We start from the raw sequence: 845688 nt of genomic DNA on the forward strand, positions 1-845688 counted from the left end.
CACCTCCATCTCGTGGGTGATCAGAAGCACCGTGAGGCCAAGCTCGGCATTGATGCGCTTCAGCAGCGCCAGGATCGACTGCGTGGTTTCCGGGTCGAGCGCCGAGGTCGCCTCGTCCGAAAGCAGCAGTTTCGGTGAGGTGGCGAGGGCCCGGGCAATGCCGATGCGCTGCTTCTGGCCACCGGAGAGTTCGGCGGGATAGCGGTCCGACTTGTCGCCAAGGCCGACGAGGTCAATCAGCGGCGCGACCTTGTCGCGGATCTCCCTGGCGGAAAGGCCGGCGATCTCGAGCGGCAGGGCGACGTTTTCGAAGGCGGTGCGCGAGGACAGAAGGTTGAAGTGCTGGAAGATCATGCCGACCTGGCGGCGCAGATCCCGCAGCCCGGTTTCCGACAGACCGCCCACCTCGACACCATCGACGACGACGCGGCCGGAGGTCGCCTTTTCGAGCCCATTGACGAGGCGGATCAGCGTCGATTTGCCGGCGCCCGAACGGCCGATGATGCCGGTGATCGCGCCACGCGCGACCGACAGATCGATGCCGTCGAGCGCGGTGAACTGGCTCTTGTCGTCGGCACCGCCGAACCGCTTGGTTACCGCCTCGAACGCCACCATCGGCGTTTCGGCAGCCAAGGGAGACGGCGCGGTTTCGACCGCAGTGTGAAGGAATGTCATTTCAGCTCTCAGATTTAAGTCGGATCATCCCGGCGACGGAACACCGGATATTTCATCGCGGTCCAGCTATAGGACGGAGCGGCACATTCGATGACAGGCGACTTTCCGGAGCATCTTGGTCGGTTTTCTCAAAGGGCAATTTGTAAGGCCGGAGCGGCCTTTTCAATACCGCATAAATGCCCCGACGCACCCGCGTTTGACAGGGATTTTTTTTCAATTATCTCACAAAGCAGAAAAAATCTTCTCGCACTTGCGAAATCAGCCCTGTTTATGGTTGCCCTTCGGGAATAACGAGGCGAGCTCGCGGTACCACTTGCCGCTCTTCTTGATCGTCCGTTCCTGGGTCTCGTAATTTACATGCACGAGGCCGAACCGCATGCGGTAGCCTTCCGCCCATTCGAAATTGTCCATCAGGCTCCAGGCGAAATAGCCCTTCATCGGGTAACCGTCCTTGATAAGGTCGGCGACCACCGAGAGGTGCTGGACATAATAGTCCAGACGCGGCTGGTCATCCACCTCGCCGTCCACCGGCTCCATATTGTAGCAGGCGCCGTTCTCGGTGATGTAGCAGTCCGGCAGGTCGTAGCGGCGATAGAGATCCTCGACCAGCAGCTTGAGGCCCGGCGCATAGACTTCCCAGCCGATATCCGTCTTGACGTCGCTGGCGGGCCGGGCCTCTATCGTCCAGGGGAAATCGCCGCTGCGCGCGGGCTCGTCATGGACGCGGTCCGGCTTGTAGTAGTTGAGGCCCCACCAGTCGAGTTTCTGGCTGATGACCTTCAGATCGCCGTCTTCGACGACCGGCATGCGGTCTCCGAGCGCTTCCAGGAATTGCTGCGGATATTCACCCTTGAAGACCGGATCGAAGAAGGCGCCATTGTGGAACTGGTGGGCGCGTTCGGCAGCTGCGAGATCGGCCGGGCTCTCGGAGCCGGCGATGATCGATGCGGCGTTGATGACGGTGCCGACCGGCACGTCCGGCGTCACATGCCGGATCGCCTCAACGCCGAGGCCGTGCGCGAGATTGACGTGATGCATGGCGGCAAGCGCCGCCTGCATGTTCTTTTCCCCCGGCGCATGGATGCCGTAGAGATGGCTGAGCCAGACGATGCACCACGGCTCGTTGAAGGTGGCCACCGCATCGAGCCGGTCGCCGAGCCGCGCCATCACCACCTTGGCGTAACGCTGGAAGGCATAGGCCGTCGAGCGCGCCGCCCAGCCCCCCTCGCCCATCAGCGAAAGCGGCAGGTCCCAATGGTAGAGCGTCGCATAGGTCTTGATGCCGCGCGCCTTGCAGCCGTCGATGAGGCGATCGTAGAAATCCAGCCCCTTCTCGTTGATCCGCCCGGTCCCGTCCGGAATGATCCGCGGCCAGGCGATCGAGAATCGGTAGGCCTCGACGCCCATCTCCTTTATGAGATCGAGGTCCTCTTCCCAGCGATTGTAATGATCGCAGGCGACATCGCCGTTGTGCCCCTGATAGACGCGGCCCGGCATCTTCGAGAACGCATCCCAGATCGAGGGCTTGCGGCCATCCGCCTTGGTGGACCCTTCGATCTGATAGGAAGCCGTCGCGACGCCCCAGAGGAAATCACCGGGAAACCCGACCGCGAATTTTTCGGCTTTGGGCGTTTTAAGATCGCGAGGCTGGGGATTGCTCATCTTGAGATCGGTCATGAGGATGCCGCCATATCTGGTTGCGCGAGGTCTGCGGGACCATCTTTCGCGGCGGTTTAACCAAGCGGGACGCAGTTGTACAGATGAGAATTCTGAAACGTTGCAGGATCGCAGCCCGCGCTATTCTCTGCAAGGCAGTGAAAAGTGCCGCGCTGTTTCCCAGAATCCGATCCAGCGCCAGCCTTGTTTCCAAATTGGGAACGTGATATCTGAAAGCGGAATGCGTGTCATAGCGAAATCGACCCTCGTGAAGTTCTGTCAGCGGCTGCCGAAGGGACCAAGGGCGATCGCGGAAGCTGCAATGGCGGAGTGGTACGCGACGGTTTCGAATGCCGTCTGGGCCAATTTTGCGGACGTCAAGGCGACATTCAATTCGGCGGACTACGTCTCCGGCGGAGAGATCGTCTTTGATGTCGGTGGTAATAAATATCGCGTAGTTGCGCTCATTGGTTTCCGCACCCAGCGGGTTTTCATTCTGTTTGTCGGAACCCACGCCGAATATGATCGCATCGACGTGGTAGAACTTTAGAAGGCCTGACGAAATGGATATCGATTCTGTACGAACCCTCATCGACGAGACGGAATACGAAGCGGCGTTGAAATCCGTGCGCCCTTATTTCGAAAACGAACCGGAAGCCGGCACGATCGCATCCGCGCACTTCGACGCGCTTGTGCTGCTGATCGAGGAATATGAGGCCAAGCACTATCCGATCCCGCAGGCCTCGCCGGTCGAGGTGCTGAAATCGGTCATGGAAGCCAACAACTACACCCGCGCCGACCTGATCGAGATCGTCGGTTCGAAATCCCGCGCCGCCGACCTGTTGAACGGACGGCGCGAGATCAATCTCGATCAGATCAGGAAGATCAGCCGGGCATGGCACATCCCGGCTGGCGCGCTTGTCGGCGATATCTCAGCTTAGGCTCCCAGGCGCCTAAAGCTTCACCCACGCACCGTTCTTCTTCGAGGACGCCACGCACGCCTCGACGAACGCAACCCCCTTCACGCCATCGTCGACGGTCGGGTAGATCACCGCCTTGTCCACAGCGACGCCTTGTCTGGCGGCGTTGATGGCGCGGGCGGCTTCCGTGTAGATGGTCGCAAAGGCTTCGAGATAACCTTCCGGGTGGCCGGACGGAATGCGGCTGACGCGTCCTGCCGCGGCACCCGAACCGGCGCCGTTGCGGGTGATCAGGCGCTTCGGTTCGCCGAACGGCGTGAACCACAGATAATTCGGATCCGCCTGCACCCATTCGATGCCGCCTTTGGTTCCGTAGACGCGGATCTTCAGACCGTTCTCGTGGCCGGGCGCCACCTGGCTGCACCAGAGCATGCCCTTGGCGCCGCCCTCGTAGCGCAACATCACATGGGCGTTGTCGTCGAGACGGCGGCCCTCGACGAAACTGTCGAGATCGGCGGCTAGACTTTCGAGCGTAAGCCCGGTGATGAATGCGGCGAGGTTATAGGCATGCGTGCCGATATCGCCGGTCGAACCGCCGGCACCCGACTGGGCCGGATCGGTGCGCCAGACGGCCTGCTTGGCGCCGGTCTGCTCGACCGCCTCGGTCAGCCAGTCCTGCGGATATTCGACCTGCACGACGCGGATCTTTCCGAGATCGCCGTTTGCGACCATTTCGCGGGCCTGCCGCACCATCGGATAGCCGGTATAATTGTGGGTGAGGATAAACAGCGCGCCGCTTTCGTCGGCCGCCTTCTTCATCTTCTTGGCGTCAGCAAGATTGGACGTCAGCGGTTTGTCGCAGATGACGTGGATGCCGCGCTTCAAAAACTCCTTGGCAGCCTCGTAATGCACGTGGTTCGGCGTGACGATCGACACCGCCTCGATGCCGTCCTTCAACCGCGCCTCGCGGATCGCCATCTCCTTGTAGGAACCGTAGGTGCGCGACGGATCGAGACCGAGGTCGCGGCCCGAGGCGATCGCCTTTTCCGGCGTCGACGAGAGCGCACCGGCGACCAGGTCGAACTGGTCGTCCAGCCTCGCCGCCATGCGGTGCACCGCCCCGATGAACGCCCCCGCCCCGCCGCCGACCATGCCGAGCCGGATGCGCGGCTCCCGCGCCTGTTCGTCCTTGCCTTCGATTGCCATGATGTTTCTCCTAGAAAAATTGAATATGGATGGGGCTGCCGGGCAATCAGGAGCCCTTGATGACTTTGCGCGGCCGGCCGCCCTTGGCGCCGTTGGCGCGGCTCGCGGCGATCTTTGCCGGCGACTTGGATTGTCCGCCGCGACGTTGTGCTTCCATGAAGGTCCGGCTGCCGAAGACGCCGCTCATGAGACCAGAAATCGAATAGTCCACATCGAGGCTTTCCCAATGCAGGCCGGTTTCCCCGAGCAGCTCGACTTCGGCCAGCTGTTCATCCTCTGCCTCCGTGAGGCCTTCGAGCGAACGAGCAGGGACCATGAAAGCGGCCCCATTGGCGAACTCCACGACGATACGGCCGGAAGCAGAATCGAACCGCACGGAGACTGGAACGGGCCTTTGTGCCCGCTCCGTTTCCCACCGTCGTTTTGCCTGGGTGAGTTCGGCATCCGTGATCTCAACCATGGTACTTTCTCCACGTCTCCAGGAATAACTGCCGGTTGGCCGCGATAACCTCGGCAGCTCGGCGAACGTCTCGGTCGGACATCCCGCCCTGGGTCAGGACCTTCAGTGTCTCGATATCGATCCGCGCTTCGCCGTCGCCATAGACATGCACATGAGGGGGCTCATGGTCCGCCGTGTAGATGACGAACCGCAGGCCGTGCTGCCGCAGGACGGTGACCATATGTCAATAACCCAACTCGTTAGGTATCTCAAGTTCGTCTCCTGTGGTGGAAATGCCCCTCATCCGCCTGCCGGCACCTTCTCCCCGCTAACGGGGAGAAGGACAGGTGCCGCGACCTCTCCGCCACTCTTCAGCGTTACACATGGCAAGTCCCCTCTCCCCGCCTGCGGGGAGAGGGTTAGGGTGAGGGGCTGGCATCCGCGCGAGCGTCCCGGGCCTAAAGCCCCAGCATCCGCCTGTTCGCCGCTTCATCCGTCCCGCCGCTGGCAAAGTCGTCAAATGCCTTTTCGGTGACGCGGATAATGTGCGCCTTCACGAATTCAGCCCCTTCGCGGGCTCCGTCCTCGGAGTTCTTCAGCGCGCATTCCCATTCGACCACGGCCCAGCCGTCGAAATCGTTGGCGGCCATTTTCGAAAAGATCGAACCGAAGTCCACCTGGCCGTCGCCGGGCGAGCGGAAGCGGCCGGCGCGGCCGACCCAGCCCTGGTAGCCGCCATAGACGCCCTGCCGACCGGTGGGGTTGAATTCCGCGTCCTTGACGTGGAACATCTTGATCCGGTCCTTGTAGATGTCGATGTTGTCGAGATAATCGAGGCATTGCAGCACGTAATGCGACGGGTCGTAGAGCATGTTGGCGCGCGGATGGTTTTTCACCCGTTCCAGGAACATTTCGAAGGTGACGCCGTCATGCAGGTCTTCGCCGGGATGGATCTCGTAGCAGACGTCGACGCCGCAGGAATCAGCATGGTCGAGGATCGGCGTCCAGCGCTTGGCGAGCTCGTCGAAGGCGGTCTCGACCAGGCCGGCCGGGCGCTGCGGCCACGGATACATATAAGGCCAGGCAAGCGCGCCGGAAAAGGTCGCATGCGCCTTGATGCCGAGATGTTTCGACGCCGTCAGCGCCATCTTGACCTGCTCGACCGCCCAGGCCTGGCGTGCTTTCGGATTGCCGCGCACCTCGGGCGCTGCAAACCCGTCGAATCCCTCGTCATAGGCCGGATGCACGGCGACGAGCTGGCCCTGGAGATGAGTGGAAAGCTCGGTCACCTCGACGCCGTTGGCGCGGGCCACGCCGGCAAATTCATCGCAATAATCCTTGGAGGTCGCAGCCTTTTTGAGGTCGATGAGCTGGCCTGCCCAGGTCGGCACCTGCACGCCGACGTAACCCTTGTCGGCCGCCCATTTGGTGATCCCGTCCCAGGTATTGAACGGTGCCGCATCGCCCGCGAACTGGCCGAGAAAGATGGCCGGGCCCTTGATCGTCTTCATGATGTTTCCTCTTCGAACATGGCGTGCCTGGATTTCTCCTCCTCCCTCATTCCTGTGCTTGTCACAGGAATCCAGTGCGCCCAAGTCCTTGGGCGCGGGAGAGCCTTTTCACGGCGCAGACGCGCCGTGGCTGGATTCCTGTGACAAGCACAGGAATGAGGGTGAGGTTATGGCCGTGTCCGCCAAAAAATAAAGGCGGGCACGGCCGTGTTGGTTATCAGAACGGCGAATCCGGGAAGTAGAAGTTCTTGGCATTGTCCTTCGTCACCAGCGTGGCGTCGAGGATGTAGGTGCCGCTGACCGGGACCTTGTCGTAGAAATTGCCGGCAGTGAGTTCCATGGCGGTCGCCACCATTGCCGGCGGATAGAGAACGTCGACCGGAACCATCTTGTCGCCGTCCATGACCTTCTTGACCATGTCCTTGGAGCCGGCGCCGGCCACGATATACTTGATATCAGTGCGCTTGGCTTGGGCGATGGCTTCGAGAACGCCGACTGCCATGTCGTCATCCTGGCACCAGACCACGTCGATCCTCTGGTGCTTGGTCAGGAAGTCCTGCATGACCTTGAACGCGTCGTCGCGATTCCAGTTGCCGAACTGGCGATCGAGCACCTTCACCTTGGAGCCGGCAATGCCCTTGTCGAAACCGTCCTGGCGCTGCTGGTCGATCGGGATCGGCAGGCCGCGGATGACGACGACCTGTGCCTCCGGCGTGGTCTTCTTGATATATTCGCCGGCGACCTGACCGAGCGCCGGGTTGTTGCCGGCCACATAGAGGTCACGGATGGTGCTGTCGTTGACGGAGGGCGCGCGGTCAACGAGCGCGACGAACGTACCCTTGTCCTTGACCTGCTGGATGGCGTTGACCAGCGGATCCGGATCGGACGGCAGGATGACCAGCGCGTCGAGACCCTGGACCGCGAGATCCTGCACGGCGTTCGCCTGGCTTGCTGCATCCGGCGAGGTCTTGACGATGACGTTGAGGCCCGGATGTTCCTTCATCAGGAGCTTGGCGACGCGTTCGGCATGGAACACGACGCCGGCGGTCCAGCCGTGGTCGGCGGCCGGAATGGAAACGCCGATCGTCACCTTCTTGTCCTGTGCGAAGGCGGTGCCGGCAAGAAGTGCCAGCGACGCCACGGCCAGTCCCAAAATTTGTCTGCGCATTGTTTCTCTCTCCCACAATATCAGGGTCTTTAGTATTTCAGGACCGGGCGCGACCCATCAGCCCGGTCAATTTACGTCGTGACCTACATCCGCTTCAGCGGCCTACCTCCGCATCAGCGACCTTTGAACCAGCATGGCGATGATGATGATCGCGCCCTGGATGGCGCCGATCAGGTATTCGCTGACGAAGTTGGACAACAGCATGATGTTGCCGACGATTTCCAGAATGAAGGCGCCGCAGATCGTGCCCCAGATGCGGCCGACCCCTCCCCGCAGCGCCGTGCCGCCGACGACGACGGCGGTGATCGCCTGCAGTTCCCAGAAGCTGCCGGTCGTCGCGGACGTCGAGCCGAGGCGCGGCACGTAGAGCAGCACCGCAACCGCGACGCAGAGCCCCTGGATGACATAGGTGACGGTGCGCACCCGGTTGATCGAAATGCCGGAATAACGGGCTACGTCCTCGTTCGAGCCGACCGCGGTGACATGCCGGCCGTAACGGGTGCGGTAAAGTACGAAGGCGGCGATGGCGGCGGTGACGAAGATGACGATGATCGGGATCGGCACGCCGACGAGCGAGCCGGAATAGACCGGCCGGTAAAGCGCCAGAATATCGCGGTCGCGCACGGTGATGGCGCCCCCCTGGCTGAGCCAGGTGGTGAGGCCGCGATAGATGCCCATCGTGCCGAGCGTGGCGATGAAGGGCTCGATCCTGCCAATCGTGGTGATCAGGCCGTTGGCGAGCCCGCAGGCGGCGCCGATCGCAATCGCCAGCGCCATTCCGGCGGTGAGCGCCAGCGCCGGATCGGCGACCGTTCCCGAGTTCAGGAACAGGATCATCAGGCTGGCGACGAAGGCGAGCATCGCGCCGACCGAAAGGTCGAGACCGCCCGACGTGATCACATAGGTCGCGCCGAGCGCGATGACTGCGATGAAGGAACTGCGCGTCACGACGTTCAACAGGTTGGCGGACGTCATGAAATTCGGGTTGGCGAAATAGCCGAGCGCCAGCAGAAGGGCGAGCGCGATGAAAGGCGCGATCGCCGCCATGTCCCAGTCCTTGGAGGTCTTCGGCGCCTTGGCCGTCTCGGTCGCGACATTCGCCATCACGCGGCCTCCTCTTTAGTGGCGCCTGTCGCCAGCACGACGATTTCGTTTTCGTTCATATGATCCCCCGTCACCTCGCCGACGATCCGGCCGGAGCGCATGACGAGGATGCGGTCGCAGATGCCGATCAGTTCCGGCATTTCGGAGGAAACGACAATGATCGAACGCCCCTCCTCTGCCAGTTTGGCGATGAATTTGTAGATCTGTTCCTTGTTGCCGATATCGATGCCGCGCGTCGGCTCGTCGATGATGACGATCGACGGATCGAGCAGCATCATCTTGGCGAGCAGCAGCTTTTGCTGGTTGCCGCCGGACAGCTGGCCCGCAAGGATGTCCTTTCGGCCGGTGCGAATATCGAAATCGCGGATCGCCTTGTCGAGCGCGGCACTTTCGCGCTTGCGATCTATCTGCAGCGCGCCGATGAACTTGCCGAGCGAGGCGAGCGTCAGGTTGACGATCAGGTCCTTGGTGAGCAGCAGGCCCTTGCCTTTGCGGTCTTCGGAAAGATAGACGATGCCGGCCTTGAGGCTTGCATGCACATCCTTGAAATTGACCGGCTTGCCGAGATGGCGGACCACGCCGCGGCTGGTACGAAGGCCGACCATGCCCTCCATCAACTCGGTGCGGCCGGCGCCAACGAGGCCGGCAAAACCGAGGATCTCGCCCTTTTTCAGCTGGAACGAGGCATCCTGCGCATAACCGGGAACGTTGAGATGCTCGACTTCGAGCACCGTCTCGCGCGCCTCGGCCGCGTGGCGGTCCGGATAGAGTTTTGCGACATCGCGACCGACCATCAGCCGCGCCATGTCGGCGGACTGCAACTCGCTGACGTCATGGCTGGCGACAAGCCTTCCGTCGCGCAACACCGTCACCCGGTCGGCAATCTCCTTCACCTCGGGCAGACGGTGGGAAATGTAGAGGACGCCGACACCCTTGGCGCGGATCTGCCGGATGACCTTCAGCAGCGCATCGGTCTCGTGCGGCGTCAGCGACGCCGTCGGCTCGTCGAAGATGACGATCCGGTGCGACACGAGCAGCACGCGGGCGATCTGCACCAGCTGGCGCTGGGCGATCGACAGGCGGCTGACGATGGTGTTCGGGTCGATGTCGCTGCCGAGCCCTCGGACCGCTTTTGCGGCGCCCTCGTTCATGGCGCGGTCGTCGATGAAAACGCCCTTGTGCAGCTCGCGGCCGAGATAGATGTTCTGGGCGACCGTCAGGTCCGGCGCCAGCAGGATTTCCTGGTGCACCAGCACGATGCCGCGATGTTCCGCATCGACCGGACCGGAAAAGGTGACGGTCTCGCCGTCTATCCTCATCTCACCGCGGGTCGGCGGCTGATTGCCGGCGATGATCTTCATCAAGGTCGATTTGCCGGCGCCGTTCTCGCCGATGATCGCGTGAACCTCGCCGGCGCGGACGGTGAGATTGATGTCCTTGAGGACCTCGACGATGCCGAATGTCTTGGAAAGGCCGGTCGCTTCGAAGAGCGGCACGGCGGGGCTCGCCTCCACAGAACTCATCGCGCAGCACCCATGACCATAGGGCAACGCGCGGCCCGACAGCGAACCGCTGCGTTACCGACAGCACGCCTGTATATGATAATCTGCACCCAAGCTCCTCCCATGAGAACGCTAGCCCAGATTCTGAGGTACGTAAAGCAGATTTCCGTAAGTCAAGCGGGGACGTGCAGGAAGGTTTTGTGCAGATCATCTTCCGGTTGACGACGGCAGCGTCCCGCCCCTCATCCGGCTGCCGCCACCTTCTCCCCGCCTGCGGGGAGAAGGGATATGCCGCACCGTAACCGTTCACTCTCCAACGTCGCTCTTGGCACGTCCCCTCTCCCCGCAAGCGGGGAGAGGGTTAGGGTGAGGGGCGGAGCAAGCCCATCAAACGCAAAGGCGTCAAACGTAACGATTGACGACGTTTTCCAGGTATTCCTGGCGGCCGGACTTCGGTTCCGGGTTGATGTCCTGCTTTTCAACCCAGGAGGCGATGTCGTCGAGCTTGTATTCGCCGCGCAGCATCTTCTGGTATTCCGGGCTGTCCCACTTGGCGTAGCGTTCGTCGAGCGGCTTCTTGAGTGCGCCGTCGTCGAGCATCTTCGCCGCCGCCTTGAGGCCACGGGCGCAGCAATCCATGCCGCCGATATGGCCGATCAGCAGGTCCTGGGGATCGAGCGACTGGCGACGCAGCTTTGCGTCGAAATTGGTGCCGCCGTTGACGAAACCGCCGCCGGCCAAAACCTGGTAATAGGCCAGCGCCATTTCCGGCACATTATTGGGGAACTGGTCGGTATCCCAGCCGGACTGGTAGTCGTTGCGGTTCATGTCGATCGAGCCGAAAATGCCGAACGCGTTCGCCATCGCCAGTTCGTGCTCGAAGGAATGGCCGGCGAGGATCGCATGGCCCTGCTCGATATTGACCTTCACTTCCTTGTCCAGCCCATGCTTCTGCAGGAAGGCGTAGACGGTCGCGACGTCGTAATCGTATTGGTGCTTGGTCGGTTCCTGCGGTTTCGGCTCGATCAGGATCGTGCCTTTAAAGCCGATCTTGTACTTGTATTCGACCACCAGGTTGAGGAAACGGCCCATCTGGTCGAGCTCGCGCGACAGATCGGTATTGAGCAGCGTTTCGTAGCCTTCACGGCCACCCCACAGCACATAGTTGGCGCCGCCGAGCTTCTTGGTAGCATCGAGGCAGGTCTTCACGGTCGCCGCCGCAAAGGCAAAGACATCCGGGTCCGGGTTGGTGGCGGCGCCCGACATGTAGCGACGGTTCGAGAACATGTTCGCCGTGCCCCAGAGGAGCTTGGTGCCAGTCTCGGCCTGCTTCTTCTCGAAATAGTCGACGATCTCGTTGAGGTTCCTGGTGTTCTCGGCGAAATTATTGCCTTCCGGACGCACGTCAGCGTCGTGGAAGCAGTAGAAGGGCGAACCGAGCAGCGAGAAGAATTCGAACGCCACGTCGGCCTTCATCTTCGCCGCTTCCATCGTGTCCGAGAACCACGGGCGCTGGAAAGTCTGGCCGCCAAAGGGGTCGCCGCCCGGCCAGGTGAACGAGTGCCAGTAGGCGACGGCGAACCGAAGATGATCCTCCATGCGCTTGCCCGCGATCATCTCATCCGGGTTGTAGAAGCGGAAGGCCAGCGGATTAGTGCTGTCCGGGCCTTCGTATTTGATTTTCTGGATGTCTCCGAAAAAGCCTGTGCTCATGGTCGTTTCCTCCTTGGGTGTCATATGTGTGGTAGAGCATCCCTGCCGTCATCCTCGGGCTTGACCCGAGGATCCAAGCCAAACCCAAAAAGGTTCAATGCAGAAGAGTGCTAGGTCAGAAAGAGTGGATCCTCGGGTCAAGCCCGAGGATGACGGGCGTGGGTATGTGCAGTCTCCACTTGAAGCAGGCGCCTATCCGATCACGACGCCAGCGACTTGATCGCCGGATAGAGCGCCCGGTAGCGGGCGTATGCTGTGTCGTATGCTTCCGAGAGTGCTGCGACCGGTTCGATGGTCTCGTCGGTTTTCGGTGCCGAGCAGACGGAAAGCGGGTCGGCGGCGGTGGCGGCGATGAGGCCGAGGCGTGCGGCGCCGAAGGCAGCTCCAAAATCGCCGTCGGCTGGAATATCCACCGGCACGCCGAGAGACGTGGCGATCGACTGCAGCCAATAGCGCGAGCGTGAACCGCCGCCGATGGCGGTAACGCGGGAAATCGAGGTGCCGGCGGATTTCAGGGCTTCGAGATTGTCCCTGATCGCAAAGGTCACCCCTTCCAGGACCGCCTGGGTCAGCACCGACCGGCTGCTTTCGTGTTCGAGGCCGATGAAGGCGCCGCGGATGGCCGCATCGTTGTGCGGCGTGCGTTCGCCGGAAAGATAGGGCAGGAAGGTGACGCCGGAGGGAGCCTTCAGCGTATCGCCGAGTTCCTGGGTGAGTTCGGCGGCGGTCTTGCCGGTGATGAGCGAATACCAGTTGAGCGCGTCGGTCGCCGACAGGATGACGCCCATCTGGTGCCAGGTTTTCGGCAGCGCGTGGCAGAAGGCATGCACCGCGCTTTCAGGCTTCGGCAGATAGGAGGCGTTGGCGGCAAACAGCACGCCGGACGTGCCGAGCGACACGAAGGCCTGGCCTTCCGCCACCGTGCCCATGCCGCAGGCCGAGGCCGCATTGTCCCCTGCCCCGCCGGCAATCACAACGCCCTCGCCCATGCCCCATTTGTAGGAGAGCTCGCCGCGCAGCTTACCGGCCTGCTCGGTGCCTTCGACCAGCGACGGCATCTGGCTTTCGGTAAGGCCCGTGGCGGAAAGCAATTCGGACGACCACTTGCGGGCGCCGGTATCGAGCCAGGACGTGCCGGCCGAATCCGACATTTCCGAAATATGCTCGCCGGTCAGCCACAGGCGCAGGTAATCCTTCGGCAGCAGCACCTTGGCGACCTTCGTGAAAATCTCCGGTTCGTTTTTGGCGACCCAGACGAGCTTCGGAGCAGTGAAGCCGGGGAAGACGATATTGCCGGTGAGCTTGCGGAAAATCGGGTTCGCATCGAGGGCTGCGGCTTCCTGATGCGAACGGGTATCGTTCCAGAGGATGCAGGGGCGTAGCACCTTGTCTTCGCTGTCCAGCAGCGTCGCGCCGTGCATCTGGCCCGAAAGGCCGATGCCCTTCACCGCCGCGAGCTCCTTCGGGAATTTTGCCTTGAGGCCGGCGACAGCCTCTTCGGTGGCGCGGATCCAGTGGGCCGGATCCTGCTCCGACCAGCCCGAATGTGGACGCGAGACGTCGAGCGAGCCGCTCGCCGAACCGATGATCTTCTGATCGCCGTCGATCAGCATCGCCTTGACGCCCGAAGTGCCGAGATCGAGACCGAGATACATGGTGTTTCTCCTAATGCTCCGCCCTTCAGGGCAGATTGTCTTTCAAGAATATGTCGATACGGATGCGTTCCTGGGCGGCAAGCACCGGCAGGCCGTCCGCCTTGGCCTTCAGCACGCGGATCGCGCTTCTGACTTCGTGGCCCGCATCCTGGTTCAGCACCGCGTCAATGGTGCCGTCGGCAAGTGCTGCGCGGGTCGAGGCGGTCAGTTCGTGCGCGATAACGAGCGGTCGGCTGGGGCCGTGCGCCGCCTGCAGCGCGCGGATGAGGCCGCGGTTGCCGGCACCGAGACTGTAGATGCCGGCGATGTCCGCATTACGACGCAGCGCGTCCGCGATCATCGTCTCGGCAAGCACCGGATCGTCGCGGCCCTCGAGGACGGGCAGGATATGAACGTTCGGATAGGCTTGGGCGATCACGGTCGAAAAACCTTCCAGCCGCTCTCGATGGTCGCGCACCAGCATGGAGCCGGCGAGCACCGCGACGGTCGCCCCTCGTTCGCCGAGGGAAGGCCCGTTGAGGAAACGCCCCATCAGGCTGCCCGCAGTGCGGCCGGCTGCAATATTGTCGATGCCGGCATAATGGTCGCGGGAGGAATCCGGCAGGTCGGAGACCAAGGTCACCATCGGGATGCCGGCCTGACGCAGGCGCTCGGCGGCAGCGCGGACTTCCGGCGCGTCGATCGCAACGAAGGCGACGCCCGCCGGTTTTTCGGCAAGCACGGCCTCAAGGGCTGCGACCAGCGCGTCAGGATCGAAGGGCGGTACGTCGACGATGCGGATATCGGTGCGCTCGAAGCTGGACCGGGCGACCGCGCCGCGCACCTCCTCTGTGAGGCCGATCATGAAGGAATTGTCGTTGGCCGGCAGGATGAAGACGAAGGAATAGGTCCGGCTTTTGGCAAGGTTGGCGGCGGCGAGATCGCGCACATAACCGAGCGAGGCGATTGCCTCCTCCACCTTGCCGCGGGTGACGGAACGCACGCCCGGCCGGCCGTTGAGAACCCGGTCGACGGTCGCAAGGCTGACGCCCGCAATCTTTGCGATGTCATGAACTGTGGGCTTCATGAATTCCTCCGCCGACCGTGTTAGCGGAAATTCTGAGGTACGTAAATCAAAATTTGAGGTACGTGTTTCAACAACGCTGGACGCCAAAGAAAAAGGCCGTCACGTGTGTGGCGGCCCTCTTCCCGGCGGTGGAATGCTGGAATTTAATGCCCGCCGCCACCGGCGCCCGCGGGGCGGCCTGGCTTGGCGATGAGGAAGACAAAGAAGATCAGGCTTCCGAACAGCGCCGTCAGGATGAAGAACACATCCATGAAGGACAGCAGCAGGGCCTGTTGGGTGATGATGCCGGAGATCTTCTGGAGCGCCACGGCGCCGCCGTCGAGACCCAAGGCATTGTAATTGGCGCCGACGTTGTCGAGCCAACTCAGCGCAGCCGGATTGCCGTAGTTCACATGCTCCGAAAGCCGGGCATAATGCTCGTCGGAGCGCTGGGTCAAAGCCGTATTGATGATCGCAAGACCGACCGCGCCGCCGAGATTACGCGTCAGGTTGAAGAGACCGGAAGCGCCCTGGATACGTTGCGGTGTGAGCGTTCCGAGCGCGATATTGCTGATCGGCACCATGCACATCATCATCCCGAACCCGCGCAGGATCTGCGGCAGAAGCAGTTCGTAGAAATCCCAGTCGGCGGTGATGCCGGTCATCAGGTAGGTGCCCATCGCGAAGGCGCCGAAACCGACCGCCATCAGGATGCGCAGGTCCACGCTGCTCGATAGCCTCCCGACGAGCGGCGCGGAGACGAACATGGCGATACCCGAGACGAACATGGTCTCGCCGATCATCAACGAATCGTAATGACGGATGCGGCCGAGATAGAGCGGATAGAGATAGGTGAGCCCGTAAAGCCCGACGCCCATGATGAAGGAGAACAGCGATCCGAAGGCGAAATTGGCGTTGCTGAATGCTCGGAGATCGACGATCGGGAACTCGACCTTGAAGGCCCGCCAGAAGAACACCACCGCACCAACGGTGACCAGGACCGCACCGACGACGATCTTGTCGTCGCTGAACCAGTCCTTGTTGTTGCCCTCTTCCAGCACGTATTCCAGCGCGCCGAGGAAGACACCCATGGAAGCAAGCCCCCACCAGTCGAACTTCTTCATCAGTTGAAGCTGCGGCTTGTCGAAGTCGATCAGCGTGAAGGTGACGGCCGTCACGATGATGCCGGGGATGACGTTGACCAGGAACAGCCAATGCCAGGAGAAGGAATTGGAAAGGTACCCGCCGACCGTCGGGCCGATGGTTGGCGCGAGCGTCGCGACAAGCCCGATGATCGGCGACACGATGCTGCGCTTCGACGGCGGGAAGATGGTGAAGGCCGCAGCGAAGACAGAGGGGATCATGCCGCCGCCGATGAAGCCCTGGATGGCGCGGTAGACGATCATCTGGTCGATATTCGTCGCGGTGGCGCAAAGGATGCTGGACAGCGTAAAGCCCGCGGCACAGATGGCGAAGAGGTAGCGCGTCGAGATGATACGCGCCAGCGTTCCCGACAGCGGGATCATGATCACTTCGGCGATCAGGTAGGAGGTCTGCACCCAGGCGATTTCATCCGAACCGGCGGAAAGGCCGGCCTGGATTTCCGCGAGCGAAGCCGAGACGATCTGGATGTCGAGGATCGACATGAACATGCCGAAGACCATCGCGAAGAAGGCGATGAGCTTGCGTCTGTCCATCGGCTGGTCGGCGGGCATCGCCATAGGGGATGCGTCCGCCGTGGCTGTTGCTCCTGCCATGGCCGCTCTCCTTGGTTCTCTTTACTTGGCAGCGACAGCGCCGATGCCAGGCGCAGTGCGGGTGTCGACGTCGACGACGACACTCAGGCCGGCGCGAAGATGCTGACGCTCCAGGTCTTCCTTGGGGATCGAGATGCGCACCGGAACGCGCTGCACGACCTTGGTGAAGTTGCCGGTCGCATTTTCCGGCGGCAGCATCGAGAAGACGGCACCGGAAGCCGGCGCGATCGACACGACCGTGCCGGTGATGTTGTGATCGTCATAGGCATCGACATGCACGCGAACCTTGGAACCCGGCTGCAGATGGCCAAGCTGAGTTTCCTTGAAATTCGCCTCGATATAGAGCTCGGTCAGCGGCACCAGCGACGCGAGCCGCTTGCCCGTCGAGACGAGATCACCCGTCTGAACGGAGAGGTTGCCGATGACGCCGTCATAAGGCGCCTTCAGGACCGTGAAGTTCAGATCGCGCTGGGCCTGGTCGCGGGCGAGCTCCTGGGTGCGGATCGTGTTGACCGCTTCGTCGCGCTGCGCATGCAGAAGGCCGATATTGGCCTGGGCCGAGGCAACCGCGGCCTGGCCGGCGACGAGATTGGCGCGGGCCTGTTCGAGCGCGATCTGGGCACTGTCGAGCGCGGCGGCGGTGCCGACGGCGCTTGCCTGCAGGCTCGTCGCGCGCTTCTGGATGATCTCGGCGCCGCGAACAGCAGCTTCGAGAGCGCCTTGCTGGGCCTGGGACTGCTTCAGCGCCGCTTCGCCGCCGACGATCTGCGCGTCGATCCGCAACACTGCGAGATTGGCGGATTCTATGGCGGCCTGCGCCTTGCGAAGTGCGAGCTGGTAGTCGCCGTCGTCCAGCGTGACGAGCGAATCGCCTGCCTTGACGGCCTGGTTTTCGACGACGTTCACCTTGGCGACGTAACCGGAAACCTTCGGCGAGATGACCGCGATATCGCCTTCGACATACGCATCGTCCGTCGAAACCAGGAACCGGCCGTCGATCCACCAGTTATAGCCGTACCAGCCGGCACCACCAAGGAGGGCAAGCGCGATGATCGGCAGCAGGAGGCCGCGGCGCTTCTTCTTTTCCGGCGCTTTGGCAGCGGCCGGGGCCGCAATCGCCTCGGCAGCCGCAGGCTGTTCGGCCGCAGGCGAAGCCTTGCGGGCTTCAGCCTCCGAAAGGTCGGCATTTTCCGTCGTCACGGCGCGCAATGCGCCGGTATTGTGAGAGGCCGTCATCTTCATATACCGTCTTGGGAGCGTCTTATTTCATCGAACCGATCGGTTCAGCGACCTTGACTTAGACCTTTCGATGACACATATCAAGAGCAATCGAACCGCTCGGTTCGAAAAGGTTAAAAAAGGGCATCGAAATGGCCAGGCAGACAAGGAAACTGGAAAAAAACGATCCGATTGCCGCCGGACGTTTCGCAGCGGGCGAAGACCCGGCGAAACGCGAACAGATTATCGACGGGGCAAAGAGCGTCTTTATGAAGCTCGGCTTCGACGCGGCGAGCATGAACGACATCACCCGCGAGGCGGGCGTTTCTAAAGGCACGATCTACGTTTACTTCCAGAACAAGGAAGACCTGTTCGGGGCGATCGTGGCGCGCGAACGCGAGCGGATCACCCTGCGTATGCGCGACATCCTCGCAGGCAGTGAGGAAGTCGAGGACGGTCTCTACCGCTTCGGGATGGGATTTGTGACCCATATCACCTCTCCGCAGGTGATCGGCGCGATGCGCACCGTCATCGGCGTCGTCGATCGTCTTCCAAACATCTGTCATCACTTCTTCAACTCACCGTCTCAAAACGTACGCACAGTTCTTGAGGATTTCCTTAAGCGTCATATCGCGCTCGGCAATCTGAAGATCGAGGATACGGACCTGGCGGCGCGTCAGTTCATCGATATGTCGAGCGGCACATTTTTCAAGTTCCGCCTGTTTGGCGATCTCGACGACGTGCCGCCCTTCCGCGAAATCGACCGTGCTGTTACCGGGGCGATCCGGGTATTCATGGCAGCCTACGGCCTGCATAACGCTTCCGTGACGACAAAAACCAAAGAACATGCCTGATTTCAGGAGGTTGTAACGCAACCTCCTCTTGTCTTTGCATCTCCAGTCCTTAAATCGGGACGGCAATTACGCCTTGCGATTGAAAGAAGGGAATGTTGATGCAGGATATCGTCGCGCTGGTTCAGGATCCGGCCGCCTGGGTGGCGCTCGTCACCCTCGTCGTCATGGAAGTCGTGCTCGGCATCGACAACCTGATCTTCATCTCGATCCTCACCAACAAGCTACCACCCGAAAGCCGCGAACGCGCCCGCAGGATCGGCATCGGCCTGGCGCTCGTCATGCGTCTCGCCCTGCTCGGCACCGTCGCCTGGATCGTCCAGCTTACCAACCCGATCTTCGAGGCCTTCGGCCACGGTTTCTCCTGGAAGGACCTGATCCTGATCGCCGGCGGCCTTTTCCTTGTCTGGAAGGCGACCAAGGAAATCCACCATTCCGTCGATGTCGACGACCACAAGGAAGACCTGGTCGGCGCCGGCAAGGACGTGCTCAAGATGAGCTTCGCATCTGCAATCGGCCAGATCCTGCTGCTCGATCTCGTCTTCTCGATCGACAGCATCATCACCGCCGTCGGCATGACCCCTCACCTGCCGATCATGGTCGTCGCCGTCATCGCCGCCGTCACGGTGATGCTGATCGCCGCCACCCCGCTTGCCAATTTCATCGAGAAGAACCCGACCATCGTCATGCTGGCGCTCGCCTTCCTGCTGATGATCGGCGGCACCCTGATCGTCGAAGGTTTTGGCGTGCACGTGCCCAAGGGCTATATCTACGCCGCCATGGCCTTTTCCGCCGGCGTCGAGATGCTCAACATGGTGGCGCGCAACGCCCGCAAGAAGAAAAAGGGCAGCGGGACGACGCTGCATTGATGGTGACGTTTCCCTTCCGTCAAGTCGAGCATCGCCTTGATGCCATATTCAGCATATGCTAGATAAAGCATCAAATGGCGCGAGCGACCCTGATCATGGATCGGAAATTTCATCTGGATGATGGAAGGATCATCCAGATGAAGGTCTGGCAGCTTCCGGATCCCAACGCGGAACGTCCACATGGATTGAAATATTCGCTTTTCTTCGGACGCCCGGGAGAGCGAATTATTGGCTACGACAACGAATTTGGGAAAGGCGATCACCGCCATTATCGCGATCATGAGGAACCCTATCGTTTCGAGAGCCTTGAACGGATGATCGGGGATTTCGAAGACGATGTCCGCCAGGAGTTGAAGGTATGAGCGAAGTTCGGATCCACGTTTCTAATATGGACGCGTTTTTCGAAAACGCGACAAGGGCTGGAGCGCGGATCGACGCCGGCGATTTCAGCCTGCAGCCGGGCGAGATTGCCTTCGAAAGCATGGATCTTCTCTTAAAGGTGCTGACCGCCAATCGCTGGCGGCTTCTGCGCGCCCTGAAAGCGGCTGGCACCTCCTCGATCCGCCAGCTCGCTCATTCCCTGAAGCGGGATTATCGCGGGGTCCATGCCGACGTGGTCGCCCTGGCCGAGGTCGGTCTAATCGAAAAGACCACGGAGGGTCTGGTCAAGGTTCCCTGGGATCGCATCACGGCAGAAATGGCGATCACTGAAGCGGCCTAGTTGGAAGGCAAAGAATTGCTCCGGCTTTGCCGGGCCGCTCAGCTCTTCGCCAGTTCCCTTTCGACCGCCTCGACCAGCCGGCTGTCCTGCGCGTCGACATCGGGCGCGAAGCGGGCCTTGATCTCGCCGTCGCGGCCGATCAGGAATTTCTCGAAATTCCAGACGATCTCGCCGTCTTCGACTTCCATGCCGAAGCCCCGCAGCTTTTCCTTCATCGGACCGTCGCCGGTGGTCGGCACGCCGGAGCCGGTGAGGCCCTGGTAGAGCGGGTGCTTGTCCTCGCCCTTGACGGAGATCTTCGAGAAGATCGGGAATTTTACATCGTAAGTGAGCTGGCAGAATTCGACGATCTCGGCATCCGTGCCGGGCTCCTGGCCCTTGAAGTTGTTGGCCGGGAAAGCGGTGATCACGAAACCATCGCCGCGCTTGTCTTCGTAGAGTTTTTCGAGGCCTTCATACTGCTTGGTCAGGCCGCATTTCGAGGCAACGTTGACGACCAGCATCACCTTGCCTTTGTATTCCGAAAGCGTGGTCTCGCGGCCATCGGCCAGCTTCACCGGCACGTTCAAAACATCAGTCATCGACAAATCTCCATTCAAAACAATTCAATAGCCCCACGGCCATACCCTAGCGAAGCGACCTGCGTTGTCCAGTGGGCAGGCGCCCCCTTGCGCCCACTGCGCTGGAACTTTAAACGCCTCACTACATTGATCGGCGGCACGACCGCACCACCTCCATCCTTCTGCCGGCGGCGATTCTCCCGCTGGACCTCTCGACGTCAAGGGCGGCATGACCACTCAGCAGATCCTGGCATTTTCCGTTATCGCCATCATGATGGCGGTCTTTATCTGGGATCGGTTCCGTTATGATGTGGTCGCCTGCTGCGCGCTGGTGCTGGCCGTCGCGCTCGGCGTCGTGCCGGTCGACAGGGCGTTTTCCGGCTTCTCGGACGACATCGTCATCATTGTCGGCAGCGCGCTGGTGGTCAGCGCCGGCGTGGCACGGTCGGGCATCGTCGATACCGCGATCAAGAAATTCTTCCCGAACCTCAACACGCTGCCCACGCAGCTCGCGCTGCTGATGATCGTCGTGGCGCTGCTTTCCGCCTTCATCAAGAATATCGGCGCTCTGGCGATCATGATGCCGGTCGCCTTCCAGTTCGCCAGGAAATCGGGCGCCTCCCCGTCGAAATACCTGATGCCCATGGCTTTCGCCGCTCTGCTCGGCGGGCTGATGACACAGATCGGCACTTCGCCGAACATCGTCGTCTCGCGGCTGCGCGAAGAGCTGACCGGCAGGTCTTTCACGATGTTCGATTTCACGCCGATGGGGTCGATCCTGACCGTCGTCGGCATCACCTTCCTGCTCTTCTTTCACTGGCTGGTACCGAGCCGCACCCGGGAGAACAGTTCGATCGAAGAGGCGGTGGAGATCACCAATTACACGTCCGAGGTCTCCCTGACCGCGGAATCGACGATACTGGAAAAGCCGCTCAGCGAACTTCTGAAGCATGCCGACGGCGACGTGCTGGCCATCGCGGTGCTGCGCGGAACGTCCCGCATGTCGCCCTTTCCGGACCTGACGCTGCGTGAAGGCGACGTGGTGATGCTGGAAGGCCCTTCGAAGGCGCTCGATCGGATCGTCTCCGGCGGCAGGCTGAAACTGTCCGGCAAACCGCTGAAGGAAAAAGGCCAGACGCAGACGGACGTGATCTCGGTCGAGGCGATCATCACCCAGGAATCGTCGCTCAAGGGCCTGTCCGCCAAGGAACTGGCGCTCTCCTATACGCGCGGCATCAATCTTCTGGCGATCAGCCGGCGTGGCGAACGGCTGACGCAGCGGTTGGGCGAGCTGACGCTGATGGCGGGCGACGTGCTGGTGCTGCAAGGCAGCCGCAAGAACCTGCCCGCCGTGCTGCAGGATTTTTCCCTGCTGCCTCTCGCCCAGCGCGAAATCCTGCTCGGGACACAGCGGCGCGCCTTCATTCCGCTGGTCATCCTGGCGCTTGCCATGGCCGCGACGGCCGTTGGTATTGCCCCCGTTCCGGTCGCCTTCTTCACGGCTGCCCTCGGCATGGTCATCTTCCGGGCGATCCCGCTCAACGACTTCTACAAATCGGTCGACGGGCCGATCCTCGTCATGCTGGCCGCGCTGATCCCGGTTTCGGATTCGCTGAGGACGACCGGCGGCAGCGAGCTGATCGCAGGCTGGCTCGGCCACGTTGCCGCGACACTTCCGGCCTGGGGTGCCCTCGGGTTGATCCTCATTACGGCCATGGCGGTGACGCCGTTCCTCAACAATGCCGCGACGGTGCTCGTGATGGGCCCGATCGCGGCGAGCTTCGCCACCAATCTCGGTTTTCGGCCGGAGGCGTTTCTGATGGCGGTGGCGATTGGCGCCGGCTGCGATTTCCTCACCCCGGTCGGCCACCAGTGCAACACGCTGGTCTTCGGCCCCGGCGGCTACAAGTTCTCCGACTATCCCCGCCTCGGCCTGCCGCTTTCTTTCCTGATCATCCTCGTCAGCGTGCCGGCACTGCTCTATGTTTGGCCGGTAAGGTAAGGTTCAGGGCCAAAAACCTTGACGCTTACGGCTGAATATGGCCTAAGCCTGCGCCAATCCGCATTTCAAAAACAGGCTTGGCGCCTTTCCGGCCGCCACAGATAGAGCATTCTTCATGATCGCCACGAAGCCCCGCGTCCGCATCGCCCCTTCGCCGACAGGCGAGCCGCATGTCGGCACCGCCTATATCGCGCTGTTCAACTATCTCTTCGCCAAGAAACATGGTGGCGAATTCATCCTGCGCATCGAAGATACCGATGCGACGCGCTCGACGCAGGAATTCGAGGACAAGGTTCTGGACGCGCTGCGCTGGACGGGCCTGACCTGGGCGGAAGGCCCGGATGTCGGCGGCCCCTACGGTCCCTACCGCCAGTCCGACCGCAAGGACATGTACCAGCCCTACGCCCAGCAGCTGCTCGACAAGCGCCATGCCTTCCGCTGCTTCTGCACGCCCGAGCGGCTCGAGCAGATGCGCGAAGGCCAGCGCGCCGCCGGCAAGCCGCCGAAATACGACGGCCTTTGCTTGAACCTGACGGCCGAGGAAGTGACCTCCAAGATGGCGGCGGGCGAAGGCTCGGTCATCCGCATGAAGATCCCGACCGAGGGCTCCTGCGATTTCCATGACGGCGTTTATGGCGACGTGTCGATCCCGTGGGATTCGGTCGACATGCAGGTGCTGATCAAGGGCGACGGCATGCCGACCTACCATATGGCCAACGTCATCGACGACCATCTGATGAAGATCACCCACGTGGCACGTGGCGAGGAATGGCTGGCCTCGGTGCCGAAGCACATCCTGCTCTACCGCTATTTCGAGTGGGAACAGCCGGTGTTCATGCACCTCTCCCTGATGAGGAATGCCGACAAGTCGAAGCTGTCGAAGCGCAAGAACCCGACCTCGATCTCCTATTATTCCGCGCTCGGCTACCTGCCGGAAGCGCTGATGAACTTTTTGGGCCTGTTCTTCATCCAGATCGCCGAAGGCGAAGAGATGCTGACCATGGACGAGCTCATCGAGAAGTTCGATCCGGACAACCTCTCCAAGGCCGGCGCGATCTTCGACATCCAGAAGCTCGACTGGCTGAACGGCCGCTGGCTGCGCGAAAAGCTGTCTCCGGACGAATTCGTCGCCCGCGTTCTGGAGTGGGCCATGGAGAACCGCCGCCTGACGGAAGGCCTGAAACACTCGCAGAGCCGCATTTCGAAGCTCGGCGAGCTGCCGAACCTCGCAGGCTTCCTGCTGTCCTCCGATGTCGGCCTGACACCCGCCTCGTTTGCGGGCCTGAAGACCAGCCCGGCCGAGACGCTGGAAATCCTCACCACCGTCCAGACGGATCTCGAAAAGATCCTCGAATGGAATGTCGAGACGATCGACGCTGAACTGCGCGCCGTGGCCGACAAGCTCGCCAAGAAGCTGCGCGTCGTCACGCCGCCGCTTTTCGTTGCGATGTCGGGTTCGTCCCGTTCGCTGCCATTGTTCGATAGCATGGCGCTGCTCGGCCGGTCCGTGGTGCGCCAGAGGCTGAAGATTGCAGCGACAGTGGTGGCATCCATGGTGGGCGACGGAAAGTAAGAAACCGCATGCCTTCATATTGAAGGTGGATGTACAGCATACCCCCCTCTGCCCTGCCGGGCATCTCCCCCTCAAGGGGGGAGATCAACCAGAGGCGCCACCTCCGCCCTAACCAGCGTCGAATGCTGGGCATGCGATGACAGAGAGAGGGCGATGAGCAAGCTCCATCAGATCTCCCCCCTTGAGGGGGAGATGCCCGGCAGGGCAGAGGGGGTAACCGCAACGAAGACAGCCCGAAGAAGGCGAAACACGATGACCGAGAACACGACCGAAACCGCCCTCTCCTCCGACGCCACACAGGTGCGCGCCCAGAAACTCGCTTTGCTTCGTGAAAAGATCGGCGACGTCTATCCGGCGCATTTCCACCGGACGATGACCAATGCGGAGCTAGCCGAGAAATACAAGAACCTCGAGGCGGACGTCGAGACACAGGACATCGTCACCGTCGCCGGCCGGGTTTATTCCTCGCGCAATTCCGGCATGTTCATGGATATCCATGACGCATCGGGCAAGGTGCAGATCTTCTCGCACAAGGATACCACCCCGCAGGAAGCCCGCGACCTGTTGCCGATGGTCGATATCGGCGACATCATCGGCGTCACAGGCGTCGTGCGCCGCACCAAGCGCGGCGAGCTGACCATCAACGCCCAGAACATCACCATGCTCACCAAGTCGCTGCTCCCCATGCCGGAGAAGTGGCATGGCCTCTCGGATGTCGAGCTGCGCTACCGCAAGCGCCATCTCGACATCATGACCAACGAGGAGTCGAAGCTCCGCTTCCAGCAGCGCAGCCGCATCGTCTCGGGCATCCGCCGCTTCATGGAAAACGACGGCTTTATGGAAGTCGAAACCCCCATGCTGCATTCGGTCTATGGCGGCGCCACAGCCGAGCCGTTCAAGACCCACCACAACACGCTGAAGCTCGACATGTACCTGCGTATCGCGCCGGAATTGTTTCTGAAGCGTACGCTGGTTTCGGGCCTCACGGACAAGGTGTTCGAGATCAACCGCAATTTTCGGAACGAAGGCGTCTCGACCCGGCACAATCCCGAATTCACGATGATGGAGTGCTACTGGGCCTATGCCGACTACGAGGACATCATGGACCTCGTCGAGCGCATGTTCTCGACATTGGCCATGACCATCCATGGTACGACCGAAGTAAAGTTCGGCGACAAGGAATTGTCCTTCAAGGGCCCGTTCAAGCGCGTGCCAATGCCCGATGCGGTGAAGGAAGCGACCGGGATCGACTTCCTTGCCATGAAGACTGACGAGGAAGCCCGCACCGCCGCCAAGGCCGCCGGCTTCGCGGTCGAGAAGGACTGGACCTGGGGCGAATGCCTTGCCTTCATCTTCGAGGAAAAGGTCGAGGGCACGCTGATCCAGCCGAGCCACGTGACGCATTTCCCGAAGGACATCTCACCCTTCGCCAAGGAAGTGCCGGGCGAACCGCGCCTCGTCGAGCGCTTCGAGACCTATTGCAACGCCTGGGAACTGGGCAACGCGTTTTCCGAACTCAACGACCCGGAAGAGCAGCGCAAGCGCATGGTCGAACAGCTGGAACAGGCGCATGCCCGCGGCGAAAAAGACAAGCAGCTCGACGACGAATTCCTGGATGCCATCGACCAGGGCATGCCGCCCGCCGGCGGCCTCGGCATCGGCGTCGACCGCCTCGTCATGCTGCTGACGGACTCACCGTCGATCCGCGATGTGATCCTGTTCCCGGCGAGACGCGCCAAGGCGGATTGATAGGGTTCGCCTGCCACCAAGGCCACCACGGTCGTCATCCTCGGGCTCGACCCGAGGTTCCACCGGCTGGGCATTGCGGATGCTGGATCCTCGGGTCAAGCCCGAGATGACGACGGAGAAGTCGGTTTACTCCCCTCTCAATGCACGACCTTCTCAGCCGGGCCCTTCGCATCCGAAGCTGACGCCGCCTCAGCGGGTTTTGCGGGTGCGGCTGGAGCCGGTTGGCCCCTGAGCTTTGCGAGCCATTCGGCGCCGGCGGCGTCCGCGTCCGTTGAGCCGGCGGTCTTGGCCGGGGCTGCTTCCGCATGCGCCGTTTCCGGCGGTTTGGCGTCGGAACGAACCGCATCGCCGTCGGTCTGCTTGGACCAGCGCTTGCCGCCTTCCGCAGACGTACGTGGCGCAGGCGCGGGCTCTGCTGGCTTGGCGGCGGTCTGGGCTGCGGCCTGTGGTGCTTCGGCCTTCCCCTGTTCGCCGCTGCCGGAGAACATGCCGGTTATCGAGGCGAGAAAACCGCCCTCTTGCTTTTTCGGTTCGGCGGACGCGACCTGAGCAGGTGCGGCCGGCTTCTGCTTGCCTTGGCCCTGATCGGCGGCAGCCTTGTTCTGTGCTACAGGTGCCGGATGCGTGGCGGCGGTCGGAGCCGGATGGGCGGCATGGGTTTGAGCGGCGGCGGCATTGCCCTCGGGCGCATGTGCGGCTTCTGCCGGCGCTTGCGCCTTCGAGCCGAAGATCATGCCGGTGATGGAGCTGAAGAAACCGCCGTTTTCCTTGGCCGCAATTTCGTCACCATGGCCTTCGGCCGGAGCACCATGCGCATCGGCTGGCGCTCCATGCGGGTCGGTAACAGGCTCGCCATGACCGGAAGCGGGCTTTTCGCTCATTGCTCCGTGGCTCTTCGGCTTCTCGCCATGGCTGGCGGAAGCGCCGTGTTCGCCTTCCGGCGCCGCGACGACCGGTTCGACGCAATCGGCGTGATCGGTCAGCCGTGCGGTGAGCGTCTCGACATCCTCGAGCGGCAGGTCGATGCGTATGCCGTAATATTCGCCGTTCGAATTGGCCGCGCCATCGAGGTAGTAGGCTGAATAGGGCCGTACGTCGGCGCCTTCGGGCGCCTTGTTGGGATCCGGAATATAGACGACCTGGGCACCGATCGCACGGCCGCGCATCTGAGCGCGATCGCGGGGGCCGGCCTTGTCGATCATCGCCACCTGGACGAGATCCGCCTTTTCCTTTTCCTGGACCGCCTTGGCGACACGCAAGGCCGTGCGAATGCGCGCCAGACCGTCGCCGGTTCCGTCGCTCACCACGTATTTGCGGATCCAGTAACGCTGATCGCGCTTGATCTTGACCGTTTCCAGCGCGGTACATTCGAGCCCGTTGATCTCCAGATAGGAGGGGCCGAGGATCTTGTCCGTACCGATGAGCACAGCGGCCGCACCGCTGCCACCGCCAAGAACGACGATACTGCCCATGAGGATGAAGACGAGCTTCTTGGAAAACCGGAACTTCAGACCCTTCACTTGCCGAGCTCCGGCATGATCAAACTCCATATCTACGCAAAACAACAGGATGGAATAGTGCCGGGATAGTCGCCTATTCTTGTTGAGGAAGCTTTAAGCCGGGCCATTCTTTTTGTGCCCTGGAGGTCTTTCTTCGGGTCGGCCTGCGCCATTCCGAAACGTTCCAGCTTTTGATGCGCCCCTCTTGCGCAAATCCAACCGCGGGTATATACCCGCTCTATGCCGAACGACACCTGCCACTGCATCCTGCTGCGCAAAGCCTCCCGAAAGGTCTCGTCCTATTACGACGAGGCCCTGGCGCCGCTTGGCGTCAACATCGGGCAGTTCAGCCTGCTGCGCAACATCAACCGGCTGGCGCCGATCTCGCTGACCGATCTCGCCGTCCAGGTGGAACTGGACCGTTCGACGGTCGGCCGCAATACCAAGGTGCTGGAGCGCATGGGCCTGGTGACGATCGGCCATGGCGAGGACCAGCGCGAGGCGATGCTGACGGTGGCGCCGAAGGGTGCGGCGATCCTGAAGCAGGGCGCGCCGCTCTGGGACAGCGTCCAGGACGATATCGAGGCCCGGCTCGGGGCCGAGAAAACCAGACAATTGCAGGAGCTGCTGGCGGCTCTCTGATTTTTATGCAAAAGCGGGCATATACCCGAAAATTACACGCTGCCGGAGCGGCAACGACCAGGAAAGGGACAGAACCATGATCTCCAATCGCGCCGCCCAATGGATGGCGGCCAGAAACCTGCACTATGGATGGGTGGTCGCCATCACCACATTCCTGACGATGCTCGCGACCGCCGGCGCCATGGGCTCGGCCGGCGTGATGATCCAGCCGCTGCATCAGGAATTCGGCTGGGATATCGCCGACATCTCGTCCGCCATGGCGGTGCGTTTGTTGCTGTTCGGGCTGCTTGCTCCGTTTGCCGCCGCGTTCATGAACCATTTCGGCATCCGCCAGGTCGTCACGACCGCGCTGGCGCTGATCCTGGGCGGCATTGTCGTTTCACTATTCATGACCGAGGTCTGGCAGCTGGTGGCGCTTTGGGGCATCGTCATCGGCGTCGGCACCGGCATGACCGCCATGGTGCTTGGCGCAACGGTAGCTTCCCGCTGGTTTTCGCAACGTCGCGGCCTCGTCATGGGCATGTTGAGCGCCAGCAATGCGACCGGCCAGCTCGTCTTCCTGCCGCTCTTGGCGGACTTGAGCGAAACCTATGGCTGGCGCACGGCACTGGCGCTGACAGCCTTCGCCATCAGCGCCGCCATGATCCTCGTGCTGGCGCTGATGCGCGACCATCCCGCCGATGTCGGCCTGCCGGCCTATGGCGAGACGACCGTCTCCAGGTCACCGAAGCAGGATCACAAGCTGCTGACCACGCTGATCTCGCCGATCACCACGCTGAAGAGCGCCTCGGCCAGCGGCACCTTCTGGGTTCTGTTCGGCACCTTCTTCGTCTGCGGGCTTTCCACCAATGGCCTTATCCAGACCCATTGGATCTCGATCTGCGGCGATTTCGGCATGGCGCCGCTGGCCGCCGCCAGCACGCTGGCCGTGCTTGGCATCTTCGATTTCTTCGGCACGATCATGTCCGGCTGGCTTTCCGACCGGTATGACAACCGCATCCTGCTCTTCTGGTATTATGGGCTGCGCGGCCTGTCGCTGATCTACCTCTCTGTCTCCGGCTTCAGCTTCTATGAACTGTCGGCCTTCGCCGTCTTCTACGGGCTGGACTGGATCGCCACCGTGCCGCCAACGGTAAAGCTCGCCGCCGACAAATTCGGCCGCGAAAAGGCCGGCATGGTGTTCGGCTGGGTGTTCACCGGGCACCAGCTGGGCGCTGCCACCGCGGCCTATGGCGCAGGCTACCTGAAGAGCGGTTTCAACACCTACATGCCGGCCCTGCAGATCGCCGGCGTGATGTGCATGATCGCCGCGGTTTCCGTCCTGCTGCTGCGCAAGCCGGGCACCGCCAAGCTGGTGCCGCAGCCGGCCTGATGACACCGCACTTCTCCGGCGGCCGTCATTCGCCGCCGGAGATTACCTGCCGTTGCAAAACTGCAAACTCGCCGGATATGATATCTGGTGCGCAAAGCGAGCCACTGCGGGAGGCATCATGTCGTCGATCACCTCGGGCAACGCCGTACAATATGCCGACAGCAGCAAGCTTGCGGCTCGCGGACGCCTTAACAGGGAATATACGATTGCCGAAACCGGCTGGTTTCCCTGGGTTGCACGGCAATTGCCCTTGCGGCCGGGTGACCGCGTTCTCGATATCGGCTGCGGCCCAGCCTGGTTCTGGGCCTCCGTCATCAACGATATACCTGGAAATCTCGACCTCACCCTTGCCGATCAGTCCTCCGGAATGGTGGAAGAGGCCCTTGCGCGCTGCACGCCCCTCCCCTTCGGATCGGTCACGGGCCGGCAGTCGGAAGCTTCCGCCCTGCCCTTCGACGACGATAGCTTCGATGTCGTCATCGCCATGCACATGCTCTACCACGTGGCCGATCCGGCGGCCGGCATCGCGGAAATGTCCCGGGTGCTGAAGCCGGGAGGTTGTCTCGCCGTCACCACCAATGGCATCGGCAACATGCGCGGGATCTACGAGCTTACCACCGTGTTCGGCAGCGAGCCGTTCGATCCGAGCGCCGCCATTTTCGGATACGACAAGGCCGAGAAGCTGATGCGTGCGAGGTTCGGCGATGTCGCCTTCGCGCAGCACCCCGCAAGAATGCGGATCACGGAGCCGGAGGACGTGTTTCTGGCGCTGACTTCCTACCCGCCCGGCGACGGCGCGGACGAGGCTCAACTGGACGCGTTCCGGCAAGCAATCGCCGCCGCATTCGAGCGCGGCAATGGCGTGCTCGAGGTGGAGAAGGAAACCGGCCTGTTCGTCAGCAGAAAGCCGCACTGATCCCGACGTGGACTTGACCCTTCGCCAATGTAGAAAGGCCCGTCGCGAGACGGGCCTTTCTTCATGCCGGCGGTGGAAGCTGGTATCAGGCTGCGGCCAGGGTCAGTTCCTTCTTGACGATCTGGCGCAGCGACGCGAGGTCCTTGGCGAAGGCGCGAATGCCTTCCGACAGCTTTTCGGTCGCCATGGCGTCCTCGTTCAGCATCCAGCGGAAGGACTTCTCGTCGAGCGACTGCAACGGCTCCGCGTTGAACGTTTCCGGCACGAGCTTGCGCTCCAGCTTGCCGGTGTCCTTGTCGAGCTCGTCGAGCAGAGCCGGGCTGATCGTCAGGCGGTCGCAGCCGGCCAGCGCTTCGATTTCGCCGGCATTGCGGAAGGAGGCGCCCATGACGATCGTCTTGATGCCGTTCGCCTTATAGTAGTTGTAGATGGCGCGCACGGAGACGACGCCCGGATCGGTCTCGGCCGTATAGTCCTGGCCGGTTGACTTCTTGTACCAGTCGAGAATGCGGCCGACGAAGGGCGAGATCAGGAACACTTTGGCTTCGGCGCAGGCGATTGCCTGGGCCTGGGAGAACAGAAGCGTCAGGTTGCAGTCGATGCCTTCCTTCTGCAGCACTTCCGCGGCGCGGATGCCTTCCCAGGTGGAGGCGAGCTTGATCAGGATGCGGTCGCGCTCGATGCCGCGCTCCTTGTAGGCGGCGATGATATGGCGAGCCTTGGCAATCGACGCTTCCGTGTCGAAGGACAGGTCGGCATCGACTTCGGTCGAAACGCGGCCCGGCACCAGCTCGGACAGGGCGGCACCGACGGTGATCGCCAGACGGTCGGCGACGGCGGACACGACGGCGTCCGGATTGCCCGACTGTTTGCGGCCCCAGGCAATCGCTTCCTTGACCTTGTCGGCGAAGATGGGCGTGCCGAGCGCCTTCAGGACGATGGTCGGGTTGGTGGTGCAATCCACGGGCTTCAGGCGGGCGACCGCCTCGATGTCGCCGGTATCGGCAACGACCGTGGTCATGGAACGAAGCTGCTCTAGTTTAGACGTCATCCGAATATTCCTCGATATATGGAGAACTAAACGCCTGTTGCGCGATTTGGCTCCTCCAGCGCGTTGGCAAGAATTATCCCCTGCCGGCGGTCAAAAAGTCAAGACATTTGTTCTTCGGAATTGACATATGTGTCAGTTGGAACAAATATCATGGGGCTTGTCCATCATTGTCCCGGGAGGCCCGTTGGCTAGGCTCAGACACGAGACCCATACCGCCTATTCCGAAGCCGCCTCCATGCGGCTGCGGGCGGCATGGCTTTATTATAACCAGGGATTGACGCAAAAAGATGTCGCCGAACGGCTGGGCTTGAGCCGCTCGACGGTGATCCGCCTGCTCGACGAGGCGATGAAGCGCTCCGAGGTCCAGATCTGGATCAGCGAAGGCATCGACACCTGCGTCGAACTGGCGATCCGGCTGGAAAAGGCCTACGGGCTGGACGAGGCCGTGGTCGTGCCCGCCCCGCGCGACAGCAGCGCCGCGGCGCTCGCCAGTTCGGTCGGCCTGGCGCTCGGGCAATTCCTTTCCGAAGTGGTGCAGGACGACATGACCATCGGCGTCGGCTGGGGCCGCACCATGACGGCCTCGCTCGGCAGCTTTCGCCCGCCGCGGCGGGAGAACTGCAAGGTCGTGTCGCTGCTCGGCGGCATCGTCGCCGTACACCAGACCAATCCGATCGACTACACTTGGCGTTTCGCCGGCCAGCTGGGCGCCGAATGCTACATGTTCCTGGCGCCGCTTCTGGTCGACTCGGTCAAGACCAAGCGGGCGCTGATCGAGCAATGCGGGCTCAATACGATCTACGATCTCGCCGAAAATCTCGACCTCGCGGTGGTGAGCTGCGGCGATATCGGGCCACATTCGACCTCGCTGTCGGAAGGCTTCATATCCAAGGCCGAGCTAGACCGACTGATCGCCGCCGGCTGCGTCTGCGACACGATGTTCAACTTTCTCGATGAAGAAGGCCGCTCGGTGGATCACAAGCTGAACGAGCGGGTGATGTCCGTGGATCTGGATACGCTGAGACAGGCCAAACACATCGTGCTCTCCTCCGGCGGCGCGCACCGCGCGGTGGCGATCCGCGCGACGATCCGCAGGGTCGGGTGCAATACGCTGATTACGGATGAGACGGCGGCGAAGGAGTTGTTAAGGTTGAACGAACCTTCCTAGGGAGCACAAGGGTTGGCCTGACACAGGCTGCGCTGCAACAGACGGATTATCAGGCAGCGGTCAGAAACTCCACTCCGAGGGAATTGATCCGCCGCCAGCGGACTTCGCATTCGAAACGTCGACCATCTGACAGGGCGAGACCGAAGCTTTCCGGCACGGACAACGCGTTCTCGATCTTGATCAACGCACCGCCGGCTGAGATTTCCTTGACGATGCAGTCGAAGGCCGAATGATCGCCATTAAAGACGATCTTGGCGCCTAGAAAGCTTTTCGATCTCTGGTATCTGCGCTCATGCACCTGACCGCGTCCTTCGACGATTATACTTCAGTCATCACTTATATGCCCCAATGGGCAATCCCGCAATCCTCAGAGGCCGCCCATGACTTTTGCAGGCGACTTGGTATCTGCCGCTTGCGGCCCGGCAATGGAACCTGAATGCTGAGCTCAAGCGTTCGGCCCCTCACGCATTCCCCGCTTCCCAGCCCAGGATCGCCCGCTTGCGCGTCAGCCCCCAGTGATACCCCGTCAGCGCCCCGCTCTTGCCGAGCGCCCGATGGCAGGGAACCACGAACGAAATCGGGTTCGCTCCAACAGCCGCACCTACCGCGCGGCTGGCGGTCGGCTGGCCGATATCGTTGGCGACGTCGGAATAGGTGACGGCCTTGCCGAACGGGATTTTCAACAGGCTCTGCCAGACGCGCACCTGGAAATCGGTGCCGATCAGCACGACCTTCAGCGGCTGATCGCAGGACCAGTTCGCACGGTCGAAGACGCGGCCGACATAGGGTGCTGTCATCTCCTGGTCGGGAACATATTCGGCATTCGGCCAGCGGCGCATCATGTCGTCGAGCGCCGCCTGCTCGTGGCCGAGATCGGCAAAGGCGAGACCTGAAAGTCCGCGGTCGGTCGCCATGACCAGCGCTTGGCCGAAGGGCGACGAATGGAAGCCGTAGCGGATCGTCAGGCCGCCGCCGCGCGCTTTCCATTCGCCGGGCGACATCGCCTCATGAGTGACGAACAGATCATGCAATCGTCCCGGACCTGAAAGCCCGAGTTCGTAGGAGGCTTCGAGCAGCGGCAGTTCCTCCTTGCCGAGCAGGCGCTTGGCATGGTCGAGGGTGACGGCCTGGAGGAAGGCCTTCGGCGACAGCCCGGCCCAGCGGGTGAACACTTTCTGCAGCTGCGTCGGCGACTGACCAAGCTCGGAGGCAATCGCCTCGAGCGACGGCTGGTCGCGGTAATCGAGCGTGATCATCTCGATGACGCGGCGGACGGTTTCGTAGTCGGAACCATCGGGCGTCACGTCGATGGGCGACGAATCGATCTTGGCGAGAGCATTCATGGCTTGTCTCCTTTACAGCGCCGCACGCCGATGAAGCCGAAGCGGTGGGCGCGCAAAAAATCGCTGTGCAACTGATATGCCCTCTAAATGCGCCTTCAGCCTCGCCGAAACCACCCGTTTCTTGCCCGATTGCCGGTTTTCTCGCCCGCTCAGATCCGATGTTTGACCATGGCGAGAGCACCCTTGAAGGCCTTGGCGAAACTTTCACGATCGTCCGGATTGAGGAAGGAGCCGATATCGGTGCCGCGCCCCTCGCCCGTCACAGACATGGACGTGATGCCGAACTCCTCGTGGCGGCGGACGTTGAAGCGCGCCCAGAACGGATTGAAGCGATGCTCCACCACACGCCCCGCCGGCGAGAATTTTCGGATCGACAGGTTGCTGCGCGAGACCGTCACTTCCTCGCGCGCCCGGCCCGAGCGGTAGCTCATCTTCAGCGCGATATAAAGACCGAGGAAATCCAGCCCGAAGAAGAAGCCGATCGGATAGGCGCCGGTAATCAGGAAAAAGCCGCCATAGAAAACGCAGATGCCGCCCGTCAACACCAGAACGACGCGAAAGCCCGTTTTGCCGAGCGAACGGTAGGGCGTCAGTTCGGCCGCAAAAACAGGCTGATCCTCGGAAACGTCCACGTTGATTTCCCTCCTGCGGGATGCCTATACAGGCATATGGCGACTCCAAAGATCAGATCCAAAACCAGCACCTCGCAAAAGTCAAATCACGCGCCCGAGCGCAAGGCCGCACCCAAACCCAAGCGCTTCAAGTCCGCCTATTCGAAAGCGGAGATGGAGGAGATCTTTCGCCGCTTTTCGGTGCAGCGGCCAGAGCCGAAGGGTGAGCTGGAGCACGTGAACCCGTTCACGCTGGTGGTGGCGGTGGCACTATCCGCCCAGGCGACCGATGCGGGCGTCAACAAGGCGACGCGGGCGCTGTTCAAGGTCGCCGATACGCCCGAAAAGATGCTGGCCCTCGGGGAGGAAGGCGTCACCCAATATATTAAGACGATCGGGCTCTACCGCAACAAGGCGAAAAACGTCATCGCCCTCTGTCGCATGCTGATCGACGAGTTCGGCAGCCAAGTGCCGAGGACGCGCGAAGAGCTGATCCGCCTGCCGGGCGTCGGCCGCAAGACGGCCAACGTGGTGATGTCGATGGCCTTCGGCATTCCAACGCTGGCGGTCGACACGCATGTCTTCCGCATCGCCAACCGGCTCTTGATGGCGCCGGGCAAGACGCCCGACGAGGTGGAGGAGAACCTGTTGAAGGTCATCCCCGACCAGTATCTCTTCCACGCCCACCACTGGCTGATCCTGCACGGGCGCTATTGCTGCAAGGCACGAAAACCGGAATGCGAGCGCTGCGTCATCGCCGATCTCTGCCGCTCGCCGGAAAAAACCGTCGACGTGCCGGCACCGCTTGTGGAATTGCCGCAGCAGCTCATCGGCGAGCCCGTCGAGTAGGGCCGCGATTGCCTCGGCTGCGCCTGCTTAAAGCTTGAAGCCAGGATCGCGCTTGGAGACCGCCTTGTGGAGATGCACCATCAGGCCCGCGGCAAACAGCGGCGTCAGCAGGTTGGCGATCGGGACCGCCAGGAAACACGCGATCAGAAGGCCAGCCAGGAACACGGTGGAGGAATGTTTCGAGCGGAAGGCGCGTGCTTCCGCAGGCGTTCTGAACCGCATCGCCGCGAACTCGAAAAATTCCCGGCCGAGCAGATAGCCATTCACCATGAAGAAGGCGATCAGGTTGATGCCGGGAATGAACAGCAGGAAAAGTGCGACGATATTGCCGACGATGACGACGCCCAGAAACTGGATCGAGCCGATGATCGCCTGCGCGAGCGGCATCGCCTTGCCGGGCGCATCGTTCGGATAGTCGCGCTTCTCGACCACTTCGGCCACGTCATCCAGGAACAGACCAGCAATCAGCGCCGTGATCGGCGCGATCAGCAGAGCGAGCGCCAGCGCCAACCCGATGCTGGCAGCGATCGCCGCAAACAGGGTGAGCCAACCCGCCCAATCCGGCAGATCGGGGAAGAAGGCCGCAAACCACGGCCAGGCATAAAGGATGAAGACTTCGCGCAGAGCGAACCAGAGACCGATCAGCACGAGGGCGGTGAGACCCAATGTCTTCCAGAACACCGCACGGGTCTCGGGTGCGAAAAGGTTGGCGAGCGAAAGGCGTGCGGCGTCGAGGATCATCGGCGTCTCCAGGTTGGCGGGAGAGATGTAGGTTTGAGGGGGCGGGGGAGCAAGGAGGGGCGGTATCCCTACCAAACAACGTCAATGTTCGTGCAGTTGCTACGATGTGAAATGCGTCACGTAAACAGCCAGATGCTGACACGCCCCATACAAAGCACACGCTTGTAAAATTGCAGAAAACATACATTCTCTCAAAAGTTGCTTATGCTCAAAAACAGCGAGAAGGATAACCTGTGTTTGGAATACAGATTTCGCAAATTTTGACCTTCACCGTAATTGGCTCCTTCGTCACCATATTCGGCAATCTCATAGCTCTCTATCTGAAAGACGTATTGGCAGTACGCTCATTCGAGCGTTGGAAAGCCCACCAAACCCTAATTCTTGTCTATCGCCGCTATCAGCTTCCAATTTTCCTCGCGGCCGAAGAGCTTTCCGGCCGTTTTTACGGATTATCCCGGCCAAATTGCACTATAGAGAGATTTGGGATCGATCTTTTACATAAAGAGATTAGTAGAGACTCCCATGCACTTGCCGGGAATCACTATTATCAATATCGGTTCGTTAGTAACGTATATCGTCTGTGCAGTTTTTTGGGATGGATCGAGTTGTACCGGCGTGATATCGGAACTCTCGATGTCGAAGCGCTCGATCGAAATCATCTTCTCGAATCATCCTTACGCAATGTCCGAAGTGCCATCGCAGATGGATGGGTCAATCAACATCCAGACATTCACAAATGGCGCGATTGTTTGATTTTTAGAGAGGAGCTGCGGGCCATCGGCTGCCGCATGGCAGACGGTCAAAAGGAACTTTGTCTAATAGATTTTGGTGCATTTTTCGAAATTCTTCAAAAGAGGCCCGTTGGCTCCGATAGCGCTCGCTGGTTTCATCAAGCAGCGCTTTTTTTTGACAACTTAGACCGGGACGGAGATTTTAGAATTATTCGCATGCGGATGCTCGTAATATTTCTTACCGACCTGATGGAGGTGCTACAGCCCAAGCGCCTTGCCCGTTCTCATATCAAAACCGCGCTTGATTGGTTCGACGAACTCGACCAGATCACAGGCGGAAAGGCTTGGTATTCGAAGGACGTAGACATGAAGGCAGTGGAAAAGCGCCTGAAAAAGGCCTTGAAAGAATAATATTCTCTCTCTGATTACGTCGCGCCGTAACATCTAATCCCCGCAAAGGGCATTTAAGCACTCCAGCCTACGCCATCCCCCGCAACTCATCCCGATGCCGGACCATCGCCAGGAACCGCCGGTAATCCAGCCCGTACTGCTCTGCCCGCGCCGGGTCCGGCAGCCGCTCCGTCCCGCCTGCATCCATGGCCTGCCCCGCTTCGAACAACGAACCAAACACCCCGCCGGCAACGGCGGCGGCCATCGCCGTGCCGAGCAGCACCGCGTCCCGGTTTTCCGGGATCACCACCTTGCGGCCGGTAACGTCGGCGTAGAGCTCGACCAGCAGCAGGTTGTTGACGTGGCCGCCGGTGACGTGGAGGGTTTCGAAGCGGTAGCCGTAGCCCGATAGCGCATCGAGAATGTGCCTTATGCCGAGCGCGATCGAGACGCAGGTGCGCCAGTAGAGCCGGCAGAGGCCGTCGAAGGAGGTGTCGAGCGTCAGGCCGCTGATGACGCCGGTCGCGTGCGGGTCGGCAAGCGGCGACCGGTTGCCGTGGAAATCCGGCAGGACGTGGAGGTTCGGGGCGATATCGCCCTCGGTCTCGCTGCGCAGCTCGCCGACGCGGGCGATGATGCGGCCGTGCAGGTCGGCCGTCGGTTCGCCGCCGGCGGCGTGCATCATCACGATATGATCGAGCAGCGCACCCGCCGCCGATTGACCACCTTCTACCAGCCAATGGCCCGGCAGGATCGCCTCGTAATAGGGACCCCAGAGGCTGCGGCCGGGTTTGGAATCCCTGGTGAAGGCGACGATGCAGCTCGACGTGCCGCCGATCAGCGCCACGCTGGTTTCGAGCTTCGAGCCTTCGGAGGCACCGCCGGAAACTCCGCCGAGGACGCCGAAGGCGCCGGCATAGGCGTCGATCATGCCGGGAGCCACCTGCACTAGGCTATCAAGGCCGAGCTCTTCGGCTGCCTGGCGGCTGAGGTTTCCCAGACTTGTCCCGACACCGATGGTCTCGTCCGGCAGTCCGCCCTTTTCGAGGAGGTCTTCGAGGCCGGCGAGCGCCAGGTAATCGGCGCTCCAGCCGGGGTTTTCGTGGGCGAGATAGTTCCACTTTGCAGTCAGCGTGCAACGGGAACGGGCGGGCGAGCCGGTCGCTTTCCAGGTCAGGAAATCCGCGAGGTCGAAGAGATAACCCGCCCTCGCCCAGCTTTGCGGCAGATACTGTTTCAGCCACATCAGCTTCGGCATTTCCATCTCCGGCGACAGCGAGCCACCGGAAAATTCGAGCACCTTGTGGCCGGTGGCGGAAAGCTGGTCGGCCTGGCTGATCGCCCGGTGGTCTAGCCAGACGATGGTGTCCTGATTGGCCTTGCCGGTCGTGGAAACCGTGAGCGGCCTGCCCTCACGGTCGCGGGCGACGAGCGAACAGGTGGCGTCGAAGCCGATCGCGGCGATACGGTCCGCGGCGATCCCGGTCTCCGCCATCGCCTCCCTTACCGCGCGGCAGGTGGCGGCCCAAATCTCCTCGGAATCATGCTCGGCGTGATTCTGTTTGGGGCGGAACATGGCGATCGGATGTTTCGCCTTGGCAAGCAGCCGACCGCTGCGATCAAAGACGCCGGCGCGGGCGCTGCCCGTGCCGATATCGACCGCAACGAGGTGATCACGCATCCGGATTTGTTTCCTGTCCCTTGTCGCCCGGCAGTTTCAAGGATCGCACTAAAGCACGGCCGAAGAAACGGAGCCGTTGCGACCCTCCAAATGTTTTTGGACAAGGTGGATCAAATCCGGCATCGCGTCAAACACGACTTCCGGGGAAAGCATATCGATCCGCTCCCGGTAACCGGGAACCGAGGCATGCGAACCGCCGACGAAGGCAAAGACCGACATGCCGGCACTGTGGCCCGCCTCGATGCCGGCGGGGCTATCCTCGATGACGATACAGTCTTTGGGATCGGCGCCCATTTCGCTTGCCGCATGCAGGAAGAGATCCGGCGCCGGCTTGCCGCGCTTGACCATGGCGGCGGAAAAGATGTTCGGCTCCAGCTTGTCGATCAGGCCGGTCAGCGTCAGCGACAGGCGGATGCGCTCCGGCTGGCTGGACGAGGCGACGCAACAGCGGAAATTCAAGGCATCCAGCGCTTCGGTTATGCCAGGCATCGGCTGCAGCTCGGCCCGGAACCGGGCATAGAGATCGCGACGCATGTCTTCGAGGAACAGGTCATCGGCCTCGACGCCGAATTCCTCGCGCATCGTCTTGGTGACGGTGCCGAGGCTGCGGCCGAGGAAACGGCGATATGCCTCTGCCGCATCCATCTCGACCCCCTTGCCGCGCAGCGCATCGACAAGCACGCGCACGGAGACGGGTTCGCTGTCGACAAGGACCCCGTCGCAATCGAAGATCACCAGTGGTCCCGCCGCCTGTTGCACGTCCATTCCCCGCTATTTGACCAGTTTGCCGCCGAGATAGAGCTCCAGCGTCTTTGCCGTCCCTTGCTCCCAGAGCATCTTCAGCGCATGCGCAAAGCGGGTGCGGAACAACTCGGATTTCGCAACGTCACCAAAAATGTCGCCAAGCGCAAGGAAGGCATCCGGGTTATCCTTGGCTTTCAGCGCGGCGGCGTTCAGGCGGTCGGCGCTGGTGTCGTTGAAGACGATTTCCTTGCCGCTGTCGGACGTGCCGGCGAAATAGCGGCACCACAGTGCCGAAACCAGCGACAGACCGATGATGTCCTGTCCCTTGGCGAGCCGGTCGGCGGTGGACGGCAGGATGAATTTCGGCTGGCGGTTTGAGCCGTCCTGCGCCAGCCTGGGGATGGTGTCGCCGATCTTCGGGTTGGAGAACCGCCGCTCGATCAGCTTGTAATAGTCGATGAGGCTGGTATTCGGCACCGGTGGGATGACCGGAATGATCTCGTCCTTCTCCAATTTTTCGAGGAAGCCGCGGATCAGCTTGTGCTCCATCGCCTCGTGCACGAAATGGATGTCGAGAAGAGCGGCCGGATAGGCGATCGCCGCATGGCCGCCGTTGAGGATGCGCAGCTTCATCAGCTCATAGGGCGCTACGTCGGGCACGAACTGGACGCCGACTTCTTCCAGCCGAGGCCGGCCGGCGGGGAACTTGTCCTCCATCACCCACTGTTTGAATTCTTCGCAGAACACCGGCCAGTTGTCGTCGATGCCGAAATCGTTTCTGAGGATATCGATCTCGCGGCTACCCGTCGCTGGCGTGATTCGGTCGACCATCGAGCTCGGGAACGCAACGTTCTCATGGATCCAGTGGGCGAAGTCCGGGTCGGAAAGCTTGGCAAGACCGATGACGGCGTTCTCCGTCACCTCGCCGTTTCCGGGAATGTTGTCGCAAGACATGATGGTGAATGGGGCGATCCCCCGCGCCTTGCGCTCCTTGAGGCCGGCGAGGATCAGGCCGAAGACGGTCTTCGGGCTCGAAGGGTTCCGACCGTCCTCGGCAATCGCCGGGTGGGCGGGGTTGAACCGGCCGGAAGCGTCGATGAAATAGCCGCCTTCGGTGATCGTCATCGAAACGATACGGATCTTCGCGTCTGCCAATGTCTCGATTACGGTCGCGACGTCGCCAGGAGCGATGATGTCGATCATCGGCGCGGTCACGCGGGCGGCGGTCCTGTTGTTGTCCTGCTCGACGACGGTGGTCAGAAAATCCTGGGCCTTCAGCTTGTCACGCATGGCGCCATCGGATGGCATCACGCCGGCGCCGATGATCGCCCAGTCGTGCGCTTTGCCGGTGTTGAACAGGTCGTCGAGATAGATCGCCTGGTGGGCGCGATGGAAATTGCCGACGCCGAAATGCAAGATGCCGGCAGTCAGGTTCTTCGGATCATAGGCCGGCACGGCGGCGGTGGCCGCAGCGTCACTCAAGCTCGCCAGCGAAAGCTTCACAGTCATTGTCTTTACTCCGATATGGCCCGTCAGGCCTTCAGGGCGAGGCCCTTGTCGTCGAACCGATGGAGCTTGGCCTCATCGGGCGTCATGTAGACCGTGTCACCGTGATAGGCGCCGAACTCCCCGTCGCAGCGTGCGGTGATCTGGCCGATACCCTCGACATCGAGATGCAGGAACGTATCGGCGCCGAGATGTTCGGCGACCTTCACGGTGCCGCGCCAGATGCCGTTGTCCTTCGAAAGGTTTAAGTGTTCCGGCCGGATGCCGGCGGTCTTGGCATTCTTCGACTGCGCATAGGCGCCATCGATGAAGTTCATGTGCGGCGAACCGATGAAGCCGGCAACGAACAGGTTGCGCGGGCTCTTGTAGAGTTCGAGCGGCGAACCGACCTGCTCGATATTGCCGCGGTTCAGCACCACGATCTTGTCGGCCATGGTCATCGCTTCGACCTGGTCGTGGGTGACGTAGACCATCGTCGTCTTCAACTGATGATGCAGGTCGCTGATCTCCAGACGCATCGTGCCGCGCAGCGCAGCGTCGAGGTTGGAAAGCGGCTCGTCGAACAGGAAGGCCGAGGGTTCGCGCACGATCGCCCGGCCGATCGCGACGCGCTGGCGCTGGCCACCGGAAAGCTGCGAGGGACGACGTTCCAGATAGTCGGTGAGGTTGAGGACGCGGGCCGCATCCGTCACCTTCTTGTCGATCGCGGATTTCTCCATCTTCGCCATCTTCAGCGGAAAGGCGATGTTGTTGCGCACGCTCATATGCGGATAGAGCGCGTAGGACTGGAACACCATGGCAAGGCCGCGCTCCGCGGGGGCTGCCTGGGTGACGTCCTTGCCGTCGATCAGGATTTGGCCACCGGACACGTCTTCCAGGCCGGCGATCAGGCGCAGCAGGGTGGATTTGCCGCAACCCGAGGGGCCGACGAAGACGACGAATTCGCCGTCATTGATTTCGAGATCGATCGACGGAATGACCTTGGCCTCGCCGAACACTTTCGACACTTTTTGGAGCGTGATGCTGCCCATGTCCGTTTTCCTTACTTAACCGCGCCAAACGTGAGGCCGCGAACGAGTTGTTTCTGTGAGAACCATCCGAGGATGAGGATCGGCGCGATCGCCATAGTCGATGCGGCCGAGAGTTTTGCCCAGAACAGGCCTTGCGGACTGGAGAACGAGGCGATGAAGGCCGTCAGCGGCGCCGCATTGGTGGTCGACAGCCGGATCGTCCAGAACGACTCGTTCCAGGCGAGGATGATGTTGAGGAGCAGCGTCGAGGCGATGCCCGGCACCGCCATCGGCGTCAGCACGTAGACGATCTCCTGCCAGAGCCCCGCTCCGTCCATCCGCGACGCTTCCAGGATCTCGCCGGGGATTTCGCGGAAGTAGGTATAAAGCATCCACACCACGATCGGCAGGTTGATCAGCGTCAGCATCACGGTCAGGCCGATGCGGCTGTCGAGCAGGCCGAAATCACGGAACAGAAGATAGATCGGCACCAGGACTGCGACCGCCGGCATCATCTTGGTGGACAGCATCCACATCAGGATGTCCTTGGTCCGCTTGGTCGGCGAGAACGCCATCGCCCAGGCGGACGGGATCGCGATGATCAGTGCCAGGATGGTGGAGCCGACCGACAGGATCACCGAATTCATGAACGGCTTCAGGTAGTCGCGCTGGGTCTGGACGGTGATGTAGTTCTCGAACGTGCCGGAGGGCCACAGGCTGAAACCCGCGATCGCTTCCGGCTCGGTCTTGATGCTGGTGATGATCGTATAAAGGATCGGGAAGAAGATGATCAGCGCGACGATCCAGGCGGCGACCGTGGCGGTGATCTTGTGTCTTGTCGTAACGTTGCGTGCCATGATCTTCTCCTACCGGTCCAGGTTCTTGCCGACGGCGCGCATCAGGAAGAAGGCGACGATATTGGCGAGCACGACTGCGATAATGCCGCCTGCCGAGGCGCCGCCGACGTCGTAGCCGAGGAGCGCCGTGCGGTAGATCAGGAAGGCGAGGTTGGTGGAGGCGTAACCGGGGCCGCCATTGGTGGTGACCAGGATTTCCGCATAGACGCCGAGCAGGAAGATCGTCTGGATGAGGATGACGACCGTAATCGACCGCGCGAGATGCGGCACCACCAGGTAGATAAAGCGGTTGAGGAAGTTGGCGCCGTCCATCTCCGCCGCTTCCTTCTGCTCCCCGTCGAGTGACTGCAGCGCGGTCAACAGGATGAGTGTTGCGAACGGCAGCCACTGCCAGGCGACGATGATGACGATCGAAAACAGCGGATATTGCGCGAACCAGTCGACCGGGCGAAGGCCAAAGAACCTCGATATATCGGCAAATACCCCGTAGCTCGGGTTCATGATCATGTTCTTCCACACCAGCGCCGCAACCGGCGGCATGACGAAAAAAGGCGAGATGATCAGGATGCGGACGATGCCCTGCCCGAAGATGGGCTGGTCGAGAAGCAGCGCGATGGCGATGCCGCCGATGACGGTGATCAAGAGCACGCCGCCGACGATGACCAGCGTGTTCCAGATCGACTGGAAGAAGGCGGGGTCGGTATAGAAGAACTGGTAGTTGAACAGACCCGTGAAACTGACATTGGACGGATCGAGCAGATTGTAGTTCTGGAACGAGAACCACAGCGTCATCGCCAGTGGCACGATCATCCAGATGAGAAGAAGCAGAACGGAGGGCGCCATCATCAGGCGCGCCAACGTCTTGGTATTTTGCGTTGCCATATCAGACGCCCTCCCATGGAACGTAGTCGTTCCAGTTATCCCGCGCCTTTTTCTTTTGGGGAAGGAGACGGACGCAGGATGCAGCTTTTTGTTGTTATCTGGTTGTTACCGGATTGCCTCGCCTGATCACCGGCCCACCTCAAATCTTCAAGGCGGATGATCCAGGCCAAGATCCGGCTGTCCGGCGCAGGATGCCGGACAGCCGTGGCTCTGGAGCTTACTTCGGATAACCGGCGCGCTTCATTTCGCGCGTCGTAGCCGTCTGGGCCTGGGCAAGCGCATCGGCGACCGTGGACTGGCCGGCGACGACTGCCGAGAACAACTGGCCGACATTCGTGCCGATCGCCTGGAATTCAGGGATCGCCACGAACTGGCCGCCGGTATAGGGCACCGGCTTGACGGTCGGCTTGGTGATGTCGGCAGCGCCCATCGCAGCAAGGGTCGGGGCTGCAAAGGCGGCGGCCTTCTGATAGTCCGCATTGTTGTAGAGCGAGGTGCGGGTGCCCGGAGGAACGTTGGCCCAGCCTTCCTTGGAGGCGACGAGCTGGGTGTATTCCTTGCTGGTTGCCCAGGAGATGAACTTCTGCGCCGAGTCAGCCTTCTTCGAAGAGTTCGGGACCGCGAGGTTCCACGACCACAGCCAGTTGCCATGGTTCTTCATCTCGCCCTTCACCGGGAAGAGGGCGTAACCCACCTTGTCGGCAACCTTGGAATCCTTCGGGTTGGAGACGAAGGAGGCGGCCACCGTGGCGTCCATCCACATGCCGCATTTGCCCTGCTGGAACAGCGTCAGGTTTTCGTTGAAGCCGTTCGAGGAAGCACCGGACGGGCCGGCATCCTTCATCAGGTCCACATAGAACTGCAAGGCAGCCTTCCATTCCGGCTGGTCAAACTGCGGGTTCCACTTTTCGTCGAACCAACGGCCGCCAAACGAATTGGTGAGCGCCGTGATGAAGGCCATGTTCTCGCCCCAGCCGGCCTTGCCGCGCAGGCAGATACCGTTCACGTCGGTCTTGCGGTCGGTGATCTTGCGAGCCGCATCGCCGATGAATTCCCAGGTCGGGTTTTCCGGCATCTTGAGGCCGGCCTTCTCGAACAGGTCCTTGCGATACATGATCATCGCCGACTCGCCGTAGAACGGCGCCGCATAAAGCTTGCCGTTGACGGTCAGACCGCCCTTGATCGCCGGCAGGATGTCGTTGGCGTCATATCTGTCGCCGAGCTTGTTCAGCTCAAGCAGCCAGCCCTGCTTGGCCCAGATCGGAACTTCGTAATTGCCGATCGTCAGGATGTCGTACTGGCCGCCCTTGGTGGCGATGTCAGTGGTGACACGCTCACGCAGCACGTTTTCTTCAAGCGTGACCCAGTTGATCTGGATATCCGGGTTCGCCTTGGTGAACTCGGAAGTCAGGCCCTGCATGCGGACCATGTCGCCGTTGTTGACCGTCGCGATGGTGAGGGTTTCAGCCGAAGCCGCGGTGGAGAAAAGGCCGGCAAGCGCCAGCGCCGAGCAGGCGCCCAGCAAAATCGTCTTCAATGTCATATCTTCCTCCCAGAAGATGAGTAACGAGCATTCGCTTTGCTCATGGGCAATTACTCGTTAAACGGCGTAAAAAGTCAATCGCCATTCGTCGCTGCAGCGCAGCAGACATAGGTCATGTCGTTGATCTGGTTACGGATAATTTTTGCTCAGCGACCGAGCAATTGCTCCGCAGTCGCCTCGTCGGTGATCACACCGTTGATGATATTGCCCTTGAGCGCAGCGGAAATCGCCTGGAATTTCTTGCGCCCCAGCGCCAGTCCGATGACGGAGGAGGTCTCCCGCGAGGGGATCGGCACACTGGCGACGCGGTCGTTGATGGAATTGGCGAGAAGCTTGCCCTGGTTGTCATAGACCCAGCCGCAAATCTCGCCGGCAGCACCTTCTCGAACGAGCTTTTGCATTTCCTCCTTGCCGAGGAAGCCGTCGACGCAGAGCGGGCCGTCCGGCCCGAGTTCGCCGATGCCGACGAAGGTAACGTCCGCCTGCGCGCCGAGTTCGAGCGTCGAGCGCACCAGCGCCTGGTCGTGCAGGGTTTCGCGCTCTTCGGCCGAGGAACAGAGAACCGGCAGCGGCATAGGAAAATGCCGCGCCTTGATCGCGTCCGCCATCGAGAAGATGACGTTGTAGAAGGCGGCCGATCCGTCCGGCCCGATATTGCCAGTGAGCGACACGATCCGGTGCTGCGGACATTCCATCGGCGGCAGCTGGTCAACGGCGGCCTTCAGCGTGCGGCCCGTGCCGACCGCGATGACGATCGGGTCCGGGCGCTTCAGCCAGCGCTCGATCTCGGCGGCGCCGGCTTCGGCGATCCCGACGGTGCTGGAACTCCCTGCCGGATCGCTCGGCACCACTTCGACATGTTTGAGATCGTATTTCTTGCGCAACGCCTCGGCGAGTTCCAGGCAGGCGGCGATCGGGTGGTCGAGGCGCACCTTGATCAGCCGTTCGGCAACCGCGAGCGACACCAGCCGCTGCGCCGACTGCCGCGAAATGCTCATGGCCGCGGCGATCTCGTCCTGGGTCCGCCCCGCGACATAATAGAGCCAGCCGGCCCGCGCCGCATCGTCGAGCCGCCCTTGCGTATCAGACCGTTTTGCCATGGCAGAAATTCTCCTCCACCTGTTGCTGCCATGGTTTCGGATGGTCTGTCAAACGGGTGGAAGAACCGCATGGTAGCTATTCGCAGAGGAAATTGTTTCGTCATCAAAATCCATTGCGGCCACATTGCGCCCGCTTAGTCGCCGCGCCTACCCTCGTGTGACCGTTACGTTACCTTTGAGCCCGTAGAGAAATGATATAGGCTGAAGGAGAATGGTATTAGCCGGGAACCCACGCATGAACCGGATGGAAGTGCTGATTGAACGTCGAGCGGAAACGCGACACAAGACCGCGTCCTTTCGCGCTGAACGCATACTTGAAGACGCCCGCAAGCATGGCGTCGAGATGCGCATCATCGGCTCCTTGGCGAAGCACAATTTTCATTTACATTCTGATGTCGACCTCCTGATGATGGGCCCGCTCGACCCTGCGCGCAGACTTTTCATTGAACGTCTCGTCGCAGATCATATGAGAGGAACAGATATTCCCTATGATCTGATCTTCGAGGCCGATATGACCGCTGACAGGGTACAGGAGCTTCTCGATGGCTGCGTTTAGCCTTCCGGCTTTTTCACGCTTGTCACCGAAGATCGCGCGCGCGGAACGAGAGCTGGAACAGCTCGAAATCTTCCTCGCGCGACATTCCCAGGAAGTTTCCGACGGAGAATGGGGTGCGCTGTCAGCCATCTCATTGGGTATCCATAACGTCTATAACGGCATTGAGGACAGTCTTCTGAGCTTGGCACGGGACGTGGACGGTCTCGTCCCCAGCGGACCGACAATGCATCAGGACGTTCTCGACCAGATGTCGGCCGAAATCGACGGTATACGACCGTCCGTTATCGACACGGAGCTATACGAGTCTCTGACGGAACTGAAAGCCTTCCGCCATCTCGTTCGGCACCGATACGGATTCGACCTGAAAGCCGACAAGGTGATCGAGAACCTGGCTCGGATTCGCGAAGTATTTCCAACATTCGTGGATGCCGTTGTCCGGCTGGAAAAGACGATGGCCGCTGAAAATACGGATGCCGACGGCGATGGAACAGCCAGCGCCCCTGATCGGTAACCCGTACGATCCCGATCGTGCGGGGTTGATGTCATGAGCACAGGCTCTCAACCGTCTCGATGTGCTACGCCACCTGCACCACGTGCCCCGCACTCACCTCGCGATACTCCCGCTTTGGCGACACGTAGTTGACCGGGCGGATCGGGCTCTTGATCTCGTCGGTCGACATGTTGCGCTTGATCCGCCGGCGGGACGGATCCGGAATCGGCACGGCGGACATAAGCTTCCGCGTATAAGGATGCTGCGGGTTCTCGAACACTGCCGCCCGCGGGCCGATCTCGACGATTTCGCCGAGATACATGACCGCCACCCGATGGCTGACACGCTCGACCACCGCCATGTCATGGCTGATGAACAGGAAGGCGAGGTTGAGGCTCTGCTGCAGGTCGAGGAGAAGGTTGCAGACCTGTGCCTTGATCGACACGTCGAGCGCCGAGACCGCCTCGTCCGCGACGATGATCTTCGGGTCGAGCATCAGGGCGCGGGCAATCGCGATGCGCTGGCGCTGGCCGCCGGAAAACTCGTGCGGGAAACGCTTCATCATGTCGGCGGAAAGGCCGACCTTCTCCATCAGGCTCGCCGCCTTGTCGCGGGCCTGCAGCTTGGTGCCGAGGCTGTGTTCGACATAGGGCTCCATGACAGCCGAACCGACGCTCATGCGCGGATTCAATGAGGCGAACGGATCCTGGAAGACCATCTGGATCGACCGGCGCATCTGGCGCAGCGTCGGCTGATCGAGCTTCATGACCTCATAACCATCGAGAGTGACCTCGCCGCTGGTCGGCGTGATCAGACGGGTGACGGAACGGCCGGTGGTCGACTTGCCGCAGCCCGATTCGCCGACGAGCGACAGGGTCTCGCCCGGGAACAGATCGAAGGAGACCTTTTCGACCGCATGGACCGCGCCGGACTTGCGGCCGAACAGGCCGGAATGGATGTCGAACCGGGTGGTCAGGTCCTTGACGTCGAGGATCGGCGTCTTGCCCTTGCCGACCGTGTCGGTGACGTCGGCAAGCAGCATCTGTTCGCCGGTCTTGATATCGACGATCGGGAAACGCAACGGCAACTTGCGCTCGCCCATCGAACCTAGACGCGGCACGGCGGACAGCAGCGCGCGGGTATAAGGATGCTGGCCGCGGTGGAAGATGTCGCTGGTCTCGCCCGTCTCCACCGCATCGCCGCGATACATGACGATGGTGCGGTCGGCGACTTCGGCCACCACGCCCATGTCGTGGGTAATGAAGAGGACCGACATGCCCTCCTCTTCCTGCAGCACCTTGATGAGGTCGAGGATCTGGCCCTGGATGGTGACATCGAGCGCGGTGGTCGGTTCGTCGGCGATCAGCAACTTAGGTCTCGCCGCCAGTGCCATGGCGATCATGACGCGCTGGCGCATGCCGCCGGAAAACTGGTGCGGATATTCGTCGAAACGCGACGAGGCGTTGGGGATACGCACCTTTTCGAGCAGGCGGATGACTTCCTTCTTCGCATCGGCATTGCTGATGTCGGTATGGACCGTCAGCGCCTCGGCGATCTGCTTGCCGATCGGGAAGATCGGGTTGAGCGAGGTCATCGGCTCCTGGAAGATCATCGAGATGTCTTTGCCGCGCACGCGGCGCATCTGCTCTTCCTGCAGCGACAGCAATTCGCGGCCGTTGAGGAAGACCTGGCCTTCGATCCTGCTCGAATTCTTCGGCAGCAGCCGCATGATGGACAGCGAAGTGACGCTCTTGCCCGAGCCCGATTCGCCGACGATCGCCACCGTCTCGCGCGGCGCCACGTCGAACGAGATGTTGCGCACCACCGTGCGCCATTCGTCGTTCACCCGGAACGAGGTGGAAAGATTGCGGACAGACAGGACCGGGGTCACCGAACCACCGCCCTGTTCCATGGAAGTGCCGGAAAGCAGCATGGAAATCTCCTTCGGATCAGGCGGCGAGCGCGGTTTCGGCGAGCGTGATCCAGTAGCTGACGCCAAAAGGAATAGCCTCGTCGTTGAAGTCATAAGCAGCATTGTGGAGGTTGGCGGTATCGCCGTTGCCGATGAAGATGAAGGCGCCGGGGCGCTTCTCCAGCATGTAGGAAAAATCCTCCGCGCCCATATGCGGCGCCATGCCGGTCAGCACCGACTTGGGACCGGCGACCTTGGCCGCGATCTCGATGGCAAAATCCGTCTCGTTGTCGTGGTTGAAGGTGACGGGATAACCGCGGCGATACATGACATCAGCCGTCGCGCCATGGGCGATCGCGGTTGATTGAGCCACTTCGCTCAGGCGCTTCTCGGCAAAATCGCGAGTTTCCGGCAGCAGCGTGCGCACCGTCCCGGTCATCTTGACATAGGCGGGAATAACGTTGCTCGCCTCGCCGCCGTGGATCGAGGCGACGGTGACGACCAGCGACTTCAGGGGGTCGGTCTCGCGCGAGACGATCGACTGCAGCGCCAGCACGATATGTGAGGACACCAGGATCGGATCGATCGAATTGTGCGGCTGCGCGGCATGGCTGCCGCGGCCGTGGACGGTGATTTCGAACGTGTCGGCCGCCGCCATGATGCCGCCCTTGCGGGTGGAGAAACTGCCGACCGGAAGCCGCGGCTCGTTATGCATGCCGTAGACTTCCTTGATGCCGAACTTCTCCATCATGCCGTCGTTGATCATCGCCAGTGCGCCCGCGCCGCCCTCCTCCGCCGGCTGGAAGATCACCGCGACCGAACCCTTGAAATTGCGTGTCTCGGCAAGATATTGCGCAGCACCCAGCAGCATGGCGGTGTGGCCGTCATGGCCGCAGGAATGCGCCTTGCCGGGCGTCTTGGAAGCCCAGGGCTTGCCGGAGGTCTCAAGGATCGGCAGCGCATCCATGTCGGCGCGGAAACCGATGACCGGACCATCGCCCTGGCTGCCTTTGATGATTGCGACGACACCGGTCCTGCCGATGCCGGTCTCGACGATGTCGCAGCCGAAGGCCCGCAGCTTTTCCGCGACGAATCTCGAGGTCTCGTGGACGTCGTAGAGCAGCTCCGGATTCTCGTGCAGATGGCGCCGCCATTCAGCGACCTGATCCTGCATTTCGGCGACGCGATTGATGACCGGCATAGTGATAACCCCGTTGTTTTTTTCATATTTCCACTCTGCCAAGGGTGGATGTCGGGCGGATATTGCGACGCGAAGACACGATTTTGCAAGCTTCAATTTTCCGGCTTGAACGGAAAATAGGCCTATGCTTAGATGGCTCAAAATTTGATCATGCTCGCCAAAAGCGGCAGGATGTAACTTGTTCTTAAGGTAGTTTCGGAGGAGGAACCGACAGGAAATACGCTGCGAAGTCAATAAGTTGAGGAAGGCGACTTCGCAGTCCCGAGGCACAAAAAGCCGGCTCGACCGGCAGGCCCAACCACAACTCATAAGAGAACGACAAGGGGAATAGCAGCATGAAAAACCTCAAACTTCTTTTGGCCGGCACAGTTGCCGCCCTCACCTTCGCCGGCGCCGCCGCGCATGCCGAACGGGGCACGGACGGGGATCTGAAGATCCTGTTCTGGCAGGCCGTTTCGACGATGAACCCCTACCTCTCCGGCGGCACCAAGGAAGTCTACGCGTCCTCGATGGTCATCGAGCCGCTCGCCCGCTACGACGAGAAGGGTAGTCTCGTGCCGATGCTGGTCACCGAGATCCCGACCGTCGAGAACGGCGGCGTCGCCAAGGACCTGCTCAGCATGACCTGGAAGATCAAGCCGGGCGTCAAATGGTCGGACGGCACGCCCTTTACGGCTGACGACGTCATCTTCACCTGGAAATATTGCATCGCGCCGGACGGCGGTTGCGCCCAGGCCGCCCAGTACGAGGGCGTCAAGAGCGTCGAGGCTCCGGATCCGCAGACGGTCAAGATCACCTTTACCGAACCGAAGCCCTATCCCTACAGCGCTTTCGTCGGCGCCCAGTCGCCGGTCATCCAGAAGAAGCAATTCGAAAACTGCGTCGGCGCCAAGGCCCCGGGCTGCACCTCGGCCAACTTCGGCCCGATCGGCACCGGTCCGTTCGTCGTCAAGGAATTCAAGCCGAACGACGTCATCACGCTGACCGCCAACACCAATTACCGTGATGCGGCAAAGCCTGCCTTCGCAACCGTGACCCTCAAGGGCGGTGGCGACGCTGCGTCGGCGGCGCGCGCCGTTCTCGAAACCGGCGAATACGATTATGCCTGGAACATGCAGGTAGAGCCGGAAATCCTCGCCAAGATGGTCGCTGCCGGCAAAGGCAAGCTGGAAACGGCATTCGGCACCCAGGTCGAACGTATCAATCTCAACCATTACAATGCCGATCCGTCGCTTGGCGCAAAACGTTCCACCAAGGAAGCCGGCCCGCATCCTTCGCTCTCCGACCCGGCAGTCCGCCGCGCGCTTTCGCTCGCCATCGACCGCAGCATCATCGTCGAGGCAGGATACGGCGCAGCCGGCAAGGCGACCTGCAACATCGTTCCCGCACCGGCCGCCGTCGCTTCCACCAAGAACGACAACTGGTGCCTGAAGCAGGATCTTGTGGCCGCCAACAAGCTGCTTGACGATGCCGGCTGGAAGAAAGGCCCGGATGGCATCCGTGCCAAGAACGGCGTGAAGCTCTCCTACCTCTATGCGACCTCCACCAACTCGGTTCGCCAGGCGACCCAGGAACTGGTGAAGGACATGTGGTCGCAGATTGGCGTCGGCGCCGAACTGCGCAACGCCAGCGCCTCGGTCTTCTTCGGCGGCGATCCGGCAAGCCCGGACACCTTCCAGAAGTTCTATGCCGACGTCGAAATGTACACCAACAACTTCGACGGCACCGATCCGGAAAAGTATCTCGCAGAATGGCTGTGCGACAAGGTTCCCGGCCCGGCGAACGGTTGGCAGGGCCAGAACATTCCGCGTTACTGCAACCCGGCCTATGACAAGCTGCTCGGCGAACTTTCGAAGACCGCCGAGCTCGACAAGCGCGCAGCGCTTGCCAAGCAGCTCAACGACATGCTGACCGAAGAAGGCGCGCATATCCCGCTCGTCCACCGCGGCAGCGTCTCCTCGCATTCTCTCAAGCTCGCCGGCGTGAAGATGAACGCCTGGGATAGCGAGCTGTGGAACGTCGCCGACTGGTCGCGCACGAAGTGATGCCGATCGCCGGGCCTGCCCTTGCGGCAGGCCCGGCGCCCGCATTTTCTTCTCCGCGCTAGTCTGGAGACTTATTGATGTTCACCTACACCTTGCGACGATTGCTCTTCGCAATCCCGACGCTGCTGATCATTAGCTTCGTCATTTTCGCGCTACTCGATCTTGCCCCCAACGATCCGACCGGCGACCTGCCGTTGACGATCCCGCCGGAGGTCCGCGAACAGATCCGCGCATCGCTCGGCCTCGATCAGCCATTCTTCTTCCGCTACCTCTACTGGCTGCAGCAATTCTTCATCAACGAACCACTCAACATCCTCGAACGCCTGACCGGCTGGCAATTCGGCGATGGTACCCGCATGCGGGTGCTGTCCTGGGCGACCCGCAGCCCGGTGGTCGACCTGATCGTCCAGCGCCTGCCCCAGACGCTATGGGTCGTTGGCCTCGCTTATGTGTTCGGGGTGATGATCGCCGTTCCGATCGGCGTCATCTCCGCCTACAAGCAGTATTCGATCTTCGACCAGATCGGCACGTTCCTGTCGATGGTCGGATACTCGGTGCCGACCTTCTTCACCGGCGTGCTGCTGGTCGTCATCTTCTCCTCCTGGCTGCAATGGTTCCCGTCGGTCTATGACACCAACCTGGTCGTCAACGACTTCTCGAGCTTCCTGCAGCAGATCAAGCAGATGGCCTTGCCGGTCACCGTTCTGTCGCTTTTCAACGCCTCGCAGATCACCCGTTTCGTGCGGGCCTCGATGCTCGACAACCTGCACCAGGACTACGTGCGCACCGCGCGTGCCAAGGGCGTCAAGGAAAAGTCGGTTCTGCTCATCCATGTGCTGCGCAACAGCCTGATCCCGGTCGTCACCGTGATCGCACTCGGCGTGCCGACGATCTTCTCGGGCGCCATCATCACTGAGCAGATCTTTCGCGTGAATGGCCTCGGCCAATTGCTGATCATCGCGGTTCAGGGGGCCGATATCCCGCTCGTCCAGACCCTGACCTTCATCTTCGCGGTGCTGATCGTGCTCTTCAACCTCATCGCCGACGTGCTTTACGGCATTCTTGACCCGAGGATCCGTTATGACTGATGCGACGCTTACAACCGCCCCGCCCGCCAAGGCGGCAACTCCCACCAGGTCGGCGCTCGCGGACATCTGGCGCCAGTTCCGTTCCCACAAGGGCGGAGTAGTCGGATTGATCGTCTTCACGTTCATCGTGCTGGCGGTGTTCGTGGGTCCGTATATCCACCGGGTGGCCCCGAACGCCATCAATATCCGCGACAAGAACCAATGGCCCTCCTGGGCACATCCGTTCGGCACCGACAACCTCGGCAAGGACATGCTTGCCCAGGTGCTCGCCGGCGGCCGCATCTCGCTTGCGGTCGGCATCACGGCGATGTTGCTGGCGCTTTTCCTCGGAACGCTGGTGGGGGTAGTCTCCGGCTATATCCGCAGGCTCGACGGTCCGCTGATGCGCATCACCGACCTGTTCCTGGCGCTACCGCTCCTGCCGCTGCTGCTCGTCATCCTGATGTTGTTTCGCGATACCTTGCGGGCGGCATTCGGACCCGAAACCGGCATCTTCATCCTGATCGTCTTCGTGATCGGGATCACCAGCTGGATGCACACCGCCCGTATCGTGCGCGGCGATGTGCTGGCCGTCAAAAGCCAGGAATTCATCCTGGCGGCGAAGGCGAGCGGCATGCGGGAGTATCGCATCATCCTCAGGCACATCCTGCCCAACGTGCTGAGCTCGATCATGGTTTCGGCGACATTGGGCATCGCTTCGGCGATCATCACGGAATCGGCACTGAGCTTCCTGGGTCTCGGTTTTCCCTCGGATTTCCCGACCTGGGGACGGCTGTTGTTCGACGGCGCCAACTTCCTGCAGTTGACACCCTCGCGCGTGCTCTGGCCGGGCCTGGCGATCTCGCTGACTGTACTCAGCGTCAACTATATGGGCGATGCGATCCGCGACGCGCTCGATCCGAGAGCGCTGAAACACTGAGCCCGCCACACGGACCCGATCGGAATGGCGGCTGCAAAGCCGCCATTCTTCATTCGCCAGTCGGAAAGACGACCGCTGAAAAAAACTCAAAAAAATTTGGAACTGCCGGAACCTATTCCCGAGGCGCCCGTTATGTGAGTGTTCGAAGGCGACCCCCCGTCCCCCGCCCTACAAAGCCTTCGGACATACTCTTCAATCCCCCTCGAAGAGACGAACTGGCTCGGCTCCGTCAACCGGAACCGGGCCAGCTCAGTTTTGTGGGGCATGGTGAATAATGGCGCTGCGAGCGAGCTTTTCGGAAAGACTTACGTCGCGGGGCATCAATGAGCCGGAAAGCTTCTCACCAACGACTATTCTTCAATCCCCGCCGCTCTCCAGCGGGAATACCAGCCGATAGCTGATGCGATCGTTGGAGATGACGTATTGCGCCTTGCCGTTGACGGAGGCCGGAACGACACGCTCCAGCACGGTGCTGCCGAAATGCGCCTTCAATGAATCCTCGGTATCTTCGGAGCTCCGGCTGGCATCCAGCACTTCGTCCCAGATCATCTCCAGCGAATCATGGCCGTTGAGGTGCATGCGGGTGCAGGTGACATTGATTACCCGGCCGCTGCGCAATAGCGAACCGTGGCTGACCGCGTTGACGATCAACTCGTGCAGCGCCAGTCCGATATGCAGCGAGGCGTTCGGCGTCAAAAGGATGTTGTCCCCGTGGACGCGCACGAGATGCTTGTTCTCGGGCAGGTACTTTTCCGTCTGCTGCTGCACCAGTTCGAAAAAATAGGCGCCGCGCCAGCTGGAATCGGTGATCAGGTCCTGGCTCTGCGAGAGTGAATAAAGCCGCCCCCGGAACTTGTGCAGAAACAGTTCCAGCGAGCCTGAATAACGGGCCGTCTGCAGCGCAATGCTCTGGATGATGGCGAGCAGGTTCTTGGAACGGTGGCTGACCTCGCGCAGCAGCGCACGCAGCAGCCGCTCGCGATGGCGTTCCTCGGAACGGTCGATGATGGTGGTGACGAAATGCAGTCCGCCATTGGAAAATTCCACCGTCTGGACACGAAACTCGTAGATCTGCTCGGTGCCGATGGTAATCTCGATATGGCCTTTGCGACCCGCTTCCGTCATGCCGTCCTTGAGGGTCGCGAGCTTTGCCCCGACCTCGTCGCCGAACAGGCTGACATCGGTGGGTGTCCTGACGTGCTCGACCGCCCAGACCTCCGGAAGATGAGTGACGAAGAGATAATTGCGGCCTGCGTCCTGGATCATGATGCTGGCGCCAAGGTCCACCAGCGCCGGCATGAAAAATTCGCGTAACTTGTCATCACTCTGACCAGCCTGCTGCCATGTCAGGGGATTCACCAAGTTACTCACTCCGTCTGCGGGCTTGCGGGGGAAACCGGGCACCTGCTGTGCGCAGAGACACCTGGATTTATGAGTATGATTATCCGACTTTTATAGGACGTCAAACACGCCGGAACAACCCGACGACCAGCGATATCAGCAACAGTGCGAGAAACAGGAAAAACAGAAGCTGCGCGAGGCCGGTTGCCGTTCCCGCAATGCCGCTGAAGCCGAGCGCACCGGTGAAGATCGCGACGAGCAGGCAGACAAGAGCATAATACAACATGGGCCTTCCTCTTCGGATGCGCCAGAACGCCACCCGTTGCATTTTGTTCCGGCCTGGTCCGCTCGCCTGCCGCCCATGGGATCAAGCGGCGGCCTTCACGGCTTCGTTGAAGAACAGCGCCTGGCTGATCAAAGCCTTCACCATGTCCGGGTTGAAGGGCTTGGTAACGAGGAAGGCTGGTTCCGGGCGTTCGCCGGTCAGAAGCCGCTCCGGGAAAGCGGTAATGAAGATCACCGGCACGCTCGAAGACTTCAGGATTTCGTTGACCGCGTCGATCCCGGAGCTGCCGTCGGCGAGCTGGATATCGGCGAGCACCATTTTCGGGTGCGAAGACTGGAAGAGCGACACCGCTTCCTTATGGGTGCGGGCGATGCCAGTGACGCGATGGCCGAGATCCTGCACCATCTGTTCGATGTCGAGCGCGATCAGCGGCTCGTCCTCGATGATCATGATGTCGGTCGCGACCTGCCGCGAGATTTCGCGGGTCGCGTCGTCGAGCAGGCGGTTCACTTCAGCGGGGCTGACATCCAGGACCTCCGCGGCTTCCTCGATGCTGAAACCCTCCACCGAGACAAGCAGGAACGCATGCCGCGACTGGGAGGGAAGCATCGAGAGATTGGCTGCCGCGCGCTGCTCCCAGGCAAACGGCGATTCGATCGGGCGAATCTCAATGTTCGTGGAACCAAAAATTGTAACAAAGAGTTTATAGAGCGAAACACGGTCCTTGGACGTTTCGGGGAATATCGAAACGTCTGCGATCAAAGCTTCCAGGACCGCGGCAACATAGGCGTCTCCCGAGGTCTGTGATCCGGTGACGGCGCGAGCATACCGACGCAGATATGGAAGGTGAGACGCAACGCGTGTGGTGAGTGACATACAAAATCTCCCTCGGTGCCCGGTGGGCAATTGACCTGTTATGAACGTGGGCCTTGAAAAAAAGTTCCGCAAGAGTGGAACTTTTTTTGCCGCCAGGAATTCCTTTGCCCGACGATATCGCAACAGGCTGCCCGCGTGATGAGTGACGACAACAGAAAAAAAGAAGAGATGACAGCAATCCAATCCCAAGAAGTCCGACCTGGAGCGGTGCCGCCGAATGCATCCATATCCCGCAAGTTAAGGGACTTCTACGACGCGGTACAGGAAGAAGGGATTCCGGATCGTTTTCTCGATCTTCTCGAGCGCCTGGAACAGGCTGAGAAGAACGCCAAACCGGTGAACGCAAAATGAGCAAGGAAGACGAGAGCGACGATCGCGGCTTCAAGCGCGACCTTCTCGCGTCGCTGCCTAATCTGCGTGCCTTCGCGGTATCCCTGACAGGCCGGCACGACAAGGCGGACGACCTCGTGCAGGATACAATCATGAAAGCCTGGGCGAACCAGACCAGCTTCACCGCAGGCACCAACATGCGGGCCTGGCTGTTCACCATCCTGCGCAACGAATTCTACAGCCAGATGCGCAAGCGCGGACGCGAGGTGCAGGATAGCGACGGCCTGTTCAGCGAGCGTTTCTCGGTCCATCCGGAACAGTACGGCAGGCTCGACCTGCAGGATTTCCGCAAGGCGCTCGACAAGCTGCCTGACGATCAGCGCGAAGCGATCATCCTCGTGGGTGCCGCCGGTTTCGCCTATGAGGAGGCGGCTGCGATCTGCGGCTGCGCCGTCGGCACGATCAAGAGCCGCGTCAGCCGCGCCCGCGCCCGTCTGCAGGAGCTGCTGGGCGTCTCCGGCGAGGGCGACTACGGCCCCGATGCAGGCGATGCGGCGATCACGTCACGTGCTTTTGGCAGCTGATCCTGAAAAATCTGAGAGAACGCCGCTCACACCTGGGCGGCGTTTTTGACGGCTTCGACGAGGTGGCGGTCGTTGAACGGTTTGGCGACGACACTTATTCCGTCCCAGCCCTTCAGACCATCCATGTCCTCGACGCTGAGCGTGGTGAACACCAGACCCGAGCCTGAAGCTCTCAGCCGAAGCCCAGCCTCTCCACCAATCAGCCTCGAATCGATGACGATAACGTCGAACCAGCCGCTTTCCAGTTCCACCATATAGGTGTGTGGCGTGGCGACCTGGACCTCGCAGGCAAGCGCCTCGGTGAGCACGGCCTCCACTTCCATGGCCACCAGGAACTCCCGATCGACAACGAGGATTCGCAACAATTAAGTCCGCCCGAGATTCGACAACGAAATTCGGCTAGACCATCGAAAGAACGCCCGGTCATTTACAAAAGACACAGGGCGGTCGCAAACCGCCTGCTATTATTCGCGAAGCCCGCTTTCGTCGAGAGCAGGCCCCAGCACAACGCGGAATATGGCCGCCTGCGCCCGGCAGGCGGCCGTTCAGCTGGTCGCGCGACGAGACCTGCTTATTCGGCGGGCTCGGAATGTCGCCGGCCCGGACCACCCATGGACTTCGCCGCGAGAAAGCCAAGACCGCCGACCACCGCGACGAGCAGCAGCGGACGTGATTTGACCAGCAGCGGCAATGCCGTCAGAGCCGCTGTTATCATCAACGCCTTGGAACTGTTGGAGGCCGCGGCTTCCCGCTTGCGGCGCTGTTCGGAAGCATTGGCGATAACGACGCAGAGATACATAATCAATGCCAGGACGAGCGCGCCACCGGCGACTGCAAGCAGCGCCATCGGCGGTCCCCATATGCCGGCGAGATAGACTGCGAGCGCTGCCACTAGCAGTCCATAGGCCGTCAGCAGGAAAAGCAGCACGAAAGCATAGAGGATCGCATTTCTTTTGAGCTTGCGCGTCAACGCCGCGATATCCATCGCGGCGAGTGAAGCCAAAAGTGGACCAAGTCCTGTCATCGTCAGCGACGCGTCAACAGCGCGAAGAGAAATCCCACGCCGGCGGCGATCGCGACGGCCTGGATAGGGTTTGTGCGGATCTGGCGTTCCAGGTCCTTTTCCATCGACAGAGCCTGATCGCGCGCGGCTTCCACCATATGCATCGAAGCGTCGGCGGCATCGTTGGCGACCCGGCGGGCCTTACCCTTGTATTCGCTGGCCTTCTCGTTGCCCACGGCAGCAATGCTGCGCGTCAGTGCAGCGATATCGTCGCGGAGCTGCTGGATCTGGGCTTCGACGTCCTTGCTGGTTGCCGAGTTCTGGCCGGTGCCATTGCGGGTGAAGTCGGTCGTGGGGTTGGCTGCGGGCATATCGATCTCCTGTTTTGCGAACCTTAGAGGACGCGAGCCGCGGAAGGCTTTGCGCGGAATCAAACGGCGTCGAAAACGTGGAACGGGGTCGGTCTCCCGAGCGAGCGACGCACGCTACCCGCTTCACGCTTCCTGTCGCCGCCGGTGAACGCAGCAACAGCGCGATTGTTCCCCGGCGCGGTTGCACCCAGGCGGAAATAGCCGGAAAGGTTCAGAGGAGTCAGGCGGCCGGCGGCTCCGGCCAGGCCGAAATGCCCCCGGTCCATTGCTCGAAGGCCCTGGAGAGTTTCAGCACCAGCAGGTCGTCATAGCGCGGGCCGACGATCTGCAGGCCGATCGGCATGCCGGTTTTCGAAAAGCCGCAATTGATCGACGAGGCCGGTTGTTCCGACATGTTCCACGGTACGGTGAAACCGATATGTTCGAAGGGCAAAGCCGGATCATTGGTGGGCGAGGCCCACTCCGCCGGATAAGAGACGATCGGATTGGTCGGCGAGATCACCGCGTCGACGGTCGTGAACAGCCTTCCACAGGCCTTGCGCATTTCGATCGTCTGGTTGAAGCCGCGCACCGCTTCGACGCCGGAAATGTAAGTGCCGCCTTCCGCCCATTGGTAGATATAGGGCAGGATCAGCGCCCGGCGCTCTTCCGGCATTTTCTCGATATCGCCCCAGAACCGCGAGCGCCAAAAACTGTCGAGCCCGTCGAGCATGATGCGGTTCATGACCGGTTCTACCGGAATAATGATCGCTCCCGCATCCTCAAAGCGCTTGGCGGCGGCCACGACCGCATCGCGAACCTCGTCCTCGACTGCAAGGCCGATGCCGGCATCGAGCATCAGGCCGATCTTCATGCCCTTCACGTCGATATCGAAATTAAGCCAGTCGAAATCGTTGGGCGGCAGCGACGTGCCGTCGCGCCAGTCCGGACGCGACAGCGTCGCCATGGAAAAGGCCGCATCTTCGACCGTGCGGGTCATCGGCCCCGCGCAGCGGCCGACATAATACGGATCGACCGGGATACGGCCCTGGCTCGGCTTAAAACCGAACAACCCCGTCCAGCCCGCCGGCAGGCGCACAGAGCCGCCGATATCCGTGCCGATATGCAGAGGGCCAAAACCGGCGGCACCGGCGGGCCGACGCGCCGGCGCTCGATCCGCCAGGGTTCTGGGTGAGATCCCAAGGATTGCGGCTGAGGTGATGGAAGCTCGACAGGCCGGAGGAGAGCATGCCGTAGTCCGGGCAGGTGGTCTTGGCAAAAATCACCGCGCCGTCCTCTCTCATGCGCGCGGCGATCGGTGCGTCTTCGGCGGCAGGCACCAGTTCGACGGCCGCCGTGCCAAGCGGCACTGGCTGGCCCTTGGTGGCGATCAACTCCTTCAGCGTCACCGGAATGCCGTCGAGCACGCCCTTCGTCGCGCCCTTCATCCAGCGATCGGTGGAGGCTGCGGCCTGCGCCCGTGCGCTCTCGGGATCGTAGAGATAAAGCGCCTGCACATGCGGCTCGAAGGCGGCGATGCGATCCTCGACCGCCAGCCAGTATTCCAAGGGCGAGAGCTTCCTAGTCGAATAAAGGTCGAGCAGTTCGCGGATCGTCAGTTTCAGGAGGTCATTCATCGCAATATCTTCGTTTCGAAATCAGGAATTGTCGCGGGGATCGAGGAGGTCGCGCAGGCCGTCGCCGAGCATGTTGAGGCCGAGCACGGCCAGCGCGATGGCGAGCCCCGGCATCAGCGCCAGCCACGGCGCCTGGCCGAGGAAGGTCTGCGCATCGGCCAGCATCCGTCCCCAGGTGGGCGTCGGCGGCGGCATGCCGAGGCCGAGGAATGAGAGGCCCGCCTCGGTGAGGATCGCGAGGCCGAGCTGGATCGTCACCTGCACGATGATCTGGTTGGAGATGTTCGGCAGCACATGGACGAGCGTGATCTTGGCTTTCGGGCGGCCCATGCTGACGGCGGCGGTAACATAATCCCGCGTCCAGATCTGCAGGGCAGCGCCGAGCGCGAGCCGCGCAAAGACCGGCACCATGAACACACCGATGGCGATGATCGCCGTGAACCGGCCCGATCCTATGAAAGCGCCGAGCATCATCGCCGAGAGGATCGGCGGAACGGCGAAGACGATGTCGCAGCCGCGCATCACGACGAGCTCCAGCCAACCGCGCCGCATGGCGACGACGACGCCGATGGCCGTGCCGACGCTTGCGCCGAGAAGCACTGCAAGAATGGAGGTCGACAGCGAGTTCCAGGCACCGACCATCAGCATCGATGCAACGTCGCGGCCGAACTGGTCGGTGCCGAGAAGACCGAAATCGAGCGGTGCCTTGAGTTTGTGGACGATGTTCATTTTGGTGGGCAGAAACGGCGTCCAGACGAGCGACAGCAGCGCTACGGCAAACAACACGAGCGTGATGACGAGCCCGATGAGGAAGACGGGGCGGCGAAGCAGTTTCCTCATTGAGCACCGGCCCTGAGGCGTGGATCGACGACCAGGTAGGCGAGATCGACCAGGAAATTCATCAGGATCACCAGGGCCGAGAAGAACAGCACGACATCCTGCATGACGATGATGTCGCGCTGGGAGAGCGCCTGATAGGCAAGCCGCCCGAGGCCCGGCAGGTTGAAGACATTCTCGACCAGAACCGCACCGGCGATCAGGAAGGTGAATTGCAGGCCGAGCATGGTGAACACCGGCACCAGCGCGTTTGGGACGGCGTGCCGCCAGATGGCGATGCCCTCGCTCAGGCCCTTGGCACGGGCGGTGCGCACAAAATCCTCATTCATCACCTCCAGCACCGCAGCCCGCGCCACCCGCGTCAGCACGCCGGCCTGCGGCAGGGCGAGCGCCACGGCCGGCAGGAGGAGCGCCTTGAGGCCGGCAAGCAGCCCGGCATCCCAGCCGGGAAATCCGCCCGCCGGCATCCAGCCGAGCATGGTGGAGAACAGGATGATCAGCAGCAGCCCGACCCAGAAGGCCGGCACCGCGATGCTGATATAGGAGAACAATCCGGCGACGAAATCGAAGGCACCATTGTGCTTGCGCGCCGCCTGCACGCCGAGCGGAATGGCGATCACCACCGAGAGCACGATGGCGATCAGCGCCAGCGGCAGGGTGATCGCAAGCCGCTCGCTAATCAGCCCCGCGACCGGCACGCCATAGGTATAGGACTGCCCGAGATCGCCCCGGAAGACCCCGGCGAGCCAGGCGAGGTAACGCACGGGGAGCGGCTGGTCGAGACCCAATTGTTTCTGGAGTGCGGCAAGCGTTTCCGGGCTCGCCGAGGTACCCAGCATGATCGCCGCCGGATCGCCGGGCAGCAGGTCCATGACGGTGAAGATCAGCAGCGAGACGATGAGCAGCGTCACGGCAAGGCTGAGAATACGGCGGATGAGGATGGAGATCATGAATGGGTCTCCATGCCGGTGCCGCGAGCTCCCGTTGATCTCCCCCCTTGAGGGGGAGATGTCACCGAAGGTGACAGAGGGGGGTGGCGACGGTGCGGCAAATGCGGTGGTAGAAGAGTGCGCAGGGATACCCCCCTCTGCCCTGCCGGGCATCTCCCCCTCAAGGGGGGAGATCGGTCTGCCCCACGCGCGACACTCCAATTCATCGCGTGAAACTTCACTCTACCCAATGAACATCCGTCAGGACGTTCGAAGGGATCGGTTCGTTTTCCCACAGGCCCTTCACCTTGCCGTCCCATACACCGAGCTTCGGCATGACGAACAGGAAGAGCGCCGGCACGTCGTTGGCGAGGATGCTTTGTGCCTCGCCATAGAGCTTTTCCTGTCCGGCGGCGTCGGAGGTCATCTCGACCTTTTTCAGCACGTCGTTGAAGGCAGGGTTCTTGTAGTTGAAGTAGTAGGGATCGCGGGAATAGATGTCGATGTCCATCGGCTCCGCATGGGCGACGATGGTCATGTCATAATCGGCGGCCTTCAGCACGTCGGCCACCCATTTCGCCGGGAATTCGGTGGTCTCGATATTCATCGTCACGCCGATTTCCGCAAACATCGCCTGCAGCACCTGCGAGGTGCGCTGTGCATAGGCCATCTGCGGCGCCTTGATGGTGAAGGTGAAGCCGTTCGGGAAGCCGGCCTCGGCAAGCAGCGCCTTCGCCTTGGCCGTATCATAGGGATAGACGCCGGTCAGGTCCTTGTAGCCGCGGTCGTTCGGCGTGTAGTGGCTACCGATCGGCGTGCCGAAACCGGACCAGGCACCTTCGACCACGGTAGCGCGGTCGACCGCCATCATCAGCGCCTGACGTACCTTTTTGTCGCTGAACGGCTTGCGGGTGTTGTTCATGCCGGCGACGACCTTGAGCTCGGTATTGCCGATAACAGTCGTCAGCCGCTTGTCGCCCTCGAAGGACTTGATCAGTTCGGGCGCGCCGAATTCCGGGAAGGCATCGACATCGCCGGCCTTCAGCGCCGCGGCCTGGGCTTGCGGATCGCTGATGAAGCGGAAGGCCGCGGTATCGAGCTTCAGGGAGACGGCCTTGTTCCAGTAGTCGGCATTCCTGGCGAGATCGACCTTGGAGCCTTTCGACCAGCTGACGAACTTGAACGGGCCGGTGCCGATCGGGGTCGTCTTGTTGTCGGCGGCCGATTTCGGTTCGACGATGGTCGAGGATGGCCAGCCGAGCCAGTAAAGCAGGCTGCCGGCCGGTTGCTTGAGCTTCAGCACCAGCGTCGCCGCATCCGGTGTTTCGACCGTGTCGATCGAGGCGAAATAGCGCTTCTGCGGATTGACCGAATCCGCGCCGCGAGCGCGGTCGATCGAGAACTTGGCAACCGAACTGTCGAATGCGACGCCGTTATGGAACTTGACGCCCTGGCGGAGCTTGAACGTGTAGGTCAGACCATCCGGTGATATCTGCCAGCTTTCGGCAAGCTGCGGCTTGATCTTGCCGTCCTTGTCGATGGTCGTCAGGCCTTCAAAAATGTTCTGCCAGGTCACTTGGCCGATCGCGACGGGTGCTGCGACCGTCGGGTCGAGCCCAGCCGGCTCGATCGCCATGCCGACTGTGATCGCGGTCTTTGCCGCGGCCTCCGCGCCGGTTTGCCCTATAAGCAGGCACGCGCTGATCGCAAGGCCAAAAGCTGCACTCTTCAATATGGTCGCAGAGCCCAGAAACGTCATCCTGCCCATCCGTCATCCCCTTTTTGGAACGAGACCCGCCTGATCGGCACCTGCGGGATCGTCGATTGCCAAAAGTGTGTCATTTCGCAGGTGCACACACAATGCAGAATTTTGTGTTCTCTGTGTAGCCGAAAACGCTACACAAAAAGCAATTAAGCGCTTGCCCTCTTGAGCGTCGATTTGCGCGTATCGGCGCCGCGCATGAAGCGCTCGATGAAATCGACGAGCTTGCTCGCCGCGAACGACAGCTGGCGGTCCGGCGCGACGCAGAGATCGATCGGCGTGCGCACCGCCTTGCCGGCGGCGATCGGCACCGCCGCAAGCTGGCCGGCATCGATTTCGCGCTGCACCGCAAGCGCCGGCAGCAGTGTGACCGCCGCGCGGCGCAACACCAGTTCCTTCAGCATTTCCAGGGAACCGGTGACGAAGACCGGATCGAGCTCCAGCCCGTCCTTGGCGAACAGTTCCTCGAAGGCCTGTCGCGCGCCGAAATTCTTGTCGGGAAGAGCGAGCGGCATGTGGACGAGATCGCGCAATGTCAGTTCCCTGGCACCGGCGGACGGATGGTCGGCGGCCATGATGACGTCATAGGTGATCTCGGAGCGCAGCCGCACCTTCACCCCGGATATCTTTGGTGCAAACAGCGTCACCACCAGATCGGCCTCGGCGCCGGCGAGCGCCTCGACTGCCTCGCGCGCACTGGTGATCGCCACCTCGAACCGCAGCTTCGGGTAGCGCAGGCTGAATTCCGCAAGCACCGGCGCGATCAGGTTGGCAACCGTCGCGCCGTTCGCATAGATCACTACCTTGCCGCGCTGCAGGCCCTGCAGGTCGTCGATCAGCTGGTGGACATGTTCGAGTTCGCGCAGCGTCCGCCCTGCCCGCGCCGCCAGCAGTTCGCCGGCGGCCGTCAGCTTGATGCCGCGATTGCTGCGCTCGACAAGCGGCGTGCCGAAATAGTGTTCGAGGTTCTCGATCTGGCGCGAGACGGCGGTGGCAGCAACGTTAAGATTCTCGGCCGCCGCCCGCATCGAATTGGTGCGGACAAGTTCGTCGAAATACATAAGCGCCCGAAGCTGCATGCGATCCTGCCGGCTGAAACATGTCGCCCGAAAGCGGGGAGCGGTTCCGGGATAGTGACATAGATAAAATCGAGACGCTCGTCAGCCGCGGCGAAAACCTTCGCTGGCGACGAGCAGCTGGCGGGTATAATCGGCGGAAAACTCGCGGTTTTCCAGTGCTTTCCGCGGCACCGTCTCGACCACCTTGCCGTTTTTCATCACCGCCAGCCTCTCGCACATGTGGCTGATGACGCCGAGATCGTGGCTGACCATCACGAATGTGAGGTTGCGGTCGCGGCGCGCCTGTTCGAGCAGATTGAGGATTTCCGCCTGGATCGACGCGTCAAGCGCCGAGGTCGGCTCGTCGAGCAGCAGGATCTTCGGCTCCAGGATCAGTGCCCGGGCGATCGCGATGCGCTGCCGCTGGCCGCCGGAAAGCTGATGCGAATAACGGAACCGGAAGCCCGACCCGAGACCCACCTCGTCCAGCGCCCGGTTGATGCGCGTCTCGATATCGGTGAAACCGTGGATGACAAGCGGTTCCAGCAGCAGCCGGTCGACCGTCTGGCGCGGATGCAGCGAGCCATAAGGGTCCTGGAACACCATCTGGACGGTGCGGTAGAACTCCTTGTCGCGCCTGCGTCCGGAATAGGGGCGGCCGTTGACGCTGAGCGTGCCCTGGTCGAACGACGCAAGACCCGAGACTGCACGCAAAAGCGTCGATTTACCGGAACCGGATTCGCCGACGATGCCGAAGGATTCGCCGGTGCCGATATCGAAGTTCACATGATCGAGTGCCGCAAACTCATCATATGTGACGACCATGTCGCGGATGGAAAGAGCCGATGTCATAGCGCCCACTCCGGCTTGCGGTCGAGGACGGGCAGCGGATGCCGGTCGGAACCGATGGTCGGCAGGCAGTTCAAGAGCCCGCGCGTATAGGGATGCTGCGCATCGGCGAGATTGGCAGCCGGCAGTTCCTCGACGATCCGGCCGGCATACATCACGATGACGCGGTCGCAGAAGGAAGAGACGAGCCTGAGATCGTGGGAGATGAAGATCAGCCCCATGCCGCGATCGGCCACCAGCTTGTCGAGGATATCCAGCACTTCGAGCTGCACGGTGACGTCGAGCGCCGATGTCGGCTCGTCGGCGATCAGCAGTTCCGGACCGCAGACCAGCATCATGGCGATCATCGCCCGCTGCCCCATGCCGCCGGAAACCTCGTGCGGATAGAGCGAGAAAACTCGCTTCGGATCGCTTATCTGTACCGCCTCCAGCATGGCGAGCGCCCGCGCCTTGGCCGCCGAGTTCGAGATCTTCTCATGCGTCTTCAGCGTTTCGACGATCTGCCGGCCGATGGTCATTACCGGGTTCAGCGAATATTTCGGATCCTGCAGGATCATCGCCACCTTTTTGCCGCGCAGGTCGCGCCTCTCGCGGGCCGGCATGGTCAGGAGATCCCGGTCGCCGAAAGCCAGCTTTCGTGCGCTGATCCTGGCGTGACCGGGGGTCAGGCCCATGATCGCGCGCCCGGTCTGCGACTTGCCGGAGCCAGATTCGCCGACGATGCCGAGCCGTTCGCGGCCGAGCGCGAAGGACACGCCGCGCACCGCCTGCACGTCGCCGGTACGGGTCGGGAAGGTGACACGCAGATCCTCGACCGTCAGGAGCGGCTTGACTGACACCGTCATTGGCCTGCCTCCTTCGGATCGAGCGCATCGCGCAGGCCGTCGCCGAGCAGGTTGAAGCCGAGGCTGACGATCAGGATAGCAAAACCCGGCATGGCGGCGACCCACCATTGATCGAGGATGAAGCGGCGGCCCGAGGCAATCATCGCGCCCCATTCGGGAAGCGGCGGCTGGGCGCCGAGACCGAGGAAGCCGAGGCCTGCGGCGGTGAGGATAATGCCGGCCATGTCGAGCGTGACACGCACGATCAGCGATGAGACGCAGAGCGGCATGACGTGGCGCAGCACGATGCGGAAGGGCGAAGCGCCCATCAGCTTCACCGCCGAGATGAATTCCGAATTGCGGAAGGTCATCGTTTCTGCCCGTGCGATGCGGGCATAGGGCGGCCAGGAGGTGACGGCGATCGCGAGAATGGCGTTCTCGATGCCGGGTCCGAGGGCTGCCACCAGCGCCAGCGCCAGCACGAGTTTCGGGAAAGCGAGGAAGATATCGGTGATCCGCATCAGCACCGCATCAACCCAGCCGCCGGCATAACCCGAGACCGTACCGACGATCAGCCCGATCGGGGCTGCGATGATCGCCACCAGCACGACGACCAGCAGCGTCAGCCGCGACCCGTAGATGAGGCGCGAGAGGATATCGCGGCCCTGGTCGTCGGTGCCGAGCAGATAACCCGCCGAACCGAGCGGCAAGAGGCGGGAATTACGCAGGTCACCGACAACGGGATTGTGCGGGGCCAGAACGCCCGCCAATGCGGCAACAAATATAAGCACCAGGATGATGGCCAGCCCGACCAGCGCCAGCCGGTTTTCGGCAAACCGGCGCCAGACGATGTATGCCCGGCCGAAACGCGCCTGCTTGCGCGATGTCGGCCGGTCGGAGAGCAGCCATTCGCGGCTATAGGGTTTAAGAGAGGTTCCGGTGGCACTCATCGGCTACGCGTCCTCGGGTCCAAAGTCCGATAGAGAAGATCGGAGAAAATGTTGATGCCGACGAAGACCGAACCGATCACCAGCGTACCGCCGAGCACCGCATTCATGTCGGCATTCTGCAGCGAGTTGGTGATGTAGAGGCCAAGCCCCGGCCATGAGAAGATGGTCTCGGTCAGCACCGAACCTTCGAGCAGGTTTGCGTAGGACAGCGCAATCACCGTCACCAGCGGCACCGCGGCATTGCGCAGCGCGTGGAACCAGATGATCCGGGTTTCCGACAGACCCTTCGCCCGCGCCGCCACCACATATTCCTGGCTGAGTTCGTTCAGCATGAAGGAGCGGGTCATGCGGCTGATATAGGCGAGCGAGAAATAGCCGAGCAGCGCCCCGGGCAGCGCGATATGCCGGAACAGGTCCCACACCACCTCCCACTGGCCCTGCATGGCAGCATCGAGAAGGTAGAAGCCTGTCTGCGGCGTAAAACTGTATTCGTAGACGATGTCGACGCGGCCGGGGAAAGCCGCCCATCTGAGCTGCGCGTAAAAGAGCAAGAGCGACAGAAGACCCAGCCAGAAGATCGGCACTGAATAACCGATCAGGCCGATGACACGGACGATCTGGTCCGCGATGCTGCCGCGCCGGACAGCCGCCAGGACACCGAGCGGAATGCCGAGGATCGCACCGATCAGCGTACCGATCGTCGCAAGCTCCATGGTGGCGGGGAAAACTCGCTTGATATCTTCGAGCACCGGATTGCTGGTCAGCACCGAGGTGCCGAGATTCCCGGAAAGCGCCTGTTTTGTATAGATGACGAACTGTTGGTAGAGCGGCAGGTTGAGCCCCAACTCGATCCGGGTCCGCTCGACGAGATGGGCGGGCGCCCGGTCGCCGACGATCGCCAACACCGGGTCGATGGGGATGACCCGGCCGATGAAGAAGGTGACGACCAGGAGGCCGAATATGGTGGTGACCACCGTCACCACGAAACGCAGGACGGAGGCCAGGGCAGACGATGCACGGCGCCTATTGCGCCGTGTCGCCACGGATGTTTCGGGTAAGGTCAAGGAACTGGCCTCTCAGGCTTAATCCTTGGAAACCGAGAATACGTAGTTGGTATCGAATGTCGGGCCGAGCTTGAAGTTCTTCACACCCTTGCCGACGCCGGCGACTTCCGTCTGCTGGTAGACGAGCACGAAGGGACCGGTCGCCAGCACCTTCTTCTGCAGATCCGCATAGATCGCCGCACGCTTGGCGGAATCACGTTCCACGAAGCCCGATTTGGTCTCCTTGGTCAGTTCCGGAATATCCCAGGCGTTGCGCCATGCGAGCGTCTTGGAGGTACCATCGTCAGCGTTGTTCGGGTTCGACGTGAAGGTCTCGGCATTGGAATTCGGATCCCAATAGTCGACCCCCCACAGGCCGATATAGATGTCGTGGGTGCGGGCACGATACTTGGTCAGCGTCTGCTTGCCGTCGCCGGGAATGATTTCCATCTTGATGCCGGCCTGGGCGAAGGTCTGTTGGATGGACTCAGCGATACCGGTGGTCGGCTGCGTGTTGCGCACGTCCATGGTGACCGTGAAGCCATCCTTCAGGCCTGCCTTGGCAAGCAGTTCCTTGGCCTTGGCGACGTCGAGCTTGTAGGGCTTATCGTCGATCGAACCGAGAATGCCCTTCGGCAGGAAGGTCTGGTGAATCTCCCCGACGCCCTTGATCAGCGTCGCGCCGATCGCGTCGTAGTCGACGAGATATTTCATCGCTTCGACGACTTCAGGCTTCTTGAGGTTCGGGTTCTTCTGGTTGAGGCTGAAATAGAAGACCGAACCCTTCGGGGCGCTGGTGACCGTCGTGCCCTTCTTGGTGACGGCGTCGATATCGTTCGGCTCGAGATTGCGGGCGACGTCGATGTCGTTGTTCTCAAGCGCCAGGCGTTGGGCCGCACTTTCCTTCATGTGGCGATAGATGACCCGGGCGAGCTTGGCCTTCTCACCCCAGTAATTATCATTGCGCTCCATAACGACGACTTCGTTGGCGCGCCATTCGCGAACCTTATACGGGCCGGAGCCGGCGAAATTGGTCTTCAGCCAGGCATTGCCGTAGTCGTTATCCTTGACGTGCTCCATGACGACCTTCTTGTCGACAACGGCGGCGACGGTCGCGGTCAGGCAGTTCAGCACGAAGGATGGCGCATAAGACTGGTCGACGGTGAGCACGAAGGTATTCGCGTCCTTGGCAACCGCCTTCTGCTTGACGGTATCCTTCTTCAGGCCGAACTGGTTAAGGATGAAGGCCGGCGGGCCGTCGATCATGACCGAGCGCTCGAAGGAATAAGCAACGTCTTCGGCGGTGATCGGGTTACCCGAAGCAAACTTCGGGCCCGACTTGATCTTGAACGTATAGGTCAGGCCGTCGTCGGAAACGGTCCAGCTTTCCGCGAGGTCGGGAGTGATCTTCGACGTGTCGTTGATGTCGAGACGGACGAGGCGGTCGTAAGAATTGCCGCCAACTTCGCCGGCCGAAAATTCGAAAGCCTGGCCCGGGTCGAGCGTGATGATGTCGTCGAACGCAAGCCCGATGACGAGAGTGTCCTTCGGCGTCACCGCGAAGGCCTGCGGTGCGGCGAGCAGCATCAGCGACAGCGCCGCGCTCGTGGACAACACGCGGAGCCGCTTGTTGAGTGTATTGATCATAGTCTGCATTCCCCTGTTTTTGTTCGTTGGACCTTTGGAAAGAAGCCTATTCGTGCCAGGCCTTCCCCAAAACTCTGAGCCAGTTTTCCCGGCATAGCTTTTTCAGCTCTGCGTCAGCGTAGCCCGCTCCCTTGAGCGCCGCAACCAGATTTTGATTGCCCGCAGCATCATGTATTTCTTCGGGAATCGAGGCGCCGTCGAAGTCCGATCCGAGCGCCACGTGATCGATGCCCATGCGCTGCACCATGTGGTCGATATGGCGCACCATGTCCGAAAGAGGCGTGGCGACATTGTCGCGGCCGTCGTGGCGCAGCATGGTCACCGCATAGTTGAGACCGACAAGGCCGCCGCTCTCCTTGACCGCGTCGAGTTGGCGGTCGGTGAGGTTGCGGGCGACCGGCGTCAGCGCATGCGCGTTAGAATGGCTGGCGATCAGCGGCTGGTCGGAAGTCTTGGCGACATCCCAGAACCCCTTCTCGGTGATGTGGGCGAGATCGATCAGGATGCCGAGCGTGTTGCAGGCCTTGACCAGTTCGAAACCGTGATCCGTGAGGCCCGGACCGGTGTCGGGAGACATCGGATAGGCGAAGGGCACGCCGTGGCCAAAGATGTTGTGGCGGCTCCAGACGGGCCCAAGCGAACGCAGGCCGGCCGCGTAGAAGACTTCGAGATTGTCGAGATCCGCATCGATCGCCTCGCAGCCTTCCATATGCATGACGGCAGCGAAACGGCCGGCGTCCATCGCCTTGCGGATGTCGGAGGTCGAACGGCAGAGCTGCCAGGCGCCGGCGCGGTCGAGGCGAAGCGCGATCGACGCCATTTCGAGCGCGGTCGTCAGCGACGGAAGATGATCGAGCGGGACGGACAGCGGCGTGACGTAGTGACCGTGCTGATCGGGTTCCTTCAGAACCAGTTCGCCGGACGGGATATAGATGGCGCAGAGGCCGCCGGCGAGACCGCCGGCCTTGGCGCGCGGTCCGTCGATATGGCCGTTCGGGGTGCCGTTTTCAAATTCGGCAATCGGGTCGCCACCCGCCTTCATGTTCCGCCAGAGCCGCAGGAGCACGTCGTTATGGCCGTCGAACACCAGTTCCATGAAGTCTATTCCCGATTTTCTTGTGAAAGTTCCAAGGTGAGCAATGCGCCGATCCTAGCCAGCCGCTCCTCTTTCGCAAGTCGGAAAACACGTCAGGCCGTCCAGCTCCCCTCGCCCGCCTTCTTCAGCAGCGGGGTCCTGAAAACGCTTGTCACACGCGGCCGCCATTCTGCGCCGAACGCATCGAGCTTGTCGTGCCAGCGCTCCGATTGCAGCATGGCCGCACCGATGACCACCGGCTCGATGCCGAGCGAGGCCATCAGCGTCAGCCCGGAGACGATCGAGGTGCCGCTGGAAATCACATCGTCGATCAGCGCCACGCGCCTGCCCTTGATCAGCGGCAGCATGCGGGGATCGGCATAGAGGCGCTTCTGCTGTTCGGGTGTGGTGATCGAAGAGAGCGGCACCGACAGGTTTTCGTCGTACCAGAACTTTCGCGAGGTCCCGAGCGGCACGTAGCGCAGGTGGCCGAGCGCGCGGGCGACGGCCGCCGCAAGCGTCAGGCCCAAAGTCGGCAGGCCGACGATGACTTCCGGGCGAAAGGCGGCGATCTTCGGCGCAAGGTCGGCGGCAAGCGCGTCCTGCACATCGAAACTCGCCTGGTTGATGATGAGGGAGGCGAGCGCGTGCTCCCCGTCTGCAAGCGGCCGGATCGGCAGCCTGATCTGGCTGCCGTCATCGAGCGTTCCCGGGAAGAAGCCGGAAAACGGCCCTGCGCGATCGAACGAACCTGCCGGATGGACGTCCTGCCAGAAATCATGCGGCTGCATTCGCTTTTCCTATTCGAGAATTTCGAGGATCGGCGATTCCAATAACGTGCCGGTGGCAACGTCGGCAATGCCGCGATCCGTCTGGTGCGGGCCGGGATTGCAGGCAAGGGTCGCGCCGAAACAGGCCTTGAACACGAGATAAGGCGGCTGCCAGTCGACGAGACCATCCATGGCGGCGCGGATTTTCCGGAAACCTTCGGCCACCTCCGCCATCGGCGCCCCGGAGACAAGACCGGAAAGCGGCAGCGGCAACAGGACTTCGACCTTGCCGCCGGTTGCCACCGCCATGCCGCCGCCCGCTTCGATCACCGCATTGGCGGCGGCCGCCATGTCGGCCGGATCGGACCCGAAGACGGTGAGGTTATGGCTGTCATGGGCAAGCGTGGTGGCGAATGCGCCCTTCCACGTGCCCCAACCTGTTAGAAACCCAAGACGGGTGCGGCTGTCGGCCCGGCCGTGGCGGTGGGTCACGGCGATCAACGTCGTGCCTTCCGGGGGTACCACGTAACCATCGACGACATCCGCATCCGTCTGCCCCCAGTTCGTGAAGCGCGGACGATCGATCGTCGCGAGCCTGACTTTGCGGCCCTTTGCTGGCAATTTGAAATCGTCCGCCTGAAGCGGCTTGAGCTTCACCGAATCCTGCAGAATGCAGGGATCGGCCGCATGGAGTTCGACCGTCATGCCGCCGTCACGCGCAATCAGCGTGCCGCTGGCAAAGACGTGGCGGGCACGGAAATCCGTGAGATCCTCGAAGAGGACGATATCCGCCCGGCGACCGGCGGCGATCAGGCCCAGATCGGCGCGGCCGATGCGGACGGAAGCATTGAGCGTCGCCGCCTGCAGCGCCCATTCCGGTTTCATGCCGTAACGCACCAGCCGGCGCACCACGTCGTCGAGGCCGCCGCCCTGAACGAGATCCTCCGGAAACACGTCGTCGGTGCAGAGCGTCACCGTCTGCGGCAGACGTCCGAGCGCGTTGAGTGCCTCGACGAATTCCGGCAGCAGATGATCGTGGGATCCGCGCATCTCGATCGTCAGCCCCGCACGTAGCTTGGCCATCAGGTCGGCAGCGGAGACGAGCTCGTGGTCGGAGGTGATGCCCGACGCCATGAAGGCCGTAAGGTCCGGCCCAGCCAGGCCGCGGGCATGGCCGCAGACCAGCTTTTCGGACACCAACGCCGCCTGCACGATGCCGCTCATGCGCGGATCGCGGTCGATGACGCCGCGCATGTTCATGACCTCGGCAAGCCCGCCGATCTTCGGCCAGAACAGCATTTCCTCGATCGTGGCCGCGTCGAAATCGGCCCCGGCCATTTCGAGGCCGGGTGCGGAGGGCACGCAGGAGGGTGCTAGAACGACGGCCCGCAATGGCAGCGGCTTCACCGCCTCCAGTGCCCAGGCCACACCTTCGGTCCCGTGCACATTGCCGAATTCATGCGGATCCCAGACGACGGTCGTCACCCCGCGCGGCAGCACGGCGCCCGCATAGGTGGCCGGCGTCACCATCGAACTTTCGATATGCATATGCGTGTCGATGAGGCCGGGCGAGATGAATGTGCCCGCAGCGTCGATGATCTCCGCGGCATCCGAGCGGGAGCCGGTCTCATGGACGCTGGCGATTACCGGCCCGACGAGGCCGATATCGGCCGGGCGCAGCTCGCCCGTCACCATGTCGACCAGCGTGCCGCCCGATATCAGGATATCGAAGGGCGCATCACCCCGCGCCGCGGTGACGACACGGTCACGCAAGCCCGGTTCGGTGAATTCCTGTACGCTCGAGATGATACTCTTCACCAGCTTGCCTCTGCCCGCAGTGTTTCAAGAATGATGGCTCTCGCCTTCCCGACGTCGATCTCGACGCCATAGACCGCGTTGAATTCGCCCCGGCCGGTGCGCGTCTCGACGACAGTGCGGCCGCGCGTCAGCGTGCCGGACAGTTCGACATCGATGCGCGCTTCGCGCCAGGTGACATGTTCCGGAAAGACGAAGGCGACGGCCGCGACCGCATCGTAGAGCGCCATGGCCGGACGGCCGCGGCTGGTGGCGATCGCCACGAACCCGGCCAGCAGGTCGGCGACCAGTTCCGCATTACGCCCGCCGGCCGCCCGGATCGGCGCAACATCGTCCGGCGCGCAGAGCACCTTGCGGCAGAGATCGAGATCGACCATCCGCAACGGGATCTTGTGAGCGAGCACGATCGCCAGCGCTTCCGGATCGGCAAAGGCGTTGAACTCGGCGGATGCAGTATGATTGCCGGTGGTGACCCCGCCGCCCATCCAGGTGAGGTCAGTGATCTTTGCCGCAAGATCCGGCCGGGCGAGGGCCACCGCCGCGATGTTGGTGAGCGGTCCGAGCGCCATGATGCGACGTTCGCCCCCCTCTTCACCATCACCTTTGCCCTTTTCGAGCCAGGAACAGAGCGCTTCGAAGGCATCTGTATGAAATGCATCCGGCGCTTCGGGCAAGGCCCGGCCAGCGGTCGGGATGCCGGTCTGGCCCAGGATACCGGTCGCGGTCTCCATTTTAGCCAGCACCGGTGCAGCGCGTCCGGCATGAACCGGGAAGGGCCAGACGAAAGCGGAGGCCGCGCCGGCTGCATTACGGCGGACATGCTCGATGGGCGCGTTGCCGAAGACCAGCGAAACGCCGTCGACGCCGAGCCCCGCATGCGCTGCGACCATGATCGCAGCGATGTCGTCGAAACCCATGTCCGTGTCGATCCAGATACCCATGTCAGCGGATCCTACACGAATCGCGACAGCGGCGCGGCCTTTTCGGCCGGCAGGTCGAAGGTAAGACCGGCACCCAGCGCATGCGCCGGCTGGCTTGCCTCCACCTCGGCCTTGATCGGGCCAAGCGCGGTATCGAGCAGGTATTCCCGTGCATCGCCGGCAAAGGATGTACCGCGCACGGTGCCCTGGAAAGGACCTGTCCCCAGGGTCACCATACGCGGCCGCCAGGCAAGGCCCGCCGCTGAAGGGGCCCCGCTGGAAACGTCGCCTGAAAGGTCGATGAGACCGGCACTGGTCTTCATCTTTCCGTTTTCGAGCGGGAAAATGTTTTCGAACCCGACGAAGTCCGCGACGAAGGACGATGTCGGGCGGTTGTAGATGTCTTCCGGCGAACCGATCTGCTCTATCTTACCGCTCTTCATGACCACAATACGGTCGGCGAGCGCCAAAGCTTCGGCCTGATCGTGAGTGACGAAGATCATCGTCACGCCGGTCTCCTTCTGGACGCGCTGAAGCTCGGTGCGCATTTCCAGACGCAGGCGAGCATCGAGGTTCGACAGCGGCTCGTCGAGCAGCAGCACCTTCGGTTCCATCACCATCGAACGGGCGAGCGCCACGCGCTGCTGCTGGCCGCCGGAAAGCTCGGCCGGCTTGCGGTTGGCGAAGGCCGACAGACCGACAGATTTGAGGCCGGACTGGACCTTGGCATCGAGCTCGATGCCGCGCATGCCCTTGAGCTTCAGCCCGAAGGCGACGTTCTCGTAGACGGAGAGATGCGGGAAGAGCGCATAGGACTGGAACATCAGGCCGACGGCGCGCTTGTTGGCCGGCACCCGGGTAATGTCGGCACCGTCGAGGCGGACATGGCCGCTCTTCACCGCCAGCAGGCCGGCGATCGCCCGCATCGTGGTAGTCTTGCCGCAGCCGGAAGGGCCGAGCAGCGCGATCAGTTCGCCCTTGCGGATATCGAGATCGAGGTTGGCGACGGCGACGGAATCGCCATAAGCGAGCGTCAGCTTTTCGAGCGAGAGATAGGACGCATCAGACATAGCGGGAGAACCCCAGGAAACGTTCGGCGATAAAAACGATGCCGATGGAGAGGAAGGCGAGCAGCGAGGAGAGCGCTGCGACGGAGGGATCGAAGACGATTTCCATATAGGCGATCATGTCGACCGGCAGGGTGCGCACGCCAGGCCCCGAGAGGAACAGCGATACCGGCACCTGGTTGAAGCTGGTGACGAAGCCGAGGATGAAGGCCGACATGATGCCGCCGCGGATATTCGGCATCACCACCCGGAAGAACGCGCCGAGCCGCGAGGAGCCGAGCAGCACGGCCGCTTCCTCGATGTCGGAGCGCAGGTTGTCGAGGCTGGCGGAGACGACCCGAACCGCATAGGGCAGGACCAGCGCCGTATGGGCGAGGAACAGCGCCAGCGTGATCCCGACCTGGAACGGCACGACGATGTAGCGCAGCAGCGCCAGGCCGACGATGATGCCCGGCACGATGATCGGCGCCGAGACGATGGTGCGGACGATCTCCGCTCCCGGCAGCTTGTAGCGCGATAGCGCATAGGAGGCCGGAATACCGAGGACAAGCGCCACCGCCGTACCGCCGATCGCCAAAAACAGCGACATGCCGAACGAGGCCCGGAAACTCTCGACCGTGAACACCTTGGTGATCCAGCGCAGCGAAAATCCCTGCGGCGGGAAGGCGAGCGTTTCGCCGGCCGAGAAGGATGCCGCGACGATGATCAGGAACGGCCCGATCAGGAAGGCGATCACCAGGAGGAGCGTGATCGGGATGAAGAGGCTCCGCATGGTCATGCCTGGCTCCTCACCTTGTTGCGCGCCGTGGCGACTCGCTTCAGCAGAATGTTGGCGGCAAAGCTCATGACGATCAGGATGAAGGCGATGACGCTCGCTGCGACGAAATTGTTGGAGACCGCAACCTGCTGGTAGAGCAGCGTTTCGAGCATCAGCACCTTGGAACCGCCAAGGATGGCGGGGGTGATATAGGCGGTCAGCGAGCCGGTGAAGACCAGCGTGCCGCCGATCACGAGGCCTTCCTTGGTGAGCGGCAGCACGACCTTCCAGAACACCTGAAACCAGTTGGCGCCGAGTACGCGGGCCGCCGGAATGGCATCCTTCGGCATGTTTTCGAGCGCTGAGATCAGCGAGATGATCATCAGCGGCAGGAAGAGCTGTAAGAGGCCGATGAAGATGGCCGTCTCCGAGAACAGGATGCGCAGGGGCGCCTCGGTGATGCCGAGCGCCTGGAACGCCTGATTGACGATGCCGGTGCGGCCGAGGATGACGATCCAGGCATAGGTGCGGGCAACCGGCGAGATCATCAGCGGCAGCACTACGAGGCCGGTGACCTTGCCCTTGGCGCCGGGTTCCAGGCTGACGATCGCGAACGCCGCCGCATAACCGATCGCGGCCGAGGCGATGGTAACGAGGGCGCCGAGCCGAAGCGTGCGCAGGAAGACCGTCTGGTTCAGCGAATTGGAGAAGAAGTCCGTATAGGCGGAAATCGTCCAGCCGCCGGTCGGCACGCGAAATCCATCCGATAGCAGGATCACGACAGGCACGAGAAACACCGCCGCCGCGAAGATCGCGGCCGGCAGCGCAAGTGCCAGCGCTTCAGCCCTGTTCTGGAACATGGTGGTTCGATCCTGTTCAACTAGTCGGGATGCGGGCAGGCATTCGCGCGCTGCCCGTATCCCTCAGCCTTGGGAGGCTATTCCGTGGTTGCGTTGGCCCTTACTGGCCGACCTTCTCGTTCCAGGTCTTGATCCAGCCGGCACGGTTGTCGAGCGCGACGGCGGACGGGATCAGTTTCAGGCTCTTGGCCGTTTCCTCGCCATAGGTGAGGTTGTTGGCAATCGCTTCGGGAAGTTTGACATCCTTGTTGGACGGGCTGTCGATCAGCTTTTCGGCGAGCTTGGTCTGGACTTCCGTCGAGAGCCAGAAATCCATGAACTGCAGCGCGAGGTCGCGGTTCTTGGAGCCCTTGGTGACGGTCATGACGTTCATGCCGCCCGTCTGGCCTTCCTTCGGCGTGGCCCAGGCGATCGGGAAGCCGAGCTTGGTGAAGGGCGCCCAGGTGAAGCGGCCGATCGGCGCTGCCCAGATTTCTTCCTGCTGCATCAGCTGCACCAGCTGCGACGACTTTTCATAGAAGGTGACGATCTCGCCCTTCTTGGCGCCGACCGCTTCGATCGGGGCCTTCAGGTCCGGCGTGTCCTTGGCGAGCGCCAGGCCCAGCATGTAGAGCGCCGGCGGGCCCTGGTTGGTGGTGACGTTCGGCCATGCAACGTGGCTTGCATATTCCGGCTTCAGCAGATCGGCCCAGCTGTCGATCTTCATCTTGTCCGAACGGTAGGCGATCGAGGTGGCATAGAACGTGTAACCGACGCTCATGCCGTCGCCGTTCGGATCCTTGGCAACGTCATAGAGCTTGCTGAAGTTTGCGAGCTTGGAGGTATCGATCTTGTCGGTCAGGCCGGCGCGCGAGGCGGCGAGCGCATCCGCCATCGAAATGACGGCCATGTCGACGACCGGGTTGGCCTTGTTGGCCTCCATCTTGGCGAGGCGCTCGACGCTGTTGCCGGTCTCGACGACCAGCTTGCAGCCGCAGATCTTCTGGAAGGGATCGTAGACGATCTGCTTGTATTCGTCCTGGGCCAGCGCATAGACGGAAATCGTCAGCGTCTTTTCCTGGGCCAGCGCCGGGGTTTGCGCGGCACCCATGGTAAGCATCAGGGCGGCGCCCGACGCAAGAATGACCTTGTTCATGATGTGATTTCTCCTGCCGTCGGCTTGTTGGGGGTTTGGGCATGCAAATTCGAAATGCCACCGGCCTGCGGGACGGCCGCCGACTGGCGCACGATGAGCTGCATCGGGACCCGGTCGGTCTCGGAGGTAACGTTGCCGGTCGAAACCTCCTCGGCTCCGTTTTCGGCCTCTCCTTCGGGCTCGATCGCACGAATGAGCGCGGCAATCGCCAGATCGGCGATCGTCACCATGTCCATACGCACGGTGGTAAGGGCCGGCGTGACGACCGCCGACCAGATGAGGTCGTCGAAACCGGTGACGCTGACCGTTTCCGGCACGCCGATGCCGGCGCGCTGCAGCTCCGTCAGCGCCCGAAGCGCCGAAAGATCGGAGACAGCCGCAAAGGCCGTAAAACCAGCCCTGGCCTTGTCCGCCAGACCGAGCGGGCAGCCTTCGCCCGAAACCGCCTCGACTTTCTCGATCCACATCGTATCGCATTCGACCTGCGCGCCGAGGCCGGCCTTCAGCCCGCCGATACGGTCGTTCTGCACGTTCGAGGAGGCGCTGGTGCCGATCAGCAGCACCTTGCGATGGCCAAGCCCCGCAAGATGGCGGCCCATCTGGCTGCCGCCGTCCCAATGGTCGGCCGAAACGGTATTGCCGGGCGTGGAGGGCGTATCGATCACGGCAACGGGACAGCCGACATCGGCGATCCGCGTGCCGCGCCGTGGGACGATGATCATGCCGTCGACGCCACGTTCCAGAAGCCTGCCGATCGCCTCGGTCTGCGCCGCAATATCGCCGCGGGAGTCGGCGATGAGCACGCCGTAGCCGGCATTCGAGGCGGCGTTCTCGATCGCCTGGGCAATCTGCGGGAAGAGCGGGTTGGCGATATCCGGGAGGACAAGCCCAAGCACGCCGGTGCGGCCGGTGCGCAGCGCCCGGGCGGTCAGGCTCGGCACATAACCAAGCTCGCTTGCCTTGGCCCGAACCTTCTCGATAAGCTCCGGCGATACCCGTCCCTTGCCGGAAAGCGCATTCGACACGGTCGCCGCCGACACGCCGAGGGCGGCAGCGATGGCGCTCATGTTCGGTCCGGGACGGGGTGAAGCCATATCATGCTCTGATTAAACGTTTAAGCACGCATACTTTGATCAAAGGCCTTTGTCGAGTCGTTTGTAAATGTCAGCCCAACATCCCCACATGCGGCCTTGACTTCCCCGCCCCGACCTGTGGAAATCCTTAGGTATTCATGAGGAAACAGTGATGCAGGACGACGAGATAACCGGCCTTTCCGCCACGGCACTTTCGGCAGCAATCCATGACGGCCGGGCCTCCTGCGCCGAAGTGATGACGGCCTATCTCGAACGGATCGACAGGCTCAATCCCGCAATCAACGCGATCGTCAGCCTGCGCAGCCGGGACGAGCTTCTGGCGGAAGCCACGGAACGCGACACAGAGCTTGGCTCAGGCAAATCGCGCGGCTGGATGCATGGCATGCCGATCGCCATCAAGGATCTCTGCGAAGTGAAGGGCATCCGCTGCACCTATGGCTCGCCGATCTTTGCCGATTTCGTGCCTGAGAAGGACGAGGTGATGGTCGAGCGCATTCGCACGGCCGGCGCGATCATCATCGGCAAGACCAACACGCCGGAACAGGGGCTCGGCTCGCAGAGCTACAATCCCGTGCATGGTGTTACCAGGAACCCTTACGACCTGACCAAGACGGTCGGCGGATCGAGCGGCGGCGCGGCGGCCGCCCTTTCGGCACATCTCCTACCTATCGCAGATGGCGGAGACATGATGGGCTCGCTGCGCAACCCCGCGGCCTTCAACAATGTCGTCGGCTTCCGCCCGAGTTTCGGCCGCGTCCCCTCCTCCCTGAAGCTGGAGAACTTCATGGGCCAGCTCTCCGTCCTGGGACCCATGGGCCGCACGGTGCGCGATGTCGCCGCCCTGCTTTCGACCCAGGCCGGTTATGATCCGCGCGATCCGCTGTCATTGCCGACCGAGGACCTCACACCCGATGACAGCCGCGACTTTTCAGGCGCCCGCATTGCCTGGCTCGGTGATCTCGGCGGTTACCTGCCCTTCGAGCCGGGCGTGCTGGAACTCTGCCGCGCGACGCTTCCGGTCTTCGAACGGATCGGCTGCACGGTGGACGAGTTCGTTCCGGACTTCGACATGGACGACCTCTGGCGCTCCTGGACGACGCTGCGCAGCTGGCTGACCGCGAGCGGCATGCGCGACAACTACGACGATCCGGAAAAGCGCGCCAAGATGAAGCCCGAGATCATCTGGGAAATCGAGCGCGGGCTCGACATGACGGCGCGTGAGGTGCATTTCGCCTCGAAACGCCGCAGTGCCTGGTACCAATACCTGCTGACCGTGTTCGACCGGTACGACTACCTGATCCTGCCCTCCGCCCAGGTCTTCCCCTTCGACGCGGAGACCCATTGGCCGAAGGAGATCGGCGGCCGGACGATGGACACCTATCACCGCTGGATGGAAGTGGTGGTCCCGGCCTCGATGGCCGGCCTTCCGGTCGCCGCCATGCCCGCCGGCTTCGGCGCAAACGGCCTGCCCGCCGGCATCCAGATCATCGGCCGCCCGCGCGCCGACAAGGCGGTGCTGGAGATTGCGCTGGCTTATGAGGCGGCCACGGATTGGTTGGATAAGCGGCCCAAGCTTTAACCGAGGCGGCGCGGCGTTTTTAACCCTCCCCCTTGTGGGCAGGGGAATCGCATATGGCGATTTTGGGGTTGCGAAGAGGCAGGAAAGAGATTCTTTGAAGAGGCAGTTCTTTGAAGGAGATCTGCCATGTCGTGTCTGGAAGGCTATTTCGGCGAGGTTCCCGATCCGCGTGCGGCCAATGCCAGCCATCGGCTCGGGGACCTGATCGTGATGATGATTGCGGCGAGCCTTTGTGGGGCCAGTTCGGCCACGGAGTTTTCGCTGTTTGCGCATGAGCGCAGGCAAGCGCTGTCGCGATTGATCGACTACGATACAGCCCCCAGCCATGACACCTTTTCGCGACTGTTGCGGCTCATGGACCCGGATGCTTTCGGCCGTGCCTTCGCCGCCTTTGCCGCGGCCTTCGCGCAAGCCCGCCAGGAGGTGGTGGCGCTCGACGGCAAGGCATTGCGGCGAGCCTATGAAACCGGCCTTGCCGCTGCCCCGCCGCTGACGGTATCGGCCTTTGCCTCGGGTGCTCGGCTCTGCCTTGCGGCCGCCACGCCGACGGCTGACGAAAACGAGATCGAAGCCGCCCTCAAAGTGGTCGAACTCCTTGATCTGACAGACCGATTTGTCACCGCCGATGCGCTCCACTGCCACAAGCGCATGGCCACGGCGATCACCGAAGGTGGCGCAAACTACCTTCTGGCGCTGAAGAAGAACAGGCCGGCCTGGCACAAGCGCGCCATCGAGCGCCTGGCCAATGAGCGGCCCGACCATGCCGAATGCGACGAGACCGCCCATGGCCGCCGCGAATGGCGCCGGGCCGAAGTCGTGGCAGCCGACGAAGCCCTGATGGACGGCCACAAGGCCTTCGTGCATATCACCAGCCGGCGTGGCGAGGCCCAGCCGAAGACACGCCTGTTCATGGTCTCCACCACCCTGTCGGCCCAACAGGCGCTTGAGTTCACAAGGGCTCACTGGCAGATCGAAAACGGCCTGCACTGGATACTGGATGTGCATCTGGGCGAAGACGATAGCCGGGCGCGAAAAGACAATGCTCCCGCCAATATCGCTCTCGTCAATCGCATCGTCAGGAACATCCTCCAGCACGCCGATGTCGACAAAGTCCCCATCAGCCATCGCATCAAAAAATGCGCCTGGAACGATGACTATCTCGTCGCCGCAATAGCCCATATGCGATAGCCCTGCCCACAAGGGGGAGGGGCTCCTCGCACCCGCTCTACCACCCCACAACCTCTTCCCGGTACCGGCCGACCTCCTCGATCAGCCACGCCCGAAAAGCCACCACCGGCCGGAAATCCACCTTGCTGAGCGGCGCCACCGCATAATAGGCGCTGGGGCTCGTCACTTGATGCGGGTACGCTTCGACAAGCTGGCCGCTCGCCAGTTCCGAGTCGATCAGGAAAAGCGGCATCAGCGCAACGCCGAGGCCCGCGATACAGGCCTGGGCGACGTTGCCGAACTGCTCGAAGCGCATTCCCTGCGACGACGTGCCGGTGATGCCAAGGCTTTCGAACCAGTGGTTCCAGGCGCCCGGCCGCGAGGCCATGTGGAGCAGCGGCAGGCGCAGCAGGTCCTCGGCGTTTTTGATCGGGTGCGAAGCGAGGAAGGCCGGCGATGAGACCGGCGCTACCATTTCCTCCATCAGGAAGGTGCATTCCGCGCCCGGCCAGTCCGGCCCCTTTTCACCCCTGGGCCCTATGTGGATCGCCATATCGATGCCGTCGCGGTCGAAATCGAAGACCCCGATGCGGGTGGCGAAATTGAGCGTGATCTCCGGATGCCTTGCAACGAATTGCGGGATGCGCGGCATCAGCCAACGGGTACCGAAAGTCGGCAGGATCGCGAGGTTCAGCTGGTCACTATGCCGTTTGGTCATGACCTGCAGTGAGGCGGAGCGGATCTGCGACAATGCGTTCGCCACCACCTTGGCGTATTCCGCTCCCGCCGAGGTGAGGCTGACGCCGCGGCTGGTGCGGTCGAAAAGCTGGATCCCCAACTGCTCCTCCAGGCCAGAAACCTGCCGGCTGATCGCCCCTTGCGTCAGCGACAGCTCTTCCGCCGCGCCTGAGAAACTGCCGAGCCGGGCGACGGAATCGAAGGCCGCGAGCGCGGAGGTGGAGGGGAGCAGTTTTCGCGAGAGGCTGACCATTGCCTATTACTATAGATCATGGCCTGATGAGTAAACGGTGCTTGCTCTCGGGCGCTGTGCTGGCGATAATTCTTTAAACTTCAATTTGCCAGATTTCAAACCGGAGGCAGACCCTTGGCTTTTTCCTGGAACGATCCCTTTCTTCTCGAAGAGCAGCTGACCGACGAGGAGCGGATGATCCGTGACGCGGCTGCCGCCTTCGCCAAGGCCGAACTCCTGCCGCGTGTCCAGGAAGCTTATCTCGACGAGACGACCGATAAGGGCCTCTTCAAGCTGATGGGTCAGACCGGCCTGCTCGGCGTGACCCTGCCGGAAGAATATGGCGCCGCCAATGCCTCCTACGTCGCCTACGGCCTCGTCGCCCGCGAGATCGAACGTATCGACAGCGGCTACCGCTCGATGATGAGCGTGCAGTCCTCGCTGGTCATCTACCCGATCTATGCCTACGGCTCCGACGAGCAGAAAAAGAAGTATCTGCCCGGCCTCGTCTCCGGCGAACTGATCGGCTGTTTCGGCCTGACCGAGCCGGATGCCGGCTCCGATCCGGGCGGCATGAAGACCCGCGCCGAAAAGATCGAAGGCGGCTATCGCCTGCGCGGTTCGAAGATGTGGATTTCCAACGCACCGATCGCCGACGTCTTCGTCGTCTGGGCGAAGTCGGAAGCCCACAACAACGAGATCCGCGGTTTCGTGCTCGAAAAGGGCATGAAAGGTCTCTCGGCCCCGAAGATCGGCGGCAAGCTGTCGCTACGCGCCTCGATCACCGGCGAGATCGTCATGGACAGCGTCGAAGTCGGCGAGGATGCGATCCTGCCGAACATTTCGGGCCTCAAGGGTCCCTTCGGCTGCCTCAACCGCGCCCGCTACGGCATTTCCTGGGGCGTCATGGGTGCTGCGGAAGACTGCTGGTTCCGCGCCCGTCAGTACGGCCTCGACAGAAAACAGTTCGGCAAGCCGCTCGCCGGCATGCAGCTCTACCAGAAGAAACTCGCCGACATGCAGACCGAGATCACCCTCGGCCTGCAGGCTTCGCTCCGCGTTGGCCAGTTGATGGACCAGCACAAGATGGCCCCTGAAATGATCTCCATCGTCAAGCGCAACAATTGCGGCAAGGCGCTGGATATCGCCCGCCAAGCCCGCGACATGCACGGCGGCAACGGCATCCAGATCGAGTATCACGTCATGCGCCATTCGCAGAACCTGGAGACGGTCAACACCTACGAAGGCACGCACGACGTCCACGCGCTGATCCTGGGCCGCGCCCAGACGGGCATCCAGGCGTTTTTCTAAGCGGAAGCTACGCTTCGACAATCAGCCCGGCCGCTCCTAGCGCGCCGGGCTTTTATATCTCGGCGTTTCAGCCAAATGGCGGTCGCGGGTTCAGACGCGCGCGCCCAGGGTGGCGAGAAGTTCATCCAGCTGCTCGAACTGTTCGGGCATCGCACCTTCCATGCCGGCGCAGGATTCGTCGGCCGTTTCCTTGGAAGGATAAAGTTCATGCAGGACCAGCAGCGTCCTGCCGCCTTCCTCCTCCTCGAAGGTGACCGTGGTGACGGAGCCGTTTTCGCTTTCGTCATTGGTCCAGACGAGGCGCGAAGGCGGCGATACTTCGAGATATTTTCCGAAGAAGGTCATGGAGTTTGCGGCGTCATGTCCGAACGTGACGCTATAGCCCCTTCCGGCACGGACATCCATCTCGCAGGCGAGAAGCGGGACGCCGCTGGACTTGGGAGCCCACCACAGCTTGAACAATTCGGGCTTGGTCCATGCATCGAACACCAGGCGGACCGGGGCGTTGAAGCTGCGCGTCACGACGAGTTCGCGCTCCGATCTCCGTTCGACCGCCGTGCGGCCATTGCTCACTTTTTTGTCCATTGGCTGTCTCCCCTAGCCACGCCGGGCAGCTTCGATTGCCGCGACGTCGATCTTCTTCATGGTCATCATCGCATCGAAGGCACGTTTCGCCTCGCCGCCGCCGACGGCCAGGGCTTCGATGAGGACACGTGGCGTGATCTGCCAGGAGACGCCCCATCTGTCCTTGCACCAGCCGCATTCGCTTTCCTGACCGCCGTTACCAACGATGGCGTTCCAGTAGCGATCAGTCTCTTCCTGGTCCTCGGTCGAGATCTGGAAGGAAAACGCTTCGTTGTGCTTGAAGATCGGGCCGCCGTTCAGGCCGATACATGCCACTCCGGCAACGGTGAATTCTACCACCAGCACATCCCCCTGCTTGCCGTCCGGGTAATCGCCGGGCGCGCGGGTTACGGCGCCGACGACGCTATCCGGAAAAGTCTCAGCATAGAAGCGGGCAGCCTCCTCGGCATTCTTGTCGAACCATAAGCAGATTGTGTTCTTCGCCATTGCATTTCTCCCTTTTCAATCCTGGTTGCGCGGCCGTCGATGGCGACCCTAACTCAAAGACGTACGTGCTTTCGCTAATCCGACATCCAGCCGAAAAAACTTGCATCCACTCACCAACCGCGCCGTTTTTCGTCATTGGAGAAATTCCCGCCTTCGGTGTATCAGTGAAACGCTGCCGTGATCGGCGGCGAGGAAATGAAACAAAGGTCGTTTTGAAGAATGCACGCCATGGAGAATGCGGCGGAAGGAGCCGGTGGCGGTTTCAATGTCGGCGAGCGTCTTTGCCTGGTGCGCAAGCAGCACGGCCTGTCGCAGCGGGCGCTGGCGGTCAAGGCGGGCGTCACCCATTCCCTGGTCTCCCTGATAGAGAAGAACAAGGTGAGCCCTTCGGTCGCCTCGCTGAAGAAGATCCTCGAGGCAATCAACTATCCGCTGACCGACTTTTTCGCGCTGACGCTGCCGCCGGTCGACCAGGTGTTCTACCGTGCCGATGAACTGACGCCGCTTTCGACCGGCGCTTTGACACTTCTGCAGGTCGGCGACGCCAAATCCCACAGCGTCCAGATTTTCCACGAGTTCTACGAGCCCGGCGCCGATACCGGCGAGACCATGCTGCAGCATGAGGCGGAAGAAGGCGGCGTGGTCGTCGCCGGCGAACTGGAACTGACCGTCGGCAGCCAGACGCGCATCCTCAAAAAGGGCGACGCCTTCCTCTTCGACAGCCGTCAGCCGCACCGATATCGTAACGTCGGAACCGAGCGCTGCGAGGTGGTAAGTGCCTGCACGCCACCCTATCTTTAAGAAGAGCAAAGCCCGGATTTCATTCAGCACCTTTTGGACATCGCCGATGAACATTGATTGTTGCTGTCAATTATTTTAGGTCAGAACCCGATATTCCCGCACCCCTCCCGACGCCTTTAAAAACGGCGTATCCAGCCTTGAAATGAAAGTGGACACCATGCACAGCTATCCCGACGTCAAGCTTTTCATCAACGGCGAATGGCGCGATGCCATCGGCGGCGAAACCATCGATGTTTCCGATCCCGCGACGGAAGAAGTGATCGGGAAAATAGCCCATGCCCGCAAGGCGGACCTGGACCTGGCGCTGGAAGCCGCCGAAAAGGGCTTCAGGATCTGGCGCGACACCTCGCCCTTCGACCGCTCAAAGCTGATGCGCAAGGCTGCCGACCTGCTGCGCCAGCGCGTCGACCAGATCGCCTACTACATGACCCGCGAACAGGGCAAGCCGCTCGCCCAGTCGAAGATGGAAGTCATGGGCGCAGCCGACACGATCGACTGGTTCGCAGAAGAAGCCCGCCGCACCTATGGCCAGATCATCCCGGCCCGCATGAGCGGCGTCTCGCAGATGGCGATCAAGCTGCCGGTCGGCCCAGTCGCCGCCTTCACGCCCTGGAATTTCCCGCTCAACCAGGTGGTCCGCAAGCTCTCCGCAGCCCTTGCGACCGGTTGCTCGATCATCGTCAAGGCGCCTGAAGAAACGCCCGCTTCGCCGGCCGAACTGATCCGCGCCTTCATCGATGCAGGCGTGCCCGCAGGCGTCGTCAACCTCGTCTACGGCATTCCGGCCGAGATTTCCGAATACCTGATCCCGCATCCGGTCATCCGCAAGATCTCGTTCACCGGCTCCACCCCGATCGGCAAACATCTGGCGGCACTCGCCGGCAAGCACATGAAGCGCGCCACCATGGAACTCGGCGGCCATGCGCCGGTGATGATCTTCGACGATGCCGATCTCGAAAAGGCGATCGAAGTCACCGCCATGTCGAAATTCCGCAATGCCGGCCAGGTCTGCGTCGCCCCGACCCGCTTCCTCGTGCAGGACGGTATCGCCGACAAGTTCACCGCCGGTTTCGTCAAGGCGGCACAGGCGATCAAGGTCGGCAACGGCCTGGAAGACGGCGTGACCATGGGTCCGCTCGCCAACGAGCGCCGCATCCCGGCCATGGAAGCGCTTATTCAGGACGCCATCACCCATGGCGGCGAGTTGAAGACCGGCGGCCACCGCATCGGCAACAAGGGCCACTTCTTCGAGCCGACGGTGCTCTCCGAAGTGCCGACCTCGGCGAAGATCATGAACGACGAGCCCTTCGGCCCGATCGCGATCATCAACCGCTTCTCGCATTACGACGATGCGATCGCGGAAGCCAACCGCCTGCCCTTCGGCCTCGCCTCCTACGCCTTCACCGGCTCGGTCAAGACCGCTCACGCGCTCAGCCGCCAGGTGGAAGCCGGCATGCTGACCATCAACCACAACGGTCTGGCCCTGCCGGAAGTACCGTTCGGCGGCATCAAGGACTCTGGCTACGGCACGGAAGGCGGCTCGGAAGCCACCGAAGCCTATCTCGAAACCCGCTTCGTCAGCCAGATGAGCTGATGTGACGGCTTTTCAGAACCGAGTTCTCGACGCCGGTCGGTGCCCATGCACCGGCCGGCGTTTTCTTTTGCCCTTGCTCGCGTCATTCGAGTCAAATACCAAAAACAAACAGTGAACACCGGATGGAGCGCCATGGCCGAGACTGAAGCAGCACCGCTCCTGAAGGAAATCTTCAACCGCGATCGCCTCCGGCATTTTGCGTCGGAGACCAAGGCCATTCATCCCGGCTTCAATGGCGAACGCTTTCTGACGCTCACTTCCGCCGGTCTCGACGATCTGAGCATCATGCAGCGCCTGCGTCAGATCGCCATCGCCTACCACACGGTCCTGCCGGGCGGATTCGAAAACAATATCGACATCCTGCGGGCACTGGCACCGCGCATCAACCACGGCTTCGCCTCCATCGTGCTGCCGGAATATGTGGCGCTCCACGGCCATGACCATTTCGACCTGTCGATGGATGCGCTCGCCTTCTTCACCCGCTTCGGCTCGTCGGAATTCGCCATCCGGCATTTCCTCCTGAAGGACCTCGCCCGGACGCTGAACGTGATGGAGCGCTGGTCGCGGGACGACAACGAGCATGTGCGCCGGCTTTCGAGCGAAGGCTGCCGCCCGCGCCTGCCCTGGTCATTCCAGCTGAAAGAGCTGATTGCCGACCCCTCGCCTGTCGCACCGATCCTCGAAAACCTTAAGAGCGACCCGAGCCTTTACGTGCGCAAATCCGTCGCCAACCACCTGAACGACATCACCAAGGACCACCCTGCCTGGGTGTTCGACAGGATCACCGACTGGCCAAAGGACGACCCGCGCACCGCCTGGATCATCAAACAGGCGCTGCGCACGCTGATCAAGAAGGGCGACGCCCGAGCGCTCCACGTCTTCGGCGCCGGTCACAAGGCAGAGGTGAAGATCGAGAGTTTCGCGGTGACACCATCGTCGCTGAAACTCGGTGGCGCGGTGAAGATATCGGCCAGGGTGGTGTCGACCACGTCGGCGCCGCAGAAGCTCGTCATCGATTATGCGGTCCACTACGTGAAGAAGGCAGGCGGCACCTCAAAGAAGGTCTTCAAGTGGAAGGAGGTCACACTGGGCGCCGGCGAAAGCTGCGAACTCACGATCAGCCGCGCCATCCGCGATTTTACGACGCGCGTGCACTACGCCGGCCGGCATTCGGTGGAACTGATCGTCAACGGCGAGGTGCTGGCTGAGGATGCGTTCGAGCTTCTGGCTTGAGCCCTTTCGGCCAAGTTCGCGGGCACCTCACCCCGCCTCCGCTACGCTCGGTGGACCTCTCCCCGAGGGGAGAGGATGAACGGGGGCGTCAGCGCCTTTTCCCTCTTCGGTAGAAAAGGAGCCAGAGACAGTGCCTCATAACCTCTTCTCCCCAGCGGGGAGAAGGTGGCCCGAAGGGTCGGATGAGGGAGTGGCGCAGACGTATGTCGCCAAAATCTACTGCTCGTCGAAGAAACCCATCAACCCAGCGCAAACACCTTCGCCCTGCGCAAAGTCACAAAACCACCCTCGCCCGCCTTGACTGCCCGCTCCGGCTCGACGTCGAATTCCAGCTGATCGCCGGTCTCCGTGGTCGCCAGCACCCGCCGCCCGTCCGGGCGGTCGAGCACGCGGGTGATGCTGGCCGGAATGCCCGGCCCCTGCGCGGACCAATCGAGATCGGCGGGGCGGGCGTAGAGTTCCGCCTTGCCGTCCGCCATGCCGGAAACGTCGAGCGCAGCACCGCTGGCATAGGCCCTGCCGTCGCGGACTTCTGCGGCGAGTACGTTGGCATCGCCGAGGAACTTCATCACAAAGGCGGATTGCGGATTGCGGCAGACTTCTTCCGCCGTGCCCTGCTGGATGATGTGGCCGTCTTTCAGGATGACGACGCGATCTGCGAGATCCAGCGCCTCCTCCTGGTCGTGGGTGACGAAGATCGTGGTGATGCCGAGCTCGCGGTGGATTTCGCGCAACCAGCGGCGCAGGTCGTGCCTCACATTGGCATCGAGCGCGCCAAAGGGCTCGTCGAGCAGCAGAACCTTGGGATCGACCGACAGCGCCCGGGCCAGCGCCACGCGCTGCCGCTGGCCGCCGGAAATCTGCGCCGGGAACCGGTCGCCGAGACCTTCCAGGCGCACCAATCTCAGCAGTTCTACGACACGCGCCTCGATCGCCGCCTTCTCGCGCTTCACTTTCGAGACCTTCATGCCGAAGGCAATGTTTTCCGCCACCGTCATATGCGGAAAAAGCGCGTAGTGCTGGAACACGAAACCGACGCCACGGTCGCGCACGGGAATGTCGGTGGCGTCCTGATCGCCGAAATAGATGTGGCCGCCATCGGCATATTCTAGGCCGGCGACCATGCGCAGGATGGTCGTCTTACCGGAACCGGACGGGCCGAGCAGAGCGACGAGTTCGCCGCTTTCGATCGTGAGCGAGACATCCCGCACGGCGCGAAAGGTCTCGAAGGTTTTGACGACGTTTTCGAGGCGGATTTTCATTGGGTTTTCTCCGCGGGATTGGCGACCAGAGCTGGGCGACGGACGCGGCCGGCTCCCTGGCGCTCCAGTGTCACCTTGGCGATGATGGTGAAGACAGCGATGAGCGCCAGGATGGAGGAGGCGGCAAAGGCGCCGGCCGCCTGGTAGTCGTGATAGAGCAGCTCGATATGCAGCGGCAGCGTATTGGTCTGCCCGCGGATATTGCCCGAGACGACTGAGACCGCGCCGAACTCGCCCATGACGCGGGCGTTGCAGAGCACGACGCCGTAAAGCAGCGCCCATTTGATGTTCGGCAGCGTCACCGAGAAGAAAGTCCGCCAGCCGGACGCGCCGAGCGAGGTGGCTGCTTCCTCAAGATCGCGGCCCTGTGCCTGCATCAGCGGGATCAGTTCGCGGGCGACGAAGGGGGCGGTGACGAACATCGAGGCGAGGATGATGCCGGGGATCGCAAACAGGATCTTGACCCCGTATTCGTCCAGCGTCGGACCGAAGGCGCCCTGCAGGCCGTAGACGAAGAGATAGGCGACGCCCGCGACGATCGGCGAGACCGAAAACGGGATCTCGATGACGACCAGCAGGAAACGCCTGCCCCGAAAATCGAACTTGGTGATCGACCACGCCGCCGCAACGCCGAAAGCCGTGTTGACCGGCACGGCAACGATTGCCGCAAACACCGTGAGCCCGATCGCATGTAGCGTATCAGGATGGATGATCGTGTCGCGATAGACAGCCCATCCCTTCGAAAAGGCCTCGACGCCGATGACCACCAGCGGCGCGACGATCAGCAGGGCAACGATCACCAGAACGATGCCGATCAGCATCCGGCGGAAGAGCGGCTGGTCGCCGACGCGCGGCGGCTTTCTGCCTATACGGGTCGCGCCCATGGTCACCCCCTCACCGTGTAGCGAAGCGCCCGCGACTGCATCCAGTTGGTGAGCGCGAGCATGACGAAGGCCGCAATCAGCAGCACCGACGCGATGGCGGCTGCGGCCTGGTAGTCGTATTCCTCCAGCCGAATGAAGACGAGAAGTGCGGTGATCTCCGTCGACATCGGCTGATTGCCGGCGATGAAGATGATCGCACCGAACTCACCGAGCGAGCGGGCGAAGGACAGCGACACCCCGGCAAGCAGTGCCGGGGCCAGAAGCGGCAGGATGACCTTGCGGAAAATCTGCCAGTCCGAGCCGCCAAGCGACTGCGCCGCCTCTTCCAGCGCCGGATCCAGATCTTCCAGCACCGGCTGCACCGTGCGCACGATGAACGGCAGCGAGGTGAAGCACATCGCAATCATGATGCCGAGCGGCGTATAGGCGACCTTGATGCCGAGGTCGGCAAGGATGGAACCGAACCAGCCGTTGGTGGTGAAAAGCGCCGTCAGGGCAATGCCGGCCACCGCCGTCGGCAGCGCGAAAGGCAGATCGACCATGGCGTCGACGATCCGCCAGCCCGGGAACCGATAGCGCGTCAGCACCCAGGCGAGCGCCAGGCCGAAGAACAGGTTGAAGACGGTGGCACCGAGCGCGGAGAGCACAGTGACGCGGTAGCTCGCGAGCGCCCGCGACGAGGAGACGATCCGCCAGTAATCCTCCGGGCCGAGGCTCGCGGCCTTGAAGACCAGCGCTGCCAGGGGCAGGACCACGATCAGCCCGACATAAAACAGCGTCACCCCCAGCGACAGGCGTAACCCGGGCAGGACATTGCGTCTCAAGCGGTCGTTTCCTCTTTGCACGGCAAAGCCCGGCGAATTTTCGTTCGCCGGGCGAGACTTGGTTGAAGTCCAGTCTGCGCTTAGCGGCTGCCGTACAGCTTGTCGAGAGTGCCGCCGGAGGCGAAGTGATCCTTCTGGATCTTGTCCCAGCCGCCGAAGACGTCATCGACCTTGACGAGGCGTATCGCCGGGAACTGGTCCTTGAACTCGGCGGCGACCTTTTCGTTCTGGACGCGATGGCCGAACTGGGCAGCGATCCGCTGGCCTTCTTCCGTATAGAGGAAGTCGAGATAGGATTTCGCGAGGGCTTCCGTGCCGTGCTTCTTGGCAACCTTGTCGACGACCGCAACCGGGAATTCGGCGAGAAGGCTGACCGACGGGATGATGCTCTGGACTTTGTCGGCGCCGTACTGCTTGACGATGCCGCGGGTCTCGGCCTCGAAGGTGATCAGCACGTCGCCGGTTTCGCGCTCGACGAAGGTGGTGGTGGAGGCGCGGCCACCGGTATCGAAGACCGGCACGTTGTCGAAGATCTTGGTGATATAGGCATCGATCTTCTCTTCGTCGCCCTTGTAGGCTTCCTTGGCCCAGGCGTAGGCAGCGAGATAGGTGTAGCGGGCGTTGCCCGAGGTCTTCGGGTTCGGGAAAACGGCGTGCACGTCAGCGCGAGCCAGATCGCCCCAATCCTTGATGTTCTTCGGATTGCCGGCGCGCACCAGGAACGATGGGAAGGAATAGAAGGGCGAGGCATTGTTCGGGAATGCCTTGGTCCAATCCTTGGCAACAAAGCCTTGTTTGGCGAGGAAATCGATGTCCGTTGACTGGTTGAAGGTCACGACATCGGCTTCAAGGCCTTCGGCTATCGAACGGGCCTGCTTCGAAGTGCCGGCATGCGACTGGTCGATGGCGACGCCCGGATGGCTCTTGATGAAGGCCTCGTTCTCGGCGACGAACAGCTCGCGCGAAACGTCGTAGGAGGCGTTGAGCAGCTTCGTCGGAGACTGGGCAAGCGCGGGGGTGACAAAAAGCGCGGCCAAGGGCGCAATAAGCGCGGTGCCGAGGATCAGGAGGCGGTTCATGCAAGTCTCCGGTGTTGGATTGTGCCGGTGAAACTACCGGTACGCCCAGCAAACGGCGAGGAACCGCGGACTTTCCTTTGTTACGGGGCTAGAAATTTTGTCCATTATTCGCCATAAACGGCGAAGCTTTTCGCGCGTCATCCAGGCCGGTGCTGCTCCATTGGAAGAGGCAGCACCGGGAATGTTGGCGAAGGCCCTGTCGCGTCAAGCGACGACGCGCGGGACATCCATCTCGTGGATGGCCTTCCTGATCTCCGTGCGGAATTCAGGAGTGTCGTGGTGACCATGCACGGAAATGGCATGCTGCACGGCTGCATTGACGAGTTCATCCGCGTTGTCCGCCGAGATCGCAACGGTGCATTTCATCTCGCTCGGAAATTCGCGGCAATCGATGTATTGGCGTCCCATGTCTGCCTCCATCACAAGCCCTGAACCGATTGGCCAGAGGACGGGAATCTACTCTCTTTGCGCAGAGGAAACAAACATCGCCGGACTGATCAATCGGCCTAGCTCATCCCGCCCGCCTTACCCCGCAGCATCTGGATGATGGCGGAAAAATCGTCCGCGCCGTGCCCGGTCCGCTCAAACTCGGCATAAAGCTCGGCCGCGTGGGCGCCAAGCGGTGTGGCTGCACCAGACTGTCTTGCGGCCTCCTGCGACAGCGTCAGGTCCTTCAGCATCAGCGCTGCCGCAAAACCCGGCCTGTAGTCGTTATTCGCCGGCGAGGCCGGCACCGGGCCCGGCACCGGGCAATAGGTGGTGAGCGACCAGCACTGGCCTGACGAGGTTGAGGCGACGTCGAACAGCGCCTGATGCGAAAGGCCGAGCTTTTCCGCGAGGCCAAATGCTTCGCAGACGCCGATCATCGAGATGCCCAAGATCATGTTGTTGCAGATCTTGGCCGCCTGGCCGGCGCCGGCGTTGCCGCAATGGACGATCTTCTTTCCCATCGCCTCGAGGATCGGCTTGCCCAGGGCGAACGCCTTTTCCGAACCGCCGACCATGAAGGTCAGCGTGCCGGCCGCCGCCCCGCCGGTGCCGCCGGAGACGGGTGCATCAAGCGAGATGCAGTTCATGACGTCGGCTAGTTCATGCGCCTTGCGGGCGCTTTCCACATCAATGGTCGAGCAGTCAATGACCAGGGTACCCTCGGGGATGAGCGTGGTGAGATCGGTCCAGACGGCGACCACATGCTGGCCCTTGGGCAGCATGGTGATGACACATTCCGCATCGCTAACGGCTTCCGCCAGCGCTCCGGAGGCCTTCACGCCCGTCTCGGCGGCTGCCTTTACCGACGCTTCCGACAGGTCGAAGCCGCGCACCTCATGGCCGGCTTTCACAAGATTGGCGGCCATCGGCCCGCCCATATTGCCAAGGCCCACGAAAGCGATCTTGCTCATGTCTTCCTCCCGTCGTCGTTGTTGTTTTAAAGCCTGTGATCCGGAAACAGAACCGGATGCCGCGCAGCGAAGTAGCGGTCAAGATCCGTATCGCCGACCTCCTCCAGCGTTGCCGGAGACCATTTCGGATTGCGGTCCTTGTCGATGATCGCGGCGCGCACGCCCTCGTAGAAATCGTGGTTGCGTAAGATCTCGGCGCCGACGGTAAATTCCCGCTCCAGGCATTCGACGAGGCTCGAACTTTCGCGGCCGCGCCTGATGAGCCGAAGCGCGAGCTTGAGGCTGGTCGGCGACCGCTTGGCGACGATGTCGCGCGTCCTGATGGAGAATTCATCATCCTCTCTATTCAGGGCTTCCACAACCTCCTCGACCGTGTCGAAGCGGAAAACCCGGTCGATCAGGTCGCGGTGGGCTTCGAGTGGGCTTTCGCCCGGCGCAACGGCGAAACGATCGATCACCGCCCTCACCTGCTCGTCGGACGCGCCGCCTTTCAGTTCCCCCAACGCCTCGACAAGCGGGGCAAGCCTCTCCGAGGGCACGTTCACATCGGCAAGATTGGTATAGATGGCGTCCGCCGCGCCGATCACTTCGCCTGTCAGCCCCATCCAGGTGCCCGTCTCCCCGGGCGCGCGGGGAAGCAGCCAGGTGGCGCCGACATCCGGCACGTAGCCGATGCCGGTTTCCGGCATCGCGAGACGGGTGCGTTCCGTGACGATCCGGTGTTTTCCGTGCGAGGCGACGCCGACGCCGCCGCCCATGACGATGCCGTCCATCAGCGCCACATACGGCTTTTCGTAGCGGGAGATCATGTAGTTGACCGGGAATTCCTCGCGCCAGAACCGCGTGACCTCCGGATCGTCCGATTTGCCGCTCTCGTAGATGACACGGATGTCACCGCCAGCGCAGAGGCCACGCTCCCCCTCGCCCTTGACGACGACGCAGGAGATTTCCGGATTGCCGGCAAATTCCTCCAGCGCGGCCTTCATCGCTCGCACCATGGCGGAGTTCAAACTATTCAGCGCCTTCGGTCGGTTAAGCAGAATGACGGCGGCCGAACCGATGCGGTCGATGAGGACTTCGTCGCTCTGGATGGAGGTATCGGGCATGCGTTTCTCCGGTCTACCGATTGTCCGCCAGGATCATCTCCGCCGCCTTTTCGGCGATCATGATCGTCGGCGAATTGGTGTTGCCGGAGACTATATTAGGCATGATCGAGGCATCGGCGATACGCAGCCTTCCGACTGCGCGCATTTTCAGGCGGGGATCGACGACGCTGTCCGGATCGGATCCCATCCGCGCGGTGCCGACCGGATGGAAGATCGTCGTGCCGATGTCGCCGGCTGCCTTTTCGAGGTCCGCATCGGTCTCGTAGGACGGACCCGGCTTGTATTCCTCCGGATGATAGCGCGCAAACGCCGGCTTTTTGACGATCTCGCGGGTGATCCGGATCGATTTGACGGCAACGTCGCGGTCGGCCGCGGTCGACAGGTAGTTCGGATGGATACCTGGCGCTGCCGCAAAGTCCGGGCTTTTGAGATGCACCGAACCGCGGCTTTCGGGACGAAGATTGCACACACTGGCAGTCATTGCAGGGAACGAGTGGACCGGTTCGCCGAACTTGTCGAGCGACACCGGCTGGACGTGGTATTCGAGATCCGGCGTCTCCTTGTCCGGCCCGGATTTGGTGAAGATGCCGAGCTGGCTCGGCGCCATAGACATCGGCCCGGAGCGCTTCAGCGCATATTCCAGCCCGATCGAGGCCTTGCCGATCAGGCTCGAAGCCTTTTCGTTGAGGGTCGGAACGCCGGTCACCTTGTAGACGAGGCGGAGCTGCAGGTGGTCCTGCAGGTTCTCGCCGACGCCCTTCACTTCCTTGACCACCTCGACGCCCGCGTTTTGCAGGATATCGCCGCGGCCAATGCCGGAGAGCTCGAGGATATGCGGCGTGCCGATCGCGCCGGCGCTGAGCACCGTTTCGCGTTTCGCATAGGCCTTCTTCGCCACCCCATCGTGCTGGAACTCTACGCCCTTCACCTCGCCGTTTTCGATGATCAGCTTCCGCACATGCGCCTTGGTGAGCACCGTGAGGTTCGGCCGTTTCATCGCCGGGCGCAGAAAGGCCTTCGACGTGTTCCAGCGGATGCCGGAGCGCTGGTTGACGTCGAAATAGCTGGAGCCTTCGTTATTGCCGCGATTGAAGTCGTCGACGATCGGAATACCGGCCTCTTGCGCCGCCTTCTGGAAGCTGTCGAGCACGGCCCAGCGAAGACGCTGCTTTTCGATGCGCCATTCGCCGCCGGCGCCGTGCATGTCGTCGGCACCCTTGTAGAAATCCTGAGATTTCTTGAAGATCGGCAGGACGTCGTCCCAGCCCCAGCCGGTGCAGCCCATCTGCCGCCACATGTCGTAGTCGTAAGCCTGTCCGCGCATGTAGATCATGCCGTTGATCGACGAGCAGCCGCCGAGGATTTTTCCGCGCGGGTAGGAGAGCGATCGGCCGTTCAGCCCCTCTTCCTTCTCGGTCGTGAAACACCAGTCGGTGCGCGGATTGTTGATGCAGTAGAGGTAACCGACCGGAATATGCACCCAGTGATAGTTATCGTTGCCGCCCGCTTCGAGGATCAGTACACGGTTGCCGGGATCCTTCGATAGCCGATTGGCGAGGACGCAGCCGGCGCTGCCCGCCCCGATGACAATGTAGTCGTAATTTTCCATGCTTCATGCTCCAGGGAAATGCGCCCCGCGAACCATGTCCGCAGCCGCATCCCTGCGCCCTCCCTCTATCTTATCGTCTATGCTCGAAACCGAGCTTCCGGCCGAGCCGGGAGGCGTAGAATTCTCCGATAATGCCCCGCCGGAAGACGAGGACGCAGACCATGAAGATCACGCCGGTGACAATCGTTACCGGAAATTGCGACGTCGCCAGATAGTTCTGCAGCGTGACCACCAGGCCGGCTCCGAAGATCGGCCCGATCAGCGTGCCTATCCCGCCAAGCAGCGTCATCAGGATCACTTCGCCGGACATCTGCCAGGCGACATCCGTTAGCGTCGCGAACTGGAAGACCAGCGCCTTCAGCCCGCCCGCAAGACCGGCCAGCGCCGCCGACATCACGAAGGCGCCGAGCTTGTAGCGGGCGACGGAGTAACCGAGCGAAATCGCGCGCGGCTCGTTCTCGCGGATCGACCGGAGGATCATGCCGAAGGGCGAATTGATGAACCGCCAGATGATCACCATGCCGATCAGAAACACACCAAGCACGAAGTAATACATGTTGGTTGAGCCCGAGAGATCGATGAAGCCGAACAGATGGCCCCGCGGCACCGACTGGATGCCGTCCTCGCCCTCGGTAAACTTCGCTTGCAGGCAGAAGAAAAAGAACATCTGCGACAGAGCCAGCGTGATCATCGCGAAATAGATGCCCTGCCGGCGGATCGCGAAGAACCCCATGATCAGGCCGAGCAACGCAGCGCCCGCGACGCCGGTCAGAATGCCGAGTTCCGGCGGAAAGCCCCATTCCTTGACCACATGGGCAGTGAAATAGGCCGCCCCGCCGAAGAAGGTCGCATGACCGAAGGAGAGCAGCCCAGTATAGCCAAGCAGCAGGTTGAAGGCGCAGGCAAACAGCGCGAAGCACAAGAGCTTCATCAGGAAGATCGGGTAGAAGAACATCGGCGCGAGGATCAGGGCCACGAGACCGATAACCAGGAAGATCGCATAGGTCCTGGAAGCGGTGGCCGACCGTTCGATACGCGGCTTGGCAGCGGTTTGGGTCATCTCGCTCATCTCACGCATCCCGTCCGAAAAGGCCGGCTGGCCGGAGTAGAAGCACGATTGCCATGATCACGAAGATCACGATGTTGGATGCTTCCGGATAGAACACCTTGGTGAGGCCCTCTGCAATACCGAGCATGTAGCCGGTGAGGATGGCGCCCATGATCGAGCCCATGCCGCCGACCACGACCACCGCGAAAACGACGATGATGATGTTCGAACCCATCAGCGGCGAGACCTGGTAGATCGGCGCAGCCAGCACGCCGGCAAAGGCGGCGAGTGCTGCCCCCAACCCATAGGTCAGCGTCAGGAGCACCGGCACGTTGACGCCGAAAGCCTGGACCAGGACCGGGTTTTCCGTAGCGGCGCGCAGATAGGCGCCGAGCTTGGTCTTCTCGATCAGCAGCCATGTGCCAATGCAGGCGACCAGCGACACGACGACCACCCAGCCGCGATAGATGGGCAGGAACATGAAGCCGAGGTTGGTGCCGCCGGCAAGCTGCGCCGGCACCGAATAAGGCTGGCCCGCGGCACCATAGAGATACCGGAACGTGCCCTCGATGGCCAGCGCCAGGCCGAACGTGAAGAGCAGGCCATAAAGCGGATCGAGATTGTAGAGCCGCGACAACATCGTCCGTTCGATGACGGCTCCGAACAGACCGACGACGATCGGCCCGAGGATCAGCGCGACCCAATAGTTGATGCCGAAATATTCCAGCATCAGCATCGCCGCAAAGGCGCCGAGCATGTATTGCGCGCCATGGGCGAAGTTGATGACGCGCAGAAGACCGAAGATGACCGCAAGGCCGAGGCTCAGAAGCGCGTAGAAGGACCCGTTGATCAGGCCGATCAGGAGCTGCCCGAGAAAGGCCTGAAGCGGTATGCCGAAGATCATCGTCATAACGTCACACTCCCAGCACTTTATGCAGCATGTCCATCTTGCCCGGCAGCTCAGCCACCGGGAAATTCGCGACCATCCGCCCGTGATCCATCAGATAGAACCGGTCGGCGACGCGGCTCGCGAAGCGGAAATTCTGCTCCACCAGAAGCACCGTCATGCCGCGTTCCTTCAGCGTCTTCAGCACCTCGCCGATCCGCTGCACGATGACCGGCGCCAGGCCTTCGGTCGGTTCGTCGAGGATCAGCAGCTTGACGCCGGTGCGCAGGATGCGGGCGATCGCCAGCATCTGCTGCTCGCCACCGGAGAGCTTGGTGCCGGGGCTGGAGCGACGCTCCTGGAGGTTGGGGAAGAGCTCGTAGATCTCCTCGAGCGACATGCCGCCTTCGGCCACCACCGGCGGCAGCATCAGGTTTTCCTCGACGGTCAGCGTCGAAAAGATACCGCGCTCCTCCGGTACGAAGCCGATGCCGTTATGCGCGGTCTTGTGCAGCGGCACGTTGGCCATATCCTTGCCGGCAAAGCGGATTTCGCCCTTCCGCTCGCGGATGATGCCGACGATGGTCCTGAGCGTCGTCGTCTTACCGACGCCGTTGCGGCCGAGAATGGTGATCGTCTCGCCTTCCCCGACGGTCATATCGACACCGTGCAGGACATGGCTTTCGCCGTACCAGGCATTGAGGTTGGAAACTTGCAACAAGGGTGCCATCAAGCCTCCTCCGTGCCCATATAGGCGGTGCGGACCCGCGGGTCTTGGCTGACGGTGGCATAGTCGCCCTCGGCGAGGATTTCGCCGCGCTGGAGCACCGTCACATGGTGGCAGATGTCGGCGACGACGGAGAGATTGTGTTCGACCATCAGCACCGCACGGGTCTTTGCCACCTCGCGAATGATGTTGGAAACGGTGCCGATATCCTCCTGCCCCATGCCGGCCATCGGCTCGTCGAGCAGCAGCACCTTGGGATCGAGCGCCAGCGTCGTCGCGATCTCCAGCACGCGCTTGCGGCCATAGGAAAGGTCGGCGGCGAGCGCATTGCGTTCGCGCTTCAGGCCGACCGACTCGATCAATTCGTCGGCCCGCGCATTCAGCCGATCGAGCGAGGAGACGGGCAGCCAGAACTGCGTCGAAAGCCCGTTCGGCCGCTGCAGCGCGACGCGCACGTTGTCGAGCACCGTCAGATGCGGAAAGACCGCCGAAATCTGGAAGGACCGCACCAGCCCCATCCGCGCGATCCTGTCCGGCTGCGTTCTGGTGATGTCGGTGCCCAGAAGCGTGATCGAACCCGCCGTCGGCTGCAGGAATTTGGTGAGCAGGTTGAAGACCGTGGTCTTGCCGGCGCCGTTCGGGCCGATCAAGGCGTGGACACGCGCGTGACGGACGTCGAGATCGACGTTTTTCACCGCCATGAAGGCGCCGAAGCTCTTCGAGAGGCCGCGGGCGGATAACACCACCCGCGGCTCTTCTTGTTTTGCTGTTGCGGCGACCGCCATTACTTCACCAGATCGCAGCCGCTCTTGGCGGGATCCATGTAGGCCTCTTTGCCGGGGATGGTGGCCAGCACCGTGAAATAATCCCAGGGCTCCTTGCTTTCGCCCGGCTTCTTGACCTGCAGCAGGTACATGTCGTGGATCATCCGACCGTTCTTGGCGACCGTGCCGCCGCGGGCGTAGAAATCGTCCACCGGCATTTCGTGCAGCGCCTTGGAAACGGCATCCGCATCGTCGGTGCCGGCTTTCTGGACCGCCTTCAGATACTGCGTGACCGCCGAATAGGTGCCGCTATGGACCATGTTCGGCATCTTTTTGGTGCGGGCGAAGAACTTTTTCGCAAATTCGCGGCTCTTGTCGTCGAGGTTCCAGTAATACCCCTCGGTCAGGGTCAGGCCCTGTGCCGCCTGCAGGCCGAGGCCGTGCACTTCGGCGAGTGTGAAGAGCAGTGCCGCAAGCCGCTGGCCGCCGGCGGTGATGCCGAACTCCGCCGCCTGCTTGATGGCGTTCGCCGTGTCGAGGCCGGCATTGGCAAGGCCAATGACCTTGGCACCGGAGGACTGGGCCTGCAGCAGGAAGGACGAGAAATCGGTGGTGGCGAGCGGATGGCGGACCGCGCCGACGATCTTGCCGCCGGAAGACTTCACGAAATCGCCGGTCTGCTGTTCCAGCGAATAACCGAAGGCGTAATCGGCGGTGAGGAAGAACCAGCTGTCGCCGCCCTGCTTGACGAGCGCGCCGCCGGTGCCAACCGCGAGCGCATGCGTGTCATAGGCCCAGTGGAAGCCATAGGGGGTGCAGGCCTTGCCGGTCAGATCGGTGGTCGCCGCGCCCGTGACGATGTCGATCTTCTTCTTTTCCTTGCCGATCGCCTGCACGGCGAGCGCGACAGACGAGGTCGTCAGTTCCATGATCGCATCGACCTGCTGCGTGTCGTACCACTGGCGGGCGATGTTGGAGGCGATATCCGGCTTGTTCTGATGGTCGGCATCGACGATCTCGATCGGCTGCCCCAGAACCTTGCCACCGAAATCCTCGACCGCCATCTTGGCCGCCTCGACCGACGACTTGCCGCCGAACTCGGAATAGACGCCCGACTGGTCGTTCAGGATGCCGATCTTGACCTTGTTGTCGGACACGCCCCCGGGCGCGCTCTGCGCGAATGCCGCGCCGCTTGCGAGAAGCACCGCCAGGGATGTTACAAGTGATGTCAGAATTGTCTTGTGCATGATTTCTCCTCCCAGAGAATGTGCCCAGAAAATTTGGCCAGAGGTCTGTTCAAAATTGGTGAGCCGTTCTCCTCAAAGCGGCTGCTCCGGATTGCATGGTTCAGGAAAACCGCCGTTGACGCAAGCAGGTCTCTGTAATTAATTGCAAACAGCATCTGTGCATTTTTGAACAGACGGGAACGTATTGAGCAACAATCAGAACTTCACCTGGGACGATCTTCAATATTTTCTGGCAGTGGCGCGCAGCGGCCAGCTGTCCACCGCGGCTCGCCAATTGCGCACCAGCCACGCCACCGTGTCCCGGCGTATCGACCGGCTGGAATTCGCGCTCAAGGTCAAGCTGTTCGAACGCAATCCGCGCGGGTATGTACTGACCAGCATGGGCCAGCGGTTCATCGAAACGGCAGAACGGATCGAGACCGAGGCGGACCGGCTGCAGGCGGATGTCGCCTCGGGCACCACGGCACAGCGCGGCGTGGTGCGCTTAAGCACGCCGGAAGGGTTTGCGAATTTCTTCTTCGCCGACAAGATCCGCAGCTTCTGCGACAGCCATCCGAACATCTCGCTGGAACTGGTGACGATCCAGCAGATCATGTCGCTGTCGCGCAAGGAAGCCGATATCGCCGTCTCGCTCGATCCGCCGAAGGAAGGGCCTTATCTTACGGAAAAGCTTACCGACTACAGCCTCAACGTCTATGGGGCGAAATCCTACCTGTCCAAGGTGGGTCCGATCCGCAGCCGGCAGGATCTGCTGTCGCATCCGTTCATCGGCTATATCGAGGACATGATCTTCGCGCCAGGGCTAGACTATCTCGGCGACGTCCATCCGGGCATCAAGGCGCGCTTCCAGAGCTCCAGCATTTTTGCGCAATTGACCGCGACGCTGAACGGGCTCGGCCTCTGCGTGCTGCCGCATTTCATCACCCGCGTCCAGCCTGACCTCGAAATCGTGCTACCGGAGGAGGTGGAGCTGAGACGCGGCTACTGGCTGATGTGCCATCGGGACCTGAGCCAGATCCCGCGCGTGCGGATGGTGACGGACTATATCTTCCAGTCCGTCCGGGCCAATCAGCACGCCTTCCTCAGGAGTTACCAGGCTCCCGAGGAAGGCGCTCGCCGTCACTCCGCTGCCATCGGCAGGTCGTCGTCGCGGCTGTCGAAAAGGTCGCCCTGATTGGCGGGCGTCCTGTCGTCGGTTTTGGCCTTCTTCGGCTCGCGGCCGAAGAAGAGGGCATAGGCGGCCGGGAGGACCAGGATGGTCAGCACGGTGGCAACCAAGATGCCGCCCATCATCGCATAGGCGAGCGGACCCCAGAACACGCCGCGCGAGATCGGGTACAGCGCCAGCACGGCTGTCAGCGCCGTCAGCATGATCGGCCGGAAACGACGCACGGCCGCGCCGACGATCGCCTCCATCCGCTCCATGCCGGCCGCGATGTCCTGGTCGATCTGGTCGACCAGGATGATCGAGTTGCGGATGATGATGCCGAGCAGCGCGATGACCCCGAGGATCGCCACGAAGCCGAACGGCGCGCCGGTCAGGAGCAGCGCCATGGCGGCGCCGATGATGCCGAGCGGGCCGGTTGCCAGCACCATCATCGCTTTGCCGAAATGCTGCAGCTGGATCATCAGCAGCACGAGGATGACCAGGAGCATGATCGGTGCCTTGGCAGCGATCGAGTTCTGGCTTTCGGCTGCATCCTCCGCACCGCCCTGGATGTCGACATGGTAGCCGGCAGGCAGGCTGGCGCGCAGGTCAGCCATGCTGTTGTAGAGGTTGAGCGACACCTGGGTCGGTTCCACGCCGTCCGGCAGCGTCGCCTTGACGGTGATCGTCGGCAGGCGGTCGCGGCGCCACTCGATACCCTGTTCGAGAACCGGCACGACCTTGGCGATCTGCGAGACCGGCACGAAGCCGCCGAAATCCGTCGGCACGTAGACCGACTGGACGGCCGAGAGCAGGTTGCGGGTGGCATCCGGCTCGCGGACAACGATCGAGACCGTCTCTTCGCCATCGCGGAAGTCGCTGATCGGCGCACCGGCGGTAGCCGATTGCAGCATCTGGCGGACGCGCTGGGAGGTGACGCCGAGAGCGCGGGCGCGATCCTGGTCGATGACCAGTTTCATGGCCGTCACCGGTTCCATCCAGTCGTCGTGGATGGCGCCGAACAGCGGCTGCTGCTGGTAACGTTCCTTGACCTGGTCGGCGATCCGGCGGACTTCCGCCGCGTCGGGACCGGTGACACGCATCTGGACGGGCCAGCCGACCGGCGGGCCGAGGAACAGACGATCGACCTTGCCGCGTACGGTCGGGAAGTCCTGTGCGAGGATACCCCTGAGCTTGACGATCAGCCGTTCGCGGGCGTCCACGTCCTTCGACATGATGAGGAGCTGCGCGTAGTTCGGGTTGCGGAGCTGCTGGTCGAGCGGCAGGAAGAAGCGCGGGGCGCCTTCGCCGATATAGGTCGCGACGAAGGTCTTGTCCTGGTCGGGCAGGATCTTGTCTTCAAGGGCTTTTGCCTGGCGTTCCACTTCCTCGATGGCCGTGCCTTCCGGCAGCCACAGATCGACGAGGATTTCCGGCCGCGAGGACTGCGGGAAGAAGCTCTGCGGGATGAACTGGAAGGACCAGAGACTGCCCGCGAAGACGCCGAGGGTGAGGAGCAGCACGATCGCCCTGTGACGCACGGACCAGCCGACCGCACGTCGGACACCACGATACATCCGTGTGTCGTAAGCATCGTGATGGGTGCCTGCGTGCGCCCGCTGCTTGAGGATCATGTAGCCGAGCCAGGGAGTGAAATAGACGGCCACGAACCACGACACGACGAGCGCGATGCCCACCACGTAGAACAGCGTGCGCACGTATTCGCCGGCGGTGGAATCGGCGAACCCGACCGGGATGAAGCCGGCAGTGGTGATCAATGTGCCGGTCAGCATTGGAAAGGCGGTGGATGAATAGGCGAAGGTGGCGGCATCGAGGCGTGCGAGCCCCTCCTCCAGCTTCCGTTCCATCATCTCGACGACGATCATCGCATCGTCGACGAGCAGGCCGAGCGCGATGATCAGCGCGCCGAGCGAGATGCGCTGCAGCTCGATGCCCATGTAGAACATGATCGCGAACGTAGCTGACAGAACCAGCGGAATGGTGATGGCGATGACGATGCCCGAACGCCAGCCGATCGAGATCAGCGAGACGATGAGGACGATGACGAGAGCTTCCAGCAGGGCCTGGGTGAATTCGCCGACCGCTTCGGTGACGACTTCCGGCTGGTTGGAGACCTGCTCGACGGATACGCCGACCGGTAGCGTCTGTTCGAAGCGCTCATAGGTCGCCTCGACCTGATGGCCGACATCGGTGACCTTGAAGCCCTTGGCCATGACGACGCCAAGCTGGACGCTGTCGTGGCCGTTGAAGCGGAACTTGCGCTGATAGGGGTTTTCGAGGCCGGCGGTGACGGTGGCGATATCGCCGAGCCGGATCACCTGGCTGCCGGCCTTGAGGCGTAGTTCGCGGATGTCTTCCGGCGTGGTGACGCCGCCTTCGACCGCGATCCGCACCGACCGATCGGCGGTCTGAACGTTGCCGGCGGGATCGATATTGTTCTGGCCGGACAACGCATCGCGGATGTTGAGGACAGTGAGGCCGCGCTCGGCGAGCGCCTTCGACGAGACGTCGATGAAGATCTTCTGCGGCTGGTCGCCGAGGATGACCGCCTTTTCGACGCCGGGTGTGGCGAGCAGCATGTCGCGGGCCTGGATCGCGAACTGCTTCAGTTCAGGATAGCTGTAGCCTTCACCGCTGATCGAGTTGAGGGTGATGTAGGTATCGCCGAACTCGTCGTTGAAATAGGGACCGAGCAGGCCTGCCGGCAGATCCTGGGCGATGTCCCCGACCTTCTTGCGAACCTGATAGAAGGCGTCGTTGACCTGGGCGGTATTGGTGTCGCCCTTGATCTGTATCGTGGTGATCGCCACGCCGGCGCGGGTATAGGACTTGACCCAGTCGAGATGCGGGGTTTCCTGCAGCTTTCGCTCGATCTTGTTGACGACCTGGTCCTGCATCTCCTGAATGGAGGCGCCGGGCCAGACGGTCTGCACGACCATGACGCGGAAGGTGAAGTCCGGGTCTTCCTTCTGCCCCATGTTCATGACGCCGAGTGCGCCCATGACGATGATGAGGCCGAAGAGAAAACGGGCGATGCTCGGATGGGCAATCGCCCAGCGGGACAGGTTGAACCGGGCCTTTTCCTGGGGATTGGCCTGATGAGAGGAGCTCATGGTCTTGGGTCCTTTAAGCCGGGCGATCAGGGCGCGAGCGAAGCGGTGGTAAGGCTGCTGACGCTGCCGAAGCGTGAGGCGATGTTTTCCGGCAGCTTGACCTTCATGTCTTCCTTCATGAACTGCGTGCCGGCCGAGACGACGAGGTCGCCCTTGGCAACGCCGTCGGCGACACGAACGCCGTCATCGGAGAAATCGGCGACCTTGACGGCACGCGAACTGACGGTGCCCTTGCCGCGGTCGACGATCCAGACGACGGACTGGCCGTCCTTCTTGGAAAGCGCGGCAAGCGGAACGGCATAGGTGGCGACGGCATTGTCTTCGTCCGCCTCAATCGTCGCAGTCATGCCGAGCAGCACCCGTGTATCCGCAGGCAGGCTGACGCGAACCGCGAACGTGCGCGATTGGGCATCGGCACTGCCGGCCACTTCGCGGACCTTGCCATCGAGCGCGAGATCGGTGGCCGACCAGAAGCGGGCCTTCACCGTCTTGCCCGGCTTGAACTGAGCGACGTCCATTTCCGGAACGGCGATCTGCACTTCCTTGCTGCCCTCGACCGCAACGGAGAGGACCGGGGTGCCGGACGCGACCACCTGGCCGATATCGGCGCTGACCGCGGTGACGATGCCGTTCTGGTCGGACTTCAATTCCGTATAGGCGACCTGGTTGCGGGCCTGGTCGAGTGCCGACTGGGCCGATTCCTTTTGCGAAACGGCCTGGTCATTGGCCAGTTGCGCCTGTTCGAGCTGCGATTGGGAAGAAATGCTCTTTTCGGCAAGCGTCTCGGCCCGCCGGCGGGCGAGGCCGGAGATTTCCACCTGCTTCTGGGCGGAGGCGAGATCGGCCTCGGCGCGGCGCACCGCGAGCTGGTAATCGACGGCGTCAAGCTTTGCGAGCACGTCGCCAGGGCGAACACGCTGACCGACATCGACGAGCCGCTCGGTGATCTTGCCGGCGACGCGGAAGCCGAGGTTCATTTCGGTGCGCGCCTTGACTGAGCCGGAATATTGAAGCTTGCGGCCGTGATCGGCGGCGGCAACCTCGGTCACCTTCACCGGGCGGACGATTTCCGGAGCTTCGACTTTCTTCTCTTGCGAGCAGGCCGTCAGCGCGCCGAACGCGGTCGCGACTAAAAGGCCTTTGACGAGAAACGAGACATTACGTCTGGTCTTTACGAAAAACATGGTTCCGCACTCCTGGTGGCGGGTTTTCGATCAAGACGCCCCCTTGGCGCCCCGGAACTATTTCAGGCGAATTATCTGAGGGCCCTGAGGCCGAATTCCACGAGGTCCTCGGGCTTGCCGATCCGACTCTCCAGAAGGCAATCCGCGATGAGCTGCGGATGACAAAGGACGACCATGGACGACATGAAGCATTCGGATGCGAGCTGGTGATCCTGTTCGCGGAACTCACCGGCTTCGATGCCATCTTTGATGAGACCCGCAATGACGACACGGATGCGTTCGAGATGCTGTTCGATGACCGGCCATTGCTGCTCGATGGCGATCACCACCATCTCATGCACCTTCTTTTCGTCGAGCATGGTCTCGAGCGTGAAGCGGTGCTGCTGCAGGACGTGATTGCGCAGCCGTTCCGTGGCGCTCACCGGCCGCTTTGCATTGGCGAGTGCCGCCTGATAGCTGCCGTCCAGCATACGGCTTGCCAAGGCCTGATGGATATCCGCCTTGGACGAGAAGAAGCGGTAGATATTGGCGGGCGACATACCGAGATCGCGCGCGATATCCGCCACATTCGTCTTCGTGTAGCCGTAATGCTTGAACAGCCGCTCCGCCGCATCGAGAATACGGCCGACATTGTCTTGGCGCGACGTGTCCAGGGTATTTTCGTTGGTATCCATACCGCTGATGGCTTTCGTTTTATGTGTGACGATTTTCATCTTTCGTCATTCGTAAACGGAAATCCGTCATCAGTCAACCCCTGCCACACGACCGCCCCATTCGACGCCGGATAAAAATCTGCAAAACAGGGAACCAAAATGGGATTTAGGCATTAAGTCGCGTTAGATCATATGCTTCGTGGACTAGGGACCAGCGATGAGCGTGCTGCAGAGCTACGAAGTTCGTTGTTGCATCACGCCAGGGGCAAAAACGTCGTGGGACGGGGATAATTAATGAGCGTGCCGCAAAGTTATGACGTTTCGTTGCTTGACGAGGAACGTTACCGTCTGCTCGTCGACTCCATCACCGACTACGCGATTTACATGATTGACCCGGAGGGCAAGATCGCGAGTTGGAATCCCGGCGCCCAGCGCGTCAAGGGATACGAGGCATGGGAAATCCTGGGCGAGCATTTTTCCCGCTTCTATACGCCTGAAGACAGATTGGCGCGGGCGCCCGAACACGCGTTGCGGACGGCTGCGACAGAAGGCCGCTTCGAAAAGGAAGCATGGCGCATCCGCAAGGACGGCAGCCGCTTCTGGGCCCACGTCATCATCGACCCGATCTGGAGTAGGTCCGGCGAACTTCTCGGCTTCGCCAAGGTGACCCGCGATCTGACGGAACGGAAACGGGCCGAGACGGAACTCCGATTGAGCGAAGAGAAATTCCAGATCCTCGTCCAGGGTGTCACGGACTATGCTCTCTACATGCTCGACCCGGATGGCCGCGTCAGCAACTGGAACTCCGGTGCCACGCGCATCAAGGGCTATACGGCGGACGAGATCGTCGGCCAGCATTTTTCGCAGTTCTATACTCCGGAGGACCGCGAGCGCGGCGAACCAAACCGAAGCCTGGAGACCGCGCGGCGCGAGGGACGACTCGAGAAGGAAGGTTGGCGGCAGCGCAAGGATGGCACGCGTTTCTGGGCACATGTGATCATCGATGCGATCCGCAACGAGGAAGGCACGCTCCTCGGCTTCGCCAAGATCACGCGCGACATCACCGAAAAAGTCGAGGCGCAGAAGGCTCTTACCCAGGCACGTGAGGAACTTTTCCAATCCCAGAAGATGGAAGCGATCGGCCAGTTGACCGGTGGTGTCGCCCACGACTTCAACAATCTGCTGATGGCCGTGCTGGGCAGCCTGGAAATTCTGAAGAAACGCCTGCCCGACGATCCGGCGCTGACGCCACTGCTGGACAATGCCATTCAGGGCGCCGAACGGGGTGCTGCCCTGACCCAGCGCATGCTCGCGTTCTCCCGGCGCCAGGAATTGAATATGCAAGCCATCAACGTGCCGGCACTCGTGAGCGGCATGATGGATTTCGTTCAGCGCTCGCTCAGCGCCTCCGCATCCGTCGAAACCCGGTTTGCCAAAAACCTGCCGCACGTCACGAGCGACCCGGTTCAGCTCGAGACCGCGCTTCTGAACCTCGTCGTCAACGCCCGAGACGCGATGGCGGGCGGTGGCATGATCGTCATCAGCGCCGAGGAGTATTTCGCCGACAAGAATACCGAGAGGCTGAAACCCGGCCGTTATGTGCGGTTGGCTGTCGCCGACAGCGGCGAAGGCATGGACGAGGAAACCCTCATCCGCGCAACGACACCTTTCTTCACCACCAAGGGTGTCGGCAAGGGGACAGGGCTCGGACTTTCCATGGTGCAGGGCCTAACCGAACAGTCGGGCGGCAAACTCGAAATCGAAAGCCAAAAGGGCAAGGGCACGACGGTTTCGCTCTATCTGCCTGTGGCCGATGCAAACGACTGTCCGCAGTCTTCGGAGCAGACCATGCCCTCGCCCGCCGCAACTCCCAGAGGACGCTTGACAATTCTCGCCGTCGATGACGATGCGCTGGTCCTGATGAACACCACGCTGATGCTGGAGGATCTCGGCCACACCGTGATCGAGGCTTATAGCGGCACCGACGCCCTGAAGGAGCTGAGAAGCGGCGCCCATGACATCGATCTTGTCATCACCGACCATTCGATGCCGCGTATGACCGGCTCCGAACTGGCCGCCGTCATCCGCGAAGAGAGACCGGGCCTGCCGGTGGTGCTGGCGACCGGTTACGCGGAATTGCCGACAGGCGGCGACAATCGGCTGCCGCGATTGCCCAAACCCTTCTCGCAGAACCAGCTTCAGGAGATCATCGTCACGGTTCTCGCCGGCGGACGCTGAACCAATCGCCCTCGCCGCGCGTTGTCGTGCCGTGTCAGAACGGAGTACGACAATGGTCTTGAAGCATCAGCATTTTCACGAGACGCCCCCTGAGGTCGAAGTAGAATTTCCTCCAAGCGCGACGCTCGAAGGGGCGGTTTCCGATGCCCTGGCTTCCGCTGGCGGCGTCGATGCAAGCGACGTCGCCGTCATCGCCCGCGGTTCCGAGATAACGCTGAGCGGGACGGTCCAGTTGGAAAGCGAGATCGCACGAGCCGAGGACGTGGCCCTGAACGTTGCCGGAGTGACCACCGTGCGCAACGAACTCCGTTTCAACCGCCCGATGTAACCCCCGATAAATGGAACCGGAAAGGCCCGGGCGTCGGACGCCCGGGCCTTTCGTTTGGCTGCGTCTATCGCGGCAGCGCATAGGCGATCACGTAGTCGCCGGGCTTGGTGCCGACCGAACCGTGTCCGCCGGCCACCATCACCACGAACTGCCGGCCGTCGTCGACCGCATAGGTCATCGGCGTCGCCTGGCCGCCGGCCGGCAGCCGCGCCTTCCAGAGCTCGCGGCCGTTGGTGAGGTTGTAGGCGCGCAGATAGTTGTCGACGGCAGCGCCAAGGAACGCCACGCCACCCTTGGTGATCATCGGCCCGCCGATGCCGGGCACCCCGACCTTGAAGGGCAGCGGCAGCGGCGTCATGTCATAGACCGTGCCGTTGCGGTGCTTGTAGGCGATCTGGCCGGTGCGCAGGTCGACGCCGGAGACGTAACCCCAGGGCGGCGCCTGGCAGGGGATCTGCAGCGGCCCGAGGAACGGACCCATGTAGACGCCGTAAGGTGCGCCGTCATTGCGGTTGAGGCCCTGTTCGCTGCCCTTCTGATCCTGTGCCTTCGGCGGGATATCCGCACGCGGCACCAGCCTTGAGGTGAAGGCGAGATAGGTCGGCATGCCGAACATCACCTGCCGTTCCGGATCGACCGCGACGCTGCCCCAGTTGAATGTGCCGAAATTGCCCGGATAGATGATCGAGCCCTTCAGCGACGGCGGCGTGTAGCGGCCGAGATAATTGTACTGATGATACCAGATGCGGCAGACCATCTGGTCGAACATGGTGACGCCCCACATGTCCCGTTCTTCGAGCGGTCTCGGCTTGAAGGACAAGGCTGAGGTGGGCTGCGTCGGCGCAGTACGATCTTCCGGGATCGCACCTCCCGGTGCCGGTTCCTCGGTGACCGGGATGATCGGCTCGCCGCTGCGCCGGTCGAGCACGTATATGTCGCCCTGCTTGGTCGGGCCGACGAGAGCCGGCACGACCGTATTGTCCGGCCTCGAGATGTTGAGGAGGACCGGCTGGGCAGGCACGTCCATGTCCCAGAGATCGTGATGCACCGTCTGGCGCACCCAGCGGTCGGCACCGGTATTGAGATCGAGCGCGACGATCGAGGAGGAATATTTCTCCACGCTCTCGCTGCGGCCCATGCCGAGCTGATCCGGCACCTGGTTGCCGAGCGGCACATAGACAAGCCCCAATTCCTCGTCGACGCTGAACACCGACCAGCTATTGGGCGAATTGGTCGTGTAGGTCTGACCCGGCGGCAGCGGCTGGGTCTGGCTCGGATTGCCCGAATCCCAGTTCCAGATCAGCTGTCCCGTATTGACGTCGAAGGCGCGGATGACGCCGGATTGCGACTGGGTGGAATAGTTGTCGTTGACCGCACCACCGATAATGATCTTGTTGCCGGCGATCGCTGGCGGAGAGGTCGAATAATAGTAGCCGGCCGGATTGTACCGCATGCCGCTGGTGAGCTGCAGCGTTCCGTTGTCGGCAAAGGAGGTGCAGACCTGGCCGTTCGCTGCATCGAGGGCGATCAACCGCGCATCCGAGGTCGGCAGATAGACCCGTTCCGCACACGGGCTGCCGGCAGCGGCGGCGGCGTCCTTGTAATAACTGACGCCGCGGCAGGTCTGGTGCTGGCGATCCGGGTTCATGCCGGAATTAGGGTCGTATTTCCACTTCTCCTTGCCGGTCGTCGCATCGAGCGCGATGGCAAGATTGTGCGGTGTGCAGAGATAGAGCGAATTGCCGACTTTGAGCGGCGTCACCTGATAGGTGGTCTCGCCCACATCGTCCGGCCGTTTCACGTCCCCGGTCTGGTAGCGCCAGACTTCCGTGAGCTTGGCGACGTTGTCGACCTTGATCTGGTCGAGCGGCGAATAACGCTGCCCATAGGGCGTCCGTCCATACTGATGCCATTCGCCGGGCGGCACGTTGCCGCCCATAGGCGGAGCGGCAGCGACCGACTGTTGCGGCAGCTCGCCGCTCCGGTCGAGCGGATCGAGGAACATCGAAACTATGGCGACGACGATCGCGATCATCAGCGAAATACCGAGCGGCAGTGCACTGGCGCCGTAGCGCATGCCGGTCGGGCTCGAAAAGCCGAGCGGGGTGCGAACCCAGGGTGTCAGGAGCCAGAGACCGAGGAGGATGATCAGCCCGCCACGCGGGCCGAGCTGCCACCAGTCGAGCCCGACCTCCCAGATCGCCCAGGCGAGCGAAGCGAGCACGACAACTGCATAGACCCTGAGCGCCATGGCATTCCGGAGGAAAAGCAGGATGGCGGTCACCACGAAGCCAAGACCGCAGATAATGTAATAGGCGCTGCCTCCGAGCAGTACCAGTTGTCCGCCGCCGACGGCCAACGCCAAACCGATCAAAATAAAAACGATCGCGGTAATCCTGATAGCCATGTTCAAAATCCTGCCAAACTTGAAAATCTCGAGCGAAAAACGTTGCCAAACCAGACGAGCCTTCAACCCAACCTTTGTGCAAAAGTTCCAACCCATATTCGCGCCATGCAAATTTAAAGGAACAGTCAGACGGGCGAGCCGGTTCTAAACCGTCTACAAGGAGTGCGAACATGCTGACATCGCGCAAAGGCCCAGCCTTCGAGACATCGGGCGCGGAGGGCGAAAAACTGCCGGACGTCGAGCAGGATGCGGAAAGCTGCACGCGTTGCGACCTCTATAGGAACGCCACCCATCTCGTGTTCGGAGAGGGGCCGTCCAAGGCCAAGGTGCTCTTTGTCGGCGAGCAGCCGGGAGACAAGGAGGATCAGGCGGGCAAGCCGTTCGTCGGGCCGGCGGGAAAGCTCCTCGATCGCTGTCTGGAGGAAGCCGGCGTCGAACGCGATATCTGCTACGTCACCAATGCGGTGAAGCATTTCAAGTTCACTCCACGCGGCAAGCGCCGCATCCATGCCAAACCCAATACCGGCGAGGTCCAGGCCTGCGCCTGGTGGCTGGCAGCGGAGCTGCGCCTGGTCAAACCGAAACTTGCCGTAGCGCTCGGCGCGACAGCGCTTTATGCCTTGCTGGGAAGACAGGCGAAAGTAACCCGTGATCGCGGCACGATGTTGAGATCGCCGGACGGCCTGCCGGTACTGGTGACCATCCATCCTTCGGCGCTGCTGAGGACGCTGGATCAGCCGGACGCGGAGCTCAACCGGGCCCGCTTCGTCGAAGACTTGAAGAAGATCGCAGAATTTCTGGAGTGACTATGACTTACGAACTTTATTACTGGGACGGCCTTCAGGGCCGCGGTGAATTCGTGCGGCTGGCGCTGGAAGAGGCTGGAGCCGACTATGTGGACGTAGTCCGCGGCGAACGCGGCACTGCGAAAATGATGGATTATATGCACGGCAAGCACGGTTACGACATGCCGTTCGCACCGCCCTTTCTCAAGGATGGCGACCTGGTCGTCTCACACGTCGCCAACATCCTCAATTACCTCGGGCCGAAGCTGAATCTGGTGCCGAAAGACGAGAAATCCCGCCTCTTCGCCCACGGCCTCCAGCTGACGGTCACCGATTTCCTCGCGGAAGTGCATGATACGCACCACCCGATCAGCACCGCCGACTACTACGAGGATCAGAGGCAGGAGGCCAAGGCGCGTTCCAAGGCCTTCCTGAAACACCGGGTGCCGAAATTCATCGGCTATTTCGACCGTATCATCGCCGCAAACCCTACCAAGAGCGGCCATGCGGTGGGCGACACCCTGACTTACGCCGACCTGTCGCTCTTCCAGCTCGCCAAAGGTCTCGCCTATGCCTTCCCGCGTGCGATGAAAAATTTCGATAATGATTACCCCCATGTCGCCAAACTACGCGACGCGGTCGCCGAACGTCCGAATATCGACGCTTATCTGAAGTCGAAACGCCGGCTCGCCTTCAATGAGTCGGGCATATTCCGGCATTACCCGGACCTTGACCAGGATCCGGCCTGATCTGCTAGATGAATGCGAAAACCGGGGCGATCGTTACAAGAACGATCGCCGCCGCGATCAAAGTGAACTTCACGGCGACCTCCAAAGCATAAAAGCTGCCGGATGAGGCAGCTCAGTTCGTTTCTTCTCCCAATTCCTGCAGAATTTGATGCCGTGCCCGGTTGAGGCGGCTTTTCACCGTGCCCACCGCACAATCGCATATCTCCGCCGTCGCCTCGTAACTTTCGCCCAGGATCGCCACCAGCGTCAGCACTTCGCGATAATGCGGAGGCAATTTCTGGAGCGCCCGCTGGACTTCCTGCGCCCGAGCAGCAACCTCCTGGCTCGCTGCGACCGGCGTATCGCCGGAAATGTTCTCCTCGATCCCCGGCGCCTCTCGGCCAAGTACCTTGGCCCGCGAATAAAAAGTGTTGCGCATGATGGTGAAAAGCCAGCTTTTCAACTTGGTGCCCGGCTCGAACTTGTCGAGATTGGCGAGCGCCTTCATCAACGTCTCCTGCACCAGGTCGTCTGCATCGCTGGGATTGCGGCAGAAAGTACGGGCAAATGCGCGGAGAGCCGGGATAAGCCTTACTATGTCTGCACGTGCAGGATCACCATTCAACTGTGATTCAGACACCGTTGCCTACCTCTCCGAAGTCTTCATGGCTGGAATGACGGGGGCAAACGCACGCCTCGCGTATTTGGTTCCGCCAAGATAGACGCCCTGTTCATCTTCCTGACGAAAACCGCGCACCACTCAAGGGAACAAACGGGCCGGCAGGCCTGTTGATAGGACTTTCACGGAGTTCTGCCGGGAGTTCGGAATGGCACCGCGTGCAAACTGGAAAGGCTATCTGAAGGTCGGCGAACTAAGCTGCCCGGTGGCGCTTTATACCGCCGCCTCGACATCCGACCGTGTCAGCTTTCACATCATCAATCGGGAGACGGGCAACCGCGTCCACCGCCAGATGGTCGATGCCGACACCGGCAGGCAGGTTGAAAGCGAAGACATCGTCAAAGGCTACGAAGTTTCAAGCGGCCAATACGTCTTCCTTGAGCCCGACGAGGTGAAAGCCGCAGTACCCGAGAGCGACAAGACGCTGGAGCTCGAAACCTTCATTCCCTGCGACGGCGTCGACACCATCTTCATTGATCGACCCTATTACCTGGCGCCGGCCGACAAACCGGCCGCGGAAGTCTTCGAGTTGATCCGCAGGGGGCTGAAGGAGAAGAACGTCGCTGCACTCGCCCGCACCGTGCTTTTCCGGCGGCTGCGGACGCTGCTGATCCGCCCCAGCGAAAAAGGCCTGATCGCCAGCACACTGAACTACGACTACGAGGTCCGGCCGGCGAAGGAAATCTTCTCCGATATCAAGAGCTTCAAGATCGAGGGCGAAATGCTCGATCTCGCCGAACACATCATCGACACCAAACGCGGCGAGTTCGACCCGAGCGAGTTCGACGACCGCTATGAGGCAGCACTTGCCGAGCTGATCAAGGCGAAGATCGAGGGCCGCAAGCTCAGGAAGCAGCCGAAGCCGGAACCGAAGAAGGTTTCCAGCCTGCTTGATGCCCTGCGTCAGAGCGCCGGTGGCGGCAAGAAGACCCCGCCGAAGAAGTCAGCCAAGAAAACCGTACCTCGTAAGACTGCCGCCCCGCAGAGAAAGGCGAGCTGATCATGGCGCTCGAAACCTATAATCAAAAGCGGAATTTCAAGGTGTCCCCGGAGCCTCAAGGAAAGGTCTCCGGCGGCCGCAAGGCCAAGGCATCCGGCAACAGTTTCGTGATCCAGAAGCACGACGCCACCCGGCTGCATTACGATTTCCGGCTGGAACTGGACGGTGTGCTGAAAAGCTGGGCCGTGACCCGGGGCCCAAGTTTCGTTCCCGGCGAAAAGCGGCTGGCGGTGCATGTGGAAGACCATCCGCTCGATTACGGTGGTTTCGAAGGCATGATCCCCAAAGGCAATTACGGCGCCGGCGCGGTGCTGCTGTGGGACCGCGGCACCTGGGATCCGATCGGCGATCCACACAAGGGTTATAAGAAAGGCCATATGGAATTCGAGTTGAAGGGCGAGAAGCTGGAGGGCCGCTGGCACCTGATCCGCATGGCCCGCAGAGAGGGCGAAAAACGCGAGAACTGGCTGCTGGTGAAAGGCGAGGACGAATTCGCCCGCGCAGAGGGCGACAAGGACATTCTCGACGAAATGCCGCTTTCGGTAAAGTCAGGCAAGACACTGGACGAAATCTGGGGCCGCAAAGCGCCGACGGGAAGGAGTGCTGGCAAACCGAAGGCGAAGACGAAATCCGATCCCGGACGGGAAAAATCCGACATCGCTGCCTCGAAGATCAAGGGCGCCAGGAAAGCCGAACTCCCGGATTTCGTTGAGCCGCAGCTTGCGACGCTGGTGAAGAGCGCGCCCTCCGGCAAACGCTGGGTCCACGAGATCAAGCTCGACGGCTATCGCCTGCAGGCCCGTATCGAAAATGGCAAGGTAAAGCTGTTGACGCGCACCGGGCTGGATTGGACGCATAAGTTCGGAGACGAGATCATCGCGGAATTCGGAAAGCTTAGCCCGGCCGATGCGATTATCGATGGGGAAGTAGCGGTCGAGGCCGGTTCCGGCGCCACCGATTTCTCCCTGCTCCAGCAGGACCTGAGCGAAGGCCGGGACGACCGGTTCACCTTCTACGCATTCGACCTGTTGCATCTCGACGGTTACGACCTGACCGGCGCGACGCTTCTGAAGCGCAAGGAGGCGCTGGAAACACTGCTAACCGGCAGCGGCCCGGCCTTGCGCTTCAGCGAGCATTTTAGCGACGAAGGCGGTCTGGTCCTGAAACATGCCTGCCGGCTGAGCCTCGAAGGCATCATTTCCAAGATATCGGATGCGCCCTATCGCCCTGGCCGCGGCCGCGACTGGGTGAAGTCGAAATGTTCGGCTCGACAGGAATTCGTGATCGCCGGATTTGTCCCCTCCTCCGTTTCGAGGACGGCGATCGGATCGCTGGTCATGGGATATTACGACAAGGGAAAACTGCGGCATGCCGGTCGCGTCGGCACCGGTTATTCGAATGCCATGGCGCAATCGCTCTTCAAGCGCCTCCAGGAGATCCAGACTGGCGAAAGCCCGTTTGACGAAAAGCTCGCGGGGGTGGAAAAGAAGGACGTCGTTTTCGTGCGGCCCGAGCTGGTGGCAGAAGTGGAATTTCGCGGCTGGACGGCGGATGCGCATATCCGTCACGCCGCCTTCCGGGGCTTGCGCGAAGACAAGGATCCGAAGGATATCGTCCGGGAGGGCGGACCTGTGAATGCAGCGGAACAACCGAAGCCACCGAAACGGACAGTCAATCTTACCCATCCGGACCGGGTCTACTGGCCAGATGCCGGTGTGACCAAGGCCGGGCTTGCAGATTATTACACCGAAGTCTGGCGGCTGATGGCGCCCTTCGTCGTCAACCGCCCGCTGGCCCTGGTGCGTGGGCCGGATGGGATCGGTAAACCGCTCTTCTTCCAGAAACATGGCTGGAAGGGCATGACCAAGAACGCCGTGCTTGTGAAGGACCCCACCGATCCGGCGGAAGAGGATATCACCATCCGCGACCTCGATGGATTGCTCGGCCTCGTCCAAGGGGCAACGCTGGAAATCCATCCCTGGGGCTCGACGCTTGACGACTGGGAAAAGCCGGACATGGTCAATATCGACCTCGACCCGGGAGAAGGCGTCTCCTGGACCGATATCATCGCTGCCGCTCATGAGGTGAAGCGCCGTTTCGAGGACATGGGGCTGGTGGCCTTCGTCAAGACCTCGGGCGGCAAGGGCCTGCATGTCGTCGCACCGGTCAAACCAAAGGCAGAATGGCCGGAGGTGAAGGCGGCGATGAAGGCGCTCGCCGACGGCATGGCCGGCGACGACCCCGACAAATATGTATCGACGATCACCAAGTCGAAGCGAAGCGGCAAGATCCTCATCGACTACCTGCGCAACGGTCGCGGCAATACTGCCGTCGCCCCCTATTCCACCCGTGCCCGCCCCGGCGCACCGGTTTCCATGCCGGTCGAGTGGGACGAACTCGGCGGCGCGATCGGCCCCAACTATTTCACGGCCATCAACGCCCCGGCGCGCATCGCCCAGCAGACGAGCGATCCGTGGGGAGATTTTCGCAAGGCGGAAGCCCCGATCGAGTTCAAGGCAAAGAAGAAACGGTAGACGCTGGGATGAGACGCCTCATTTCCTCGGCGCTTTCCGCTCCGCTTCCAGGCTCTTCTTCAGCGCCGCGGTGATATCGATCACATTGCTGCTGCGCTCGGGTCCCTTCTCCTCGACTTTCTTCCTGGATTTCCGGCTCTTCTTGCGCTCGGCGATGATTTCGAGCAGCCGGTCCTGGACCGGGTCGTCCGCCATTGAAGGCTTCCAGGCTTGGGTGCGCTCATCGATGATCTTCTTCATCATCGCCAGATGTTCGGAACCGGCGCTCTCCTTCGGTTTCTCAGCCGCGTATTCGCCAGCGTCGCGGACTTCGTCGCCGTAACGCAAGGTCCAGACGACGATCCCTTTGTCCTTCGGCAACAGCAAAACCGCCCGCTCGCGACGATACATGACGAGCCGGGCAATACCGCCGGTGTTGGTCTTCGCCATAGCCTCCCGGATCACAGCGAAGGCTTCGGCGCTCACCTCGTCGTCGGGCGCCAGATAATGCGGTCGATCATACCAGATCCAGCCGATCGAGTCGGCCGGCACGAAAGTTTCGATATCGATGGTGCGGGTGCTTTCGAGCCCGACATCCTCGATCTCTTCGTCTTCGAGAAGAACGTAGTCGTCCTCGCCTTTCGGATACCCTTTGACCTGATCGTCATCCTCGACCGCCTCGCCTGTCTGCGCATCGACATACTGGCTGAGGACGCGGTTATTGGTCTTGCGGTTGATATTGTGGAACCGCACCTTGGCGCCTTCGGAGACCGCCGGCGTCATCGTCACCCGGCAGGTGACGAGCGAGAGCTTCAGATAACCTTTCCAGAATACGCGCGGGGCCACGACAAAACTCCTTCGTTTGCCCGATAACCCGCGCTGCCTCCGCTTGGTTCCGGAACAAACTTTCGCACCAGACCGTTTTCATGACGAAACAGGCCAAGGAGGCAAACGAGATGAGCACCAGCAGCACCCCGAACCCTGCGCAGAAAGGCTCACACAAAAAAGCCGAGCAGTCGGCTCGCGAGCGCGGCGAAAAGAAGGAGTTGGATGAACAGCTCAACGAAGGCCTGGAAAATACCTTTCCGGCAAGCGATCCGGTGTCGAGCACGGTGACATCGATCCCCTCCGGCACGCCGAAACCGCCCAGGCACTGATCTTTCTGAAAAACTTATGGAACAAATTGGGCGGCTTCCTGGATAGGGAGTCGTCTTATTTCATTTGTCCTCTGTGACTTTTTCGGGATATCCGAAGTTAGCCTTCCTGATGTATGGAAGGCTAATGTAGCGTTATGGCGGGCGCCTATTGTTTCGGCAACGGATGCCGGTAGTGATTACGTCAGAGGTCGGGATGGCGAAACAAGACACTCCGGTTGCGGAACAGGACATCAGGATGGGACGGCGGGTCAGCCGCAAGGTTTCGGTCCTTCTGACCGAGATCGAGAAGGAAGAGGTTCCTGATCGGCTGCTCGACCTGGCGCGAGCGCTGCAGAAGGCACTCAACGAAAAGATCGACGGTCGTACCGACTGATATTCTCGCTCCTGCGAACCTTTGCCCCAAGCATCAGAGCTGGGTGGAAATCAGGTTGTCCGTGCGCACACGGCCGCCAATGACGCACCGCGGCCCATTCGGCGCAAACCGCCCGCTGCTGTCTTCGATCACCGTATAGAGCTTGTCGCTACGGAAGGCGCTCGCCATCTCCGTCGAATTGCCTTCGCTGGGGGAAGCGTCGATTTCCATGAAATCAAGTTCCGCCTGGCTCGCCACGAGGCGCGCATCGCCAGCGGTCTTTGCCCTGACCACCACCTCGCCGTGCGGTGGCGAGTTCTGCCAGTTCGGATCATGTGGCGCAGCAGTCGGCACCAGCCGATAGATCTTCAGCCTGTCCTGCATGTGTCTCTCCCGTCGTAAACATTTTTCTAGTTGACGGTCCAAACGCGTTTCGGGCGTTCCGGTTCCATCAAGTCGCATGGAACTTTTCCGGCAACCGTGGGTTCCTCCGCTGCGGGCGATCATGCCCCTGAAAAGGAGAAAGCCGATGAAGAATGAGCAGCCGAAAGCTGGCCGTCCCGGCGAGACCTCGCAATGGCCTCGATGGGAGGGCCCGGCAGAAAGCCGCCCGAGCGGTTATCTTCAGGGCGAAGCCAATATCTTCGCCGAGGGACCGGAACAGGAAAAGCAGATCGGCAAGGCGCCGAACGGTTACGACCGACCCGACGATCTGATCGCACAGGACGTCAATGAGCACCTGACCCAGGATGCCTTTCTCGACCCGACCAACATGATGGTCTCGGTGGAGAACGGCGAGGTGACGCTGGAGGGATACGTCGCTCAGCTTGCCGACAAAACCCGTGCCGAAGACGTCGTTCTCGACATCGAGGGTGTCGTCGGCTGCCGCAATAATCTTCGAATTGCCCCCGAAAGGCATTGATTTCCGTGGAACCCGCGAGGCGCTCCGCTCGTTAGATGCCTCGCAATCCCCCCATAAGAACACCCATCAACAAGGAGAGAGACCCATGGCCAGTAAGACCCTCGACGACCTTTTTCATGAAACCCTGAAAGACATCTATTACGCCGAGCGCCAGATCGTGAAAGCGCTGCCGAAGATGGCACGCGGCGCCCAGGATCCGAAGCTGAAGGCAGCATTCGAGAAACACAGGGACGAAACCGAAGGTCAGATCGATCGCCTGAAGCAGGTCTTCGAGATTATCGGCAAGCGGGCCCAGGGCAAGACCTGCCCCGCGATCGACGGCATCATCGAAGAAGGCGAGGAGATCCTTGACGAGTTCAAGGGCACGCCAGCTCTCGACGCCGGGCTGCTCGCCGCAGCGCAAGCCGTCGAACATTACGAGATCAGCCGCTACGGCACCCTGCGTGCCTGGGCCCAGCAGCTCGGTCACCGGGACGCCGTAACGCTTCTCGAACAGACGCTCGCCGAGGAAAGCAAGACCGACGAGGCCCTGACGGCTCTCGCCAAGACCGCGGTGAACACCGCGGCCCAGAAAGCTGCGTGACATTCGCGATCCCATGAGAGGCGCGGCGCCGGCCGCGCCTTTTCATCGACCCGAAAAAAGCCCCGGAGACGATCCGGGGCTTTTCCTCCCTTCCGGCCTTCTCAAGCCGGGAAAGATCGCCTTAGTGCCGACGGGTCCGGGTTCCCTTGCATTGGGGGAACCGGCAACATTTCGCCGTTCAGCGCCTGCCGCCGGAAAATCTCCACCCGCCCGCTTCGGTCGCGTGCCACATGTGCTTTGGCAGCCTCCATGGCGAGCTCATAGGTGTGATAATAGGACGCAGACTGAACGCCGTCGATGACATAGACCCAGCCGGTTGCGTGTGGGACGATATCGCAGTACTTTCCCATTGGATGTGTCTCCTTCCCGGCGGCCATAAGTATATTTGACAGCCAAAAGTTCCGCCTCCGGGGAAGTTTTTTTCAAGTGTTGGCCGCGTCTCGGCCGGGTTGCGATTTTTCGTTTTTACCAGGGAACTTTTCTGCGCCGCACACGTTTCGGCGCTTGGGCGAATGGAGACAAGAATGGCGGAATCCGAAGAAGTCTGGATCAGAAAGCGGGCCTACATTTTGTGGGAAGAAGAAGGCTATCCCTCAGGCAAGGATAGGGAGCATTGGGAGCGGGCCAAGCTGGAATATGCGACGCTCGGGCCGACCGCTTCCAAGAAGCCTGCGGCAGGGTCGCGCGGCAAGTCAGCCGGCAAGTCAGCCACCGCCGCGAAGTCGCCGAAAGCGGCGGCGAAGGATGCAACTCCGAAACCGGCCGTGAAAACGGCCGCAGCCAAGGCTTCTCCGGCGAAGACAACGTCCAAGGCACCGGCCGTTGCCATGCCGGAAGCCGTCGAACCGGCCAAGAAGCGCTCCAAGAAGGTTCCGGCTGGCGCTTGACGCCGCCCGTCACCCAACTTCATCACTATCGTTATTGGTCGCGGCGACTGACATCATCGCGGCCGCAGACTTATTTACCCTGGAAAAATCGAAATGGCTTTTGCGTCTGAACTTGGCCGTGGCTCCACTCTGTCGGGGAACGTTGGCCAAGGCCGAAACGTTCTTGAGGGTGAGACTGGCAGATGGCTGAGGCACGCATGATGAACGCTTACGTCCCATTCGACGAACCCCGTCGAGATGAGCGGAGCGCAATGGATCAGGGGATCAAGACAGGTTATGGAAAGCGGGGGCTTCCGGGAATGAGGATTCTTTCGGTCACGTCCGAAATCTTTCCTCTTGTGAAGACAGGTGGGCTTGCAGATGTGACAGGTTCCCTGCCCAAGGCACTTGCTCCCCTCGGCATCGAGACGACGTCTCTGATCCCCGGTTATCCGCAGGTCATGCAGCAGCTGAAGAGCGCCATGCCGCTCGTCACCTTCGAAAATCTGCTGGGCGAAAAAGCCTCGCTCCTCCACACCCGGGTCGAAGGCCTCAGCCTCTTCGTGCTCGATGCGCCAGCTCTCTACGATCGACCGGGCGGCCCCTATGTCGACGAAGACGGCGTCGACCATCCGGACAACTGGAGGCGTTTCGCCGCACTTTCCCTTGCCGCGGCGGAAATCGCCGATGGAGTGCTCCCCGGATGGGTTCCGGACCTCGTTCACACCCATGACTGGCAGTCGGCGCTGACCTCGGTCTACATGCGCGAGCGCGGCTGCAGGACGCCCGTGGTGCTGACCATCCACAACCTTGCCTTCCAAGGGCAGTATCCTGCCGGCGTACTGATGAGCATCGGCCTGCCGCCGGAGGCCTATTCCATGAACCGCATGGAATATTTCGGCGATATCAGCTTCCTGAAGGGTGGCCTGCAGACAGTCGATGCGATCACCACCGTCAGCCCGACCTATGCGCGCGAAATACTCACGCCACGCTTCGGCATGGGCATGGACGGGGTCCTGAACGCCCGCGTCTCCGACCTGCGCGGCATCGTCAACGGCATCGACCTCGATATCTGGGATCCGTCGACCGACCCGCACCTGCCGCGCAATTACGACGTCGGCACGCTGCGCCGCAAGCGCGAGAACCGCGCCGTTCTGCTCGAAAGATTCGGGCTGGATGCCGGTCGGGAAGGCCCTCTCTTTTCCGCCGTCAGTCGGCTGACATGGCAGAAGGGCTTCGACATGTTTGCCGATACGGCGGGCGAGATCATTCGCCACGGAGGTCAGGTGATCGTCTTCGGGCAGGGTGATCGGGAAATCGAGCGGGCGCTCGCCGACACCGCCGCGCGTTTTCCGGGCCGGATGGCGGTTCATTTCGGCTATGACGAGCCAACGGCGCATTTGATCCACGGCGGATCGGACGCGATCGTCCAGCCCTCACGCTTTGAACCCTGCGGCCTGACGCAGCTCTATGCGCTTCGCTACGGCTGCGTACCGGTCGTCTCCCGCACCGGCGGGCTCTCCGAGACCATCATAGATGCCAATGACGCGGCGATGTCCGCCCGCGTTGCGACCGGATTTCAGTTCCATCCGGTGACGACCGATGGATTGCGGCTGGCGCTTCGCCGCGCGCTGCACGCCTATGCCGATCCGAAAATGTGGGCGCGCCTGCAGAACCAAGGCATGAAGGCGAAATTCTCCTGGGAACGTAGCGCCCAGCAATATGCCGCCGTTTATGCCAATCTTGTGCTGAAATCCGGACATGTTGTCTCGACAAGCTCGGATATCCGCCGCGCGACGCTTTAAGGTCCCAACCAACCAGCTGACAAGAAGAAACCGGCCTGAGAGCCGGGTTCTTCTTGTCTATGGGAGCAAGTTGAAGGCGTTACGGTCTCCGGAACAGCGCCAGGCTGCGGCCTTCGAGCTCGAAATCCTTCTCCTTGGTGATCACCAGGCCGCGCTTGGAAAGGTCGGAGGTGGTGAGTTCAAGCACCCAGCCGCCCTCGCCGAACTGCGGGATGCGGAAGGGCACATTGCCCTCGAACGGGTTGAAGAGCAGCAGGACGTCGTGCCAGATGCCCTCCTCTTCCCGAAGATCGGTCCGGCCGATATGGAGGCCGAGCGTGGAGCCCTCGTCCCACTGCTCCGGCGTCTGAAAACCGCCGCCGGCGTTGAACCATTTGATGTCCAGGCCGTCGCGCCAGTTTTCCCGACGCAGCAAGGGCTGTTCGCGGCGCAGCCTGATGATCTGGCGGGTGAACTCGCGAAGCTCCTCGCAAGTCTCCGGCAGGTCCTCCCAATGAACCCAGGAGATTTCACTGTCCTGGCAATAGCCGTTGTTATTGCCCATCTGGCTGCGGCCGAATTCATCGCCGGCAAGCAGCATCGGCGTGCCGTGCGAGAAGAACAGGGTGGCGAGGAAATTCCGCTTCTGGCGATCGCGCACCGCATTGATGCCCTCGTCCTCGGTCGGACCCTCGGCGCCATAATTGTAGCTGCGGTTGTCGTTGTGGCCGTCGTTATTGTCCTCGCCATTCGCCTCGTTGTGCTTGTCGTTGTAGGAGACGAGATCGTTCAGGGTGAAACCATCATGGGCGGCGATGAAGTTGACGCTCGCCCACGGCCGCCGGCCGCGCTGGTCGTAGAGATCGCCGGAACCGAGCAGGCGGGCGGCGAAGTCCGTCGAGACATTGGTGCCCTTCCAGTATTCACGCACCGTGTCGCGGTATTTATCGTTCCACTCTGCCCAGCCGGGCGGGAAACCGCCGACCTGATAGCCGCCGGGGCCAATATCCCACGGCTCTCCGATTAGCTTCACCCTGGAGAGCACCGGATCCTGACTGATCGCATCGAAGAAACCGCCGCGCTCGTCGAAACCCTCCGGTTCGCGGCCGAGGATCGTACCGAGATCGAAACGGAACCCGTCGACATGCATGCTCTCGGTCCAGTAGCGCAGGGAATCCATGATCAGCTGCAGCACGCGCGGGTGCGAGGTGTTCACCGTGTTCCCGGTGCCGGTGTCGTTGATGTAATAGCGGTGCTGGTCGGGCATGGTCCGGTAGTAGGAGAAGTTGTCGATCCCCTTGAACGCCAGCGTCGGCCCGAGCTCGTTGCCTTCCGCCGTGTGGTTGTAGACCACGTCGAGGATGACCTCGATGCCCGCGTCGTGAAACGACCGCACCATGTCGCGGAACCCCTGGATGCCTCTGGGGCCATAATAACGGGATGCCGGCGCGAAGAAGCCAAGCGTGTTGTAACCCCAGAAATTATGCAGGCCCTTGTCGAGGAGATGCTGATCGTCGGGGAAATAATGGACCGGCATCAGTTCGACCGATGTGATGCCGAGGCTCCTGATATAATCCACCGAGGCCTTGTGCCCCATGCCCTCGAATGTGCCGCGCAGGTCCTTCGGAACGTCAGGGTTCAGCTGGGTGAAGCCCTTCACGTGAGCTTCATAGACGGTCGTTGCCGGCCAAGCGATGTTCGGCCGGTTCTGGTCCTTCCAATCGAATTCGTTCGGATCGATGACCCGGCATTTCGGCATGAACGGCGCACTGTCGCGCTCGTCGAAAGTGAGATCTTTGTCTTCGTGCAAAAGATCGTAGGCGAAATGTGCCTCGTTCCAATCGACCTTGCCGACGAGTTCGCGTGCATAGGGGTCGATCAGCAGCTTGTTCGGGTTGAAGCGATGACCGTTTTCCGGATCGTAGGGGCCGTGGACACGGAAGCCGTAGAGGGCGCCCGGCTTCAGTCCCGGCACATAACCGTGCCAGATCTCATGAGTGTATTCCGGGAGCTCCAGCCTGGCGATCTCTATCTTGCCGCTTGGGTCGTAGAGACACAGCTCGACGCGCTCCGCATGGGCCGAGAAAATCGCGAAATTGACGCCCTCGCCGTCAAAGTTGGCGCCGAGCTGAAGCCAGGAGCCGGGCTCGATGACAAAATGGTTCGATTTCGTATCCATGTCGCACCCAATTGAAAGACTGGCGTCATAATGGTGCGACACAGCATTTCGTTCCTTCGGCTCCGGGAAAACTATGGATTGCCCGATCCGGGTGCCGGCGGCGGGCTTCCTGGCGTCGTATTGGTGGTGCCGGATGGCGACGTCGCCGGACTTTGGCCACCTGTACCGGTCTGCGGTGAAGGGCTGCGATCCGTGGGCGCCGTGTTATTGGGTTCCGACGGCGGCGTATTATTGATCGGATCGCTCTGTTTTTCGCCACTGTCGCTACAGGCGCTCAAAAGCGCGACAGCCGACAGCGCCACAACGAAGCGCTTCATGTCTTGTCTTCTCCATGGGACTTTCGGAATGCGGCCTGCCGGCGATGCGCATCGAGCGCGATCACCTTTTCGACTGCGGCGACATCCTCGGCGGTTGCAGCCGGAATAGGGTCGCCGGCAATGGCTTCGAGCACTTCAGGCGCCAGAGCCCCATTGCGGATGACATATTCCAATGCCTCGCGGGTCTGCCGTTCGGCCTTCAGCTGGGCGTAAAGGGCAAGGATCAGCCGGTCGCGTACATCGCGCCGACCCTGATTACCGTCCGATCTGGCAAATTCTGCCATGGTCTTCCTCCGTGTTCTCGCTGAAGGATGAACTTTCGGTCACAGCGATTGTTCCCTCTGCGAAAGGTTCCACTATCTCCTTGAAGAGGCGAGGTACGGATAAGGAGAGGAAACCATGTCGACGCTGACACCCCAGGAACTGGAAGGGCGATTAAATGCGCATCGCGAAGTGCTCATCGAGCTCTTGTCCGCCATGATCGGCGGCGAAGTGACCATCACCTCGTTCCTCAGACGGCTGCGCGATGACGCCACCTTCAAGGACAATGAGGAGGACCCGGGCCTGTTGCCGGAAGGAGCCTTCGCGATCGAGAATGCCGCTGCCCGCGAGGTTCGTTCGATCCTCGACGCTGCCCGCGCCCGAGCGGAAGCGGACAAATGACAACGCCCTGTTAACCAAGCGATTTCACATTTAGGGCGATCCCGCCACGTTTATGGCCATTTCGTGGAACTACAATACGACTTTCTCGTTCATTCACGACCGAAGCGATGGAGGCGACGATGGTCAGAGAATGGGTAGAAGCGGCAGGCTTTGTGCTGGTGATCGCCGCCTGTTACATGATGGTCATCCCGGTCTGAGTTTTTTTGAACTCCTGGGGAGGAGAGCGGCCTTGAGGTCAGGGCCCACTGCTCTCGCGGCTGGCAAAGAAGGCCGCGAGAGCAGCAAAATCTTCTTCATTCAATTTTTTTGCCACCTCCGTCATCAGGTGGCTGAAGGAAGACCCGCCTCGGACACCTGCGTGGAAGAGGCGGAGCTGGCGCTCCAGATAAGGGGCGTTTTGACCTGAGATGCGCGGATAGGCAGGATTGCCGCCGGGCTTTTCGTGGCAACTGAGGCAGGCGGGAATTTTGTCTGCCGCTCTTCCCCTTTCCGCAATCTCGCGGCCCTTTTCCACGAGCTGTGCGTCCAAAGGCGCAGCGGGTCGCGGCGGCCTCGCCTGCTTGGCATAATAGCTTGCAAGCTCCGGCAGGCTCTCGTCGGGCAAAGTCCCGATCGCAACCTTCATGATGCCGCTCGCCCTTTCACCGTGCGCATAGGCGCGCAGGCTGTTGAGCAGGTAGGCTTCCGACTGGCCAGTCAGTCGCGGAATGATGCTGTTGCCGTTGAGCCGCTTTTCCGCATGGCAGCTTTCGCAGGTGATCGGCAACGGTGAGACTTCGCCCGCGGTCCCGATACCGTGAAGGCCGGATGCCTGCAGATAGGCACCGCTGTCCATGCCCGGCAGCTTTCGCAGAAACGCTACCATATCCCAGACTTCGTCGTCGCGCACCTGCGCGGGCCAGGCCGGCATGCCGGTGAAACGTACGCCGTGCTTGACGATCTCGAAGAGCTGCGTATCGCTCCAGGTGGAAACCACTGTCTTCAGGTCCGGCGGCGGTGGCAGCATGGCGAGCACGGCGCCGGAGCGCCCCTGCGCCGGTGAGCCATGACAGATCGCGCAGCCGGTCTCGAAATGCCCGGCCGCCGGCGGCAGCAATGCCGGATTATCGAGCGGCGGCGCTTCGATGGAAAGAGCCGCAGTCCGGATCGAATTACGCATCACCCAGTGCAGGAACCAGTCGGTCATTCCCCAATGACCGGTGCTCGCCTTGACGCTCATCAGTCCGGACCAGGCGAACCCGAGCCCCAGCAGCGGCGCCACGATCACCAGGATCGCGAGATATTTCCAGCGGATCGTCATCGGCCACTCCTCCACAAAGGCCCCCAGCGCGGCGCCGTCCGGCATGCAGGGCGACAGCCCCTGTGTTCGCAACGGCGCAAGCGTCCACGGCGAGGCGGCTCGTCTCGGCCGTCACCGTAAAACGGATGGGGAGAAAGGGAAAGCAGCACGTCCCGCAGCACCGTCAGGAGAGGTCGGCGACTTCGGGAGAGGAGCGGGCGAAAAATTCGGCACCAAACGTACCATCCCGAAATTTGTTCCAGCCCCGTGATAACTTTGTGTAACCGGCTGTGAAAAAGATGGAACGAATCCTTGGACGACGGGTTTGCTCCCGTGTGAACGGGCAATAGCCCAGCATTCGCGACGGGAGAAAACCATGAGACACTTTCTAAAAATGCTCAGAAACAGGCTCACCGGCACTCAGCAGAAGAAAACTTTCGCCGTGGCCCATCCGGAAGAACTGCAGGTCGTCGTACCCGAGGCCGTCGTCCTTCCGCTACCCAAATCGCCCCGAGAAGAAATCAGCGTCCCCGCCTCCATCAACGGCCGGGATCTCTCGACCGGCCGGCTTTAAACCCGGTCGAGACTTTGCGAACAACAGAACTGTCCACCAAAGGAGACCAGTATGACCACCATCGAGTCCGCCAACATCCTGATTCTCGCGGCAGACGGCTATGAGCGATCGGAACTGCGCGTCCCGCTGGAGGAACTGAAAAACCGCGGCGCCGCCGTCAAGATCGCGTCCATCAAGGCGGGAGAAATCAAAAGCTGGGACAGAAAGGACTGGGGCGATAGCGTCTCGGTCGATCTGCAAGCCAAGAACGTCAAGGCGGAGGATTTCGATGCCCTCGTGCTGCCGGGCGGCCAGATCAATCCCGACATCCTGCGTGACAACGAAGATGCGATGAAGGTCGTGCGCGACTTCGTGAAAAGCGGCAAGCCAGTCGCGGCGATCTGCCACGGCCCATGGTTGCTGGTGGAGGCCGATGCACTTCGCGGCCGCAAGGCGACGTCCTATCATTCGATCCGCACCGACGTCCGCAATGCCGGCGCATCCTGGAAGAATGAGGCGGTGGTGGTCGACAACGGCATCATCACCTCGCGCTCACCCGAAGATCTGCCGCAATTCGTGGCGAAGATTGTCGAGGAGGTCCAGGAAGGGCGCCACAATCGCCGGGCAGTGTAAATTGACGTCAGCTCGGCTCCGGCCGCCCGCAACCTCCTCGCGGGCGGCCGACGCGGAAGCCTAGACTTCCTTTAGAAAAGCGAGAAGCCGCCGTTCGTTGACGCGCAACTCCTTCGGCCGCGTCAGCGCCGCCTTATCCCTCATCACCTTTTCCAGCGGCGAGACATCCTCCGAGAGTGCGAGAATGCTCGGGTGGATGTAACTTGAGCGGCAGACCGCCGGCGTATTGTGCAGAACTTCCGCAGCTGCCTTGCACATCGCCTTGATCTTCGGTCGCCCGCCCTCCTCCGCCACCTCCCAGGCTGCCATCAAGGCAGCGAGACTGCCGCCCCAGGTGCGGAATGTCTTGGCCGAGACGGCGAACCCTGCGACCTCGGCGAGATAGGCGTTGAGCCGGCCCGAATCGATCGGATGCGGCACGCCCTGCTCGTCCGGCCAGGAAAATAGCTGCCGGCCCGGAAGGTCGGCGATTTCTTCCAGGATGCGCTGCAGACGGGGATGCTTCAGCGTGTGCTGGACGCGTCTGCCGCCCTTGGCGACAAAGCGCAGCATGATCGACTCGCCCGACAGCGTCATGTGGCGCTTCAGGAGCGTGGTCGCGCCGTAGGTCTTGTTCTCCTTGGCGTAGAGACGGTTGCCGACCCGCAGATGGGTTGCGTCCATCAGGGCCACCAGCGCGGCGATCACCGCATCGGACGTGTCGAGGCCAAGCTCCAGATCGCGTTTCGCCTTGCGGCGGATGCGCGGCAAGGCCTCGCCGAACCGGACGAGCTGATCGAATTTGCGTTCGCTGCGGAAACTCTGCCAGTCGTGATGGTAGCGATACTGCTTGCGGCCGCGTGAATCGTAACCGGTCGCCTGAAGATGTCCGCGCGGATCAAGGCAGATCCAGACATTCTCATAGGCGGGCGGCAGGCCGAGCGACGCGATCCGCAGGCGATGTTCCGGATCGGCAAGCAAGGTGCCGTCCGGCAGGCGGTAGGTGAAGCCCTTGCCGCGCTTGAGCCGTCGGATGCCGGGCTCCGTATCGCTGACATAAGTAAGGCCGATTGTCCTGAGGGAGTCTTGATCGATGTCGATCGTGGTGAGCATAGCGTCCATGGCCGATCAAACGGCGAGGCCCGCGCCTTCGTTCCGGTACTCGCTACGATAAACAGCTAGATAGCGATGTCCTTGAGATTTTCGGCGCCCTCGCCTCGTTCGAAGGCGGAGCGTGGTGCGTTCAAGGTCCAGCAAAGCCCCTCGGTGCGGAAGTCGATCTCGACACGGCCCGCAAAAGCCGCCGCCGCATGGCGCTTGATGATCGTCGTGCCGAACCCGGTGCGGGAAGGCTCATGGACCGCGGGGCCATTTCTCTCCTCCCAGACGAGTTCCAGCCGGTTTTCGCCGTCGTCCTCCTCGACCAGATCCTTCCAGGCGATGAGCACCTTGCCCTGCGGCACCGAGAGCGCGCCGTATTTCACCGAATTGGTCGCAAGCTCATGGAGGATGAGGCCAAGGTTCTGGACCGCTTCGGCCTTCAGGATAAAATCTGCGCCCTGCAGCTCGACCCGGTCGGCCGCGTCCGCGAACGTGCTCATGTGGATTTCGATGACCCGCCGGATCGAGACCCCCGCCCATTGCTCCTTCGCCAACGCTTCGATCGATTTTCCGAGACCCTGTAGACGCGTGCTGATTGCCTTCTGGAACTCCTCCATCGTGGTGTCCTGGCGCGCCAGCTGGCGCATCATCGCCTGGATCAGCGTCAGGATGTTCTTGGTCCGGTGCACGAGTTCATGCAGGATGAGGTGGATACGGTCTTCCGCCTCGCTGCGGTCGAACGAGGCATTCGAAAGTGCCACCGCGACCTGGTTGGCTTCCCGGATCTTCGTCTCCACCGGAGAGACGATCTCGCCCTTGCCGATCCGCTCGGCCATTTCGGCGATCTGCCGGATCGGGATGCGAAGCTGGCGGCCGACAAGCCATGCAATCAGCATTCCGACGGCAAGGAAGATCGCGCCGCCGGCAATCAACTGCCGCCAAGTCGTCAGGATACTCGCCTGGGCCGCATCGATCGGTCCCCAGACGATGGCCTTCCATGTCCAGCCGGTGATCTGCGCGTAGCCGTACATCTGCCGGCGGTTGCCATCGACATCTTCGATCGTGCCCTTGAACCCGGTCATCAGTTTCAGCGTATCGGACGGAAACGCGGTGCCGGAACTGAGCGCATGGGCGCCGAGCGAGGTTACCACCTTTCCGGCTCCATCGACGATCGCAACCGACCAGCCGACAGGAAGACCTTCCGTCGAGACGAGTTTCTGCAGGTCCTCGGCGTTCTGCGTCATGATCATCGCGGCGCCGGAATGGGAAATCTCCTTGGGCAGGGGCATTGTGATGTTGAAGACATGCTTGCCGCTGGTGGCGCCGAAAAAGACGTTGGAGACCTCGGTCACGCCATTGTTCAAAGCCGATTGGAGCGCCGGTATGTTGGAGATCTTGCCGAGCGGCGCGTCGAACTCCACGCGCGTGTTGAGCCGCTGCTGCCCATCCGCATTGACAACGAGGATATAGAGCGAATCGGACCGGAGGCTGTTCTGAGTTCGGTTGTGGAAGGCGCGCAGATCGCCGGCCTCAAGCTCCGGCGACGTAATCAGCAGCCTCAGCGTCGTCGCCATGTCCTGCAGCTCACGGTCGATCGACCGGGCGATGAGCTGGGCATCCTCGGCGGTTTCGCTCGCAAGAATCTCCCGCTCGTTCGCCTCCAACTCCATCATCAGATAACCGACGAAAATCAGCAAAGGCAATGCCACGCCAGCCGCCAGAGCGACCAGGTACGCACCAATCGGCGCCGTCGGGAAAAACCGCGAAATTCTAACCATTCCGCGCGTTTACCCTATAGAAGAAAGCTGCAGGTGCCTGTGCCACCTGCCGGCATTATCCATTTCCGTATCCCGCCATCTGCTAATATTCTAGCGGGGTCTTTTCTAACTGGTTTTGAGAGCCGGGCCAAGGATTGATTGCCGGCGATATGTTTTTCCGGAAGGACTGCTGCGGTTTAACGGGGCCGCTCCGCCACGTCAAAATTCACGTCCCAGTTCTTTTTGGGCGCCTTCTGGCCGGGAGGGGTGCGGTGTTTCGTGGCGTCGTCGGAGCCGGTGATGACCGTCGGTTTAGCACTTGCGACACCGCTCGACTTGCGGTCGGCCTTGGACTTGGCATACTGCCCCTCGGCATCCTTGTGGATTTTGGCTCTGTTATTGTTCTCGATCACAATGTCTCATTCCCGAATGAAGTCAGGCCCCAACGAAGTCAGGCCGCCGACAGCGGCCTGACGCGTGGATCAGACCGTGGTCGAACCCGCCAGCGTATCGGTCGAACTATTGTTGACGCGCAGGTTGTTCTGCACATGCCGGACGCCGGAAACATCGTCCACCAGATCCTCTGCACGCCGCTTGTCCCAGCGGCTCGACACGAAACCGTCGAGCGTCACTTCGGCCCCCTGGACCGTCACGGTGATGTTCGAGGCGTCGAGCACCGGATCGTCGCTGAGGCGATCGTTGACGTCCTCCTCGATACGGGCATCGGAGCGTTGGTAGCCCTTCGGGCCTTTGCCGCGATGCTCGTCCATCATCCGGCGATGTTCGGCATCTTCGTCGCCGAACCAGGAGGCAACTTCATCACCGGCGCGCTCCATGAATCCGCGTCTGCGGCCATAGTCGTCCGAGCCGCGGAAGCGGCTGTCAGAACCTGAACGGCTTTCGCCGCCAAAACGGTAGTCCGAGCCGTATCGGTCGCCATAGGCCTGGTTGACGCGGTTGCGGCCGGGCTCGTAGCTGAACGACGAAGGCCGGCCGCGATAGGATTCACGAGCCCAGGCCTGAGAACGTGCCGAATCGCCATAACCGGCCTCGAACCCGCCGTCGTCGGATGCCCATTGTTCGCTGCGGCCGTAGCGGGAAAACCGCGAACGATCGCCGTCCTCCCGATTTGCGTCGCCACTGCGCAGATCGTCACTGAAACCACGCACATAACCCGTATCGCCGGGACGGTAATCGCTGGACGACTCGCGCGCGAAATCACGCTCGTCGCGCATCCGGTCGTTTCGATACCCACCCGATTGGGAATGATTTCCACTAGCCATTGTCTGTCTCCTCGATCTGGTTTGGTCCCGTTCGCATGGGACACAGACTCAACCCCGCCTCCCCGGGATTGTTCCCCCTTCGGGAGGAATGCTGGAGGTCAAACCCTCTGCCGCCTATTCGATGCGGCTGGTCGTTTGCGGATCGAAGACCACGGCCTTGTCGAGATTGAAGGCGAAGGGGAACTTCTGGCCGAGCTCGACATGCACGTCGGAACGGGTGCGGGCGGTAAAGGTGGTGCCGTCCAGCTTGCCGGTGACGAAGGTATCGGAACCGGTCGGCTCGATCATCATCACTTCCGCCTCGATCTGGGCGGTGGCGCGGGCCTGCGGATCGACGAGACCGGCATCGGTGATCGTCTCCGGGCGCAGGCCGAGAATAACGTCCTTGCCATCCGCAAGGCTGGTGGTCACGGAAGGCGGCATGGCGACCCTGACGCCGTCATTTCCGAACAGCGCGATGCTCTGCTGGCCATTGGCGCCGGATACCTTGCCCTTCAGCATGTTCATTGCCGGCGAGCCCATGAAATCGGCGACGAACAGGTTCGCGGGGCGGCCATAGATTTCCGCAGGCGTGCCGACCTGCTGCACCATGCCTTCTTTCAGCACGACGATCTTGGTGGCAAGCGTCATCGCCTCGATCTGGTCATGGGTGACGTAGACGATCGTGGCGTGGGTATTCTGGTGCAGCGCCTTGATTTCGGCGCGCACTTCGACGCGCAGCTTGGCGTCGAGGTTGGAGAGCGGCTCGTCAAACAGGAAGACGCGCGGCTGGCGCACCAGTGCCCGGCCCATGGCGACGCGCTGGCGCTGGCCACCGGAAAGCTGGCTTGGACGGCGCTTCAGGAGATGCTCGATCTGCAGCGTCTTTGCGACCTGCTTGACGGCTGCCTCGCGCTGCGTCTTCTGGACGCCGCGCATTTCTAGCGCGAACGCGATGTTCTGTTCCACCGTCATGTTCGGATAGAGCGCGTAGGACTGGAAGACCATGGCGATATCGCGCTTCGACGGATGCAGGTCGTTGACCACCTGGCCGTCGATGACGATGTCGCCCGACGACGGCGGCAGCAGGCCGGCGATCGCGTTGAGGAGGGTGGACTTGCCGCAGCCGGACGGGCCGACGAGAACCAGGAAGCCACCCTTTTCGAGCTCGATATTGATGCCCTTCAGGATCTCGTTATTGCCGATCTTCTTGCGAATATCCTTGATTTCAAGAAAGCTCATATGCGGTTATCCCTTGACTGCGCCGGCCATCAGGCCACGCACGAAATAGCGTCCGGCGACGACATAGACGAACAGCGTCGGAAGCGCTGCGAACACCGCAGCCGCCATATCGACATTGTATTCCTTGACGCCGGTAGAGGAGGCAACGAGGTTGTTGAGCGCCACCGTCATCGGCGAGGACGTGCCGGATGAGAAGGACACGCCGAACAGGAAGTCGTTCCAGATGTTGGTGAACTGGTAGATGATCGTCACGACGATGATCGGTCCGGAACTCGGCAGCAGGATGCGCCAGAAGATCCGGAAGAACCCGGCACCGTCGATCATCGCGGCCTTTACCAGCTCGTCCGGGAAGGCTTCATAATAGTTGCGGAAGAACAGCGTCGTGAAGCCGAGGCCGTAGATCACATGAACGATAACGAGGCCCGTGGTGGAGTTCGAGAGCCCGAACGTGCCAAGCACGCGCGCCATCGGGATCAGGACCGCCTGGAACGGAATGAAGCAGGCAAACAGCATCATGCCGAACATCAGCTTGTGGCCCGGGAAACGCCACTTGGTCAGCACATAGCCGTTGAGCGCACCGAGCAGGGTCGAGATCAGAACCGCCGGAACGACCATCTTGATGGAATTCCAGAAATACCCCTTAATGCCAACGCAGCTGACCCCGATGCAGGCCTCGCCCCAGGCGCGCACCCAGGCGGCGACCGAGGGATCGCGCGGCAGCGCCAGCATGTCGCCGCCGCGGATTTCGTCGAGCGACTTCAGGGACGTCGACAGCATGACATAGAGCGGCAGAAGATAAACGAGGGCCAGGATGACCAGCGCGGCATAAATGAAATAACGGACGGTGCGGGCGCCGCCGGCGCTGACGGTTTCTTGTGTCGCGCTCATGACTGCTTCTCCCGAAGCTCCGAATAGAGATAGGGCACGATGATGGCAGTGATCCCCATCAGCATCATCACGGCGCTCGCCGATCCGACGGCCATCTGGTTGCGCGTAAACGTGTAGGAATACATGAAGGTCGAGGGCAGCTCGGTTGCATTGCCCGGTCCGCCGCCGGTCAGCGCGATGACCAGGTCGTAGGACTTGATCGCCATATGCGCGAGCACGATGAAGGCGGAAAGGAAGACGGGCCGCAGCAGCGGAATGATGATGCGTCGATAGATGGATACCGTCGAGGCGCCATCGATCTGGGCGGCCTTGATGATCTCGCCGTCGATGCCGCGGAGGCCGGCCAGGAACATCGCCATCACGAATCCTGAAGCCTGCCAGACCCCAGCGATGACGACGGTGTAGATCGCCATCTTGGGATTGACCAGCCAGTCGAACTTGAAGCTCGTCCAGCCGAGATTGTGCATGGTGTTCTCAAGCCCGAGGCCGGGGTTGAGAAACCATTTCCAGGCAGTGCCCGTGACGACGAAGGAGAGCGCCATCGGGTAGAGGAAGATCGGCCGCAATACGCCTTCGGCGCGGATCCGCTGGTCCATCAGGATCGCGATGCCGAGCCCGAGGATGATGCAGATACCAATATAGAGAACGCCGAAGATGGCCAGGTTCTGCATCGCCACATACCAGTTCGGCTGCGACCAGAGGCGGAAATAAGCGTCGAAACCGCCCCATTTGTAGACCGGCAGGATGCGTGAGGTCGTGAACGAAAGGTAGACCGTCCAGAGGATGAAACCGTAGACGAAGACGAGGATCACCGCAAACGACGGCGCCAGCACGATCTTCGGCAGAGCGTTGCGCACTCCGTCCGCAATGGAGCGGCGCTCTCTGGGCGGCTCAAGCACGGGAACCGGTTCGATTGTCGTCATGATGACCTCCGGCAGATACCAGACAGAAAAATAGACCGGCAAGCCGGAATTTGAAAAGTGGCCGGGAGATTATCCCGGCCACTCGGATGTCAGAGCTTTTGCGGAAACGCGATCACTTGGCAGCCTTCACCGCTTCCGGCAGGCGCTTCAGCGCTGCTTCGGTGGTCAGCTGGCCGTTGAGGTGCTGGGTGATGACGTCAAGCATGGCTTCCTTGATGGCGGCCGGCTGAGCGTAACCATGGGCGAGCGAGCCCATCAGCGTGCCCTTGGAGGAGGCCTCCGTCAGGTCCGCCATGCCCTTCTTGCCGCACTCGTCGAACTTTTCGTTCGAGACGTCGGTACGGGCAGGAACAGAACCCTTGACCGTGTTGAAGGCGATCTGGAAGGCCGGATCTTCGACGGCCGAAGCCATCTTGAACTGAGCCTTTTCGGCGTCGCCGCCAACGTTGAACATCATGAACTGGTCGGCGTTGAAGAGAACCGAGCCCTGCGTGCCGGGGAAGCGGATGCAGACGAAGTCCGTGCCTGGCTTCTTGTTGGCGCGCAGCCACTCGCCCTTCGACCAGTCGCCCATTTCCTGAGCCCCGGCCTTGCCTTCGATAACGAGGGCCGTCGAAAGGTTCCATTCGCGGCCCGAGAAGTTCGGGTCGAAATAGGTGCGCAGCTTCGACATCGTGTCGAAGACCTTCTTCATCGTATCGCCGGAAAGTGCGGCCGGATCGAGATCGAGAACGGCCTTCTTGTAGAAGTCCGGACCGCCGGTCGAAAGCACGACGGCCTCCCAGAGCGTGCCGTCCTGCCACGGAACGCCGCCGTGAGCGAGGGCGGTGAGCCCCTGGCCCTTGAAGGCGTCGAGCAGCGTGATGAGTTCGGCGATATTGGTCGGAACCTTGCCGCCGGCCTTGTCGAGTGCCGCCTTGTTGATCCACAGCCAGTTGGTGGAGTGGATGTTCACCGGAGCAGCGATCCAGTGGCCATCATACTTCGAGAAGTTCTGGAGAGCAGCCGGGATAACCTTGTCCCAGCCTTCCTTCTTGGCGAGGTCGTCGAGGTTTGCGGCGACGCCCATTTCGGCCCAGTCCTTCAGGTCGAAGCCGAGCAACTGAACGGCGGTCGGCGGGTCGCCGGCCGTAACACGGGCGCGCAGCGCGGTCATGGCGGCGGAACCTGCACCACCGGCGACCGGCATGTCCTTCCAGGCGACGCCCTGCTTCTGCAGGTTTTCTTTCAAGACGTTCAGCGCTGCTGCCTCACCGCCCGAAGTCCACCAATGCAGGACTTCGACCTGTTCCGCGGCCTTGGCGGCACCGGCGGTCATGGCGATAAGGGCCGCACCGGCGGCAAGTTTGGCAATCATTCGAATATTCATTGAGAATCTCCCTTTGCATCCGGGCTCCTCTCCGGATATGGCGATTTATAACGATATAATTACGGTAGGTGTCAACCCGGCCGGAGGAATTTTTACATCCGCATCGGCGCCACTTAACATGAGGAAAAAATTAGCAAAATCGGTAATCGACACATTTTTACTCAGGATCCGAGAAAAATCCCTGGCGACTTCCGCAAGATTTGCAACGATATAGATGAGGCTCGCTCCGGTTTTTGGGCGGGAACGGAGGAGAAGAGGATATGTCGCTGGAAGACCTGGGGGACAAGGGTCGGCGGGCGAAGTCGCAGCGGGCAACCGAAAAGCCCCGCGTTGATGCAAAGCCTACCTTGAAGACGATCGCCGAACTGACGGGACTTGCGGTCACGACCGTATCGCACGCGCTTGCCGATGCGCCGCAGATCGCGCTCGAAACACGTCAGCGCGTCCGCAAGGTCGCAGCCGATATCGGCTACCTGCCGGACCGGGCAGCGCAGCGCCTGCGCACCGGCCGCACCAATGTCATCAGCCTGGTCCTCGATCCGCACGAGGAAATCCTCGGTTATGCCACCTCGATGATCAACGGGCTGACCGAAGCCCTGCGCGGCACGGCCTATCATCTTGTCATCACGCCGCATTTTTCCGATACGCCGCAGATCGACCCGGTGCGCCACATCATGCGCAACCGCATGGCCGACGGCATCGTCTTCACCCGCACCGAACCGGCGGACGAACGAGTCAAGCTTTTGATGGAGAACAATTTTCCGTTCATCTGTCATGGCCGCACCGAGCTTGCCACCGCTCACCCATTCGTCGACTACGACAATTACAGCTTCGCTTACAAGGCCGCAAAAAAGCTGATCGCCGCGGGTGCGAGAAAGCTCTCGATCATCCTGCCGCCGGAGCGCTTCACCTTCGCTCATCATCTACGTCACGGCTTCATGACGGCGGTGCGCGAGGAAGGCGTCGGCTTCGAGATCGCCAAGGGCGTCACGCTCGACAGCAAGTCGGACGATATCCGTGATTATCTGTTCCGCCGGATGGCCGAGCCTGAGCGCCCGGACGGTTATATCTGCGGTGGTGAAGTGTCGGCGCTCGCCGTCATGGCATCCGTCTACGACCACCAACTCGAACTCGGCCAGGATATCAGGCTGGTGGCCAAGCAGACTTCGGGCCTGTTCGATCAGATCCGCCCCCGCGTCGAGACGATCTATGAGAATCTGACAGAAGCGGGCCTGCTGATGGGCAAGCTGCTGCTAAAGCGGATTGCCGGCCCCGCCCCCATCGCCGAATTGCAGGCGCTCCAGACGGTTTGACCGCCCGGAGCGCCGTCCGCATGACCCGTCAGGAAGTCATGCGAAGAGTTTCAGCGCCGCGCTGTCCGCGGCTTCTCAGTCCTCTTCGACGAAGACCTGCTCGCGCTTCTTCTTCACACTCGGCAGGAAGACGACGATGAGGACGAGGGCTGCGAGGAAGAGGAGGCCCGCGCTGATGGGACGCGTGACGAACGTCGTCGGATCTCCCCGCGAAAGGATCATCGCCCGCCTGAGGTTCTCTTCCAGCAACGGGCCGAGCACGAAGCCGAGCAGCAGCGGCGCCGGTTCGCAGCGGAGCTTCACCAGCGCGTAGCCGATGAGGCCGAAGAAGGCGACGGCATAGAGATCGTAGACGTTGGAATTGACGCTGTAGACCCCGATGGCACAGAAGGCCATGATGATCGGGAACAGCACGTAATAGGGGATGGTCAGCAGCTTCACCCACAGCCCGATCAGCGGCAGGTTGAGCACCACAAGCATCAGATTGCCGATCCACATCGAGGCGATGATGCCCCAGAACAGTGCCGGCTGTTCGATCGCAACATTCGGGCCGGGAACGATGCCCTGGATGATCATCGCACCGACCATCAGCGCCATGACGGGGTTCGCCGGAATGCCGAGGGTGAGCAGCGGGATGAACGAGGTCTGCGCACCGGCATTGTTGGCCGATTCCGGACCGGCGACGCCGGCGACCGCGCCGTGGCCGAATTCTTCCGGATGTTTCGAAACCTTCTTTTCCACCGTGTAGGAAGCAAATGCCGCAAGGATCGCGCCGCCGCCCGGCAGGATGCCAAGGATGGAGCCGATGGCCGTGCCGCGCAGGACCGGTCCGACCATGGCCCTGAAATCCTCGCGGCTCGGCATCAGGCCGCTAACCTTGGCCATCAGGACCGAACGCGTCTTTTCGTTTTCGAGATTACGGAGGATTTCCGCGATGCCGAACACGCCGACCGCAACCGCCACGAAATTCAGCCCGTCAGCGTATTCGCGAATGCCGAGCGTGAAACGCGGGGTGCCTGTATAGATGTCGGTACCGACGAGGCCGAGCAGCAGGCCAAGCGCGACCATGGCAAGCGCCTTGAGGATCGAACCGTGGGCAAGCGCGATCGAGGATACGAGACCGACCACCATCAGCGAGAAATATTCCGCCGCTCCGAACTTGAGCGCGATCTGGGTAAGCGGCGGCGCGAAGATCGCCACCAGGAAGGTCGAGACCGTGCCGGCGAAGAAAGAGCCGATCGCGGCGATCGCCAGTGCGGCGCCGGCCTTGCCCTTGCGCGCCATCTGGTAGCCATCGATGGCGGTGACGGCCGACGAGGATTCGCCCGGCATGTTGATCAAGATCGCCGTGGTCGACCCGCCGTATTGCGCACCGTAATAGATACCGGCAAGCATGATCAGCGACGAGACCGGCTCGAGTTGGAACGTGATCGGCAGGAGCATGGCGATCGTCGCCGTGGCGCCGATACCGGGAAGCACGCCGATCAGGGTGCCGAGCAGCACGCCGATCAGGCAGAAGAACAGGTTCTCCAGCGACGTCGCTGTCGCAAAACCCAGCGCGAGATTATTGAACAGATCCATCACTCAACCTCAATTACCGAGCCATGGCCCGAAACGGCGGAACGGGAGGCCGAGGCCGTAACTGAAGACGGCGACCGAAAAGAGGGTCAGCGCCGCCGATAGCACCAGGGCCATGAGCGGCTTCATGCGGCCCGAGGCGAAGGAAGCGATCAGCGCGGTGACGAAGATCGACGGCACGAAGCCGAGGCCACGGACTGTGAGGCCGAAGAAGATCGGCGCCGGCAGGATGAAGAACATGCCGCGCCAGGCGAGCGCTCCGATCGGCCCTCCATCCACCCGCATCGACTGGATGAGGATGATCGCGCCGAACAGAACAAGCGCGCAGGCAAGGATGAATGGGAAATAGCCAGGCCCCATGCGCAGCGCCGTACCCAGTTCGAGCTCGAACGACTGGTAGGCGAAGAATAAGCCCGTCGCGATCAGCAGCAGCCCGCAGATCAGATTGGCGGTGTCGAATTTCAAGGAATTCATGGTGTCTCCGATGGGCTGGAGGAGGCACGGGCAGAGGGGGGTTCCCTCTCCCCGCTTGCGGGGAGAGGGAACGTGCCCGATCCATCGTCCGAGGATGGCGGTAACGGTGCGGCATATCCCTTCTCCCCGTCAGAACGGGGAGAAGGTGGCGGCAGCCGGATGAGGGACGGCCGCCGACGGACACCTCAGTCCGCGTACTGGCCGGCGGCCTGGATGACCGGCTTCCAGCGAGCGATTTCGCTCTCGAGCTTGGCCTTCAGCGCCGCCGGGGTAACGTCGTTGTCGGGCGAAGGCACGGTGCCGAGTTCGGCGAAGCGGGCGGCGACGTTCGGGCTCTTCAACGCAGACTTGAGAGCCTTGTTGAGCTTGTCGACCGCATCCTTCGGGGTGCCTTTCGGCGCATAGAGACCATGCCAGATACCGACCTGCATGTCCGGAAGACCGGCTTCCTTGACGGTCGGGATGTCCTTCAGGACGCCGAGACGTTCCGGAGAGGTGACCGCATAGGCCTTCACCGTACCGCCCTGGATCTGCTTCGTGGTGTTGGTGGTCTGGTCGCACATGATGTCGACCTGGCCGCCGAGAAGATCGGTCATCGCGGGACCGGTGCCCTTGTAGGGAACGGTGACGAGCGACGTCTTGATCGAGCTCATGAACAGCATGCCGCACAGATGCGAGGCGGCACCGATGCCGGCATTTGCAACCGTCACCTTGTCGCTGTTGGCCTTGGCATATTCGATGAGACCCTTGAGGTCGTTCGCCGGCATGTCCTTGCGGGCGAGGAGCGTCATCGGAACGTCGGTGACGAGGCCGACATAGTCGAAGGCGTTCAGCGTGTCATAGGGCAGCTTGCGATAGAGCGAGGCGCTGGTCGCCATGCCGATATGGTGCAGGAGAACGGTGTAGCCATCCGCTTCGGCGTTGGCGACGCGCGCCGCGCCGAGGGTGCCGCCGGCGCCGCCGACATTTTCGACGACGATCTGCTGGCCGAGATCCTTCGACATCGATTCGGCGACGAGACGCGCCACGGTGTCTGTCGGGCCGCCGGCCGCGAACGGCACGATCATGGTGATCTGGCGCTCCGGATAACCGGCGGCGTTGGCGGAAGCGGCGAAAAGGGAAAGCGCCGCAAGAGCGGTTGCGCCGATAACGGCGTTCAGGATTTTCATCGGGGCTCCTCCAGGATGAAATGTGGACCAGTGGACGCCCAAAATTTCCTCCGGCGCCAACCTGAGCACTATTTGCGGCAGGGCGCGGAGCACGCGCAATCGTTGTGGAAGCCACAAAGCGCCATTTCAGCGAATACCGCGACGCAGCATGGGTGGATTCGGAAACAATTCGCAAAAAGCATGGGTGGATTTCCACACATGCAGCTCGCAATCAGCGCTCCCTGTCATCCTGCAGCATGTGTTCCGGACCGAGCAACTTCTTGTCCAGCCCGTATTTCTGCATCTTCTCGTAGAGCGTCTTGCGCGAGATGCCGAGGGATTCGTAGACCGGCCTGAGCGCGCCCCCATGCGCGGCGATCTCGCCGGCAATCAGGTTACGCTCGTAAGCTGCGACCTTGTCTGCGAGCCGCCCTGCCCCATCCTTTGCGCCGCCGGTTTCGCCCGGCTTCGGATCGAGCCCCAGCACCAGCCGATCGGCAGCATTGCGCAGTTCCCGGACATTGCCCGGCCAGTCGCGCTGGGCGATGGCGGAGGTCACCTCGGCCGGTACGTCCAGGTCCTCGCGGCCATACCGCGCCGCTGCCTCCCGCACGAGTTGGAGAAAGAGCAGCGGAATATCCGCCCGCCGCTGTGCCAATGACGGAACATGGATGGTCGCGACATTGAGCCTGTAAAGGAGGTCGGCGCGGAACCGGCCGGCCGCCACTTCCGCTTCGAGATCCACCTTGCTGGTAGCGATAAAACGCACGTCGAGCGGCACGGTCTCGTTGGAGCCGAGCCGGGTGATAACCCGCTCCTGCAGCACGCGCAGGAACTTCGCCTGCAGGTCGACCGGCATGGAGCCGATCTCGTCGAGCAGGATCGTGCCGCCGCGGCCGTGTTCGAACTTGCCGTAGCGGGGCCTGAGCGCGCCTGGAAAGGCACCGGCCTCATGGCCGAAAAGCTCGCTCTCGATAAGGTTGTCGGGAAGAGCAGCACAATTGATGGCGATGAAGGGCTTGTTGGCGCGCGAACTGATGTCGTGCAGCGCCCGTGCCACCACTTCCTTGCCGGCACCGGTTTCGCCGATGATCAGCGTATCGGCATCCGTGGCGCCGATGGCACGAATCCGGTAGCGAAGATCGACCATGATCTGGGTGCGACCCGGAAGCCGAGCTTCGACATCATCGCGCTTGCCGGCGACGGCCCTTAAGCGGCGGTTTTCCAGCACCAGGCTGCGCCGGTCGAGCGCGCGCCGGATGATGCCTGCGAGATGTTGCGGCGTGAACGGCTTTTCGAGGAAATCGTAGGCGCCTTCCCGCATGGCCTTGACCGCAAGCTGCACGTCGCCATGACCGGTGACCAGGATGACCGGGATCTCCGCATCGAGCTCGCGGATCTTCTGAAGCAGCGTCATGCCGTCGGTTCCCGGCATGCGGATATCGCTGACGACGACGCCATCGAAGCCGAAACCGGTCAGCTCCAGCACATGATCGGCATTGGAAAAGGTCTGGACCGACAGGCCGAAAAGCTCCAGCGCCTGCGCCGTCGAACGGCGCAGTTCCTCCTCGTCGTCGACCAGCAGAACCCTTTGCTCGCTCACTCGGCTGCCTCCAGAAGATTGCCGTCGGCAACTTCGAGTTCGATCAGGAAGACCGCGCCGCCTTCCGGATGATCGGCAACGCTCAAGCTGCCGCCGAAATCCTTGATGATGTTGTAGGAGATCGACAGCCCCAGCCCCAGGCCCCTGCCGACACCTTTGGTCGTGAAGAACGGATCGAAGATGCGTTCGTGAATAGCCGCGGCGACGCCGGGCCCGCGATCGCGCACCGAGACAAGGACCTTGCCATCCGTTTGGCTGGCGGAGACGGAGATGCGCCGGTCGTCAAGGCCTTCAACGGCATCGGCGGCATTGGTGATGATGTTGACCAGCACCTGTTGAAGCCGCACCGCGCCTGCCTTCACCGCGGGAATATCGGGATCGATCCCGATGTCCAGCTCCGCATCCGCCGCCTTCAGGCGCGCCGCGACGATCTCCAGCGTGTCGCGCATCACATCGTCGAGCGCGACAGGCCCGAGCTTTTCGTTCGGCTTGCGGGCGAAGTTGCGCAGGTGTCGGCTGATCGAGGCCATCCGGTCGATGAGCGCCGAAATGCGCCGGACATTGTCCCGCGCCTCGTCGGTCCGTCCGAGATCGATCAGCACGCCGGTCGTCTCCGCATAGGTCTTGGCGGCGGCGAGCGGCTGGTTGAGTTCGTGCGACAGGGCCGCCGACATCTGGCCGAGACCGGCGAGCTTGCCGGCCTGGATGAGGTCTGCCTGGGTCTGTCGCAGCCGTTGTTCGGTGAGCCGCCGTTCGGCGATCTCCTCCTCGATGCGGCTGTTGACGCGGGCGAGATCGGCGGTGCGCTCGGCGACGCGGTGCTCGAGCTCGTTGCGCGCCTCGGCTTGCAGCGTCAGGCGTTCGTTGAGCCGCGCGCGGCGCTGAAGAACGATGGCAAGCCCTAGACCCGCAAGGCAGAGCGTCAGAAGGGCTGCAACCGTCGCGGTCTTTGCTTGGGTATGGACCGAGCTGGTATCCATCAGCACGTTGACGGTCCAGCCGGCATCCGGCATCGGTTGCGATACGACGAGATATTCCTTCTCGACCCCGCCATCCCGGATGGTCATGACATCGCGTCCCGCGAAGCTGCCGCGCTCGACCGGCAATTCGCGGAGCCTGGCGTCCGCATACCGCCGCGACGCCTCCGTGCGGGCGATCCGGTCGGGCGTCAGCGGCAGGATGCTGGCATAAAGCCATTCGGGACTGCCGGTCATGAAGATGATGCCCTCGGGATCCGACACGAAAATCCGATCGTCGCCGCCGCCCCAGGAGGCTTCGAGGTTGTCGATATCCACCTTGAAGACGATCACCCCGCGGATGGCGCCGCCGATCTCGATCGGCGACCCGAAATAGTAGCCGCGCTTCAAAGACGTCGTGCCGAGCGCATAAAAGCGCGACTGGCGGCCCTCCGCCGCATCCTGGAAATAGGGTCGATAGGTGAAATTCTCGCCGACGAAGCTGACCGGGCTGTCATAATTGCTGGCCGCGATCGTCTCGCCGTCCATGGTCATCACGTAAATGTCGGAGGATTTCAGAACCCCATTGATCTCCTTGAGATAAGTGTTCGTTGTCGCCCGCAGCGTCTCGTTCTTCGGATCGAGGATCAGCGCCTCGATATTCTGCTGGTCGGCGATCAGAGCCGGCAATGCCTCGTAACGCTTCAGATGGCCGTCGAGCGCCGACACCGCCAGGCGCAGCGTTGTGCCCGCCTGGATCTCGGCCTCGTCGATATAACCCCGCGCGAGGATATCGCTGCCCTTGAAGACCAGCGCAACGCCGATCGCCGCAAGCAGGGCCAACGGCAGAAGAATGCGATATCTCAACAGGTCCGGTTTCCTCCGCTCATTTCCCGCCCGGGCTGACGGGAAAACGGCATTCTAACCGCTGCACTGCTGATTTCCATAAAATCCTTCCGGCATGGGGCTGGCATGTAGCCGGCATGTCGGATCACGGTCGCTACAGGTGTTTGAAGGCGCCGGCGTGCGTGATCGGATCGTGCAAGCATTCCTCGTATCGTCGTGATAATTTCCACCTGCTGCTTGACTTCACGACTGATCGTGCTTCGATCACAGGCGCAAATGGGGAAAGCCACAAGGGGGTTTCAATGGTCTATCTACTCGCACTTATGATCGGTGTTGTCGCCGGCCTGCGCGCCATGACCGCACCTGCCGCAATCGCCTGGGCCGCCTATCTCGGCTGGCTCAATCTCTCCGGCTCCTGGCTCGCCTTCATGGGCACCATCTGGGCCGTTGGCATCTTCACCATTCTTGCCGTCGTCGAACTGGTCACCGACCAGCTTCCCTCCACCCCAAGCCGCAAAGTGCCGCAGCAGTTCGGCGCCCGCCTGATCATGGGCGCGCTCACGGGTGCAGCTATCGGCACGCCTTATGGCGGCTGGATCGTCGGCCTCATTGCCGGCATCATCGGCGCTGCGATCGGCACCTATGGTGGCGCCGCCGTCCGCGGCAAGCTGGCCGCCAGCTTCGGCAAGGATCCCCCGGCCGCCTTCATCGAGGACGCTGTCGCGATCATCGCGGCCTACCTCATCGTCGCGTCCCTACCTGTCGCGGCCGCGGTATGAAAACCTTCGACGCCATCATCATCGGGGCCGGCCAGGCAGGCCCCTCGCTCGCAGGGCGCTTCAACGACGCCGGCAAGACGGTTGCGATCATCGAGCGCAAACATGTCGGCGGCACCTGCGTCAATACCGGCTGCAAGCCCACCAAGACGCTCGTCGCCAGCGCTTATGCCGCCCATGTCGCCCGCCGCGGCAGTGACTACGGCGTGGTGCTCGACAGCCCGGTAAAGATCGACATGCCGGCCGTCATGCGGCGTTCGCACAAGGTGACGCTCGACTCGCGCCACAGTAACGAGAACTGGCTCGAGGGCATGCCGAACTGCACGCTGATCCGCGGCCATGCCCGGTTCGAAACCAAGAACACGATCCGCGTCGGCGACGAACTTCTGACCGCGCCGCAGATTTTCCTGAACGTCGGCGGCCGTGCCGCAATCCCAGATTTCCTGGGCGTCGATGACGTGCCCTACATGACCAATAGCGATATCGTCATGCTCGACCGGGTGCCAAAACATCTTGTCATCGTCGGGGGCAGCTATATCGGGCTGGAATTCGCCCAGATCTACCGCCGCTTCGGCGCCGAGGTCACCGTCGTCGAAAAAGGCCCGCGCCTTGTCGGCCGCGAGGACGAAGATATTTCACAGGCGATCCGCGAGATCCTCGAAGCCGAAGGCATTCATATCCGCACCGGCGCTGAGTGCATCCGGTTCCGAAAGCATGAGGACGGCGTTGCCGTCGGCGTCGACTGCACCCAAGGCGCTCCAGAAGTGATCGGCTCCGACGTTCTGCTCGCGGTCGGCCGCCGTCCGAACACCGACGATCTCGGCCTCGACAAGGCCGGCGTCGAACTGGACGCAAAGGGCTACATCAAGGTCGGCGACGATCTCTCGACCAATGTCGAGGGCATCTGGGCGATGGGCGACTGCAACGGCAAAGGCGCCTTCACCCACACCGCCTATAACGACTTCGAGATCATCGCCGCAAACCTCTTCGACGGCGAGAACCGCAAGGTCTCCGATCGGCTGGTCGGTTACGCGCTTTATATCGACCCGCCACTCGGCCGTGTCGGTATGAGCGAGGCAGAGGCCCGGAAATCCGGCCGGAAAGTCCTGGTCGGTCGGCAGCCCATGGCAAAGGTCGGCCGCGCCGTCGAAAAGGCCGAAACGCAGGGCCTGATGAAATTCGTGGCCGATGCGGACACGCACGAAATCCTCGGCGCCGCCATTCTCGGTACCGGCGGCGACGAGTCCATCCACGGCGTGCTCGACATGATGAATGCCCGCGCCACCTACGATACGCTGCGCTGGGCGGTGCCGATCCATCCGACGGTCTCGGAATTCTGGCCGACCGTGGTGCTCGGCATGAAGCCGATCTGAGCCTCTTTTGGACACGATTACAATTTTATCGACCGCCTGAAGCGGCCGGCAAGCATTTCCATTTATGACCGGAGGCATCAGTGTCCCTGTTGATGATGGAAACAGATGTGCGGTTTTGCGGGCTTCGTCGGTGAGGCACACGGTTCCGGAAATCCGGAGGCACTGCTGTCATCGATGGCGCAGGCGATCGCCCATCGCGGACCGGACGGACAAGGTGTGTTCGCCGCTCCCGGCATCGGCCTTACGCATGTCCGGCTGTCGATCGTCGGGCTTTCCGACGGCCAGCAGCCGATGACGGACGCCGAGGCCCGCTTTACCATCGTCTTCAACGGCGAGATCTTCAACTATGTCGAACTGCGCGACGAGTTGAAGGCGCGCGGCCTCACCTTCCGCACCGGCAGTGATACGGAAGTCCTGCTCCAGCTTTACGCGACCTATGGCGAAGCCTGTCTCTCGCGCCTCAACGGCGATTATGCCTTCGCGATCTGGGATCACCGCGAGCGCCGGCTGATGCTCGCCCGCGACCGGATGGGGGTCAGGCCACTCTTTTATACCGAGCACAAGGGTTCGCTGTATTTTGCCTCGGAGATCAAGGCATTGCTTCAGATGCCGGGTATCGAGGCCGAACTCGATCCAATCGCCCTCGACCAGATTTTTACCCTTTGGACGCCGATCCCGCCGCGCACTGCCTTCAAGGGCATTTTCGAGCTCGAACCCGGCCATCTGATGATCGCCCAGAACGGCCGGACTGAAACCCGGCCCTATTGGGTGCTTGATTTCCCGGATGCGGGTGATCATCTCGAAGCCGATCAGTCCGTTCGGGAAGAGGAGTTGCGGGCGCTGTTGACCGATGCGACGCGGCTGCGCATGCGCGCCGACGTGCCGGTCGGCGCCTATCTCTCCGGCGGGCTCGACTCCTCGCTGATCGCGGCGCTCGCCGCACCGATGGCTCCGAATGGCCTCAACACGTTCTCGGTCACCTTCGACGATGCCGAACACGATGAAAGCGCCTTCCAGCGACAGGTCGCAGAAGCGCTCGGCACCCGTCACCACGCCGTCGCCAGCGGCTCGGCCGATATCGCCGCAAGTTTTCCGGATGTGATCCGTTTCACCGAACGGCCGGTCCTGCGCACCGCCCCTGCCCCGCTCTACCGCCTCTCGGGTCTTGTTCGCGACGCCGGCATGAAAGTCGTCCTGACCGGCGAAGGCGCCGACGAGGTATTCGCCGGCTACGACATTTTTCGCGAGGCACGGGTGCGCCGTTTCTGTGCTCGCCAGCCAGGATCGAAGATGCGGCCGCATCTTTTCCGCAAGCTCTATCCCTATCTGCCGGGCCTAAGACAGCAATCAGCGGAATATCTCGCCGCCTTCTTCGGCGCCGGCAACGATCCGGCCGACGATCCCTTGTTCTCGCATCGCCCGCGCTTCCGCTCGACGGCGGCCGCCAAGATCTTCTATTCCGACGATCTCCGCGCCACGCTCGGCACCTATGATGCCGCCGAAGAACTCGCCTCCCGCCTGCCGGAAAACTTCGGCCGCTGGCATCCGCTGCATCAGGCTCAGTATCTCGAAAGCCGTTTTCTGCTGCCCGGCTATATCCTGTCGAGCCAGGGCGACCGCATGGCGATGGCGCATGGGATCGAAGGCCGGTTCCCTTTTCTCGATCACCGATTGGTGGAATTTGCCAGTCGCCTGACGCCGGGCATGAAACTCAAGGGCCTCGACGAAAAGCATATCCTGCGCCGGGTCGCTAGGGACCTGCTGCCGGATGCCATCAGCAAACGTCCGAAACAGCCCTACCGCGCGCCCGACAGCCGCTCCTTCACCGGCAACAACGCGCAGGCCTATGTCGGCGAGATGCTTGGCGAGCAGGCAATCGCCGCCTCAGGCCTCTTTAATCCGAAGGCCGTTGCAAAACTCCATCAGAAATGCAGTCTGGCCCCGGTCTCCGGGTTTCGCGACAACGCCGCGTTTGTCGGCATACTGTCCACCCAGCTCTGGCTGAAGGGTTTTACCCGGTCCGCCGCGGACGAGGCGCATCCCGTTCGCAAGGCTGCTTATTAGCTCTTGAAAATCTTCAATTAACTTAAAATTCACGTCAATTCGGCATGATCGCCAGAGTGTGTCCAATTGTAGGTTCTTTCGCTGTGGCGGGAGGGCGGAGGTAGTCCATGTACGAGCCGAAGGAGCCACATACTCGGCGGTCGGCATCGGCCCGGGCGTTGCGTCATCGCAGCGAATACCAGAACTCCCTCCTGGACCATCCGATCCAAGAAGAACAAGAGCCCGAAGAACGCCCCCCGGCACGCCATCAGCCTCGTCCTTCTTCGGCACCTGACTATCGACCCCGTTCGGATTATCATCGCCATCCGCCCGCCTATGAACGGGAAGATGACGACCGGATGCGATACGAGGACATTCCGTTTGAAAAACGGATCGAGGCACAGCTTCACAGCCTGACGGAGATACAGTTCACCGATATCATCCGCTGGCTGCGCAAGGGCTTTCTGCGGATCATTGCCGCCGCGATCCTCGGCGCCGTGCTCGCGCTGCTTTACGCCGCCATTGCCTCGCCGCGCTATACGGTCAGCACCGAGATCATCATCGATCCTTCCAACCTCAACGTCGTTTCCGACGACGTCTTCTCCGCCAACCCGCAGCGGGATTCCCAGCTTCTGGAGGTCGAGAGCAAATTGCGGGTACTGACGTCTCGCAACGTGCTGACCAAGGTCATCAACGATCTCAACCTCACGGAAGACCCGGAATTCAACCGCCCCGGACGGCTCGACGGCCTGCGCAACCTCATTTCGTCGCCGTCCGCGCCCGAGAACAGGCAGCTGAGCGTCCTGCGGCAACTCGAAAAGCAGATTACCGCGACCCGCGACGACGGCTGCGTTCGTCGTCGTCCTTTCCGTATGGACGGGAGACGTCGACAAGTCGATCAAGCTGTCGAACGCGATCGTCTCGGCCTTCGAAGGCGAACTGTTCAAATCCTCCTCGGCCAGCGCCGGCCAGCTTGCAATCGGCCTCAACAGCCGGCTCGACGAACTGCGCCGTTCCGTCACGCAAGCCGAGGAGAAGGTCGAGCAGTTCAAGCGCCAGAACGACCTGCAATCGACGGCCGGCGAACTCACCAGCACCCGTATTTCCGGCGCGCTCGACACCCAGGTTCTCGACGCCCAGCAACGGCTGATTCAGGCCGATACTCGCTATAAGCAGCTGCAGGCGGCCTATGCCGACAGGCGGGTTGCGAACTCGGCTGTCTTCGACTCTGCCACCATGGTCACCCTGCGCGCCAGCTATAGCGCCTTGCAGCAGCAGATCAGCTCGATGACGCTCGTCTATGGCGCCCGCCACCCGCGCCTAGTCGCTCTGCAGTCTGAACTTGCCTCCGTCGATCGCGCGATCTCAGAGGAAGCTGCCCGTCTTCTCCAGTCCGTCAAGACCGATGTCGATCAGGCAAACAACGCTCTTCAGGAACTGCGCCGCAAATCCGACGCCTCGCGCTCGACCGTGTTTACCGAAAACGACGCCCAGGTGCGCCTGCGCGAGCTTGAGAGGGATGCCCGTTCCAAGGCAGCCGTCTACGAAACCTATCTGTCGCGAACGCACCAGATCAGCGAACGTCAGCAGATCGATACCAGCAATGTCCGCGTGATTTCGCCGCCGGTGCCGCCGCAATCGAAGAGCTGGCCGCCAAGCTCGCTGCTGCTGATGGTCGGCGGCGCTTTCGCCGGCGCCGTTTTCGGCGTGCTGATGGCACTCACATTCGGCCTGTTCGGCCATATGCGCGAAGCCGGCCGCGAATTCGCCTGAAGCTTCTACTTCTTCGGAACCAGCGCCTCGTGCAGTTCCGGCAGCCACGACTTGGTGGTCGGGTCCCAGGGGCCGAATTCGTGCGACGCGAAATCCCAGTAGGCCCAGCTCATGCCGCGTTTCTCGACCTCTTCCCGGATGATCCGGGTATAGGTCACCCGGTCGGGATAATAGGCGAGCGAGTTGGAGCCGAATTCACCGACGAAAATCGGCCGATCGTTCTTTTTCCCCCACTCGACCGCCATGTCGAGAGGCGTCCTGATCTCCTCGATCTGCGCCTTTTCGCAGCAGGCCGTGCCGAGCCAGGGCCTGGATCCCTCGATCCAGCTTGCGCCCTGCATCGTGAATTTGAACGGTGCGTAGTTGTGTATGGTGACGATCAGGCGGCGGTCGTCGGCTGGGATTGCGAACTTATTTAGCCCCCAGGCAGTGCTCCACTCTGCCGGATCGACAATCAGGAAGCGGTGGGGATTTGTCCTGCGGATCATCGCAAGCGCCTGGGCGAGCAAATCGTTCCAGACCTCCTCCGTCTTGCCGTGCGGTTCGTTGTAGATCTCAAACAGCACCTTGTCGTTGGGCAGGCTCTGATATCGCCGTGCAAGCTGTTCCCAGATCGACAGGAAACGCTCGCGGCTCTTCTCAACACCGATCGCGACCTCCTCCGCCTCCAGAGGATCGCCATCCATCTCATGATAATGGTGGAAGTCGATGATGATATTGAGACCCCGGGACAGTGCGTTGTTGATCGCAAAGTCGACGCGCTTCATGAAAGGCTCGTCGAGCTTGTAGGGCTCCGAGACGGCCGTATGGCTGCTGAAACGGACTGGCAGCCGAATGGTCTGGAACCCGCCCTCCCTGACTGCCGCGAACAGCTCCGTGGAAAGCCGCCCTCCCCAGGCGCCCTCACTCGGCGCCTCCAGCGTTCCCCCGAAATTGACCCCTCGCCCCAGCGCCTTGGCTTGATCGGCCGCGGTCAGTCCGGCGATTTCGGGCGCGCGGGCGTCCGAAAATGGTTTCAGCACGAAATTCTGCGCCTGCGCACCGGCAATCCCGAGCGCCATCAGCATCAGAGATCCGGCAAGCCGCGCCACCATCCTCAGCATTCAAGATCTCCAGTCGTCTGTAAAAGAGCGCCGTCGGATTGCTTCATGACGGGCAAAGTCCGGTTCGACGCAGGTAAGGTCAAGCAACCGGGCGGAAGTTTATCCGGTTATGATGAACGCCCGGAATATCACACGGCCGCACTTTCGCGTCGCGGGCCCTCCAAACCAGACGCCCAATCGCTCTCGACGAACCTCGCAGCAGCCGTTGCCGGGATATGGATGCTGGCGAGATTCGGCGGTTTCTGTTACGATTCGCGCGCGAAGAGAACGCGGCGGCGGATGGATGGCGAGAGACACGGACGAAGTTGCGTCTTCTGGAAATTTTGGCGCAACGCTACTGTTTTGCTGTGTCGGGTGCTTCTACTGGATCACCCTGACGCCTTTCGTCGACACCAGCGTCAATCCGGCTTTGGCGAAGCCAGCTCTCTGGAGCCAGCTGCTCGCCTATATGCTGTTCCTGATCGTGGTTGTCTATGCGATGACCCCGAGGGTGCGGAGCGTCATCTTCCAGCCCCGCCTGCTGCTGACGCTCGTATTCGGATGGCTGTTTCTGACGGCGGCGCTTTCCGTGGATCCTCTCGGGGCCGTGCGGCGCGTTCTGATTGCGCTGACCGTCTGCATCAGCGCCAACGCATTTCTGATGCTGCCGAAGGGCGAAAACCAGTTTGCAAGGCTGGCCGGCGGCGGCGTGATGCTGATCGTCGGCCTTTGTTATTTCGGAGTGCTGTTTCTCCCGAGCCTCGCCATCCATCAGCTGACCGATTTTCTCGAACCCCAGCATGCGGGGCGCTGGAAGGGAATTTACGTCCAGAAGAATGAGACGGGCGTCGTCATGGCGCTCTCCTGCTTCGTCGGCATCTACCTGATGTCGGCCTGGTCTCGGATCATCGGGCTGCTCCTGATCGTGGCAAGCTGCCTGTTCCTGCTGAAGACCGGTGCCAAGACTTCGACCGCGATGCTGCCGGGCATCTTCCTCCTCAGTATTTTCTTCGAGCGCTGGCGCTGGATCCGCATTCCCGTCGTCTTCGGTGGGGTAGGCCTGCTTAATCTGGCGACTGTCGGCGTGTCGACGATTGCGCCACTGAGGGAGATCGTCGCAGCAACGGGGATCGACACCACCTATACGGCACGCGCCGATATCTGGCGGCTGGCGCTTGATGCTATTGCACAGCATCCGATCACCGGTTATGGCTTCGGCTCGTTCTGGGGCGCAGAGAGCCTCGTCAACAGCGATATGCGCACCTTGAATTGGGCCGTGCGCGCGGTGGATGCCCACAATGCCTATGTCGATGCCTCCATGAACGCCGGCATACCGGGATTGATATTGATGGTGATATGGGTCTTGGCTACTCCCCTTAAAAATCTGGCGGCAATCGACGCCGCAAAGAATTTCACGCCGCTCACCAGGCTTTTTTTGAGGATCTGGCTTTTCTCGATCTTTCTGGCCTGCCTCGAAAGCATCTTCCTCGCACGGTCGGGACCGATCTGGTTCACGATGATGGTTGCCATGTTCGGCCTTGGCTACCAGGCCCGCTACCGCATCATAGCCTCCAGGAAGGCCGAGCCCGCCTATGGACCAGCGTACGCCTGAAATGTCTGAGCAAGCACCTGCAAAACAACGGCGAACCTCAGTCTTCGGCATCGAGTTCTCCACCTGGGACGCCGGCAGGATCGTCGATGCCATCGTCACTGAACCGGTTCCTGCCGGAGAAGGCCTGCGACTGCTGGTGACCGCCAACCTCGATCACATCGTGCAACTGAACAGGAATGCCGCCTTCAAGGCCGCCTACGACAAGGCCTGGCTGACAACTGTCGACGGAGCTCCCGTCTTCCTCTATGCGCGGCTGCGTGGGCTCGACGTCCCCGGCCGTATCACCGGCGCCGATCTGTTTCCCGAGATCATCGAGCGCCTGAAGCCGGGCATACACCGGCCCCTGCTTTTATGCTCGAGCGAAACCACCGCTGCTATCCTGGATGAAAAACTGCGCGCGCTCGGCTTTTCCGAACACGTCATCGTCACGGCACCGCCGGCCTTCGAGCGGAACGAGGTGTTTGGCCGGGAATTGGTGTCCAAGCTCCGGAAAAACCGGGTGACCCATATCTTCTTCGGCATCGGTGCCCCGAAGTCCGAGATCTGGATGGACAGGCACCGCGCCGATCTTCCCGATTGCTACGGCTTCGGTTTTGGCGCCGGGCTCGACTTCTATGCCGGCGTCAAATCGCGTGCTCCGGTCTTCCTGCGGAAAGCTGGGCTGGAATTCCTCTGGCGCGTCGCGACAGAACCGCGTCGCCTGGCACGGCGTTATTTCATCACGTCCTGGGCGTTCTGCTGGGCCGTGTACAAGGATCTCACGGCCGACCGGCGTTAGAGGCGCGGGAGGACGCCCTTTCAGGCGACGCCGATCCGCTTCAGCGTATCAATCACGGTCTCGACCTTGATGCCGCGCCGGCGTACCTTGTCGACCACTTGCGAGAAGAAAGCCGGCGAGCAGCCGATATTTGTCGGATCCTCGCGCACATCGTGGGTATAGAAGATCAGCCAGCCGCGGCGCCGCTCGACATCGTCCAGCATCCTGTCGATCGACGACGAATTGTTGCTGCAGTCATAGAGTTCCTGCGCTTTCAGATGCGCAAGATCGATGAGGCCGGAATTGGTGCCGACCTTGATGCCCCGCAGGCCCGGATAGTGATGCATCAGCGCCAGCTTGGACGGAACCGAAATCATCCCGAAAGGATAAGCGAACGAAACCGGCCTTGCAGAGCCGACGATCCGGGCGATCTCTTCATCATTCCGCCTGACATCGGCCATCAGATCGCGACGCGGCGTCTTCTGGACGTTGATATGGCCATGCGTGTGGCCGCCGATCTCGTGTCCCCGGTCCGAAAGCGTCGCGACCATCTCCTCATCGACGATCAGCTGGCCGTTTTCGACGCGCTGCATCAGGCCGCTCGCGAGATAGAACGTGCCGAGCATGCCCGCATCCTCAAGAGCGGGCGCCGCATTTTCGAAGACCGAGACAGGAAAGTCGTCGAAGGTGAAAGCAACGACGGGTGCATCCAGTTTCAACAGGTGCGGGCGAAAATAGACATGCCGCCCGATCTTGCGGGATACGCCTGCCAGTATCTCCGAACCGGACATTTCCCAGAGTTTCGGCTTTTTCATCTACCCCCATCCATTGCAATCGGATCTCCCAGAGCCTGAAAACATAACCTCAAATACTTACGGTTGTCTCAACCTCAGGCACCGCAGAAATGGCACTTCCCGCTATCCCTGCGGCCTGAAGAAGATGGATGAACCTTTCGGCCGATTTCTCGACGCTGAATTCCGCCGCTCGGGCCTGGAGAACTGCGCTTTCAAGCGGGTGGTCGAGTGTCTCGGCCATGGCCTGCGCAAGCGCGGCCGCGTCGCCGACCGTCACCAGCCGTCCAAGCCCTCCGCCTTTCAGGATCTCGCGCGGACCATAGGGCGCATCCGTCGCGACGACGGGCACGCCGCAGGCCATGGCCTCGATCAGGGCATTCCCCAGCCCCTCGTGCGAAGAGGACGATACGAAAAGCGAAGCCTGCGACACGACTGACAACGGGTCCGGATTGTGTCCCGGCAAGCTGACGTCCCGCGATAGATCCAAGGCTTCGATCAAAGCCTCGAGGTTACCGCGCTCATCGCCTTCCCCGACGATCGTCAGCCGCGCCGCGCGCATCCTCCTGAGCTGCGCGAAAGCCTCGATCAGCGTCGCATATCCCTTTTCCGGGGAGAGCCTGCCGACCGAGACGATGTGGCCCGGTTCCGGCGAGCGGCCAAGTTGTCCGATCCGCTGCCGCATCTGCGGTGTCAGAACGGCATTGGTTCCAAGATTGGCGACCTTCGCCGCCGGCACTCCAAAACGGTCGATGAGATCGTTTCGCGCACCCGCCGTCAGCGTCAGCACGAGATCGGCGCGCGGATAGGCAAACCGGATCAGCCTGTAGGCCAGCCGGTTCTGCCAGTAGGGATCACCCGTTCGCGCCTGCAGGGGGCTTGCCACCTCCCGCAAGACGATCGACGGCCGCGTTTCCTTCGCAAGCCCTCGGGAGGCCAGGATCACCAGAACATTCGCCGCCGCCTCGGAAGACACCAGCGCCCTGGGGCGGGCCGTGACCAGCAACCGTCTCAATGCAGCCGGCGCGAAGGCAAGGCGCAATTTGCGGCCATTGCCGAGATCGATGACGGGAACGTCTGCGCGGATCAGGTCCCGCAAGGGACCCGAACTCTGAAGCGTGACGATTGCGCTCGGAAATCCCTGGGCCTGCAATTCGTTCGCCAGCAGGATGGCGTCACGCTGAGCACCGCCGCCATCGAAACCACGAACGAGAAAACAGATCCGGGCTGCGATCGGATCAACAATCCGAGAGCTATTCATAATCATCACATGCCCTATGATTATTGCGTTTGTTCCTGCTAAGGAAGGATCTGCATCACTCCCGGCAACGATCCGGCCTACCCTAGAGGGTTAGCGGTTAATTCTGACCAAATGCATATTATTGGGCGACGAAATTGAGCGATAGACATGCCTCGGTGTATTTAGCCTCGCGGGCGACCTCGGCCATCATCAATCTCGTGTCGGTCTCCATCTTCACGCGCGTGACCAGCGCCGACGTTTACGGCCAGTACATTATCGGATTTTCGATCTGCATGATGGTCTACAGCCTCGGCGTCCAGTGGATCGTATTCGCACATTTCGGACGATACGACCCGAGGGAAGCCGATCGGCTCGCCGGTGCGCTACTGCTGGTTTCAGGGGTCGTGATGTTGCCGGCGATCGGCGCCATATACCTCTTCTACCTGCTTGGGACACTGCATGCCGATGTCGCGGCCAGCAGCAGCCTGCTGGTGGTTTGCTTCACCTTGTATTTTGTCGCAGTGGAAATCAGCCGCGCCCACCTTCTTGTCCGGCTTGTTGCCATCGCGACCATCGCCCGCAGCGTCTTCTCCCTGATATTCGGTTGCATCGCAGTTCTTGAATTCGAGACGCCCGGCGCGCTGCTGGCAGGCGTAGGGCTGGGTTACGCCCTGGGTTCCGTGCCGGTTTTCCGGCATTTCAGCCGCACCATATGGGCATCCGGCTTCGTCTGGCCGCGAAGCAGCGACGTGCGCAGGATGTGGCGCTACGGATGGCCGCTTGCCATAGCCTTCGGCGCCTCCGCGGCCGCCATGAATGTCGACCGGCTGCTCCTGGCCGGCCTCTATAACACCAGCACCGTCGCACCTTACGGGACCGTGCTCGACCTCATGAAGCAGACCTTCCTGGTCCTGGCCGAGGCGATCAGCGCGGGATATATTTCAAGCGCCAAGAACCTTCACACCGAGGGAAAGGGCTCGGACGCGCGCCATACCCTCAAGCGCGCCTTCATTACCCAGTGCTATATCGTCATTTTCGGCACGGTATCCTTCATCCTGCTCGGCGACGTCGTCTTTGCGGTCCTCCTGGCTCCGAGCTATCTGCCGGTCGTCACCCAGATCATGCCGATCCTGCTCGTCGCAAATGCGCTTCTCGTCATGCGTTCCCACTATTTCGGCCAGGTGATTTATTTCAGCGGGACAACGAACCTGGAACTGGTCGCGTCCGTCGCAATGTTGGCGGTCACCGGTACGCTGAGCTACCTGCTGATCCCTTCATATGCCGCAATGGGCGCCGCCATTGCCTTCACGCTCGGGCAGGCGGCGGCGCTGTTGATCTGCCTGATCTACGCGTCCGGAAACCTGCGCATGCCTCTCGACCTGCCGCGGGGCAGCCTGCTGCTGGCGCTGGGCATAGCTCTGGTGGCCGTCGGTAAGGGTGTCCAGTTCGTGGCGGCGGAGCCGGCTGCAAGCGCCGTCAACTTCGTGCTGATCGGCATCGCCAGCGCCTATATCGCCCTGCGCTGGAACCTGTTCGATGCCCGTTCGCTGCTTCAGCGTTTTTATCCGCGACGGCGCTAGCCGGCCTCGGAGCGCAGGAAATTCGTATACCGCTCCAGCATCAGCTCCCGGCTATGATGCTCGCGATGCAATCGCGCGAAATCGCCGCGAAGCTGCGCGTCCGGATAATTCGCAGCGAGGTCTTTGACCGCATCGGCAAGAGCGGTCGCATCGCAGGGCGGATGGAACCGCGTCATGGATGCGTTTTCATGACCGTTGCCGATGCAAAGCACCTCGCGCAGAACCGGGAGATCGGACGCAACAACGGGTAAACCAGCCATCGAAGCCTCAACCCCTGCAAGGCCGAAAGTCTCCCAGATCGAGGGAAACACATAGATATTGCCGGCTCCCAGGATGTCACCGAGCTCATCCCGATCAATGGAGCCCACCAGATGGACACGCTCAGCCACATCGAGGGCGCACGCCTTGTCTTCAAGCGCCATGCGGTTGGGGCCATCGCCGGCGATGATCAGGTACATTCCCGGCAGCAGCCGGAGCGCCTCCACCAATACGCCATGATCTTTCTGATCCACCAGCCCTCCCAGTCGCGACCAGCACGAATGCGTCCGGCGGAATGGAAAGGCGCTGCCGCCAGTCGACCGCTGCACGCGCTGGCGGAATGGGATCGACACCGTGCGGGATCAGAATGAACCGCCGCCGGTAGACCGCAGGCCATTTGCCGAACGAAGCGCTGGTCGATACGGAATTGGATACGAAATGGGTAAAGATTCCCGTCGAGCCGAACAGCCAGTCGAGCGCTTTCCAATGCCGGCGAATACCCTCGGGCGCTGCGGTATGATGGGCAGCGCGCACAGGCACACGGCCGAGAAAGCCGAGGAATCCGCCGAAGACGGAGGCTGCCGCCTGATAGGTGAATATCGCGTCGTACTTTCGGGAGAGGATGGACCATCCGAGGTGCGCAAGATTGCGAAGCGTGGCGACCGTCCCATGACCGGTATCGAGAGGCAGGGTCTGCACGTCGAAACCCCGGGCATGCAATCCGGTTTCGACCATTTGCACAAGTGTCCGCACGCCACCCATCTTGTCATGGGTGACGAGTTGGAGGATCCGCATCCCCGAAGGATTTAGCGTATCGGCAGCTTCTGGAAAAGCGGAGCTGAATTCGTGCCTCATGACCGGAACCTAGGGCTGAAATCTTAAAATCTGTGAAGAGAGATCATTCACATTCCTCCTATCCGATTTTTCGCGGATCAAAAACTCTCCTGCGCGGTTTTGCCTGATGAGCAAAACAGAAACAGGAGGCAGATCCCATGGCCAAAGCCAGTTCGAAACGGATGGGCGCAGGAACGCAGGGAAAAAGCAGCGGCAACGGCGCCATGACGGACATCGACAAGAGGACTCTTCCTGAAAACAAAGTGCTGTCAAACCGCGACAAGGCGCAGCATTCGAGGGAACGCGGACTGGACAGCAAAATGGTACAGACCGAGCAGTTTCACGATCACGAGGCGAATCATCTCAGCGACTGAATAAGCGCCTACATTCATGACTGCTTGAGAAAGGATCTTGAGCCTCAGCAGAGGGCGCCATTCGGCTTTCCGCCTTGCAAAGTGGAAGAGAAGTAGTAGTCTTTAGCTATCACCGGCATAGGAGAAATAGCGCGCTGGCGACTGGAAGACAGGAAGCGCTTTCGCCACCTTTTGGGAGGCTGAAAATATGAACGCAGCAATCCTGACCAATACTTTCGAACCGACGGAATTGGCATTCCTTCAACGCTTGTTCGACAAAATCTGTGCAGAGCGCGGACTTGTCGGCGGCAGCCTTGCCGCAAACAATCTCGCAGCGCAGATGATTCAGCTTTATCAACAGGGTGTGCGCGATCCACGAGATCTGCAGGTCTATCTGGACCCGGATGCACCCATAAGAACCTGATATTTCGTGCCAGCCGCAACCGCCGCGGCTGGCCCCTATTCCGCTTCAGCGCTTCACGCTATCTCTTGGCCATCAGGTCCCGCTCGTCCCGCATCAGGAATACGCGGGTGATGGCATCGAGATTGGCTTCCAGCCAGTTCGCCATTGCGATCTCTTCGCCCAGAATACGTTCGAAGACGGTCTTTGCTTCCATTTCATCGAGTTCGTCGGCCGCTGCAATCAGAACCTTGTAGCTGGCGATCTCCATGTGTTCGAAGGCATAACTTGCCATCGCTCCCTTGACCACCTCGTCACTGGTCAACATGCCGCCGACGCCCTGCGCTTTGGCCGCCAGCTTGGCCGCCATGTCCTTGAGTGCCAATGCGCTGCCGGTTCCGGAAAATTGATCCAGAAGCGCCTTCAGCGCCTGGGCGTGCTTCTCCGTCTCGTGCAGATGCTGGACAATCCTTGCCTTGAGGTCCGGATAGCTTTCGATCCGCCTGGATTGAGCTGAGAGCGTGATGATTGCCTGCTCCTCCATGGCATGCGCCGCACGCAGCCAGGCGAGGAAGTTGTCTCGGGCATGGGTCATTCGCTTCTCCTCGCAAATCGGTTGCCACCAGAACGCGGATGAATGGCAAGATGGCAGGATTCAACCCCTGAAAGCATCCGAAGTTCCTCTTCGCCTCAATGCGTTGGAACATTTGCCCCCATCTGCGAATTGTCCGGCGATAACTTCACCAGCACAGAGGCGAGATCATGTCACGCGAGACGAGGGCAAATTCGATCATCGGAGGCGTTATTATAGTGCTCCTCTTGATGGCTGTCGGCTATTATTTCACCGGCACGTCGGATAATACGGCGCAGGCGCCGACACCTCCGGCGACCAACGACACCGCGCAGAAGCCGGCACCAGCACCGGCTCCCGGCACGGATCCGACGAGCACCGGCTCCACCAACCGGTAGGGCAATTCGCGAGGAACAATCGCCATGCCGGGTGGTTGTGGAATGAGTAACAGGGAGTTTTCCATGATACCCGATCCTCGCGAACCCAGCGAACGGCCGCCTATGCCGGCCCCTGTTTGGAAACCGGAACCCCCGATCGGCGAACCGGAACCGGACCGGCTGCCGGACGAGACGCCGCTGCCCAATCCGGATGAAAACCCCAATCCGCCAGTTTATATGCCGCCCGGCAGCCTGGCTTTCAGTTGAAGAGGTACCGGCGCCGTAAGCGCCGGCAGATCGACCATGAACATCCATAGCCATACGCATTCAGACCGTAGAGAAATGCAGAGCGAGAACAGCCAGAGACACCTGGCGGGCGGGCTTTGGAAGCTGCTGATCGCCGCAATTCTCATCCTCCTCGGGCTCATCGTCGCGATGGAGGTATTGGGAGACAGCAACAACGGTTTCGTTGCCCCCAATCCAGCTCAGCAGACCGTTCTCGAATAACGCCTCACCTTGCATCCATCCGGGTCGGCACATGAACTCAACCTTGGAACAAAGGATAAAATCCGCGCGTTCATCTGTCATCCTATGACGAGGTGGCGCAGGTGGACGCAACGACGCAATCACTCCCGACCCTAAAAATGTCATTCGCGTTCGACCCAATCATCCGACCGGGCCGCAACGCATGGCGCAGTGCGAGGGCAAAAAAACTCGCCTTCCTGATCGATGCCGACGATTATTACCGCCGACTGGATCAGGTGCTTAGACAGGCGGAACGTTCGGTCTTCATCATCGGCTGGGATTTCAATCCCGACATTCTCCTTCGTCCCCGCGGTCCGGACGGAGAGACCCTCGGCGCACTGCTGCACAGGATGGTCGAGGAAAAACCTTCGCTTGAAATCCGCATCCTGGTCTGGGGCATGGGCCCGGTCTACTCCGGCAAGAGCCTGAAGATGTTCGGCAGGATGGGCTGGAACGATCATCCGCGCATTTTCCTGCATTTCGACTTCGATCATCCGCTGCGCGCCAGCCATCACCAGAAAATCGTCGTGATCGACGACGGGACAGCCTTCCTCGGCGGCATCGACCTGACCGCCCGTCGGTGGGACGACCGCAGCCACGCAACAGTCAACCCGCTTCGCCGGGCTCCGGACGGAGCCGCCTATGGCCCTGTCCACGACATGCAGGCGATCGTGACCGGTGATACGGCAAAGCTGATCGGCGATGTCGCCCGCCGCCGGTGGAAGAAGGCGACCCGAGAAACGCTTGCGCCACTTGATACGCATAGCGCGCCTCCCTGGCCAGCAGACCTGGAACCGGCCCTGACCGACTGCAACACCGGTCTGGCGCTGACCGAAGCCTGGAAATGGAAGGGCCGCCGCGGCCACCGCGAGGCGATACGGCTGACCCACGACGCGCTGAAGGCAGCAAAAAGCCACCTCTATATCGAAACCCAGTATCTCGCCTCCTTCGGCGTGGCGCGGACGCTTGCCAGACAGTTGAGGAAAGCAGACGGCCCCGAAATCCTCGTGATCGTTACGCGCGAATCCCACGGCTTCCTGGAAAAGCTGATGATGGGCCACAACCGCAACCGGCTGATCCGCCGCCTGAAGCGCGCGGATCGTTATGGACGGCTGCGGGTTTTCTATGCCGTGGTTTCCGACGGCGACGGCAGGGAGCAGGAGATCATCGTTCACTCGAAACTGATCATCGTCGACGACCGGTTCGTGCGCGTCGGCTCTTCCAATCTCAACAATCGCTCGGAAGGCCTGGACACTGAGGCGGACCTTGCGATCGAAACCTCTCAACCGGCGGGCCGACAGGCGATCGCGGCACTGCGCAACGAGCTGATCGCCGAACACCTCGACGCCCAACCGGCGGAAGTCACGCGGATCATCGCGGAAACCGGCTCCATGCTGGCGGCCGTCGATCGGCTGAACGTCAAGCCGCGTGGCTTGCGGAGCTACGACGTCGATACGGACAAAGGCGAAACGGAATCTCTGGTCGGCACGGGGATCATCGACCCGAAACAGCCCTTCTGGCCGATCCCGGAAATCAAGGCCGGTTTCCGGCGGCTTTTCGCCCGCCTGTCACATTACCGTCTGCTCTAGGAACCTGCCGCCCCGATGACGATAATAAGCCTCGGTGACGAGCAGCGTCGGCACGCCGACCGTGAGCGGTACGAAAAAATAAAGCACGCGGAAGGCAATCAGTGCACCGATCGAAGCGGATGTCGGCAGGATCCCGAGCATGGTCGCCTCCAGCACGCCGAGCCCGCCCGGCACATGGCTGATCAGCGCGGCCAGGTTGGCAGTGACGTAGGCGCTGGCCACATCCATGTAACCGGCATCGGTAAAGCTCGCCAGAAGCTGCTGGATGGATGCCGTGACGCAGGCGAAGTTCAGCGTGCCGATGATGATCTGGCCGAGCGCAAGCTGTATCGCCGGCGGTTCGAAACGCCAGTTGCGCACGACAAGCGGACGGCGCACGAAGGCGCAGATGATGAGATAGGCGACAGGCCCGGCCAGGCAGAGCAGGCCGACCGCCAGCCGTGCCGTGCGGTCGAGGCCCAGCAGGTCCACCGCATCGCCGGGTTGGAGCAGCAACGCCAGTCCGGCGAGCGTTCCAAGACCGAGGCCGACGGTCACCCCGCAGAACACGATGACTTTGGCAATCTCCTCTCCAGTCAGCCCCCAGCGCGTGTAGAACCGGTAGCGCACGGCACCGCTGCTGAGCGCGGAAAGCCCGACATTGTGACCGATCGACAGAGCCGTGAAGGACGCGAGCGAAGTCTGGCGCAAGAGAAGCGGCTTGCCCGCATACCGCACGGCAAGCGCATCGAACCCACCAAGGCAGAGATAGGAGAGGATGACGAAAAAGAAGGCAGTCGCCAGCCGCAAACCGGCGATCGACCGGACCGATTCCTCGATCTCGTCGACCGTGTAGCGACCGAGACTGCGATAGACGAGGAAGGCCGCCAGGCAGATCGCAACGCCGAGCAGAAACTTGAGCAGATGGCGTCTGGCGATCATGGTCCCTCTCGTAAACGGCTGTATAACAATGGGAACGAAACCGGGCCCGAGGTGTTCCCAGCGCCATGACGGATCAGATATTGCCAGCCGAGGCCGGCCCCGCCCCGGCCCAGCCTTTGAAGACAAGGCATCGCCTGAAAATCCTGAGTTATAATGTGCATAGCTGCATCGGTACCGATCGCCGGCTCGACCCCGCCCGGGTGGCCGAGGTCATCTCGGCCCTGGAACCGGATATCATCGGATTGCAGGAATTGGATGTCGGCCGCAACCGCACCGGCGGGATAGATCAGGCGCATACGATTGCGTCTCTTCTACGGATGGAATTCCATTTCCACGCTGCACTCAACGTCGCCGAAGAGCGTTATGGCGATGCGATCCTGACGGCCCTTCCGGCAAGAATGGTCAAGGGTGCCGGCCTGTCCTCGCATGGGGAGCAGCGCGGCGCCGTCTGGGTGGAAATAGAGGTCGGCGAGCACAAGCTGCAGGTCTTCAATACCCATCTCGGCCTGCTGGGCGGCGACCGGATGCGCCAGATCGGCGAGATCCTCGGGCCGTCCTGGATGGGGGCCCCGGATTGCCAGGGCAAGCCGAAGATCCTGATCGGCGATTTCAACGCAACTCCCGTGACTGCGACCTACAAGGCCGTCGCCCGCCAGATGGCGGACGCGCCGCTTGTCAGCGGGGGAAGGCCCAAGCCCACTTTCCCATCGCGTCTGCCGCTCCTGAGGATAGACCACGTCTTCGTCTCCGGCGAAGTCACGCCCATCGCCACGCAGGTCGTGTCGACCCCGCTTTCCCGCCGGGCCTCCGATCATCTGCCGCTTCTGGTCACTGTCGAGCTCTGATCCTCAATGGCTCAGGGTGCGGCTGAGCCGGTGAGCCTCCTTCAGAAGGCGCACCACGTCCTGGTCGGTCGTCTCCCTGAAGTCGCCGTAGTGCAGGCTGACTGCTTCCAGGCGGTCCGGAGCCGACAGGCAGACGATATCGTCGACCTCTTCCTGCAGGGCTTCCAGCAATAGACGCGGCGCGACCGGCACCGCGATCCGGATCGACGCTACACCCATGTCCTTCAACGCGTGGATGCCGGCGCGGATCGAAACGCCGTTTGCAATACCATCATCGACGAGAATGATGTCGCGGCCCGTATGATCATGCTCGCTCGGCTCGTCCTCGCCGAAATACATCCGATGTCGGCGCTCGATTTCTGCGAGCTGATGTTCGCGCTCGGCCGCAAGATAGCCTGGCGGCACGTGGAACCGACGGGCGGCGTCTTCGTCGACGATCACGTGCGGCTCCCGCCCATCGACGACAGCGCCGATGCCGTATTCGGGATGACCGGGCGCGCCGATCTTGCGGACGATGAGGAGATCGAGCGGCAGGCCGAGCCGCTGGGCGACTTCGAAGGCCACGGGTACGCCGCCACGCGGCAGCGCCATCAGGATCGGATCGGGCGGCATCGCCGCCTGCATGGCTTCCGCCAATTGCCTTCCGGCATCCTCGCGATCGACAAAGGTTGGGCTTAGACCGAACATGTCATCCTCCCAGGATGGTGCGACGACGCCTGCCACCGCACTTGGTTCTTATGCCAGCCCGACGGCATCATATCACCAGCCGGACGTCCGACAACCGTGAGGATGGGGTTTGGGTTCCGTGCTCTCCAAAAGAGTCAGGAGCCCTTGCCCTTGTGGTGTTCGCTTTCCTGGTTGCGGCCGCGAATGATCGACGGATCGTCATGGAGGGAAACTTCCGCAGCCCGCATGTCCAGGTTATCGCCGCGACGGAATGCATCCTTGGCCGCTTCGCTCCGTCGCAGGTCGGGGCCGGGATCGAAATCCTTGGGCGCATTGGCGGTATTTTCCCGCTTTTCGATGACGTTACGTTGTTGCTGATGGGTCTTATTGCCTTGCATGGTCTATCCTCCTTGAGAGGTCATTTGTTCGCTCGGCCGCGTTGGTTGGGATCGACGCCGCCGAAACGAGTCGTGTCGTTACCGACATCGCCTTCCTCGGTATTCTCGCCGGCGATCTCGTCAGCGCCGGTAAAGCGGTTCAACCCTTTCGACTGGCCTATGCCTGGATCCTCCTTGAGATCGGCGTCGCTCGGCTTGCGGGTCTTGAAGTGCTTGGAAGTGGACATGATCGTCCTCCTTGGCTCAGGGACCGCGGTCTGGCCGCGGCCTCAGTGTTTCGTGCTGGACACGAATTTGTTAAAGCGGCTGGTTTTGCCGGCTTCCGTTTCTTCCTGGAAAAGGAAGACGAGCTTGTTCTCATCGAAGATCGAGAAGAAGTCGTCCCATGCGATTTCCTCCAGGGATTCTTCCGGCTTCCCGAAATCGACGCGCAGAATGCCCTCTTCCCGGGCACCCTTCACCCGGGCCGGATGGCCGCCGCGTTCCTCGATCCATTGCCGGATTTCCTTGTGATCGGTGGTTTCTACGGCTTTGCTCATGGTGCGTTTCTCCTTTCCATACCTGCTTGTCGAACCGGGACCGCCACCGAAGGTTCCGCGCCAAAACAAGCGAAGGGGGAACAAAACTCATGATCATGGGTTCACCGCGGGTCGGACGCATGACCTCCACGCGGCCGACATTGTCATAAGTACCCTCCCCAACTTGGCGCTTCCCATCACCGGGAAGCGCCTTTTCGTTCACTGCGGCGGTTCAACGCAGGGCCGCGGCATCCGGGCGCGCGGCATTGATGCGCATTGATCTCTTGACGCCCCCCGCCGATTGTCATCCGATGAGATGGATGGGCTTCCGGCCCCCGCCAGAAAAGGGATGACGCCATGTTCGAGACCTTCGACGCGACGCTGCTGGCGCGCATGCAGTTCGCCTTCACGGTCTCGTTCCACATCATTTTTCCCGCGTTTTCGATCGGGCTGGCGAGTTATCTCGCCGTGCTGGAAGGTCTTTGGCTGTGGAAGAAACAGGTCGTCTATCTGGAGCTGTTCGACTTCTGGAAGACGATTTTTGCTCTCGCCTTCGGCATGGGCGTCGTCTCCGGTATCGTCATGTCCTATCAGTTCGGCACGAACTGGAGCGTGTTCTCCGACAAGGTCGGCCCGATCATCGGCCCGCTGATGGGCTACGAAGTGCTCTCGGCATTTTTCCTGGAGGCAGGCTTCCTCGGCATCATGCTGTTCGGCCGCAATCGCGTCGGCCCCGGCCTGCATTTCTTCGCCACCTTGATGGTCGCGGTCGGCACCTTGATCTCCGCGACCTGGATCCTTTCCGCCAACTCCTGGATGCAGACTCCGCAAGGTTTTGCGATGAACGACAAGGGTCAGTTCATCCCCGCCGACTGGTGGGCAGTCATCTTCAACCCATCCTTCCCCTATCGCCTCGTCCACATGGTGCTTGCCGCCTATCTGACGACCGCCCTTGTGGTCGGCGCGGTCGGCGGCCTGCATCTCCTGCGCCGCACCGCCCCCTTGCGCGCCGGCACGATGTTCTCGATGGCGATGTGGATGTTGACGATTGTCGCCCCGATCCAGATCTTTGCCGGCGACCAGCACGGCCTCAACACGCTGGAACACCAGCCGGTCAAGGTCATGGCGATGGAAGGCCATTACCAGAGCCATCCGGACGGCGCGCCGCTGATCCTCTTCGGCCTGCCGAACCAAGCCGAGCAACGGATCGACTATGCAATCGAGATCCCGAAGCTTTCGAGCCTCATCCTGAAGCACAGCCTCGATGCGCCGCTCAAGGGCCTCGACACAGTGCCGCGCGAATTGCAGCCGCCGGTGCCGGTCGTGTTCTGGTCCTTCCGCATCATGGTGGGCCTCGGGTTCGTGATGCTGGGCCTCGGCCTCTGGAGCCTGTACTGTCGATGGAAGGGCAGCCTCTACACGACCGAGTGGCTGCACCGTGCTGCGATGGTGATGGGGCCGGCCGGCTTCGTCGCCGTGCTCGCCGGCTGGGTGACAACCGAGGTCGGCCGCCAGCCCTATACCGTCTATGGCCACCTGCTGACCGCCAACTCCGTCTCTCCGATTGCGGCGGCAGCAGTGGGCTCCTCGCTGATCGCCTTCATCGTCGTCTATTTCCTCGTCTTCGGCGCCGGCACCTTCTACATTCTGCGGCTGATGTCCCGCCTGCCGCGCGATCCGAGCGGCGACCTCGGCGAAGGCCCTATCCGAACCGCCGGCATCAATCCCGGCCCGCAAACCCCGGCACTTCAGGCAGGAGCCCGTCATGGCCATTGACCTTCCCTTCATCTGGGCGGCCATCATCGCCTTCGCAGTGCTTGCCTATGTCATCCTCGACGGGTTCGACCTCGGCGTCGGCATTCTCTTCCCGCTGTTTCCGGAAAAGCGCCATCGCGACGTAATGATGAACAGCGTCGCGCCCGTTTGGGACGGCAACGAGACCTGGCTTGTCCTCGGCGGCGGCGGGCTGATGGCGGTCTTTCCGCTCGCCTATGCGACGATCCTGCCGGCACTCTACGCACCTATCATCGCCATGCTGATCGGGCTGATCTTTCGAGGCGTCGCCTTCGAATACCGCTGGCGCACCGGCCGGGCACAATATCTCTGGAACTGGGCCTTTGCCGGCGGCTCGTTCATGGCGGCGTTGGCTCAAGGGATCGCGCTTGGCGCGCTGGTGCAGGGCATTCCGGTTGCAAACCGCGCCTACTCCGGCGGCTGGCGGGACTGGCTGACCCCGTTTTCGATCGCCACCGGCCTTGCAGTCGTGATCGGCTACGCACTGCTCGGCTCGACCTGGCTGGTGATGAAAACGACGGGCGACCTTCGCGACAAGGCTCGCAGCCTTTCCTATATCGCCGCCCTCGCGACGCTCGCCGCCATGGCGATCTTCAGCCTCTGGACGCCCTTTCTCGAACCGCTCTATCTGAAACGCTGGTTCTCCTGGCCGACGGCGATCTTCAGCATCATCGTGCCGCTGCTTGTCCTCGGCTGTTTCTGGCTTCTGCTCACGGGCCTGAAAAACAACCGCGACAGCCGGCCTTTCCTTGCCGCGCTCGGGCTTTTCATACTTGGCTACGCAGGCATCGGCATCAGCTTCTATCCCTATATCGTGCCGACATCCGTGACGATATGGGATGCGGCGGCGCCCGACGAAAGCCTCGGTTTCCTGCTGGTCGGCGCGCTGATCCTGGTGCCGCTCATCCTTGCCTATACGAGTTATGCCTATTGGGTCTTCCGCGGCAAGGTCGATCCGGAAGAGGGTTATCACTGATGACCGGCGGCGAAACCTTCAGGCGACTCGCCTGGTTCGTCGGCCTCTGGGTGGCCGGAGTGGTAACGGTCGGCACTGTCGGCGTGGTCATCAAATTCTGGCTCGGCGCCTAACGCCGTGTCAGCGCCACCACATAACGCGCCGGTTCCGTGCCTGGATTGAAGAAGACGCAATCGGCAGGCGGGCCGAGCAGAAGGCAATCACCGTCGGTGAGATGATGCATCACCGTCCCCTCCTGGAAATCGAGCCGGCCCGAAAGTACCCAGATCTGCTGGTGCTGGAAGGCGAAGGCGGATGCCGGATAAGGCACGCGCACGCCTGATGGCAGCGATACATCCAGAAGCTCCAACGGGGAATTCGCCGGAGAGACCGCGCGGCGGGTGTAACCCGTTTCCGGATCGGTCCAGGCCGGCTGTTCCGCCTGCAGCGCGACGCGCTCCTGCGCCCGCTCGGCAAGCGCCAGCAGAACTGAGAGCGGCAGACCGAAGGCGCCCGAGAGCCGGCCGAGCACGGTTGCCGTGGGGCTCGCCTCGCTGCGCTCGATCTTGCTGATCATCGCCTTGGAGACGCCCGAGCGTTCGGCAAGCTCGGCCAAGGACCAGCCCCGCGCCTCCCGCTCGATCTTCAGCCGCATGGCAATCGCCTGGACCGGATCATTTTCAGCCTGTTGCAAGCGGCTTGCCTTTCAACAATCGTCTTCTATAGTGGACGATAGCATCGTATAAGAGACGTGCCTTGTCCGCAATGAGGAATTCAAGGGGAAGATCGTGACGCGCGAAATCCGTTTCAACGCCTTCGACATGAACTGCGTCGGCCACATCCAGCAGGGGCTCTGGGCGCATCCGCGGGACCAGTCGCATCGCTATACGCAGCTGCGATACTGGACGGACTATGCGAAAAGGCTGGAAGCGGGCCTGTTCGACGGCATATTCCTCGCCGACGTTCTCGGCGTCAACGACGTCTTCGGCGGCAGCAATGCGGCGGCGCTGAGGGGTGCGGTACAGGTGCCGGTCAACGATCCGCTGCTGCTGGTGCCGGCCATGGCCGCCGTCACCGAACATCTCTCATTTGGCGTTACCGCCAACCTGACCCACGAACCGCCGTTCGTCTTCGCGCGCCGCATGTCGACGCTCGATCACCTGACGGGCGGCCGGATCGGCTGGAACATCGTCACCGGTTACCTCGACAGCGCCGCAAAGGCGATCGGCCTGGATGGGATGGCAGCCCATGACGATCGCTACGACCTCGCCGACGAATACATGGAGATCATGTACCGGCTCTGGGAAGGAAGCTGGGAGGACGACGCGGTGGTCTTCGACCGGGCAAACCGCGTCTATGCCGACCCGCCCAAGGTGCACAAGGTCCACCACCGCGGCAAGCAATACGGCATCGAGGCGATCCATCTCTGCGAACCCTCGCCGCAGCGCACCCCGGTTCTCTACCAGGCCGGCTCCTCGACCCGCGGCCGCCAATTCGCCGCCACCCATGCCGAGTGCGTCTTCGTCAACGGCCAGAAGACCGAAGGCGTCAAGGGCATCGTCGACGACATCAGGGCTCGCGCCGTCGAATACGGCCGCAACGCCGAGGATGTCAAAGTCTTCGTCGGCGCCACGATCGTCACCGCCCGCACCGAAAAGGAAGCCCGCGAAAAATTCGAGGATTATCGCGCCTATGCGAGTTCCGAAGGCGCGCTCGTACATGCGGCCGGCTCGCTCGGCATCGACTTTGCAAAATACGATCTCGACGAGCCGATCGAGACCGGCAAGAGTTCTGCGATCGTCTCCAACGTCGAGGCGATGACCCGCACCGTCGGGCCGCAATGGACCAAGCGCAAGCTGCTCGAACAGATGGTGCTCGGCAGCCGCCAGGCGCCGATGATCGGTTCCGCCGAACAGATCGCCGACAACCTCGTCGCCTGGATGGACCAGGCCGGCGTCGACGGTTTCAACCTGTCGCGCACCGTCGTTCCGGAATGTTTTGACGATATCATCGAACTGGTGATCCCGATCCTGCAGGAACGCGGTCTCTACAAGACCAGCTATCGCGAAGGCCCGTTCCGTGAAAAGCTGTTCGGAACGCCGCGCCTGCCGAGCCGGCATATCGCCGCCAGATATCGCACCATGGGATAAACCGATGAGCACCGCGACGACCCTGGAAACGCCAGCTGAAGGCCGCTGGTCGATGCTGGCGCTGTTGTGCCTCGCCGTCGTGCTCTCCTTCTCCTGCTGGTTTTCGGCAAACGCCATCGCGCCGGAGCTGAAACGCGTCTGGTCGCTGTCCGAAAGTGCCGCCGCCTGGCTCACAAACGGCGTGCAGATCGGCTTCGTGATCGGCGCTCTGGCCGCAAGCCTCTTCAACCTGCCGGACCTCATCCGCATGAACCGGCTGATGGCGGTTTCCGCCCTGCTTGCCGCGCTCTCCAATGCCGCCTTGGCTCTGGAACCCGGCCCGGCCGGTGCCATCCTCTGCCGCATGGTCACCGGTTTTGCGCTCGCCGGCGTCTATCCGCCGGCGCTGAAACTCGTTTCCACCTGGTTCATTTCCGGACGTGGCCTGGCGCTAGCCGGCGTCATCGGCGCGATCACCGCTGGCTCGTCGCTGCCGCACCTCTTCCGCGGCATGTCGTCGGCGGTCGATTGGCACAACGTCGTCCTCTCATCGAGCGGTGCGACGCTGGTCGGCGCCGTCGTTCTCCTCCTCTTCACCCGTGAAGGCCCCAATCCGTTCGGCAAGGCGCTGTTCGACCCGCGCCAGATCGGCCGGGTGCTGAAGGATCGCAACCTGCTGCTCGTCAACGGCGGTTATCTCGGCCATATGTGGGAACTTTATGCCATGTGGGCCTGGCTGCTTGCCTATCTGACCGCAGCCCTCGACAAGGGAGGAACCGGCATCAGCAGCGAAGCCTCGCTGCTCACCTTCATCGCCGTCGCATCAGGTGTATTCGGCTGTTTCGCCGGCGGCGTGCTCTCGGACCGTTTTGGCCGCACCGCCACCACCGCCGGCCTGATGATCGTCTCCGGCGCCTGCGCCCTGACCATTGGCTTCGTCTTCGACGGCCCCTTCTGGCTGCTGGCGCTGGTGGTGATCGTCTGGGGCATTTCGATCATCGGAGATTCGGCGCAGTTCTCCGCCGCCGTCACCGAGCTTGCAGACCGCAATTACATCGGCACGGCACTATCGCTGCAGATGGGCATGGGGTTCGCGCTGACCATTTTCATGATCTGGCTGATGCCGCATCTGGCCGCACTGCTGGGCGGGTGGCGGTGGACGTTCGTCTTGCTGGCGGTCGGGCCGATCTTCGGCGCCGCCTCGATGCTGATCCTGCGCGGTAGGCCGGAAGCCATCCGGCTTGCAGGCGGAAGGCGTTGATCTCAGGCGACGAGGCGACGGCCGGGCATCTCTTCCCGCTTCTGGCGATCGCGGGCGAGCCGTTCCGCACTGCGGGTCTTGAAGCCGCGTAACGCCGTCACCAGCCGTTCCACCGCATCGCGCAGGTCCGACGTCTGTTTCGACGTATCCAGCACCATGGCCGAATTTTCCTGGGTGAGCGAATCCATCCGGCTCAGCGCACCGTTGACCTCATGCAGGCCTATCGACTGATGCGCCGCCTCGGTGGCGATCGTCTTGACGATGGTGTTGATATCGTCGATGCGCGTGGTGATCTGGCTGAGCGCCGCACCGGCATTGTTGACGAGGTCGACGCCCGCCTGCACCTGCCGCGAACTGTCGGAGATCAGATCCTTGATCTCCTTGGCGGCATCGGCACAGCGCTGCGCCAGCGCCCGCACTTCCTGCGCCACGACAGCGAAACCGCGGCCCGCCTCACCTGCACGCGCCGCCTCGACGCCCGCGTTGAGCGCCAGAAGATTGGTCTGGAAGGCGATCTCGTCGATGACGCCGATGATCTTTGAAATCTCGTCGGACGACCGTTCGATCTCGCCCATCGCCGCGACGGCCTGCTTGACGACCGGTCCCGAGGCCCGTGCTTCCGAAAGCGCTACATCGACGGCCCCGGCCGCCTTGCTGGCGCCTTCGGCGGTGCCGGAAACGCTGTGGGTGAGCTGGTGCAGTGTCGCGGAACTCTCCTCCAGGCCCTGGGCCTGTTCCTCCGTCCGCCGGGCAAGATCCTTCGAGGCCTGGGAGATACCGTTGGTGCTGACGAGGATTTCCTCGCCGGCATGGCGCACGGTCGCCAATGTGCCGCGCAGCCTCTCGGCACTGCCGTTATAGCCTTCCGCCATCTTGACGAAGTTTTCAGGAAGAGCGGTGGAAAGCCGGCTCTCCAGATCGCCTGCGGCAAGGCCCTTCAGCACGTCGTCCAGAGCCTCGAGCGCAACTTCCTGCTCCTCGTCGGCGGCGAGCTTCGCCTCCTCGGCGTGGCGGCGCTGTTCTGCCTGTATCTCCAGATAGGCGGAGATCGAATAGTCAGTGTCGAGCATCGCCGCCTTGACCAGCGTCGCGACGTCCTTGGCGAGCTTTTCGGATTTGCCGCGCCCGAAACGGGACGGCCAGTTCTCGGCCATCACCTTGTGGATGAGGCTTTCCACGACCAGCGCCTGACTGCCGATATACCAGCGCGGATCGAGGCCAGAATGGGCATGCGCGGCGCCGACGGCCCGCACGCTTTCCACATAACGCTCGTCGTACTTGGCCTCGCCGACAACGTTCCAATGGCTCATCTGGCGCTTCTTGGCGCTTTCTACGTGAGCCTGGTTGGTGAAGGACTTGGCGGTGTCGGGTATCGACTGGATCTTCTTGTAGAACGTGCCGAGAGCCGTCGAAAGACCGGCATTGATGATCGGTGCGAGGCGGCGAAGCCTTGCCCGCGCCTCCTGGTCCAGACCGATAAAATCCAGACGCTTTTGCAGTTCGCGTTTTTCTTCAGCCGACGACATTATGATCCCCCAATCCGCCGCGGTCACCGCCCTTTGGGAGGTGTATCGGTTCCATATTGTGAAGGTTAAGGTGTAGGATCCCTTAATGCGCACCCCTCAAAACTGATAGGAAGTTACATTTTGCGATGAATTTCCGCCACCCGAGCGATGCTGATGCGGCGGAAGTTCGAGGAATTCTCTTGCGTGAATTATTCGAGCGTATAATAAGCCGTGACGCCGTGCCAAGAACGGCCTGCCGTTCCTCAGGAGATGACCCGTGAACCGCCGCACCTACCATAGGGCAAGCGAGGCCGAGCGGCGCGAGGACCTGATTGCCGCGACGCTCGATTGCATCGCCGAATTCGGCATCCAGGGCGCGACGGTCCGCCAGATCGCCATGCGCGCCGGCGTCACCGGCGGGCTGATCCGGCACTATTTCAGCAGCAAGGACCAGATGCTGCAGGCAGCCTACCGCAAGGTGATGGCGGGCATGACCGAGGCGGCGGTTGCTGCCGCGATCGAGGGCGAGACGGCCCGCTCGCGCCTGCGTCGCTTCATCGTCGCCAATGTGACGCCGCCGGTGACCGACCCGCGCACGCTGTCGCTCTGGGCCGCCTTCATCAGCCATATCCAGATCGACCAGAGCTTCGCCGCCATCCACCGCGAAAACTATCTCTCCTTCCTTGAGGCGCTGGAGACGCTGCTGTCCGCCTTCTTCGTCGAGGAGAAGCGAGCTCTGAGCCCCGCCCAATGCCGCACCTATGCAATCGGGGTCAACGCGCTCGTCGATGGCCTCTGGCTGGAGGGAACGCTTGCGGCCGATACCTTTGCGGAACACGAACTCGCAGAAAATGCACTGATCTCCGTGGAAGCGCTGCTGCGCCTGCAGCCCGGCGAGCTTTCGGCCGAACAACGATAAGAAAAGGAACCACCGATGCGTTATGCCTCGATCACCGACCGCCTCGCCCATCTCGGCTCCGGCCGCTGGGCACTCCACCTGACCGCCCGCCGCATGCAGGCATCAGGCGAGGACATCATCGAACTCACCATCGGCGAGCCGGACGTCAAGCCGGACAAGGCTCTGCTCGACGAGGCGGCGCGTGCCATGTATGCCGGCCGCACCCGGTATTCCAATGGCCGCGGCGAGCCGCCGGTGCTGAAGGCGCTGGTGGAAAAGTATTCGAAACGCCGGCCAGGTGTCACGGAGCGCAATTTCCTCTGTTTCCCCGGCACCCAGACAGCTCTCTATGCCGTCATGACCGGTCTCGTCGAAGCCGGCGACGGCGTGCTCGTCGGCGATCCGCTCTATGCCACCTATGAAGGCGTCATCCAGTCCACCGGCGCGCACATGATCCCCGTGCCGCTGCGTCCGGAAAAGAAATTCCACCTGCAGGCCGAGGACCTCGAACGGGCGATCACGCCGGAGGCCCGCGTGCTCCTTCTCAACACGCCGCACAACCCGACCGGCGCGGTGCTGACTGCCGCGGAAATCGCCGCCATCGGCGACGTCTGCCGCAAGCATGACCTCTGGATCGTTTCGGACGAGGTCTATGAGCAGTTGATCTTCGAAGGCACGCCCTTCGCCTCGCCCTTCGACATTCCGGCACTGGCCGAACGTACCATCGCGGTCTCGTCGATCTCGAAATCCCATGCTGCCCCCGGCTTCCGCAGCGGCTGGGCCGCCGGCCCCGAAGAGTTCTGTGAAAGACTGCTGCCGGTGTCCGAAACCATGCTGTTCGGCGTGCAGCCCTTCATCTCCGACATGACCGCCATGGCGCTGTCGCAGCATTTCGACACCGCCGACGTGATGCGGGAAAATTATCGCCGCCGTGCCACCATCGTCGAAAAGGCCTTTGCCGGCAGCAATCTCGTCAAGCCGATGCCGCCGGAAGGGGGCATGTTTGTTCTGCTCGACGTGACCGCCACCGGGCTCAACGGCGAGGAATTCGCCTGGGAACTGCTGCGCGAGAAAAAAGTGGCCGTCATGCCCGGCACCTCCTTCGGCGCCCAGGCCGCAGGCTTCCTGCGCATCTCGCTGACGGTCCCGGACGATACGGTTGCAACCGCCATGCACCGTATCGCCGACCTCGCCGGCCGCATCGCGTCCACTGGCAGAGACCGCGCGACAACCCCGATGGCGTGAGCGAAGTTCCCGATTGAAATCCATGAACGAGACGGGCTATGCTCGCTTCGGTTGATTTGAAAAACTGCCCATCGGAGGAGCGCAACATGCCCCATGTTATTGTCAAAATGGTCGAGGGCCGCTCCGAAGAGCAGAAGCAGGCACTGACGGCTGAGGTGACCAAGGCGGTCATGACCGCTCTTGGCTCTGCCGAGAGTTCCGTGTCGGTCGCAATCCAGGACTTTCCGAGAGACGCCTGGACGGACAAGGTCTACGTGCCGGATATCCAGGGACAGCCGGAGCTTGTCTACAAAAAGCCCGGTTACGATCCCTTCAAGTAATCGGCTGATCCGGGAAAATCAGCGGTCTCCTCCGCCGGCGGCTCCCAGCCGAAGACGCTGCGGCCGCCCCATTCGTGCGACTGGCGGAATTCGCCGGCGACGATCTCCTTGAGGTCCGGGCCGGTCACATACCGTTCCATCTGGCGGGCCTGGTCGTCGAGTCGCTTCAGCGCCTGCAGCTCCTCCTCCCGGCCGAGCCGGGCCTTGCCGACGGCAGACTTCATCACCTTGATCGTCTCGTCATAAACCTTCAGTGGCACCGGAAACGGATGCCGGTCCTTGCCGCCATGGGCGAGCGAGAAGCGCGCCGGATCGGAAAACCGGCAGGGCGTGCCATGCACCACCTCGGCGACCATGGCCAAAGCCTTGACCGTCCGCGCGCCGACACCCGGCATCAGCAGCAGGTTCTCGAAATCCTCCGGGCCGCGATCTGCCGCCGCCGCCAGCGTGCCATGCAGCCGCCTCATGTTGACGTCCTCCTCGCGGACATCGTGATGCGCCGGCATGACCAGATGCGGCAGCATCGGCTGCGCCGGTTCCTTCACCTTGCGCGCCGGCTCGATGGCAATCACCTCGCGGATGATCCGGTCCGGCCCGAGCGTCGCGAGTAGATCGAGCTGACCCTTTCGGGAGGCTTCGGCACGGTGGTCGGCGAGATTGACGATCTCGCCCTGCCCGCGGCCTTCGATCGCCGCATGCGGGGAATCGACGAAGCTCTTCAAACCCTCCGAGATCCAGTGGTAACGCCGCGCCTGGCGCTTGTCGCCGTTCATGCCCTGCTGCACCACCACCCATTTGCCATCGTCGGTGACGATGAAACCGTGCAGATAAAGATCGAACCCGTCCTGCACCGCGGCGCTGTCCACCTTGGCGACCAGACGGCTGGTCGTCGCAAGGCCGCTGCCGTCGATGCCGACGCGGTTGCCGACGGCGATCAATTCGTCCGGCGTCTTGCGGGAGCTCTGGCCACGGCCTCCGCAGACATGAATGCCGAGCTCGCCGGCCATCGGCGTCAGCCCGCGTTTGAGCGCGCCGAGAACGCTGGTGGTGATGCCGGAAGAATGCCAGTCCATGCCCATGACGCAACCGAAGGACTGGAACCAGAAGGGATGCGCCAGCCGCCGCAGAAGTTCGTCGCGGCCGTATTCGATGACGATCGCCTGGGTGATCACGGCACCTAGCCTGGTCATGCGCTCACCGAGCCACCGGGGAACCCGGCCGCCATGAAGCGGGAGATCGGCGCTGCCTGCTCTTTGAACCATGATCCGCTTATATACGGACGCCTGGGCTCACGATAGGGAAAAGTTCTGCAAACGTTCTCGCAATAGCCCGATCGTCGGCACATCCGCATTGGCGAAGGCGAAACGCAGGTAATCCTGCTGGCTCTCGCCGAAATAGGCGCCAGGAATGCAGATGATGCCGGCCTGCTTTGCAAGCTTTTCCGCCACTTCCGCCGAACTTCTGCCTGGGAACGGATGCCGCACGAAGGCGAAATAGGCGCCTATGGCATCGAGCTTCCAGTCGTTGACGGAGCGCATCACAACCTTCAGGGCATCGGCGCGACGGCCGATCTCCTGCCGGTTCTCCTCGCGCCAGTCGGCCAGAAGCGGCAGCGCCTTGGCGACGGCGGCCTGGGCCGCCCGAGGCGCGCAGATCTGCAGATTGTCCATGATCTTGGCGATCTGTTCGACCGCGAGCGGACCGGCGGTGATCGCGCCGAGCCGGTGGCCGGGGATGCAGAAGGATTTCGAAAAGCTGTAAAGGCTGATCAGCGTGTCTTCCCAGCCGTCGAGGCTGAACAGCGTATGCGGCGCCTGGTCCGCGACCGGCAGAAAGTCGCGATAGGTCTCGTCGAGGATCAGCCAGATGCCCTTGGTCCGGCAGAGATTGAAGATCGCTTCGAGCAGCGACGGCGGATAGATCGCCCCGGTCGGATTGTTGGGGGAAACGAGCGCCAGCGCCCGCACCTCGCCGGTAATCGCCGCTTCGAGCCCGATAAGGTCCGGCAGGAAACCGTTCGCCGCATCGCAGGCGACAAAGGCGGTCTTGACGCCCATCATCGCCAGCGTCGTTTCGTGGTTGAAATAGAAGGGCTCGGTCATCAGCACCGTATTGCCGGGGCCGGCCACCGTCATCGCGGCGCAGACGAAAGCCTGGTTGCAGCCCGACGTGATGTGGATGTTCTTAAGGCCGATGCCTGCGCCATAAACCTCCGAGACATGCGCCGCATAGGCCGTCCGCAGCTCGGCCTCGCCCTCGATCGGCCCATAGCCGGTAAAGGCTTTTGACGAGCCGGTCTCGCCGAGCAGCTTCAGCATGTCCGGATGGGCCGGATAACCGGGCACGGCCTGAGAGAGGTCGATCAGCGGACCTTTGGATCCGTCATAGGCACGCCCCCAGGCGGCGACGGAGGGTACGGGTGGAGGGCTGAGCTTTTCGATAAGCGGATTGAAGGCAGGCATGATCTTCCGAGAACAGGATTTTCCGAACAGGCGATTGCCAAGATGGGCAATTGATTGCCTTTCTTGTTTATCAGATTATCGGGCGACGCAAGGAGAACCGGATATGGCCGACGAGATTGAGCCCAAGGATTCGAAGCTCACCATCACCAAGCGGAAATGGGCGGAGCAAGGCAAGTTCCTGACCGGCCGGATCGCCAGGCCGGAAACCGACCGCCTACCGCCCGGCCAGCACCTGGTCAAGAACTGGCCGGTCCTCGATCTCGGCCAGCAGCCGCAGGTCTCGCCCGAGCGCTGGAAACTCGACGTGCGCGGCCTCGTCAACAACCGCAGGACCTTGGACTGGGCGGCCTTCCAGGCTCTGCCGCAGACAGAGATGCGCTCCGACATCCATTGCGTGACCACCTGGTCGCGCTACGACAACAACTGGAAAGGGGTCTCGACACACGATTTCCTCGATCTCGTCGATCCGCAGGACGAGGCCGTCGCCGTCATGCTGACCAGCTATGACGGCTATACCACCAACCTGCTGCTCTCGGATTTCGCCTCGCCGGACGCGATCATCGTCACTGAGTGGGAAGGCAAGCCGCTCACCGAGGAACATGGCGGGCCGGTGCGGCTGGTGGTGCCGCACCTCTATTTCTGGAAGAGCGCCAAATGGCTCAACCGCATTGAGTTCCTCGACCGCGACCAAGCCGGCTTCTGGGAAAAGAACGGCTACCACATGCGCGGCGACCCCTGGTCCGAGGAGCGTTATTCGGACGACTAACCGAACTGGACGAGGTTGAGCGCCGGCAGCGGGCCACCGGGGAACTGCGCCAGCTTGGCGCCTACCGCAAGCGGCCCGAGATCGATGCCGAAGAAACCGAGCTTGTCGATCAGCCCGCCGACCTCCGACTTCGAGGCCGCATCGTCACCGGAATAGAACAGCACACGCTTGCCGCCTTCGGAAGAAGGATCAGCCTCGAGCAGTTTTGCCAGCAGATGGTTGAAGGCCTTAACAACTCGGGCGCCCGGCACCAGATTTGAAACGATCTCGCTGGAAAGGCGGCCATTGAGTTCAGCCGGCTTGAACAGCGGCGCTTCGATCGGGTTGTTTGCATCGATGACGATCCGGCCGTTCCAGTCCGGCAGGCCGGCAAGAGCAGCCGGCAGCTTCGACCACGGAACCGCGATCAGCACCATGTCGGCACTTGCTGCCTCTTCGATCGTGCCGGCGGAAATCCAGGGCGACAGCTCGGCCGTCAGTGTTTCGAGCGAGGCCGGGCCGCGGCTGTTGGCGATGGTGGCGCGCACGCCGTTTCTTGCAAGAGTGCGGGCGAAGGCTGCGCCGATATTGCCGGCGCCGATAATACCGATGGTCATGATTGCGATACTCCAGTGGTTTCGATGGCGGGAATATCGCCTCTGGATTGGCGCTTGATTAGCCGGTAATAATGCCAATCATCTTCAAGCAACCGTTGAGAATGACCCGCGGTGGAAAGTCTCGCCAATCTCGAATCCTTCGTGCGCAGCGCCGAACTTGGCGGTTTCTCGGCTGCGGCCAGGCGGTTGGCACTGACACCCGCGGCCGTGAGCCGCAACGTGGCGATGCTCGAAAGGAACCTCGGCACCCGCCTCTTCCAGCGCAGCACGCGAAGGCTGACGCTGACGGAAGCGGGCGAACGTTTTCTGTCGGAGATCCGCGACCACGTCGAGGCGCTGCAGACGGCGATCGCCGAGGTCTCTTCGGAAGGCGCAGAACCGGCGGGTGTGCTGAAAGTCAGCATGAGCCCGCATTTCGGAACAGGGTATATCCTGCCGCTGCTGCCGGAGTTCATGGCGCGTTACCCGCTGATCCGTCCGGACTGGTCCTTCGAAAACCGGCAGGTCGATCTGATCGCCGAGGGATATGACGCAGCGATCGGCGGTGGGTTTGAGCTGACGCCCGGCGCGGTCGCCCGGGTGCTGGCGCCGGCCCATATCGTTCTGGTCGCCTCACCAGCCTACATAAAGGACAGGCTCATGCCGGCCCATCCGGCGGACCTTGCGAACCTCGACGGCATCCATCTGCGTTCTTCCAATACCGGCCGCATCCGCCAATGGGTGATGCGAAATGCCGGCGGAGACGAAGTGCCGGTGGCACTGCGGGAAAAGATGGCGCTCAACGATCCAGCCGCCGTTGCCCACGCGGCAAACCTCGGCCTCGGCGTCGCGATGATCGCGATGCCAGATGCCTTATCGTATATGGAGAGCGGTACGCTCGTCCGCCTGCTGCCCGACTGGTATGCGGATATCGGGCCGATCTCGATCTACTACGCCAGCAAGACGCTGCTGCCGGCAAAAACCCGCGTCTTTATCGACTTCGTGGTCGAGCATTTCCGAAAAGAGCGTCTGGCCGAACGTTTTGCCGGCAGCCTCGGGGCATCCAACACGCCGAAGCGAAAATAGGCGCACCCGACTGACGCCGGATGCGCGGATCGATCAGATCAGCTTTTCGAGCGTGATCGGCAGGTCGCGGACGCGTTTGCCGGTTGCGTGGAACACCGCGTTGGCGATGGCCGGCGCGACGCCGACGATGCCGACCTCGCCGACGCCCTTGCCGCCCAGCGCCGAGGCGCCGTAGTCGGGAATGCCAACCGAGATCACCTCGATATGCGGCACGTCCGCATTGGTCGGCACCAGATAGTCGCCCATGTTGTTGTTGACGGTGCGGCCGTTGCGCTGGTCGACGAGACCTTCCTCGAGGAGAGCCTGGCCGATGCCCATGATGATGCCGCCCCGCCACTGGCTTTCGACCAGCCGCGGATTGTAGAGCCGGCCGCAATCGAAGGCCGAGACGATGCGGGACACCCGCACCGTTCCAAAATCCTCATCCACCCGCACTTCAGCGAAATGGGCGCACCAGCTATGCATGGAATATTCGCCCATGGTCGGCCCCTGAACCTTTACCATGCTCGTCCAGGCCTGATGCTGCTCCTGGGCGGTAGCACCTTCCGGCAGCGTATTCCTCAGGATCTCGATCTCGTCGCGACCGAGCGCCGCCATCAGTTCCGAAAGCGTGAGCGACAGACCTTGGTCGCGGGGAGCGGCAACGCGGCCGCCGCTGAAGGTCAGCGTATTGGCGCCGGTATCGCGCAGCGGCGATTTCTCGTCGTTGAGCGCCAGTCCGATCAGTTCGTCGCGGGCCGCTGTCGCCGCCTTGTGCACGGCGCCGAGAATGGAGCCCGCCAGCATCGAGCCGCCCGCGATCGCCGAGCCCGGCAACCGGGAATCGCCAAGATGGACCTCGACCTGGTCGGCGGGAATGCCGAACACTTCGGCCACCGTCTGGGCAAGGATCGTATAGGTCCCCTGCCCCATGTCGATCGCACCGCTGACGACCTCGACACGGCCGTTGCGCAGGATGCGGATCATCGCCTCGCTCGGCGCCTGAAGGACCGGGAAGGTGCCGCAGCCGATGCCCCAGCCGATCAGGGTTTTGCCGTCGCGCATCGAGCGTGGTTCATGGCTGCGCCTCGACCAGCCGAAGGCTTCGGCACCTTCGGTCAGCGCTTCGCGCAGCCGGCGGGTCGACCAGGGTTTTCCCGACTGGTAGTCGTGGTCGGCGTAGTTTTTCAGCCGCAGTTCGAGCGGGTCCATGCCGAGTTTGTAGGCGAGCTCCTCCATCGCACTTTCGATGCCGAACGCGCTGGGGTTCTTGCCCGGTCCGCGTAACGCACCCGGTGTGACGGCGTTGACCGGCACGACCCGATGCTGCGACGAGAAATTCTCTATCCTGTAGAGGATCGGCGTTGCGGCACCGGTCTGCTCAGGCCAATCCGCATAGGTGGAGGTCTCGCTGGCGCCGCGATGGACGATCGCCTGCAGGATGCCGTCTTCCGTCGCGCCAATCTTGATCCGCTGGCGCGTCGCGGCGCGACCGCCATAGTTGGTGAAATTCTGCGGTCGCGTGAGCGCAAGCTTGACCGGCCGGCCGAGCTTCCTGGACGCGAAAGCCGCCACCGCGCCATGGGCGAGCGCCGCCCCCTTGGAGCCGAACCCGCCGCCGATGAACGGCGAGATCAGGCGGACATTTTCGTAAGGAATGCCGAACCATTCGGAATAGCTGCGCGCCATGCCGTGAGACCACTGGCTCGGCTCCCAGACCGTGATTTGGTCGCCATCCCACTTCACGGTCAGCCCATGCGGCTCCATGGCGACGTGATATTCACGCGGCGTCGAATATTCGCCTTCGATCTGAACCGGCGCGGCCGCAAGAGCAGCCTCGGCATCACCCCATCCGGAGGTGAGATTATCCATGACCTTGCCTTCGCCGGCAGCCGTATCATTGAAGCTTGCGACATGCGGTGTCCGCTCATAGGTGATGCAGATCAGCTTGGCCGCCTCGACCGCCTGTTCGCGGCTTTCCGCGACGACGGCGGCGATCGACTGGCCATTGTACTGTACCTGCCGCGGCAGCGGATAATACGGCTGGTTTTCCGGGCGATTGCCACCCCAGTCGGAGGCGACCAGGAGACCCATATCGTCATCCGGCGTCAGCACCATCAGCACGCCTGGGGCCGCAAGCGCCTTTTCCGCATCGACCGAAATGACGCGGCCGGCCGGAATCGTGCTCTGGACGAGAATGGCGTAGGCAAGGTCTTCGAGCGGATATTCCAGCGCATAGGTCGCGCCACCGGTGACCTTCAGATTGCCTTCGAAGCGTGTTTGACGACCGCCGACAGTCCCGTCTGAGGCATCGCCGTGTTTGCGGGGTTCCATGATGGTCATACGAGACCTCCAACTTTCAGGATGGCGCGGGCGACAACGCGCGGCGCAAGTTCAATCTTGTAGTGATTGGCGCCATGCGAAACGGCACCTTCCATGGCGAGCCGGCTCGCCGCCTCAACCGTTTCGGGGCTGAGCACCTTGCCGACCAGCGCCTGTTCGACGTTGCGAGCACGCCACGGCTTGGTAGCGACGCCGCCGAGAGCGACGCGGATATCGCGCACCGTCTTGCCGTCCGCCTCGAATTCAAGCCCGACTGCGGCACTCGCCGCGGCAAACTCGTATGACTGGCGGTCGCGAACCTTGAGATAGGTGGAGTTCTTCGCCGCCGCCGAGGCCGGAATGGTGATCGCGGTGATCATCTCGCCGCGCTCCAACGCGGTTTCCCGCTCCGGCGTATTGCCCGGCGTCAGGAAAAAGTCGTCGACCGACACCGTCCGGGCCCCGAGATCGACCACGGCGTCGAAGGCAACCAGTGCCACGGCCAGATCACCCGGATAGCTGGCGATGCAGGCATCGCTGGTACCGAGGACAGCGTGGTTGCGGGTAACGCCGCCAAGCGCCGAACAGCCGGAGCCGGGATTGCGCTTGTGGCAGGCCGGAAACACGTCCGGCTCGCGGAAATACGAACAGCGTGTCCGCTGCAGCAGGTTGCCGCCGATCGTCGCCATGTTGCGCAGCTGTGCGGAGGCCGCCAGCGACAGCGATTCCGAAACCGCCGGGAAAGCGGCACGGATGCCTGCGTGATCTGCAACCGCGCCCATCTTGGCAAGCGCACCGATCGTGGCGCCGCCAGCATCGACGGTGATCCCGCCGAGCCCGGAAAGGTGGGTGATGTCGATGACGGTTTCCGGCTCCATCACGCCGCATTTGGCGAGATCGAGAAGCGTCGTGCCACCGGCAAGCAGCGCTGAACCGGCCTGGAGCGCCGCTTGCCGGGCTTCATCGGCAGACGAGGCGCGGAGATAGGAAAAGTCTCTCATCACGCCATCTCCGCCGCTTCGCGCACCGCCGCGACGATGCTGTTATAGGCTCCGCACCGACAGAGATTGCCGGACATGTATTCGCGGATTTCCTCGTCGGATCCCGCATGGCCTTCGCGGATGCAGGCGACTGCCGACATGATCTGGCCGGGCGTGCAATAGCCGCATTGGAACGCGTCATGCTCCACGAAAGCCGCCTGAACGGGGTGCAGTTCGCCGTTTTCAGCGGCGATCCCCTCGATCGTGGTGATCTGCCGGCCTTCGACCTGGGCTGCGAGCGTCAGACAGGAAAGCACACGGCTACCGTCGACATGACAGGTGCAGGCGCCGCATTGACCCTGGTCGCAGCCCTTCTTGGTGCCGGTCAGCGCGAGATGTTCGCGCAGCGCATCGAGCAGCGTGACACGCGGTTCGACATCGAGGTCGTACCGCCTCCCGTTGATATCGAGCGAAAGATGGATGGTTCGTGTCATGGATCAAGCTCCTGCCATTGTCACGAGAATGAGAACTTTAAAGCCTGGGACGGACTGGCCAACTGGCTGCGATGCCCTAGATGATGTTCGGCGAGAGAAGCACCGGCACATTTCGGCATGACATCCGTCCCCCTCTGGACTAAGAAGTGGAAGGCACTCCAGATAAACGGAGGCGCCTCCGTTTAAACTAGTGGCTTACTGATTTTCGTCAAGCCCTCATTTGCCTGGAGCAATATTTTGGCCTCGGCCGAGCCGAAGACGACATCGCCCGCATCGACCAAGCTTCGCGCCGATGCCCGCCGTAACCGCGACAGGCTGATCGAGGTGGCGGCCGCAGCCTTTGCGGAAAATGGCGTCGAGACCTCGCTGGAAGATATAGCACGCCAGGCTTGTGTCGGCATCGGCACCCTTTACCGGCATTTCCCGAGCCGCGAGCATCTCGTGGAAGTGGTCTATCGACGCGAACTCGAAAGCCTCGCCACGGCTGCCACCGAACTTGCCCAAAAACATCCGCCGGATGTTGCGCTCGAGGAATGGATGCGTCGTTTCGTCGGCTACATCGCCACCAAGCGCGGCATGGCCAACAGCCTGCGCATTCTCATGACGTCGAACTCCTCCCTTTTTTCCGAGGGCTCTGGCCTGATCCGTGGCGCTTTGGAAAGCCTGTTGAAGACCGCCGGCGACAAGGGATGTATCCGCAGCGACATCGAAACAAGCGATCTCCTGCACGCGCTGTCGAGTATCTATTCGATTCCGGAATCGCCCGAATGGCGTGAGCGGTCGCATCGCCTGATCGGCCTCTTGATGGACGGCCTTCGGACCCGCCGATAACACCCGCTCAATGCCTCGGATCTGCTCGGAAACGACCCGTCGGATAGGCTAGATTTCGCATCTCGTTTGAACGGAAAATCAAGCAATCCTCGATTGACAGGTATCCTGTTACTACGCCGGCCTGATTCCAATATTATCGTTATAAAATAAACGGATAGCACAGGTATATTTTCGAACTTTTAGCGCCGAAAATCATCAAAAATCGTTGTACAATATCAAAATTCAATCTGTCGTTAAAGAGTTTGACCTTAATCTTCCGGCAACCGCGTGACCGCCATCCGGTGTAGCGCAAGAGCCGGTATGAGACCGGTTCTCTTCCCACACTGCCAGATATCAGATCTGCGCGTGAAAACGCGTTGCCTCATTCGAGGCTTCACCAATCCGGAGCCGAACCTCATGTCCCGTCTCTCCATTCGCAGCTCGCTCATCGCCGTCTTCGGCGCGATTGCAGCTCTCGTCGCCGTTCTCGCCTGGGCGGCCATATCCTCGCTCTCCAACGTCGCCGGCAATCTCAATACGATTTCCGAGAACTCGATGCCGAGCGTTCAGGCTTCGAAGAATATCGAGACGGCCATTCTCGGAATGACGGTCGCCTATATGGGCCATCTGACCACCACTTCGGACTTCGGCATGGAATCGGCGGAAAAGCTGATCGCCCAGCAATCCGATGCGCTGAAGGTCGCTCTCAACGCCTACAGGCCGCTGATTTCCAGCGATCAGGAAAAGCAGATCATCGACCAGATCCAGGCCGGCATCGACAAATACATCCTGAACGGCCAGAAGATGCTGGACTTCTCCCGCAAGGCTTCGGACGCCCGCGCCCGTGTCGAGATGGAAAAGATGCGCATCACCATCCAGCCAGCGATGGAAGCCGTTACCAAGCTGGTCAAGTCGAACACGGATGAGGCGGCCGTCGAAACCGCAAAGGCGAAGACGACCTACTCCACCGCGCTCACCACGATGGAAATCATCCTCGGCGTCGTTTTCCTGCTGATCGTCGGCGCCGCCGTCTACGTGTTGTCCGGTATTGCCCGTCCGATCCAGCGCATCACCGCTTCGATGAGCGGTCTTGCCGCAGGCGACACCGCCACCGAAATCCCCTTCGCTGGCCGCAAGGACGAAGTCGGCGCCATGGCCGGCGCCGTCGAAGTGTTCCGCCAGGCCGCGATCTCCAACAGGCAGCTTCAGGAACAGGCCGAGGACGCCCGCGCCCACGCCGAAGCCGACCGTATTCGCCTCCAGGAAGAGGCGGAAGCCTCGGCCCAGGCTCGCCTGCACGAAGCGACCTCCGGCCTTGCCGCCGGCCTGCGCCGCCTTGCATCCGGCGACCTCGCCTTCCAGCTCAACGAGCCTTTTGCTCCGGATTTCGAAGCGCTGCGCGAAGACCTGAACTCCGCCGTGTCCCGTCTCGGCGCCGCACTTTCCGAAGTCGCCGGCTCGGCCCAGTCGATCGACAGCGGCTCGCGTGAAGTCAGCCAGAGCGCCGACGACCTTTCCAAGCGTACCGAACAGCAGGCAGCCTCGCTTGAAGAGACCGCCGCAGCCCTCGACGAAATCACCGTCAACGTCTCGAACTCTTCCAAACGTGCGGACGAGGCGAAGTCCATCGCGCTGCAGGCAAATTCGAGCGCCGCCCAGTCGGGCGCCGTGGTTGCCAACGCCGTCGACGCGATGCAGCGCATCGAGCAGTCGTCCAGCCAGATCTCCAACATCATCGGCGTCATCGACGAGATCGCCTTCCAGACTAATCTGTTGGCGCTGAATGCCGGCGTCGAAGCGGCCCGTGCCGGTGATGCCGGCAAGGGGTTTGCGGTTGTCGCCCAGGAAGTCCGCGAACTCGCCCAGCGTTCCGCGAGCGCCGCCAAGGAGATCAAGGACCTCATCCGCAAGTCGGGCGCCGAGGTTCAGAACGGCGTCAAGCTGGTGCGCGAGACCGGCGACGCGCTGAAGACGATCGAAAGCCACGTCGTCACCATCAACGAGCATATCAGTGCGATCGCCACCGCCGCCCGCGAACAGTCGGTCGGACTTGCCGAAGTCAATTCGGCCGTCAACCAGATGGACCAGGTGACACAGCAAAACGCTGCAATGGTCGAGGAAACCAATGCCGCCGGCGCCAATCTCGCCTCGGAAAGCACGAAGCTGCGCGATCTCCTCACCCGCTTCAAGCTCTCCGAGGGCGGTCAGCGTTCCGGAATACAGCAGCGGCCGGCCTACGGCTCCGCTCCGGTTGCTGCCGGCCGCAACGCCGTTCCGCAGGAATCGCCGGCCCGTCGCCTTGCGCAGCGCGTCAGCAAGTCCTTTGGCGGCGCCGCGGCTGCGGCAAGCACGGAATCGCAGTGGACCGAATTCTGATCCGCTGATCGAAGCTCAGCTTTAACTGTCGCTCTTCGACGGCCCGGCCTCTGCCATCTGGCGCAGAAGCCGGGCCGTTTCGTCATTGGCGGGAAAGAAGGATTCGACCGCCAGTTCCGACAGCGTCACATCGACCGGGGTTCCGAAAACTGTCGTCGTCGAGATGAAGGATAGCAGTCCCGCCTCGGTCCGCAGGTCCATCGGCACGGCGATGCCCGCATAGTCATGTTTCGGCGCCGATTTCGACGTATCTTCCGGCACCGGGTAACCGGACAGCTCCTCCAGCAATGCCTTGAGAACACGGTCGCCTGTCGCGGCGATCTGCTGGTGCAGCCGTTCGAGCAGGTGATTGCGCCATTCGAAAAGATTGGCGATGTGAGGCGCAAGGCCCTGCGGATGCAGGCTGAGCCGCAACACGTTCACCGGCCCCTCGATCAGCGATGGGTCGGCGACATCCGCAAGTAGCGGCGCCACCGCGGCATTGGCGGCCACCAGGGTCCAGTGCCGGTCGACCGCCAGTGCCGGGAACGGCTCGTGGCCCTTCAGCACCATATCGATCGCCCGCCGCGCCGGCTGGAGTGCCGGATCGTCCAGCTTGCGCTCGGCAAACACCGGCGCAAAACCGGCGGCGAGCAGCATCGGATTGCGCTCGCGGAGCGGCACCTCAAGCCGCTCCGCGAGATGCAGCAGCATGTCGCGGCTGGGGGCCGCCCGCCCGCTTTCGATGAAGCTCAGATGACGCTGCGAGATTTCAGCCTCCAGCGCCAGATCGAGCTGGCTCATGCGCCGGCGGCGGCGCCATTCGCGCAGGAAGTCACCGAGGGGGCGGGCGGGTGCGAGAGTCGTCATGCGGCAGCGGGAACCTGATCGAGGAAACCGCAGACCGACTTCAGCCGGCCGTTTTCCAGGACGGCAAAATCCGTGCCCTTGATCAGCGCCTCGCCGTCCACGGGGCCAAGCTCCCAGGAAAAGCGCAGATTGTCGTCGTAGCCGTCGGGCGTACCGAGCAGCGTGAAGCGGAAACCCGGAAACCGCGCCTGGACGCCTTCAACCAGGCGATCGACACCCTCATGGCCTTCGCCGCGCATCAGCGGATCGACGTAAAGCCCGTCTTCCGCCCAGGTCTCGGCGATCATCGCCTTGCGGCGAACGGCATCCGTCTCGTTCCAGATGGCGAGATAACGTTCGGCATTGGTGTTCGCATCGGTCATGTCTTTTCTCCTTGAGATCGTCCTGCTCGTTGCAGGCAGGGCGAACATGCCGGAGCGGCTGCATCGTCTCAATTACGCGGCAGGTAATAACTATCGCGCCGAAAGCGCAAGTCTCGCGCCGAGCACCACGAAGGCGCCGGCGAAGATGCGCCGCATCCAGGCAAGGATATTCGGCCGCGAGATCACGTGGTTCCGCACCGAGGCGGCAAACAAGCCGTAAACGACGAAGACGCCGAACGTCATCAGCATGAAGACGAGGCTGAGCTCGGTCATGCGCAGAACCGGCGCGATTTCGTCCTGGCTGACGAACTGCGGCAGGAAGGCGAAGAAGAAGATCGACAGTTTCGGATTGAGCAGATTGGCAAGGATTGCCGAGCCGATGACTTGGCCAACGGATTTTGGCGTCCGGTCCGCCTCCACGGTCAGCGCCCCCTTTTCCTTCAGAACCTGCCAGGCCATGAACAGCAGATAGGCGACACCAAGATATTTGATGATTTCGAAGGCCAATGCGCTGGCATGCAGCAGCGCCGCAAGGCCCGAGACCGCCGCAATCATGTGCGGCAGGATGCCGAGCGTACAGCCGAGCGCGGCAACGAGGCTTGCTCGCGCGCCTCGCGACAGGCCGGCGGCGAGCGTGATGAGCACGCCGGTACCGGGCGATGCGACGACGATAAAGGAGGTAATCAGGAATTCCGGGCTCATGGGGCGATCCTCTCAAGATGTTTTCCCACAGCTACCGAAGAGCGATGCACCGATCTTGAATGAAATTGCAGGCGAGCGATTGCCTGGATGCGGCGGCGAACCTATCGTCGCGCCATCTGATTGCGGACTCGACCTCATGACCTACGACGACATCGACATCGGCTATGACGTACCGGCCGCCATCGGCGACACGATCGCCGACATCCAGACGCCGGCGCTGATTATCGATCTCGATGCCTTCGAGCGGAATGTCGCGCGGATGAAGGATCACGCCGGGACGATGGGGGTGCGGCTTCGCCCGCATGCCAAGACCCACAAGTCCGCGGATGTCGCGCTCTACCAGATCGCCAACGGCGGCGCCGTCGGCATCTGCTGCCAGAAAGTATCCGAAGCGGAAGCGCTGGTGCGCGGCGGCGTCACCGACGTGCTCGTCGCCAACGAGGTGGCCGATCCGAAGAAGATCGACCGGCTGGCGCGGCTCGCAAGGAGCGCCCGTGTCTCCGTGTGCGTCGACGATCCCGCCGTCGTTGCGACACTTTCGGAAGCGGCGGCCCTGCATGGCGTCACGCTCGACGTCCTGGTGGAGATCGATTGCGGCGCGCGCCGCTGCGGCGTGTTGCCCGGCGAGCCAGCCGTCGAACTCGCAAAGACGGTCGCCGCCGCGCCGAGCCTCGCCTTCGCCGGCATCCAGGCCTATCACGGCAGCGCCCAGCATATCTACGATCCGGTGGAGCGCCGCGCCGCGATCGACAAGGCGATCGACATGGCGCGAGAGACGGCGGGCCTGCTGCGCGATGCGGGGCTGGAGCCGAAGATCATCACCGGGGCGGGAACAGGCACCCACGATCTCGAAGGTGCCTCCGGCGTTTATAACGAAATCCAGCCTGGTTCCTACATCTTCATGGATGAGGATTACTCCCGCGTCCGCTCGACCGAAGGCAATGGCACGATCGGCGGTTTCGAACACGCGCTGTTCGTGCTGACCTCGATCATGAGCAAGCCTGCCTCCGGCCGCGCCATCTGCGATGCGGGCCTCAAGGCACACTCGATCGACAGCGGCCTGCCGACGGTGTTCGAACGACCCGCTCTCAAGTTCGCCAGCGCTTCGGACGAACACGGCAAGATCGAAGACCCGCAGGATACGCTGAAGCTCAACGATCGTCTGCGCCTCGTGCCGGGCCATTGCGACCCGACCTGCAATCTCTACGACTGGTATGTCTGCGTCCGCAACGGCCGTGTCGAGGCGCTCTGGCCGGTCACCGCCCGAGGCAAGCTCTACTAGAAACGGTGGATGCGCAGGCCCAGCACCTTTTCCGAGATGACCACCACCGCCATCGTCAGCACGATCGAGCAGGTCGAGACGGCCGCCGCTTCCGGGGTGAAGTTGGTTCGCAGGTAATCGAACAGCTGGATCGGCAGCGTCGACATGCCGACGCCCTTCAGCATGAAGGAGATGGTGAAGACGTCGAACGAGATGATGAAGGCGAACAGGCAGCCGCCGATGACGCCCGGCTTGATCAGCGGCAGCATGATCCGCCGGAAACGGGTGAACCGCCCTGCCCCGAGGCTCTGCGCCGCAAGGCTCCATGCCGGATCATAGCTTTCCATCGAGGCCGAGACGTTGATGAACACGAAGGGCAGCGTGATCAGCACGTGACCGACGATCATGCCGACCAGGTTCTGCGTGCCGAGCCCGACCGAATAGACGAAGAACAGCAGTGAGATCGCCGTCAGCACTTCCGGCAGCAGCAGCGGCGCCAGCATGGCGACCCGCACCGTTTCCTTGAGCTTGCCGGCATGGGTCACGTAGAACATCGCCGCCATCGTGCCGATGATGCCGGAAATCACCATGGTCAGCGTCGCGATCCATAGCGAGGTGCGGATCGCCCGCATGAACACCTCGTTGTTGAAGAACACCAGATACCAGCGGAAGGAAAGCCCCTGCGGCGGGAAGGTAAGGAAGGCCCCGGCATTGAAGGAAGCGATCACCACGACCGCGATCGGCGCCAGCAGGAAAGCGTAGATGATCAGGCAATAGACGGTGAAAAACGGTTTCGACATGTCTCTATGCCTTCCATTTCATGACGGTCAGCCGTCCGAAGATGACGACGAAGATCGCACCGGTCACCGACAGCATCAGCGCCAGCGCCGAACCGAACGGCCACTGGAACGTGTCGATCAGCGCATCCACCACCGTCACCGCCATGGTTTTCACGCGCAAGCCGCCGATCAGCGACGGCGTCACATAGGCGCTGAGCGACAGGACGAAGACGAGGATGCAGCCGGCCTGGATACCCGGCAGTGACAGCGGCAGGGTGATGCGCCGGAAGGAGGTGACCTTCGACGCCCCCAGCGACCGGGCCGCCGCTTCGAGCGACGGATCGATGCCCTGGATGGCACTCATGATCGGCAGGATCATGAAGGGCAGAAAGACATGCACCAGCGCGATGATGATGCCGAGCGCATTGTACATCAGCGGCAGCGGTCCATCGATCAGCCCCCAGCCAGTCAGGGTGCGGTTGATGATGCCGTTATTGCCGAGCAGGATCGTCCAGCCATAACTGCGGATGACGATGCCGACGAGCAGCGGCGAGAGCACCAGCGCATAACCCAGCGCGCGAAAGGTCGAAGCGCCGCGCGCCAGCTGCCAGGCGACGGGATAACCGAGAACCAGGCAGATGAAGGTCGTCAGGAAGCCGATCCACAGCGTGTTGATCACCTGTTGGACATAGAAGAAGTCCGAGAAGAACTTGCCGTAATTGCCAAGCGTGAAGCCCGGCCCATAGGGCGTGCCCTGCCCCGGCATACGGAAGCTCATGACGACGATATTGAGATAGGGCAGCACGAGGAACACGCCGAGCAGGATCGCGGCAGGCGCGATCAGCAGCAGCGGTCCGAACCTTTTCCTGGGCGGGACAATCATGCCACGGTCCCTAGCGGCCAGAAGCGATCGGACGGCGCATGCACCAGCACTTGTTCGCCATCGGCAAACCGGGTGCGTGGAAACGTCTGGACGTTGACGACAGCGCCGGTCGCAAGCTCCAGCCGGTAGTCGACGAGACTGCCGGAATAATAGCTGGAGAGAACCTTTGCCGGCGCGCCGGTCGCACCCGAATTAATCGGCAGCAGCTCGACCGCTTCCGGACGCAGAGCCAGCATCAGCTCGGCACCATCGGCGAAATCTCCGCTGACCGGCACGTCGCCGAAGGCAGTCGATACGACGCGGTTGCCGACCTTGCCGCGAATGATATTCACCTGCCCGACGAACTCGGCGACTTCCAGATTGGCGGGCCGCTCGTAGATATCCGATGGCGTGCCGATCTGGGCGATGCGGCCGCCGAACATCACGACGACCCGGTCGGACATGGTCATCGCCTCGGCCTGGTCGTGGGTGACGTAGACCGTGGTAATACCGACGCGGCGCTGCAGATCGCGGATGAAGACACGCATCTCCTCGCGCAGCTTGGCGTCGAGATTGGCGAGCGGTTCGTCGAGCAGCAGAATTTTCGGCTCGATGACCAGAGCGCGGGCAAGCGCCACGCGCTGCTGCTGGCCGCCGGAAAGCTGGCGCGGATAACGCTCCGAATAACCGGTGAGCTGCACCATATCCAGCACCTTGGCGATGCGGGTGCGGATCTCGTCCTTTGGAAGCTTGCGCATCTCGAGCCCGAAAGCGAGGTTCTTTTCGACCGTCATATGCGGAAAGAGGGCATAGTTCTGGAAGACCATGCCGATATCGCGCTTTTCGACCGGCACATGCACGACGTCGCGGCCGTCGAAGCGGATCGCCCCTGCGGTCGCGTCCTCGAAACCGGCGATCATCTTCAGCGTCGTCGTCTTGCCGCAACCGGACGGCCCGAGCAGCGAGATGAACTCACCCTCGGCGATCCTGATCGAAATGCTGTTGACCGCAGGACCCTGCCCGTAGTCCTTGGTCAGCTTTTCGATGCTAACCTCTGTCATGAAATTCTACTTTCCAATTGAAGTGCCTGACCCGAAAAAAGCCGATCATGGCCTGCCTTTGAACGCAGACCATGATCGCAGTGGGGGAAATCACTTGATGGTCTTCGCCCAGCGTTCGGCAAGCTCGCCCTGCTTTTCGTTGACGAAGTTCCAGTCCCAGGTGAGGATCTTGTCCATGTCGGCGCCGGAAACCGGCACGTCCACCTTGAGATCGGCCGGCACGACCACCTTGGAATTGGTCGGCGAGATGAAGAACTCCTTCATCATCATCCCCTGCACTTCCGGCGACAACAGGAAGTTAGCGTATTGGTAGGCCAACTCCTTTTCCGGAGCATTGGCGAGGATGTTGATGGTCTGGTCGAACATGAACATCCCTTCCTCCGGGATCACACAGTCGACCGGCAGACCCTGGCGGCGAAGACGGGCGATTTCGCCGAAGTCGAAGGGTGCGACGACAATTTCGCCGGAGGCCAGGCCGGTCGACATGTTGAAGTCCACCTGAATCACCGACCCGAGCTTCTGGAGCGCCGCAAAACCGGCATCGACGTCATACTGGTCCTTGCCGAAGATCTTCGAAAACAGCAGCAGTTCCATCTTGCCGGCGCTGTTGGCGAAGTTGTAGAGGCCGATCTTGCCCTTGAATTCCGGGTTATTCCAGAGATCCTTCCAGGACTTCGGCTTGGTCTTCACCAGGTCGGTGCGGTAACCGATACCGATCGGCGAAACGGCGCCGATCGCGCCCCAGCCATCGGTCTTTTTGGCGAGCGGATAAAGATCGTTGTAGTTCGAGAGTTTGGTGAGATCGAGCTTCTCGAAGAAGCCTTCCTTGCGCAGGCCGGACGCGAAAACCTCGTTGGTCATCACCATCGAATAGGGCGGCTTGGCAGCGCCCGCCGCCCGTAGGTTGGCGCCCCAGACGCGGCCGTTGCCGACGTCGAGGGTCACGGCGGCGCCGGTCTGCTTGGTGAAGGCGGGACCGACGGTCGAACGCCAGTATTGTTCCCACACCCCGCCGAGCGTCGGCACGACCAGCGTCTTCCCTTGAGCCCGCGCCGGAGCGCCAAAAAGTCCGGCCGCGGCGAGTGCACCCATTCCGGCAAGCGTTTGCCGCTTTGTCAAATCCATCATGTTCAGTTCCCCTTGTTGCGGTCTTTCGAGACCTTGCTGTGCCGGCGGTTCTCCGCTTCTGCGCACGAATTCGGTCGGTGATCAGCCTTTCGAAAAAGCCTGTTTCGTCTTCAGGTCGATATATTCGCCATAGGTGATCGGTTCATATTTGGCACCACCCTTTACGAACGGGGCCAGGCACTCGATCACCGTATCCTTCGACGGATTGAGGAAGAACGGGATCGACTGACGGCGGGCAGTGCCCTTGAAACCGGTCGGTGGATTGGCGACGCGATGCGGTGTCGAGACCCATTCGTCATTCGTCCAGCGCATGAAGGCATCGGCGATGTTGATCACATAGGCGCCCTCGATCGACGGGGCGTCCAGCCAGTCGCCGTTGCGGTTGCGCACCTGCAGCCCACCAGCCGAGGCCTCCGAGCGCAGGATCGTCATGAAGCCATAGTCGGTATGCACGCCGGCACGCATCTGCCCCGGCAGCGGAGATTCTTCCTGTTCCGGATAGTTGATGACGCGTAGCGCCGAGAGATGATTTTCGAAGGAGGGTTCGAAATAATCCTGATCGAGCCCGATTGCCTGGCAGAAGATGCGGCGCATGTGCCGGGCTAAGGCTTCCATTTCCCTAAAATAATCGCGGAACGCCTGTTCCAGGCCGTCCGGCCGGTCCGGCCAGGTGTCGCCGGGAAGGTTCTCGCCAAAATTCAGGCTTTCCTTGTAGTCGCCGGGCGTCTTGATGCCGAGGGTGGCGGCGAGCGCCTCTTCGGCGATCGGCGAAAACGCGACGCCACCCAGGACGCCGGCGCCGCGGCCCTGGGTTTTCTTCCAGTCCTGCGGGCAATCGAAGAAGGCGCGGGCAAGATTGTAGAGCCTCGACGTCACTTCAGGCGAAACACCGTGGCCGGTCACGAGAAAGAAACCGGTATCGCGGCACGCCGTCTCGATAGCTTTGACGACGGCGGCGGCACCTGCCTCATTGCGGATGAAGGAGCCGACATCGATCACCGGAATGCCGGGGACGGCATCACTGGATGACGCTGGATTGGCGCTCGAAACGGACATGCCTTCCTCCAATTCACATCTGACAAACAGATGTTGACAAAAACATCTGTTGTTGTCCATATCAAAATTAACGAAGTTGCAACGCGGTTCTCGCCCCAAGGACGATCGACTGAACATGGATGACCTTGCGCCACAGGAAGCGGCCGTCCTCGCAATCATCAAGGACAACCCGTTCGCGGGCCAGCAGGAGATCGCCACCATGCTCGGGCTGGCGCGTTCGACGGTCGCCGCCCACATCGTCCAGCTGATGCAGAAGGGCTACATCCTCGGCCGCGGTTACGTGATGCCCGCCGAAACCCGCGCAGTCTGCATCGGCGGCGCGGTGCTCGACCGCAAATACCGCGCCAAGCAGGAGTTCGTCTTCGAGACTTCAAACCCGGTCGACGGCGTGCGCAGCCTCGGTGGCGTTGCCCGCAACGTCGCTGAAAACCTCGCCCTTCTCGGCACCACGACCAGTTTCGTCTCGATCGTCGGCGACGACGAAGGCGGCCGGGCCGTGGTGAAGCACATGCGCGATCGCGGCATCGATGTCAGCCAGATCATCACCACCACCGAGCGCCCGACGGCGGAATATGCCGCCATCCTCGATACCAAGGGCGATCTTGTGCTCGGCATTGCCGACATGAGCATTTTCGACTTGCTGCTGCCGAGCCATATCGAGCGCATCTGGCCACATCTCGCCGCTGCAAGCTGGGTGTTTTCCGACTGCAACCTGCCTGCCGAAACGCTGGCCGCCCTCATCGCCAAGCGCCAGGGCGCCCGTTTCCGGCTGGCGATTGACGCCGTCTCGACGCCCAAGGCCGCGCGCCTGCCGAAAGATCTCACCGGCGTCGATCTGCTGTTCATGAACATTGACGAAGCAAACGCGGTCCTCGGGCGCCATGCGCACGAGACGATCGACGACGCCAAGGACGCAGCGCTTGCCCTGCAGGCGGCCGGTGCGCGCGAAGCGGTCGTCACCATGGGTCCGCGCGGCATTGCGATCGCCGGCACCGAGGGCGCCCGCACCTTCCCGGCAGTCCATGCCCGGCCGGTCGATATCACCGGCGCAGGGGATGCGATGATAGCGGGCACGCTGCACCGGATCCTGCACGGCGAGGACACCTACAATGCGGCCCGCACCGGCGCGCTACTCGGCACGCTGACCACCGAAAGCACCGCAAGCGTCCATACGGACCTGTCCGAACGCTTCCTGGAAGCCAATATGCACCGATTAGCCGGCTGACCTTCGGCTGGCCGAAAACGATTTAAGGAATACCGAAAATGGCCCTCATCAAACCGAAGCTGAGCCGCGAAGTGGCCGAAACGATCGCAGCCGGCGGCCCGGTCGTGGCGCTGGAATCGACGATCATCACCCATGGCATGCCCTACCCGGCCAATCTCGAAACCGCACTCGGCGTCGAGGCGGTGATCCGCGAGAACGGCGCGATCCCCGCCACCATCGCCGTCGTCAACGGCGAGCTACGCGTCGGCCTCGAACACAGCGAACTGGAAGAACTGGCTAAGGCCAAGAGTGTGGTAAAAGCCTCCGGCCGCGACCTCGCCGTCGCCATGGTCCGCGGCCAGTCTGCCGGCACCACGGTTTCCGCGACCATGCTGATGGCCGATCTTGCCGGCATCGACATCTTTGCGACCGGCGGCGTCGGCGGTGTACACCGCGGCGCCGAGCAGACGTTCGACATTTCCGCCGACCTGACGGAGCTCGGCCGCACCAAAACCGCGGTCGTCTGCGCCGGCGTCAAGTCGATCCTCGATATTGCCAAGACGCTGGAATATCTCGAAACCCAGCGCGTTCCGGTCATCGCTTACGGCACCGACGATTTCCCGGCCTTTTTCACCCGCAAGAGCGGTTTCAAGGCCGACCATCGGCTCGATACGGCCGAAGAGATCGCCAAGGCCATGTATCTGCACCACCAGCTCGGCACCGGCACCGGTCTGTTGATCGCCAACCCCATCCCGGAAGCGGCAGCCCTGACGCCGGAATTCATCGACGGCACGATCTCGGACGCCGTGCGCGAGGCGGAAGAGCGCGGCATCGGCCGCAAGGAGCTGACGCCTTTCCTGCTCGCCCGTATCAACGAGCTTTCCAAGGGCGAGAGCCTCAAGGCCAATATCGAACTGGTGAGGAACAACGCGCGTCTCGCCGCGAAGATGGCCGTCGCCTACGCGGCGCTGAAGAAGGCCGGCAAATAGTTCAAGAACAAGGGGAACTGCCCATGAACCAGCAAATGAACGGCTACGAGACGATCCTTTACGAGAAGGATTTGACCGACAAGTTCGCGACGATCACCATCAATCGCCCCGACAAGATGAACGCGATGAACAAGACGGTGATCCGCGAGATCGACGCGGCGGTTGCCGCGGCCGTCGCCGATCCGGACGTCAATGCGCTCGTCATCACCGGCACCGGGCGCGCTTTCTCCTCCGGCTACGACCTGCAGGGCGGCGATTTCGATGTCGACATCGATTTCTGGCGCGAAGACATGTCGGAAAATGCCGAAGCCCTGCTCAACATCTGGCGCGCGCCGATCCCGGTCATCGCCTCGGTCAACGGTTACGCGCTTGCCGGCGCGCTCGAGCTGATGATGTGCTGCGATCTCGCGATCGCTGCCGACAACGCCAAGTTCGGCGAACCGGAAGTGCGCCACAATTCCGGCCCGCCGGCGCTGATGATGCCCTGGCTGCTCGCCACCCGCGACGTGCGCTGGCTGATGTTCACCGGCGACATGGTGGATGCGCAAGAGGCGCTGCGGATGCACCTGATCAACAAGGTGGTGCCGGCCGACCAGCTCAAGGAAAAGACCGAGAACCTCGCTCGCAAGCTTGCCCGCATGCCGGTGCCGGCGCTGAGATACACCAAGGCCTCGATCAACAACCAGCAGATGGTCGCCGGGCTGATGCCGTCGTTCCAGTACAATATCGAAGCGATTGCCGCCCTCCACGTCACCCGGCAGGGCCGCGAGTGGATGGCAAATCTCGCCAAGATGTCGCTGAAGGAATATCTCGCCTTCCGTGACGACCCCTTCAAGGGCCTCGACTGAGGTTTTGGCCATGGCGGCCAACACGCCCATGGACCCAAAAGCAGCGATGCGAGCCTTGATGGCGCCACGCTCCGTCGCAGTCGTCGGCGCCACTGAGCGCGCCGATGCCTCCTCCAGCTACGTGATGAAGAACCTGATACGCTTCGGCTATCAGGGACAGATCATCCCGGTGCATCCGAAGGCCGGGACGATCTTCGGGCTTCCCGCCTCACCCTCCCTCTCGGCGCTGACCAATGCACCCGATGTCGCGGTGATCGGGATCGCCGCCGACAAGGTGATTGCGGCCCTCGAAGAGGCCGGCAGCACCGGCGTCAAGGCGGCGGTCGTGCTGGCCTCCGGTTTCGCGGAACTCGACGAGGCCGGCCGCGAGCGCCAGCGGCAACTGGTCGAGATCGCGGAGCGCTACGGCATGGCGATCTGCGGCCCGAACTGCCTTGGCCTCTTCAACCTTGGCTCCGGCGCCGCCCTCTATTCCTCCAGCCTCTCGACCAATCTCGAAAAGGGCCGCTTCGCCATCCTCTCCCATTCCGGCGCCAGTGCGATCGCGCTCGGCAATACCGGCCGGTTCGGCCTCAGCCACATCGTCTCCTCCGGCAACAGCGCCGCGACCGATATTCCCGACTATCTCGAATTCCTGGCGACGGATGACCAAACCAGTGTCGTTGGCATCGTCCTCGAAGCCATCCGCGAGCCGGAGAAACTCGCGGCCGCGATGGAGAAGATGCATGCGGCCAACAAGCCGGTGATCGCTCTTCGTGCCGGCCGATCCGAACGCGGTGCCCAGGCGACCGCCGCCCATACCGGTTCGCTCGCCGGCAGCAACGACGCCTACCGCGCCTTCCTCCGCCGGACCGGCATTATCGAAGTCTCGGACATGGACGGCTTCATGGAGACGGCGACGCTCTGCTTGGACCTGAAGGACCGGCCCGCCAAGCCCGGCGTCGCAATCGTCGGCGTCTCCGGCGGCGGCGTCGCGCATGTTTCGGATATCGCAGATGAGGTCGGCATTTCCTTGCCCGACCTGCAGCCCGAGACGGTCGCACGGTTAGAGGTGCTGCTGCCGCCCTTTGCCACACCCCAGAACCCGCTCGATACGACCGGCATCGTCTTCGCGGACGGCAAGATCTACCGCGATGTCCTGCACGCGCTCGCCGACGATGCCTCGATCGGCCTGATCGTCGCAACGCAGGATGCACCCGTTGGCCTCGACGATTTCTGCGCTTCCGAATATCTCGGCATCGCCGAAGCGGTTTCCGATTATGCCGGGACGGGCACGGTGCCGGTCGCGTTCATGAGCAACCTCTCCTCCGGCCATCACCCGGATGTCGAGGCCAAGCTTTCGACGGTGCCGGTGCTGCGCGGTACGAAAAGCGCGCTGACGGCCGTCCGTAGCCTGATCACCCGGAATACCGCCATCTCCTGGCCCGACAAAGCAGCGGCGACAAAGAAAAACCTCCCCGCCGGGGCTTTGACCGAACGCGAAGCCAAGCAACTGCTTGCCGCAGAGGGCCTGCCTGTTCCGAGCGAACAACTCGTAATCAGCGCCGATGCCGCCGCCGAAGCAACTCAAAAACTTGGCTTCCCGGTCGTCATGAAGATCGATTCGCCGGATATCCAGCACAAGACCGAAGCGGGCGGCGTGAAGCTCGGCATCGCTTCGGAAGCCGAAGCTCGCGCCGCCTTCGACGCCATCATCGCAGGCGCCCGTGCCTACGCCCCGAATGCGGATCTGCGCGGCGTGTCGGTACAGGAAATGGTGACGGGCGGCGTCGAGGCACTGGTCGGACTCGTGCGCCACGAACCCTTCGGTTTCGGCCTCGTGGTCGGCATCGGCGGGGTGCTGGTGGAACTGGTGAAGGACAGCGCCTTCGACCTCCTGCCGATCGACCTCGCACGCGCCGACGCGATGATCGGCGAAACGAAACTGGCATCGCTGCTGGAAGGCTATCGCGGCGCACCGAAGGCAGATCGCGGGGCCCTCGCCGAACTGCTGGTCAGGCTCTCCGAGTTCGCTGCGCAATACGGGGACGATATCGAAGCGATCGATCTCAATCCGGTAGCGGTCTTGCCCGAGGGCAAAGGCGTGCGCATCCTCGACGCGCTGATCATCCCGCGGAAGCGCGACTGATCAGACCAGCCGCAGCTTCGGCGGAGCCGCCGCCTCCGCGCGGCCAAACCACGATAGCCGTTCGGTCAGCAGCGCATAAAAACCGTCGGCGTCGACATCGCGCATGAACATCGCGTTCTTCGGCCGGCCGGAGACGCCCCACCAGTCGGCGACCGTCATGCCCTTGGTGAGTTCGGACTCCGTTTCGATCTCGACATTGCAGAGCCGGCCGGAATAAAGCTCCGGCTTTACGAGGTAGGCGATCACGTTCGGATCGTGCAGCGGCCCGCCGTCACTGCCGTATTTCGCCACGTCGAAGCGCTCGAAATAATCGAGCCACCCGACCACGGCGTCAGAAAGCGGTGTGCCGATCGCCTGGATCGCGGCAACGCGGGCGCGGGTCGTCAGCGTCTTGTGGGTGACGTCGAGCGGCATCATCACGATCGGCGCGCCTGAGCCAAACACCACGGCAGCTGCCGGCGGGTCGACATAGATGTTGAATTCCGCGGCCGGCGTGATGTTGCCGCCTTCGAACAATCCGCCGCCCATCAGCACGATTTGCCTGATACGGCCGGCGATCTCAGGCGTCCGGGTCAGCGCCTTGCCGAGGTCGGTGAGCGGGCCGAGCGTGCAGACGGTCACGGTGCCTTCCGGCTCACTCAACAGCGTCTCGATGATGAAATCGACACCATGCTGTTCCTGAAGCGGCATGGTCGGCTCGGGCAGGTCGGCGCCATCGAGCCCGGTCGCACCATGCACGTGTTCGGCGGTGACAAGCGGCCCGGTCATCGGTTGGCTGCAGCCGGCGAATACCTTGATGTCGGGACGGCCGGCCAGTTCGCAGATCTTGCGGATGTTCTTCGTCGTCAGCGACAACGGCACGTTGCCGGCGGCTGCGACGATCCCCAGCACTTCGATTTCCGGACTGGCGAGCGCCAGCAGGATGGCCAGCGCGTCGTCCTGGCCAGGATCGGTGTCGATGATGATCTTTTCTGCCATTGCGGAAAACTCTCAGGAACGATGACTGTTACGCGACATGGACGAGCGGCTCCCTCGCCCGCCATTTCGCAAGGAGATCGGCTTTGCGCTTCTCGAACTTGGTGATCGAGGCAAGCTTTACATGGCCGAAGCCGCGGACCATGTCCGGCAGACCGGCAAGCTCGACAGCAAGCGCATGATTGCTGGCATCGAGCCCGGCGGAAAGCTCGGTCACCAGTGCAAAATAGTCTGCGATCAGCTGCCGTTCCATCCGCCGCTCGGCCGTGCGGCCGAAGGGATCGAAGGCCGTGCCGCGCAGGAATTTCAGTTTTTCGAGAACCCCGAAGGCGGGGCGGATCCAGGCGCCAAAGGCGATCTTGGCGGGATGGCCGGTGCGCTGGTCGATCTTGGCGATCATCGGCGGCGCCAGATGATGCCTGATCTTGAAATCACCTTCGAACTGCTCGGCAAGCTTCTTTTCAAAGCTCCGGTCCCGATGCAGCCGGGCAACTTCGTATTCGTCCTTGTAGGCCATCAGCTTAAAGGCGTTTTTCGCCACCGCTTCGGCAAAACCGGTCACGCCGCGCAGCTGCGCCTCGGCTGATTTCACGACATCCACGAGAGCGGCATAACGCGCCGCATAGGCCGCATTCTGGTAGTCCGTGAGGAAGGCGGTGCGACGCGCGACGATTTCTTCCAGCGTCTCGGCCTTCGGCTCCGACTTGGTGAGGCCCGCCGCACGCGCAACGGCCTCCACATCCACCGCCGCCCGACGCCCCCAACCGAAGGCGGCGCGGTTCATGGCAATGCCCGTGCCGTTAAGCTCGATCGCCTTGTCGATGGCGGCAAGGCTGATCGGCACCAGCCCGCGCTGCCAGGCATGACCCAGCAGGAACATGTTCGCGGCGATCGCGTCACCCAGCAGCGCGGTTGCCATATCCGTCGCGGCAACCGTCTCGACGGCATCTTCCCCCGCAGCACGCCGCAACGATTTGAGCGTCGCCTCCTGACGGAAATCGATCGTCGTATCCTTCACGAAGGAAGCTGTCGGCGCAAAATGGTCGTCGATGACGGCGCGCGTCTTGTTCTTCGCAAACGAGGCAAGCGAATTCTTCTGCGCGGCGACGACGATATCGAAGCCGAGCACGAGGTCGCTTTCACCGGGGCCGACCCGCACGGCATTGATCTGCGCCGGGTCCTTCGCCAGCCGGATATGCGACACGACGGAACCGTTCTTCTGCGCAAGCCCGGTCTGGTCGAGCGTCACCAGCGCCAACCCGTCGAGAAGGGCGGCCTGAGCAAGGATGGCGCTGACGGTGATGACGCCCGTGCCACCAATGCCAGCGAGTAGCATGCTGTAGGGCGTCTCGAAAGGCGCTGTGAAAGTGGGCAGCGGCAGGTCTTCGGTCTTCACCACCTTCGACTTCGCCGCCGGCTTGCGGATGCTGCCGCCCTCGACGGTGACGAAGCTCGGACAGAAGCCCTTGATGCAGGAAAGATCGGTATTGCAGCTCGACTGGTTGATGCGGCGCTTGCGGCCGAATTCGGTCTCCTGCGGCTCGATCGAGATGCAGTTGGAGACGGCGGAACAGTCGCCGCAGCCTTCGCAGACCAGTTCGTTGATGAAGGCGCGCTTGTCCGAGACTGGATAGGCGCCGCGCTTGCGGCGGCGGCGTTTTTCGGCGGCGCAGACCTGGTCGTAGACCAGGACGGTGACGCCGGGGATGTCGCGCAGCTCTCGCTGCACCGCGTCGAGTTCGTCGCGGTGATGGATGGAGACTTCGCGCGGCAGATTACCCTGCCAGACCTCCGGCCGCTCGGCGACCACCACGACGCGCGCCGCACCTTCCGCCAACATCTGCCCGACAATGCCCGGCACGGTGACGTCGCCGTCATGCTTCTGGCCGCCGGTCATGGCGACCGCGTCATTGTAGAGGATCTTGTAGGTGGCGTTGACCTTCGCAGCGATCCCCGCGCGGATGGCAAGCAGGCCCGAATGGAAATAGGTGCCGTCGCCCATGTTGACGAAGATATGCTTCTCGTCGGTGAAGGGCGACAGGCCGATCCAAGAACCGCCCTCGCCGCCCATCTGGGTAAAGGTCGAGGTATTGCGGTCCTCGTTGCCGATGATCATCATGTGGCAGCCGATGCCGGTGGAAGCGCGGCTTCCCTCCGGCAGTCGGGTCGAGACGCTGTGCGGACAGCCGGAGCAGAAATAGGCCTCGCGCTTCAGGGCGGTCGCCTCGACGCCCATGGCGATCGACATTTCCTCCACGAAACGCGCCTTGGCCTGCAGCGCCTCATCGAGATGACCGAGCCGGGAGATGATGGCCTTGGCGACCGACAATGTGCCGATCTCGCCAATCGCCTGCAGCAACGTCGCCCCGTTCTCGCCGGCCTTGCCGAACACGCGGGGACGCCGCTCCGTGGGCAGGTTGAAAAGCTGCGCCTTGATCTGGTCTTCGAGGATCGAGCGTTTCTCCTCGACCACGAGCAGTTCGTCGACGCGGGAGGCGAAATCCGCGATTCCCTGCGGCTCCAGCGGCCAGACCATCCCGACCTTGTAGAGCGCGATACCAAGTTCCGCCGCGCGGGCTTCGTTGATGCCGAGCAGCGCCAGAGCGCCCAGAAGGTCGAGCCAGGACTTGCCGGTCGAGACGATCCCGAGACGGGCGCGGCCCGTGGCCCCCCAGATGGCACGGTCCAGCCTGTTGGCGCGGGCAAAAGCCTGAACGGCGAGCATCTTGCGCTCGAGCCGCAGTTCCATCGCATGCGGCCCGTCTGGCCAGCGCAGCGCCAGGCCATCCGGTGCGAAGGTCTCGTCGGGAATGACGATCTGCGGTCTGTCCGGATCGAGATCGACCGTCGCCGAACATTCGACGATCTCGGTCTGGCACTTGAAGCCTATCCAGGCGCCGGAATAGCGGCTCATCGCGATGCCGAGCAGGCCGTATTCGATATATTCGCCGACACCAGCCGGCGACAGCAGCGGCACCATGGCCGAGATCAGGTTGTGCTCGCTCTGGTGCGGCAGGGTGGAGGAAACCGCGCCGTGGTCGTCGCCGACCAGCAGCAGCACACCGCCATTCGGGTTGGTGCCGATCGCGTTGGCATGGCGAATCACGTCCATGCTGCGGTCGACGCCTGGCCCCTTGCCGTACCACATGCCGAACACGCCGTCGTAGCGCGAGCCCTGGAACATGCCGGTCTGCTGCGTGCCCCACACGGCGGTCGCCGCCATATCCTCGTTGAGGCCCGGATGGAATTTTATATGCGCTGCATCGAGAAACTTTTTCGCACGCGCCATCTCACGGTCAAATCCGGCGAGAGGCGAACCACGGTAACCGGAAACATAACCGGCCGTATTCAGGCCTCGCGCCAGGTCGCGCTGGCGCTGGATCATCGGCAGGCGCACGAGAGCCTGCGTACCCGACACCAGGATGCGGCCCTTTTCCAGCGTGTAGCGGTCGTCGAGGCTGACCTTGCTGTCCGAGGGGCTTTTTTCCGGCGCGGTATGGATCGACATCTATGCGTGCTCCGCCTGCAGCACCGAAACCGGCGCCTCGAAGACCCGGCCGCGATTGAGAATGTAGTTCGGATCGAAGGCCGTCTTCAGCCGGCGCATCGTGGCGATCTCGGCTTCGCTGCGGGCGTATTTCAGGTATTTCACCTTGTCGGTGCCGATCCCGTGTTCGGCGGAAACCCCGCCGCCCACAGCCTCGATGCCCGAGAATATCGCTTCGGCCACCTTTTTCTCGTGCTGGCTGAACATGCAATAATGCAGGTTTCCGTCGCCCAGGTGGCCGAAGATATAGGTCCGCGCCTCCGGGTCGATCTCGTCGACGGCGAGCGCTGCCCTGTCGAGAAATTCCTGCATGCGGGACAGCGGCACGGAAATATCAAAGCCGATCGTCACTCCATTGCCGAAAAGGTAGTCGTTGATGCCGTCGCGAATGCCCCACAGCCCGTTGAACTCGCGCAGCGAATTGGAGAGCACCACGTCGGTGGCAAGCCCGTCTTCCAAAGCCGCGGCAAGCGCCGCCTCGAACCGCTCGTTGTCCTGATCCGGCGCCTGGCCGTGGATTTCGACCATCGCATACATGCCCACCCCTTTTTCGACGGGAGGACGGATCCCCATGTAGTCGACGGTGCCTTCGTAGACGTTCGGAAAGATCGCCTCGAAGGCTGAGATGAGGCCGGAGAGTTCGACCCGCAGCCGCGCCAGCAGATCCTGCGCCGCCTTCAGCGACGGCAGGGCGATGAAGGCGTTGCGCTCGATCTGCGGTTTCGGATGCAGTTTCAGGCAGGCGCGCGTGACGACGCCGATCGTGCCTTCGGTTCCGATGAACAGCGGATTGAGGTCGTAGCCGGAATTGTCCTTGGGCAGGCCTTTCAGCGATGAGAGAATAGTGCCGTCCGGCAGCACCGCCTCAAGCCCCATGACCTGCGCCCGATACATGCCGTAACGCAGAACCCGGATGCCGCCGGCATTGGTGCCGATATTGCCCCCGACCGTGGCCGTGCCGCGCGCACCGATATCGACGCCGAAGAACAGGCCCACGTCGCTCGCCGCCTGTTGCACTACCTGCAGCGGCGTGCCAGCCTTGACGATCATCGTCTGTGCCGCGACGTCGATCGACTCGATGCCTGTCAACCGTTCCAGCGAGATGGAGACTTCGCCCTCGACCGGCCTGGAGGAACCGGATAGCCCGGTGCGGCCGCCCTGCACGACGATCGGCTGGCGGAGTTCGTTGGCGGCGGAAAGAATGGCGGAAACGTCTTCGGTATTGCGCGGACGCAGAACGGCCGCAGGTCGTGCACCTCGAGCCGTCGCATCGGCGGCATAACCATCCGAAATCGCATCGCCGGTGAGGATCGCAGCGGCGTCAAGCCGGCTTTCGAGGCTGGAGAGAAGATGGGCCACGCGATCGAAGGACAAGGTGCTCTCCTCCGCGATGCCTGCTTCGCTACCCTGCGCTCCAGCATCGCCGAATGCGATTGCGCCCATTCTCTCATTCCCCTTGTTTCTTGGGGGCGAGGTTATTCCCATTCCCCTATTTGTCAAACCTATATTTAAAAAGCAGTAGCCTTTTCACCGCTCCCATGGCATCACTATAGCCAGGAGACTGGTCCCAGGAATATGCGGATCAGGATACGCGGGGAAGGATGACATGATCCTCAAATACGACGAGGTTGTCCGCACGGGCATCGCCAGGCAAGTGTCCGACAACATCCGCTCGGCGATAATGGACGGCCGGCTGAAGATCGACGAACGCCTGCCGACCGAGGAAGAACTTGCCCGAAGCTTCGGCATTTCCCGCCCGACGGTGCGCGAGGCCTTGAAGCGCCTCGCCGCCCAAAATCTCATTCATTCCAAACGCGGCCCAACCGGCGGCAATTTCGTCAAGCGGCCGGATCCGGAAGGTCTTTCCAAGGCGATTACCGGCGCCGCCACCCTGCTGGTCGGCATCGGCGCCTTCGACATCGAAGAGATCATCACCGCCAGGCTGGAAACAGAAGCCGTCTGCTGCCGGCTGGCCGCCGCAAACCGCAGCGAAGCCGATCTCGCTGCGATGGAAGCGGAGATCGCGGTACAGCTCGACGAGGCTGTTAGCGACGAGGATTTCTGCGCTTCGGACGTGCGTTTCCATAGAGCACTGGTGGAATCGACCGGCAACGGCCCGCTGAAACTGATGATGTACACCGTCATCGAGGCCTTCATTCCGATCACCAACATGATCGTCTTCCGCGTCCGCGAACGCCGCCACGTCGCCTCGCTGCACCAGGAAATCGTCGACGCGGTGCGCAGTCGCGAGGATGCCAGGGCCGCCGATGCGCTGGCGCGGCTGCTCGCCTATGTGCGCGAAAGTTATTCCGCCGTGCTCGACGCGCGCGCCAGGCGCGATGCCGCCGCACAGGCCTCAGCTTAAAAAACCAACATCGCCACGATATCGGGAGAGAGACATGACCGAGACCTTTACCGCCATGGTCATCGACGCCGTCGACGGCAAGCCGAAAGGCGTTTTCAGGGAGATCTCGATCGCCGACCTTCCCGACAACGACGTGCTGGTCGAGATCGCCTATTCGACGTTGAACTACAAGGACGGCTTGGCGATATCAGGCAAGGGCCGCATCGCCAGGCGCATGCCGATGGTCGGCGGCATCGACCTCTCCGGCACCGTCGTCGAATCCCGCTCGCCGGAATGGAAAACCGGCGACAAGGTCGTGCTGAACGGCTGGGGTCTGTCCGAAACAGAATGGGGCGCCTTCGGCCGCTACCAGCGGGTCAAGCCGGAATGGCTGATCCGCCTGCCCGACGCGTTTTCGATGGAACAGGCGATGGCAATCGGTACCGCGGGTTATACGGCAGCACTCTGCGTCGATGCCTTGGAAAAATGGGATTCGATCAAGCCCGGTGAGGGCGAAGTGCTGGTCACCGGTGCGGCCGGAGGCGTCGGCTCGGTGGCAATCGCGCTGCTGGCCGCCTGCGGCTACAACGTCACCGCCTCAACCGGCCGTCCGGAAACCCACGACTACCTCGCCTCGCTCGGCGCCTCCAACTTCATCGACCGAGCGGCGCTCGCCGAAAAGGGTGGCCCGCTGCAAAAGGAACGCTGGACGGGCGGCGTCGATAGCGTCGGCTCGACCACGCTTGCCAACGCGCTCTCCCAGACGATGCGTGGCTGCGCCATCGCCGCCTGCGGCCTTGCCGGCGGGGCCGACCTTCCGGGAACCGTGCTGCCGCATATCCTGCGCGCCGTAACGCTGATCGGCGTCGACAGCGTCATCGCCACCCGCGAACAGCGGCTGTCGGCATGGGCGCGGCTCGCCCGCGATCTCGATCCCGCCAAGCTTTCGGAAATCACCACGACGGAACCGATGTCCAACCTGCCGCAACTCGCCGAGGATATTATTGCGGGGAAAATCCGCGGGCGTGTGGTGATCGATGTGACAAAGTAGAAAAAGGTATACCAGAGGCGGCTTTCCATTCGCGGGCCAGAGGCGGTAGAGATATCTCCGGCAGAAAATTGCATGGCGTGGGAGAGTGGTTTTGAGCAGCGATCACGAGGTCTTCACCGGTCGCCGGGAAGACATAAGACTTGTTACCGGCCAAGGCGCATATACCGCAGACAAGGTGCTGGATAACCAGCTCTACGCCGCATTCCTGAGAGCCGACCAGCCGCATGCGCGCATCGTTTCGATCGATGTCGAGGCGGCGCTCGCCGCACCGGGCGTCCATATCGTGCTGACCGGCAAGGATGCGCTCGAAGCGAACCTGATCGCCCCCGGCCCGCTTGTCTCCTTCCCCGGCGTCGATGGGATGAAGATCAAGGCACCGCACCGCCATGCTCTGTCGACCGACCGCGTCCGTTTCGTCGGCGAACCGGTTGCCATGGTCGTAGCCGACAGTGCCGAAGCGGCTGCCGATGCGGTCGAGCTGATCGCGGTCGACTACGAGGACCTGCCGGCGATCGTCGATCCGGAGGCCGCGCTGGAAGACGGCGCGCCGCAGCTTTTCGACGATGTGCCGGGTAATCTCGTCTTCCTGCACAGTTTCGGCGACAAGGCGACAGCCGATGAAGCCTTCGCCAAGGCCGCGCATATCTCGACGCTGACGGTCGAGTCGCAGCGCGTTGCCGCCAACCCTCTCGAACTCAAATCCTTCATGGCGGCATACGACGCCGAGACGGAGGTCTTCGACGTCTATTCCGCCAGCCAGGGCACCGGCCTCGCCGATGGCCTTGCCCGTTTCACCGGCCACCCACCGGAAAAAGTGCGGCATCACATGGGTGATGTCGGCGGCAGCTTCGGCATCCGTGGCGCCCCCTATCCGGAATATGCGGCGATCATGCTTGCCGCCAAGAAGCTCTGTCGGCCGGTGCGCTGGACCGCCAGCCGCACCGAAAGCTTCCTTGCCGATTATCACGGCCGCGCCGTCCGCTTCACCGGGGAGATGGCGCTCAGCGAAGCCGGAGAATTCCTCGGCATCCGTATGAACGTCGTCTGCGATCTCGGCGCCTACCATTCGCCGGCCGGTGCGCTGATCAACGTCCTGAACCCGATGCTGACCGGCACGGGCTGCTACCGTATTCCCGCCGTCTTCGGGCTCAACCGCCTCGCCTTCACCAATACCTCCCCGATCGCCGCCTATCGCGGCGCCGGCCGTCCGGACATCAATTATTTCGTCGAGCGGCTGGTCGATCAGGCCGCCAGCGATCTCGGCATGGACCGGATAGAGATCCGCCGGAAAAACCTGATCCCCGACGATGCCTACCCCTACAAGACACCGACCACCGTCTACGACAGCGGCAATTATGTCGCGATGCTTGAGGAAGCCGTCTCGGTCTCCGGCTGGAAAGGTTTCGAAGCCCGCCGCAAGGAGTCGGAAAAACGCGGCAATCTGCGCGGCATCGGCATGGGCGTCTTCGTCGAGCCGTCCGGCGGCGGCCATATGCCGGAAGAAACCGAGATCCGCTTCGAGGCGGATGGTACGCTGACGCTCTACACGCTGTCCGGCTCTGCCGGCCAGGGGCACGAGACGGTGCTGCCGCGGCTGGTCGCCAAGGAACTCGGCATCGACGAGAACCTGATCAACCTGCGCGCCAACAGCGTCCATGCGCCCCACAAGCTCAAGGGCGCCGGCACGATGGGATCGCGGACCATGGCCTCCCACGGTGCCTCGCTGACGATCACCTCCCGCGAGGTGGTGAAGAAGGGCCTGAAGTTGGCCGCTGAGACTCTAGAAGCGTCCGAAACCGATATCGAATTCGACCATGGCCATTACAAAGTGGCCGGCACCAACATGTCGATCTCGCTCCTGGAACTCGCCGCCCGCAACGTCACGCCGGAGGGCAATGCGCTGGATACGCTCGCCTCGATCCAGCCGGAGCGCAGTTTCCCCGGCGGCGTGCATGTCGCCGAAGTGGAGATCGACCCCAATACCGGCGACACGAAAGTCACGTCCTATATCGGCGTCGACGATGCCGGCCATGTCATCAACCACACGCTGCTCGAAGGCCAGATGCACGGCGGCCTCGCCCAGGGCGCGGGCCAGGTGTTTGGCGAGCACATCGTTTATGACCGCGACAGCGGCCAGATGCTGACCGCCAGCTTCATGGATTATTTCATGCCGCGAGCCGATTTCATGCCGACGCCCCGCTTCCTCGACCTGCCGGCCCCCTCGCCCACCAATGTGCTCGGCGTCAAGGGCGGCGGTGAGGCCGGCACGACCGGGGCGCTGCCGACGCTGATGAACGCCATCCTGGATGCGCTTCGCTCGGCCGGCGTCGAGGATTTCGATATGCCCGCGACACCTTACAGGGTTTGGGACGCCCTGAAGGTGGCCAGGGAGAGCGCTCGATAAGACCTCATCCGCGCGCGCCGCATCCATGCCTTCGTGGATTGCCTGAACGCATTGCGGGACGCTAGAAGTTCATTTCGACAAGATGAAATACGAGGCGTCGACGCAAATGACACTGGACGACATCACCGACACCGTCATCGACCGGGCCAAAAATAGCCGGCGCTTCATCGTTGCGGTCGCCGGCCCGCCGGGCGGCGGAAAATCCACGCTCGCCGACGCCCTGCACGAAGCCCTGCTGGCGCGCGGCGAACTGGCCGAAGTCCTGCCGATGGACGGCTTCCACATGGATAACGGTATCCTGGAAGCCCGCGGCCTGTTGTCCCGCAAGGGAGCACCGCAGACTTTCGACGTGCGCGGTTTTGCCGACATCCTCAAGGCGGTGCGGCAGGGAGACGAGGAGGTACTGGTGCCGGTCTTCGATCGATCGCGCGAGATCGCCATCGCCTCGGCCCGCCCGATCTCGCCCGATACTCATATCGTTCTGGCGGAAGGCAATTACCTGCTGATCGACGAAGCGCCCTGGTCGCGGCTTGCCGAAATGTTCGACTTCACCATTTTTGTCGGCCCTTCGGAGGAGGTGCTCCGCGAGCGGCTCAAGGCCCGCTGGGTCCATTACGGGCTTGATGAAGCCGCGATTGCCTGGAAACTTGACGGCAACGACCTGCCGAACGGCCGCTACATCCTCACCCACTCACGGCCAGCCGACATCAGGCTCGAAAGCTTTTGACACCTGTTGCGGACAATGCCGGACTAGAGGGCCACTCCCGTTTCCCGGTCAAAGACATGCACCTGTTCGGCCGGGATGTTGGCTTCAAATCGCGCGCCGTAGCGGGCCGGATATTCGCCGTCGACGATGGCGACGACCGGGTGGCCGGCGAGGTCGAAGATGATATGGGTCTGTGCGCCGGTCGGCTCGACCAGCAGCGTCTGCCCGGCAAGCGCAGTACCCCCGACGCCGGGGCTCAGATGCTCCGGACGCAGGCCGACCTTGATCGCCTGGCCACGCTTCACCTTGCGATCCGGCGCGATGCGGATCGCGGTTCCGTCGCCAAGGCGAGCGGACGGTTCGCCGCCATCACCGTCCACGGTGCCGTCGAGAAGGTTCATCGCCGGAGAACCGATGAAGGCGGCAACGAAGAGGTTGGCCGGCTTCTTGTAAAGTTCCATCGGCGTGCCTTCCTGCTCCACCTTTCCCTGATTGAGGACGACGATGCGGTCGGCGAGTGTCATCGCCTCGATCTGGTCGTGGGTGACGTAGATCGATGTCGTCCCGACCTTCTGGTGCAGCTGCTTGATCTCGGCGCGCATCTGCACACGCAGTTTGGCGTCGAGATTGGAAAGCGGCTCGTCGAACAGGAAGACGGCCGGGTTGCGGACGATCGCCCGGCCCATGGCGACGCGCTGACGCTGGCCGCCGGAAAGTTGCGCCGGCTTGCGATCGAGAAGCGGCATCAGGTCGAGCATGCGCGCGGCTTCGGCGACGCGTTCGGCAATCACCGGCTTCGGGGTTCCGGAAAGGCGCAGGTTGAAGCCCATGTTTTCGGCAACCGTCATATGCGGATAAAGCGCATAGGACTGGAACACCATGGCGATGTTGCGCTCGCGCGGGGTCAGCTCGTTGACCACCGCGTTGTCGATAATGACCTCACCGGCAGTGATTTCCTCAAGCCCGGCAATCATCCGCAACAGCGTCGATTTTCCGCAGCCCGACGGACCGACCAGCGCGACGAACTCGCCGTCTTCGATCGCCAGCGACACGCCATGGATGACCGGGAGTGCCCCATAGGCCTTGCGGACTTGTCTGAGTTCGACGGATGCCATGCGAGTTACTCCGGGTCGGGGCTCAGGACTTCACCGCACCGGCGGTCAGACCGGCGATGATGTGCTTCTGGGCCAGGAAGAAGGCGATGATGGTTGGCAGGATGGTGAGCGTGATGAAGGCCAGCACCAGCTGCCATTCGGTGCTGAATTCGCCCCGATAGATCATGATGCCGAGCGGCCAGGGGTAACGGCTCTCGGAATTCAGCATGATCAGCGGCACGATATAACTGTTCCAGCTGCTGACGAAGGAGATGATGCCGACGGTGGCGATAATCGGCCGCGACAGCGGCAGCGTGATGTGCCAGAAGAAGCGCATATAGCCGCAGCCGTCGACGAAAGCCGCGTCGAAGAGTTCGGACGGCAAATTGCGGAAGTAGTTCCGAAACAGCATGATGCTCATGCCCATGCCGAACGCGACCTGCGGCAGCACCACGCCCCAATATGTATCGATGAGCCCCAGATCGCGGATGCGGATGTAGAGCGGCAGGATGGCCGTCGCTGCCGGGAACATCAGCCCGATCAGGAAATAGTTGACCAGATAATCGGTGCCGAAGAAGCGGATATGTGCGAAGCAGAAGGCTGCCATGGCACCGAAGGTCAATGTCAGGAACACCGTCAACAGGGCGATGATCAGCGAATTGCTCATCTGCAGCCAATAGCGCTTGCTGATGATGATGTCCGTGTAGTTCGACCACTGCCATTCCGTCGGCAGGCCGAAAGGATTGCCGCGCAGTTCGCCGAGGGTCTTGAAGCCGCCGAGCGCAGTGCTGATGAGCGGCACCACCACGATTGCCGCCACGATGATCAGCGATATGTACATATAGACCTGCGTGCCGGCGCGGATCCGCTGGCCGGACGTCGGCGCGCTGGCGGCATCGATGGGCTGTGCTGTCGAGATATCAGTCATTGCGCATGAACACCCGCTTGTAGCTGAAGGCGAGCGTCACGCAGATCACGAACAGCACCACCCCGACGGCGCTGCCGAACCCGACCTGCATGCGGGTCACCCCGAAATTGTACAGGAACGTCACCATCGTCTGCGTCGAGTTCGACGGACCGCCGCCGGTGAGCGGCATGATCATGTCGAAAAGCTGCAGCGAACCGACGACCGCAAAGAAGACCGAGAGACGCACGGTGGAGCCGAGCAGCGGCAGCGTCACAAGCCGGAACTTCTGGAAGCCGGTCGCACCGTCGATGTCAGCCGCTTCCAGCACGCTCTTGTCGATCGCCTGCAGGCCGGCGATGAAGAGCATCATGTGAAAACCGAAATACTTCCAGACGATGACGCCCAATATCGCGTACATTGCCAGGTCGCGGTCGGCGAGCCAGAAGGGTGGTTCGACGCCAATGAAATGCGAGATACCGGCGACGAGACCGAAATCCCCGTCATAAACGAAACGCCAGATCATCCCTGCTGCAACATCCGCAAGCACGTAGGGCAGGAAGAAGATCAGCCGGAAGAACAGCGCACCCCTGATCCGGCTGGAGATCATCGTCGCCAGCCAGAGCGCCAGCGGAACCTGCACGCAAAGCGAGGCAAGCACGATCAGGCCGTTGTTGATCAAAGCCTGGGTGAAGGCGCTATTGCGGAAAATGAGCTGGTAGTTGCGCCAGCCGACCCACTGGGTCGGGCTGCCATAGCCGTTCCAGTTATAGAAGGAATACCAGGCGGCCTCGCCCATGGGCAGAATGACCAGCACCGTGAACAGAAGAAGCGCCGGTGGCAGGAACAGGATCAGCACCGGCCACTTGCTGTTGGCAAGAGAACGCTTGCGGCGCCGCGCTACCACAAGTGTATTCCCGGAAGGGACGGCATTGGCAGACATCAGCATATCGCTCATCGATTTTCGAGCCTTTCGGGCTGCGAGACGCCGTCAGGCGAGGACGGGAACCGGCGCTCCCAGGGTTGCTGGAACCTTAGGGGAGCGGGAGCGCCGGCGCTGCGCTTACTTTCGTTCGAGGGAGTAGGCGTCCTCGATCTGCTGCGCCGCGGCAGCCGGTTTCATGCTGCCGGAGACCACTTCGACGCTGATGTCGTTGACGATCGCACCGACATTGGGGCCGAGATCCTGATCGAGAAAGTTCTGGTGCCAGGTTTCCTTGCCAAGAGCTTCGGCAACTTCCTTCAGCAGCGGCTTCGAGATCGCTTCGCTCGCACCCTTGGCAACGGGCATGATCTGCGTATCCCTGGCGAGAAGCTTCTGCACGTCGGCGCTTGCCATGTAGCGGAGGAATTCCTCGGTTTCAGGCGGCGCATTCTTGGTGACGGCCCATCCGTTGAGACCGCCGAAACTGTCGGTGGTCACGCCGGGCCCTCCGCTGACGACGGGGAACGGGAAGCGGCCGATATTGTCGTCGGCAAGGCCTTTGCGGCTCGTCGAATTCGACGCCTGCGTCGCCGGCGTATTTTCGAAGCTCAGGATGAGCGCGGCACGGCCATCGCCGAACGTGGCAAGCGCATCGTTCCAGGTCGCACCCAGATAGCCATTCTGGAATGGCTCAAGTTTGCCGAGTTCCGCCATGCGCTCGCCTGCCTTGACGAAAGGCTTGCCGGCGAAGCCGTCGTTCTTGCCGGCCTTGGCGTCGGCAAAGCCCTTTTGCCCCGCTTCGCGCATAGCGAGATAGCTCCAGTAGAAATGCAGGGGCCACTTGTCCCGCCCGCCGCCAGCGATCGGCGTCACGCCGGCCTGTTTCAGCGTTTTGACAGCGCTGAGGAAATCGTCCCAGGTCGCGATCTTCGAGGCGTCGACGCCAGCCTTCTTGAACAATTCCTTGTTGTAATAGAAGGAAACGAGGCCGGTCCTGACGGGCGAAGCCCAGACCTTGCCGTCAAAGGTCAGGCCATCGACGGCGGAGGCATTGATCGACTTGCGCCATTCCCCCCCGTTCGCGTCGATCGCCGCATTGATTGGCCGCAGCGTGCCGGTCTCGGACTGCGCCTTGAGGACGCCGCCGCCCCAGGTATAAAAGATGCTTGGCGCGTCTTTCGATTGCAGAAGCGTCGGCAGCTTCGCCTTGAAGGCCTGGTTTTCCAGAAATTGCATCTCGACCTTGACGCCGGGATGCTTGGCCTCGAAATCCCTGGCGATCTGGTTCCAGACCGTGATGTTCGCCGGCACCTGCTCGACATGCATCCAGCGAATGACGCTGTCCGCTGCAGCGACGCTGGCCGTAAACAGCCCACCCGCGAGAGCAACAGCGGTCGCGGAAATCAGACGCATCCTGTAGTATCTGTTGGACATTGAAGGCGCTCCTCCCAAAGCTTTATTCCTGTATCCGAATTAAATAATCGGCAAGCCCAACGCATCTGTCAATAGCCCTGGACGAGATTGGCCAATTTTGGCAAAAAATGCGCCATTTGCTGCTTTTACCTATTGCATGTCGCACAAAATCGGCTCTAGAACAAAGCGAATTTAATTTGCACCTCGAATTAAATAGCAGTTCGGTGCAGAAGCCGACGAGTGCGCAGAACAGATGAAAACCGCCGATCCGGAACTCATGCGTGCGATGAATCGCCTCAGCGTGCTGGATACGATCCGGCGGCGCGGTCCCATCTCCCGTGTCGAAATTTCCGAGCGCACGGAACTCTCCACGACCACCGTTTCCGCCATCACCGCTTCCCTGCTCGATGATGGGCTGATCCTGACCCGCCACGAAGGTGATATCCGCAACGAGGCGGTGCGCGGCCGGCCGCGCGTCATGCTGGAGGTCAATCCGGATGCCGCCCGCGTCGTCGGCGCCAAGATCGCCGCAAGCCGCATGGTCTTCGTCGTCACGAATTTCCGCGGCGACGTGCTCTCCAAGCTCACCCTGCCGATCCGTATCGACCGGCAGCCGATCGCAGTCATCGCAGATCTCGTCGAAGACGGCGTGCGCCGCTGTGTCGTCGATGCCGGCCTGTCGCTGGAGGATGTCGACAGCGTCTGCCTGGGGCTTCCGGGCGTCATTGAACACCGTACCGGGCATGTCCGTTCAAGCCCGATCTTTCGCGAGATCAACATCGATTTTGCGACCGAAATGTCGACGCGCCTCTCGACGCCGACCATCGTCGAGAGTGACGCACATGCCATCACGCTCGGCCATCACTGGTTCGGCAAGGCCCGCGATCTGCAGGATATGGTCCTGATCTCGCTCGAACAGACGCTTGGTCTCGGCGTGCTGCATGGCAACCGGCTTTTCCGCGGTGCCGGCGGCCTCAGCCACAATCTCGGCGATCTCGTGCTCGGCACCGGTCCGCAAGGCATCGTGCGGCTTTCGAGCCAGGCGGGCGAGAGCGCCATCCTCGGCGAGCAGCAGGCGGACGGACGTTTTGCCGAAGCAGTGAGGCTCGGCCGCGGCATGACCCATGTCCAGGCGCTCATCCAGGCCGACGACGACCGGCTGATCGCCGCGGCCGTTCGCGCCGGCGAGGCCGTCGGGCTGACGATCGCCAATATCGTGACGCTGTTTGCGCCACCACGGGTCATCCTCGTCGGCTCGTCGCTGGCGCTCGGCGAACCATTCCTGAACAGCCTGCGCGATGCCTATGCGCTCGCCATTCCGCCGTCGCTGAAAGGCGTCAGCGAACTCGTCTTTGACGATTCTACGGATGATTTCTGGGCGCAGGGAGCGGCGGCCGTAGCACTTTACGAACTTTACGAATCGCCCTGGAGCACCACCGGGCCGGCGCTCTGACGCGCCAAGCATCAGCATTCATCGGGAGGAAACAATGGACAAAGTCGGTATCGGCATCATCGGATGCGGCAATATTTCGGGCGCCTACCTGAAGGCGATGACATCCGCTTTTCCGATCCTCGATATCCGCGGGTTGGGCGATCTCAACCGCGATCTGGCCGAGGCGAAAGCCTCCGAATTCAACCTCCGGGCCCGTACGGTCGACGAATTGCTCGCCGATCCGAAGGTCGAGATCATCGTCAACCTGACGATCCCCAAGGCGCATGTCGCCGTCGGGCTGCAGGCGCTCGATGCGGGCAAGCACACCTATTCGGAAAAACCTCTCGGGATTAATTTCGCGGAAGGGAAAAAATTGGCGGAGGCCGCAAAGGCCAAGGGCCTGCGCATCGGTGCCGCCCCCGACACCTTCCTCGGCGGCGGCCACCAGACCGCCCGCGAGCTGATCGACCAGGGCGTCATCGGGATTCCGGTCGGCGGCACCGCCACATTCATGTGCCCTGGCCACGAGCGCTGGCACCCGAACCCCGCCTTCTATTACGAGGTCGGCGGCGGTCCGATGCTCGACATGGGTCCCTATTACATCACCGACCTCGTCAACCTGCTCGGCCCCGTGTCGCAGGTGGCGGGTTTCGCGGTGACGCCCCGCAAGGAGCGCATCATCACCAGCGAGCCGCGCAACGGCGAGCGCATTCCGGTACATGTTCCGACCCATGTGGCCGGTGTCATGGCCTTTGCGAACGGCGCGGTCGTCCAGATCGGCATGAGCTTCGACGTCGCCGGCCACAAGCATGTGCCGCTCGAAGTCTACGGCACCGAGGGTACACTGATCGTACCGGACCCGAACCGCTTCGCCGGGCCGGTCGATTACCTGAAGAAGGGCGGCCAGTTCGAGGATCAGCCCGTGACCCTGCCCTATGCGGACGGCAACTATCGCTCGATCGGCGTTGCGGACCTGGCTTACGCGATCCGCTCCAACCGCCCGCACCGGGCGAATGGCGACCTGGCGCTGCACGTGCTGGAGGTCATGGAAGCGTTTCATACGGCCTCCGCCGAGGGACGCACGATCAAGATCACCACGGCCACGGAGCGGCCCGCTCCGCTGTCGGAATCACTCGTCGACGGCCAGTTGGCGAAATAATTCTGGAGGACGAATAAATGCGTGAAGCACTCATTGTATGGGGCGGCTGGAGCGGCCACGAACCGCAGGAATGTGCCGAAATCATCAAGGACATGCTCGAAGAAGACGGTTTCAAGGTCTATCTCGAGCATTCGACGGAGGCTTTCGCCGATCCCTCGATCCATGACCTCAGCCTTATCGTGCCGATCATGACGATGTCGAAAATCGAGAAGGAAGAAGTGAAGAACCTCGCTGCGGCCGTCCAGAACGGCGTCGGCATCGCCGGTTATCACGGCGGCGCCGGCGACGCGTTCCGCGAGTCGGTCGACTACCAGTTCATCATCGGCGGCCAGTGGGTCGCCCATCCCGGCAATATCATCGATTATACGGTCAACATCACGAGGCCCGACGACCCGCTGATGGAGGGTATCGCCGATTTCCCCTACACGTCCGAGCAATATTACATGCATGTCGACCCCTCGAACGAGGTGCTGGCGACGACGACGTTTACCGGCGACCATGCCTATTGGATCGACGGCGTCGTCATGCCGGTCGTCTGGAAGCGGAAATACGGAGAGGGCCGCGTCTTCTATTCCTCCCTCGGCCACCAGGCGAAGGAATTCGACGTGCCGCAAATGAAGACGATCTTCCGCCGCGGTGCCAACTGGGCGGCGCGTTGAGGCGGAATTGACGACCGTGCGGCACACCAATCTCCCCCCTTGTGGGGGAGATGCCCGGCAGGGCAGAGGGGGGTGACTTCTCGGCATATTCTTCCGCCACTGCGTTTGCCGCACCGTCGCTACCCCCCTCTGTCACCTTCGGTGACATCTCCCCCTCAAGGGGGGAGATTAGTGGGAGCTTGCCGCACCGGCCCGCACCCTCACATTTCCCTCAACGCCGCAAACATCTCCGCAAAAGCCGCATCCGTCCGATAAAACACCGGCGGACAACCGATCGGCGACGCAACCGTCACCTCTTCCCCGCCTGCATATTCGACGCCGCTCCACACATGCACCCACCTCGCCCCTTCCGGCAGATAAACGTTCCGCACATCCTGCGCCGCATGCCAGACCGGTGCCACCAGCAGTTCCGGGCCGTAAAGATAGGCATCCTGAATGGCGTAGGTCTTCGAGTCATGCTCGTAATGCAGAAAGAGCGGCCGCTGCACCGGCAGGCCACGGGCGGCGGCTTCCTTGGACAGCGTCTTCAGGTACGGCGTCAGATGCACGTAGATCCGCGTCATCCGGGCGAAATGCTCCAGCACTTCCGGGTCCTGGTCGATCTGGATATTGTCGCGCGGCCGGTTGCCCTCGTGGCTGCGCATAACCGGCGTGAAGGCCGCCATCTCGGCCCACCGCATCAGCAGTTCCGGGGTGCGGACATTGCCGAACAGGCTCGTATAACCGCCGATATCGGAATGGTGATAGGCGTTTCCGAGCAGGCCAGACGAGAGGGCTGCGCACATCACCGTGACGAGCCCGTCATGGCGCGAAAAGTCCACCGACTGGTCGCCACCCCAGAGCAGCGGGCAATGTTTCTGCACGCCGGTGAAGCCGGCGCGCATGAAGAACAGCGCCTCGCCTGTCTTGCCGCGGCTGGCAATCGCCTTGGCGTTGACTTCGGCCCAGAGGGTCGGCCAGGCATTGTGCATCAGCTTGGCATCGATGCCGTTCGCAAGCTCCACATCGATCGGCAGGTATTCGCCGAAATCGGCCATCCAGCCGGTCAGCCCGAAATCCAGCATACGGCGGCCGATGACCTCCTCGGCGAACCAATCAGCCGCTTGCCGGTTGGTGAAATCGACGACGCCGCAATCGAATTCGCCAAAATCGACGATCGCCGTGCGGCCGAGCGGATCCTTGGCGAAATAACCCGCGGCTTCCGCTTCCGGAAACAGCGAGCCGTCGACGCAGAGATAGGGATTGACGTAACCGAGGAAGCGGATGCCCTCGCCGTTCAGGTCGGCGATGCGCTGGCGCAGGTCCGGATAACGCTCGTCATTCGCCTGCCAGTCCCAGAACAGCCGCGATCCGAACGAGGTCTGGCGAAGCCCGACCCAATCCTCGCACCAGAGACCGGAGACCTGCACGCCGGCATTGCGCATCTTTTCCAGCCGCTCGAAGGAATTGACGCCGTCCTTGAGGCCAATGATCGCGCCTTTGTAGACCCAGTCCGGCAGTTCCGGCTGCCGCCCGAACCGCAGAGACAGGGCCTCGACCAACTCGGCGAAATTCGGTGCGGCAAACAGCTCGATCCGCTCCGGCACCGCCCAGGTTTCGATCTCGTGAAAGGTCTTGCGCCGGAAATCGAAGACGGAATAGGCGGTCGTCTCCACATGCAGCGCATAGCGCGCCGAGGAAATATAGGTCGGCTGCGGGTAGTTTGTGTTGTAGTAATCGCCCCCCGCCTTGTCCTTCAGGTCTGACTTGAAGGTGATCTCGCTCGTCTTGTCGCGGCCGACGCCGGGCTCCGAGGTCCAGAGCGGAAAGCGGCGTCCGCGCATGTCGAAATAGGACATCTGCTCGCCGCCACCCCAGACATGCTCGTCATTGTCCGCATGAATTCGGATCCAGAAGCGGTTGATCGCCTCGTCCAATGAGCGGAAATGCACGGCGGTTTCCGAGACCGTCAGCTCCAGCCGCGGCGCCCGGCCCTCGGCCTCCGAGAGGCTGATCGTGTTGCCGTCCACATCCGCATGGCGCAATGCGCTGCGCTCGACGATGTAATCCTCGACCTCGAAATTGCCGCGGTACATGTCCATCCGCTCCTGCCCATGGCCGACGAATATGCAGGGCGAGGCAGCACTGTGCCGCAGGATGCTGCGGCCGTTCAGCGAGATGGAAAAACCGTCTTGTGTCGTCTCGAATTTCATCTTGTCGGTACTCGATTGTTGTCTACCGCAGCCGCGATACGTATCGCGCCACGGAATGGTCGAACCATGTGCGGGAAACCTCGGCCAGGGCGCCATCCTGTGCCTGGCTCATGCGCAGCACATGGGGGATCGGCGCGCCCGGCTTCTGGCCGAAGGCCGGCGGCGCCCAGTCGGGCACGGTGTCGAGGTCGATCTTGTCTTCCGCTCGGACGATCCAGAGGCCCAGCCGCGTGCGGTAGTAGAGATAAAGCGATTCCGACAGGTCTTCCGGCGTGATCGCGGCCACATAGGAACCGTCGAGCCAGATCTCCTCGAGCGCCGCGACCTTGCCCGACAGCCGACGAATGCGGCGGATGCGATGCCCTTCCGGCGAAAAGCCGAACCTCGGCAAGTCCTTGGGTTTGTCGAGCCGCATCACATCGAGCAATTCCGCGGTCGGCAGACCGCCGCCCTGGATCAGTTCCAGCCGGAACATCGCATAAACGCTCTTCGGATCACTGATCGCCCGGACATAGTTTCCGGACCCCTGCACCCGTTCCAGCAGCCCGCGGTTCTGCAGTTCCGCCAGCGCCTTGCGCAGCGTGCCGACCGCAATGCCGAGCTGCACCGCCATGTCGCGCTCCGGCGCCAGCTTCTCTCCGTCGACAAGCCGGCCGGCCGCGATGTCGCGAACCAGAAGTTCGGCGATTTGCAGATAGATCGGCAGGCTGCCCGGATAACTGTCCATAAGCCGTTCCCCCTCCCCGAGGAATGACGCATCGAAATTGATACACTATTGATTTACACGAACGCGGATGATATTCAAGTCCCAGGAGTCGAGGAGAATTTTGATGACCGTCGTGCCCATAACATCACAGGATCTCGATGCCGCCGAGGTATCCTGGTTCGCCGCCCTGTGCTCAGACGACTACGCCTATCTCGGCGTCCCGGATGACGCGTTGAAGTCCAGCTGGGAGCATTGCTCCGACATCGTCAGGCGCGCCGAGACGCTCGGCTTCCGCAACATCCTCTGCCCCTCGTCCTATCAGGTCGGCCAGGACACGCTGAGCTTCGCCGCAGCCGCCTCGCAAATCACAAACCGGATCAATCTGTTGGCTGCCATCCGCTGCGGCGAGATGCAGCCGATCATGCTCGCCCGCACGGTCGCCACGCTCGACCACATGCTGAAGGGCCGGTTGACGCTCAACGTCATCAGTTCCGATTTCCCCGGCGAAGTCGCCGACAGCGCCTTTCGGTATCGCCGCAGCCATGAGGTCGTGCAGATCCTCCGCCAGGCCTGGACCCGCGACACGATCGACCACGAGGGCGAGGTCTACAATTTCAAGGGTATCACCACCGAGCCCGCCCGCCCCTACCAGCAGAACGGCGGCCCGCTTCTCTATTTCGGCGGCTACTCGCCGGATGCGCTGGAGCTCTGCGGCGCCCAATGCGACGTCTACCTGATGTGGCCGGAAACCAGGGACCAGTTGGCCGAACGCATGAAGGCGGTCCATGCCCGCGCCGCGGCCCATGGGCGGACGCTGGACTACGGCCTGCGCGTCCACATGATCGTCCGCGACACGGAAAAGGAGGCCCGCGAATATGCGGAACACCTCGTCTCCAAGCTGGACGACGAATACGGCCAGCTGATCCGCAACCGCGCCCATGACAGCACCTCGCTCGGCGTTTCGCATCAGGCGAAGGCCCGTGAACTCGCCGACAAGTTCGGCTACGTCGAACCTCACCTCTGGACCGGCATCGGTCGGGCTCGCTCCGGCTGCGGCGCGGCACTTGTCGGCTCCGCCGACCAGGTGCTTTCGGAAATCGAGGCGTATAAAAAGATGGGCATCCGGGCCTTCATCTTTTCGGGCTACCCGCATCTCGACGAGGCGGAACATTTCGGCCAGAAAGTCTTGCCCGAGCTCAAGACCTGTTCGCTGCCGCATGCCTATGGCCGCGTGCCGGCCGAGACACCCCCAACGCCGCTCGGCAACGGGAGACGACACTGATGGCCCCTCATCACCTAGACCGCATTCAACTTTCGCCCGATCTCCAGCTCAGCCGCCTCGTTTATGGCATGTGGCGGATCGGCGACGATGCTGATACCTCGCCGAAACATGTTCAGGCGAAGATCGAAGCCTGCCTGGCGCAGGGCATCACCACCATGGACCAGGCCGATATCTATGGCGGCTATACGGCGGAAGCGATTTTGGGCGGGGCGCTGAAGGCCTCGCCTTCGCTGCGCGACAAAATCGAGATCGTCACCAAATGCGGCATCGTCGCGCCGGCTGGCCGCCACTCCGCCGTCCGCGGCAAGCACTACGATACGAGCGCTGCCCATATCACCGCTTCGGTCGAGGCCTCGCTGCGTGACATGGCAACGGACTATATCGATTTGCTGCTGATCCACCGGCCCGACCCGTTGATGGATCCGGACGAAACCGGCCCGGCGCTCGATGCACTGGTCGTATCCGGCAAGGTGCGTGCCGTCGGCGTCTCGAATTTCCGCCCCTGGGATTTTTCGCTGCTGCAATCCTCCATGGAGGCCGAACTCGTCACCAACCAGATCGAGATCAGCCTCCTCGCCTCCGAGGCATTCACCAATGGCGATCTCGCCTACCTGCAAGAGCGCAATATCGCGCCGATGGCCTGGTCACCGCTCGCCCGCGGCGGCATTTTCAAACCCGAACACCAGCCTTTGATGGCCGCGCTGGAACGGGTAGCGGCAGAACAAGGCGTCGATGCGTCGGCTGTGGCGCTCGCCTGGCTACTACATCACCCGGCAAACATTCTTCCGATCATCGGAACCAACAATATCGCGCGCATCGCGACGAGCGCGGACGCCTTGAAGGTTACCATCGATCGGCAGACCTGGTTCGAACTCTACACAGCCGCAACCGGAAAGCAGGTGCCATGATGATCACTGCCGACACCGCAAGCATATCCAGCGAACAGATCTTCGTTCCGGATGCGTCGACCGCGCGGCATTATCGCAACGCGCTTGGGGCGTTCACGACCGGTGTGACTGTGGTGACGGCAACAACTCCGGATGGCCCGATCGGCATGACGGTTAACAGCTTCACCTCGGTGTCGCTCGATCCGCCGCTGGTTCTCTGGTCGCCGGCAAAGAGCTCGTCTCGTCATGGCGCCTTCACGGCGGCGAACCATTTCGCCATCCATGTGCTCAGCGCCGACCAGGATCTGCTCAGCGCCCGGTTCACCCGCGGCGGTCTCGGCTTTGAGGAGCTTTGCTGGAACCTGAACCGTGAAGGCGTGCCGGTCATACCCGGCACGCTCGCCCGTTTCGAATGCGAGCTGTCCTCGATGCACGATGCCGGCGATCATACGCTGATCCTCGGCCGCGTGTTGCGCGCAGCCCACCGCGAAGGCGATCCGCTGTGTTTCTCCCGCGGTACTTTCGGCCGTTTCGCGAGCACCACCAGCCAGTAAACAATAAAATCCGGCACGGGAAATATTGACCCGCGGGCGCGGTTGGGCCAAGTCAGTTTTGCGACAAACCAGCCAGGACCCACAGGGCAATTCATGACAATCATCAGACCGGAGATCAGCGCCCGCGCCGCAGCAGCGCCCCGCAGTGGCATTGGCGAAATCGTCACCTATGCCCGAGGCCGCGAAAACCTGATGCCGCTCTGGATCGGCGAAGGCGATCTGCCGACGCCCGATTTCATCACCCGCGCCGCCAGCGAAGCCCTGCTCGCCGGCGAAACCTTCTACACCTGGACGCAGGGCATCCCGGCGCTCCGCGAGTCGATCGTGCGTTATTACCAGCGGCACTATGGGCGGGACCTGTCGGTCGACAACATTTATGTCACCGGCTCCGGCATGCAGTCGATCGTGCTCGCCATCCAGACCGTCGCCTCCGCCGGCAACGAGATCGTCTACCTCTCTCCCGCCTGGCCGAATGTCGTCAACGCCATCGGCGTTTCGGAAGCCAAGCCGGTCGCCGTCGAACTCGACTTTACCGACGGTCGCTGGGCGCTCGATATCGACCGGCTGGAGGCAGCGATAACCCCGAAGACCAGCGCCCTCTTCATCAATTCGCCGTCCAACCCGACCGGCTGGACCGCGACGCATGACGACCTGAAGGCCGTCCTCGAACTCGCCCGCAAGCACGGCCTGTGGATCGTCGCCGACGAGATCTACGGCCTCTATTATTTCGAAGGCGCCCGCGCGCCGTCTTTCATGGACATCATGGAGCCGGAAGACCGGATCATCTTCGCCAATTCCTTCTCGAAGAACTGGTGCATGACCGGCTGGCGGGTCGGCTGGATGGTCGCGCCCGCTGAAATCGGCCAGACGCTGACCAACCTCATCCAGTATTCGACATCCGGCGTCGCCCAGTTCATGCAGAAGGGCGCGATTGCCGCCCTCGAACAGGGCGACGAATTCGTCCGCACCAATATCGAACGGGCGCGGAAATCCCGCGACATCCTCTGCGACGCGCTGATTGCCACCAACCGGGTGGAAACGCTAAAACCGGCAGGCGCACTTTATGCCTTCCTGAAGATCGACGGCGTCACCGACAGCCGCGGGGAGGCGTTCAGGATCGTCGACAAGACCGGCGTCGGATTGGCGCCGGGAACCGCCTTCGGCCCAGGCGGCCAGGGTTTCATGCGGGCCTGTTTCCTGCGCGATCCGTTGCAGGTCGAGGATGCCGCGAACCGGCTCAGCGACTATATCCGCAGCCGGTAATCCGCCGGAACCATCGATCCGGGTGCCACATGACTAGAATTCTATTGATCCTTGTCGTCACTCTGGCGAGCTTCGGTCCCGCCCGTGCCGAGGATGCCGAAGTCGAAGCCTGGGCCAAGGAAAAATGCATCCGCTACGAGCGCGCCTGGAACCGGGCCAAGGATTTCATTGGGCTCGAGGGCGTTAGCCCCGGGTTCATCAACGGCAACGAAAAGTTCATCGCCGATGGCTGTTCGAGCGGTGCGGACGTCTGCCCGCACACACACAAGGAGATCGAGCTCGCCAATGCGCTGACCATGGCGGCGATGAATTTCGGCACCGCGAGCAGCTTCCTGCCTTTCATCTGCCGCCAGCGGTAAGAATTGTCGGCGATCAGTCCCCGAAATCCTCGGCTGTGGCGGAACGTCCGCCGGCAATGATCTCGCGTTTGCCGACATGGTTGGCGGGGCCGACCAGGCCTTCCTGCTCCATGCGCTCCACCAGCGACGCGGCGCGGTTGTAGCCGACCGAAAGGCGGCGTTGGATATAGGAGGTCGAGCACTTGCGGTCCTTCATGACCACTTTGACGGCCTTGTCGTAAAGCTCGTCGCTGTCGTCTCCGCCCATCGCGCTCTTGTCGAACACCGCTTCCTGGCTCGATGCGTCCTCGTCTTCCTCGTCGTCTTCGTCCTCGGTGACCGTGCCGAGATAATCCGGCCGGCCTTGTGTCTTCAGGTGACGGACTACCAGTTCGACTTCGGCATCCGAGACGAACGGGCCGTGGACGCGGGAAATCCGCCCGCCGCCCGCCATGTGCAGCATGTCGCCCTGGCCGAGCAGGTGTTCCGCACCTTGTTCGCCGAGAATGGTGCGGCTGTCGATCTTCGACGTCACCTGGAAGGAGATGCGGGTCGGGAAATTGGCCTTGATCGTGCCGGTGATGACATCGACCGAGGGACGCTGGGTCGCCATGATCAGGTGGATGCCGGCGGCACGTGCCATCTGCGCCAGTCGCTGGATCGCGCCTTCGATATCCTTGCCGGCGACCATCATCAGATCGGCCATCTCGTCGACGATGACGACGATATAGGGCATCGGCGAGAGGTCCATCTCCTGCTCTTCGTAGAGGATTTCGCCGGTCTGCCGGTCGAAGCCCGCCTGGACGCTGACAGAAATGACCTCGCCTTTTTCGCGGGCGCTTGCGGCACGCTGATTGTAGCCGTCGATATTGCGGACGGCGAGGCGAGACATCTTCTTGTAGCGATCCTCCATCTCGCGAACCGCCCATTTCAGCGCCAGGACGGCTTTCTTGGGATCGGTCACGACGGGGGTCAAAAGGTGCGGAATGCCGTCATAGACGGAAAGCTCCAGCATCTTCGGATCGATCATGATTAGCCGGCATTCCTCCGGCCGCAGCCGGTAGAGAAGCGACAGGATCATTGTGTTGATGGCAACCGACTTGCCCGAGCCGGTGGTGCCGGCGACGAGCAGATGCGGCATTTTTGCGAGTTCGGCGATAACAGGTTCGCCGCCGATCGTCTTGCCGAGGCAGAGCGCCAGCCGGTGCTTCGTCTCCCAATAGTCCTCGCACTCGATCAGTTCGCGGAAATAGACGGTTTCGCGCGTCGCGTTCGGCAGTTCGATGCCGATCACGTTGCGGCCGGGTACCACGGCGACGCGGGCCGACAGCGCCGACATCGACCGGGCGATATCGTCCGCAAGGCCGATGACACGCGAGGATTTGACGCCGGGCGCCGGCTCGAATTCGTAAAGCGTCACGACCGGCCCGGGCCGCACGTCGATGATCTCGCCGCGAATGCCGAAATCCTCGAGAATGCTTTCGAGCAGGCCGGCGCTCTGTTGCAGGGCATCCGGCTGCATGGCCTGGCCACGCTCGCCCTGCGGTTCCTGAAGCAGCGAGATCGGCGGGAATTCGTATTCCGCTTCCGCCGGCCGCACGGTCCGCGGACGTGCAATTTCGGGTTGGACAGGAGCCGGTTGGAGGGCGACAGGCTCCGCGGCCATGACCGGTGCGGGTACAGGTACCTGCTGCGCGACAGGGGCAGACACGGGTGCGACGACGACCGGTATCTTGGTTTTCGCCACGCGCTGCGGAGCGGGCTGAACCGGTCCGGGCGCCTTGACCGGCTCCGGTCTCGGAGACGGCGCGACGACCACGGTCCTGGCAGCAGCCCTGCGCGGCACTTCGCGATAGAGATCCGTGACCGGAGCGCCAGGCTGCGCCGCGACGACGGGCAGGACCTTCGACTCGACCGGCCGGGCTTCGGTCTCGATGACAGTGGGCCCTTCCAATTCGAACGGCATGGCGTCCCAGAAGGCGAAATCGGAGATCGCGATGTCCTGGCGCGGCGCCACGAGAGGTGTTGCCTCCTGAACCGGTTCGGGCCGCGTGACGATGACCGAATGCGTTTCCGGCACGTGGTAACGCATGGTCGCGGCAAGCTGCTGCAGGCCCGCGATCTGTTCGAGCGGAGCGGCGGACGGTTGATAGGTTACCGGCGAATCATGAGTGGCAGCTGTCAGGAACACTTCGGACGGAATCACTTCGATCTCTTCGGCAACAGGCATATTGACCGGCCCCTCGGGAGCCTGTCCGGCATTCGCCTTGCGGGCGAGCACGCTTTCGGGCGTGCGGGTGAATCGCACGTTCGGCGCCAGCCGGAAAGCCGCCTGCCAAGGCGCCTGCTCCAGAACCGGTTGATTGAAATCCGCAAGGCTCTGCGCGGGACGAGGCTGCTGCGCCGCGTCGACGGCATCGTCTTCGGCGTTGGGGAGGTCAGAACTCTGGGGATGATTATTGCGTGAGAACTGCATGACAACCAGACGAGATACGGGAACGGCACATTCTCACAGGAAGTAGAAAATAAAGGTTAACCGGTTCTTTCCACGCGATGGATGATGGCACGATTTGATTAGCGGATTAGCAGGCTTGCCAAGATTGCTGCGCTGCGTCATTCCTATAAGGATGCCGGCACCCGATCTCACCATTCTGGTTATCGATGAAAATGCCATCCGCGCTTCCATTATCGAGGAAGGGCTGCGGGAGGCTGGGCATAGCAAAGTCACGGTCATCCACGAGGTCCAGGGCGTCGCGCGCATCATCGAAACGTTGAAGCCGGACGTTATCGTCATCGATATCGAGAACCCCAACCGCGACATGATGGAGCATCTGTTCCAACTGACCCGCACCGTCAGCCGGCCGATCGCCATGTTCGTCGACCGTTCCGATACGGCCCTGATCGAAGCGGCGATGGATGCGGGCGTCTCGGCCTACGTGGTCGACGGGCTGAAGAAGGAGCGCGTCAAGGCGATCCTCGACATGGCGGTCAGCCGCTTCAACGCCTTCAGCCGGCTTCAGCGGGAACTCGCGGAGGCGAAGTCAGCGCTCGAGGAACGCAAGGTGATCGAACGCGCCAAGGGTATCCTCATGAAGATGCGCGGCCTTTCCGAAGAGGATGCCTTCGCTCTGCTGCGCCAGACGGCGATGAACGAAAAGAAGAAGATATCGGATATCGCCCAGAGCGTTGTGACTGCCGCGGGCTTGTTGATGTGATGATGTCGAGTACCGAAATGTCCGGGAGAAAGCCGGAGTGAACATGATGACCAAGACCGACCGATCCGGAAGCAATCTCGGCGCCCCTGCCCGCGCCGACGGTGAAGGGCCCAAAGTCCTGCGAGCCGGCTTTATTCCGCTGGTGGATGCATCCGTGCTGATCGCCGCCGCCGAATTCGGCTTTGCCGCGAAGGAAGGACTGACGCTCGATCTGGTCAAGGACGTTTCCTGGGCCAATGTCCGCGACCGCCTCGCCTTCCGCCAGTTCGACATCGCCCACATGCTGTCGCCGATGCCCGTCGCCTCGATGCTCGGCCTCGGCTCCAACCCCTCGCCGACCATCACGCCGTTTTCGCTCGGCCGCGGCGGCAATGCGATCACGCTCTCGACCCGCCTCTTCGACCGGATGCGCGAGACGGCCGGTCTTTCCGAGACTGCGGGAGCGCTGGAAAATGCCCAGGCCCTGGCAACCGTGATCCGCAGCATGAAGGCCAATGCCGAGACCCTGCCGACGCTCGGCATGACCTATCCGTTCTCTTCGCACAATTACGAATTCCGCTACTGGCTCGCCGCCGGCGGCATCGATCCGGACCGTGACGTCAAGCTTGTCGTCGTTCCGCCACCGCTGACATCGGATGCGCTGGCAGCCGGCGCCATCGACGGTTTCTGTGTCGGCGCGCCTTGGAACATGGTCGCCTCCGAACGCGGTGTCGGCCGCATCGTCGCCGCCAAGCAGGACATCTGGCCGTCGGCGCCGGAAAAGGTGATCGCCATGCGGCCGCAATGGGCCGAAAGCCATCCCGAAACCGTTTCCCGGCTCATCGTCGCGCTCGATGCCGCAGCCCGCTGGTGCGACAAGGCGGAGAACCATGATGCGCTGGCGGAAGTCCTGGCCGGCCCCCGCTTCATCGGCGCCCCGGTCAATATCATTCGTCATGTGCTGTCCGGCGAATTCAGCCTCGACGCCAAGGGCAACCGGCGCGTCATCGCCGATTATTTCACCTTCCATCGCGGCTTTGCGAACTACCCGCGGCCAAGCCACGCATTATGGCTCTACAGCCAGATGATCCGCTGGGGCCAGATAGAGTTCAGCGAGGACGGTTTGGCCGCCGCGGCGGCAGCCTATCGTCCCGATCTCTATCGGACCGCGCTCGGCATCGGGCCGACGCAACCCGACATCGGCGTCGAAGGCGACCGCGACGGCGACCGCTTTATGGACGGCCATGTCTTCGACCCTTCCGAGGTTTCGACCTATGTCGAAAATTTCGCCGTCAGCAGCTCTCTCGCAATCCCCGCCGACCGCGACGAGGTCTGATCTTCCGAGATGTGCTGCACAGCAATTGCGCGCATTCAATTTAGCAACCGCACAAAAATATTGCAGTCGCACAGATTGCCGACAATTTAAGCCAAAAGTTTCATAGAAGAAATTCATTTCATTTTCAACGGCCTAGAGGATTACATTGGACTTGGCACGCCGCTTGCTTCTTCATAATCGCCCCAGTCAATGGCGATTGGAGCAGATAAGCGCGCGATAAGCGCTTCCAGAGACATCGACGTCGCAAGGTTTTTGCTGCCCGGAAACTCCTCCCAGTTTCCGCAGGCGCAATCTCCAAGCGGCGTTTTTTTGTGCCTGAATTCCTAAGAACCAGCAGAGGGAACCTGCGCATGACCAAGATTTCGAAGACTGGGATTTTGACGAGCGGCATCACCCGCCGCAGCCTGATCAAGACCACAGCCACTGTCGCCCTCGTCGGCGCCGTCAAGACCGCATTCCCGTCCGGCGCCTTCGCAGCCGGGGCCGGCCCGGAAGTCAAAGGCATCAAGCTCGGCTACATCGCGCTCACCGACGCCGCCCCGCTGGTCATCGCCAAGGAAAAGGGTTTCTTCGACAAGCACGGCCTCCCCGATGTCGACGTCGCCAAGCAGGCTTCCTGGGGTGCGACCCGCGACAACCTCGTGCTTGGCGGTGCCGCCAACGGCATCGACGGCGCCCATATCCTCTCGCCGCTCCCCTACCTGATGCACACCGGCAAGGTGACCCAGAACAACAAGCCGGTGCCGATGGCGATTCTCGCCCGCCTCAACCTCGACAGCCAGGGCATTTCGGTCGCCAAGGAATATGCCGAGACCGGCGTGCAGCTCGATGCCTCCAAGCTGAAGGCGGCGTTTGAGAAGAAGAAGGCGGAGGGCAAGGAGATCAAGGCCGCCATGACCTTCCCGGGCGGCACCCATGACCTCTGGATCCGCTACTGGCTCGCCGCCGGCGGCATCGATCCCAACAAGGACGTCTCGACCATCGTCGTGCCGCCGCCGCAGATGGTGGCGAATATGAAGGTCGGCAACATGGACGTCTTCTGTGTCGGCGAACCTTGGAACGAGCAACTCGTCAACCAGGGCATCGGCTTCACCGCCGCCACCACCGGCGAACTCTGGAAGGGCCATCCGGAAAAGGCGCTCGGCCTGCGCGCCGACTGGATCGAGAAGAATCCGAACGCCGCCAAGGCTCTGCTGATGGCTGTCATGGAGGCCCAGCAATGGTGCGAAAGCATGGACAACAAGGCGGAGATGGCCGAGATCCTCGGACGCCGCCAGTGGTTCAACGTGCCGCCGAAGGACGTCCTCGGACGCCTGAAGGGCGATATCAACTACGGCAACGGCCGCATGGTTCCGGGCACCGACCTGTACATGAAGTTCTGGAAGGACGGCGCGTCCTATCCGTTCAAGAGCCATGACACCTGGTTCATGGCCGAGAACATCCGCTGGGGTTACCTTCCGGGCAATACCGACATCAAGGCGCTGGTCAACCAGGTGAACCGCGAGGACATCTGGCGCGATGCCGCCAAGGATCTCGGTGTCGCGGCAGCCGACATCCCGGCTTCCTCCTCGCGCGGCAAGGAAACCTTCTTCGACGGCAAGGTCTTCGATCCGGAAAACCCCTCGGCCTATCTCGACAGCCTTTCCATCAAGGCCGCGTCCTGATTTCCCCACCTCCGGCGCGTGGACGCACGCGCCGGCCTTTTCCCTTTCTAAGGAGCGCGCAGATGTCCGCCCTGGCAAAAAAAGAAAATGTTTCCGCAGTCGCTACCGCAAAGCCGGCAGCAACTATCGTCCCCTTTTCCGGCAAGCCCGTATCGAGGATCGATTTCAAGCAGATCGGCATGACGACACTGCGCAACGTCGTGCCGCCGGTTATCGTGCTGGCGCTGATCCTGCTCGTCTGGCAAGTCCTCTGTTCGGCGCCGAATGCCTCGCTTCCTTCGCCGCATGTCGTCTGGCAGCAAAGCTATGACCTGATCGTCTCGCCATTCTTCTACAACGGTTCGCAGGATATCGGCCTGGGGCTGCGCGTCCTCGTGTCGCTGCAGCGCGTCGCCTATGGCTTCGGTCTTGCGTCCGTAGCCGGGGTGTTGATCGGCGCGATCATCGGCCAATCCGTCTGGGCGATGCGCGGGCTCGACCCGATCTTCCAGGTGCTGCGCACCGTGCCGCCACTCGCCTGGCTGCCGCTGTCGCTCGCCGCCTTCCAGGACTCGAACCCCTCTGCGATCTTCGTGATCTTCATCACCTCGATCTGGCCTGTCATCATCAACACCGCCGTCGGCGTGCGCAACATCCCGCAGGACTATCGCAACGTCGCGCAGGTGCTGCGGCTGAACCAGATCGAATTCTTCTTCAAGATCATGCTTCCGTCGGCAGCCCCGTACATCTTCACGGGCCTCAGGATCGGAATCGGTCTCTCCTGGCTGGCGATCGTCGCCGCCGAGATGCTGACCGGCGGCGTCGGCATCGGCTTCTTCATCTGGGACGCGTGGAACTCTTCGCGCCTGCCCGACATCATCGTCGCGCTGGCCTATATCGGCGTCGTCGGCTTCGCCCTCGACAAGTTGGTTTCCGCGCTCGGCAAGATCATCACCCGCGGCGCTTCGGCAAACTGAGGAGCGGACCATGAACGCCTATCTGAAGCTCGACCATATCGACAAACATTTTGACCGCGGCGGCAATCGTGCCGAAGTTCTGAAGGATATCAACCTGACGATCTCCAAGGCCGAGTTCGTTTCGATCATCGGCCATTCCGGCTGCGGCAAGTCCACGCTCCTCAACCTCATCGCCGGTCTGACACCCGTCTCGGCAGGAGCTGTCCTGCTCGAAAATCGTGAGGTCAATGCGCCGGGTCCGGAACGCGCCGTCGTTTTCCAGAACCATTCGCTGCTGCCCTGGCTGACGGTCTACGAAAACGTCAACCTCGCCGTCTCAAAGGTCTTCGGCCGCACCAAGAGCCGGACCGAACGGCACGAATGGGTCATGGCCAATCTGGACCTCGTGCAGATGGCCCATGCCAAGGACAAGCGTCCATCCGAGATTTCGGGCGGCATGAAGCAGCGCGTCGGCATTGCCCGGGCACTCGCCATGGAACCGAAGATCCTGCTGCTCGACGAGCCCTTCGGCGCGCTGGACGCGCTGACCCGTGCCCATCTGCAGGACGCGGTCATGGAGATCCATTCGCGCCTCGGCAACACGATGGTGATGATCACCCACGATGTCGACGAGGCAGTACTGCTTTCCGACCGCATCGTGATGATGACCAACGGCCCGGCCGCCAAGATTGGCGAGGTGCTCGATGTGCCGATCCCCCGGCCGCGCAATCGTATCGAGCTCGCCTCGGACAGAACATATCTCAAGTGCCGCGAGGCAGTCCTGAAATTCCTCTACGAACGCCACCGCTTCGTTGAAGCCGCGGAGTAAAAACCATGACAGAAAAACTCATCATCATCGGCAATGGCATGGCGCCGGGACGCATGCTGGAACACCTCTTCGAACAGGCGCCCGGCCGCTACGACGTCACGATCTTCAACGCCGAACCGCGCGTCAACTACGACCGCATCATGCTCTCGCCGGTCCTCTCCGGCGAAAAGAGCTTCGAGCAGATCGTCATCCATGGCGACGGCTGGTACATCGACCACGGGATCACCCTCTACAAGGGCCACAAGATCGTTGCGATCGACCGGGCGGCGAAGACCGTTACCTCCGATCACGGCGTTACCGAAAGCTACGACAAGCTGGTGATCGCCACCGGTTCGGTGCCGTTCATCATCCCGGTGCCGGGCAAGGACCTGCCGGGCGTCATCACTTATCGCGACCTCGACGACGTCCAGGCCATGCTTCTCGCCGCCCAGTCGCGCGAAAAGGCGATCGTCATCGGTGGCGGTCTGCTCGGTCTCGAAGCGGCAGCCGGTCTTGCCCAGCGCGGCATGGACGTGACCGTGCTGCACGTGATGCCGACGCTGATGGAGCGCCAGCTCGATCCGGCCGCCGGTTACCTGCTGCAGAAGGCCGTCGAAGAACGCGGCATCAAGGTGATCTGCAAGGCCAATACCAAACAGATCATCGGCAATGGCAAGGTCGAGGGCGTCGAACTCGACAACGGCACGATCATCCCGGCGACGCTGGTGGTCATGGCCGTCGGCATCCGCCCGAGCGCCGGCCTCGCCAAGGAAGCAGGCCTTGCGGTCAATCGCGGCATCGTCGTCGATGCGGGAATGCAGACGTCTGACGGCGACATCTATTCCATCGGCGAATGCGCCGAAGTGGGCGGCATGGTCTATGGCCTCGTCGCACCGCTCTACGAAATGGCCCGTATCGCGGCATCGCATCTGGCAGGCGATACGAAGCCGGCCTTCGTGCATTCCGACACGCCCACCAAACTCAAGGTCACCGGCATCGACCTCTATTCGCTCGGCGACTTCGCCGACGGTGACGATCGGCAGGAAATCGTGCTGCGCGATGCTACCGCCGGCATCTACAAGCGCCTCGTCCTGAAGAACAACCGCATCATCGGCACGGTTCTTTACGGCGAGACCTCAGACGGCGCCTGGTTCAACGACCTGAAGAAGAAGGCGACCGATATCACGGAGATGCGCGATACGCTGATCTTCGGCCAGGCCTACCAGGGAGGGTCCCCGTTGGACCCTATGGCGGCCGTTGCAGCCTTGCCGGATGATGCGGAAATCTGCGGCTGCAACGGCGTCTGCAAGGGCAAGATCACCTCGACCATTACTGCCAAGGGCCTGACATCGCTCGACGACGTGCGCGCCCACACCAAGGCTTCCGCCTCCTGCGGCACCTGCACCGGCCTCGTCGAACAGCTGATGGCTCTGACGCTTGGCGACGCCTACAACCCGAAGGCCGTGCAGCCGATGTGCACCTGCACCGAACTTGGCCACGACGACGTCCGCCGCCTGATCAAGGCGAAGGGCCTGAAGACCATCCCCGCGGTCATGCAGGAACTGGAATGGAAGACCTCCTGCGGCTGCGCCAAATGCCGCCCGGCGCTCAACTATTATCTCGTCTGCGACTGGCCGGATGAATATGCCGACGATTACCAGTCGCGCTACATCAACGAACGCGTCCACGCCAACATCCAGAAGGACGGCACCTATTCCGTCGTGCCGCGGATGTGGGGCGGCGTCACCAATTCGCAGGAATTGAGGGCGATCGCCGACGTCGTCGACAAGTTCGAGATCCCGATGGTGAAGGTCACCGGCGGCCAGCGTATCGACCTTCTCGGCATCGAGAAGGAAGACCTGCCTGCCGTCTGGGCCGATCTGGGCAAGGCCGGCTTCATCTCCGGCCAGGCCTATGCCAAGGGCCTGCGCACCGTGAAGACCTGCGTCGGCTCCGATTGGTGCCGCTTCGGCACGCAGGATTCGACCGGCCTCGGCATCCGCATCGAGAAATTCATGTGGGGCTCGTGGACACCGGCCAAGCTGAAAATGGCGGTCTCCGGGTGTCCGCGCAACTGTGCGGAAGCGACCTGCAAGGACATCGGCGTCATCTGCGTGGACTCGGGCTTCGAGATCCATTTCGCAGGCGCTGCCGGCCTCGACATCAAGGGCACCGAAGTGCTCGGCCTGGTGAAGACCGAGGACGAGGCGCTCGAATACATCGTCGCACTCACGCAGATGTACCGCGAACAGGGTCGTTATCTCGAGCGCATCTACAAATGGGCGAAGCGCATCGGCCTCGACGAAATCCGCCGGCAGATCATGACCGATACGGAGAAGCGCCAGGCCTATTACGAGCGCTTTGTCTTCTCCCAGAAATTCGCCCAGGTCGATCCCTGGTCGGAGCGTGTCTCCGGCAAGGACAAACACGAGTTCCGGCCGATGGCGACAGTCGGTTATTCGCATGCAGCCGAGTGAGGAGATGGACATGAACTGGATCGCAATCGGCAAGCTGACCGACATTCCGCTCCGCGGCGCGCGCTGCGTGAAGACGCCCCAAGGCAAGATCGGCGTGTTCCGCACCGCCGAAAACCAGGTCTTCGCCATCGAAGATCACTGCCCTCACAAGGGTGGACCGCTCAGCCAGGGCATCGTGCACGGCACCTCGGTGACGTGTCCACTGCACAACTGGGTGATCTCGCTCGAAACCGGCAAGGCGCTCGGCGCCGACGAAGGTTCGGTCCGGACCATCCGGCTCGAACTGCGCGGCGAAGACATCTTCATGGCACTCGAAGAACAGCTGGCCGCAGCCGAATAATCGGCGCGGCCATTTCAAACGACTACGCTCTAGGGAGACGAGAAAAAAATGTCCTATGTCACACCAACGGAATTCGTGACGAAGATGATCGACGCCGGCGAGGCGAAGATCTTCATGTCCACGCGCGATACCTTGATCCGGGCTTTCATGGCGGGCGCAATCCTTGCGCTTTCCGCCGCCTTTGCCGTCACCATCACGGTGCAGACCGGCAATGCGCTTGCCGGCGCAATCCTCTTCCCGGTCGGCTTCTGCCTCCTCTATCTGATGGGCTTCGATCTCCTGACGGGTGTCTTTACGCTCTCGCCTCTCGCGCTGATCGACAAGCGGCCGGGAGCGACCGCCGGCGGCGTGCTGCGTAACTGGACGCTCGTCTTCATCGGCAATTTCGCCGGCGCCTTCCTCGTTGCGGTGATGATGGCGATCATCTTCACCTTCGGTTTCAGCGAGGTGCCCAACGAGGTTGGCCAGAGGATCGGCCATATCGGCGAAGGTCGCACGCTGGGGTATGCCGCCCACGGCGCAGCGGGCATGCTGACGCTCTTCATCCGCGGCGTTCTCTGCAACTGGATGGTTTCGACCGGTGTCGTCGCCGCGATGATGTCGACCTCCGTATCCGGCAAGGTCATCGGCATGTGGATGCCGATCATGCTGTTCTTCTACATGGGTTTCGAACATTCCATCGTGAACATGTTCCTGTTCCCTTCCGGCCTGCTGCTGGGCGGCAAGTTCTCGTTCATGGATTACATGATCTGGAACGAAATCCCGACCGTCATCGGCAATCTTGTCGGCGGCCTCACCTTCGTCGGCCTCACCCTCTATTCGACCCATGGCCGCAAGAAGAACAAGCAGAGCGTTCCGGCTGGCCATATCGGCAATCCTGCCGGCGTTCCGGCGGAGTGAACCGATGGGGGCGGGCCTTCTGGAAACGGAAATGCAGGCGGGTGGAAACACCACAAGGACGACCTGCCCCTATTGCGGCGTCGGCTGCGGCGTCATCGCCACGGTGGCGGACAACGGCGCCGTGACGGTCAAAGGCGATCCGGAACACCCGGCCAATTTCGGCCGGCTCTGTTCCAAGGGATCGGCGCTTGCCGAAACGATCGATCTCGAGGGGCGTGTCCTCTTCCCCGAGATCCTCGGCCGGCAGACGGATTGGGACGAGGCGCTCGATCTCGTCGCCGAAAAATTCTCGAAAACCATCGCCGAACACGGACCGGATTCTGTTGCCTTCTACGTCTCCGGCCAGTTGCTGACCGAAGACTATTACGTTGCCAACAAACTGATGAAGGGTTTCATCGGCTCGGCAAATATCGACACCAATTCCAGGCTTTGCATGTCTTCGTCCGTCGCCGGCCACCGCCGCGCTTTCGGATCCGATACCGTTCCCGGCACCTACGAGGACATCGAACTCGCCGATCTGGTCATCCTCACCGGCTCCAACCTCGCCTGGTGCCATCCGGTGATCTACCAGCGGCTCGCAGCAGCCAAGACCGCGCGGCCGGGCATGAAGATCGTCGTCATCGATCCGCGCCGGACGATGACCTGCGACATTGCCGACCTGCATCTGGGCATCCGGCCGGATGGCGACGTGGCGCTGTTCATGGGCCTGCTCGCCCATCTGGCGCAAAGCCCGGCGATCGACCAGAACTATATCGCCGCACATACGCAAGGATTTGGCGAAGCCTTTGCTGCCGCTGCCGCGCTTTCCTTCACCGAATTGATGGAGCGGACGGGCCTGCCGGCGATACAGCTTCGCGAGTTCTTTCACCTGTTCGAGACGACGGAAAAGGTCGTCACCTGCTATAGCCAGGGCGTCAACCAGTCGGCGTCGGGGACGGACAAGGTCAACGCCATCATCAACTGCCATCTGGCGACCGGCCGCATCGGCCGGCCGGGCACAGGACCCTTTTCGCTGACCGGCCAGCCGAATGCCATGGGCGGCCGCGAGGTCGGCGGTCTCGCCAACATGCTCGCCGCCCATATGGCGATCGAAAGCGCAGACGATCGCGACCGGGTGCAGCGTTTCTGGGCCTCGCCGCGGATCGCCGAAAAGCCGGGCCTGAAGGCCGTCGACATGTTCCGCGCTGTTGCCGACGGGCGGATCAAGGCGCTGTGGATCATGGCCACCAATCCGGTCGTTTCGATGCCGGATGCCGATGCGGTTGAGGCCGCCATCAAGGCCTGTCCTTTCGTAGTTGTCTCCGACATTCTTCGGGACACCGACACGGCCCGCCACACCCATGTCCTGCTGCCTTCGGTCGGCTGGGGCGAAAAGGACGGCACCGTCACCAATTCGGAACGCCGCATCTCCCGCCAGCGCTGGTTTCTCTCCGCGCCTGGTGAAGCCAAGGCCGATTGGTGGCAGATGGCAGAGGTCGGCCGACGCATGGGCTTTGACGGCTTCGATTATCAATCTGCGGCTGAGATCTTCGCCGAACATGCCGCACTTTCGGCCTTCGAGAACGACGGCAGCCGGGATTTCGATATCGGAGCGTGTGTCGAAATCGGCGAAGAGGGATACGATGCACTGACGCCGTTCCAATGGCCTGCTCCGCTGGGAGATACCCCCCTCTGGCCTGCCGGCCATCTCCCCCTCAAGGGGGGAGATCACAAGCGGCAGGATCGTCGCTTCCAAAGAAACGAGACGGCCTGCTCGACGGATGATTTTGGACAAAGAGTTGGCGCCCAGCCGATCTCCCCCCTTGAGGGGGAGATGTCCGGCAGGACAGAGGGGGGTCGCGACAAGCGCTTCTTCGCGAATGGGGACTTCTATCATCCGGATCGCAAGGCACGTTTCATCCCCGTCCAGGCTCCGGCCACCGACCGTACCAACGAAAAATACCCGCTGACGCTGAATACCGGCCGCGTCCGCGATCACTGGCATACGATGACGCGGACGGCCAAAAGCGCCAGGCTTTCCGGCCATATCGCCGAGCCCTTTGCAGAACTCCATCCGCGCGATGCGATGGAACTCGGCATTCGCGGCGCCGGCCTGGTCGAACTCGAAAGCCCCCACGGCAAGGCAATCGTCCGGGCGCTGGTCACCGAACGCCAGGCCCGTGGAAACGTCTTCGTGCCGATGCACTGGAACGACCAGTTCGCCGCAAAAGCGCGCATCGACGCGCTGGTCGCACCTGTCACCGATCCGTTTTCCGGCCAACCGGCTTCGAAGAATGTCGCGATTGCCGCCCGGCCATTCGCTGCTTGTTTCTACGGCTTTGCCGTTTCCGCCTTGAAACCCTTGAACCCGCAGGCGGATTATTGGGCGCTCGCCAAGGCCGATAGCGGCTGGCGGATCGAGCTGGCGTTCGCGGACCCGGTCGAGGACTGGGTGGCCTGGTGCCGGGCAGCATTCGGCATCCCGGCCGAGATCGAGCCGCTCGGTTATGCCGACCATCCGTCCGGCGACCTGCGCCTCGCCTTTTTCGACGGCGGAAAGCTGCTCGCCGCACTTTTCCTCGCGAACCAGCCGGTCGCCGTCGCGCGCAACTGGGCAATCGGCCAACTTGCCGCCGAACACGCCGACCTGCGCAAGCGCTTTGCGATCGTCGCCGGACGACCCGGAGCCGACCAGCCGGATCCCGGCGCCGCCGTCTGCTCCTGCTTTTCAGTCGGGGTCAACCGGATCATCGGCGCCGTGCGAGGCGGCTGTCACAGCGTCGAGGCGGTCGGGAAAGCAACCAATGCCGGCACCAATTGCGGCTCCTGCCGCGCTGAAATCAGGGGGATCATCGATGGATGTCTTGCAGCAGCCGCGGAATGAAGCATCTCCTGATCGTGGTGCCCGCATGGCGCCGCTTGCGAAGCTCCCGGTCTTCTGGGCGCTCGAAGGCAGGCCCGTCATCGTTGCCGGTGGGTCGGATGCGGCTGCCTGGAAAGCCGAGCTGCTCGCCGCCTGCGGCGCCAATGTGCATGTCTATGCGGATAGGCTTTCCGAGACCTTCGAAAAGCTGATCGAACGCGGGGCGGAACATCCGCAGGGCCGCTTTATCCATCATCCGAAGGTGTGGGACCCTTCGATTTTCGAGGCCGCAGCGATTGCGATTGCGGATTGCGAGGATGAGGACGAGGCGCAGGCGTTTTTCGACGCTGCCCGCGCGGCCGGCGTGCCGGTTAACGTCATCGACAAACCCGCCTTCTGCCAGTTCCAGTTCGGTTCGATCGTCAACCGCTCGCCGGTCGTCGTATCCATTTCAACCGATGGCGCGGCGCCGATCCTGGCGCAGGCCATCCGCCGTCGTATCGAAACCCTGCTGCCGGCCTCGTTGAAAACTTGGGCGGAACTCGCCCAGTCGCTCAGGGAAAAGATCAACGACCGCCTGGCGCCCGGCCCGCAGCGAAGAGCTTTTTGGGAACGTTTCGTGGACCGCGCCTTTGGCAGCGAACCGGGATCGGGCAGCGAAGCCACAATCCTCGCTGATGCCGGCCGCGTGGCATCCTCAGCCCACAAGGGCCGTGTCACCCTCGTTGGCGCCGGCCCTGGCGATGCCGAACTTCTGACGCTGAAGGCCGTGCGCGCCTTGCAGGCGGCCGACGTCATCCTGTTCGACGATCTCGTCTCCGACGAGGTGCTGGAGCTCGCACGCCGCGAGGCGAAACGCATGCTGGTGGGAAAACGCGGTGGCCGGGTAAGCTGCCGCCAGGAAGACATCAACGACATGCTGGTGAAGTTCGCCAAGGCGGGCAAACGCGTCGTCCGCCTGAAGTCCGGCGATCCGATGGTCTTTGGCCGTGCCGGCGAAGAGATCGCCTGCCTGGAACGAGAAGGCATCCCCGTCGACGTGGTGCCGGGCATCACCTCGGCGAGCGCCATGGCCTCGCGGCTCGGCGTGTCGCTGACCCATCGCGACCATGCGCAGGGCGTTCGTTTCGTCACCGGCCATTCGCGCAAGGGCGTGCTGCCGGACAATCTGGACTGGAAAAGCCTCGCCGATCCGAAGACCACGACCATCTATTACATGGCGGGACGCACTGCGGGCGAGATCGTCAGCAAGCTGACGGACGCCGGCATGACGCACGACATGCCGGTCGTGATCGTCAGCGCAGTGACGCGGCCGAACGAGCGGCGCTGGGCAGGACAGCTGAGCGACATGGCAGCGGCCATGGCAGAGATCGGCATCGATGAACCCGTGCTGATCGGCATCGGCCACGTATTTCGCAAGGTCGATTTCGCCGACTGCACGCAGTGGAGCGGCCAGGCCGCAGCAAGCCCCTGACGGAAAAGGGGCGGTAAAAACCGCCCCTTGAATCACAGATCAACTGAATCACAGGCTTATCGAGGCGCAGAGGCGGACCCGTCCTTGTAATAGGAGACGTAGCTGCTGTGCAGCCGCTCCGGCGCGCCTGGATCCGCATAGCGGTGCAGCTCCGACATCTCTGTCTTGTTGAGGATCACGCCCACCGTTTTCGAGGCGATCTGCGGTTCGGACCGGATCACCGACTGCACCGCCTTCGCAGGCGTCACGCCCCATTCGGTAACGAAGACGAAACCATCGACATAGGGCTCGAAGGCCTTGGCATCAATAACCGGGAGGAGCGGCGCCAGGTCGACGACGATGACGTCGAACGTATCCTTGATGCTTTCGAGGAAGTGGCTCATGCCGGAAGAAGCGAGGAGTTCGCTCGTATGGGCAAGCTGCTTGCTACGCGTCGTCATCGGCAGGATCGTCAGGCGCGACCGGCGGTCGACACGCGCGGCATTGGTCCATGGCGTCTGCTGGAGCACCACTTCGACCAGTCCGACTTCCGGCTCCGAGGCCAGCATGCGGCTGAGACCCGGATTACGCAGGTCGGCGTCGATCACCAGGGTTCGAACGCCCGTCGAGGCGATCAGTCCGGCGAAATTGGCGGCGACCATCGATTTCCCTTCGCCCGGCAGGCAGGAGACCACGCCGATCACCCGGCACTTCCGCTCCTGCAGCATGATATCGCAGGCAAGCTTGGCATTGCGTAGCGTCTCGGCGAATTGAGACCGCGGCGCCTCGACCGCGACCCGCATCAATCGGCGGAACGAGATCGGGTTGCCGGGAGGCGCTCCGGCCGCCTCGGCCTCAGTTGGTGGCGGTGGCGGCGCGTCCTCCGCGAAGGCACCGCTGACCTTCGGCAGGTAGCCGAGGAAGCGAAGGCCAAGCTTCTCCTGCACATCGTCGCCGGTCCGGAAGAACCGCTCGCGGAATTCCAAGAGCGTTGCCGCCGCGCCGCCGATCAGCAGGCCAAGCACGACGGAGAGCGCCATGGTCAGCGTCTTGCGCGGGCTGGACGGGGCAGTCGGCAGGCCAGCGTCAGAGATCACGCGAGCCTTGGCGATCGGGAAGGATTGCCGTTGTGTTGCCTCTTCGAAACGACCGAGGAAGGATTCGTAGAGCGTCTTCAGCGCCGCCGCCTTCTGCTCCAGTTCGCGTAGCTGGACCATCGAGACATTCGCCTCCGAATTGCGTCCCGCAACCCGGTCGATGCTCTCACGCAGCGATTTTTCGCGCGAACTCGCCACTTCGAACACGTTGCGGAAGCTGCCGGTCAACTGCTGCAGCTCGCGATAAATCTGCTGCGCGAGTTCGCTCTTTTCCGTCTTGAGCGCGACCGCCTGCGGATGGTTCGCGCCGAACTGCTGGATGATGCCCTGCTCGCGGTCGGAAATGTTGATATAACGCTTGCGGAGGTCCTGAATGACCGTGTTGTCCGTATCGCGAGCCGAAACGACTGCGTTCTGAACGGCCGCGTCAGGCCCCTTGTCGATGATCGCCTGATATTGGTTGTAGCGTGCCGAAGCGGTTGCCGCATCGGCCTGGGCGACGATCAGCTGGCTGTTGAGATCCGAAAGCTGCTGCGTCGACAGGAGTTCGCCGCGCGGCGAAACCAGACCGTGTTGGGTCTTGAATTGCTCGACGGCAAGCGAGGCCTGCTGCGAGCGGGTGTTGAGGTCGTTCAACCGTTCCTGCAGCCAGAGCGAAGCCCGCTCCGTCGCATCGAAATTGGCGTTGAGCTGTTCGGTCAGATAGGATTCCGCATAGGTCCGCGTGATCAGCGCGGCAAGTTGCGGGTCTGGCGAACGAATGGACAGCGCAATCACCGAGCTGCGACCGACACGCTCCACGGTCAGCGATTGCTGCAGAACGGCCGCCGCCTTTTCGACCCGGCCCATCCTGACATTCTCCTCGGAAGGCGGTGGGCTGCCGGGTGTCAGAAGCGCAACGACACTGCGTATGGCGCCCTTGGCAAGATCGACGGGCGACTGCGGCGGGTTGACCACCGCCTCGTTCTGGTCGAGCTTGGCCTTGTCGACCACCCTTACCGCCAAGGCCTTGGATTTCAGAATCTCGACGGCACTCGACATGCGATTGTCGATCTGCTGGGCCGTCTGACTGTCCTGAGGGTCGTCTGCGTAACGCGAAAGGTTATCATCGATCAGTATCTGCGTCAGCGCAGTATAAATCGGCTGCGCCATCACGAGGTAAACCCCGGCAAGGACAACCGTCACAACGAGGCACACGACGATGACGCCCGAACGACGGATCGCAGCTGCCCAGAGCTTATCGAGATCGATGAATGTGTCGTGATCCCGCGTTTCGCTCGGGAATATCGTTCTCGGTCTGAAGTTTACCTGATCCATAGGGCTCGCTTTCTGGAGCTTTGGGGGACGGATGGCGGAACCGCCGCCATCCGCCTCGTATGACTTGAATGCGCGTCAGGCGGCCTTGACCCGCGTTTCGTGCGACATCAGCAATTCCTTGATGGAGGCGTAAATCTCGGCCCCCATGTCCTGGCGAAGCATGGCGAAGGCGACATTCGCTTCGATGAAGCCGCGCTTGCTGCCGCAATCGAAAGTGCGTCCCTGATAGGGATGCGCATGGAACGGCTGGACCTGCGCAAGCTTGTGCATGCTGTCCGTCAGCTGAATTTCGTTGCCGGCGCCGCGTTCCTGCCGGGCCAGCAGTTCGAAGATTTCCGGCTGCAGAATATAGCGCCCATTCAGGTAATAATTGGACGGCGCCTCGGCAGGTTTCGGCTTTTCGACCATTTCCGTCACCTCGAAACCGTGCGGCACGCTGTGGCCGACCCCCACGATGCCGTAGTTCGACGTCTCTTCGGGTGCGCATTCCTCGACCGCGAAGACATTGCCGCCGACTTCTTCATAGAGATCCATCAGCCCCGCCATGCAACCCTGCGAACCGTAGGAGACCATGTCGGGCAGAAGCAGTGCGAAGGGTTCGTTGCCCACCAGTTCGCGGGCGCACCAGACCGCATGACCAAGCCCGAGCGGCACCTGCTGGCGCGTATAGCTGACGGTGCCGGCGACCGGCAGCATCTTTTCGAGCTGGGTAACCTGGACCGTCTTGCCCGAGCGGGTCAGCGTCGCGACGAGCTCCGGCGCGCTGTCGAAATAGTCCTCGATCGCGGTTTTGTTGCGGCTGGTCACGAAAATGATGTTCTCGATTCCCGCCTGCATGGCCTCGTCGACCGCATATTGAACGACGGGCCGATCGACGATCGTCAACATCTCCTTCGGCATGGCCTTGGTGGCCGGCAGGAACCGAGTGCCGTTGCCTGCGACGGGTATCACCGCCTTTCGAACTGGTCTTTTCATGTCCATTCCTTCGTCCTTTCTGAGGGCGCCCCCGCCCTATTGATCGGATTTTCAGTTGACGTCGGCCGTTTTCACCAGCCGACGCACGCGAACGGCGATCGGCATGCGCAGAAGTCGGAGCGCACGTGGGTTTTCGATTGCCGTTTTCAGGAAGCCGCCGACGGAACCCTTCTTGATTTCGTCGACGAGCGTGAGAAATGAACCCGCTTCAAGGATGCTGCGGGTGCGCCTGCGTTGGGCAGCCGAGGCCTTCGCATCGAGCTTATAGCGGGCGAGAAAAGCGCTGTCGGAGGCCAGCATCGCATCCAGATGGCTCTGCTCCAGAACGCGCGAGATCGAACCCTGACGCAGGTGATAGACATATCCGATCTCCGGCACGATCGCGCATCGCGCGCCGCTCGCCAGGGCGGAAGCAAGCAGCAGGTAGTCCTCGCCGACCTGCAGCGCCTCGTCGAAGCGCAGCCCGTGCTCGACGAGAAATGCGCGTTCGAAAATCGGCTTCATGTAGCCGAAGTTGAAGGTCGATTGGAAAATCACGTTCGAGCCGATGAAATCGGCAAGCGTCATCATCGACCGCTGCTTGAGCGCCTCCTTGGAGAACATCTCATAGGGCTCGCCGGCATCGAACGGGATGACGTCGAGATTGTCGACGACGATCTGCGCCCGCGCGTTCTCGGCCCGCTCCAGCATGGTCAAAAGCCTGGTAGGGTAAATCGAGTCGTCGGAATCGAGGATCGCGACCCAACGGCCCCTTGCCGCGGCAAGTCCGGCATTGCGTGCGGCGGCCGGCCCGCCATTCACCGCCTGGACAATCAGCCTGACGCGGTGATCCGAATAAGCCTCCGCAATTGCTCGCGTCCCATCGGTCGAGCAATCGTCGACGACGACCACTTCGAGGGTCACGCCGATTTGCGCAAGGGCGCTGTCGATCGCACGCGCAAGCGTCTCCTCGGCGTTATAAGCCGCAATCACGAAGCTCACGTCGGGCTGGAAATCCGGGGCCTGCAGATCATGCATCGTCATGTGGCTTCGGCGGCTCCGTATTGGCGGATCTCTCGGACGCCGAGCGTGCCCGTGACGGCGCCGGCATGGAGTGCCACACGAAGGGCGTAGCGAACGCGGGTAACCGGCGAGGCAATGGTTGCCACCGTCACCGCCAGACAATAACCGAGCTTCAGCATCGCGAGACCGGTCTGCTTGAGGCGGCCGAGACCGGAGTTCTTGGCGGCGAGAATGCGTCCATGTGTCTGTCCGGAGCGGAACCGGCGCTTGGCAAGCCAGGAAAAGCTTGCCCGCTTTTCGGGTACCAGTTCCTCGATCACCGCATCCGGCGCAAATTCGATCCGCCCGCCGGCATCGGTCAAAGCGGTGAAGAAATGCGTATCCTCGCCGCCGCTTTGGCCGAGCGAGAGCGCAAACCTGCGGCCTGCGACGACCGGTGAGCGCAAATGGAGGAGGACGTTACAGGTATAACCGGTCCTGATCTGCCCGCCGACCCAGACAGGCATCGTCGAGTGGAAATCGCCATTGCGCATCCAGCTGGCGCTTTGCGATCCGTAGACGGCTCGGACCGGCCCGAGAACGGCGTCCGCCCCCGTGTTCCTCGCCATCGCCATCAGTCCGGCCAGCCATTCCGGCTCAGCCGTCTCGTCGTCGTCGATGAAGGCAAGGTAGTCCGCATCGCTTTCGGCGAGGCAGGCATTGCGGGCGATCGAGATATTCGACTTCGGGCAATGCACGTAGCGGATCGGGAACGGCGAACGCGCCCGCAAACCATCCACCAGCCCGCTTGCGCTCGGGCTCGCATCGTTATCGGCAACGATCAGGCGCAATTCCGCGCCTGCCGGGACGGCTATCCCAAAGAGCGAGATCAGCGTCTCGGCCAGCTCCGGCCGCCGATAGGTGCAGATGCCGATATCGATGCGGACCGGCTTTTCCTCTGCCGTCATCAAGCGATCCTCCGCGGCCGGATGCCGATCAGTTCCAGCCAGAAGCCGGCCGACCAGGCGAAATGCATGATCATCGCCGAAAGCGAGGCAAGCGGGCCGTAAGGGTTCTTCTGCCCCACCGCGAGCCAGAAGCCGTAACCGATGCAGGCCGCGGCCCAGACGACCATCGGCACCGCCGCCCACCAATAGAGAAGTGCAAGCAGCGCCGCGACGACGACCGGCGCGACTGCAAGCGGGATCGCTTGCCGGAGCTTTGGAATGGTACGATGCTTGACGAGGTTCTTCGCCCGGCCCCGGCCATAGGCGAGATATTGCCGGAACAGCGCCGAGGCGGTCGAGCGCGGATAATAGGTCATGTAGGTCTTGCCGGTCATCCAGATGCGGAAAGCGCCCGCGCGCAGCCGGAAGTCCAGTTCGGCATCCTCGTTGTGACTGAAACTCTCGTCGTAGCCGCCAACGGCCCGGAAGGCCGAAATCCGCATCAGCGCGTGGTGGCCATGATCGACCCACTCGCCGCCGCCGCCGGCGCGATGTTTCGAACCGCCGTTTCCGAGCTTTGAGTTCTGCGCCACCGCGGTCGCCTTCTGGAAAGTGCCGAAGCCGATCGTCTCCATGCCGACGACGACGGAGTCGGCGTCCATTTCGACGGCCTCCTGCAGAAGCGTCCGGCAGTAATCGTCCGGATAATCCCCATGCGCGTCGACGCGGATGAGAAAGTCCCGATCCTCGCCGAACCGGTCGACCGCGAGGTTGATGGCTGCACTCTGGATACGCTTGCGATTTCCGATCAGCACGAGGTCGCGGATTTCGGGAATAAGGTCCTGGACGATGTCCGGCGTGCCGTCCTGGCTGCCGCCGTCGGCGACGACGATCAGCATGTCCATGTCGCCGCGCTGGCCGTTCAGCTTATGCAGCAACGGCGCGATCGTCGCCGCTTCGTTGAGGCACGGAATCACCAGAAGCGTCCGGATCTCGGACATCTGGGCATTGGAGTGAGAACGCAAAACCATACTCCACCTCACGATTGCGCGGTTGAAACGGCCGGCATTTCGGCCGGCGACGGGACGTTGGGATGCAGGGCGGCGAGCCGCGAAACAAGAGCGCGGCATTCCGCCGGTCCGGTCACCCACTGACAGCGCTCGACGGCCGCAAGCCGGGAAAAAAGGTCGACGTAGCGCGCTTCCGTCATCTCGTTGAACAGCGTTTCGAGGGTCTCCCCCGTCACGTGATTGCGCACCAGACCGATGCCTCGCTTGCCGACGAAACGGCCGGTCTCCGTGCCGGCAAGCGCGATCGGCACCGCTCCGTAAAGCCCGCCTTCATAAAGGCGGTTCGGCAGCAGCCAGCTGGAATTCAGCCCATCCTCGAAGAAATCGATCGCCCAAGTGAACTGCACGTCGCCGTAGATCGCAGCGAGATCCTCCGGATTGCGGTAGGCACCATGGAATTCGACATGTGGGGCGGCCGCGACCGCCGCATCGAAATCGTCGAATTCGCTGTAGGCGGGGCGGCCGCGTAATACGATCTCAACCTTGCCGTCCATGCGGGCCGCAAAATCGATCAGCATGTCGAGCGACTCGCGGCAGCGGATCGCTCCGAACCAGCCGATCCGCCAAGGCTTGCCCGGTTCCGGCGGACGGGGCAGGGTTGGCTCGGACACCGGTTCCGGCTCGAGGGCGAGCACCTTGTTTTCCAGAAGCAGAACCGGAAGGTCGAGGCCTGAACGCGGTTTGAAGAAATTATCCACGAACGCCGGGGAGCTGGTGATCAGCAGGCTCGCCCGGCGGCCGAAGAACCGCTGCGCCTGGCGCATCAGACGACCCTTCATCCCCTCGTCGAGAAGCAGGCGGTGAATATCGAGGCATTCGTAAACGACAGGAATCCGGCGGCTGAACATGGACGCAGCACGTCCGGCAAGCGCCAGCGTCTCCAGGTTGCGGGCGATGATGATGTCGGGCACGGCGATACCGGCCAGCGTCCGCTTCAGCCTCATGCGCGCGGCAAGAACCGCTCCGATGCGCTGCGCAAAACGCCCGTCCGCCGTCTGCCCGAGTGAAACGGTCGTCACATCCCGCTCGTCGGCAAGCACGTTCGCGCCGCGCTCGAAGCCGGCGACGGTGACGCTCGCACCACCGGCCTTCAAGGTCAGCACGCGCCGCCGGATGGCCGCGTCGGCCATGTCATGCGCGAGATAGAGAACGTTCAACGTCAAATTGTCCAACTCCATTGTCGAGCCGCCGAGGCGGCTCAGCCGAGCGTGCAGAGCACGGATTCAGGAAAGCGGCAGGGCTCGCCGAGCGCGGTAAAAGCGACCCGGTCGACGGTCATCGAGGTCGGCTGAGTGTAGGAAAATGCGCCCATCCACTGCTTGAGCGTGTCGGTGCCCCAGAGACTGAGAAAAATCTTCTGAGGGTTCTGCGGTATCTTCGCCTTGTCCGTTACTTCTTGAACGAGCTTGCCGTTCACGAAGTAACGGAGGCGGTTTTCCTCCCAGATGAAGGCATAGTCGTTGAAGCCCTGGTCCGCACCGCCGGCGACCGGCACCAGCTTTTCGTTATTGCCCTTGGCGGAAACATACTGGTTGACCTGAACTTGGCCGGTATTCTTGCCGAGCACTTCGAAGTCGATCTCGTCATGCGGTTTCTTGTCGGTCGGGCCGATATAGGTGAAGAACGCCGAATTGAGCCCTGAGCCCGATGCGGATTTCATCCGCACCTCATAGGTGCCATAGCCGAAACGCGCATTGGTCTGGATTTCGCCGCAGGCGAAGTCGCGGTCGCTGGCCTTGTCTTGCGCACCGGTCTTGTCCTGCGCAAAGCCGAGCTGCAGATTACCGCCCTCGACCTTCACCTGTTTCTTCGACCAGTTGCAATTCTGATGCTTGCCGTTGTTCCAGCCGTCCGAGACGTACCAGAAGGAACGGTTGAGTCCGTCGAAGTTTTCCACGAAGGACTTGCCCGCGTTAGCCTGCTGGGCCTGTGCTGCGGGCGAGAGAAGTCCAGACACCGCGGCAGCGATGATAACCTGGCAGGTTAGTTGAATCTGTCTGGCCTTGGCCGTCATGTTTCACCTGTGCTGTTGCGTTATTGCGGGTTCGCCGGGACCGGAAGCCTCGGCGAGTGGGTGGGATTTGGTGGCGGCCAAAAGCTTGGCCTTGCGACCGCGGCTGCCGGTCAACACCTCGTAGAGACCGCGCATTCTGTGCGAAACGAGGCGGTTGCTGACAACAAGGATGACGAAGCTTGCGACGGCGGCGACCCCGTAGAAGAGCGGGTAAAGGTCGTCGCCTGCCACGCGGTTCCACACCATCCACATCAGGACGAGCAGCGGATAATGGGCGCAGAACATCCAGAAGCTCAGGCTTCCGGTGGCAGCCAGCCGCTGACCGATCCAGGAACGGATGATGATCGCTGACATCAACCAGAAACCACCGGCTCCGAGGATCGAAAGCGCGTTGCGCGCCATGTCGAGAGGCCAGGGGAAGTCGGGGCCGGTCCAGTAGAGGCCGATGGACAGCAGCACCGCGGCGGCAAGCATCACCGCAGTACCCGGTCCCGCAAACCGGTCCGCAGACTTGAGGTCCACCTGGTAGAGCGCCAGGAAGATGCCGAGGGTGAAGCTGAACAGGATCGATTTCTTCAGCACGATGCCGACCGTCAGCATGGGGGTGATCGCCAGCAGGAACAGAACGCCGAGCGTCGCTGCCGGAAAACGCCGCACCAGCACGGCAAGGATCGGCGACAGCAGGATGCAGACGATCAGGTCGCGCAGGAAGTAGAGCGGAATATTGATCGGCAAGCCTTCCGTCGCGAACGCGTTACTTAGGAGTTCGCGCGTCGAGATGTTCCAGAGATCGGGAAAATATCCAACGCCCATGTCGACGCGTTGGATGACGAACATGGCTCCAAGCAGACCGAGGTTCCACAACAGGAAAGGCAAGAGGACGGTCTTCGCCTTGGAGCGAAGCGTCTTGGAATAGTTGAACGTCTCCCAACCCCGCTGGAACAGTAGATAGCCGGAAATCGCGCTGAGGCAGGGTACGCCAATGCGGAATAGGCTATCCCCGAGGAAAACCCTGAGCCAATCGAACAAACCATTCAGCCCGAGGAACGGGCTGGTGTCGGGATCATGCGGCACATGGACGAAGAGAATGCCGGAGATCAGCAGGATGCGCATCAAATTGATACGGGAGGATATATTTGGATCGACAGTCAAACGAGTCACCCTTTTTGGGCAGTGCCTCCCCGCCACTACCGTTTCAATCAGAGCAGACTTGAGCCCGCAGTCACCCAAAAAGGATCGTGCCGAGTTTGGCACAAAATGTGGCGGCGCAGCAAAAAAGGGGCTTGTAGCGGAATGGGAAGGGCATGAAGAGGCGCCCCTCCGGCGGCCCGCTACCGCTCCTTGGGCTTATGATTTTCAAGGATTCACGGCATGTTGGAGCCAGCGCAATGCTGCACCGCAGCAGCACAAAAAAATCTTTTTGCAATAGACCAAAACGGCTAATGCGTTTGTATCTGGATACCTCTTTACGTGGAGGCGGTCCCGCAATGTGGCGAAATAAAGGCAAATCTGCGACACAATCAAACGAAAGGGACGCCGGCTACGCTGCTCAATCCGAGTCGCCGGACGAGTTCAAGAACGCTCCATGAAACTGCGCGTATTCGGGCATCAGAAATGGCTCCGATGAAGTGATCGCCCGGCAAACTCCGCCCCGCCCGCTCCCGGTAGGAGTTCATTAACCTCTCCGCAAAGACGTGCGGGACGGCTCGGCGATCGCTACCAAAAACCACATAAGAGTGAGCGTTACCGCCACCGATCCAGGATCTTCCAGGGTCGGCACTCTTGCCAGAATGAGGGCTGTGACAAATTTCAGCCCGAATGTAGCGGTCTTTGATAGCGCGCTCCACCGACATTGGTCGCGTTTGTCTTTACGCCTTGGCAGGGGCGAAATGGTCAAGTCTTGTTACTGGGAGGTCATTCGATACGGCAGCGAACTGCCGCTAACCCGAAGCCCGGCAACTGTCGGCGGCTTGCAATTGTTTGAGAAAGCAGGGGCGAACACATGGCGACGTTCACCGTAATTATCCCATTTTTCCAGAAGGAAGCCGGCATTCTTCGCCGCGCACTGAAATCGATTTTCGATCAAACCTATCAGGACTTCGAGATCGTCATTGTCGACGACGAATCACCCCTACCCGCTGACGTTGAGCTTCAAGGCATTGAAGATACTTGGAAAACCCGCATACGCGTGATTCGCCAGCAGAACGGCGGGCCAGGTGCCGCACGCAATACCGGCCTCGACAACGTCCCGGCTTCGACCCGTTTCGCGGCACTTCTCGATTCGGACGACGTCTGGCTGCCGGATCATCTGAAAAACGCTTTTGAGAGCATGACCCGCTTCGATGCCGAGTGCTATTGGGCCTCGATGCAGGCGAGCGACGAGTTCTATTACCACTTCGGCATGGCCGAGCTCGAACAGGCGGAGGGCGGCACGCGGCTTTCCGAAAACCCGCTCCTGATCGAAATGCCGGATCTCGCGAGTGTCATGCTGAAGAACTGGAGTTTCCTGCATCTCTCCTGCATGGTCATCGCCCGGCCGGTCTTCGAGACGGTTCGCTTCGAACCCTCCCTGCGGCTGGCGGCTGAAGACGTGCTGTTCTTCGTCGACTGCATCCTGAAATCGAAGCGAACCCTGCTTTGCGACGAAGAGGGTGCGGCCCGCGGCATGGGCCTCAATATCTTCCACAGCATCGACAATCGCTCTCCGCAGTTCCTGCGGCAGCAGTTCAACACCTGGGTGGCGCTCGATACGTTGGAGGAGCGCTTCCGCTCCCGCCCCAGCGACGTCGCCTCAATCGCATCCTACAAGAACACCGCCCGCCGACAGGCGCTCTGGAGCCAGGCCGGACGAGTGAAACGCCGCCAGGCGCCGGACCTTGGCCTCCTCGCCCGCTGGGTGATGCGCGATCCCGCGCTGATCCGGGCGGCATTCGAACTCGGAGCCGGGAAGCTCGGCCGCAGCGCACGCTAAATGCTTGCGTTTCCTTTCAAATTCATCATCCCACGGAGGGCCGCATGAAAGCGTACTACTGGGAATCGCATCACGGTAATTTCGGCGACGACCTCAATCTCTGGCTCTGGGATGCGCTGCTACCCGGCTTTCGGGACGTCCATCCTGAAGTCCTGCTGGTCGGCGTCGGCACGGTCCTCAATCCGGTCCTGCTGCCTGTCGGCCAGAAGAAGCTGGTGATCGGCAGCGGCTACGGTTATGGCACGCCGCCTGATGTCACCGACGCGGCGGAATGGGACGTGCGGACAGTCCGCGGTCCGATGACGGCCGCCAAGCTCGGCATTTCGACCGACAAGGCGATCACCGACCCGGCGGTCATGATCGCCGACATGCCGGAATTCCAGAACCTGCCGAAAATCCACAGGAAAACCTTCATCCCCCATTGGGAGTCGGCCGAATTCGGCATGTGGAACGCCGTCTGCGAGCCCGTCGGCCTCACCTATCTCGATCCGCGCGGCGAGGCGAAGTCGGTCATCCGCCATATCGCCCAGTCGGAACTGATCATTGCCGAATCCATGCATGGTGCGATCCTGGCGGATGCGTTCCGGGTTCCCTGGGTGGCCGTCAGCAGCTCCCGTTCCATCAACAATTTCAAATGGAATGACTGGGCCAAATCTGTCGGGACAACATACGAACCTCGCTACGTGCCGGTCTCCACCCGAGCCGAAGCTGTAGCCAAACGCTCGCGTTTCTGGGGCATCAGCTTCGACGGTCAGGAGCAGCCAAGTCAGGCCGCATACGACACTCATGGCGGCGAAGTCATGACCCACCCGGCGCCGTCACAAAGCGGCCTTCGCGGGATGGCGAAACAGTTCCTCGCAGCCCCATCCGTGCTGGCGCTCTGGCAGGCAAGCCGCGCTGAACCGCGGCTCAGCCCCGTCGAGGTTCTGGAGGAGCGCAAGGAGAAATTCCGGGCGATGCTGGAAGGGATCCGCCGCGACTATTTCTGAGCGGCGGGTATGCCGGGCAGAAGATAGCGCATGCCGACCGGCTGTGCCTGCGGTTTGGACGACCTGGCGCGCAGGAGATCGAGCTTGTCGAGGAATATGCCGGTCGCCACGGCCGGCAGGACCTGCGGGTGGGAGAGCAAGTGCCGGATGGCCGCACCGTTCCCCGCCTGCGACTTGATGTCGAGGAAGGCACGCAGTTCGTAGCGGTCGCGCGTATGGTCGCGATGCCGGACGATCACCGCCCTTTCCTCCTCGCTGAGCGCCGGATCGGCAAGGAGCGCGTCGTCCGCCTCGTAGAATTTGCGCAGGTCGTCGGTGCGATGCCGGCCGCTCAGCGAATCCTGGCGCACGATGGCGCCGTAGCCGCAATGCTCGATCACCTTGTAGCGCGCGCCCTTGGCGAGCGCCCGGGCGTAGAAGTCGTAATCCTCGCCGAACCGCATGTTTTCGTCGTAGCGAAGACCATGGGCGTCGAGAAACGCCCGGCTCATCACCGGCTTCAGGAAACCGGTCTCGCCGCGCTTGACCCCGCGCTTGGAAATATTGCCTTCCACGAATTCAGTAAGCGACATGCTCCGCGCCCGCGTCTCGAACCTTTCCGGGCGAATGAATTCGCTTGGCTCGTAAATGAAGGCGATATTGTCGGCAATCAGGTCCCAGCCGTCCTCCGCCAGCATCGGCGCAAACCGGCCCGGAAAAAAGAAGTCGTCGGCATCGAGAATACCGATCAGCGGCGCCGCCGATATGGCAATGGCATGATTGCGGGCAGCAGAGGGTCCGCGATTCTGATCGAACGAGACAACCGTCAGCCGTCCTGACCTATCATCCGATCTGCGCGCGACATCCGCGGTCTTATCGGTGGAGCCGTCGTCGACCACCACGACTTCGCTGACATGCGCCTCGTTCAAGGCGGATTGAATCGCGATTCCAATGGTTTCAGCGGCGTTTTTGGCCGCGATGATGACGCAGATCGTCTGGGAAGCGTGTTCAACCATAGCCCTCTCCATGTTGCATCCGTCCGCAACTATGGGCTCAGGAAAATGGCCCTCGTGTGAAACTGGCGGAAAAAAGCGTCAGAACGGTCAGGTATCGCCGGCAGGAAGGTTCGGGGCGGCATCGGCACGCAATCCGTCGCGCCGGCTGCCATCCTTGGAGCTCTTGGCAGCCGCGGCAGCTTCCGAAGTCGCTCCCGTCTCCCGTATCTGCTTTTCACGGCGAACGAGGTAAAGGACAGCAGCGAAATATCCGGCCTGGATCAGGACTGCACAGATCAGCGTCTGTATAACTGCCGTATAGAACGACCCGGTGATAAGATACGCAGCCACCGCGAACACGACCAGAGTCACTGTCATGCTGATAAAGACGCGTGGCGCGTACATGATCGTTCCTCCCGAACGTGGCTGTTCAGTTCGTGGTTTTTCAGGCTCCTCTCCCGATAAGACAACCATATGAGTCTGCAGGAGAGGATTCAAGTTTTCCGATCTCGATAATGCCAGACTATTGGTGAAACTTTCGTAAGGTCCATGAGGTTCCGAACAAATACTGCGGGCAGCAGGCCCATCTCTATCACAGCGCCACAAGCACTGCGCCTCTCTTTTGCCACATTTATGCCCGGATTCGCCGCTGTTGGAACGAACTCGCCAGCCGCATCTCTCAATTCCCCTCGAACCCGATCAACTTTTGTTACAAAGCTAACTCGAAACCGACAGGCGTTGTTGCGCCGCAGCATTGTATTGCGGCGCAGCAGGAGTGGGCCTTTGGTCCCAGACGCAAGCTACTTTGGTCCCCGTCCCCAAGCAGCTGGGCGATCTATGACTAGGCGGCCGACAGGAGAGAATGCCGGGATAAGTTTGAACCAGGTCGGGAATATTAGCCACTAGACCGCTTTTACACGCCCAGTACAGTATTGACTGCGCTTCCGGCGTATATCTCTCAAGTTGTTCCCGCCCAATCGCGGGTTGGAAACCGCGCCCCGACTCCGGCGGGATGCGGTTGACGGAAAAGTTTGATCTTCATCAAATTGCGAACACAGACTTATTATCACATTAACGCTCAATGACGCGCCGTAATGGCACCGACTATCGCAAAACATAAGTGGAGTTCACTCTATGAAGTCAGCGACACGTTCGGCAGGTTCGCCGTTCTCAACGTCAGACCAAGCCCGCATGACTCTCCCAACTGGGGGCTTGGCAAAACGAAGTTTCGATATCACCGCCGCCGCCCTGGCCCTCATCCTGTTCAGTCCCATCTTCCTGATGATCGCGGCGTTGGTAAAGTTCTCCGACAATGGCCCCATTTTTTATGGACATCGCCGGATCGGCCACAACGGTCGTACCTTCAAATGCCTCAAGTTCCGCACGATGGCCGTGAATGGCGATGAAGTCCTGCGAAACTATCTGAAAGCCAATCCGCAAGCGGCGGAGGAATGGCGAGCGACGCGCAAACTCAAGTTCGATCCCCGGGTGACGGTCGTCGGCACTGTGCTGCGTAAGCTTAGCCTCGACGAACTTCCGCAGCTTCTCAACATCCTGCGTGGCGAAATGAGCGTGGTCGGTCCCCGCCCCGTGGTCGACGAGGAACTGAACCTCTACGATAGCTTTGCGGCTTTCTACCTGAGCACGCGCCCGGGCCTCACCGGTCTGTGGCAGATCAGCGGTCGCAATGACGTTTCCTACGATACCCGTATCGCGTTCGACACCCAATACGTCCAGAACTGGTCGCTGATCGGCGACGTCGCAATCATTGTGAAAACGATCCCCGCCGTCTGCATGGCGCGCGGCAGTTACTGATAGTCCATCCTCTCTGCTGAGGCGCCGGACCGCTTGACGGGATCGGCAAATCTGGCGGCTTCGAGCGCGGACTGGTTCCGCGCCTTTTGAAGGAAAAATCCATGCAGACACAAACCGCCTCCGCGAGGAGCTTGCGTGCGTTATGTTTTCTGGCCGGTGCGATCACAGTCGCTCTGGCCGGGAACGCGACTGCGGAAGAGACCGGTTATCGCCTCGGGGTGATGGACAAGCTTCGCGTCCGCGTCGCCGAGTGGCAGCCGGCCGACGGCACGATCCGCAACTGGGATGCGGTGAGCGGCGACTATACCATCGGGCCGACCGGATCGCTCTCGCTCCCCTTCATCGGTGACCTCCCGGCTGCCGGCAAGACGGCGGGCGAAGTCGCAAAAACCATCGGCGAGGAATTGCGCGGCAAATTCGCGTTGCGCAACCTGCCGTCGGCTTCCGTGGAAATCGCCCAGTTCCGGCCGGTTTTCCTGGCTGGCGACGTGCATACGCCGGGCGAATATCCCTATACCCCCAACCTGACCGTGCTGAAGGCCATCAGCCTCGCCGGCGGTCTTCTCCGGTCTGATTCGGGCCAGCGTTTCGCCCGCGACTTCATCAATGCCCGCGGCGACGCCTCGGTCTACGATTCCCAACGCGGCCGGCTTCTCGCCCGCCGCGCCCGGCTGTTGGCGGAAGTCGCCGGTGCTACCGAATTGAAAGTCCCGCCGGAACTCAAGGACGTCGGCAATGCCGAAAAGCTGATCGCCAGCGAAGTCTCGCTGATGAAATCGCGGCGAGAACGCTACGAGCTTCAGTTGAAGGCTCTCACCGACCTGCGGACGCTGCTCGAAAACGAGGTCCAGTCTCTCAGCCAGAAGACCGACACCCAGAAGCGGCAGCTGCAGCTCGTCAGCGAGGACCGGGAAAAAATGGCGAAGCTGACCGAACAGGGACTGGCGACCTCCAGCCGCCGCATCACCGCCGAGGAAAGGGCCGCGACCATCGAAGCGAACCTCCTTGATATCGACACGTCAATACTTCGCGCCAAGCAGGATATCAACAAGGCGAACCAGGACGAGATCAACCTGCGCAACGACTGGGAAGCCCAGCGCGCCCAGGAGCTGCAGAACACCGAAGCCGAACTCGAAAAGCTCGGATTGCAGCTCGGAACCAGCCGCGAGCTGATGTCGGAAGCCGTGGCTCAATCGGCCGAGGCGCTGAAATTCGACCCTTCGGGCAAGTCCGCCACCATCAAATACACCGTGGTGCGGGACGAGGGCCAGGGGCCGAAAGAGGTCGCCGTCGGCGAAAACGACAAGCTTTTGCCCGGCGATGTCGTCAAGGTCGCCGCTGAGCTCCTGATGCAATGAGGATCGCATGAGGATTGCGAAATCTGCGCTGATCGACCCGGCTCGCAATGAAGTCTACGGCGTGGCTGCGGTCGCGCTGTCCTTCTTCGTGTTCGCCTATTCGAGCCGGTTCGGGCAGATTTCGATCCTCGCCTATTATGGCCTCTGGTTCCTGCTGGTAGTTGCCGACTATCGGCAGGCTCTCGGTAATTATCTGAAATATCTTTGGATATTCGGATTTGCGCTGTTCTGCTTCGTCTCCGCCTTCTGGTCGCCCGCCTTCGGCATCTCGCTGCGAACCGCGATACAATACCTGACGCATGTCGTCTGTGCGCTGATCGCCATGCGCACGATCAGCGTGCTGACATTGACCCGCGGTGCGATCCTGGGCACGGCGATCGTGCTCGTCTTCTCCATCCTGTTCGGAACCTACCTCTACGACGCCATCGACGGCAGTTATAGTTTCGTCGGAGCCTTCTCCTCGAAGAACCAGCTCGGTTTCTACGCCTCGCTCGGCCTTTTCTTCGCGGCGTCCTATCTGCTCATCTGGCGGCAGAAAGGTCTCTGGTTGATGGCGTCGGGCGGCGTCGGCCTGCTCAGCGCCTATTGCCTTCTCGCCTCGCAGTCGGCGACCTCTGCCATTACGACCGCCGGCGTCTTGGCGCTCTGCGCCGGTTATATGCCGGTCGCACAGCTTTCCCCCAATCACCGCAAGCTGCTGGTCTCCGGGCTGGTGGTGGTCGGCGTGGTCGCGATCATCGGAGCGCTGCAGATGGGCGCTGTCGATGCCGTTCTCGGCATCTTTGGCAAGGATTCGACGCTGACGGGACGGACCTATCTCTGGCAGCAGGGAATCGAGGCGATCCGCGACAACCCGATTCTCGGCACCGGTTATCAGGGTTACTGGGTTCCCGGCTTCGCCGATGCCGAGAGGCTATGGGATGATTTCTTCATCACGGCCCGTAGCGGCTTCCATTTCCACAACACGTTCATCGAGGTCACCGTCGAGACCGGCCTGATCGGGCTCGCCCTATTGTGCATGATCATGCTGATAAACGTCTTCGGCCATCTGAGCGCGATGCTGAGCCGCAATCGCGATCCCGCGTCGACGCTGTTATGCGCGCTGAGCGTTCTGTTGCTGATCCGGGCCTTCGTCGAAGTCGACGTACTTTTCCCCTACCAGATCGGTTCATTCCTGATGTTCTACGCGGCCGGCCGGTTGACCCTTCGCCAGAAGTCCGCCGAATTCACCTCTCATCCCGTTGGAGGCCGGCGGACCGTTACCGCTTGAGCTTTTCGAAGAGGTGCTCGGCGAGCCGGAGCGCCAGCGCCACGGCCGGCAGTGTCGGATTGGCATGGCCTCCTGTCGGGAACAGGCCGGTGCCGGCGAGATAAAGATTGCCGATGCCATGCACGCGGCAATTGGCATCCGTGACGCCATCATCGGGTGTATCGGACATGCGGCTGAGGCCGATCTGGTGATAACCGTCAAACGCCTGGCTCAGCACGGCCTGCCGCCGCTGGGCAGCATCATGCAGATATTCCAGCCGACCGACCCCGGTTCGACGTAACCACGTATCGAGAATCTCGTGCGATTTCAGGACCGAACTGACGTCCTGTTCGACCACTTGATAATCGACGACAAGGGCGGCCTGCCTGCCCGCTCCACCCTGTTGAAGGTGGACCCGGCTTTCCGGATTGGGCACCTGTTCGGCATGGTAGCGAAGCAGATAACGACCTTTCGGATTGATCAGCGTACGCCACGGCTCGATGCGCCTCTCCAACATATTGAGAAGCGACCCGAACAGATCGAATACCAGGCGGCGATCGGCGCGGATATTCCGCCAATGCTGCCGGCGGTCGATATTCTCAGGCCCCTTGGCCGTCGGTGCCAGGCCATTCGAGAGACGGCGGTAGAGGCCGAACATTTTCAGGAACAGATAGATGAGCGACAGCGCGCCTGAGGCATGCGCGGGGTCGGCGACCGAAATCGCGTCGATCCAGAAGACGCAATTGAGAAGCCCCTCCTCTGCCTGGATCTCCGGCACGATCTGCAGCCTGCGACGAAAGACATAGTTTTCGTCGTCGACATTGAAGGCGAAATGGCTCGCGATCCTGGACCTGTCGAATTGCAGCACGGCAATGTAGCCCGTGAGGTGACCTTGATAAAAACGGCCGAGCGGACCGCTGGTACCGCCCAATGCCTCTGGCTGCCTCTCCCGCAGAGCAAGCAGCAGGCGGACATTTTCCAGCCCTCCTCCGGCAAGCACGAAAGTCCTTGCCGTAATCTGGCTTTCCTGCCCCGCGCTGTAGGTGGCGAGGCCTTCGACGCGTCCACCAGAAGCATCAAGCGTGATGCCTGAGACGATCGTATTGACGAGACGAATACGTTTGGAAGCCTTGAGCCGCTCTCCGTAAACCGGGCCAAGATCCGGAGACCGGCTCCATCGCTCCAGAGCGTTCGTATCGACCCCATGGTCGGAAACGTCGATCGCCTCAAAAGCAGGCTCGGCGGCATTGCAATTGAGGAATGTCAGCGCCTGCGGATAATGGCGGCGAAGCTCCTCGTGAGAAATGGGCCAGCCGGAAAAGGGGACATGATCTCGCTTCTGTAGATCGATATCGTCGAAGGTAACGCACCGGCCGCCCCAGAGCGCGGAAGCTCCGCCGATGCCTGGCCGAGACATCGCCATCGAAGCTGCATGATGGCCGTTGGTGAATTCGATATCACCGGCACCGGCATCATCCGTTGCTCCGCCCGCACCCATCTCGACAAGGGTTACCGAGAGCCCCAACTCCTCCAGCTTGAAGGCGAGTGCCAACCCGACGGGGCCGGCGCCGACGATGCAGACATCCGTCGTCTCAGTCTCAGTATCTGCTGAAGCCATGTATGCCTTTGAGAGAGAACCTTGGATTACCAGCACATAGAGCATGCCGGCAGAAAGGGAACCGCCCATGCACCGCTAGAAGCTGACCGCCTTCGGCTCGATGGCCACCAACCGGCCGCCGTCGATCTTGTAAAGCCCGATCTTGCGCTCCGCCATACCACTCGGCGTAAAGCGGAACAGACCCGTAACCCCTCGAAAACCGGTCTTTGTCATCAGCATTTCCGGCGTCAGTGCCGCAGCACCCTTACCTCTGACGATGCCGGCAGCGACCGCTATGCTGTCGTAACCCTCGGCGGCATAGACCGAGAGCGAACGTTTGTTGAAACGGCGATAGCGCTCGCCGATCAGCAGCGAAGCATCCGGATCGACCGCTGCGATGATGACGCCGCTGGCTGCCGGATCGGAATAAAGCTCCATCGGCCAGTGGCTGGTTCCGACAACGGCCAGTTTGGCGAAAGAGGCCCTGACACCCTTCAAGATAGGCCCGATCGCCGCAGAATCACCCATCAGCACCAGGGCACCGGCATCATCGAGCAAAGCCTTGTTGCGGGTAAGCAGGTCACCAAGCGGCGCGGCTGGATCATAACGAACCACGCCGATCAGCGCACCGCCGGCCTGGGTGACGGCCGATCTTAGGCGCTCTTCGTCAACGCCGGCTATGCTGTTGGGCGTCAGAACGACAACTCTCTTGTGGCCGGAAGCGATGACCGGGTGCACACCCCGAGCAACGCTCGCCACTTCGTCAAACCCGAAATTGAAGACTTTCGCGCCGGTTACAGGACTTGAAAGATTGATCAGCGGCGGTCGCTGATCGGCCGGAATGGCGGCAATCGCCGCCGTCGTCGCCTGCGGCGCATAACTGATCAGCAGACCGGAATTGCGTGCCTTGGCAGCTGCGAGCGCCGCAGCCACCGTAGTTGGCCCTCCCGCCACGTCGACCACCTTGATCTTCATCACAGCGGCATCGTCAAGTTCGCCGATGGCAAGCGCCGCACCGTCGCGTATGTCGCGCGCGGCGCCCTCATAGACGCCGTTCGGCGCCTTTGTCAGAAGCAGCGTAATTTCCGTCGAGCCCCGGCCGAATGTTTCCTCAACCATGGACGGCGGCGGCTTCAGCGCCTTGTCGTCCAGAACCTTATCGGCGACGGACGAGGACTCGCAGCCGGAGAGAACGGCGGCAGCAAACAGACTTAGCAGCCATAAGCGTACCGGACGCAGGCGCATCGTCATCCGGAAGGTTTTATGAGCAATGTCGGCGAGATCTGAACAGTAAAAAAATGAACGTCCCTGGGGCATTTCGTGGACCACTCTGCGGCCTTCTTGATTGTCGCGGCGGCATGCTAGCCCAGACAAAACTCATTAACAAGCGCCCACGTATGAATATAAAATTTTATGCTTTTTCTCTCAAATAACTTATTTATGGATTATCTATCTTCAAAAACCAGAAATTCAGGCGGCTTTGCTAACTTCTCCTCAACAAGGGAGACAGAAAATGGCAAACAAAAAGAATACGCTGAAAGCCGCAGTCGTCGCCACACTAGTATTACCATTCATTGCTTCAACAGCACTATCCGCCCCCATGAACAAGCAACAATTTCAGATCAATACTGGATCAACGGTATCGATCATCGGAAGTCATTTTCTTGAATATCTTCCGAAGCCGCTTTCCATCATGGCTTCGCTTGCATTCGGAAACGTACAGGTTGCCGCAGCATTTCAGACATTCAGCGAGCTCGGCTCGAAGATCGCTCTGCCTGCGGCAAGACCTGCGAACGTGACCGAGGTCGCAATTAAGCCGGCCGACCTTTACCCGTCCCGGCGAGTAGAATCAGCACCGTCCAACGGCGCCGTGTTCGATACGGTCGCTATTCCTTTCAAGCGGCTTGCCGCCTTGAAGAAGCTCGCTCCGGCTCTCGAAGAGATGGACAATGGCACTGCAGTGAAATGCAACGGCAAGGGCTGCAGCCCTGCCTTTGCCGCCATCCAGCTTGTCGGCATGAACACGTCGCAATCGTCGCTCCGCGACAAGCTCAATGCTGTCAACGCCGCGGTGAACCAGTCCATCCGCTACCGCACCGACCAGGACGCCTACAAGGTCGCTGACCGCTGGAGCACTCCGCAGGAAACGCTCAGCCTCCAGCAGGGCGACTGCGAAGATTTCGCGATCCTCAAGATGGCGGCGCTTCGTGCGGAAGGCATCGATCCCAACCAGATGTCGATCGTCGTCCTGTTCGACCAGAAACGCCACTTTTACCATGCCATTCTCTCGGTCGAAGCCGGCGGCAAGTTCTTCATTCTCGACAACATGCGCAATCAGGTTCTCCTGGACACCCAGCTTCCCGACTACATGCCGCTCTACTCCATCAAAGGCGGCAAGGGCTTCCTGCATGGCTCACGCCGCAAGGACCAGAACGTGGCGATGGTGACGCCGCTGGAAAAGATTGCGCCGGGCGAAGGCGCCAACTTCTAAGCTTTCCATGGCCGGCGCGCGTTGCGCTCCGGCCTTAAACCTTGAGAACATCAATAACGGGAAATATAGCCGACCAGCATCGGCTTTTCGTGCGCCGGGGCAAGGGCCAGATTGATCTGACCCTTTATGACCTGCCTGGCGCAGGAGATCGTGAAGCCGGTATTCAAGGTCTTGCCACGGTTCATCTGCAGCGTATCCATGGCATCCTCGATCTGCGTGTCGATCGAGAACTTCAAGGTCTTCATCAGCTGCGACGTATCCTCCCCCACCAACCGCTGCCGAAGCATGACGAGAAACGGCTCGTTGAAGAATTGCAGGCGCTTTTCACGTGTCAGCACCACCGTCGGCGACGGCGAAGCCTGGACCAGCGCGTTGAGATTTTCGAGCGACGAGACATCCTCGACCGTCGCCAGCCGCCCAAGCGCCCATTTAAGGCTGAGGACGCGCAGCAACGAGGTGAGATTGCCCGCTTCCGGCATCTGGGCCGCAGTGTACTGAACCAGATCGCCCGTGGTTATCTTGCCCGCCGCCGACATCCGGCTGAGGCCTTCCCAATAAATCTTCTCAAGCCTGATACCACGGCGCTCGCCATTGCGCGCGACAACCGCGCGAAAACGCGGCTCGACTTCTTCCTTGTCGATGATCGGCAGCGGGTCGCCCGCAGGTTCGATGACGGACATTGAAAGCGCACCTGATTTCATTGGAGGCCTCTACCGCTCGGTAAGCGCATCGGAACGCGCCCGATTGATAGGCTTCATAAGGTAGCTGAGGACTGTCTTGCGGCCCGTCATGATTTCCGCGGACGCAATCATGCCAGGAATGATCGGATAGAGCTTGCCGTTGCGTTCCAGCTCGGACTTGTTGGTCTTGACCTGGACGAGGTAGTAGGTCTCGCCCTTTTCCTTCTCAACGATACTGTCAGCGGAAACGTTGGTCACTTCGCCTTCGAGCCCGCCAAAGATCGCGAAATCATAAGCCGTGATCTTGACGATCGCCGGTTGCCCGCGGCGGACGAACGCAACGTCGCGTGGCGATATCCGCGCCTCGATCAGCAGCGTGTCAGCTGTCGGAACAATCCCGGCAACCACACGGCCCGGATCCACATAGGCGCCGATCGTGTTGACTTCCAGGGTATTGACGATGCCGTCGACCGGCGAGCGAATGTCGGTACGCTTGACGCGGTCCGAAGCACCGCGGATCGTCTGATCGATGACCGAGAGCTCTGCGAGAGCTTGCGCCTTGTCGGTGAGGGCCTGTTGACGAACCGCCAATGAAATTTCACCCACTTGGAGCTTTGCTTCATCGACAGCACCACGAAGGCGTATCAGGCTTTCCTGATAGACCTTGAGCTGACCCTGCTGGTCCGTAAGCTGGCTTTCGATCGTCAGAAGCTGCGTCTGCGAGACCAGCCCCTTTTTAGCGAGAGGACCGTAAAGATCGCGCTGCCGCATCGAGGAGGCGATATTCTGTTCAAGCCGATCAATATTGGCATTGGCTTCGCTGAGTTCGTTCTGACGCTGCTTCACACGCTCCTGCAGCACATCAAACTTGTTCTTGTAACTGGCCTTGTTCGCCGAAAACAGCCGATCTTCGTTGTCGCAGACGTTCTTGGCGACCTTCAAGACATCCGCCGGACATACGAACGGCTGGTCGTACTCGCCTTTTTCTTCCATCTGCAGGCGTGCGATCTTCGCACCGATCGCCCTTGCCTTGGCAACCGATTCCCCGAGCGTCGATTCGGTTGTCGTATTGTTCAGCTGAACAATCAGATCGCCTTTGCGGACCACCTGGCCGACCTGAACCGCAATGTCCTGCACAACCCCGGCTTCGGACGACTGGATGATCTGGGTTTTGGAAATGGGAATGACCTTGCCTTCGCCCCGGGCGATCTCGTCGATCTCCGCAAGTGCGGCCCAGGCAAGGAATGTCGCCATGCAGGCGGCCACCAGCCCGACCAGCATGCGAGCGAAGAACGGAGGATTGTCGTGAACGCCTTTGCTCACGGCTTTGCTCCCTTGCGCTGCATCGCCTCAAGCACGGCAGCCTTCGGCCCGTCGGCAACGATACGGCCCTTGTCGATCACCACCAGCCGTTCGCACAGTTCCAGCATACTGAAACGGTGCGTGGCGATCAGCAGCGTCGTGTCGCGGCTGAATGCGGTCGAGAGCTTGGCGAGCAGGTGGCGCTCGCTCGCAAGATCCATGGCGCCTGATGGCTCGTCAAGAAAGACAATCTTCGGCTTGGTCAGCAGCAGGCGCGCGATCGCCAGGGCCTGTTTCTGGCCGCTGGAGAGATTGCTGCCGCGTTCGCCGACCGGCATGTCGAAACCGCGCGGATGGTTGGAAACGAACTCGTCGACGCCGGTCATCTGCGACACGTGGAGCAATTCCTCGTCCGTCGCATCGGCGCGGCCGATCAGAAGGTTTTCCTTCACCGTCCCCGAAAACAGATCGGATGATTGCCCGGCCACTGCCACCGCCGAGCGGACTTCCGACATGTGATACTGGCGAATATCGACGCCGTCGATCAACAGGCGACCGTCGGATGGCAGGAAGAGGCCGTCGAGAAGGCGGCCGAGCGTCGTTTTGCCCGAGCCGATGCGGCCGATGATCCCGACCCGCTCGCCAGGAGCGACGGTCAGCGAAAGCTGATTGATGACCTTGTAGTCAGAGCCCGGATACTGAAAGGAAACGTTCTGGAAGCTGAAGCCGCCCCGCTTGATCTCGCGGTTCACGAAACCCACCGTGGAGGGACGATCCTCCGGCTGTTCCATGATCTTGTCGAGGATCTTGAGCGACGTCATCGCCTGCCGGAACCGGGCAAGCGCCATGGCGATCTGGCCGAGCGGCGCCCCCGCACGGCCTGCCAGCATGACGGTCGCGATGATCGCGCCCATTGCCAGATGGCCCTCGGAAAACTCGTAGGTACCGGCGATCACGATCAGGACGCTGACCATCTGCTGGACAAGATTGGTGAGGTTCACCGCATTCGAAGAGACATGCTTGATTTCTTCGCTGGTGCGGCTCGAGAGCTTCATCAGTTCCTGCCAGCGACGCAGCATGCCCGCTTCGGCGCGAAGGCTCTTCACGGTCTCGATCGTCGAAATCGTCTCGACCAGCAGCGACTGACGGCGTGACGCCTCGTTGGTGGCCGCTGCCATGCGGTGACCGATCTTGGCCTGGGCATGCAGGCCGATCAGCACCGACAGCAGCAAGGCTACCGACGGGATCACCACAAGCCAGCCGGAAAGCGTGTAGATCACGATCAGGAAGATGAACACGAACGCCGTATCGATCAGCAGGCCGACCGTGTTGGACGTGAAGAATTCACGGACGAACTCGTACTGCGTGACACGGTTGGCATATTCGCCCGTCGATAACGGACGCGAAGCGAGCGTCGAATTCAACACCTTGTCGAAGATCATCTGGGACAGGCGCAAATCCGCGTTTCGCCCGGCATGGTCGATGAGGGCGGCACGGGCGGTCTTCAGCAGGAAATCGAACGTGTAGGCTAGCGTGATGCCGATGGCGAGCACCCAAAGCGTCGGAAACGCCTTGTTGGGAAGCACGCGGTCATAGACGTTCATCGTGAACAGCGGCGAGCCGAGCGCAATCAGGTTGATGAACAGCGCAGCCATGATGACGCGGATATAGGTGCGCCAATAGGGAACCAGCGCCCGCAACAGCCAGTGGCGGCGCTCGATTTCTCCGGCTGTACCAACCGAGGCATGCTCGGACGCGTTCTGATAATAAAGCGTGAAGGCAAAACCGAAGCTCGGCTTCAGGGCCACGAGTTCCTGACGCGTCAGCTTGACGGGATTCCCCGAGGCCGGAACGAGATCCGTGATGTAGTTTCCATCGGGATCGGTTTCGAGTAGCGGCAGCACGCCGCCGTTCTCGAAGACGATGATGGCTGGGCAGTCGAAATTGCCCTCGCGACACTCGCGTTCGCCGTGGCGGATGACTTCCAGCCCGATACGCTGGGCAAGGTGTTCGACATCGTCCAGTTCCAGAGATTCGGAAACCTCATCCGGCAATCCGGAGAACAGGACGATGTCTGACGTCGGGCGCCCGTAAAAGCTCGCAACAGACCTGAATGCAGTTTTAAATGTCCGAAACGGCGTAGTATCTGCGTGGTCGAGCTTTACGTTGAGCATTTGGTCCTTGCCAATCCGTTACTGTCGGATCGGCGCCAGGAGATCCATGGGCATGCCAGCCTTTTGACGGGAGTCAACTTCGACATAGCCAGGATTCGTGACGCCACCCGGGACAGCAAACTCATTCCGGGCATACGCCTCAGCCTGGCCGACCGGCTTCAGCTTCATCGATTGAAGCAGACTGCCGGATGCGGCCAGGATCTTGTATTCGGCGAAAAGGGAAGCAAATCGTGCGGTTTCCGCAAGAATACTGGTGTTGAAACGGGTGTTCTGGGCATCCAGCACATCGAGAAGCGAACGCTGATTGACCTTGAATTGTTCGCGATACGAGGTGACAAGGCTGCCGTTCGTCGAGGACTGGCGCGCCAGGATCCCGGCCAGTTCGCCGCGGCCGCTACGCTCGTTCCATGCGGAGCGAATGGACTCTTCGACCTCGCGATGGGCCTGGGCCAAACCGTAACGCTGTTCGCTGGCGCGACGGATCTGCTCCTGCTCGCGCGCCTGATCGATACCACCGCGATAGAGGTTCCAGCGGGCGGTTACACCGACCTGAACGTCGTTGGTATTACCCTGGTTGCCATCGATGTCGTTGCCGACCCGCGCACTGCCCTGAAGATCGACCTTCGGGAGATAGTTGGCGCGCGAGCCACGCACACCGGCATCCGCCGCATCGACATCGGCATCGGCCGCATGAATCTGCGGGCTGTTTTTCTTGGCGATGAAGATCGTATCGTTCAGCGTCTTCGGAATGAACTTCGCGAGCGATACCGGCGCCTTCACGGGACCGATCGGCTCGCCGACCGTCTTCAGGAAACGGATCTTCGTGAGTTCCAGCTCTTCCTGGGCTTCGCGCAACCGGGCACGTGCCGCTTCGAGTCGCTCGCGGCCCTGCAGACGATCGGCGTCGGTCAGCGCACCACCCTGGATGCTGGCACCGATATCGCCGAGAATCTGATTGTGGGCAGCAACGTTCTGCTGCGCAATAGCGACGATCTTGGACTGAAGGATATACTCGAGATAATCTTGAGTGACCTGAAGAGCCAGCGACTCGGACCGCTCAACAACGCGGAACGAAGCGCCATCAACGCGCGATGCCTGCTGCTCGACCTGAGAACGGCGGCTGCCGCCGTCAAACAACGTTTGAGTAATCGTCAGGCTCGCATCGGACCCTTTAAAGTTTTCATAGTCGCGGGTAAGCGTACCTGTACTGCTGTTCGACAGTCTACGCCGGCTTACGCCCGCCTGCAAATCTATCGAAGGAAGATAAAGGCCCCGTGCCTGCCTCAGCTCGAATTCCACAGCCTCGCGGTTTTCTACCGCCTGCATGATCTGCGGGTTCGTTTTCAAGGTTTTTGCTACCGCTTCATCAAGCGTCATTGCATTGGCAGGCGCGCTAAACACGATCCCCAAAGCTACAGTCGCCAACAGCGTCGCTAAAATTCTTTTGCTCTTAAACAATCGGAAGCCCCTCGCCGATCTAAATCCCATTACGGCATTCATATACTGCGGCGATTTCGTTGGGAAGTATTATCATTTCTAATTCAGAGGCCCAAGCCCGCTCGGAATATTCCATAGCCTAGGGTTAATTACCAAATGGAAACTATCTATATAATTGTTTTCTATGCGAAATTTCTAACGACAAAATATCGGCCTAAAAACTTGTGGTTTGGCATCTAATTGCCCAGGCGTATACATTTACCTCTTGTGTAGCCTCCGAGACACATCGGTATGTCCCTTCCGTAGTTGGCCGCAAATCACGTAACGCCTCAAAAGTGTATAAAATTGAAGAGACTCAAGTTTTGGTATTATTTTATTGATCAGCATCTTCTGAAACAAGAAAAGGCGCTTGCGCGCCTTTTCCGTTGTTTCGATTTTGGGCAATCTTCACTTAGACATGAGATATGTTGGCCGCGTGCTTGTCGTCGTCGAAGAGAATCTTGACGGCTTCCGTGTGATTCTGAAGCACGGCGACGTCCTTCCAGCTATCGGTCGCCACCTGAACGCTGACGGTCGTGTCGTTGCCGGCAATCGTGGTGCGAACGTTCGCGGCAGCCTCTTCACCGGTTGCCTGATGACCAAGCAGGGTGTCGAGGAGCTTCGAAACATCGACCGCATCGCCTTCGCTCGACTTGTAGTCGGTGATGATGTCGGCCATGTCGAGTTCGTGCAGGGCCGAAGGATCGAGCACGAAGGTATCCGCGCCGGCACCGCCGGTCATCTGCGTCAGGCCCGGCATGCCGGCAAGGATGTCGTCGCCATCCGTTCCGACCAGGGAGTGGTCGAAGCTGCCGAACTCGGTGTCGAAGGCTACTTCGACAAAGCTGCCGGTCGAGCCGTCAGCCATATGGAAATTGCCTTCCGCCAGGATCGTCTGGCCGTCGATCGTCGCGCTGGAGGCCGCGGTATCCAGCGACAGGCTGGTGACGCCGTGGGCATCGAGGCCAAGCAGTTCCCCGGCATCAGTGATGCCGTTGTGGTTGAGATCCTGCCAGACCAGCAGCTTGCCGAAATCGGCGTCCAGTGCATCGATCTTGCCGTCATGGTTGCTGTCCAGCGTGGCAAGTGCCGCCAGGCCGTCTGCATAATGGCCGCCGGCGAAGTCCGGAGAGAAGATTTCCGAACCGTTGTCGATCTTGCCATTGCCATCGACGTCGAGGGCAAGAATGCCATCGGTGCCGGCAGTCCAGGCGATCTTGTCGGCATGGCCGTCGGCATTGATGTCGAAGGTGACACCATGGTCGAGCGAGGTCAGCGCGACGCCGTTATGATCGAGGTCGAGGATGAGCGGATCAACGCCTGGCGCCTTGATGGAGACCTGAAGTTCGTAGGTCTGGGCGGTGTTGTTAAAGGTGGAGAAGACATAATCCCCTGCCTGCTGGCTGTACGCTGCCCGCCCAACCTGGAGGTAGTAAGTTCCTGCATTCAGAGTCGCTGACAGGTAGGATTCATTGTTCGAGCTGCTGCCACCATCGACCGGGTTGCCCTGATCATTTTCAGCAATGGTGGTGTCGTTCGCGGAATTGCGAATACGGATCCAGGTATCCATGCCGGTGTGGTCGATATCGAAGGTAACGACAGTTCCATTCTGGGTGACAACGAACTTGTAATAATCCGTCTGGCCGTTGGTTGCCTCCGCGCTGATAGTGATCGACGGGTTATGCGAGGCATCCGTGATGTCGGGATCCGCCGATTTGACGAATGTGGTTACGGCTCCCGGACCATTCAAAACATAGGCAGAAGCGGCCGAATTCCCCGCACTATTTTTGCCTACATCGTAGACATTTGCCGTCGCCGGAAGCGCCGGATCCGTGGCTCCGTTGATCGTCACCGTTACCAGTTTTGCTGTTCCGTCCGCCGTCGTGACGGTGAACGTATCACTCAGCTGGCTGCCTGCATTCAGCGCATTGACGGTCGGATTGGCGTTGTCCAGCGCATAGGTCCAGTGTCCGGTGGCATCCATGGTGTAGGTGCCGTAGCCGTTGGCGCTCGCGGTCGCCGTCGTCACAGCGGTCCAGGCGTCATTAGTGCCGTCGACATCGGTCGAGTTGAGATCACCGGTCGCGGTTGGCGTTCCAGTGTTGGCGCTGGTCGCCTCCGTCACTGTACCTGTCCCCACGCCGCTGACCACTGCGGCGTCGTTGACACCGTTGATGGTGATCGTCGCCGTTGCCGTCGAGGTTCCGCCATGACCATCGCTGATCGTGTAGGAGAAGGTGTCCGTCTGGACGTCGCCAGCATGGAGCGCCTGCAACGTCGTGGAAGACAAAGCGTTGTAGCTGATCGTGCCGTCGTTGTTCAAGGTAACGGTGGCGCCGGCGGCACTGTTGGTAACGGAAGTCACCGTCAGGGTGTCGCCATCGGCATCGGTGTCGTTGGCGGTCAGCAACGTGGCCGCGAACGTCTTGGTAACGTCCTCGGATATGCCACCGTTGGTGATCGCGCCACCGACTTCGATCACATAGCCGTTGGATCCGCTGCTCGAGCTCGTACCGTCATTCCACCAGCCGTCCTTGCGGGCGAGAAGATAGTCTTCACCAACGCCCCAATTGTCGTTGGGCTCATAAACATAACCAGGGACAGCGGCGAGAGGCCAGGAATTGAAGCCCGATGCGGTGCCTTGAACGCCATTGGCGTCGACATTCGTGGTTGTCCAGAAAGTCGTGCCGGCCTCCGGGCCCGTGACCCATTTCCAAACACCTTCGGTTCCGGCGTCAGACGCGCCGAGCCAGTAGAACTTGTTGGCTCCCATCAGCGATTGAATAAAGGTGTTCTCTCCGGCGCTGGTAACCGTCGCCAGATAGCCGCCCGCACTTTCCGCGTTATTCACAGCCGTCGACCAGCTTACTTGCGAATTGACGACCTTGTAGTAGTGACCGTTATCCGTGTTGAGCGACCAGCCCGTGCCACTTGGAGCAGGGGTCGCGCCGCCGCCAAACGACAGCGTATCGTTTACGGCAACCGGCGCATGGTTGTTGGTGAGTACGGTTGCTGTCGCACCGCTGGTGACCGTCTCGCTGAAGTTCTGGCCGTCAACATAGGTGGTCTGGACTGATATCTGGTGCCCAACATCGGCGGCAGTAAGAGTGTAATCCGCCGTGGTTGCACCGAACGCGGTGCCGTCACGCAGCCAGGTGTGGACAACGTTGCTCGCGGCGCCGTCCGGATCGGAACCCAGCGTGGCGTGCAGAACATCGCCGACCGTCGGCGGGGTCGCCGGAGTGCTGTCGGAAATCGAGATCGTTGCCTGGCCGTCGTTCACCGCCGTGATGGCCACCCCGATCGAACCGGTCGAAACCAGAGTATCGGTGTGCAGACCATCGGTGAGCGTGGCGCTGTCAAGGACCGTCGCCGCAACGTTCAGGTCGAAGTTGCCGGCGAAGTCGTGCGGCGGTGTCATCGTCAGGCCGGAGGTATTGACCCCGGCGGTATCGGTGATGACCCAAACCGCACCTTCGAGCGCGCCTTGGCTGAAGGTCGCACCGGCCGGGAAGCCCGACAGTTCGACCCGCGTCACCTTTTCCGACCCGTCGGTGTCGCCAAGGGCAATGTTGAGCGCGATGTTGGCCGCTGCGTCTTCAGCGCCGAGACCAGAACCGGAGATCGTCGCAGTATCAGCCACCGGCCGAATATTGACCGTGATGGTTGCCGAAGCCGTGGCGTTTGCGGCGCCACTGCCGTCAGATACCGTATACTGGATCGTGGTGATACCGCTGGCGTTGGCGTGCGGCGTGTAGACCAGGTCCCCGTTGGAGTACAGGAGGCCGCTGCCCGTCGGCCCCGACGTGATGGTCGCCGCGGTCGGATGCAGAGTATCCCCGTCGACATCGGTGTCGTTGGCGAGGGTATTGACGCCGGAGAGCGTATGGTCCTCGTCGACGAAAAAGACGTCGTTGTGCGGGGTCGGTGTATCGTTGACCGGCGTGACCGCGATATTGAAGGTGTCCGAAACGTCGTTCAAACCGTCGGTGGCAGTCACCTTCACATCGAAGCTGCCGTTGTAGTTCAACGGCGCAACACCGCTGAAAGTCCCTGTCCCGGCGTCAAAGTGCAACCAGGCCGGCAGTGCCGAACCATCGCCGAGGGTTGCCGTGTAGGTCAGTGCCGAGTCGATGTCCGAGAACGTGCCTGCCGGAACCTGGAAGGAAATCGTGCCTTCCTCCGCAATGCTCTGGTCGGCAATCGGCTGGACGAGAACCGGCACATCGTTCACCGCTGTGATGGCAACCTCGATCGAACCGGTCGAAACCGCGGTATCCGTGTGAAGGCCATCGGAGAGCATAGCGCTGTCGAGGACCGTTGCTGCCACGTTCAGCGTGAAGTTGCCGTTGTAATTGGCCGGCGGAGTCATCGTCAGCCCGGTGGTAACAACCCCGGCAGCATTCTCGATGACCCAGACACCACCCTGCAACGAGCCCTGGTTGAAGGTTGCACCGTCCGGGAAACCGCTCAACTCAACTCGTGTCACCTTCTCGGAATGATCCGTGTCGCCAAGAGCAATATTGAGCCCAATGGCGGCCGCACCATCTTCGCTGCCGGAGCCGGAGCCGGAGATGGTGGCGGCGTCCGCGATCGGACGGATATTGACGGTGATCGTACCCTGGCTCGTGAGGTTGCCGTCGGAGACCGTATAGCCGATGACCGAATAACCGCTCTCGTTTGCCTCCGCGTGATAGGTCAACGCGCCGCCTGTCTCCAGCGATGCGGATGCGGCCGGGTTCCCCCCAACCGTTATGTTGCCAACCCTGATGAGGGTATCGCCTTCGGCATCCGTGTCGTTCGTCAATACGTTGACGCCCGAGAGGGTGGTGTCCTCGTCGATGAAATAGACGTCGTCATGCGCCACCGGTGCATCGTTGACCGGCGTCACGGTGAAGTTGAAGGTGCCGGTGCCAGGTGCCGAGTTGTCCTCGTTGCCGTCCTCGACCTTGACCGAGAAGGATGCGGTCGAACCTTCCGAACCGTCATGGGTGTAGGTGATCAGGCCGGCCTTGAGTTCGGCGGCGGTGAACGAGGTTGCCGAAGCTCCGCCGTTGGAAATCACCCCGTGCGTCACATCGGAGACCTGGAAGACCACGCCGCCGTCGACATCGTCCGGATCGGTATAGCCGAGTTCGGCGAAAGTGAGGACGTGGCTGCCGCCTTCTGCGACCACCCCAGTCAACGTGCCGGCCAATACCGGCGCATCGTTGATGGCAATCATATGAACGGTCGCAACCTGCGGCGCGCTATCGGAAACCCCATCATTGACCACAACGGTCAGGGTGCGGTCGATCGAGGTATCCGGGTTATCGCTGTTGTCCTGGTAGACGATGTTCTTGAGGATCGTCTCATAGGTGGCGATCGATGCCAAACCGGTGACCGACAGCACGCCGGTGGTTGAATTGTAGCCGACGTTCAAGCCCACGGCGGCGGCGGTTGCCGTCGCGTTGAGGAAGAGCGTCTCGCTTGCTCCATCAAGGTTGTGGGCAAGCGTCACCGTCATCGACTGCAGCGTCGAAGAGTCGACATCGGCAAGACTTGCCTGCCAGGCGAACTGCTGCGGTGTCTGTTCCGTGGCGTTGGTCGCCGCACCGTTTCCGCCAGCCGCGCCATTCAGGTCGATGACCGTGGCGTCGTTGGTGCCGGTGATCGCGATGGTCAGCGACGCAGTCGAAGTCAGGCCATGGGCATCCTTCATCCCGTAGGTGAAGACTTCGCTGGCGTGCGTGTTCTGGACAAGCGCCTGGGTGTCGGCGTCATTGTTGTCCAGTGCATAGGCATAGCTGCCATCCGCATGGATTGTCAGCGTGCCGTAGGTGCCGGCAACCGTGACATCGCCATTATTGCCGGGAACGGCCGTCAACCCGCCGCCGGCGAACTGGATCGAGGTGACGGTCCTGGTGTCGAAGATATCGGCGTCGGTATCGTTGGTCAGCACATTGCCGGTTGCCGAAGCGTCGCCGGCCGTGCCGTTGGCGATGCCGCCGGCCTCGATTACCGGATCGCCCGCATTGGTGTCGGCAATGGCATGCGGCGCATCGTTGACCAGCTCGATGGCCTGCACGGTGCCGCCGTTGCCGTTGTTCTCACCGGCAAAGGTGAACTGCTCGATGTTCTTCGCCGTCGCCACGACGGTGCCGCCGAGGCTGAAGGAGAAGGTGCCGTCGGAGGCCCGAACGATGTCGTAGTCGGCCCACTTGCCGGCCAGGATCATCGTATCCACGTCGCCGCCAGTGGTGTCGTCGGCGTCGGTGACGACCACCTTGGTGCCGGCAAGACCGGCCAGGTTGATGATGTCGTCGCCGGTACCGCCGGTGATGGCGATGGTCGAAGGTGCGATGGCGGTGCCGGAGAGATCGCCGACATTGATCGTGCCGCCGCCTGCATGCAGGGTGATCTCGATGCCTTCGATTTCGTCGGCCCGTACAGTCGTTCCGCCGGTGCCGCTATAGGTGACCAGCACGTCGGGCCGATCGTCGGCCGGCGCAACATTCTGCGGGTCCGCCAGGGTCGATTTGCCGATCGTGAAGGTCCGGCCCTCGGCATCGCCGGCGATCTTGAGGACGTCGTAGTCCGGGAAGATCGAGCCGGTTTCCGTGCCCCCGTCGATCACGTCGGCACCGTCGCCAACCTTATAGACGAAGGTGTCGTTGCCTGTGCCGCCGGAAATCAGGTCGTCGCCCTTGCCCCCGATCAGCGTATCGTCGCCGTCTTCGCCATACAGCTTGTCGGCACCGCCGCCCCCTTCGATATGGTCGTTGCCGCCACCAGCGAAGATGATGTCGTCGCCGGCGTCGACCGGGTTCGGGTTGCCATCGTCTTCGCCATAGAGCCAATCGCCGCTGGAGCCGCCATAGATCAGGTCGTTGCCGCCTTCGCCCTTGGCCGTACCGCCGCCATTGCCGAGGACGAGCACGTCATTACCGGAACCGGCATAGAGGTTGTCGCCAACATTGTCATCGCCACCGATGAGAAGGTCGCTGCCTGCACCACCGAGAAGCGTGTCGGAACCTGCGCCGCCCTTGAGGATGTTGTCGTTTCCGTCACCGGCCAGAATATCGTCGCCGATACCGCCCGTCAGGTTTTCGATGTCGACAAGCGTATCCGTTCCGACCGCATCATTGGCGCCGTTGCTATCGATTGCGCTGTGGGCCGGAATAGCGGCCGGCCAAGTTGCGGCGTCACCCAGGTTGGCGAACACACCCGTCGTCAGCGACGAGTAGTCTGCGGTGTCGCCGCCGAAAGCCGAAGCGATAATCGTTGCGGCGTCACCCGATGCAGGGTTGGATGGCCGGTTGAAGCCAACGGCACTGTTGGTGCCGCCGTCGAGCAGATCGTCGCCCTTGCCGCCGACCAGCATGTCGTTGCCGTCTTCGCCATAGAGCTTGTCGGCGCCAAGACCGCCCCAGATCTCGTCATTGCCGGCACCGCCCTTGAGGATGTCGTTGCCGCCGAGGCCGGAAATCAGGTCGTTGCCCGTGCCGCCGTTGATGATATCGGCGGAATTCGAACCGCCGAGGATGTCGTTGCCGTCGCCACCTTCGATGGTGATCGGTCCGCCGTCCGCAGTGGAGCCCGCAGCCAGAAGAATGACGTCATTGCCATCGGTGCCGACGATCTTTTCGACGCCGGAGAGATAACCGGGAGCCGTGCTGTAATCGGCCACGAAGCCCGATTTGCCGTCACGCTCCAGGATGATCGTGTCGTATCCTGCGCCACCGATAACCTGGTCGGCAGTGCCGGCAAGACCAGCGATATTGACCGCCAGCAGGCTGCCGTCACCCAGCTGAATGTTGCGGGTGCCGGAACCGGTCACATCCGCGCCGAGGACGAAGGTGTCGTTACCTTCACCGCCGTCGAGAACATCGGCTCCGAGACCGCCATCCAGGTAATCGTTGCCACCATTGCCGGTGAGCTTGTTGGCCTCGTCGCCGCCGATCAGCACATCGTTGCCGGCACCACCCAGGGCATCGACGATGCCCGAGACGCTGTCGATACCAATCACTTTGTCGATCACGGTGGCACCGTCGGTCGCGGTGTCAGCTGCAACGGTCTGGCCGCCGACCATGTGGGCAGCACCGTCAAGGTTGACGAAGACGTTGGTGGAAAGGCTGGAATAGTTGATCGAGTCGATCGAGCCGGCGGCATCGACGCGAACGGTCACCGTCGAGGTGGCGGCGTCGCCGTCTGCGTCGGTGGCGGTGAACCCGAGGGCCAGATCGAGATACTGGCTCGTCGCATTCGGCGCCGTATGGTCCAGCGGCTGAAGCAGCGAGAAGGTGTAACCGCCGGTCGCAGCATTGAGCAATGCTGTAAAGACGATATGGTCCAGCGCCGGCGGGTTGGCAGAGCCGGTGAACCCGGTAAGCACACCACCGATGACGGCGATCGTCACCGGATTGCCGTTCGAGCTGAGCGTCGTCACCGACGCTCCGTTTTGATCCTTTGTCGCGACACTTCCAGTGAAGGAAAGCGTACGCGCGCTGCCGGCATCCGCACCCCAGGAGAGGCCTGTCAGGGCGGCGGTGATGGTTTCCGAGCCGCCTTCCTCGACCGTTCCGATGGCATTGGGGCCGGCCGTCGGCACGCTATCGGTGACGGTGACGATCAGCTGGTCATGGAGCGCCACGCTGTCGCCGTCGCCATCGGTTACCGTGACGGCGGACGAAAGGTCCAGCGCCAGCGAACCGTCGCCGTCGGTGAAGGTAATCGAATGACCATTGTTGACGGTTGTAGAGCCATTCGGCGAACCTACACCGTCAAGATCGAACTTCGTCTGGTTCGGGACATTGCCGACATTCAAATACCAGGTGGTGTGGGCCGGGATGTTGATAACATAGTCCGTTCCACCGGGGTTATTGTTGTCCAGCGTCCAGGTGACTGCGGTATTGCCAGAATTGCTGACGCGGATGATCGCGTCGCCGTCCGGCAGGTGTCCCACGAAGGCGAGATCGTTGCCGCCGACATCAGCGACAGCTGCATGACTGCCGGCAGCGTCGAGAGCGGCAGCCGGGATCGACACGCCATCGATAACCACGCTGTCGGTGTGGTCGAGCGGGCCGGTCTGCGCAAAGGTGTAATGGCCGGTGGCCGGATCGACGCTGAAGGTGAAGATCGTCGCCGCACCGGCTTTCGCCACCAGGGCATTGCCGACGACGGAATAGGTAAGCGCGACACCGCCGGACGTCAGCGAAGTCAGGCTGGAGGACAGACCGGTGGTTTCAACCGAGTAGCGGCCGAGACCGTCAGCGCCCGGCGATACCAGGGCGGAAAGCTCGCCTGCAATCGAACCGCCTGCGGCGCTTTCGGTGATCGCGCCAGTGCCGATCACACCGGTGGAGATCGGAGTGTCGTCGTTGACATTGATCTTGAGTGTACCGGTAGCCTTGTCGCCGTCACCATCGGTAACGGTGACGCCGATCGACAGGGTCGTGTTCTCTTCGGTGGTGCCGGCGGTCGGATGGACGATCGGCGCCTCGGCAGTAAAGCTGTAGGAACCATCGGCGTTGACGACCAGAACGGCGGCGGTCCGGCCGGAGAGATGGCCGGTCGCCGTGAACGTCGTCGAGCCGTTGGCGCCCTTGACGCCATTGCTCCAGTCGACGGATTCCGTCTTGGCAAGACCGCCCTGTTCGTAGATCACACTGAATGCCGGACCGTTGATGGCTACCGACTTGACGCCGTCGGCGCCCGCCGTGAACAGCGAACCGGCAAGCCCGGTCGCGACATGCTCGTTGACAACGTCGCCCAAACCGCCGGCATTGCCCGCCCCCTGAGCCTCATCGTCCAGAACCGTCGTCGACGTCACTACATAGGCCTTCGGCGTGTCGTCGTTGACATCGATGGTCAGGGCACCGACGGCATGGTCGCCATCGCCGTCCGTCACGACATAACCGAACGGCAGCTTTTTGTCATCTTCGAAGCCCGGCAGAGAAAAGTCATGCGCAACCGGCGCGCCCAGCGTGAACGTGTAGGAGCCGTCCGCCTTGATCACCAGGACCGCAGCCGGTGTCCCGGCCGGATAGTTGGCGCTCGTCGCCGTGAACGTCGTCGTCCCGTCAGAACCGACGACACCGCCGCTCCACGAAACCGCTTCCGTCTTCGCAAAGCCCTGAGCGTCCTTGTAGATCACCTCAAAGGCAGCACCCAAGATCTCGACCGACTTCACACCGTCCGCACCTGCCGTGAACAGCGCACCTGCACCGCCCGATACCGTGCTGTAGTTCGGGGTAACGTCTCCCCAGCCGCCATTGTTGGCCGGCGTGAATTCGCTCTGCGCCTCGTCGTCGAGAGTGGCTGAACCGGACACGAGCGAGACGATCGGCGCAGGCGTGTCGTCGTTGACGTCGACCTTCAGCGTACCGGTCGCCTTGTCGCCATCGCCGTCCGTCACCGTGAAGTCAAACGACAGCGACTTGTTGTCTTCCGAAATGCTCACCGTGTCATGCGCAACCGGCGCGCCCAGCGTGAACGTATAGGAACCGTCCGCCTTGATCACCAGGACCGCAGCCGGTGTCCCGGCCGGATAGTTGGCGCTCGTCGCCGTGAACGTCGTCGTCCCGTCGGAACCGACGACACCGCCGCTCCACGAAACCGCTTCCGTCTTCGCAAAACCCTGGGCGTCTTTGTAGATCACGTCAAAGGCAGGACCCGAGATCGCGACCGACTTCACACCATCCGCACCCGCCGTGAACAGCGCACCCGCGCCGCCCGACACAGTGCTGTAGTTCGGGTTCTCATCGTTAAAGCCGCCATTGTTGGCCGGCGTGAACTCGCTCTGCGCTTCGTCGTCGAGAACACGCGAAGCCGTCACCACACCCTTCGAGACTGGCGTGTCGTCATCGACATTGATGGTCAGCGTGCCCGGCGTTGCAGCCGCATCGCCGTCCTTGTCGGTGACCTGGTAGGAAATCGTGAACTGCACATTGTCTTCCGTCCCCGGGATCGTCCCCTGCGGATGGTTGATCGGTGCAAGCTGGGTGACCTCATAGGCGCCCGTCACCGTGTCGGTGATGGTGATCGAAACGACCGCGCGTTCGCCCTGATAGATGGTCATCACCTTGCCGTCTTCGGACGGCGTCGCGGTGAAGCCTTCAGGCAGCGTCAGGCCGCTGCCGATCCACAGCACCGAGCCGGCGCCATCGGCGCCGTAAGAATGCGCGAGTACGCCCGTCGCATTGACGGAGTCGGCATCATCGCCGTTGCCTGCCGGATTACCGCCGGTCAGCGCATCGTCGTCGAGCTGCACCAGCGAATTCTCGCCGATCGTCGGAATATCGTCGTCGACATTGATGGTCAGCGTGCCCGGCGTTGCAGCCGCATCGCCGTCCTTGTCGGTGACCTGGTAGGAAATCGTGAACTGCACATTGTCTTCCGTCCCCGGGATCGTCCCCTGCGGATGGTTGATCGGTGCAAGCTGGGTGACCTCATAGGCGCCCGTCACCGTGTCGGTGATGGTGATCGAAACGACCGCGCGTTCGCCCTGATAGATGGTCATCACCTTGCCGTCTTCGGACGGCGTCGCGGTGAAGCCTTCAGGCAGCGTCAGGCCGCTGCCGATCCACAGCACCGAACCGGCACCATCGGCGCCGTAAGCATGCGCGAGTACGCCCGTGGCGTTGACGGAGTCGGCATCATCGCCGTTGCCTGCCGGATTACCGCCGGTCAGCGCATCGTCGTCGAGCTGAACCAGCGAATTCTCGCCGATGACCGGAATATCGTCGTCGACCGTGACGGAGAAGCTGCCGGTCTGCGAATCGCCATCGGCGTCCGTTGCCGTATAATTGAAAGTCAGCGGAAGAGCATCGCTGTCGGAAGCATGGTCAAGCGGCCCCTTCAGCTCGAACGTCGCCGTGCCATGCTCGGAGGTCGGATCGAGGGTGACGGTGAACACCGCCGGACCTTCGACGCCCTTGTATGCCGTTATGGTCACCGTACCATTGGCCGAAACCGTCGCCTCGCCATAGACGATTCCAACGCCACCCGACGTCAGGTTCTGCGGCAGGCCGTCACTATTGAAGGCAATCGAGCGACCGAAAGTGTCGCCTTCCGACTCGCCCTTGACATTGGCGTCCGCACCCCAGGAAATGCCAAGAGCTGCCGAACTGACGAGGCTCTCGTGCGATTCTCCCTCGTCATTGCCATTCGAAAGATCGTCCTCGTTCACGGAAGCGAGCTTCACTGGACCGCTGATCGACGGACCGTCGTCGGCGATATCGATCATGAACGAACCGGTGGATGCGTCGCCGTCCTTGTCGGTAACCGTGAACGAGAAGTTCAACCGCAGAATATCGTCGGTGCTGACCTCGTTGCCATCCGGATGATCAAGCGGCTGGGATTGCGTGAAGGTGAACTCACCAGTGACCGCATTCGTGACGTGGAACGTGAATACCGCGGTGGTAACATCGCCAACCGTGATCGTCCCGGTGACCGTCAGGCCGTCCGGAGATGTCGTGACGGTGACCGGATGGCCGCCTGAGAACAGCGCCTCCGAGGCGCCAGGGGTCGGGCTCGGTCCCTCGTTCATGTCGTTGGCGTTGTTGAAATTGACCGAAGTCACAATTCCAAAGTCGTCGCCGCCGTCGAACTGCAGCACGCCGGTGATGGTCTCGTTGCCGGTGATGCCGTCGACGAGCACCGATTCGGTCAGAGCGAACGGCGTCGACATATTGATAGCAATCGGCTGATCGTCTGCGCCCGTCTGGGCGTCAAGCCCTCCGCCGCCACCAAAGTCCGTGTCGCCAAGCAGGGATGCCAGCTGAATGGGGCCGTTCTGGTTTCCCTGGATCGAGTCTTCGAACTGAGCGCCGGAGCTGTCGGGGCGGCCGCTTGCGCTATAGGATCCATCGGGGCCGGCCGCGACGTTGATGCCGCTGTCTTCCAGCGCTGCGAAAAGCACCTGCTGGGGAACCTCGACTTCGCCGATCAGCATCGTCGGGATCTTGGTGGCGCCGTTGAGGATGACAATCTCGGTGCCGTCCGCCTGGACCAGGATCAGGTTCGCGCCGTCGACGTGGACATCGTCAATCGCAACGTTTGCCGCCAGGTGAACGATGTTGTTGGCATCCGGGGTCACTTCCGCGGCCGGAGCTGCAGGAGGAGCCACCGGCGCGTTCGGATCCGTCGGGACGCGGCCCGTCGTCGGAGTGCGGCCATCGCCGGCCTGCGCTACCTGGATCTCGTGCTCGATCGGAGAAGGTGTCGAGGAGGATGCAATTTCCTCCTGGATATCCGACGAGAAATTCTCAGTCAGATTTTCTTCTGAGATGTTCGACAGGCGCGGATCTTCAACGGACATGACTCTAACCCCCAATAAAAACTGTGCCGCAATCAACTCCGCGCCCAAATATAAAGCAAGAGTTCCTTAACCTTCGGGATATAGCCGGTTATGTGCGGGGAAAGGAATTGTTGACGGAAGGTTAACTGGCGTGCCGGGAGACGTATTAAAGCCACACATCTTGCCCCTACCGGGCTAAAAACATGGTTTCCAAACGGTATCTTGGATGATTGCTACAGGCATACGCTCGACCTGATCGGGCTAGGGCCGTCTCAGGCAACCGATTCGCCAACGGGAAGAGGGTTGATTCGGCCCGCAATTTTGCCTGGCCGGTGAGCCACAGACCCAATCAGGTTGGGTGTTGGATAAGCCAAGCAAGCTATAACGCGATGATTTTACTGGCTGACATGCGAGGTCTGCTTTGACAGACCCGCGGACTCGCTGCCGGAAACGATGATTGTTCGGTTATTCAAGCAACTTCCGTAAGAAGCCGAGCAATCCGCAAACTATACTATATTAAATTTTAATAAAATTTGTATCATCTCTCTCGGACTCCGGCCTCACCGGATCAGCAAGCTGCGGTTTATGCTTTCGGGCCGAACCTCAAATTGCGGCATTCAGTAAGATGATGGCCGCTGAGCGAGATATCGGCATCCTCCCGGTAGCCGGAGACATCCGCACCAATTCCCGCATTCGCCAAGGCGCAGCCGGCTTTTGGAGGATTGAGGGTCCAGAAGGCAGAAAGGCCGGACGCGACATCCTCGGCGAAATACGGATAGATCCTGCGGTTTCCGACCTGGGCATAATTCGAACGCCCGAACAGCCCCAGGCTCGCGGCGCCGACACCCTCCAGTTTCTGTTTGATCCGCAGCATGCCGTCCCTGACCGGCGGCTGAACCTCCAGGGCGCTCCGTCTTCCCTCTCCGTTATTGAGGTATCGCAGGACTGCCCAGAATTCCGAAGGCCCGTTCGTCATGAGGACGGCGTCCGTCGGAGACTGTGCCTCCCATGCGGCTATGATCTCGCGATATCCTCGCTTTTCGAATTTCAGGGTGTAGTTCAGGCCGCCGGCCAACATCAGCAGAACAACGGCCGAGACGACAATCCGCTGTGCGATGGCATGCGCCTTGAAAACCGCATCGGCGTAAAGGGCAAGCGAGATTGCCAGAAAAGGCAGGAAGAGCCCCAGCGTCCGGTAGATGAAGACCGGCTTGAAGAGCAGCGAGATGGCCAGCAGCACCGCAAGCGGCAACAGGACCAGGAGACCGCCGATCCAACGGGCTCGGGGTTCGGAAAGCGGCAGAAGTGTCACCAGCGGCAGCATCAGGAAACCCGCAACGGTCGGCCACGGAAACTCCAGGCCGAGAAGCGTCAGCGTCAGATGGATGCCGATCGTCGGCATATCGAAACCGGCTATACCCTCCGTCTGCCGGATTGCCCCGATCACCAGCGGATAGAGCGCGGCCAGCGCCACCACCACGTAGATCCCTATCAGGAACAGCAGATCCCGGCCGGGAGCGGCCCGTCCAAGCCGGATCGCCGCATGCAGGAAGAGGAAGAAGGTCACGAAGAACCCGAGCCCGTGGGTGAGGGTTACGGCAAGCCCGAGGCAGAGCGCCGCGATGAGCCGCCCTCTCGACGCATGACGATCTCTCACCATCGTCTGCAGCACGTACCAGAGGGCGATCTCCAAAATGGCGAGCATCGGATACATGCGGACATTTTCTGCAAAGAAAAGCTGGAGCGGCATCACGGCGAAGATGGCGCCTGCCCAGAGCGCGACGCTGCGATCGTGGACGCGCCTGCAGGCCTCATAGATCGCCGCGATGGCTGCAATGCTCAGAAGCGTGGAGTTGAGGATGTACCAGCGGTCGCTGTCGCCGAACGCCGCCCATAAGTGCAGCTGGACATAATAGAGCGGTGGATGCGTGTCGAAGCGCAACGCCGCGAATAGAAGGTCGATCAGCGGGCTTTCGGCCAGTGCGACGGAAAACACCTCGTCCTCCCATAGCGAAGCGTCGAGGGTCAGGTTGAGAATCCGGAGCGCTATGCCGGCAGCGATCAGCGCGACGAGAAAGATCGGGATGTTGCCCCATCTCCGGCTATCACCCGATACGCCCGATGACCTTCCGCCTCGCGGCGAGGGTTTCTCAAGGTCGGCGGCAGCGTCCTTGCGCCTGATTGCCCTTTGATAAGCGGTTCGCACGGCGTCCATATTGGCGCTCATGTCGTGACGCGCCGACGGCGGACTCTCGGACCGATCGAAACCAGATTGTCCTGCGGAACCTGTGCGGTGAGGTTCTGGCGCACGATATAGATCGGTCGCTGCTTGATCTCGGCATAAACGCGTCCGAGATACTGGCCGAGTATGCCTATACCGATCAGCTGGATACCGCCAAGGAACAGCATGCTGACTAGCAGCGACGCATAACCGGGAACTTCGACGCCGAAATACAGCGTCTTGAAGATGGTCAGCAGGCCATAACCGAAGGACACGAGCGAGATCGATGCTCCGACATAGGTCCAGATCTCCAGCGGCACACTCGAAAAGGAAGTGATCCCCTCCAGCGCGAAATTCCAAAGCCGCCAGCCGGAGAATTTCGACTGCCCCGCGATGCGCGGCTCCCGGATATATTCGACAACCGTCGTCTTGAAGCCCACCCAGGCAAACAGGCCCTTCATGAAACGGCGTCGTTCCGGAAGCTGTCTGAGGGCATCGATCACCTGGCGGTCTACCAGTCGGAAATCGCCGACATTGGACGGTATCTCCTGCGAGGCGATCAGATTGTGCAGCCGGTAGAACATCGAGGCGGTGTGGCGCTTGAGAAATCCGTCGCTTGAACGGTCCGCCCGCTTGGCCAGCACCACGTCGAAACCTTCGCGCCATTTCGCAATCAGCAAGGGGATGACGTGGGGAGGATCCTGCAGGTCGACGTCGATCGGGATCGCGGCATCGCTCTGGCAGGCATCGAGCCCCGCCGTCATTGCCGCCTCCTTGCCGAAATTGCGCGACAGGTCGATGATCCGGATGCGCGGTTCGTCGTGCTGGGCCTCTGTCAGACGATTGAGGGTGCGGTCCCGGCTCCCATCGTTGATGAAGATGAATTCGAACAGGATACCGTCGTCGCGCAAAGGATCCAGGGCTTCCTGGGCCGCTTCGAGAAATGGCGCTATGGCCGCCTCTTCGTTGTGGACCGGAATGATCAGACTGATGGTCGATACGGGCCTGCTCTCGATTGGGCGCTTCGGCATCGCAGTCCTCGCGGGTTCGATGCGGCAATCCTAGGCCGACCTCTCCACCCTTGCCCACTTATGCTTTTGATGGAACCGCCTGTATCTCCGATACGGTCAGCCTTACGCCTTTTGGGCAGGATGATGGTGCGGTTATCCGACGTGTATGGTCGTCTTGGGAAGATTTCGCCGGACTTCTCTGTCCACGAAATCATTCGCACTCCTGATTGGGCAGGGTCTGATGATTGAACTAGCTAGATCAGCGGCCGGAACTCGACGCGGATCCGGAACGGCAGCGCTTGTTGGACAGATCTGGCGCTTTGCAACCGTTGGCGTCCTCGCGACGGCCGCCCATCTGACCATCTATTCCGTGCTGAGCGAACTTCTCGTTGTCGAGCCCCTGGCAGCCAACGCCATCGCCTTTATCCTGGCATTCGGAATTTCTTTCACCGGACAAGCAGGATGGACCTTTCGGGACGACGCGGGTGGACGTTGGCTTACATCCGCCCGCCTGACGCGTTTTCTGGCTGCGAGTATCGCCGGGTTCGCCTTCAATACGTCGATCGTCTTCGTGGTCGTCACGTGGCTGGATTACCCAGGCATCTATGCCCTGCCCTTCATGGCGACCCTCGTTCCGGCCGCACTTTTTCTTCTCAACAAGTATTGGGTGTTCGGCAGCGCAGCTAGCGCGGGCGAGCTGGTCCCGACCGGGCAACCGGAAACCGGCAAGCCGGTACATTTCGCAGCTTTTCAGAGCGACACCTCCAAATCAAAGGAGAAGGCCGATGCTCCTGACCGGATCTAGAGGACGCAAGCGCCTCGTCATAGCATCTCTCGGATGTCTATTGTCTGGCGCCGCACTGTCGCAAGAAACCAAGCCGGTCTCCGATGCACGAAATTCCGCACAAGTTTTCTTCACCGGCCATAGCCTGATCGACAATCCCCTGCCCGACTGGGTGGAGTTGATCGCCAAAAGCCAGGGCAAGACGATTGCCTGGGAGGAACAGATCGTCATCGGCTCGCCCCTGAGGGTTCGCACCCGGGGCGACGACGCCGAAAGCAGCGGCTGGGCCGGATATAAATACGGAAAGAACCGCAATGGCGATGAAATGAATGTCATTGAGGAGCTACTGCACCCGACCCATGTCCGCACCGGACGACCCTACGACACGCTTGTCGTGGCGGAAGGCCACGGGTCGATCGGCTCGATCATATGGGAAAACGCGATCGGCTATCTGCGCCACTTTCACGACCGCCTTCTCGACGGCAATCCGAACGGCCGAACTCTCTATGTCCACACCTGGCTGGATGTCGACAAGGACAAGCCCGCGCTTTGGCTGGAACACGAGACAAACGCGTCGGTTGTCTGGCAATGCATAGCGGAGAAAGCGAGGCTGACGCTGCAGGCTGAAAAACGCCCGGCCAATCTCTCTGTCGTGCCGGCCGGCACGGCGCTGGTGGAACTGGTGAAAAGAACACTTGACGACAAAGTTGTCGGCCTGACGGGGAACACCAGGCAGAAGCTGGATCGGATTTTCCGCGACAATGTCCATTTGACCGATATCGGCATCTATTTTGTGGCCGCAGTCCATTACGCGTCGATCTATCATCAGTCGCCCGAGGGTGCCGCGGCACCGCCGACCATACCCCGGGATCTTGCAAAGGAACTGCAGAAGATTGCCTGGACCGTGACTCGCGATTTTCTGAAGCAGGAAAGCCTGGACCCGCCGAGCATGGAAGAATGCCGGCACGTCATCGTCGAAAAGGTCTGCCGAAGCTACTGGACGCTGGCCGGTGAGCCGAACGAAGTCGGTCGCTGCCAGAGCTATTTTGCCGAAATCCATCCGAAACCCGGAGACAACCCGTTTGTCTGGCCGGATCCCAATTGGAAGGCCCTGCCAAAGCCGTCGCCCTAACTCCTTGTCATCCCGATGATGGTATGCCCGGCGGGGCCCGACGATCCCGCATCCGACCGCCAGGACACACCAAGCCGATCTCACGGTCTCGGCACACCGAACCCCTATCGGCATTGCCCTGACTGCCAGATTGGATGACGTACAGATTGAATTCGCAATTCGTTTCAGAACGCGCGCGCTGCGCCGTTCCTTGTCTCTCGCCAATGCAATGGCGCATGCGCGACCACCAACGTCAAAGAACGATCCCTGCCGGGAGTTCTTCAAGGTCAGGAGGCAGTACCGCGGCGACGCCCCTGTCAGCGTTGACGTGGTTTTTGGTAGTCTTCATGCAGCTGCGAACATTCGGATTTCGCAGCCGTGATATCTTGGGGATGGTCCGTCAGGTGAACGGCGGATCTAGTTAGCCGCTCCGTACGGGAAGAGGTCATTGAGCTTGTAGGCGACCTCTGTTCGATTGGTCGCTTTCAGCTTCTTCATGATATTGCGGATATGAACCTTGACCGTGCTTTCCCGAAGATTGAGCTCGTAGGCAATGATCTTGTTGGCCTTGCCCCTGCGAAGCGCTTCGACCACCGCTTCCTGGCGCAGCGTGAACATCCCCGAGAGCGGCCGATGTTCAGCCGACGGCGTCGCAGCGCTGACCAGATGCCTCATGGAGAGGACGCTGCTTGCAGGAACGAAAATCCCGCCGGCAACTGCCAAGCCGATCGCTTCCACGCAGACGCCGATGCCGACGCAGGACGGAATGAAACCCCGAGCCCCATACTCGAGCATTTTCACGACCTGCGCGAGATCATCGGAGTCGGAGAGCACGATGATCGGCGGCGACTTGAACTCGGTCGTCAATTTCGAGATGTCGGCCGCGAGTGCTGAATCGTCGGCCTTTCGGCTGCCTATATTGAATAGAACGGCTTGAACGGGCGGATAGAGATCTTTCTCTAACTTCCATTCTTCGATGGAGCCGACAGCGCAGACATCCATCTCGAGGCCACGCCCGATGAGGGCTTTGGCAAGGCATTCGCGATCAAGCGCTCTCGCGTCGATGATCACCAGGCATCCATCGTGGTTTACCCCCTCACCGCCGCGATCGTCTCGTTCGGCGAGCTTCGGGATGTCATTCATAATGCGAAAGGAATCTGCCACAGCAGGAGAACGGCTGTAGCCGCTTGGTGTGGAACTCATCTTACCCCCTTGCCTGAAGTCTAGGACTGATTGTCCCCTTCAGGAACCGCAACTATAAGTACGCCAACAGACTGTCTTACCACCTCATCAACCTTTTATTAACGTCAATATACAACTGATACGTAATTTAGTCTATCAGCAAGTAAGCAAATAGATAAAAATATTTATCAAAGTGGCGAGCTAAGTTCCGATAGGGAATTGGATATCTGCTTATAGTTAACGCGTACGTCAAAATATAGGCTTTGGACCGCCATACAGGATCCAGTTATAAATCTCGAACATCTGAGCCGCCTTGGCATGCCAGCTGTATCTTTCTCTAACACGTCTTGAGGTTGCGTCGCTGAGTAAAGCGACAAGCCCGGGATTGCTTTCCAAGTATTCAAACGCCTTGGTGAAACCGGTAATCAACGTCTCGCGATCGTGGAAGTCTACCGCTATGCCGGATTGATCGTCGATGAGCTCCGGCGGGCCTCCGTAATTGGCAACGATCGGGACGAGGCCCATGGACATTGCCTCCAGAACGACTCCGCCGCCAAACTCCCGGACACTCGGCAATGCCAGCACCTGATATCCGGCCAGTGTTGAAGCCAGGTCCCTTTGCTCCACCCATCCCGCAAATTTGACGGAATCCCGAAGCCCCTTTCGACGCACGGTCTCCTCCAGTTCTATTCGCTGGGGACCGTCACCGACAATGAGAACCTCGATGTTCAAACGCCCCCGATAGGCGGCCACGGCCTCGATGAGGATGTCTGCGCCCTTATAGGGTACCAGCCTGCCGATGAAGGCGACGGCCAACCTGTTGCTGGAGAGTTCGCGCAACTGAAATGGAAAACGATCCGGATCGGCCGCGTTTTCCGGAATGAGAAAAGCTCTTTCCGCACAGTTCGTGGGAAGCTCGCTCAGCGTATGACCGGACCCCGCAATAAGTGCTGCCGCTTCCGATCGCGTCGTCCGGTAATACGGCATCAGAAAATGGAGCTTCCGAATTGCCGACAGCCACTCGCGCTCACGGCTTCGCACGTCCGAAAAACCTTTCGGCCAAGGCACGCCGCCGTTGAGGGGGCCGAGGACAAAAGGGATGCCATATTTTTTCAGCTTCCTGGCAATCGGGCTTTGGCTCGTGGGACTGAGCGGCGTGATCCTGTGAACCAAGTCGAATTCGCCGGCCATCAGCCGCTTGCCCAGCAGCTTCCACACGTCCCGCTCGAAACTATAATAGGAGAACGAGGAAAAGGCCGTCACGACCGTCCAGCCCTTGTTCTCCCCGCCCCGCAGGCGTTCGCTGAGGCGGTAGACGGCGCGCGCTACCCTTTCGTTGTCGATGGCAACGAAATCGCGCCCCTCGACCAACCCGGCGCGCAAAAGCGCATCCCGGTTCCGTACCTGCGTGACAAGCAGGGCGTCGGTCTTCTGCATGATCGCATGCGCAAGGTTCCAGCCGACCAGCGGCACGCTGGTCCATTCCGGATTCGCTGCCTCGGCAATCAACAAGGGCCGGAGCGCCTTGCCCGGTGATTTCGCGACATTGGAATGAAGCCCGTTCCCGGCACGGCTCTGCTCGGAAAGTTTATCGGCGAAAGCGCGGAAGACCTGTGGAAGGCTATCGGAATGCGGCCCGGCCACGCTCATTGACAAACCCCTTTGCAGTCAACGCCACCAATCCGGTGGAAAAATCTCACCAACGCCAGAACATTCCGGAAATTTATGTTGCCACGCATGGAGTATTTCCAAATTGAATTGATGAAATCCTGCTGACATGACGGTTGAGCAACCACTACTCGCCGACCGTCACAAGTATGTATTGATGATGAATGTTATTTCGCCTTCCCCTCTTCATCAATCTATCGGAAGTGGGAGAACATTACTGCTTTAGGGGTAGGACGGAATCGTCCACCACCACCGCTCGACTGAGGACGGATCGCCTTCTGATTTGGATCGATCAGAATATGCTGCCGGCGTGCTCAAAAATCAGCGTCGCGAGGGTTCCGGCCAGAAAACCGACTGGCCAGGCCAGAAGCACGCCGACTTCATAGGACAAGCTGTGGAGGCCATGGCGCCGATTGAAATAGAATATCACCGCAAAAACAGGCAGCCCGTAAAGGGCGATCGCCCACAACGCACCGTAAAATCCAAACATATAATAGGCGACCGGAATTGAGACGAAAATCGAGATCGCCCGGACGAAATTCAGAATGGTCTGGTTTCTGGGTTCGTTGACGGCAAGGTATATCGCCGACAGCGGTCCGAAACGGGTGGTGAGAAGGCTGAAAGACAGTATCTGGATGATCGGCGCGGCCTCCAGATAACGATCGTCATAGAGAAACTCGATGATCGCTTTGCCGCCCGAAAAGATCGCCCCGGCGCTTCCTATGAACACGAGATCGAAGGGAAGGCGAATTTTCAGAAACATGCCGCGCAGCTGTTCGGGCCGCTCCCGCGCCACCTTGCTGAGTGCCGGCATCGCGACGGTTGAGAAAAGCCGTCCGCCTGCGCCCTCAAGCATCGAAATGAGATTGAAGGCCAGGCTATAGAGGCCGAGCATCATGGGGCTCGTCCAGCCGGCAAGAAAGACGCGATCCCCGCTGGCCGCGACCACCGTCAGGATCGACGACAGCATGATCCACCGGCCGAAGCGAATGAGATCCCGAACCGCCTCCTTCTCCCAGGAAAAGCTGTTATTGGCGCCGGGAAGCCACACATGGCTGAGCACGGTAGTGACGATACAGGATACATAGGTCGAAACGACGAAAGCCCAGATCGACCCCGTTTTCCAGGCGAGCAGAACCGCAACGGTAAGGCTGATCACCTGTGCCGTGATCTCGATAACCGTCAGCCGTCCGAGATCCAGATGCCGGAAGGCGGAGATGAGTTTCGTCGATTGCAGGCCCATGATGACCATGCAGAACGACAGTGCCATGATGATCGCAGGAAGCTCGGGAACGGTATAGACCGACCCGGCGGGAAACAGACCGTAATGGGCTGCACGCCCGATCCCGATCGCCACCAGCACACAGGTAAACCAGATCAGGCATCCATGCAGGATCTGCAGCGTCCACGCGGTATCGAGATAGGATTGCTCGTCTCCCATCCGGCTCTGGATCGCTGCCGGCCTGAGGCCGAGGTCGGAGAGCATCGACACCGAGACATGAACCATCGTGGCAACCGCCATGATGCCGAACATTTCCGGGATCAGCAGGCGCGTCAGGATCAGGCTGCTGGCGATGCGCAGCACCTGCAGCAGGACATACCCCATCATCGACCAGCCGGCCGCTCGCATGATGATATTGCGGAAACGCGGCTGCGCCTCGACCGAAGGAGCGGGCGAGCCGAGCGCACCCGCAGGACCGGAAGATTCGCCATTCCAATCGGGAGAAACAGTTGCTTCGACCACCGCGGGCTCCTTACTTCACTACTCTATTGGCCTGGTTTTGCGTCTGGGAAAGATGTCGCGACGGCGGCCCGTCCAATGGCAAGGCCACGAGCGTGGGCGACGGCATCGAAACGGATGGCCGGGGAACGTTACGCAAGCTCGATCACCGGTTTCTGGGCAACGGTTTTGCTTTGAAGCGGCTGCGCCGGTCCGGCGTCCTTTGACTTCCGTTTTTCCACCGCCTCGGCAACGATTGCGCGCATGCGCTCGGCGAGCACGCGAACATAAGGATCGAGCACCATGCTGTCGTGATCTCCCGGCACCTCGGAGACACTGAGTTGCACGACATGCTCGCTCCAGCCGTTGTCGGAGAGCAGGATATCGCGGTTCTCCTTGAGGCAGCGTCCGCCGCTGAGCCGGTAGAAGATGGCGGGCTTCGGTCGGAACAGCGTCACCGCTCCGGCATAGGGTTTCACCTGGTATTGATGAGCCGCCCGCCTGAACGCCACCTCGATCTTCTCGTTATTGAAATGCTCCGTCGGGCCGGCCTGATGCTCCGCCTCCTGCTTGGCGCGGCCGTTCATCTTGTCGTGCAGACGGTCCTGGAGATACTTGGCGAGATAATTGGCTTTATGCCGGCGGATATCCTGCAGTTTCATGGTGATACGGTCGCGCAGATCCAGCCCCGGTCGCCGCGGCAGCGGCGTGTCCAGCATCAACACATGGGAAACCTCTTCTCCCGCCTCCTGAAGTTGTCGGGCCATTTCGAAGGCGGTTATGCCGCCACCCGAATAGCCGGCGAGAAGATAGGGTCCGCCGGGCTGCACCGTGCGGATTTCGGCGATGTAATCGGCAGCCATCTCTTCGAACGTCGCGTGCGGTTCGTGGTCACCGTAAAGTCCGCGGGCCTGCAATCCATAGACTGGCCTGTCCGCCCCCATGGTCATAGCCAGATGGCGAAGGTTCAGGACATTACCGAACATGCCGGCGCAGATGAACAGCGGGGTTGCTTTTGCATTCTTACCGGGGTTCATCAGTACCAGATGAACCGGCTTTGCCGTCGTCGTCGGCAGGCTCCCCGCGAGCTCGGATCCTGCGGCTTCGCCTCCATCCGGCAGTTCCACAGCGATGCGCTCCGCACATTGGACAATCGTCGGCGCCTCGAACAGCGTCGAGATCGGCAGGTCGAGCGCGTATTGCTTCTTGATCATCCGAAACAGTCGAACTGCAATCAGCGAATGCCCGCCCATGTCGAAGAAACTGTCGTGGATGCCGACCTTGGCGATGCCGAGGAGCTCCCGCCAATAGCCGGCCAGCGTTTCCTCGATCGGGTTGCGGGGCTCGACGAACTCGCTTTCGAGGTCCGGCCTCTCGAAATTGTCCCCAGACGGCGTCGCGGTTTCGGCAGAGGCCGCGATCCATTCGCGCAGAGTTTCGAGATCGATCGAACTGATGATCGGCTGAGGTTCGGAAGTGGCGAGCGCGCGTTGCAGCGCCGAAAAACCCTCCAACGGAAGAATGCCGTTGCGCACCTGGGTGCCGAGCTTCAGCATCGCCGGAGACAGGGGGGCATGTTTCGGTTTCGCAGCAGCCGATGCATCCGCCTGGGGTGCGAGACCGAGCGCAAGATCGTTCTCCAGCCTGCGCATGACGAATTTTTCGGCTTCGAAGACAACATTGCCGCCGGGGTCAGTAATCGTCACGTCGAAGGCCGCATAACCCTCGCCGAAATCGTTGCTGTCGGCGAGCCTGACGATGCTGATGATTTCGGCCGGCAGCGGCTCGTGAAGGACCACCCGGCCATAGGTTGCCGGCGCCCAAAGCGAGGTCTCGGCGTCGTAGTCTTTGGCAAGTTCCATGGCAAAGCCGGTCGCAATGTCGAGCAGGCCCGGGTGCAGCAGAACGCCTTTCGAAAGATCATCCGCATATGAGGGGTCCAGTTTCAGCTCCGCAATCGCCTTGCCGCCACCGATTGCCATGGAGCGCAGCACCGACCAGCGGGGGCCGAAGCGAATATGCTTCTCCTGGACAGCACGAAGCGCGCTGCCGCCTCCAGCGATCCGTGTCTCGTCACACGAAGAGGCTATAGTGGCGATGTCGACGGTTTCGCGTCTCTGTTGCGGCTGCGGCTTGAGGACGGCTTCGGCGTGCTTGACGAACAGCGCATCTTCGCCATCCGCCGGGCCTGCCAGAACCACGACACGAAAAAGCTCCGCCACCGGCTCCAGCCGGACGCGAACGGCTTTCATCTCTCCGTCGCTAAAGACAAGCGGTCTCAGAAATACGAGGTCCGCCACTTCCGCTGCAAACGGAAGTCCGTATTCCCGAGACGCCTGTGTAATCAGTTCCAGATAGCCGGTACCCGGCATGACGGCCTGGCCGGACAGAAGACGATGCTCGTCGAGCATCCATTCCGTCTCGGGGCTGACCAGCGCCTCGAGCCAGGGCAATCCCGTCTCGTCCTCTTTCCAGTGATGGAAGAACGGACCCGCTGCCGGGCCGGCAACCGGCCTGATCCATCCGCCGCCTTCCGACGCGCCAAGCGCTCGTGCCGCAAGACCGACTTCGTTCCAGACGCCCCAGTGCAGCGCGACGGTCGCCCGGTCGGTGCGATGGGAGCGGCTCTGCGCGAAGGCATTGAGATAGGCGTTTGCGGCGACGTAATCGACCTGTCCCGCCCGCACCACGTCGGTGCTGGTGGAGGAGAACATCAGGAAGAAATCGAGCGTCACGTTTTCGAATGCCGCATCCAGGACGGTCGTACCGAGGACTTTCGGCGTCAGCACCGTGTCGATGCTGTCGCGCGTCTTGGTCTGGATCAGGCCGTCATCGACCGCGCCGGCCGCATGGAAGACGCCGTTGATTTCCCCGAAACGGGAAAGCGACGTCTCGACCGCCCGGCTCATCTGCTCCGGATTACTGACATCGCCGACGAGATAAAGGACCTCGGCTCCCTTGTCTTCGAGCCCCCGGATCGCCGAAATCGCGCGCCGTACTCCGTCATGGCCGTGGGTGCGATCGTAGAATTCCCAGTTTTCCCGCGGCGGCAGGACCAGGCGGCCGACAAGCACGATCCGTGCACGGAACCGGCTGGCGAGCTCGTCCGCAAGTGCGAGAGCGACATCGCTCAAACCGCCGGAGAAGAAATAGACGCCACCTTCGCGCAGTTTCGCCTGCTCGGATGACACTTCTTTTAATGGCAGCCGCTGATGGATCTGCGACCAGCGCCGCCCCTTACGCAGCGCCACCACTTCTGATCCCGGCTTCGCGTGCAGATCTTCCCAGAGCTGCTCGGTCAATGGCGCCAGGTCCACGGCATCCTTTTTCTCCGCCGAACGAGCAAAAGCGAAACGCTTGCTGTTCCGCTCAGCCTTGGACGGCAGATCGATATCGATCACCTTGACCGTCGCACCGCTCATTTCTTTCGGTAGCACTAGGCCGGGACCGAGAACGGTCGCCTTTTCGGGATAGGGGAAGGGCTCGCCCGAAACCTGCTGCATACCGTTGGTGATAACGGTGAAATGTATGTCCGGAACGCTGGCGGCATCCCCCAGAGCCTGGGCGAGATGCAGCATGCTGTCGAAGCCGCACTCCTGGTTCCGATGGAAGAAGTTCGAACCCGGCCGGAAGGTTTCCGCCTGGGTCAGAAGCCACATATGCACGATCCGCGACGGCAGTCCGCCATCGCCGACAAGTCCCGCAACAAGGGCGTCGTATCCCGCACGCCCCAGTTCCGGGCAGAGCATATAATCCTCGGCGCTACGGCGAATGAAAGCATCGCCCAGCGACACCGTCACGACGCGGTGTCCTGCCGTCCTCAGCGCATCGACCAGCCGCGCGCCGACGCCGGTATCATCGAGGAAGAACAGCCAGGATTGCGCCTCTTTCTCGGCACCGAGTTCGTGATCCGCAAGCGTCTGCTTCCAGGAGGGACGATAACCCCAGCGTGCGATATCCGGTTCCTTCGAAAGGACAGGCTCGGCGCTTTTGCCTCTCTCATTCGCTCCGGCACGGTCTATAAAGAAGCGCTTGTGCTGGAATGGATAGGCAGGCAGCCGGACCCGGCGCGGCGAACGGCCCTGCCACAGGCGGTCGATATCGACTTCAAGGCCGGTCGCCCAGGCCCGTCCCACGGCCGAGAGGAAATAAAGCCGATCATCGCCGGCCTCATCCGGATGCGGCAGGCTGTTGATCACCTGGTTTGCGGGGATCGACCCTTGCACCTTCGTCAGTGACGACAGAACCCGCCCGGGGCCGACCTCGATATAGATCCGTCCGGGTTCGGCCGAAAGCGCGGCCATGCCGTGCGCGAAATGGACGGTCGAACGAAGGTGGCCAACCCAGTACATCGGATCCGTCGCCTCTTCGGCGCTGAGCGGCAGGCCTGTACGATTCGACAGGATCGGAATTGCCGGCGCGCGAAGGGTTATACCGCGCAGAAAAGTCTCGAAGGCTTTGAGAATGGGCGTGACCAGCCGCGAATGCGCGGCGATGTTGATCGGCACGCGCGTCGCGTCGATGCCCTGCCCCGCCAGAAACTCCCGGAAGAGGTCGAGATCCTCGTTGAGGCCGGACACGACGCAAAGCGACGGCGCATTGACCGAAGCAATATCGAGCGATGACGGCAGCAGTTCGGAAAGCCGGTCGTGATCGAGCGGCACGCTCATCATGCCGCTCGGCTGGATCGTCTCGAACAGTTTCCCGCGCAGGTGCACGAGATTGACGGCGTCCTTGAAGGACATCACGCCGGCAACGCAGGCCGCGGCGTTCTCGCCCATGGAATGACCGATCAGCGCCTTCGGCTTCACACCCCAATCCATCCAGAGGCGGGCCAAACCGATTTCGGTGATCAGGATGGCCGGAAGCTGGAGCGACGGGCGGAGAAAGGCTTTTGCGGTCGCGGCCGTATTTTCCCCGAGCCAGGTGGCGCGGATCTCCTTTGCCGCATCGCTCGGTAGATGGGAAAGCCCCTCTTCGACGATCAGCCGGAATGTCTGGTCCTCCTCGTAGAGCCGCTTGGCCATGCCGACATATTGCGCGCCGCCGCCCGGAAACAGGAAAATAGCACCGGCGTTGTTCGGCACCGGCTGATGAACGAACCCGCGGCCGCCGGGGTTCGCGAGGACCGCGACGGCGTCCTCACGGCCACGGACGGCGACCACCATGCGATGGTCGAAATGTTTGCGGCCGTGCTGCAGCGTAAAGCTGACGTCGTCAAGCGAAAGGCCGGGCTGGTTTGACATCGCCAAACCGAGCCGCTCGGCCGCCTGGTCGATCGTCTTGCGCTGGCGGGCCGAAAGGAACAGCAGCATCGGATCGCAATCGGCACCGGCCTGCACGTCACCTTTGACCACATCCGGCACATAGCGGGTCGGCGCCTGCTCGATGATGGCATGCGCGTTGGTGCCGCCGACGCCGAGCGAGTTGACGGCCGCCCGGCGAGGGCCCGGCGCATGCGGCCATTTCACCAGCTTGTTGTTGACCCGGAACGGGCTCTTTTCGAAATCGATCGAGGGATTGGGGCGCTCGAAACCGAGCGTCGGCGGAATTTCGCCCTCGTTGACGGCAAGCGTCGCCTTGATGAGGCCAACGACGCCCGCTGCGGTATCGAGATGGCCGATATTCGATTTGACCGACCCGACATGGCAGAAGCCGGTCCGGTCGGTGCTCTGCCTGAAGGCCGCCGTCAGCGCCTCGATCTCGATCGGATCGCCGAGGAACGTACCGGTGCCATGGCACTCGATGTATTGAATAGTGTCGGCATCGACGCCTGCGAGCCCTTGAGCCTCCAGAACCGCCTCGGCCTGTCCGCTGACGCTCGGCGCCAGATAGCCCGCCTTGCTGCCGCCGTCATTGTTGACGGCCGTGCCCTTGATCACGGCATGGATCACATCGCCGTCGCGGAGCGCATCCGAAAGCCGGCGCAGCACGACCACTCCGACACCGCTGCCGAAAACAGTCCCGGCGGCGCGATGATCGAAGGGCCGGCAATGCCCGTCGGGCGACAGGATCTCACCTTCCTGGAACGTGTATCCGCGCCGATGCGGGAACTCGATCGTCACCCCGCCGGCAAGCGCCATGTCGCACTCGCCTGAAATCAGGCTCTGGCAGGCGTAATGCACCGCGACCAGCGACGTCGAGCAGGCGGTCTGGACGTTGACGCTCGGACCGCGCAGGTCGAACGTGAAGGAGGCGCGAGTCGCCAGGAAATCCTTGTCGTTGCCGGTATGGCGCAACAGAAACATGCCCACCTGATCGATCAGGTTGCGATTGCTGCAGACGTTGAAATAGAAGTAGCTGCCCATGCCGCAGCCGGCGAAGATACCGACCGGGCCGGGCTGATTGTTCGGCGTCCGGCCGGCATCCTCCATGGCTTCCCAGGCACATTCCAGGAAATGGCGGTGCTGGGGATCCATGATCGCCGCCTCCTTCGGGTTCAGACCGAAGAATTCCGCGTCGAACATTTCCATATCGGGAAGATCGGCGCCGCGTGGAACGTAGTTGGGATGATGGAGCCGCTCGGGATCTTCGCCTTCGGCGATCAGGTCCTCCGGCGAAAACGTGCGGACGGACTCGACGCCGTCTCGCAGGTTCTGCCAGAATTCCGAAACATTGCGCGCACCCGGCACTCTCAAAGCCATGCCGACGATCGCAATATCGCCGGCACTGACCTGGTTAGACCCCTCAAGCATCGATACCGTCCCAACCCGCGGAGGTCGGCCCGATGACATCACCCCAATGAGCCATTGGCCTCGTTCCGCTTCCATTGAAAAACCGCGAGCGCAAACCCGCATTCTCAATGTGCTTCCAGCTAAGAAGCAATCGCAATTACTCCTTTGGAAACCATCATCATCCGTATGGGGGAGAGGCAGGTAAGGCCCGCGATTCAGGCTTAGCCGCGATCATCCGCATGGGTGGTGAGGCGCATGTTGAGTTTTATACCGCCCCCCGTTTCTATCGAAGTGCCTGGAACAGCAACGAGTGGGGACAAGCTTTATGGGCGAATTGAAGTGTGTTTTGATCGGTGGCGGACTATTGCTGGTTCAATGCGCTGAAATTCTGCGGGGGCGCGGACACAAGATCCAGGCCATAGCGACCTCCAATGGATCGGTTCGAAACTGGGCGATGGCCCAGGACATTCCGGTCATAACACCCGAAGGCGATTACGCCGCCCAGCTGACGCAATATGACTACGACTGGCTGTTCAGCATCGCCAACCTGAAAATGGTCCCGGATGCGATCTGGCAGCACGCGCGCATCGGCGCCACCAATTTTCATGACGGCTTGCTGCCGGACATGGCCGGTCTCAACACACCCGCCTGGGCAATCCTCGAAGGTCACGAGCGGCACGGCATCACCTGGCACGCGATCACCGAAGGGATCGATGAAGGCGATATCTATGCGCAGCAGCATTTCGAGATCAGCGCGGACGAGACGGCACTGACCCTGAACACGAAATGCTTTGAAGCAGGGATCGCGACTTTCTCCGAGATGCTCGGCGACATCGAGCGCGGCACCCTGATCCCCCGCCGCCAGGATTTCGCAACTCGCGCCTATTACGGACAGCTCAAGCGTCCTCCGGCCGCCGGCACCCTCGATTTCACCGCTTCGGCAAACGAACTTTCGCGCCTGGTGCGCGGCCTGGATTTCGGTGCGACTTATCTCAACCCACTGGCAACGCCAAAGGTCCAGTTCGGCAGCGACGTCTTCACCGTCAGAAACCTTCGCGTCCTCGACGGCGAGTTGAACGGCGAACCCGGCCTGGTCCTGTCGGTCGGCGCCCATGGCGTGACGGTCGGCACCGCGGACATGCCGGTCCTGCTCGAAGCCATCCGCAAGGACGGCGCCAGGCAAATCACCCTTTCCGCGGTGCTGCGTCCGGGCGACCGGCTGCCGCTTATGAACGGCCGCGAGAAGGACACGTTATCGCAAGCGGTTTCCACTCTTGCGCGACATGAAGGCTTCTTCCGCCGCGCGTTCGAAACCAGCACCGATATCACGCTACCCTATGTAAAAGCGCCAGAAGCCGGCCAGCTACCGGATATTCGCACCATCCCCCTGCCCTTTGCCGGGCAGCTTTCGCGGCAGGAACGGGTCGCGCTGACAGCAGCCTTCCTGAACCGCCTTTCCGGTCAGCCGACGTTCGACCTCGCTTATACGAACGACAGGCTGATAGACCTTAGCGCCCGCCACCCCGGCTATTTCGCCAAGTCCATTCCGCTGCGGATTGACGCCGCGGGGCAGGTCTCGATCGAGGACCTGCTCGGACATGTCGAGCGGTCGCTGAAGGTGCTGGACGAACGCCAGGGTTATTGCCGCGATCTTGTCGACCGTTATCCCGGCCTGACCGCGCCTGAGCTGACAATCGGTATCGCGGACATCTCCAATCCGGCGCTCACCGATGAAATCGACGGCTGCGCCTTGACCTTCCGGCTCGGCGAGACGAGGGCCGATCTCGTCTACGATCGGGCGCGCGTCGATGAACGGCAGGCCCAGGATTTGGCGACGGCATTTGCGATCCTGGCCTCGGCGTTCGAGGACCGCGCCACGCTGCTGCAGGACTTGCCCCTGATGTCGAATGCCGACAGGAACATGGTCCTCTTCGACTGGAACCGGACTGAGCGGGAATATGATACCGCCGCCTGCGTCCATCAGCTTATCGAGCGCCAGGTCGACCGGACGCCGGATGCCGAAGCCCTGGCATTCCACGGCCGTTCCCTTTCTTATCGCGAGATGGACGAACGGGCGAACCGCATCGCGCAAGCGTTGGTCGCTCAGGGAGTCGGCCCGGACGTCACTGTTGGCCTGTACCTGCCGCGTTCGCTCGACCTTGTCGTCGGAGCGCTTGCGATCATGAAGGCGGGCGGGGCCTATATCCCGCTCGACCCGCATTTTCCAGCCGATCGCCTCGCATTCATGATCAAGGACAGCGGCGCCAAACTGGTTCTGACCGAGCGACGGCTGGCAAAATCCGAGACGCTTGATGGCATCGATTTCCTGTGTGTCGAGGATGTCCTTCGAAGCCAGGCCGCAGCCGATCGCCCGGCAACCGACGTTGCTTCCAGCAATCTCGCCTATGTCATCTATACGTCGGGCTCGACTGGCCTGCCGAAGGGCGTGATGCTCGAGCATCGCAACGTGGTCAACTTCTTCGTCGGCATGGACGAGCGGGTGCCGCGCGCGGCCGATCGCCGCAATGTCTGGCTGGCCGTCACCAGCCTCTCTTTCGATATTTCCGTTCTGGAACTTTTCTGGACCCTTGCCCGCGGCTTCAAGGTCGTCATCCATTCCTCCGAAGTCATCGAAGCCAAGGCAAAGGGCGCGTCTTCCGCCGGGAGAGGCACCCATCTGGATTTCGGCCTCTTCTACTGGGGCAATGACGGCGGAGCTGGTCCGGACAAATACCGCCTGCTGATCGAAGGCGCGAAATTTGCCGATGCCAACGGATTCGATTCCGTCTGGACGCCGGAGCGCCATTTCCACGCCTTCGGTGGCCCCTATCCGAACCCGGCCGTTACCGGAGCGGCGGTCGCGGCGGTCACCAAAAACCTTTCGATCCGCGCCGGCAGTTGCGTTTTGCCGCTCCATCATCCGGCGCGCGTCGCCGAGGAATGGGCAGTCATCGACAATCTCAGCAATGGGCGCGTCGCACTTGCCTTCGCCTCCGGCTGGATGCCGGAGGACTTCGTGTTGCGGCCCGAAAACGCACCGCCGAAAAACAAGGCGAGCCTGACCCGCGACATCGAGGTCGTCCGCAAATTGTGGCGTGGCGACAGCGTCGATTTCGATTTCGGCGCCGGCACGGTCGCAGTCGTGACCCAGCCGCGGCCGGTCCAGAAGGAACTCCCTGTCTGGCTAACCACCGCCGGCAATCCGGAAAGCTATCGGGAAGCCGCTCGGCTCGGCGCCAACGTGCTCACCCACTTGCTCGGCCAGTCGGTCGACGAGCTTGCGGAAAAAATCCGAATCTATCGGCAGACGCTCACCGAGACCGGCCGCGACCCCGCCGATTACAAAGTCACGCTAATGCTGCACACCCTGATCGGCGAAGATCGCAACGAGGTGCGGGATCTGGCGCGCGGGCCAATGAAGGAATACCTGCGCAGCGCAGCCGCTCTCATCAAGCAATATGCCTGGGCGTTTCCGGCTTTCAAGAAGCCACAGGGCATCGCCCAGCCGATGGATATCGACCTCCAGTCGCTCGCGCCCGAGGAGATGGATGCCATCCTGGAATTCGCCTTCCTGCGTTATTTCGAAGACAGCGGCCTGTTCGGCACGGTCGAGGATGCGCTGGAAAGGGTGGATCAGGTCAAGGCGGCCGGCGTCGACGACATTGCATGCCTCATCGATTTCGGCCTGGCCGACGATATCGTCATGGAAAGGCTGCCGCTGTTGGCCGAAGTGGTCAAGACGAGCAAGAATCCCGTCAGCGAAGAGACCGGAGACGGTTTTGCAGAAGAGATCCGCAAGCATCGGGTTACCCATCTGCAATGCACGCCCTCGATGGCCCGCATGTTCATGATGATCGACGAGGACCGCGCAGCACTCAGCGACGTCAGGCATCTCTTCCTCGGCGGCGAGGCGCTGCAGGGGTCGCTTCTGGCAGCCCTGCGAACCGTCACCGACGCGACGATCGAAAACATGTACGGCCCGACCGAGACGACGATCTGGTCTTCGACATTCACCGCCGGCCCATCGACTGGCGTCGTGCCGATCGGTCATCCGATCGCCAATACCCAACTCTATGTGCTCGACAACGCCTTCAATCCGGTGCCGCCCGGCGATGTCGGCGAACTCTATATCGGTGGCGATGGCGTCGCCCGCGGATATCACAACCGCGAACAGCTCACCAAAGAACGCTTCCTGCCGAACCCGTTCATGGAAGGCCGGATTTACCGGACCGGCGACCTCGCGCGCTTCGACAGGAACGGCGTCCTGCATTTCCTCGGCCGTACCGATCACCAGGTAAAGATCCGCGGCCATCGCATCGAGCTCGGCGAGATCGAAGCGCGGATCGGCACATTCGCCGGCATCCGCGAGGCGGTCGTGGTCGCTCGCAAGGACAACCCCGGCGACGTGCGCCTGGTGGCTTATATTCGGACGGACGGCACGGCAGTTTCCGAACAGGAACTTCGTGCCTATATCGCCGAGGCCCTGCCCGATGCGATGATACCTTCCCATTTCGTGACGATGGAGGCCTTCCCGCTGACGCCGAACGCCAAGGTGGATCGCAACAAGCTGCCGGCTCCGACGGAAAAGGTCCAGTCCACGCCCGCGACGTTCATAGAACCGTCCAACAGTCTGCAGCGCGACATCGGCGAGGTCTTCAGCCGCGCACTTGGGCTCGAAAAGGTCGGCATCTTCGACAACTTCTTTGCACTCGGAGGACATTCGCTGCTCGCCGTGCAGGTTCATCGCGAGATGAAGGCGAAGCTGGCGCCGGAGCTGACGATCACCGACCTCTTCCGTTTCCCGACGGTTGCCCTTCTGGCCGACCATATCGCCGGCAAGGGTAAGGCCGATATCCAGCTGAGCAGGGTGGCCGAGCGAGCCGCATTGCGCCGCAATGCGATGGAACGGCGCCCGACGCTGGTCCGCGTGGAAACGAAGGTCTAGCTATGCTGCTGGAAGGCATATTCGACCCTTCCGTGTCGGTTGCCGAATCCGACCTGTTCGGCGACGTTTCGAAACTCTATCCCGAAGAGAGAACGGCGATCGCCACGGCGGTGAAGAGCCGGCAGCAGGAGTTCACCGCCGGCCGCACCTGCGCCCGGCGGGCCATGGGCCATCTGGGCCTGCCGGATATGGCCATCCCCGTGGGGTCCGATCGTGCGCCGATCTGGCCGGCCGGCATTGCCGGAAGCATCAGCCATTCCACCACCCGCTGTGTCGCCGCCATCGGCCGCCATTCGGACGGCATCAAGGCTCTCGGCCTTGATCTGGAGGAAGCGACACCGCTCGACGACACCTATGCGCAGGAGATCTGCACCCCGCGCGAGCGGCAATGGCTCAACCGCCAGCAATGGGGCACTCGCGGCCGGTTGGTGAAGGCGATCTTCAGCGCCAAGGAATGCACCTACAAGTGCCAGTACGGCCTGACGCGCACGATGTTCGGTTTCGAGGCCATCCGCATCGAATTGAACCTCGCCGACGGGCACTTCGCCGCTTATTTCGAGATCGATGTCCCGCCCTTCAGGACTGGTGACCGGCTTGTGGGACGGATCAGGCTGCGGGACGGATATGTCGTCGCCGGCATGATCATCCGCTGAAGCATTCAGCCGTAGCCCTGGCGATCTCGCAGCCGAGCGAGCTGAAGGCGAGGAAGGCGAGGGCAGATCGTACCCGGAGCCTGTCCTGAGCCTGGGCCAGGCCGCCAATAACCAAGAAGAACGTACTTCTAGCCCATTTCACTATGAGGCAGCCGGCCAGAAGTCGGTGGCGGCATTTTGCGTAGCCGGCTGCATTCACTCGATCAATAACCATTTTGGCACGAAGAACAGGCTTCAATTGACCCACCTGCCATCAAATGGGCGTAGATAGGTTCGACCTGATCCTACCTGCCCCAAAATAGGATGAGCCCGCGCTCACTCGAACTGTGTAGCGTGGTCAGCTTAGAACGCTCGGCCCTCCCGTTATGATTGACTCCTTGAGACGCTATCGTCGGAGGGAAGTCATGCAACAGGACATACTGGTCGCCGCAGCATTGTTATTGTCCGTCGTTGTCCTTGTTCCGACTGTCTTTTTCGCGATTGAATGCCTCGCGGGAAGCATCGGCCGGCAGAGCACACCGCCTCGTCAGAACGGCCGACGACCGCAAGTCGCGGTTCTTGTCCCGGCGCACAACGAAGAGCTTCAGATCATCGGCACCCTGCAGAGCATCCAAAGCCAGATGCGCGATGGCGATCGGCTGGTCGTCGTGGCGGACAACTGCAACGATCTCACCGCCTCGCTGGCGCGCGAAGCGGGCGCAGATGTCATCGTGCGGTTCGATCCGCTTCGCCGCGGCAAGGGATACGCCCTCGACGCCGGCGTCAGGTACCTCGGCCTGCTGCCGCCGGACGTGGTCGTCATTGTCGACGCCGATTGCTGGCTGGAACCGGGCGCGCTCGATAACCTCGCCCTCATGGCTGCGGCAACGAACGGACCTGTGCAGTCCCGCTATCTGATGTTCGCGCCGCCGGACGCAAGCATCAATCTCGCGGTTTCCGAATTCGCATTTCTTCTGAAGAACCGGATCCGGCTTCTTGGACTGGCAAAACTCGGGCTTCCTGCGCAATTGACCGGCTCGGGCATGGCATTTCCCTGGGCCGTCCTGCGTGACGCCGCACTTGCGAACGGCGATCTGGTCGAAGACATGAAGCTTGGGCTGGACCTCGCGCGGATCGGCCAGGCTCCGCTTTTTTGCGATGCCGCAGCCGTAAGCAGCAGGTTTCCGTATTCGAAGAAAGGCCTCGAAACACAAGCCTCCCGATGGAACGCGGGCCGCTTGGCGTTAGCGGCACACCTTTTCTCGGCCTTGCTTGACGTCAACACGTTGCGGAACAGGGCCTATCTGGCTCTCGTCGTTGATGCGCTCATACCGCCGCTGACATTGCTGGCAGCGCTTCTCCTGCTCTCACTGTTTCCGGCAGTCCTCCTCGCGACTTCGGGAATTGCGATCGCGCCGTTGGCTATCTCGATCATCAGCATCCTGGCTTTCGATATCGCGCTGTCGGTAGCCTGGTGGCGTCACGGCAGACGCGCGCTTCCCATGCATGCCATGGCTGACATCCCGGGATACATCTTCAAGAAACTGAGACTCTATCCGCGCCATGTCATCGAAGCCGGCGGGGCGACCTGGATCAGAACTGATCGAACCAGGATTCACTGATCCGGGGCGAAAGGGGCATTCCCCTTTCGGAGAACCGGCTCAGGACGCGGGATCCGGGACGGCCTTGGCCTCCGTCAGGTTCGTCTTTGTCGCTGAGAGTTTCTGAGCAATATGCTCTGCAACACGCAAGGCGTTCGCGGCGACCGTCAGGCTTGGATTGGCCCCTCCACTGGTCGGAAAGAACGAAGCATCGACGACATAGAGATTGTTCAGGTCGTGCACGCGGTTGTTGGTATCCAATACCGCAGTAGAGGGATCCGAACCAAACCGGCATGTGCCACAGGCATGGCCGTAGTTGAGGTTGACTTCGGAACCGAGCATCATCATCCGGTGCCACTTGAATGCTTTCCGGTATAGTTTGCGGAAGGCCTGCATTCGTTGGCGCAACTCGGTATGAATGGTATATTCGAAATACATTCTAGCCGGATCTTCCGGATCGGGCCTGACGCGATTTTCGGGATAAGGCAGATCCTCGAGGATAGAGGTGAATATCGTCGCATTGCCTGAGATAAGGGCGCCGATCATCGCCGGGATGCGCAACAAGGGCTTCAGCGGCTTCAGCCAGATCCAGCCATTCCGGTCGATCAACGATTTCAGGAAGTGAAGCACGTTGTTGGCGGTCGCCGTCAGACCCGTGGACTGGATGACGCCCAGCTTGAGGCCTTGATATTCGTAGAAATCGCGAAGACCGATAGCCTTTCCCGGCTCTGAAACACGGGTTCTGCCGCGAGGCCAGACAGCGAAGAAATCAGACGCGTGGAACATCAGATTGCGCCCCACGAGATCCGACGTGTTGGCAAGGCCGTTCGGCCAGAACTCGTTCGTGGAATTAAGAAGCAGCAAGGGCGTTGAAAGCGCGCCGGCGGCGAGCACATAGAGCTTTGCGACGATCGCCAGCTCGTTCCCGTTCTTCCGGCAAGACAATTGCGTGACCGCCTGGTCATCGGCCGAGATCTTTTCCACACTGCACTGATCGATGATCATCGCATTGCCCGTCGCGAGCGCCGGCTCGACGAATGCCCGCCGTGCGTCCTGCTTGCAGGACTTGTGACAGATGAAGCCGCCGCATTGGCTACATCCGTCGATATATCGACAGGCCGTGTGAACCCGATAGGGATGCATTCCATTCGACTGCGCGGAGTCGAAAAAGTGCTGGTCGCATCGGGTCATGGCGGGAGGCTCGATGACATTAGATTGCGGCTGCAGCGGGTCCTGGCTGCCGCGTACGTGCAGAAGGCCTTCCGCCTTGCGGTAAAAAGGCTCCAGATTTTCGTAACCGATCGGCCAGGCCGACCTGCCGGACTTGTCGACGATTTTGAAGTCGCTTGGGGAAAACCGTTCGAGCGCTGCAGCATAGATGAGCGTCGAACCGCCGACGCCGCAACCGAGTGCAGGAAAGAAGCGCACGGGATGGGCATCCACCGTGCCGGAAATCTGCTGCGGCCACCGGCCATTTCTCAGGCGTTTCGTTTCATCCGGACTGTCAGGATCATCAGCTTCATCCTGCGGGAACTCAGCCAGACCTTTTTCGATGAAAAGGACGCGATATCCGGCGGTTGCCAAAGCGTATCCCATTGCCGCCCCGCCCATTCCGGCGCCGACGATGGCAACGTCCCATTCAAATTCCATCCACACCCCCAACTGAAAACAAAGGGCTGTTGCGATTAGCCTTCAGCCGGCAGGACCCCTCCGGCGGCTGAGCCCCGATATCCAAAATTGCTGCTAATGTTCATTTTCATCGGCAGAGCAAGACAGTCCCGCCTTCTCGTTCGAAATATAAAATTGATCTATACCATTTAACTTAAGTCAAAATAAAATTACCTCGGAAATCTCGAAGGCAGATTCAACCTTATAGAGGAAAGATTGTATTCAATCGGCCCAGCAACAAAAGTAGGTAATAGGGAGATCATTCTTAGGAGGTAGGCTGGATACATTGTGCCCACCCTCTCCTCGGCTATACTCTTATCGCTGGTAGGGGTTTTTTAACGATGATCACACCATTCGAGCCGAAGATTGGAAATGATTACATCTCGTATGAGCAGAAGTCTCAACGCGGGGGGCCTGAATATCATGTTATCGCCTATGTGGCTGCCGCGGCCGACTTCATCTATCTTCTCGGAGCGACCGGCGTCGGCTTCACGGGCTATCAATATGTCGTTTTCGGATCTGCGCCCGATCCGTCGCTTTTTATCGGGATCGGCCTGGTTCTATCAACGATCTTCGTACTCGCAATGCACAGCGCCCAGGCCTACAGCCCGGAGAGCATTCAGCTCCTGCGGCCACAAATCCGGCTGATCTGCATTCTGATTCCAAGCGCTCTCGCTTTCCTGCTGACGGTCATTTTCTTTTTGAAAATCGGCACGACCTTCTCGCGCGGAGCGATCTTGATGACAGCTGTCATCTCTCTGTCCGGGCTGATCTGTACCCGCCTGTTCTGGCACTGGTATCTGCCGTCGGCAGCGGCTGCGGCGTCCTTCAAGATGAAACGGATACTCCTGATCTGCCATGAGGAGTTTTCGGCGGAACACTGGCAGCATAAGGCGGCCGCAAGCGGTATGACACTCGTGCAGGTCCTCCGCCTCTCGGATGAAAATCTGCTGCCCGTGAACGCCCTGCAGAGACTGAGGCTGAGTGAGACCGATAATATCGATGAAGTATTCATCATCTGGCGGGACCCGAACGTCTCCAAGCTCGAATTCTACCTCGGAGAACTCAGGCGCTCTGCATCGCCGGTCAACGTCATCTTCGATGGCGTCGTCGGCCGGCTTACCAGCGCTCCGGCCCGCAAGATCGGCGGCATGACAGCATTCCAGACGCAGCGGCCGCCGCTGAACCTCTACGAACGCGGTACCAAGCGCGCGTTCGACATCATCTTCTCGCTATTGGCCATCCTCTCGCTGTTTCCGCTGTTGCTCGTCGTGGCGATCGCCATCAAATGCGATTCCAGGGGTCCGATTCTGTTCAGGCAGGTCCGCAAAGGATATGGCGGCCGCTCGTTCCGAATTTTGAAGTTCCGCAGCATGACCGTCATGGAAGATACTGCTGATATTCGCCAGGCTACCAGGAACGACCCCCGCGTCACGAGGATGGGGGCCATCATCCGCGCTTCGAGTATCGATGAGTTGCCGCAGCTCTGGAACGTCCTCCGAGGCGAGATGTCGATCGTCGGCCCCCGTCCGCACGCGCTCGCCCACGACGAACTTTATGATGCACAGATCGCCAAATATGCCTTCAGGCGGCATGTCAAACCCGGGCTGACCGGCTGGGCTCAGATCAACAATTGCCGCGGCGAGACGCCGAATATCGAGAAGATGGAAGAACGGATATTCCACGACCTCTGGTACATCAACAACTGGTCGTTCTGGCTCGATATGAAGATCATCGTCCGCACCGCAATCGAGATCTGCGATTTCGGCAAGGTCTACTGATTCACTGCAAGACCGGAAGGCTTTAAGCCGATGGCAGCACCGGGATGTGGGTGACATCCCGCATCCCGGCGGCCTCGATGAGGACTTCGCAGGGCGGTGCGTGGCTGATGAAATGGATTGGGCTGGCCGTCAGCCCGTAGGCGCCGCTGTTATGCACGGCAATGAGATCACCCTCTTCGATCCGCGGAAGCATCGCCCCGACGGCGAGCCGGTCGATCGAGGTGCAAAGCGGGCCGACGAGATTGACTTTTTCCGGTTCACCCTGCCCACCGACCTTGTGCATCGTATAGTTCCGATGCATCACCATTCCGAAATGACCGGAAGCCGGCAGGTGATTGTTCATGCCGCCATCGCAGATACCGATCCGCACGCCGCGTGATTCCTTGACCGAAATGACGCGCGTCAGAAAATATCCGGCCTCACCGACAAGATAGCGCCCAAGTTCGAGCACCAGCCGGGTCGCGGTAAATTGCGGCAACGCCTTGAGACCATCGAGATCCGCCGCGATGCCGGCAGCGACGGCAGTCAGGTCGAGCGGCAGATCGCCGTCATGATAGGGAATTCCGAGCCCGGAACCGAACACCAGTTTTTCCGGCTGCGGAATGTAAGCTTCGCAGACCTCCCGGAAAATGCCGATGAAGTTGCGATAGTTCTCGCAGATAGCTTCGGGCTTCAGGCATTGCGTGCCGGAATAGATGTGCAACCCGACGATCTTGAGATTGGGCAGGGCTGCGATCTCAGGCATGTCTCTCGCAACATCTTCCCAGTCGATGCCGAAGGCCGAAGGCCGCCCGGCCATCTGATCGCCAAACCCTTTGGGAACCGTGGTCGGAGCAATGCGGACGAGGACATGTTGGATACGCCCGAGTTCGGCGGCGATGGAATTGGCAAGTACAGCCTCGCGCACCGATTCCAGGATCAGTTCGCCAATGTCGCCTTCGATCGCCTCCCGGATTTCGAACTGCCGTTTTCCCGGACCTGTGAAACTGATGCGCGCGGCTTCCCATCCCGCTGCAAGAGCTGTCCTGAACTCGCCGATGGAGGAGACGTCGAGATATTCAGCCTGTCCCCTCATCAGGGAAAGCAATGCCGGATTGGGATTGCTCTTCGCGGCAAAGCTCAGCGCAAAACGCCCCTCGAAAGCTTGCCTCAGGAGCGCTGCCCGGCTTTCGATCGCCGACGCGAGATAAACATAGGAGGGGGTTCCGAATGATGCCGCCGCAGTCTGCAGCCAGACATCGAGCGCCGAAGAGTGGTTCATCAGGCGCTGGCTTCGGCAAAACGGATGATCCGGGACGGCGTATCGAAATTCTCGAGCGTCACGTCCTCGGCGCGGATGGCAAGGCCCGTCGTCTGCTCGACAAAGGCCAGCAGGTTCACCATCGAGACGGAATCGAGAAGCCCCGAGGAGAACAGTTCGCTCTCGCTGTCCGCATGGGCGATATTCAGGGATTCCCGCAGGTAACCAATCAATTTTCCATGGGTAAGGCTCATTGCAAGTTCTCCCTCGTTTCGGTCACTTTGACTGGGACTGCCGGCGGAGGCGCACTGAGGACAATTTCCCCGCCTTGCATGCACTCGCGGGAAAGGCGCACCACATCCGGTCGCGCCAGTTTGCCGCTCGACGTCCGGGGCATTCCTTCCGCCCACACATGGAACTGGCGCGGCACCATATAGGACGGCATCGCGCGCCGGCAGTAACGCAGCAAGGCTTCCTCATCGAACTCGCCGATCGGCGTTATCGCCACATGCACGGTTTGCCCCAGTTCCTCGTCGTCGACACCGAAGGCGACTGCTTCCGCCACCACGCCGCTGCGGCAGACGAGATCCTCGATCTCATCGGGACTGACGCGGAAGCCGCTGGTCTTGATCATCGCGTCGTTACGGCCGATGAACCACAGGTCGCCATCGGCATCGATCCTGACGATATCGCCGCTATAGACGACCGGTTCGTCGCCGATCAGGTGCCAGAGCTCCGGACACGGCCTGATCTTCTGCTCCGTTATTTCGGGCTTGCCCCAATATCCAAGGCTCACAAGCGGGCCGCGGTGAACCAGTTCGCCCTGCTCGCCAGGATAGGCAATGCCTTCGCCATGCTTGATGACATAGACTTCGGCGCCGGGGATCGCCTGGCCGATCGCGCCCATCTTGCGGGTAAATTTTTGCGGCGAAAGATAAGTGGAGCGAAAAGCCTCGGTCAGCCCGTACATCAGGTAGACATCCGCATCCGGGAAAACTCGCGGTATCTGCTCCAGGATATTGAGCGAAATCTTGCCGCCGGAATTGGTGATCCGCCTGAGCGCAGGAAATTCCACGGGGTTGTCTTTCAGCAGCCGCACGATCTGGCTCCAAAGCGGCGGCACGGCGGCGACGCCGGTCACCCGATGCCGCTGCATCGCCAGCACGATTTCAGTCGCCATCGGCACCGCCTGATGAACAACCGTGCCGCCCATCAGCATCATCGTCGTCAGCTGGTTCAGGCCATAGTCGAAGCTGTAGGGCAGGACGCTGAGCAGCCGATCGTCCTCCCTGAGGCCCAGATAGCGCGACACGGACCGGGCGCCGGCAACGATGTTACGATGGGTCAGCATCACGCCCTTCGGCATGCCCGTCGAACCGGATGTGTAGATGATCATTGCAAGTTCTGTGTCGAGGCGCGCAATTTCGTCGCCGGAAAAGTCTTCCGGAAGATGATCCCAAACATCGAATATGGTGTCGGCCGGCAATTTGCCTTTGACCAGGACATTGTCGACCGTGTCGGGTAGTTTGCGTGCGCCAAGCGCCTCGGCGACCCTTGCCTCGACGATCAGCAGGCGTGCGCCGCAGTCGTTGGCGACATATTCGAGCTGCTCGACCGTCCATTGCGTGTTGACGTTGACGATCACTCCACCGACCTTGGCGATGGCGAACATGGCGGTGACTTCTGCGATGCTCTTGCGCAGGTGCACGATCACCCGGTCGCCCGGCCGGATATTGCGGCTCTGAAGATAGCCCGCCAGCCGATCCACCTCGGCCACCACAGCGGCATAGCTCGCTGCACGATGACCGTCGATGATCGCCGGCTTGCCCGGCCTTGCATCAAGGTTGTCAGCCAGAAGCTGATAGAAGTTGGTGGTCAACGCGTTCATGGCAAACTCCTCCAGCGATGGGTGGATCAAGGGCCGGCATCAGCCTTGGTGTGCTCGCTCAAAAACGGGCCGAGGCGGGGATAGATCCTGGCCGGTGAGCCGACGACGATCGAATCCGACGGGACATCGGTGGAGACCGCCGTATTCGCTCCTATCCGCACCCGATCGCCGATCCGAATGTCGCCAAGAATGGTGGAATTTACGCCGATAAAGACGTCATCGCCGATCCTGGGCGCGCCGGCGCTCATGTTCGTGCCGATCGTGACATTGTGCATGATGCCGCATCGTTTTCCGATCACGACCGCCGGGTGGATCGAGATCGACCCCTCGACGTGGATGATGTGAAAACCCTCGCCAAGCGTCACTTCGGCCGGGATCCACACGCGCGTCAGCGTTGAAACGACCATGTTGATCGCACCGTAGATCTTCTGGAAGAACCGCCTGGCCGCGTAGCTTCTGCGGCTACCCGCCCATCGACCCAAGCGATAGACCAACAGCGCGATGAAGGCGGCATTGAGGACCGTCCCGCCGTGACGGTCATAGTCCTTGCGCACCAACTGGCCGAACGGGACGGGAGGCGCCTGCAGAGATGCCGTACTATTGTGGTCCTGCATCGCAACCGATTGAGGATGGAGAAAACGAAGCCGTGAGGTCATGCGAACACCATCTCCAATGTGCGGTCGATATCATCCCAATCGACCCTGAAGTTTGCGCAGGTTCCCTCGCCGATGACGAGAGCGTAGCCCTGTCCCTGACGATCGGTGATGATCTTGAGAGCTGAAACCGCCCGGTCCGGGGGCTGGATGACGAAGAGGGTCGCGTCCGGCGGCATGACGGTGAGGCCATGCACCAGATGGCTGCCTTCGACGCCGGCGACGATGCGGGCGCCGGCACAGGCAAGAATAATGTTGTCAACCGACGACGCCATCGGATCGAGGATCCGGAATCCGAGTTTCGATGCGAACTGTTCGGCGATCTCGGCCTCGTTTGTCAGGTTCCGGCTGCTTCCCCCGTTTCCCCGCAGGATGAAGACACCGGGATGAACGGGAAAAGGCGGCACCGACGCCAGCAGCTTTTCGCGCAGCTGATCGGCCCGTTTCCTCTTGCTCGCGTTCTGCCCCTTGTCCCGGAAAAGGACCACTTCGTCGAAATGGACGTCGCTGACCTGGATCGGCTTGAAGCCCAGTTTCTGGGCGTATTGCGGCTCGTGCTCCCACGTGGCCGGCCGCGTCCTGACCGGCGTCTGATATTCGTCCGCCAGCGAATAAGTCAGACAGTCATCCAAAAGCCAGTTGCCGAACCAGCGATTGCCGACCCAGCTCTCGAACAGTGCCCCACTGGCCGATTGCTTGGGGGGCACATAGACCGGCAGCCGGCGGCTGCGAGGCCTGAGGCTCCTCGACGACTTCTGCCCATAGAGTACGCCATCGATCAGGTCGATATTCTTGACCCGGTAACCGACTGTTGCCTCCTGGATGGTTTCGTAATTTCCCCTGAAGCCCTTCAATATCTCGGCAACGGAACCGAATTCCGCACCCGTGATGCGATCGAGATGATGCGGAAGAAATTTGGCAGGGTGGATGAAGCGTCTGACTTGCGGAGCGATCGTCCAACGTTCGCATGCGACCGCCTCGATGTCCGGAACAGAGATCCGGGCCGCTCTTCTCAAAGAATGCATGATCGGCGGAAAAGATATCAATCAACCATCCTCCCGGGGCCCGCGACGGCGCTTCGAACGCTGAGGCTCCATGCCCCCAAACTACCGCCCTGGGCAGGATAATCGCATAGCGGCCAATGGTTTCGCCGTGATCTTTGGGTTATCGGCCTACTCATTTCGAAGTATCAGATAACGATATTTTCCTCGTGCTCCAGCAGTGAAGCAATCGCCTGGGCGCTGATGCGATGGTGGAATTTCGCGGCGATCTTGGCCCGCGATGCCTGCCTCAACCGGCGTGAGAGATCATCGTTCAGCAATACTCTTTCAATGGCGATCGCCATCTCCTCCGGACGCTGCGCTTGAACCAGCATGGCATCCACACCATGGTCGACGAGCTCGCTATTTCCACCGACATCGGTGACGATCACCGGCATCTCCATTGCCATCGCCTCCATGATGGCGACAGAAATCCCTTCGTTCAGACTGGCGAGCACGAAGATATGCGCGTCCTCCAGCCCTTGTCGCACCCGGGTTTCGGAGACCGCTCCCAGAAGTTCGACACAGCCGGTGAGCTTCTTTTCCGCAATCAGGGCTTCCAATGTCCTGCGATAGCCGCTGCCGCCCTGCTCGTCTTCGCCGGCAATCTGCAGGCGGACGTCGATGTCACGCCTTCGCAGAATTTCGACGGTTTGAAGCAGGAGGTCATGTCCTTTCACCGGATTGAGCCTGCCGCAGGTAAAGATCCGGCATGGTTCCCCAGGTTTCCAAGGGTTGTAGGGACGGCTCCTGCGAATCTGCTCCAGATCCACCCCCATCGGCGCAATCGCGATCCGGGACGGTTTCGAGCCGTTTAGCTTGACATCGATATCGTTGAACAACCGCTTGGAGATCACCGTCGCAAAGGCGGCATTCTTCCATTTCTGCCGCTGGTTGGGACCATAGCCCTCGAGTGTCGGGCCATGAAGCGTCAGGCTATAGGGTATTCCGGACAAGAGCGACGCCAGCGCCGCGACGTTCGCCGCGTCGGCGCAGGAATGGACATGAATATGGGACCAGTTTCCACGACGCGCGAGCCGCACAAGCTTGCCGGCAACCAATAGGATGGCGAGCATGCGCAGTCGACCGACTGGAGATTTGATTTCCGCACCGAGAACGGCGGCAAGACTCCGGCCGACCCGACGCGGACCGGCGCGAACAATTTCCGCCATCGCTGCAAGCGCTCCGCGGAAGCCGAGCGGCAGAAGGTAGTCGGTCTCTCTGCGGGCTTCGTCGGCCCAGGCATGTGACGCGATCGCCTTCGGAGGAGGCGCCGTGGAAACGAATTGAGCCTCGATACCGAGCTCGGACAAGGCCTCGTGTTCACGCCACAGGAATATATGGGTCTGACCCGGAAATTCCGGTATGAAGAAACCTATCCTGCGACCCATCACCCCTCCTTGTTCCGACGCTCCCGCGACACGCGACCTTGTCGGCTGCGGCACTCGCATGACAGACCACGCGCGGCCGGTAACCGCAGGCACTAATCGGTTGAATGCAGAAGGATCATGGTCAGCGCCAGGTCGCCATTTCACAAGCTTTCTTGGCGGCGGATGGCCTTATCCTAAAGGGGACGGATCGCTTGGCACTCATCCGTTCGGGTTAGGAACGGGGATTGGACACGTACCTCTTTGTGCCTTGTTTGCAGGTGCCCGACGCGGCCGTAGTATAAACCGTCTTATCCCAGTTGGATGGGAAGGGGTTACCAATCACCGGGGGTCTACAGATGCGTGGGATAACGAGTCTCGCGGGGCTTTTGCTCTGCCTGACATTTGGGGACGTTGCCGCCCAGACAGCCTATCGCCTACAGCCCGGCGATACGCTTCAGGTATGGATTGCCCAGGAGCCAGAGCTCACCCGCGAGGTCGTCATTGCTCCGGACGGATGGCTGTCATTCCCGCTTGCAGGCCATATTCAGAGCGCCGGGCTTTCCCTTTCGGAACTGGAGGCGCAACTTCTCGATCGGTTGAAAACCTATTTCAACGACAAACCCAATCTGACGATCATGCTGCGGCCCAACACCCAGAACCCGCAGCTGATCTACGTTCTTGGCGAGGTCGCCACACCCGGCGCATACCCGTATCGGGCGAACATGACTGTCCTTCACGGCCTCAGCGTTGCCGGCGGCGTTTACCGCACGGCTTTACTGGCCGCCGATCAGGACCGGTCCGTGATTGTACGCCGCGACGTCGAACACTCCCAAAAACGCCTGCAGGAACTGAAGGCCCGCATCGTCCGCCTAGAGGCGGAACTGCGGGGCGAAAAATCCATCGGCACGACCGAAGCGCTTGCCGCCGATCCGGCCCTTGCCCAGGAACAATCGCTGTTGAACGCCCGCATGGAAGCGCTTTCCATGGAGGAAAAAGCCCAGGCACAGGCAAACCAACTCACGGAGCGAAACAGTCTCGCGATGCAGGAGCAGGTCGATACCATGACGAAACGGATCGACCTGGCCAAACGCCGCCTCCAGAGCATCACCGGGCTCGTCGCCAAGGGGGTGACCGAAGGTTCGCAGCAGATGGTCCAGGAAGGCACGATCGCCGAGCTCGAGGGACAGATCAGCCGACTGACATCTGAAATTGCAGTCGCCGAGCGCACCAAGATGGCGGAGCTCGCCCGTTATGATAGCGCTCGACAGGCACAGCGGACCCAATTGTTGGTCGAACTCAACGCAGCCCAGCGCGAGCAGGAAGAAACCGCAGCGCGGCTGGCCGACAGCACGCGGATCATGACCATTTATGGGGAGAGTGCTGCCTCAAGCCAGCAAAGGGAGCGGCGGCAGCTCGGCTATCACGTCGTGCGGACAACGAACGGCGAGACCCGCGAGTTCGTCGCAACCGAGATGACCCCGATCCTGCCGGGCGATCTGTTGCGGGTCGTCTACACAGACCCGACAAAGACCGGGGATGCGGGGGCTGGTCAGCCGGTGGCTCGAGCCGAAACCCGCTCGTCCGAAGTAACGAGGGCAGCTCGATGACGGAGACTTCGTGATGACCAATGTATCTCGTACGCGAAGCAATGAGGCGACAGCATGATCAACGAGTTAGGACGCAATATTCTCTATTATATCGAAATCGCCCTCGCCAAACCTCTCTACGCCATCGTACCAGGACTGATTGCCATTCTGGTTGGCGCCTATCTCATCTACACGATGCCACGGAGCTATTATTCCGAGGCGCTGCTGCTGATGGAATTTCAGCAGATACCAACGACGCTCGTATCGCCGACCGTATCGAACGACCGCCTGCAATTCATCGAGCAACGGGTATTGTCGCGCAATAACCTGCTGGCACTGGCCGAAAAATACCGTCTCTTTCCAAATATGCCGGATACCTTGGCCAAGAACAATTTTGCGGCCTTGATACGCAACCAGATCACTCTGCTGATATCGGTGACCGAGGGTGCCGACCGCGTCGCAAGTAACGCCTCGGTCAGAATTGGCTTCAAATACGGCGATCCCGTCATTTCCGCGAATGTAGTTTCGGACCTCGTTTCGCAAATTATCGAAGAAAACCGACGCATCCGCATGGCACGCGCTTCGGAGGCGACGAAATTCCTGACGCAGGAGGCCAACAACGTCACCCAGCGGTTCCGCGATAGGGAGGGCGTCTGGACCAAATATCTCGAGGAAAACAAGGAATCTCATCCCACACGAATCCCAACCTTGCTGATTGAGCTTCAGGCAAAGGAAGTGGAACTCGCGGCACTCGACCGGGCCGCCGTTGCGCTGAACGAAGAGATAGGAATCTACGAAGCCCAGCTGCGCATGGGCGTCGGACAGACGACCGAAAGTACGCGTTTTCATACACAACTTGTCGAGCTTGAGCGTGATTTCGCAGTCAAGTCGGTCATTTATTCGGACACGCATCCCCAGATTCGCGCCATGAAGCAGCGTCTCGATGAAATGCGGGCTCAAGTTGCACCGGCACCGCGCGACACATCGGGGAATATGCCGACGCCTGAAGAGATCAAGACGCTTTCGCCCGAGCTCATGCTGATCGCAGAACGTATCGCGATGGCAAAGCCGCGCCAGCAACAGAATATCGCCCAAAGGAGCGCCCTTACGGAACGCATCGCCAAGCTGCGGGAGCTTGTCTCTCACGCTCCCGAAGTTGGAGCACAGATCGCGGCGAATGAAGCCGAGAAGGTGTCGTTGCAGCGAAACATGGACGAGATGCAGACTAAGCTCGACGCGGCACGCCTTGGCGAGCGACTGGAGGACGGCGATGCCGCACAGCAGATCGAGGTGGTCGAGGAGCCGGAAGTTCCCAAAGCCGCTACGGGACCACGGCGACTCCAATTGATCGCTGGAGCCTGTGCTGCAGCGGCCATGGCTGCGGCGGCGGGCATCTACGGCGCGCATCTGTTTGACCAGACCATCCGCGGCACGTTCGATCTCGGCGACGCTCTGGCCGGAGAAACGCTGGTGGTCATTCCAAGGTGGAAGCCGAAGCGGCGTATTGCCAGGGCATTCCGGAATTCCGCTTTTGCGAACCCAAGTCCGCTTGCGGGAGGGTGACGTGATTCGACTACGGCCGAACCGCCTCTAGTTGAAAATGGTATCGATGGGACAGGGCAGGAATTTCATGGAAGTTATCAAGAATATTTCATCTCGGGGAAGAATGGCGGAGAGACTGGATGGGACCGGCGTTGCTGAGCTGAATACCAATTACCTCAACGGCTCAGTTATCCACTCCCATGAGGAGTGTCCGCCGCTGCCGGGCATCTCTCCAGTCTCCCCCACCTTTCTGTATTCCAATCGCATCATCGCCTTCGACAGCGACAGTCCGATGGCACATTCCTACGACGTCCTGCGAAACCAGTTGCTCAACGCACACAAGGACCGGGACACGCGGGTGATTTCGGTGACAGCCCCGACGATCGGATGCGGCACCACCGTAACCGCCATCAATCTGGCGCTCAGTTTCGCCCGCGTACCCGGCGCTAATGTCTTGCTCGTCGATGCGAACTCCCGGGATCCCGCAATAGGCAATATACTCGGGCTGTCGCCTCGTCCGGTATCGGACGATCCGGTTCACGGTTGGCTGACGACGGTGGATATTCGAAGCGTCCGTTGTCATCTGCTGCGCGCGGCCTGGGGGCCGGGCAAAATTCCGCTGCCGGCAGACCTGGCGCGGATGACGGCGCAGGTCGATCTTGCGCGACAGATGCTGAGACCGACGATCGTTCTTTTCGATCTGCCGCCCATGTTGAGTTCGGATGAGGTGATCCCGTTTGTCGAAATGTCGGACACCGCCCTGATCGTACTCGCGATCGGTAAGTCAAAGCTTGCGGAACTGGAGATCTGCCGGAGCTATCTTGGCCCCGAGAAAAATATGCAGGTGGTCCTGAACAAAACGAAGAGGCACGGCCTTTGATGGATGTCGAACTTAACCGGCAGGACGACGCCACGGCGCTGAAACTGGTCGTCGTCATCGTCAACTATCGGACCGCCGATCTCACCATCGATTGCCTTGCATCCTTGAGTGTCCCCGGCACGGTCCCGGACGGGACGCGGATCGTTGCCGTCGAGGGGGGATCCGGCGATCGCTCGGCCGATCTCATTGCAGCAGCCATAAAGAAGAACGGCTGGACGAATGCCGTATGCCTTCCGCTGGAAGTGAACGGCGGCTTTGCCTACGGCAACAACCGGGGCATTGAATATGCGATGGCAAACTTCGGTCGACCAGACTATGTCCTGCTCCTCAATCCCGATACCATTGCCCGCCCCGGCAGCGTTACGCGCCTGGTCGAATTCATGGACCGCAAGCCCGACGCCGGCATTGCCGGCAGCCGTCTGGAACATCCGGACGGGAAAGGTCAGGCCTGCGCTTTCCGATTTCCCTCAATTGCCAATGAATTTGAAAGCGAGGCGAAGCTGGGGCCGGTTACCCGCCTGCTCGGGCGCTGGCGCATCGCTCCGGATATGCCGCGGGAGCCCAGCCGGATCGACTGGGTCTCCGGAGCCAGCCTGATGGTCAGGACAGACGTCCTCGATCAGATCGGCACCCTCGATGAAGGATATTTCCTGTATTATGAGGAAGTGGATTTCTGCATTCGGGCAGCGCGCGCCGGATGGTCCTGCTGGCATGTGCCGCAAAGCCGCATCATCCACCTAGTCGGCCAGTCGACGGGCGTGACACGACACGTCAAACCGTCCAGGCGACCAGCCTACTGGTTCGAGTCCCGGCGGCGTTACCATCTCAAGCATCACGGAGCCGTTTTCTCGGTCCTCTCGGACCTTGCCTGGCTTTGCGGACACATCGCCTGGCGCATCCGGCTTCTCGCCGAAGGCAAAAGCTCCAGCGGGCCACCGCATCTGCTGCAGGATTTCATCCGTCACTCGGGGCCGTTTCGCAGGATCTGACCGCTTTCACAAACAACATCCGGCTCAAATGATGCCCGGTCTGGCCATCAATATTTCCAATGCCGCCGCCGACTTGTTGATGTCGTGCCGTTCGAGCGCCCGCCGCCGCCCCGCCTCCCCCTTGCGGAACAACTCGACATCGCTTGCGAACAACGCCTGCCGCATTGCGCCGGTCAATGCCTCCAGGTCACCGGCTGGAACGAGCCAGCCATTGTCCGGTTGAACAAGCTCCGGGATGCCGGCGACATAGGTCGAGATCACCGGGCGCTTCAACGCCATGCTTTCCATCAGCACGACGGGAAGGCCTTCCGCGAAGCTTGGCAGAACCAGAGCCTTGGCGCGAAGAATTTCGTTGCGCACATCGTCCTGTGAGATCATGCCCATCAGTACGACTGTGTCGCCGAGTCCGAGCCGTTCGATCTCGCGTCCGATTTCGGCCCGCAACGGGCCATCGCCGACAAGAACGAGTTCGAAATGCGTCCCCTCGGCCCGCAGGTTGGCCGCCGCCTGAAGCAGAAGGAGATGGCCTTTTTGCTCGGAGAGCCGCGCGACGCAGACAAGACGCGGATCGGAGCGGTTTAGCTCCACATCGTCGCTCAGATAGCGCTGGTCGATGCCGCAATGGACCACCTCGATCTTCCGCCAGTCTCCAAGGTCGGCCCAGCGCAGCAGCTGGCTGCGGCCGTAGGAGCTGACGGCGACCACAAACGACGATGCCCGGATCTTGTCGCCAAGCCCCAGGGTCTCAGGCCGGTCGAACTCCTCCGGCCCGTGCACCGTGAAACTGAACTTCATGCCGCCGATCTCATGCGCCAATGTCGCGACCGTCGCGGGGTTGGTGCCGAAATGCACATGCAGGTGATCGATCTTATCCCTGCGGCACCAATCGGCCAGGATCATCGCCTCCCAGAAATAGACCAGGTGATGCAGGTAACGCCCTCCGGACGTCCTCGCGAACCGGAGCGCAATTCCCAAGGCTTTCAACGAGGGGCCGGGGCGGGCAAGCGCTTGGCGAACGACGCTTGCGAAGGCCCTAATCATTGGCGTCCGCAGGATATGGCGGGTGCGGCGGGCTTCCCCGATATCCTCGGGATCCTTCAATGCGCCGCGAAAGGGGCGTATCGCATATCTTTCGACCCGATGCCCCCTCGCCTCCAGCGCCACGATTTCGCGCCGTATGAACGTGTGGCTCGGCGCCGGATATTGGTTGGTGAAATACGCAATCCGCATTCCACAAGCGCCCCTTCATGTTTGCCTATCGCCGGCAATTCCCCTGGATCAGGTATATCAAAAAGGGTTTCGCGGGCTCAGTGCAACAAAGAGCTTAGGAGCGCGGCATCGGCTTCCACCAAAGAGGTAAATTTACACCAGCGAGCCGAAATTATACAGACAGTATAGAGGCTTATCACGTTCCGAGGCCGAGATCGCGACAGATGACCAATAAACCAACGGCCGGGGGATACGCGCACATGGACATGGATATCCAAATGCACCGCGGCAGCTATTCGGGGCTCGGGGCTGATGTCTGCGTCGTTGTGATCGGACGTAACGAAGGGCAGCGTCTCATCGACTGCCTCAATTCGCTGAAGAACCATCGCGAGCGTACGATCTACGTGGATTCAGCCTCGTCGGACGGAAGCGTCGAGGCGGCCGCCAAGCTCTGCGCAGAGGTTTTGCCGCTCGACATGGCAATTCCATTCACGGCGGCGCGCGCGCGCAATGCAGGTTTTGATGCTGTCATGCAACGCTGGCCCGACACGGCCTTTGTGCAGTTCCTGGATGGGGACTGCGAACTTGACACCAGGTGGATCGCGACGGCCACAACCTTTCTGGTCATGCGCAAGGATGTCGCGCTGGTCTTCGGAGATCGGCGCGAACGGCATCCCGACCGTACGATCTTCAACGCCATGTGCGACCGCGAATGGGAGGGCCCGCCCGGCGAAGTCCCGGCATGCGGCGGCGATATCCTCATCAGAGCCTCTGCCCTCAAGGATCTCGGCGGTTACTCCAACGAGCTGATCGCGGGAGAGGAACCGGAACTTTGCGTCCGCCTGCGAGAGAGGGGCTGGAAGATCTGGCGCCTTCCCTGCGAAATGACGCGTCACGATGCGGACATAAGCCGCCTGAGCCAGTGGTGGCGGAGAAGCGTGCGTTGCGGGCATGCCTATGCACAGGTGTCCCATCTCCACCGGAAATCTCCATCCAGGATATGGACCAGGAATTTCAGGCGCGCGGTTTTCTGGGGCGGTTTGGTACCACTGGCAGCGATCTTCGGCACGGTTCTCGATCCTGTAGGCCTCGCGCTGCTGCTTGCCTATCCGCTTCAGATCCTGCGCCTGGCGTTCAGAACCGCATCCAAACCAGGTGATAGATGGATCTTCGCCACATTCGATGTCCTCGGCAAGTTCCCGGAGATGCAGGGCATCGCTCAGTTTTATGTAAACCGGCTGATCAATCGCCAACAGCGGATCATCGAATATAAATAGTAGCCATTGCTGAACACCGGCTCGGCGGTTGTCCGCCGCTAGTGGCGCGACCCCAGAACCCGCATCTTTTTGACCTCGACGGAAGTCTGCATGACCGGGTATCGCAGCCCGGTTCCCATGCTTTTCATCCCTGCCCTGGCCAGCGGAAAAAACTCCCACTCCATGCCCGCGCCTCGTCTCAGAAGTGCGGCGCAGAGGCCAGAGAACGGCCAGTAGATATAGGGAATGATCGAAACGCTGCTGGTGGTCGCGATAGTAAAGAGCATGGCAGCCAGAAGCGCGAGCACGCCCTCATAACTGACGATATCCGATTTGCTTGTCCAGAACAGGGCAGCGAGCTTGACCGCGAGCACTCCAAAGAACATCGCGAACAACAGCAGGCCGATCAATCCGTAATGGAGTGAAATCTGCAGGTAGGTATTCACCACGTCCACGATGCCCTGCCCCTGGATCATCGTTTGCATCTCCGGCTCGCGCACGAATGTGTCCGATCCGAAAAGCGGATAACGCTCGATGACGATAATCGAGTTTTCGAAAAGCCTGGAGCGATAGGTCTCGCTGCCCTTGTCGGCAGAACCGACAAATGGAAGCAGGTTGGTAAACCGGTCGATGAATGGCGGATGCACAAATATCAGAGTGGCAATACCCGGGATCATTCCGACCAGCAGCTTGAGCGAGACCCGCAGATTGGTCAGCAGCAGCACCATTGCGCAGAGCGCGAAACCAAGCCAGGGGCCGCGCGAGACACTGGACAGAAGCCCGATCATCAGCACGCCGAGCGCAGCATATCGCCAGAGGCCCAACGACTTTGGCGTCCGCAACGCCAGCAGGCAGCCACCCGCGGTCATGCAAAGGAATCCGAACGCGATGGACTCCACCGACGTCGTAGCGGCACGCAGAAAACCGTCGCGGAAAAGATAGACGGTGATCAACACCACGTCCCATTGCAGCACCACCACGTAATAGATCCGCCAGTTTCTCCAGATTTCGAAAAATCCGATCGCGGCAAGCGGCAGCGCCGCTACGACGAAGGCGAGCAATACCTGGTTTATTTCCAGCGCCGAGCGCAGCGATCGGCTGAAGACGAAGTAGGGAAGCAGGATGTCGAGAAAATAGCCCGGTACGACGCGCAGAATAGAATTCAGATCCCCCAGACGCAGGGCAAGCAAGGATATATAGACGAAGAAGGCGATGACCAGGACGTCCGGGCCGCGAAGTTCTCGATTGTCGTGCTCTCTCCAGAGCCTGATCGCGATCGGCAACAGGATGACGACCGCCAGCAGGCGCGGCGGATCAAGATCGATGATCCTGTTGAAAACGCCCGGAATGCCCACCCCGATCGGAACGCAGGGCGCCACGAACATCAGGATCACGTAGAGCAGGACGGGCTGCTTGGAATTTCGATGGATATATAGGCTCATGATCGCAAGCGCGGCAGCGAAATCGAAGAAACTTCGCGACAGGAAAGTAGCGCAGGTCGCGATGACCCAGCAATTGCGCCAAAGCTTGAATTCAGCTTCGCCGATGAGGGGCACGGCAACCTTGCCGGCGATATAAAGCGCGGGAGCACTGATGATCAGAACGTAGAGGAGAGCACGGAGATATTCAGGCATTTAAGCTCTCGCGCCTGAAACCGCGCCCGTGCTAAGACGTCTCGCACTGCGACTTTTCCCCATATGGCTGCCCCTTGCCAATGCGCAACCCCGGCTGCGCGCCTCGACTTAGGCTACACGCCCGGCTCGCCTTCCCACACATATCCAAAAGAGCTAACGCCTACTTCGATCGTAGCCCCCGTACCGCCATTTGCCTTGCTTGCCTGCGCTCCTGCTATGCCGTTCGATTCAAGACGGCCGCGCCCACAGTTCCTGCCCATTGAAACCGACGACCCAACGCCAGCATCAGGAAAGGATCCGCCGTGAACCGCCGAATGTTTCTCCAAATGCTGTCGAATGTCGCGATCGCACCAGTCCTGAGCGGCATCCCCTCCGGCGCCAACGCGGGCGACGAGATTTTTCCCGAACAAGTGGGACTGAACATCACCGGAATGAGCTATTGGGCAACCGAGCAGGCTTTTTCCAACCTCGCCTACAATGCTTCGCCTTGGCGGGTGCAGGTCAAGGACGCCCCCTTCACATGGGATACGCCACTGCCGCCGATGACCAAGGACGGGTATCCGACGCGAGTTCCGGCCGGATCGTTCGTCGAGAGCTTCCTGATCTTCACCGCGCATCGAAAAAACCTGCCTGTCCAGCTTTCGGTCCACTACGACGGCAAGGGCAAGCTTGGCTACATAGCCGGCGCCGAACTGGAGTCTCGGTCGCCGGGGCGCGACGATGTGCGCAATCTTCGAAAGGAAGCGCCCTTCACCTCCATGGTGATGGAAACCGATCCGACCGATCCGATCCGCAATATCCGGGTGTATGAGCGCGGACCAATACCGAAGGAGACGTTCAGGGCGCCATTTCTGGACCGGCTGAGCGGCATGTCGACGCTGCGCTTCATGGACTGGATGGGAACCAACAATTCGAGGGTCCAGAGCTGGAGCGACAGGCCAAGGCCCGGCCAGTTCGGTAAATCCGAACTCGGCGTACCGCTCGAACACATGATCGAACTCTGCAATCTGGTAAAATCGGATCCGTGGTTCAACATGCCCCATCTTGCCGACGACGATTATGTTCGTCATTTCGCGGAACAGGTCAGGAAAGACCTCGACCCGGATCTCAAGATCCATGTGGAATATTCCAATGAAGTCTGGAACACCAGCTTCGATCAGGCCGACCATGCCCGCAGCCGCGGCCTTGCTCTCGGCTTCTCGACCAATGACTACGAAGCGCAGCTCCGCTATTACGCACAGCGGACAAACGAAATACTGGCAATCTGGGAAGACATTTTCGGTGCCGCCAGACAGAGGATCGTCGGCGTCTATTCGGCACAATCCGTAAACGTCTGGACCAGCGAGACGATCCTGTCGTGGAAAGGTGTCAAGGCGCATGCGGATGTGCTTGCGATAGCTCCCTATTTCGGTGGGGGCTTTGGCGCGCCGGACCGACAGGAAGAGGTTTCGAGATGGTCGCTCAACCGCCTCTTCTCGGCACTCGAGAATGAAGTCGAGACAGACAACAAGAAAACCATTCAGGAGCAGGCAGCGATCGCCAAACAATACGGCGTCAAGCTCTACGCCTACGAAGGGGGCCAGCACCTGGTTGGCAGCAGCGGAGCGGAAAACAACGAACGACTGACAAATCTCTTTGTTGCAGCCAATCGCGACCGCCGAATGGGCGAACTCTACCTTCGCCATCTCAGGAACTGGCGGATGTCGGGCGGAGACCTCTACGCCGTGTTTTCGTCGATGAGCGAACCCAATAAATGGGGCAGCTGGGGATTGCTGGAAGAAGAGGGCGGCAGCCACCCGAAATGGCAAGCGATCCAACAGGTTCTTAAGCGCAAACCTGCCCTGTAAGCCGTCTCATCCGCTTTCTGCTCGGCAGTTGGAACCCGCGACATCACCCGAAGGCGGAACCGCGAAAGGTATGGACATACGTCCTTGCCATGGACGCCGGTTGGCGACTGATGCGCTCCATCCCCAAAAGCAATGGGCCTGAAATCCGATGTCCTCGAGGAGCGGATGCCCGCCAGACTTTGGTCGTCGAAAGATTGAGCGGATGCGATGAAGGTATTCATCAAACAACTGACCGGCTGCCTGGGTATGGCAACCGGTCAGCCTACCACGCCGAAACCCGAGGCGTTCTGCTCAAGTCCGCACTACAAAGTACCACAATCCTAGATCGGCGATATTGCAAACGGGCCACACCTCAAGTGTAACTTTCCGATGCCTAATTTAGCTCAATAAATTTTGAGTGAATAGCGATCTACCTCATGTACATCGCCTCAAATCCTATGTGGAAAAAGAGGAATCAACCGGTGATTATTAAATCACATACTTACTGCAACGTTTGATAGAACCTAATCCTTTTGATTGAGTTGATATGGTGTGCAGATAAGGGAATAATACTTTCGCCAAACAGACTGCTGAAGGCTCGAACGGGAAAAACGGTCGGGCCTTCTCCTTTTGGTGAACCTGACATTTCTCATGGCTCGTGGTGTTATGGTGTGCGAGGCGTCCTGTCAGCCTCGATGACTTCCCGTTTGTGGACGCCCTCGCTGTTTGATCGGCGAGGGCTTCTTTTTTGGCAGCAGCGGGAAAGCACCAAGTGCGGGCGTCCCCACGAGCGTTACACCCTGTCAGCGTTCGGTGAATGCTCTCGACATGCTGTCGACAACCGGCTTGATCAGATAGCTGAAAAAAGTCCTGACTGCGGTTTGAATCATGATCTCCGCAGGCATGCCGGGTTGCGGGGTAAATCCCTTGATGCGGGCGATCTCCTCGGACGAGATGTTGATGCGCGCGACATAGACGTCGTGGTTTGAGAGCCCCGCCTTGCTATCCTCCATTGCGTCCGCAGAGACATAAAACACCTCGCCCCTCAGGACCGGGGTGGTGCGCTGGTTCAAGGCGATGAGACGGATCGTCGCCTTTTGTCCCACCTTGACGCTATCGATCTCGTTGCGCGGCACCTTTGCCTCGATGATCAACGGCACGCCGGCCGGCAGGATCTCCATGATCCCCTTGCCGCTTTCGATGACGCCACCCGTCGTATGGTAGTAGGTCCGCACGACCGTGCCGGAGACCGGCGCGAGGATCGTAGCCCGGCGCAGCACGTCGTCGGCTTCGCGTGATTGTTCACGCGCCGCATCACGCTCGCCTTGGATCGATTGCAAGCGGTCGAGTGCCTCCTCCCGATACGTTTCCTCCGCACGCGTGATCTCCTGCTGCCCCTTCAGGAGCTCGGCTCCGGTTTCCGAAACTTCTGCCTCCAGGCGGCCGATCTGCCCCTCGGCATCGGCGATCGCCCGCTCAAGCGCTCTGACCTCGGTTGCGCGCAACAATCCCTTGGTCAGCAGGACCCGCTTGGTATCGTATTCGTCCTTGAGCAACATGAGCTGCCGCGACATGGCATCGCGATGGCGGGTGTAACCTTCGCTCCGGAACTCCAATGCCTTCATATTCTGCTTCAGCAGAGAAAGCTCGGTCGCCAGCTTCATGCGCTGGGCCTTGAAGTTGAGCTGTTGCGTGAGGATAATCGCGGAAACATCCGGGTCATCCCTGAAATCGTTGAGGTATGACGAAATCGTCATGGAGTCGGCGGCCTCGGATTGAGCGGTAAGCCGGGCGGCCGTTGCTTCCAGCCTGACGCGTCTGAGGAAGAATTCCCGTTTCTTGGCCTGCGACGCGGTCTCGTCCAGCCTGATCACCGGCTGGTTTTCGACAACCTGGTCGCCTTCGTTGACCAGCAGTTCCCTGATGATGCCGCCCTCGAAATGCTGAACGATCTTGTTGCGGCCGGTTGCGACGAAACTGCCTTGGGCGATGACGGCTGCCGCAAGCGGGGCGGTCGCAGCCCAGGTGCCGAAACCGCCGAAGGCTATGGCCGTCAGCGCAAGGCCGGCGACCGTCTGTTTCCAGACCGACCGAGGAACCTCCGAGTACCATTCGAGATCGTGTACCTTCGCGACAGCAGACATGCCCCAACCCCTATAGCAACTGATGGCCGAATGACCCGGTATTGATATCGATGCCGCGCGCTTCGATGGCTTTCAGCACGTCCGCCCGCATTCCGAACAGCGCGACGGTGCCGTTGACCAACAGCAGGACCTTGTCGACGCTGCTGAGGAGAGCCGGACGTTGCGTGATCGTCGCGACGGTTATCTTGTGTTCCTTGGCATGCTGAAGTGCGTGGAGCAGCGCCGCATCGCCCGCATTGTCCAGATTGGAATTCGGCTCATCCAGCACCACCATCCTCGGATCGCCGAAAAATGCCCGGGCAAGCGCAATACGCTGCTTCTGGCCGCCGGAAAGAGGAGAGCCATCGGCCGCCACCACGGTTTCGTATCCGTGCGGCAGGCTGGCGATCATCTCATGAACATCGGCAAGCATTGCGGCCCGGTAGATCTGCTCGTCATCCGCGTCCATCCGCATCCGGGCAATATTGGCCTTGATCGTGCCGGGAAAGAGCTGCACGTCCTGCGGCAGGTAGCCGATGTTTTCGCCGAACTGGCGCTGATCCCAGTTCCTCAGGTCCATCAGATCCAATCGGACACTGCCCGACGTGGGCAGGACCGATCCGACGAGCATTTTCCCGAGGGTCGTCTTGCCGGCACCGGAATTGCCGATGATCGCCAGGGAATCCCCCGGCTGCAGGGCAAACGAAACGCCGTTGAGCACGACGCGCTTCGTCCCCTGCGGCACATAAAGGAGGCGCTCGACATCCAGGCGCCCCTCGGGTTTCGGCAGGTTCAGGCGGTCGAAATTCAACGGCGAGGATTTCAGCAGCGCCGATATGCGCGCATAGGCCGCGCGGGACTGGCTGTATTGGTTCCATCCTTCGATGGCCCCTTCGATCGGCGCCAACGCGCGACCCGCAATGATGGAGGCGGCGATCACCATGCCCCCGGTGAGCTGCCCTTCGATCGACAGAAAGGCACCCCAGCCGAGCATCGCGATCTGCGTCAGAAGGCGGCAGGCCTTCGATATGGCCGCAATGGTGATATTCCGGTCCTGGGCGATGACCTGCGACTTGAGCGACGAAGCCGTGTCTTTGCCCCAGATTTGCACGGTCTCGGGGATCATGGCGAGCGCGTTGATGATCTGCGAATTGCGCGACATCGATTCCAGATGAAGATTGGCCTTCACCTGCGCCGTATTGGCTTCGGCAAACGGCTCGGCGGTCATCCGCTGGTTGATCTGGGTGAAGGCCAGCAGCATGAGGGCTGTCAGCACCACGATGAAGCCGAGATGCGGGTGGATGAGGAAGACCGCCACCACGAAGAGAGGTGCGATCGGCGCATCGAGAAACGACAGCAAAGTCCTGGAGACGAGGAATGAACGAACCTGCTGAAGATCGCCCAGCACCTGATATTCGCGACCATTGCTTTGAAGCGAGGCGCGGGCGGCCGCGCTCAGGATCGGAGCGCCAAGTTGTGCCGCGATTTCCACCGCGGTCCGCATCAGGATGAAGCGTCGAAGAGCATCGAAGGCCGCCTGCAGGATGACCGCTCCGACGATCACGATCGTCAACATCACCAGCGTGTCGAGAGAACGGCTGGTCAGCACCCGGTCCGATATCTGGAACAGGTAGGTCGGGATCGCAAGCACGAGGATATTGCTGGCGACGGTGAAAAACATGACGATCGCCAGGTTCCGCCGCACCGCAGTAACGCCGGCGCGCAGGCTGGCAGAAAAGTCGACCGGCGCGAGGCGCTTGTGAAACGTACCGTCGCCGCCACGCCCGCCACCGGTCGTCGGCGGCTTTCCAAAGGGCTTTGCCTCTGTCCGCAATGGCCCGGTGTCGGCATCGATCGTGATCATGCCTTCCGGCGCCTTTGCCTCCGTCGCTTCGCGCTGCGGAGGCTTCGGCTCGATCTCCGGTTCGATGATCCTGCCATTGGCAGGCATGGCCAGAATATCGGCGCCCGACGAGCCCTCGTTCACGCGCAATGAACTCGGTGGTGAGTTCTTGGGTTCCAGCCTGGATATCGTTGCTGAAGAGACTGCGTCACCGGATGACATTTTCAGGCATTCGTCCACGGCGCGCTCCAATTTTGCATAAAATTCCTCCCCGGCAAGTTGCCGACTTTCATCGTGATCGTGGGCCTGTTCTAGGTCGGCCCTCTTTTGGGCGTCCGACATGTTTCCCCCCATTATCCGAGCACATGTTGCAGTCCATCGTTCTGATAGTGGCCGTCATGATCCACAGGCACGCCGTATCCAGGCTCGGTTGGATCGGCTTGCAGCATCGAATCGTCGAGAAAGGCCACCGCTTCGTTGACCAGTGCATCGGGATCGTGCGCCGCCAATTCCGGATGGCTTGAAATCAATCCCGATTGGAAAAGCGTTTCCTGGGAGTATTGCTCGCCACCGACATAGGTATGGCCGAGAGAGTCCAGGTCGGCGATCGCGGCGTTGTTGATGAGCGTATTTCCCCCGGTCGAGATCGACCATGCCGCTTCCGCGTGAGGATTGACGGCATTCATCGCCAGGGCGATCTGATCGCTGTCGCCGACGATGCTGGTCTGGCTGATATACTGGATATTCAGCATGTCGCCGCTGATATAGAGAACGCGCAACCCGGCCAATCCCGCAAACGCCGGATCAGTCAGAACGCCGCTGGAGAGATTTCTTCCGCCGCCGGCAAAATCGGCCGCCGTGTCCAGGTAGGCGGAAGGCAGCGTGTCGAAACGATCGGCGCCGCCAATATTGTAGATATGGGCCTGGTTCCAGAGCAGGTTTCCGGCGCTGGAAAACGCGCCCTCGCCGGTCGTTTCGAAACCCGTGACCGCGCCGACAATATCGTTGTCGAACAATATGTTCATCTGGTGGATGATATTGGCGTCGTAAAGGCTGCCGCCAACCAATATCAGATCGTAGGCATGGCTGAGCTCGTAGATCGAGGTCTGGTTCACGCTCATGTTGTCGCCGCCAATGACCTTGGTCGTGGCGCCGGAGGACGACAGGATGCCGACGTCATTGTCGGACATGAAGATGTACTGCTCCAGCCAATTGACGATCAGCAGGTCGCCCTGGATCTCCGTGACGATCCAGCTTCCGGGATAACCTCCGCTGGCATGCGAGGAGGCACTGTCGTCCTGCAGCGGATCGACCCTGTGGAATGTGGCGATGTTGAATATTTCGTCGGGTGCGCCGTCGTTCGTCCAGCTGCTGATCGCCGAGGTAATGGCGTCGACATCCTGAATGACATTGACCTGGATGATCGCGTTGATCTCGAAATGGTCGCCGACGACCGCCGTCACCGTTGCGCCGGTCCAGATATTCTTGAGGACGGCATCGTTGACGGTGGTATTGGCGCCGCCGATCAGTTCAACCGAAGCGTCTACCTGGACGGAGCCATCCGCAAAGATCTTGGCATTGGATGGATAAGCATCCTCTTCCGCGTCGGCGTCATCTGCATCCTTACCGAAGGAGTGATAATCTTCCAGCTTCGGCGCCTCGTCGACGAGCACTCCGTTGACATAGGTACCTTCGATCGTCGTGGATTGATGGACAAATGCTTCCATCGGCCCGCCGGAATCGGCTGAAAGGGACTCCAGTTCACTGGCGACGGACTTGATGATCTCGATAAGGTCTGCCGGGGATTCAGGCATGTCGAGATGGCCGACCGGCGCGTCCGACAAGACCTCCTGCGCCTTATCCAGCAGCTCGCCGTTGTCAACCGGAGCAGGATTGAACGTGAGGCCGTGCCCCCCGACGCCGAAACTGTCGTTGTCGGAAAGCGAAGCGGCCTGAACGATGAAGTTCACCACCGAGCCAAGAGGCTGTATCCCCAATGTGAAGGACTTGCCGCTTGCATAGGATGGATACTCGTGCCGCGGCATCTCATGCCGGCCGTAATGCGTCCTGATTTCTACGATGGGAATTGACGGATGGTCATATCGACCCACGAAGTGGGGATGCCAGATGGGCGTGAAAGTGGCGGGAGCCTTGTAGACCACTGACGGATCGAAGCCGAGCAGCTCGTAAGGCGCCTCGAAATGGGATGGGGTCGCGACAGATGGCGGGATGAATTGTTCGGGCGTGTTGAGCGAGAAATCGGCGTAATTATCCCGCAGGCGCGCATCCTCGACGTTCGTGTGGAAGAGCCCGATGAAATGAGCGATTTCCTCCGTGATTGTATCCATCATCGTCATAACCGCTGCCTTTGTATTGGCATGCCTGGACCACAGGTCGTTCGGAATGAGGGACTGCGCAGGAGGTCTGCGCAGTCCGCGATGTGAAGGTCTCTGCCTGGAGCAGGGAAAGCGACGGCTTAGAGACTGGTGCCGTCGTGGGTGTCGTCGCCTGCCACCGTGCTGTGGAGGTCGCCGCCGACGATCGTCATGTCGATTGCGTTCTGCTGCAGGTTCGCACCCATCACGATTTCCTGGTTGAAGGCGTGGGTGTCGATCGACGCATCGGCCGAAGCGGAGCTTGTGCCGGTCACGAAACCGTCGTCACCGTTGTGCGAGCCCCAGACACCGCCGTCGCCACCAGCTCCGCCGGCGCCGGTATAGGCCAGGCCGCCATCGCCGCCAGCAGCACCAGCACCGCCGAATGCCCAGCCACCTACCGCGCCACCGCCGGTACCATCGGCCCATGCGCCACTCAGCGCCGCGCCACCTTCGCCAGCACCCGATGTTGCGTCACCGCCGGTAGCATCGCCGCTGGTTGCTGCGTCGGATGTTGCTGCGCCGCCGGTACCGGCGGCACCTGCTGCGCCGTCGCCACCAAGCCCGGCACCAAGCCCGGCGCCGAAACCAGCTCCGAGACCGGCCCCAAGGGCACTGCCGCCAGCGCCGCCGTCACCGGCATCCGCGGTGTCGCCACCAGCGCCGCCGTCACCGCCGGTCGGATCGCCGCCGTCACCACCGGTGTTTCCACCACCGTCACCGGCAGGGCCGCCCGCACCGCCATCGCCGTCGGCGAAGATCGGATTGAGCAAGCCGAGGCTGCTGCCGATCGTGGTTGCCGATGCTCCGCCGTTCGAATCCCCGCCGTCTCCGGCGTCGGAAGCATTGCCACCGGTGGAGTTGCCGGAATTGCCGCCTGCAGCGCCGTCGCCAGCCGTATTGCTGCCGCCCTGATCGCCGTCGCCGGCAAAGGCGAGCCCGGCGCCAAGGCCGAGGCCGAGACCCAGGCCGAGACCGAGACCGTCGCCACCATTGCCGCCACGGCCACCGATACCCTTGCCGCCATCGGCGTCGCTTTCCGCATCGCCGCTGTCGCCGTCGCCGCCGTCGGCATCGCCGCCTTCGCCTTTACCGCCGGCTGCGACGCTTGCGGCCAAACCGCCAAGGCCGTCACCGCCAACCGCGAAGCCGCCAAGCGCGGTACCGCCATTGCCGCCATCACCGCCATCGGCATCTGCATGGCTTCCGCCATTGCCGCCGCCGCCGCCGGCATTGATACCGTCGGAGGCAAGCGCAATGCCGCCCTCGGCAGTGCCATTCAGTTCGAACGAACCATCGTTGCTGACGGTGGCGCTTTCGAGCTTGTCATTGTCCTGGATGTTGGCGACCTGGCTGAAGACGTTGCCGACATCATTGCCTTCACCGTTCAGGGAGTTGTTGAGCAAGTCATCGATGCGAATGTTGAACATCCCGTCGATGGAACTGTGCTGCATGTCGACATCGGCAAAGTCGTCGTCCGTCGGCGTGTAACCTTCAAGATCGACACCGACATCGACAGCGACGCCAACGGTGGTCTCATTGACGTTTTCGTTGAGATTGCCGTTAAGGTTCAGGTTGCCGTTACCGTTCAGGTTCAGATTGCCGTTGCCATTCCAGTTGTCGTTGTCGTTCGTCGACTCGCTCGTCTGGCTCTGGTCGCTGGACTGTTGCTGCTGTTGTTGTTCCTGCTGCTGCTGTTGCTGCTGCTGTTCCTGGCTGTCCGTCGGATCGTCGACAACAGTGTTGAACGCGTGGCGTTTGTCTACCATCACAGTATCCTCTTTGACTGCGACGGCGTGACCACCATTCATCTTCTTGGGGTCTTTGCTCGTCGCTGTTGAAGTGAGTCATTGGCCTCTGGCGAGAGGGCGCGCGTCAACGCGACCGTTCGCCGGTCTTTCTCTCGTGATGTCTGATTTTTTTAGCTCTCCCCTAGTTTCCCGAGAGACCTGGAACGAGCGGCGGCATGGCCGTATGCTCGTGACAGCGCGCATCGACGAACGTTCTTCAGCGCTCGTTCTTCAGCTGCTTCGGGATGAGGCACTTTGTCCCGATTGCTCAGAAGAAATAAGGTAATATTTCGAGCTAGCGCAACCTGATGAATACTATGTGAGCATAGTTCTATGGGTGAAATGGTCTAACCAAGAAGAGGTAGGCACATCGGTGATAAATGCAGCCTTATGTATGCAGCAACTCGCGTCTCACCGGAGGAAACGCTGTCTGATCATGGTTCGTTCGCGGAAGAACGACCTGTAATGCCAAATCCCATCACCGATTCGATCTATTCGGTAAATCGTTCGGTCTATTCCCACCCTTCCGGTCTTGGTTTACCGTTCCCTAATAAGATCTTCGGAGCACCACTTTGCGTGTACTTTCGATCAACGACGGGAGGGAGGTCTATCCATGCAAATTCCGCATGGTGTTTCACAACATGTCGGCTTGGATCTGGCAACAAACGCCTTGAAGAGAATGAATGCAATCCGGACACTCCTCTTCATCTGCTCGCCGGGAACAATCTCCACCGCAATGACTGCGGCCATCGAAAGCGAATTTCCGTGGCTTTGCGTCAAGACGGTTCCCGATCTCAAGCTGGCCTCGGCGGAATTTGACAATCCGGTTCAGCTCATGCTGGCGGATGTCCGCCTAGCCTCTGCGCTCGCCGAATACTGGCCGGAACTGGCCCGCTATCATCCCGCTGCAACACTCGCGCTGATCGGTACCGACGACGGCGAAATAGCCTCCGATCATCAAAGAGCAAAAGAGCTTGAAATCGTTCAGGGGATACTGCCGTTCAACGTCAATCTCGATGTCTTCCTGTCAGGCCTGCGGATCGTATTGAAGGGCGGTACATATTTCCCGTCGACAGGTTACCGCGCTCAGCGAAGCCCGCCTCCGGAAACAAGCGAGGATCCGGCTGACACCAAGCCGGCCCCATACAATGCCGGCAAACAGGCGATCGAAAAGCTCACGAAGCGTGAGAACGAAATTCTCGCCAGAATGGCCATGGGCAACCAGAACAAGATCATCGCCGCCGCCCTGAGCCTATCAGAACACACAGTAAAGATTCATATTCACAACATCATTACCAAGCTCGGCGTGCATAACAGAACGGAAGTCGTCGCTCTCTATTTTGAATATAGACGCAAGGATGTAACCGGCAATGCAGGCGACACGAACCGCGGCCAGGACGGCCGCTCCCTCTCGGGCGACAAGTACTAGGCTGCAGGACATCCTGCTCCTGATTGGGCAGCTGAACTATACGTGGACCAACACAGAAAGCCTGTTGATCCACATGATTGCCGGCCTTGCCAAAGTGGACAAGGAAACGGCGATCGTCATCTTCCTGACCTTGAACACGACGCGCGCGCGCATCGACCTCGTGGACAGGCTGACTAAGATGCGCAAGACCGCACCGGTCTGCCGCAGGGAGATCCTGGAAGCCACCCGCCGCCTTTCCGAGGAAGCCAAGCTCCGTAACAAATACAACCACTGCATCTATTCATTCGATCCCGACAGCGGCCGCAACGTCACGCAATCGATGCGCATCTTCGAAAGCCGGGACGAGATCAAATACGGAAAGATCGAGGAACTTGACGCCCGGGAAATCGGCCGTATTCAGGAGAGCATCAACTCGCTCGTCGCAATCAACCGGATGTTCTGGGGGATCACCGAACGTTACGGCTTCCCGACCTAAATCCGCAAAGCCTTACCCCAGGCCCGAGACCTTCATCCCAGGCAGGAAACCGTTGACGGCGTCGGCCAGCGTAACGATCGATATGAGATGCCCGGCATCGTCGGTGATCGATATTGCCCGCAACGCCAGGGTTTCTCCCTGCTGAATATGCTCGACGATGATGTCTCTCATTCCGGAGATGACTTCAGCTGTGGCTCTCTCGAGGTTGAGGAAATCAAGTCCTTCCGTATCCGGAATGAAACCGTCCTTCAGATCGACATTCAGGAAATATTTCACCATGGAACCCAAACTCCCCCGGGGTTAGCCTGGCGGCCGCTTCAATTGCGAATCCAACCGTCACGGAAGCGGGCGCTCCAACCTCCAAGCGCTTACCCCCCATCTCCCGATCTGCGTTTAGGCTCAATCAGAACATTAGCAGATATATAAATTACCCATCGCGCCGGTCAACCTGGAATTGGCGTCCCACCTTGGAAACCGGGAAAAAAATAGCGTTCCCCCCTCCGCATTCCCCTCAGTTTTGATGGGGATCACACGGCGGCGATGGGCGCTTCTCCGTTAGCCAACACCCTGCCAAATGCATAGGGATGCTCGCCCAATCATGGTTCAATGCGGCAACGAAAGGCTGTCATTCTAAAGGTCGATTTCCTGAAGATGCCGCAGCTTTCCTCAAGGAGACTCTGCTGGGTGCATAGATTTACACTTGCACCACATCAGAGCGCTCCGAACCCGACCTGGTGCGGATATCTCGACACGGTACCGCTCCGCTAGAGGCGATCGTCAGAACCTTGAACCGATGACCTGAGTTCGAAGCCGAATTGCTTCGGGAAGACCCGCCCGACCTCTGGATATTTGTCCAGGCCATGGGTCGCGAAACAGCGGGGACATGGCATTTCAACCGCACCGCAGCCGCAGCATCGGGTACCGGTATACGGCTTGGCGGGATGAGCTTCGCAAACCCAGCCCGTGTCCTTGCAGTCTCTGCACCTGAACATCGGCGAAATCCTCTGTGATCCGCAGGGCCGGAGGATAACACGCGCGTGAGTCGCAGGCAGTTGCGCCAAATGAGCTATATCCTTAGGCCTATCGACGGGGGCGACCCTACGTTGATTGCGCCAAAGCTTGCGGCCATCATCCGCTCAAAATATCATCCAGTTGATCGCGATCCAGATCCACGGCATAACCGACCCGAACAGTCGGGACCAAGCCAATGGATGAAAAGTTCGATATCGGTGCGCGCCTCAACGCCATGCGCGGGGCGGCCGGGCTTTCGCAGCGCCAGCTCGCCGAGCGGGCCGGCGTTCCGCACGCACAGATATCCAATGTCGAGACCAACAAGGTCAGCCCCTCCGTTTCGACGCTCCGCAAGATTCTGAACGGTCTCGGCGTCGGCATGGGCGATTTTTTCGAGCCGGAGCGCAGCCCGCCGAAAGGCCCGTTCTTCTCAGCGCATGAACTGGTCGACCTGACTTCCAAGGTTGCCACATCGCCGATTGCAGGCGGTGACGGCACGCTGATCTTTCGCCAGATCGGCGATGCGCGGGCGCATAACCTGCAGATCCTCCACGAGATTTACGGCCCCCATGCGGACACTGGCGAAACACGGCTGCAGCACGGTTCCTCGGAAGGCGGCTATGTGGTCGAGGGCGAGCTGGAAGTGACGGTCGGCGACGACGTCCGCATCCTCAAGGCCGGCGAGGCTTACCTCTTCGACAGCCGTATTCCTCACCGATTCCGCAACCCCTCCGACCGGCAGACGATCGTTATTTCGGCCTGCTCGCCGCCCTATCTCTGATTTCGCGATTCCCCTCTTGCTCAATATAATGAGCAAGATTATAGCTTAGGCCATCGACTTTAGGGGATATCGCCATGACCGTCTCAGCAGATCTGCAGTCTCGCCAGAAAGCCGCCGTCGCCGGCGGTGTCGGAACCCGGGGCATCTTCGCCCACAAAGCCCTGAATGCACAGCTCTGGGACGTCGACGGCAAGCGCTTCATCGATTTCGCCGCCGGCATCGCGGTCAACAATACCGGCCATCGGCATCCGTCCGTCATGCGCGCCGTCGCCGAACAGGCCGAACATTTCACCCATACCTGCTTCCACGTCGCGCCCTACGAAGGTTATGTCAGGCTCGCCGAGCGGCTGAATGCGATGGCGCCGACCGGGGCGGAAAATCGCACCATGCTGGTGACGACGGGTGCGGAAGCCGTCGAAAATGCAGTGAAGATTGCCCGCGCCCATACCGGCCGCGCCGGCGTCATCGCCTTTTCGGGAGCCTTCCACGGCCGCACCCTGCTCGGCATGGCGCTGACCGGCAAGGTCATGCCCTACAAGAAGAATTTCGGCCCCTTCCCGGCCGATATCTACCATGCGCCCTTCCCCAACCCCTATCTCGGCTTCTCGACCGAGGAGGCGATCGCCGGCCTCGAACGGCTCTTCGCAGCCGATGTCGACCCGGAGCGGATTGCGGCCTTCATCGTCGAACCGGTCCAGGGCGAAGGCGGCTTCAACGTCGCGCCGAAGGAATTCCTCGTACACCTTCGCGAAGTCGCGGATAAATACGGCATCGTGCTGATCGCCGACGAAATCCAGGCAGGCATGGCGCGCACCGGCAGGATGTTCGGCTTCGAGCATGCCGGCGTAAAGCCGGATATGATCACCATGGCCAAGGGCCTCGCCGGCGGCTTTCCGCTTTCGGCCGTCACCGGCAAGGCCGAGATCATGAATGCCGCCCATCCAGGTGGGCTGGGCGGTACCTATGCCGGCAATCCGCTGAGCGTCGCCGCCGCCAACGCCGTACTCGACGTCATCGAAGATGAGAAGCTCTGCGAACGCGCCGCCGAAGTCGGCCGCCGGATCACCGAGCGGCTGACGGCAATCGCCACCCGCCAGGGCATGGAACATATCGGCGACGTGCGCGGCCTAGGCGCCATGGTCGCGTTCGAACTGGTCGAGGACCGCCAATCGAAAACGGCGGCGCCTGCCCTCACCAACCGCATCGTCGCGGAAGCGGAGGCCCGCGGTCTGATCCTCCTGTCTTGCGGGACACGCTTCAATGTGATCCGTTTGCTGCCGCCGCTCACCGTCGAGTGGGAGGTTCTGGAGGAAGGGCTCGCCATTCTCGAAGCTTCGATTGAAGCAGCATTCTCCGACGCGACCGCTTCGGCAGCCGCCTGAGCCTCACTCATCGCCGCTGACCGCAGGACCGATCCGGCCCGCGGTTTCTCTCGGTCGCGGCAGCCTTTTGGCATGCTGCAAAGATAAGGAAAAACGCATGAACGGCGCCGATATGCTGTGTGACGTCCTTCTGGTGAACGGCGTCGATGTCTGCTTTGCCAATCCCGGCACATCGGAGATGCATTTCGTCGCAGCCCTCGACCGCAAGCCCGCGATGCGCTGCATCCTCGGCTTGTCGGAAGGCGTCGTCACGGGTGCCGCCGATGGTTACGCCCGCATGGCGGACAAGCCTGCCGCCACCCTTCTCCACCTCGGCCCGGGCCTCGCCAATGGTCTGGCCAACCTCCACAATGCCCGCCGCGCCCGCACACCGATGCTGAACATCGTCGGCGATCATGCCTCCTATCACCTTCAATATGATGCTCCGCTGACCAGCGATATCGAAAGCCTGGCCCGGCCGATGTCCCATTGGGTCGGACGCGCCAGCGGCCCAGCCGATATCCGCCGCTGCACCGAAGAGAGTTATGTGGCGGCGCTTGCCAATCGCGGCGTCTCGACCATGATCTTGCCGGCGGACGCCGCCTGGGGTGAGGTCTCGCCGGAAACGCTCACGCCTGCCGCAATCCCTGCCCCGCCGGCGATCGACCCCGAAGCCCTGAAAGCCTCCGTCGCCGCGTTGCGCAGCGGCAAGCGTGTCGTGATCATGCTGGCCGGACAGGCAATGCGGGAAAAGCCGGTCGAGACCGCCGGCCGGATCGCTGCCGCCACCGGCGCGGTACTTTTTTCAACGTCCTCGGGCCGTAGCGCCCGCGGCGCCGGGCGCGCATTCGTCAGACCGGTGCCCTACAAGATCGATCTCGCGGTCGAAGCGCTCAAGGATTTCGAGGTCGCCATCTGCATCGGCGGACCACGCCCGGTCACCTTCTTTGCCTATCCCGGGAAACCGAGCACGACCCTGCCGCCCTCCTGCGAGATCATCCAACTCGCCGAACACGAACACGATCTCGCCGACGTGCTGGCGACGCTTGCCGATGCCCTTGGCATCAAGCCGGATGCGGATTTCATCCGCAACCGGTTGACGCGGGGTGATATCCAGGTGCCGACCGGCGCGCTGACGCCCGATGCGATCAGCTTCGCCATCGGCCGCCGACTTCCGGAAAACGCCATCATCATCGATGAAGGCCTGACCTCCGTCGGCCAATATCCGGTTCTGGCGCCCGGGCTCCCGCCCCACGATCACCTTCCGATCACCGGCGGCGCTATCGGTATCGGCATTCCGCTGGCTGCAGGCGCTGCGATCGGCGCACCGGATCGCAAGGTGGTGGCGATGCAGGCCGACGGCAGTGGCATGTACACCGTGCAGGGCCTCTGGACCCAGGCCCGCGAACAGCTCGATGTCGTCACCATCGTCTTCGCCAACAGCGCCTACCGCATTCTTCAGGGCGAAATGACCAATGTCGGCGTCAACGCCTATGGCCGCAATGCCCAGCGGATGCTCGATCTCGACGCCCCGAAGCTCGACTGGTGCTCGCTCGCCAAGGGCCTCGGCGTCGAATCCGGCCGCGCGACGACGATCGAGGAATTCGTCAAGCTGTTCGACGGCGCGCTTAGCCGCAAGGGACCGTTCCTGATCGAGGCGGTGATAGACTGATTGGTCCGCAGCCGTTACATCGCGACCAGATGGCCCGGTGAAACCGTCTTATAGTCGAGCGGATTGACTATATAGTCGACGGAGCGGATCGGGCTCTTGAGTTCGTCGCTGGCGACCGCCCGCTTTTCGCGGCGGCGATCGGGGTCCGGCACCGGCACGGCGGCCATCAGTTTCTTCGTATATTCATGCTGCGGATTGCCGAACACGGAGGCACGCGGACCGATCTCGACGATCTCGCCGAGATACATCACCGCGACGCGGTGGCTGACGCGCTCGACGACCGCCATGTCGTGGCTGATGAACAGGAAAGCGAGGTTGAGGCTCTGCTGCAGGTCGAGCATCAGATTGATGACCTGCGCCTTGATCGACACGTCGAGCGCTGAGACGCTTTCGTCGGCAACGATCACCTTCGGTTCGAGCGCAAGCGCCCGAGCGATGCAGATACGCTGGCGTTGGCCGCCGGAGAATTCGTGCGGATAACGGTTCACCATGTCGGGCGTCAGGCCGACCTTGCGCAGCATGTCTGCGACGACTTCCTTCGCCTGTTTCGCCGTCCCCATCCTGTGTTCGAGATAGGGCTCGGCGATCGCCTGGCCGATCGTCATGCGGGGATTGAGCGAGGCGAACGGATCCTGGAAGATCATCTGCACGGATTTGCGCATCTCGCGCATCTCCCGCTTATCGAGTGAGAGCACGTCCCGGCCCTCGACGACGACCGAACCGGCATCCGGCTCGATCAGCCGCATGATGGCACGGCCGGTCGTCGACTTGCCGCAGCCGCTTTCGCCGACCAGCGACAGCGTCTCGCCAGCCTGCAGATCGAAGGAGACGTTCTCGACCGCATGCACGCGGCCGCTCACCCGACCGAACAGGCCCGAATGGATATCGAAACGCTTGGTAAGGTTCTTCACCTCCAGAACCGGCCGCTCATTGGCGGCAACCGTATCGGCCACTTCCACCTGGACGTCGGATTCCCCGGTCGCCGTGTTGACGACGGGAAAACGCAGCGGCCGCTTATATTTCTGCATCGAGCCGAGCACCGGCACGGCCGCAAGCAGCGCCCGCGTATAGGGGTGTTTGCCGCGATGAAAAATATCCGGCGTGTCGCCCGTCTCCACCTGCTCGCCGCGATACATCACAATCGTCCGGTCGGCGACTTCAGCGACGACGCCCATGTCATGGGTGATGAACAGGACCGACGTCCCCTCCTCGTCCTGCAGCAGCTTGATGAGATCGAGGATCTGGCCCTGGATCGTGACGTCGAGCGCCGTCGTCGGTTCGTCGGCGATCAGCAGCTTCGGCTTCGACGCCAAGGCCATCGCGATCATCACGCGCTGGCGCATGCCGCCTGAGAAACGGTGCGGATATTCGTCGAAACGCGACGCGGCCGACGGGATGCGCACCTTTTCGAGAAGCCGGATGGTTTCGGCCTTCGCTTGCGCCGCCGACATCGCCTTGTGGCAGAGCAGCGCCTCGGAAATCTGGTCGCCGATCGTGAAGAGCGGATTGAGGCTCGTCATCGGCTCCTGAAAGATCATCGCGACGTCGTTGCCGCGGACCTTGCGCATCTCGTGTTCGGGAAGCGCCAGTAGATCACGCCCGCCAAGCATGATCCTGCCCGCGATGCGGCTGGTGCCTTCCTGCAGAAGCCGCATGATCGACAACGAGGTGACGCTCTTGCCCGACCCGCTTTCGCCGACGATCGCCACGGTTTCGCCGGGAGCAACGGTGAAGGAAACGTCACGCACGACCGACTTCCACTCGCCATCCACGTTGAACGAGGTGGTCAGGTTCTCCACCGAGAGAACCGGCTGGGTGGACTGGACGGCTTGTGCTTGCGAAATGGCCATGATCGTTCCCTTCCTGTCGTTATTGTCAGTTCAGTCCGGCCAGCGAAGCGCACCGTCGAACCGGTGGCGGCTGCGCTCTTCGATCGGGGTCGCGATGATCTCGTTGGAGGCGCGCGCCTTGTCGAGTTCTTCCGTCAGGCGGGCCGCGACGATGGTTTCCTGGCCGGGGTGCAGGTTGCACGGGTCGAGATAGAAGTAATGATGCTCCACCTCATGGTCTCGGACGATGATCGGTGGATTGCCACGGCCGAGTGCTGTGGCAAGATCCCAGGCGGTGATATGCGCTTCCGGCGCGGAGATGATCACCCGCATGCGGTCGAGCGGATTGTTGGTCGGATCCGGCTCGATAAGCGCTGTGACGCCGGGGCGGCCGTCGAGCGTCCGTTTCCACAGATCGAGACAGCCGGTTTCGCGCTCGCGGATGCCCGCATGGTCACGCTTCTCCCAGGCTTCCAGCGCCGCCATGACGCCGAACACGCTCTCCTTGCCGACCTTCATGCCGCGGCCGATGCCCATGTTCTGCAGGAAGGCGTTGCGCACCAGCTCTTTCTTGCCGGCAACGATGCCCGAAGTCGGGCCGCCGAGAAACTTGTGGCCGGAATAAAGGACGATATCCGCACCCTGAGAAAGGAAGAGCTTGAGGTCATATTCGGAAGCCGCGTCGACGATGACCGGCACACCCTTCGCGTGGGCGATTTCGACGAATTCGACAAGGTTGAGCAGGCCGTAGTCGACGACGTGATGCGAGACGACATAGACAGCCGCGGCCGTCTTCTCCGTGACTGCATTCTCCATGTGGTAGCGATGCGTCGAGGTCGCCTGGCCGATCAGCACGACCTTGCCGCCGGCGAGCCGGATCGCCTGGTCCACCGGTGCGCCATAGCTCACCACATGGCCCATCTGTACGAGCACTTCGTTCTTGTCCGGCACCGTGTCCGGCAGTTTCTCGATTGCCAGCAGGTTGTTGCCGGTGATGGCGCCAGCGACCGCGAGGCTGATACCCGAGGAGCAGGAGGCCGTGACGAAGCCCGCCTCACCGCCGGTCAACCGGGAGATGATCGCGCTTGCCTTGCGCTGCAGGTCGTTGATCTCGACGAATTGCGGCAGGATCGCCGCCATCGCCGCGATCGCCTCCGGAACCACGATCGAAGCACCGAGGCTCGTCATCGTGCCGGAAACATTGATGACCGGGCGAAGACCGATCTGGGTGCGGATATCATCGGACATTGTCGTTCTCCAAAGTGACGGCCGACCGCGAATTGCCATCGACAGTTATGCCATAATAATGTAATAGACTCTCGAAATCACACGAGGAGCCCCAAGGGGAACATCGAGTTGGACGCAAAGACTTCATCCGCAGACCTCTCCGTTGAGGCCGTTTCCGAAACGGAGACGGAAGCCAAGGGCGCGCGCCGCTCGCGCGTGAGCGGCATCGACCGCGCACTGCAGGTGATCGATTATCTCTACGAAACGGGTGCGCCGACCGGCGCCTATGCGATCGCCAAGGCGGTCAAGGCGCCGCTGTCGACCGTCTATGTGATCATCGACGATCTGGTCGAGAAGAACATGCTTGCCCGCAATGCCGACGGTTCGATCTGGCTCGGCGCCCGCCTCTATCACTACGGCCTCGCTTATGCCCGGTCGCTGGATTTCATGAGCGTCGCGACCCACGAAATGCACGACCTTTGCCGACAGGCCGGCGAAACCGTGCAGGTCTGCGGCCGCGACGGTGATTACATGCTGGTACTCGCGATGGCGGACGGCCCGAGCCATTACCAGGTCGCTTCGCGCGTCGGCACCCGCGTGCCGCTCAACTGGACGGCATCCGGCCGGCTTCTCGTCGGGCACTTGGCTGAAGCCGAGCGGATCGAGCTTTTCAAGCGCTGCGCCCGCACCTCGCCGACCGGCCGCGCCGAAATCGACGCCCGCACGCTGTCCGACTCGGCCGGCAAGGCGTTTGAGGAGCGGCTGTCGATCCAGGTGGCGGAGTCTGATTATGCGGTTGCCTGCATCGCCTCGCCGGTCTGCGACCGGAGCGGTGAGTGCGTCGCCACCATCTCCATCGTGCTGCCTGAACAGAAGGTCGTGTCCGACGGGAACCACTATACGGAACACGTCCGCGCTTCCGCCCAGCGGATCGAGAAGCTGATGGGTTGGCGCAACCACTGACCTTGTCTCCTCAGTCGTTCAGCGAGACGATCGCCTCGATTTCCACGGTGATGTTGCCCGGTAACGAGCCGAAACCGACGGCAGAACGGGCATGCTGTCCCGCATCCCCGAACACCGAGATAAAAAGGTCCGAGCAGCCATTGATGACGCTCGGATGATCTTCGAAATCCGGTACGGCATTGACCATGCCGAGCAGTTTCACCACCCGCTTCACCCGCGAAAGGTCGCCTAGCGCCTCGTGCATGACGGCAAGCAGGTTGATGCCGACCAGCCGCGCATGCTGATAGGCGAGATCGACGCTGACATCGGCGCCTACCTTGCCGGCATGCAGATGGCCATCCGCCTCGCGTGGCCCCTGGCCGGAGAGGTAGAGCATATTGCCTTCACGGACATGCGTGACGAAATTGGCGATCGGCGGCGGCGGCGGCGGCAGCTTGATGCCGAGCTCGATCAGCCGATCGTAAGGTGTCTGTGCCGTGGGAGCGGCCTTTGCTGAAGACGTATTCACGTCAACTCCTGTCATGCGATTTCAAGGATGCGCCTCAACGCCACGAGTAACCATGGCTGTGGCGGACGAGCTTGCGGGCCCGTGGAATGTAGCGGCTGGCGGTGATGGCTTCCGAACCGATGACCGCGTAACGCGGCTCGAACAGTTTCTGCAGACGTGAGACGTCGCCGTTGGAATCAGTCGCTTCAAGATCGGCATCGACGAGATCGAAGATCGTGAAATCGGCGCGCTCGCCAACCGACAGCCGGTTTTCCATGGCAAGCTTGATGACCGAGGCCGGGTGATGGGTGACCGCTTCGACAACCTTGTCGAACGGCATGCCAACCGACAGCAGCTTCGACATGGTGGTCGCCAGGTCCCAGACCGGGAAATTCATCGAATGGCCGTGCAGGTCGGTCGAGATCGAATATGGCAGCAGGCCGCGAGCGATCGCCGCCTCCGCCACCTTGAAGGAGAAGGAGGCGCCGCCATGGCCGATGTCGAGACGGATGCCCTCGCCGGCGCAGCGTTCGGCGAGATTGTAGAGATCCTCGTCTTCCATGATGCTCGAACCGGCCTTGCCGTTGAAGCAATGGGTGACGACGTCGCCGGGGCCAAGGATTTCCAGCACCTCGTCGTAGAGCGCCGGCGGCTCGCCGACATGCACCATCATCGGTACTTTCAGGATCTTGGCGATCTTCTTGCCGAGCTTGACCGGTGTGACGCCCCAGGAACCGGTGATCACATGGCTCGCCCGCACCTTGATGCCGACGATATGCTCCTTGTTTTCCGCATAACATTCGAGGATACGGTCGAGGTCGATATCGCGGATATCACGCAGTTCGGCAACGCGGTTGCAGGCGACGAGGCCGATCGAGCCGAGGTTCAGGAATGCCTTGATGCGCTCCCTGGACGGCTCGATGATGTACTCGCGAAAGCCGTGGAAATTGGCCTCGCCGGCAGAACCCGCATCGACCAGTGTCGTCACGCCGCGCTCGGCGCCGCATTCCGACGGACGGAGCGAGATATCGGTGCCGCCATGCCAGATATGCACATGCAGGTCGATCCAGCCGGGCGAGATGAAGGCGCCATTGCCGTCGACCCGGATTGCGTCCGCGGGTGCTGCAAGCGACGGGCCGATAGCGGAAATCCGCCCGTCGGCGCCGACCAGGATGTCGGTCGTGCCGGAGGCCGCATTGCCGCCGAAAGCCATCGGCTTCACATTGGTGAGGAGGAGCGGCTGGCCCGCTGTTTCACCGGTCATTTAAAGGTCCTTTCGAAGTCTTGGATCGAGCATGTCCCGCAATCCGTCGCCGACCATCTGCAGCGACAGAACGGAAAGAATGATGGCAAAGCCCGGAAAATAGGTCATCCAGTCGGCCTGGCCGATATATTGGCGCCCGCTGGCAATCATCGTTCCCCAGGTGGGAATTTCGGGGCTGACGCCGAGGCCGAGGAAGGAAAGTCCGGCTTCGGCAAGCATGGCACTGGCAAACAGGAACGTCCCCTGCACCAGGATCGGCGATATGAGGTTGCGCAGTACGTGCCGCGTCATGATGTGGAAGGTCGAGATGCCCAGCGCCTTCGCCGCCTCCACGTAAGGCAGTTCGCGGATCACCAGCGTCGAGGCCCGGACGATACGGGCAAGCCGCGGCGAATAAACGATCGACAGCGCAATGATCACCGTCACCAGCGACGGCCCGAGCGCTGCGACCAGCGCGATGGCAAGCAAAATATCGGGAAAGGCCATCATCGCATCGATCAGCCGGGCGATCGGCGTATCGAGCCTCTGGAAGAATCCGGCAAGCAGACCGAGCGTCACGCCGATGATCGCCGAAAGAGTGACGACGGCCGCCCCGACAAGCAGCGACAGGCGCCCCGCAAAAATGGTGCGCGAAAAGATATCGCGGCCGAACTCGTCGGTGCCGAACCAGTAGATCTCGCTCGGCGGCTTCAGCCGGTTGACGATCGACAGTTTCGACGGCGAATAGGGCGCTATCCACGGCGCCAGAACCGCCAGCAGGACGAAGATAATGATGACGACCAGCCCGAGCGCGACCGTCTTGCGTTTCAGGAACCGGCGGAAGAACTTGGCTCCTTCGCTCGAGGCCGGCTTGGTGGTGACAATTTCCGCCATCAGTAGCGCACCCTTGGATCGACCAGCAGATAGAGCATGTCGATCGCGAAATTGATCAGGACATAGAGGGCGGCGATGACGAGCAGCGCGCCCTGGATGACGGGATAGTCACGCCGCAGCACCGCCGAGACGACCAGATTGCCGACGCCCGGCAGGCCGAACACCGTTTCTGTGACCACGGCGCCGGAAATCAGCACCGCGGCGGTGAGGCCGAGCACGGTGAGGATCGGGATCAGCGCGTTCTTCAACGCATGTTTCAGCACCACCCGCCGCTCGATCAGCCCCTTCGCGCGGGCGGTGCGAATATAATCGTCGCCGAGCACATCGAGCATGGAGGCGCGGGTAAAACGCAGGATCAGCGCCGAGGAGACGAGGCCGAGCGCGAAAGCCGGCAATGTCAGGTGATACATGCGCTCGCCGAAGCTCGCGCCCGGTCCGCCGTAACCGGAAACGGGGAAGATGTTGAGCCGCACCGCGAAGAACTGCATCAGGATGAGCCCGAGCCAGAAGCTCGGAATACTGGCAGCCAGCATCGCCACCATCATCGCAGCCTGGTCGACGAAGGATCCACGCCGATAGGCGGCATAGATGCCGATCGGCAGCGCGATGAGGCTCGCAATCGCCAGCGAGAAAATCGTCAGGAAGAAAGTCGGTTCGGCGCGGTCGAGCAGCGCTGATGTCACCGGCATGTTGAGGAAGATCGACTGCCCGAGGTCGCCCTTCAGCAGCTGGCCGATATAGAAGACGTATTGAACCGCGATCGACTGATCGAGGCCGAGACGCGTGCGCAGCTGGGCGACGTCCTGGGCCGTGGCATCCGGGCCGAGCATGACCGCGGCCGGATCGCCGGGCGTCACGCGAACGATCACGAAGACGATCGTGACGACGAGGAACATCACCACGATCATGCCGGCAAGACGTTGGAGAATGTAGCGTATCATTCGAAGATGTTCCTGTGTCCGGATAGTGCGGACATCATTGAAAGCGGATGCCGATCCGTAGACCGGCATCCGCGTCCCTCGGGAGGGTTGTTACTTCTTGATCGAGGCGTTCCAGAAATAGGGCCACGGAGCCGGATCGACGCCCTGAAGCTTGGTCGAGATCGCAGAAACCGCGTTGAAATCGCCGATCTTCATGAAAGGCGCTTCGTCATACAGGGCCTTCTGGACATTGGCCCAGAGCTCGACACGCTTCTTCGGATCCGACTCTGCCGAGAAAGCATCCACGGCCGCCTTTCGGGCAGGTGTATCCCACCAGCCCGGCGAAGTCGGCGCCAGCGAACCGATCAATGCCGGCTCCGGCAGGAAGGGGCTGTGGGTGATGTAGATGTCCCAGAGTGCCTTGTCGGTGCGGCGCTGGGTGAGCGTCGCCCAGTCGACCACCTGCATGTCGACGGTAAAGCCGGCAAGCTTCAGATATTCGGCAGCAACCTGCGCCATCTTGTAGTGGAACTCGTATTGGCGGCTGGTCAGGATACGGATCGGCTTGCCGTCATAACCTGCGGCCTTCGCGGCCTTGGCGGCACCTTCCGGATCGGCGACGTTGTAATTGCCCTTCACGCCGGCATCCGTGCTCCAGGTGAAGGAGGCCGGGTAGATGTTGCCGTCGAGGGCGTAGAAATCCTTGCTGCCGAAGGCGGCGGCAAGCATGTCTTCCATGCTGAGTGCCTGGCGGATCGCCTTGCGGACGGCAAGGTTCTTGGCGGCACCTTCGGCGGTATTGAAGACGAAGACCGGGTAGCCGAACGGCTTCAGGAGTAGCGGCTGAGTGGCCTTCGAGGCCTTCACCTTGTCGAAGGATTCGACCGGCAGCGAGTCGATATAGTCGTACTGGCCGGAAATGGCGGCCTCTACGCGCGTGTTCGGGTCCGGAACCGGCACAAAGCGGATCTCGTCGAGATACTGGTGGCGGGCGCCGCCGTAACCGTCGCTCTCGCCCGAACGCGGCTTATAGTCCTTGAAGCGGACGAGCTGGATATACTGGTCGGCCTTGCGCTCCTTCAGCATGTAAGGCCCGGTGCCGATGAAATCGGTCATCGTATCGGCCTGCTTCTCCGACGGGATGATGATCGCGGCGGAGTTGTTGAAGGCGAGCAACGAGACAAGCGGCGCATACGGCTGCTTCAGCTTGATCGTCACCGTCGTCGGGTCGGCGGCGGAAATGGTGTCGATGAAGCCGACGGCCTGCTTGCCCCGAGAGGCAAGCTTGGTCCAGCGGGTCAGCGAGGCGACCACGTCTTCCGAGGTCATGTCGCTGCCGTCGTGGAACTTGATGCCGGTGCGCAGCTTGATCGTATAGGTCTTGCCGTCGGCGCTGACCTCCGGAAGGCTTTCCGCCAGAAGCGGCGTAACATCCCACTTCTTGTTGAATGTGTAGAGCGTCTCGAAAATGTGCTGGGTGACGATACCCACGAGGTCGGCCGTCGACGTCATCGGATCGAGTGTCGGCGGCTCGCCGATGGTGGCGACGTTGACGACGCCGCCCTTCTCCTGCGCCATCAGAAATGACGGCGTGGCGACGAGCGCGGTTGCAACCAGGAATGCAAGCTTTAATCTCATGGTAGTCTCCCGTTTTTTTGTTCCACAATTATGTTATATAAGCTTTTATAACAGAATATAGAACGCAGCCAGCCTGTCAATGGGCGCGCGGGAACATGCGCTGGTCCTATGCAAATTGCCGGGGTCGCGACGGAGGATACCGCCTGCAGCAGCCCTCAATGTTGCGTGAAGTCGCTGACAGCCCCTCACAAAATTTCGCGCTCTCTGTTACGTGGGGGCTGGACGAACGTGTCTTCGACGGCGAAAGCAGATAGCCTTCGCGTCCTCTACAAATGCTAGGAGCCAGAAGTGACCGATTCCAATTACACTCCGCCGAAAGTATGGACCTGGGACAAATCCAATGGAGGCCAGTTCGCGAGCATCAATCGCCCGATCGCCGGCCCGACCCATGAAAAAGAATTGCCGGTCGGACGTCACCCCCTCCAGCTCTATTCGCTGGCGACGCCGAACGGCCAGAAGATCACGATCATGCTGGAAGAATTGCTGGCACTCGGGCATTCCGACGCCGAATACGACGCCTGGCTGATCAAGATCGGCGACGGAGACCAGTTCGGCTCCGGCTTTGTCGAGGTCAATCCGAATTCCAAGATCCCGGCGCTGATGGACCGGTCCGGCCCCGAGCCGATCAGGGTCTTCGAATCGGGCTCCATCCTCGTCTATCTCGCGGAGAAATTTGGCGCCTTCCTGCCGACCGAGCCTGCCAAGCGCGCCGAATGCCTGTCCTGGCTGTTCTGGCAGATGGGCAGCGCCCCCTATCTCGGCGGCGGCTTCGGGCACTTCTATGCCTACGCCCCGACCAAGATCGAATATGCGATCGACCGCTTCGCGATGGAAACCAAGCGCCAGCTCGACGTCCTCGACCGGCGGCTTGCCGAAAGCGAATATATCGCAGGCAGCGCCTACACGATCGCCGACATGGCGATCTGGCCCTGGTACGGCGGCCTCGTGAAGGGCTGGCAGTATGGCGCCGGCGAATTCCTTTCGGTCCAGGACTACACCCACGTCCAGCGTTGGGCCGACGCCATCCTGGATCGCCCCGCCGTCAAGCGTGGTCGAATGGTCAATCGCCTCAGCGGCGACCCGTCCGGCCAGCTTCACGAGCGCCATGACGCCAGCGACTTCGAGACCAAAACCCAGGACAAACTGGCCGCGAGCTGAAAACAGCCCTTCGAACCAGATGGACAAAACGAGATGGATGTGGCCCATTCGGGCCACATCGTCTGGGAGGCATATTTTTCAACATGACCGACAATCTTATCGACACTTCAACGAACGGCCTTTTCCTCGGCCGGGTCTGGAATCCCGCTGCTTCAGGCCCTAGCCTCGTCACGTTGCGCAACGGCGATCTGGTCGACATTACCAGCAAGGAGACGCCGACCGTCAGCGCGCTCCTGGAGCGCGCTGATGCTGCGGATTTCGTCCGCAACGCGACCGGACCGGTCCTCGGCACCTTGGAAGACATTGCCGGAAACAGCACGGGCCGGCCCGACCTGTCGCGCCCCCATCTTCTGGCACCCTCCGACCTGCAGGCGATCAAGGCCTGCGGCGTCACCTTCGCACAGTCGATGATCGAACGGGTCATCGAGGAAAAAGCGGCCGGCAATCCAGACAGGGCGGCAGCGATCCGCGAGACGGTCAGCACGATCATCGGCGGCAGCCTCAAGGACCTGAAGGCCGGTTCGCCGCAATCCGCGAAGGTCAAGGAAGCCCTGATCCGGGAAGGCATGTGGTCGCAATATCTCGAAGTCGGGATCGGGCCGGATGCGGAGGTCTTTACGAAGGCACCGGTGCTTTCCTCGATGGGGTGGGGAGCGGATGTCGGTCTGCACCCGGTATCGACCTGGAACAATCCGGAGCCGGAAAATCGTGCTCGCGGTCAACAGCCGCGGCGAAATCAAGGGCGCGACGCTCGGCAACGACGTCAACCTGCGCGATGTCGAAGGGCGCTCGGCGCTTCTGCTCGGCAAGGCGAAGGACAATAACGCCTCCTGCTCGATCGGACCTTTCATCCGCCTCCTCGAGGAAAGTTATGGACTGGACGACGTCCGCAATGCCGAACTCGACCTGCGGGTTACCGGCCCGGATGGTTATATCCTCAACGGCAAGAGCTCCATGTCGAAGATCAGCCGCGACCCGCTCGAACTCGTCAAACACACCTGCGGTGATCACCATCAATATCCCGACGGCTTCATGCTGTTCCTCGGCACGTTGTTTGCGCCGACCGAGGATCGCGATGTTCCGAACCAGGGCTTTACCCACAAGATCGGCGACATCGTCGACATCTCCTCGCCGGCCCTCGGCACGCTGCGCAACACGGTGCGCCTCTCCACCGAATGCCCACCGTGGAGCTTCGGCATTTCGGCGCTGATGAAGAATCTCGCCGCGCGAGGGTTGCTCTAAACGGAGCGGCCTCGTCTCGCCACGGCCGTCAAGTCGGCCTATGAGACCGGCACAGACCAAACGGGACGCTTAAGAGAATGAACACGCCCTGGAACAAGCCGGTCGTCATATCGATCGGCGAACCGCCGGCCAAGACCGCGATCGAGACGACGCAGGGTGCTGCCTGGGCGATGATCGAGGACTGGCCGGTGGAGGACGGCACGGCCCTCGACCGGGCTCTCGCCGTCTGCGCCGCGGTGGATGCCGGAAAGAGCAAGCCGGAAGACGCTCGAAAGGCCTTTGTCGAGGCCGCGAAGGAAGCGCATATCCTGGTCCGAGCCTAGGCTTGCTGCGGGTCAGGACTTCGCAGTTCCCGACTACCGAACCGGATCACCCGCTCCTTCGCCGGAAACAAGTGCCTGGTGGTTCGATCGCCGGTTATGCAGCTTTGCGAGGATCAGGTAGATGATCGGCGTCGTGTAGAGGGTCAGGATCTGCGAGATGATCAACCCGCCGACGATGGTGATGCCGAGCGGACGCCTCAGCTCCGAACCCGGCCCGGTGGCGATGATCAACGGGACGGCGCCCATGATCGCCGCAAGCGTCGTCATCAGGATCGGCCGGAAACGCTGCAGGCACGCCTGAAAGATCGCCTCCTCCGAAGGTAGCCCGCGCTGGCGCTCCGCCTGCAGCGCAAAGTCCACCAGCATGATGCCGTTCTTCTTGACGATGCCGATCAGGAGAACGATGCCGATGAAGGCGATGATCGTCAGCTCCGTGCCGCTGATCATCAAGGCAAGCAACGCTCCGAGCCCTGCTGACGGCAGCGTCGATATGATCGTCAGCGGATGCGCGAGGCTCTCGTAGAGAATACCGAGCACGATATAGACCGTCAGGATAGCGGCGACAATCAACAGCGGCTGGTTGTTCGACGAGCTGCCGGCCCCGGCATCCCCGGCAAATTCGGCATGCAGCGTGTCCGGAATGTGCAATTCGCCGACCGCATGCAGCACCGCATCATTCGCGTCCTGCAGCGTACCTCCGAGCTTGACGTTGTAGGACATCGTCACCGAGGGGAACTGGCCCTGGTGATTGACGACGAGCGGCGCGAGCGTGCGCTCGATTGAGGTGACGCTTGAGATCGGCACCAGCTTCCCGCCCGCCGCCGGCACGTAGAGCCCGGAGATATCGGACGGGTCGCGCGCAAAGCGCGGATCGGCTTCCAGCACCACCCGGTATTGATTGCGTTGCGTATAGATCGTCGAGACCTGCCGCTGGGCAAAGGCGCTGTTCAGTGCATTGTCGATCGACTGGATGCTGACCCCAAGGCGCGCGGCCTCGTCTCGATTGATATTGACAGTCGCCTGCAGCCCGTTCGGCTGGCGGTCCGAATTGACGTCCGTGAGGATCGGCTCCTTGCGCAGCGCTTCGAGAACCTTGGGCGCCCAGGTTGTCAGCTCGTTGAAGTCCTCGTCCCAGAGCGTGAACTGGAACGGCGACGGCGTCGAACGCGCGCCGATGCGGATATCCGACGGCGAAAACAGATAGGAGCTGAGCCCCGGAATGGTCGCCAGTTCCTTTCGTATCCGCTCGATCACCTCCGCGGTCGACGCCCGCTCCGAGGGCGGCTTCAGCGCGATCGTCAGCTGGCCCCGATTGACCGAACCGAAAAAGCCGCCGCCGGCCGAAGAACCAATCCCTGAGACCGCCGGGTCCCGGCCCGCGATCTCGGCCGCGCGGCGCTGCAGGGCGACCATGGCCGGATAGGATATGTCGGTCGAGGCCTCCGTGCCGCCCTGGATGAACCCCGTATCGTCCTGCGGGATGAAACCCTTCGGGATCTTCACATAGAGATAGGCGGTCAAACCGACACAGGCGAGGATGACGACGACTGCGGCTACCTGATGGTGGAGCACGGCTTTGAGCGTGCGGCCATAAAAGCCGATAACCACTCCCAGCATTCCCTTACGTTCCTTATCCCCCGTATGAGCGCGCTTTTCATGCGCACGCAGGCGGTGTGCGCAGATCATCGGCGTCAGCGTCAGCGAAACCGCCGTGGAAATGACGATCGCAAAACCGAGCGTCAGCGAAAAGCTCTGGAAGAATTTGCCGATGATGCCGCCGAGGAAGAACATCGGTATGAAGGCGGCGAGCAAGGAGGCGCTGATCGAGATGACCGTGAAGCCGATCTGCCGTGCCCCCTCCGTCGCCGCCTGCATCGGCTTCATGCCGGCTTCGAGATTGGCATAGATATTCTCGATCATCACGATCGCATCGTCGACCACGAAACCGACCGACACCGCCAGCGCCATCAGCGACAGGTTGTCGAGCGAAAGTCCGCAGGCCCACATCGCCGCAAACGTGCCGGCAAGCGACAGCGGCACCGTGACGCCCGCCGCAACCGTCGGCGTCGCGCGGCGCAGGAAAAGGAAGACCACCATCATGACAAGCACGACGGTGATCAGCAGCGTCCACTGCATGTCGTCGACGCTCGCATGAATGGTCGTGGTGCGATCGGCAAGGATGGCGATCTCGACGCCCGCCGGCAACAGCGCCTGGAGTTCCGGGATCAGCGCCTTCACCGCATCTACCGTCTTGATAACGTTGGCGTCGGTCCCCTTGGTGATATTGAGCAGCACGGCCGGCTTGCCGTTGTACCAGGCATCCGAACGCCGGTTTCGCACGCCCGGCTCGACGATCGCGATATCCGACAGGCGGGTAGCGACCCCGTTATTGCTGCGGATGACGATCCGGCCATATTCTTCCGGCGTCCGCAGCTGGTTGTTCATGCCGATCGAAAAGGCGAGATCGCCGCCATTGATCGAGCCGATCGGCCCCAATGTGGCGGCGCTGACGATGGCGGTGCGGACAGCATCGAGCGACAGGCCGATCGCCGCAAGCCGGCTCGGATCGAGCCGCACCCGGATCGCCGGCTGGTCTGCACCGCTGACGCTGACATCGCCGACCCCATCCACCTGCGATATGCGTTGCACCACCAGCGTATCGGCGGCATCGTAGATCGCGCTCGGCGCGACATTATCGGATGTCAGCGCAAGGCTGAGGATCGGCGCCGCGGCAGGATTGACCTTGCGGAACGACGGCAGCGACGGGAGATCCGACGGCAGATCGACCGCGGCAGCATTGAGCGCCGCCTGCACATCCTGCGCCGCGCCGTCGATCGTCCGCGCGATATCGAACTGGATGGTGATGTTGGTCGAACCCAGCGCGCTGGACGAGGTCAGTTCGGTAACACCCGCAATCGCACCCAGATGCCGCTCCAAAGGAGCAGCGACGCTCGCCGCCATACTGGAGGGATCGGCGCCCGGCCGGCTTGCCGTCACCCGAATGGTCGGCAGATCGACGGAGGGAAGATTGGAAACCGGTAGGAAGCGGTAGGCGGCGATGCCGAGGATCATCAGCCCGATTGCCAGGAGCGTCGTGCCGATCGGCCTGCGGATGAAGGTCTCCGAGGGGTTCATGGTGACCCTCCGAGCTCGCTTTCCGCCGGCAAAGGCGATTGTCCCGTCGTCCGGCCGACGATGCGGCTGCGCAGGGTCTCGAATGCCAGGTAGATGACCGGTGTCGTATAGAGCGTCAGAAGCTGGCTCAGAAGCAGGCCGCCGATAATGCTGATGCCGAGCGGGATGCGCAGTTCCGAGCCCGTTCCTTCCGCCATCGCCAGCGGCAGCGCACCGAAGAGCGCGGCAAGCGTCGTCATCATGATCGGGCGGAAACGCAGGATCGAAGCTTTCAGGATCGCCTCTCGGGGAGACAGGCCTTCGACGCGTTCCGCCTCGAGCGCGAAGTCGATCATCATGATCGCGTTCTTCTTGACGATGCCCATCAGGAGTACGATGCCGATCAACGCGATCAGCGACAGGTCTTGGCCGAACAGCATCAGGGCCAGAAGGGCGCCGACGCCGGCGGACGGCAGGGTCGAGAGAATGGTGACCGGGTGGATGGCGCTTTCATACAGCAGCCCGAGAACGATGTAGATGGTGACGATCGCGGCGAGGATCAGCCAGGGCTCTCCGGCCAGCGAGTTGGCAAACTCCTCCGCATCGCCGAAATAGTCCCGCTGGATCGACGCCGGAACGCCAATCTCCTCTTCCGCCGCCTTGATGGCGCTGACGGCCTCGCTGAGCGACGCGCCTGAAGCAAGATCGAAGCTGATCGTCACCGACGGAAACTGTTCGTTGTGGCTGATGACGAGTGGCGCCGCCGTAAACGACGTCTTGGCGAAGGCCCCGAGCGGGATCTGCGTATTCGAGGCTCCGGACACATAAAGCCGTTCGAGTGATTTCGGATCGGACTGATATTGCGGCGCCGCTTCCAGAATGACGCGGTACTGGTTCGACTGCGCATAGATTGTGGTGATCTGGCGCTGGCCGAACGCGTCGTTGAGCGTGTCGCTGATCGCCTGCATCGAGACGCCGAGACGGGATGCCGTCTCGCGATCGATGTCGAGCAGCAGGCGCCCTCCCCCCCATCTCGACTTCGGACGAAACGTCGACCAGTTCCGGAAGCTGTTCCAGCCTCGTCGCCAGCCGGTCCGCCCAATCCGCCACGCTCGCCGCCGTGGCACCGGTCAGAATGTATTGATAGGGCGCGCGGCTGACGCGGGTGCTGATGCTGATATCCCGCACCCCCTGGAAGGTGACGCGGACGCCGGGCAATTGCGATACCTCCCGCCTCAACCGGTCGATGACCTCCGGCACGGAAGAGGTGCGCTCGCTTCGCGGCTTGAGCACGAGGCTCAGCGTGCCGGTGTTGAGAGTCAGGTTGTTCGCGCTCGCGCCGACCACGGAGACGATGCCGGTCACGTCTTTATCCCCGCGCAGCCTGTCGGTGACGACGGCCTGGGTCCGTTTCATCGCGTCGAAGGATGTCGTCGGCTCCGTCTCGATGACGGCCGTGATCAGGCCCGTATCCTGGGGCGGCAGAAAACCCTTGGGAATGAAGACATAAAGCGCAAGCGTTGCCGCCAGCGTTGCGACGGTCAGGATCAGCATCAGCGCGCTGCGGTCGACCACCCAGACCAGGCTTCGGTGATAACCTGCAATAACGCGGTCCATGACACGATCGGCACCGGCAAGCACGCCGCGGCGTCCTTCCGCCGGTTTGCGCAAGATGCGGGCGCACATCATCGGCGTCAGCGTCAGCGAAATCACCGCCGAGACGACGACGGCGATCGTCAGCGTCAGGGCGAATTCACGGAACATCCGGCCGACGATACCGGACATGAACAGCAGCGGGATGAATACGGCAATCAGCGAGACGGTCAGAGAGATGATCGTGAAGCCGATCTCGCCGGCCCCTTTCAGGGCCGCCTGCATCGGGTCCTCGCCCTCCTCGATATGCCGCGCGATATTCTCGATCATCACGATCGCATCGTCGACCACGAACCCCGTGCCGATCGTCAATGCCATCAGCGACAGGTTGTCGAGGCTGAAGCTGGCAAACCACATCACCCCGAAAGTCGCGACCAGCGATAGCGGCAGCGCAACCGCCGCGATGATGGTCGCGGTCAGCGTTCGCAGGAACAGGAAGACGACGAGAATGACGAGGCCGATACTGACCCCGAGCGTCCATTGCACGTCATGGATCGAAGCCCGGATCGTTTCCGTCCGGTCGTTGACGATATCGAGCGAAATACCCGCCGGCAGCACCTCCCTGAGCCGCGGCACCTGCCTCAGAATGCTGCCGACCGTATCGATGACATTGGCGCCCGGCTGCCTCATGACATCGAGGATGACCGCCGGCTCGCCCTGATACCAGGCGCCGACGCGGGTATTCTCCAGGCCTTGAACGATATCGGCGACATCCTTCAGCCGCACCGGCGCATTGTTCCGGTAGGCGACGACGACATTGCCGTAAATCTCGGGGTCGATGATCTGGTCGTTGGCTGCAAGCGTGAAGGATTGATGCGTGCCGTCGAGCGCACCCTTGGCGCCGGCGACGCTGGCGCTGGAAATCGCGGTTCGAAGATCTTCGAGGCCGATGCCATAAGCGGCCAGGCGCGGAATATCGGCCTGGACGCGGATCGCCGGCCGCACCCCGCCCTGGATCGAGACATTGCCGACGCCGGAAACCTGCGCAAGCCGCTGCGCGAGCAGCGTATCGGCGAAATCGCTGAGGTCTCGGATCGGATAGCTGGTCGAACGCAGCGCCAGCGTGATGATCGGGGTGTCGGCCGGGTTCACCTTGGCATAGGTCGGCGGATAGGGCAGGTTGCGCGGCAGGCCCGAGCCGGCGGCATTGATGGCCGACTGGACGTCCTGAGCGGCGCCGTCGATATCCCGGCCGAGCGCGAATTGCAGCGTCACCTGGCTGATGCCGAAGGCGCTCGAAGAGGTCATCGAGGTCAGCGACGGGATCTGGCCGAGAGGGCGTTCAAGCGGTGCGGTCACCAGCGCCGCCATCGTCTCCGGATCGGCACCCGGCAACTGCGTCGTCACCCGGATCGTCGGAAAATCCACCTGCGGCAGTGGCGCGACGGGAAGATTGATATAGCCGAGAATGCCGCCCAGCAGCACGGCGACGCCGAGCAGCGAAGTCGCGATCGGGCGTTTGATGAACAGCGTCGACGTGTTCATTGTTTTGCTTCGGGTAATGCGACCGGCGCAGCACTCGCGGCTTCGGGCCCGCCTGTCTTCTGAGGTCGGCGGTTTGGTCTGCGTTCCTCATTGGGATTACCGGGGGGATTACCGGGCGTTGCTGCCGGCGGCTGCGAGGCGGCAACCTCCACATGTTCCCCGTCCCTCAGGCGTGAAAAGCCGGTGGTCACCACCTTGTCGCCATCCGCCACACCCTCGGCAATGACGGTTTGCACATCGTCCTGCTGGCCCAGCTTGACCATTTTCATGCCGACCGTCTGGTCGGGCTTCAAGAGATAAACGAAGGTGCCGTTGGGTCCTCGCTGGACGGCGGCCGTCGGCACGACGATCACGCCTTTCAACGTCTCGACGAGTAGGCGGGCATTAACGAAAGCGCCCGGCCAGAGCGCCAGCTTGTCGTTCGGGAAGTTGGCCTTGATCCTGACCGTTCCCGTGGTCGCGTCCACCTGGTTGTCCACCGCCGCAAGCACGCCGTTGTCGATCACACTCTTGCCGTCGCCGGCAATCGCCTCGACCGAAAGCTGCCCACCGCCGCTCGCCGCGTTGACCTTGGCAAGCTGCTGCTGCGGAATGGAAAACACCACCGAGATCGGCCTGATCTGCGACAACGTGACGATGCCCGCCGCATCGGAAGAACTGACGATATTGCCGACATCGACATTGCGGATGCCGGTGCGGCCGTCGATCGGCGCCCGGATCGTCGTATAGTCGAGCGAGGCCTGGGCGCTGGCGATCGCCGCATCGTCGGACTGGACGGCCGCCCGGTACTGCTCGACCTGCGAACGCGCCGTATCGACCTGCTGCTGCGTGCCCGAGCTCGACTGAACCAGTTTCAGGGAGCGGTCCAGAGCGAGTTCGGCATTCTGAAGCAGCGCTTGGTCCTGCGCCTTCTTGCCGATCGCCTGGTCGAGCTGCGCGCGATAGACCGCATCGTCGATCCGCACCAGGACATCGCCCTTCCTGACGTCCTGCCCCTCGTCGAAATGCAGTTCAGCCAGCTTGCCGCTGACCTGCGGGCGAATGGTGACCGTGCTCAACGGCCGGACCGAGCCGACGCCATCGATGAACACCGGCACGTCACTCGCCTTGGCATCGGCCACCAGCACCGGAACCGGTTCCGATTGGCCCGATTGACGACCAGGGCGCCGGCGCCCGCCGGCAGGTCGTCCCGCCGGCTGCGCCGCGGTTGCCTCCGCCGGCGCCCAGCCGAGCATGGTTTCCACACGGCCCAGCCAGCGGTCCCGAAGCGCATAGGCTCCGAAGCCCGCTGTGCCCAGGATTATCACGGAAACCAGGACCCAATGCCTACGCGCCATCGACCGCAACTTCTTGAATGCTCGAAAAATCAACCGGATTGAACGCTACTGGTCTAATGCCTGCAATGGAAGGCGCTTTCAGCGGACCTGGATTACAAATTGGATAGATTAGGCCAGATGCGGAAAACGCCGAACGACTCACCAAAGCGAAGAAAGGCGTTGACAGCCGCGCGGTTGGTTAGGGACAAGCTAAGGGTAATTTCACGCTTTGCCTTGTTCGCGGCAGGCGTATACCAGGGCTGTCGATCCGCGTCGATCGGCAACATAATGACAGGGGACTTGAGAACATGACCGATTTCGACGCCGTGCACGAACGCCGGGGCACCGGCAGCTCGAAGTGGAGCAAGTATCCGGACGACGTGCTGCCCATGTGGGTCGCCGACATGGACTTCCCCGCGGCACCGGAGATCGTCGACGCCATCCGCAACCGGCTCGAACATCCGATGCTCGGCTACGGCGTCGCCCGCGATGAACTGCGAGCCCAAATCATCTCCGACATGCAGGAAAAATACGGCTGGACCGTCTCGCCCGACGAGATCGTCTTCCTTCCAGGCGTGGTGCCGGGGTTCAACATGGCGCTGCACGCGATGCTTCAGCCCGGCGACGGCGTGCTGGTGCAGACGCCCGTCTATCGGCCGATCCTCGAAGCCCCCGCGAATTGGAACCTCGTCCGGCACGAAGCGCCGCTTACCCCGGCCGCTGAAGGCTATGTGATGGATGCCGGGGCCTTCGCGGCGGAACTGGCAAAATCGAAGGCGCTGCTGTTCTGCAACCCGCAGAACCCGACGGGCAAGGTGTTCACCGCCGACGAACTCAAGACGATCACCGACCTCTGCCGCCAGAACGATACGCTGATCATCTCCGACGAAATCCATTGCGACCTTCTGTTCGACGGTCGCCGCCACGTGCCGATCGCCACGCTTTCTGAAGATGCCGCCAACCGCACCATCACCCTGATGGCCGCCAGCAAGACCTACAACATAGCCGGCCTGAAGACCGCCTTCGCGATCATCGGCAACAAGGCGATCCGCGAAAAATTCAACCAGGCGCGGCTCGGAATGGTCGACAATGCCAATATCATCGGCCTCGAGGCGACGCTTGCGGCCTTCTCGAAGGCCGGCGACTGGAAGACGCGGATGCTCGCCTATATCGAGGCCAACCGCGATTTTCTGTCGGCCGAACTGGCGCGCCGGTTTCCAAAGATCAAGCTTATCCCGTCGGAAGGCACGTTCCTCGCCTGGCTCGACTGCACGGAACTCGGTCTGGAGCCGGATGCGCAGAGCTATTTCCTCGAACATGGCAAGGTCGGCTTCAATGCCGGCTCGGAATTCGGCGCGGCCTATGGCAACTTCGTCCGCGTCAATTTCGGATGCCCGCGCGCCCTTCTCGAGGAGGGTCTGAGCCGCATGGAACGCGCACTCGGCCGGAACACCTGATCAGTCCGCTCGATCGAATAAGAAGAAGTGATCGCCGGCGGAACTCATCCGCCGGCATGATGGCAGACTGAAAGGATCAGACGATCCCGCCACCGCCGCTGGTGGACGCCGGACGTTCGAGCGCGACTTTTTTCCGATAGCCACTGTCGCGATAGGTCGCGACCGGATCGATCGCTCCGCCTGCGCGGCGGCGGGCTTCGGCAAGGATCGGCTCCACATCGGTGCGATAAGCCCGTTTCAGTGTCTCTGAGGCCATCAGCGCATCGTTTTCCTGCTGGAATCCGTCAAGTGCTACCCGATCGACCAGCAATGCCTGGGCATAGGCCCGGCGGATCTCGTTGGCGCTGGAAATCAGGCTTTCGATCGGGTCCGTGACATTGTGCGACTGGTCGATCATATGCGCCGGGCGAAAATCCCTGATGCCGCGATGCTCGGCATCCACCAACTCGTTGAAGACGAGGAACAGGCGGTAGGGCTCGATAGCGCCCGCATCGAGGTCGTCGTCGCCATATTTGGAATCGTTGAAGTGGAAGCCGCCGAGCTTGCCGAACTGGATCAGCCGGGCAACGATCATCTCGATATTGGTATTCGGCGCATGATGGCCGAGATCGACGAGGCAGAAGGCCTTTGGTCCGAGCGTATTGGCGATCAGGTAGTTCGTGCCCCAGTCCTGCACCACCGTCGAATAAAAGGCCGGCTCGTACATCTTGTGTTCGGAAAACAGCCGCCAGTCGTCGGGCAGCGCCTTGTAGATTTCCGCCATCGAAGCGAGATACCGCTCGAACACTCGCGTGAAATGGCTCTGGCCCGGAAAGTTCGAGCCGTCGCCAATCCACACCGTCAGCGCCTTGGAATCGATCGCCTTGCCGATCTCGATACATTCGAGATTGTGCTCGATCGCCTGGGCGCGTGTCGCAGCATTCGTGTGGCTAAGCGAGCCGTATTTATAGGAATGCGCCTGTCCCGGTGCATCTGAAAACGTATTCGAGTTCATCGCGTCGAAACCGAGACCCAGCGCATCGCCCTTGGCCAGCAATTCCTTCGGATCCGCCTTGTCCCACGGGATATGCAGCGAGACCGTCGGCGTCGCGCGGGTCAATTGGTGGATGACGGAGCAGTCATCGAGCTTGTCGAAAATGCCGCGCGGCTCGCCTTGGCCCGGGAAACGGGCGAAACGCGTGCCGCCGGTGCCGACGCCCCAGGAGGGTACGGCGACGAAGAACTTTTCAACATCCCAGGTGATCGTTTCGATATCGATGCCGCGGCGCGACAGGTTCTCGCCGAGCGCATCGTAATCGGATTTGAGCGCTGCGGAGCGCTTATCGTTTTCAGCGGCGATCACATTGGTCGTGATCTTGAGTTCAGTCATTCGGTCCTCCCATCTGATCTTTGTCTCTTCTCCCCAGCGGGGAGAAGGTGGCCCGAAGGGTCGGATGAGGGGGCGCGGCACATTCTGCCTTTCGCTTATCGCTCAAGGCGTCGCTTTGCTCCTCCCCCTCATCTGCCTATCGGGCATCTTCTCCCCGCTGGGGAGAAGATATTACCCTACCGCGTAAAGCTCTGGGCGTTGCCGGCATCCACGTTGATGATGTTGCCGGTCGACTTGGCCGATGCGTCCGATGCGAGGAAATAGATCGCCTCCGCAATATCCTCCGGAAAGACATTGAGCTTGAGCAGCGACCGCTTGCGGTAGTGCTCCTCCAGGTCGTCCACCTCGATCTTGGACGAGGCGGCGCGCTGTTCGCGCCATTCGCCGTTCCAGATCTTCGATCCGCGCAGCACGGCGTCCGGATTGACCGTATTGACTCGAATGCCTGCCTCGGCGCCTTCGAGCGCCAGGCAGCGGGCGAGATGGATTTCGGCGGCCTTGGCGGTGCAATAGGCCGACGCATTCGGAGAAGAGGCAAGCCCATTCTTCGAAGCCACGAACACGACGTTGCCGCCGAGCTTCTGGCGGCGGAACAACCGGAAGGCCTCCCGCGAAACGAGGAAATAACCCGTCGCCAGGATGTCGATATTCTTGCTCCACATGGCAAGCGTGGTTTCCTCGACCGGCGCGGACGACGCGATCCCGGCATTCGAGACGAGGATATCGACGCCGCCGAATTCGACGCAGGCCTCGGCAAACGCGGTGATCACCGCGTCCTCGGTCGTCACGTCGAGCAGGACCCCGCGCACCGCATCCTTGCCGAACGACTTTTCGAAATCGGCTTTGGTCGTGTCGAGCGCGCCGCCGTCGATATCGGCAAGCACCACGCAGGCACCCTCGCCCATCAGCCTGGCCGCGGTTGCCCGCCCGATGCCGCCGGCGCCGCCGGTGACCAAGGCCACCTGTCCGGCAAGGCTTTTCGGCTTCGGCATGCGCTGCAGCTTCGCCTCTTCGAGCAGCCAGTATTCGATGTCGAAGGCCTCCTGCTCCGGCAGGCCCTGATATTCGGAAACCGTCGAGGCGCCGCGCATCACATTGATGGCGTTGACATAGAACTCGCCGGCAATCCGGGCCGTCGCCTTGTCACGCGCAAACGACAGCAGGCCGACGCCCGGAACCAGGAAGATCACCGGGTTGGGGTCGCGCATGGCGGGTGAATTGGCGTGTTTGCAGGTCTCGTAATAACGGCTGTAATCCGCGCGATAATCTTCGAGCGCCGTGTCGAGTGCAGCAATCACCGCATCGACATCCGGCTTGGCGGGATCGAAATCAACAATCAGCGGACGAATTTTCGTGCGCAGGAAATGGTCCGGGCAGGAGGTTCCGAGGCCCCCAAGCGGCTTCAGGTCTTTGGAATTGACGAATTCCAGCACCGCGTCCTGGTCGTCGAAATGGCCGAGCTTGCGCTCCACCTTGCCGATCCGGCCGCGGATCTCCGGCATCAGTTTCGCGACGATCGCCCGGCGTTCCGGCGCAGGCAGGCTCTTGGTCGCGGCGCCGCCGAAGATCGTCTTGCCTTGGGTCTCCTTGGCGAACCATTCGATCGCCTTGTTGATGATGTCGAGCGTCAGCTCGTAACAGGCCTTGGCGTCATTTGCCCAGGTGAACAGGCCGTGGCTTTCCAGCACGACGCCCTTGGCATTGGGGTTTGCCTTCACGAACGCTTCGAGATCGAGCCCGAGCTGGAAACCCGGCCGCCGCCAGGGCAGCCAGCCGATTTCGGAACCGAAGACCTGTTGCGTCAACTCCTTCGAATTCCTCGAAGCCGCAATCGCGATGATCGCATCCGGGTGCATGTGGTCTACATGGGTGAACGGCACGAAACCGTGTAGCGGCGTATCGATTGAGGCCGCGCGCGGATTGAGGTTGAAGGTGCAATGCGGCAGGAAGCCGACCATGCGGTCCTCGTCCTCGACGCCCTTGTAGAGCCCCTTCAGCGCTTCCAGCTTGTCCATGTAGAGGGTGGCGAAACCATCGAGCTTGATCGTGCCGACATCGCCGCCCGATCCCTTCACCCACATGACCTTCACTTTTTCCCCGGTCAGCGGATCGGTTTCCATCACCTTGGCCGAGGTATTGCCGCCGCCGTAATTGGTGATGCGCTTGTCGGCACCGAGAAGATTGGAGCGATAGAGCAGCTTGCCGGGCTCATCGAGCTTGGCGGCTTGAGCATCGTTCCAACGGTTTTCGAGAAGGCGGGTTTGGCCCGACATTGCTTGTCCTCCAACGTGTTTCGGCTCACGGCGACGAGGCGGCCGCCATCTCCCTGCCGCCGGTATCGCGCATTGTCGCGCCATCTGTCAATCATAAACGATCATAAAGTTTCATTGTGCAGCGCAATAAAAGCGAAGTTGATCGTTTATGATTGACAACGTAAATTTTCCGGTAATAGTTGACGCCAAGGAGGAGCCAATGCACGAACGTGAACGCCATCGCATCATCTTGAGCGCTATCCAGGAAAAACCCGTCATCACGGTGCAGGATATCGCCGAATTGACCGAGGCATCGGAAGCGACGATCCGGCGCGACATCGCTTCGCTGCACGTCCAGGGCAAGCTCCGGCGCGTCCGCGGCGGCGCGGAAGCCGTTCATCCTCCGCAGATCGGCCAGCTTTCGGCCCGATCGTTCCGGGTGTCGGAATCGGTCAACATCGACAAGAAGCGCGCAATCGCCCGCCGCGCGGTTGAACTCTGCGATGAAGGCGACAGCGTCATCATCAACGGCGGCACGACGACGTTCCAGATGGTGCATTTCATGTCGGCGCGACGCCTGCAGGTAATGACCAATTCGTTTGCGATCGCCGAACATCTGGTCAAGCATTCGAAGAACACGGTGACGATACCGGGCGGCGCGATCTATCGCGAACAGAGCCTGATCCTGTCGCCCTTCGACAATGATGCGATCCGCAATTTTTACGCCCGCCGCATGTTCATCGGCGCGCAGGGGGTCGGCCCGCTCGGGGTGATGGAGGCCGACGCGCTGGTGATCCAGAGCGAGCAGAAGCTGATGCACCAGGCCGAGGAACTGATCGTGATGGTGGATTCCTCGAAGTTTTCGCGCCGGTCCAGCCTTATCCTCTGCCCGCTCGATCGGGTGACGACTGTTATCACCGATGACGGCGTGACCGACGACGCCGCACGCATGATCGAGGATGCGGGCGTCAAACTGATTATCGCCGGTGCCGCCGCAGCGGACATCGCCAAGGAGGATTCTTCGTCGGCCGCGTGAGGAGCGACCGGCGGGAGAAAGATTGAACTATCAACTGGGAGGACCAACTATGAAACTTGCAAAGAAACTCGCCCTCGGCGTGGCATTCGCCTTCGCCGCCCTGACATCAACAATGACGACGGCAAGCGCTGCCGACATGAAGATCGCGCTCGTGGTCAAATCGCTCGGCAACGGCTTCTTCGAAGCGGCCAACAAGGGCGCGCAGGAAGCTGCCAAGGAACTCGGCGGCGTCCAGGTCATCTATACCGGCCCGACCTCGACGACGGCCGAAGGCCAGATCGAAGTGATCAACTCGCTGATCGCACAAGGCGTCGATGCGATTGCCATCTCCGCCAACGATCCGGACGCCGTCATCCCGGCGCTGAAGAAGGCCACCCAGCGCGGCATCAAGGTCATTTCCTGGGATTCGGCGGTCGCCAAGGAAGGCCGCATCATGCACCTGAACCCGTCTTCCAACGAGCTGATCGGTAAGATGTGCCTGACGCTCGCCAAGGACCACCTGGATGGCGGCAAGGGCGGTTTCGCCATCCTTTCGGCCACCACCACCTCGACGAACCAGAACACCTGGATCGCCGAGATGAAGAAGCAGCTCAAGGATTTTCCGGGCCTGAACCTCGTCACGACAGTTTATGGTGACGACCTCGCCGACAAGTCCTATCGCGAAGCACAGGGCCTCTTGACCTCGCAGCCGAACGTCAAGGTCATCGTCGCTCCGACCACGGTCGGCGTGCTCGCTGCCTCGCAGGCCGTCAAGGATGCCGGGAAGATCGGCCAGGTCTATGTGACCGGGCTCGGCCTGCCGTCTGAAATGGCCGGCGCCATCAAGTCCGGCGCCACCAAGGAATTCGCCATCTGGAACCCCATCGACCTCGGTTATTCCGCCACCCAGATTGCCTATCACCTCGTCAAGGGTGATGCGGACGGCAAGCCGGGCTCGGACATCAAGGCCGGCCGCATGGGCTCGATCAAGATTGGCGACAATGGCGAAGCCGCCATGGCCGACCCCTTCGTCTACAACGCCAAGAACATCGACGAGTTCTCCAAGATCTTCTGATCCGGAGAACTCCCCTTGCCGGCGGGCGCGAGCCCCCTCATCCGCCTGCCGGCACCTTCTCCCCGCTGGGGAGAAGAGGAACACCGCAACGTCTCCGTTCCTCCTCTCCCCCCGGGGGAGAGGGTGACCGAGCGAAGCGGAGGTGGGTGAGGGGCACAGTCGCCTCGACGCCAACGATTCTTGCCATCGGAAAACGGCCACCCATAATGAACGGCGTTACGAAAATTCAAGACCGATCGCCCCGACCGGCACCGACGACGGAAGCAATGCCGATCCTGGAAATGCGCGGCATCAGCCAGATCTTTCCCGGCGTCAAAGCGCTCGACGGCGTCAGCATCAAGCTTTATCCCGGCCAGGTGACGGCGCTGATCGGCGAAAACGGCGCCGGCAAGTCGACGCTCGTCAAGATTTTGACCGGCATCTACCGCCCGAACGAGGGCGAGATCCTGATCGACGGCAAGCCCACCACATTCGCGAGCGCGCAGGCGGCGATCGACGCCGGCGTCACCGCCATCCATCAGGAAACGGTGCTCTTCGATGAGTTGAGCGTCGCGGAAAACATCTTTCTCGGCCACGCGCCGCGCACCCGGTTCGGCACCATCGACTGGCGCAGGATCAATTCCGGCGCCAAAGCCCTCATGCTGCAGCTCGAAAGCGAAATCGACCCGACCATCCGCCTGCGCGATCTGTCGATCGCCCAGCGCCACCTCGTGGCGATCGCCCGCGCGCTGTCGGTCGAGGCCCGCATCGTCATCATGGACGAGCCGACCGCCGCCCTTTCGCGGAAAGAGATCGATGACCTCTTCCGCATCGTCGAGAACTTGAAACGCCAGGGCAAGGCGATCCTCTTCATCAGCCACAAGTTCGACGAGGTCTATGAGATCGCCGAGAACTTCGCGGTCTTTCGCGATGGCCGCGCCGTCGGCCAAGGCCGGCTGAGGGAAACGCCCCAGGACGAGATCGTCCGGCTGATGGTCGGCCGCGACGTCAAGGACGTCTTTCCCAAGGTCGAGGTCCAGATCGGCGCGCCGGTTTTCCGCGTCGAGAACTATTGCCATCCGACCGAATTCCGCGACATCTCCTTCGAGCTTCGTCGCGGCGAAATCCTCGGGCTCTACGGCCTGATCGGCGCCGGCCGTTCGGAGCTCTGCCAGTCGCTGTTCGGCGTGACCCGGCCCTCATCCGGCCGTCTGGTGCTGGAAGGCAAGCCGCTCGACATCCGCTCCTCGGGCGATGCGATCCGCGCCGGCATCGTCTACGTTCCGGAAGAACGCGGCCGCCACGGCCTGGCGCTGCCCATGCCGATCTTCCAGAATATGTCGCTTCCCTCGCTTGGAAAGACCTCCCGCTCCGGTTTCCTGAAAGCCGCCAACGAACTGGCGCTGGCGCGAAAATATGCCGAGCGGCTGGACCTGCGCGCCGCTGCTCTTTCAGTGCCCGTCGGCACGCTCTCCGGCGGCAACCAGCAGAAGGTCGTCATCGGCAAATGGCTGGCGACGCAGCCGAAGGTGATCATTCTCGACGAGCCGACCAAGGGCATCGACATCGGCTCCAAGGCCGCCGTCCACGCCTTCATCGGCGAACTCGCCACCGAGGGCCTGTCGATCATCATGGTTTCGTCCGAGCTTCCCGAAATCCTCGGCATGTCCGACCGGGTGATGGTGATGCGCGAGGGCCTTTCCGCCGGCGTTTTCGAGCGCAAAGCCCTGAGCGCCGAAGTGCTGGTCCGCGCCGCAACCGGCAACCAGTGAGGAGAAACCGATGAACCGCCTCCTGAAGAACCGCGAAATCCTGCTCACCGTCATCATCGCCGCGATGATCGCCGGCTTCGCGGCTCGTGCGCAGGGCTTTGCGTCTCCCGGCAATCTCGCCAACATCTTCAACGACACCTCGATCCTGATCATCCTGGCGCTCGGCCAGATGACGGTGATCCTGACCAAGTCGATCGATCTTTCTGTTGCCGCCAATCTTGCCTTCACCGGCATGGCGGTCGCCATGACCAACGCCGCCTATCCCGACCTGCCGCTGGCCCTGCTCATCGTCATGGCGGTCGGCATCGGCGCCTTCCTGGGTGCGATCAACGGTTACCTCGTCTGGGCGCTGCGGATTCCGCCGATCGTCGTCACGCTCGGAACGCTGACCATCTATCGCGGCATGGCCTTCGTGCTGTCGGGCGGCGGCTGGGTGAACGCCCACCAGATGGCCCCTTCCTTCCTGAATGTCCCGCGAATGCCGGTGATCGGCCTGCCGATCCTCTCCTGGATCGCCATCCTCATCGTGCTCGGCGCCTGGTTCGTGCTGACCCGCTTGCCCTTTGGCCGGGCAGCCTACGCATCCGGCGGCAACCCGACGGCGGCGATCTATGCCGGCATCGATATCGGCTGGACCAAATTCATAGCCTTCGTGGTGTCGGGCGCGCTCGCGGGCCTCTCCGGTTATCTCTGGGTGTCGCGTTATGCGGTCGCCTATGTCGATATCGCTGCGGGCTTCGAACTGGACACGGTTGCGGCCTGCGTCATCGGCGGCATCTCGATTGCCGGCGGCATCGGCTCGGTCGGCGGTGCGGTGCTCGGCGCCCTCTTCCTCGGCGTCATCAAGAATGCGCTGCCCGTCATCGGCATCTCGCCCTTCGCGCAGATGGCGATCTCCGGCATCGTCATCGTGCTCGCCGTCGTCTTCAACGCCCGCGCCGAACGCAAGGCCGGCCGCATCATCCTGCGCGATCGCGGCGCAAAAGAGGTGTCCGCATGAGCGACGTCGTTTCTTCCAAACGGGTCATTCCCGACCGCCTCGGCAGCAAGACCTCGCGCCTGCTGGCGAGCTGGGAAGTGCTGCTCTTCGGCGTGGCGGTGCTGATCTTTGTCTTCAATTCGTTCGCCTCGCCTTACTTTCTGAATGCCTGGAACCTCTCCGACGCTACCTTCAATTTCACCGAAAAGGCGATGATCGCCTTTGCCATGGCGCTGCTCGTCATCGCCGGCGAGATCGATCTGTCGGTCGCAGCGATCATCGCGCTCGCCTCGACCGCCATGGGCGCGGCGGCCCAGGCCGGCATCGGCACGCCGGGACTGGTGGCGATCGGCATCGGCACCGGCCTTCTCTGCGGCGCGTTCAACGGCCTGCTCGTCGCCGGGCTCAAACTGCCGTCGATCGTCGTGACCATCGGCACGATGAGCCTCTTCCGCGGCATTTCCTATATCGTCCTCGGCGACCAAGCCTATGGCAAATATCCAGCAAGCTTCGCTTTCTTCGGCCAGGGCTATGTGGCCTGGGTGTTCTCCTTCGAATTCGTACTGTTCCTCGTGTTTGCCACAGTTTTCGGCATCCTGCTGCACGCGACCAATTTCGGCCGGCAGGTCTATGTGATCGGCAACAACGAGTTCGCGGCGCGTTTCTCCGGCATTCCGGTGGAACGGGTGAAGTTCATCCTCTTCCTGTTGACCGGGGTGATGGCCGGGGTGGCATCTGTCTGCCTCACCTCTCGCCTCGGCTCGACCCGGCCTTCTATTGCGCAGGGGTGGGAACTGGAAGTCGTCACCATGGTCGTCCTCGGCGGCGTTTCCATTCTCGGCGGCGCGGGCACCATCGCCGGCGTCGTCATCGCCGCTTTTGTCATGGGCCTCGTCACCTTCGGGCTGGGGCTGCTCAACGTACCCGGCATCGTCATGTCGATCTTCGTCGGCCTGCTCTTGATCATCACCATCGCCATCCCGATCATCGCCCGCCGCATCAAGGAAATGAGCCGATGACGCTCGAAAAGTACGCCTTCAAGATGAAGCTCAATCCGGGAATGGAAGCGGAATACCGCAGACGCCACGACGAGATTTGGCCGGAGCTTGTCGATCTCCTCCACCAGGCGGGCGCTAGCGACTATTCCATCCATCTCGACCGCGAGACGAACACGCTGTTTGGCGTGCTGACACGGCCGACCGACCACACGCTGGCGAGCCTGCCCGACCACCCGGTGATGAAGAAATGGTGGGCGCATATGGCCGACATCATGGAAACCAATCCGGACAACTCGCCGGTCCAGAGCGATCTGGTGACGGTGTTCCACCTGCCATGACGATGCCGGCAAAGATCGCCGTTCTCGATATCGGCAAGACCAATGCCAAGGTTGTCGTGCTCGACTGCGCGACCGGCGAGGAGATCGCCGAAAGGCGTACGCCGAACCGGGTTCGGCCAGGCCCGCCCTATCCGCACTACGATGTCGAAGCCCTGTGGGAGTTCGCGATCCAAGCGCTGTCCGATTTTGCAAAAAAGCCTGGCTTCGATGCGATCTCCATCACCACCCACGGCGCATCGGCGGTGCTTCTCGATACCGAGGGTAAACTGGCGCTGCCGGTGCTCGATTACGAGCACGAATATCCGGAAGATGTCCGCCGGGCGTATCAAACGATCCGCCCGCCCTTTTCGCAAACCTTCTCGCCAGCGCTGTCCGGCGGACTGAATGTCGGCGCACAGCTCCACTACCAGAAGACCGCCTTTCCTGAAGCCTTTGACCGCGTGCGCACCATCCTCACCTACCCGCAATATTGGGCGTTCAGGCTGACCGGCGTTGCGGCAAACGAGGTCACATCGCTCGGCTGCCACACCGATCTCTGGCTCCCACGTGAAGGCGCCTATTCTCCGCTGGTGGATACGCTCGGCATCAGCGACCTGATGGCCCCTGTCCATTCGGCCTTCGAGACGCTCGGTCCTCTCCTGCCAAGCATTGCGGCGCAGATCGGAATGACGAAACCGATCTCGGTCCATTGCGGTATCCACGATTCCAACGCTTCGCTGCTGGCTCATCTGGTGGGACGCGAGCCGCCGTTCGCGGTCGTCTCCACCGGCACCTGGGTCATCAATTTCGCGGTCGGCGGCGATCTCGACCATCTCGACCCGCTGCGCGACGCACTTGCCAATGTCGATGCCTATGGCCGCGCCGTGCCCTCGAGCCGTTTCATGGGCGGCCGCGAGTATGAGATGCTGACGGCCGAACTCGGTCCATTGTCGCCGGAAGCGGCGCTTGCAGCCATTCCTCATGCCATCGAAAAAAGCCTGATGCTTCTGCCGAACGTTTCAGGCGGCTCCGGCCCCTTCCCGGGCCGCGAGCCGCAATGGATCGGCGACGCCGCTGCCTCCGCTGACCATCGCTGGGCGGCAGCCTGCCTCTATCTCGCGCTGATGACGGAGACCTGTCTCGATCTCATCGGCGCCAAGGGACCGGTTCTGGTCGAAGGCCCTTTCTCCGCCAACCCTGCCTATCTTCAGGCGCTCGCCGCATTGCTCGGCCGTGAGGTGATGGCACTTCCGGGCTCGACCGGCACAAGTCAGGGCGCAGCGCTTCTCGCAGACATTTCACCGGCAACCAAACCGGGCCGCATCGTGCCCGCGCCAACCTGGAACATCGACGCCTATCGCACCGCCTGGCACGAAAGGCTGGAGCGCTGATCAGCCCGCATTGGACGGCCGGCGGTTGCGGCGAAGGCGCCGGCCCGTCTGCTCCTCAAGCGCATTTTCCAAAATGCCGAGCCGGCGTTCGGTAATCTCGGCAATCTGCGCAGGGTCGCCGGATTCGATCGCCCGCATCATGGTCTCGACCAGTTCGAGCGACAGCACGAGATCGGCGCGACTATGCAGCGTCCTGTGCCGCATCGGCTCCACCCACTGCAGCAGCAGTTCCATCAATTCCAGCACGAGGCCATTGCGGGTCGCCCGTGCCAGGGCGAGGTCGAAGCGCATCGAAGCGATGATAATCGAGCTGATATGCTCGGGACTGCTTTTGGTCACCTCCGGCGGCGGCAGCGAATCCCGGCCGAACCGGATCGCCTCCCGCATCCGGTCGAAATCCGCATCCTCGGCATATTGCGAGGCGATCTGCGCCACCCAGGGCAGGATCAGCCGGCGCACCTCGATTGCCTCGTCGATGTCGCCCGGCCGCATGTCCGGCCTCGGCACGATAATGTCGAGCGGCACGATCTCGCTGCTGACGAACGTGCCGCCGCCGGCGCCCTGCCTGACGGTCAGAATATTGGCCTCGACCAGCAGTCTCACCGCCTCGCGCACGGTCGGGCGGCTCACCTGCATCTGTTCGGCGATGCTGCGTTCGGACGGAAGGCGCGAGCCGAGCCGGAAAAACCCGGCCCTGATGGCGTCGGCAAGCCGGCGCGCCACCTCCTCGTTCGGCAGCAGCACTTTGACGGGCTGAAAATGTCGATCCACCAGCACCTCCTAGCCTGCTCAGACGGAAAGCACTTTGCCGGTATTCAGAATGTTGTTGGGATCGAGCGCCAGCTTGATGCGCGCCATCAGCGCCAGTTCCTCCGGGGTTCGCGACAGTTTGAGATAGGGCTTCTTCAGGAGGCCGATCCCGTGTTCGGCGGAAATCGTGCCGCCTTCGCGGGCGATCGAGCCGAAGACAAGTTCGGTGATCTCCTTATGCGGCTGGTCGTTGCCGGCGGACGGAATGTTGCAGACGAGATGCAGGTTGCTGTCGCCGATATGGCCGTAGCTGAGCGCGATCGCATCCGGCCAGCGGACCTTCATCGCCGCCTCGATCTCGTCGACCACCCGGCCGGCGGCACTGGTCGGCAGGCCGACGTCGAAGGCGGTCAGCGGCCCCATCAGCTTACCGTATTCCGACACACTCTCTCGCACCGCCCAGAGATCCTTCGTCTCGCGCTCGGAGGACGGCAGGACCGCATCGGAAACCCAGCCGGCTTCCAGAGCATCGGACAGCACCTGCTCCAGCAGCGCCCGGTTCTCTTCCGCGTTGCGCCCGCCGGTTTCGATCAGCACATAGATCCCATGCGGCTCCTTGAAGGCGCGGCGCAGGTCGGGAAGCTTGCCCGTCATGAAATCGTAGAAGCTCGGCCACATCACCTCGAACGAGGTCAGCGCCGAGCCCATGCCCTGGCGGGCGCTCTTCAAGAGCTCCAGAAGCGAGCGGAAATCCGGGCAGCCGCAGAAAGCGCTGGCAAGTTCGGCGGGCTTCGCCTGCAGGCGCAGCACGGCGCGGGTGATGACCCCGAGCGTGCCTTCCGAACCGATGAACAACTGCTTCAGGTCGTAACCGGCATTGTTCTTCAGCATCTTGTTCAGCGATCTGACGATCGTGCCGTCCGGCAGCACCACTTCGAGGCCGAGCACATGTTCGCGGGCCATGCCGAACCGGATGACGCGGTTGCCGCCGGCATTGGTGGCGAGGTTGCCACCGATGACGCAGGAATCCCGCGCGCCGAGATCAAGCCCGAAGAACAGCCCCGCCTCCTCGGCCTTCGCCTGGATAACGCTGAGCGGCGTGCCCGCCATCACCGTCATCGTCGCCATCACCGTATCGACTTCCTCGATACCGTTCATGCGGTCGAGCGACAGCGCCACGCCATTCTCGATCGGCCGCGCACCGCCGGCAAGACCGGTCAACCCGCCTTGCGGCACCACCGGCACCTTGAACTCGTTGCAGAGGCGCAGCGTTACGGAGACCTGCTCCGTGGTGCGCGGCCGCACCAGCGCAAGCGGCACCACCGGCGAAAGGCCGCCCCAATCATTGTGGAAGCGGACCGGAATATCGTCCCCGAAAAAGACGTCGGGAGCGAGCTCGCGCTGGAGCGCCTGGATGAATTCTTGTGTCATGAAGCCGTCACCTCGGAGATATCGATGAAGGTAAGCTTAACTGCCATCTTCGGTAAAATAAATATACCTCCGAATTTTCTCTGGAAGAGCAGAGGCATGCAGATAACCGCCATCGATGCCGAGACGATTTCCGGCAGATCAAAACGAAATCGGCGGGAGGAGATTTGGGTTCAGCGCAAGGCGCCGGCCACACGCTTCTGTTCGTCCTTCATGAAGGCGATATCGCCGACGACGCGCACCCGCACCCGCCGTGCATCACCCGGCAGGTAGGCGATCGGAATGTCTTCCGTATCGAGCGTCACGATCGTATCGACGCTGGCACCTGCTTCGACGGCGCGGGCGCGGGCGATGCGCTCGGCCTCGGCAATCGCCTCTTCGCGCGACATGCCGGAGAACACCTGGTCGACCTCGCCGGAAACCTGCGCCATCGCAGCACCTAGCGCGTTTGCGACACCGGCATGTTCGACGCGCAGCACTTCGCTGGCACCTTTGAGCTTTTCTGGGATCAGGAACGCACCGCCGCCGACGGCGATCAACTGCACGCCCTCGGCAGACGTCTTCATCCGATCGACGCCGTCCTCGACCATCGCCTCGACGCGTTTCAGCAGATCGGCAACCAGCGCCTTGTCGAGATGCTTGACCCGGTCGCGGTCGCCGATCTCGACGAGGCCGGCAGCAACTGCGACATCCGTCGTCGTCAGCGTATCGCCGCCGAAGACCAGCGCCTTTTCGGTGATCCGGTAGCCGACCGAACGCGGCCCGATCTTGCGCGTTTCCGGGTCGATGATCGTGCCGCCGCCGAGCGCCATCGGCAGCAGGTCGGGCATGCGGAAGAGGGTGCGCACACCGCCGACCTCGACGACATTGTTCGCCTCACGCGGAAAACCGCCGACCAGGCAGCCGACATCCGAGGTCGTGCCGCCGACGTCGATGACCATCGCCTCCTTGAGGCCGGTCAGAAACGCCGCGCCACGCATCGAATTGGTCGGGCCGGACGCAAAGCTGTAGACCGGGTTGGCGGCGGCGACATCCGCCAGTACCACGGTGCCGTCGTTCTGGGTCAGGTAGAACGGCGCGTCGACGCCTGCCTGCTTCAGCGCATCCTTGAAGGCATCGATCGTTTTGCGGCCGAGCCCCTGCAGCGCGGCGTTCAGCAGCGTGACGTTCTCGCGTTCCAGAAGGCCGATACGGCCGAGCGTATGGGACAGCGTGATGCGCGCGTTCGGGATCACCGAGCGGACGATCTCGGCCGCTTCCAGCTCGCATTCCGCCGTCAGCGGCGAAAAGAGCGCGGTGATGCCGACCGAATCGACGCCGGCGTCGCGGATCTTCATCGCCGCGTCGCGCACTTCGTCGCGGGCGAGCGGCACCAGCGGCCGGCCGTCATATTCATGGCCGCCATGCACCATGAAGGAGAGCGGATCGACGGCATCCCGCAGCTCGTCCGGCCAGTCGACCATCGGTGGCAGCGAGGCGCCGGCCGGCATGGCGATGCGGATCGCCGCGACGCGGTCGAGACGGGCGCGCTCGACCACCGCATTGGTGAAATGCGTCGTGCCGATCATCACAGCATCGACCGGTGCCGCATCCGGCGCCTGCGAGGCGACCACATGGCCGATCGCGTTGACGACACCCTGCATCACGTCCGAGGTGGTGGGAAACTTGATGGCCGAGAGAACCTTCTCGCCATCGATGAGCACGGCATCCGTATTGGTGCCGCCGACGTCAATTCCGATCCGCTTCATGCTGCAAACACCGATTTGAAATCCAGGTCATATCCGAAGGCGCGCGGGCCGACGTGTTCGAGGCCCTTGGCGCTGGTCAGCACCTCGGGCGCCGGCAGTGCCACGACCGTGACGCGCTGGCCGTACCGAACCGTCTCGGTGCCGATCGCCTCGCCCGACACCGTATCGAGCAGGCAGATCAGGTCCGGCGTCATAGCGATCGGCTGGCCGTCGCGGAAGGCGACCGCCCATTCGTTCTGGAAGGCGAGTTCGACCTTCGAGCCGCGATCACCGTCGAGGCCTTCGATCATCGCCGAGCCGCGCAGGAAGCCGCCCGTCGTGGTGCGGTCGACATCGGCGATCTTGCCCTTGAACAGCACCTTGCCGCCTTCATGGGCGAGCACGGCCTCGACGGGATCCGTATGGGCGGCGCGGGCCTCAAGCACGGCGCGGCCGAGGCTGACGGCTTTGGTCACCGTGTAGAGCACGCCCCAGTCCTTGACTTCCCGGCCGGTGCGCGGCGCCTTGCAGGTCGCCGCCGTCGAGCCGACCTCGGTGCAGATCTTGCGGGAAATCCGCTCCATCCACTTCCAGGAGGCAGCCTTGGCGACAATCGCCTCGTTGTCGCGGCAATCGACCAGCGTCAGCGGATACATCGGCAGGTCGCCGATCGCAAAGCTCGTCATCTGCGCTTCCGGATAGGCACGGCCCATCGCGTCCGCATCGACGACCGGAATATCCAGCATGGCGCCGGCGAGGAACGGCGACAGTGCATTGCCGCCGCCGATCTCGACGCTCATCACGGCGCGGAACTTGCGGCCGGTATATTCTTCCATCAACTGCATGGCCCGGGCGAGATGCGCGGGATCGACGAGACGCTCCTGTCCGACCAGCGGCGCGCCCATCTTGGAGACGACCGCGACGGTATCGCCGTCATCGAGCGCCTGGGGGTCGATCAGCTTGACGCGCTTGCCGTCCTTGTAGAGTTTTTTCAGGTTGAGCTGCGCCAGATAGGGGCTGCCGCCGCCGCCGGTGCCGAGAATCCAGGCGCCCACGGCAAGCGGGTCGATCTCGCCCGCTTCGAAATCACGGATCATGTTTACCTCCGAAGAATGTGCTAGAACCTAGCCATGAGTGACGAAGGATGCCTATAGGGGACTGCCCCTAGAATGAGCTTGCCTTGATTTTGGGCACGCTCGGCGCAATCATGGTTTGACGATCGAAAGGACCGATTCCCTGCAGGTGACGAAGAGCCCATATGCGCTGGCCCCGACCTCGCCGGAAGGTGCGGAATTGCGCCATCGGGTGATGTTTTTGAGCGTCGGCCAGACGCCGCGTGCCGATCTCATCGGGGACATGCTGACCAATCTCGATGTGCCGATCGAAGCGCTCGAAATCGGCGCGCTGGACGGGCTTTCCAAGGCAGAAATCGACGATCTGAAAGTGCGGCCGGGCGAACAGAGCATCATCACCCGGCTTGCCGACAATACCGATATCGTCGTGTCCAAACCGCGGATCGCCGAGCGCATGGCGAAGATCGCCGCCGCCTTCCACCCCAATGAATTCGATCTGGTCGTCATCCTCTCGACCGGCCTGTTCCGCGATTTCGAAAGCACCTGCCCAACCGTGAACGCCCAGCGCGCCATGGAATCCGCGGTGATTTCGCTCGCCGCTCACGGCGCTTCCGTCGGCCTCATCCAGCCGCTGCAGCAGCAGATCGCCGAACTCGATATCCCGGCGCTGGCGCCCTACAAGATCTGCGCCAGCTATGCCGCCGACGGCGACAGGAAACTGCTGGCCGGCGCACTCGTCGATCTTGCGGATGCGGAAATCATCGTCCTCAATTCCGTAAGCTTTACCGAGGCCGACCGGCAGATGGTGGCGAAGGCGAGCGGCAAGCCCGTCGTTCTCGCCCGCCGCATCGTCGCAAGCGCCATTCGGCTTCTCCTGCATCGTTCGCAGCCCGTGACCCTGCCGGGCGTTTCGCCGGAATTTGCCGAAAAGCTTCTCCGTCTGACGCCGCGCGAGCGGCAGGTCCTGTCGCTGGTCGCAGAAGGCCTGTCCAACAAGGCAATCGCCCGCCAGCTCGGCATCAGCCCGAAGACCGTCGAGATCCACCGCTCGAACGTCATGAGCAAGATGGAAGTTACATCGTCTAACGCCCTGATCCGCATGGTCATCACCGCCGGCCATCCCTGATCGAAAATAAGTGGATTCGCGCAAGAAAATTGCGCCAGAAGACCTCTTTGCCTAGAAATTGGTCGCTCGAGCATGTCAGAATCATGTCGTTCTAGGGGCATTACCCTATAGTGAAGCCGCGCTTCCGGGCGCTAGGCTCCCTGTCGATAATGTCATGCAGGGAACGATGAGAGCATGCCTTCCACATCCAAGATCGCCTTTGTGACCATCGGCCAGACGCCGCGTGTCGACATCGTTCCGGAAATGATGGCCGAGATCGGCATCGGCTTGCCGGAAGGTCGCGTCGAGTTCCGTGAATTCGGCGTGCTCGACGGCATGAACCCGGCCGAGCTGGAAGCGATGCACGCCGTGGACGGCGAGCATTCCTTCGCCACGCGCCTGAAGAGCGGCGAGGAGATCGTCACCTCGAAGGCCCGTACCGAAGAGAAGCTCAACGTTCTCTTGAAGGAGATCGATGCCCAAGGTTTCGACCTCGTCGTTCTCCTCTGCACCGGCACCCGGATCGATCCGCTCGAAAACACGCTGGTCGTCGAAGCCCAGCGGATCGTCGATTCGACCGTCGAGGCGCTCGCCGCTTCCTCCCGCAAGCTCGGCGTCATCCTGCCGCTCGAACGGCAGGTCAAGGATTTCGCCGATCGCCACGTCTTCAGCGGCGAGCCGAAATTCGTGGCCGCCTCGCCCTATGCCGGCGACGATATCGGCGAACGGGCAAAAACGCTCGAAGGCTGCGACCTTATCGTCATGCATTGCATGGGTTATTCCGCCGGAATGCTGGACGAGGTGCGCCGCGCCCTCGACGCCCCGGTTCTATTGTCGCGCCGCGTCGTCGCGGGCGTCGTCCGCCAGATGATCTGATTACCGAGCCACATTAAAAACAGAGGGAACCACATGTTCGGAAAAACCTTGAGAAACGTCGCGGTCGCGGGGCTGCTCGCCTCCTCGATCCTAGCCTCGCCCGCCGGCGCCTTCGAGCGCACCGACAAGGGCAACGTCATTGTTTTCGGTGGCCGCCAGGCAATCCCGGTCCTCGACCCGCATATCCGCTACGACTGGTCGACGCGCATGATCCAGCAATCGGTCTACGACGCTCTGGTCAAGTACGAAGGCAACCCGGCCGAGATCAAGTCCTGGCTCGCCGAGAAGTGGGAAACCAGCGCCGACGGCAAGAGCTGGACCTTCCATCTCGCCAAGAACGCCAAGTTCCACAACGGCGATCCGGTGACCGCCGAAGCCGTGCGTTATTCCTTCGAGCGCGGCCTGAAGCTCAACAAGGGCGTCGCCTGGATGCTCAAGGACTTCCTGGCGCCGGAGAACATCGTCGCCGTCGACGCCAACACTGTTCGCTTCGACCTCAAGGCGCCCTATGCACCGTTCCTCTCCTTCCTGCCCTGGTGGTTCGTCGTCAACCCGGCCGAGGTGAAGGCCCACGAGGTGGACGGCGACTACGGCCAGAAGTGGCTGACCGACCATGCAGCCGGTTCCGGCCCCTTCAAGCTCGGCCGCTGGGAACCGAACGTTCTTTATGAAATCGAAGCCAATGACACCTACTGGAAGGGCTGGCCGCAGGGCGAAAAGAACCGCCCGGCCGGCGTCATCTACAAGATCATCCGCGAACCCGCCGCCCAGAAGGCCGCCCTGCAGCGCGGCGAAGCCGACATCGTCGAAGGACTGACGCCGGACGACTACATCCAGATCAAGCGCGTGCCGGGCGTGGTCATCCAGGACCATAAGGGCATGACCACCTTCGGCATCAAGTTCAACACCCAGAAAGGCCCGACCGCCGACATCAACCTGCGCAAGGCGATCGCCTATGCGCTCGACTACGATGCGCTGATCCAGATCTACAACGGCGCCGCCTCGCTCGAGACCAGCCCGCTGCCGGACGCCATGAAGGGCCATGTCGCCGTTCCCGGCATGCCGCGCAAGGATCTTGCCAAGGCCAAGGAATATCTGGCGAAATCAGCCTATCCGAACGGCGGCATCACCCTGCCCTACGTCCATGTCGCCGGCCTCGAAGAAGCCCGCCGCATCGGCCTAGTGCTGCTCGACAACCTGAAGGAACTCGGCATCACCGTCGAGGTCAAGCCGGAACAGTGGCCGAACATGGTCGCCGCCGGTTCCAAGGTCGAGACTTCGCCGGCCATGACCTCCGTGTTCACCACCCCGGTCTCGACCGACCCTGACGCGGTCGCCTACCAGTACCACAAGGCGAGCTGGGGCCAGTATTACGCGATGATGTTCTACGACAATCCGAAGGTTTCGGAGATGATCGACCAGGCCCGCGCCGCCACCAACTGGGACGACCGCGCCAAGCTTTATGCCGACATCCAGAAGCAGATCGTCGCCGACCAGCCGGAAGTCTTCGGCATGCTGCAGAACCGCCGCTGGGCGCATCGCGACTATCTGCAGGGCTTCCAGTTCAGCCCGGTCCGCTTCACCGGCGAGGTCGATCTCTACCCGATGTGGGTGAAGGCCGAATAGAAACTGGCTTGCGTCCCCTCCTGCAGCCAGCATGATGCGCATGGCCAGGCCATCCCAACCGGCCGGGCCATGCGCAGTTTTTTAAAGAATAGCCACCGGAGAAGACGATGTTGGCATTCGCCTTCCGCAAAGTGCTGACGCTGATCGGAACCATGATCGGCATTGCGGCACTCACCTTCGTCATCACCAATGTCGCGCCGGGCGATCCCGCCCGGCTGGTCGCCGGCCCCAACGCGACCGAGGACATGGTGGCGACGATCCGTACAGAATACGGTCTCGACAAGTCGCTGCCCGAACAGTTCGTCGTCTATATGGGCGACCTCGTCACCGGCGATCTCGGCCAGTCGATCGTCACCACGAGGCCGGTGCTGGAAGAGGTGCTGCGTTATGCGCCGGCAACGCTGGAACTGGTCTTCGTCGCCATGACGCTCGGCATCGTCGTCGGCGTGCCGCTCGGCATGCTGTCGGCCGTCTACAAGGACGGCCCGATCGACCATGCGACCCGCATTTTCTCGATCTCGGGCGTCGCTCTGCCGGCCTTCTGGTTCGGCATTATCCTGCAGCTGACATTCGCGGTCGATCTCGGCTGGCTGCCGGTCTCCGGCCGGCTGCCGCTGGTCACCCGCCCGCCGCAAACCGTTACCGGCCTGCTCCTCGTCGACAGCCTGTTCGCCGGCCGGCTGGATACGTTCTGGACGTCGCTGCGGCACATCATCCTTCCGGCAATCGTGCTTTCCTTCCCCTGCCTTGCCTCGATCCTGCGCGTCAACCGCGCCGAGATGATCGAAGTGCTGCAGTCCGATTACATCGTCGCGGCCCGCGCCCACGGCATCGCCTCGTTCCGCATCGTCGCGATCTATGCGCTGAAGAACGCGCTGCTGCCGACGCTTGCGATGATCGGCTTGCGCTTCGGCTGGATGCTCGGCTCCACCGTTCTCGTCGAAACCGTCTTCGATTGGCCCGGCATCGGCCTTTATGCCGTCTCCTCGGCGCTTTCGTCGGATTTCAAGCCTGTCATCGGCGTCACGCTGGTAATCGGCTTCTTCTTCATCGTCGCCAACACCCTTGTCGATCTCGCCTATGCGTGGATCGATCCCCGCCTCAGGAGCGCCTGATGACGACGCCCGTGGAACTCTCCCGGCCCCTCACCTTCCGCGAACGGCATGAAAGCAAGATCCGCCAATGGCGGCTTTATGCCCACATGTTTGGCAAGAGCTTCTCCTCCATGCTCGGCCTCGGCCTGGTCGTGCTCTTCCTGTTGCTCGCAGCACTCGGCCCGTGGCTGGCGCCCTATCCGGAAGATACGGTCGGCGCCTTCAACATGGCCAACAAGCTGATGGGCCCGAGCGTCGGCCACTGGTTCGGCACCGACGAGATGGGCAGCGACATCCTTTCGCGCGTCATCATCGGTGCCCGCACCTCGCTGTGGATCGGCCTGATCATCACCGGCGTCGGCGCCGTCATCGGCGTGCCGCTCGGCATCATCGCCGGTTATCGCGGCGGCTGGGTGCGCGCCGTGATCATGCGCATCACGGAGCTTTTCCTCGCAGTACCGGGCCTGGCTCTGGCGCTCGCGATCGTCGCCGCACTCGGCCCCGGCATCACCAATTGCGTTCTGGCTCTGTCGCTCGTCTGGTGGCCGGGTTATGTGCGGCTGGTGGAGGCGAAGACGCTGTCGGTCAAGGAGGAACTCTTCGTGGAATCGGCCCGCTCGATCGGCGCCAAAACGCCCTGGATCCTCTGGCATCACATCCTGCCCAACTGCATGTCGCCGATCATCGTCAAGATGAGCATGGACATGGGCATGGCGATCCTGTCCGCCGCAAGCCTCGGTTTCATCGGCCTCGGCGCCCAGCCGCCGGCACCCGAATGGGGGGCGATGATCTCAGTCGCCCGCACCTACATGCCGGACTGGTGGTGGTACTCGCTCTTCCCGGGTGCCGCGATCTTCCTGACCGTGCTGGGCTTCAACTTGCTGGGCGACGGCCTGCGCGACATTCTCGACCCCCGGAGCCGCGACCGATGACCGGACCTCTTCTCGACATTAAGAACTACCGGCTCGACATCGGCACGTTCGACGGCCCGGTGCATGTGCTGAAGGACATCAACCTGACGGTCAACCGCGGCGATACGCTCGGCATCGTCGGCGAAAGCGGTTCCGGCAAGACTGTGCTGGTGCGCTCGGTACTCGGTATCGGGCCGAAGGCCTCAAAGGTCGTCGAAGGTCGCATCGCCTTCGACGGACAGGATATCACGGCGCTTTCGGAAAAAGACTGGAGGAAGATCCGCGGCATCCGCATCTCGATGATCTTCCAGGACCCGATGACCTATCTGAACCCGCTCTTCACCATCGGGCAGCAGATTTCCGACGTTATCGCCGCCCATGAAAAGGCAGCCGGCCACGGCGTTTCCTCGAAGGCTACCCGCCGTGCCCGCACCGAAGACCTGCTTGACCAAGTCGGCCTGCCGAACCCGGCCATGCTGTTCGACCAGTATCCGCACCAGCTTTCCGGCGGCATGCGCCAGCGGGTGCTGATCGCCATGGCGCTGTCCGGCAAGCCCGACCTGCTGATCGCCGACGAGCCGACGACGGCACTCGACGTGACGGTTCAGGCGCAGGTGCTCGACCTGATCAATTCGCTGGTCGAAAAGCTCAACCTGACGGTCATCATGATCAGCCACGATATCGGCGCGATCGCCACGATCGCGAAACGCTGCGCGGTCATGTACAAGGGCGAGATCGTCGAACAGGGCCTGACGGCGGACATCCTCAGCGCGCCGAAGCACGAATACACCAAGCGCCTATTGGCTGCCGTGCCGGACATCGATACCGCCGCGGCAAAGGTCGTCGCCGAACCGGCAATCGGTACGCCGGTGAAACCTGGCGTGCTTCTGGAAGCGATCGACCTCAAGAAGGTCTACCGCAGCCAATCGGGTACCGAGGTGACGGCGGTCGACGGCATCAACCTGTCCGTCGCGACCGGCGAGATCTTCGGCGTGGTCGGCGAATCCGGTTCCGGCAAGTCGACGCTGGCACGCATGCTGCTGCGGCTGATCGAGCCGACCTCCGGCGACATCGTCTTCGACGGCCGGAACATTTCCGGCCTGACCGGCGAGCCCATGCGGTTGATGCGCCGGCACATGCAGTTCGTTTTCCAGAACCCGCATTCGGCGCTTAACGGCCGCCACACGATCGGCGACGCGATCGGCGAGCCCCTGCGCATCCAGACAAGCATGGGCCGCCGCGACATCGAGGCGCGCGTCGAAGCACTGCTCGACATCGTCCAGCTGCCGAAAATATTCAAATACCGCTATCCGCACGAACTCTCCGGCGGCCAGAAGCAGCGCATCTGCATCGCCCGCGCCATCGCCCTCAATCCGCGCCTGCTGATCCTCGATGAGCCGACTTCGGCGCTCGACATCTCGGTGCAGGCACAGGTGCTCGACTTCCTGCAGGAACTGCGGGCGGAACTCGACCTCACCTATGTCTTCATCTCGCACAACCTCGCCGTCATCCGGCAGATCTGCGACCGGACCATCGTGATGAAACGCGGGGTGATCGTCGAACAGGGCGAGACGGAACGCCTTTTCCTGTCGCCGCAGCACGAATACACCAGGGCGCTGATCGAAAGCGGACGCAAAACGTCGCGCGCGGCCAACTTGTCGGCCCCCGCCGGCTCGTGATGAAATATACGTTTGCAAAAAATAATTGTGCAGTGCAGCAACGCTTCCCATATAGGGGGACGTTGTCGTTGATCACTGCCATCCCGGCAATGATTGCCAGGAGGCATGATGAGATCGTTGTCGGATACGCTGGAGCGGCTCGCCCGCTTGAAATCACTGGGTTGGGAACCGACCGACGCGCCCAGCCATCTGGAGGCGCTCGAGGGCTTCGGATCCAACCCCGGAGCGCTGGCAGCCAAGGTTTACGTCCCCTCCCTGCTTCCCAAACACCCCGCCCTCGTCGTCGTTCTCCACGGATGCACGCAAACCGCCTCCGGTTATGATCACGGCACCGGATGGTCGAAGCTCGCCGAACGGCACGGCTTCGTGGTGCTCTTGCCGGAACAGGTCCGGGCCAACAACGGCAATCTCTGTTTCAACTGGTTCGTTCCGGGCGACACGCGCCGCGGCCAGGGCGAAGTACACTCGATCCGCCAGATGATCGAAGCCGTCGTCGCCCGGCACGGGATCGACACTTCGCGCATCTATGTGAGCGGCCTGTCCGCAGGCGGCGGCATGGCCAACGTCATGCTCGCCACCTATCCGGAAGTCTTCGCCGGCGGCGCAATCATCGCAGGACTGCCCTATGGCGTCGCCGCGACGGTTCCCGAAGCATTCGACCGGATGCGCGGCCACGGCCTGCCGGCACCATCGATGCTTCAGTCGCGGCTGAAAGCCGCTTCCACCCATCAGGGACCCTGGCCAACCATCTCCGTATGGCAGGGCACCGAGGACAAGACGGTCGCGGAGGCGAATGCGCAGGCGATCATCGACCAGTGGCGCGGCGTTCACGAGGTCGGCTCGCGGCCGGACCTCAAGGAAAAGGCCGACGGCCAGACGAGAACCGCGTGGAAAGATTCCCGCGGCAGGCAGGCGATCGAATATTACAGCATCGCCGGAATGGGCCACGGAACCCCGATCGATCCCGCGCTCGGCGACGAGAACGCCGCGCCTTATCTGCTGGATGTCGGTATATCGTCGACGCTCCATTCGGCAGAAAGCTGGGGCCTGCTTCGCGAAGGCGCAGAACCGTTGCGGGCGAAGAGCGGCGGTCCAAAGCGGGCAACCGTTTCTCCCCAAAAGGCAAAAGAGCCGGAAGGTATCCAGCAGATCATCGAGAATGCGCTTCGCATGGCTGGCTTGATGCGCTGATAAGACCTGGAGAATAAGCGCGGCGACGGCCGGGGGGAGAGGGAATGGCCGCCGCCGAACGCTCCCGGCTTAAACGCCGGAAGCTGCAATATCCGCGTCGAGACGTTCGCGAGCCTTCTTGGGCAATTTCGCGGTCTTGACGGCCTCCAGGTTGGCTGGCGCATTGCCGACAACGATGAGGCCAATCATGCCCATGCCGACATGCGGCGAGCATTTCACGGCATATGCCCCCTCGATGTCGAAGGTGATCTTGACGCTTTCGTTCATCTGGCCCTTGAACGGCTTTGCACCTTCCGGGATCAGCCCCTCAATGGTCTCGGCATTATGAGACTTGTCCGTCGGGATGAAGGTGACGGTATCGCCCTTGGCGATCTTCAGGGAGCCCGGTTCGAATACCATCGCGCCGTCGTTACCCTTGTTGAGCATGTGCACTTCGAAATCGGCAGCCGACGCCACCGTGGCGCAGACAGCCGTGACGATCGCCGCACCGACCAGGGATGCCAAAATCTTCTTCATTTTCTTACTCCTTTTCTGGAAGCCCACGGCTTCGTTGGAATTCACACTAGAGCAAAACCGCCGGTGCTCTTTGACGTACGACAAACGGTTTTGAGTTTGTCGCGGCTCGCTTTTGCGTCGGTTTGGCCCCGGATGGCGACGTGATGGTCACGTTGTCCAGCCCACTTGCCGAAGCGTCTTGAGAAGGGGCGCATACCAGCGGGTGGATTTGACCAGGCGAAAGCCCAGATTGTCCGGCGGGGTCCCCACCGCGCAGCCGCCGCCTTTCGGATCGCGGATGAAGGAACTCATCGGCGATCGATGGGTGCCGACCGTCACATAGACGCCGCAACTTTCCTCGGAGGCCCGAACGGAACCGTTCGCATAAAGATGGACCCTGCGATGGCAGGTCGAGGTCCATTCCCAGATGTTGCCGCCAAAGTCGGCCAGACCATATTCGTTCTCCCCAAAGCTTCCCGTCGGCCGAGGGGTGGGATTACCTGCGGCCCGCTCGCGCGCTTCGCGCTCGTAGTCGGCGAGCCACCGCAGCGCGGGGTTCTTGCTGTCCGGATCGAGGCCGAGAGCATCGTCCGGAAACCTCTTGCCCGCGGCCTGCGCCAGTTGTTCGTCTGTCGGCAGGGTCCAGTATTCACCGGTCACCTCGGAGAGCCAGCGGGCATAAGTCGTGGCATCGTCGAAGCTCACGCCGGTGGCAGGAACGTCCGTCCTTGATGTAGCCGCTTCTGGCGATCTGCAGGCGCCTGCGGAAACGCACGCCCGGTATTCCGAGGCCGCGACATGATTTTTCATGATCGTAAGGCTCGGCCCCGCGACCACCGTCTTCATCGGCGCATCGATCGGTGCCGTGCCCTTCAGGAACTCTCCGTCGCTCCTGTAGCTGTAGCTGCGGGCAGGAACGACGACCGTCGCGGGCTCATAGACCGCGCCCTCTGGGGGCGCCGGCCTCATGAAGCCCGCCTGATGGAAGATACCTGCCGCCAGCACGGCGATCAGCGTGATCGGAAGCCCGGTATGGAGGAGCGAGAGCTTTGGCCTGTCGTGTGTGCATGGCATGTTCGCCTCCCGAGGCGAAATCTGGCGCTTGCGGGGGATGAAGGCCGGCCGGGAACAGGCTCATGCCATGCTCCCGGCCGTTTCCGATCAGGTGCCGCTCGGCGCAAGGACCGACGTCATCAAGTCGTCGTTCCAATCGCCGGTGACCTTAAAATGCGCCGCCGCGCCCAGTTCGAAGGCCTCGATCAAGTTGTGGTTGACGTAGGCGTATATGCCGGGCTGCTGGAAGGTATAGAATGCAGCACCTGCTGCACCGCCCGGGATGAACCAGGTCTCCTGGTCGAGGTCCGGAGGGTTGGCGAACTTGCCCGTAGCCCAGACGTAGTCGCCATGGCCTCCGATGAGGTGAGGCCGCGTGTCGCGGTTTGCCTGCGAATGGACGATCAGCACCTTTTCGCCGACAGCGGCGGTCATGGCGTTCTGGCCCGTCAAGGCACCGACGGCCCCGTTGAAGACGATATGCGTCGGGGTCAGCGTCCGCATCACCTTGAGCGTGTCTTCATAGGCTTCGCCGGCGCTATCATATTTCTTGAACTTGCCGTTCCCGTCGCGGGGGACGTAGAAATCCTGCTCACCCACATAGTAGATCTTGTCGTAGGTCAGCGGTTTCCCGTTGCCGTCCTTGAGGCCATCGCGCGGGAGCACCATGATGGCGCCGTTCATGCCCGAGGTGACGTGCCACGGCACCATTCCGGGAGGTGCGCAGTGGTAAACGAAGACGCCGGCCTTGGTTGCCTTGAATCTCAGAACGGTTTTCTCGCCTGGGTTCACCACGGTCAGCGCGCCGCCACCCAAGCCGCCGGTTGCCGAATGGAAGTCGATATTGTGCTGGAGTTCGTTGGTGTCGGGGTTGATGAGCGTCAACTCGACATAGTCGTCCTGATGGACGACCATGAGCGGGCCCGGAACCGACCCGTTGAAGGTCATCGCATTGATCTCGGTGCCTTCCTTGTCGATGACGAGCTTCTTCTCCTGGATGGTCAGCGTAACTTCGATCACCTTTGGCGGGCCGTCGGCTTTCTGAGCATGGACATGCACGAAAGGCGGCTTCACCAGCTCGATTTTCTCGCGACGGAGGCGCGATAGGTCCACCGGTTTCATCTTCGCCGGGGGCGCTTCGTCCGCATAAGCGAAGGAAGCCTGCACGACCGGTGCGATTGCGCCAACGAAGGCTGCCCCCGCAAGGATCGAGCGTCTGGTCATCTGAATCGTGTCGGTCATGGTTTCTGTCCTTCGGAACAAGGGGCGGAGTAAATCGCCGTCCTCTGGAAGCAGAATCTATGTCCATGTCCCCATCTACTCTTTGACGTGAAACAAACAGAACATCGGCTTTTGCTTGCGTATCCGCAAGAAAACGAGGCAAATCTGGGCCGATTGAGCGGTTAAGGGAAATTCCTCACGACCGATCTGTTGTCCGGCCGGATACGGGGCGGCGGCACTGCCGCCTAAAGAGCGTGGCGGTGGATCGCATCCCGGTCGAGGGACATTCCCCAGCCAGGCGCATCCGGGATCTGGGCCGTACCGTCGACGAGCTTTATCTTTTCCTCGTAGAGCGGCGCGAACCATTCCACGTATTCAAGGGAATGGGCCGTCGGGACGTGGGCGAGCAGCTGCAGGCTCATTTCAGGAAAAAGATGCGATGAGATCGGCAGATCAAAACTTGCCGCCAGTGCGCCAACGCGGGAAAATTCGGTAACGCCGCCAACCCGCTGGAGATCCGGCATGAGAATGGAGGCGGCACCCGTTTCGATCATCCGACGGAAACCGTAGCGCGTGTATTCGTTTTCACCGGAGGCGACCGGCATGCGCAGGGCTCTTGCCACCCTGGCCGAATCCTCCAATGCGTGGGCCGGCACCGGTTCTTCGAACCAGGCAATATCCAGGGGCGCCAAAGCATCGCCGAGCTTGATCGCGGCGTCGGCGTCGAGCACCTGGTTGGCATCGATCATCAACCCGATATCGCTGCCGATCGCCGCCCGAACGGCCTTCACACGCGGCAGGTCGACGTCGATCCGCCCGGCAAGCCGCAGCTTCATCGCCTTGAAGCCGGCTGCAACAAAACCTTCCGCCTGCCGGACGAGTGAGGGAATGTCCTGAGTGAGCCATAGGCCGCCGCTCGCATAGGCTGGAATGGTCTCACGGCACCGGCCCAGCATCCGCGAGATCGAAAGCCCGGCGCGCTTGGCCCTCAGATCCCACATCGCACCGTCGATCGCGGAAATGCCCATGATCGAGACGCCCGTGAAGCCGATGAAGTTGATGCGCCGCCAGGCATCGGCCCAGAAGGCGCCCGTATCATCTGGATCGCGTCCGATCACCGCATCCCGCAGCACGTGCACCATGCTATCCAGCAGCTTCACCTGCTCCGGCCGGATGGTGAAGATCAGGTTTTCGCCCCGTAATCCTTCGTCGGTGACGAGATCGACGACGATGCAGGAGAATTGATGGATGGTCGCCGTGGCATTGCCGAGCGGTTCCGCAAGCGGCAGGCTGACGGCGGTGGTGGTGAGACCGGTGATTTTCATGGGATCGTTACCGGTTCAGGGCACGGGGAGGTTCGGTGTAGATGGGATCATCGACGAAACCGCCGCCCTGCCACTTGGCTTGCGATGATCCCCGATCAGGAATGCCGGGATTGCGTTCCAGTTCCGAGCGGTAAATCTCCGAACTGTCCTTCGGAACCCAGCCCAGATAGGCGGAAGCGGAATTATCCCACCATTTCGGCTGATTGTCCGACACGCCCCAGATTGTCGGGCAACCGAGATAGGGAACCTTGAAGACCCTCTCCGCGAGCGAAGCCATGTCGTCGAAACTCAGCCAGATCGACAGCATCCGCACCGTCGTCGGCCTGGGCCAGCAGGCCCCGATACGGACGATCGCCGTCTCCTGGCCGAATTTGTGAAAATACATCTGCGCCAGACCCTCGCCGAAGCATTTCGAGGCGCCATAAAGGCCGTCGGGCTTGGTCGGCTGATCGACGCCGATGAACTGGTCCTGCCGGTAGAAGCCGACGGTATGGTTGCTGCTGGCGAACAGGATGCGCGGTTTACCGTGCTTTCGCGCCGCTTCGTAGAGATTGTGCAGACCGCGGATATTGCTGTCGAGAATGCTGGCAAAGGTGTTTTCGGAAGGAACGCCGCCGAAATGCAGGATACCGTCGCACCCTTCCACCATGCGCAGGACGGCATCGGAATCCGCCAGGTCGCAGGCAAACGGCTCCTCGTCGGCCGCGGCATCGTCCAGTGGTGCGATATCGGAAATGCGGATGATCTCCGCCAGGTGCCCGAGCCGCTGGCGCATGGCCTTGCCCATGTTGCCGGCCGCCCCGGTGATCAGAAGCCGCTTCATCCCCATTCCTCCTCGATATGCTGCCTGCAATCTAGAAGGTGCCCAGAAGGGGCGTCAACTCATAATATGACTTAAGGACCTAAATAGGATGCCAGGGCATTGACTGCCCGGCGTCGAGATCAAAAGAACGCGAAATGCGTTGTTTTATCGGCCCGTATCGATTGACGAAGGTTATCTTTTCGGTCTTCATATAGCGCAGCAGTCATGTGACGTCATACTCTCACTTGAGTGCCTGGATGGAGGAACCCCAGATGAAATGGATGAAGCATGTGGCTCTGGCCACGGCTCTGACGCTGTCTGCGCCGATCGGCGCATACGCAGATACCCCCGCCGACCAGCTGATCGTCGGCCTCAGCATGAACAATATCCTGACCCTCGACCCGGCGGCGATTTCAGGTCGCGAGGCGACAGGCGTCATCGCCAATCTCTATGACACGCTGGTGGAACTCGCCCCGGACAAGAAGACCGTCAATCCGGGCCTTGCCAGCTCCTGGACGGTGGCGGATGACGGCTCGATCACCTTCACGCTGAGGGATGGCGCAAAGTTCACGTCCGGCAATCCGGTCCGGGCCGAAGACGTCGTCTGGTCGATCAAACGTAATATCAGCCTCGGCCTGGTCGGGGCGGGCGTCTGGTCGTCCTTTGGTTACAAGGCTGGCAATATCGACCAGCTGCTGACGGCCGACGGCAACAAGATCACCCTCAAGCCGGCTCAGCCGACCGATCCGCAGCTCACGCTCGACATTTTTGGCAAGCCGGATGCCAGTGCGGTCATCGACATGAAGACCGCCATGAGCCACGAGACAAACGGCGACAAGGCAGCGGCCTGGCTGAAGATCAATGCCGCCGGTTCCGGTGCCTTCAGCCTGACGCGCTGGTCCTCCAACGAAATGCTCATCCTGACGCGTTTCGACGATTATTGGGGCGAAAAGCCCAGGATGAAGCGCGTGATCTTCCGGCACATGCCGGAATCCCAGACCAAGCGGCTGATGCTGGAAAAAGGCGACGTGGACGTCGCGATCGGCCTTTCGGTTCCCGATATCGCCGCGCTCGGTAAGAACAAGGACGTCGAGGTGCAGAGCACACCGAGCTCGGGCTTCTATTTCCTCGCCGTGAGCATGAAGGACGAGCGCTTCAAGAACCCGGACGTGCGCCTCGCGATCCGGTATCTGATCGACTACGACGGCATCAACAAGACGATCATGCCGAACTACGGCACCAAACGTCTTCGCCCGGTCGCCGAAGGCGTCATCGGCAGCTTGGCCGATCCGGACTACAAGGTCGACGTCGCCAAGGCCAAGCAACTGCTTGCCAAGGCGGGTTATCCCGATGGCTTCCCGGTCAGGCTCCTGACGCTCAACGAGCCGCCTTTCACGGACACCGCCACCGCGATTCAGGCAACGCTTGCCCAGGCCGGCATCAAGGCCGAAATCGTCCAGGGCGCTGGCGACCAGATCTATGGCCCGATGCGCGAGCGCAAGTTCGAAATGCTCGTCGGTCGCGGCGGCGGCGGTCAGGAGCCGCATCCGCATTCCAACCTGCGCGCCCTCGTCATCAACCCGAACAACGCCGACGACGCCAAGCTCAGCGGCATCATCGGCTGGCGCACGTCCTTCTTCGACCAGCAGCTGAACGACATGTCGGCTAAGGCACTGGTAGAGCGTGACCAGGCGAAGCAGAAGACGGCCTATGAAGACATTCAGAAGCGATACGAGGAACTCGTTCCTGCGCTGCAGCCGATCTCGGCGGTTGTCGACAGCGTCGTCTATCGTGCCGACGTCAAGGGCTATGTGAACCACTACGGGTGGACGGTTCGCCTGCGCAGCGTGTCCAAGCAGCGCTGACCACTCAAGCTATCAGTCCCTCCCAGGACGAACGCCCGCAACCTCGGTTGCGGGCGTTTTTTATGGGCTGCGAACGCGCGGCCGCGGACACGAAAAAGCCGGCAGGTTGGACCTGCCGGCTGATGCGCTCGGGGAGAGGGTTGGAGAGGAGGACGCCTATTCGGCCGCCTGCACCCCGAGAGCGCCATTGCGATAGGGCTCGCAGAGAGCCTCCATCATCTTGATTTCTTCGGCGGTCAGGTCGGTCAAAGGAGCGCGAACCGAACCGGTATCGAAGCCCATCAGCCGCACGCCGGCCTTGATGGCGGAAACCGCGTAGCCCTTCTGGCGGTTGCGGATCTCCATGAACGGATAGAAGAAATCGATGAGGATCTGGTTGGTGGCGGCCGTATCGCCGGCGCGGAGCGCCTTGTAGAACGTCTGGGCCAGCGCCGGAACGAAGTTGAAGACCGCCGACGAATAGGTGGTGACGCCGGCGCCAAGATAGGCGTCCGCAAAAAGCTCGGCCGTCGGCATGCCGCCGAGATAGGTCAGCCGGTCACCCATGACCGCGGTGATCTTGCGCACCAGGCCGATGTCACCGGAACCGTCCTTGAAGCCGACCAGGTTGGGGCAGGCCTCGCAAAGGCGGGCCAAGGTCTCGGCCGTCAGGATCGAGTTGTCGCGATTGTAGACCATCACGCCGATGCCGACCGACTGGCAGACGGTCTTGATATGCTGGTAGAGGCCTTCCTGGCTGGCATCCATCAGGTAATGCGGCAGCAGCAGGATGCCGTCGGCGCCGGCCTTTTCGGCAGACTTGGCGATCGAGACGGCGATGCGCGTGCCATAACCGCAGCCGGAAACGATCGGCGTGCTGCCGGCCGAAGCCTTGGCGGCGGTGATGATCTCCGGAATTTCGGAGGGCTCCAGTGAAAAGAACTCGCCCGTGCCGCCGGCGGCAAACAGCACCGAAGCATCGAAACCGGCCAGCCAGCCGACATGCTGCTCATAGGCCTTGCGGTTGAAGAGGCCATCCTTGCCAAAAGGCGTAACGGGGAACGACAGGAGGCCGGCGCCGAGCGCGTGCTTCAGTTCATTTGGATCCATAGACATGACAGTCCCTTCCTGGTTGATTTCCAGAAGGCTACCAAGTCATATGATGACTGTCAATAGTTGTATTATCTTTGTGGGAAACTCACGGGCGCCGTATCAGCGAGCGATAGCGCTGCTGGCTCCCCTTGAGATGCATGCGCATGGCGTCGCGAGCAGCCGAATCATCGCCATCCGTGATTGCGCGGGCGATGCGGGCATGTTCATCCTGGATCTGGGCCAGGTATTCGGGCGGCGAAATCTCGACCTCGCCCTCCTGCAGCAGCGATCGCGGAATCATCTGCTTGCCGATCGCTTCCAGGAGCTCCCGGAAACGCGGGTTGTTGGTCGCATCCGCGATGGCAAGATGGAAAGCCCGATCGCTTTCAACCGTTGCCGCACCGGCAGCGATCTGCCGCTTGATCGTTTCGAGACATTCGAAGATCAGCTCCTGCTGTGCCGGCGACGAGCGAACGGCGGCAAGGCCCGCGGCCTCGATCTCGATGGCAGCACGGACTTCCAGCATCTCGATGATCGAGGAAACGCGGCTGGCATCCACGGTGCGGAAGCCGCCCTGCAGCCCGGCTTGCGTCGCCAGCACGAAGACGCCGACGCCATGGCGGACCTCGACGAGGTTATCGGCCCGCAACGAGGCGATCGCCTCGCGGATGACCGTGCGGCTGACCTCGTATTGCTGGGTCAGTCCGCTTTCCGTGGGCAGTTTGTCACCGGGTTTCAACGCGCCACTCGTGATCGCATCCCGCATCCGCCGACCAACCGTCTCGACCAGGTTGCGGCCTTTTCGCGAGGGCATTTCCCCGGTGATGTTATCTGCTCTCTTCAATGTCCGCCCGCTCTCTCGCTTTGCCATTTCAGCCACTTAGAGGGGTAAAACCTGCCCGTGTTGTCAAGCACCGGGCAAGAATTTTATTGACGCCCGGCCACGGACCTATAGTATGAGATGACCTATGAGGTATGATGACACTGCGGACCGACGCATATTTACCGTCGACCCGTCCACGAGGGAAGAATGCTCAAGAGACTTCTTTTAACCGGCGCCGCGGGTGGTGTCGGCCGGGCAATCCGGCCGATGCTGAGGGAGATCGCCGAACATGTCGTGCTGTCGGATATCGGTGAGATCGCCGATGCGGGCGTGGGCGAAACCTTCGTTCAATGCGATCTGGCGGATGCCGCGGGTGTCGCCAAACTGGTCGAAGGCGTCGACGGCATCATTCATCTCGGCGGCATTTCCCTCGAAAAGACGTTCGACCTCATCGTCCAGGGCAATATCGTCGGCCTCTACAATATCTACGAAGCCGCCCGCCACAACGGCCGGCCGCGCATCGTCTTCGCAAGCTCCAACCACGTCGTCGGCTACTATCGGTGCGATGAAAGGCTGGACAACACCGTCGTGCCGAAGCCGGACTCGCTCTACGGGGCTTCGAAGGTTTTCGGAGAGGCGATTGCCAGCCTCTATTTCGAAAAATTCGGGCAGGAGACTTTGTCCGTCCGCATCGGTTCGTGTTTCGAAAAGCCGGCCAACACGCGCATGCTGGCGACCTGGCTCAGCTATCGTGATTTCTTTTCCCTCTGCCGGCGCGCCTTTGCTGCGCCGCGGATCGCACACACCATCGTCTACGGCGCCTCTGCCAACGACGAGCAGTGGTGGGACAACCGCAATGCCGCTTTCCTCGGCTGGAAACCCGAGGATACATCCGCAAGGTGGCGCGTCGAAGTGGAAACGGCGGCCGGCAGGCAAGACCCGACCGATCCTGCCGTCATCTATCAAGGCGGCGCCTTCGCCTCGGCCGGCCATCCGGACGATGCGTGAACGACAGGCTTCCGCCGCCCGACGGGCGGATCCGATCCGGCCCTCGCCGGGTCCCGACATGAAATGGCGGAGGTTCGTCCCTCTGCTTCTGACAGGAGGAATTTCGTGAAGATCGTAGACGTCAATGTGCGCGTATTCTCCCATACCACGCGCCGTCACCAGGATACCGCCGGCCATGCCCATCCTGGCCCGCCGCACAAGGTCAACCTGGCGCTGCTGACCATCGTCGACGACGACGGAGCGGAAGGCTATTGCTTTGCCGCGCCGGAAGTCGTTCGCCCGCACGTGATCGACAAGTTCGTCAAGAAGGTGCTGATCGGCGAAGATCCGTTCGCCCGCGAACGGCTGTGGCAGGACCTCGCTCACTGGCAGCGCGGCAGCGCGATGCAGTTGACCGACCGGACGCTCGCGATCGTCGATTGCGCCCTGTGGGACCTTGCCGGCCGCAAGCTCAACATGCCGGTCCACAAACTGATCGGCAGCTACCGCGAAAAGATCCCGGCCTATGGCTCGATCATGTGTGGCGACGAGCTGGAGAACGGCCTCGCGACGCCGGAAGATTATGGCCGGTTTGGCGAAACGCTCGTCAGGCGCGGCTACAAGGGCATCAAGCTGCACACCTGGATGCCGCCGGTCTCCTGGGCGCCGGATGTCAAGATGGATCTCAAGGCCTGCGCCGCGGTCCGCGAGGCGGTCGGCCCCGACATTCACCTGATGATCGATGCCTTCCACTGGTATACCCGCACGGAAGCGCTGGAACTCGGCAGGGGCCTCGAAAAGCTCGGCTTCGACTGGATCGAGGAGCCGATGGACGAGCAGAGCTCGGCCTCCTATGCCTGGCTTGCGGAAAACCTCGACATTCCGGTCCTCGGTCCGGAAAGCGCCGGCGGCAAACATTTCAGCCGCGCCGAATGGATCACCTCGAAGGCCTGCGACATCCTGCGCACCGGCGTCCATGACGTTGGCGGCATCAGCCCGGCGATGAAGACCATGCATCTCGCCGAATCCTTCGGCATGAACTGCGAAATCCATGGCAATGGCGCTCCGAACCTGATCGTCGCGGCCTGCACCAAGAACGCAAAATGGTACGAGCGCGGCCTGCTGCACCCGTTCCTCGAATATGACGACGGCTTCGAATACCTGAACGCCCTGGTCGATCCGATGGACGAAGACGGTTTTGTTCATATTTCCGACAAGCCGGGCATGGGCGAAGACATCAACTTCGACTTCATCAACGCCAATCTGGTCGAGTGAACCGTTTATTCTGCCTCCCAAGCTTGTCGTCCGTGATTGGATCCTCGGGTCGAGCCCGAGGATGACGACGGAGAGGGTGTGCCGGGTCCAAAGCAAGCAACGCAATGGGCCAAAACGGTACTTTTGGGAGAGTGAGCTCCCCACACACTCGTCATCCTCGGGCTCGACCCGAGGATCCAATCACCGAAAATCAAAAGCCTTCGGCCAACACTCCGGAGCCCCGCGCAGTCGCCTGCCGTGGCTTTTCAAAGATCGGAGAGCCCACACGAATGCGGAACCTCATAGTAAAATAATAATATGGCTCCGCATTCGCGTGGCCTTCGGCGTCTTGTCGAGGCTTCCGGCCTCTACAGGTGATCATCTCGCCTCGCTGCGTGGCTTTATTCGCGCCCATCCTTTCGGGACAGGCCTGCCACTTGCACGGCTCAACCGAACCGGACATGGCTGTCCGGGGGAGGCTTGATAGGAATGGTCGTCTTGCAACGAGCATTCCATGGCTTTCACCTCTTCCACCTTTCCCGCACGTTACGGTTCCGATGAAAGCGCCGGCCTCCGCCTGCCCGCGAACGTCTCGCGAAACACTCCGGCGACGGAAGCGAGCGGATTGTAGGCATGGGTTCAAAGGGCGGGGATGATGATGCGGTTAAGTCATTGGAGATGCTGGAGGGTGGCGATCAATTATCCACGAGCAAACATGGAATGACAGCATTGGACGGCGCACCCTGCCATACCCCCCTCTGTCCTGCCGGACATCTCCCCCTCAAGGGGGGAGATCGGCCAGAAGCAAGGTCTTGTCCCATCAAAAGCCCTGAGCTTGCCGAACTCCACTCCCTGCCAGCTTCCTGTCGCCGCACAAATCAAAGAGGTTCCGCTGAGCACGCCTCCTTCGATCTCCCCCCTTGAGGGGGAGATGCCCGGCAGGGCAGAGGGGGGTGCCTCGCGGCATACTCGGCCTCGGCCAGATCCAACCCCGCTTTTCGCGAAGGACCTGCCTTCCAACCCACCTCACATCACCCGATCGAGCCAGTCCATCGCATGGTCCTGCTGGTCAACCGGAAATGCATGAGCAGCACCGGGCCAAAGCCTCGTTTCGAGGCAGCGCTCCGCATCGGCGGCCGCCCAGATCGCATGAAGTTGCTCTTGCGCTGCCAGGGCGGCAGGCTGCGGAAAATGCCGGTCTTCGGCGCCGCTGAAGATCAGCGTGGGTTTCGGCGCGGCAAGCCCTGCAAAATGCGGATAATCGATCTTTCCGGCGATCGGCGGATGCAGCATGGAAAAGGCCGACTGGCCGCGAAGCTGGTTGTTGCCTGGCTGCATGAGGCCCTGCAGCGTCCCCATCCAGCCGCCGGCGACACAGGCCCTGACATCGTCCGAAAGTGCGGCCACCTGCCAGGCGCGCGAGCCGCCCATCGAATAACCGAAGCTCGCCACACGGTTTCCATCGACGCCGGGCAGCGCGCGAAGCCATGACATGGCCTCGAGGTCTTCGAGCAGGATGACGGAGGCGTAGGAAACGCCGAACTGCATGAGATTGGCCGCCAGCGCCTGCTGCGATTCGTAACCATTGCCTTTCCGGCTGCCCCAGCCGAGCGCGTCGGCGCAAAGCACGGTGTAACCGCGCCGGGCGAGTTCGTTGCCGACATGCCGGCCGCCATAAAGTTTCGCCGCCCATCGATCCGCGTCCGCTGCGATCTCGGAAACCTCGCTGGAGCGGCGGATCATCTTCTCCTTGCCGATCGAGAAGAACGAGCCGTGATCGTGCAGCAGCAGCACGGCAGGCATGACGCTGTTGGTATCCGGACGAAGGAGATAGGCTCTCGTCGTTTCGCCGTTCGAAAAGCCAAGTTCGAGCTCTTGGGCCCTGCATCCGTCTTCAGCCCACTCTGTGACGACCGACGCGCTCGCGGGCGCGATCCGCCCGACGCCGAGTGCGTGGCGCACGTTGTTCCGTGTGCGGTCCTGCCAGTCCGGAAAGCTTTCCACAGCCGGTTGGAAATTCCAGTCGAATGAGAGGTTGTCGCGCAGCCTCGCCGCGAGGCTGGACATGTTCTCGCTGTCGATCATTGCTGTTGCCGCAGCCGTTCGAGCATCCGGTCGCGGCTGTCGCCAAGGTGCTTGCGCATCGCCCCGCGCGCGCCTTCCACGTCGCGGGCTTCGATTGCCTTGAGGATGGCACGGTGTTCTTCATTGACGCGTGCGAGATGCACGGAGAGGCTCGCGTCATCGACCGCATGTGTCGAAAGCCGCATGCGCGGCATCAAGGTCTCGCCGAGATAGTTGAAGATACGGAAAAAATGCTCGTTATGGCTGGCGGTGGCAACGGCGCGGTGGAAATCGAAATCCGCCTGCGTGTCCCGGCTTGCACGGCGGACGGCGACATCCATCGCCTTGCAGGCCGCGGTCATCGCCTGGATATCCGCCTGGGTCCGCCGGTCAGCGGCAAGCGCTGCCGCTTCGGACTCGATGCCGATGCGCAGTTCGAGGCCCTTTACCAGGTTTTCGACCAGCATCAGGTTTTCGTCGCCAAGGCGGAAAGGCGTCACACCCGCGTCCTGGCGAACGAAGACACCGATCCCATGATGGATCGAGACGAGGCCGCTTGCCCGAAGATTGGCGATCGCCTCCCGGACAACCGTCCGGCTGACGCCCAGCTCGTCGATCAGCGCCTTTTCCGTCGGAAGCTTCGACCCGCGCGGATAGTCCCCAAGCTTGATACGCTCGGCGATCGTGCGAACCACCTGCGAACTCAGGGTCTCCCTGCGGCGCCAGGTAGAAGATGGGGCTTCGGCTGTCATCGGGCACTCCATGGCGTCTCAGATGCGAAAACTCAGACAGCTTGGTCGTATTCGAGGCTCGCCTGGATCAGTTCCCGGGCATAGGGATCCTGGGCCTGGCCTGTCGCCAGCACGTCTCGGCTCATCACCTCGACCACGCGACCATGCTGCATGACCGCCAGCCGCTCGCACATATGATCGATCACCGCAAGATCATGGGAAACGAAGAGATAGGTCAAGTTGCGTTTTGCACGCAGATCGGCGAGCAGATTGAGCACTTCCGCCTGTACCGAGACGTCGAGCGCCGAGGTCGGCTCGTCGAGAAGCAGGATGCGCGGCTCGAGAATGAGTGCGCGCGCGATCGCCACGCGCTGGCGCTGGCCGCCGGAAAGTTCGTGCGGATAACGCGACAGGAAGGCCGGATCGAGGCCGACATCGATCAGAGCCCGCTCCATGCGTTCGACCTGGCGGTCCATGCGATGGATGCGGAGCGGCTCCTGAAGCGCCGTGCGGATCGACTGGCGCGGATGGAGCGAACCGTAGGGATCCTGGAACACCATCTGGACCGTGCGGCAATATTCGACGAAGGGCATGTCGTTGACCGATCGCCCCTCGAGCTGGATATCGCCTTCCCAGACGTTCAGGAGACGGGCGATGCAGCGCAGGATGGTCGACTTGCCGGAACCGGACTCGCCGACAAGCCCGAAGGATTCGCCGGCTTCGACCGAAAAGCAGACGTCGCCGAGAATACGCTTCTTTGCGAGACCATAGCCGAGATCGATCGAGAGATTGCGGACGTCGATGGCGGTCATGCGCGCACCTCTTTGGTCTCTGTGGAGATGGTTTGGCGGTTCAGGACCGGAAGCGGCTTCCGGCTGCCGCCGATATGCGGCTGTGCGGCAAGCAATCCTTGGGTATAGGGATGCGTGCAGTTGCGCATGTCCCGGGCCGCCCGTTCCTCGACGACCTCGCCATGGCGCATGACCATAACGCGGTCGCAGAAATTGCGCACCAGGTTGAGGTCGTGGCTGATCATGATGAGGCCGATGCCCTTGTTGGTCACCAGCTCGTTCAGGATGTTGAGCACCTGCATGCGCACGGTGACGTCGAGCGCGGAGGTCGGCTCGTCGGCGATGATGATCTGCGGCTCGGGGATCAGCATCATGGCGATCATGATGCGTTGGCCCATGCCGCCCGAGACTTCATGCGGATAAAGGCCGAACACCCGTTCCGGATCGCGGATCTTCACCGCCTCCAGCATTTCCAGCGTCTTCTGCTTCGCCGCCTGGGCCGATGCCCTGCTGTGAACCCGGTAGGCCTCGGCGATCTGGTCGCCGACGCGGTGTACCGGGTTAAGCGAGAATTTCGGGTCCTGGAGGATCATCGAAATGCGTCGGCCGCGGATCGTCAGCATCTGCTTTTCGGTGGCGGAGAGAAGGTCGGTGCCGCCGAAATCCATGCGGTCGGCCTCGATCTTCGCGGTCGGCAGGAGCTTCAGCAGCGCCCGGCCGATCGTCGACTTGCCGGAGCCGGATTCGCCGACGATGCCAAGCCGCTCGCGGCCGAGATCGAAGGAGACGCCCTTGACGACGGTGTTGTAGGCCTTGCCAGCGCGATAGCTGACGCGGAGATTTTCGACCTTCAGGAGTGCCTGGCTGTTGTCCATGGGGAAAATCCTAACGCTGTTTCGGATCCAGCGCGTCGCGCAGGCCGTCGCCGAGAAGGTTGAAGGCAAGGCTGACAAGCAGGATGGCGCCGCCCGGGAAGGCGACCAGCCACCAGTTGTCCAGCATGTAGCGCCGGCCGGTGGCGATCATCGCTCCCCATTCGGGCAGCGGCGGCTGCGCTCCGAGCCCGAGGAAACCGAGGCCGGCCGCGGTCAGGATGACGGTCGCCATCGAAAGCGTGATGCGCACCAGAACAGAAGGAAGGCACATCGGCATGATCGACTTGATGATGATGCGCAGTGACGACGCGCCCTGCATGCGCGAGGCCGAGATATAATCGGCACCGCGGAAGGTCAGCGTTTCGGCGCGTGCCAGGCGGGCAATCGGCGGCCAGGTGGTGAGCCCGATGGCGATGATCGCATTTTCGAGGCCGGCGCCGAGGGCTGCCACGAAGGCAAGCGACAGGATGAGGCTCGGGAAGGACAGGAAGATATCGGTGATACGCATCATGATCGTGTCGTACCAGCCGCCGAAATAACCGGCCGTCGTGCCGACCAGCAGCCCGATCGGGCCGACGATGACCGACACGATGGTGATGATCGTCAAGCTGATGCGCGTGCCGTAGATGATGCGGCTCATGACGTCGCGGCCGAGCTCGTCGGTTCCGAACCAATGCTCGGCGCTCGGCGGCTTCAGCGTGTTGCCGAGATCGATGACATTCGGGTCATAGGGCGCGATCAGCGGCGCGACGATCGCCGTCAGCACCAGAATGGTGATGACCACGAGGCCGAAGCCCGAAGACGGGTTGCCGAGAAGCTCGCGGATGACGGCCAGCAGCCGGCGGAAGGCCGAATTTGGGTTTGAGCGAGTACCGTTCATGGCCACGTCCTGCATGTCGAGAGATTGAGCTGCCATGTCACCGCGTCCTCGGATCGAAGATCTTGTAAAGCGCGTCGGAAAGCAGGTTGAGCGCAATGAAGATGATGCCGACCAGCAGCACGCAGGTCATCACAGCGTTCATGTCGCCGATCAGCATGTTGTTGGTGATGTATTGGCCGAAGCCCGGCCAGGAGAACACGGTCTCGATGAGCACCGCCCCTTCCAGCAGGCTGCCATAGGCGAGCGCCACGATCGTCACCAGCTGCACCCGGATATTCGCGAACGCGTGGTGCCAGATGGTGCGGCCCTTCGACAACCCCTTCACCCGCGCCGTGGTCACGTATTCCTGGTTGAGCTGGTCCAGCATGAAACTGCGAGTCATGCGGGTGATATAGGCCATCGACGAATAGCCGAGGATGCTCGCCGGCAGCAGCAGATGGTTGACGGCATCCCGGAAGACCTCCCAGTCGCCGGCGATGATCGCATCGATCAGCAGGAAACCGGTCGTTTCCGGCACGAGGCCGATATAATAATCCGACAGACGGCCGCCGCCGCCGACCAGATCCAGCGCCGCATAGAAGATGATCAGGCCGATCATGCCGGTCCAGAAGATCGGCATGGAATGGCCGATCAGGGTGAGGAAGCGGATGATGTGGTCGACCGGCCGGTTGCGGCGCACGGCGGCCAGAATGCCGAGCGGAATGCCGAGGCCCGCCCCGACGATGATCGCAAAGGTCGCAAGCTCGATCGTTGCCGGCATGACATGCAGGATGTCGTTGATGACCGGCTGCCCTGTCCGGATCGACGTCCCGAAATCGCCATGAGCCAAATCGTTCACGTACCGGAAAAACTGCTGGTAGAGAGGAAGGTTGGCGCCGATCCGTTCCGCGACCATGTTGTATGTGGCCTGGTCGGCCTCTTCGCCGACAATGGCGCGGACCGGATCGACGGGCATCAGCCGTCCGATGCAGAAGGTCAGGATCAGCAACCCGAGAAGGGTTGCCAATATGGTGCCGGCCTGCCGCGTGAAAGCGGTGAGACGCTCGTTGTTCATGGGACTTCCTCAGAACCGTACCGGATGCCGCGGCGCTGCAAGACCAGGAGGCCTACGCCGCGGCAGCCGACGATTATCGTTCTTTCTTGACGGTGCGAAGCTGGGTGGACCAGGACGGGTTCAGTTCGAGACCCTTGATGTCGGCCCGGAAACCGACGCTGTCGACCACTTCCGAGAAGGGCTGGATCGCCGGCACCATCTCCGCGTAATAGGTCTGGATGTCCTGATATTCCTTGATCTGTTTGTCCTTGTTGCCTTCGACGAGCGCGTCATCGATCATCTTGTTGATCTTCTCATCATAAAAGGACGTGCGCCAGCCCTGGAAGTTCGTCAGCTTCGCCTCATCCGCATTGTTGGGATTGTAGACGATGGCGCGGAAGTTCGAGTCCGGATGCGGCAGCTGGCCGCCGCCGCCGCGGCCGACGACAAGCTCATATTTGCGTTCGCGCATCGCGCCGTAGATCTGGTCGCCGGAGCCGGTGACGATCTCGGCCTTGATGCCGGCCTGCGCCAGCGTCGCCTGGATGGCGGTCGCAAGGCTCATGAACGGCACGTCGGAAATGGCGCGCAGCGTGGTCGAGAAGCCGTTCGGATAACCCGCCTCGGCAAGCAGCGCCTTGGCCTTTGCGACATCGAGCTTATAGCCCGCATTCGGCAAGGCGCCGAAAATGCCCGCCGGAACGGGACGATCGCGCAGCTTGCCGAAATAGGGCAGTACGCTGTCGTTGAGGCCCTGGTAGTCGATGAGATAACGCAGCGCCTCGCGAACCTTCGGCTTCTGGAACTTCTCGTCCTTCATGGAGACGGCGAGATAATAAAAGCCGCTGCCGCCATTCGTCTGGATCTTGACGTCCTTGTTGGCTTCCAGAGCCTTCAGGTCGGCCGCCGACATGGAATAGGCAATGTCGATATCACCCTTTTCGAGCATCAGCCGCTGGCTCTGCGATTCCGCCAGATGGCGCATCATGATCCGGCGCAGGGTCGGCTTTTCGCCCCAGTATTTCGGGTTCTGCTCGAGCGTGACACGCTCGTTCGACTGCCACTGGCTGAGCGTGAACGGACCGGAGCCGGCGGAGTTGTTGGTGAGCCACGCGGCGCCCATATCGCCGTTCTTGTCGTGCTCCATGACCGCCTTCATATCGAGGATGGAGCCGGGACCGACAATCCCAAGCGTCTGCACGATGATCTGCGGATCGACCTTCTTCGGCAGTTTGATGACGACCGTGCCGTCGTCGGGAGCGGTGAAACTTGCGTCGGCATTGGCCGCGGAGAAGCCGTGGGTTTTGAGGAACGACGCCTGGGCCAGGTTGAGCTTCATCAAGCGCTTGAAGGACCAGACCACATCCGCCGACGTGACCGGGTTTCCGGAAGCGAAGGTCGCCCCCTTGCGCAGCTTGAAGGTGATCGAGCCGTTGTCGTCGGCGATCGTCCAGCTTTCCGCCAGCTGCGGATCGACCTGGGCGCGATTGACGGCATCGAGCGCCACAAGGTTATCATATATGTTTGTGAGAACCTGTACGGTCTCCTTGCCGGTAATGGCAGCGGGGTCGAGCGTCAGGATATTGGTCATCGAGAAGCCGACGACCAGCATATTGGGCGGGGTTTCGGCGTGGGCAGGCTGGAAAAGCAGGGTGGAACCGAGCAATACCGGTCCCACTATTCTCAATAGCGGCTTCATGGCCGTCCTCCCTTGGATTGCCGGTCTCCTCCCGGCAGATAGATAATAGCGACCCAAGAGATATGATGTCTTACGACACGTGTCAATCCAAAATGCCGCCTTTCCTACTCGCAGCGCAGTGGCTGAGGGCAGGCACCAGACATGTTTTCGAATCTGCTTTCTGAAGCAGAGGAGGCAATCGCATATGAGGATGTATGGCGGCGCGGCATTCGTAACCCTCCCCCTTGTGGGGAGGGTGGCCGGCAGGCGGGAGGGGTTTTTGCGGGGGCGAAGGCCCCTCCCCAACCCCTCCCCACAAGGGGGAGGGGCTCCTCGCGCCGCCGCACGTTCCATATGCGATCGCCTGCCGGACGCTGGGCTTAGCCGCGCGGCTGATCAGCCGGCCATGTCGAAAATCGAGGCGGCGATGAAGCGCTCCTGATCGCTGCCGTAGTTGTAATAATAGACGCTCAGCAGCTTCCCATCCGGCCTGACGACCGTTCGCGGATAACCGAGGTCGGACATGCCGCCGTCGTCGCGGATGATGATATCCTCGCTCCAGGTCTTGCCCTCGTCGGAACTCACCCGGGCGCGCAGGCCAAAAGGCGCGTCGCGATAACCGAACATAAGCACCAGCCGGCTATCCTTCAACCGGTTCAGCGTCGGCGGATTGCCGGCGTAACCCGTATTCGGCACCGGCCGGCCGATCAATTCCCAGGTCTTGCCCTCGTCGCCGGAGGTATAGGCATCGATCCAGGCCTTGCGGTCCGGCCCGCGGCTTGCCGTCGAGCAGCGCACCAGCGTCAGCACCTTGCCGTCCTTTAGCCGGATCGACGCAGGCATGATCGCAAAACCTTCTGGTTCCTCTCCGACAAAACCTTCGAACGTAAAACTCTTGCCACCGTCGCGGGTGCGGATGCAGAAGACTTGGCCTTCCTTGCCGTCCCGCTTGGCGGCGCTCAACAGGAAGAGCGCGTCGTGCTTGCCGAGCGGCACGATGTCGGTGCGCGCCGAAATGCCAGGCAGGCCGAAATCGCCGAGCCGGTAGGGCCCTCGCCACGTCCTCGCCCGGTCGTTCGAGACATAGAACCAGCTGATCGCCCCACCCAGCAGGCCGGTGCGGGCGCACATGACGATCGTTTCAGGATCGGTGAAATCGATCGGCTGGTCGAGCGGGCGAATATCCCGGTCGATGTCGATCTTCGACTGCGCTTCGAGTTCAGGCAGGACATGCTCGTCGCCGGAAAGCGTCTGGCTGCCGGGCACGAAGGCGTTGAACCGCTCGATCGTCCAGGTCTCGCCGCCATCCATGCTGCGGGCCTGCACCGGAATGAACGGTCGGGTCTTGTCGCGCGCATGCAGGTTCTCCGCCTCGCCGCGGAAACCTTGGACAAAGATCGTCACCGCTTCCTCGCCCCAGAGCCACAGGCCGTAATTGGCCGGCCATGCGGCGAATTCGCCCGGTTTACGGTAGACTTCCACGTTCTTGGTCTGATCTGACTTGGCCACAGGCATCCTCCTTGCCGCCGGAGCGGCTCATTCATCTTTTGATTGATCGATCAACCCTTGACGCCGCTGGTCACTGCGCCGTCGATCACATGCCGCTGCGCCAGCAGGTAGACGATGATGACCGGCAGGGTGATGAGCGTCGCCATCGCCATGACGACGTTCCAGCGTGCATCCGGCCCGCTCTGCAGCAGCTGCAGGCCGATCTGCAGGGTGGCCATCTCCCGGTGCGAGTTGAGGATAAGCGGCCAGACGAAGTCGTTCCAGGCGCTCTGAAAGCTCAAGACGCCGAGCACGGCGAGCGACGGCCGGGCCAGCGGCAGCAGGATGCGCCGGAAGATTGTGAACGGAGACGCACCGTCGAGCTTGGCGGATTCCTCGTATTCCATCGGGATGCGGGTGAAGAACTGCCGCATCATGAAGATCCCGAAAGGTGTCGCCGCAGTCGGCAGGATCATGCCCCAATAGGTGTTGAGAAGGCCGGTGCCGCCATTGCCGAGCCAGTCGTTGCCGCCGGCGAAGGGTATCTTCTGGACGATCAGGAAGACGGGAACGATCTGGCTCTGCGCCGGCACCATCAACAGGCCGACGACCAGCGCGAAGATCAGGTTGCGGCCGGAAAACTGCATGCGGGCAAGCGCGTAACCGGCCAGCGAGCAGAAGACGAGGTTCGAAACGGTCGAGCCCAACGCGTAGATCAGACTGTTCACCAGCTGCCGGCCGGCATCCGGCGACGTCATGGCATCAAGGTAGTTCTGCCATCGCAGACCGTCCGGAACGAAACTCGGTGGAAACCGGAAGATTTCCTGGTCGCCCTTGAACGAGGTCGAGACCATCCAGAGGAAAGGCATCACTGTGGCGAGCGCTGCAAACAGCAGCAGCAGGTAACCGATGACGTTCATCACGTCGAAGCGCGGGAACTCCCGGCCACGGCGGCGGGCCATGATCTGTCGTTCCATCGCGGCGGGCTGTGCAAGGTCGGTCATGCGTCTTTCCTCCGCATGATCCGGGTCCCGATGATCGAGAACACCAGGATGGTCAGGAAGAGTATGGTCGACATCGCCGCGCTATAACCGAACTCGGTATAGCCGAAGGCCGTCTGGTACATCTGGTAGACGACGGTTTCCGTCGAGCCGAGCGGCCCGCCCTGGGTCATCACGTAGATCGCGCCGAACACCTGGAAGGTCTGCACGATCAGGATGATCAGCAGGTAGAAGGTGACGGAACTCAGCATCGGCACGGTGATGCGCAGGAAGATATCCTTGCCCTTCGCCCCATCGAGACGTGCCGCCTCATAGAGGTCGTTCGGGATATCCTGAAGACCGGCCAGATAGATGATCATCGCGGTGCCGAAGTCGCGCCAGATCGCCATGATGATCAGCGCGTTCATTGCTAGGTTCGGGTTCTGCAACCATGGCTGGGGTGGCAGGCCGACCCGGGTCAGGACACCGTTGAGCGGCCCGGCATAGGGCTCGTAGACATAAGCCCAGACGACAGCGGCCGCGATCAGCGAGGTCAGAACCGGCAGGTAGAAGATCGTCCGGAAAGCCATGCGCCCCGGCACTTTTTGATTGAGCGCGACCGCTGCCAGCAGGCCGAGCAGCATGGTCGGAAAGGTCACGCCGATCGTATAGTGAATCGTGTTGCCGACCGCCTGCTGAAAGCGGGTGTCATTGAACAGCTTGGTATAGTTGTCGAAGCCGATGAAACTCGTCGGCTTCAGGAACGAGACGTCCGTGAAGCTCATCAACAGCGTCGCCACCGCCGGCAGCAGCAGCGACAGGAAGAGGATGACGAGCGCGGGTGCGAGGAATGCGTAGGCGCTCCAGTTCTGGTGAAAACTGACCGTTTTGACCGGTCTGGATGTCGAATTCTGAAGCGCCATAACCTGCTCCTCAGCTCTTTTTGAGCAATGTCTGCACTTCGTCCGCGGCCGCCTTCAGCGCCTTGTCGGGCGTGTTCTTCTGGAAAATGACTTCCTGAACGCCACGCGCGACGAGCGTCATCATGCGGGGGAAGACCGGCGTTGCCGGCGCGGTCGGCGGGGCGTAGCTCGCGGTCTTGATGAACTTGGAAAGATAGGGGTCGGCCTGCACGTCCTTGTTCTGCTGGGCGGACTTCAGGGCCGGCACGTTCTTGCTGGCGACCGCGAAGGCGATCTGCTGTTCCGGCGACATCGCAAACTCGACGAGCTTGAGGGCCGCTTCCTGGTTCGGTGCACCTGCCCGGACGGCGAAGCAGAAGGGATCGACAAGCGATGTGAACCCACCGCTTTCCTTCGGGAAGGGAACGACGTCGAATTCGACGCCGGCCTTCAACGCGTTATTGGTGGAGTAGTTGCCGGCGATCAGCATCGCGGCGCGTCCCTGGTTGAACGGGTTCGCCATGCCGCCGGGGCCGACGCCGAAGCCCGCATCGGTGATCTTGTCGGTGACGACGAGGTCTTGCAGGAAGGTCAGTGCCTTGACGCCTTCCGGACCGGCAAAACCCGGCGCCGACAGATCCGCCGTCAGCAGCGAACCGCCCGCACCCTGCAGCAGCAGCGTGAAGAGCTCGAAGGCTTCAAGGTCGTTCTGGTAGAGCTGGATGCCGGACACCTGCAGCATGCCGCCACCCGGGCGCTTGGTGACGGCCTTTGCCCATTCGCGAAGCTCGGCCCAGTTCTGCGGCCCCTTGTCGGGGTTGAGGCCCGCTTCGCTGATGAGCTTGCGATTGATGCCAAGACCGCGCGAGGTGCCGTAGAGCGGCATGGAATACTGGCCGCCGTCGGCACGGCCGTAGGCGAGCAGCGAGGGGTCCAGATCGGCCGTCTTTACATTCGGAAGCGCCTTGCCGAGTTCGACGAGCTTCTTGCCGGAAGCATAGGTGAGATTGTAGTCCCAATGCTGAACGATCAGGTCCGGGCCGGTATTGCCGTTGATCGCCGTCAGCATCTTTTCATTGAGCTGCGACGGTTCTGCATAAAGGCTGGATTGCAGCGCGACTTCCGCATGGGCGGTCTTGAAAGCGGCTTCGAGCGCTTCGCCGGCGGCCTTCTTGCTGCCTGCGAGCTGAGACCAGAAAACCAGTTGCTGGTCCGCCGCAAGCGCCCGGCCGGAAACCGACATCAGGATCGGCAGGCTGGCGAGACCGGCAGCGGTGCCTGACAGAAATGCGCGGCGTGTGGGCTTCATGGAATGCATGACATCATTCTTCATCGTAAACTCCTCCCGATTTATCGACGACGATTTAGTTTCTGCTGACCGTAATCCCTGCAGCGTCAAAGACGTGGATATTCGCCGCATCGCAATAAACGTTCAGCGCCCGGCCCGGCTCGACGACCTGGTCGCCGGCAAACACGCAGGTGAAATTCTGACCCTCGATCGCGCTGTGAACGATCGTCTGGGCACCCAGCCTCTCGACCGATCGCGGCACGACGCCGATCTTCACCAGCGGCTCGCTGCCGGCCGGATGCGGCGCCAGGAATTCCGGACGAATGCCGAGAACGACCTCCTCGCCGATCTTGAGGCGCTTTGCCAGTCCGTCGATCACGATCGTCCCGATGCCGTTGGCTTCGAAGGAATAATATTCGCTTTCGATCGCCTTCACCTTGCTGCGCAACATGTTCATCGGCGGGCTGCCGATGAAGCCCGCGACGAAACGATTGACCGGCTTGTGATAAAGGTCCATCGGCCTGCCGACCTGCTCGACGCGGCCGCCGTTCAACACCACGATCCGGTCGGCCATGGTCATCGCCTCCAGCTGGTCATGGGTGACGTAGACCATGGTGGCGCCGAGCTCCTTGTGGAGCTGGGTGAGCTCTGTGCGCATCTCAATGCGCAATGCCGCGTCGAGATTGGAAAGCGGCTCGTCCATCAGAAAGATTTTCGGCTTGCGGACGATCGCTCGGGCGATCGCGACGCGCTGTCGCTGGCCGCCCGAAAGCTTCGACGGTTTGTCCTTCAGCCGGGTGGAAAGCTGCACCGTGCCGGCAGCCTTCTCGACCTGCTGGCGGATGTCGCCCTTCGAGCGGCGCTCCATCTGCAGCGGAAAGGCGATGTTGTCGTAGACGCTCATATGCGGATAGAGCGCGTAGGACTGAAACACCATCGCAACGCTGCGCGTGCCAGCCGGCCGGCGGGTCACGTCGTCCGGACCGATTCTGATCGCGCCGTCGCTGATCGGATCGAGCCCCGCGATCAGGCGCAGCAGCGTGGACTTGCCGCAACCGGACGGGCCGACGAAAACCGCAAATTCTCCGTCCTCGATGGCAAGCGATACGTCCGTAATGGCGTCGAACGCCCCGTAGCTTTTCGAAACGTTGGATAACTCCAGCCGCGCCAAGCTCGGTCCTCCCTGAATTGCCTCTCCCAAAGCGTCAGAATGCCTGACAGCTTCACCATGCAACAAAAATTCGAACCTGTAAACATGTTGTTCGACAACTTCTATGAAAACTGATATGATCAGTTATACATTAAGAGGGGCGCACATATGGAGATCGGCCACCAAGATGTATGATGGCCAAGGCAAAACGCCGATAAAATAAAGCAGAAGCTGATCAGAACTCGATCGCCCGTTCACGGGCATGCATGATGTGGCGGTCGATGGCATCGCCTGCCGCATGCGGATCGCGGGATTTGATGGCGTCGATGATCGCCAGATGATCGGCGAAGGCCGGCGGCAGGACCTGTTCGGAAAGACTGATCCTGTCGAGCTTGATGAGCCGCATGCGGATCGCGTTGACCGCGTAGGCCTGGATCAGCAGATCGTTCTGGGTCGAGTCGACGAGAAGGTTGTGAAATCCGTCGTCGACCTTCTGGCCACGCTCGAAGACATCCGGCGAGGGAGCGTTGCGGACCTCGTCGAGGATCGACTGGTGAAGCCTAGCCTGTTCATCGAGGATAACGTCGGGCATCCGCCTGACAGCCGTCAGCACGGCCTCGCGCTCCAGCGCCATGCGCACCTGGAAAGCCTGGCGGATGATCGAGAGGTCGATCTGGGTGATCTGGATGCCTCGCTGCGGCATGACCACCAGCAGGCCTTCATATTGCAGGCGCGGCAGGAGTTCGCGCAGGGCGCCGATCGAAAGGCCAAGGAGAGCGACGAGCTCCCGCTGGGACACGAACTGGCCGGGCCGCAGCCGGCCATCGAACAGCGCCTCGCGAAACCGCTCATAGGCGACCTGTTTGACCGAGCGAAGGTCTGGCTGTCCAGTGCCGGGCGGTGCAGTAAGTACGCTCATCTGTCTCCTATCGCCGGCGGCACCGGGCGGGTCAAGCAGCGGCGCGATAACCCGTCCGCTCGAATAATTCAATGAGCATAACACGATCGCACTGGTTGAGAGCAACCAGAGGCGGCACCGCATATGCCAGACTTTCGTCGTTGCGATAATGGGCAAGAGCCGCCTTGAGGGCAACGAGCGATCCGTAGGCATCCACTGCCTCGATGCGCCGCGACTGCTTCTCCAGAAGGCCGGCATCGTCGGGATTGTCGTAAAGCGCCCTCAGATCGCGGGTAAAGACGTTCGGCATGCCGCCGATCATGCCGGCGCCCCCGGCCTTGACGAGCGTGGGCAGAACCCGGTCGTCGCCCGTAAAGACGGCAAGCTCCGGGAAGGACTTCACCAGCATCAACCCGTTGTCGAGATCCCCGGTCGAATCCTTGATCCCGGCGATGCGGCTGCCGTGCCTGCGCAGCAGAGCCGCAATCAGCGGCTGCGTGAAGCGGACCCGGCTGAGCTGCGGGATGTTGTAGAGGACGAGAGCGATTTCCGTATGCGCCTTGGTCCGCTCGATCAGTGCATCGAAGAACGCCGCAACGCCGTCCTCGCTCGCTCCGTAATAGAAGGGCGGCAGGACGAGCGCGGCGCGACAGCCGAGCTCTCCATAGGCAATCAGCGAGGTTACCGCATCGTCGAAACTCGGCGTCATGATCGCCGGCAGCTGACGGCCCATCTCCACCCCGTCCGCCTTTAGTGCCTTGAGAGCTTCGAGCTTCTGAGCGGTCGAAAAAGATGCGCCCTCGCCCGTGGTGCCGAACGTCGAGATGAAGCTGCAGCCATTTGCCAGGAGATGATCGATATGCGCCTTCAGACGGACGGTATCGATACGGAAATCGGCCGTCACCGGTGTGACGGAGGCGGCAACAATGCCCTTCAGCGCAGCATTCGACATAAATTGGCTCCTCGTTATAGAACTGATATAATCAGTGTAGGTATCAGTCGTCAAATATATATTTACATCAGTCACCGGCTGCGGCATGTTGCGAGCGGGCCTGGCGATGGAGGAGCGAATGCACGACTGCCGTCGGCATATTTTGAAGCGTGCAAAATCCATTGATTTTATTGGGATGCTTGAAAGCTCGGCTATTGGTACTAATTGCGAATGCCCCTGGGCTTCCACCTCAAACCAAGGAAACTGAACCTATGCCGGACATGCCTGCCGACACCCTCCCCGCCCGCCTCGCGAGTGCCATTCGCAATGCCATCCTGTCGAGGACCGTGCTTGATCCGGAGCCCTTTCTCGGGCTGCCGCTGGCGGATGCTTATGCGGTGCAGACGGACGTGTTTCGGGCGCTCGGCCAGCCGTTCAAGGGCGCCAAGCTCACCCTGAAGGGTGATTTCTGCCAGAGCGCACCGCTTCTGTTCGTCAACGAAGAAACCAGCCATGACCATCAGCCGGGCATCTCGCTGGAGGTGGAACTGGCCTTCGTGCTCGACAAGGATGTCGTGGCCCGCAACGGCGATGTGACGCGCCAGGATATCGTCGACGCGATCGGCTCGGTGCGGATCGGCGTTGAGCTTCTTCGCAGCCGTTACCAGGGCGGCTCCCGGGGCGATCCGGCCCTCGCCGCCGCCGACATGATGAGCAATGTCGGTTACGTCCTCGGCCCGTCGCTGGACCGGAGCCTGCTGGACGAAGGCGCATCGATCGGTCAGCTGTCGGTTTTCATCGACGGACAGTCCGGCTTCGACAAGCCCGCGGCGCATTCCGACGGCGATCCGCTGAAGACCATGGTCGTGCTGGCGAACCAGGACCAGCTCTCCTCCTTCTCCATGCTCAAGGCGGGACAGGTGATGACGACGGGCACATTGTGCGGACTGATCCCGGTCGCGGAACCGGGCAGGATCGAAGTCAACATGGGCGGACAGCGGTTCGTCCTCGACCTGCGCTGACGCCAATTTCGGCCTTTTTCGATCAAAAGCAGCTCTCGCGCGCAAGCTCGATATCGAGGTCAACATCTGCGGCATAGGCCAAGTGCAGCTTGCGTGATCGCGCTCGGTAGAGCCGTTCGATCTACGCAAGCGCCCGCACCTCAATTTCAATCAAATTGCCTGATTGACTTCTAACATGTTAGTGTGCGAGCGTCGCGACAACACTGGGAGGATAAATAGTCTAACATGCGTTTCGGGCTCTCTGTCGCACTCGCGACCCCTTTTGACAAAGACGGCAAGATCGTGCTCGACGCGATGGTCGCCCAAGCTCGCCGCAGCCTCGATGCCGGTTGCGACAGCGTTACGGTTTTCGGCACGACCGGCGAAGGCGCCTCGATCGGCAACGGCGAACGGGAAAAGGTGCTCGCCGCCATGATTTCGGGCGGCATCGCGCCGCGCCAGATGGTAGCGGGTGTTCTCGTAGACGCGGCGGCGGACGCCGCGGAACAGGCCGCGCAGGCGCTATCCAAGGGGGCGCGCAACATTCTTCTGGCCCCGCCCTCCTATTTCAAGAATGTCAGCGACGAAGGCCTGTTCGGCTGGTTCTCCGCCGTATTCGCCCTGCTGGGCGACAAAGCCCGTGACATCATCGTCTACCACATTCCATCGGTCACGATGGTGCCGCTGAGCCACACGCTGATTGGCCGGCTTCGCCAGGCGTTTCCCGGCATTGTCACCGGGGTGAAGGATTCCGGCGGAGAATGGGCCTTTACCGAAAAGCTACTCAAGGAACATGGCGACCTCATCATCCTGATCGGTGACGAGCGGCATCTGGCTCAAGGCGTACGTCTCGGCGGGCAGGGTGCGATATCCGGCGTCGCGAATTTCGCCCCACGCGAAGTTCGGCGCATGGCCGTGGATGGCGAGGACGATCAGCGGGTCGTCGATCTCGTCGTGGAATTGCTGAAATATCCCGTCATTCCGGCGGTGAAGGTGATGATCGCCCATCTTTCGAACGACCCGTTGTGGCTGACGGTGCGGCCGCCGCTTCTTCGGATCGCTGATGAAGGCCAGCGCCTGTTGGCATCGGCCTTCGACACCCTGTTCCGTTCGGAGGCTGCCTGAAAGCCATGGATCAGGGGCGTCCCACGGAAAGCCAGGTCGAGGAACAGCCGACGCTGAGGGAGAAGGCTTACGAGAGCTTCACGCGCCACCTTCTCGCGCGTGACGTTCGCCCGGGCCAGTTCGTCTCGCAACGTCGGCTGGTGGAATTGACGGGCCTGACGCTCGGCGCGATCCGTGAACTCGTTCCGCGGCTGGAGGCCGAGGGACTGATCAAGACCGTGCCGCAACGCGGGCTGCAGATCGCCCATATCGACCTCAACCTCATCCGTGAAGCCTTCCAGCTTCGCGTCTTCCTGGAAAAGGAAGCCGTTGCACTGTTCACCCAATCGGCCCCGGACCAGGAAATCGCCAGGCTTTTGAAGGAGCATCGTGAAATCCTGGAGGCGATCCAGGGCGGCAACGACAGCCGTGAGCTGGAGCTGCATGCGCAGGCGGTCGACTGGGGCATGCACGACGCCTTCATCGATGCGCTCGGCAACACCATCATTTCAAACGTCTACCGAGTGAATTCCATCAAGATGCGGCTGATCAGGCAGGAGCGGTTCCGCATCGACGGCCGGGTCGGCCCCGTCATGAGCGAGCATCTGAAAGTGCTCGAAGCGATCGAGCGGCGCTCCGTGGAGGAAGCGGTCGCGGCACTCGTCGCCCATATCAATCACGCGAGGGATCGCGCGATCAGACTTTAGAAAAAGAAGCCGGAGACAAGGGTATCCGGCGCATTAGGAGGAGGAATAGCATGTCATCTTCGTTCTGGAATCCCACCCGCCGCAGCTTCCTGGCCGGCTCGGCGGCGCTTGGTGCCGCCGGACTGGTCGGTTCGCGCCCGGCATCGGCCGCCGTCGACTGGAAGCGCTTCGCCGGCACCACGCTGGAAGTGAACCTCGTCAAAAGCCCGCGCAGCGACACCATCATCAAGTACCTGGCCGAGTTCGAAACGCTGACCGGCATCAAGGTCAATGCCGAAGCCACCCCGGAACAGCAGCAGCGCCAGAAGGCGACGATCGAGCTCTCGTCCGGCAAGCCGAGCTTCGACGTCATCCACCTGAGCTACCATGTCCAGAAGCGCCAGTTCGAAAAGGGCGGCTGGCTTGCCGATATCAGCGGCCTTCTGAAGGATCCGACGCTCACCGACCCGTCGCTGACTGAAAGCGATTTCGCCGAAGCCGGCCTCACCTTTGCCAAGGACAAGGACGGCAAGCTGCGCTCCCTGCCCTTCTCGGTCGACTACTGGATCGTCTACTGGAACAAGGAACTCTTCGAGAAGAAGGGCCTCGCCTACCCGAAGACCTTCGACGAGATGGCTGCGGCGGCCGAAGCGCTGACCGACAAGACCACCAATACCTACGGCTTCGTCGCCCGCGGCCTGAAGAACGCCAACGTTCCGGTATGGACGGCGCTGATGCTGGGCTATGGCGCGACGGCGCTTGGGCCTGACGGCAAGCTGCGCACGACCTCCGACGAGGCGGTCGAGGCCGCCAAACTCTACCAGCGCCTGATGACCAAGGCGGCCCCCGTCGGGGTCTCCGGCTTCAACTGGGCGGAAGCCCAGTCTGCCTTCCTGCAGGGCAAGATCGGCATGTGGCTGGATGGCGTCGGCTTCGCTCCGCCGCTCGAAGACCCGCAGAAGTCCCGTGTCGTCGGCAAGGTCGGCTACGGCGTTATGCCGAAGGGGCCGAAGGCGCAGGCAGCCGCCACCTTCGGCGACGGCATCGGCGTCACCGCAGCCAGCCAGAAGAAGGAAGCGGCCTATCTGTTCTGCCAGTGGGTCATCTCGAAGGAGATGGGCGCACGCCTGCTGCAGGCCGGCGCCGGCGTTCCCTTCCGCCAGTCGATCCTTGCCGATGCGGAAGTCCGCAAGGGCGTCACCATGCCCAGCGCATGGGTGGATGCGGTCGCCGCTTCCGGCAAGGTCTCGCAGCTTGCGCTGCCGGTCATCATTCCGGTCACCGAATTCCGCGACATCTACGGTGTCGGCCTGACCAACATGATCGGCGGCGCCGACCCGGCAACCGAACTCAAGACGGCAACGGCGCAGTTCGAACCGGTGCTTGCCAAGAGCGAGGGATAATGGCCTCCGTGAGCATCGAAACAGCACGGACGGAAACCGGTAACAAGAGGAGCAAGCCGAGCCGGCTTGCTCCCAACTATTGGCCTTTCGTCGTTCCCGCCCTGGTCGTCATCGGCGCGGTCATCGTCTTCCCCTGGGTTTTCACCCTCTGGATGAGCGTCAACAGCTGGACGCTGGGACAGGCGCAGACCTTCGCCGGACTGGACAACTACATCCGGCTTGCGACCGATTTCCGCTTCTGGGAATCGCTCTGGCACACGCTGATCTTCACGGTGCTGGCGGTCGTGGCGCCGCTTTTCCTCGGCACGCTCGCGGCGCTGATCTTCGATGCTCAATTTCCGGGGAGGGGCTTCCTGCGCGGCGTCTTCGTCATGCCGATGATGGCGACCCCGGTCGCCATCGCCCTCGTCTGGACCATGATGTTCCATCCGCAGCTGGGCGTCCTCAACTATCTGCTGTCGCTGGTGGGCATCGGCCCGCAGGAATGGATCTATAACCGCTACAGCGTCATTCCATCGCTGGTCCTCGTCGAGACCTGGCAATGGACGCCGCTGATCATGCTGATCGTGCTCGGCGGCCTCGCCTCACTTCCCCGCGAACCTTATGAGAGCGCCGAGATCGACGGTGCCAACGCCTGGCAGAAATTCCGCTACCTGACGCTCCCGATGATCGCGCCCTTCCTGATGATCGGCGTCATCATCCGCTCGATCGACGCGATCAAGAGCTTCGACATCATCTACGCGATGACGCAAGGGGGACCGGGCACAGCGTCCGAGACGATCAATATCTACCTCTATAACACCGCCTTCTCCTATTACGACATCGGCTACGGCTCGGCGATGGCGGTCGTCTTCTTCGTCATCATCATCGCGCTCTCTTTCGCGCTGATGATGGTGCGCGCACGGGCAAACTGGTCGGACATGGAGACGCGCTGATGGAACACGCCCTCGTCGAACGCCCCCTCAACAAACGCCCGCTCGTCAGACGTAAGACGCTCGATCGCATCGGCCTGCTGTTCGCAGCCCTGGTCATGGTGTCGCCGGTGGTGCTGTTCTTCCTCTGGATGATCTCGCTGTCGCTCAAATACGAGATCGACAACGGCGCCTATCCGCCGATCCTCATCCCGGAAAACTTCGCCTGGTCGAATTATGTGCAGGTGTTCCGCGAGAACAATTTCTTCCTGTATTTCTGGAATTCCGTGCTGGTGACGGGGGCCGCGACGCTGCTGGCGCTCATCATCGGCGTGCCCGCGGGCTACGGCATCGCAAGGTTGAAGGCCGAGAAGGCAGCGATCGTCATCATGATCGCCCGCATGACGCCCGGCCTTTCCTTCCTCATTCCGCTGTTCCTGCTGTTCCAGTGGCTGAACCTGCTCGGCACACTCTGGCCGCAGATCATCATCCATCTCGTCGTCACCGTGCCGATCGTCGTGTGGATCATGATCGGTTATTTCGAGACGACGCCGATGGAACTCGAGGAGGCCGCCAGCATCGACGGCGCAACGCCCTGGCAGGTGTTTCGCCTCGTGGCTCTGCCGATCGCCAAGCCGGGCATCGTCGTCGCCTTCATCCTGGCGCTCATCTTCTCCTGGAACAACTTCGTCTTCGGCATCGTGCTTGCAAGCCGCACCACGCGGACGCTGCCCGTCGCCGTCTACAACATGCTTTCCTTCGAACAGGTCAGCTGGGGACCGCTCGCCGCGGCCGCGCTGATCGTCACCCTCCCCGTGCTGGTACTCACCCTGTTCGCCCAGAAGCAGATCGTCGCAGGCCTGACGGCCGGCGCGGTCAAGGGCGGCTGAGCAGGCTCACAAACAGGATCGAATCTCATGGCAACCGTCACCCTTCACAACATCCAGAAGCGCTTCGGCGCGGTCAACGTCATCCAGGACCTCAGCGTCGATATCGCCGACGGGGAGTTCGTGGTTCTCGTCGGTCCGTCGGGCTGCGGCAAGTCCACGCTGCTGCGCATGGTCGCCGGCCTCGAAGAGGTCAGCGGCGGCGAGATCCGCATCGGCGCCCGCGAGGTCAGCAACCTGCCCGCCCGCGACCGCGACATTGCCATGGTATTCCAGAACTACGCGCTCTATCCGCATATGACGGTGGAGGACAACATGGGCTTCGCGCTGAAGCTCAAGCGGGCGAACCCCGCCGATACCGCGGAGCGGGTGAAGAAGGCGGCCGCGATCCTCGGCCTGGAAAACCTGCTTCAACGCTACCCTCGCCAGCTTTCCGGCGGCCAGCGCCAGCGCGTCGCCATGGGCCGGGCGATCGTCCGCAATCCTCAGGTGTTTCTCTTCGACGAGCCCCTCTCGAACCTCGACGCAAAACTGCGCGTGGTGATGCGCAGCGAGATCAAGGCCATGCACCAGCGCATCGGCACGACGACGATCTACGTGACGCACGACCAGATCGAAGCGATGACCATGGCCGACAAGATCGTCGTATTGCATGACGGCAACATCGAACAGGTCGGCGCTCCGCTGGAACTCTACGACCGGCCGGCCAACCTCTTCGTTGCCGGCTTCATCGGTTCGCCGGCCATGAACTTTCTGGACGGCAAGATCGAGGAAGGCGTTTTCCGCACCGAAAAGGGGCTGATCCTGCCGCTTCCCACGGAAGTCTCGCCGGCGAAGGCTGGCGGCCGCCCGCTCGTCTACGGCATCCGGCCGGAACACATCCGCGCCAGCGACCAGGGCATCCAGGGCCGCGCGGCGATCGTCGAAGGCACCGGCTCGGAAATCTTCGCCAAGCTCGATTGCGGCGGCGAGCAGCTCTCCTGCCTTTTCCGCGAGCGCATCGATGTTCGGTTCGGCGACACCGTCGGTATCTCGATCGACGCGAAGCAGGTTCACCTCTTCGACAAGGCGACGGGCCACAGGCTCTGAGCGAGAGTTGGCGGCGCCTAACCATTTGCGCAAGCGCAAAGACAGCCGCTTTTTTCTTCTCAATCTGGGGGCATGAAAGCAGATGCCACAATTCCCCGCCACTACGCCAATCTCCAGGATTTCGTAGCCCTTCTGGAAAGCAGGGGGCGGCTGAAGCGGATTTCGCAGCCCGTTTCGCTGGTCCACGAGATCACCGAGATCCACCGCCGGGTCCTTATGGAAGAAGGACCGGCGCTGCTCTTCGAAAAGCCGGTCGATGCCTGTGGCAATACCCTGGCAATTCCGCTGCTTGCCAACCTGTTCGGAACCCGCGAGAGAATAGAGTGGGGCCTCGGGCTCGGAGCCGGCGGCATCACGGGGCTTGCCGATTTCCTGAGCGAATTGCGCGAGCCGCGGCCGCCGAGATCAATGCTCGACGCATGGCGAAAACTTCCGCAGCTAAGGGCGGCGCTCTCGCTGAACCCCCGCTCGGTCTCGCACCCGTCGTGTCAGGAGATCGTCTGGCAAGGCGCCGATATCGATCTCGACCGGCTGCCGATCCAGTCCTGCTGGCCCGGCGAGCCAGCCCCTCTCGTGACCTGGCCGCTGGTGATCACCCAGGCGCCGGACGATCCGGCGGATGTCAATGTCGGCGTCTACCGGATGCAGAAGCTCGGCAAGGACCGGCTGATCATGCGCTGGCTCGCTCATCGTGGCGGCGCTAGACACCACAGGATGTGGCAGGCGCTCGGCCGGGACATGCCGGTGGCAGTGGTCGTCGGCGCCGACCCGGCGACAATCCTCGCGGCCGTCATGCCGCTGCCGGACAAAATGAGCGAACTGAATTTTGCCGGCGTCCTGAAAGGCAGGCGTCAGGCGGTTGCGCCGGCGTTTTCCGTACCGCTCCCCGTTCCCGCGGAGGCGGAGATCGTGCTCGAGGGCACGATTTCCGCGGAGATGGCGGACGAGGGACCTTATGGCGATCACACCGGCTATTACAACGCCGTCGAAAGCTTCCCGGTGCTTTCCCTTTCGGCGATCACGATGCGCCGCAATCCGGTTTATCTGTCCACCTATACCGGCCGGCCGCCGGACGAGCCGTCCAGGCTGGGCGAAGCCATGAACGAGATCTTCATCCCGTTGGTCAGGCGTCAGTTCCCCGAGATCCACGATCTCTGGCTGCCGCCGGAAGCCTGTTCATACCGGACCATGGTGGTGTCTATCGACAAGCGATATCCGGGACATGCCCGACGCATCATGATGGGCCTCTGGTCGATGCTGCCGCAGTTCAGCTACACCAAGCTGATCATCGTGGTGGATCCGGACATCGATGTGCGAAGCTGGCCGGACATCATGTGGGCGATTTCCACCCGTTTCGATGCCGGCCGCGACCTGATGGTCGCCGACAACACGCCGATCGACTACCTCGACTTCGCCTCTCCGCGGCCGGGTCTCGGCGGCAAGCTTGGGCTGGATGCCACGACCAAGATCGGTTCCGAGACGGCTCGGGAATGGGGCCGGGTTCTCGAAATGTCCCCCGAAATCATCGAGAAGGTCGACCGGATATGGGCATCGCTCGGCCTCGACGAGGCCTTGCCATGACAAATCATTTGCAGAGCGCCGAGCCGCAAAAGCTGTCCGCCGGCCAATGATGCCGACGCCAGTACGATCCTGAAACCATCATCGACCCCCCGAAACCATCATCGACGAGGAGTACATCATGACCGAAATTGTTCCAGACACGACAGTCGCAGCAATCGCCACGGAACTGCCGGGAGCCGCTGAGCTCTTCCGCCGTCACGGCATCAGCTTCTGCTGCGGCGGCGACATACCACTCTCCATGGCCGCCGAACAGGCGGGTCTCGTACCTGCCGCGCTGATCGCCGATCTCAAGGCCCTCCAACAGGCATCGGGACGGGATGCGCCGCAGGAAACATTGGCGTTGATCTCGCACATTCTCACGAGATATCACGCCGCCCATCGCGAGGAACTGGATTGGCTCATTCCTCTCGCTCAAAAAGTCGAGCGGGTGCACGGTAACCACCCTTCCGCCCCGATCGGCCTTTCCGGGACATTGGCACAGCTCCGCGATGAACTGGAAAGCCATATGATCAAGGAGGAGCAGGTGCTCTTTCCGATGATGCAGCACGGCGGCAGCCGAATGATTGCCCATCCGATCGCCGAAATGCGAAGCGAACATGAAGACGAAGCGCAGCATCTGCAGACGATCGAGCACGTGACGCGCGGCCTCGCCCTGCCCGAAGGTGCCTGCAGATCCTGGACGGCGCTCTATACGGGCCTGCGCAAATTCACCGACGATCTCGTCGTCCATATGCATCTCGAAAACGAAGTGCTGTTTCCAAGATTTCAATCGGTGTCGTAGAAGGTGGAAAAAGCGGCAAACCTTGCCGCAACATCATCGGCCTGAGGAAGAGCGATGCATATCGAACGCGACCCGAACGGCGACTTCATCCTGGAATCCGGTGAGATTGCCGGTCGGTTCGGGCTGTCTCGCGACGATTTCCGGCAGAGAATTCGCCAGGGCCTCGTGACAAGCACGGTCGAGCGTGGCGAAGCTGAGGATATCGGAACGTCCCGCCTGAGCGTTCGCCTCGGAAACCGGGTCTGGCGCGCCGTCCTCAACAACGAAGGCGAGGTTCAGAACGAGGCCGTAACCTTCGTCCGCGGGAGAGGCCGATCCGGCGGATCCTGACGCCGCGCACCGGCCTCTCAAAGAACCATCGTCCCTCTTTGCGTTGGCTCAAGCACGGCCGCGCCCGCAGCCGATAACCTGTGCCTGCATTTCAGCAGGACGCACGATATGGAATTTCCCCGCGCACTCGCCATCCCCTTGGCCTACATGCCACTTGCCGCGATCGAGCGGGCAACAGGACTGCTGTTTCAGCGCGTCCTGAAAGAACATCCCGACCTGTTCGAGCGGCTGGGCGACTACAGGGCGAAACGCTTTGCTTTTCTTCCGAGCGACCTGCCGCTCGCCTTCATCGTGGAACCGGCCGGGCCATCCATCCGCGTCACGCGGAAACCGGTGAAGCAGGACCTCGCCGATGCCTCCGTCGAAGGGCCGCTCTTCCTGCTGCTTGCCCTGCTCGAAGGCCGCTGCGATGCCGACGCGCTGTTCTTTTCCCGCGATCTCTCCGTCACCGGCGACATGGAAGCCATGCTTGCGATGCGCAACGCGCTCGATGGCGCCGACATCGATCTGCCGCGCGACTTGTCGAGGCTTGCCGGTCCTCTTGCGCCCCTCTTCGGAAAGATGGGCCGGGATATCCGCCGCCGCGCACTGAACGGCGAGACTTCCCGATGGAACTGATCTGCCCGGCCGGAACACCGGCGGCCTTTCGCGAAGCCGTCGATGCAGGAGCCGACGCCGTCTATTGCGGCTTCCGCGACGAAACCAATGCTCGCAATTTTCCCGGCCTCAATTTCAGCCGCGAGGAATTGCGCGAGGCGATCGCCTATGCCCGCCGGCATGGCACGCAGACCTTCGTCGCCCTCAACACCTTCATGCGCGCCGGAGACGAGGAGATCTGGTACCGCGCCGCCGCCGATGCCGTTGCTCTTGGGGTCGATGCGCTGATCCTTGCCGATTTCGGGCTTATGGCACATGTGGCCGAACGCTATCCCGAGCAGCGGCTGCATGTCTCGGTGCAGGCCTCCGCCTCGAACGTCGACGCGATCAACTTCCTCGTCGATGCCTTCCATGCCAAGCGTATCGTCCTGCCGCGAACGCTCACCATTGCCGACATCGCCCGCATCGCTCCGCAGATCCGCTGCGAGATCGAGGTCTTCGTCTTCGGCGGGCTCTGCGTCATGGCCGAGGGCCGCTGTTCGCTCTCCTCCTACGCGACGGGGAAGTCGCCCAACATGAACGGCGTCTGCTCGCCGGCAAGCCATGTGCGTTATCGCCAGGAGGGCACGGAACTGGTGTCCGAACTCGGCGACTACACGATCAACCGCTTCCCAGCCGGTGAAGCGGCCGGTTACCCCACCCTGTGCAAGGGTCGTTTTGATATCGCCGACAGCCCCGCCTATGCATTCGAGGATCCGGTTTCCCTGGATGTCATGGGCGAGATCGACGCGCTTTCGGCAGCGGGCGTCAGCGCTCTGAAGATCGAAGGCCGCCAGCGCGGCAAGGCCTATGTCGCCGAAGTGGTCTCGACCCTGAAAAAGGCCCTGTCGGCTGGACCGGAGCAACGAAAAGCGCTGCTGATGCGCCTGCGTGGCCTCAGCGAAGGCCAGAAGACCACGTCGGGCGCCTATGAGAAGCGCTGGAGATGAACATGCACCGCACCACTTCGCCCTCCCTGACCATGGGACCCGTCTATTATCTCTGGGACGGCCCCAAATGGCGCGATTTCCATTTTCGCATCGCCGATGAGGCGCCGGTAGATCGTGTGGTGATTGGCGAAACCGTCTGTTCCAAGCGGCAGCATTTCATCGAACCGCATATCGCCGAGGTGATCGAGAGGTTGGAAACCGCGGGCAAGACCGTAGTCCTCTCGACGCTTTCGCTCGTCACCCTGGAGCGCGAGAGCCGGCAGATCCGCGATCTCGTCGCCGACAGCGAACATGCAATCGAGGCCAACGACCTCTCCGCCCTCGGATTGCTGAACGGCAGGCCCCACAGCATCGGCCCCTTGGTCAACGTCTACAACGCGCCGACGGCCAGGCTGCTCGCCGGCCGGGGAGCGACCGGCATCTGCCTGCCGCCGGAATTGCCCTTCACGTCGGTCGAGAAGATCGTCGCCGACGCGCCCGCAATCGCATTCGAGGTCTTCGCCTTCGGCCGCATGCCGCTCGCCATCTCGGCGCGATGCGCCCATGCGAGATCCAAGGGCAAGATCAAGGACAATTGCCAGTTCGTCTGCGGCGAAGATCCGGACGGCCTGCCGGTGAAGACCCTTGACCGGCAATCCTTCCTCGCCCTCAACGGCGTGCAGACCGTGTCTCACACCTGCCAGGCCCTGCTGGGCGAGCTCGCCGGCCTCGCCGCATGCGGTATCTCGGCGATCCGCCTGTCGCCGCAGGACTGCGACATGGTGGCGGTCGCAAAGCTCTACCGCGCCGTGCTCGATAACGCATTGGACGCGGACGAGGCGATCATGCTGCTGCGCGAGATCTATCCCACCGCTGCTTTGTCGAACGGTTTTCATCATGCCCGCGAAGGCGCGGCATGGATCGCGCGTGCCCGCGACACGGCCCATGGTCGAGCTTGAGCACTTGCCTTGCGAGGCGATCAGGCGCCAAGAAACAGAAGCGGATCCGCGCCCACCAAAGCCGCATGTCCCCCACCGAGAAGCCAGACGAGCAACGCTGTCGTGCAAAGCATGGCGGCGGCCATCGGCATGTCAAATGTAATTACAGCCTTACTATTTATCGCCGCTGCGAACGGAATGACGGAAGTCTGCGACGAGGCCGTCGGCCAAGTTGGCCCCAGCGATCGACGTGCCCTCTTTTCGAGCATGAACAAGCCGCCGGCGGAAAAGGCGGCGAAGCCGCCGAACAGAAGCAGCGAACGCAGATCTCCGTTTGGAGGAATGTGCCCGACCGACCAGCAAAGAAAACCCCAGAGAACCGGATGGCGCGTGACGGCCACGATCGCATCCGGCTCGCCTCCCTTGCGGAAGGAAATCGAGAAGGGATTGCGGCTGAAGAGACCGGCAAGGACCAGGAAAAGCCCGATCGGTGAAAGTACGAAGGCAGGCCAGGCCTGCCACGGCCTCGGTTGCCAGATTTCCACGTAATCGAGGCTCATAGCGGACAGGAAGAGCCAGGCCAGAGCCGCGGTCGAGATGGTCGAATAGGCGGCGATATAGCTTCCATGCCCCATCCATCCGATCAGCGCGCCGCGAATCTTCGGGACTGCGGGCAAGGAATGCAGGGCGATGAAGGCTATGAACGCCAGCAGAAACCGCAGCATGGCACGGCCGCTACTGTTGCCAGAAGAGGACGCCCGCGATGGCGACGGAAAAGACGACCGCCGCCAGCGAGCTGTAGCCCTGCAGGACACCCATCCGTTTCAGGGCGATGGCGAATATGACAATGATCGGGGCGGCCATCAGAAGGCCGACTTGTGCATCAGACATGGCAAATCCTTGGTTTGCCGTCATCCTAACCTCTCTATCTGCCGTTTCTTTGCGATATGACAAAGAGCCGGGCCTGTATTGCCTCCATTTTCCGCGGCGGAAGAATACCGGAGGTTTCGGAATGGCGGCGATCTCGACCAGCGAAGAGAGGGATGAAGGCGGCGACCTTCTTCTCTGGGTGCTCGTCTGGGGCGAGCTTGCGGCTTTCGGTATCCTGCTGACCGGCTATGTCGTCACGTCCATGCTGCATCCGGAAAGTTTTGCGCTCGCCAGGCTCCACCTCGCACCGCGGCTGGCGGGGCTCAATACAGTCGTGCTGCTGGCGAGCAGCTGGCAAGCGGCGCTTGCCGCCAGATCCCAGGGAAAACCTCGCCGGCAGCGCCTGTTCCTGCTCGGCGCAGCATTCCTGGGTTTGCTCTTCGTCGCTCTCAAATTGACCGAATACAGTTCCGAATGGGCGGCGGCAGGGGACGAGAACCTGCAGAGCTTCTTCGAACTCTACTTTCTCATCACCGGCTTCCACCTCGCCCATGTCGCGTTCGTTGCCGTCCTCTTCGTATTGGCGGCGATCAGGCTGGAACGTTCGACGATCGTCACGCTGACGACCATCTGGCACGTCATCGACATCGTCTGGCTGGTAATGTTTCCACTGATCTACCTGAGCTAGGAGGCCGGAATGGACGGTTCGAAACTCTTCGGCAGCGCCAATTGGGTGATGATGCTCGGCATCGTCGGCGCATTGATCGCTGCACAATGGAAGCATGAGGTGATACCGGCAGCGGCACTTGCCGTCATCCTCCTCATGGCCATTGCAAAGATACGGCTCATCGTGCTCGACTTCATGGACCTGCGGGGGATGCGACCCAATCTGGCCCGTGCGCTGATGATCTGGCCTATCTTCTTCTCTGCCCTCTCGCTGGGCAAGGTCGTACTGATGGCCATTCTTTAGGTTCAGTTCTCACCTGCACTTTCCCCTCCGGCACCTGCCTGATCTCAGGCCGGTCCATGGTTGCCCGCGCGCCATCGGGAAAGCTAACGCTTACCTTTCAAAAAATAACGGACTCCGCGGGCAACGCTTTTTTGTTTGGTAAATCGCAAAGAGCGGCTCCGGAAAACCCCTCATAGAAGCTTCACGGGTCGTCGTCCGCTTTTCGCGGATGTGGCCCCGCAGCAACCCGCAAGGCATCCGCACAAAGGGGACATGAGGATGGCAGAACGCCTCACAAAGACCGGGGCACGTAACGTCTTTTACGGCGGCTCCGCGTTCTTCTTCGTAATCTTTCTCGGGCTTACCGCCCACAGCCACTACTACATGCGAACCACGTCCACGGACGAAAGCACGCTCACGGATTCCGTCGCGCGCGGCAAACATGTCTGGGAAAAGAACGCCTGTATCAACTGCCATACGATCCTCGGGGAAGGCGCCTATTTCGCCCCCGAGCTCGGCAATGTGTGGAAACGCTGGGGCGGCGACACCGACCCGGACACGGCCCGCGCGACGCTGAAGGCCTGGATGGCCGCGCAGCCGAGCGGCATCGAAGGCAGGCGGCAGATGCCGCAGTTCAACCTCACGGAACGTGAACTCGACGACCTGGCCAACTTCCTCGAATGGACGAGCAGGATCAAGACCCAGAACTGGCCGCCGAACGACGCCGGCTGATCTCACGGGAAGGGAAAAACACATGAAATATCAAACCCAAAAGGTCGCCATGCTGTATTTTTACGGCGCGCTCGGCCTGTTCATCGCACAGATCCTGTTCGGTGTTCTGGCGGGAACGATCTACGTCCTGCCGAACACGCTTTCGGAACTGCTGCCCTTCAACATCGTGCGGATGATCCACACCAATGCGCTCATCGTCTGGCTGCTGATGGGTTTCATGGGATCGACCTACTACCTGCTGCCCGAGGAGTCCGAAACCGAGCTGTTCAGCACCAGGATCGCGGTTGCGCAGTTCTGGCTTTTCCTCGTCGCGGCGGCGATCGCCGTGGTCGGTTATCTGTTCCACTATCATGAAGGCCGCGAATTTCTGGAACAGCCGTTCCTCATCAAGGTCGGTATCGTCATCGTCGCGCTGATGTTCCTGTTCAACGTGACGCTCACGGTGCTCAAGGGCCGCAAGACCGTCGTCACCAACATCCTGATCTTCGGCCTCTGGGGCGTCGCGATCTTCTTCCTGTTCGCCTTCTACAACCCGGCCAATCTCGCGCTCGACAAGATGTACTGGTGGTATGTCGTCCATCTCTGGGTCGAGGGCGTCTGGGAACTGATCATGGCCTCGGTGCTGGCCTTCCTGATGATCAAGCTGAACGGCATCGACCGCGAAGTGGTCGAAAAATGGCTCTACGTGATCGTCGGCCTTGCCCTCTTCTCCGGCATTCTCGGCACCGGCCACCACTTCTACTGGATCGGCGCCCCCGGCTACTGGCAGTGGATCGGCTCGCTCTTTTCGACGCTCGAAGTGGCTCCCTTCTTCACCATGGTCGTCTTCACTTTCGTGATGACCTGGAAGGCGGGGCGCAAACACCCGAACCGGGCCGCACTTCTCTGGTCGATCGGTTGCTCGGTCATGGCCTTCTTCGGCGCGGGTGTCTGGGGCTTCCTCCACACGCTGTCTTCGGTCAACTATTATACCCACGGCACCCAGCTCACTGCCGCCCATGGCCATCTCGCCTTCTTCGGCGCCTATGTGATGCTGAACCTTGCCGTCATGGCCTATGCGGTGCCGGAGCTTCGGGGCCGCAGCCCTTATAACCAGTGGCTTTCGATGGCCAGCTTCTGGATCATGTGCATAGCCATGTCCGTCATGACCTTCGCACTGACCTTTGCCGGCGTCCTTCAGGTGCACCTGCAGCGTGTCCTTGGCGAAAGCTTCATGGATGTCCAGGACCAGCTGGCGATCTTCTACTGGGTCCGGCTCGGATCGGGCGCATTCGTGCTCATCTCGGCGCTGATGTTCCTCTGGGCCCTGTTCGTCCCGGGCCGCGAACGGCGTCCCGCCGGCACCACAAGAATCCAACCGGCCGAATGATGCAGCGCGGCTCCGTTTCAACGACGGAGCCGCCCTTCTCGGTCCCTTTAAGATCAGGACATTCCAATGACCATGATTTCCACGATAAAGCCGGCCCAGGCCGCACCGATTTCCCACTACATTCCCGCCGGCAACGAATGCGAGCTGTTCGAAACGGCCTGGAAGCGGCAGCTTCCGCTTCTCCTGAAAGGCCCGACCGGATGCGGAAAGACCCGCTTCGTTTGCCATATGGCCGAGCGTCTCGGACTGCCGCTTGCGACCGTCTCCTGCCATGACGATCTGGCCGCCGCCGATCTCACCGGCCGGTTCCTCCTGAAGGGCGGCGAAACCATCTGGGTGGACGGCCCCCTGACGAAGGCGGTACGCCGTGGCGGCATCTGCTATCTCGACGAAATCGTCGAAGCGCGGAAGGATGTCGCCGTGGTCATCCACCCGCTGACCGACGACCGCCGTATCCTGCCGCTCGAAAGGACCGGAGAGGTGTTGGCGGCCCCGCCGGAGTTCATGCTGGTCGTCTCCTACAACCCCGGCTACCAGAACATCCTCAAGGCATTGAAGCCTTCGACCAAGCAGCGCTTCGTCGCCATCGAGTTCGACTTCCTTCCCCTGGAGCAGGAAGTGGCGATCGTTGCGGCCGAAAGCGGCCTTTCCGAGCGCCATGTCGTGCCGCTGGTAAACCTTGCCCATCGCCTGCGCGCCTTGAAGGGACACGACCTGGAAGAGGGCGTATCGACGCGCCTGCTCGTCTACTGCGCCACGCTGATCGAAAGCGGGCTCGACCCGCGCCGTGCGATACGGGCTGCCATGATCGAGCCGCTGACCGACGATCCGGACGTGCGTGCGGCGTTGATCGAAGTGGCGAATGCCGTGGTTGCCTGAGGTGCTATGATGCTGGACTTTCTCGAGCTGGAAGAAACTGTCGGCAAGGCCTGGCACCGCCTGGTCGGCCAGACACGAAGCCTGCCGCGCTATCCCGAGCAAGCGGTGACGCTGGACGAGATGAAACCTGTCCTCGCATCCTGCTTCCGCGGGTTCGGGGGCGATCACGCGGTCCAGCTCGTGGCGGCCCATCAGCGCACGTCGAAACACCGCCTGAAGCTTCGCCAGCTTGTGGGGCTCGGCGAGGAGCGGATTGCCCAGTCGGGCCGGGATTTCGCCCGCGCGATGCTGCCTGATGTCATCGACTTCTTTCCGGACCGCAGCCTGAACCGAGCATTGTACGTCTGGCTGACGGCGGCAATAGCTACATTGCCCGAGGCCCGGCCAGCCTCGCCGGATCCCCTCGCACGGGATCTCGAGCGGCTGCATATGGCGATCTCCAATGTGGACGAAACGCTTGCCGCATTTCCCGGCTTGCGCCAAGTCTATCGAAGCTTATGTCAGGAAACGCTTACCGATCGGCGCCGCGGCAGGCTTCCCTCGGTGGAACGGCTGCTGGAAAGCAGGATCGTCAGCCTGCTGCGGGCAGGCGCCGGCCTGCCGGACGACACGCCGAGCGCGATCTTCCCCCGCCATGCCCCACCGGGCTACCAGCCGATGATGGACGTGCCGCTCTGGCCGGAATTCTTATCCCATGAGGAAACCCGTTCTTCGGCGGAGGATTCGGAAACCCCGCTCGGCGATCCGGAGGGTCCGGCCGGGAAGAGAAGGTTCAGCGCGAAGCGCGAGCGGGAGGACGAGAAGCGCTCCGAGCGGAGCCCGTTCATCCTCAACCGCTTCGAGAAAATTCTGGCGATGACGGAAATGGTCAATGTCGACCGACCGACCGACGACAAGCCCGAGGAAGACGGCAAGGCCGCCGAGGATCTCGACGAAATGGTTCTGGGACGCCGCAAGGAACGCCCCTCCTCGCGTTTCCACTTCGATCTCGACCTTCCGCCGGAAATGGTCGATCTCCAGGAAATCGCCGCCGAACTGACCTATCCCGAATGGGACTACCGGAAGGCAACCTATCTGAAGAACCATTGCCGGGTCCTCGCCGTCCCGACATCAGCGAGCGGCGACCGCCTCGAAACGTCGGAAGACACGAAGGCGCTGGTGAGGAAGGTGCGCAAGCAGTTCGAGATCCTGCGGCCGCGCCAGGAAATGCTGAAGTCGCAGCTGGACGGCGTGGAACTCGATCTCGACGCCGTCGTCCGGCGCCGGACCGATCTCCTGGCCGGAGGGCAGGCAACCGACCGTATCCACGTGGCAAGCCGGCCGCGCACGCCGGATCTTGCCGTCACCATTCTTGTCGACGTTTCCCTCTCCACCGATGCCTGGATCGACAACCGGCGGGTTCTGGATGTCGAGAAGGAAGCGCTTCTCGTCCTTGCGCAGGGCCTGACCGCCTGCGGCACGGATCACTCGATCCTCACCTTCACTTCCCGACGCCGCTCCTGGGTACGGGTCGAGACCGTGAAAGGCTTCGACGAGCGGCTTTCTCCGGTTGTCGAGGATCGGATCGCCGGCCTGAAACCCGGATATTACACCCGCCTCGGAGCCGCCCTGCGGCACGCCACGGCGGACCTCGCAAAACGCCCCAACCGGACCCGTCTGCTTCTCGTGCTGACCGATGGCAAGCCCAACGATATCGACCACTACGAGGGGCGTTTCGCGATGGAAGACAGCCGCCGCGCCGTGCAGGAAGCAAGGCGCCTCGGCGTCAACATCTACGCCGTGACGGTGGACAAGGATGCGAAATCCTATCTTCCGACGATGTTCGGACGCAACGGTTATGCGGTTGTCGGAGATATTTCAAAGCTTCCGGCGGCTCTGCCCGCCATCTATCGCGGCCTGACGGGATAGGGAAGCCCGGCCGCATGGAGGTCCGGCTCGGCGGATGCCGGACCTCCATTTCCCGTTCTGAACCCTATGCCGCCTTGCTGAACGACCTGCCGCTTCTGTTCAGATAGGCATCGAATGCAGAGGCCGCGGCCCTGACGATGAACCGGTGATCCTCCGAGACGCGGATGATGCCGCCCCGGCGTTCGATCAGGCCGTCTCGTTCCAGCTCATCGAGCCGATCGTTGCCCCGCAGCAGAAGCTCGGCATCGAAGCCATGCGCTGCCGCAAGGGCCGCAACATCCACCGCAAAGTCGCACATCAGCCTTTCGATCACTTCGCCGCGCAGACGGTCTTCGAGTGTGAGGCGGTAGCCCTTGGCGACCGGCAATTCGCCTTTCGACACCCGGGTCGCATAAAGGCCCGGCGGAACCTCGTTCTGGATATACCCTTGCGGCAACCGGCCAATCGACGACGCACCGAGCCCGATCAGGGCGTCGCAGGCGTCCGTCGTGTACCCCTGGAAATTCCGGTGCAGCCGGCCTTCAGTCTGCGCAAGCGAGAGGTCGTCGCCCGGCAGGGCGAAATGGTCGAGACCGATCCTGACATATCCTGCCGCCATTAAGGCCTCGGCGATCGCCGATGCCTGAAGCGCCCGCTCCCGTGCATCCGGAAGCGCCGCCTCGTCGATGAGCCGCTGGTGCTTCTTGAAGCTCGGGATATGCGCATAGCCGAAGACGGCAAGACGATCCGGCCGCATGCGGACAGCTGCTTCGACGGTCTCGACGCAGGATTCGACCGTCTGAAACGGCAGCCCATAGATGAGGTCGAAATTGATCGCGTTGATGTTGTTATGGCGAAGATGCTCGACGGCATCCATCGTCGTCTCGACGCTCTGAACACGGTTGATCGCCTTCTGGACCTTCAGATCGAAGCTCTGGACGCCAAGGCTTGCGCGGGTGACGCCCGACTGACCGAGCGCAGCTGCCATCTCCTCGGTCAAGGTTCGCGGATCGATTTCGACCGCGGCATTGACGGCGCCCGCAAAACCGAGACGGTCGCGAAACGCGTCCATCAGCGCGATGAACTCCTCTGGCCTGATAATGGTCGGCGTACCGCCACCGAAGTGGATTTCCCCGACGCTGAAGCTGTCGTTTCTGACGGATGCCAGAAGCTCGATCTCCCGGTGCAATGTCTCGATATAGTCGAGAATGGGCCTGTCGCGCTCGGTGATCGTCGTGTGACAGCCGCAATACCAGCACATCGACCGACAGAAGGGGATGTGGATGTAGAGCGAGGTTGGCTGTCCTTGGGGCAACGCCTTCAGCCAGGCCGGATAGTCGAGGGCGTCGAAATCCGAGCTGAAGTTCGGAGCCGTCGGATAGCTCGTGTAGCGCGGCAGCCGTGCATCGCCATATTTCTCGATTATCGCTGCGGACATGTCGGGCTCCTTTCAGTTTTCTTCAAAGAGCATTTAGCTGGCCGGCACCTGCCTCTCTTTGTGCAAAATCAACGACAGCGTCCTGTTTCTGCAAAATATTTGTCCCGCCGCAAATTCCGCCGATCGCGCCGCTGCTAAGCCATCGAGGCGGCCGGGATCGGCCAGGCCGCTGCACCAGCTCGAAAGGCCCAGAACAAACCATGTCGGATATTGAGATCCCCTCCATCGACGTCAGGACGCTCGCGCCCGCCGAACGTCACCCGAAGATTTTTGGCGTGCTGACGTCCCTCATTCCCGGCGGCGTCATGCATGTCACGAGCGACCATGATCCCCGACCGCTGCACTACCAGATCGAGAGCCGGTATCCGGAAGAGTTCGACTGGCAATATCTCGAACAGGGTCCGGATGTCTGGCGCGTCGAAATCCAGCGGGCGCAAAGCTCCGGCTGCGATTGCTGCTGCGGACATTGAAAGACGAAAGCCATGCCCGGCGCCACTCTCTCCCCCTGGACGATGTCCTATTTCGCGACGGCGCTGGTCTGCCTGGTCGCCGGGCTGGCCTTGACGATATCGGGCTTCGGATATCCATCCGCTCCCATCAACGATCCGGCCTCGCTGGTGATCGTCCACCTGATCGCGGTCGGCTGGCTCGGTCTCCTGTTTGCCGGATCGCTGCTTCAGTTCGTGCCGGTGATCGCCTCGCGACAGCTGCAATCCCCCCATCTCGCCCTGCCCGTGCTGCTGCTGACCATGATCGGGCTTCCCCTGCTGCTGACCGGCTTTCTGGGCCTGGCCGATATCGTGCCCCTCTGGACATGGGCACTGCCGGTGGGAGGCCTCCTCCTGACGCTGGCATTTATAGGCCTCTGCTGGATGGTCGTAAGCACTCTCGCGGCAGCCCGGCCGTACTCGCTGCCGGCAAAGTTCGTCGCGCTCGGCTGCGTGCCACTGATCGCCACGGTGCTGGTCGGGCTGCTGTTTGCCCTTTCCCTCTCCGGCCTTACTGATAATCCGCATCTCGTCGGGCTGGTTCTGTCAGCCGGACCGGCGCACGCTTATCTCGGCTTGTTCGGATGGATGACCATCACCGCGATCGGCGTCAGCTACCGCCTCCTGACGATGTTCCTGCTGTCGCCGGAAAGAACCCGCGGGACAAGCCGGGCGATCGGCTGGCTATCGGCCGCCGCCCTCGTGGCCGCCGGCTGTGGCATTTTCTCCGATGGAACCGGCTTGACCGCGGACTGGCCGCTTTACCTGGCGATCGCCCTTTCAGGACTTGCCGCTCTTCTCTACATGCTCGATATCCACTCGATCTTCCGCGCACGGAAACGGAGGTCCGTGGAGCTGAACGTGATGGCGAGCCTGGTGGCGATCGGCATGCTGGTCTTTTGTCTCGTTCTTTTTGCCGCCGCGATCGTGATCGGCAAACTGCCTGAGATGGTGATGCCAGTCGCCTACCTCTTCACCTTCGGATGGCTGACCGGGCTCGGCCTCGGGCAGCTCTACAAGATCGTGGCATTCATGACGTGGCTGGAGTTTTACGGCCCCGTTCTTGGCCGCACAGCCGTCCCGCGCGTCCAGGACCTCGTCAACGAGCGGCGGGCATCCTTGTGGTTCGCGCTCTATTTCACCGCGACGGCAACGGCGACCGCGGTCCTGATCCTCGACATGCCGGAGATGTTCAGGGCGGCTACATTCGCTCAGCTCGCGGCTGTTTGCGCTCTCGCCTTCGAGTTCATCCAGGCCCGCCGCCTCGCCATGGTCCCGGTCGCGACCCGGCTGCCATCGGCCATCGCCGCACGGCGGCTCATCTTACCAAGCTTCAACGGGAGGTCACGATGACCCAGGAATTCAAGGAACTTGATGTCAGGCCCATCCTGAAGAACGGCGGCGAGCCGTTCGAAGCGATCATGACGGCGGTCGCCGCGCTGCAGCCCGGTCAGGGACTGAAGTTGCTCGCGCCCTTCAAGCCGCAACCGCTCTATCGCGTCCTCGATGCCAGAGGCTTCGATCACGCCGTTATCGAACTCGACGGCGGGGATTTCGAGGTGCGCTTCACGCCGCGCCAGCAAGAAGCGGTCGCGCTCTCTGAAAACGCGGTCTCGCCCGAACTCTGGGCAGAACCGTCCGTGCAGCTCGACCTTTCCGATCTCGATCCGCCGGAACCGATGGAGCGAATTCTCGGCGCGGCCGAATCGCTCAACCCGGGCGAGGTGATCTTCGCGGTGCTGGCACGCGAGCCCGTCTTCCTGTTCCCGGAACTGACGCGCCGGGGCCATCAATGGGTGGGCAATTTCGATCGGGACGGCAGCGCCTACCGCATCATGATCCGCATCGGCAAAGGGGTTGCCGATGCCTGACAAGTCCGAGCAGGCCAACCTGATCGAACAGGTCAGGCAACAACTCTCCATGGTCATCGATCCGGAGATGGGACGCAGCGTCGTGGACATGGGCCTGATCTACGGCATCGAGGCGGATCAGGCCGGCGACATGCACATATCGATGACGACCACGACGAAAGGCTGCCCCGCCTCGACCTTTCTGAAGGAAGCCATCCAGGCCTGTGCCGCATCGGTCGCCGGCGTAAAGAGCGTCGAGGTGGAGCTGACCTACGACCCGCCGTGGAACGCATCGATGATGACGCCATGAAGCTTCTAACGCTGATCAGGCGCTGGGGAGGGGCCCGGCACCACGATAGGACGCCGCTCGTTTCGCATGCGGGAAATGTCCGGGACAAGCGCCATGTGGTCTACGAGATGGTAGCATCCGGCGCTGCGGACGACCCGGCCTTGTTCATCATCGAGGAAATCGAGCGCCTGAGCGACTCAATCGCCCGGGAGATCTGAGGCATTTCGCCGGGTTGTCCGGCGCCCGTTTCAGAACGCCTATCCCGCTCCGTTATCCCTTCGTGCTTTCGGCCAGCGCCAGCAGGCCTTCGGCATCCTTCACCAGCAGCTTCTGGCGTCCGCCTTCGACCAGGCCTTTCGCCTCCCATGCGCTCATGATCCGTGAGACGGTATGCAGCGTCGTGCCGGTCATCTCGGCTATGTCCTGCCGGGAGATCGGGAAGTCGATCCGCACCGCGTCGCCCTCCTTGCGGCCCGCATGCTTGGCCAGCCTCAGAACCGCGTGGGCGACCCGCTGCTCGACCTCCTGCGTCGACATCTCCCGGATGCGGGCATGGGCTTCTTCCAGCCGCTGCCCGATCGTCTGCATGGCGGTCACCGCAAGGCGGGGATTGCGATCGACGAACTGCGGCCAGAGTTCCGTCGGCCAGCAAAGCGCGATGCTTTCCGCAACGGCCATCGCCGTGCCGGGATAGTCCATCCGTTGAAGCGCCTTGGCAAAACCGAAGAGATCGCCCGGGTGGACGACGCGCACGATGATCTGCTGGCCGTCTTCGGTGACCTGCGTGACCTTTAGCCTGCCATGCAGGAGCAGATAGAAATGCGCCGCGACCGCCCCCTGTTCGAAGACGGCTTCGCCCACAGGCACCCTGCGGGAGGTCGCGTGAGCAAGAAGCGCTTCCGTATCGGCATCCTCCATCCTTTCGAACAGGGGAAAACTTCTCACGAGGCTCTTATCGATCTTCAACGGCCTATGCTCCGCTACGGTCCGCGCGAACCTAGCACAGCCCGCGGCGAGATCGAAGATGCGCTATTGCCGCGCCGGCAGCAAACATTCCCGCGTCTACTTGCGACGCCGCAATGAAGGGCGTCGCCGCCGCCGCTACAAGGGTGCCGAACAAGGAGTTCCGAAGATGACGACAATTCCGGCCGGGCGGCGACCTGGAAGCATCCCGAGGGGACTTTCCACAACCGCCCCCATCATATTCTCCTACGGCTTCCGGCCATTTTTTCTCTCGTCGGCCCTCTGGGCGGCTGCCGCGATGCTGTTATGGATGGCAAGCCTGGCCGGACTGATCGACGTGGCGGTTTCCTACGGCACCGTCCATTGGCATGCACACGAGATGCTGTTCGGTTATGCGAGCGCCGTGCTGGCCGGTTTCCTGCTGACCGCGGTTCCCAACTGGACCGGCAGGCTGCCGGTGTCCGGTTGGCCACTGGTCTTCCTGTTCCTCGTATGGGTCGCCGGCCGGCTGGCGCTGCTTCTGTCCGACTTTATCGGCACCATGGCCGCCATCCTGGCCGACAGCGCCTTTCTGCCCCTCCTCCTCTTCATCTGCGTGCGCGAGGTGGTCGCAGGACGGAAGTGGAAGGATCTGAAGGTCGTGGGTGGCCTGATCGCCCTCTCCGCCGCAAACATCCTGTATCATCTGGCGGTGGCCGGCGGGCAGCACCCATCCGTGGGTATCAAGCTCGCCCTCTCGGCCTATACCGCAATGATCCTCATAGTCGGCGGCCGAATTATCCCGAGCTTCACCCGCAACTGGATCAACAAGACCGGACGGACGGATTTCCCCGCCGCCTACGACCGGTTTGATACGGCAGCCATCCTGTGCGGGGTCGCCGCCCTGGCCGCCTGGGTCATTCTAGGCGACGGAAAGCTCGTTGCGGGGGCGGCAGGACTGGCGGCAATCATGCATACGGTTCGGCTCGCGCGCTGGCGCGGCTGGACGACGACGGCCGAAATGCTGGTGACGATCATGCATATCGCCTACCTGTTCGTCCCGCTGGGGTTCCTTGCGATAGGCCTTGCAGCCGTGGACCTCTTCGACGAGACCTCGGCTATCCACGTCCTGAGCGTCGGAACCGTGACCACGATGATGCTCGCCGTCATGACAAGGGCAAGCCGGGGCCATACCGGACGGGTGCTGACCGCGTCGCGAACAACCGTCGCTTCTTATGGGGCGATCGTACTTTGCGCGCTCCTGAGGCCAAGCGCCGGCCTTTTCCCGGAATTTGCGAGCCTGATCTATTCACTGTCCGGGGCCGCATGGCTTGCCGCTTTCGGCCTGTTTGTCCTCGAATACGGACCGATGCTGACCCGCGTGCGGCGGCGGGTGGCGGAAGGATAAAGACCGCTCTGCGACAGGCGAGCCTCCTCGGGCCGGCATCAGATCAAGGCGCGATCTCGATCTCGCCCTCCATCCTGGCGATCTCAAAATCGCTGATGATCACATCCAGACGAAGTCGCCACCGCCCGGGTACCGGAAGCACGATATCGGGCACCGTCCAGCCGTCCTTTCCTTTCTCGGCCTTCCGCCTTATCGGCTCGATCCCGGCTCCGGGGTTAGAGAGCACGACCGTCACCTCCTGAGGATCGAGCAGCGACCGGTCGGTTTTGGCGATAACTGCGGATATCGCGACCTCCCCTACCCTGTCCGGCGTGATCCTGACATCAGCCACGGCCTTGCTGGTCTCCAGGTGAACGACGGCAGTCCTCTGGACTTCGGCGATCAAGGTGCGTGGTGGCGGCGTGAAGCGCCACGTCGCAGCCACCGCGAAAATGAGGAGCAGGATGACGGTCTCCGCGGCGATCGAACGAACGAGCTGGCGGATCGCCGCAGGCTCCCCCTTTTTCGAACCGGAGGTGAGTTTCCACCGGTTGATGGCTGCCAGGGCAAACAGCAGGGCGAGCAGCCCGAGCTTGACGAGGAATACGATCCCATACGCCGTCGTGACCAGCCCAGCCAGAGTGCGGACCTGGACGACGGCAAGCACGCATCCGGCCACGGCAAGGACCAGGACGGCCCATGGTATGAAGACCGAGAAGCGGTGCAATGCCGCGCCGGCCGCTTCTTTGTCTTTTCCGAACTCGGCCAGGAGCGGCAGCAGCGCACCGGCCCAGACAGCTATGGCCGCGACATGCAGGAAAACGGCCGGGCGCATCAGCCATTGCGGATCTGCAGCACTCGCGTGCCCGCTGAGGCATAGGGAAAATGCCGCGGTCACGACCGCCGATATCGATATCCAGCGGGCGTCCCTGCCCCGGCCGCTGGCCAGAGCGAGCCCCGCAAGCGCCAGGGCCGCGACCGCAAAAATGACCGTTGGTCCGAAGCTCGTGGTCATTCCCGCCTTCCAGACAGCCGGCACGAAAAGCCGCGAGATCGGCTCGCCCACCGGTGTCGAGCCCCTGGAAGCCGGCTGAAAGCAAGGCACCTGCGAAACCGATACCGAGCGCGGCAAGCACCTGCCTCAGCGCATTGCGGGAACCGTCCGCGAACCAGTGGATGGCAAACGCGCCGCCGACCCCGAAGAAGAGACCGACATAAAGCGCCACCTTGCCGATCCAGAGACCGGCGCGGACCGGCCAGTCGATATCGGCCGCAGTGCCCCGGGCGTTGGCGTTCGGCTGTCCGATCGAGAAGACGACCGAGCCGCCGATCGGGTGACCATCTTCCGAAACAACCCGCCAGGAAAGGAGATAACTGCCGTCCTTGAGGTCTCCGGGCGGCGTGATCTCGACCGCCTTGTCCTTCAGCACGAAGTTTTTCAGAGGGGCGATACTGCCATCCGGCCGCGTGAGCTTGAGGCTGGTCGGCGAGACAGGCTCGCTGAATGTCAGAGCGATTACACGCGGGGCCGTGGACACGACCGAGCCATCGCGCGGCTCGGTCGTATTGAGGGATGCATGGGCGGATGCCGCCGCCGTCATGACCAGCCACAGCAGGATCGCAGACACGAGGCGCTGCAGAGTACCGGTCAGTGAAAGTGCCTTGTGGCAAAGCGGCGTCATCGGCCTTCATGCTCCCGGGTGGATCGATGGCTTAGTTGGCGGTCTTCTGAAGAAGCTTGACGCCGGGGGCCGGGAGTTCAAGGTCCGACGCCTTCTGGCCTGCGGCCGGCACTTCGATCCAGCGTTCCTTGAGGCCTTCCGGGCACTCCTGGATCACCGGGAAATAGAGCATGTCGCCGGCTTTCAGATCGGCGGCAATCGTGCCCCGTAGAACGAACTCGTCATATTCGTCGTCGCCGAGATTACCGCCGCTCCAGACCACTTCCTTCACTCCTTCGGCGACGGGAGAACCGTGATTGTCGTAGGCCTTGGCATAGGCTCCCTTGACCTTGTCGAGCGTCCAACCCGCCTTCGGCTGCGGCTTGACACCGTAGAAACCCTCCGGAATCTGGACCCGCACGGTGTTCGTGGGCTTGCCCTCGCAGCCATGCGGCACGCGCAGCACCGCCTTATAGGTCGAGCCGACGGGAGCGTCTTTTCCTTCCAGGGTGACATGCGCCAAGGCGGCGGTGCTGCCGAATACGAGGATGGCGGTGGTTGTGGTGATTGTCTTCAACGTGATTGTCTTCAACATGTAACTCTCCATGCTTGGCCACGCGTTGGGCGGCCTGATCTTCGGGTGACTGGCAGCCACGAGGGCGCCGGCCGGTATGGCTGATGGCTTGAAAGGGCGGTCCTATCCGTGTTCCGGTCCGGCCGGCCGCGAGGGCGCGACACGCGGCTTCCGCCGCTTCGTTGCCGTTTGGCCAGGTGTGAACTCAGAAGATCGCGGGATTGCCCGACTTACAGCGGCCCGCGATCTCAATGTCGCGCGTCACGCTTAAGTCTTTGTTCCGCATGTCGTGTTGCAAGACGGCGTTCGTTTTGCACGACAAGCCTTCAGGCCGCCTGAGGCGGCGCGCGGGGATTCCCGGGAGAGGTTTCGGGGCGTTCGAAGGGACCTGTATCCACTTCGATTGGAAGCAGTTTGAAGGTGGCCTCCAGCCGGTTGTTCAGAAAATTGTCGGAAAATTGCGGCGCGAGCGCTGGAGCGAGAACGCTGCATGCCTGCGTGCAGCACTCGGGCAGTTTTGAGCCGTCCTTGTGATCGGATTGGCCGCTACCGCCAGCATGGGTAATGCAAAGCGGGTTCCCAAAGTCATCAAGGACGGGAGCTGCGACCGCCGAACCGAGAAGGAAGGACCCAAGCAGCATCTGCACGACGAGCGCGTAGGCCGCGATCGACGCGAACACAACACTCCAGGCAGCTGCTTTGCGGTTCTTCACGGTCCCCTCATCAGTTGCGGCAAGCCGCGGATGTCCGATTTGGACATCCGTTATTGGCACGGCACGGTGACATCTGTCTATGCGCCCTTCCGCCACAGCGTTCTTTGATGCGCATCAAACTCTCGGCTCAGCGCTCTTACGGCGGACTCGGTTAGTTAAACTGGGCAAGGCCCGGAACGCAACAAGCCCTCCTGGTTGGGAGAGCTTGTTGATGATAGTTTTGGATTTGGTTGCATGGGCTCATAACCAACGATTCCTGCGATTGGTTGAGCGGCACGTTCCCGAAATCGCAGCGTAGCATTATCTACCGCCTCGATAGGATATGAACCGGCGAACCCGTTGTCTATTTGTCTCTAAATCAGAGACTTAACAATCACGTTTTGTGAGAGTTCTGCCGAGCTGGAATCGTGTCCGTCGTGCATGGCGGTTCGCATTCAGACCGCCAAGATTTCCCGATCTTCAGATTTGCGACAATCCCCCATCGACGGTAAGTTCAATACCGTTGACATACTTGGCGTCCTGCGACGCGAGGAACAGGGCGGCGGTCGCGATCTCGACCGGCTCCGCCATATAGCCGAGCGGAACTTCGCGAGCCGCAAAGTCTTTTAGGGCTTCGATCTCGGCCTGCCCAATATGGAGGCCGTTTTCCATGAGAGGGGTGAGCGTGAAGCCCGGGCTGAGTGCGTTGACGCAGATTTTCCGACCGCGAAGATCGTTGGCCCAAGTTCGTGCGAACGACCTGACAGCGGCTTTCGAAGCATTGTAAAGACTTAGCCCCTCCATGCCGTTGTTTGAGCAATGGAGAAACCGATTCCGGTCGATCCCCCGGTTACGACAACATCTCAAGCTCGACCTTGATCGTTTACGGGACTCCGACAGCTTTCAAAAATTCCCGCCCGATGAATCAGAGAGAAAACTTCGTCAAGCAGTCTTCTGCCGCATTTGGCTGACTGTGAGCCAAACCGCCGAGACAAGAAAATAGAAAGCACCGAGACCAGCATAGCCGGCAACATTGGCAATTGAAGGCTCAACGGGCTTCAGCGCTTGGGCGATGAAGAACGCGCCTGCTATTGCCGACTGGCCGCCACTCAGGATCATTGCCCACTGCCCACCGCTCGTCTTCCAGCGCCGAACCGCTGTGGCAAGCTGTGACAGGCCGGAAAAGATTGCCCACAGACCAAAGCCGCCAAGGACCCAGTTCATACTCATTGTGAGCGCGACAATGACTGCAACGGTCATAATCAAACTGACCGCAACGTTTATTGCCTGGCTCCGGTTGTTCGCCAGGCCGCCGTTTCGTGCGGCATCGACGTAATTGGCGGCCGCATCCCAGGCGGGGTAGATAATCAGCAGAATGGCCGCGATAGTGAAAGACTGGCGGCCGGCCGTCAGCGCTGCTGCGACCCAGATTATGGAAAACGCCGCTCGCGCAAAGTAGTACCGCTTCAGCCAGTAATGCCCGCCGTTTTCGGCGATGTCCGTTTGGTAGTTTGTCATAGTGAAATCCTAATTCTGGTTTGATTGAGTTGTTCTTCTGGTTTCAAGCATGTTGGAAAGCACACGTAGACGACGTGCTTTCCGAAGGGTGTCTTGTCTCCCCGATTGCCTTGCCCGATCCGCTCGCTCTCGCCTGAAAACCGTCCGGGAGATTTATGCATGGAACTGGGTTCCTCATGCTCCCGCCTTCATGGTCAGTTGTTCGGCTGAACGAAGAACAGTGGCGGCAGATAAATACTGTCCGAGGATATCGAACGTTATCGTTGGTGGCGGTCTCGTTCATGACGACGTCCCTTCGTCGGTCGCGTCGGGTGCAGATTGAGCAGCATTTGTGTGTTGTCGCCGGCCGAACCGGTATGGCGGCCGATCCAGCCAGCGACGGCGACGTGGTTTACATTGGGGGAACCACGCCATTCTTACCGACGATCACCTGATGCGCGATCGTGCCGGTTGTACCTTTCTCGGCGGCAATGAAGACGACGGCACCGGGAACTAGATCGTCATTGGTGGCTGGAGCGATGGTCACGACAGGTGTGCCGTCCGGGATGGCAATCTTCTTTTCCTTGCCATGATAGGTCACGGTCACCGTCCGGCCATCGACGCCTTTAACGGCATCCGCGACGGTCGCGTTGGTCATACTGCTATCGGGTTTAAGATCCCAACCGTAGCTACCCTCGCCGGCGCCTTTCATGGCCGGCGGGAAGATGAGGACTTCAAGCGCACCATCACCACCGCCGTCTTTTGGCATGGATGCGATGCCGACGAAGTCGCCTGGCTTGATGTCTGTGACTTTGGCGTTCGCGACGCTCGCAACTTTCCGGTCTGCAGCAAGGGCGACGTCGACGGTCTCACCTTCACGGGTCTTCACCTTCAGAGTGGATCCGCCAAAGTTGACGATGCTGCCGCGAACATGGATCTGAGCGGCCTTCTTATCTTCCGCATGGGCGGGCGTTACGAGGATTGCCATAGACGAGAGACTTGACAGCACCAGGGCAATGGTGGGGAGGTGGTTCTTCATCATTTCACTCTTCCTACTAGTTGGTAGTTGATGATGGCGCAGTTTTACCTGAGGAAGCCAAGGCCGCCCGCAGGATTAGTGAGTGGCGACGGGCGACAGCCGGTTGAGAGCGGGAGCCAGTATGGTGGCGAATACCTCCCCGTTGCCGTAGGCGCGGGCAGAAAGCATCGCGCCGTAAACAGTTGCCAGGAATGCCTCGGCTTCCACGCCGGGCTCACTCGAAAGGTTGAGCGTCTTTTCCTCCGCGCCGCGCTCCATAACTGAGGTCAGCCATGAAGAGATGAAACGAAAGAATGCCGTGACCTCTTTCGCGACTTCTGGTGGCAGCGATGGCAGCTCGCTGGCAAGCAGAGCGCATACGCAAAAAGGCCTGCTCGAATCCTCGATGCACTTGGCCCAATGACCTGCATAAGCCCTCAGGATATCAAGCGGGTTCGAAACGTGTTGCTCAAGAGTTGCCACCCCTGCCACGCCAACTTCGCGGTATTGCTTGACCAGTTCTCGCACCAGGTCGACCTTGCTGGGGAAATGGTGGTGGATGCTGGCTTTGCGGATGCCGACAACCTCGGCAATATCAGCATAGCTGAAGCCATTATAGCCGCCGCTCATGATCAAGGTTCGCGCGGAGGCCAGGATTTCATCGGAGGTCGTAGAAAGATTGCTCATATCTCTTTCTACCTTCTAGTAGGCAGAGCGTCAATAGCTTAACGCGATCACATTGTTTGTCAGCCGTCGGTCGAGAGGGTCATGGATTTCCAAGCGTCGATTTCCTGCTGAAGGCGCTCTATCCTGGCCGACACGTGCTTGTAGGCATCACTGCTCAGGAGAAGTTGCGGCGGGGGATTATCGGATCCGACCGGGGTCAAGACAGCAACTGCCAATTTATCCGGGTCGCCGAGCTGCTTGCCGCTCACGGCCTGTCGGGCCTCGCGGATCGGATCAAAAAGGCTGTCGTAATCTGCAATGGACCGCTCTGTGCGAACCATGGAGCGCCCCGCCCAGTCTGTCCGGAAGGAGCCGGGGCAGCTAGCGTGATTTGCTTCCCGGGCACCGCAAATAACGGATTGTCCGCGAACGAGAGCCTGCGCGACGCCTATCGTCCGCGGTTTTCGATCGTCCACGTCGGAGCTTCCGCTCGCGATTCGAAAGCTACCAATGGGATGACAACCGAAATCTCTCCTGTCGATCAACCCTTCCTGCTCCAACTCTCGCAGATGTTGCGTCAGCATTTTTTGGGAAATGCCCTCTATTTCGCGAAGCAACTGGGAGCTTCGCATCGTTGAATCGGCATAAAGGCGAAACAGGATCGGCATCTTCCAACGCCCGCTAATCATGTGAAGCGTGCGTGTGACATGAGCGACCGCCCCATCCGGACCCAGGCATACGGATCGGGCATCTAATGGAACAGGCACCTTCTGGTACGTTCTTGTAGCTCCCACGCAGCCTCCTATCTGGTCCGACAAAAGATAGGTGATTGGATCATGGATTTACAGCTGAATGGCAAGGTCGACCTACGACTGCAACGTGATTGCTGCCCTGCGGGTTACCAACGCAGTGCTACCGGGCATGCGACTGGCAAAATGGGGCCGGGTCATCAATATATCGAGCCTCGCGGGCCTGATGCCTCCTCCTGTCAATCCAGATTATTCCGCCGCCAAGGCCGCAATGCTTGCGATGACCGCATCGATGGCGAAGGCCGTCGCCGGCGAAGGGGTGACAGTGAACGCTATCTCTCCGGGCACGATCCACAGCGCGAAGCTTGACATGAAGTTTCGCGAGGTCGCGGTCAAGCACGGTGTCGCCGCCGACGCACCTTGGCGGGACGTCGAGAAGGTCGTGTTGCCACTGTTTGCGCAGGTGCCAGTGAACCGGGTGGGAACGTTGCAAGAGATCGCGGATGCCATCGCTTTCCTTGTCAGTCCACGAGCAGCCTACATCACAGGATCAAATATTCGACTGGATGGCGGGATGCTCCCTACGATCTAGGCTCAAGACTCGTTAAATCAAAGCCGGATCGTGCGGGATGACAACCTTTCCGCTTGCCCGAGATGGAATGCAGGCCGTAATCCTGCGTGCGGCCAAGACGTCTCGAAACCAGGATCCGCTCTAGCAGAAACAACTGGCGCGTAACGCGTCGATTGTGCATCCCCGGTGAGCCTGTCATTGATCGGGCATATCACTGTCAGCGCCATTCGCTTCGCCTTGCCTGATTGTGCTGCCGGCCTGCGGCGAGCCAGCGCACTCGATTATCTTTGCCGACAACCAATCCAGGCCAATGTCTGATGCCGATCTTACATGCCGCACGAGGCTGAACGTGAAGGGGTTGATGGCGAGCGGTGGTTCAAGCACCGCAAGCCCGAATTGATTGGCGTATTTGGCAGCGAGTCTGGCCGGAACCGTTGACGAGAGGTCGCTACTCGCGACAACGCCCATGGCGGTCATGAACATTGGAACGCTCGCGACGACCCGCCGCCGGAGCCGGCGCTTTTTCAAAGCCTGATCGACCATGCCATGAAAGCCGCCTCTGAATGAGACAAGCACGTGATCGAGTGCCAGGTAGTGGTCGAGCGATATCGGGCCCTGCGCAACGGGATGGTCTTTCCTGACCACGACGACAAAGTCTTCCTCGAAGACCGGCACGGCCTGGAACTCATCCGGCAGATCCCAGACGCGCCCGATCGCCATCTCCATTTCGTTCGTGCGCAGGGCGTTCAGGCTTTCGGCTCCGACAGCGAATTGAAACGCGACCCGGCATCCAGGTGCTTCGGCGCGCAGCATCCCTATCAGCGGAGGGGCAATCACGGCGCCGACGAGGTCGTTGCTCGCAAGCCTGAAGGTGCGCGATGATGATTCAGGTTCGAAATGCGTGGGAACGTCAAGGGCCTCGTGGGCAAGCCGAAGAATGATCTCAATCTGCGGAAGAAGCTGTGAGGCGCGAGGCGTCGGCTCCAGCCCGTTCGGGCGCCTGATGAACAGGGGATCGTCGAACAGCTCGCGCAGCCGCGCGAGCGCATGGCTGACGGCGGACTGACTGACACCCAGCGTTGCCGCGACGAGCGTGGTTTTCTGCATCCGTACGAGATCGCGGAAGATTGCCAGCATGGTGAAGTCCAGCCGGCGCAGCTTCAGCTGATCGGCATTGGTTTTGCGCATCAACTGCATCTCCTCCTCGCAACGCGATCACCTGTTTCGGCGATGTGATATCACATTCGTTCATATCGCATATCTAGCGATTTCAGTTGATCGAATAATGGCAAATCCTATGATCGATGGCTAGAGGCCGGTACTGGCATGGGCCTGCGGAGCTTGGAGCGAATTGCTGACCATGATGCGTACCCCACTTGCGACAAAGCCCGTATCACTGGATCGAAGGCAGTTCCTGGGCATGGCCGGCGCGCTGGTCTTGTCGGCGAACTTGACCGTGAAAGCGCGGGCCGCATCCCTGGGCAAATTCGTGAATGCCTGGTTGCGCATCGATCCTGACGATCAAGTGACGATACTGCTGTCCCAATCGGAAATGGGACAGGGCATCCAAACCACCCTTCCCCTGGCGCTCGTGGACGAGCTCGGCGCAGACTGGTCGCGGGTCAGGCTGGAATGGTCCGATTTCGATCCCGCTTACCGGCATCCGCAATATCAGTGGATGTTCACCGGCAACAGCGAATCGATCTCGACCTTCTTCCCGATCATGCGGACCATCGGCGCGGCCGCACGCGAGATGCTCGTCGAGGCGGCCGCGGCGCGCCTGAGTGTTGCGGCTGCCAGCCTTCGCGTCGACAAGGGCCGCATCCATCATGATCCGACAGGCCGGATGGTGACCTTTGGCTCGGTTGCCGCGGACGCGGCGAGGCTCGATGTCCCGAAAAAACCCCAGATCAAGCCGGCAAGCAGCTCGGACCTCATCGGCAAGCCGCAGCCCCGCGTCGACATACCCTCGAAGGTCGATGGATCGGCGATCTTCGGCATCGATGTGAAAGTGCCTGGCATGGCGGTGGCCGCTATCCGCCGGGCCCGTTCGCAAGGGGGATCGCTCGCGACATTCGATGCAACGGCGATCAAGGCCGAACGTGGCGTGCTTGCCGTCGTCGAAATTCTGTCCGGCCTCGCCGTCGTTGCCAATGACTACTGGACAGCGAAGCAGGCTCTCGACCGGGCCGAGCTTACATTCGCGCCTGGTCCGCTCGCCGGATATTCAACCGAGGGCCAGAAGGCCGAATATATCGCGCTGCTGAAATCCGCCTCGTTCGACGCCAAGGTCAAAGCAGGCGATGCCACCGCCGCTCTGGCGGCCGCGAACGACGTGCTGGAGGCAACTTTCGAGATCCCCGCTCAGGCGCATGCGACAATGGAGCCGATGAACTGCACGGCCCATGTGACGCGGGACCGGTGCGAGTTGTGGATTCCGACGCAGGGCGTCGAGATCACCCATGCCGTCGCTAAGCAGGTGACGGGCCTCACGGACGACCAGATCATAATCCACCGGACGTTGCTCGGCGGCGGCTTTGGCCGGCGGCTGCTCGCGGATTTCGCCAAGATCGCCATCATGGTCGCAAAGGCCGCTGGCCGTCCTGTCAAGGTCATCTGGAGCCGGGAAGAAGATTTTCGCTACGACGCCTACCGCCCGCCAATGGTTCATGATGTGAAGGCGTCTCTCGGCAGTGACGGCCTACCGGTGGCGATGACCCATCGTGTCGTCTCGCCGTCCCACATGCTCTATATATTCCCGCGCGGCGTTATCAAGGCAGAGGGCGACTGGGCGCGCCCGATCATGCCGCCGGCGGCCTATGACGGCATGGCGGTCGAAGGTCTGACGGAAACGCCTTACGCCATTCAAAACTACGCGGTCGAGCAGCATCGCGTCGGCACGCCGCTTGCCGTTTCCGTCTGGCGCACAACCGGCCACGGGCCGAACAACTTTGTCCTGGAAAGTGTCGTCGACGAATTGGCGTATCGCGCCAAGGACGACCCGCTTTCATATCGGCTGAAGCTTGCCGCTTCCGATCCTCGCGCGGTTGGCGTGCTGAAGGCCGTTGGGGCGCTGTGCGGCTGGTCGAACGCATTGCCGGCCGGGCGGTTCCGCGGCCTGGCGCTCGCCAAGGCATTCGGCGGCTATATCGCGCAAGTCGTCGAAATCTCCGTCATGAACAAGGACGTTAGGTGTCACCACGTCTGGAGCGCCGTCGACATTGGCCGCACACTCGACTCAGGCATTGCCACATCCAACATCGAAGGAGGCGTGGTCTGGGGTCTTTCCGGTCTGCGCACGGAGGTCACTTTCGCTAACAGCGAGATCGAGCAGACGAACTTCGATCAATTCGATCCGTTGCACCTGTCGGAAACCCCTAAAATCACGACGCGGTTCGTCGACAGCGGCGGCGAGCCGACCGGTGTTGGCGAGTTAGGTCCGGTGCCGACGCACGCTGCTTTCTGCAATGCCGTGTTCGCCGCGACTGGCGAGCGCATCCGAACCCTGCCGATTTCGCGCAGCGGCTATCAGTTGGTCTGACGGGAGCCATATAATGACGCGATTTTTAGTCAATGGGAGTGCGGTCACGGTCGACGCCGATCCGGACACGCCGCTACTATGGGCGTTGCGCGACCACCTCGGGCTGACCGGCACCAAATTCGGCTGCGGCATCGCTGCGTGCGGCGCCTGTACAGTGCATGTCGACGGCCAGCCAGTACGCTCCTGTTCCTTTTCGCTCGCTGACGCGGAAGACAAACAGGTCACGACGATTGAGGGGCTATCGGACGATCGCTCGCATCCCTTGCAGCGGGCCTGGATTGCGGAACAGGTTCCGCAATGCGGCTATTGTCAATCCGGCATGATCATGGCCGCCGCCGCGCTGCTCAAAGACAGGCCGCATCCAACCGATGACGACATCGATGCGGCAATCACCAATCTGTGCCGCTGCGGCACCTATGCCCGCATCCGCGCCGCAGTGCATCGTGCAGTGCGAGGTGCGTGATGATTGGCCGTTTGCTTCAGGCACGAACACTCGCCGGTGTGACGCTCGGCGTGATGGTAGCCTTGGCCTTCGTGCCGCCTGTGCGGTCGCAAGCGAAGGGCGACGGTACGTCGGCGGCCGACGCCTTCGACACGGTTGCACGCGTCATGGCCAGCCCCCGCTGTCAGAATTGCCATACCCTGACGGGCTTTCCGCGCCAGGGCGACGACCGGCATCGACACATGTTCCATGTGATGCGTGGACCCGCAGATGATGGTGCGGCCGGCCTGCCTTGTTCCACCTGTCACGGACGATCGAACAACGCAGCCAGTGGCGTCCCCGGCGCCAACGACGAATGGCGGCTCGCGCCACTCACCATGGGTTGGGACGGCCTTTCCCAACATGAGCTTTGCGAACACCTGAAGGATCCACAACACAACGGAAACCGCAATGGCGGTCAGGTCATAGATCATCTCAGATCGGCTCTCGTCAGATGGGCCTGGTCGCCAGGCGTCGACCGGACCGGGAAGACACGAACAACCCCGCCCGTCCCCTATGAGGAATTCATGAAGGATGCCGAAAGCTGGGTGAGCAGCGGAGCCGCATGTCCGAAATAGCCGAAGCTCAGGACTTGCCGGATCGCGTCGCATCAAGCAAAGACGATACCGATCGACGCCGCCACTTCCTGCAATCTGTGGCCGCAGCGACGGTCGCGCCGGCCGGGTTTTGCGGGTACGGACTTCATCCGGCGCTCGCGGCCGGCGGCACCATCGCGGCGTCCGGCACAGGCCCTCTGGTCGATCCCGGCAAGGGCTACCTCATCCAGCAGATTGACGACCGGCTCCAGGCGTAGAAACGACTACGGCCTCCGTGGGGATGCCGCGAAGTTATTGAAGTTGTGGGAAGAATTTGGTTGCGGGGGCAGGATTTGAACCTGCGGCCTTCAGGTTATGAGCCTGACGAGCTACCGGGCTGCTCCACCCCGCGTTGTACAGGCGACGGGAACCGTCGTCCTGAGAGCTTTTTGCCTGCGGCAAAATAGCGATGCGCAAAACCGAAGGTTTTGTCGCGGTGGCGTAACCGCTTCGAGCGGTTATGTCTTCTGCCTGAGCAACTTGGCGAAGCCGAGTTGTCTCCTGTGAGGGTCGCACTGGAAGATATGGGGTGCGATTTCCTCGTATTTCAGGTTTTCAAACGACGAAAGGCCGCTTGTGGGCGGCCCTTGGTTTCGGCCAAGGGCCGTTTGTTTTCGTGGATTGAGAAGATATGTTGCGTTTGGCAGACCTGGCAGCGACCTACTCTCCCGCGTCTTGAGACGGAGTACCATTGGCGCAGGGGCGTTTCACGGCCGTGTTCGGAATGGGAACGGGTGCGGCCGCCCCGCAATGACCACCAGGTCAGCGAAGCGCAACATTGTGAGAAGCTGGTTGAGGCGAACCTCATTTTTTAGTCTTTGAACACGTCTTTGAACCTTTCCGGACCTGACGAGCGCTTGAGGCACCCATACAGGCCAGCGGCCGTCGCCAATCGTTTGGCGAGCCGTCCGCAGCGCAGCATCCGAAGGATGCGACAGCGTCAGGACAAAGGTCTTTGGCATCATCAAGCAAAGCTTGATGAGCATGAACAATGAGAACGATCAAGCCAATCGGGCGATTAGTACCGGTAAGCTTCATGCATTGCTGCACGTCCACACCCGGCCTATCAACGTGGTCGTCTTCCACGGCCCTGATAGGGAATACTCGTTTTCAGGTTGGTTTCCCGCTTAGATGCCTTCAGCGGTTATCCATTCCATATATAGCTACCCTGCTATGCCCTTGGCAGGACAACAGGTCCACCAGAGATATGTCCATCCCGGTCCTCTCGTACTAGGGACAGATCCTGTCAATATTCCTACACCCACGGCAGATAGGGACCGAACTGTCTCACGACGTTCTGAACCCAGCTCACGTACCGCTTTAATTGGCGAACAGCCAAACCCTTGGGACCTGCTCCAGCCCCAGGATGCGATGAGCCGACATCGAGGTGCCAAACAACCCCGTCGATATGGACTCTTGGGGGTCATCAGCCTGTTATCCCCGGCGTACCTTTTATCCGTTGAGCGATGGCCCTTCCACGCGGGACCACCGGATCACTATGACCGACTTTCGTCTCTGCTCGACTTGTCAGTCTCGCAGTCAGGCGGGCTTATGCCATTGCACTCGACGACCGATTTCCGACCGGTCTGAGCCCACCATCGCGCGCCTCCGTTACTCTTTCGGAGGCGACCGCCCCAGTCAAACTACCCACCATACACTGTCCCGGATCCGGATGACGGACCGCGGTTAGACATCCATGACGATAAGGGTGGTATTTCAAGGATGGCTCCACGAAGACTGGCGTCCCCGCTTCAAAGCCTACCACCTATCCTACACATGCCGACACGAATGCCAGTGTAAAGCTATAGTAAAGGTGCACGGGGTCTTTCCGTCTGACCGCAGGAACCCCGCATCTTCACGGGGAATTCAATTTCACTGAGTCTATGTTGGAGACAGCGGGGAAGTCGTTACGCCATTCGTGCAGGTCGGAACTTACCCGACAAGGAATTTCGCTACCTTAGGACCGTTATAGTTACGGCCGCCGTTTACTGGGGCTTCGATTCAAAGCTTGCACCTCTCCTCTTAACCTTCCAGCACCGGGCAGGCGTCAGACCCTATACGTCGTCTTTAGACTTCGCAGAGCCCTGTGTTTTTGATAAACAGTCGCTACCCCCTGGTCTGTGCCACCCCATTATGGTTGCCCAAAATGGGGTCACGCTTCTTCCGAAGTTACGCGTGCAATTTGCCGAGTTCCTTCAACATAGTTCTCTCAAGCGCCTTGGTATACTCTACCTGACCACCTGTGTCGGTTTCGGGTACGGTCTATACGGTGGAGCTATTTCCTGGAACCGCCCCACTGCCCAACCAATCCAATAAGGTTGAACAATTTTTGCGATCCGTCACTACCACCAGGCCCACGAATATTAACGTGGTTCCCATCACCTACGCATTTCTGCCTCGGCTTAGGGGCCGGCTAACCCTGCTCAGATTAACTTTAAGCAGGAACCCTTGGTCTTTCGGCGAGAGGGTCTCTCACCCTCTTTATCGTTACTCATGTCAACATTCGCACTTCCGATATCTCCAGAGGCCCTCACGGGTCCTCCTTCACAGACTTACGGAACGCTCCGCTACCACATACACTTGCGTGTACATCCTCAGCTTCGGTGCATGGCTTTAGCCCCGTTACATTTTCGGCGCAAAGACCCTTAATTAGACCAGTGAGCTGTTACGCTTTCTTTAAATGATGGCTGCTTCTAAGCCAACATCCTGGTTGTTTTGGGATCCTCACATCCTTTCCCACTTAGCCATGACTTGGGGACCTTAGCTGGAGGTCAGGGTTGTTTCCCTTTTCACGACGGACGTTAGCACCCGCCGTGTGTCTGCCGATTAGTACTCCCGGGTATTCGGAGTTTGGTTAGGATCAGTAAGACGGTGAGTCCCCATAGCCCATCCAGTGCTCTACCCCCCGGGGTATTCGATCGACGCACTACCTAAATAGTTTTCGCGGAGAACCAGCTATTTCCGAGTTTGATTGGCCTTTCACCCCTAGCCACAAGTCATCCCAATCTATTGCAACAGATGCGGGTTCGGTCCTCCAGTTGGTGTTACCCAACCTTCAACCTGCTCATGGCTAGATCACTCGGTTTCGGGTCTAATGCAACTAACTGAACGCCCTGTTCAGACTCGCTTTCGCTGCGCCTACACCTACCGGCTTAAGCTTGCTAGTTACACTAAGTCGTTGACCCATTATACAAAAGGTACGCCGTCAGGGTTGCCCCCTCCGACTGTTTGTAGGCATCCGGTTTCAGGTTCTATTTCACTCCCCTTGTCGGGGTGCTTTTCACCTTTCCCTCACGGTACTTGTTCGCTATCGGTCATGCACGAGTACTTAGGCTTGGAGAGTGGTCTCCCCATGTTCAGACAGGATTTCACGTGTCCCGCCCTACTCTAGGACAATCAGTGTTCTACGCCTACGGGGCTATCACCCGCTACGGCCGCCTTTTCCAAAGCGTTCGGCTTTATTCCTGATTGCCACTGGCCTGGTCCGTGTTCGCTCGCCACTACTTACGGAGTCTCGGTTGATGTCCTTTCCTTCGGGTACTTAGATGTTTCAGTTCCCCGAGTTCGCTTCTTACCCCTATTTTATTCGAAGGTAAGATACCTTTTAACAATGCTTGGAAACCATTTTTGGTTTTAACGCCGGACGACCGGCGACGCGCTCCGCGCTGTATTGGGAAGTTCCCATACAGGCCAGAGGCCGTCGGCGATCGTTCGCCGCAACGTCGAACCAAAGGTTCGACAACCAAAATGATTTCCCAAGCATCTAAGGTGGGTTGCCCCATTCGGAGATCCATGGATCAAAGCTCATTCGCAGCTCCCCACGGCTTATCGCAGCGTATCACGTCCTTCTTCGCCTGTGCATGCCAAGGCATCCACCAAATGCCCTTACGACACTTAATCGTTCTCATTGCCAATGCTCATCAATATAGCCACCCATCGGGCTTTCAGACCCAATGCGTGGCGGACCGGTTACCTTTTACAACCAGCCCTTCTCATGATGCCATCGACGTGTTCGACAAGCTTGCTTGATTGGGGTCACGCCGAGCGACCCGCTTCACAAACTTGTCTTTAAGACCAGCTTCTCGAGATGTGATCCAGGACCGCGCGGTCAGGCAACGGCCATCAGTAAGTCATCAGAGCCATTCTTCAGGACAAGTCCCTCAAAATGACAACAACGACCGACCAGAGTGACAAGCTTCCTTCCTATTCCGATCCCTCTTTCGTATCCGGCCGGCTAGGCCATCAACGACATCATTGGAACCGGCTTCGGACATGGGCCTAAACCCATACCTGGAAGCCTCCAGATCAATCTTCTCTTCACGATTTTTGCAGAACAGGCAGCACTTCATCGAAGTGATGCAAACTTGTATTTTCTTCAAAGGATATGTTTTGCCGCTCGTCTCGACACCAAAGTGAATTGGTGGAGCTGAGCGGGATCGAACCGCTGACCCCCTGCTTGCAAAGCAGGTGCTCTCCCAGCTGAGCTACAGCCCCAACCATCACAAACACCTGACGTACAAACGCCAGGATCAGGTAAACCAACAAGCAAACCAACAGTGGCGAACCAAGAATGGTGGGCCCGGGTAGACTCGAACTACCGACCCCACGCTTATCAAGCGTGTGCTCTAACCAACTGAGCTACGGGCCCATCTCGCCGAGCGAAGCGCCTAAAAGCAGGCACCCGTACAGGCCAGAGGCCGTCGCCGGTCGTCCGGCGCCCTCGCGGAGGGCCGCACCGAAGGTGCGAACAGCCCGTGAGCGCGCTCAATGGTTCATATCCTTTTGAAGAAAGAGAAACGTAGTCGGCGGGTTCGCCATACCATCCGATGCTTAAAGCATTCCGTGGCGTATTGCGTTTCGATGGTCACCTGACTGGTGCCATCTATTGTTCTAAAAAGCACGGGAAGGTTCATACCGGGGCATGTCCGAAGACACGAGCCGGTCGTCTTACCGTTCCACAGCTTCCTTAGAAAGGAGGTGATCCAGCCGCAGGTTCCCCTACGGCTACCTTGTTACGACTTCACCCCAGTCGCTGACCCTACCGTGGTTAGCTGCCTCCTTGCGGTTAGCGCACTACCTTCGGGTAAAACCAACTCCCATGGTGTGACGGGCGGTGTGTACAAGGCCCGGGAACGTATTCACCGCGGCGTGCTGATCCGCGATTACTAGCGATTCCAACTTCATGCACTCGAGTTGCAGAGTGCAATCCGAACTGAGATGGCTTTTGGAGATTAGCTCGGGATCGCTCCTTCGCTGCCCACTGTCACCACCATTGTAGCACGTGTGTAGCCCAGCCCGTAAGGGCCATGAGGACTTGACGTCATCCCCACCTTCCTCTCGGCTTATCACCGGCAGTCCCCTTAGAGTGCCCAACTGAATGCTGGCAACTAAGGGCGAGGGTTGCGCTCGTTGCGGGACTTAACCCAACATCTCACGACACGAGCTGACGACAGCCATGCAGCACCTGTGTCCCGGTCCCCGAAGGGAACACTACATCTCTGTAGCTGTCCGGGCATGTCAAGGGCTGGTAAGGTTCTGCGCGTTGCTTCGAATTAAACCACATGCTCCACCGCTTGTGCGGGCCCCCGTCAATTCCTTTGAGTTTTAATCTTGCGACCGTACTCCCCAGGCGGAATGTTTAATGCGTTAGCTGCGCCACCGACAAGTAAACTTGCCGACGGCTAACATTCATCGTTTACGGCGTGGACTACCAGGGTATCTAATCCTGTTTGCTCCCCACGCTTTCGCACCTCAGCGTCAGTAATGGACCAGTAAGCCGCCTTCGCCACTGGTGTTCCTGCGAATATCTACGAATTTCACCTCTACACTCGCAATTCCACTTACCTCTTCCATACTCAAGATACCCAGTATCAAAGGCAGTTCCAGAGTTGAGCTCTGGGATTTCACCCCTGACTTAAATATCCGCCTACGTGCGCTTTACGCCCAGTAATTCCGAACAACGCTAGCCCCCTTCGTATTACCGCGGCTGCTGGCACGAAGTTAGCCGGGGCTTCTTCTCCGGATACCGTCATTATCTTCTCCGGTGAAAGAGCTTTACAATCCTAAGACCTTCATCACTCACGCGGCATGGCTGGATCAGGCTTGCGCCCATTGTCCAATATTCCCCACTGCTGCCTCCCGTAGGAGTTTGGGCCGTGTCTCAGTCCCAATGTGGCTGATCATCCTCTCAGACCAGCTATGGATCGTCGCCTTGGTAGGCCTTTACCCCACCAACTAGCTAATCCAACGCGGGCTCATCCATCCCCGATAAATCTTTCCCCCAAAGGGCGTATACGGTATTAGCTCCAGTTTCCCGGAGTTGTTCCGTAGGGATGGGTAGATTCCCACGCGTTACTCACCCGTCTGCCGCTCCCCTTGCGGGGCGCTCGACTTGCATGTGTTAAGCCTGCCGCCAGCGTTCGTTCTGAGCCAGGATCAAACTCTCAAGTTGAGAATCCAATCCGACTAATCACTCTTGTTCTGAATCGACGAGAACTCACTATGATCAGGTCCGCATCACTGCGCACCTAACCAGGTGTTCTCTTGTTCAAAACGTGACCGTCATTTGTCTTCCATAGATCAAGGCCTAAACCCCGATCCGCGAAAACCGCCGACCACGTTTCTCTTTCTTCTCATCTTCAATTGTCAAATAACCGACGCTTCAAAACCCAAAAGGCCAAACCGTCAAAACTTCTCGAAACAGCAACACCCCAAGAGACCAAACCGAAACTCGGTCCCAACCAGCATGCGCCAATCAATCAGTGATTTCTGTAGAACGAAAGTCGTCGTCGCCAGCAGCGCCGCCGCCCTCGTTCAGTGAGCGGGTTATAGTGCCGACCCCAGTTTGAAGTCAACAGCCTTGATTCAGAAATCTTGGGAAAAATGCCAACCTAATGATTTAAAAGATGAATTTCGGAAAAACTCTTCGAATTTCCGTTTTCCGGCAACTTTTGACCCCCTGAAGCAGGTATAAACAGCGCCCTTTCGGCCCTCGCCCCAAAACCGCCCCGACAAATTCACAATCTCATGGTTACCACAGGGCCAGTAGGGAATCGAAAAGCGCATGTCAGGCGAATGTACGCGTTTGCACCGTCGCCGATTTGACTCTCTATGTTGAAAGGGGCACATGTTTGGCCCAAGGTCCCGCAGGCAGTATAAAAGCTGCCTACGGCAATAACGAGTATCAGGGACTGGCTTTAATTGGCATGATGACGGCCCGCAGCATGATCCGCTCGCTCGGCAACGAACCGCCGATCCTCGCCGACGGCCGTCGCGCTCCGGATCGACGTGAGATTTCGTTGCGTTGGCTGTCCGGTACCTTCCTGACCGGCATTACCTCTTCCATTCTGATGGGCGTTGCTTTGTTTGCCGCCCTCGACGGCCGGCAGCAGCTTGCCATCCCTGCCGAAGCCTCCGCCGCCATCCCGACAAACGATGCTGATGCAGCGTCACGCGGCAAGCGGCTGCTCGGCGGCAATATCGTTGCCATGCCGACCGACCGGAAGGTGATGGAAGTCTCGACGGTCGTGCACGAGGGCAATAAGGAAGTCGTCCGCCGCAAGCCGTTCGCGCATGTGAAGATGAACCTTGCCGCAAACCACGTGGCGCAGGAAGATTACCCGAACTTCGATCCGATGACGATCTTCTCCTCAAGCGAGACCCCGCCGCCGCCTGCAGCGCGCGCCGGCGTCATCTACGGGTCGAACGTCGAATCCGAGGTCAGTCTCCAGACCGTGGCCTTCCCCATCAAGGGCAGCATGTATGCCTTCGCGCCGGCGATGACGCTGGAGGAGGTCGAGGAGAACGTCCGTTCCAACGGCTCGGTGCTCACCGACGGCGGTGGCCAGCTTTCCGCTCTCTATTATGTCGACCCGCAGCGCTTCTCCTCAAAGGATGACGGCGGCGGTCTCGATATCACCGCCGGCCTTTCGGCCCGCGTCGTCGAGGAAAACATCTCGGTTTCAACACCTGAGGCGATCAACTCCCATACCCGCGAATATGCCGACGACATCATTCCGGTGCGCAAGGTCGAAACGGTCAGCCAGGCGATGGCTGAGGTCGGCTATCCGGAAGGCAAGGCGCGGGAAATTTCCGGCTACCTGCAATCCCGCCTCGGCGAAGCCAATCTTTCCGTCGGCGACGTGCTGCGCATCGGGGTTATTCAGGAAGGCGACATGGTTCTGGTCGTGCGCGCCAGCCTCTACCGGCGCGGCGATCACCGGGTAACGGTCGCCCTCGACGACCACGGCCGCTTCGTGGATGGCCAGGAGCCGCCGATGTTGGACGCGGTCGCCTCGGCCTTCAGCGAACAGCCCGCACAGGTCGTCGCCGGCCGCGAACTGCCGCGCGTCTACGACGGCATCTACCGGGCAGCCCTTTCCTACGGCATGAGCAAGGAAATGACGGGGACGCTGGTGAAATTGCTTGCCAGCAACGTCGACCTGCAGGCCCAGCTAAAGCCGACGGACAAGATCGAGGCCTTCTTCTCGGTCGCCGACGAAAAGGGTCAGGCCAACAAGGATTCCGAACTGCTTTACGTCAACGCCCGCTTTGGCGACACGACGAGCCGTTTCTACCGCTTTCAGAATTCGGACGACAATTCGGTCGATTATTTCGACGAGGACGGCAAGAGTATCCGCCAGTTCCTGCTGCGCAACCCGCTTCCGAACGGCCGCATGACCTCCGGTTTCGGCATGCGCGGCCATCCGATTCTCGGGAAAGCCCTCATGCATACCGGCACCGACTGGGCAGCCCCGCGCGGCACGCCGATCATCGCTACCGGCAACGGCGTCGTCGAAAAGGCCGGCTGGGACTCCGGCGGCTACGGCAACCAGACCCTCATCCGCCACGCCAATGGCTATGTCTCCTCCTATAATCACCAGAGCGCGATCGCGCCGGGGGTTCGCGAAGGCGCCAAGATCACCCAGGGCCAGGTCATCGGTTACGTCGGCTCCACCGGCCAGTCGACCGGCACCCACCTTCATTACGAATTGATCGTCAACGGTACCAAGGTCGATGCGATGAAAGTCCGCCTGCCCGGCGGCAATTCGCTGAATGGCAAGGCGCTCGCCCGGTTCGAAGAAGAACGCAAGCGGATCGATACGCTGCTCAACACCCAGTCGCCCGACGAAGTCGCCAGCCGGTAGCGAATTTGCCACCCGCTGAACTTCAAAACGCAGCACGCCCTCACTGATCAGGTCGATTTCTCGCGCAGGCTGCCCCGGATCGACCTTCATCCCCTCTAATACCGGCTCGATCCGCTCCGTCTTACGGCTGCAGTTCCGTATCCCAGTAAAGATAGTCCATCCAGCTTTCGTGCAGATAGTTCGGCGGGAACAGCCGACCGTTATTATGCAGATCCTGCACCGTCGGCTGGTAGGGCTTCTGGTGCGGGAACATGGCGGCCTGCTTCGGCAGCTTGCTGCCTTTCCTCAGATTGCAGGGTGAACAGGCGGCCACGACATTCTCCCAGGTGGTCTCGCCGCCATGGGCGCGCGGGATGACGTGGTCGAAGGTGAGATCATCGTGTTCTCCGCAATATTGGCACTCGAACCGGTCGCGCAGGAAGACGTTGAATCGGGTGAACGCCGGATTGCGGGTCGGCTGGACATAGGTCTTGAGGCTGACGACGCTCGGCAGCTTCATCGAGAAGCTCGGCGAGCAGACCGAGTGATCGTATTCCGCGATGATGTTCACACGGTCAAGAAAAACCGCCTTGATCGCGTCCTGCCAGGACCAAAGCGACAAGGGATAATAACTCAGCGGCCGGTAGTCAGCGTTCAGGACGAGCGCCGGCAGGGCCTGCGGGGAGACTGCAATCGTCAAATGACGCTCCTACCCGATTCGGCATCTGTATATTCTATATTAGGTCCGTTGTTACAGGATTGTGAAGCCCAATAAATGCAGTGGGATACTCGGACGCGGCTTCAGGCCAAAGGTGTGACATCCCGACGCATTTTAGCCGCGTAATAGGCCCAGAAAAGCCGCGCGGCGACGGACCTCCACGGCCCCCAGGCTTTAGCCATCACCGCCAGATTTTTGGCGGACGGCCGTGTTTCGAGCCCGAATGCGTGGGCGACCGCAGCCTGCAGCGCCACGTCGCCGGCCGGGAAGATATCCGCATGTCCGCCGCAGAACATCAGGTAGACCTCCGCCGTCCACGGACCGATTCCCGGCAGCGTGGTCATCTGCCGGATCGCCTCGTCCGTTTCCAGCGCGCAAACGGAAGCGAGATCGAAATGCCCTTCCGAAATTGCCGTGGACAAATGATGAAGCGTCGCCGCCTTTGCCCGTGAGAGGCCGAACGTGGCGATGATAGTGGGATCCAAGGCCCGATACCCTTCGGCGGTAACCGGGCCGGCCGCCGTTATCCTCCGCCAGATCGCCTCGGCACTCGCCCTCGACACCATCTGCGATACGACGATTGACGCAAGGCCGGAAAAGCCCGGCTCGTTCAGCCTGAGCGGCACCGGGCCGGAAGCCTCGACGATATCAGCAAGCCTTGGATCGAGCGTCACCAACGCCTCGAGCCCCGCCTGAATGTCGGAATGATCGCGGATGATCGCCACCGCCTGCCTCCCCACTGGTTGCCTCCCCATGGCCGTTTTTCAAAAAGCATGGCAGAAGAAATCATGCCCGCTCCGCCTCCAGATAAACCGGTCTATCGTTTCGCGCCAAGCCCGAACGGATTTCTGCATCTCGGCCATGCGCTGTCGGCGCTGCTCAACTACGACATGGCGGAAGCAATGGGCGGCTATTTCCTGCTGCGCATCGAGGATATCGATCTTGCGCGCTGCACGCCGGAGTTCGAGGCGGCGATCTATCGCGATCTCGCCTGGCTGGGGCTTCGATGGGAAGAGCCGGTGCGGCGGCAATCCGAACATTTCGACGCCTACCATGCGGCGCTCGAGCGATTGACCGAGATGGATCTCGTCTATCCGGCCTTCCTGACCCGCGGCGACGTAAAAGCCAGGGTCGCTGCCTACGAGGCGGACGGGAAGAGCTGGCCGCGCGATCCGGATGGTTCGCCACTTTATCCCGACCACGACAGATATCGCAGCGAGGCCGAGCGGCGAAGGCTGATCGCGGAGGGTGTTCGGCATGCCTTTCGCCTCGACGTGGGAAAGGCACTTGGCCTCATCAAAGCGCCGCTGAACTGGACGGAGAGCGGCGACGGAGCGCGCGGCGAGATCCCCGCCGATCCGTCGGTCTGGGGCGATGTGGTCCTGTCCCGTTCGGATGCGCCGTCGAGCTACCATCTGTCGGTGACGGTGGACGATGCGGCGCAGGGCATCACCCATGTGGTGCGCGGGCTTGATCTCTTCGAAGCGACGGCCGTGCACCGCCTGCTGCAGGAACTGCTGGAACTGCCGCAGCCGGCCTATCATCACCACCGGCTGATCATGGGGCCTGATGGCAGGAAGCTGTCGAAAAGCGAGGGCTCAACCGGGCTCGCGGCGCTTCGCGACCAGGGCCTCTCGGGCGGCGATATTCGCCGCTTCGTCGGCCTCTGAGCGGATTTTCTCCCGCTCGCGATGCGCCTTCCGGCGGCGCGAGAAGACCGAATAGATCTTGTATTTCATCAGTGCGGCATTGAACTCGGCGCCGAGCATGAAGATGACGCCTACCATATAAAGGAAGATCAGCACGATCATGATCGACGCCAGACCGGCATAGGTGGCGGTATAATTGGCGAAGGTCGACAGATAGGCGGCAAAGCCGAGCCCGAAACAGGTCCAGACGACGATCGTCAACGTCACGCCGGGGATGATGTCGATCAGCCGGCGATGGCCGGCCGGCAACCACTTGTGGGAAGCGAGCAGGCCGATCAGCAATAATAGGGCGGTGCCATAGAGCCCCCAGTTTGCCGCCGTCGTGAGGTCGCTGATCAGCCACGGAAAATAAAATCGGGTCTCGGCAAAACGCAGCGCCACGGGAACGGCAAGCAGCAGAATGCTGAGGACCGCAAAGATCACCACCAGGATGACGACATAACCGAGGCTCGCCAGGCGCGTCACATACCAGGGCCGGGTCTCCGTGACGCGATAGGCTCGGTTGAGCGAAATGCGCAGGGCTTCGACGCCATTCGAAGCGAAATAGGCAGCCGCCAGCACCGAGATCGTCAAAAGGCCGCCGCGCGGGATTTCGAGGACCCGCTGCAGCTCGGAGGCGATGGGCTGCGCGATATCCGCCGGCCAAGTATCGAAGAGCAGGTGGACAGTCGTCTGCGAGAAGTCGCCAGCCCCCAGAAAGCCCGCAAGCGCCGTGCCGAAGATCAGGAACGGAAACAGCGCCAGAAGGCCGGAAAGCGCGACATGGCTCGCCATCGCCCAGCCATCGTCATCCGAGAAATGCCAATAGGCGTCCCAAAGCACCCTGAAGGCGAGGCGATACCACCGGACGGGGCGGTTTTCTTCGGGCAATTGCAACTCCGTTGTGACGTGGTGGGAAATATGGGAGGAACTCTTTCGATTGTACAGGGAGCCTCACCGAATGGCCGAAAATAGAACGATCATCGTTACCGGCTGTTCCTCCGGCATCGGCGCCCATTGCGCGCGTGCCCTGAAGGCCGATGGCTGGCGGGTCTTTGCAACGGTGCGCAGGCAAGCCGATCTCGCAACCCTCGAGGCGGGCGGCATCGAAGCCCTTTTGATGGATTACACCAAGCCGGATACGATCGCCGCCCTGGTCGCAACAGTGATCGAGCGCACCGGCGGACGACTCGATGCGCTATTCAACAACGGCGCCTACGGTCAGGCGGGTGCGGTGGAGGATTTGGCGACCGATGTGCTGCGCGAGCAGTTCGAGACCAATTTCTTCGGTTGGCACGAGCTGACGCGGCGGGTCATCCCGGTCATGCGGGCTCAGGGTTATGGCCGGATCGTCAACTGTTCGTCGATACTGGGCCTGCTGCCCTATCGTTATCGCGGCGCCTACACAGCCTCGAAATACGCCCTCGAAGGGCTGACGCTGACCATGCGCATGGAACTCGAAGGCAGCGGCATCGGGGTAAGCCTCATCGAGCCCGGACCGATCACCTCTCGCTTCACCGCCAACGCGCTCGCCAAGATCCGCGAGCATGTCGACCTCGAAGGTTCGGTCCATGCGGAGCAGTATCGGCGGCAGCTCAGGCGCCTCGAGGGCGGGGGGCAGGCCAACCACCATAAACTTGGGCCCGAAGCCGTCTATGACGTCTTGACGCATGCCTTGACCGCACCTCGTCCGAGGCCACATTATCTGGTAACAACGCCCGCCAAACAGGGCGCTTTCCTGAAAAGAATACTCCCGGCCGTGCTCTTCTATAAATTGATGCGCCGGCTGGATTGAAAGGCAGCAATCCGACAATGTCCACTTTCACAACCGTCCTTGCCCTGATCGTCATGGGCCTCGTGGTGCTCGTCCTGATCCGCGGGCTGTTCAATATGTTGAAGGGCACCGACGCCAACAAGTCCAACAAGCTGATGCAACTGCGTATTCTCTTGCAGGCGGTTGCAATCGTCCTCATCATGCTCACTCTCTGGATTACGGGCGGCGGTCGCCCGACCTGATTCTGATGATGGCGGATGGTAAAGCTCAACAAGATCTACACGCGCACCGGCGATAACGGCACCACCGCGCTGGTCTCGGGTGCACGCCGCGACAAGCATGACCTGCGCGTCGAGGCCTATGGCACGGTCGACGAGACGAATTCGACGATCGGGCTGGCGCGCCTGCACACGTCAGACATGGCCGAACTCGATGCCATGCTCTTCCGAATCCAGAACGACCTCTTCGACCTCGGTGCCGATCTTGCCACGCCGGATACCGGCGAGAAGCTGGACTACGAACCGCTTCGGATCGTCGAAGCCCAGGCGACGCGGCTGGAAACGGAGATCGATGCGCTGAACGCCCATCTCGATCCGCTGACCTCCTTCGTGCTGCCGGGCGGATCGGCCGCCGCCGCTCATCTTCATCTTGCCCGCACCGTGTCGCGCCGTGCCGAACGGCTGATGGTCGAGCTGTCCCGAAGCGAGACCGTCGGCGTCGCGGCGCTGAAATATATCAACCGGCTTTCCGATTTTCTGTTCGTTGCGGCGCGTTTTGCCAATGACGGAGGCAAAGCCGATATACTCTGGGTTCCTGGCAAGAACCGGTAACCGCAACGGCGCAGGAGCCACAGCATGTTCATCCCGCTGCACGACGCCGTCGAACTCAAGTACATCCGCGTGCAATATGTCACGATCAGCATCATCGCTCTCAATGTGCTGATATGGCTTTTCACCAATTTTTCCGCGCCTGAAGTGGCCGAACGCGCCTCGCTTGGGCTCGGCTTCATTCCGGCGGTGATCTTCAATTACGCGACGCTCGATCCGTCGCTGGTGGTCGTGCCGGACGATCTGACCTTCGTCACCTATGCCTTTCTGCACATGGATTTCTGGCACCTCGCCTCGAACATGCTGTTCCTCTGGGTGTTCGGCGACAATGTCGAGGATGCGCTGGGGCATGCGAAGTTCCTGATCTTCTACCTCGCCTGCGCAGCGGCGGGCGCCGCTCTCCACGGTTTCGTGGCATCGAGTTCGGAAGGGCCGCTGATCGGCGCATCCGGGGCGATCTCCGGCGTGGTTGCGGCCTATTTCCTGCTGCATCCGCGCGTGCGGGTCTGGGTGCTGGTTCTCTTCCGTATCCCGCTGCCGTTGCCGGCCTTCATTCCGTTGGCGCTCTGGATCGTTCAGCAGTTCGCCATGCTGGCGCTCGATCTCGATGGCATGGTCTCCTGGGGTGCGCATGTGGGCGGTATCATTGCCGGCGCCATCCTCGTGCTGTTCATGCGCCGCAAAGGCGTGCCGCTGTTCGACCGCGACATCGTCACCCCGAAAGCCGTCGAGCGAAAACCAGGCGCTCCGCAGATCGCCGCGGTAACCGAATAGGACTATGAGAAAACGGCAATGCCTGGAGGCAAATCCGCGTTGTAATCGCGCGAAAAATGCGTATCCATGTCGCCAACTGACAAATGAGGAAGCAGCAAATGTCGCAATTTGCGGCTGGAGATAGTCAAGGAAGGACCCCATGAAGATCCTGGTGCCAGTCAAGCGCGTAGTCGATTACAACGTCAAGATTCGGGTAAAGCCGGACGGAACGGGTGTCGAGCTCGCCAATGTGAAGATGTCGATGAACCCCTTCGACGAAATCTCCGTCGAGGAGGCTCTGCGTCTGAAGGAAGCTGGCAAGTGCGAGGAAGTGGTGGTCGTGTCGATCGGCCCGGCCAAGGCCGAAGAGACCCTGCGCACGGCACTCGCCATGGGCGCCGACCGGGCGATCCTGGTCGAGACCGACGACGTGGTCGAGCCGCTTGCCGTGGCCAAGATCCTGAAAGGCATCGTAGATGCCGAACAGCCGGGCCTGATCATCGTCGGCAAACAGGCGATCGATGACGATTCGAACCAGACCGGCCAGATGCTGGCAGCCCTGCTCGGCTCCGCCCAGGCGACCTTCGCCTCGAAGATCGAGTTGGCCGACGGTTCCGCCAAGGTCACCCGCGAAGTCGATGGCGGCCTGCAGACGATCGAAGTCAAGCTTCCAGCCGTCGTTACCACCGACCTTCGCCTCAACGAACCGCGTTACGCTTCACTGCCGAACATCATGAAGGCCAAGAAGAAGCCGCTCGACAAAAAAACTCCGTCAGATTTCGGCGTCGACACCGCGCCGCGGCTCAAGGTCCTGAAGACGGAAGAACCGGGCGGCCGCAAGGCGGGCATCAAGGTGAAGACGGTCGAGGAACTGGTTGGCGCCTTGAAGACCGCCGGCGTTCTGTAAGGAAAGGGAGAACATCAACATGGCCATTCTTCTTCTGGCAGAACACGACAATGCGACCCTCAACGACCAGACAGTCAAGGCGCTGAGCGCAGCCTCCAAGATCGGCGGCGAGGTGCACGTGCTGGTCGCCGGTTCCGGCGCCAAAGCCGCTGCCGATGCCGCTGCGAAGCTTGCCGGCGTTTCCAAGGTCCTGCTCGCTGACAGCGCCGACTACGCCAACAACCTCGCAGAACCGCTTTCGGCTCTGATCGTTTCGCTGGCCGGTTCCTACGACACGATCATCGCCGCTGCGACGGCATCCGCCAAGAACGTCATGCCGCGCGTCGCAGCCCTGCTCGACGTCATGCAGGTCTCGGAGATCGTCGAGGTCGTTTCGGCCGACACGTTCAAGCGGCCGATCTATGCCGGCAACGCTATCCAGACCGTCCAGTCGACCGACGCCAAGAAGGTCATCACGGTGCGCACCGCCTCCTTTCAGGCGGCTGGCGACGGCGGTTCCGCCTCGGTCGAAAACATTTCGGCTGCAGCCAATCCAGGCGTTTCGAGCTTCGTCTCGGATGCTCTTTCGTCTTCCGAACGTCCGGAACTGACGTCTGCCAAAATCATCATCTCCGGCGGTCGTGCGCTCGGCTCGTCGGAAAAGTTCAAGGAAGTCATCCTGCCGGTCGCCGATAAGCTCGGTGCAGCCGTCGGCGCATCGCGTGCCGCGGTCGACGCGGGTTACGCCCCCAACGACTGGCAGGTCGGCCAGACCGGCAAAGTGGTCGCACCGGCGCTCTATATCGCCGTCGGCATTTCCGGTGCCATCCAGCATCTCGCCGGCATGAAGGATTCGAAGGTCATCGTCGCCATCAACAAGGACGAGGAAGCCCCGATCTTCCAGGTCGCCGACTACGGCATCGTTGGCGATCTTTTCGAAATCTTGCCCCAGCTCGAAAAGGCGCTTTGAGCCTTTGTTCATTTCGCAAGCGCGAAAAATGCTGGCAAAACGACAAGCAGCAGAATAACAATCTGCCGGACTGCATACATGCAGTCCGGCATTTCTATGAAATAGGCGTACGCTTGAGATGGCGTAAACGCCCAGGGAGCGAAACCATGGGTTTGGTCATAAAAAGCATCGGCATCATCGGAGCAGGCCAGATGGGCTGCGGTATTGCGCATGTTTCGGCTCTCGCCGGATACAAGGTGCAGATGTACGATGTGTCCAAGGACCGGATCGAAGCAGCGCTCGCAACCATCAACGGCAATCTTGCCCGCCAGGTCTCCAACGGCAAACTCGGCGATGACGAGCGGAAAGCGGCCCTTGCGCTGATTTCCGGCTCTTCAGACCTCAATGATCTCGCGCCGATGGACCTGGTGATCGAGGCCGCGACGGAAGACGAAAGCGTCAAGCGCAAGATCTACGCGCAAGTCTGTCCGGTCCTCAAACCCGAAGCGCTGCTAGCAACCAACACCTCGTCGCTTTCCATTACCCGCCTCGCTTCCGCCACCGACCGTCCGGAGCGCTTCATGGGTATACATTTCATGAATCCGGTGCCGGTGATGAAGCTCGTGGAGCTAGTGCGCGGCATCGCCACCGACGAGCCGACCTTCCGTGCCGCCAAGGACTACGTCGTCGCGCTTGAAAAGACTGCGACGGTCGCCGAGGATTTTCCGGCCTTCATCGTCAACCGCATCCTGCTGCCGATGATCAACGAAGCGATCTATACGCTTTATGAAGGCGTCGGCTCAGTCGAGGCGATCGACACCGCCATGAAGCTTGGCGCCAATCATCCGATGGGCCCGCTGCAGCTCGCCGATTTCATCGGCCTCGATACCTGCCTGTCGATCATGCAGGTCCTGCACGACGGCCTGGCGGACAGCAAATACCGCCCCTGCCCGCTTCTGGTAAAATATGTCGAAGCCGGCTGGCTGGGCCGCAAAGCCGGCCGCGGATTCTACGATTATCGCGGCGAAATTCCGGTGCCGACGCGGTAGGCGATGCGAGCCATTGCCTTGTCAGGTATGCCATTCCGAACTATAGTGAGGGAGTGAGAGGCGAGCTTTCGCCCGCCCCTCTAGATCACCTCCGGAATAACACCCGCACGGTTACTTGCCAGTTCGTGCGGGTTTTCCGTATGGTGACCGTGATGCTAAATGGCCTGGACCACATAGATCACTCCTCCGGTTGAATGACGAGGCCCTCGCCGGGTCGAAGCGGCCTATCCTCTCCGAGGCTCATGGCAGTGCGCGTCTGCTTTCGTCATCACAACCAAAAGCAGAATAACGAAATACCTGTCGTCGTCCATCCGCGAAAATTGTCCGGGTTACAACCCCTTTGCCGCCGTGATCAGCGCCTTGGCATCCGGGCTGTCCCAGGCGGCCGGCCCGTTCATCGCCGAGATCAGGCAGCCCTTCTTGTCCATCACCAAGGTTACCGGCAGGCCGAAGGCGAGGCCTTCCTTCTTCAACGAATTGAAGACGCCCATCGAACTGTCGCGGTAATAACCGAGCGTATCGACGCCGTATTCGGCGAGGAAAGCCTTGGGCTTTTCGTCGCTGCCGGTATCGATATTGACCGCCACGACCTCGAAGTCCTTAGCCCCCATGCCCTTCTGCAGCGCATTCAGCGCCGGCATCTCTTCCCGGCACGGGCCGCACCAGGTGGCCCAGAGATTGAGCAACACGGTCTTGCCGGCGAAATCGGCGGTCTTGAGGTCCCGGCCGTCCGGCCCCTTGAAGGCGAGATCGAGCGGCCGCGGCGGTTGGGCGGCGACCATGGCGGCGACCTGGCCCTTGGAGAATTGCGAAACCGACTTCACCGTCTCGACAGCGCCCGCGCAGGCGCCGGAGGATTGGGCGGAGAGCCCGGTCTCGCCATTGCCAGACCCCACATTCGTCACGTATACCGCCACGGCACCGGCAAGTATTCCCGCAACGGCGGCAATCACGATCAATCTGGCGGACGGAAGGCCGAAAGGTCTTTTGGTCGTCATCAATTACTCCAGGACTAGACATCATGGCTGACGGCACGAAGGACGCAGTATCCTCCAACCAGATGTGGGGCGGACGCTTCGCTTCAGGGCCGGACGCGATCATGGAGGAGATAAATGCCTCGATCGGTTTCGACAAGAAGCTGTTCGCCCAGGATATCCGCGGCTCAATAGCGCATGCGACGATGCTCGCGGAAAAGGGCATTATTTCGGGCGAAGATAAAGACAAGATCGTCTCCGGCCTGAACACGATCATGTCAGAGATCGAAACCGGCAAGTTCGAATTTTCTAGGCAGCTCGAAGACATCCACATGAACATCGAGGCCCGGCTGGCAGTGCTGATCGGCCCCGCCGCCGGACGCCTGCACACCGCCCGCTCGCGCAACGACCAGGTGGCGCTCGACTTCCGCCTGTGGGTCAAGGAAGAGCTCGTCAAGACAGAAGCGATGCTGACCCGCCTGATAGCAGCCTTTCTCGACCGCGCCGAGGAACACGCCGATACGGTCATGCCCGGCTTCACCCATCTGCAGACCGCCCAGCCGGTCACCTTCGGCCATCACTGCATGGCCTATGTAGAAATGTTCGGCCGTGACCGCGCCCGCGTGCGCCACGCGATCGACCATCTCGACGAAAGCCCGATCGGCGCCGCCGCACTCGCCGGCACGCCCTATCCGATCGACCGCCACATGACGGCCAAGGCCCTCGGTTTTCGCGAGCCGACCCGCAATTCGATCGATACCGTGTCCGACCGCGATTTCGCGCTTGAATTTTTGTCGGTCGCCGCGATCTGCGCCGTTCACCTGTCGCGGCTGGCCGAAGAGATCGTCATCTGGTCGACGCCGCAATTCGGCTTCGTGCGCCTGTCGGACGCATTCTCGACCGGCTCATCAATCATGCCGCAGAAGAAGAACCCGGATGCCGCCGAGCTGGTGCGCGCCAAGACCGGCCGCATCAACGGCTCGCTGGTGGCGTTGCTGACCGTCATGAAGGGCCTGCCGCTCGCCTATTCCAAGGACATGCAGGAAGACAAGGAACAGGTCTTCGATTGCGCCGAGAACCTGGAACTGGCGATCGCCGCGATGACCGGCATGATGCGCGACATGACGATCCGTGCCGACAAGATGCGCGCCGCAGCCGGCGCCGGTTATTCGACTGCGACGGACCTTGCCGACTGGCTGGTGCGTGAAGTCGGCCTTCCCTTCCGCGACGCCCATCATGTGACCGGCCGCGCCGTGGCGCTTGCCGAAGAGAAGGGATGCGACCTCTCCGAACTGTCGCTGGAAGAACTGCAGTCGATCAATCCTGATATCACCGACAAGGTCTTCAACGTCCTCTCCGTTGATGCCTCGGTCGCCAGCCGCACCAGCTTCGGCGGAACCGCGCCCGCTGAAGTGCGCAAACAGATCGCCTGGTGGCGCGGTCGGAATTGACGTCAGCCGGAACGAACGCTGAGAAGTGATACCGGATAGTGACTGCACAAGCGCGCCGAACTTCGCTATGAAAGTTCCGCAGCCGTGCCGGAGAAGGAATAGAATGTCGAAGTCCCTGGTAAAAATCGCCCGCATCGCCTTTGTGCTGAGCCTCGCTGGCATCGTTGTCGTCGGCTGCGGCCGCAAGGGCAGCCTCGACCGCCCGAGCACGCCGGTGGAGCAGCAGAACATCCGCAAGAGCGGCAAACCGGATAAACAGAAAGCCGAGCCGGTTGCCAACCGGCCTTTCCTGCTCGACCCGCTCCTGTAATTTTCCGAGTTTTACCGTGAATCATTTTCATTATATCGAGGGCGTGCTGCACGCCGAGAACGTGCCGATCCCGGAAATCGCCAAGGTGGTCGGGACCCCCTTCTACGTCTATTCGACGGCCACCCTGGAACGTCACTACAAGGTTTTCGCCAAGGCGTTCTCCGATGTGGACGCGATGGTCTGTTATGCGATGAAGGCGAATTCCAACCAGGCGGTGCTGAAGACGCTCGGCCGGCTCGGCGCCGGCGTCGATGTCGTCTCCGGCGGAGAGCTGCGTCGCGCGCTTGCAGCCGGCATTCCGGCAAACCGCATCATGTTTTCCGGCGTCGGCAAGACGGTGCAGGAAATGGATCTGGCGCTGCAAGCCGGCATCTACTGTTTCAACGTCGAGTCCGAGCCTGAGCTGGAAGTCCTGAACCTGCGCGCCCTGAAAGCTGGAAAGCGGGCGCATGTCTCCTTCCGCATCAATCCGGATGTCGATGCAGGCACCCATGCCAAGATCTCGACCGGCAAGAAGGAAAACAAGTTCGGCATCGCTTACGAGCGCGCCCGCGCGGTTTACGCACACGCAGCGACGCTTGGCGGCATCGACATCACCGGCATCGACATGCATATCGGCAGCCAGATAACCGAACTGCAGCCCTTCGATCACGCTTTCCGGCTGTTGCGCGAACTGGTCGAGACGCTTCGCACCGACGGCCACCGCATCGACCACGTCGATATCGGCGGCGGCCTTGGCATTCCCTATCGCGAGGACAACAACCCTCCGCCGCTTCCCGATGCCTATGCGGAAACGGTGAAGCGCCAGCTGCGGTCGCTGGAGTGCAAGATCGTCACCGAGCCCGGCCGGCTGATCGTCGGCAATGCCGGCATCCTGGTCACCGAAGTCATCTACGTGAAGGACGGCGGCGAAAAGTCCTTCGTAATCGTCGACGGAGCGATGAACGACCTGATCCGTCCGACGCTCTATGACGCCTACCACATGATCCGTCCGGTCGTCGTGCCCGCCGCCGATGCGCCACGCATCAAGGGCGACGTCGTCGGTCCGGTCTGCGAAACCGGCGACTATCTGGCGCTTGACCGCGAGATGGCGGAACCCAAGCCCGGCGACCTGATCGCCGTCTCCTCAGCCGGCGCTTATGGCGCCGTGCAGGCAGGAACATACAACACCCGGCTGCTGGTGCCGGAGGTTCTGGTGAAGGGATCGGAGTTCCATGTGGTGCGGCCGCGCGGCAGCTACGAAGAACTCATCGGCCTCGACTCCGTGCCCGCATGGCTTGCGTGAACATTTAACGCGCCGTTCACTTTTACGGGAAAGCTTGGAAAATATGGGGGCGGATTGCCCCCTGCCCTCGTCTTCGCCACAAACATCGTTATCTTGGAAGCTTGATTTGCGCCGCCACGACTGGAGACGGATCGCATGAGCTTCATCCGCAAAGGTGCCTTCGAATTGCATCCCGTGCTTGCGCGTCGCGTCGCACTGAAACGGTCCTTCGCACGGATCGTGTTGTTTTTCGAACGGATTTTGCCGCTGCTGCTCGCGCCCCTCGGGATTGCGGCGCTTTTCCTGTCGGTGGCCTGGTTCGGGATTTTCCGGATCGCGCCGGACTGGGTGCGCTGGGTCTTGGTCGGCGGCTTCGCCTTTGCCTTCGTGTATGCTCTGCTGCCGTTAAGCCGCCTGCGTTGGCCGGCGGTGGCTGATGCCGACCGGCTTCTGGAAGTCCGCAACAACCTACCCCACCAGCCGGTCGGCGTGCAGGACGACCAGCCGGCTTTCGAAACGCCCTTCTCCCGTGCCCTGTGGAAAGAACATCAGATCCGCATGGCCGAGCGTATCGCAGCGCTCGATGCCGGCCTGCCGCAGCCCGATATCGCCCGGCACGACCGGTTCGCGCTGCGCGCCATTCCTGCTCTCGTCTTCGTCGTCGCGCTCGGTTATTCCTTCTCGAACGGTGGCGGTTCTCCCGCCGATGCCTTCCGACCCGCACCGCCGGCGCCGAGCATCAATCCGGACCTGCGCATCGACGCCTGGCTGACGCCGCCCTCCTATACCGGCCGTGCGCCGGTGTTCCTGACCGGCCGCGAGGCGACCACGACCGTCGCCGCCGTCTCCATTCCGCAGAATTCGGCCCTGACGGTGCGCGTCACCGGCGGCGAAGGCGGCGAGGCAGTCGTCTTCGCCCCGAAGGCTGGAGGGCGACCATCGACGCTGATCACCGAGGAAGCCAAGAAGGCAGCCGAGGACGCCGCGCAGCAGCAAAAGCAGGCCGCCGGTCAGCAGGGGCAGCAGACGGCCGGGCAGGCACCGGCCCCACAGACATCGGCTCAACCGGCCGCATCGCAACAGCAGCCTAACCAGCAGCGGCCGCCCCGCACCTATGCGCTTAACGTCGCCGAAAGCGGCAGCCTGACCGTGAACGGCCAGACCTGGGCCTTTGACGTGATCCCGGACCGGCCGCCGGAAATCGCTTTCGACGGCCAGCCGAAGCGTTCCGTCAACGGCGCACTGGAAATCGGCTACACCGGCAAGGACGACTACGGCATCCGCGAAGCTCACGCTCTGATCGAACCTGTCGACCAGCCGGCTCCGGGCGCAACCCCGCTTTATCCGCTACCGGACTACCGGCTCGACCTGCCGCGACAGAACAGCCGCGAGGTCAAGAGCCTGACGAGCCGCAGCCTGATCGAGCATCCGCTCGCCGGCAAACGCGTCAAGATTACCCTGATCGCCAAGGATGGCGCCGGCCAGACCGGCCGCAGCCCAACTCATGAGATGGTGCTGCCCTCGCGCGGCTTCTCCGAACCGCTGGCGGCCGCCGTCGCCGAAGAGCGCCAGGTCTTCGCGCTCGATACCCGCCAAATGCCCCGTGCCATCGAGCTCAACGAGGCGCTGGCGATCCGCCCCGACGAGACCATCCCCAACCTCAGCCATTTCCTGCTGATCAGGTCGGCGCTCGAGCGCATGAAGCTCGCCCGCAACGAGGAACAGCTGAAGGATACGGCCGAATATCTCTGGGAAATAGCGCTCGGCATCGAGGATGGCGACCTGTCGCAGGCCGAACGCCGCCTGCGCGACGCGCAGCGCAACCTTGCCGAAGCGCTGCAGAACAAGGCCTCCGACCAGGAGGTCGCCCGGCTGATGCAGGAACTGCGCGAGGCCATGCAGCAGTTCATGAACGAGCTTGCGCAGCGGATGCAGAACGCCCCGCACGCGCCCAACAACATGCAGTCCCAGAACGTCATCCGCCAGCGCGACCTGCAGAACATGATGGACCAGATCGAAAACCTCGCCCGGTCCGGCAATCGCGACGCCGCCCAGCAGATGCTCAACGAATTGCAGCGGATGATGAACAACCTGCAGGCCGGTCGGCCGCAGCGGGGCCAGCAGGGGCAGCAGCAACAGAATGGCCAGATGCGCCAGCAGATCGACAAGCTCGGCGAAATCATGCAGGAGCAGCAGCGTCTGATGGACCAGACCTTCAAGCTGGACCAGGCGCTCCGCGACCGCATGCAGCGCGGCGACCCGAGCGAGCGGCCGGGCCAGGAAGGTCAACAACAGCAGCAGCAGGGTCAACAGCAGCAAGGTCAACAGGGCCAACAGGGTCAGCAGAACACCGACCAGATGACCGCCGAGCAGCTGCGTGAAGCGCTGAAGAACCTCCGCGCCCAGCAGGAAGGCCTTGGCAAGAAGCTGGAAGAGCTGCAGCAGGCGCTGAAGGGCCTCGGCATGCAACCCGGCGAAGGGTTCGGCAAGGCGCAGAACGAGATGGGCAATGCCGGCAAGGCGCTGGGCGACGGCCAGGGCGAGCAGGCCGTGCAGGGCCAGGGCAACGCGCTCAATGCGCTTCGCCAAGGCGCCCAGAACATGATGCAGCAGATGATGCAGGCCATGCAGCAGCAGGGTCAGGGCCAAGGCCAGGATCGTGGCGGCCCGGGCGAAAACATGACCTCGCAAGGCGGTCAGAACGGCCGCGACCCGCTTGGGCGCCCGCGTGCCACGTCAGGTCCGGATTTCGGCGATCAGGTGAAGGTGCCGGATGAAATCGATGTCCAGCGCGCCCGCCAAATCCTCGAAGCGATCCGCGAGAAGCTCGGCAATGCGCTTTCCGGTGATGCGGAGCGGCAATACCTGGAACGGCTTCTGGATATTCGCTGACCTAAAGCCGGCCTAAAGATTTATCAGGCGGCGCGGGAGCTTGCGGCTGCCAGCGCCGAGGCGACGGCACGGCGGATATCGGGAAGCGCGAACGGCTTCTGCACCACATCGATCACCTTGGCCGCAAGATCGTCGGCACGCTCCCGCTGCTCGGCATAACCGGTCATCAGCAGGATCTTCAGGTCGGGGAATTTTGCGGAAGCCTGATGCACGAGTTCGATGCCGTCCATGACCGGCATGCGGATGTCGGAGAGCAGCAGATCGAAGGTTCCCTCGCTGAGCTTTTCGAGGCCTTCCGCGCCGTCACCCGCTTCATGGGTCTCATGACCATCGAGACGAAGCGCCCGCGCAACGAACATGCGAAGCGAATCTTCGTCCTCGGTAATCAGGATTTTTGCCATTGCGGTGATCGCTCCCGTGTTTTGTTTATGTGGGAGCAAATCAACAGAGTTTTCTTGTCGAGGAGTAAACGCCGGCCTATTGCGGGGCGACATGGTTAACATCTCGTCTCGCCAAGTCAGGCAAATCGGTCAGGCGTCTCCGGTCACGACACCGACGAAAGGCAGCTCGCGAAAGGCATAGGCGACATCCATGCCGTAACCGACGACGAAATAGTCCGGGCATTCGAAACCGACGTAATCCGCTTCCAGATCCTCCTGGCGCTTGACGCGTTTGTCGAGCAGCACGGCGACGGAAACATTACGGGCGCCGCGCTCATAGAGCATTTCCTTGGCGAATTTCAGCGTACGGCCGGATTCGAGGATATCGTCGATCAACAACACGTCGCGATCCTTCACGTCGCTGTCGATGTCCTTGACGATCCGCACCCCTTGCGAAACGGTTCCGGCGCCGTAGCTCGACAGCGTGACGAACTCGACTTCCGGCGCAAGACCCACATCATGCAGCGCCCGCAACAGATCGGCGGCGAAGATGAACGAGCCCTTGAGGATAGCAATGACCAGCAGGTCCTTGGTCGGACCGGTGGCGATCTGCGCCGCGATCGCATGGTTGCGCTCGGCGATCTGTTCGGCGGTGTAAAGCGGCTCAATGATTTTGCCGCGTACGACGGGCATGAGGTTCTCCTGCGTGTCCGTAAAAAACCGCGATACCACAATCCGCCGGGAAAGAGAAAGCTCTAGGCGCCGCGGTCCGCAAAGGAAAGCCGCAGATCGGGCAGTTTTCCACCGGGGTGGGGCACCCGCGCCGAAAAGCCTCGGCTCTGGCGGCCTTCGATGGATGAGGCCGGCGGCGAGATCAGCGTTGTCGCAATGAGTGTCTGGCCGGACATCAGATCGGCGCGGATCTGCGGCATCGCCCGGTTGTCGCCACTGCGGTTCTCGACGATGCCGTTGATCAAGAGCACGCGCATGCCATTGGCATCCTGCGGCGTCATCGTCACATGGGTGATATCGAGCGTCGGTCCGGCTCCTGCCGTCGCCGAACCGGCGAACAGGAACGTGAAGCCGCCCGCGAGGCTAAAAACGGCAACGAAGACGATGGCCACGACCGCCGAGAAGAAATCGGCGGAAAGACGCATCAGGCCACGCTCTATACGGGCGAGAACCCGTTCCGCGAACGACGCGGCAACGACCGTGGTTTCAGGTCGCCTGGTGCGATTGTCATTGTGCGAGCGCGGCGCCGGTCCTCGGCGGAAGGTCTCGCGAACCGGGACGAACTGGGCGTCGACCACCTCGCCGCGCCGCGGGTTTATCCGGGTCGTGCGCGCGGAAGGTTCCGGCGGCAGGATGTCCATCTGGATGACTGTTTTGCCCTGATGGCTGCTAAACGTGCTCATGGGGCCCTCTTCGGCCCGTTTTCCCCGTTGTTCGGGATCGCGGGCATTGAATCGAATCCTGCTCAGTCGTAAATTGAAATGGTTAACGCTTCGCAAATACGGCCTGAAATTAGCCCTTTTCCGCGCGTGATTTACCGTTCGTTTACCCGGGTCGTTAAGAGATAGACGGGCACCAGAGAGTCGAAAGAGCGAGGACTGGGTCATCCGTTGATTCATTTCGAAAATGTTGGTCTGCGCTATGGGATGGGTCCCGAGATCCTGCGGGATATGACCTTCGACATCCCCAAGCGCTCATTCCAGTTCCTCACGGGCCCATCGGGCGCTGGGAAGACCACCCTGTTGCGCCTGCTGTTCATGTCGCTGCACCCGACCCGCGGCATCATCCACATGTTCGGCCGCGACCTGTCGCAGATCCCCCGCGCCGAACTGCCGATGCTGCGCCGGCGGGTCGGCATCGTCTTCCAGGACTTTCGCCTGCTCGATCATCTGACCACCTATGAGAACGTCGCGTTGCCTTTGCGCGTGCGCGGCAAGGAGGAAAGCTCCTACCGCAACGACGTGATCGAGCTTCTGAAATGGGTCGGGCTCGGCGAGCGTATCAACGTGCTGCCGGCCGTTCTTTCGGGCGGCGAGAAGCAGCGTGCCGCGATCGCTCGCGCCCTGATGGACCAGCCCGAAATCCTGCTCGCCGACGAGCCGACCGGCAATGTCGACCCGCCGATGGCGCGCCGGCTCCTCAGTCTGTTCCTGGAACTCAACCGGCTCGGCACCGCCGTCGTCATCGCCACCCACGATCTGGCGCTGATGGACCAGTTGGATGCAAGGCGGATGATCCTCACCGAAGGGCGGCTCGACATCTATGAATGAGCTGAGCCGCCCGGAAGCGACGAAGAGCGCCCAATCGCCGAAGCCCGAAAGCGAGCGGCAGGCTCAACCTGCGGGCCAGAAGCAGGCGCGCCGCGTCGAGATGCGGGTGCGCCCGACGGCCCCGATCCTGCCGCCCTCCAACATCCAGGGCAATGCGCTGATGGTGGTGATCGCCATCATGGCCTTCCTCGCCTGCCTGACGCTTGGCGCGGTCAGCATGGTAAGGGCCACGGCGTCGAGCTGGCAGAGCCAGATTTCCCGCGAGATCACCATCCAGATCAAGCCCGATGACGGGCTCGACATGGATGCCGCTTTGAAGAAGGCCCGCGACCTGGCGCTCACCTTCGTCGGCACCCGCGAAGGCACGATCATGGACGAAAGCGCGACCGCAAGGCTTCTGGAGCCGTGGCTCGGCACCGGATTGAACTTCGACGACCTGCCTATACCGCGCCTTGTCATCGTCACCATTGACGAGCAGAACCCGCCAGATTTCGCCGGAATGCGCGATCTCCTGAAGACGGAAATCCCGCAGGCCTTCCTCGACGATCACCGCACCTGGGTGGATCGCCTGGTGTCGATGGCCCATACGACGGTGCTGATCGGCATGGGCGTCCTCATCCTCGTCTTCACGGCGATGATCCTGACGGTGATCTTTGCCACCCGCGGGGCGCTTTCCGGCAATCGCCATATCGTCGAGGTGCTGCATTTCGTCGGCGCCGAAAGCTCTTTCGTGGCCGGCGAATTCCAGAAACATTTCCTGAAGATCAGCATCAAGGGTTCCGCCGCCGGCGGTGCGCTCGCAGCCGCTATGTTCGCCATTGCCAACATGTGGCAGGCGAATTCGCTCGCGACGCCCGAAAGCGATCAGGCGAGCGCCCTGTTCGGTTCCTTCACGATAGGCGCCGGCGGTTATCTTGGCATCTTCGCCACGATGATCGTGATCGCGCTGCTGACGACGCTCACGGCCCGGTTCACGGTCATGCGCACCATCGACGAGATCGACCTGATCCGATCCGATCCATCGCGTTCCGACGGGTTATCAGCTTCTTGAATCGGTTGCCGTCCCTCTGTAGGTTGGCCCTGTTCTCGCCACGAATCTCCGGCTATGGACAATCATGACACCGGCTCCGACCACACCCGAAAATGAAGCGGATAGCCACCCGCGGCGGTGGCTCGGGAGAGTGTTTTCGCGCAACAGCCGGCTGCGATGGGCCGCCCGGCGCATCATCATGGCCTGCGTGCTCGGGCTGGCGCTGCTTTTCGGCGGGTTTTTGTGGTTTGCAAATGCGGTGACGTCACTGAAGGCGCCTGACGGCGTCAAGGCCGATGCGATCGTCGTATTGACCGGTGGCTATCTGCGCATCGAACAGGCGCTCGGACTTTTGCGGGATGGAGCCGGCCAGCGCCTGCTGATCTCGGGAGCGCATCCGTCCACCAGCCCGACCCAGATCCGCAAGGTCACGCAGGCCTCACCCGACCTCTTCGCCTGTTGCGTCGATATCGGCTACGATGCGATCGATACGATCGGCAATGCCAACGAAATCACCCGCTGGATCCACGACCACGGATACAGGTCAGTGCTGGTCGTCACCAACAATTATCACATGCTGCGCAGCCTGCACGAACTGCGGCGCGCCGACCCGGTTACCGAATTCATCCCCTATCCGGTGGTCAGTTCCGATCTCACCCGAAAAGCCTGGTTCGCCGAGCCGGACGTGTTGCGCACCATGCTTTCCGAATACGGCAAGGTCGTGCTCGCCACCTGTCGCGACTGGTTCGGCATCGAGCGCGGTACGGGACTGCGCAACGAAGACCCGCCGAAAACCGCCTCAAAGCCCGCGCCCTGACACTTTTCCCTCCGGATGACGAGCCGACGCTTTTTTCCCCGCCCGATCTCGTGTAGGCAACGCCTGTCCAAGAGGAAGCTTCCATGCTGCTGGTGCGTTCGGTTCTTTTCAACATCGCCTTCTACACAAACCTGATCGTCCGCATGATCGTGCTGAGCCCGATCTATTTCCTGATGCCGCGCAAGGCGGCCTACCGCATCCCCAAAGCCTGGGCCGCCTCCTGCAACTGGCTGATGGCAAAAATCGTCGGCGCCACCTTCGAGATCGAGGGGCTGGAAAACGTGCCCGAGGGCGGTTGCATCTTTGCCCCCAAGCATCAATCCGCCTGGGATACCGTCGCGCTGCTGCCCTGGCAGCGGGACCCGGTCTATATCCTCAAGCGTGAGCTGATGTGGATCCCGCTGTTCGGCTGGTACGCCGCCAAGCAGAAGATGATCCCGGTCAACCGCGGCGCCCGCGGCAAGGTGATGGTCGATGTTATGAACCGGACGAAGGAGGAGATGGCAAACAACCGCCAGCTCATCATCTATCCGGAAGGCACGCGCCGCCCGCCGGGCGCCGAGCCGCAATACCGCTACGGCATCGCCCGTATCTATCGCGACGTACAGGTGCCGGTCGTGCCGGTCGTCGCCCATTGGGGCCTGTTCTGGGGCCGCCGCAAACTCATCAAATATCCCGGCCATTTCAAGGTCCGCATCCTGCCGCCGATCACACCGGGCATGGATCCGGATGCTTTTTACGCCCATCTGGTCGAAACCCTGGAACGGGAAAGCGACAGGCTGCTGGTCGAAACCGTGGCCGCTAATCCGCACCTGCCGCTGCCGCCGTCAGCGGTGAAGCGGCTTGCGGAGCTGAAAGCTCAGACGGCGGCCTGAAATCCAGCCGTCACGGCCGCGCCAACGCCTTCCAGCCAGTGATCGCGGATACCCATATCTTTCAGATGGGCCAATGTGTTGAACACATAGGTATCGTTGGGGCCCGACTGGCCGGAGGAGACGCCGACGATCTCCGCCGCCTGTTCGATTTCCAGCGCGCCAGCATATTGGACATGGTGGCGATCGACGATATAGCCGACTGCCTTCACCTGCCGCCCGTCGCCGAGCGAGACGGGCAGAATCTTTTCCAGATAGACGTTCGTAACGAGTTCACGCCGGCGCAGATAATCGAGCACGTCCTCACGGTTCTCCTCGCTCACCCGGAAGGCGACGCCGCGGCATGAGCCGCCGCGGTCGAGACCGAGGACAAGTCCCGGACGATCCGGCGTGCCGCGATGCACGTAAGACCAGACGCAGAGGGAGCGGCGGAAGCCGAAAGTACGTGCGGGCAGTCTTTCCTCAAACGTAAAACCGGGATTCCACATCAGAGACCCGTAGCCAAACACCCAAAATTCGTCCATATCCCGCGCCACACCATTCCAATTGAAGCATCCCGCCCCAAGTTTTCAGCACCATTGGAGAACATCATGGCAGCGTCAAGCCGAACTGGCGTCAGCGGCAAATTGTGGCTACTCGCCTCCGGCGTGGTGCTGGTAATCGCGCTCTACACCGCCGGCTGGTTCTATGGCGCCTCGACGCTGAAGGAGCGGACGCTGGCCCTGCTCGGCAGCCAGGAAAGCCGCGGCATCTCAGCCGAATGCGCCGACGCGGACTATCGTGGCTATCCCTTCCGGATCGGCCTGTTCTGCTCGAAGGTCTCGGTCGACGACCGCACCAACGGCATTTCCGCCACGTTCGGCGCGCTGCGGTCCGCCGCCCAGGTTTACAATCCCGGCCATATCGTCTGGGAACTCGATTCACCGATCGAGATCCGCACCGGCCACGGGCTTTCGGTTTCGACCACCTGGGAAAATTTCCAGTCGAGCCTCATCACCCGGTTTCGCGGCGTGGAGCGCACCTCGACGGTGATCGAGAATGCGAAGACGAACATCCTATCGTCGGCAACCGGCCAGGCCTTCAATATCAGCGCCGGGCACACCGAAATCCATCTGCGCCAGAACGGCAACGACCTCGACGCGGCCATGACGCTGCAAAACACCGATGTGGTGATGAAAGACCTGCCGCAGCTTCTGCCCCGGTTTACGACCAATCTCGACCTGACCCTGACCGGCCGCGCCGGCATGATCGACGGAACCGATCCGAATGGAACCGCTCTCTACGGTACACAGGGCCAGATGCGCAGCCTTTCGGCCGATCTCGGCGACGGCAAGCTGATCACCGTTTCCGGTCCGTTTTCCTTCGATGAACAGGGTTATCTGTCTGGCAAGCTGAAGCTCCGGATCGAGCGGATCGATGCCTGGCGGGACAGCCTCAGCCAGGCCTTTCCGCAGATCGCGCCGACGCTGAAGAGCGCCGCCAACATGCTGTCCGCGCTCGGCCGCGGCAAGAGCGCGTCGCTCGACCTCACCATCAACCGCGGCAAGGTGTTCGCAGGCGGCTTCATCCAGATCGGCGAAATTCCGCCGATCTGACCCTGGTCACTTTTTGGCGTCGAGTGAATGGCGGCCGAAATCCGGCGCGTCGACATCCTGGCCGGCCTGGACGATGGAGCGGCGGATGGCGCGGGTGCGGGTGAAGAGCTCGAACAGCTTGTCGCCTTCGCCCCAGCGGATCGCCCGCTGCAGATAGGCGAGATCTTCCGAAAAACGCGCCAGCATTTCCAGGATCGCATCCTTGTTATGCAGGCAGACATCCCGCCACATGGTGGGGTCTGACGCGGCAAGACGGGTGAAATCGCGAAAACCGGAGGCGGAATATTTGATCACTTCCGCGTCGGTCACCGTTTCGAGATCGTCCGCCGTGCCGACGATGTTGTAGGCGATGATGTGCGGCAGGTGGGAGACGATCGCCAGAACCTTGTCATGGTGCTGCGGGTCCATTTCGTCGATGCGCGAGCCGAGCGCCATCCAGAAGGATTTCAGCGTGTCGAGCGCGACTTGATCCGTATCCGGCAGCGGCGTGAAGATGCACCAGCGATCCCGGAACAGGCCGACAAAACCGGCGTCCGGACCGGATTTTTCCGTCCCCGCAAGCGGATGACCCGGAATGAAATGCACGCCCTCCGGCATATGCGGCGCCATCTGCGCGATGACGGAGGCCTTGGTGGAACCGACATCGGTGACGATCGCGCCGGGCTTCAAGCTGCCGGCAATCTGCCTGGCAACCGCTTCCGATGCGCCGACCGGCACCGAGACGATAACGAGATCGGCATCCTTCACCGCGTCGGCAGCTGAGGAGACATAGTGCGTGCCGAGCGCCAGTTCTTCGGCACGTTTCAGGGTTTCGGCGCTGCGCGTGGAAATCACCACCTCGCCGGCCAAACCCTGTTCCTTGACGTCCCGTGCGATCGAGGAGCCGATCAGGCCGATGCCGATCAGCGCGATTCGGTCGAAAAGCGGCGTGCTCATGCGCTTTTGCCCATGAATTCGCCGAGCGTTTCGATGACGCCGCGATTGGCCTCCTCCGACCCGATCGTCATGCGCAGCGCATTCGGGAAACCGTAGCCCCGGACGGCGCGCAGGATGTAACCGCGGCTGGTGAGGAAGGCATCCGCTTCCGGCGCCCGCTTGCCGTCGACATCCGGGAAATGGATGAGCACGAAATTGGCGACCGAAGGCGTCACCTTGAGGCCGATCGCCTCCAGCGCGTGGGTAAGCTTGCCCTGCCAGAGATTGTTGTGCTCGACCGCTTTTTCGACAAAAGCCTGGTCGCGGATCGCGGCCGCACCCGCGGCAATCGCCGGGGCGTTCATGTTGAACGGGCCGCGCACCCGGTTCAGCGCGTCGAGGATGCCGGCCGGGCCATACATCCAGCCGATGCGCAGCGCCGCAAGCCCGTAGACCTTGGAGAAGGTGCGGGTCATCACGACGTTCCTGTTGGACGACACCAGTTCGAGGCCGGCCTCGTAATCGTTCTTGCGCACGTATTCCGCATAGGCAGCGTCGAGCACGAGGATGACGCTCTTCGGCAGGCCGGCATGCAGGCGGCGGATATCGGCGACCGGGACATATGTACCAGTCGGATTGCCGGGATTGGCGATGAACACCATCTTCGTCTTGTCGGTGACGGCGGCAAGGATCGCGTCGACGTCGACGGTGCAATCCTTCTCCTTCACCTCGACCACTGTCGCGCCGGCGCCCATGATCTGTATCCTGTAGACGAGAAACCCATGCTGGGTGATGATGGCCTCATCGCCGGCACCGAGATAGACGTGGCAGAGCAGGCCCAGCAACTCGTCGGAACCGTTGCCGCACATGATGTTCGCGACGTTGAGCCCGTGCACCGAGGCGATCGCCTCGCGCAGCGCCATTGCCTGACCGTCCGGATAAAGTTCGAGATGGCCGGCCGCCTGTTTGAAAGCGTCGATCGCCTTCGGGCTGGCGCCGAGCGGCGTCTCGTTGGACGAAAGCTTGAAGACCCGCGCAACGCCCGGAGCATGTTCCTTGCCGGGCACATAGGCGGCGATATCCAGGATGCCTGGACGCGGAACGGGCTCACTCGTGACGATGCTCATCGGATCAACCTTTTTGGAAAGCCTTAAACGGCGGGTGTGATCCAGTGGGATTAAAGCCGAATTTCGGCTTTGTCGAGTGGTGAGGAATGGCCGGCGCAGCCGACGAAACGATCCAGTCAATCGTTTCGAATGACGAACGCCCTGAGCCAAAGCGAAGGGGCGGAGAATGCAGCCGGATGAGGGGCGGTCCTCACCGCGTCCGCGTCGTAGGCACGCCTTGAGGTGCCAGCACCGGCACGAAGACGCGGCGCGACGCACGGGCGGCGACCGGCAGGCCCTGGTAGAGGCGCTTCTGGGCCTCCACCACGATCACCCCCGAAAACACCGGCCAGAAGCGGCGCCCCAGGCGCTCGAAGGCCTGGCGCAGCTTCAGCACCGCGCGGATCTTCGACGGCGGGAAGAACAGCGCCTCGGCGCTGGCGCCAGGTGTAAAATTCGTCTCGCGCAGCAGCGAGGTGAGCTGGCCGCGCGAATAGGGCCGGCCGGAACCGAACGGCGTATGCTCCATGCGGGCCCAGACGCCGCGCCGGTTGGGCACGACGATGACCAGCCGCCCGCCGGGCGCCAGCACCCGCCAGAGTTCCTTCAAGGTCTCCCGCGGATTTTCGGCAAATTCCAGCGAATGCACCATCAGCACACGATCGACGGAAGAGTCCGGCAGCGGCAGTTCCTCGTCGAAGACGAGGGCCGTCGAGGAAAGCTCGCTGACCGGCCAGTTCACCGCCCCCTGCCCTGCCGGCATGAAGGCGAAAGTGCGTTCCGTATCGGCGCGGAAACGGTCGAGATAGGGCACGGCATAACCAAGGCCCACCAGCCGCTCCTCCGGAAGCCGCGCCCAGAGCGAAGACAGCGCGAACGTGATCGACTGCTCGGCGAGATGGCCGAGGGGCGAGTGATAGAATTCGCGAAGATCGACGATATCCGTGTGCATGCGTGATTTGGTACCAGACGGTGGTTGGACTTCAAGGGACCAGTCTCTACATTGTGACGCAAAACACTTTCAGCAATGGGGTTATGTTATGAGACCACTGGAACTCGAAGTTTTTTCATGCCGCAGCGATAATTACGGCGTTCTCGTGCACGATCCGGAAAGCGGTCTTACGGCCTCGATCGATGCGCCGGAGGAAAAGCCGATCCTCGAAGCGGCGGCCCGGCGCGGCTGGAAGATCACCCACATCTTCACCACCCACCACCATGGCGACCACGTGGAAGCCAACCTGGCGCTCAAGGAAAAGTTCGGGCTGGAGATCATCGGCCCGTTTAACGAGGCCGTGGCGATCCCCGGCCTCGACAAGACCATGGCGGATGGCGACGAATTCCAGTTCGGCGAACATCTCGTCTGCGTCATCGAGACGCCGGGCCACACGGCCGGCCATATCTGCTACCATTTCCCGGATGACAAGATCCTGTTTGCGGCAGACACGCTGTTTGCGCTCGGCTGCGGCCGGCTGTTCGAACGCCCGGCCGCCGACATGTGGCACTCGCTGCAGAAACTCGCCGTTCTGCCGGACGAGACTGCCGTCTATTTCGGTCATGAATATACGCTCTCGAACGCGAAGTTCGCGCTGAGCGTCGATCCGGACAACGGGCGTCTGCAGGCGCGCGCAAGCGAGATCGAGGCGCAGCGCGCGGCCGGCCGGTTCACCATTCCGACGACGATCGGGCTGGAAAAGGAAACCAATCCCTTCCTGCGCGCATCGGACCCGGCCATCCGCCGCAACCTCCTGATGGAGGGCAAATCCAACGAGGAAGTGTTTGCCGAGATCCGCAAGCGCAAGGACAACTTCTGAATGACGCCGGAAGAGATCATCGCCACGCTCGGCATGCAGCGGCATCCGGAAGGCGGCTGGTACGTCGAGACGTTTCGTGACGCTGAGGGTGGCTCACGCGGCCATTCGACGGCGATCTATTATCTGTTGGAAGCCGGCGAACGCTCCCACTGGCATCGGGTTCGCGATGCGGCGGAGGTCTGGCATTTCTATGCCGGCGATCCGCTGCTCTTGCGGATTTTCGAGGGCGAGACGGTCGAAGAGGTGAGGCTCGGCACCGATCTCGCCAGGGGCGAACGGCCGCAGGCCGTGGTCCCTGCGAACGCCTGGCAGGCTGCGGAACCGCTTGGCCGGTTCACGCTGGTGGGTTGCACGGTCGCGCCAGGCTTTCAGTTTTCGAGCTTCGAGATGGCTCCGCCCGGATGGGAACCGTCGGTCTAAGATAACGGCAGGCCGGCAATTGCCAACGTAAAGATCAGCTGTGCCGTGAAGTAAGTGCCCCACACGAACGGCTTCAGCCTCGCCATGACAGGCGCATCCGGCTTGACCAGGAATTTCTGGACCGCCAGTGCAGTGTCGGACATGACGAACAGCGCAGCACCGGCCGCCGGCAGGATCGGCTTCACCGCCAGCGCCGAAAGTGCCATGGCGAGGATCGCGACCCCATAGGCGGCGACGGGGATGGCGAGCCGTCCGGCAGGGCGCCACAGCATGAAAAACGTCATGCCCGTCAGCACCACGAAGATCCATGCCGCCGTATAACGCCATGCGGAGGCGACGAGTAGGCTCGGTTCTATCGACGGCCAGAACAGCGCCGCATAGGCAATATGCGAAGCGAGGAAGGCCGCGAGCCCGGCGACGAAGGCTGGCTCTCCCTCGTAGGCAAGGCAGGCGTCTCCGAGTGCACCGAGCGCCAGCGCTGCGACGAACAGCACCGGCGCGCCGGAAAGACCGGCGTAGAGCACAAGCAGCAGGACCGGTATGGTCTTCAACACCGCACGAAGATGGCTCGCCGGCCTTTTCAGCCAGCGGAAATAATGGATCGCAAGCGCGATCGAGGCGGCAAGCACCGCCCATAACGACAGATACATCTCTTCCCCCACGTCCCCGACCCTTTCAGGAACGCCTATTCGGCCGCGGCTTCCGCAATTGGCTTCGGCCGGAACATATCCCGCGCCGCCAGCACCGCCCCTCCGGTGATCAGCAGGCAGGCCAACAGGATGTTCCAGTTCGCTTCGGCAAAACCCGATGCGACCAGAATCAGCGTCGACAGCAGCGGCGCCGCATAACTGGCCGCGCCGATGATCTGGATATCGCCGTTCTTGACACCGTAGTCCCAGGCATAGAAGGCCGCGCCGACCGGCAGCAGACCAAGCCCGACCACCGCCGCCCACTCGCCGCCATTAGCCGGCCAGACGGTTGTCTCAAGCGCCAGATGGCAGATCAGCGACAGCAGCGAGGTGCCGAGGCAGAAACCGGTGACGACATCGGTCGAAACCCGGTCGAAGCGCCGTGTCAGCAGCGAATAACCGGACCAGGTGAAGGCGCAGAGAAAGGCGGCGCCATAACCCATGAGATAGGCGTCGTCGAAGGCAAGCCCGTTGCGGGAAACGATGGCGATCGTGCCGCAAAGCCCGGCGACAGCACCAGCCATGTGATACCAGCGCAGCCTTTCTCCCGGCAGCAGGGCCGAACCGACGACGATGAACAGCGGCCAGAGATAGGCGATCAGCCCCGCCTCGACGGCCGGTGCGTTGCGGAGCGCCGTGAAATACAGAAAATGATAACCGAATAGGCCGCCGATGCCGGTGATCCAAACCTTCGGCGGCTGCTTCAGGAGCGCGATACGCTCGGGCCTGACGATAAAAAGCACGATGCCCGGCAGGCTGCCGATCGCGAACGTCATCGCGCTCATCTGGAAAGGCGGCACTTTTCCGGATGCAGCCGTCATCAGGGCCAGCAGCGACCACATCAGGATCGCCGTAAAACCGATCAACGTTCCCCGGATTTTCACCCCTGCCCCCTTGGGCGCCCGGGCGGGCGCCTTATTCAACCGCCATATTTGACGGCCGTCACGTAAACCTGCCCCATCCTTGTCGGGATGACGGCGTAGACCGGAGCATATACATTTACCGATTGCGCTTTGGCAAACCAGATTTCCATCGGCGTCTTGCGCAAGTATTCGATATCGCTGCGCCCGCGCTTGAAGCCCGACCTCGGAAGGTAGCGGATCGAACAGACGATCGCCTCACCCTTGAAACCGTCAGTCGAAAACGGCCTGGTGCCCTTCGGCGTCAACACCAGGTCCATGCGCGACTCGCCATCGTAGATCGGCAGCCGACTGGGGCAGACCTTGGCGTCACCCGGGAAGATGAGGCCACTCAACGGGTCGAGAACCGCATGCAGGTCCTTGTCCGTCACAGGAATCCAGGTTTCCGGATTGCGGGTCGGCTCGGGCTTGACAGTCGTCTCGGTGACATTGCCGTTGCGGTACTCGACGTCGTAGACACGCGTGCGCCGGCCGGCGCTGTAGACGAGGTTGTAGCGATCGGCCTGCAGCTTGTCGGCCTGCATTCGCCCGCTGACGCTGGTCTCGGCGGAGATGCGGCTGATGATGTTGACGATCCCGGCCGATTTGAACGTGCCGGTGATCTTGTAATCGCTGCTGTTGAATTCGCTCGCGAATGATGCCTTGGCGATCGGCAGGATCCCGAGCGAAATATCGTATTCGCTGACATGTCGGATTTCCGCCGAGCCGAGCGGAACGGTCGTGAACCCGAAGACGAGCACGAAGGCACTGACGAAACAGCCGTGAAGGTTCATGATTCTGCCCTGACCGATGAGGACGCCGAAAAGCGTCTTCCTGGAGACATATAGACGGTGCATCATGGCAAGAAAATAGCGGCGTCAGGGCACTGGCAGCGGATTCTCTTAGGGTTAGGCCAAGGTTTTGGCTTGACGCGACGAGCCCCACTGACTATAGAACCGCAACTTTCCACTCAGGACCAGTTGGATCGGCGCGCCGGGCATTGTCCGGAAGTACCATCCGATTGCAGAAGAACAAAGGTGTATCCATGTCTCGTGTGTGCGAACTGACCGGTAAGGGCGTTCTGACCGGCAACAACGTAAGCCACGCCAACAACAAGACCCGCCGTCGGTTCCTGCCGAACCTGTGCCAGGTCACGTTGATCTCCGACGCTCTCGGCCAGCGTTATCGCCTGCGCGTTTCGGCGCACGCTCTGCGCTCCGTCGAGCATCGTGGCGGCCTCGATGCCTTCCTGTTGAAGTCCAACGAGACCGAACTGTCGATGCGCGCCCGCTTGCTGCGCCGCCAGATCGTCAAGAAGACCGCCGAAGTCGCTGCTGCGGCCTAATCGGTCTGACGACAAATCATCCGGCTTTGAACAAGGCTTGAACGGGTAATACCGGCCAAGCCTTTTCTCTTGGCCTTCATAAAACTCCAACTGGTGGCATCACCCAGGATAAAAAAATGCTGAGCTCACGCTATACTTTCATCTATGCCCTGCTGATGGCGGCCATCGTCGGCGCCTCCAATTTCCTGGTGCAGTTTCCGGTCACGGGAACGCTCTGGGGCATCGCCCTTGGCGATCTCCTTACCTGGGGCGCCTTCACCTATCCCGTCGCATTCCTGATCACTGACCTCACCAATCGCCAGTTCGGTCCCTCGATTGCGCGACGCGTCGTGCTCGTCGGTTTCGTCGTCGGCGTCGCGCTGTCCTTCTGGATTTCCGTTCCGCGCATCGCCATCGCATCCGGCACAGCCTTCCTGATTGGCCAGCTTCTCGACATCTCGGTGTTCAATGAACTGCGCCGCAAGACCTGGTGGAAGGCGCCGCTGGCGGCATCGCTGATCGGCACCGTGATCGATACGATCCTGTTCTTCTCGCTGGCCTTCGCCCCGCTCTTCGCCTTCATCGGCCCGAACGAGGATTTCGCCATCCAGTCTGCACCGATCCTCGGCGCGTTTGCCGCAGTGGCCCCACGCTGGATCTCCTGGGCGCTCGGCGACCTCGTGGTCAAGGTTCTGGTCGGCGTCGTCCTGCTCCTGCCCTATGGCGCGCTGATGAACGTGCTGAAGCCGATGCCGCAGGTCGCTCCGGCCCGCTAAAACTCAAGCGCAGACATTCCGCCTGGCATCATTGCGTCAGGCGGAATTCCAGCATCACGTTACGCTGCAGCAGATTGCCGTTGTCATCCGAAATCAGGATGAGGTGCGGCTTGCCCTCGGGCCCGGTGATGACGTCGAGCCCTTCCATGTTGTCGATGGCATAACCCATGTCGGCATCGACGAGCACTTCGCCGTCGACGACAGCGCCGGGGCGGATGCTGTCGCCCTTGATGAGGCGGATGCGCATGCCGAGACCGCCGAGAAAGCTGAACCGACGTTCGAGCAGCAGGAAATCGCCGTTTGGCAGGAAGGCCCCATCGGTCGCGTCGAAGGGATCGTGCCGCACCACCGTGAACACGCCCTTGAGCGGCCCTTCCAGGATGGCGGCGAAAAGGTTCCCCTGGTCATCGAGGCTATGCTCGGTGACCACGATGGGCGATCCCTTGAGCGGACTGGCCTGGGGCGAGACCGCCACCGTCTCCATGCCCGCATTCATCCGGAACTCGTGGCGGGGGATCGGCAGATCAAGGCTTTTCAGGGGAGCGGAGGTCTCGAACCCCGGATCGGGATAGGCATCGACGCGATGCAGTTGCTCAAAGCTGACGATCGCCTGGCCGTCCCTCAGCGCCAACCCCTCGGCGTCCGACGTATATTTCGAACCGACCCGGCCGCCGCGGATGAGGATCGGATTGATGGCGAGATCGGCGAGGTTGGTGAGGCGCCCCTTGGCATCCCGCTCGATGCGGCCGGTCAGCCAGGAACCGGTATCGAGCACCGACACGAACCTTTCGCCATCGGCGCGAAAGCGGATGCTCGACAGCGACTGCAGCCGGCTATCGGACGATGAAAATTCGATTCCACCGAGAAATTCGAGCGATCCAAAGCGTGTTTCCGCCGAACCGCGCTTGAATTCGGTGATCGCGCGCGCCCTGACCGATATATTTTCGGTGGCCGGCGCCACCGGGAAAGCGATGACGCCAAAAAGGCCGGCCCAGACGACGAGGCGGGAAAGTTTCAAGCGGCGGACCTCAGCTGGCCCGTCGCATGCGGCCCTGCTGCCTGCCGTTTTCCGCAAACAGTTCGGCAAGCTGCTCGGTCATTGCCCCGGCAAGCTCGTCCGCATCGACGATGGTCACGGCCTTGCGATAATAGCGCGTGACGTCGTGGCCGATGCCGATTGCCAGCAGCTCCACCGGCGAGCGCGTCTCGATCTGTTCGATCACGGCCCGAAGATGCCGTTCGAGATAATTGCCCGGATTGACCGACAGCGTCGAATCGTCGACCGGCGCGCCATCCGAAATCATCATCAGGATCTTGCGCTGTTCGCGGCGGGCGATCAGACGGTTATGCGCCCACATCAGCGCTTCGCCGTCGATGTTTTCCTTGAGCAGGCCTTCGCGCATCATCAGGCCGAGGTTGCGGCGCGAGCGGCGCCAGGGCGCATCGGCCGACTTGTAGACGATATGGCGCAGGTCGTTGAGGCGGCCGGGCGTCGGCGGCTTGCCGCTCGCCAGCCACTTTTCGCGCGCCTGCCCGCCCTTCCAGGCCTTGGTGGTAAAGCCGAGTATCTCGACCTTGACGCCGCAGCGCTCCAGCGTGCGGGCAAGGATGTCGGCGCAGGTGGCGGCGACCGTGATCGGCCGGCCACGCATCGAGCCGGAATTGTCGATGACGAGAGTGACGACCGTATCGCGGAACTGCGTGTCGCGCTCCTTCTTGAAGGAGAGCGGCTGCATTGGATCGATGATCAGGCGCACCAGACGGGCCGGATCGAGATACCCCTCTTCGAGATCGAAGTCCCAGGAGCGGTTCTGCTGCGCCATCAGGCGGCGCTGCAGCCGGTTGGCAAGCCGGCCGACGGCGCCCTGAAGGTGGGCGAGCTGCTTGTCGAGGAAGGCCCGCAACCGGTCGAGTTCCGCTTCGTCGCAAAGCTCTTCGGCCGTGATTTCCTCGTCGAATTCCTGGGTGAAGATCTTGTAGTCGACCTTCTCGTTGAAATCGTCGAACGGGCTGTTGGGCCGCCGGGTTTCGCCGGGTGTTTCGGAATGTTCGTCGCTGTCGTCCGACATGTCGTCGTCGGACATTTCCGCGCCGTCCATCTCGCCGTCGTCCATTTCCTCGTCGGACGCGTCGCTCTGCTCGGCAGGTGCGGCGTCGGAGCCGGCTTCTTCCTCGACCTCGTCGTTCTCGGTCTCGTTGCTGCGCGGCTGGTCTTCCTGGTCCGGGTTCTCCATCTCCTCCGGCTCGGCATCGTCGTCGGCAAACTCCTCCGCCATCTGCATGGAGGTCAGCATGTGCCGCACCAGCTTGGCGAACGCCTGCTGGTCCTCGATCACGTTGCGGAGGTTGTCGAGATCGCCGGCCGCCTTGTCCTCGATGAACGGACGCCAGAGATCGAGCACCTTGCCGGCACTCGCCGGCGGCTTGATGCCGGTGAGCTTCTCGCGCACCAGCATGGCAACCGCTTCGCCGATCGGCGCGTCTTCCTGCCGTTCGACGCCAGAGAAATTCGCCTTCGAGTATTTTTCCGCATGCATCGAACTGAGGTTCGACGCCATGCCGGCCATCCGCAATGCACCGATCGACTCGACGCGCGCCTGCTCGACGGCATCGAAGACGACGCGGGCATCGGCACTCTGCGGCGACATGCTGGCATGCACGTTCGTGTCGTGGCAGGCGATCCGCAGCGCCATGGAATCGCCGAGCCCGCGGGTCACCGCGAGCTCGTGTGCCGTCGGTCGCTTGGAGATTTCCGGCAGGCGGATGCGCTCGCCGGCAAGGCCCGGACGCTCGTTGGCGAACGTGACCTCGACTTCCGCGTCACCGGCGATGGAACGCACGCAGCCGGTAATTGCCCGCCGCAACGGTTCGGTATCGACCGGACCGCCGGATTTGGCTTTCGAATTGTCTCCGCGACCTGCCATGATCTCGTCTCCGCTTAGGCTCCGAGAACGATGTTGGCGGCACTTTCCTTCAGCTCGACGCCGAAGGCGCGCTGGTACTGTTCGGCGACCAGCGTGCGTTCCAGTTCGTCGCACTTGTTGAGGAAGGTGATGCGGAAAGCAAACGCAATGTCACCGAAGATCTCGGCGTTTTCCGCCCAGGTGATGACGGTACGCGGGCTCATCACGGTCGAGAGATCGCCGTTGATGAAGGCCGAACGGGTAAGATCCGCGACGCGCACCATCTTCGATACCGTCTCGCGGCCCTCGGCCGTGCGACCGAAGGACTTGACCTTGGCGGCGACGATGTCGACTTCCTTCTGGTGCGGCAGATAGTTCAGCGTCGTCACGATCGACCAGCGGTCCATCTGCGCCTGGTTGATCTGCTGTGTGCCGTGATAAAGGCCGGTCGTATCGCCGAGGCCGACCGTGTTGGCGGTCGCGAAGATGCGGAATGCCGGGTGAGGACGGATGACACGGCTCTGGTCGAGCAGGGTCAGGCGGCCGGAGGATTCCAGAACGCGCTGGATGACGAACATGACGTCCGGGCGGCCGGCATCGTATTCGTCGAAGACGAGCGCGACATTGTGCTGGTAGGCCCAGGGCAGGATGCCGTCCTTGAATTCGGTGACCTGCTTGCCATCCTTCAGCACGATCGCGTCCTTGCCGACGAGATCGATACGGCTGACATGGCTGTCGAGGTTGATACGCACGCACGGCCAGTTGAGGCGGGCGGCGACCTGCTCGATATGGGTGGACTTGCCGGTGCCGTGGAAGCCGGACACCATGACGCGTCGGTTATGCGCAAAGCCGGCGAGAATGGCGAGCGTCGTATCTCGATCGAACAAGTAGTCCGGGTCGAGATCCGGTACGTAGGGGTCGCCGCTGCTATATGCCGGAACCCTGATATCGCTGTCGATGCCGAAGACTTCCCTGACCGAAACGGTGGTATCGGGAAGGTTTGAAATATCTAGATCAATCTTACTCATCGTCTCTCCAAGGCGCGAGCCGCCGCCCGGCCGTCATCCTTACTGCCATAATTTTTACGGCTTAGCAGAAACCCGCCTGCTTCAACAACTGATATGCTTGAATGACGGCACGAAAACGTTCTTCCGAACCGCGGTCGCCGCCATTCGCATCCGGATGGTGTTTCTTGACCAGTTCCTTGTAGCGGGTCTTGATCTCCGCAGCCGACGCATTGGCCGCCAACTCCATCGTATCGAAGGCTTTGGCTTCCAATGTCTTCAGCTTGCGCCCCTGCGTCTGGAAACGGGGGCCGGCCGCCCGCGCACTCGACACGAAGCCGAACGGATCCCTGAAGCGCTGCTGGGCGCCGGTGGCGCCGGCAGCCCCCGAACGCGCCGTCGAATGAAGCGGGGCATCCTTGGCGGCCTTGTTGACGCCGACGGTCCAGGTCGGACGATGGCCGGTGATCGCCTCTTTCTGGTAACGGGCGATCTCGCTGTCCGAGAGGCCGGAGAAATAGTTATAGCCCTTGTTGTATTCCCTGACATGTTCGAAACAGAACAGAAAGAACTGGCCTTCCGCGTTGCGGCCAACGGGTGCACGATGGACGCCGGGTTTGTCGCACCCGTCCCATTGGCAAGTGGGCGCTTCAGGCACAGCTTCCTGCTGCCTGTTCTTGCGCGTCCGGATGCGGTCGAAATATTTGGAATCTAGTTTCATAAGGCCCTCATTATGGGGCGACGAAGAGGGCGCGGCAAGAATTGACAAAATCCTTTCTTACTGGTTTGTGAGATGCCCTTTTGCGTCGCAACGGAGACCGCGATGTCCGTCAAATCCCGAATCGAAATCACGCTTACCGACAATCTTGAGCCGGAACGGCTGATCGTCATCGATGAAAGCCATCAGCACGCCGGCCATCAGCCCGACATCACCGGAACCGGCGAAACCCATATGCGGGTCCGCATCGTTTCGAAAAAATTTTCCGGAATGAGCCGGCTCGACCGGCATCGGACGGTGAATGCCCTGCTGAAGCCGGAACTCGATGCCGGCCTCCACGCACTCGCGGTGGAAGCCTCGGCACCGGGTGAGCCGACGCGCTGGTGACAAGGCTTAGATAGGGATGACCTAGCGAGAGGCCAAGGTACGGGCATCATTCTTTGTGGGATATCGCTTTGGCCGACCCGCCGCCGTTTCCCGATAGCTGACGGGGAGACGCTGGCCCTGGAAATTCTCTCCTTGCAGAATTCAGCTTTGCACAAGCCATGGTTGATAACGAACGCCGAGTTATCGTCAACTTTCGGGAGTGGATAAATGGTCTCGTCGGTAGCATCGTCTGGAACTGGTCTGGATTATTCCCGAAATCTACGCGCTCAGTCGGGAAGCACATTTCAAGCGCGTGAGGATGCCGCGAAAAGGGTCCAAGCAGCCGTTACAAATGGCGCACCGACGAAAGAAATCGAAGCCCTCGTCATACAAGCCGGATCAATCCGCTACAGCGAAGAAGAGTTGGTTGCTGACGAGCAGCAAATCAATGCGCGAGAGGACCTCAAGGCGAGGCTGCGCGCTGGCATTGCTGACCCGGAAGAAGAGTTCAAAGCAAAGGCTTTCCTGGTCACGCCGGACTCATGGCCTGATGAGCAGAGGATAGACGCTGCCCGTCAAATTGACGCCGCCGGATATCTTGACGGCCAGATTCAGAACAGGCTCGCTGAGCCCCGCCCCCATACAAGGCGGGAGCTTGAGGAAAAATGGGATCCTTCCAGATATGCTGGTATCGAGGTGAAACGCCTGCCACCTGTCGTTGGATTTCAGCCGACTGAAGCGATGAAGGCGGAAGTCGCGGCCATTCGCGCTAATGCGGCTCGCGACGAGGCGGAATTTAACGCGCAAAGACAGGCAAATCCCGGACTCTATGCCGACAATCTCGAAAACAATTCGATGAACGAGACCAACGTCGCCACAATCCCTGCCAAAGACCTCGACGACAAGATTGAGTACATCAGCCACCTGATTGAAAGCGGAGAATCAAAAAAATACTCTTTTAGCGCTGGCAATGGTGATCAAACCACCACCTCGATCCACCAGTTTCTATATTGGCTGCAACAGCGCGCTACAGACATGGAGAACGGCGGGACCTACTTGCCGGCGATGTTTAACAACCCAAGCGCTTAGCACTTGCTGCTATGACAGAGATCTCAACTATGCGCCGAAAGCCGCCAATTTCAGCGCCAGACTGAAAGCCTTTCGCAACACGAAAGCTACTCCGCCGGCAGCGCCGCATCTCCCACCGGGCGGATGCGCAGCCGCGTAATGCGGTTTTTCTCGCGCTTCATGACCGTGAAGCGCTTGCCATAGAACGTAAACGCCTGCCGTTCTTCCGGGATCAGCTTCGATTCGTGGATGACGAGGCCGGCGATCGTCGTCGCTTCCTCATCCGGCAGGCTCCAGTCGAGCGCGCGGTTCAGATCGCGGATCGGCACCGAACCGTCAACGACGATCGAACCGTCCGCCTCCTGGCGCACGCCCTGGATCTCGATATCGTGTTCGTCGGCAATGTCGCCGACGATCTCCTCAAGGATGTCTTCGAGCGTGACGATGCCCTGTACCTCGCCATATTCGTCGACGACGACCGCGAAATGCCCCTTGCGTCGCAGGAAGGCGCTGAGCTGGTCCTTGAGGCTGGTGCTGTCGGGCACGAACCATGGTTTTTGGGCGATCTTGACGATATCGAGGTTTTCCGGCTCGACATTCGGCTCGGCGAGCGCCCGAAGCAGATCCTTGGCGTGAACGACGCCGATGATATTCTCGGTCGAATTGCGCCAGAGCGGCATGCGCGTATAGGGGCTTTCAAGCACGGTGCGCACCGCCACTTCCGGCGGGTCGTCGGCATTGACCGCCCGCATGACCGTGCGGTGCCGCATCACGTCGGAGACTTCGAGCTCCTCGAGTTCGAAGAGGCCGTTCAGCCGGTCGCGGTCCTGCTTTTCGAAATTTCCGTCGCGATGAACGATATCGAGAGCGGCGTGCAGATCGTCATGGCTGGAAAGCGCCAGGGTCTGTTCCGACAGGGAAACGCCGAGCGCGCGAAGAAACCCGCGGATCACCGCGTTGACAGCACGCGACTTGAGGCCCTGTTTGGACGTCATTTCGGCCGTTTTTCCTCCAGGAAACTCAAGACTTCGGACGACGGCACGTCGTTGGCGACGAAGGACTGACCGATGCCATGGGTGAGGATGAAGGTGAGCTTGCCGCTCATCACTTTCTTGTCCTGCGCAATTGCATCGAGCAGCTTTTCGGTCGGCGGCAGTTTTCCGGGAATATCGCTCATCGACGTTGGCAGGCCGACGGCCTTGAGATGGGCCGTCACCCGCGCCGCGTCGTCCGGGCTTGCAAGGTTCAGGCGCGCCGAGAACTGGTGCGCGAGAACCATGCCGATCGCGACGCCTTCGCCATGCACGAGGCGGCTGCTGTCATATTCGGTTGCCGCTTCTAGCGCGTGGCCGAACGTGTGGCCGAGATTGAGCAATGCCCGCCGGCCGGTCTCGCGCTCGTCCTCGACCACCACGTCGGATTTCGCCTGGCAGCTGATCGCAATCGCCTCGATCCGCTCCGGACCGCCGGCAAATACGGCTTTCCAGTTCTTTTCGAGCCACGCGAAGAAATCCGGCTGGTCGATCAGTCCGTATTTCGCTACTTCCGCATAACCGGCCCGGAATTCGCGCTGGGAGAGCGAATCAAGCACCGCGGTATCGGCGAGAACGAGGTCCGGCTGATGGAAGACGCCGAGCAGGTTCTTGCCGTGGCGGGTGTTGATACCGGTCTTGCCGCCGACCGACGAATCGACCTGCGCCAGAAGCGAGGTCGGGATCTGCACGAAGCGCACGCCACGCCTGACGATGCCGGCAGCAAACCCGGCAAGATCGCCGATCACGCCGCCGCCGAGCGCTATCACCGCGTCGTTGCGTTCGATACGGGCCGAAAGCACCATGTCGGTGACGGTCGCCAGATGTTCGAGGCTCTTGGTCTTTTCGCCGGCGGGAAGCGTCAGCGACACGGCTTCGATCCCGTCCGTCTGCAGGCTGTCCATCAGCGCTTCGAGATAAAGCGGCGCGACGTGCTCGTCGGTGACGATGGCTGCCTTGCGGCCCTTCAGCCGCGCGGTGATCTCGCCGCCGGCACGCGTGATCAGGCCGGGGCCGATCAGGATGTCATAGGCCCGTTCGCCGAGCGGCACGTGCACCAGACGCTCCGGGGCGCGTTCCTCGGATCGGGCCTCGGATCGGGAAGACATGTTCATTGCAATTCACCTTCGCTGGGCAATTCATCTTCGCCGGACAGATTGGCCACCGCGGAGAGCACCTCGTTGACCACTACGTCCTTGCGGACATTTTCGGACCGCACCGTTACGTCGGCCTCGGCATAGATCGGATAACGCTGGATCATCAGATTTTCGAGCGTCTGCTTGGGGTTCTCGGTTTTCAGCAACGGCCGGTGGTCGCGTTTGTTCACCCGTTCCCACAAAACGTCGAGATCTGCCTTCAGCCAAATGGAAATGCCGCCGATCTTGATCTGGTGGCGGGTGTTCTCATTGATGAAGGCGCCGCCGCCGGTCGAAACCACGCGCGGGCCGCCCCTCAGCAGCCGCTCGATGACCCTGGTTTCCAATGCCCGGAACTCCGTTTCGCCGTAAGCCGCAAAAAGTTCGCTGATGGTCATGCGGGAAACCTTCTCGATCTCCGCATCCGTATCGATGAAGGGAATCGAAAGGTTCTGCGCCACCAGCCGGCCGATCGCCGATTTGCCTGCCCCCATCAGCCCGACGAAGATCAGGTTGCGCTTGCCGAGAACGGCGCGCGCCTTTTCGCTGAGGGCGGGTGCGGCGGAGGTTGCGGCTTCTGTCATCGTTAGGTCCGTTTCGAGAAAACGGTATCGACAAATGCATCGGCAGCGTCAAGCCGTCGCAACCCTCAAAGAATGCGGGGGATTGTTTGTTCTTGCCGATATGTAAACCTTTATCGATATATTGCGACGCAACCCCCAGGAGTCGTGAATGCCCACCCTTTTCCGTTTCCTCTTCGTGCTGGCGGCGATCGCAGGCATCGTTTATGGAAGCATGGTGGCTCTCGTCATGCTGGTGGACCCGCACGAGCGCGATGTGACGGTGCGCATTCCTTCCGAGAGGTTGAACCCGGCAGCGCCGAAACAATAACGGCAGGGAACATGGCCGATCTTTCCCGAGCTCATATCGAAGCCTTTCTCGAAATGATGAGCGCCGAGCGGGGAGCCGCCGGCAACACGCTCACCTCTTACGAACGCGATCTCGAAGATCTGCAGTCCTTCCTCGTTGCCAGCAACACCTCGGCCCTGACGGCTGAAAGCGCCAGTCTCTCCGCCTATCTCGCCCATCTCGGCGCCCAGGGTTTTGCCGCTTCGTCCCAGGCAAGAAAACTGTCGGCGATGCGGCAGTTCTACAAATTCCTCTATGCCGAGGGCCTGCGCGGCGATGACCCGACCGCGATCCTGGACGCGCCGAAAAAAGGCCGTTCGCTGCCGAAGATCATGAGCGAGGACGAGGTGACGCGCCTGCTGGACCTCGCCGCCAAGGAAGCCGGCGAAGCGGGGCCGGACCAGCTTGGGCGTCTCAGAATGCTGGCGCTGCTCGAACTGCTCTACGCGACCGGCATGCGCGTCAGCGAACTGGTATCGCTGCCGATCAAGGTTCTCGACCAGGAGGGCCGTTTCCTGATCATCCGCGGCAAGGGCAACAAGGAGCGCCTCGTGCCGCTTTCCCGTTCTGCGATCGCGGCCGTCGCATCCTATGGCGAGGTCCGGCGGCTGGCACTCGCAAAGACCGGCGACAGCCCTTGGCTGTTTCCTTCGACCGGCAAAGGGGGCTACCTGCCAAGGCAGGTGTTTGCCCGCGATCTCAAGGGTCTGGCGGCGCGCGCCGGACTTAGAGCCGCCGCAATCTCTCCCCATGTGATGCGCCATGCTTTCGCAAGCCACCTCCTCCAGAACGGGGCAGACCTTCGCGTTGTGCAGGAACTGCTCGGCCATTCCGACATTTCCACCACTCAAATCTACACGCATGTACTGGAAGAAAGGCTGCGAGAGCTGGTTCAAACACACCACCCTCTTGCAAAACAGGCCAAAAACCGGGATTAGAGGCCCCAAACACAAAATGGGAACTCCGTGTTCCTGAGATAAAACAACCGGAAACCGGCTCTCATGCAGACTTATCTCGATTTCGAAAAGCCAATCTCGGACCTCGAAGGCAAGATTCACGAGCTCAAAAAGCTCGCCTCCGAGGACGAAAGCATCGATACGTCCGAGGAAATCGGCAGGTTGGAGACCCGGGTCAGGGAAGCCACAAGGGAAATCTATTCCAAGCTTGGCGCCTGGGAGAAAACGCAGGTCGCGCGCCATCCGCAGCGACCGCATTTCCTCGATTACTCCGCCCACTTGTTCACCGATTTCACGCCGCTCGCCGGCGACCGCAATTTCGGCGAGGACGCCGCCATCCAGGCCGGCCTTGCCCGCTTCAACGGCATGCCCGTCGCCGTCATCGGCCAGGAAAAGGGCCATGACACCAAGACGCGTCTCAAGCACAATTTCGGCAGCGCGCGTCCGGAAGGCTATCGCAAGGCAATCCGCGTCATGGAAATGGCCGATCGTTTCCACCTGCCGGTCATCACCCTCATCGACACTGCAGGCGCCTATCCCGGCGTCGGCGCCGAGGAACGCGGCCAGGCGGAGGCGATCGCCCGCTCGACCGAAATGTGCCTGGGCCTGAAGGTGCCGATGGTTTCGGTCGTGATCGGCGAAGGCGGCTCCGGCGGCGCCATCGCGATCGCCACCGGCAACCGCGTCTACATGCTCGAACATTCGATCTATTCGGTCATCTCCCCGGAAGGCGCGGCATCGATCCTCTGGCGCGATTCGACCCGCGCCCGCGAGGCTGCGACCAACATGAAGATCACCGCCGAAGACCTGAAGGGTCTCGGCATCATCGACGACATCATCCCGGAGCCAGTCGGCGGGGCGCATCGCGAGCCCGAGGCCGTCATCACCGCGACGGGCAAGGTCATCGCTTCGGCGCTGGAAGATCTCGGCAGGCTTTCGGGCGAGGAAGTGCGGGCTGCACGCCGGCAGAAATTCCTCGATATCGGCCGTAATCTGTGATCTCCGGCTGTCCGCCGCTCAAATAGCCAAATTTGGCCATATTGCTGATAACATTGGGGCCTGGGCGGTTTTGCTGGACAGGCCGGCGCAAGCGGTTAAGAATATGTAAAGATTACCGCTTTATTCCTAGAAGTCCTGTACCGAATTCGTTCGTCGTTCCAAGTCTATGTGGTCCGTCTCGATGCGCCTGAAACACATCGCTTTCGCCCTCCTCGTGGCAACAGCCCTGACGGGCTGCAACGATACGCTCGATTCCGCGAGCGTCGACCTGAAGAGCGTCAAGAACAAGGTCGAGCAGCCCCTGCCTTCGAGCATTCTCGCCGAGATGCAGAAGAAGGACATGCCGCGCAATTCGCCGATCATGATCCGCATCCTCAAGGAAGAGGGCAAGCTGGAGGTCTGGAAGGCGAGAGCTGACAACCGCTTCGAGGTGATCAAGAGCTACGACATCTGCGCCTGGTCCGGGAAGCTCGGCCCCAAGGTCAAGGAAGGCGACCGGCAGGCTCCGGAAGGCTTCTATAACCTGACGCCGGCGCACCTGAACCCGAATTCCAAATATTACCTCGCCATCAACACCGGCTTCCCGAACCGCTACGATGCCGCCAACGGCCGCAGCGGATCGAACCTGATGATCCACGGCGCCTGTTCATCCTCCGGCTGCTATTCGATGACCGACGAACAGGTCCTGGAAATCTATGCCTTCGCGCGTGACGCCTTCAAGGGCGGCCAGACCTCGGTGCAGTTGCAGGCGCTTCCCTTCCGCATGACCGCCGAAAACATGGCGCGTCACCGCGACAGCCAGAATTTCGACTTCTGGAAGATGCTGAAGACCGGCTACGACAATTTCGAAGTCACCAAGCGCCCGCCGGAAGTCAACGTCTGCGACAAGAAGTATGTCTTCAACCAGCAGGCCGATAGCAACGGCACTTTCGCTCCCGCCTCAGCCTGCCCGCCCATGTCCACTCCGCCGGCCCTCTCGGCGGCGCTCACCTCCTACGAAAAGACCTATCAGGTGACTTACGCGAAGGCGCTGGAGAAGTTCGACGGCAAGGTCTGGTACGAGCCGACCGAAGCCGAGCGCAAGGCAGTGGTCGCCGGCAAGCGCAAGGGCCGCGATATCGCCTATGCGCCGACCGGAACCTCGCTCGAAGCCGGCAAGCTGCTGAGCCAGTCGGAGTTCCAGGAGATGATGGAAAAGCGGATGGCCTCCCAGAACAAGCCGGCTAATACCGTGCTTGCCTCCGCCTCGCCCGTCACCTTCCGTGCCGGTTCCGCCGCCGACCGCATGAAGCAGGACCGCCTGCCGGCAGCCGGCCCCAACGCGCAGAACAATGTCGCACAGAGCACCGGTACGGTCCCGACCGTCACGACGGCGCAGGGCACGACCGCCACGGTTCCGATCCCGGCTCAGAACCCACTTGCCTATGCAGCACCGCCGATCAGCGAAGAAAAGAAAAAGCCGTTCTGGAAGTTCTGGAGCCAGGAATGAGCTTTGAGACCGCAGGCCTCTACGATCTGAGAGGCCTGAAGTGTCCCCTGCCCGTCCTGAAGACGCGGCGCCGGCTGAAAGGCATGCCAAGCGGCACGGAGCTTGCGATCGAAACTACCGATCCCCTGGCCGGCATCGACATCCCCCATTTCTGCAATCAGGAAGGCCACGAACTGGTCCGCTCGGAAAAGACCGACACGGGACACCGGTTTCTGATCCGCAAAGGTTGAGCGGGCCTACATCCGAAGGCCGGGAACGGCAAGCGGATTGTCCTCCAGCGCCGCGCGGTCCGGCCGGTCGACGCGGGGCTGGCCGGTGAATGCGGCAAAAAGATCCGAGACGAAAGCTTCTTCCAACCCTTGAGTGATCAGCACCATGCGGGTGCGCCGGTCGGAGCCGTCAGGCCATTTCGGCAGGCGCTGCGGCGGATGGAAGACGCTCTGCACCCCATGCAGCACCAGCGGACGATCCGGATTATCCGACAGCGCCACAATCGCCTTCATCCGGAGCAGCTTTTCGCCATGGGCGGAGCGCAGCAGGTCGATGAACATCTCGATCGCCATCGGATCGATCGGCCTCTCGTGGATGATCGAGAAGGAGCGGATGTCGTCGCCATGGCGGTTCACGTCATGGTTATGGTGGTGATGGCCATGCCCGTGGTGCTCGTGGCCATGGTGATGATCATCGTGGTGGTCATGACCATGATCGTGATGATGATGCTCTTCGGCATCGCTCGCCATCTCGTCGTGCAGCCAGCGATCGACATCGGCGATCTTTGTCGCCGGGTCGTAGAGGCCGTTCACCAGAATGGCGGCCGTGCCGGCCTCCTCACTGTCTCCATCGACGACCAGCGCCCGCGGATTGAGCGCGGCGAGCCGGCTTTTCAGCGCCGCCAGCTGGGAAGCGTCCGCCATTGACTGTTTGGAGATGATCAGCCGGTCGGCCACCGCCACCTGCTTCACCGCCTCCTGATGACGGTCGAGCGTGGAGACGCCGTTCACCGCATCAACCACCGTGATGACGCCGTCGAGCTCGAAATTCTGCGCGATGACCGGGTTACCCATCACCGACTGCATGACCGGCGCAGGATTCGCAAGGCCCGTCGTTTCGATGACGATGCGGCGGATCGGCCTCAGGCGGCCGGTCTGGATGCCGTCCATGATCGAAGCGAGCGAATCCACCAGTTCGCCGCGCACCGTGCAGCAGAGGCAGCCATTGGCAATCTCCAGCAGCGCATCGCCGGACGCTTCGACCAGGAAGTTGTCGATCCCGACCTCGCCGAACTCGTTGATGATCACGGCCGTATCACTGGTGCCCGGATCCTTCAGGATGCGGTTCAGCAGGGTCGATTTTCCTGCGCCGAGAAACCCGGTGAGGATGGAGACGGGAATCCGGTTGCGGGCAGAGGACATGATCTATTCTCGTTCAGAATGTCGGACGCGGCTGCGGGATCGGCACATTGAGGGCATTCGCGGCGACCGCTGCCTTCTTGGCGCCCTTCGGCGGCGGTGGCGGAGCCTCGCCGCCGGAAAGCAGGGCGAGCAGCGCATAGACGGGCGGCCGGACCATTTCATGGATATAGGGCGAATGCTGGATGGTGCGGCCCGCATCGTCACGCGTTTCGCTGCGCACTTTTGCGGCCTTCGGATTGCAGATCTCGGCGCTGACGTCGTTGACCTCAGCCGTATCGCCATAGGGCGCAAGCGCCGGCAGTGCCACGCCCCCGGCCGTCGTCGAGGTGAGTCCCTGTTGCAGCAGGTTGGCGGTGTCGTCGGCTCGGCCGGCGAGGCTATCCGAGCCCAGCACCACGGAGATCACCGAGCGGCCATCCCGCGTCGCGGAACCGATCTGGTTGAACCCGGAGGCACAGATGAAGCCGGTCTTCATGCCGTCGGCGCCGTCGAACCGGCCGATCAGCGTGTTGAAGTTGGGATATTGCTTGGTGCCGGTATCGATGCCCTCAAGCGAAAAATAGCTCTGGTATTCCGGGAAATCCTGCTTGAGCCTCAGCGTCAGCAGCGCCAGGTCGCGAGCAGTCGAGAACTGGCCCTTGCCCGGCAGGCCGTGCGGATTGATGTATTGGGTCGAACTCATGCCGAGCGCCTTGGCCTGGGCATTCATCATTGCCACGAACTGCTCCTGAGTGCCCCCGACGGCCTCGGCCACCGCAACCGCCATGTCGTTGGCCGACTTGACGAGCATCATCTTCAGCGCGTTGTCCATCGTCATCGTCGTGCCGGGCGTGAAATACATCTTGCTCGCCGGCTGGTCGGTCGCCCACTTGCTCATCACCACCGGCGTCTCGAGCGAGAGCTTGCCGCTCTTCAGGGCCTTGAAGGCAACGTAAGCGGTCATCAGCTTGGTCAGCGACGCCGGATACCATTTCAGGAAGGCGTCCTCATGGGCAATCACCTTGCCGGTCTTCGCATCGACAACGATCTTCGGATTGGCGGCAGCGCTGCCCGCGGATACGAAAAGCCCAATGGCCGTCACGGCAGAAATCAACCGGGTGGCAGACACGGATCGGAGGCTTGAAGTCGGCAAGGGTTTCCCTCGTTGTTACGGCTTTAACGAGTGCGGCGCATATGCGGCGTATGTGGCCAAGCAATGGCAAAGAAGATTGATTACGTCAATCATGACAGGCACACTCCGGCCGGGAGGACTTGTCATAACCGCGTGACCAGCCAGCAACAGGGAACATTATGCCGATTTTGAACCGAGCCGCCGAACTTCAGGGCGAAGTCAGCGAGTGGCGACGATATCTTCATGAAAATCCTGAGATTCTTTACGAGGTCGAGAACACCGCCTCCTTCGTGGAACAGAAGCTGAAGGAATTCGGCGTCGACGAAGTGGTGCCCGGCATCGGCCGCACCGGCGTCGTCGGCGTCATTCGCGGCAAGGGCCCGGGCGGCCGCACGATCGGCCTTCGCGCCGACATGGACGCGCTGCCGCTCACCGAAATCACCGGCAAACCCTGGGCGTCGAAGGTCCCCGGCAAGATGCACGCCTGCGGCCACGACGGCCACACGTCGATGCTCCTGGGTGCGGCGAAATACCTCGCGGAAACCCGCAATTTCAACGGCACCGTGGCACTGATCTTCCAGCCCGCCGAAGAGGGCGGCGCTGGCGCGCTGGCGATGGTCGACGACGGCATGATGGAGCGTTTCGGCATCGAGGAAGTCTACGGCATGCACAACATGCCCGGCATTCCGCTCGGCCAGTTCGCCATCCGCAAGGGCGGCATCATGGCGGCACCCGACCGCTTCACCATCACCATCAAGGGCCGCGGCGGCCATGCGGCCCAGCCGCACAGGACCATCGACCCGATCTTCATCGGCTCGCAGCTGGTCGGCAGCCTGCAGGCGATCGCCGCCCGCAACGCAGACCCGGTCCACTCGGTCGTCATTTCGGTGACCCGCTTCGACGCCGGCACGGCCTATAACATCATTCCCGACCAGGCGACGCTCTGGGGCACGGTGAGGACCCTCAGCGAGGCGACCCGCGACCTTGCCGAAAACCGCATCCGCCAGATCGTCGAGGGCATCGTCAGTGCCCACGGCGCCGAGGCGGAGATCGATTATTACCGCCAGTGCCCGGTTACCTTCAATCATGACCTCGAAACGGAGCATGCGATCGGCGTCGCCACGGAAGTGGTCGGCGCCGCGAATGTCGACACCAATGTCGAGCCAACCATGGCCGGCGAAGATTTCGCCTTCATGCTGAAACGCCGCCCCGGCGCCTTCATCTTCATCGGCAACGGCGATACGGCAGCGCTGCACAACCCGCATTACGATTTCGACGACGAGGCGATTTCCTACGGCATTTCCTACTGGGTTCGGCTCGCCGAACAGCGGTTGACGGAATGAGGCAGAGGAAAAGGCTTGGCTAAACGCCTCGCCTTTTGTATGGAATTCCTCACGTGGTCCCATAGCTCAGCAGGATAGAGCGCAGGATTCCTAATCCTGAGGCCGATGGTTCGAATCCATCTGGGATCACCACCCTCGTTTATCAGGCAATTGTCGACGTCTGGTCCATCCGTTTCGGCCGCCTTACAGTGCGAACGACGCCGCGGCGGGCAGCGCCGAGAAGTGCCGCAATCAGCCAGCCGCAGAAGAGCCCGCCCGCGGCCCAGGTGAGGCCTGCGAAATCGACCGGCACGCCCGGCACGAAATCACGCCAGGCATTCGCAAACGTCGTCGAATCAGGATTGCGCATCACCACGAACGGCTTGGTGAACGGCGGCGCCAGGGTCAGCTCTTTCTGTTGCTCGGCGAGCATCTCGTAACGCGAAAAGGTCCGCCGCATCGCTTCGCCCTGATTGCGCAGGAAGGTCTGCGGCGAGGCCGAATAGATGTTGAGTGCCTCCTGGCGGTCGAGGCCGTTATGGTTGGCCTGGGCGTCGAATTCCGAGATCATGATCTTGAGCTCATCGAGCGCTCCGCCGATCCGCTGGCGGTATTGCTGCGCGAATTCCGGCGCCTGGGAAAAGAAGATCCCGCCCAGCAGCGCCATCGCCATCGTCAGCATTCTTCCGAGCATGAGCATGGCAAAACCTCGATCGTTTGCCGATCAACGACGCCGGGTCGTCAAAGGTTGCCTTGTTTTACCCGCACATGCTCCATGCGGAACCCGAGCCCGATCAGCCGGCCGGCGAGATGGGCGAGCAGCGGAAAGCGGGCAATCCCCCGGATGAAGGCCGGCGGCCCCTTGCGCTTCCGGTCGTCTCCTTCATCGGTGCGCCGGCTGCTCCTCATCATCAACTGCAGCTTTTGGGTCGCCCTGGTCGGAAACCCGCGGCGCTTTTCGATGGCGGCGAGATCGGCATCGGCAAGGCGCCTCTCACGCAGCGGTGCGGCCAGGATATTGGCGGCCGCCACCGCATCCTGGATTGCCAGGTTGACGCCGACGCCGCCGATCGGCGACATCGCATGGGCCGCGTCGCCGATGCAGATCAACCCCGTCCGCCACCACTGCTTCAGCCGGTCGATGCGCACCGTCAGCAGGTTGGTGTCGTCGAAACTGCGGACCTCCTGCATCCGCTCGGCCGGCAGCGGTGAAACGTCGATCACCATCTGCCGAAAAGCCTTGATGCCCCTCTCGCGGATCTCCGCGAACGTGGTGCGGCGGATCACATACCCGCACTGCCAATAGTCGCCGCGGTCGATCAGCACGAAACCCTGGCGCGGTCCGGCATGCCCCATCACCTCGTTCGGATCACCTTTCTGTTTCGACAGCTTCATCCAGACGACTTCGCTCGGCATGCCGAAACTCTCGACATCGAGGCGAGCCTTTTCCCGCACGATCGAATTGCGGCCGTCGGCGCCGACGACAAGCGTCGAGCGGATGGTGAGCTCTCCTTCCGGCGTCTCCAGGACGAGGCCCGAAATTGCGCCCTGCTCCTCCAGCACGTCCACGACCTTCGCCTGCATGATCAGCCGGAAATTCGGAAAGCCTTGCGCCTTTTCAGCAAGAAAACTCAGAAAATCCCATTGCGGCATGAAAGCTATGAAGCGGTTCTTGACCGGCAGCCGCGAAAAATCTGCAATCGTGATCGTCTTGCCGCCCATTTCGGCCGAAAGCTTCGGTGCTCGGGTGTGAGGCAATTTGAGGAATTCGTCGATCAGGCCGAGTTCGTGCATCACTTCCAGCGTCGAGGGATGGATCGTGTCGCCGCGGAAATCGCGCAGGAAATCCGCGTGCTTTTCGACGACCGTCACATCGATGCCGGCCCGCGCCAGCAGGAGGCCGAGCATCAGCCCCGCCGGGCCGGCGCCGGCGATCACGCAAGTCGTCTGAATTTCACGGTGTTCGTTCATCGTCCCACTTCGCGCAAAGAGTACCCGTCGTGCAAGCTGCACTTGGTCGCAGCCGGGCCGAATTCAAGCCCGCTCTTGTGAGCCGTGGCTTTCGCTTGTAGACCAACGGCAGCTTTAGGAAATGGAAAACAGCATGGCCGAAACCGGCAAGCGCCGCATCAGCATCCTCGGTTCCACCGGCTCGATCGGCGTCAATACGTTGGATGTGGTGAACCAACTCGGCGGCCGCGAAGCCTTCGAGGTCGTGGCAATCACCGGCAACAGCAATATTGCGCTTTTGGCCGAACAGGCCAAGGCTTGTGGCGCGAAACTCGCGGTTACCGCCGACGACCGCCAGTATGCGGCGCTGAAGGACGCGCTTGCCGGCACCGGCATAGAGGTCGCCGCCGGCCGTGGGGCGCTGATCGAAGCGGGTGCGCGCCCGTCCGACTGGGTCATGGCGGCGATCGTCGGCACCGCCGGCCTTGCCCCGACGCTCGCCGCAGCGGAGCGCGGCGCCGATATCGCGCTTGCCAACAAGGAATGCTTGGTCTCCGCCGGCGAACTGTTCGTCAAGGCGGTCACTGAGGGCGGCGGACGGCTGATCCCGGTCGACAGCGAACACAGCGCCATCTTCCAGTCGCTCGAAGACGACCAGCACCACGCGGTCGAACGCATCGTGCTCACCGCGTCCGGCGGGCCCTTCCGCACCTGGACCCGCGAGCAGATGGCGGGCGTTACTGCGGATATCGCCCGCGCCCACCCGAACTGGTCGATGGGCCTGAAAATCTCGATCGGCAGCGCCTCGATGTTCAATAAGGCACTGGAGATGATCGAGGCGAAACATCTCTTCGCCCTGCGTCCCGACCAGATCGAGGTGATCGTCCATCCCCAATCGGTCATCCATTCCATGGTCGGTTATGCCGACGGCTCGGTGCTGGCCCAGCTCGGCTGTCCGGACATGCGCACTGCGATCGGTTATGCGCTCAGCTACCCGAACCGCTCGAAGCTCGACGTCGAACGGCTGGATTTCGCAAAGCTCGCAAGGCTGGATTTCGAGGCCCCTGACGAGGTTCGTTTTCCGGCGCTAAGGCTGGCGCGCACCGCCCTCGAACGCGGTGGCGTACAGGGTGCGGTCATGAACGCCGCCGAAGAGATTGCCTTCCATGCCTTCTGCGCCGGCCGCATCGGTTTTCTCAACATGGCCGATATTGCCGAACAGGTGATGGATGAAATGGTGGGCTATCCGCCCGCAACGACGATGGATGGGGTATTTGCGGCCGATGCCGAGGCGCGGCGCCGCGCCGGAAAGATCGTCGCGCAAAAAGAAATGGCCGCGTGAGCGCGGCCATGCGTTATTCGGATCTTTGTTGATCGTTCAAGCCACGTGCCGCGCCAGCGCGCAACGCGACCAAAGCTGGTGCAGCGAGCCGACCAGGTGTTCGATATCGGCGTCGCTATGCAGCGGCGTCGGGGTGATGCGCAGGCGTTCGGTCTTGCGCGGCACGGTCGGATAGTTGATCGGCTGCACATAAACGCCGCAGGTATCGAGCAGGATATCCGAGATCCACTTGCACTTGGCCGCATCGCCGACCATGACCGGCACGATATGGCTCGGGTTGTGCATATGCGGAATGCCCTGTTGATCCAGCATCGTGCGCAGCTTGCGGACACGGTCCTGATGGCGGGCGCGCTCGAACGGGCTTGCCTTCAGATGCCGGATCGAGGCAATCGCCCCGGCTGCCAGCGCCGGCGGCAGGGCGGTCGTGAAGATGAAGCCCGAGGCGAAAGAACGGATGAAGTCGCAGAGCGCAGTCGATGCGGCGATATAACCGCCCATCACCCCGAAGGACTTGCCGAGCGTGCCTTCGATGATCGTCAGGCGGTCCATCAGGCCTTCGCGTTCGGCAATGCCGCCGCCGCGCGGGCCGTACATGCCGACCGCATGCACTTCGTCGAGATAGGTCATCGCGCCGTATTTATCGGCAAGATCGCAGATTTCCTTGATCGGCGAAATGTCGCCATCCATCGAATAGATGCTTTCGAAGGCGATCAGCTTCGGCGCATTCGGATCGGCTGCCGCCAGCTTTGCTTCGAGGTCATTGAGGTCGTTGTGCTTCCAGATCACCCGCTCGCACTTGGCGTAGCGAATGCCTTCGATCATCGACGCGTGGTTCAGCGCGTCGGAGAAGATGATCAGGCCGGGGATTTTCTGGCCGAGCGTGCCGAGCGTCGCCCAGTTCGACATATAGCCGGAATTGAAGATCAGCGCCGCTTCCTTGCCGTGCAGGTCCGCCAGTTCCTGTTCAAGAACCACGTGATAGTGCGTCGTGCCAGAAATATTCCGGGTGCCTCCCGCACCCGCGCCACAGTGATCGATGGCTTCTTTCATCGCCTCGATCACGGCGGGGTGCTGGCCCATGCCGAGATAATCGTTGGAACACCAGACGGTCACTTCCTTCGGACCATCGGGAGTATGGCGCGTGGCGCGGGGAAAATTGCCGCGATGCCTCTCCAGATCGGCGAACACCCGGTAACGGCCTTCCCCGTGAAGTCCGTCCAGTTCGCTCTTGAAAAATGCCTCGAAGTCCATGCTCACACTCCAGAACCTACCTCGGTTTTGGTTTCAGCCACGCTTTTCGTCAACCCCGGACCGCGCGAATAGAACCAACCTGCGGCAAAAGGCCCGCTTTTTTTGAATTATTCCAATAAAAAGGTAAGCGATTTCGAAAATGTGAGAATTGATCCACGTCAAGCAGCAAAAAGAAGAGCGGTTTCGCCGCTCTTCCAGGTTTTTATCGGCGATCTCGATTCGCCTCAACCGGCAGACGCCACCGCCCTTTTCGCCATGACCTTCACCAGGTTGGCGCGGTATTCCGCGTTCGCGTGCATGTCCGCCATCAGGTTGGAGGCGTCGACCGCGACATTGCTCAGCGCATCTGCCGACCAGTTCGAACCAAGCGCCTGTTCAAAGCCGGGATGACGGAAAACGCCCGATGAGCCGGCGCCCGTCACCGCGACACGCACGCCGCCGGCGGTTTTGGCGACAAACACGCCGGTCATTGCAAAACGCGAGGCCGGATTGTTGAACTTGGCGTAGCCGGCCTTTTCCGGTGCATTGAAGGTGACCGAGGTCACCATCTCGCCCTCCTCCAGTGCGGTCTCGAAGAGACCGGTGAAGAAATCGTCGGCCGAGATCGAACGCCGGTCGGTGACGATGGTCGCGCCGAGCCCGAGCAGGCCGGCGGGATAATCCGCCGCCGGATCGTTGTTGGCGATGGAACCGCCGATCGTGCCCATGTGACGCACATGCGGGTCGCCGATATGGCCGGCGAGCTTGCAGATCGCCGGACAGATAGCGGCAAGCTCACGCGAAGCGGCAACGTCCGCATGCGGCGTGGCAGCCCCGATCGTCACCTTGCGGCCGTCGATCGAAATCCCGCGCAGCGTCGAGATATGGCGAAGGTCGATCAGGTCGCTCGGCGCGGCGAGCCGCTGTTTCATGGTGGCGATCAAGGTCATGCCGCCGGAAAGGTATTTGCCCTCCTCGTTGGCGGACTTGAGCTTGACGGCATCTTCCACCGAGGATGCACGATGATAGCTGGTAGCGTACATGTCTGTTCTCCTCAGTGAGCCGGATGCAGTGCCTGCCAGACCTTCATCGGGGTCGCCGGCATGGTGAGTTTGTTATGGCCGATCGCATCGGTAATGGCGTTGATCAGCGCCGGCGGCGAACCGATGGCACCCGCCTCGCCGCAGCCCTTGATGCCGAGCGGATTGCCCGGGCAAGGCGTGTTCTGGTGCGACAGCTTGAACGACGGCAGGTCGTCGGCGCGCGGCATGGCGTAGTCCATGTAGCTTGCCGTCAGAAGCTGGCCGTTCTCGTCATACTGGACGTTTTCGAGGAGCGCCTGGCCGATGCCCTGGGCAATGCCGCCATGCACCTGGCCTTCGACGATCATCGGGTTGATGATGTTGCCGAAATCGTCAGCCGCCACGAACTGGACGATATCCGTCTCGCCGGTATCCGGATCGATCTCCACCTCGGCAATGTAGCAGCCGGCCGGGAAGGTGAAGTTGGAGGGATCGTAGAAGGCCGTTTCCTTCAAGCCCGGCTCCATGCCCGAAGGCAGGTTATGGGCGGTGTAGGAGGCGAGCGCCACCTGGAACCACGGCACCGACTTGTCGGTGCCTGCGACCTTGAGCTCGCCGTTCTCAATGACAATATCCTCCTCGGAGGCTTCCATCAGGTGCGCGGCAATCTTCTTCGCCTTGGCCTCGACCTTGTCGAGTGCCTTGACGACCGCCGACATGCCTACCGCGCCGGAGCGTGAGCCGTAGGTGCCCATGCCCATCTGCACCTTGTCGGTATCGCCATGGACGATGTTGATGCTTTCGATTGGCACGCCGAGGCGGCCGGCGACGAGCTGCGCGAAGGTCGTTTCATGGCCCTGGCCGTGGCTGTGGGAGCCGGTCAGCACCTCGATCGTGCCGACGGCGTTGACCCGCACTTCCGCCGATTCCCACAAGCCGACGCCGGCGCCGAGCGAACCGACCGCCGCCGACGGCGCGATGCCGCAGGCCTCGATATAGCAGCTCATGCCGATGCCGCGTTTCTTGCCTTTGGCTTCGGACTGCGACCGCCGGGCGGCAAAACCCGTCCAGTCGGCGGCCTGCATCGCCGCATTCAGCGAAGCTTCGTAATCGCCCGCGTCATAGTTCATGATGACAGGTGTCTGGTGGGGGAAGGTGCGGATGAAATTCGCCCGGCGCAGTTCCGCCGGCGAGACGCCGAGTTCACGCGCGGCCGTCTCCATGGTCCGTTCCAGGAGATAAGTCGCTTCCGGACGACCGGCGCCGCGATAGGCGTCGACCGGCACCGTATTGGTATAGACGGTTCGGACATTGGCATGGATCGCCGGAATATCGTACTGGCCGGACAGAAGGGTCGCATAGAGATAGGTCGGCACGGCCGAGGAGAACAGCGACATATAGGCGCCGAGATTGGCGATCGTATCGACCTTCAGCGCCGTGATCCGGTTGTTGGCGTCGAAGGCCATCTTCACCTTCGAGACGTGGTCGCGGCCATGGGCGTCGGTCAGAAAGGCCTCGGTGCGGTCCGATGTCCATTTCACCGGCACGCCGGTCTTCTTCGACGCCCAGAGACAGATGATCTCTTCCGGGTAGATATAGATCTTCGAACCGAAACCGCCGCCGACATCAGGCGCAATGACGCGCAGCTTGTTTTCGGGCGCCACATTATAAAAGGCACTCATCACCAGTCGCGCCACATGCGGGTTTTGACTGGTCGTGTAGCAGGTATAGTGATCTTCCGCCGTATCGTAGATGCCGAGCGTGGCGCGCGGCTCCATCGGGTTAGGCGACAGGCGGTTGTTGAGGATCTCGATTTCGGTGACATGCGCAGCCGCTGCAATCGCCTTGTCCACCGCATCCGGCTCACCGATCTGCCAGTCGAAAATCAGGTTGCCGGGCGCTTCCGGATGGATCTGCGGCGCGCCGGAGGCAAGTGCTGGGACAGCCTCGACCACAGCCGGCAACTGCTCGTAATCGACGACCACGGCTTCCGCGGCATCGCGGGCTTCACCGGAGGAGTCGGCAACCACGATCGCGATCGCATCGCCCACATAGCGCACGGTATCGACGGCAAGCGGATGCCAGGCGCCCATCTTCATGGGCGTTCCGTCCTTCGAATGGATCATCCAGCCGCAGATGAGATTGCCGATGCCGTCCGCCTGCAGCTGCTTGCCGTCGAGCACGTCGATGACGCCCGGCATGGCTTTCGCCGCGGTCGCATCGATGTGTCCGATCTTCGCATGTGCATAAGGACTGCGGACGAAATAGGCATATTTCATGCCGGGGACGGTCATGTCGTCCGTGTAACGGCCCTTGCCGGTCAGAAAACGCTTGTCCTCTTTGCGAGTAACGCGTGCACCGATTCCTTCAACACCCATGTTCATCTCCTCCCGAGATGGTGATTGGTTTTGGTTAGTGAGTAGGAATTAGTCGGCAGTGAGCGGTTCAAGAGCGGAAACGCCGTGTGAACCGCTGCTCACTAACGACTACTGACCACTCACTCCGCGGCCTGCCGGCTGCCAGCCATTTCGGCATCGGCGGCAAGGATCGCCTTGACGATGTTGTGGTAGCCGGTGCAACGACAGATATTGCCTTCGAGCCCGGCACGGACTGTCTCTTCGGTCAGCGTCCCGCCTTCGCGGTTGATCAGGTCGACTGCCGTCATCACCATGCCGGGCGTGCAGAAGCCGCATTGCAGGCCATGATGCTCCTTGAAGGCCGCTTGAACCGGATGCAATTCGCCCTGGCCGGCGAGACCCTCGATCGTCGTGATCGTCGAGCCGGATGCCTGCACCGCCAGGATCGAACAGCTCTTCACCGAATGGCCGTCCATATGAACGACGCAGGCGCCGCACTGGGTCGTATCGCAGCCCACATGCGTGCCCGTCAGACCAAGTTTTTCGCGGATGAAATGCACGAGCAGGGTGCGGTCCTCGCACTCACCGCTCATCGCGCGGCCGTTCACGGTCAGCGTCACTTTCGTCATATGATCCTCCTCATGTCCCTCCCGGACATGCCCGACATCATTTGCTTTTTTACTTAGGGGATCAACCGCTACTTTCTACGGAAACGGCAATAATTTGACCGGCCACCGGTCAAGCCATCGTCCTCCGATCTTCTCGGATTTCGAGTAACTATCGACAATTCAAACAAAATCGGCGCTTAAAAATATTGAGGTCATATGGACTCTTGTGCGCCGCGACCTATTGTTCCCATTGATGGCTGTTGAATTGACCCGCGGAAACGTTCGGAGTCTGCGAGACGGCCGGGCAAAACAAAGAACAAACAGGAGGATCTCATGAGAAAAGCCTTGGTGCTTTTGATGGTCGGCGCTTCGCTCGCGAGCTGCACGGCAACTGAACAGGGCGCCGGCATCGGCGCAGCATCCGGCGCCGTGATCGGCGGCCTCGCCACCGGCAACGTCCGCGGCGCAGCCGTAGGTGCTGCGATCGGGGGCGTTTCCGGTGCCTTGATCGGCTCTGTCGCCGAACAGCCGGGTCAATGTTACTACCGCGACCGGTATGGCCGCCGCTATATCGACAGCTGCCCGCGCCGTTACTGATAACCGCGTGGATTGCAGAAAAAACTGTGGCCCCGGAGCACTCTCCGGGGCTTTTTCTATCATGAAATCATTGCGAAGAGCGATCGGGGGTACCCGGCTTCGTCTTTTGCAGTTAGATAGTTCGCTTCGTCGGACGCTATGACGGCTTCCAGCCGGGGGAATCCACAGCAGTTTGCGTATGCGGAACGAAAACACTGGGCGGACAGAAAAACGGAGGTTGAGGGGGGCAGGCGCAGCTGCGATGCTTGCCGCTATACTTCTTGTTTCCCCGCCGCTTTCCGGCAAGGCCTACGCCTTTAAACTCTTCGGCATCACCCTGTTCGGCGGCGATGAAGACAAGGTCGAGGTCATCGATCCCGTCCGTTACGATGCGACGCTCCAAACCGGCAGCGCCGATAAGGATCTCAAGAAGCGCCTCGAATCGGCGGCTTCCCTGATCACCGACGAAAAACAGCCGGTCTCGGGCGACCTCGGGGTGATCATCAAGGCACGCGAGGACCGCGACCGATTGATCGCCGTGCTTTACGAAGAGGCCCGTTACGGCGGTACCGTCAACATCTCCGTCGCCGGCACCGATATCGACCGCCTGCCGCCCAACCCTACATTCGACCACGCGGCGCCCGTGCCGGTCACCGTCAGCATTGATCCCGGCCCGGTCTTCAAGCTCGGCTCGGTCCGCTTCGAAGGCGATGCCGCCGGCCACGATCCGGGAAAATACGATCTCGTCGCCGGCGGCAAGGCCGGTTCGCGGCTGATCCTCAAAGCGGGCGAACAGCTTCTGGTCGATCTGAAGAACGAAGGACGACCGCTCGCGAAACTGACCCGACGGCAGGTGACGGCCGACCATCGAACCGACACGATCGACGTCGTGCTCGGTGCCGTCGGCGGTCCGGTCGCGCCGTTCGGCACCGTCGCCGTCAAGGGGTCGCGCACTGTCGATGCCGCCTTCATCAGCCGTTATTCGCGGCTCGACAAACGCGGACAATATTCGCCCGAGCAGTTGAAGAAGGCGAACGACCGCCTGCGCGAACTCGGCGTCTTTTCGAGCGTGACGATCCACGAGGCGGAGAAGCTCGCGCCGGACGGTTCGTTGCCGCTGACGATCGAGGTATCGGAAGGCAAGCACCGCTATTTCGGCTTCGGCGCCGAATATTCCTCAATCGACGGCGCCGGTCTCGAAGGATACTGGGGTCACCGCAACCTCTTCGGGGAAGCCGAGTCGCTGCGCATCGAAGGCAAGGTGTCCGGCATCGGCGCGACAACCGACGTCACCACCTTCGACTATTCCGCCGGCATCATCTTTACGAAGCCCGGCGCATTCGTGCCGGAAGCAACCTTCGAATCACGCCTCGAAGCCAAGAGCGAGACGCCTGACGTCTACGAGGCGCAGACCATCATCTATTCGGCCGGCATCACCTACGAGCTGAACGAGACCGACAAGCTCAAGGCCGGCGGGGAAATCGCTTATATCGATGCGGACGATGCCTTCGGCAACAACCAATACCTCACCCTCAGCCTGCCGATCAGCTTCGAGCGCGACGCGCGGGACAACAAGCTCGACCCCACCAAGGGATATTACGCAACCCTTTCCGCAAAGCCGAGCTACGAGCTGATGGACGGCACCATTTTCTCGTCATTCGAGGGCTCGATCTCGGGTTATCTCGGCCTCGGGCAGGAGGATCGGATCGTGCTGGCCGCCCGTCTGGCCGCCGGAACACTGGTCGGCGGAAGCGACCTTGAAAGAATCCCGGCGACACGCAGATTCTTTGCCGGCGGCGGCGGATCGGTGCGCGGCTACGCCTATCGGGAAATCTCGCCCTATAACAGCGCCGACGAAGCCACGGGCGGGCGTTCTTATACGCTGGGATCTTTCGAAGTGAGGGTAAAAGTGTCAGAAAATATAGGCATTGTACCTTTTGTCGACATTGGTACGGTATCGACCGGAATCGTGCCCGATTTTTCTGATATACGTGCTGGCGCAGGGATCGGCGTGAGATATGCCACGCCTTTTGGACCGCTGAGATTGGACGTTGCAATTCCGTTGCAGCGCTATGACGGCGGTAGCCAGTACGGTATCTATGCGGGCATAGGACAGGCATTCTGAAAGGCAGTGAAGGGTAGCGTTTAAGGCATGATGCTGATGGTACGCCTGTTGAAATGGATCTTGAAGGCCGCGCTTGGCGTGGTCGCGATCCTGTTCGTCATGGCCTTGGGCGTTGTCCTTTTCGTCGCCCTCACCCCTGTCGGCGGACGCGTTGCCGCGGACCGGATTTCCGCCATCGTCTCCACGCCTGACCGCGGCATCTCCTTCACGCGGCCGGAAGGCCTTCTGACCGGCGATCTGCGTATCGATGCCCTTACGCTGTCCGACGATATGGGCCCCTATGCCCAGATCGGCGGCATCAAGATCGACTGGTCGCCTACATCCCTGGTGACCGGTGTTTTCCGCGCCGAGCACATTTCCGCAGACACCGTCAATTTCATCCGCGCGCCGCGGCCGCCGAAAGCGCCCGCGACGACGCAGACGACGAACTCCTCCGGGTCGCCGTTGCCCGTCGGGATCCGCGTCGCGCAGATCGACCTGCCGGACATCAATCTCTCCCAGGCACTTTCGGGACGGGATTTCTCTCTTTCGGTGAAGGGATCGATCGATGCGACCGGACCGGACATTTCGCTCGACCTGCAGGCAACCCGCAAGGACGAGCCGGATGCCAGGGCATCTGCCGACGTGGTCTACGCGCCGTCCGAAAATCGCCTGACGCTCAAGGCTGCCGTGTCCGAGCCGCAGGGTGGCCTGCTCGCCCGGGTTCTGCGCCTACCCGGCACCCCGGCGGTCCAGCTCGCCCTCGATGGCGAAGGACCTCTTTCCGACTGGGCCGGCAAACTGCAGGGCAGTGTCGGGGGAACCCCTGTCATCTCGGTCGATGGCAAGCATATGCTGGTCGCAAACGGCAGGCACAGAGTGGAGGTGACCGGCGGCGGTCAGCTCTCGACGCTTCTCCCGCCCGCCTTTCGTCCGCTGTTCGGCGGCACGACCGATATCAACATCGCCGCAGTCTATGCGCCTTCCGGCCGCGTGGATATCGAACGCGGTGATCTCACCTCCGGCGCCGTGAAGATCGCTGCCAAGGGGGCCTGGGACCAGACGGGCGACAACAGCCTCACCGCCAGCCTCAACGGCGTAAAGGGTCCGGTCGACTTCGTCTGGCCGATCAACGGGCAGGAGAGCCGCTTCTCCTTCGAAAGCATCAACTTTACGCTGACCGGAGCGGCCGCCTCGGCGCGCTTCAATGCGACGGCAGCACTCAGCGCCGCGGAACTGCCGCAGGGGCGCTTCGGCCAGATCCGCCTGCAGGCGGAAAGCGAAGACCTGAACCTCATCAACCGCTCCGGCAGCATCCGCAGCCGCTTCACTGTAGCCCGCACGCATTTCACCAATGACGACCTCGACCGGGTGATCCGCGGGCCGGTGACGCTCGATGCGCCGCTAAGGCTGGCGCCGCCGGCGATCGGCCTCGATGCAGCGACCTTCGACAGCGGCAATGTCAACGGCACGCTGTCCGGCGCCTATGATATGTCGAAGCAGGCGGTCACCGGCAATTTCCGGGTTTTCGCCAATCCCGCCGTTCTGCCGCCGGGGCTGGTTTCGAAATTCGACGGCAAGCTGTCCGCCGAAGGTTATGTCAACATGGTGAGCGGCGGCCGCGTCAGCCTCGAGAACTTCGTGATGCGGTCGAACGCGATCGAGGCGCATGGCAACATGCTGCTCGAAAACCAAACCGTCACCGGCCGCCTCGCCGGCCGCGTGCCGGATCTCAAGCGCTGGCTGCCCGAGGCCGAAGGTGCCGCAGGTTTCGATATTTCCGCCAAGGGGCCGCTCGCCGCAATGGGCGTCAGGGCCGTGGTCAATTCCGCCGACGCCCGGCTGGTCGGCCGCAAGCTCCAGGACATGAGCTTCATCCTCGAAGGCACCGCCGATCCGAACGCCCCCAAGGGCAAGCTGACCGGCACGGGCTCGCTCGATGGCCAGCCTATCCGCGTCAATGCCGACGTCGCCTCCGTCCAGGGCCGCACCAGCGCGCCGGCGATCACCGCAGAGATCGGCCCCAACAAGCTCTCTGGCGCCCTGAACTTCTCCCCCGCCTTCCTGCCGGAAGGCCAGCTCACCTTCGATTTCCCGGATGTCTCCCTGCTTGCGGCGCTCGCTGCCCAGCAGGCCCAGGGCGATCTCAAGGGAACGGTGATGTTCAGCAATACCGGCGGCAAGGCAGGCGCTGCGATCCGGGCATCCGGCAGTGCCCTTCGCCGCGGCACAATGGAGATCGCCCAGCCGAACATCGATCTTGCCATTCCCGACATCAAGGCGATCGCGGCCGAAGGCACCGTCCGCGCCACCCGCATCGGCGCCGGATCGGTCGGCATCAACGACGTCAATCTCGGCGTCAGCCAGGGCGGCAACCGGACCAACTTCAACCTCGCCGCCCAATATGACAACGCACCCCTCACTGCGATCGGCGATATCCAGAGCGGTTCCGATATCTCGGTCGGCATCGAAAGCTTCACCGCCGCGCCCCGCAGCATCGCAGTCCGGCTCGCCGCGCCGACCCGCATTGCGGTCGCAAACGGCGGTGCGCGGCTTGCTGACCTCACCATCGCAACCGGCACCGGCAGCGTCACCGTCAACGGCACAGCCGGCTCGGCGCTGGACCTGACCGCCAATATCAAGGCCTTGCCCGCCAATCTCATCAACGCTTTCGTGCCCGCGATCAACGCTGCCGGCACGATTTCCGGCACGATCAACGCCACCGGCGCCGCATCTGCCCCTGCCATACGTTACGATTTAGAATGGAGTGATGCACAGCTTCGCCAGTCGCGCGACGCTGGCATCAGTCCGTTTCGAGTCCAAGCAAGCGGCAGCTTCGCCAACGGGACAGTCACATTAGACAAGACGCGGCTGACGGGCTCCGGCGGTCTCGACCTGTCCGCCGCGGGCAAGGTTATCCTGAAGGACGGCATTCCCGCGCTCGACATAAACGCCCGCGCCAATGCCGTGCCCGCCAGCCTGGTCAACGCCTTTGCGCCGGGCCTCGACGCCCGCGGCACGATTTCCGGCACGGTGACTACGACGGGAACCCCGCAAGCCCCGGCCGTCCGTTATGATCTGCGCTGGGCCGATGCCGGCGTCGCGCAGACCACCTCCGCCGGGGTCGCTGCCTTCAACATCACCGCCGGCGGCACGTTTCAGAACGGCACCGTCACCGTCGATACCCGCCTTTCGGGCGGTGGCGGCGTCTCGTTATCGGGCGGCGGCTCCGTCTCGCTTGCGGGCGAAAAGCCGCTCAATCTGAAATTCAGCGGGAAACTGCCCTTCTCCATCCTTGCAGGGCAGATGGCCGCTCAAGGGTTCGTGCTGGAAGGCACCGGCAATGTCGATCTTGCGATCGGCGGCACCGCGGCAGCGCCGGCGATCACCGGCACGGCATCCTCCTCTGGCGCCCGCCTGGTGGACGTTCGCCGTAACCTCGCGCTGACGGATCTCGCGGCCAATGTCGCCTTCGATGGCAAGAGCGCCAATATTTCGAGGCTCACGGCCAAGCTCTCGGGTGGCGGCACGGTCTCGGTCCAGGGCTCGGTCGGCATCACACCCGGCTCCGGATTTCCAGCCGATCTCAGGATCACGCTTGCTCAGGCATCCTATGCCGACGGCACGCTGTTTGCTGCAACCACCGACGGCGCCCTGACGATCACCGGCCCGCTGACCTCCGGCCCCATCCTCGGTGGCAAGGTAACGCTGACCAAGGCTGCTATTACCGTACCGGCCCGCCTGCCGACTTCGCTTTCCGCCATCGATATCCGCCACCGCAACGCACCGCCCGACGTGCTGCGGCAGATGGAAAAGCTGCGCCCGAAGAGTGCCGGCGGCAGTTCGAACCCGATCGCGCTCAACCTCCAGATCAGTGCGCCGAACGGCATTTTCGTTCGCGGGCGAGGCATCGACGCCGAGCTCGGCGGCGACCTGACCGTGACGGGCACGGCGGTCGCGCCGGTCGTCGCTGGCGGCTTCCAGATGCGCCGCGGCCGTATCGTCATCCTCGCCAAACGGCTGGATTTTACCGATGGCGACATCACCTTCGGCGGCGGCCTGATCCCGGTTCTCAACATGGAAGCGAACACGACCTCCGCCGCGACGACGATCACGGTGAAAGTCACCGGCGTCGCCAACGACCCGACGATCGCATTCTCCTCCTCGCCCGCCCTGCCCCAGGACGAGGTTCTGGCGCGGCTGATCTTCGGCCAGTCGATGTCGCGGCTGTCACCGCTGCAGATCGCCCAGCTGGCCGACGCCGTCGCGCAACTCGCCGGCGGCGGCTCCACATCGCTGCTCGAAACGCTGCGCAACAATCTCGGTGTCGACGATCTCGATATCAACACCGATGCGACCGGCCAGACCACCGTTTCGGTCGGCCGCTACATCAACAACCGCACCTATATCCAGGTCGAACAGGGCGGCGAGGGCGGCGCCGAAGCGACGATCAACCTCGACGTCGGTCGCGGTGTGAAGCTCAAGGCCGGCGCCGGCACCGAAGGCGGCAAGGCCGGCATCTTTTATGAGCGCGAATACTAATCTCCCATATCCATTGGTTCCTGCTTGCTCGGGAGAAAAACCTGACCTCCGAGGACATCACATCGATCGGCGTACCTCCGCAAAACGCGTGCCTAGTCGCCCAGCGCCTGATATGCGGCCTAAGTTTATATTTAAAATATCGATCGAAATTACTTCTCGGAAGTCCCGAACATACATCGAAAGCTGGGGTTACTGCGGCACAAATACACATCATCCGGAATTTGACAAAACACAGAACAGATACGTATTTCCCCTGACTTGAGCCGAAAAGAATTATTGACCTTCCGTTAAGTCCTCAATGCTATTTTTAGCAGAACTCAGTGTCCCGGCGACGAGAGATTACCTCGTTAGGTGGCAGGCAAAATTGAGCGGTTCGGGACCTTACAGATGGGGGCAGGCAAGCCAGATGTCCATACTTTCACTTCCAGGTGCTGACGCGAAAGCAGTACTTGCAGCGCTCAATAAATCCCAGGCTATCATAGAGTTTGATTTGTCCGGAAAAGTCCTCACGGCCAACGAGAACTTCTGCAAGACGCTCGGCTACGCTCTTTCCGAGATCGTCGGCAAGCACCACAGCATGTTCTGCGATCCGGCCTATGTGAAGTCGCAGGCCTACAAGGATTTCTGGGCGCATCTCGGCAGCGGCAAATATGACGCGGCCGCCTACAAGCGCATCGGCAAGGGTGGTCGCGAGATCTGGATCCAGGCTTCCTACAATCCGGTGGCCTCGGGCGGCAAGCCTTACAAGGTCGTCAAATTCGCAACCGACATCACCGCCGCAAAACTCAAATCCGCCGAGGACGAAGGCAAGATCAACGCCATCTCGCGCACGCAGGCCATTATCGAGTTCACTCCCAATGGCGATGTCCTGACCGCCAACGAAAATTTCCTCGCCTGCCTCGGCTATCAACTTTCGGAAATCACCGGCAAACATCACAGCATGTTCTGCGAGCCGTCGTTCCGTGACAGCGCCGACTACCCGCAATTCTGGAAGAAGCTTGCCGGTGGCGAAGCGATTGCCGCCGAGTTCAAGCGCATCGGCAAAGGCGGCAAGGCTGCCTGGATCCAGGCGTCCTACAATCCGATCTTCGACGCCGACGGCCGGGTCTTCAAGGTGGTCAAGTTTGCGACAGATATCACCGAACGCGTCCGCGCGGTCGATGACATCGCCGATGGCCTGACGTCCCTTTCAAACGGCGACCTGACCATCCGCATCGAGAAGCCTTTCATTTCGACGCTTGAGCAGATCCGCCTCGATTTCAATGGAGCCATCACAACGCTGGCGGATGCCATGCGCACGGTCGGGGATAATGCCGAGGGGATTGCAGGCGGCTCCAGCGAGATTCGCCAGGCTTCCGACAGCCTTGCCAAGCGCACCGAGCAGCAGGCGGCGGCAGTCGAGGAGACCGCCGCGGCTCTTGAAGAAATCAGCCGCACTGTGATCGACAGCGCCAAGCGCGCCGAAGAAGCCGGCAGCCTCGTCTCGCATGCTAAAAAAAGCGCCGAACATTCCGGCGCCGTGGTCCGCAACGCGGTGAGTGCGATGGGCCAGATCGAGACGTCGTCCAGGGAAATCTCCAATATCATCGGCGTAATCGACGAGATTGCTTTCCAGACAAACCTCCTGGCGCTGAATGCCGGCGTCGAGGCGGCCCGCGCAGGCGAAGCCGGCAAGGGTTTTGCGGTTGTTGCCCAAGAAGTCCGCGAACTCGCGCAACGTTCCGCCAGTGCGGCCAAGGAGATCAAGACGCTGATCTCGACCTCTTCGGAACAGGTGAAGCGCGGCGTCGCGCTGGTCGGCGAAACCGGCAAGGCGCTTGATGAGATCATGTCCCAGGTGGACGAGATCAACGGCAACGTCGCAGCGATCGTCGAGGCGGCCCGTGAACAGTCGACGGGCATCAAGGAGATCAGCAAGGCCGTCAACTCGATGGACCAGAACACGCAGCAGAACGCTGCGATGGTCGAGGAAACCACAGCCGCCAGCCACAGCCTGGCGCGCGAAGCCGAAACCCTGCGCGATCTTCTAGGACGGTTTAGATTTGCGCAACATTCTTCGAATAAGATTGCAATAGCGCGACCTGATGCACGACCCGTTGCATCGCCGGCACGCAAACTCATGGCAACGGTCGCGCGGACCACAACGGGTGCCGCCGCTGCCGCTCAGGCAACGGATAGTTGGGAAGAATTCTGATGGCTACGACGATCAACTCCACAAGCTACAGCGGCGAAACGCTGGAAATCATCGCCTTCCGTCTCCATGACCAGGAATTCTGCGTCAAGACGACGACGATCCGCGAAATCCGCGGATGGGCGCCTTCGACGCCGATCCCGCACGCCCCGGCCGATGTCATCGGCGTCATGAACCTTCGCGGTTCCGTGATCCCGATCATCGACCTTGCCTACAAGCTCGGCATGAAGAGCACGGTTGCCAACGAGCGCAGCGCCATCGTCGTCGCGGAAGTCCACAACATGGTCATCGGCATGCTCGTCGACCGCGTCTCGGACATCCTGACGATCCCTTCGAGCCAGGTTCAGCCGGTTCCGGAAATCTCCGCCTCCTTCGACAAGTCCTTCTCCGAAGGCATCATCGCCAACGAGAACGGCATGATCTGCTTCCTGAACCTCGCCAAGATGTTCAAGGGCACCGAGGCCGACGATCTGGCTGCCTGATTTCTGACAGGCGAGGCAAGCGGAAGCACCTGCCACGCCTGCAGCATCACCTCAAGGCCAAGGCGGTTGGCTGGAAAGACCTCTAAGCCGTCACCTGACTTTGAAGCCCGCAGCGTCAAACCGCCGCGGGCTTTTTTCATGATTATCCCTTCGGCTCGAATGGAGCCGGCCGGCGTCCGGCAGCCTGGCGCGCCAGCATCCAGCCCGGATATTCCGGAGCAAGCGCGCTCACCTCATCGAGCTTTGCCATATCCTCCGCGTCGAGCTTCAGCTTCACGGCCTTCAAATTCTCTTCGAGTTGTTCCAGCCGTTTGGCACCGATGATGACACTCGTGACGAACGGTTTCGCCAGAATATAGGCCAGCGCCACTTCCGCGACGCTCGCACCATGCTTGGCGCCGACTTCGCGCATTGCCGCGACGCAGGCCCAGGCACGATCCTTGTCAACCGGTGGAAAATCGAAGTTGGCGCGGCGGCCTTCCCCGTTACCTGGAGCGCCCGGACCGTATTTGCCGGAGAGCAGCCCGCCGGCAAGCGGCGACCAGACCATCAGGCCGAGCTTCTCCTCCTGCATCAGCGGCACGATATCCCGCTCCAGGTCGCGGCCGGCGATCGAATAATAGGCCTGCACCGTCTCGAAACGGGCATAACCCTTGCGCTCGGAAATGCCGAGCGCCTTCGCCATCCGCCAGGCAGCCCAGTTGGAGAGGCCAATGTAGCGAACGAGGCCGCGCGATACCAGATCGTCGAGCGCCCGCAGCGTCTCGTCGATCGGCGTTACCGTATCGGTGCCATGGATCTGGTAGAGATCGATATGGTTCATCTGCAGCCGTTCGAGGCTCTGCTCCACCGAGTCCATGATATGGCCGCGGGAAGCGCCGCGATCGTTCGGCTTGTCGCCCATCTGGCCATGGAATTTCGTGGCGATGATCACGTCCTTGCGCGGCACGCCGAGGTTCTTGATCGCCTGACCGAGGATGGCCTCTGACCGGCCCTGGGAATAAACATTCGCCGTGTCGATGAAGTTGACGCCGGCGGCAAGCGAGCGCTCGACGATCTTGTCGGCGGCATCCTGATCGAGACCGGCGACGGCACTCCAGACGGCGCCCGTCTGGTTCTCGCCGAAGGTCATCGTGCCGAGGCAGAGTTCGGAGACGAAAAGACCTGTATTGCCCAATTGATTGTAGCGCATGGAGAACTCCCGTGTGCACTGAAGATATGAAGAGATAAAGCAGTCGCTGGAAGCCGGATCGGGCACGCGGGCGCGTGCGTTTCGCAAAGAATGCGAACTCGGGTTCCGGAAGGCAATCTAGCCCGGATTCGGCCGAGGTCAAGCGGAGCCGCCTCCGTTTTTATCCTCACATTTGCGTGCAAGGCAAAAAGAAAGGGCGGCTTCGGCAAGCCGCCCCCTCATCATTCCGGTTGCCGAATGTCAGCCGAACAGCACCAGACTGCTCCGCAGCGTCACCCAGACGCCCCAGAGGAGCGGAATGCCGACCACGGCCCAGGCGATCGCCGCCTTGGCATCCAGACCACCGGTGCCGATGCCGAAGGAACCGGTCGGACCGGCATTCGCCGCAGCTGTCTTTGCCTGCAGCGAAGCGACCTCGTGGTCCGACATGAACCATTTGTCGGCAAGCGGACGCACCAGCGCGTTGGCGACCAGACCCAGCACCAGCATACCGGCAAGGATATACATCGTGCCGGTATAGAGCGCCGGTCCGGCGGGAACGCCAGCGGTGAGCTGCGCTTCGCGGATGTAGTTGACGACGACCGGACCGAGAATGCCGGCGGTCGCCCATGCCGTCAGCAGCCGACCGTGGATCGCGCCGACGAACTGGGTGCCGAAGATATCCGCGAGATAGGCGGGGATGGTCGCAAAGCCGCCGCCATACATGGACAGGATGATGCCGAAGGCGAGTACGAAGAGCGCCTTGTTGCCCATGTCGGCAAGCGTCGGAGCGAGCGCATAAAGCACGATGCCGAGCACGAAGAACGTATAATAGGTGTTCTTGCGGCCGATCTTGTCGGAGAGCGATGCCCAGAAGAAGCGCCCGCCGATATTGAAGAGCGATAGAAGCCCGGCAAAGCCGGCAGCAATCGTGGCGATCTGTGCCTTCTGGCTCGCATCGAGCTGCGAGAAGGTCAGGTTCGGCAAGCCGATCAGCGATCCGGCGAAGATTTCCTGCAGCATCGGCGAGGCCATGCCGATAACGCCGATGCCAGCCGAAACGTTCAGGCAAAGCACCGCCCAGATCAGCCAGAACTGCTTGGTCTTGTGTGCGTCGCGCAGATGGACATGCCTGGCGGTAATCATAGTCGTCTTGGAGACCGGAGGCGTCCAGCCTTCGGGACGCCAGCCGGCCGGCGGGATGCGGTAACCAAAGGCGCCGCCCATCATGAAGCAGAAATAGATGACCGCCATGCAGATGAAGGTCTGCCAGACGCCGACCGAAGTACCGGTCTTGAAATAGTTCATCAGCAGGTTGGCAAGCGGAGCACCGATCATCGCGCCGCCTCCAAAGCCCATGATGGCCATGCCGGTCGCCATGCCGCGGCGGTCCGGGAACCATTTGATCAGCGTCGAGACCGGCGAGATATAGCCGAGACCGAGGCCAACACCGCCGATGACGCCGGCGCCGATCCACATCAGCCACAGCTGATGGGTCATGACGCCGATGGCCGCGACGATAATGCCGCCGCACCAGCAGCAGGCCGAGACGAAACCGGCCTTGCGTGGGCCGACCCGTTCCAGCCAGCCTCCCCAGATCGCCGCCGAGCAACCGAGCAGCACGAAAAACAGCGTGTAGATCCACCCGAGGTCCGCGACACGCCAGTTGCAGCTTGTCGTGAACAGCGCCGAGATGAGGTTGAGGCTGGCGCAGGACGGGTCCTGCGTGGTACCTAGGGCGCGGGACAGCGGCAGCCAGAAGACGCTGAAGCCGTAAGCCATGCCGATGCAAAGGTGAATAGCCAAAGCTGCCGGCGGCACCAGCCAGCGATTGAAGCCCGGTTTTGCGATAATACGTTCCCTATCGAGGAGCCCGACATTGCCTGTCAGGCCCTCGTTCGTCGTGTCTGCAATTGCCATTAAAAAATATCCTCCCTCTGGATGACGGCTATGCTTTATTCCTCCTCCGGCCCCTCACCTGCCGGATGGATGAATTCATGCGGCGCTCTCCGGAATGCTCGGTTCGGAAAGCGATTCTCCCTCAGTGGGGCCCTTGCCGCCCGGCGCACCCTGCCTCGCATCTTCGCCCACACCAACGCCCGATCCGACCTTCGCCTCCGACCGGCGGATCAACGTCGAAGCCTCGACAACGAGTGGCAGCAGTCCCGCCCCGCCATTGTCGAGATGCTCGAAAAGGTGCCGGCGCATGCGCGGCTCCCAGAATTTGTTGATATGCGTCGCAACGCCTTCCGCGCGAACGCTTTCCGGCTGCGACAGAAAGAAGGTGGCGATCTGGTTGGCCATCCGGACCAGTTTGTCGAGCACAAGTTGCTCGGGGCTTTGGTCATGCGACATCGGCGACAACTCCAGTGGTTATGCGATCGGTCCGCGTAAAAATCTCGAAATCCTCGCCGCGGGTCAGCGCGATCAGGGTCATGCCCGCCGCCTCCGCCGTTCGGATGGCAAGTGCTGTCGGCGCGGAAATGGCGATCAGCACTGGACTGCCGAGGATCGCCGTCTTCTGCACCATCTCGACCGAAATGCGGCTGGTGACGACCACGACGCCCTCAGAACCCTTGAGGCCCTTGGCGATGACCGCTCCGGCAAGCTTGTCGAGCGCATTGTGGCGGCCGACATCCTCGCGGACGGCAACCAGCCCCTTGCCCGGCACGACGAAGCCGGCGCCGTGAACCGCATGGGTTTGCCGATGCAGCGGCTGGGCGCTGTTAAGCGCCGCGACAGCTTCGCTCACCTCTTTCGGGCTGAGCGCCATCGTCACCGCGGAAACATCCGGCACCGGGCGCATGGCCTGCTCGATTGACTCGATACCGCAAAGCCCACAGCCGACCGGCCCCGCCATATGCCGCCGGCGGACGCGCAGCGCATCTTCCTTATCCTCGGCGAGCGTCACCTGGACATCGAGACCGGCACCTTCCTCGACGACGGTGTGATGCTCTCGATCTCGGCCATCGAAGCGATGATGCCTTCCGTCAGGCTGAACCCAACCGCGAAATCCTCGAGATCGGCAGGCGTGCCCATCATCACCGCATGGGTCGACCCGCCATAGGAAAAGGCGATCGCCACCTCCTCCGGCACCACCCGCGTGGCCGCACGGACCACGCCGTTGCGGCGGGCGATCTCGGGGGCTGTGGCGGTGGTTTTGAATACTGCCACTAAATACCCCCCTCTGCCCTGCCGGGCATCTCCCCCTCAAGGGGGGAGATCGGATGTGGCAAGGCTCCATCCGCTATCGAAGTGAGCCATGGAGCAAACTTGTCCCTGGCGCCTGAGAATGCCGCCCATGCGTCTGTCCGATCTCCCCCCTTGAGGGGGAGATGCCCGGCAGGGCAGAGGGGGGTAAGCCAGGCGCTCGCAGCCATCCTACTCAGCCGCCTCCAGTTTCCCCACGATCCGACGAGACCGCCGCGACAGCTCGTCATAGTCGCTCTGCCACTCGGTCGGACCGTTGGAAGGCGATACCTGCACCGCCGTCACCTTGTATTCCGGGCAGTTGGTCGCCCAGTCGGAGAAGTCGGTGGTGATGACGTTTGCCTGCGTGTTCGGGTGGTGGAAGGTCGTGTAGACTACGCCCGGCGCGACGCGATCGGTGATCAGCGCACGCAGGGTCGTATCGCCCGAACGGCTGGCGAGCTTGATCCAGTCGCCTTCCTTGATGCCGCGCTGTTCGGCATCGTGCGGATGGATCTCCAGCCGGTCTTCCGCATGCCAGGTGACATTTTCGGTACGACGCGTCTGGGCGCCGACATTGTACTGCGAGAGAATTCGACCTGTCGTCAGCAGCAGCGGGAACCGCGGGCCGGTGCGTTCGTCGGTCGCGACATATTCGGTGCGGATGAACTTGCCCTTGCCGCGCACGAAACCGTCGACATGCATGATCGGCGAACCGACCGGATGCGCCTCGTTGCACGGCCACTGAACCGAACCCATCCTGTCGAGATAGTCATAGGAAACCAGCGCGAAGCTCGGCGTCGATACGGCGATCTCGTCCATGATCTCGGACGGATGCGCATAGTTCCAGGCAAGCCCCATCGCCTGGGCGAGCTTCTGGGTGACCTCCCAGTCGGCATAACCGTTCTTCGGGCTCATCACCTTGCGGACGCGGTTGATGCGGCGCTCGGCATTGGTAAACGTGCCGTCCTTTTCGAGGAAAGTCGAACCCGGCAGGAAGACATGCGCGTAATTGGCGGTCTCGTTCAGGAAAAGGTCGTGGACGACGACGCATTCCATGGCGGCAAGGCCTGCCGAGACGTGCTTGGTGTCCGGGTCGGACTGGAGAATGTCCTCGCCCTGGATGTAGATGCCCTTGAACGTGCCTTCGACAGCCGCATCCAGCATATTCGGAATACGCAGGCCCGGTTCGTTGTTGAGCGTCACGCCCCACAGTTTTTCAAACGTGTCGCGGGTCGCATCGTCCGAGATATGGCGATAGCCCGGCAGTTCGTGCGGGAACGAACCCATGTCGCAGGAACCCTGGACATTGTTCTGGCCGCGCAGCGGGTTCACGCCGACGCCCGGACGGCCGATATTGCCGGTGACCATCGCAAGGTTGGCGATCGCCATGACCGTGGTCGAACCCTGGCTGTGCTCGGTGACGCCGAGGCCGTAATAGATCGCCCCGTTGCCGCCCTTGGCGTAAAGCCGGGCCGCACCGCGCACGAGATCCGCCGGCACGCCGGTATATTTCTCGGTCGCCTCCGGGCTGTGTGCGTCTTCCGAAACGAAGCCGGCCCAATCCTCGAATTCGGACCAGTCGCAGCGTTCGCGAATGAACTTTTCGTCGAACAGGCCTTCGGTGACGATGACATGCGCCAGCGCCGTCAGCACGGCAACATTGGTGCCCGGTTGCAGCGGCAGGTGATAATCCGCCTCCACATGCGGCGTGCGGACGAGATCGATGCGGCGCGGATCGATGACGATCAGCTTGGCGCCCTGGCGCAGCCGCTTCTTGAGCCGCGATGCGAACACCGGATGGCCGTCGGTCGGGTTGGCGCCGATGACGATGACGACATCGGTGTGCTCGACCGAATCGAAATTCTGGGTTCCGGCCGAAGTGCCGAAGGCCTGGCCGAGGCCGTAGCCGGTCGGCGAATGGCAGACGCGGGCGCAGGTATCGACATTGTTGTTGCCGAAACCGGCGCGGATCAGCTTCTGGACGAGGAAGGTTTCCTCATTGGTACAACGCGACGAGGTGATGCCGCCGATCGATTCCCGGCCATACTGATACTGGATGCGGCGGAACTCGGAGGCCACGTGCGAAAAGGCCTCTTCCCATGTGACTTCCCGCCACGGATCGGAGATATTCTCGCGGATCATCGGGTTGAGGATGCGGTCTTTGTGGGTTGCGTAGCCATAGGCAAAACGCCCCTTGACGCAGGAATGGCCGCGGTTCGCCTGCCCGTCCTTCCATGGCACCATGCGCACAAGCTCTTCGCCGCGCATTTCCGCCTTGAAGGAGCAGCCGACGCCGCAATAGGCGCAGGTGGTGACCTCCGAATGTTCCGGCTGGCCGATCGCGATCACCGACTTTTCGGTAAGCGTCGCCGTCGGGCAGGCTTGCACGCAGGCACCGCAGGAAACGCATTCGGAATCGAGGAAGAGTTCGTGGGCACCGGGCGAAACCCGGCTGCCGAAGCCACGGCCCTCGATCGTCAGCGCGAACGTGCCCTGCACTTCTTCGCAGGCACGGACGCAGCGCGAGCAGACGATGCATTTCGACGGGTCGTAGGTGAAATAGGGGTTCGACTCGTCCTTCGGCATCCACTTGGCGTTGATCGCACCGTCGTTGCGAGCCTTGACGTGATTGTCGCCCTCGTAGCCGTAGCGCACATCGCGAAGGCCTACCGCGCCGGCCATGTCCTGCAATTCGCAGTCCCCGTTGGCCGCGCAGGTGAGACAGTCGAGCGGGTGGTCGGAGATATAGAGCTCCATCACCCCCTTGCGGATGTCCTTCAGTCGGCCGGTCTGGGTGTGCACGACCATGCCCGGCATCACCGGCGTGGTGCACGAGGCCGGCGTTCCATTGCGGCCTTCGATCTCGACAAGACACAGGCGGCAGGACCCGAAGGCGTCGACCATGTCGGTGGCGCAGAGTTTCGGCACCTTGATGCCGGCCTCCATCGAAGCGCGCATGATCGAGGTGCCTTCCGGCACGGTGATGGCGCGGCCGTCGATGGTAAGGGTGACCTGGGCTTCGGAGCGTGAGGCGGGCGTGCCGTAGTCGATTTCATGAACGAGGGACATCGTGTGTCTCCTGTATGGAAGTGAAATTGCGCGACGCACGGCGGGCGAGATTACCCCCCTCTGGCCTGCCGGCCATCTCCCCCTCAAGGGGGGAGATCACCAGCGGCACGACCTTCGCTTCAGAGAATGCGTCGCGGAAAATGAGGCGTGAAATCGTCAGTGGTGAGCAAGCCCCCAGCCGATCTCCCCCCTTGAGGGGGAGATGCCCGGCAGGGCAGAGGGGGGTGCTCCGGAGTTCAGCCGGAGCTGACGCGCGCAGGGCTATCATTCCGCCGCCTCCACCATCGGCGCCGGAGAAAAATCCTCCGGAAAGTGGTTCATCGCGCTCATCACCGGATAGGGCGTGAACCCGCCGAGCGCGCAGAGCGAGCCAAACTTCATCGTGTTGCAGAGGTCGGCGAGCAGCGCCTTGTTCTTCTCCGGCTCGATCCCTTGCGCAATCTTGTCGGCCGTTTCGACGCCGCGGGTCGAACCGATGCGGCAGGGCGTGCACTTGCCGCAGCTCTCGATGGCGCAGAATTCCATCGCGAACCGCGCCTGTTTCAGCATGTCGGCGCTATCGTCGAACACGGTGATGCCGGCATGGCCGATCAGACCGTCCCGGGCCGCGAAGGCCTCGTAGTCGAACGGCGTATCGAAGAGTGCGCGCGGGAAATAGGCGCCGAGCGGCCCGCCCACCTGCACCGCCTTGATAGGCCGCCCGGTCGCCGTGCCGCCGCCGATATGATCGACGATCTCGCCGAGCGACAGGCCGAAGGCAGTTTCGTACAGGCCGCCGTATTTGACATTGCCAGCGATCTGGATCGGGATCGTGCCGCGCGAACGGCCCATGCCGAAATCGCGATAGAAGGCGGCACCGCGATCCATGATGACCGGCACCGATGCAAGCGAGATGACGTTGTTGACCACCGTCGGACGGCCGAGAAAACCCTGCAGTGCCGGCAGCGGCGGCTTGGCGCGCACGATGCCGCGCTTGCCTTCCAGCGAATTCAGCAGCGAAGTCTCCTCGCCGCAGACATAGGCGCCGGCGCCGGAGCGGACCTCCATGTCAAAGGCATGCACTGAACCCATCACCGATGGCCCGAGGATGCCGGCGGCCCGGGCGATCTCCACGGCTTGGCGCATCGTCGCGATGGCATGGGGATATTCCGAGCGGGTATAGACATAACCCTTGGTGGCGCCCGTCGCGATGCCGGCGATAATCATGCCTTCGATCAGCACGAAGGGATCGCCTTCCATGATCATCCGGTCCGCAAACGTGGCGCTGTCGCCCTCATCCGCATTGCAGACGATGTATTTTTGGCTGGCCGCCGCATCCATCACCGTCTTCCACTTGATCCCGGTCGGAAAGCCGGCGCCGCCGCGCCCGCGAAGGCCGCTATCGGTGACTTGGGCGACTATCTCGGCGCCAGTCATGGCGATCGCATTCTTGAGGCCCTTCAGCCCCTGATATTGGCGATAGTCATCCAGCGACAGCGGATCCGTGACGCCGCAACGGGAGAAGGTCAGCCGCGTCTGCTGGCGCAGGAATGGAATGTCCTCGGTCGGCCCGAGATGCAAAGCATGCTGTCCACCCTCCAGAAAACCCGAATCGAACAGTCCCTTGACGTCGCCGGCCTTGACCGGCCCATAGGCGATACGCCCGTGTTCGGTACTCACCTCGATCAATGGCTCCAGCCAGAACATGCCACGCGAGCCGTTGCGCACGACTTTCGCATCGAGGCCGCGGGCTGCGATTTCGGCGATTATCGCGTTCGCCACCTTTTCGGCACCAAGTGCGAGCGCTGCGGCATCGCGCGGAACAAAAATCGTCACCGTCATAGGTTTAACCCCGCAACGATTTCGCTAAGACAGTGCTCGTCGACGCGGCCAAAAACTTCGCCATCGAGCATCGCGGCCGGCGCGCAGGCACAGAGCCCGAGACAGTACACGGCTTCCAGCGTCACCGAACCATCGAGCGTCGTCTGATGGAAGTCGATCCCGAGAAGCTGCCGGGCGTGGTCCGCCATGCGGTCGCTTCCCATCGACTGGCAGGCTTCGGCGCGACAGAGCTTTAGCACATGCCGTCCGGCCGGATGGTCGCGGAATTCGTGGTAGAAAGTCACGACCCCATGCACTTCGGCGCGCGACAGGTTGAGTTCGCTGGCAATGACCGGCTTCACCTCTTCCGGCACATAACCGAACTCTGCCTGGATCGCATGCAGGATCGGCAGCATCGGGCCTTCCAGATGCTTCAGATCCCTGATGATCTGAAGCGACCGCTCGGTGAACTCACCAGCGGAAATACGCATATTCATATGTCATAGCCTCCCGGCTGACCCGTTTCCGGCCCCGTGGCGTCGGCGCCACCATGCCCGTATGCGGATCAGAAAGCTGACGAAGTTGTCCGACAATCGTACTTCGCCTACTGGGAATGGAATGTCGCAACCGGGGCCGCAACCGTCAATAAAGGAGATCGGTTACGCGATAGAAAAAAGCTATCAAGCCATGGCGGCAGGAGTAAGGCTCCGCGCCTCGTGAAGCAGGGCAGAGACCAGCGGCGTGAAGGGCTCGCGGTGGGTCGCGACCAGCCCGACGATGTGGCTGGCTTCCGGCTCCACAAGGGGGATCGTACGGATCTGCTTGGCAAATCCGAAGGATCGCGCCACGTTGCGCGGCATGATGCTCGCCCAGCGCCCGGTGCCCACATGCGAAAGCAGCACCACCATCGAGTTCGATTCGAGCATTGGCTTCACCGTCACGCCGGCTTGCGCGAGGTGCTGATTGATGATCCGGCGGTTCTGCATGTCGGGCGTCAATAGACAGAGCCTAAGATCGGCCATTTCCTTCCAGGCGACGCTTTCCCGGTCCGCATAAGGCGCACCCTCAGCCGTCACCAGATTATAGCGCTCCGCATAGAGCGGTACACTCGTCACCCGCCCCAATGGCTCGTTGTCGAGATAGGTGATACCCGCGTCGATTTCGAAATTGTCGAGTTGGGAAAGCACCTGCAGGGAATTGCGCGAGACAACGGAAAAGGTGACATCCGGATGCTTTGCCTGGAACGGTTCGGTCAGCCTCGGGATCATCGCCAGGGCAGTCGGGATCGATGCAAGCCGAATGTGACCGGCAAGACCCTTACGGGCGGCCCGCATTTCCTCGCGCATGGTGCGCGCATCGCCGACGATCCGTTTTGCCCATTCCAGCACCCGCTGGCCTTCCGGCGTCAGGCCCTGATAACGGGAACCCCGCACAACGAGCTGTACCCCGAGCTGTTCTTCGAGCTGGCGGATGGCCGCCGAAAGCGACGGCTGTGAGATGCCGCATTCCTCCGCCGCCCGGCCGAAGTGCCCTTCCCGTGCCAGGGCAATGAAGAATTCCAGCTTGTCGATCATCGCGTTCCTCCACTGGCAAGGGCTAACAAGATGGCGCGGCACATACAAGCAGTCATCCGGTCACGACGATAGCCGCCAGAGGAACCCGACCATCGCCCAAAGAAAAAGGCGGCCTTTCGGACCGCCTTGCTCTTTCGCAGAGAATTTTGACGTATCAGGCCGGATTGACGACGCCGTTCAGGTGCGTCAGTTCCGCCAGGAACTGTTCGAGCTTGGTCTTGTGCTCGTCGCTCTGCGCGTGATTGATCTCGGCCTGCGTCGTCTCGATCCGCTTCTGCAGCGTCGCGTGGGTCAGCTCGCTCGCCGGAACCGCGGATTCGGCAAGCAGCGTGCAGCCGGTCGGCAGAATGTCGGCGAAGCCACCGAAAACGACGTATTTGTTGACCTGGCCGGAAGCAAGCTTCACCGAAACCACACCCGGCTTGATCGTCGTCATCGTCGGCGCGTGATTGGCAAGCACCGTCATTTCGCCAAGCGTCGCCGGGATCACCACTTCGGTGACCTTTTCCGAGACGAGCAGGCGCTCGGGCGAAACCAGTTCAAAGTTGAAAGCCTCGGCCATGAAGGTCCACTTCCTCAAAGCAATTCCAGCAAAAGTGCAGAGCGGTTTTGCGTCCGGGATTGCGAAAAACTAAATCACCAGGGCATCGAGGCAATTCCTTGCCGAGAAGCCCGCGTGTTTTATGCGGGAAAGGCGCGCCGGAGATAGTCCTGCGCGCCATCTCGTTTAGGATCAGGCGGCTTCAGCCAGCTTCTTGGCCTTTTCGACGGCTTCTTCGATCGAGCCGACCATGTAGAAGGCGGCTTCCGGAAGATGGTCGTAATCGCCGTTGACGAGGCCCTTGAAGCCCTTGATCGTGTCTTCGAGCGCGACAAGCTTGCCCGGCGAACCGGTGAAGACTTCGGCGACGAAGAACGGCTGGGACAGGAAGCGCTCGATCTTGCGGGCGCGCTGGACGGTCATCTTGTCGTCTTCGGACAGTTCGTCCATGCCGAGGATGGCGATGATGTCCTGGAGAGCCTTGTAGCGCTGCAGGGTCGACTGGACCTTGCGGGCGATGTCATAGTGCTCTTCGCCGACGACCAGCGGGTCGAGCATGCGCGAGGTGGAGTCGAGCGGGTCGACGGCCGGGTAGATGCCCTTTTCGGCGATCGAACGCGACAGAACCGTCGTTGCGTCCAAGTGGGCGAACGAGGTTGCAGGTGCCGGGTCGGTCAAGTCGTCGGCGGGAACGTAGATGGCCTGAACCGAGGTGATCGAGCCCTTGGTCGTGGTGGTGATGCGTTCCTGCATCTGGCCCATGTCGGTGGCCAGCGTCGGCTGATAACCCACGGCCGAAGGAATACGGCCGAGCAGAGCCGACACTTCCGAACCTGCCTGGGTGAAGCGGAAGATGTTGTCGACGAAGAACAGAACGTCCTGGCCCTTGTCGCGGAAGTCTTCAGCGATAGTGAGACCCGTCAGAGCGACGCGGGCGCGGGCGCCCGGCGGTTCGTTCATCTGGCCGTAGACGAGCGCTGCCTTGGAGCCTTCGCCGCCGCCGTGCTTGTTGACGCCCGATTCGATCATTTCGTGGTAAAGGTCGTTGCCTTCGCGGGTACGCTCACCGACGCCTGCGAACACGGAATAACCACCGTGCGCCTTCGCGACGTTGTTGATGAGTTCCATGATCAGAACCGTCTTGCCGACGCCTGCACCGCCGAAGAGGCCGATCTTGCCCCCCTTTGCGTAAGGCGCGAGAAGGTCGACGACCTTGATACCCGTAACCAGGATCTGGCCTTCGGTCGACTGCTCGACATAAGCCGGTGCTTCCTGGTGGATGGCGCGCTTGCCGGAAGTGACCAGCGGACCGGCTTCGTCGACCGGCTCGCCGATGACGTTCATGATGCGGCCGAGCGTTTCCGGACCGACCGGAACGGTAATCGGAGCGCCGGTATCCGTGACGTGCTGACCACGAACCAGACCTTCGGTCGAGTCCATTGCGATGGTGCGGACGGCGCTTTCGCCGAGGTGCTGCGCGACTTCGAGAACGAGGCGATTGCCGTTGTTGTCGGTTTCAAGCGCGTTCAGGATCGCCGGCAGTTCGCCGTCGAAAGTGACGTCGACGACAGCGCCGATAACCTGGGTCACCTTGCCGAGGGACGTGCCCGTTGCGGTAGCCATGATTCTTACCCTCTTTCTTTACCTCAGAGCGCTTCCGCGCCCGAAATGATTTCGATAAGTTCCTTGGTGATCTGTGCCTGGCGCTGACGGTTGTAGGAAAGCGTCAGCTTGTTGATCATGTCACCGGCATTGCGCGTCGCGTTGTCCATTGCGGACATCTGCGCGCCATAGAAGGAAGCGTTGTTTTCGAGCAGAGCCCGGAAGATCTGGACCGCGACGTTCTTCGGCAGCAGGTCTTCGAGGATTTCCTCCTCGCTCGGCTCGTATTCGTAGAGCGCCGAGGAGGCATCCGCAGCCTGCGTCGCATCGAACTTGGCCGGGATGATCTGCGAGGCGGTCGCCACCTGCGAGATCACCGACTGGAAGCGCGCATAGAACAGCGTCGCGATGTCGAATTCGCTGGCATTGTAGAGCGCGAGCACCTTCTGTGCCACCTCGTCGGCCTGGGCGAAACCGAGCTGCTTGATTTCGCGGAACGTCACGTAGTCGACGATGTTGTCCTTGAAGGTGCGGCGCAGGATGTCGTTGCCCTTGCGGCCGACGGTGATGATCTTCACCGTCTTGCCCTGGGCAAGCAGCTTCAGCGCGTGGTCGCGTGCGAGGCGGATGATCGAGGAGTTGAAGCCCCCGGCCAGACCGCGTTCGCCGGTCGCAACGATCAGCAGATGAACCTGGTCCTTGCCGGTGCCCGAAAGCAGCAGCGGCGCTTCCGCATTGCCGGCATTGGCGGCCGAAAGGCCGGCCAGCACCTTGGTCATGCGTTCCGCGTAAGGACGGGCGGCCTCGGCCGCCTCCTGGGCACGGCGCAGCTTCGCCGCGGCGACCATTTTCATCGCCTTGGTGATCTTCTGCGTCGCCTTGACGGAGGCGATCCGGTTTTTCAGATCCTTAAGTGAAGGCATCCGTTATCGGTCCCCTGGGGGTTAGGTGGGCTTGATCCGTTCTCAGGCGAACGACTTGGCGTAGCTGTCGAGAGCGGCCTTCAGCTTCGCACGCGTGTCGTCGGAAAGCTGCTTCTCGGTGCGGATCGCGTCGAGGATAGCCTTGCCTTCGGAACGCAGGTACGAGAGGAAGCCCTGCTCGAACTTGCCGACCTGGGCGACCGCGATCTTGTCGAGGTAGCCGTTGACGCCGGCAAAGATCACTGCGACCTGCTCTTCCGTCTTCAGCGGCGCGAACTGCGGCTGCTTCAGGAGTTCCGTCAGGCGTGCACCGCGGTTCAGCAGGCGCTGCGTCGAGGCGTCGAGGTCGGAGCCGAACTGGGCGAAGGCGGCCATTTCACGATACTGGGCGAGTTCGCCCTTGATCGAGCCGGCAACCTGCTTCATCGCCTTGATCTGCGCGGCCGAACCGACGCGGGAAACCGACAGGCCGACGTTAACGGCCGGACGGATACCCTGGTAGAACAGGTCGGTTTCAAGGAAGATCTGGCCGTCGGTGATCGAGATCACGTTGGTCGGAATGAAGGCCGAAACGTCGTTACCCTGGGTTTCGATGACCGGCAGAGCCGTCAGCGAGCCATTGCCACGCTCGTCGGAGAGCTTCGCAGCGCGCTCCAGAAGGCGGGAATGCAGGTAAAACACGTCGCCCGGATAAGCTTCGCGGCCCGGCGGGCGGCGCAGCAGCAGCGACATCTGACGATAGGCGACGGCCTGCTTGGAAAGGTCGTCGTAACCGATCAGGGCATGCTGGCCGTTGTCACGGAAGTATTCGCCCATGGCGCAGCCGGCGAACGGTGCCAAGTACTGCATCGGAGCCGGATCGGAAGCAGTCGCGGCAACGATGATCGAGTACTGCAGAGCGCCACGCTCTTCGAGAACCTTCACGAACTGAGCAACCGTCGAGCGCTTCTGACCGATGGCGACGTAGACGCAGAACAGCTTTTCCGAGTCCGGGCCGTTGTCGTGAATGGCCTTCTGGTTGAGGATCGTGTCGAGAATGATAGCGGTCTTGCCGGTCTGGCGGTCACCAATGACCAACTCGCGCTGGCCGCGGCCGACTGGGATGAGCGCGTCGATGGCCTTGAGGCCGGTCGACATCGGCTCATGAACCGATTTGCGCGGGATAATGCCCGGAGCCTTGACGTCGACGCGCGAACGGCGGGTCGCGTTGAGCGGGCCCTTGCCGTCGATCGGGTTGCCAAGCGCGTCAACGACGCGGCCGAGCAGTTCCGGACCAACCGGAACGTCGACGATGGCGCCGGTCCGCTTGACGATGTCGCCTTCCTTGATCGCGCGGTCGGAACCGAAGATGACGACGCCGACATTGTCGGCTTCGAGGTTCAGCGCCATACCACGGATGCCGCCCGGGAATTCGACCATTTCGCCAGCCTGGACATTGTCCAGACCGTAGACGCGGGCAATGCCGTCGCCGACGGACAGAACCTGTCCGACTTCGGAAACTTCAGCCTCCTGGCCGAAGTTCTTGATCTGGTCTTTCAGAATTGCGGAAATTTCCGCGGCGCGGATATCCATCAGCCAACCTCTTTCAGTGCAAGCTTAAGGGTGGAAAGTTTGGTGCGAAGGGAAGTGTCGATCTGACGAGAACCGACCTTGACGATCAGTCCGCCGAGGATCGACGGGTCGATGGTCACGGCGATTGCCACGTCCTTGCCGGTTACGCCCTTCAGCGCCGACTTGAGTTCGTTTTCCTGCGCTGCGGACAGCGCATGCGCCGAGGTAACCTCGGCAGTGATTTCACCGCGATGCTCTGCGGCGATCTGGCGGAAGGCGCGGATCATGCCCGGCATCGCGAAAAGACGACGATTGCCGGCGACCACCTTCAGGAAATTGGCAACGAGACCGGAAATGCCAGCCTTCTCGGCTACGGCGATCACGGCCTTCTGCTGGTCCTCGGCGGAAAATACCGGGCTTGCGACCAGGCGTCGCAGGTCTTCACTCTCATCCAGCAGCGCCTGAAAACGATCAAGATCGGCACCGACCTTGTCGATCGAACCAGCCTCGAGAGACAGTTCGAAAAGCGAGGAAGCATAACGCTCCGCTACACCGGAAATAAGCTGGGACGTGTCAGCCACGGGCACAGTTTCCCTGTATTGCCATCCAAGCGCCAGACCCTATGGGAGAGGTGAAGCAAGAGCTTGAAATCGTTTGATTTTTTCTCAGAACCTGCAGAGCTTGCGCCCTACCCTTTCCGACTTTCGCGGTCCGTCTAGCATAGGCTGTAAGGACTCGCAACACGCCTGATAACGGAAAAAGCCGGACACGCAAGGGCTGAGAGCGATTTTATACCGGAAGCGGAAGGATTTTCGGCAGGCAACCGCCTGCAATCTTCGAATTATGCGTCAGATATAGCCGAAGACATAGGCGAGCGGCCCGCCGGCAAGCACAACCTGAAGTAGGGAAAATGCTACGTTTCTGAGGGTGAAGCCTCGATCCAGGGCACACGACAGCAATCGTCCCACAGCAGCAAATCCGAGCGCGATGCCGAGTGTCATGTAGATCCAGTCCTGGGCGAGCATGATCGCCGCAACACCGAAGCCCAGATGATGGGCGCCGGTGGATCGGACCGCGGCATAACCTTCCGGCCGCACCTCGCCGATCTGGAACGCCGTCAGGCGCAGAACGAAAGCGGGAAACAAGAAAACGAGAAGACCGAGCGCAGCGGTTACCGCCGCACAGACAAAGGCGACCCGTTCGCCGAATTCCGTGGGAAAATAGAGTTCCATCCGGCCCTCGTTTCATTCGATTCGTTCGATTATAACCATTTGGGTAAACAAGTCGAAAAACGACGAATTCTCGGGCCGGTTAGACGATGCGGCAGCCGATCAGGAGAAACGGAATGACGACGACGACAAGAATTTTCCGGCTCTCGGCCCTGGCTGTCGCGATCGCGGTCTCACGCCTCTCGCCTGCCCTCGCCGACCAGATGGTAAAAAGCCCCTGGGACAATCCGCCCACAGCGGCGGCGGCCACAACCCCGGAGAAATGCGGGCCCGCGCCGAACCTCCCGGCCGGCCTTGAGACGGAAGACTACTATAGCGACAAGGCCCACTCGGTCATCGATCCCGCCCGCAAGCAGGCCTATGACGACGCGGTGAAGCCCCTGCAGGCCGCCGCACGGAAGATCGAGGCGATGGCCGACCGGTATCGCACGACGGGTGATGCATCCTCCGCCGTCTGCGCCGCATCCTGGCTTTCGACGCTCGCCCGTTCCGGAGTTCTCTCCGGTCCGATGTCCAGCAACCAGGCGGTTTACGTGCAAGGCTGGATGCTGGGTGCGTTTTCGGTGGCCTGGCTTAAAGTCCGCTCCGCGCGTGGGGTGCCGGCTTCCGCGACCGACGCCGTTCCGCACTGGCTGGCGAGGATCGCCGAGCGGAACATGACCTATTACAATGATCGCGATAACAAGATGGATGGCCGCAACAACCATCGTTACTGGAGCGGTTTTGCTGCCATGGCTGCCGGCATTGCCGCAAGCCGCGAGGACCTGACCGATTGGGGCATGGAGAGTTTCCGTGTCGGCATCGCCCAGATCCGCCCGGACGGCACGCTGCCGCTCGAAATGGACCGCCGCGCCCGCGCCCTCCACTACCATCTCTTCGCCGCGGCCCCGCTCGTCACCATTGCCGAGCTCGCCGCGGCCAACGGCAAGGATCTCTATGCCGAGCGCAACGCGGCGCTGGGCCGACTGGTGAAAACCGCCGCCGCCAGCATCGACAACCCCCAGGCATTCGATACAAAAGCCGGCGTGAAGCAGGAGGAGATCAAGCTCCATGCCGACGACATCGCCTGGGCGCAACCCTTCGAAAAACGTTTTCCCGATCCGGCTCTGCATGCCCTGCTCGACAAGCTGCCGAACCGCAGCATCCTCTATCTCGGCGGCCTGCCGCCGGGCTGAGCCATTCCGCTAAAGGAAGCTCTGCGGATCGATATCGAGCTGGATCTGAACGGACCCGCGCTGTTTCGGGCCGTTTTCCAGCATAGCCCGCAGAAACGCCTGCATGTCGGAATTGCGCCGGCCATGCACCAAAAGCCGGAAGCGGTGCCGGCCGCGCACCAGCGCCAGCGGCGCTTCCGCCGGACCGAGCACCGAAATGCCGGTGACTTTTGGCGCGGCGGCCCTGAGGCCCCGCGCATGGGTTTCAGCATCCGCCCGGGTATCGGCGGAGACGATCAGCGAGGCAAGCCGGCCGAACGGCGGCAGGATCGCCTTCTCGCGCTCGGCGATCTCGCGTTCGTAAAAGGCCCCGGCATCGCCCGAGACGATCGCCTGCATCACCGGGTGCTGCGGCTGGAAGGTCTGCAGCAGGCCATGGCTCTTGAGGCCGGTTCGCCCGGCGCGGCCGGTCACCTGGCTCAGAAGCTGGAAAGTGCGCTCGGCGGCGCGCGGATCGCCATTCGAAAGCCCGAGATCGGAATCGACGATGCCGACCAGCGTCATCAGTGGAAAATTGTGGCCCTTGGCGACCAGCTGGGTGCCGATGACGATATCAGCCTCGCCCTTGGCGATCGCCTCCAGCTCCAGCTGCATGCGCTTGACGCCGCCGAGCAGGTCCGACGACATGACGATCGTCCGCGCTTCCGGAAAATGCTTTTCGACTTCCTCGGCAATCCGCTCGACACCCGGGCCGCAGGCGACGAGGTGGTCGAAGGTCCCGCATTCGGGACACGCTTCCGGCGTGCGCTCCGAATAACCGCATTGATGGCACTGGATCTGGCTCTTGAACCGGTGCTCCACCAGCCAGCTCGAACATTGCGGGCATTGGAACCGGTGGCCGCAGACGCGGCAGAGGGTCAGCGGCGCATAACCACGGCGATTGAGGAACAGCAGCGACTGCTCGTTCCGCTCCAGGGTTTTCTTCATGGCGCGCAAAAGCACCGGCGACAGAAAGCCGCCGCGCTCCGGCGGGTGGCGCCGCATGTCGATCAGATGCAGGTCCGGCATCGCCGCATCGCCGAAACGGGTCGGCAGGTGCACGGTGTTGTAGCGGCCGGCCAAGCCGTTGACCTGGCTCTCCACCGAAGGCGTCGCGGAAACCAGCACGATCGGAAAATCCCCGATCCGGGCGCGCACCACCGCCATGTCGCGGGCATTGTAGAAGACCCGGTCTTCCTGCTTGTAGGCAGGGTCGTGCTCTTCGTCGACGATGATCAGGCCGAGATCCTCGAAGGGCAGGAACAGCGCCGAACGCGCGCCGGCCACCACCTTCACCTCGCCGGTCACCACGCCGCGCCAGACCTTTTCGCGCATGCGAGGAGCAAGGTCCGAATGCCATTCGCCGGGCTTGGCGCCGAACCGCTCCTGGAAACGCTCGAGGAAGCTCGATGTCAGCGCGATTTCCGGCAGCAGGATCAGCACCTGCTTTCCGCGCCTCAAGGTTTCGGCGATCGCCTCGAAATAGACTTCCGTCTTGCCCGAGCCGGTCACGCCATCGATCAGCGAGGCGGAGAACCCGCCGGCCCGGATTGAGTCGAGGATATCCACGGACGCCTGTTTCTGCGGTCCCTCGATGCGCGGGCTGATATAGTCCGGATCGGGCCTCGCCACGACCGGCGGTGGCGGCAGGAAGACGGTCTCGAAAATTCCCTGCGCCGTCAGCCCGTCGACAACACTCATCGAGACACCGGCAGCATGTGCCAGCCCGCTGCGCGTCCACGGAATTTCCTCCTCGCCGGCAAGATCGAGCACCCGGGCGCGCGCCGGTGTCAACCGCTCCGGCTGGCCGCCGAGATAACGCAGGCCTTCGACCATCGGCTCCGGATCGAGTGCCGCCGGCGCGCGGATTGCCATGCGCGCCACGAGGCCCGGCGGCGACAGCGTATAGCTCGCCACCCAGTCGACGAAGTCGCGCATTTCCTTGGAGAGCGGCGGGCAATCGAAGACCAGCGTGATCGGCCTCAGCTTCTTCGGGTCGAGCCTGTCGTCGTTGTCCCCGTCCCAGACGACGCCGATCAGCTGCCGCGGGCCAACCGGCACCTGCACGACCGAACCGGGCTCCACATGCACGCCCTCCGGCACGGCATAGCTATAGGCGCCCGGCACCGGCAGCGGCACCAGGACCGGCACCACCCTTGCCAATGACGGCGCTTCGAACAGTGAACCGAAGAGATCGGACGAATCTATGCCCATGGGCGGGACCATGCCCAAATGCGGAACAAAAGTGAACCCTAAACAGGACTACTCATCGTCCTCGTCGTCATCGATGGCGCCGGTCAGCCGCATGCCCTGGATCCAGGTCGCACCATCCTTTCGTATCACCCGCCGCGGCCGCGTGCCGCAACGTTCCTCGACGGCGGAAGCAAGCGGCTCCGAATGGGTAACGATCCAGATCTGGCTGTAGCGAGCGGCCTGGGCGATCATGTCCGCCAGCGGCGCCAGCATATCCGGATGCAGACTCGCCTCCGGCTCGTTGAGCGCAATCAGCGGCGGCTGGCGATAGGACATCAACGCGGCCGCAAGCCCGAGAAAACGGATCTGCCCGTCGGAAAGCTCGCGCGGCTGAAACACCCGTTTGGGGAGATCCGGAAAGATCAGGCCGAATTCCGCATATTCGCCTGGCTCAGGCACATGCAGTTTCGCCCCGCCCAGAGCCGCAGCAACGGCGCGGTCGAGCTCCACCGTATCCCCGCGGGTGTGGACGAGTGTCGCGAACACCGCCGCCATGTTCCCTCCGTCCTGATCCAGCAGCGGCGAGGTAACGGCAAGGCAGGGCTGCCGCAGGGTGGAATCGCGATCCGTTCGAAAACCATGGAAGAACCGCCAGCCGTCGATCAATCGCCGAAAAGCCCCTGCTTCCGGATAGTGGCCGGCATCGCCGAGCAGCGCGATTGCCGTTTCCGAGGTCATCGCCTTTTCGGGATACTCCTCCATGCGACCGCTTGTCCCACGCACCATGATCCCCGGCCCGGTACGTTTTATCATCGTCACGGGCCGCGAACCGGTTTCAACGACAAGCTCCTCCTCCTTCACCTGCGGCTCGAAGGCAAAGCCCGCCGCATCGATAGGCGGGCGAAGCCCCGCCTCGACCCGGTAGCGGAACGTCACCGCCCGCTCTTCATCAAGAACCTCGACCTCGAGCTTGATGCGGAAATTCTTCTCCTGCCGGCGCTGACCGGACCAGAGCGCCGAGGCCATGCCGCCTTCGGCCGCGATCTCATAGGCCAGGTTGCCGCGAACCGCCGCCTGCACCAGCTGCAGGGCACGGTAAAGATTGGACTTTCCGACACCGTTCTCGCCGATGAACAGGTTGACACCGGCCAGATCCATGCGGATCGAGCGCAGCGAGCGGTAGTTGGCGGCAAACATCGAGCGAAGCAGCATGCGCTATTCCTAGCCGAAGAGCGGGATGTAAAAATGCCGCTCAGGTGAGGCGCAAGGTATGCGTATAGCTCTCGCCCGTCAGCGGCAGAAAGCCCATGGCCTGCCAGAAACGACTGGCATCGTCGCTGCCGGCATGGACGGTCACGACCGACGTGAAAGAGCGGGCGTGTTCGAGCAGGTATTCGGCAAGGCGCCTGCCTATGCCTCCGCCGCGGTATTCCCGCGACACATAAAAACGACGCATCCGCAGCCAGTCGGCCCGCGTCGGTTCGATCGTCATCCCGCCGACGGCGATCAGCAACCCCTGATCATGGGCGCCCAGCAGGCTTTCGCCGCGTCGCTCGAAACGATTGATTCCGGAAGACCATTCCTCGGCGATCCGGAGGATGTGACTATAACCTTCCTGTCTGGCGGCCTCGGCAAGCGGCATGACGCCTCCGGCCAGCGGGTCCCTGAGCGGAGTAATCACCACACTCATGCCTAAGGGAGCGATATCCACGGGACACATCTCTTTCATGCCGCCGAAGCCGTCTGCGATTTCTCGGCAGGCTTGAACGTCGCATCGCCATCCGCGGCAAGTTCGAACACCGTGTGCTGTTCCAGCGCCTTGGTGACCTCGGTCATATCGCCATCGAGCGCGCTCGGCGGGATCATCTGGCCGACGGTGAAATCGAAATGGTCGCCCTTCTTGTTCAGGAGTTCGTAGAACACCGTCATGTCGCGCAGTTCCGTCGACCATTTGGCGAACCAGTAGAACAGGCCGGAATTGCGCGCCCGCATGTGAATCGGCAGGATCGGCAGATTGTACTTGCGGGCGAGACTGACGGCGGATGTTTTCCACGGCCGTTCGTTGAGCTTGCCCTCCGCCCAATAGGCGATGCGCCCCGAGGGAAACAGCACCATGACCTTGCCGTCCTCGATGGTCTTGTTGGTCAGAACCAGCGTCTCGCGCGCCTTCAGCTTGGTCTTGTATTCCTCCCGCCATTCGACGGGGATGATCATCTCGGAAAACCGCGGATTGACGCGCACCGCGTCACGGTTGGCAAACACCATCATGTCCGGACGGCGCGACTTCAGGAGGTCGAAGACGGCAACCCCGTCGGCGATCCCGGTCGGGTGATTGCTGACGAGAATGAAGCCGCCCTTTTCGGGAATGCGCTCGGCATTGGCGACCGTCACATCCAGTTTCAGGAGGTCGCTCATGTATTCGAAGCACTGGAAGCCGCTGAGCGTCGAGATGTCGTTGGCGAAGTTGATCGCCCGTCCATAACGCAGCAGCGTGTAGAGAAATGGCCGCATCACCGGCCAGAGCGGATTCTGGACGATCCGCTGGCCGCGCTCGGCAATCAATGTGTCGACGATGTGGCCGGGTCTGCCTTGTGAAACGAGGGCGATTGTTTCCGCGAACTGTCCAAAAGTGGTCGTAGAATCACGGCGCGCCATAGAAACTCCCGCAGGCAGGACCTGCTTGGTATGGCAGCCCCGTATGATCGAACGATGACATCGTTACCCACGACTAAGGCAGTCTTAGGGATTTTGTAACGCCGTCCAGAGCAATCTGGGGCGCAACCAATCCAAATTCAACGGGGCCGACAGTGAATGAGCTGCTGATTATCGCCGCACCCGATCTCATGGAAAAACGTCGCGAATGGCTGGAGAGCCTGGCAAACGAACGCCGGCTGTCGGACAACACGCTCGATGCCTATGAACGCGATACGCGGCAGTTTTTGACGTTTCTGACCCGACATCTGGCAGGTCCGGCGAAAATTTCCGATATCCACACCCTGCGCCCGGCCGACCTGCGTGCTTTTCTGGCTGCGCGCCGCCGAGACGGTTCCGGAGCAAGGTCGCTCGGCCGGCATCTCGCCGGGCTCCGTTCATTTCTTCGTTATCTCGAGCGAAAGGGCTTGGTGAACGCTGCAGCCGCCGGCGCCATCCGGGCGCCGAAGCAGCCGAAGTCCCTGCCGAAACCGCTGACCGACCGCCAGGCGCTCAACCTCGTCACGACAGGTGCCCAGCTGCAGGAAGAGCCGTGGATCGCCGCGCGGGATGCCGCCGTGCTGGCCCTGCTCTACGGCTGCGGCCTGCGCATCTCCGAGGCCCTGGGTCTCAGACCAACGGACCTGGCGCCGGGCGCGACAACCCTGCGGATCACCGGCAAGGGCGGCAAGACCCGTCTCGTGCCGCTGCTGCAGGCCGTGTTCGATGCCGTCGCCACCTACAGGAAACTCTGCCCCTACCATCTGGAAGCCGAAAAGCCGCTGTTTCGCGGCGCCCGCGGCGGGCCGCTGCAGCCGGCGATCATCCAGCGGGAAATGCAGAAGCTCCGGAGCGCCTTCGGCCTGGCGGAGACGGCAACCCCACATGCGCTGCGGCATTCCTTCGCAACGCATTTGCTTGCCGGCGGCGGCGATCTGCGCACCATCCAGGAACTGCTCGGCCATGCGAGCCTCTCGACAACCCAGGTCTATACCGGCGTCGACTCCTCCAGATTGCTGGAAGTCTACGACCGCGCCCATCCCCGTGCTTAGCTCCTAAATCTGCCTGAACGAAGTTTTAACCAGTTGCGTTAAGCGCTTGTGCAGCCGCCATCGCTAATATGTCGGCAACTTTCAGACGGATGACATGATGACTCCCGCCTTTGCCTCCCCCTCCGGCGCTTTGGTGAAGCGCGCCCAAGGCTTCGTGCTGTGGCTGATCGCGGCCGCGCATGTCGCGGCGCTCGCCTCTCTGCTTCTCATCCTCGGCTCATTGTCCCCGGCACGGGCGGAAACGCCGGCCTGTGACGGCAAGAACCTTCTCGAAGAGATGAAGGCCGAAAAATCGCCGCTCTACGACCAGATCGTCGGCGAGGCCGCCAAGGTGCCGAACGGCAAGGGCACCTTCTGGAAGATCGAGAAGGACGGGCTTCAAGCCTCTTACCTGCTCGGCACCATGCACGTCTCCGACCCGCGGGTGTTGAAAATGCCGCTCGGCGCTGCCGAAGCCCATTCCAAGGCGAAGACCATCATCATCGAATCCGACGAGGTCATCGACGAGAAGAAGGCCATGGCCAAGATGCTGGCCAAACCGGAACTGATGATGTTGACGGATGGCAACACGATCGATTCGCTCTTGCCGAAGGACGATGTCGCGCTGCTTGAAACCGGCCTGAAGGCCCGCGGAGTGCCGCTCTCGGCCGTTTCGCGCATGCGGCCGTGGATGCTGATGGCGCTCGTTTCTGTGCCGGCTTGCGAGCTCGCCCGCAAGGCACAGAACATCGCCTTTCTCGACAAGAAGATCGCCGAGCAGGCCACCGCCGAGGGCAAACCGGTCAAAGGGCTGGAAACGCTCGAAGAACAGGCGGCGGCACTCAACGCCATCCCGATCGAGCTTCACCTCAAGTCGCTGATCGAGACCATCAAGCTCGGCCGGCGCGTCGACGACGTTTTCGAGACGCTGACCGACGTCTATCTCTCAGGCAATATCGGCCTTGCCATGCCGATGCTGAAAGCCGTGGCACCCGACGGCACCGAAGACGAGGCCGGATATGGCGACTTCGAAAACCTCGTCGTCAGCAAACGCAACCACGTGATGGCCGATCGGGCGGCTTCCATCCTCGACCAGGGCGGCGCCTTTATGGCTGTCGGCGCCCTTCACCTGCCGGGCGAGGAAGGCCTTGTCGAGCTCTTCCGGAAACAGGGCTTCAAGGTGACGGCGATCAACTGACGCCGTCCATCCTTCATCGGCCACTCGTCATCCGCTTCAGCACATCGGTCTTCCAGTAGAACTGATGCACCAGCGCCCCGCCGATATGGGCGACGATCAATGCCCACATCAAAATTTTCAGCGGCCCCGTATGAGCAAAGGCGGCAGTCTTGTTTCCGAAATACCACGCGCCGATGCCAGCCAGGGGCATGGCGACGAAGAGCGCGTAAAAAGCCCAGTGACTGATCTTCACCACAGCCCGCAGGAATGGAGGCTCTTGCCGCGGCTCCGGCGGAACACCTTGCACCAGCCGCAGACAGAGCCGGATCAGGCCGAGGACCAGCACGCTGATACCGACATAGGCGTGGATATTCGCCGCACTCACCTGCTCCGGCGTTAGTGCCTGACCGCGGAACATCAGCCGCCCGGCAGTCTCCATGGCGTCGGTGAAAAGCAGGTTGAACAGGATCAGCGCCGCCATCAGCCAATGTAGGATACGCTGCGGAACTGTGAAGGAGGAAGCCATTTTCTTGACCTTTTTCAGAAGGTTAGAGTGATGGAATCCAGTCTAGGTCCGTTTGCCGGATGCTCAAGCAAAAGCGGCAACCATGTCCAAGATTTAATCCGGGAATTGACCAATCGTAATTCCAGGCCGTGTGTTCGGCTGGAAGTGATCATCATTGTCGTTCGCTCCGGACAATTGCACCGAAGGCGCTGGTCGGTGTAAAAATTTCCGCCGCTTGATCTTGGAGGAGACGCGATATGGATCGATTTACCGGCGGTTGCCTGTGCGGCAGCGTGCGAATTGTGGCGTCGGGGCTGCCGTACCGGGTCGGCATCTGTCACTGTCTCGACTGCCGCAAACATCATGGAGCGCTTTTCCACGCTTCCGCGATATTTCCCCAGGATGCGGTGACGGTCGAAGGCGAGACACGCGATTACGCCGGGCGGTTTTTCTGTCCGCGCTGCGGCTCCTCGGTTTTCGCACGCACCGCGGACGAGATCGAAGTCAACCTCGGATCCCTGGATGCTCCCGACCAGCTGACGCCAACCTACGAAAGCTGGATCATCCGCCGGGAGGCCTGGTTACCGCCGTTTCCGCTCGCCAGGCGTTACGAGCGCGATCGTGATGCCACGGGCCGTTTCGAGGGGTAGACCTCCCAAACGGCGAAAGGGCAGGACGATGTCCCACCCTTCCCGATCATACCGGCATGAAAGCGCTGGAGGCGTTCACATATGGATCGGCTTGAAGAAAGTCGCGAGCGCTGCCTCCTTGACCGCTTCCGACATCGTCGGATGGGCATGGCAGGTGCGGCCGAGGTCTTCCGACGAACCGCCGAATTCCATCAGCACGGCAATCTCGTGGATCATTTCGCCGGCGCCGAAACCCACGATATGGCCGCCGAGAACCCGGTCGGTGTCCTTGTCGGCCAGGAACTTCACGAAACCGTCCGTCGCCAGCATGGCGCGAGCGCGGCCGTTCGCCGTGAACGGGAACTTGCCGACCTTGTAGGCGATGCCCGCAGCCTTCAGCTCTTCCTCGGTCTTGCCCACGGACGCCACTTCCGGCTGGGTATAGACGACGCTCGGGATGACGTCGTAGTTCACATGGCCGTGCTGGCCGGCGAGGATTTCCGCCATCGCCACACCTTCGTCTTCCGCCTTGTGGGCAAGCATCGGTCCCTTGACCACGTCGCCGATCGCATAGATGCCTTCGACATTGGTCTTGAAGTGCCCGTCGATCTCGACGCGGCCGCGGTTGTCGAGCTTGACGCCCGCTTCTTCCAGGCCGAGGCCTGCCGTGTAGGGCTTGCGCCCGGTAGAGATCAGCACCACGTCGGCCTCCAGCGTCTGGGCCTCACCGCCCTTGACCGGCTCGTAGGTGACCTTGGCACCATTGGCGGTCTTTTCGACGCCGGTGACCTTGGCATCCGTGCGGATATCCATGCCCTGCTTGGCCATCATGCGCTGGAACTGCTTGGAGACTTCGCCGTCCATGCCGCCGAGCAGCTTGTCGAGATATTCGATCACGGTGACCTTGGCGCCGAGGCGCGACCAGACCGAACCGAGCTCCATGCCGATGACGCCACCGCCGACCACGATCAGGTGCGCCGGCACCTTTTCGAGCGCGATGCCGCCGGTCGACGAGATGATCACCTTCTCGTCGATCTCGACATTGACGCCCGGAATGCCCGCAACGTCGGAGCCGGTGGCGATGACGATGTTCTTGGTTTCAAGTTCCTGGACCTTGCCGTCGTCGCCGGTCACCGAGACCTTGCCGGCCGAGACGATCTTGCCGGTGCCGATGAAGCCGTCGATCTTGTTCTTCTTGAACAGAAAGGAGACCCCGTCGACGTTCGACTTAACGGTCGCGTCCTTGTGGGCCATCATCTTTTCAAGATTGAGTTTTGGCGCGGAAACCTCGACGCCGAGCGCATCCATGCCGTGGGCGGCGTGGGCGAACATTTCGGAAGCGTGCAGCAGCGCCTTGGAAGGGATGCAGCCGATGTTGAGGCAGGTCCCGCCATAGGTGGCGCGCTTTTCCACGACCGCGACCTTGAGGCCGAGCTGGGCAGCCTTCACCGCGCAGACGTAACCGCCGGGGCCGCTTCCGATGACGACGAGATCATATGCCATAGTTCTTTTTCCTTCTCTTCATCTCTTAGCGCCCGCCGCTCACGTCGAGTATGGCGCCGGTTACATAGGAGGCCGCTGGCGACAGAAAATAGAGGACGGCATCCGCCACCTCTTCCGCCCTGCCCGGCCGTTGCATGGGAACGCTGGGCGCCATGTCGCGCGCCCGGTCCGGCAGCCCGCCGGATGCATGGATATCCGTGTCGATGATGCCCGGGCGGATCGCATTGACGCGCACACCTTCGGTCGCGACTTCGCGTGCCAGGCCGATGGTCAGCGTGTCGATCGCTGCCTTCGAAGCTGCGTAGTCGACATATTGCCCCGGGGATCCCAGCTTGGCCGCCATCGATGAGATGTTGACGATCGCGCCGCCCTTGCCGCCATGTCTCGTCGACATGCGGCGCACCGCTTCCCCGGCACACAGGATCGAACCCGTGACATTGATCCGCATCATCCGCTCGATGCGTTCGGCGCTCATCTCGTCGATGCGCTGCGGCATGTCGACGATCCCGGCATTGTTGACCAGCCCGTCGAGCTGCCCGAAATGTCGGTCGACCGCCTGAAACATCGCGACGATCTCGGCCGCATTGCCGATATCAGCCTGGACCGCTATCGCCTCGCTGCCGGCGGCCTCGATTTCCGAAACCACCTTTTCAGCCGCCTGCCGATTGGAGGCGTAGTTCACCGCCACCCGCCAACCACGGCTGGCGGCCATCAGCGAGACCGCCGCGCCGATGCCGCGGCTTCCGCCGGTCACCAGGAGAACAGGGTCTTCGCTCATGCCTTGCATTCCTTGAATTGGTACAGGTCCCAGGGGACCTGTTTCAGACCGCTCTTGCCCCATAGCGTCGAATGTCGGATCGACGGGCCGAAGCCCGGCATCAGGATCGCGTCCGGCGCCGGGGCATCGGCCGCGCCCAATATGTCGATATGGCCGGTCGCCACATCAAGGGCATAGGGTACGCCGGTCCAGACCGTGCAGGCTCGAAGTTCGGCGCCGGTCGCATCACCCTGCGGGCAATTGTTCGTCACCATGCCACCCGGACGCTTGGATTCCTCGTCATACATGACGTTGCCGTCGAGCTTCAGCTTGCCCCCGGTGATCGTGAAGAGATGGCTGACCACGGCGGCGTCCGAACCGACAGGCTTGAACGCAAGCACGGTCCCGGCGGTCGCCTCGACGAATACGGCCTTCTCGATGGCACATCGCTCCGCGGCCAGCGCCATACCCGGCACCAGGCAGAATATCGGAAGCCATGTTTTCAAGGATGCGGTCATGGCGTCACCGGAACAGCACGATGGTCATGGCGAGAAGCCCGATCAGGCTCACCGTCCAGACGAGGGAGCGGATATAGGGCACCCCTCCCATGTAGAGCGGGATATAGACGACCCGGGAGACCAGCCAGATCCAGCCGCCGATCAGCCCCCAGCCGGACGCGTCGTGTCCGGCAAAGGCGACGCCAAGCAGCAGGCCGACGAAAGCCGGATAGGTCTCCTGGAAATTCTTCGAAGCACGCGCGGCACGCCCCGCGAACTTGTCCCCCGGCGCCAGTCCCTCGTCCCGCGGCCCTGCGTTCCATTCACGACCAAGCTCGCGGGTGGAGAGCGTACCCTGCAGCAGAACATGGAACACAAGAAGGACAACGCTCAAGGCCAGCAGCGTCATGTATGGCGTTGCGGTAACCCCGAGCGTTTCCATGGGTTCGTTCCCGGCTTAGAGATCGAGAACCAGGCGTTCCGGATCTTCGAGGCTTTCCTTGACGCGCACCAGGAAAGTCACGGCTTCCTTGCCGTCGACCATACGGTGATCGTAGGAGAGCGCGAGATACATCATCGGACGGATGACGATCTGGCCGCCGATGACGACCGGACGGTCCTGGATCTTGTGCATGCCGAGAATGCCGGACTGCGGGGCGTTGAGGATCGGCGAAGACATCAGCGAACCGTAGACGCCGCCGTTCGAGATGGTGAACGTGCCGCCCTGCATGTCGGCCATCGAGAGCGCGCCATCACGGGCAAGCTTGCCGAGGCGGCCGATATCCTTCTCGATTTCGGCGATCGACATCTGGTCGGCATTGCGCACGACCGGCACCACGAGGCCCTTGTCGGTGCCGACGGCGACGCCGACATGGCAGTAGTTCTTGTAGATGATGTCGGTGCCGTCGATCTCGGCGTTGACGGCCGGCAGTTCCTTCAGCGCGTGGGTCACGGCCTTGGTGAAGAAGCCCATGAAGCCGAGCTTGACGCCATGCTTCTTCTCGAACACGTCCTTGTAGCGGTTGCGCAGGTCCATGACCGCCTTCATGTCCACCTCGTTATAGGTGGTCAGCATGGCGGCGGTGTTCTGGGCATCCTTGAGGCGGCGGGCGATCGTCTGGCGCAGGCGCGTCATCTTCACACGCTCTTCGCGGGATGCGTCATCGGCCGAGGAAACCGGACGCGGTGCCGCCGGAGCGGCAGGCGCCTGTGCCGGAGCGGAAATGCCCTTGGCAACGGCAGCGATCACATCGCCCTTCAGAACCTGGCCACGCTTGCCCGAACCATCGATATCAGCAGTCGAGATGTAGTTGTCCGCAGCGACCTTTGCAGCAGCCGGAGCCGGCGGCATCGAGGTGGCGGCAGCAGAAGCGCTGGCGGCGGCAGCGACCGGCGCGGGAGCAGCCGGTTCGGCAGCCTTGGCCGGCGCGGCTTCGGCGGGTTTTGCAGCCGGAGCAGCGGTCGCGGCACCAGCAGCACCTGCGGCGATCTGGCCGAGCAGGGCGCCGAGGCCGACGGTCTCGCCATTGGCGGCGACAATCTCGGTTAGAACGCCGGCGGCCGGCGACGGAACCTCGACGGTCACCTTGTCCGTTTCGAGCTCGAGGAGCGGCTCGTCGGCCTTGACCGTATCGCCGACCTTCTTGAACCAGGTGCCGACAGTTGCCTCGCTGACGGACTCGCCGAGAGTGGGGACGCGGATTTCGGTGGCCATGATCTGTTTCCGTGTTTGTCAGGTTGTGTCTGTGAAAAGTGAAGGAGCGGCTGGGAATCAGCCGCCGAGCGCGTCTTCGAGGAAGGCTTCGAGCTGTGCGAGATGCTTCGACATCTGGCCCGTTGCAGGCGAGGCCGCTGCCGGCCGGCCCGTATACCGGACACGCTGATACTTGGCATCGATATGCGCCAGAACCCATTCCAGATACGGGTCGATGAACGACCATGCGCCCATGTTCTTCGGCTCTTCCTGGCACCAGACCATTTCCGCATTGCGGAAGCGGGAGAGCTCGTTGATCAGGGCCTTGGCCGGGAACGGATAGAGCTGTTCGATGCGCAGCAGGTAGATGTCGTCGATGCCGCGCTTTTCGCGCTCTTCGAGAAGGTCGTAATAGACCTTGCCGGTGCAGAGCACGACGCGACGGATCTTGGCATCCTTCTGCAGCTTGATCGGACCATCCTTGATGACCTCCGCATCGTCCCAGAGGAGGCGATGGAAGGCCGATTCGCCGGCCATTTCGGCAAGCGTCGAGGTGGCCCGCTTGTGGCGCAGCAGCGACTTCGGCGTCATCAGGATCAGCGGCTTACGGAAGTCGCGCTTCGTCTGCCGGCGCAGGATGTGGAAGTAGTTGGCCGGCGTCGTGACGTTGGCGACCTGCATGTTGTCTTCGGCACACATCTGCAGCCAGCGTTCCAGGCGGGCCGAAGAGTGTTCCGGACCCTGGCCTTCATAACCGTGCGGCAGAAGGCAGACGAGACCGGACATGCGCAGCCACTTGCGTTCACCAGACGAGATGAACTGGTCGAACACGACCTGCGCACCGTTGGCGAAGTCGCCGAACTGGGCTTCCCAGAGGGTCAGCGCATTCGGACGGGCAAGCGAATAACCGTATTCGAAGCCGAGTACCGCCTCTTCCGAAAGCATCGAGTTGATGACTTCGTAACGAGCCTGGGTCGGCGACAGGTTGGCGAGCGGGATGTAGCGCTCTTCGGTGTCCTGATCGTAGAGAACCGAGTGACGCTGCGAGAACGTGCCGCGTTCGCAATCCTGACCGGAGAGGCGGATCTTGGTGCCTTCGACGGCAAGCGAGCCGAATGCCAGGGCTTCCGCCATGGCCCAGTCGATGCCTTCGCCGGTCTCGACCATCTGCGAACGGTTCTCCATGAACCGCTTGATGGTGCGGTGCGCGTTGAAGCCTTCCGGAATGGTCGCCAGCTTGCGGCCGATTTCCCTCAGTTCCTTCATCGGCATCGCAGTCTTGCCGCGGCGCTGTTCGTCGGCATTGTCGGCCGAGCGCAGGCCCGACCACTGGCCGTCCAGCCAGTCGGCCTTGTTCGGCTTGTAGCTCTGGCCGGCCTCGAACTCGGTTTCGAGATTGGCGCGCCAGTCGGCCTTCATCTTCTCGAATTCGCCGTCGGTGACGAGACCTTCGGCGATCAGGCGGTCGGCATAGATCTGCGCGACGGTCTTGTGGGCGCGGATGACCTTGTACATCTTCGGCTGCGTGAACGCCGGCTCGTCGCCTTCGTTATGACCGAAGCGGCGGTAGCAGAACATGTCGATGACGACCGGCTTGTGGAACTTCATCCGGTATTCGGTCGCGACCTTGGCGGCATAGACGACCGCTTCCGGATCGTCGCCATTGACGTGGAAGATCGGCGCCTCGATCATCTTTGCGACGTCGGACGGATAAGGCGACGAACGCGAGAAGGCCGGATTGGTGGTGAAGCCGATCTGGTTATTGACGATGACGTGCATCGTGCCGGCAACGCGATGGCCGCGCAGGCCCGACAGGCCGAGGATTTCGGCCACGACGCCCTGGCCCGCAAACGCGGCATCGCCGTGCAGCAGAAGAGGCAGAACCTTGGAGCGTTCCTTCAGCGGAATGATATCGCCGTCCCAGGCCTTGGCGAGCATGTCCTGCTTGGCGCGAGCCTTGCCCATGACCACCGGGTTGACGATTTCCAGATGCGACGGGTTAGCCGTCAGCGACATGTGAACCTTGTTGCCGTCGAACTCGCGGTCCGACGAAGCGCCGAGATGGTACTTGACGTCGCCCGAACCTTCGACTTCGTCCGGCTTGAACGAACCGCCCTTGAACTCGTGGAACACCGCGCGATGCGGCTTGTGCATGACGTTGGTGAGCACGTTCAGGCGGCCGCGGTGCGGCATGCCGAGAACGACTTCTTCAAGGCCTTCCTGGCCGCCGCGCTTGATGATCTGTTCGAGCGCCGGGATCAGCGATTCACCACCGTCGAGGCCGAAGCGCTTGGTGCCCTTGAACCGGACGTCGAGGAACTGTTCGTAACCTTCCGCTTCGACGAGCTTGGAAAGAATCGCCTTCTTGCCTTCCGGCGTGAATTCGACGCCCTTGCCCGGGCCTTCGATACGTTCCTGGATCCAGGACTTTTCTTCCGGATTGGAGATGTGCATGAACTCGACACCGAGCGTCGAGCAATAGGTCCGCTCCAGAATCTCGATCATCTGGCGCAGCGTCGCGTATTCGAGGCCGAGCACGTTGTCGATGAAGATCTTGCGGTCGTAGTCTGCTTCGGTGAAGCCGTAAGCGGACGGCGACAGTTCGTTATAGTCCTCGACCGCGCTGGCAATGCCGAGCGGATCGAGCTTGGCATGCAGGTGGCCGCGCATGCGGTAGGCGCGGATCATCATGATGGCGCGGACGCTATCGCGCGTCGCCTGCAGCACATCGGTTTCGTTGACCGGCTTGCCGGTCGCGGCAGCAGTCGCTTCCGCCTTCGCCTTGACCTTCGTTTCGATCGCCTTTTCGACGATCGGCCAGTTGCCGTCGAGTGCCGACACCAGTTCGCCGTTGGCCGTGATCGGCCAGTTCTTGCGCTGCCACGAGGCTCCCTTGGCGGCCGCCTTCACATCGTCCGGATTGTCGGCGAGCGCCTTGAAGAAGGCCTGCCATTCCGGCGAGACGGATGTCGGTTCGTCCTCATACCGCGCATGAAGCTGCTCGATATAGGCCGCGTTCTGTCCGTCGAGGAAAGAGGTGATGAGGAACTGCTCGTTGGCTTCTTGCCGTGCCATGGTTATCTGCGGGCGCCGCGCCCGCCTCCTGACGTAATCGGAGCCGGAAAATATCTCTGGCCTCCGCATTTTCTTGGTCTTCGTCTTGGTACCGAACCGCCCTTGGCGGTCACACGTCCCCTAAGATTAAGAGACGCAAAACATAGACAGGCGAAACAATGTGGCGCTTCGCCTGTCCGAAGCTTGTCGGATCAATCGCCACCTATCTATCTGGGGGTGGCGAGTGTCCTTTATGTGGCGTCAGCCCTTCAGGACTTCAACCAAGGTCTTGCCGAGACGGGCCGGGGACGGCGACACTTTGATGCCTGCCGATTCCATGGCCGCGATCTTCGATTCCGCGTCACCCTTGCCGCCGGAAACCACAGCACCGGCATGACCCATGGTGCGGCCCTTCGGAGCGGTACGACCTGCGATGAAGCCGGCCATCGGCTTGCTGCGGCCTTGTCTGGCTTCGTCCTTGAGGAACTGCGCCGCGTCTTCTTCCGCCGAACCGCCGATTTCGCCGATCATGATGATCGAGGTGGTGGCGTCGTCGGCGAGGAACATTTCCAGGACGTCGATGAACTCGGTGCCCTTGACCGGGTCGCCGCCGATGCCGACAGCCGTCGTCTGGCCGAGGCCTTCGTTGGACGTCTGGAACACGGCCTCATAGGTGAGCGTGCCCGAGCGGGAAACGATGCCGACCGAACCCTTGCGGAAGATCGAGCCCGGCATGATGCCGATCTTGCATTCTTCCGGGGTCAGGATGCCCGGGCAGTTGGGGCCGAGCAGTCGCGACTTGGAACGGTCGAGGCGAGCCTTGACGCGCACCATGTCCATGACCGGAATGCCTTCGGTGATGCAGGTGATGAACGGGACTTCGGCTTCGATCGCCTCGATGATCGCGTCAGCTGCGCCTGCCGGCGGAACGTAGATCACGGTCGCATCGGCGCCCGTGCGTTCCTTGGCTTCGGCAACAGAGGTGAAAATCGGCAGCGCCGTACCGTCGACGCCGGAGGACCACGATTCGCCGCCCTTCTTCGGATGAACGCCACCTACCATCTTGGTGCCGTAGTAGGCGAGCGCCTGCTCCGTGTGGAAGGTGCCGGTCTTGCCGGTCAGGCCCTGGACGATGACCTTGGTGTCTTTGTTGACGAGAATAGACATTGGTTCCGGTCCTTCCAGGTTAGGCTTCGATCGCCGCGACGATCTTCTTCGCCGCGTCGTCAAGGTCGTCAGCCGCCGTGATAGCGAGACCAGATTCATTCAGGATCTTCTTGCCGAGTTCGACATTGGTGCCTTCGAGGCGCACCACGAGCGGAACCTTCAAGCCGACTTCCTGCACCGCCGCGACAACGCCTTCGGCGATGACGTCGCAGCGCATGATGCCGCCGAAGATGTTGACGAGGATGCCCTCGACCTTCGGGTCCGCAGTGATGATCTTGAAGGCCGCAGCCACCTTCTCCTTGCCGGCGCCGCCGCCGACGTCGCAGAAGTTAGCCGGCTCCTTGCCGTAGAGCTTGATGATATCCATCGTCGCCATGGCGAGACCGGCGCCGTTGACCATGCAGCCGATATTGCCGTCGAGCGCCACGTAAGCGAGGTCCCACTTGGAGGCCTCGATTTCCTTGGCGTCTTCTTCAGTCTCGTCGCGCAGCGCCTTGACGTCGTCGTGACGGAAGAGCGCATTGCCATCGAACGACATCTTCGCGTCGAGAACGCGCAGGTGGCCGTTCTTCATGACGATCAGCGGATTGATCTCGAGAAGGGCCATGTCCTTCTCGTTGAAGGCCTTGTAGAGCAGCGGGAAGAGCGACTTGGCATCTTCCGCGGCAGCGCCGTCGAGTTCCAGAGCCTTGGAGATCGCAGCAATGTCCGCAGCCGTTACGCCGGCTTCCGGATCGATGGCGATCGTGTGGATCTTCTCAGGCGTATCGTGGGCGACGGCTTCGATGTCCATGCCGCCTTCGGTCGAAACCACGAATGCGACGCGGCCGACCGAGCGGTCCACCAGCAGCGAGCAATAGAGTTCGCGGGCAATATCGGCGCCGTCTTCGATATAGAGGCGGTTGACCTGCTTGCCAGCTTCGCCGGTCTGCGCGGTCACCAGCGTGTTGCCGAGCATTTCCTTGGCATGCGCCTTGGCTTCTTCGATCGAGAAGGCCAGGCGAACGCCGCCCTTGGCGTCGGGGCCGAGTTCCTTGAACTTGCCTTTGCCGCGGCCGCCCGCATGGATCTGGCTCTTGACGACGTAAAGCGGACCCGGCAGCGACTTCGCAGCCGCCTCGGCCTCGTCAGCCTTCAGGATCGCGACACCTTCCGCAACCGGCGCGCCATAGCCCTTCAGCAGAGCCTTGGCCTGATATTCATGAATGTTCATGGGTTTATCCCTGTTTCGATGACTTCAGCGCGTCAATTACTTGAGAGCCGGGGCGATGTTGGTGCAGGCTTCGCAGAGGCCGGCAACGGCGCCGACGGACTTCTGGAAGGCGGCTTCTTCGTCCTTGTTGAACTCGACCTCGATGATGCGCTCGACGCCGCCGGCGCCGATGATCGTCGGAACGCCGACATACATGTCCTTCACACCGTACTGGCCGGAGAGATAGGCGGCAGCCGGGAGAACGCGCTTCTTGTCCTTGAGGAAGGATTCGGCCATTTCAATCGCCGAAGCGGCCGGAGCGTAATAGGCCGAACCGGTCTTCAGCAGGCCGACGATTTCAGCGCCGCCGTCACGGGTGCGCTGGATGATTTCTTCGAGACGTTCCTTGGTGACCCAGCCCATCTTGACGAGGTCGGTGAGCGGTACGCCGCCGACGGTCGAGTAACGGGCGAGCGGCACCATCGTGTCGCCGTGGCCGCCGAGAACGAAGGCGGTGACGTCCTGGACGGAAACGTTGAATTCTTCGGAGAGGAAGAGACGGAAGCGAGCCGAGTCGAGCACGCCGGCCATGCCGACAACCATGTTCTTCGGCAGGCCGGAGAACTTCTGGAGAGCCCAGACCATCGCGTCGAGCGGGTTGGTGATGCAGATCACGAAGGCGTTCGGGGCATATTTCTTGATGCCGGCACCGACCTGTTCCATGACCTTCAAGTTGATGCCGAGCAGGTCGTCGCGGCTCATGCCCGGCTTGCGGGCGACACCGGCGGTGACGATGCAGACGTCGGCACCTTCAATGGCCGCGTAATCGCTGGCGCCGGAAAGCTTGGCATTGAAGCCCTCGACCGGGCCGGACTGGGCGATATCGAGGCCCTTGCCCTGCGGAATGCCGTCGGCAATGTCGAAGAGGACGATGTCGCCCAGTTCCTTCAGGCTGGCGAGATGCGCCAGCGTGCCACCAATCATGCCAGAACCAATAAGTGCGATCTTCTTGCGCGCCATCGAAAAGCTTCCTTTCGAGATCCGAATCCTTGGCAGACTACGGCTCGCCTACCAATGTGCCAGACCGCATAGCCCTATCCGCTCAAAATGGCAATCGATTATTTTCCGCTCAACTTTTTCAATCGGTTAGATATCAAAATTCTTACGTAAACGTAAGAATTTCTGTCACCAAACCGTTAAAGTCCGCGGCGCTTTTCCTGGTGCAGCGCAAGATAGTCAGGGCTGCGCATCTCGAAAAGACGCGAGATGGTGCGGTCGAACTCGAAGCCTTCTGTGCCTTTTCGCTCCAGGAGGATACCTTCCGGCGCTGTCGCTGCCGATACGTAAAGCCGGACCGTGTGGTCGTAGAGCGTGTCGACGAGATTGATCAGCCGTTTGGTTTCGTTGCGCTTCTCCGGCCCGAGCTGCGGAACGCGCTCGACGAAGATCGCGTCGAAGCGATCGGCGAGCGCCAGATAGTCCGTCGCGCCCAGCGGCTTGCCGCAGATGTCCTTGAAATCGAAGCGCGCCGCCCGCCCGGCGGCCGACGGCACATGGATGCTGCGGCCCTTTATCGGGATCTCGGCAGGCGCCGCCTTCTCGCCCTCGGTCACCTGGTGCCAGGCGGATTCCATTGCCGCGTCGGCGCGCGCGTCGAGCGGCGTCACGTAGACCGGCAGGCTTGCGAGCTTCTGCATACGGTAGTCGTTGGGTGAATCGAGGGTGACCACGTCGACATACCGGTTGAGCAGCGCGATAAACGGCAGGAAGAGGCCGCGGTTCAGCCCGTCCCTGTAGAGATCGTCCGGCGCAACGTTTGAGGTGGCGACAAGAACACAGCCGAGCCCGAACAGCTCCGTGAACAGCCGCGCCAGGATCATCGCGTCGGTGATGTCGGTGACCGAGAATTCGTCGAAGCAGAGGAGTTCGGCCTCCGCAAAGAGGGCTGCAGCGACCGGCGGCACGGGATCGGCCTGCTTGGTCTCGCCGCGTTTCAGCTTCTGGCGGTGGTCGTGGATGCGGTTGTGCACATCCGCCATAAATTCGTGGAAATGCGCCCGGCGTTTCTTCGTCGTTGGCGCCTTCTTGAAGAACATGTCCATCAGCATGGTCTTGCCACGCCCGACGCTGCCATGCACATAGAGCCCGCGGATTTCGCGGGGGCGGCCGCCGCCCTTGGCAAAAAGCCAGCCGAGCGAGCTTTTCTTCTTCGCCGGCCTCGTCTCGCGAAGGCAGGTCAGCAGATGGTCGAGTTTGGCGGCAACCGAAAGCTGGGCCCGATCGGCGGTCAATACGCCGGATGCGGTGAGGGCTCTCAGCTCCTCACCGACACTCGTCGTGTATTCGGGGATGGGTTCCAACCGGACGCCCTCGAAATTGCGGGGGCCGCTTAACGGCTGAGGCTGACTTGCTGACCGGAATTCATCGTGCCGTCAAAGCGGTTCTCGGCGCTCTTGTAGACGCGTCCGATCACGTCGCCGGCCCGGTTCTTGAACTGGACCATCTTGCCGGACACTTCCCACGAACCCATTGCCGTCAATTCACCGGCACAGCCGCGGGTACCGCCGCGCGAACCACCGCCGAGATTGGTGAGCGTCAGGAACATGTCGCAGGACGAACCGCCGTTGGAAACGCGCCAGTTGCCGACCATCGCTTCCTTCTTGACGTCGAGCGCACTCGCTGGCGGTGCGGCCGGGTTGGCCGACGCCATGGCAGGATTTGCGCCGGGCGCGCTCGGGAACTGGGAAGCACCGGCAGGCGGCGGCAACTGGCCGCCCTGAACGGACGGCACGGGCTGCGCCTGAAGCGGAGCGGGCTGAGAGGGTTGAGCAGGCAGATCGCTATAGGGGCTATATGAAGTGCGCTGGCAACCCGCCAGTGCCAAGGCAAGAACAAGTCCCGTCGCCACGTATCTGAACTGCATCATCTAACTCCTGCTTTCAGCTTGACCCGCCACCGATGCCACTGAATTGAGACCGAATTATCGTAAACCACCTTGGTTAATCAAGTCGTACTGGAACAATTCGGCATGGCTGATCAAGAAGAATGCTGCAATGCATCCGGTCCCGCCGACGCGGGGACCGAATGAGGCATCAAATTGCCGAGAACGCCTCAGACGCGGCGCTCGACCATCATCTTCTTGATCTCGGCGATCGCCTTGGCCGGGTTCAGGCCCTTGGGGCAGGTCTGGGCGCAGTTCATGATCGTGTGGCAGCGATAGAGCCGGAACGGGTCCTCGAGATTGTCGAGGCGCTCGCCCTTGGCTTCGTCGCGGCTATCGATCAGCCAGCGATAGGCCTGCAAAAGGGTGGCCGGGCCGAGATACCGGTCGCCGTTCCACCAGTAGCTCGGACAGGAGGTCGAGCAGCAGGCGCACAGGATGCACTCGTAGAGGCCGTCGAGCTTCTGGCGGTCTTCGTGGCTCTGCTTCCATTCCTTGGCCGGCGGCGGCGAAACCGTCTTCAGCCAGGGCTCGATCGAGCGGTGCTGGGCGTAGAAGTTGGTGAGGTCCGGAACCAGGTCCTTGACCACAGGCATATGCGGCAGCGGATAGACCTTCACGGTGCCCTTCACGTCGTCCATGCCCTTGGTGCAGGCGAGCGTGTTGGTGCCGTCGATGTTCATCGCGCAGGAGCCGCAGATGCCCTCGCGACAGGAGCGGCGCAACGTCAGCGTCGGGTCGATATTGTTCTTGATGTAGAGCAGACCGTCGAGAACCATCGGGCCGCAATCGTCGACATCGATATAATAGGTGTCGATGCGCGGGTTCTGGCCGTCATCCGGGCTCCAGCGGTAGATGCGGAATTCCCGGACGTTCTTGGCACCAGCCGGCTTCGGCCAGGTCTTGCCTTCGGTCATCTGAGAGTTCTTGGGGAGAGCGAGTTCAACCATGGTCCAGTTCCCTCAGATCAGTACACGCGTGCCTTCGGCTCGATCTTGTGCGGATCGATGCCTTCGGCGATGAGCTCGGTGTGAACCGGGCGATAGTCTAGCTTGACGTCGCCGTTGTCGCTGACCCAGGCAAGCGTGTGCTTGCGCCAGTTCTCGTCGTCGCGGCCGCCGAACGGGCCGGATGTGTAGTCCTCGCGGGCGTGGGAGCCGCGGCTTTCCTTGCGGGCTTCCGCGCCGACCACCGTGGCGATCGCGTTCGCCATCAGGTTTTCCAGTTCCAGCGTCTCGACAAGGTCCGAGTTCCAGATCATCGAACGGTCGGTGACCTTGATGTCCTTCAGCTCGCCCCAGATCGCCGACATGCGCTTGCAGCCCGATTCCAGCGATTCCTGGGTGCGGAACACGGCGGCGTCGTCCTGCATGGTGCGCTGCATCTTGTCGCGCAGCACCGCGGTCGGCGTTCCGCCGTTGGCGTTCCGCAGGCGGTCGAAACGGTCCATGATCTTGTCGCAGGCGGCGATGTTGAGCGCCGGGATCGGCTCGGCCTTGTTGATCACCTCGCCGGCGCGGATCGCGGCGGCGCGGCCGAACACCACGAGGTCGATCAGCGAGTTGGAGCCGAGGCGGTTGGCGCCGTGAACCGAGGCGCAGCCCGCCTCGCCGACGGCCATCAGGCCCGGCAGCAGACGCTCCGGATTGGCGCTGTCGGCATTGAGCACCTCGCCGTAGAAGTTGGTCGGGATGCCGCCCATGTTGTAATGCACGGTCGGCAGGACCGGGATCGGCTCCCGCGTCACGTCGACGCCCGCAAAGATCTTGGCGCTCTCGGAAATGCCCGGCAGGCGCTCGTGCAGAACGGCCGGATCGAGATGGTCGAGATGCAGGAAGATGTGGTCCTTGTTCTTGCCGACGCCGCGGCCTTCGCGGATTTCCAGCGTCATGCAGCGCGAGACGACGTCGCGCGAGGCGAGGTCCTTCGCCGAAGGTGCGTAGCGTTCCATAAAGCGCTCGCCCTCGGAATTGACGAGGTAACCGCCTTCGCCGCGCGCGCCTTCGGTGATCAGACAGCCAGAGCCGTAGATGCCGGTCGGGTGGAACTGCACGAATTCCATGTCCTGCAAAGGCAGGCCGGCGCGAGCCACCATGCCGCCGCCGTCGCCGGTGCAGGTATGGGCTGATGTCGCCGAGAAATAGGCGCGGCCGTAACCGCCGGTCGCCAGCACCACCATCTTGGCGGCGAAGCGGTGGATCGTGCCGTCATCGAGGTTCCACGCGACGACGCCGGTGCAGCGCCCGTCATCCGACATGATCAGGTCGAGCGCGAAATATTCGATGAAGAATTCCGCATTGTTCTTCAGCGACTGGCCGTAGAGCGTGTGCAGGATGGCGTGGCCGGTGCGGTCTGCCGCGGCGCAGGTGCGCTGCACCGGCGGGCCGGCGCCAAAGTTCTGCATGTGGCCGCCGAACGGGCGCTGGTAGATCTTGCCTTCCTCGTTACGCGAGAAGGGCACGCCGTAATGCTCGAGTTCGTAGACGGCCTTCGGCGCTTCCATGACCATGTACTGCATGGCATCGACGTCGCCGAGCCAGTCGGAGCCCTTGACCGTGTCGTAAAGGTGCCACTGCCAGCTATCCGGCGTCATGTTCTGCAGCGAGGCGGCGATGCCGCCCTGAGCTGCGACGGTGTGAGAGCGGGTCGGGAAGACCTTGGTGATGCAGGCGGTCTTGAAACCCTGTTCAGCCATGCCGAGCGTGGCGCGAAGGCCAGCACCACCGGCGCCGACGACGATCACGTCATAGGAATGGTCGACATAGGTATAGGCCTTGCCGTTCTGGGCGATGGGGGTGACGGATGCCATGACGGGGTTATCCTGCAAATGCGATTTTCAGGACGGCGAAAAGACAGAGGCCGCCCACCGCGAGGGAAAAGAAGGCGTTGAGGATCAGAAGAACGATCTTCGTGGCTTCGGAATGGATGTAGTCCTGGATGATCTCTTCCATGCCGAGACGCATGTGGATGATGCTGGCGACGACCGTCAGCCCGTTGATCGTTGCGACGAAGGGATTGGCCAGCGCGCCCACCACTTCGGCATAAGGCTTGCCTGCATAGATGATCAGGAAGACGACATAGAAGAGAAGAAGCGGCACGAGTGCGACCGCGGTCGTGCGGACACGCCAGAAATGCTCCGTGCCGCTCTTGGCGGAGCCGAGGCCGCGGACTTTTCCGAGAGGAGTGCGCATATCCATGATCAATCTCCTCAGCGAACGATGAGCACGATCGCCCAGACCAGAACGGTCAGCGCGATGGAAGCCACGAGATTGGCCTTGGCCAGCATGGTCGAGAATTCCTTCTCGAAACCGTAGCCGATGTCCCACATGATGTGGCGCAGGCCGCCGAGCAGATGGTGAAGAAGGGCCCAGGTATAGCCGAACAGCACGACCTGTCCGATGATCGAGCCGAACAGCCAGTTGACCTGGTTGAAATATTGCTCGCCGGATGCGGCCGCGATCAGCCAGGCGGCGACCAGCAACGTGCCGACGTAGAGCGCGCCACCGGTAATGCGGTGGACGATCGACATCGCCATGGTGGGAATGAACTTGTAGATTTGCAGATGCGGCGACAGAGGCCGGTTATTTGTCACATTCGCCATCAGAACCTCGCGGCGTCGTATGCGGTATCAAGGGCGGGCGCCCAGCAATGCACGGTGCCGAAGAAATGTGCATTGCATCATTGGCGTGGTTTAATCGCACGGATGTCGGACGACAAGAACAATTCAAACCGATTTTCAATTTAATCGATTGTGTCTTTCTCGTGGCTGGCGTGGTTCAAACCCGGCCGTCACATTAACTACAATTTCGAAAGATTTCGTTGCCGCCGGGACGTGACGAGCCGTTTTATGGTAACGTTTCGTTAATCATGTTCTCCGGAGTTTCGCCATGATCGCGAATCGCATCAAGCCTGTCCTGGTCGCTGCGGCGCTTTTTGCGTCGCTCGCATCCGCCGCCAATGCCCGCGACGGCTGGCGCGGCGCCGACAGCAGCGTCTACCGCCTCGGCGGCAATCACTGGGTCGAACAGGACGACGGCGCATCCAACGTGGAAAGCTTCCGCGTTTTCTACACCGGCACGGCATCGTTCGTCCGCAGGCTCGGCATTTTCAGCGGACCGCTGCAGGCTCCCCCGATCCCCGACTTCGGCATTCATTTTTCACGCTACTTTTCGGAAGGCTACTGGCAGGGAGAAGAAGGTCGCGTGGTGCTTGCCCCAAGGGCCAAGATCATCGATGTCGGCACAGGCCTGCGCGGTTTCGGAAACGCCTGTTCCTACGAAGCCGGCGTCTGCGTCATCCGCGGCGGGAACTGAGACGCGGCATTATCTGCTCGAAGCTAAACAAACCGCCAAACGGTCGTCTTCTTCACTTCGCTGTCTTCCAGCGCCCGGGTGACCGGCACCTGGTAGACCGCCAGCGATTCGAGCCGGTCCTTCGGAAGATAGCTGCGGCCCGGATCGCCGATCAGGACCAGTTTCCCCTCATCCGCAAGCCGCGTGAACCACGGTATCAAGGCCGCCGCAAAATCCCGGTCGTAGAAGACATCGCCAGCCAGGATGACATCCGCCCCGACCACCTCGCCGATCTGGTCGTCGGCTGTGGAGCGGATTACCACCCCGTTCTCCGCGGCATTCAGCGCTATGGCGCTCGCAGCCCAGGGATCGATATCCGCCGCCAGCACGTCGGCGGCGCCGGAAAGCTGCGCGGCAATCGCCACCAGGCCGGAGCCGCTGGCGAAATCGAGTACCGTTTTGCCCGCGACCACATCCGGATGATCGAGAATATAGCGGGCAAGGCCCTGCCCGCCCGCCCAGGCAAACGCCCAGAACGGCGGCGGCAGGCCGATTTCCTCCAGATCCTCTTCCGTCTTCAGCCAGAGGTCATGCGCCTCGCTCGCCAGATGCAGCCGGATTTCCGGCACATGCGGCGGCGCGGCGATATCCGTGTTTTGAAGGATGAATGTCCGGGGATCAGTCTTCAATTTTTCCGCTTATTGCCTGTCTATGACGGGCCAACGGGCGACAGAAACGACCCACAAGCCAATGATATTGACCAGCGGAACAAATGCGATGACGGCCCACCAGCCTGAAAAGCCCATTCGCCTCAGAATTTTCGCGATTGGCCAACCAAACACAACCAACCAAATAATGACTATCAACCAATGCCAAATGCTGAACGACCCCATTGAAGCCCCCTAAAATCGCTTGGCGTGCAGCCAACACTCCGCACAACCGTCACTTTAGGTTAACGCGGCGGATTGTCGAGACCGCCGAGCTTGCAGATCTCGAAATATTCCTCGTCGGTCACCGGCTGCACCGAAAGCCGCATCGACGTCACCAGCGACATCTTCTCGAACTTCGGGTTCGCCTTGATATCCTTCAGCGTCACCGGGGTCGGTATGTCGGTCACCGCCCGGATGTCGACGCAATCCCACTTCGGATCGCCTTTGGCGCTCGAATCGGGATGGGACAGCGCGCAGACCTCGACGATGCCGACGATCTCCAGCCCGTCATTCGAGTGGTAGAAGAAGCCCTTGTCGCCGATCTTCATGGCCCGCATGTTGTTGCGCGCCAGGTAGTTTCGCACGCCGGTCCATTCGGTGCCCTTTTCGCCCGCCGCCTTCTGCTGCTCCCAGGACCACGACGACGGTTCGGATTTGTAAAGCCAATATGCCATCTGTCGCCTCACTCCGGCTTGTTGAAGACCCAGTTCCAGGCCTTCACTTCGACCTTCTCGAAGAGGCCGGCCAGGTAATAGGGATCGGCCTCGGCGATCAGCCGGGCGGCGGCCATGTCAGCGGCTTCGACGACCACGAGGCTGCCGTTCGGCTTGCCGTCGTCATCGAGGAACGGGCCTGCGAACTTCAGCACGCCCTCGGCATTGAGCTTGTTCAGATGCTCCAGATGGGTGGGGCGGGTTTCCATCCGGACGTTCAGATGGCCGGGCTTGTCGGTGCACAGAAACGCAAACAGCATCAGTCTCTCCTTGCATGATCCTATTGGGAAAACGGTCTTATTCGGTGGTGATCGGCCGGGTCATCAGCTGTTCCATGGCCGTCATGATATCGAGCTTGCCGTCGATGATATCGGCCACCGCGTTGGTGACCGGCAGTTCGACCGAAAATTTCTTGCCCAGACGCGCCGCGACGGATGCCGCAAACGCCCCTTCGACCAGCGGTCCGCCGGCCTGAGTGCCCTCGCCCCAGCTACCGCCACTTTGCCCGAGCGCGATGCCGAAACGCAGGTTGCGCGATTGATGGCTGGTGCCGGTCAGCACCAGATCGCCGAGGCCCGACAAGCCCCGCACCGTATCCGCCTTGCCGCCCATCGCCTCAACCAGTCGCGACATTTCCGCAAGCCCGCGCGAGATCAGTGCTGCACGCGCCGATTCGCCGAGTCCGGCGCCTTCGATGATGCCGCAGGCAATCGCCAGCACGTTCTTCAGCGCGCCGCCGAGCTGCACCCCGATCCGGTCGTTGGAGGCATAGAGGCGGAAGGTGCGGCTCGAGAGCGCGTTGGCGAGCCGTTCCGCCAAGGCCTCGTCCCCCGCTGCAATCGCCATCGCCGTCGGCAGGCCGCGGGCGATATCCGCCGCAAAACCAGGCCCCGAAAGCACCGCGACCGGATGATGCGGCAATTCCGCCTCCAGCAGGTCGGTCAGCAACCGGCCGGAAGACTTGTCGATGCCCTTGGCGCAGGTGACGACCACCGCGCCGTCTGCCAGATAAGGGCCGTAATGCCGCGCCGCATCCGCCTGCGCCTGCGAGGGCATGGCGAAGAGCACCAGGCTCGCCTCGCCGATCGCGTCCGGCTCGGCGGAAAACTCCAGCGCATCCGGCAAAGGCACGCCGGGAAGGGCCGCATCGTGCACCCGGTCGTCGCGCAGATCGCTCATCAGCGAGGGATCGCGGCCGATCAGGGTCACCGGATGTCGGCCTTCCAGCGAAATCACCGCGGCAAGCGCAGTTCCGAAAGCGCCGGCGCCGATGACGACGATCCGTTCCCGAGCAATCATGCCTTGGCTCCTCGCTTGCCGGACCCGAGCAGGGTCTTGGCGTCCTTGTCGAGCGGCCAGCGCGAGCGCGGCGCCACGTCGAGCCCATCCGCCGGCAGATCTTCCGCCATCCGCTCGAGCCCCGCCCAGGCGATCATCGCCGCATTGTCGGTGCAGAGTCTCAGCGGCGGCGCGATGAAGCGGAAGCCGTTCTCGATGCAGAGCGCCTGCAGCGTCCGGCGAATTTCCTGGTTCGCGGCAACGCCACCCGCGACGACCAGCGCCCGGTCGACGTCGAGATGCGCGAACTCCTGTTTGAAGCGGGCAAGCCCGCGGCCGATACGGTCGCGCAGCGTCCGCGAAACCGCCTTCTGGAACGAGGCGCAGATATCGGCAATATCCTGCTCGCTGAGCGGCGCGATCTCGGTCGCCGCCTGGCGCACCGCCGTCTTCAAGCCCGAGAAGGAAAAGTCGAGCCGGGCTTCGCCAACCAGCGGCCGTGGCAGCGAGAACCGGTCCGGGTTGCCTTTCAGCGCCGCCTTCTCGACCGCCGGCCCGCCGGGATAGGGAAGCCCCAGCAGTTTTGCCGTCTTGTCGAAGGCTTCGCCGAGCGCATCGTCGATCGTCGTGCCCCAGCGCTCGTATTCGCCGACGCCGCGCACCAGTACCAGCTGGGTATGGCCGCCGGACACGAGCAGCATCAGGTAGGGAAAGGAAAGCCCGTCGGTCAACCGTGCCGTCAAGGCATGGCCTTCGAGGTGGTTGATCGCCATCAGCGGCTTGCCGGCCGCCCGCGCGATCGCCTTGGCCGTCATCAGCCCGACGATCAGGCCGCCGATCAGGCCAGGCCCGGATGTCGCGGCAATCGCATCGATCTCGTCGAGCGACACATTGGCGCGGGTGAGCGCTTCCTCGATCAGCCCGTCCAGCGCCTCGACATGCGCACGCGCCGCGATTTCCGGCACGACGCCGCCATAGGCACTGTGCTCGTCGAGCTGCGACAGCACGATATCGGAGAGGATTTCGCCGCGGCCGTCCTCATGGCGCGCGACGACGGAAGCCGCCGTCTCGTCGCAGCTAGTTTCAATGCCGAGGATGCGAAGAAAGGTCGCCATACGCCTATCTATAATTGCGATGCCGGATAAACCGGTTTACGAAAGCTTCCGGTAACAATGGAATGACGCGGATGCAAACAAAACCTTTCCGGATCGGCACGCGCGGCAGCCCGCTGGCGCTCGCCCAGGCTTCCGAAACGCGCGCACGGCTGATGACGGCGCATGGCCTGCCGGAGGAGATGTTCGAGATCGTCGTACTGTCGACCACCGGCGACCGCATCACCGACCGGGCGCTGACCGAGCTCGGCGGCAAGGGCCTGTTCACCCAGGAACTGGAGGAAGGGCTGATCTCCGGCGATCTCGATTTCGCCGTCCATTCCTCGAAAGACATGCCGACAAAACTGCCCGACGGCCTGCGTCTCGCCGCCTACCTGCCCCGCGAAGATTTTCGCGATGCGTTTATCGGTCGCACCGCCCATACGCTGGCCGCACTTCCGGATGGCGCCACCGTCGGCTCCTCGTCGCTGCGCCGCCAGGCGCTGATCCGCCGCATCCGTCCGGACATTGAGGTCATCACCTTCCGCGGCCTCGTCGAGACCCGGCTGCGCAAGCTGAACGAAGGCCAGGTGGATGCGACCCTGCTTGCCTATGCCGGCCTGAAGCGCCTCGGCAAGCAGGACGTGGTCACCGAACTGCTCGACCCGCAGGATTTTCCCCCTGCACCGGCGCAGGGCGCGATCTGCGTCGAAAGCCGCATCGGTGACGCCCGCATCGACGCGCTTCTCGACCCGATCAACGACCGCCCGACCTATGACGCGGTCTCCTGCGAACGCGCCTTTCTGGCCGCACTCGACGGTTCCTGTCGCACCCCGATCGGCGGGTACGCCATCTGCGAGGGCGACCATCTGAAGTTCTCGGGCCTCATCCTGACGCCGGATGGCCGCAAGGAACATTCGATCGAGACCGAGGGCAAACGAGCCAACGCAGAAAAGCTCGGCAGGCAGGCGGGCGAAGCCGTTCGCGCGGCGGCCGGTTCCGATTTCTTCGAAGGCTGGTCGTAACGCGATGCGGGTCGTCGTCACCCGCCCCGAAAACTCGGCCCGCCGCACCGCCGAACGGCTGCAAAACCTTGGTCATCAGCCGGTTCTGCTGCCCCTGACCAAGGCGGTCCATCATCCGGAAGTCGCCGAGGCCGCGCTCGCCGGCCCCCATTCCGCGCTGGCCGTCACCAGCGCCGAAGCCGTCCGGGTGCTGTCCTTGCCGGGCGACCACCTGCCCCTGTTTCTCGGCCAAACCCTTTATGCTGTCGGAGAAACAACGGCAAAGGCGGCCGAAGATGCCGGCTTCCGGGACATTCGCCGTGGCCCCGGCACAGGCGCCGAACTCGCGAAAATCATCGCAAGCGATGCATCTTCGTTCGACGCTCCGCTGCTCTACCTTGCCGGCAGGCCGCGTTCGCCAAAATTCGAAGATGGCCTGCATGCGACGGGGGTGCCGTTCGTCACCGCCGAAATCTACGAAATGGCACCCATAGCCTACGATGAGGTTTTCATCCGCGCCACCCTGCTCGATCCACCCGTGGATGCGGTGCTTCTCTATTCGCGGGAAAACGCCCGGCTGTTCTGTGATTTCGCTGCGCCGCACCTGAAGGAACTTGCATCCGTGCAGTTCCTCTGCCTCAGCGCCAATGTCGCCGAAATCATTCCGCGGGAATTTCACAGAAATATCAAGATCGCCAGCCATCCTGACGAGGATGGCGTATTCGCACTCCTTTAGTCGAGGTGTGGCGCCAAAATCCCGCCCGCCCCTTTCTTTCCTAAGACCCACCCACTAGTTTCCTGTGAGCGCATGCAAAAAGAGGTCGAGATGGTACCGGAACAACCACCCCGCCGATCCAAGACGGACAAGGAGCCGGTCACGATCGACTTGACCGCCGAGCAATCTGATGTCCTCGCCGAACCTGTCCGCAGCAACGACACCGACGAAGCGGTGAGCACGACCGAGCCCACCGAGGACGTTTCTGCAACAGCCGAAGAGCCGGCCAAGCCCGAGTCCGCGAAAGAACCGGCGTCCAGTCCCTCGGCCGCGGACGAGCCGCGTTATGACGACCCCTGGTCTGCCGCCGCCCGGAGCGAACCGCAGCCCGCGACCGTGGCGCCCGAACCGGAGCCAGTTCCCGCCCCGCACCATCGCACGAGTCCTGCCACGTCGACGTTGATCGCGGCCGGCATTTTCGGCGGCATCGTCGCGCTGCTGCTGGCCGGCAGCATGCAATATGCCGGTTACCTGCCCGGCGCCACGCCCGCTCCGGCGGCCTCCAACACGGCCGGCCTCTCCTCCGAGATCGCCGCTTTGCGCCAAGAAATTGCGGCCCTCAAAAACCGTCCCACCACCGCAGCAGCGCCGGATACAGCGCTCGCCAATCGCGTCGCAGCCCTTGAAACCGCGCCCAAGGCATCGAGCAGCGCCAGCGATCAGGCGCTTGCAGCGCTGAAGGCCGATCTCGACCGGCTTCGCGCCACCGTCCAGTCGGCGGCGAGCGCCGGTTCCGGTCTCGCCCAGCGCCTCGACCAGGCCGAGGCCAAGCTGAACGATCGCGGCCCGGAACAGCAGGTCGCCCGCGCCGTCGCAGCCGCCGCCCTCAAGGCCGGCATCGATCGCGGCGGTCCGTTCGAAACCGAACTGCAGACCTTCGTGAGCGTCGCCGGCGACGATCCCGCCGTCGCCGACCTGCAAAAGTTCGCGTCCGCCGGCGTGCCCGCCCGCGCCGAGCTGCAGCGTGACTTCCCCCGCATTGCCGATGCCATGCTGGAAGCGACCGCCCAGCCCGATCCCAACCAGGGCATTGCCGGCCGGCTGCTTGCCTCCGCCATGTCGGTGGTCAAGGTCCGCCGCGTCGGCGACGTCCAGGGCGCGACGCCGGATGCGATCGTCGCCCGCATGGAAGAGGCCCTGCGCAACGGCAATCTCCAGGCCTCCGCCCGCGAATGGGACGCGCTGCCGGAACCGGCAAAAGCCGTTTCGCGCGATTTCAAGCAGAAGCTCGATGCCCGCATTCAGGTGGAAAATCTCGTGGGCGGAACGCTGACGCGTGCCGTCGCCGGCACCCAAGGCTGAGGACGGAAGAACCGGATGGTCAGACTTTTCATTTTTCTCGTTGTGGTGCTGGCTCTCGGCTGGGGTTTCTCCTGGCTCGCGGATCGCCCCGGCCTGATTTCCATCACCTGGCAGGACCACCTGATCGAAACCAGCCTGATGGTGGCCGCCACCGCCGTGGTCGCGCTGGTCGGCTTTGCCATGATCCTCTGGTGGATCGTGGGGGTGATCTGGACCTCGCCCTATTCCGTCCGCCGTTATTTTCGCGCCCGCAAGCGGGATCGCGGCTATCAGGCGCTGTCGACCGGCCTGATAGCCGCCGGCGCCGGCAATGCTCTGCTCGCCCGCAAGATGAGTCTTCGCACCCGCGGGCTGATCAGCGCCGACCAGGAGCCGCTGATCCATCTCCTCGAAGCACAGGCCGCCCTCATCGAAGGCAAGCACGACGAAGCGCGCAAGAAATTCGAGCAGATGGCCGAGGATCCGGAAACCCGGGAACTCGGCCTGCGCGGCCTCTACATGGAAGCCCGCCGGCTCGGCGCCAACGAGGCCGCCCGCCAATATGCGGAAAAGGCCGTCGAACACGCGCCCTACCTGCCCTGGGCCGCCCAGGCGACGCTCGAATCCCGCAGTCAGTCCGGTCGCTGGGACGATGCGATCCGCCTGCTCGACCAGCAGCGCATGGCCAATATTCTTGAAAAGCCGAAGGCCGAACGCTGGAAGGCCGTGCTCCTGACGGCCAAGGCAAACGACCGGCTGGAAGGCGATCCGAAGGGCGCCCGCGACGACGCCATGGCGGCTTTGAAGCTCGCCAAGGATCTGGTGCCCGCCGCCGTCATCGCCGCCAAGGCCTGGCTGCGTGAGGACAATGTCCGCAAGGCCGCATCGGTCCTCGAAGGCGTCTGGAAGCTCGGGCCCCATCCGGAAATCGCCCGCGCCTATGTCCGTGCCCGCAGTGGCGACAGCACCGTCGACCGGCTGAAACGCGCCGAAAAGCTCGAAGCGATGCGACCCAACAATGTCGAATCGCTGCTGGCCGTCGCCCAGGCGGCGCTCGACGCACAGGAGTTCAGGAAGGCCCGCGCCAAGGCGGAGGCCGCCGCCCGGATGGAGCCCCGCGAGGCCGTCTACCTGCTGCTCGCCGATATCGAGGAGGGCGAGACCGGCGATCAGGGCCGCGTCCGGCACTGGATGGCGCAGGCGCTGCGAGCACCCCGCGACCCGGCCTGGGTGGCCGACGGGCACGTCTCGGAAAAATGGCTGCCGATTTCCCCGGTCACCGGCCGGCTCGACGCCTTCGAATGGAAGGCGCCGTTCGACCAGCTCGAAGGCCCGGTCGAGGAAGGTTCGCTCGCAGCCGATACGGCAATCGCCAGCCTGCCGCCCGTCACCGAGGTGCCGGCTTTCACCCCGAAGGCCGAGTCTCGCGCCGAGGAAGCGCCGCGGCCGATCGTGGTTCCGGTTAAGCCCGTTCCGCAGGAGGCAAAGCCGGCTCCGAAGGAGTTAGCTGTTGCAGCAAAAACACCAGCGCCTGCGAATGTGACGTCAAAGGACGGAAAAACCCCTAAAAATAGGGAGGAGCCAGTTCCCTTTTTCGGCCGCCCGCCGGATGATCCGGGTGTGAAAGATCCCGATGCCGGGCAGCCTGCAACGAGGCTCCGGTTGTTCTAGAATGGCGAGGGCCTGGAGATAGATGTTAGATCGCATTCAGGCCTTCCTCCACACTCTGACAGGATCCCACCATACACAGGAATTCGCGCCCGATGATCCGCGGGTGGCGTTCGTGGCGCTATGTTTCCAGGTCATGGAGGCGGACGGCAATATTTCCGATCAGGAACAGCAGAAGTTTCGCGATCTGCTGCGCGAACGTTACGACTTGAGCGAGGATCGCCTGAAGACCTTGATCGAGGTCGGCCACCAGGCCGGCAGCGAGGCGGTCGATTATTACCGCTTCACGTCCGATCTCAGAAAGCATCTCGTCAACGAAGAAGACCGCGTCGAGCTGCTCGGCATCCTCTGGGATATCGTTTATGCCGACGGCCAGCGCAGCGAAATCGAAGATCATGTGATCTGGAGGATCGCCGATCTTCTGGGCGTCTCGGCGCGCGACAGGGTTCTGGAACGCCAGCAGGCCGCCGCCCGTGCAACCCTGGGAGACCAGGGAGAAGACTGACGGTCCCCGATGCCGATGCTTCCGCCAACCACGACGACGCTTCAGATATTCGCCATGCTGTGCCGTCGGCCGGCGCTTCAGGCCGGCTGAGCCGATTTCTCTTCCCGCTCCGGTGCCTCGAGGCTGTCGATCCGGCGCAGCTTCGGGAAGCTCATGGACCAGATGATCGCGACCGCCAGCGTGCCGACACCGCCGATGACCACGGCCGGCATCGCCCCGAAGATCGAGGCCATCGTACCTGCCCGGAATTCCCCGAGTTCGTTGGACGCGCCGACGAACACCATGTTGACCGCATTGACCCGGCCACGCACTTCGTCCGGCGTCCAGAGCGCGATCAGCGTTTCGCGCACATAGACCGAGATCATGTCCGACGCGCCCATCAGCATCAGCGCCGAAATCGACAGCCAGGGCGTCACTGAGAGACCGAAGACCAGCGTGCCCACTCCGAACAGCCCGACACCGATGAACATTGCCACGCCGGCATGGTGGCGGATCGGGTAGAAGGCGAGGTAGATCGCGACAATGATCGCCCCGACGCCCGGTGCTGCCCGCAGCATGCCGAGGCCCCAGGGCCCGAGTTCGAGAATATCGCGCGCAAAGATCGGCATCAGCGCCACCGCGCCGCCGAGCAGCACGGCGAAGAGATCGAGCGAGATCGCCCCGAGCACGATCTTTTCACCGGAGATGAACTTGAAACCGGCGAGGATCTGGCCCCAGCTCACCTTCTCGACCGCGTTTCGCTGCGGAGGCTTCGGGATCATGAAGACCAGAGCACCCGCCAGGATGAGAAAGGCGAAGGCGACCGAATAGGCGGCGATCGCACTGACGCCGTACAGCAGACCGCCGGCAACCGGACCGAGGATCGCAGCCGTCTGCCATGACGAGGAGTTCCAGGCGACCGCATTCGGCAGATCCTGTTCCGGCACCAGGTTCGGCCCGAGCGACTGCACCGCGGGCCCCATGAAGGCGCGCTCGATCCCGAACACGATCAGTATGCCGAACACCGGCCAGGGCGAAAACGAATGCGTGACGGTGAGGGCCAGCAGGGCGCCGGCGCAGAGCGCTCCGACCACCATGCAGGCCGCCACGATCGCGCGCCGGTTATAGCGGTCGGCGACCGAGCCGGTGACGAGGATCAGGAGCAGCGACGGCAGGAACTGGAAAAGCCCGATCAGGCCGAGATAGAGCGGATTGCTGGTCTCGTCGTACATCTGCCAGCCGACCGCGACGCTGATGATCTGGATCGCGAAAGCCGAAAAGAGCCGGGAAAAGAAGAAGCGAGTATAGGATGAGTGCCGGAAGGCGGCGAAACGATCGCCCGAGGCAGGAATGGACATAAGGCAGCACTTTCAGCGGAGCCGGAAGCCGGCAGCGTGCCTGTCGCCCGTTAAACATGAATCGGATGAGGCGCGGGCGCGGCACTTGCCCGTTAGTTCGCCAATGTCTACATGTCTGTCAACAAAGAAATGGAGACGTTAATGCTCGCCCTGTTTCAGACCATCGATTTGGCCTTGAACCTCTATACCTGGGTGCTGATTGCCAGCGCCATCTTTTCCTGGCTCTTTGCCTTCAACGTCATCAATTCGCGAAACCAGTTCGTCGATGCGGTCGGTCGTTTCCTCTTCAACGTCACCGAACCGGTGCTGCGCCCCATCCGCCGCATCATGCCGGATCTCGGCGGCATCGACATTTCGCCGGTCGTCCTGCTGCTGATCATCTTCTTCATCCGCTCGCTGATGTGGACGTCGATCTATCCGCTGTTTGCGTGAGCGGTCCTTATAGCAGGCATTCCGATCATCTGCGGCTCGCAATCCGGCTCACGCCGAATTCGGGCCGCAATGCTGTCGACGGCATCGAGACCGCAGCCGATGGCGACATTTTCCTGAAGGCACGCGTCACCGCCGTGCCGGAGGACGGCAAGGCCAACAAGGCGCTGATCCTGCTGCTGGCCGATACGTTCCGTCTCCCCAAATCCTCGATCTCGATCCTGTCGGGCGAAACCGCGCGCAAAAAAATCCTCCGGATCGATGGCGACCCGGAGGACTTGGAAGAGAAATTCAAAAAAGTCCTGAAAGCCTGATGGCTTACTTGCTTGCCTTGTAGCGCTCGATGGCTTCGATGATCAGTGTCTTGGCCACGTCGACATTCTGCCAGCCGCCGATCTTCACCCACTTGCCGGGCTCCAGATCCTTGTAGTGCTCGAAGAAATGCTCGATCTGCTTCAGCGTGATCTCGGGCATATCCGTGTAGTTCTTGATCTTGTCGTAGCGCTGGGTCAGCTTCGGAACCGGCACGGCAATGATCTTCTCATCCTTGCCGCCATCATCTTCCATGATCATCACGCCGATCGGGCGCACGTTGATGACGCAGCCGGGAACCAGCGGACGGGTGTTGCAGATAAGGACGTCGATTGGGTCGCCGTCTTCAGAGAGCGTATGCGGTACGAAGCCGTAATTGCCCGGATAGGTCATCGGCGTGTAGAGGAAGCGATCGACGACAAGAGCGCCGGCTTCCTTGTCCATTTCGTACTTGATCGGCTGGCCGCCGACCGGCACTTCAACGATGACGTTGACGTCTTCAGGCGGATTCTTGCCAACGGAAATTGCATCGATACGCATTCTAGTCCCCGATGAGGTTCGACAAAGTTAAGCGTCGATAGCGGGAATCATGCTGCAAGGCAACAAGGCTTTGACGCCAATATTGAACCACGCGGTGCGCCGAAACATTAGAAAGCGTTTAAATTCAAGGTCTTCAAGCCTGACCGTTCAAGGCCAGACAAAACCGATCTTGCGAAGCTGCGTGCCGCCGAAATCTTCCATGCCTTCGGCGAGATCCACGCCGCCGTGCCGGCGGAAGAAACGCGCCGCATGCTCGCTGTCCTCAAGGCACCAGACGACCAGGCCTTCGCAGCCGAGCGACTTCAGGAGCCGGCGGCTTTCGCCGAACAGGCGGCGGCCAAGGCCGATGCCCTGGAATTCCGGACGCAGATAGATCTCGTAGATCTCGCCGTCGTAAGGCAGGGCACGGGCGCGGTTGAGGCCGATCGTCGCATAACCGGCGACCTGGTCGGCGACGTCGAGAACCAGCAGCGTTGCCGGCCCGCGCGTCGCCTTGCGCCACCAGGTCTCGCCCCGGCGCTCCAGCATCTGGGTTAGCGGCTTGTAGGGAATGAGGCCTGCATAGGCCTGGGTCCATGCCTGGCGGTGCGCCTCGGAAATGGCGCGAGCGTCTTGCGGTTCGGCCCGCCGGACATCGATCGATAACGTCTTCATAACGTTTACTCTAGGCCCTGATGTCGGCAATCCGCCATTCCACCAATGTGTGTAGAGCGGATTGCCCACAGACTTCTCATGTGGACAACGAGGCAACGTTAACGTGTTTTTAACCTTTGCGACAAGGCCGGGCAGGTCGTAGGCACAGAAAAAACCCCGGCATTTCTACCGGGGTTTTGAAAGGCTCGGAGCATGCTGTCGAAATCAGGCGATCTTCGCCTTGCCGAAGCGCTTGCGGTCGTTGGCGTCGAGATAGGTCTTGCGCAGACGGATGTTCTTCGGCGTCACTTCCATCAGCTCGTCGTCCTGGATCCAGGAGAGGGCGCGGTCGAGCGTCATGCGGATCGGCGGGGTCAGGCGAACGGCTTCGTCCTTGCCGGCAGAGCGGATGTTGGTCAGCTGCTTGCCCTTGAGGACATTGACCTCGAGGTCGTTGTCTCTGCTGTGAATGCCGATGATCATGCCGGCATAGACCTTCTCGCCCGGCTCGATGATCATCGGGCCGCGGTCTTCCAGGTTGAACATCGCATAGGCGACGGCTTCGCCGGCCTGGTTGGACAACAGCACGCCGTTGGTGCGGCCGCCGATTTCACCCTTGTAGGGCTGATAGTCGTGGAACAGGCGGTTCATGATCGCCGTGCCGCGGGTATCGGTCAGAAGTTCCGACTGGTAGCCGATCAGGCCGCGGGTCGGCGCAAAGAATACCAGGCGGACGCGGCTGCCGCCGGACGGACGCAGCTCGGCCATTTCCGCCTTGCGCTCGGACATCTTCTGCACGACGACGCCGGAATGTTCTTCATCGACGTCGATGACGACTTCCTCGATCGGCTCCATCAGCGTGCCGTCCTCGGACTTGTGCATGACGACGCGCGGACGCGACACGGCAAGCTCGAAGCCTTCGCGGCGCATGGTTTCGATCAGCACGGCGAGCTGCAATTCGCCACGGCCGGACACGAAGAACGAATCCTTGCCGTCCGATTCCTCGATCTTCAGCGCGACATTGCCTTCGGCTTCCTTGAACAGGCGATCGCGGATGACGCGCGAGGTGACCTTGTCGCCTTCGGTGCCGGCCAGGGGTGAGTCATTGACGAGGAAGGACATGGTGACGGTCGGCGGGTCGATCGGCTGTGCGTGCAGCGCCTCTGTGACCGAGGGATCGCAGAACGTATCGGCGACCGTGCCCTTGGAGAGGCCGGCGATCGCGACGATATCGCCCGCATGCGCTTCGTCGATCGGCGTACGTTCGATGCCGCGGAAGGCGAGAATCTTGGAGATACGGCCGGTCTCGACCGTCTTGCCGTCCTGGCTCAGAACCTTGACAGCCTGGTTCGGCTTGATCGAGCCGGAATGGATACGGCCGGTGATGATACGGCCGAGGAAGGGGTTGGCTTCGAGCAGCGTGCCGATCATGCGGAACGCGCCGTCTTCTTCACCGACGCTCGGCTCGGGAACGTGCTTCAGCACCAGATCGAGAAGCGGGGCGAGACCCTGGTCCTTCGGGCCTTCCGGATTGACGTTCATCCAGCCATCGCGACCGGAACCGTAAAGGATCGGGAAATCGAGCTGTTCGTCGGTGGCGTCGAGGTTGGCGAAGAGGTCGAAGACTTCGTTGATGACTTCCTCATGGCGGCCGTCCGGACGGTCGATCTTGTTGATCGCGACGATCGGGCGAAGGCCGACCTTCAGCGCCTTGCCGACCACGAACTTGGTCTGCGGCATCGGACCTTCGGAAGAGTCGACGAGAACGATCGCGCCGTCCACCATCGAGAGAATGCGCTCGACTTCGCCACCGAAGTCGGCGTGGCCGGGCGTGTCGACGATGTTGACGCGAACGCCCTTCCACTCGATCGAGGTCGCCTTGGCAAGAATGGTAATGCCACGTTCTTTTTCGAGATCGTTGCTGTCCATCATGCGCTCGGTGGTGCGCTGGTTGTCGCGGAACGAGCCGGACTGCTTCAGAAGTTCGTCAACGAGGGTGGTCTTCCCATGGTCAACGTGTGCGATAATCGCGATATTGCGCATTTTCATGTTTTGAATCTCTGAGCTTTGGCGCGGCGACGGGAGGCGGCACCCAATTCGTTTTGCGGCCTCATACCCTGTTTTTCGCATTTGCGAAAGGGGTGAGCGCGATGATGGTTGACGGCTATTCCGCCACCAGCCCGCTGCGCCTCAACAGCGTCAGCAGGAGGAGCGGCAGCAGGGTGGTAATCACGATCGCGATGAAGGCCATGGCCATGCCGAGACCGATCGACCCCTGTTCGAACTGCCGCCAGATGAATGTGGCGATCGTCTGCATGCCGACCGGTGCGACGACGACAGAGGCGACCAGCTCGCGGGAAGCGAGCGCAAAGACCAGCAGCATGGCCGATGCAAGGCTTGGAAAGACCAGCGGCAGCAGGATGCGCCGGAAGGCCGTGATGCTGCTGGCACCGAACACGCGGGCCGCTGCCTCCAGATTGTCACCGATCTGCTGGAAGGCCGCCGTGGTATAGCGTACAGGCTGCGGCAGCAGGATGCAACAATAGGCAAGCAGCAGGATAAAGGCGGTGTTGTAGGGCGTCGCCGGCAGCCAGGGCATGTTCCAGGCAAGGATCAGCCCGACCGCCACGACAATGCCGGGCAGCGCGTTCGGCAATATGGTCATGATGTCGATCGCCGTGCGGCCGCGCATCCGCGTCTTGACCACCGTGTAGGCTGCGGTCACGCCGATCAGCCCGGTGATCAGCGCCGTGGCGATGCCGAGCGAGAAACTGTTCACCAGTGCCCCGACCGCGCCGGCGCTGTTGCTGAACACTAGGATGAAATTGTTGAGGCTGAGATTGCCGAGCGCCAGCCCGCCGGAAATCGTCCGCGACAGCGCCGTCGCCAGGATCGCCAGCAGCGGCACCCCGGTCGCCAGGAACGCCACCACTGAGAAGGCGATCATCACAGGCACCTTCAGGGCGCCGAGCGGCCGTTTGTCCTTGGCGCTCGGCTTGCCGCCCACCGTCTGGTAGGAGCGCCGCAAAAGGATCCAGCGTTGCAGCAGGAATGTGACGAGGGACATGGCGACCAGCAGCAGCGACAGGATCGCCGCACCCGGAAGATCGATCGGCCAGTCGGTGATGCGAAGGTCGATGCCGGTCACCAGCACCTGGAAACCGGCACGACGGCCGAGTGCTGCCGGCGTGCCGTATTCCTCGATGGCGGCTGCGAAAACCAGCATCAGGCTGGCGGCAAGGCCGGGAGCCGACAACGGCAGCGTGATCCGCCAGAAAGCCCGCGCCGGCGTCGCACCGAAGACGCGGCCGACATCGGCGTAACGGGAGCCAACGGCTTCCACCGTGCGCGACACCGCGAAATAAACGACCGGAAAGGTGTTGAAGGCCATGACCAGCGTCATGCCGAACAGCGAGAACAGGAATGGCGCGAGGTTGAAGCCGACCAGCTGCTGCAGATAACCGCGCGGCTGCAGCGTCATGATCCAGCCGAGCGTCGCGATATAGGGCGGGATCATGAAGGGAACGAGCAGGACCACATCCCAGAACGGGGCGAAGGGAATGCGGTAGAGCGCTCGGAACACGCCGAGCGGCACAGCGACCACGGCCGAGGCGAGCACCACGCAGAAGCCGAGCAGCAGCGTATTGCCGGCCATGCCGATCAGCGCGCTATCGGCAAGCGTCGAGAAAAGAGAGGAGAAAGGGCCCGCGAACGAACCCTGTCCAAGATTGGGGAAGATGCCCTGCAGCACCACGGCGATGAAGGGAATGGCGACGACGAGGACCAGTCCCGCGATCGCGAGCCAGGCGGCCGGAGCCGCGCCGCCGATGCCGTTCGCCTTCATGCGCCTGTTCCTTACTTGCCGCCGTAGATCTTGGTAATCTCGGCCAGCGTTTCCTTGCGCTTGCCGTAGACGGTGGCGGTATCGTACTTCAGCAGCTTCAGGTCGCTGATCAGCGGACGGTTAGCCGGGATATCGGTGCGGGCCGGCATCAGCATTTCGTCGGCAACGGCCTTCTGGCCTTCGTCTGACAGCATGTAGTCGATGAACTTCTTGGCGTCGTCCTGGTTCTTGGACCAGTTGAGGATCATCGCCGGGCGCGGTGCGATGACCGTGCCGGAAGCCGGGAAGATCACGTCGATCGATTCACCCTTCGCCTTGGCAGCGAGCGTGATGTAATCGACGGCGCCGAAGACGGCGGCCTTGGCACCCTGCAGGACCGGGTTCAGAGCATCTGCATTGGCGCCGGCAATGATCGCGCCATTGGCCTTCAGGCCGTTGAAGAGCTTGAAACTATCCTGGCCGGCGAGAGCGGCCGTCAGTTCGAACGACGAGCCGGACTGCGCCGGATCCGGAATGTTGACGAGGTCCTTGTATTCCTTACTTGTCAGGTCGGCCCATTCGGTCGGCTTCGGCGTGCCGCTCTTGGTATTCCAGGCAATGCCGAGTGCCGAGATCCCTTGCGCGACGGCGCCTTCCGTCTTCAGGAAGTCCGGAACCTTGGCAGCGTTGGGGCTCGAATACTTGACGAGCCAGCCGCGCTTGGCGAAGTCGGTGGCGGTATCCCAGGAAGCCGAAACCAGAACGTCAACGACCGGGTTTGCGGCTTCGGCTTCGATACGAGCCATGACCTTGCCGGTCGTCGCCTGGAAGACGTTGACCTTGATGCCGGTCTGCTTGGTGAAGCCGGCCGACAGCTTGTCGATCAGGCTCTGGGGACCGGCGGTATAGACGGTGACGTCGGCATGGGCGACGCCCGCCGTAAGTGCTGCGGCAACGACGCCGAAAGTGATGCTCTTCAATGATTTAAGCATGTTGCAAACTCTCCTTTTGGGATGAATGAACGCGTGGGGAAAACCAGCGGATCTGATCCGGATCGATCGAAAGGCCGACGCCGTCGCCCGGCCGAAGCTTGACGCGGCTCAGAACCTGCAATTCCATATGGGTGGGGCCGACGAGCGAAACCGTCGCCAGGTGCCCGTCGCCGCGGAACTGCGAGCGCAGCACGGTTGCCGCAAGCCGCCCCGGCCCGACGTCACTGACCGAGATCGAGCCGACCGGAATGAGCACGCGGGCGCTCGCGCCGGCATCGCCTTCACTCCGCAGTAGCGCCACGTCGCTGCCCTTGAAGACCCACAGCCCGTCGCGATAGTCGAGATCGGCGATGCCGCCGAGGCGCAGGAAGTCCGCCACTTCAGGCGTCGCCGGCTTATCGATCAGCTGGTCGGGGGATGCGAGCTGTTCGATCAGCCCGCCGCGCATCACCGCGACGTCGTCGGCGAGCGTCAGCGCTTCCGCGTGGTCGTGCGTGACATAGATGGCGGTCAGACCGAGCGTTGCGATCAGCTCGGCAAGTTCGCCGACCATGTTTTCGCGCAGCTCGCGGTCGAGGTTGGACAACGGCTCGTCGAAGAGGATGAGCTGCGGTTCGGCGACGATGGCACGGGCGATCGCCACGCGCTGCTGCTGGCCGCCGGACAGATCGCTTGGACGGCGGTCCACATAGGCACCGAGACCGACACGCTCCAGCGCCCGCATCGTGCGAGACTGGCGTTCGGCCTTGCCGAGGCCACGCATCTCGAGCGGAAAGGAAACATTGCCGCCGACCGTCAGATGCGGCCACAGCGCGTAGTCCTGAAAGACCATGCCGAGATTGCGCTTTTCGGGCGGGGAGAATGTATTCGCGGCGGCATCCGCAACCACCTGGCCGACAATCGAGATCGAACCCTTGGTCGGCGCCAGCAATCCGGCGACGAGGCGCAGAAGCGTGGTCTTTCCGCAGCCGGAGGGGCCGAGAAGGGCAAGCGTCTTGCCCTTCGAAAGCGAGATATCGATGCCCTTGAGAACCGGCGTCGCGCCGTAATGCAATTCCACCCCGGCCGTCGAGACGGCGGCATGTGTCGCTGGGGGCTGAAAGGTCATGGGGAACCGGCATCGGTTAGAGGCGATGCCGGTTTCCTATTAAGGTTCCATGACAATGGTGTTACGGTTTTATGACGGCCGAATGACAGGCCGATGATCGGCGGATCATCAGCTCCATCTCATCCGACAAGACCGGGATCACGACGCGCTCAGGCGTCGCTGCCGGACAGCTCCTCGACCATCGCGAGGCCCTTTTTCTTCAACATCGCCTGCGGGTCGGGCAGCTTGCCGCGGAAGGCCTTGTAAGTCTCTTCCGGATCGATCGAGCCGCCGACCGAATAGATGTTGTTCTTGAGCTTGCGGGCCATGACCGGATCGAAGGCATTGCCGGTTTCCTCGAAGGCGGAGAAGGCGTCCGCATCGAGCACTTCCGACCACATGTAGGAATAGTAGCCGGCCGAATAGCCGTCGCCCGAAAACACATGCTGGAAATGCGGCGTCGCGTGGCGCATGACGATCGAAGCCGGCATGCCGAGTTCGTCGAGTACTTCCTTCTGCACCACCATCGGATCCTCGACCGCTCCGCGGGTGTGGAATGCCATGTCGACCAGCGCCGAGGAGGTGAATTCCACGGTCGCGAAGCCGGCATTAAAGGTGCGTGCCGCCAATACCTTGTCGAGCAGCGCCTTCGGCATCGGTTTGCCGGTCTCGTGATGCACGGCGTATTTCTCGAGGATTTCCGGCACGGTCAGCCAGTGTTCGTAGAGCTGCGACGGCAATTCGACGAAATCGCGCGATACGCCGGTGCCGGAGACCGACGGATAGGTCACGTCCGACAGCATGCCGTGCAGCGCATGGCCGAACTCGTGGAACAGCGTGCGGGCATCGTCGAGCGACAGCAGTGCCGGCTTGCCTTCGGCGGGCTTGGCGAAATTGCAGACGTTGTAGATGATCGGCAGTTCGCCTGTCGCACCGTTCTTCAGCGGCAGCTTGTGCTGCGACTGCAGGGAATTCATCCAGGCGCCGGAGCGCTTCGAGGAGCGGGCGAAATAATCGCCGAGGAACAGCGCCTTCAGCGAACCATCCCTGTCGCGGACTTCGAACACCCGTACATCCGGATGATAGGCCGCCACACCCTTCACTTCGACCGCCTTGATGCCGAACAGACGCTCGGCAACGTCGAAGCAGGCCTCGATGATCTTTTCCAGCTGCAGATAGGGCTTTAGCTCGGTTTCGGAAAAATCGAAGGTCCGCTGGCGCAGCTTCTCGGCGTAATGCCGCCAGTCCCAGGGCATGACCTCATGGTTCTTGCCTTCCTCGGCGATCAGCCCGCCAAGGCTCGCCTCTTCCTCCAGCGCCTTGGAGCGCGCCTTGTCCCAGACCTTGCGGAGCAGGGAATTCACCGCGTCTGCGGTCTTCGCCATCGTATTGTCGAGCTTGTAGGCCGCAAAATTCTCGTATCCGAGCAGCTTTGCCTTTTCCGCCCGCAGCGCCAGCGTTTCGCGCACGATCCCGAGATTGTCGGTCTCGCCGCCATTTTGTCCGCGCGCAGCCCATGCCTTGAATGCCTGTTCGCGCAGGTCCCGTCGGGTCGAGAAGGTCAGGAACGGTTCGATGATCGAGCGTGACAGCGTCACCATATAGCCGTCCGTCTCGCCGCGCTCACGGGCAGCGGACGCCATGGCATCGCGCAGGAAGGCCGGCAGGCCGTCCAGCTCGGCCTCGCCCGACAATTTCAGCGACCAGCTCTTCTCGTCACCGAGGACGTTCTGACCAAACTTGGCGCCGAGCCCGGCAAGCTTTTCGTTGATATCGGCAAGCCGCTCCTGCTCAGCCTTGGCAAGCTTGGCACCGGCCTTGACGAAGCCCTTCCAGTGACGTTCCAGCACGCGCTCTTCCTCAAGCGTCAGGCCCAGCTCCTTGCGCTTCTCCCAAAGCCTGTCGATGCGGGAAAACAGCGCCGCATTCATGCCGATCTTCGAATAATGGCGCGACATTTTTGGCGCGATCTCACGCTCGAGCGCCTGAATATTCTCGTTGGTATGCGCGCCGGCCTTGCCCCAGAACAGCGACGAAACGCGCGACAGCTCGTCGCCCGCGGTCTCCAGTGCAACGACGGTATTGGTGAAGGTCGGCTCTTCCGGATTGCTGGCGATCGCCTCGATCTCCGCTTCGTGGATGCCAAGTGCCGACTCGAAGCCGGGAGCGAAGTCCTCGTCCTTCACCTGATCGAAACGCGGTAGGCCGTGATGGCCGTTCCAGTCCACGAGAGCGGGGTTCACCAGAAGATTAGAAGACATGCAAATATCCTTCCTAACGATGCATCGCCATTCATATAGGAGAAGCCGGCGGGAATGGGTATGCGCCTGTCCATTTTCGATTTCCGGCAAGAAATCATACATAACAATTAACGGTTATTAACCATTTGACGCAGTGCAGTAATCAAAGGTACTTTTGGCCAGTATCCGATGAATCAGGATATAGCCATGGAAATCAGTTCCTTGCGCTGGTCTACCAACTTACTGCAAAGAGACCATTCTCGAAACAATAAAGTCGAGAAGTCATCCGAGCATGGAAGTCGGCAGAGCCAGATCACCTTTCAGGTGCCCGACACGGATGAATCGCCGATCGATTTTTCGGCGATCACCCCGCGGGATCTGCGTGCGCTCGCGCTTGAAAACTATCAGGCGGGCAGGATCGACCAGGACACTTACATCACGTTGTCCGAAGAACTTCCAACGCACGCCGTCGATGCTCAGGGACAGTTGATGGACCTGTCGCAGGTCACAGACGAAACCGGCTTCAACTTCCACGATTATTACCGCAATCAGCTCGAGATCGCCATGTCGCTTGGCGATACGCCCCGCGCCAATGTCCTTCGCGCGGTGATGGCCTTCATCGAAGTCTAATCGAAGCTCAGGCGCGCCTGTAGCCGAACAGGCCCGGTGCCGAATGCCAGAGCGCCTGCACCGCAAAACCGATGAACAGCAGGCCGGAAAGCCGGACGATCACCCTTTCATGCTTGCGGTAGAACCGCCGCACCACGCCGGCCCCGATAATCCCGATGAGCACCAGATCGGCCGTCAGAAACCCGATCAGCGACACGGCGAGAAGCACCGGCAACGCGCTGAAATCCAGCGCATCGGCTGAACTCGCCAGCAGTGCCGTGAAGGTTGCCAGCGCCACCGGATAACCTTTGGGGTTGGTCAACCCGAAAATCAGCCCCCGCCGCAGCGGCTTTTCGACCGTCACCAGAGCGCCGCCATCCTTCTTCGGCTTCGCCCGCAACGCGCTCCAGCCGATCCAGCCAAGATAGAGACCGCAGAAAACCCCGAGGATGTCGAAGACGGTGGTGCCGACCGTCTTGGCGCCGATGATCGCCACCAGCGCCAGTCCGGACCAGAGAATGTCTCCCGCCAGATGGCCGCCCATGAAGAAGGCCCCGGCCTGCCTCCCCTGTCCGGCACCGATGCCGAGCAGCGCCAGGAATGCCGGGCCGGGAATGAGCGTATAGGCGAGCGCCGCGAAAAAGGCGCCGGCAAGCAGCGATGAGGACATGGAGAAGCTCCGTCGGAAGGCTGCGACAATCTCGCCGCAGGTTTCGCCGGTGTCAATGCAACCGAACCCCGTTTTCCGTTTGCCTCACACCCGAAAGATAGTAAGGGTACCTTACAAAATTTGCATATAAAGGCGAAAGGTGCCGAAGAGGGCATGGACAGTTTGGGATTTCTGATCGCCGACAGTGCCCGATTGCTGCGTGCCGCCTTCGAGCGCCGCATCGCCGAGGCCGGCCTCGGACTGACGCCCGGCGAGGCGCGGGCGCTCCTGAACATCGCGACCGTCGACGGCAGCCGCCAGCTCGACATCGCTGCCCGCATGGGCGTCGAGCCGATGACGCTCTGCGCCTATCTCGACAAGCTGGAGGCGCTCGGACTGGTCGAAAGGCAGCAATGCTCTGCTGACCGGCGCGTCAAGCGGATCAATCTCACCAAGACCTCCGACGAGATGATCGGCTCGATCCGCCACGAACTGAACGCCATCCTTGCTCAGGCGACCGAAGGCTTGAGCGAGGAAAACAGCCGCATCCTGCGCGAGGCATTGGCCGCGTTCAACGCCAACCTCCAGGCCGTAGCCCCCTCCGTCATGCTCCAGACCGCATTCGATGAAAGCCGATAACATGCCGCCTGTCCCCGCTCGGATGAGCGAGCGTCGAACCACAATCATCGGCGCGCTCCTGACGGCAATCGGACCGATCTCGATGGCGATCTACACGCCGGCCATGCCGGAGCTGGTGCATGCCTTTTCGACCACGGAGGCAGCGATCAAGATGTCGCTGTCGCTCTATTTTGCCGGGTTCGCACTGGCGCAGCTGGTTGCCGGCCCCGTCTCCGACGCCTTCGGCCGCAAGACCGCCTCGCTGAGTTTTCTCCTGGTCTATCTGGCCGGTTCTCTGCTTGCCGCCTTTGCTCCCACGGTCGAATGGGTGCTCGCTGGCCGCCTGATCCAGGGTATCGGCGCTTCGGTCGGCGTCACCGTGTCGCGCGCCATTGTCCGCGACCAGTTCAACGGCGGCGACGCTGCCCGGATCATCAACACGATGGGCATCATCCTGGCGATCGGGCCGTCTCTCGGCCCGACGGTCGGCGGCCTCGCCCTGGCCGCGTTCGGCTGGCGATCGGTATTCCTGCTGATGGTCGGCTTCGGCGCCCTGCTGGTCTTCCTGTCGACCGTCTGCCTGAAGGAAACCACGGTGCCCGATCGCAGTCGGCTGAAGCCGCTGCGGCTCGTCCAGGCCTATGCGGAAATCGTCGCCCTTGCCGCGCTTCCTGTTTACCGCGGTCGTTCTGGGCGGCGCCGTCGGCTCCATGTATGCCCAGGCGGCCGTGCTGCCGTTCATCCTGATCGAGAAGGTCGGGTTGACGCCCATCCAGTTCGGCATGAGCATGCTGATGCAATCCGGTTTCTTCCTGATGGGTTCGGTCTGCCTCCGCGTCATCTCGAGATGGTTGCCGGCCGAACAGGCGCCCCTGGTTGGACTGATTTTCAGCGGCAGCGGTGGTCTCGTCATGGCCCTTTCGATCCACTACCTGCCGCCATCCTTTCTGTCGGTCATGGTGCCGGTTGCCATGTGCGCCTTCGGGATCGCCTTCGTATCGCCCTACATGACCGCGGCAGGCCTCATCCCCTTCCCGCATATTGCCGGGTCGGCGTCCGCGATGATGGGCTTCATCCAGATGGGCGCCGGCTTCGTGGGCGGCGTCGCCGCCGCCTCGATCGGCTCGCCGCTACCGGCCTTCGGCATCGTCATTCCCGCCATGCACCTGATCGCCGTGCTCGGTTACATCGGCTTCCGGATCGCCAGCCGCAAGGCATGAAAAAACCCGCCTCCCTTTCGGGCAGGCGGGCTTCGGCGATCGGATTATCGGAGTTACTTGCCGAGATTGCGCTTGGCGAGGGTGCGCAGGCGCAGCGCATTGAGCTTGATGAAGCCGGCAGCATCCTTCTGGTCGTAGGCGCCCTGGTCGTCCTCGAAGGTGACCAGCTTGTCGGAATAGAGCGACTTTTCGCTCTCGCGGCCGATGACCATAACATTGCCCTTGTAGAGCTTAAGCGTCACTTCGCCTTCGACATGCTCCTGGCTCTTATCGATCAGCGCCTGCAGCATTTCGCGCTCCGGCGAGAACCAGAAGCCGTAATAGATGAGCTCCGCGTAACGCGGCATGATGTCATCCTTGAGATGCGCGGCACCACGGTCCAGCGTGATCGACTCGATCGCACGGTGGGCGGCGAGCAGGATCGTGCCGCCGGGGGTTTCGTAGACGCCGCGCGATTTCATGCCGACATAGCGGTTCTCGACGAGGTCGAGACGGCCGATGCCGTTGTCGCGGCCGTAATTGTTGAGCGCGGCAAGAAGGGTCGCCGGCGACATGGCGACACCGTTGATGGAAACCGCATCGCCCTTCTTAAAGCCGACCTTGATGACGGTCGCCTTGTCCGGAGCAGCTTCCGGCGAAATGGTGCGCATATGCACGTATTCGGGAGCCTCGATGGCCGGGTCTTCGAGAACCTTGCCTTCGGAAGACGAGTGCAAAAGGTTGGCGTCGACGGAGAACGGCGCTTCGCCCATCTTGTCCTTGGCAACCGGGATCTGGTTTTCCTCGGCGAACTTCAGAAGATCGGTGCGGCTCTTGAAAGCCCAGTCACGCCACGGCGCGATCACCTTGATATCCGGGTTCAGCGCATAGGCCGAAAGCTCGAAACGAACCTGGTCGTTGCCCTTGCCGGTGGCGCCATGGGCAATCGCATCGGCACCGGTCTTTTTGGCGATCTCGATCAGGTGCTTGGAGATCAGCGGACGGGCGATCGAGGTGCCGAGCAGGTAGACGCCTTCATAGACGGCATTGGCGCGGAACATCGGGAAGACGAAATCGCGCACGAACTCTTCGCGCACGTCCTCGATATAGATCTCCTTGATGCCGAGCATCTCGGCCTTCTTGCGGGCCGGCTCCAGTTCCTCGCCCTGACCGAGATCGGCGGTGAAGGTCACCACCTCGGCGTTCAGTTCGGTCTGCAGCCATTTCAGGATGATCGAGGTGTCGAGGCCGCCGGAATAGGCGAGAACGACCTTCTTTACGTCTTTCGGGAGTGCCATGTCGATTTACGTCCGTCTGCGGGTGGAAGCGGTTGTTGAAACTGCCAAGTCAGGATTTGCGGCACTTTTAGCGAGTTTCCTGAGGCACGCAAGAAAAACCCGGCAAAGCCGGTCAGAGATGGCCGCCGATATTCATGCGCTGGTGAAGGACGCGGATGATCGAGATTGTCGTAGGCGTTTCTCGATAGACGATAAAGTGGGACCCGTAGGCAAGCGCTCGATATCCGCGTTTGATCTGGTCGATCTTCCGTCCGCTTCTCTCCCCCAAGGAAAGTGCCCTACAAAAATCCCGGATTCCGAACGTATATTCTTCAGCCTGATTGTAGCCCCAGGTCTCGTCTGTATAATCGTAAATATGGTCGATGTCCGCGGTCGCCTTCGGCGCGAAGATCAGAGTTTTCATCGCTCGGCGCGCAAGGCACGTTTCTTTTCAATGAACTCGTCGAAATCGAAAGGCTGCGGCTCGCCCGAGGCCTCGCCTTCTTCGATCGCCGCGCGAATGGCCTCGATACCGCCCTCGCTGTCACGCAGAAGCCGTAAGGCGGCCTCCACCACTTCGCTTGGCGAACTGTAGTTGCCGCCGCTCACCTGCCTGTCGATGAACTCAGTCAGTTCCTCATCCACTGTGATCGATGTCATCTTGCCCATGAAGCGGCTCCGGTGTGACGCCCTTACTCGTGACGCCTTGTCATGTTGACAGGTTTTGATGAGGGTACCATATCCCGCCCGACCTTTGAACAGCAGCGCCCTAGAGGAGATCTGCCATGACCATCACTCATCCCGCTCTGAAAAAGGACAATGTCGCCGTGATTACCGGGGCCGCATCCGGAATCGGCCTTGCGGCGGCGAAGGAATTTGCCCGGATGGGCCTTTCCGTCGTCCTTGCCGATCTGGAGGGCGACAAGCTCGCGGAAGCAGCCCACGAGGTCGCGGCCCTTGCCGAAGACGGCGAGGCGGATGTCGCTGCCATCGGCACCGACGTTTCGAAGCCGGATGAGATCGAGGCGCTGGAACGCGCCGTCATCCAGCGTTTCGGCCGGGTGCATGTGCTTATGAACAATGCCGGTATCAGCCCGGGGAGTTCGATATTCGGGCCGCAGGTCAACTGGGACAGCATTTTCGCCATCAACCTGCTCGGCGTCATCAACGGCACGCGGACGTTCGGGCCGGCCATGGTCGCCCATGGCGAACCGTCGCTGATCATCAATACCGGCTCGAAACAGGGGATCACGACACCGCCCGGCAATCCCGCCTACAATGTCGCCAAAGCCGGCGTGAAGACGTTCACCGAAGCGCTGCAGCACGAGCTTCGCAACACGCCCGACTGCCAGGTCTCGGCGCATCTGCTCATCCCGGGCTTCGTGTTTACCGGCCTGACCAAGGGCGACCGCGTCGAAAAGCCCGCCGGCGCCTGGACGCCGGAAGAGACGGTCGAGTTCATGCTGGTGAGCCTGGAGCGCGGTGATTTCTATATCCTCTGCCCAGACAACGACGTGGATCGGGCGACAGACGAACGCCGCATGGCCTGGGCGATCGGCGACATCATCGAAAACCGCCCGCCGCTATCGCGCTGGCATCCGGACTTTGCGGATGCATCAAAGGAATTCATCTCCAAGCGCTGAGCGCCTGATTGGCATAGCTGCGAAAGCCGGGTAAATGGAGCACTCCTTTACCCGGCTATTCGAGCGTGCACCCCATGGATTTCCTGCCGAGCCTTGCCACCCTTCTCGCCTTCACGGCTGCTGGCCTGCTTCTGGCGCTGACGCCGGGGCCGGATATGACGCTGTCGATCAGCCGCGCGCTCGGCCAGGGCCGGCGACCCGCGTTGTTCGTGGTTCTCGGCACCAGCCTCGGCGTCGTCTGCCATACGCTGCTGGTCGCGTTCGGTATCTCGGCGCTGATCACCGCGTCACCGACCGCCTTCTTCATCCTCAAGACCGGCGGCGCCGCCTACCTGCTCTGGCTGGCGATCCAGGCGATCCGCTTCGGCTCAAAACTGTCGGTGGAGAAGATCGACCAGACCAAGGCGAGCGCACTTTCCAATATCTCGACGGGCTTATGGGTGAACCTCTTGAATCCCAAGGTCATCATTTTCTTCATGACCTTCCTGCCGCAATTCGTCACCGCCGGCGATCCGGACGTCACGAGCAAGCTGATTTTCTTAGGGGTCTATTTCATCGTCATCGGCATGCCGGTCAACGTGATCGTCGTCCTTGCCGCCGACCGCCTGGCCAGTTGGCTGCAGGCCAACCCGAGGGTCCTGCGCGGCATCGACTGCACCTTTGCCGGCGTCTTCTCGATCTTCGCGGCGAAGATTTTCTTCACCCAGGCTCGATAACAGAAAAGCCGGCCTGGTCTCCTCAATCGTCTTCGCCGTGCCCGGCGATCATCATCGCCTCGAAGGCGAGGCGGTCGGTCTTGCGCATCCGCTCCGATTCCGATTTCAGCTGGCCGCAGGCGGCGAGGATGTCGCGACCGCGCGGGGTGCGGATCGGCGAGGCGTAACCGGCCTGGTTGATGAAATCGGCGAATTTCTCGATCTGCGCCCATTCCGAACACTGGTAGTTGGTGCCCGGCCAGGGATTGAACGGGATCAGGTTGATCTTGGCCGGAACGCCCTTCAAAAGCTGGATCAGCGCCTTGGCGTCCTCCAGGCTGTCGTTGACGTCTTTCAGCATCACATATTCGAAGGTGATGCGGCGGGCGTTCGAAAGACCGGGATAATTGCGGCAGGCTTCGATCAGTTCCTTCAGCGGATATTTCTTGTTGATCGGCACCAGCATGTCGCGCAGGTCGTCGCGCACCGCATGCAGCGAGATCGCCAGCATCACGCCGATCTCGTCGCCGGTCCGGAAAATTTCCGGCACGACGCCGGAAGTCGACAGCGTGACGCGGCGCTTCGACAGCGACAGCCCGTCGCCGTCGGTGGCGATCAGCAGCGCCGTCTTGACGCTTTCGAAATTGTAGAGCGGTTCGCCCATGCCCATCATCACGACATTGGTGACCTTGCGGTCGCCGGTCGGCACGAAGGCGCCGGGCGGCGTGTCGGTGCCCGGAAAATCACCCAACCGGTCACGGGCCAGCAGCAACTGCGACAGGATTTCCTCGGCGGTCAGGTTGCGCACAAGCTTCTGGGTGCCGGTGTGACAGAAGGAACAGGTCAGCGTGCAGCCGACCTGGCTCGAGATGCAGAGCGTGCCGCGGCCTTCTTCCGGAATGTAGACGGTCTCGACTTCGACCGGACGGCCGGCGCCGCGCGGCGGAAAGCGCAACAGCCATTTGCGGGTGCCGTCATTGGAAACCTGTTCCTCGACGATCTCAGGACGCGCGATGGTGAAATGCGCCTTCAGCATCTCGCGCATGTCCTTGGCGACATTGGTCATCGCGTCGAAATCGGAGACGCCGCGGATATAGAGCCAGTGCCAGAGCTGGCTGACGCGCATGCGCACCTGCTTTTCCGAAACGCCTTTTTCCTTCAGCGCCTGCGCCATGTCCTCGCGCGTCAGCCCGATCAGCGACGGCTTGGTGCCGAACAGATCCGGATTAGCGACGAGCGGCTTCTTGATGGCAAGCGGCGCCAGAGCCTCTGAGACTGACATTCTTCTATCCCGTTCGAACACATGCAGCTTTCCCACGATCGATCAGCGGGAAAGTCAGGGCATGTTGAATGCGTGAAACCTGTATCGGCCCATTGGGCACATGTGCCGGACCTTCGTTGGGGCGGGCTTTATCATCAAATAGCCGCCGCGTCACTATTCTTCAAGAAATGCAAAAGGCCGGTCCTGCGACCGGCCTTCCAACTCTTGCTGCGCACGAACGCTTACTTGCAGGTTTCGATCTGCTTCAGCGCCGCCGCAATGCCCTGCAGCGAGTAGGCATAGGAGGTCTTGGTGCCGCGGCCGGAAACGGCGCTGACGCTCATGTTGTGACCTGTCTTCATCGCTGCGACGAGCGCCGGCTCCTCGGCGGCGTTCTCGACCCAGGCCGCCTTGTCCTTGGTGAACATCGTGAAGTTCTTCTTGTCGATCGTCACCGTCACCTTGGAATTCGGCTGCAGAACGTATCCGACCATTGCCTGCGGTTCGTAGGAAATGTTCTGGCCGGGCCGCTGCGAGACGATAAAGAAGATATCGCCGTGATCGACGCTGGCCGGTTCCTTGGTGGTCGGCACCGAAAGCACATAACACACGTTGCTGGCGCCCGACTTGTAGGAATAAGCGCCCCACGCCTTGAATTGCTGGATGCGGGTGGGACCTGCGGCGGCCGGTGCCGGCGCCTGGGCCTGTTGGGGCTTGGCCGGGGCGGTAGCCTTCGACGACTGAGCCGATGCCAGGCCGGCGCTTGCAGCCAAGATTGCCAATGCGGTTGCGATTGTTCTTACAGACATGGTCTCCTGCCGGTTTTGTTCGTTCAACGGCCCGAGCGGGCAAGCCTTGCCAGGCATGATCCTGATTCGGTGCATTTTGACTTGATCCTGGTTACCAAACCGTCAACCAGACTATTAGAATCTGCTGAATCTCCTGCCTTGGCCCATAGGTGCGTGGAGATAGCACTCCCCGCCATGCCTCCAAAGAGCCAACCAGCAGAATTTCCATGCGTTTCGTCAATCAGTGACACAAGGATTGGGGCAAGAGTTTGTCCTTTTCCTAACTCTCACAATGACATTAGAATGGTCGAATATGACGCGAATCTCATCGGAAACTGTGCGCAGCGTAAATGGATGTAGACGAAAGAGACCACTTCGCCGGCTTGGTAAGGGCAGTGGCCGATGAGCGCGATCAGGCAGCTTTTACCGTGCTGTTCGATTATTACGCGCCGCGTCTGAAATCCTGGCTGTTGAAACGGTCGATGCGGCCCGACGATGCGGAGGAACTCGTCCAGGAGGTGATGGCCGTTCTCTGGCACCGCGCCGGCCTCTACGATCCGACCCGATCCTCCCTGTCCACCTGGCTTTTTCGCATCGCCCGCAACCGTCGCATCGATGCGGAACGGCGGGCGAGGCACAAGTATCTGGATGTCTACGAACCCCTGTTCTTCGTGACCGAGGCGCCGGGCGCCGATACGATTTTCGAAGGCGAGGAACGGGATGCGCAGGTGCGTGCAGCCCTTGCCGATATCCCCGGCGAACAGATGGAAATGGTGCGGGCGGCCTTCTTCCTCGGCCAGTCCCATTCGGAAATCGCCTCGTCCACGGGCGTGCCGCTCGGGACGGTGAAGTCGCGAATCCGGCTTGCATTCGAGCGCTTGCGAAGAGTTCTCGACGATCCTTCGGGGGATTGACGCCCCGTGAGACTATTTGCCGCGCACGCCCTCGGCGATGTCCGGATTGTCCGCCAGCGCCAGATCGGCAGCCTCGTAATGGCGGTCGGCGATATGGCCCTGGATCATCCGGAAAGCTGCTGCGAGCACGGCGACATCGTCGGTGAAGCCGACAAGGACGAACATGTCCGGCACGAAATCGATCGGCATCACGAAATAGGCGAGCGCTGCAAGCAGCACGCCCCGGACGCGGGTCGGAGTCCGCCGGTCGATCGCACAGTAATAGGCGGCGATCAGGTCGCGGCTGAACGGGACCTGCCGCACGGCCCGCTTCAGAGTCGGCCAGAACTTAGTCCGCACCTGCCGCTCGCGGCGGCCTTGTGTATCCTCGTCACCCGGCAGCAGAATTTCGCCGATCTTCACGTCGTCCATGGTCGCTCCGTTCGCTCAACGTGTGCCCACCCAATATGGGCTCTGGACCATGAAGTTCAATTGCGGCGCGAGGATGCCTTGTCCATCGCCCGGGCAAGCTTGAAGTCGATGTCGGTCAGGCCTTTGGTCGCGTGGGTGGTCAGCAGCACGTCGACCCGCGAATAGACGTTCGACCATTCCGGGTGATGGTTGAGCTTCTCGGCGGACAGCGCGCATTCGGCCATGAAACCGAAGGCCTCGATGAAGGTCTTGAACTTGAAGCTCCTGAAGATCGCGTCGCCTTCCGGCTTCAGCTCCCAGCCATCGAGCGTCGCGAGTTCACGCACGACGGCAGCCGCATCCAGCTTTTCGTAGTTCATCGTCCAACCTTCCTTCGGACTAAAGGGGCGCCTTCCGGTTAAAGGAGGCTCTTCGCCGGCTCCATGTCGCCGGCATAGGCAGTGCCGTAGCTTGCCTCCTGCAGCGGGAAGATTTCCTCCGTCAGATACGGTCCGCCTCCGACCGACTCCTTCGACGACAGCAGCACGAAACGGGGGACGGTGAAGGGTGCCGTGTGGAAATTGCCGCGGCCGGCAAGATAGTGAACCACGTCGTCCAGGCGGCAGTTCTTGAGCCGTGCGAGCGTCACATGCGGCGTGAACTTGCGGGGATCCGGCGGCAGACCGATACGCTGGCAGATCCGTTCGATCTCCGCCTGCAGCGCGTAGATTTCCGGCGAGGGTGAAACGCCGGCCCAGATGGAATGCGGTTTCTTCGATCCGAACGAGCCGATCCCGGTCAGCGTCGCCTGAAATTCCGGTCGGTCGATGCGGTCCAGCCGGTCGACGATCTCGTCGGCGGTGCGGCCGTCGACATCGCCGATAAAGCGTAGAGTGATGTGATAATTCTCCACGTCGATCCACCGGGCACCGGGGATCCCGCCGCGCAGGAGAGACAGGCTCATCGCTACATTGCGCGGAACTTCGAGGGCGGTGAAAAGTCTCGGCATAGGGACCTCCTCGAATCTTTTGCAGATGCAAACAGCGAATCATGCAACGGAGTTCCGCGCAAGCTGTTATTTTCCCTTATCCTTAATAGCCCCCAGGAAGCTTTTGACAGGTTGAATGGTCTTTTCGACCATCACGGCGACCCCTTTGGCGTTCGGATGCATGCCGTCGGAGAGCTGCAGGCTGGAAATGGTCGCGACTCCATCCAGGAAGAATGGATAGAGCGGCACCACGTATTTCTCCGCCAGCCGCTTGTAGATCGGATTGAACTTTTCGGCATAATCCCCGCCCATGTTCGGTGGCGCCAGGATGCCGACCAGGAACACCGGGATCTTCCGTTCCTTCAGCCGCGCCAGGATCGCATCGAGGTTCTTTTCCGACTGCTCGGGGGAGATGCCGCGCAGCGCATCGTTGGCGCCGAGTTCGAGGATCACGCCGTCAGTGCCGTCGGGCACCGACCAGTCGATGCGCGAAAGCCCTCCTGCTGTCGTATCGCCCGAAACGCCCGCATTGGTGACCACGACATTCTGCCCGCTGGCTTTCAGCGCCGCCTCGAGCTGGGCCGTATAGGATTCGGAAGGCGCAAGCTGGTAACCCGCCATCAGGCTGTCGCCGAAACCGACGAGCTGGATCGCCTTGTCCTGCGCGGCGGCCGGCAGTGCGGCCAGCGCCAGCGCGGACATGACGATGAAGTGAAGCAGGCTTGCTTTAAAACTCACGATCCGTCTCCTAGATTGAGCGCTACCGCAATGCGGTGTTCGGGTTACGCTTCACGCCTATATAGGACGGTTCGATTTGACTAAAACCATCATCACGCTGAAGAAAGCCGATCTGACGCTCGGCAGCGCGGCGGCCTCGGTGCATGTGCTGAAGCAGATCAACCTCGAAATCCGCGCGGGCGAGGCCGTCGGCATCGTCGGGCCTTCGGGCTCCGGCAAATCGACGCTGCTGATGGTTCTGGCCGGCCTCGAACGCCTCGACAGCGGCGAGATCGTCATCAACGACGCACCCCTTCACGCCCTTTCCGAAGACAGGCTTGCCGATTTCCGCGGCCGCAATATCGGCATCGTTTTCCAGTCCTTCCACCTGATCGCCAACATGACGGCCCTCGAAAACGTCGCCGTGCCGCTCGAACTCGCCAATGTGAAGGACGCCTTCGAGATCGCCAAGCGGGAACTGACCGCCGTCGGCCTCGGCGAGCGGCTGAGCCACTATCCAGGCCAGCTTTCCGGCGGTGAACAGCAACGCGTGGCGATTGCCCGCGCCCTTGCCCCCTCGCCCTCCGTGCTGATCGCCGACGAACCGACCGGCAATCTCGACACCGAGACCGGCCGGCAGATCGCCGACCTCTTATTTTCGAAACAGGCCGAGCGCGGCATGACCATGCTGCTCGTCACTCATGACAACGCGCTTGCCGCCCGCTGCTCGCGCCAGATCCGCGTCCGTTCCGGCGAGATCGTTGGCGACAGCGCCACCGCCCACGCGACCGTTCAGGCGGTCTCCGCATGAGGCTCGCCTTTCCGCGCCTCGCGATTTCCTTCCGCCTGGCGCTGCGCGAAATGCGCGGCGGGCTCGCCGGCTTCTACATCTTCCTCGCCTGCATCGCGCTCGGCACCGGAGCGATCGCGGCGGTCAATTCGGTCTCGCGCGCCATCACCGGCGCCATCGCCTCACAGGGACAGGAGATCCTTGCCGGCGACATCCGTTTCGAACTGAACAACCGCGAAGCCACCGACCAGGAACGCGCTTTCCTGGCGAGCCTCGGCAAGGTTTCCGTGTCCACCAGCCTGCGCTCCATGGCACGCAAGCCCGACGGTTCCGAACAGGCGCTGGTCGAGGTCAAGGCGGTCGACGACGCCTATCCGCTCTATGGCAGCTTTGGCGCTGAACCGGCGGCACCGCTTCCTGACCTGCTTGGCAAGCAGGGAGAGACTTTTGGCGCACTGGCAGCCCCGCTGCTGTTGGAACGCCTCGGCCTCAAGGACGGCGATCAGCTTCTGCTCGGCAATGCCAGGCTGACATTGCGCGGCACGATCACCGCCGAGCCCGACGCGCTTTCCGACGGTTTCGGCTTTGCGCCCCGCCTGATCGTCAGCCGCGAAGCGCTCACCGCTTCGGGCCTGATCACCACCGGCAGCCTCGTCGAACATGCCTACAAGGTCCGGCTCGACGATCCGGCGACCCGTTCGACACTCACCGCCCGCGCCAATCGCGAATTCCCGAGTGCCGGCTGGTCCATCCGCACCAGCGACCGCGCGGCTCCTTCGCTCACCGAAAACGTCGACCGCTTCTCGCAATTCCTGACACTGGTCGGCCTGACCGCCTTGATCGTCGGCGGCGTCGGCGTCGCCAATGCCGTGCGCGCCTTCCTCGATGCCAAGCGCACCACCATCGCCACCTTCAAGTGTTTGGGCGCGCCGGCCTCGGTGGTGACGATGATCTATCTCATCCAGATCATGCTGCTTGCAGTGGTCGGCATCCTGATCGGCCTCGTCATCGGCGCGGTTTCGCCCTTCGTGGCGCTGCAGTTCCTCGAAGGCGTGCTGCCAGTTCCGAAGGAAGTCACCTTCTACCCCTCAGCGCTGGCGCTTGCCGCGCTGTTCGGCATCCTGATCACCTTCGCCTTCGCAGTCCTGCCGCTCGGTCATGCCCGCGAAGTGCCTGCGACCGCGCTTTTCCGCGAACAGAGTTTCGACAATACCCGCCTTCCCTCCTGGCCCTATCTTCTGGCCGCCGGCCTGGCACTCGCCGCCCTGGCGGCGCTTGCGATCGTCTCGGCGGAAGAACGTTTCATCGCCTCTGTCTTCCTCGCCGCAGTCGCCGGCGCTTTCATGCTGCTGCGCCTCGTGGCAGCACTGATCGCAGCACTGGCCAGGCGAAGCCCGCGGGTCAATTCGCCGGCGCTGCGGCTGGCGATCGGCAATATCCACCGGCCGGGCGCACTGACGCCCTCGGTCGTGCTGTCGCTCGGCCTCGGCCTTGCCCTACTCGTGACGCTCGCCCTGATCGACGGCAACATGCGCCGCCAGCTGACCGGCAGCATTGCGCAGCAGGCGCCGAACTTCTTCTTCGTCGATATTCAGGGATCGGAGCGGGAAGGCTTCGTCAACATCCTCAAACAGCAGGCGCCGGAGGGTACGATCACTCAGGTGCCGATGCTGCGCGGAAGAATCCTCGCCTTCAACGGCCAGGACGTCACCCAGATGAGCGTGCCGCCAGCCGGCCGCTGGGTGCTGCGCGGCGACCGCGGCATCACCTATGAGGAGAAGCTTCCTTCCAATTCGGCGCTCACCGCCGGGCAATGGTGGAGTGCCAACTACACCGGCGAGCCGCTGGTGTCCTTCTCGGCCGAAGAGGCCGGCGAACTTGGCCTGAAGATCGGCGATACCGTCACCGTCAACGTGCTCGGCCGCAACATCACCGCCCGCATCGCCAATTTCCGCAAGGTTCAGTGGGAATCGCTGTCGATCAATTTCGTGATGATCTTCTCGCCGAACACGTTTCGCGGCGCGCCGCATGCCTGGCTCGCGACGCTCAGCGATCCCAAGGCCACCGCCCAGCAGGAAGCCTCGATCCTGCGCGCCGTCACCAACGCCTATCCGACCATCACCAGCGTCCGGGTGAAGGATGCGATCGACATCGTCGACCAGCTCGTCGGCCAGCTCGCGACCGCGATCCGGGCCGCCGCCGCCGTTGCGCTGATCGCCTCGGTGCTGGTCCTTGCCGGTGCGCTCGCCGCCGGCAATCGGGCTCGCACCCATGACGCCGTCATCCTGAAAACGCTGGGCGGCACGCGCGGCATGCTGATGCGCGCCTTCAGCTACGAATATATGATCCTCGGCGCGGCAACCGCGCTCTTTGCGCTCGTCGCCGGCGGCCTCTCCGCCTGGTTCGTGGTCAGCCGCATCATGCGGCTCCAATCGGTCTTCCTGCCCGATGTCGCGGTGCTGACGCTCGCCGTTTCGCTGGTACTGACGGTCGGAATAGGCCTTGCCGGCACCTGGCGCATATTAGGGCAGAAAGCCGCACCTGTGCTGCGCGAGCTCTAATTCTCTCAGAGGTAGTATTTCGTGTTAACTCACGGATCAAATTCCCGTCAGAACATCCCATAGGTTGCTAAATAGCGCCTATGGCTTGCGTTTTTCGCTTGGCGCACCTCTTGTATGTGAAGCGATCTCGCATCATATTTATGCGCAGGCTTGCTGGAGCTCCGCAGCGGCGCCTGGGTCCGTGAAAAAGGGGCCCGACACCGTGAATAATTCCGGAGCTTAAAGAGGAAACAATGGCTGACTTTAACAACTACCAGACCCGGGCGGCGCAGGGTCGCGCCCAGTCCGGCGCGATGATCGATGAAGGCCTGCGCGCCTACATGCTCAAGGTCTACAACCTGATGGCTATCGGCTTGGCTATCACCGGTATCGCCGCTTATGGTATCTCGGCCCTCGCAACGACGACGGATGCAGCTGCAGCTGTCGCCCGGCTTCCGAACGGCATCCTGCTGACCAGCCTTGGCGCTGCGATCTACGGTTCGCCGCTTCGCTGGGTCGTCATGCTCGCACCGCTCGCGGTGGTGTTCTTCCTGAGCTTCCGCGTTCATAAGATGAGCGTCAGCGCTGCTCAGAGCACCTTCTGGGGTTATGCGGCTCTGATGGGTCTGTCGCTGTCGTCGATCTTCCTGGTCTACACGGCCCAGAGCATCGTTCAGACGTTCTTCATCACTGCTGCCTCCTTCGGCGCCCTGTCGCTTTACGGCTATACGACGAAGAGAAGCCTGTCGGGCATGGGCTCGTTCCTGATCATGGGCCTGTTCGGCCTGATCATCGCCTCGATCGTCAACATCTTCCTGGGTTCTGCCCCCCTCGCTTGGGCGATCTCGGTCATCGGCGTTCTGATCTTCGCAGGCCTCACCGCCTACGATACGCAGAAGATCAAGGAAATGTACTTTGACGGCGACGACGTCGCGGTTGCCGGCCGCAAGGCCATCATGGGCGCTCTGACCCTTTACCTCGACTTCATCAACCTCTTCACGTTCCTCCTCCAGTTCCTGGGCAACCGGAACAACTGATTTCCGAGGAATTTGAACAGGAAAAAGGCGGCCTCCGGGTCGCCTTTTTTGTTGCCCGGCTTCGCGTTGCGGCATAGGCTTGGCCATTCCTTTCAACGGCCTGCCTCCATGACATTCCATCTCCGCGACGCCTCCCCCGCCGATCTTTCCGCCATCACCGAGATCTATTGCGACAGCGTGCTGAACGGCACCGCAAGCTACGAGATCTTGGCCCCCGACCAGGCTGAGATGACGGCTCGCTTCGAGGCGATCCGGGCCAAGGGGTATCCCTATATCGCGGCCGAACAGGAAGACGGCACGCTCCTCGGCTACGCCTACGCATCGGCCTTCCGCACCCGCCCGGCCTATCGCTGGCTGGTCGAGGATTCGATTTACCTGGCACCGGAAGCGCGCGGCAAGGGCGTCGGCAAGGCGCTGCTCAAGGAATTGCTGGTGCGCTGCGAGGCGCTCGGTTTCCGCCAGATGGTCGCCGTCATCGGCGGTGCGAGCCCGGCGTCCGTGGCGCTGCATCGCGGCCTCGGTTTCGAACTGACCGGCACACTGAAGGGCACCGGCTTCAAACATGGGAAATGGCAGGATACCGTGCTGATGCAGGCAGCCCTCGGCGAAGGCAACGAAACCGATCCGGATCCCAGCGTCTATCCGGGCTCGCTGTTTACCGAGTAGCGATTAGCGTCAGTCGATCAGTTTCAGCACCTTGTCGAACACCTTGAGCACCTGCGGCAGCTCATGGCCGCGCTTCATAATCAGCCCGTGGGTGTTCGTCACGGAATAGGCGCCCTGCTTGGCGGCAAGCTTCGGGTTCTTCTCGATTCGGAACAGCGGCGTTTCGCCCGAGCGCTTGAAAATGGAAAACACCGCCCGATCCTTGAGGTGATCGATAGCGTAGTCCTTCCATTCTCCCTCGCCGACCATGCGGCCGTAAATCCTTAGGATCGCGTCGAGTTCGCGCCGGTGGAAAGTGACCGGTGCAGGATCGAGATTCTGCCTATATTCACTGAGATCGACGACGACGGCTGTGTCCCGGGATCTCTGGCCCCCCGGCAAATCCGGCTGATCTGTCATCAAGACTCCCAAATCGTCAAATGTCAGAGACATGACAGTTTGCCCGAGAGGCTGCAAAAATCAACCCCGGCAATTTCGCGGGGAGCGAACCGCACGATTTTATTGTTGCCCCATTTCGAACAAAAGAGTGCCCGATTTCGAAGCGAAATTGACGATGTTGGTTGGCGCCGTTTTCAGCGCCATATGGCCCGGTCTGGTGCATTGACCCTTACCCCCAGCCCCCCAATGTTATTGGATCGGGCCGCCAACAAGAATTCACACACAGTCAGCCAGTCCTGAACCGCGCCTGCGGTCAATAGTTCTTGCGACCTACCATCAATACAGTCGCGCCGAGAATGGCTGCCGGTTCGCCGCCCGGACCGGAAGTCTGCAGCAGGATCGCGCAGCCGTCCTTCTTGGACTTGCCCATCAGCTTGCCCGGCAGGGTCAGCTTCATGCTCTGGCCGTTCCATGTGCCCACCGACTGGACGTCATAGACGGCGTGCCAATATTCCATGTTCTTGCCGCTGTTTTCACCCTTGGTGACATCCACCTGCTGGCGTTTGGTGAAATAGGCGACGACGACGTCCGCCTGTCCCTTGCCATCGCCGATCTCGATCTCGATCTCGTCGCCGCGCATCGCAGCGGTGACCGGAACGTCGAGCCCCTTGCCGTTCTGGCCGAGCATCTTCACCTTGTCATTGATGACGGTGAGGTCCGTGCCCTTGACATGATCGCGGCCGTTAATAACGGCCTGCGGAGTATAGACGCCGGTGCGTCCGAACGTCTTGGCATAACCATATTGCCGCTCGGTATTTTCCTTGGAGCTCAGCGTATCGGTCCAGCCGAGATAGTTCCAGTAATCGACGTGGTAGGAGAGCACGACCATGTCGCCCTGCGCCACCAGCTCGCCCAGAGCGGCGTCGGCCGGCGGGCAGGAAGAACACCCCTGAGAGGTGAAAAGCTCGATCACGCCCTTCGGCGCTCTCACCTCTCCCGCCAATGCAGCGCCCGCATAAAACAGGCCCGCAACAAGGAGTACGGAGCGAAAACGAAAGGGCATGGGTGGCGGACCTTTTTATCAGGGCAACTGTTATCCACGATTGCTCGCGGCGATCAAGGCCGAATGCACTGGATGGCGGAAAGTAACCACCGGGCACCTTCAAGAGAAAGTCACGAAGGGGTGAAGACCGGATAATTGATCGGTTCCCGAATGCCTTTCGTTGGGCGCCAAACTTGGCGAAAAATACGCTGAGGTCAAATCAGTTTAAGCAAGCCCTGAGTAAAATAAACGGCACCCACGCCGGTGACGACCCAGCGCGTCCAGGCGCGGAAATTCTGGTCGGTCATTTTCTGCAGGATGCCATTGCCGACATGCGCGCCGAGGATGGCGATCGGCGCGGCGAGCAGGATCGAAATCCAGTCGGAGGCTGGCAGGCCGGAAGCCGCGTTCCAATAGAAGGCGACCTTCGTGAGATGCGAAAGCGTCTGGATCGACGCCTTGGTGGCGATGATCTTGCGGCGGTCCATCTGGGTGCGGATGAAAAAGATATCGACCGTCGGACCCGCGACGCCGACGCTGATCGTCAGTGCGCCGGAAAACAGCCCGCAGATGAAAGCATGCAGAGGCTTTGACGCATCGAGTTGCAGCCGCTTGACGGGCAGCCAGACCAGGATCGGCATCAGCCCCACTCCGATCAGCACGACGACCAGGTCCGGCGCGTAATTGACCGAGAACAGCACCGCCGCCGAAACGGCGACGCCGAGGCAGAGGATGCCGAGGATGCGGTAGTCGATATAGGCGCGAGAAAACCAGGCGCGCGATCCGTTCGACACCATCTGAATGATGCCGTGGAAGGCGATCGCAGTACCGACGGGATAAAGGAAAAGCAGCACCCAGAGCAGGATCAGCCCACCCGCCATGCCAAAAATTCCCGAAAGCAACGATGTCAGGAAAACGGTGACGGCCATTCCGGTGAGGATGACGACGGTCAAGGGCGCGGGACCTTGGGACAGCTGGGATCGAGGGCCTCCACCTCCCTCATTTCTGTGCTTGTCACAGGAATCCAGTGACCCGATGTCTATCGGGGTCGGGAGACTCTTTCAGCCCAAGGGCTTGGGCTGGCTGGATTCCTGTGACAAGCACGGGAATGAGGACCGATGGGGTTGTGGAGAAGACCACCCGCAGGCCCAGCCTGCGGGTGGCTTTGTCGCTTAGGCTGCGAGGTCGCGCAGAACCGTCTGCAGGATGCCGCCATTGTTCATGTAGATGACCTCGTCGAGCGTATCGATGCGGCAGAGGATGTTGATTTCCTTCACCGTGCCGTCGCCGTAGGTGATCTTGGCGGTCTTCCATTCGCGCGGCTTGATGTCGCCTTCGAGACCGAGAATCTCGACAGTCTCGTCGCCCTTGAGGTCGAGGCTGGCCCAGGTCGTGCCCTCTTCGAAGACGAAGGGAACGACGCCCATGCCGACCAGGTTCGAGCGGTGGATACGCTCGAAGGACTGGGCGATGACCGCCTTGACGCCGAGCAGGTTGGTGCCCTTCGCGGCCCAGTCGCGCGACGAACCGTTACCGTATTCGACGCCGGCGAAGATGACGAGCGGAACGCCCTCCGCCTTGTACTGCATGGCCGCGTCGTAGATCGACATCTCTTCCTTGGACGGATAGTGGAAGGTGTAGCCGCCTTCCTTGCCGTTCGGGCCGAGCATGTAATTGCGGATGCGGATGTTGGCGAACGTGCCGCGCATCATCACTTCATGATTGCCGCGGCGCGTGCCGTACTGGTTGAAGTCGGCAACGCCGACGCCATGGCCCGTCAAATAAGCACCGGCCGGCGAGGCAGCCTTGATCGAACCGGCAGGCGAGATGTGGTCGGTGGTGATCTTGTCGCCGAAGAGACCGAGGACGCGGGCGCCCTTGATGTTCTTGAGGCCCGAACCGGTCTTGCCCATGCCGACGAAATAGGGCGGGTTCTGCACATAGGTCGAATCGTCGTCCCAGGCATAGGTCTGACCCGGAGGAACCTTGACCGCCTGCCAGTTCTCGTCGCCCTTGAACACGTCCGCATACTTGGTTTCGTAGAGTTCGCGGGTGACGTATTTCAGGATGAATTCCTGGACTTCCTTCGAGGTCGGCCAGATGTCCTTGAGGAAGACCGGGTTGCCGTTCTGGTCTTCGCCGAGCGGCTCGGAGGTCAGGTCCTTCTGGACCGAACCGGCGAGCGCATAAGCAACGACGAGCGGCGGCGAAGCGAGGTAGTTCGCCTGGACGTCCGGCGAGATGCGGCCTTCGAAGTTGCGGTTGCCCGAGAGCACGCCGGCGGCGATCAGGCCCTTGTCGTTGATCGTCTTCGAGATCGGCGCCGGCAGCGGGCCGGAATTGCCGATGCAGGTGGTGCAGCCGAAACCGACAAGGTTGAAGCCGAGCTTGTCGAGATCGGCCTGCAGGCCGGACTTGGCAAGGTATTCGCCGACGACCTGGGATCCCGGTGCAAGCGAAGTCTTGACCCACGGCTTGGACTTCAGGCCCTTGGCAACCGCGTTGCGGGCGAGAAGGCCGGCAGCGATCAGCACCGACGGGTTGGAGGTGTTGGTGCAGGACGTGATCGCGGCAATCGCCACGTCGCCATGGCCGAGATCGAAATCCGTGCCCTCGACGGGGTAACGATTGTCGAGCTGGCCGGGCTTCTTGTATTCGGTATCGAGCGAGCCGGCGAAACCGGAAGCGATCTTGTCGAGCGAGATGCGGCCTTCCGGACGCTTCGGGCCGGCCATCGACGGCACGACGTCGTTGAGGTCGAGTTCCAGCGTGTCGGTGAAGACGAGGTCGGAACCATCGCCTTCGCGCCACATGCCCTGGACCTTGGAATAGGCCTCGACCAGTGCGATCCGCTCATGCGTGCGGCCGGACATCGTCAGGTAGTTGATGGTTTCGCCATCGACGGGGAAGAAGCCGCAGGTCGCGCCGTATTCCGGACCCATGTTGCCGATCGTCGCGCGGTCGGCGAGCGGCATGTTGTCCATGCCCGGACCGAAGAATTCGACGAACTTGGAAACAACGCCCTTCTTGCGCAGCATCTGCACGACGGTCAGCACGAGGTCGGTCGCCGTGACGCCTTCCTTGAGCTTGCCGGTGAGCTTGAAGCCGATGACTTCAGGCAAAAGCATCGAGACCGGCTGGCCGAGCATCGAGGCTTCCGCTTCGATACCGCCGACACCCCAGCCGAGAACGCCGAGACCGTTGATCATCGTGGTGTGAGAGTCCGTGCCGACGCAGGTGTCCGGATAGGCGATCGTTTCGCCATCCTCTTCCTTGGTCCATACCGTCTGGCCGAGATATTCGAGATTGACCTGATGACAGATGCCGGTGCCCGGGGGAACGACGCGGAAATTCTTGAACGCCTGCTGGCCCCACTTCAGGAAGCGGTAACGCTCGCCGTTGCGCTCGTATTCGAGCTCGACGTTCTTGGCAAACGCGGTCGGCGTGCCGAATTCGTCGACGATAACCGAGTGGTCGATGACGAGATCGACCGGAACCAGCGGGTTGATCTTTTCCGGATCGCCGCCGAGCGACACCATCGCGTCGCGCATCGCGGCAAGATCGACCACGGCGGGAACGCCGGTGAAGTCCTGCATCAGCACGCGGGCCGGACGGTAGGCGATTTCCGCTTCCGTCAGACCCTTGTTGTTCAGCCATTCGGCAACGGTGAGGATTTGTTCCTTGGTGACGGACTGGCCGTCTTCAAAGCGGAGCAGGTTTTCGAGCAGCACCTTCATGGAGAAGGGCAGCTTCGAAACACCGGCCAGGCCGTTCTGTTCGGCCTTGGGAAGGCTGTAGTAAACGTAATCCTTACCGCCTACGGTAAGGACGGAGCGACAATTGAAACTGTCGAGAGACTTAGCCACGGAAAAAACCCCGCTGATTAAAGAGCCAACACGCGCGTGCGGACGCCTATGCACTTCATGCACATCAGGATGCGGGTACGACCATTTCCGCTGTCCGCACGAGAAGATTTTTTGGGATCTTCAGGTTCGGCGGAAGATTGAAATCACGCCGGCCGCTGGCGTGGTTGCAGTGCTTATAGATAATTTCTAAGAAGGGTTCCAGACGCTTGGCGCCCATTCCGAATAAATTTTCGGATCGCGATGATTAAAATCTTAATGAAGGTCTCCAGCATGCGGCTTTTGGCCGAAAACTTGAGCGCAAGACGCGGCGAAGACCTGATTTTCACGGATATCTCCTTTGACCTCGGAGCCGGCGAAAGCCTCGTCCTGACCGGCCGCAACGGATCGGGGAAATCGACGCTGCTGCGCGTCGTGGCCGGATTGCTGCATCCGGAAACCGGCCGCGTCGCCTGGATTTCGGACAAAGCCGAATCGGGGATGCGCGCCGCCGAGGCCTGCCACTATCTCGGCCACCGCAACGCGATGAAGGCGGAACTGACGGTCTTTGAGAATCTCTCCTTCTGGAAGGAGTTTTTTGGCGACGTGAATGGCGGCGAGAGCATCTCTCCGGCCGAGGCCGCCGGGACCGTCGGCCTTGACGGCATCATCCACCTGCCCTTCGGTTATCTCTCCGCCGGCCAGCAGCGCCGCATGGCGTTTGCCAAGCTGCTCGTCGCTTATCGCCCGGTCTGGATCCTCGATGAGCCGACGGCGGCGCTGGATGTCAGTGCGGAGGGGGTGTTTACCGAGTTGATCAAGGCGCATCTCGCGACCGGTGGCATTGTGCTGGCCGCGACCCACCAGCCCCTTGGACTTGAGAATACAAAGGAACTGAAGATGACGGGGTTTGCAGGCGTGGCGGAGGGGAGATGGTGAACGCCCTGCCCTTGAATACCCCCCTCTGCCCTGCCGGGCATCTCCCCCACAAGGGGGGAGATCGGCCAGCCGCCGGCTCCTCGCTCCTTATCGAGCGACTTGAGCCCGCCCGTATCACGCAACGGATATGGCATGTCACTCAATCTCCTACTGTGATTGAGGCAGGGCACCGGCTCCATCCAATCTCCCCCCTTGTGGGGGAGATGTCCGGCAGGACAGAGGGGGGTGCGCCCCGGACACGGGGCGTCCAATCATGACCGCCCTCCTCCTCCGCGACCTAAAACTCTCGGTGCGCGCCGGCGGAGGCGCCCTCATCGGCGTCCTCTTCTTCATGACCGTCGTCGCCGTCATCCCCTTCGGCGTTGGCCCCGACCTCAACCTCCTCTCCCGCATCGGCCCCGCGATCGTCTGGATCGGCGCGCTGCTCTCCGCCCTGCTCGGCCTCGACCGCATGTTCCAGACCGATCGCGAGGACGGGTCGCTCGACCTGCTGCTGATGCAGGAGCACCCGCTGGTGCTGACCGTGCTCGTCAAATGCCTCGCCCACTGGCTCGGCAACGGCCTGCCGCTGGTGATCGCATCGCCGCTGCTCGGCCTGTTCATGAACATGGACGAGGTGGCGATCGGCGCCACCATGCTGACGCTCCTGGTCGGCACGCCGGCGCTGACTTTCATCGGCGCGGTCGGCGCCGCGGTCGCGGTGGCCCTGCCGCGCGGCGGGCTGCTGGTGTCGATCCTCGTCCTGCCGCTAGCGATCCCCGTGCTGATCTTCGGTGTCAGCGCTTCCTATGCGGCGGTCGAGGATCCTGCCCCGTTTATGCCGCCTTTCCTGATATTGGTGGCGATCACGATGTTTTTTGCCGTCCTCGGGCCGCTCGGCGCGGCACTGGCGTTGCGCAATGCCGGCGATTGACTAGAATCGGATTGAACGGGATCGGATCGACGACCGGCGAATTGACCAGGATCAAGCTGATTTTTCCGCGCGCATATTAGAAAGTGCCCATGACCGACAGCCTTGCCATCAGCAAATTTTCCGAGCTGGCCAACCCGACGCGGTTTCTGGCGCTGGCGGCCCGCATCCTGCCGTGGATGGCGGCGGCGACTGTGATGCTCTTCGCGATCGGGCTCTATCTGAGCTTCACGACGGAAGGCGACTACCAACAGGGCGCGACGGTGCGTATCATGTACGTGCATGTGCCGGCCGCCTGGCTGTCGATGATGTGCTACACGGTGATGGCCGTTTCCGCGATCGGCACACTGGTCTGGCGCCACCCGCTCGCCGACGTCAGCCACAAGGCCGCCGCCCCGCTCGGCGCCGCCTTCACGCTGATCGCGCTCGCCACCGGTTCGCTCTGGGGCAAGCCGATGTGGGGCACGTGGTGGGTGTGGGATGCCCGGCTGACCTCGGTCTTCGTGCTGTTCCTGATGTATCTCGGCCTGATCGCGCTCAACCGCGCCATGGACGATCCGTCGCGGGCGGCCCGCGTCTCCGCCGTGCTGATCCTCGTCGGTTTCGTCAACATCCCGATCATCAAGTTTTCGGTCGACTGGTGGAATACGCTGCACCAGCCGGCCAGCGTCATCCGCATGGGCGGCCCGACCGTCGACCAGGAATTCCTCTGGCCGCTGCTGATCATGGCGATCGCCTTCACCCTGCTGTTCTTCACCCTGCATGTGATGGCGATGCGCAACGAGATCTGGCGCCGCCGCGTCGCCGCCCAGCGCCGCATGGCCGCACGTTTGGCCGGCCGGGAGGCTTAGGGAACTATGACCCACACGTTCTACATCGCCATGTCCTATGCCGTAGCGGCCGTCGTCATCCTCTGTCTGATCGCCTGGACGTGGCTGGACGGGCGCGCGCGTCAAAAAGAACTGGCCGAACTCGAGGCTTCCGGCATCCGCCGCCGCTCCGCCCAGCCGACAGGTGACGCAGCATGAGCGTCGAGACCGGAAACCAACCCGCCCCACGCAAAAGCCTGGCGCGTTATGCGCTGCCGCTGATCCCGCTGGTGATTTTCCTCGGTTTTGCCGGCGTCGCCGGCAAGATGCTCTACGATCAGGATGTCAACGGCCGCGACGTTTCAGCCATCCCCTCGGCCCTGATCGGCAAGAAGGCGCCGTCGCTGGCGCTGCCGCCGCTGGAAGGCGCGAACACCGCAGCGCTGACGACCGCAGCGATTGACGGCAAGCTGACCCTGGTCAACGTCTTCGCCTCCTGGTGCGTGCCCTGCCGCCAGGAACACCCGATCCTGAAGGAACTGGCGAACGACGGCCGGCTCACCATCGTCGGGATCAACTACAAGGACCGCAACGACAACGCGCTGCGTTTCCTCGGCGAACTGGGCAACCCCTACAAGGCAATCGGCATCGATCCGAACGGCAAGGCGGCGATCGACTGGGGCGTCTACGGCATTCCGGAAAGTTATCTGGTCGCGCCGGATGGCACCATTCTCTACAAGCGGGTCGGCCCGTTCGACGCGCGCAGCCTGACGCAGGATCTCATGCCGGCGATCGAGAAGGCGTCTGCGAAAGGCTGATCAGGCACGAAAATCCGCCACGTGAATACAAGCAGTTTTGGCCGCGCGGGACATCTTGTCCAGCGCGGTTTTGGTTTGGGAATGGGGCAGGCGGTATCGAGTATGTGGGAGGTAGGTATTTTTGCCTGCCCCGACTGTTTCGATGGTCTTTCGAGGATTGCCAGGCCCTCGCCACCCACCTTTGCAGCCATCACCGGAAACCGGGGTCCGAAAACCCTTGGACGAGGAGGCCGGTTCGCGAACCCGGTTTTCCCATCCGATGACGGGGGTGATTATGGGATGGGTTCGGGAGGCGGGGATGAAGGGGGAAGTGAATATGGCTAAAGCGTTGATGAGGTTGGACGGATTTTTCTCGGGGTGAGGAAATCGCCCCAGTCAAAACCCGTCCGGCACTACAGCCCACCCTGCCACACCCGCACCGCATCCACCGGCCAGATCAGCATCAGCACGTTGAGCGTCAGGTTATCGCGGATGATGTAGCCGGTCGCCAGCTCGAAGAAGATGGCGATGGCAATCGTCAGCCAGACCGGCAGGCGCGAGGCGACAAAAAAACCGACCGCCATGAACACCGTGTCCATCGCCGAATTGAGGATGCTGTCTCCGGTATAACCGAGCGCCATGGTCGCGGTGCGGTAACGGTCGATGATGAGAGGAGAGTTTTCGAGCAGCTCCCAGGCGGCTTCGATCAAGACCGCCAGCGACAGCCGGGCTGCGATCGGGGCGCGGCGCAGGATCAGCCAGCCGAGACCGTAGAACAGGAAACCGTGGATGATGTGCGACGGCGTATACCAGTCCGAGAGATGCTGCGAATTGCCGCTGGTATTCACGCCGCCTTCCCAGAGTTTCACATAACCGCATTCGCAGATCGGAATGCGGCCCATCGCATAAAGGATGGCGATCTGGAGCAGGAAAAGGATGAGCGCGGCAAGAAACCAGCGTTTCGGCGACGAACTCGAGGGGGAAAATTCCGCCGCTGTCACTTCTCAGCCTCGGGTGCCGGTTCCTGGATCGTGTGGCGCATGATCAGCGGCATCTGGGCGATCGTGAAGATGATGGTGATCGGCATCGTGCCCCAGACCTTGAAATTGACCCATACCACATCGGAGAAATTCCGCCAGACGACCTCGTTGATGACGGCCAGGAACAGGAAGAAGATCCCCCAGCGCAGAGTCAGCTTCTTCCAGCCGGCCTCGTCGAGCTGGAAGGCGGCGTTGAAGACGTAGCCTAGCAGCGACTTGCCAAACAGCAGGCCGCCGAGCAGCGCGACGCCGAAGAGCGAGTTGACGATGGTCGGCTTCATCTTGATGAAGGTTTCGTCCTGCAGCCAGATCGACAGCGAACCGAAGATCAGCACCACGACGCCGGACACCATCGGCATGATAGGCAGATGGTGGAAGACGATCTTCGAGGCGATCAGCGAGGCGACGGTGGCCACCATGAACAGCGCGGTCGCCACCAGAAGTGGGCCGCCGACCGCCGAAAGCGCCGGGAATTGCGCAACCAGCCATTCGCCGCGCAGGTTGCCGAAGAAGAACACTAGGAGCGGCCCGATTTCCAGCGCGAGCTTCAGCATCGGATGCTGCTTTTCTTCCTTGGTCGGCGTGATGTCGCTTTCGATCGTCTGCATGGGTTCCAACTTTGAGGCCGTTATCGGCGAAGCCAAATCGTCATTCTGTGTCATCAATGCGTCAAACCCGCAATGGCGCGCGCAAAATCCTGCGCCTCGAAGGGTTCGAGATCGTCGACACCCTCGCCGACGCCTATGAAATAGACCGGCAGCTTATGCTTGGCGGCGATCGCCACCAGAATGCCGCCGCGCGCCGTGCCGTCAAGCTTCGTCATGATAAGCCCGCTAACCCCGGCGACGTTCCGGAAAATCTCGACCTGGTTCATGGCGTTCTGTCCGGTCGTGGCATCCAGCGTCTGCAGCACGGTGTGCGGCGCATCGGGATCGAGCTTGCCGAGCACGCGGACGATCTTTTCGAGTTCGGCCATCAGCTCGGTGCGGTTCTGCAGCCGGCCGGCAGTATCGATGATCAGCACATCCGATTTGTTGGCGCGCGCCTGCTCGTAGGCGTCATAGGCAAGCCCTGCCGCATCGGCGCCGAGCTTGGTGCCGATGAAGGTCGAACCGGTGCGGTCCGCCCAGATCTTCAGCTGCTCGATCGCGGCCGCGCGAAACGTGTCGCCGGCGGCGAGCATGACCTTGAGGCCGGAGCCGGAGAGTTTTGCGGCGAGCTTGCCGATCGTCGTGGTCTTGCCGGTACCGTTGACACCGACGACGAGGATGACATGCGGCTTGTGATTGAGGTCGAGCGCCAGCGGTTTGGCGACGGGGGCCAGAACCCTGGTGATCTCGGCGGCCATGATCCGTGACACGTCCTCGCCGGTCACGTCCTTGCCGTAACGCTCCGACGACAGCGCACCGGTGACCCGCATGGCGGTCTCGACCCCGAGATCGGCCTGGATCAGCAGGTCTTCGAGCTGTTCCAGCGTTTCTTCGTCCAGCTTGCGCTTGGTAAAGAGCGCACCAATCTGGCCGGTGAGCTGCGACGACGTGCGGGAAAGGCCGGCGCGCAGGCGCTGGAACCAGGTGAGTTTTGGAGCCGGCGCGAGGGGTTCGGGCGTCGGTTCCTGGCGGGCGGTGGAGAAGCCTCTGGGGAGGGTGGGTTCTGGGCTGGGCGTTTCGCTTGGAGCAGGAACCTCTTCGTCTGGAGAAACACCCCCCTCTGTCCTGCCGGACATCTCCCCCTCAAGGGGGGAGATCGGCAAGCGGGGGGCTTCCTGCTCCAAATCCAATTTCGAAACCGTGGCACCGGCAGCAGAGTCAACGACGTCAGTGCCGGATGTCGGGCGCGACGGCTCATCCGTAATCTCCCCCCTTGAGGGGGAGATGTCCGGCAGGACAGAGGGGGGTGCCTCCGGAGATGCAACGCCCTTTTCTTCTGCCTCTGCTTCCGCCTGCAGCAGCGAAAGCGGCACCATGCCGATATCCGGCACGCTCTCGACACCCGAAAGCAGCGCCGGCTCATCCTCTTCGGCAGTCTCCGGCTCGGCCGGCTCGACATCCCCAGCCGCCACATCCGCGACGGGCCCGCCGGCCGTCTCGATCTCGGCCGGTGCAACCGGATCGACGGGCGAGACCGGCAGGTCTTCGTCGCGCGACTTCGGCTCCAGTTCCGCCTGGATGGCGGCGGCGTCCTCCGGCCTTACCGCATCGGGTGCCGGTTCCTCGGAGGGTTTGCCGAAGGTGAAGACGCGTTTGATGAAGCCCAATGCCATGAGAACCTGTTCCGGTTACGCCGCCCGAGACGGGACAAGGGCGGACGCGACCTGCATTTCCAGATGTTTGCCGTTATGGCCGGTAATCATAACGCGCTTGAACTCGCGAGGAACAAGGCGCGGCGCCGCCACCAGCGAAAAGTTTTCCGTATGCGCCATGCCGTTGTTCTCGATGATGATCGCCTGCTCGGTGCCGACCATGCGATCGAGGTGGAGACGATGCAGCACCTCGCCCCGTGCCCGCAGCCTTGCGGCGCGATCCTTGACGACAGCCCGATCGACCTGCGGCATACGCGCCGCCGGCGTGCCCGGACGCGGGCTGTAGGGAAAGACATGCAGGAAGGAGATGCCGGCCTCCTCCGCCATCGTCGCTGCATTCTCGAACATTTCTTCCGTCTCGGTCGGGAAACCGGCGATCATATCCGCCCCGAAGGCGATCTCCGGGCGCAGGCGCCGCGCCTGTTGCACGAAGGCGAGCGCTTCGGCGCGCGAATGGCGGCGCTTCATCCGCTTCAGGATCATGTCATCGCCATGCTGCAGCGACAGGTGCAGGTGCGGCATGAAGCGAGGCTCGTCGGCGATCAGGTCCCAGAGATGTTTGTCCGCCTCAATGCTGTCGATCGAGGACAGGCGCAGGCGCAGGATTTCCGGCACTTGGCGGAGCAGCGTCTTGGCCAGATAACCGAGCGACGGCTGGCCCGGAAGATCGGCGCCATAGCTGGTGGCATCGACGCCGGTCAGCACGATTTCGCGATAACCGCTTTCCGTCAGCCGCCGGGCCTGGTCGACCACCGCACCCATCGGCACCGAGCGGGAATTGCCGCGGCCATAGGGAATGATGCAGAAGGTGCAGCGATGGTCGCAGCCGTTCTGCACCTGGATGAAGGCGCGCACGTGGCCGTCGATATGCTTCACCATCTGCGGCGCGGTGGCGCGCACGCTCATGATGTCGTTGACGCGCAGCTTCTCTTCCGCCGAGACGCCGAAATCCGGCAGCGCCCGGTAGGAGGCGCTGGTCAGCTTCTCCTCGTTGCCGAGCACGGCATCGACTTCCGCCATACCCGCAAACGTGTCTTTCTCCGTCTGGGCGGCGCAGCCGGTGACGATGATGCGCGCATGCGGATTTTCGCGCCGCGCCCGGCGGATTGCCTGGCGGGCCTGGCGCACGGCCTCGCCGGTCACCGCGCAGGTATTGACGAGGATGGCATTGTTGAGCCCGGCCTTTTCGGCCTCCGCCCGCATCACTTCCGATTCATAGGTATTGAGCCGACAGCCGAAGGTGATGACCTCGACCCCGCTCAATTGACCCGGGCCTCCGGCTCGCCCCGTTGGATTGCATTGGCCTCTGGCTCGTCGTCGCGGATGAAGGTTCCGACGGTCGGATCCACCTTGCCGGACCATTCCCATTCGGCTGGACCGGTCATCACGACGTGATCGTCGTCGCGCCATTCGATGACGAGCGGCTGACGGATCGGGCTGGAGGCAACGTCAATCGTCACCATACGACCGGTGCGCCCTGTGCGGGCGGCGGAAACGGCGGCAGCACAGGCGGCCGAACCGCAGGCAAGCGTCAGGCCGGCGCCGCGTTCCCAGGTGCGGGTGCGCAGCGACGACTTCGACGTGACCTGCGCTAGCGTGATATTGGCCTTTTCCGGAAACATCGGATGGTTTTCGAGCAGCGGCCCGAACCGTTCGAGGTCGAAGCTCATAGGATCACGGTCGACCCAGAAGATCGCATGCGGATTGCCCATCGACATGGCGGACGGCGAATGCAGGATCGGGGCGTCGATCGGGCCGATCTGCAACTCGATGCGGCTGGTATCGAAAAACTCCTCGGCAAGCGGAATGCGGTCCCACTCGAAGACCGGCTTGCCCATGTCGACCGAAATCGTACCGTCCTCATGCTCGACGGCATTGAGGATGCCGGCGACGGTCTGGAAGGTAAAGGTCTTGCGGCCGGTCTCGGCGCTCAGCGCCTGCACCACGCAACGCGTGCCGTTGCCGCAGGCCTGCGCCATCGTACCGTCGGAATTGAGGATGTCGATCCAGGCATCGGTGCCTTGAGCCTTCGGATCGTGGATGGCCATGATCTGGTCGAACTGGGTGGCCGGATCGGCATTGAGTGCGATAGCAGCCTGCGGCGTCACCTTGTCGGTGCGTCCGCGCATGTCGACGACCAGGATCTTGTTGCCAAGCCCGTTCATCCGCGCGAATTCCACCAGTTCCATCATGACGCCAATCCATTCCGGGCCGAATGCCCGCCTATTGGGCTGTATATGGCGGAAAAGGCAGGGAATTACCAGTGGGTGGCGCGGGGTCAAGCCCGGGGACCCAGGCCACGCCCTCAGACGAAAAACTTGTCCACCAGCGCATGCACCCTCCGAAACGCCGACTTGGCGCCTTCGGCCATTTCCGTTTCCTCCACCTCGGACATCTCGAACCCGTTGAAAGCAGCAACGAAAGTGCGCCAGTGCAGGCCGCGGCCGGCGGGGTGGCCGGCGAGGTGGCGGGCGCCGAATTCTTCCGACAGGCCGAGCCTTGCCGCCTGCTTCAGGAGGAAGGCGGCGCCGAGGTTCGAGCCTTCGGCAACGTACAGCCATCCGAGTGCGGCCGGGATACCAAGCCCGCCCGTGCCGGCAGTGAGGACCGGCGGCTCGCTTCCGGTCACGTCGGCAATATCCTGGCGCAGCGCTTCAAGCCGGACCCGGCTCGGAAGATCGGGGACGACGCGGTTGAGCCGCGGATCGAGATAGAGTGGGTCGACATCCGCATGGAAATGATGCTGCACGGCGAGGAAGAGCGCGTAACGCTCGCGGCTGGCGAAGGGATCGGCCGCCATGATGCGCTTGTCGAGGCGCTCATGGGTGGCATCGGTGAGAGCCTTCAGACGCTGGATCCGGGTCGGTGCGGTGGGTGTTTCGAGTTCGATCTGCATGCGTGCAATGTCCAGATGCTTATATGTTTTAGAATTTGGCTGTCAGGAACGCCCGGATTGTCCGTCCGGGAGCGGGAGTGAACCCGTCGAGCGCATCCACGTAAAATCGATCCGTCAGGTTCTCCGCCTGGAGATCGAACGTCAAGTGGTCGGTGATCTTGTAGGTGGCGAACGCATCGACGGTCGTGTAGGGAATCCACATGCCCGTATACATCCGGGCTTCCTGTGTGACCGGCGACAGGCGCGCACCGCCATGCGTGAAGCGGGTGCCTAAACTCAGCCTGTCGTCGAAGAGCCGCATGCCGAGCGTCAGGCTCGCCATGATCTCGGGCGGCATGTGGTTGGCGGCATAGTCCATCGACACGGTCGAGTCCGAGCAGGTGGAAAGAGTGCGGCAGAACTCGTAGCTCAGGTACTTGGTCAGCGATCCTTCGCTGAAGAACAGGCCGGCCTCGTAGGAGCCGGAGATTTCGATACCGGAGAACCGGGTGCTCCTGAGATTGTCGAAGGTGAAGACCGGCTGGCCCGGCCCCGCATTGGACGGTACGCGAGAAATATAGTCGGTGTAGTTGTTGTTGAAATAGGACAGCTTGAAGCGCAACGCGTCGTCGGCGAGCAACAGGCCATCCTTGCTGTAGTTGATGCCGACTTCCCAGTTCTTCGAGACCTCGGGCTTCAGATAGGGGTTCTGGATGACGTTACCGTCATTGCCCATCGTTTCGCGCATGGTCGGCGGGCGCATGCCTTCGGCATAAAGCGCGTAGAACTGCAGCCCTTCGATCGGCTCCACGATGACGCTGACGGACGGGTTGAACCGGCCACCTTCCTTGTGGCGGATACCGGTCCTGGATTCGATACCCTTGTCGTTCATCCAGTAACCGTCATAGCGCAGCCCGGCATTGAGGGTCAGCCAGTCTGTCGCCTCCCACTGGCCGTCGGTAAACACGCTGGCGATCGACCGGTTGCCCATACTGGGATCCATCTTGACCCCTGGGCTGTTTGACTGACTGCGGCTGTAATAGCGCCGGGAATCGATATCCTCGAGCAGGTAGGACACACCGTAATTGGCCTTGAAGGGCCCGTATTCGGTGTCCAACAGGCTCGTGTTCGAAATGTCGCCGCCCCAGGTATGAGTCATGGCGTAGCGGGGATCGTCACCCGGTTTGATGTTGAATCGCGGAAGATAAATACCGAAACCCGTCGACATGGAGTTCTGGTCGACGATGCTCAGCCAGGCATTGACCTTGAGATCGATCAGGTCGCTGGGATTGTAGCGATAACGGCTGGTGAACGTGTCGGTCGTGACATCGGATAGCGGCGCCTGCCGGAATGTGTTGTCGCCCGAGGTCAGAAGCGAGGTCATGATCTGGCCGAACTGGCTTTCATAGCGGATATAGCCCAGTTCCAGGCTCTGGTCGTCATCGAAGCGAAGCGTACCCTTGGCGAGAAACGAGGTGGATTCGTTGGACGAATTGAAGACCTCCTCACCCTGCTTGGTGAGCGAGAGGAATTGATTGCGGCCTTGGAACTCGTAGTAATTCTTGCCGTGCTTGCCGGCGAAATAGTTACCGCGATAGCGGCGGGCACCGGCGATGACGAAATCGAAATTGTCCTGCACCGTACCGAGCGCAAAGCTGCCCGAGCCATTGGTGAAATCGAAGAATTTAGCCGAATCCGTCTGCTGGTCGTAGGAATTGACCGTAAAATCCTTCGTCGTGTTGTCCTGGGCACCGATCTTGATGCGGCCGCCATATTGCTTGCCGTCCTCGACGATATCCTTGGCTTTCAGCGTGGTGATCTCCACCACGCCGCCATTGACGCCGGCGCCCACCGCGCCGCCCGTCGGTCCCTTGGAAATGCCGACGCCGCCGATCAGGTCCGGATCGATATAGGTGCGGTCATCGACGCCGCCGTAACCGCGCCAGGTGGTCGTCGTCTGCTGCGTACCGTCGATCGCAACCCGAACGCGGTTCTGGCCCTGCAGGCCGCGAATGTTGACGTTGACGGAACCGCTGCTGTGGTTGTTGGCGGAGATGATGCCCGGCGTGTTCTTGAACAGGTCGCCGGCCGACGAGCCGCGGAAGCGTTGGATTTGCTCGGACGAGATATAGCTCGTCGAACCCGGCGTCTCGTAAGGCGCGTCGACAGCGCGGCCATTGTCGCCATCGCGCAGGACAATCGGATCCAGCGTCGTATCGGGATCACTACCAGCCGCTGCGGCCGCCGAACCCGCAGTTGCAGCCTCAAGCGTCACCGTATTGCCGCCGCTTGACCGGAAGGAAACGCCGGTGCCGGAGAGCAGCCGCGACAGGGCGGCAGAGGGTGTCAGCGAACCGATCACGCCGCCCGTGGTCTTTCCGGCAGTGATTTCGCTGCGATAGACGAGACGCAGGTCGGTCTGGCGGCCGAGCGCGAGAAGTGCGCTTTCAAGCGGCCCGGCGGGAATGGAAACGGCGACCTGCCGCGACTGGACGCCCTGCGCCGGCTGCTGAGCGGTGGCCGGAGCCATGCCGCCCAGCCAGGATGCGCAGCCAAGCGCGATCCGGACATGCCGCGAAAAAAGCGGTCCCCTCAAACTCATTTCAACCCCCTGCACTCGAACCTCGTGACCGCTCTCATCGCGGCCCCTGGTGGTTATGAGTGAAAGAGGGCTCCAACTCCTGACGTCGGTTTTCGAAAAAAGATGATTTTAATACTCAATTTTCCGATGGGCTGTCTTCAGCGCGAACGGACCAGCGTGATCCAGTCGGAAACCCGGATGATGCGGATCGGCAGGCTCTCCTGCAGGGCCGCGAAAGCCTGGTCGAGATCGGTGACGGCAAACACGCCGCTGACCCGCAGCTGCGAGGCCTGGTCGTCGAGCACCATGATGCGGCCCCGCTGGTAACGGCCGATCTGGCCGAGCACCTCACCGAGCGGACGGCCGGAGAAGACCAGCTTGCCGCTGCGCCAACTCGTCAGATCGTCGACATCGCCGGAGCCGGTTGTCAGGCGACCATCGGCGCCGAGATGCGCGGTGCCGCCGGTTTCGAGCACCGCACGCTGGGAGCCGGCGGTCACCGCCACATGCCCCTCCTCGACCATCACCTCGTCGCGCTCGCCGACCCGCACCGCATAATGGGTTCCGAGCGCGATCGCCTGGGTTTCGTCGCCGCTGACGACGAAAGGCCGTGCCGGGTTCGGGGTGACGTCGAAAAATGCTTCGCCGCGCAGGACCACGATCCGGCGTTCGGTCTGGCCGTATCGCACCTTGATCGCGCTATCGGTGTTGAGCGTCACCACCGACCCGTCATCGAGGTCGATGCGCTGGATGACGCCGACCGGCGTGTAGAAATCCGAACGATACCGGGCGATGAGGCCGGTCTCGCTGGCGATGATGCCAAGACAGCCCATCAGAAGAAGCAGTGCGGCAATGCCACCCCCGACCATCCGGCGCCGGCGCGGCGCGACCGTTTTCGGCACCGCGGCGAGATCGCCCCAGAGAGAGCTCATCTCTTCAAAGGCAGCCGCGTGAGCCGGATCCTGTATTTTCCAGAATTCGAAGCGGCGACGATCCGCATCGGTCGCATCATGGGAGCCGAGCCGCGCGACCCAGCCTGCCGCCTCCTCCGCAATGGCGTCCTCACGCGCCTTGTCTGAAACATTAGTCATGCGCAATCCCCCCGGCGGGAGCCAATGCCGCAAGGCGGGCCTGACGGCAAGCCATGAGTGCACGGATGATGTGTTTTTCAACCATGTTTCGGGAGATCCCGAGCTTGGTTGCGATCTCTCCGTTGGAAAGTCCTTCGAGCCGGCTGAGCACGAACACCACCCGGCATTTCGGCGGCAGGGAGGAAATCGTCTCGATCAGAAGCCCGAGCTGCTGGCGCGCAGCGACCACGCGCTCCGGGCCTGGCGCCTCGTCGGCAACCTGTGTCTGGTCCAGCTCATCGTCGAAAAGCGCGCTGTCGCGCATCAGCCGTGCGGTAATGCCATGGGCAACGGACCGGGCGACCTGGAAAAGATAGGCATGCGGATTGCGCAGATCCTCCTTCGGCGATGCCGTCAGCAGCCGCAGAAAGGTCTCCTGCGTCGCGTCCGCCGCATCCTCCCTGTTGCGCAGGCGCCGAAGAAAGAACCGCCGCAGCTTCCCCTCCTCGGTCTGCTGCAACTGCTCGATAAGGCTGATGTCCAAGTCCGTAACCCCAAGGCCGAAACCTGCCCGACCAACGGCTCCGCGTTTAGCGCCACCTAAAAAGCGGCGCAACATCAATGATTTGGAATGGATCCAAAGATCATCGGATAAGATGACAATTATACTCATGTTTTAATGTGAAATCAGCATGTTGGGCAGCCAGGCATTGGCGGCGGCAGAGACTGAAATTTCCGCCGCTTCGGGGCTGCCTGTCGCGTTTTCGCAACAGTTCCGGCGTGCTCAGACGGAAATTGTCGGCACTTCGAAGACTTCGCCCGGCCGCATCGGCCGGAAGCGCTCCCGGGAAACGCCGCGCGCATCGAGAGCGGCGTGAAGCGCCGCCAGCGGCTGTTCGATCCCTTCATCGGTCAGCTTGAACGTGCCCCAATGATGGCCGGCCACGAAAGCCGCATCGCAAAGAAGCATGCCCTCCACCGCCTCGTCCGGGTTCTGATGCTGCGCCTGCATGAACCAGCGCGGCTCGTAGGCGCCGAACGGCAGATTGGCGAGCCGGAAAGCTCCGTGCTTTTGCCACGCGGCGCGGTAGTTGATGCCCTGGTGGAAGCCAGTATCGCCGATATGGTAGATCTTGCCGGCCGGAGTTTCGAAAACGAAGGCGGCCCACAGCGCCATGCGCCGGTCGCCTACGCCGCGCGCCGACCAGTGATGGCAGGGCTCGCAATGCAGGACGATGCCAGGACCGATATCTGCGGCGATCTCCTCGCGGCCGCCCCAATCCATCACCGTGATCTTCGCATCCGCGATACGCGAGCGGATGAGCGCGTCATTGCCGAGCGGCGTGACGAAATGCGGTTTGTCTCGACCCTGCAGCACCCACAGGGTCTCGAGGTCCATGTGGTCGTAATGGTTATGTGTGACGAGCACGACATCGATCGGCGGCAGGTCGCCGACGCGGATACCAGGCGGATTGACCCGCTTCGGACCGGCGAAACGCACCGGGCTGGCGCGATCGTCCCAGACCGGATCGGTCAGGATGTTGAGGCCGGCGACCTGGATCAGCATCGCCGCATGCCCGACCATGGTGACGGTCAGCCGGTCGCCCGAAACCCGCGTTTCCGGCACGGTCTGAGGAAATGGGCTCGGAAAGCTGTCTGGCCAGGCGATGTTGTTGCCGCCGAGCTTCCAGCGCAGCAGGTCAAGCCCGCCGCGCGGCTGCTCCCCACCCGGATTGAAGAAATACGTTCCGTCGAAATGATCGGAAGCCGGACCGGAGTAGTACTTGTTGGCAACCATGGCTCCCCTTGCCGCGAACCCGCCCACGAGGGCGGTGATCGCACCGATGCCGGACCATTTCAGGAATTTTCGTCGGTTCATGGCAGATGTCTATCAGCGTCTGCTTTCACGTGGGAAGAGAGCGCGCAAGGAATGGACACATTTATGCGACCTCTATGTCCGTCCTTGAAAAATCGTTGCCGACGAACAGTAGCGGCGACCGAAGCGTTTTCGCGGCAGCATAGGAGAAGCAATCGCCGAAGTTCAGTTTGGCGGGATGGCCGACGAACCGGCCATAAGTACGCGCGGCTTCGAGGGCGACAGCATGTAACCCAGCAGGAAGAGCAACTTCAATGGCGCCTATTTCATTCAAAAAGCCCTCGACAGAAATTTCCGTCTTCGCAATGAGATCGGGCGGCGTTGATGTGTGCTCGCCAAGCGTCTCTATCTTCCTTTGGCGCGACAAAGCGACGACCGCCTCAAAGACGGCAAGCGAGGAATAGTAAACCGGACCTTCCGCAGCCTCTATACGATCGAGCAAAGACGCTCCCGCGTCCTCTTCTTGTAGGATTGCAACGATTGCGGAAGCATCGAGAAACATCAATACTCCCACATCTCGTCCATAAAGGCCTTTTCATCGAAATTCGGGTCGCGCGGACCAAGTTCGGCAATCTGGCGCTGGTATTTTTTGACCCGCTCCGCGAGCGGAATATCTTTATCGGCCCGCTTCAACTCGTTCTCCAGCGCGACCCGCACGGCTTCCGTCTTGGTTTTCGTACCAAGCCGGCGCATAACTTCTTCAGCGAGTTCATTCACTTTGGCGTCGCGTATATAAAGGGACATGGCTACCATCCGCAGGTTTGAATATTCAATATAAAGCAATTGAATATCCCTGCAAGCGCGAGGCACAAGCCGACGCGCCAGCCTTGACTTTCCCGGCCGCTTGCTGTTTAAGCCCGCCCATCTGCTGACAAGTTACGACTTGGAGCCGCCGACCGGGGCCGATTTTACTGAGCCCGGAGGTCAACACCCGACAGCGCGTTGCGCCCTCGGGTGCTTTTTGGCTTTGTCTCTTGTTTTTGGCGGATGAGAACCCGACGTTTCGGTGATCCCGAAACGCGAGAAGGAAGAAACGATGTTCGAAAGCCTCCAGGACCGTCTTGGCTCCATCTTGAGTGGACTGACCGGCCGTGGCGCATTGAGCGAAGCGGATGTGTCCGCCGCTCTGCGCGAGGTTCGCCGTGCCCTGCTGGAAGCAGACGTGGCGCTGGAAGTCGTGCGTTCGTTTACCGACAAGGTGCGCGAAAAGGCGGTCGGCGCCGAAGTTCTGAAGTCGATCAAGCCCGGCCAGATGGTCGTCAAGATCGTCCATGACGAGCTGATCGAGATGCTCGGCTCCGAAGGGGTCGGCATCGACCTGCATGCGGTCGCCCCGGTCGTGATCATGATGGTCGGCCTGCAGGGCTCCGGCAAGACGACGACGACGGGCAAAATCGCCAAGCGGCTGACCGATCGCGAGCGCAAGAAGGTGCTGATGGCATCGCTCGACACGCGCCGCCCGGCCGCCCAGGAACAGCTTCGCCAGCTCGGCGTACAGACCGGCGTCGACACGCTGCCGATCATCGCCGGCCAGTCGCCGACCGAGATCGCAGCCCGCGCCGTGCAGGCGGCCAAGCTCGGCGGCCATGACGTGGTCATCCTCGACACCGCCGGCCGCACCCATATCGACGAGCCGCTGATGGCGGAGATGGCCGAGATCAAGCGCCGCTCCAACCCGCATGAAATCCTGCTGGTCGCCGATAGTCTCACCGGCCAGGACGCCGTCAACCTCGCCCGCAATTTCGACGAACGCGTCGGCATTACCGGCCTCGTGCTAACCCGCATGGATGGCGACGGCCGCGGTGGCGCGGCCCTTTCGATGCGCGCCGTCACCGGCAAACCGATCAAGCTGATCGGCACCGGCGAAAAGATGACGGAGATGGAGGAATTCCATCCCCGCCGCATCGCCGACCGCATTCTCGGCATGGGCGACATCGTCTCGCTGGTCGAGAAGGCCGCGGAGAATATCGACGCCGACAAGGCGCGCGCCATGGCCGAAAAGATGGCCAAGGGCAAGTTCGACCTGAACGATCTCGCCGAACAGCTGAAGCAGATGCAGTCGCTCGGCGGCATGGGCGGCATCATGGGGCTGATGCCCGGCATGAGCGGCATGAAGGACAAGCTTTCGGCCGCCGGCATGAGCGACAAGACGTTCGCCCGCCATATCGCCATCATCCAGTCGATGACCAAAGCCGAGCGTGCCAATCCGGACATGCTGAAGCACAGCCGCAAGAAGCGCATCGCCGCCGGCTCGGGCACGGATGCCGCCGAAATCAACAAGCTGCTCAAGATGCACCGCCAGATGGCCGACATGATGAAAATGATGGGCGGCAAGGGCAAAGGCGGCATGATGAAGCAGATGATGGGCGGCCTTGCCTCCAAGATGGGTCTTGGTGGCATGGGGGGCGGCCTGGGCGGAGGAATGGGTGGAATGGGCGGCATGCCCGACCTTTCCAAGCTCGATCCGAAACAGCTCGAAGCGCTGCAGAAGCAGGCAGAGGCAGCGGGCCTGAAGCCCGGCTCCATGCCTGGACTTCCGGGCGGCGGCATGCCGGGTCTCGGTGGCGCCAAGCTACCCGGCCTCGGCGGCGGTTTTCCCGGTCTACCGGGCCTGCCCAAGAAGAAGTGAGGGAGGACACGCCAATGGTTGACCCCGAGGTCAAAGCGAAACTTGCAAGCTATCGCCAGTCGATCGACAACATCGACGCGGCGCTCGTGCACATGCTGGCGGAGCGTTTTCGCTGCACCAAGGAAGTGGGCGTCCTCAAAGCCCAATACGATTTGCCGCCGGCCGACCCGGCGCGCGAAGAATTCCAGATCGAGCGTCTTCGCCGCCTGGCGAAAGAAGCGCATCTGGACCCGGATTTCGCCGAGAAGTTCCTGAACTTCGTCATCAAGGAAGTCATCCGGCATCATGAAGCCATCGCCGCCGAACACGTCGGCACGAAAACAGCCTGAACCAGCCCGCCTGATGGCGGCCTCAAGAAGAACCCGGCCCGCCTGACGGCGGCCAGAAAACCTAGGAGTAAATGAAATGGCCCTGAAAATTCGTCTCGCCCGCGGCGGCTCCAAGAAGCGTCCGTATTACACCGTCGTCGTTGCCGACGCCCGTTCGCCCCGCGACGGCCGCTTCCTCGAAAAGCTCGGTTCCTGGAACCCGATGCTCGCCAAGGACGATGCCAAGCGCGTTGAACTGAACGCCGAGCGCATCCAGCATTGGATCGACAACGGCGCCCAGCCGACCGACCGCGTTCTGCGTTTCCTCGCGGAAGCCGGCCTTGCCCAGCGCGCTGCCAAGAACAACCCGGAAAAGGCACTGCCGGGCAAGAAGGCCCAGGAACGCGTCAAGGAACGGGCCCAGAAGGCTGAAGACGCAGCGGCTGCCGCCGCCGAAGCATAAGCTTCGCAAAAATTCTTCGCAATCGACGGGTGGCGCGGCAACGCGCTGCCCGTTTTGCTGTTTGCTTTTAATCGCGCAGCGCTTAAATGAGCGCACGGCAACCGAGATCACGACCCGCATGACCAAGCTCGAGAACCCCATTTTGATGGCGACCATCGGCGCCGCCCAAGGCTTGAGAGGCGAGGTGCGGGTGCGCACGTATACGGCCGATGCGACGGCGCTCGGCGAATACGGCAACCTGCACAGCGAGGACGGCCGGATTTTCGAGATCCTCGAAATCCGCGAGGCGAAGAACATCGCGATCGTCCGCTTCCGCGGCATCAACGACCGCAATGCGGCCGAGGCGCTGGCCGGCCTCGAACTCTTCATCGAGCGCGACAACCTGCCCGACGACGAACTTGAGGAAGACGAATTCTATTATGCGGACCTCGAAGGCCTCGAAGCGGTCGATCAGGACGGCAAGAGCTACGGCACGGTGAGCGCGGTCTATGATTTCGGCGCCGGCGATCTGCTGGAGCTGAAAGGCCCCGGCCGCCGCCCTACCCTCATCCCCTTCTCAGAGGCTGCGGTGCTGGAAATCGATCTCGAAGGCCGCAAGATCCTCATCGATCCGCAGGCCGCAGGCCTTGCCGAGAACCCGGAAGACGACGGCGCCGCGCCGGGTTTCCCAAAAAAAGGCAAGTAGGCGCGATGACGTTTCGCGCCACCATTCTGACGCTCTATCCGGAAATGTTTCCGGGTCATCTGGCCTTTTCGCTCGCCGGCAAGGCGCTGGAGCGCGGACAATGGTCGCTCGACACAGTGCAGATCCGCGATTTTGCCGAGGACCGGCACCGCACCGTCGACGACACGCCGGCCGGCGGCGGCGCCGGCATGGTGCTGAAGCCGGATATTCTGGCCAAGGCGATCGACAGCATCTCTGAAAATGGCGATTTGGCTCCGGTGCGCCCGCGCCTGCTGATGAGCCCGCGCGGAAAACCACTGACGCAGGAGAGGGTACGCGAGCTGGCGGCCGGCGATGGCGTGGTGATCATCTGCGGCCGGTTCGAAGGCGTCGACCAGCGGGTGATCGATGCCCGCGATCTCGAAGAGGTGTCGATCGGCGACTACGTTCTCTCCGGCGGCGAGCCGGCGGCGCTGACGCTGCTCGACGCGGTGGTGCGCATCCTGCCGGGCGTCATGGGTAATGCGCTGTCCGGCACCCATGAAAGCTTCGAGAACGGGCTGCTCGAACACCCGCATTATACCAGGCCGCAGGTGTTCGAGGGCCGGGAGATCCCGGCAGTGCTGACCTCCGGCAATCATGCGGCGATCGAGAAATGGCGGCTGGAAGAAGCAAAGAAGCTGACGGCGGAGCGGCGGCCGGATTTGTTATAGGCCAAAGCAGCCCCCTCATCCGCCCTTCGGGCACCTTCTCCCCGAGGGGAGAAGATATTGGTGCCGCCACTTCGCTATTCCCTCCTCTCCCCTCGGGGAGAGGGTGGCCGAGCGTAGCGGAGGCCGGGTGAGGGAGCGCCGCTCAGCCGGTCACGAAATAATAGATCGTCAGCCCCACTCCGACGGCCACCACGCACCAGCGCAGCACTGCCTGCGGCACCCGCCGCGCCATCCACACGCCGGCATAACCGCCCAGCGCGCCTGCCGGGATCATCACGATCGCTTCCGGCCAGGCGATGACGCCGCCGACGACGAAGACGACGATGGCGACGGCCGCGATCAGGATCGCCAGCATGTTCTTGAGTGCGTTGAGATGGTGATAGCTGCCGCCGGTGGTGACGCCAAGCACGGCGAGCATCATGATGCCCATGCCGGCGCCGAAGAACCCGCCGTAGATAGCTGTCAGAAACTGGGCGATGACGGAACCGGGCGAACCCGCTGGGCGCTCCGCGGATGCTCTTGGCTTGAGCCAGGGACCTGCCGCAAACACAGCGGTCGCCGCCGCCAGCAGCCAGGGCACCAGCGCGCGGAAGGACGGATTGTCGAGCGACAGCAGCAGGAAAGCACCGGCAACGGCGCCGACCACCGAAACCAGCGCAAGCACCAGCGCGCTGCGCCAGCGGCTGGAAATCTCGTCCCAATAGGCGATCGTCGAAGTAACGTAGCCCGGAAACTGGACGATCGAGGACGTCGCATTGGCGAGGATCGGCGGAACTCCGGCAAGCGTCATCGCCCCGAAGGTCAGAAAGGTCCCGCCGCCGGCGATCGCGTTGACCGCGCCGGACAGGAAGCCCGCCGCGGCGAGCAGAGCTATCATTGTGATTGTCATTGATGTTTCCTCATCCCTGGCCATCAGATAGCCGCTTCGGCGAAACCCGGCAATAGCGGGCTTTTTCGTCATAAAATCGCAATCAACGGGATGACAAACCCATGTCTTTGGTGTATTGGCCCAGCCGGAAATGGGAAATATCCCGTCGACCAGCAACAAAGAATGGTGAATCCGCTCTGCCGAAAAGGCAAATCCCCGAGGCTTTGACCAAAGGGATATATCCGAGCGCTCTGGCTGTTTCAGAAGAACCAAAGGTTTGAGACGATGAATATCATCCAGGAATTGGAAGCCGAACAGGCCGCCAAGATTGCAGCCAAGCGCACGCTTCCGGAATTTTCCGCTGGCGACACCGTCCGCGTCAACGTGAAGGTCACGGAAGGCACCCGTACCCGCGTACAGGCCTATGAAGGCGTCTGCATCGCCCGTTCCGGCGGCGGCATCAACGAAAGCTTCACCGTTCGCAAGATCTCCTACGGCGAAGGCGTCGAGCGCGTATTCCCGATCTACTCGCCGATGGTCGAGAGCGTCGAAATCGTTCGCCGCGGTAAGGTCCGTCGCGCCAAGCTCTATTACCTGCGCGATCGTCGCGGCAAGTCGGCTCGTATCGTTGAAGACACCGGCGTTCGCGCCCGCAAGCTGAACGACGCCGAGCGTCAGGCCGTTGCCGAAGAGAAGGCACGTATCGAAGCCGAGAAGGTTGCAGCAGCCCAGGCTCTCGCCGCCGAAAAGGCAGCAGCGGAAGCCGCTGAAGCAAAGGCCGCAGCAGAAGCTGCTGAAGCCGCAGAAGCCGCCAAGGCTGCTGAAGCGACTGCCGAATAAGCTTTTCATATCGAATACGGAAAAGGCGGCCTTCGAGCCGCCTTTTTTGTTGCGCGATACAGGTTTAATTCCTGACGGCCGAATCCCAGTGTTCGTCGGCCTTGCCGTTGACGATACGCCATGTGTCGTACCAGGTGCTGGTATAGCTCTTCGAAGGATCGCGAGGATCTTTCATTTCGCGCACCGTCCCCACGGTCACCAGATCGCCTTCCGCTGTGACAAAGGCGACCGGCGTTTTTATCTTGGTCGGAATGGGGCTCGGCTTCCGCTTCAGGACGTCGATGAAATAGCGTACCACCCCCTCGCGTCCTGACGCGGCATTCGGGTTGTGCTGGATGTAACGTTCCGTGAGATACTGATCGGCCTTGTCCCACTGATTGGCTTCCAGCAGGTCACGGACGATGCCGTAGACAACCTGCTTGTTTGCATGCAGCTTGGGGTCCGTGCTGGTGAAAAGCGCGTCTTTGTCCGGGGCGGCCAGCACCGGCTCCTGTGCCAGCGAGGGCGCGATAAGCGTGCCCATCGCGGCCCCGAACAGAGCCAAACCCAGAGCGGCATGTTTAAAGATTCGTATCATCGACATTCTCCAAGCGTTTTGATCTGGCGTGCCAAAAGACATAGGAGAAACGCCGATGAGGCGGAAGCAGGCAGTTTTGCCGCCATTGGTTCCGCGGAGGGAACCAATGGCAGTAATGTCCGGTCAGACGGAGATCGCCTGTCTCGCCGCCAACATTCGCCCCACGATGATGACGAGGACACCGGCGACGGCAAGGCAGACCGCCAGGAAGAACATCGGCAGGATATTGCTGCCGGTCTGATCCTTGATCCAGGGCACCACGTTCTGCGCGATGAAGCCACCGAGATTGCCGACGGAGTTGATGGCCGCGATGCCGGCCGCAGCACCCGCACCTTTCAGGAAGCGCGACGGCAGGCTCCAGAATACCGGCTGCCCGGCGAAGATGCCCGCGGCAGCAACGCAGAGGAAGACGAACTGCAGCGTCGGATTGGCGAAGATCGCCGACAGGGCAAGGCTGATTGCCCCGACGAAGGCCGGAATGACGATATAGGGCGTCTTCCTGGCCACCTTGTCGGCGGCTGCCGGTACCGCCCAGAGCGCGACGGCGACGATCACCCACGGAATGATATTGATAAAACCATTGGCGGTGTTTGAAACGCCAAAACCCTTGACGATGGTCGGCAGCCAATAGCTCAGGCCATAGGCGGCAAGCGGAAACCCGATATAGCACAGCGCCATGACGAGAACCCGAGGGTTCAGGAGCGCTTTGAAGCCGTTGTCGGAATGCTCGTCCATACCCGATTTCTCCCGGGCAAGCCGATCATGCAGCCACTTCTTTTCCTCGTCGTTCAGGAACTTCGCCTTTTCCGGCGTATCGTCGAGATAAAAGAGCGTGACGATGCCAGCGATGACGGCCGGCACCCCGGTCGCAAGGAAAACCCATTCCCAGCCGGCAAGACCGAGAAGCCCGTCGAGATCGAGCAGCGTGCCGCCGAGCGGAGCGCCGACCGCATTGGCAAGAGCGCTGAAGATCATGAACAGCCCGACCATGCGCCCGCGATAATCCTCCGGGAACCAGAGGGTCAGAAGATAGAGGACGCCCGGAAAGAACCCGGCTTCGCACACACCGAGCAGGAAACGCAGGATGTAGAACATCGTAGCGTTCTGGGTGTAGGCGAGCGCGATGGTGACGATGCCCCAGGAGATCATGATGCGGGCGAACCAGCGGCTGGCGCCGAACCGCGTGAGAAACAGGTTGCTCGGCACTTCGAAGAGGAAATAACCGATGAAGAACAGGGACGCGCCGAGCCCGTAGGCATATTCGCTCATGCCAAGTGCGGATACCATGTCGAGCTTGGCGAAGCTGACATTCTGGCGGTCGATATAGGCGATGAGATAAAGAACCCCGAGAAACGGCATCAGCCGCCAGGTGATCTTGGAGATCAGTTGCTGTTCGGAAACCATAGACATATCCTCCGGCGGCTTGATGCTCTTGAACGCACTGGAACCTTCGCTGCCTCGTAAAGGCGGCATGCGCCGCTTTGTTCCGGAGCACGGGAAAGTTGATGCCCCGCACCCGATTTCGCCGCTTGTCATCTGAGCCGGTTTCGTGAGAGTCGAATGCGGTTCTCATTTTACGGGAGTGTCCTGATGCCTTTCCGCCGCACCGTTATTGCCGGCCTTGCCGCACTCTTTCTTGCCCCCTCCCCGAGCCTTGCCATCGATCTTCCCGATCTCGGCGGCCGAACCGTCGTGGTGGTGACGGAAAACGCCTATCCGCCGCTGCAATTCGTCGATCCGAAGAGCGGCAAGGCGATCGGCTGGGAATATGATGCGATGAACGAGATCGCCAGGCGGCTGAACTTCAAGCTCGAATACCAGAACACCAGCTGGGACGCGATGATCCAGGCCGTTTCCGACGGGCAATACGACATCGGCATGACCGGCATCACCATCAAGGATGATCGTAAACAGAAGGTCGACTTCTCCGATCCCTATATGCGCTCACAGCAGCTGATGCTGGTGCGCGGCGATGAAAAACGCTTCGCCGACGCAAAGAGTTTTGCCGTCCTGACGACCGGACTGATCGGCGCCCAACCGGGAACAAGCCCGTTCTACACGGCGGTCTACGAAATCCTCGACGGCAACGAGCAGAACCCGCGGATCAAGCTGTTCGAAACCTTCGGTGCGACCGTGCAGGCGTTGAAGGCGGGAGATGTCGATCTGGTGCTGACCGACAGCACCGCCGGCGACGGTTACGTCAAGGCCTCCGGTGGTACCCTGAAGCTGATCGGCGAGCCGCTCGGCACCGAGGATTTCGGCTTCATCTTCAAGAAGGGATCTGATCTTGTCTCGCCGGTCAACGCGGCGATCGCCGCGCTGAAGGCTGACGGCACGCTCGATGCGCTGAACAAGAAGTGGTTCCTCGATTACAAGATGGGCCAGTAGAGGCATGGCGCCTTCGCGTCGCAGAACGTCACAGCCACAGGATTTCCCCTGGTGGCTGGTCGCCTTCGCGATACTTTGCCTCGGCCTGGCGGCAGTCATCGCCCTCAACGACCTTTATTCCCAGGTCTTCAATGTCGTCGCCAGGGGCATCGGCATCACGGTCGGCGTGACGCTGGCAGCCTTTCTCCTGGCGACGCTGCTGGGGCTCGGCATCGCGCTTGCAGGGCTTTCCGGCAATGTCGTGCTGAGGCAGGCGGCGCGTTTCTATATCGAGCTCATCCGCGGCATCCCGATCCTCGTCCTGCTCTTCTACATCGCCTTCGTCGGCGCACCGGCTTTCGTGACGTTCTATAACTGGGTAGTGTCGCCGCTGATCGAGCGCGGCTGGAGCCAGGCGCTTCTGGTGCGCGATGTCTCGCTGCTCTGGCGGGCGATCATTGCCCTGACGATCGGTTATGCCGCCTTCATCGCCGAAATCTTTCGCGCCGGATTCCAGGCCGTCGACATCGGCCAGATCGAGGCGGCGAAGGCGCTGGGCCTCAGTCGCTGGCAGCGTTTCCGGCTGATCGTCTTCCCCCAGGCGATGCGGGTGATCCTGCCGCCGCTTTCCAACGACTTCGTCTCGATGGTGAAGGACAGTTCGCTCGTCTCGGTACTCGGCGTCGCCGACATCACCCAGATGGCCAAGGTCTACGCGGCCGGCTCCTTCCGCTTCTTCGAGACCTATTCGATCGTCACCTATATCTACCTGCTGCTGACGATCGGCCTGTCGCTGGCCCTGCGCGGCCTCGAAGCACGTTTGCGGAAAAGGACAGAGCGGTAACGCAAAAGGCGGCCCGAAGGCCGCCTCGCCGTTTCAGGCTCTGCCGAGCGCCCCGCAGCGTCAACGACGGCAGGGCGCAGCGGATATCAGTACACTTCCGGAACGTACATATCCGCCGGCACCGGATGGCGGATGTAGTCGTCGTTCCGGATGCGGCCCGGCAGGTCGATCTGCTCCTTCGGCACGGTCTCGTAAGGCACCTGGGCGAGAAGATGGGAGATCATGTTGAGCCGCGCCTTCTTCTTGTCGACGGCCTGCACCACCCACCACGGCGCTTCCGGAATGTGGGTGCGCTGGAGCATCTCTTCCTTGGCCTTGGTATATTCTTCCCAGTGGACGCGGCTTTCGAGGTCCATCGGCGACAGCTTCCACTGTTTCAGCGGATCGTGGATGCGCATCTTGAAGCGGAATTCCTGCTCCTCATCGGTAATCGAGAACCAGTATTTGACGAGGATGATGCCCGAGCGGACCAGCATGCGTTCGAATTCAGGCACCGAGCGGAAGAACTCTTCCAGCTCGTCCTTGGTGCAGAAGCCCATGACCCGCTCGACGCCGGCGCGGTTGTACCAGGAGCGGTCGAACATCACCATTTCGCCGGCGGTCGGCAGGTGCGGGACGTAGCGCTGGAAATACCACTGGTTCTGTTCGCGCTCGGTCGGCGCCGGCAGCGCGACGACGCGGGCGACACGCGGATTGAGGCGCTGGGTGACGCGCTTGATGGCGCCGCCCTTGCCCGCCGAGTCGCGGCCTTCGAACAGCACGACCATCTTCAGCTTCTTGTACTGCACCCAGTCCTGCAGGCGGACCAGTTCGTGCTGGAGGCGGAACAGTTCGCGGAAATAGATCCGGCGGTCGATCGTCGCCTCGGCGGGCTCGGACATGCCCTCGGCGACCAGCTCGTCGAGCCGGTCCTCTTCCATCTGCATTTCCAGCTCTTCATCGAAGCTGTCGGCGATCTCTTCCTTGATGCGGCTGAGCTGGTCTTGCATGGGTTCGGACATCTTGGCATTCCTCCGTTATGGAAACTGAGATCAACCACGTTTCCGCGAAAGCTTTATGACAGAGATGCGACAGATTTCCCGCAACGCAATTCGATTGCCGATTTCTTCGGAAACTGGTATTCCAGCCGCCATGGGATCGAAATTCGGATGCCTCGCGAACCATATCGTCGTGCTGCAGGACCACAAACGTCTGCCGGCACGGTTTTTCGCGCGGGTATCCGGGGCGCTTTGCGACCGACTTAGCTGACTTTCCTCAGCTTGAGGCAGCCCTGTGCTGCCGGACACCCATTTCCAGTTTCAGTCAGTTATACGGACAGCAGCCATGAGCGCACCCCGCACCCTTTACGACAAGATCTGGGACGACCACGTCGTTTCCGAGGACGAGAACCACACCTGTCTTCTCTACATCGACCGTCACCTCGTTCACGAGGTGACGTCGCCGCAGGCTTTCGAGGGCCTGCGCATCGCCGGCCGCAAGGTCCGCGCACCGGAAAAGACGCTCGCCGTCGTGGACCATAACGTCCCGACCACGGCCGACCGCCACGAAGGCATCAAGAACGAGGAAAGCCGCATCCAGGTGGAAGCGCTTGCCCAGAACGCCCGCGACTTCGGCGTCGAATATTATTCGGAAAAGGACGTCCGCCAGGGCATCGTCCACATCGTCGGCCCCGAACAGGGTTTTACCCTGCCGGGCATGACCATTGTCTGCGGCGACAGCCACACCTCCACCCACGGCGCTTTCGGCGCGCTGGCGCACGGCATCGGTACGTCTGAGGTCGAGCATGTGCTCGCCACCCAGACGCTGGTGCAGAAGAAGGCGAAGAACATGCTGGTGCGCGTCGACGGCCAGTTGCCGCCGGGCGTCACCGCCAAGGACATCATCCTTGCCATCATCGGCGAGATCGGCACCGCCGGCGGCACGGGCCATGTCATCGAGTTCGCCGGTGAGGCGATCCGCGCGCTCTCCATGGAAGGCCGCATGACGGTCTGCAACATGACGATCGAAGGCGGCGCCCGCGCCGGCCTGATCGCGCCGGACGAAAAGACCTTCGAGTATATCAAGGACAAACCGCGCGCCCCGAAGGGCAAGGCCTGGGACATGGCGCTCGGCTACTGGAAGACGCTGCAGACGGACGAAGGCGCGCATTTCGACAAAGTCGTCGTGCTCGACGCCGCCAACCTGCCGCCGATCGTCTCCTGGGGCTCCTCACCGGAAGACGTGATCTCGGTCGAAGGCTCCGTTCCGAACCCGGACGATATCCAGGACGAAACCAAGCGCACCTCGAAATGGCGCGCTCTGGACTATATGGGCCTGAAGCCCGGCACCAAGATCACCGATATCGCCATCGACCGCGTCTTCATCGGCTCCTGCACCAACGGCCGCATCGAAGACCTGCGTGCTGCCGCCAAGGTGGTCGAAGGCCGCGCCGTCGCATCGACCGTGTCCGCCATGGTCGTCCCGGGCTCGGGCATCGTCAAGGAACAGGCGGAAGCAGAAGGTCTCGACAAGATCTTCAAGGATGCCGGTTTCGAATGGCGCGAGCCCGGCTGTTCGATGTGCCTGGCGATGAACGACGACCGCCTGAAGCCGGGCGAGCGCTGCGCTTCCACCTCGAACCGCAATTTCGAGGGCCGCCAGGGTTACAAGGGCCGCACGCATCTCGTCTCGCCGGCGATGGCCGCCGCAGCCGCGGTCGCGGGCCACTTCGTCGACATTCGCGAGTGGAAGTAAACGTCTTTCAATTCTGACTTCGAGATGCCCGGCCTCAGCGCCGGGCATTTTCGTTTCATACCTTAGCCGAACACCCTCACTACCGTACCCTTGCGCATGAAGCGGATCAGCCGTTTCATGTCGGGAAGACTGACGGCGATGCAGCCGGCGGTCGGCTGGTAGCCGGGCTTGATCAGGTGGAGGAAGATCGCCGACCCGCGGTTGCGAGCTCGCGAGGTGACGTTCCAGTCGAGCACGAGGCAGATATCGTAGAGCCCGTCGGCTCGCATCATCTCTTCATGACTAGGCCCGAAGGGTGCCCTCACCGGGCGATTGTACGACGGGTGCTCCGGCTGGTCGCACCACAGCAGGTCTTTATCGATGCGCGCGATCGAAAGCGGCGTCGGGGGCAGCGTCACGCGGTCCCCACGGACATAGCCCTTGAGGAGGCGCATCGGCGCGATCGGCGTTGCACCATCCCCTTCCCGCTTGAAGGGAGAGGTGCCGGATCGCCCGAGCGCCGCCGGCACGGTGATACCGCCGAAGGAGACGATCGCCCGACGCCGGTCGCGCGGCGCGGTCCGAACGGTGACGACGGCAGTCTTTTTGTGATTTCCCCCGCGAAAACGCTGCATTTCTCTCACAAGGTTTTGCTTTGAATATGATTTCGTTTGAATTCATAGCACACTAAAGCGCTGCGCATATTGAATCGAAACATCGTACTTTCCGAAAATCGATTCCGATTTTTGGGTCGATGCTGTAGGGATTTAGATCGAGGAGCCCTAAATGCGCTTCGATTGGCTGCAACAGCAGTCTGGACGCAACGGCGAGACGAAAGGCAAGAACGCATGGCAGCGCGCACGATACTCCTGGTGGACGACGACGATGATCTGCGCGAGACGCTCGTCGAGCAGTTGTCGTTTTACGAAGAGTTCGCAATCCTCCAGGAGGCGAATGCGGCCAAGGCGCTGCAGACCGCCAAGAATGCCCAGATCGACCTGCTGATCATGGATGTCGGCCTGCCGGACATGGACGGCCGCGAGGCGGTGAAACTGCTGCGCAAGAACGGCTTCAAGGCCCCGATCATCATGCTGACCGGCCACGACACCGATTCCGACACCATTCTCGGCCTCGAAGCCGGCGCCAACGACTATGTGACGAAGCCCTTCCGCTTCGCCGTGCTGCTCGCCCGCATCCGTGCCCAGCTTCGCCAGTACGAGCAGAGCGAGGACGCCACCTTCACGGTCGGCCCGTATCTCTTCAAGCCGAGCCAGAAGCTGCTGACCACCGAGGACGGCAAGAAGATCCGCCTGACCGAAAAGGAAGCGGCGATCATCCGCTACCTCTATCGCGCCGGCCAAAAGGTGGTGACCCGGGACGTGCTGCTGGAGGAAGTCTGGGGCTATAATTCCGGCGTCACTACGCATACGCTGGAAACCCATGTCTACCGTCTTCGCCAGAAGATCGAGCGCGATCCGTCGAGCGCCGAAATCCTGGTCACCGAAAACGGCGGCTACAAGATCGTACCGTAAAGAGCCCTGATGTCGCTGACCGAAGATATTCGCCTGCTTTCGCAGGTCCCGCTGTTCCGGGACATGAACGACGACCAGCTGCGCCTCGTCGCCTTCGGTGCCGAGCGGCGGCAGGTGACGACCGGCCAGCAGCTGTTTCGGGAGAAATCCCCGGCGGAATCGGCCTTCATCGTCGCAAGGGGTCGCTTCGAACTGCTGATGGCGGACCGCAGTGGCGAGATGAAGGTGGAAGCGACGGTCGGTCCCGGTACGCTGCTGTCGGAGTTGGCGCTCGTGACCATGGTGGAGCGAAAGTTCACCGCCGTGGCGATCGAGGACTCCGAGGCCCTGAAGATCAGCCGCTCGCTATTCCACCGCCTGCTGGAGGAATATCCCCAGGTCGGCCGGGTGATCGAGAACCGCATCCGCGACAATATCGCCGGCCTCGCCAAGGCGGCAGCAGCGATGCAGGACCGGTTTGCCTGAGGCTCCGAAGAAGCTTTGCCCTCGATCGTCGAGCCTCGTGTCTGGATCCTCGGGTCGAGCCCGAGGATGACGACCTTGATGCTCATCAGGCGGAACTGACAGCACGGCACGCCCTCTGTTTTCGTCATCCTCGGGCTCGACCCGAGGATCCAGATGCAACCTGCGACGTTTGCGTCAGAACTTGAACACCGCCGTCACCGGCACGTGGTCCGAAGGCTGGTTCCAGCCGCGGGCTTCCTTCAGCACGTCGATGCGGTCGAGGAACGGCCCGAGGTCGGGCGAGGACCAGATATGGTCGAGGCGACGGCCCTTGTTCGCCGCTTCCCAGTCCTTGGCACGGTAGCTCCACCACGTATAGATCTTCTCCGGCTCCGGTGTGTGCTGGCGCATCAGGTCGAGCCAGCCGCCCTTGGCGATGATCTCCTTCATGCCCTCGGTCTCGACAGGCGTGTGGCTGACGATCTTCAGGAGTTGCTTGTGTGACCAGACGTCGTGCTCCAGCGGCGCGATGTTGAGATCGCCGACGAGGATCGACGAAATGCCGGGCATGGCATCCGCCTTCAATGCCTTCATCTCCTCGACGAAATCGAGCTTGTGGCCGAATTTCGGGTTGATCGTCCGGTCCGGCTCGTCGCCGCCGGCGGGCACATAGAAATTATGCAGGCGGATCCGCCGCGAGCCGCGCTCGAAGATCGCCGAGATGTGCCGGGCATCGCCGACATTGCAGTAGTTCTGGCGATGGTCTTCGAGGAGCGGCACCTTCGAAGCTATGGCAACGCCGTGATAACCCTTCTGGCCGTGGATGATGATGTGCTGGTAACCGAGGTCCTTCAGCGGCTGCAGCGGGAATTCCGGCTCCTGGCACTTGATTTCCTGCAGGCAGAGAATGTCCGGCTTGTAGCGGACGAGGAACTGCTGGACGATCGGCATGCGCAGCCGCACGGAGTTGATATTCCAGGTCGTGATCGAAAATGTCATGATATCCCTCGGGCTTCGCCCGCGAGCTTTAGGAAATTTTGTGATCCCTGAGAAGCGAAAAGGGCCGCGCAATGAAGCGCAGCCCCTTATTCAGTTCAGGCCTGCCGATGTCAGCCCTTGCGGACGTCCTCATAGGGGATGGTGAAGACCTTTTCGTCCAGGTTCACGCCGTTCTGGACGTTGTAGATCATCACCGACGTATCCTTGTTCTGGGCGTCGGTGATCGTCCATTGGCGCAGGTCGTAGGTCTTGGAATCGAACATCATGGTAATGGTCGAATCGCCGAAGACGGTCTTGTTGCCGAGTACGATGGTGGTCAGATCGGACTCTTCCTTGACGTCGCGGACCATTTGGTTGCCAAGGTCGATACGGCTCGCCAAAAGCAGGCTGAGCGGCGTCTTGGAAAGCGGATAGATATCCCAGGTCTTGAGCTTCATATTGCCGATGACAACGTTCTTGCCGTCGGCAATGACACGGATCGGCGACGGATCCTCGAAGTTGAAGCGCAGCTTGCCGGGTCGCTCGATAAAAAATTTGCCGCCGGTCTGCTCGCCGCGCGGGCCGAACTGCACGAATTCGCCCATCATGGTTTTGACCGACGAGAAGTGGTCGGCGATCTTCTGGGCGGCAGCACTGCCGGCGCTCTGGGCGAAGCCGAGGTTCGGCGCAAAGGCAGCCGCTGCCAGGCCCGCAAGCCCCAGCGAAAACTGCCGGCGGCCGAGCGCGCTGGAATTGATGTTTGAAAGGATGGTCTTTTCGTTCTTCATTCTAGTCTCCTTTCGTTATTCCTCCGCACCAAAGGCGGCGGCTTGATGGCCGCGCCCGTGGCGATCACGAAAGCCTTACCGTTCGAGGATGTCGCCCTCGGTCGGCACCAGGATTTCGCGTTTGCCGGCATGGTTGGCCGGCCCGATCAGCCCTTCCTGCTCCATCCGCTCGATGAGCGAGGCGGCACGGTTGTAGCCGATGCCGAGACGGCGCTGGACATAGGACGTCGACGCCTTGCCGTCCCGCAGCACGATCGCCACCGCTTGATCATAGGGATCGTCCGACTCCGCGAGGTTGGACATGCCGGCCGGGCCGGAACCGTCGCCGTCCTCGTCGTCATCGGCCGTGATCGCATCGAGATATTGGGGGTGCCCTTGAGTTTTCAAGTAGGCGACGATGTCTTCGACCTCCGTATCGGAGACGAACGGCCCGTGGACGCGCTGGATGCGGCCGCCACCGGCCATGTAGAGCATGTCGCCCATGCCGAGCAACTGCTCGGCGCCCTGCTCGCCCAAAATGGTGCGGCTGTCGATCTTCGAGGTGACCTGGAAGGAAATGCGGGTCGGGAAGTTCGCCTTGATCGTTCCGGTGATGACGTCGACCGAAGGGCGCTGCGTCGCCATGATCACATGGATGCCGGCGGCACGCGCCATCTGCGCCAGGCGCTGCACGGCGCCTTCGATATCCTTGCCGGCGACCATCATCAGGTCGGCCATTTCGTCGATGATCACGACGATATAGGGGATTGGCTGGAGATCGAATTCTTCCGTCTCGTACATGGCCTCACCGGTATGGCGGTCGAAACCGGTCTGCACGGTGCGGGTCAGCACCTCGCCCTTCTCCATCGCCTGCTCAACGCGGCTGTTGAAGCCGTCGATGTTGCGCACACCGATCTTCGACATCTTCTTGTAGCGCTCTTCCATCTCGCGGACGGTCCACTTGAGCGCGACGACGGCCTTCTTCGGATCGGTCACGACAGGCGAGAGGAGATGCGGGATGCCGTCATAGACGGAGAGTTCGAGCATTTTCGGGTCGATCATGATCAGGCGGCACTTCTCTGGCGTATAGCGGTAGAGAAGCGACAGGATCATGGTGTTGATGGCGACCGATTTACCCGAACCGGTGGTGCCGGCGACGAGCAGATGCGGCATCTTGGCGAGGTCGGCGACGACGGGCTCGCCGCCGATCGTCTTGCCGAGCGCCATGGCGAGCTTCGCCTTGCTGTTTTCGAAATCCTTGCTGCCGATCATTTCGCGCAGGTAGACCGTCTCGCGGGTGCGGTTCGGCAGTTCGATACCGATCGCATTACGGCCGGGAACGACAGCGACGCGGGCAGCGATCGCGCTCATCGAACGGGCAATATCGTCCGCAAGGCCGATGACGCGCGACGACTTGATGCCCGGTGCAGGCTCGAGTTCGTAAAGCGTGACGACCGGGCCGGGGCGGACATGGATGATCTCGCCCTTGACGCCGAAATCTTCGAGAACGCCTTCGAGCAATCGGGCATTCTGTTCCAACGCGTCGGCGGACAGCGAGGCGTCGCGGGCAACGGCCTTCGGTTCGCTAAGGAGGTGCACGGATGGAAGCTGGAACCCGTCAGGCGCGATGAACGAGCCTTGGGCCTCGCGGGCGACACGAGCGCTCGGTCTCGGCGGCGTGGCCGAGGGCGCGACGCGCTGTTGGACGCGGACGCCATTGACGGTCTGCGGTGCGCGCGAGGCGACGAACGGCGCATCATCGTCCTCGTCGTCGTCGGCCAGGATGCCCGCGGGGCGCGGCGGCATGTCGTCCCGGTCGAACGGCGGGTCGTAATCGTCGTCTTCGTCATGGCTGGAAATCGGCGGAGCGGCCACCACCCGCCGAGGCGAGGTGAGCCGCTCGGCGGGACCATCGAGCGAGGGCTCCATGCGACGGCCCGGGACCACGGATGCCGATCTCGCACGGACCGGCTCGTTCAGCGTCCCGAATTCGTCCTCGTTGAAATCGTAGGGCTGGTCAAATTCCATCCGGCGGCGCGGCTTGATGCCGGCCAGACGGCGTAACCGCGCCTGGGCGATATACCAGTAGTGAGCAAGAGCGCCGAACGCCAGGAAACCGGCAAACCGGTCCTCGTCGTCCTCTTCCTCGATCTCCTCGCGCTTGGAGCGGGTCTTGGCGGCGGCAACAGGCTGATCGTCATCCTCGGCGTCGTCCTCGAAGGCTTCGCCGACCAGGCCCGACGCAAACAGCATCAGCCAGGCGCAGGGGACGGTGAAGATGCAGCCGAGGACGACCGCCACGGTACCGGTCGGATAGGCGCCGACGAACAATGCCGGGAACCGCAGGATCATATCGCCGATGACGCCGCCGATGCCGTTCGGGATCGGCCAGGTGAGCGGTGCGGGAAAGCAGCCCAATGTCGCAGAGGCCAGCAGCGTGCCGCCGCCCCAGGCCGCAAGGCGCGCCGGAACGCGGTCGTATTTACGCCCGGCGATCAAAGCCAGGGCGAAGGCGAGCACCGGCAGCAGGGCGACGAGGCTTGCAAGTCCAAGGAACTGCATCATCAGGTCAGCGAAGGCAGCCCCCGGGAAGCCCAGGAGATTGGTCGGCGCATTGTCGGTCGCATAGGAGAAGCTCGGGTCGGCGACGTTCCAGGTTGCCAGTGCCGCAACCGCCAGCGCCAGCGCGAAGAATATCCCGAAACCGGCGAGCGCCAGCGCCTGGCGCCACACGAACGCGGTGAGCACCAGGCGGGTGGACCGGTTTGCCATAGCCGCTGAACTGCTTCTGCCCATCGTGTCTGCCCGCCGTCCTTGAACGCAACTACAAGCGCGAATCGGCAACCTGAGAGCTGATTCACGCAATTCCAGCGGATAATAGCGCGATGGTGGTTAATGCCCCTTTAACCACAACGGGCCTGGCGAAGGCTGAAAACATGAATAAAAAGCCCGGGTCGAAACCCGGGCCAATGCAGTTTTAACAAAAACCACGATGCAACGTGCTGCGGCAGCGGTCACCCGCCGCCACGAGCCGTAGATCAGGACGCGTGATACGCCGCTTCGCCGTGGGTCGCGAGGTCGAGACCTTCGCGTTCGGCTTCGACGGTGACGCGCAGGCCGACGATCAGGTCGACGACCTTGTAGAGGATCGCCGAACCGATGCCCGACCACAGGAGGGTGGTCAGGACGCCCTTGAACTGTGCCCAGACCTGGGTCGCGGTGCCGGAATAGGAGGCAGCGAAGTCGGCCGTCGAATAGTCGACGATGCCTGCACCGCCGAGTGCCGGGTTGACGAGGATACCGGTGCCGATGGCGCCGAGGATGCCGCCGACGCAATGGACGCCGAAGACATCGAGCGAGTCGTCGTAGTTGAACTTGTTCTTCACCACGTCGACGAAGAAGTAGCAGACCGGCGAAACGATGAGACCGAGAACGATCGAGCCCATCGGGCCGGCAAAACCGGCAGCCGGGGTGACGGCGACGAGACCGGCAACAGCGCCCGAGGCGGCACCTAGCATGGAGGCCTTGCCGCGGGAGAAGGTTTCCACCAGGCACCACGACACGGCAGCGGCAGCCGTCGCAACGAAGGTGTTGATCATCGCGAGCGATGCGTAGGCGTTGGCTTCGAGGTTGGAGCCGGCGTTAAAGCCGAACCAGCCGACCCAGAGGAGCGAAGCGCCGACCATGGTAAGGGTCATGGAGTGCGGAGCCATGATGTCCTTCTTGTAGCCGGTGCGCTTGCCGAGCATGATCGCGCCGACGAGGCCCGCGATACCGGCATTGATGTGCACGACGGTGCCGCCAGCGAAATCGATCGCTCCATAGGAGAAGATCAGGCCGGACGGATCCGTGTAGGCGCTCGGGCCGCCCCAGAACCAGACCATGTGGGCCATCGGGAAATAGATGAACGTAACCCACAGGATGACGAAGAGCATGACGGCCGAGAACTTGATGCGCTCGGCAAAGGCGCCGACGATCAGGGCCGGCGTGATGCAGGCAAACGTCATCTGGAAGCAGACGAAGGTCAGCTCCGGAATGGCGACGCCCTTGGTGAAGGTTTCGGCAAGCGACGACGTGGTGACGCCGGCAAGGAACATCTTGGAGAAGCCGCCGACGAAGCTGTTCAGCGAACCGCCGTTGGTGAAGGCGAGCGAATAGCCGTAGGTGACCCAGATGATCATCACGACGGCCGTGATCATGAAGACCTGCATCAGCACGGACAGCATGTTCTTGGCGCGGACGAGACCACCGTAGAAGAGCGCGAGGCCCGGAATGGTCATCAGCAGGACGAGAATGGTCGAGATGAGCATCCAGGTGTTGTCACCCTTGTCCATCGTCATGGCCGGAGCGGCGGCAGCAGCAGCCGGTGCGGCGGCCGTCTGCGCAAAAGCGACGGCGGGCGCAAGAAGCGCCGCGGCGGCGGCACCCACGCGTCCCAGAGTGGAAATCCTGTTAAATTGCATAGCTAAAAAACTCCCCTGTCAACCGTGCTTCAAAGCGCTTCTGTGTTGGTTTCGCCGGTACGGATGCGCACGGCCTGCTCGATCGAATAGACGAAGATCTTGCCATCGCCGATCTGGCCGGTCTTGGCGGCCGAAGCGATCGCATCCACGGCCTTTTCGACGAGGTCGGAGGGGACTGCGATTTCGATCTTCAGTTTTGGCAGAAAACTTACGGCATATTCGGTACCGCGATAGATTTCGGTATGTCCCTTTTGGCGACCGTAACCTTTGACTTCGGTTACGGTCAGGCCCTGGATACCGACAGCCGTGAGGGCTTCGCGCACCTCATCCAGCTTGAACGGCTTGATAATGGCCATCACGATTTTCATCTGGCTTTCCCATCCTTTGTTTGTCCTCGGCCAAGGCCGACTCTCCTCATCGACGTCAGATCATGACAGCGACTGGCCAGATACATTCAAGGGGCGTGCCAGTTTCGAGACACCGTATAAGTTATTGAAATGTAAAGAACTAAACAGCCGGTCTCAAAAAACGGGCATTTGGATGGCGCAATCACGTCCAAAACTTGTGCAAATTTGAAAAATTGCACAACTATTAATCATTTGCCTTTTTCCGAATCAATCCTTCCTGGGCGACCGAGGCGATCAGTGTGCCAGAACGGGTGTAAATGCTGCCGCGGGTCATTCCGCGGGCGCCGGAGGCGCTGGGACTGTCCTGCGTGTAGAGGAGCCAGTCGTCGAATGTAACGGGCCGATGAAACCACATCGCATGGTCGAGGCTCGCCGCCTGAAGCGTCGGATCGAAGATCGACGTGCCGTGCGGATAGAGCGATGCGTCGAGCAACGTCATGTCGGAAAGATAGGCGAGCACGGCGGCCTGATAGTGACGGTCGGACGGCACCTGCCCGACGGTGCGAACCCAGATGTCCTGCCGCGGTTCGAGCTTGTCCCTGGTGAGATAGTGCACGAGCGAGGTCGGGCGCACTTCGATCGGCCGCTCCCGGCTCCAGTAGCGACGCACATTCTCCGGCGCCTTTTTGAGGAAGAGCTCCTTGAACTCCTTCTCCCCCATCAGATCTTCCGGCTGCGTCACCGAAGGTATGTCGATCTGGTGATCATAACCGTCCTCCTCCACCTGGAACGAAGCAGACATGGCGAAGATCGCCTTACCGTGCTGCACCGCCACCGCCCGCCGAGTGGTGAAGCTTGACCCGTCGCGGATGCGCTCCACCTGATAGAGGATCGGAACGGAAGGATCGCCGGGACGCATGAAATAGGCATGCAGCGAATGCACGAAACGATCGGCCGCGACGGTCCGCTGGGTGGCCATCAGGGCCTGGGCGATCACTTGTCCGCCAAACACCCGCTGCCACCCGACATCGGGACTGGTGCCGCGATAGATGTTCTCCTCGAGCTTTTCGAGGTCGAGCGTCGCGATCAGCTGTTCCATGGCGGAGGGGGAATCGGTCTGGCGCGACATTATGACGAACTCCGGCGATAGGAAGCGGCTGTCGGATGATCTATATCCACCACATGATATTCTCAAGTCTCACGGGAGTTTAGGCAAATGCTGGACATGCTGGTTGTAGGAGGCGGTTATGTGGGTCTCGCCGCCGCTGTCGCGGTCAAGCAGGCAGCGCCGCATCTGCAGGTCGAGGTGATCGAGGCGGCTCCTGCCGGCGTCTGGGAAAAGGACGAGCGAGCCTCCGCCATCATCGCCGCCGCAACCCGCATGCTGGACGTCATCGGCGTCTGGAACGAGATTGCCGTGGACGCTCAGCCGATCAACCGGATGGTTGTCACCGACAGCCGCACGTCCGATCCGGTGCGCCCGGTCTTCCTCACCTTCGACGGCGAAATCGAGGAAGGCAGGCCGTTCGCCCATATGGTGCCGAACGTCGCCATGGTGCGGGCACTGCGCGGCGCCGCCGAACGCCTTGGGATTGCCATCCGCCACGGGCTTTCCGCCACCGGCTTCCAGTCCGGCAGCACCCGTTGCACGGTCTCGCTCTCCGACGGTTCGGCCGTCGAGACCCGTCTCCTGATTGCCTGCGACGGCGTGCGCTCGAAACTGCGCGACATGGCCGGCATCAAGACCGTCACCTGGGATTACGGCCAGTCGGGTATCGTCGCGACGGTTGCTCACGAGCGGCCGCATGAAGGTGTGGCGGAAGAACATTTCCTGCCGTCCGGCCCGTTTGCGATCCTGCCGCTCACCAACAACCGCTCCTCGCTCGTCTGGACGGAGCGCACGACTGAGGCCAACCGACTGGTCGCCTCCGACGACTTGGTGTTCGAAGAGGAGCTGCAGCGCCGCTTCGGCCACAAGCTCGGCGAACTGACGGTGGTCGGCGACAAACGCGCCTTCCCGCTCGGCCTGACGCTTGCCCGCGCTTTCGTGGCGCCGCGCATTGCCCTTGCCGGCGATGCGGCGCACGGCATCCACCCGATTTCCGGCCAGGGCCTCAATCTCGGCTTCAAGGACGTCGCGGCGCTTGCCGAAACGGTGGTCGAAGCCGATCGTCTCGGCCTCGATATCGGTGCGCTCAACGTGCTGGAGCGTTATCAGTCCTGGCGGCGTTTCGACACGTTCCGCATGGGTGTGACGACCGACGTGCTGAACCGGCTGTTCTCCAACGACATCACCCCCATCCGCATCGCCCGCGACTTCGGGTTGGGCATTGTTGAACGAATGCCGAAGCTGAAAAGCTTCTTCATCGACCAGGCGGCGGGAAAGAGCGGCGAAGACGGCCCGAAGCTGCTGGCGGGCGAGGCGATTTAAGCACGCGCCCCCAGCCCCTCATCCCGCTGCCGCGACCTTCTCCCCGCAAACGGGGCGAAGGGGTTATGCCGCGCCGGCCTCCTCAAGGAACGATCTTAAGCGGCTTGTGGCGACGTCGGAAACAGAGCGGGAAGTTCGCCGCGTTCCTCCTTCGCCCCGCAAGCGGGGAGAAGGTGCCGGCAGGCGGATGAGGGGCAACAGCCAGCCTGTTAGTCCTCGATCTTGCGGGCTTCGGAGATCAGCATGATCGGAATACCGTCACGGATCGGGTAGGCGAGCTGCGCCTTCTGGGAGATGAGCTCGTTGGTCTCTCGGTTGAAGGACAGCCGGCTCTTGGAGAGCGGGCAGACGAGCAGGTCGAGCAGTTTGGGATCGACCTTGCTGAGTTTCTCGTCCATGGACTTGGGCCTTACTGGAGCATGGTGTCGGAATCGCCAAAATCCCGCGCCAGCAGGATTTCCGTGATCGCGATCAGCGTTTCAGCGCGGGTCCGCAGGTCCGGCGCTTCGAGGAGAGCCTGTTTCTCCGCAGGTCCGAAGGGCGACATCATCGACAGGGAGTTGACGAGCGTCCGGTTGCCGGCGCGCTCGACGCTTTCCCAATCCGCCTCCAGCTTGTTGGCGTCAAGATAAGCGCGGAAGACGCGCAACAGCTCGGCGCGGTCGACCGTGCTCTCGTCGTCCTCGGTGGAGAGGTCCGTCATCATCGGGGCGATCTTGAAGGTGCGATAGGGATGGCCGTGGCCCACCTCTTCGATGAGCCGGAACCGGCAGATGCCGCTGATCGAGGTGATGTACCGGCCATCGCCGGTTTCGGCAAGCGATGTGATGCGGCCGATGCAGCCGACCGTCGAGAGCGGAGCCCGCGGGCCTTCGACTGCCTCGCCGGATTCAAGCAGCGACGGCTGTACGATACCGATCAGCCGGTTACCTGCAAGCGCCGCATCGAACATGGCAAGATAACGCGGCTCGAAGATGTTGAGCGGCAGCTGTCCGCCCGGCAGAAGCAATGCGCCGGTAAGAGGAAAGACAGGAACCGTCTCCGGCAGATCCTCGCGCTTCAGATATCTCGCATTTCCCACATGCATGGGTCCGACACCTCCCAGACGACCACCGGCTCAGACCAAAGATTCGCTGATTGAAGTAATGTGGGGCACCCACCGGAGAACGCAAGGCCAATCCTTGAGGATCGGCCTTGCTTGCGAACACAGGCCCGTGTTCACGAAACCGGGCTCTGTCTACGAAAACAGGATGGAGGAGAGGCGGCGGCGGGCCGCGATAGTCGCCGGATCCTTCGGTCCCCAGACATCAAAGAACGCCAGGAGTTGGCGGCGGGCACCGTCGTCGTCGAACGTGCGGTCCTTGCGCATGATCGTCAGCAGGTGCTCGGCGGCCTTGTCCCGTTCGCCCTGAACGTTGAGGATCTTGGCAAGCTTCAGGCGGGCGTCGTGGTCGTCCGGATTGGCATCGAGTTGGCGCTCGAGAGCCACGGGATCGCCAAGCTTGCGGGCTTCATCGATCTGCTCGAGCTTCTTGGCGACCGCCTGGATCGCCGGATCCTTGGCAAGCTCTTCCGGAAGGGAGGCGAGCATCTGGCTGGCGCGAGCCGTCTCGCCCATGGCGACCAGGCACTGCATCATTCCGGCGGCGGCCTTGGCATTTTCCGGATCGGCCTGCAGGACGGCGCCGTAAAGCTGGGCCGCGTCCTGGATATCGCCGGCGACGAGGAAGGCCTCCGCTTCGGCGAGCGCCCCTTCGATCTCGGCCGCATCTTCTGCGCCGGGAGGTCCGGCAAGCTTGTCGATGAACTGGCGCACCTGGCTTTCCGGCACCGCGCCCATGAAACCGTCGACCGGACGACCATCGACAAAGGCGATGACCGCCGGGATCGACTGGATACCGAGCTGACCGGGGATCGACGGATGATCGTCGATATTCATCTTGACGAGCTTGACCCGACCCTGGCCTTCGTTGACGACCTTTTCGAGCACCGGCGTCAGCTGCTTGCAGGGACCGCACCACGGCGCCCAGAAATCGACGAGAACCGGCTGGCGGCGCGATTCTTCCAGAACGTCCTTGGTGAACCCGGCCGTGCTCGTATCGGACACGTAACTCCCTGCAGGCGCCGACGTGGCGGGTGCCGCGCCAAAACTCGCCGAGGCGGTCATCTGTCCGCCGTAAGAACCGCCATAGGGGTTATTGCTGCCGCTCATGAATGTTCTCCCGGGAACGCTTTCGCATCTTTGCCATATAGGCTGCAAAGATCGTATGTCAGTCTGTCACTTTCAAGACAAGCGGCGGATGGCCGGTCGCTTCCAGAAAACGGATGAGATCGTCGCGCCCGATCGACGTGGTGGCATCGTTCGACAGCGGATGGCCGTTGATGATGTCGTGCTTCATCAGGTCTTCGTCGAGCACGAAGGTGACATTGCGTCCCGTATCGTTGAAGGCACCGAATACCGTCACCGAGCCGGGAACCACGCCGAGATAGTCCAGAAGCATTTCGGGCCGCCCGAACGAGACGCGGCTCGACGCTCCGATCACCTTGTGCACGGTCTTCAGGTCGACCGTCGCGCGCTCCTCGACCGTCAGGACGAAATACTGGTCCTTCTTGTCCTTCACGAACAGGTTCTTGGTATGGCCGCCGGGGATCTCGTCGCGCAGGCTTTCGGACTCCGCCACCGTGAAGACCGGCGGGTGCGTCTTGGTCGAATGCGCAATGTTCAGGCTGTCGAGGAAACGGAAAAGATCCTCGGCGGTTTTCGGCTCTGTCTCGGTCATGCTGATGGATTGGCTCTGTTGGCGGGCGGTTGAGATACGATCATAACCACAATGTAGCGCTCGGCCAAGGGAAGCGCACACGATCTCGTGAAGCGCTTGACCCAGAATGATGGGCGACCATTTAAACAGACATGGAGAACCGGCCTCCGACTATTCGGTCGGCGGCCCGTAGCCTGCTGATAAATAATAACTACTCCAGTTAACTCAAGTTTATTCCGCGCGACTTTTCGCGCCTCTCGATACCGGCCCCGGCCAATAACTGCCGCTCAATCTCCAGTGCCGGCGCAGCGCCCGGCTTCTTAACGGAAAGGTCTGCCTCATGGTCACCTTCACGCTCAACGGACAGGAAAGAACGTTCGACGGCGACCCCGACACTCCGCTTCTCTGGGTCATCCGCGATTTCGAAAAGCTCACCGGCACCAAATACGGCTGCGGCGTCGCCCAGTGCGGCGCCTGCACGGTGCATCTCGATGGCACGCCGCGACGCTCCTGCGTAACCCCGATCTCGACGATCGAGGGCTCGGACGTTGTCACGATCGAAGGCGTTTCCGGCACGGAAGCCGATGCGGTCAAGACCGCCTGGACCGGTCTCGACGTGCCGCAATGCGGCTACTGTCAGTCCGGACAGATCATGTCGGCGGTCGCCCTGCTGCAGATGGTGCCGAAGCCGACGGATGCCGATATCGACGGCGCGATGGCCGGAAATATCTGTCGATGCGCCACCTACCATCGCATCCGTGCGGCGATCCACAATGCCGCCAGTTCGATGGAGGGCTGAGCCATGACCATCCAGGACATCAACACCACCCGCCGCGGTTTTCTCGCCGGCTCCGGCCTCGTCATCGGCGTCGCTATCGCGCCAAAGATGCTCTCCGCTGCGCCGACCGGCGTGCATGCCGGCGGCGATCCGGCGCTGGCCCCGATGAATGCCTTCGTCAAGGTCGGTACCGACGACACGGTGACCGTGCTCGCCAAGCACATCGAATTCGGCCAGGGCCCGTTCACCGGTCTCGCGACGCTCGTCGCCGAAGAACTCGATGCCGACTGGAGCCAGATGCGCGCCGTCCACTCGCCGACCGACAACAAGGTCTATGCCAACCTGATGTTCGGCCTGCAGGGAACCGGCGGTTCGAGCTCCATCGCCAATTCCTATGAGCAGATGCGCAAGGCCGGCGCCACCGCGCGGGCAATGCTGGTTGCGGCAGCCGCCGAGGACTGGAAGGTGCCTGCCTCCGAGATCACCGTCCAGAAAGGACGAATCAAGCACGCCGGTTCCGGCAAGGAGAGCGGTTTTGGCGCATTTGCCGAAAAGGCGGCCCGCCAGACGCCGCCCGCGGAACCGAAACTCAAGGATCCGAAGGATTTCGTGCTGATCGGCACCGAACTGCCGAAACTCGACACCCATGGCAAGACCAACGGCACGGCGATCTTCACGCTCGACATCACGCCTGACAACCTGCTGATCGCCGTCGTTGCCCATCCGGAACATTTCGGTGCGACGGTGAAGAGCTTCAACGATACAGAAGCCCGCAAGGTGCAGGGTGTGGTCGACGTGAAACAGGTGCCGTCGGGCGTCGCCGTTTATGCGGACAACACGTTCGCAGCGCTCAAGGGCCGCGATGCGCTGAGCATCGAATGGGATCTCTCCAAGGCCGAGACCCGCTCGTCGGAGGAGCTCGCTGCCGACTACCGAAAGCTCTTCGGCGAAAAGGGGCTGGACGCGGCCAACAACGGCAATGTCGACGACGCCTTCAAGGCCTCCGGCCTGCAGACGGTGGAAGCCGAGATTGTCTTCCCCTTCCTCGCGCATGCGCCGATGGAACCGCTCGACGCCGTCTTCATCAAGGCGGATGACGGATCGGTCGATATCTATAACGGCGCGCAGTTCCCGGGCATGGACCAGTCGGTCGCCGCCAAGATCCTCGGGCTCGACGAAACGAAGGTCAGGGTGAACACCCAGCTCGCCGGCGGCAGCTTCGGCCGCAAGGCGCAGTTCGGTTCGCCCTACATACAGGAAGCGGCAGCCGTCTATGCCGCAACGGATCGCAGCCGTCCCTTGAAGCACATGTGGACCCGCGAGGACGACATCCGCGGCGGTTATTACCGCCCGATGTATGCTCACAGGATGCGCGGCGCCATCAATGCGCAGGGCCAGATCACGGCCTGGGAACAGGTGATCGTCGGCCAGTCGATCATGGGCAAGGCCGATCTCGACGAGACCTCGGTCGAAGGCGCCTCCAACCTGCCCTACACGATCCCGAACCTGAAGGTCAGCGCCCACAACGTCCAGCTCTCTATCCCGCCGCTCTGGTGGCGGTCGGTCGGCCACACCCATACCGGCTTTGCGGTCGAGACCTTCGTCGATGAGCTGTTCCAAAAGATCGGCAAGGATCCGGTCGAGGGGCGACTTGCGCTGCTTGGCGAAAAGCCACGCCATGCGGGCGTGCTGAAGAAGGCGGCCGAAATGGCGAACTGGGGCTCGCCTCTGCCGGAAGGCCGCGCCCGCGGCGTTGCGGTGGTCGAAAGCTTCAACACCTTCGTCGGCCAGATCGTCGAAATTTCGGTCGGGCCGGAAGGCGCACCACGTGTCCACAAGGTCTGGTGTGCGGTCGATTGCGGCATCGCCGTCAATCCGAACGTCATCAAGGCGCAGATGGAAGGCGGCATCGGCTACGGCCTCGGCGCAGTCCTCTTCGATGCGGTAACGCTCGCCAAGGGCGGCAAGATCGTGCAGTCGAACTTCCACGACTACCGGTCGATCCGCATCAACGAGATGCCGGACGTGGCCGTCGAGATCATCAAGTCGAGCGAAAAGCCGAGCGGCGTCGGCGAACCCGGCGTGCCGCCCGTCGGCCCGGCGGTTGCCAATGCCTGGCGGCGCCTGACTGGAGCGCCGGTCCGGCAGCTGCCTATCGTCAACATCGTTTCGGCCTGAGGATCAAATCCCGATGAATTGGAAACTCGCTATCACCGGCGTCGCGACACTCTGTCTTTTCGTGGGCGCCGGCACGCTGCTGTCGCCCGCCTCTGTCGCCCAGGACGCCAAGATCGACGCCAAGACGCTGAAGCCCGCCGCTTCCTTCCAGTCGATCGCCAACGAGCGGGAACGCTCCGCCGCGCTCTTCCAGGAGGCGGGCAAGGTCATCCAGCACCCGCGCTGCGTCAACTGTCACCCGGCGACCGACCGGCCGCTGCAGGGCGTCAACATGCACCCGCACCAGCCGCCGGTCTTCCGTGGCGACGGCGGGATGGGCCTGCCCGGCATGCAGTGCACCACCTGCCACAGCGCGGAAAACACCCCGGTTGTCGGCCAGGCCGATACGATCAAGAGCATACCGGGCAATCCCGCCTGGCATCTGGCGCCGATCGAGATGGCCTGGGTCGGCAAGTCGCTCGCCCAGATCTGCCAGCAGATCAAGGACCCGGCCCGCAACGGCGGCAAGACCATGGACCAGATCGTCGAGCACATGGCGCATGACGAACTGGTCGGCTGGGGCTGGAAGCCGGGTGCCGGACGCGAACCGGTGCCGGGCACGCAAGCTCAGTTCGGCGAGCTGATCAGTGCCTGGGTGAAGTCGGGAGCGGCCTGCCCGGCGTCTTGAGAATGAAGTGGCCGCCGGTTCCGGCCGGAACCGGCGGTTTGCAAGGGCTTTGACGGGATCGCAATTTTTCTTGGCGCCAATCGTCATTTCCCTGTTGCATTTGAAAAAGGACTGGGCCATATAGCGCCCGTCGCCGGCAACGAGCCGCGACGCCACGGTCAAGCTTTACTACCACGGACCGATGGATTGATGAGCGGGTGTAGCTCAGTGGTAGAGCACAACCTTGCCAAGGTTGGGGTCGAGGGTTCGAATCCCTTCGCCCGCTCCAAATTCCTCTTTCAAGACTATACTCTACCAGCCTGGCCGCAGGGCAAAGGTGCTCGACAGCGCCGCCCCGATTGCAGACGCAAAGCGGGCGCTTGCCCCTCCATTACCCTTTCCCCATGAATTTAATGATTCTCGCATGTTCACCGAATGCGCGAGATGGCATATTGGTTGCAACCACCCATGCGATCGCACCAGTGATTCGGTGGTTGAACTGGAGATGTGCCGTCATGGAATCTCGCCCACACCACCAAAAACTGAGCCAGAAAACCGCCGTTGAAACCATGCAACGGCTCGAGGGCATCGTCGCGTCGGCAATGGACGGGATCATCACCATTGATGACGAGCAACGGGTGATCCTGTTCAATCCGGCCGCCGAGCGCATGTTCGGCCTGCCGGCCAACGAGGCACTTGGCCAGCACATCTCCCGTTTCATGCCGGAACGCCATCGCCCGACCCATGCGGCGCACATTCATCGCTTCACCGAAACCGGCGTGACCACACGCCAGATGGGATCGCTCGGCGCGATCAGCGGCTTGCGCGCGGACGGCCAAGAATTTCCGATCGAGGCGTCGATCTCGCAGGTCGAGATCGGCGGCGAGCGCCTGGCCACCGTCATCCTGCGCGACATCACCGAGCGAAAGGCCGCGGAGGATGCCCTGCTGGAAAGCCGGCGACGCATGGAAGGGATTGTGGAATCGGCGATGGACGCGCTGATCACCGTCGACGGAGGTCAGCGGATCGTGCTGTTCAACCCGGCCGCCGAGCGCATGTTCGGCGTCGCCGGCAAAGATGCGATCGGCTCGCCGATCGAACGTTTCATCCCCGAACGGTTTCGGCATGGACATGGCGAACATATCCGCCTCTTCAAGGAGACCGGCGTTACAAATCGCCGGATGGGCGCATTGGGGGCGATCAGCGGCCTGCGCGCCAATGGCGAGGAATTCCCTGTAGAGGCATCGATCTCACAGGTACAGATCGGCGACGGAAAGCTGGCAACGGTCATCTTGCGCGACATCACCGAACGCAAGGCCAACGAGGATTCCCGCCAGCTATTGGCCCGCGAGGTCGATCACCGGGCCAAGAACGCCCTGGCGGTGGTGCAGGCGCTGGTCTCCCTGACCCGTGCCGAAACCAAGGAGGCCTTCATCGTTGCAGTTCGAGGCCGCGTTTCGGCGCTGAGCCGCGCACATTCGTTGCTCGCCCAGAACCGGTGGGAGGGCGGAGATCTCGCAGCGGTCCTCACCGAGGAAACCCGGGCCTATCAGAGCGTCAACCAGCTGATGATCGGCGGGCCTTCAGTCACTCTCACCCCCAATACCGTGCAGCCGGTCAGCCTCCTCATCCACGAGCTTGCCACCAACGCCGTCAAATACGGGGCATTGTCGGTCACGGAAGGGCGCGTCGATGTCTCCTGGCGCATCCTGCCCTCCCTGGAACTGGAGCTCCGCTGGACCGAGACCGGCGGCCCGGCGGTGCAGAAGCCGGAGTCCAGGGGCTTCGGCTCAACCTTGGTGATGGAAGTCGCCACCCGTCAATTGGCGGGCGAACTTGACATCAGCTGGCCGCCAACCGGTATGTGCCTGGTCGCGACGCTGCCCCGATCCGTCTACCGTCCCGACATTTCGGCCGGCTCGGTTCCCAGCGAGGAGGTTGCGCCCAAGTCGTCTGAGGCCGGTTCGGCGGGGCGGATACTTGTCGTCGAGGACGAGACCCTTATCGCCATGGAGCTCTGCAGCGAACTTGAATCGCGCGGCTGGGAAGTCGTCGGACCAGCGGCAACTACCGATGAAGCCATGCGCCTGGTCGGCGCCTCGCAACTTCCCGACGTCGCCGTCCTCGATGTCAACCTCGGGGGAAACCCCGTCTATCCGTTCGCGGAATGGCTGCAGACCCATGGCGTGCCCTTCCTGTTCTGCACCGGATACGAGCAGCTCGACGATCACCACGGCTTCAAAAACCGGACGACCATCCGAAAACCAGTGAACATGACGCTGCTGGAAGGTGAACTGCGCCGCATCCGTCAACCGACGTGACCGGAAAACGCCGCCGGCTTTTGGGCCAGCGGCGGCGTCAATTCGGAAAAGCCCGATCAGGCCGCACGCGAGCGATAACCGCCGGAAGCATAGGTCTGGGAGGGTGCACCGCCATTCGTCTTGAAGCGCGCCATCATGTCGGCGAGGCTGTCGGTTTCCTGGCGTCAGGCTCTGGGCAGCGGCGGTGGTTTCTTCCACCATCGCGGCGTTCTGCTGGGTCACCTTGTCCATCTGGTCGGCGGAGGCCGCCACTTCGCGCAGGCTCATCGCCTGTTCGCTGGTGCTCGAGCTGATCGTGTTGACGAAGGTGCTCATCTGCGCGACTTCGCCGACGATGTCGTCGAGCGATTTGCCGGAAGCGGTGACGAGCTCGACGCCCTGCTTGACCTGCGCGGACGATGTCGAGATCAGCGTCTTGATCTCCTTGGCGGCATCGGCCGAACGCTGGGCGAGCCCGCGGACTTCCTGGGCGACGACTGCGAACCCGCGACCGGCCTCGCCGGCGCGGGCGGCTTCGACCCCTGCGTTGAGGGCGAGAAGGTTGGTCTGGAAGGCGATGTCGTCGATCACCCCGATGATCCGGCTGATCTGCTCGGCCGAGCCTTCGATGGCAGCCATGGCGGCGACCGCACTGGCGACGATCTCGCCGCCGCGCTGGGCCTTCTGCTGCGCAAGCGATGCGACACCCTGGGCGCGGCTTGCGCCGCTGGCGCTGTCGTTGACAGCCGAGGTCACCTGGCCGAGAGCGGCAACCGTCTCTTCAAGGCTTGCGGCCTGCTGTTCCGTGCGCTTGGCGAGATCGTTGGAGGCGATCGAGATTTCCTGCAGACCCGCGCGGATCGTGCCGACGGCTCCGACGACCGAGCCGATCGCCTCCTCGAGATTGCCGACCGAACTGTTGAACTTGGCGCGGATCGGCTCGAATTCTTCGGCGACGGCACCGTCCATGCGGACCGTCAGATCGCCGCCGGCAAGCCGGTTGAAGCCCTCCTCGATCGCATGGACGAAAGCGCGCAGATCCTCGCCCTTGGCACTGTCGATCGCCGACTGGCGCTGGCGCTGATGTTCCTGCGCCTCGCGGGCCTCCGATGCCTGCTGCTCCAGCCGGACATTCTCCTCGGCGGATGCCTTGAAGACCTGGACGGCACGCGCCATGGCGCCGATCTCGTCCTGGCGCTCCTGGCCTTCCACCTTGGCGCCGAGATCGCCGCCGGCAAGCTTCGTCATTGTCACGGTCAAGCGACGGACCGTGCCTCCGAGCGAGCGGGCAAAGATCAGGAAGCCGATCAGCGACAGGATCGAAACGACGACGGTGCCGAGTGCGGTCATCCACAGCGCCGTCTCGCTGGCCGTGACCAGCGGCGTGATATCAGAGGCGATTTCGAGAACGCCAACCTTGGCGCCCGAGAAGTCGAGGAGCGGTACGGCCTCGACGGCATAATGCTTGCCGCCGATATCGGCATAACGCCGCACCGAGCCCTTGTCATAGGCCTCCTGAAGCTCAGCGCCGCTCAGGATCGGATTGCCGCCATAGGTGGACGCCTGCTTGTCGAATTTATCGGCGCCCTTGGTGTAGAGCGTGACATAAGCGTTCGCCTTCTTGGTCAGACGGGAGAAATAGGCATCGACGAGCTTCAGCCCGACATCCACCACGCCGACGACCTTGCCGTCCGTGACGACCGGGGCGGTTGCAAACAGGCTGACGGCGGTGCGGCCGGTCTCGATGCCAACCACCAGTTTCTTGTCGCTCAGCGAAGTCGCCACCATCTTGCGGCGCGCCTTGATATTGTCGCCGAAGACATCCGGATCATGCACGCGGGCAACCGCATCGGCCGCTGCGGAGCTGAAGGTGATCATTTCAAGCCCGCTCGCGTCCTTGACGCTCTTCAGGCTGGCGAAGCGGGAGAGCAGGCCCTGCCGATCGTTGGCAAGAATGAGCGGGGAGGTTTCCGGCAGGGAGGCGATCGTCAGCGCCAGCGCGGAGGCCGCACGCCCCTGGGCGGCCATGTCATCCTGGATTGCCGCGAGATCGTTATCAAGTTCGGTCTGCAGCGCCTGCTCGGTCATGCTCGACTGGCGTTCCCATGCAAGCCAGCCGATTACCACGCTCGCGAAAAGCACCGCTGCAAAACCGAAGAAGGTAAGCCGTCTCGACAATGGCTTCCTGATGCTGATCTCGTTCATATGTCCCTCGAAATTGTGCCCTGCAAAAGCAGAGGGCAGCCGCCCGGCGGGCGGCAATGCCAATCCTGAAGAAAACTATGTCGAAATCGGTTGAAATTTAACTAATGTCAAAATCCCATTGCGTTCCACAATGTAAAACGAGAAGCAATAACTTTGCTTCGGCGTGCGCCGCGGTAGAGTTACAACTGGACTCACCGATTTTACATGGAGACCGAAGCAAGCCCGTCTGAACGCCGGGAATTATTTTGACATGGGGGCGCGAGCTGGGCTCCGGCGCCGCCCACTGTCGTCATTGCTTTGAAAAGACATAGTCCGTTTCCTGCAGCAGGACCTCGCCCGGCCGCAGCACCGCATTCGGGAAGTTGGCGTGGTTGATGGCATCCGGCCAGACCTGGGTTTCCAGGCAGAACCCGGCAAAAGCCCCATACCGGCGGCCATCGAGGCCCGGCACGGGGATCTGCGACAGCTTGAAAGCGGCATAAAGCTGCACGCCGGGCTCGGTGGTGCGAACTTCCAGCGACACGCCGGAATGGATGCTGCGCGCCAAAGCCACCGCACGCTTGGTCGTTCGCTCCGGCGACAGGCAGAAGTTATGATCGAACAGGACCTGAGCCTCGCCGTCGAACCGCTTCATCGGCCCCATATCGCGCAGGTCGAAAGGCGTGCCCGCGACCGGCATCAATTCGCCTGTCGGCACCTGATTGTCGTCAAGGACGAGCACATGGTCGGCTGCGATCATGATGTCATGGCCGAGCGCGTCCTCGTGGCCGTCGAGGTTGAAATAGGTATGCTGGCAGATATTGGCGAGCGTCGGCTGATCCGTGGTGGATTGGTAGACGACGGAAAGAACGCCGTCATTCTTGAGTTGGTAGGTTGCCGTGATCGTGCAGTTTCCCGGATAACCGGCACGGCCGTCGGGATCGGTGATCCGCAGCACCACCTTGTCGGCAGTATGCTCGACGATCGTCCAATTGCTGCGGGCCGATGCCGTCAGAGCCGCCATGGAGGTGGGTGACGCCCCGTTCGTTCAGTTCCAGCTGATATTGCTTCCCATCCAGCGTGAAACGGCCACCGCCGATACGGTTGGACGAACGGCCGGGCGTCGCGCCGAAATATGGGGAATGGTTCAGGTAATCCTCAAGCCGCTCGAAACCGAGCACGAGCGGCGGCTGATGACCGTCGAGCCTGAGGTCCTGGATCACCGCACCCCAGGTGATGACGTTAGCAGTGAGCCCGCCGCCTGAAATCCGGACGCGATAGACGGTTTCGCCCTTTTCCGTGGTGCCGAAAACTTCGAAATTCTGATCCGCCATGAGATGGCTCCTCCACCGATATGTTTGCGGCAACCTGCGCGATTTGGCGGCGACCCGCAACGCCGTGGAGAAGAAAAAAGGCTCTATCGCGTGAGCGCGCGCGTCGCCTGTTCCAATCCACCGAGCGTCAGCGGGAACATCCGCTCGGTCATCAGCCGCCGCATGACGCCGATCGAGGTCGTATGGCTCCAATGATCCTGCGGCACCGGATTGAGCCAGACGCAGCGGCGGAAATGCTCGGTGACGCGCCTTATCCAGGCCTCTCCCGGCTCCTGGTTCCAGTGCTCCACGGAACCGCCCGTGTGGGTAATCTCGTAAGGGCTCATCGAAGCATCGCCGACGAAGATCACCTTGTAGTCGGCGCCGTAGCTGCGGATCAGATCGAGCGTCGGCGTCCGCTCCGACCGGCGGCCGTTCTCCTTCCACACGCCTTCATAGAGGCAGTTGTGGAAGTAGAAATGCTCCATATGCTTGAACTCGGTGCGGGCCGCCGAGAACAGTTCTTCGACCACCCGGATATGATCGTCCATCGAGCCTCCGACATCGAAAAACATCAGCAGCTTCACCGCGTTGCGTCGTTCCGGCCGGGTCTGGACGTCGAGATAACCATGTTCCGCGGTGGAGCGGATCGTGCCCGGCAGATCGAACTCCTCGACCGCCCCTTCCCGCACCCAGCGGCGCAGCCGCTTCAGCGCCAGCTTGATGTTGCGGGTTCCCAACTCCACCTTGTCGTCGAAATCGGCGAATTCGCGCTTGTCCCAGACTTTTACCGCCCGGCGGTGACGAGACTGGTCCTGGCCGATCCGCACGCCTTCCGGATTATAGCCATAAGCGCCGAAAGGTGACGTGCCGCCGGTGCCGATCCATTTCGAGCCGCCCTGATGCCGACCCTTCTGCTCCTCGAGCCGCTGGCGCAGGGTCTCCATCAGCTTCTCGAACCCGCCGAGCGACTCGACGAGCTTCTTCTCTTCGTCGGTCAGATGCTTTTCGGTGAGTTTGCGCAGCCATTCTTCGGGAATGCTGGTGACGTCCAGGCCAGGCTCCCCGGAGACCGCCTCGAACCCGCGGAAATAGGACGAAAAGACCCGGTCGAACTTGTCGATATGCCGCTCGTCCTTCACCAGCGCCGTGCGGGCGAGGAAATAGAAGGCCTCGACATCGAAATCCGCGATCCCTTCTTCCACCCCTTCCAGAAGGTCAAGGAATTCCCGGAGTGTCACCGGGATCTTCGCTTCCTTGAGGTGAAGGAAGAAGGGAATGAACATCGCGTCGAAAACCTACTCGGTACCGATCTTCTCCGGATCATAGGGGGTCGTCTGGTAGATCTCGTTGATCCAGTTGCCGAACAGAAGATGTGCATGGCTGCGCCAACGGTTCAAGGGCGTCAGCGTATCGTCGTTATGCGGGAAGTAGTTATGCGGCATCTTGATCGGCACGCCGGCATTGACGTCCCGGAAATATTCGTCCGCCAGCGAGGTGGAGTCGTATTCCACATGGTTGAACATATAGAGCCGCTTGCCGGCCTTCTCGTGCACCAGGCAGATACCCATTTCCTCGGATTCCATCAGGATTTCGAGGTTGGGGGTCTTCTCGATGTCGGCGCGGCGGACTTCCGTCCAGCGCGACACGGGAACCTGAAAATCGTCCGAAAATCCGTTGAGATAGATCGAGGACGGCACGAGATTGCGGTGGCGATAGACACCGAACGCCTTTTCCTTGAGCTCGTATTTCGGCACGCCATGGAAATGGTAGATCGCTGCCATCGCGCCCCAGCAGACATTCATGGTCGAATGCACGTTGGTCGCGGTCCAGTCGAGGATTTGCCTCATCTCGTCCCAATAGGTGACGTCCTCGAAGGCAAGCGTCTCGATCGGCGCGCCGGTGATGATGAAACCGTCGAACTTGCGGTGCTTCACCTCTTCCCATGTTTCATAGAAGGAAAGGAGATGATCCTCCGACGTGTTCTTGGCCTTGTGGCCGCCGACGCGGATCAGCGAGAATTCGACCTGCAGCGGCGAGGCGCCGACAAGGCGCGCCATCTGCAGCTCGGTCTTGATCTTGTTCGGCATGAGGTTGAGCAGCCCGATCTGCAGCGGACGAATGTCCTGCCGCACCGCCATGGTTTCGGTCATCACCCGGACACCCTCGGAAACGAGGGTGCTATATGCGGGCAGCGTATCGGGAATCTTGATCGGCATGTCTCAACCCAGCAAAAATAAAACCGGCGGCAAGATAAATCGCGCCCGGTCCGTGGGAAGACATCTTCTCGCGGCCCTTTAGCGACTTTTTTAACGTGGCTGCAAGCCGGCCGGCCAAATCACCACGAATTCTCGGGAGTTCAAATACGCCTTGCTACGACCGGCGTCAATGGGAGCATAATCTTACCTCTACGGCCCGTCCTTGAGAACGAGGGGAAGCGCCTCTGCCAACCCGCCGCCGAGCTGGCGCGCCGCATCGTCCAGCGGCATCCAGGAAAAGCAAAAACGGATGGGGTCGCCACCATCGAAGCGATGCTCCTCGATATGAATCCAGGTATCGGCATAATCCCCCATCAGTCGAAGCAGAAAGTAATGCCGGCGATGGCAGATCTCGCTGCCATCCTTCTGGAAACGGTAATCGTGAACCATGAGCGGATGCAGCGGAACATCGACAGCAAGACCCGTCTCCTCGTAAAATTCACGGGCGGCGGCGATATCCGGCGCTTCCCCAGGCTCGATCGTACCGCCCGGCACCTGCAGCCACTGATCGGGATAGTCCGGCTCGTCGAAGACCAGCAACCTATTCTGCCAGACGGCGTAGATCAGCACCTTGAAGGCATCGGGCGTCATCTTTCCCGCCGCGCCATGAAGGCCAGCCGCTCGAAGAGATGCACGTCCTGCTCGTTCTTGAGGAGAGCGCCATGCAGCTTCGGCAGCGCGTTCTTGACGTCGCCGCGCAGGTCCGACGGATCGACATCGTCGGAGACCAGCAACCTGATCCAGTCGAGCGCTTCGGAGGTCGAGGGCTTCTTCTTCAGCCCCGGCATCTCGCGGATTTCGTAGAATTGGGTGAGCGCATTGCGCACCAGCGTCTGCTTAATGCCGGGATAATGGACCTCGACGATGCGGGCGAGCGTATCCACGTCCGGGAAGCGGATATAGTGGAAGAAACAGCGGCGCAGGAAGGCGTCCGGCAGTTCCTTTTCGTTGTTGGAGGTGATGATGACGATCGGCCGGACCTTGGCGCGCACCATTTCACCGGTCTCGTAGACATGGAATTCCATGCGGTCGAGTTCCTGCAGCAGGTCGTTCGGGAACTCGATGTCGGCCTTGTCGATCTCGTCGATCAATAGGACGAGCTTCCTGTCGGCGGCAAAGGCCTGCCATAGCTTGCCGCGGCGGATGTAGTTGGCCACGTCGTGGACGCGTTCGTCGCCGAGCTGGCTGTCGCGCAGCCGCGAGACAGCGTCGTATTCGTAGAGCCCCTGCTGGGCCTTGGTGGTGGACTTGATGTTCCACTCGATCAGATCGAGCCCGAGGGCGGCGGCCACCTGCCGCGCAAGCTCTGTCTTGCCGGTGCCGGGCTCGCCTTTCACCAGCAGCGGACGTTCGAGCCGGATCGCGGCGTTGACCGCCACCATCAGATCCTTGTCGGCAATATAGTCCGCTGTACCCTGAAACTGCATCTCGTGATCCTGATCGGTGAACGCGCCGCAAACTAAAAGCTCGCCCGAGGCGGTGCAACAGCTTTCCCTTTCCACCGGCTTTGCGCTATGGGCAATGCGCATGACCCATTCGACCTTCACCATTCTGCTCGGCGGCAACTTGCGCGTCACCGATCGCCTGCGGGAGACGATCGCCGGCAGCCGCTTCATTGCGGCCGATAGCGGCATGCGCCATGCGTCAGCACTCGGCGTGAAGCCTGAACTCTGGGTCGGCGATTTCGATTCCTCGGATGCCGCGCTGATCGCGCAGTTCCCGCAGGTCGCGCGGCAGGCCTTTCCGCCGGCCAAGAACGAGACGGACGGCGAGATCGCGACGGCCGAAGCCATCGAACGCGGCGCGACAAGGCTGATCTTGGCCGGCGCGCTCGGCGGCGAGCGCAGCGACCACGCGCTTCAGCATCTCTTTCACGCCATGAGCCTGGCCGAACGCGACCTCGACATCCTGCTGACGTCGGGTGACGAGGAGGCCGTGCCGCTGCTGCCGGGCACAAGGACACTGGATCTGCCGAAGGGTTCGCTGTTTTCGGTCATCGGTTTTTCCGACCTTGAAGGGCTCGATATCATCGGCGCACGTTATCCGCTCGACAACTTCTCACTCCCCTTCGGCTCCTCGCGCACCGTCTCGAACGTTGCAGAAGGCCGGGTGGAATTCCATTTGAGGAAAGGCAGGGCGATGATCCTTGCCCGCCCCCACGACTTTACAGGAGCCTGACTGTTGGCGCCCCCAATTCTGAAACTTGACGATATTTTCCTGAGCTTCGGCGGCGCGCCGCTTCTCGCCGGCGCCGGCATGCAGGTAGAGCCGGGCGACCGCATCTGCCTTGTCGGCCGCAACGGTTCCGGCAAATCGACGCTGATGAAGATCGCCGCAGGCATGGTCGAGCCCCAGTCGGGCGAGGTGTTCCGCCATCCCTCCTCGACCATCCGTTATCTCGAACAGGCGCCGGATTTCGCCGATTATTCGACGGTGCAGGCCTATGCCGAAGCGGGCCTCGGCCCGGGCGACGATCCCTATCGCGTCACCTACCTGCTCGAACATCTGGGCCTCACCGGCCAGGAACACCCGAACACGCTCTCCGGCGGAGAATCCCGACGCGCAGCACTTGCCCGGGTCATGGCGCCCGAGCCGGACATCCTGATGCTCGACGAGCCGACCAACCATCTCGACCTGCCGACCATCGAATGGCTGGAAGACGAGTTGCGCAAGACGAGAAGCGCGCTCGTGGTGATCTCGCACGATAGGCGCTTCCTCGAAAAAGTCTCGAATGCCACCGTCTGGCTCGATCGCGGTACATCACGACGCCTCAACCGCGGTTTCGGCGAATTCGAAGCCTGGCGCGACGAGGTGTTGGAGGCGGAAGAGCTGGAGCAGCACAAGCTCGGCAAGGCAATCGAGCGCGAGGAGCACTGGCTGCGCTACGGCGTCACCGCCCGCCGCAAGCGCAACATGCGCCGCCTCGGCGAATTGCAGACGATGCGCGGCAATTACCGTGGCCACAAGGGGCCGCAGGGCACGGTGCAGGCGAGCGTCAGCGAGGGCCGCGAATCCGGCAAGCTGGTCATCGAGGCCGAAAACATCACCAAGAGCTACGACGAGCGGATCATCGTCGCGCCGTTCTCGATCCGCGTGCATCGCGGCGACTGCATCGGTCTCGTCGGCCCGAACGGCGCCGGCAAGACCACGCTGCTGAAGATGCTGACCGGCCAGCTGGCGCCTGACACCGGCACCGTCAAACTCGGCACCAACCTCGAAATCGCCACGCTCGACCAGAAGCGCGAGGATCTGAACCCCGAGGACACGCTGTCCCACTATCTGACGGACGGACGCGGCGAGACGCTGCTTGTCAACGGCGAGCAGCGGCATGTCGCAGGTTACATGAAGGACTTCCTGTTCCAGCCGGAGCAGATCAGGACGCCGATCAAGAACCTGTCGGGCGGCGAGCGCGCCCGGCTGATGCTCGCCCGCATCATGGCGCGGCCTTCCAACCTACTGATACTGGACGAACCGACCAACGACCTCGACATCGAGACGCTGGACCTGCTGCAGGAAATCGTCGCCGGCTATTCCGGCACCGTCATCCTCGTCAGCCACGACCGCGACTTCCTCGACCGCACCGTGACCTCAACCATCGCCCCCGCCAATCCGGACGCACCGGACGGCCGCTGGATCGAATATGCCGGCGGCTACACGGATATGCTGGCGCAGCGGAAGGGTGCGTTGGAGGAAAGGCGCCGCACGGAAAAAGCTGACAGGGCAAAAACCGATACCGCGGCTTCGGTTTCCGGCACGTCCAAGGGCAAAGGCAAACTTTCCTTCAAGCAGAAATTCGCGCTCGAGAACCTGCCTAAGGAAATGGCGAAAGCCGAAGCCGAGATCGTCGCCCGCGAGAAGAAGATGGCCGACCCCAACCTCTTCACCAAGGATCCCGCGGCCTTCAACAAACTGGCCGCGGAGATGGAAAAGCTGCGCCAAAGCATCAGCAAAATGGAAGAAGAATGGCTGGAACTCGAAATGCTGCGTGAGGAAATTGAAGGCTAATTTGCGATTTGTTAAGCTTAACAAATAGTTAGCTGAAAAAATATTTGTCGCGGAGCGGAACATATGATGTCGCGGGGCGTTCTGGGTGTGAACATTGGTCGAAATGTCCCGGGGACGGATCGGCCTGCCCGGAACCGATCAACCGAATGGGGACATCCAATGCTGACAAATGTTACGCGTCGTCGGCTGGCCACTGAGGCGATGAATCAAAGAGTTATGATTGTCGAAGACGAGTTTCTGATCGCGCTCGATGTTGCCGAGACGATCGAAGCCATGGGCCTGAAAGTCGCTGGTTTTGCCAATGCCCGCAAACACGCCCTGGCGCTCGCCGCCTATGCCGATATCGCCCTGGTCGATGTCAATCTTTCGGACGGCCGGACTGGCCCGGAGATCGGCCGGGAGCTTGCCGAGCAATATGGCATCACCGTCGTCTTCATGACCGGTAATCCGGAGGATGTGGAGGACGGTGTCAAAGGCTCGCTCGGCGTCCTCACCAAACCGGTTATGCCTGACGTAGTTGAGAAGACGATCGACTACGCCGTTGCCAATCGGCTCGGCGGCATGGCCATCGTCCCGCGTGAACTGAAAGTGTTTCCGCAAAACCACTGAGCAATGAATCACCGAGCCATGTTGCTCCCGCCGAATGCGCCTTGAGCCGGCCGCAGACCGCCTCTTGCCAGCCATTCGCCTCGCCGCTAAATCTGATCCTGCTCTAACGGGGTGCCGCACGTTTTGGTGCGGCTGAGAGGCCTCTGGCCAACCCGCGGAACCTGATCCGGTTAACACCGGCGGAGGGATTAGACGGCTCTTCATCAGCGCCTATTCCCCTTTGTCACCAAACGAGGAGACGCTGATGCGCAGCACCATTCTTTCGATATTCGCGGCCGCTGCCGCCCTTTCCCTTTCCGCGCCGGCCGAAGCGCAGCAAAAGACGCTGACCGTCTACACCTATGAGAGCTTCATCTCTGATTGGGGTCCAGGGCCCAAGGTCAAGGAAACCTTCGAGAAGACCTGCGCCTGCAAGCTCAATTTCGTCGGCGTCGCCGACGGTGTGGCGCTTCTGACCCGCCTGAAACTGGAAGGCAAAGGCACCGACGCCGATATCGTGCTCGGCCTCGATACCAACCTGATCTCCGAGGCGAAGGCGACCGGTCTGTTCGAGCCGCACGGGCTCGACGCCGCCGCGGCCAAGGTCCCCGGCAATTACAGCGACGACACCTTCATCCCCTACGACTACGGCCATTTCGCCGTTGTCTACGATACCCAGGCGATGAAGAACCCGCCGAGAAGCCTCAAGGAGTTGGTAGACGGCGATCCGGCGCAGAAGATCGCCATCGAGGACCCGCGCACGTCGACACCCGGCCTCGGCCTGCTCCTCTGGGTGAAATCGGTCTATGGCGACCAGGCGCCGGAGGCCTGGGCCAAGCTCAGGAAACGCGTGTTGACCGTTACGCCAGGCTGGTCGGAGGCCTATGGCCTGTTCACCAAGGGCGAAGTGCCGATGGTGTTTTCCTACACGACTTCGCCAGCCTATCACGTGATCGAGGAGAAGACGGACCGCTACCAGGCTGCCTCCTTCTCCGAAGGCCATTACATCCAGATCGAAGTCGCCGGTATGTTGAAGGGGGCGAAGGAAAAGGATCTGGCGAAACAGTTCCTGAAATTCATGGTTTCGCCGGCCTTCCAGGACATCATCCCGACCACCAACTGGATGATGCCAGCCGCCAAGACCTCGCAGCCGCTCCCGGACGCATTCAACAAACTGGTGCAGCCGACGAAAACTTTCCTGATGGGGTCGGACGAGGTGGCCAAGAACCGGCAGGCCTGGATCGACGAATGGCTGACCGCCATGAGCCTGAACTGATCCCATGCTGACGAGGGCCGAGCGAAGACGCGGGATAGGTTGGGGGCTGCTGAGCATCGCCGGCATCGCCCTCTTCGTCGGCATCGCGGTTGCCGCCCTTCTCTCCTGGGACACCGGCAACACCCAAAGCCGGCTGTTCACCGCCTATACCTGGCGGATCCTGCGTTTCACCCTTCTGCAGGCGGTTCTTTCGACACTGCTGTCGGTCGTCTTCGCCCTTCCCGTCGCACTCGCGCTTGCACGCCGGCCGCGCTTTCCGGGCCGTGTATGGGTCATCCGGCTCATGGCATTGCCGATGGGCCTGCCGGTGCTGATCGGCGCGCTCGGCCTGATCGGCATCTGGGGCCGGCAAGGGGTGATGAACAGCCTGCTATTGAAACTCGGCTTAGAACATCCGGTCAGCATTTACGGGCTTTCCGGCATATTGCTCGCACATGTGTTCTTCAACCTGCCGCTCGCCGCGAGACTGCTGCTTGCCGCGCTGGAGCGCCTGCCGGCGGAATACTGGCTGCTCTCCTCCAGCCTCGGGATGAAACCCTTCTCCGTTTTCCGTTTCATCGAGTGGCCGGCGGCGTGGCGCGTCATCCCCGGCATTGCCGGCCTGATCTTCATGCTCTGCGCCACGAGCTTCACGCTCGTCCTGGTGCTCGGCGGCGGGCCGGCCGCGACCACGCTCGAAGTGGCGATCTACCAGTCGCTGCGTTTCGATTTCGATCCGCCCCGCGCCATAGCGCTGTCGCTGCTGCAGATCGGCATGACGGCGCTGGTCCTGATTGGGATTTCGCTGTTTCCAGCCCCTGACGACGCTGGCATCACGGCCGGCCGGGCGACACGCCGGTTCGATGGCCGGACCTTGCCCGCACGGCTTTGGGATGTGCTGTCTATCCTGCTTGCAACGATATTCCTGCTCCTGCCGCTTGCCTCGATCGTCGGTGCCGGCGCCCAGGCCAATCTCTGGAGCCTCGCCACTAGCCCCGCCTTCCTGCGCGCCGCCTGGACCAGTTTCACGATCGCGCTTTCCGCAGGCCTGCTTGCCGTCCTGACCTCCCTGGCTATCATTGCCGGACGCGGGGCAATAGCCGACATGAAGAGGCCCGCCGGAACGGCCAGGGCGTTTTCCCTGTCCTTGGGTGGGATGTCCTCGCTGGTGCTGCTCGTTCCGCCGGTCGTGCTCGGTACCGGCTGGTTCCTGATGCTGCGCCCGTTCGGCGATGTGGCGCGCTTCGCCCCGGCGCTGGTGGCGATCATCAACATGCTGATGGCGCTTCCCTTCGTGATGCGCGTTTTGGCCCCGGCCGTCGAAACCCATCGCAAGCGGACAGGCAGGCTGTCGGCAAGCCTCGGCCTTTCCGGCTTTTCACGGGCATGGAGGATCGACCTGCCGGTTCTGGCAAGGCCGCTGCTGACGGCGCTGTCCTTCGCCATGGCGCTGTCGCTGGGCGATCTCGGCGCGGTGGCGCTGTTCGGCTCCAGCGAGCTCACCACCCTCCCCTGGCTTGTCTATAGCCGGCTATCCAGCTATCGAACCAATGACGCGGACGGACTGGCGCTCATCCTCGGCATCATCTGCCTGACGCTGACGATGATCGGCACGGCTGGCCGCAAGGAAACGAGCCATGACTGACGGCATCGCGCTGGATAAGGTTGAACTGAAGCTCGGCACCAAGGAATTCCGCTTCGACTGCGCTTTGCCGGCCGGCGCCGTGACGGCGATTACCGGCCCGTCCGGCTCCGGCAAATCGACCTTCCTCAACCTCGTTGCCGGCTTCGAGACGCCCGATCGCGGCCGTATCCTGATCGCCGGCGAGGACGTGACGGAGAAACATCCCTCCGAGCGTCCCTTATCGCTGGTCTTTCAGGATAATAACCTCTTCGCCCATCTGAACCTCGCCACCAATATCGGCCTCGGCATCAGCCCGTCGCTGAAGCTTTCCGGCAGTGACCGGGCCGCGATATCGCAGGCGCTGGAACGCGTGGGCCTGAGCGGTTTTGAGAAACGGATGCCGGGGACGCTTTCCGGCGGCGAAAGGCAGCGTGCCGCGTTCGCCCGGGCTCTGGTGCGTAAAAAGCCGGTTCTGCTGATGGATGAGCCGTTCGCGGCCCTCGATCCCGGGCTCAGGCTTTCGATGGCCAGCCTGCTCATCGACCTGCATCGCGAGACGGGCAATACGGTGCTGGTCGTAACCCACGATCCGGATGAAGTTGGCCGGTTGGCCGACCATGCGATCTTCATCGACCACGGCCAAATCCTGCTGCAGGCGCCGGTCGAGGAATTCCTCGCCCGGCGCGATATTCCCGCACTCGCCGAATTTCTTTCCGGCTGATCAGGCAGCCTTTCCGCGGAACCAGACACCGGAGCGGATGGCGAGGAACAGGATCCCGCCATAGGCGACCAGACCAACTGCCAGCGCGAAGAACAAACCGTTGAGCGATCCGGTAAATTCCAGCGCCAGCCAGCCCCCGAGACCTGCAATGGCGAGTCTCAGAAAACCGCAGGCAAGCGGCCAGAGTAGCTGGCCCGCGCCTTGAGAGGCAAAATAGAGCGCCAACCCGCCGCCGAAGAAACCATAAACCGGCCCGACGATCTGCAAATAGGCAACGCCCGCATCGATCGCTCCATGCTCCTCGCTGAACAGCGAAATCCACGCGACCGGGAAGATCGCGGCGATCAGGCCGATCACCTCGGTGATGACGAAAGCGATCGCAGCACCGGTGAACGCGATGCGCATCGCCCGGTCTTTCTGGCCGGCGCCCATGTTGGTGCCGACCAGCGCCACCATCGGCGCACCGATGCCGAAGATTACCGGGATCAGCAGATATTCGAGCCTCGCGCCGGTACCGAAACCAGCCACAGCCGAAACACCCGCCTTGGTCGCGACCAGAGCCGTGGCAATGCCGATGGTCACATTGGTGAGAACGGAATTGATCGCCGCGGCAGCGCCGAGGCGGACGATATCCCGGAACATCGTCCAGCGGAGCGAACCGACGCCGAAGCGCACGAGATTGCGGCCGGAGAGGATGTACCAGGCAAGCACCGCGGTGCTGCCGAAACTGTAGAGCACCAGGGCCAGACCGCCGCCGGCGATGCCGAGCCCCTGGAACGGACCGAAGCCGAAAATGAGAAGCGGCGATACGGGCACGAGGAGTGCGGCACCGACACAGGTAACCAGCGCCGGGAACAGCATATTGCCCGTGCCGCGCACCACGCTCGCCAGGCCGTTCATCAGCCAGACGAAGATCATGCCGCCGAATACCACGTTGGAATAGATGAGGGCCGCCTCGAGTTCCGGCCCCTCGCCGCCGAGCGCCCGGTAGATCGGCCGGCCATAGGCGAGCATGATCGCCGAAAACAGCAGTCCGAGCGCGACATTGACGACGACGGCATGCCAGGCAAGCAGGTCGGCATCCCCGCGCCGGCCGCTGCCGAGCGCACGGGCGATGGCAGACGAGATCGCCCCGCCGAAACCGCCGGCAGACATCATCTGCATCAGCATCACGGCCGGAAAGACGAGGGCCATGCCCGCCAGCGCCGCGGTGCCCATATGCGAAACCCACCAGGTTTCGATGAGACCGGTCGAGGCCTGGGCGAGCATGATCAGGATATTCGGCCATGCGAGCCGGATCAGCATCGGCAGGATCGGATCCTGCAGCAGCTGCCGGGTCCGCGGATTGATCGGCGCCGCGGTGGCGTCGTCGAAGGTAGGCGCCGCCTCGACGGCTTCGGTGGTCACGGCACTCATCGATCAGCCTCTCTATGTGGCAATAACTGGTTCACGGATGGATAACGGCGGCGGATACGTTCGCTCGCCGCCGGGCCGGCCACGCTGGTGAAGACCGGATCGCTCAGCGGCCGGCCGCTGCGGCGGTCGATCATCACCGGTTCGGCCTGCTCGCCGGTCTCCCTGTTGACGATCACCACGCTTTCGCCCTCCGGCGCGAAATGCTGGTTTCCGAAGACAAGCAGCGCCTGCACCACGGGCTTGAAGTCGCGGCCGCGCTGCGTGAGGTGGTATTCGTCCCGCGGCGGTCGTTCGGAATAGCGCCGCCGTTCCATCAGCCCGGATTCGACGAACGACTTCAGCCGGCTGGTCAGGATGTTCGGGGCAATATCGAGGTTGCGCTGGAATTCGTCGAAACGTGTTGCACCTGCCAGTGCATCGCGCAGGATCAGGAAGCTCCAGACCTCGCCGACATGTTTGAGACTGCGCAACACCGGGCAACCGGTATCGATAGGACCTGTTCGTTTCATGGGTTTCTTCCCCGGCGAGACGCAGCCTTGTGGCACATGTAACTTGCAATTTGCAAGTCACTATTTTCGTGATCACGTTTGGCGACGAGCGCTGCCGGACCGTTATAGAACTCGCCACAATTTGGACGTGCCACGATGGCATCGCGGAAAGGCAGCGGGGATTTTCATTGCAAACGCACCAGCAAGGCATATTTCAATAAGAGCATCTGTGCATTCGACGCGAAAATCGCTAAGCGACATAGAGAAGGAGCCAGCTTGGATCGAGAGGACCTCAGCCAAGCTGGATGGCGGACCTTGGGAATGATGGTGCGGAAGACGAGGACGATGAGGCGCGACACGGCGATCCCGGCTGTCTGGACGATTGTCCGTGCGCTGCCCGGTTGGCGGACCGTGGGCGCCCTGCTGTTCAGCGGTGCGGTCCTTTCCGGCTGCCAGTCGCTCTTCGATCAGGCCTATACTCCGAATGTCTCTCCCTCCGACTCGCCACAGATCGTCGACGAGGTACAGAAGAACGATCCGCGGGCTCAGATGGGGGCGCGCGAGCATCCGCGTATCGTCGCAAGCTACGGCGGCGAATATCGCGACGCCAAGACCGAGCGGCTGGTCGCCCGCATTGCCGGCGCGCTGACGGCAGTTTCGGAAAACCCCAACCAGTCCTTCCGCATCACCATCCTGAATTCGCCGGCGATCAACGCTTTCGCGCTGCCGGGCGGTTATCTCTACGTGACGCGCGGCCTTCTGGCGCTTGCCAATGATGCATCGGAAGTCGCAGCCGTGCTTTCCCATGAGATGGGCCACGTCACTGCAAACCATGGCATCGAACGCCAGCGCCGCGAAGAGGCGGAAGTGATTGCGAGCCGCGTCGTCGCCGAAGTCCTCTCCAGCGATCTTGCCGGGAAACAGGCGCTGGCCCGCGGCAAGCTCAGGCTCGCAGCCTTCTCGCGCCAGCAGGAACTGCAGGCCGACGTGATCGGCGTGCGGATGCTCGGCGAAGCCGGTTACGACCCCTATGCCGCAGCGCGTTTCCTGGATTCGATGGCGGCCTATGCCCGCTATTCTGCGGTCGACCCGGACAACGACCAGAGCCTCGATTTCCTGTCGAGCCATCCGAACTCCGCCCAGCGGGTCGATCTTGCCCGCCGCCATGCCCGTAACTTCGGCCAGGAAGGCACAGTCGGCGACAAGGGCCGCGATTATTACATCGCCGGCATCGATGGCCTGCTCTACGGCGACAGCCCGCAGGAAGGTTATGTCCGCGGCCAGACTTTTATGCACGGTAACCTTGGCATCCGTTTCGACGTGCCGCCGGATTTCCGTATCGACAACAAGGTGGAAGCGGTGCTCGCGACCGGCCCTGGCGAGACGGCGATCCGTTTCGACGGCGTCGCCGCCGGCGATAACGATAACCTGTCGAATTATCTGACGAGCGGCTGGGTCGCCGGCCTGCAGCCGGAAACGGTGCGCGAGATCCAGGTGAATGGCATGCCCGCGGCGACCGCGCGGGCTTCCGCCGAACGCTGGGATTTCGACGTGACCGTTATCCGCGTCGACACACAGATTTTCCGTTTCCTGACGGCAGTACCGAAAGGAAGCCCGGCACTCGCGACGGCCGCCGAAACGTTGCGCTCGACCTTCCGCAAAATGACACCTCAGGAAATAGCAGCATTGAAGCCGCTGAGGATACGGATCGTCACAGCGACCAAGGACGATACCGTCGCTTCGCTTTCGGCCCGCATGATGGGCACGGATCGCAAGCTCGATCTTTTCAAGCTGATCAATGCATTGCCGGTCGGCGCGACGATCTCGCCCGGCCAGAAGTTCAAGATCATCGCGGAATAAGGGTGAGAGGTCGCCTTAGCAGGCGGCCGCAGCCATCTGTGGATTGGCTGAAACCAGCGCCGACTTGAGTTTTTCGATCGCCCGGCTTTCGATCTGCCGCACGCGTTCCTTGGAGATACCGAGCTCCGCCCCTAACGCTTCGAGCGTCGCGCCATCGTCGGTCAGACGCCGAGCGCGGATAATTTTCTTCTCCCTGTCGTTGAGCTTGGTGAGCGCGCCCTGCAGCCATTTCAGGCGGCGCTCGCCGTCGATCATCCCGGAGACCTGTTCGTCCGGCAGCGGCTCGGCGCTGGCAAGCATATCGAGCCGTTCGCCGCTATCCGCATCGCCGGCGATCGACGGCGCCTGCAGCGAAGAATCATTGCCGGAAAGCCGGGCATCCATGGTCTGGACATCGGCGACGCTGACGCCGAGCGCCACTGCGATCTCTTCGTGAATGGCACGGGCAGTGAGATTGGAATCGCCGCGGGCGAGCTTGGCGCGCAGCCGGCGGAGATTGAAGAACAGCGCTTTCTGCGCCGAACTGGTGCCGCCCCGCACGATCGACCAGTTCCGAAGAATATAATCCTGCATCGAAGCGCGGATCCACCAGCTGGCATAAGTGGAAAAACGCACATCGCGAGCCGGTTCAAACCTTGCCGCCGCTTCGAGCAGCCCTACATAGCCTTCCTGTACGAGGTCGCTCATCGGCAAACCGAAGCCACGAAACTTCGAAGCCATGGCGATAACCAGACGCATATGCGCAAGGGCAATCTGGTTTCGGGCATCCTGGTCCTGATCGTCCTTCCAGCGGACCGCCAGATCGCGCTCCTCCTCCCGGGCGAGATATGGAGCGGACATTGCTATCTTGATCATCGTGCGGTCTGCGGACATGGCTGTCATGGTGTTCTCCGTGAACGGTCTGATCCGACAAAGACAGCGAGGCACAAACCGAAAACACCGTGCACGCGACAAGCCCGAACGATGATGGGTGATATTCCTGCCGCCTTTGCTCCCCTCGTCTTGAGTTCTGCCGGGATTCACATCGGCTCGATAGACCGATCTTCCGCCCCGCACTTAGCTGTCCGAACGCAAACCGACGCACATCAGTTCGCCGTTCCGGCGGGTTAACGCGGAGGCAGGCAAAAAGTTCCAATAAAAAACCCGGCTCGAAGGCCGGGTTTTTGAGAGAATTATCGGTGGGATGATCAGGCCGCTTCTTCCTGCGCCTCATCTTCCTCGACGTTCTTGCCGCGCTTGGGGCCCTTGGCGAGATTGACCTCGATAAGGCGGACGGCTTCAGTTTCGGACATCTTGTTCACGGCAGCGATTTCACGAGCCATGCGGTCGAGGGCAGCTTCGTAAAGCTGGCGCTCGGAATAGGATTGTTCCGGCTGGTTTTCGGCGCGATAAAGGTCGCGAACCACTTCCGCGATCGAAATCAGATCGCCGGAATTGATCTTGGCATCATATTCCTGGGCGCGGCGCGACCACATGGTGCGCTTCACGCGGGCCTTGCCTTGAACAACCTTGAGAGCGCGTTCGACAAAATCCGTTTCGGACAGCTTGCGCATGCCGATGCTGACGGCCTTCGCGACCGGCACCTTGAGGCGCATCTTGTCCTTTTCGAAATCGATTACGAAAAGCTCGAGCTTCATGCCGGCAACTTCCTGCTCTTCAATCGCAGAGATAGTGCCTACGCCATGAGCGGGGTATACAATCGATTCACCAGTCTTGAAGCCCTGGCGTGCGGGAGAAGTCTTTTTCTGCTGAGTCGTCATTCGTTTCACAAACTCCCTGTTACTCACCCGTTGTCGGGTCGGGGGAACCGGGTCTGTCAGGCCCGGATGAGACGGGGGAAACCGTCGGGTCACTCCATACTGGTCCGACCAACGCGAGCGAAAAAACACCCTTTCGCGAACTGCGACCGACAACATTCAAGCGTTGCAATGTCACGGAAACCGCGCTTTGGGTGGCCTGTTGCTTTCGTGATGTTTTTTGGGCACACACGTGCCGCCTTGTGGAACAGTTCTTGTTGTCTACCACAAAAAAGTGCGGAAATCAATAATTTGCTTTTGCACGTGCACAGAGCGCTTTATCCACGCTCTGCCCAACAAAAAGGCAAAGCGATTCGAAACGGCTCCGAGCCATGCCGTCACGGCAAATCTCAATCGCCCTTGCCGGGTTCGGCTGAGAAATACTGCTCGTATTTGTTGGCGACCCCATCCATCTCTTTGGCCTCGGGCAGCGCGTCGCGCTTGACCGTGATGTTGGGCCACATCTGAGCGAATTCGGTATTGATCTTGAGCCATTTGTCGAGACCCGGTTCCGTATCCGGCTTGATCGCCTCGGCAGGACATTCCGGTTCGCAGACGCCGCAGTCGATGCACTCGTCGGGATGGATGACGAGGAAGTTTTCACCTTCATAAAAACAGTCGACCGGGCAGACCTCGACGCAGTCGGTATATTTGCAGCGGATACAATTGTCGGTCACGACATACGTCATGCGGCACTCCAGGAACCATCGCGGATCAGCGGCACGTCGACGGATGAGGAGCGCCGGCACACCGGAAAGCCGGGAGAGGCGAAAACCCAACTGCGAAAATGACAGGAGGTAGGCGATCCGGCTTTTCGACAGTCAGGTAAAGCCTTTGGCTTTGCTTAGCAAGGATATCCGTGCTGAAAACCCAAACGTGGCGGGTCGTTTTTTCTAATCTAGGTCCGCGTCGATCCCCGGAAACAGCCGATCGGTCTCCCGGCGCTCCTTCTTGGTCGGCCGCCCGCTTCCCTGCGCGCGCTGCGCCTGTTCGAACAGGGTCAGCCTTTTGGTCTCTTCGGGAGGAGGACTGAGATCTTCATAGAGCAGCCGAGCCTCCTCGAAAGGCCCTCGCCTCTCCCCGCCGGTCTTCACCACCAGCACGAGATCGCGACGCTCAAGCTTGAGATCGATGCGGTCACCCGGCTTCACCTGGGAGCTCGGCTGGGACACCAGATCGCCGTTCACCCGCACGTGGTTGGAGCGGATGAGATCCTGGGCGATCGACCGGGACTTCGCCATGCGGGCAAAAAACAGCCACTTGTCGATGCGCTGGCGCGAACCGGATTGTGGCTGTTTTTCCGTCATGGGCCTTACTTCTTCATCTGCTCCTTGAGAGCTGCAAGCTTTGCAAAGGGCGAATCCGGATCGAGCGGCTTTTCCTTGCGTGGCGGCTTTGCCTCGAAGCGAGCCGGCTGCGGCCCTTTGCCGCGGTCGTTGCGGTCCGGGCGAGGACCGCCTTCGTGGCGCTCCCCACGGTTCGGGCGATCGCCCCCGCGGTTATTGTTATTGCTGCTGTTGTTATTGTTGTCCGGCCGGCGATTGTTGTCGCGGTTCGGCTTGCCGCCGTCCCTGCGGTCACCTCCGCTGCGTTCGCCGTTCGGACGTGCCTCACGCCGCTCGCCGCCGTTGTCGCGACGGTCATCACGACGACCCTGGGCCGGCTGACCTGCCTCGCCAGGGGCGTTATTGCGTTGGCCGCCGTGACCACGACGATCGCCGTATTGCGGACGTCCGCCACGCTGGTTGTTTTCACGGCCGCCGCCCGGGCGCCACAACAGGACCGGCTTCGGCTCTCCAGCCTCGGCAGACTTTGTCTCGTCGGTCACGTCGCCAGCCGGAGCCTGCTCCGCGGGAGCTTCTTCCGAAGCAACCGGTTCTGCAGTAGCCGTCTCAGCCGGCGCAGCCTCGGCCAAGGCCTCGATGGGAGCTGTTTCCGTCGCATTTTCTGCCGCAGCGGCTTCCGTTGCAGTCTCGACCGGAGCGTCACTCGCATCGGCGTCATCTGTTTCGGAGACTTCCGGTGCATCTCCTGCCGAAGCCGGAGCAGCCGCGGCGTTCACGGAACTTGCATCGTGGCCTGCGAGAAATGCCTGTGCCTCTTCCGCCTTCACGGCGTCGGCCCGATACCCGAGACCCTTGAGGATTTCTTCCATATCGTCCGGCGTAGCGCCGAGAATGGAGAGCATGGCGGTCGTGGCCGTGAAGCGGCGCCCGTCATATGCGCCTTCCGGACGCGGCGTCGAGCCAGGTTTCCACTGCAGGAGCGGACGGATGAGATCGGCAAGGCGCTCCAGAATGTCGATACGCACGGCGCGCTTGCCGAGGAAACGGAAACCCGCGAGTTTGTAGAACATCCTCTCGAATGTCGGATCGGCGACGACCGACGTGCGCCCCGCGGCCAGAGCCGGAATGAGATCGCCATAGCCGGGCTTGTCGAGACCGTCGTTCCCCAGCGCCCAGAGCAGCGTGATGAGCTCGGCCGGTGCCGGCTTCAGAAGCAGGGGCATGAACACGTGATAGGCGCCGAAACGGATGCCATAGCGACGCATCGAAGCGCGCGCATCCTGATCGAGCGACTTCACGTCGTCGGCCACGTCGCGCCTGAACAGCACGCCGAGGTTTTCGACGAGCTGGAAGGCGAGCCCCTTGGCGAGGCCCTGAAGGTCTTCGGCACGCGACAGATCGTCGAGCGGCTTCAAAACCGTCGCGATGTGATGATTGACGAAACGCTCGAGACGGGCGAGCACATGTTCGCGGGCATGACCGGTCAGCTGCTCGTCGGCAAGCAGGATGACGCGCGGACGCATGACATGGTCGCTCGCCGCAAGACGGGCGATAGGCTCGCCGAGCCAGCGCACGAAACCATCGGATCCGACCGCCAGGTCGTTATTGCCCGATGCATAAAGCCTTGCCGCCCGCGCCTCGAATTCGAGCGCCAGCGCTTTCTGGGCGGCACCTTGCACCGCCTTGGCGTCGGGCCCCTCGGTTCCCGAAACGGGCGTGAACCGGAAACCGGCCAATTGCCCGACGTGATGTCCCTCTACAAAGACATCGCCATTCACACTGATTTCAGCTTCCAGCATCGCATTCTCTCTCAGGCGCTTCATGAGCACAGATGTCCTGCGATCAACAAAGCGTTTCGTCAACCTTTCATGTAGCGCGTCCGATAACCTATCCTCTATTTCCCGTGTCTTTTCTTGCCAGTGTGTCGGATCGGCAAGCCAACCAGGGCGATTAGAGACGTAGGTCCAGGTCCGGATCTGCGCTATGCGGGCCGACAATGTGTCGATTTCACCATCGGTGCGGTCGGCGCGGCGGACCTGTTCCGCCATGAATTCTTCGTTCACCGTCCCGAAGCGCACAAGATCGGAAAAAAGAGTCGAAATAAGGTCGGCGTGCTGCGCCGGCGCAATTCGTCGGTAGTCTGGCAGGGCACAGGCCTCCCAGAGTTTTTCGACCCGCTGCGGGGTGGTCGCTATGTCCTTGATCTCGGGATAACGCGAAAGATAATCAAAGGCTTGGCTGTCGGTCGCAGGAAGCGCCCGCGTCAAGCCCAGAAGGGTTGGCGCAGCATCCAGGCTTTCCCGCAGGGCTTTGAGCGACGAAAAATCGAGGTTTTTCGACCGCCACTGCAGCACTTTGACCGGATCGAAGTGGTGGCTTTCGATTCGCTCGACCAACTCGTCTTCGAAAGGCGCGACCTGGCCGGTCACGCCGAATGTCCCATCCCGCACATGCCGCCCGGCGCGTCCGGCGATCTGCGCGAGCTCTGCCGGATTGAGGCTGCGGAACTGGTAACCGTCGAATTTGCGATCCTGGGCGAACGCCACGTGATCGACATCGAGGTTGAGACCCATACCGATCGCATCCGTCGCGACGAGATATTCGACGTCGCCGGACTGATAGAGGCCGACCTGCGCATTGCGGGTGCGGGGGCTGAGTGCCCCGAGCACCACCGCCGCGCCGCCGCGCTGGCGGCGAATGAGCTCGGCGATCGCATAGACCTCGTCGGCCGAAAACGCCACGATCGCAGAACGCTGCGGCAGGCGGGTGATCTTTTTCTGGCCCGCATAAAAGAGCTGCGAGAGGCGCGGCCGCTCGACGATGGTTATTCCCGGCAGAAGCCTCTCGAGGATCGGCCGCATGGTTGCCGCACCGAGGAGCAGCGTTTCATCGCGCCCGCGCAGGTGCAGGATTCGGTCGGTGAAGATATGGCCGCGCTCGAGATCGCCGGCGAGCTGCACTTCGTCGATCGCCACGAAAGAGGCTTTCGTCTCGCGCGGCATGGCCTCGACGGTGCAAACGGAGAAGCGTGCATTCGGCGGAGTGATCTTTTCCTCGCCGGTGACCAGCGCCACCTGGGAGACGCCAACCTTCTCGACAAGACGCGTGTAGACCTCGCGCGCCAGCAGCCGGAGCGGCAAGCCGATCACGCCGGTACCATGCGCCACCATTCGCTCAATGGCATAATGGGTCTTGCCGGTATTGGTGGGTCCAATGACGGCGGTGACGCCGCGCCCGCTGAGGATCATGGGCTGGAAATTCAAAGCCTGGTTCCATGCATCACATAAGGCTCGGGGTTTGCGTCTTCACCCAAAACTCAAAGCCACGCAACACATGGCGATCTCGGCGGGCAAACGCAAGCCTCAAGAATGGCTTTTACGGCCGAAGAACGATCGCTGAAGGCCTCAAATCGAGGCTCGGAGATTCGAATTTTAAATGCAAAGGAACAGACGCGAACGAATCGGAGACGAATCGCAGACTCAAGAAGATTCAGCTTTTGTTCACCGCTATATGTTGATGCGACTCTCGCCTTCCCCACGACATCCTGAATCTGCATCAGGATTGGGTGCATGCAACCGAAGGATTCATCCCGAAGCTGCGCTTTCACGAAGAATCGGAAGAGTCAATCCATTGATATGGTTAACGTTTTATCAATCGATTCAGGCCGTCCCACGCTCCTTCGAGCACGGAATTAAGATTCAGGCCAAAGGCGGAACGAATCACCGACGAATCACAGACATCCATGTCTTCGCCATTTGTTCTCACAAGATATGGTAGGTGTCACCGCGAGAGACCCGCAAGAAAATCGTCGTGGTAGAAACCTCAAAAGCGAATCGTTCAGGTGCCATTAACATTGGCTAACGCACTTTAACCACATGTGAGAGCACACGTTTGCAAGCCATGGAACAAAAATCGCGGCGCTACGTTTCCTCGCCAAATCCATCTCGGATTGTCTAGCGGAGTAGAAGATCATGCTCGGAACCGTATTGCTCGTTATCCTCATTCTGCTGCTCATTGGCGCCTTGCCGAATTGGGGATATAGCCGGGGCTGGGGCTATGGTCCGTCGGGCGGATTGGGCCTTGTAGTCCTTATCATCATTATCCTGCTGCTGATGGGCAGGATTTAAAAGCGGCGTAGCCGTGTGTACCAAGGGAAGGGAAAACTAACATGATGAAGAAGATCTTGATTGCGGGCTGCATGATCGGCACGCTCGCCTCCTGCACTGCGACTGAACGCGGCACGGCGATCGGTGCCGGCACCGGTGCCGTCATCGGTGGCGCAGTGTCGAACAGCTGGGGTGGCGCAGCAGTCGGCGCAGTCGCCGGCGGCCTTGTCGGCGCTGCAATCGGTCACTCCTCGGAGCGCCGCGGATACTGCATCTATCGCGATCGTTACGGCCGCCGCTACGAGGCCCGTTGCCGCTAATCGCTGGCAACAATCCAGTCCCTCAGGACCGGCGCCCGAGCAATCGGCGCCGGTTTTGTTTTGCCTCCAGGAGACTGTCGGCGTTAACCTTTGGCCAAAGGCGGAACGAATCGCCGACGAATCGGCGACATCACCTGTTTCCCGCTTTGTTCACCGCAACATCTCGTGGAAAACAACTCGTTAACCATATGGATAAGCCGTTTCGGCGCAGCAATAGGCGCCGAAACCCGCTCAAAAGTTAATGCCGCAAATCAGCTGGCGAAGAACTGGCCGCCATTCGCTGTCAGCGTCGAGCCGGTGATGAAACCGGCATCGTCGGAGGCAAGGAAGACGACGCAGCGGGCAATCTCTTCCGGTTCGCCGAGGCGCCCGACCGGGATCAGCGGAATGATCCGCTCGTTCAGCACCTTTTCCGGCACCGCCCGCACCATTTCGGTAGCGATATAGCCGGGGCAGATGGCATTGACGGTGATGTTCTTTGCAGCACCTTCCTGCGCCAGTGCCTTGGTAAAGCCGAGATCGCCGGCCTTGGCCGCCGAATAGTTCACCTGACCCATCTGGCCCTTCTGGCCGTTGATGGACGAAATGTTGACGACCCGGCCGAACCCGCGGTCGCGCATGCCATTCCAGATGGGATGAGTCATGTTGAAGAGACCGGTCAGGTTGGTCCCGATCACCTCGTTCCACTGTTCGGGCGTCATCTTGTGGAACATGCCGTCACGCGTAATGCCGGCATTGTTGACGAGCACCTCAATCGGGCCGAGTTCGGCCTCCACTTTTGCGATGCCATCGACGCAGGCCTGATAGCTGGAGACATCCCATTTGAACACCGGAATCCCGGTCTCGTCGTGGAAGGCTCTCGCCTTTTCCTCATTGCCAGCAAAATTTGCGGCGACACGATAACCTGCCGCCTTCAACGCGATGGAGATGGCTGCCCCGATCCCACGCGTTCCTCCCGAAACCAATGCAACCCTGCTCATGCGGCCGTCCCCTTTGCGTTGTGATCCGATCCTTCTGTGTGACCGGATACTTACCTATTTTGACATGCTTTCATCGGGGAGATAGTCCCGCCACGAAGTTTTGCAACGCCGGCGGGATTATCCACAATCTTCTAAAATATCACATGGCCTCAAGGCACATGGCGACGCCCATGCCGCCGCCGATGCACAGAGTAGCAAGACCCTTCTTGGCGCCGCGGCGCTTCATCTCGAAGAGGAGCGTGTTGAGGATGCGGGCACCCGACGCGCCGATCGGATGGCCGATCGCGATTGCGCCGCCATTGACGTTGACGATCGACGAATCGAAACCCAGATCCTTGACGACGGCGCAGGATTGCGCAGCAAAGGCTTCATTGGCCTCGATGAGATCGAGATCGCCGACCTTCCAGCCTGCCTTTTCGAGCGCCTTGCGGGAAGCCGGGATCGGGCCGGTGCCCATGATCTGCGGATCGACGCCGGCGGTCGCCCAGGAAACGATGCGAACCATCGGCGTGATGCCGCGGCGGGCGGCTTCGGCTTCCGTCATCAGCACGGCAGCCGCCGCGCCGTCGTTGAGACCGGAGGCATTGCCGGCGGTGACGGTGCCTTCCTTATCGAAGGCGGGACGCAGCTTGGCCATCGAATCGAGCGTCGCGCCGGCACGGATGTATTCGTCGTTCTCGACGGTCACGTCACCCTTCCGTGTCTGGATGATGTAGGGGATGATCTCGTCCTTGAAGCGGCCGGCATTCTGCGCAGCTTCCGCCTTGTTCTGGGAGGAGACGGCGAACTGGTCCTGCTCTTCGCGGGAGAGCTGCCACTGGCGGGCGATGTTTTCCGCCGTGATGCCCATGTGGTAGCCGTAGAACGCGTCGGTCAGGCCGTCCTTGACCATCGTGTCGATCATCTTGAAGTCGCCCATCTTCACGCCGCCGCGAAGATGCGCGCAATGCGGCGCCATGGACATCGATTCCTGGCCGCCGGCAACGATAATCTTGGCGTCGCCAAGCGCGATCTGCTGCATGCCGAGTGCGACGGCGCGCAGGCCCGAGCCGCAGAGCTGGTTGACGCCCCAGGCGGTGGCTTCCTTCGGCACGCCGGCCTTCATCGCCGCCTGTCGGGCCGGGTTCTGGCCCTCGCCCGCCGGCAGGACCTGGCCGAGGATGACCTCGTCCACTTCCGCCGCCTCGACGCCGGCGCGTGCGAGCGCACCCTTGATCGCCGCCGCACCCAGCTCATGGGCCGGCACATTGGCAAAGCCGCCGTTGAAGGAGCCAACCGCGGTACGGCCTGCGGCTGCGATCACGATAGATGGATTGGTCATGGACGTTTCCTCTTATCCGTTATTTGTCTGCGAGACTGGCAAAGCTTGAGCCGAGAGTCAAACGGCAGCCGAACGCCGCTGCCAACCCGTCGGGCGTTTCGAAAATGCCCGTTAGATTTCACGGGTTTGCTGCGCAACAAAGCAATCACCGCGCCGCACAAATCGTTTGTAAGTCCTCGTCATTTAGGCTTACATTCCTGTTGGGAGAAGCATGCCAATCGATAATGACCAAACCATATTGACGGGAGCAGGAGGCAATCATGGCGAAGACCGAAGGCGAAATCATAATCAAGAAATATGCCAACAGGCGCCTCTACAACACAGGCACCAGCACTTACGTGACGCTGGAAGACCTGGCGAAGATGGTGAAGAAGGGCGAGGAATTCACCGTTCAGGACGCCAAGAGCGGCGACGATATTACCCATTCGGTTCTGACGCAGATCATCTTCGAGCAGGAGTCCAAGACCGGCAACACGCTGCTGCCGATTTCCTTCCTGCGGCAGCTGATTTCCTATTACGGCGACCAGATGCAGATGGTGGTTCCGACCTTCCTCGAACACTCGATGAAGGCTTTTACGGACCAGCAGGTTCAGATGCGCGAACAGATGACCCGCGCCTTCGGCGATACGCCGCTCAGCAAGAACCTGCAGATGCCGATCCAGATGATGGAAGAACAGGTGCGCCGCAACACGGACATGTTCCGTCAGGCCATGCAGATGTTCTCGCCGTTTGCGGGCCAGCCCCAGGCACCTGCCGCCAAGAAAACCGACGCCAAGGACATTGACGAGTTGAAGGAACAGCTCCGCAACCTGCAGAGCCGCCTCGACAATCTTTAAAATCTGGATGGGCCGTCAGAGCCCGATCGACACGTCGCGGCCGGCCGAACGGATTGCTACCGCAAAGCCGCCGATGACGTCGACGAAGGTGATCGTCATCAGGATGAAGAAGATCTGCGTCGCGGCATCCCGCACCAGCAGAAATTCGACCAGATAGGCGATGAAAACCAGCATCGACAGCATGTGGTTGATCAGCGAGCCGCGGCCATTGCGGCTGGCTTTCAGGATTTCCACGAACAGGAAGACCAGCGAGACGACGATGATCACGTCGCCGAGCGTCATGGTCCAGACGGCACCCGACAGCATCTGAAGCGAGCTGATGACGGTGCCGAGCGACGCAACCCCGCCGCCGCCCAGAATGCCGAGCATGGCGAGATTGTAGAGAATGAACGGGATGATCATCAGCGGCAATGCGGCAAGCATGGTCCAGAACTCCAGTCGACGTGGCCGGACTGTACGTGCTTGCCCTGCTTTCGCAAGTCTTCGCGCAACAAAACAAGTCTTCGCGCAACAAAAAAGGCCGGCAGAGCCGGCCTTCGATGCAATAGAACCTAGGAACGCTTATGCGCTTTCCTTCGGCGTCAGAACCTGACGACCGCGATACATGCCGGTCTTCAGATCGACATGATGCGGACGGCGCAGTTCGCCGGAGTTCTTGTCTTCGATATAGGTCGGAGCCTTGAGTGCGTCTGCGGAGCGGCGCATACCGCGCTTCGACGGGCTCGTTTTTCTCTTCGGTACAGCCATTTTCGTTACTCCACTTGCGTGCAAAACATAATCCCCGGCCGGAACTGAGGCCGATTGGACATGTCTCGATCTCGGAAATTTGGGCGGCTTATACATGCCCCCCAGGGCTTTGACCAGTCCCCAAGCCTATTTTTTCGGAATTCCCGCTCAAACTTCGTCTTCCGGCACGATCCAGGTTTCGGCAAGAGCTGCGTCCTGCCACTTGAGCCAAGCCGGATGCGATTTCATTGCCGCGATATAAGCGAGCGTTTCCGGATCCGTCGTGAGATCGTAGACGTCGAAACGGCTGACGACCGGCGCGAACATCGCATCCGCTCCGGAGAATACACCGAACAGGAAGGGGCCGCCGGATTTTGCCCGGAGCTCGCGCCAGATCGTCTCGATGCGAGCGACATCGTCCATCACGCTGTCGGCGACAGCGAGCCTCGCCTTCGGACGGCGCATGTTCATCGGACAGGCGTTGCGCAGTGCGCCGAATCCGGAAATCATCTCCGTCGAGACGGAACGCGCCACCGCGCGGTCAGCGGCAGCTTTGGGCCAGATGCCCTTGTCCGGGAAAAGCTCGGCGGCGTATTCGATGATCGAAAGCGATTCCCACACCCTGATGTCGCCTTGATGCAGCACCGGCACCTTGCCGGTCGGCGAGATCGGCTTGAATTTCGGATTGCCGGCCGGGAAGTCGAAGGGGATCAGCACTTCCTCGAAGGGAATGCCGGCCGCCGTCAGCGCAATCCAGGGGCGGAAGGACCAGGAAGAATAATTCTTGTTGCCGATATAAAGGGTAAGCTTTTCCATGGGCCACTCTCCGGTTGGTTTATGAGCCTCATAATGGCCTTGCCGGGAGACGACCAATGAAATCGATAGACCTCAATCATAAATGCATTTGATGTAATCGCCGGATCCCCGCGCCCGGCGCTCGACGAGCACGGCCAGTTGCTGGACGCCGCGGCTCGGTTTGCTGGCCACGCGCGTGATCGGGTTGGGAAGTGCTACGGCCAGAAGTGCCGCCTGGCGGGCGCTCAGTTTCGAAGCCGGCACCTTGAAATGATATTGTGCCGCCGCTTCCGCACCATAGATGCCCGGCCCCCATTCGGCGATATTGAGATAAATCTCCATCATCCGGCGTTTCGACCAGACCAGGTCCGCGCCGAGCGCCAGCGGCAGCTCCAGCCCCTTTCGGATGAACGAGCGGCCGTTCCAGAGGAACAGGTTCTTGGCGGTCTGCATCGGAATGGTGCTGGCGCCCCGCGTCGCCTCGCCGTCGAGCGCATCCTCGACCACGCCGCGCATCTGGTTCCAATCCACGCCACCATGAAAACAGAACTGGCCGTCTTCCGACATCATCACCGAACGGACGAGATTGGGCGAAATCTGGTCGAGGCTCACCCAGCGCCGGTCGTACCCACGAAACAGCGCCAGTTCCGATAGCATCAGTGTCGAAACGGGGCGGGTGAACGGAAGCGCGTAGACGAAGATCAACAGATAGGGCAACACCACCAGCGCGATCGCGATTAGCACGATCCGGCGGATCAGATTGCCCGAAACCGGGCGCCGTCTCCAGCCGGCCCTCACGGGCTCCTCCTGCACCTGCTGTTCGGGTGTGAAGTCCAATATCCCACTCGTCCCTCGTTTTGAGTTTCATAACCGCTCAACGTGGCCAAGGCGAGTCCGGCGCCGAAAACTTCGCATATCTGGGTGAATCGCCGTTGCCAGCCAACCATCGGCATGCCAAACAGCGGCCATGACGGACGCGAAAACGGCATTCGAAATACGCCTGCGGCAGAGCGCCGCCGAGACGGGAGCGCTGCTTTCGTCTCTCCTGTCCGATACCCCTCTTTCCGACGAGACGACCCGCCCGGCGCATCTGATGGCCGCGATGCGGCATGGCTCGCTGAACGGCGGGAAACGGCTGAGGCCCTTTCTGGTCCGCGAGAGTGCGGCCCTGCTCGGCGGGCCGGCCGATGCAGCACTTCGGGTGGGTGTCGCGCTCGAATGCCTGCATTGTTATTCGCTGATCCACGACGACCTGCCGGCCATGGACGACGACGACCTGCGCCGTGGCCAGCCGACCGTTCACAAGGCTTTTGACGAAGCGACCGCCATCCTCGCCGGCGACAGCCTGCTGACCTACGCCTTCGACATCATCGCCGCACCGGAGACGGTGCTCGCCGACGGGCTGAAAACGGAACTCGTCCTGTCGCTTGCCCGCGCCGCAGGTCCCGGCGGCATGGCGGGTGGCCAGGCGCTCGATCTCGCCGCGGAAAAATCGCCGCCCGACGAGGCCGGGATCACCACATTGCAGGCGATGAAAACAGGTGCGCTGCTGCGGTTTGCCTGCGAGGCGGGCGCGATCATCGCCGGCTCTGAGCCGGAACATCGCCAGCGGCTGCGGCTCTTCGGCCAGAAGATCGGCCTTGCCTTCCAGCTCGCCGACGATCTGCTCGACCTGACCTCGGATGCCGAAACCATGGGCAAGGCAACGGGCAAGGACGCTGGCCGCGGCAAGGGCACCCTCGTTGCGTTGCACGGCATAACCTGGGCGGAAGATCGGCTGGACGCATTGACGGTCGAGGCCATGGAATTGCTTGCGCCCTACGGCGAAAAGGCGTCCATTCTGCAGGAGACGGCGCGCTTCATCGCCAGCCGGGAAAACTAAACAGGGATAGGAAACGAGAATGCCGGACGCCTTCAGCTATCTGCCTTACATGTGGCCGGCCTACGTCGCCTATGTCATCAACGTCGCGAGCCCCGGCCCGGCCAATTTCGCGATCATCGGCACCTCGATCTCTCAAGGGCGCCGCGCCGGCCTCATCACCGCGCTCGGCATCGCCAGCGGTTCGCTGACCTGGGCGACGGCGGCAGCCCTCGGTCTCGCGGCATTGCTGCGCAATTATGCGATCGCGTTGGAGATCATGAAGGTGCTTGGCGGCATCTACCTGATCTACCTGGCCTGGAAGGCCTATAAATCCGCGCGCCTGCCGGATTCCAAGGTCGCCCTCGGCAATGCGAAAACCAACTACACCGCCCGCCAGCTCTGGCTGCGTGGCTACGCGGTCCACGTTACCAATCCGAAGGCGATCTTTGCATGGCTGGCGATCATTTCGCTCGGCCTGCCGGAAAATGCACCGACCTCGGCGATCCTTTTGATCATCGGCGTCTGCATGAGCTCGAGCCTGCTGATCTTCACCACCTATGCGATGGTGTTTTCGACATCCCACGCGCTGCGCGGCTACAAGGCCGCACGACGCTGGGTCGAAGGTACGATGGCGGTTTTCTACAGCGTCGCCGGCCTTAAGCTGCTGACGAACCGTATCTGAGCGGCTCGCCTTTCATCAGACTTTTATGATCAGCCCTGGGTGATCGGCGCGATCGCCACTTCGACGCGGCGGTTCTGCGCGCGGCCATCCGAGGTCGCGTTGGAAGCAACCGGCTGCGACGGCCCAAAGCCCATCGTCGACATGCGACGCTGGTCCACACCACGGCTGCCGAGATAGTTCGCGACGGAAGCGGCACGGCGTTCCGAGAGCGCCTGGTTATGCTGCAGGCTGCCGGTCGAGTCCGTATGGCCGTTGACGTCGATCAGGGTGCGGTTGAACTTGTTCAGCACGATTGCGACGGAATCCAGCGTCCGGTAGAAGGGCGGGATGACCTGGTCCTGATCCGTGGCAAACGTGATGTTCGACGGCATGTTGAGGATGATGCGGTCGCCGACGCGGGTCACCGAAACGCCGGTACCCTGCAGCTGGGCGCGCAGTTCCGCTTCCTGATTGTCCATATAGGCGCCGATGCCGCCACCGGCGAGCGCGCCGATACCGGCACCGATCAGCGCATTGCGGCCCGCATGGCGTCCGCCGGTCAAGCCGCCGGCAAGCGCGCCGAGGCCCGCGCCGATGGCAGCGCCGCCGGCCGTGTTGGAAACCTTCTGCTCGCCCGTATAGGGGTCGGTCGTGGTGCAGGCGGAAAGATAGGTCGCGCAAAGTGCGACGATTGCAATTTTCTTCAGCATGTAAATCGATGTCCCCGTCGTCAGTGGTGCAACCTCATTTACCATGAATTGCGGCAATAGCGAGGAGGCCGGCATATCTTCGTCATCGACCCAAAAAGACGGCCGGAACCAGGCCGATCAAGAGACCTCGCAAAGAGATCCGATGCAGCGAAAGAAGAGCCGCGATCAGCCGGCGGTCGCAAGGGTCTTCAGGACTTCCAGCAGCCGGTCGCATTCGGCATCCGTGCCGATCGAGATGCGCAGATAGTCTTCTATGCGAGGCTTGTTCCAGTGGCGCACCAGCACGCCCTGCGCCCGCAAAGCCGAATAGACTTCGGCGCCCGATAGAGCCGGATGCCTGGTGAAGACGAAGTTCGCCTGCGACGGTAGAACATCGAAACCCATCGTCTGCAATTCGCCGCTGACGCGGTCGCGCGTCGCGATGATCTTCTGCCGGCAGGTCTCGAACCATTCGGCATCCTCGATCGCAGCCGTCGCGGCAGCCTGCGCCAGCCGGTCGAGCGGATAGGAATTGAAACTGTCCTTCACCCGCTCCAGGGCATCGATCAGATGCCGCTGGCCGAGCGCGAAACCGACGCGCATCCCCGCCAGCGAACGGGATTTCGACAGCGTCTGGATGACGAGGAGGTTCGGGTAGCGTCCGATGAGGCCGGCAGCCGTCTCGCCGCCGAAATCGATATAGGCCTCGTCCACCACGACCGGCACATCGGGATGCGCGGCAGCCAGGGCCTCGATATCCATGACGGCCAAGCCGATGCCGGTCGGCGCATTCGGGTTCGGGATGATGATCGCGCCGCAAGGGCGGCGGTCGTAGTCGGAAAGTCGGACCCGGAAGCCTTCATCGAGCGGGATTTCGACGACGTCGATATCGTAGAGCCGGCTATAGGTCGGGTAGAAGCTATAGGTGATATCCGGGTAGAGCAGCGGCTTGTCATGCTTCAAGAGCGCCTGGAACGTGTGCGCCAGCACCTCGTCCGAACCGTTGCCGACAAAGACCTGATCCGATTGCACGCCGAAACGTACAGCGATCGCTTCGCGCAATGCGGTCGCCGACGGATCGGGATAAAGCCGCAGCGCATCGTCCGCCGCCGCCTGTAGCGCGGCGATCGCCTTTGGAGACGGCCCGTAGGGGTTTTCGTTGGTATTGAGCTTGACGAGGTTCTGAATGCGCGGCTGCTCGCCCGCGACATAGGGTGAAAGCCGGCTGACGATCGGCGACCAGTATCGGCTCATGATTTACTCAGCGGCCGTGCGCTGGCCAAAACGCTGCTCGATATAGTCGATGACGAGTTTCTCGAAATCGGCGGCAATGTTCACGCCGCGCAAGGTCAGCGCCTTCTTGCCGTCGATGAACACAGGGGCAGCCGGCGTTTCCCCGGTCCCCGGCAACGAAATGCCGATATCGGCATGTTTGCTCTCGCCCGGACCGTTGACGATGCAGCCCATGACCGCGACGTTGAGCGCTTCGACGCCCGGATATTTCTCTCGCCAGACCGGCATATTCTTGCGCAGGTCGTTCTGGATGTTCTGGGCAAGCTCCTGGAACACCGTCGAGGTCGTCCGCCCGCAGCCCGGACAGGCGGCGACGACGGGGACGAACTGGCGGAAACCCATGACCTGCAGCAGTTCCTGCGCCACCTGCACTTCGCGGGTGCGGTCGCCGTTCGGCTCCGGCGTCAGCGAGACGCGGATCGTGTCGCCGATCCCGTGCTGCAGCACGTAACCCATGGCCGCCGACGAGGCGACGATGCCCTTGGAGCCCATGCCGGCTTCGGTGAGGCCGAGATGCAGCGCGTGGTTGGAGCGCTCGGCAAGCATCGAATAGACGGCGATCAGGTCCTGCACCTGGCTGACCTTGGCCGAGAGGATGATGCGGTTGCGCGGCAGGCCGATCTGCTCGGCGAGTTCGGCGGAAATCAGCGCAGACTGGACGATCGCCTCATGCATGACCTGGCGGGCCGACAGCGGCGAACCGCCCGCGGCGTTACGGTCCATCAGCGTGGTCAGCAGGTCCTGGTCGAGCGAACCCCAGTTGACGCCGATGCGCACCGGCTTGTCGTAGCGGATCGCCATCTCGATGATGTCGGCGAACTGCTTGTCCTTCTTGTCCTTGAAACCGACATTGCCGGGATTGATGCGGTATTTCGCCAGCGCCTCGGCGCAGGCCGGATGATCGGCGAGCAGCTTGTGGCCGATATAGTGGAAATCGCCGATCAGCGGCACGTCCATGCCGAGCCGCAGCAGACGCTCGCGAATTTTCGGCACCGCAGCGGCACTCTCGTCGCGGTCGACAGTGATGCGGACGATTTCCGACCCGGCCTTGTAGAGCGCAGCGACCTGGGCGACCGTTGCGTCGATATCGGCAGTGTCCGTATTGGTCATCGACTGCACGACAACAGGCGCGCCGCCGCCGACGATGACGCCGCCGACATCAACGGCGACCGTGGCGCGTCGCGGTTTCGGATCGTAATCGATGGGTGCGGTCATCGGGAGTCTCGTCGCCTTGGGAATGAAGCGCCTTTCACGTGGCGTATGGTTCGCGGCTTGTCAACCGCCGCGACGCTCACTTTATCGCACCGGCCTTTCCCGTTCCAGCCCGGCAGGCTGACGCAGCTAGTGATGCGCCGTGTCGGCATGTCTGGCCAGAGGCGAGAGGACCAGCACCACGATGATGAGCGCCGAAAGCCCGGCAAAGATCGCCGCCAGCCCCGTGTGTTCGGCGATGAAGCCGATCGCCGATGGAGCGACCAGGATGCCGGAATAGCCCATGGTGGTGACGACGGAGAGGCCGACGCCGGCCGCCATTCCCGGCAGGTTGCCAGCTGCCGAAAACGCGATCGGCACGATATTGGAAATGCCGATGCCCGTCAGCGCAAAACCGGCGATCGCCATCGGCGCATTCTGGGCAAAGCCGATCAGCAGCAGCCCGAAGATCGAGATGACGGCGCAGACGCGCAGCGTCATCACCGCGCCAAAACGGTCGCGGATCAGGTCGCCGGCAAAACGCATCGCCGCCATGGTGAGCGAGAACGCAGCGAACGCGAAGCCGGAGAGGGTGACGGAAGCCGCCAACTCATTGCGGAGGTAAAGCGCACCCCAATCGAGGATCGCGCCTTCCGGGATCATGCAGAACAGCGCCATGATGCCGATCAGCCAAGGCAGCGGCGAAAGCGGCAGGCGGCTTCCGCCATGCTTGGCTTCGTCCGGATGCGGCGCATCATGCAAAACGGTCCGCCAAGCCGCAAGGATCATCACCGCGGCCAGCGCCGTGACCAGGATGGCATGCGCGGAAACGCCGATGTGTTCGATCAGGAAACCGCCGGTCGACGAGCCGATCAACCCGCCGAGGCTCCAGAAGGCGTGGCAGGACGACATGATCGCCCGGCGCATGCTCTTCTCGACCGACACGGCATTGGCATTCATCGCCACGTCCATGGCCCCGATCAGGCCGCCGAACAGGAAGATTGCCACGGCGCCTGACCAGATGCTGCCCACCCAGGTGAGAAGCAGCAATGTCGGCGTCAAAAGCACCGAGGTGTATTTGGAGACCTGGCTCGATCCGAAGCGGGCAATCTGGCTGCCGGCAAGCGGCATCATCAGCAGCGATCCGAGACCGAACGTCAGGATCATCAGCCCCAGCGAGCTTTCGCTCAAGCCCAGGCGGGTCGCAAATTCGGGGATCTTTGGCGCCCAGGCGCCGATCATAAAGCCGTTCATCAGGAAGAGCAGCGACACGCCCGCCCTTTCGGGGGTGAAGAAAGCTCGGGAGCTGGAGGAAGCGTTTGAGGGAGCGCGACTGTCCATGGATAGGGTCCTTTCGATCGTCGCGAACATATTTAAATCGATTGAATTTGCAACGTCGCGAAGAGACCCTCCCTCTCACAAATTGTATCGAGGCGAAACCTGCAACGCAGAAAAATGTTCGTGGCCATGCCATTCGCCGCCGGCCAGCATGAGGCACCGGCGCGATCCCGAACGATTGCGCCGGCCTCACGATCATTTTGGGCGAAGGGCTCGGCCGGAAAGTCCGGGCCCTGGGGTAAGGCGGCTGAGTTCAGCCGCCATAAACGATCAGCAGATCCTTGGCGTCGATCTGATCGCCGGCCTTGACGAGGACTTCGGCCACGGTGCCGTCTTTTTCCGCATGCAGCGCGGTTTCCATCTTCATCGCCTCGATCGAGAGCAGCACGTCGCCGGCTTTCACGGCTTGGCCGGTCGTCGCGAAGACGCGGGAAATGACGCCGGGCATCGGCGCGCCGAGATGAGCGGCATTGCCGATATCTGCCTTGCGGCGCACCGCACTGCCGGAAGCCCCATGCGCCCTGTCCGGCACCTTGATGCGGCGCGGCTGGCCGTTGAGTTCGAAGAACACGGTGACCATGCCCTGCGCGTCCGTGCCACTCATCGCCTGGTTGACGACAACCAGCGTCTTGCCTCGCTCGATGTCGGCGAACAGTTCCTCGCCGTCCTTCAGCCCGTAGAAATAGGCATGGGTCGGCAGTACCGAGACCGGCCCGTAAGTGTCCGAAGCCAGCGCGAAGTCGGTGAACACCTTCGGATACATCAGGTAGGAGGCAAACTCGAAGTCGTCGATCTTGCGTTCCAGCTTGTCTTCGATGACCTTGCGCTCCGCAGCAAGATCAGCAGGCGGCAGAAGCGAACCGGGCACAGCCGTGTAAGGCGCCTCCCCCTTCAGCGCCTTTTTCTGCAGCGCCTGCGGCCAGCCGCCGGGAGGCTGGCCGAGATCGCCCTTCAGCATCGATACGACCGAATCCGGGAAAGCGATATCCTTCGCCGGGTTTTCGACGTCGGCGACAGTGAGGTCCTGGGAGACCATCATCAGCGCCATGTCGCCGACCACCTTGGACGACGGCGTCACCTTGACGATGTCGCCGAACATCTGGTTGACGTCCGCATAGGTCTGGGCGACCTTGTGCCAGCGGGTTTCAAGCCCGAGCGAGCGGGCCTGTTCCTTGAGGTTAGTGAACTGGCCGCCGGGCATCTCGTGCAGATAGACTTCCGAGGCCGGCCCCTTGAGGTCGCTTTCGAAGGCCGCATACTGGCCGCGCACCGCTTCCCAATAGAAGGAGATGCGGCGGATCCATTCCGGATCAAGGCCCGGGTCGCGCTCGGAACCGGACAGGGCCTCGACGATCGAGCCGAGGCAGGGCTGCGACGTATTGCCGGACACCGCATCCATCGCCGCATCGACCGCGTCGACGCCCGCGTCCACCGCAGCAAGCACGGTCGCGGCCGAGATGCCGGACGTGTCGTGGGTGTGGAAATGGATCGGCAACGAGGTCGCCTCGCGCAGCGCCTTGAACAGCACCCGCGCCGCAGCCGGCTTCAAGAGGCCGGCCATGTCCTTCAGCGCGATGATATGGGCGCCCGCCTTCTCCAGCTCTTCGGCCAGCGAGACATAATATTTGAGGTCGTATTTCGGACGTGCGGAGTTCAAGAGATCGCCCGTGTAGCAGATCGCCGCCTCGCAGAGCCTGTTCTCTTCGTTGATCGCATCCATCGAGACGCGCATGTTCTCGACCCAGTTGAGGCAGTCGAAGACACGGAAGAGGTCGATGCCGCCCCTGGCGGCCTGGGCGACGAAATACTTCACCACGTTGTCGGGATAGTTCTTGTAGCCGACGCCGTTTGCTCCGCGCAGCAGCATCTGCAATAGCAGGTTCGGCGCATCCTCGCGGATCATCGCCAGGCGTTCCCACGGATCTTCGGTGAGGAAACGCATGGAAACGTCGAAGGTCGCGCCGCCCCAGCATTCCAGCGAGAACAGGTTCGGCAGCGCCCGTGCATAGACGCCGGCGACACGCGCGATGTCATAGGTGCGCATGCGGGTGGCGAGCAGCGACTGATGGCCGTCGCGCATCGTCGTATCGGTCATCAGCACGCGCTTTTCGTTGCGCATCCATTCGCCGAACTTTTTCGGGCCGAGCGTGTCGAGAAGTTGTTTGGTTCCATCCGGAACCGGGCCGTTGATATAGGGCAGCACCGGTTTGGCGCTATGTTCGGATGGCACCGGCCGGCCTTTGGTTTCCGGATGGCCGTTGACGGTGACGTCGGCGAGATAGGTGAGCAGCTTGGTAGCACGGTCCTGCCGCTTCACCTGCTCGAACAGTTCCGGCGTCGTATCGATGAACCGCGTCGTATAGGTGTTGTCGCGGAATTTCGGGTGGCCGATGATCGCTTCGAGGAAGGTCAGGTTGGTCGCCACGCCGCGGATGCGGAACTCGCGCAGCGCCCGGTCCATCCGGCTGATCGCCTCTTGCGGCGTAGAGCCGGCCGCCGTCACCTTGACCAGCAGCGGATCGTAATAACGAGTGATCACCGCGCCGGAATAGGCCGTGCCGCCGTCGAGACGGATGCCGAAACCGGCCGCCGAACGGTAGGCGGTAATGCGGCCGTAATCCGGGATGAAATTGTGTTCCGGATCCTCGGTGGTGATCCGGCATTGCAGCGCGTGGCCGTGCAGCCGGATATTTTCCTGGGCCGGCACGCCGGATTCGGGCGTGCCGATCGCAAAACCTTCCAGAATATGGATCTGCGCCTTGACGATATCGATGCCGGTAACGACCTCGGTCACCGTATGCTCGACCTGAATACGTGGGTTCACCTCGATGAAGTAGAACTTGCCGGTATCGGCATCCATCAGGTATTCGACCGTGCCGGCACCGACATAATTGGTCGCCGCCGCGATCTTCAGCGAATAGGCGGCAAGCTCGGCACGCTGCTCTTCCGAAAGATAGGGTGCAGGCGCGCGTTCGACGACCTTCTGGTTGCGGCGCTGGATCGAACAGTCGCGCTCGAAGAGGTGCACGACATTGCCATGTGTATCGCCGAGCACCTGGCTCTCCACGTGGCGGGCGCGCTCGACGAGCTTTTCGAGATAGACTTCGTCCTTGCCGAAAGCAGCCATCGCCTCCCGCTTGGCTTCCACGACCTCCTTGGCGAGATCCTTCGGATCGCGGATGGCGCGCATGCCGCGCCCGCCGCCGCCCCAGGAGGCTTTCAGCATCACCGGATAACCGATTTCCTCGGCCATCTTCGCAACGACCGCCATGTCGTCCGGCAGCGGCTCTGTCGCCGGCACGACCGGCACGCCGACCGAGATGGCGAGATTGCGGGCCGCGACCTTGTTGCCGAGCTGGCGCATCGTATCCGGCCGCGGGCCGATGAAGATGATGCCTGCCTCGTTGCAGGCCTCGACGAATTCCGGGCTTTCCGACAAAAGGCCGTATCCCGGATGGATGGCATCGGCGCCGGAAAGCTTGGCGACGCGGATGACTTCCGGAATGGACAGATAGCTCTCGATCGGCCCCATATCCTTGGAAAGATGCGGGCCGCGACCGACCTGATAACTCTCGTCGGCCTTGAACCGATGCAGCGAGAGCTTGTCCTCCTCCGCCCAGATCGCAACGGTTTTGATGCCAAGCTCGTTGGCGGCACGGAAGACGCGGATGGCGATCTCCGAGCGATTGGCAACCAGTATCTTCGAAATCGACAAGACGGATCTCCCCACGCGCCATCGAGAAAAATGCTGCACTGCAAAGAAATCAGTATCGTCTTAATCAAGCAAGCGCAATTTATCGGAAGGCCGGATGACAAATTTATGTCGGACGAATGGGGGGCTGATTTCTAGGTGACGAGACCGAGGCGGAACGTCGAAGCGACGACATGCTGGCGGTTCTTGGCGCGCAGCTTCTCCTGAAGCCCGTTGATGTACCAGTCGACCGTGTGGCTGGAGATATCGAGCGACTTTGCAATCTCGTTGGAGGTCAGGCCCTCGGCCAGCAGCACGATGACTTCCATCTCGCGGCGGGTAAGCTGGGTGTCGACTTTTGCGACAGCTTCCAGTTCTTCTGCCTGGCCGCGCAGCTCCAGAAAGCGCCAGAACGTCCTCTTGGCGGCGGCATCGAACAGCGCCGTTTCAGCAGGCGAAAGATCCACGGGCCGTCCGCCGATGGTCATGTTGCCGAGCAACCCGTTGCGGCCATGGATCGGAAACATATAGCCGTCCTGAAGACCGTAACGCATCCCCTCCTGCATCATCCGCTGCATGCGCTGCCGATGCGGATCGTTGCGGAGCCTGAGGACAGCGTCCCGCCAGCGGAAGTGTCTTTGCGCGATGCTGAGCATCCGGATGGTCGGATCGACCAGCACGTATTTGCGGCTCTCGTAGATTTCCTGCCAGCCTTCCGGCCAGCGTTCGGCGAGGGACAAGCCTGCCGGCCCCTGGTGAGAGCGTGGCCGGATAACCAGTCCGTAATATTCAAAACCATAGGCTTTCAGCAGGGATTCGAGCTGAGCCGTCAGCTCCGCCTCGGTCTTGACTTCCCCGACGAGTACCAAGAGTTGCACGACCAGCTGAATGTTCACGACTTGCTCCCGCCGCGCTCTTTCCGGGCGCTTCTTTTCTTTGTATTAAATTTCAGTGACTTCCCTTATTCACAATCGATTAGCATAGTTATCATTCGTTGAAGGTATACCGCGAAATCTAGCCCTTGACGGCTTTCTGTGAGAAGCTGTGAACTGGTTCGAGACACCGAATACGGGAAGTCTTGCTCTCCATGAAACATTTCTGGCAGAAGGGTATTATCTCCGGCATCCGTCGCGGAATTGCCGTTTACGATCATTAGATTACCGATGCCGCTGCCATGGCGGCTCCACATGAAAAAGGTTGCGCCAGTTGACGCTGTTCCAGGTTTACGCACGAGCCCTCAGATATCTGGCCAAGAACAAATGGCGCGTCGGTGCCGTCGTCGTCGCCAATATCGTGCTGGCCGTCATCACCATTGCCGAACCGATCCTGTTCGGCCGCATCATCGACGCCATTTCATCCGGCGGTACTGTTACTCCGGTCTTGATTTTATGGGCCGGTTTCGGCGTCTTCAATACCGTCGCCTACGTGCTTGTCTCCCGCGAGGCCGACAGGCTCGCCCATGGCCGACGCGCGTCGCTGCTGACCGAGGCTTTCGGACGCATCATCTCCATGCCGCTTGCCTGGCACCACACCCGCGGCACCTCCAATGCGCTGCATACCCTGCTGCGTGCCGCAGAGAGCCTGTTCGGCCTGTGGCTCGAATTCATGCGCACCCACCTCGCCACCGCAGTGGCGCTTGTTCTGCTGATCCCGACCGCAATCTCCATGGATTGGCGACTCAGCCTCGTCCTTTTGGTGCTGAGCATCCTCTACTGGATCATCGGCGTTACGGTGATGAACCGCACCAAGGAGGGCCAGGCCTCGGTCGAGAACCATTACCACACTGTCTTCTCGCATGTGAGCGACGCGATCAGCAACGTGTCGGTGCTGCACAGCTATAACCGCATCGAAGCCGAGACCCTGGCGCTCAAGGACTATACTAAAGATCTGCTCGCAGCCCAATATCCGGTGCTCGACTGGTGGGCCTTGGCGGGCGCGCTCAACCGTACTGCCTCGACGGTGTCCATGGGCGTCATCCTCGTCATCGGTACGCTTCTGGTCCAGCGGGGCGAAATCCGGGTCGGCGATGTCGTGGCCTTCATCGGCTTCGCCAACCTGCTGATCGGCCGTCTCGATCTGCTGCGCCAGTTCGCGACCCAGATTTTCGAAGCGCGCGCCAAGCTCGAAGACTTCTTCACCCTTGAAGATTCCGTCGAAGAGCGTGCCGAGCCGGCCGATGCCGCCGACCTCGGCGAGGTTCGCGGCGAAGTGGAATTCCGCGACGTCTCCTTCGGTTTCGCCAGTACGAGCCAGGGCGTCCACAACGTTTCCTTCACCGCAAAAGCCGGGGAGACGGTTGCCATCGTGGGCCCGACCGGTGCCGGAAAGACGACGCTCATCAACCTCCTGCAGCGTGTCTACGATCCCCAGGAAGGCAAGATCCTCATCGATGGCGTCGACATCGGCAAGGTGACGCGGAAATCGCTGCGCCATTCCATCGCCACCGTCTTCCAGGACGCCGGTCTCCTGAACCGGTCGATCAGCGAAAACATCCGCCTCGGCCGCGAAGGGGCGAGCGAAGAGGAAATCGCCAAGGCGGCGGAAGCCGCCGCAGCCGCCGAGTTCATCGAAACCCGGCTGAACGGCTATGAGACGCCTGTCGGCGAGCGCGGCAACCGCTTGTCCGGCGGCGAGCGCCAGCGCATCGCCATTGCCCGCGCCATCCTCAAGAATGCGCCGATCCTTGTCCTCGACGAGGCGACCAGTGCGCTGGACGTCGAGACCGAGGCTCGCGTCAAGACGGCCATCGACCGCCTTCGCGAGAACCGCACCACCTTCATCATCGCCCACCGGCTTTCGACCGTTCGCGATGCGAACAAGGTGATCTTCCTCGAGAACGGCCGCGTCGCCGAGATGGGCAGCTATGACGAACTCAGCGAGAGCGGAGGACGTTTTGCCTCGCTGCTGAAGGCAAGCGGCATCCTGACCGACGACGAAGCGAAGGATCACACGACATCGGAGGCCCAGCCCGCCTGACCGGTCGATCCCGAAGTCGGTCGATCCCGAAGCTCAACGAAAAAACCCGCCGCCATTCGTATGGCGGCGGGTTTTCTTTTGTCGGTTTCCGATGATCGGAGGTCTCAGCTATCGGCCGGTTCCGGCAATCGCTTCGCAGCGGTTCCATCGAGGAGGAAACCTTCCGTCTCATTGACCGCCTGACCGTCGATCGTGACCTTGTCGCCCTCGACGGTGATCTTGTGCACCGTGTCGTCGATGGTCAGTTCGGCGGTGAAGCCATTCCAGTCGGTCGGCAGTGCCGGGTTGACGAACAGCCGGTCGCCCTGGCGGCGGATGCCGAGGATGCCCTCGGTGGCCGCACGATAGAGCCAGCCCGCAGAACCCGTATACCAAGTCCAGCCGCCGCGGCCGGTATGGGAACCGTGACCATAGACATCGGCCGCGACCACATAGGGTTCGACCCGATAGGTCTCGGCCGCGTCCTGGTCGAGCGCGTGGTTGATCGGGTTCAGCATCTGGAAGCACTTCCAGGCGTCGTCGCCCCGCTTCAGCGCTGCCAGGGCCAGCACGACCCAGATCGCCGCATGGGTATACTGGCCGCCGTTTTCACGAACACCCGGCGGATAGGCCTTGATATAGCCCGGGTCCTTGCGGGTATCCTGGAACGGCGGCGTGAAGAGGCGGATGATGCCGGCTTGGCTGTCGACCAGTTTTTCAAGCACCGCATCCATCGCCTGGGCGGCACGTTCCGGATCGCCTTCGCCCGAGAGCACGCTCCAGGACTGGGCAAGCGAGTCGATGCGGCATTCGTCGCTGGTGCTCGAGCCGAGCGCGGAGCCATCGTCGAAATAACCGCGCCGGTAGTAGGTGCCGTCCCAGCCGGCCTTTTCGAGCGCCTGCTTCAGCGTTTCGATATGGTCGGTCCAGCGCTGGATGCGCTTCTTGTCCTTACGGGCCTCCGCATAGGGCAGGAAGTTGCGCAGTGCCGCGGCCAGGAACCAGCCGAGCCAGACGCTCATGCCGCGGCCGCCGATGCCGACGCGGTTCATGCCGTCGTTCCAGTCGCCGCCGAGGATGAGCGGCAGGCCCTTGTCGCCGGTGCGCGTGATCGCCAGGTCCAGCGCCCTTGCCGCATGCTCGTAGACAGTTGCGGTATCGGTCGATACCGTCGGCTGGAAGAAGGAGTCGTGCTTGTTCTTTTCGAGCACCGGACCGTCGATGAACGCCAGTTCCTCGTCGAGCAGCGATGCATCGCCGGTCACCGAGACATATTGATGGATACCGTAGGCGAGCCAGACAACGTCGTCGGAGATCATCGTCCGGACACCGGCACCGGAGCCGGGCAGCCACCAATGCAGCACGTCGCCTTCCTTGAATTGCCGCGAGGCCGCATTGACGATCTGGCGACGGGCGAGCGACGGCTCGTGCACCAGGAAAGCCAGGGTGTCCTGCAGCTGATCACGGAAACCGAAGGCACCGGACGCCTGGTAGAAGGCGGTGCGGGCCATGATACGGCAGCCGAGCGCCTGGTAGGGCAGCCAGTGGTTGACCATGTTGTCGAGCGACTTGTCCGGCGTCGAGATCTTCAGGCGGCCGGTGAAGCCGGTCCAGAAGTCACGGTTCGCCGCAAGAATCGGAGCGAACTCCTCGCCGCGCAGCTGGGCGACCAGCGCCTGAGCCTCTTCCTTGGTATCGGCATCGCCGAGATAGAAGGTGACCGTCTTCTCTTCGCCCGGGGCAAGCTCGATGTCATAGGCGAGTGCCGCGCAGGGGTCGCCGTCGAGATCGAGAGCGTTGTTGAGCGCCGAAGCGGACATCACCGCCGCTGGCATCTGGACCGAACCAAAGCGGCCGATGAATTCGCGGCGGCTCGCCGTGAAGCCGACTGGCGTCTCCTTCATGCCGATGAAGGCAAAACGGCGGTAGTCGATGCTGTAGGAGTTGGTGGCGAAAAGTGTTCCCGTCTCCTCGTCCCGGCTGGAGAGGATGAACGGGATGGACCGGGCCGGATTGGCGCCGAGCAGCCATTCCACATAACCGTAGACGCGCAGCCTGCGTGTTTCCGAGCCGCCGTTATGGACGAGGATGGACGAGAGCTTTGCGGCCCGTGTCCTGTCGACCGTCTGGGTCAGCCTGATCTTCAGGCCTTCCTCTTCGCTCGAGAAGACGGAGTAGCCAAGGCCGTGGCGGGTTTCGAACTTGACTTCCGGCTTGCGCGACAGGACCGCGAACGGCGTCATGACCGCCCCGCTATCCCGGTCGGCGACGTAGAATGCCTCGCCGGGACGGTTGATGACCATGTCGTTGGTCCAGGCCGTCAGCTGGTAGTCGCGGGAGTTCTTGGCCCAGGTGAAGCCTGAACCTTCCGCCGAAATGTGGAAGCCGAACTTGTCGTTGGAGATGATGTTGATCCACGGCTGCGGCGTCGACTGGCCACCGTGCAGGCGCACCACATATTCGCTGCCGTCCTTGGTGAAACCGCCGAAACCGTTCCAGAAGTCGAGATCCGCCGGTGCCTCGATCGGAGCCGGAGGCTGGAAGATCTCGCCGTTCAGCAGCGGACGACGGTCGATCTCGATCTGCTGATCCTTCGGCGGCGCGAAGATCGTCGCCGTGCGGTTGAGCTGGTCGCTGATCTTGCCGTTGCGGGCGTGCAGAACCACGCGGGATGCGGCGATCAGGCCTTCCGAACCCTCGTCGTCCATGATGTCGCGGCGCAGCGAGAAGACGTGCTGGCGCTGGCCCTCCTGCTGGCTGAGGCGGCGGGAACTCTCTGAGAGATGTTCCAGCGCCTGCTGCATTTCCTGCGCATAGGAAGCCGCCCGCTCGTTGAAGATCACGAGGTCGGTGACGACGCCGCGCGAGCGCAGATATTCCTGGGCGCTCATCGCCTCCTTGGCGACCGGCATGTCGTTGTCGTCGTTGATGCGCAGCGTGAAGATCGGGAAGTCGCCGGAAACCGACGACGGCCAGAGCGACGATTGCGGCTGCATCCCCGCGTGTATGGTCGCCTGGTCGGCGCGAAGCTGCATGTCCGGATAGATGAGGTAGCGCGCCAGGTGCTGGAACGCCGCCGCATCTTGTGAGGAGACGCCGAGATGGCGCATCTGTACCTGCGTGCGCGTCCAGGCCTGCGTGAGCTCGGTCTGGAAGGCATCCGGATGACGATAACGTTCGATCGCCTGGTCGAGTTCTTCGCGTCTGGGTGCCGCGATCGTCCAGAAGATGACGCTCACCTTCTTGCCGGCCGGCACGCGCACGACGCGGCGCAGCGACAGGATGGGATCGAGGGTGAAGCCGTCGGTGCCCGACAGCGTCGCGCCGGGATCGAAGGCTGCAGCTTCCGAAAGCGTGCGGCCGCGGCCGAGGAACTTGCGGCGGTCGGTCTCGAATTCGGTCGGCCGGGCCGAACCGGCATTGTCGGCCGCCAGATGGGCGATGATCATGTCCGGTTCGTTCGGCGCGCGCTTGTTGCGCCACGCGCGGATGACGTCGCCGCGGCGGCCGATTTCCGTGTGGACGAACATCCGCTGGAAGACCGGGTGGGCGTTGTCGTCGTCCTCGGTGGTCAGCACGGGTTCCATATAGGAGGTCACTTCGATGAAGCGATCCTCGGTACCCATGTTGAGCAGCGTCAGACGCCGGCCTTCGGCATCATGTTCGCTCGCTACGATGCATTCGACCGTGCTCGTGAGGTCGCCGATCGTCTTGTGGAATTCGGCCCGTTCGTCGGAGAAGATCGCCCTTGTCTTTTCACCTTCGATACGACGCGGCTCGGCAGTGGCGGACCACCATTCGCCGTTCGTGGTGTCGCGCAGGAACAGGAACTGGCCCCAGCGATCTTCGGTCGGGTCGGGCTTCCAGCGGGCGACGGACAGTCCGTTCCAGCGGGAATATCCCGAGCCGGTCGCGGTGAGCATGACCGAGTAGTGACCGTTGGAGAGCAGCGCCAGCTCCCGGTCCTTGGTGGCCGGGTTGGTGATGGTGCGGATTTCCGAACGCAACAGTTCGCCCTGGCCCTTGCCGGGGGTTTCTTCGTGCTTAGCGCTCATCACCGGAATGTCGCGGGGCGCCTTTTCCTGCAGCAGCAGTTCGGCGGCCTCGATGGTCGGGTCGGAATGGAAGAGTTCGCGCAGCAGGCCGTTCATCACCACGTTGGCGATCGCGGCGATCGACATGCCATGGTGGTGGGCATAATAGTTGAACACCACCGCGCAGCGCTTGCCTTCCGGTACGCGGGTCGGCGTGAAATCCACCGCATCGTAGAAACCGAACACCCCGAGCGCTCCGAGCGAGCGCAGTTCGGTGAGGTTTTCCGAGGCAGCGATCGGATCGTACTGGCTGGCCAGGATCGATGCGTAGGGAGCGATGACGGCGTTTTGTCCGAGGCCGCGCTTGAGGCCGAGCGTCGGCACCCCGAAGTTCGAATATTGATAATACATCTGATGGTCGAGAGCGTTGAATGCCGCTTCCGAGATACCCCATGGCGTGCCGAGGCGGCGGCCATGATTCATCTGTTCCTTGACGATCAGATTGTTGGTCTGGTTGAGGATGCCCCCCTGGCGCTCCTGCATGACGAGCGGCGGCATGAGGTATTCGAACATCGAGCCGGACCAGGAGACCAGCGCGCCGCGCGCACCGATCGGCACCACCTGGCGGCCGAGCTTGTACCAGTGCTCGGTCGGCAGGTCGCCCTTGGCGATCCCGAACAGGCTGGTCAGACGCGCTTCGGATGCGAGGAGGTCATAGCAGGCTTCGTCGATCTCGTTGGTTTCGACACGATAGCCGATCGACAGAAGACGACGCTCCTTGCGGAACAGGAAGCTGAAATCCATCGCGAAAGCGAGGCGGCGGGTTCGGTCGCGCAACACGCCGAGCCGCTCCCGCAGCGATTCGATATTGGCATTGTCGAAGACGCTATCGGCGATATGCGCCTCGCAGGCGGCGACGAGAGATGCCGACCAGCGGGTAACTTCGTCGCTCTGGGTCGAACGGACTTCCTGATCGAGGTTGACCGCGAGCTTCTGGATGTCTCGGGCAAGCACAGCGAGGTTGATGATCCGGATCGACGCGAATTCATGCTCGCGCTTGACCGCGGCAAGCGCATTGCCGAAGCCGGCGATACGCTCCTCCAGACGGCGACGCAGCGGGCGCACGGTCTTGCGGTCGTCCGGCAGAGCCTTCAGCGTTTCCGCCAGAATGCCGCAGACGTCGCCGATGCCGTCAAGATTGCCCTGAAGGTGGGCGGAAGGAGCCTCGGCCCAGATGCGCAACGCCGACGAGATGGCGATCAGATGGCCGGCGAAGTTGCCGCTGTCGACCGACGAGACGTAGCGCGGCATCAGCGGCTGCAGGGTGTCGGTATGATACCAGTTGTACATGTGGCCGCGGAACTTGTCGGCTCTTTCAACCGCCGAGATCGTCTGCTCGATGCGCTCGATCGTGTCGGTGAAGCTGATCCAGCCGAAATGCCGCGCCGAGATCGTCGACAGCAGGTAGACGCCGATATTGGTAGGCGACGTGCGCTTGGCGATGACCGGGTTCGGCTTCTCCTGGAAATTGTCCGGCGGCAGGTAGTTCTGCTCCGCGGTCACGAAGGTCTCGAAATACCGCCAGGTGCGGCGGGCGATCTTGCGCAGTTCGACGGACACGGGTTCAGGCACGAACAGCCGGTCTTCGGTCTCGGCCGACTGGCTGACATACCAGGCAACGAGCGGCGAGAAGATCCACAGCACGGCGAACGGGATGCCGACCAGGAATGCATTGTCGCCCGGCATGGCCGACAGGATGATGCTGAGCACGGCGATTGCCGGCGCATGCCACATCGTCTTGTAATAATCCTGCGGGCTTCCTTGCGCGCTCGACTGGATCGAGGCGGCGGTGCGCCATTCCAGCATCAGCTTGCGGCTGAAGAACAGGCGGTAGAGAGACCGGGCGATCGCATCGGTCATGATGCAGGCGGAATCCGCGATGAAGACGACGCGGAGGGCGACCTGCGCATTGGCGGAACGCATGTCCGACCAGACGGAATAGAAATGCGCGCCGGGAACGATATCGGTGGAGCTCGGCAGCAGGCCGGTGACGAGGCTGAGGGTCGGAGCGACGAACAGCGAGAAGATCAGCAGGATCTGCCAGATCAGCGCGCCGAGCGGATCCATGAAGTACCAGCCGAGCACGGAAGCGAAGAACCAGGCGATCGGGGTCAGCGACCGGCGCAGGTTGTCGATCATCTTCCAGCGGCCAAGCGCAGTCACGCCCCGCTTCGGATCAAGGATGTAGGGCAGGAGCTGCCAGTCGCCACGAGCCCAGCGATGCTGACGCGAAACCTCGACCTCGTAGCGGACCGGAAAGTCTTCGACCAGTTCCACGTCGGTCACGAGAGCGCAGCGTGCGAACGAACCTTCGAGAAGGTCATGCGAGAGGACCGAATTTTCGTCGATCCGGCCCTTGAGCGAGGCCTCGAAGGCATCGACGTGATAAAGGCCCTTGCCGGTGAAGCTGCCTTCGCCGGTCAGGTCCTGGTAGACGTCGGAGACGGTGAAGACGTAAGGGTCGAGGCCGCGGCCGACGGAGAAGACGCGCTGGAAGACCGAGGCTTCCTTGCCGGTCGTCAGCGACGGCGTCACGCGCGGCTGCATCAGACCATAACCATGGATGACGCGATTGGTTTTCGGATCGAGCACCGGCTGGTTGATCGGATGGTGCATCTTGCCGACGAGCTTGGTCACCGCATCGCGCATCAGGCGCGTATCGGCATCGAGCGTCATGACGTATTGGACGCCCGGCGGAACGATGTTGGCACCCGGAAGGTAGCTGGTGTCGCGATCACCGCGCAGCAGCATGTTGAGCTCATGCAGCTTGCCGCGCTTGCGCTCCCAGCCCATCCATGCGCCTTCGGCGGGATTGAACAGGCGGCGGCGATGCAGCAGATAGAAGCGCGCCTTGTCATCCTCCCCATACTTGGCGTTGAGCGCTGCGATCTCGCGCTTCGCATAGTCGAGGATTTCGAGGTCGGTATCGGTCTCTTCGAACTTGCTGTCGCGCCAGTCGCTGAGCAGAGAGAAGTAGATTTCACCGTGGTGATTGGCGAGATAATGGACCTCGAGGTTGCGGACGAGTTCGTCCACGGTATCGCGATCGGTGATCAGGCAGGGTACGGCAACCAGCGTTCTTGCCGCTTCCGGAATGCCCTCCTTGAACTCGTAGCCGACCAGCCGGGCTGGCCTCACCACATAGGTCACCAGCGTATTGAACAGGCCGGTCGCGCCTTCGGAAGCCGGCAGTGCAAACATCAGCAGGAAGCAGAAGACGACCGGCAGCGGAATATCCGCCTGCACCAGGAACCAGCCGGCAATCGCCATGGCAAGAACCGTGATCAGGATGACCGGGCCGGCGATCGCAAACCAGTTGAGGCGGCGGACGAGGCGGACAAATTTCTGGACGAACAGCAGATCGTAGCCGACTGCCGCTTCCAGTTCCCGGCGGCGGCGGCCGACGACGAAAGCGCCGACATTGGTCTCGCGCGGATCGGCATTTTCTTCCGCCGCCGCTTTTTCGGCGAGCTGGATGGCGGCTTCCGCCACCTCGGCCTCGCTCTTGCGGGAGCGGCGGGCGATCTGTTCGATACGGTTGCGATAGGCGTTACGCGAACCGAAATCGAGCGCCTGGTAATCAGTGCGCTCCCGGAAGATCTTGTCGATCTGCGAAACGTCTTCGAACCAGACGCTCCACTCCGTGTCGTCTATCTCGCGCAGGCTCTTGATGATGTTGCCCATCGTCACGTTGCCGGACGACAGACGGTTCTGTTCGGCGAGCATCACCTCTTCGACGCCGGTGCCCGCCTGTTCGAGACGCTGCTCCAGCCAGGCGACGGCAAAACCCGAGGTCTGTGAGGCATTGCGAAGGCGATAGAGGAACTGCGCCGTAAACGTGTTGTCGTTCGTCAGGTTCTCGATGCCCTTCAGGACATCGGCGCTCGCCTCCTCGTTATTGAGGCGGATGATCTCGTCGGCCGTCTCGTTGGCGCGACGGCGCATGTTGCGCGAGCGGTCGACACGGGTGGCGATGCGGCGCAGGTTCTCGATCAGCACGAAACGGATGAACGAGGGCAGCGCCCAGAGTTCGCCGATCTCGAGCGGTTCCTTGACCTGGAAACCCTGGACCATGGAGGCCAGCGCTTCGCGGGAAATGCTGCTGTGGGTATGGGCGACATAGAGCCAGGCGAGCGCCAGGACGCGCGGCAATTCCTGGCCGCCGACCGTCATCGTCGGCAACTGGCGGAAGAATTTCTTCGGGAAGTCGCGGCGGACTTCCTGGATCGCCTCTTCGACGATGTAATAGTTGTCGAGCAGCCATTCGGCGGCGGGCGTAATCGACGCGCCGGCATCGACATCGGTAGCCGTCGCCCGATAGACCCGAAGGATTTCCTTCTCGTTCTCCTCATGCCGCTTGAAGAACTCGAACGCCATCAAGCCCGGCAGGCTGGAGGTGCCCTCCTTGCCGAGTTTCTCGCCGCATTCCCGCAATGCATCGATGTTGAAATAGGTCGAGCGGATCGAGTCGTTATGATCGATCTGCTTGGCTTCGGTTTCGCGCGAGGAAGCTGACGGCGGAGTGTGAAATGACATGGATACGGGCTTCTGCTGAAAACTTTAAGGGTTTGTCGGCCTCGCCTTACTCGGCCTGCATCGGAAGCGCCAGTCATCATTTGGATTATGGTGACCAGCCGGATGCAAACCCGCGAGGATGGGAAATAGAGAGCAGTCCGGATATTGCAAACGACTGACTGAAATCTATTGCTCACTTCCTGCGGATTGACACATGTTCCGGCTCTATCGAGGCTCGCCTGAATGGAACCTGAACGGAAGCAGCCCATTGATAATGCGATGAATTTCGAGGCGGCGCGGCAGGCCTGTCCGAGCACCTTGCGGTAGCGGGGACGGCTAAATTTAATCGGGAAGGGTTTACCTTCCGGAGGCCCGGCTGATATTCATCGTGGACGCAAGGGCGATCTCGTCGTGCCCGCGACCGGTCCAATCGAACCTTCGGTGTATTGAGCGATGACGATCCAGTTTTCCAACTATATGGCCGAAGTGGTGGCCACTCGCCGTTACCTTCATCAACATCCGGAACTCGGCCTGTCGGAGTTCAACACATCCGATTTCGTCGCCGCTCAGCTCATCGGTCTCGGATATGAAGTCACCCGCGGCCTCGGCAAGACAGGCGTTGTCGCCACCTTGAAGAACGGCACCAGCGGCCGGTCGATCGGCATCCGAGCCGATATGGATGCGCTGCCGATCGAGGAAGAAACCGGTGCGGAATATGCCAGCAGGAACAAAGGCCTGATGCATGCCTGCGGCCATGACGGCCACACCGCGATGTTGCTGGGTGCGGCCAGGATCCTTGCCGAGAGGAAGAATTTCGATGGCACGATCCACCTGATCTTCCAGCCGGCGGAGGAAAATTTCGGGGGTGCCCGGTTGATGATCGAGGACGGTCTCTTCGAGCGTTTCCCGTGCGATGCCGTGTTCGGGCTGCACAACGACCCCAGCCTGCCCTTCGGTCAGATCGGCGTCAAGGAAGGCCCGATGATGGCGGCGGTCGACGAATGCCGCATCACGGTCAATGGCCGCGGCGGCCATGGCGCCGAGCCGCAGGATACGTCGGATCCGATCGTCTGCGGCGCGAGCATCATCATGGCGCTGCAGACGATCGCCTCGCGCAACATCCACCCGCTCGACCAGATGGTGATCACCGTCGGCGCCTTCCATGCCGGCATGGCGAGCAACGTCATTCCGGAGCGGGCGGAAATGCTGCTCACCATCCGCTCCTTCGATCCGGACGTCCGTAACGAGCTGGAAAGGCGCATCCGGATGGTCGCCGAAGGCCAGGCCGCCAGTTACGGCATGAGCGTCACGCTCGATTACAAGCGGGGTTACGAGGCGACCATCAACCACAAGGCGGAAACGGATTTCGTCCGCGACCTCGCCCGTCGTGTCGTCGGCGAGGACAAGGTCGTCGACCTGCCCCGCCCGTCGATGGGCGCCGAGGACTTTGCCTATATGCTGGCGGAGCGGCCGGGCACCTATTTCCTGCTCGGCACCAGGCGCACCGACGGCGACCCGCCGCTGCACCACCCCCGTTTCGACTTCAACGACGACGCGCTGCCGATCGGAACCAGCTTCTGGGTAGAGCTTGCCGAAGCCTATCTTCCGACGAGATAAGCCCGAAACGAAAACACCTCCCGGCGGCAAAGCGCGGGAGGTGTTTCGGTCTTGGGGGGACCAAGCCCGAATTTCAAAAGGCGAAGCCCGAAGGCCTCAGGGGAAAAGGCCGAGTGTAACGGCGCCGACGAAGATGAAGGCTGCCGTGACCAGGGCGGTATGCGCCGCCCACTGCCATTTGCCCGCGGCGCTGCGGACTGGGAAAGACCGTGTCTGATGCTCTATATGACGCATTGGATGTCTCCCGGGTTCTGCTTTCGCCCTTTTCGGACGTTTAACCTATCCTAGCTTATCTCTACCAAGCCGATAGAGATAATGTTCCAACCTGCCACCAGTTCCGTAGAAAATCCTTTTTTCTTAACGGCCCTTCCGGGTGTTTAACGGTTTATTATACCCAGGCCCCTCGCGAGCCCTTCAGGCGCCAAAACGATCCAGCGCCAGACGGAAGATATCCGGGTCGATATTGCCGCCCGAGCAGACGGCAATCACCGTATCGCCCAGCGTCTCGCCATGGAAAAGAGCGGCCGCCAATGCCACCGCCCCGCCGGGTTCGACAACGATCTTCAGCCGGCTGAAGGCAAGCGCCACCGCATGCAACGCTTCGTCGTCGGTCACCACGAGACCTGCGCCGCAGAGCTTCGACATGATCGGAAAGGTGATGTTGCCGGGCTGCGGCGTGACGATCGCATCGCAAAGCGAACCGCCCTGGGTCGCGTTGCGCTCGATCTTTCCGGAAGCCAGCGAGCGCGTCACGTCGTCAAAGCCTTGCGGCTCGCAAGGATGCACGAGAAACCCAGGGGCCTTGGCGTTCAAGGCCAGCGCAACGCCAGAAATGAAGCCACCGCCGCCGGTCGGCACCAGCACATCGGCCTTCTCTATTCTTTCCTCCTTGGCCTGTTCGGCGATTTCGAGCCCGGTCGTGCCCTGGCCGGCGATCACCAGCGGCTCGTCGAACGGCCTGATCAGCGTCAGGCCGCGCTCCTGCGACAGCCGCGCGCCGATCACATCGCGATCCTCGTTGAGGCGGTCATAGAGCACGACATCCGCGCCATAAGCGCGGGTATTCTCGATTTTGATGCGCGGCGCATCGGACGGCATGATGATCACGCTCGGGATGCCATGCATCCTCGCCGCCAGCGCCACGCCTTGAGCATGGTTGCCCGAAGAGAAAGCGATCACGCCCTTGGCCCGGACGTCGGGTGACAGTGCCGAAATCGCCGACCAGGCGCCGCGAAACTTGAACGAACCCGTGTGCTGCAGGCATTCCGGCTTCACGAAGATGCGCCGCCCGGCGATGTCGTCGAGAAAGGGCGAAGACAACAGCGGAGTGCGGCGCACGTGGCCATCGAGACGGACACGGGCGGCTTCGATCATGGCGATATCGGTCATGCGGGAAATTCCATTCGGAGGGGCGAGGCGGTGAGGCCACAAACCTATCGGCGGTTTCCGTTTCGGTAAAGGCCGGAAAAGGATCGGCTCAGCCGGCTTCCATCCCTTGAGACAACGGCGGGGAACCGAGCTTCACCACCGCCTTGATCGGCAGGTGATCGGAAGCAAGCCGCGCAAGCGGGCTGTCATGGGTTTCGACGGCATCGATCAGCCCGGGCTGGTTCGCCATGATGCGGTCGAGCGCCAGGACAGGCAGGCGCGACGGAAAGCTCGGCACCGCAGCCGGGAGACCGAACACGGTCGCGAGCGTATTCAGGGAGGAGCGGTCACCAAGCCGCCATTCGTTGAGATCGCCCATGAGCACGGTCGGCTGCTCGTCACGCGAGCGCAGGATATCGAGGATCATGCGGGCCTGCTGCTGCCGCGAACGGTTGAGCAGGCCGAGATGGGCGGCGATGATCCGAAACGCGCTGCCGTCCTTGAGTTCCAGTTCGGTGATCAGAGCGCCCCGCGGCTCGAGCCCCGGCAGCTTGACCTGGTGGACATCGCGCACAAGGCCTTCGCGGAAGAAGACCACATTGCCATGCCAGCCATGCGCCTTGGCGACACCCGAGACGGGCACCGGGAAAAGACCCGTCTCCCGCTCCATCCAGGCAAGGTCGAGCAGGCCACGCCGCTCGCCGAACCGGGAATCCGCCTCCTGCAGCGCGATCACATCGGCACCGATTTCACGGATCACGTGGCTGGTGCGCGCGGGATCGAACTTTCCGTCGATGCCGACGCATTTGTGCACGTTGTAGGAGGCGATCAGCATGCCGTGCCCGCGTTCACGCTCCTCATGCGTTCCGGCACCGCGGTTCCTTCGAGCCCGGATGGAAGCCAGAATGCTTTTCGGAAGATTGGGACGTTTTTCCCGCATGGTTCTTTTGACTATTCGCCGATCAATGAAATTTATAGGGCAAGCGGCCCATCTATCCAGCAACTAGAGATAGGGAGATCCCAGCCAAAGCACGCGCTCGATGAGGCGCACGGGGAAGGGCCTTGCCATCAATCCATCAAGCGTCACTTCGGTTGCGGAAGAAATCGCCAGATCGATCCTTCGTTCCAAAGCTTCCGCGAAAGGGCAGTCCAGCACCTCCAGATCGACCTCGAAATTGAGCCGGAGCGATCGCGGATCGAGGTTCGAGGAGCCGACATAGGCCCAGCGCCCGTCGATCACCAGAAGCTTGGAATGGTTGAACGGCCCGGATGCCCGCCAAATCCGGCAGTAATTCTTCAGCATCTGGTCGAACTGCGCGGTCATCGCCCGGTCGACCAGGACGAGATTGTTGGCGGTCGGCACGACGATATCGACCTCAACCCCGCGCCGGGCGGCGGTGACGAGCGCGGTGATCAGTTCGCGGTCCGGCAGGAAATAAGGCGATACGATGCGGATCGAGGAACGCGCCACGGAAAACGCGCCCATCAGCATCTTGTGGTTGGTCTCGACGCTGCGGTCGGGGCCGGAGGAAACGGCGCGCATGACGACCGGCGAACCGGGGTTCGTCTCCGGCGCCTGCAAAGCCCAGGCCCCGCCCTCCAACGCCTCGTCGGCCGCATATCGCCAATCGGCGGCGGCGATCGCAAACAGGTCGGCGACGACCGGCCCGGTTACCTTGAAATGCGTGTCGAACGAACAGTTGTTGCCGCTGAATTCGCTCGAAAAACCTTCGCGGATATTCATGCCGCCGGTAAACGCCACCCGCCCGTCGATGACCAGGATCTTCCGATGGGTGCGCAGGTTCGCATAAGGCAGCCGCAGCCCCATGATGACGTTGCCGTTGAAGACATCTGCCGTGATCCCGCCCTCTCTGAGCGTGCCGAGCACGCTCGGCACCGAATATCGGGCGCCGACCGCATCGATCAGCACACGCACTTCGACGCCGCGCTTGACCGCGGCAGTCAGCGCATCCGCAAACCGGGTACCGATCCTGTCCCGGTCGAAGATATAGGTCTCGAGGATGAGGCTGCGTTTCGCCTTGGCGATCGCCTTCAGCATCGCCCCATAGGCTTCGTCGCCGGTATCGAGTGCGACGATCGTATTGCCGGTCGTCAGCCGGTGGCGCGTCACCCGGTCGCCAAGCGTCTTCATCGCCCGGAAGCGATGCCCGAATTCCTCGATGATCAGGTCGTTGGTCGCGTCATAGGAAACCACATGCGCCCGGATTTCCCCCTGCAGCAGCGCCCGGCGATCGCTGATCACCGAACGGCGGATGCGATTTATCCCGGCGACAAGATAAAGCAGCGCGCCGACGATCGGAGACAGAACGATGACGCCGACCCAGCCGATCGCGGAGCGGACCTCTTCCTTGGTCATCGCCGCGTGAATCGCAGCTGCGGCCCCCATCAGGACCGACAAAACGAAAAGGATATGCGGCCAATAGGGTTCGATGACATCCAGCATGGCGAGCAATATAGGCGCGCATGGCCCAAGCGCAATCGGAGCCGCACCAATAGGTTAGCGCGGCTCCGGGAGGATATCAGGCAGCGAACTGCTTCGCGAAGACTTCGAGCGAGGCTTCGAACGTGTCGAAGATCGTATCGATTTGTTGCTCGTTGATGATCATCGGCGGGCAGAGCGCCAGCGAGTCGCCGATCGCCCGCGAGATCAGGCCTTTTTCGAGCATGATCGCCAGCAGCTTTGGACCGAGCTGGCCGGCCGCGAAACCGTCGCGTGGCTTCAGTTCGAGGGCGCCGATGAGGCCGACGCCGCGGGCTTCGATCGCCAGCGGATGGCTTTCCAGCGCCTTCAGCCGGCTCTGGAACTTCGGCGCCAGCGCCCGGACATTGCCGACAAGGTCGCGCTCTTCGATGATCGCCAGGTTTTCGAGCGCAACCGCTGCAGCAACCGGATGGCCGGCCGCGGTCACCCCATGGCCGAACGTGCCGATCTTCGCCGATTCGTCGGCAAGCGGGCCGTAGACGTTCTCGTTGATCAGCAGCGCCGAGATTGGCTGGTAGGACGACGAAATCTGCTTCGACAGCGTCATGATATCCGGCTGCAGCGCGTAGGTCGTGGTGCCGAACATCTCTCCGGTGCGCCCGAAGCCGCAGATCACCTCGTCGGCGATCAGCAGGATGTCGTATTTCCTGAGCACCTTCTGGATCGCATCCCAGTAACCGGCCGGCGGAACGATGACGCCGCCAGCCCCCATGACCGGCTCGCCGATAAAGGCGGCGACCGTTTCCGGGCCTTCCTTGAGGATCAAGTCTTCGAGGTCCTTGGCGCAGCGTTCGACGAAGGCCGTCTCCGTCTCGTTTTCTTCGCTGAAGGCGCGGTAATGCGGGCAGGTCGTGTGGAAGATGCCGGCCAGCGGCAGGTCGAAAGAGCGGTGGTTGTTCGGCAGGCCGGTGAGGCTGGCGCTGGCGATCGTCACGCCGTGATAGCCCTTGATGCGCGAAATGATCTTCTTCTTTTCCGGCTTGCCGAGCGCGTTCGAACGATACCAGACCATCTTCATCGCCGTATCATTGGCTTCGGAACCGGAATTGGTGAAATAGGCCTTCGACATCGGCACCGGCGCCATCTGGATCAGCTTCTCGGCAAGATCGATCGACGGGCCGTGACTGCGCAGGGTAAAGGTATGGTAATAGGGGAGCTTCGCCATCTGCCTGGCGGCCGCTTCGACGAGCCGGCTTTCGCCGAAACCGACGCCGACGCTCCAGAGCCCGGCCATGCCCTCGATATATTTGTTGCCGTTGACGTCGTAGACATAGATGCCCTCGCCGCGATCGATCACCAGCGATCCGTCACGCTCCAGCGCGCGGGCATTGGTGTAGGAGTGGAGCTGGTAAGCTTTGTCCCGAGCTTCGATGGAATTGGGCTGAATAGTCACGACGGACCTCCTGTGAGACACGCAACGGCGCATAAATTTCATAGGCGGAAACGGCGATATTGGACAGCCCAAATCGCCGTTTTCAGAGACGCCGACCGTTCAAAATAGTTGACGCGTCGATCAGTTTATTTGGTCATTTCAGCGTCATTGCCGCGACCGGAGGTTCGGCGCCGGCCGGGATAGGGCTTTTGTAATCCTGTCCCTTGCGCCGCTTCTTGAGATCGGCCCAGGCCGCCTCGCGGAGCTGATCGCTTGTCAGGGCGGCGAGCCCCGTCGCGGCCATCGCCTTGGCGACCGAGACCATGCCCTTGTGGGCAAGCGGGCTCTTGCCCTGCGCCACCACCTGCCAGGTGTGAAGCTGGGTGCCGACGGCGAGCGTCGCGCCATAAGCCTGCACGGTCGGCACGACCCAGCTGACATCGCCGACATCCGTCGAACCGCCCATCTGGCGGTTTTCGGTATGCGGCGGCAGGATGAAATCGGCAAGCGGAATGTCCCGCTGCTCCAGGCGCTCCTGGTTCCAGCTTGCGGCAATGTCTTCCGGCGTCAGCGTGGCACGGATCTGTTCGGCAAATTCGATATCGGCCGCGTCGAACGGCGGCGGACCCATGCTGTCCCAGACATCCTGCATGACGTCCATCAGCGGGGTGTTGACAACGAGGTTGGAAACGCCGGCCAGGATCGTGCTTTCGACCTTCGTCTCGGTCATCAGCGCCGCGCCTTCGGCAACCTTCTTGACCCGCTCGATCAGGGTGAAAAGCCCAGGCAGATCCGCCGAGCGGACGACATAGCGCACCTTGGCATGCGCCTGCACGACGTTCGGGGAGATGCCGCCGCTATCTAGGACCGCATAGTGGATGCGGCTTTCGGACGGCATGTGCTCGCGCATATAATTGACACCGACGCTCATCAGCTCGACGGCATCGAGCGCGCTGCGGCCGAGTTCCGGCACCGCGGACGCATGGGCGGCGCGGCCCGTGAACGTGAAGTCGATCCGGCAGTTGGCAAGCGAGGTCTCCCGCTGCACGCCGGCGAAATTGCTGGGGTGCCAGCTGATCGCGATGTCGACATCCTCGAAGGCGCCGGCACGCACCATGAACGCCTTGGCGGCACCGCCTTCTTCCGCCGGGCAGCCGTAATAACGCACCCGGCCGGGCGTGCCGGTCTTTTCGAGCCAATCCTTGAGCGCGGTCGCCGCCAGCAGCGACGCGGAGCCTAGAAGATTGTGGCCGCAGCCATGACCGTTCGCGCCGGGGGCCGTCGGGTCATGCCGGGTGAGACCAGCCTTCTGGCTGAGGCCCGCCAGCGCATCATATTCTCCGAGGAAGGCGATCACCGGACCGCCCTCGCCCGCCTCGCCGATCAGCGCGGTCGGAATGCCGGCGACGTTCTCGGTGATCTTGAAGCCTTGGGTCTCCAGCATCTCGCGATGCGCCGCCGCCGAAAGCGTCTCCATGTAGCAGGTTTCCGGGGTCTCCCAAACGCGGTCCGCGAGTTCCGTGAAGACCTCTTTTTTGCGGTCGATGAAATCCCAAACGAGCGGGAGATTGGAATTGCCTGTCGTCATGAAACCGTTGCCTCGATAGATCTATGCTGGTCGGAAGGCCCGAACCGTACCCAATTCCTGGCCGATGGCAATGCGGCATTGCAGCAAAAATGGGCTGTGCTGAGGGATTGGGCGAAAGGAATGCGGATGTGAATGGCACGCGAATGTTAGCATCTCGACAACCCGATCATAATCGGTATGCTCCCGCGCCATGGCCCGCAGGCAAATCTATGAAACGAGCCTAAAAGAATAAAAATGCACGGGAATTTTGCCGATTTTGTGGAAAATTTTCTAAAAAATAAAGCGGGCGAGAAATTCGATACGGCGGCAGCCGTTGATCGGAATCAAGGAACAAGGGCGTGCCCGGCCTGAAGGCCGGAGCAGACCCGCCAGGAGAAACGCATTTTGAGGCCGGCCGCAGCGAAATATCGCCGGCCAGGAGGTGAACACGGGAATACCAGTCGTTGGGCGCTATATACGCGCCATTCCAGCTGAAGACATCCACCGGGCACGGCACATAAGCCGGCCACAGGTCATCGGGAGATCCATATGAAATACAAACTCACCCTTGCCGCAGCGCTGCTGTCGGCAACATTCTTCGCAAGCGCCGCCAGCGCCAAGACCTTCGTATATTGCTCGGAAGGTTCTCCGGAAGGCTTCGATCCCGGCATCTATACCGCCGGCACGACCTTCGACGCATCGGCGCATCCGATCTACAATCGCCTGCTCGAGTTCAAGCCGGGCACGACCCAGCCGGAAGCCGCCCTTGCCCAGAGCTGGGAAATTTCCGCTGACGGCACCGTCTACACCTTCAAGCTGCGTCCGAACGTCAAGTTCCAGACGACCGACTTCTTCAAGCCGACCCGTAATCTGAACGCCGACGACGTCGTCTTCTCGCTCGGCCGCCAGATCGACGAAAAGAATGCCTGGAACAAGTACATTTCCGGCGCAACCTGGGAATATGCCGACGGCATGGGCTTTCCGAAGCTGATCAAGTCGATCGAGAAGGTCGACGACCTGACGGTCAAGGTCACCCTCAACCGTCCGGAAGCACCGTTCCTCGCCAACGTTGCAATGCCGTTCGCTTCGATCCTGTCGAAGGAATATGCCGACAGCCTCGAGAAGGCCGGCAAGAAGGAACAGCTGAACCAGATGCCGGTCGGCACCGGCCCGTTCACCTTCGTCGGCTACCAGCAGGACGCGGTCATCCGCTACAAGAAGAACGCCGATTTCTGGGGCAAGGCTCCGAAGATCGACGATCTCGTCTTCGCCATCACCACCGACGCCGCCGTTCGCTACCAGAAGCTCAAGGCCGGCGAATGCCACCTGATGCCCTATCCGAACGCCGCCGACGTGAAGGCCATGAAGGCTGATCCGAACCTCCAGGTTCTGGAGCAGGAAGGCCTGAACGTCGCCTACCTCGCCTACAACACGACCAAGGCTCCGTTCGACAAGGTCGAAGTCCGCAAGGCGCTGAACAAGGCGATCAACAAGAAGGCGATCGTCGATGCCGTCTTCCAGGGCATGGCGACGCCCGCCGTCAACCCGATCCCGCCGACCATGTGGTCTTACAGCAAGGCCACCCAGGACGACACGTACGACCTCGAAGCGGCCAAGAAGATGCTCGCCGACGCAGGCGTCAAGGATCTTTCCATGAAGGTCTGGGCGATGCCGGTTTCGCGTCCCTACATGCTGAATGCCCGCCGCGCTGCCGAAATCATCCAGGACGATTTCGCCAAGATCGGCGTCAAGGTCGAGATCGTCTCCTTCGAATGGGCCGAATACCTGCAGCGTTCGAAGGACAAGAACCGTGACGGCGCCGCCATCATGGGCTGGACCGGCGACAACGGCGATCCGGACAACTTCCTTGACACGCTGCTCGGCTGCGACGCCGTCGGCGGCAACAACCGCGCTCAGTGGTGCAACAAGGAATTCGACGAACTGGTGAAGAAGGCCAAGGTCGTTTCCGACCTGGCCGAGCGTACCAAGCTCTACGAACAGGCTCAGGCGGTCTTCAAGAAGGACGCTCCCTGGGCAACCATCGATCACTCCCTCGCCGTCGTTCCGATGCGCAAGGGCGTGACCGGCTTTACCCAGAGCCCGCTCGGCGACTTCACCTTCGAAGCGGTCGATATCGCGCAGTAATTTCTGCTTCACGACGATTTTGCCGCGGGACGCGTTGCGTTTCCCGCGGCATTTTCTTATGAGACGCCAAAATTTGGCGCAGACGCCACGATTGCCGCCTTCATGGCTTGACAAAACCGTGAATCGGCCACGAACCAAAAACCACGAAGGTTTCGAATGTTTGGCTTCCTGTTGCGGCGTATCGCCGTGTTGATCCCGACTTTCATCGGGGTCTCGATCATTGCTTTTTCATTTATCCGACTTCTGCCGGGTGATCCGGTTGCACTTCTTTCCGGCGAACGCGTCATGTCGCCGGAGCGGCATGCCCAGATTAGTGCCCAGCTCGGTTTGGACCGGCCGCTGGTCACCCAGTATTTCGATTATCTCGGCGGCGTGCTGACCGGCGATTTCGGATCGTCGATCGTGTCCAAGAAGCCGATCCTCGACCAGTTCTGGGCGCTGTTTCCGGCGACCGTCGAACTTTCCTTCTGTGCCATCGTCATCGCCATCGCGCTCGGCATTCCGGCCGGCGTGATCGCCGCGATCAAGCGCGGCTCGATCTTCGACCAGGGACTGATGGGCATTGCGCTGGTCGGTTATTCGATGCCGATCTTCTGGTGGGGCCTGCTGCTGATCATCCTGTTCTCCGGCACCCTGCAATGGTTCCCGGTTTCCGGTCGCATCTCGCTGATGTTCTTCTTCCCGCCGGTCACCGGCTTCATGCTGATCGACTCGCTGCTGTCGGGACAGAAGGGAGCCTTCGCCTCGGCGATCAGCCATCTTGCCCTGCCTTCGATCGTGCTTGCGACCATTCCGCTCGCCGTCATCGCCCGCCAGACGCGTTCCGCCATGCTGGAAGTGCTTTCGGAAGATTACGTCCGCACCGCCCGCGCCAAGGGCCTCTCGCCCTTCCGTGTCGTCGGCATCCATGCGCTGCGCAACGCCATGATCCCGGTCATCACCACGATCGGCCTGCAGATCGGCGTCATGCTCGCCGGGGCCATCCTGACCGAGACGATCTTCTCCTGGCCGGGCATCGGCAAATGGATGGTCGACAGCGTCTTCCGCCGCGACTACGCCGTCATCCAGGGCGGCCTGCTCCTGATCGCGGCCATCATCATGTTCGTCAATCTCGTCGTTGATCTGCTCTACGGCCTGATCAATCCCAGAATCCGACACTGATCCGGCACCAAGAAGGAGAAAATCCCGTGGCCGATACCACTGTTACCAAGATCGCCGAGCCGGTTTCCAGCGCCGCGATGCGCCGCCAAATGCTCCGCGAGTTCTGGTTCTACTTTTCCGAAAATCGCGGCGCCGTTCTGGGCCTCATCATTTTCGTCGCCCTCGTCATCGTGGCGATCTTCGCGTCGTTCATCGCCCCGCATTCGCCGTTCGAGCAATATCGCGATTTCGCCCTGCTTCCCCCGGCCTGGGCCGAGGGCGGCAACCCGTCCTATCTGCTCGGCACCGATCCTGTCGGCCGCGATATCCTGTCCCGCCTGATCTATGGCGCGCAGTATTCGCTGTTCATCGGCGTCTTCGTGACGACGCTGTCGCTCACCGGCGGCATCATCGTTGGCCTGATCGCCGGTTATTACCGCGGCTGGATCGATACCGTCATCATGCGTCTGATGGATATCATCCTCGCCTTCCCGTCGCTGCTGCTCGCCCTCGTGCTTGTCGCGATCCTCGGGCCGAGCCTCACCAACGGCATGATCGCCATCGCGCTCACCCTGCAGCCGCATTTCGTGCGCCTCACCCGCGCCGCCGTGATGGCCGAAAAGACCCGCGACTACGTGACCGCCGCAAGGCTTGCCGGCGCCGGGCCGCTGCGCCTGATGTTCCGCACCATCCTGCCGAACTGCACCGCGCCGCTGATCGTCCAGGCGACGCTCTCCTTCTCGAACGCCATTCTCGACGCGGCCGCCCTCGGCTTCCTCGGCATGGGCGCCCAGCCGCCGGCACCGGAATGGGGCACGATGCTTGCCGAAGCGCGTGAATTCATCCTGCGCGCCTGGTGGGTGGTCACCTTCCCCGGCGTTGCCATTCTCGTCACCGTTCTCGCCATCAACCTGATGGGCGACGGCCTGCGCGATGCGCTCGACCCGAAACTGAAGAGGTCCTGATCATGGCGCTCTTGCAAATCGACAACCTCATCGTCGAATTCGAAACCGCAACCGGCTGGTTCCGCGCCGTCGACGGCGTCTCCGTCTCGGTCGAAAAGGGCGAGGTCCTGGCAATCGTCGGCGAATCCGGCTCCGGCAAGTCCGTCGCCATGCTCGCCGTCATGGGACTTCTTCCCTGGACTGCCAAGATCACCGCCGACCGCATGCTCTTCGAAGGCCGCGACATCCAGAACATCAGCCCGGCCGAGCGCCGCAAGCTGATCGGCAAGGACATCGCGATGATCTTCCAGGAGCCGGTCGCCAGCCTCAACCCGTGTTTCACGGTCGGCTTCCAGATCGAGGAAGTGCTGCGCATTCATCTCGGCCTCGACGCAAAAGCCCGCCGCGCCCGCGCCATCGAACTGTTCAGCCAGGTCGGCCTGCCCAATCCGGAAGAGCGGCTGAACCACTTTCCGCACCAGATGTCGGGCGGCCAGTGCCAGCGCGTGATGATCGCGATTGCGATCGCCTGCAATCCGAAACTGCTGATCGCCGACGAGCCGACCACGGCGCTCGACGTGACCATCCAGAAGCAGATCCTCGATCTGATCATGGCGCTGCAGGCCAAGAACGGCATGGGCCTGATCATGATCACCCATGACATGGGCGTCGTCGCCGAGACTGCCGACCGCGTCATCGTGCAGTACAAGGGCCGCAAGATGGAGGAAGCCGATGTGCTTTCTCTCTTCGAAAACCCGAAGAGCAACTATACCAAGGCGCTGCTGGCGGCGCTGCCGGAAAACGCCACCGGCGACCGCCTCACCACCGTTTCGGCCTTCTTCGACGGCAATCCGGAACCGGCCCCAGCGGTGGGATTGGGGGTAAGCGCATGAGCGAGACCATGACTGCGACCGACAACACCATACTCGAAGTGCGCGACATCAAGCGCGATTACGAACTGCCGGGCGGCCTCTTCAAGCCGAAGAAGATCATCCATGCGGTGAAGGGCGTTTCCTTCAAGCTTGAACGCGGCAAGACGCTGGCGATCGTCGGCGAGAGCGGCTGCGGCAAATCCACCCTTGCCCGCATGCTGACCTTCATCGACGAACCGACCGCCGGCGACCTGCTGATCGACAACAAGAAGGTCGACACCCGCCCCGGTCACCTGACCTCGGAAATGCGCCAGAAGGTGCAGATCGTCTTCCAGAACCCCTATGGTTCGCTGAACCCGCGCCAGAAGATCGGCGACGTGCTCGGCGAACCCTTGGCGATCAATACCGACATGTCCGCCGGCGAACGCCGCGACCGCGCCAGCGAAATGCTCAAGAAGGTCGGCCTTGGCCCGGAACACTATAACCGCTACCCGCACATGTTCTCGGGCGGCCAGCGCCAGCGCATCGCGATTGCCCGCGCGCTGATGATGAACCCGAAGCTTCTCGTGCTCGACGAACCGGTTTCGGCCCTCGACCTTTCGGTGCAGGCCCAGGTGCTGAACCTGCTCGCCGACCTGCAGGACGAGTTCAACCTCACCTACGTCTTCATCAGCCATGACCTGTCCGTTGTGCGTTACATCGCCGACGAGGTGATGGTGATGTATTTCGGCGAGGCCGTGGAATACGGCACCCGCGAAGAAGTCTTCTCGGATCCGAAGCACGACTATACCCGCACGCTTTTCAAGGCGACACCGCGGGCGGATATCGAGTCCATCCGGGCTCGTGTGGCGAAGAAGAAGGCGACAGCGGCAGCCTAGGACGCCCTTCGAAGCGATTGCATCATACTTCCGAAAGCCGATTTTCGCGGAGTGTTGAAGAGGTTCAATTGTTGGGCGATTTGAGAGAGGTCGTGCCCCATCATACCCCCCTCTGCCCTGCCGGGCATCTCCCCCTCAAGGGGGGAGATCGAAGGAGGCGCGCTCTGCGGTCTCTCTCTGATTGTTCGACGGCAGGAAGCTGGCAGGGGAGAGTTCGGCAAGCTCAAGGCTTTTGGTTGGGTAAGACCTCGCTTCTGGCCGATCTCCCCCCTTGAGGGGGAGATGTCCGGCAGGACAGAGGGGGGTATGACGAGGCACGCCTCCGATTACTTCTGGCTTTCGCCCGTGGATAATTCATCGCCGCCTTCCAGCATCTCCAATGACTTAACCGCATCATCATCCCCGCCCTTTGAACCCATGCCTACAATCCGCTCGCTTCCGTCGCCGGAGTGTTTCGCGAGACGTTCGCGGGCAGGCGGGAGCCGGCGCTTTCATTTGAACCGTAACGTGCGGGGATGGTGGAAGAGGTGAAAGCCATGGCGGCAAGGTCTTCGGATCAAGCCGCCTATCAAGCCTCCCCCGGACAGCCATGTCCGGTTCGGTTGAGCCGTGCAAGTGGCAAGGTTTCCCGAAAGGAAGCCGCGAACACAGCCACGCAGCGAGGCGAGATGATCACCTGTAGGGGCCGGAAGCCCCGAAAAGACGCCGAAGGCCACGCGAATGCGGAGCCACCATTAATAAATCAATCGAGGTTCCGCATTCGTGTGGGCTCTCTGATCTTTGAAAACCACGGCAGGAGACTGCGCGGGGCTCCAGAGTGTTGGCCGAAAGCGAGCGAACGCTTGAATGCCTTCTCTTGCGGAAGCTCCGACATTTCTATTCCACGAAAACCCGGACACTCGCGGCCCGGCCGGCGGCGTCGATCACCGTCAGCGTCGAATAACCGGCGCCATCCGGCGTCCATTCGCTGGTCCGGCGACGGGATAGCTCGCTGAGCGGCTTGCCGTTGGCAAGCCAGCGGAACGGTGCGCGGCCGCCCTGCAGCTTCAGGACCAGCGGCGAGATATCGCCCGATTGCGCTCCGAGATCGACCCTTGCGCCTTCCGGCGGATAAACGATCTGCGGGGCCGGCTCCCGCGTCGAGGCGGAAAACAGCCCGTTCGCGGTCATCGAGAATCGCCTCTGGCTGATCGGCAGTTCGGCCTGCGCAATGCGCACGGCACCCGACGGCGCCGAGGGCAGCGGCGTGATCGGCACGCCGGATTTCGAGAAAGCTTCGAACAGGATCGGCGCTGCCGTCTGATAACCGGCAATGCCCGGCACCGCGCCATTGTCCGGCCGCCCGACCCAGACGCCCAGCACATGACGTCCGTCGAACCCGACCGACCAGGCATCGCGATAGCCGTAGCTCGTGCCGGTCTTGTAGGCGATGCCGAGCCTTCGGCTGCCCTGCGGCGGCAGGACATTCGAGAGAATATCGGCGACGTTCCACACCGCCTGCGGATCGAGAAGCGGCTCGCCGTCGATCATGCCCGGCTGGTCCTCGATGCCGTTGCCGATCCGCATCGGATTGCCGCGATTGGCGAGCGCCGCATAGGCCTGCACCAGGTCCTTCAGCGTGAGGCCGACGCCGCCGAGGCCGATCGCCAGACCCGGCGCCTCGTTGGCCGGCAGGACCGGCCGCACGTCGGCACGGCGAAAGCGGATCATCAGCCGCGACGGGCCGACCGCATCGAGCAGCCGCACGGCCGGCACGTTGAGCGACAGCTGCAGCGCCTGGCGGACGCTGACATCGCCCTGATAGGTCATGTCGAAATTTTTCGGCCGGTAGCCGAAGAAATCCGCCGGCCGGTCCTCGATGATCGTTTCCTGGGACACCAGCCCCTGCTCGAAGGCGAGGCCATAGATGAACGGCTTCAGCGTCGAGCCCGGCGAGCGGTTGACCCGCGTCATGTCCACCCAGCCGGAGCGGCTCGCATCGAAATAATCGGCCGAACCAACCTCGCCGACGATCGCGCCGGTGGTGATGTCCGCCATCACCATGGCGACCGAAACCTTCGGGCTGAGCTTGACCGAGGCTTCCCTTGCCACCTGCTCCAGCCCCTGCTGAATGCTGCGCTTCAAAGTCGTCTTGTGCTGTTCGATCTTCGGCTGCTTGCGGATCGCCGCTTCCGCGAGATGCGCCGCATAGGCCGGCAATTGCAGGCGGCGCCTCGGGATACCTTCGCCCGCCGCCCGCTCCGCTTCGCCGTCGCCAGTGATCGCCGCCACGGCCGAACGCATCAGCACCCTCTCGCGAGCCGCCTGAGCAATCTTGAAATGCCGGTCCGGCCGCCGGCCCTCCGGTGATTGCGGCAGGGCGACAAGAAGAGCCGCTTCCGCCACCGTCAGCCGCCGCGGCTCCTTGCCGAAATAGGCAAGGCTTGCGGCCCGCACACCCTCGAGATTGCCGCCATAGGGCGCGTGGGTCAGGTAGAGTTCGAGGATTTCCTTCTTGGACAGCCGCCGCTCGATCTGGACCGCGCGCACGACCTGGCGGAGCTTTGCCGTCAGGGAGCGGCTCTCGCGGGGCTCGATCAGCCGCGCCACCTGCATCGACAGCGTCGAAGCCCCCGAGACGACATGACCGTTGGTGACGAGCTGCAGCACGGCGCGGCCGAGCGCCCAAGGATCGACGCCGGCATGCTCATAGAAGCGCTGATCTTCGTAAGCGACCAGCATTTTCAGGAAACGCGGGTCGACGTTTTCGATGGTCGTGCGAAGCCGCCAGCGGCCTTCCGGCGTCGCGAAGGCGCGCAGCAGTTCGCCATCCGCATCCAGCACTTCGGCGGAAACCACCCGCGCCTTTTCGAGCGGCGGCGGATAGGCCCTGTCGGCGGCTTCCAAGCCGACGATCAGCCCAGCCGCAACGACGAGACCGATAGCCAGACTGATCGAAAGTTTCCACCTGAGCTTCATCGGAACGAGCTGCCGCTTACTGGGCGGCAAGCACCTCCATCTTGCCCATTGCGGTACGGGCCGAGAACTGCGGACGATACATGTCCTCGACCTGGGCAGCCGGATGATCGTAGACGCCGGGGGTCACGGCGCGGACCACATAGGCGAGCGTGATCTCGCGGTTGTCGCCGGCGCTCCGGTCGAAGGCCGCAACGAACCGGTCGTTGCGGAACTCGGTATGGGCTGCCTGCACCTCCTCGATCCAATCGAAATTGGCAAGGCTCGCGCTGTTGACGATGCTCGGATTGTCGATCTCGAACCCGGCCGGCAGAAGGTCGGTGACGACGATGCGCGACGGCCAGTTGTTGCTCTCGGTGATCTTGATCACCGCGACATAACGCTGGTTCTGCTGCGCTTCGCTGACATTCGCTTCCTCGCCGTCCATCGAATAGTAGGTGCGGGTGATCTTGAACCCGTCACCACCGGCCGGCAGCGGCTGTGCCGGCGCCGCGACCGTGGTGATCGAGGCAGACAGCGGATCGGCGCTGTTGTTCTTGACGGTCAGCGGATGACCGATCAGCGCATCGCCGGTCATCTGCGACATCAGCGTGCCGCGATGATCGGCGCCGTTGACCTGCAGGCGCAGACCGTCGTCACCGTTCTGCAGCGCGCGGGCGGCGAGCAGCATCCAGGTCTGTTCCTGGGTGCTGGTGTATTTCTTCTGCCCCCACTCCTTGGCGACGATGGTGGCGAGCGCCGGAACGATCGGCGGCACCGGCCGGCTTTCGGCGGCGAGCGCCAGGACCGCGGCGCCGTCTCGCAAGGACGAGCCATAGTCCGAGCGCGACAGGCTGACCCGGTGGATCTGCGCGTCCTGCGACATCTGCAGCGAGGCCGCGAAGATATTCTTTGACCGCTGCGCATCGCCATAAAGTGCCAGCGCCGCAGCGATATGGGCTTTGGCCAGCGGTGTCGGGAAATCGTTCAGCATCGTGTCGGCATAGTAGCGAAGGTCGCTGATCGCGGCCTTGCGGTTGCGGGCGAGCACATAGAGCGCATAAGCGATCTCGTTGCCCTGATCCTTGACGTTGTTGGTGAAGCCGAGCGAGTTCTGCAGGCTGTCGAGAGCCTGGACGAGCGCCTGTTCAGGCACGTCGTAACCCTGTTCGCGGGCCCGGCTGAGGAAGTCGCTCACGTAGGAATCGAGCCACAGATCGCCGCCGCCCGGACCCCAGAGGCCGAAACTGCCGGCCGAGGACTGGTAGGAGAGCACGCGATAGATAGCATCCTGCACCCGCTTCTTGACCTCCGTATCGTCGGCAAGACCGTTCTGCACCGCCATCTGGCTGAGGTAGAGAAGCGGCAAGGCGCGGCTGGTCGTCTGTTCGGCGCAGCCATAGGGATACCGGCTGAGGCTCATCAGCAGTGCCGGAATGTCGAAGGCGGTGGAGCGGCTGACATTCACGCTGATCGAGGCACCCGGCAGGATGCTGTCGGCGAGCAGGTTGGCATCGACCGTGACGCTGGAGCCCGGCTTCAGCTCGACAAGCCGCTGCTGGGTGATCGGCATGGCAGCCGGCCGCACCGGAATATCGAGCACCTGGTCGAGCGACATGCCCGACGCATTCGAAAGGCGGATCGAGATCGACCCGTCGCCCGGCTCGACGCCGCGAAGCGCCAGCGTGACATCCGACTTGCCGCCGGCGGCGAGCGTGATCTTTCCGGTCCCCTTCTGATCGACGGAGACGGGCTTGTTGGTGGTGATGGCGAGCTGGTAATCGCCGGCCGGCGCATCGGTATTGGCGATGTCGAGCCTGAGATTGGTCTGGTCGCCAGGCGCCAGGAAGCGCGGCAGGCTGGCTGTCACCACGACTGGATCACGGATCACCACGTCCTTGACGCCATGCCCGACGCCGGTCTTCGACCAGGCAACCGCCATGACACGCGCCGTGCCGTTGAACTGCGGAATGTCGAAGGAGACATTCGCCTTGCCCTGCGCATCGAGCTTTACCGGACCGGAGAAGAAGGCGATCAGCTTTTCCTTCGGCGGGCTCGACTGCAACGCCGCGTTGCCGCCGTCACCGCCGGTGCGCAGCCGACCGGTGGCGCCGAGCGAGCCGTCGATCAGGCGGCCATAGAGGTCGCGGATTTCGAGGCCGAGGCGGCGCTGGCCGAAATACCAGTCGTCCGGCGCCGGAGGCTGGTAACGCGTCAGATTGAGGATACCGACATCAACCGCAGCGACGGTGACATAGGCGTCCTGATTGGCGCCCGCTCCGGCGACCTGCAGCGAGATATTCAGCGGCTGGCGCGGCAGCGTCTTTTCCGGCGCTGTGATCGACACCTGCAGATCGCGGTTTTCCGGATCGACCTTCAGCCAGGTGACGCCGATGGCGCGCATCGGCATGCGGCTTTCCTGCGCCTGGCCCGGACGATAAAGCGTCGCGGTGACATAGGAACCGGCACCCCAGGCAGCCGTGACCGGGATGTCGACTTCGCCGCCATTTGCGCCGATGCTCGCGGTCTTGACCGCAATCAGGCTCTCCGAACCGGAGGTGATCATCAGCTCGCCGGCGTAACGCGACGACACCTTGAGCTTGGCCGTCTCGCCGACCTTGTAGCTCTGCTTGTCCAGCGCGATTTCCAGCGCATCCGGGGTTTCGGTCGAGGTCGCGGTCACGAACCAGCCGGCGTCGAATTCGACGCTGGACGTGGGTCCGCCGATATCGGCGGTTTCGACCTCGAGCCGGTAGCGGCCCCACTTGACCGGAACGGAAACCTTGCCGCCGTCGGCCGTGACATTCACCGTGCCGTTGGCAGCCTGGCTGGTGCGGGTCACCGGCTCATACCGCCAGGACGAGCCGTCGCGATACCATTGATAGTCGCGGTCGATCTTGACCAGTTTCCAGGGCAGGTTCTGAACTGCCTGTTTCTTGCCGGCCGCGTCCACCATGATCACGGTGAAGTTGCCGACCGAGTTTTCGCCGAGATCGCCGGAAAATTCCGGCTTGATGCCGATCCGCGCGCCTTCAGCCTTGACCGGCAGGGTGATCGAACGCTCGATCGCTCGGCCGCCCGCCTCCTGCATACGCACGACGATATCGGCGTTGACGAGCTGCGTCGTCGACGGCGCTTCGGCAACAGTCGCGTCGAAAGTAACCTTGCCGTCGTCGTCGAGCGGTTCGAGCGCCTCCAGCGGAATGCGAACCGCTTCGCTCGCCTCTTCATCGACGAGGCCGAACTGGTAGCCCGGGAAGGCCGGATTTTCGCGCGTCGTCTTCAGCGCAATCTCGCCTTCGAGATTGAGGCCGGCCGCCGGCGCTCCATAGAGATAACGGCCGTCGATATTGACTGGCGCCGGCTCCCCGACCGCGATTTCCTTGGCGTCGCTGGTCATGTCGAATTCGATGCGATCCGGCACGAAGTCGTCAACGAGGAAGGTCTTTTCGCCGATTGCCGACCCCTTGGGATCGGTGAAGATCTGCATCGTCCAGGTGCCGCGCATCGAGGTCGCAAGCAGCGGCAGGTCGAGCGCATAACCGCCGAGCGAGCCGTTGTTGACGATGCGCCGATCCTCGACGCCGTCAGGGCGCAGGAAGACGAACGTCAGCGGCAGGTTCTCGATCGCCGTCGCATCGATATTGCGGGCAAGCGCCGAGGCATGCACGGTTTCGCCGGGGCGATAGATGCCCCGTTCGGTCCAGGGCAGGATATCGATCGCGCCGGGTGCGGGGCGGCCCGTCACGCCGCGGTCGGACAGATCGAAGCCGGCACGGGCCATGTCGAGGAAGACATAGTCCTGGCCGTTGTTCTGGGCCGCCAGCACGGCCGGCACCATCGCCGCCGTGCCGCGCATCAGGCCGGCGGTAAACACCGCGCGGCCATCCGCATCGGTCTTCGCCGTGCCGAGGATTTCGTTGTTCTTGGCGAGAAGCTGCAGGTCGACGCCGGCCATCGGCTTGGCGCTGCCGAGCGAGCGGGCAAAGACGTTGAGGCCGTCCGTGCCGGCATAGGTGGTGAGACCGATATCCGACACCACGAACCATTGCGTCGCCTTGGTATCGTATTCCTGGCTCGGCGCATTGGCGGCGGCCGCCGTCAGCATGTAGACGCCGGGCTTGCGGGTCGGCAGAGCCTCGTCAACGGGGAAGCTGGTCACCACGTCCTTGTTGAGATCCTGGGTGATATCGATCGTGCCCTGCCAGACCAGTTCGCCGCTCTGCTCCTGGATCTGGGTGGCGTTATAGCCGTCCATCTGGGTCAGGAACTGCGAATTGGCGAGCAGCGGGGCGATGCTGCGGTCCCCCACCCTGTAGAGCTTCAGATTGGCCTTTTCGGTATTGACCGAGACGATCGGAATGCCGCGGCGCGCGGTCGACGGCAGCACGAAACTGTCGCCGGTGAACCGCACGGTCGCCGAACGATCCTTGACGTAGACATCGATATCGACCTGTGCCGCGAGCGGCTCGTCGACGGAAGAGGGCAGGCCACGGCGCAGCGACAGCTTGTAGCGCTGTCCATGGGTCAGGCCTTCGACGCAGATCTGGCTGTCCTTGGCCTCCATCGCCTTCGGCGCCTGGCCGTTGAGCACGACAAAGGGCGCGTAATCGACGCCGATCTTCACCAGCGGTTCGGAGAATTGAACGCAGACGCGCGGATTGGCGCTGTCGGCATCGACCGTGTTGCCGGTCATGCGGAAACCCTGGCGTTCACGCAGGTCGTTATAGGCGGCCTGAACGGTGCGGGCATTCACCAGCGCAAGGCTCGCCTTGTAGGCATTGAGCGCGGCGCGATAATTCTGCTGCTTGGCAAGCGCGGCCCCGAGAACCGCCAGCGCATCGGCGCGGGTCTGCGTCGTGCGTGAAAGCTGGTAGCCGTTGACGGCGGCAAGCGTGCCTTCGCCGTCGACCGTGGTGTTGTTCTTCGCGGTGCTGGCAGCACGGGCAAGCTCGATCCACAGCGCACCGTCGTCGGGGATGACCGAGAGCGCGCCTTTGAAATTGTAGACGGCCGTATCGATATTGCCGGCCAGAACCTGGCCCTGGGCGATCGTCTTCAAATTTTCGACGCCGTAACCCTGCTGGTTGTCGCCAAGCGTCAGGCCATCCTTCTGATCGCGCGCCTGCTGGAGGACTTCTTCCGAGAGGAAAGACAGTTTTGGCGGGGCGCCGATATCGGGTTCAACGGCGGTTACGACAATCTTGCCGGCGGTCGCACCCGGAAACGGGTTGAGCTGGCTGTAATCCGACTTGAGGAAGCACCATTTGGCTTTCTCGTTATAGGTGAAAGCCTTGCAGGCATTGTCGCCGATGCAGGCCGCCTCGCACTGGGGCTGGCTGACATTCTTCACGGTTCGAAGATCGAAACCGAGATAATCGCTGTTCGGAGTGCTTTCGATCCGCCGGTCGGCCGCAGTCAGCGGCGAGACGAGAGCGAAAGCGGAAACGATGAGAGCGAGAAAGCCGAATAACGCGCGCCTAGACATTGAAAGTCCCCCCGTGGCTGCCGTCGGAAGTCGGCAGTTTTCTAATCTATCCCGTGACTTGTCAACGAGCGTCGACGCGTCGGGCCGCCTATTTTCGTGAAGAGATTGTCATATGACGAATGTCGTGCCGGAACGGTTCAGGCCATCAGCCCGGCAGCCGTGAATCCACCGTCGACGGCCAGAATCTGGCCGGTTACATAGGAGGATTGGCGTTCGTCGACGAGAAAGGCGATTGCCGTGGCAATCTCCTCCGGCCGACCGTAGCGGCGCATCGGCACGGTGCGCTTCCACTCTTCACGCGTCACCGCCGTGTGGTTCTCCTTGACCATCGGCGTCTCGATCGGACCCGGCGCAATGGCGTTGACGCGGATCAGGTCGTCGGCAAGTTCGACCGCCATGATCTTGGTGAGCGTCACCAGCGCGCCCTTCGACGCGCCATAGGCGGAACGGCCGAGATTGCCCTTGATGCCGGAGACCGAGGCGATGTGGACGATCGACCCGCCGCCGTTTTCCCGCATGATCGGCGCCAGTGCCTGCGACAGCGCAAACGCGCCGACGACATTCACCTCATAGATCCGCCGGAGCTGATCGGTCGTGGTATCGGCGAACCGAACATTCGAACCGACACCGGCGCTGTTGACCAGTGCCTGCAGCGGGTTTTGAAGAGCCTGGCAGCGTTCCGCCAGTTCGGCGATCGCCTTCTCGTCGGTGATATCGAGAAGAACGGTGGTGAGGAGACCGGCCCGATTGCCGAGACGTTCCGCCAACCGGCCAAGCGCCGCAGCATCGCGGTCGGCGGCCAGCACATGCCATCCGGCTTCGATCAGAAGCTCCGTCGTCGAAAGGCCGATACCCGATCCCGCACCCGTGACGACGACGCTGCGCATTCAGCTCTCCCGATTGTCGATGATGACCAGTTCGAAGGTGACGCCGACCGGATTGTCGCCCCGCGCCAGCCTGCCGTGATAGATCACGCCATCCGTATCGACGACCGCGGCATCGATCGAGGCCTGAAGCCCATCCGGCGTCATTTCGAGCACGCCGTTCTCGATGGCGATCTCGGTCGCGAGGCAGACCACGCGGCGCCCATCCTCGAACACGGGCTCGTTGATACTGCCGATGCCGTAGATGCGGGCGCTCTCGATGCCATGTGCCCGGCAGACGTCTTCGATCGCTATCCCGACATCCTCGTTCGGGCGCACCCGCAGCAGGATGCCGTTGCCCTCGCCGCTTTCGCCCTTGGCGGAAAACAGCGTGAAATTTGTTTCCGGATCGGGAATGGAAGAGAAGGTCGCGGTGGCGCTGCCATAACCTTTGACCGTGATCGGACGGCTGACGATGCTGTCGAAGGGCAACACATGCCCCATGCGCAGAGCCCCTCCGCTGGTATCCCAGATGCCGTGGCAATGCAGGAACGGCGCGCCGTCCCGCTCGCCGACCATCGCGGTCGCCGACTGGAATTTGCCGCCCGCTTGCGGCGCGAAGGTCGCGCTGTACCAGGCAGCATGATCCTCGTCCGGCGAGAAGGCCGGCAGGACATAACGGAACGGATCGCAGGCCCCATCTTCGATATTGAGGAAACCACCCTTGCAGCCCGCCTCCGCGAAGACGCGCGCCACCTCGGCCATGAAAACCTCTCCCGGCCGCAGCACGCCCTCGACCGGCTTCAGCGCGGTTCGCACCGCCTCGCGCCTGATCGGTGCGACAGGGCCCGGATGCTTGAGTTGGCGCAGCCCCGGCAGATCGTTAGCCGACTTATCGTCAAGCTCGCCGCGCGCCTGCAGTTCTTCGCGGATCATCTTCTTGGTGATCTTGCCATAGGCGGATTTCGGCAGCGCGTCCCAGAAGATGAAGCGTTTCGGCATCTTGTAGCGGGACATCCTGCCGTCGATGAAGGCGAACAGGTCCTTCTCGGTCACCGCCGAACCGGGCTTGGCGACACAGACGGCGATGCCGACTTCGCCCCAGAGCGGATCGGGCACGCCGAGCACGGCCACCTCGCTGATTGCCGGATGGGTGAGGAGCTTTTCCTCGATCTCGCGCGGGTAGACGTTCGAACCGCCGGAGATGTACATGTCCGAGGCGCGGCCGGTAATGTAGAGGAAACCCTCCGCATCCATATGGCCAAGGTCGCCGGTGCGGAACCAGCCGTTGCGGAACGCCTTCTCGTTGGCCTCCGGATTGTCGTAATAACCCGCGAAGACCGCCGGGCCGATGCAGCAGATTTCGCCGGTCTCGTATGGCGCGACCTCCTCGCCGGCATCGTTCTGGATCGACACCTGCATGCCGGTGCGCTCCATGCCGCAGGTCCCGATCCTGGCGGCTTCGCCGTCCTCGGCCGAATGCAAGGCTGGCGGCAGGACGGTGATCGCCCCCGTCACCTCGCCTAGCCCGAAATATTGCACGATGACCGGTCCGAGGCTCTTCAGCGCCCGCTTCTGGTCCTCGCGATACATCGGCGCGCCGGCATAGATGACGTAGCGCAGCGAGGAATGGTCGTATTTCTCGGCGGCCGGATGCTCGACCAGCAGCTTCAGGATCGTCGGCACGGTGAACATCGTCGACACGCGCCACTTTTCGACCAGCGCCCAGGCGGCGTCGATATCGAATTTTTCGGTCGGCAGCAGGATGGTTTTCACCCCATGCGCCACCTGGGTGAGCTGATGCACGCCCGCGCCATGCGAGAGCGGTGCAACGACCAGCGCCGCATCGGCGGAGGTCACGCCGGGCATCAGGTCGCAGAGATGGTTATTGATCACGAAGGCCATCTGTCCGTGGGTCAACACCGCCGCCTTCGGCCGACCGGTGGTGCCCGACGTGAAGAAGAACCAGCAGGGATCGTCGCGCTCGACCCGCGCTTCGGCCGGCTTCCTGCCGCGGAACTCCTCGACGATCGCGTCATAGGATGGACCGAAATCCGCTGCACCGATCGCAATGACGAAACCGATTTCCGGATTGTTCTCCCGCACCACCCGCGCATGATCTGGAAACGAGGCGTTGCAGATCAGGCCCGTCGCGCCGCTCGCCTTGGCGAGATAGGCGACCTCTTCCGGCGTCTGCCGGAAATTGGTCGGCACCCAGACGGCGCCGATCCGGAAACAGGCGAACATGCTCTCGAACATCTGGTTGCAGTTCTGCGACTGGACCAGGATGCGGTCGCCCTTGGCCACCCCGAAACGCTGCTGCAGCGCCGCAGCCATCGCGTCGATGCGGGTCTCGAACTCTTCCCAGGTCCAGGTCTTCTCGGCCCAGACCAGCGCAACGCCCTGCGGTTCGCGGCGCATCGCCTGCGTCACGAAGCGGGCAAGGTTCACCACCCGCGTCGAGCGGGGGCTGAGGCCACCCTTCGGTTCGGCCTGATCGCCGACGGCAACCGAGGTCGTCGCATTCATTTCGTCCGCTCCAGGATCGACACGTAGTTGGCGACGGCAGCACCGCCCATGTTGAAGACCCCGGCCATCGTCGCCTTCGGCAGCTGCATGTCGCCCGCCTCGCCGCAGAGCTGCATCGCTGCCATGACGTGCATCGAAACGCCGGTCGCGCCGATCGGATGGCCCTTGGATTTCAGGCCCCCAGACGGATTGACCGGCAGACGGCCATCCTTGCGGGTGATGCCTTCGCGGATAACGCGGTAACCCTCGCCGGGCTCGGCAAGCCCCATTGCCTCGTATTCGATGAGTTCGGCTATCGTAAAGCAGTCATGCGTCTCGACGAAATTCAGGTCGTCCAGCGACACGCCCGCCTCGGCCAGTGATTTCTGCCAGGCCATGCGCGCGCCGTCGAAGGCGATCGGATCGCGACGCGACATGGCGAGGATATCGTTGACATGGTTATGCGCCTTGAACGCGACGGCGCGCTTCATGCCGGCCGCGACGTCGGGCGCCGCAATCACCAGGGCGGCCGCACCGTCCGACACCAGCGAGCAATCGGTGCGGCGCAGAGGCGCTGCCACATAGGGGTTCTTGTCGGACACCGTGTTGCAGAAATCGAAGCCGAAATCCTTCTGCATATGCGCATAGGGGTTCTTCATGCCGTTCGCGTGGTTCTTGGCCGCGATCATCGCCAGCTCTTCCGATCGGTCGCCATAACGCTGGAAATAATGGCTGGCGATGCGGCCGAAGAGGCCGGCAAAGCCGCCTTCGACATCCGCTTCCTCCTCGCGGTAGGAGGCCGACAGCAGGATATCGCCCGTTTCCTTGGTGGGCAGGGCGGTCATCTTTTCGGCACCGACGACCAGCGCGATCTTGCCGCGGCCGGCAGCGATGAAGTCGAGCGCTGTATAAAGCGCCGCCGAACCGGTGGCGCAGGCATTCTCCATCCGCACCGCCGGCACATGGTCGAACCCGTCGGCCGCCATCGCCACCAGGGCGCCTTGGAAATCCTGCTTGGAAAAACCGTTGTTGAATACGCCGACGAAGATGCCGTCGACATCCCTGGCCGTGATGCCGGCATGTTCAAGCGCCGGATTGATCACCTCGGCCATCAATTCCCGCGTCGAGCCCGCTTCGGACTTGCCGAACTTCGAATGCGCCCAACCGACGATCTGCGCTCCTGCCATGACCTTCTCCTTCGTTTCAAACCCGTTCCGGTGTTCTCGACCGTGCCGCTTGCGGCGCCTTTCGAAGCGCCGGTTTCTCCGAACTGAACAGCAATTTCAGCTTGCCCTGCACCCGCTCGACCTCATGAGCCAGCAGCCCGACAAGCTCTTTCTGACGCGCCTCACCCATGCGACTGTCGATCGCGGCAATCGACAACGCTCCTGCAAGCCGTCCGTCGGGCAGCAGGATCGCCATGCCGATCCCCCAGGAATTGGCGATGACTCGCCCGGGATTGAGCGCGTAACCGAGTTCGCGTGAGCGGGCGACATCCTCTCGGATAATCTGAGGCGAATAGCCCGGATATTGCGCGGCAATGACGCCTTCAATGCGGCCGAGGACCGCCTCGACCTCCGCATCCGGCAATGCCGCCAGCATCGCAAGCGAACCGGCGCCGACACCGAGCGGGTTCTGGTCGCCGGTCAGCAGCGCATGGGTGCGCACCGGATGCGTGCCCTCCTCGCGATGCAGACAGACGGCGTAGTCGTCACGCCGCATCGAGACGAAGCTCGTGTCGGCCGATTTGCCGGAAAGCCGCTTCAGGCTTTCGCCGGCCATTTCCAGAAGGCCGTGCCGGCGAGAGGCCAGCATGCCGAGCACGTAAAGCTCGCCGCCGAGATAATATCGGCGGGTAAGCTCGTCCTGTTCGACGAGGCGGGAGCGCATCAGCGCCATCAGCAGCCGTCGGGCAGTGGGTTTGTTGAGGCCGCTATCGGCGACCACATCGGCGAGCGCGACACCCTTTTCCGCGCCGCGGCCGACGATAGAGAGAAGCTGCAGCGCCCGCTCCACAGCCTGCGAGCCGGAAACGGCACCTTCCCGAAGACCCGAGGGGATCTCGATCACCTGTTGCATATGCCGTTTCCCATCAGATGCATGGCCGCCACCGATCAGCTCAATGACTTGCCGATGGCCTTTTCGAGGATCGCCCAAGCCTCGTCGCCGTATTTCGACTTCCAGTCCTTGTAGAAATTGGCAGCGCGCAGCTTTTCCTGGAAAAGCGCGCCGTCCGGCTTGTTGAACTTCATGCCCTTGCCTTCGAGTTCGGCCTGGACGGTGGCGTTGAGGCCCATGACGTCCTTGCGCTGCAGCTCGGCGGCGGCGTTGAAGTGCTTAGAGACGATCCCCTGCAGATCTGCCGGCAGCGCCTGCCAGGAGCGGCGGTTGAGGAGAATCCAGAAACCATCCCACATGTGGTTCGTCATCGAGACGTATTTCTGCACCTCGAACAGCTTTGCCGTCGTCAGGATGGCGAGTGGATTTTCCTGTCCGTCGACGATGCCGGTCTGCAATGCGGTATAGGTTTCGGCAAAGTTGATGCTGGCGGGCGCCGAATCGAAGGCGGTGAACATCGAGGTCCAGAGCGGGCTGACCGGCACGCGGATCTTGAAACCTTCGAGATCCTTCGGTTTTTCGATCGGCCCCTTGGACGAAGTGATCTGCCGAAAACCGTTGTCCCAGATCTTTTCGAGCGTCAGCAGACCCTTCTTCTCGATCTCGCCGCGAACATACTTGCCGAGTTCGCCGTCCATGGCTGGCCAGACCTTGTCGTAGCTCGGGAACGCGAAACCGACGCCGTTGAGCGAGGCATTCGGCACCAGGGTCGACAGGATGATCGGCGACAGGCTGAACATTTCGACGCCGCCGGAACGCACCTGGTTCAGCATGTCCGTATCGGCGCCGAGCTGGCTCGACGGGAAGATATTGATCGCCATGCGACCACCGCTCTCCTCCAGAATCTTGGCGACAGCCTCCTTGGCGCGAGTGTTCATCGGATGCGTCAGCGTCTGGTTGTTAGCGAACTTATAGGTGAACTCGGCGGCATTGGCCGGCCGCGTGCGGATCGAAAAGGTCGTGGCGATGCCGGTCGTGGCCGCGCCCAAAAGAAGCGTTCTGCGATTGACGTTCATGAAATCCTCCTCCGAATTCAGTTCCCAGTTTTTTGCCTCACAGCCTCTAGAGAAAGGCGGTCGAGAAATAGGGCACGGCTGCGATCACCAGAAGGCCGATCATCAGCGCGCCGATATAGGGCCAGATGGCCTTCATCGCTTCGTCGGGCGAAACATTGCCGATCTTGCAGGCGATGTAGAAACCGATGCCGATCGGCGGCGTCATCAGGCCGATATTCATCGCCGTCACCACCACCATGGAATAGTGGATGTCGTTGATGCCGAGCGAACGAGCGACCGGAAACATGATCGGCGCCATCAGCACGATCGCCGGCAGACCCTCGAGCACGCAGCCGAGCACCATGAAGATCAGGATGGTGACGCCCATGAAGGTCAGCCAACCACCTGGCAGGCCTTGCACCGCCTGCACAAGCTGGGCTGCGAACCCCGTCTGGGTCAGCGCCCAGGCCATTGCGGACGCGGCACCCAGGATCATCAGGATTGCGCCGGAAAGTGCCGCCGTCTCCACCAGCATCTCATAGAGCTTCTTCAGGCTGATACCGCCGTAGAGCGTCGCCCCGATGATCATCGCGTAGAGGACGGCGATCGTCGAAACCTCCGTCGCGGTGGCAATGCCTTCGCCGACGGCGGTGCGGATCAGGAACGGCAGCACCAGCGCCGGGGCGGCGACCAGAAACGCCTTCTTGATCACTGAAAGCGGCGCGCGGCGAACACTGGCCATGGATTCGTGCCGTGCCTTCCAGCGCGCCAGGATCGCGAGAACCAGAAGCAGAACCATGGCGATCGCAAAACCGGACGTGAACAACCCCGCGATCGAAACGCCAGCGGCGGATCCAAGCACGATCAGCACGATCGACGGCGGCACGGTTTCCGCCATCGCCGCTCCGGTCGCCAGCAGCGCGATCATCTCCGGCGGCTTGTGGCCACGGCGTTTCATCTCCGGAAACAGCGCCGGTGCGACGGTCGCCATATCGGAGACCTTGGAGCCCGAAATGCCGGACACCAGGAACATCGAGCCGAGCAGGACATAGGACATCCCGGCCCGCACGTGGCCGAGCAGCGAGGCCAGCACCTCGACGATCGCCTTGCCCATGCCGGTCGCATCGAGCACGCAGCCAAGCAGCACGAAGATCGGCACCGATAGCAGGATGATACTCGACATGCCCTCGTCCATGCGGCCGATCATCACGAACACCGGCACGGAGGTCGTGAACGTCAGGAATGCCAGTGTCCCAAGGCCGAAACAGAAGGCGATCGGCACGCCGAGCACAAGAAACAACGCCACGAAACCGACGAGGAAGATCGGGATGTTCCAGTTGCCGATCTGCTTGAGGCCCGGCCCGACGAGCCAGAGCAGCAGGGTCGCGACGGCGATGACCACCACCGATATCGCGACCTGCCTCAAGGTCGATCCTTTCAGCGCGTTGATAACCGCGAGGATCAACATCAGCCCGACACCAACGGGCAGGGCCGCAGCGCGAAAGCTCATCGGAATATTGAGCGCCGCCGAGGTGATGTAGGATTCCTCGATCGCGTATTCATAAGCCGGCCGCAGCATCACGCCGAGGAAAAGCGCCATCAGCAGCAGGGCCAGCGTGTTGGCCAATCCCTGCACCCTTTCCGGCAGCATGCCGACGAAGAGCGTCAGCCGCAGATGCTCGCTGCGGTCGACGGCCATGGCCGAGCCGAGCATGGCAAGCCAGAGGAAAGAGATCGATGCCACCTCGTCGATCCAGACGATCGGCAGCGAAAAAACGTAGCGGGAAATAACCCCGACCAATAGAAGCGCGATGATCCCGACGAGAAGCGCAGCGGCAATCGCCTCCACCGGCCGCATCCAGACGGAACCGCTCTGCTGCGGCGCCACGCCTTCGAGACCGGCGAGCAGCGAAGCCTCGTCCATGGGGTCGATTGTATTCTGGGCTGCCGTCACGCGTCATCCTCCTCTATGCTGCGAAGGGGACAGGCGAAAGAAACGCTCCGGATCGATCGCGGCCAGGCCGCAAATCCAGGCGGACAACACCCTCTCCGGCGTCACCGCTTCTTCTCCCGGCGTCCGGCTCCTCCAGCCATCCGCAGTGGTCCATTATCTGGATCTTGTTCTCCTCAAGTTGCCGGAGTTTGCTGAAAACAGTTAAATTAGGCAAGCTTGAATTTGCCGGAAGATGATAAAACTTGAAAGACGATCCATAGTATGGACTGGCTTACACCGTACCTTGGATCGCCTCAGCTCAAGCTACCGGACACCGTCACATGCAGCCCGCCGTCAATCGGGAGTTCCACGCCGGTGATGTATTTCGCCTCGTCGGATGCGAGGAAAACCGCGGCCCAGGCGATATCCCAGCCATCCCCCTGCCGTTTCATCGGCGAAAGCGCGTCCCTTTTGGCCTTCATCTCCTCGGCAGAACCATAATAGCCGCTGATCTGCTTCTGGATATGTGGCGTATCCATCACGCCCGGAAGAATCGCGTTGGCGCGGATGCCTTTGGCCGCATATTCGATCGCAATCGCGCGCGTGAAGTGGTTCAGCGCCGCCTTCGATGCATAATATGAAACGTAGGGATAGCCGGTCCATCGGATGGAGGCGAGCGAGGAAATATTGATGATCGCCCCGCCGCCCTGCTTCTCCATGATCGGCAGAACGGCCTTGCAGGTGAGGAAGGCGCTGGTCAGGTTGACGTCCATCACCTTGCGCCAACTCTCTTCGGTTGCCTCCGCCACACCGCCCGGCAGGTTGATGCCGACATTGTTGTGCAGCACATCGATACGGCCGAAACGTTCCATTGTCGCTTCGACTACGGCAGAAATATCACTGGATCTGGTGACGTCGGCGGCGAGCGCCAGACCTAAGCCGCCCTCGGATTCGATGACGTCGACCGTGTTCCTCGCTGCATCGAGATCAACGTCGACGCAGACGACGCTGCCGCCCTCGCGGGCATAGGCGACGGCGGCGGCCTTGCCGTTCCCGAAACCCGGGCCGACCGAACCAGCGCCGAACACGAGAACGACCTTGTTCTTCATGCGATCCATAAATTGCTCCTCCGAGCCACCCTCCCCGGCGGCTCGAAACAACTTAGGGTGCGGTTTTCATTCGGTCCATGTTCAATCGCGGACAGATCATGTTCAAAAAGTACCCGACTACTCGAAACGGCCTGATGTCGGCGGCCATTGGCGGCGACTACCCGAAATAGCTGGCGTTATCTTTCTTCGGTAAAGCCGGCCCCGAATGCGCCTCGGCTGAGATATCGGGCATGGTCCCGGACATCCCTCGGCCAGCTCTCCGTCAACTCCCTGAAGCGATCCTCCTGCCCCGCATAAAGCGCCCGCGCCGCGTCCTCATATCCCGGCTGATCCCCGCCGAGCGCCCGCATGAAACGATCGGCGACCTCCTGAGCCCGGCGCCTATCATCTCCCGCACTACCGGCGGCACGTGCTGCGTCGACGAGTTTGCGCAGCACCACGGAGGCGCCGCCCGGCTGCTGACCGAGCCATTCCCAATGCCGCGGCAGCAATGTCACCTCGCGTGGCACCACGCCAAGCTTCGGCCGGCCGGGCCGCCGCTCCACCGGCTCGACAGGCTCCGCATCATCCTTGGGAAGGCGACTGAGACAATCTTCGAATGTGCCGCGGAGATCGAGATCGACCGGCTTTCCGGTCGCATCGTCGAAGACCAGAACGCTTTCATGGCCACCGGCCTTGATCGCCGTTACGACTTCCGCTGGTGATCCGCCCGCAATGCGGTTTTCACCTCGAAACGCCGTCCAATGAAAATTCGTCATCTGCTTCCTCTGTCTTGAAAGGAAGATTTACCCGGGTAAAATGAACCCGTCAATCAGGATCAGGCGGTCCGCTGTCTGAGGCGCCCCAAACTGTCGCGAAGATGACCGGCAGCGCGGATGATCGCCCGCCGCGCCACCGGTTCGATGGTCCTTGCGATCACCCAGGCGACGAAGAGCAGGACGGCTATCAGCACCACGGCTACCAGCCAGCGGTTCTGTTCCGTGCCGAAACGGGCAAACACGGCGTAACCGATATTCTGGTGCAGCAGGTAGAGCGGGTAGGTGAGACCGCCGAGCCCGATCGCCAATGCCGGAGAAATGCGCAGCGACGGCGCCGTGGCGCAGACCGCAACCGCTGCAAGCGCCAGCGGCCCGATCAGCGCAAGCCCGACGGCACTGCGGCTCAGCCCGTATGTTGCGACGAAATCCGGTTCGGTCAGGAAGGGTGTGGCGATCGCCCAGCAGACGGCGGCGGCGAGCACGCAGAGGCTCGAAGGGGAAACATGCTGCCTCACCTTGTAGAGCGCCAGGCCGAAGGCGAAATAGCCGGAATATTCGGTGATCAGCAATTTCTGGATCGCGCCGCTGCCGATGAAGGCCTCGTTGACGATCGAAATCGCCAGCCACGCCAGCACGACAACGCGCCAGCCGCGCTCGAAAAGGCCGGTGGCAATGAGCAGGAAAACCCAGAAGTAGAAGATGATCTCGTAGGCGATCGTCCAATAGGCACCGTCGAGAAAGGGCTGGCCGAGGCCGCGCGAGATGATGACGGCATGCGCCAGCCATTGCCTGACCGTCGGCGGATCCAAGGTCGGCACATGCCAGACTGCGAGCACAGCGGCAGTGATCGTCGCGCAGACGATGAAGGTCGGCCAGAGCCTGGCAAAACGACCGGCGGCAAAATCATAGGCCGTGCGGCCTTCCGCCGACATGGTGATGACATAGCCGGAAATGGCAAAGAAGATCAGCAGCCCAACATCGAACCACATGGCAAAGGGGGCGAGTTCCGGAAAGCCGATACCGCCACCCTCGCCGGAAATCCGCATGCGAAAACCGTAGTGGAACGTCAGCACCATCAGCGCCGAGACGAGGCGCAGGATATCCAGGTTCAGCAGCCGTGGCGTCTTCGGGGCCGTCATCCGATCCTCTGGGGTGAAATAGCTTAAGGCCAGACCCTATCGCACCTGCCTTTGGAAAAGGTGAATCCATCCCGAGAATACGAGCGTATCCGATTGGACTGCCTCAGGTAACGCCAAGGACTTCCCTTTCCTTGCGGAATATCGTTTCCTATCAAATTCATGACAGGACCCACACAAGATCCTGAGGGAGGTTTCGATGTCGATTTTTCTCTGCGGCGCCTGTGGCACCTCCTTCGCGGAGGCCGAAGAGGCGCCGGAAGCGTGCCCTATCTGCACAGACGAGCGCCAATATATACCGCCTTCCGGCCAGGCCTGGACGACGACAGAAAAGCTTGCACGGACGCATCGAAATGCTTGGGTTCAGCTCGAGCCGGATCTGATGGCGATCCAGACCGCTCCAGCCTTCGCCATCAACCAGCGCGCCCTGCTGCTTCGCACGCCGGCGGGAAACATCCTTTGGGATTGCATCGCGCTGCTGGACGAGGCGACGAGGGAGATCATTCAGGCTCTGGGCGGCCTCAGCGCCATCGCGATCTCCCATCCACACTACTACACGACCATGCAGGATTGGGCCGCGGCCTTCGACGCGCCGATCTATCTGCATGCCGCCGACAAGGAATGGATCTGCCGCCCATCTGATTACGTCCGGCTCTGGGATGAGGACGCGCTGGTGCTCTCCTCTTCCGTCACGCTGGTCCATGGCGGCGGACATTTTGCCGGCGGCACCGTGCTGCATTGGACGGGAAAGGACGGCAAGGGCGTGTTGCTCGCCGGCGATATCGTTCAGGTCACGCCGGGCACCGACCATGTCTCCTTCATGTGGAGTTATCCCAACATGCTGCCGCTCAGCGCCGCGGAGGTGGCGGATGTCGCCGAGCGGCTGACGCCCTGGCCGTTCGAGCGGATCTACGGCGCCTTTTCGCACCAGAATGTCCGCCAGGATGGGCAGGCGATCGTCGCCCGCTCCGCCAGGCGTTATATCGACCGGCTTTCCAAATGAAAAACGCGCGGGTGTTGTCACCCGCGCGTTCGATAATTCCGAAAACCGGATCGTTTACTTCAGCCCGAGAAGCTTCTTGGCATTGCCCTCATAGATCTTCTGGCGGGTGGCATCGGAGATGTCCATGTTGTCGAGAACCTTGATGGTCTCGCGGATGTACATCGGGCCGCCTTCCGGATCGAACGGCGCGTCGGACGCGAAAAGCACCCGGTCTTCACCGAAAAATTCGATGGCGTGCTCGATTGCCTTGGTCGAACCGAAGCTCGCCGTGTCCGCATAAAATTCCTTGAAATATTCGAGATGCGGGCGCTCCAGCGCCTTCAGCACGGTGGAGAGGTCGCGGTCGGATGTGCGCTTGCCCATCTGGTCCCAGCCGGCACCGACGCGGCCTTCGAAGAAGGGCACCATGCCGCCGGCGTGGTGGGTGACGACCTTGAGACCCTTGTACTTGTCGAAGATGCGCGAGAAGACGAGGCGCGCCATTGCCGCCGAGGTTTCATACGGCCAGCCGAAGGTCCAGAAGATCTCGTATTCCGAACGGTCTTCGGTCAGGTAGTCCGGGAAGTTGGCGCCACGTGACGGGTGGAGGAAGACCGGCTTGCCGGACTTTGCCATATATTCGAAGAAGGGCTCGAACTGCGGCAGGTCGAGCGGCTTGCCGCTGTAGTTGGTGAAGATCTGGACCGCGCAGGCGCCGAGATCTTCGACGACCCGCTTGGTTTCCGCCATCATCCATTCCTGGTTTTCCATCGGCACGGTGGCGATGAAGGCCGGGAAGCGTTCCGGATATTTGTCGCACAGTTCCTTCTGGGAATCGTTGCCGATCCGACCGAGGTCATAGGCGCGCTCGGGGCCGGCCAACTTTTCAAGCGGCGGAGAAGCGAGCGACAGGACCTGCTGATAGTCGCCGCCGAACATGTCCATCACCTGGAAACGACGGTCGAGATCGGTCATCATCGGCACCGCGCCCGAGCGCATGGTGACGTCGGTCATCGTGCCGATATAGCCGATCAGCTTGTCGAAAAAGGGCTTTGGCCAGATATGGTTGAAAGCGTCGATCTTCTTCATGGAATGCTCCTCCTGTCTATCCCTGCTACGGCACCGCGAACTTAAGGGAAGTTCGGTGCCCAGAGGCGTTTAAAAAATCCGCGAGCCGAGCGATGTCGAGATCTCTGCCATGCTCCGTCGCGGCAAAATGCGAAGGCGGTCGCCGAAAGTCAACACATTTTCTTGCAATATGAGATTATCGGCTTGAAATTCTATGTCGATGCGAGGCGAGCGCGGCGGTGATCTCGCCGGCTGCGAACAAGACTTCCCGGCCGATCTCCTCCACGGTGGAGCCGCCGACCTGATCTTGAGCGATCGTTACGGAAAAGCTGGCGATGGGGCTCTGGCCCGCATCGAAGATAGGCGCTGCGAAACCGACGACGCCCGGCGTCACTTCGCCATGGGCCACGGCGTAACCCTTCTTGCGCACCGACTTCAGCCCGTCCAGGACAGCTTCCACCGTATCGCCGGCGCCTGCCGCCTGCCAGTCGTCGAGCGTGCGATTGATCAGCGGCAGCAGATTGCGGCGCGGCAGGAAGGCGACGATGGAGCGGCCGATCGCGCCGCGGCTGAGCGGCATCGGCCGCCCGCGCGGATAGCTGCTGATCGCCTCGCGGCTGGAACTGATCGAATCGACACAGAGGATCTTTTCACCGTACCAGCGCACCAGAAGCGCCGTGCATTCGTATCGCCCCGTGAGTTTCTGGAGGTACGGCGCGCCGGAAAGGATGAGATTGTCCGACTTCCGTAGGAGATAATCCATCTCCACCACCCTTGGTCCCAGGGTGAAGCCGGTATTCGGCATGGAGGTGAGGAAACCGCTGTCTTTCAGGATCTTCAGGTAGCGATAGAGCGTCGGCCGGCTATAGCCCAGCTCCTCCATCAGCTCTTCCGGCGTCCATTCCAGACGGTCCTCGGTAAAAACCTCAAGCACTGCCTGAAGGCGTTCGAGACTGTTGACGGCCTTTTTTCTCAAAGATGCTCCCGCTCTTTCCTGACGGCGCGCGACATCAGACCGGCCGGACCTATGCGGCAATAACGATAACTGCGAAAACTGCAATGGCAAGTGGTGCTACTCGGCCGCCTTCAGCGGAGGCAGGCGACTGCCGCCAGGAGTGCTGACTGCCTCCTCCGTCGCGACCACGCGCCGGATCGCCGCCAGATATTCCGCCTGGAGAGCGGTCGGCTGCCAATTGCGGCGGGTGGTGATGCCGATCGACAACGGCTTTCCCGGCACTTCATAATTTAGAAGCGTCAGGAACCCGGCCTTCAATTCGTGCCGGAGTTGATGACGGGACAGCAGCGCCAACCGGTCCGTCTGCATCAGGATGCCGCGCAACGCCGTCAGTGAGCCGGTCTCGACTGTTCCCTGCGTCTGCGGTCCATCCGGAAACGTCGCCGCCAGGGCATCGAACGTTCTACGGTTGGGGGTGCCCTTGCGGGCCACGACCCATGGGTAGGAAGCAAGTTCGGTTGCCGAGACATCCGCCTTGCCGGACAGCGGATGACCGGAACCGGCGACAACCGCGAGGCGGAAATCGAAAAGCGGCTCCTGAACCAGCGACGGCGTCAGGCGGCTGCGCAGCGCGCCGATCAGAAAATCGATATGTCCCATCTCCAGATCGCTGAGGAGCTGTTCGTAGCTGCCTTCGAGGATCTCGAACCGTGCCAGCGGATGGGTGAGGGCCAGCGAAGCAATAGCATCGGGCACGATGGTGGTACGCGCCATCGGCAGCGCGCCGATCGATACAAGGCCATCGAACTTGCCGCGCAGCTCCTGCACTTCCTCGGTGGCGTTGCCGAGTTCCTTTAGCGAAAGGCCGGCCCAGCGGGCAACGGCACGGCCGGCGCTGGTGAACCTCGTCGTCCGGCCGTCGGCCTCGAAAAGGTTTGCACCGAGGATCGCTTCTGCATTGCGCGCGGTGCGCTGAACCGCAGCACCCGATTGTTCGAGGATGCGCGCGGCACCCGGAAAGCCGCCGGTCTGGGCAAAGGCCTGCAGGGCGCGCAGGTGGGAGATCGTCAGCCGCGCGTCCGCACCGGAGCCGCGCGAGCCGGAATCCGCCTGGAGTTTCTGGCAGCCGGTCCGGATAAGATCGAGCGCCCTGAGCGACCGGGCCTGGACGACGCGCCCCTCGGGCGTCACCATCGCATGCCCGGGACCGCGTTCGAGAAGCTTGGTGCCGAAAAGTTCTTCAAGCCGGGAAATCGCCTGCGATGCCGCCGGCTGGGTCACCCCCACGATATCGGCCGCCTGCGTCAGCGAGCCGGTGCGCAGGCAGGCGCAGAAAAGACGGATATGGCGCAGATTGGGATAGTCCACGTATCTGTCCTCCCCTGCCAATCTCCTCCCGGCAGCGGGTCGAAACGGTGCAAGCCCAGCACTTGCCCCGTTTCGGTTAAGTCACAATGCGATGCTGCGCTCGCCGGTCAGCTGTTCGTTCATCCATTCCGCGCTGGCACGGATGCCGCCGAGCGGAAAGACATGGATCTGCTGAAGCAGACTTTCCGGATGGGCGGTCTTGTAGTTGGCGATGTCAGCCAGCACTTCGGTCGGCTCGTAGGGAACCAAGAGCTTGCTGAGATCCATCGCGCGCTTCTGCAGCACGCCGAGCGAGGGGCCGACGCCGCAGGCGATGGCGAACTTGATGAGCGTCTGGAGCTTGGTCGGGCCGGCAATGCCGAGATGGATCGGCAGCTTGACGCCGGCGGCAGCGATACGCTCGGCCCAGGCGATCACCGGCTTGGCATCGAAGGCGAATTGGGTGGCGATCGCCATCTCCGCATCGGTGCGCTCGGAATAGGCCTGCTTGAACTTCAACGCCTCGTCGACGATCCTGTGACCGCCATCCTTGTCGATGTCCTTGTTGCCTTCCGGATGGCCGGCGACATGCAGCCGCTTAAAGCCGTAGCGGTCGAACAGGCCGGTCTCGATCAGCTGGATGGAACTGTCGAAATCGCCGGCCGGGGTCGATACGCCGCCGCCGAGCAGCAGTGCCTGTTCCACGCCCGCCTCGTTTCTGTAGCGCTTGATCCAGTCCTCCAGGATCGCATGGCTTGCAATGATGCGGGAGGGAAAATGCGGCATGACGGGGAAGCCGTCTTCGTGCAAGCGCCTTGCGGTCTGCACCATGTCCTCGATCGGCGTTCCGTCGATATGGGCGATATAGACCCGCGTGCCCTTCGGCAGCAGTGTCTTGAAATCTTCGATCTTGGCCGCCGTGCGCGGCATGACTTCGATGGAATAGCCGTCGATAAGGTCCCTGAAGCTGACCGGCTCCACGGACTTCTCTTCCTGCTTGCTCCTGAACAAATTTAAAAGTGCCATTGTTGATCCTCCCCCCGTTTAGCCAATGAAAAACGTCCGGTCAGACGGACGGAGCGGCGTGCGAGAACAGCCCGTTCTCGCACGCCCATTGCTTAGAGGGCCTTCTTTGTGCGCCAGCTTTCGGCGTAATTTTCACGCGCTTCCTGAGCGTAGGGCACGGCTGCGACGCGAACGCGGATCTCGGCCTGCTTATGGCCCTGCTCGACCGAGGTCTTGGAAGTACCGCCATCCGGCTCGCCCCAGATGAGCGTCAGGATGTCGTTTTCCTCGATGTCGGCATCGACGACGCCGAGCGACAGCATGGAACGCTCGTTGTAGCTATAGCCGTTGAACATCGACAGGCCGACGACCTTGCCATCCTTCAGAACCTTGTCGAAGCTCGACGAAGCGTAGTTGGAGAGCGGGAAGTCGATCCACTTGGCAGCCTGTTCGCCGGGCTGGAAAGCCGAAGCGATAACCTTGACGACGTCGTCGGAATTCCACTCGAAGGTGACCTTGCGGCGCTGCGGGGTCGCCTTCTGCTTTTCGACGGCCGCGCGGCCGACGAAGTCGTGGTCGAACTTGACGTAGACGCCGTAACCCAGTTCGTAGGGGTTCAGATAATAGTCTTCAATCTTGTCGGAGACGTAGCTGCCGCCGATCGAACCCGAAGCTTCGTAGCTCTGGGCAGAAAGCCAGTCGCGATAGGCCTGCAGTTCGTCACCGGTGTAGATCGCCGGAAGCGGCGACGGGATCCAGCCGGATTCCAGCGTGTTGGTGGCATAGGCGCGGCTGCCGACCGGGCGCAGATCGACGCCGGCTTCTTCAGCAGCCTTGATGATGGCCGCGCGGACTTCGTCCTTCTCCGCATACGGACCCCAGATTTCGAGACCCGGAGCGCCGGCCATGCCGTGGCGCAGAGCCTGAACCTTGCGGCCGCCGACATTGATCCAGTCGACGTGGAAGAACTTGATTTCCGGGATAGGGCCGCCGTTCATCTTTTCGAAGACCTTCGGCGCATCCGGACCCTGGATCTGGAAGCGGTAGTGGATGCGGGTGACAAGCTTGCCGTCCGGACGCGAGGGCGAACGCGGGTCGTGGGTCAGCTTGACGTTATGCTTGCCGAGCGACGCGTTGTAGAGCAGCCAGTTGGCGGTCGGCGCGCGGCCGACGAGAACGAACTTTTCTTCGGTTTCGCGGAAGATGATCATGTCGCCGATGACATGGCCGGCAGGCGTGACCGGAACGTAGTGCTTGGCGCGGTCGACGCCGAAATTGGCGAAGCTGTTGATCGACAGGCTTTCAAGGAACTTGGCAGCGTCCGGACCTTCGACGACCAGTTCGTCCATGTGATGCGACTGGTCGAAAAGGACGGCGCCTTCACGCCATGCAGCCTGTTCGGAACGCCAGTTGGAAAATTCCGGAGCCACGACCGGGTATACATAGATGCCGGTCTTGGAGTTACGCAGATGCTCGACGGTGTTGCCCGCATCCTTCAAAACTTGAGTGAGATTGGCCTGAGTCACGGAATTCCTCCCTATGGTTTGTCTGTGGCTTGAGATGTCGTGTATACATGACGGCATCGGCAGACAAATTCAAGGGGAAATATTCGGCAGGCTGATGATCGCCTTCGGATAGTAAACCGAAGGCTTCCGGCCATCAAAAACCTTCAGCGGACACCCTAGCTTTCAGGAGTTGAGGAGCACCAGGCCGGGAACGGTCAGCATCAGTTCCGGATCCTCGAAGACCGCATATTCGAGGTTCTTTCGGGCGATGCGGGCATGTTCGCGGGCGATAAATTCCGCTCTTGCACCTTCACGGCCGGCGATCGCCTGCACCAAAGTGCGATGTTGTTCCTGGGCGATATGCAGCGACTGACGGAAGGCCGCCACGTGGGCCCGGCCCGACAGGAAAGCCGATGGCGACGCGAACGGCAGCCGCGTCGCGCGCTCGACCTCCCGCTGGATTACCGTGCTGCCGGAAAGCTCGACCAGCACCACATGGAACTTTGCGTTCGCCTCCGAATAGGCTTCCAGATCCACCTCGTCGGCGGCTTCCCCGAAACAATCGTCAAGCCGAGCCTGGATTTCCCGAAGCTGATCCAAGCCGGCCTGCGAAACGCCGCGTTCGGCGGCAAGCCGCGCCGCCGTCCCTTCCAGTACACCGCGCAGCTCGATCGCGTCGACGGCATCCGCATAGGTGAAGCTTCGGACCACGAAACCGCCATTCGCCAACCGGTCCAGCAATCCCTCTTCCGCAAGACGCGACATCACTTCGCGCACCGGCGTTCGGGAAATCTGCAGCGTCTCGGCCAGCGAAACTTCGAAAAGCCGGGTGCCTCCGGGGTAGTCGCCGCTCAGGATCTTCTTGCGCAGTTCCATCAGCGCACGCATCGTGTGGGTCGTTCTCGAGGTCTCTTCCAAATCCGCACCTTTGCCTGAAGACAAGCCGGCGCAACCTCCGCCTGTCGATCGGCAAATCTTAGCCACATCTGATGGATTGGCCAAGCCTCATGTATACAGGCGGTTCAGGCTGTGGATGATGGCACGGGGTTTGGAGCGTAAAACATACCGCGTATACAAGGCAACGCCCTGAAGACGCGATCTTATTTGCCTTGACGCCGAGCCGAAAGGACCCGCGCAATTGTATCCCTGAGATCGCCGGTCGGCTTTACGCCGCTCGCCGCCATCTCGTCCTGGACCGCGGCAATCTCGCGGGCAAGACCGCCGTTCAGCCCCAGCGCATCGAGCGTGACGCCGCTTTCGCGCATCTCGGCGGCCCGGCGGCGGCCGTGGCGGGTCGTGCGCTCGAACTGGTAATCCGGGAATTTCGACCAGTCGAGGCCCGGAAAGCTCTGGGAGAGCGAGGTCAGGATCTCCTCGAAACAGCCCGACGCCTCCGCCGCAAGAAGAGCCTCGACGGTGATCGCTTCCAGGCCCTTCACGAATACCGAGCGCACCATCTTGATGGCTGTCGCAGAACCCACGGCTTCTCCGGCAACATCGGCGCTGAAGCCGAGACCGCGAAAACGTTCCAGAAGCTCGGCCGCGCTTTTGCCGGCAATCAGAACCGGCGTCGCATGGCCCTTCGGATGGACCGGGGCCATCACGGCCATGTCGAGGTAGTCGGCGCCGGTCTGATTGACCAGCGCGGCGGTCTCGCACTTGCGGCCGGGGGACACGGAATTGATGTCGATCAGCAGCGCGCCCTGGCCGAGATGCGGCGCGATCGACTGGGCAGCGACGAGGCTCTGGTCGGCGGTGACTGCGCTGAAGATCCACTCGGCATCGGCAAGACCCGCGGGCGAGGCTTCCGGCCGGACGCCGCGGCTGGTCATCGCCGTCTGCATCTCGCCCGCCTTTTCGGCATCGTTAAGCAGGAGATCGTAGGCGCGGAATTCGCCGTTCTCGAGCTTCGGCGCCAGGCTGTCATGAAAGGCGCGTGCCGCTTCGCCAAAGCCCAGGAATGCTATCCTCATGCGCGTGTCCTACCCTCAGTCGCCGAAAACAACGCCGTCGAAAAGCTTGCGCGCCGTGCGCAACACCGCCGCGCGATGGACTTCGCCGTCCTTCATGGTGGCGATGACGCTCATCTCGCCGGTCGGGTGCTCGATCGACAGCAGCTTCTCGTCGCCCCCCGGAATGACCGCGAGTTCCGACGCCGGACCTTCCGGCAGAAGGCAGGCGGTCGCCACGCTGACCGCGCCGAGCACGCCGATCGCATCATGGCACGTATGCGGGATGAAGGTGCGGGTCGAGATCGCCCCGCCCGCCGTCGGCGCGGAGACCATCGTCATCTTCGGCACGGATTTCTTCGCGACGTCACCGAGGTTCATCATCGGCCCGGCCTTCAGCCGGATCGCCTCCAGCTTGGCGCGCAGCTCCTGGTTCGCTTCAAGATCCTTCGGGCTTTCCGTGCCGGTAATACCGAGCACGTCGCCGCGCATGACGACGCAGGGCATGCCGTTGTCGATCAGCGTACAGGCAACACCTTCGATCACGTCAACCGGGTTTCCGGTCGGCAGCAGCGCGCCGCAGGAGGAACCGGCCGTATCGGCAAACACGATCGGCACCGGTGCCGAAGTCCCCGGCACCCCGTCGATCCGGGCCTCGCCCTTGTAGGTCACCTGGCCGCCGGGCGTCTCGATCGTCGCAATGGCGATCTGCCCGGTGTTTTCCATGAAGATCGAGACTTCGGTCTTGTCGCCCTTTGCCGCCACCAGCCCGCGCTCGATGGCGAAAGGCCCGATGCCGGCGAGGATATTGCCGCAGTTCTGTGCGTCGGTGACGATCGGCTGATCGACGAAGACCTGCAGGAAGAGATAGTCGACATCGACCCCTTCCCGCTCGGATTTCCGAACCACCGCCACCTTGGAGGTCAGCGGGTGGGCACCGCCCATGCCGTCGATCTGGCGGGGATCGGGCGAACCCATCACCCGCAGCAGGAAATTGTCACGGTCGGTCGGCAGGTCATCAGCGAGAAAATATCCGCCCTTGGAGGTGCCGCCACGCATCCACATGCAACGGACGCCGGTTTCAGTTTCACTCATCTCGATCTCCCTTCTTCTCCCCGGTGGGGAAAAGAGAAAACGGCCTCCACCGCTCAGATATACTTCAGGCCCCTTTCGGCGAGCTTGCCGCGCATGTCATAGATATCGAGGCCGAGTTCACCCGCGGCAAGCCGCTTGCGCTTGTCTTCTTCAGCGGCGACCCGGGCTTCCGCCTTCTTGGCAACCGCTTCGGCTTCCTCGCGGGCAACCACGCAGACGCCGTCGTCGTCGGCAACGATCACGTCGCCGGGCCGAACATAGGCGCCGGCGCAGACGACCGGAATATTGACCGAGCCGAGCGTTTCCTTGACCGTGCCCTGAGCATAGACCGCCTTCGACCAGACCGGGAATTTCATCTGGGTGAGATCGACCACGTCACGCACGCCGGCATCGATGATCAAGCCCCTGCAGCCGCGCGCCTGGGCGGAGGTCGCAAGCAGGTCGCCGAAATAACCGTCTTCGCAGGGGCTGGTCGGAGCGAGAAGCAGGATGTCGCCGGCCTTCAACTGCTCGATCGCCACATGCAGCATCCAGTTGTCGCCCGGAGGCGCCGAGATGGTGACGGCGCTCGCCGCAAGGCGCGCACCCGGATAGATCGGCCGCATGTAGCTGGCGAGCAGGCCCTTGCGGCCCTGCGCTTCATGCACCGTGGCGACACCGCAGGCGGCCAGCCGGTCGATGACCGACTGATCCGCGCGTTCGATATTCTGGACGACGACCGGCATCAGAGTTCGTCCCCTATCAAAGTTCGTCGACGGTGCGCGGGAAGACTGACTGGAAACCTTCCGCATGGGTCGACTTGCGTCCGCTGGCCTGGCCACCGGAATTGCGCATGAAGTGGTTGCCGCGGTTCTCGGCGACGTTCTTGTAGAAGTGCCAGAGATGTTCCTGACCTTCCATGCACTGGATGGCCGCCCACTTCTTTTCCCAGACGGGAGAGATGTCGAGGAAGACGTCCGGCTTCCATTCCATCTGCTCGGTCTGGTGCGGTTCGAAGAGATAGAGCTGCGGCGCGCCAAGGATCTTTTCGCCCGGATTGTGACCCCAGGCCTGGGCGATCATGCGCGCTTCGATCGCTACCTGCGTGGCGTACATGTGGTCGGTATTATAGGGGTCCCACTTGGAATGGGAGAGCATGAATTCCGGCTGAACCTTGCGGATCACGTCGACCAGCTTGAACTTGGCGTCCTGGTCGACGACCAGCGGATAGTCGCCGAGATCGAAGAACTGGATGTCGGTAACGTCGAGGGCCTTGGCAGCATTTTCCGCTTCCCTGCGGCGCTCGGTCTTCACCTTTTCGAGCGTCATGCCCGGGTTCTTCCAGAGCTTGGCGCTTTCGCCGCGCTCGCCATAGGACAGGCAGACGACGGTGACGTCGTAGCCTTTTTCCTCGTGAAGCGCGATCGCGCCGCCGCAACGCCAGACGAAATCCGCCGAGTGGGCGCTGATGACCAATGCTGTCTTTGCCATGGGATGCCTCTTGACTTACTTGTGTGCCACTGGCGGCGTGCCGTGCGTGTGGAAGGTTTCGATCGTCTTCATCCCCCAGGCCTGGCCCTTCTTGCGGTCGGCTTCGGTCCAGACGACCGGCTTCCAGTCGGGACGAAGGATCAGTCTCGCGCCTGCATTGGCGAGCTCTACGCGGTTGCCGGCCGGCTCCCAGACATACAGGAAGAACGTGCCCTGGATGGCATGCTTATGCGGACCGGATTCGATGTGAACGCCATTTTCCAGGAAGATGTCGGCGGCACGCAGGATGTCCTCGCGCTGGTCGCAGGCATAGGTGACATGGTGGAAACGGCCGTGCGAACCGGTATGGTCCTCGGAGCAGGCAAGGTCATAGGTCTTGTTGTTGATGGTGAACCAGCAGCCGCCGATCCGGCCGTTGTCGAGCTGGATCATTTCGGTGACCCGGCTGCCGAGCGCCGTGGTCATGAATTCGCGGATCAGGCTGACATCGGCGGCAAGCAGGTTGACGTGGTCGAGGCGGCGCGGGCTTGCGCCGCGACCATGATAACGTTGGGCAATGTTCTTGAGCGCCGGCTTTTCCTCCGGCGGCGCCACATATTCCCTGGTGTTCCAATAGAGCTCGAACAGGTGGCCGTCGGGACTCTTGAACTGGTAGGCGCGGCCATGACCGAGGTCGCCTTCGCTCCAGCCGACGCCCCAGCCCTTTTCCTCGATCACCCTGACGCGGCGCTCCAGCGCTTCGGCGGACGAGGTGCGATAAGCGATGTGGCCGACACCGGTCGTGTGATGCCTGGTGAGCTTCAGCGTGTGGAATTCGTAGTCGTCATAGGCGCGCAGATAGACGCTGTCGCCCTCGCGGCCGCTTTCGGTCAGCCCGTAGACACGGGTGAAAAAGTCGAGCGACTCGTCGAAACGGTCTGAATAAAGCTCGACGTGGCCGAGATGGGCGACATCATAACAGGGTTCGGTCATGGCTTTTCCTAGATGATCGATCTATCGCGCCCGGCGGATAGGCGCATCTCCTCCAAAAATCGAGCCCGCGTCCTCCACTCCAACACGGCCGGCGCATAGGGCACCGCAGCTTGGCATGAAGACATAAAAGCAGATCGGCAGCCTGACGAATAGGTTCTGCTGACGCGGCATAAGTTTTGGTTGAGATCAGGGAAAAGCGGCTTGGCAAATGGCGAGCGAAGACGGGGCTTTAAAGTCCCGAAGGAAACGGCGCGACGGCAGGACCGCCGCGCCGGAAGACATTACCCACCGATATAGGGCGCAACTTCGTGAAAGCCGCGCCAGATCATTTCGAGCGCGACGTAAAGGATGACGGCGAGACCGACATAGGCAATCCAGCGATGCTTGTTGAGCAGGCGGGCGATGAAGCTCGCCGCAATACCCATCAGCGCGATCGACAGGACCAGACCAAAAATCAGCACGCCCGGATGTTCGTGGGCAGCACCGGCAACAGCGAGCACGTTGTCGAGCGACATGGAGACGTCGGCAATGACGATCTGCCAGGCGGCCTGGGCGAAAGTCTTGCGCGGAGCCCCGCCGGCAACCGTGCCATCGGCGTTGAGGTCGGCCTCCAGCAGCGCTTCGCTGGCTGTATCCTCATGATGATGCGGCGTACGCAGCTCCCGCCACATCTTCCAGCAGACCCAGAGAAGCAGGACGCCCCCGGCCAGCAGCAGGCCGACGATCTGCAGCAGCTGGGTCGTGGCAAGCGCGAAACCGATACGCAGCACGGTCGCCGCGATGATACCGACCAGAATGGCTTTGGACCGCTGTTCCTTCGGCAGGCCGGCAGCCGCGAGACCGATGACGATCGCGTTGTCGCCGGCCAGCACGAGGTCGATCATGATAACCTGCAGGAGCGCGGACAACGCCTCCGGCGTAAAGAATTCCATCATTTGGCACCCAATCTCTTAAAAGGCGGGAGTGCCCGCGTGTGGACCGAGACGAACCTAAGACGCTCACGACCTGCATTCCGCCTGCCGTGTAGGTCACCGCCGTTGTCGTCACATGATTTCCACAAACACCAGGCACCCAAGTTGGACTAATCCAGTCCGACATCACAGCTCAGAGATGAACTGTCAGAGGGGCCCGGTCCTGGTGGCCTGAGATTTAGCGGCATGATTGCAGAAACTCAAGTGGCGAGTTTATGAAACAGCCCGCAATAGCGCTGTTTCCGGCCGGATCGTTGACGATCCGTTGCAATTCCACCCCGCAATACAGATGCAGGTGGCGGCCGGTCTTGCGGCCGCCACCTGAGATTACGCCACGTTTGGGACTACGAAAGGGTCGGATCGAGCTTGTCGCGCAGCCAGTCGCCGACGATGCTGATCGACAGCGTGGTCAGCATGATCACCACCGAAGGGGCGAGCATGATCCACGGCGCGCGGGTCAGGTATTCGCGACCGAAGCCGACCATGTTGCCAAGGCTCGTTTCCGGCGGCTGCACGCCGAGGCCGAGGAAAGACAGCCCGCTTTCCATCAGGATGATTTCCGGGAAAGTCAGCGTCATCGAGACGATCAGGGTCGAGGCGACGTTCGGCAGGATATGATGGAAATAGACGCGTGCCGGCGTCGCGCCGAGCTGCACGACGGAGGCCGCATATCCTTGAGAGCTTGCCGAGATCGCCAGGCCGCGGGCGATGCGGGCGTAACGTTCCCAGCCGTAGAAACCCATGAGGCAGACGAGCAGCACCATGGACGAGCCGAAGAAGGCAAGCACGGCGAGCGACATGATCAGGAATGGCAATGCTGCCTGGAAATCGGCCAGCACCAGCACGAGATGCTCGACCGCACCCCGGAACTGCGCGGCCGCGAAGCCGAGCGCCGTACCGAACACCGCCGACAGGATCGTCGCGCCGAAGGCGATGATCAGCGACACCCGGACCGACTGGAGGAGGCGCGAAAGCACGTCGCGGCCGAGCTCGTCGGTACCTAGCAGATGTTTCAGGGCGCCCGGATGGGAAAGGCGGCTCGACAGGTCCATCGCGGTGATGTTGTAGGGGCGGATCTGGTCGGCGAAGATCGCAACCACCACCATGGCCGCCAGCCAGAGAATGCCGAGACCGACGGTGAACGGCACGTTGCGGCGAAGGCGGGTGACGAAAGTCGCATACCAGCCCGGCGTCCGCGCGGTTTCCGACAGATTGATCGTAGCCATATCTCTTTATCCTCAATGCGCCGCGTTGGAGCGAAGGCGGGGGTCGAGCCAGCCGTAGAGCAGGTCGACGACCAGGTTCGAAACCACCATCGCGGCGGCGATGATCAGCAGGATGCATTGGACGACGGCAAGGTCACGGTTACTGACCGAGACGATCAGCAGGCGGCCGATGCCCGGCCATGAGAAGATCGATTCGACCACCACGGCGCCAGCGATCAGCGAACCGACCATGAAGCCGACGATCGTCACGATCGGCACCGCCGCATTCGGCAGCGCATGGTTCCAGACCACGTCGCCCCATTTCAGGCCTTTGGCGGAGGCGGTGCGGATATAGGGCTGGCCCATCACCTCGATCATGGCGCTGCGCGAGAAACGGGCGAGGATGCCGATACCGCCGATGCTCATGGTCACCGTCGGCAGGATGCCGTGCATCCAGGTATCCTGGCCGCCGGACGGCAGCACGCCGAGGATGACCGCGAAGATCAGCACCAGGAGGAGGCCCATCACGAAGGACGGGATCGTGAAGCCGAGTACCGCAAGCAGGATCACGCCACGATCGGCAAAGCTCTGGCGATGCAGCGCCGCATAGACGCCCGCCGGAATGCCGAAGACAAGCTTGAGAAGCAGCGCCGGCAGCGTGAGCTGCAGCGTCGCAGGCAGGCGCTGCAGCACCAGATCCAGTGCCGACGCCTTGTCACGCATCGACACGCCGAAATCGCCGGTGAAGATCGATTTGATATAGGCGACGTATTGGATCCAGAGCGGCTGGTCGAGCCCCCAGGAACGGCGGAACGCATCGACGGCTTCCTGCGGCACGTCCGGGCCGAGCATGACCTGCGCCGGGTCGCCCGACATGCGCAGCACGACGAAGGCGAAGGTGACGACGGCAAAGATGGTGATCATTGCCCGAAGGAGTCGGACGGCTATGAAGCGGATCATCAGGAACTCCTCTCAGGCCGCAATCGAGGCGGCTTCGCCGGCCACGACATGGCAGGCGGCCGTGCGACCGTTGCCGATCGGGCGGAGCTGCGGCACGACGGAACGACAGACGTCCTGCGCCAGCGCGCAACGAGGGTGGAAGGCGCAGCCAAGTGGGCGATTGGCCGGATTCGGCGGCTCACCCTGGAGGATGACGCGTCCCTGGAGGATCTTGCCGGGCACCGGCACGCTTGAAACCAGCGCCTTGGTATAGGGATGCTGCGGCGAATGGAAAATCACGTCGGAAGAGCCTTCCTCGACGATCCGGCCGAGATACATCACCGCTACCCGGTCGGCGATGTTGCGCACCACCTTGAGGTCGTGGCTGATGAACACCATGGCGATGCCGTTCTGCTCCTGCAGATCGCGCAGCATGTTGACGACCTGTGCCTGGATGGAGACGTCGAGCGCGGAAACCGGTTCGTCGCAAACCAGGAGCTTGGGACGTGCGGCAAGCGCGCGGGCGATCACCGCGCGCTGCCGCTGGCCGCCCGACAGTTCGTGAGGGTAGCGCCCGGCCTGATCCGGACGCAGGCCAACGGCCGTCATCAGCTCGGCGACGCGGGCCTCCTGGTGTTGCTTCGGAATGAGCCTGTGAATGTCCAGCGGCTCGCCTATCTGTTTTGCGATCGTCACGCGCCGGTCGAGCGCTGCCAGCGGATCCTGGTAGACGAACTGCATCTTGGCCCGCAGCGCGCGCCATTCCGGCGTCTTCAGGTCCGGCATCGGCTTGCCTTCGAACCGGACCTCGCCACCCTGGGCGGCATCGATGCCGAGCAGCATCCGGCCGAGAGTCGACTTGCCCGAGCCGGACTCGCCGACAACGCCCAGCGTTTCGCCGGGCTTCAGTGCCAGCGAAATGCCGTCCACAGCGCGCACCGGATGCGGCTGTGCAAACAGGCCGCGACGGATCTGATAGACGCGGACGAGATTGTCCGCTTCGATGAGGGCGGTCATTGCAGCATGTCCTCGGTCATTCTGGTTCTTGTCTCGATAGGCTCACTGGCCGGAACCGGCCGGAAGCAGGCGAGCTGCCGGCCATCGGCCGACGTTTCGAGCGAAGGGCGCTCGCTGCGACAGGCTTCCACCGCCCGAAAACAGCGAGGAGAGAAGGAACAGCCTTCGGGCAGATGTTTCGGGTTCGGAACCGTGCCGGGGATCGGGATCAGCCGCTGGCGGGGACCGTCGATCCGCGGGATCGCGTCGAAAAGACCGCGCGTATAAGGGTGGCGCGGCTCGGAGAAAAGCTGGGCGACAGTGCCTTCCTCGACGATCCGGCCGGCATACATGACGCAGACGCGCTCGCAAACCTGGGAAACGGCGCCGAGATCGTGGCTGATGAACACGGTCGCCATGCCGGTCTCAGCCCGGAGCTGGATCAGCAGGTCGAGGATCTGCGCCTGGATCGTCGCGTCGAGCGCGGTGGTCGGCTCGTCGGCGATCAGGAGGTCCGGCTCACCGGCAAGCGCCATGGCAATCATCAGCCGCTGACACTGGCCGCCCGAGAATTCGTGGGGATAGAGATCGAAACGGCGGCGGGCATCGGGAATGCCGACCATGTCCAGCAGCCGCAGCGCCTCTCTTTTGGCTGCATCGCCCCGGAGGCCGCGATGCAACGACAGAGTCTCGACGATCTGGCGGCCGATCCTCAGCACCGGGTTGAGCGAGCTCGACGGGTCCTGAAAGATCATCGCGATCCGGCCGCCGCGCACCCGCTCGAAAGCCTCGCGGGGACCGCCGGCGAGTTCCTGCCCATCAAGCTGAACGGAACCGCTGACACTCGCCTTGCCGGGAAGCAGTCCCAGAGCAGCAAGCCACGTCACCGATTTTCCGCATCCCGATTCTCCGACGAGACCGACCGCTTCGCCCCGGCCCACGTTGAGATCGATACCGTGCAGAACCTGGACGCCGTCAAAGGCGACCTTGAGGTCACGCAGTTCCACCAGATTGGACGATGCTCTATCCATATCCCGCCATACTCCTGCCTCCCGCCGGTTCCGGACCGAAGACATTGCCGTTTTTGAAAACAGACGCTCCGGCGGCCGCATGGTCGCCGGAGCAGAGGAGAACAATCCGATCAGATCGCCCAGTTGGAGGAGCGGAAGTCCATCGCGAAGGCCGGAGCGGCCTTCCACTTGAGCGATGACTTCATGCCCGTGAACACGGCGTTCTGGTGCAGGACCTGGTAGACGGGGTCTTCGCGCTCGCAGATTTCCAGCATGCGGGCGAAAGCCTTCTTGCGGGCAGCTGCATCGGTGCTGGTTTCCAGGATCGACGCCATCTGGTTTGCCTCAGTATTGGTCCAGTCCTTCTTCTGCTGCACCTCGCCGTTCGGACCGAACTGAGCGACGATCGAGGAGACCGGATCGCTGAAGGCGGCCGAGGCCGACCAGTCGCGAACACCCTTGACGCCAGCCGGATCGTGGATCTGACCCCAGTTTTCCTTCATTTCGATCTGAACGTTGAGGCCGACCTGCTTCCACATCTCAACCATGATCTGACCGTTCGAGGTCTGGTTGGTGTAGTAGTTGTTGAGAAGGCGGAACGGGATTACGTCGCCCTTGTAACCGGCCTGCTTGATCAGGTCCTGGGCGAGCTTGGCGTTGAATTCCGGAACCTTCCAGCCCTCGACGAACATCGGGCCGTAGAACGGGAATTGCAGACCGGCCGGGATCTTTGTCTGGCCGGCCCACAGCGCTTCGACGATCGCCTGGCGGTCGATCGAATGCGTCATGGCGCGGCGCATCAGCGGGTTGGCAAGGATCGGGTTCTGAGTGTTGAAGACCGAGATGCGGTGGTTGTTGATCGTCGATCCCTGAACTTCAAAGCCTTTGGCAGCCTTGACGGTGGCGATCTGGTCCGGCGGCAGGTCGCAGGCGAAGTCGTATTCGCCGGAGAGCAGGCCGTTGACGCGGGAAGCGACTTCCGGAACTTCGACGAAGCGGATCTGGGCGAGCGGCGGACGGCCACCCCAGTATTCGTCGAAGGCAACGAGCGTCAGCGAGACGTCCGGCTTGTATTCGCCCACCATGTAGGCGCCGGTCGTAACCGGCTTGCGGGCCCAATCGACGTAGGTCTTGGCTTCGTCCCAGGCGCGGCGGTTGGCGATCTGGCTGCCGAAGGCGTAGAGGCGGCCTTCGAGCGTGACATCAGGCGTCGCGTTGTGGAAACGGACGGTGTATTTGTCGACGGCTTCGACGCCGGCGAGTGCCGGCCACAGGCGGCGGCCGATGCCCGGGATGGCGGCCGGCAATTCCTTGGCGGTGACCGGCTTGTTGTCGTCGGCAAAGATGGTCTTGCCGCCGGCAGGCTGGGTGGTGCCGAACAGGCGCTGGGCGGAGAAGCTGAAGACGACGTCTTCTGCTGTCAACTCGTCGCCGTTGTGGAACTTGACGCCCTTGCGGAGCTTCAGTTCGAGCGTCTTGTCGTCGATGCGCTTCCATTCGGTTGCAAGACCCGGAAGCGGCCCCTGATTGCCCATCCAGTCACGCAGGATGAGGCCTTCCCAGAGGTTCGGGAAGAAAACGCGCTCGCCGACGTTCGACTGTTCGTTCCAGATGTCGAGCGTGTTGTTGTTGGTGATCTTCTGAACGGCGATCGTGATCGACGGGCGCTTGGCACCCTGGGCGAACGAGAAGCGCGGCAGGATCAGCGAACCGGCAGCGGCGCCGGCAAGCCCGAGCGTGCTGCGGCGGGTGAAGTTGACCATGGAAATTGTCCTTTGGCTTCGGTTAATGGACGAGCTCGATCAGCCCCTGCGAGCTTGAGCGGTGACGGCTAAGGGGTTCGCAGAGCCTAGGCCGCCAACGGCACGCCATCCGTTCGGGCTGCGAATGCGAAAGCCGCCCGCCCCGACGAACAACGATGAGAAGCGTCTTACTGCAGCTCACGACTACCCCCTGATTTGCAGGGGCTATTTGGCCAGCCTGTGTATCAGTTCCGTGACGCTAACTTGGCGATTCGATGAAATTGAACACGCATGCAAATTTCATCATCTTGCGTTACAAATGTAATACTACCGACACAAAATTCTGAGATGGGGAGCCTGCGCGGATTTCTTCCTGCGCGTCCCTCCCCCGATATTTCCTTTATTTTTGACGGAGTTTTCCATGTCTTCCCTCCCCGTGATCGGCGCCGCCATGACGCTTGGCGAGCTCGAAGTTCACCGCAACTGGCTTTTCGAAAAACAGCGCGATCTCGAACTCCAGGATTTCACCACCGCCGACGTCCTGAACGGCGACTGGATGCCGCTCGCCGCCCGCGCCAGAAAGCTGCTGGACGGTTTTGAAGGCCGCCTGGGCATCCACGGCCCGTTCTGGGGCTTCACCATCGCCTCGAATGACCCGGATATCCGCGCCGTCGTCGCAAAGCGCCTGAAGCAGGGCCTCGACGTTTGCGCCGCGATCGGCGCGACGCAGATGGTCGCCCACAGCCCCTATACGACCTGGTCCTACAACAACCTCGACAACAACAGGGGCGAGTCCGAGCGCGTCGTCGAGCACGTGCATCTGACGATGAGGGACGCCGTCAAGCAGGCCGAAGATATCGGCGCTGTGATCGTTCTGGAAAACATCGAGGACATCGACCAGCACGTCCGCGTGGCACTCGCCGATAGCTTCAATTCGCCGGCCGTCGCGGTCTCGATCGATACCGGCCATGCCCATTACGCGCATGGTTCCACCGGCGCGCCGCCGGTCGATTATTATGTGAAGGCCGCCGGCAACCGCCTGCAGCACGTCCACCTGCAGGACGCCGACGGATACGCAGACCGCCACTGGGCGCTTGGTGAAGGCGATATCCTCTGGCCGTCGGTCTTCCAGGCACTTGCCGATCTCACCAGCAATCCGCGCCTGATCGTCGAGATCAAGGATAAGTCGAAGATCCCGGCTTCGGTCGAGTATCTCGCCTCGCTCGGCCTCGGCCAGTAACCTTGAGTTTAAAAGCTAACCCCGGCGGCCGCGCCGAGGTTAGCGCAGTTCCGGAGACATATCCCTCAAATGCGACTGAGTGGCGAGAATGTCCCCCACCATCATCTCCCGCGCCAGCGCGCCGTTGCGCTCGCGAAGCGCCGCGACGATCCGGAAGTGATAGGACGAGAATGGGTGTACGACGCCCTTGTCGAATTCCTTTTCCACGTAATTGGTCAGCATCCGCATATAGGGGCCGAACCGCAGCCAGAGCATTTCGATATGCTGGGGAAGCACCTCGGAACGCGAAGCCTCGTAGATGCCGAAGTGGAACTCCTGGTTCTTGCGCAGCATGCCGTAGACGTCGCCGGCCTTGCCGGTTTCCTCATGCTCGCGCGCAAGCACTTCCGAACGGTCGATATCCTCGTCGGTCATATGTTTGGCGGCAAGTTCCGTCGCCAGCCCCTCGAGCGCGATGCGCGCCTGGCAGAGATCATCGAGCCGCTCGCGCGAAACCGCCGGCACCCGGGCCGAGCCGTTATGGCCGATTTCCAGCCCGTTTTCCGCCGCAAGCCTTCGGAGCGCCTCGCGCACCGGCATGTGGCTGGTCCCGAACTCGGTTGCCAGCGACGAAATGGTGATCGCCTGCGATGGCGCGAAGGAGCCCCACATCAGCGCCCGGCGCAGCTGTTCGTAGACCGTATCCTGAACGGTCACGCGCGACGTGACCTTCAAAAGCCCGCTATCCGCCATCCTTGCCCTCTGATCCCATTCAAATCACAACCAGGCCTCGCATAACAGGCCGCGCTCTTCAAGTCTCCCGGCGTCCGGCCATCTCCCGTTCGCGACGCGTTTCCCCTTGATCAAATGCCAATGGCACAATAGAACATTTGAAAGTTTGATCAAATGCTCATTAGGCTGCGAGCAAACATAAATAGGGGGAGGCTTATTATCACCTGTATCCCTCTTCATCGATAATACGACACCCTGGGAGAAATCCATGAACACGCATGTCACGGCAGGCGATAACCTCGCCAAGGCTTTTCCGGTCGATGAGCTCAGACTGAAATTTCCGGCTCTCCAGAAATACAAGGACTTCATCTTCTTCGAAAATGCCGGCGGTGCCCAGGTGCCCCAAGCCGTCGTCGATGCGGTTGCCGCCCATCTCGTAGACTGCAACGTGCAGCGCATGGCGCCCTATCTCCACAGCCAGGGCGTCGACCGCACCATTGCCGAAGCCCGCGTCTCGGTCGGCCTGCTGGTCAATGCCTACCGTCCGGAGGAAATCTCCTTCGGCCTCAACGCCACCTCATTCATCCGCCTCGTCAGCCTCGGCATCGCAAAGATGCTGCAGGAGCGCAACGAGATCATCGTCACCGACATGGACCATGATGCCGACATCGCCACCTGGATGGCGCTGGAGGCAGACGGTGCCAGGATCGTCTGGTGGAAGATGCGCGAAGACGGCACGCTGCATACCGACGACCTGAAGCCGCTCCTGAACGACAAGACCCGCCTTATCGCCTGCACGGTGACCGCCCATTCAATCGGCACGATCGTCGACGTCGCGACCGTCGGCAAGCTGGCGCATGCGGCCGGCGCCGAGGTCTTCCTCGACTGCGTGCATTACGGTCCGCACGCGCTGATCGACGTCCAGGCCTGGGGTTGCGACTATCTCGTCTGCTCCGGCTACAAGAATTTTTCGCCGCATATGGGCTTCCTCTGGGGCCGTTATGACGCGCTGGTCAAGCTGCCTACCTTCAAGGAAGACTTCATTCCGGACGTGCCGCCCTACAAGATCGAGGTCGGCACCTTCACCTACGAGAACGTCGCCGGCATGAATGCTGCCGTGCTTTATCTCGAAGAGCTCGGCCGCAGGTTCCTCCCCGAAGGCGAACATTCGCGCCGCGATGCGCTTGCCGCCGCCATGGGCGCCATCCGCGCCTACGAACAGACGCTATCGAAGAAGATGCTGTCGGTCTTGAAGAAGCACGGGGCGACGATCTACGGCGTATCCGACGAAGCGCAGGTGGAAAAGCGCGTTCCGACCATCTGCTTCAACATCCCGGGCCTGACGCCGCAATATCTATCGGCCGAACTCGGCAAGAACAGCATCGGCAGCCGCGACGGCCACATGTTTGCGCCGCGCCTGATGAAGCGCCTCGGGCTGACCATGGAAACGGGCTGCATGCGCGTGTCGATGGTCCACTACAACAAGGCGGAAGAGATCGACCGTTTCGACATGGTGCTAGGCGAGATCATCGCCAAGACCAGGTGATGCAAAGACCTCCGCGGGACAAACTCCCGCGGAGGTCTCCATCTCACTTGAGATGATGATAGCGGCGCCGGAAATAGACGAGTGCTTCTTCATCTTCCGGGCCGTGGACAATCCCGACGACCCGGCAGAACAGAACATGATGCGTGCCGCTCTCGACCGCATTTTCCACTTCGCAATCGAAAGACACGACCGCATCGGTCAGCCGCGGCGATCCCGTCGCGGCAAGCACCCAATCGCCTACCGCGAACCGGTCATCCTGCGGCGTCGAACCGCCGAACAGCCTCGACATCGGCTCGTGGCCGGCACCCAAAGTATTGACGCAGAGCACCCGGTTTTTCTCGAACATGCCGGCGACCGAACTCGACCGGTTGAGGCAGACCAGCAGCGTTGGCGGCCGGTCCGTTACGCTGCAGACGGCTGACGCCGTAAAGCCCGCAAGCCCGCCTGGTCCGTCAGTGGTGACGATGTTCACCGCCGCCGCCAGCTGCGCCATCCCTTCCCGAAAGGCGAGCCGTGTCGCATCCACCTCGTCGCTTTGAATATTTATCGTCATTCGACCCTCAGCCCCGCTTTTCTTAACAAAGGCACGACGCGATCGCAGAAGAAAGGCAGCTCATAGGTGTAGTTTACGAAGGACATGGCAATGCCGGAATACCCCTGTTCGGCGATCGCGATCATGTCTTCGACGATCTTTTCCGGCGTACCGATCAACGGATAGCCACCAGCACCGCCTGCAAACCGCTTTCGATAAAGATCGTAAGCACTTTTGTCGTGCGACTGGGTGAATTCCTTCTTGCCGGCCATGTGTGCGTCGACCGCTGCGTGATCGGCCATCGTCACGGCATAACGCTCGTAATAATCCTCGGCCTCCTGCTGGGTCTCACGGCAAACGACGTGGCAGACCGTATAGGCCCCGACGTCGCGGCCGAGCTTGTCCGCGCGGGCTTTGATGTCTTCCACATGCTTGCCGGCCTCGGCGATCTCGGTGAAGGTGGTGAACAGGTATTCGCAGTTCTTGGCCGCGAAATCCCGGCCCGGCCCGCCGAAGGCGGCGTTCATGGTGACCGGCCGCGGCGACTGCAGGCTGGCTGGCCGGCTGACGACGTCCTTCAGCTTGTAATAGGTTCCGTCGTAATCGAATGGCGCGTCCGACGTATAGGCCCGCTCCATGATCTCCAGCCATTCGTCGGCCTGGTCATAACCCTTCTCGACCAGCGGCACCCCGAACATGCCGAATTCCTTCGGGTTCCAGCCGCAGACGATGTTGAGACCCGCCCGGCCACCGCTGATATGATCGACGGTCGCCAGCGCCTTCGCCGCATAAAGGGGATGCACGAGCGGCACATGCACGGTCATGAACAGCCCGATCCGCTCGGTGACGGAAGCAAGGCCGGCCGCCCAGGTGAAGGTCTCGAAGGACCATTCACGCACCCGGTTCTTGCCGCCGAAACCTTTCCAGCGGGCGATCGGCAGGAAAAAGTCGAGCCCACCGCGATCGGCGATCTGCACGGCGTTGAGATTGTCTTCCCAGCGTGCCTGCCAGCGCTCCGGCACGTCGGTAATCGCAAGCCCCCCGTCCGCATTCGGCGAAAAGACGCCGAGTTTCAGTCTGCTGGGGCCTTTCAGCGGATGCGGCTTGATCATGCTGTTCCTCTCTTTTGTATTCTTCTGCGAGCGGGACGCGCGGTCTCCGCCTCTTCCAACTGGCGCCGCCGGACGGAGAGGTAGGCTTCCTCCGCCGCGAACATGAAAAGCGTCATGCGGTCCTGAACCATCAGCGGGTCGTGCGCGAGGAAGGCCGCATGAATACGGGAAAGACCGTCGATATACTGATAGGCCGTAGCCGGGTCGGCGAACGTGCCAAGCCGCACCGACTGGAAATAATCGATGAAGCGGGAAATCGTCGCCGCCATATGCGGATTGTTGACCGCCTTGAGCCACGCATTGCGGAAATCGACATTGGCCGCCAGCAGGGCTGGAATATCGCTCGCACCCAGCGCCAGCTCCACCCGGTTCATCGCCGCCGTGATCTCCGCCTCGATCTCGGGCGTCATGTCGCGGGCGGCACAGGCTGCGGCGCGCGGCTCGAGCTGGCGGCGCACCTCGAAAAGCCCGGAAATGTCCTCCAGCGACAATTCCCGCACCGCAAAGCCGCGCGTCGTGCCGACCAGATACCCTTCGGAAACCAGCCGAAGCAGCGCCTCGCGCGCCGGCATGCGGGAAATACCGTGGGCATTGGCGATTTCGGTATCCACCAGGCGGTCGGTCGGCGAAACGGCGCTCCGCTGCAGCTTCAGCCGCAGATCGGCATAGATCGCATCCACCAGATTGTCGCTCGGCTTCAACATAGAAATCTCCTCCGAAAACCGTATACCGATTTTGGCATATTTCAAGCAATTTTCGCAATAATTGCCTTTTCTCTGCGCGATATCGTTAATTGCAGTATACCGTTTAATTCACTTGCAGCGCCCAGAATTTTAGGCTTAAACTTTAATTTGGCGCAGGTTTCAAAGCCGTTTCAGCAGATTTCAGAAGGTATCCCCGATGAGCGACTTCCGCAGAAAATGTATCGGTCACGAGCGCGTTATCGGCACATTCGCGGCGATCCCGCATCCGGTCGCAATCGAGGTGACTGCTGCGGCCGGCCTCGACTTCATCTGCATCGACGCCGAGCATGCTCAGATCGGCCGTGAACTGATCGAAAACCTCGTCCGCGCCTCGGATGTCCATCGCGTGCCCGCCATGGTGCGCGTTCCGGGCCACGCCCCGGAATCGATAGCCGGCGTGCTGGATGCCGGAGCTGCCGGCGTGTTGGTGCCGCGCGTCTCGACCGCCGCCCAGGCCAAGGCCGCCGTACTGGCAACCCGCTATCCGCCGATTGGCGAACGCGGTGTTGGACCGGGACGTGCCGCGGGCTACGGCTACCGCATTCCCGACTATCTGAAGTCGGCGAATGAAAGCCTCGTCCTCGCAATCCAGATCGAGACCGCCGAAGGACTCGCCAGTGTCGAAGAAATCGTCGCCGTCGAAGGTATCGACGTGGTCTTCATCGGCCCCGGCGACCTCTCCGTTTCGATCGGCGCGATAGGGCCGGATGGAGCCGAGAAGCTGGATGCGGCTATTCTCAGGATCACCAAAGCCGCCCGCAAGGCAGGCAAGGCCGTCGGCATATTCCGCCCCTCCGCCGATGACATCGGCAAATGGTCGGAAGCCGGCATCAGCTTCTATCTGCTCTCAAGCGATACGAGGTTTCTCGGCGCTGGCATCGCTGCCGACGTCGCCGCCGCGCGCTCCGCATAAGCCCCATCGACTTCCAGGAGTGACGACGTGAAAGCCATCCAGTACAGCGAACACGGCCCCGCCGATGTGATGCACTATGTCGACCTGCCCGATCCGGTCGCCGGACCGGGCCAGATCCTGGTGAAACTCGAGGCCGCCAGCGTCACGCCTTTCGACTGGAAGCTTCGCGCCGGACATCTTCAAAACCACTTCACCCTGCCGATGCCAAGCGTGCCCGGCCGCGATGGCGGCGGCACGGTGATTTCCATCGGCGACGGTGTGATGGAATTCAAGATCGGCGAGCGGGTTGCTGTCATGGCCGGCGTCTTTGCCCAGGGCGGTTATGCGGAAATGATCGCCGTCGATGAAAAGCATGCTGTCAAAATTCCGGACAGCCTCTCGACCATCGACGCCGTGGCACTCACTAATGCCGGCCTCAGTGCCTGGATTGCGGTGCGAACCGCGGAAGTCAAATCCGGCGACAAGGTTCTCATACATTCCGGTTCCGGTGCGGTCGGCGGGTTGCTCGTCCAGCTCTGCCACCATCTCGGCGCCCATGTCACCGCCACCTGCCGCTCCACGAACCGCGATTATGTCCTCGGACTCGGCGCCGACCGCGTCGTCGCCTATGACGAGGAGGATTTCTCCGAGATCCTCACCGATCAGGACATCGTCTTCGAACTGATGGGCGGCGAAGTTCACGACAAGTCCTACAAGGTGCTGAAAAAGGGCGGCCACATGGTCTGGCTGGTCGCCGATCCGATCCGGGACCGCGGTGAGGAATTCGGCGTCAAAGTCACCCGCGCAATGATCACCGACGACAAGTCAGCGCTTCAAGGGATGATGGATCTCGCCGGCGCGGGCTTGCTCAAGCCCCAGGTCGCCCGCACCATGCCCTTGTCGGAGGCCGCCGAAGCCCACCGCCTGATGGAAAAAGGCGCCGTCTCGCGCGGGCGCCTGATGCTGACGATGTGACGTTTCTTAAGTGCCGCTAGGAAACAGCGGCGCCTGACGACCGTTGGCGACGAAAGTCCGGAAATCCTCGATCGCATGCGCGCTGGCGAGCGCACAGAACGGCCCGCGGCTCACCTCGATGCCGCTGATCTTCTGCAGCCGCACGTCCATCTCGGCGCTCTTCAGCGCCACCGCCGCCGTGTTGACGACCGGCGCATGCAGCACCTTGAACCCGTATTCGCCACCGACCAGGAGGCCGGGCAGCACGCCTGCCGGCACCACGACATCGGCGCCGTCGCGCACCAGCGGTTCGGCGCAGGCGGTGAAATTGGCAAGCATCCGCCGCCGCGCATCGTCGTCGCCCGCAAAGGCAGCGCTGAAATCCGAAGGCTCGCAGTTCATGCCGGCGACGTGCTTCACCCGACCGCCGAGGCCGTAGAGATCGGCCTGCTCGTAATGCCAGGCCTGAAAGACGTCATCGAGGGTGACCAGCGCCATGCGTCGGCCGAGCCGCGCGGCGTAATGCATGCAGACCTCGCCGGCGCCAATCACGGGAATGGTCAGTGCCGACTTGAGCTCATAGAGGCCGGGATCCTGAAAATGGCCGATGACGACCGCGTCATATCCGCGGCTCGCCGCCTCCAGCCCGTTGTCGATCGCGATCGCCGCGCAGCGGAACTCCGCCAGCCGCCCGAAATGACGGTCCGGCGGGCTGATGCCGAAGACATCCACGGTCGTGCCCGGCTCGGCAATACCGTTCAGATAATCCGAGAGCCGCGTCATATAAGCGGCGCTTGCAGTGGCATCGATGAAGCTCTGCCAGAAGATGCGCATATTTCCCTCGTTTGGTCCGCTTTCGTATGCGGTTTCGCACTCGTCAAAACTAGAATTTAAGGCTTTACTCGCGACGCAATTACAACCCGGAGAGCCAGATGATATCGCCTGCCACGCCCGAAAACCCGCTGAGCGATACGGCCCTCGAAATGTCGGAAGCCGCCCTCACCGAATTCGAATGGTCGCTGTGGCGGATTTCCGCCGCCTTCCTGCGCTGGCAGTCGGAATGCTCGAGCGAACTTGCCGGCTCCGGCCTGAGCGGTCTCGATACCGCTATCCTGCACACGATCCGTTACCGTAACAAGCCGAAAGGGCTTGGCGAGATCTCTCGGCTGCTCGGCCGCGACGACACCGCCAACATTCAGTATGCGATCAAGAAGCTCCAGACCCTGCAGCTCATCGAACGCGTCAAAGGCCGCTCCCGCAAGGACACGCTCTACACGCCGACCCGCAAGGGCACCAAGCTCACCCAGGATTACCGGGCTCTGCGGCGGCAGCTTCTCGTGTCGCTGATCCAGAAGATGGAACGTGCGGAACAGGGGCTCGGCGAGGCGACGGAAATGCTGGAACTGCTCACGAGCTTCTACGACACTGCCGCCCGGCGGGTGGCGAGCGGCTCTCATCCCGTCGAGCGTTCCTGAACCAGCGCCAGCACGCGCAGCGGGCTGCCCGAACCGTTCTGGATTTTGAGCGGTGCTGCAACGATCATCGCACCCATGGGCGGAAGCTGGTCGAGATTGGCGAGGCATTGCAACCCGTAGCGGCCAGCGCCATGCAGGTAATGATGCGCCGGATAGGGCGGCGAGAAATGCCCGGCCTGACCCGCATCCGTGCCGATCGTTTCCGTCCCGAAGCCGATGATATCCCGCTCCGCCACCAGCCAGCGCATCACCTCGGCATCCGGCCCAGGCGTATGGGCGCCATCGGCCATGAGATTGGCATAGGCGGCGCCTGACTTCTTCGACCAATCGGTTCTGAGCAGAGCCCACGAGCGCGCCGGGATGCGGCCATATTGCTCTTCCCACTTCATGACGTCCGAAACGGTCAGCAGGAAATCCGCGTCCTTGGCCGCGTCGACAGAACAATCGATCACGCAGGCCGGCGCGATCATATCGGCCGGCGGCAGCGTATCGACGGAATTGAGCGGCAGGTCTCGGCCCGTATACCAATGGACCGGCGCATCGAAATGCGTGCCGGTGTGTTCGCCGAAAGAGAGGTTGTTCCAATACCAGGCCGGCCCGCCGCCATCGTAGCGCGAAATCCGCTCCATCCGGAACGGCGCGGATTGCCCCAGTTCCGGCGGCATGACGATGACCGGAAAATCCGGAGACAGGGTATGGGTAAGGTCGACGACGCGGACCGCACCGCTCGCCAATGCCCCCGCGAATTTTCCCAGAATATCGCCGCTCATTGGCCGGCCTCCCGCTCGACGGCTTTCGGATTGTCGAACAGCCGCGCCTCGATATCCTTGGCGACGTCACCGACGTAAATATCTTCCAGACCGCGCTTCAATCCGTCGAGAACCGCATCAGCCAAGGCCTTTGGCGCCACCTTCGGCGGCGGCACCGCCTGGAACCATTCCGTATCGAGCGGCCCAGTGAATGCATTGACGACCCGGATACCGCCGGGCCTGAGCTCGGTACGCAGCCATTGCGACAGCGACAGGCACGCGGCATGCGCGGCGGAATGGACGCCGAACTGCGGCGCATTGCTGAGCCCATGAACCGAGAGCACATTAACCCAGGCAACGGCCCCGGCCGCACCGTCGGCGCCGCGCGAGCGCATCACCGGCCCAAAAGCCTGGGCAAGACGCATCAATCCCATCACGGTATGATCCATCGCCTCGCGCGCTATATTGACCGCGCCCGCATGGAAGAGGTGCGCCGGCCGCACGTGATCGGCCGTGTTGAGCAGGATCTCCACCTTCGCACCGATATCCATCGACAACTCCTGCACCGAACGTTCGCTGGTCAGGTCGAGATTGACGACTTCGACACCTTCGATCGCCTCCAGCGACGTCTGCTGGTCGAAAGGTTTCCAGCGATCGGCCACGCCGACAAAGATCTTGGCCGCTCCCGCTTTCCCGAGAGCCTGCGCCAGCGGCAATGCAAGCGGGCTGCGCCCATCGGTGATCAAGACCCGACGGTGCTTTGGATCGGCGGTCATCTCACGCCATTGAGGATCGTTTTCCATGTGCGGCGTCTCCGAAACGGGTTTGGCGAAGAACACGGCCTGTCCTGCCCGGTCCAGCTGCAAGGACAGCTTGAGCCGGCTACCAGGTCCGCCGCAACTACCATGCAGATGCACGATAACAATCGGCCCGCAATCGAGCTGAACCAGCCCGGTGCGCCATGGCATGTGCTCGCGAAAATAAGGATCGCTGGTGACCTCGATCCGGGTTTCCGACAGCAGCGAGCCGCCGGCCGGCGCGTCATTGAACGTCAGGTCGGACGAAAGGCAGTTCGGGCAGGCTTCGCGCGCCGGATAGGTGTAGCGTCCGCATTCGCCGCAGCATTGCAGCATGAAACGGCCGGTCGCGGCAGCAAGCGTCAGCCCGTGCGCCTTGCGGCTGCGTGCTTGAGGCGGCAGCAGCGGTTGAGTGGTGCGGTCGAGCGGGTTCTTTCGCTTCGGTTTGAGGAAGGGTTCGGTCATCACGCCCTCGCCAGAATGGCGCCCGCAGAGGCGAGCCCGCGGTCGTAGTTGATCATGCCGAAACCCGAAACCAGCCCGAGTTTCGCGTCCCCGACCTGCCTGCCTTGTGCTGTCCCCAAAAGCTGGCGCATCGCTTCGGTAAGCCCGAGATGCCCGCCCGCGGCCCCCGCCTGGCCGACCGAAAGCTGGCCGCCGGACGTGTTGTGCGGAAAGGATCCATCGATCGTGAATGTGTGCTGGCGCACGAAATCCGGCCCCTCGCCTTTGGCGCAGAAACCCAGGTCCTCGAACTGCATCATCGAGATCACTGCGTAGTCGTCATAGGTCTGGACGAAATCCATGTCGTCCGGCTTCGAACCCGCCATGCCATAAAGTTCGTCGCGATCGACCACCCAGCCGCCGCGCACCTGCACCGGATCCTCGGCAAACGCGTTGTGCCGCTCGATCGCCGACAGCAGTCGGACGAAGGGAAGCCCGAGCGACACCGCCGTCTCTTCGCGCATCACCAGAAAGGCCTCCGCACCGGCGCAAGGCATCACGCAATCGAAAAGGTGGAACGGCTCGGCGATCGGCCGGGCCGACATGTATTGCTCGAGCGTCAGCGGCTTCTTCATCAGCGCATCCGGGTTTCTGAGCGCATTGTCGCGCTGCGCGACGCAAAGCTTGCCGAAGTCTTCCCGAGTTGCACCGTAGCGATCCATGTAGTGGCGTGCGATCAACGCGAAACTCGCATTGGGGCCACCCGCGCCATAGGGATAGGAAGCATCCTGCGCAAAGCGGGAGAAGTTGGCGAGTGTCTTGCGGAACGTATCGACCTGATTGGTGTCGGCCGCCACGCAGGCGACGATATCCGCATCACCCGCCTGCACCGCCCGCGCCGCGCGGCGGATCGAGGCGATGCCGGCGGCGCCGCCCATCGGCAAATGATCGAGCCAGCGCGGCGACAGCCCGAAATGCTGGGTGAGACCGACTGCGACATCCGGCCCCATCGTAAAGCTCGCGACCGAAAAACCATCGAAATCCCGGTGGCTGATGCCGGCACCTTCCGCGAGCGCCCTGAGCGCCTTTCCCATCCACCAATGCGCGGTCTCGATGGAATAGCGCTGGTAGGGTACCGTCACCGGCACCGCCAGAACCACGCCGTCATAAGACTGCCGCGCGCGGGAAACGACCATCAGGCCACCGTCAGTTTGACGTCGACATTGCCGCGCGTCGCGTTGGAATAGGGGCAGCGTTGATGCGCACCGGCGACGATCTCTTCCGCGACCGAGCGCTCTATGCCGGGCAAGGATGCCACCAGTTCCACCGCCAGCGCGTAACCGACCGGCACCGGGCCGATACCGACCTTGGCGGTGATTGAAACGTCATCCGGCAACGCGATCTTGCTCGTTCGCGCCACGAGCTTCACCGCACCAAGGAAGCAGGCCGCATAACCGGCGGCGAAAAGCTGCTCCGGATTGGTTCCCTCGCCTCCAGGGCCACCGAGCCCTTTCGGCACCGAAAGATTGACCGCGAAACTGCCATCAGCGCTCTGCGCTTTTCCTTCCCGGCCACCATGCGCGGTAACGGACGTCTCATAGAGGATCTTTTCCGGGGTCATGCGTGCCTCCATATCGTGATTTAAGCTGTGATTTATGCTATATCAGAACTGACGAGGAACCGTAAGGGAGTTCATCCCGCCTTGCGGATCGATGCCTTCAGCTTCCTGAGGTCGATCGCCGAACCGTCCTCGACCGCCTTCGCCGCCATCGTCTTGATCTCGCCGCGCTGCAGCTTCTGGGTCGAACTCACCGGCAGCCTGTCGACGAAGACCACGTAGCCGGGAAGTTTGTGATAGGCGATATGGGCGCCGGCGGCCTCGATCATCCGCTTCGCCTTCTCGGCCGGCTCGCCCGCTCCGGCGGTTTCGCTCTCGACGATGAAGGCAAAAACCTCCTCGCCGCGCAAGTCGTCCGGCACTGGCGTCACCGCAGATGCCTTGACGGCCGGATCCTTGGCAAGGGCCGCTTCCACTTCCAGCACGGCGATGTTCTCGCCACTGCGCCGCACGATGCTCTTCTTGCGATCGAAGAAATAGAGAAGCCCCTTCTCGTCGGCATAAACGACGTCGCCGGTATGGAACCAGCCGCCTTCCCAGGCCTCCTCGGTCGCCTTCTCGTCCTTCAAATAGCCGCTGAAGAAACCGTCGCGCGGGTTCGCGCCTTTGGCACGCACCAGCAGTTCCCCGGGCTTGCCGATTTCCGCATCTTTTCCCGCATCGTCGACGATGCGGGAATCCATGCCCACACGCGGCCGGCCGATGCAGCGCAGGCCTGGCGTATAGTCGTCCGCCGCGGTGGTGGTTACGGCCCGGCCGCCGGTTTCGGTCATCGCCCAGGCTTCGACGATCGGGATGCCGTAGCGCTTCTCGAATTCGATCTTGTGACGGGCATCGACGCCCGGCCCCAGCGCGAATTTCACCTTGTGCGCCCGCTCTGCTTCCACGGCCGGAAGCTGCAGCAGGATCGCCGGGATCACGCCGAGACAATGGATGATCGTCGCGCCCGAATCGGCGATGGACGCCCACCAGCTGCTCGAATGGAACCGGTCGAGCGGCACGATCGCGCCGCCCCTCATGATCATGCCGACCGCCGTGCAGCCGAGCGCATTCATATGGAACATCGGCAGCGGCGTCAGCGCCACTTCGGTTCCCTCGCCCATTTCGGCGATGCCGCCCTGCATCGTGTACCATTCGGCGATGCCGATGAAATAGATGTTCGAAAGGATGCAGCCCTTCGGCTTGCCGGTGCTGCCGGAGGTGAACAGCAGCGCGCATTCGGCATCCGGGTCGCCGGGTCGTGCCTCGCGTGTTTCAGCCGAAGGCGGAATGTCGTCGCCGGCAACGATCACCGTCACCTTGCCGGGCGAGATGTCCCGCAGATCATCCAGTCGCTCACGGATGACCACCATCAACGGAGCCTCCGCCAGGTCGAGCTGGAAGAGCAGCTCGTCGCGGCGCAGGTCGGGATTGATCGGCACGATCGAGGCGCCGATGGCGTTCAACGCCAGCCAGTAATCGAAGAATTCCGGACGGTTTTCGAGGAGAAGGGCGACGCGAGCCCCGATCCCATATCCTGCCGCCGCGAACTTCTGCTTGAGCAGGCTGACGCGGGTAAAAACCTCACCATAGCTATGGCGAAAGCCCTCGGGCGCATAAGGCAGTTTGGCGCTGGCCGGCGCGATCAGCATCGGCGCATCGGGGTTTTTCAGCGCCTGGTTCTCGAATAGGAGGTAGGGAGAATGCATGGCTCTGTCCTTATGCCCGTTCCAGAATGCCCTTGATCAGGAACATCTCGGCCTCGTGGATCGTGCCGAACTGGATCCATTCCGCATCCGTCTGCGTCTCCAGCCGCCAGGTCAGCAACGTCACCACGCACTTGTCCGGCCCCATGCGCAGCAGTTCGCCCGGGATGACGCGAGACATGTTGCGGAACTGCATGGCGTCCTTGGCCGCACCGACCTCGTAATCCACCTGGAAGCGGGAGCGATCGACATTGAGCCGCACGAACGTCTGTTTTCCAGAAAAGGTCGAGGTGCCGCAGAAGAGGCCTGGCTCCACCTCCGTGCGATTGAGGCTGCCCCATGCCCACTGGCCCTGTTTCAGCCCGTCCGACATCAGTTCGAAGGCGACCGCCGCGGGGCGTTCCACCATGATGCTGCTGGAATGACAATGCGGATCGATCATGAGCGTCCCTCTTTCAGTCGCGTTGAGGCGTCATTCGTCTAAAAGACATTTTAAGCATAAAATAATTGGAAAGGACGTCAACGACTTTTTACGAGGCCGGATTTGAGTTTGCTCCCTTGGTGACCATCCTCGCTGGGGTCTCAACCTGAAGGCCGCCAAAAGCCCGGCATTTCCGGCCCTCCACACGCAGAAGTCGACGGAGTTCTCAATTTCCGACGATAAGAAATTTTAGGCTTGAAGTAATTTATACCTCGTTCTACGATCCCCTCAATTGTTAAGGGGACGACCGCAAAAAGCGGCATCGAAAATCAACAGAAGCCCCTGGCAGGATTGCAGGCTTGCGTTTCACTAACCGCCGCAGGTCCGTCGGTCGCGATCGACGGGCAGAACCAGAGGGATCGTCATGACTTTTGAAATCGACCGCAGAAATCTCCTGCAGATGCTCGGCCTTGCCGCGGTCAGCGGCTCCGTGCTTTCGCAGGCCACAATCGCCTTCGCTGCAGATACCGATAACGTCACCATCGGCTGGCCGTCCGACGTGCCGTCCTGGGACCCGAACCTTCGCTTCGTCCCGGATGCACAGCCGCTCTTCAAGATGGTTTTCGACCAGCCGCTCGACCAGTCACCGGACCTGAAGCTCATCGGCAATCTCATCACCAAATGGGAACTGAAGCCGGACGGTCTTTCGATGCCCTTCGAGATCCGCAGCGGCGTGAAGTTCCACAACGGCGATCCGATGACGATGGAGGACTTCAAATACACCTTCGTCGATCGCATCAAATCCGGCCTCAAGCTCGATATCGCCAATTCCTGGCGCACCCTCACCGACATCGAGATCCTGTCGCCGACATCGGGCGTGATGAAGTTCTCCGCCCCGACCCCGACCGCGCCGCAGTGGCTGGCTTTTCTCGGCAGCTATCTCGTGCCGAAGAAGTATATCGAATCCGTCGGCCCGGAAGAATTTGCAAAGAAGCCGGTCGGCACCGGCCCCTACAAGCTGGTCGACTACCAGATGAATTCGCGCATCGTGCTGGAGCGCAACGACGACTATTTCGGCACCAAGCCGAAGATCAAGCGCGTCACGATTGACATCATCAAGGATCCGTCGGCCCGTACCGCAGCCATCCAGTCCGGCCAGGTGGACCTCACCGTCAACATTCCGGTCCGTGAAGCCGAGCGCCTCGGCAAGACCGAGGGCCTGACCGCCGAGATCAACCCCTTCACCCGTCTGATCCTCCTCCAGATGCGCAACGACAAGGGGTTTACGGACATGGCCGTCCGCCTTGCAGCCCATCACGCGATCGACAAGGCAGCGCTCTCCAAGGCCTTTTACGGCGGCGCGGCCGTGCCGCTCTCCGTCCCGGCCACGCCCGGGACGCCGGGCTACCTGCCCGACTACAAGTTCGCCTACGATCCGGAACTGTCGAAAAAGCTTCTGGCCGATGCGGGTTACACGGCGGACAAGCCGGCAACCTTTACGCTTGCAGCCACCAACGGCCAGTTCCCGAGCGATTTCGATATTGCCCGGGCGCTGGTACAGATGTGGCAGAAGGTCGGCCTGAAGGTCGAACTGCAGCAGATCGAATATTCCAAATATTTCGAACTGAACCGCGGCGGACAGCTGCCGGAAGCGACCCTCTACAGCTTCGACAACGCCACCGGCGACCCGGAGATCTTCTCCGGTTATCTGATGAACCCGAAAATGCCGTTCGGCGCCTGGAAGGGTCCGGAGATCGGCGACAAGATCCTCAAGCTCTTTGTCGAGCCGGTCTACGAGAAGCGCATTGCCGGCTATAAGGCCGTCGCGCAGGAAGCTGTCGAGACCGGGGCCAATATCCCGATCCTGCAGAGCGTCCAGACGCTGGTGCGCAAGAAGAGCCTGAACTACGTCAAATATGGCAATGCCTGGGTTCTGGGCAGCACCATGTCCTGGTCCTGATACCGACTGACCTCGCCATCCTGGGGTCCGGGTACGCCCGGACCCATTCCTTCACATCGTCATACGGGGCATGCGCATGTTTGCGACCATTGCCAAGCTCTTGGTAAAGCGTGTCCTCACCGCGATACCGATCCTGCTGCTTGTTTCTGCGCTTCTCTTCTGCATCCTGCGCATCCTGCCGGTTGATCCCGCCGCCATGTCCCTGCCACCCAATGCGACGGTTCAGGAAGTGGAGGCCATGCGCACCGAAATGGGACTCAATCTGCCGCTCTATCAGCAGTATGGCATCTGGCTGAACAAGCTCTTCCACGGCGATATCGGCCGCTCCATCCATTTCCGCCAGAATGTGACAAGCCTGATCGGCTCGACACTGCCCGCCACCGTCGAACTGGCTCTCATTGCCATGGTGGTCGCCACCGTCTTCGGCCTCGCGGGCGGCCTTTTTCTGTTTTACGTGCGCGGCACCCGCGCCGAAGCGGTGATGGATTTCATTTCGATCCTGTTGCTCTCGCTTCCGGAATTCCTCTGGAGCCTGTTCCTGCTCCTCATATTCGGCGTCTTTTTCGAGGTCCTGCCCTTCACCGGCCGCCTCAGCCCCGGCTTCGAGCGCCCGGTCGTCACCGGCTTCCTGCTGCTCGACAGCCTGATCACCGGAAAGCTCTCGACCTTCTTCAACGCGCTGGAACACATGATCCTGCCTTGCCTGGCGCTCGGCATCGCGCTGTCGCCATCCCTGATGCGCGTGCTGCGCTCCAGCCTGCTCGATGCCTATCAGGACGACTATATCCAGCAGGCCCGGCTTCGCGGGCTTTCCGAAAAGCGCATCCTGATCCGCCACGGCCTCAAGAACGCCATCCTCCCGACCCTGAGCCTGATGGGCGTGCAGTTCGGCTTCCTGTTCGGCGGCACGCTGCTGGTCGAGATCATCTATTCCTATCCGGGCATGGGCAACCTGATGGTCGACGCGATCCGCAACGCCGACCTGCCGATCATCCAGGGTGCGGGCCTCACCTATTGCATCGCAGTTCTGGTGATCAGCATCGTGGTCGACAGCCTCTATCTGATCCTCAACCCGAAACTGAGGGTGCGTTGATATGCGACCGCTTCCGCTCTGGCTGAGATCCGGCCGCGTCCAGACAGGCCTCGTCATCATTTTCATCCTGGCCGTCTGCGCGATCTTTGCGCCTTATCTGGCGCCGAACGATCCGAATGAGCAGAACCTCCTCTCGATCCTCACGCCACCCGTGTGGGTCGATGGCGGTGATGCGATGTTTCCGCTCGGCACCGACAGCCTCGGCCGCTGCGTCCTCTCCCGCCTGATTTTTGGCGCCCGCGTCGCGCTCACCGTGGCGTTTACAGCCTCGATCGGCGCGATGATCATCGGCGCCTTCTTCGCCCATGTCGCCGGTTATTTCGGCGGCTGGGTCGATTGGGTGATCGGCCGCATCGTTGAGATCTGGCTCTCCTTCCCGCCGGTCATCCTGTCGCTCATCCTCATGGTTGGCCTCGGAACAGGGCTGCGCAACGTCGTGCTCGCCATCGTCCTGGTCGACTGGACGCGCTTCTGCCGCGTGCTTCGAAGCGAAGTGATCGTGCTTCGCCGGCGCGACTACGTTTCGGCCGCCCAACTCGTCGGTTTCTCGCACTGGCGCACCATCACTCGCGAAATCTTGCCCGGCACACTGCCGCTGCTGATTACCCTGATGAGCCTCGAAATGGGCGTCGCCATCATCGTCGAGGCGATCCTCTCCTTCGTCGGCATGAGCGTCGGCTCGGAAACCGCCGCCTGGGGCCAGATGATCGCCGATGCGCGCCAGAACATCTACGAGGCGCCGTTTAACCTGATCGCCCCGATCTTCGCGATCTTCTTCGCGGTCTTCGGTTTCAATATCCTCGGAGATGGCCTGCGCCGCACCCTCGATACGCGCCTGACCCAGACGGAGCGCACCTGACATGGCCATTCCCTCGCCCAAAAATCCCATTCTCTCGGCGCAAAACCTTTGCGTCGAATCGGTAGGAGCCAAGGAAAGCTTCCCGGTCCTGACCGACCTTAACTTCTCGCTGGAGCCCGGCAAGATCCTCGGCCTGGTCGGCGAATCCGGTGCCGGCAAGTCGATGATCGGCCGCACCATCTCGCAATACCTGCCGAACGGCTTTGCGGTCACCAAGGGCACGCTCGCCTTCGACGGCGAGGACCTGGTGTCGATGGCGGCGGAACGCCGCCGGAGCCTGCTCGGCCGCGACATCGCCTTCATCCCGCAGGAGCCGCTTTCTGGCCTCAACCCAGTGCTGACGGTCGGCCAGCAGATCAAGGAACACCTTCTGCGGATCGGCCTTGCCCCCGGTGAAAACTGGCGCGAGCGGGCGTTGAAGGAGTTTGAGTCCGTACATCTGCCGCATGGCGCGGCGCTGCTCGAAAAATACCAGCATCAGCTTTCCGGAGGCATGTGCCAGCGCATCCTGATCGCCATGGCCTTTGCCAGCCGCCCGCGGCTGCTGATCGCCGATGAACCGACCACCGCGCTGGATGTCACCATCCAGGCCCGGATCGTCAAGCTGATCGCCGAAATGCAGAAGCGCGACGGTACGGCGGTGATCTTCATCACTCACGACCTGCGCCTCGCCTCGCAGATCAGCGACGAGATCATGGTGCTTTATGCCGGCCGCCCGGCCGAACGCGGTCCCGCCAAGCAGCTGTTCTCGGCGCCGGCTCACCCCTATACCCGTTGCCTGCAGCTCGCCAATCCGACCATCACCGGCCCGCGCCGCGGCCTCTTCATCCTGCCCGAGCGGATGCCGGGCCTGCGGGTGCTGAAGGAGCTGAAGGGCTGCCGTTTCGCCTCGCGCTGTCCGAACGCGATCGAGGCCTGCACCCGGGCCGAACCGCCGCTGGCCGATATCGGCCCGAATCATATCGCCGCCTGCATCCGCACCGAAAAAACACCGGATATCGTCCCGCCGCCGCTGGCGCCCGGCCGCGAGATCGCTTCAACCAAGATTCATCTCAACGGCGAGAAGCTCACCAAGGCCTATACGACCGCCTGGAGCCCGTTCGCCAAGCGAAGCGCCTTCAAGGCGGTCAACAGCGTCGATTTTTCGCTCGGCGAGGGTGAGTTCGTCGGCATCGTCGGCGAAAGCGGCAGCGGCAAGAGCTCGCTCGCCCGCCTCGTCGTCGGCCTCGATACGCCGACCGGCGGCAAGATCACGCTGGCCGGCCGCGACATCACCGCCAATGGCAATGCCGACCGGGCCTATCGCCGCGAATACATCCAGATGGTCTTCCAGGACCCGCAATCGGCACTCAACCCGCGCCGGCGGATCGGCAGCATCGTCACCCAGGCGAACGAGGCGAGCGGATTGCACAACAGCACCCGCGAGCGCATGGACCGTGCCGCCGAATTGTTGAAGGAAATCGGCCTGCCGCCGGATGCGGCGATGCGTTTTCCCTCGCAACTTTCGGGCGGCCAGAAGCAGCGCGTCAATATCGCCCGCGCGCTTTGCACGCTACCGCGCATCCTTGTCGCCGACGAGATCGTTTCGGGCCTCGACGTCTCGGTTCAGGCCCAGCTTCTCGACCTCCTGCTGAAACTGCGTGACGAACACGGCTTCTCGATGCTGTTCATCAGCCACGACCTGTCCGTCGTTCGTTATCTCTGCGATCGGGTGATGGTCATGTATCGCGGCGAGGTGGTGGAAAGTGGCCGGACGGAAACCGTGTTTGCCAATCCGCAGCACGCCTATACCCGCAGCCTGCTCGCCGCCGTGCCGCCGGACGACGTCAATGCGGAATGGTCGCCGGTGCTTGCGGAAGCCGGCTATCAGGTCGAGTGATGGCGTTCGCCGGACGCAGATATTACAGCGGCCGGGATGTCGGCCGCGCCGTCACCATCGCCGATCTGCAGGCCATGGCGCGACGCCGCCTGCCGGCCTTCGTCACCGAATATCTCGAGGGCGGCGCCGAGGACGAATGGACGCTTCGCCGCAACCGCGAAGCCTTTTCGGAAATCGAATTTCGGCCCTCGACGCTGACCGGCGTCGGTATACCCGATCTCTCGACGACAATCTTCGGCCGCAAGATGCGGCTGCCCATCATCATCGCGCCGACCGGCTTCAATGGCCTGTTCCAATATCAGGGAGATCGGCTGCTTAGCGAAGCCGCCGCCAAGGCGGGCGTGACCTTCACCCAGAGCACAGTCTCCAACATGCGGATCGAGGAGCTTTCCGGCGTCCCCGACCTCTCCCACTGGATGCAGCTCTATGTCTTCCGCTCGCAGGCCTTCATGGACGAACTGGTCGGGCGCGCCGAAAAAGCCGGCTGCCGGGCGCTGATGGTGACGACCGATGCTGCGACCTTCGGCAACCGCGAATGGGACCGCCGCAACTACCGTTCCGGCATGGACCCGACCTTCCGCCACAAGCTGGATATCCTCTGTCATCCGCGCTGGGCGTTGTCGGTCATGGCACGCGGCATTCCGCCCTTCGGCAATCTGCTCGATTTTCTGCCGGCCGACCAGCAGACCTTCGCTCGCACGGCCATCTGGTCGCGCGAGCAGGTGGAGCCGGACCTTCATTGGACCCATATCCGCCGCCTGCGGAAAATCTGGAAAAAGCCGCTGATCGTCAAAGGCGTCATGACGCTGCGCGATGCCGAACTGGCCGCCGACGCGGGAGCCGATGGCATCGTTATCAGCAATCACGGTGGTCGTCAGCTTGACGGTGCGCCATCGCCGATTACCATTCTGCCGAAGATCGCGGGCAAGCTGAAAGGCAGGATCACCATCCTTGCCGACAGCGGTTTTCGCCGCGGCACGGACATCGTCAAGGCTTTGGCGCTCGGTGCCGATGCGGTGATGACCGGCCGCGCAGCGCTTTATGGCCTCGCAGCCGGCGGTGAGGCTGGCGCGGCCCGCGCCATCACCATCCTCGAAGAGGAAATCCGCCGCACCATGGCGCTTCTCGGCTGCCGTTCGGTCGCGGATCTCGACCGCGACCATATAAAGTTCTGAGCGGCCTCACCGTCCGTCAGGGACGATGATCTGCGTCTCCATCGGGAAGTGCGAATTGCCGCCTTCGAAGGGCGGGAAGGTCTTGAAGTCCTCGCGCATGGCAATGCGGGCCGGCGACTGCAGCGCTGCCTGAAGTGCGACAGGGTTGTCGAACATCACCCGGTTGCGCTGCATGTGGTTGACCCGCTCCCAGGGCAGAAACCCGCACCAGTCGACCCGTGAAAGGACCTCGATCTTGCGGATCCCCGGAAAGGTGCGCATCACCTGCGGGTGATGGCTGACATAGTGGTGCATCCAGACGTTCAGGTCCTCGGCCGGGCCGGTATAATGGACCACGTAGGAACAGGGATTGCCGTTCTTTTCTACATCAAGCCTGGCATCGTCGACCGGAAAGTGTCGCGCATACATGGCCTGCTGAGTGCCCTTGGCGCCGCGAATGCTCGACAGCACGCCCGAAGCCACAAGCTGATGCAGGTGGCCGGTCGGCGCCATCGCGTCTTCCAGGTCGGTCAACTCGTTGAAATAGAGCTGCATGCCGAAGATAGGAGACTGCTCGTCCTTGTTGTACATGTCCTTGGTGACCTCAGGCGTGTAGAGGTTGGCCGTGGTCAGCCCGGGTGTCAGCTTGATGATCTCGGAGGCGGTCTCGACATCCGCCTTGCTCACGGCGAGCTGGCTTCCGTCGACATTCTCGAAAAAGGCGAAATAGGCAAAACGCATGGCTCGGCTTCCTGCTTCTCTTAAAGGGACCGCAACAATTGCCGGCGGCCTCTGTTCCCCGGTCGTGGCTCACTATCGAACCGTCGGAAAGAAAAAACAAGTTTAAACCTAAACTATTTTGAGCCACTATTCGGCCACCCGGACAACCGGTCCGGACATGATTTAAGCTTCAATCTTTCCCCTTGAAACTTGCCGGATTTTCCATCACGATCCGCTTCCAGGCGCGTTGAAAGAGGATATGAGACGCCGCCGGATAGCTCTTGGGAAAGGGCCCGCTCAGGTCACTTCATCTACCAACGATCAAGAAGAATTCGCATCCGATCCGGCAGGGAAAACAGCCGCCGGTCACCAAAACAGAGGGAACGCAATCATGACCACGACCCTTTTCCGCCGCGCCTTTTTTGGCCTTGCGGGTGCCGCGGCGCTGTCCGTCGCGAGCGCCGGCTTTGCCTCCGCGGCATCGCTTGCCGTCGGCTCCTATCCGAGCAATCCGCCCTTCGAATACAAGACGGCTGCGGGTACGTTCGAGGGTTTCGAAGTCGATATCGTCAACGAAGTCGCCAAACGTCTCGGCATGACGGTCGAAATTTCGGACCTCGGCTTCCAGGCGCTCTTTGCGGCCACCTCTTCGAAGCGTATCGATGTGGCGATCTCCTCGATCACCATCACCAAGGAACGCCTCGGCAGCCAGTCCTTCACCCAAGCCTATTATGACGCCGACATGGGCATTGCCACCCGCAAGGAAGCGACCGTTTCCAAGGTCGAAGACCTGAAGGGCAAGGTCGTCGGCGTGCTTGCCGGTTCCACCGGCGACAAGTGGGCCAAGGACAACAAGGAAAAATACGGCATCACCGACATCAAGAGCTACAATGCCCAGCAGGACCTGCTGATGGATCTCTCCGCCGGTCGTGCCGATGTGGCCGTTAGCGACGTCCCGGGCATGGAATACGCCTTCCTCAAGATGAAGGACCTCGCCGTCAAGGTGCGCATCAAGACCGGCGAACAATACGGCCTGATGATGACCAAGGATCACCCGCTGCTGGCCAAGGCGAACGACGCGATCACCGCCATGAAGAAGGACGGCACTCTGGCCGCGATCCACAAGAAGTGGTTCGGCTCCGATCCGGCGGCCGGTTCCGCTTCCGCCGTCGAACAGCCGCTGCCGAAGCCCTGAGCCGGCTACCGATAATACACCCTAGTCATGCCGGCCGGCGACGGCCGGCTTTTTCGTGAGCGTAAAGGCACCAGGAAATGACCCTCCTCGATACATTCTTCAACCTCGGGGTTCTCGGCGACGCATTTCCAGCGCTGCTGCGTGGATTGATCAACACCTTCCTGCTCGGCGTCGCGGGCATTGGCATCGGCATTCCGATCGGGTTGGTGATCGCGCTTCTGCGCCTCTACGGGCCAAAGCCGGTGCGTTATCTGACGGTGTTTTATATCGACATCTTTCGCGCGGCGCCGATGCTGGTGGTGCTGATCCTCATCTACTACGCGCTGCCGTTCGTCGGCATCCGCCTGTCCTCCTGGACGTCCGCCGGCCTCGCCTTCTCGATCGTCATGGCGGCCTATTCGGCTGAAATTTTCCGCTCCGGCATCGAGGGCATTCCGCGCGGCCAATTCGAGGCGGCGGCGGCTCTCGGCCTGCCTTTCTTCGTCACGCTGCGCAAGGTCGTGCTGCCGCAGGCGATCCGCATCGTCATTCCGCCGATGACCAATAACTGCGTCTCGATGTTCAAGGACACGTCGCTCGCCTCAACCGTCGCGCTGCCGGAGCTTCTCAAGGAGGCGACGGACGCGCAGGCGCTCTATGCCAACCCGACGCCGCTGATCGGCGCTGCGCTGATCTACATCGCCTTCCTCTGGCCGATGGTGCGGCTGGTCAATCTGCTCGAACAGAGGTTCAACAAGGAACAGAAGCGCTGACGCCGGAGACGGCGAGGCCTATTCGAAGGCGGCGCCGGAAAGGTGGTTGTTGGCGGAAGCCTTGACCGTGCCGATCTCCGACCAGAGCGCCGCGACCGCATCCGGGTCGATATCCGCCATCATGTCCTGCAGCCAGCCTTCGTGCGCCGCGGCCATCGCCGCAAACAGTGTCACACCCGCCTCGGTCAGTTTTGCCACGGTCACGCGCCGGTCGCCCTGCGGCGTAACCCGCTGAACGTAACCATCGGCTTCGAGCCTCTCGACGAGCCCGGTGACATTGCCGTTGGTGACCATGGTGCGCTTGGAAAGCTCGCCAAGCCGAAGCCCGTCTTTCTCCCGATAGAGCTGCGCCATCAGGTCGAACTGCGGCAGCGTCGCGCCGAACTCGGCGCGCAGGCGGCGGCGGATTTCCTGGCTGATCAGCTTGGTGGTCGACAGCATCCGCAGCCACAGGCGCAGCTCGGGCTTCGACCGCCCATGGGCGCCCTGGACGATGATCTCCAGATCGACGCCGACCGCTTCTGCTTCTACCATTTCGAATGCTGCCTCTGTAACCGATCCACCGTCTAGAAGCAGATATTTGAAATGTCAAAGGTTCGTGCTGCGACCATTATTGGGAACGGCGCTCGCCAGCCCACGTGACTGGCCCGACCATCACCCCATCATTAGCCGTCATCCGCGTCCATTATTTATTCATATGCATACATTTTCTGAAAACAGCATCAAGAACAGGCAATCTGTCGATAAGCGGATAGCTACTCATGCTTGCCCTTCACTGAGTCCGCAACAGCCTATTTCTCACGGAAGTGATCGATGTTCTTCGATAGGGATCGACCACATAAATTTGCGCGATGCAGCCTCTCCCAGTTGCTTGCATCCTCATATTTTCTGCAATAGGCTCCCTCATCGTTCAGCGGCATCCGGAGAGGAAAACCGGCTGCTGCCCGGCTTACGAAACCGGTCAATTCAAGGGGAACCCGGCACCATGTCTTCCAGCACGCTCACCAGTCTCGCTTCCGCTCTTCTCTCCGGCTCGGTCAAGGTCGTCGACCTGACGGCGCCGCTCGGGCCGGATACTCCCGTTCTTTACCTGCCGCCGCAGTTCGGCAAGAACACGCCGAAAGTCGCCGTCCACACGATCTCCGAATACAACGAGGACGGTCCGTTCTGGGCCTGGAACTGGCTGGAACTCGGTGAGCACACCGGCACGCATTTCGATGCGCCCTGTCATTGGGTTACAGGCAAGGACAAACCGAACAACACGACCGACACCATCCCGCCGCAGAATTTCGTGGCGCCGGTCAATGTCATCGACCGTTCCAAGGAATCCGCCGAAAACCCGGATTATCTGCTGACCGTCGACAGCATCAAGGAATGGGAAGCCGAGCATGGCGCGATCGAGGCCGGCAGCTGGGTGCTGATGCGCTCCGACTGGTACAAGCGCAACGGCTCGACCGAAACCTTCCTGAACGCAGACGAGAACGGCCCGCATTCTCCCGGTCCGACCGCCGAAGCGATCCAATACCTGATTTCGAAGGACATTATCGGCTGGGGCCAGGAAACCATCGGCACCGATGCCGGTTCGGCCGGCGGCATGAACCCGCCTTTCCCGGCCCACAACCTCATGCACGGCGCCGGCAAATACGGCCTCGCATCGCTGTCGAACCTCGATCAGCTGCCACCGAAGGGCGCCGTGCTGATCGCCGCTCCGCTGAAGCTCGTCAAGGGCACCGGTTCACCGGTCCGCGCCCTTGCGCTGATCTCCTGATCCGATCGAAGGGCCGGACCGGAAGGTTCCGGCCCTTTCCGTATCCAGCAGGAAGACGGGCGGCATGGCGGATTTCGACTACATCATCGTCGGCAGCGGCATCAACGCGCTCGTCGCCGCCGCCATGCTCGGCAAGAAGGGCAAAAAGGTCCTCGTTCTGGAGCGCAGCGACCGCATCGGCGGCTGCCTGCACACCGATGAAATCACCGAGCCCGGCTTTATCCACGATGTGATGGCCACCACCATGGTGCTGTTCCTGACCTCGCCCGCCTACGGCGCGCTCGGCAAGGATCTTGAAGCCCGTGGCCTCGAATTCGCCCATGCCGACCTGCCGACCGGCGTGCTGTGCCCGGACGGCTCCTCCGTCATCTTCTCAAAAGATCGCCAGCGCAATATCGCAACCTTCGAGGCCCTCGCAGCCGGCGACGGCAAGACGTTCGACAAGGAAATGAATGCGCTTGGCACCGATGCGGCCTTCCTGTTCTCCCTGCTCGGCGGCGCACTCTGGTCCGGCACGACGCTGAAAACGGTCGCCAGACAGGGATGGGGCAAGGGCCTGCGCCAACTCGCTGCCTGGTTCGGCGATGCACTGACACCAGCGCGCGGTTATCTCGAAACCACCTACAAGTCGGAAGGCGCTCACGCACTCTGGGCGCCCTGGGTCCTGCATTGCGGCCTGGCGCCGGAAAGCGCCTATTCGGCCGAAATGGTCAAGGTCATCGGTTTTGCTATCGAGCTCGCCGGCTGCCCGATCGTCAAGGGCGGCGCGGCTAACCTCGTCACCGCCTTCGAACGGCTGATCACGGATCAAGGCGGCGCGATCCGCACTGGCGCGGATGTCGAACGTATCCTTCCCGGTCCGGATAACAAGGCGGCCGGCGTGCGGCTTGCAGGCGGCGAGACGATCCACGCCGCATCCGGCGTCGTCTGCTCCACGACGCCGAACCAGATCTATGACCGGCTGCTGAAGGACTGGCCGCAGCCCGCCCCCGCAGACGTAAAGGAAAGCGTCGCACGCTACCGTTATGGCAAGGGAAACATGCAGATCCATTACGCCCTCTCCGCGCCGCCGCGCTGGAAGGGCGACCCGGAGCTCGCCAAAGTGGCGCTGCTTCACCTGACATCCGGTCTCGACGGCGTCTCGCGTGCCACCAACGAATGCGAACGCGGACTGCTGCCGGCCGAGCCGACCGTCTGCGTCGGCCAGCCCGTCAGCTTCGATCCGTCGCGCGCGCCGGACGGCAAGTCGATACTCTGGCTGCAGCTTCCCGAAGCGCCGCGCTTCATCAAGGGCGACGCGGCCGGTGAGATCGCCACACCTGCCGACGGCCGCTGGACCGACGAACTGCGCGAACTTTATGCCGACCGCGTCGAGGCTCTGCTTTCCCGCCACATCGAGAATTTTGCCGAAATCAAGCTCGCCCGACGCGCCTTCTCGCCGGGCGATCTGGAGGCGATGAACATGAACCTCGTCGGTGGCGATCCCTATGGCGGCTTCTGCGGGCTCGACCAGTTTTTCCTCTGGCGGCCCTTCAAGTCGTCTGTTAACCACCGCACCCACGTGCCGGGCCTTTATCATATCGGCGCCTCGACCCATCCGGGACCGGGGCTTGCCGGCGGCTCCGGCTTTCTGCTCGCATCGTCGTTGCGTTGAAACGACGTGGTCTAGGAGACATGGATTTCATGGCAGAACGGTTTTCAGGCGTGGTGCTGCGCTGGCATCAGGAGGGCGATCAGGAAAATCGGCCGACCATGGGCGAGATCGGCCTCAACCATTTCGCACCCTATCTGATGAACCGCATCATCTCCCGCTGGAATTCCAACATGGCGGAGGAGTTGCGCGAATACGACTTGTCGACGGCCAAGATGCGCACGCTTGCGGTCCTCAGCGTCTCTGCTTCGCTCACCATCAACGAGCTTTCCGTCTTCGCCGTCATCGAACAGTCGACCATGAGCCGCACGCTCGATTCCCTCGAAGACCAGGGTTACATTCGCCGCACGCCGCGCGCCGAGGACATGCGCATCCGTGATGTGACGATCACCGAGGAAGGCCGTGCCGCCTTTGGGCGCTTCTGGCCGACCATGTATGATTCATTGCTGCGGATGTTCGACGGCATCGACGAGGAAGAATACCGCGCCTTCACGGGCACGCTGCACAAGATCCTCCTCAACATCCGCAAGCACGAGATCTGACCGGTCTATTTCGAAAGCCGGGTCTGCAGGCTGTCGCGGATACGTTTGCCGAGCGCCTGGTAGTTCTCGTCGAAATGATGTCCGCCCTCGATCGGCACCACCTCGACGCCTTTGGTCTTCAACGTCGGGCAGGGATCGTCGTCCTCATCGGTGCCGTAGACGCATTGGATGAGCTTCGGATCGATCCTGACGATGTCGGTCATCGGATCGCCTCCCTTTCCGTCGCTTGCGACGCCGAGCCACCCGGTCACGGAAATTTCGTAATCCACCTTGTTCGACAGGCCGAGCAGCGTGATCTGCTTCACTCGCACCCGGTCTGCTGCCGGCAGGAGGTTGTAGGCGGCTGGCAGCACATCGGCGCCAAACGAATAGCCGACCAGCAAGACGTTCTGAACGTCCCATTGCCGGCGATAATATTCGATGATCTTCGCCAGATCCTCCGCAGTCGCCTGCGGCGTGCGTTCGGACCAGAAATATCGCAGCGAATCCAGCCCTATCGTCGGGATTCCCTGCGACTGCAGATAACCTCCCACTTCGCTGTCGAGGTCGCGCCACCCGCCATCGCCGGAGAAGATCACCGCCATCGTGTTCATCGCCGGCTTGGCTTGAAGCACGTTCAGCGGCAGGTCGAGCGGCTGGCTTGTACGGCCGGTAGCCGCGATGCGTGCGGCAAGCGCCTGCGAGAGCGCCACATCGGAGGTCTCGCCCGAATTGCTGAGCTCGACCTCGGGATGATCCTGTTTCAGGCGAAGGCCATGTGCCTTGCCGGCTGCATCGGCTGTAGCGGTGGAAATGATCGTCACCGCGGCCGGCAGAGCACCGTCGTCAAAACCATAAACGATGCGATCGCCGATTTTCTGCTTGGAGGCCGGCGTGCAGAGTTCCTTCGCAAGCGGGATGCCTGCCAGCGGATCGACCGCAATGGCCTCGTCGATCGTCGCATTCGGGCTCTGGGAAATCATCGCAAGCGCCAAGGCGCCGCCCTCGCCGATGCCGGCGACGATCGGGTGACGATATTGCGGATTGCCGATCCGCCGCTGCACCTGCTGTGAGACGTCCTCGATATCGGAAACCATGTAGATGCATTCGCCGTCGTCGGCGCCGAGCGACTTGATATAGGAGGGGAAATCGATGCCGACCACGGCCGCACCGGCGGCAAGCAGCTTCTGCGCCTCGGTATCCTCCCGAGCCCCCCAACCCTGCCCGCCGGAAATCAGGAAAACGATGCCTTCGAGCTCGCTGCCATTGTTCGGCACGAGGATACGCGGCTGCGGGATCAGGCCTGTATGATAGTCCTGCTGATCCTGGGCGGCGACCGGCAAGGCGCCACACAGCAGAGCGGCAAGCGCGACAAAAAAAGAACGCAGAAACATCATTTACCAACCACTCCTCTCAAGCCGCCGCCGATCAGGAGCGTTGCGTCCATCATCACGATAGCGGGGCTTACGCCCCCTGCCACAGCGAGGTAACGAGGCTCCCAGGCGGGATGGAACTTCGACTTGAAGGCTTTCAACCCTTTGAAATTGTAGAACCGTTCGCCATGCTCGAAAACAACGCTGCCGATCCGGTCCCAGGCGAGCGCAGCCTCGCGTGTGGACATGCCGGACAGCGGAGCCATGCCGAGATTGAAATGTCTATAACCGGCATCGCGAAGATATTCCATGATCTTCACGAACAGGAAATCCATCGAGCCTTTCGGCGCATCCGGCATAAAGCGCATCAAGTCGACGGTACCTTCTTGCTTCGTATCGGTGAGCGACAGCGTCGCGAAAGCGACGATGCGGCCGTCCTTCCTGAGGATCGCGACCGGCTGGGCGCTGACATAATCATCCCGGAAAGCGCCGAGCGAAAAAGTCTTCTCACGGGTATTGTGATCTTCCAGCCAGGCATCCGACACGCGCCGGAGTTCTTCGACATGCGCCATCACGTCCGGCTGCTCGATGACGGAAAACTCCAGCCCTTCGCGTGCACCCTTGTTGACGGCTTGGCGAAGCCCGGCCAGCCGACTGCCCTTGAGGTCGAAGCGGGACAGGTCGACGATCGCCAATTCACCGAGCTTGAAGGCCCTCAGCCCAGCATCGGCGCAATGAGAAAGAAGGCCGGGCGAAATCTGATAGAGCACGGCGCGACCACCCTGGGCGCGAGCTTCCTCGACGAAACGCCAAACGAGATCCGCCATCTCCTCCTGCGGTCCGACCGGATCGAAAAGCGCAATCCAGGAGCGCCCCTGGATGCCGTACATGAGGAAGGCATTGCCGCTCTCGGAGAACATCAGCCGCTTGTCGCCCATCCGCACAAGGTTGGCGTCCGCATTGTCGTGAGCCATGACGAGCCGGATTGCCCGCTCCAGATCGTCCGCTGTGGACAGAGCCGAACGTCTGGCCGCCGGCCGCAAAAGACTGAACAGGGAGATTGTGGCCGCGAAAATCGCAAGGCCAAGGACTGCGCGCAAGCCGCGCGGCGCTTCCTCGGAAAATTCGAACTGCCACCAGAGTTCGCGGCTGTAGTCCACTTCGCGATAGACGAAAAGCAGTACCGTGATCGCTGCGGCGACGACGATGAGCATGGCGGCGATCCAGCTCGGCGACAGCACCTGCCCGAACAGCGATGCCCGGCGCTTGAACTGCCGGGCGCTGAGGAACAGGCCGATCAGCAGGATAACCAGGAACGATGCCTCGAAAAGCGCAAGCGCCCGCATGAAGGCCAAAACCAGTGCCAAGGCGGTGCAGACCATGGCGGCCCACCACGCACCGTCCAGCCGCTGGCCAATGCCGCGCGCCGTGATGAACAGCAGCAGGCCTAGAATGCTGGAAAGGAAATGCGCGCCTTCGAACACCGGCAGCGGCAGGTAGTTCCCGAGGAAATTGATATCGAAATCCGGTGTCGGCGTCACGCTCGAGAAGATCAGCATTGCGCCGGCGATCATCGAGAACGTCGCCAGAAGCGGCGGCGCGAGACGGAATTCGAGCTTGCGAAGCGTCGAGGCAACGGGATGATGGGCTAGCTGGCGAACTTCGATGCCAATCACCATCAGCGTGGCGATGAGCAGCGGCAGGACGTGATAGATAACGCGGTAGAGAACGAGACTGCCGAGCACTTCGTCAAGGCTGACCCGATTGCCGAGTGCCGCTACGATCACCGTCTCGAAGACGCCGAGACCGGCTGGCACATGGCTGAGGACACCCAGGCCCACGGCGGTCGCATAGATCGCCAGGAAGGATGGCCAGCCAATTTCCGTCTGCGGCAGGAGCACGTAGAGAACCGAGGCCGAGGCGGCGATGTCGAGCGCGGTGATCAGGAACTGCTGTGAGGACGTGCGGCTATCCGGCAGACGGATGCTCAAGCTTCCGACCGAGACCGTTCGTCCGTCCCGCCCGAGGATCAGAACCGCAGTGAGCACGATGATGATCACGATTGCACCGGCGCGCACCCAATCACCGTCGATATCGAGGAGGGCGCCGATCCTCGGCGCGGTGACCAGCGATGCGAGCGCCGTGACCGCCAGAAGCCCGATGCCGAAGGCAAGTGTCACGAATGCGATGACGCGACCGATATCGTCCGGCGAAAGCCCCAGGCGCGAATAGGCGCGGAACCGGATGGCCCCGCCGCTGAGCGCTCCAAAGCCAGCCGTGTTGCCGACCGCGTAAGCACTGAAGGCCGTTATCGCGACAGGCACGAACGGCAAGGAACGGCCAATATAGGTAATCGCGTTCACGTCGTATCCGACCAGTGCCGCGAAGCTCAGGGCCGTGAAGAAAACCGCAAGGCCGATCGAGGATAAACGCGTGTTGGCGAGCGCCTCGATAACATCGTCATAGCTGACCTCGGTCGTGAGGTTGTAGATTGCAAAAGTCGTGAACGCGAAAACCGCCAGCGCCGCAACGGCGATGAGGTAAGGACGGTACGTCTCAAGAATGTCTCGAAAGCGACTTGGCTGACGATCCGTGGATTCCATGTGGGCTGCCGGTACTTGCAAAAACTGGGTGTCTAGACTTCGGTCAGATACGCAGCAAAAGCAACGGGATCGCGGCTATAATGTGTCTTTATCCTTAAAACCTAAAGCGTAGAGACCGTCTTCAACGCGCCGTCGAGAGCAATGCCGCTTTCGTCCAGAAGAGCCGCCTGGCGCAGGCGCTTCATCCAGGCAGCACCGTCTTCGCGGTCCGCCAAGGTCGTCAGTGCCGACATCACCCGGTCGAACTTCGAAAGCCCACGCGCATGGGTGTCGGAATAACCCTTCACCAGGCGGCGGTTGTTGATCACCTCGACCGCGAGATCGTAATTTCTCGGAAGAAACGACGTCGCGGTATTGAGCCAGGCCTCACGGTGTTCGGTCTCGCGCAGGTGCCGGAGCGTGCCACGTCGGGTGCGCCGCAACGCTGCCAGCGTATAAAGCGTCAGGAACCAGAAGAGCGTGCCGGTCTGCACGCGACGGCCCTTGTTGATGCGGCGATCGAGCCAGGCAAAGACCTTCGGGCGGTTTTCGACCCAGAGACCGAGCCCTTTCGGCATGGTCCCAACGACCTCTTCCATGCGCGGATGCATGTATTCGGTCATGTAGAGGATCTGGTCCTGCTTGACGCCGACTTCCTTGGCGACCCGATTGAAGCGGGTGCCACGGGTCTTGAGGTCCGCGACGCGGATGACATCGTCATAGGCCATGGCGATGGCGACATATTTCGCGGACTGGACGGTGAAAGCATAATCGTGCTCGCTGCCGCCATTGGCACGGTCGAGGGCATAAAGTTTGCCGACCCGATCAAGATATTCGCCGGCATAGGCCGGATCCTGGAAATCCGTGAGCTTCTTGACGCCTGCAAACAGCAGCGGCCAGGCGACCTCCGGAAATTCTGCGCGCATGCGATGGACGAGACGATCGAGATCCGGATGGCCAGCGGTTTCCGGCATCGTATCGAAACGCTTCGGCGCCATCGCGACCACTTCGTCGCGCGGCTTGGTTTTCGCCCGCTCGTAGGCGGCATTGAAAGCCCTGAGGCTGGGTTCGATGCCTTTGCCGCCGCCGCGAATTACCGCCTCGAAGGCTTCCTTCGGGAAGGGCAGCACATCGGCTGCCGCAAGTGCGCCGAACATCGAGGCGGAAATCACGCTGCCGTTTTTCGTCGCCAGCGTATCCATGTCGAAGGCGATGGTGCGTTTGGCGGCGAAATCGGTCGCGCCGACCACCACGGTCGGATCGCCGATGCCGTCGCCCGGCTTCTCCTTCTCGCCGACCGCGAAGGAACGGTGCGTCGAGGCGATCAGCGTGGTCTTGTCCGGCGTCACCAGACCGCGCAGCACGGAGCGTCCGGCTTCCATCAGCTCGGCGGCCAGCACGATGTCAACGTCGCCCGGAGTCGGCATCAGCGAGAAGATCGGCGACACACCGTCGCGGGTGGGCAGCATTTCGATATAATAGATCGTCGCGCCGGTGCGCTGGGCAACGCCCGGCACCGATGTCGACTGCGCCATCCAGTCCTGCTCTTCGGCAAGGCCGACGATCCAATCGGCCAGCACGCCGCCGCCCTGGCCGCCCATGGCCATGATCGCCAGCGTCAGCGGCTTGTCGGAAGCATGGAGCGTCTTGAGGTTCACGGTCTCGTTCATCGATCAAACCTCTGCAAAAACGACGCGGCCGGCGGCGCGGCGGGCCTGCAGCCAGCCGATCACCGAGCTACGGAATTTCGAGAGGAACTTGTCCCAGCCGGTCGGATTGTGGATGATATCGGCGCGATAGAACGACGGACAGAGAACGGCGGCTTCCGAAACCTCACCGCAATTGCCGCAGCCGACGCAGCTGTTGTCGATCGCCGCGACCGGATCGTCCTTCAGCGGATCATCCGTATGCTTCACCGATAGCGACGGGCAGCCGGAAAGCCGGATGCAGGCGTGATCGCCGGTGCAGACATCCTCGTCCACCCCGAAGCGCTCCTTCACCATGCGCTTGCCGTCCTTGACCGCCTGATTGAACTGCGGCTTCACGCGGCGCTGCTTGTTCAGCATACATTCGGAAGAGGCGACGATGATCTTCGGGCCTTTTTCCTTGCTCGTCAGCGCTTCCTTCAGCGTGTCGCGCATCTTGGCGACGTCATAGGTGCGGTCGATCTGGCGCACCCAGGTGGCCCCGATGCCCTTCACCGCATTGACGATCGAATTGTTGGTCTTGCGGTTCGGGTTGATGGCGCGGGAGGAGAGAATGTCCTGCCCGCCGGTCGCCGCAGAATAGAAATTGTCGACGACGAGGATGACGCCGTCCTGTTTGTTGAACACCGCATTGCCGACCGAGGTCGCCAGGCCGTTGTGCCAGAAACCGCCATCGCCCATGACCGCGATCGAGCGCTTGTCCGCCTCGACATTGAAGGCGGAAGCGGAAGCAGGGCCAAGACCGTAGCCCATCGTCGTGCCGCCGATATTGAAGGGCGGCAGGATCGAGAACAGGTGACAGCCGATATCCGCCGAGACGTGGTGTTCGCCGAGTTCCTTTTCGACCAGCTTCATGGCCGCAAAGATCGGTCGCTCCGGGCAGCCGGTGCAGAAACCGGCGGGACGCGCTGGCACGACTTCGGCCAGCGCCTTCACCTTCGGATCGTTGAGGACATCGCTCGGATCCGGCACCGGCGGCTGGTTGCCGAGCAGCAGGCGATCGTACATCTCGATGAAGGTCTTCAGCCCCTTCATCATGACAGGCGCGGTATATTCACCGCCAAGCGGGAGAATGTCCTTGCCGTGCAGGCGGGTCTGGATATCGCGGCGGCGCATCAGCGTGTGGAGCGACTGCTCGACATATTCCGGCGCGCCTTCTTCCACCATGATCACGGCCTTCTTGCCGAGACAGAAATCGATCACTTCGTCGTCGATCGTCGGATAGGCGACGTTCATCACATAGATCGGCACCGAGGAATTGCCGTAGACATCGGCGAGACCCAGCTGCTGCAGGCCGCGCATGACGCCGTTGTAGAGACCGCCGAGCGTGATGATGCCGATCTCGCCTTCGTCAGGGCCGAAATACTCGTTGAGCTTCCTTTCCTTGATGAAGTTGACGGCAGCCGGCCAGCGGCGCTCCAGCTTGTCTTTCTCTTGCCCGAAATTCGCCGGCGGCAGGACGATGCGGTTGACGTCGCGGATCGGGTTTTCCAGCGCCTGCCGAAGCGTGAATTTTGGCCGCTGGTTATCCTTGGCGACGAACTGGCCGTGCACGTGACAGGCGCGGATGCGCACTTCCAGCATGACGGGCGTATTCGACGCTTCGGAAAGCTGGAAACCATCCTCGACCGCCTGGACCATCGACGGCAGGTTCGGCCGCGGGTCGAGAAGCCACATCTGCGATTTCATCGCGAACGCATGGCTGCGCTCCTGCATGATCGACGAACCTTCACCGAAATCCTCGCCGAGGATGATCAGCGCGCCACCATTGACGCCGCCGGAAGACAGGTTGGAGAGCGCGTCCGACGCGACATTGGTGCCGGCAGTCGATTTCCAGGTTACCGCGCCACGCACCGGATACATCACCGAGGCAGACAACATCGCTGCCGCTGCCGCTTCCGAGGCCGAGGTCTCGAAATGGACCCCGAGATCCTCCATGATATCCTTGGCGTCGGCGAGCACGTCCATCAGATGCGAGATCGGAGAGCCCTGGTAACCGCCGACATAGGAAACGCCGGATTGCAGCAGCGCCTTGGTGATGGCGAGAATGCCTTCCCCACGAAAAATCTCGCCTTCTCCTAACTTGAGATCCTCGACTTCGCGCGCAAAAGATCGCTCGGCCATGGCAGTTCCCCTTCGCCTTGTCGGCTTCAATCCATAATCATTTGCAAAAGCATATTTTCGGCACCGGCCATTTGTCAATTCACAAATGCCGGCGGAACGGCAAGTCTTGCTTCATTCGAACATCGAGCGGGACAGAGGAGCGAGCAACAGGGCCATTATATATGCTAATGCATATTATTTGGCCGATCCAGCATGAAAACTGCCGGCGTGGCCGCAAATCCGCTTGACGGGTCGATCAAACGCCATATAGTTTAAACTTAAAATAATGATCGACTGAACGTCAGGAGGACTTGGATATGCGCATCGTCTGTATCGGTGGCGGCCCGGCCGGTCTCTATTTCGCGCTCCTGATGAAGAAGCTGCACCCCGAGCATTCCATTTCCGTCGTCGAACGCAACAAGCCCTACGACACGTTCGGCTGGGGCGTCGTCTTCTCCGATGCCACCATGGTATCGATGAAGGCCTGGGACCCGGAAAGTGCGGCCGAAATCGAGGATGCCTTCAATCACTGGGACGATATCGACCTGCTGTTCAAGGGCACACGCCAGCGCACCTCCGGCCACGGCTTTGTCGGCATCGGCCGCAAGAAGCTCTTGAACATCCTGCAGCGCCGCTGCGAGGCGCTCGGCGTCGAGCTTGTTTTTGAAACCGACTCCAATGGCGATGTCGATTATCCGGATGCCGACCTAATCATTGCCTCGGACGGCTTCAACTCGAAGATCCGCAACCGTTATCCGGAGGTCTTCGAACCGGACCTCGTCGTGCGTCCGAACCGCTATATCTGGCTCGGCACAAACAAGCTGTTCGACGCCTTCACCTTCGATTTCCGCAAGACGGATCACGGCTGGTTTCAGGCCCATATCTACAAGTTCGACGACAAGACCTCGACCTTCATCGTCGAAACGACGGAAGAAGCTTACGAAAAGCACGGCCTTGGCCAGATGGACCAGCAGGGCTCGATCGACTTCTGCCAGGACCTGTTCTCGGAAGTCCTCGAAGGCTCCGAGTTGATGACCAATGCCCGGCATCTGCGCGGCAGCGCCTGGCTGAACTTCAACCGCCTGATCTGCGGCAAGTGGAGCCATTTCAACGGCAACTCGCATGTCGTGCTGATGGGCGACGCCGCCCATACCGCCCATTTCGCCATCGGTTCCGGCACCAAGCTCGCGATCGACGACGCGATCGAGCTCAGCAACCAGTTCAACAAGCTCGGCCATTCGAAGGACAAGATCCCGGAAGTCCTCGAAACCTACGAGGAAATCCGCCGCGTTGACGTCGCCCGCATCCAGAATGCCGCCCGCAACGCCATGGAATGGTTCGAAGTGGTCGGCCAGCGTTACGCCGATACGCTGGAGCCGGAACAGTTCATGTATTCGATGCTGACGCGCTCGCAGCGCATCAGCCACGAAAACCTGCGCCTGCGCGATCCCAAATGGCTGGAAGGTTATGAACGCTGGTTCGCCAGAAAAAACGGCATTGAGGTGACCGGCAACGGCCGCACCCTGCCGCCGATGTTCACGCCCTATTCGCTCCGCGAAACCCATCTGCCGAACCGCATCGTCATGTCGCCGATGGCCATGTATTCTGCCAGGGACGGGCTGCTGGACGATTTCCATCTGGTCCACCTCGGCTCCCGTGCGCTGGGCGGTGCCGGCCTCGTGTTTGGGGAAATGACCTGCGTCTCGCCGGAGGCCCGCATCACTCCCGGCTGCCTCGGCCTCTGGAACGAGGAACAGGCGGCCGCCTGGAAACGCTTCGTCACCTTCGTGCATGACAATTCCGCCGCCAAGGTCGGCATCCAGCTAGGACACGCCGGCCGCAAGGGTTCGACCAAGGTCGCCTGGGAAGGCATCGACCAGCCGGTCGAGGAAGGCGGCTGGGATCTGATCTCGGCATCTGCTCTGCCCTACCTCAAGACCAGCCAGGTTCCCAAGGCGATGGACCGCGCCGACATGGATCGTGTCATCGCCGATCACGTCCGCTCAGCGAAATTCGCGGCTGAAGCCGATGCCGACTGGTTGGAGCTGCACTGCGCCCACGGTTATCTTCTGTCGAGTTTCCTGTCGCCGCTCACCAACATCCGCACCGACGAATACGGCGGCAGCCACGAAAACCGCGCGCGTTATCCGCTGCAAGTCTTCAAGGCAGTCCGGGCGGTCTGGCCGGCAAACAAACCGATTTCCGTGCGTCTCTCCTGCCATGACTGGTTCGAAGGCGGAAACACGCCGGAAGACGCGGCAATCTACGCGCAGATGTTCAAGGATGCCGGTGCCGACCTGATCGACTGCTCGTCCGGTCAGGTGTGGAAGGAAGAAAAGCCGGTCTATGGCCGCCTCTTCCAGACGCCCTTCTCCGACAAGATCCGCAACGAAATCGGTATCCCGACCATCGCCGTCGGCGCCATTTCGGAGGCCGATCATGCCAATTCGATCATCGCCGCCGGCCGCGCCGACCTCTGCGCCGTCGCCCGTCCGCATCTCGCAGATCCGGCCTGGGTGCTGCATGAAGCGGCAAAGATCGGCTTGACGGACATTCCGTGGCCGAAACAGTATTATTCCGGCAAGGCGCAATACGAGACCAACCTTGCGCGTGCCGCGGCCGCCGTTGCCCCTCCGGCTGTCGGCCCGGCGGCGGCGAAATAAGGATCGCATCATGAGCGAAGCGCCCTCTGCCAGTCTTGCCAGTGCCAGACTTGCCAACCGTCACGCCCTCGTCACCGGCGCGGGCTCGGGCATCGGCGCGGCGATCGCGACGGCGCTGGTGGAAGCCGGCGCGCGGGTGACCCTCGCCGGCCGGCGGGCCGAGCCTCTGGAGGCACTTGCCGCAACGCTTGGCAGGGACAAGGCCTGCGTCGCGGACGGTTTCGACGTCACCGACGAGATGGCCATCGACAATGGCCTCAAGACGGCGCGAGCCGCGTTCGGTCCTGTCGATATCCTCGTCAACAATGCCGGCGAAGGCCCAAGCGCGCCCTTCGAAAGGACCTCGCTGGAGATGTGGAGCCGCGTCATGTCGGTCGATCTCACCGGCGTATTCCTCGTGACCCAGGCCGTGCTGCCGGATCTCAAGGCTTTTGGCGCAGGCGCCCGCATCATCAATATCGCCTCGACTGCGGGGCTCACCGGCTACGCCTATGTTTCGGCCTATGTGGCCGCAAAACATGGTGTCGTCGGCCTCACCCGCTCGCTGGCGCTGGAGCTTGCCAGGACTGGCATCACCGTCAACGCCGTCTGCCCTGGCTTCACGGACACGCCGCTGATCGCCCGCTCGATCGAGACGATCGTCGCAAAGACCGGACGGACGGAAGAGCAGGCGCGACAAGAATTTACCAAGAACAATCCACAGGGGCGGCTGGTGAAGCCGGAGGAAGTCGCAGACACGGTTCTGTGGCTGGCATCGCCCGGAGCGGCGTCGATCAACGGACAGGCAATCGCGGTTGCCGGGGGAGAAGTCATGGCAGGCTAGTCGGCCTCGGCATGAACCAGGAAACGAAAACCGGGAGATCAGGATGAAACTGGAAAAGGGCATAACCGAGAATGGTAGCGGATATAACGGCACCAGCTGGAATATCCTCGGCCAGGTCTATTTCCCGAAGGCGGTCTGCGACGACACCTTCGCCTTTGAAACCAACAGCCTGCCGGGGCAGTTCGTGCCTGTGCACGTCCACCCGACCCAGGACGAATTCATCCTCGTGCAGGAGGGCGAACTCGATCTGAAGCTCGACGGCCAGTGGGTCAAGGCGAAGGCCGGAGATCTGGTGCGCATGCCGCGCGGCATCCCTCACGGTTACTTCAACAAGTCCGACAAGCCGTGCCGGGCACTCTTCTGGGTCTCTCCGGCCCGCAAGCTCCGACAACTTTTCGAAGAGCTGCACGAAATGACCGACGTGGAGGAGATCGTGAAGGTTTCCGCCGCGCACGAGGTGGATTTCCTGCCACCCTCCGCCAACGACTGACGCGGGAGAGGTCCTGCCGCCCGGAAAGGGACGGTCGATGAAAAGGAGAGGAGACGAACATGAGTGACGTGATGAAGGACATGAAGCGCAGTTTTCGCGACTACCAGCCGAAACATTTCCTCTGGGAAGTGAGCGAAAACGGCCGCGTCGGGACGGTTCGCCTCAATCGTCCGGAGCGCAAGAACCCGCTGACCTTCGAAAGTTATGCGGAGTTGCGCGATCTTTTCCGCGATCTCGTTTACGCCTCCGACATCCGCTCGATCGTCCTGACCGGCGCCGGCGGCAATTTCTCCTCCGGCGGCGACGTCTTCGAAATCATCGAGCCGCTGACCCGTATGGCGATGCCGGACCTGCTCGCCTTCACCCGCATGACCGGCGATCTCGTCAAGGCGATGAAGAAATGCCCGCAGCCGATCGTGGCTGCGGTCGACGGCATCTGCATGGGGGCAGGCGCGATCCTCGCCATGGCTTCCGACATGCGGCTGGCAACGCCCGAAACCAAGACCGCCTTCCTGTTTACCCGCGTCGGCCTTGCGGGAGCCGACATGGGGGCCTGCGGGATCCTGCCGCGCATCATCGGCCAGGGCCGCGCCGCCGAACTGCTCTTCACCGGCCGCACGATGAACGCCCGCGAAGGCGAAGCCTGGGGCTTCTTCAATACCATCCATCCTGGTGACGTTCTCGAGGAAGAGGCCGTCAAGCTCGCGCATTCGCTGGCCGATGGTCCGTGGTTCGCACATACGATGACCAAGACCATGCTGAACCAGGAATGGGCGATGGGCATCGAAGAGATGATCGAATCCGAAGCCCAGGCACAGGCGATCTGCATGGCGACCAAGGATTTCCGCCGCGCCTTCGAGGCTTTTGCCGAAAAGCGCAAACCGGTCTTCGAGGGCGACTGATGGCGAACCCCACGATGCTCAAAGGGCCGGCACGCGATTTCCTCGACTGGCCTTTCTTCGACGACAGCCACAAGGCGCTCGCCGAAAAACTGGATGCCTTCGCGGCTTCAGGCGCGCTGAGCCATATCGATCATTCGGACACGGACGGCGCCTGCCGCGCCATCGTTAAGGCGCTCGGAAACGCCGGCCTTCTCGACGCGGCGACCGGCGCCGGCGGCAGCCAACCAATTGACAGCCGCGCCGCCTGCCTGACCCGCGAAACGCTTGCCTGGCATGACGGCCTTGCCGACTTCGCCTTCGCCATGCAGGGCCTCGGCACCGGCGCGATCGGCCTTTCCGGTTCTGAAGAGCTTCGCCGAACCGTCCTGCCGAAAGCGCAGTCCGGCGAATGGATCTCCGCCTTCGCGCTGTCGGAAAAGGAAGCCGGTTCGGATGTCGCCGCCATGGCCTGTGCTGCCCGAAAGGACGGCGACCACTATATCCTCGACGGTGAAAAGACCTGGATCTCCAACGGCGGCATCGCCGACGTCTACACTGTTTTTGTCCGCACCGGGGAAGCGCCCGGTACGCGCGGCATCTCTGCTTTCGTGGTGTTCGCCGACGATCCGGGCTTCTCCATTGCTGAGCGCATCGATGTCATCGCCCCGCATCCGCTGGCAACGATCCGCTTCGAAAACTGCCGCATCCCGGTTTCACGCCTGCTGGGCGCGCCTGGCGAAGGCTTCAAGATCGCCATGCGGACTCTCGACATTTTCCGAGCCTCCGTCGCCGCCGCCGCTCTCGGTTTCGCCAAGCGGGCACTGGATGAGGCGCTCGCCTATGCCAAGGCGCGGCCGATGTTCGGCAATCGCCTTTCCGATCTGCAACTGACGCAAGCCGCCTTCGGCGACATGGCAGCCCAGATCGATGCCGGCGCACTCCTCACCTACCGTGCCGCCTGGCGTCGCGACGTGCAGGGCCTGCCGACCACCAAGGAGGCCGCGATGGCCAAGATGGTGGCGACGGAGAACGCCCAAAGCGTCATCGACCGGGCGGTACAGATCTTTGGCGGCCGCGGCGTGAAGAGCGGCGAGATTACCGAGAGCCTCTACCGGGAAATCCGGGCGCTGCGCATCTACGAAGGCGCGACCGAGGTCCAGAAGCTCATCATCGCCCGCGAACTGTTGAAGGCGTGAGGGCGATCATGGCTTACACGACATCCCGCCGATTGAATTTTGGAGATTGCGACCCTTCCGGCATCGCCTATTTCCCCTCCTATCTGAACATCATGGTCGGCGTTTGCGAGGAATTTTTCGGCGCGATCGGTTCGTCCTGGCCGGACATGATCAGCCGCCGCAAGATCGGTGTGCCGACCGTGACGCTGGACGTCGCGTTCAAGAGCCCTGGCTACCATGGCGATATGATGGATTTCACCATCAAGGTTATGCGGATCGGCAACAGTTCCGCCGATCTCGAATACGAGGTGCGGGCCGGCGACCGCCTGCTCTGGACCGCCAGGCAGCGGCTGGTCGCCACCTCCAACGAAACCCACAAGGCCCTACCCTGGCCCGACGATATGCGCGCAGCGCTGACACAGCATTTGGAGAAGAATAATGCACACCATCCTGCAGCCTGAAGGCTGGGCAAAACCGATCGGTTACGCCAACGGCGTCGCCGCCAACGGCCGCCAGATCTTCGTCGGCGGGCAGATCGGCTGGAACGGCCAATGCCAGTTCGAAACCGACGATTTCGTCGGCCAGGTCAAGCAGACGCTGCAGAACGTCGTCGCCGTGCTGGCCGAGGCCGGCGCCGGGCCCGAGCACATCACCACCATGACCTGGTATTTCACCGACAAGGCCGAATATCTCGGCAACCTCAAGGGCATCGGCCAGGTTTATCGCGAGATCATCGGCAAGCACTTTCCGGCCATGGCCGCCATGCAGGTCGTGGCGCTGGTGGAAGACCGCGCCAAGATCGAAATCCAGGCGACAGCCGTCATTCCGGCCTGAGGCAATTATGAACGAGACGATCGAATTTTCCGCTACGGTTTCCGCCACGATCCGGAACGGGGTTCTGGTTGTCACCATCGACAATCCGCCGGTCAATGCAACCTCTGTCGATGTCCGCAGCGGGCTGGAAAAAGCTCTCGCCTATAGCGAAACGACGGGCGAGATCACCGGCGTCACTATTACGGGCGCCGGAAAGACGTTCATCGGCGGTGCCGACATCAAGGAATTCGGCAAGCCGGCCATGGAGCCGACCTTGCCTGATGTCATCGAGAAGATCGAAGGTCTGTCGAAGCCTGTCGTCGCAGCGCTGAACGGTGCAGCACTCGGCGGCGGTCTCGAAGTGGCACTTACCTGCCACTATCGCATCGCCTCGCCGGCTGCACAGGTCGGCCTGCCGGAAGTCAAACTCGGCATCGTGCCGGGCGCGGGCGGAACGCAACGCCTGCCGCGCCTGATCGGCATTCCGGCAGCGCTCGACCTCATCACCTCCGGACGTTCGGTGAAGGCCGAGGAAGCCCTGAAGCTCGGGATCATCGACGAGGTGGTCGCGGGCGATCTCGTCGAGGCAGCAATATCCGCGGCCTTGACCTTGGCTGAGAAACCACTCCGCCGCACGGGCGAGCTGAACATCGCCGCTATCGATTCGGCCGAAATCGAAAAAGCCTCGGCCAAGATCCTCGCCAAGGTGCGCGGCCAGAAGGCGCCGGTGGAAGCAGTTCGGCTGATCACCGCGTCCAATCGCCCGCTTGCCGAAGGACTGGCAGATGAACGCGCCACCTTCCTGGCACTGCGCGACAGCCGCGAGGCGGCAGCGCTACGCCATGTCTTCTTTGCCGAGCGGGAATCTTCCAAGGTCGAAGGTCTGGAAGGTGTCAAGCCTCGCCCGGTCGAGACCATCGGCATCTGCGGCCTGGGCCTCATGGGCAGTGGCATCGCAGTCGCAGCCCTTGGCGCCGGTTATTCGGTGATCGGCCTCGATCAAACGTCGGAAGCCGCCGAAAAGGGCCGCCAACGCATCATCGGCCTGCTGGAGCGCAATGTCGCCGCAGGCCGCCTCGACGAGGCCGGGTTCGAGGCCCAGAAGGCGCGCCTTTCCGCGACAGCGGAAGATGTCGATCTCGCCCGTTGCGATCTCGTCGTCGAAGCCGTGTTCGACGATCTCGCGGTCAAGACCGATCTCTTCCGGCGTCTCGACAAGGTCATCCGCCCGGATGCCGTGCTGGCGACCAATACCAGCTATCTGAACCCGGACGAGATCGCCGCCGCGACCGCCCATCCGGAACGGGTGCTTGGCCTGCATTTCTTCTCGCCTGCCCACGTGATGCGCCTCCTGGAAGTCGTGCGCTGCGCCAAGACCGCACCGGATGTGCTGGCGACAGGGCTGGCGGTCGCCAAGAAACTGCGCAAGCTGCCGGTCGTCACCGGCGTCACCGAAGGCTTCATCGGCAACCGCATCTTTTCCGCCTATCGCCGTGAAGCCGAATTTCTGCTGGAAGACGGCGCCCTGCCGCACGAGGTCGATGCTGCGCTGGAAGACTACGGTTTCCCCATGGGCTTGTTCGCCGTCTACGACATGGCCGGCCTCGAAATCGCCTGGGCCCGCCGCAAGCGGCAGGCGGCCACCCGCGATCCCTCGGTGCGTTATGTCGAGATTGCCGATACGCTCTGCGAGGCGGGACGCCTGGGCCAGAAAACCGGCCGCGGCTGGTACGATTATCCGAACGGCAAGCGGACCGTCGACCCGGAGGTGACCGCTATCATAGAAGCCGCGCGAGCCCAAAAGGGCATCACCCCGCGCACATTTTCGAGGAACGATATTCTCGAAAGATTGCTCGGCGCAATGTCATTGGAAGGTGAGGCCCTGCTGGCGGAAGGGATCGCCGCGAGGAGCAGCGATATCGACCTGGTGATGATCAACGGCTACGGCTTTCCCGCCCATAAGGGCGGTCCGATGTTTGCCATGACTTAAGGCTTACGAAGGCGCCTTTAGAAACATAAACCCCTGATACGCTTGTAATATTCCGATGCCTTCAAGGTCTTTGAGACCCTTTTGCGTGCTCGGAATCCGCTCGCCCGAAAGAGTTACGCTCATTTGATCAAACATGCTTGCATGTTTCCTTAAATCGCCTATTGTTTGCCCAAGCCTCGCAAGTAGGCATCTCAAAACAACGACAGGGAACGCTGCATGCTCACACTTCCAGAGCTCACTCCGTCGAGATATTTTAATCATAAAATATCTACCGCATCGTTGTCCCGTATTCCGACTGTCTCGTGGCGCGCTTAGGAGATCATGATGCCTTTCCCGTTTTCTGCATTCAAACGTAAGATGCTGCTGGGTACCATCGCCGCAGCCGCGATCGCCGCTCCGCTTGGAGGCATGGCCCAGGCGGCGGATTTCAAGTTCGCCGGCCCGCTCGATGCCTATACGCTCGATCCCCATGCGGTTTCGAACACGCTGATCTTCGCCGTTCTCGCCAATGTCTACGAACCGCTTGTCCGCCGTAACGCCGAGCAGAAGATCGAGGCGGCACTTGCGACCGACTGGAAGCAGATCGACGGCACGACCTGGGAATTCAACCTTCGCAAGGATGTGAAATTTTCGAACGGCAATGCCTTCAATGCCGATGACGTAATCTTCTCGCTGACCCGCGGCCAGGCCGGTGGCATCAAGGCAAACCTCAATTCGGTTGCTTCGATCGAGAAGGTCGACGATTACAAGATCCGCATCAAGACCCGCGCCATCAACCCGATCCTGCCGAACCAGATCACCAACTGGTACATCATGGACAAGGAATGGGCCGAAGCCAACAACACCGTGCAGCCGGGTGCCGCCAACAACGCCACCGAAACCTTTGCCAACCGCAATGCCATGGGCACCGGTCCCTACGTCATCAAGGAGCGGGATCCGGGCGTGAAGACGGTCTTTGCGCCGAACCCAGGCTGGTGGGACAAGAAGACCGGCAATGTCGACAATGCGACGTTCTTCGTGATCCCCAACCCGTCGACCCGCGTATCCGCCCTCATCTCCGGCGAAGTCGACATGATCGACGGCGTGCCGCCGCAGGATGCCGAGCGCATCGAGAACGATCCGAAGCTGCATATGCAGGCGGGTCCGGACCTCCGGACCATCTACATCCAGCCCGACGTCGCCCGCGACAGCCTGATCTTCGGCAGCGAAAAGACCAAGAACCCCTTCAAGGAACTGAAGGTCCGCCAGGCGATGGAACTGGCGATCGATACCGGCGCGATCCAGAAGCGCATCATGCGCAATTTCTCCGTACCGGTCGGCCTGCCGATCGGCAAGGAAGTCAACGGTTTCGATGCAGCTCTCGGCGCGCCGGTAAAGCCCGACGTCGACAAGGCCAAGGCGCTGATGAAGGAAGCCGGCTACGAAAACGGTTTTTCCGTTACGCTCGATTGCACTAGCGACCGTTTCATGAACGACGAGGCGACCTGCCTTGCTGTCGCCGCTTCGCTCGCCCGCATCAACATCAAGGTCGATCCGCGTGCCCAGCCGACCGCCAAGTGGGCGACCCAGGTCAACCCGCCCGAATACAATACCAGCATGGCGATGCTCGGTTATTCGCCGGCCACCTATGACGCCCACATCTTCCTGACCTCGATTGCCGCCACCCGCGACGCCAAGAGCGGCCTCGGCGCCTTCAACATCGGCGGCTACTCCAATCCGGAGGTCGACAAGCTGATCGACCTGATCGGCAAGGAGACCGACCAGGCCAAGCGCACCGGCTATATCACCCAGGCCTTCAAGCTCATGAAGGCCGACGTTGCCTTCATTCCGCTCCACCAGTTGAACATTCTCTGGGGCGTCAAGGACAACGTCACCGTCGTCCAGCCGGCCGACCTTGCCTATCCGCTGCGTTATTTCACGGTGAAGTAATGACCATTGCAACCGATATAACGAGGCAGCTTGCCAGTCTCGTGTCTTATCCCACGGTCAGCGCCGTTTCCAACCTCGACCTGCTCAGATATGTCGAAGACCAGACCGCCTCCTTCGGGGCGCGCGTCCGGCGCTTTGCCAACCCCGAGGGCGACAAGGCAAACGCGCTGATCACGATCGGCCCGGAAGCGCCCGGCGGCATCATTTTCAGCGGCCATACGGATGTGGTGCCGACCGAAGGCCAGGCCTGGACCGGCGATCCGTGGACGCTCAGGGAAGCGAACGGCCGCCTGATCGGTCGCGGCGCCACCGACATGAAGGGTTTTCTCGCCTGCTGTCTTGCGGCCGTCCCCGGCATTGCCGCCAAGAACCTCAAGAAGCCCGTCCACCTCGCCTTTTCTTATGACGAGGAGGTCGGCTGCACCGGCGTCGGCTCGATGGCCGAATGGGTGGGCCAGAGCGACCTGAAGCCGCGGCTCGCTGTCATCGGCGAAGCGACCAGCATGGACATGATTGCGGCCCACAAGGGCGGACTGATCGGCTGGTGCCGCATCAAGGGCAAACCCGGCCACTCCTCCCAGCCGGATCGCTACGTCAACGCAGTCATGGTCGCCGGCGACATGATCGCCGAAATCAACCGCATCCGCGAGGACATGCGCAACGGCCCGCAGTTCGAAGGATTGGATCCGCCCTATTCGACGACCCAGGTCACCGTCATCAGGGGCGGCCTGCACGGCAATATCGTCTCCGAAAACTGCGAATTCTTCTGGGAAATGCGCCTCATTCCGGGTCAGAATACTTATGAAGTGCTGGAGCACATGAAGCGTTTTGCCGCCGAAAAGCTCGAACCGGCCATGAAGGCGATCGATCCATCCTGTGGCATCGTCTTCGACGTCCAGGCCAGCATCCCGGGCCTCAAACCCAATAACGACCCCACGCTCGATGCGGAACTGTTGGCGCTTCTCGGCCGCACCGAACCCCGCTATGTTTCCTATGGCACGGAAGCGGGCATTTTCCAGATCGCCGGTGTCCCCTCGGTCGTCATCGGACCGGGCGATATCGCCGACGCCCATCAGCCGGATGAATCGGTTGCGATTTCCGAGCTCGAGAAATGCGCCACCTTCCTCGACCGGCTCGGGGATAGCTGCTGCTAAGGAATTTGTTGTGCTGAATTATGCCGCGTCACGGATCGTGCAGACGATCATCGTCCTGCTGGTGATCAGCTTCATCGCCTTCCTGCTGGTCGCCAATATCGGCGACCCGCTGGCGGCCCTCCTCTCCGCCGACGCGACCGTCAACGAGCGGCTGGAACTGATCGCCAAGCTCGGCCTCGACCAGCCCCTCTGGACGCGCTTCCTGCATTTCATCGGCAACATGCTGCGGGGCGATTTCGGCTTTTCCTATCGCACACAGGACCCGGTCGCCAACCTGATCGCGGAACGCCTTCCCGCGACCGTCGAGCTCGCCTTCGTCAGCCTGCTGATCACGATCGTGGTCGGAGTGCCGGCCGGCATCTATTGCGGCGTCAATCCGAATTCGCTGTTCGGCCGCTTCATCATGCTGATCTCCACGGCCGGCATCACGCTTCCGAACTTCGTCGTGGGCATCCTGCTGATCGCGGTATTTTCCGTCCAACTCGGCCTGCTCCCGTCGTTCGGGCGCGGCACGGTGGTCGATCTCGGCTTCTGGAAGACCGGGCTCCTCACCGTCTCCGGCTGGCGGGCGATCCTCCTGCCGGCAGCGACGCTTTCCACCTTCCAGGTCGCCTTCATCATCCGCATGCTGCGCACCCAGCTGATGGAAGTCGGCCAGAGCGAGCACATCCGCTTTGCCCGCGCCCGCGGCCTGTCGGAAGCGCGCATCTGGTATGTCTATGCGATCAAGAACACGCTGCTGCCGGTCATCACCATGCTCGGCCTGCAGCTCGGCAACATCATCGCCTTCTCGGTGGTCACCGAAAACGTCTTCGCCTGGCCGGGCCTCGGCTCGCTCTTCCTGCAATCGATCCAGGGCGCCGACATTCCGGTCATCGCCATCTACCTGATTTTCGTCGGCCTGGTCTTCATGGTCATCAATCTGGTCGTCGAGCTGCTTTATCCGCTGATCGACGCCCGTGTGTTGAGGAGGCAATCATGACGCCTGTCGTCAACACCCCGGTAGCCGGCCCCGTTCGCCGCAGCAGGGGCGCCAAGCTTCTGCGCGCCATGCGCAGGGCACCCGGCCCCACTTTCTGTGCCGTCACGATCTTGGCCCTGCTGGTCTATGCCTTCGTAGTGCCGCTGTTCTCGCTGAACCCATTCGAATTCTCCGGCATGTCGGTGCTGGACAGTTTCATTCCGCCGGCATGGATGGCGGACGGGTCAGCTGATTTCCCGCTCGGCACAGACGACCAGGGCCGCAATCTGATCACCGCCATGGCCTATGGCATGCGCACCTCGATCATCGTCGGCTTCCTGTCGGTCACCATCGGCCTCGTCCTCGGTGGCAGCCTCGGCCTGATCGCCGGTTTCGTCGGCGGCAGGGTCGACGCCTTCATCATGCGCGTCGCGGACGTGCAGCTCGCCTATCCCGCCCTGCTGCTCGCGATGATCATCGATGGCGCCGCCCGCGCGGTGCTCGGCACCGAGCGCAGCGTCGGCACCGCGATCACCATCGTCGTGATGTCCATCGGCATCGCATTCTGGGTCCAGTATGCCCGCACCATCCGCTCTTCCGTGATGATCGAGCGCGACCAGGATTATGTCTCGGCCGCCCGCATCACCGGCCGCAGCAATCTCGCGATCATCGTCCTGCATATCCTGCCGAACGTCATGGCCCCGGTTCTGGTTATCGCCACCATCAATCTCGGCATCGCCATCATCACCGAGGCGACCTTGAGCTTCCTCGGCATCGGCATTCCGGTCACCTCGCCGTCGCTCGGCACGCTGATCCGCAACGGCAACAATTTCCTGCAGTCGGGCGAATGGTGGATCTCGGTCTGGCCCTGCCTGATCCTCGTCCTCTTCGTCGTCTCGGTGAACATCCTCGGCGACCATCTGCGCGACGTCTATAACCCGCGCCTGCGGGGCCGCTCATGATCAACGCAACCGCTCCCCTCCTCGACGTCCGCGACCTCACCGTCACCATCAATCGCGACGGGCAGCTGGTCACCGCGCTCGACAAGGTCTCGTTTTTCGTCAACCCGGGCGAGGTGCTCGGCATCGTCGGCGAGTCCGGCGCCGGCAAGTCGATCACCGGCGCGGCGATCATCGACCTCCTCGTGCCGCCGCTGAAACGCACCGGCGGCACCATCACCCTTGCCGGCGAACGGCTCGACCAGCTTTCCCCAAAGGCGATGCGCGGCGTGCGCGGCGGCCGGATCGGTTTCGTTTTCCAGGACCCGATGACCAGCCTCAACCCGGTGATCACGATCGGCCAGCAGCTCTGCGACACCATCCAGGCGCATTTGAAACTCAGCGGCAGCCAGACGAAGAAACGAGCGTTGGGCTGGCTCGACCGGGTCGGCCTGCCCAATCCTGACGTCCAGTTCAAGCGTTTCCCCCACCAGCTTTCCGGCGGCATGCGGCAGCGCGTGGTGATCGCGCTCGCGCTCTGTGCCGACCCGGTGCTGGTCATTGCCGACGAGCCGACCACGGCCCTCGATGTCTCCGTCCAGGCGCATATCCTCGAACTGCTGCGCGACCTGCATCGCGAAAGCAATGTCAGCATGATGCTGATCACCCACGACCTTGGCGTCATCGCCAAGATGGCCGATCGCGTCGCGGTGCTTTATGCCGGCCGCGTCGCCGAGATCAGCCCGGTCGGCGAACTCTTCAACGCGCCGAAACACCCCTATACGCGCGGCCTGATCCGGGCGACGCCGATGCCGTCGGCCACCGGCGAGATGCGGCTCGACCAGATCCCCGGCGCCATGCCGGGGCTCGGGGCGGTTCCACCAGGCTGCGCCTTCAATCCGCGCTGTTTCAGGGCGGAAGGCGATTGCCGCGCGACCATACCGCCGCTTTATCACGAGGAAAGCTCTGCCTTTTCCTGTTTCCATCCGCTGGAAAGGGTGACCGCATGAGCGCTTCCGACTTCCTCATCCTCAATCACGTCAGCAAGGTCTACCGCCGCAACCAGAGTCTTATCGAACGGCTGAAGAAGAGCGAGAGCGGCGGCACGAAGGCCGTCAGCGATGTCAGCCTCACCGTCCGCCATGGCGAGACCATGGGCCTCGTCGGCGAAAGTGGCTGTGGCAAGTCCACGCTGGCGCGCCTCGTCTCCGGCCTGATGGCGCCGACATCCGGCGAGATCAGCTTTCCGCCGAATGCCTCCGGCAACAAGCCGCGGCTGCAGATGATCTTCCAGGACCCCTATTCCTCGCTCAACGGCCGCTGGACGATCGAGGACATCATCGCCGAGCCGATCCGGGTGCATAAGCTGCGCAGCGGCCGCACCGCGATCCGCGCCCGCGTCGACGAGTTGCTGGTCCAGGTCGGCCTTTCCGCAGCGGACGCCGAAAAATACCCGCAGGAATTTTCCGGCGGCCAGCGGCAGCGCATCTGCATCGCCCGGGCGCTTGCCGGTGAGCCGGAATTCCTGATCCTCGACGAACCGACCTCAGCGCTAGACGTCTCGGTGCAGGCGCAGATCCTCAATCTGCTCCGCGACCTGCAGAAGAACTTGTCACTCACCAGCCTGTTCATCACCCACAATCTCTCGGTCGTGCGCATTATGGCCGACCGGATCGGGGTCATGTATCTCGGCGAACTGGTCGAGGAGGCGACGTCGGAAGAACTGTTCCGCAAGCCGCGCCATCCCTATACCCGCCTACTCATCGATGCCGCGCCCGACATGGATACCAGCGACCGCTTGCTGCACCCGATTGCCGGCGAACTGCCGAACCCGGCCTTCCCACCCGCCGGCTGCCGTTTCCATACGCGCTGTCCCTTCGCGCAGGACATCTGTCGCAATACCGTGCCGCCACAGAAGGCGACCGAGGCAGGCGGCATGTTCCGCTGCCATTTCGATCTCGACCTGTCGAACGCGACGGTCTTTCCCGCCGTGAAGGCCAGGACGGCCTGAGTTTCCAAGGATGCCGCGATGACCCCTGCCTCCCGCCAAGCAACGATCGACAAGGCCGTCGGTTATCTCGATGACGGCTCATTTGAGGCCACGCTGCGCAAACGCGTGGCGATCCCTTCCGCCAGCCGCGTCGCGGCCAACAAGCCGGACCTCTGGCGCTATGTCACCGAGGACATGCAGCCGTTTTTCGAACGGCTTGGCTTCACGACGAAGATCTACGAAAACGATAGAGCTCCCGGCCCGTTCCTGCTCGCCGAACGCATCGAAGACCCGCGCTTCACGACCGTCCTGCAATACGGCCACGGCGATGTCGTCGCCGGTCTGGACGGCCAATGGGAGACAGGCCTCTCGCCCTTCGAGATGACCGAGAAGAACGGCGCCTGGTATGGCCGCGGCACGGCCGACAACAAGGGCCAGCACGCGGTGAACCTCGCCGCCGTCGAAGCACTGCTCGCGACAAAGGGTTCGCTCGGCTTCAACCTCAAATACCTGATCGAGATGGGCGAGGAATCCGGTTCGCTGGGGCTGGAGGAAATGTGCGCGGCGCATCGGGACGAGCTGAAGGCGGACGTCTTCATCGCCTCGGACGGTCCACGCCTCGCCCTCGAACGGCCAACGATCTTCCTCGGCGCCCGCGGCGGCATGTCCTTCCATCTGGAGATCAATGCGCGCGAAAGTTTTCAGCATTCCGGCAACTGGGGCGGCATCCTCTCCAATCCCGGCATCGAACTCTGCCACGCGATCACCGCACTGGTCGGCCGCACCGGCCAGATCAAGGTGCCCGAAATGACGCCGGGTTCGATTCCGGAAAATGTCCGCACTGCGCTGAAGGATTGCCACATCACGCCCACTGCCGGCGACCCGCCGATCGAGCCCTGGTGGGGCGAGCCCGGCCTGACGCCGGAGGAGAAGGTGTTTGCCTGGAGTTCCTTCGAGGTGATGGAAATGGAATGCGGCAACCTCGCCCAGCCGCTCTACGCCATCCCGCCAAAAGCTCGCGCCCGCATGCAGCTCCGCTTCCCGGTCGGCGTCGATCCGGATGCCGTGGTCCCGGCCGTCCGCAAAGCGCTGATGGATGCGGGTTATGACCGGGTGGTGGTCAAGGACCCGACCGACGCGATCTTCCTCGCCAGCCGCCTCGATCCCGATCATCCCTGGGTCAGCCGCGTCGTCGCCTCGATCGAGAAGACGCTCGGGAGCCCGCCGGCGATCCTGCCCAATCTCGGCGGCTCGCTGCCGAACAACATCTTTTCCGATCTGCTCGGCCTACCGACGATCTGGATTCCCCATTCCTATCCCGGCTGCCTGCAGCATGCGCCGAACGAGCATCTGCCGATCTCGATCGTCCGGGAGGGCCTCGCGATGATGGCCGGGCTCTATTGGGATATCGGCGAGACTGCGGCCTGACCTTCAGCTTTCGCCGTCATGGTCGGTGGGCGGCACCGCTTGCCACGACCGGGCCGGTGGGCAGACCGGTCCGTGAACCGCCGAACGGTTCGAGGCTGACGGCAAGCGTCGCGCCTTCGGCCATGTTGCCGCGCAGATCTGCGGGAATGACGAGCTCGCCGGCCCGATCCGGCTGGAACACGCCGAGGGAACGCGGATCGCCGCTTCCGGGCACCAGCCAGAGCTCCAGCGATTTCTCTTCGCCTCCACCGGCCGCCGCGACCGGCACGATCCGCAATCGGCCGGTTCCGGCATCATAGGACGCGAGCAAGTTGATCTGGTCATTGGTCGAGGACAATTCCGCCACCAGCGGCGCGGATCCCTGCGGCCTTGGAATCACACCCGACGCATAAAACACGGCAGCGACAGCAACCGCCGACGTGCCGAGCGCGAACCATCGCCAGAACAGCGCGGAATTCCACAGATCCCACGAGGGGGCGGCAACCCGGGCAGGACCGAAGAGACGGGTTTCTATCCGGCCAAAAACCACCGGGCGCGGCGCCACGTCCTGGTAGTCGTCGTTGAAGGAGGCAAGATCCGCCTGCCACCGTTCGACGATCCGAGCAAACGCGCGATCATTGGCGATCCGCTGTTCAACGGCGCGGCGAGCCTCGAGTGAGAGAACGCCGAGCACATATTCGCCGGCCAGGATCTCGTCCTGCGGCCGCCTGCCCTGACTTTGTTCGCCCGACGTCATCGCTCCATGCACTCTCTCAACTTGAGAAGGCTCCGGCGCAGCCACGTGCGCACCGTATTCAACGGTACCTTCAATTCTTCCGCCAGTTCAAGATAACTCAAACCTTCCACATAGGCACGTCGAACTGCACGTGCATGTGCGGAATCGAGCTCCTGCATGCACCTGTCGATGCGACGGCCTTCATCCGCATTGGCCACCTGCTGTTCGGGATCGAGCGTGCCGTCATCGGCAAGGTCGTAAGCGGCATCAAGGTCTTCGGCGACAGGTTTCCTGGCCCGCAGGATGTCGATCGCGTGGTTGCGCGCGATTGCCGCCAACCAGGCGAGGGGCGAACCGGTATCCACGGCAAAAGTCCTGGAGCGCTGCCAGACCCTGACATAGATTTCCTGGAGCGCTTCTTCTGCGTCGGACCTGTCTTTCAAGATACGCAGGCAGATCGAAAATAGTTTCGGGCTCGTCGCATTATACAACGAGGCGAACGCTTTGCGATCACCCATCGCCACGCGATTGATCAGGGCCGCGATCTCATTGCTTTGCATTCGGAAAAAACCTCGCCGTCCCCATCTATAGAGAACGCAGATCTCAAAAAACAAGGCGCCTTCGTCGCAAAACCCGCAGCAGGGCCTTCCATCTCCTCGCAGCCGATATCCCGCCCTGGCTTTGCCTCGTCGGGATCACTGCTGCTCGCCGGGGCATCAGGCGGCGTCGAAGGCCGGCCCAGCCCGCCGGCTCTTCGGAAAGGGCTTGAATGTCAAGGCGATCAGGAAGGCGCCAATCCCGATACCCCAGGAGCCGACATAGAGCCATGTGTAGCTGGCGAGCGTGTCGTAGATCAGTCCTCCGGCCAGAGGGCCGGTCGCCATGCCCAGGCCGCCGGCCATTGCTGTCCCGCCAATCACCGTGCCCATCATCCGCATCGGGAAATTCTCGCGAGCGATCACCGCATAGAGCGGCATGACACCGGCATAGATGAAGCCGAACAGGGCGGCGACCGTATAAAACGATCCGAGACCTTGCGCGAAAACATAGGCCAGCGCGCCGAACGCCTGGGCCAGCAGACCGAGAACGAGCACCTGCTTGGCACCGAACCTGTCTCCGAGAATGCCGAACACGACGCGGCCACCCATGCCTGCCAGGCCTTCGACACTGTAGATCGACACGGCTGCTATCATCGGAATTCCGCAGGTCACCGCATAGCTCACGGTGTGGAAGATCGGTCCAGAATGGGTGGCACAGCAGAAGAAATTGGTAAGCAGCAGGATGATGAACTGGGGCGATCTCAACACCTGCCGCGTCGACATGGAGGACTGAGGATCTTCCCCCGGCGATGCGGCAATATTGCCGCTCTCCAAAGCCGGCGCACGCCGGACGAGCAGAGAGACAGGGATCATCACGACCGCCACGAGTATCGCGATGATCTGCATGGATGTTCTCCAGTCGTAGATCGACACCAGCCAAGCCGCGAAAGGCGACATCGTCATCGGCGCCATGCCCATGCCGGCCGAAACCAGCGAGACCGCGAGGCTTCTATGCGTATCGAACCAGCCTGTGACGCAGGCCATCATCGGCGCGAAGATTGCCGCGATCGCCGTGCCAACGGCAAGTCCGAAGATGAGCTGGAATGCCGGCAGCGATGTCGTCAGGCTGGCCGATGCGAGGCTGACGCTGAGCAGAATCGAGCCTGCGAGAACGATCGGGCGAGGTCCCCAGCGATCAAAAAGGCTGCCCCAGGCAATGCTGGCGAATGCCATCGCGACAAACCCGATGGTCATGGCGCTCGAAACGCCGGTGACCGACCATCCGGTCTCGCGCGAGATGGGCATGAGGAAAACGGGCAGGGAAAACATCGATCCGATGGCGAGGCAGCCGAGAAGGCCGCCAGCCGCCACGATGATCCACCGATATTGAATATTGGTCATTTTTATCTCCATTTTGCAGTGTCCGGCAGCCGGTCGCGCGGCGATGAAGTTGCCTGCGTGCAGCCGTGAAATGCCGGCATGTCAGAACGTTAACTGCCTGAGCCGGATCGACCGAGTCGGCTCCGGTTCCTGTCAAGACCAGCCAAAGGCTGCCTCAATACTGGTCGTGCCGGCGCAGCCACGCCATCGGGAACCGGAATTCGTCCTCGTTGCGGCCCTTGGGCACAAGATCCAGATAATGGTAGGCGCCGTTGAGCATGTCGACGCCGCGCGAATAGCAGGAATAGGTGTGGAATACCTCGCCGCTGTCGTTCCTGCAGAAGACGCTGATACCCACTTCTTCGGATGCGTTGCTCGGCTGGACCTCGTAATTGTAATAGGCCACGCCCTTGGGCAGATCTTCCGGCCTCACCGACGCCTGATAGTCGAAGTTGAAATCGCTGCCGTTTGAGGAGAACCACGGGAAGGTCCAGCCCATGCGTTTCTTGTAGGCGTCGATCTTGGCAAGCGAGGCCCGCGAGATGGCGACGAAGGTCACGTCGCGATGGTTGAGATGGATCGGGATGCCGTTGAAATTGTCGGCCCAGAAGGAACATGACTTGCATGCCTCCTCCCAGTCGGGACCGAACATGAAATGATAGACGATCAATTGCGACCGCCCGTCGAAAAGATCCGCCAGGGAAAGCTCGCCATTCGGCCCCTCGAACCGGTAGGGTTTTTCGACCCGTTCCCAGGGCATCGTCATCCGGCGGCGCGTCAGCGCATCCCGTTGGCGGGTGAATTCCTTCTCCGCAGCGAGCAGATCAAGGCGAGCCTTCAACCATTCTTCCGGCGAAACGACTTGATTTTGCATATCAACCTCCTGTTTGTTGGAATGCAGCTTGGTGGTCGTGGGATAGACTAGGGCCGGATATCGAATGGTGAGAGTGACAAGTGTGACGGGATTCCGATGGACTCGCTGATCACCGCCGCGGCGCGTGCACTCGCCTCGGGCGATCCCCTTGGTGCCTTGAAGCGGGTGGCGCTGCGCGAGGATGCGCCGGCACTCGCCCTTAGAGGCATCGCCATGGCGCAGCTCGGCGAGCTCGTCCGAGCGAAGGCTCTCCTCAAAAGAGCCACTCGCGCGTTCGGCCCCAAAGAGACGATGGCGCGCGCCAGATGTGTCGTCGCCGAGGCGGAGATCGCGCTCGTCTCCCGCGATCTGACCTGGCCGGTGAAAGCGCTCGACACGGCCCGGGCGGTGCTTGAAGCGCATGGTGACCGGGTGAATGCCGCGCATGCGTTCAATCTGGAGGTCCGGCGCCTGCTGCTGATCGGTCGCCTCGACGAGGCCGAGCACCTGCTCGCGGGCTTCGCGCCGCCGCCGCTTCCGCCGGCGTCGAGGGCTGCCTATGAGCTGGTTGTCGCCGGCGTTGCGATCCGCCGCCTCCGGACGAAAGCGGCACGCGCCGCGCTGGGCCGCGCAGAGCAGGCCGCACGGGAAGCCGACATTCCGGCAATGACGGCGGAGGTCGAAACCGCGTCCCTCGTCCTGAAGACGCCTGCTGTACGCCTGATTGCACGAGGCGAGGAACGTCCGCTGCTGCTGGAGGAGGTCGAAACCCTCCTCGCCTCCGGCGCGCTGGTGGTCGATGCATGCCGCAACGTCGTGCGGACCGGAGACGCGGTTATCTCGCTCTCGTCGCGGCCGATATTGTTCGCGCTCGCCCGCGCTCTGGGAGAGGCCTGGCCAGGCGATGTGCCGAGAAGCACGCTGCTCTACCGCGCCTTCCGGGCCAGGCACGCGGACGAATCGCATCGCGCCCGCCTGCGGGTCGAAATTGGCCGACTGCGTGTCGAGCTTCAGACGCTGGCGAATGTCACCGCGACCAAGAGGGGTTTTGCGCTGTCACCACATGGAAATGGGCGCATCGTCGTATTGGCGCCGCCCGTGGACGAGCAGCATGCGGCGGTGCTCGCCTTGCTTGCCGACGGCGAAGCGTGGTCGAGCTCGGCGCTGGCGATCGCACTTGGCGCCAGTTCCCGCACCGTGCAGCGGGCGCTGGACCAGCTTTTGGCAGGCGGCAAGGTGCAGTGGTTCGGCCAGGGGCGGGCGCGTCGGTGGATGGCTCCGTCCGTGCCGGGCTTCCCGACAATCTTGTTACTCCCCAGTCCGCTGCCGAATGATTAGGATGGGCCCATGAAAAAATCTCAAGCCGAAATAATCCGAGAATACGGCCCCTTCCCTGGGATAAATGACGTACATGGCGTCACCTTCGATGGCCGGCACGTCTGGTTTGCCTCGGGAGACAAGCTGAACGCCCTCGACCCGGCGAGCGGCGAGACGGTGCGTTCGATCGATGTCGCCGCGCATGCGGGGACTGCTTTCGACGGCGAACACCTGTTTCAGATCGCCGAAGACCGTATCCACAAGATCGATCCGAAAACAGGCACCATCCTCGCGACGATTCCCGCACCTGGAAATGGTGGCGATTCCGGTCTCGCCTGGGCCGAAGGAACGCTCTGGGTCGGCGAATATCGAGGCCGGAAAATCCATCAAATCGATCCCGATACGGGCAGGATCCTCCGCACCATCGAATCCAACCGCGTCGTCACCGGCGTGACCTGGGTCGACGGCGAACTCTGGCACGGTGTATGGGAAGGCGACGAGGGCGAGGTGAGACGCATCGATCCCCAAACGGGAGAGCCATTGGAAATGCTCGAAATGCCACCCGGGCTCGGTGTGTCGGGCCTCGAATCCGATGGCGCCGATCAATTCTTCTGCGGCGGCGGAAGCAGCGGCAACGTCCGCGTCGTACGGCGGCCCAGATAGGGGCTTGCGGCCGCCTCGAAAGGGAGGTTTTCATCCCGCGCAGCGAGATCGGCGGATGCCCTCTACGAACGTGGGCTATTCATGCCTATGTTGCGATAATGTTTGGAATTTGGGGATTAATCTGTTCCTGCTCCATGAGCTTCGCCCCTGGCTGGGCAAGATAGTCCACAAGGTCGGAAATCATCGAGCCCGCTGCCTCTCCACGGCGCAACTTCCGAGGCAGCCGCTCGCACAGGCGCAATCCCATCACGTTGTGCCGGCCGACGCAGCCAACGACATCTCGTGCAAGATTGGCGACGAGATCGTCGACACAAGTGCGACGAGATCGGCCTGACGTGAGGTGGAGGTCTTTGCATAGATCCGGCTGAGATGGGTTTTTAGCGTATTCCCGCTGATGGCAAGCGCGGCGGCACATTGCGCTGAGCTCAATCCTCTGCCGATCTGCAGGACGACGCGCGCCTCCGCCGGCGTCAGATCGTAGAGGGCGATCAGCACGTCTTCAGGCGGCGGCGAAGCGGAGATGGTGGTCGATATGAACACGGCGGCGCACGCAGGCCTGAAGGCCGCTCGTGCAGTGCCTTCGCTGAGCGGCAGGACGTAAGCGACCGCCGGAGACTGTCCCGGGGCAGAAATTGGCAGACCGATACCGCGCGAACCCAGAAAGGCGTCCGCATGCGCCGCGGCCGCTATCGCGTCCAGCAAGGCGCGTGAAACCATAGGGGCGTGAGCCTGAAGGACGCCGCTTCGCGAGCGCAGAAGTTTGTTCTCGTCGAGCATTTTTACCGCATGGGCATTGGCATGAAGAATCGCACCATCTGCTTCGGCGAGAATGACGGGAACAGCGAGGCTGTCGAGCACGCCGCGATATATGCCGGCGGTGACGCGCGTGTGGTCCAGGAGATCGCCGATCAGCGAAGCGCGCCGCAGGTGGGGTGAAAGCAAAGCCAGAAAGCGCTGTTCTTCATCACTGATCGGCGGCCGATTCGCCCAGGTCGTGGTACTGAATAGTCCGATCCGATCCGCCGTATGGACGAATTTCGTCGTGCACGCCTCTCGCAAACCTTGAGGTTTTGCCCATTCCTGAAAGAACGCGGATTGCTCCAGTTCCCCTTCACTGATGATAGACAATGTCCGCTGGGGCAGATCGATGTCGCCGATGACCGCGGCCCTTAGGCCAGGTATCGCGTCAAGCTCATAGTCCTGTAGCGCTCTCAACTGCTCGGCATCCCAGGGAGACTGCGCCGCAAATCGACCTCGACTGTCCCTGACGCTGGTCAGGGCAATCGTCGTGTAGGCAGCGTCGATGGTACTCGTGATGCGGGTCATGACGCCTGTCCAGCCTTCCGGACTCAAGGCGCAATCATAGATATCGCCGATGATCGACGACAATATTTCGTCACTCAGTCTGCTCATGCCGCCCCCTGCGCAATCGCGTCGTGTTCACCTTTGCCGGCCGGACATTGGCAGGAATACCGGGAAATATGCAATCAGAAGCTTTAGCGCAGCTAACTGGCCGGAAGACACAGCAACATCATACTTGCGGGTGACGACGATGCCAGGAACGTAGTTTAGAGGGCTTGATCAAGGCGCGACGCGCGCTCTCCAGCTTCGATTTTGAGACCCGTCCATGGATACCCGAATCCACCAGCAGCCGCGCCTTGTCGTCGTTGACGACGGAGCAAACCCATGGCGACGACGCGCGAGAGCCGTTGCCACATTCCTCCTGATCGTGTGGTCGAGATGATCGGACCATGTCCATTTACCAAACTGGTTGCCTTGGCCCTCATCTGTTGCGCCGCCGTTGCAAGCTCTTCGTTGCCGGCTGCGGCAACGGTGTCACTGCCGGAGCGGATCGAGAAAACCGACGTGGTGGGAACCGCCTTCCGGCTTACCTTTTCGAGCGGCAGAGTTCTTCAGGGCAAAGAATTGATCGGCGCTACCCTGTCGCTGCACCTGTCCGGCGACCCTGTTGCCCATCGTGTCCGCATCGATGACATCGTGACCGACAGTCGCGATCCCGAGGGCGAGGTGTTGCTGCACAAGGTCACCATTGTCGACGGCGCGACACCGGCGGAGCTCTGCGATGCTGATCCCGATGGAAATCGCTGGATGTTTCCGCTCAGGGGGCAGTGGAACGGAGAGGGAAAAATGACTTCGCGATCCGGCTTCACCCTTACATGTTCGGCCGGAGCCCAGGGGAAATGCGTCCGCTTCGGTTATAAGCCCTGGAAAACCCTGTCAGACGGTATGGATCTGGCGGAGTATCACCGCGCCTGCGTCAATATGGTCCGTGCCGACTATTGCGGCGACCACGCCACGACCCGAACCGGCATGAAGATCGACATTTACGACGATCGCGGCATCCAGCGCGAAGCCGAGAGTTCCGGCAGCGATGAGTTGAGCTTTGAAGCGGCATGGAGTTCCACGGGGGCCGTCTGCGTAGCGCATACCCGGGTCCCCGAAAGGATGACGCTCGACGGCCTGAGCCGCTCCTGCCCTCGCCTCACCGACCGCCTCGGCACGACGCCTTGCACACGACAGAATGCCGAAGCCGGGCTGTTCGGTAAGGCGTTGCTTTTCAACCGCTCCCGCTAGCCGAAAACCGTTTCCTGTCCTTGAAAATTTTGAAGCGCAGGAATTTCGAAACCGCTGGATTGTCCTCGGTTCCCTTCAGTCAAAAGGAAATGATCATGAAAATCCGCCAACTCGCGCTTATCGCGCTTCTCACTGCCGCCGCAATTCCTGCATCCGCGGAAACCGTGAGCAATGCCATCACCGCAAACGCAATAACGGCCAACGCCATCACCTCCAACGCCATCACTTCGAATGCCATCACCTCGAATACCAGTTCCTCCAACATGAATGTTGGTTCGGCCGAGGGTGTCGAGACCGGTGCCGGCCGCGTCGACGACGTCGTTGGCGTAGAATTGCCGAACGGCAAGACCATCACGAAATGAACTCGGAACGGGCGAGCGTTGTTCGCCCGTTCTCTCCTGCGAGGCCCAATAAAGTTATTGCTCAAGATCGGCTCCAATTACACTTCCTGGCGATCTCACTGTGAGAGTTTCAGACGGTCTGGCACAGTTCTGCGATCGGAAACAGCATCACGTCCTCAGGAAGCGCAGGAGCGCGGACATGAAGGCCGCCCGTCCGGCTCTGTCGCGGTCGAGATGCACGAAGTGCGTGGCATTCGGAATGGTGACAAGTTGCGCATTGGGCGCCTCCCTGGCGATGGTTTCGGCATCTGCTGACCTGCTCCAGAAATCCAACTGGGACCGGATCACCAGCACGGGCATCGACAGCGCTGACGCATCCCATTGCCGGCGATCGAGCGCGAGTTCGAAACTATCGGCCATTGCACCGCTCGGAGCCCGAAAGCTCGGCGGATTGCGCGCCGACGTCGTTGGGTCCGAAGCGAGCGCGGCATCGCCATAGGCCTTTGCCAGCGACGGGTCCCGCCACTGCGACTTGTCTGCGGCGGGAATGCTCTTGTCCCAGGCGGTAAACAGGCTCTCCCGGGTGTTCAGACGGTAAGCACCGAAAGCAGCCGTATCGAAGGTTCCAGGACTTTCCTTGTCGTCAAGCGGCGAACCGCGTCCCAGTGTCGGATGCTCGTCGGACCCTCCGTAGAGCGTGTTGTAGAGAATGGCACGCTCGACCTTTTTCGGGTTTTCGCTCGCATAGGCGCCGACCCAGTGGCCGCCTGTGGCCCAGCCGACCAACGACACCCGATCATCGCCACTCCATCCGGATATGGCATCCACCGCGGCACCGATATCGGCAACGGCATCGGCCGTGCGGGCAAGCGGCGCGCCGCCTTCCGGCGGCCCATCCATACCCGGCGGCCGGTTCGATGCGCCATACCCCCTGAGGTCGAGAATGTAGATCTTGTGGCCTTCCGCTGCGAGATCGGCAGCGAGCGATCCGCCTTCGACCGGCAGATCGAAGGAGGCGGGCCCGGGAACGCGCGCGCCATGCACAAGCAGTACCGCTGATCTCCCGGGAACGTCCACTCGGCGCTTGACCTCCCGGACGAGCAGCCGCTCGCCGCCGGCAAGCTCGACGAAGCGATCGGTGCGCTCTATGTCCGCCGAAGCGGCAGTGCCGATAATCCCGGCAAGGGCAAGGGTGACGATCACTTCAGATGAGAACATGATGTTCATGGCTGAATTCCTTCCGTTTTATTTCACGGCCATATTTGGACGAGACGGATCCGGAATCGATGACGCGCATGAGGCTTTTTGATATTATCGCGATATGGAACTCCGGCACATCAGACATTTCCTCGCCGTCGCGGAAGAGCTGCATATGGGCCGCGCCGCCGGGCGGCTGGGCATGGCGCAACCGCCGCTCAGCCAATCGATTGCCCGGCTGGAGAAGGAACTCGCCGTCAAGCTCTTCCTACGCATCAACCGAAGGCTAATTCTTTCCGACGCCGGCCGGGTTTTTCTCGACGATGCGCGCGCGGCACTGCGGCATGCGGACGCCGCCATGGCGCTGGCGCGCGAGGCAGCGGATGGCGAGGCGGGTGAACTCCGCCTCGGTTTCGTCTCGGCCGCACTCTACCGGCATCTGCCGCGGCTGCTGCGCCGGTTGAGGGATGAACTCCCGGGGGTGCGGCCGTATCTGTTCGAGCTCAGCAGCAATGAGCAGCTCGCGGCGATCTCGGAAGGCGATCTGGATATCGGCTTTACCCATCCGCCGTTCGGCACAGGCGAACGTCTCGATATCCTGACGTTTCCGGATGAGGAGCTTATCGCCGTGCTGCCGAAGGACGGCGGCCCGGATAGGGTGACCCTTGGTGAGCTCGCGGCGCGCGGGCTTGTGCTTTTTCCAAAGGAACAGGGGCCGGCGACACATGCGCGGATCCTGGATGCTTTTGCCGCGGCTGGCCAGGAGCCGCAGATCGTCCAGGAGGCAACGCGGGCCCTCACCATGCTGTCGCTGGTCTCGGCTGGCCTCGGGGCCGCACTTCTGCCGCGATCGACACAGGTGCTTTCGTTCGAAGGCGTACGTTATGCGTCGATAACTGATGGCAGGTTGCCGGCCTTCTCTCTCTCGGCGATCGCCCGGCGCCGGCCGCGCCGCGCCGTCATCGACAAGGTCTGGAAGGTGTTGGCTGTTGTTGCTGCCGAAGCAACGCCGGGCAGCTGATAAAGCGTTCAGATTGTCCCCCGCGGGAATAGCGGCGGACGGCGGGCGCGCTGACCGGTCGCCTGCGCGTTGTCTGTCTCAATCCTGCCTGACCTTGGACTTCTCCACCACAAAATCAAGGAAGGCCCGTAGAGAAGCTGGCACATGGCGGTAGCTGGCGTAAACGGCATGAAGCTCTCCGCGGTCAATGCCGAAGTCCAGCAGTAGTCGCCTGAGTTCGCCTGACCGTAAGTGGACGGCCGTATCGCTGGTCGACACCATGACACTGCCGAATAGGACTGTATCCCGCGGTCGATTAGACAGATTCACGCTCGACGAGGGCGCATTCGACCTTCAGCTGGTCATGACTGCTTTTCAGGCCGCCGGCGATGTCGTGGATCATTTCCACGGCCATGGCACCCATCTCGAACAGCGGCAGGTGCAGGGTCGTCAGCGGCGGACGGATGAACTGGGCGATGTCGCGATTGTCGAACCCGATCACGGAGACGTCCTTCGGGACGGACTTCCCCCGCTCCTTGAGCGCCTCGACGCACCCCAGCGCCATCAGATCGTTGGCACAGAAGATGGCGTCAGGAGGATTGGGCAGGTCCATCAGCAGGTGGGTTTCGCTATAGCCTGATGACGGCTCCCAATTTCCGTAGCGCACCAGTTGCGGGTCGAAGGTGAAGTCGTTGCTGGCCAGCGCCTGCTTGTAGCCGCGCAACCGGTCACGCGGATTGTCGAGACCCTCCTGGCCGTTGATCAAGGCGACCCGGCTGCGGCCGGCGCGGATCAGCCGCTCCGTGGCGGCGCGGCCACCGGCGACGTCTCCCGGCACGATGGAGGGCAGTCGCCTGTCCTGGTCGTAGCAATTGACGAGCACCGAGGGCACAGTGAACAGGGCCGCCGGCGGGTCGATCTTGCGGGTCAGGATGGTGCCGAAGATATAGCCCAGCAAGGGTTGCTGCCGACACAGCGAAAACACGTCCTCGTCGGGGTCCTCGCCCGCGCGAAAAATTCCGAGCGTGACGATAATGCCGAATTCGAGCGCCTTTTCCCGCGCGCCCTCGAAAGCGAGCGCCATCCAGGGATCGGTTGTCAGCTCGTCCGTGATGAAGCAGATGACCCTGCTGTCGGACAGGTCGCCAGACGGCGACCTGTTGGGGAGCCTGTAGCCGAGCTCCTGAACCGCATCCATCACCTTCTTGCGCGTGGCTTCGCTGAAGCGTGCGCCGGCACTGCCGTTGAGGATCAGGGAAACGGTTGCCTGTGACACACTTGCTCGCGCCGCGACATCCATCATGGTTGGTTTCAAGGCGTTCTCCATGTCGCTTGCCACAACACCGCAAGGTTTTCCACCTATCGCCGCATATTCCGGAATCGGTCGAATGCCACAGCAACGATTATGAACGTACCTATGAACATTCCTTGCCAGAAAGTCGAGATGCCCAACAGGATCAGGGAGTTGCGAATTACCTCTATCAACAATGCGCCGACCACCGCGCCAAGCGCATTGCCCTCCCCGCCCGCCAGGTTGGCGCCGCCGATTACGGCGGCGGCAATCACGGTCAGTTCCATTCCCTGTCCGAGATTGGTCGTGACGCTTCCCAGCCAGCCGGCCATCAGGATGCCGGCCAGCCCGGCGGTCATGGCCGAGAACATGTAGATGCTGACTTTCAGACGCCGCACCGGAATGCCGGCCAGCACAGCTGCGTTCTCGTTGCCGCCGATGGCGAAAAGATGCTGGCCCCACCTCGTCCAGCGAAACACCAGCGACATGACCACGGCCAGCACGCACAGCACATATAGTGGATGGGGAAGCCCGAGTGTCGAGCCGCCGCCGATCCACAGCAGCAGGTCGTGATCGGGACCGAACTCCCAGATCATCTTGTTGTCCGAAAGCACCATCGCCAGGGACCGGGCGGCCGACAGGCTCCCGAGCGTCACGACAAAGGCCGGCATACCGGCATAGGCGATCAGGATGCCGTTGAACAGGCCGATCAGCAGGGCGGCACCCAACGCAAGACCGGCAGACAGCCAGAAGCCCATGCCGCTGGCCATGGCCACACTTATCACCATGGCGCTCAGCACCACGCTCGAGCCGACGGACAGGTCGATGCCGCCCGATGCGATCACGGCCGTCATGCCGATGGCAATGACCGCCACGAAGGCGAAATTTCGGGCGACATTAAAGAGATTGCGGTCGCTGGTGAACGCATCAGTCATCAGCGACAGGGCCAGGCATGCCAGCACGGCCGCTATGAAGACCCAGAAGACCTGCAGGTTCTTCAGTCGGGCAAACCAGCTGTCGTGCCGGGAATTGTTGATGATGTCGTCGAGTGTCGTCATGGCAATTTTTCTCCTAGGCGGCATCGATGGCGCCGGTGATCAGTCCGGTCACTTCCTCGGGCGACGAGGCGCCCACCGGTTTTCGACAGACCAAGCGCCCGCGGCGCAGGACGGCGATATTGTCGGACACGCTGAAGATGTCCGGCATCCGATGGCTGATCAGGATCACGCTGATGCCGCGGTCGCGCAGGCGGCGGATCAGGTCGAGCACTTCGGCCACCTGGCGTACCGAGATGGCCGCCGTCGGTTCGTCCATCATCACGATCTTCGGTTCCGACAGCAGCGTGCGGGCGATCGCGACCGCCTGGCGCTGCCCCCCGGACATGCGCCGCACGAGCTGCCGCGGGCGGGTTTCGGACTTGAGCTGCTTGAACAGGTTGGCAGAGACCGTGTTCATCCGCTTGAAATCGATGTATCGGATCGGCCCGAACCGGCGCAGCGGCTCCCTGCCCAAGAAGACGTTTGAGGCGGCCGAGAGATTGTCGGCAAGCGCGAGGTCCTGATAGACCATCTCCACCCCCTCGCGCTGCGCATCGATCGGCTTGTGAAAGACGACAGATTTTCCATCGATGCTGAGTTCGCCGGTAGACGGGCGGAAATTGCCGGCGATGATCTTGACCAGCGTGGACTTGCCCGCGCCGTTGTCACCCATCAGTCCCAGCACTTCTCCCGGTTCGATGGACAGCGACACGTCGCTGAGTGCCTGGATGGCCCCGAAGTTTTTCGAAATTCCTGAAAAGACAAGTCGCGACACGTGGTTCTCCTCCCCCGCGATGGTTTCCTGGCGCTCCGGCAGGCCGCTCTTTGCCCCGCCGGCGTTCCCGTTTTGCGCATTTAATAACTAATTACTTGACTTAATATTATTAGTAAACAAAATCCATCACGCAAGAATGTTGCAGGGGAGTGCGACATGAAACTGCTGGTTACAGGCGGCACGGGGAAGGTAGGGCAGGCTTTCCTGCCGGCGTTCCTGTCTGATCTCCGTTTCGCGGATTGGGAGGTGGCGGCGCTTTGCAACAACAGGACCGTCATGCCTGCAGACCGCCTGTCCGTCGTCGCCGGTTCCATGTCGAATCCCGCCGTGGTCGCCGGGGCCATGCAGGGCGTGAGCCATGTGATCCACATGGCCGCCGTCAAGGAAACGCCGGGACAGATCTTCGATGTCGCGCTGAAGGGCCTTTTCCTGCTCCTCGACGCGTTCCGCAAATCCGATACCGCCCGGCAGTTCATCCTTCTCAGTGGCGATTGCACCGTGGGCCATATCTTCCAGCGCTACGACGAGCCGATCACGGAAGCCTCGGCGCGCCGCGCCTACAAGGGCTGCTATGCCCTGACCAAGACCCTGGAGGAGGTGATGCTGGAGCAGTTCGGCATCCAGTACGGGGTGAATTGGACGACCCTGCGGGCGCCCTGGATCATGGAAAAGGATGACTTCCGCTTCGCGCTTGCCCTGGGCGACGACCAGTTCGGCGGCCCAAGCTGGGCGGAACTGATCGACGCAGATGCGCTCGAAGAGTGCCGCAAGGGCGGCTATGCGCCCGTCATGCGCGACGCCGGGGGTGACTACCTCAGGCGCAATTTCGTCCATGTCGACGATCTGGTCGGCGCGATCCTGGCTGCTATCGACAACCCGCACGCCACCGGCCAACTCTTCAACATTTCAATGGACCAGCCAGTGGATTACGGCGATCTCGGCGCCCGTTTGGCGGCGCGGCATGGATTACGGCCGATCGAGATCGACACCCCGTTTCACAGCAATTGGCTCGATAATTCCAAAGCAAGAATGCTGCTTGGCTGGGCACCGCAGGTCGATCTGGAGCAGATGATCGATCGCGCATGGCGCTACGAGCGCGCGGACAACGACCCGCGCATTGTCTGGTATCCCGGCTGAGGCATGAGGCCTCGACCGGTGTAAGAGGAGGAGGAAAGAAAATGAAAATCAATATATTGGCAATGGCGGCCATGGCAGTTGCGGCGCTTGCCGCGGCGCCGGCCGCAGCGCAAGGCAAAAAGACCTTGGCGATCGTCGTCAAGGGTCTCGACAATCCGTTCTTCGAGCAGATCAATCTCGGCTGCAAGAAGTGGAAGTCGGAGAATGCGAGTAGCGAATATGAATGCCTCTATACCGGCCCGGCCTCATCGGCGGACGAGGCCGGCGAGGTCCAGATCGTCGACGACCTGCTGACGAAAGGCGTTGCGGCCATCGCCATTTCGCCCTCGAACGCGCCGGCCATGGCGACCCGCATCAAGGCCATTGCCCCGTCCATTCCGGTCATGACTGTCGATGCGGACTTTCTCGATAAGGACCATGCTCTGCGCAAGACCTATCTGGGCACCGACAACTACCTGATGGGTGTGAAGATGGCCGAGCAGGCCATGAAGCTGAAGCCGAAGGGCGGATCGGTCTGCCTGCAACTCGGCAACGTGGCCGCCGCCAATATCAATGCCCGCGCCCAGGGCTTCCGCGACACCATCGGCGGCGCCAAGAACATCGATCGCCTGACCGGACAGGGCGGTTGGAAGGAAATCGGAGGGTGCCCGGTTTACACCAATGACCAGGCAGACCTTGCTAACCAGCAGATGTCGGATGTGTTCACTGCAAATCCCACACTGGACGCCTTCATCCTTGTCGGCGGCTGGGCGCAGTTTGCCCCGCAGGCCTATGCGCAGGTCACGGACCAGGTGATGCCCAAGCTCAAAAGCAAGGAGTTGATCATCATCGCCGGCGATACGCTGCCGCCGCAGACCAAGGCCTTCCGCGAAGGTCGCAGCCATTCGCAGGTCGGACAGCGCCCCTTCGAGATGGGCTACAAGGCGCCTGACGTCATGATCAAGCTGATCAAGGGCGAGAAAGTCGCCGATCCGCTGTTTACCGGCCTTGACGTCTGCAACCTCGACGATCCGGGTTTCTGCGCCAAGAACTAGTGCGTATCCCTGCCAGGGAGGTGCCGGTTCGTCTCCCGGCCCCTTTGGCAGGATGCGAGTTATTAGTAATAATATTACTGAGCCACCAGATGTGAAACCGTGTTTAGCGCGACCTTTGAGGAATGGGTCGCGGGGAGGAACAACATGAAACGTCTCAATTCACTGATGCTTGCCGCAGGCCTGGTGCTTGCCGCCAGCCCGTCACTTGCCGAGGACAAGCCGGCGCTCGCCTTTGTCGTCAACGCCGCGTCCGATTTCTGGAAACTGGCAGAGGCTGGCGTGAAGGCGGCCCAGGCCGAATTGCCCGGTTACGACCTGCAGTTCCGTTACCCGGCCCAGGGGACCGCCGCCCTGCAGAATGCCCTGATGGACGACCTGGTCGCTGCCGGGGCGGATGCGATCATGATCTCGTCGGCCGATCCGAAAAACTCGATCGGCGCCTTCAACAGGATCGCGGCCCAGGTGCCGCTGTTCACGACCGATAGCGATGCGCCCGCCAGCAAGCGCATCGCCTATCTCGGTTCGTCCAATACGGATGCCGGGGTCCAGGCCGGCGAGATCGCGCGGGCGGCCATGCCCAAGGGCGGAAAATGCATGGGCTTCGTCGGCTTCCTGGGGGCCGACAATGCCGTCGAACGGATCGCAGGCTTCCGCAAGGCGGTTAAGGGATCCGGCATAGAACTGGTCGATGTGCGTGGCGACGATGTCGATTTCGCCCGAGCCCGGTCGAACGTCGATGACGTGCTGGCCGCCAGCCCTGACATCACCTGCATGGTCGGCTTCTACTCCTATAATCCGCCCAAGATCTACGAAGCGCTGCAGGCGGCCGGCAAGCTGGGAAAAATCCAGGTCATCGCCTTCGACGAAGATCCCGTCACCCTCGGCGCGGTGAGGGAAGGCAAATTCGCCGGAACGGTGGTCCAGGACCCCTACCAATGGGGATACCAGGGCATGAAGCTGATGGCCGCCTACCTGAAGGGCGACAAGTCGCAGGTACCGGCAAACGGCCTGATCATCGTGCCGACCAAGAAGATCGACAAAGGCAATGTCGATGCCTTCGCCGCCGAATTGAAGGCGCGCGTGGGGAAATAGAAGCCGTCTCCAAAAAGGTCCCTGCTGCACGAACTCCCGTGGTTCGTGCAGCACCTATCCGTCCCTGCCATCCGGGAGTTTCGATGACGGCCTATCGGCAAAAGGACATATCGCTCGACCTTCTGGGGATTACCAAGGTCTATCCGGGAGCAATCGCCCTCAACAATGTCTCGCTGAGCATTCGCGGCGGCGAGGTGGTCGGCCTGGTTGGAGAAAACGGTGCGGGAAAATCCACGCTGATGAAAGTGCTAAGCGGCGCAATCGCACCTGACGAGGGCCACATCGTCATCGATGGCGAGGAAGTGACATCGCTGACATCGGCGCGCGTGCATGAGCGCGGCATCGCCCTTGTTCACCAGGAACTCAATCCGTTTTCCAATCTCGATGTGACGGCAAACGTGCTTCTGGGGCGGGAGATCAGGCGCGGGATGTTCGGCCTCCTCGACCAGGCCGCGATGGAGCGCAAGGTCGCGCCGATCCTCGCCAGGCTGGACACTCGTTTCGGTCCGAATGACGCTGTCTCCGGCCTGTCCCTGGCCGACCAGCAATTGCTTGAAATCGCCCGTGCTCTTTCGATCGATCCACGCCTGCTCATTCTCGACGAACCCACGTCCAGCCTGACCCTGTCCGAGACCAAGCGTCTTCTTGACGTCATCAGGCAGTTGAGCGCCGACGGCGTGGCGGTGCTGTTCATCACCCACCGCCTGGCTGAAATCGAGGAGGTGGCGAGCCGCGTCGTGGTGCTGCGTGACGGCCGCAATGCCGGAACCCTCGGTTGCGGCGAAATCACCAAGGACGCCATGATCCGGCTGATGATCGGCCGCGATGTCGGCCAGTTCTACGAGAAGGCAGAGCATGACCCCGGCAGGCCGGTGCTGGAATTGAAGGGACTGCGCACAAAGGCCTATCCGCAGCATCCGCTCGACCTTTGCCTGCGCGCGGGCGAGATCCTGTGCCTGACGGGCCTCGTCGGCGCGGGGCGTACGGAGCTTGCCCGCGCGCTTTTTGGCATAGACCGCATCGAAGGGGGCGTGCTGGAGATCGAGGGCCAGCGGCTCGTCGGCCATTCCGTTCCAGCCGCCATCGCCGCCGGCCTCTGCCTGGTGCCGGAGGATCGCAAGACGGAAGGCCTTTTTCTCGATTTCTCGATCACCGAGAACATCGCCATGCCGAGCCATGCCGCGCTGTCGCGAGTAGGATTTGTCGATACAGGCGCCGAGACCGCCCTGGCTGAGGCATCGCGGCACAAACTGAACATCAAGACGGCAGGCCTCGGTCGCGCGGCGGCAGAAATGTCCGGTGGCAATCAGCAGAAGGTGGTCTTGGCCAAATGGCTGGCAATGAAGCCCAGGATCATCATTCTGGACGAGCCCACACGCGGCATCGATGTCGGCGCCAAGGCGGAAGTCTACCGCCTGATGCAGGCGCTCGCCGCCGATGGCGTAGCGCTGCTGATGATCTCGTCGGACATGGAAGAGGTGATCGGGATATCCGATCGGGTCGCCGTCATGTGCCGCGGTCGCATCGCCGGGACGCTCGCGCGCGATCAACTGACCGAGGAGACCATTCTCCAACTGGCCGTGGAATAGGGACTCCGCAGCATGCAGAAAAAAGATATCGGATTAGCCACGCTTGTGATGACCGTCGGCGCAATCGTCGCCGTGATGAATCCACGGTTCCTGTCGCCGATCAACCTGGCCAACACGGCAAACCTGATCGGCCTGTTCGGGCTGTTCTCCATTGCCGAGGCCTTCGTCATCGTCACGGCGGGCATCGAACTGTCCATCGGCTCGGTGATCGCGTTGATAGGCGTCATTTTTGTCGATCTAATCGCCAGCTTCGGCGTTCCCTGGCCGGTCGCACTTGCAATCGTGATGGCGCTGTCAGCCACCATCGGCCTTCTGCACGGCTGGCTGATAACCCGCCTCAAGCTTCAGCCTTTCGTCGTCACGCTCTGCGGGCTTCTGATCTATCGCGGCATTGCGCGCTTCTACACCAGGGATGGCACGGCCGGCTTCACCTTCGGGTCCGACTTTCCGATGCTGGAATATCTGATCGCGGGCCGCACAGCCGGCGTGCCCCATTCCGTCGTCGCGTTCCTGCTGGTCGCTGTTGCAGCGTGGTTTCTCCTGCACCGGACCGTGCTCGGCCGACATCTTTTTGCCGTCGGCAAAAATCCCGAGGCGGCGAGTTTTTCAGGTATCGACACCACCAGGGTCATCATCCAAGCCTATGTGCTCTGCGCGTTCCTGACAGGCATTTCGGCGGTGTTCTTCGCCATGTATACCCGCTCTGTCCAGCCTTCCTCCCATGGCAATTTCTACGAGCTGTACGGCATAGCCGCCGCGGTCCTCGGCGGCTTTTCTTTGCGGGGCGGCGAAGGGTCGATCATCGGCGTGGTGCTGGGCGTGATCCTGCTTCAGGTCCTGCAAAACCTCGTCAATCTCCTGGGCATCCCCTCTTCACTGAATTTCGCCGTCATGGGCAGCGTCATCCTTGCCGGCGTGATCGCCGACACGCAGTTTTCCCGCTACCGCGACGCCCGCAGACAGGCCATTGCCATGGCCGCCTTGGAAGACGGTGGCAAGCCTCAAGCGTGAGCCGAGAGCTTCTGACGGGGGAAACGATTGCGGGTGACCTGAGACGCAAGTTTCCTCCGGGAATTCGGAGAGTCCTGGGTTTTCTCGTGGAGGACGAGGGCTGGTTGGGAACGGTACAATATCCCTCGACAACAAAAAACTCCCGGAGCGATTGCTGCGGGAGTTTGGGGAATTTGGTTGCGGGGGCAGGATTTGAACCTGCGGCCTTCAGGTTATGAGCCTGACGAGCTACCGGGCTGCTCCACCCCGCGTTGTACAGGCGACGGGAACCGTCGTCCTGAGAGCTTTTTGCCTGCGGCAAAATAGCGATGCGCAAAACCGAAGGTTTTGTCGCGGTGGCGTAACCGCTTCGAGCGGTTATGTCTTCTGCCTGAGCAACTTGGCGAAGCCGAGTTGTCTCCTGTGAGGGTCGCACTGGAAGATATGGGGTGCGATTTCCTCGTATTTCAGGTTTTCAAACGACGAAAGGCCGCTTGTGGGCGGCCCTTGGTTTCGGCCAAGGGCCGTTTGTTTTCGTGGATTGAGAAGATATGTTGCGTTTGGCAGACCTGGCAGCGACCTACTCTCCCGCGTCTTGAGACGGAGTACCATTGGCGCAGGGGCGTTTCACGGCCGTGTTCGGAATGGGAACGGGTGCGGCCGCCCCGCAATGACCACCAGGTCAGCGAAGCGCAACATTGTGAGAAGCTGGTTGAGGCGAACCTCATTTTTTAGTCTTTGAACACGTCTTTGAACCTTTCCGGACCTGACGAGCGCTTGAGGCACCCATACAGGCCAGCGGCCGTCGCCAATCGTTTGGCGAGCCGTCCGCAGCGCAGCATCCGAAGGATGCGACAGCGTCAGGACAAAGGTCTTTGGCATCATCAAGCAAAGCTTGATGAGCATGAACAATGAGAACGATCAAGCCAATCGGGCGATTAGTACCGGTAAGCTTCATGCATTGCTGCACGTCCACACCCGGCCTATCAACGTGGTCGTCTTCCACGGCCCTGATAGGGAATACTCGTTTTCAGGTTGGTTTCCCGCTTAGATGCCTTCAGCGGTTATCCATTCCATATATAGCTACCCTGCTATGCCCTTGGCAGGACAACAGGTCCACCAGAGATATGTCCATCCCGGTCCTCTCGTACTAGGGACAGATCCTGTCAATATTCCTACACCCACGGCAGATAGGGACCGAACTGTCTCACGACGTTCTGAACCCAGCTCACGTACCGCTTTAATTGGCGAACAGCCAAACCCTTGGGACCTGCTCCAGCCCCAGGATGCGATGAGCCGACATCGAGGTGCCAAACAACCCCGTCGATATGGACTCTTGGGGGTCATCAGCCTGTTATCCCCGGCGTACCTTTTATCCGTTGAGCGATGGCCCTTCCACGCGGGACCACCGGATCACTATGACCGACTTTCGTCTCTGCTCGACTTGTCAGTCTCGCAGTCAGGCGGGCTTATGCCATTGCACTCGACGACCGATTTCCGACCGGTCTGAGCCCACCATCGCGCGCCTCCGTTACTCTTTCGGAGGCGACCGCCCCAGTCAAACTACCCACCATACACTGTCCCGGATCCGGATGACGGACCGCGGTTAGACATCCATGACGATAAGGGTGGTATTTCAAGGATGGCTCCACGAAGACTGGCGTCCCCGCTTCAAAGCCTACCACCTATCCTACACATGCCGACACGAATGCCAGTGTAAAGCTATAGTAAAGGTGCACGGGGTCTTTCCGTCTGACCGCAGGAACCCCGCATCTTCACGGGGAATTCAATTTCACTGAGTCTATGTTGGAGACAGCGGGGAAGTCGTTACGCCATTCGTGCAGGTCGGAACTTACCCGACAAGGAATTTCGCTACCTTAGGACCGTTATAGTTACGGCCGCCGTTTACTGGGGCTTCGATTCAAAGCTTGCACCTCTCCTCTTAACCTTCCAGCACCGGGCAGGCGTCAGACCCTATACGTCGTCTTTAGACTTCGCAGAGCCCTGTGTTTTTGATAAACAGTCGCTACCCCCTGGTCTGTGCCACCCCATTATGGTTGCCCAAAATGGGGTCACGCTTCTTCCGAAGTTACGCGTGCAATTTGCCGAGTTCCTTCAACATAGTTCTCTCAAGCGCCTTGGTATACTCTACCTGACCACCTGTGTCGGTTTCGGGTACGGTCTATACGGTGGAGCTATTTCCTGGAACCGCCCCACTGCCCAACCAATCCAATAAGGTTGAACAATTTTTGCGATCCGTCACTACCACCAGGCCCACGAATATTAACGTGGTTCCCATCACCTACGCATTTCTGCCTCGGCTTAGGGGCCGGCTAACCCTGCTCAGATTAACTTTAAGCAGGAACCCTTGGTCTTTCGGCGAGAGGGTCTCTCACCCTCTTTATCGTTACTCATGTCAACATTCGCACTTCCGATATCTCCAGAGGCCCTCACGGGTCCTCCTTCACAGACTTACGGAACGCTCCGCTACCACATACACTTGCGTGTACATCCTCAGCTTCGGTGCATGGCTTTAGCCCCGTTACATTTTCGGCGCAAAGACCCTTAATTAGACCAGTGAGCTGTTACGCTTTCTTTAAATGATGGCTGCTTCTAAGCCAACATCCTGGTTGTTTTGGGATCCTCACATCCTTTCCCACTTAGCCATGACTTGGGGACCTTAGCTGGAGGTCAGGGTTGTTTCCCTTTTCACGACGGACGTTAGCACCCGCCGTGTGTCTGCCGATTAGTACTCCCGGGTATTCGGAGTTTGGTTAGGATCAGTAAGACGGTGAGTCCCCATAGCCCATCCAGTGCTCTACCCCCCGGGGTATTCGATCGACGCACTACCTAAATAGTTTTCGCGGAGAACCAGCTATTTCCGAGTTTGATTGGCCTTTCACCCCTAGCCACAAGTCATCCCAATCTATTGCAACAGATGCGGGTTCGGTCCTCCAGTTGGTGTTACCCAACCTTCAACCTGCTCATGGCTAGATCACTCGGTTTCGGGTCTAATGCAACTAACTGAACGCCCTGTTCAGACTCGCTTTCGCTGCGCCTACACCTACCGGCTTAAGCTTGCTAGTTACACTAAGTCGTTGACCCATTATACAAAAGGTACGCCGTCAGGGTTGCCCCCTCCGACTGTTTGTAGGCATCCGGTTTCAGGTTCTATTTCACTCCCCTTGTCGGGGTGCTTTTCACCTTTCCCTCACGGTACTTGTTCGCTATCGGTCATGCACGAGTACTTAGGCTTGGAGAGTGGTCTCCCCATGTTCAGACAGGATTTCACGTGTCCCGCCCTACTCTAGGACAATCAGTGTTCTACGCCTACGGGGCTATCACCCGCTACGGCCGCCTTTTCCAAAGCGTTCGGCTTTATTCCTGATTGCCACTGGCCTGGTCCGTGTTCGCTCGCCACTACTTACGGAGTCTCGGTTGATGTCCTTTCCTTCGGGTACTTAGATGTTTCAGTTCCCCGAGTTCGCTTCTTACCCCTATTTTATTCGAAGGTAAGATACCTTTTAACAATGCTTGGAAACCATTTTTGGTTTTAACGCCGGACGACCGGCGACGCGCTCCGCGCTGTATTGGGAAGTTCCCATACAGGCCAGAGGCCGTCGGCGATCGTTCGCCGCAACGTCGAACCAAAGGTTCGACAACCAAAATGATTTCCCAAGCATCTAAGGTGGGTTGCCCCATTCGGAGATCCATGGATCAAAGCTCATTCGCAGCTCCCCACGGCTTATCGCAGCGTATCACGTCCTTCTTCGCCTGTGCATGCCAAGGCATCCACCAAATGCCCTTACGACACTTAATCGTTCTCATTGCCAATGCTCATCAATATAGCCACCCATCGGGCTTTCAGACCCAATGCGTGGCGGACCGGTTACCTTTTACAACCAGCCCTTCTCATGATGCCATCGACGTGTTCGACAAGCTTGCTTGATTGGGGTCACGCCGAGCGACCCGCTTCACAAACTTGTCTTTAAGACCAGCTTCTCGAGATGTGATCCAGGACCGCGCGGTCAGGCAACGGCCATCAGTAAGTCATCAGAGCCAT

Annotated in this window: 725 protein-coding genes, 6 tRNA genes, 5 rRNA genes, 16 pseudogenes and 2 riboswitches (1 of these 754 running past the window's edge); of the genes and pseudogenes, 315 read left to right on the forward strand and 437 right to left on the reverse strand. The window is 61.8% G+C overall.

Annotated features, from left to right (window positions below; genetic code table 11):
* Both ACZ9IU_RS18075 and ACZ9IU_RS18080 read right to left on the reverse strand, forming a co-directional pair.
* Positions 1 to 615, reverse strand: the 5' portion of a protein-coding gene (locus ACZ9IU_RS18075) for a methionine ABC transporter ATP-binding protein (RefSeq protein ID WP_038549616.1). The gene continues 426 nt to the left of window position 1, outside the view; 615 of the gene's 1041 nt are visible here — the first part of the coding sequence; its start codon is at positions 613 to 615; its stop codon lies off the left edge, out of view.
* A gap of 318 nt (positions 616 to 933) precedes the next feature.
* On the reverse strand, positions 934 to 2337 hold the full coding sequence (locus ACZ9IU_RS18080; protein WP_038549617.1) for a GH1 family beta-glucosidase: 1404 nt from the start codon (positions 2335 to 2337) through the stop codon (positions 934 to 936).
* Positions 2338 to 2350: 13 nt separating this feature from the next.
* Here ACZ9IU_RS18080 and ACZ9IU_RS18085 point away from each other — a divergent pair, with 13 nt between their 5' ends.
* Both ACZ9IU_RS18085 and ACZ9IU_RS18090 read left to right on the forward strand, forming a co-directional pair.
* Positions 2351 to 2881, forward strand: coding sequence for a type II toxin-antitoxin system HigB family toxin (locus ACZ9IU_RS18085; RefSeq protein WP_244447436.1), 531 nt, complete (start codon positions 2351 to 2353; stop codon positions 2879 to 2881).
* 13 nt (positions 2882 to 2894) lie between these two features.
* Positions 2895 to 3272 (forward strand): helix-turn-helix domain-containing protein, encoded by a 378-nt coding sequence (locus ACZ9IU_RS18090; protein WP_038545372.1) that lies wholly within the window; start codon positions 2895 to 2897, stop codon positions 3270 to 3272.
* Between the two features lie 12 nt (positions 3273 to 3284).
* Here the strand turns inward: ACZ9IU_RS18090 and ACZ9IU_RS18095 are convergent, their stop codons facing one another.
* From ACZ9IU_RS18095 to ACZ9IU_RS18150, 12 genes are all read right to left on the reverse strand, one after another.
* The gene (locus ACZ9IU_RS18095) at positions 3285 to 4457 is read right to left on the reverse strand and encodes a Gfo/Idh/MocA family protein (RefSeq protein ID WP_038545375.1); all 1173 of its coding nucleotides are present in this window, start codon (positions 4455 to 4457) and stop codon (positions 3285 to 3287) included.
* Positions 4458 to 4503: 46 nt separating this feature from the next.
* A complete protein-coding gene (locus ACZ9IU_RS18100; protein ID WP_038545377.1) occupies positions 4504 to 4917 on the reverse strand; it encodes a DUF2442 domain-containing protein in 414 nt (137 codons plus the stop codon).
* Positions 4910 to 5137 (reverse strand): DUF4160 domain-containing protein, encoded by a 228-nt coding sequence (locus ACZ9IU_RS18105; protein WP_038545380.1) that lies wholly within the window; start codon positions 5135 to 5137, stop codon positions 4910 to 4912. Before ACZ9IU_RS18105 ends, ACZ9IU_RS18100 begins: the two co-directional genes overlap by 8 nt.
* Before the next feature lie 217 nt (positions 5138 to 5354).
* Positions 5355 to 6407, reverse strand: a complete 1053-nt coding sequence (locus ACZ9IU_RS18110; protein ID WP_038545383.1) for a sugar phosphate isomerase/epimerase family protein — start codon at positions 6405 to 6407, stop codon at positions 5355 to 5357.
* A gap of 217 nt (positions 6408 to 6624) precedes the next feature.
* Positions 6625 to 7575, reverse strand: a complete 951-nt coding sequence (locus ACZ9IU_RS18115) for a substrate-binding domain-containing protein (RefSeq protein WP_038545386.1) — start codon at positions 7573 to 7575, stop codon at positions 6625 to 6627.
* Positions 7576 to 7677: 102 nt separating this feature from the next.
* Positions 7678 to 8679, reverse strand: coding sequence for an ABC transporter permease (locus ACZ9IU_RS18120; protein WP_038545389.1), 1002 nt, complete (start codon positions 8677 to 8679; stop codon positions 7678 to 7680).
* The gene (locus tag ACZ9IU_RS18125) at positions 8679 to 10202 is read right to left on the reverse strand and encodes a sugar ABC transporter ATP-binding protein (RefSeq protein WP_038545392.1); all 1524 of its coding nucleotides are present in this window, start codon (positions 10200 to 10202) and stop codon (positions 8679 to 8681) included. The genes ACZ9IU_RS18120 and ACZ9IU_RS18125 overlap by 1 nt, the downstream gene beginning before the upstream one ends.
* Before the next feature lie 381 nt (positions 10203 to 10583).
* Complete coding sequence (gene xylA / locus ACZ9IU_RS18130; protein ID WP_038545395.1) at positions 10584 to 11894, reverse strand: xylose isomerase; 1311 nt, start codon at positions 11892 to 11894, stop codon at positions 10584 to 10586.
* Positions 11895 to 12094: 200 nt separating this feature from the next.
* Complete coding sequence (gene xylB / locus ACZ9IU_RS18135; RefSeq protein ID WP_038545397.1) at positions 12095 to 13549, reverse strand: xylulokinase; 1455 nt, start codon at positions 13547 to 13549, stop codon at positions 12095 to 12097.
* Positions 13550 to 13574: 25 nt separating this feature from the next.
* A complete protein-coding gene (locus tag ACZ9IU_RS18140; RefSeq protein WP_038545400.1) occupies positions 13575 to 14615 on the reverse strand; it encodes a LacI family DNA-binding transcriptional regulator in 1041 nt (346 codons plus the stop codon).
* A gap of 143 nt (positions 14616 to 14758) precedes the next feature.
* Complete coding sequence (locus ACZ9IU_RS18145) at positions 14759 to 16351, reverse strand: DHA2 family efflux MFS transporter permease subunit (RefSeq protein ID WP_038545403.1); 1593 nt, start codon at positions 16349 to 16351, stop codon at positions 14759 to 14761.
* A 21-nt stretch (positions 16352 to 16372) separates the two neighbouring features.
* Positions 16373 to 17587 carry an HlyD family secretion protein gene (locus tag ACZ9IU_RS18150; protein ID WP_038549618.1) on the reverse strand — a complete coding sequence of 405 codons (1215 nt, stop codon included), beginning with the start codon at positions 17585 to 17587 and terminating at the stop codon, positions 16373 to 16375.
* A gap of 134 nt (positions 17588 to 17721) precedes the next feature.
* Between ACZ9IU_RS18150 and ACZ9IU_RS18155 the strand changes: the two genes are divergently transcribed.
* The 4 genes from ACZ9IU_RS18155 (at position 17722) to ACZ9IU_RS18170 (ending at position 20010) form a co-directional block, all read left to right on the forward strand.
* Positions 17722 to 18423: a TetR/AcrR family transcriptional regulator gene (locus tag ACZ9IU_RS18155; protein WP_038545406.1), complete on the forward strand. Its 702-nt coding sequence runs from the start codon at positions 17722 to 17724 to the stop codon at positions 18421 to 18423.
* Between the two features lie 98 nt (positions 18424 to 18521).
* Positions 18522 to 19289 (forward strand): TerC family protein, encoded by a 768-nt coding sequence (locus ACZ9IU_RS18160; protein WP_038549620.1) that lies wholly within the window; start codon positions 18522 to 18524, stop codon positions 19287 to 19289.
* Between the two features lie 137 nt (positions 19290 to 19426).
* Positions 19427 to 19651 (forward strand): toxin-antitoxin system TumE family protein, encoded by a 225-nt coding sequence (locus ACZ9IU_RS18165; RefSeq protein ID WP_244447437.1) that lies wholly within the window; start codon positions 19427 to 19429, stop codon positions 19649 to 19651.
* The gene (locus tag ACZ9IU_RS18170; protein WP_051899812.1) at positions 19648 to 20010 is read left to right on the forward strand and encodes an HVO_A0114 family putative DNA-binding protein; all 363 of its coding nucleotides are present in this window, start codon (positions 19648 to 19650) and stop codon (positions 20008 to 20010) included. The genes ACZ9IU_RS18165 and ACZ9IU_RS18170 overlap by 4 nt, the downstream gene beginning before the upstream one ends.
* A gap of 38 nt (positions 20011 to 20048) precedes the next feature.
* On the opposite strand, the gene ACZ9IU_RS18175 is transcribed toward ACZ9IU_RS18170, so the two are convergent.
* On the reverse strand, positions 20049 to 20591 hold the full coding sequence (locus ACZ9IU_RS18175) for a glutathione peroxidase (RefSeq protein WP_038545412.1): 543 nt from the start codon (positions 20589 to 20591) through the stop codon (positions 20049 to 20051).
* A 208-nt stretch (positions 20592 to 20799) separates the two neighbouring features.
* On the opposite strand from ACZ9IU_RS18175, the gene ACZ9IU_RS18180 reads away from it, so the two are divergent.
* The 3 genes from ACZ9IU_RS18180 to lysS all read left to right on the forward strand — a co-directional run bounded on the left by ACZ9IU_RS18180 (position 20800) and on the right by lysS (position 25894).
* The gene (locus ACZ9IU_RS18180; protein ID WP_038545415.1) at positions 20800 to 22572 is read left to right on the forward strand and encodes an SLC13 family permease; all 1773 of its coding nucleotides are present in this window, start codon (positions 20800 to 20802) and stop codon (positions 22570 to 22572) included.
* 115 nt (positions 22573 to 22687) lie between these two features.
* The gene (gene gltX / locus ACZ9IU_RS18185; protein ID WP_038545418.1) at positions 22688 to 24145 is read left to right on the forward strand and encodes a glutamate--tRNA ligase; all 1458 of its coding nucleotides are present in this window, start codon (positions 22688 to 22690) and stop codon (positions 24143 to 24145) included.
* Positions 24146 to 24397: 252 nt separating this feature from the next.
* On the forward strand, positions 24398 to 25894 hold the full coding sequence (lysS, locus tag ACZ9IU_RS18190) for a lysine--tRNA ligase (RefSeq protein WP_038545420.1): 1497 nt from the start codon (positions 24398 to 24400) through the stop codon (positions 25892 to 25894).
* 137 nt (positions 25895 to 26031) lie between these two features.
* Here lysS and ACZ9IU_RS18195 read toward each other — a convergent pair whose 3' ends face one another.
* Positions 26032 to 27414 (reverse strand): hypothetical protein, encoded by a 1383-nt coding sequence (locus ACZ9IU_RS18195; RefSeq protein WP_051899813.1) that lies wholly within the window; start codon positions 27412 to 27414, stop codon positions 26032 to 26034.
* A 219-nt stretch (positions 27415 to 27633) separates the two neighbouring features.
* Between ACZ9IU_RS18195 and ACZ9IU_RS18200 the strand changes: the two genes are divergently transcribed.
* The 3 genes from ACZ9IU_RS18200 to ACZ9IU_RS18210 all read left to right on the forward strand — a co-directional run bounded on the left by ACZ9IU_RS18200 (position 27634) and on the right by ACZ9IU_RS18210 (position 30323).
* Positions 27634 to 28035 (forward strand): MarR family winged helix-turn-helix transcriptional regulator, encoded by a 402-nt coding sequence (locus ACZ9IU_RS18200; protein WP_038545423.1) that lies wholly within the window; start codon positions 27634 to 27636, stop codon positions 28033 to 28035.
* Between the two features lie 76 nt (positions 28036 to 28111).
* On the forward strand, positions 28112 to 29407 hold the full coding sequence (locus ACZ9IU_RS18205) for an MFS transporter (RefSeq protein ID WP_038545427.1): 1296 nt from the start codon (positions 28112 to 28114) through the stop codon (positions 29405 to 29407).
* A gap of 118 nt (positions 29408 to 29525) precedes the next feature.
* Positions 29526 to 30323, forward strand: a complete 798-nt coding sequence (locus ACZ9IU_RS18210) for a class I SAM-dependent methyltransferase (RefSeq protein ID WP_038545430.1) — start codon at positions 29526 to 29528, stop codon at positions 30321 to 30323.
* Between the two features lie 85 nt (positions 30324 to 30408).
* Here ACZ9IU_RS18210 and tal read toward each other — a convergent pair whose 3' ends face one another.
* Positions 30409 to 31374, reverse strand: coding sequence for a transaldolase (gene tal / locus ACZ9IU_RS18215; protein WP_038545433.1), 966 nt, complete (start codon positions 31372 to 31374; stop codon positions 30409 to 30411).
* A gap of 235 nt (positions 31375 to 31609) precedes the next feature.
* On the opposite strand from tal, the gene ACZ9IU_RS18220 reads away from it, so the two are divergent.
* On the forward strand, positions 31610 to 32542 hold the full coding sequence (locus tag ACZ9IU_RS18220; RefSeq protein WP_437179059.1) for a sugar-binding transcriptional regulator: 933 nt from the start codon (positions 31610 to 31612) through the stop codon (positions 32540 to 32542).
* A 49-nt stretch (positions 32543 to 32591) separates the two neighbouring features.
* On the opposite strand, the gene ACZ9IU_RS18225 is transcribed toward ACZ9IU_RS18220, so the two are convergent.
* The 3 genes from ACZ9IU_RS18225 to ACZ9IU_RS18235 form a co-directional block, all read right to left on the reverse strand.
* Positions 32592 to 32840 (reverse strand): PilZ domain-containing protein, encoded by a 249-nt coding sequence (locus ACZ9IU_RS18225; RefSeq protein ID WP_038545439.1) that lies wholly within the window; start codon positions 32838 to 32840, stop codon positions 32592 to 32594.
* Positions 32841 to 33003: 163 nt separating this feature from the next.
* Complete coding sequence (locus tag ACZ9IU_RS18230) at positions 33004 to 33885, reverse strand: methylated-DNA--[protein]-cysteine S-methyltransferase (RefSeq protein ID WP_038545443.1); 882 nt, start codon at positions 33883 to 33885, stop codon at positions 33004 to 33006.
* A gap of 149 nt (positions 33886 to 34034) precedes the next feature.
* A complete protein-coding gene (locus ACZ9IU_RS18235) occupies positions 34035 to 34517 on the reverse strand; it encodes a DUF2244 domain-containing protein (protein ID WP_038545446.1) in 483 nt (160 codons plus the stop codon).
* Between the two features lie 36 nt (positions 34518 to 34553).
* On the opposite strand from ACZ9IU_RS18235, the gene nth reads away from it, so the two are divergent.
* Positions 34554 to 35345 carry an endonuclease III gene (nth, locus tag ACZ9IU_RS18240; protein WP_038545449.1) on the forward strand — a complete coding sequence of 264 codons (792 nt, stop codon included), beginning with the start codon at positions 34554 to 34556 and terminating at the stop codon, positions 35343 to 35345.
* A 27-nt stretch (positions 35346 to 35372) separates the two neighbouring features.
* Here nth and ACZ9IU_RS18245 read toward each other — a convergent pair whose 3' ends face one another.
* Positions 35373 to 36086 carry a sulfate transporter family protein gene (locus ACZ9IU_RS18245; RefSeq protein ID WP_038545453.1) on the reverse strand — a complete coding sequence of 238 codons (714 nt, stop codon included), beginning with the start codon at positions 36084 to 36086 and terminating at the stop codon, positions 35373 to 35375.
* 233 nt (positions 36087 to 36319) lie between these two features.
* Here ACZ9IU_RS18245 and ACZ9IU_RS18250 point away from each other — a divergent pair, with 233 nt between their 5' ends.
* On the forward strand, positions 36320 to 37228 hold the full coding sequence (locus tag ACZ9IU_RS18250; RefSeq protein ID WP_038545456.1) for a hypothetical protein: 909 nt from the start codon (positions 36320 to 36322) through the stop codon (positions 37226 to 37228).
* A gap of 67 nt (positions 37229 to 37295) precedes the next feature.
* Here ACZ9IU_RS18250 and ACZ9IU_RS18255 read toward each other — a convergent pair whose 3' ends face one another.
* The 8 genes from ACZ9IU_RS18255 to ACZ9IU_RS18290 form a co-directional block, all read right to left on the reverse strand.
* On the reverse strand, positions 37296 to 38888 hold the full coding sequence (locus tag ACZ9IU_RS18255) for an FGGY-family carbohydrate kinase (protein WP_038545459.1): 1593 nt from the start codon (positions 38886 to 38888) through the stop codon (positions 37296 to 37298).
* A 48-nt stretch (positions 38889 to 38936) separates the two neighbouring features.
* A complete protein-coding gene (locus ACZ9IU_RS18260; RefSeq protein ID WP_051899815.1) occupies positions 38937 to 39653 on the reverse strand; it encodes an HAD family hydrolase in 717 nt (238 codons plus the stop codon).
* Positions 39654 to 39659: 6 nt separating this feature from the next.
* Positions 39660 to 41141 (reverse strand): mannitol dehydrogenase family protein, encoded by a 1482-nt coding sequence (locus ACZ9IU_RS18265; protein WP_038545462.1) that lies wholly within the window; start codon positions 41139 to 41141, stop codon positions 39660 to 39662.
* Positions 41142 to 41164: 23 nt separating this feature from the next.
* Entirely contained in the window at positions 41165 to 42169 is a 1005-nt protein-coding gene (locus ACZ9IU_RS18270) for an ABC transporter ATP-binding protein (RefSeq protein WP_038545464.1), read from the reverse strand.
* Positions 42170 to 42180: 11 nt separating this feature from the next.
* Positions 42181 to 43005 (reverse strand): carbohydrate ABC transporter permease, encoded by an 825-nt coding sequence (locus ACZ9IU_RS18275; RefSeq protein ID WP_007760466.1) that lies wholly within the window; start codon positions 43003 to 43005, stop codon positions 42181 to 42183.
* A gap of 9 nt (positions 43006 to 43014) precedes the next feature.
* Positions 43015 to 43887: a carbohydrate ABC transporter permease gene (locus ACZ9IU_RS18280; protein WP_038545471.1), complete on the reverse strand. Its 873-nt coding sequence runs from the start codon at positions 43885 to 43887 to the stop codon at positions 43015 to 43017.
* Positions 43888 to 44104: 217 nt separating this feature from the next.
* Positions 44105 to 45430 carry an ABC transporter substrate-binding protein gene (locus tag ACZ9IU_RS18285; protein ID WP_038545474.1) on the reverse strand — a complete coding sequence of 442 codons (1326 nt, stop codon included), beginning with the start codon at positions 45428 to 45430 and terminating at the stop codon, positions 44105 to 44107.
* Between the two features lie 146 nt (positions 45431 to 45576).
* Positions 45577 to 46530: a sugar-binding transcriptional regulator gene (locus ACZ9IU_RS18290; RefSeq protein WP_038545477.1), complete on the reverse strand. Its 954-nt coding sequence runs from the start codon at positions 46528 to 46530 to the stop codon at positions 45577 to 45579.
* 235 nt (positions 46531 to 46765) lie between these two features.
* Here ACZ9IU_RS18290 and ACZ9IU_RS18295 point away from each other — a divergent pair, with 235 nt between their 5' ends.
* Together ACZ9IU_RS18295 and ACZ9IU_RS18300 are read left to right on the forward strand one after the other, a co-directional pair.
* The gene (locus tag ACZ9IU_RS18295; protein ID WP_038545480.1) at positions 46766 to 47086 is read left to right on the forward strand and encodes a nucleotidyltransferase domain-containing protein; all 321 of its coding nucleotides are present in this window, start codon (positions 46766 to 46768) and stop codon (positions 47084 to 47086) included.
* 19 nt (positions 47087 to 47105) lie between these two features.
* Positions 47106 to 47597: a ribonuclease toxin HepT-like protein gene (locus tag ACZ9IU_RS18300; RefSeq protein WP_498957571.1), complete on the forward strand. Its 492-nt coding sequence runs from the start codon at positions 47106 to 47108 to the stop codon at positions 47595 to 47597.
* Between the two features lie 64 nt (positions 47598 to 47661).
* Here ACZ9IU_RS18300 and ACZ9IU_RS18305 read toward each other — a convergent pair whose 3' ends face one another.
* Positions 47662 to 49509, reverse strand: coding sequence for an ABC transporter ATP-binding protein (locus ACZ9IU_RS18305; RefSeq protein ID WP_038545483.1), 1848 nt, complete (start codon positions 49507 to 49509; stop codon positions 47662 to 47664).
* A gap of 16 nt (positions 49510 to 49525) precedes the next feature.
* Positions 49526 to 50689 (reverse strand): M20 aminoacylase family protein, encoded by a 1164-nt coding sequence (locus ACZ9IU_RS18310; protein WP_038545486.1) that lies wholly within the window; start codon positions 50687 to 50689, stop codon positions 49526 to 49528.
* A 335-nt stretch (positions 50690 to 51024) separates the two neighbouring features.
* Between ACZ9IU_RS18310 and ACZ9IU_RS18315 the strand changes: the two genes are divergently transcribed.
* The 3 genes from ACZ9IU_RS18315 (at position 51025) to ACZ9IU_RS18325 (ending at position 54741) form a co-directional block, all read left to right on the forward strand.
* Positions 51025 to 52734 carry a peptide ABC transporter substrate-binding protein gene (locus tag ACZ9IU_RS18315; protein WP_038545489.1) on the forward strand — a complete coding sequence of 570 codons (1710 nt, stop codon included), beginning with the start codon at positions 51025 to 51027 and terminating at the stop codon, positions 52732 to 52734.
* Between the two features lie 77 nt (positions 52735 to 52811).
* The gene (locus ACZ9IU_RS18320) at positions 52812 to 53822 is read left to right on the forward strand and encodes an ABC transporter permease (RefSeq protein WP_038545492.1); all 1011 of its coding nucleotides are present in this window, start codon (positions 52812 to 52814) and stop codon (positions 53820 to 53822) included.
* Complete coding sequence (locus ACZ9IU_RS18325) at positions 53815 to 54741, forward strand: ABC transporter permease (RefSeq protein WP_038545496.1); 927 nt, start codon at positions 53815 to 53817, stop codon at positions 54739 to 54741. The genes ACZ9IU_RS18320 and ACZ9IU_RS18325 overlap by 8 nt, the downstream gene beginning before the upstream one ends.
* Positions 54742 to 55098: 357 nt before the next feature.
* Here ACZ9IU_RS18325 and ACZ9IU_RS18330 read toward each other — a convergent pair whose 3' ends face one another.
* From ACZ9IU_RS18330 to ACZ9IU_RS18340, 3 genes are all read right to left on the reverse strand, one after another.
* Complete coding sequence (locus tag ACZ9IU_RS18330) at positions 55099 to 56100, reverse strand: sensor histidine kinase (RefSeq protein WP_038549628.1); 1002 nt, start codon at positions 56098 to 56100, stop codon at positions 55099 to 55101.
* 103 nt (positions 56101 to 56203) lie between these two features.
* Positions 56204 to 56368: a DUF1328 domain-containing protein gene (locus ACZ9IU_RS18335; RefSeq protein WP_007758228.1), complete on the reverse strand. Its 165-nt coding sequence runs from the start codon at positions 56366 to 56368 to the stop codon at positions 56204 to 56206.
* Positions 56369 to 56449: 81 nt separating this feature from the next.
* Complete coding sequence (locus tag ACZ9IU_RS18340; protein ID WP_038545500.1) at positions 56450 to 57244, reverse strand: response regulator; 795 nt, start codon at positions 57242 to 57244, stop codon at positions 56450 to 56452.
* A gap of 168 nt (positions 57245 to 57412) precedes the next feature.
* On the opposite strand from ACZ9IU_RS18340, the gene ACZ9IU_RS18345 reads away from it, so the two are divergent.
* The gene (locus tag ACZ9IU_RS18345) at positions 57413 to 57595 is read left to right on the forward strand and encodes a NepR family anti-sigma factor (RefSeq protein ID WP_037078171.1); all 183 of its coding nucleotides are present in this window, start codon (positions 57413 to 57415) and stop codon (positions 57593 to 57595) included.
* Positions 57592 to 58158 (forward strand): RNA polymerase sigma factor, encoded by a 567-nt coding sequence (locus ACZ9IU_RS18350; protein ID WP_038545503.1) that lies wholly within the window; start codon positions 57592 to 57594, stop codon positions 58156 to 58158. Before ACZ9IU_RS18345 ends, ACZ9IU_RS18350 begins: the two co-directional genes overlap by 4 nt.
* Positions 58159 to 58184: 26 nt before the next feature.
* On the opposite strand, the gene ACZ9IU_RS18355 is transcribed toward ACZ9IU_RS18350, so the two are convergent.
* The 22 genes and pseudogenes from ACZ9IU_RS18355 to ACZ9IU_RS18460 form a co-directional block, all read right to left on the reverse strand.
* Positions 58185 to 58520, reverse strand: coding sequence for a hypothetical protein (locus tag ACZ9IU_RS18355; protein ID WP_038545506.1), 336 nt, complete (start codon positions 58518 to 58520; stop codon positions 58185 to 58187).
* A 209-nt stretch (positions 58521 to 58729) separates the two neighbouring features.
* Positions 58730 to 59161, reverse strand: coding sequence for a hypothetical protein (locus tag ACZ9IU_RS18360; RefSeq protein ID WP_157885166.1), 432 nt, complete (start codon positions 59159 to 59161; stop codon positions 58730 to 58732).
* Positions 59162 to 59184: 23 nt separating this feature from the next.
* Entirely contained in the window at positions 59185 to 59532 is a 348-nt protein-coding gene (locus ACZ9IU_RS18365) for an ElaB/YgaM/YqjD family protein (protein WP_038549630.1), read from the reverse strand.
* A gap of 220 nt (positions 59533 to 59752) precedes the next feature.
* Positions 59753 to 61148 (reverse strand): annotated as a pseudogene (locus ACZ9IU_RS18370) (amidase).
* Between the two features lie 21 nt (positions 61149 to 61169).
* Positions 61170 to 61988 (reverse strand): ABC transporter permease, encoded by an 819-nt coding sequence (locus tag ACZ9IU_RS18375; protein WP_038545513.1) that lies wholly within the window; start codon positions 61986 to 61988, stop codon positions 61170 to 61172.
* Positions 61985 to 62935 carry an ABC transporter permease gene (locus tag ACZ9IU_RS18380; protein WP_038545516.1) on the reverse strand — a complete coding sequence of 317 codons (951 nt, stop codon included), beginning with the start codon at positions 62933 to 62935 and terminating at the stop codon, positions 61985 to 61987. Before ACZ9IU_RS18380 ends, ACZ9IU_RS18375 begins: the two co-directional genes overlap by 4 nt.
* A gap of 217 nt (positions 62936 to 63152) precedes the next feature.
* Positions 63153 to 64682 carry an ABC transporter substrate-binding protein gene (locus ACZ9IU_RS18385; protein WP_038545519.1) on the reverse strand — a complete coding sequence of 510 codons (1530 nt, stop codon included), beginning with the start codon at positions 64680 to 64682 and terminating at the stop codon, positions 63153 to 63155.
* 143 nt (positions 64683 to 64825) lie between these two features.
* Complete coding sequence (locus ACZ9IU_RS18390; protein ID WP_038545522.1) at positions 64826 to 65755, reverse strand: LysR family transcriptional regulator; 930 nt, start codon at positions 65753 to 65755, stop codon at positions 64826 to 64828.
* Between the two features lie 81 nt (positions 65756 to 65836).
* The gene (locus tag ACZ9IU_RS18395) at positions 65837 to 66586 is read right to left on the reverse strand and encodes an ABC transporter ATP-binding protein (protein WP_038545525.1); all 750 of its coding nucleotides are present in this window, start codon (positions 66584 to 66586) and stop codon (positions 65837 to 65839) included.
* The gene (locus ACZ9IU_RS18400) at positions 66583 to 67428 is read right to left on the reverse strand and encodes an ABC transporter ATP-binding protein (RefSeq protein ID WP_038545527.1); all 846 of its coding nucleotides are present in this window, start codon (positions 67426 to 67428) and stop codon (positions 66583 to 66585) included. Before ACZ9IU_RS18400 ends, ACZ9IU_RS18395 begins: the two co-directional genes overlap by 4 nt.
* Positions 67425 to 68357 (reverse strand): ABC transporter permease, encoded by a 933-nt coding sequence (locus tag ACZ9IU_RS18405; protein ID WP_038545530.1) that lies wholly within the window; start codon positions 68355 to 68357, stop codon positions 67425 to 67427. The genes ACZ9IU_RS18400 and ACZ9IU_RS18405 overlap by 4 nt, the downstream gene beginning before the upstream one ends.
* Positions 68354 to 69400, reverse strand: a complete 1047-nt coding sequence (locus ACZ9IU_RS18410) for an ABC transporter permease (RefSeq protein WP_437179060.1) — start codon at positions 69398 to 69400, stop codon at positions 68354 to 68356. Before ACZ9IU_RS18410 ends, ACZ9IU_RS18405 begins: the two co-directional genes overlap by 4 nt.
* A gap of 39 nt (positions 69401 to 69439) precedes the next feature.
* Complete coding sequence (locus ACZ9IU_RS18415) at positions 69440 to 71047, reverse strand: ABC transporter substrate-binding protein (protein ID WP_038545535.1); 1608 nt, start codon at positions 71045 to 71047, stop codon at positions 69440 to 69442.
* A gap of 46 nt (positions 71048 to 71093) precedes the next feature.
* Positions 71094 to 72143, reverse strand: coding sequence for a dipeptidase (locus tag ACZ9IU_RS18420; protein ID WP_038545538.1), 1050 nt, complete (start codon positions 72141 to 72143; stop codon positions 71094 to 71096).
* Positions 72144 to 72235: 92 nt separating this feature from the next.
* Complete coding sequence (locus ACZ9IU_RS18425) at positions 72236 to 72913, reverse strand: phosphoribosyltransferase (protein WP_038545541.1); 678 nt, start codon at positions 72911 to 72913, stop codon at positions 72236 to 72238.
* A 9-nt stretch (positions 72914 to 72922) separates the two neighbouring features.
* Positions 72923 to 74710, reverse strand: a complete 1788-nt coding sequence (locus ACZ9IU_RS18430; RefSeq protein ID WP_051899816.1) for an adenine deaminase — start codon at positions 74708 to 74710, stop codon at positions 72923 to 72925.
* Positions 74707 to 75648, reverse strand: coding sequence for a nucleoside hydrolase (locus tag ACZ9IU_RS18435; protein WP_038545544.1), 942 nt, complete (start codon positions 75646 to 75648; stop codon positions 74707 to 74709). The genes ACZ9IU_RS18430 and ACZ9IU_RS18435 overlap by 4 nt, the downstream gene beginning before the upstream one ends.
* 11 nt (positions 75649 to 75659) lie before the next feature.
* Positions 75660 to 76697 carry an ABC transporter ATP-binding protein gene (locus tag ACZ9IU_RS18440; protein ID WP_038545547.1) on the reverse strand — a complete coding sequence of 346 codons (1038 nt, stop codon included), beginning with the start codon at positions 76695 to 76697 and terminating at the stop codon, positions 75660 to 75662.
* Positions 76690 to 77472, reverse strand: a complete 783-nt coding sequence (locus tag ACZ9IU_RS18445; RefSeq protein ID WP_038545549.1) for an ABC transporter permease — start codon at positions 77470 to 77472, stop codon at positions 76690 to 76692. The genes ACZ9IU_RS18440 and ACZ9IU_RS18445 overlap by 8 nt, the downstream gene beginning before the upstream one ends.
* The gene (locus ACZ9IU_RS18450) at positions 77469 to 78311 is read right to left on the reverse strand and encodes an ABC transporter permease (RefSeq protein ID WP_038545552.1); all 843 of its coding nucleotides are present in this window, start codon (positions 78309 to 78311) and stop codon (positions 77469 to 77471) included. Before ACZ9IU_RS18450 ends, ACZ9IU_RS18445 begins: the two co-directional genes overlap by 4 nt.
* Positions 78312 to 78411: 100 nt before the next feature.
* Positions 78412 to 79446 carry an ABC transporter substrate-binding protein gene (locus ACZ9IU_RS18455; RefSeq protein ID WP_038545554.1) on the reverse strand — a complete coding sequence of 345 codons (1035 nt, stop codon included), beginning with the start codon at positions 79444 to 79446 and terminating at the stop codon, positions 78412 to 78414.
* Positions 79443 to 80540 (reverse strand): LacI family DNA-binding transcriptional regulator, encoded by a 1098-nt coding sequence (locus ACZ9IU_RS18460; RefSeq protein ID WP_051899817.1) that lies wholly within the window; start codon positions 80538 to 80540, stop codon positions 79443 to 79445. The genes ACZ9IU_RS18455 and ACZ9IU_RS18460 overlap by 4 nt, the downstream gene beginning before the upstream one ends.
* A 151-nt stretch (positions 80541 to 80691) precedes the next feature.
* Between ACZ9IU_RS18460 and ACZ9IU_RS18465 the strand changes: the two genes are divergently transcribed.
* Both ACZ9IU_RS18465 and ACZ9IU_RS18470 read left to right on the forward strand, forming a co-directional pair.
* The gene (locus ACZ9IU_RS18465) at positions 80692 to 82119 is read left to right on the forward strand and encodes an amidase (protein WP_038545557.1); all 1428 of its coding nucleotides are present in this window, start codon (positions 80692 to 80694) and stop codon (positions 82117 to 82119) included.
* Between the two features lie 126 nt (positions 82120 to 82245).
* The gene (locus ACZ9IU_RS18470; protein WP_038545560.1) at positions 82246 to 83307 is read left to right on the forward strand and encodes an ISAs1 family transposase; all 1062 of its coding nucleotides are present in this window, start codon (positions 82246 to 82248) and stop codon (positions 83305 to 83307) included.
* Positions 83308 to 83344: 37 nt separating this feature from the next.
* Here the strand turns inward: ACZ9IU_RS18470 and ACZ9IU_RS18475 are convergent, their stop codons facing one another.
* Positions 83345 to 84277, reverse strand: a complete 933-nt coding sequence (locus tag ACZ9IU_RS18475) for a LysR family transcriptional regulator (RefSeq protein WP_038545575.1) — start codon at positions 84275 to 84277, stop codon at positions 83345 to 83347.
* A 114-nt stretch (positions 84278 to 84391) separates the two neighbouring features.
* On the opposite strand from ACZ9IU_RS18475, the gene ACZ9IU_RS18480 reads away from it, so the two are divergent.
* Positions 84392 to 85567, forward strand: coding sequence for an acyl-CoA dehydrogenase (locus ACZ9IU_RS18480; RefSeq protein WP_038545578.1), 1176 nt, complete (start codon positions 84392 to 84394; stop codon positions 85565 to 85567).
* Between the two features lie 90 nt (positions 85568 to 85657).
* On the opposite strand, the gene ACZ9IU_RS18485 is transcribed toward ACZ9IU_RS18480, so the two are convergent.
* Together ACZ9IU_RS18485 and ACZ9IU_RS18490 are read right to left on the reverse strand one after the other, a co-directional pair.
* Positions 85658 to 86152: an SRPBCC family protein gene (locus tag ACZ9IU_RS18485; protein WP_038545581.1), complete on the reverse strand. Its 495-nt coding sequence runs from the start codon at positions 86150 to 86152 to the stop codon at positions 85658 to 85660.
* A gap of 12 nt (positions 86153 to 86164) precedes the next feature.
* Positions 86165 to 86638 carry a VOC family protein gene (locus ACZ9IU_RS18490; RefSeq protein ID WP_038545584.1) on the reverse strand — a complete coding sequence of 158 codons (474 nt, stop codon included), beginning with the start codon at positions 86636 to 86638 and terminating at the stop codon, positions 86165 to 86167.
* A 219-nt stretch (positions 86639 to 86857) separates the two neighbouring features.
* Here ACZ9IU_RS18490 and ACZ9IU_RS18495 point away from each other — a divergent pair, with 219 nt between their 5' ends.
* From ACZ9IU_RS18495 to ACZ9IU_RS18505, 3 genes are all read left to right on the forward strand, one after another.
* Positions 86858 to 87439, forward strand: coding sequence for a cupin domain-containing protein (locus ACZ9IU_RS18495; protein ID WP_046600011.1), 582 nt, complete (start codon positions 86858 to 86860; stop codon positions 87437 to 87439).
* A 157-nt stretch (positions 87440 to 87596) separates the two neighbouring features.
* Complete coding sequence (locus tag ACZ9IU_RS18500; RefSeq protein ID WP_038549634.1) at positions 87597 to 89033, forward strand: NAD-dependent succinate-semialdehyde dehydrogenase; 1437 nt, start codon at positions 87597 to 87599, stop codon at positions 89031 to 89033.
* A gap of 132 nt (positions 89034 to 89165) precedes the next feature.
* Positions 89166 to 90266: a DNA alkylation repair protein gene (locus ACZ9IU_RS18505; protein WP_038545589.1), complete on the forward strand. Its 1101-nt coding sequence runs from the start codon at positions 89166 to 89168 to the stop codon at positions 90264 to 90266.
* A 239-nt stretch (positions 90267 to 90505) separates the two neighbouring features.
* On the opposite strand, the gene ACZ9IU_RS18510 is transcribed toward ACZ9IU_RS18505, so the two are convergent.
* The 13 genes from ACZ9IU_RS18510 to ACZ9IU_RS18570 all read right to left on the reverse strand — a co-directional run bounded on the left by ACZ9IU_RS18510 (position 90506) and on the right by ACZ9IU_RS18570 (position 103102).
* A complete protein-coding gene (locus tag ACZ9IU_RS18510; RefSeq protein WP_038545592.1) occupies positions 90506 to 91528 on the reverse strand; it encodes a sulfate/molybdate ABC transporter ATP-binding protein in 1023 nt (340 codons plus the stop codon).
* Positions 91525 to 92412, reverse strand: coding sequence for a sulfate ABC transporter permease subunit CysW (gene cysW, locus ACZ9IU_RS18515; RefSeq protein WP_038545595.1), 888 nt, complete (start codon positions 92410 to 92412; stop codon positions 91525 to 91527). The genes ACZ9IU_RS18510 and cysW overlap by 4 nt, the downstream gene beginning before the upstream one ends.
* A 2-nt stretch (positions 92413 to 92414) precedes the next feature.
* Complete coding sequence (cysT, locus tag ACZ9IU_RS18520; RefSeq protein WP_038545598.1) at positions 92415 to 93236, reverse strand: sulfate ABC transporter permease subunit CysT; 822 nt, start codon at positions 93234 to 93236, stop codon at positions 92415 to 92417.
* An 80-nt stretch (positions 93237 to 93316) separates the two neighbouring features.
* Positions 93317 to 94315: a thiosulfate ABC transporter substrate-binding protein CysP gene (gene cysP, locus ACZ9IU_RS18525; RefSeq protein WP_038545601.1), complete on the reverse strand. Its 999-nt coding sequence runs from the start codon at positions 94313 to 94315 to the stop codon at positions 93317 to 93319.
* 204 nt (positions 94316 to 94519) lie between these two features.
* Positions 94520 to 94723, reverse strand: coding sequence for a DUF1059 domain-containing protein (locus ACZ9IU_RS18530; RefSeq protein ID WP_038545604.1), 204 nt, complete (start codon positions 94721 to 94723; stop codon positions 94520 to 94522).
* Positions 94724 to 94821: 98 nt separating this feature from the next.
* Positions 94822 to 95715: a 3-hydroxyisobutyrate dehydrogenase gene (gene mmsB, locus ACZ9IU_RS18535; RefSeq protein ID WP_038545607.1), complete on the reverse strand. Its 894-nt coding sequence runs from the start codon at positions 95713 to 95715 to the stop codon at positions 94822 to 94824.
* A 26-nt stretch (positions 95716 to 95741) separates the two neighbouring features.
* Positions 95742 to 96821 carry an enoyl-CoA hydratase/isomerase family protein gene (locus ACZ9IU_RS18540; protein WP_038545611.1) on the reverse strand — a complete coding sequence of 360 codons (1080 nt, stop codon included), beginning with the start codon at positions 96819 to 96821 and terminating at the stop codon, positions 95742 to 95744.
* 13 nt (positions 96822 to 96834) lie between these two features.
* Entirely contained in the window at positions 96835 to 98430 is a 1596-nt protein-coding gene (locus tag ACZ9IU_RS18545) for a GMC family oxidoreductase (protein WP_038545614.1), read from the reverse strand.
* A gap of 70 nt (positions 98431 to 98500) precedes the next feature.
* Positions 98501 to 99499, reverse strand: coding sequence for a branched-chain amino acid ABC transporter permease (locus ACZ9IU_RS18550; protein WP_038545616.1), 999 nt, complete (start codon positions 99497 to 99499; stop codon positions 98501 to 98503).
* Position 99500: 1 nt separating this feature from the next.
* A complete protein-coding gene (locus ACZ9IU_RS18555) occupies positions 99501 to 100388 on the reverse strand; it encodes a branched-chain amino acid ABC transporter permease (protein ID WP_038545619.1) in 888 nt (295 codons plus the stop codon).
* 4 nt (positions 100389 to 100392) lie between these two features.
* Positions 100393 to 101094, reverse strand: coding sequence for an ABC transporter ATP-binding protein (locus ACZ9IU_RS18560; protein ID WP_038545622.1), 702 nt, complete (start codon positions 101092 to 101094; stop codon positions 100393 to 100395).
* Complete coding sequence (locus tag ACZ9IU_RS18565) at positions 101094 to 101876, reverse strand: ABC transporter ATP-binding protein (protein ID WP_038545625.1); 783 nt, start codon at positions 101874 to 101876, stop codon at positions 101094 to 101096. The genes ACZ9IU_RS18560 and ACZ9IU_RS18565 overlap by 1 nt, the downstream gene beginning before the upstream one ends.
* Positions 101876 to 103102 (reverse strand): ABC transporter substrate-binding protein, encoded by a 1227-nt coding sequence (locus ACZ9IU_RS18570; RefSeq protein WP_038545628.1) that lies wholly within the window; start codon positions 103100 to 103102, stop codon positions 101876 to 101878. The genes ACZ9IU_RS18565 and ACZ9IU_RS18570 overlap by 1 nt, the downstream gene beginning before the upstream one ends.
* A gap of 184 nt (positions 103103 to 103286) precedes the next feature.
* Here ACZ9IU_RS18570 and ACZ9IU_RS18575 point away from each other — a divergent pair, with 184 nt between their 5' ends.
* On the forward strand, positions 103287 to 104276 hold the full coding sequence (locus ACZ9IU_RS18575; protein WP_051899818.1) for a LysR family transcriptional regulator: 990 nt from the start codon (positions 103287 to 103289) through the stop codon (positions 104274 to 104276).
* Here ACZ9IU_RS18575 and ACZ9IU_RS18580 read toward each other — a convergent pair.
* The 3 genes from ACZ9IU_RS18580 to ACZ9IU_RS18590 all read right to left on the reverse strand — a co-directional run bounded on the left by ACZ9IU_RS18580 (position 104222) and on the right by ACZ9IU_RS18590 (position 109241).
* On the reverse strand, positions 104222 to 107383 hold the full coding sequence (locus ACZ9IU_RS18580; RefSeq protein WP_038545631.1) for an efflux RND transporter permease subunit: 3162 nt from the start codon (positions 107381 to 107383) through the stop codon (positions 104222 to 104224). The two genes, ACZ9IU_RS18575 and ACZ9IU_RS18580, sit on opposite strands and share 55 nt — an antisense overlap.
* A 26-nt stretch (positions 107384 to 107409) precedes the next feature.
* Positions 107410 to 108567 carry an efflux RND transporter periplasmic adaptor subunit gene (locus ACZ9IU_RS18585; protein ID WP_038545634.1) on the reverse strand — a complete coding sequence of 386 codons (1158 nt, stop codon included), beginning with the start codon at positions 108565 to 108567 and terminating at the stop codon, positions 107410 to 107412.
* 71 nt (positions 108568 to 108638) lie between these two features.
* Positions 108639 to 109241: a TetR/AcrR family transcriptional regulator gene (locus ACZ9IU_RS18590; RefSeq protein ID WP_038549637.1), complete on the reverse strand. Its 603-nt coding sequence runs from the start codon at positions 109239 to 109241 to the stop codon at positions 108639 to 108641.
* A 273-nt stretch (positions 109242 to 109514) separates the two neighbouring features.
* On the opposite strand from ACZ9IU_RS18590, the gene ACZ9IU_RS18595 reads away from it, so the two are divergent.
* The gene (locus ACZ9IU_RS18595) at positions 109515 to 111458 is read left to right on the forward strand and encodes a hybrid sensor histidine kinase/response regulator (protein WP_038545639.1); all 1944 of its coding nucleotides are present in this window, start codon (positions 109515 to 109517) and stop codon (positions 111456 to 111458) included.
* A 52-nt stretch (positions 111459 to 111510) separates the two neighbouring features.
* Positions 111511 to 111786 (forward strand): BON domain-containing protein, encoded by a 276-nt coding sequence (locus tag ACZ9IU_RS18600; RefSeq protein ID WP_038545642.1) that lies wholly within the window; start codon positions 111511 to 111513, stop codon positions 111784 to 111786.
* Positions 111787 to 111850: 64 nt separating this feature from the next.
* On the opposite strand, the gene ACZ9IU_RS18605 is transcribed toward ACZ9IU_RS18600, so the two are convergent.
* The gene (locus ACZ9IU_RS18605) at positions 111851 to 114193 is read right to left on the reverse strand and encodes a glucose/quinate/shikimate family membrane-bound PQQ-dependent dehydrogenase (protein ID WP_038545645.1); all 2343 of its coding nucleotides are present in this window, start codon (positions 114191 to 114193) and stop codon (positions 111851 to 111853) included.
* Positions 114194 to 114363: 170 nt separating this feature from the next.
* Here ACZ9IU_RS18605 and ACZ9IU_RS18610 point away from each other — a divergent pair, with 170 nt between their 5' ends.
* On the forward strand, positions 114364 to 114999 hold the full coding sequence (locus tag ACZ9IU_RS18610; protein WP_038545648.1) for a UdgX family uracil-DNA binding protein: 636 nt from the start codon (positions 114364 to 114366) through the stop codon (positions 114997 to 114999).
* A 2-nt stretch (positions 115000 to 115001) separates the two neighbouring features.
* Entirely contained in the window at positions 115002 to 115727 is a 726-nt protein-coding gene (locus ACZ9IU_RS18615; RefSeq protein ID WP_038545651.1) for a glutathione S-transferase, read from the forward strand.
* 112 nt (positions 115728 to 115839) lie between these two features.
* Here ACZ9IU_RS18615 and ACZ9IU_RS18620 read toward each other — a convergent pair whose 3' ends face one another.
* Positions 115840 to 116331 (reverse strand): sigma-70 family RNA polymerase sigma factor, encoded by a 492-nt coding sequence (locus tag ACZ9IU_RS18620; RefSeq protein ID WP_080719211.1) that lies wholly within the window; start codon positions 116329 to 116331, stop codon positions 115840 to 115842.
* Between the two features lie 202 nt (positions 116332 to 116533).
* Between ACZ9IU_RS18620 and ku (ACZ9IU_RS18625) the strand changes: the two genes are divergently transcribed.
* Positions 116534 to 117385 (forward strand): non-homologous end joining protein Ku, encoded by an 852-nt coding sequence (gene ku / locus ACZ9IU_RS18625; RefSeq protein ID WP_038545654.1) that lies wholly within the window; start codon positions 116534 to 116536, stop codon positions 117383 to 117385.
* Positions 117386 to 117387: 2 nt separating this feature from the next.
* Complete coding sequence (gene ligD / locus ACZ9IU_RS18630) at positions 117388 to 119919, forward strand: DNA ligase D (RefSeq protein ID WP_038545657.1); 2532 nt, start codon at positions 117388 to 117390, stop codon at positions 119917 to 119919.
* 18 nt (positions 119920 to 119937) lie between these two features.
* Here ligD and ku (ACZ9IU_RS18635) read toward each other — a convergent pair whose 3' ends face one another.
* Complete coding sequence (ku, locus tag ACZ9IU_RS18635) at positions 119938 to 120744, reverse strand: non-homologous end joining protein Ku (RefSeq protein ID WP_038545660.1); 807 nt, start codon at positions 120742 to 120744, stop codon at positions 119938 to 119940.
* A gap of 110 nt (positions 120745 to 120854) precedes the next feature.
* On the opposite strand from ku (ACZ9IU_RS18635), the gene ACZ9IU_RS18640 reads away from it, so the two are divergent.
* Both ACZ9IU_RS18640 and ACZ9IU_RS18645 read left to right on the forward strand, forming a co-directional pair.
* Entirely contained in the window at positions 120855 to 121055 is a 201-nt protein-coding gene (locus ACZ9IU_RS18640) for a hypothetical protein (protein WP_038549640.1), read from the forward strand.
* A 193-nt stretch (positions 121056 to 121248) separates the two neighbouring features.
* Positions 121249 to 121428, forward strand: a complete 180-nt coding sequence (locus ACZ9IU_RS18645; RefSeq protein ID WP_038545663.1) for a hypothetical protein — start codon at positions 121249 to 121251, stop codon at positions 121426 to 121428.
* A gap of 33 nt (positions 121429 to 121461) precedes the next feature.
* Here ACZ9IU_RS18645 and ACZ9IU_RS18650 read toward each other — a convergent pair whose 3' ends face one another.
* Positions 121462 to 121791, reverse strand: coding sequence for a hypothetical protein (locus ACZ9IU_RS18650; protein ID WP_038545666.1), 330 nt, complete (start codon positions 121789 to 121791; stop codon positions 121462 to 121464).
* Positions 121792 to 121936: 145 nt separating this feature from the next.
* On the opposite strand from ACZ9IU_RS18650, the gene ACZ9IU_RS18655 reads away from it, so the two are divergent.
* On the forward strand, positions 121937 to 122329 hold the full coding sequence (locus ACZ9IU_RS18655) for a BON domain-containing protein (RefSeq protein WP_051899819.1): 393 nt from the start codon (positions 121937 to 121939) through the stop codon (positions 122327 to 122329).
* 85 nt (positions 122330 to 122414) lie between these two features.
* A complete protein-coding gene (locus tag ACZ9IU_RS18660; protein ID WP_038545669.1) occupies positions 122415 to 122912 on the forward strand; it encodes a YciE/YciF ferroxidase family protein in 498 nt (165 codons plus the stop codon).
* 101 nt (positions 122913 to 123013) lie between these two features.
* Here the strand turns inward: ACZ9IU_RS18660 and ACZ9IU_RS18665 are convergent, their stop codons facing one another.
* Positions 123014 to 123262, reverse strand: coding sequence for a hypothetical protein (locus tag ACZ9IU_RS18665; protein WP_051899820.1), 249 nt, complete (start codon positions 123260 to 123262; stop codon positions 123014 to 123016).
* A gap of 174 nt (positions 123263 to 123436) precedes the next feature.
* Here ACZ9IU_RS18665 and ACZ9IU_RS18670 point away from each other — a divergent pair, with 174 nt between their 5' ends.
* Both ACZ9IU_RS18670 and glgA read left to right on the forward strand, forming a co-directional pair.
* On the forward strand, positions 123437 to 123799 hold the full coding sequence (locus ACZ9IU_RS18670) for a DUF2934 domain-containing protein (protein WP_051899821.1): 363 nt from the start codon (positions 123437 to 123439) through the stop codon (positions 123797 to 123799).
* Positions 123800 to 124098: 299 nt separating this feature from the next.
* Complete coding sequence (gene glgA, locus ACZ9IU_RS18675; RefSeq protein ID WP_051900183.1) at positions 124099 to 125583, forward strand: glycogen synthase GlgA; 1485 nt, start codon at positions 124099 to 124101, stop codon at positions 125581 to 125583.
* Positions 125584 to 125662: 79 nt separating this feature from the next.
* On the opposite strand, the gene glgX is transcribed toward glgA, so the two are convergent.
* From glgX to ACZ9IU_RS18690, 3 genes are all read right to left on the reverse strand, one after another.
* Complete coding sequence (glgX, locus tag ACZ9IU_RS18680; RefSeq protein WP_038545672.1) at positions 125663 to 127741, reverse strand: glycogen debranching protein GlgX; 2079 nt, start codon at positions 127739 to 127741, stop codon at positions 125663 to 125665.
* A 71-nt stretch (positions 127742 to 127812) separates the two neighbouring features.
* On the reverse strand, positions 127813 to 128058 hold the full coding sequence (locus tag ACZ9IU_RS18685) for a lipoprotein (protein ID WP_157885168.1): 246 nt from the start codon (positions 128056 to 128058) through the stop codon (positions 127813 to 127815).
* Entirely contained in the window at positions 128055 to 128342 is a 288-nt protein-coding gene (locus ACZ9IU_RS18690) for a hypothetical protein (RefSeq protein WP_038545675.1), read from the reverse strand. The genes ACZ9IU_RS18685 and ACZ9IU_RS18690 overlap by 4 nt, the downstream gene beginning before the upstream one ends.
* Positions 128343 to 128457: 115 nt before the next feature.
* Here ACZ9IU_RS18690 and ACZ9IU_RS18695 point away from each other — a divergent pair, with 115 nt between their 5' ends.
* On the forward strand, positions 128458 to 128721 hold the full coding sequence (locus tag ACZ9IU_RS18695; protein ID WP_038545678.1) for a hypothetical protein: 264 nt from the start codon (positions 128458 to 128460) through the stop codon (positions 128719 to 128721).
* Positions 128722 to 128956: 235 nt separating this feature from the next.
* Here the strand turns inward: ACZ9IU_RS18695 and ACZ9IU_RS18700 are convergent, their stop codons facing one another.
* Complete coding sequence (locus ACZ9IU_RS18700; RefSeq protein ID WP_038549646.1) at positions 128957 to 130021, reverse strand: c-type cytochrome; 1065 nt, start codon at positions 130019 to 130021, stop codon at positions 128957 to 128959.
* A gap of 355 nt (positions 130022 to 130376) precedes the next feature.
* Between ACZ9IU_RS18700 and ACZ9IU_RS18705 the strand changes: the two genes are divergently transcribed.
* A complete protein-coding gene (locus tag ACZ9IU_RS18705; protein WP_157885169.1) occupies positions 130377 to 130574 on the forward strand; it encodes a hypothetical protein in 198 nt (65 codons plus the stop codon).
* 51 nt (positions 130575 to 130625) lie between these two features.
* Positions 130626 to 131186, forward strand: a complete 561-nt coding sequence (locus tag ACZ9IU_RS18710; RefSeq protein ID WP_038545684.1) for a type 1 glutamine amidotransferase domain-containing protein — start codon at positions 130626 to 130628, stop codon at positions 131184 to 131186.
* A gap of 60 nt (positions 131187 to 131246) precedes the next feature.
* Here ACZ9IU_RS18710 and ACZ9IU_RS18715 read toward each other — a convergent pair whose 3' ends face one another.
* The 8 genes from ACZ9IU_RS18715 to ACZ9IU_RS18750 all read right to left on the reverse strand — a co-directional run bounded on the left by ACZ9IU_RS18715 (position 131247) and on the right by ACZ9IU_RS18750 (position 139701).
* A complete protein-coding gene (locus tag ACZ9IU_RS18715; RefSeq protein ID WP_038549649.1) occupies positions 131247 to 132260 on the reverse strand; it encodes a DNA topoisomerase IB in 1014 nt (337 codons plus the stop codon).
* Between the two features lie 83 nt (positions 132261 to 132343).
* Entirely contained in the window at positions 132344 to 134044 is a 1701-nt protein-coding gene (locus ACZ9IU_RS18720) for a sensor histidine kinase (protein ID WP_038545687.1), read from the reverse strand.
* A gap of 176 nt (positions 134045 to 134220) precedes the next feature.
* A complete protein-coding gene (locus ACZ9IU_RS18725; protein ID WP_173426757.1) occupies positions 134221 to 134436 on the reverse strand; it encodes a hypothetical protein in 216 nt (71 codons plus the stop codon).
* Positions 134437 to 134505: 69 nt separating this feature from the next.
* The gene (locus tag ACZ9IU_RS18730; RefSeq protein ID WP_367396512.1) at positions 134506 to 135306 is read right to left on the reverse strand and encodes a BON domain-containing protein; all 801 of its coding nucleotides are present in this window, start codon (positions 135304 to 135306) and stop codon (positions 134506 to 134508) included.
* 114 nt (positions 135307 to 135420) lie between these two features.
* Positions 135421 to 136527 (reverse strand): ABC transporter ATP-binding protein, encoded by a 1107-nt coding sequence (locus ACZ9IU_RS18735; RefSeq protein ID WP_038545692.1) that lies wholly within the window; start codon positions 136525 to 136527, stop codon positions 135421 to 135423.
* A 6-nt stretch (positions 136528 to 136533) separates the two neighbouring features.
* Positions 136534 to 137415 (reverse strand): carbohydrate ABC transporter permease, encoded by an 882-nt coding sequence (locus ACZ9IU_RS18740; RefSeq protein ID WP_038545695.1) that lies wholly within the window; start codon positions 137413 to 137415, stop codon positions 136534 to 136536.
* A complete protein-coding gene (locus ACZ9IU_RS18745; protein WP_038549653.1) occupies positions 137412 to 138338 on the reverse strand; it encodes a carbohydrate ABC transporter permease in 927 nt (308 codons plus the stop codon). The genes ACZ9IU_RS18740 and ACZ9IU_RS18745 overlap by 4 nt, the downstream gene beginning before the upstream one ends.
* A 112-nt stretch (positions 138339 to 138450) precedes the next feature.
* Positions 138451 to 139701 carry an ABC transporter substrate-binding protein gene (locus ACZ9IU_RS18750; RefSeq protein WP_173426772.1) on the reverse strand — a complete coding sequence of 417 codons (1251 nt, stop codon included), beginning with the start codon at positions 139699 to 139701 and terminating at the stop codon, positions 138451 to 138453.
* Between the two features lie 266 nt (positions 139702 to 139967).
* Between ACZ9IU_RS18750 and ACZ9IU_RS18755 the strand changes: the two genes are divergently transcribed.
* Complete coding sequence (locus tag ACZ9IU_RS18755; RefSeq protein ID WP_038545701.1) at positions 139968 to 141020, forward strand: LacI family transcriptional regulator; 1053 nt, start codon at positions 139968 to 139970, stop codon at positions 141018 to 141020.
* 75 nt (positions 141021 to 141095) lie between these two features.
* Here the strand turns inward: ACZ9IU_RS18755 and ACZ9IU_RS18760 are convergent, their stop codons facing one another.
* From ACZ9IU_RS18760 to ACZ9IU_RS18780, 5 genes are all read right to left on the reverse strand, one after another.
* Complete coding sequence (locus ACZ9IU_RS18760; RefSeq protein WP_038545704.1) at positions 141096 to 142601, reverse strand: tripartite tricarboxylate transporter permease; 1506 nt, start codon at positions 142599 to 142601, stop codon at positions 141096 to 141098.
* Positions 142602 to 142610: 9 nt separating this feature from the next.
* Positions 142611 to 143072 (reverse strand): tripartite tricarboxylate transporter TctB family protein, encoded by a 462-nt coding sequence (locus ACZ9IU_RS18765; protein WP_038545707.1) that lies wholly within the window; start codon positions 143070 to 143072, stop codon positions 142611 to 142613.
* Between the two features lie 185 nt (positions 143073 to 143257).
* Positions 143258 to 144241, reverse strand: coding sequence for a tripartite tricarboxylate transporter substrate binding protein BugD (locus tag ACZ9IU_RS18770; protein WP_038545710.1), 984 nt, complete (start codon positions 144239 to 144241; stop codon positions 143258 to 143260).
* Positions 144242 to 144452: 211 nt separating this feature from the next.
* Entirely contained in the window at positions 144453 to 145823 is a 1371-nt protein-coding gene (locus ACZ9IU_RS18775; RefSeq protein ID WP_038545713.1) for a sigma-54-dependent transcriptional regulator, read from the reverse strand.
* Positions 145820 to 147646: a sensor histidine kinase gene (locus tag ACZ9IU_RS18780; protein WP_080719213.1), complete on the reverse strand. Its 1827-nt coding sequence runs from the start codon at positions 147644 to 147646 to the stop codon at positions 145820 to 145822. The genes ACZ9IU_RS18775 and ACZ9IU_RS18780 overlap by 4 nt, the downstream gene beginning before the upstream one ends.
* A 281-nt stretch (positions 147647 to 147927) precedes the next feature.
* Between ACZ9IU_RS18780 and ACZ9IU_RS18785 the strand changes: the two genes are divergently transcribed.
* From ACZ9IU_RS18785 to ACZ9IU_RS18805, 5 genes are all read left to right on the forward strand, one after another.
* On the forward strand, positions 147928 to 148404 hold the full coding sequence (locus tag ACZ9IU_RS18785) for a DUF4126 family protein (protein WP_038545718.1): 477 nt from the start codon (positions 147928 to 147930) through the stop codon (positions 148402 to 148404).
* Positions 148401 to 149774, forward strand: coding sequence for an FAD-containing oxidoreductase (locus ACZ9IU_RS18790; RefSeq protein ID WP_038545721.1), 1374 nt, complete (start codon positions 148401 to 148403; stop codon positions 149772 to 149774). Before ACZ9IU_RS18785 ends, ACZ9IU_RS18790 begins: the two co-directional genes overlap by 4 nt.
* Before the next feature lie 105 nt (positions 149775 to 149879).
* On the forward strand, positions 149880 to 151838 hold the full coding sequence (gene asnB / locus ACZ9IU_RS18795; RefSeq protein ID WP_038545724.1) for an asparagine synthase (glutamine-hydrolyzing): 1959 nt from the start codon (positions 149880 to 149882) through the stop codon (positions 151836 to 151838).
* A gap of 107 nt (positions 151839 to 151945) precedes the next feature.
* Positions 151946 to 152989 (forward strand): Wzz/FepE/Etk N-terminal domain-containing protein, encoded by a 1044-nt coding sequence (locus tag ACZ9IU_RS18800; protein ID WP_498957597.1) that lies wholly within the window; start codon positions 151946 to 151948, stop codon positions 152987 to 152989.
* Positions 152990 to 153053: 64 nt separating this feature from the next.
* Entirely contained in the window at positions 153054 to 153590 is a 537-nt protein-coding gene (locus tag ACZ9IU_RS18805; protein ID WP_498957599.1) for a GNVR domain-containing protein, read from the forward strand.
* A 5-nt stretch (positions 153591 to 153595) separates the two neighbouring features.
* On the opposite strand, the gene ACZ9IU_RS18810 is transcribed toward ACZ9IU_RS18805, so the two are convergent.
* The gene (locus tag ACZ9IU_RS18810; RefSeq protein ID WP_051899823.1) at positions 153596 to 154693 is read right to left on the reverse strand and encodes a glycoside hydrolase family 5 protein; all 1098 of its coding nucleotides are present in this window, start codon (positions 154691 to 154693) and stop codon (positions 153596 to 153598) included.
* A 283-nt stretch (positions 154694 to 154976) separates the two neighbouring features.
* Here ACZ9IU_RS18810 and ACZ9IU_RS18815 point away from each other — a divergent pair, with 283 nt between their 5' ends.
* Positions 154977 to 156284 carry an O-antigen ligase family protein gene (locus ACZ9IU_RS18815; protein ID WP_051899824.1) on the forward strand — a complete coding sequence of 436 codons (1308 nt, stop codon included), beginning with the start codon at positions 154977 to 154979 and terminating at the stop codon, positions 156282 to 156284.
* A 1-nt stretch (position 156285) separates the two neighbouring features.
* Positions 156286 to 157062: a WecB/TagA/CpsF family glycosyltransferase gene (locus tag ACZ9IU_RS18820; protein ID WP_051899825.1), complete on the forward strand. Its 777-nt coding sequence runs from the start codon at positions 156286 to 156288 to the stop codon at positions 157060 to 157062.
* Positions 157063 to 157082: 20 nt separating this feature from the next.
* Here ACZ9IU_RS18820 and ACZ9IU_RS18825 read toward each other — a convergent pair whose 3' ends face one another.
* A complete protein-coding gene (locus ACZ9IU_RS18825) occupies positions 157083 to 157856 on the reverse strand; it encodes a polysaccharide deacetylase family protein (protein WP_038545727.1) in 774 nt (257 codons plus the stop codon).
* A gap of 49 nt (positions 157857 to 157905) precedes the next feature.
* Positions 157906 to 159099, reverse strand: a complete 1194-nt coding sequence (locus tag ACZ9IU_RS18830) for a glycosyltransferase (protein WP_080719216.1) — start codon at positions 159097 to 159099, stop codon at positions 157906 to 157908.
* Positions 159100 to 159227: 128 nt separating this feature from the next.
* On the opposite strand from ACZ9IU_RS18830, the gene ACZ9IU_RS18835 reads away from it, so the two are divergent.
* Positions 159228 to 160652, forward strand: a complete 1425-nt coding sequence (locus ACZ9IU_RS18835) for a lipopolysaccharide biosynthesis protein (protein ID WP_157885170.1) — start codon at positions 159228 to 159230, stop codon at positions 160650 to 160652.
* Here the strand turns inward: ACZ9IU_RS18835 and ACZ9IU_RS18840 are convergent.
* Together ACZ9IU_RS18840 and ACZ9IU_RS18845 are read right to left on the reverse strand one after the other, a co-directional pair.
* The gene (locus ACZ9IU_RS18840) at positions 160649 to 161164 is read right to left on the reverse strand and encodes a glycosyltransferase family 4 protein (protein ID WP_498957605.1); all 516 of its coding nucleotides are present in this window, start codon (positions 161162 to 161164) and stop codon (positions 160649 to 160651) included. The genes ACZ9IU_RS18835 and ACZ9IU_RS18840 overlap by 4 nt on opposite strands.
* Positions 161064 to 161765 carry a glycosyltransferase family protein gene (locus ACZ9IU_RS18845; RefSeq protein WP_498957801.1) on the reverse strand — a complete coding sequence of 234 codons (702 nt, stop codon included), beginning with the start codon at positions 161763 to 161765 and terminating at the stop codon, positions 161064 to 161066. Before ACZ9IU_RS18845 ends, ACZ9IU_RS18840 begins: the two co-directional genes overlap by 101 nt.
* Before the next feature lie 137 nt (positions 161766 to 161902).
* Between ACZ9IU_RS18845 and ACZ9IU_RS18850 the strand changes: the two genes are divergently transcribed.
* On the forward strand, positions 161903 to 162118 hold the full coding sequence (locus ACZ9IU_RS18850) for a hypothetical protein (protein ID WP_038545733.1): 216 nt from the start codon (positions 161903 to 161905) through the stop codon (positions 162116 to 162118).
* 187 nt (positions 162119 to 162305) lie between these two features.
* Complete coding sequence (locus ACZ9IU_RS18855; protein ID WP_038545737.1) at positions 162306 to 162521, forward strand: hypothetical protein; 216 nt, start codon at positions 162306 to 162308, stop codon at positions 162519 to 162521.
* Between the two features lie 58 nt (positions 162522 to 162579).
* Here ACZ9IU_RS18855 and ACZ9IU_RS18860 read toward each other — a convergent pair whose 3' ends face one another.
* Both ACZ9IU_RS18860 and ACZ9IU_RS18865 read right to left on the reverse strand, forming a co-directional pair.
* Positions 162580 to 163092, reverse strand: coding sequence for a ferritin-like domain-containing protein (locus ACZ9IU_RS18860; protein ID WP_038545740.1), 513 nt, complete (start codon positions 163090 to 163092; stop codon positions 162580 to 162582).
* Positions 163093 to 163333: 241 nt separating this feature from the next.
* On the reverse strand, positions 163334 to 163531 hold the full coding sequence (locus ACZ9IU_RS18865) for a hypothetical protein (RefSeq protein ID WP_247031083.1): 198 nt from the start codon (positions 163529 to 163531) through the stop codon (positions 163334 to 163336).
* 1 nt (position 163532) lies between these two features.
* Between ACZ9IU_RS18865 and ACZ9IU_RS18870 the strand changes: the two genes are divergently transcribed.
* From ACZ9IU_RS18870 to ACZ9IU_RS18880, 3 genes are all read left to right on the forward strand, one after another.
* Positions 163533 to 163712 carry a hypothetical protein gene (locus ACZ9IU_RS18870; RefSeq protein ID WP_247031131.1) on the forward strand — a complete coding sequence of 60 codons (180 nt, stop codon included), beginning with the start codon at positions 163533 to 163535 and terminating at the stop codon, positions 163710 to 163712.
* A gap of 36 nt (positions 163713 to 163748) precedes the next feature.
* Positions 163749 to 163952, forward strand: coding sequence for a hypothetical protein (locus tag ACZ9IU_RS18875; protein WP_157885172.1), 204 nt, complete (start codon positions 163749 to 163751; stop codon positions 163950 to 163952).
* 137 nt (positions 163953 to 164089) lie between these two features.
* Positions 164090 to 165559 (forward strand): phospholipase D-like domain-containing protein, encoded by a 1470-nt coding sequence (locus ACZ9IU_RS18880; RefSeq protein WP_051899828.1) that lies wholly within the window; start codon positions 164090 to 164092, stop codon positions 165557 to 165559.
* Here ACZ9IU_RS18880 and ACZ9IU_RS18885 read toward each other — a convergent pair.
* Positions 165539 to 166480, reverse strand: a complete 942-nt coding sequence (locus ACZ9IU_RS18885; RefSeq protein WP_038545746.1) for a putative bifunctional lysylphosphatidylglycerol flippase/synthetase — start codon at positions 166478 to 166480, stop codon at positions 165539 to 165541. The genes ACZ9IU_RS18880 and ACZ9IU_RS18885 overlap by 21 nt on opposite strands.
* Before the next feature lie 65 nt (positions 166481 to 166545).
* Between ACZ9IU_RS18885 and ACZ9IU_RS18890 the strand changes: the two genes are divergently transcribed.
* Positions 166546 to 167325 carry an endonuclease/exonuclease/phosphatase family protein gene (locus tag ACZ9IU_RS18890; protein ID WP_051899829.1) on the forward strand — a complete coding sequence of 260 codons (780 nt, stop codon included), beginning with the start codon at positions 166546 to 166548 and terminating at the stop codon, positions 167323 to 167325.
* Positions 167326 to 167328: 3 nt separating this feature from the next.
* Here the strand turns inward: ACZ9IU_RS18890 and ACZ9IU_RS18895 are convergent, their stop codons facing one another.
* The 4 genes from ACZ9IU_RS18895 to ACZ9IU_RS18910 all read right to left on the reverse strand — a co-directional run bounded on the left by ACZ9IU_RS18895 (position 167329) and on the right by ACZ9IU_RS18910 (position 168928).
* Positions 167329 to 168012 carry a phosphoribosyltransferase gene (locus tag ACZ9IU_RS18895; RefSeq protein ID WP_038545749.1) on the reverse strand — a complete coding sequence of 228 codons (684 nt, stop codon included), beginning with the start codon at positions 168010 to 168012 and terminating at the stop codon, positions 167329 to 167331.
* A gap of 134 nt (positions 168013 to 168146) precedes the next feature.
* Complete coding sequence (locus tag ACZ9IU_RS18900) at positions 168147 to 168389, reverse strand: hypothetical protein (protein ID WP_038545753.1); 243 nt, start codon at positions 168387 to 168389, stop codon at positions 168147 to 168149.
* 20 nt (positions 168390 to 168409) lie between these two features.
* Positions 168410 to 168616 (reverse strand): hypothetical protein, encoded by a 207-nt coding sequence (locus ACZ9IU_RS18905; RefSeq protein ID WP_038545756.1) that lies wholly within the window; start codon positions 168614 to 168616, stop codon positions 168410 to 168412.
* Positions 168617 to 168658: 42 nt separating this feature from the next.
* Entirely contained in the window at positions 168659 to 168928 is a 270-nt protein-coding gene (locus ACZ9IU_RS18910) for a hypothetical protein (RefSeq protein WP_038545760.1), read from the reverse strand.
* Between the two features lie 336 nt (positions 168929 to 169264).
* Here ACZ9IU_RS18910 and ACZ9IU_RS18915 point away from each other — a divergent pair, with 336 nt between their 5' ends.
* Together ACZ9IU_RS18915 and cydB are read left to right on the forward strand one after the other, a co-directional pair.
* Entirely contained in the window at positions 169265 to 170683 is a 1419-nt protein-coding gene (locus ACZ9IU_RS18915; RefSeq protein ID WP_038545763.1) for a cytochrome ubiquinol oxidase subunit I, read from the forward strand.
* On the forward strand, positions 170673 to 171677 hold the full coding sequence (gene cydB / locus ACZ9IU_RS18920; RefSeq protein WP_038545766.1) for a cytochrome d ubiquinol oxidase subunit II: 1005 nt from the start codon (positions 170673 to 170675) through the stop codon (positions 171675 to 171677). Before ACZ9IU_RS18915 ends, cydB begins: the two co-directional genes overlap by 11 nt.
* Before the next feature lie 109 nt (positions 171678 to 171786).
* Here the strand turns inward: cydB and ACZ9IU_RS18925 are convergent, their stop codons facing one another.
* Positions 171787 to 172350, reverse strand: a complete 564-nt coding sequence (locus ACZ9IU_RS18925) for a helix-turn-helix domain-containing protein (protein ID WP_038545771.1) — start codon at positions 172348 to 172350, stop codon at positions 171787 to 171789.
* 94 nt (positions 172351 to 172444) lie between these two features.
* Here ACZ9IU_RS18925 and ACZ9IU_RS18930 point away from each other — a divergent pair, with 94 nt between their 5' ends.
* Together ACZ9IU_RS18930 and ACZ9IU_RS18935 are read left to right on the forward strand one after the other, a co-directional pair.
* Positions 172445 to 173806 (forward strand): LLM class flavin-dependent oxidoreductase, encoded by a 1362-nt coding sequence (locus tag ACZ9IU_RS18930; protein WP_038545774.1) that lies wholly within the window; start codon positions 172445 to 172447, stop codon positions 173804 to 173806.
* Positions 173807 to 173810: 4 nt separating this feature from the next.
* Positions 173811 to 175046 (forward strand): MFS transporter, encoded by a 1236-nt coding sequence (locus tag ACZ9IU_RS18935; RefSeq protein WP_038545777.1) that lies wholly within the window; start codon positions 173811 to 173813, stop codon positions 175044 to 175046.
* Between the two features lie 2 nt (positions 175047 to 175048).
* Here the strand turns inward: ACZ9IU_RS18935 and ACZ9IU_RS18940 are convergent, their stop codons facing one another.
* Positions 175049 to 176572: a globin-coupled sensor protein gene (locus tag ACZ9IU_RS18940; protein ID WP_038545780.1), complete on the reverse strand. Its 1524-nt coding sequence runs from the start codon at positions 176570 to 176572 to the stop codon at positions 175049 to 175051.
* A 256-nt stretch (positions 176573 to 176828) separates the two neighbouring features.
* Here ACZ9IU_RS18940 and ACZ9IU_RS18945 point away from each other — a divergent pair, with 256 nt between their 5' ends.
* From ACZ9IU_RS18945 to ACZ9IU_RS18955, 3 genes are all read left to right on the forward strand, one after another.
* Complete coding sequence (locus ACZ9IU_RS18945; RefSeq protein WP_038545783.1) at positions 176829 to 177470, forward strand: TetR family transcriptional regulator C-terminal domain-containing protein; 642 nt, start codon at positions 176829 to 176831, stop codon at positions 177468 to 177470.
* Between the two features lie 15 nt (positions 177471 to 177485).
* Positions 177486 to 178694: a pyridoxal phosphate-dependent aminotransferase gene (locus tag ACZ9IU_RS18950; protein WP_038545786.1), complete on the forward strand. Its 1209-nt coding sequence runs from the start codon at positions 177486 to 177488 to the stop codon at positions 178692 to 178694.
* Positions 178695 to 178780: 86 nt separating this feature from the next.
* A complete protein-coding gene (locus ACZ9IU_RS18955; RefSeq protein ID WP_038545789.1) occupies positions 178781 to 179014 on the forward strand; it encodes a tautomerase family protein in 234 nt (77 codons plus the stop codon).
* Here the strand turns inward: ACZ9IU_RS18955 and ACZ9IU_RS18960 are convergent.
* Positions 178996 to 180276, reverse strand: coding sequence for a DUF763 domain-containing protein (locus ACZ9IU_RS18960; RefSeq protein WP_051899830.1), 1281 nt, complete (start codon positions 180274 to 180276; stop codon positions 178996 to 178998). The two genes, ACZ9IU_RS18955 and ACZ9IU_RS18960, sit on opposite strands and share 19 nt — an antisense overlap.
* 27 nt (positions 180277 to 180303) lie before the next feature.
* Positions 180304 to 181476, reverse strand: coding sequence for an aminotransferase (locus ACZ9IU_RS18965; RefSeq protein WP_038545792.1), 1173 nt, complete (start codon positions 181474 to 181476; stop codon positions 180304 to 180306).
* 103 nt (positions 181477 to 181579) lie between these two features.
* On the opposite strand from ACZ9IU_RS18965, the gene ACZ9IU_RS18970 reads away from it, so the two are divergent.
* Positions 181580 to 182242, forward strand: coding sequence for a sulfite oxidase-like oxidoreductase (locus ACZ9IU_RS18970; RefSeq protein ID WP_038545795.1), 663 nt, complete (start codon positions 181580 to 181582; stop codon positions 182240 to 182242).
* On the opposite strand, the gene ACZ9IU_RS18975 is transcribed toward ACZ9IU_RS18970, so the two are convergent.
* Positions 182239 to 182886 carry an NADPH-dependent F420 reductase gene (locus tag ACZ9IU_RS18975; RefSeq protein WP_498957798.1) on the reverse strand — a complete coding sequence of 216 codons (648 nt, stop codon included), beginning with the start codon at positions 182884 to 182886 and terminating at the stop codon, positions 182239 to 182241. The two genes, ACZ9IU_RS18970 and ACZ9IU_RS18975, sit on opposite strands and share 4 nt — an antisense overlap.
* A 63-nt stretch (positions 182887 to 182949) precedes the next feature.
* On the opposite strand from ACZ9IU_RS18975, the gene ACZ9IU_RS18980 reads away from it, so the two are divergent.
* Positions 182950 to 183903 carry a LysR family transcriptional regulator gene (locus ACZ9IU_RS18980; RefSeq protein WP_038545802.1) on the forward strand — a complete coding sequence of 318 codons (954 nt, stop codon included), beginning with the start codon at positions 182950 to 182952 and terminating at the stop codon, positions 183901 to 183903.
* 33 nt (positions 183904 to 183936) lie between these two features.
* On the opposite strand, the gene ACZ9IU_RS18985 is transcribed toward ACZ9IU_RS18980, so the two are convergent.
* From ACZ9IU_RS18985 to ACZ9IU_RS18995, 3 genes are read right to left on the reverse strand one after another with little or no spacing between them, the layout of a single operon-like run.
* Positions 183937 to 186225 (reverse strand): xanthine dehydrogenase family protein molybdopterin-binding subunit, encoded by a 2289-nt coding sequence (locus ACZ9IU_RS18985; protein WP_038545805.1) that lies wholly within the window; start codon positions 186223 to 186225, stop codon positions 183937 to 183939.
* Complete coding sequence (locus ACZ9IU_RS18990; RefSeq protein WP_038545808.1) at positions 186222 to 187205, reverse strand: FAD binding domain-containing protein; 984 nt, start codon at positions 187203 to 187205, stop codon at positions 186222 to 186224. Before ACZ9IU_RS18990 ends, ACZ9IU_RS18985 begins: the two co-directional genes overlap by 4 nt.
* Positions 187205 to 187678, reverse strand: coding sequence for a (2Fe-2S)-binding protein (locus ACZ9IU_RS18995; protein WP_037077766.1), 474 nt, complete (start codon positions 187676 to 187678; stop codon positions 187205 to 187207). Before ACZ9IU_RS18995 ends, ACZ9IU_RS18990 begins: the two co-directional genes overlap by 1 nt.
* 237 nt (positions 187679 to 187915) lie before the next feature.
* Here ACZ9IU_RS18995 and ACZ9IU_RS19000 point away from each other — a divergent pair, with 237 nt between their 5' ends.
* Positions 187916 to 188509 (forward strand): TetR/AcrR family transcriptional regulator, encoded by a 594-nt coding sequence (locus ACZ9IU_RS19000; RefSeq protein WP_038545814.1) that lies wholly within the window; start codon positions 187916 to 187918, stop codon positions 188507 to 188509.
* Between the two features lie 396 nt (positions 188510 to 188905).
* The gene (locus tag ACZ9IU_RS19005; protein ID WP_038545817.1) at positions 188906 to 190864 is read left to right on the forward strand and encodes a methyl-accepting chemotaxis protein; all 1959 of its coding nucleotides are present in this window, start codon (positions 188906 to 188908) and stop codon (positions 190862 to 190864) included.
* 21 nt (positions 190865 to 190885) lie between these two features.
* Here ACZ9IU_RS19005 and ACZ9IU_RS19010 read toward each other — a convergent pair whose 3' ends face one another.
* The 3 genes from ACZ9IU_RS19010 to ACZ9IU_RS19020 form a co-directional block, all read right to left on the reverse strand.
* The gene (locus tag ACZ9IU_RS19010) at positions 190886 to 191713 is read right to left on the reverse strand and encodes a helix-turn-helix domain-containing protein (protein ID WP_038545820.1); all 828 of its coding nucleotides are present in this window, start codon (positions 191711 to 191713) and stop codon (positions 190886 to 190888) included.
* The gene (locus tag ACZ9IU_RS19015; RefSeq protein ID WP_038545822.1) at positions 191710 to 192075 is read right to left on the reverse strand and encodes a nuclear transport factor 2 family protein; all 366 of its coding nucleotides are present in this window, start codon (positions 192073 to 192075) and stop codon (positions 191710 to 191712) included. Before ACZ9IU_RS19015 ends, ACZ9IU_RS19010 begins: the two co-directional genes overlap by 4 nt.
* Positions 192076 to 192165: 90 nt before the next feature.
* The gene (locus tag ACZ9IU_RS19020) at positions 192166 to 192777 is read right to left on the reverse strand and encodes a LysE family translocator (RefSeq protein ID WP_038545825.1); all 612 of its coding nucleotides are present in this window, start codon (positions 192775 to 192777) and stop codon (positions 192166 to 192168) included.
* A 136-nt stretch (positions 192778 to 192913) separates the two neighbouring features.
* Here ACZ9IU_RS19020 and ACZ9IU_RS19025 point away from each other — a divergent pair, with 136 nt between their 5' ends.
* On the forward strand, positions 192914 to 194059 hold the full coding sequence (locus ACZ9IU_RS19025) for a DSD1 family PLP-dependent enzyme (protein WP_038545828.1): 1146 nt from the start codon (positions 192914 to 192916) through the stop codon (positions 194057 to 194059).
* On the opposite strand, the gene ACZ9IU_RS19030 is transcribed toward ACZ9IU_RS19025, so the two are convergent.
* The 5 genes from ACZ9IU_RS19030 to ACZ9IU_RS19050 form a co-directional block, all read right to left on the reverse strand.
* Positions 194056 to 194838, reverse strand: coding sequence for an ABC transporter permease (locus ACZ9IU_RS19030; protein WP_038545831.1), 783 nt, complete (start codon positions 194836 to 194838; stop codon positions 194056 to 194058). The genes ACZ9IU_RS19025 and ACZ9IU_RS19030 overlap by 4 nt on opposite strands.
* A 4-nt stretch (positions 194839 to 194842) precedes the next feature.
* Positions 194843 to 195700 carry an ABC transporter permease gene (locus ACZ9IU_RS19035; protein WP_038545833.1) on the reverse strand — a complete coding sequence of 286 codons (858 nt, stop codon included), beginning with the start codon at positions 195698 to 195700 and terminating at the stop codon, positions 194843 to 194845.
* Entirely contained in the window at positions 195697 to 196740 is a 1044-nt protein-coding gene (locus tag ACZ9IU_RS19040) for an ABC transporter ATP-binding protein (protein ID WP_038545836.1), read from the reverse strand. The genes ACZ9IU_RS19035 and ACZ9IU_RS19040 overlap by 4 nt, the downstream gene beginning before the upstream one ends.
* Before the next feature lie 90 nt (positions 196741 to 196830).
* Positions 196831 to 197868, reverse strand: coding sequence for an ABC transporter substrate-binding protein (locus ACZ9IU_RS19045; RefSeq protein ID WP_038545839.1), 1038 nt, complete (start codon positions 197866 to 197868; stop codon positions 196831 to 196833).
* Positions 197869 to 197949: 81 nt separating this feature from the next.
* Positions 197950 to 198924 carry an isopenicillin N synthase family dioxygenase gene (locus ACZ9IU_RS19050; RefSeq protein ID WP_038545842.1) on the reverse strand — a complete coding sequence of 325 codons (975 nt, stop codon included), beginning with the start codon at positions 198922 to 198924 and terminating at the stop codon, positions 197950 to 197952.
* 115 nt (positions 198925 to 199039) lie between these two features.
* On the opposite strand from ACZ9IU_RS19050, the gene ACZ9IU_RS19055 reads away from it, so the two are divergent.
* The 4 genes from ACZ9IU_RS19055 to ACZ9IU_RS19070 are packed head-to-tail and all read left to right on the forward strand — an operon-like array spanning position 199040 to position 204093.
* The gene (locus ACZ9IU_RS19055) at positions 199040 to 200149 is read left to right on the forward strand and encodes a carbohydrate kinase (protein WP_038545844.1); all 1110 of its coding nucleotides are present in this window, start codon (positions 199040 to 199042) and stop codon (positions 200147 to 200149) included.
* A 38-nt stretch (positions 200150 to 200187) separates the two neighbouring features.
* Entirely contained in the window at positions 200188 to 201117 is a 930-nt protein-coding gene (locus ACZ9IU_RS19060; protein ID WP_038545847.1) for a pseudouridine-5'-phosphate glycosidase, read from the forward strand.
* 23 nt (positions 201118 to 201140) lie between these two features.
* Positions 201141 to 201965, forward strand: a complete 825-nt coding sequence (locus ACZ9IU_RS19065; protein WP_038545850.1) for an enoyl-CoA hydratase/isomerase family protein — start codon at positions 201141 to 201143, stop codon at positions 201963 to 201965.
* A 58-nt stretch (positions 201966 to 202023) separates the two neighbouring features.
* Positions 202024 to 204093, forward strand: a complete 2070-nt coding sequence (locus tag ACZ9IU_RS19070) for an acetate--CoA ligase family protein (protein ID WP_244447439.1) — start codon at positions 202024 to 202026, stop codon at positions 204091 to 204093.
* On the opposite strand, the gene ACZ9IU_RS19075 is transcribed toward ACZ9IU_RS19070, so the two are convergent.
* The 3 genes from ACZ9IU_RS19075 to ACZ9IU_RS19085 are packed head-to-tail and all read right to left on the reverse strand — an operon-like array spanning position 204094 to position 210058.
* On the reverse strand, positions 204094 to 205071 hold the full coding sequence (locus ACZ9IU_RS19075) for a nucleoside hydrolase (protein WP_038545856.1): 978 nt from the start codon (positions 205069 to 205071) through the stop codon (positions 204094 to 204096). It abuts the gene before it with no gap.
* A gap of 28 nt (positions 205072 to 205099) precedes the next feature.
* Positions 205100 to 208576: an indolepyruvate ferredoxin oxidoreductase family protein gene (locus tag ACZ9IU_RS19080; protein ID WP_038545859.1), complete on the reverse strand. Its 3477-nt coding sequence runs from the start codon at positions 208574 to 208576 to the stop codon at positions 205100 to 205102.
* Positions 208577 to 210058 carry an FAD-binding oxidoreductase gene (locus tag ACZ9IU_RS19085; RefSeq protein WP_437179028.1) on the reverse strand — a complete coding sequence of 494 codons (1482 nt, stop codon included), beginning with the start codon at positions 210056 to 210058 and terminating at the stop codon, positions 208577 to 208579.
* A 163-nt stretch (positions 210059 to 210221) separates the two neighbouring features.
* On the opposite strand from ACZ9IU_RS19085, the gene ACZ9IU_RS19090 reads away from it, so the two are divergent.
* The 4 genes from ACZ9IU_RS19090 (at position 210222) to ACZ9IU_RS19105 (ending at position 215141) form a co-directional block, all read left to right on the forward strand.
* Entirely contained in the window at positions 210222 to 210980 is a 759-nt protein-coding gene (locus tag ACZ9IU_RS19090) for a FadR/GntR family transcriptional regulator (RefSeq protein ID WP_038545862.1), read from the forward strand.
* Positions 210981 to 211014: 34 nt separating this feature from the next.
* Positions 211015 to 212010, forward strand: a complete 996-nt coding sequence (locus ACZ9IU_RS19095) for an MDR family oxidoreductase (RefSeq protein WP_038545865.1) — start codon at positions 211015 to 211017, stop codon at positions 212008 to 212010.
* 91 nt (positions 212011 to 212101) lie between these two features.
* Positions 212102 to 214414: a xanthine dehydrogenase family protein molybdopterin-binding subunit gene (locus ACZ9IU_RS19100; protein WP_038545868.1), complete on the forward strand. Its 2313-nt coding sequence runs from the start codon at positions 212102 to 212104 to the stop codon at positions 214412 to 214414.
* Positions 214415 to 214520: 106 nt separating this feature from the next.
* The gene (locus ACZ9IU_RS19105) at positions 214521 to 215141 is read left to right on the forward strand and encodes a nucleoside triphosphate hydrolase (RefSeq protein WP_038545871.1); all 621 of its coding nucleotides are present in this window, start codon (positions 214521 to 214523) and stop codon (positions 215139 to 215141) included.
* A gap of 23 nt (positions 215142 to 215164) precedes the next feature.
* Here ACZ9IU_RS19105 and ACZ9IU_RS19110 read toward each other — a convergent pair whose 3' ends face one another.
* The 4 genes from ACZ9IU_RS19110 to ACZ9IU_RS19125 all read right to left on the reverse strand — a co-directional run bounded on the left by ACZ9IU_RS19110 (position 215165) and on the right by ACZ9IU_RS19125 (position 219477).
* On the reverse strand, positions 215165 to 216235 hold the full coding sequence (locus ACZ9IU_RS19110; protein ID WP_038545874.1) for an ABC transporter ATP-binding protein: 1071 nt from the start codon (positions 216233 to 216235) through the stop codon (positions 215165 to 215167).
* Between the two features lie 22 nt (positions 216236 to 216257).
* Positions 216258 to 217055: a carbohydrate ABC transporter permease gene (locus ACZ9IU_RS19115; RefSeq protein WP_155414659.1), complete on the reverse strand. Its 798-nt coding sequence runs from the start codon at positions 217053 to 217055 to the stop codon at positions 216258 to 216260.
* A gap of 79 nt (positions 217056 to 217134) precedes the next feature.
* Entirely contained in the window at positions 217135 to 218061 is a 927-nt protein-coding gene (locus ACZ9IU_RS19120) for a carbohydrate ABC transporter permease (RefSeq protein WP_038549680.1), read from the reverse strand.
* A gap of 120 nt (positions 218062 to 218181) precedes the next feature.
* Complete coding sequence (locus ACZ9IU_RS19125; protein WP_038545877.1) at positions 218182 to 219477, reverse strand: ABC transporter substrate-binding protein; 1296 nt, start codon at positions 219475 to 219477, stop codon at positions 218182 to 218184.
* A gap of 232 nt (positions 219478 to 219709) precedes the next feature.
* Between ACZ9IU_RS19125 and ACZ9IU_RS19130 the strand changes: the two genes are divergently transcribed.
* The 3 genes from ACZ9IU_RS19130 to ACZ9IU_RS19140 are packed head-to-tail and all read left to right on the forward strand — an operon-like array spanning position 219710 to position 222706.
* A complete protein-coding gene (locus ACZ9IU_RS19130) occupies positions 219710 to 220909 on the forward strand; it encodes an ROK family transcriptional regulator (protein WP_038545882.1) in 1200 nt (399 codons plus the stop codon).
* 34 nt (positions 220910 to 220943) lie between these two features.
* A complete protein-coding gene (locus ACZ9IU_RS19135; RefSeq protein ID WP_038545885.1) occupies positions 220944 to 222047 on the forward strand; it encodes a Gfo/Idh/MocA family protein in 1104 nt (367 codons plus the stop codon).
* Positions 222048 to 222064: 17 nt separating this feature from the next.
* Positions 222065 to 222706 (forward strand): ThuA domain-containing protein, encoded by a 642-nt coding sequence (locus ACZ9IU_RS19140; protein WP_038545888.1) that lies wholly within the window; start codon positions 222065 to 222067, stop codon positions 222704 to 222706.
* Between the two features lie 200 nt (positions 222707 to 222906).
* On the opposite strand, the gene ACZ9IU_RS19145 is transcribed toward ACZ9IU_RS19140, so the two are convergent.
* Both ACZ9IU_RS19145 and ACZ9IU_RS19150 read right to left on the reverse strand, forming a co-directional pair.
* A complete protein-coding gene (locus ACZ9IU_RS19145) occupies positions 222907 to 224994 on the reverse strand; it encodes an alpha-glucosidase (RefSeq protein WP_498957622.1) in 2088 nt (695 codons plus the stop codon).
* A complete protein-coding gene (locus ACZ9IU_RS19150; protein WP_038545893.1) occupies positions 224921 to 225625 on the reverse strand; it encodes a GntR family transcriptional regulator in 705 nt (234 codons plus the stop codon). Before ACZ9IU_RS19150 ends, ACZ9IU_RS19145 begins: the two co-directional genes overlap by 74 nt.
* A gap of 103 nt (positions 225626 to 225728) precedes the next feature.
* On the opposite strand from ACZ9IU_RS19150, the gene ACZ9IU_RS19155 reads away from it, so the two are divergent.
* The 5 genes from ACZ9IU_RS19155 (at position 225729) to ACZ9IU_RS19175 (ending at position 229949) form a co-directional block, all read left to right on the forward strand.
* Positions 225729 to 226886, forward strand: a complete 1158-nt coding sequence (locus tag ACZ9IU_RS19155; protein ID WP_038545896.1) for an LLM class flavin-dependent oxidoreductase — start codon at positions 225729 to 225731, stop codon at positions 226884 to 226886.
* The gene (locus ACZ9IU_RS19160; RefSeq protein WP_038545901.1) at positions 226886 to 227794 is read left to right on the forward strand and encodes an aldo/keto reductase; all 909 of its coding nucleotides are present in this window, start codon (positions 226886 to 226888) and stop codon (positions 227792 to 227794) included. The genes ACZ9IU_RS19155 and ACZ9IU_RS19160 overlap by 1 nt, the downstream gene beginning before the upstream one ends.
* Positions 227794 to 228327 (forward strand): NADH-dependent FMN reductase SmoA, encoded by a 534-nt coding sequence (smoA, locus tag ACZ9IU_RS19165; RefSeq protein WP_038549682.1) that lies wholly within the window; start codon positions 227794 to 227796, stop codon positions 228325 to 228327. The genes ACZ9IU_RS19160 and smoA overlap by 1 nt, the downstream gene beginning before the upstream one ends.
* A gap of 93 nt (positions 228328 to 228420) precedes the next feature.
* Positions 228421 to 229590, forward strand: a complete 1170-nt coding sequence (locus ACZ9IU_RS19170; protein WP_038545903.1) for a pyridoxal phosphate-dependent aminotransferase — start codon at positions 228421 to 228423, stop codon at positions 229588 to 229590.
* Positions 229591 to 229619: 29 nt separating this feature from the next.
* Complete coding sequence (locus tag ACZ9IU_RS19175; RefSeq protein WP_157885174.1) at positions 229620 to 229949, forward strand: hypothetical protein; 330 nt, start codon at positions 229620 to 229622, stop codon at positions 229947 to 229949.
* 13 nt (positions 229950 to 229962) lie between these two features.
* On the opposite strand, the gene ACZ9IU_RS19180 is transcribed toward ACZ9IU_RS19175, so the two are convergent.
* Positions 229963 to 232404: a DNA translocase FtsK gene (locus tag ACZ9IU_RS19180; protein ID WP_051899831.1), complete on the reverse strand. Its 2442-nt coding sequence runs from the start codon at positions 232402 to 232404 to the stop codon at positions 229963 to 229965.
* 151 nt (positions 232405 to 232555) lie between these two features.
* Here ACZ9IU_RS19180 and ACZ9IU_RS19185 point away from each other — a divergent pair, with 151 nt between their 5' ends.
* The 11 genes and pseudogenes from ACZ9IU_RS19185 to cysG all read left to right on the forward strand — a co-directional run bounded on the left by ACZ9IU_RS19185 (position 232556) and on the right by cysG (position 245898).
* Positions 232556 to 233143: an ANTAR domain-containing response regulator gene (locus tag ACZ9IU_RS19185; RefSeq protein ID WP_038545908.1), complete on the forward strand. Its 588-nt coding sequence runs from the start codon at positions 232556 to 232558 to the stop codon at positions 233141 to 233143.
* Positions 233144 to 233180: 37 nt separating this feature from the next.
* Positions 233181 to 234458: a CmpA/NrtA family ABC transporter substrate-binding protein gene (locus ACZ9IU_RS19190; protein ID WP_157885175.1), complete on the forward strand. Its 1278-nt coding sequence runs from the start codon at positions 233181 to 233183 to the stop codon at positions 234456 to 234458.
* A 350-nt stretch (positions 234459 to 234808) separates the two neighbouring features.
* Positions 234809 to 236122, forward strand: a complete 1314-nt coding sequence (locus ACZ9IU_RS19195) for a CmpA/NrtA family ABC transporter substrate-binding protein (protein ID WP_038545911.1) — start codon at positions 234809 to 234811, stop codon at positions 236120 to 236122.
* Positions 236123 to 236184: 62 nt separating this feature from the next.
* Complete coding sequence (gene ntrB / locus ACZ9IU_RS19200; RefSeq protein WP_038545914.1) at positions 236185 to 237078, forward strand: nitrate ABC transporter permease; 894 nt, start codon at positions 236185 to 236187, stop codon at positions 237076 to 237078.
* Between the two features lie 10 nt (positions 237079 to 237088).
* Entirely contained in the window at positions 237089 to 237886 is a 798-nt protein-coding gene (locus ACZ9IU_RS19205) for an ABC transporter ATP-binding protein (protein WP_038545917.1), read from the forward strand.
* Between the two features lie 5 nt (positions 237887 to 237891).
* Positions 237892 to 240342 carry a nitrite reductase large subunit NirB gene (gene nirB / locus ACZ9IU_RS19210; protein ID WP_038545920.1) on the forward strand — a complete coding sequence of 817 codons (2451 nt, stop codon included), beginning with the start codon at positions 237892 to 237894 and terminating at the stop codon, positions 240340 to 240342.
* 4 nt (positions 240343 to 240346) lie between these two features.
* Positions 240347 to 240682: a nitrite reductase small subunit NirD gene (gene nirD / locus ACZ9IU_RS19215; RefSeq protein WP_038545923.1), complete on the forward strand. Its 336-nt coding sequence runs from the start codon at positions 240347 to 240349 to the stop codon at positions 240680 to 240682.
* A gap of 48 nt (positions 240683 to 240730) precedes the next feature.
* The gene (locus ACZ9IU_RS19220) at positions 240731 to 241582 is read left to right on the forward strand and encodes a formate/nitrite transporter family protein (protein WP_038545926.1); all 852 of its coding nucleotides are present in this window, start codon (positions 240731 to 240733) and stop codon (positions 241580 to 241582) included.
* Positions 241583 to 241613: 31 nt separating this feature from the next.
* Positions 241614 to 243251: pseudogene (locus ACZ9IU_RS19225) on the forward strand (molybdopterin-dependent oxidoreductase); the annotation flags it as partial.
* A 177-nt stretch (positions 243252 to 243428) separates the two neighbouring features.
* Positions 243429 to 244445, forward strand: a pseudogene (locus ACZ9IU_RS19230) (molybdopterin dinucleotide binding domain-containing protein); the annotation flags it as partial.
* A complete protein-coding gene (cysG, locus tag ACZ9IU_RS19235) occupies positions 244417 to 245898 on the forward strand; it encodes a siroheme synthase CysG (protein WP_038545927.1) in 1482 nt (493 codons plus the stop codon). The pseudogene ACZ9IU_RS19230 and the gene cysG, both read left to right, overlap by 29 nt.
* A 56-nt stretch (positions 245899 to 245954) precedes the next feature.
* Here cysG and ACZ9IU_RS19240 read toward each other — a convergent pair whose 3' ends face one another.
* The 8 genes from ACZ9IU_RS19240 to ACZ9IU_RS19275 all read right to left on the reverse strand — a co-directional run bounded on the left by ACZ9IU_RS19240 (position 245955) and on the right by ACZ9IU_RS19275 (position 255430).
* A complete protein-coding gene (locus tag ACZ9IU_RS19240) occupies positions 245955 to 248291 on the reverse strand; it encodes a polysaccharide biosynthesis tyrosine autokinase (RefSeq protein WP_038545930.1) in 2337 nt (778 codons plus the stop codon).
* A gap of 75 nt (positions 248292 to 248366) precedes the next feature.
* Positions 248367 to 249272, reverse strand: coding sequence for a UTP--glucose-1-phosphate uridylyltransferase (locus tag ACZ9IU_RS19245; protein ID WP_038545933.1), 906 nt, complete (start codon positions 249270 to 249272; stop codon positions 248367 to 248369).
* Between the two features lie 45 nt (positions 249273 to 249317).
* Positions 249318 to 250289 carry a glycosyltransferase family 2 protein gene (locus ACZ9IU_RS19250; protein WP_038545936.1) on the reverse strand — a complete coding sequence of 324 codons (972 nt, stop codon included), beginning with the start codon at positions 250287 to 250289 and terminating at the stop codon, positions 249318 to 249320.
* Positions 250286 to 251215: a glycosyltransferase family 2 protein gene (locus tag ACZ9IU_RS19255; protein ID WP_038545939.1), complete on the reverse strand. Its 930-nt coding sequence runs from the start codon at positions 251213 to 251215 to the stop codon at positions 250286 to 250288. Before ACZ9IU_RS19255 ends, ACZ9IU_RS19250 begins: the two co-directional genes overlap by 4 nt.
* Positions 251215 to 252195, reverse strand: coding sequence for a glycosyltransferase family 2 protein (locus ACZ9IU_RS19260; RefSeq protein ID WP_038549689.1), 981 nt, complete (start codon positions 252193 to 252195; stop codon positions 251215 to 251217). The genes ACZ9IU_RS19255 and ACZ9IU_RS19260 overlap by 1 nt, the downstream gene beginning before the upstream one ends.
* A gap of 38 nt (positions 252196 to 252233) precedes the next feature.
* Positions 252234 to 253394 carry a glycosyltransferase gene (locus tag ACZ9IU_RS19265; protein WP_244447531.1) on the reverse strand — a complete coding sequence of 387 codons (1161 nt, stop codon included), beginning with the start codon at positions 253392 to 253394 and terminating at the stop codon, positions 252234 to 252236.
* A 68-nt stretch (positions 253395 to 253462) separates the two neighbouring features.
* Positions 253463 to 254278, reverse strand: a complete 816-nt coding sequence (gene exoK / locus ACZ9IU_RS19270) for an endo-1,3-1,4-beta-glycanase ExoK (protein WP_038545946.1) — start codon at positions 254276 to 254278, stop codon at positions 253463 to 253465.
* Between the two features lie 3 nt (positions 254279 to 254281).
* Positions 254282 to 255430, reverse strand: coding sequence for an acyltransferase family protein (locus ACZ9IU_RS19275; RefSeq protein ID WP_408962354.1), 1149 nt, complete (start codon positions 255428 to 255430; stop codon positions 254282 to 254284).
* Between the two features lie 850 nt (positions 255431 to 256280).
* Between ACZ9IU_RS19275 and ACZ9IU_RS19280 the strand changes: the two genes are divergently transcribed.
* Together ACZ9IU_RS19280 and ACZ9IU_RS19285 are read left to right on the forward strand one after the other, a co-directional pair.
* Positions 256281 to 257249: a glycosyltransferase family 2 protein gene (locus tag ACZ9IU_RS19280; RefSeq protein ID WP_038545949.1), complete on the forward strand. Its 969-nt coding sequence runs from the start codon at positions 256281 to 256283 to the stop codon at positions 257247 to 257249.
* 44 nt (positions 257250 to 257293) lie between these two features.
* The gene (locus tag ACZ9IU_RS19285; protein ID WP_038545951.1) at positions 257294 to 258238 is read left to right on the forward strand and encodes a polysaccharide pyruvyl transferase family protein; all 945 of its coding nucleotides are present in this window, start codon (positions 257294 to 257296) and stop codon (positions 258236 to 258238) included.
* On the opposite strand, the gene ACZ9IU_RS19290 is transcribed toward ACZ9IU_RS19285, so the two are convergent.
* On the reverse strand, positions 258229 to 259233 hold the full coding sequence (locus tag ACZ9IU_RS19290) for a glycosyltransferase family 2 protein (protein WP_038545954.1): 1005 nt from the start codon (positions 259231 to 259233) through the stop codon (positions 258229 to 258231). The two genes, ACZ9IU_RS19285 and ACZ9IU_RS19290, sit on opposite strands and share 10 nt — an antisense overlap.
* An 87-nt stretch (positions 259234 to 259320) precedes the next feature.
* Positions 259321 to 259617 (reverse strand): exopolysaccharide production repressor protein, encoded by a 297-nt coding sequence (locus ACZ9IU_RS19295; protein WP_051899833.1) that lies wholly within the window; start codon positions 259615 to 259617, stop codon positions 259321 to 259323.
* Positions 259618 to 260346: 729 nt separating this feature from the next.
* Here ACZ9IU_RS19295 and ACZ9IU_RS19300 point away from each other — a divergent pair.
* The 3 genes from ACZ9IU_RS19300 to ACZ9IU_RS19310 all read left to right on the forward strand — a co-directional run bounded on the left by ACZ9IU_RS19300 (position 260347) and on the right by ACZ9IU_RS19310 (position 263655).
* Positions 260347 to 261027: a sugar transferase gene (locus tag ACZ9IU_RS19300; protein ID WP_038545957.1), complete on the forward strand. Its 681-nt coding sequence runs from the start codon at positions 260347 to 260349 to the stop codon at positions 261025 to 261027.
* 101 nt (positions 261028 to 261128) lie between these two features.
* Positions 261129 to 262385 (forward strand): polysaccharide biosynthesis/export family protein, encoded by a 1257-nt coding sequence (locus ACZ9IU_RS19305; protein WP_051899834.1) that lies wholly within the window; start codon positions 261129 to 261131, stop codon positions 262383 to 262385.
* A 7-nt stretch (positions 262386 to 262392) separates the two neighbouring features.
* Positions 262393 to 263655, forward strand: a complete 1263-nt coding sequence (locus ACZ9IU_RS19310) for an O-antigen ligase family protein (protein WP_038545963.1) — start codon at positions 262393 to 262395, stop codon at positions 263653 to 263655.
* Here the strand turns inward: ACZ9IU_RS19310 and ACZ9IU_RS19315 are convergent.
* On the reverse strand, positions 263645 to 265252 hold the full coding sequence (locus ACZ9IU_RS19315; RefSeq protein WP_038549692.1) for an FAD-dependent oxidoreductase: 1608 nt from the start codon (positions 265250 to 265252) through the stop codon (positions 263645 to 263647). The genes ACZ9IU_RS19310 and ACZ9IU_RS19315 overlap by 11 nt on opposite strands.
* A gap of 75 nt (positions 265253 to 265327) precedes the next feature.
* Positions 265328 to 266482: a type 1 periplasmic-binding domain-containing protein gene (locus tag ACZ9IU_RS19320; protein ID WP_051899836.1), complete on the reverse strand. Its 1155-nt coding sequence runs from the start codon at positions 266480 to 266482 to the stop codon at positions 265328 to 265330.
* 162 nt (positions 266483 to 266644) lie between these two features.
* Here ACZ9IU_RS19320 and ACZ9IU_RS19325 point away from each other — a divergent pair, with 162 nt between their 5' ends.
* Positions 266645 to 266899 (forward strand): hypothetical protein, encoded by a 255-nt coding sequence (locus tag ACZ9IU_RS19325; protein WP_162182322.1) that lies wholly within the window; start codon positions 266645 to 266647, stop codon positions 266897 to 266899.
* A gap of 25 nt (positions 266900 to 266924) precedes the next feature.
* Entirely contained in the window at positions 266925 to 267722 is a 798-nt protein-coding gene (locus tag ACZ9IU_RS19330) for a transglutaminase-like cysteine peptidase (protein WP_065814801.1), read from the forward strand.
* 50 nt (positions 267723 to 267772) lie between these two features.
* Here the strand turns inward: ACZ9IU_RS19330 and ACZ9IU_RS19335 are convergent, their stop codons facing one another.
* From ACZ9IU_RS19335 to ACZ9IU_RS19365, 7 genes are all read right to left on the reverse strand, one after another.
* A complete protein-coding gene (locus tag ACZ9IU_RS19335) occupies positions 267773 to 268402 on the reverse strand; it encodes a ribbon-helix-helix domain-containing protein (protein ID WP_244446577.1) in 630 nt (209 codons plus the stop codon).
* Positions 268403 to 268432: 30 nt separating this feature from the next.
* Complete coding sequence (locus ACZ9IU_RS19340) at positions 268433 to 269683, reverse strand: HlyD family type I secretion periplasmic adaptor subunit (protein WP_051900193.1); 1251 nt, start codon at positions 269681 to 269683, stop codon at positions 268433 to 268435.
* Positions 269684 to 269721: 38 nt separating this feature from the next.
* Positions 269722 to 271878, reverse strand: a complete 2157-nt coding sequence (locus tag ACZ9IU_RS19345; protein ID WP_038545971.1) for a type I secretion system permease/ATPase — start codon at positions 271876 to 271878, stop codon at positions 269722 to 269724.
* Positions 271879 to 271896: 18 nt separating this feature from the next.
* Positions 271897 to 273336 (reverse strand): TolC family outer membrane protein, encoded by a 1440-nt coding sequence (locus ACZ9IU_RS19350; RefSeq protein WP_157885177.1) that lies wholly within the window; start codon positions 273334 to 273336, stop codon positions 271897 to 271899.
* 430 nt (positions 273337 to 273766) lie between these two features.
* A complete protein-coding gene (locus tag ACZ9IU_RS19355; RefSeq protein ID WP_498957631.1) occupies positions 273767 to 286654 on the reverse strand; it encodes a T1SS-143 repeat domain-containing protein in 12888 nt (4295 codons plus the stop codon).
* A 562-nt stretch (positions 286655 to 287216) separates the two neighbouring features.
* A complete protein-coding gene (locus tag ACZ9IU_RS19360) occupies positions 287217 to 288860 on the reverse strand; it encodes a glycosyltransferase family 39 protein (RefSeq protein ID WP_038545980.1) in 1644 nt (547 codons plus the stop codon).
* A complete protein-coding gene (locus ACZ9IU_RS19365; protein WP_051899838.1) occupies positions 288857 to 289885 on the reverse strand; it encodes a glycosyltransferase family 2 protein in 1029 nt (342 codons plus the stop codon). Before ACZ9IU_RS19365 ends, ACZ9IU_RS19360 begins: the two co-directional genes overlap by 4 nt.
* Before the next feature lie 145 nt (positions 289886 to 290030).
* On the opposite strand from ACZ9IU_RS19365, the gene ACZ9IU_RS19370 reads away from it, so the two are divergent.
* Positions 290031 to 290669 (forward strand): GtrA family protein, encoded by a 639-nt coding sequence (locus ACZ9IU_RS19370; RefSeq protein WP_080719220.1) that lies wholly within the window; start codon positions 290031 to 290033, stop codon positions 290667 to 290669.
* Positions 290650 to 291780, forward strand: a complete 1131-nt coding sequence (locus ACZ9IU_RS19375; protein ID WP_038545987.1) for a hypothetical protein — start codon at positions 290650 to 290652, stop codon at positions 291778 to 291780. Before ACZ9IU_RS19370 ends, ACZ9IU_RS19375 begins: the two co-directional genes overlap by 20 nt.
* Positions 291781 to 292176: 396 nt before the next feature.
* Here the strand turns inward: ACZ9IU_RS19375 and ACZ9IU_RS19380 are convergent, their stop codons facing one another.
* The 4 genes from ACZ9IU_RS19380 to ACZ9IU_RS19395 form a co-directional block, all read right to left on the reverse strand.
* Entirely contained in the window at positions 292177 to 292962 is a 786-nt protein-coding gene (locus tag ACZ9IU_RS19380; RefSeq protein ID WP_038545991.1) for a response regulator transcription factor, read from the reverse strand.
* Between the two features lie 228 nt (positions 292963 to 293190).
* On the reverse strand, positions 293191 to 294591 hold the full coding sequence (locus ACZ9IU_RS19385; RefSeq protein ID WP_051899839.1) for a glycosyltransferase family 4 protein: 1401 nt from the start codon (positions 294589 to 294591) through the stop codon (positions 293191 to 293193).
* A 310-nt stretch (positions 294592 to 294901) separates the two neighbouring features.
* Complete coding sequence (locus ACZ9IU_RS19390) at positions 294902 to 296353, reverse strand: oligosaccharide flippase family protein (protein WP_038545993.1); 1452 nt, start codon at positions 296351 to 296353, stop codon at positions 294902 to 294904.
* A 128-nt stretch (positions 296354 to 296481) separates the two neighbouring features.
* A complete protein-coding gene (locus ACZ9IU_RS19395) occupies positions 296482 to 303024 on the reverse strand; it encodes a type I polyketide synthase (RefSeq protein WP_038545996.1) in 6543 nt (2180 codons plus the stop codon).
* Between the two features lie 433 nt (positions 303025 to 303457).
* Here ACZ9IU_RS19395 and ACZ9IU_RS19400 point away from each other — a divergent pair, with 433 nt between their 5' ends.
* From ACZ9IU_RS19400 to ACZ9IU_RS19410, 3 genes are all read left to right on the forward strand, one after another.
* Entirely contained in the window at positions 303458 to 307948 is a 4491-nt protein-coding gene (locus ACZ9IU_RS19400) for a MupA/Atu3671 family FMN-dependent luciferase-like monooxygenase (protein ID WP_244447440.1), read from the forward strand.
* Between the two features lie 2 nt (positions 307949 to 307950).
* Positions 307951 to 308601, forward strand: coding sequence for a 4'-phosphopantetheinyl transferase family protein (locus ACZ9IU_RS19405; protein WP_038546001.1), 651 nt, complete (start codon positions 307951 to 307953; stop codon positions 308599 to 308601).
* A 404-nt stretch (positions 308602 to 309005) separates the two neighbouring features.
* A complete protein-coding gene (locus ACZ9IU_RS19410) occupies positions 309006 to 310202 on the forward strand; it encodes a glycosyltransferase family 2 protein (RefSeq protein WP_038546007.1) in 1197 nt (398 codons plus the stop codon).
* A 39-nt stretch (positions 310203 to 310241) separates the two neighbouring features.
* On the opposite strand, the gene ACZ9IU_RS19415 is transcribed toward ACZ9IU_RS19410, so the two are convergent.
* Positions 310242 to 311831: a GMC family oxidoreductase gene (locus ACZ9IU_RS19415; protein WP_038546010.1), complete on the reverse strand. Its 1590-nt coding sequence runs from the start codon at positions 311829 to 311831 to the stop codon at positions 310242 to 310244.
* Positions 311832 to 312190: 359 nt separating this feature from the next.
* Between ACZ9IU_RS19415 and ACZ9IU_RS19420 the strand changes: the two genes are divergently transcribed.
* Entirely contained in the window at positions 312191 to 313630 is a 1440-nt protein-coding gene (locus ACZ9IU_RS19420; RefSeq protein ID WP_038546013.1) for an exopolysaccharide biosynthesis polyprenyl glycosylphosphotransferase, read from the forward strand.
* A gap of 22 nt (positions 313631 to 313652) precedes the next feature.
* On the opposite strand, the gene ACZ9IU_RS19425 is transcribed toward ACZ9IU_RS19420, so the two are convergent.
* From ACZ9IU_RS19425 to epsE, 6 genes are all read right to left on the reverse strand, one after another.
* Positions 313653 to 314891, reverse strand: a complete 1239-nt coding sequence (locus tag ACZ9IU_RS19425; RefSeq protein WP_038546016.1) for a type III PLP-dependent enzyme — start codon at positions 314889 to 314891, stop codon at positions 313653 to 313655.
* Positions 314891 to 315124, reverse strand: a complete 234-nt coding sequence (locus tag ACZ9IU_RS19430) for a phosphopantetheine-binding protein (RefSeq protein WP_038546019.1) — start codon at positions 315122 to 315124, stop codon at positions 314891 to 314893. The genes ACZ9IU_RS19425 and ACZ9IU_RS19430 overlap by 1 nt, the downstream gene beginning before the upstream one ends.
* On the reverse strand, positions 315121 to 316758 hold the full coding sequence (locus ACZ9IU_RS19435; RefSeq protein WP_038546022.1) for an AMP-binding protein: 1638 nt from the start codon (positions 316756 to 316758) through the stop codon (positions 315121 to 315123). Before ACZ9IU_RS19435 ends, ACZ9IU_RS19430 begins: the two co-directional genes overlap by 4 nt.
* Positions 316759 to 316784: 26 nt before the next feature.
* A complete protein-coding gene (locus ACZ9IU_RS19440) occupies positions 316785 to 317414 on the reverse strand; it encodes a serine O-acetyltransferase (RefSeq protein WP_080719222.1) in 630 nt (209 codons plus the stop codon).
* Positions 317411 to 318457, reverse strand: coding sequence for a glycosyltransferase family 61 protein (locus ACZ9IU_RS19445; RefSeq protein ID WP_038546024.1), 1047 nt, complete (start codon positions 318455 to 318457; stop codon positions 317411 to 317413). The genes ACZ9IU_RS19440 and ACZ9IU_RS19445 overlap by 4 nt, the downstream gene beginning before the upstream one ends.
* 143 nt (positions 318458 to 318600) lie before the next feature.
* Positions 318601 to 319842, reverse strand: a complete 1242-nt coding sequence (gene epsE / locus ACZ9IU_RS19450; RefSeq protein WP_038546027.1) for an exopolysaccharide biosynthesis GT4 family glycosyltransferase EpsE — start codon at positions 319840 to 319842, stop codon at positions 318601 to 318603.
* Between the two features lie 335 nt (positions 319843 to 320177).
* Between epsE and ACZ9IU_RS19455 the strand changes: the two genes are divergently transcribed.
* The 4 genes from ACZ9IU_RS19455 to ACZ9IU_RS19470 all read left to right on the forward strand — a co-directional run bounded on the left by ACZ9IU_RS19455 (position 320178) and on the right by ACZ9IU_RS19470 (position 324818).
* The gene (locus ACZ9IU_RS19455; protein ID WP_080719223.1) at positions 320178 to 321428 is read left to right on the forward strand and encodes a polysaccharide biosynthesis/export family protein; all 1251 of its coding nucleotides are present in this window, start codon (positions 320178 to 320180) and stop codon (positions 321426 to 321428) included.
* Positions 321429 to 321638: 210 nt separating this feature from the next.
* A complete protein-coding gene (locus tag ACZ9IU_RS19460) occupies positions 321639 to 322970 on the forward strand; it encodes a GumC domain-containing protein (RefSeq protein WP_498957637.1) in 1332 nt (443 codons plus the stop codon).
* Positions 322971 to 323037: 67 nt separating this feature from the next.
* Entirely contained in the window at positions 323038 to 323829 is a 792-nt protein-coding gene (locus ACZ9IU_RS19465) for a P-loop NTPase family protein (protein ID WP_157885178.1), read from the forward strand.
* A complete protein-coding gene (locus ACZ9IU_RS19470; RefSeq protein WP_051899840.1) occupies positions 323829 to 324818 on the forward strand; it encodes a glycosyltransferase family 2 protein in 990 nt (329 codons plus the stop codon). The genes ACZ9IU_RS19465 and ACZ9IU_RS19470 overlap by 1 nt, the downstream gene beginning before the upstream one ends.
* A 24-nt stretch (positions 324819 to 324842) precedes the next feature.
* On the opposite strand, the gene ACZ9IU_RS19475 is transcribed toward ACZ9IU_RS19470, so the two are convergent.
* The gene (locus tag ACZ9IU_RS19475) at positions 324843 to 326048 is read right to left on the reverse strand and encodes a glycosyltransferase (protein WP_038546039.1); all 1206 of its coding nucleotides are present in this window, start codon (positions 326046 to 326048) and stop codon (positions 324843 to 324845) included.
* Positions 326049 to 326287: 239 nt separating this feature from the next.
* Between ACZ9IU_RS19475 and ACZ9IU_RS19480 the strand changes: the two genes are divergently transcribed.
* Positions 326288 to 327304 (forward strand): glycosyltransferase family 2 protein, encoded by a 1017-nt coding sequence (locus ACZ9IU_RS19480; protein ID WP_367396513.1) that lies wholly within the window; start codon positions 326288 to 326290, stop codon positions 327302 to 327304.
* Positions 327305 to 327342: 38 nt separating this feature from the next.
* Here ACZ9IU_RS19480 and ACZ9IU_RS19485 read toward each other — a convergent pair whose 3' ends face one another.
* Positions 327343 to 328917, reverse strand: a complete 1575-nt coding sequence (locus ACZ9IU_RS19485) for an O-antigen ligase family protein (protein WP_038546042.1) — start codon at positions 328915 to 328917, stop codon at positions 327343 to 327345.
* 302 nt (positions 328918 to 329219) lie between these two features.
* On the opposite strand from ACZ9IU_RS19485, the gene ACZ9IU_RS19490 reads away from it, so the two are divergent.
* Complete coding sequence (locus tag ACZ9IU_RS19490; RefSeq protein WP_244447441.1) at positions 329220 to 330764, forward strand: hypothetical protein; 1545 nt, start codon at positions 329220 to 329222, stop codon at positions 330762 to 330764.
* A gap of 782 nt (positions 330765 to 331546) precedes the next feature.
* Here the strand turns inward: ACZ9IU_RS19490 and ACZ9IU_RS19495 are convergent.
* The 4 genes from ACZ9IU_RS19495 to ACZ9IU_RS19510 all read right to left on the reverse strand — a co-directional run bounded on the left by ACZ9IU_RS19495 (position 331547) and on the right by ACZ9IU_RS19510 (position 338853).
* Entirely contained in the window at positions 331547 to 332887 is a 1341-nt protein-coding gene (locus ACZ9IU_RS19495) for an HlyD family type I secretion periplasmic adaptor subunit (RefSeq protein WP_038546045.1), read from the reverse strand.
* 10 nt (positions 332888 to 332897) lie between these two features.
* A complete protein-coding gene (locus tag ACZ9IU_RS19500) occupies positions 332898 to 334931 on the reverse strand; it encodes a type I secretion system permease/ATPase (RefSeq protein ID WP_437179029.1) in 2034 nt (677 codons plus the stop codon).
* 131 nt (positions 334932 to 335062) lie between these two features.
* Complete coding sequence (locus ACZ9IU_RS19505) at positions 335063 to 337060, reverse strand: hypothetical protein (protein ID WP_244447442.1); 1998 nt, start codon at positions 337058 to 337060, stop codon at positions 335063 to 335065.
* A 125-nt stretch (positions 337061 to 337185) separates the two neighbouring features.
* Entirely contained in the window at positions 337186 to 338853 is a 1668-nt protein-coding gene (locus tag ACZ9IU_RS19510) for a hypothetical protein (RefSeq protein ID WP_051899841.1), read from the reverse strand.
* Between the two features lie 634 nt (positions 338854 to 339487).
* Between ACZ9IU_RS19510 and ACZ9IU_RS19515 the strand changes: the two genes are divergently transcribed.
* Both ACZ9IU_RS19515 and ACZ9IU_RS19520 read left to right on the forward strand, forming a co-directional pair.
* The gene (locus tag ACZ9IU_RS19515; RefSeq protein WP_157885179.1) at positions 339488 to 340303 is read left to right on the forward strand and encodes a response regulator transcription factor; all 816 of its coding nucleotides are present in this window, start codon (positions 339488 to 339490) and stop codon (positions 340301 to 340303) included.
* Complete coding sequence (locus tag ACZ9IU_RS19520) at positions 340245 to 340778, forward strand: hypothetical protein (protein WP_038546051.1); 534 nt, start codon at positions 340245 to 340247, stop codon at positions 340776 to 340778. The genes ACZ9IU_RS19515 and ACZ9IU_RS19520 overlap by 59 nt, the downstream gene beginning before the upstream one ends.
* Before the next feature lie 12 nt (positions 340779 to 340790).
* On the opposite strand, the gene ACZ9IU_RS19525 is transcribed toward ACZ9IU_RS19520, so the two are convergent.
* Positions 340791 to 341057, reverse strand: a complete 267-nt coding sequence (locus ACZ9IU_RS19525; RefSeq protein ID WP_038546054.1) for a DUF6894 family protein — start codon at positions 341055 to 341057, stop codon at positions 340791 to 340793.
* Between the two features lie 928 nt (positions 341058 to 341985).
* On the opposite strand from ACZ9IU_RS19525, the gene ACZ9IU_RS19530 reads away from it, so the two are divergent.
* The 3 genes from ACZ9IU_RS19530 (at position 341986) to ACZ9IU_RS19540 (ending at position 345603) form a co-directional block, all read left to right on the forward strand.
* Positions 341986 to 342570, forward strand: a complete 585-nt coding sequence (locus tag ACZ9IU_RS19530; RefSeq protein ID WP_038546057.1) for a cupin domain-containing protein — start codon at positions 341986 to 341988, stop codon at positions 342568 to 342570.
* 74 nt (positions 342571 to 342644) lie between these two features.
* Entirely contained in the window at positions 342645 to 343952 is a 1308-nt protein-coding gene (gene gabT, locus ACZ9IU_RS19535) for a 4-aminobutyrate--2-oxoglutarate transaminase (protein WP_038546060.1), read from the forward strand.
* A gap of 97 nt (positions 343953 to 344049) precedes the next feature.
* Positions 344050 to 345603 (forward strand): acetolactate synthase large subunit, encoded by a 1554-nt coding sequence (locus ACZ9IU_RS19540; protein ID WP_038546063.1) that lies wholly within the window; start codon positions 344050 to 344052, stop codon positions 345601 to 345603.
* Between the two features lie 14 nt (positions 345604 to 345617).
* Here ACZ9IU_RS19540 and ACZ9IU_RS19545 read toward each other — a convergent pair whose 3' ends face one another.
* Positions 345618 to 347453, reverse strand: a complete 1836-nt coding sequence (locus tag ACZ9IU_RS19545; RefSeq protein WP_038546065.1) for an ABC transporter ATP-binding protein — start codon at positions 347451 to 347453, stop codon at positions 345618 to 345620.
* Between the two features lie 30 nt (positions 347454 to 347483).
* Positions 347484 to 348680 carry an aminotransferase class V-fold PLP-dependent enzyme gene (locus ACZ9IU_RS19550; protein WP_038546067.1) on the reverse strand — a complete coding sequence of 399 codons (1197 nt, stop codon included), beginning with the start codon at positions 348678 to 348680 and terminating at the stop codon, positions 347484 to 347486.
* A gap of 102 nt (positions 348681 to 348782) precedes the next feature.
* Here ACZ9IU_RS19550 and ACZ9IU_RS19555 point away from each other — a divergent pair, with 102 nt between their 5' ends.
* The gene (locus ACZ9IU_RS19555; RefSeq protein WP_038546070.1) at positions 348783 to 349622 is read left to right on the forward strand and encodes an IclR family transcriptional regulator; all 840 of its coding nucleotides are present in this window, start codon (positions 348783 to 348785) and stop codon (positions 349620 to 349622) included.
* A 10-nt stretch (positions 349623 to 349632) separates the two neighbouring features.
* Here ACZ9IU_RS19555 and ACZ9IU_RS19560 read toward each other — a convergent pair whose 3' ends face one another.
* From ACZ9IU_RS19560 to ACZ9IU_RS19580, 5 genes are all read right to left on the reverse strand, one after another.
* Positions 349633 to 350145 carry a RidA family protein gene (locus tag ACZ9IU_RS19560; protein ID WP_051899842.1) on the reverse strand — a complete coding sequence of 171 codons (513 nt, stop codon included), beginning with the start codon at positions 350143 to 350145 and terminating at the stop codon, positions 349633 to 349635.
* Positions 350146 to 350164: 19 nt separating this feature from the next.
* On the reverse strand, positions 350165 to 351373 hold the full coding sequence (locus tag ACZ9IU_RS19565; protein ID WP_038546076.1) for an amidohydrolase/deacetylase family metallohydrolase: 1209 nt from the start codon (positions 351371 to 351373) through the stop codon (positions 350165 to 350167).
* Positions 351374 to 352246: an ABC transporter permease gene (locus ACZ9IU_RS19570; RefSeq protein ID WP_038546079.1), complete on the reverse strand. Its 873-nt coding sequence runs from the start codon at positions 352244 to 352246 to the stop codon at positions 351374 to 351376. It abuts the gene before it with no gap.
* Positions 352246 to 353187, reverse strand: a complete 942-nt coding sequence (locus ACZ9IU_RS19575) for an ABC transporter permease (RefSeq protein WP_038549714.1) — start codon at positions 353185 to 353187, stop codon at positions 352246 to 352248. The genes ACZ9IU_RS19570 and ACZ9IU_RS19575 overlap by 1 nt, the downstream gene beginning before the upstream one ends.
* 90 nt (positions 353188 to 353277) lie before the next feature.
* On the reverse strand, positions 353278 to 354804 hold the full coding sequence (locus ACZ9IU_RS19580) for an ABC transporter substrate-binding protein (RefSeq protein WP_038546082.1): 1527 nt from the start codon (positions 354802 to 354804) through the stop codon (positions 353278 to 353280).
* A gap of 288 nt (positions 354805 to 355092) precedes the next feature.
* Between ACZ9IU_RS19580 and yghU the strand changes: the two genes are divergently transcribed.
* The 3 genes and pseudogenes from yghU to ACZ9IU_RS19595 all read left to right on the forward strand — a co-directional run bounded on the left by yghU (position 355093) and on the right by ACZ9IU_RS19595 (position 357527).
* A complete protein-coding gene (gene yghU, locus ACZ9IU_RS19585; protein WP_038546085.1) occupies positions 355093 to 355962 on the forward strand; it encodes a glutathione-dependent disulfide-bond oxidoreductase in 870 nt (289 codons plus the stop codon).
* Between the two features lie 83 nt (positions 355963 to 356045).
* A pseudogene (locus ACZ9IU_RS19590) lies at positions 356046 to 357204 on the forward strand (fumarylacetoacetate hydrolase family protein).
* Positions 357205 to 357281: 77 nt separating this feature from the next.
* Positions 357282 to 357527, forward strand: a complete 246-nt coding sequence (locus ACZ9IU_RS19595) for a DUF982 domain-containing protein (RefSeq protein WP_038546092.1) — start codon at positions 357282 to 357284, stop codon at positions 357525 to 357527.
* Between the two features lie 33 nt (positions 357528 to 357560).
* Here the strand turns inward: ACZ9IU_RS19595 and ACZ9IU_RS19600 are convergent, their stop codons facing one another.
* The 3 genes and pseudogenes from ACZ9IU_RS19600 to ACZ9IU_RS19610 all read right to left on the reverse strand — a co-directional run bounded on the left by ACZ9IU_RS19600 (position 357561) and on the right by ACZ9IU_RS19610 (position 365116).
* Complete coding sequence (locus ACZ9IU_RS19600; RefSeq protein WP_038546094.1) at positions 357561 to 360662, reverse strand: efflux RND transporter permease subunit; 3102 nt, start codon at positions 360660 to 360662, stop codon at positions 357561 to 357563.
* Positions 360659 to 363779 (reverse strand): annotated as a pseudogene (locus ACZ9IU_RS19605) (efflux RND transporter permease subunit). The gene ACZ9IU_RS19600 and the pseudogene ACZ9IU_RS19605 overlap by 4 nt, the downstream one beginning before the upstream one ends.
* A complete protein-coding gene (locus ACZ9IU_RS19610) occupies positions 363776 to 365116 on the reverse strand; it encodes an efflux RND transporter periplasmic adaptor subunit (protein WP_038546100.1) in 1341 nt (446 codons plus the stop codon). Before ACZ9IU_RS19610 ends, ACZ9IU_RS19605 begins: the two are co-directional and overlap by 4 nt.
* A gap of 287 nt (positions 365117 to 365403) precedes the next feature.
* Between ACZ9IU_RS19610 and ACZ9IU_RS19615 the strand changes: the two genes are divergently transcribed.
* Positions 365404 to 366552 carry a MalY/PatB family protein gene (locus tag ACZ9IU_RS19615; RefSeq protein ID WP_038546102.1) on the forward strand — a complete coding sequence of 383 codons (1149 nt, stop codon included), beginning with the start codon at positions 365404 to 365406 and terminating at the stop codon, positions 366550 to 366552.
* 76 nt (positions 366553 to 366628) lie between these two features.
* On the opposite strand, the gene rhaI is transcribed toward ACZ9IU_RS19615, so the two are convergent.
* Positions 366629 to 367921 carry an L-rhamnose catabolism isomerase gene (rhaI, locus tag ACZ9IU_RS19620; RefSeq protein ID WP_038546105.1) on the reverse strand — a complete coding sequence of 431 codons (1293 nt, stop codon included), beginning with the start codon at positions 367919 to 367921 and terminating at the stop codon, positions 366629 to 366631.
* Positions 367922 to 368097: 176 nt separating this feature from the next.
* Positions 368098 to 370194: a bifunctional rhamnulose-1-phosphate aldolase/short-chain dehydrogenase gene (locus ACZ9IU_RS19625; protein ID WP_038546108.1), complete on the reverse strand. Its 2097-nt coding sequence runs from the start codon at positions 370192 to 370194 to the stop codon at positions 368098 to 368100.
* Positions 370195 to 370393: 199 nt separating this feature from the next.
* Here ACZ9IU_RS19625 and ACZ9IU_RS19630 point away from each other — a divergent pair, with 199 nt between their 5' ends.
* From ACZ9IU_RS19630 to ACZ9IU_RS19660, 7 genes are all read left to right on the forward strand, one after another.
* Positions 370394 to 371209: a DeoR/GlpR family DNA-binding transcription regulator gene (locus tag ACZ9IU_RS19630; protein ID WP_038546110.1), complete on the forward strand. Its 816-nt coding sequence runs from the start codon at positions 370394 to 370396 to the stop codon at positions 371207 to 371209.
* 49 nt (positions 371210 to 371258) lie between these two features.
* Positions 371259 to 372263: a rhamnose ABC transporter substrate-binding protein gene (gene rhaS / locus ACZ9IU_RS19635; protein ID WP_038546113.1), complete on the forward strand. Its 1005-nt coding sequence runs from the start codon at positions 371259 to 371261 to the stop codon at positions 372261 to 372263.
* A gap of 266 nt (positions 372264 to 372529) precedes the next feature.
* Positions 372530 to 374014: a sugar ABC transporter ATP-binding protein gene (locus ACZ9IU_RS19640; protein WP_157885181.1), complete on the forward strand. Its 1485-nt coding sequence runs from the start codon at positions 372530 to 372532 to the stop codon at positions 374012 to 374014.
* Between the two features lie 10 nt (positions 374015 to 374024).
* Positions 374025 to 375014 carry an ABC transporter permease gene (locus tag ACZ9IU_RS19645; RefSeq protein ID WP_038546118.1) on the forward strand — a complete coding sequence of 330 codons (990 nt, stop codon included), beginning with the start codon at positions 374025 to 374027 and terminating at the stop codon, positions 375012 to 375014.
* Entirely contained in the window at positions 375011 to 376012 is a 1002-nt protein-coding gene (locus ACZ9IU_RS19650) for an ABC transporter permease (RefSeq protein ID WP_038546121.1), read from the forward strand. Before ACZ9IU_RS19645 ends, ACZ9IU_RS19650 begins: the two co-directional genes overlap by 4 nt.
* A complete protein-coding gene (gene rhaM / locus ACZ9IU_RS19655) occupies positions 376009 to 376329 on the forward strand; it encodes an L-rhamnose mutarotase (protein ID WP_038546124.1) in 321 nt (106 codons plus the stop codon). Before ACZ9IU_RS19650 ends, rhaM begins: the two co-directional genes overlap by 4 nt.
* A complete protein-coding gene (locus ACZ9IU_RS19660) occupies positions 376326 to 377699 on the forward strand; it encodes an FGGY-family carbohydrate kinase (protein ID WP_038546126.1) in 1374 nt (457 codons plus the stop codon). Before rhaM ends, ACZ9IU_RS19660 begins: the two co-directional genes overlap by 4 nt.
* On the opposite strand, the gene ACZ9IU_RS19665 is transcribed toward ACZ9IU_RS19660, so the two are convergent.
* The 4 genes from ACZ9IU_RS19665 to ACZ9IU_RS19680 form a co-directional block, all read right to left on the reverse strand.
* Entirely contained in the window at positions 377700 to 378470 is a 771-nt protein-coding gene (locus ACZ9IU_RS19665; protein ID WP_162182340.1) for a FadR/GntR family transcriptional regulator, read from the reverse strand.
* Between the two features lie 18 nt (positions 378471 to 378488).
* Positions 378489 to 379880, reverse strand: coding sequence for an FAD-binding oxidoreductase (locus tag ACZ9IU_RS19670; RefSeq protein ID WP_038546132.1), 1392 nt, complete (start codon positions 379878 to 379880; stop codon positions 378489 to 378491).
* A 170-nt stretch (positions 379881 to 380050) separates the two neighbouring features.
* Positions 380051 to 381625 carry a hydantoinase/oxoprolinase N-terminal domain-containing protein gene (locus ACZ9IU_RS19675; protein ID WP_051899843.1) on the reverse strand — a complete coding sequence of 525 codons (1575 nt, stop codon included), beginning with the start codon at positions 381623 to 381625 and terminating at the stop codon, positions 380051 to 380053.
* Complete coding sequence (locus ACZ9IU_RS19680) at positions 381622 to 382701, reverse strand: S-methyl thiohydantoin desulfurase family protein (protein ID WP_038546136.1); 1080 nt, start codon at positions 382699 to 382701, stop codon at positions 381622 to 381624. The genes ACZ9IU_RS19675 and ACZ9IU_RS19680 overlap by 4 nt, the downstream gene beginning before the upstream one ends.
* Before the next feature lie 145 nt (positions 382702 to 382846).
* Between ACZ9IU_RS19680 and ACZ9IU_RS19685 the strand changes: the two genes are divergently transcribed.
* The 7 genes from ACZ9IU_RS19685 (at position 382847) to ACZ9IU_RS19715 (ending at position 391159) form a co-directional block, all read left to right on the forward strand.
* Positions 382847 to 383803: an AroM family protein gene (locus tag ACZ9IU_RS19685; protein WP_244447443.1), complete on the forward strand. Its 957-nt coding sequence runs from the start codon at positions 382847 to 382849 to the stop codon at positions 383801 to 383803.
* 174 nt (positions 383804 to 383977) lie between these two features.
* Positions 383978 to 384658 (forward strand): AroM family protein, encoded by a 681-nt coding sequence (locus ACZ9IU_RS19690; protein ID WP_038546138.1) that lies wholly within the window; start codon positions 383978 to 383980, stop codon positions 384656 to 384658.
* A 33-nt stretch (positions 384659 to 384691) separates the two neighbouring features.
* On the forward strand, positions 384692 to 386284 hold the full coding sequence (locus ACZ9IU_RS19695) for an ABC transporter substrate-binding protein (protein WP_038546140.1): 1593 nt from the start codon (positions 384692 to 384694) through the stop codon (positions 386282 to 386284).
* A gap of 107 nt (positions 386285 to 386391) precedes the next feature.
* Positions 386392 to 387399 (forward strand): ABC transporter permease, encoded by a 1008-nt coding sequence (locus ACZ9IU_RS19700; protein WP_038546143.1) that lies wholly within the window; start codon positions 386392 to 386394, stop codon positions 387397 to 387399.
* The gene (locus ACZ9IU_RS19705; protein WP_038546146.1) at positions 387399 to 388310 is read left to right on the forward strand and encodes an ABC transporter permease; all 912 of its coding nucleotides are present in this window, start codon (positions 387399 to 387401) and stop codon (positions 388308 to 388310) included. Before ACZ9IU_RS19700 ends, ACZ9IU_RS19705 begins: the two co-directional genes overlap by 1 nt.
* Positions 388307 to 389968: an ABC transporter ATP-binding protein gene (locus tag ACZ9IU_RS19710; protein WP_051899844.1), complete on the forward strand. Its 1662-nt coding sequence runs from the start codon at positions 388307 to 388309 to the stop codon at positions 389966 to 389968. Before ACZ9IU_RS19705 ends, ACZ9IU_RS19710 begins: the two co-directional genes overlap by 4 nt.
* A 108-nt stretch (positions 389969 to 390076) precedes the next feature.
* On the forward strand, positions 390077 to 391159 hold the full coding sequence (locus ACZ9IU_RS19715; protein ID WP_038549722.1) for an extracellular catalytic domain type 1 short-chain-length polyhydroxyalkanoate depolymerase: 1083 nt from the start codon (positions 390077 to 390079) through the stop codon (positions 391157 to 391159).
* A gap of 69 nt (positions 391160 to 391228) precedes the next feature.
* Here the strand turns inward: ACZ9IU_RS19715 and ACZ9IU_RS19720 are convergent, their stop codons facing one another.
* The 5 genes from ACZ9IU_RS19720 to ACZ9IU_RS19740 form a co-directional block, all read right to left on the reverse strand.
* Positions 391229 to 391675: a pseudoazurin gene (locus ACZ9IU_RS19720; protein WP_038546149.1), complete on the reverse strand. Its 447-nt coding sequence runs from the start codon at positions 391673 to 391675 to the stop codon at positions 391229 to 391231.
* A 147-nt stretch (positions 391676 to 391822) separates the two neighbouring features.
* Positions 391823 to 392728 carry an SUMF1/EgtB/PvdO family nonheme iron enzyme gene (locus ACZ9IU_RS19725; protein WP_038546152.1) on the reverse strand — a complete coding sequence of 302 codons (906 nt, stop codon included), beginning with the start codon at positions 392726 to 392728 and terminating at the stop codon, positions 391823 to 391825.
* An 87-nt stretch (positions 392729 to 392815) separates the two neighbouring features.
* Complete coding sequence (gene nirK, locus ACZ9IU_RS19730; RefSeq protein WP_038546155.1) at positions 392816 to 393949, reverse strand: copper-containing nitrite reductase; 1134 nt, start codon at positions 393947 to 393949, stop codon at positions 392816 to 392818.
* A gap of 224 nt (positions 393950 to 394173) precedes the next feature.
* The gene (locus tag ACZ9IU_RS19735; protein WP_038546158.1) at positions 394174 to 395253 is read right to left on the reverse strand and encodes a mandelate racemase/muconate lactonizing enzyme family protein; all 1080 of its coding nucleotides are present in this window, start codon (positions 395251 to 395253) and stop codon (positions 394174 to 394176) included.
* A 7-nt stretch (positions 395254 to 395260) separates the two neighbouring features.
* Complete coding sequence (locus ACZ9IU_RS19740; protein ID WP_038546161.1) at positions 395261 to 396076, reverse strand: NAD-dependent epimerase/dehydratase family protein; 816 nt, start codon at positions 396074 to 396076, stop codon at positions 395261 to 395263.
* Positions 396077 to 396336: 260 nt separating this feature from the next.
* Here ACZ9IU_RS19740 and ACZ9IU_RS19745 point away from each other — a divergent pair, with 260 nt between their 5' ends.
* A complete protein-coding gene (locus tag ACZ9IU_RS19745; protein ID WP_038549724.1) occupies positions 396337 to 397920 on the forward strand; it encodes an ABC transporter substrate-binding protein in 1584 nt (527 codons plus the stop codon).
* 156 nt (positions 397921 to 398076) lie between these two features.
* Here the strand turns inward: ACZ9IU_RS19745 and kdgD are convergent, their stop codons facing one another.
* Together kdgD and ACZ9IU_RS19755 are read right to left on the reverse strand one after the other, a co-directional pair.
* Positions 398077 to 399009 carry a 5-dehydro-4-deoxyglucarate dehydratase gene (gene kdgD, locus ACZ9IU_RS19750; RefSeq protein ID WP_038546164.1) on the reverse strand — a complete coding sequence of 311 codons (933 nt, stop codon included), beginning with the start codon at positions 399007 to 399009 and terminating at the stop codon, positions 398077 to 398079.
* 88 nt (positions 399010 to 399097) lie between these two features.
* Positions 399098 to 399805, reverse strand: coding sequence for a FadR/GntR family transcriptional regulator (locus ACZ9IU_RS19755; protein ID WP_051899845.1), 708 nt, complete (start codon positions 399803 to 399805; stop codon positions 399098 to 399100).
* Between the two features lie 216 nt (positions 399806 to 400021).
* Between ACZ9IU_RS19755 and ACZ9IU_RS19760 the strand changes: the two genes are divergently transcribed.
* Both ACZ9IU_RS19760 and ACZ9IU_RS19765 read left to right on the forward strand, forming a co-directional pair.
* On the forward strand, positions 400022 to 400822 hold the full coding sequence (locus tag ACZ9IU_RS19760) for an NAD-dependent epimerase/dehydratase family protein (RefSeq protein ID WP_038546167.1): 801 nt from the start codon (positions 400022 to 400024) through the stop codon (positions 400820 to 400822).
* A gap of 105 nt (positions 400823 to 400927) precedes the next feature.
* The gene (locus tag ACZ9IU_RS19765; RefSeq protein WP_038546170.1) at positions 400928 to 402076 is read left to right on the forward strand and encodes a mandelate racemase family protein; all 1149 of its coding nucleotides are present in this window, start codon (positions 400928 to 400930) and stop codon (positions 402074 to 402076) included.
* 1005 nt (positions 402077 to 403081) lie between these two features.
* Here the strand turns inward: ACZ9IU_RS19765 and ACZ9IU_RS19770 are convergent.
* The 14 genes from ACZ9IU_RS19770 to ACZ9IU_RS19835 form a co-directional block, all read right to left on the reverse strand.
* Positions 403082 to 404140 (reverse strand): dienelactone hydrolase family protein, encoded by a 1059-nt coding sequence (locus ACZ9IU_RS19770; RefSeq protein ID WP_038546173.1) that lies wholly within the window; start codon positions 404138 to 404140, stop codon positions 403082 to 403084.
* On the reverse strand, positions 404137 to 404871 hold the full coding sequence (locus ACZ9IU_RS19775) for a FadR/GntR family transcriptional regulator (RefSeq protein WP_038546177.1): 735 nt from the start codon (positions 404869 to 404871) through the stop codon (positions 404137 to 404139). The genes ACZ9IU_RS19770 and ACZ9IU_RS19775 overlap by 4 nt, the downstream gene beginning before the upstream one ends.
* A 32-nt stretch (positions 404872 to 404903) precedes the next feature.
* Positions 404904 to 405662 carry an ABC transporter ATP-binding protein gene (locus ACZ9IU_RS19780; protein WP_038546180.1) on the reverse strand — a complete coding sequence of 253 codons (759 nt, stop codon included), beginning with the start codon at positions 405660 to 405662 and terminating at the stop codon, positions 404904 to 404906.
* Positions 405659 to 406516 (reverse strand): ABC transporter ATP-binding protein, encoded by an 858-nt coding sequence (locus ACZ9IU_RS19785; RefSeq protein WP_038546183.1) that lies wholly within the window; start codon positions 406514 to 406516, stop codon positions 405659 to 405661. Before ACZ9IU_RS19785 ends, ACZ9IU_RS19780 begins: the two co-directional genes overlap by 4 nt.
* 10 nt (positions 406517 to 406526) lie before the next feature.
* Complete coding sequence (locus ACZ9IU_RS19790; protein WP_437179061.1) at positions 406527 to 407411, reverse strand: ABC transporter permease; 885 nt, start codon at positions 407409 to 407411, stop codon at positions 406527 to 406529.
* Between the two features lie 22 nt (positions 407412 to 407433).
* Positions 407434 to 408450, reverse strand: a complete 1017-nt coding sequence (locus tag ACZ9IU_RS19795) for an ABC transporter permease (protein ID WP_038546186.1) — start codon at positions 408448 to 408450, stop codon at positions 407434 to 407436.
* Positions 408451 to 408523: 73 nt separating this feature from the next.
* A complete protein-coding gene (locus tag ACZ9IU_RS19800) occupies positions 408524 to 410128 on the reverse strand; it encodes an ABC transporter substrate-binding protein (RefSeq protein ID WP_038546188.1) in 1605 nt (534 codons plus the stop codon).
* Between the two features lie 375 nt (positions 410129 to 410503).
* The gene (locus ACZ9IU_RS19805; protein ID WP_244447445.1) at positions 410504 to 411616 is read right to left on the reverse strand and encodes a sialidase family protein; all 1113 of its coding nucleotides are present in this window, start codon (positions 411614 to 411616) and stop codon (positions 410504 to 410506) included.
* A gap of 50 nt (positions 411617 to 411666) precedes the next feature.
* The gene (locus ACZ9IU_RS19810) at positions 411667 to 412599 is read right to left on the reverse strand and encodes a carbohydrate ABC transporter permease (protein ID WP_051899846.1); all 933 of its coding nucleotides are present in this window, start codon (positions 412597 to 412599) and stop codon (positions 411667 to 411669) included.
* Positions 412596 to 413498 (reverse strand): carbohydrate ABC transporter permease, encoded by a 903-nt coding sequence (locus ACZ9IU_RS19815; protein ID WP_038546195.1) that lies wholly within the window; start codon positions 413496 to 413498, stop codon positions 412596 to 412598. The genes ACZ9IU_RS19810 and ACZ9IU_RS19815 overlap by 4 nt, the downstream gene beginning before the upstream one ends.
* 10 nt (positions 413499 to 413508) lie before the next feature.
* Positions 413509 to 414810: an extracellular solute-binding protein gene (locus ACZ9IU_RS19820; RefSeq protein ID WP_038546198.1), complete on the reverse strand. Its 1302-nt coding sequence runs from the start codon at positions 414808 to 414810 to the stop codon at positions 413509 to 413511.
* A gap of 31 nt (positions 414811 to 414841) precedes the next feature.
* Positions 414842 to 415936: an ABC transporter ATP-binding protein gene (locus ACZ9IU_RS19825; RefSeq protein ID WP_038546201.1), complete on the reverse strand. Its 1095-nt coding sequence runs from the start codon at positions 415934 to 415936 to the stop codon at positions 414842 to 414844.
* Positions 415937 to 416150: 214 nt separating this feature from the next.
* Positions 416151 to 416834, reverse strand: a complete 684-nt coding sequence (locus ACZ9IU_RS19830; protein ID WP_038546205.1) for a GntR family transcriptional regulator — start codon at positions 416832 to 416834, stop codon at positions 416151 to 416153.
* A gap of 31 nt (positions 416835 to 416865) precedes the next feature.
* A complete protein-coding gene (locus ACZ9IU_RS19835) occupies positions 416866 to 417765 on the reverse strand; it encodes a dihydrodipicolinate synthase family protein (RefSeq protein WP_038546208.1) in 900 nt (299 codons plus the stop codon).
* A gap of 251 nt (positions 417766 to 418016) precedes the next feature.
* Between ACZ9IU_RS19835 and ACZ9IU_RS19840 the strand changes: the two genes are divergently transcribed.
* The 13 genes from ACZ9IU_RS19840 (at position 418017) to ubiV (ending at position 430041) form a co-directional block, all read left to right on the forward strand.
* Entirely contained in the window at positions 418017 to 418766 is a 750-nt protein-coding gene (locus tag ACZ9IU_RS19840) for a hypothetical protein (RefSeq protein ID WP_051899847.1), read from the forward strand.
* A gap of 225 nt (positions 418767 to 418991) precedes the next feature.
* A complete protein-coding gene (locus ACZ9IU_RS19845) occupies positions 418992 to 419870 on the forward strand; it encodes a dihydrodipicolinate synthase family protein (RefSeq protein ID WP_038546211.1) in 879 nt (292 codons plus the stop codon).
* A 5-nt stretch (positions 419871 to 419875) separates the two neighbouring features.
* Positions 419876 to 420556, forward strand: a complete 681-nt coding sequence (locus ACZ9IU_RS19850) for a GntR family transcriptional regulator (protein WP_038546214.1) — start codon at positions 419876 to 419878, stop codon at positions 420554 to 420556.
* A 50-nt stretch (positions 420557 to 420606) separates the two neighbouring features.
* Complete coding sequence (locus ACZ9IU_RS19855; protein ID WP_038546217.1) at positions 420607 to 421938, forward strand: ABC transporter substrate-binding protein; 1332 nt, start codon at positions 420607 to 420609, stop codon at positions 421936 to 421938.
* Positions 421938 to 422873 (forward strand): carbohydrate ABC transporter permease, encoded by a 936-nt coding sequence (locus ACZ9IU_RS19860; RefSeq protein WP_038546220.1) that lies wholly within the window; start codon positions 421938 to 421940, stop codon positions 422871 to 422873. Before ACZ9IU_RS19855 ends, ACZ9IU_RS19860 begins: the two co-directional genes overlap by 1 nt.
* Positions 422873 to 423739 carry a carbohydrate ABC transporter permease gene (locus ACZ9IU_RS19865; protein WP_051899848.1) on the forward strand — a complete coding sequence of 289 codons (867 nt, stop codon included), beginning with the start codon at positions 422873 to 422875 and terminating at the stop codon, positions 423737 to 423739. The genes ACZ9IU_RS19860 and ACZ9IU_RS19865 overlap by 1 nt, the downstream gene beginning before the upstream one ends.
* 27 nt (positions 423740 to 423766) lie before the next feature.
* Positions 423767 to 424825 carry an ABC transporter ATP-binding protein gene (locus tag ACZ9IU_RS19870; RefSeq protein ID WP_038546221.1) on the forward strand — a complete coding sequence of 353 codons (1059 nt, stop codon included), beginning with the start codon at positions 423767 to 423769 and terminating at the stop codon, positions 424823 to 424825.
* A gap of 72 nt (positions 424826 to 424897) precedes the next feature.
* Complete coding sequence (locus ACZ9IU_RS19875) at positions 424898 to 426406, forward strand: UbiD family decarboxylase (RefSeq protein WP_038546224.1); 1509 nt, start codon at positions 424898 to 424900, stop codon at positions 426404 to 426406.
* Positions 426407 to 426524: 118 nt separating this feature from the next.
* Positions 426525 to 427187 carry an iron-sulfur cluster repair di-iron protein gene (gene ric, locus ACZ9IU_RS19880; protein ID WP_038546227.1) on the forward strand — a complete coding sequence of 221 codons (663 nt, stop codon included), beginning with the start codon at positions 426525 to 426527 and terminating at the stop codon, positions 427185 to 427187.
* Between the two features lie 54 nt (positions 427188 to 427241).
* Positions 427242 to 427517 carry a DUF6522 family protein gene (locus ACZ9IU_RS19885; protein ID WP_038546230.1) on the forward strand — a complete coding sequence of 92 codons (276 nt, stop codon included), beginning with the start codon at positions 427242 to 427244 and terminating at the stop codon, positions 427515 to 427517.
* A gap of 108 nt (positions 427518 to 427625) precedes the next feature.
* The gene (ubiT, locus tag ACZ9IU_RS19890) at positions 427626 to 428135 is read left to right on the forward strand and encodes a ubiquinone anaerobic biosynthesis accessory factor UbiT (protein WP_038546232.1); all 510 of its coding nucleotides are present in this window, start codon (positions 427626 to 427628) and stop codon (positions 428133 to 428135) included.
* Positions 428126 to 429103 (forward strand): ubiquinone anaerobic biosynthesis protein UbiU, encoded by a 978-nt coding sequence (ubiU, locus tag ACZ9IU_RS19895; RefSeq protein ID WP_038546235.1) that lies wholly within the window; start codon positions 428126 to 428128, stop codon positions 429101 to 429103. The genes ubiT and ubiU overlap by 10 nt, the downstream gene beginning before the upstream one ends.
* A 2-nt stretch (positions 429104 to 429105) precedes the next feature.
* Positions 429106 to 430041, forward strand: coding sequence for a ubiquinone anaerobic biosynthesis protein UbiV (ubiV, locus tag ACZ9IU_RS19900; RefSeq protein ID WP_038549737.1), 936 nt, complete (start codon positions 429106 to 429108; stop codon positions 430039 to 430041).
* Positions 430042 to 430061: 20 nt separating this feature from the next.
* Here the strand turns inward: ubiV and ACZ9IU_RS19905 are convergent, their stop codons facing one another.
* Positions 430062 to 430745, reverse strand: a complete 684-nt coding sequence (locus tag ACZ9IU_RS19905; RefSeq protein ID WP_038546238.1) for an NnrU family protein — start codon at positions 430743 to 430745, stop codon at positions 430062 to 430064.
* Between the two features lie 10 nt (positions 430746 to 430755).
* Complete coding sequence (locus ACZ9IU_RS19910; protein ID WP_167551678.1) at positions 430756 to 430911, reverse strand: hypothetical protein; 156 nt, start codon at positions 430909 to 430911, stop codon at positions 430756 to 430758.
* Between the two features lie 121 nt (positions 430912 to 431032).
* On the opposite strand from ACZ9IU_RS19910, the gene ACZ9IU_RS19915 reads away from it, so the two are divergent.
* From ACZ9IU_RS19915 to ACZ9IU_RS19940, 6 genes are all read left to right on the forward strand, one after another.
* Positions 431033 to 431578, forward strand: coding sequence for a cytochrome c oxidase subunit 3 (locus ACZ9IU_RS19915; RefSeq protein WP_038546241.1), 546 nt, complete (start codon positions 431033 to 431035; stop codon positions 431576 to 431578).
* Positions 431579 to 431587: 9 nt separating this feature from the next.
* The gene (locus ACZ9IU_RS19920; RefSeq protein WP_038546243.1) at positions 431588 to 431860 is read left to right on the forward strand and encodes a cytochrome C oxidase subunit IV family protein; all 273 of its coding nucleotides are present in this window, start codon (positions 431588 to 431590) and stop codon (positions 431858 to 431860) included.
* Positions 431861 to 432118: 258 nt separating this feature from the next.
* A complete protein-coding gene (locus ACZ9IU_RS19925; RefSeq protein ID WP_038546246.1) occupies positions 432119 to 432571 on the forward strand; it encodes a c-type cytochrome in 453 nt (150 codons plus the stop codon).
* Positions 432572 to 432593: 22 nt separating this feature from the next.
* On the forward strand, positions 432594 to 433940 hold the full coding sequence (locus ACZ9IU_RS19930) for a cbb3-type cytochrome c oxidase subunit I (protein WP_038546247.1): 1347 nt from the start codon (positions 432594 to 432596) through the stop codon (positions 433938 to 433940).
* Between the two features lie 66 nt (positions 433941 to 434006).
* Entirely contained in the window at positions 434007 to 434819 is an 813-nt protein-coding gene (locus tag ACZ9IU_RS19935; RefSeq protein ID WP_437179030.1) for a CbbQ/NirQ/NorQ/GpvN family protein, read from the forward strand.
* 9 nt (positions 434820 to 434828) lie between these two features.
* Positions 434829 to 436727 (forward strand): nitric oxide reductase activation protein NorD, encoded by a 1899-nt coding sequence (locus ACZ9IU_RS19940; protein ID WP_038549741.1) that lies wholly within the window; start codon positions 434829 to 434831, stop codon positions 436725 to 436727.
* Between the two features lie 64 nt (positions 436728 to 436791).
* Here the strand turns inward: ACZ9IU_RS19940 and hemN are convergent, their stop codons facing one another.
* A complete protein-coding gene (gene hemN / locus ACZ9IU_RS19945) occupies positions 436792 to 438144 on the reverse strand; it encodes an oxygen-independent coproporphyrinogen III oxidase (RefSeq protein ID WP_038546252.1) in 1353 nt (450 codons plus the stop codon).
* Positions 438145 to 438344: 200 nt separating this feature from the next.
* On the opposite strand from hemN, the gene ACZ9IU_RS19950 reads away from it, so the two are divergent.
* From ACZ9IU_RS19950 to ACZ9IU_RS19970, 5 genes are read left to right on the forward strand one after another with little or no spacing between them, the layout of a single operon-like run.
* Positions 438345 to 438614: a DUF2249 domain-containing protein gene (locus ACZ9IU_RS19950; RefSeq protein WP_038546255.1), complete on the forward strand. Its 270-nt coding sequence runs from the start codon at positions 438345 to 438347 to the stop codon at positions 438612 to 438614.
* A gap of 12 nt (positions 438615 to 438626) precedes the next feature.
* Positions 438627 to 439985 carry a hypothetical protein gene (locus ACZ9IU_RS19955; RefSeq protein ID WP_038546258.1) on the forward strand — a complete coding sequence of 453 codons (1359 nt, stop codon included), beginning with the start codon at positions 438627 to 438629 and terminating at the stop codon, positions 439983 to 439985.
* Positions 439982 to 440503 (forward strand): DUF2249 domain-containing protein, encoded by a 522-nt coding sequence (locus tag ACZ9IU_RS19960; RefSeq protein WP_038546259.1) that lies wholly within the window; start codon positions 439982 to 439984, stop codon positions 440501 to 440503. Before ACZ9IU_RS19955 ends, ACZ9IU_RS19960 begins: the two co-directional genes overlap by 4 nt.
* Positions 440496 to 440792, forward strand: coding sequence for a metal-sulfur cluster assembly factor (locus tag ACZ9IU_RS19965; protein ID WP_038546260.1), 297 nt, complete (start codon positions 440496 to 440498; stop codon positions 440790 to 440792). The genes ACZ9IU_RS19960 and ACZ9IU_RS19965 overlap by 8 nt, the downstream gene beginning before the upstream one ends.
* Positions 440789 to 440989: a hypothetical protein gene (locus tag ACZ9IU_RS19970; protein ID WP_038546262.1), complete on the forward strand. Its 201-nt coding sequence runs from the start codon at positions 440789 to 440791 to the stop codon at positions 440987 to 440989. Before ACZ9IU_RS19965 ends, ACZ9IU_RS19970 begins: the two co-directional genes overlap by 4 nt.
* 52 nt (positions 440990 to 441041) lie before the next feature.
* Here ACZ9IU_RS19970 and ACZ9IU_RS19975 read toward each other — a convergent pair whose 3' ends face one another.
* Entirely contained in the window at positions 441042 to 441737 is a 696-nt protein-coding gene (locus ACZ9IU_RS19975; protein WP_038546264.1) for a Crp/Fnr family transcriptional regulator, read from the reverse strand.
* A gap of 166 nt (positions 441738 to 441903) precedes the next feature.
* Between ACZ9IU_RS19975 and ACZ9IU_RS19980 the strand changes: the two genes are divergently transcribed.
* On the forward strand, positions 441904 to 443121 hold the full coding sequence (locus ACZ9IU_RS19980) for an NnrS family protein (RefSeq protein ID WP_038549743.1): 1218 nt from the start codon (positions 441904 to 441906) through the stop codon (positions 443119 to 443121).
* Between the two features lie 43 nt (positions 443122 to 443164).
* Here the strand turns inward: ACZ9IU_RS19980 and ACZ9IU_RS19985 are convergent, their stop codons facing one another.
* The 10 genes and pseudogenes from ACZ9IU_RS19985 to ACZ9IU_RS20030 form a co-directional block, all read right to left on the reverse strand.
* Positions 443165 to 444115 (reverse strand): CopD family protein, encoded by a 951-nt coding sequence (locus tag ACZ9IU_RS19985; protein WP_498957666.1) that lies wholly within the window; start codon positions 444113 to 444115, stop codon positions 443165 to 443167.
* 346 nt (positions 444116 to 444461) lie between these two features.
* Positions 444462 to 444782 (reverse strand): annotated as a pseudogene (locus ACZ9IU_RS19990) (copper resistance CopC family protein); the annotation flags it as partial.
* Between the two features lie 31 nt (positions 444783 to 444813).
* Entirely contained in the window at positions 444814 to 445356 is a 543-nt protein-coding gene (locus ACZ9IU_RS19995) for a YcnI family copper-binding membrane protein (RefSeq protein WP_038546268.1), read from the reverse strand.
* Between the two features lie 305 nt (positions 445357 to 445661).
* On the reverse strand, positions 445662 to 446048 hold the full coding sequence (locus ACZ9IU_RS20000; RefSeq protein ID WP_157885184.1) for a hypothetical protein: 387 nt from the start codon (positions 446046 to 446048) through the stop codon (positions 445662 to 445664).
* Positions 446049 to 446507: 459 nt separating this feature from the next.
* Entirely contained in the window at positions 446508 to 446831 is a 324-nt protein-coding gene (locus ACZ9IU_RS20005) for an SDR family NAD(P)-dependent oxidoreductase (protein ID WP_080719227.1), read from the reverse strand.
* A 138-nt stretch (positions 446832 to 446969) separates the two neighbouring features.
* Positions 446970 to 447545 (reverse strand): DUF308 domain-containing protein, encoded by a 576-nt coding sequence (locus ACZ9IU_RS20010; protein ID WP_038546271.1) that lies wholly within the window; start codon positions 447543 to 447545, stop codon positions 446970 to 446972.
* 391 nt (positions 447546 to 447936) lie between these two features.
* The gene (locus ACZ9IU_RS20015; protein ID WP_173426760.1) at positions 447937 to 448566 is read right to left on the reverse strand and encodes a hypothetical protein; all 630 of its coding nucleotides are present in this window, start codon (positions 448564 to 448566) and stop codon (positions 447937 to 447939) included.
* Positions 448567 to 448638: 72 nt separating this feature from the next.
* Positions 448639 to 449229, reverse strand: a complete 591-nt coding sequence (locus tag ACZ9IU_RS20020) for a TetR/AcrR family transcriptional regulator (protein WP_038546274.1) — start codon at positions 449227 to 449229, stop codon at positions 448639 to 448641.
* A gap of 59 nt (positions 449230 to 449288) precedes the next feature.
* Positions 449289 to 449588 (reverse strand): annotated as a pseudogene (locus tag ACZ9IU_RS20025) (Rossmann-fold NAD(P)-binding domain-containing protein); the annotation flags it as partial.
* Positions 449589 to 449720: 132 nt separating this feature from the next.
* A pseudogene (locus ACZ9IU_RS20030) lies at positions 449721 to 450002 on the reverse strand (winged helix-turn-helix transcriptional regulator); the annotation flags it as partial.
* Positions 450003 to 450069: 67 nt separating this feature from the next.
* Between ACZ9IU_RS20030 and ACZ9IU_RS20035 the strand changes: the two are divergent.
* Positions 450070 to 450549, forward strand: a pseudogene (locus ACZ9IU_RS20035) (SDR family NAD(P)-dependent oxidoreductase); the annotation flags it as partial.
* A gap of 174 nt (positions 450550 to 450723) precedes the next feature.
* Here the strand turns inward: ACZ9IU_RS20035 and ACZ9IU_RS20040 are convergent.
* Complete coding sequence (locus ACZ9IU_RS20040) at positions 450724 to 451716, reverse strand: LysR family transcriptional regulator (RefSeq protein WP_162182341.1); 993 nt, start codon at positions 451714 to 451716, stop codon at positions 450724 to 450726.
* Positions 451717 to 451888: 172 nt separating this feature from the next.
* Here ACZ9IU_RS20040 and ACZ9IU_RS20045 point away from each other — a divergent pair, with 172 nt between their 5' ends.
* The 4 genes from ACZ9IU_RS20045 to ACZ9IU_RS20060 are packed head-to-tail and all read left to right on the forward strand — an operon-like array spanning position 451889 to position 455364.
* Entirely contained in the window at positions 451889 to 454069 is a 2181-nt protein-coding gene (locus ACZ9IU_RS20045; protein ID WP_157885185.1) for a xanthine dehydrogenase family protein molybdopterin-binding subunit, read from the forward strand.
* A gap of 13 nt (positions 454070 to 454082) precedes the next feature.
* Positions 454083 to 454532, forward strand: coding sequence for a (2Fe-2S)-binding protein (locus tag ACZ9IU_RS20050; RefSeq protein ID WP_038546276.1), 450 nt, complete (start codon positions 454083 to 454085; stop codon positions 454530 to 454532).
* A complete protein-coding gene (locus ACZ9IU_RS20055; protein WP_051899852.1) occupies positions 454532 to 455128 on the forward strand; it encodes a hypothetical protein in 597 nt (198 codons plus the stop codon). Before ACZ9IU_RS20050 ends, ACZ9IU_RS20055 begins: the two co-directional genes overlap by 1 nt.
* Entirely contained in the window at positions 455116 to 455364 is a 249-nt protein-coding gene (locus tag ACZ9IU_RS20060) for a hypothetical protein (RefSeq protein WP_038546279.1), read from the forward strand. Before ACZ9IU_RS20055 ends, ACZ9IU_RS20060 begins: the two co-directional genes overlap by 13 nt.
* A 57-nt stretch (positions 455365 to 455421) precedes the next feature.
* On the opposite strand, the gene ACZ9IU_RS20065 is transcribed toward ACZ9IU_RS20060, so the two are convergent.
* The 6 genes from ACZ9IU_RS20065 to ACZ9IU_RS20090 form a co-directional block, all read right to left on the reverse strand.
* Positions 455422 to 455498: transfer RNA gene (locus tag ACZ9IU_RS20065), tRNA-Met, on the reverse strand.
* A gap of 295 nt (positions 455499 to 455793) precedes the next feature.
* Positions 455794 to 455908 (reverse strand): 5S ribosomal RNA (rrf, locus tag ACZ9IU_RS20070).
* 235 nt (positions 455909 to 456143) lie between these two features.
* Positions 456144 to 459046 (reverse strand): 23S ribosomal RNA (locus tag ACZ9IU_RS20075).
* Positions 459047 to 459564: 518 nt separating this feature from the next.
* Positions 459565 to 459640: transfer RNA gene (locus tag ACZ9IU_RS20080), tRNA-Ala, on the reverse strand.
* Between the two features lie 77 nt (positions 459641 to 459717).
* Positions 459718 to 459794: transfer RNA gene (locus ACZ9IU_RS20085), tRNA-Ile, on the reverse strand.
* Positions 459795 to 460116: 322 nt separating this feature from the next.
* Positions 460117 to 461597 (reverse strand): 16S ribosomal RNA (locus ACZ9IU_RS20090).
* Together the 16S, 23S and 5S rRNA genes with 3 tRNA genes alongside form the textbook arrangement of a ribosomal RNA operon.
* A gap of 754 nt (positions 461598 to 462351) precedes the next feature.
* Between ACZ9IU_RS20090 and ACZ9IU_RS20095 the strand changes: the two genes are divergently transcribed.
* Positions 462352 to 464292, forward strand: coding sequence for a M23 family metallopeptidase (locus ACZ9IU_RS20095; RefSeq protein ID WP_038546282.1), 1941 nt, complete (start codon positions 462352 to 462354; stop codon positions 464290 to 464292).
* 121 nt (positions 464293 to 464413) lie between these two features.
* On the opposite strand, the gene ACZ9IU_RS20100 is transcribed toward ACZ9IU_RS20095, so the two are convergent.
* On the reverse strand, positions 464414 to 464971 hold the full coding sequence (locus ACZ9IU_RS20100; RefSeq protein ID WP_007767848.1) for an HNH endonuclease: 558 nt from the start codon (positions 464969 to 464971) through the stop codon (positions 464414 to 464416).
* Between the two features lie 101 nt (positions 464972 to 465072).
* Positions 465073 to 465744: a DNA-3-methyladenine glycosylase family protein gene (locus ACZ9IU_RS20105; protein WP_157885186.1), complete on the reverse strand. Its 672-nt coding sequence runs from the start codon at positions 465742 to 465744 to the stop codon at positions 465073 to 465075.
* 18 nt (positions 465745 to 465762) lie between these two features.
* Here ACZ9IU_RS20105 and gluQRS point away from each other — a divergent pair, with 18 nt between their 5' ends.
* Positions 465763 to 466659 (forward strand): tRNA glutamyl-Q(34) synthetase GluQRS, encoded by an 897-nt coding sequence (gluQRS, locus tag ACZ9IU_RS20110; RefSeq protein ID WP_038546288.1) that lies wholly within the window; start codon positions 465763 to 465765, stop codon positions 466657 to 466659.
* Here the strand turns inward: gluQRS and ACZ9IU_RS20115 are convergent.
* Positions 466588 to 467568 (reverse strand): YhjD/YihY/BrkB family envelope integrity protein, encoded by a 981-nt coding sequence (locus tag ACZ9IU_RS20115; RefSeq protein WP_051899853.1) that lies wholly within the window; start codon positions 467566 to 467568, stop codon positions 466588 to 466590. The genes gluQRS and ACZ9IU_RS20115 overlap by 72 nt on opposite strands.
* A 70-nt stretch (positions 467569 to 467638) precedes the next feature.
* Between ACZ9IU_RS20115 and ACZ9IU_RS20120 the strand changes: the two genes are divergently transcribed.
* The 7 genes from ACZ9IU_RS20120 (at position 467639) to ACZ9IU_RS20150 (ending at position 472915) form a co-directional block, all read left to right on the forward strand.
* Positions 467639 to 468472 carry an SDR family oxidoreductase gene (locus ACZ9IU_RS20120; RefSeq protein WP_038546291.1) on the forward strand — a complete coding sequence of 278 codons (834 nt, stop codon included), beginning with the start codon at positions 467639 to 467641 and terminating at the stop codon, positions 468470 to 468472.
* A 17-nt stretch (positions 468473 to 468489) separates the two neighbouring features.
* Positions 468490 to 468693, forward strand: coding sequence for a twin transmembrane helix small protein (locus ACZ9IU_RS20125; RefSeq protein WP_038546293.1), 204 nt, complete (start codon positions 468490 to 468492; stop codon positions 468691 to 468693).
* A gap of 15 nt (positions 468694 to 468708) precedes the next feature.
* Complete coding sequence (locus tag ACZ9IU_RS20130; RefSeq protein WP_038546296.1) at positions 468709 to 469281, forward strand: cob(I)yrinic acid a,c-diamide adenosyltransferase; 573 nt, start codon at positions 468709 to 468711, stop codon at positions 469279 to 469281.
* Positions 469282 to 469305: 24 nt separating this feature from the next.
* Complete coding sequence (locus tag ACZ9IU_RS20135) at positions 469306 to 470052, forward strand: rhomboid family intramembrane serine protease (protein ID WP_038546299.1); 747 nt, start codon at positions 469306 to 469308, stop codon at positions 470050 to 470052.
* A 139-nt stretch (positions 470053 to 470191) separates the two neighbouring features.
* A complete protein-coding gene (locus ACZ9IU_RS20140; protein ID WP_038546301.1) occupies positions 470192 to 470938 on the forward strand; it encodes an electron transfer flavoprotein subunit beta/FixA family protein in 747 nt (248 codons plus the stop codon).
* 19 nt (positions 470939 to 470957) lie between these two features.
* Positions 470958 to 471887, forward strand: coding sequence for an electron transfer flavoprotein subunit alpha/FixB family protein (locus ACZ9IU_RS20145; protein ID WP_038546303.1), 930 nt, complete (start codon positions 470958 to 470960; stop codon positions 471885 to 471887).
* A 146-nt stretch (positions 471888 to 472033) separates the two neighbouring features.
* Positions 472034 to 472915, forward strand: a complete 882-nt coding sequence (locus tag ACZ9IU_RS20150; RefSeq protein ID WP_038546305.1) for a 3-hydroxybutyryl-CoA dehydrogenase — start codon at positions 472034 to 472036, stop codon at positions 472913 to 472915.
* A gap of 329 nt (positions 472916 to 473244) precedes the next feature.
* Here ACZ9IU_RS20150 and tlpA read toward each other — a convergent pair whose 3' ends face one another.
* Positions 473245 to 473913: a thiol:disulfide interchange protein TlpA gene (tlpA, locus tag ACZ9IU_RS20155; protein ID WP_038546307.1), complete on the reverse strand. Its 669-nt coding sequence runs from the start codon at positions 473911 to 473913 to the stop codon at positions 473245 to 473247.
* Positions 473914 to 473936: 23 nt separating this feature from the next.
* On the opposite strand from tlpA, the gene argH reads away from it, so the two are divergent.
* From argH to ACZ9IU_RS20175, 4 genes are all read left to right on the forward strand, one after another.
* Entirely contained in the window at positions 473937 to 475340 is a 1404-nt protein-coding gene (gene argH / locus ACZ9IU_RS20160; RefSeq protein WP_038546309.1) for an argininosuccinate lyase, read from the forward strand.
* A 103-nt stretch (positions 475341 to 475443) separates the two neighbouring features.
* Entirely contained in the window at positions 475444 to 475650 is a 207-nt protein-coding gene (gene lptM, locus ACZ9IU_RS20165) for an LPS translocon maturation chaperone LptM (RefSeq protein WP_038546311.1), read from the forward strand.
* Positions 475651 to 475666: 16 nt separating this feature from the next.
* Positions 475667 to 476935: a diaminopimelate decarboxylase gene (gene lysA / locus ACZ9IU_RS20170; RefSeq protein ID WP_038546314.1), complete on the forward strand. Its 1269-nt coding sequence runs from the start codon at positions 475667 to 475669 to the stop codon at positions 476933 to 476935.
* 135 nt (positions 476936 to 477070) lie between these two features.
* Positions 477071 to 479806, forward strand: coding sequence for a TIGR02302 family protein (locus ACZ9IU_RS20175; protein WP_038546318.1), 2736 nt, complete (start codon positions 477071 to 477073; stop codon positions 479804 to 479806).
* A gap of 23 nt (positions 479807 to 479829) precedes the next feature.
* Here the strand turns inward: ACZ9IU_RS20175 and ACZ9IU_RS20180 are convergent, their stop codons facing one another.
* From ACZ9IU_RS20180 to ACZ9IU_RS20190, 3 genes are all read right to left on the reverse strand, one after another.
* Positions 479830 to 480207 (reverse strand): response regulator, encoded by a 378-nt coding sequence (locus ACZ9IU_RS20180; protein WP_038546321.1) that lies wholly within the window; start codon positions 480205 to 480207, stop codon positions 479830 to 479832.
* A gap of 129 nt (positions 480208 to 480336) precedes the next feature.
* Entirely contained in the window at positions 480337 to 480879 is a 543-nt protein-coding gene (hpt, locus tag ACZ9IU_RS20185) for a hypoxanthine phosphoribosyltransferase (protein WP_038546323.1), read from the reverse strand.
* A 62-nt stretch (positions 480880 to 480941) separates the two neighbouring features.
* Positions 480942 to 481601 carry a hypothetical protein gene (locus ACZ9IU_RS20190; protein WP_038546326.1) on the reverse strand — a complete coding sequence of 220 codons (660 nt, stop codon included), beginning with the start codon at positions 481599 to 481601 and terminating at the stop codon, positions 480942 to 480944.
* Positions 481602 to 481808: 207 nt separating this feature from the next.
* Between ACZ9IU_RS20190 and ftsE the strand changes: the two genes are divergently transcribed.
* The 4 genes from ftsE (at position 481809) to ACZ9IU_RS20210 (ending at position 485190) form a co-directional block, all read left to right on the forward strand.
* Positions 481809 to 482468 (forward strand): cell division ATP-binding protein FtsE, encoded by a 660-nt coding sequence (gene ftsE / locus ACZ9IU_RS20195; protein ID WP_038546329.1) that lies wholly within the window; start codon positions 481809 to 481811, stop codon positions 482466 to 482468.
* Positions 482461 to 483519, forward strand: coding sequence for a cell division protein FtsX (locus tag ACZ9IU_RS20200; protein WP_038546332.1), 1059 nt, complete (start codon positions 482461 to 482463; stop codon positions 483517 to 483519). The genes ftsE and ACZ9IU_RS20200 overlap by 8 nt, the downstream gene beginning before the upstream one ends.
* Positions 483520 to 483583: 64 nt before the next feature.
* Positions 483584 to 484315: a YdcF family protein gene (locus ACZ9IU_RS20205; protein WP_038546335.1), complete on the forward strand. Its 732-nt coding sequence runs from the start codon at positions 483584 to 483586 to the stop codon at positions 484313 to 484315.
* 83 nt (positions 484316 to 484398) lie between these two features.
* Positions 484399 to 485190 (forward strand): lysophospholipid acyltransferase family protein, encoded by a 792-nt coding sequence (locus ACZ9IU_RS20210; protein WP_038546338.1) that lies wholly within the window; start codon positions 484399 to 484401, stop codon positions 485188 to 485190.
* On the opposite strand, the gene ACZ9IU_RS20215 is transcribed toward ACZ9IU_RS20210, so the two are convergent.
* The gene (locus tag ACZ9IU_RS20215) at positions 485175 to 485711 is read right to left on the reverse strand and encodes a gamma-glutamylcyclotransferase (RefSeq protein ID WP_038546342.1); all 537 of its coding nucleotides are present in this window, start codon (positions 485709 to 485711) and stop codon (positions 485175 to 485177) included. The genes ACZ9IU_RS20210 and ACZ9IU_RS20215 overlap by 16 nt on opposite strands.
* Positions 485712 to 485777: 66 nt before the next feature.
* Between ACZ9IU_RS20215 and ACZ9IU_RS20220 the strand changes: the two genes are divergently transcribed.
* A complete protein-coding gene (locus tag ACZ9IU_RS20220) occupies positions 485778 to 486782 on the forward strand; it encodes a DUF2125 domain-containing protein (protein WP_038546345.1) in 1005 nt (334 codons plus the stop codon).
* Between the two features lie 6 nt (positions 486783 to 486788).
* On the opposite strand, the gene ACZ9IU_RS20225 is transcribed toward ACZ9IU_RS20220, so the two are convergent.
* The 3 genes from ACZ9IU_RS20225 to ACZ9IU_RS20235 all read right to left on the reverse strand — a co-directional run bounded on the left by ACZ9IU_RS20225 (position 486789) and on the right by ACZ9IU_RS20235 (position 489755).
* Positions 486789 to 487718, reverse strand: coding sequence for a prephenate/arogenate dehydrogenase family protein (locus ACZ9IU_RS20225; RefSeq protein ID WP_038546348.1), 930 nt, complete (start codon positions 487716 to 487718; stop codon positions 486789 to 486791).
* A complete protein-coding gene (gene hisC / locus ACZ9IU_RS20230) occupies positions 487715 to 488824 on the reverse strand; it encodes a histidinol-phosphate transaminase (protein ID WP_038546351.1) in 1110 nt (369 codons plus the stop codon). Before hisC (ACZ9IU_RS20230) ends, ACZ9IU_RS20225 begins: the two co-directional genes overlap by 4 nt.
* Positions 488825 to 489014: 190 nt before the next feature.
* Positions 489015 to 489755 (reverse strand): class I SAM-dependent methyltransferase, encoded by a 741-nt coding sequence (locus ACZ9IU_RS20235; RefSeq protein ID WP_038546354.1) that lies wholly within the window; start codon positions 489753 to 489755, stop codon positions 489015 to 489017.
* 88 nt (positions 489756 to 489843) lie between these two features.
* On the opposite strand from ACZ9IU_RS20235, the gene gloB reads away from it, so the two are divergent.
* Entirely contained in the window at positions 489844 to 490614 is a 771-nt protein-coding gene (gene gloB / locus ACZ9IU_RS20240; RefSeq protein ID WP_038546356.1) for a hydroxyacylglutathione hydrolase, read from the forward strand.
* Complete coding sequence (locus ACZ9IU_RS20245; RefSeq protein WP_038546360.1) at positions 490615 to 491034, forward strand: cupin domain-containing protein; 420 nt, start codon at positions 490615 to 490617, stop codon at positions 491032 to 491034.
* Here the strand turns inward: ACZ9IU_RS20245 and ACZ9IU_RS20250 are convergent.
* From ACZ9IU_RS20250 to ACZ9IU_RS20260, 3 genes are read right to left on the reverse strand one after another with little or no spacing between them, the layout of a single operon-like run.
* Positions 491031 to 491684 (reverse strand): lysoplasmalogenase, encoded by a 654-nt coding sequence (locus ACZ9IU_RS20250; RefSeq protein WP_038546363.1) that lies wholly within the window; start codon positions 491682 to 491684, stop codon positions 491031 to 491033. The genes ACZ9IU_RS20245 and ACZ9IU_RS20250 overlap by 4 nt on opposite strands.
* A gap of 35 nt (positions 491685 to 491719) precedes the next feature.
* Positions 491720 to 492607, reverse strand: a complete 888-nt coding sequence (gene yddG / locus ACZ9IU_RS20255) for an aromatic amino acid exporter YddG (protein ID WP_038546367.1) — start codon at positions 492605 to 492607, stop codon at positions 491720 to 491722.
* Between the two features lie 35 nt (positions 492608 to 492642).
* Positions 492643 to 493416, reverse strand: a complete 774-nt coding sequence (locus ACZ9IU_RS20260; RefSeq protein WP_051900201.1) for a DUF3108 domain-containing protein — start codon at positions 493414 to 493416, stop codon at positions 492643 to 492645.
* A 251-nt stretch (positions 493417 to 493667) separates the two neighbouring features.
* Between ACZ9IU_RS20260 and rpmB the strand changes: the two genes are divergently transcribed.
* Together rpmB and ACZ9IU_RS20270 are read left to right on the forward strand one after the other, a co-directional pair.
* Positions 493668 to 493967 (forward strand): 50S ribosomal protein L28, encoded by a 300-nt coding sequence (rpmB, locus tag ACZ9IU_RS20265; RefSeq protein WP_038546370.1) that lies wholly within the window; start codon positions 493668 to 493670, stop codon positions 493965 to 493967.
* A gap of 116 nt (positions 493968 to 494083) precedes the next feature.
* A complete protein-coding gene (locus ACZ9IU_RS20270; RefSeq protein ID WP_038546374.1) occupies positions 494084 to 494722 on the forward strand; it encodes a queuosine precursor transporter in 639 nt (212 codons plus the stop codon).
* Positions 494723 to 494750: 28 nt separating this feature from the next.
* Here the strand turns inward: ACZ9IU_RS20270 and ACZ9IU_RS20275 are convergent, their stop codons facing one another.
* The 4 genes from ACZ9IU_RS20275 to ACZ9IU_RS20290 form a co-directional block, all read right to left on the reverse strand.
* The gene (locus ACZ9IU_RS20275; RefSeq protein ID WP_038546376.1) at positions 494751 to 495740 is read right to left on the reverse strand and encodes an esterase-like activity of phytase family protein; all 990 of its coding nucleotides are present in this window, start codon (positions 495738 to 495740) and stop codon (positions 494751 to 494753) included.
* A gap of 10 nt (positions 495741 to 495750) precedes the next feature.
* Positions 495751 to 497646: a cobaltochelatase subunit CobT gene (gene cobT / locus ACZ9IU_RS20280; protein ID WP_038546378.1), complete on the reverse strand. Its 1896-nt coding sequence runs from the start codon at positions 497644 to 497646 to the stop codon at positions 495751 to 495753.
* Positions 497647 to 497660: 14 nt separating this feature from the next.
* Positions 497661 to 498653 (reverse strand): cobaltochelatase subunit CobS, encoded by a 993-nt coding sequence (cobS, locus tag ACZ9IU_RS20285; protein WP_038546380.1) that lies wholly within the window; start codon positions 498651 to 498653, stop codon positions 497661 to 497663.
* Between the two features lie 61 nt (positions 498654 to 498714).
* Complete coding sequence (locus ACZ9IU_RS20290) at positions 498715 to 499350, reverse strand: J domain-containing protein (protein ID WP_038546382.1); 636 nt, start codon at positions 499348 to 499350, stop codon at positions 498715 to 498717.
* Positions 499351 to 499452: 102 nt separating this feature from the next.
* Here ACZ9IU_RS20290 and ACZ9IU_RS20295 point away from each other — a divergent pair, with 102 nt between their 5' ends.
* Together ACZ9IU_RS20295 and ACZ9IU_RS20300 are read left to right on the forward strand one after the other, a co-directional pair.
* Positions 499453 to 499734, forward strand: coding sequence for a BolA family protein (locus ACZ9IU_RS20295; protein WP_038549763.1), 282 nt, complete (start codon positions 499453 to 499455; stop codon positions 499732 to 499734).
* A 207-nt stretch (positions 499735 to 499941) separates the two neighbouring features.
* Entirely contained in the window at positions 499942 to 500802 is an 861-nt protein-coding gene (locus ACZ9IU_RS20300; protein ID WP_157885187.1) for a hypothetical protein, read from the forward strand.
* Positions 500803 to 500888: 86 nt separating this feature from the next.
* Here the strand turns inward: ACZ9IU_RS20300 and ACZ9IU_RS20305 are convergent.
* The 3 genes and pseudogenes from ACZ9IU_RS20305 to ACZ9IU_RS20315 all read right to left on the reverse strand — a co-directional run.
* Positions 500889 to 501761, reverse strand: a pseudogene (locus ACZ9IU_RS20305) (HlyC/CorC family transporter); the annotation flags it as partial.
* 11 nt (positions 501762 to 501772) lie between these two features.
* Positions 501773 to 502927 carry a 3-dehydroquinate synthase gene (gene aroB, locus ACZ9IU_RS20310; protein WP_173426761.1) on the reverse strand — a complete coding sequence of 385 codons (1155 nt, stop codon included), beginning with the start codon at positions 502925 to 502927 and terminating at the stop codon, positions 501773 to 501775.
* Positions 502924 to 503532 (reverse strand): shikimate kinase, encoded by a 609-nt coding sequence (locus ACZ9IU_RS20315; RefSeq protein ID WP_038546387.1) that lies wholly within the window; start codon positions 503530 to 503532, stop codon positions 502924 to 502926. Before ACZ9IU_RS20315 ends, aroB begins: the two co-directional genes overlap by 4 nt.
* Positions 503533 to 503680: 148 nt before the next feature.
* On the opposite strand from ACZ9IU_RS20315, the gene ACZ9IU_RS20320 reads away from it, so the two are divergent.
* The 5 genes from ACZ9IU_RS20320 (at position 503681) to ACZ9IU_RS20340 (ending at position 507531) form a co-directional block, all read left to right on the forward strand.
* Positions 503681 to 503839: a hypothetical protein gene (locus ACZ9IU_RS20320; RefSeq protein ID WP_038546390.1), complete on the forward strand. Its 159-nt coding sequence runs from the start codon at positions 503681 to 503683 to the stop codon at positions 503837 to 503839.
* Positions 503840 to 503850: 11 nt separating this feature from the next.
* Positions 503851 to 504795 (forward strand): site-specific tyrosine recombinase XerD, encoded by a 945-nt coding sequence (gene xerD, locus ACZ9IU_RS20325; RefSeq protein WP_038546392.1) that lies wholly within the window; start codon positions 503851 to 503853, stop codon positions 504793 to 504795.
* A 63-nt stretch (positions 504796 to 504858) separates the two neighbouring features.
* The gene (locus tag ACZ9IU_RS20330) at positions 504859 to 505812 is read left to right on the forward strand and encodes an acetyl-CoA carboxylase carboxyltransferase subunit alpha (protein WP_038546395.1); all 954 of its coding nucleotides are present in this window, start codon (positions 504859 to 504861) and stop codon (positions 505810 to 505812) included.
* Positions 505813 to 505993: 181 nt separating this feature from the next.
* The gene (locus tag ACZ9IU_RS20335) at positions 505994 to 507301 is read left to right on the forward strand and encodes a L,D-transpeptidase family protein (protein WP_038549768.1); all 1308 of its coding nucleotides are present in this window, start codon (positions 505994 to 505996) and stop codon (positions 507299 to 507301) included.
* Positions 507298 to 507531: a sulfurtransferase TusA family protein gene (locus tag ACZ9IU_RS20340; protein WP_038546397.1), complete on the forward strand. Its 234-nt coding sequence runs from the start codon at positions 507298 to 507300 to the stop codon at positions 507529 to 507531. Before ACZ9IU_RS20335 ends, ACZ9IU_RS20340 begins: the two co-directional genes overlap by 4 nt.
* A gap of 6 nt (positions 507532 to 507537) precedes the next feature.
* Here ACZ9IU_RS20340 and ACZ9IU_RS20345 read toward each other — a convergent pair whose 3' ends face one another.
* Positions 507538 to 508713: a CobW family GTP-binding protein gene (locus ACZ9IU_RS20345; protein ID WP_038546400.1), complete on the reverse strand. Its 1176-nt coding sequence runs from the start codon at positions 508711 to 508713 to the stop codon at positions 507538 to 507540.
* A gap of 13 nt (positions 508714 to 508726) precedes the next feature.
* On the reverse strand, positions 508727 to 509803 hold the full coding sequence (locus ACZ9IU_RS20350; protein ID WP_437179062.1) for a D-alanyl-D-alanine carboxypeptidase family protein: 1077 nt from the start codon (positions 509801 to 509803) through the stop codon (positions 508727 to 508729).
* A 200-nt stretch (positions 509804 to 510003) separates the two neighbouring features.
* Between ACZ9IU_RS20350 and ACZ9IU_RS20355 the strand changes: the two genes are divergently transcribed.
* A complete protein-coding gene (locus tag ACZ9IU_RS20355) occupies positions 510004 to 511167 on the forward strand; it encodes a M20 aminoacylase family protein (protein ID WP_038546406.1) in 1164 nt (387 codons plus the stop codon).
* Positions 511168 to 511222: 55 nt separating this feature from the next.
* Positions 511223 to 511299 (forward strand) — tRNA-Arg (locus tag ACZ9IU_RS20360).
* Between the two features lie 10 nt (positions 511300 to 511309).
* On the opposite strand, the gene ACZ9IU_RS20365 is transcribed toward ACZ9IU_RS20360, so the two are convergent.
* Together ACZ9IU_RS20365 and ACZ9IU_RS20370 are read right to left on the reverse strand one after the other, a co-directional pair.
* Positions 511310 to 511846 (reverse strand): DUF2937 family protein, encoded by a 537-nt coding sequence (locus tag ACZ9IU_RS20365; RefSeq protein WP_038546410.1) that lies wholly within the window; start codon positions 511844 to 511846, stop codon positions 511310 to 511312.
* Between the two features lie 41 nt (positions 511847 to 511887).
* On the reverse strand, positions 511888 to 513117 hold the full coding sequence (locus tag ACZ9IU_RS20370) for an FAD-dependent oxidoreductase (RefSeq protein WP_038546414.1): 1230 nt from the start codon (positions 513115 to 513117) through the stop codon (positions 511888 to 511890).
* Positions 513118 to 513250: 133 nt separating this feature from the next.
* On the opposite strand from ACZ9IU_RS20370, the gene dxr reads away from it, so the two are divergent.
* Positions 513251 to 514438: a 1-deoxy-D-xylulose-5-phosphate reductoisomerase gene (dxr, locus tag ACZ9IU_RS20375; RefSeq protein WP_038546417.1), complete on the forward strand. Its 1188-nt coding sequence runs from the start codon at positions 513251 to 513253 to the stop codon at positions 514436 to 514438.
* 36 nt (positions 514439 to 514474) lie between these two features.
* Here dxr and hemA read toward each other — a convergent pair whose 3' ends face one another.
* The 4 genes from hemA to ACZ9IU_RS20395 form a co-directional block, all read right to left on the reverse strand.
* The gene (hemA, locus tag ACZ9IU_RS20380; RefSeq protein ID WP_038546420.1) at positions 514475 to 515689 is read right to left on the reverse strand and encodes a 5-aminolevulinate synthase; all 1215 of its coding nucleotides are present in this window, start codon (positions 515687 to 515689) and stop codon (positions 514475 to 514477) included.
* 224 nt (positions 515690 to 515913) lie between these two features.
* Positions 515914 to 516711 (reverse strand): FAD binding domain-containing protein, encoded by a 798-nt coding sequence (locus ACZ9IU_RS20385; RefSeq protein WP_038546423.1) that lies wholly within the window; start codon positions 516709 to 516711, stop codon positions 515914 to 515916.
* A gap of 11 nt (positions 516712 to 516722) precedes the next feature.
* Positions 516723 to 519068 (reverse strand): xanthine dehydrogenase family protein molybdopterin-binding subunit, encoded by a 2346-nt coding sequence (locus tag ACZ9IU_RS20390; protein ID WP_038546426.1) that lies wholly within the window; start codon positions 519066 to 519068, stop codon positions 516723 to 516725.
* Positions 519069 to 519187: 119 nt separating this feature from the next.
* Complete coding sequence (locus ACZ9IU_RS20395) at positions 519188 to 519676, reverse strand: (2Fe-2S)-binding protein (RefSeq protein WP_038546429.1); 489 nt, start codon at positions 519674 to 519676, stop codon at positions 519188 to 519190.
* A gap of 312 nt (positions 519677 to 519988) precedes the next feature.
* Here ACZ9IU_RS20395 and ACZ9IU_RS20400 point away from each other — a divergent pair, with 312 nt between their 5' ends.
* The 5 genes from ACZ9IU_RS20400 (at position 519989) to ACZ9IU_RS20420 (ending at position 529550) form a co-directional block, all read left to right on the forward strand.
* On the forward strand, positions 519989 to 520252 hold the full coding sequence (locus tag ACZ9IU_RS20400; RefSeq protein WP_038546432.1) for a YMGG-like glycine zipper-containing protein: 264 nt from the start codon (positions 519989 to 519991) through the stop codon (positions 520250 to 520252).
* Between the two features lie 178 nt (positions 520253 to 520430).
* Entirely contained in the window at positions 520431 to 522356 is a 1926-nt protein-coding gene (locus tag ACZ9IU_RS20405) for an autotransporter assembly complex protein TamA (RefSeq protein ID WP_437179031.1), read from the forward strand.
* Between the two features lie 27 nt (positions 522357 to 522383).
* Positions 522384 to 526877 carry a translocation/assembly module TamB domain-containing protein gene (locus ACZ9IU_RS20410; protein WP_038546439.1) on the forward strand — a complete coding sequence of 1498 codons (4494 nt, stop codon included), beginning with the start codon at positions 522384 to 522386 and terminating at the stop codon, positions 526875 to 526877.
* 406 nt (positions 526878 to 527283) lie between these two features.
* On the forward strand, positions 527284 to 529071 hold the full coding sequence (locus ACZ9IU_RS20415; protein WP_038546442.1) for a methyl-accepting chemotaxis protein: 1788 nt from the start codon (positions 527284 to 527286) through the stop codon (positions 529069 to 529071).
* Positions 529071 to 529550, forward strand: coding sequence for a chemotaxis protein CheW (locus ACZ9IU_RS20420; protein WP_038546443.1), 480 nt, complete (start codon positions 529071 to 529073; stop codon positions 529548 to 529550). Before ACZ9IU_RS20415 ends, ACZ9IU_RS20420 begins: the two co-directional genes overlap by 1 nt.
* A 142-nt stretch (positions 529551 to 529692) precedes the next feature.
* On the opposite strand, the gene ACZ9IU_RS20425 is transcribed toward ACZ9IU_RS20420, so the two are convergent.
* The 14 genes and pseudogenes from ACZ9IU_RS20425 to ACZ9IU_RS20490 all read right to left on the reverse strand — a co-directional run bounded on the left by ACZ9IU_RS20425 (position 529693) and on the right by ACZ9IU_RS20490 (position 546205).
* Positions 529693 to 530742, reverse strand: coding sequence for an aldo/keto reductase (locus ACZ9IU_RS20425; RefSeq protein ID WP_038546447.1), 1050 nt, complete (start codon positions 530740 to 530742; stop codon positions 529693 to 529695).
* 240 nt (positions 530743 to 530982) lie between these two features.
* Positions 530983 to 532641 carry an OFA family MFS transporter gene (locus ACZ9IU_RS20430; RefSeq protein ID WP_038546450.1) on the reverse strand — a complete coding sequence of 553 codons (1659 nt, stop codon included), beginning with the start codon at positions 532639 to 532641 and terminating at the stop codon, positions 530983 to 530985.
* 75 nt (positions 532642 to 532716) lie between these two features.
* On the reverse strand, positions 532717 to 533076 hold the full coding sequence (locus tag ACZ9IU_RS20435; RefSeq protein WP_038546453.1) for a formate dehydrogenase subunit delta: 360 nt from the start codon (positions 533074 to 533076) through the stop codon (positions 532717 to 532719).
* Positions 533066 to 533895, reverse strand: a pseudogene (gene fdhD, locus ACZ9IU_RS20440) (formate dehydrogenase accessory sulfurtransferase FdhD). The gene ACZ9IU_RS20435 and the pseudogene fdhD overlap by 11 nt, the downstream one beginning before the upstream one ends.
* A 207-nt stretch (positions 533896 to 534102) precedes the next feature.
* Positions 534103 to 536982 (reverse strand): formate dehydrogenase subunit alpha, encoded by a 2880-nt coding sequence (gene fdhF / locus ACZ9IU_RS20445; protein WP_038546461.1) that lies wholly within the window; start codon positions 536980 to 536982, stop codon positions 534103 to 534105.
* A gap of 264 nt (positions 536983 to 537246) precedes the next feature.
* On the reverse strand, positions 537247 to 538803 hold the full coding sequence (locus tag ACZ9IU_RS20450; RefSeq protein ID WP_038546464.1) for a formate dehydrogenase beta subunit: 1557 nt from the start codon (positions 538801 to 538803) through the stop codon (positions 537247 to 537249).
* Entirely contained in the window at positions 538800 to 539279 is a 480-nt protein-coding gene (locus ACZ9IU_RS20455) for a formate dehydrogenase subunit gamma (RefSeq protein ID WP_038546466.1), read from the reverse strand. The genes ACZ9IU_RS20450 and ACZ9IU_RS20455 overlap by 4 nt, the downstream gene beginning before the upstream one ends.
* A 183-nt stretch (positions 539280 to 539462) precedes the next feature.
* Complete coding sequence (locus ACZ9IU_RS20460; protein WP_038546469.1) at positions 539463 to 540356, reverse strand: LysR family transcriptional regulator; 894 nt, start codon at positions 540354 to 540356, stop codon at positions 539463 to 539465.
* Positions 540357 to 540510: 154 nt separating this feature from the next.
* Positions 540511 to 540918, reverse strand: a complete 408-nt coding sequence (locus ACZ9IU_RS20465; protein WP_038546471.1) for a F0F1 ATP synthase subunit epsilon — start codon at positions 540916 to 540918, stop codon at positions 540511 to 540513.
* A 171-nt stretch (positions 540919 to 541089) separates the two neighbouring features.
* Entirely contained in the window at positions 541090 to 542520 is a 1431-nt protein-coding gene (gene atpD, locus ACZ9IU_RS20470; protein ID WP_038546473.1) for a F0F1 ATP synthase subunit beta, read from the reverse strand.
* A 23-nt stretch (positions 542521 to 542543) separates the two neighbouring features.
* Entirely contained in the window at positions 542544 to 543422 is an 879-nt protein-coding gene (locus ACZ9IU_RS20475) for a F0F1 ATP synthase subunit gamma (RefSeq protein ID WP_038546475.1), read from the reverse strand.
* Positions 543423 to 543464: 42 nt separating this feature from the next.
* Entirely contained in the window at positions 543465 to 544994 is a 1530-nt protein-coding gene (gene atpA / locus ACZ9IU_RS20480) for a F0F1 ATP synthase subunit alpha (protein ID WP_038546477.1), read from the reverse strand.
* On the reverse strand, positions 544994 to 545560 hold the full coding sequence (locus ACZ9IU_RS20485; protein ID WP_051899855.1) for a F0F1 ATP synthase subunit delta: 567 nt from the start codon (positions 545558 to 545560) through the stop codon (positions 544994 to 544996). The genes atpA and ACZ9IU_RS20485 overlap by 1 nt, the downstream gene beginning before the upstream one ends.
* Positions 545561 to 545821: 261 nt before the next feature.
* Positions 545822 to 546205 (reverse strand): AGROH133_08824 family phage infection protein, encoded by a 384-nt coding sequence (locus ACZ9IU_RS20490; RefSeq protein ID WP_038546482.1) that lies wholly within the window; start codon positions 546203 to 546205, stop codon positions 545822 to 545824.
* 113 nt (positions 546206 to 546318) lie between these two features.
* Here ACZ9IU_RS20490 and ACZ9IU_RS20495 point away from each other — a divergent pair, with 113 nt between their 5' ends.
* Entirely contained in the window at positions 546319 to 547377 is a 1059-nt protein-coding gene (locus ACZ9IU_RS20495; RefSeq protein WP_051899856.1) for an alginate lyase family protein, read from the forward strand.
* Between the two features lie 9 nt (positions 547378 to 547386).
* Here ACZ9IU_RS20495 and ACZ9IU_RS20500 read toward each other — a convergent pair whose 3' ends face one another.
* Genes ACZ9IU_RS20500 through ACZ9IU_RS20515 form a run of 4 tightly spaced genes read right to left on the reverse strand, consistent with a single transcriptional unit; the run spans position 547387 to position 552243 of the window.
* Positions 547387 to 549609, reverse strand: a complete 2223-nt coding sequence (locus ACZ9IU_RS20500; protein WP_038546486.1) for a primosomal protein N' — start codon at positions 549607 to 549609, stop codon at positions 547387 to 547389.
* A gap of 48 nt (positions 549610 to 549657) precedes the next feature.
* Complete coding sequence (locus ACZ9IU_RS20505; RefSeq protein WP_038546489.1) at positions 549658 to 550800, reverse strand: AAA family ATPase; 1143 nt, start codon at positions 550798 to 550800, stop codon at positions 549658 to 549660.
* A 40-nt stretch (positions 550801 to 550840) separates the two neighbouring features.
* Positions 550841 to 551299 (reverse strand): GNAT family N-acetyltransferase, encoded by a 459-nt coding sequence (locus tag ACZ9IU_RS20510; protein WP_244447446.1) that lies wholly within the window; start codon positions 551297 to 551299, stop codon positions 550841 to 550843.
* A 14-nt stretch (positions 551300 to 551313) separates the two neighbouring features.
* Positions 551314 to 552243 (reverse strand): GNAT family N-acetyltransferase, encoded by a 930-nt coding sequence (locus ACZ9IU_RS20515; RefSeq protein WP_038546494.1) that lies wholly within the window; start codon positions 552241 to 552243, stop codon positions 551314 to 551316.
* A gap of 152 nt (positions 552244 to 552395) precedes the next feature.
* On the opposite strand from ACZ9IU_RS20515, the gene ACZ9IU_RS20520 reads away from it, so the two are divergent.
* Positions 552396 to 553331 carry a tyrosine recombinase XerC gene (locus ACZ9IU_RS20520; protein WP_038546496.1) on the forward strand — a complete coding sequence of 312 codons (936 nt, stop codon included), beginning with the start codon at positions 552396 to 552398 and terminating at the stop codon, positions 553329 to 553331.
* Positions 553332 to 553428: 97 nt separating this feature from the next.
* A complete protein-coding gene (locus ACZ9IU_RS20525; protein WP_038549771.1) occupies positions 553429 to 554508 on the forward strand; it encodes a TraB/GumN family protein in 1080 nt (359 codons plus the stop codon).
* Between the two features lie 13 nt (positions 554509 to 554521).
* On the opposite strand, the gene ACZ9IU_RS20530 is transcribed toward ACZ9IU_RS20525, so the two are convergent.
* On the reverse strand, positions 554522 to 555013 hold the full coding sequence (locus ACZ9IU_RS20530; RefSeq protein ID WP_038546498.1) for a cytochrome b: 492 nt from the start codon (positions 555011 to 555013) through the stop codon (positions 554522 to 554524).
* 236 nt (positions 555014 to 555249) lie between these two features.
* Between ACZ9IU_RS20530 and ACZ9IU_RS20535 the strand changes: the two genes are divergently transcribed.
* Positions 555250 to 555642, forward strand: coding sequence for a GFA family protein (locus ACZ9IU_RS20535; protein ID WP_038546500.1), 393 nt, complete (start codon positions 555250 to 555252; stop codon positions 555640 to 555642).
* A gap of 75 nt (positions 555643 to 555717) precedes the next feature.
* On the opposite strand, the gene lpdA is transcribed toward ACZ9IU_RS20535, so the two are convergent.
* The 15 genes from lpdA to sdhC form a co-directional block, all read right to left on the reverse strand.
* Positions 555718 to 557124 (reverse strand): dihydrolipoyl dehydrogenase, encoded by a 1407-nt coding sequence (gene lpdA / locus ACZ9IU_RS20540; RefSeq protein WP_038546502.1) that lies wholly within the window; start codon positions 557122 to 557124, stop codon positions 555718 to 555720.
* Positions 557125 to 557149: 25 nt separating this feature from the next.
* Positions 557150 to 557902, reverse strand: a complete 753-nt coding sequence (locus ACZ9IU_RS20545) for an SDR family oxidoreductase (RefSeq protein ID WP_038546504.1) — start codon at positions 557900 to 557902, stop codon at positions 557150 to 557152.
* Positions 557899 to 558399: a hypothetical protein gene (locus ACZ9IU_RS20550; RefSeq protein ID WP_080719233.1), complete on the reverse strand. Its 501-nt coding sequence runs from the start codon at positions 558397 to 558399 to the stop codon at positions 557899 to 557901. Before ACZ9IU_RS20550 ends, ACZ9IU_RS20545 begins: the two co-directional genes overlap by 4 nt.
* A 4-nt stretch (positions 558400 to 558403) precedes the next feature.
* Positions 558404 to 558820, reverse strand: coding sequence for an MAPEG family protein (locus ACZ9IU_RS20555; RefSeq protein ID WP_038546506.1), 417 nt, complete (start codon positions 558818 to 558820; stop codon positions 558404 to 558406).
* Positions 558821 to 558835: 15 nt separating this feature from the next.
* Positions 558836 to 560092: a 2-oxoglutarate dehydrogenase complex dihydrolipoyllysine-residue succinyltransferase gene (gene odhB, locus ACZ9IU_RS20560; protein WP_038546509.1), complete on the reverse strand. Its 1257-nt coding sequence runs from the start codon at positions 560090 to 560092 to the stop codon at positions 558836 to 558838.
* A 57-nt stretch (positions 560093 to 560149) separates the two neighbouring features.
* Complete coding sequence (locus ACZ9IU_RS20565) at positions 560150 to 563146, reverse strand: 2-oxoglutarate dehydrogenase E1 component (protein WP_038546511.1); 2997 nt, start codon at positions 563144 to 563146, stop codon at positions 560150 to 560152.
* A 240-nt stretch (positions 563147 to 563386) separates the two neighbouring features.
* Positions 563387 to 564292 (reverse strand): succinate--CoA ligase subunit alpha, encoded by a 906-nt coding sequence (gene sucD / locus ACZ9IU_RS20570; protein WP_038546513.1) that lies wholly within the window; start codon positions 564290 to 564292, stop codon positions 563387 to 563389.
* A gap of 19 nt (positions 564293 to 564311) precedes the next feature.
* Positions 564312 to 565505 (reverse strand): ADP-forming succinate--CoA ligase subunit beta, encoded by a 1194-nt coding sequence (gene sucC / locus ACZ9IU_RS20575; RefSeq protein ID WP_038546514.1) that lies wholly within the window; start codon positions 565503 to 565505, stop codon positions 564312 to 564314.
* Between the two features lie 36 nt (positions 565506 to 565541).
* Entirely contained in the window at positions 565542 to 566504 is a 963-nt protein-coding gene (gene mdh / locus ACZ9IU_RS20580) for a malate dehydrogenase (RefSeq protein WP_038546517.1), read from the reverse strand.
* A 176-nt stretch (positions 566505 to 566680) separates the two neighbouring features.
* The gene (gene zapE / locus ACZ9IU_RS20585; protein ID WP_038546519.1) at positions 566681 to 567844 is read right to left on the reverse strand and encodes a cell division protein ZapE; all 1164 of its coding nucleotides are present in this window, start codon (positions 567842 to 567844) and stop codon (positions 566681 to 566683) included.
* 29 nt (positions 567845 to 567873) lie between these two features.
* On the reverse strand, positions 567874 to 568407 hold the full coding sequence (locus tag ACZ9IU_RS20590) for a protease inhibitor Inh/omp19 family protein (RefSeq protein ID WP_038549776.1): 534 nt from the start codon (positions 568405 to 568407) through the stop codon (positions 567874 to 567876).
* Between the two features lie 188 nt (positions 568408 to 568595).
* A complete protein-coding gene (locus ACZ9IU_RS20595; protein WP_037081594.1) occupies positions 568596 to 569375 on the reverse strand; it encodes a succinate dehydrogenase iron-sulfur subunit in 780 nt (259 codons plus the stop codon).
* A gap of 17 nt (positions 569376 to 569392) precedes the next feature.
* Entirely contained in the window at positions 569393 to 571234 is a 1842-nt protein-coding gene (sdhA, locus tag ACZ9IU_RS20600; protein WP_038546521.1) for a succinate dehydrogenase flavoprotein subunit, read from the reverse strand.
* Positions 571235 to 571241: 7 nt separating this feature from the next.
* Entirely contained in the window at positions 571242 to 571622 is a 381-nt protein-coding gene (gene sdhD / locus ACZ9IU_RS20605) for a succinate dehydrogenase, hydrophobic membrane anchor protein (RefSeq protein WP_038546523.1), read from the reverse strand.
* Positions 571623 to 571633: 11 nt separating this feature from the next.
* A complete protein-coding gene (gene sdhC / locus ACZ9IU_RS20610; RefSeq protein ID WP_038546525.1) occupies positions 571634 to 572026 on the reverse strand; it encodes a succinate dehydrogenase, cytochrome b556 subunit in 393 nt (130 codons plus the stop codon).
* Positions 572027 to 572312: 286 nt separating this feature from the next.
* On the opposite strand from sdhC, the gene ACZ9IU_RS20615 reads away from it, so the two are divergent.
* Entirely contained in the window at positions 572313 to 572738 is a 426-nt protein-coding gene (locus ACZ9IU_RS20615; protein ID WP_038546527.1) for a hypothetical protein, read from the forward strand.
* Between the two features lie 23 nt (positions 572739 to 572761).
* Here the strand turns inward: ACZ9IU_RS20615 and ACZ9IU_RS20620 are convergent, their stop codons facing one another.
* The 5 genes from ACZ9IU_RS20620 to tsaD form a co-directional block, all read right to left on the reverse strand.
* Entirely contained in the window at positions 572762 to 573406 is a 645-nt protein-coding gene (locus tag ACZ9IU_RS20620) for a class I SAM-dependent methyltransferase (protein ID WP_038546528.1), read from the reverse strand.
* Positions 573407 to 573669: 263 nt separating this feature from the next.
* Complete coding sequence (locus ACZ9IU_RS20625) at positions 573670 to 574101, reverse strand: EVE domain-containing protein (RefSeq protein WP_038546531.1); 432 nt, start codon at positions 574099 to 574101, stop codon at positions 573670 to 573672.
* An 8-nt stretch (positions 574102 to 574109) separates the two neighbouring features.
* Positions 574110 to 574400 (reverse strand): YciI-like protein, encoded by a 291-nt coding sequence (locus tag ACZ9IU_RS20630; RefSeq protein WP_038546535.1) that lies wholly within the window; start codon positions 574398 to 574400, stop codon positions 574110 to 574112.
* 37 nt (positions 574401 to 574437) lie between these two features.
* Positions 574438 to 575439: an NAD(P)H-dependent glycerol-3-phosphate dehydrogenase gene (locus ACZ9IU_RS20635; RefSeq protein WP_038546538.1), complete on the reverse strand. Its 1002-nt coding sequence runs from the start codon at positions 575437 to 575439 to the stop codon at positions 574438 to 574440.
* Positions 575436 to 576533, reverse strand: coding sequence for a tRNA (adenosine(37)-N6)-threonylcarbamoyltransferase complex transferase subunit TsaD (gene tsaD / locus ACZ9IU_RS20640; RefSeq protein WP_038546541.1), 1098 nt, complete (start codon positions 576531 to 576533; stop codon positions 575436 to 575438). Before tsaD ends, ACZ9IU_RS20635 begins: the two co-directional genes overlap by 4 nt.
* 71 nt (positions 576534 to 576604) lie before the next feature.
* On the opposite strand from tsaD, the gene hemC reads away from it, so the two are divergent.
* The 5 genes from hemC (at position 576605) to ACZ9IU_RS20665 (ending at position 581742) form a co-directional block, all read left to right on the forward strand.
* The gene (hemC, locus tag ACZ9IU_RS20645) at positions 576605 to 577534 is read left to right on the forward strand and encodes a hydroxymethylbilane synthase (protein WP_038549778.1); all 930 of its coding nucleotides are present in this window, start codon (positions 576605 to 576607) and stop codon (positions 577532 to 577534) included.
* Between the two features lie 4 nt (positions 577535 to 577538).
* Entirely contained in the window at positions 577539 to 578249 is a 711-nt protein-coding gene (locus tag ACZ9IU_RS20650) for a uroporphyrinogen-III synthase (RefSeq protein WP_038546543.1), read from the forward strand.
* A gap of 90 nt (positions 578250 to 578339) precedes the next feature.
* Positions 578340 to 579590 carry a COG4223 family protein gene (locus ACZ9IU_RS20655; RefSeq protein WP_038546545.1) on the forward strand — a complete coding sequence of 417 codons (1251 nt, stop codon included), beginning with the start codon at positions 578340 to 578342 and terminating at the stop codon, positions 579588 to 579590.
* Between the two features lie 15 nt (positions 579591 to 579605).
* Positions 579606 to 581240, forward strand: coding sequence for a heme biosynthesis protein HemY (locus tag ACZ9IU_RS20660; protein WP_038546547.1), 1635 nt, complete (start codon positions 579606 to 579608; stop codon positions 581238 to 581240).
* 22 nt (positions 581241 to 581262) lie between these two features.
* Positions 581263 to 581742, forward strand: a complete 480-nt coding sequence (locus tag ACZ9IU_RS20665; RefSeq protein ID WP_038546549.1) for a tellurite resistance TerB family protein — start codon at positions 581263 to 581265, stop codon at positions 581740 to 581742.
* A gap of 77 nt (positions 581743 to 581819) precedes the next feature.
* Here the strand turns inward: ACZ9IU_RS20665 and ACZ9IU_RS20670 are convergent, their stop codons facing one another.
* Positions 581820 to 583079, reverse strand: coding sequence for an MFS transporter (locus ACZ9IU_RS20670; RefSeq protein ID WP_038546552.1), 1260 nt, complete (start codon positions 583077 to 583079; stop codon positions 581820 to 581822).
* A 141-nt stretch (positions 583080 to 583220) separates the two neighbouring features.
* On the opposite strand from ACZ9IU_RS20670, the gene ACZ9IU_RS20675 reads away from it, so the two are divergent.
* Both ACZ9IU_RS20675 and ACZ9IU_RS20680 read left to right on the forward strand, forming a co-directional pair.
* A complete protein-coding gene (locus ACZ9IU_RS20675; protein WP_038546555.1) occupies positions 583221 to 583511 on the forward strand; it encodes a YggT family protein in 291 nt (96 codons plus the stop codon).
* Positions 583508 to 583822, forward strand: coding sequence for a DUF167 domain-containing protein (locus ACZ9IU_RS20680; RefSeq protein ID WP_038546558.1), 315 nt, complete (start codon positions 583508 to 583510; stop codon positions 583820 to 583822). The genes ACZ9IU_RS20675 and ACZ9IU_RS20680 overlap by 4 nt, the downstream gene beginning before the upstream one ends.
* A gap of 4 nt (positions 583823 to 583826) precedes the next feature.
* Here the strand turns inward: ACZ9IU_RS20680 and ppa are convergent, their stop codons facing one another.
* The 7 genes from ppa to ACZ9IU_RS20715 all read right to left on the reverse strand — a co-directional run bounded on the left by ppa (position 583827) and on the right by ACZ9IU_RS20715 (position 593156).
* Positions 583827 to 584360 (reverse strand): inorganic diphosphatase, encoded by a 534-nt coding sequence (gene ppa / locus ACZ9IU_RS20685; protein ID WP_038546562.1) that lies wholly within the window; start codon positions 584358 to 584360, stop codon positions 583827 to 583829.
* A gap of 147 nt (positions 584361 to 584507) precedes the next feature.
* Positions 584508 to 585014: a GNAT family N-acetyltransferase gene (locus ACZ9IU_RS20690; RefSeq protein WP_038546565.1), complete on the reverse strand. Its 507-nt coding sequence runs from the start codon at positions 585012 to 585014 to the stop codon at positions 584508 to 584510.
* 204 nt (positions 585015 to 585218) lie between these two features.
* A complete protein-coding gene (typA, locus tag ACZ9IU_RS20695) occupies positions 585219 to 587042 on the reverse strand; it encodes a translational GTPase TypA (RefSeq protein ID WP_038546568.1) in 1824 nt (607 codons plus the stop codon).
* A gap of 115 nt (positions 587043 to 587157) precedes the next feature.
* On the reverse strand, positions 587158 to 588837 hold the full coding sequence (locus ACZ9IU_RS20700; RefSeq protein ID WP_038546570.1) for an ABC transporter permease: 1680 nt from the start codon (positions 588835 to 588837) through the stop codon (positions 587158 to 587160).
* 11 nt (positions 588838 to 588848) lie between these two features.
* On the reverse strand, positions 588849 to 589808 hold the full coding sequence (locus ACZ9IU_RS20705; RefSeq protein ID WP_038546573.1) for an ABC transporter substrate-binding protein: 960 nt from the start codon (positions 589806 to 589808) through the stop codon (positions 588849 to 588851).
* A complete protein-coding gene (locus ACZ9IU_RS20710) occupies positions 589801 to 590916 on the reverse strand; it encodes an ABC transporter ATP-binding protein (protein ID WP_038546576.1) in 1116 nt (371 codons plus the stop codon). Before ACZ9IU_RS20710 ends, ACZ9IU_RS20705 begins: the two co-directional genes overlap by 8 nt.
* Before the next feature lie 149 nt (positions 590917 to 591065).
* On the reverse strand, positions 591066 to 593156 hold the full coding sequence (locus tag ACZ9IU_RS20715) for a M3 family metallopeptidase (protein ID WP_038546577.1): 2091 nt from the start codon (positions 593154 to 593156) through the stop codon (positions 591066 to 591068).
* Between the two features lie 186 nt (positions 593157 to 593342).
* Here ACZ9IU_RS20715 and ACZ9IU_RS20720 point away from each other — a divergent pair, with 186 nt between their 5' ends.
* Positions 593343 to 593765, forward strand: a complete 423-nt coding sequence (locus ACZ9IU_RS20720; RefSeq protein ID WP_038546579.1) for a hypothetical protein — start codon at positions 593343 to 593345, stop codon at positions 593763 to 593765.
* Between the two features lie 7 nt (positions 593766 to 593772).
* On the opposite strand, the gene ACZ9IU_RS20725 is transcribed toward ACZ9IU_RS20720, so the two are convergent.
* Entirely contained in the window at positions 593773 to 594414 is a 642-nt protein-coding gene (locus ACZ9IU_RS20725) for a LysE family translocator (protein ID WP_038546581.1), read from the reverse strand.
* 153 nt (positions 594415 to 594567) lie between these two features.
* Between ACZ9IU_RS20725 and ACZ9IU_RS20730 the strand changes: the two genes are divergently transcribed.
* The gene (locus tag ACZ9IU_RS20730) at positions 594568 to 595032 is read left to right on the forward strand and encodes a MarR family winged helix-turn-helix transcriptional regulator (protein ID WP_038546583.1); all 465 of its coding nucleotides are present in this window, start codon (positions 594568 to 594570) and stop codon (positions 595030 to 595032) included.
* 22 nt (positions 595033 to 595054) lie between these two features.
* Positions 595055 to 596231 (forward strand): annotated as a pseudogene (locus ACZ9IU_RS20735) (multidrug effflux MFS transporter).
* Positions 596232 to 596284: 53 nt separating this feature from the next.
* On the opposite strand, the gene ACZ9IU_RS20740 reads toward ACZ9IU_RS20735, so the two are convergent.
* The 3 genes from ACZ9IU_RS20740 to ACZ9IU_RS20750 form a co-directional block, all read right to left on the reverse strand.
* A complete protein-coding gene (locus ACZ9IU_RS20740) occupies positions 596285 to 597508 on the reverse strand; it encodes an argininosuccinate synthase (RefSeq protein WP_038546590.1) in 1224 nt (407 codons plus the stop codon).
* Positions 597509 to 597620: 112 nt separating this feature from the next.
* A complete protein-coding gene (locus tag ACZ9IU_RS20745; protein WP_038546593.1) occupies positions 597621 to 597911 on the reverse strand; it encodes a type II toxin-antitoxin system RelE/ParE family toxin in 291 nt (96 codons plus the stop codon).
* On the reverse strand, positions 597908 to 598156 hold the full coding sequence (locus tag ACZ9IU_RS20750) for a type II toxin-antitoxin system ParD family antitoxin (RefSeq protein WP_038546596.1): 249 nt from the start codon (positions 598154 to 598156) through the stop codon (positions 597908 to 597910). Before ACZ9IU_RS20750 ends, ACZ9IU_RS20745 begins: the two co-directional genes overlap by 4 nt.
* Before the next feature lie 116 nt (positions 598157 to 598272).
* On the opposite strand from ACZ9IU_RS20750, the gene ACZ9IU_RS20755 reads away from it, so the two are divergent.
* Both ACZ9IU_RS20755 and ACZ9IU_RS20760 read left to right on the forward strand, forming a co-directional pair.
* The gene (locus tag ACZ9IU_RS20755) at positions 598273 to 599130 is read left to right on the forward strand and encodes an SDR family NAD(P)-dependent oxidoreductase (RefSeq protein WP_038546599.1); all 858 of its coding nucleotides are present in this window, start codon (positions 598273 to 598275) and stop codon (positions 599128 to 599130) included.
* Between the two features lie 74 nt (positions 599131 to 599204).
* On the forward strand, positions 599205 to 599846 hold the full coding sequence (locus tag ACZ9IU_RS20760) for a LysE family translocator (RefSeq protein WP_038546602.1): 642 nt from the start codon (positions 599205 to 599207) through the stop codon (positions 599844 to 599846).
* Positions 599847 to 599868: 22 nt separating this feature from the next.
* Here the strand turns inward: ACZ9IU_RS20760 and rlmN are convergent, their stop codons facing one another.
* Positions 599869 to 601107 (reverse strand): dual-specificity RNA methyltransferase RlmN, encoded by a 1239-nt coding sequence (gene rlmN / locus ACZ9IU_RS20765; protein ID WP_038546605.1) that lies wholly within the window; start codon positions 601105 to 601107, stop codon positions 599869 to 599871.
* Between the two features lie 221 nt (positions 601108 to 601328).
* Positions 601329 to 601895, reverse strand: coding sequence for an invasion associated locus B family protein (locus ACZ9IU_RS20770; RefSeq protein ID WP_038549779.1), 567 nt, complete (start codon positions 601893 to 601895; stop codon positions 601329 to 601331).
* A 329-nt stretch (positions 601896 to 602224) separates the two neighbouring features.
* Here ACZ9IU_RS20770 and ACZ9IU_RS20775 point away from each other — a divergent pair, with 329 nt between their 5' ends.
* Positions 602225 to 602788 carry a sigma-70 family RNA polymerase sigma factor gene (locus ACZ9IU_RS20775; protein WP_038546608.1) on the forward strand — a complete coding sequence of 188 codons (564 nt, stop codon included), beginning with the start codon at positions 602225 to 602227 and terminating at the stop codon, positions 602786 to 602788.
* Between the two features lie 12 nt (positions 602789 to 602800).
* Here ACZ9IU_RS20775 and ACZ9IU_RS20780 read toward each other — a convergent pair whose 3' ends face one another.
* The 4 genes from ACZ9IU_RS20780 to ACZ9IU_RS20795 all read right to left on the reverse strand — a co-directional run bounded on the left by ACZ9IU_RS20780 (position 602801) and on the right by ACZ9IU_RS20795 (position 604904).
* Entirely contained in the window at positions 602801 to 603199 is a 399-nt protein-coding gene (locus ACZ9IU_RS20780) for a YkvA family protein (RefSeq protein ID WP_038546611.1), read from the reverse strand.
* Positions 603200 to 603255: 56 nt separating this feature from the next.
* Complete coding sequence (locus ACZ9IU_RS20785) at positions 603256 to 603558, reverse strand: 4a-hydroxytetrahydrobiopterin dehydratase (protein ID WP_038546613.1); 303 nt, start codon at positions 603556 to 603558, stop codon at positions 603256 to 603258.
* Between the two features lie 38 nt (positions 603559 to 603596).
* Complete coding sequence (gene thpR / locus ACZ9IU_RS20790) at positions 603597 to 604187, reverse strand: RNA 2',3'-cyclic phosphodiesterase (RefSeq protein WP_038546616.1); 591 nt, start codon at positions 604185 to 604187, stop codon at positions 603597 to 603599.
* Between the two features lie 66 nt (positions 604188 to 604253).
* Positions 604254 to 604904 (reverse strand): arylesterase, encoded by a 651-nt coding sequence (locus ACZ9IU_RS20795; protein ID WP_038546619.1) that lies wholly within the window; start codon positions 604902 to 604904, stop codon positions 604254 to 604256.
* 76 nt (positions 604905 to 604980) lie between these two features.
* Between ACZ9IU_RS20795 and ACZ9IU_RS20800 the strand changes: the two genes are divergently transcribed.
* The 4 genes from ACZ9IU_RS20800 to ACZ9IU_RS20815 all read left to right on the forward strand — a co-directional run bounded on the left by ACZ9IU_RS20800 (position 604981) and on the right by ACZ9IU_RS20815 (position 609916).
* Positions 604981 to 605694, forward strand: coding sequence for an ABC transporter ATP-binding protein (locus ACZ9IU_RS20800; RefSeq protein ID WP_038546622.1), 714 nt, complete (start codon positions 604981 to 604983; stop codon positions 605692 to 605694).
* Complete coding sequence (locus ACZ9IU_RS20805) at positions 605691 to 608234, forward strand: ABC transporter permease (RefSeq protein WP_038546625.1); 2544 nt, start codon at positions 605691 to 605693, stop codon at positions 608232 to 608234. The genes ACZ9IU_RS20800 and ACZ9IU_RS20805 overlap by 4 nt, the downstream gene beginning before the upstream one ends.
* A 233-nt stretch (positions 608235 to 608467) precedes the next feature.
* On the forward strand, positions 608468 to 609250 hold the full coding sequence (locus ACZ9IU_RS20810) for a Bax inhibitor-1/YccA family protein (RefSeq protein WP_038546628.1): 783 nt from the start codon (positions 608468 to 608470) through the stop codon (positions 609248 to 609250).
* 108 nt (positions 609251 to 609358) lie between these two features.
* A complete protein-coding gene (locus ACZ9IU_RS20815) occupies positions 609359 to 609916 on the forward strand; it encodes a GNAT family N-acetyltransferase (protein WP_038549781.1) in 558 nt (185 codons plus the stop codon).
* A gap of 9 nt (positions 609917 to 609925) precedes the next feature.
* Here the strand turns inward: ACZ9IU_RS20815 and ACZ9IU_RS20820 are convergent, their stop codons facing one another.
* From ACZ9IU_RS20820 to acnA, 4 genes are all read right to left on the reverse strand, one after another.
* Entirely contained in the window at positions 609926 to 610315 is a 390-nt protein-coding gene (locus ACZ9IU_RS20820) for a DUF2794 domain-containing protein (protein WP_038549783.1), read from the reverse strand.
* A 292-nt stretch (positions 610316 to 610607) separates the two neighbouring features.
* Positions 610608 to 611357, reverse strand: a complete 750-nt coding sequence (locus ACZ9IU_RS20825) for a DUF1223 domain-containing protein (RefSeq protein ID WP_038546631.1) — start codon at positions 611355 to 611357, stop codon at positions 610608 to 610610.
* Positions 611358 to 611551: 194 nt separating this feature from the next.
* On the reverse strand, positions 611552 to 612289 hold the full coding sequence (locus tag ACZ9IU_RS20830; protein WP_038546634.1) for a sulfite exporter TauE/SafE family protein: 738 nt from the start codon (positions 612287 to 612289) through the stop codon (positions 611552 to 611554).
* Between the two features lie 219 nt (positions 612290 to 612508).
* A complete protein-coding gene (gene acnA, locus ACZ9IU_RS20835; protein ID WP_038546637.1) occupies positions 612509 to 615202 on the reverse strand; it encodes an aconitate hydratase AcnA in 2694 nt (897 codons plus the stop codon).
* Positions 615203 to 615472: 270 nt separating this feature from the next.
* Here acnA and ccmA point away from each other — a divergent pair, with 270 nt between their 5' ends.
* The 5 genes from ccmA to ACZ9IU_RS20860 all read left to right on the forward strand — a co-directional run bounded on the left by ccmA (position 615473) and on the right by ACZ9IU_RS20860 (position 618654).
* A complete protein-coding gene (gene ccmA, locus ACZ9IU_RS20840) occupies positions 615473 to 616117 on the forward strand; it encodes a heme ABC exporter ATP-binding protein CcmA (protein WP_038549785.1) in 645 nt (214 codons plus the stop codon).
* Positions 616118 to 616370: 253 nt separating this feature from the next.
* Positions 616371 to 617030, forward strand: coding sequence for a heme exporter protein CcmB (ccmB, locus tag ACZ9IU_RS20845; RefSeq protein WP_038546640.1), 660 nt, complete (start codon positions 616371 to 616373; stop codon positions 617028 to 617030).
* Between the two features lie 89 nt (positions 617031 to 617119).
* Positions 617120 to 617878 carry a heme ABC transporter permease gene (locus tag ACZ9IU_RS20850; protein ID WP_038546643.1) on the forward strand — a complete coding sequence of 253 codons (759 nt, stop codon included), beginning with the start codon at positions 617120 to 617122 and terminating at the stop codon, positions 617876 to 617878.
* Positions 617879 to 617884: 6 nt separating this feature from the next.
* Positions 617885 to 618055 (forward strand): heme exporter protein CcmD, encoded by a 171-nt coding sequence (gene ccmD, locus ACZ9IU_RS20855; protein WP_038546646.1) that lies wholly within the window; start codon positions 617885 to 617887, stop codon positions 618053 to 618055.
* Complete coding sequence (locus ACZ9IU_RS20860; RefSeq protein WP_038546649.1) at positions 618052 to 618654, forward strand: DsbE family thiol:disulfide interchange protein; 603 nt, start codon at positions 618052 to 618054, stop codon at positions 618652 to 618654. Before ccmD ends, ACZ9IU_RS20860 begins: the two co-directional genes overlap by 4 nt.
* Before the next feature lie 392 nt (positions 618655 to 619046).
* On the opposite strand, the gene ACZ9IU_RS20865 is transcribed toward ACZ9IU_RS20860, so the two are convergent.
* From ACZ9IU_RS20865 to ACZ9IU_RS20920, 12 genes are all read right to left on the reverse strand, one after another.
* Positions 619047 to 619634: a DUF2585 domain-containing protein gene (locus ACZ9IU_RS20865; RefSeq protein ID WP_038546652.1), complete on the reverse strand. Its 588-nt coding sequence runs from the start codon at positions 619632 to 619634 to the stop codon at positions 619047 to 619049.
* Positions 619631 to 620281 (reverse strand): septation protein A, encoded by a 651-nt coding sequence (locus ACZ9IU_RS20870; protein WP_038549787.1) that lies wholly within the window; start codon positions 620279 to 620281, stop codon positions 619631 to 619633. The genes ACZ9IU_RS20865 and ACZ9IU_RS20870 overlap by 4 nt, the downstream gene beginning before the upstream one ends.
* A gap of 53 nt (positions 620282 to 620334) precedes the next feature.
* Complete coding sequence (ftsY, locus tag ACZ9IU_RS20875; RefSeq protein WP_038546654.1) at positions 620335 to 621936, reverse strand: signal recognition particle-docking protein FtsY; 1602 nt, start codon at positions 621934 to 621936, stop codon at positions 620335 to 620337.
* A 15-nt stretch (positions 621937 to 621951) separates the two neighbouring features.
* Positions 621952 to 623238 (reverse strand): tRNA (N(6)-L-threonylcarbamoyladenosine(37)-C(2))-methylthiotransferase MtaB, encoded by a 1287-nt coding sequence (gene mtaB, locus ACZ9IU_RS20880; RefSeq protein ID WP_038546657.1) that lies wholly within the window; start codon positions 623236 to 623238, stop codon positions 621952 to 621954.
* Entirely contained in the window at positions 623235 to 624167 is a 933-nt protein-coding gene (gene dapF / locus ACZ9IU_RS20885) for a diaminopimelate epimerase (protein ID WP_038546660.1), read from the reverse strand. The genes mtaB and dapF overlap by 4 nt, the downstream gene beginning before the upstream one ends.
* A gap of 113 nt (positions 624168 to 624280) precedes the next feature.
* Complete coding sequence (locus ACZ9IU_RS20890) at positions 624281 to 624871, reverse strand: biliverdin-producing heme oxygenase (RefSeq protein WP_038546663.1); 591 nt, start codon at positions 624869 to 624871, stop codon at positions 624281 to 624283.
* Between the two features lie 28 nt (positions 624872 to 624899).
* Positions 624900 to 627452 (reverse strand): TonB-dependent receptor, encoded by a 2553-nt coding sequence (locus ACZ9IU_RS20895; protein WP_038546667.1) that lies wholly within the window; start codon positions 627450 to 627452, stop codon positions 624900 to 624902.
* A gap of 137 nt (positions 627453 to 627589) precedes the next feature.
* Complete coding sequence (locus ACZ9IU_RS20900) at positions 627590 to 628522, reverse strand: FecR family protein (RefSeq protein ID WP_038546670.1); 933 nt, start codon at positions 628520 to 628522, stop codon at positions 627590 to 627592.
* A complete protein-coding gene (locus ACZ9IU_RS20905; protein ID WP_244447447.1) occupies positions 628515 to 629120 on the reverse strand; it encodes an RNA polymerase sigma factor in 606 nt (201 codons plus the stop codon). The genes ACZ9IU_RS20900 and ACZ9IU_RS20905 overlap by 8 nt, the downstream gene beginning before the upstream one ends.
* Positions 629121 to 629285: 165 nt before the next feature.
* Positions 629286 to 630380 (reverse strand): MBL fold metallo-hydrolase, encoded by a 1095-nt coding sequence (locus ACZ9IU_RS20910; RefSeq protein WP_038546673.1) that lies wholly within the window; start codon positions 630378 to 630380, stop codon positions 629286 to 629288.
* A gap of 61 nt (positions 630381 to 630441) precedes the next feature.
* A complete protein-coding gene (locus tag ACZ9IU_RS20915) occupies positions 630442 to 630879 on the reverse strand; it encodes a type II toxin-antitoxin system VapC family toxin (RefSeq protein WP_038546675.1) in 438 nt (145 codons plus the stop codon).
* Positions 630879 to 631160 (reverse strand): type II toxin-antitoxin system VapB family antitoxin, encoded by a 282-nt coding sequence (locus ACZ9IU_RS20920; RefSeq protein WP_367396514.1) that lies wholly within the window; start codon positions 631158 to 631160, stop codon positions 630879 to 630881. Before ACZ9IU_RS20920 ends, ACZ9IU_RS20915 begins: the two co-directional genes overlap by 1 nt.
* A 253-nt stretch (positions 631161 to 631413) precedes the next feature.
* Between ACZ9IU_RS20920 and ffh the strand changes: the two genes are divergently transcribed.
* From ffh to trmD, 5 genes are all read left to right on the forward strand, one after another.
* Complete coding sequence (ffh, locus tag ACZ9IU_RS20925) at positions 631414 to 633006, forward strand: signal recognition particle protein (RefSeq protein WP_038549791.1); 1593 nt, start codon at positions 631414 to 631416, stop codon at positions 633004 to 633006.
* A 14-nt stretch (positions 633007 to 633020) separates the two neighbouring features.
* Positions 633021 to 633335: a chorismate mutase gene (locus ACZ9IU_RS20930; RefSeq protein WP_038546681.1), complete on the forward strand. Its 315-nt coding sequence runs from the start codon at positions 633021 to 633023 to the stop codon at positions 633333 to 633335.
* Positions 633336 to 633411: 76 nt separating this feature from the next.
* Positions 633412 to 633777 (forward strand): 30S ribosomal protein S16, encoded by a 366-nt coding sequence (gene rpsP, locus ACZ9IU_RS20935; RefSeq protein ID WP_038546684.1) that lies wholly within the window; start codon positions 633412 to 633414, stop codon positions 633775 to 633777.
* A 118-nt stretch (positions 633778 to 633895) separates the two neighbouring features.
* Positions 633896 to 634462 (forward strand): ribosome maturation factor RimM, encoded by a 567-nt coding sequence (rimM, locus tag ACZ9IU_RS20940; protein ID WP_038546686.1) that lies wholly within the window; start codon positions 633896 to 633898, stop codon positions 634460 to 634462.
* A 5-nt stretch (positions 634463 to 634467) separates the two neighbouring features.
* Positions 634468 to 635154 (forward strand): tRNA (guanosine(37)-N1)-methyltransferase TrmD, encoded by a 687-nt coding sequence (gene trmD / locus ACZ9IU_RS20945; protein WP_038546689.1) that lies wholly within the window; start codon positions 634468 to 634470, stop codon positions 635152 to 635154.
* 142 nt (positions 635155 to 635296) lie between these two features.
* Here the strand turns inward: trmD and ACZ9IU_RS20950 are convergent, their stop codons facing one another.
* On the reverse strand, positions 635297 to 636043 hold the full coding sequence (locus ACZ9IU_RS20950; RefSeq protein WP_038546691.1) for a sulfite exporter TauE/SafE family protein: 747 nt from the start codon (positions 636041 to 636043) through the stop codon (positions 635297 to 635299).
* 264 nt (positions 636044 to 636307) lie between these two features.
* On the opposite strand from ACZ9IU_RS20950, the gene rplS reads away from it, so the two are divergent.
* Positions 636308 to 636862, forward strand: coding sequence for a 50S ribosomal protein L19 (gene rplS, locus ACZ9IU_RS20955; RefSeq protein ID WP_038546695.1), 555 nt, complete (start codon positions 636308 to 636310; stop codon positions 636860 to 636862).
* Positions 636863 to 636926: 64 nt separating this feature from the next.
* On the opposite strand, the gene ACZ9IU_RS20960 is transcribed toward rplS, so the two are convergent.
* Together ACZ9IU_RS20960 and ACZ9IU_RS20965 are read right to left on the reverse strand one after the other, a co-directional pair.
* On the reverse strand, positions 636927 to 637439 hold the full coding sequence (locus tag ACZ9IU_RS20960) for a nuclear transport factor 2 family protein (protein WP_197569338.1): 513 nt from the start codon (positions 637437 to 637439) through the stop codon (positions 636927 to 636929).
* A 123-nt stretch (positions 637440 to 637562) separates the two neighbouring features.
* Positions 637563 to 638843, reverse strand: a complete 1281-nt coding sequence (locus ACZ9IU_RS20965; protein WP_038546700.1) for an MFS transporter — start codon at positions 638841 to 638843, stop codon at positions 637563 to 637565.
* A gap of 186 nt (positions 638844 to 639029) precedes the next feature.
* On the opposite strand from ACZ9IU_RS20965, the gene ACZ9IU_RS20970 reads away from it, so the two are divergent.
* Both ACZ9IU_RS20970 and ACZ9IU_RS20975 read left to right on the forward strand, forming a co-directional pair.
* A complete protein-coding gene (locus ACZ9IU_RS20970; protein WP_038549793.1) occupies positions 639030 to 639827 on the forward strand; it encodes a transporter substrate-binding domain-containing protein in 798 nt (265 codons plus the stop codon).
* Between the two features lie 4 nt (positions 639828 to 639831).
* The gene (locus ACZ9IU_RS20975; RefSeq protein ID WP_038546703.1) at positions 639832 to 640650 is read left to right on the forward strand and encodes an amino acid ABC transporter permease; all 819 of its coding nucleotides are present in this window, start codon (positions 639832 to 639834) and stop codon (positions 640648 to 640650) included.
* Between the two features lie 86 nt (positions 640651 to 640736).
* Here ACZ9IU_RS20975 and ppk2 read toward each other — a convergent pair whose 3' ends face one another.
* Entirely contained in the window at positions 640737 to 641651 is a 915-nt protein-coding gene (gene ppk2 / locus ACZ9IU_RS20980) for a polyphosphate kinase 2 (protein ID WP_038546706.1), read from the reverse strand.
* A 322-nt stretch (positions 641652 to 641973) separates the two neighbouring features.
* Here ppk2 and leuC point away from each other — a divergent pair, with 322 nt between their 5' ends.
* Positions 641974 to 643383: a 3-isopropylmalate dehydratase large subunit gene (gene leuC, locus ACZ9IU_RS20985; RefSeq protein ID WP_038546709.1), complete on the forward strand. Its 1410-nt coding sequence runs from the start codon at positions 641974 to 641976 to the stop codon at positions 643381 to 643383.
* Positions 643384 to 643445: 62 nt separating this feature from the next.
* Here leuC and ACZ9IU_RS20990 read toward each other — a convergent pair whose 3' ends face one another.
* Complete coding sequence (locus ACZ9IU_RS20990; RefSeq protein ID WP_038546711.1) at positions 643446 to 643997, reverse strand: L,D-transpeptidase family protein; 552 nt, start codon at positions 643995 to 643997, stop codon at positions 643446 to 643448.
* Between the two features lie 213 nt (positions 643998 to 644210).
* Between ACZ9IU_RS20990 and ACZ9IU_RS20995 the strand changes: the two genes are divergently transcribed.
* Both ACZ9IU_RS20995 and ACZ9IU_RS21000 read left to right on the forward strand, forming a co-directional pair.
* Complete coding sequence (locus tag ACZ9IU_RS20995) at positions 644211 to 644894, forward strand: response regulator transcription factor (RefSeq protein WP_007754919.1); 684 nt, start codon at positions 644211 to 644213, stop codon at positions 644892 to 644894.
* Positions 644895 to 644903: 9 nt separating this feature from the next.
* Complete coding sequence (locus ACZ9IU_RS21000) at positions 644904 to 645359, forward strand: cyclic nucleotide-binding domain-containing protein (RefSeq protein ID WP_038546717.1); 456 nt, start codon at positions 644904 to 644906, stop codon at positions 645357 to 645359.
* A 174-nt stretch (positions 645360 to 645533) separates the two neighbouring features.
* Here the strand turns inward: ACZ9IU_RS21000 and ACZ9IU_RS21005 are convergent, their stop codons facing one another.
* The 6 genes from ACZ9IU_RS21005 to tesB form a co-directional block, all read right to left on the reverse strand.
* Positions 645534 to 646337, reverse strand: a complete 804-nt coding sequence (locus tag ACZ9IU_RS21005) for an exodeoxyribonuclease III (RefSeq protein ID WP_038546720.1) — start codon at positions 646335 to 646337, stop codon at positions 645534 to 645536.
* A gap of 110 nt (positions 646338 to 646447) precedes the next feature.
* Entirely contained in the window at positions 646448 to 647104 is a 657-nt protein-coding gene (locus ACZ9IU_RS21010) for an outer membrane lipoprotein carrier protein LolA (RefSeq protein ID WP_038546723.1), read from the reverse strand.
* Between the two features lie 75 nt (positions 647105 to 647179).
* Positions 647180 to 649879 carry an FtsK/SpoIIIE family DNA translocase gene (locus ACZ9IU_RS21015; protein ID WP_038546725.1) on the reverse strand — a complete coding sequence of 900 codons (2700 nt, stop codon included), beginning with the start codon at positions 649877 to 649879 and terminating at the stop codon, positions 647180 to 647182.
* Between the two features lie 242 nt (positions 649880 to 650121).
* The gene (locus tag ACZ9IU_RS21020) at positions 650122 to 651546 is read right to left on the reverse strand and encodes an ammonium transporter (RefSeq protein WP_038546729.1); all 1425 of its coding nucleotides are present in this window, start codon (positions 651544 to 651546) and stop codon (positions 650122 to 650124) included.
* A 29-nt stretch (positions 651547 to 651575) separates the two neighbouring features.
* On the reverse strand, positions 651576 to 651914 hold the full coding sequence (locus ACZ9IU_RS21025) for a P-II family nitrogen regulator (RefSeq protein WP_007773854.1): 339 nt from the start codon (positions 651912 to 651914) through the stop codon (positions 651576 to 651578).
* Positions 651915 to 652137: 223 nt separating this feature from the next.
* Positions 652138 to 653022, reverse strand: coding sequence for an acyl-CoA thioesterase II (gene tesB, locus ACZ9IU_RS21030; protein WP_038546732.1), 885 nt, complete (start codon positions 653020 to 653022; stop codon positions 652138 to 652140).
* A gap of 84 nt (positions 653023 to 653106) precedes the next feature.
* On the opposite strand from tesB, the pseudogene ACZ9IU_RS21035 reads away from it, so the two are divergent.
* Positions 653107 to 654324: pseudogene (locus ACZ9IU_RS21035) on the forward strand (ubiquinone biosynthesis hydroxylase); the annotation flags it as partial.
* Positions 654325 to 654533: 209 nt separating this feature from the next.
* On the opposite strand, the gene ACZ9IU_RS21040 reads toward ACZ9IU_RS21035, so the two are convergent.
* The 4 genes from ACZ9IU_RS21040 to ACZ9IU_RS21055 form a co-directional block, all read right to left on the reverse strand.
* Entirely contained in the window at positions 654534 to 654722 is a 189-nt protein-coding gene (locus tag ACZ9IU_RS21040) for a Trm112 family protein (RefSeq protein WP_038546737.1), read from the reverse strand.
* 11 nt (positions 654723 to 654733) lie between these two features.
* Complete coding sequence (locus ACZ9IU_RS21045; protein WP_038546739.1) at positions 654734 to 655411, reverse strand: LON peptidase substrate-binding domain-containing protein; 678 nt, start codon at positions 655409 to 655411, stop codon at positions 654734 to 654736.
* 150 nt (positions 655412 to 655561) lie between these two features.
* Positions 655562 to 656536: a thioredoxin gene (gene trxA / locus ACZ9IU_RS21050; protein ID WP_038546741.1), complete on the reverse strand. Its 975-nt coding sequence runs from the start codon at positions 656534 to 656536 to the stop codon at positions 655562 to 655564.
* Between the two features lie 58 nt (positions 656537 to 656594).
* Positions 656595 to 657104, reverse strand: a complete 510-nt coding sequence (locus ACZ9IU_RS21055; RefSeq protein ID WP_038546745.1) for a prolyl-tRNA synthetase associated domain-containing protein — start codon at positions 657102 to 657104, stop codon at positions 656595 to 656597.
* A gap of 319 nt (positions 657105 to 657423) precedes the next feature.
* Between ACZ9IU_RS21055 and ACZ9IU_RS21060 the strand changes: the two genes are divergently transcribed.
* The 5 genes from ACZ9IU_RS21060 (at position 657424) to ACZ9IU_RS21080 (ending at position 663006) form a co-directional block, all read left to right on the forward strand.
* Complete coding sequence (locus tag ACZ9IU_RS21060) at positions 657424 to 657882, forward strand: (2Fe-2S)-binding protein (protein WP_038546748.1); 459 nt, start codon at positions 657424 to 657426, stop codon at positions 657880 to 657882.
* 3 nt (positions 657883 to 657885) lie between these two features.
* Positions 657886 to 660039 (forward strand): xanthine dehydrogenase family protein molybdopterin-binding subunit, encoded by a 2154-nt coding sequence (locus tag ACZ9IU_RS21065; RefSeq protein WP_038546751.1) that lies wholly within the window; start codon positions 657886 to 657888, stop codon positions 660037 to 660039.
* A gap of 13 nt (positions 660040 to 660052) precedes the next feature.
* Positions 660053 to 660706: a hypothetical protein gene (locus ACZ9IU_RS21070; RefSeq protein WP_038546754.1), complete on the forward strand. Its 654-nt coding sequence runs from the start codon at positions 660053 to 660055 to the stop codon at positions 660704 to 660706.
* A gap of 193 nt (positions 660707 to 660899) precedes the next feature.
* A tRNA-Gly gene (locus tag ACZ9IU_RS21075) sits at positions 660900 to 660974 on the forward strand.
* 70 nt (positions 660975 to 661044) lie between these two features.
* Positions 661045 to 663006 carry a PAS domain S-box protein gene (locus ACZ9IU_RS21080; RefSeq protein WP_244447448.1) on the forward strand — a complete coding sequence of 654 codons (1962 nt, stop codon included), beginning with the start codon at positions 661045 to 661047 and terminating at the stop codon, positions 663004 to 663006.
* Between the two features lie 276 nt (positions 663007 to 663282).
* On the opposite strand, the pseudogene ACZ9IU_RS21085 reads toward ACZ9IU_RS21080, so the two are convergent.
* From ACZ9IU_RS21085 to ACZ9IU_RS21110, 6 genes and pseudogenes are all read right to left on the reverse strand, one after another.
* Positions 663283 to 665190 (reverse strand): annotated as a pseudogene (locus ACZ9IU_RS21085) (methyl-accepting chemotaxis protein); the annotation flags it as partial.
* 289 nt (positions 665191 to 665479) lie between these two features.
* Positions 665480 to 666503, reverse strand: a pseudogene (locus ACZ9IU_RS21090) (aldose epimerase family protein).
* An 83-nt stretch (positions 666504 to 666586) separates the two neighbouring features.
* On the reverse strand, positions 666587 to 667768 hold the full coding sequence (locus tag ACZ9IU_RS21095) for a vWA domain-containing protein (RefSeq protein ID WP_038546763.1): 1182 nt from the start codon (positions 667766 to 667768) through the stop codon (positions 666587 to 666589).
* Between the two features lie 12 nt (positions 667769 to 667780).
* A complete protein-coding gene (gene metA, locus ACZ9IU_RS21100) occupies positions 667781 to 668701 on the reverse strand; it encodes a homoserine O-acetyltransferase MetA (RefSeq protein WP_038546765.1) in 921 nt (306 codons plus the stop codon).
* Between the two features lie 58 nt (positions 668702 to 668759).
* Positions 668760 to 668837, reverse strand: a riboswitch (SAM riboswitch).
* Positions 668838 to 668890: 53 nt separating this feature from the next.
* Positions 668891 to 669331: an NUDIX hydrolase gene (locus ACZ9IU_RS21105; RefSeq protein ID WP_038546768.1), complete on the reverse strand. Its 441-nt coding sequence runs from the start codon at positions 669329 to 669331 to the stop codon at positions 668891 to 668893.
* Positions 669328 to 670167 carry an AAA family ATPase gene (locus ACZ9IU_RS21110; protein WP_038549797.1) on the reverse strand — a complete coding sequence of 280 codons (840 nt, stop codon included), beginning with the start codon at positions 670165 to 670167 and terminating at the stop codon, positions 669328 to 669330. Before ACZ9IU_RS21110 ends, ACZ9IU_RS21105 begins: the two co-directional genes overlap by 4 nt.
* 94 nt (positions 670168 to 670261) lie before the next feature.
* Here ACZ9IU_RS21110 and ACZ9IU_RS21115 point away from each other — a divergent pair, with 94 nt between their 5' ends.
* The 6 genes from ACZ9IU_RS21115 to ACZ9IU_RS21140 all read left to right on the forward strand — a co-directional run bounded on the left by ACZ9IU_RS21115 (position 670262) and on the right by ACZ9IU_RS21140 (position 676933).
* Complete coding sequence (locus tag ACZ9IU_RS21115; RefSeq protein ID WP_244447536.1) at positions 670262 to 670918, forward strand: thiamine diphosphokinase; 657 nt, start codon at positions 670262 to 670264, stop codon at positions 670916 to 670918.
* A 3-nt stretch (positions 670919 to 670921) separates the two neighbouring features.
* Positions 670922 to 672745, forward strand: coding sequence for an ABC-F family ATP-binding cassette domain-containing protein (locus tag ACZ9IU_RS21120; RefSeq protein WP_038546773.1), 1824 nt, complete (start codon positions 670922 to 670924; stop codon positions 672743 to 672745).
* A 159-nt stretch (positions 672746 to 672904) separates the two neighbouring features.
* Positions 672905 to 673354: a response regulator gene (locus tag ACZ9IU_RS21125; protein ID WP_038546776.1), complete on the forward strand. Its 450-nt coding sequence runs from the start codon at positions 672905 to 672907 to the stop codon at positions 673352 to 673354.
* Between the two features lie 97 nt (positions 673355 to 673451).
* Positions 673452 to 673559, forward strand: a riboswitch (TPP riboswitch).
* 39 nt (positions 673560 to 673598) lie between these two features.
* On the forward strand, positions 673599 to 674609 hold the full coding sequence (gene thiB, locus ACZ9IU_RS21130; protein ID WP_038546778.1) for a thiamine ABC transporter substrate binding subunit: 1011 nt from the start codon (positions 673599 to 673601) through the stop codon (positions 674607 to 674609).
* A 4-nt stretch (positions 674610 to 674613) separates the two neighbouring features.
* Complete coding sequence (thiP, locus tag ACZ9IU_RS21135) at positions 674614 to 676233, forward strand: thiamine/thiamine pyrophosphate ABC transporter permease ThiP (RefSeq protein WP_038546781.1); 1620 nt, start codon at positions 674614 to 674616, stop codon at positions 676231 to 676233.
* Positions 676226 to 676933: a thiamine ABC transporter ATP-binding protein gene (locus ACZ9IU_RS21140; RefSeq protein WP_038546784.1), complete on the forward strand. Its 708-nt coding sequence runs from the start codon at positions 676226 to 676228 to the stop codon at positions 676931 to 676933. The genes thiP and ACZ9IU_RS21140 overlap by 8 nt, the downstream gene beginning before the upstream one ends.
* Here the strand turns inward: ACZ9IU_RS21140 and ACZ9IU_RS21145 are convergent, their stop codons facing one another.
* Positions 676934 to 678349 carry an MATE family efflux transporter gene (locus ACZ9IU_RS21145; protein WP_080719236.1) on the reverse strand — a complete coding sequence of 472 codons (1416 nt, stop codon included), beginning with the start codon at positions 678347 to 678349 and terminating at the stop codon, positions 676934 to 676936.
* Positions 678346 to 678858 (reverse strand): winged helix-turn-helix transcriptional regulator, encoded by a 513-nt coding sequence (locus ACZ9IU_RS21150; protein ID WP_038546787.1) that lies wholly within the window; start codon positions 678856 to 678858, stop codon positions 678346 to 678348. The genes ACZ9IU_RS21145 and ACZ9IU_RS21150 overlap by 4 nt, the downstream gene beginning before the upstream one ends.
* Before the next feature lie 324 nt (positions 678859 to 679182).
* Here ACZ9IU_RS21150 and ACZ9IU_RS21155 point away from each other — a divergent pair, with 324 nt between their 5' ends.
* Complete coding sequence (locus ACZ9IU_RS21155) at positions 679183 to 680697, forward strand: M48 family metalloprotease (RefSeq protein ID WP_080719295.1); 1515 nt, start codon at positions 679183 to 679185, stop codon at positions 680695 to 680697.
* 15 nt (positions 680698 to 680712) lie between these two features.
* Here ACZ9IU_RS21155 and ACZ9IU_RS21160 read toward each other — a convergent pair whose 3' ends face one another.
* The 5 genes from ACZ9IU_RS21160 to ACZ9IU_RS21180 all read right to left on the reverse strand — a co-directional run bounded on the left by ACZ9IU_RS21160 (position 680713) and on the right by ACZ9IU_RS21180 (position 687027).
* Positions 680713 to 681579: an RNA polymerase factor sigma-32 gene (locus ACZ9IU_RS21160; RefSeq protein WP_007771992.1), complete on the reverse strand. Its 867-nt coding sequence runs from the start codon at positions 681577 to 681579 to the stop codon at positions 680713 to 680715.
* 305 nt (positions 681580 to 681884) lie between these two features.
* Positions 681885 to 682457, reverse strand: coding sequence for a CarD family transcriptional regulator (locus ACZ9IU_RS21165; protein ID WP_038546790.1), 573 nt, complete (start codon positions 682455 to 682457; stop codon positions 681885 to 681887).
* 386 nt (positions 682458 to 682843) lie between these two features.
* Positions 682844 to 683182 carry a ferredoxin FdxA gene (gene fdxA, locus ACZ9IU_RS21170; RefSeq protein WP_038549803.1) on the reverse strand — a complete coding sequence of 113 codons (339 nt, stop codon included), beginning with the start codon at positions 683180 to 683182 and terminating at the stop codon, positions 682844 to 682846.
* Positions 683183 to 683386: 204 nt separating this feature from the next.
* A complete protein-coding gene (locus tag ACZ9IU_RS21175) occupies positions 683387 to 683800 on the reverse strand; it encodes an RNA-binding S4 domain-containing protein (protein ID WP_038546793.1) in 414 nt (137 codons plus the stop codon).
* Between the two features lie 5 nt (positions 683801 to 683805).
* Positions 683806 to 687027 (reverse strand): helicase-related protein, encoded by a 3222-nt coding sequence (locus ACZ9IU_RS21180; protein ID WP_038546796.1) that lies wholly within the window; start codon positions 687025 to 687027, stop codon positions 683806 to 683808.
* Positions 687028 to 687750: 723 nt separating this feature from the next.
* On the opposite strand from ACZ9IU_RS21180, the gene ACZ9IU_RS21185 reads away from it, so the two are divergent.
* Both ACZ9IU_RS21185 and ACZ9IU_RS21190 read left to right on the forward strand, forming a co-directional pair.
* Positions 687751 to 687906 (forward strand): DUF3309 family protein, encoded by a 156-nt coding sequence (locus tag ACZ9IU_RS21185; protein ID WP_007775119.1) that lies wholly within the window; start codon positions 687751 to 687753, stop codon positions 687904 to 687906.
* 41 nt (positions 687907 to 687947) lie between these two features.
* Positions 687948 to 688205, forward strand: coding sequence for a YMGG-like glycine zipper-containing protein (locus tag ACZ9IU_RS21190; RefSeq protein ID WP_038546799.1), 258 nt, complete (start codon positions 687948 to 687950; stop codon positions 688203 to 688205).
* A gap of 251 nt (positions 688206 to 688456) precedes the next feature.
* On the opposite strand, the gene ACZ9IU_RS21195 is transcribed toward ACZ9IU_RS21190, so the two are convergent.
* Together ACZ9IU_RS21195 and ACZ9IU_RS21200 are read right to left on the reverse strand one after the other, a co-directional pair.
* Positions 688457 to 689185, reverse strand: a complete 729-nt coding sequence (locus ACZ9IU_RS21195) for a beta-ketoacyl-ACP reductase (protein WP_038546801.1) — start codon at positions 689183 to 689185, stop codon at positions 688457 to 688459.
* Positions 689186 to 689324: 139 nt separating this feature from the next.
* Positions 689325 to 690506, reverse strand: a complete 1182-nt coding sequence (locus ACZ9IU_RS21200) for an acetyl-CoA C-acetyltransferase (protein WP_038546802.1) — start codon at positions 690504 to 690506, stop codon at positions 689325 to 689327.
* Between the two features lie 260 nt (positions 690507 to 690766).
* Here ACZ9IU_RS21200 and phaR point away from each other — a divergent pair, with 260 nt between their 5' ends.
* Positions 690767 to 691342 carry a polyhydroxyalkanoate synthesis repressor PhaR gene (gene phaR, locus ACZ9IU_RS21205; RefSeq protein ID WP_038546804.1) on the forward strand — a complete coding sequence of 192 codons (576 nt, stop codon included), beginning with the start codon at positions 690767 to 690769 and terminating at the stop codon, positions 691340 to 691342.
* A 15-nt stretch (positions 691343 to 691357) separates the two neighbouring features.
* On the opposite strand, the gene ACZ9IU_RS21210 is transcribed toward phaR, so the two are convergent.
* From ACZ9IU_RS21210 to mtgA, 4 genes are all read right to left on the reverse strand, one after another.
* Positions 691358 to 691765, reverse strand: coding sequence for a hypothetical protein (locus tag ACZ9IU_RS21210; RefSeq protein ID WP_038546806.1), 408 nt, complete (start codon positions 691763 to 691765; stop codon positions 691358 to 691360).
* 138 nt (positions 691766 to 691903) lie between these two features.
* The gene (gene rpmF / locus ACZ9IU_RS21215; RefSeq protein ID WP_038546808.1) at positions 691904 to 692089 is read right to left on the reverse strand and encodes a 50S ribosomal protein L32; all 186 of its coding nucleotides are present in this window, start codon (positions 692087 to 692089) and stop codon (positions 691904 to 691906) included.
* A 147-nt stretch (positions 692090 to 692236) separates the two neighbouring features.
* Positions 692237 to 692884, reverse strand: coding sequence for a glutathione S-transferase family protein (locus ACZ9IU_RS21220; protein WP_038546810.1), 648 nt, complete (start codon positions 692882 to 692884; stop codon positions 692237 to 692239).
* A 72-nt stretch (positions 692885 to 692956) separates the two neighbouring features.
* A complete protein-coding gene (mtgA, locus tag ACZ9IU_RS21225; RefSeq protein WP_437179034.1) occupies positions 692957 to 693700 on the reverse strand; it encodes a monofunctional biosynthetic peptidoglycan transglycosylase in 744 nt (247 codons plus the stop codon).
* 130 nt (positions 693701 to 693830) lie between these two features.
* Here mtgA and ACZ9IU_RS21230 point away from each other — a divergent pair, with 130 nt between their 5' ends.
* Together ACZ9IU_RS21230 and ACZ9IU_RS21235 are read left to right on the forward strand one after the other, a co-directional pair.
* Positions 693831 to 694745: a polyprenyl synthetase family protein gene (locus ACZ9IU_RS21230; RefSeq protein ID WP_038546812.1), complete on the forward strand. Its 915-nt coding sequence runs from the start codon at positions 693831 to 693833 to the stop codon at positions 694743 to 694745.
* 19 nt (positions 694746 to 694764) lie between these two features.
* Complete coding sequence (locus tag ACZ9IU_RS21235; RefSeq protein ID WP_038546815.1) at positions 694765 to 695406, forward strand: LysE family translocator; 642 nt, start codon at positions 694765 to 694767, stop codon at positions 695404 to 695406.
* A 29-nt stretch (positions 695407 to 695435) separates the two neighbouring features.
* On the opposite strand, the gene ACZ9IU_RS21240 is transcribed toward ACZ9IU_RS21235, so the two are convergent.
* The 6 genes from ACZ9IU_RS21240 to ACZ9IU_RS21265 all read right to left on the reverse strand — a co-directional run bounded on the left by ACZ9IU_RS21240 (position 695436) and on the right by ACZ9IU_RS21265 (position 704483).
* Positions 695436 to 696095 (reverse strand): YiaD family glycine zipper/OmpA-like lipoprotein, encoded by a 660-nt coding sequence (locus ACZ9IU_RS21240; protein WP_038546818.1) that lies wholly within the window; start codon positions 696093 to 696095, stop codon positions 695436 to 695438.
* A gap of 165 nt (positions 696096 to 696260) precedes the next feature.
* A complete protein-coding gene (hisC, locus tag ACZ9IU_RS21245) occupies positions 696261 to 697328 on the reverse strand; it encodes a histidinol-phosphate transaminase (protein WP_038546821.1) in 1068 nt (355 codons plus the stop codon).
* Between the two features lie 3 nt (positions 697329 to 697331).
* Positions 697332 to 698582 carry a flavodoxin-dependent (E)-4-hydroxy-3-methylbut-2-enyl-diphosphate synthase gene (ispG, locus tag ACZ9IU_RS21250; RefSeq protein ID WP_038546824.1) on the reverse strand — a complete coding sequence of 417 codons (1251 nt, stop codon included), beginning with the start codon at positions 698580 to 698582 and terminating at the stop codon, positions 697332 to 697334.
* A gap of 126 nt (positions 698583 to 698708) precedes the next feature.
* On the reverse strand, positions 698709 to 699899 hold the full coding sequence (locus tag ACZ9IU_RS21255; protein WP_038549807.1) for an MFS transporter: 1191 nt from the start codon (positions 699897 to 699899) through the stop codon (positions 698709 to 698711).
* A gap of 250 nt (positions 699900 to 700149) precedes the next feature.
* Positions 700150 to 703611, reverse strand: coding sequence for a pyruvate carboxylase (pyc, locus tag ACZ9IU_RS21260; RefSeq protein WP_038546826.1), 3462 nt, complete (start codon positions 703609 to 703611; stop codon positions 700150 to 700152).
* A 131-nt stretch (positions 703612 to 703742) separates the two neighbouring features.
* On the reverse strand, positions 703743 to 704483 hold the full coding sequence (locus ACZ9IU_RS21265; protein ID WP_038546828.1) for a LuxR family transcriptional regulator: 741 nt from the start codon (positions 704481 to 704483) through the stop codon (positions 703743 to 703745).
* Positions 704484 to 704793: 310 nt separating this feature from the next.
* Between ACZ9IU_RS21265 and ACZ9IU_RS21270 the strand changes: the two genes are divergently transcribed.
* A complete protein-coding gene (locus ACZ9IU_RS21270) occupies positions 704794 to 706563 on the forward strand; it encodes a glucan ABC transporter ATP-binding protein/ permease (RefSeq protein WP_038546831.1) in 1770 nt (589 codons plus the stop codon).
* 104 nt (positions 706564 to 706667) lie between these two features.
* Here ACZ9IU_RS21270 and ACZ9IU_RS21275 read toward each other — a convergent pair whose 3' ends face one another.
* The gene (locus tag ACZ9IU_RS21275; RefSeq protein ID WP_051899866.1) at positions 706668 to 715172 is read right to left on the reverse strand and encodes a glycoside hydrolase family 94 protein; all 8505 of its coding nucleotides are present in this window, start codon (positions 715170 to 715172) and stop codon (positions 706668 to 706670) included.
* 432 nt (positions 715173 to 715604) lie between these two features.
* Between ACZ9IU_RS21275 and ACZ9IU_RS21280 the strand changes: the two genes are divergently transcribed.
* Positions 715605 to 716768 carry a M20 aminoacylase family protein gene (locus ACZ9IU_RS21280; protein WP_038546834.1) on the forward strand — a complete coding sequence of 388 codons (1164 nt, stop codon included), beginning with the start codon at positions 715605 to 715607 and terminating at the stop codon, positions 716766 to 716768.
* Positions 716769 to 716864: 96 nt separating this feature from the next.
* Here the strand turns inward: ACZ9IU_RS21280 and ACZ9IU_RS21285 are convergent, their stop codons facing one another.
* The 6 genes from ACZ9IU_RS21285 to ACZ9IU_RS21310 form a co-directional block, all read right to left on the reverse strand.
* The gene (locus ACZ9IU_RS21285) at positions 716865 to 717002 is read right to left on the reverse strand and encodes a hypothetical protein (protein ID WP_157885188.1); all 138 of its coding nucleotides are present in this window, start codon (positions 717000 to 717002) and stop codon (positions 716865 to 716867) included.
* Between the two features lie 180 nt (positions 717003 to 717182).
* On the reverse strand, positions 717183 to 718157 hold the full coding sequence (locus ACZ9IU_RS21290; protein ID WP_038546837.1) for a threonine ammonia-lyase: 975 nt from the start codon (positions 718155 to 718157) through the stop codon (positions 717183 to 717185).
* An 88-nt stretch (positions 718158 to 718245) separates the two neighbouring features.
* Positions 718246 to 719076, reverse strand: a complete 831-nt coding sequence (locus ACZ9IU_RS21295; protein WP_038546840.1) for an endonuclease/exonuclease/phosphatase family protein — start codon at positions 719074 to 719076, stop codon at positions 718246 to 718248.
* 63 nt (positions 719077 to 719139) lie between these two features.
* On the reverse strand, positions 719140 to 720600 hold the full coding sequence (locus ACZ9IU_RS21300) for a phospholipase D-like domain-containing protein (RefSeq protein ID WP_038549809.1): 1461 nt from the start codon (positions 720598 to 720600) through the stop codon (positions 719140 to 719142).
* Between the two features lie 76 nt (positions 720601 to 720676).
* Positions 720677 to 722032, reverse strand: a complete 1356-nt coding sequence (locus tag ACZ9IU_RS21305; protein ID WP_038546843.1) for an aspartate aminotransferase family protein — start codon at positions 722030 to 722032, stop codon at positions 720677 to 720679.
* A 133-nt stretch (positions 722033 to 722165) separates the two neighbouring features.
* Positions 722166 to 723599 carry a M20 family metallopeptidase gene (locus ACZ9IU_RS21310; protein WP_038546844.1) on the reverse strand — a complete coding sequence of 478 codons (1434 nt, stop codon included), beginning with the start codon at positions 723597 to 723599 and terminating at the stop codon, positions 722166 to 722168.
* Between the two features lie 528 nt (positions 723600 to 724127).
* Between ACZ9IU_RS21310 and ACZ9IU_RS21315 the strand changes: the two genes are divergently transcribed.
* The 5 genes from ACZ9IU_RS21315 (at position 724128) to ACZ9IU_RS21335 (ending at position 729557) form a co-directional block, all read left to right on the forward strand.
* Positions 724128 to 725723: an ABC transporter substrate-binding protein gene (locus tag ACZ9IU_RS21315; protein ID WP_038546846.1), complete on the forward strand. Its 1596-nt coding sequence runs from the start codon at positions 724128 to 724130 to the stop codon at positions 725721 to 725723.
* A 156-nt stretch (positions 725724 to 725879) separates the two neighbouring features.
* Positions 725880 to 726884, forward strand: coding sequence for an ABC transporter permease subunit (locus ACZ9IU_RS21320; RefSeq protein ID WP_038546848.1), 1005 nt, complete (start codon positions 725880 to 725882; stop codon positions 726882 to 726884).
* 77 nt (positions 726885 to 726961) lie between these two features.
* On the forward strand, positions 726962 to 727828 hold the full coding sequence (locus ACZ9IU_RS21325; RefSeq protein WP_051900207.1) for an ABC transporter permease subunit: 867 nt from the start codon (positions 726962 to 726964) through the stop codon (positions 727826 to 727828).
* 2 nt (positions 727829 to 727830) lie between these two features.
* Positions 727831 to 728700, forward strand: coding sequence for an ABC transporter ATP-binding protein (locus ACZ9IU_RS21330; RefSeq protein WP_080719237.1), 870 nt, complete (start codon positions 727831 to 727833; stop codon positions 728698 to 728700).
* Positions 728697 to 729557, forward strand: a complete 861-nt coding sequence (locus ACZ9IU_RS21335; protein WP_244447449.1) for a dipeptide ABC transporter ATP-binding protein — start codon at positions 728697 to 728699, stop codon at positions 729555 to 729557. The genes ACZ9IU_RS21330 and ACZ9IU_RS21335 overlap by 4 nt, the downstream gene beginning before the upstream one ends.
* 876 nt (positions 729558 to 730433) lie before the next feature.
* Here ACZ9IU_RS21335 and pbpC read toward each other — a convergent pair.
* From pbpC to ACZ9IU_RS21395, 12 genes and pseudogenes are all read right to left on the reverse strand, one after another.
* Positions 730434 to 732515, reverse strand: coding sequence for a penicillin-binding protein 1C (gene pbpC / locus ACZ9IU_RS21340; protein WP_038546851.1), 2082 nt, complete (start codon positions 732513 to 732515; stop codon positions 730434 to 730436).
* Positions 732516 to 732531: 16 nt separating this feature from the next.
* Positions 732532 to 737979 (reverse strand): alpha-2-macroglobulin family protein, encoded by a 5448-nt coding sequence (locus ACZ9IU_RS21345; protein WP_038546854.1) that lies wholly within the window; start codon positions 737977 to 737979, stop codon positions 732532 to 732534.
* 137 nt (positions 737980 to 738116) lie between these two features.
* Positions 738117 to 738866: an SDR family NAD(P)-dependent oxidoreductase gene (locus tag ACZ9IU_RS21350; RefSeq protein ID WP_038546857.1), complete on the reverse strand. Its 750-nt coding sequence runs from the start codon at positions 738864 to 738866 to the stop codon at positions 738117 to 738119.
* Positions 738867 to 739607: a PCC domain-containing protein gene (locus tag ACZ9IU_RS21355; RefSeq protein ID WP_367396524.1), complete on the reverse strand. Its 741-nt coding sequence runs from the start codon at positions 739605 to 739607 to the stop codon at positions 738867 to 738869.
* 132 nt (positions 739608 to 739739) lie between these two features.
* Positions 739740 to 741371, reverse strand: a pseudogene (locus ACZ9IU_RS21360) (acyl-CoA synthetase); the annotation flags it as partial.
* Positions 741368 to 742537, reverse strand: coding sequence for an acetyl-CoA acetyltransferase (locus ACZ9IU_RS21365; RefSeq protein ID WP_038546860.1), 1170 nt, complete (start codon positions 742535 to 742537; stop codon positions 741368 to 741370). The pseudogene ACZ9IU_RS21360 and the gene ACZ9IU_RS21365, both read right to left, overlap by 4 nt.
* A 16-nt stretch (positions 742538 to 742553) precedes the next feature.
* On the reverse strand, positions 742554 to 743429 hold the full coding sequence (locus ACZ9IU_RS21370; RefSeq protein WP_051899868.1) for an IclR family transcriptional regulator: 876 nt from the start codon (positions 743427 to 743429) through the stop codon (positions 742554 to 742556).
* 35 nt (positions 743430 to 743464) lie between these two features.
* Positions 743465 to 744484 carry a TRAP transporter substrate-binding protein gene (locus tag ACZ9IU_RS21375; RefSeq protein WP_038546863.1) on the reverse strand — a complete coding sequence of 340 codons (1020 nt, stop codon included), beginning with the start codon at positions 744482 to 744484 and terminating at the stop codon, positions 743465 to 743467.
* Positions 744485 to 744530: 46 nt separating this feature from the next.
* On the reverse strand, positions 744531 to 746387 hold the full coding sequence (locus ACZ9IU_RS21380; RefSeq protein WP_038549815.1) for a TRAP transporter large permease: 1857 nt from the start codon (positions 746385 to 746387) through the stop codon (positions 744531 to 744533).
* A 323-nt stretch (positions 746388 to 746710) separates the two neighbouring features.
* Entirely contained in the window at positions 746711 to 747514 is an 804-nt protein-coding gene (locus tag ACZ9IU_RS21385) for an SDR family NAD(P)-dependent oxidoreductase (RefSeq protein ID WP_038546866.1), read from the reverse strand.
* A 167-nt stretch (positions 747515 to 747681) separates the two neighbouring features.
* Positions 747682 to 748263 carry a DUF2239 family protein gene (locus tag ACZ9IU_RS21390; protein WP_038546869.1) on the reverse strand — a complete coding sequence of 194 codons (582 nt, stop codon included), beginning with the start codon at positions 748261 to 748263 and terminating at the stop codon, positions 747682 to 747684.
* Between the two features lie 59 nt (positions 748264 to 748322).
* Positions 748323 to 749402 (reverse strand): acyltransferase family protein, encoded by a 1080-nt coding sequence (locus tag ACZ9IU_RS21395; RefSeq protein ID WP_038546872.1) that lies wholly within the window; start codon positions 749400 to 749402, stop codon positions 748323 to 748325.
* A 196-nt stretch (positions 749403 to 749598) separates the two neighbouring features.
* Here ACZ9IU_RS21395 and ACZ9IU_RS21400 point away from each other — a divergent pair, with 196 nt between their 5' ends.
* A complete protein-coding gene (locus ACZ9IU_RS21400) occupies positions 749599 to 750402 on the forward strand; it encodes an MBL fold metallo-hydrolase (RefSeq protein WP_038546873.1) in 804 nt (267 codons plus the stop codon).
* Positions 750403 to 750456: 54 nt separating this feature from the next.
* Here the strand turns inward: ACZ9IU_RS21400 and ACZ9IU_RS21405 are convergent, their stop codons facing one another.
* From ACZ9IU_RS21405 to ACZ9IU_RS21485, 17 genes are all read right to left on the reverse strand, one after another.
* Entirely contained in the window at positions 750457 to 751470 is a 1014-nt protein-coding gene (locus ACZ9IU_RS21405) for an amidohydrolase family protein (RefSeq protein WP_038546876.1), read from the reverse strand.
* A 175-nt stretch (positions 751471 to 751645) separates the two neighbouring features.
* The gene (locus tag ACZ9IU_RS21410; RefSeq protein WP_038546879.1) at positions 751646 to 752425 is read right to left on the reverse strand and encodes an IclR family transcriptional regulator; all 780 of its coding nucleotides are present in this window, start codon (positions 752423 to 752425) and stop codon (positions 751646 to 751648) included.
* Positions 752426 to 752521: 96 nt separating this feature from the next.
* Complete coding sequence (locus ACZ9IU_RS21415) at positions 752522 to 753772, reverse strand: LysR family transcriptional regulator (RefSeq protein ID WP_051899870.1); 1251 nt, start codon at positions 753770 to 753772, stop codon at positions 752522 to 752524.
* A gap of 81 nt (positions 753773 to 753853) precedes the next feature.
* Positions 753854 to 754777: a methylenetetrahydrofolate reductase gene (locus ACZ9IU_RS21420; protein WP_038546881.1), complete on the reverse strand. Its 924-nt coding sequence runs from the start codon at positions 754775 to 754777 to the stop codon at positions 753854 to 753856.
* 92 nt (positions 754778 to 754869) lie between these two features.
* Entirely contained in the window at positions 754870 to 756282 is a 1413-nt protein-coding gene (gene ligM, locus ACZ9IU_RS21425; RefSeq protein ID WP_038546884.1) for a vanillate/3-O-methylgallate O-demethylase, read from the reverse strand.
* A gap of 162 nt (positions 756283 to 756444) precedes the next feature.
* Positions 756445 to 757203, reverse strand: a complete 759-nt coding sequence (locus tag ACZ9IU_RS21430) for a GntR family transcriptional regulator (protein WP_038546887.1) — start codon at positions 757201 to 757203, stop codon at positions 756445 to 756447.
* A gap of 158 nt (positions 757204 to 757361) precedes the next feature.
* Complete coding sequence (locus tag ACZ9IU_RS21435) at positions 757362 to 758234, reverse strand: NAD(P)-dependent oxidoreductase (RefSeq protein ID WP_038546890.1); 873 nt, start codon at positions 758232 to 758234, stop codon at positions 757362 to 757364.
* A gap of 15 nt (positions 758235 to 758249) precedes the next feature.
* Positions 758250 to 759305 (reverse strand): 4-oxalomesaconate tautomerase, encoded by a 1056-nt coding sequence (locus ACZ9IU_RS21440; RefSeq protein WP_080719239.1) that lies wholly within the window; start codon positions 759303 to 759305, stop codon positions 758250 to 758252.
* A gap of 53 nt (positions 759306 to 759358) precedes the next feature.
* Positions 759359 to 760030, reverse strand: a complete 672-nt coding sequence (gene ligK / locus ACZ9IU_RS21445) for a 4-carboxy-4-hydroxy-2-oxoadipate aldolase/oxaloacetate decarboxylase (RefSeq protein ID WP_038546892.1) — start codon at positions 760028 to 760030, stop codon at positions 759359 to 759361.
* 16 nt (positions 760031 to 760046) lie between these two features.
* Positions 760047 to 760775: a PIG-L deacetylase family protein gene (locus ACZ9IU_RS21450; protein WP_038546894.1), complete on the reverse strand. Its 729-nt coding sequence runs from the start codon at positions 760773 to 760775 to the stop codon at positions 760047 to 760049.
* A gap of 15 nt (positions 760776 to 760790) precedes the next feature.
* Positions 760791 to 761747 carry a VOC family protein gene (locus tag ACZ9IU_RS21455; RefSeq protein WP_038546896.1) on the reverse strand — a complete coding sequence of 319 codons (957 nt, stop codon included), beginning with the start codon at positions 761745 to 761747 and terminating at the stop codon, positions 760791 to 760793.
* Positions 761748 to 762028: 281 nt separating this feature from the next.
* Positions 762029 to 762682: a TerC family protein gene (locus ACZ9IU_RS21460; RefSeq protein WP_038546898.1), complete on the reverse strand. Its 654-nt coding sequence runs from the start codon at positions 762680 to 762682 to the stop codon at positions 762029 to 762031.
* Between the two features lie 380 nt (positions 762683 to 763062).
* Positions 763063 to 763944, reverse strand: a complete 882-nt coding sequence (locus ACZ9IU_RS21465; protein WP_038546900.1) for an ABC transporter permease — start codon at positions 763942 to 763944, stop codon at positions 763063 to 763065.
* Positions 763945 to 763956: 12 nt separating this feature from the next.
* The gene (locus tag ACZ9IU_RS21470) at positions 763957 to 764883 is read right to left on the reverse strand and encodes an ABC transporter permease (protein WP_038546902.1); all 927 of its coding nucleotides are present in this window, start codon (positions 764881 to 764883) and stop codon (positions 763957 to 763959) included.
* Between the two features lie 12 nt (positions 764884 to 764895).
* Positions 764896 to 765879: an ABC transporter ATP-binding protein gene (locus ACZ9IU_RS21475; RefSeq protein WP_038546905.1), complete on the reverse strand. Its 984-nt coding sequence runs from the start codon at positions 765877 to 765879 to the stop codon at positions 764896 to 764898.
* On the reverse strand, positions 765876 to 766889 hold the full coding sequence (locus tag ACZ9IU_RS21480) for an ABC transporter ATP-binding protein (RefSeq protein ID WP_038546908.1): 1014 nt from the start codon (positions 766887 to 766889) through the stop codon (positions 765876 to 765878). Before ACZ9IU_RS21480 ends, ACZ9IU_RS21475 begins: the two co-directional genes overlap by 4 nt.
* A gap of 110 nt (positions 766890 to 766999) precedes the next feature.
* Positions 767000 to 768631, reverse strand: a complete 1632-nt coding sequence (locus tag ACZ9IU_RS21485; RefSeq protein ID WP_038546911.1) for an ABC transporter substrate-binding protein — start codon at positions 768629 to 768631, stop codon at positions 767000 to 767002.
* A 400-nt stretch (positions 768632 to 769031) separates the two neighbouring features.
* Between ACZ9IU_RS21485 and ACZ9IU_RS21490 the strand changes: the two genes are divergently transcribed.
* Complete coding sequence (locus ACZ9IU_RS21490) at positions 769032 to 769850, forward strand: sugar phosphate isomerase/epimerase family protein (RefSeq protein ID WP_038546914.1); 819 nt, start codon at positions 769032 to 769034, stop codon at positions 769848 to 769850.
* Between the two features lie 39 nt (positions 769851 to 769889).
* On the opposite strand, the gene ACZ9IU_RS21495 is transcribed toward ACZ9IU_RS21490, so the two are convergent.
* The gene (locus ACZ9IU_RS21495) at positions 769890 to 770582 is read right to left on the reverse strand and encodes a GntR family transcriptional regulator (RefSeq protein ID WP_038546917.1); all 693 of its coding nucleotides are present in this window, start codon (positions 770580 to 770582) and stop codon (positions 769890 to 769892) included.
* Between the two features lie 247 nt (positions 770583 to 770829).
* Between ACZ9IU_RS21495 and ACZ9IU_RS21500 the strand changes: the two genes are divergently transcribed.
* Positions 770830 to 772107 (forward strand): cysteine desulfurase-like protein, encoded by a 1278-nt coding sequence (locus ACZ9IU_RS21500; protein WP_038546920.1) that lies wholly within the window; start codon positions 770830 to 770832, stop codon positions 772105 to 772107.
* 43 nt (positions 772108 to 772150) lie between these two features.
* Here ACZ9IU_RS21500 and ACZ9IU_RS21505 read toward each other — a convergent pair whose 3' ends face one another.
* From ACZ9IU_RS21505 to ACZ9IU_RS21515, 3 genes are read right to left on the reverse strand one after another with little or no spacing between them, the layout of a single operon-like run.
* Entirely contained in the window at positions 772151 to 772660 is a 510-nt protein-coding gene (locus ACZ9IU_RS21505; protein ID WP_051899875.1) for a flavin reductase, read from the reverse strand.
* The gene (locus ACZ9IU_RS21510) at positions 772657 to 773751 is read right to left on the reverse strand and encodes an LLM class flavin-dependent oxidoreductase (RefSeq protein WP_038546923.1); all 1095 of its coding nucleotides are present in this window, start codon (positions 773749 to 773751) and stop codon (positions 772657 to 772659) included. Before ACZ9IU_RS21510 ends, ACZ9IU_RS21505 begins: the two co-directional genes overlap by 4 nt.
* Positions 773748 to 774455: a GntR family transcriptional regulator gene (locus ACZ9IU_RS21515; RefSeq protein WP_051899878.1), complete on the reverse strand. Its 708-nt coding sequence runs from the start codon at positions 774453 to 774455 to the stop codon at positions 773748 to 773750. The genes ACZ9IU_RS21510 and ACZ9IU_RS21515 overlap by 4 nt, the downstream gene beginning before the upstream one ends.
* A gap of 196 nt (positions 774456 to 774651) precedes the next feature.
* On the opposite strand from ACZ9IU_RS21515, the gene ACZ9IU_RS21520 reads away from it, so the two are divergent.
* Together ACZ9IU_RS21520 and ACZ9IU_RS21525 are read left to right on the forward strand one after the other, a co-directional pair.
* A complete protein-coding gene (locus tag ACZ9IU_RS21520; protein WP_038546926.1) occupies positions 774652 to 775407 on the forward strand; it encodes an HpcH/HpaI aldolase family protein in 756 nt (251 codons plus the stop codon).
* A 27-nt stretch (positions 775408 to 775434) separates the two neighbouring features.
* Positions 775435 to 776361, forward strand: a complete 927-nt coding sequence (locus tag ACZ9IU_RS21525; RefSeq protein WP_038546929.1) for an NADP-dependent oxidoreductase — start codon at positions 775435 to 775437, stop codon at positions 776359 to 776361.
* 6 nt (positions 776362 to 776367) lie between these two features.
* Here ACZ9IU_RS21525 and ACZ9IU_RS21530 read toward each other — a convergent pair whose 3' ends face one another.
* The gene (locus ACZ9IU_RS21530) at positions 776368 to 777174 is read right to left on the reverse strand and encodes an aspartate/glutamate racemase family protein (RefSeq protein WP_051899880.1); all 807 of its coding nucleotides are present in this window, start codon (positions 777172 to 777174) and stop codon (positions 776368 to 776370) included.
* A 98-nt stretch (positions 777175 to 777272) separates the two neighbouring features.
* Here ACZ9IU_RS21530 and ACZ9IU_RS21535 point away from each other — a divergent pair, with 98 nt between their 5' ends.
* On the forward strand, positions 777273 to 777815 hold the full coding sequence (locus ACZ9IU_RS21535; RefSeq protein WP_051899885.1) for a winged helix DNA-binding protein: 543 nt from the start codon (positions 777273 to 777275) through the stop codon (positions 777813 to 777815).
* On the opposite strand, the gene ACZ9IU_RS21540 is transcribed toward ACZ9IU_RS21535, so the two are convergent.
* The 6 genes from ACZ9IU_RS21540 to ACZ9IU_RS21565 all read right to left on the reverse strand — a co-directional run bounded on the left by ACZ9IU_RS21540 (position 777794) and on the right by ACZ9IU_RS21565 (position 783550).
* On the reverse strand, positions 777794 to 778585 hold the full coding sequence (locus ACZ9IU_RS21540) for a cyclase family protein (RefSeq protein WP_038546932.1): 792 nt from the start codon (positions 778583 to 778585) through the stop codon (positions 777794 to 777796). The genes ACZ9IU_RS21535 and ACZ9IU_RS21540 overlap by 22 nt on opposite strands.
* Complete coding sequence (locus ACZ9IU_RS21545; protein ID WP_038546935.1) at positions 778582 to 779826, reverse strand: SDR family NAD(P)-dependent oxidoreductase; 1245 nt, start codon at positions 779824 to 779826, stop codon at positions 778582 to 778584. Before ACZ9IU_RS21545 ends, ACZ9IU_RS21540 begins: the two co-directional genes overlap by 4 nt.
* On the reverse strand, positions 779826 to 781001 hold the full coding sequence (locus ACZ9IU_RS21550; protein ID WP_038546938.1) for a thiolase family protein: 1176 nt from the start codon (positions 780999 to 781001) through the stop codon (positions 779826 to 779828). The genes ACZ9IU_RS21545 and ACZ9IU_RS21550 overlap by 1 nt, the downstream gene beginning before the upstream one ends.
* A complete protein-coding gene (locus ACZ9IU_RS21555) occupies positions 781001 to 781426 on the reverse strand; it encodes an organic hydroperoxide resistance protein (RefSeq protein WP_038546940.1) in 426 nt (141 codons plus the stop codon). Before ACZ9IU_RS21555 ends, ACZ9IU_RS21550 begins: the two co-directional genes overlap by 1 nt.
* Positions 781427 to 781497: 71 nt before the next feature.
* Positions 781498 to 783111 carry an AMP-binding protein gene (locus ACZ9IU_RS21560; protein WP_038546942.1) on the reverse strand — a complete coding sequence of 538 codons (1614 nt, stop codon included), beginning with the start codon at positions 783109 to 783111 and terminating at the stop codon, positions 781498 to 781500.
* 10 nt (positions 783112 to 783121) lie between these two features.
* A complete protein-coding gene (locus ACZ9IU_RS21565; RefSeq protein ID WP_038546944.1) occupies positions 783122 to 783550 on the reverse strand; it encodes a hypothetical protein in 429 nt (142 codons plus the stop codon).
* A gap of 403 nt (positions 783551 to 783953) precedes the next feature.
* Between ACZ9IU_RS21565 and ACZ9IU_RS21570 the strand changes: the two genes are divergently transcribed.
* From ACZ9IU_RS21570 to ACZ9IU_RS21590, 5 genes are all read left to right on the forward strand, one after another.
* Entirely contained in the window at positions 783954 to 785489 is a 1536-nt protein-coding gene (locus ACZ9IU_RS21570; RefSeq protein ID WP_038546946.1) for an ABC transporter substrate-binding protein, read from the forward strand.
* 76 nt (positions 785490 to 785565) lie between these two features.
* A complete protein-coding gene (locus tag ACZ9IU_RS21575) occupies positions 785566 to 786582 on the forward strand; it encodes an ABC transporter permease (RefSeq protein ID WP_038549829.1) in 1017 nt (338 codons plus the stop codon).
* A 1-nt stretch (position 786583) separates the two neighbouring features.
* Positions 786584 to 787441: an ABC transporter permease gene (locus ACZ9IU_RS21580; RefSeq protein WP_038546947.1), complete on the forward strand. Its 858-nt coding sequence runs from the start codon at positions 786584 to 786586 to the stop codon at positions 787439 to 787441.
* Position 787442: 1 nt separating this feature from the next.
* Positions 787443 to 789320, forward strand: a complete 1878-nt coding sequence (locus tag ACZ9IU_RS21585; RefSeq protein ID WP_038546950.1) for a dipeptide ABC transporter ATP-binding protein — start codon at positions 787443 to 787445, stop codon at positions 789318 to 789320.
* A complete protein-coding gene (locus ACZ9IU_RS21590; protein ID WP_038546952.1) occupies positions 789320 to 790495 on the forward strand; it encodes an alpha-hydroxy acid oxidase in 1176 nt (391 codons plus the stop codon). Before ACZ9IU_RS21585 ends, ACZ9IU_RS21590 begins: the two co-directional genes overlap by 1 nt.
* A 6-nt stretch (positions 790496 to 790501) precedes the next feature.
* Here ACZ9IU_RS21590 and ACZ9IU_RS21595 read toward each other — a convergent pair whose 3' ends face one another.
* Complete coding sequence (locus ACZ9IU_RS21595; protein ID WP_038546955.1) at positions 790502 to 791215, reverse strand: hypothetical protein; 714 nt, start codon at positions 791213 to 791215, stop codon at positions 790502 to 790504.
* A 370-nt stretch (positions 791216 to 791585) separates the two neighbouring features.
* Between ACZ9IU_RS21595 and ACZ9IU_RS21600 the strand changes: the two genes are divergently transcribed.
* Both ACZ9IU_RS21600 and ACZ9IU_RS21605 read left to right on the forward strand, forming a co-directional pair.
* A complete protein-coding gene (locus ACZ9IU_RS21600; RefSeq protein ID WP_038546958.1) occupies positions 791586 to 792389 on the forward strand; it encodes an ABC transporter substrate-binding protein in 804 nt (267 codons plus the stop codon).
* 77 nt (positions 792390 to 792466) lie between these two features.
* Positions 792467 to 793141 carry an amino acid ABC transporter permease gene (locus tag ACZ9IU_RS21605; RefSeq protein WP_038546961.1) on the forward strand — a complete coding sequence of 225 codons (675 nt, stop codon included), beginning with the start codon at positions 792467 to 792469 and terminating at the stop codon, positions 793139 to 793141.
* 18 nt (positions 793142 to 793159) lie between these two features.
* Here the strand turns inward: ACZ9IU_RS21605 and ACZ9IU_RS21610 are convergent, their stop codons facing one another.
* Positions 793160 to 793675: a MarR family winged helix-turn-helix transcriptional regulator gene (locus tag ACZ9IU_RS21610; protein WP_038546963.1), complete on the reverse strand. Its 516-nt coding sequence runs from the start codon at positions 793673 to 793675 to the stop codon at positions 793160 to 793162.
* A gap of 451 nt (positions 793676 to 794126) precedes the next feature.
* On the opposite strand from ACZ9IU_RS21610, the gene ACZ9IU_RS21615 reads away from it, so the two are divergent.
* The 3 genes from ACZ9IU_RS21615 to ACZ9IU_RS21625 all read left to right on the forward strand — a co-directional run bounded on the left by ACZ9IU_RS21615 (position 794127) and on the right by ACZ9IU_RS21625 (position 797102).
* On the forward strand, positions 794127 to 794909 hold the full coding sequence (locus ACZ9IU_RS21615) for a cyclase family protein (protein WP_038546964.1): 783 nt from the start codon (positions 794127 to 794129) through the stop codon (positions 794907 to 794909).
* Positions 794910 to 794973: 64 nt separating this feature from the next.
* Positions 794974 to 796563 (forward strand): phytoene desaturase family protein, encoded by a 1590-nt coding sequence (locus ACZ9IU_RS21620; RefSeq protein WP_038546967.1) that lies wholly within the window; start codon positions 794974 to 794976, stop codon positions 796561 to 796563.
* A 29-nt stretch (positions 796564 to 796592) separates the two neighbouring features.
* Positions 796593 to 797102, forward strand: a complete 510-nt coding sequence (locus ACZ9IU_RS21625; protein ID WP_038549831.1) for a MarR family winged helix-turn-helix transcriptional regulator — start codon at positions 796593 to 796595, stop codon at positions 797100 to 797102.
* Positions 797103 to 797107: 5 nt separating this feature from the next.
* On the opposite strand, the gene ACZ9IU_RS21630 is transcribed toward ACZ9IU_RS21625, so the two are convergent.
* The 4 genes from ACZ9IU_RS21630 to ACZ9IU_RS21645 form a co-directional block, all read right to left on the reverse strand.
* Positions 797108 to 798478 carry an AcvB/VirJ family lysyl-phosphatidylglycerol hydrolase gene (locus ACZ9IU_RS21630; protein ID WP_157885189.1) on the reverse strand — a complete coding sequence of 457 codons (1371 nt, stop codon included), beginning with the start codon at positions 798476 to 798478 and terminating at the stop codon, positions 797108 to 797110.
* The gene (mprF, locus tag ACZ9IU_RS21635) at positions 798475 to 801057 is read right to left on the reverse strand and encodes a bifunctional lysylphosphatidylglycerol flippase/synthetase MprF (protein ID WP_038546970.1); all 2583 of its coding nucleotides are present in this window, start codon (positions 801055 to 801057) and stop codon (positions 798475 to 798477) included. Before mprF ends, ACZ9IU_RS21630 begins: the two co-directional genes overlap by 4 nt.
* Before the next feature lie 101 nt (positions 801058 to 801158).
* Complete coding sequence (locus ACZ9IU_RS21640; protein WP_038546974.1) at positions 801159 to 802706, reverse strand: indolepyruvate oxidoreductase subunit beta family protein; 1548 nt, start codon at positions 802704 to 802706, stop codon at positions 801159 to 801161.
* A gap of 3 nt (positions 802707 to 802709) precedes the next feature.
* Entirely contained in the window at positions 802710 to 804866 is a 2157-nt protein-coding gene (locus ACZ9IU_RS21645; protein WP_038546977.1) for a ferredoxin family protein, read from the reverse strand.
* Positions 804867 to 805162: 296 nt separating this feature from the next.
* Between ACZ9IU_RS21645 and ACZ9IU_RS21650 the strand changes: the two genes are divergently transcribed.
* The 15 genes from ACZ9IU_RS21650 to ACZ9IU_RS21720 all read left to right on the forward strand — a co-directional run bounded on the left by ACZ9IU_RS21650 (position 805163) and on the right by ACZ9IU_RS21720 (position 822080).
* The gene (locus ACZ9IU_RS21650; RefSeq protein ID WP_038546980.1) at positions 805163 to 807508 is read left to right on the forward strand and encodes a bifunctional salicylyl-CoA 5-hydroxylase/oxidoreductase; all 2346 of its coding nucleotides are present in this window, start codon (positions 805163 to 805165) and stop codon (positions 807506 to 807508) included.
* Between the two features lie 10 nt (positions 807509 to 807518).
* Positions 807519 to 808331 (forward strand): SDR family NAD(P)-dependent oxidoreductase, encoded by an 813-nt coding sequence (locus ACZ9IU_RS21655; protein ID WP_038546983.1) that lies wholly within the window; start codon positions 807519 to 807521, stop codon positions 808329 to 808331.
* Positions 808332 to 808374: 43 nt separating this feature from the next.
* On the forward strand, positions 808375 to 808821 hold the full coding sequence (locus ACZ9IU_RS21660) for a cupin domain-containing protein (RefSeq protein ID WP_038546986.1): 447 nt from the start codon (positions 808375 to 808377) through the stop codon (positions 808819 to 808821).
* A gap of 59 nt (positions 808822 to 808880) precedes the next feature.
* Entirely contained in the window at positions 808881 to 809723 is an 843-nt protein-coding gene (locus ACZ9IU_RS21665; RefSeq protein ID WP_038546988.1) for an enoyl-CoA hydratase family protein, read from the forward strand.
* The gene (locus tag ACZ9IU_RS21670) at positions 809723 to 810898 is read left to right on the forward strand and encodes an acyl-CoA dehydrogenase family protein (RefSeq protein ID WP_080719240.1); all 1176 of its coding nucleotides are present in this window, start codon (positions 809723 to 809725) and stop codon (positions 810896 to 810898) included. The genes ACZ9IU_RS21665 and ACZ9IU_RS21670 overlap by 1 nt, the downstream gene beginning before the upstream one ends.
* A gap of 8 nt (positions 810899 to 810906) precedes the next feature.
* The gene (locus ACZ9IU_RS21675; protein WP_038546991.1) at positions 810907 to 811338 is read left to right on the forward strand and encodes an acyl-CoA thioesterase; all 432 of its coding nucleotides are present in this window, start codon (positions 810907 to 810909) and stop codon (positions 811336 to 811338) included.
* Entirely contained in the window at positions 811316 to 811711 is a 396-nt protein-coding gene (locus ACZ9IU_RS21680) for a RidA family protein (RefSeq protein ID WP_038546994.1), read from the forward strand. The genes ACZ9IU_RS21675 and ACZ9IU_RS21680 overlap by 23 nt, the downstream gene beginning before the upstream one ends.
* A 7-nt stretch (positions 811712 to 811718) precedes the next feature.
* Positions 811719 to 813680, forward strand: coding sequence for a 3-hydroxyacyl-CoA dehydrogenase NAD-binding domain-containing protein (locus tag ACZ9IU_RS21685; protein ID WP_038546997.1), 1962 nt, complete (start codon positions 811719 to 811721; stop codon positions 813678 to 813680).
* A gap of 321 nt (positions 813681 to 814001) precedes the next feature.
* Positions 814002 to 815609 (forward strand): ABC transporter substrate-binding protein, encoded by a 1608-nt coding sequence (locus ACZ9IU_RS21690; protein WP_051899887.1) that lies wholly within the window; start codon positions 814002 to 814004, stop codon positions 815607 to 815609.
* A complete protein-coding gene (argE, locus tag ACZ9IU_RS21695) occupies positions 815609 to 816763 on the forward strand; it encodes an acetylornithine deacetylase (RefSeq protein ID WP_038546999.1) in 1155 nt (384 codons plus the stop codon). The genes ACZ9IU_RS21690 and argE overlap by 1 nt, the downstream gene beginning before the upstream one ends.
* Positions 816764 to 816773: 10 nt before the next feature.
* The gene (locus ACZ9IU_RS21700) at positions 816774 to 817745 is read left to right on the forward strand and encodes an ABC transporter permease (protein ID WP_038547001.1); all 972 of its coding nucleotides are present in this window, start codon (positions 816774 to 816776) and stop codon (positions 817743 to 817745) included.
* On the forward strand, positions 817742 to 818686 hold the full coding sequence (locus tag ACZ9IU_RS21705; RefSeq protein ID WP_038547004.1) for an ABC transporter permease: 945 nt from the start codon (positions 817742 to 817744) through the stop codon (positions 818684 to 818686). The genes ACZ9IU_RS21700 and ACZ9IU_RS21705 overlap by 4 nt, the downstream gene beginning before the upstream one ends.
* A complete protein-coding gene (locus ACZ9IU_RS21710) occupies positions 818683 to 819672 on the forward strand; it encodes an ABC transporter ATP-binding protein (RefSeq protein WP_038547007.1) in 990 nt (329 codons plus the stop codon). Before ACZ9IU_RS21705 ends, ACZ9IU_RS21710 begins: the two co-directional genes overlap by 4 nt.
* Positions 819669 to 820673 (forward strand): ABC transporter ATP-binding protein, encoded by a 1005-nt coding sequence (locus ACZ9IU_RS21715; RefSeq protein ID WP_038547010.1) that lies wholly within the window; start codon positions 819669 to 819671, stop codon positions 820671 to 820673. Before ACZ9IU_RS21710 ends, ACZ9IU_RS21715 begins: the two co-directional genes overlap by 4 nt.
* Positions 820674 to 820691: 18 nt before the next feature.
* The gene (locus ACZ9IU_RS21720; RefSeq protein WP_038547013.1) at positions 820692 to 822080 is read left to right on the forward strand and encodes a M20 family metallopeptidase; all 1389 of its coding nucleotides are present in this window, start codon (positions 820692 to 820694) and stop codon (positions 822078 to 822080) included.
* Positions 822081 to 822096: 16 nt separating this feature from the next.
* Here the strand turns inward: ACZ9IU_RS21720 and ACZ9IU_RS21725 are convergent, their stop codons facing one another.
* From ACZ9IU_RS21725 to ACZ9IU_RS21740, 4 genes are all read right to left on the reverse strand, one after another.
* The gene (locus ACZ9IU_RS21725) at positions 822097 to 822816 is read right to left on the reverse strand and encodes an anti-sigma factor (RefSeq protein WP_038547015.1); all 720 of its coding nucleotides are present in this window, start codon (positions 822814 to 822816) and stop codon (positions 822097 to 822099) included.
* Entirely contained in the window at positions 822813 to 823355 is a 543-nt protein-coding gene (locus ACZ9IU_RS21730) for a sigma-70 family RNA polymerase sigma factor (protein ID WP_038547017.1), read from the reverse strand. The genes ACZ9IU_RS21725 and ACZ9IU_RS21730 overlap by 4 nt, the downstream gene beginning before the upstream one ends.
* A gap of 156 nt (positions 823356 to 823511) precedes the next feature.
* The gene (locus tag ACZ9IU_RS21735; protein ID WP_038547020.1) at positions 823512 to 824735 is read right to left on the reverse strand and encodes an MFS transporter; all 1224 of its coding nucleotides are present in this window, start codon (positions 824733 to 824735) and stop codon (positions 823512 to 823514) included.
* A 154-nt stretch (positions 824736 to 824889) separates the two neighbouring features.
* Positions 824890 to 825588 (reverse strand): DUF899 domain-containing protein, encoded by a 699-nt coding sequence (locus ACZ9IU_RS21740; RefSeq protein WP_038547023.1) that lies wholly within the window; start codon positions 825586 to 825588, stop codon positions 824890 to 824892.
* A 96-nt stretch (positions 825589 to 825684) separates the two neighbouring features.
* On the opposite strand from ACZ9IU_RS21740, the gene ACZ9IU_RS21745 reads away from it, so the two are divergent.
* Both ACZ9IU_RS21745 and ACZ9IU_RS21750 read left to right on the forward strand, forming a co-directional pair.
* A complete protein-coding gene (locus ACZ9IU_RS21745; protein ID WP_038547025.1) occupies positions 825685 to 826905 on the forward strand; it encodes a hypothetical protein in 1221 nt (406 codons plus the stop codon).
* 9 nt (positions 826906 to 826914) lie between these two features.
* On the forward strand, positions 826915 to 827547 hold the full coding sequence (locus ACZ9IU_RS21750; RefSeq protein ID WP_038547028.1) for a Vgb family protein: 633 nt from the start codon (positions 826915 to 826917) through the stop codon (positions 827545 to 827547).
* 246 nt (positions 827548 to 827793) lie between these two features.
* Here the strand turns inward: ACZ9IU_RS21750 and ACZ9IU_RS21755 are convergent, their stop codons facing one another.
* The gene (locus tag ACZ9IU_RS21755) at positions 827794 to 828960 is read right to left on the reverse strand and encodes a LuxR C-terminal-related transcriptional regulator (RefSeq protein ID WP_038547029.1); all 1167 of its coding nucleotides are present in this window, start codon (positions 828958 to 828960) and stop codon (positions 827794 to 827796) included.
* A gap of 273 nt (positions 828961 to 829233) precedes the next feature.
* Between ACZ9IU_RS21755 and ACZ9IU_RS21760 the strand changes: the two genes are divergently transcribed.
* Together ACZ9IU_RS21760 and ACZ9IU_RS21765 are read left to right on the forward strand one after the other, a co-directional pair.
* The gene (locus tag ACZ9IU_RS21760; RefSeq protein WP_157885190.1) at positions 829234 to 830142 is read left to right on the forward strand and encodes an ADYC domain-containing protein; all 909 of its coding nucleotides are present in this window, start codon (positions 829234 to 829236) and stop codon (positions 830140 to 830142) included.
* 95 nt (positions 830143 to 830237) lie between these two features.
* Positions 830238 to 830504 carry a hypothetical protein gene (locus tag ACZ9IU_RS21765; protein WP_157885191.1) on the forward strand — a complete coding sequence of 89 codons (267 nt, stop codon included), beginning with the start codon at positions 830238 to 830240 and terminating at the stop codon, positions 830502 to 830504.
* A gap of 147 nt (positions 830505 to 830651) precedes the next feature.
* Here the strand turns inward: ACZ9IU_RS21765 and ACZ9IU_RS21770 are convergent, their stop codons facing one another.
* Positions 830652 to 831710 (reverse strand): alpha/beta fold hydrolase, encoded by a 1059-nt coding sequence (locus ACZ9IU_RS21770; RefSeq protein ID WP_038547032.1) that lies wholly within the window; start codon positions 831708 to 831710, stop codon positions 830652 to 830654.
* A 94-nt stretch (positions 831711 to 831804) separates the two neighbouring features.
* On the opposite strand from ACZ9IU_RS21770, the gene ACZ9IU_RS21775 reads away from it, so the two are divergent.
* The gene (locus ACZ9IU_RS21775; RefSeq protein WP_038547034.1) at positions 831805 to 832701 is read left to right on the forward strand and encodes a LysR substrate-binding domain-containing protein; all 897 of its coding nucleotides are present in this window, start codon (positions 831805 to 831807) and stop codon (positions 832699 to 832701) included.
* Positions 832702 to 832996: 295 nt separating this feature from the next.
* On the opposite strand, the gene ACZ9IU_RS21780 is transcribed toward ACZ9IU_RS21775, so the two are convergent.
* From ACZ9IU_RS21780 to ACZ9IU_RS21790, 3 genes are read right to left on the reverse strand one after another with little or no spacing between them, the layout of a single operon-like run.
* A complete protein-coding gene (locus ACZ9IU_RS21780) occupies positions 832997 to 833995 on the reverse strand; it encodes a LacI family DNA-binding transcriptional regulator (RefSeq protein ID WP_244447450.1) in 999 nt (332 codons plus the stop codon).
* A 44-nt stretch (positions 833996 to 834039) separates the two neighbouring features.
* Positions 834040 to 835029: an ABC transporter permease gene (locus tag ACZ9IU_RS21785; protein ID WP_038547039.1), complete on the reverse strand. Its 990-nt coding sequence runs from the start codon at positions 835027 to 835029 to the stop codon at positions 834040 to 834042.
* Between the two features lie 13 nt (positions 835030 to 835042).
* The gene (locus ACZ9IU_RS21790; protein ID WP_038547041.1) at positions 835043 to 835783 is read right to left on the reverse strand and encodes an ATP-binding cassette domain-containing protein; all 741 of its coding nucleotides are present in this window, start codon (positions 835781 to 835783) and stop codon (positions 835043 to 835045) included.
* A gap of 156 nt (positions 835784 to 835939) precedes the next feature.
* Here ACZ9IU_RS21790 and ACZ9IU_RS21795 point away from each other — a divergent pair, with 156 nt between their 5' ends.
* The 5 genes from ACZ9IU_RS21795 (at position 835940) to ACZ9IU_RS21815 (ending at position 841646) form a co-directional block, all read left to right on the forward strand.
* Complete coding sequence (locus tag ACZ9IU_RS21795; RefSeq protein ID WP_038547042.1) at positions 835940 to 836920, forward strand: NAD-dependent epimerase/dehydratase family protein; 981 nt, start codon at positions 835940 to 835942, stop codon at positions 836918 to 836920.
* A gap of 41 nt (positions 836921 to 836961) precedes the next feature.
* Entirely contained in the window at positions 836962 to 837954 is a 993-nt protein-coding gene (locus ACZ9IU_RS21800; RefSeq protein WP_038547045.1) for a substrate-binding domain-containing protein, read from the forward strand.
* A gap of 144 nt (positions 837955 to 838098) precedes the next feature.
* Complete coding sequence (locus ACZ9IU_RS21805) at positions 838099 to 839046, forward strand: sugar-binding protein (RefSeq protein WP_038547047.1); 948 nt, start codon at positions 838099 to 838101, stop codon at positions 839044 to 839046.
* Positions 839047 to 839129: 83 nt separating this feature from the next.
* Positions 839130 to 840635 (forward strand): sugar ABC transporter ATP-binding protein, encoded by a 1506-nt coding sequence (locus ACZ9IU_RS21810; protein ID WP_038547049.1) that lies wholly within the window; start codon positions 839130 to 839132, stop codon positions 840633 to 840635.
* Positions 840636 to 840647: 12 nt separating this feature from the next.
* Positions 840648 to 841646: an ABC transporter permease gene (locus ACZ9IU_RS21815; protein WP_038547051.1), complete on the forward strand. Its 999-nt coding sequence runs from the start codon at positions 840648 to 840650 to the stop codon at positions 841644 to 841646.
* A gap of 174 nt (positions 841647 to 841820) precedes the next feature.
* On the opposite strand, the gene ACZ9IU_RS21820 is transcribed toward ACZ9IU_RS21815, so the two are convergent.
* From ACZ9IU_RS21820 to ACZ9IU_RS21830, 3 genes are all read right to left on the reverse strand, one after another.
* Positions 841821 to 841897: transfer RNA gene (locus tag ACZ9IU_RS21820), tRNA-Met, on the reverse strand.
* Positions 841898 to 842192: 295 nt separating this feature from the next.
* Positions 842193 to 842307: ribosomal RNA gene (gene rrf / locus ACZ9IU_RS21825) — 5S ribosomal RNA — on the reverse strand.
* A gap of 235 nt (positions 842308 to 842542) precedes the next feature.
* A 23S ribosomal RNA gene (locus ACZ9IU_RS21830) occupies positions 842543 to 845445 on the reverse strand.
* Between the last annotated feature and the right edge of the window lie 243 nt (positions 845446 to 845688).

The organism is Mesorhizobium sp. USDA 4132 (assembly GCF_056279545.1).

Coding starts and splice junctions, on each gene's coding strand:
- rhaI (WP_038546105.1), bottom strand. CDS start 367,921: ATGACTGAACTCAAGATCACGACCAATGTGATCGCCGCTGAAAACGAT.
- ACZ9IU_RS20815 (WP_038549781.1), top strand. CDS start 609,359: ATGACATTCCATCTCCGCGACGCCTCCCCCGCCGATCTTTCCGCCATC.
- ACZ9IU_RS21220 (WP_038546810.1), bottom strand. CDS start 692,884: ATGGAAAAGCTTACCCTTTATATCGGCAACAAGAATTATTCTTCCTGG.
- ACZ9IU_RS19505 (WP_244447442.1), bottom strand. CDS start 337,060: ATGATGGATACAATCACGGAGGAAATCGCTCATTTCATCGGGCTCTTC.
- ACZ9IU_RS20715 (WP_038546577.1), bottom strand. CDS start 593,156: ATGTCTTCTAATCTTCTGGTGAACCCCGCTCTCGTGGACTGGAACGGC.
- ACZ9IU_RS20395 (WP_038546429.1), bottom strand. CDS start 519,676: ATGACGAAAGTGACGCTGACCGTGAACGGCCGCGCGATGAGCGGTGAG.
- rpmB (WP_038546370.1), top strand. CDS start 493,668: ATGTCTCGTGTGTGCGAACTGACCGGTAAGGGCGTTCTGACCGGCAAC.
- ACZ9IU_RS20225 (WP_038546348.1), bottom strand. CDS start 487,718: ATGAGCACGCCGCTTTTCGACCGAATCGCGCTGATCGGCATCGGCCTG.
- ACZ9IU_RS20045 (WP_157885185.1), top strand. CDS start 451,889: ATGATGCGTACCCCACTTGCGACAAAGCCCGTATCACTGGATCGAAGG.
- ACZ9IU_RS18390 (WP_038545522.1), bottom strand. CDS start 65,755: ATGCAGCTTCGGGCGCTTATGTATTTCGACGAACTTGTCCGCACCAAT.
- ACZ9IU_RS19405 (WP_038546001.1), top strand. CDS start 307,951: ATGCTGCTGGAAGGCATATTCGACCCTTCCGTGTCGGTTGCCGAATCC.
- ACZ9IU_RS20730 (WP_038546583.1), top strand. CDS start 594,568: ATGGACAGTTTGGGATTTCTGATCGCCGACAGTGCCCGATTGCTGCGT.
- mmsB (WP_038545607.1), bottom strand. CDS start 95,715: ATGAGCAAGATCGCTTTCGTGGGCCTTGGCAATATGGGCGGGCCGATG.
- ACZ9IU_RS21555 (WP_038546940.1), bottom strand. CDS start 781,426: ATGACCCCGGAAAAGATCCTCTATGAGACGTCCGTTACCGCGCATGGT.
- ACZ9IU_RS18885 (WP_038545746.1), bottom strand. CDS start 166,480: ATGATCGCCAGACGCCATCTGCTCAAGTTTCTGCTCGGCGTTGCGATC.
- ACZ9IU_RS20235 (WP_038546354.1), bottom strand. CDS start 489,755: ATGCACACGGATATCGTCGATCTTCGCGAATTCTATCACTCGCCCCTC.
- ACZ9IU_RS19950 (WP_038546255.1), top strand. CDS start 438,345: ATGTCGGATATTGAGATCCCCTCCATCGACGTCAGGACGCTCGCGCCC.
- ACZ9IU_RS18385 (WP_038545519.1), bottom strand. CDS start 64,682: ATGGGCAGGATGACGTTTCTGGGCTCTGCGACCATATTGAAGAGTGCA.
- ACZ9IU_RS20040 (WP_162182341.1), bottom strand. CDS start 451,716: ATGCGCAAAACCAATGCCGATCAGCTGAAGCTGCGCCGGCTGGACTTC.
- ACZ9IU_RS18350 (WP_038545503.1), top strand. CDS start 57,592: ATGAGCAAGGAAGACGAGAGCGACGATCGCGGCTTCAAGCGCGACCTT.
- aroB (WP_173426761.1), bottom strand. CDS start 502,927: ATGAACATGTCTTCCCGATCCGAGGCCCGATCCGAGGAACGCGCCCCG.
- ACZ9IU_RS21230 (WP_038546812.1), top strand. CDS start 693,831: ATGACGGACGCGAAAACGGCATTCGAAATACGCCTGCGGCAGAGCGCC.
- ACZ9IU_RS20565 (WP_038546511.1), bottom strand. CDS start 563,146: ATGGCACGGCAAGAAGCCAACGAGCAGTTCCTCATCACCTCTTTCCTC.
- ACZ9IU_RS20745 (WP_038546593.1), bottom strand. CDS start 597,911: ATGAAAACTCTGATCTTCGCGCCGAAGGCGACCGCGGACATCGACCAT.
- ACZ9IU_RS20660 (WP_038546547.1), top strand. CDS start 579,606: ATGGTCAGACTTTTCATTTTTCTCGTTGTGGTGCTGGCTCTCGGCTGG.
- ACZ9IU_RS19020 (WP_038545825.1), bottom strand. CDS start 192,777: ATGAGCCCGGAATTCCTGATTACCTCCTTTATCGTCGTCGCATCGCCC.
- ACZ9IU_RS21235 (WP_038546815.1), top strand. CDS start 694,765: ATGCCGGACGCCTTCAGCTATCTGCCTTACATGTGGCCGGCCTACGTC.
- ACZ9IU_RS19600 (WP_038546094.1), bottom strand. CDS start 360,662: ATGAACCCCTCGGAGACCTTCATCCGCAGGCCGATCGGCACGACGCTC.
- ACZ9IU_RS19740 (WP_038546161.1), bottom strand. CDS start 396,076: ATGAAGCGGCTTCTGATCACCGGGGCGGCCGGCAACATGGGCAAGGCC.
- ACZ9IU_RS18365 (WP_038549630.1), bottom strand. CDS start 59,532: ATGCCCGCAGCCAACCCCACGACCGACTTCACCCGCAATGGCACCGGC.
- ACZ9IU_RS19830 (WP_038546205.1), bottom strand. CDS start 416,834: ATGAGCGTACTTACTGCACCGCCCGGCACTGGACAGCCAGACCTTCGC.
- ACZ9IU_RS18660 (WP_038545669.1), top strand. CDS start 122,415: ATGGCCAGTAAGACCCTCGACGACCTTTTTCATGAAACCCTGAAAGAC.
- ACZ9IU_RS20750 (WP_038546596.1), bottom strand. CDS start 598,156: ATGGGCAAGATGACATCGATCACAGTGGATGAGGAACTGACTGAGTTC.
- ACZ9IU_RS19840 (WP_051899847.1), top strand. CDS start 418,017: ATGCCGGACATGCCTGCCGACACCCTCCCCGCCCGCCTCGCGAGTGCC.
- ACZ9IU_RS19365 (WP_051899838.1), bottom strand. CDS start 289,885: ATGCCGAAGCGCCCAATCGAGAGCAGGCCCGTATCGACCATCAGTCTG.
- ACZ9IU_RS18405 (WP_038545530.1), bottom strand. CDS start 68,357: ATGAGTGCCACCGGAACCTCTCTTAAACCCTATAGCCGCGAATGGCTG.
- cysG (WP_038545927.1), top strand. CDS start 244,417: ATGGATGTCTTGCAGCAGCCGCGGAATGAAGCATCTCCTGATCGTGGT.
- ACZ9IU_RS19725 (WP_038546152.1), bottom strand. CDS start 392,728: ATGCCATGCACACACGACAGGCCAAAGCTCTCGCTCCTCCATACCGGG.
- ACZ9IU_RS18320 (WP_038545492.1), top strand. CDS start 52,812: ATGTTCACCTACACCTTGCGACGATTGCTCTTCGCAATCCCGACGCTG.
- ACZ9IU_RS19185 (WP_038545908.1), top strand. CDS start 232,556: ATGCCGGCACCCGATCTCACCATTCTGGTTATCGATGAAAATGCCATC.
- ACZ9IU_RS19170 (WP_038545903.1), top strand. CDS start 228,421: ATGACAATCATCAGACCGGAGATCAGCGCCCGCGCCGCAGCAGCGCCC.
- ACZ9IU_RS18910 (WP_038545760.1), bottom strand. CDS start 168,928: ATGAGCAAAGCCGTAGAAACCACCGATCACAAGGAAATCCGGCAATGG.
- sdhC (WP_038546525.1), bottom strand. CDS start 572,026: ATGGCGAATGTGACAAATAACCGGCCTCTGTCGCCGCATCTGCAAATC.
- ACZ9IU_RS20120 (WP_038546291.1), top strand. CDS start 467,639: ATGGCCGAAAATAGAACGATCATCGTTACCGGCTGTTCCTCCGGCATC.
- ACZ9IU_RS19130 (WP_038545882.1), top strand. CDS start 219,710: ATGAAAACCGCCGATCCGGAACTCATGCGTGCGATGAATCGCCTCAGC.
- ACZ9IU_RS18230 (WP_038545443.1), bottom strand. CDS start 33,885: ATGAATGCTCTCGCCAAGATCGATTCGTCGCCCATCGACGTGACGCCC.
- ACZ9IU_RS18600 (WP_038545642.1), top strand. CDS start 111,511: ATGGTCTTGAAGCATCAGCATTTTCACGAGACGCCCCCTGAGGTCGAA.
- ACZ9IU_RS18555 (WP_038545619.1), bottom strand. CDS start 100,388: ATGACGATGATCTTCGGCATACCGCTTCAGGCCTTTCTCGGGCAGCTC.
- ACZ9IU_RS18605 (WP_038545645.1), bottom strand. CDS start 114,193: ATGGCTATCAGGATTACCGCGATCGTTTTTATTTTGATCGGTTTGGCG.
- ligD (WP_038545657.1), top strand. CDS start 117,388: ATGGCGCTCGAAACCTATAATCAAAAGCGGAATTTCAAGGTGTCCCCG.
- ACZ9IU_RS18540 (WP_038545611.1), bottom strand. CDS start 96,821: ATGCCCGATACCTCCATCCAGAGCGACGAAGTCCTCATCGACCGCATC.
- ACZ9IU_RS20340 (WP_038546397.1), top strand. CDS start 507,298: ATGAGCTTTGAGACCGCAGGCCTCTACGATCTGAGAGGCCTGAAGTGT.
- ACZ9IU_RS18685 (WP_157885168.1), bottom strand. CDS start 128,058: ATGAAGCGCTTCGTTGTGGCGCTGTCGGCTGTCGCGCTTTTGAGCGCC.
- ACZ9IU_RS19280 (WP_038545949.1), top strand. CDS start 256,281: ATGGCGACGTTCACCGTAATTATCCCATTTTTCCAGAAGGAAGCCGGC.
- ACZ9IU_RS20435 (WP_038546453.1), bottom strand. CDS start 533,076: ATGTCGCATGACCAAAGCCCCGAGCAACTTGTGCTCGACAAACTGGTC.
- ACZ9IU_RS19690 (WP_038546138.1), top strand. CDS start 383,978: ATGCCTTCCACATCCAAGATCGCCTTTGTGACCATCGGCCAGACGCCG.
- ACZ9IU_RS18735 (WP_038545692.1), bottom strand. CDS start 136,527: ATGAGCTTTCTTGAAATCAAGGATATTCGCAAGAAGATCGGCAATAAC.
- ACZ9IU_RS19515 (WP_157885179.1), top strand. CDS start 339,488: ATGCAAATTCCGCATGGTGTTTCACAACATGTCGGCTTGGATCTGGCA.
- ACZ9IU_RS21280 (WP_038546834.1), top strand. CDS start 715,605: ATGACGATCCAGTTTTCCAACTATATGGCCGAAGTGGTGGCCACTCGC.
- ACZ9IU_RS20530 (WP_038546498.1), bottom strand. CDS start 555,013: ATGGCTTCCTCCTTCACAGTTCCGCAGCGTATCCTACATTGGCTGATG.
- ACZ9IU_RS21350 (WP_038546857.1), bottom strand. CDS start 738,866: ATGCGCAGCGTCGTCGTCACGGGTGCGGGATCGGGTATCGGCCTTTCG.
- ACZ9IU_RS20970 (WP_038549793.1), top strand. CDS start 639,030: ATGCCTTTCCGCCGCACCGTTATTGCCGGCCTTGCCGCACTCTTTCTT.
- ACZ9IU_RS21670 (WP_080719240.1), top strand. CDS start 809,723: ATGGCGAACCCCACGATGCTCAAAGGGCCGGCACGCGATTTCCTCGAC.
- ACZ9IU_RS19015 (WP_038545822.1), bottom strand. CDS start 192,075: ATGACCGATGCGAACACCAATGCCGAACGTTATCTCGCCATCTGGAAC.
- ACZ9IU_RS21285 (WP_157885188.1), bottom strand. CDS start 717,002: ATGCGTCATATAGAGCATCAGACACGGTCTTTCCCAGTCCGCAGCGCC.
- ACZ9IU_RS18400 (WP_038545527.1), bottom strand. CDS start 67,428: ATGACGGTGTCAGTCAAGCCGCTCCTGACGGTCGAGGATCTGCGTGTC.
- ACZ9IU_RS18665 (WP_051899820.1), bottom strand. CDS start 123,262: ATGGGAAAGTACTGCGATATCGTCCCACACGCAACCGGCTGGGTCTAT.
- ACZ9IU_RS18740 (WP_038545695.1), bottom strand. CDS start 137,415: ATGAGCGCGACACAAGAAACCGTCAGCGCCGGCGGCGCCCGCACCGTC.
- ACZ9IU_RS20820 (WP_038549783.1), bottom strand. CDS start 610,315: ATGACAGATCAGCCGGATTTGCCGGGGGGCCAGAGATCCCGGGACACA.
- ACZ9IU_RS18470 (WP_038545560.1), top strand. CDS start 82,246: ATGTCGTGTCTGGAAGGCTATTTCGGCGAGGTTCCCGATCCGCGTGCG.
- ACZ9IU_RS18490 (WP_038545584.1), bottom strand. CDS start 86,638: ATGGCGAAGAACACAATCTGCTTATGGTTCGACAAGAATGCCGAGGAG.
- ACZ9IU_RS19485 (WP_038546042.1), bottom strand. CDS start 328,917: ATGCCTGAATATCTCCGTGCTCTCCTCTACGTTCTGATCATCAGTGCT.
- ACZ9IU_RS18670 (WP_051899821.1), top strand. CDS start 123,437: ATGGCGGAATCCGAAGAAGTCTGGATCAGAAAGCGGGCCTACATTTTG.
- ACZ9IU_RS21095 (WP_038546763.1), bottom strand. CDS start 667,768: ATGTTCATTCCCTTCTTCCTTCACCTCAAGGAAGCGAAGATCCCGGTG.
- ACZ9IU_RS18745 (WP_038549653.1), bottom strand. CDS start 138,338: ATGACGACAATCGAACCGGTTCCCGTGCTTGAGCCGCCCAGAGAGCGC.
- ACZ9IU_RS18895 (WP_038545749.1), bottom strand. CDS start 168,012: ATGTTCGGTCTAAGCCCAACCTTTGTCGATCGCGAGGATGCCGGAAGG.
- ACZ9IU_RS21575 (WP_038549829.1), top strand. CDS start 785,566: ATGTTTGCGACCATTGCCAAGCTCTTGGTAAAGCGTGTCCTCACCGCG.
- ACZ9IU_RS18970 (WP_038545795.1), top strand. CDS start 181,580: ATGGCCGACGAGATTGAGCCCAAGGATTCGAAGCTCACCATCACCAAG.
- ACZ9IU_RS19575 (WP_038549714.1), bottom strand. CDS start 353,187: ATGATACGCTACATTCTCCAACGTCTTGCCGGCATGATCGTGGTGATG.
- ACZ9IU_RS19475 (WP_038546039.1), bottom strand. CDS start 326,048: ATGCGGATTGCGTATTTCACCAACCAATATCCGGCGCCGAGCCACACG.
- ACZ9IU_RS19760 (WP_038546167.1), top strand. CDS start 400,022: ATGCTCAAGAGACTTCTTTTAACCGGCGCCGCGGGTGGTGTCGGCCGG.
- ACZ9IU_RS18705 (WP_157885169.1), top strand. CDS start 130,377: ATGAGACACTTTCTAAAAATGCTCAGAAACAGGCTCACCGGCACTCAG.
- ACZ9IU_RS18950 (WP_038545786.1), top strand. CDS start 177,486: ATGCGTTATGCCTCGATCACCGACCGCCTCGCCCATCTCGGCTCCGGC.
- ACZ9IU_RS21400 (WP_038546873.1), top strand. CDS start 749,599: ATGTCGATTTTTCTCTGCGGCGCCTGTGGCACCTCCTTCGCGGAGGCC.
- ACZ9IU_RS18380 (WP_038545516.1), bottom strand. CDS start 62,935: ATGATCTCCATCCTCATCCGCCGTATTCTCAGCCTTGCCGTGACGCTG.
- xerD (WP_038546392.1), top strand. CDS start 503,851: ATGGCCGATCTTTCCCGAGCTCATATCGAAGCCTTTCTCGAAATGATG.
- ACZ9IU_RS21195 (WP_038546801.1), bottom strand. CDS start 689,185: ATGAGCAGGGTTGCATTGGTTTCGGGAGGAACGCGTGGGATCGGGGCA.
- ACZ9IU_RS20295 (WP_038549763.1), top strand. CDS start 499,453: ATGTCCGTCAAATCCCGAATCGAAATCACGCTTACCGACAATCTTGAG.
- ACZ9IU_RS20200 (WP_038546332.1), top strand. CDS start 482,461: ATGAATGAGCTGAGCCGCCCGGAAGCGACGAAGAGCGCCCAATCGCCG.
- ACZ9IU_RS18765 (WP_038545707.1), bottom strand. CDS start 143,072: ATGAATTCCTTGAAATTCGACACCGCCAATCTGATCTGCGGGCTGCTG.
- ACZ9IU_RS18140 (WP_038545400.1), bottom strand. CDS start 14,615: ATGAAGCCCACAGTTCATGACATCGCAAAGATTGCGGGCGTCAGCCTT.
- ubiT (WP_038546232.1), top strand. CDS start 427,626: ATGGAATTTCCCCGCGCACTCGCCATCCCCTTGGCCTACATGCCACTT.
- gluQRS (WP_038546288.1), top strand. CDS start 465,763: ATGGCAGAAGAAATCATGCCCGCTCCGCCTCCAGATAAACCGGTCTAT.
- ACZ9IU_RS18545 (WP_038545614.1), bottom strand. CDS start 98,430: ATGGAAAATTACGACTACATTGTCATCGGGGCGGGCAGCGCCGGCTGC.
- ACZ9IU_RS19115 (WP_155414659.1), bottom strand. CDS start 217,055: ATGTACATATCGCTGATCATCGTGGCGGCAATCGTGGTGGTGCCGCTC.
- ACZ9IU_RS20650 (WP_038546543.1), top strand. CDS start 577,539: ATGCGGGTCGTCGTCACCCGCCCCGAAAACTCGGCCCGCCGCACCGCC.
- ACZ9IU_RS18805 (WP_498957599.1), top strand. CDS start 153,054: ATGGTCACCCTGCGCGCCAGCTATAGCGCCTTGCAGCAGCAGATCAGC.
- ACZ9IU_RS20910 (WP_038546673.1), bottom strand. CDS start 630,380: ATGAACCGACGAAAATTCCTGAAATGGTCCGGCATCGGTGCGATCACC.
- ACZ9IU_RS21470 (WP_038546902.1), bottom strand. CDS start 764,883: ATGATCCGCTTCATAGCCGTCCGACTCCTTCGGGCAATGATCACCATC.
- ACZ9IU_RS19775 (WP_038546177.1), bottom strand. CDS start 404,871: ATGACAGCCGAAGCCCCATCTTCTACCTGGCGCCGCAGGGAGACCCTG.
- ACZ9IU_RS19285 (WP_038545951.1), top strand. CDS start 257,294: ATGAAAGCGTACTACTGGGAATCGCATCACGGTAATTTCGGCGACGAC.
- ACZ9IU_RS19780 (WP_038546180.1), bottom strand. CDS start 405,662: ATGACCGCCATCGACGTCCGCAATCTCTCGATCGATCTCGGCTATGGT.
- ACZ9IU_RS21455 (WP_038546896.1), bottom strand. CDS start 761,747: ATGACCGAACCCTGTTATGATGTCGCCCATCTCGGCCACGTCGAGCTT.
- ACZ9IU_RS18915 (WP_038545763.1), top strand. CDS start 169,265: ATGTTCGAGACCTTCGACGCGACGCTGCTGGCGCGCATGCAGTTCGCC.
- ACZ9IU_RS19970 (WP_038546262.1), top strand. CDS start 440,789: ATGAAGCTTCTAACGCTGATCAGGCGCTGGGGAGGGGCCCGGCACCAC.
- tal (WP_038545433.1), bottom strand. CDS start 31,374: ATGACGTCTAAACTAGAGCAGCTTCGTTCCATGACCACGGTCGTTGCC.
- ACZ9IU_RS20590 (WP_038549776.1), bottom strand. CDS start 568,407: ATGCAGTTCAGATACGTGGCGACGGGACTTGTTCTTGCCTTGGCACTG.
- atpD (WP_038546473.1), bottom strand. CDS start 542,520: ATGGCTACCGCAACGGGCACGTCCCTCGGCAAGGTGACCCAGGTTATC.
- ACZ9IU_RS21620 (WP_038546967.1), top strand. CDS start 794,974: ATGGCGGATTTCGACTACATCATCGTCGGCAGCGGCATCAACGCGCTC.
- ACZ9IU_RS18845 (WP_498957801.1), bottom strand. CDS start 161,765: ATGAGGCACGAATTCAGCTCCGCTTTTCCAGAAGCTGCCGATACGCTA.
- ACZ9IU_RS19705 (WP_038546146.1), top strand. CDS start 387,399: ATGACGACGCCCGTGGAACTCTCCCGGCCCCTCACCTTCCGCGAACGG.
- ACZ9IU_RS18150 (WP_038549618.1), bottom strand. CDS start 17,587: ATGACGGCCTCTCACAATACCGGCGCATTGCGCGCCGTGACGACGGAA.
- ACZ9IU_RS20825 (WP_038546631.1), bottom strand. CDS start 611,357: ATGCCCTTTCGTTTTCGCTCCGTACTCCTTGTTGCGGGCCTGTTTTAT.
- ACZ9IU_RS18170 (WP_051899812.1), top strand. CDS start 19,648: ATGAGCGAAGTTCGGATCCACGTTTCTAATATGGACGCGTTTTTCGAA.
- ACZ9IU_RS19050 (WP_038545842.1), bottom strand. CDS start 198,924: ATGTCCGTTTCGAGCGCCAATCCAGCGTCATCCAGTGATGCCGTCCCC.
- ACZ9IU_RS21510 (WP_038546923.1), bottom strand. CDS start 773,751: ATGATCAAGCCGCATCCGCTGAAAGGCCCCAGCAGACTGAAACTCGGC.
- ACZ9IU_RS18860 (WP_038545740.1), bottom strand. CDS start 163,092: ATGACCCATGCCCGAGACAACTTCCTCGCCTGGCTGCGTGCGGCGCAT.
- ACZ9IU_RS18820 (WP_051899825.1), top strand. CDS start 156,286: ATGTCTGAGCAAGCACCTGCAAAACAACGGCGAACCTCAGTCTTCGGC.
- ACZ9IU_RS21300 (WP_038549809.1), bottom strand. CDS start 720,600: ATGCTGGATGTCATCGAACCCTATTGGCCGCATATCCTTTTCGTTTTG.
- ACZ9IU_RS18295 (WP_038545480.1), top strand. CDS start 46,766: ATGAACCGGATGGAAGTGCTGATTGAACGTCGAGCGGAAACGCGACAC.
- ACZ9IU_RS19040 (WP_038545836.1), bottom strand. CDS start 196,740: ATGACAGAGGTTAGCATCGAAAAGCTGACCAAGGACTACGGGCAGGGT.
- ACZ9IU_RS18455 (WP_038545554.1), bottom strand. CDS start 79,446: ATGAACAAGGTCATTCTTGCGTCGGGCGCCGCCCTGATGCTTACCATG.
- ACZ9IU_RS18655 (WP_051899819.1), top strand. CDS start 121,937: ATGAAGAATGAGCAGCCGAAAGCTGGCCGTCCCGGCGAGACCTCGCAA.
- ACZ9IU_RS20315 (WP_038546387.1), bottom strand. CDS start 503,532: ATGACAGAAGCCGCAACCTCCGCCGCACCCGCCCTCAGCGAAAAGGCG.
- ACZ9IU_RS20545 (WP_038546504.1), bottom strand. CDS start 557,902: ATGAGCGAAGACCCTGTTCTCCTGGTGACCGGCGGAAGCCGCGGCATC.
- gabT (WP_038546060.1), top strand. CDS start 342,645: ATGACCGTCTCAGCAGATCTGCAGTCTCGCCAGAAAGCCGCCGTCGCC.
- ACZ9IU_RS19415 (WP_038546010.1), bottom strand. CDS start 311,831: ATGGAATTTGAATGGGACGTTGCCATCGTCGGCGCCGGAATGGGCGGG.
- ACZ9IU_RS21185 (WP_007775119.1), top strand. CDS start 687,751: ATGCTCGGAACCGTATTGCTCGTTATCCTCATTCTGCTGCTCATTGGC.
- ACZ9IU_RS21420 (WP_038546881.1), bottom strand. CDS start 754,777: ATGGCACTTTTAAATTTGTTCAGGAGCAAGCAGGAAGAGAAGTCCGTG.
- ACZ9IU_RS19380 (WP_038545991.1), bottom strand. CDS start 292,962: ATGAGTTCCACACCAAGCGGCTACAGCCGTTCTCCTGCTGTGGCAGAT.
- ACZ9IU_RS19675 (WP_051899843.1), bottom strand. CDS start 381,625: ATGAAGCGGATCGGAATTGACGTCGGCGGCACCAATACGGATGCCGTG.
- ACZ9IU_RS19105 (WP_038545871.1), top strand. CDS start 214,521: ATGACACTGGACGACATCACCGACACCGTCATCGACCGGGCCAAAAAT.
- argE (WP_038546999.1), top strand. CDS start 815,609: ATGACCATTGCAACCGATATAACGAGGCAGCTTGCCAGTCTCGTGTCT.
- ACZ9IU_RS19425 (WP_038546016.1), bottom strand. CDS start 314,891: ATGAACCACTCTTCGGCGCTCGATGTCTGGCTGCAGACTGCGGCGGCA.
- ACZ9IU_RS18985 (WP_038545805.1), bottom strand. CDS start 186,225: ATGACCATCATGGAACCCCGCAAACACGGCGATGCCTCAGACGGGACT.
- ACZ9IU_RS20015 (WP_173426760.1), bottom strand. CDS start 448,566: ATGATGAAGAACCACCTCCCCACCATTGCCCTGGTGCTGTCAAGTCTC.
- ACZ9IU_RS21805 (WP_038547047.1), top strand. CDS start 838,099: ATGAAACGTCTCAATTCACTGATGCTTGCCGCAGGCCTGGTGCTTGCC.
- ACZ9IU_RS20145 (WP_038546303.1), top strand. CDS start 470,958: ATGGCCATTCTTCTTCTGGCAGAACACGACAATGCGACCCTCAACGAC.
- ACZ9IU_RS18435 (WP_038545544.1), bottom strand. CDS start 75,648: ATGGGTATCTGGATCGACACGGACATGGGTTTCGACGACATCGCTGCG.
- ACZ9IU_RS20245 (WP_038546360.1), top strand. CDS start 490,615: ATGACGCCGGAAGAGATCATCGCCACGCTCGGCATGCAGCGGCATCCG.
- ACZ9IU_RS21180 (WP_038546796.1), bottom strand. CDS start 687,027: ATGATCCTCAGCGGGCGCGGCGTCACCGCCGTCATTGGACCCACCAAT.
- ACZ9IU_RS19650 (WP_038546121.1), top strand. CDS start 375,011: ATGAGCGACGTCGTTTCTTCCAAACGGGTCATTCCCGACCGCCTCGGC.
- nirK (WP_038546155.1), bottom strand. CDS start 393,949: ATGACCGACACGATTCAGATGACCAGACGCTCGATCCTTGCGGGGGCA.
- ligK (WP_038546892.1), bottom strand. CDS start 760,030: ATGCCGGTCGTCGTCCAGAATATCGAACGCGCGGATCAGTCGGTCATC.
- ACZ9IU_RS19865 (WP_051899848.1), top strand. CDS start 422,873: ATGGAACACGCCCTCGTCGAACGCCCCCTCAACAAACGCCCGCTCGTC.
- ACZ9IU_RS19110 (WP_038545874.1), bottom strand. CDS start 216,235: ATGGCATCCGTCGAACTCAGACAAGTCCGCAAGGCCTATGGGGCACTC.
- ACZ9IU_RS19795 (WP_038546186.1), bottom strand. CDS start 408,450: ATGAACAACGAGCGTCTCACCGCTTTCACGCGGCAGGCCGGCACCATA.
- ACZ9IU_RS21380 (WP_038549815.1), bottom strand. CDS start 746,387: ATGGACGAGGCTTCGCTGCTCGCCGGTCTCGAAGGCGTGGCGCCGCAG.
- smoA (WP_038549682.1), top strand. CDS start 227,794: ATGATCACTGCCGACACCGCAAGCATATCCAGCGAACAGATCTTCGTT.
- glgX (WP_038545672.1), bottom strand. CDS start 127,741: ATGGATACGAAATCGAACCATTTTGTCATCGAGCCCGGCTCCTGGCTT.
- xylA (WP_038545395.1), bottom strand. CDS start 11,894: ATGAGCACAGGCTTTTTCGGAGACATCCAGAAAATCAAATACGAAGGC.
- ACZ9IU_RS18465 (WP_038545557.1), top strand. CDS start 80,692: ATGCAGGACGACGAGATAACCGGCCTTTCCGCCACGGCACTTTCGGCA.
- sdhD (WP_038546523.1), bottom strand. CDS start 571,622: ATGGATATGCGCACTCCTCTCGGAAAAGTCCGCGGCCTCGGCTCCGCC.
- ACZ9IU_RS21330 (WP_080719237.1), top strand. CDS start 727,831: ATGGCGCTCTTGCAAATCGACAACCTCATCGTCGAATTCGAAACCGCA.
- ACZ9IU_RS19580 (WP_038546082.1), bottom strand. CDS start 354,804: ATGAGATTAAAGCTTGCATTCCTGGTTGCAACCGCGCTCGTCGCCACG.
- ACZ9IU_RS19330 (WP_065814801.1), top strand. CDS start 266,925: ATGGCTTCGCTTGCATTCGGAAACGTACAGGTTGCCGCAGCATTTCAG.
- ACZ9IU_RS18105 (WP_038545380.1), bottom strand. CDS start 5,137: ATGGTCACCGTCCTGCGGCAGCACGGCCTGCGGTTCGTCATCTACACG.
- ACZ9IU_RS21600 (WP_038546958.1), top strand. CDS start 791,586: ATGACCACGACCCTTTTCCGCCGCGCCTTTTTTGGCCTTGCGGGTGCC.
- epsE (WP_038546027.1), bottom strand. CDS start 319,842: ATGGGTCGCAGGATAGGTTTCTTCATACCGGAATTTCCGGGTCAGACC.
- ACZ9IU_RS20725 (WP_038546581.1), bottom strand. CDS start 594,414: ATGTCCTCATCGCTGCTTGCCGGCGCCTTTTTCGCGGCGCTCGCCTAT.
- ACZ9IU_RS19295 (WP_051899833.1), bottom strand. CDS start 259,617: ATGTACGCGCCACGCGTCTTTATCAGCATGACAGTGACTCTGGTCGTG.
- ACZ9IU_RS20870 (WP_038549787.1), bottom strand. CDS start 620,281: ATGCAGACGATCGAAAGCGACATCACGCCGACCAAGGAAGAAAAGCAG.
- ACZ9IU_RS19055 (WP_038545844.1), top strand. CDS start 199,040: ATGGATGACCTTGCGCCACAGGAAGCGGCCGTCCTCGCAATCATCAAG.
- ACZ9IU_RS19345 (WP_038545971.1), bottom strand. CDS start 271,878: ATGCTCAACGTAAAGCTCGACCACGCAGATACTACGCCGTTTCGGACA.
- tlpA (WP_038546307.1), bottom strand. CDS start 473,913: ATGACGACCAAAAGACCTTTCGGCCTTCCGTCCGCCAGATTGATCGTG.
- ACZ9IU_RS18395 (WP_038545525.1), bottom strand. CDS start 66,586: ATGACATCGGCTCTTTCCATCCGCGACATGGTCGTCACATATGATGAG.
- ACZ9IU_RS19005 (WP_038545817.1), top strand. CDS start 188,906: ATGTCCCGTCTCTCCATTCGCAGCTCGCTCATCGCCGTCTTCGGCGCG.
- ACZ9IU_RS20400 (WP_038546432.1), top strand. CDS start 519,989: ATGAGAAAAGCCTTGGTGCTTTTGATGGTCGGCGCTTCGCTCGCGAGC.
- lpdA (WP_038546502.1), bottom strand. CDS start 557,124: ATGGCATATGATCTCGTCGTCATCGGAAGCGGCCCCGGCGGTTACGTC.
- ACZ9IU_RS20975 (WP_038546703.1), top strand. CDS start 639,832: ATGGCGCCTTCGCGTCGCAGAACGTCACAGCCACAGGATTTCCCCTGG.
- ffh (WP_038549791.1), top strand. CDS start 631,414: ATGTTCGAAAGCCTCCAGGACCGTCTTGGCTCCATCTTGAGTGGACTG.
- ACZ9IU_RS20495 (WP_051899856.1), top strand. CDS start 546,319: ATGACGACGACGACAAGAATTTTCCGGCTCTCGGCCCTGGCTGTCGCG.
- ACZ9IU_RS20450 (WP_038546464.1), bottom strand. CDS start 538,803: ATGACGGTGACGATTTTTGTTCCGCGCGATGCCGCAGCGCTCGCACTT.
- ACZ9IU_RS19310 (WP_038545963.1), top strand. CDS start 262,393: ATGAGGATTGCGAAATCTGCGCTGATCGACCCGGCTCGCAATGAAGTC.
- ACZ9IU_RS19400 (WP_244447440.1), top strand. CDS start 303,458: ATGGCCCAGGACATTCCGGTCATAACACCCGAAGGCGATTACGCCGCC.
- ACZ9IU_RS21325 (WP_051900207.1), top strand. CDS start 726,962: ATGCGCCGCCAAATGCTCCGCGAGTTCTGGTTCTACTTTTCCGAAAAT.
- ACZ9IU_RS20355 (WP_038546406.1), top strand. CDS start 510,004: ATGCCGATTTTGAACCGAGCCGCCGAACTTCAGGGCGAAGTCAGCGAG.
- ACZ9IU_RS21610 (WP_038546963.1), bottom strand. CDS start 793,675: ATGGTAGAAGCAGAAGCGGTCGGCGTCGATCTGGAGATCATCGTCCAG.
- ACZ9IU_RS20785 (WP_038546613.1), bottom strand. CDS start 603,558: ATGAACTACGAAAAGCTGGATGCGGCTGCCGTCGTGCGTGAACTCGCG.
- ACZ9IU_RS18315 (WP_038545489.1), top strand. CDS start 51,025: ATGAAAAACCTCAAACTTCTTTTGGCCGGCACAGTTGCCGCCCTCACC.
- ACZ9IU_RS18375 (WP_038545513.1), bottom strand. CDS start 61,988: ATGAGGAAACTGCTTCGCCGCCCCGTCTTCCTCATCGGGCTCGTCATC.
- ACZ9IU_RS19315 (WP_038549692.1), bottom strand. CDS start 265,252: ATGGCTTCAGCAGATACTGAGACTGAGACGACGGATGTCTGCATCGTC.
- ACZ9IU_RS18560 (WP_038545622.1), bottom strand. CDS start 101,094: ATGGCACCCTTGTTGCAAGTTTCCAACCTCAATGCCTGGTACGGCGAA.
- ACZ9IU_RS19325 (WP_162182322.1), top strand. CDS start 266,645: ATGCTTTTTCTCTCAAATAACTTATTTATGGATTATCTATCTTCAAAA.
- ACZ9IU_RS20525 (WP_038549771.1), top strand. CDS start 553,429: ATGACTCCCGCCTTTGCCTCCCCCTCCGGCGCTTTGGTGAAGCGCGCC.
- glgA (WP_051900183.1), top strand. CDS start 124,099: ATGAGGATTCTTTCGGTCACGTCCGAAATCTTTCCTCTTGTGAAGACA.
- ACZ9IU_RS20415 (WP_038546442.1), top strand. CDS start 527,284: ATGTCCATACTTTCACTTCCAGGTGCTGACGCGAAAGCAGTACTTGCA.
- ACZ9IU_RS20915 (WP_038546675.1), bottom strand. CDS start 630,879: ATGTTTCTCGATGCTTCCGCAATCGTTGCAATCCTACAAGAAGAGGAC.
- ACZ9IU_RS21315 (WP_038546846.1), top strand. CDS start 724,128: ATGAAATACAAACTCACCCTTGCCGCAGCGCTGCTGTCGGCAACATTC.
- ACZ9IU_RS20860 (WP_038546649.1), top strand. CDS start 618,052: ATGAGCGTCGAGACCGGAAACCAACCCGCCCCACGCAAAAGCCTGGCG.
- ACZ9IU_RS19530 (WP_038546057.1), top strand. CDS start 341,986: ATGGATGAAAAGTTCGATATCGGTGCGCGCCTCAACGCCATGCGCGGG.
- ACZ9IU_RS19145 (WP_498957622.1), bottom strand. CDS start 224,994: ATGGCGCCCTGGCCGAGGTTTCCCGCACATGGTTCGACCATTCCGTGG.
- ACZ9IU_RS21320 (WP_038546848.1), top strand. CDS start 725,880: ATGTTTGGCTTCCTGTTGCGGCGTATCGCCGTGTTGATCCCGACTTTC.
- ACZ9IU_RS19915 (WP_038546241.1), top strand. CDS start 431,033: ATGGCGGCGATCTCGACCAGCGAAGAGAGGGATGAAGGCGGCGACCTT.
- ACZ9IU_RS18095 (WP_038545375.1), bottom strand. CDS start 4,457: ATGGCAATCGAAGGCAAGGACGAACAGGCGCGGGAGCCGCGCATCCGG.
- ACZ9IU_RS18760 (WP_038545704.1), bottom strand. CDS start 142,601: ATGGATCTGTTCAATAATCTCGCGCTGGGTTTTGCGACAGCGACGTCG.
- ACZ9IU_RS19985 (WP_498957666.1), bottom strand. CDS start 444,115: ATGACCACGAGCTTCGGACCAACGGTCATTTTTGCGGTCGCGGCCCTG.
- ACZ9IU_RS20720 (WP_038546579.1), top strand. CDS start 593,343: ATGGAAATCAGTTCCTTGCGCTGGTCTACCAACTTACTGCAAAGAGAC.
- ftsY (WP_038546654.1), bottom strand. CDS start 621,936: ATGGCATTGGGCTTCATCAAACGCGTCTTCACCTTCGGCAAACCCTCC.
- ACZ9IU_RS19455 (WP_080719223.1), top strand. CDS start 320,178: ATGCGTGGGATAACGAGTCTCGCGGGGCTTTTGCTCTGCCTGACATTT.
- ACZ9IU_RS18585 (WP_038545634.1), bottom strand. CDS start 108,567: ATGTTTTTCGTAAAGACCAGACGTAATGTCTCGTTTCTCGTCAAAGGC.
- ACZ9IU_RS20905 (WP_244447447.1), bottom strand. CDS start 629,120: ATGTTGCGCCGCTTTTTAGGTGGCGCTAAACGCGGAGCCGTTGGTCGG.
- ACZ9IU_RS20550 (WP_080719233.1), bottom strand. CDS start 558,399: ATGACCGCATCCTTGAAAACATGGCTTCCGATATTCTGCCTGGTGCCG.
- ccmB (WP_038546640.1), top strand. CDS start 616,371: ATGACCGCCCTCCTCCTCCGCGACCTAAAACTCTCGGTGCGCGCCGGC.
- ACZ9IU_RS19615 (WP_038546102.1), top strand. CDS start 365,404: ATGACCGATTTCGACGCCGTGCACGAACGCCGGGGCACCGGCAGCTCG.
- ACZ9IU_RS20780 (WP_038546611.1), bottom strand. CDS start 603,199: ATGGACGACGTGAAGATCGGCGAAATTCTGCTGCCGGGTGACGAGGAT.
- thiB (WP_038546778.1), top strand. CDS start 673,599: ATGCGCAGCACCATTCTTTCGATATTCGCGGCCGCTGCCGCCCTTTCC.
- ACZ9IU_RS18645 (WP_038545663.1), top strand. CDS start 121,249: ATGGCGAAACAAGACACTCCGGTTGCGGAACAGGACATCAGGATGGGA.
- ACZ9IU_RS18485 (WP_038545581.1), bottom strand. CDS start 86,152: ATGGACAAAAAAGTGAGCAATGGCCGCACGGCGGTCGAACGGAGATCG.
- ACZ9IU_RS21115 (WP_244447536.1), top strand. CDS start 670,262: ATGCGCATGACCCATTCGACCTTCACCATTCTGCTCGGCGGCAACTTG.
- ACZ9IU_RS18325 (WP_038545496.1), top strand. CDS start 53,815: ATGACTGATGCGACGCTTACAACCGCCCCGCCCGCCAAGGCGGCAACT.
- leuC (WP_038546709.1), top strand. CDS start 641,974: ATGAGCGCACCCCGCACCCTTTACGACAAGATCTGGGACGACCACGTC.
- ACZ9IU_RS21645 (WP_038546977.1), bottom strand. CDS start 804,866: ATGGCCGAGCGATCTTTTGCGCGCGAAGTCGAGGATCTCAAGTTAGGA.
- ACZ9IU_RS19470 (WP_051899840.1), top strand. CDS start 323,829: ATGGATGTCGAACTTAACCGGCAGGACGACGCCACGGCGCTGAAACTG.
- ACZ9IU_RS19025 (WP_038545828.1), top strand. CDS start 192,914: ATGACCTACGACGACATCGACATCGGCTATGACGTACCGGCCGCCATC.
- ACZ9IU_RS21795 (WP_038547042.1), top strand. CDS start 835,940: ATGAAACTGCTGGTTACAGGCGGCACGGGGAAGGTAGGGCAGGCTTTC.
- ACZ9IU_RS19570 (WP_038546079.1), bottom strand. CDS start 352,246: ATGGCGGAAATTGTCACCACCAAGCCGGCCTCGAGCGAAGGAGCCAAG.
- ACZ9IU_RS21540 (WP_038546932.1), bottom strand. CDS start 778,585: ATGAGCGGCGATATTCTGGGAAAATTCGCGGGGGCATTGGCGAGCGGT.
- ACZ9IU_RS21375 (WP_038546863.1), bottom strand. CDS start 744,484: ATGAACGTCAATCGCAGAACGCTTCTTTTGGGCGCGGCCACGACCGGC.
- ACZ9IU_RS19140 (WP_038545888.1), top strand. CDS start 222,065: ATGCGTGAAGCACTCATTGTATGGGGCGGCTGGAGCGGCCACGAACCG.
- ACZ9IU_RS18730 (WP_367396512.1), bottom strand. CDS start 135,306: ATGGCTAGTGGAAATCATTCCCAATCGGGTGGGTATCGAAACGACCGG.
- ACZ9IU_RS19560 (WP_051899842.1), bottom strand. CDS start 350,145: ATGACAGGAGTTGACGTGAATACGTCTTCAGCAAAGGCCGCTCCCACG.
- ACZ9IU_RS18280 (WP_038545471.1), bottom strand. CDS start 43,887: ATGGCAACGCAAAATACCAAGACGTTGGCGCGCCTGATGATGGCGCCC.
- ACZ9IU_RS20710 (WP_038546576.1), bottom strand. CDS start 590,916: ATGACCTTTCAGCCCCCAGCGACACATGCCGCCGTCTCGACGGCCGGG.
- ACZ9IU_RS20475 (WP_038546475.1), bottom strand. CDS start 543,422: ATGCCTTCACTTAAGGATCTGAAAAACCGGATCGCCTCCGTCAAGGCG.
- ACZ9IU_RS19550 (WP_038546067.1), bottom strand. CDS start 348,680: ATGTCCGATGATATCCGCACCCAGATCGGTCTTCGCCCGGTCATCAAT.
- ACZ9IU_RS19240 (WP_038545930.1), bottom strand. CDS start 248,291: ATGGATCAGGTAAACTTCAGACCGAGAACGATATTCCCGAGCGAAACG.
- ACZ9IU_RS20760 (WP_038546602.1), top strand. CDS start 599,205: ATGGATTTCCTGCCGAGCCTTGCCACCCTTCTCGCCTTCACGGCTGCT.
- ACZ9IU_RS18460 (WP_051899817.1), bottom strand. CDS start 80,540: ATGGCTTCACCCCGTCCCGGACCGAACATGAGCGCCATCGCTGCCGCC.
- ACZ9IU_RS21650 (WP_038546980.1), top strand. CDS start 805,163: ATGCGCATCGTCTGTATCGGTGGCGGCCCGGCCGGTCTCTATTTCGCG.
- ACZ9IU_RS20260 (WP_051900201.1), bottom strand. CDS start 493,416: ATGAACCTTCACGGCTGTTTCGTCAGTGCCTTCGTGCTCGTCTTCGGG.
- ACZ9IU_RS21685 (WP_038546997.1), top strand. CDS start 811,719: ATGAACGAGACGATCGAATTTTCCGCTACGGTTTCCGCCACGATCCGG.
- ACZ9IU_RS21385 (WP_038546866.1), bottom strand. CDS start 747,514: ATGGATCGCATGAAGAACAAGGTCGTTCTCGTGTTCGGCGCTGGTTCG.
- ACZ9IU_RS19520 (WP_038546051.1), top strand. CDS start 340,245: ATGCAGGCGACACGAACCGCGGCCAGGACGGCCGCTCCCTCTCGGGCG.
- ACZ9IU_RS21000 (WP_038546717.1), top strand. CDS start 644,904: ATGTCGCTGACCGAAGATATTCGCCTGCTTTCGCAGGTCCCGCTGTTC.
- ACZ9IU_RS20655 (WP_038546545.1), top strand. CDS start 578,340: ATGGTACCGGAACAACCACCCCGCCGATCCAAGACGGACAAGGAGCCG.
- phaR (WP_038546804.1), top strand. CDS start 690,767: ATGGCGAAGACCGAAGGCGAAATCATAATCAAGAAATATGCCAACAGG.
- ACZ9IU_RS19810 (WP_051899846.1), bottom strand. CDS start 412,599: ATGACCGACCTTGCACAGCCCGCCGCGATGGAACGACAGATCATGGCC.
- ACZ9IU_RS19965 (WP_038546260.1), top strand. CDS start 440,496: ATGCCTGACAAGTCCGAGCAGGCCAACCTGATCGAACAGGTCAGGCAA.
- ACZ9IU_RS19745 (WP_038549724.1), top strand. CDS start 396,337: ATGAAGCATGTGGCTCTGGCCACGGCTCTGACGCTGTCTGCGCCGATC.
- ACZ9IU_RS20900 (WP_038546670.1), bottom strand. CDS start 628,522: ATGACTAATGTTTCAGACAAGGCGCGTGAGGACGCCATTGCGGAGGAG.
- ACZ9IU_RS19845 (WP_038546211.1), top strand. CDS start 418,992: ATGCGTTTCGGGCTCTCTGTCGCACTCGCGACCCCTTTTGACAAAGAC.
- ACZ9IU_RS20775 (WP_038546608.1), top strand. CDS start 602,225: ATGGATGTAGACGAAAGAGACCACTTCGCCGGCTTGGTAAGGGCAGTG.
- ACZ9IU_RS19755 (WP_051899845.1), bottom strand. CDS start 399,805: ATGCCCTCGCGAAAAGGCCGCAACCTGGTCGAGACGGTTGGTCGGCGG.
- ACZ9IU_RS19670 (WP_038546132.1), bottom strand. CDS start 379,880: ATGACACAAGAATTCATCCAGGCGCTCCAGCGCGAGCTCGCTCCCGAC.
- ACZ9IU_RS18880 (WP_051899828.1), top strand. CDS start 164,090: ATGTCATTCGCGTTCGACCCAATCATCCGACCGGGCCGCAACGCATGG.
- ACZ9IU_RS18790 (WP_038545721.1), top strand. CDS start 148,401: ATGAAAACCTTCGACGCCATCATCATCGGGGCCGGCCAGGCAGGCCCC.
- ACZ9IU_RS21660 (WP_038546986.1), top strand. CDS start 808,375: ATGAAACTGGAAAAGGGCATAACCGAGAATGGTAGCGGATATAACGGC.
- rhaM (WP_038546124.1), top strand. CDS start 376,009: ATGACGCTCGAAAAGTACGCCTTCAAGATGAAGCTCAATCCGGGAATG.
- ACZ9IU_RS20320 (WP_038546390.1), top strand. CDS start 503,681: ATGCCCACCCTTTTCCGTTTCCTCTTCGTGCTGGCGGCGATCGCAGGC.
- ACZ9IU_RS20270 (WP_038546374.1), top strand. CDS start 494,084: ATGCTGAGCTCACGCTATACTTTCATCTATGCCCTGCTGATGGCGGCC.
- ACZ9IU_RS21800 (WP_038547045.1), top strand. CDS start 836,962: ATGAAAATCAATATATTGGCAATGGCGGCCATGGCAGTTGCGGCGCTT.
- ACZ9IU_RS19335 (WP_244446577.1), bottom strand. CDS start 268,402: ATGTCCGTCATCGAACCTGCGGGCGACCCGCTGCCGATCATCGACAAG.
- ACZ9IU_RS21530 (WP_051899880.1), bottom strand. CDS start 777,174: ATGCGCATCTTCTGGCAGAGCTTCATCGATGCCACTGCAAGCGCCGCT.
- ACZ9IU_RS19545 (WP_038546065.1), bottom strand. CDS start 347,453: ATGGCCATTTCGCAAGCACAAGCCGTCCAGTCCACCCAGCCGGTTCTC.
- hemC (WP_038549778.1), top strand. CDS start 576,605: ATGCAAACAAAACCTTTCCGGATCGGCACGCGCGGCAGCCCGCTGGCG.
- ACZ9IU_RS20505 (WP_038546489.1), bottom strand. CDS start 550,800: ATGCTGCTTCGCTCGATGTTTGCCGCCAACTACCGCTCGCTGCGCTCG.
- ACZ9IU_RS19375 (WP_038545987.1), top strand. CDS start 290,650: ATGCTCCTGACCGGATCTAGAGGACGCAAGCGCCTCGTCATAGCATCT.
- ACZ9IU_RS21775 (WP_038547034.1), top strand. CDS start 831,805: ATGGAACTCCGGCACATCAGACATTTCCTCGCCGTCGCGGAAGAGCTG.
- ACZ9IU_RS19610 (WP_038546100.1), bottom strand. CDS start 365,116: ATGGCGCGTAGGCATTGGGTCCTGGTTTCCGTGATAATCCTGGGCACA.
- ACZ9IU_RS18090 (WP_038545372.1), top strand. CDS start 2,895: ATGGATATCGATTCTGTACGAACCCTCATCGACGAGACGGAATACGAA.
- ACZ9IU_RS21140 (WP_038546784.1), top strand. CDS start 676,226: ATGACTGACGGCATCGCGCTGGATAAGGTTGAACTGAAGCTCGGCACC.
- ACZ9IU_RS21150 (WP_038546787.1), bottom strand. CDS start 678,858: ATGAAACGAACAGGTCCTATCGATACCGGTTGCCCGGTGTTGCGCAGT.
- cysP (WP_038545601.1), bottom strand. CDS start 94,315: ATGAACCGCCTCCTGATCCTCGGCACCGCGCTTATTGCGCCCTTGGCC.
- ACZ9IU_RS20060 (WP_038546279.1), top strand. CDS start 455,116: ATGTCCGAAATAGCCGAAGCTCAGGACTTGCCGGATCGCGTCGCATCA.
- ACZ9IU_RS21405 (WP_038546876.1), bottom strand. CDS start 751,470: ATGAAGAAGATCGACGCTTTCAACCATATCTGGCCAAAGCCCTTTTTC.
- ACZ9IU_RS21705 (WP_038547004.1), top strand. CDS start 817,742: ATGACGCCTGTCGTCAACACCCCGGTAGCCGGCCCCGTTCGCCGCAGC.
- ACZ9IU_RS20130 (WP_038546296.1), top strand. CDS start 468,709: ATGGTAAAGCTCAACAAGATCTACACGCGCACCGGCGATAACGGCACC.
- ACZ9IU_RS20805 (WP_038546625.1), top strand. CDS start 605,691: ATGAGGCTCGCCTTTCCGCGCCTCGCGATTTCCTTCCGCCTGGCGCTG.
- ACZ9IU_RS21625 (WP_038549831.1), top strand. CDS start 796,593: ATGGCAGAACGGTTTTCAGGCGTGGTGCTGCGCTGGCATCAGGAGGGC.
- ACZ9IU_RS20055 (WP_051899852.1), top strand. CDS start 454,532: ATGATTGGCCGTTTGCTTCAGGCACGAACACTCGCCGGTGTGACGCTC.
- ACZ9IU_RS19680 (WP_038546136.1), bottom strand. CDS start 382,701: ATGATCCGTGATTTCGAAGCGGGCGAGATCGACCCGCTTGCCGTGGGC.
- ACZ9IU_RS21240 (WP_038546818.1), bottom strand. CDS start 696,095: ATGCTGAAGAAAATTGCAATCGTCGCACTTTGCGCGACCTATCTTTCC.
- ACZ9IU_RS19790 (WP_437179061.1), bottom strand. CDS start 407,411: ATGCAGGACGTGGCCATGAACGGTACTCGCTCAAACCCAAATTCGGCC.
- ACZ9IU_RS18245 (WP_038545453.1), bottom strand. CDS start 36,086: ATGATCCTCGACGCCGCACGCCTTTCGCTCGCCAACCTTTTCGCACCC.
- ACZ9IU_RS19700 (WP_038546143.1), top strand. CDS start 386,392: ATGTTGGCATTCGCCTTCCGCAAAGTGCTGACGCTGATCGGAACCATG.
- ACZ9IU_RS18260 (WP_051899815.1), bottom strand. CDS start 39,653: ATGGACGTGCAACAGGCGGCGGGACCACTGGTGATCTTCGATTGCGAC.
- ACZ9IU_RS19250 (WP_038545936.1), bottom strand. CDS start 250,289: ATGACGATGCATGATCTGCAGGCCCCGGATTTCCAGCCCGACGTGAGC.
- ACZ9IU_RS19160 (WP_038545901.1), top strand. CDS start 226,886: ATGGCCCCTCATCACCTAGACCGCATTCAACTTTCGCCCGATCTCCAG.
- ACZ9IU_RS21475 (WP_038546905.1), bottom strand. CDS start 765,879: ATGACCGCCCTCATCGAAGCGGACAATCTCGTCCGCGTCTATCAGATC.
- ACZ9IU_RS20290 (WP_038546382.1), bottom strand. CDS start 499,350: ATGAAACTAGATTCCAAATATTTCGACCGCATCCGGACGCGCAAGAAC.
- ACZ9IU_RS20190 (WP_038546326.1), bottom strand. CDS start 481,601: ATGAGCACGTTTAGCAGCCATCAGGGCAAAACAGTCATCCAGATGGAC.
- mprF (WP_038546970.1), bottom strand. CDS start 801,057: ATGGAATCCACGGATCGTCAGCCAAGTCGCTTTCGAGACATTCTTGAG.
- hemN (WP_038546252.1), bottom strand. CDS start 438,144: ATGTCCGCAGCGATAATCGAGAAATATGGCGATGCACGGCTGCCGCGC.
- ACZ9IU_RS20420 (WP_038546443.1), top strand. CDS start 529,071: ATGGCTACGACGATCAACTCCACAAGCTACAGCGGCGAAACGCTGGAA.
- ACZ9IU_RS19935 (WP_437179030.1), top strand. CDS start 434,007: ATGACCATGATTTCCACGATAAAGCCGGCCCAGGCCGCACCGATTTCC.
- ACZ9IU_RS19035 (WP_038545833.1), bottom strand. CDS start 195,700: ATGATTGTCCCGCCCAGGAAAAGGTTCGGACCGCTGCTGCTGATCGCG.
- tsaD (WP_038546541.1), bottom strand. CDS start 576,533: ATGGCGACCTTTCTTCGCATCCTCGGCATTGAAACTAGCTGCGACGAG.
- ACZ9IU_RS21165 (WP_038546790.1), bottom strand. CDS start 682,457: ATGACGACTCAGCAGAAAAAGACTTCTCCCGCACGCCAGGGCTTCAAG.
- ACZ9IU_RS21505 (WP_051899875.1), bottom strand. CDS start 772,660: ATGACGATAAATATTCAAAGCGACGAGGTGGATGCGACACGGCTCGCC.
- ACZ9IU_RS20665 (WP_038546549.1), top strand. CDS start 581,263: ATGTTAGATCGCATTCAGGCCTTCCTCCACACTCTGACAGGATCCCAC.
- ACZ9IU_RS21015 (WP_038546725.1), bottom strand. CDS start 649,879: ATGGGCAGAAGCAGTTCAGCGGCTATGGCAAACCGGTCCACCCGCCTG.
- ntrB (WP_038545914.1), top strand. CDS start 236,185: ATGTCCGCCCTGGCAAAAAAAGAAAATGTTTCCGCAGTCGCTACCGCA.
- xylB (WP_038545397.1), bottom strand. CDS start 13,549: ATGTATCTCGGTCTCGATCTCGGCACTTCGGGCGTCAAGGCGATGCTG.
- ACZ9IU_RS19010 (WP_038545820.1), bottom strand. CDS start 191,713: ATGACGACTCTCGCACCCGCCCGCCCCCTCGGTGACTTCCTGCGCGAA.
- ACZ9IU_RS18850 (WP_038545733.1), top strand. CDS start 161,903: ATGGCCAAAGCCAGTTCGAAACGGATGGGCGCAGGAACGCAGGGAAAA.
- ACZ9IU_RS18700 (WP_038549646.1), bottom strand. CDS start 130,021: ATGACGATCCGCTGGAAATATCTCGCGATCCTGGTGATCGTGGCGCCG.
- ACZ9IU_RS19925 (WP_038546246.1), top strand. CDS start 432,119: ATGGCAGAACGCCTCACAAAGACCGGGGCACGTAACGTCTTTTACGGC.
- ACZ9IU_RS21630 (WP_157885189.1), bottom strand. CDS start 798,478: ATGATGTTTCTGCGTTCTTTTTTTGTCGCGCTTGCCGCTCTGCTGTGT.
- ACZ9IU_RS19255 (WP_038545939.1), bottom strand. CDS start 251,215: ATGACGGCAGAGGAAAAGCCGGTCCGCATCGATATCGGCATCTGCACC.
- ACZ9IU_RS19320 (WP_051899836.1), bottom strand. CDS start 266,482: ATGACGATGCGCCTGCGTCCGGTACGCTTATGGCTGCTAAGTCTGTTT.
- lysS (WP_038545420.1), top strand. CDS start 24,398: ATGACCGAGAACACGACCGAAACCGCCCTCTCCTCCGACGCCACACAG.
- ACZ9IU_RS18085 (WP_244447436.1), top strand. CDS start 2,351: ATGAGGATGCCGCCATATCTGGTTGCGCGAGGTCTGCGGGACCATCTT.
- ACZ9IU_RS18940 (WP_038545780.1), bottom strand. CDS start 176,572: ATGTCGTCGGCTGAAGAAAAACGCGAACTGCAAAAGCGTCTGGATTTT.
- ACZ9IU_RS21655 (WP_038546983.1), top strand. CDS start 807,519: ATGAGCGAAGCGCCCTCTGCCAGTCTTGCCAGTGCCAGACTTGCCAAC.
- ACZ9IU_RS21395 (WP_038546872.1), bottom strand. CDS start 749,402: ATGACGGCCCCGAAGACGCCACGGCTGCTGAACCTGGATATCCTGCGC.
- ACZ9IU_RS19920 (WP_038546243.1), top strand. CDS start 431,588: ATGGACGGTTCGAAACTCTTCGGCAGCGCCAATTGGGTGATGATGCTC.
- ACZ9IU_RS20555 (WP_038546506.1), bottom strand. CDS start 558,820: ATGGAAACGCTCGGGGTTACCGCAACGCCATACATGACGCTGCTGGCC.
- thiP (WP_038546781.1), top strand. CDS start 674,614: ATGCTGACGAGGGCCGAGCGAAGACGCGGGATAGGTTGGGGGCTGCTG.
- ACZ9IU_RS21515 (WP_051899878.1), bottom strand. CDS start 774,455: ATGTTGAAGCCGAGCGACAATCTGGTGGATGCGATCTATGCCGATCTG.
- asnB (WP_038545724.1), top strand. CDS start 149,880: ATGTGCGGTTTTGCGGGCTTCGTCGGTGAGGCACACGGTTCCGGAAAT.
- ACZ9IU_RS20125 (WP_038546293.1), top strand. CDS start 468,490: ATGTCCACTTTCACAACCGTCCTTGCCCTGATCGTCATGGGCCTCGTG.
- odhB (WP_038546509.1), bottom strand. CDS start 560,092: ATGGCCACCGAAATCCGCGTCCCCACTCTCGGCGAGTCCGTCAGCGAG.
- ACZ9IU_RS19385 (WP_051899839.1), bottom strand. CDS start 294,591: ATGAGCGTGGCCGGGCCGCATTCCGATAGCCTTCCACAGGTCTTCCGC.
- cydB (WP_038545766.1), top strand. CDS start 170,673: ATGGCCATTGACCTTCCCTTCATCTGGGCGGCCATCATCGCCTTCGCA.
- ACZ9IU_RS20335 (WP_038549768.1), top strand. CDS start 505,994: ATGCGCCTGAAACACATCGCTTTCGCCCTCCTCGTGGCAACAGCCCTG.
- ppa (WP_038546562.1), bottom strand. CDS start 584,360: ATGCGTATCGATGCAATTTCCGTTGGCAAGAATCCGCCTGAAGACGTC.
- ACZ9IU_RS19870 (WP_038546221.1), top strand. CDS start 423,767: ATGGCAACCGTCACCCTTCACAACATCCAGAAGCGCTTCGGCGCGGTC.
- ACZ9IU_RS20180 (WP_038546321.1), bottom strand. CDS start 480,207: ATGGCAAAAATCCTGATTACCGAGGACGAAGATTCGCTTCGCATGTTC.
- ACZ9IU_RS20365 (WP_038546410.1), bottom strand. CDS start 511,846: ATGCTCATGCTCGGAAGAATGCTGACGATGGCGATGGCGCTGCTGGGC.
- ACZ9IU_RS20250 (WP_038546363.1), bottom strand. CDS start 491,684: ATGTATCTGTCGTTATGGGCGGTGCTTGCCGCCTCGATCGCGCTTGCG.
- atpA (WP_038546477.1), bottom strand. CDS start 544,994: ATGGATATCCGCGCCGCGGAAATTTCCGCAATTCTGAAAGACCAGATC.
- ACZ9IU_RS20135 (WP_038546299.1), top strand. CDS start 469,306: ATGTTCATCCCGCTGCACGACGCCGTCGAACTCAAGTACATCCGCGTG.
- ACZ9IU_RS21730 (WP_038547017.1), bottom strand. CDS start 823,355: ATGCAAAGCAATGAGATCGCGGCCCTGATCAATCGCGTGGCGATGGGT.
- ACZ9IU_RS19720 (WP_038546149.1), bottom strand. CDS start 391,675: ATGAAGAAGATTTTGGCATCCCTGGTCGGTGCGGCGATCGTCACGGCT.
- ACZ9IU_RS21175 (WP_038546793.1), bottom strand. CDS start 683,800: ATGACGGAAAAACAGCCACAATCCGGTTCGCGCCAGCGCATCGACAAG.
- gltX (WP_038545418.1), top strand. CDS start 22,688: ATGATCGCCACGAAGCCCCGCGTCCGCATCGCCCCTTCGCCGACAGGC.
- pbpC (WP_038546851.1), bottom strand. CDS start 732,515: ATGAAGCTCAGGTGGAAACTTTCGATCAGTCTGGCTATCGGTCTCGTC.
- ACZ9IU_RS21680 (WP_038546994.1), top strand. CDS start 811,316: ATGCACACCATCCTGCAGCCTGAAGGCTGGGCAAAACCGATCGGTTAC.
- ACZ9IU_RS19630 (WP_038546110.1), top strand. CDS start 370,394: ATGCACGAACGTGAACGCCATCGCATCATCTTGAGCGCTATCCAGGAA.
- ACZ9IU_RS19955 (WP_038546258.1), top strand. CDS start 438,627: ATGCCCGGCGCCACTCTCTCCCCCTGGACGATGTCCTATTTCGCGACG.
- ACZ9IU_RS21690 (WP_051899887.1), top strand. CDS start 814,002: ATGATGCCTTTCCCGTTTTCTGCATTCAAACGTAAGATGCTGCTGGGT.
- ACZ9IU_RS21485 (WP_038546911.1), bottom strand. CDS start 768,631: ATGGTCAACTTCACCCGCCGCAGCACGCTCGGGCTTGCCGGCGCCGCT.
- ACZ9IU_RS19595 (WP_038546092.1), top strand. CDS start 357,282: ATGAACACGCCCTGGAACAAGCCGGTCGTCATATCGATCGGCGAACCG.
- ACZ9IU_RS21465 (WP_038546900.1), bottom strand. CDS start 763,944: ATGGCTACGATCAATCTGTCGGAAACCGCGCGGACGCCGGGCTGGTAT.
- ACZ9IU_RS18110 (WP_038545383.1), bottom strand. CDS start 6,407: ATGAAGACGATCAAGGGCCCGGCCATCTTTCTCGGCCAGTTCGCGGGC.
- ACZ9IU_RS18610 (WP_038545648.1), top strand. CDS start 114,364: ATGCTGACATCGCGCAAAGGCCCAGCCTTCGAGACATCGGGCGCGGAG.
- hisC (WP_038546351.1), bottom strand. CDS start 488,824: ATGAGCATCGTCACGAGTGAGCCCGTTCCGCGTCCAGGCATCCTGGAT.
- nth (WP_038545449.1), top strand. CDS start 34,554: ATGGCGACTCCAAAGATCAGATCCAAAACCAGCACCTCGCAAAAGTCA.
- ACZ9IU_RS21210 (WP_038546806.1), bottom strand. CDS start 691,765: ATGCTTGCCGCATTGCCGCTGATGATCATCCCGTTCATTCTCTACAAT.
- ACZ9IU_RS21490 (WP_038546914.1), top strand. CDS start 769,032: ATGTCTTCCCTCCCCGTGATCGGCGCCGCCATGACGCTTGGCGAGCTC.
- ACZ9IU_RS18340 (WP_038545500.1), bottom strand. CDS start 57,244: ATGTCACTCACCACACGCGTTGCGTCTCACCTTCCATATCTGCGTCGG.
- ACZ9IU_RS18890 (WP_051899829.1), top strand. CDS start 166,546: ATGACGGATCAGATATTGCCAGCCGAGGCCGGCCCCGCCCCGGCCCAG.
- ACZ9IU_RS20150 (WP_038546305.1), top strand. CDS start 472,034: ATGGGTTTGGTCATAAAAAGCATCGGCATCATCGGAGCAGGCCAGATG.
- ACZ9IU_RS19060 (WP_038545847.1), top strand. CDS start 200,188: ATGGCCCTCATCAAACCGAAGCTGAGCCGCGAAGTGGCCGAAACGATC.
- ACZ9IU_RS19430 (WP_038546019.1), bottom strand. CDS start 315,124: ATGAGCCTTACCCATGGAAAATTGATTGGTTACCTGCGGGAATCCCTG.
- ACZ9IU_RS20220 (WP_038546345.1), top strand. CDS start 485,778: ATGGCAGCGTCAAGCCGAACTGGCGTCAGCGGCAAATTGTGGCTACTC.
- ACZ9IU_RS19715 (WP_038549722.1), top strand. CDS start 390,077: ATGAGATCGTTGTCGGATACGCTGGAGCGGCTCGCCCGCTTGAAATCA.
- ACZ9IU_RS18865 (WP_247031083.1), bottom strand. CDS start 163,531: ATGGAAAACTCCCTGTTACTCATTCCACAACCACCCGGCATGGCGATT.
- ACZ9IU_RS21040 (WP_038546737.1), bottom strand. CDS start 654,722: ATGGACGAGAAACTCAGCAAGGTCGATCCCAAACTGCTCGACCTGCTC.
- ACZ9IU_RS19500 (WP_437179029.1), bottom strand. CDS start 334,931: ATGTCATCCGGTGACGCAGTCTCTTCAGCAACGATATCCAGGCTGGAA.
- ACZ9IU_RS21585 (WP_038546950.1), top strand. CDS start 787,443: ATGGCCATTCCCTCGCCCAAAAATCCCATTCTCTCGGCGCAAAACCTT.
- cobT (WP_038546378.1), bottom strand. CDS start 497,646: ATGGCAGGTCGCGGAGACAATTCGAAAGCCAAATCCGGCGGTCCGGTC.
- ACZ9IU_RS21355 (WP_367396524.1), bottom strand. CDS start 739,607: ATGGCCGAGGTGGCGCGCGTCTTCGCGGAGGCGGGCTGCAAGGGTGGT.
- ACZ9IU_RS19695 (WP_038546140.1), top strand. CDS start 384,692: ATGTTCGGAAAAACCTTGAGAAACGTCGCGGTCGCGGGGCTGCTCGCC.
- ACZ9IU_RS19435 (WP_038546022.1), bottom strand. CDS start 316,758: ATGAACGCGTTGACCACCAACTTCTATCAGCTTCTGGCTGACAACCTT.
- ACZ9IU_RS20050 (WP_038546276.1), top strand. CDS start 454,083: ATGACGCGATTTTTAGTCAATGGGAGTGCGGTCACGGTCGACGCCGAT.
- ACZ9IU_RS18145 (WP_038545403.1), bottom strand. CDS start 16,351: ATGGCAGGAGCAACAGCCACGGCGGACGCATCCCCTATGGCGATGCCC.
- ACZ9IU_RS21550 (WP_038546938.1), bottom strand. CDS start 781,001: ATGGTCGTTTCCCGCGCGCGGCAGTCTTATGACGGCGTGGTTCTGGCG.
- ACZ9IU_RS21815 (WP_038547051.1), top strand. CDS start 840,648: ATGCAGAAAAAAGATATCGGATTAGCCACGCTTGTGATGACCGTCGGC.
- ACZ9IU_RS21665 (WP_038546988.1), top strand. CDS start 808,881: ATGAGTGACGTGATGAAGGACATGAAGCGCAGTTTTCGCGACTACCAG.
- ubiU (WP_038546235.1), top strand. CDS start 428,126: ATGGAACTGATCTGCCCGGCCGGAACACCGGCGGCCTTTCGCGAAGCC.
- ACZ9IU_RS20625 (WP_038546531.1), bottom strand. CDS start 574,101: ATGGCATATTGGCTTTACAAATCCGAACCGTCGTCGTGGTCCTGGGAG.
- ACZ9IU_RS18255 (WP_038545459.1), bottom strand. CDS start 38,888: ATGCGTGATCACCTCGTTGCGGTCGATATCGGCACGGGCAGCGCCCGC.
- ACZ9IU_RS21535 (WP_051899885.1), top strand. CDS start 777,273: ATGATATCGCCTGCCACGCCCGAAAACCCGCTGAGCGATACGGCCCTC.
- ACZ9IU_RS18590 (WP_038549637.1), bottom strand. CDS start 109,241: ATGGATACCAACGAAAATACCCTGGACACGTCGCGCCAAGACAATGTC.
- ACZ9IU_RS20995 (WP_007754919.1), top strand. CDS start 644,211: ATGGCAGCGCGCACGATACTCCTGGTGGACGACGACGATGATCTGCGC.
- metA (WP_038546765.1), bottom strand. CDS start 668,701: ATGCCGATCAAGATTCCCGATACGCTGCCCGCATATAGCACCCTCGTT.
- ACZ9IU_RS18935 (WP_038545777.1), top strand. CDS start 173,811: ATGAGCACCGCGACGACCCTGGAAACGCCAGCTGAAGGCCGCTGGTCG.
- ACZ9IU_RS18210 (WP_038545430.1), top strand. CDS start 29,526: ATGTCGTCGATCACCTCGGGCAACGCCGTACAATATGCCGACAGCAGC.
- rpsP (WP_038546684.1), top strand. CDS start 633,412: ATGGCCCTGAAAATTCGTCTCGCCCGCGGCGGCTCCAAGAAGCGTCCG.
- ACZ9IU_RS19875 (WP_038546224.1), top strand. CDS start 424,898: ATGAAAGCAGATGCCACAATTCCCCGCCACTACGCCAATCTCCAGGAT.
- typA (WP_038546568.1), bottom strand. CDS start 587,042: ATGAAAATGCGCAATATCGCGATTATCGCACACGTTGACCATGGGAAG.
- ACZ9IU_RS21750 (WP_038547028.1), top strand. CDS start 826,915: ATGAAAAAATCTCAAGCCGAAATAATCCGAGAATACGGCCCCTTCCCT.
- ACZ9IU_RS18115 (WP_038545386.1), bottom strand. CDS start 7,575: ATGCGCAGACAAATTTTGGGACTGGCCGTGGCGTCGCTGGCACTTCTT.
- ACZ9IU_RS19640 (WP_157885181.1), top strand. CDS start 372,530: ATGCCGATCCTGGAAATGCGCGGCATCAGCCAGATCTTTCCCGGCGTC.
- ACZ9IU_RS20755 (WP_038546599.1), top strand. CDS start 598,273: ATGACCATCACTCATCCCGCTCTGAAAAAGGACAATGTCGCCGTGATT.
- ACZ9IU_RS18800 (WP_498957597.1), top strand. CDS start 151,946: ATGTACGAGCCGAAGGAGCCACATACTCGGCGGTCGGCATCGGCCCGG.
- ACZ9IU_RS19410 (WP_038546007.1), top strand. CDS start 309,006: ATGCAACAGGACATACTGGTCGCCGCAGCATTGTTATTGTCCGTCGTT.
- ACZ9IU_RS18475 (WP_038545575.1), bottom strand. CDS start 84,277: ATGGTCAGCCTCTCGCGAAAACTGCTCCCCTCCACCTCCGCGCTCGCG.
- ubiV (WP_038549737.1), top strand. CDS start 429,106: ATGCACCGCACCACTTCGCCCTCCCTGACCATGGGACCCGTCTATTAT.
- ACZ9IU_RS21785 (WP_038547039.1), bottom strand. CDS start 835,029: ATGACGACACTCGACGACATCATCAACAATTCCCGGCACGACAGCTGG.
- ACZ9IU_RS20410 (WP_038546439.1), top strand. CDS start 522,384: ATGATGCTGATGGTACGCCTGTTGAAATGGATCTTGAAGGCCGCGCTT.
- ACZ9IU_RS18650 (WP_038545666.1), bottom strand. CDS start 121,791: ATGCAGGACAGGCTGAAGATCTATCGGCTGGTGCCGACTGCTGCGCCA.
- ACZ9IU_RS19090 (WP_038545862.1), top strand. CDS start 210,222: ATGATCCTCAAATACGACGAGGTTGTCCGCACGGGCATCGCCAGGCAA.
- ACZ9IU_RS19905 (WP_038546238.1), bottom strand. CDS start 430,745: ATGCTGCGGTTTCTGCTGGCGTTCATAGCCTTCATCGCCCTGCATTCC.
- hpt (WP_038546323.1), bottom strand. CDS start 480,879: ATGCCCGTCGTACGCGGCAAAATCATTGAGCCGCTTTACACCGCCGAA.
- ACZ9IU_RS19440 (WP_080719222.1), bottom strand. CDS start 317,414: ATGACCTCACGGCTTCGTTTTCTCCATCCTCAATCGGTTGCGATGCAG.
- ACZ9IU_RS18125 (WP_038545392.1), bottom strand. CDS start 10,202: ATGAGTTCTGTGGAGGCGAGCCCCGCCGTGCCGCTCTTCGAAGCGACC.
- ACZ9IU_RS20330 (WP_038546395.1), top strand. CDS start 504,859: ATGCAGACTTATCTCGATTTCGAAAAGCCAATCTCGGACCTCGAAGGC.
- ACZ9IU_RS18165 (WP_244447437.1), top strand. CDS start 19,427: ATGAAGGTCTGGCAGCTTCCGGATCCCAACGCGGAACGTCCACATGGA.
- ACZ9IU_RS19245 (WP_038545933.1), bottom strand. CDS start 249,272: ATGGACATGAAAAGACCAGTTCGAAAGGCGGTGATACCCGTCGCAGGC.
- ACZ9IU_RS18755 (WP_038545701.1), top strand. CDS start 139,968: ATGTCGCTGGAAGACCTGGGGGACAAGGGTCGGCGGGCGAAGTCGCAG.
- ACZ9IU_RS21760 (WP_157885190.1), top strand. CDS start 829,234: ATGGCGACGACGCGCGAGAGCCGTTGCCACATTCCTCCTGATCGTGTG.
- ACZ9IU_RS18205 (WP_038545427.1), top strand. CDS start 28,112: ATGATCTCCAATCGCGCCGCCCAATGGATGGCGGCCAGAAACCTGCAC.
- sucC (WP_038546514.1), bottom strand. CDS start 565,505: ATGAACATTCATGAATATCAGGCCAAGGCTCTGCTGAAGGGCTATGGC.
- ACZ9IU_RS18530 (WP_038545604.1), bottom strand. CDS start 94,723: ATGGGACGCCAATACATCGATTGCCGCGAATTTCCGAGCGAGATGAAA.
- ACZ9IU_RS18815 (WP_051899824.1), top strand. CDS start 154,977: ATGGCGAGAGACACGGACGAAGTTGCGTCTTCTGGAAATTTTGGCGCA.
- ACZ9IU_RS19265 (WP_244447531.1), bottom strand. CDS start 253,394: ATGGCCGACGCGGCCATCCGGCGGCGCGTGCTGACCTTGAAGGCCGGT.
- ACZ9IU_RS18175 (WP_038545412.1), bottom strand. CDS start 20,591: ATGACTGATGTTTTGAACGTGCCGGTGAAGCTGGCCGATGGCCGCGAG.
- ACZ9IU_RS20700 (WP_038546570.1), bottom strand. CDS start 588,837: ATGAAGGCGAACGGCATCGGCGGCGCGGCTCCGGCCGCCTGGCTCGCG.
- ACZ9IU_RS21125 (WP_038546776.1), top strand. CDS start 672,905: ATGCTGACAAATGTTACGCGTCGTCGGCTGGCCACTGAGGCGATGAAT.
- ACZ9IU_RS21200 (WP_038546802.1), bottom strand. CDS start 690,506: ATGACCAATCCATCTATCGTGATCGCAGCCGCAGGCCGTACCGCGGTT.
- ACZ9IU_RS21160 (WP_007771992.1), bottom strand. CDS start 681,579: ATGACAGCCATGTCCGCAGACCGCACGATGATCAAGATAGCAATGTCC.
- ACZ9IU_RS20500 (WP_038546486.1), bottom strand. CDS start 549,609: ATGGGCATAGATTCGTCCGATCTCTTCGGTTCACTGTTCGAAGCGCCG.
- fdhF (WP_038546461.1), bottom strand. CDS start 536,982: ATGTCCCTCGTTCATGAAATCGACTACGGCACGCCCGCCTCACGCTCC.
- ACZ9IU_RS21005 (WP_038546720.1), bottom strand. CDS start 646,337: ATGACATTTTCGATCACGACCTGGAATATCAACTCCGTGCGGCTGCGC.
- ACZ9IU_RS18570 (WP_038545628.1), bottom strand. CDS start 103,102: ATGCACAAGACAATTCTGACATCACTTGTAACATCCCTGGCGGTGCTT.
- ACZ9IU_RS19080 (WP_038545859.1), bottom strand. CDS start 208,576: ATGTCGATCCATACCGCGCCGGAAAAAAGCCCCTCGGACAGCAAGGTC.
- ACZ9IU_RS20210 (WP_038546338.1), top strand. CDS start 484,399: ATGCTGCTGGTGCGTTCGGTTCTTTTCAACATCGCCTTCTACACAAAC.
- ACZ9IU_RS20105 (WP_157885186.1), bottom strand. CDS start 465,744: ATGGGGAGGCAACCAGTGGGGAGGCAGGCGGTGGCGATCATCCGCGAT.
- ACZ9IU_RS21010 (WP_038546723.1), bottom strand. CDS start 647,104: ATGAAGAACGAAAAGACCATCCTTTCAAACATCAATTCCAGCGCGCTC.
- ACZ9IU_RS21020 (WP_038546729.1), bottom strand. CDS start 651,546: ATGCAATTTAACAGGATTTCCACTCTGGGACGCGTGGGTGCCGCCGCC.
- ACZ9IU_RS19800 (WP_038546188.1), bottom strand. CDS start 410,128: ATGAAGCCGCTATTGAGAATAGTGGGACCGGTATTGCTCGGTTCCACC.
- ACZ9IU_RS20675 (WP_038546555.1), top strand. CDS start 583,221: ATGCTCGCCCTGTTTCAGACCATCGATTTGGCCTTGAACCTCTATACC.
- ACZ9IU_RS20095 (WP_038546282.1), top strand. CDS start 462,352: ATGATGACGGCCCGCAGCATGATCCGCTCGCTCGGCAACGAACCGCCG.
- ACZ9IU_RS19355 (WP_498957631.1), bottom strand. CDS start 286,654: ATGTCCGTTGAAGATCCGCGCCTGTCGAACATCTCAGAAGAAAATCTG.
- ACZ9IU_RS19045 (WP_038545839.1), bottom strand. CDS start 197,868: ATGATGGATTTGACAAAGCGGCAAACGCTTGCCGGAATGGGTGCACTC.
- ACZ9IU_RS20895 (WP_038546667.1), bottom strand. CDS start 627,452: ATGAGTTTGAGGGGACCGCTTTTTTCGCGGCATGTCCGGATCGCGCTT.
- ACZ9IU_RS19340 (WP_051900193.1), bottom strand. CDS start 269,683: ATGCTGGTCGGGCTGGTGGCCGCCTGCATGGCGACATTCCTTGCCTGG.
- ACZ9IU_RS21290 (WP_038546837.1), bottom strand. CDS start 718,157: ATGACCGATATCGCCATGATCGAAGCCGCCCGTGTCCGTCTCGATGGC.
- ACZ9IU_RS18415 (WP_038545535.1), bottom strand. CDS start 71,047: ATGATCAATACACTCAACAAGCGGCTCCGCGTGTTGTCCACGAGCGCG.
- ACZ9IU_RS19420 (WP_038546013.1), top strand. CDS start 312,191: ATGATCACACCATTCGAGCCGAAGATTGGAAATGATTACATCTCGTAT.
- ACZ9IU_RS19645 (WP_038546118.1), top strand. CDS start 374,025: ATGAACCGCCTCCTGAAGAACCGCGAAATCCTGCTCACCGTCATCATC.
- dapF (WP_038546660.1), bottom strand. CDS start 624,167: ATGATGGAACTGGTGGAATTCGCGCGGATGAACGGGCTTGGCAACAAG.
- ACZ9IU_RS21065 (WP_038546751.1), top strand. CDS start 657,886: ATGACCATCCAGGACATCAACACCACCCGCCGCGGTTTTCTCGCCGGC.
- ACZ9IU_RS20890 (WP_038546663.1), bottom strand. CDS start 624,871: ATGCAGATCGAACTCGAAACACCCACCGCACCGACCCGGATCCAGCGT.
- ACZ9IU_RS18510 (WP_038545592.1), bottom strand. CDS start 91,528: ATGAAAATCCGCCTCGAAAACGTCGTCAAAACCTTCGAGACCTTTCGC.
- ACZ9IU_RS20425 (WP_038546447.1), bottom strand. CDS start 530,742: ATGCGCTACAATCAATTGGGCAATACAGGTCTTTTCGTCTCCGAACTC.
- ACZ9IU_RS19135 (WP_038545885.1), top strand. CDS start 220,944: ATGGACAAAGTCGGTATCGGCATCATCGGATGCGGCAATATTTCGGGC.
- ACZ9IU_RS21440 (WP_080719239.1), bottom strand. CDS start 759,305: ATGAGTGAAACTGAAACCGGCGTCCGTTGCATGTGGATGCGTGGCGGC.
- ACZ9IU_RS18200 (WP_038545423.1), top strand. CDS start 27,634: ATGCCGAACGACACCTGCCACTGCATCCTGCTGCGCAAAGCCTCCCGA.
- ACZ9IU_RS21345 (WP_038546854.1), bottom strand. CDS start 737,979: ATGTCTAGGCGCGCGTTATTCGGCTTTCTCGCTCTCATCGTTTCCGCT.
- ACZ9IU_RS21145 (WP_080719236.1), bottom strand. CDS start 678,349: ATGAGTGCCGTGACCACCGAAGCCGTCGAGGCGGCGCCTACCTTCGAC.
- ACZ9IU_RS21025 (WP_007773854.1), bottom strand. CDS start 651,914: ATGAAAATCGTGATGGCCATTATCAAGCCGTTCAAGCTGGATGAGGTG.
- ACZ9IU_RS18900 (WP_038545753.1), bottom strand. CDS start 168,389: ATGCAAGGCAATAAGACCCATCAGCAACAACGTAACGTCATCGAAAAG.
- ACZ9IU_RS20635 (WP_038546538.1), bottom strand. CDS start 575,439: ATGATTGCTCGGGAACGGATCGTCGTCATCGGCGCCGGCGCTTTCGGA.
- ACZ9IU_RS18855 (WP_038545737.1), top strand. CDS start 162,306: ATGAACGCAGCAATCCTGACCAATACTTTCGAACCGACGGAATTGGCA.
- rpmF (WP_038546808.1), bottom strand. CDS start 692,089: ATGGCTGTACCGAAGAGAAAAACGAGCCCGTCGAAGCGCGGTATGCGC.
- ACZ9IU_RS21565 (WP_038546944.1), bottom strand. CDS start 783,550: ATGATCGATCCGCATTGTCATTCCAGCAGCATCATGGTGGAACGCCCC.
- ACZ9IU_RS19120 (WP_038549680.1), bottom strand. CDS start 218,061: ATGTCTGCCAATGCCGTCCCTTCCGGGAATACACTTGTGGTAGCGCGG.
- ppk2 (WP_038546706.1), bottom strand. CDS start 641,651: ATGTCCGAACCCATGCAAGACCAGCTCAGCCGCATCAAGGAAGAGATC.
- ACZ9IU_RS21110 (WP_038549797.1), bottom strand. CDS start 670,167: ATGCAGTTTCAGGGTACAGCGGACTATATTGCCGACAAGGATCTGATG.
- ACZ9IU_RS19305 (WP_051899834.1), top strand. CDS start 261,129: ATGCAGACACAAACCGCCTCCGCGAGGAGCTTGCGTGCGTTATGTTTT.
- rhaS (WP_038546113.1), top strand. CDS start 371,259: ATGAAACTTGCAAAGAAACTCGCCCTCGGCGTGGCATTCGCCTTCGCC.
- ACZ9IU_RS20595 (WP_037081594.1), bottom strand. CDS start 569,375: ATGGTTGAACTCGCTCTCCCCAAGAACTCTCAGATGACCGAAGGCAAG.
- ACZ9IU_RS21605 (WP_038546961.1), top strand. CDS start 792,467: ATGACCCTCCTCGATACATTCTTCAACCTCGGGGTTCTCGGCGACGCA.
- ACZ9IU_RS21335 (WP_244447449.1), top strand. CDS start 728,697: ATGAGCGAGACCATGACTGCGACCGACAACACCATACTCGAAGTGCGC.
- ACZ9IU_RS19460 (WP_498957637.1), top strand. CDS start 321,639: ATGGAATTTCAGCAGATACCAACGACGCTCGTATCGCCGACCGTATCG.
- ku (WP_038545654.1), top strand. CDS start 116,534: ATGGCACCGCGTGCAAACTGGAAAGGCTATCTGAAGGTCGGCGAACTA.
- ACZ9IU_RS19860 (WP_038546220.1), top strand. CDS start 421,938: ATGGCCTCCGTGAGCATCGAAACAGCACGGACGGAAACCGGTAACAAG.
- ACZ9IU_RS20020 (WP_038546274.1), bottom strand. CDS start 449,229: ATGAGCAATCTTTCTACGACCTCCGATGAAATCCTGGCCTCCGCGCGA.
- ACZ9IU_RS21595 (WP_038546955.1), bottom strand. CDS start 791,215: ATGCGTTTTGCCTATTTCGCCTTTTTCGAGAATGTCGACGGAAGCCAG.
- ACZ9IU_RS18875 (WP_157885172.1), top strand. CDS start 163,749: ATGAACATCCATAGCCATACGCATTCAGACCGTAGAGAAATGCAGAGC.
- ACZ9IU_RS20670 (WP_038546552.1), bottom strand. CDS start 583,079: ATGTCCATTCCTGCCTCGGGCGATCGTTTCGCCGCCTTCCGGCACTCA.
- ACZ9IU_RS19030 (WP_038545831.1), bottom strand. CDS start 194,838: ATGTCGAAACCGTTTTTCACCGTCTATTGCCTGATCATCTACGCTTTC.
- ACZ9IU_RS20370 (WP_038546414.1), bottom strand. CDS start 513,117: ATGAACGAACACCGTGAAATTCAGACGACTTGCGTGATCGCCGGCGCC.
- ACZ9IU_RS21735 (WP_038547020.1), bottom strand. CDS start 824,735: ATGACCAATATTCAATATCGGTGGATCATCGTGGCGGCTGGCGGCCTT.
- ACZ9IU_RS18995 (WP_037077766.1), bottom strand. CDS start 187,678: ATGACACGAACCATCCATCTTTCGCTCGATATCAACGGGAGGCGGTAC.
- ACZ9IU_RS19625 (WP_038546108.1), bottom strand. CDS start 370,194: ATGTCGGGCCAAACCCGCCTTCTCGAAAACCGTTGGAACGATGCTCAA.
- sucD (WP_038546513.1), bottom strand. CDS start 564,292: ATGTCTATTCTCGTCAACAAAGACACCAAGGTCATCGTCCAGGGCCTG.
- ACZ9IU_RS19195 (WP_038545911.1), top strand. CDS start 234,809: ATGACCAAGATTTCGAAGACTGGGATTTTGACGAGCGGCATCACCCGC.
- ACZ9IU_RS21310 (WP_038546844.1), bottom strand. CDS start 723,599: ATGACGACAGGCAATTCCAATCTCCCGCTCGTTTGGGATTTCATCGAC.
- ACZ9IU_RS20535 (WP_038546500.1), top strand. CDS start 555,250: ATGGATCGATTTACCGGCGGTTGCCTGTGCGGCAGCGTGCGAATTGTG.
- ACZ9IU_RS18580 (WP_038545631.1), bottom strand. CDS start 107,383: ATGAGCTCCTCTCATCAGGCCAATCCCCAGGAAAAGGCCCGGTTCAAC.
- dxr (WP_038546417.1), top strand. CDS start 513,251: ATGGCCGAAACCGGCAAGCGCCGCATCAGCATCCTCGGTTCCACCGGC.
- ACZ9IU_RS20140 (WP_038546301.1), top strand. CDS start 470,192: ATGAAGATCCTGGTGCCAGTCAAGCGCGTAGTCGATTACAACGTCAAG.
- ACZ9IU_RS21560 (WP_038546942.1), bottom strand. CDS start 783,111: ATGCATTCTCCCTACCTCCTATTCGAGAACCAGGCGCTGAAAAACCCC.
- ACZ9IU_RS21155 (WP_080719295.1), top strand. CDS start 679,183: ATGAGGCGCGACACGGCGATCCCGGCTGTCTGGACGATTGTCCGTGCG.
- ACZ9IU_RS21520 (WP_038546926.1), top strand. CDS start 774,652: ATGAGCGACTTCCGCAGAAAATGTATCGGTCACGAGCGCGTTATCGGC.
- ACZ9IU_RS20010 (WP_038546271.1), bottom strand. CDS start 447,545: ATGACAAACTACCAAACGGACATCGCCGAAAACGGCGGGCATTACTGG.
- ACZ9IU_RS18695 (WP_038545678.1), top strand. CDS start 128,458: ATGTCGACGCTGACACCCCAGGAACTGGAAGGGCGATTAAATGCGCAT.
- ccmD (WP_038546646.1), top strand. CDS start 617,885: ATGACCCACACGTTCTACATCGCCATGTCCTATGCCGTAGCGGCCGTC.
- ACZ9IU_RS20770 (WP_038549779.1), bottom strand. CDS start 601,895: ATGTCTGTAAGAACAATCGCAACCGCATTGGCAATCTTGGCTGCAAGC.
- ccmA (WP_038549785.1), top strand. CDS start 615,473: ATGCGGCTTTTGGCCGAAAACTTGAGCGCAAGACGCGGCGAAGACCTG.
- ACZ9IU_RS18180 (WP_038545415.1), top strand. CDS start 20,800: ATGACCACTCAGCAGATCCTGGCATTTTCCGTTATCGCCATCATGATG.
- ACZ9IU_RS19980 (WP_038549743.1), top strand. CDS start 441,904: ATGACGACAATTCCGGCCGGGCGGCGACCTGGAAGCATCCCGAGGGGA.
- ACZ9IU_RS18120 (WP_038545389.1), bottom strand. CDS start 8,679: ATGGCGAATGTCGCGACCGAGACGGCCAAGGCGCCGAAGACCTCCAAG.
- ACZ9IU_RS19290 (WP_038545954.1), bottom strand. CDS start 259,233: ATGGTTGAACACGCTTCCCAGACGATCTGCGTCATCATCGCGGCCAAA.
- ACZ9IU_RS19480 (WP_367396513.1), top strand. CDS start 326,288: ATGGACATGGATATCCAAATGCACCGCGGCAGCTATTCGGGGCTCGGG.
- ACZ9IU_RS19850 (WP_038546214.1), top strand. CDS start 419,876: ATGGATCAGGGGCGTCCCACGGAAAGCCAGGTCGAGGAACAGCCGACG.
- ACZ9IU_RS18420 (WP_038545538.1), bottom strand. CDS start 72,143: ATGGAACTGGTGTTCGACGGCCATAACGACGTGCTCCTGCGGCTCTGG.
- ACZ9IU_RS18785 (WP_038545718.1), top strand. CDS start 147,928: ATGGTCTATCTACTCGCACTTATGATCGGTGTTGTCGCCGGCCTGCGC.
- ACZ9IU_RS21390 (WP_038546869.1), bottom strand. CDS start 748,263: ATGACGAATTTTCATTGGACGGCGTTTCGAGGTGAAAACCGCATTGCG.
- ACZ9IU_RS19370 (WP_080719220.1), top strand. CDS start 290,031: ATGGTCGTCTTGGGAAGATTTCGCCGGACTTCTCTGTCCACGAAATCA.
- ACZ9IU_RS18285 (WP_038545474.1), bottom strand. CDS start 45,430: ATGACATTGAAGACGATTTTGCTGGGCGCCTGCTCGGCGCTGGCGCTT.
- ACZ9IU_RS20205 (WP_038546335.1), top strand. CDS start 483,584: ATGACACCGGCTCCGACCACACCCGAAAATGAAGCGGATAGCCACCCG.
- ACZ9IU_RS19785 (WP_038546183.1), bottom strand. CDS start 406,516: ATGGACAACAGCCAGGCACTCCTGAAGGTCGAAAATCTCCGCGTCAGC.
- ACZ9IU_RS20515 (WP_038546494.1), bottom strand. CDS start 552,243: ATGGCGCGCCGTGATTCTACGACCACTTTTGGACAGTTCGCGGAAACA.
- ACZ9IU_RS21295 (WP_038546840.1), bottom strand. CDS start 719,076: ATGCGGGAAAAACGTCCCAATCTTCCGAAAAGCATTCTGGCTTCCATC.
- ACZ9IU_RS21580 (WP_038546947.1), top strand. CDS start 786,584: ATGCGACCGCTTCCGCTCTGGCTGAGATCCGGCCGCGTCCAGACAGGC.
- ACZ9IU_RS20990 (WP_038546711.1), bottom strand. CDS start 643,997: ATGCAGCGTTTTCGCGGGGGAAATCACAAAAAGACTGCCGTCGTCACC.
- ACZ9IU_RS19565 (WP_038546076.1), bottom strand. CDS start 351,373: ATGACCGGTGAAACAGCGGGCCAGCCGCTCCTCCTCACCAATGTGAAG.
- ACZ9IU_RS18445 (WP_038545549.1), bottom strand. CDS start 77,472: ATGACCATGCGGAGCCTCTTCATCCCGATCACGCTCCTCCTGGTGATC.
- exoK (WP_038545946.1), bottom strand. CDS start 254,278: ATGACGGCCAAGGCCAGACAGATTCAACTAACCTGCCAGGTTATCATC.
- ACZ9IU_RS19085 (WP_437179028.1), bottom strand. CDS start 210,058: ATGGGCGCAATCGCATTCGGCGATGCTGGAGCGCAGGGTAGCGAAGCA.
- ACZ9IU_RS20005 (WP_080719227.1), bottom strand. CDS start 446,831: ATGGAGGGGCTAAGTCTTTACAATGCTTCGAAAGCCGCTGTCAGGTCG.
- ACZ9IU_RS21370 (WP_051899868.1), bottom strand. CDS start 743,429: ATGCAACAGGTGATCGAGATCCCCTCGGGTCTTCGGGAAGGTGCCGTT.
- ACZ9IU_RS19835 (WP_038546208.1), bottom strand. CDS start 417,765: ATGTCGAATGCTGCGCTGAAGGGCATTGTTGCCGCCTCCGTCACACCG.
- ACZ9IU_RS20740 (WP_038546590.1), bottom strand. CDS start 597,508: ATGGCACTCCCGAAAGACGTAAAGAAGGTCGTTCTCGCCTATTCCGGC.
- ACZ9IU_RS18155 (WP_038545406.1), top strand. CDS start 17,722: ATGGCCAGGCAGACAAGGAAACTGGAAAAAAACGATCCGATTGCCGCC.
- ACZ9IU_RS19075 (WP_038545856.1), bottom strand. CDS start 205,071: ATGGCAGAAAAGATCATCATCGACACCGATCCTGGCCAGGACGACGCG.
- ACZ9IU_RS19180 (WP_051899831.1), bottom strand. CDS start 232,404: ATGCAGTTCTCACGCAATAATCATCCCCAGAGTTCTGACCTCCCCAAC.
- ACZ9IU_RS19300 (WP_038545957.1), top strand. CDS start 260,347: ATGAAGTCAGCGACACGTTCGGCAGGTTCGCCGTTCTCAACGTCAGAC.
- rplS (WP_038546695.1), top strand. CDS start 636,308: ATGAATATCATCCAGGAATTGGAAGCCGAACAGGCCGCCAAGATTGCA.
- ACZ9IU_RS20630 (WP_038546535.1), bottom strand. CDS start 574,400: ATGCTGTTTGCGTTTCTGTGCACCGACAAGCCCGGCCATCTGAACGTC.
- ACZ9IU_RS20810 (WP_038546628.1), top strand. CDS start 608,468: ATGGCTGACTTTAACAACTACCAGACCCGGGCGGCGCAGGGTCGCGCC.
- ACZ9IU_RS18565 (WP_038545625.1), bottom strand. CDS start 101,876: ATGGCGGTCGCCGCAACAGCAAAACAAGAAGAGCCGCGGGTGGTGTTA.
- kdgD (WP_038546164.1), bottom strand. CDS start 399,009: ATGGATCCAAATGAACTGAAGCACGCGCTCGGCGCCGGCCTCCTGTCG.
- gloB (WP_038546356.1), top strand. CDS start 489,844: ATGAGACCACTGGAACTCGAAGTTTTTTCATGCCGCAGCGATAATTAC.
- ACZ9IU_RS21255 (WP_038549807.1), bottom strand. CDS start 699,899: ATGGACAGTCGCGCTCCCTCAAACGCTTCCTCCAGCTCCCGAGCTTTC.
- ACZ9IU_RS19205 (WP_038545917.1), top strand. CDS start 237,089: ATGAACGCCTATCTGAAGCTCGACCATATCGACAAACATTTTGACCGC.
- ACZ9IU_RS21435 (WP_038546890.1), bottom strand. CDS start 758,234: ATGAGGATAGCATTCCTGGGCTTTGGCGAAGCGGCACGCGCCTTTCAT.
- ACZ9IU_RS20950 (WP_038546691.1), bottom strand. CDS start 636,043: ATGACAATCACAATGATAGCTCTGCTCGCCGCGGCGGGCTTCCTGTCC.
- ric (WP_038546227.1), top strand. CDS start 426,525: ATGACCGAAATTGTTCCAGACACGACAGTCGCAGCAATCGCCACGGAA.
- ACZ9IU_RS20965 (WP_038546700.1), bottom strand. CDS start 638,843: ATGGTTTCCGAACAGCAACTGATCTCCAAGATCACCTGGCGGCTGATG.
- ACZ9IU_RS21740 (WP_038547023.1), bottom strand. CDS start 825,588: ATGCAAAATCAAGTCGTTTCGCCGGAAGAATGGTTGAAGGCTCGCCTT.
- ACZ9IU_RS18770 (WP_038545710.1), bottom strand. CDS start 144,241: ATGAAAATCCTGAACGCCGTTATCGGCGCAACCGCTCTTGCGGCGCTT.
- ACZ9IU_RS20490 (WP_038546482.1), bottom strand. CDS start 546,205: ATGGAACTCTATTTTCCCACGGAATTCGGCGAACGGGTCGCCTTTGTC.
- ACZ9IU_RS18450 (WP_038545552.1), bottom strand. CDS start 78,311: ATGTTCCAGAACAGGGCTGAAGCGCTGGCACTTGCGCTGCCGGCCGCG.
- ACZ9IU_RS19150 (WP_038545893.1), bottom strand. CDS start 225,625: ATGGACAGTTATCCGGGCAGCCTGCCGATCTATCTGCAAATCGCCGAA.
- ACZ9IU_RS19855 (WP_038546217.1), top strand. CDS start 420,607: ATGTCATCTTCGTTCTGGAATCCCACCCGCCGCAGCTTCCTGGCCGGC.
- ACZ9IU_RS21725 (WP_038547015.1), bottom strand. CDS start 822,816: ATGACGTCGGGCGAACAAAGTCAGGGCAGGCGGCCGCAGGACGAGATC.
- ACZ9IU_RS19960 (WP_038546259.1), top strand. CDS start 439,982: ATGACCCAGGAATTCAAGGAACTTGATGTCAGGCCCATCCTGAAGAAC.
- ACZ9IU_RS21045 (WP_038546739.1), bottom strand. CDS start 655,411: ATGCATGTGGGAAATGCGAGATATCTGAAGCGCGAGGATCTGCCGGAG.
- ACZ9IU_RS18960 (WP_051899830.1), bottom strand. CDS start 180,276: ATGGTTCAAAGAGCAGGCAGCGCCGATCTCCCGCTTCATGGCGGCCGG.
- ACZ9IU_RS18440 (WP_038545547.1), bottom strand. CDS start 76,697: ATGTCTGATGCGTCCTATCTCTCGCTCGAAAAGCTGACGCTCGCTTAT.
- nirB (WP_038545920.1), top strand. CDS start 237,892: ATGACAGAAAAACTCATCATCATCGGCAATGGCATGGCGCCGGGACGC.
- argH (WP_038546309.1), top strand. CDS start 473,937: ATGGCTGACGGCACGAAGGACGCAGTATCCTCCAACCAGATGTGGGGC.
- thpR (WP_038546616.1), bottom strand. CDS start 604,187: ATGCCGAGACTTTTCACCGCCCTCGAAGTTCCGCGCAATGTAGCGATG.
- ACZ9IU_RS20455 (WP_038546466.1), bottom strand. CDS start 539,279: ATGAATATGCGTATTTCCGCTGGTGAGTTCACCGAGCGGTCGCTTCAG.
- ACZ9IU_RS18270 (WP_038545464.1), bottom strand. CDS start 42,169: ATGGGCAGCATCACGCTCCAAAAAGTGTCGAAAGTGTTCGGCGAGGCC.
- ACZ9IU_RS20615 (WP_038546527.1), top strand. CDS start 572,313: ATGATCGCGAATCGCATCAAGCCTGTCCTGGTCGCTGCGGCGCTTTTT.
- ACZ9IU_RS20690 (WP_038546565.1), bottom strand. CDS start 585,014: ATGAAGACGTTATCGATCGATGTCCGGCGGGCCGAACCGCAAGACGCT.
- ACZ9IU_RS18830 (WP_080719216.1), bottom strand. CDS start 159,099: ATGATTATGAATAGCTCTCGGATTGTTGATCCGATCGCAGCCCGGATC.
- ACZ9IU_RS21105 (WP_038546768.1), bottom strand. CDS start 669,331: ATGACGCCCGATGCCTTCAAGGTGCTGATCTACGCCGTCTGGCAGAAT.
- ACZ9IU_RS19510 (WP_051899841.1), bottom strand. CDS start 338,853: ATGGTAGACAAACGCCACGCGTTCAACACTGTTGTCGACGATCCGACG.
- ACZ9IU_RS18965 (WP_038545792.1), bottom strand. CDS start 181,476: ATGCCTGCCTTCAATCCGCTTATCGAAAAGCTCAGCCCTCCACCCGTA.
- ACZ9IU_RS18500 (WP_038549634.1), top strand. CDS start 87,597: ATGCACAGCTATCCCGACGTCAAGCTTTTCATCAACGGCGAATGGCGC.
- hemA (WP_038546420.1), bottom strand. CDS start 515,689: ATGGACTTCGAGGCATTTTTCAAGAGCGAACTGGACGGACTTCACGGG.
- ACZ9IU_RS19095 (WP_038545865.1), top strand. CDS start 211,015: ATGACCGAGACCTTTACCGCCATGGTCATCGACGCCGTCGACGGCAAG.
- ACZ9IU_RS18640 (WP_038549640.1), top strand. CDS start 120,855: ATGAGCACCAGCAGCACCCCGAACCCTGCGCAGAAAGGCTCACACAAA.
- ACZ9IU_RS21715 (WP_038547010.1), top strand. CDS start 819,669: ATGAGCGCTTCCGACTTCCTCATCCTCAATCACGTCAGCAAGGTCTAC.
- ispG (WP_038546824.1), bottom strand. CDS start 698,582: ATGACCGCACCCATCGATTACGATCCGAAACCGCGACGCGCCACGGTC.
- ACZ9IU_RS19735 (WP_038546158.1), bottom strand. CDS start 395,253: ATGAAAATCACCGGTCTCACCACCACCGCCGTCAGCCTGCCGCTTGCG.
- ACZ9IU_RS19930 (WP_038546247.1), top strand. CDS start 432,594: ATGAAATATCAAACCCAAAAGGTCGCCATGCTGTATTTTTACGGCGCG.
- ACZ9IU_RS19125 (WP_038545877.1), bottom strand. CDS start 219,477: ATGTCCAACAGATACTACAGGATGCGTCTGATTTCCGCGACCGCTGTT.
- ACZ9IU_RS18080 (WP_038549617.1), bottom strand. CDS start 2,337: ATGAGCAATCCCCAGCCTCGCGATCTTAAAACGCCCAAAGCCGAAAAA.
- ACZ9IU_RS21450 (WP_038546894.1), bottom strand. CDS start 760,775: ATGGCAAAGACAGCATTGGTCATCAGCGCCCACTCGGCGGATTTCGTC.
- ACZ9IU_RS18720 (WP_038545687.1), bottom strand. CDS start 134,044: ATGGTTAGAATTTCGCGGTTTTTCCCGACGGCGCCGATTGGTGCGTAC.
- ACZ9IU_RS21710 (WP_038547007.1), top strand. CDS start 818,683: ATGATCAACGCAACCGCTCCCCTCCTCGACGTCCGCGACCTCACCGTC.
- ACZ9IU_RS20930 (WP_038546681.1), top strand. CDS start 633,021: ATGGTTGACCCCGAGGTCAAAGCGAAACTTGCAAGCTATCGCCAGTCG.
- rimM (WP_038546686.1), top strand. CDS start 633,896: ATGACCAAGCTCGAGAACCCCATTTTGATGGCGACCATCGGCGCCGCC.
- tesB (WP_038546732.1), bottom strand. CDS start 653,022: ATGTCGCGCCAGACCGATTCCCCCTCCGCCATGGAACAGCTGATCGCG.
- ACZ9IU_RS21275 (WP_051899866.1), bottom strand. CDS start 715,172: ATGTCATTTCACACTCCGCCGTCAGCTTCCTCGCGCGAAACCGAAGCC.
- cobS (WP_038546380.1), bottom strand. CDS start 498,653: ATGAGTAAGATTGATCTAGATATTTCAAACCTTCCCGATACCACCGTT.
- ACZ9IU_RS18100 (WP_038545377.1), bottom strand. CDS start 4,917: ATGGTTGAGATCACGGATGCCGAACTCACCCAGGCAAAACGACGGTGG.
- ACZ9IU_RS18290 (WP_038545477.1), bottom strand. CDS start 46,530: ATGGCAAAACGGTCTGATACGCAAGGGCGGCTCGACGATGCGGCGCGG.
- fdxA (WP_038549803.1), bottom strand. CDS start 683,182: ATGACGTATGTCGTGACCGACAATTGTATCCGCTGCAAATATACCGAC.
- trmD (WP_038546689.1), top strand. CDS start 634,468: ATGACGTTTCGCGCCACCATTCTGACGCTCTATCCGGAAATGTTTCCG.
- ACZ9IU_RS19995 (WP_038546268.1), bottom strand. CDS start 445,356: ATGTTGAAGACAATCACGTTGAAGACAATCACCACAACCACCGCCATC.
- ACZ9IU_RS18265 (WP_038545462.1), bottom strand. CDS start 41,141: ATGACTGTGAAGCTTTCGCTGGCGAGCTTGAGTGACGCTGCGGCCACC.
- ACZ9IU_RS19660 (WP_038546126.1), top strand. CDS start 376,326: ATGACGATGCCGGCAAAGATCGCCGTTCTCGATATCGGCAAGACCAAT.
- ACZ9IU_RS19885 (WP_038546230.1), top strand. CDS start 427,242: ATGCATATCGAACGCGACCCGAACGGCGACTTCATCCTGGAATCCGGT.
- ACZ9IU_RS18495 (WP_046600011.1), top strand. CDS start 86,858: ATGCACGCCATGGAGAATGCGGCGGAAGGAGCCGGTGGCGGTTTCAAT.
- ACZ9IU_RS19065 (WP_038545850.1), top strand. CDS start 201,141: ATGAACCAGCAAATGAACGGCTACGAGACGATCCTTTACGAGAAGGAT.
- hisC (WP_038546821.1), bottom strand. CDS start 697,328: ATGAGCCGATACTGGTCGCCGATCGTCAGCCGGCTTTCACCCTATGTC.
- ACZ9IU_RS21055 (WP_038546745.1), bottom strand. CDS start 657,104: ATGACCGAGACAGAGCCGAAAACCGCCGAGGATCTTTTCCGTTTCCTC.
- ACZ9IU_RS20390 (WP_038546426.1), bottom strand. CDS start 519,068: ATGGGTGTTGAAGGAATCGGTGCACGCGTTACTCGCAAAGAGGACAAG.
- ACZ9IU_RS21495 (WP_038546917.1), bottom strand. CDS start 770,582: ATGGCGGATAGCGGGCTTTTGAAGGTCACGTCGCGCGTGACCGTTCAG.
- ACZ9IU_RS18160 (WP_038549620.1), top strand. CDS start 18,522: ATGCAGGATATCGTCGCGCTGGTTCAGGATCCGGCCGCCTGGGTGGCG.
- ACZ9IU_RS20300 (WP_157885187.1), top strand. CDS start 499,942: ATGGTCTCGTCGGTAGCATCGTCTGGAACTGGTCTGGATTATTCCCGA.
- ACZ9IU_RS21755 (WP_038547029.1), bottom strand. CDS start 828,960: ATGAGCAGACTGAGTGACGAAATATTGTCGTCGATCATCGGCGATATC.
- ACZ9IU_RS21770 (WP_038547032.1), bottom strand. CDS start 831,710: ATGAACATCATGTTCTCATCTGAAGTGATCGTCACCCTTGCCCTTGCC.
- ACZ9IU_RS18305 (WP_038545483.1), bottom strand. CDS start 49,509: ATGCTGCTTTCCGGCACTTCCATGGAACAGGGCGGTGGTTCGGTGACC.
- ACZ9IU_RS19220 (WP_038545926.1), top strand. CDS start 240,731: ATGTCCTATGTCACACCAACGGAATTCGTGACGAAGATGATCGACGCC.
- ACZ9IU_RS21365 (WP_038546860.1), bottom strand. CDS start 742,537: ATGGCAGGAGCGCAGATCGTCGGTTGGGCGCATTCGAAGTTCGGCAAG.
- ACZ9IU_RS18505 (WP_038545589.1), top strand. CDS start 89,166: ATGGCCGAGACTGAAGCAGCACCGCTCCTGAAGGAAATCTTCAACCGC.
- nirD (WP_038545923.1), top strand. CDS start 240,347: ATGGACATGAACTGGATCGCAATCGGCAAGCTGACCGACATTCCGCTC.
- ACZ9IU_RS20465 (WP_038546471.1), bottom strand. CDS start 540,918: ATGGCCGAGGCTTTCAACTTTGAACTGGTTTCGCCCGAGCGCCTGCTC.
- ACZ9IU_RS21720 (WP_038547013.1), top strand. CDS start 820,692: ATGACCCCTGCCTCCCGCCAAGCAACGATCGACAAGGCCGTCGGTTAT.
- ACZ9IU_RS18615 (WP_038545651.1), top strand. CDS start 115,002: ATGACTTACGAACTTTATTACTGGGACGGCCTTCAGGGCCGCGGTGAA.
- ACZ9IU_RS20460 (WP_038546469.1), bottom strand. CDS start 540,356: ATGATCGACAAGCTGGAATTCTTCATTGCCCTGGCACGGGAAGGGCAC.
- ACZ9IU_RS18550 (WP_038545616.1), bottom strand. CDS start 99,499: ATGAGCGAGATGACCCAAACCGCTGCCAAGCCGCGTATCGAACGGTCG.
- ACZ9IU_RS20430 (WP_038546450.1), bottom strand. CDS start 532,641: ATGGCAATTGCAGACACGACGAACGAGGGCCTGACAGGCAATGTCGGG.
- ACZ9IU_RS18425 (WP_038545541.1), bottom strand. CDS start 72,913: ATGCAGCCGCATGATTTCTGGCAGGACGTCCATCCGGCAGGTTCGTTC.
- ACZ9IU_RS20345 (WP_038546400.1), bottom strand. CDS start 508,713: ATGTCCTCTGCCCGCAACCGGATTCCCGTCTCCATCCTCACCGGGTTT.
- ACZ9IU_RS21615 (WP_038546964.1), top strand. CDS start 794,127: ATGTCTTCCAGCACGCTCACCAGTCTCGCTTCCGCTCTTCTCTCCGGC.
- ACZ9IU_RS21810 (WP_038547049.1), top strand. CDS start 839,130: ATGACGGCCTATCGGCAAAAGGACATATCGCTCGACCTTCTGGGGATT.
- ACZ9IU_RS21590 (WP_038546952.1), top strand. CDS start 789,320: ATGGCGTTCGCCGGACGCAGATATTACAGCGGCCGGGATGTCGGCCGC.
- ACZ9IU_RS18345 (WP_037078171.1), top strand. CDS start 57,413: ATGACAGCAATCCAATCCCAAGAAGTCCGACCTGGAGCGGTGCCGCCG.
- rlmN (WP_038546605.1), bottom strand. CDS start 601,107: ATGTCAGTCTCAGAGGCTCTGGCGCCGCTTGCCATCAAGAAGCCGCTC.
- ACZ9IU_RS19525 (WP_038546054.1), bottom strand. CDS start 341,057: ATGGTGAAATATTTCCTGAATGTCGATCTGAAGGACGGTTTCATTCCG.
- ACZ9IU_RS19910 (WP_167551678.1), bottom strand. CDS start 430,911: ATGTCTGATGCACAAGTCGGCCTTCTGATGGCCGCCCCGATCATTGTC.
- ACZ9IU_RS20405 (WP_437179031.1), top strand. CDS start 520,431: ATGCGGAACGAAAACACTGGGCGGACAGAAAAACGGAGGTTGAGGGGG.
- ACZ9IU_RS21190 (WP_038546799.1), top strand. CDS start 687,948: ATGATGAAGAAGATCTTGATTGCGGGCTGCATGATCGGCACGCTCGCC.
- ACZ9IU_RS20385 (WP_038546423.1), bottom strand. CDS start 516,711: ATGTACGCTACCAGCTATCATCGTGCATCCTCGGTGGAAGATGCCGTC.
- ACZ9IU_RS19175 (WP_157885174.1), top strand. CDS start 229,620: ATGACTAGAATTCTATTGATCCTTGTCGTCACTCTGGCGAGCTTCGGT.
- lptM (WP_038546311.1), top strand. CDS start 475,444: ATGTCGAAGTCCCTGGTAAAAATCGCCCGCATCGCCTTTGTGCTGAGC.
- ACZ9IU_RS18690 (WP_038545675.1), bottom strand. CDS start 128,342: ATGGCAGAATTTGCCAGATCGGACGGTAATCAGGGTCGGCGCGATGTA.
- ACZ9IU_RS18810 (WP_051899823.1), bottom strand. CDS start 154,693: ATGCTGAGGATGGTGGCGCGGCTTGCCGGATCTCTGATGCTGATGGCG.
- ACZ9IU_RS19360 (WP_038545980.1), bottom strand. CDS start 288,860: ATGAGCGCCAATATGGACGCCGTGCGAACCGCTTATCAAAGGGCAATC.
- ACZ9IU_RS18905 (WP_038545756.1), bottom strand. CDS start 168,616: ATGTCCACTTCCAAGCACTTCAAGACCCGCAAGCCGAGCGACGCCGAT.
- ACZ9IU_RS19710 (WP_051899844.1), top strand. CDS start 388,307: ATGACCGGACCTCTTCTCGACATTAAGAACTACCGGCTCGACATCGGC.
- ACZ9IU_RS20850 (WP_038546643.1), top strand. CDS start 617,120: ATGACCGACAGCCTTGCCATCAGCAAATTTTCCGAGCTGGCCAACCCG.
- ACZ9IU_RS19495 (WP_038546045.1), bottom strand. CDS start 332,887: ATGTCTGCTGTCGCGAAGGTACACGATCTCGAATGGTACTCGGAGGTT.
- ACZ9IU_RS19820 (WP_038546198.1), bottom strand. CDS start 414,810: ATGAAGAATGATGTCATGCATTCCATGAAGCCCACACGCCGCGCATTT.
- ACZ9IU_RS18220 (WP_437179059.1), top strand. CDS start 31,610: ATGCGGCTGCGGGCGGCATGGCTTTATTATAACCAGGGATTGACGCAA.
- ACZ9IU_RS21675 (WP_038546991.1), top strand. CDS start 810,907: ATGGCTTACACGACATCCCGCCGATTGAATTTTGGAGATTGCGACCCT.
- ACZ9IU_RS19155 (WP_038545896.1), top strand. CDS start 225,729: ATGACCGTCGTGCCCATAACATCACAGGATCTCGATGCCGCCGAGGTA.
- ACZ9IU_RS20215 (WP_038546342.1), bottom strand. CDS start 485,711: ATGGACGAATTTTGGGTGTTTGGCTACGGGTCTCTGATGTGGAATCCC.
- sdhA (WP_038546521.1), bottom strand. CDS start 571,234: ATGGCATCCGTCACCCCCATCGCCCAGAACGGCAAGGCCTATACCTAT.
- ACZ9IU_RS19770 (WP_038546173.1), bottom strand. CDS start 404,140: ATGATCGACAGCGAGAACATGTCCAGCCTCGCGGCGAGGCTGCGCGAC.
- ACZ9IU_RS19815 (WP_038546195.1), bottom strand. CDS start 413,498: ATGGCGCTTCAGAATTCGACATCCAGACCGGTCAAAACGGTCAGTTTT.
- ACZ9IU_RS18595 (WP_038545639.1), top strand. CDS start 109,515: ATGAGCGTGCCGCAAAGTTATGACGTTTCGTTGCTTGACGAGGAACGT.
- ACZ9IU_RS21460 (WP_038546898.1), bottom strand. CDS start 762,682: ATGATGGAATTCTTTACGCCGGAGGCGTTGTCCGCGCTCCTGCAGGTT.
- ACZ9IU_RS21480 (WP_038546908.1), bottom strand. CDS start 766,889: ATGGATAGAGCATCGTCCAATCTGGTGGAACTGCGTGACCTCAAGGTC.
- ACZ9IU_RS20705 (WP_038546573.1), bottom strand. CDS start 589,808: ATGCTTAAATCATTGAAGAGCATCACTTTCGGCGTCGTTGCCGCAGCA.
- ACZ9IU_RS20175 (WP_038546318.1), top strand. CDS start 477,071: ATGAGCTTCATCCGCAAAGGTGCCTTCGAATTGCATCCCGTGCTTGCG.
- ACZ9IU_RS18825 (WP_038545727.1), bottom strand. CDS start 157,856: ATGAAAAAGCCGAAACTCTGGGAAATGTCCGGTTCGGAGATACTGGCA.
- ACZ9IU_RS19395 (WP_038545996.1), bottom strand. CDS start 303,024: ATGCTTGAGGGGTCTAACCAGGTCAGTGCCGGCGATATTGCGATCGTC.
- ACZ9IU_RS21640 (WP_038546974.1), bottom strand. CDS start 802,706: ATGAACGAGACCGTGAACCTCAAGACGCTCCATGCTTCCGACAAGCCG.
- ACZ9IU_RS21500 (WP_038546920.1), top strand. CDS start 770,830: ATGAACACGCATGTCACGGCAGGCGATAACCTCGCCAAGGCTTTTCCG.
- ACZ9IU_RS18955 (WP_038545789.1), top strand. CDS start 178,781: ATGCCCCATGTTATTGTCAAAATGGTCGAGGGCCGCTCCGAAGAGCAG.
- ACZ9IU_RS19940 (WP_038549741.1), top strand. CDS start 434,829: ATGCTGGACTTTCTCGAGCTGGAAGAAACTGTCGGCAAGGCCTGGCAC.
- ACZ9IU_RS19260 (WP_038549689.1), bottom strand. CDS start 252,195: ATGTCCGAGATCCGGACGCTTCTGGTGATTCCGTGCCTCAACGAAGCG.
- cysW (WP_038545595.1), bottom strand. CDS start 92,412: ATGGGCGCGACCCGTATAGGCAGAAAGCCGCCGCGCGTCGGCGACCAG.
- ACZ9IU_RS18275 (WP_007760466.1), bottom strand. CDS start 43,005: ATGGCACGCAACGTTACGACAAGACACAAGATCACCGCCACGGTCGCC.
- mdh (WP_038546517.1), bottom strand. CDS start 566,504: ATGGCGCGCAAGAAGATCGCACTTATTGGTTCTGGCATGATTGGTGGC.
- ACZ9IU_RS21070 (WP_038546754.1), top strand. CDS start 660,053: ATGAATTGGAAACTCGCTATCACCGGCGTCGCGACACTCTGTCTTTTC.
- ACZ9IU_RS18310 (WP_038545486.1), bottom strand. CDS start 50,689: ATGCCGGTCATCAATCGCGTCGCCGAAATGCAGGATCAGGTCGCTGAA.
- ACZ9IU_RS19070 (WP_244447439.1), top strand. CDS start 202,024: ATGGCGCCACGCTCCGTCGCAGTCGTCGGCGCCACTGAGCGCGCCGAT.
- ACZ9IU_RS21570 (WP_038546946.1), top strand. CDS start 783,954: ATGACTTTTGAAATCGACCGCAGAAATCTCCTGCAGATGCTCGGCCTT.
- ACZ9IU_RS18990 (WP_038545808.1), bottom strand. CDS start 187,205: ATGAGAGACTTTTCCTATCTCCGCGCCTCGTCTGCCGATGAAGCCCGG.
- ACZ9IU_RS21060 (WP_038546748.1), top strand. CDS start 657,424: ATGGTCACCTTCACGCTCAACGGACAGGAAAGAACGTTCGACGGCGAC.
- ACZ9IU_RS19540 (WP_038546063.1), top strand. CDS start 344,050: ATGAACGGCGCCGATATGCTGTGTGACGTCCTTCTGGTGAACGGCGTC.
- ACZ9IU_RS21765 (WP_157885191.1), top strand. CDS start 830,238: ATGAAAATCCGCCAACTCGCGCTTATCGCGCTTCTCACTGCCGCCGCA.
- ACZ9IU_RS18710 (WP_038545684.1), top strand. CDS start 130,626: ATGACCACCATCGAGTCCGCCAACATCCTGATTCTCGCGGCAGACGGC.
- ACZ9IU_RS18335 (WP_007758228.1), bottom strand. CDS start 56,368: ATGTTGTATTATGCTCTTGTCTGCCTGCTCGTCGCGATCTTCACCGGT.
- ACZ9IU_RS21545 (WP_038546935.1), bottom strand. CDS start 779,826: ATGACCGAACCCTTCCTCAAACCGAAGCGAAAGAACCCGCTCGACCGC.
- ACZ9IU_RS20960 (WP_197569338.1), bottom strand. CDS start 637,439: ATGATACGAATCTTTAAACATGCCGCTCTGGGTTTGGCTCTGTTCGGG.
- ACZ9IU_RS21745 (WP_038547025.1), top strand. CDS start 825,685: ATGGACTCGCTGATCACCGCCGCGGCGCGTGCACTCGCCTCGGGCGAT.
- ACZ9IU_RS19465 (WP_157885178.1), top strand. CDS start 323,038: ATGGAAGTTATCAAGAATATTTCATCTCGGGGAAGAATGGCGGAGAGA.
- trxA (WP_038546741.1), bottom strand. CDS start 656,536: ATGAGCGGCAGCAATAACCCCTATGGCGGTTCTTACGGCGGACAGATG.